This is a genomic window from Lysobacter enzymogenes, from assembly GCF_023617245.1.
In the GTDB taxonomy this organism is placed as follows: Bacteria; Pseudomonadota; Gammaproteobacteria; order Xanthomonadales; family Xanthomonadaceae; genus Lysobacter; species Lysobacter yananisis.
This window is the reverse complement of sequence record NZ_CP067396.1, coordinates 2,438,571-3,361,316: the sequence shown is the minus strand read 5'-3', so window position 1 is coordinate 3,361,316 and position 922,746 is coordinate 2,438,571. Positions and strand designations below refer to the sequence as shown.

General features: G+C 70.4%; 737 protein-coding genes, 12 tRNA genes, 22 pseudogenes and 1 riboswitch (1 of these 772 cut by a window edge). Of the genes and pseudogenes, 367 read left to right on the top strand and 404 right to left on the bottom strand.

Annotated features, from left to right (window positions below; translation table 11 throughout):
• The first annotated feature begins 255 nt into the window (after positions 1-255).
• Complete coding sequence (locus JHW41_RS13845) at positions 256-453, top strand: hypothetical protein (RefSeq protein WP_250442687.1); 198 nt, start codon at positions 256-258, stop codon at positions 451-453.
• A gap of 66 nt (positions 454-519) precedes the next feature.
• Entirely contained in the window at positions 520-735 is a 216-nt protein-coding gene (locus tag JHW41_RS13840; protein ID WP_250442684.1) for a hypothetical protein, read from the top strand.
• Between the two features lie 117 nt (positions 736-852).
• Here the strand turns inward: JHW41_RS13840 and infA are convergent, their stop codons facing one another.
• From infA to trxB, 5 genes are all read right to left on the bottom strand, one after another.
• Positions 853-1,071 (bottom strand): translation initiation factor IF-1, encoded by a 219-nt coding sequence (gene infA, locus JHW41_RS13835; RefSeq protein ID WP_031372296.1) that lies wholly within the window; start codon positions 1,069-1,071, stop codon positions 853-855.
• Between the two features lie 160 nt (positions 1,072-1,231).
• The gene (aat, locus tag JHW41_RS13830) at positions 1,232-1,990 is read right to left on the bottom strand and encodes a leucyl/phenylalanyl-tRNA--protein transferase (RefSeq protein ID WP_250442682.1); all 759 of its coding nucleotides are present in this window, start codon (positions 1,988-1,990) and stop codon (positions 1,232-1,234) included.
• On the bottom strand, positions 1,987-3,204 hold the full coding sequence (locus tag JHW41_RS13825; protein ID WP_428995369.1) for a GNAT family N-acetyltransferase: 1,218 nt from the start codon (positions 3,202-3,204) through the stop codon (positions 1,987-1,989). Before JHW41_RS13825 ends, aat begins: the two co-directional genes overlap by 4 nt.
• Positions 3,201-3,644 (bottom strand): GNAT family N-acetyltransferase, encoded by a 444-nt coding sequence (locus JHW41_RS13820; RefSeq protein WP_250442680.1) that lies wholly within the window; start codon positions 3,642-3,644, stop codon positions 3,201-3,203. The genes JHW41_RS13825 and JHW41_RS13820 overlap by 4 nt, the downstream gene beginning before the upstream one ends.
• A 121-nt stretch (positions 3,645-3,765) precedes the next feature.
• Positions 3,766-4,719 (bottom strand): thioredoxin-disulfide reductase, encoded by a 954-nt coding sequence (trxB, locus tag JHW41_RS13815; protein ID WP_057947444.1) that lies wholly within the window; start codon positions 4,717-4,719, stop codon positions 3,766-3,768.
• A gap of 454 nt (positions 4,720-5,173) precedes the next feature.
• Here trxB and JHW41_RS13810 point away from each other — a divergent pair, with 454 nt between their 5' ends.
• The 3 genes from JHW41_RS13810 (at position 5,174) to lolA (ending at position 9,776) form a co-directional block, all read left to right on the top strand.
• A complete protein-coding gene (locus JHW41_RS13810; RefSeq protein WP_057947445.1) occupies positions 5,174-6,244 on the top strand; it encodes an alanine dehydrogenase in 1,071 nt (356 codons plus the stop codon).
• A 246-nt stretch (positions 6,245-6,490) separates the two neighbouring features.
• Positions 6,491-8,872 carry a DNA translocase FtsK gene (locus JHW41_RS13805; RefSeq protein ID WP_250442678.1) on the top strand — a complete coding sequence of 794 codons (2,382 nt, stop codon included), beginning with the start codon at positions 6,491-6,493 and terminating at the stop codon, positions 8,870-8,872.
• A 265-nt stretch (positions 8,873-9,137) separates the two neighbouring features.
• On the top strand, positions 9,138-9,776 hold the full coding sequence (gene lolA, locus JHW41_RS13800) for an outer membrane lipoprotein chaperone LolA (protein ID WP_057947448.1): 639 nt from the start codon (positions 9,138-9,140) through the stop codon (positions 9,774-9,776).
• A 262-nt stretch (positions 9,777-10,038) separates the two neighbouring features.
• Here lolA and JHW41_RS13795 read toward each other — a convergent pair whose 3' ends face one another.
• Together JHW41_RS13795 and JHW41_RS13790 are read right to left on the bottom strand one after the other, a co-directional pair.
• Positions 10,039-10,515: a GNAT family N-acetyltransferase gene (locus JHW41_RS13795; protein WP_250442676.1), complete on the bottom strand. Its 477-nt coding sequence runs from the start codon at positions 10,513-10,515 to the stop codon at positions 10,039-10,041.
• Positions 10,516-10,664: 149 nt separating this feature from the next.
• The gene (locus JHW41_RS13790) at positions 10,665-11,375 is read right to left on the bottom strand and encodes a hypothetical protein (protein WP_057947450.1); all 711 of its coding nucleotides are present in this window, start codon (positions 11,373-11,375) and stop codon (positions 10,665-10,667) included.
• Positions 11,376-11,730: 355 nt separating this feature from the next.
• Between JHW41_RS13790 and JHW41_RS13785 the strand changes: the two genes are divergently transcribed.
• Complete coding sequence (locus JHW41_RS13785; RefSeq protein WP_250451023.1) at positions 11,731-13,008, top strand: replication-associated recombination protein A; 1,278 nt, start codon at positions 11,731-11,733, stop codon at positions 13,006-13,008.
• 141 nt (positions 13,009-13,149) lie between these two features.
• Here the strand turns inward: JHW41_RS13785 and JHW41_RS13780 are convergent, their stop codons facing one another.
• Positions 13,150-13,431, bottom strand: coding sequence for a hypothetical protein (locus JHW41_RS13780; protein WP_139381752.1), 282 nt, complete (start codon positions 13,429-13,431; stop codon positions 13,150-13,152).
• 272 nt (positions 13,432-13,703) lie between these two features.
• On the opposite strand from JHW41_RS13780, the gene JHW41_RS13775 reads away from it, so the two are divergent.
• From JHW41_RS13775 to JHW41_RS13725, 11 genes are all read left to right on the top strand, one after another.
• Positions 13,704-14,462: a SapC family protein gene (locus tag JHW41_RS13775; protein WP_057947453.1), complete on the top strand. Its 759-nt coding sequence runs from the start codon at positions 13,704-13,706 to the stop codon at positions 14,460-14,462.
• A gap of 224 nt (positions 14,463-14,686) precedes the next feature.
• The gene (locus JHW41_RS13770; protein ID WP_250442674.1) at positions 14,687-15,106 is read left to right on the top strand and encodes a hypothetical protein; all 420 of its coding nucleotides are present in this window, start codon (positions 14,687-14,689) and stop codon (positions 15,104-15,106) included.
• A 291-nt stretch (positions 15,107-15,397) separates the two neighbouring features.
• A complete protein-coding gene (locus JHW41_RS13765; RefSeq protein ID WP_250442672.1) occupies positions 15,398-16,993 on the top strand; it encodes a ShlB/FhaC/HecB family hemolysin secretion/activation protein in 1,596 nt (531 codons plus the stop codon).
• 146 nt (positions 16,994-17,139) lie between these two features.
• Positions 17,140-18,960, top strand: a complete 1,821-nt coding sequence (locus JHW41_RS13760; RefSeq protein WP_250442671.1) for a DUF2341 domain-containing protein — start codon at positions 17,140-17,142, stop codon at positions 18,958-18,960.
• Positions 18,957-19,361, top strand: coding sequence for an ExbD/TolR family protein (locus tag JHW41_RS13755; RefSeq protein WP_057947457.1), 405 nt, complete (start codon positions 18,957-18,959; stop codon positions 19,359-19,361). Before JHW41_RS13760 ends, JHW41_RS13755 begins: the two co-directional genes overlap by 4 nt.
• A gap of 16 nt (positions 19,362-19,377) precedes the next feature.
• Positions 19,378-20,049 carry a TonB family protein gene (locus JHW41_RS13750; protein ID WP_250442669.1) on the top strand — a complete coding sequence of 224 codons (672 nt, stop codon included), beginning with the start codon at positions 19,378-19,380 and terminating at the stop codon, positions 20,047-20,049.
• Between the two features lie 44 nt (positions 20,050-20,093).
• A complete protein-coding gene (locus tag JHW41_RS13745) occupies positions 20,094-21,833 on the top strand; it encodes a putative porin (protein ID WP_250442667.1) in 1,740 nt (579 codons plus the stop codon).
• A gap of 20 nt (positions 21,834-21,853) precedes the next feature.
• Positions 21,854-22,525, top strand: a complete 672-nt coding sequence (locus JHW41_RS13740) for a hypothetical protein (RefSeq protein ID WP_250442665.1) — start codon at positions 21,854-21,856, stop codon at positions 22,523-22,525.
• Between the two features lie 98 nt (positions 22,526-22,623).
• Positions 22,624-22,968, top strand: coding sequence for a hypothetical protein (locus JHW41_RS13735; protein ID WP_250442663.1), 345 nt, complete (start codon positions 22,624-22,626; stop codon positions 22,966-22,968).
• A gap of 108 nt (positions 22,969-23,076) precedes the next feature.
• Positions 23,077-35,067 carry a filamentous haemagglutinin family protein gene (locus tag JHW41_RS13730; RefSeq protein ID WP_250442661.1) on the top strand — a complete coding sequence of 3,997 codons (11,991 nt, stop codon included), beginning with the start codon at positions 23,077-23,079 and terminating at the stop codon, positions 35,065-35,067.
• Positions 35,068-35,904: 837 nt separating this feature from the next.
• The gene (locus JHW41_RS13725) at positions 35,905-37,248 is read left to right on the top strand and encodes a PstS family phosphate ABC transporter substrate-binding protein (protein ID WP_250442659.1); all 1,344 of its coding nucleotides are present in this window, start codon (positions 35,905-35,907) and stop codon (positions 37,246-37,248) included.
• A gap of 266 nt (positions 37,249-37,514) precedes the next feature.
• On the opposite strand, the gene JHW41_RS13720 is transcribed toward JHW41_RS13725, so the two are convergent.
• From JHW41_RS13720 to JHW41_RS13700, 5 genes are all read right to left on the bottom strand, one after another.
• Positions 37,515-38,000, bottom strand: a complete 486-nt coding sequence (locus JHW41_RS13720) for a hypothetical protein (RefSeq protein ID WP_057947464.1) — start codon at positions 37,998-38,000, stop codon at positions 37,515-37,517.
• A gap of 302 nt (positions 38,001-38,302) precedes the next feature.
• A complete protein-coding gene (locus JHW41_RS13715; protein ID WP_078995746.1) occupies positions 38,303-39,088 on the bottom strand; it encodes an ABC transporter permease subunit in 786 nt (261 codons plus the stop codon).
• Between the two features lie 26 nt (positions 39,089-39,114).
• Entirely contained in the window at positions 39,115-39,987 is an 873-nt protein-coding gene (locus JHW41_RS13710) for an ABC transporter permease subunit (RefSeq protein ID WP_250451022.1), read from the bottom strand.
• Between the two features lie 199 nt (positions 39,988-40,186).
• Complete coding sequence (locus JHW41_RS13705; protein WP_057947465.1) at positions 40,187-41,341, bottom strand: ABC transporter ATP-binding protein; 1,155 nt, start codon at positions 41,339-41,341, stop codon at positions 40,187-40,189.
• Between the two features lie 4 nt (positions 41,342-41,345).
• Positions 41,346-42,497, bottom strand: a complete 1,152-nt coding sequence (locus JHW41_RS13700; protein ID WP_197414844.1) for a polyamine ABC transporter substrate-binding protein — start codon at positions 42,495-42,497, stop codon at positions 41,346-41,348.
• 474 nt (positions 42,498-42,971) lie between these two features.
• Here JHW41_RS13700 and JHW41_RS13695 point away from each other — a divergent pair, with 474 nt between their 5' ends.
• A complete protein-coding gene (locus tag JHW41_RS13695) occupies positions 42,972-43,742 on the top strand; it encodes a TorF family putative porin (protein WP_250442657.1) in 771 nt (256 codons plus the stop codon).
• A gap of 255 nt (positions 43,743-43,997) precedes the next feature.
• On the opposite strand, the gene JHW41_RS13690 is transcribed toward JHW41_RS13695, so the two are convergent.
• Complete coding sequence (locus JHW41_RS13690) at positions 43,998-44,924, bottom strand: LysR family transcriptional regulator (RefSeq protein WP_250442655.1); 927 nt, start codon at positions 44,922-44,924, stop codon at positions 43,998-44,000.
• Between the two features lie 90 nt (positions 44,925-45,014).
• On the opposite strand from JHW41_RS13690, the gene JHW41_RS13685 reads away from it, so the two are divergent.
• The 6 genes from JHW41_RS13685 (at position 45,015) to JHW41_RS13660 (ending at position 51,580) form a co-directional block, all read left to right on the top strand.
• Entirely contained in the window at positions 45,015-46,262 is a 1,248-nt protein-coding gene (locus tag JHW41_RS13685) for an acyl-CoA dehydrogenase family protein (RefSeq protein ID WP_078995683.1), read from the top strand.
• Positions 46,259-47,098 (top strand): SDR family oxidoreductase, encoded by an 840-nt coding sequence (locus JHW41_RS13680; RefSeq protein ID WP_250442654.1) that lies wholly within the window; start codon positions 46,259-46,261, stop codon positions 47,096-47,098. Before JHW41_RS13685 ends, JHW41_RS13680 begins: the two co-directional genes overlap by 4 nt.
• Complete coding sequence (locus JHW41_RS13675; RefSeq protein WP_250442652.1) at positions 47,095-48,171, top strand: phosphotransferase family protein; 1,077 nt, start codon at positions 47,095-47,097, stop codon at positions 48,169-48,171. Before JHW41_RS13680 ends, JHW41_RS13675 begins: the two co-directional genes overlap by 4 nt.
• Positions 48,168-48,923, top strand: coding sequence for a histidine phosphatase family protein (locus tag JHW41_RS13670; RefSeq protein ID WP_250442650.1), 756 nt, complete (start codon positions 48,168-48,170; stop codon positions 48,921-48,923). Before JHW41_RS13675 ends, JHW41_RS13670 begins: the two co-directional genes overlap by 4 nt.
• Before the next feature lie 11 nt (positions 48,924-48,934).
• On the top strand, positions 48,935-49,690 hold the full coding sequence (locus JHW41_RS13665) for an SDR family oxidoreductase (RefSeq protein WP_250442648.1): 756 nt from the start codon (positions 48,935-48,937) through the stop codon (positions 49,688-49,690).
• A gap of 828 nt (positions 49,691-50,518) precedes the next feature.
• Positions 50,519-51,580, top strand: coding sequence for an IS30 family transposase (locus tag JHW41_RS13660; RefSeq protein ID WP_057945874.1), 1,062 nt, complete (start codon positions 50,519-50,521; stop codon positions 51,578-51,580).
• A gap of 295 nt (positions 51,581-51,875) precedes the next feature.
• Here the strand turns inward: JHW41_RS13660 and cueR are convergent, their stop codons facing one another.
• Together cueR and JHW41_RS13650 are read right to left on the bottom strand one after the other, a co-directional pair.
• Positions 51,876-52,349 (bottom strand): Cu(I)-responsive transcriptional regulator, encoded by a 474-nt coding sequence (gene cueR / locus JHW41_RS13655; protein WP_250442646.1) that lies wholly within the window; start codon positions 52,347-52,349, stop codon positions 51,876-51,878.
• Between the two features lie 35 nt (positions 52,350-52,384).
• On the bottom strand, positions 52,385-54,859 hold the full coding sequence (locus tag JHW41_RS13650; RefSeq protein ID WP_250442644.1) for a heavy metal translocating P-type ATPase: 2,475 nt from the start codon (positions 54,857-54,859) through the stop codon (positions 52,385-52,387).
• A gap of 255 nt (positions 54,860-55,114) precedes the next feature.
• On the opposite strand from JHW41_RS13650, the gene JHW41_RS13645 reads away from it, so the two are divergent.
• The 3 genes from JHW41_RS13645 to JHW41_RS13635 all read left to right on the top strand — a co-directional run bounded on the left by JHW41_RS13645 (position 55,115) and on the right by JHW41_RS13635 (position 60,829).
• On the top strand, positions 55,115-59,581 hold the full coding sequence (locus tag JHW41_RS13645; protein ID WP_250442642.1) for a DEAD/DEAH box helicase: 4,467 nt from the start codon (positions 55,115-55,117) through the stop codon (positions 59,579-59,581).
• A 373-nt stretch (positions 59,582-59,954) separates the two neighbouring features.
• Entirely contained in the window at positions 59,955-60,323 is a 369-nt protein-coding gene (locus JHW41_RS13640) for a hypothetical protein (RefSeq protein ID WP_250442640.1), read from the top strand.
• A 5-nt stretch (positions 60,324-60,328) separates the two neighbouring features.
• Positions 60,329-60,829 carry a low affinity iron permease family protein gene (locus JHW41_RS13635; RefSeq protein ID WP_284499546.1) on the top strand — a complete coding sequence of 167 codons (501 nt, stop codon included), beginning with the start codon at positions 60,329-60,331 and terminating at the stop codon, positions 60,827-60,829.
• Here JHW41_RS13635 and JHW41_RS27010 read toward each other — a convergent pair.
• Positions 60,826-60,927: a DUF6053 domain-containing protein gene (locus JHW41_RS27010; RefSeq protein WP_428995544.1), complete on the bottom strand. Its 102-nt coding sequence runs from the start codon at positions 60,925-60,927 to the stop codon at positions 60,826-60,828. The genes JHW41_RS13635 and JHW41_RS27010 overlap by 4 nt on opposite strands.
• On the opposite strand from JHW41_RS27010, the pseudogene JHW41_RS27005 reads away from it, so the two are divergent.
• The 7 genes and pseudogenes from JHW41_RS27005 to JHW41_RS13605 form a co-directional block, all read left to right on the top strand.
• A pseudogene (locus JHW41_RS27005) lies at positions 60,884-60,979 on the top strand (hypothetical protein); the annotation flags it as partial. The gene JHW41_RS27010 and the pseudogene JHW41_RS27005 overlap by 44 nt on opposite strands.
• Positions 60,980-61,157: 178 nt before the next feature.
• Positions 61,158-61,340 (top strand): hypothetical protein, encoded by a 183-nt coding sequence (locus JHW41_RS13630; RefSeq protein ID WP_057947477.1) that lies wholly within the window; start codon positions 61,158-61,160, stop codon positions 61,338-61,340.
• 89 nt (positions 61,341-61,429) lie between these two features.
• Complete coding sequence (locus tag JHW41_RS13625) at positions 61,430-61,780, top strand: BON domain-containing protein (RefSeq protein ID WP_250442638.1); 351 nt, start codon at positions 61,430-61,432, stop codon at positions 61,778-61,780.
• A gap of 104 nt (positions 61,781-61,884) precedes the next feature.
• Positions 61,885-62,187 (top strand): DUF3247 family protein, encoded by a 303-nt coding sequence (locus JHW41_RS13620; protein ID WP_057947479.1) that lies wholly within the window; start codon positions 61,885-61,887, stop codon positions 62,185-62,187.
• 142 nt (positions 62,188-62,329) lie between these two features.
• On the top strand, positions 62,330-62,563 hold the full coding sequence (locus JHW41_RS13615) for a hypothetical protein (protein WP_057947480.1): 234 nt from the start codon (positions 62,330-62,332) through the stop codon (positions 62,561-62,563).
• A gap of 126 nt (positions 62,564-62,689) precedes the next feature.
• Complete coding sequence (locus tag JHW41_RS13610) at positions 62,690-63,319, top strand: GIY-YIG nuclease family protein (RefSeq protein WP_250442637.1); 630 nt, start codon at positions 62,690-62,692, stop codon at positions 63,317-63,319.
• Between the two features lie 22 nt (positions 63,320-63,341).
• Entirely contained in the window at positions 63,342-63,533 is a 192-nt protein-coding gene (locus tag JHW41_RS13605) for a hypothetical protein (RefSeq protein WP_250442635.1), read from the top strand.
• Positions 63,534-63,763: 230 nt separating this feature from the next.
• On the opposite strand, the gene JHW41_RS13600 is transcribed toward JHW41_RS13605, so the two are convergent.
• Both JHW41_RS13600 and JHW41_RS13595 read right to left on the bottom strand, forming a co-directional pair.
• Entirely contained in the window at positions 63,764-64,342 is a 579-nt protein-coding gene (locus JHW41_RS13600) for an alpha-ketoglutarate-dependent dioxygenase AlkB (protein WP_428995543.1), read from the bottom strand.
• 92 nt (positions 64,343-64,434) lie between these two features.
• The gene (locus JHW41_RS13595) at positions 64,435-65,712 is read right to left on the bottom strand and encodes an MFS transporter (RefSeq protein ID WP_057947484.1); all 1,278 of its coding nucleotides are present in this window, start codon (positions 65,710-65,712) and stop codon (positions 64,435-64,437) included.
• Positions 65,713-65,834: 122 nt separating this feature from the next.
• Here JHW41_RS13595 and JHW41_RS13590 point away from each other — a divergent pair, with 122 nt between their 5' ends.
• On the top strand, positions 65,835-66,632 hold the full coding sequence (locus tag JHW41_RS13590) for an AraC family transcriptional regulator (RefSeq protein WP_057947485.1): 798 nt from the start codon (positions 65,835-65,837) through the stop codon (positions 66,630-66,632).
• Between the two features lie 267 nt (positions 66,633-66,899).
• On the opposite strand, the gene JHW41_RS13585 is transcribed toward JHW41_RS13590, so the two are convergent.
• The 3 genes from JHW41_RS13585 to JHW41_RS27000 all read right to left on the bottom strand — a co-directional run bounded on the left by JHW41_RS13585 (position 66,900) and on the right by JHW41_RS27000 (position 70,651).
• A complete protein-coding gene (locus tag JHW41_RS13585; RefSeq protein WP_250442631.1) occupies positions 66,900-67,592 on the bottom strand; it encodes an alpha/beta hydrolase in 693 nt (230 codons plus the stop codon).
• A gap of 523 nt (positions 67,593-68,115) precedes the next feature.
• Complete coding sequence (locus JHW41_RS13580) at positions 68,116-70,452, bottom strand: glycogen debranching protein (protein WP_250442629.1); 2,337 nt, start codon at positions 70,450-70,452, stop codon at positions 68,116-68,118.
• 124 nt (positions 70,453-70,576) lie between these two features.
• Positions 70,577-70,651, bottom strand: coding sequence for a hypothetical protein (locus JHW41_RS27000; RefSeq protein WP_428995542.1), 75 nt, complete (start codon positions 70,649-70,651; stop codon positions 70,577-70,579).
• On the opposite strand from JHW41_RS27000, the gene JHW41_RS26995 reads away from it, so the two are divergent.
• Positions 70,650-70,745, top strand: coding sequence for a DUF6053 domain-containing protein (locus JHW41_RS26995; RefSeq protein WP_428995368.1), 96 nt, complete (start codon positions 70,650-70,652; stop codon positions 70,743-70,745). The two genes, JHW41_RS27000 and JHW41_RS26995, sit on opposite strands and share 2 nt — an antisense overlap.
• Here the strand turns inward: JHW41_RS26995 and JHW41_RS13575 are convergent.
• The 7 genes from JHW41_RS13575 to cyoA form a co-directional block, all read right to left on the bottom strand.
• Positions 70,738-71,319, bottom strand: coding sequence for a response regulator transcription factor (locus tag JHW41_RS13575; protein ID WP_250442628.1), 582 nt, complete (start codon positions 71,317-71,319; stop codon positions 70,738-70,740). The genes JHW41_RS26995 and JHW41_RS13575 overlap by 8 nt on opposite strands.
• The gene (locus JHW41_RS13570; protein ID WP_078995698.1) at positions 71,312-72,613 is read right to left on the bottom strand and encodes an ATP-binding protein; all 1,302 of its coding nucleotides are present in this window, start codon (positions 72,611-72,613) and stop codon (positions 71,312-71,314) included. Before JHW41_RS13570 ends, JHW41_RS13575 begins: the two co-directional genes overlap by 8 nt.
• A gap of 104 nt (positions 72,614-72,717) precedes the next feature.
• Positions 72,718-73,482 (bottom strand): SURF1 family protein, encoded by a 765-nt coding sequence (locus JHW41_RS13565; protein WP_250442625.1) that lies wholly within the window; start codon positions 73,480-73,482, stop codon positions 72,718-72,720.
• Between the two features lie 271 nt (positions 73,483-73,753).
• Entirely contained in the window at positions 73,754-74,158 is a 405-nt protein-coding gene (gene cyoD / locus JHW41_RS13560) for a cytochrome o ubiquinol oxidase subunit IV (protein ID WP_057947491.1), read from the bottom strand.
• Entirely contained in the window at positions 74,155-74,802 is a 648-nt protein-coding gene (gene cyoC / locus JHW41_RS13555) for a cytochrome o ubiquinol oxidase subunit III (protein WP_057947492.1), read from the bottom strand. Before cyoC ends, cyoD begins: the two co-directional genes overlap by 4 nt.
• Positions 74,795-76,801, bottom strand: coding sequence for a cytochrome o ubiquinol oxidase subunit I (gene cyoB, locus JHW41_RS13550; protein WP_250442623.1), 2,007 nt, complete (start codon positions 76,799-76,801; stop codon positions 74,795-74,797). The genes cyoC and cyoB overlap by 8 nt, the downstream gene beginning before the upstream one ends.
• 68 nt (positions 76,802-76,869) lie before the next feature.
• On the bottom strand, positions 76,870-77,919 hold the full coding sequence (gene cyoA / locus JHW41_RS13545) for a ubiquinol oxidase subunit II (protein WP_250442621.1): 1,050 nt from the start codon (positions 77,917-77,919) through the stop codon (positions 76,870-76,872).
• A gap of 447 nt (positions 77,920-78,366) precedes the next feature.
• Between cyoA and JHW41_RS13540 the strand changes: the two genes are divergently transcribed.
• Positions 78,367-79,656 carry an MFS transporter gene (locus JHW41_RS13540; protein ID WP_231783988.1) on the top strand — a complete coding sequence of 430 codons (1,290 nt, stop codon included), beginning with the start codon at positions 78,367-78,369 and terminating at the stop codon, positions 79,654-79,656.
• A gap of 124 nt (positions 79,657-79,780) precedes the next feature.
• On the opposite strand, the gene JHW41_RS13535 is transcribed toward JHW41_RS13540, so the two are convergent.
• Together JHW41_RS13535 and JHW41_RS13530 are read right to left on the bottom strand one after the other, a co-directional pair.
• Positions 79,781-81,010 (bottom strand): pyridoxal phosphate-dependent decarboxylase family protein, encoded by a 1,230-nt coding sequence (locus JHW41_RS13535; RefSeq protein ID WP_101943504.1) that lies wholly within the window; start codon positions 81,008-81,010, stop codon positions 79,781-79,783.
• Between the two features lie 894 nt (positions 81,011-81,904).
• Complete coding sequence (locus JHW41_RS13530; protein WP_250442619.1) at positions 81,905-83,503, bottom strand: alkaline phosphatase D family protein; 1,599 nt, start codon at positions 83,501-83,503, stop codon at positions 81,905-81,907.
• Between JHW41_RS13530 and JHW41_RS26990 the strand changes: the two are divergent.
• Positions 83,502-83,627 (top strand): annotated as a pseudogene (locus JHW41_RS26990) (hypothetical protein); the annotation flags it as partial. The gene JHW41_RS13530 and the pseudogene JHW41_RS26990 sit on opposite strands and share 2 nt — an antisense overlap.
• A 42-nt stretch (positions 83,628-83,669) precedes the next feature.
• Here JHW41_RS26990 and JHW41_RS13525 read toward each other — a convergent pair.
• From JHW41_RS13525 to JHW41_RS13510, 4 genes are all read right to left on the bottom strand, one after another.
• Positions 83,670-85,853 carry a TonB-dependent receptor plug domain-containing protein gene (locus JHW41_RS13525; RefSeq protein ID WP_250442617.1) on the bottom strand — a complete coding sequence of 728 codons (2,184 nt, stop codon included), beginning with the start codon at positions 85,851-85,853 and terminating at the stop codon, positions 83,670-83,672.
• A 149-nt stretch (positions 85,854-86,002) separates the two neighbouring features.
• Positions 86,003-87,571, bottom strand: a complete 1,569-nt coding sequence (locus JHW41_RS13520) for a M23/M56 family metallopeptidase (protein ID WP_250442616.1) — start codon at positions 87,569-87,571, stop codon at positions 86,003-86,005.
• Complete coding sequence (locus JHW41_RS13515; protein WP_250442614.1) at positions 87,568-87,948, bottom strand: BlaI/MecI/CopY family transcriptional regulator; 381 nt, start codon at positions 87,946-87,948, stop codon at positions 87,568-87,570. The genes JHW41_RS13520 and JHW41_RS13515 overlap by 4 nt, the downstream gene beginning before the upstream one ends.
• Before the next feature lie 267 nt (positions 87,949-88,215).
• A complete protein-coding gene (locus JHW41_RS13510) occupies positions 88,216-88,566 on the bottom strand; it encodes a hypothetical protein (RefSeq protein WP_057947500.1) in 351 nt (116 codons plus the stop codon).
• Between the two features lie 450 nt (positions 88,567-89,016).
• Between JHW41_RS13510 and JHW41_RS13505 the strand changes: the two genes are divergently transcribed.
• Together JHW41_RS13505 and JHW41_RS26985 are read left to right on the top strand one after the other, a co-directional pair.
• Positions 89,017-90,180, top strand: coding sequence for a M23 family metallopeptidase (locus JHW41_RS13505; protein WP_250442612.1), 1,164 nt, complete (start codon positions 89,017-89,019; stop codon positions 90,178-90,180).
• Positions 90,181-90,348: pseudogene (locus JHW41_RS26985) on the top strand (hypothetical protein); the annotation flags it as partial.
• On the opposite strand, the pseudogene JHW41_RS26980 reads toward JHW41_RS26985, so the two are convergent.
• The 6 genes and pseudogenes from JHW41_RS26980 to JHW41_RS13480 all read right to left on the bottom strand — a co-directional run.
• A pseudogene (locus JHW41_RS26980) lies at positions 90,294-90,431 on the bottom strand (DUF6053 domain-containing protein); the annotation flags it as partial. The pseudogenes JHW41_RS26985 and JHW41_RS26980 overlap by 55 nt on opposite strands.
• A 66-nt stretch (positions 90,432-90,497) precedes the next feature.
• Positions 90,498-91,778, bottom strand: coding sequence for a YcaO-like family protein (locus JHW41_RS13500; protein WP_057947502.1), 1,281 nt, complete (start codon positions 91,776-91,778; stop codon positions 90,498-90,500).
• Positions 91,779-91,901: 123 nt separating this feature from the next.
• Complete coding sequence (locus JHW41_RS13495; protein WP_157490371.1) at positions 91,902-92,042, bottom strand: hypothetical protein; 141 nt, start codon at positions 92,040-92,042, stop codon at positions 91,902-91,904.
• Positions 92,043-92,238: 196 nt separating this feature from the next.
• Positions 92,239-93,255 carry a transporter gene (locus tag JHW41_RS13490; RefSeq protein ID WP_250442610.1) on the bottom strand — a complete coding sequence of 339 codons (1,017 nt, stop codon included), beginning with the start codon at positions 93,253-93,255 and terminating at the stop codon, positions 92,239-92,241.
• 158 nt (positions 93,256-93,413) lie between these two features.
• On the bottom strand, positions 93,414-93,722 hold the full coding sequence (locus tag JHW41_RS13485) for a hypothetical protein (protein ID WP_250442608.1): 309 nt from the start codon (positions 93,720-93,722) through the stop codon (positions 93,414-93,416).
• Between the two features lie 256 nt (positions 93,723-93,978).
• Positions 93,979-95,172: a benzoate/H(+) symporter BenE family transporter gene (locus tag JHW41_RS13480; RefSeq protein ID WP_250442606.1), complete on the bottom strand. Its 1,194-nt coding sequence runs from the start codon at positions 95,170-95,172 to the stop codon at positions 93,979-93,981.
• 654 nt (positions 95,173-95,826) lie between these two features.
• On the opposite strand from JHW41_RS13480, the gene JHW41_RS13475 reads away from it, so the two are divergent.
• A complete protein-coding gene (locus JHW41_RS13475) occupies positions 95,827-95,997 on the top strand; it encodes a DUF4287 domain-containing protein (RefSeq protein WP_250451008.1) in 171 nt (56 codons plus the stop codon).
• Between the two features lie 64 nt (positions 95,998-96,061).
• Here JHW41_RS13475 and JHW41_RS13470 read toward each other — a convergent pair whose 3' ends face one another.
• Complete coding sequence (locus tag JHW41_RS13470; protein ID WP_057947507.1) at positions 96,062-96,835, bottom strand: DNA/RNA non-specific endonuclease; 774 nt, start codon at positions 96,833-96,835, stop codon at positions 96,062-96,064.
• A 57-nt stretch (positions 96,836-96,892) separates the two neighbouring features.
• On the opposite strand from JHW41_RS13470, the gene JHW41_RS13465 reads away from it, so the two are divergent.
• Complete coding sequence (locus tag JHW41_RS13465; protein WP_250442604.1) at positions 96,893-97,105, top strand: hypothetical protein; 213 nt, start codon at positions 96,893-96,895, stop codon at positions 97,103-97,105.
• A gap of 150 nt (positions 97,106-97,255) precedes the next feature.
• Here the strand turns inward: JHW41_RS13465 and JHW41_RS13460 are convergent, their stop codons facing one another.
• A complete protein-coding gene (locus tag JHW41_RS13460; protein ID WP_057947508.1) occupies positions 97,256-97,678 on the bottom strand; it encodes an Rrf2 family transcriptional regulator in 423 nt (140 codons plus the stop codon).
• Between the two features lie 146 nt (positions 97,679-97,824).
• On the opposite strand from JHW41_RS13460, the gene JHW41_RS13455 reads away from it, so the two are divergent.
• From JHW41_RS13455 to JHW41_RS13435, 5 genes are all read left to right on the top strand, one after another.
• On the top strand, positions 97,825-98,193 hold the full coding sequence (locus JHW41_RS13455; RefSeq protein WP_250442603.1) for a group III truncated hemoglobin: 369 nt from the start codon (positions 97,825-97,827) through the stop codon (positions 98,191-98,193).
• A gap of 40 nt (positions 98,194-98,233) precedes the next feature.
• Positions 98,234-99,460 carry an NO-inducible flavohemoprotein gene (gene hmpA / locus JHW41_RS13450; protein ID WP_250442601.1) on the top strand — a complete coding sequence of 409 codons (1,227 nt, stop codon included), beginning with the start codon at positions 98,234-98,236 and terminating at the stop codon, positions 99,458-99,460.
• A 182-nt stretch (positions 99,461-99,642) separates the two neighbouring features.
• Positions 99,643-100,887, top strand: coding sequence for an OmpA family protein (locus JHW41_RS13445; protein ID WP_428995367.1), 1,245 nt, complete (start codon positions 99,643-99,645; stop codon positions 100,885-100,887).
• A gap of 65 nt (positions 100,888-100,952) precedes the next feature.
• Positions 100,953-101,342, top strand: a complete 390-nt coding sequence (locus JHW41_RS13440) for a DUF6180 family protein (protein WP_250442599.1) — start codon at positions 100,953-100,955, stop codon at positions 101,340-101,342.
• A gap of 306 nt (positions 101,343-101,648) precedes the next feature.
• The gene (locus tag JHW41_RS13435; RefSeq protein ID WP_250442597.1) at positions 101,649-103,856 is read left to right on the top strand and encodes a TonB-dependent siderophore receptor; all 2,208 of its coding nucleotides are present in this window, start codon (positions 101,649-101,651) and stop codon (positions 103,854-103,856) included.
• A gap of 48 nt (positions 103,857-103,904) precedes the next feature.
• On the opposite strand, the gene JHW41_RS13430 is transcribed toward JHW41_RS13435, so the two are convergent.
• The 6 genes from JHW41_RS13430 to JHW41_RS13405 form a co-directional block, all read right to left on the bottom strand.
• Entirely contained in the window at positions 103,905-104,648 is a 744-nt protein-coding gene (locus JHW41_RS13430) for a hypothetical protein (protein WP_057947512.1), read from the bottom strand.
• 249 nt (positions 104,649-104,897) lie between these two features.
• Positions 104,898-105,794, bottom strand: a complete 897-nt coding sequence (locus JHW41_RS13425; RefSeq protein ID WP_057947513.1) for an MBL fold metallo-hydrolase — start codon at positions 105,792-105,794, stop codon at positions 104,898-104,900.
• Between the two features lie 172 nt (positions 105,795-105,966).
• On the bottom strand, positions 105,967-107,661 hold the full coding sequence (mqo, locus tag JHW41_RS13420; RefSeq protein ID WP_250442595.1) for a malate dehydrogenase (quinone): 1,695 nt from the start codon (positions 107,659-107,661) through the stop codon (positions 105,967-105,969).
• Between the two features lie 214 nt (positions 107,662-107,875).
• Positions 107,876-109,084: a cytochrome-c peroxidase gene (locus JHW41_RS13415; RefSeq protein ID WP_250442593.1), complete on the bottom strand. Its 1,209-nt coding sequence runs from the start codon at positions 109,082-109,084 to the stop codon at positions 107,876-107,878.
• A 5-nt stretch (positions 109,085-109,089) separates the two neighbouring features.
• Entirely contained in the window at positions 109,090-111,645 is a 2,556-nt protein-coding gene (locus JHW41_RS13410) for a hypothetical protein (protein WP_250442591.1), read from the bottom strand.
• Positions 111,646-111,811: 166 nt separating this feature from the next.
• Positions 111,812-113,026 (bottom strand): NAD(P)/FAD-dependent oxidoreductase, encoded by a 1,215-nt coding sequence (locus tag JHW41_RS13405; protein ID WP_250442589.1) that lies wholly within the window; start codon positions 113,024-113,026, stop codon positions 111,812-111,814.
• A 157-nt stretch (positions 113,027-113,183) separates the two neighbouring features.
• Between JHW41_RS13405 and JHW41_RS13400 the strand changes: the two genes are divergently transcribed.
• Positions 113,184-113,813, top strand: a complete 630-nt coding sequence (locus tag JHW41_RS13400; RefSeq protein WP_250442587.1) for an NAD-dependent dehydratase — start codon at positions 113,184-113,186, stop codon at positions 113,811-113,813.
• 74 nt (positions 113,814-113,887) lie between these two features.
• Complete coding sequence (locus JHW41_RS13395; RefSeq protein ID WP_078995722.1) at positions 113,888-114,478, top strand: flavin reductase family protein; 591 nt, start codon at positions 113,888-113,890, stop codon at positions 114,476-114,478.
• 61 nt (positions 114,479-114,539) lie between these two features.
• On the opposite strand, the gene JHW41_RS13390 is transcribed toward JHW41_RS13395, so the two are convergent.
• A complete protein-coding gene (locus JHW41_RS13390) occupies positions 114,540-115,436 on the bottom strand; it encodes a LysR family transcriptional regulator (protein ID WP_250442585.1) in 897 nt (298 codons plus the stop codon).
• Positions 115,437-115,542: 106 nt separating this feature from the next.
• On the opposite strand from JHW41_RS13390, the gene JHW41_RS13385 reads away from it, so the two are divergent.
• The 3 genes from JHW41_RS13385 to JHW41_RS13375 are packed head-to-tail and all read left to right on the top strand — an operon-like array spanning position 115,543 to position 118,042.
• Entirely contained in the window at positions 115,543-116,784 is a 1,242-nt protein-coding gene (locus JHW41_RS13385; protein ID WP_250442583.1) for an MFS transporter, read from the top strand.
• Positions 116,781-117,479, top strand: coding sequence for an alpha/beta fold hydrolase (locus JHW41_RS13380; RefSeq protein WP_250442581.1), 699 nt, complete (start codon positions 116,781-116,783; stop codon positions 117,477-117,479). The genes JHW41_RS13385 and JHW41_RS13380 overlap by 4 nt, the downstream gene beginning before the upstream one ends.
• Positions 117,480-117,529: 50 nt before the next feature.
• The gene (locus tag JHW41_RS13375) at positions 117,530-118,042 is read left to right on the top strand and encodes a gamma-glutamylcyclotransferase family protein (RefSeq protein WP_250442579.1); all 513 of its coding nucleotides are present in this window, start codon (positions 117,530-117,532) and stop codon (positions 118,040-118,042) included.
• A gap of 94 nt (positions 118,043-118,136) precedes the next feature.
• Here JHW41_RS13375 and JHW41_RS13370 read toward each other — a convergent pair whose 3' ends face one another.
• A complete protein-coding gene (locus JHW41_RS13370; protein ID WP_057947522.1) occupies positions 118,137-118,583 on the bottom strand; it encodes a PA2169 family four-helix-bundle protein in 447 nt (148 codons plus the stop codon).
• Between the two features lie 251 nt (positions 118,584-118,834).
• Between JHW41_RS13370 and JHW41_RS13365 the strand changes: the two genes are divergently transcribed.
• Complete coding sequence (locus tag JHW41_RS13365; RefSeq protein WP_250442577.1) at positions 118,835-119,374, top strand: MgtC/SapB family protein; 540 nt, start codon at positions 118,835-118,837, stop codon at positions 119,372-119,374.
• A 3-nt stretch (positions 119,375-119,377) separates the two neighbouring features.
• On the opposite strand, the gene JHW41_RS13360 is transcribed toward JHW41_RS13365, so the two are convergent.
• Positions 119,378-120,424: a DNA topoisomerase IB gene (locus tag JHW41_RS13360; RefSeq protein WP_250442575.1), complete on the bottom strand. Its 1,047-nt coding sequence runs from the start codon at positions 120,422-120,424 to the stop codon at positions 119,378-119,380.
• A gap of 211 nt (positions 120,425-120,635) precedes the next feature.
• On the opposite strand from JHW41_RS13360, the gene JHW41_RS13355 reads away from it, so the two are divergent.
• The 6 genes from JHW41_RS13355 (at position 120,636) to JHW41_RS13330 (ending at position 127,420) form a co-directional block, all read left to right on the top strand.
• Positions 120,636-122,852: a TonB-dependent siderophore receptor gene (locus JHW41_RS13355; RefSeq protein ID WP_250442573.1), complete on the top strand. Its 2,217-nt coding sequence runs from the start codon at positions 120,636-120,638 to the stop codon at positions 122,850-122,852.
• A gap of 181 nt (positions 122,853-123,033) precedes the next feature.
• A complete protein-coding gene (locus JHW41_RS13350; RefSeq protein ID WP_198944530.1) occupies positions 123,034-123,303 on the top strand; it encodes a hypothetical protein in 270 nt (89 codons plus the stop codon).
• Positions 123,300-123,599 carry a hypothetical protein gene (locus tag JHW41_RS13345; RefSeq protein WP_078995726.1) on the top strand — a complete coding sequence of 100 codons (300 nt, stop codon included), beginning with the start codon at positions 123,300-123,302 and terminating at the stop codon, positions 123,597-123,599. Before JHW41_RS13350 ends, JHW41_RS13345 begins: the two co-directional genes overlap by 4 nt.
• A 14-nt stretch (positions 123,600-123,613) precedes the next feature.
• Complete coding sequence (locus JHW41_RS13340) at positions 123,614-125,206, top strand: PepSY-associated TM helix domain-containing protein (RefSeq protein WP_250442572.1); 1,593 nt, start codon at positions 123,614-123,616, stop codon at positions 125,204-125,206.
• Positions 125,207-125,268: 62 nt separating this feature from the next.
• The gene (locus JHW41_RS13335) at positions 125,269-126,306 is read left to right on the top strand and encodes an alpha/beta hydrolase (RefSeq protein WP_250442570.1); all 1,038 of its coding nucleotides are present in this window, start codon (positions 125,269-125,271) and stop codon (positions 126,304-126,306) included.
• Positions 126,307-126,430: 124 nt separating this feature from the next.
• The gene (locus JHW41_RS13330) at positions 126,431-127,420 is read left to right on the top strand and encodes an MBL fold metallo-hydrolase (RefSeq protein ID WP_250442568.1); all 990 of its coding nucleotides are present in this window, start codon (positions 126,431-126,433) and stop codon (positions 127,418-127,420) included.
• Between the two features lie 81 nt (positions 127,421-127,501).
• Here the strand turns inward: JHW41_RS13330 and JHW41_RS13325 are convergent, their stop codons facing one another.
• The 3 genes from JHW41_RS13325 to JHW41_RS13315 form a co-directional block, all read right to left on the bottom strand.
• Positions 127,502-127,891 (bottom strand): YbaN family protein, encoded by a 390-nt coding sequence (locus JHW41_RS13325; RefSeq protein WP_057947528.1) that lies wholly within the window; start codon positions 127,889-127,891, stop codon positions 127,502-127,504.
• Positions 127,892-127,925: 34 nt separating this feature from the next.
• Positions 127,926-128,525, bottom strand: coding sequence for a biliverdin-producing heme oxygenase (locus JHW41_RS13320; protein ID WP_250442566.1), 600 nt, complete (start codon positions 128,523-128,525; stop codon positions 127,926-127,928).
• A gap of 221 nt (positions 128,526-128,746) precedes the next feature.
• The gene (locus JHW41_RS13315) at positions 128,747-129,103 is read right to left on the bottom strand and encodes an NIPSNAP family protein (RefSeq protein WP_250442563.1); all 357 of its coding nucleotides are present in this window, start codon (positions 129,101-129,103) and stop codon (positions 128,747-128,749) included.
• A gap of 243 nt (positions 129,104-129,346) precedes the next feature.
• On the opposite strand from JHW41_RS13315, the gene JHW41_RS13310 reads away from it, so the two are divergent.
• A complete protein-coding gene (locus JHW41_RS13310) occupies positions 129,347-129,559 on the top strand; it encodes a DUF6289 family protein (RefSeq protein ID WP_057947531.1) in 213 nt (70 codons plus the stop codon).
• 69 nt (positions 129,560-129,628) lie between these two features.
• On the opposite strand, the gene JHW41_RS13305 is transcribed toward JHW41_RS13310, so the two are convergent.
• The 4 genes from JHW41_RS13305 to JHW41_RS13290 all read right to left on the bottom strand — a co-directional run bounded on the left by JHW41_RS13305 (position 129,629) and on the right by JHW41_RS13290 (position 133,423).
• Complete coding sequence (locus JHW41_RS13305) at positions 129,629-130,567, bottom strand: ZIP family metal transporter (protein WP_250442561.1); 939 nt, start codon at positions 130,565-130,567, stop codon at positions 129,629-129,631.
• The gene (locus tag JHW41_RS13300; RefSeq protein ID WP_250442559.1) at positions 130,548-131,180 is read right to left on the bottom strand and encodes a superoxide dismutase; all 633 of its coding nucleotides are present in this window, start codon (positions 131,178-131,180) and stop codon (positions 130,548-130,550) included. The genes JHW41_RS13305 and JHW41_RS13300 overlap by 20 nt, the downstream gene beginning before the upstream one ends.
• Positions 131,181-131,206: 26 nt before the next feature.
• Positions 131,207-131,752 carry a hypothetical protein gene (locus JHW41_RS13295; protein WP_250442557.1) on the bottom strand — a complete coding sequence of 182 codons (546 nt, stop codon included), beginning with the start codon at positions 131,750-131,752 and terminating at the stop codon, positions 131,207-131,209.
• A gap of 222 nt (positions 131,753-131,974) precedes the next feature.
• Positions 131,975-133,423: an HNH/ENDO VII family nuclease gene (locus tag JHW41_RS13290; RefSeq protein WP_250442556.1), complete on the bottom strand. Its 1,449-nt coding sequence runs from the start codon at positions 133,421-133,423 to the stop codon at positions 131,975-131,977.
• Positions 133,424-133,593: 170 nt separating this feature from the next.
• Here JHW41_RS13290 and JHW41_RS13285 point away from each other — a divergent pair, with 170 nt between their 5' ends.
• Positions 133,594-134,460 (top strand): amidohydrolase family protein, encoded by an 867-nt coding sequence (locus JHW41_RS13285; RefSeq protein ID WP_250442554.1) that lies wholly within the window; start codon positions 133,594-133,596, stop codon positions 134,458-134,460.
• A gap of 27 nt (positions 134,461-134,487) precedes the next feature.
• Here the strand turns inward: JHW41_RS13285 and JHW41_RS13280 are convergent, their stop codons facing one another.
• The gene (locus JHW41_RS13280; protein ID WP_057947535.1) at positions 134,488-135,228 is read right to left on the bottom strand and encodes an SDR family oxidoreductase; all 741 of its coding nucleotides are present in this window, start codon (positions 135,226-135,228) and stop codon (positions 134,488-134,490) included.
• A 196-nt stretch (positions 135,229-135,424) separates the two neighbouring features.
• Here JHW41_RS13280 and JHW41_RS13275 point away from each other — a divergent pair, with 196 nt between their 5' ends.
• A complete protein-coding gene (locus JHW41_RS13275) occupies positions 135,425-136,375 on the top strand; it encodes an AraC family transcriptional regulator (RefSeq protein WP_250442552.1) in 951 nt (316 codons plus the stop codon).
• A 31-nt stretch (positions 136,376-136,406) separates the two neighbouring features.
• Here the strand turns inward: JHW41_RS13275 and JHW41_RS13270 are convergent, their stop codons facing one another.
• Positions 136,407-137,870, bottom strand: a complete 1,464-nt coding sequence (locus JHW41_RS13270) for an OprO/OprP family phosphate-selective porin (protein WP_250442550.1) — start codon at positions 137,868-137,870, stop codon at positions 136,407-136,409.
• Positions 137,871-137,935: 65 nt separating this feature from the next.
• Positions 137,936-138,904 carry an alpha/beta hydrolase gene (locus JHW41_RS13265; protein ID WP_250442547.1) on the bottom strand — a complete coding sequence of 323 codons (969 nt, stop codon included), beginning with the start codon at positions 138,902-138,904 and terminating at the stop codon, positions 137,936-137,938.
• A gap of 355 nt (positions 138,905-139,259) precedes the next feature.
• Here JHW41_RS13265 and JHW41_RS13260 point away from each other — a divergent pair, with 355 nt between their 5' ends.
• From JHW41_RS13260 to JHW41_RS13245, 4 genes are all read left to right on the top strand, one after another.
• Complete coding sequence (locus JHW41_RS13260) at positions 139,260-139,445, top strand: DUF6229 family protein (protein ID WP_057947538.1); 186 nt, start codon at positions 139,260-139,262, stop codon at positions 139,443-139,445.
• Positions 139,446-139,721: 276 nt separating this feature from the next.
• Positions 139,722-142,559, top strand: a complete 2,838-nt coding sequence (locus JHW41_RS13255) for a type 2 lanthipeptide synthetase LanM family protein (protein ID WP_250442546.1) — start codon at positions 139,722-139,724, stop codon at positions 142,557-142,559.
• A 56-nt stretch (positions 142,560-142,615) separates the two neighbouring features.
• On the top strand, positions 142,616-143,491 hold the full coding sequence (locus tag JHW41_RS13250; protein ID WP_250442544.1) for a DUF4238 domain-containing protein: 876 nt from the start codon (positions 142,616-142,618) through the stop codon (positions 143,489-143,491).
• 496 nt (positions 143,492-143,987) lie between these two features.
• On the top strand, positions 143,988-144,272 hold the full coding sequence (locus JHW41_RS13245) for a hypothetical protein (protein WP_250442542.1): 285 nt from the start codon (positions 143,988-143,990) through the stop codon (positions 144,270-144,272).
• Positions 144,273-144,840: 568 nt separating this feature from the next.
• On the opposite strand, the gene JHW41_RS13240 is transcribed toward JHW41_RS13245, so the two are convergent.
• Positions 144,841-145,914, bottom strand: a complete 1,074-nt coding sequence (locus tag JHW41_RS13240; RefSeq protein WP_428995541.1) for a serine hydrolase domain-containing protein — start codon at positions 145,912-145,914, stop codon at positions 144,841-144,843.
• A gap of 299 nt (positions 145,915-146,213) precedes the next feature.
• On the opposite strand from JHW41_RS13240, the gene JHW41_RS13235 reads away from it, so the two are divergent.
• Both JHW41_RS13235 and JHW41_RS13230 read left to right on the top strand, forming a co-directional pair.
• The gene (locus JHW41_RS13235; protein WP_250442540.1) at positions 146,214-147,887 is read left to right on the top strand and encodes an NAD(P)/FAD-dependent oxidoreductase; all 1,674 of its coding nucleotides are present in this window, start codon (positions 146,214-146,216) and stop codon (positions 147,885-147,887) included.
• A 226-nt stretch (positions 147,888-148,113) separates the two neighbouring features.
• Positions 148,114-148,641 (top strand): hypothetical protein, encoded by a 528-nt coding sequence (locus tag JHW41_RS13230; protein ID WP_250442538.1) that lies wholly within the window; start codon positions 148,114-148,116, stop codon positions 148,639-148,641.
• A 57-nt stretch (positions 148,642-148,698) separates the two neighbouring features.
• Here JHW41_RS13230 and JHW41_RS13225 read toward each other — a convergent pair whose 3' ends face one another.
• The 10 genes from JHW41_RS13225 to JHW41_RS13180 form a co-directional block, all read right to left on the bottom strand.
• The gene (locus tag JHW41_RS13225) at positions 148,699-149,340 is read right to left on the bottom strand and encodes a GNAT family N-acetyltransferase (RefSeq protein ID WP_250442536.1); all 642 of its coding nucleotides are present in this window, start codon (positions 149,338-149,340) and stop codon (positions 148,699-148,701) included.
• Positions 149,341-149,561: 221 nt separating this feature from the next.
• Entirely contained in the window at positions 149,562-150,020 is a 459-nt protein-coding gene (locus tag JHW41_RS13220; protein ID WP_250442533.1) for a hypothetical protein, read from the bottom strand.
• Between the two features lie 9 nt (positions 150,021-150,029).
• The gene (locus JHW41_RS13215) at positions 150,030-150,437 is read right to left on the bottom strand and encodes a hypothetical protein (RefSeq protein WP_250442531.1); all 408 of its coding nucleotides are present in this window, start codon (positions 150,435-150,437) and stop codon (positions 150,030-150,032) included.
• Between the two features lie 55 nt (positions 150,438-150,492).
• Entirely contained in the window at positions 150,493-151,527 is a 1,035-nt protein-coding gene (locus JHW41_RS13210) for a diguanylate cyclase domain-containing protein (protein WP_250442529.1), read from the bottom strand.
• A complete protein-coding gene (locus JHW41_RS13205) occupies positions 151,524-152,540 on the bottom strand; it encodes a chemotaxis response regulator protein-glutamate methylesterase (RefSeq protein WP_250442526.1) in 1,017 nt (338 codons plus the stop codon). Before JHW41_RS13205 ends, JHW41_RS13210 begins: the two co-directional genes overlap by 4 nt.
• A 43-nt stretch (positions 152,541-152,583) precedes the next feature.
• Complete coding sequence (locus tag JHW41_RS13200) at positions 152,584-154,827, bottom strand: hybrid sensor histidine kinase/response regulator (RefSeq protein ID WP_250442524.1); 2,244 nt, start codon at positions 154,825-154,827, stop codon at positions 152,584-152,586.
• The gene (locus tag JHW41_RS13195) at positions 154,824-155,423 is read right to left on the bottom strand and encodes a chemotaxis protein CheW (RefSeq protein WP_250442521.1); all 600 of its coding nucleotides are present in this window, start codon (positions 155,421-155,423) and stop codon (positions 154,824-154,826) included. The genes JHW41_RS13200 and JHW41_RS13195 overlap by 4 nt, the downstream gene beginning before the upstream one ends.
• Position 155,424: 1 nt before the next feature.
• Positions 155,425-156,687 (bottom strand): CheR family methyltransferase, encoded by a 1,263-nt coding sequence (locus JHW41_RS13190; RefSeq protein ID WP_250442520.1) that lies wholly within the window; start codon positions 156,685-156,687, stop codon positions 155,425-155,427.
• Positions 156,687-157,148, bottom strand: coding sequence for a chemotaxis protein CheW (locus tag JHW41_RS13185; protein ID WP_250442518.1), 462 nt, complete (start codon positions 157,146-157,148; stop codon positions 156,687-156,689). The genes JHW41_RS13190 and JHW41_RS13185 overlap by 1 nt, the downstream gene beginning before the upstream one ends.
• Positions 157,149-157,166: 18 nt before the next feature.
• Positions 157,167-158,786 (bottom strand): methyl-accepting chemotaxis protein, encoded by a 1,620-nt coding sequence (locus tag JHW41_RS13180; RefSeq protein WP_057947549.1) that lies wholly within the window; start codon positions 158,784-158,786, stop codon positions 157,167-157,169.
• Positions 158,787-159,597: 811 nt separating this feature from the next.
• On the opposite strand from JHW41_RS13180, the gene JHW41_RS13175 reads away from it, so the two are divergent.
• From JHW41_RS13175 to JHW41_RS13135, 9 genes are all read left to right on the top strand, one after another.
• Entirely contained in the window at positions 159,598-161,043 is a 1,446-nt protein-coding gene (locus JHW41_RS13175; protein ID WP_250442516.1) for an undecaprenyl-phosphate glucose phosphotransferase, read from the top strand.
• A gap of 304 nt (positions 161,044-161,347) precedes the next feature.
• Positions 161,348-162,061: a polysaccharide biosynthesis/export family protein gene (locus tag JHW41_RS13170; RefSeq protein WP_250442514.1), complete on the top strand. Its 714-nt coding sequence runs from the start codon at positions 161,348-161,350 to the stop codon at positions 162,059-162,061.
• Positions 162,062-163,561 (top strand): GumC family protein, encoded by a 1,500-nt coding sequence (locus JHW41_RS13165; protein WP_250442512.1) that lies wholly within the window; start codon positions 162,062-162,064, stop codon positions 163,559-163,561. It abuts the gene before it with no gap.
• Entirely contained in the window at positions 163,558-164,751 is a 1,194-nt protein-coding gene (locus tag JHW41_RS13160; protein WP_250442510.1) for a glycoside hydrolase family 5 protein, read from the top strand. Before JHW41_RS13165 ends, JHW41_RS13160 begins: the two co-directional genes overlap by 4 nt.
• On the top strand, positions 164,748-166,076 hold the full coding sequence (locus JHW41_RS13155; protein WP_250442508.1) for a VpsF family polysaccharide biosynthesis protein: 1,329 nt from the start codon (positions 164,748-164,750) through the stop codon (positions 166,074-166,076). The genes JHW41_RS13160 and JHW41_RS13155 overlap by 4 nt, the downstream gene beginning before the upstream one ends.
• Positions 166,073-167,239, top strand: coding sequence for a glycosyltransferase family 4 protein (locus tag JHW41_RS13150; RefSeq protein WP_250442506.1), 1,167 nt, complete (start codon positions 166,073-166,075; stop codon positions 167,237-167,239). Before JHW41_RS13155 ends, JHW41_RS13150 begins: the two co-directional genes overlap by 4 nt.
• Positions 167,236-168,633 (top strand): WecB/TagA/CpsF family glycosyltransferase, encoded by a 1,398-nt coding sequence (locus tag JHW41_RS13145; protein WP_250442505.1) that lies wholly within the window; start codon positions 167,236-167,238, stop codon positions 168,631-168,633. The genes JHW41_RS13150 and JHW41_RS13145 overlap by 4 nt, the downstream gene beginning before the upstream one ends.
• On the top strand, positions 168,611-170,191 hold the full coding sequence (locus JHW41_RS13140) for a glucosamine inositolphosphorylceramide transferase family protein (RefSeq protein ID WP_250442503.1): 1,581 nt from the start codon (positions 168,611-168,613) through the stop codon (positions 170,189-170,191). Before JHW41_RS13145 ends, JHW41_RS13140 begins: the two co-directional genes overlap by 23 nt.
• Positions 170,188-171,342, top strand: a complete 1,155-nt coding sequence (locus JHW41_RS13135) for a glycosyltransferase (RefSeq protein ID WP_250442501.1) — start codon at positions 170,188-170,190, stop codon at positions 171,340-171,342. Before JHW41_RS13140 ends, JHW41_RS13135 begins: the two co-directional genes overlap by 4 nt.
• Positions 171,343-171,348: 6 nt before the next feature.
• Here the strand turns inward: JHW41_RS13135 and JHW41_RS13130 are convergent, their stop codons facing one another.
• Genes JHW41_RS13130 through JHW41_RS13120 form a run of 3 tightly spaced genes read right to left on the bottom strand, consistent with a single transcriptional unit; the run spans position 171,349 to position 174,918 of the window.
• A complete protein-coding gene (locus tag JHW41_RS13130; RefSeq protein ID WP_250442499.1) occupies positions 171,349-172,497 on the bottom strand; it encodes a GNAT family N-acetyltransferase in 1,149 nt (382 codons plus the stop codon).
• A complete protein-coding gene (locus JHW41_RS13125) occupies positions 172,494-173,462 on the bottom strand; it encodes a cupin domain-containing protein (protein WP_250442497.1) in 969 nt (322 codons plus the stop codon). Before JHW41_RS13125 ends, JHW41_RS13130 begins: the two co-directional genes overlap by 4 nt.
• Before the next feature lie 7 nt (positions 173,463-173,469).
• Positions 173,470-174,918 carry a lipopolysaccharide biosynthesis protein gene (locus JHW41_RS13120; RefSeq protein WP_250442495.1) on the bottom strand — a complete coding sequence of 483 codons (1,449 nt, stop codon included), beginning with the start codon at positions 174,916-174,918 and terminating at the stop codon, positions 173,470-173,472.
• A 301-nt stretch (positions 174,919-175,219) separates the two neighbouring features.
• On the opposite strand from JHW41_RS13120, the gene galE (JHW41_RS13115) reads away from it, so the two are divergent.
• Entirely contained in the window at positions 175,220-176,185 is a 966-nt protein-coding gene (gene galE / locus JHW41_RS13115; protein ID WP_250450995.1) for a UDP-glucose 4-epimerase GalE, read from the top strand.
• Positions 176,186-176,207: 22 nt separating this feature from the next.
• Here the strand turns inward: galE (JHW41_RS13115) and JHW41_RS13110 are convergent, their stop codons facing one another.
• Positions 176,208-176,549: a cupin domain-containing protein gene (locus JHW41_RS13110; protein WP_057947560.1), complete on the bottom strand. Its 342-nt coding sequence runs from the start codon at positions 176,547-176,549 to the stop codon at positions 176,208-176,210.
• A 236-nt stretch (positions 176,550-176,785) separates the two neighbouring features.
• On the opposite strand from JHW41_RS13110, the gene JHW41_RS13105 reads away from it, so the two are divergent.
• The gene (locus JHW41_RS13105) at positions 176,786-177,526 is read left to right on the top strand and encodes a DUF72 domain-containing protein (RefSeq protein WP_250450986.1); all 741 of its coding nucleotides are present in this window, start codon (positions 176,786-176,788) and stop codon (positions 177,524-177,526) included.
• A gap of 14 nt (positions 177,527-177,540) precedes the next feature.
• Here the strand turns inward: JHW41_RS13105 and JHW41_RS13100 are convergent, their stop codons facing one another.
• The gene (locus tag JHW41_RS13100) at positions 177,541-179,139 is read right to left on the bottom strand and encodes an ATP-dependent DNA ligase (protein ID WP_250442493.1); all 1,599 of its coding nucleotides are present in this window, start codon (positions 179,137-179,139) and stop codon (positions 177,541-177,543) included.
• On the bottom strand, positions 179,136-180,167 hold the full coding sequence (locus JHW41_RS13095; protein ID WP_250442490.1) for a ligase-associated DNA damage response exonuclease: 1,032 nt from the start codon (positions 180,165-180,167) through the stop codon (positions 179,136-179,138). Before JHW41_RS13095 ends, JHW41_RS13100 begins: the two co-directional genes overlap by 4 nt.
• 318 nt (positions 180,168-180,485) lie before the next feature.
• On the opposite strand from JHW41_RS13095, the gene JHW41_RS13090 reads away from it, so the two are divergent.
• Positions 180,486-180,863, top strand: coding sequence for a hypothetical protein (locus JHW41_RS13090; RefSeq protein ID WP_057947562.1), 378 nt, complete (start codon positions 180,486-180,488; stop codon positions 180,861-180,863).
• 37 nt (positions 180,864-180,900) lie between these two features.
• On the opposite strand, the gene JHW41_RS13085 is transcribed toward JHW41_RS13090, so the two are convergent.
• Both JHW41_RS13085 and JHW41_RS13080 read right to left on the bottom strand, forming a co-directional pair.
• A complete protein-coding gene (locus tag JHW41_RS13085) occupies positions 180,901-181,167 on the bottom strand; it encodes a hypothetical protein (protein ID WP_139381747.1) in 267 nt (88 codons plus the stop codon).
• A 6-nt stretch (positions 181,168-181,173) separates the two neighbouring features.
• Positions 181,174-181,791, bottom strand: coding sequence for a hypothetical protein (locus JHW41_RS13080; protein ID WP_250442488.1), 618 nt, complete (start codon positions 181,789-181,791; stop codon positions 181,174-181,176).
• A 153-nt stretch (positions 181,792-181,944) separates the two neighbouring features.
• Between JHW41_RS13080 and JHW41_RS13075 the strand changes: the two genes are divergently transcribed.
• Both JHW41_RS13075 and JHW41_RS13070 read left to right on the top strand, forming a co-directional pair.
• The gene (locus tag JHW41_RS13075; protein WP_250442486.1) at positions 181,945-182,625 is read left to right on the top strand and encodes a DUF6766 family protein; all 681 of its coding nucleotides are present in this window, start codon (positions 181,945-181,947) and stop codon (positions 182,623-182,625) included.
• Between the two features lie 276 nt (positions 182,626-182,901).
• Positions 182,902-183,540 carry an SRPBCC family protein gene (locus JHW41_RS13070; RefSeq protein WP_250442485.1) on the top strand — a complete coding sequence of 213 codons (639 nt, stop codon included), beginning with the start codon at positions 182,902-182,904 and terminating at the stop codon, positions 183,538-183,540.
• Positions 183,541-183,579: 39 nt separating this feature from the next.
• Here JHW41_RS13070 and JHW41_RS13065 read toward each other — a convergent pair whose 3' ends face one another.
• The 3 genes from JHW41_RS13065 to JHW41_RS13055 all read right to left on the bottom strand — a co-directional run bounded on the left by JHW41_RS13065 (position 183,580) and on the right by JHW41_RS13055 (position 188,140).
• Positions 183,580-185,637, bottom strand: a complete 2,058-nt coding sequence (locus JHW41_RS13065) for a TonB-dependent copper receptor (RefSeq protein ID WP_250442483.1) — start codon at positions 185,635-185,637, stop codon at positions 183,580-183,582.
• 210 nt (positions 185,638-185,847) lie between these two features.
• On the bottom strand, positions 185,848-186,717 hold the full coding sequence (locus JHW41_RS13060) for a class I SAM-dependent methyltransferase (protein ID WP_250442481.1): 870 nt from the start codon (positions 186,715-186,717) through the stop codon (positions 185,848-185,850).
• Between the two features lies 1 nt (position 186,718).
• Positions 186,719-188,140, bottom strand: a complete 1,422-nt coding sequence (locus tag JHW41_RS13055; protein WP_250442480.1) for an FAD-binding oxidoreductase — start codon at positions 188,138-188,140, stop codon at positions 186,719-186,721.
• Between the two features lie 120 nt (positions 188,141-188,260).
• Between JHW41_RS13055 and JHW41_RS13050 the strand changes: the two genes are divergently transcribed.
• Positions 188,261-189,025, top strand: a complete 765-nt coding sequence (locus JHW41_RS13050; protein WP_250442478.1) for a helix-turn-helix domain-containing protein — start codon at positions 188,261-188,263, stop codon at positions 189,023-189,025.
• 27 nt (positions 189,026-189,052) lie between these two features.
• Here the strand turns inward: JHW41_RS13050 and JHW41_RS13045 are convergent, their stop codons facing one another.
• Positions 189,053-189,670 (bottom strand): TetR/AcrR family transcriptional regulator, encoded by a 618-nt coding sequence (locus tag JHW41_RS13045; protein ID WP_250442477.1) that lies wholly within the window; start codon positions 189,668-189,670, stop codon positions 189,053-189,055.
• Positions 189,671-189,852: 182 nt separating this feature from the next.
• Here JHW41_RS13045 and JHW41_RS13040 point away from each other — a divergent pair, with 182 nt between their 5' ends.
• The gene (locus JHW41_RS13040; RefSeq protein ID WP_250450984.1) at positions 189,853-190,938 is read left to right on the top strand and encodes an MBL fold metallo-hydrolase; all 1,086 of its coding nucleotides are present in this window, start codon (positions 189,853-189,855) and stop codon (positions 190,936-190,938) included.
• The gene (locus JHW41_RS13035) at positions 190,935-191,183 is read left to right on the top strand and encodes a hypothetical protein (RefSeq protein ID WP_138884980.1); all 249 of its coding nucleotides are present in this window, start codon (positions 190,935-190,937) and stop codon (positions 191,181-191,183) included. Before JHW41_RS13040 ends, JHW41_RS13035 begins: the two co-directional genes overlap by 4 nt.
• A gap of 43 nt (positions 191,184-191,226) precedes the next feature.
• Here JHW41_RS13035 and galE (JHW41_RS13030) read toward each other — a convergent pair whose 3' ends face one another.
• The 3 genes from galE (JHW41_RS13030) to JHW41_RS13020 form a co-directional block, all read right to left on the bottom strand.
• Positions 191,227-192,222, bottom strand: coding sequence for a UDP-glucose 4-epimerase GalE (gene galE / locus JHW41_RS13030; protein WP_057947575.1), 996 nt, complete (start codon positions 192,220-192,222; stop codon positions 191,227-191,229).
• Positions 192,223-192,325: 103 nt separating this feature from the next.
• Positions 192,326-193,042, bottom strand: a complete 717-nt coding sequence (locus JHW41_RS13025) for a TylF/MycF/NovP-related O-methyltransferase (RefSeq protein WP_250442476.1) — start codon at positions 193,040-193,042, stop codon at positions 192,326-192,328.
• A gap of 25 nt (positions 193,043-193,067) precedes the next feature.
• On the bottom strand, positions 193,068-193,565 hold the full coding sequence (locus JHW41_RS13020; protein WP_250442475.1) for a toxin-activating lysine-acyltransferase: 498 nt from the start codon (positions 193,563-193,565) through the stop codon (positions 193,068-193,070).
• A 390-nt stretch (positions 193,566-193,955) separates the two neighbouring features.
• On the opposite strand from JHW41_RS13020, the gene JHW41_RS13015 reads away from it, so the two are divergent.
• From JHW41_RS13015 to JHW41_RS12940, 16 genes are all read left to right on the top strand, one after another.
• The gene (locus tag JHW41_RS13015) at positions 193,956-194,729 is read left to right on the top strand and encodes a class I SAM-dependent methyltransferase (RefSeq protein ID WP_158229756.1); all 774 of its coding nucleotides are present in this window, start codon (positions 193,956-193,958) and stop codon (positions 194,727-194,729) included.
• Between the two features lie 880 nt (positions 194,730-195,609).
• Complete coding sequence (locus JHW41_RS13010; RefSeq protein WP_057947579.1) at positions 195,610-196,392, top strand: Stf0 family sulfotransferase; 783 nt, start codon at positions 195,610-195,612, stop codon at positions 196,390-196,392.
• On the top strand, positions 196,389-215,345 hold the full coding sequence (locus JHW41_RS13005) for a non-ribosomal peptide synthetase (RefSeq protein WP_250442474.1): 18,957 nt from the start codon (positions 196,389-196,391) through the stop codon (positions 215,343-215,345). The genes JHW41_RS13010 and JHW41_RS13005 overlap by 4 nt, the downstream gene beginning before the upstream one ends.
• On the top strand, positions 215,342-232,030 hold the full coding sequence (locus JHW41_RS13000) for a non-ribosomal peptide synthetase (RefSeq protein ID WP_250442473.1): 16,689 nt from the start codon (positions 215,342-215,344) through the stop codon (positions 232,028-232,030). The genes JHW41_RS13005 and JHW41_RS13000 overlap by 4 nt, the downstream gene beginning before the upstream one ends.
• Positions 232,031-232,114: 84 nt before the next feature.
• Complete coding sequence (locus tag JHW41_RS12995) at positions 232,115-242,788, top strand: SDR family NAD(P)-dependent oxidoreductase (protein ID WP_250442472.1); 10,674 nt, start codon at positions 232,115-232,117, stop codon at positions 242,786-242,788.
• A gap of 133 nt (positions 242,789-242,921) precedes the next feature.
• Positions 242,922-243,152 (top strand): MbtH family protein, encoded by a 231-nt coding sequence (locus tag JHW41_RS12990; protein WP_250442471.1) that lies wholly within the window; start codon positions 242,922-242,924, stop codon positions 243,150-243,152.
• Complete coding sequence (locus tag JHW41_RS12985) at positions 243,149-244,078, top strand: alpha/beta fold hydrolase (RefSeq protein ID WP_250442470.1); 930 nt, start codon at positions 243,149-243,151, stop codon at positions 244,076-244,078. The genes JHW41_RS12990 and JHW41_RS12985 overlap by 4 nt, the downstream gene beginning before the upstream one ends.
• Positions 244,079-244,081: 3 nt before the next feature.
• The gene (locus JHW41_RS12980) at positions 244,082-245,203 is read left to right on the top strand and encodes a glycosyltransferase (RefSeq protein ID WP_250442469.1); all 1,122 of its coding nucleotides are present in this window, start codon (positions 244,082-244,084) and stop codon (positions 245,201-245,203) included.
• 30 nt (positions 245,204-245,233) lie between these two features.
• Positions 245,234-246,130, top strand: coding sequence for an ACP S-malonyltransferase (gene fabD, locus JHW41_RS12975; RefSeq protein WP_250442468.1), 897 nt, complete (start codon positions 245,234-245,236; stop codon positions 246,128-246,130).
• A 58-nt stretch (positions 246,131-246,188) separates the two neighbouring features.
• Positions 246,189-247,142 carry a polysaccharide deacetylase family protein gene (locus JHW41_RS12970; protein WP_250442467.1) on the top strand — a complete coding sequence of 318 codons (954 nt, stop codon included), beginning with the start codon at positions 246,189-246,191 and terminating at the stop codon, positions 247,140-247,142.
• Positions 247,139-247,825, top strand: a complete 687-nt coding sequence (locus tag JHW41_RS12965) for an ABC transporter ATP-binding protein (RefSeq protein ID WP_057947587.1) — start codon at positions 247,139-247,141, stop codon at positions 247,823-247,825. Before JHW41_RS12970 ends, JHW41_RS12965 begins: the two co-directional genes overlap by 4 nt.
• A gap of 9 nt (positions 247,826-247,834) precedes the next feature.
• Positions 247,835-248,764 carry an aldo/keto reductase gene (locus JHW41_RS12960; protein ID WP_078995601.1) on the top strand — a complete coding sequence of 310 codons (930 nt, stop codon included), beginning with the start codon at positions 247,835-247,837 and terminating at the stop codon, positions 248,762-248,764.
• 70 nt (positions 248,765-248,834) lie between these two features.
• Positions 248,835-249,983, top strand: a complete 1,149-nt coding sequence (locus JHW41_RS12955) for an ABC transporter permease (protein WP_250442466.1) — start codon at positions 248,835-248,837, stop codon at positions 249,981-249,983.
• A 10-nt stretch (positions 249,984-249,993) separates the two neighbouring features.
• Positions 249,994-251,181 (top strand): ABC transporter permease, encoded by a 1,188-nt coding sequence (locus tag JHW41_RS12950; protein ID WP_078995603.1) that lies wholly within the window; start codon positions 249,994-249,996, stop codon positions 251,179-251,181.
• A 92-nt stretch (positions 251,182-251,273) separates the two neighbouring features.
• On the top strand, positions 251,274-252,554 hold the full coding sequence (locus JHW41_RS12945; RefSeq protein ID WP_078995604.1) for a cupin-like domain-containing protein: 1,281 nt from the start codon (positions 251,274-251,276) through the stop codon (positions 252,552-252,554).
• Between the two features lie 42 nt (positions 252,555-252,596).
• A complete protein-coding gene (locus tag JHW41_RS12940; RefSeq protein WP_078995605.1) occupies positions 252,597-253,091 on the top strand; it encodes a DinB family protein in 495 nt (164 codons plus the stop codon).
• 145 nt (positions 253,092-253,236) lie between these two features.
• Here JHW41_RS12940 and JHW41_RS12935 read toward each other — a convergent pair whose 3' ends face one another.
• The 8 genes from JHW41_RS12935 to JHW41_RS12900 form a co-directional block, all read right to left on the bottom strand.
• A complete protein-coding gene (locus JHW41_RS12935) occupies positions 253,237-254,025 on the bottom strand; it encodes an alpha/beta fold hydrolase (protein WP_057947593.1) in 789 nt (262 codons plus the stop codon).
• Positions 254,022-255,287 (bottom strand): LLM class flavin-dependent oxidoreductase, encoded by a 1,266-nt coding sequence (locus JHW41_RS12930; protein WP_057947594.1) that lies wholly within the window; start codon positions 255,285-255,287, stop codon positions 254,022-254,024. The genes JHW41_RS12935 and JHW41_RS12930 overlap by 4 nt, the downstream gene beginning before the upstream one ends.
• Positions 255,288-255,425: 138 nt before the next feature.
• Entirely contained in the window at positions 255,426-256,781 is a 1,356-nt protein-coding gene (locus tag JHW41_RS12925) for an amidohydrolase family protein (protein WP_250442465.1), read from the bottom strand.
• Positions 256,782-256,833: 52 nt separating this feature from the next.
• The gene (locus JHW41_RS12920) at positions 256,834-257,760 is read right to left on the bottom strand and encodes a DUF6445 family protein (protein WP_250442464.1); all 927 of its coding nucleotides are present in this window, start codon (positions 257,758-257,760) and stop codon (positions 256,834-256,836) included.
• Positions 257,761-257,779: 19 nt separating this feature from the next.
• Positions 257,780-259,759, bottom strand: coding sequence for a carbamoyltransferase family protein (locus JHW41_RS12915; RefSeq protein ID WP_250450775.1), 1,980 nt, complete (start codon positions 259,757-259,759; stop codon positions 257,780-257,782).
• A gap of 193 nt (positions 259,760-259,952) precedes the next feature.
• The gene (locus JHW41_RS12910) at positions 259,953-262,073 is read right to left on the bottom strand and encodes a hypothetical protein (RefSeq protein ID WP_250450773.1); all 2,121 of its coding nucleotides are present in this window, start codon (positions 262,071-262,073) and stop codon (positions 259,953-259,955) included.
• A 211-nt stretch (positions 262,074-262,284) separates the two neighbouring features.
• Positions 262,285-264,417, bottom strand: coding sequence for a hypothetical protein (locus JHW41_RS12905; RefSeq protein ID WP_250450771.1), 2,133 nt, complete (start codon positions 264,415-264,417; stop codon positions 262,285-262,287).
• 216 nt (positions 264,418-264,633) lie between these two features.
• On the bottom strand, positions 264,634-265,431 hold the full coding sequence (locus JHW41_RS12900; protein WP_250450769.1) for a class I SAM-dependent methyltransferase: 798 nt from the start codon (positions 265,429-265,431) through the stop codon (positions 264,634-264,636).
• Positions 265,432-265,640: 209 nt separating this feature from the next.
• Between JHW41_RS12900 and JHW41_RS12895 the strand changes: the two genes are divergently transcribed.
• On the top strand, positions 265,641-267,512 hold the full coding sequence (locus JHW41_RS12895) for an ATP-binding cassette domain-containing protein (RefSeq protein ID WP_250450767.1): 1,872 nt from the start codon (positions 265,641-265,643) through the stop codon (positions 267,510-267,512).
• Positions 267,513-267,869: 357 nt separating this feature from the next.
• Positions 267,870-268,622 (top strand): glycoside hydrolase family 16 protein, encoded by a 753-nt coding sequence (locus JHW41_RS12890; RefSeq protein ID WP_198944520.1) that lies wholly within the window; start codon positions 267,870-267,872, stop codon positions 268,620-268,622.
• 85 nt (positions 268,623-268,707) lie between these two features.
• Here the strand turns inward: JHW41_RS12890 and JHW41_RS12885 are convergent, their stop codons facing one another.
• The 3 genes from JHW41_RS12885 to JHW41_RS12875 form a co-directional block, all read right to left on the bottom strand.
• Positions 268,708-269,733 carry a MupA/Atu3671 family FMN-dependent luciferase-like monooxygenase gene (locus JHW41_RS12885; RefSeq protein ID WP_250450765.1) on the bottom strand — a complete coding sequence of 342 codons (1,026 nt, stop codon included), beginning with the start codon at positions 269,731-269,733 and terminating at the stop codon, positions 268,708-268,710.
• Between the two features lie 88 nt (positions 269,734-269,821).
• Entirely contained in the window at positions 269,822-272,098 is a 2,277-nt protein-coding gene (locus tag JHW41_RS12880; RefSeq protein WP_250450755.1) for a hypothetical protein, read from the bottom strand.
• A gap of 278 nt (positions 272,099-272,376) precedes the next feature.
• On the bottom strand, positions 272,377-273,978 hold the full coding sequence (locus tag JHW41_RS12875; RefSeq protein ID WP_250450753.1) for an acyl-CoA ligase (AMP-forming), exosortase A system-associated: 1,602 nt from the start codon (positions 273,976-273,978) through the stop codon (positions 272,377-272,379).
• Between the two features lie 251 nt (positions 273,979-274,229).
• Between JHW41_RS12875 and JHW41_RS12870 the strand changes: the two genes are divergently transcribed.
• Positions 274,230-276,473 carry a glycoside hydrolase family 3 N-terminal domain-containing protein gene (locus JHW41_RS12870; protein WP_250450751.1) on the top strand — a complete coding sequence of 748 codons (2,244 nt, stop codon included), beginning with the start codon at positions 274,230-274,232 and terminating at the stop codon, positions 276,471-276,473.
• A 9-nt stretch (positions 276,474-276,482) separates the two neighbouring features.
• Positions 276,483-277,610: a hypothetical protein gene (locus JHW41_RS12865; protein ID WP_250450750.1), complete on the top strand. Its 1,128-nt coding sequence runs from the start codon at positions 276,483-276,485 to the stop codon at positions 277,608-277,610.
• Here JHW41_RS12865 and JHW41_RS12860 read toward each other — a convergent pair.
• The 12 genes from JHW41_RS12860 to JHW41_RS12805 all read right to left on the bottom strand — a co-directional run bounded on the left by JHW41_RS12860 (position 277,607) and on the right by JHW41_RS12805 (position 292,200).
• Entirely contained in the window at positions 277,607-278,599 is a 993-nt protein-coding gene (locus tag JHW41_RS12860) for a Gfo/Idh/MocA family protein (protein ID WP_250450748.1), read from the bottom strand. The two genes, JHW41_RS12865 and JHW41_RS12860, sit on opposite strands and share 4 nt — an antisense overlap.
• Entirely contained in the window at positions 278,596-279,666 is a 1,071-nt protein-coding gene (locus JHW41_RS12855) for a hypothetical protein (protein WP_250450746.1), read from the bottom strand. Before JHW41_RS12855 ends, JHW41_RS12860 begins: the two co-directional genes overlap by 4 nt.
• Positions 279,663-280,475, bottom strand: coding sequence for an ABC transporter permease (locus tag JHW41_RS12850; protein ID WP_057947609.1), 813 nt, complete (start codon positions 280,473-280,475; stop codon positions 279,663-279,665). Before JHW41_RS12850 ends, JHW41_RS12855 begins: the two co-directional genes overlap by 4 nt.
• Positions 280,476-280,478: 3 nt before the next feature.
• Positions 280,479-281,219, bottom strand: coding sequence for an ABC transporter permease (locus JHW41_RS12845; RefSeq protein ID WP_250450744.1), 741 nt, complete (start codon positions 281,217-281,219; stop codon positions 280,479-280,481).
• 73 nt (positions 281,220-281,292) lie between these two features.
• Entirely contained in the window at positions 281,293-282,258 is a 966-nt protein-coding gene (locus JHW41_RS12840; RefSeq protein WP_250450742.1) for an ABC transporter ATP-binding protein, read from the bottom strand.
• Between the two features lie 43 nt (positions 282,259-282,301).
• Positions 282,302-283,474: a radical SAM protein gene (locus JHW41_RS12835; protein WP_250450726.1), complete on the bottom strand. Its 1,173-nt coding sequence runs from the start codon at positions 283,472-283,474 to the stop codon at positions 282,302-282,304.
• Between the two features lie 14 nt (positions 283,475-283,488).
• On the bottom strand, positions 283,489-283,752 hold the full coding sequence (locus JHW41_RS12830) for an acyl carrier protein (protein WP_158229762.1): 264 nt from the start codon (positions 283,750-283,752) through the stop codon (positions 283,489-283,491).
• 332 nt (positions 283,753-284,084) lie between these two features.
• Positions 284,085-285,557 (bottom strand): hypothetical protein, encoded by a 1,473-nt coding sequence (locus tag JHW41_RS12825; RefSeq protein WP_250450717.1) that lies wholly within the window; start codon positions 285,555-285,557, stop codon positions 284,085-284,087.
• A 333-nt stretch (positions 285,558-285,890) separates the two neighbouring features.
• Complete coding sequence (locus tag JHW41_RS12820; RefSeq protein ID WP_250450715.1) at positions 285,891-288,593, bottom strand: TonB-dependent receptor; 2,703 nt, start codon at positions 288,591-288,593, stop codon at positions 285,891-285,893.
• A gap of 61 nt (positions 288,594-288,654) precedes the next feature.
• Positions 288,655-289,872: an MFS transporter gene (locus JHW41_RS12815; protein WP_250450706.1), complete on the bottom strand. Its 1,218-nt coding sequence runs from the start codon at positions 289,870-289,872 to the stop codon at positions 288,655-288,657.
• Between the two features lie 16 nt (positions 289,873-289,888).
• On the bottom strand, positions 289,889-290,887 hold the full coding sequence (locus JHW41_RS12810; RefSeq protein ID WP_250450704.1) for a carbohydrate kinase family protein: 999 nt from the start codon (positions 290,885-290,887) through the stop codon (positions 289,889-289,891).
• Positions 290,888-290,949: 62 nt separating this feature from the next.
• A complete protein-coding gene (locus tag JHW41_RS12805; protein WP_250450702.1) occupies positions 290,950-292,200 on the bottom strand; it encodes an ROK family transcriptional regulator in 1,251 nt (416 codons plus the stop codon).
• Between the two features lie 131 nt (positions 292,201-292,331).
• On the opposite strand from JHW41_RS12805, the gene JHW41_RS12800 reads away from it, so the two are divergent.
• Complete coding sequence (locus JHW41_RS12800; protein ID WP_250450700.1) at positions 292,332-294,218, top strand: glycoside hydrolase family 9 protein; 1,887 nt, start codon at positions 292,332-292,334, stop codon at positions 294,216-294,218.
• 55 nt (positions 294,219-294,273) lie between these two features.
• On the opposite strand, the gene JHW41_RS12795 is transcribed toward JHW41_RS12800, so the two are convergent.
• On the bottom strand, positions 294,274-295,122 hold the full coding sequence (locus JHW41_RS12795) for a kanamycin nucleotidyltransferase C-terminal domain-containing protein (RefSeq protein ID WP_250450698.1): 849 nt from the start codon (positions 295,120-295,122) through the stop codon (positions 294,274-294,276).
• 446 nt (positions 295,123-295,568) lie between these two features.
• Here JHW41_RS12795 and JHW41_RS12790 point away from each other — a divergent pair, with 446 nt between their 5' ends.
• Entirely contained in the window at positions 295,569-297,437 is a 1,869-nt protein-coding gene (locus JHW41_RS12790) for an ATP-binding cassette domain-containing protein (RefSeq protein ID WP_250450696.1), read from the top strand.
• Positions 297,438-297,519: 82 nt separating this feature from the next.
• On the opposite strand, the gene JHW41_RS12785 is transcribed toward JHW41_RS12790, so the two are convergent.
• From JHW41_RS12785 to JHW41_RS12745, 9 genes are all read right to left on the bottom strand, one after another.
• Positions 297,520-298,254, bottom strand: coding sequence for an energy transducer TonB (locus JHW41_RS12785; RefSeq protein ID WP_250450694.1), 735 nt, complete (start codon positions 298,252-298,254; stop codon positions 297,520-297,522).
• Positions 298,251-298,676, bottom strand: a complete 426-nt coding sequence (gene exbD, locus JHW41_RS12780) for a TonB system transport protein ExbD (RefSeq protein WP_250450692.1) — start codon at positions 298,674-298,676, stop codon at positions 298,251-298,253. The genes JHW41_RS12785 and exbD overlap by 4 nt, the downstream gene beginning before the upstream one ends.
• Positions 298,677-298,686: 10 nt before the next feature.
• Positions 298,687-299,406, bottom strand: a complete 720-nt coding sequence (gene exbB / locus JHW41_RS12775; protein WP_250450690.1) for a tonB-system energizer ExbB — start codon at positions 299,404-299,406, stop codon at positions 298,687-298,689.
• Positions 299,407-299,476: 70 nt separating this feature from the next.
• Positions 299,477-299,863: a YbaN family protein gene (locus JHW41_RS12770; protein WP_250450679.1), complete on the bottom strand. Its 387-nt coding sequence runs from the start codon at positions 299,861-299,863 to the stop codon at positions 299,477-299,479.
• 37 nt (positions 299,864-299,900) lie between these two features.
• Positions 299,901-300,494, bottom strand: a complete 594-nt coding sequence (locus tag JHW41_RS12765; protein ID WP_250450676.1) for a biliverdin-producing heme oxygenase — start codon at positions 300,492-300,494, stop codon at positions 299,901-299,903.
• An 11-nt stretch (positions 300,495-300,505) separates the two neighbouring features.
• A complete protein-coding gene (locus tag JHW41_RS12760) occupies positions 300,506-303,430 on the bottom strand; it encodes a TonB-dependent receptor (protein WP_250450674.1) in 2,925 nt (974 codons plus the stop codon).
• 211 nt (positions 303,431-303,641) lie between these two features.
• Positions 303,642-304,631, bottom strand: coding sequence for a FecR family protein (locus JHW41_RS12755; RefSeq protein ID WP_250450672.1), 990 nt, complete (start codon positions 304,629-304,631; stop codon positions 303,642-303,644).
• A gap of 94 nt (positions 304,632-304,725) precedes the next feature.
• Positions 304,726-305,256, bottom strand: coding sequence for an RNA polymerase sigma factor (locus JHW41_RS12750; protein WP_241833614.1), 531 nt, complete (start codon positions 305,254-305,256; stop codon positions 304,726-304,728).
• 295 nt (positions 305,257-305,551) lie between these two features.
• Complete coding sequence (locus tag JHW41_RS12745) at positions 305,552-307,780, bottom strand: TonB-dependent receptor domain-containing protein (protein ID WP_250450670.1); 2,229 nt, start codon at positions 307,778-307,780, stop codon at positions 305,552-305,554.
• Positions 307,781-308,083: 303 nt separating this feature from the next.
• On the opposite strand from JHW41_RS12745, the gene JHW41_RS12740 reads away from it, so the two are divergent.
• The 5 genes from JHW41_RS12740 (at position 308,084) to JHW41_RS12720 (ending at position 313,542) form a co-directional block, all read left to right on the top strand.
• Positions 308,084-308,596: a hypothetical protein gene (locus tag JHW41_RS12740; RefSeq protein ID WP_250450669.1), complete on the top strand. Its 513-nt coding sequence runs from the start codon at positions 308,084-308,086 to the stop codon at positions 308,594-308,596.
• A complete protein-coding gene (locus JHW41_RS12735) occupies positions 308,593-309,213 on the top strand; it encodes a TetR/AcrR family transcriptional regulator (protein WP_250450667.1) in 621 nt (206 codons plus the stop codon). The genes JHW41_RS12740 and JHW41_RS12735 overlap by 4 nt, the downstream gene beginning before the upstream one ends.
• A 159-nt stretch (positions 309,214-309,372) precedes the next feature.
• Complete coding sequence (locus JHW41_RS12730; protein ID WP_250450665.1) at positions 309,373-311,601, top strand: TonB-dependent siderophore receptor; 2,229 nt, start codon at positions 309,373-309,375, stop codon at positions 311,599-311,601.
• A gap of 155 nt (positions 311,602-311,756) precedes the next feature.
• Positions 311,757-311,963 carry a hypothetical protein gene (locus JHW41_RS12725; RefSeq protein WP_250450663.1) on the top strand — a complete coding sequence of 69 codons (207 nt, stop codon included), beginning with the start codon at positions 311,757-311,759 and terminating at the stop codon, positions 311,961-311,963.
• A complete protein-coding gene (locus JHW41_RS12720) occupies positions 311,953-313,542 on the top strand; it encodes a PepSY-associated TM helix domain-containing protein (RefSeq protein WP_250450661.1) in 1,590 nt (529 codons plus the stop codon). The genes JHW41_RS12725 and JHW41_RS12720 overlap by 11 nt, the downstream gene beginning before the upstream one ends.
• Here JHW41_RS12720 and JHW41_RS12715 read toward each other — a convergent pair.
• Positions 313,499-314,272 carry a thioesterase II family protein gene (locus JHW41_RS12715; protein WP_250450660.1) on the bottom strand — a complete coding sequence of 258 codons (774 nt, stop codon included), beginning with the start codon at positions 314,270-314,272 and terminating at the stop codon, positions 313,499-313,501. The genes JHW41_RS12720 and JHW41_RS12715 overlap by 44 nt on opposite strands.
• A gap of 42 nt (positions 314,273-314,314) precedes the next feature.
• Here JHW41_RS12715 and JHW41_RS12710 point away from each other — a divergent pair, with 42 nt between their 5' ends.
• The 7 genes from JHW41_RS12710 (at position 314,315) to JHW41_RS12680 (ending at position 356,768) form a co-directional block, all read left to right on the top strand.
• Positions 314,315-315,376, top strand: a complete 1,062-nt coding sequence (locus JHW41_RS12710; RefSeq protein WP_250450658.1) for a TauD/TfdA family dioxygenase — start codon at positions 314,315-314,317, stop codon at positions 315,374-315,376.
• Positions 315,377-315,447: 71 nt separating this feature from the next.
• Complete coding sequence (locus tag JHW41_RS12705) at positions 315,448-322,170, top strand: non-ribosomal peptide synthetase (RefSeq protein ID WP_250450647.1); 6,723 nt, start codon at positions 315,448-315,450, stop codon at positions 322,168-322,170.
• On the top strand, positions 322,167-334,592 hold the full coding sequence (locus JHW41_RS12700) for a non-ribosomal peptide synthetase (RefSeq protein WP_250450644.1): 12,426 nt from the start codon (positions 322,167-322,169) through the stop codon (positions 334,590-334,592). Before JHW41_RS12705 ends, JHW41_RS12700 begins: the two co-directional genes overlap by 4 nt.
• A complete protein-coding gene (locus tag JHW41_RS12695; protein WP_250450635.1) occupies positions 334,589-344,197 on the top strand; it encodes a non-ribosomal peptide synthetase in 9,609 nt (3,202 codons plus the stop codon). Before JHW41_RS12700 ends, JHW41_RS12695 begins: the two co-directional genes overlap by 4 nt.
• On the top strand, positions 344,194-352,770 hold the full coding sequence (locus JHW41_RS12690) for a non-ribosomal peptide synthetase (protein ID WP_250450633.1): 8,577 nt from the start codon (positions 344,194-344,196) through the stop codon (positions 352,768-352,770). Before JHW41_RS12695 ends, JHW41_RS12690 begins: the two co-directional genes overlap by 4 nt.
• Positions 352,761-354,425 carry a multidrug ABC transporter permease/ATP-binding protein gene (locus JHW41_RS12685; protein ID WP_250450624.1) on the top strand — a complete coding sequence of 555 codons (1,665 nt, stop codon included), beginning with the start codon at positions 352,761-352,763 and terminating at the stop codon, positions 354,423-354,425. Before JHW41_RS12690 ends, JHW41_RS12685 begins: the two co-directional genes overlap by 10 nt.
• Positions 354,426-354,437: 12 nt before the next feature.
• Complete coding sequence (locus tag JHW41_RS12680; RefSeq protein ID WP_250450622.1) at positions 354,438-356,768, top strand: M20/M25/M40 family metallo-hydrolase; 2,331 nt, start codon at positions 354,438-354,440, stop codon at positions 356,766-356,768.
• Between the two features lie 117 nt (positions 356,769-356,885).
• On the opposite strand, the gene JHW41_RS12675 is transcribed toward JHW41_RS12680, so the two are convergent.
• From JHW41_RS12675 to trhA, 6 genes are all read right to left on the bottom strand, one after another.
• Complete coding sequence (locus JHW41_RS12675; RefSeq protein ID WP_057947640.1) at positions 356,886-357,569, bottom strand: response regulator; 684 nt, start codon at positions 357,567-357,569, stop codon at positions 356,886-356,888.
• Between the two features lie 2 nt (positions 357,570-357,571).
• Entirely contained in the window at positions 357,572-358,936 is a 1,365-nt protein-coding gene (locus tag JHW41_RS12670; protein ID WP_250450620.1) for a sensor histidine kinase, read from the bottom strand.
• A gap of 109 nt (positions 358,937-359,045) precedes the next feature.
• Positions 359,046-362,153: an efflux RND transporter permease subunit gene (locus JHW41_RS12665; protein ID WP_250450618.1), complete on the bottom strand. Its 3,108-nt coding sequence runs from the start codon at positions 362,151-362,153 to the stop codon at positions 359,046-359,048.
• Position 362,154: 1 nt separating this feature from the next.
• A complete protein-coding gene (locus JHW41_RS12660; protein ID WP_250450616.1) occupies positions 362,155-363,222 on the bottom strand; it encodes an efflux RND transporter periplasmic adaptor subunit in 1,068 nt (355 codons plus the stop codon).
• 46 nt (positions 363,223-363,268) lie between these two features.
• Positions 363,269-364,702, bottom strand: coding sequence for an efflux transporter outer membrane subunit (locus tag JHW41_RS12655; protein WP_250450614.1), 1,434 nt, complete (start codon positions 364,700-364,702; stop codon positions 363,269-363,271).
• Position 364,703: 1 nt separating this feature from the next.
• Entirely contained in the window at positions 364,704-365,429 is a 726-nt protein-coding gene (trhA, locus tag JHW41_RS12650) for a PAQR family membrane homeostasis protein TrhA (RefSeq protein WP_250450612.1), read from the bottom strand.
• A gap of 309 nt (positions 365,430-365,738) precedes the next feature.
• Between trhA and JHW41_RS12645 the strand changes: the two genes are divergently transcribed.
• The 20 genes from JHW41_RS12645 to JHW41_RS12550 all read left to right on the top strand — a co-directional run bounded on the left by JHW41_RS12645 (position 365,739) and on the right by JHW41_RS12550 (position 392,767).
• On the top strand, positions 365,739-366,269 hold the full coding sequence (locus JHW41_RS12645) for a DUF3011 domain-containing protein (RefSeq protein ID WP_078995425.1): 531 nt from the start codon (positions 365,739-365,741) through the stop codon (positions 366,267-366,269).
• A 543-nt stretch (positions 366,270-366,812) separates the two neighbouring features.
• Entirely contained in the window at positions 366,813-367,316 is a 504-nt protein-coding gene (gene tssB / locus JHW41_RS12640) for a type VI secretion system contractile sheath small subunit (protein WP_057947645.1), read from the top strand.
• Positions 367,317-367,326: 10 nt separating this feature from the next.
• Complete coding sequence (tssC, locus tag JHW41_RS12635; protein WP_250450596.1) at positions 367,327-368,841, top strand: type VI secretion system contractile sheath large subunit; 1,515 nt, start codon at positions 367,327-367,329, stop codon at positions 368,839-368,841.
• A 104-nt stretch (positions 368,842-368,945) separates the two neighbouring features.
• Entirely contained in the window at positions 368,946-369,449 is a 504-nt protein-coding gene (locus JHW41_RS12630; RefSeq protein ID WP_057947647.1) for an Hcp family type VI secretion system effector, read from the top strand.
• Between the two features lie 70 nt (positions 369,450-369,519).
• Positions 369,520-370,362: a type VI secretion system accessory protein TagJ gene (locus tag JHW41_RS12625; protein ID WP_057947648.1), complete on the top strand. Its 843-nt coding sequence runs from the start codon at positions 369,520-369,522 to the stop codon at positions 370,360-370,362.
• Positions 370,350-370,853: a type VI secretion system baseplate subunit TssE gene (gene tssE / locus JHW41_RS12620; protein WP_078995358.1), complete on the top strand. Its 504-nt coding sequence runs from the start codon at positions 370,350-370,352 to the stop codon at positions 370,851-370,853. The genes JHW41_RS12625 and tssE overlap by 13 nt, the downstream gene beginning before the upstream one ends.
• Positions 370,854-370,855: 2 nt before the next feature.
• Positions 370,856-372,736, top strand: coding sequence for a type VI secretion system baseplate subunit TssF (gene tssF / locus JHW41_RS12615; RefSeq protein WP_057947650.1), 1,881 nt, complete (start codon positions 370,856-370,858; stop codon positions 372,734-372,736).
• Positions 372,700-373,752, top strand: a complete 1,053-nt coding sequence (gene tssG, locus JHW41_RS12610; RefSeq protein ID WP_250450594.1) for a type VI secretion system baseplate subunit TssG — start codon at positions 372,700-372,702, stop codon at positions 373,750-373,752. The genes tssF and tssG overlap by 37 nt, the downstream gene beginning before the upstream one ends.
• Before the next feature lie 25 nt (positions 373,753-373,777).
• Positions 373,778-376,534, top strand: coding sequence for a type VI secretion system ATPase TssH (gene tssH / locus JHW41_RS12605; protein ID WP_250450592.1), 2,757 nt, complete (start codon positions 373,778-373,780; stop codon positions 376,532-376,534).
• Between the two features lie 59 nt (positions 376,535-376,593).
• Complete coding sequence (locus JHW41_RS12600) at positions 376,594-377,631, top strand: hypothetical protein (protein ID WP_057947652.1); 1,038 nt, start codon at positions 376,594-376,596, stop codon at positions 377,629-377,631.
• Between the two features lie 94 nt (positions 377,632-377,725).
• Positions 377,726-379,666 (top strand): type VI secretion system Vgr family protein, encoded by a 1,941-nt coding sequence (locus JHW41_RS12595; protein ID WP_250450582.1) that lies wholly within the window; start codon positions 377,726-377,728, stop codon positions 379,664-379,666.
• An 8-nt stretch (positions 379,667-379,674) separates the two neighbouring features.
• Positions 379,675-380,214 carry a DUF6931 family protein gene (locus JHW41_RS12590; protein WP_078995426.1) on the top strand — a complete coding sequence of 180 codons (540 nt, stop codon included), beginning with the start codon at positions 379,675-379,677 and terminating at the stop codon, positions 380,212-380,214.
• Complete coding sequence (gene tagH, locus JHW41_RS12585) at positions 380,211-381,788, top strand: type VI secretion system-associated FHA domain protein TagH (RefSeq protein WP_250450570.1); 1,578 nt, start codon at positions 380,211-380,213, stop codon at positions 381,786-381,788. The genes JHW41_RS12590 and tagH overlap by 4 nt, the downstream gene beginning before the upstream one ends.
• Positions 381,785-383,122, top strand: coding sequence for a type VI secretion system baseplate subunit TssK (tssK, locus tag JHW41_RS12580; RefSeq protein ID WP_057947656.1), 1,338 nt, complete (start codon positions 381,785-381,787; stop codon positions 383,120-383,122). The genes tagH and tssK overlap by 4 nt, the downstream gene beginning before the upstream one ends.
• A gap of 1 nt (position 383,123) precedes the next feature.
• Positions 383,124-384,470 carry a type VI secretion system protein TssL, long form gene (tssL, locus tag JHW41_RS12575; protein ID WP_250450568.1) on the top strand — a complete coding sequence of 449 codons (1,347 nt, stop codon included), beginning with the start codon at positions 383,124-383,126 and terminating at the stop codon, positions 384,468-384,470.
• A gap of 3 nt (positions 384,471-384,473) precedes the next feature.
• Positions 384,474-387,965: a type VI secretion system membrane subunit TssM gene (gene tssM, locus JHW41_RS12570; protein ID WP_250450559.1), complete on the top strand. Its 3,492-nt coding sequence runs from the start codon at positions 384,474-384,476 to the stop codon at positions 387,963-387,965.
• Complete coding sequence (tagF, locus tag JHW41_RS12565; RefSeq protein WP_250450533.1) at positions 387,962-388,579, top strand: type VI secretion system-associated protein TagF; 618 nt, start codon at positions 387,962-387,964, stop codon at positions 388,577-388,579. The genes tssM and tagF overlap by 4 nt, the downstream gene beginning before the upstream one ends.
• Entirely contained in the window at positions 388,576-389,334 is a 759-nt protein-coding gene (locus JHW41_RS12560) for a PP2C family protein-serine/threonine phosphatase (protein WP_250450522.1), read from the top strand. Before tagF ends, JHW41_RS12560 begins: the two co-directional genes overlap by 4 nt.
• On the top strand, positions 389,331-392,453 hold the full coding sequence (locus JHW41_RS12555) for a bifunctional serine/threonine-protein kinase/formylglycine-generating enzyme family protein (protein WP_250450520.1): 3,123 nt from the start codon (positions 389,331-389,333) through the stop codon (positions 392,451-392,453). Before JHW41_RS12560 ends, JHW41_RS12555 begins: the two co-directional genes overlap by 4 nt.
• Positions 392,450-392,767: a hypothetical protein gene (locus JHW41_RS12550; protein WP_057947660.1), complete on the top strand. Its 318-nt coding sequence runs from the start codon at positions 392,450-392,452 to the stop codon at positions 392,765-392,767. The genes JHW41_RS12555 and JHW41_RS12550 overlap by 4 nt, the downstream gene beginning before the upstream one ends.
• 184 nt (positions 392,768-392,951) lie before the next feature.
• Here JHW41_RS12550 and tssA read toward each other — a convergent pair whose 3' ends face one another.
• From tssA to JHW41_RS12530, 4 genes are all read right to left on the bottom strand, one after another.
• Positions 392,952-393,971, bottom strand: a complete 1,020-nt coding sequence (gene tssA, locus JHW41_RS12545; RefSeq protein WP_250450518.1) for a type VI secretion system protein TssA — start codon at positions 393,969-393,971, stop codon at positions 392,952-392,954.
• Positions 393,968-394,969 carry a LysR family transcriptional regulator gene (locus JHW41_RS12540; protein WP_250450508.1) on the bottom strand — a complete coding sequence of 334 codons (1,002 nt, stop codon included), beginning with the start codon at positions 394,967-394,969 and terminating at the stop codon, positions 393,968-393,970. The genes tssA and JHW41_RS12540 overlap by 4 nt, the downstream gene beginning before the upstream one ends.
• A gap of 151 nt (positions 394,970-395,120) precedes the next feature.
• Positions 395,121-397,529, bottom strand: a complete 2,409-nt coding sequence (locus JHW41_RS12535; protein ID WP_250450506.1) for a DAHL domain-containing protein — start codon at positions 397,527-397,529, stop codon at positions 395,121-395,123.
• Positions 397,530-397,630: 101 nt separating this feature from the next.
• Positions 397,631-398,368, bottom strand: a complete 738-nt coding sequence (locus tag JHW41_RS12530; RefSeq protein ID WP_057947663.1) for a response regulator — start codon at positions 398,366-398,368, stop codon at positions 397,631-397,633.
• 431 nt (positions 398,369-398,799) lie between these two features.
• On the opposite strand from JHW41_RS12530, the gene JHW41_RS12525 reads away from it, so the two are divergent.
• The 5 genes from JHW41_RS12525 to JHW41_RS12505 all read left to right on the top strand — a co-directional run bounded on the left by JHW41_RS12525 (position 398,800) and on the right by JHW41_RS12505 (position 407,810).
• Complete coding sequence (locus tag JHW41_RS12525; RefSeq protein ID WP_250450504.1) at positions 398,800-399,408, top strand: hypothetical protein; 609 nt, start codon at positions 398,800-398,802, stop codon at positions 399,406-399,408.
• A 108-nt stretch (positions 399,409-399,516) separates the two neighbouring features.
• Positions 399,517-399,714 carry a CsbD family protein gene (locus JHW41_RS12520; RefSeq protein ID WP_057947664.1) on the top strand — a complete coding sequence of 66 codons (198 nt, stop codon included), beginning with the start codon at positions 399,517-399,519 and terminating at the stop codon, positions 399,712-399,714.
• A gap of 691 nt (positions 399,715-400,405) precedes the next feature.
• Entirely contained in the window at positions 400,406-401,596 is a 1,191-nt protein-coding gene (locus JHW41_RS12515; protein ID WP_250450502.1) for an efflux RND transporter periplasmic adaptor subunit, read from the top strand.
• The gene (locus tag JHW41_RS12510) at positions 401,593-404,733 is read left to right on the top strand and encodes a multidrug efflux RND transporter permease subunit (RefSeq protein WP_250450500.1); all 3,141 of its coding nucleotides are present in this window, start codon (positions 401,593-401,595) and stop codon (positions 404,731-404,733) included. Before JHW41_RS12515 ends, JHW41_RS12510 begins: the two co-directional genes overlap by 4 nt.
• On the top strand, positions 404,730-407,810 hold the full coding sequence (locus JHW41_RS12505; protein WP_250450497.1) for an efflux RND transporter permease subunit: 3,081 nt from the start codon (positions 404,730-404,732) through the stop codon (positions 407,808-407,810). The genes JHW41_RS12510 and JHW41_RS12505 overlap by 4 nt, the downstream gene beginning before the upstream one ends.
• On the opposite strand, the gene JHW41_RS12500 is transcribed toward JHW41_RS12505, so the two are convergent.
• Positions 407,785-409,005: a hypothetical protein gene (locus tag JHW41_RS12500; protein WP_250450488.1), complete on the bottom strand. Its 1,221-nt coding sequence runs from the start codon at positions 409,003-409,005 to the stop codon at positions 407,785-407,787. The genes JHW41_RS12505 and JHW41_RS12500 overlap by 26 nt on opposite strands.
• Positions 409,006-409,105: 100 nt before the next feature.
• Entirely contained in the window at positions 409,106-409,702 is a 597-nt protein-coding gene (locus JHW41_RS12495) for an N-acetylmuramidase family protein (protein WP_250450486.1), read from the bottom strand.
• 461 nt (positions 409,703-410,163) lie between these two features.
• Here JHW41_RS12495 and JHW41_RS12490 point away from each other — a divergent pair, with 461 nt between their 5' ends.
• The 4 genes from JHW41_RS12490 (at position 410,164) to JHW41_RS12475 (ending at position 414,065) form a co-directional block, all read left to right on the top strand.
• Complete coding sequence (locus JHW41_RS12490; RefSeq protein WP_250450982.1) at positions 410,164-410,988, top strand: hydroxypyruvate isomerase family protein; 825 nt, start codon at positions 410,164-410,166, stop codon at positions 410,986-410,988.
• Between the two features lie 28 nt (positions 410,989-411,016).
• On the top strand, positions 411,017-412,702 hold the full coding sequence (locus JHW41_RS12485) for a GMC oxidoreductase (protein WP_250450484.1): 1,686 nt from the start codon (positions 411,017-411,019) through the stop codon (positions 412,700-412,702).
• Positions 412,702-413,277, top strand: a complete 576-nt coding sequence (locus JHW41_RS12480) for a gluconate 2-dehydrogenase subunit 3 family protein (protein WP_343226616.1) — start codon at positions 412,702-412,704, stop codon at positions 413,275-413,277. The genes JHW41_RS12485 and JHW41_RS12480 overlap by 1 nt, the downstream gene beginning before the upstream one ends.
• 62 nt (positions 413,278-413,339) lie before the next feature.
• Positions 413,340-414,065, top strand: a complete 726-nt coding sequence (locus JHW41_RS12475; protein WP_250450979.1) for a 3-keto-disaccharide hydrolase — start codon at positions 413,340-413,342, stop codon at positions 414,063-414,065.
• A gap of 38 nt (positions 414,066-414,103) precedes the next feature.
• On the opposite strand, the gene JHW41_RS12470 is transcribed toward JHW41_RS12475, so the two are convergent.
• The 5 genes from JHW41_RS12470 to JHW41_RS12450 form a co-directional block, all read right to left on the bottom strand.
• Entirely contained in the window at positions 414,104-414,409 is a 306-nt protein-coding gene (locus JHW41_RS12470) for a c-type cytochrome (protein WP_078995376.1), read from the bottom strand.
• 9 nt (positions 414,410-414,418) lie between these two features.
• Entirely contained in the window at positions 414,419-415,285 is an 867-nt protein-coding gene (locus JHW41_RS12465) for a sugar phosphate isomerase/epimerase family protein (protein WP_250450482.1), read from the bottom strand.
• A 90-nt stretch (positions 415,286-415,375) separates the two neighbouring features.
• Positions 415,376-416,530 carry a Gfo/Idh/MocA family protein gene (locus JHW41_RS12460; RefSeq protein WP_250450480.1) on the bottom strand — a complete coding sequence of 385 codons (1,155 nt, stop codon included), beginning with the start codon at positions 416,528-416,530 and terminating at the stop codon, positions 415,376-415,378.
• A gap of 13 nt (positions 416,531-416,543) precedes the next feature.
• Positions 416,544-417,773: an MFS transporter gene (locus tag JHW41_RS12455; protein WP_250450478.1), complete on the bottom strand. Its 1,230-nt coding sequence runs from the start codon at positions 417,771-417,773 to the stop codon at positions 416,544-416,546.
• A 41-nt stretch (positions 417,774-417,814) separates the two neighbouring features.
• Complete coding sequence (locus JHW41_RS12450; protein WP_250450475.1) at positions 417,815-418,867, bottom strand: sugar phosphate isomerase/epimerase family protein; 1,053 nt, start codon at positions 418,865-418,867, stop codon at positions 417,815-417,817.
• A gap of 91 nt (positions 418,868-418,958) precedes the next feature.
• On the opposite strand from JHW41_RS12450, the gene JHW41_RS12445 reads away from it, so the two are divergent.
• Positions 418,959-419,963 (top strand): LacI family DNA-binding transcriptional regulator, encoded by a 1,005-nt coding sequence (locus tag JHW41_RS12445; protein WP_250450473.1) that lies wholly within the window; start codon positions 418,959-418,961, stop codon positions 419,961-419,963.
• Between the two features lie 36 nt (positions 419,964-419,999).
• Here the strand turns inward: JHW41_RS12445 and JHW41_RS12440 are convergent, their stop codons facing one another.
• Positions 420,000-422,849: a type 2 lanthipeptide synthetase LanM family protein gene (locus tag JHW41_RS12440; RefSeq protein WP_250450471.1), complete on the bottom strand. Its 2,850-nt coding sequence runs from the start codon at positions 422,847-422,849 to the stop codon at positions 420,000-420,002.
• 55 nt (positions 422,850-422,904) lie between these two features.
• Positions 422,905-423,042, bottom strand: a complete 138-nt coding sequence (locus tag JHW41_RS12435) for a hypothetical protein (RefSeq protein WP_157490380.1) — start codon at positions 423,040-423,042, stop codon at positions 422,905-422,907.
• Between the two features lie 315 nt (positions 423,043-423,357).
• Between JHW41_RS12435 and JHW41_RS12430 the strand changes: the two genes are divergently transcribed.
• On the top strand, positions 423,358-423,690 hold the full coding sequence (locus JHW41_RS12430; protein ID WP_250450461.1) for a hypothetical protein: 333 nt from the start codon (positions 423,358-423,360) through the stop codon (positions 423,688-423,690).
• Positions 423,691-423,896: 206 nt separating this feature from the next.
• On the opposite strand, the gene JHW41_RS12425 is transcribed toward JHW41_RS12430, so the two are convergent.
• Positions 423,897-424,295 (bottom strand): hypothetical protein, encoded by a 399-nt coding sequence (locus tag JHW41_RS12425; RefSeq protein WP_250450459.1) that lies wholly within the window; start codon positions 424,293-424,295, stop codon positions 423,897-423,899.
• Positions 424,296-425,332: 1,037 nt separating this feature from the next.
• Between JHW41_RS12425 and JHW41_RS12420 the strand changes: the two genes are divergently transcribed.
• The 11 genes from JHW41_RS12420 to JHW41_RS12375 all read left to right on the top strand — a co-directional run bounded on the left by JHW41_RS12420 (position 425,333) and on the right by JHW41_RS12375 (position 431,319).
• The gene (locus tag JHW41_RS12420) at positions 425,333-425,515 is read left to right on the top strand and encodes a hypothetical protein (protein WP_250450457.1); all 183 of its coding nucleotides are present in this window, start codon (positions 425,333-425,335) and stop codon (positions 425,513-425,515) included.
• Positions 425,508-425,936 (top strand): hypothetical protein, encoded by a 429-nt coding sequence (locus JHW41_RS12415; RefSeq protein ID WP_250450455.1) that lies wholly within the window; start codon positions 425,508-425,510, stop codon positions 425,934-425,936. The genes JHW41_RS12420 and JHW41_RS12415 overlap by 8 nt, the downstream gene beginning before the upstream one ends.
• Positions 425,929-426,138, top strand: coding sequence for a hypothetical protein (locus JHW41_RS12410; protein ID WP_250450453.1), 210 nt, complete (start codon positions 425,929-425,931; stop codon positions 426,136-426,138). The genes JHW41_RS12415 and JHW41_RS12410 overlap by 8 nt, the downstream gene beginning before the upstream one ends.
• Positions 426,135-426,458: a hypothetical protein gene (locus JHW41_RS12405; protein WP_250450450.1), complete on the top strand. Its 324-nt coding sequence runs from the start codon at positions 426,135-426,137 to the stop codon at positions 426,456-426,458. The genes JHW41_RS12410 and JHW41_RS12405 overlap by 4 nt, the downstream gene beginning before the upstream one ends.
• Positions 426,451-426,660, top strand: coding sequence for a hypothetical protein (locus JHW41_RS12400; protein WP_250450448.1), 210 nt, complete (start codon positions 426,451-426,453; stop codon positions 426,658-426,660). The genes JHW41_RS12405 and JHW41_RS12400 overlap by 8 nt, the downstream gene beginning before the upstream one ends.
• Positions 426,653-427,582: a rolling circle replication-associated protein gene (locus JHW41_RS12395; protein ID WP_250450446.1), complete on the top strand. Its 930-nt coding sequence runs from the start codon at positions 426,653-426,655 to the stop codon at positions 427,580-427,582. The genes JHW41_RS12400 and JHW41_RS12395 overlap by 8 nt, the downstream gene beginning before the upstream one ends.
• A gap of 3 nt (positions 427,583-427,585) precedes the next feature.
• Positions 427,586-427,939 (top strand): single-stranded DNA-binding protein, encoded by a 354-nt coding sequence (locus JHW41_RS12390; RefSeq protein ID WP_250450436.1) that lies wholly within the window; start codon positions 427,586-427,588, stop codon positions 427,937-427,939.
• 255 nt (positions 427,940-428,194) lie between these two features.
• Complete coding sequence (locus tag JHW41_RS12385) at positions 428,195-428,332, top strand: major capsid protein (RefSeq protein ID WP_250450434.1); 138 nt, start codon at positions 428,195-428,197, stop codon at positions 428,330-428,332.
• A 129-nt stretch (positions 428,333-428,461) separates the two neighbouring features.
• Positions 428,462-429,799: a virulence factor TspB C-terminal domain-related protein gene (locus JHW41_RS12380; protein WP_250450424.1), complete on the top strand. Its 1,338-nt coding sequence runs from the start codon at positions 428,462-428,464 to the stop codon at positions 429,797-429,799.
• Entirely contained in the window at positions 429,799-430,077 is a 279-nt protein-coding gene (locus JHW41_RS26975; protein ID WP_428995512.1) for a DUF2523 family protein, read from the top strand. Before JHW41_RS12380 ends, JHW41_RS26975 begins: the two co-directional genes overlap by 1 nt.
• 54 nt (positions 430,078-430,131) lie before the next feature.
• Complete coding sequence (locus JHW41_RS12375) at positions 430,132-431,319, top strand: zonular occludens toxin domain-containing protein (protein ID WP_250450422.1); 1,188 nt, start codon at positions 430,132-430,134, stop codon at positions 431,317-431,319.
• A gap of 37 nt (positions 431,320-431,356) precedes the next feature.
• On the opposite strand, the gene JHW41_RS12370 is transcribed toward JHW41_RS12375, so the two are convergent.
• Together JHW41_RS12370 and JHW41_RS12365 are read right to left on the bottom strand one after the other, a co-directional pair.
• A complete protein-coding gene (locus tag JHW41_RS12370) occupies positions 431,357-431,695 on the bottom strand; it encodes a hypothetical protein (protein WP_250450420.1) in 339 nt (112 codons plus the stop codon).
• A gap of 90 nt (positions 431,696-431,785) precedes the next feature.
• Positions 431,786-432,118: a DUF3653 domain-containing protein gene (locus JHW41_RS12365; protein ID WP_250450411.1), complete on the bottom strand. Its 333-nt coding sequence runs from the start codon at positions 432,116-432,118 to the stop codon at positions 431,786-431,788.
• Between the two features lie 144 nt (positions 432,119-432,262).
• Here JHW41_RS12365 and JHW41_RS12360 point away from each other — a divergent pair, with 144 nt between their 5' ends.
• Together JHW41_RS12360 and JHW41_RS12355 are read left to right on the top strand one after the other, a co-directional pair.
• Positions 432,263-432,529, top strand: coding sequence for a hypothetical protein (locus JHW41_RS12360; RefSeq protein WP_250450409.1), 267 nt, complete (start codon positions 432,263-432,265; stop codon positions 432,527-432,529).
• A 125-nt stretch (positions 432,530-432,654) separates the two neighbouring features.
• Positions 432,655-432,879 carry a hypothetical protein gene (locus JHW41_RS12355; protein ID WP_057947681.1) on the top strand — a complete coding sequence of 75 codons (225 nt, stop codon included), beginning with the start codon at positions 432,655-432,657 and terminating at the stop codon, positions 432,877-432,879.
• A 290-nt stretch (positions 432,880-433,169) separates the two neighbouring features.
• On the opposite strand, the gene JHW41_RS12350 is transcribed toward JHW41_RS12355, so the two are convergent.
• The 7 genes from JHW41_RS12350 to crcB form a co-directional block, all read right to left on the bottom strand.
• Entirely contained in the window at positions 433,170-433,970 is an 801-nt protein-coding gene (locus JHW41_RS12350; protein WP_250450407.1) for a 2,3-dihydro-2,3-dihydroxybenzoate dehydrogenase, read from the bottom strand.
• Positions 433,967-434,815 (bottom strand): siderophore-interacting protein, encoded by an 849-nt coding sequence (locus tag JHW41_RS12345; RefSeq protein WP_250450405.1) that lies wholly within the window; start codon positions 434,813-434,815, stop codon positions 433,967-433,969. The genes JHW41_RS12350 and JHW41_RS12345 overlap by 4 nt, the downstream gene beginning before the upstream one ends.
• Complete coding sequence (locus JHW41_RS12340; RefSeq protein WP_250450403.1) at positions 434,812-436,152, bottom strand: condensation domain-containing protein; 1,341 nt, start codon at positions 436,150-436,152, stop codon at positions 434,812-434,814. The genes JHW41_RS12345 and JHW41_RS12340 overlap by 4 nt, the downstream gene beginning before the upstream one ends.
• A 14-nt stretch (positions 436,153-436,166) precedes the next feature.
• Positions 436,167-437,045, bottom strand: a complete 879-nt coding sequence (locus tag JHW41_RS12335) for an isochorismatase family protein (RefSeq protein ID WP_250450401.1) — start codon at positions 437,043-437,045, stop codon at positions 436,167-436,169.
• On the bottom strand, positions 437,042-438,700 hold the full coding sequence (locus JHW41_RS12330) for a (2,3-dihydroxybenzoyl)adenylate synthase (protein WP_250450399.1): 1,659 nt from the start codon (positions 438,698-438,700) through the stop codon (positions 437,042-437,044). Before JHW41_RS12330 ends, JHW41_RS12335 begins: the two co-directional genes overlap by 4 nt.
• Complete coding sequence (locus JHW41_RS12325; RefSeq protein WP_250450397.1) at positions 438,697-440,007, bottom strand: isochorismate synthase; 1,311 nt, start codon at positions 440,005-440,007, stop codon at positions 438,697-438,699. Before JHW41_RS12325 ends, JHW41_RS12330 begins: the two co-directional genes overlap by 4 nt.
• Positions 440,008-440,524: 517 nt before the next feature.
• Positions 440,525-440,920, bottom strand: coding sequence for a fluoride efflux transporter CrcB (gene crcB, locus JHW41_RS12320; protein WP_250450395.1), 396 nt, complete (start codon positions 440,918-440,920; stop codon positions 440,525-440,527).
• A gap of 92 nt (positions 440,921-441,012) precedes the next feature.
• A riboswitch (Fluoride riboswitch) is annotated at positions 441,013-441,091 on the bottom strand.
• Positions 441,092-441,352: 261 nt separating this feature from the next.
• On the opposite strand from crcB, the gene JHW41_RS12315 reads away from it, so the two are divergent.
• The 5 genes from JHW41_RS12315 to JHW41_RS26970 all read left to right on the top strand — a co-directional run bounded on the left by JHW41_RS12315 (position 441,353) and on the right by JHW41_RS26970 (position 445,906).
• Positions 441,353-441,808 (top strand): CopL family metal-binding regulatory protein, encoded by a 456-nt coding sequence (locus tag JHW41_RS12315; RefSeq protein ID WP_250450393.1) that lies wholly within the window; start codon positions 441,353-441,355, stop codon positions 441,806-441,808.
• Positions 441,809-441,983: 175 nt separating this feature from the next.
• Positions 441,984-443,819, top strand: a complete 1,836-nt coding sequence (locus JHW41_RS12310; protein ID WP_250450391.1) for a copper resistance system multicopper oxidase — start codon at positions 441,984-441,986, stop codon at positions 443,817-443,819.
• The gene (locus tag JHW41_RS12305) at positions 443,816-444,955 is read left to right on the top strand and encodes a copper resistance protein B (protein ID WP_250450382.1); all 1,140 of its coding nucleotides are present in this window, start codon (positions 443,816-443,818) and stop codon (positions 444,953-444,955) included. Before JHW41_RS12310 ends, JHW41_RS12305 begins: the two co-directional genes overlap by 4 nt.
• 12 nt (positions 444,956-444,967) lie before the next feature.
• On the top strand, positions 444,968-445,732 hold the full coding sequence (locus tag JHW41_RS12300) for a c-type cytochrome (protein ID WP_250450379.1): 765 nt from the start codon (positions 444,968-444,970) through the stop codon (positions 445,730-445,732).
• A gap of 48 nt (positions 445,733-445,780) precedes the next feature.
• Positions 445,781-445,906: a DUF6053 domain-containing protein gene (locus JHW41_RS26970; protein ID WP_425608180.1), complete on the top strand. Its 126-nt coding sequence runs from the start codon at positions 445,781-445,783 to the stop codon at positions 445,904-445,906.
• An 89-nt stretch (positions 445,907-445,995) separates the two neighbouring features.
• Here the strand turns inward: JHW41_RS26970 and JHW41_RS26965 are convergent, their stop codons facing one another.
• Positions 445,996-446,088, bottom strand: a complete 93-nt coding sequence (locus JHW41_RS26965; RefSeq protein ID WP_425608179.1) for a DUF6053 domain-containing protein — start codon at positions 446,086-446,088, stop codon at positions 445,996-445,998.
• Positions 446,089-446,200: 112 nt separating this feature from the next.
• Between JHW41_RS26965 and JHW41_RS12295 the strand changes: the two genes are divergently transcribed.
• Positions 446,201-446,629 carry a hypothetical protein gene (locus JHW41_RS12295; RefSeq protein WP_057947690.1) on the top strand — a complete coding sequence of 143 codons (429 nt, stop codon included), beginning with the start codon at positions 446,201-446,203 and terminating at the stop codon, positions 446,627-446,629.
• A gap of 7 nt (positions 446,630-446,636) precedes the next feature.
• On the opposite strand, the gene JHW41_RS25965 is transcribed toward JHW41_RS12295, so the two are convergent.
• The 7 genes from JHW41_RS25965 to alr form a co-directional block, all read right to left on the bottom strand.
• Positions 446,637-449,267 (bottom strand): PAS domain-containing hybrid sensor histidine kinase/response regulator, encoded by a 2,631-nt coding sequence (locus JHW41_RS25965; RefSeq protein ID WP_284499543.1) that lies wholly within the window; start codon positions 449,265-449,267, stop codon positions 446,637-446,639.
• Positions 449,268-449,344: 77 nt separating this feature from the next.
• The gene (locus JHW41_RS12275) at positions 449,345-450,022 is read right to left on the bottom strand and encodes a response regulator (RefSeq protein WP_231784037.1); all 678 of its coding nucleotides are present in this window, start codon (positions 450,020-450,022) and stop codon (positions 449,345-449,347) included.
• A 270-nt stretch (positions 450,023-450,292) separates the two neighbouring features.
• Positions 450,293-451,015 carry an OmpA family protein gene (locus JHW41_RS12270; RefSeq protein ID WP_078995417.1) on the bottom strand — a complete coding sequence of 241 codons (723 nt, stop codon included), beginning with the start codon at positions 451,013-451,015 and terminating at the stop codon, positions 450,293-450,295.
• Positions 451,016-451,231: 216 nt separating this feature from the next.
• Complete coding sequence (locus JHW41_RS12265) at positions 451,232-452,692, bottom strand: WS/DGAT/MGAT family O-acyltransferase (RefSeq protein ID WP_057947693.1); 1,461 nt, start codon at positions 452,690-452,692, stop codon at positions 451,232-451,234.
• Positions 452,693-452,826: 134 nt separating this feature from the next.
• On the bottom strand, positions 452,827-454,257 hold the full coding sequence (locus tag JHW41_RS12260; RefSeq protein ID WP_250450377.1) for a cryptochrome/photolyase family protein: 1,431 nt from the start codon (positions 454,255-454,257) through the stop codon (positions 452,827-452,829).
• 323 nt (positions 454,258-454,580) lie between these two features.
• The gene (locus JHW41_RS12255; protein WP_250450375.1) at positions 454,581-456,236 is read right to left on the bottom strand and encodes a S8 family serine peptidase; all 1,656 of its coding nucleotides are present in this window, start codon (positions 456,234-456,236) and stop codon (positions 454,581-454,583) included.
• Between the two features lie 262 nt (positions 456,237-456,498).
• Complete coding sequence (gene alr / locus JHW41_RS12250) at positions 456,499-457,575, bottom strand: alanine racemase (RefSeq protein WP_250450372.1); 1,077 nt, start codon at positions 457,573-457,575, stop codon at positions 456,499-456,501.
• 94 nt (positions 457,576-457,669) lie between these two features.
• Here alr and JHW41_RS26960 point away from each other — a divergent pair, with 94 nt between their 5' ends.
• Positions 457,670-457,771, top strand: a complete 102-nt coding sequence (locus JHW41_RS26960) for a DUF6053 domain-containing protein (RefSeq protein WP_428995511.1) — start codon at positions 457,670-457,672, stop codon at positions 457,769-457,771.
• A gap of 71 nt (positions 457,772-457,842) precedes the next feature.
• Here JHW41_RS26960 and JHW41_RS12245 read toward each other — a convergent pair whose 3' ends face one another.
• The gene (locus JHW41_RS12245) at positions 457,843-458,175 is read right to left on the bottom strand and encodes a glycine zipper 2TM domain-containing protein (RefSeq protein WP_078995421.1); all 333 of its coding nucleotides are present in this window, start codon (positions 458,173-458,175) and stop codon (positions 457,843-457,845) included.
• 282 nt (positions 458,176-458,457) lie between these two features.
• Here JHW41_RS12245 and JHW41_RS12240 point away from each other — a divergent pair, with 282 nt between their 5' ends.
• A complete protein-coding gene (locus JHW41_RS12240; protein WP_250450370.1) occupies positions 458,458-459,111 on the top strand; it encodes a hypothetical protein in 654 nt (217 codons plus the stop codon).
• Positions 459,112-459,424: 313 nt separating this feature from the next.
• Positions 459,425-460,885 (top strand): NAD(P)/FAD-dependent oxidoreductase, encoded by a 1,461-nt coding sequence (locus JHW41_RS12235; RefSeq protein WP_250450360.1) that lies wholly within the window; start codon positions 459,425-459,427, stop codon positions 460,883-460,885.
• 15 nt (positions 460,886-460,900) lie between these two features.
• On the opposite strand, the gene JHW41_RS12230 is transcribed toward JHW41_RS12235, so the two are convergent.
• The 11 genes from JHW41_RS12230 to JHW41_RS12180 all read right to left on the bottom strand — a co-directional run bounded on the left by JHW41_RS12230 (position 460,901) and on the right by JHW41_RS12180 (position 470,830).
• Complete coding sequence (locus JHW41_RS12230; RefSeq protein ID WP_250450358.1) at positions 460,901-461,776, bottom strand: class I SAM-dependent methyltransferase; 876 nt, start codon at positions 461,774-461,776, stop codon at positions 460,901-460,903.
• Between the two features lie 64 nt (positions 461,777-461,840).
• Complete coding sequence (locus JHW41_RS12225) at positions 461,841-461,987, bottom strand: hypothetical protein (protein WP_168356357.1); 147 nt, start codon at positions 461,985-461,987, stop codon at positions 461,841-461,843.
• Between the two features lie 161 nt (positions 461,988-462,148).
• Positions 462,149-462,436 (bottom strand): hypothetical protein, encoded by a 288-nt coding sequence (locus JHW41_RS12220; protein ID WP_250450356.1) that lies wholly within the window; start codon positions 462,434-462,436, stop codon positions 462,149-462,151.
• Positions 462,433-463,614 (bottom strand): aKG-HExxH-type peptide beta-hydroxylase, encoded by a 1,182-nt coding sequence (locus JHW41_RS12215; protein WP_250450354.1) that lies wholly within the window; start codon positions 463,612-463,614, stop codon positions 462,433-462,435. Before JHW41_RS12215 ends, JHW41_RS12220 begins: the two co-directional genes overlap by 4 nt.
• Entirely contained in the window at positions 463,611-465,113 is a 1,503-nt protein-coding gene (locus JHW41_RS12210; protein WP_250450352.1) for an aKG-HExxH-type peptide beta-hydroxylase, read from the bottom strand. Before JHW41_RS12210 ends, JHW41_RS12215 begins: the two co-directional genes overlap by 4 nt.
• A gap of 246 nt (positions 465,114-465,359) precedes the next feature.
• Positions 465,360-465,557: a hypothetical protein gene (locus JHW41_RS12205; protein WP_250450350.1), complete on the bottom strand. Its 198-nt coding sequence runs from the start codon at positions 465,555-465,557 to the stop codon at positions 465,360-465,362.
• A 97-nt stretch (positions 465,558-465,654) separates the two neighbouring features.
• Entirely contained in the window at positions 465,655-467,067 is a 1,413-nt protein-coding gene (locus JHW41_RS12200) for a replicative DNA helicase (protein WP_057947702.1), read from the bottom strand.
• Positions 467,068-467,458: 391 nt separating this feature from the next.
• Complete coding sequence (gene rplI / locus JHW41_RS12195; RefSeq protein WP_057947703.1) at positions 467,459-467,911, bottom strand: 50S ribosomal protein L9; 453 nt, start codon at positions 467,909-467,911, stop codon at positions 467,459-467,461.
• A 167-nt stretch (positions 467,912-468,078) separates the two neighbouring features.
• Complete coding sequence (gene rpsR, locus JHW41_RS12190) at positions 468,079-468,309, bottom strand: 30S ribosomal protein S18 (protein ID WP_031372470.1); 231 nt, start codon at positions 468,307-468,309, stop codon at positions 468,079-468,081.
• Between the two features lie 22 nt (positions 468,310-468,331).
• Positions 468,332-468,760, bottom strand: a complete 429-nt coding sequence (rpsF, locus tag JHW41_RS12185) for a 30S ribosomal protein S6 (protein ID WP_057947704.1) — start codon at positions 468,758-468,760, stop codon at positions 468,332-468,334.
• A 261-nt stretch (positions 468,761-469,021) separates the two neighbouring features.
• The gene (locus JHW41_RS12180; protein WP_250450348.1) at positions 469,022-470,830 is read right to left on the bottom strand and encodes a DUF885 domain-containing protein; all 1,809 of its coding nucleotides are present in this window, start codon (positions 470,828-470,830) and stop codon (positions 469,022-469,024) included.
• 380 nt (positions 470,831-471,210) lie between these two features.
• Between JHW41_RS12180 and JHW41_RS12175 the strand changes: the two genes are divergently transcribed.
• A complete protein-coding gene (locus tag JHW41_RS12175; RefSeq protein ID WP_250450346.1) occupies positions 471,211-473,361 on the top strand; it encodes a DUF7024 domain-containing protein in 2,151 nt (716 codons plus the stop codon).
• Positions 473,362-473,451: 90 nt separating this feature from the next.
• Here JHW41_RS12175 and JHW41_RS12170 read toward each other — a convergent pair whose 3' ends face one another.
• Positions 473,452-473,790, bottom strand: a complete 339-nt coding sequence (locus JHW41_RS12170; protein WP_057947706.1) for a HesB/IscA family protein — start codon at positions 473,788-473,790, stop codon at positions 473,452-473,454.
• A gap of 140 nt (positions 473,791-473,930) precedes the next feature.
• On the bottom strand, positions 473,931-475,097 hold the full coding sequence (locus JHW41_RS12165; RefSeq protein ID WP_250450344.1) for a DUF2891 domain-containing protein: 1,167 nt from the start codon (positions 475,095-475,097) through the stop codon (positions 473,931-473,933).
• 121 nt (positions 475,098-475,218) lie between these two features.
• Here JHW41_RS12165 and asnS point away from each other — a divergent pair, with 121 nt between their 5' ends.
• From asnS to JHW41_RS26955, 6 genes are all read left to right on the top strand, one after another.
• Entirely contained in the window at positions 475,219-476,619 is a 1,401-nt protein-coding gene (gene asnS, locus JHW41_RS12160) for an asparagine--tRNA ligase (protein ID WP_057947708.1), read from the top strand.
• A gap of 179 nt (positions 476,620-476,798) precedes the next feature.
• On the top strand, positions 476,799-477,104 hold the full coding sequence (locus JHW41_RS12155) for a hypothetical protein (protein WP_057947709.1): 306 nt from the start codon (positions 476,799-476,801) through the stop codon (positions 477,102-477,104).
• Positions 477,104-477,415 (top strand): hypothetical protein, encoded by a 312-nt coding sequence (locus JHW41_RS12150; RefSeq protein ID WP_057947710.1) that lies wholly within the window; start codon positions 477,104-477,106, stop codon positions 477,413-477,415. The genes JHW41_RS12155 and JHW41_RS12150 overlap by 1 nt, the downstream gene beginning before the upstream one ends.
• Positions 477,416-477,423: 8 nt before the next feature.
• A complete protein-coding gene (locus JHW41_RS12145) occupies positions 477,424-478,059 on the top strand; it encodes an FMN-binding negative transcriptional regulator (RefSeq protein WP_250450340.1) in 636 nt (211 codons plus the stop codon).
• Between the two features lie 37 nt (positions 478,060-478,096).
• Complete coding sequence (locus JHW41_RS12140) at positions 478,097-478,882, top strand: SDR family oxidoreductase (protein ID WP_250450338.1); 786 nt, start codon at positions 478,097-478,099, stop codon at positions 478,880-478,882.
• A 30-nt stretch (positions 478,883-478,912) separates the two neighbouring features.
• Positions 478,913-479,137 carry a DUF6053 domain-containing protein gene (locus JHW41_RS26955; protein ID WP_428995510.1) on the top strand — a complete coding sequence of 75 codons (225 nt, stop codon included), beginning with the start codon at positions 478,913-478,915 and terminating at the stop codon, positions 479,135-479,137.
• A 70-nt stretch (positions 479,138-479,207) separates the two neighbouring features.
• Here JHW41_RS26955 and JHW41_RS12135 read toward each other — a convergent pair whose 3' ends face one another.
• The 10 genes and pseudogenes from JHW41_RS12135 to JHW41_RS26950 form a co-directional block, all read right to left on the bottom strand.
• On the bottom strand, positions 479,208-481,094 hold the full coding sequence (locus JHW41_RS12135; RefSeq protein ID WP_250450336.1) for a carboxypeptidase regulatory-like domain-containing protein: 1,887 nt from the start codon (positions 481,092-481,094) through the stop codon (positions 479,208-479,210).
• Positions 481,091-483,265: a DUF4175 domain-containing protein gene (locus tag JHW41_RS12130; RefSeq protein ID WP_250450334.1), complete on the bottom strand. Its 2,175-nt coding sequence runs from the start codon at positions 483,263-483,265 to the stop codon at positions 481,091-481,093. The genes JHW41_RS12135 and JHW41_RS12130 overlap by 4 nt, the downstream gene beginning before the upstream one ends.
• Positions 483,262-484,425, bottom strand: coding sequence for a BatA domain-containing protein (locus tag JHW41_RS12125; protein ID WP_250450332.1), 1,164 nt, complete (start codon positions 484,423-484,425; stop codon positions 483,262-483,264). Before JHW41_RS12125 ends, JHW41_RS12130 begins: the two co-directional genes overlap by 4 nt.
• The gene (locus JHW41_RS12120; RefSeq protein WP_250450322.1) at positions 484,422-485,315 is read right to left on the bottom strand and encodes a DUF58 domain-containing protein; all 894 of its coding nucleotides are present in this window, start codon (positions 485,313-485,315) and stop codon (positions 484,422-484,424) included. Before JHW41_RS12120 ends, JHW41_RS12125 begins: the two co-directional genes overlap by 4 nt.
• Before the next feature lie 46 nt (positions 485,316-485,361).
• Entirely contained in the window at positions 485,362-486,363 is a 1,002-nt protein-coding gene (locus tag JHW41_RS12115; RefSeq protein WP_250450320.1) for an AAA family ATPase, read from the bottom strand.
• A 52-nt stretch (positions 486,364-486,415) separates the two neighbouring features.
• Complete coding sequence (locus JHW41_RS12110; protein ID WP_250450977.1) at positions 486,416-487,090, bottom strand: DUF4159 domain-containing protein; 675 nt, start codon at positions 487,088-487,090, stop codon at positions 486,416-486,418.
• Positions 487,091-487,164: 74 nt separating this feature from the next.
• Complete coding sequence (locus JHW41_RS12105) at positions 487,165-488,790, bottom strand: TldD/PmbA family protein (RefSeq protein ID WP_250450318.1); 1,626 nt, start codon at positions 488,788-488,790, stop codon at positions 487,165-487,167.
• 96 nt (positions 488,791-488,886) lie between these two features.
• Positions 488,887-490,221 carry a TldD/PmbA family protein gene (locus JHW41_RS12100; protein ID WP_057947720.1) on the bottom strand — a complete coding sequence of 445 codons (1,335 nt, stop codon included), beginning with the start codon at positions 490,219-490,221 and terminating at the stop codon, positions 488,887-488,889.
• Positions 490,222-490,241: 20 nt separating this feature from the next.
• Complete coding sequence (locus tag JHW41_RS12095) at positions 490,242-491,870, bottom strand: TldD/PmbA family protein (protein ID WP_250450316.1); 1,629 nt, start codon at positions 491,868-491,870, stop codon at positions 490,242-490,244.
• 93 nt (positions 491,871-491,963) lie between these two features.
• A pseudogene (locus JHW41_RS26950) lies at positions 491,964-492,515 on the bottom strand (DUF6053 domain-containing protein); the annotation flags it as partial.
• Here JHW41_RS26950 and JHW41_RS26945 point away from each other — a divergent pair.
• The 15 genes and pseudogenes from JHW41_RS26945 to JHW41_RS12025 form a co-directional block, all read left to right on the top strand.
• A pseudogene (locus JHW41_RS26945) lies at positions 492,475-492,570 on the top strand (hypothetical protein); the annotation flags it as partial. The pseudogenes JHW41_RS26950 and JHW41_RS26945 sit on opposite strands and share 41 nt — an antisense overlap.
• 9 nt (positions 492,571-492,579) lie before the next feature.
• Complete coding sequence (locus tag JHW41_RS12090) at positions 492,580-494,007, top strand: aldehyde dehydrogenase (RefSeq protein ID WP_250450314.1); 1,428 nt, start codon at positions 492,580-492,582, stop codon at positions 494,005-494,007.
• Between the two features lie 61 nt (positions 494,008-494,068).
• The gene (gene can / locus JHW41_RS12085) at positions 494,069-494,734 is read left to right on the top strand and encodes a carbonate dehydratase (protein WP_057947723.1); all 666 of its coding nucleotides are present in this window, start codon (positions 494,069-494,071) and stop codon (positions 494,732-494,734) included.
• Positions 494,731-495,168, top strand: coding sequence for a RidA family protein (locus JHW41_RS12080; RefSeq protein ID WP_250450312.1), 438 nt, complete (start codon positions 494,731-494,733; stop codon positions 495,166-495,168). Before can ends, JHW41_RS12080 begins: the two co-directional genes overlap by 4 nt.
• A gap of 4 nt (positions 495,169-495,172) precedes the next feature.
• Positions 495,173-495,703 carry a 3-hydroxyanthranilate 3,4-dioxygenase gene (locus JHW41_RS12075; protein WP_057947725.1) on the top strand — a complete coding sequence of 177 codons (531 nt, stop codon included), beginning with the start codon at positions 495,173-495,175 and terminating at the stop codon, positions 495,701-495,703.
• Positions 495,704-495,710: 7 nt separating this feature from the next.
• Positions 495,711-496,721 (top strand): amidohydrolase family protein, encoded by a 1,011-nt coding sequence (locus JHW41_RS12070; protein WP_123648261.1) that lies wholly within the window; start codon positions 495,711-495,713, stop codon positions 496,719-496,721.
• Positions 496,722-496,755: 34 nt separating this feature from the next.
• The gene (locus tag JHW41_RS12065; RefSeq protein ID WP_250450310.1) at positions 496,756-497,193 is read left to right on the top strand and encodes a hypothetical protein; all 438 of its coding nucleotides are present in this window, start codon (positions 496,756-496,758) and stop codon (positions 497,191-497,193) included.
• 40 nt (positions 497,194-497,233) lie between these two features.
• The gene (gene kynU, locus JHW41_RS12060) at positions 497,234-498,520 is read left to right on the top strand and encodes a kynureninase (RefSeq protein WP_250450309.1); all 1,287 of its coding nucleotides are present in this window, start codon (positions 497,234-497,236) and stop codon (positions 498,518-498,520) included.
• A gap of 53 nt (positions 498,521-498,573) precedes the next feature.
• On the top strand, positions 498,574-499,947 hold the full coding sequence (locus tag JHW41_RS12055; RefSeq protein ID WP_250450300.1) for an FAD-dependent oxidoreductase: 1,374 nt from the start codon (positions 498,574-498,576) through the stop codon (positions 499,945-499,947).
• A 1-nt stretch (position 499,948) separates the two neighbouring features.
• Positions 499,949-501,394 (top strand): exodeoxyribonuclease I, encoded by a 1,446-nt coding sequence (gene sbcB, locus JHW41_RS12050; protein ID WP_250450298.1) that lies wholly within the window; start codon positions 499,949-499,951, stop codon positions 501,392-501,394.
• Between the two features lie 136 nt (positions 501,395-501,530).
• Entirely contained in the window at positions 501,531-502,217 is a 687-nt protein-coding gene (locus JHW41_RS12045; RefSeq protein ID WP_078998207.1) for a DUF2461 domain-containing protein, read from the top strand.
• A 299-nt stretch (positions 502,218-502,516) separates the two neighbouring features.
• Positions 502,517-503,530 carry a hypothetical protein gene (locus JHW41_RS12040; protein WP_250450296.1) on the top strand — a complete coding sequence of 338 codons (1,014 nt, stop codon included), beginning with the start codon at positions 502,517-502,519 and terminating at the stop codon, positions 503,528-503,530.
• A gap of 30 nt (positions 503,531-503,560) precedes the next feature.
• Positions 503,561-503,905 carry a hypothetical protein gene (locus JHW41_RS12035; RefSeq protein WP_057947733.1) on the top strand — a complete coding sequence of 115 codons (345 nt, stop codon included), beginning with the start codon at positions 503,561-503,563 and terminating at the stop codon, positions 503,903-503,905.
• A 352-nt stretch (positions 503,906-504,257) separates the two neighbouring features.
• The gene (locus JHW41_RS12030) at positions 504,258-504,809 is read left to right on the top strand and encodes a DUF2939 domain-containing protein (RefSeq protein ID WP_250450286.1); all 552 of its coding nucleotides are present in this window, start codon (positions 504,258-504,260) and stop codon (positions 504,807-504,809) included.
• A gap of 358 nt (positions 504,810-505,167) precedes the next feature.
• Entirely contained in the window at positions 505,168-505,557 is a 390-nt protein-coding gene (locus tag JHW41_RS12025; protein WP_078998210.1) for a lysozyme inhibitor LprI family protein, read from the top strand.
• A 209-nt stretch (positions 505,558-505,766) separates the two neighbouring features.
• Here the strand turns inward: JHW41_RS12025 and JHW41_RS12020 are convergent, their stop codons facing one another.
• Entirely contained in the window at positions 505,767-506,687 is a 921-nt protein-coding gene (locus tag JHW41_RS12020) for a 5'-nucleotidase (protein ID WP_250450284.1), read from the bottom strand.
• Between the two features lie 315 nt (positions 506,688-507,002).
• Between JHW41_RS12020 and JHW41_RS12015 the strand changes: the two genes are divergently transcribed.
• Both JHW41_RS12015 and JHW41_RS12010 read left to right on the top strand, forming a co-directional pair.
• Positions 507,003-508,376 carry an amino acid permease gene (locus JHW41_RS12015; protein WP_250450282.1) on the top strand — a complete coding sequence of 458 codons (1,374 nt, stop codon included), beginning with the start codon at positions 507,003-507,005 and terminating at the stop codon, positions 508,374-508,376.
• 182 nt (positions 508,377-508,558) lie between these two features.
• Positions 508,559-508,972 (top strand): NUDIX domain-containing protein, encoded by a 414-nt coding sequence (locus tag JHW41_RS12010; protein ID WP_250450280.1) that lies wholly within the window; start codon positions 508,559-508,561, stop codon positions 508,970-508,972.
• A 33-nt stretch (positions 508,973-509,005) separates the two neighbouring features.
• Here JHW41_RS12010 and JHW41_RS12005 read toward each other — a convergent pair whose 3' ends face one another.
• Entirely contained in the window at positions 509,006-509,785 is a 780-nt protein-coding gene (locus tag JHW41_RS12005; protein WP_057947738.1) for an NAD kinase, read from the bottom strand.
• Positions 509,786-509,824: 39 nt separating this feature from the next.
• Between JHW41_RS12005 and JHW41_RS26940 the strand changes: the two genes are divergently transcribed.
• Positions 509,825-510,298 (top strand): DUF6053 domain-containing protein, encoded by a 474-nt coding sequence (locus JHW41_RS26940; RefSeq protein ID WP_428995509.1) that lies wholly within the window; start codon positions 509,825-509,827, stop codon positions 510,296-510,298.
• Here JHW41_RS26940 and JHW41_RS12000 read toward each other — a convergent pair.
• A complete protein-coding gene (locus JHW41_RS12000; protein ID WP_250450278.1) occupies positions 510,195-515,321 on the bottom strand; it encodes an NAD-glutamate dehydrogenase in 5,127 nt (1,708 codons plus the stop codon). The two genes, JHW41_RS26940 and JHW41_RS12000, sit on opposite strands and share 104 nt — an antisense overlap.
• 277 nt (positions 515,322-515,598) lie before the next feature.
• Positions 515,599-516,759: an acyl-CoA dehydrogenase family protein gene (locus JHW41_RS11995; protein WP_057947740.1), complete on the bottom strand. Its 1,161-nt coding sequence runs from the start codon at positions 516,757-516,759 to the stop codon at positions 515,599-515,601.
• Positions 516,760-517,179: 420 nt separating this feature from the next.
• Here JHW41_RS11995 and JHW41_RS11990 point away from each other — a divergent pair, with 420 nt between their 5' ends.
• The 4 genes from JHW41_RS11990 (at position 517,180) to JHW41_RS11975 (ending at position 522,987) form a co-directional block, all read left to right on the top strand.
• Positions 517,180-518,160, top strand: coding sequence for an ArsR/SmtB family transcription factor (locus tag JHW41_RS11990; protein WP_057947741.1), 981 nt, complete (start codon positions 517,180-517,182; stop codon positions 518,158-518,160).
• Positions 518,161-518,170: 10 nt separating this feature from the next.
• A complete protein-coding gene (locus tag JHW41_RS11985; protein WP_250450276.1) occupies positions 518,171-519,286 on the top strand; it encodes a homocysteine S-methyltransferase family protein in 1,116 nt (371 codons plus the stop codon).
• Between the two features lie 118 nt (positions 519,287-519,404).
• Positions 519,405-522,173, top strand: coding sequence for a methionine synthase (gene metH, locus JHW41_RS11980; protein ID WP_250450256.1), 2,769 nt, complete (start codon positions 519,405-519,407; stop codon positions 522,171-522,173).
• 91 nt (positions 522,174-522,264) lie between these two features.
• Positions 522,265-522,987 (top strand): hypothetical protein, encoded by a 723-nt coding sequence (locus tag JHW41_RS11975; protein WP_057947744.1) that lies wholly within the window; start codon positions 522,265-522,267, stop codon positions 522,985-522,987.
• Between the two features lie 222 nt (positions 522,988-523,209).
• On the opposite strand, the gene JHW41_RS11970 is transcribed toward JHW41_RS11975, so the two are convergent.
• Complete coding sequence (locus JHW41_RS11970; RefSeq protein ID WP_250450240.1) at positions 523,210-524,046, bottom strand: right-handed parallel beta-helix repeat-containing protein; 837 nt, start codon at positions 524,044-524,046, stop codon at positions 523,210-523,212.
• Positions 524,047-524,196: 150 nt separating this feature from the next.
• Entirely contained in the window at positions 524,197-525,006 is an 810-nt protein-coding gene (locus tag JHW41_RS11965) for a NosD domain-containing protein (protein ID WP_250450238.1), read from the bottom strand.
• A gap of 380 nt (positions 525,007-525,386) precedes the next feature.
• Here JHW41_RS11965 and JHW41_RS11960 point away from each other — a divergent pair, with 380 nt between their 5' ends.
• The gene (locus tag JHW41_RS11960; RefSeq protein ID WP_250450228.1) at positions 525,387-526,256 is read left to right on the top strand and encodes an alpha/beta fold hydrolase; all 870 of its coding nucleotides are present in this window, start codon (positions 525,387-525,389) and stop codon (positions 526,254-526,256) included.
• A gap of 304 nt (positions 526,257-526,560) precedes the next feature.
• On the opposite strand, the gene JHW41_RS11955 is transcribed toward JHW41_RS11960, so the two are convergent.
• The 6 genes from JHW41_RS11955 to JHW41_RS11930 all read right to left on the bottom strand — a co-directional run bounded on the left by JHW41_RS11955 (position 526,561) and on the right by JHW41_RS11930 (position 531,982).
• Positions 526,561-527,349 (bottom strand): DUF2058 family protein, encoded by a 789-nt coding sequence (locus tag JHW41_RS11955; RefSeq protein ID WP_250450219.1) that lies wholly within the window; start codon positions 527,347-527,349, stop codon positions 526,561-526,563.
• Positions 527,350-527,359: 10 nt separating this feature from the next.
• Complete coding sequence (locus tag JHW41_RS11950; RefSeq protein WP_428995508.1) at positions 527,360-527,593, bottom strand: SlyX family protein; 234 nt, start codon at positions 527,591-527,593, stop codon at positions 527,360-527,362.
• Between the two features lie 16 nt (positions 527,594-527,609).
• Positions 527,610-528,953, bottom strand: coding sequence for a UDP-glucose dehydrogenase family protein (locus tag JHW41_RS11945; RefSeq protein ID WP_078999686.1), 1,344 nt, complete (start codon positions 528,951-528,953; stop codon positions 527,610-527,612).
• A 254-nt stretch (positions 528,954-529,207) separates the two neighbouring features.
• Positions 529,208-530,044 carry an FKBP-type peptidyl-prolyl cis-trans isomerase gene (locus JHW41_RS11940; protein ID WP_231783997.1) on the bottom strand — a complete coding sequence of 279 codons (837 nt, stop codon included), beginning with the start codon at positions 530,042-530,044 and terminating at the stop codon, positions 529,208-529,210.
• A gap of 130 nt (positions 530,045-530,174) precedes the next feature.
• Positions 530,175-531,119, bottom strand: a complete 945-nt coding sequence (locus tag JHW41_RS11935; protein ID WP_057947752.1) for an FKBP-type peptidyl-prolyl cis-trans isomerase — start codon at positions 531,117-531,119, stop codon at positions 530,175-530,177.
• A gap of 248 nt (positions 531,120-531,367) precedes the next feature.
• Positions 531,368-531,982: a glutathione peroxidase gene (locus JHW41_RS11930; protein ID WP_250450214.1), complete on the bottom strand. Its 615-nt coding sequence runs from the start codon at positions 531,980-531,982 to the stop codon at positions 531,368-531,370.
• A gap of 153 nt (positions 531,983-532,135) precedes the next feature.
• On the opposite strand from JHW41_RS11930, the gene JHW41_RS11925 reads away from it, so the two are divergent.
• The 6 genes from JHW41_RS11925 to JHW41_RS11900 all read left to right on the top strand — a co-directional run bounded on the left by JHW41_RS11925 (position 532,136) and on the right by JHW41_RS11900 (position 536,494).
• Complete coding sequence (locus tag JHW41_RS11925) at positions 532,136-532,633, top strand: hypothetical protein (RefSeq protein WP_250450205.1); 498 nt, start codon at positions 532,136-532,138, stop codon at positions 532,631-532,633.
• Between the two features lie 3 nt (positions 532,634-532,636).
• Positions 532,637-533,029, top strand: coding sequence for a GntR family transcriptional regulator (locus JHW41_RS11920; RefSeq protein ID WP_057947755.1), 393 nt, complete (start codon positions 532,637-532,639; stop codon positions 533,027-533,029).
• Positions 533,026-533,925, top strand: coding sequence for an ABC transporter ATP-binding protein (locus tag JHW41_RS11915; protein ID WP_057947756.1), 900 nt, complete (start codon positions 533,026-533,028; stop codon positions 533,923-533,925). Before JHW41_RS11920 ends, JHW41_RS11915 begins: the two co-directional genes overlap by 4 nt.
• Before the next feature lie 80 nt (positions 533,926-534,005).
• Positions 534,006-534,950, top strand: coding sequence for a hypothetical protein (locus JHW41_RS11910; RefSeq protein WP_057950118.1), 945 nt, complete (start codon positions 534,006-534,008; stop codon positions 534,948-534,950).
• A 113-nt stretch (positions 534,951-535,063) separates the two neighbouring features.
• Positions 535,064-535,843 carry a DUF4097 family beta strand repeat-containing protein gene (locus tag JHW41_RS11905; RefSeq protein WP_250450204.1) on the top strand — a complete coding sequence of 260 codons (780 nt, stop codon included), beginning with the start codon at positions 535,064-535,066 and terminating at the stop codon, positions 535,841-535,843.
• Between the two features lie 105 nt (positions 535,844-535,948).
• Positions 535,949-536,494 (top strand): YggN family protein, encoded by a 546-nt coding sequence (locus JHW41_RS11900; protein ID WP_250450202.1) that lies wholly within the window; start codon positions 535,949-535,951, stop codon positions 536,492-536,494.
• 42 nt (positions 536,495-536,536) lie between these two features.
• On the opposite strand, the gene yiaA is transcribed toward JHW41_RS11900, so the two are convergent.
• The 3 genes from yiaA to JHW41_RS11885 form a co-directional block, all read right to left on the bottom strand.
• Entirely contained in the window at positions 536,537-536,968 is a 432-nt protein-coding gene (gene yiaA, locus JHW41_RS11895) for an inner membrane protein YiaA (RefSeq protein ID WP_078998423.1), read from the bottom strand.
• A 574-nt stretch (positions 536,969-537,542) separates the two neighbouring features.
• Positions 537,543-537,722: a hypothetical protein gene (locus tag JHW41_RS11890; protein ID WP_057947760.1), complete on the bottom strand. Its 180-nt coding sequence runs from the start codon at positions 537,720-537,722 to the stop codon at positions 537,543-537,545.
• A gap of 536 nt (positions 537,723-538,258) precedes the next feature.
• Positions 538,259-539,632, bottom strand: coding sequence for a class II fumarate hydratase (locus tag JHW41_RS11885; RefSeq protein ID WP_057950119.1), 1,374 nt, complete (start codon positions 539,630-539,632; stop codon positions 538,259-538,261).
• A 492-nt stretch (positions 539,633-540,124) separates the two neighbouring features.
• On the opposite strand from JHW41_RS11885, the gene purB reads away from it, so the two are divergent.
• From purB to JHW41_RS26935, 3 genes and pseudogenes are all read left to right on the top strand, one after another.
• Positions 540,125-541,501, top strand: a complete 1,377-nt coding sequence (gene purB, locus JHW41_RS11880; protein ID WP_250450200.1) for an adenylosuccinate lyase — start codon at positions 540,125-540,127, stop codon at positions 541,499-541,501.
• Positions 541,502-541,790: 289 nt separating this feature from the next.
• Positions 541,791-542,726, top strand: a complete 936-nt coding sequence (gene bla, locus JHW41_RS11875; RefSeq protein ID WP_250450198.1) for a subclass B3 metallo-beta-lactamase — start codon at positions 541,791-541,793, stop codon at positions 542,724-542,726.
• Positions 542,727-542,761: 35 nt separating this feature from the next.
• Positions 542,762-542,815: pseudogene (locus JHW41_RS26935) on the top strand (DUF6053 domain-containing protein); the annotation flags it as partial.
• Here JHW41_RS26935 and JHW41_RS26930 read toward each other — a convergent pair.
• Positions 542,791-542,844 (bottom strand): annotated as a pseudogene (locus JHW41_RS26930) (DUF6053 domain-containing protein); the annotation flags it as partial. The pseudogenes JHW41_RS26935 and JHW41_RS26930 sit on opposite strands and share 25 nt — an antisense overlap.
• Before the next feature lie 110 nt (positions 542,845-542,954).
• On the opposite strand from JHW41_RS26930, the gene JHW41_RS11870 reads away from it, so the two are divergent.
• The 4 genes from JHW41_RS11870 (at position 542,955) to JHW41_RS26925 (ending at position 545,901) form a co-directional block, all read left to right on the top strand.
• Positions 542,955-543,353: a VOC family protein gene (locus tag JHW41_RS11870; RefSeq protein WP_250450196.1), complete on the top strand. Its 399-nt coding sequence runs from the start codon at positions 542,955-542,957 to the stop codon at positions 543,351-543,353.
• 187 nt (positions 543,354-543,540) lie between these two features.
• Positions 543,541-544,797 carry a cupin domain-containing protein gene (locus tag JHW41_RS11865; RefSeq protein ID WP_250450192.1) on the top strand — a complete coding sequence of 419 codons (1,257 nt, stop codon included), beginning with the start codon at positions 543,541-543,543 and terminating at the stop codon, positions 544,795-544,797.
• Between the two features lie 8 nt (positions 544,798-544,805).
• Positions 544,806-545,714, top strand: a complete 909-nt coding sequence (locus JHW41_RS11860) for a GNAT family N-acetyltransferase (RefSeq protein WP_323808482.1) — start codon at positions 544,806-544,808, stop codon at positions 545,712-545,714.
• Between the two features lie 106 nt (positions 545,715-545,820).
• Positions 545,821-545,901, top strand: a complete 81-nt coding sequence (locus JHW41_RS26925) for a DUF6053 domain-containing protein (protein WP_428995540.1) — start codon at positions 545,821-545,823, stop codon at positions 545,899-545,901.
• A gap of 22 nt (positions 545,902-545,923) precedes the next feature.
• On the opposite strand, the gene JHW41_RS11855 is transcribed toward JHW41_RS26925, so the two are convergent.
• A complete protein-coding gene (locus tag JHW41_RS11855) occupies positions 545,924-546,406 on the bottom strand; it encodes a hypothetical protein (protein WP_250450190.1) in 483 nt (160 codons plus the stop codon).
• A 434-nt stretch (positions 546,407-546,840) separates the two neighbouring features.
• Here JHW41_RS11855 and JHW41_RS11850 point away from each other — a divergent pair, with 434 nt between their 5' ends.
• The 9 genes and pseudogenes from JHW41_RS11850 to JHW41_RS26915 all read left to right on the top strand — a co-directional run.
• Entirely contained in the window at positions 546,841-549,672 is a 2,832-nt protein-coding gene (locus JHW41_RS11850) for a 2-oxoglutarate dehydrogenase E1 component (RefSeq protein WP_250450188.1), read from the top strand.
• A gap of 106 nt (positions 549,673-549,778) precedes the next feature.
• Positions 549,779-550,987: a dihydrolipoyllysine-residue succinyltransferase gene (sucB, locus tag JHW41_RS11845; RefSeq protein ID WP_250450179.1), complete on the top strand. Its 1,209-nt coding sequence runs from the start codon at positions 549,779-549,781 to the stop codon at positions 550,985-550,987.
• A 116-nt stretch (positions 550,988-551,103) separates the two neighbouring features.
• Positions 551,104-552,528, top strand: a complete 1,425-nt coding sequence (gene lpdA / locus JHW41_RS11840; protein WP_250450177.1) for a dihydrolipoyl dehydrogenase — start codon at positions 551,104-551,106, stop codon at positions 552,526-552,528.
• Between the two features lie 128 nt (positions 552,529-552,656).
• Entirely contained in the window at positions 552,657-553,250 is a 594-nt protein-coding gene (locus JHW41_RS11835) for a TIGR00730 family Rossman fold protein (protein WP_250450175.1), read from the top strand.
• 343 nt (positions 553,251-553,593) lie between these two features.
• Entirely contained in the window at positions 553,594-553,911 is a 318-nt protein-coding gene (locus JHW41_RS11830) for a GIY-YIG nuclease family protein (protein WP_250450173.1), read from the top strand.
• A 34-nt stretch (positions 553,912-553,945) separates the two neighbouring features.
• Positions 553,946-554,938, top strand: coding sequence for a YhdH/YhfP family quinone oxidoreductase (locus tag JHW41_RS11825; RefSeq protein ID WP_250450163.1), 993 nt, complete (start codon positions 553,946-553,948; stop codon positions 554,936-554,938).
• Between the two features lie 59 nt (positions 554,939-554,997).
• Complete coding sequence (locus tag JHW41_RS11820) at positions 554,998-555,369, top strand: response regulator (RefSeq protein ID WP_057947771.1); 372 nt, start codon at positions 554,998-555,000, stop codon at positions 555,367-555,369.
• A 313-nt stretch (positions 555,370-555,682) separates the two neighbouring features.
• Positions 555,683-555,745: pseudogene (locus JHW41_RS26920) on the top strand (DUF6053 domain-containing protein); the annotation flags it as partial.
• Between the two features lie 74 nt (positions 555,746-555,819).
• Positions 555,820-555,882: pseudogene (locus JHW41_RS26915) on the top strand (DUF6053 domain-containing protein); the annotation flags it as partial.
• Between the two features lie 115 nt (positions 555,883-555,997).
• On the opposite strand, the gene JHW41_RS11815 reads toward JHW41_RS26915, so the two are convergent.
• Entirely contained in the window at positions 555,998-556,894 is an 897-nt protein-coding gene (locus tag JHW41_RS11815; protein ID WP_250450161.1) for a DnaJ C-terminal domain-containing protein, read from the bottom strand.
• Positions 556,895-557,132: 238 nt separating this feature from the next.
• Here JHW41_RS11815 and JHW41_RS11810 point away from each other — a divergent pair, with 238 nt between their 5' ends.
• Together JHW41_RS11810 and JHW41_RS11805 are read left to right on the top strand one after the other, a co-directional pair.
• The gene (locus JHW41_RS11810; RefSeq protein WP_078998456.1) at positions 557,133-557,609 is read left to right on the top strand and encodes a peroxiredoxin; all 477 of its coding nucleotides are present in this window, start codon (positions 557,133-557,135) and stop codon (positions 557,607-557,609) included.
• A 114-nt stretch (positions 557,610-557,723) separates the two neighbouring features.
• Positions 557,724-558,371, top strand: a complete 648-nt coding sequence (locus tag JHW41_RS11805) for a ferritin-like domain-containing protein (protein ID WP_078998459.1) — start codon at positions 557,724-557,726, stop codon at positions 558,369-558,371.
• 215 nt (positions 558,372-558,586) lie between these two features.
• Here JHW41_RS11805 and JHW41_RS11800 read toward each other — a convergent pair whose 3' ends face one another.
• Positions 558,587-559,189 carry an NAD(P)H-dependent oxidoreductase gene (locus JHW41_RS11800; protein WP_250450152.1) on the bottom strand — a complete coding sequence of 201 codons (603 nt, stop codon included), beginning with the start codon at positions 559,187-559,189 and terminating at the stop codon, positions 558,587-558,589.
• 124 nt (positions 559,190-559,313) lie between these two features.
• On the opposite strand from JHW41_RS11800, the gene JHW41_RS26910 reads away from it, so the two are divergent.
• The 4 genes and pseudogenes from JHW41_RS26910 to JHW41_RS26905 all read left to right on the top strand — a co-directional run.
• Positions 559,314-559,367 carry a DUF6053 domain-containing protein gene (locus tag JHW41_RS26910; RefSeq protein ID WP_425606368.1) on the top strand — a complete coding sequence of 18 codons (54 nt, stop codon included), beginning with the start codon at positions 559,314-559,316 and terminating at the stop codon, positions 559,365-559,367.
• Between the two features lie 66 nt (positions 559,368-559,433).
• Complete coding sequence (locus JHW41_RS11795) at positions 559,434-560,183, top strand: hypothetical protein (protein WP_250450149.1); 750 nt, start codon at positions 559,434-559,436, stop codon at positions 560,181-560,183.
• Between the two features lie 6 nt (positions 560,184-560,189).
• Positions 560,190-560,579, top strand: coding sequence for a hypothetical protein (locus JHW41_RS11790; RefSeq protein ID WP_250450147.1), 390 nt, complete (start codon positions 560,190-560,192; stop codon positions 560,577-560,579).
• An 88-nt stretch (positions 560,580-560,667) separates the two neighbouring features.
• Positions 560,668-560,736: pseudogene (locus JHW41_RS26905) on the top strand (hypothetical protein); the annotation flags it as partial.
• On the opposite strand, the gene pbpC reads toward JHW41_RS26905, so the two are convergent.
• Complete coding sequence (gene pbpC, locus JHW41_RS11785; protein WP_343226615.1) at positions 560,720-563,119, bottom strand: penicillin-binding protein 1C; 2,400 nt, start codon at positions 563,117-563,119, stop codon at positions 560,720-560,722. The pseudogene JHW41_RS26905 and the gene pbpC overlap by 17 nt on opposite strands.
• Before the next feature lie 12 nt (positions 563,120-563,131).
• On the opposite strand from pbpC, the gene JHW41_RS26900 reads away from it, so the two are divergent.
• Positions 563,132-563,320, top strand: coding sequence for a DUF6053 domain-containing protein (locus JHW41_RS26900; RefSeq protein WP_428995507.1), 189 nt, complete (start codon positions 563,132-563,134; stop codon positions 563,318-563,320).
• Here the strand turns inward: JHW41_RS26900 and JHW41_RS11780 are convergent.
• The 3 genes from JHW41_RS11780 to JHW41_RS11770 all read right to left on the bottom strand — a co-directional run bounded on the left by JHW41_RS11780 (position 563,251) and on the right by JHW41_RS11770 (position 570,404).
• A complete protein-coding gene (locus tag JHW41_RS11780) occupies positions 563,251-564,336 on the bottom strand; it encodes a hypothetical protein (RefSeq protein ID WP_250450145.1) in 1,086 nt (361 codons plus the stop codon). The two genes, JHW41_RS26900 and JHW41_RS11780, sit on opposite strands and share 70 nt — an antisense overlap.
• Positions 564,337-564,450: 114 nt before the next feature.
• Positions 564,451-565,506, bottom strand: coding sequence for a hypothetical protein (locus JHW41_RS11775; protein ID WP_250450136.1), 1,056 nt, complete (start codon positions 565,504-565,506; stop codon positions 564,451-564,453).
• Entirely contained in the window at positions 565,503-570,404 is a 4,902-nt protein-coding gene (locus tag JHW41_RS11770; protein WP_250450134.1) for an alpha-2-macroglobulin family protein, read from the bottom strand. Before JHW41_RS11770 ends, JHW41_RS11775 begins: the two co-directional genes overlap by 4 nt.
• Positions 570,405-571,302: 898 nt before the next feature.
• On the opposite strand from JHW41_RS11770, the gene JHW41_RS11765 reads away from it, so the two are divergent.
• The 3 genes from JHW41_RS11765 to JHW41_RS11750 all read left to right on the top strand — a co-directional run bounded on the left by JHW41_RS11765 (position 571,303) and on the right by JHW41_RS11750 (position 576,780).
• Positions 571,303-572,853 (top strand): M4 family metallopeptidase, encoded by a 1,551-nt coding sequence (locus tag JHW41_RS11765; RefSeq protein ID WP_250450133.1) that lies wholly within the window; start codon positions 571,303-571,305, stop codon positions 572,851-572,853.
• Between the two features lie 780 nt (positions 572,854-573,633).
• Entirely contained in the window at positions 573,634-575,535 is a 1,902-nt protein-coding gene (locus tag JHW41_RS11760; protein ID WP_284499542.1) for a M4 family metallopeptidase, read from the top strand.
• A gap of 351 nt (positions 575,536-575,886) precedes the next feature.
• Positions 575,887-576,780 carry a S1 family peptidase gene (locus JHW41_RS11750; protein ID WP_250450125.1) on the top strand — a complete coding sequence of 298 codons (894 nt, stop codon included), beginning with the start codon at positions 575,887-575,889 and terminating at the stop codon, positions 576,778-576,780.
• 99 nt (positions 576,781-576,879) lie between these two features.
• Here JHW41_RS11750 and JHW41_RS11745 read toward each other — a convergent pair whose 3' ends face one another.
• From JHW41_RS11745 to mtnA, 5 genes are all read right to left on the bottom strand, one after another.
• Entirely contained in the window at positions 576,880-577,233 is a 354-nt protein-coding gene (locus JHW41_RS11745) for a DUF1428 domain-containing protein (protein WP_250450123.1), read from the bottom strand.
• Positions 577,234-577,543: 310 nt separating this feature from the next.
• Positions 577,544-578,140, bottom strand: coding sequence for a YceI family protein (locus JHW41_RS11740; protein ID WP_250450121.1), 597 nt, complete (start codon positions 578,138-578,140; stop codon positions 577,544-577,546).
• Positions 578,141-578,634: 494 nt separating this feature from the next.
• Complete coding sequence (gyrA, locus tag JHW41_RS11735) at positions 578,635-581,352, bottom strand: DNA gyrase subunit A (RefSeq protein ID WP_057947783.1); 2,718 nt, start codon at positions 581,350-581,352, stop codon at positions 578,635-578,637.
• Positions 581,353-581,753: 401 nt separating this feature from the next.
• The gene (locus JHW41_RS11730) at positions 581,754-582,209 is read right to left on the bottom strand and encodes a hypothetical protein (RefSeq protein WP_250450119.1); all 456 of its coding nucleotides are present in this window, start codon (positions 582,207-582,209) and stop codon (positions 581,754-581,756) included.
• A gap of 61 nt (positions 582,210-582,270) precedes the next feature.
• Positions 582,271-583,332 (bottom strand): S-methyl-5-thioribose-1-phosphate isomerase, encoded by a 1,062-nt coding sequence (mtnA, locus tag JHW41_RS11725; protein WP_250450117.1) that lies wholly within the window; start codon positions 583,330-583,332, stop codon positions 582,271-582,273.
• On the opposite strand from mtnA, the pseudogene JHW41_RS26895 reads away from it, so the two are divergent.
• Positions 583,319-583,414 (top strand): annotated as a pseudogene (locus JHW41_RS26895) (hypothetical protein); the annotation flags it as partial. The gene mtnA and the pseudogene JHW41_RS26895 overlap by 14 nt on opposite strands.
• Before the next feature lie 158 nt (positions 583,415-583,572).
• On the opposite strand, the gene JHW41_RS11720 reads toward JHW41_RS26895, so the two are convergent.
• The 6 genes from JHW41_RS11720 to smc form a co-directional block, all read right to left on the bottom strand.
• The gene (locus JHW41_RS11720; protein ID WP_057947786.1) at positions 583,573-584,349 is read right to left on the bottom strand and encodes a DUF3011 domain-containing protein; all 777 of its coding nucleotides are present in this window, start codon (positions 584,347-584,349) and stop codon (positions 583,573-583,575) included.
• Between the two features lie 261 nt (positions 584,350-584,610).
• Positions 584,611-585,381, bottom strand: coding sequence for a DUF3011 domain-containing protein (locus JHW41_RS11715; protein WP_250450114.1), 771 nt, complete (start codon positions 585,379-585,381; stop codon positions 584,611-584,613).
• A gap of 104 nt (positions 585,382-585,485) precedes the next feature.
• Positions 585,486-586,481 carry an EF-P lysine aminoacylase EpmA gene (epmA, locus tag JHW41_RS11710; RefSeq protein ID WP_250450112.1) on the bottom strand — a complete coding sequence of 332 codons (996 nt, stop codon included), beginning with the start codon at positions 586,479-586,481 and terminating at the stop codon, positions 585,486-585,488.
• Positions 586,478-588,844, bottom strand: coding sequence for an NAD-dependent DNA ligase LigA (gene ligA, locus JHW41_RS11705; protein WP_250450095.1), 2,367 nt, complete (start codon positions 588,842-588,844; stop codon positions 586,478-586,480). Before ligA ends, epmA begins: the two co-directional genes overlap by 4 nt.
• Before the next feature lie 287 nt (positions 588,845-589,131).
• On the bottom strand, positions 589,132-589,902 hold the full coding sequence (zipA, locus tag JHW41_RS11700) for a cell division protein ZipA (RefSeq protein ID WP_250450092.1): 771 nt from the start codon (positions 589,900-589,902) through the stop codon (positions 589,132-589,134).
• 212 nt (positions 589,903-590,114) lie between these two features.
• Positions 590,115-593,618 carry a chromosome segregation protein SMC gene (gene smc / locus JHW41_RS11695; protein ID WP_250450090.1) on the bottom strand — a complete coding sequence of 1,168 codons (3,504 nt, stop codon included), beginning with the start codon at positions 593,616-593,618 and terminating at the stop codon, positions 590,115-590,117.
• Between the two features lie 379 nt (positions 593,619-593,997).
• On the opposite strand from smc, the gene JHW41_RS11690 reads away from it, so the two are divergent.
• The 8 genes from JHW41_RS11690 to JHW41_RS11655 all read left to right on the top strand — a co-directional run bounded on the left by JHW41_RS11690 (position 593,998) and on the right by JHW41_RS11655 (position 608,577).
• Positions 593,998-594,390: a BlaI/MecI/CopY family transcriptional regulator gene (locus JHW41_RS11690; RefSeq protein WP_250450079.1), complete on the top strand. Its 393-nt coding sequence runs from the start codon at positions 593,998-594,000 to the stop codon at positions 594,388-594,390.
• On the top strand, positions 594,390-595,928 hold the full coding sequence (locus JHW41_RS11685; protein WP_250450077.1) for a M56 family metallopeptidase: 1,539 nt from the start codon (positions 594,390-594,392) through the stop codon (positions 595,926-595,928). The genes JHW41_RS11690 and JHW41_RS11685 overlap by 1 nt, the downstream gene beginning before the upstream one ends.
• 192 nt (positions 595,929-596,120) lie before the next feature.
• Complete coding sequence (locus JHW41_RS11680; RefSeq protein ID WP_250450075.1) at positions 596,121-597,710, top strand: serine hydrolase domain-containing protein; 1,590 nt, start codon at positions 596,121-596,123, stop codon at positions 597,708-597,710.
• Between the two features lie 115 nt (positions 597,711-597,825).
• A complete protein-coding gene (locus JHW41_RS11675) occupies positions 597,826-598,839 on the top strand; it encodes a LacI family DNA-binding transcriptional regulator (RefSeq protein WP_057947795.1) in 1,014 nt (337 codons plus the stop codon).
• 543 nt (positions 598,840-599,382) lie between these two features.
• On the top strand, positions 599,383-602,373 hold the full coding sequence (gene pgmB, locus JHW41_RS11670) for a beta-phosphoglucomutase (protein ID WP_250450058.1): 2,991 nt from the start codon (positions 599,383-599,385) through the stop codon (positions 602,371-602,373).
• 74 nt (positions 602,374-602,447) lie between these two features.
• Positions 602,448-604,859 carry a TonB-dependent receptor gene (locus tag JHW41_RS11665; RefSeq protein WP_250450056.1) on the top strand — a complete coding sequence of 804 codons (2,412 nt, stop codon included), beginning with the start codon at positions 602,448-602,450 and terminating at the stop codon, positions 604,857-604,859.
• A 242-nt stretch (positions 604,860-605,101) separates the two neighbouring features.
• A complete protein-coding gene (locus tag JHW41_RS11660; RefSeq protein ID WP_250450054.1) occupies positions 605,102-606,364 on the top strand; it encodes an MFS transporter in 1,263 nt (420 codons plus the stop codon).
• Positions 606,365-606,513: 149 nt separating this feature from the next.
• A complete protein-coding gene (locus JHW41_RS11655; protein ID WP_250450052.1) occupies positions 606,514-608,577 on the top strand; it encodes a TerD family protein in 2,064 nt (687 codons plus the stop codon).
• A 124-nt stretch (positions 608,578-608,701) separates the two neighbouring features.
• On the opposite strand, the gene JHW41_RS11650 is transcribed toward JHW41_RS11655, so the two are convergent.
• The 4 genes from JHW41_RS11650 to JHW41_RS11635 all read right to left on the bottom strand — a co-directional run bounded on the left by JHW41_RS11650 (position 608,702) and on the right by JHW41_RS11635 (position 612,716).
• Positions 608,702-609,754 (bottom strand): SDR family oxidoreductase, encoded by a 1,053-nt coding sequence (locus JHW41_RS11650; protein WP_250450050.1) that lies wholly within the window; start codon positions 609,752-609,754, stop codon positions 608,702-608,704.
• Between the two features lie 160 nt (positions 609,755-609,914).
• A complete protein-coding gene (locus JHW41_RS11645; protein WP_138885052.1) occupies positions 609,915-610,487 on the bottom strand; it encodes a hypothetical protein in 573 nt (190 codons plus the stop codon).
• A gap of 32 nt (positions 610,488-610,519) precedes the next feature.
• Positions 610,520-612,046, bottom strand: coding sequence for a T6SS phospholipase effector Tle1-like catalytic domain-containing protein (locus JHW41_RS11640; RefSeq protein WP_250450047.1), 1,527 nt, complete (start codon positions 612,044-612,046; stop codon positions 610,520-610,522).
• A gap of 139 nt (positions 612,047-612,185) precedes the next feature.
• On the bottom strand, positions 612,186-612,716 hold the full coding sequence (locus JHW41_RS11635) for a hypothetical protein (protein WP_057947801.1): 531 nt from the start codon (positions 612,714-612,716) through the stop codon (positions 612,186-612,188).
• Positions 612,717-613,368: 652 nt separating this feature from the next.
• Here JHW41_RS11635 and JHW41_RS11630 point away from each other — a divergent pair.
• Entirely contained in the window at positions 613,369-614,157 is a 789-nt protein-coding gene (locus JHW41_RS11630; RefSeq protein WP_250450045.1) for a TetR/AcrR family transcriptional regulator, read from the top strand.
• A gap of 202 nt (positions 614,158-614,359) precedes the next feature.
• On the opposite strand, the gene JHW41_RS11625 is transcribed toward JHW41_RS11630, so the two are convergent.
• Entirely contained in the window at positions 614,360-615,454 is a 1,095-nt protein-coding gene (locus JHW41_RS11625) for an ABC transporter ATP-binding protein (protein WP_057947803.1), read from the bottom strand.
• A gap of 585 nt (positions 615,455-616,039) precedes the next feature.
• On the opposite strand from JHW41_RS11625, the gene zwf reads away from it, so the two are divergent.
• From zwf to pgl, 3 genes are all read left to right on the top strand, one after another.
• Entirely contained in the window at positions 616,040-617,479 is a 1,440-nt protein-coding gene (gene zwf / locus JHW41_RS11620) for a glucose-6-phosphate dehydrogenase (protein WP_250450043.1), read from the top strand.
• Positions 617,476-618,465 (top strand): glucokinase, encoded by a 990-nt coding sequence (gene glk, locus JHW41_RS11615; protein ID WP_057947806.1) that lies wholly within the window; start codon positions 617,476-617,478, stop codon positions 618,463-618,465. Before zwf ends, glk begins: the two co-directional genes overlap by 4 nt.
• Positions 618,466-618,899: 434 nt before the next feature.
• The gene (gene pgl, locus JHW41_RS11610) at positions 618,900-619,646 is read left to right on the top strand and encodes a 6-phosphogluconolactonase (protein WP_078996275.1); all 747 of its coding nucleotides are present in this window, start codon (positions 618,900-618,902) and stop codon (positions 619,644-619,646) included.
• Positions 619,647-619,770: 124 nt separating this feature from the next.
• Here pgl and JHW41_RS26890 read toward each other — a convergent pair whose 3' ends face one another.
• The 12 genes from JHW41_RS26890 to JHW41_RS11555 all read right to left on the bottom strand — a co-directional run bounded on the left by JHW41_RS26890 (position 619,771) and on the right by JHW41_RS11555 (position 635,570).
• Positions 619,771-619,866 carry a hypothetical protein gene (locus tag JHW41_RS26890; RefSeq protein ID WP_428995506.1) on the bottom strand — a complete coding sequence of 32 codons (96 nt, stop codon included), beginning with the start codon at positions 619,864-619,866 and terminating at the stop codon, positions 619,771-619,773.
• A gap of 34 nt (positions 619,867-619,900) precedes the next feature.
• On the bottom strand, positions 619,901-623,134 hold the full coding sequence (locus JHW41_RS11605) for a discoidin domain-containing protein (RefSeq protein ID WP_428995505.1): 3,234 nt from the start codon (positions 623,132-623,134) through the stop codon (positions 619,901-619,903).
• A gap of 267 nt (positions 623,135-623,401) precedes the next feature.
• Complete coding sequence (locus tag JHW41_RS11600; protein WP_250450032.1) at positions 623,402-624,238, bottom strand: carbohydrate ABC transporter permease; 837 nt, start codon at positions 624,236-624,238, stop codon at positions 623,402-623,404.
• Positions 624,235-625,113, bottom strand: a complete 879-nt coding sequence (locus JHW41_RS11595; RefSeq protein ID WP_078996277.1) for a carbohydrate ABC transporter permease — start codon at positions 625,111-625,113, stop codon at positions 624,235-624,237. Before JHW41_RS11595 ends, JHW41_RS11600 begins: the two co-directional genes overlap by 4 nt.
• Positions 625,110-626,405 (bottom strand): sugar ABC transporter substrate-binding protein, encoded by a 1,296-nt coding sequence (locus tag JHW41_RS11590; RefSeq protein WP_250450030.1) that lies wholly within the window; start codon positions 626,403-626,405, stop codon positions 625,110-625,112. Before JHW41_RS11590 ends, JHW41_RS11595 begins: the two co-directional genes overlap by 4 nt.
• Before the next feature lie 145 nt (positions 626,406-626,550).
• Complete coding sequence (locus tag JHW41_RS11585; RefSeq protein ID WP_250450028.1) at positions 626,551-628,221, bottom strand: glucoamylase family protein; 1,671 nt, start codon at positions 628,219-628,221, stop codon at positions 626,551-626,553.
• A gap of 112 nt (positions 628,222-628,333) precedes the next feature.
• The gene (locus JHW41_RS11580; protein WP_428995539.1) at positions 628,334-631,258 is read right to left on the bottom strand and encodes a TonB-dependent receptor; all 2,925 of its coding nucleotides are present in this window, start codon (positions 631,256-631,258) and stop codon (positions 628,334-628,336) included.
• Between the two features lie 243 nt (positions 631,259-631,501).
• The gene (locus JHW41_RS11575; RefSeq protein WP_250450003.1) at positions 631,502-632,620 is read right to left on the bottom strand and encodes a LacI family DNA-binding transcriptional regulator; all 1,119 of its coding nucleotides are present in this window, start codon (positions 632,618-632,620) and stop codon (positions 631,502-631,504) included.
• Positions 632,621-632,856: 236 nt separating this feature from the next.
• Positions 632,857-633,132, bottom strand: a complete 276-nt coding sequence (locus JHW41_RS11570; RefSeq protein ID WP_078996358.1) for a BolA family protein — start codon at positions 633,130-633,132, stop codon at positions 632,857-632,859.
• A 2-nt stretch (positions 633,133-633,134) separates the two neighbouring features.
• Positions 633,135-633,434: a YciI family protein gene (locus JHW41_RS11565; protein WP_057947812.1), complete on the bottom strand. Its 300-nt coding sequence runs from the start codon at positions 633,432-633,434 to the stop codon at positions 633,135-633,137.
• Positions 633,435-633,585: 151 nt separating this feature from the next.
• Positions 633,586-634,932: a peptidoglycan-binding domain-containing protein gene (locus tag JHW41_RS11560; RefSeq protein WP_250450001.1), complete on the bottom strand. Its 1,347-nt coding sequence runs from the start codon at positions 634,930-634,932 to the stop codon at positions 633,586-633,588.
• An 83-nt stretch (positions 634,933-635,015) separates the two neighbouring features.
• Positions 635,016-635,570, bottom strand: coding sequence for a hypothetical protein (locus JHW41_RS11555; protein WP_250449999.1), 555 nt, complete (start codon positions 635,568-635,570; stop codon positions 635,016-635,018).
• Positions 635,571-636,195: 625 nt separating this feature from the next.
• Between JHW41_RS11555 and JHW41_RS11550 the strand changes: the two genes are divergently transcribed.
• The 4 genes and pseudogenes from JHW41_RS11550 (at position 636,196) to JHW41_RS11535 (ending at position 641,404) form a co-directional block, all read left to right on the top strand.
• Complete coding sequence (locus JHW41_RS11550; RefSeq protein ID WP_250449997.1) at positions 636,196-637,149, top strand: segregation and condensation protein A; 954 nt, start codon at positions 636,196-636,198, stop codon at positions 637,147-637,149.
• Between the two features lie 130 nt (positions 637,150-637,279).
• A pseudogene (scpB, locus tag JHW41_RS11545) lies at positions 637,280-638,336 on the top strand (SMC-Scp complex subunit ScpB).
• A complete protein-coding gene (locus JHW41_RS11540) occupies positions 638,329-639,969 on the top strand; it encodes a pseudouridine synthase (protein WP_250449995.1) in 1,641 nt (546 codons plus the stop codon). Before scpB ends, JHW41_RS11540 begins: the two are co-directional and overlap by 8 nt.
• Before the next feature lie 247 nt (positions 639,970-640,216).
• Positions 640,217-641,404 carry a serine hydrolase domain-containing protein gene (locus JHW41_RS11535; RefSeq protein ID WP_250449993.1) on the top strand — a complete coding sequence of 396 codons (1,188 nt, stop codon included), beginning with the start codon at positions 640,217-640,219 and terminating at the stop codon, positions 641,402-641,404.
• 293 nt (positions 641,405-641,697) lie between these two features.
• On the opposite strand, the gene JHW41_RS11530 is transcribed toward JHW41_RS11535, so the two are convergent.
• Positions 641,698-642,165 carry a DUF1348 family protein gene (locus JHW41_RS11530; protein ID WP_250449991.1) on the bottom strand — a complete coding sequence of 156 codons (468 nt, stop codon included), beginning with the start codon at positions 642,163-642,165 and terminating at the stop codon, positions 641,698-641,700.
• Positions 642,166-642,274: 109 nt separating this feature from the next.
• Between JHW41_RS11530 and JHW41_RS11525 the strand changes: the two genes are divergently transcribed.
• Together JHW41_RS11525 and JHW41_RS11520 are read left to right on the top strand one after the other, a co-directional pair.
• Positions 642,275-642,880, top strand: coding sequence for a TetR/AcrR family transcriptional regulator (locus JHW41_RS11525; RefSeq protein WP_250449989.1), 606 nt, complete (start codon positions 642,275-642,277; stop codon positions 642,878-642,880).
• Between the two features lie 243 nt (positions 642,881-643,123).
• Positions 643,124-644,278 carry an NAD(P)/FAD-dependent oxidoreductase gene (locus JHW41_RS11520; protein WP_250449987.1) on the top strand — a complete coding sequence of 385 codons (1,155 nt, stop codon included), beginning with the start codon at positions 643,124-643,126 and terminating at the stop codon, positions 644,276-644,278.
• Between the two features lie 234 nt (positions 644,279-644,512).
• On the opposite strand, the gene JHW41_RS11515 is transcribed toward JHW41_RS11520, so the two are convergent.
• The 16 genes from JHW41_RS11515 to JHW41_RS25960 form a co-directional block, all read right to left on the bottom strand.
• Positions 644,513-645,310: an amidohydrolase gene (locus tag JHW41_RS11515; RefSeq protein WP_250449985.1), complete on the bottom strand. Its 798-nt coding sequence runs from the start codon at positions 645,308-645,310 to the stop codon at positions 644,513-644,515.
• 171 nt (positions 645,311-645,481) lie between these two features.
• Positions 645,482-646,690: a cytochrome P450 gene (locus JHW41_RS11510; protein ID WP_250449983.1), complete on the bottom strand. Its 1,209-nt coding sequence runs from the start codon at positions 646,688-646,690 to the stop codon at positions 645,482-645,484.
• A 527-nt stretch (positions 646,691-647,217) separates the two neighbouring features.
• Positions 647,218-648,894 (bottom strand): type IV secretory system conjugative DNA transfer family protein, encoded by a 1,677-nt coding sequence (locus JHW41_RS11505; protein ID WP_428995504.1) that lies wholly within the window; start codon positions 648,892-648,894, stop codon positions 647,218-647,220.
• Between the two features lie 37 nt (positions 648,895-648,931).
• The gene (locus JHW41_RS11500; RefSeq protein ID WP_057947822.1) at positions 648,932-649,222 is read right to left on the bottom strand and encodes a hypothetical protein; all 291 of its coding nucleotides are present in this window, start codon (positions 649,220-649,222) and stop codon (positions 648,932-648,934) included.
• A gap of 34 nt (positions 649,223-649,256) precedes the next feature.
• On the bottom strand, positions 649,257-649,793 hold the full coding sequence (locus tag JHW41_RS11495) for an XVIPCD domain-containing protein (protein ID WP_250449981.1): 537 nt from the start codon (positions 649,791-649,793) through the stop codon (positions 649,257-649,259).
• Positions 649,794-650,213: 420 nt separating this feature from the next.
• A complete protein-coding gene (locus JHW41_RS11490; RefSeq protein ID WP_250449979.1) occupies positions 650,214-651,359 on the bottom strand; it encodes an XVIPCD domain-containing protein in 1,146 nt (381 codons plus the stop codon).
• Positions 651,360-651,454: 95 nt separating this feature from the next.
• Positions 651,455-651,952, bottom strand: a complete 498-nt coding sequence (locus JHW41_RS11485) for a hypothetical protein (RefSeq protein ID WP_250449977.1) — start codon at positions 651,950-651,952, stop codon at positions 651,455-651,457.
• A gap of 640 nt (positions 651,953-652,592) precedes the next feature.
• Positions 652,593-653,765: an XVIPCD domain-containing protein gene (locus tag JHW41_RS11480; RefSeq protein WP_250449976.1), complete on the bottom strand. Its 1,173-nt coding sequence runs from the start codon at positions 653,763-653,765 to the stop codon at positions 652,593-652,595.
• 78 nt (positions 653,766-653,843) lie between these two features.
• Entirely contained in the window at positions 653,844-654,350 is a 507-nt protein-coding gene (locus JHW41_RS11475) for a hypothetical protein (RefSeq protein ID WP_250449974.1), read from the bottom strand.
• 380 nt (positions 654,351-654,730) lie between these two features.
• Positions 654,731-656,044, bottom strand: coding sequence for an XVIPCD domain-containing protein (locus tag JHW41_RS11470; protein ID WP_057947828.1), 1,314 nt, complete (start codon positions 656,042-656,044; stop codon positions 654,731-654,733).
• A gap of 39 nt (positions 656,045-656,083) precedes the next feature.
• The gene (locus JHW41_RS11465; protein ID WP_250449972.1) at positions 656,084-656,749 is read right to left on the bottom strand and encodes a hypothetical protein; all 666 of its coding nucleotides are present in this window, start codon (positions 656,747-656,749) and stop codon (positions 656,084-656,086) included.
• Between the two features lie 148 nt (positions 656,750-656,897).
• A complete protein-coding gene (locus JHW41_RS11460) occupies positions 656,898-658,205 on the bottom strand; it encodes a peptidoglycan-binding domain-containing protein (RefSeq protein ID WP_250449970.1) in 1,308 nt (435 codons plus the stop codon).
• Positions 658,206-658,292: 87 nt separating this feature from the next.
• The gene (locus tag JHW41_RS11455) at positions 658,293-659,015 is read right to left on the bottom strand and encodes a hypothetical protein (RefSeq protein ID WP_250449968.1); all 723 of its coding nucleotides are present in this window, start codon (positions 659,013-659,015) and stop codon (positions 658,293-658,295) included.
• Between the two features lie 281 nt (positions 659,016-659,296).
• Positions 659,297-659,824, bottom strand: a complete 528-nt coding sequence (locus JHW41_RS11450) for a DUF4189 domain-containing protein (RefSeq protein ID WP_250449966.1) — start codon at positions 659,822-659,824, stop codon at positions 659,297-659,299.
• A 337-nt stretch (positions 659,825-660,161) separates the two neighbouring features.
• Positions 660,162-660,671: a DUF4189 domain-containing protein gene (locus JHW41_RS11445; RefSeq protein ID WP_250449965.1), complete on the bottom strand. Its 510-nt coding sequence runs from the start codon at positions 660,669-660,671 to the stop codon at positions 660,162-660,164.
• Positions 660,672-660,803: 132 nt separating this feature from the next.
• Positions 660,804-661,286 carry a DUF4189 domain-containing protein gene (locus JHW41_RS25960; RefSeq protein ID WP_284499545.1) on the bottom strand — a complete coding sequence of 161 codons (483 nt, stop codon included), beginning with the start codon at positions 661,284-661,286 and terminating at the stop codon, positions 660,804-660,806.
• Between JHW41_RS25960 and JHW41_RS11435 the strand changes: the two genes are divergently transcribed.
• The gene (locus JHW41_RS11435; RefSeq protein WP_250449963.1) at positions 661,285-661,437 is read left to right on the top strand and encodes a hypothetical protein; all 153 of its coding nucleotides are present in this window, start codon (positions 661,285-661,287) and stop codon (positions 661,435-661,437) included. The genes JHW41_RS25960 and JHW41_RS11435 overlap by 2 nt on opposite strands.
• Before the next feature lies 1 nt (position 661,438).
• On the opposite strand, the gene JHW41_RS11430 is transcribed toward JHW41_RS11435, so the two are convergent.
• The 14 genes from JHW41_RS11430 to JHW41_RS11365 form a co-directional block, all read right to left on the bottom strand.
• A complete protein-coding gene (locus JHW41_RS11430) occupies positions 661,439-661,960 on the bottom strand; it encodes a DUF4189 domain-containing protein (RefSeq protein WP_250449962.1) in 522 nt (173 codons plus the stop codon).
• A 179-nt stretch (positions 661,961-662,139) separates the two neighbouring features.
• On the bottom strand, positions 662,140-663,225 hold the full coding sequence (locus JHW41_RS11425; protein ID WP_250449961.1) for a type IV secretion system protein: 1,086 nt from the start codon (positions 663,223-663,225) through the stop codon (positions 662,140-662,142).
• Positions 663,226-663,330: 105 nt separating this feature from the next.
• A complete protein-coding gene (locus tag JHW41_RS11420) occupies positions 663,331-664,101 on the bottom strand; it encodes a hypothetical protein (protein ID WP_057947832.1) in 771 nt (256 codons plus the stop codon).
• 38 nt (positions 664,102-664,139) lie between these two features.
• Positions 664,140-664,865 carry a hypothetical protein gene (locus JHW41_RS11415; protein WP_250449960.1) on the bottom strand — a complete coding sequence of 242 codons (726 nt, stop codon included), beginning with the start codon at positions 664,863-664,865 and terminating at the stop codon, positions 664,140-664,142.
• 130 nt (positions 664,866-664,995) lie between these two features.
• Positions 664,996-667,449: a VirB4 family type IV secretion/conjugal transfer ATPase gene (locus JHW41_RS11410; RefSeq protein WP_057947834.1), complete on the bottom strand. Its 2,454-nt coding sequence runs from the start codon at positions 667,447-667,449 to the stop codon at positions 664,996-664,998.
• A gap of 120 nt (positions 667,450-667,569) precedes the next feature.
• Positions 667,570-667,878 (bottom strand): type IV secretion system protein VirB3, encoded by a 309-nt coding sequence (locus JHW41_RS11405; RefSeq protein WP_057947835.1) that lies wholly within the window; start codon positions 667,876-667,878, stop codon positions 667,570-667,572.
• Complete coding sequence (locus JHW41_RS11400; protein ID WP_057947836.1) at positions 667,871-668,239, bottom strand: TrbC/VirB2 family protein; 369 nt, start codon at positions 668,237-668,239, stop codon at positions 667,871-667,873. The genes JHW41_RS11405 and JHW41_RS11400 overlap by 8 nt, the downstream gene beginning before the upstream one ends.
• Positions 668,240-668,420: 181 nt before the next feature.
• A complete protein-coding gene (locus JHW41_RS11395) occupies positions 668,421-669,200 on the bottom strand; it encodes a lytic transglycosylase domain-containing protein (protein WP_250450966.1) in 780 nt (259 codons plus the stop codon).
• Between the two features lie 156 nt (positions 669,201-669,356).
• Positions 669,357-670,397: a P-type DNA transfer ATPase VirB11 gene (virB11, locus tag JHW41_RS11390; protein WP_057947838.1), complete on the bottom strand. Its 1,041-nt coding sequence runs from the start codon at positions 670,395-670,397 to the stop codon at positions 669,357-669,359.
• 36 nt (positions 670,398-670,433) lie between these two features.
• Positions 670,434-671,663 carry a TrbI/VirB10 family protein gene (locus JHW41_RS11385; RefSeq protein WP_250449959.1) on the bottom strand — a complete coding sequence of 410 codons (1,230 nt, stop codon included), beginning with the start codon at positions 671,661-671,663 and terminating at the stop codon, positions 670,434-670,436.
• Entirely contained in the window at positions 671,660-672,427 is a 768-nt protein-coding gene (locus tag JHW41_RS11380; RefSeq protein ID WP_057947840.1) for a TrbG/VirB9 family P-type conjugative transfer protein, read from the bottom strand. Before JHW41_RS11380 ends, JHW41_RS11385 begins: the two co-directional genes overlap by 4 nt.
• Positions 672,424-673,452: a virB8 family protein gene (locus JHW41_RS11375; RefSeq protein WP_082644500.1), complete on the bottom strand. Its 1,029-nt coding sequence runs from the start codon at positions 673,450-673,452 to the stop codon at positions 672,424-672,426. Before JHW41_RS11375 ends, JHW41_RS11380 begins: the two co-directional genes overlap by 4 nt.
• A 78-nt stretch (positions 673,453-673,530) precedes the next feature.
• On the bottom strand, positions 673,531-673,971 hold the full coding sequence (locus JHW41_RS11370; protein WP_231736084.1) for a hypothetical protein: 441 nt from the start codon (positions 673,969-673,971) through the stop codon (positions 673,531-673,533).
• Positions 673,972-674,329: 358 nt separating this feature from the next.
• Positions 674,330-675,478, bottom strand: a complete 1,149-nt coding sequence (locus JHW41_RS11365) for a pyridoxal phosphate-dependent aminotransferase (protein ID WP_250449958.1) — start codon at positions 675,476-675,478, stop codon at positions 674,330-674,332.
• Between the two features lie 224 nt (positions 675,479-675,702).
• Here JHW41_RS11365 and JHW41_RS11360 point away from each other — a divergent pair, with 224 nt between their 5' ends.
• The 15 genes and pseudogenes from JHW41_RS11360 to JHW41_RS11295 all read left to right on the top strand — a co-directional run bounded on the left by JHW41_RS11360 (position 675,703) and on the right by JHW41_RS11295 (position 687,348).
• A complete protein-coding gene (locus JHW41_RS11360; RefSeq protein WP_057947842.1) occupies positions 675,703-676,176 on the top strand; it encodes a DUF3293 domain-containing protein in 474 nt (157 codons plus the stop codon).
• A 503-nt stretch (positions 676,177-676,679) separates the two neighbouring features.
• Complete coding sequence (gene ccmA / locus JHW41_RS11355; RefSeq protein ID WP_250449957.1) at positions 676,680-677,324, top strand: heme ABC exporter ATP-binding protein CcmA; 645 nt, start codon at positions 676,680-676,682, stop codon at positions 677,322-677,324.
• A 148-nt stretch (positions 677,325-677,472) separates the two neighbouring features.
• Positions 677,473-678,177 (top strand): heme exporter protein CcmB, encoded by a 705-nt coding sequence (gene ccmB / locus JHW41_RS11350; protein ID WP_250449956.1) that lies wholly within the window; start codon positions 677,473-677,475, stop codon positions 678,175-678,177.
• 112 nt (positions 678,178-678,289) lie between these two features.
• Positions 678,290-679,042, top strand: a complete 753-nt coding sequence (ccmC, locus tag JHW41_RS11345; protein ID WP_250449955.1) for a heme ABC transporter permease CcmC — start codon at positions 678,290-678,292, stop codon at positions 679,040-679,042.
• Complete coding sequence (gene ccmD, locus JHW41_RS11340) at positions 679,039-679,215, top strand: heme exporter protein CcmD (RefSeq protein WP_078996314.1); 177 nt, start codon at positions 679,039-679,041, stop codon at positions 679,213-679,215. Before ccmC ends, ccmD begins: the two co-directional genes overlap by 4 nt.
• Complete coding sequence (ccmE, locus tag JHW41_RS11335; protein WP_078996315.1) at positions 679,212-679,679, top strand: cytochrome c maturation protein CcmE; 468 nt, start codon at positions 679,212-679,214, stop codon at positions 679,677-679,679. The genes ccmD and ccmE overlap by 4 nt, the downstream gene beginning before the upstream one ends.
• A 216-nt stretch (positions 679,680-679,895) precedes the next feature.
• Positions 679,896-681,914 (top strand): heme lyase CcmF/NrfE family subunit, encoded by a 2,019-nt coding sequence (locus tag JHW41_RS11330; RefSeq protein WP_250449954.1) that lies wholly within the window; start codon positions 679,896-679,898, stop codon positions 681,912-681,914.
• On the top strand, positions 681,911-682,534 hold the full coding sequence (locus JHW41_RS11325) for a DsbE family thiol:disulfide interchange protein (RefSeq protein WP_250449953.1): 624 nt from the start codon (positions 681,911-681,913) through the stop codon (positions 682,532-682,534). The genes JHW41_RS11330 and JHW41_RS11325 overlap by 4 nt, the downstream gene beginning before the upstream one ends.
• Positions 682,535-682,638: 104 nt before the next feature.
• Positions 682,639-683,082, top strand: coding sequence for a cytochrome c-type biogenesis protein (locus tag JHW41_RS11320; RefSeq protein WP_078996361.1), 444 nt, complete (start codon positions 682,639-682,641; stop codon positions 683,080-683,082).
• Complete coding sequence (locus JHW41_RS11315; protein WP_250449952.1) at positions 683,082-684,125, top strand: tetratricopeptide repeat protein; 1,044 nt, start codon at positions 683,082-683,084, stop codon at positions 684,123-684,125. The genes JHW41_RS11320 and JHW41_RS11315 overlap by 1 nt, the downstream gene beginning before the upstream one ends.
• Before the next feature lie 105 nt (positions 684,126-684,230).
• Positions 684,231-684,347, top strand: a pseudogene (locus JHW41_RS26885) (DUF6053 domain-containing protein); the annotation flags it as partial.
• Positions 684,348-684,451: 104 nt separating this feature from the next.
• The gene (gene metX, locus JHW41_RS11310) at positions 684,452-685,612 is read left to right on the top strand and encodes a homoserine O-acetyltransferase MetX (RefSeq protein ID WP_250449951.1); all 1,161 of its coding nucleotides are present in this window, start codon (positions 684,452-684,454) and stop codon (positions 685,610-685,612) included.
• Positions 685,609-686,205, top strand: coding sequence for a cysteine dioxygenase family protein (locus JHW41_RS11305; RefSeq protein ID WP_057947848.1), 597 nt, complete (start codon positions 685,609-685,611; stop codon positions 686,203-686,205). The genes metX and JHW41_RS11305 overlap by 4 nt, the downstream gene beginning before the upstream one ends.
• 116 nt (positions 686,206-686,321) lie before the next feature.
• Positions 686,322-686,774 (top strand): DUF2214 family protein, encoded by a 453-nt coding sequence (locus tag JHW41_RS11300; RefSeq protein ID WP_250449950.1) that lies wholly within the window; start codon positions 686,322-686,324, stop codon positions 686,772-686,774.
• Positions 686,775-686,787: 13 nt separating this feature from the next.
• The gene (locus JHW41_RS11295) at positions 686,788-687,348 is read left to right on the top strand and encodes an AAA family ATPase (RefSeq protein WP_250449949.1); all 561 of its coding nucleotides are present in this window, start codon (positions 686,788-686,790) and stop codon (positions 687,346-687,348) included.
• A 31-nt stretch (positions 687,349-687,379) separates the two neighbouring features.
• Here JHW41_RS11295 and JHW41_RS11290 read toward each other — a convergent pair whose 3' ends face one another.
• From JHW41_RS11290 to JHW41_RS11280, 3 genes are all read right to left on the bottom strand, one after another.
• A complete protein-coding gene (locus JHW41_RS11290) occupies positions 687,380-687,646 on the bottom strand; it encodes a hypothetical protein (RefSeq protein ID WP_078996321.1) in 267 nt (88 codons plus the stop codon).
• 157 nt (positions 687,647-687,803) lie between these two features.
• The gene (locus JHW41_RS11285; protein ID WP_250449948.1) at positions 687,804-688,544 is read right to left on the bottom strand and encodes a CPBP family intramembrane glutamic endopeptidase; all 741 of its coding nucleotides are present in this window, start codon (positions 688,542-688,544) and stop codon (positions 687,804-687,806) included.
• 139 nt (positions 688,545-688,683) lie between these two features.
• Positions 688,684-689,142: a hypothetical protein gene (locus JHW41_RS11280; RefSeq protein ID WP_250449947.1), complete on the bottom strand. Its 459-nt coding sequence runs from the start codon at positions 689,140-689,142 to the stop codon at positions 688,684-688,686.
• Positions 689,143-689,430: 288 nt separating this feature from the next.
• On the opposite strand from JHW41_RS11280, the gene JHW41_RS11275 reads away from it, so the two are divergent.
• Positions 689,431-689,982, top strand: coding sequence for a hypothetical protein (locus JHW41_RS11275; RefSeq protein ID WP_250449946.1), 552 nt, complete (start codon positions 689,431-689,433; stop codon positions 689,980-689,982).
• 52 nt (positions 689,983-690,034) lie between these two features.
• On the opposite strand, the gene JHW41_RS11270 is transcribed toward JHW41_RS11275, so the two are convergent.
• Entirely contained in the window at positions 690,035-690,337 is a 303-nt protein-coding gene (locus tag JHW41_RS11270; RefSeq protein ID WP_057947855.1) for a hypothetical protein, read from the bottom strand.
• Between the two features lie 265 nt (positions 690,338-690,602).
• Here JHW41_RS11270 and JHW41_RS11265 point away from each other — a divergent pair, with 265 nt between their 5' ends.
• Positions 690,603-691,037, top strand: coding sequence for a hypothetical protein (locus tag JHW41_RS11265; RefSeq protein ID WP_250449945.1), 435 nt, complete (start codon positions 690,603-690,605; stop codon positions 691,035-691,037).
• 170 nt (positions 691,038-691,207) lie between these two features.
• On the opposite strand, the gene JHW41_RS11260 is transcribed toward JHW41_RS11265, so the two are convergent.
• The 3 genes from JHW41_RS11260 to JHW41_RS11250 form a co-directional block, all read right to left on the bottom strand.
• Complete coding sequence (locus tag JHW41_RS11260; protein ID WP_250449944.1) at positions 691,208-691,573, bottom strand: hypothetical protein; 366 nt, start codon at positions 691,571-691,573, stop codon at positions 691,208-691,210.
• Between the two features lie 407 nt (positions 691,574-691,980).
• Positions 691,981-692,355, bottom strand: a complete 375-nt coding sequence (locus JHW41_RS11255) for a hypothetical protein (RefSeq protein ID WP_250449943.1) — start codon at positions 692,353-692,355, stop codon at positions 691,981-691,983.
• Between the two features lie 7 nt (positions 692,356-692,362).
• Complete coding sequence (locus JHW41_RS11250; protein ID WP_250449942.1) at positions 692,363-692,833, bottom strand: hypothetical protein; 471 nt, start codon at positions 692,831-692,833, stop codon at positions 692,363-692,365.
• Positions 692,834-693,032: 199 nt separating this feature from the next.
• Between JHW41_RS11250 and JHW41_RS11245 the strand changes: the two genes are divergently transcribed.
• Positions 693,033-693,209 carry a hypothetical protein gene (locus JHW41_RS11245; protein WP_250449941.1) on the top strand — a complete coding sequence of 59 codons (177 nt, stop codon included), beginning with the start codon at positions 693,033-693,035 and terminating at the stop codon, positions 693,207-693,209.
• A gap of 585 nt (positions 693,210-693,794) precedes the next feature.
• Here JHW41_RS11245 and JHW41_RS11240 read toward each other — a convergent pair.
• The 3 genes from JHW41_RS11240 to JHW41_RS11230 form a co-directional block, all read right to left on the bottom strand.
• Positions 693,795-693,881 (bottom strand) — tRNA-Leu (locus JHW41_RS11240).
• Positions 693,882-693,948: 67 nt separating this feature from the next.
• Complete coding sequence (locus tag JHW41_RS11235) at positions 693,949-694,113, bottom strand: hypothetical protein (RefSeq protein WP_250449940.1); 165 nt, start codon at positions 694,111-694,113, stop codon at positions 693,949-693,951.
• A 2-nt stretch (positions 694,114-694,115) separates the two neighbouring features.
• A complete protein-coding gene (locus JHW41_RS11230; protein WP_250449939.1) occupies positions 694,116-694,433 on the bottom strand; it encodes a hypothetical protein in 318 nt (105 codons plus the stop codon).
• Between the two features lie 225 nt (positions 694,434-694,658).
• Here JHW41_RS11230 and JHW41_RS11225 point away from each other — a divergent pair, with 225 nt between their 5' ends.
• Positions 694,659-695,489, top strand: coding sequence for an NRDE family protein (locus JHW41_RS11225; protein WP_250449938.1), 831 nt, complete (start codon positions 694,659-694,661; stop codon positions 695,487-695,489).
• A gap of 96 nt (positions 695,490-695,585) precedes the next feature.
• Here JHW41_RS11225 and JHW41_RS11220 read toward each other — a convergent pair whose 3' ends face one another.
• Both JHW41_RS11220 and JHW41_RS26880 read right to left on the bottom strand, forming a co-directional pair.
• Positions 695,586-696,122, bottom strand: a complete 537-nt coding sequence (locus JHW41_RS11220) for a hypothetical protein (RefSeq protein WP_078996333.1) — start codon at positions 696,120-696,122, stop codon at positions 695,586-695,588.
• A gap of 482 nt (positions 696,123-696,604) precedes the next feature.
• Positions 696,605-696,736: a DUF6053 domain-containing protein gene (locus JHW41_RS26880; protein ID WP_428995503.1), complete on the bottom strand. Its 132-nt coding sequence runs from the start codon at positions 696,734-696,736 to the stop codon at positions 696,605-696,607.
• Here JHW41_RS26880 and JHW41_RS26875 point away from each other — a divergent pair.
• Positions 696,675-696,941, top strand: coding sequence for a DUF6053 domain-containing protein (locus tag JHW41_RS26875; RefSeq protein WP_428995502.1), 267 nt, complete (start codon positions 696,675-696,677; stop codon positions 696,939-696,941). The two genes, JHW41_RS26880 and JHW41_RS26875, sit on opposite strands and share 62 nt — an antisense overlap.
• Here JHW41_RS26875 and JHW41_RS11215 read toward each other — a convergent pair.
• From JHW41_RS11215 to JHW41_RS11200, 4 genes are all read right to left on the bottom strand, one after another.
• Positions 696,828-697,178: a hypothetical protein gene (locus JHW41_RS11215; RefSeq protein WP_309153752.1), complete on the bottom strand. Its 351-nt coding sequence runs from the start codon at positions 697,176-697,178 to the stop codon at positions 696,828-696,830. The two genes, JHW41_RS26875 and JHW41_RS11215, sit on opposite strands and share 114 nt — an antisense overlap.
• A 105-nt stretch (positions 697,179-697,283) precedes the next feature.
• Positions 697,284-697,487, bottom strand: a complete 204-nt coding sequence (locus JHW41_RS11210; RefSeq protein ID WP_057947864.1) for a PspC domain-containing protein — start codon at positions 697,485-697,487, stop codon at positions 697,284-697,286.
• A gap of 46 nt (positions 697,488-697,533) precedes the next feature.
• A complete protein-coding gene (locus JHW41_RS11205; protein ID WP_158229801.1) occupies positions 697,534-697,914 on the bottom strand; it encodes a DUF5329 domain-containing protein in 381 nt (126 codons plus the stop codon).
• A gap of 23 nt (positions 697,915-697,937) precedes the next feature.
• The gene (locus JHW41_RS11200) at positions 697,938-698,663 is read right to left on the bottom strand and encodes an SGNH/GDSL hydrolase family protein (protein WP_250449937.1); all 726 of its coding nucleotides are present in this window, start codon (positions 698,661-698,663) and stop codon (positions 697,938-697,940) included.
• On the opposite strand from JHW41_RS11200, the gene JHW41_RS26870 reads away from it, so the two are divergent.
• Complete coding sequence (locus JHW41_RS26870; RefSeq protein WP_428995538.1) at positions 698,544-699,002, top strand: DUF6053 domain-containing protein; 459 nt, start codon at positions 698,544-698,546, stop codon at positions 699,000-699,002. The two genes, JHW41_RS11200 and JHW41_RS26870, sit on opposite strands and share 120 nt — an antisense overlap.
• Here JHW41_RS26870 and JHW41_RS11195 read toward each other — a convergent pair.
• The 4 genes from JHW41_RS11195 to JHW41_RS11180 all read right to left on the bottom strand — a co-directional run bounded on the left by JHW41_RS11195 (position 698,908) and on the right by JHW41_RS11180 (position 704,307).
• On the bottom strand, positions 698,908-699,978 hold the full coding sequence (locus tag JHW41_RS11195) for a class III poly(R)-hydroxyalkanoic acid synthase subunit PhaC (RefSeq protein WP_078996336.1): 1,071 nt from the start codon (positions 699,976-699,978) through the stop codon (positions 698,908-698,910). The two genes, JHW41_RS26870 and JHW41_RS11195, sit on opposite strands and share 95 nt — an antisense overlap.
• Before the next feature lies 1 nt (position 699,979).
• Positions 699,980-701,410, bottom strand: a complete 1,431-nt coding sequence (phaE, locus tag JHW41_RS11190) for a class III poly(R)-hydroxyalkanoic acid synthase subunit PhaE (RefSeq protein WP_250449936.1) — start codon at positions 701,408-701,410, stop codon at positions 699,980-699,982.
• Between the two features lie 142 nt (positions 701,411-701,552).
• A complete protein-coding gene (locus JHW41_RS11185) occupies positions 701,553-702,167 on the bottom strand; it encodes a CDP-alcohol phosphatidyltransferase family protein (protein WP_250449935.1) in 615 nt (204 codons plus the stop codon).
• 184 nt (positions 702,168-702,351) lie between these two features.
• Complete coding sequence (locus tag JHW41_RS11180; RefSeq protein WP_250449934.1) at positions 702,352-704,307, bottom strand: D-(-)-3-hydroxybutyrate oligomer hydrolase; 1,956 nt, start codon at positions 704,305-704,307, stop codon at positions 702,352-702,354.
• Positions 704,308-704,410: 103 nt separating this feature from the next.
• On the opposite strand from JHW41_RS11180, the gene JHW41_RS11175 reads away from it, so the two are divergent.
• A complete protein-coding gene (locus JHW41_RS11175) occupies positions 704,411-705,073 on the top strand; it encodes a response regulator transcription factor (protein ID WP_250449933.1) in 663 nt (220 codons plus the stop codon).
• 330 nt (positions 705,074-705,403) lie between these two features.
• On the opposite strand, the gene JHW41_RS11170 is transcribed toward JHW41_RS11175, so the two are convergent.
• Together JHW41_RS11170 and JHW41_RS11165 are read right to left on the bottom strand one after the other, a co-directional pair.
• Positions 705,404-708,742, bottom strand: coding sequence for a PAS-domain containing protein (locus tag JHW41_RS11170; RefSeq protein ID WP_428995501.1), 3,339 nt, complete (start codon positions 708,740-708,742; stop codon positions 705,404-705,406).
• 317 nt (positions 708,743-709,059) lie between these two features.
• Positions 709,060-711,228, bottom strand: coding sequence for a TonB-dependent receptor (locus JHW41_RS11165; RefSeq protein ID WP_250450952.1), 2,169 nt, complete (start codon positions 711,226-711,228; stop codon positions 709,060-709,062).
• Between the two features lie 48 nt (positions 711,229-711,276).
• Here JHW41_RS11165 and JHW41_RS11160 point away from each other — a divergent pair.
• A pseudogene (locus tag JHW41_RS11160) lies at positions 711,277-713,001 on the top strand (hypothetical protein); the annotation flags it as partial.
• On the opposite strand, the pseudogene JHW41_RS26865 reads toward JHW41_RS11160, so the two are convergent.
• A pseudogene (locus JHW41_RS26865) lies at positions 712,947-713,105 on the bottom strand (DUF6053 domain-containing protein); the annotation flags it as partial. The pseudogenes JHW41_RS11160 and JHW41_RS26865 overlap by 55 nt on opposite strands.
• Before the next feature lie 14 nt (positions 713,106-713,119).
• Here JHW41_RS26865 and JHW41_RS11155 point away from each other — a divergent pair.
• From JHW41_RS11155 to JHW41_RS11130, 6 genes are all read left to right on the top strand, one after another.
• Complete coding sequence (locus JHW41_RS11155) at positions 713,120-714,031, top strand: STM4015 family protein (RefSeq protein WP_057947872.1); 912 nt, start codon at positions 713,120-713,122, stop codon at positions 714,029-714,031.
• A 28-nt stretch (positions 714,032-714,059) separates the two neighbouring features.
• Complete coding sequence (locus JHW41_RS11150; RefSeq protein WP_343226618.1) at positions 714,060-715,229, top strand: STM4014 family protein; 1,170 nt, start codon at positions 714,060-714,062, stop codon at positions 715,227-715,229.
• Positions 715,222-716,055, top strand: a complete 834-nt coding sequence (locus JHW41_RS11145) for an STM4013/SEN3800 family hydrolase (protein WP_057947873.1) — start codon at positions 715,222-715,224, stop codon at positions 716,053-716,055. The genes JHW41_RS11150 and JHW41_RS11145 overlap by 8 nt, the downstream gene beginning before the upstream one ends.
• A 17-nt stretch (positions 716,056-716,072) precedes the next feature.
• Positions 716,073-717,452 (top strand): STM4012 family radical SAM protein, encoded by a 1,380-nt coding sequence (locus JHW41_RS11140; RefSeq protein WP_250450951.1) that lies wholly within the window; start codon positions 716,073-716,075, stop codon positions 717,450-717,452.
• 3 nt (positions 717,453-717,455) lie between these two features.
• Positions 717,456-718,307, top strand: a complete 852-nt coding sequence (locus tag JHW41_RS11135; protein WP_250449931.1) for an STM4011 family radical SAM protein — start codon at positions 717,456-717,458, stop codon at positions 718,305-718,307.
• Between the two features lie 91 nt (positions 718,308-718,398).
• Positions 718,399-719,148 (top strand): hypothetical protein, encoded by a 750-nt coding sequence (locus JHW41_RS11130; protein ID WP_057947876.1) that lies wholly within the window; start codon positions 718,399-718,401, stop codon positions 719,146-719,148.
• Positions 719,149-719,328: 180 nt separating this feature from the next.
• On the opposite strand, the gene JHW41_RS11125 is transcribed toward JHW41_RS11130, so the two are convergent.
• The 7 genes from JHW41_RS11125 to ppsR form a co-directional block, all read right to left on the bottom strand.
• A complete protein-coding gene (locus JHW41_RS11125; RefSeq protein WP_250449930.1) occupies positions 719,329-719,967 on the bottom strand; it encodes a DUF1294 domain-containing protein in 639 nt (212 codons plus the stop codon).
• A gap of 256 nt (positions 719,968-720,223) precedes the next feature.
• Positions 720,224-720,299 (bottom strand) — tRNA-Glu (locus JHW41_RS11120).
• 58 nt (positions 720,300-720,357) lie between these two features.
• Positions 720,358-720,433 (bottom strand) — tRNA-Ala (locus JHW41_RS11115).
• A gap of 85 nt (positions 720,434-720,518) precedes the next feature.
• Positions 720,519-720,594, bottom strand: a tRNA-Glu gene (locus tag JHW41_RS11110).
• A 49-nt stretch (positions 720,595-720,643) separates the two neighbouring features.
• Positions 720,644-720,719, bottom strand: a tRNA-Ala gene (locus JHW41_RS11105).
• A gap of 45 nt (positions 720,720-720,764) precedes the next feature.
• A complete protein-coding gene (locus JHW41_RS11100) occupies positions 720,765-721,316 on the bottom strand; it encodes a DUF1249 domain-containing protein (RefSeq protein WP_250449929.1) in 552 nt (183 codons plus the stop codon).
• A gap of 320 nt (positions 721,317-721,636) precedes the next feature.
• Positions 721,637-722,458, bottom strand: coding sequence for a posphoenolpyruvate synthetase regulatory kinase/phosphorylase PpsR (gene ppsR / locus JHW41_RS11095; protein WP_057947877.1), 822 nt, complete (start codon positions 722,456-722,458; stop codon positions 721,637-721,639).
• A 158-nt stretch (positions 722,459-722,616) separates the two neighbouring features.
• Between ppsR and ppsA the strand changes: the two genes are divergently transcribed.
• Both ppsA and JHW41_RS11085 read left to right on the top strand, forming a co-directional pair.
• Positions 722,617-725,004 (top strand): phosphoenolpyruvate synthase, encoded by a 2,388-nt coding sequence (gene ppsA, locus JHW41_RS11090; RefSeq protein ID WP_078996350.1) that lies wholly within the window; start codon positions 722,617-722,619, stop codon positions 725,002-725,004.
• An 8-nt stretch (positions 725,005-725,012) separates the two neighbouring features.
• A complete protein-coding gene (locus JHW41_RS11085; protein WP_250449928.1) occupies positions 725,013-726,020 on the top strand; it encodes a mechanosensitive ion channel family protein in 1,008 nt (335 codons plus the stop codon).
• Positions 726,021-726,254: 234 nt separating this feature from the next.
• Here JHW41_RS11085 and orn read toward each other — a convergent pair whose 3' ends face one another.
• Positions 726,255-726,836 carry an oligoribonuclease gene (gene orn / locus JHW41_RS11080; RefSeq protein ID WP_250449927.1) on the bottom strand — a complete coding sequence of 194 codons (582 nt, stop codon included), beginning with the start codon at positions 726,834-726,836 and terminating at the stop codon, positions 726,255-726,257.
• Positions 726,837-726,898: 62 nt separating this feature from the next.
• Between orn and JHW41_RS11075 the strand changes: the two genes are divergently transcribed.
• The 4 genes from JHW41_RS11075 to JHW41_RS11060 all read left to right on the top strand — a co-directional run bounded on the left by JHW41_RS11075 (position 726,899) and on the right by JHW41_RS11060 (position 730,614).
• Entirely contained in the window at positions 726,899-727,384 is a 486-nt protein-coding gene (locus JHW41_RS11075) for a DUF2721 domain-containing protein (RefSeq protein WP_057947880.1), read from the top strand.
• 196 nt (positions 727,385-727,580) lie between these two features.
• Complete coding sequence (locus tag JHW41_RS11070; protein WP_240635310.1) at positions 727,581-728,063, top strand: DUF2721 domain-containing protein; 483 nt, start codon at positions 727,581-727,583, stop codon at positions 728,061-728,063.
• Between the two features lie 754 nt (positions 728,064-728,817).
• Positions 728,818-729,954, top strand: a complete 1,137-nt coding sequence (locus tag JHW41_RS11065) for a Cache 3/Cache 2 fusion domain-containing protein (RefSeq protein ID WP_250449926.1) — start codon at positions 728,818-728,820, stop codon at positions 729,952-729,954.
• A gap of 42 nt (positions 729,955-729,996) precedes the next feature.
• Positions 729,997-730,614, top strand: a complete 618-nt coding sequence (locus JHW41_RS11060) for a hypothetical protein (protein ID WP_250449925.1) — start codon at positions 729,997-729,999, stop codon at positions 730,612-730,614.
• Between the two features lie 170 nt (positions 730,615-730,784).
• Here the strand turns inward: JHW41_RS11060 and tadA are convergent, their stop codons facing one another.
• Together tadA and JHW41_RS11050 are read right to left on the bottom strand one after the other, a co-directional pair.
• Entirely contained in the window at positions 730,785-731,267 is a 483-nt protein-coding gene (gene tadA / locus JHW41_RS11055) for a tRNA adenosine(34) deaminase TadA (protein WP_269432961.1), read from the bottom strand.
• 140 nt (positions 731,268-731,407) lie between these two features.
• Positions 731,408-731,917, bottom strand: a complete 510-nt coding sequence (locus JHW41_RS11050; RefSeq protein WP_057947883.1) for a DUF1993 domain-containing protein — start codon at positions 731,915-731,917, stop codon at positions 731,408-731,410.
• Positions 731,918-732,034: 117 nt separating this feature from the next.
• Here JHW41_RS11050 and JHW41_RS11045 point away from each other — a divergent pair, with 117 nt between their 5' ends.
• Positions 732,035-732,754 carry a TetR/AcrR family transcriptional regulator gene (locus tag JHW41_RS11045; protein ID WP_250449924.1) on the top strand — a complete coding sequence of 240 codons (720 nt, stop codon included), beginning with the start codon at positions 732,035-732,037 and terminating at the stop codon, positions 732,752-732,754.
• Between the two features lie 20 nt (positions 732,755-732,774).
• On the opposite strand, the gene JHW41_RS11040 is transcribed toward JHW41_RS11045, so the two are convergent.
• The 6 genes from JHW41_RS11040 to folD all read right to left on the bottom strand — a co-directional run bounded on the left by JHW41_RS11040 (position 732,775) and on the right by folD (position 741,390).
• Positions 732,775-733,149 carry a hypothetical protein gene (locus JHW41_RS11040; RefSeq protein ID WP_250449923.1) on the bottom strand — a complete coding sequence of 125 codons (375 nt, stop codon included), beginning with the start codon at positions 733,147-733,149 and terminating at the stop codon, positions 732,775-732,777.
• 246 nt (positions 733,150-733,395) lie between these two features.
• Positions 733,396-733,554: a hypothetical protein gene (locus JHW41_RS11035; protein ID WP_250449922.1), complete on the bottom strand. Its 159-nt coding sequence runs from the start codon at positions 733,552-733,554 to the stop codon at positions 733,396-733,398.
• Positions 733,555-734,029: 475 nt separating this feature from the next.
• Complete coding sequence (locus tag JHW41_RS11030) at positions 734,030-736,744, bottom strand: AAA domain-containing protein (RefSeq protein WP_250449921.1); 2,715 nt, start codon at positions 736,742-736,744, stop codon at positions 734,030-734,032.
• A gap of 462 nt (positions 736,745-737,206) precedes the next feature.
• Positions 737,207-738,772: a glutamine-hydrolyzing GMP synthase gene (gene guaA, locus JHW41_RS11025; protein ID WP_078995771.1), complete on the bottom strand. Its 1,566-nt coding sequence runs from the start codon at positions 738,770-738,772 to the stop codon at positions 737,207-737,209.
• A gap of 115 nt (positions 738,773-738,887) precedes the next feature.
• Entirely contained in the window at positions 738,888-740,345 is a 1,458-nt protein-coding gene (guaB, locus tag JHW41_RS11020) for an IMP dehydrogenase (protein WP_057947887.1), read from the bottom strand.
• Positions 740,346-740,499: 154 nt separating this feature from the next.
• Complete coding sequence (folD, locus tag JHW41_RS11015) at positions 740,500-741,390, bottom strand: bifunctional methylenetetrahydrofolate dehydrogenase/methenyltetrahydrofolate cyclohydrolase FolD (protein WP_250449920.1); 891 nt, start codon at positions 741,388-741,390, stop codon at positions 740,500-740,502.
• 182 nt (positions 741,391-741,572) lie between these two features.
• Between folD and JHW41_RS11010 the strand changes: the two genes are divergently transcribed.
• Complete coding sequence (locus tag JHW41_RS11010) at positions 741,573-741,899, top strand: DUF1244 domain-containing protein (RefSeq protein WP_250449919.1); 327 nt, start codon at positions 741,573-741,575, stop codon at positions 741,897-741,899.
• A gap of 385 nt (positions 741,900-742,284) precedes the next feature.
• Here the strand turns inward: JHW41_RS11010 and JHW41_RS11005 are convergent, their stop codons facing one another.
• Positions 742,285-743,331 (bottom strand): DUF2272 domain-containing protein, encoded by a 1,047-nt coding sequence (locus JHW41_RS11005; RefSeq protein WP_157490389.1) that lies wholly within the window; start codon positions 743,329-743,331, stop codon positions 742,285-742,287.
• Positions 743,332-743,615: 284 nt separating this feature from the next.
• Here JHW41_RS11005 and JHW41_RS11000 point away from each other — a divergent pair, with 284 nt between their 5' ends.
• Together JHW41_RS11000 and JHW41_RS10995 are read left to right on the top strand one after the other, a co-directional pair.
• Positions 743,616-744,413 (top strand): alpha/beta hydrolase, encoded by a 798-nt coding sequence (locus tag JHW41_RS11000; RefSeq protein ID WP_078995774.1) that lies wholly within the window; start codon positions 743,616-743,618, stop codon positions 744,411-744,413.
• Between the two features lie 81 nt (positions 744,414-744,494).
• Positions 744,495-744,875 carry a RidA family protein gene (locus tag JHW41_RS10995; protein WP_057947892.1) on the top strand — a complete coding sequence of 127 codons (381 nt, stop codon included), beginning with the start codon at positions 744,495-744,497 and terminating at the stop codon, positions 744,873-744,875.
• Between the two features lie 160 nt (positions 744,876-745,035).
• Here JHW41_RS10995 and aroQ read toward each other — a convergent pair whose 3' ends face one another.
• Together aroQ and moeB are read right to left on the bottom strand one after the other, a co-directional pair.
• Positions 745,036-745,614 (bottom strand): gamma subclass chorismate mutase AroQ, encoded by a 579-nt coding sequence (aroQ, locus tag JHW41_RS10990; protein WP_250449918.1) that lies wholly within the window; start codon positions 745,612-745,614, stop codon positions 745,036-745,038.
• 26 nt (positions 745,615-745,640) lie between these two features.
• A complete protein-coding gene (moeB, locus tag JHW41_RS10985) occupies positions 745,641-746,873 on the bottom strand; it encodes a molybdopterin-synthase adenylyltransferase MoeB (RefSeq protein ID WP_428995537.1) in 1,233 nt (410 codons plus the stop codon).
• Here moeB and JHW41_RS26860 point away from each other — a divergent pair.
• A pseudogene (locus JHW41_RS26860) lies at positions 746,849-746,908 on the top strand (hypothetical protein); the annotation flags it as partial. The gene moeB and the pseudogene JHW41_RS26860 sit on opposite strands and share 25 nt — an antisense overlap.
• Here the strand turns inward: JHW41_RS26860 and JHW41_RS26855 are convergent.
• The 10 genes and pseudogenes from JHW41_RS26855 to ndk form a co-directional block, all read right to left on the bottom strand.
• A pseudogene (locus JHW41_RS26855) lies at positions 746,890-746,940 on the bottom strand (DUF6053 domain-containing protein); the annotation flags it as partial. The pseudogenes JHW41_RS26860 and JHW41_RS26855 sit on opposite strands and share 19 nt — an antisense overlap.
• 242 nt (positions 746,941-747,182) lie before the next feature.
• The gene (locus tag JHW41_RS10980; protein WP_250449916.1) at positions 747,183-748,403 is read right to left on the bottom strand and encodes a molybdopterin molybdotransferase MoeA; all 1,221 of its coding nucleotides are present in this window, start codon (positions 748,401-748,403) and stop codon (positions 747,183-747,185) included.
• Between the two features lie 145 nt (positions 748,404-748,548).
• Positions 748,549-749,145 carry a molybdenum cofactor guanylyltransferase gene (gene mobA / locus JHW41_RS10975; protein ID WP_250449915.1) on the bottom strand — a complete coding sequence of 199 codons (597 nt, stop codon included), beginning with the start codon at positions 749,143-749,145 and terminating at the stop codon, positions 748,549-748,551.
• A gap of 324 nt (positions 749,146-749,469) precedes the next feature.
• Positions 749,470-750,870 (bottom strand): ribosome biogenesis GTPase Der, encoded by a 1,401-nt coding sequence (gene der, locus JHW41_RS10970; RefSeq protein ID WP_250449914.1) that lies wholly within the window; start codon positions 750,868-750,870, stop codon positions 749,470-749,472.
• A 338-nt stretch (positions 750,871-751,208) separates the two neighbouring features.
• Positions 751,209-752,456 carry an outer membrane protein assembly factor BamB gene (gene bamB / locus JHW41_RS10965; protein WP_250449913.1) on the bottom strand — a complete coding sequence of 416 codons (1,248 nt, stop codon included), beginning with the start codon at positions 752,454-752,456 and terminating at the stop codon, positions 751,209-751,211.
• Positions 752,456-753,085: a YfgM family protein gene (locus JHW41_RS10960; protein ID WP_057947899.1), complete on the bottom strand. Its 630-nt coding sequence runs from the start codon at positions 753,083-753,085 to the stop codon at positions 752,456-752,458. Before JHW41_RS10960 ends, bamB begins: the two co-directional genes overlap by 1 nt.
• Before the next feature lie 166 nt (positions 753,086-753,251).
• Positions 753,252-754,076 (bottom strand): helix-turn-helix domain-containing protein, encoded by an 825-nt coding sequence (locus tag JHW41_RS10955; protein WP_250449912.1) that lies wholly within the window; start codon positions 754,074-754,076, stop codon positions 753,252-753,254.
• Positions 754,076-754,927, bottom strand: coding sequence for a type IV pilus biogenesis/stability protein PilW (gene pilW / locus JHW41_RS10950; protein ID WP_250449911.1), 852 nt, complete (start codon positions 754,925-754,927; stop codon positions 754,076-754,078). The genes JHW41_RS10955 and pilW overlap by 1 nt, the downstream gene beginning before the upstream one ends.
• Positions 754,917-756,092, bottom strand: coding sequence for a 23S rRNA (adenine(2503)-C(2))-methyltransferase RlmN (rlmN, locus tag JHW41_RS10945; RefSeq protein WP_057950141.1), 1,176 nt, complete (start codon positions 756,090-756,092; stop codon positions 754,917-754,919). Before rlmN ends, pilW begins: the two co-directional genes overlap by 11 nt.
• A 189-nt stretch (positions 756,093-756,281) precedes the next feature.
• The gene (gene ndk / locus JHW41_RS10940) at positions 756,282-756,707 is read right to left on the bottom strand and encodes a nucleoside-diphosphate kinase (RefSeq protein WP_078995781.1); all 426 of its coding nucleotides are present in this window, start codon (positions 756,705-756,707) and stop codon (positions 756,282-756,284) included.
• Between the two features lie 297 nt (positions 756,708-757,004).
• Between ndk and JHW41_RS10935 the strand changes: the two genes are divergently transcribed.
• From JHW41_RS10935 to JHW41_RS10925, 3 genes are all read left to right on the top strand, one after another.
• A complete protein-coding gene (locus tag JHW41_RS10935; RefSeq protein WP_057947903.1) occupies positions 757,005-757,625 on the top strand; it encodes a TetR/AcrR family transcriptional regulator in 621 nt (206 codons plus the stop codon).
• A 186-nt stretch (positions 757,626-757,811) separates the two neighbouring features.
• Positions 757,812-760,187, top strand: a complete 2,376-nt coding sequence (locus tag JHW41_RS10930) for a 3-hydroxyacyl-CoA dehydrogenase/enoyl-CoA hydratase family protein (RefSeq protein ID WP_250449910.1) — start codon at positions 757,812-757,814, stop codon at positions 760,185-760,187.
• 27 nt (positions 760,188-760,214) lie between these two features.
• Positions 760,215-761,420, top strand: a complete 1,206-nt coding sequence (locus JHW41_RS10925) for an acetyl-CoA C-acyltransferase (RefSeq protein WP_250449909.1) — start codon at positions 760,215-760,217, stop codon at positions 761,418-761,420.
• 407 nt (positions 761,421-761,827) lie between these two features.
• Here JHW41_RS10925 and JHW41_RS10920 read toward each other — a convergent pair whose 3' ends face one another.
• The 3 genes from JHW41_RS10920 to JHW41_RS10910 all read right to left on the bottom strand — a co-directional run bounded on the left by JHW41_RS10920 (position 761,828) and on the right by JHW41_RS10910 (position 764,092).
• A complete protein-coding gene (locus JHW41_RS10920) occupies positions 761,828-762,136 on the bottom strand; it encodes a hypothetical protein (protein WP_250449908.1) in 309 nt (102 codons plus the stop codon).
• Positions 762,137-762,434: 298 nt separating this feature from the next.
• Positions 762,435-762,800, bottom strand: coding sequence for a tRNA-binding protein (locus JHW41_RS10915; protein WP_078995784.1), 366 nt, complete (start codon positions 762,798-762,800; stop codon positions 762,435-762,437).
• A complete protein-coding gene (locus JHW41_RS10910) occupies positions 762,797-764,092 on the bottom strand; it encodes an NAD(P)/FAD-dependent oxidoreductase (RefSeq protein WP_250449907.1) in 1,296 nt (431 codons plus the stop codon). Before JHW41_RS10910 ends, JHW41_RS10915 begins: the two co-directional genes overlap by 4 nt.
• A 77-nt stretch (positions 764,093-764,169) precedes the next feature.
• Here JHW41_RS10910 and JHW41_RS10905 point away from each other — a divergent pair, with 77 nt between their 5' ends.
• Positions 764,170-764,616, top strand: a complete 447-nt coding sequence (locus JHW41_RS10905) for a hypothetical protein (RefSeq protein ID WP_250449906.1) — start codon at positions 764,170-764,172, stop codon at positions 764,614-764,616.
• A 170-nt stretch (positions 764,617-764,786) separates the two neighbouring features.
• Here JHW41_RS10905 and galU read toward each other — a convergent pair whose 3' ends face one another.
• From galU to cmk, 8 genes are all read right to left on the bottom strand, one after another.
• Positions 764,787-765,689: a UTP--glucose-1-phosphate uridylyltransferase GalU gene (gene galU / locus JHW41_RS10900; protein WP_078995787.1), complete on the bottom strand. Its 903-nt coding sequence runs from the start codon at positions 765,687-765,689 to the stop codon at positions 764,787-764,789.
• Positions 765,689-767,599 carry a polysaccharide biosynthesis protein gene (locus tag JHW41_RS10895; RefSeq protein ID WP_057947911.1) on the bottom strand — a complete coding sequence of 637 codons (1,911 nt, stop codon included), beginning with the start codon at positions 767,597-767,599 and terminating at the stop codon, positions 765,689-765,691. The genes galU and JHW41_RS10895 overlap by 1 nt, the downstream gene beginning before the upstream one ends.
• 67 nt (positions 767,600-767,666) lie before the next feature.
• A complete protein-coding gene (locus tag JHW41_RS10890) occupies positions 767,667-768,638 on the bottom strand; it encodes a lipopolysaccharide biosynthesis protein (protein ID WP_250449905.1) in 972 nt (323 codons plus the stop codon).
• Positions 768,639-768,641: 3 nt separating this feature from the next.
• Positions 768,642-769,820: a lipopolysaccharide assembly protein LapB gene (gene lapB / locus JHW41_RS10885; RefSeq protein WP_057947913.1), complete on the bottom strand. Its 1,179-nt coding sequence runs from the start codon at positions 769,818-769,820 to the stop codon at positions 768,642-768,644.
• A 4-nt stretch (positions 769,821-769,824) separates the two neighbouring features.
• The gene (locus JHW41_RS10880) at positions 769,825-770,109 is read right to left on the bottom strand and encodes a LapA family protein (protein WP_057947914.1); all 285 of its coding nucleotides are present in this window, start codon (positions 770,107-770,109) and stop codon (positions 769,825-769,827) included.
• 196 nt (positions 770,110-770,305) lie between these two features.
• Positions 770,306-770,608, bottom strand: a complete 303-nt coding sequence (locus JHW41_RS10875; RefSeq protein ID WP_057947915.1) for an integration host factor subunit beta — start codon at positions 770,606-770,608, stop codon at positions 770,306-770,308.
• Between the two features lie 320 nt (positions 770,609-770,928).
• A complete protein-coding gene (gene rpsA, locus JHW41_RS10870; RefSeq protein WP_057947916.1) occupies positions 770,929-772,617 on the bottom strand; it encodes a 30S ribosomal protein S1 in 1,689 nt (562 codons plus the stop codon).
• Positions 772,618-772,821: 204 nt separating this feature from the next.
• A complete protein-coding gene (gene cmk / locus JHW41_RS10865; RefSeq protein WP_057947917.1) occupies positions 772,822-773,514 on the bottom strand; it encodes a (d)CMP kinase in 693 nt (230 codons plus the stop codon).
• 245 nt (positions 773,515-773,759) lie between these two features.
• Between cmk and ykgO the strand changes: the two genes are divergently transcribed.
• From ykgO to JHW41_RS10830, 7 genes are all read left to right on the top strand, one after another.
• Positions 773,760-773,885 (top strand): type B 50S ribosomal protein L36, encoded by a 126-nt coding sequence (gene ykgO / locus JHW41_RS10860; protein ID WP_010342887.1) that lies wholly within the window; start codon positions 773,760-773,762, stop codon positions 773,883-773,885.
• A gap of 203 nt (positions 773,886-774,088) precedes the next feature.
• A complete protein-coding gene (locus JHW41_RS10855; RefSeq protein ID WP_057947918.1) occupies positions 774,089-774,418 on the top strand; it encodes a hypothetical protein in 330 nt (109 codons plus the stop codon).
• A gap of 4 nt (positions 774,419-774,422) precedes the next feature.
• A complete protein-coding gene (locus JHW41_RS10850; protein ID WP_250449904.1) occupies positions 774,423-775,472 on the top strand; it encodes an agmatine deiminase family protein in 1,050 nt (349 codons plus the stop codon).
• A gap of 537 nt (positions 775,473-776,009) precedes the next feature.
• Complete coding sequence (locus tag JHW41_RS10845) at positions 776,010-776,915, top strand: carbon-nitrogen hydrolase (RefSeq protein ID WP_250449903.1); 906 nt, start codon at positions 776,010-776,012, stop codon at positions 776,913-776,915.
• Positions 776,915-777,487: a GNAT family N-acetyltransferase gene (locus tag JHW41_RS10840; protein WP_250449902.1), complete on the top strand. Its 573-nt coding sequence runs from the start codon at positions 776,915-776,917 to the stop codon at positions 777,485-777,487. The genes JHW41_RS10845 and JHW41_RS10840 overlap by 1 nt, the downstream gene beginning before the upstream one ends.
• 359 nt (positions 777,488-777,846) lie before the next feature.
• Entirely contained in the window at positions 777,847-778,464 is a 618-nt protein-coding gene (locus JHW41_RS10835) for a TetR/AcrR family transcriptional regulator (RefSeq protein WP_057947922.1), read from the top strand.
• Between the two features lie 176 nt (positions 778,465-778,640).
• On the top strand, positions 778,641-779,459 hold the full coding sequence (locus JHW41_RS10830) for an alpha/beta hydrolase (RefSeq protein WP_250449901.1): 819 nt from the start codon (positions 778,641-778,643) through the stop codon (positions 779,457-779,459).
• A 248-nt stretch (positions 779,460-779,707) separates the two neighbouring features.
• Here JHW41_RS10830 and JHW41_RS10825 read toward each other — a convergent pair whose 3' ends face one another.
• A complete protein-coding gene (locus JHW41_RS10825) occupies positions 779,708-779,977 on the bottom strand; it encodes a hypothetical protein (RefSeq protein ID WP_250449900.1) in 270 nt (89 codons plus the stop codon).
• A gap of 119 nt (positions 779,978-780,096) precedes the next feature.
• On the opposite strand from JHW41_RS10825, the gene JHW41_RS10820 reads away from it, so the two are divergent.
• Positions 780,097-781,308: a TraB/GumN family protein gene (locus JHW41_RS10820; protein ID WP_057947924.1), complete on the top strand. Its 1,212-nt coding sequence runs from the start codon at positions 780,097-780,099 to the stop codon at positions 781,306-781,308.
• Positions 781,309-781,534: 226 nt separating this feature from the next.
• On the opposite strand, the gene JHW41_RS10815 is transcribed toward JHW41_RS10820, so the two are convergent.
• The 3 genes from JHW41_RS10815 to JHW41_RS10805 all read right to left on the bottom strand — a co-directional run bounded on the left by JHW41_RS10815 (position 781,535) and on the right by JHW41_RS10805 (position 789,417).
• A complete protein-coding gene (locus JHW41_RS10815; protein WP_250449899.1) occupies positions 781,535-784,642 on the bottom strand; it encodes an efflux RND transporter permease subunit in 3,108 nt (1,035 codons plus the stop codon).
• 1 nt (position 784,643) lies between these two features.
• Complete coding sequence (locus JHW41_RS10810) at positions 784,644-788,141, bottom strand: efflux RND transporter permease subunit (RefSeq protein WP_428995536.1); 3,498 nt, start codon at positions 788,139-788,141, stop codon at positions 784,644-784,646.
• A 127-nt stretch (positions 788,142-788,268) separates the two neighbouring features.
• The gene (locus JHW41_RS10805) at positions 788,269-789,417 is read right to left on the bottom strand and encodes an efflux RND transporter periplasmic adaptor subunit (RefSeq protein WP_250449897.1); all 1,149 of its coding nucleotides are present in this window, start codon (positions 789,415-789,417) and stop codon (positions 788,269-788,271) included.
• A gap of 373 nt (positions 789,418-789,790) precedes the next feature.
• Here JHW41_RS10805 and JHW41_RS10800 point away from each other — a divergent pair, with 373 nt between their 5' ends.
• Positions 789,791-790,183, top strand: coding sequence for a c-type cytochrome (locus JHW41_RS10800; protein WP_250450949.1), 393 nt, complete (start codon positions 789,791-789,793; stop codon positions 790,181-790,183).
• A gap of 11 nt (positions 790,184-790,194) precedes the next feature.
• Complete coding sequence (locus JHW41_RS10795) at positions 790,195-790,647, top strand: c-type cytochrome (protein WP_250449896.1); 453 nt, start codon at positions 790,195-790,197, stop codon at positions 790,645-790,647.
• A gap of 373 nt (positions 790,648-791,020) precedes the next feature.
• On the opposite strand, the gene JHW41_RS10790 is transcribed toward JHW41_RS10795, so the two are convergent.
• Entirely contained in the window at positions 791,021-792,763 is a 1,743-nt protein-coding gene (locus JHW41_RS10790; RefSeq protein WP_250449895.1) for a hypothetical protein, read from the bottom strand.
• A gap of 19 nt (positions 792,764-792,782) precedes the next feature.
• Positions 792,783-793,379 (bottom strand): NfuA family Fe-S biogenesis protein, encoded by a 597-nt coding sequence (locus JHW41_RS10785; RefSeq protein ID WP_057947929.1) that lies wholly within the window; start codon positions 793,377-793,379, stop codon positions 792,783-792,785.
• Positions 793,380-793,518: 139 nt separating this feature from the next.
• Between JHW41_RS10785 and JHW41_RS10780 the strand changes: the two genes are divergently transcribed.
• The 3 genes from JHW41_RS10780 to JHW41_RS10770 are packed head-to-tail and all read left to right on the top strand — an operon-like array spanning position 793,519 to position 794,851.
• Positions 793,519-793,860: a 4a-hydroxytetrahydrobiopterin dehydratase gene (locus JHW41_RS10780; protein ID WP_207525032.1), complete on the top strand. Its 342-nt coding sequence runs from the start codon at positions 793,519-793,521 to the stop codon at positions 793,858-793,860.
• Positions 793,853-794,281 (top strand): energy transducer TonB, encoded by a 429-nt coding sequence (locus JHW41_RS10775; RefSeq protein ID WP_250449894.1) that lies wholly within the window; start codon positions 793,853-793,855, stop codon positions 794,279-794,281. The genes JHW41_RS10780 and JHW41_RS10775 overlap by 8 nt, the downstream gene beginning before the upstream one ends.
• A 24-nt stretch (positions 794,282-794,305) precedes the next feature.
• On the top strand, positions 794,306-794,851 hold the full coding sequence (locus JHW41_RS10770; RefSeq protein WP_250449893.1) for a hypothetical protein: 546 nt from the start codon (positions 794,306-794,308) through the stop codon (positions 794,849-794,851).
• Positions 794,852-794,858: 7 nt separating this feature from the next.
• Here JHW41_RS10770 and JHW41_RS10765 read toward each other — a convergent pair whose 3' ends face one another.
• Positions 794,859-795,818: an RluA family pseudouridine synthase gene (locus JHW41_RS10765; RefSeq protein WP_250449892.1), complete on the bottom strand. Its 960-nt coding sequence runs from the start codon at positions 795,816-795,818 to the stop codon at positions 794,859-794,861.
• A 513-nt stretch (positions 795,819-796,331) separates the two neighbouring features.
• Between JHW41_RS10765 and JHW41_RS10760 the strand changes: the two genes are divergently transcribed.
• Positions 796,332-799,892, top strand: coding sequence for a ribonuclease E/G (locus JHW41_RS10760; RefSeq protein ID WP_250450947.1), 3,561 nt, complete (start codon positions 796,332-796,334; stop codon positions 799,890-799,892).
• A gap of 65 nt (positions 799,893-799,957) precedes the next feature.
• Here JHW41_RS10760 and JHW41_RS26850 read toward each other — a convergent pair whose 3' ends face one another.
• Positions 799,958-800,038, bottom strand: coding sequence for a DUF6053 domain-containing protein (locus JHW41_RS26850; RefSeq protein WP_428995535.1), 81 nt, complete (start codon positions 800,036-800,038; stop codon positions 799,958-799,960).
• Between JHW41_RS26850 and JHW41_RS26845 the strand changes: the two genes are divergently transcribed.
• Both JHW41_RS26845 and JHW41_RS26840 read left to right on the top strand, forming a co-directional pair.
• Entirely contained in the window at positions 800,019-800,219 is a 201-nt protein-coding gene (locus JHW41_RS26845; RefSeq protein WP_428995500.1) for a DUF6053 domain-containing protein, read from the top strand. The genes JHW41_RS26850 and JHW41_RS26845 overlap by 20 nt on opposite strands.
• A gap of 7 nt (positions 800,220-800,226) precedes the next feature.
• Positions 800,227-800,280 (top strand): annotated as a pseudogene (locus JHW41_RS26840) (DUF6053 domain-containing protein); the annotation flags it as partial.
• Positions 800,281-800,420: 140 nt separating this feature from the next.
• On the opposite strand, the gene JHW41_RS10755 reads toward JHW41_RS26840, so the two are convergent.
• The gene (locus JHW41_RS10755; RefSeq protein ID WP_057947935.1) at positions 800,421-801,068 is read right to left on the bottom strand and encodes a response regulator; all 648 of its coding nucleotides are present in this window, start codon (positions 801,066-801,068) and stop codon (positions 800,421-800,423) included.
• 400 nt (positions 801,069-801,468) lie between these two features.
• Between JHW41_RS10755 and JHW41_RS10750 the strand changes: the two genes are divergently transcribed.
• Positions 801,469-802,296, top strand: coding sequence for an isocitrate lyase/PEP mutase family protein (locus tag JHW41_RS10750; protein ID WP_250449891.1), 828 nt, complete (start codon positions 801,469-801,471; stop codon positions 802,294-802,296).
• A gap of 155 nt (positions 802,297-802,451) precedes the next feature.
• Here JHW41_RS10750 and JHW41_RS10745 read toward each other — a convergent pair whose 3' ends face one another.
• Positions 802,452-802,853, bottom strand: coding sequence for a DUF4180 domain-containing protein (locus JHW41_RS10745; RefSeq protein ID WP_250449890.1), 402 nt, complete (start codon positions 802,851-802,853; stop codon positions 802,452-802,454).
• 443 nt (positions 802,854-803,296) lie between these two features.
• On the opposite strand from JHW41_RS10745, the gene JHW41_RS10740 reads away from it, so the two are divergent.
• From JHW41_RS10740 to JHW41_RS10730, 3 genes are read left to right on the top strand one after another with little or no spacing between them, the layout of a single operon-like run.
• A complete protein-coding gene (locus JHW41_RS10740) occupies positions 803,297-812,890 on the top strand; it encodes a non-ribosomal peptide synthetase (protein ID WP_250449889.1) in 9,594 nt (3,197 codons plus the stop codon).
• Positions 812,891-812,934: 44 nt separating this feature from the next.
• Entirely contained in the window at positions 812,935-818,082 is a 5,148-nt protein-coding gene (locus tag JHW41_RS10735) for a non-ribosomal peptide synthetase (RefSeq protein ID WP_250449888.1), read from the top strand.
• Between the two features lie 9 nt (positions 818,083-818,091).
• Positions 818,092-822,759: a non-ribosomal peptide synthetase gene (locus JHW41_RS10730; protein WP_250449887.1), complete on the top strand. Its 4,668-nt coding sequence runs from the start codon at positions 818,092-818,094 to the stop codon at positions 822,757-822,759.
• A gap of 50 nt (positions 822,760-822,809) precedes the next feature.
• Here the strand turns inward: JHW41_RS10730 and JHW41_RS10725 are convergent, their stop codons facing one another.
• Positions 822,810-823,751, bottom strand: coding sequence for a LysR family transcriptional regulator (locus JHW41_RS10725; protein ID WP_250449886.1), 942 nt, complete (start codon positions 823,749-823,751; stop codon positions 822,810-822,812).
• Between the two features lie 65 nt (positions 823,752-823,816).
• Here JHW41_RS10725 and JHW41_RS10720 point away from each other — a divergent pair, with 65 nt between their 5' ends.
• Positions 823,817-824,434, top strand: coding sequence for a LysE family transporter (locus tag JHW41_RS10720; protein ID WP_250449885.1), 618 nt, complete (start codon positions 823,817-823,819; stop codon positions 824,432-824,434).
• A gap of 15 nt (positions 824,435-824,449) precedes the next feature.
• Here the strand turns inward: JHW41_RS10720 and JHW41_RS10715 are convergent, their stop codons facing one another.
• Positions 824,450-825,052, bottom strand: coding sequence for an FMN-dependent NADH-azoreductase (locus tag JHW41_RS10715; protein WP_250449884.1), 603 nt, complete (start codon positions 825,050-825,052; stop codon positions 824,450-824,452).
• A 124-nt stretch (positions 825,053-825,176) separates the two neighbouring features.
• Between JHW41_RS10715 and JHW41_RS10710 the strand changes: the two genes are divergently transcribed.
• Positions 825,177-825,554, top strand: a complete 378-nt coding sequence (locus tag JHW41_RS10710; protein WP_057947943.1) for a winged helix-turn-helix transcriptional regulator — start codon at positions 825,177-825,179, stop codon at positions 825,552-825,554.
• On the opposite strand, the gene JHW41_RS26835 is transcribed toward JHW41_RS10710, so the two are convergent.
• Positions 825,454-825,759 (bottom strand): DUF6053 domain-containing protein, encoded by a 306-nt coding sequence (locus JHW41_RS26835; RefSeq protein WP_428995534.1) that lies wholly within the window; start codon positions 825,757-825,759, stop codon positions 825,454-825,456. The two genes, JHW41_RS10710 and JHW41_RS26835, sit on opposite strands and share 101 nt — an antisense overlap.
• A 50-nt stretch (positions 825,760-825,809) precedes the next feature.
• Between JHW41_RS26835 and JHW41_RS10705 the strand changes: the two genes are divergently transcribed.
• The 8 genes from JHW41_RS10705 (at position 825,810) to JHW41_RS10670 (ending at position 832,337) form a co-directional block, all read left to right on the top strand.
• On the top strand, positions 825,810-826,490 hold the full coding sequence (locus JHW41_RS10705; protein WP_250449883.1) for an HvfX family Cu-binding RiPP maturation protein: 681 nt from the start codon (positions 825,810-825,812) through the stop codon (positions 826,488-826,490).
• Positions 826,491-826,574: 84 nt separating this feature from the next.
• Positions 826,575-826,991: an EF-hand domain-containing protein gene (locus tag JHW41_RS10700; RefSeq protein ID WP_250449882.1), complete on the top strand. Its 417-nt coding sequence runs from the start codon at positions 826,575-826,577 to the stop codon at positions 826,989-826,991.
• 80 nt (positions 826,992-827,071) lie between these two features.
• Positions 827,072-827,944 carry an HvfB family MNIO-type RiPP peptide maturase gene (locus JHW41_RS10695; protein ID WP_250449881.1) on the top strand — a complete coding sequence of 291 codons (873 nt, stop codon included), beginning with the start codon at positions 827,072-827,074 and terminating at the stop codon, positions 827,942-827,944.
• Positions 827,937-828,722, top strand: a complete 786-nt coding sequence (locus JHW41_RS10690; RefSeq protein WP_250449880.1) for an HvfC family RiPP maturation protein — start codon at positions 827,937-827,939, stop codon at positions 828,720-828,722. The genes JHW41_RS10695 and JHW41_RS10690 overlap by 8 nt, the downstream gene beginning before the upstream one ends.
• Complete coding sequence (locus JHW41_RS10685) at positions 828,719-829,366, top strand: ferric reductase-like transmembrane domain-containing protein (protein ID WP_250449879.1); 648 nt, start codon at positions 828,719-828,721, stop codon at positions 829,364-829,366. Before JHW41_RS10690 ends, JHW41_RS10685 begins: the two co-directional genes overlap by 4 nt.
• A 36-nt stretch (positions 829,367-829,402) precedes the next feature.
• Positions 829,403-829,975 carry a thioredoxin family protein gene (locus JHW41_RS10680; protein WP_250449878.1) on the top strand — a complete coding sequence of 191 codons (573 nt, stop codon included), beginning with the start codon at positions 829,403-829,405 and terminating at the stop codon, positions 829,973-829,975.
• Between the two features lie 281 nt (positions 829,976-830,256).
• Entirely contained in the window at positions 830,257-830,997 is a 741-nt protein-coding gene (locus tag JHW41_RS10675; RefSeq protein ID WP_250449877.1) for a response regulator, read from the top strand.
• The gene (locus JHW41_RS10670) at positions 830,994-832,337 is read left to right on the top strand and encodes a sensor histidine kinase (protein WP_250449876.1); all 1,344 of its coding nucleotides are present in this window, start codon (positions 830,994-830,996) and stop codon (positions 832,335-832,337) included. The genes JHW41_RS10675 and JHW41_RS10670 overlap by 4 nt, the downstream gene beginning before the upstream one ends.
• A 180-nt stretch (positions 832,338-832,517) precedes the next feature.
• On the opposite strand, the gene JHW41_RS10665 is transcribed toward JHW41_RS10670, so the two are convergent.
• The 4 genes from JHW41_RS10665 to JHW41_RS10650 all read right to left on the bottom strand — a co-directional run bounded on the left by JHW41_RS10665 (position 832,518) and on the right by JHW41_RS10650 (position 834,377).
• Positions 832,518-832,727 carry a hypothetical protein gene (locus JHW41_RS10665; RefSeq protein ID WP_250449875.1) on the bottom strand — a complete coding sequence of 70 codons (210 nt, stop codon included), beginning with the start codon at positions 832,725-832,727 and terminating at the stop codon, positions 832,518-832,520.
• Between the two features lie 15 nt (positions 832,728-832,742).
• A complete protein-coding gene (locus tag JHW41_RS10660) occupies positions 832,743-833,060 on the bottom strand; it encodes a hypothetical protein (protein ID WP_250449874.1) in 318 nt (105 codons plus the stop codon).
• 113 nt (positions 833,061-833,173) lie between these two features.
• Positions 833,174-833,263: transfer RNA gene (locus JHW41_RS10655), tRNA-Ser, on the bottom strand.
• 91 nt (positions 833,264-833,354) lie between these two features.
• Positions 833,355-834,377 (bottom strand): LysR family transcriptional regulator, encoded by a 1,023-nt coding sequence (locus JHW41_RS10650; protein WP_343226607.1) that lies wholly within the window; start codon positions 834,375-834,377, stop codon positions 833,355-833,357.
• Between the two features lie 123 nt (positions 834,378-834,500).
• Between JHW41_RS10650 and JHW41_RS10645 the strand changes: the two genes are divergently transcribed.
• On the top strand, positions 834,501-835,079 hold the full coding sequence (locus JHW41_RS10645) for an FMN-dependent NADH-azoreductase (protein ID WP_057947951.1): 579 nt from the start codon (positions 834,501-834,503) through the stop codon (positions 835,077-835,079).
• A gap of 186 nt (positions 835,080-835,265) precedes the next feature.
• Here JHW41_RS10645 and JHW41_RS10640 read toward each other — a convergent pair whose 3' ends face one another.
• Together JHW41_RS10640 and serS are read right to left on the bottom strand one after the other, a co-directional pair.
• A complete protein-coding gene (locus tag JHW41_RS10640; protein ID WP_250449873.1) occupies positions 835,266-835,670 on the bottom strand; it encodes a hypothetical protein in 405 nt (134 codons plus the stop codon).
• A gap of 99 nt (positions 835,671-835,769) precedes the next feature.
• Entirely contained in the window at positions 835,770-837,062 is a 1,293-nt protein-coding gene (serS, locus tag JHW41_RS10635; protein WP_250449872.1) for a serine--tRNA ligase, read from the bottom strand.
• Between the two features lie 177 nt (positions 837,063-837,239).
• On the opposite strand from serS, the gene JHW41_RS10630 reads away from it, so the two are divergent.
• Positions 837,240-837,908 carry an energy transducer TonB gene (locus tag JHW41_RS10630; protein ID WP_250449871.1) on the top strand — a complete coding sequence of 223 codons (669 nt, stop codon included), beginning with the start codon at positions 837,240-837,242 and terminating at the stop codon, positions 837,906-837,908.
• A 196-nt stretch (positions 837,909-838,104) separates the two neighbouring features.
• Entirely contained in the window at positions 838,105-838,695 is a 591-nt protein-coding gene (locus JHW41_RS10625; protein WP_250449870.1) for an energy transducer TonB, read from the top strand.
• Between the two features lie 243 nt (positions 838,696-838,938).
• Here JHW41_RS10625 and aroA read toward each other — a convergent pair whose 3' ends face one another.
• From aroA to serC, 4 genes are all read right to left on the bottom strand, one after another.
• Entirely contained in the window at positions 838,939-840,258 is a 1,320-nt protein-coding gene (aroA, locus tag JHW41_RS10620; protein WP_250449869.1) for a 3-phosphoshikimate 1-carboxyvinyltransferase, read from the bottom strand.
• Positions 840,255-841,412 carry a histidinol-phosphate transaminase gene (gene hisC / locus JHW41_RS10615; protein WP_250449868.1) on the bottom strand — a complete coding sequence of 386 codons (1,158 nt, stop codon included), beginning with the start codon at positions 841,410-841,412 and terminating at the stop codon, positions 840,255-840,257. Before hisC ends, aroA begins: the two co-directional genes overlap by 4 nt.
• Positions 841,409-842,644 (bottom strand): prephenate dehydratase, encoded by a 1,236-nt coding sequence (gene pheA, locus JHW41_RS10610; RefSeq protein WP_250449867.1) that lies wholly within the window; start codon positions 842,642-842,644, stop codon positions 841,409-841,411. Before pheA ends, hisC begins: the two co-directional genes overlap by 4 nt.
• A 65-nt stretch (positions 842,645-842,709) precedes the next feature.
• Complete coding sequence (serC, locus tag JHW41_RS10605; RefSeq protein WP_250449866.1) at positions 842,710-843,795, bottom strand: 3-phosphoserine/phosphohydroxythreonine transaminase; 1,086 nt, start codon at positions 843,793-843,795, stop codon at positions 842,710-842,712.
• 197 nt (positions 843,796-843,992) lie between these two features.
• On the opposite strand from serC, the gene msrP reads away from it, so the two are divergent.
• Together msrP and msrQ are read left to right on the top strand one after the other, a co-directional pair.
• A complete protein-coding gene (gene msrP / locus JHW41_RS10600; protein ID WP_057947960.1) occupies positions 843,993-844,964 on the top strand; it encodes a protein-methionine-sulfoxide reductase catalytic subunit MsrP in 972 nt (323 codons plus the stop codon).
• A 2-nt stretch (positions 844,965-844,966) separates the two neighbouring features.
• A complete protein-coding gene (msrQ, locus tag JHW41_RS10595; RefSeq protein WP_250449865.1) occupies positions 844,967-845,647 on the top strand; it encodes a protein-methionine-sulfoxide reductase heme-binding subunit MsrQ in 681 nt (226 codons plus the stop codon).
• 128 nt (positions 845,648-845,775) lie between these two features.
• Here the strand turns inward: msrQ and JHW41_RS10590 are convergent, their stop codons facing one another.
• Complete coding sequence (locus tag JHW41_RS10590) at positions 845,776-846,579, bottom strand: FHA domain-containing protein (protein ID WP_057947961.1); 804 nt, start codon at positions 846,577-846,579, stop codon at positions 845,776-845,778.
• Between the two features lie 175 nt (positions 846,580-846,754).
• Between JHW41_RS10590 and JHW41_RS10585 the strand changes: the two genes are divergently transcribed.
• Both JHW41_RS10585 and JHW41_RS10580 read left to right on the top strand, forming a co-directional pair.
• Positions 846,755-847,030 (top strand): polyhydroxyalkanoic acid system family protein, encoded by a 276-nt coding sequence (locus JHW41_RS10585; protein ID WP_057947962.1) that lies wholly within the window; start codon positions 846,755-846,757, stop codon positions 847,028-847,030.
• A gap of 10 nt (positions 847,031-847,040) precedes the next feature.
• On the top strand, positions 847,041-847,355 hold the full coding sequence (locus JHW41_RS10580; protein ID WP_250449864.1) for a hypothetical protein: 315 nt from the start codon (positions 847,041-847,043) through the stop codon (positions 847,353-847,355).
• Positions 847,356-847,516: 161 nt separating this feature from the next.
• On the opposite strand, the gene JHW41_RS10575 is transcribed toward JHW41_RS10580, so the two are convergent.
• Positions 847,517-848,239, bottom strand: a complete 723-nt coding sequence (locus JHW41_RS10575; protein ID WP_250449863.1) for an FFLEELY motif protein — start codon at positions 848,237-848,239, stop codon at positions 847,517-847,519.
• 457 nt (positions 848,240-848,696) lie between these two features.
• On the opposite strand from JHW41_RS10575, the gene JHW41_RS10570 reads away from it, so the two are divergent.
• The 3 genes from JHW41_RS10570 to JHW41_RS10560 all read left to right on the top strand — a co-directional run bounded on the left by JHW41_RS10570 (position 848,697) and on the right by JHW41_RS10560 (position 852,204).
• Complete coding sequence (locus JHW41_RS10570; protein WP_250449862.1) at positions 848,697-850,019, top strand: patatin-like phospholipase family protein; 1,323 nt, start codon at positions 848,697-848,699, stop codon at positions 850,017-850,019.
• Between the two features lie 162 nt (positions 850,020-850,181).
• Positions 850,182-850,772 (top strand): phasin family protein, encoded by a 591-nt coding sequence (locus JHW41_RS10565; protein WP_250449861.1) that lies wholly within the window; start codon positions 850,182-850,184, stop codon positions 850,770-850,772.
• A 391-nt stretch (positions 850,773-851,163) separates the two neighbouring features.
• Positions 851,164-852,204, top strand: a complete 1,041-nt coding sequence (locus JHW41_RS10560; protein WP_250449860.1) for a restriction endonuclease — start codon at positions 851,164-851,166, stop codon at positions 852,202-852,204.
• A 372-nt stretch (positions 852,205-852,576) separates the two neighbouring features.
• On the opposite strand, the gene JHW41_RS10555 is transcribed toward JHW41_RS10560, so the two are convergent.
• On the bottom strand, positions 852,577-854,565 hold the full coding sequence (locus tag JHW41_RS10555) for an SDR family oxidoreductase (RefSeq protein WP_078995831.1): 1,989 nt from the start codon (positions 854,563-854,565) through the stop codon (positions 852,577-852,579).
• Between the two features lie 155 nt (positions 854,566-854,720).
• Here JHW41_RS10555 and JHW41_RS10550 point away from each other — a divergent pair, with 155 nt between their 5' ends.
• The 3 genes from JHW41_RS10550 (at position 854,721) to JHW41_RS10540 (ending at position 856,051) form a co-directional block, all read left to right on the top strand.
• Complete coding sequence (locus JHW41_RS10550) at positions 854,721-854,978, top strand: acyl-CoA-binding protein (protein ID WP_057947968.1); 258 nt, start codon at positions 854,721-854,723, stop codon at positions 854,976-854,978.
• Between the two features lie 37 nt (positions 854,979-855,015).
• Positions 855,016-855,642, top strand: coding sequence for a TetR/AcrR family transcriptional regulator (locus JHW41_RS10545; protein WP_057947969.1), 627 nt, complete (start codon positions 855,016-855,018; stop codon positions 855,640-855,642).
• Positions 855,643-855,853: 211 nt separating this feature from the next.
• Positions 855,854-856,051: a hypothetical protein gene (locus tag JHW41_RS10540; RefSeq protein ID WP_250449859.1), complete on the top strand. Its 198-nt coding sequence runs from the start codon at positions 855,854-855,856 to the stop codon at positions 856,049-856,051.
• Positions 856,052-856,129: 78 nt separating this feature from the next.
• Here JHW41_RS10540 and JHW41_RS10535 read toward each other — a convergent pair whose 3' ends face one another.
• Positions 856,130-856,561 (bottom strand): hypothetical protein, encoded by a 432-nt coding sequence (locus JHW41_RS10535; RefSeq protein WP_250449858.1) that lies wholly within the window; start codon positions 856,559-856,561, stop codon positions 856,130-856,132.
• Between the two features lie 189 nt (positions 856,562-856,750).
• Here JHW41_RS10535 and JHW41_RS10530 point away from each other — a divergent pair, with 189 nt between their 5' ends.
• From JHW41_RS10530 to arsC, 3 genes are all read left to right on the top strand, one after another.
• Positions 856,751-857,605 (top strand): hypothetical protein, encoded by an 855-nt coding sequence (locus JHW41_RS10530; RefSeq protein WP_078995833.1) that lies wholly within the window; start codon positions 856,751-856,753, stop codon positions 857,603-857,605.
• A gap of 388 nt (positions 857,606-857,993) precedes the next feature.
• Positions 857,994-858,068 (top strand) — tRNA-Val (locus JHW41_RS10525).
• Between the two features lie 179 nt (positions 858,069-858,247).
• Positions 858,248-858,613: an arsenate reductase (glutaredoxin) gene (arsC, locus tag JHW41_RS10520; protein WP_250449857.1), complete on the top strand. Its 366-nt coding sequence runs from the start codon at positions 858,248-858,250 to the stop codon at positions 858,611-858,613.
• A gap of 202 nt (positions 858,614-858,815) precedes the next feature.
• Here the strand turns inward: arsC and JHW41_RS10515 are convergent, their stop codons facing one another.
• Positions 858,816-860,441 carry an FMN-binding glutamate synthase family protein gene (locus JHW41_RS10515; RefSeq protein WP_250450945.1) on the bottom strand — a complete coding sequence of 542 codons (1,626 nt, stop codon included), beginning with the start codon at positions 860,439-860,441 and terminating at the stop codon, positions 858,816-858,818.
• Positions 860,442-860,556: 115 nt separating this feature from the next.
• Positions 860,557-860,610, bottom strand: coding sequence for a hypothetical protein (locus JHW41_RS26830; RefSeq protein ID WP_428995533.1), 54 nt, complete (start codon positions 860,608-860,610; stop codon positions 860,557-860,559).
• Here JHW41_RS26830 and JHW41_RS26825 point away from each other — a divergent pair.
• Positions 860,594-860,662 (top strand): DUF6053 domain-containing protein, encoded by a 69-nt coding sequence (locus tag JHW41_RS26825; protein WP_428995532.1) that lies wholly within the window; start codon positions 860,594-860,596, stop codon positions 860,660-860,662. The two genes, JHW41_RS26830 and JHW41_RS26825, sit on opposite strands and share 17 nt — an antisense overlap.
• A gap of 99 nt (positions 860,663-860,761) precedes the next feature.
• Here JHW41_RS26825 and JHW41_RS10510 read toward each other — a convergent pair whose 3' ends face one another.
• The 3 genes from JHW41_RS10510 to JHW41_RS10500 all read right to left on the bottom strand — a co-directional run bounded on the left by JHW41_RS10510 (position 860,762) and on the right by JHW41_RS10500 (position 863,608).
• Positions 860,762-862,051 (bottom strand): nucleotide sugar dehydrogenase, encoded by a 1,290-nt coding sequence (locus JHW41_RS10510; protein WP_250449856.1) that lies wholly within the window; start codon positions 862,049-862,051, stop codon positions 860,762-860,764.
• A gap of 136 nt (positions 862,052-862,187) precedes the next feature.
• Positions 862,188-862,544: a hypothetical protein gene (locus tag JHW41_RS10505; RefSeq protein WP_250449855.1), complete on the bottom strand. Its 357-nt coding sequence runs from the start codon at positions 862,542-862,544 to the stop codon at positions 862,188-862,190.
• Positions 862,541-863,608: a diguanylate cyclase gene (locus tag JHW41_RS10500; protein WP_175429220.1), complete on the bottom strand. Its 1,068-nt coding sequence runs from the start codon at positions 863,606-863,608 to the stop codon at positions 862,541-862,543. The genes JHW41_RS10505 and JHW41_RS10500 overlap by 4 nt, the downstream gene beginning before the upstream one ends.
• Positions 863,609-864,156: 548 nt before the next feature.
• Here JHW41_RS10500 and JHW41_RS10495 point away from each other — a divergent pair.
• The gene (locus JHW41_RS10495; RefSeq protein WP_057947976.1) at positions 864,157-864,504 is read left to right on the top strand and encodes a hypothetical protein; all 348 of its coding nucleotides are present in this window, start codon (positions 864,157-864,159) and stop codon (positions 864,502-864,504) included.
• Between the two features lie 33 nt (positions 864,505-864,537).
• Positions 864,538-864,603, top strand: a pseudogene (locus JHW41_RS26820) (hypothetical protein); the annotation flags it as partial.
• Positions 864,604-864,626: 23 nt separating this feature from the next.
• On the opposite strand, the pseudogene JHW41_RS26815 reads toward JHW41_RS26820, so the two are convergent.
• From JHW41_RS26815 to JHW41_RS10470, 6 genes and pseudogenes are all read right to left on the bottom strand, one after another.
• A pseudogene (locus tag JHW41_RS26815) lies at positions 864,627-864,683 on the bottom strand (DUF6053 domain-containing protein); the annotation flags it as partial.
• A 6-nt stretch (positions 864,684-864,689) separates the two neighbouring features.
• Positions 864,690-865,145 (bottom strand): macro domain-containing protein, encoded by a 456-nt coding sequence (locus tag JHW41_RS10490; RefSeq protein WP_057947977.1) that lies wholly within the window; start codon positions 865,143-865,145, stop codon positions 864,690-864,692.
• Between the two features lie 170 nt (positions 865,146-865,315).
• A complete protein-coding gene (locus JHW41_RS10485; protein WP_250449854.1) occupies positions 865,316-866,038 on the bottom strand; it encodes an SDR family oxidoreductase in 723 nt (240 codons plus the stop codon).
• A gap of 17 nt (positions 866,039-866,055) precedes the next feature.
• Complete coding sequence (locus JHW41_RS10480; protein ID WP_057947979.1) at positions 866,056-866,616, bottom strand: 2-amino-4-hydroxy-6-hydroxymethyldihydropteridine diphosphokinase; 561 nt, start codon at positions 866,614-866,616, stop codon at positions 866,056-866,058.
• 188 nt (positions 866,617-866,804) lie between these two features.
• On the bottom strand, positions 866,805-867,788 hold the full coding sequence (locus tag JHW41_RS10475) for an NAD-dependent epimerase/dehydratase family protein (protein ID WP_250449853.1): 984 nt from the start codon (positions 867,786-867,788) through the stop codon (positions 866,805-866,807).
• A gap of 121 nt (positions 867,789-867,909) precedes the next feature.
• Positions 867,910-868,434, bottom strand: coding sequence for an HD domain-containing protein (locus JHW41_RS10470; RefSeq protein WP_250449852.1), 525 nt, complete (start codon positions 868,432-868,434; stop codon positions 867,910-867,912).
• Positions 868,435-868,593: 159 nt separating this feature from the next.
• Here JHW41_RS10470 and JHW41_RS10465 point away from each other — a divergent pair, with 159 nt between their 5' ends.
• The 5 genes from JHW41_RS10465 (at position 868,594) to JHW41_RS10445 (ending at position 873,971) form a co-directional block, all read left to right on the top strand.
• Positions 868,594-869,721 carry a hypothetical protein gene (locus JHW41_RS10465; RefSeq protein WP_250449851.1) on the top strand — a complete coding sequence of 376 codons (1,128 nt, stop codon included), beginning with the start codon at positions 868,594-868,596 and terminating at the stop codon, positions 869,719-869,721.
• 12 nt (positions 869,722-869,733) lie between these two features.
• Positions 869,734-870,960: a toxic anion resistance protein gene (locus tag JHW41_RS10460; RefSeq protein WP_250449850.1), complete on the top strand. Its 1,227-nt coding sequence runs from the start codon at positions 869,734-869,736 to the stop codon at positions 870,958-870,960.
• Between the two features lie 233 nt (positions 870,961-871,193).
• A complete protein-coding gene (locus tag JHW41_RS10455; protein ID WP_250449849.1) occupies positions 871,194-872,816 on the top strand; it encodes a substrate-binding and vWA domain-containing protein in 1,623 nt (540 codons plus the stop codon).
• Positions 872,816-873,484 (top strand): hypothetical protein, encoded by a 669-nt coding sequence (locus JHW41_RS10450; protein ID WP_250449848.1) that lies wholly within the window; start codon positions 872,816-872,818, stop codon positions 873,482-873,484. Before JHW41_RS10455 ends, JHW41_RS10450 begins: the two co-directional genes overlap by 1 nt.
• A gap of 10 nt (positions 873,485-873,494) precedes the next feature.
• A complete protein-coding gene (locus tag JHW41_RS10445; protein ID WP_250449847.1) occupies positions 873,495-873,971 on the top strand; it encodes a DNA-binding protein in 477 nt (158 codons plus the stop codon).
• Between the two features lie 20 nt (positions 873,972-873,991).
• Here the strand turns inward: JHW41_RS10445 and JHW41_RS10440 are convergent.
• A tRNA-Leu gene (locus JHW41_RS10440) sits at positions 873,992-874,078 on the bottom strand.
• A gap of 597 nt (positions 874,079-874,675) precedes the next feature.
• Here JHW41_RS10440 and JHW41_RS10435 point away from each other — a divergent pair.
• The 3 genes from JHW41_RS10435 to JHW41_RS10425 all read left to right on the top strand — a co-directional run bounded on the left by JHW41_RS10435 (position 874,676) and on the right by JHW41_RS10425 (position 877,782).
• The gene (locus tag JHW41_RS10435) at positions 874,676-875,188 is read left to right on the top strand and encodes a hypothetical protein (RefSeq protein ID WP_250449846.1); all 513 of its coding nucleotides are present in this window, start codon (positions 874,676-874,678) and stop codon (positions 875,186-875,188) included.
• Positions 875,189-875,561: 373 nt separating this feature from the next.
• Positions 875,562-876,242 carry a carbonic anhydrase gene (locus JHW41_RS10430; protein WP_250449845.1) on the top strand — a complete coding sequence of 227 codons (681 nt, stop codon included), beginning with the start codon at positions 875,562-875,564 and terminating at the stop codon, positions 876,240-876,242.
• A gap of 13 nt (positions 876,243-876,255) precedes the next feature.
• Positions 876,256-877,782 (top strand): SulP family inorganic anion transporter, encoded by a 1,527-nt coding sequence (locus tag JHW41_RS10425; RefSeq protein WP_250450943.1) that lies wholly within the window; start codon positions 876,256-876,258, stop codon positions 877,780-877,782.
• A 254-nt stretch (positions 877,783-878,036) separates the two neighbouring features.
• Here JHW41_RS10425 and JHW41_RS10420 read toward each other — a convergent pair whose 3' ends face one another.
• The 24 genes and pseudogenes from JHW41_RS10420 to JHW41_RS10305 all read right to left on the bottom strand — a co-directional run bounded on the left by JHW41_RS10420 (position 878,037) and on the right by JHW41_RS10305 (position 898,378).
• Complete coding sequence (locus tag JHW41_RS10420; protein ID WP_250449844.1) at positions 878,037-878,378, bottom strand: DUF5713 family protein; 342 nt, start codon at positions 878,376-878,378, stop codon at positions 878,037-878,039.
• A gap of 230 nt (positions 878,379-878,608) precedes the next feature.
• A tRNA-Gly gene (locus JHW41_RS10415) sits at positions 878,609-878,684 on the bottom strand.
• Between the two features lie 112 nt (positions 878,685-878,796).
• Positions 878,797-878,872 (bottom strand) — tRNA-Gly (locus JHW41_RS10410).
• 47 nt (positions 878,873-878,919) lie between these two features.
• Positions 878,920-878,993: transfer RNA gene (locus JHW41_RS10405), tRNA-Cys, on the bottom strand.
• A 143-nt stretch (positions 878,994-879,136) separates the two neighbouring features.
• Positions 879,137-879,212: transfer RNA gene (locus JHW41_RS10400), tRNA-Gly, on the bottom strand.
• Between the two features lie 114 nt (positions 879,213-879,326).
• A complete protein-coding gene (gene pgsA, locus JHW41_RS10395) occupies positions 879,327-879,899 on the bottom strand; it encodes a CDP-diacylglycerol--glycerol-3-phosphate 3-phosphatidyltransferase (protein ID WP_250449843.1) in 573 nt (190 codons plus the stop codon).
• 158 nt (positions 879,900-880,057) lie between these two features.
• Positions 880,058-882,004, bottom strand: a pseudogene (gene uvrC, locus JHW41_RS10390) (excinuclease ABC subunit UvrC); the annotation flags it as partial.
• 366 nt (positions 882,005-882,370) lie between these two features.
• Positions 882,371-882,847, bottom strand: a complete 477-nt coding sequence (locus JHW41_RS10385) for a low molecular weight protein-tyrosine-phosphatase (protein ID WP_057947991.1) — start codon at positions 882,845-882,847, stop codon at positions 882,371-882,373.
• 3 nt (positions 882,848-882,850) lie between these two features.
• Entirely contained in the window at positions 882,851-883,666 is an 816-nt protein-coding gene (gene kdsB, locus JHW41_RS10380) for a 3-deoxy-manno-octulosonate cytidylyltransferase (protein ID WP_250449842.1), read from the bottom strand.
• A gap of 182 nt (positions 883,667-883,848) precedes the next feature.
• The gene (lpxK, locus tag JHW41_RS10375; RefSeq protein WP_057947993.1) at positions 883,849-884,886 is read right to left on the bottom strand and encodes a tetraacyldisaccharide 4'-kinase; all 1,038 of its coding nucleotides are present in this window, start codon (positions 884,884-884,886) and stop codon (positions 883,849-883,851) included.
• A gap of 28 nt (positions 884,887-884,914) precedes the next feature.
• On the bottom strand, positions 884,915-886,669 hold the full coding sequence (gene msbA, locus JHW41_RS10370; protein ID WP_231736116.1) for a lipid A export permease/ATP-binding protein MsbA: 1,755 nt from the start codon (positions 886,667-886,669) through the stop codon (positions 884,915-884,917).
• Positions 886,666-887,127 (bottom strand): ExbD/TolR family protein, encoded by a 462-nt coding sequence (locus tag JHW41_RS10365; RefSeq protein WP_057947994.1) that lies wholly within the window; start codon positions 887,125-887,127, stop codon positions 886,666-886,668. The genes msbA and JHW41_RS10365 overlap by 4 nt, the downstream gene beginning before the upstream one ends.
• A gap of 12 nt (positions 887,128-887,139) precedes the next feature.
• Positions 887,140-887,799, bottom strand: a complete 660-nt coding sequence (locus JHW41_RS10360) for a MotA/TolQ/ExbB proton channel family protein (RefSeq protein ID WP_057947995.1) — start codon at positions 887,797-887,799, stop codon at positions 887,140-887,142.
• Positions 887,800-887,826: 27 nt separating this feature from the next.
• Positions 887,827-890,235 (bottom strand): DNA internalization-related competence protein ComEC/Rec2, encoded by a 2,409-nt coding sequence (locus JHW41_RS10355; RefSeq protein ID WP_250449841.1) that lies wholly within the window; start codon positions 890,233-890,235, stop codon positions 887,827-887,829.
• Positions 890,236-890,682: 447 nt separating this feature from the next.
• Positions 890,683-891,507, bottom strand: a complete 825-nt coding sequence (locus tag JHW41_RS10350; protein ID WP_078997540.1) for an ATP-binding cassette domain-containing protein — start codon at positions 891,505-891,507, stop codon at positions 890,683-890,685.
• 40 nt (positions 891,508-891,547) lie between these two features.
• Positions 891,548-892,792 (bottom strand): lipoprotein-releasing ABC transporter permease subunit, encoded by a 1,245-nt coding sequence (locus JHW41_RS10345; protein WP_057947998.1) that lies wholly within the window; start codon positions 892,790-892,792, stop codon positions 891,548-891,550.
• A 101-nt stretch (positions 892,793-892,893) separates the two neighbouring features.
• Positions 892,894-893,448 carry a hypothetical protein gene (locus JHW41_RS10340; protein ID WP_250449840.1) on the bottom strand — a complete coding sequence of 185 codons (555 nt, stop codon included), beginning with the start codon at positions 893,446-893,448 and terminating at the stop codon, positions 892,894-892,896.
• Between the two features lie 82 nt (positions 893,449-893,530).
• Positions 893,531-893,803 carry a succinate dehydrogenase assembly factor 2 gene (locus tag JHW41_RS10335; protein WP_078997542.1) on the bottom strand — a complete coding sequence of 91 codons (273 nt, stop codon included), beginning with the start codon at positions 893,801-893,803 and terminating at the stop codon, positions 893,531-893,533.
• Between the two features lie 47 nt (positions 893,804-893,850).
• Entirely contained in the window at positions 893,851-894,270 is a 420-nt protein-coding gene (locus tag JHW41_RS10330; RefSeq protein WP_057948000.1) for an MAPEG family protein, read from the bottom strand.
• Between the two features lie 239 nt (positions 894,271-894,509).
• Entirely contained in the window at positions 894,510-895,298 is a 789-nt protein-coding gene (locus tag JHW41_RS10325; protein ID WP_057948001.1) for a succinate dehydrogenase iron-sulfur subunit, read from the bottom strand.
• Positions 895,299-895,313: 15 nt separating this feature from the next.
• Positions 895,314-897,068 carry a succinate dehydrogenase flavoprotein subunit gene (gene sdhA / locus JHW41_RS10320; protein ID WP_057950151.1) on the bottom strand — a complete coding sequence of 585 codons (1,755 nt, stop codon included), beginning with the start codon at positions 897,066-897,068 and terminating at the stop codon, positions 895,314-895,316.
• A 42-nt stretch (positions 897,069-897,110) separates the two neighbouring features.
• Positions 897,111-897,509, bottom strand: a complete 399-nt coding sequence (gene sdhD / locus JHW41_RS10315) for a succinate dehydrogenase, hydrophobic membrane anchor protein (protein ID WP_250449839.1) — start codon at positions 897,507-897,509, stop codon at positions 897,111-897,113.
• Positions 897,506-897,901 carry a succinate dehydrogenase, cytochrome b556 subunit gene (sdhC, locus tag JHW41_RS10310; protein WP_057948003.1) on the bottom strand — a complete coding sequence of 132 codons (396 nt, stop codon included), beginning with the start codon at positions 897,899-897,901 and terminating at the stop codon, positions 897,506-897,508. Before sdhC ends, sdhD begins: the two co-directional genes overlap by 4 nt.
• 114 nt (positions 897,902-898,015) lie before the next feature.
• Positions 898,016-898,378, bottom strand: coding sequence for a DUF1674 domain-containing protein (locus tag JHW41_RS10305; RefSeq protein ID WP_250449838.1), 363 nt, complete (start codon positions 898,376-898,378; stop codon positions 898,016-898,018).
• Here JHW41_RS10305 and JHW41_RS10300 point away from each other — a divergent pair.
• Complete coding sequence (locus JHW41_RS10300) at positions 898,274-899,137, top strand: YgfZ/GcvT domain-containing protein (RefSeq protein ID WP_428995499.1); 864 nt, start codon at positions 898,274-898,276, stop codon at positions 899,135-899,137. The genes JHW41_RS10305 and JHW41_RS10300 overlap by 105 nt on opposite strands.
• Positions 899,138-899,216: 79 nt before the next feature.
• On the opposite strand, the gene JHW41_RS10295 is transcribed toward JHW41_RS10300, so the two are convergent.
• Positions 899,217-899,693 (bottom strand): hypothetical protein, encoded by a 477-nt coding sequence (locus JHW41_RS10295; protein ID WP_138885099.1) that lies wholly within the window; start codon positions 899,691-899,693, stop codon positions 899,217-899,219.
• Between the two features lie 10 nt (positions 899,694-899,703).
• Here JHW41_RS10295 and JHW41_RS10290 point away from each other — a divergent pair, with 10 nt between their 5' ends.
• A complete protein-coding gene (locus JHW41_RS10290; RefSeq protein WP_250449836.1) occupies positions 899,704-900,027 on the top strand; it encodes a hypothetical protein in 324 nt (107 codons plus the stop codon).
• Here JHW41_RS10290 and JHW41_RS10285 read toward each other — a convergent pair.
• From JHW41_RS10285 to JHW41_RS10255, 7 genes are all read right to left on the bottom strand, one after another.
• Complete coding sequence (locus tag JHW41_RS10285; RefSeq protein ID WP_057948006.1) at positions 900,018-901,208, bottom strand: S1 family peptidase; 1,191 nt, start codon at positions 901,206-901,208, stop codon at positions 900,018-900,020. The two genes, JHW41_RS10290 and JHW41_RS10285, sit on opposite strands and share 10 nt — an antisense overlap.
• Positions 901,209-901,399: 191 nt before the next feature.
• Positions 901,400-903,379, bottom strand: coding sequence for an asparagine synthase (glutamine-hydrolyzing) (asnB, locus tag JHW41_RS10280; RefSeq protein WP_250449835.1), 1,980 nt, complete (start codon positions 903,377-903,379; stop codon positions 901,400-901,402).
• Positions 903,380-903,384: 5 nt separating this feature from the next.
• Entirely contained in the window at positions 903,385-905,679 is a 2,295-nt protein-coding gene (locus JHW41_RS10275; protein WP_250450941.1) for a thiamine pyrophosphate-dependent enzyme, read from the bottom strand.
• An 81-nt stretch (positions 905,680-905,760) separates the two neighbouring features.
• Positions 905,761-906,411 carry a glutathione S-transferase family protein gene (locus tag JHW41_RS10270; protein WP_078997572.1) on the bottom strand — a complete coding sequence of 217 codons (651 nt, stop codon included), beginning with the start codon at positions 906,409-906,411 and terminating at the stop codon, positions 905,761-905,763.
• On the bottom strand, positions 906,408-906,968 hold the full coding sequence (locus tag JHW41_RS10265) for a GNAT family N-acetyltransferase (protein ID WP_078997573.1): 561 nt from the start codon (positions 906,966-906,968) through the stop codon (positions 906,408-906,410). Before JHW41_RS10265 ends, JHW41_RS10270 begins: the two co-directional genes overlap by 4 nt.
• 182 nt (positions 906,969-907,150) lie before the next feature.
• Complete coding sequence (locus tag JHW41_RS10260; RefSeq protein ID WP_078997549.1) at positions 907,151-908,314, bottom strand: acyl-CoA dehydrogenase family protein; 1,164 nt, start codon at positions 908,312-908,314, stop codon at positions 907,151-907,153.
• A 376-nt stretch (positions 908,315-908,690) separates the two neighbouring features.
• On the bottom strand, positions 908,691-909,521 hold the full coding sequence (locus JHW41_RS10255; RefSeq protein ID WP_284499541.1) for a glycine zipper 2TM domain-containing protein: 831 nt from the start codon (positions 909,519-909,521) through the stop codon (positions 908,691-908,693).
• A gap of 213 nt (positions 909,522-909,734) precedes the next feature.
• On the opposite strand from JHW41_RS10255, the gene JHW41_RS10250 reads away from it, so the two are divergent.
• Together JHW41_RS10250 and JHW41_RS10245 are read left to right on the top strand one after the other, a co-directional pair.
• A complete protein-coding gene (locus tag JHW41_RS10250; RefSeq protein WP_057948011.1) occupies positions 909,735-909,962 on the top strand; it encodes a DUF6116 family protein in 228 nt (75 codons plus the stop codon).
• Between the two features lie 23 nt (positions 909,963-909,985).
• Positions 909,986-910,747 carry a TatD family hydrolase gene (locus tag JHW41_RS10245; RefSeq protein WP_250449834.1) on the top strand — a complete coding sequence of 254 codons (762 nt, stop codon included), beginning with the start codon at positions 909,986-909,988 and terminating at the stop codon, positions 910,745-910,747.
• A gap of 123 nt (positions 910,748-910,870) precedes the next feature.
• Here JHW41_RS10245 and tcdA read toward each other — a convergent pair whose 3' ends face one another.
• Positions 910,871-911,698 carry a tRNA cyclic N6-threonylcarbamoyladenosine(37) synthase TcdA gene (gene tcdA / locus JHW41_RS10240; RefSeq protein WP_057948012.1) on the bottom strand — a complete coding sequence of 276 codons (828 nt, stop codon included), beginning with the start codon at positions 911,696-911,698 and terminating at the stop codon, positions 910,871-910,873.
• A 215-nt stretch (positions 911,699-911,913) separates the two neighbouring features.
• Between tcdA and JHW41_RS10235 the strand changes: the two genes are divergently transcribed.
• The 3 genes from JHW41_RS10235 to JHW41_RS10225 all read left to right on the top strand — a co-directional run bounded on the left by JHW41_RS10235 (position 911,914) and on the right by JHW41_RS10225 (position 914,461).
• Positions 911,914-912,366 (top strand): cytochrome c, encoded by a 453-nt coding sequence (locus JHW41_RS10235; RefSeq protein WP_057948013.1) that lies wholly within the window; start codon positions 911,914-911,916, stop codon positions 912,364-912,366.
• A gap of 239 nt (positions 912,367-912,605) precedes the next feature.
• Entirely contained in the window at positions 912,606-913,118 is a 513-nt protein-coding gene (locus JHW41_RS10230) for a glycine zipper 2TM domain-containing protein (protein WP_078997553.1), read from the top strand.
• A gap of 236 nt (positions 913,119-913,354) precedes the next feature.
• Positions 913,355-914,461 carry a M35 family metallo-endopeptidase gene (locus tag JHW41_RS10225; protein WP_078997554.1) on the top strand — a complete coding sequence of 369 codons (1,107 nt, stop codon included), beginning with the start codon at positions 913,355-913,357 and terminating at the stop codon, positions 914,459-914,461.
• A gap of 610 nt (positions 914,462-915,071) precedes the next feature.
• On the opposite strand, the gene JHW41_RS10220 is transcribed toward JHW41_RS10225, so the two are convergent.
• Complete coding sequence (locus JHW41_RS10220) at positions 915,072-915,281, bottom strand: cold-shock protein (protein ID WP_057948016.1); 210 nt, start codon at positions 915,279-915,281, stop codon at positions 915,072-915,074.
• A 214-nt stretch (positions 915,282-915,495) separates the two neighbouring features.
• Between JHW41_RS10220 and JHW41_RS10215 the strand changes: the two genes are divergently transcribed.
• The 3 genes from JHW41_RS10215 to JHW41_RS10205 all read left to right on the top strand — a co-directional run bounded on the left by JHW41_RS10215 (position 915,496) and on the right by JHW41_RS10205 (position 918,556).
• Positions 915,496-915,981 (top strand): DUF456 domain-containing protein, encoded by a 486-nt coding sequence (locus JHW41_RS10215; RefSeq protein WP_250449833.1) that lies wholly within the window; start codon positions 915,496-915,498, stop codon positions 915,979-915,981.
• Positions 915,982-916,128: 147 nt separating this feature from the next.
• Positions 916,129-917,286 carry a phospholipase A gene (locus JHW41_RS10210; protein WP_428995498.1) on the top strand — a complete coding sequence of 386 codons (1,158 nt, stop codon included), beginning with the start codon at positions 916,129-916,131 and terminating at the stop codon, positions 917,284-917,286.
• Positions 917,287-917,524: 238 nt separating this feature from the next.
• Positions 917,525-918,556 carry a patatin-like phospholipase family protein gene (locus tag JHW41_RS10205; RefSeq protein ID WP_250449831.1) on the top strand — a complete coding sequence of 344 codons (1,032 nt, stop codon included), beginning with the start codon at positions 917,525-917,527 and terminating at the stop codon, positions 918,554-918,556.
• A 205-nt stretch (positions 918,557-918,761) separates the two neighbouring features.
• Here JHW41_RS10205 and JHW41_RS10200 read toward each other — a convergent pair whose 3' ends face one another.
• Positions 918,762-920,276, bottom strand: a complete 1,515-nt coding sequence (locus tag JHW41_RS10200; RefSeq protein ID WP_250449830.1) for a fumarate hydratase — start codon at positions 920,274-920,276, stop codon at positions 918,762-918,764.
• A gap of 145 nt (positions 920,277-920,421) precedes the next feature.
• Here JHW41_RS10200 and JHW41_RS10195 point away from each other — a divergent pair, with 145 nt between their 5' ends.
• Positions 920,422-920,790 (top strand): hypothetical protein, encoded by a 369-nt coding sequence (locus tag JHW41_RS10195; RefSeq protein WP_250449829.1) that lies wholly within the window; start codon positions 920,422-920,424, stop codon positions 920,788-920,790.
• Between the two features lie 57 nt (positions 920,791-920,847).
• Here JHW41_RS10195 and JHW41_RS10190 read toward each other — a convergent pair whose 3' ends face one another.
• Both JHW41_RS10190 and JHW41_RS10185 read right to left on the bottom strand, forming a co-directional pair.
• Positions 920,848-921,075 (bottom strand): hypothetical protein, encoded by a 228-nt coding sequence (locus JHW41_RS10190; protein WP_231736119.1) that lies wholly within the window; start codon positions 921,073-921,075, stop codon positions 920,848-920,850.
• Between the two features lie 87 nt (positions 921,076-921,162).
• On the bottom strand, positions 921,163-921,399 hold the full coding sequence (locus JHW41_RS10185) for a hypothetical protein (RefSeq protein WP_250449828.1): 237 nt from the start codon (positions 921,397-921,399) through the stop codon (positions 921,163-921,165).
• A gap of 224 nt (positions 921,400-921,623) precedes the next feature.
• Here JHW41_RS10185 and JHW41_RS10180 point away from each other — a divergent pair, with 224 nt between their 5' ends.
• Positions 921,624-922,746: the 5' portion of an ABC transporter ATP-binding protein gene (locus JHW41_RS10180; protein ID WP_250449827.1), read on the top strand. 776 nt of this gene lie beyond the right edge of the window; the window shows 1,123 of its 1,899 coding nt (coding positions 1-1,123); its start codon is at positions 921,624-921,626; the stop codon falls past the right edge of the window.

Below are 922,746 nucleotides of genomic sequence, written 5' to 3'. Positions count from 1 at the left end.
GCGGATGCGCGCTGTCGGCAAGCGCCTCAGTCGTGGCGGTCGCGGACCCGGTTGCCTTGCTGCGCTGCGCAAAGATGCAGCGCGCATGGACGCGCGAAACGCGCTGCGCGTCGCATCGGCGACGTGCGCAACAACGCGCGCCCTGTCGGTTTTGCCAGGGGCCGTCGGCGCCTCCGGGCGCCGGTGCTAGCGTCCGCTCGCCCGCGGCTTGCGGGCGGCGGCGATGCCGCCTCACCAGGAAGAGGAGTCCGATCGATGAAGAAGCGTTCCCTCGCGGCGATGGCCGCGTTCGTGTTCGGTTGCGCGGTGGTCACCACGGCGATGGCCGGCGATGCCTGCCAGACCTGCTGGCAGCGCTACAACAAGTGCGTGGCGATGCTGGATGTGCAGACCTGCGAGTATCAGGTCGCGAACTGCTTGAAGAGCAACGGCTGCCCGAATCCGCCGTGGTGAACTGCGCCCGTATCGTCGGGCGCGTTTGAGCCGCGCGCCTTCCGCAGTCATGAATAAGGAGGTTGTATGAAATCTCGCCACACCCTGCTCGCGGCGCTGGCCGCGTTCGTGTTCGCATTCTCGGCCGCGGCGATTGCCGGTCCGGGCGGTCTGGGCGGTGCGTGCAAACAGTGCCGGACCGAGTACCAGGCCTGCATGAACAACGGCGGCTGGGACGGCACCCGCGATTGCGAAACGCCGTTCAGCGTTTGCCTGATCGCCGCCGGCTGCCCGCTCGAGTGACGCCCCGGCGCGGGCCGGCACAGGCTCGCGCGCTCCACGCCGGCGACGGACGTGCCGTCGCCGCGCCGGAAACGAAAAAGGCGGCCATCGGCCGCCTTTTTCAACAGGTTGCCGCCATTACTTCATGCGGTACGTAATCCGGCCCTTGGTCAGATCGTAGGGCGTCATCTCGACCTTGACCTTGTCGCCGGTCAGGATGCGGATGTAGTTCTTGCGCATGCGACCCGAGATGTGGGCGATGATTTCGTGCCCGTTTTCGAGACGCACGCGGAACATGGTGTTCGGAAGAGTTTCCGCCACCGTGCCCTCGAATTCGATCACGTCGTCTTTTGCCATGTGCTTCCCAGGAAGGTGGACTCGCAGAGGAGTCCTGGAGTCGGGTGTGTGGGCGTCGCGCGCCCGCGAAGCCGCTTATTTTGGCACGGCTGCGGCCTGGGAGCAAAAAATCCGTTAATCGGGCCGCTGGCGGGCCCGCGGAGGGCGCCGGGTGGGCGTCTCAGCCGCCGGGCGCGGGCAGGGGCTCGGCCAGTTCCGCCGCGGCCATCGTGCCGAAACGCCCGGTCCAGGGGCCGGGCTCGAAGCCGGGCCGGGCCGCCAGTTCGCCGGCCCGTTCCAGGAACCGGGCGCGCGGCATGGCCTCGGCGCCGAGGCTGGCCAGGTGCGGGTTCTCGACCTGGGCGTCGAGCAGCGGCCAGCCCCAGCCGTGCAAGCGCCGCGCCAGCGCCGCCAGCGCCGCCTTGGAGCCGCCGGAGACCGCGCTGAACATGCTTTCGCCATAGAACATGCGGCCGATGGCGATGCCGTAGATGCCGCCGACCAAGGCCTCGCCGTCGAACACCTCGACCGAGTGGGCGTGGCCGAGGCGGTGCATGCGGGTATAGGCCTCGATCATCTCCGGCACGATCCAGGTGCCGTCCTGGCCCGGCCGCGGCGCCGCCGCGCAGGCGCCGATGACCGCCTCGAACGCGGTGTCGGCGCGCACCGTCCAGGCGCTGCGGCGCAGGCCGCGGCGGAACTTGGAGGCCAGCCGCACGCCGTCGGTGCGGAACACCGTGCGCGGGTCCGGGCACCACCACAGCAGCGGATAGCCTTCGCTGGGCCAGGGGAACACGCCGCTGCGGTAGGCGTTGAGCAGGCGCGCCGGGCCGAGGTCGCCGCCGACCGCGAGCAGTCCGTCGGGCTCGCTCAGGGCGCGATCGCCGGGCGGGAAGGGCGCTTCGGGGTCGCTGGGCAACAGGAACGGCAGGCGCTTCATGCGGCCGATGATGGCCGATCCGGCGGCGCGTCGGCGGCGGCGGCAGCCTCCGCCTTGAACGGCGAATGCGCGCGCAAGGTCGCGGCGTAGCGCCGGATCGAGGCGGCTTCCTCACGGCACCACGGCCGCAGCGCGTCGCGGAAGGCGGGGTGGGCGATCCAGTGGCGGCTGCGCACCTCGGCCGGCAGGAAGCCGCGCGCCAGCTTGTGCTCGCCCTGGGCGCCGGGCTCGAACGCGCGCAGGCCTTCGCGCAGGCAGTACTCGATGCCCTGGTAGTAGCAGGTCTCGAAGTGTAGCCCCGGCAATTGCGCGCGCGCGCCCCAGTAGCGGCCGTAGAGGGTATCGCCGCCGCGCAGGCACAGCGCGCCGGCCACCGGCTCGCCTTCGTATTCGGCCAGGAACATCACCAGCGCCCGCGGCATCGTCCGCGCCAGGTGGCCCAGGAAGTCCAGGGTCAGCGCGGCGTGGTTGCCGTACTGGTCGAAGGTGCTGCGGTAGAAGCCGTACATCGTCGCCAGATCGGCGTCGCTGGCCTGCGCGCCCTCGACGGTGCGGAACACGACGCCGGCGCGCGCGACCTTGGCCCGTTCCTGGCGGATGTTCTTGCGGTGCTTGTGGTCGAACGCGGCGAGGAACTGGTCGAAGTCGCGCCAGCGCAGGCCGTGCGGGTCGGCCGGGTTGCGCCAGTGGTACTGCACGTCCACGCGCTGCAGCCAGGCGCCGTCGCCTTCGGCGGCGAAGGCGGCGTCTTCGTCCTCGCGGTGGAAGTTCACGTGCGCCGAGGACAGTTCCTGGCGCTCGCACAATTGCGTCATCGCCTGCAGCAGCAACCGCCGGTGCTCGGGTTCGCGCGCGAGCAGGCGCGGGCCGGTCACCGGCGAGTAGGGCACCGCCGCCAGCCACTTGGGGTAATAGTCCAGGCCGTGCTGCTCGTAGGCGCGGGCCCAGGCATGGTCGAACACGAACTCGCCGTGCGAGTTCTGCTTCAGGTACGCCGGCATCGCCGCGACCAGATGCTCGCCGCGCCAGACGCTGAGGTGGTGCGGCGTCCAGCCCCAGTCCTCGCGCAGGCAGCCGGTGGCCTCCAGGCCGTGCAGGAAAGCGTGGGCGAGGAACGGATTGGCGCCGTCGTGCAGCGCGTCCCACTGCGCCGCCGGCACGTCGGCGAGCGCGCCGAGCAGGCGCACGGCGTAGGCGTCGCCGGCCTCGCTCACGGCGCGGGCGCGGCCCCGCCGGCGCGCAGGTACACGTCGGGGTCGTGTTTTTGCATGTGCTGCTCCGGCCGCGGCAGCGCGGTGAAGCCGAGCTTGGCGTACAGCGGCTGCATGTCGCTGGTGACCAGCAGCCAGCGGCGCAGGCCCTGCACGCGCGGGTCGGCCATCAAGGCTTCCACGACCGCGCGGCCGTAGCCGTTGCCGCGGTGCGCGGGCACCACGAACACGTCGGCCAGATAGGCGAAGGTGGCCTGGTCGGTGACCGCGCGGGCGAAGGCGACGAGTTCGCCGTCGAGGTGGCCGCGATAGCACAGCGAGCCGTCCAGCGCGCGGCGCAGGGTCTCGGCGGGAATGCCGGCGGCCCAGTAGGTCTGCGAGAGAACGCCGTGGACGACGGCGAAATCGGCATCGGACAGGGCGTCGTCGCGGAAGCTCAGCATCGTGGCGGCTCTAGAGGCTGGAGGCTGGAGGATCGAACCCGAGGTGTGGCGAACGGCCCGTCGCCGTCATGGGCCGGCGGGCGCGTGGCGCCCGTCCGGCTTGCGCGCGAGAACTTCGCGCTCAGGCGTCCTTGTCGAGGAACTTCTCGGCGTCCAGCGCGGCCATGCAGCCGAAACCGGCCGAGGTGATCGCCTGGCGATAGACCTGGTCGGCGACGTCGCCGGCGGCGAACACGCCATCCACCGAGGTCTGGGTGGCGTTGCCGTCCAGGCCGGTGCGGATGGTCAGGTAGCCGTTCTTCATCTCCAGCTGGCCGTCGAACAGGCTGGTGTTCGGGGTGTGGCCGATGGCGACGAACAGGCCGTGGATCGCCAGTTCGCGGCTGGAGCCGTCGAGCACCGACTTGAGCTTGAGCCCGGTCACGCCGGCGTCGTTGCCGGTCACTTCGTCGACGGTGTGGTGCCACACCGGCTCGATCTTGCCGGCCTGGATCTTGGCCTGCAGCTTGTCCTGCATGATCTTCTCGGCGCGCAGCGTGTCGCGGCGATGCACCAGATAGACCTTGCGCGCGATGTTGGACAGGTACAGCGCTTCCTCGACCGCGGTGTTGCCGCCGCCGACCACGGCCACGTCCTGGTCCTTGTAGAAGAAACCGTCGCAGGTCGCGCACGCGGACACGCCGCGGCCCTTGTACTCGTCTTCCGAGGGCAGGCCCAGGTACTTGGCGGTGGCGCCGGTGGCGATGATCAGCGCGTCGGCGGTGTACTCGCCGCTGTCGCCGATCAAGCGGAACGGGCGCTTGGACAGGTCGGCGGTGTGGATGTGGTCGAACTGCACTTCGGTGTCGAAGCGTTCGGCGTGCGCCTGCATGCGCGCCATCAGGTCCGGGCCCATCAGGCCGTGCGCGTCGCCGGGCCAGTTGTCGACCTCGGTGGTGGTCATCAGCTGGCCGCCCTGCTGCAGGCCCGTGATCACCAGCGGCTTGAGGTTGGCGCGCGCGGCGTAGACGGCGGCGGTCCAGCCAGCGGGGCCGGAACCGAGGATGACGACGCGGGAGTGCTTGGTTGGGCTCATGTATATGATCGCGGGCTGTAAGGAATGCGCTGCGCGCAGAAAGGAATCGACGCAAGTTCGCGCAGCGCCGGGGCCTGTAAACGATTCATCGGCCCATACGCCGGCGTGTAGAAGATTCCGGAGCAGGGCATAGCTTGGAGGCGCCGCCCCTGCAAAACAAGGCGTGGCGCGCGGACGCAACGTTGCGCGACGCGACGCGCGGCGCGAACCGCCAAACCGCAGCTGGCATTGCGGCCGGGGTGAGAGTAAAAAGCCGCGTGTGCGGGCCATCCCCGCCCGACGGAACCGCGTCACGGTGCGTTCCGGACGGCCGCGGATGGTGCGGCGCCGCACCTCGCCACGTTCGCCACCCCGCCCATTCCAAACGTTCCATCCCTCACCGCTCACAGAAAACACAACCTGGCTCGGCGCGCCGCGGATGCGGCGTTTTTTCTGGGCCGCACTGGAGACTGCAATGCGTATCGGCGTACCGAAGGAAACCAAGACTCTCGAAGGGCGCGTCGCGCTCGTCCCCGCCGCCGCGGGCGACCTGGTCAAGCGCGGCCACGAGGTCTGGCTGGAGCAGGACGCGGGCGTCAAGAGCGGCTTCAAGGATGCCGACTACACCCGTCTGGGCGTGAAGATCGCGCCGGACGCGGCGGGGCTGTACGAGAAGGGCGAGCTGATCGTCAAGGTCAAGGAGCCGATCGCCGGCGACCTGCAGCACCTGCGCAAGGATCACCTGCTGTTCTGCTACCTGCACCTGGCCGCCGAACCGGCGCTGACCAAGCACCTGCTCGACATCGGCTTGACCGGCGTCGCCTTCGAGACCGTCGAGCTGCCCAACGGCGACCTGCCGCTGCTGGCGCCGATGTCGGTCATCGCCGGCAAGATCGGCGTCCAGGTCGGCACCCACCTGCTGCACCAGCCGATGTCGGGCAAGGGCAAGCTGCTCGGCGGCCTGCCGTCGACCGAGCGCGGCAAGGTCGTGGTGTTCGGCGCGGGCAAGGCCGGCGGCGCGTCCGCCGCGCTGGCCGCCGCGGCCGGCGCCAACGTCACCGTGTTCGAAATGCGCCAGGACCGCATGGACGAGATGATGCGCCTGGGCAACAACGTCACCGCGCTGTACCCGTACCACGACGTGGTCGCGCGCGAAGTCGCCTCGGCCGACCTGGTCATCGGCGCGGTGCTGATCACCGGCGCCAAGGCGCCGCACGTGATGACCCGCGAGATGCTGCGCGACATGGAAGACGGCAGCGTCGTGGTCGACATCGCCATCGACCAGGGCGGCTGCTTCGAGACCTCGCGTCCGACCACCTGGAAGGAGCCGACCTACGTGGAAGAGGGCGTGACCCACTTCTGCGTGACCAACATGCCCGGTGCGGTGCCGCAGACCTCCTCGCAGGCGATCTGCGCGGCGATCCTGCCGTGGGTCAACAAGCTCGCCGCCGGCAACGACTGGCGCAACAACCCGGCGCTGGTGCGCGGCATCAACGTCGAGGGCGGCAAGATCGTCCATCCGGCGCTGCAGGACATGAAGCTCTGAGGACGCAGGCCCGGGTCCCGGATGTCCGGGCTTGGGCCGGCTGAGCCGCACAACAAAGGGTCGGGCGGAGTATTCCGTCCGACCCTTTGTGCTTTTATGGTGCCGGTGCGGCGACAGGCCCGCCGCATCGGCTGAACAGGGGCCGCCCGGCGTTCCCCCGCTCGTTTCTCGTTCCTCGTTACTCACTCCTAAGCTCTTCCTGTATATTCAACGACTAACGGAATCTAGCTAAGGCAGCACATCACGGTGGCGTCCGCTCCCACAGCCAGTCGCAAGAAGGCCAAGGCTTCGGCCGAGGCCGCACCGCGCGCGGCCGCGTCGTCGCCGCCGTCGCCGAAGCGGCAGCGGTTGATGCGCGATATCTCGCTGATCGTGATCGCGCCGTTGCTGCTGTATCTGCTGGCCAGCCTCTTCACCTTCTCGCCGACCGATCCGGGTTGGTCGCATTCGGGCTCGATCACCGCGCCGCTGCACAATCTCGGCGGCCGGGTCGGCGCCTGGATCGCCGACGTGCTGCTGTACCTGTGCGGCTACGTCGCCTTCCTGTTGCCCTTCATGCTCGGCGCGATCGCCTGGATCGCGCTGTTCGGCATGGACACCGACGGCGACGGCGAGGCCGATCTCGGCCCGGCGCTGCGCCTGGTCGGCATCGTCGGTTTCCTGGTCTCCTCGGCCGGCCTGCTGCAGCTGCGCATCGGCGCGGTCGACAATTTCTCCGCCGGCGCCGGCGGCATCCTCGGCCAGTTGGTCGGGCGCTCGCTGTATTCCGGCTTCGGGCCGGTCGGCGGCAACCTGTTCCTGGCGGCGCTGCTGCTGATTTCCTTCACCCTGGCCACCGGAGTGTCGTGGTTCGCGGTGATGGACTGGATCGGCCAGCGCGTGCTGGCGCTCGGCCCGGTCGCGAGCAAGCTGTTCCGCCGCGGCAGCCAGCAGGCGACCGAGTGGCGCCAGACCCAGGTCATGCGCGAGGAGCGCGAGGAAGCGCGCAAGGCCGACACCGAGCTGCGCGCCAAGCGCGAGAAGGTCAAGATCGAGCCGCCGCCGGCGCCGGTGGTGGAGAAGAGCGAGCGCGCCAAGCGCGAGACCCAGATCCCGCTGTTCCACACCGCCGACGGCAGCGGCGTGCCGCCGCTGGCGCTGCTCGACGACCCCAAGCCGCAGCCCAAGGGCTACAGCGAAGAGACGCTGGAAACCCTGTCGCGGCAGATCGAATTCAAGCTCAAGGACTTCCGCATCGACGCGCAGGTGGTCGGCGCCTATCCGGGCCCGGTCATCACCCGCTTCGAGATCGAACCCGCGCCGGGCGTCAAGGTCAGCCAGATCTCCTCGCTGGACAAGGACATCGCCCGCGGCCTGTCGGTCAAGTCGGTGCGCGTGGTCGACGTGATCCCGGGCAAGTCGGTGATCGGTCTGGAAACGCCGAACACCTCGCGCGAGATGATCTTCCTGTCCGAGCTGCTGCGCTCGAAGGAATACGACAAGTCCGGCAGCCCGCTGACCCTGGCGCTGGGCAAGGACATCGCCGGCCGGCCGACCGTGGCCGACCTGGCGCGCATGCCGCATCTGCTGGTCGCCGGCACCACCGGTTCGGGCAAGTCGGTCGCGGTCAACGCGATGGTGTTGAGCCTGCTGTACAAGGCCTCCGCGAAAGACCTGCGGATGCTGATGATCGACCCGAAGATGCTCGAGCTGTCGGTCTACGAGGGCATCCCACACCTGCTGGCGCCGGTGGTCACCGACATGAAGGAGGCCGCCAACGGCCTGCGCTGGTGCGTGGCCGAGATGGAGCGGCGCTACAAGCTGATGTCGGCGGTCGGCGTGCGCAACCTGGCCGGCTTCAACAAGAAGGTCAAGGACGCGCAGGACGCCGGGCAGCCGATGATGGACCCGCTGTTCAAGCCCAATGCCGAGCTCGGCGAGGTGCCGATCGCGCTGGAGACGCTGCCGTTCATCGTCATCTTCATCGACGAATTCGCCGACATGATGATGATCGTCGGCAAGAAGGTCGAAGAGCTGATCGCGCGCCTGGCGCAGAAGGCGCGCGCGGCCGGCATCCACCTGATCCTGGCGACCCAGCGTCCGTCGGTGGACGTGATCACCGGCCTGATCAAGGCCAACATCCCGACCCGCATCGCGTTCCAGGTGTCGAGCAAGATCGACTCGCGCACCATCCTCGACCAGTCCGGCGCCGAGACGCTGCTCGGCCACGGCGACATGCTCTACCTGCCGCCGGGCACGGCCATGCCCGAGCGCGTGCACGGCGCGTTCGTGTCCGACGAGGAAGTGCATCGCGTGGTCGAGCACCTCAAGCAGATCGGTGGCGGCCCGGATTACATCGAGGGCGTGCTCGACGAGACCCAGACCATGGGCGACGGCACCGTGGTCGGCGCGACCGGCCTGCCGGAAGCGCCCAGCTCCGGCGGCGACGAATCCGACCCGCTCTACGACGAAGCCGTGCGCATCGTCACCGAGACCCGCCGCGCCTCGATTTCCGGGGTGCAGCGCCGGCTCAAGATCGGCTACAACCGCGCCGCGCGCCTGATCGAGGCGATGGAAGCCGCGGGCGTGGTGACGCCGCCGGAACACAACGGCGACCGCAGCGTGCTGGCGCCGCCGCCGCCGAAATAGCCAGCGACGTTGCCCGCGGCGCGCGGGCGTCCGCGAGTTTCCGCCGGCGTCTTTGCCCGGCGCGCGTGTCCGAGCAGCGGCCTTCCAGCGAGGTTGCACAAGCGCCGTGCTTCCGGCGGATCGGGCGAGGCGGACGACCGCCATCGCCGCGTGCGTGGCCGGTGCGCCCCGCGTGGCAAAATGCGCGGTGAACCCGGATGCGGCCGTCGCGAGCCCGTTCAGTTTCGTCCCAGCACACTGCCGCCATCTCATCCAGGAGTCGCCCGTGACCCGTTTCGTCCGCCAAGCCGCCCTCGCGTTGTCGCTGTCGGCGACGCTGTTCGCCGGCGCTGCCGTTGCCGGCGCGCGCGACGACCTCAACGCCTTCACCCGCGGCCTCAAGGGCCTGGACGGGCAGTTCGCCCAGCAGGTCTACGACCCCAACGGCAAGCTCAAGGAATCCTCGACCGGGCAGGTCGCGCTGTCGGCGCCGCGGCTGTTCCGCTGGGAATACGCCAAGCCGTATCCGCAGCTGATCGTCGCCGACGGCAAGAAGGTCTGGGTGTACGAGCCGGACCTGCAGCAGGTCAGCGTGCGTCCGCAGGGCGCCGAGGAGCAGAACAGTCCGCTGGCGGCGCTGATCGATCCGAGCAAGCTCGATGCGATGTTCGCGGTCAAGGAACTCGGCGGCGGCGACGGCGGCCTGAGCTGGTTGCTGCTGACGCCCAAGAGCCAGGGCGAGGCCAGCTTCCGCAGCGCGCGCCTGGGCTTCAGCGGCGGCACCTTGAGCAAGATGGAGATCGTCGACGCGCTCGGGCAGAAGACCGAGATCAGCTTCTCCGGCTGGAAGCGCAACCCGAGCTTCCCGGCCAGCACCTTCAAGTACGCGCCGGGCAAGGGCGTGGATGTGATCGGCGAGGGTTGAGTTTCGGCGCGGCCGGATTTGCGCGAAGCCATTCGGGAACGCGAGCCTTCGGGCTCGCGTTTTTCTTTTGCGCGTCGGCGTGGACTGCCCGGCGCTGCGCTGCCGCGTAGAACGACTGTAGGAGCGGCGCGAGCCGCGACCGCGCCATCGCGCTTACGGCGCAAGCCGGAAGTCCGCGTTCGCGGCTCGCGCCGCTCCTACAGTTGGGTCGCGCGGCGTTCGGCGCGTTCGCGGCGTCGCGTTGCGCGAACCGCAGCGCCGGCTACAACGCCTTCTCGTAGCGGATCGTGGTCAACCCGCTGTTCCATTCTTCGTCGGGATAACGCGCGGTCTCGCGGTAGCCCAGGGCCAGGTACAGCGCCTGGCTGGCGGTGTTGAAGGTGTCGGTTTCCAGGCTCGCCAGCGCCAGACCGTCGGCGCGCATCGCGGTTTCCAGCGTCTGCATCAGTGCGCGGGCGATGCCGCGGCGGCGGCCGCGCGCGCTGACGTGCAGGGAGTCGACGAAGCCGGCGTCGCGGCCGGCGAAGCCGAGCACGGCGCCGTCGATCTCGGCGACCAGCAACTGCGGCAGTTGCGCGTCGATGTAGCGTTCGGCGACGCGGTTGTCGCGGTAGTCGGCGATGGCCTGTTCGGTCAGCTGCGGGCGCCAGGTGTCGAGGAAGGTTTCCTCGAGCAGGGCGAGTACGGCGGCGCGGTCGTCGGCGTGGGCGGGGCGGATCAGCGGAGCGGCGGCGGACATGGCGGCGACAACGGGGGCGGGGCGCCATTGTCGCCGTCGCGGGAGATCGGGCATAGCCTCGTGCGGGTGCGGGTGCGGGTGCGGGCGCAGGCGCGACGCGGTACTTCGCGGACCGCGCCGTCGTAACCGACGGCGCGGTCGCTGGCGGCTCAGCGCGGAATCGCCTCTTGCTGCAGGGTGGCGGCGTCGACCGTGGCGCAGGGCGCTTCGTTGGCGAACAGGCGGTCCAGGTCCAGGCTCGGGTCGAGCTTGAGCGCGTCGGCCACGCAGGCGGCGCGCTTGATCGAACTCGACGCCTGGTACCAGTCGCAGTTCTTCGGGTTGACCTCGAACGCGTTCTTCTTCCACTGCTGGGTCGGCGCGGCGTCGCGGGTCACGCAGCGGGTCGAGGCCGGGAAGGCGTACCACGCGCCGCCGTCGCTCTTGTCGTCCTTGCCGGTGGCGGTGCAGGTCTTGCCGCTGTTGAGGCAGACCCGCTTGCACTGCTTGAGCAGGTCGAGGTCGCTGGTCTTGCAGGCCTTGTCGCCGAGCTCGAAATTGCAGTTGCAGTAGGCGTTGGGCGCGCTGGCGATGCGGATCACGCTGAAGCGGATGGCCAGGGTCTTGGGGCCGCCGGCGTAGCCCTTGATGACCGGTTCGAACGAGGCCTGGCTGGTGCCGTTGGCTTCCTGCAGCGACAAGGAATCGCGGCCGGCGGCGTCGGTCAGCAGGGCCGGCCAGGTCTGCACGCGGTAGACCGCGATGGTCTCGCACGGCGAGCCGTCGGGGCAGGCGGCCTGGGCGCCGCCGGCGGCGAGCAGCAGCGTCAGCGCGGCCAGGGCGCGGCGGAAGGAACGGGGCGGGAACGGACGAAGAGACATGGGCGACTCCGGACGTGAGGCGGTGGGCCAGGGCGCGCGCGGCGCCGGTACCTGTGCGAACGCCGGCAGCGCTGCGTTGTGAGCGGCGGCGCGGACCGGGCCGGCGCGGGCGCCGTCCCGACGGGCGCGCCGTGCCCGCGCCGGTTTTGCCGCGTCCCGCCGTATGCGCGCGCGCCGGTCCGCCGCGGGTCCGCCGACAGCCGCCGCGGCGCGATCTTGTTATCGTGGCGGTCCCCCCGTGCCAGCCCGATTCGCCGCAGTGGCCCGCAAAACCGCCTCACGTTCCGGCAACGCCGGAGACACGCCCGACCTGCTCAGCGTCGACCGCGAGGGCCTGCGCCCGCTGGCCGAACGCATGCGCCCGCGCGCGCTCGACGAGATGGTCGGCCAGCGCCGGTTGCTCGCGCCGGGTTCGGCGCTGCGCCGCGCGGTCGAGTCCGGGCGCGTGCATTCGATGATCCTGTGGGGCCCGCCGGGCTGCGGCAAGACCACCCTGGCGCTGCTGCTGGCGCGCTACGCCGACGCCGATTTCCGCGCCATCTCCGCGGTGCTGTCCGGCCTGCCGGAGGTGCGCCAGGTGCTGGCCGAGGCCGCCCACCGCTTCGCCGAAGGCCGGCGGACGGTGCTGTTCGTCGACGAGGTGCACCGCTTCAACAAGACCCAGCAGGACGCGTTCCTGCCGCACATCGAGCGCGGCACCATCATCTTCGTCGGCGCGACCACCGAGAATCCCTCGTTCGAACTCAACTCGGCGCTGCTGTCGCGCTGCCGCGTGCACGTGATGGAGGCGGTCTCGCCCGAAGACGTGCGGGTGACCCTGCGGCGCGCGCTGGAGGACGCCGACCGCGGCCTCGGCGCGCAGCAGGTCAGCGCCGGCGACGACCTGCTGCTGCAGATCGCCACCGCCGCCGACGGCGACGTGCGCCGCGCGCTGACCCTGCTGGAGATCGCCGCCGAACTGGCCCAGGACGAGGGCGGCGAGGTCACTCCGGCGACCCTGGCCCAGGTCCTGGCCGACCGCACCCGCCGCTTCGACAAGGGCGGCGAGCAGTTCTACGACCAGATTTCGGCGTTGCACAAATCCGTGCGCAGCTCCAATCCCGATTCGGCGCTGTACTGGTTCGCGCGCATGCTCGATGGCGGCTGCGACCCGCACTACCTGGCGCGGCGGCTGACCCGCATGGCGGTGGAAGACATCGGCCTGGCCGACCCGCGCGCGCTGCAGATGGCGGTCGACGCGTGGGACACCTACGACCGCCTCGGCAGCCCCGAGGGCGACCTGGCCCTGGCCCAGGTGGTGATCTACCTGGCCAGCACCGCCAAGTCCAACGCCGCCTATGCCGCGTTCAACCAGGCCAAGGCCGACGTGGCCGAATACGGCACCCAGGAGGTGCCGCTGCACCTGCGCAACGCGCCGACCAAGCTGATGAAGCAACTCGGCTACGCCCAGGGCTACCAGTACGACCACGACGCCGACGGCGGGGTGGCGCTGGACCAGACCGGTTTCCCCGACGCGATGGGCGAGCGGGTGTACTACCAGCCGGTGGCGCGCGGGCTGGAGATCAAGCTCGGCGAGAAGCTGCAGCGGCTGCGGGTCCTGCGCGAGCAGGCGCGCGGCGAGGGCGGGGAGTAAGTAGGTTCGGACGTCGCCGCGGCGGCTCCCCGTAGGAGCGGCGCGAGCCGCGACCGCGACAATCCGCCGACGACGAGGCTTGCGGCGCAGCTGCGATGTCGCGGTCGCGGCTCGCGCCGCTCCTACAAAGTGCGGCGCGGCTTACTCGGGCTGGTTCGACGCCGGCAGCCGGGTCATCCGCAGCACTTCGTCGCTGGGCGCGCTGGACTTGTTGACCAGCACCTGCTGGAGCGACTCGACCTCGGCCCAGACCATGTGCTGCAAGGCCTGCAGCAGGGTGTTGCCGGCGTCCGACAGGCTCAGCCGGCCGTCCGCGCTCAGCGCCAGTCCGTCCTCGATCAGGGCGTGCTTCATATGGCTGGTCTCCGGCTGCACGCCGCGCTGCAGCCCGACCAGCACGCTCAGCAGAGCATGTTCCCGCAACGACACCTTGAACAAAGCGATAGTCCCCTGGGCGCACCCGGCACGTAGTGCTTTATATGTGCCTGTAATCACGATATGGGATCGCATGTGATGACATTTTTGACTCGCATCCGTGCAGGTGAAAGTGGCGTTCACGCCGTCGCCAGGGTACGGTAGCCGGCGCGCGCCGGGTCGCCGGCGGCCGGACGCGTTGTAACTGTCACGCCGATGGCGCATCTTCGCCGCTCCCGCCGGTGCTCCTGCCGGCGGTCGCCACCAGGAATCGGAATTCCATGCTGATCTACGACCGCGTCGTCCCGCTCAACCGCGAAACCCACCGTCGCCTGCGCATCCGCACCGCGCAGCACAACGCGCGGTTCGCCGCCTCGCTCAACTCGGTGCCGGTGGCCACCATCGAGTTCCCGGCCGCGGCCAACGAGTACGCGATCGTGTTCGCCAAGCTCGCCAACGGCGACTTCCTGCCGGCGGTGCTGGTCGGCCTGCGCAGCCAGCAGAACCTGTACGTGGACGAGAACGCGCGCTGGCGCCGCGGTTACGTGCCGGCGTTCCTGCGCCAGTACCCGTTCGTGCTGGCCGAGGACGCCGACACCGGCACGGTCACGGTGTGCGTGGACCTGGCCTACGACGGCCTGTCGGAGGACGAGGGCGAGCCGCTGTTCGGCGAGGACGGCGGCGACACCGAGAGCCTGACCCGGGCGGTGAACTTCCTGCAGGAGCTGCACGGCGAGTTCAAGCGCACCGCGGCGTTCGCGGCCAAGATCAAGGAACTGGACCTGCTGGAAGAGAAGGTGATCCGGTTCGGCAATCCCGACCAGCCGCAGGCCGAGTTGAACGGCGTCTACGCGGTGTCGGAAGAGAAGCTGATGAAGCTCACCGACGCGCAGCTGCCGGAGCTGTTCCGCACCGGCGTGCTCGGCCTGATCTACACCCACCTGCTGTCGATGCGCAACCTGGAGCGGCTGTCGGAACTGGCGCAGCAGGCGCCGGCCACCGCCGCGGCGAACGCGCCGCAGGGCGACGCGGCGAACTGAGCCGGCCGACGTCGGCGCGGTTCCCGCAAGGGCGGCTTCGGCCGCCCTTTCTTTTTGCCCGGCGCCCGGCCGGCGATCTGTGCGGCGCTGGCCGGCGACGGTGCGTTCCGCGCGATTCGAAGCCGCCCGGCCTCGGTGGCAGGGGCGTGCGTTTGTGGGAGTGTGTTGCTTCTGTGTGAGCGCTTTACTTTTCTGTGAGAGGGCTTTGCCTGTGTTGGAGGGCTTTGCTGTTGTGGGAGGGCCTTCAGGCCCGATGCTTTTCTCTCAGGTCGATGCGATCTGAAAGGAAAGCATCGGGCCTGAAGGCCCTCCCACAAGAGCGAAAGGCCCTCTCACACGCGTCGGCCGCCGTCGTCGATGTTGCCAATGCGAAATATCGCGACATCGGCGCGGCCGCGATCGCTATCGCATCGCTTCTCATCGGCAGGCGCGAGAGCGCCGCCGCGTGCGACAGCGCCGCCATGTCGCGCTCATATCGCATGCGCGCATTCGACTTGCTGGATCGACAACGAGACGAAGACGAAAACCGCTCGACCGCCCTCGACGAAAACGCGCCGTTCGCGCCGCGCTTCGCGACGCACGCACGTTTGCACCTGCGCACGCCGACAGAATCGCGACGGCTTCGCACTTGTCGCTGCGACTAAAGAATCGTTCGTCGCTGAGACCGATCCGCCCACGACGCAACTACAAATCGGCGCATTTCTCACCTGTGTGATATCGCTCAGCTACGCATGAGATGTCGCGTGACCGAACGCGTAGTTCTCATGTCATGCGCCGGACTTGTGAGCGATGCGTTGCAAACGCGATACATCTGTGACGCCTTTCGTGTGCCTTGTCATGTAGCAGTTCAAACATCGTCATATAGCGAACCTACCTTGGCGCGGTCTGCCGTCCCCCGATCGCGGGGCCGGCGCAACAGGGATGGTTTCGGGTCGATGCATCTACGCCTCATCGCAGCCGTCGGTCTGACCATGTTCGGACCGACGGTTCTCCATGCGCAGGAAACCGCTCCCCAGGCCGGCGCCGTGCCGGCCGCGGCGGCGCGCTTCGACATCCTCGCCTACCAGGTGCTCGGCAACAGCAAGCTGAGCAATCTGGACATCGAGAAAGTGGTCTATCCGCACCTGGGCCCCAAGCGCAGCGAAGAGGACGTGGAGAACGCCCGCGCGGCGCTGCAGTCGCTGTACGACAGCCGCGGCTATCCCACCGTCAGCGTCGCGATTCCGGAACAGGACGTGGCCACCGGCCTGGTGACCTTGCAGGTCAACGAGCAGAAGATCGGCCGGTTGCGGGTCAACGGCGCCGATTATTTCTCGCCCGACGACATCGAGCGCGCCGCGCCGTCGCTGGCTGAGGGTGCCGTGCCCAACTTCAAGGACGTGCAGCGCGACATCGTCGCCTTGAACCAGTTGCCGGACCGCCGCGTCACTCCGGAAATCAAGGCCGGAACCACGCCCAACACCGTCGACGTGGACCTCAACGTCGAGGACAAGCTGCCGCTGCACGGCTCGCTGGAACTCAACAACCGCAACAGCGCCAACACCAGCGACCAGCGCCTGGCCGCGAGCGTGCGCTACGACAACCTGTGGCAGCTCGGCCACAGCGTCAGCCTGTCGGCGCAGGTCGCGCCGCAGCGCAGTTCCGACGCGCAGGTGTACTCGGCTTCGTACCTGGCGCGTTTCGGCGCTTCGCCGTGGTCGCTGCTGGGCTATGCGGTGCGCAGCAAGAGCGACATCGCCGTGGTCGGCGATCTCAACGTGATCGGCAACGGCACCTTGGCCGGCCTGCGCCTGATGCGCTCGTTCGCCGCCGGCGAGGGCTTCTATCATTCGCTCAGCGTCGGCGTGGACTACAAGGACTTCACCGAATCGCTGATCCAGGGCGCCGACCGAGGCGCGGTGCCGATCGAGTACTTCCCGCTCAGCGTCAACTACAACGCCGACTGGGTGAAGGAACGTTCGGTCGCCGACCTGGCGCTGTCGGCGGTGTTCAACCTGCGCGGCGTCGGCGACGGGCGCGCGGCGTTCGACGCCAAGCGCTACCAAGCCCAGCCCAACTTCTTCTATCTGCGCGCCGGCGGTTCCTATACCTGGAAGTCGGCCGGCGACGCGCAGCTGATGCTGCGCCTGCAGACCCAGTTCGCCGGCGAGCCGCTGATCAGCAACGAGCAGTTCAGCATCGGCGGCCTCGACAGCGTGCGCGGCTATTACGAATCCGAAGCGCTCGGCGATCTCGGCGGCGCGGCGACGCTGGAAGCGCGCACGCCGTCGTTCGCCGACAAGCTCGGCGATGCGTTCCAGGAACTGCGCCTGCGCGCGTTCGTCGACGCCGGCTATGCCCGCATCAACGATCCGCTGCCCGAGCAGTCGCGCAGCGAAACCCTGGTCAGCGCCGGGCTCGGCGCGACGATCAAGGCCTTCGGCCACCTCAACGGTTCCATCGACGTGGCCCATCCGTTGTCCAGCCCGAGCGGACGCGAACGCAAACCCGACTCGGTCGAGGTGGGCGTGCGGCTGTGGGGCGAGTTCTGACGAAGTCCGAAGTCTGCAGTGTGGGAGGGGCTTGCGCCCCGACGCTTTTGTTCCAGACCGCCGGCAGCGGGCATCGCGACCGGATTGGAAAGCATCGGGCCTCAAGGCCCTCCCACCAGTACCGAACATCTCTTGGGGAAAGTGTCGTGACTCAATTGCGCGTGCTGTTGGCCTGTTCGCTGTTGCTGCTGTTGTCGCTGCTGTCGGCCCCGGCCGCGGCGGCCTCGTGGTGGGACGGCAAGTGGAACTACCGGGCCAAGATCGATCTCAACACCACCTCCACCGGCGCGGCGACGACCGAGCCGGGCGGCCGCGCGCAAGTGCTGGTGCGGCTGCATTCGGGCAACTTCAACTTCGCCGACGCCAAGGAGGACGGCAGCGACGTGCGCTTCATCGCCGCCGACGACCGCACGCCGCTGAAGTACCACTTCGAGAAGTACGACGGTCTGGTCGACCAGGTCGCGCTGGCCTGGGTGGACGTGCCCAAGCTCGACGCCAACGCGGCGGCCTCGGTCTACGTGTATTTCGGCAATCCCGAAGCCACGCCGGGCAGCGATCCCAAGGGCAGCTACGACGCCGACAGCATCGCGGTGTTCCACTTCGCCGACCAGGGCGCGGCCGGCGCCGACACCACCGCCTACGGCAACAACGCGCAGGCGCCGCTGACGCTGGCGCAGACCGCGCTGATCGGCTCGGGCCTGCAGCTCGACGGCAAGGCGCCGGTGAAGGTGCCGGCGTCGCCGTCGCTGAATCTCGCCGCCGCGCAGCCGCTGACGCTGAGCGCGTGGATCAAGCCGGCCGGCGCCAACGCCAGCGGCGTGATCGCCTCGTTGCCGGGCGCGCTGACCGTGGGCATCGAACAAGGCGTGGTCTACGCCGAAAGCGCCGGCGTGCGCACCGCCGCGGGCGCGCCGCTGGTGGGCGAGGGCTGGGCGCACGTGGCGGTGCGCGCCGATGCCGGCAAGCTCGCGGTCTACGTCAACGGCGCGCCGGCCGGCGACGCCGCGGCGGCGCTGCCGGCGGCGGCCGCGGGCCTGCTGGTCGGCGGCGAGGACGGCGCGGCGCGGCCGAACTTCATCGGCCAGATCGACGAACTGCAACTGTCCAAGGTCGCCCGTCCGCTCGGCCTGATCCAGGCCGCCGCGCACAGCCAGGGCCTGGACGCCAAGCTGCTGACCTTCCAGCCGGTCGAGCAGCGCTCCGGCGACGGCGGCCACAACTACTTCGGCATCCTGTTCAACGCGCTCACCGTCGACGCCTGGGTGGTGATCGTGATCCTCGGCTTCATGGCCGCGATCTCGTGGTGGGTGATGATCGGCAAGGGCCTGTTCGTCGGCGCCACCGCCAAGGCCAACGAGCGCTTCTTGCTCGCGTTCCGCAAGCACGCCGCCGAATACCCGCTGCACGACGCGGCCTGGGTGCGCGCGGCCGAGGGCAGCGGCCCGCTCAACGGCGAGAAGTCCAACCTCGCGCGCTTGCTGGCGATCGGCCTGGACGAACTGCGCAACCGCATCGCCGCCGGCGGCGGCCGCCAGGTGGTGCGGCCGCAGTCGATCGCCGCGATCCGCTCGGCGCTCGACGCCGCCGCGGTGCGCGAGGGCCAGCGCCTCAACAAGCTGATGGTGATGCTGACCATCGCCATCTCCGGCGGCCCGTTCCTGGGCCTGCTCGGCACCGTGGTCGGCGTGATGATCACCTTCGCCGCGGTGGCCGCGGCCGGCGACGTCAACATCAACGCGATCGCGCCCGGCATCGCCGCGGCGCTGCTGGCGACGGTGGCCGGCCTGGCCGTCGCGATCCCGGCGCTGTTCGGCTACAACTACCTGCTCAGCCGCACCGAGGCCATCGGCGCGGACATGCAGGTGTTCGTCGACGAGCTGGAAAAGCGCATCGCCGAGGACTACGCCGGCGACGCGCCGCTGCCGGCGCACCTGGCCCGCAGCGTGTCGACGGAGACGCTGCCGTGAAGGTCCAGGGCAAGAAGCCTTACGACGACATCAACATCACGCCGATGCTGGACCTGGCGTACGTGCTGCTGGTGATCTTCATCATCATGACCACCGCCGCGGTGCAGGGCATCAAGGTCGACCTGCCCAAGGCCAGCGCGGCGCAGCCGCTGTCGCAGCCCAAGACCAAGGTCATCGCCATCGACAACGCCGGCCAGGTCAGCATCGACGCGGTGCCGGTCAGCATGAGCGAGCTGGAGCAGCAATTGCGCAACGCGCTGGCCAACGACGCCGAACTGCCGGTGATCCTGCGCGGCGACCGCGCGGTGCAGTACGACAAGGTCATGGCGGTGCTGGACCTGTGCAGCAAGCTCGGCATTTCCTCGATCGGCCTGGCCTCGCAGCGCCAGGCCGCGGGCTAGGGCAGGGGGCCTGGACGTGTCCGAGACCTACGGCCGCGGTTCCAAGTTCTCGCGCGCGCTCGGCGTGCTCGGCGCCATCGGCGTCGTCGCGGTGATGGCGTGGCTGGTGTGGTCGCTGATGCAGGGCGCCGGTCCCACGACCAAGCGCCAGCCGCCGCGCATCACCCAGGTGATCTTGCCGCCGCCACCGCCACCGCCCCCGCCTCCGCCGGAACCCGACAAAGTGCAAGACGAGCCCAAGCCGGTCGAGAACACGCCGTTCGAATCGATCGAGCCGCCCAAGGACGACTCGGCCGAACCGCCGGGCGATCCGCTGACCGCCGACGCCGGCCCGGGCAGCAACGAGTTCGGCTTGCAGGCCGGCACCGGCGGAGGCGGCACCCGCATCGGCGGCAACGGCGGCGGCGGAAATCCGTATGCCGGCTACGCCGCGATGGTGCAGCGGACCGTGCAGCAGTACCTGCAGCAGGGCGAGAAGACCCGCAAGGGCCGCTACAGCGCCACGGTGGCGATGTGGCTGAACCCCGACGGGACGATCCAGCGCTCGCAGGTGATCGCCGGCACCGGCAAGCCCGAGCTCGACGCGGCGATCGTCGCCGCGCTGCAGGGCCGCTCGCTGCCGCAGGCGCCGCCGGCGGAGATGCCGCAACCGATCAACTTGCGCATCGGCGCGTCGTCGCCGGGCTGACCGCGGCGCGCTTCGATACGACTTCAACTTCAGGAAGGCCACGCATGACCGCTTCGATCCAACCCCGCCGCCGTCTCCGTCCCCGCCTGCGCGTGCGCGCGCTGGCGCTCGCGCTGCTGGCGGCCTGCGCCGCGCCGGCGCTGGCCGCCTCGCCGGCGGACGCGGCGAAGATCAGTCCCGAGGTGACGCTCAAGCTGATCGACCTGCTGGTGGCGAAGGGCGTGCTGACCCGCGGCCAGGCCGACGATTTGATCGCCGAGGCGCGCGCGTCGGCCGCGACCGCTCCGGCGACCGCGGCGGCGACGCCTGCTTATCAGACCGCGCCCGGCGCCGTCGTCGTGCCCTACGTGCCCGAAGTGGTGCGCCAGCAGATCAAGGACGAACTGCGCGCCGAGGTGGTGCAACAGGCCAAGAGCGAAGGCTGGGCGGCGCCGAACGCGTTGCCGGAGTGGACCCAGCGCATCAGCGTCTACGGCGATCTGCGCGCGCGCGCCGAGGATGTGCTCAACGACGGCGAGAACTACCGCGAGTTCCCCAACTTCGCCGCGCTCAACAGCGGCTCGGGCTACGACGTCGCCGATCCGGTCGCCAACCCGGTGCCGTACGTCAACACCACCAAGAACCGCGGCCGCATGCGCCTGCGCGCGCGCCTGGGCGTGCATGCGCAGATCGCCGACTGGGTCGAGGCCGACCTGCGCCTGGCCACCGGCAGCGACCGCAGCCCGGTCTCGACCAACCAGACCCTCGGCGCCGGCGGCAACCTGTCCAAGTATTCGCTGTGGCTGGATCGCGCCTACGTGCGGCTCAAGCCGACGTCCTGGCTCAGCGCCGACATCGGCCGCACGCCGAATCCGTTCTGGACCAGCGAGCTGCTGTTCGACAACGACCTCAACTTCGACGGCGTGGCGGTGAAGACCCAGTTCGCGCACGACGCGGATTTCAAGACATTCGTCAACGTCGGCGCGTTCCCGGTGTTCAACACCGACTTCGACTTCGGCTCGACCCAGAAGATGGACAAGGAATCCAGCCGCGACAAGTGGCTGTACGGCGCCCAGGCCGGGCTGGACTGGAACTTCGCCGACGCCATGTCGCTCAAGCTGGGGCTGGGTTACTTCCTGTTCGACAAGCTCAACGGCCAGTTCTCCTCGCCGTGCCTGGCGCCGACCGCCAAGGACGTGTGCGACACCGACCTGTCGCGCCCGCAGTTCCAGCAGTTCGGCAACACCATGTTCGCGATCCGCAACATCGTGCCGGCGCAGGGCGCGCCGAACGGCCCGCAGCTGCAGTACTTCGGCTACGCCAGCGAGTTCGGCGTGGCCAACCTGCACGCGGCGCTGGAGATCGCGCGCTTCGACCCGGTCAAGATCGTGCTCGAGGCCGACGTGGTCAAGAACACCAAGTACGACGCCAAGCGCATCCGCGCGCTCGGCCCGCTCAACAACTTCAAGCCGACCCTGGACCCGGCCGACACCACCGCGATCTTCGACGGCGGCGACATGGGCTACTACGTCAACCTGCTGGTCGGCCAGCCGAAGATCGAGAAGGCCTGGGACTGGAACGCGAGCATCGGCTACAAGCGGCTCGAATCCGACGCGGTGCCGGATGCGTTCGCCGATTCGGATTTCCATCTCGGCGGCACCAACGCGCGCGGCTTCATCGTCGGCGGTTCGCTGGGCCTGGCCCGCAACACCTGGCTGGGCCTGCGTTGGCTCAGCGCCAACGAGGTCACCGGCCAGCCGTATTCGGTCGATGTGATCCAGCTCGATCTCAACACCCAGTTCTGACCCGAAAGGACGCCTAGCGTATGAGCCTGCCTTCGATTCGCCATGCCGCCCTGCGCAGCGCGCCGTTGCTGGCGGCGCTGTGGTTCGCCGCTTCCGCCGCGCATGCGCAGAGCGCCAACGAAACCCGCCTGCGCGACGCGCTGCGCGACACCGCCTCGCGCCTGCGCACCGCCGAGGCCGCGCTGGCCCAGCAGCAGGCCGCGACCGCCGCCGCCGAGCGCGAGCGCGACGAGCTCAAGGGCCGCGCGGCCAAGCCCGCGCCGGCCGCCGACGGCGCGCAACTGGCGGCGCTGCAACAGCGCCTGGGCCAGGCTTCGGCGTCGGCCGAGCAGGCGCGCGGCGAGGCGCTCAAGTGGCGCAGCGCGCAGGAACAGGCGGCGCACAGCGCGCAGCAGAAGGAACGCGAGCGCGCGGAACTGGCGAAACGGCTCGACGCCGCGCAGGCGCGCGCGGCCGATTGCGCGGCCGGCAGCGAGGCCTTGTACCAGGCCGGGCGCGAGCTGGCCCAGCTGTATCGCGATCCCGCCTATGCCAAGGGCAAGCGGGTGACCTTGCTCGGCTTCGGCCAGGTCGAGCGCGAGAACCGCGCGCGCGAACTCGAGAACAAGCTCGAGGACGAACGCGCCAAGACCGCACAGTGCGGCGCCGGCGACGCCGCCGCGCGCACCGCCGGCACGATGTCGAACGACTGATGCGTATGCCGCGCGCCCGCGCTGTCGGCATCCGTCGTGCGGTTTCGCGCGCGACGCGCGCGCCTGCGGCCGCGCGACGGACGTTCGCGCGCGCGTCAATGATGCTGGCGCTGTGCGCCGTCGCCGCGACGCTGCCGGCGCAGCGGCGGATCCTGCCGGCCTCGCAGCCGGCGCCGCCGCCGTGCGTGCAGGTGCGGATCGGACACGACGAGGCCGGGCGCTGGGATTGCGTCAACGCCGCGATCAAGACCGAAGTCGACAAAACCGCGCCGGTAAGCGCCGCCGATTCGCCGGGCGAGCGCCTGGCGCCGACCGGGCAGGGCCTGGCGGTGCCGGCGGCGACGCGGCAGCGGCTCGGCGACCAGTACGGCAAGTCGATCGTGCCGCAACGACCCGAACGCGCTTTTCCCGCGACGCCTCTGTCGCGGCCGCCGGTGCGCTGAGATGCGCGCGCGGACAGCCGCAAAGTGTCTCCCATTCCACCGCGTCGCCGCGTTGCGCGACGCCTCCGCCGCGTCCACGCCCACGCCGCCCGCGCAAAGGAAGCCGTCATGACCCGCAAGCCCCTCGCCGGTAACGCCCCTGGCCGTCCTTCGCCCGCGCGCTTGCGCCTGTTCGCGCTGAGCGCGGCGATTTCGCTGGCGCTGGTCGGCGGCGCCGCGTACGCCGATCCCAATCCGTTCGCGCGTCGCGGCGCCGATCCGGCTGCGCAGGCCGCGCGCAACGTGCAGCAGCAGGGCCTGCAATCGGCGCAGGCGCAGCAGATGGCGCAGCGCTCGCTGGCGGCGTTCGCCCAGGCCGCGCGCGTGCGCTCCGCGCTCGATGCCGCGCAGGTGGCCGCGCGCGCCGCGGCGGCGGCGTCGAGCGCGGCCAACCAAGTGCCCGACGGCCTGGTCCAGGGCGGGCTCAAGGTCGCCGCCGGGGTGCGCTTCGAACCCGGCGCCATCGCGGTCGAAGACCCGCGCCTCAACCAATCCAAGCTGTGGCTCGGCGCCAAAGGCCCGAGCCAGAACAACGACGCGTCCGGCAACGTCACCGTCACCGTCGAGCAGACCCAGAAGAAGGCGATCCTGAGCTGGGAGAGCTTCAACGTCGGCCGCCGCACCACGGTCTACTTCGACCAGCGCGGCGGCAACCAGAGCGGCGGCGGCAACGACTGGATCGCGCTCAACCGGGTCGACGATCCCAGCGGCCGGCCGAGCCAGATCTTCGGCCAGATCAAGGCTGAAGGCAGCGTCTATCTGCTCAACCGCAACGGCGTGGTGTTCGGCGGCACCAGCCAGGTCAACACCCGCTCGCTGCTGGTGTCTTCGTTGAACCTCTTCAGCAACGACGTCGCCCAGAGCAACCGCATCTTCATCGGCGAAGGCGTGCGCCGGGCCAAGGCCGATGCGGCGGTGCTGACCTCGGAACTGGCCGAGTTCGTCGGCGGCGCCGCGGCGCGGCCGCAAGCCTCCGGCGACATCCGCATCGACGCCGGCGCGCAGATCAAGACCGGTTCCGGCGGCTACGCCCTGATCGCCGCGCCGAACCTCAGCAATGCCGGCAGCGTGACCGCCGAAGACGGCCATGCGCAGCTGGCCGCGGTGGTCGGCGCGTTCTCGACCCCGGCGCCGGCCGGCGCCAGCAACGAACTGAACCTGCGTTACAGCGGCGTGGCGCCGCAGGCCAGCGCGCCCAACGTCGGCTACGGCCGCCTGGACAATACCGGCATCGTCGCCAGCAAGCGCGGCACGGTCACCCTGACCGGCTACGACCTGCACCAGGACGGCTATGTCGGCACCACCACTTCGGTCAGCCGGCCGGGGCGGATCTCGATCGTGGCCGCCAACCACTCGCGTTCGGCCGGCGTCGACAAGCCGGCCGATCTCAGCGGCAGCACCGGCGGCAAGCTCAGCTTCGGCAGCGCTTCGGTCACCGCGATCCTGCCCGAGCGCGACGGCGAGACCACCACCTCGGCGACGACCGCCGACAAGGCGTTCCAGGCGCCGAACGCGGTGCTGGCCGCGGCGCAGATGCGCCTGCAGGAAAACGCGCTGGTGCTGATGCCCGGCGCCAAGCTCGATCTGGTCGGCATGGAGCCGCTGCGCGACGGCACCAGCAAGCCCGAGGTCGCGCGCATCCAGATCGACCGCGGCGCGCAGATCAACGTCGCCGGCCTGGCCGACGTGCTGCGGCCGATGTCCGACCACTTCATCACCATCGAACGCATCGGCGAGAACGAGCTGGCCGATTCGCCGCTGCTGCGCGGCGGCGCGTTCTACCGCAAGAAGGTCGTGCTCGACGCGCGCGAGCGCGGCGTCACCGACGACGGCCGCGCCTGGATCGGCAGCCCGCTGTTCAACGCCGCCGGCTACGCCGACCAGCGTCCGCGCGGCATCGACCAGCTGCTGGTCGACGGCGGCACCATCAACGTCAGCGCGCGCGAATTCGTCGCCCGCGGCGGCTCGGTGATCGACGTCAGCGGCGGCTTCCTGCATTACCAGGGCGGCATGGTCGAAACCCCGCGGGTGATCGGCGCGGACGGGCGCACCTACCGCCTGGCCGGGGCCGACCCGTCGCAGTCCTACCTCGGCTTCGCCGGCCAGTTCTCGCTCGACCACCAGCGCTGGAACGTGCGCGAGTACTTCCATTCCGCGTTCGCGCGTTCGGACCGCTACTACGAATCCGACTACGTGCACGGCGGCGACGGCGGCGAGCTCAACATCGTGCTGCGCCAGGACGCCGGCACCGAGGCGACCCGGGTCGACACCGGGCTGGTGCTGGCTGGTGAGTTGCGCGGCAACGCCGAATCCGGGCGCGACCAGCGCGAGCGCGGCGCGCCGGCGCTGGGCGGCAAGTTCAGCGTCTCGGTCAGCGGCGCCGGTTACGGTCGCTGGACGTTGCAGAACGGCGCGGTACCCGACGTGGCCGCGGACTTCTCGATGCAGCAGCGCCTGACCCAGGGGCAGGGCGGCACGTTGTCCGCGCAGGCCTTGAATCAGGCCGGCTTCGGCACGGTCGAGCTCAGCGACAAGCTCTCGCGCATCGACGTGGCCGGCGACGCGCACCTGCAGGTCGACGCCGGCGGCCGCATCGCCCTGAGCGGCGCGCGGGTGAACGTGGCCGGCACCTTGCAGGCCGATTCGGGCGAGATCGCGCTCAGCGCGACCAGCGAGAACGACGCGAATCCCGAAGCCGGCGCGCGCCGCGGCATCACCGTGCAATCCGGCGGCCGCCTGCTCGCGCGCGGACAATGGGTCAACGACCGCGACCGCGTCGCCGACCAGCGCCAGGGCGGCGCGCACATCGACGGCGGCCGCATCAGCCTCAGCGTCTCCGAATATCCACTCTTGGACGGCGCCGGCGGCGGCCGCGACGCCGGCGGCTCGATCGTGCTCGATCCGGGCGCGCTGCTCGACGTGTCCGGCGGCGGCCGGATCCTGCCGAACGGCCAGCTCGCGGCCAAGAACGGCGTGCCGCTGGGCCGCGGCGGCGATATCGCCTTGAAGCTGTACCAGCCGCGCGAAGGCACCCAGTCGCTGAATCCGTTCCTGCCCGCGTCGGCGTTCGACGCCGAGCCCGGCGCCGGCGAACTGCGCTTCAGCGCGCAGAACCTGCGCGGCGGCGGCCTCGCCGGCGGCGGCACGCTGAGCCTGCACGCGCGCGACATCCTGATCGGCGCGTCGGCGGCCGATCCGCTCGCCGACGATGCGCGCACCCTGCGCCTCGATGCCGGCTTCTTCCGCGACGGCGATTTCGGCGCCTACGAGCTGGTCGCGCGCCACGACGCGCGCATCGTCGCCGGCACCCAGCTGAGCGTGTCGCAGCGCAATTTCCTGCCGAACCTCGACGCGCTGCGCGAACTGCGCAGCGGCGGCGACCTCTACGCCGGACTGACGGCCAGCGGCGCCGGCCAATACGGCGCGTTCGGCCGCCTCGACGACTATCACCGCGACGCCGCCGACTTCTTCCTCGAAGCCGGCGCGGCCACTGGCCGCACCCTGCCGAACGTCGCGGGGCTCGACCAAGTTCGCGACACGCTCACGCTCGAACGCGGTGCGCAGGTGCAGGTCGACGCCGGCGGCGCGGTGCGCCTGGGTTCGCGCGGCCAGACCACCGTGCTGGGTTCGGTGATCGCGCACGGCGGCAGCATCGATCTGTCCGGCGACACCTCGAGCACGGCGCTGTCGCCGTCGCACAGCCCGTCGCAGGTGGACTACTGGCGCGCGGACAAGTCGGTGTGGGTCGGCAAGGACGCGGTGCTGGATGTGTCCGGCGTGGCCTTGCTCGATCCGTTCAAGGCGCCGCTGCCGAACGGTGGCGCGGTGCCGCGCGACGGCAAGCTGCTCGATGGCGGCCGCATCCGCCTCAGCAACGACGGCGGCTATGTGGTGGTCGAGCAGGGCGCGCGCCTGGATATGTCCGGCGCGCGCGCAGTGTTCGACCTGCCGGCCGACAGCGGCGCGATCGGCCAGGCGCCGCTGCAGGCGCGCACGGTGTGGAGCGACGGCGGCGAGCTGGTGCTAGCCGCGGCCGGCGGCCTGTTCTTCGACGGTCGCATCCAGGCCGCCGGCGGCGACGCGCAGGCGCGCGGCGGCAGCGTGCAGCTGCTGACCGCGCAGAGCGTGCGACCGCTCGACGTCAGCGGCGGACGCGCGCCGCTGGCGACATCGCAGATCGTGTTCCATCAGAGCGGCAGCCAGCTGGACCCGGCCGCGCGCGCGGGCGGGGCGATCGAGCCGGGCCGCGAAACGCCTTCGGGCACGATGCATTTCCAAGCCGACTCGCTAGACGGTTCCGGCATCGACACCTTGCTGGTCGGGATCGGCGAAGACGGCCTGATCCGCGGCCCCGGCGTGGCGCCGGTGGCGTTCGACGGCGATGTGATCCTGTCGCCGGCGCGCGCGCTGATGATCAACGCGCGCGCGTTCCAGGCCGGCGGCGAGCGCGGCGCGGCCACGCTGCGCTCGGCCTACGTATCGCTGCAAGGCCTCGGCGGCGACGCCGCGACCGCGCTGCCGGAACCCGGCAAGCCCGGCGCGGCGACGCTGAAGGTCGAGGCCGGCTTCATCGACATCGGCGGACGCGTGGCGCTGCGCAACTTCGCCGACGCCGCCTTCGACAGCCGCGGCGACATCCGCTTCCACACGCCCAGCCTCTACCAGAGCGCGACGATCAACAACGAAGTGCGGCTGGTACCGGGCGAACTGCTCAGCGGCGGCAATCTGTCGTTCCGCGCCGCGCAGTTGTATCCGGCCAGCGGCGAAACCTTCATCGTGCGCGCGCTCGGCGCCAAGGACGCGGCCGGCCAGCGCGCCGACACCGCGATCCGCATCGCCGGCAACGGCGCGGCCGCGCCGCTGCCGTTGTCGGCCGGCGGCAAGCTGCTGCTGGACGCGAGCGAAATCGAACAGGCCGGCACGCTGCGCGCGCCGGCCGGGCAGATCGTGCTCGGCGCCGGCAACGACGACGACCCGGCCACCCGCGCGCTGTTCAACCAGCTCGCGCTGACGCCGACGCGCAAGGTGACCCTGGCGCCGGGCAGCCTGACCTCGGTCTCGCTCGACGGCCGCGTGCTGCCGTACGGCAAGACCGTGGATTCGCTGCAATGGGACGGCAACGACGTCGAGCAGCGCCTGACCGCGCCGCCGCTCAAGCGCATCTCGCTCGACGGCGCCGAGCTGTCGCTGCAGGACGGCGCGCGCGTGGACCTGTCCGGCGGCGGCGATCTGCAGGCGTTCGAATGGGTCGCCGGCACTGGCGGCAGCCGCGATGTGCTGTCGAGCGTCGCGGTGAACTACGCCGACGGCGGCAGCGGCACGCGCGCGCCGCTGTATGCCGACGGCCGCGAGGTCTATGCGATCGTGCCGGGCGCGCAGTCGCCGCTGGCGGCGAGCGACCCGCTGTTGGACCAGGGCGCCGGCAGCAGCCAGGTCGGCAAGTCGGTGTACCTGTCCGGCGTGCCGGGGCTGGCCGACGGCGTCTACACCTTGCTGCCGGGCCGCTACGCGACCTTGCCGGGCGCGTTCCGCGTGGTCCAGCGCAGCGGCGGCCAGGACGCGCTGGCCAGCCAGAACCTGACCGCGCCGGACGGCACCCATCGCGTCGCCGGCTACTACGTCGACTCGCTCAGCGGCGCGCGCGATGCGCGTTCGCAGTCGTTCGACGTGCAGTCGGAGGCGGTGTGGGGCCAGTACTCGCAATACCAGCTCAGCCGCGCCAACAAGTTCTTCTCCGAACAGGCGGGCAAGGCCGGCCGCTTCGCGCCGCAGCTGCCGCGCGACGGCGGCCAGTTGGTGCTCAGCGCGCAACGCGCGCTGGAACTGGCTGCGCGCCTGGACGTGGCCGCCGCCGACGGCGGCGCCGCCGCGCAGATCGACGTGGTCGCCGACGCGATCCAGATCCGCGGCCGCAACCAGGCCGCGCTCGACGGCTATGTGCAGCTCGACGCCGGCCAACTCAGCGCGCTCGGCGCCGGCAGCCTGTTGATCGGCGGCGTGCGCGAACGCGGCAGCGACGGCACCGCGATCTCGGTGCGCGCGCGCGACGTGCTGCTGTCCAACGACGCCGCCTCGCCGCTGCAAGGCCCGGAGATCGTGCTGGTGGCCAAGGCCGGCGACGGTAGCCAGGGCGTGCGGGTCGAGGACGGCAGCGTGATCCAGGCGCGCGGTACCCTGGCTGGCGCCGGCGATCTGCAGCTGGTGATCGGCCAGAACGCCGACGCCGCCAGCAACCGCCCCGCGATCAACGGCGACGGCGCGCTGCTGCGGGTGTCCAACGCCGGCGCGGCGACCCTGCAACGGCGCGGCCTGCCGGCGTTCGAGCAATCGCGCGGCCTGCTCGACGTCGGCGCCAGCGCGCGCCTGGACGGCGGCGCGGCGCTGATGCTCGACGCCTCCGGCAACGCCCGCGTCGACGCCAGCGCGGTGTTGGCCGGGCGCGACATCCAGGCCAGCAGCGGGCGGGTGGTGTTCAGCGCCGACCCGGATGCGCGCTACGACGGCTTCGTGGTCGGCCGCAATACCCTGGCCCAGTTCGGCCAGGCCCAGCGGGTGAGCCTGCGCAGCTACGGCGAAATGGCGTTCTACGGCGATATCGACGTCGACAGCGACCGCGAACTCAACCTCAGCGCGCGCCGCTTCGGCGGCGACGGCGGCACGGTACGGCTGAGCGCGCAGCGGCTGACCCTGGGCAACGAACTGGGCGTACAGGGCGGCCCCGCCGGCGATGTGCCGGCAGGTCGCGGCACGCTGGACTTGCGCGGTGATTCGGTCGCGTTCAGCGGCGGTGATTCGCAGTTCGCCGGCTTCGCCAAGGTGTCGGTCGAAGCGGCCAAACAGATCTCCGCCGGCGGCCGCGGCAGCGTCGATTTCGGCGCCGCCGATCTGCGCCTGCAGGCGCCGCTGATCCAGGCCGAAGGCGGCGCCGACCAGAGCCTGCGCAGCAGCGGCGCGATCACGTTGGCGCGGGTCGGCGACGCCGCGGCCGACGCGGCGCGGCCGCAGGGCGGCGCGCTGGAACTGCGCGGCGCCAGCATCGCCGGCAGCGCGCTGATCCGGGCCAACTCCGGCCGCGCGACCCTGGTCGCGACTCAGGGCGACGTGCGCCTGGACGCGGGCAGCGCGATCGACGTGTCGGCGTTGTCGAAGGCGATCTTCGACCAGCCGGTGTACGCGCCGGGCGGGCGGATCGAACTGCGCGCCGAGCGCGGCGGCATCGCGCTGGCCAGCGGCACGCAGCTCGACGTGTCGGCCGCGGCCGGCGGCGGCGACGCCGGCGAGCTGCGCCTGCTCGCGGCGCAGGGCGCGATCGCGCTCGATGGGGCGCTCAAGGGCGCGGCGCCGAAGGGACAGGGCGGCCGCATCGAACTCGACAGCGGCGCGGCGCTGGACCTGGACACGCTGGCGCAGCGTCTGGCGCAAAGCGGCATCGACCGCGGCATCGCGGTGCGTAGCCGCAGCGGCGACCTGCAGCTCAGCGCCGGGCAGACGCTCAAGGCGCGCGAAGTCAGCCTGATCGCCGACGGCGGCAGCGACGCGCTGTTGCGCGACGCGGCCAACGGCAACGTGCGCATCCTCGGCGACATCGACGCGTCCGGCAGCGCCGGCGGCCGCATCGATCTGTACGGCCGCCACGGCGTGGACCTGCAAGGCCGCCTGCTGGCCAACGGCAGCGATGCCGGCAAGCGCGGCGGTACCGTGCGCATCGGCACCGGCGGCCGCAGCGACGGCAGCCTCAACGACTCCTTCGGCTATCAGAACGTCGCCGCCGACGCGGCCGGCGTCGTCCGCATCGGCCGCGACGCGCTGATCGACGTGCGCGGCGGCAGCGCCGGCGGCTTGTCCGGCGGCAAGGTCGAACTGCGCGCGCCGCTGCTGGTCGGCGGCGACGTCAACATCGCGGTCGAGAATCCGGCGGCGTTCGTCGGCGCGCGCGAGGTCGGGCTGGAAGCGTATGCGGTGTGGAGCGCAAGCGATGCGGTCGATCCGGCGCATCCGGAACGCCACTTCGACGGCATCGTCGATCCGGCCGGCTGGTACGGTGCCGACGGCCAGCTCGTCGCCGGCAAGTGGCGCGACGCCAGCGGCGCCGTACTCGCCGCGCCGCAGACGCCGGAACAGCTCGCGCTCTACCTCAAGACCCATTACTTCACTCCCGACGCGGCCAACGCCGCGCATCAGGGCTTCTACGGCTATCTCAACGGCGACAGCGTCGAGCATCAGGCCGGCACTTTGATGCGTTTCGCCCAGGCCCCGGGCTTCGCCTTCGGCGAACGCTTCGCCGGCATCGCCCGTTTCCGCGCGCGTCCCGGCATCGAGCTGCAAAATCCCGACGCGAGCCGCGACGGCGGCGCGATCCGGGTGCTGACCAACTGGAACCTCAACTCCGGCGACCGCAACGCGCCCGACTTCCGCTACCAGGGCGCCGCGCCGGTGCTGACCCTGCGCGCGGCCGGCGACGTGCAGGTCAACGCCAGCATCAGCGACGGGTTCTACAACTACAACGCCGCCGGCAGCGGCGCGGTCGGCAACTACGACGGCTCGGTCGCCGCGCGCATGACCTGGCTGCAGAACAATCCGCTGAGCATGCCCGACAGCGAGCAGTTCCTGCCGGCGCCGCAGCCTTACGATCCCAACGACGAATCCGGCCAGTACTACGGCCAGTACGACGAACTGTTCGACTTGATGACCCGGCCCGACAGCGCGCTCGACAACATCGTCGGCCCCGGCACCTCGCTGATGGGCTTCATCGACCTGCTGATCTCGATCGCCGGCACCGGCGACGCCGGCATCGACGAGCCCGCGCCGCCGGCCGGACCGGGCGACTACGCCGGTTATCTGGAGCGCTATCGCGGCTACGTGATCGACTTGGCCAACCGCGTCGCCGCCGGCGAAGCGCCGCCGATGACCTGGGTGCCGCGTTTGCCGGTGCTCGGCCCGGTGCCGCCGGCCGCCGACCGCACGCCGATGCTGCAGGCCAGCGCCGAACGGCCGACGCCGTGGCTGGAGCAGCAGCTCGCCGGCGGCGACAGCAGCCGTTACCGCTTCGTCGCCGGCGCCGATTTCAGCAGCGTCGCGCCCGACCGCGCCGGCGGCGGCGCGGCCGACATCGTGTTCGACGGCCACACCACCTTGCGCAAGTCCGGCCAGAGCGATCTGCTGTTGCCGAACGTGCTGCGCACCGGCACCGGCGAGATCGAACTGGTCGCCGCGCGCGACGTGCGCTTCGCCGACCGCGACGCGCCGGCCAGCGTCTACACCGCCGGCCGTCCGGGCGACGGCACCAGCGCCGACACCTCGCGGCCGCGGATCGAAGGCGCGAGCTCGCCGCAGAACCTGGGCGGCCCGCTGGTCGCGGTCACCGGCGCGGTCAATCCGGAAGCGGCCGGCGACCTCAGCGTGCGCGCCGGCCGCGACATCGTCGGCAACCGCCAGATCCGCGACAGCGACGGCCGCCGCAGCGGCGTCGCCGGCAGCTATCTGGTCCAGTACTGGTGGCCGTGGATGCAGACCGGCAACGTCGCCGATGCCGACGGCCGCCTGGTCTCGACCTCGATCAACTTCGGCGGCTTCGCCCAGGGCCTGCTCAGCGTCGGCGGCGACATCCGCCTCGACGCCGGCCGCGACCTGGTCGAAGTGTCGGCGTCCTCGCCGACCACATGGCAGCGCGACGGCGCCGGCGGCCTGCGCCGCTTCGGCGGCGGCGACCTGCGCGCCAGCGCCGGTCGCGACGTGCTCGGCGGCGACTTCTTCGTGTCCCAGGGCGAGGGCTCGCTCAACGCCGGCGGCCGCATCGGTTCGGCTTACGAGCTGAGCGTGCCGGTGTTCATCGAGAACGTCAGCAGCCAGACCACGACGATGAGCTCCGGCGTGGCGCCGATCCTGGCGATGCAGGACGCGCGCTGGAACGTCGGCGCCAGCGGCGACGTCGACATCGGCCGGGTGCTCAATCCCTCGTACGCGCGCTTGACCGAGCGCGAAGTCGATTCGCAGACCTTCGGCGCCGACGCCGCGCTCAACGCGACCTCGACCACCGGCGACGTGCAGCTCGGCAGCCTGCTGCTCGGCGACGCGCTGTTCGCTTACGGCGGCCGCGACCCGAACCGTCCGCAAGCGCCGTACAGCATCGGCAGCAGCTCGCTGTTCGCGCAGGTGCTGCCGGGTTCGCTGAGCCTGACCGCGATCGCCGGCGACGTACGCGTGCGCAACGGCGGCCAGCTGTTCCCGTCCGCGCGCGGCGGCCTGAACCTGCTCGCCGGCGGCGACGTGCTGCTGTACGCCGACACGTTCCCGCGCCTGGACACGCTGCGCCTGCTCGACATCGACCCGGCCTGGATGCCGTCGCCGCTGCGACCGCTGTCGAGCCTGCCGGAGCAGACCGCGTTCGACTTCTCGCGCCTGGACGTGTTCATCCCGAGCCGCGACCAGCGCGCCAACCTGCACCGCGACGATCGCGAGCCGGTTCGGGTGTACGCGCTCGGCGACATCGTCAACGGCCAGCCGGACCAGCGCCAGAGCTTCAACACCCTGACCCTGGAATTGCCCAAGCCGGCGACGATCCGCGCCGGCCGCGACATCGTCGACCTAGACCTGCGCGGACAGAACTACCGCGCCAGCGACGCGACCCGGGTGCTGGCCGGACGCGATCTGTACTACCGACCGCTCGGCCGCAGCATCAGCGGCCGGGTCAGCCGCTACAACTGGATGGAACTCGGCGGGCCAGGCAGCTTCGAAATCCAGGCCGGGCGCGATCTGGGCCCGTTCACTTCGGCCAACGAGGCCTACGCGTTCAACCAACTGCGCGCCGAAGGCGGCGGCATCCGCACCATCGGCAACCGCGACAACGCCGGGCTGGGCTACGACGGCGCCGACCTGGTGGTGCGCTTCGGCGTCGCCCCGGGCATCGACACGCGCGCGTTCGCCGCGCGCTATCTCGATCCGGCCGGCGAGGAATCCGTGGCCTATGCGGGCTGGCTCGCCGCCTACGTACGCCAGCAGCGCCGCGATGCCGGCGGCGACGGCGACGGCCAAGGCGACGGCGCGCTGTCGCCGCAACAGGCCTGGGCCGAATTCGCGCAACTGCCCGAAGCGGCGCAGCAGCGTCTGGTCGACAAGGTGTTCCTGGACCTGCTCGAACGCGCCGGCCGCGACAACAAGAACCCGGCCAGCCCCGAGTTCGGCAAGTACGCCGCCGGTTACCGCGCGATCAACACCTTGTTCCCGCAGGCGTTGGGCTACACCGCCAACCGCCTCGACGGCGGCGCCAACGGCGCCGACGCGCCGGTCGCGACCGGGCGCATGGACATGCGCGGCTCGACCGTGCAGACCCAGCAGGGCGGCGACGTGCGCATTCTCGGCCCCGGCGGCGAGGTGCTGGTCGGCAGCGTCGCCGCGCCGCCGCTGGTGACGAACAACCGCGGCGAGACCGTGATCGGCCCCAACCAGCAAGGCGTGCTGACGCTGGACATCGGCGACATCGGCATCTTCACCGACCGCAGCGTGCTGCTCGCGCAGAGCCGCATCTTCACCCAGCGCGGCGGCGACCTGACGATCTGGAGCTCGAACGGCGACATCAACGCCGGCAAGGGCGCCAAGACCTCGTCGGACAAGCCGCCGGTGCGCTACGTCTGCGACGTCGACCAGTACTGCCGGATCGACGCGCGCGGCCTGGTCACCGGCGCCGGCATCGCGACCTTGCAGACCGCCGCGGTCGGCAAGGCCGGCGACGCGGTGCTGATCGCCCCGCGCGGCACCATCGACGCCGGCGACGCCGGCATCCGCATCGGCGGCAACCTGATCGTCGCCGCGCAGACCATCGCCAACGCCGACAACATCCAGGTCGACGGCGACTCCATCGGCATTCCGGTCGCGCGCAACGTCGACACCGGCGCGCTCAGCGCGGCCTCGTCGGCCAGCTCGGGCGTGAACGCGGTGGCCGAGCAGATGGCGGAAAAGCGCCCGGCGATGGGCGGCCGCGACCTGCCGGCGCTGATCTCGGTGCAGGTGATCGGCTTCGGCCAATGCGAGGCCAGCAACCCGCGCTGCGCGAACTCGCCGTAACGCGGCCCGCCGAAGCATCGGCGCGAAGGGCAGGGGAACGAAACGGGGCGGCCGACAGGCCGCCTTTTTTTGAGCGGCGAGCGCAGCATCTTCGCTTCAGCCGCGCGAGGCAAAACGATCCTGCCGACCTTCGGCCGCAACCACGCACTCTCCCTGTAGGAGCTGCGCAAGCTGCGACCGCGAGAATCAAGCAACGCCGAAAGCCCCAGCACTCGATTACCGCAAGTACGCGGGATCTTCGGCTTTCATTTCCGCGCATGCGCCAGTGCGACATCGCAGCGTGCACTTCTGTCGCAAAGCAACCAGGCGGGCACGAACCGCGAATGCAGGCAGCCACGCGACGCTTGCGCGCAACACCGCCACGATCTCCATCGCCAGAGAGTCTCCGCGTCGTTGCGAACCGCTGAGAACCGTGCCCGCCTTTCGCAACGCTAATTGCGAAACGCCGAAGCCGCGCATGCGAACACGCGAACACTGCGGATTCTCGCGCAGATGACAATCGACACGCGTCGCAACCGCACCCTGGACTCATCGCCCATGACCGTGACGCAGTGCGCGCACACGCTGTCATCTGTGTAACCACGCGATCGCGCGCAGACACAAAACCTTCGCATCGCTTACGAAAACACGATTCAGATCGCGCTAAATCCCTGCCGATTAATCACTTGAAGCATGTAATAAATACTTACCCGCATGGTCGCTGCGCTTGCACACGCCGCACCCATCCTGTCGCCGCGCCAACGCAGCCCATCCGAGGCGACGCGTCGGCGCCCTGCAACGAATCGATACGGATTGATCCGCGGGCATTCGGTCCGCACCCTCAAAAGGAGACGTCTCGTGCATCGCAACAAGCTTCATGTCGGCCTGCTGGCCGCTACCGCTGTCCTGGTCTTCGCTGGTTCGGCCAACGCGGCCGATCTGTACGGCGGCGGCGCCACCTTCCCGGCCCCGGCCTACGTCGGCGACCTGTACAACGGCACCTCGCCGGTCGCCAAGCTGTCGCGCGATTCCGCCATCACCCTGCCGGCCGTGACCTTCAGCGTCGCCGGCCTGGGCAACTCCACCGGCACCAAGGTTCCGGTGTTCAAGGACTTCCACACCCGCTACTCGGCCGACGCCGTGTCCTACTGCCAGACCGGCAGCGGCACCGGCAAGAAGATCCTCAACAACGACGGCATCTTCGCCAACGGCGCCTGCTCGCCGGCCGGCATCACCGGCTTCAGCTCGGTCTCGGGCCAGTCGGCTCCGGACTTCATCGGCACCGACGCGCCGATCGCGACCGCCGACTACAACACCTTCATCACCAACATGGCGTCCACCCGCACCGCGATCGTGCAGATCCCGGTCCTGGCCGGCGCCATCGCCCTGCCGTTCAAGGACACCGTCGGCGGCCTGACCTCGGTCGCGCTGAACACCGAGCAGGTCTGCCGCATCTTCGCCGGCGACATCAAGAACTGGAACGATTCGCGCCTGACCTCGCCGGTGGCCGGTTCGCACCCGATCACCATCGTCTACCGTTCGGAAGGCAGCGGCACCTCGTTCGCCTTCACCAGCTACCTCGCCGCGCAGTGCAACGGCAAGTTCGGCCTGGCCACCGACTTCTTCAAGCCGAACCAGAGCTTCGCCACCGCCGCCGCTCTGGCGCTGCCGAATTACTCGGCGTCCTCGGCCCAGGCCGGCAACAACGGCGTCGTCTCCAAGGTCAAGGCCACCACCGACGCGATCGGCTACGCCGACATCGCCGAAGTGCTGAGCCAGGGCGTGATGTACGCCTCGGTCAACGGCAACGACCCGGCCCTGTTCGGTTCGACCGGTGCGGTCAGCCTGGCCCCGGCCGCGCTGCTGTCGGGCAAGGTGCTCGACGGCGCCACCGTCGCCGACGTGCCGGCCAGCGTCGCCGCCCCGGCGCGCAACTGCACCCGTCTGGTCAACCCGACCGCCGTGATCTCGGGCGCTTACCCGATCGCCGCGGTGACCTACCTGGCCGCCTACAACGCCGGCAACGGCACCAAGGCCACCCCGCTCAAGAACCTGTTCAAGCAGTTCTACGCCCCGCTGCCCGTCGGCGGCGTGACCCCGCCGGATACCCGCGTCGCGCTGCCGACCGGCTATGCCTACATCGACGGCAACGCGCTGTTCCGCAGCTCGGCGGTCGGTTCGATCAACAGCTGCATCAACTGATCGCGGGCGTGGCGGCGGCACGGATGGCCGCCGCCACGCATGGCGGCCGGTTCGAAAGGACGTTCTGAAGCAACGCTTCGATAAAGAAACACCGCAAAAGCGACACCGCAAAAAAGAAAAGCTCCCCGGTCGCATCGGGGAGCTTTTTTCTTGCCCGTTCGCCTGGCGGCGCCTCGGGTCAGGCGTGGATCGGTCGCGCGTGGATCAGTCTTGCTTGGATGGGTCTTGCTTGGATAGCGCTTGCTTGGAGCGGGACCGGACCCGGATCAGGTGCCGCAGAAGCAGGTCGCGTTGGCGCCGACGCGCGCGCCGGCCGGGCTTTCGGCGTAGACCGAGCAGGCCGAGGTGTCGGCGGTTCCCTTGTTGGCCGGCGCTTCGGCCTTGGCGTTGCAGGTGCTGACCGAGACGCGCTTGCCGTTGCCGACCACGGTGGCGATGCAGTTCGACGACACCTGCTCGCCGCTGCTGAGGTTGGCGGTGTTGTCGACCGCGATCACCGCGTCGCGGGTGGTGGCCAGCGCGGTGCCGAACACTTCGACCTTGGTCGAACCGGTGGGGCAGGCGAAGTCGGCGGTGCAGAACGCGCTGTCGCCGGCGGCGGCGCCGTCGACCGTGGCGTAGACCTGCACCACGCCCGGCAGCAGCTTGAGCGTCTTGCACTGGCTGGCGGCGTCGGCGTGCGGAGCGGCGAGCAGGCCGAGGCCGAGCGCGGCGACGGCCGCGAACAGCTTGGCGCGGATTGCGTAGTCCATGAGTTGTCTCCTTGAAGGTTGGATGGAACCGGCGCGGATGCGCGGCATCCGGGGGACGCGGACGGACACGCCGACGCAGGACGTACAGCAACGGCCGCATCGCGCGGCCGCGAGGAGAGTGCAAGTGAAAGACCAAAGGCCGGATCGCGCCGGTGGGCGTCGGCCGGTAGTGCGCAGCGTCGTAGGCGTGCTTGTCCCCGCGCGCTAGGAGAACAAAACCACGTGTCGGCGCGGTTGCACGGGTGTGAACGCGCGCATGAATGCGCGTGCCGCCGCGCACGCGACGCGGCGGCGGGCGAGTCTCAGCTCTCGCTGCGCGCGAGCTTGCGCTCGCGCCGGTGCATCAGCACGCCGGCCACGCTGACCCCGATCGCCACCAGCACCACGATGATCGTGGTCAGCGCGTTGATCTCCGGGGTGACGCCGAGCTTGACCTTGGAATAGACCAGCATCGGCAGCGTGGTCGAGCCGGGGCCGGAGGCGAAGCTGGCGATGACCAGATCGTCCAGCGACAGGGTGAAGGCGAGCAGCCAGCCGGCCAGCAGCGCCGGCGCGATCAAGGGCAGGGTGATGACGAAGAACACCCGCCACGGTTTCGCGCCCAGGTCCATCGCCGCCTCTTCCAGGCTGGCGTCCATCGAAGTCATGCGCGAGCGCACCACCACGGTGACGTAGCACGCGGTCAGGGTGATGTGGGCCAGGGTGATCGTGGTCATGCCGCGCTCGGGCCAGCCGAACAACTGCTGCAGGCCGACGAACAGCAGCAGCGAGGACAGGCCGAGCATCACGTCGGGCATCACCATCGGCGCCGAGTTCATCAGGCTGAGGATGCCGCGCCCCGGGAACTTGCCGAAGCGCGACAGCGCCAGGCCGCTGGCGGTGCCCAGCGCGACCGCGGCGGTGGCCGAGATCGCGGCGATGATCAGGCTGCGCTGCGCCGCTTCGAGGATCTGCTCGTTGCGCGCCAGCGCCGCGTACCACTGCAGCGAGAACCCGCCCCAGGTGGTGGCGCGGTCGGAGCCGCTGAAGGAATAGACGATCACCGAGACGATGGGCAGGTACAGGAACGCATAGCCCAGCGCCATCATCGTGTACAGCGCGAACGGCCGCCGCTTCACGACTGCGCCTCGCGCGCGACGCGGCGGCCTTTATCAACTCTGTTCTCGATGTATTCGAACAACAACGTCGGCAGCACGATCAACAGCAGCATCGCCACCGCGATCGCCGCCGACAGCGGCCAGTCGCGGTTGGTGAAGAACTCGGTCCACAGCACCCGGCCGATGGTCAGCGCGTCGGGGCCGCCGAGCACGTCGGGAATCACGAACTCGCCGACCGCGGGAATGAACACCAGCAGGCTGCCGGCGAGGATGCCCGGGAACGACAGCGGCAAGGTCACCCGCCGGAACGCCTGCCACGGCTTGGCGCCGAGGTCGGCGGCGGCTTCCAGCAAGGTGAAGTCCAGGCGGATCAGGGTCGCCGCCAGCGGCAGGATCATGAAGGGCAGGTAGTTGTAGGTGATGCCGATGTACACGGCGAGGTTGCTGTGCAGCACCGCCTGGCCGGGTTCGAGCACGCCCAGGCCGGCCAGGGTCTGGCTCAGCCAGCCGTTGGCGCGCAGCAGGCCGATCAGCGCATAGGTGCGCAGCAGCGAGCTGGTCCAGAACGGCAGGATCACCAGCACCAGCAGCAACAACCGCCACAGCCGCGGTGCCCGGGCGATGCCGTAGGCGATCGGATAGCCGAGCAGCAGGCAGCACAGCGTGGACACGCCGGCGAACAGCAGCGACTTCAGGTACGCCGCCACGTACAGCGGATCGGCCAGCAGCGCGGCGTAGTTGGCCGCGTGCAGGCGCAGGGTGGTGGCGCCGTTCTCGGCGGTCTCCAGCAGCGGCGTGTACGGCGGCACTTGCCCGAACACCGACTGGGCGAAGCTGATCTTCAGCACGATCAGGAACGGCACGCAGAAGAACAGCGCCAGCCACAGCATCGGGATCGCGGTGACCAGGAAGCGGCCGCGACGGGTGCGGAATTCGTCGCCTACGGCGCGGAACCACCCGAAGAGGTTATAAACCACATCCGCCCAGAACCCCCAAATCCCCGAGCCGCGCCGGTGTTGGCTCACGCTCACCGCAGCCCCCTCACGTCTTGACGACCGCAAATCCCCAGGCCCCGCCGCTGTCGCGCGCTCACGACGTCAACACCACAGCGCTCGCCGCATCCCACGACAGCCACAACGTATCGTCCCAGTCGTAATGCGGCTGCGAACTGCGCGCCACATGCGTCTCCTGCACCCGCAGCACCGCGCCGGCCTCGGTCTGCACGTGATAGATCGACACGTCGCCCAGGTAGGCGATATCGCGGACCTTGCCCATCACCGCGTTGTCGAAGCCCTCGGGTTTGGTCTCGTGCACGTCGATCTTCTCCGGCCGCACCGCGATGCCGACCGCGGTGCCTTCCGGCAGCGGATCGGGATGGCGCGCGAGCAGTTCGCCGCCGACCCCGTCGCACTGGATGCGCAGGTCGCCGTCGCCGTCGTGGCCGAGCACGCGTCCTTCGAGCAGGTTGATGCCGCCGATGAACTCGGCGACGAAGCGCGTGGACGGGTATTCGTACAGCACCGCCGGGGTCGAGACCTGGACGATGCGGCCGGCGTCCATGACCGCGATGCGCGAGGACATGGTCATCGCTTCTTCCTGGTCGTGGGTGACCATGATGAAGGTGGTGCCGACGCGCTCCTGGATGCTCACCAGTTCGAACTGGGTGTGTTCGCGCAGCTTCTTGTCGAGCGCGCCCAGCGGCTCGTCGAGCAGCAACAGCTTGGGCTGCTTGGCCAGCGCGCGCGCCAGCGCCACGCGCTGGCGCTGGCCGCCGGAGAGCTGGTCGGGCTTGCGGTTGCCCAACTGCGGCATGCGCACCAACTCCAGCATCTGCTGCACGCGGTCGCGGATCTCGCCGGCGCCGGGCCTGGCGCCGCCGCTGGAGTGCTTGAGGCCGAAGGCGATGTTCTGCGCCACGCTCATGTGCGGGAACAGCGCATAGCTCTGGAACATCATGTTGACCGGCCGCTCGTACGGCGGCAGGTCGGTGACGTCGATGCCGTCGATCAGCACCCGGCCGCGGTCGGGCGATTCGAAACCGGCCAGCACCCGCAGCAGGGTGCTCTTGCCCGAACCCGAACCGCCGAGCAGGGCGAAGAACTCGCCGCGGTAGACGTCCAGCGAAATGTCGTCGCAGGCGTAGACCTTGCCGAAGGTCTTGGTTACGCCTTCGATGCGCACGAACGGCTGCGCGGCGGGATCGCGCCAGGGTTCCAGCGCTGGGCTGCGGGCGGGGACGCTCACGCGCTCAGTGCCCGCTCTTGATGCTGGTCCACGCGCGCACGCGCTGGCGCTGCACGTCCTCGGGCAGCGAGCGCGGATCGACCAGCTTGGCGCGCACGTCCTCGGGCGGGTACACGCCCGGGTCCTGGGCGATGGCCGGATCGATCAGCGGCGCGGCGTCCTTGTTGGCGCTGGCGTAGGCGACGTGGTTGCTGATCGCCGCGGCGACCTTGGGATCGAGCAGGTAGTCGATGAAGGCGTGGGCGTTGCCGGCGTGCTTGCTGTCCTTGGGGATCGCGATCACGTCGACCCAGCGGATCGCGCCTTCCTTCGGGATCACGAAGCGCAGGTTCGGCGCCGGCTTGCCGGCCTTCTTGGCCGCGTCGAACGCGGCGGTGCTGGCCTGGGCGATGTCGCCGGAGTAGCCCATCACGATGCAGGCGTCGCCGTTGGCGAAGGCGTCCTTGTATTCGGCGTTGTTGAAGGTGCGCACGAACGGGCGGATCGCGGCGTAGACCTTCCTGACCGCGTCGATCTCGTCGGCGGCGCCGGCGTTGGGATCGCGGCCGAGCCAGATCAGCGCCGCGCCGAAGGCTTCCTGGTCGTCGTCGAGCACGGTGATGCCGCACTTGCCGAGCTTGGCCGCGTTGGCCGGATCGAACAGCAGCGACCACGAGTCCAGCGGCGCGTTCTCGCCGAGCGCCTCCTTGATCTTGTCGACGTTCAGGCCCAGGCCGGTGGTGCCCCACATGTACGGCACCAGGTGTTCGTTGCCCGGGTCGATCGAGGCGAGGTTCTGCAGCAGCTGCGGGTCCAGGTGGCTCCAGTTCGGCAATTTGCTCTTGTCGAGCTTGGCGTACATCCCGGCCTTGACCTGACGCTGGGCGAACGGGCGCGCCGACGGGAATACTGCGTCGTAGCCCGAGGCGCCGGCGCTGAGCTTGCTTTCCAGGGTTTCGTTGGCGTCGTAGACGTCGTAATTGACCTTGACGCCGGTGGCCGCCTCGAAATTCTTGACCGTGTCGTCGGCGACGTAGTCCGACCAGTTGTAGACGTTGAGCACCTTCTCCTCGGCGCCGGGCTTGCCCGCGGGGGCGTTCGCGTCGGCGGCGGGCTTGCCGCCGCAGGCGGCGAGCATGAGGACGGCGCAGGCGAGCGGGGCGAGGCGCAGGGTCACGGGAATCTCCTGGAAAGACGGGCGGCCCGCCGCGGACGCAACGGGGGCGGGGCGTTGGCGGGGATGTTCGGAAACGGGCCGCGCGGTGTCAACGGATTATGCGATCGCCCAGGTCTACGCGGCGTTCGCGCGGAATTCGCGCGGCTGCGGCGCGGCGCGAGGGCGTCGAGGCGGCGGGATCGCGATCCGGGCGCGTCGGGGCGGACCCTGCCGGCACGGCGCCGGGCAGCGCCGGGCCAGACTGCGACCGGCGTCGGCCGATCGCCGCGGCCGCGGCCCTGGTTGGCGCGCGCCGCGGCGCGACGTGCGGTATCGTCGCGCTCCGGTCCGCCGGTCCATGCCGCCGCAGCCGCGGACCGGCCCCGTGCCGGCACCGTTGCGGCCCGCCGCCGATCCGCCATTCCGTCGTCGTTTCGCGCGCGCCGCCGCGTCCCGCCAGGGCGTCGCGCCGCATGTTTTCCAGGGAGATTCCAGATGTCCGACCGCCGCCCGCAACCGCGCCTGCGCGCCCCGCAACTGCTGCTGGCCGCCGCCCTGGCGGTGGCCGCGCCCTGGGCCTGGGCCCAGGAGGGCGGCGACAGCGAGCGCGACTGGAACGTCCGCGGCGGCGTCGTCGCGATGAGCGACTACGTCTGGCGCGGCGTCTCCCAGACCCAGGAAGACCCCGCCTTGCAGGCCGAGATCAACCTGGAACACCGCAGCGGCTTCTATGCCGGCGCCTGGGTGTCGAGCATCGACTTCACCGCGCCGGGCGAAGACAGCGACGGCGTGCACTACGAACTCGACGGCTACCTGGGCTGGTCCGGCGAACTGCGCCCGGGCCTGGAACTGGACGTGGTCCTGACCCGCGCCGCGTACCCGGGCGCCAAGCGCGGATACGACTACGACTACACCGAACTGGAAGGCACCTTGAGCTTCGCCGAGCACTACCACGTCGGCCTGGCCTATTCGCCGGATATTTTCGGCCTGGGCGGCAAGGGTTACTACTGGAACGTGGGCGGCGAGTGGCCGCTGGGCGAGAGCGGCTTCGGGCTCAAGGCCCAGGTCGGTTACTACGACCTGCAGGACCCGCTCGGCGACAGCTACAACGATTACTTGTTGGCGCTGACGCGCGAATTCGGGCCGTTCCATGCCGAGTTGCAGTACACCACCACCTCGAGCTACGGCCCGAAGATTTCCGAAGGCCTGGACGACAAGAAACTGGCCGACGACAAGCTGGCCGTGCTGGTGGGCTGGACGTTCTGATCCGCGCACGGCGGCGCGCGACCCGCGCAAGCCGCCGAAGCTCCTGTAGGAGCGACGCAAGTCGTGACCGCGCCAGATCGACTACGGCGAAAGTTGCGTCGCAGTTGCGTTCCCGCGGTCGCGGCTCGCGCCGCTCCTACAGTCGGATACGTACCTGCCGAAGCCCTTGTAGGAGCGCCGCGAGTCGCGACCTCGCCAGATCGATTACGGCGAAAACTCCGCCGCAGCCGCATCGGTGCAGCCGCGCCGCGCACCTCACCGCTCCAGCTTGCGCCCGCACACCTCGCTGACCAACCCGCGCAGCCACGCATTCGCCGGGTCCGCCTCGCTGTTGGCGTGCCAGTACAGATGCAACTGCGCCGCCGGCAGCGCGAACGGCAGCTTCAGCCGCGCCAGCGCGCCGTCCGGCGCGATCCGCGCGGCCAGGCTCTCGGGCAGGGTCAGCAGCGCGTCGGACTGCGCCGCCACCGCGCAGGCGGCGTGGTAGCTGCGGCAGCGCAGCGCGATGTCGCGCTGCAGGCCCAGGTGCAGCAGCGCCAGATCCTCGATCACTTGCCCGGTGGCGCGCGCCGACACCGCCACGTGCCGCGCCTGCAGGTACTGCTTCAGGGTCATGCGCCGCGCCAGCGGATGATCGGCGCGCGCGACCACGCAGAAACCGTCCTCGAACAGCGGGCGGTGGCGCACCGGGTCGCGCACCGGCAAGGCCACGTCCACCGCCAGGTCGACCTGGCCGGCGGCCAGCTCGCGGCCGAGATCGCGCCGCGGCAGGGCCACGCTGGCCAGGGTCGCGCCCGGCGCCTGCGCGCGCAGCGCGCGCATCAGCGCCGGCAGCAGCACGGTCTCGGTCGCCTCGGGCATGCCGATGCGGAACGACTGCCGGCTCGATCCCGGCTCGAATCGGTCGCGGTGCTGCAGCAGCTCGCGCAGCCGCGCCAGGGTCTCCAGCAGCGGCGGGGCGAGCCGCTGGCAGGCCGAGGTCGGGCTCATGCGGCGGCCGTCGCGCACGAACAGCGGGTCGTCGAACTGGCGCCGCAGCCGCGCCAGCGCGTGGCTGACCGCCGACGGCGTCAGGTACAGCGCCTGCGCGGCGAGGCTGAGGTTGCGTTCGCGATAGACCGCCTCGAACACCTTGAGCAGGTTGAGGTCGAGCTGCTCGCTGCGGGTATGAATCTGGTTCATGCACAGACGTTAGCAAAGATCACTTCATTCATGCCGGCCGCGCGCCTAGGATGAATCGGCCGGGACGTCCCGGCGTCCGGAGCCGTCCGCATGGACTTCGCCCCCAGCGCGCGCAGCCAGGAATACCTGCAGCGCCTGCACGCCTTCATCGATCGCCACGTCGCGCCGTTCGACCCGGTCTACCGGCGCGAGAACGCCGAGCTCAACGCCGGCGCCGACTGGCGCGGCTGGCGCGTGCATCCGCGCATCGCCGAGCTCAAGGCGCTGGCGCGCGAGGCCGGCCTGTGGAACCTGTTCCTGCCCGACGCCGAACTCGGCGCCGGCCTGTCGCTGCTGGAGTACGCGCCGCTGGCCGAGGCCATGGGCCGCTACGAGTTCTGCGCCGAGATCTTCAACTGCAACGCGCCCGACACCGGCAACATGGAAGTGCTGTACCACTACGGCAGCGAGCCGCAGAAAGCGCGCTGGCTGCGGCCCTTGCTCGACGGCGCGATCCGCTCGGTGTTCTGCATGACCGAGCCGGAGGTGGCCTCGTCGGACGCGACCAACATGCGCGCGCAGATCCGCATCGAAGGCGACGAGATCGTCGTCGACGGCCGCAAGTGGTGGTCCACCGGCATCGGCCATCCCGATGCGCGGGTCGCGATCTTCATGGGCCTCACCGACGCCGACGCCGCGCCGCACGCGCGCCACGGCATGGCCCTGGTGCCGCTGGACGCGCCGGGCGTGCGCATCGAACGCATGCTGCCGACCTTCGGCGAGTACGACCCGCCGTACGGCCACGGCGAGGTCAGTTTCGATAACGTGCGCCTGCCGCTGGATCATCTGATCCAGGGCCCGGGGCAGGGCTTCGCCATCGCCCAGGGCCGACTCGGCCCGGGCCGCATCCACCATTGCATGCGCGCGATCGGCGCGGCCGAGCGCGCGCTGGAGCTGCTGATCCGCCGCGGCGCCGGGCGCGAGGCCTTCGGCCAGCCGATCCTGCGCCTGGGCGGCAATCTGGAACGGGTGGCGCAGGCGCGCATGGCCATCGACCAGGCGCGCCTGCTGACCTTGTACGCTGCGTGGAAGATCGAACGTTTCGGGGTCAAACAGGCGATGAGCGAAATCTCCGCGATCAAGGTGGTCGCGCCGAACATGCTGCAGGAGATCGTCGACCAGGCGATCCAGATCCACGGCGGCGCCGGCGTCAGCCACGACACGCCGCTGACCGGCCTGTTCGCGCTGGCGCGCGCGCTGCGCATCGCCGACGGTCCCGACGAGGTGCATCGGGCGATGGTGGCGCGGGTGGAACTGGCCAAGTACGGCATCGGCGGCAAGCGCGAGGCGGCGGCATGAGCGCCGGGCAACGCGTGTTCGTCACCGGCGGCGCCTCGGGCCTGGGCCGGGCGCTGGCCGAAGGCTATGCGCGCGAAGGCGCGCGGGTGCTGATCGGCGACGTCAACGCCGCGCGCGGCGAAGAGGCCCTGGCGGCCTTGCGCGCGCTGCAGCCCGAAGCGCATTACCTGCATTGCGACGTGACCCGCGAAGAAGACCTGCAGGCCGCGGCGCAGTGGATGCAGGCGAACTGGGGCGGTGCCGACCTGGTCATCAACAACGCCGGCGTCGCCGACATGGGCCCGGTCGAGGCGATGCCGCTGGCCGACTGGGAATGGATGGTGCAGATCAACCTGCTCGGGGTGGTGCGCGGCTGCAAGGCCTTCATCCCGATGCTCAAGCGCCAGCGCGGCGGCGCGCTGCTCAACATCGCCTCGATGGCCGGACTGGTGCATCCGCCGTTCGCCGGCGCCTACAACGCGACCAAGGCGGCGGTGGTGGCGCTGTCGGAAACGCTCAAGGCCGAACTCGAACCCGACGGGGTGCGCGTCGCCGTGGCCTGCCCGGCGTTCTTCCGCACCAACCTCGGCGAAAGCCTGCGCACCCGCGATCCGCGCTATGCGCGCTGGATGAAGAAGCTGGTCGACGAATCCAAGATCGACGCCGACTCGGTCGCGCGATCGATCCGCGAGGGCGTGGCGCGCGGCGAGTTCCGCATTCTCACCCATCCGGCGGCCAGGCGTTTCTGGCTGCTCAAGCGGCTGCTGCCGTATCGCCTGTACGAGGCGGCGATGCGCCGCGCCGGCGGTCGCGGGCGCGCGCGCTCGCAGCCGGCCGACGGGCCGCGCTCGGCATGAGCGCGGCGGTCCGCGACGATGCGCGTCCGGTGCGCGCCGGCGAGGAACTCGACGCCGCCGCAGTCGACGCCTGGCTCAAGCCGCGCCTGCCGCATCTGCAAGGGACGCCGGAGATCGCCCAGTACGCCGGCGGCGCGTCGAACTGGACTTATCGCCTGCGCTACGCCAACGACGACCTGATCCTGCGCCGCCCGCCGGCCGGCAAGAAGGCCAAGTCCGCGCACGACATGGGCCGCGAATTCCGCATCCAGCAGGCGCTGAAGCCGGTGTTCGCGTTCGTGCCGCGGATGCATGCGCACTGCGACGACGAGTCGGTGATCGGCGCGGAGTTCTATGTGATGCAGCGCCTGGACGGGCTGATCCTGCGCAAGAACCCGCCGGCCGGTTTCGATCTGTCGCGCGAGCGGGTGGCCGCGCTCGCGCACAACGTGCTCGACACCTTGGTCGCATTGCACCAAGTCGATTACCGCGCCGCCGGTCTCGACGGGCTGGCGCCGGGCGCGGGTTACGCCCAGCGCCAGATCGCGGGCTGGAGCAAGCGCTACGGCGACGCGCGCACCTGGAACGTTCCGCGCGGCGGCAAGATCATGGCCTGGCTGCGCGAGAACCTGCCGCAAGAGGAAATCATCCGCCTGACCCACAACGATTTCCGTTTCGACAACGTCGTGCTCGACCGCGACGATCCGACCCGGGTGATCGGCGTGCTCGACTGGGAACTGGCCACGCTCGGCGATCCGCTGATGGACGTCGGCAACCTGTTGGCCTATTGGGTGCAGGCCGACGACGACTTCATCGCCCGCGACACCCGCCGCCAGCCGACCCATCTGGCCGGCATGCCGAGCCGGCGCGAGGTGATGGACTACTACAGCCAGCGCACCGGCTGGCGTCCGCGCAGTTGGGCGTTCTACGAGGTCTACGGCCTGTTCCGGCTCTCGGCGATCGCCCAGCAGATCTATTACCGCTATCACCACGGCCAGACCCGCAACCCGGCGTTCAAGCGCTTCTGGCTGTCGGTGAACTACCTGCACTGGCGTTGTCGCCGGGCGATCGCGCGCGCGGAGCGCGGCGCATGACCACGACTCTGCACTTGATCCGCCACGGCCAGGCCGCGTTCGGCGCCGCCGACTACGACCGACTCAGCGATCTGGGCCGCGAGCAATCGCGCCTGCTCGGCGTCGCGTTGGCGCCGCTGGCTAGCGAAGGCGATCTGGCGATCTGCGGCGGCATGCGCCGGCATCGCGAGACCGCCGAGGAATGCCTCGCCGCGATGTTCGTTCGCGACGATACGCCCGCCGCCGCGCGGGCAAGCGCCTCTCGCGCTGGCGAGAGAGGGATTGGAAGGAATGCCCCCACTTGCGACGAACGCTGGAACGAGTTCGACCACGTCCAGATCCTCGCCCGGCATCGCCCCGAGTACGCCGATCATGCCCGCTTGAGCGCGGACCTGCGCGCCCAGTCCGATCCGCACCGCGCGTTCCAGACCTTGTTCGCCGCGGCGATGCAGCGCTGGGCCGGCGGCGAATTCGACGGCGACTACGACGAACCGTGGCCGGCGTTCCGCGCGCGCTGCACCGCCGCGCTGCAGGCCGCCGCGGCGCAGGCCGGCGGCGCGCGCAACGTCTGGATCTTCACCTCCGGCGGGCCGATCGCGACGGTCGTGCAATCGCTGCTCGACGCGCCCGACGCCCAGGCCCTGCGCCTGAGCTGGACCCTGGTCAACGCCAGCCACACCCAGGTGCACGCCGCCCGCGGCGGCCTGCGCCTGTCCACCTTCAACGGCCACGCGCACCTGCACGCGCGCGACGGCCTGATCACCTACCGCTGAGGCCGACCGTCATGCGCAAGCGCATCCTCATCACCGGTGCCAGTTCCGGCCTGGGCCGCGGCATGGCCCGCGAATTCGCCGGCCTGGGCCGCGACCTCGCCTTGTGCGCGCGCCGGCTCGACCGACTGCAGGCGCTCAAGGCCGAACTCGAAGCCGCGCACCCCGGCATCCGCGTGGCCGTGCGCAGCCTGGACGTGACCGACCACGACGCGGTGTTCCGGGTGTTCGGCGAACTGCGCGACGAACTCGGCGGCCTCGACCGGGTCGTGGTCAACGCCGGCATCGGCCAGGGCGCGCCGGTCGGCAAGGGCCAGTTCGCATTGAACCGCGCCATCGTCGAGACCAACTTCCTCGCCGCGCTGGCCCAGTGCGAAGCGGCGATGGAGATTTTCCGCGCGGCCGGGCAGGGCCACTTGGTGCTGATTTCCTCGATGAGCGCGATGCGCGGCCTGCGCGGCGGCCTGACCGCCTACGCCGCGAGCAAGGCCGGCGTGGCCGCGTTGGCCGAGGGCATCCGCACCGACATGCTGCGCAAGCCGTCGATCCGGGTGAGCACGGTGTTTCCCGGCTACATCCGCACCGAAATGAACGACGGCGCGCCGGCGGCGCACACGCCCTTCATCATCGACGAAGTCACCGGCTGCCGCCTGCTGGCGCGGGCGATCGAGAAGGAGCCGAACAAGGCCTACGTCCCGTGGTGGCCGTGGGCGCCGTTGGGATGGTGGATGAAGCGCGCGCCGTTGTCGTGGGTGGCGCGGCTCAACTGAGCTGGCACAACACTTCGCGGGTCTTGTAGGCCCGGCGCTAGCCGCGACGACGAATCATCGATTGCGATCGATTGCGATGCAGCTTGCATTGTCGCCGATTTGTCGTGGTCGCGGCTTGCGCCGCTCCTACAGGGGCTTCGGTCGGTATGAACGCCGCCACTTGCCGTCATTCCGGCGAAAGCCGGAATCCATTTCGATCTTGCCGTTGCCGTTGCTATTGCCTTTGCTTGTGCTCGCCCTTGAGCGCGATGCAGTAGCTCCGCAGCCCCGGAGGGCGTGCGCATGGATGCGCACGCGCGCCATGGGGCAGGATGCCCCTTATGGCGCGGCCCCGCGCCACGACGAGCCCTAGTGGCTCTTGATTCGAAAAAGATAAGGCCCTTTCTTTGGTTACTTTCTTTGTGGCTTAAGACAAAGAAAGTGACCCGGCCGCTTGCGGACGGAAGCCCTTGATCTTCGCTTGTCGTCACAAGTACGCACACGCAAAGAAGAACTCCACCGCGGCACGCCCCCCTGTAGGAGCGGCGCAAGCCGCGACCGTGCCATCGCAGCGAGGGCGAAAGTTTCGTCGTAGTTGCGTTGGCGCGGTCGCGGCTCGCGCCGCTCCTACAGTCGGGTACGCACCCCCTCGCCCGTCATTCCGGCGAAAGCCGGAACCCATGTTGACGTTGCTGCTGCTTTCACCATTATCGATGTTTTGTGTGACGACAAGCCACCATCAACAGCTTTCGTCCGCAAGCGGCCGAGCTACTTTCTTTTGTCAGCGCGACAAAAGAAAGTAGCGCTGGTCTCTAACCTCAAGTGCATCACCTCAGTGAGGCACTGTGAATGGGTCAGCAGTATTCGCATCTGAGCGCAGAAGAGCGCGGGGCCATCATGGTCTTGATCGCCCAAGGGGCGAGCGGACGGCAAATCGCCCAGACGTTGGGTCGGGCGCAAAGCACAATTGCTCGCGAGTTGCGCCGTAATGGGTTTCGGTCCCATTCGGGGCCGCCGCTGCGCGGACGCCCTCGTTTCGACCCTGGCTACGATGCGACCCGGGCGGGCCGGCGGGCCCAGCGACTGCGGCGACGGGCGCGGGTGCGCCGCAAGCTGCGACGCGACACCGTGCTGTGGCGACGCGTGCGCTATTGGCTGGAACGGTGCTGGTCGCCGCAACAGATTGCCGACAAACTGCGGGATCTGTACCCGGACCGGCCCTGGCTGCGCGTGTCGCACGAAACGATCTATACCGCGATTTATGCGATGCCGCGCGGCGAATTGCGCCGCCAGGTGACCCGTCTGCTGCGGCAGGGGCGCAAGTCCGGCCGCCGCACGCGCCAGGGAAGCGACGCCCGCGGCCATCTGCCGGATCTGCCCAACATCCGCCTGCGGCCGCCGGCCGCGCATGAGCGCCTGATGCCGGGGCATTGGGAGGGCGACCTGATCGTGGGCGCGCACAACCGCTCGGCGATTGGGGTATTGGTCTGCCGCCGCACCTTGTACGTCAAGCTGGTCAAGCTCGCCGACGCGACCGCGCACACGGTGCTGGAGGCCTTCAGCTCGGCGTTCGAAGGCGTGCCGGAAAGTTTGAAGAAGACCTTGACCTACGACCAGGGCAAGGAAATGGCATCGCATCGGCAGTTGAGCGAACGCACTGGTTTAGCGATCTACTTCGCCGACCCCCATAGCCCGTGGCAACGCGGAACCTGCGAAAACACCAACGGCTTGTTGCGGCAATACTTTCCCAAGGGCACCGATCTGTCGGTGCATTCTGCGCAGCGCCTCAAAGAGGTGGCGTGGGAAATGAACAACCGCCCCCGCCGTAGCCTGGGCAGGCGCTCGCCCGTCGAGGTGCTCTATGAGGAACTCAAAAACCCGCGGGCGCAGGGTGATGCACTTGGACATTGACTCCGCCAACCAAAGAAAAACGCTTGTTTAAGGTCAAAAGACACTGAGTCCAGCACCCGGCGCGGGGCTGCGCCATAAGGGGCATCCTGCCCCATGGCGCACGCGCGCATCCATGCGCGCGCCCTCCGGGGCTGCGGAACGTGGGCCTCGGGCGGGGTTGCGTCCAAGCTAAAAGCAAACGGCCACAGCAACAGCCAACGGCAAAATCAAAATGGGTTCCGGCTTTCGCCGGAATGACGGAGCGGGGAAGTGGAGCGGGGCAGATGAAGAGCGGAGTAGATGAAGAGCAAAGCAACTACGCGCGCCCGGCCCCGCTGCCCTCGCAACACTCCGCCGCCAAGTCCTGCAGGATCGGGCAATCCGGCCGGTCGTCGCCATGGCAGCGCCGCGCCAGATCCTCCAGCGTGCGTTGCATCGTCTGCATCTCGCGGATCTTCTCCGCCAGCTCCGAGGCATGGTCCAGCGCCAGCCGCTTGACCTCGGCGCTCTCGCGCGAACGGTTGTCCCACAGCCCCAGCAAGGTCTCGATCTGCTTGATCGAAAACCCCAGCGAGCGCGAGCGTTTGATGAAGCGCAGCCGGTGCAGGTCGGCGTCGCTGTACAAACGGTAGCCGGCGACGCTGCGCCCGGCCTCCGGAATCAGGCGGATGCTCTCGTAGTGGCGGATCATCTTCGCGCTGACTCCGCTGAGCTGGGCGGCCTCGCCGATGTTGTGCAGGCCCTCGGCCTTGGCCTGGGCCAGTTCGGGCGCGGTTGCGTGGCGGCTCATCCGTAGGGGGCTCCTGATCGAACGGGCGCTGGCGTTCATGCCGGCTTCCAGCGGCGCAGCAGCAGAGTATTGCCCAACACGCTGACGCTGGAGAACGCCATCGCCGCGGCGGCGAACACCGGGTCGAGCAGGCCGAACGCGGCCAGCGGGATGCCGACGACGTTGTAGCCGAACGCCCAGAACAGGTTCTGGCGGATCTTGCGGGTGGTGCGGCGGGAAATGGCGATGGCGTCGGCGACCAGGGTCGGCTCGGTGCGCATCAGGGTGATGCCGGCAGCCTGCATCGCCACGTCGGTGCCGCTGCCCATGGCGATGCCGACGTCGGCCGCGGCCAGCGCGGGCGCGTCGTTGACGCCGTCGCCGACCATCGCCACCGCGCCGCCGCGGGCCAAGTCGGTCACCGCCGCGGCCTTCTGCTCGGGCAGCACGTCGGCGCGCACGTCGTCGATCCCGAGCTGTTGCGCGATCGCGTTGGCGGCGCCGGCGTGGTCGCCGGAGATCATCGCCGTGCGCAGGCCCAGCGCGTGCAGCCGGGCGATCGCCGCGCGCGCGCCGGGCCGCGGCGCGTCGCGGAAGGCGAGCAGGCCCAGCACCTGCGGCGCGGCGCCGAGGCGTTCGCGCACCAGCCACGACACGCTGTGGCCGTTATCGCCCAGAGTCTGCGCCTGTTCGCGCAGCGCGCCCAACTCGGCGCCGGCTTCCTCCAGCATGCGCGTGCTGCCCAGCGCCAGCGCTTCGCCGCCGACGTTGCCGCGCACGCCGCGGCCCGGCACCGCGCGCACCTGGGCGGCGCCGAGCGGCGCGGCGCGTTCGGCTGCGGCGGCGACCAGCACCGCCTTGGCCAGCGGATGCTCGCTGCCCGACTGCAGCGCGGCGGCGCGCGCGAGCAGGCCGGCGCGATCGCCGTCGGCGGCGATCCATTGCGCCAGCACCGGCTTGCCCTCGGTCAGGGTGCCGGTCTTGTCGAAGGCGACGATGGCGATGCGGTGCGCGGTCTCCAGCGCTTCGGCGTCCTTGATCAGGATGCCGTGGCGCGCGGCCACGCCGGTGCCGGCCATGATCGCGGTCGGCGTGGCCAGGCCCAGCGCGCACGGGCAGGCGATCACCAGCACCGCCACCGCGTGCAGCAGCGCCTGGCTCCAGTCGCCGCTGTAGACGCCCCAGCCGATCAAGGTCAGCAGCGCCAGGCCGATCACCACCGGCACGAACACTGCGCTGACCCGGTCGACCAGGCGCTGGATCGGCGCCTTCTTGGCCTGCGCGTCCTCGACCAGGCGGATGATCCGCGCCAGCGCGCTCTCCGCGCCGACCGCCAGGGTCTCGACCACGATCCGGCCCTCGCCGTTGACCGCGCCGCCGGTGACCGTGTCGCCTTCGCCGCGCGCCACCGGCAGCGATTCGCCGGTGATCAGCGATTCGTCGGCGTGGGTGCGGCCTTCGCGGATGCGGCCGTCGGCGGGAATGCGCTCGCCGGGCAGGACCACGACGCGGTCGCCGACCTGCAACTCGGCGATGGCGATCTCGCGTTCGATCCCGTCCTTGAGCACCCGCGCCCGCGCCGGCCGCAGCGCCTGCAGCGCGCGGATCGCGGCGGTGGTCTGGCGCTTGGCCCGCGCTTCCAGCCACTTGCCGAGCAGGATCAGGGTGATGATCGCGGCCGAGGTCTCGAAGTACAGCGCCATCGTCTCGCCGCGCAGCAGGTGATACAGGCTCAGGCCGTAGCCGGCGCTGGTGCCCAGCGCGACCAGCAGGTCCATGTTGCCGCTGCCGGCGCGCAGCGCCGCCCAGCCGGCGCGGTAGAAGCGCGCGCCGAGCCAGAACTGCACCGGCGTGGCCAGGGCGAACTGGACCCAGCCCGGCGGCATCCAGTGCTTGCCGAACAGCAGGCCGATCATCGGCGCGACCAGCGGCAGGGTCAGCGCCGCGGCGAGCAGCAGGTGGCGGGTCTGGCGAGACAGCGCGGCCTGGGCCTGGGCTTCGCGCGCGTCGATGCGGCCGGCGTGGGCGGGATCGCCGGCGGCGTCGGCCGGCGCCGCCGAACCGCCGCCGCCGTCGCCCGGGCCGTCGCCGCCCGGCAGCTGCGCGCGATAGCCGGCGCGGGCGACCGCGTCGATCAGCGCCGCCGGCTCGACCGAACCCAGCGCCTCGACCCGGGCGCGCTCGGTTGCGAGGTTGACCGTGGCCGCGATCACCCCGGGCACCGCGCGCAGCGCCTTCTCGATCCGGCCCACGCACGAGCCGCAGGTCATGCCGGTCACTTCCAGGGTGGTCTCGCGGGTCGGCACGGTGTAGCCGGCCGCGGTCACCGCGGCGACGATCTCGGCCGGCCCCAGCGGCGCCTCGTAGGCCACCTCGGCGCTCTCGGTGGCGAGGTTGACGGTGGCCTCGGCGACCCCGGGCAGGGCGCGCAGGGCCTTCTCGATGCGGCCGACGCAGGAGCCGCAGGTCATGCCGGCGACGTCGAGCCGCAGGCGCTGCAAGGCGGTGGAGGGAAGGGCGGTAGCGTTCATGGACGAGTCCTGGTTGGCTGACGCCGCACAGGTTGGGGCTTACCATGATGGTAAGGTCAAGGTTGATCGCGCGGCGTGAGCCGGCCCCGCCCGGATCGGCCCGCCCGGATCGGCCGGTTCGGGACGAATCGGTGCTCAAGGGCGCTGAAGGGTTCAGTCGCACCGGCCGCGACCGCCCGGCCGCAGGCTGGCCGGTGCCACAATCGCCCCCATATCCACACGACCCCCGCATCGCCCTTCGGCAGGCCGCTCGCCATGGCCCCAGACGCCAATCCCGCCCACCCCGCGCTCGACGCCTTCCATCCCGCGATCGCCGCGTGGTTCCGCGCCGCGTTCCCGGCGCCGACCCGCGCGCAGGAACTGGCCTGGCCGAACATCCGCGCCGGCCGCAACACCCTGGTCGCCGCGCCGACCGGTTCGGGCAAGACCCTGACCGCATTCCTGGCCGCGATCGACGCGCTGGTGCGCGAAGGCCTCGAACACGGCTTGAGCGACGAAACCCGCGTGGTTTACGTGTCGCCGCTGAAGGCGCTCTCCAACGACATCCACCTCAACCTGGACGCGCCGCTGGCCGGCATCGCCGAACGCCTGCGCTCCATGGGCCTGCCCGACCCGGGCATCCGCACCGCGGTCCGCACCGGCGACACCCCGGCCGGCGAGCGCACCGCGATGCGCAAGCGCCCGCCGCACATCCTGGTGACCACGCCGGAATCGCTGTACGTGCTGCTCGGCTCCGAATCGGGGCGGGCGATGCTGGCGAGCGTGCGCTCGGTGATCGTCGACGAAATCCACGCGGTCGCCGACGACAAGCGCGGCAGCCACCTCAGCCTGAGCCTGGAACGCCTGCGCGAACTGTGCGCGCGGCCGCCGGTGCGGATCGGCCTGTCGGCGACGCAGAAGCCCATCGACGAAGTCGCGCGCTTCCTGGTCGGCAGCGACGCGGTCGGCGCCGACGGCGCGCCCGATTGCGCCATCGTCGACATCGGCTACGACAAGCGCCGCGACCTCGCCCTGGAGCTGCCCGGTTCGGCGCTGACCGCGGTGATGTCGCACGACCAGTGGGACGAGGTCTACCAGCGCGTGGCCAAGCTGGTCGGCGAACACCGCACCACCCTGGTGTTCGTCAACACCCGGCGCATGGCCGAGCGCGCGGCGAAGCACCTCGGCGACCGGCTCGGCAAGCAGGTCGTGGCCGCGCACCACGGCAGCCTCTCGCGCGAACTGCGCCTGGACGCCGAACAGCGGCTCAAGCGCGGCCAGCTGCGGGTGCTGGTGGCGACCGCGTCGCTGGAACTGGGCATCGACATCGGCGACGTCGATCTGGTCTGCCAGCTCGGCTCGCCGCGCGCGATCGCCGCGTTCCTGCAGCGCGTCGGCCGCGCCGGCCACCACGTCGGCGGCGTGCCCAAGGGCCGCCTGTTCCCGTCCTCGCGCGACGATCTGGTCGAATGCGCGGCGCTGCTCGACAGCGTGCGCCGCGGCGAACTCGATGCCTTGCGCATTCCGCCGGCGCCGCTGGACGTGCTGGCGCAGCAGATCGTCGCCGAAGCGTCGATGCGCGACTGCGGCGAGGACGAGCTGTTCGCCTGCGTGCGCCGCGCCTGGCCGTACGTGCGGCTGGAGCGCGCGCAGTTCGACGCGATCGTGCGCATGCTCGCCGACGGCTTCGCCACCCGGCGCGGGCCGCGCGCGGCTTACCTGCACCGCGACGCCGTGCACCGGCGCCTGCGCGCGCGGCGCGGCGCGCGCATGACCGCGGTGATGTCCGGCGGCACGATTCCCGACACCGGCGACTACGCGGTGGTGCTGGAGCCCGAGGCGACGGTGATCGGCAGCGTCAACGAGGACTTCGCGGTCGAGAGCCTGGGCGGCGACGTGTTCCAGCTCGGCAACGCCAGCTACCGCATCCTGCGGGTCGAACCGGGCCGGGTGCGGGTCGAGGACGCGCAAGGCCAGCCGCCGAACATCCCATTCTGGCTCGGCGAGGCGCCGGGCCGAACCGACGAGCTTTCGCACAGCGTCTCGCGCCTGCGCGCGGCCGCCGGCGCGGCGTTCGAGCGCGCCGGCGACAGCGCCGGCGCGGCGCGACTGCTGGCCGACGAGTTCGCGCTCGACGCCGCCAGCGCGCTGCAGCTGGCCGATTACCTCGGCCGCACCCGCCAGGCGCTGGGCCTGGTGCCGACCCAGGACGTGCTGGTGTTCGAGCGCTTCTTCGACGAATCCGGCGGCACCCAGCTGGTGATCCATTCGCCCTACGGCAGCCGCATCAACAAGGCCTGGGGCCTAGCGCTGCGCAAGCGCTTCTGCCGCAAGTTCAACTTCGAACTGCAGGCGGCGGCGACCGAGGACGCGATCGTGCTGTCGCTGTCCACCAGCCACAGCTTCCCGCTCGAGGACGTGGCGCGCTATCTGCATTCGGCCTCGGCGCTGGACGTGCTGATCCAGGCGCTGCTCGACGCGCCGCTGTTCGGCGCGCGCTGGCGCTGGGTCGCGACCACCGCGCTCGCGTTGCCGCGCTTCGCCGGCGGCAAGAAGGTCGCGCCGCAGTTGCAGCGGATGAAGAGCGAGGACCTGCTGGCGACTGTGTTTCCCGATCAGGTCGCCTGCGCCGAAAACCTGGCCGGCGAGCGCGAAGTGCCGGAGCATCCGCTGGTCGAACAGACCTTGCGCGATTGCCTGTCCGAGGCGATGGACAGCGACGGCTGGCTGCGCATGCTGCGGCGGCTGGAGGCCGGCGAGATCCGCGTGGTCGGCCGCGACGTCACCGGCCCGTCGCCGATCGCGGCCGAAGCGCTCAACGCCAAGCCGTACGCCTTCCTCGACGACGCGCCGATCGAAGAACGCCGCACCCAGGCGGTCATGGCGCGCCGCTACGGCGACGCCGACAGCGCCGACGATCTCGGCCGGCTCGATCCGCAGGCGATCCTGGCGGTGCGCGAGGAGGCGTGGCCGGAGGTGCGCGACGCCGACGAAACGCACGAAGCGCTGATGGGGCTGGGCTTCGTCGCCGCCGAAGAAGCCGATGCGCACGGTTGGGACGGCTGGCTCGGCGAACTCGCGGCGAACGGCCGCGCGACCGCGCTGCGCCTGCGCAGCGACGATGCCGCGCCGGCTTGGTGGATCGCCACCGAAAACCTGCCGCAGGCCATGGCGCTGTTCGCGCAGGCCGCGGCCGCGCCGGCGGTGCGGGTGCCGCGGGAATACGCCGACGTCGAATGGACCGCCGAGACCGCGCTGGTGGAACTGCTGCGCGCGCGCCTGACCGGGCTGGGGCCGACCACCGCCGCGCGCCTGGCGGGCGATGCGCGGCGCGAGCCGTCCGAGGTCGAACTGGCGCTGCTGCGGCTGGAATCGGAGGGCTACGTCATGCGCGGCCGCTTCGAGCCCGAGAGCCTGCTCGGCGGCGACGAACAATGGTGCGAGCGGCATCTGCTCGCGCGCATCCATCGCTACACGGTCGGCCGCCTGCGCCGCGAGATCGAGCCGGTGGCGCCGCGCGACTACGCGCGCTTCCTGTTCGACTGGCAGAAGCTGTCGCGGACCTCGCGCATGAGCGGTCCGCAGGCGCTGCAGGCGGTGCTGGCGCAGCTGGAAGGCTTCGAAGCCCCGGCCTCGGTGTGGGAAAGCGAACTGTTGCCGGCGCGCATCGGCGATTACGAATCGGCCTGGCTCGACGAATTGTGCGGCGCCGGCCGGATCGCCTGGGCGCGGCTGCGCCCGTGCAACGCCAGCGCCGACGCCGGCGCCGAACCGGCGGTGCCGCAAGGCGTGCCGAGCGTGCGCCAGACCCCGATCGTGCTGCTGCCGCGCCGCGCGCTGGCGGACTGGCAATGGGCCGCCGGCCGCAACGCCGACCCGGCACCGGTGTCCTCGCGCGCGCAGCGCGTGCTCGACGCGCTGGCCGCGCGCGGCGCGTCGTTCTTCGACGAACTCGAACGCTCCGCGCACCTGCTGCGCACCGAACTGGAAGAGGCGCTGGGCGAGTTGGTGGTGCGCGGGCGCATCACCTGCGACAGCTACGCCGGCCTGCGCGCGCTGCTGGTACCGCCGTCCAAGCGCGCCGGCGGCCACGGCCAACGCCGCCGCCGCGCGCTGCTGACCGAACTGTCGGACGCCGGGCGCTGGTCGCTGACGCGGCCGGACGAGGCGTCGCCGGCCGGTCCGGCGCAGGCCGATCAGGCGCAGGCGTCGGCAGCCGCCGAATCGGTCGAACACATCGCCTGGCGCCTGCTCGAACGTTACGGCGTGGTGTTCTGGCGGCTGATCCAGCGCGAGGCGGCGTGGCTGCCGCCGTGGCGCGACCTGCTGCGGGTGTACCGGCGGCTGGAAGCGCGCGGCGAGATCCGCGGCGGTCGTTTCGTCAGCGGCATGACCGGCGAACAGTACGCGCTGCCCGATGCGGTGGCCGCGTTGCGCCAGGTGCGCCAGCGCGAACGCGACGGCGACATCGTCTGCGTGTCGGCGGCCGATCCGCTCAATCTCACCGGCGGCGTGCTCGCCGGGACCAAGGTGCCGCGCATTCCCGGCGCGCGCATCGCCTTCCGCGACGGCGTCGCGGTGGCGAGCCTGCTGGCCGGGCAGGTGGAGTGGATCGAGGAACTGCCGGCGGACGCGCAGCGCGAGGTGCAGCGGCTGCTGCAACGGCGTCCCGGCGGCGCCGCCGCGGCGGCCGATACGCGCATCGATGAAGTCATGCGCCATCTGGGCTTGAGCGTTCGCTGAGGCGACCGGCGGCGCAATCTGAGCGGTTCAGCGCTGAACCGCGACGCAGTTCCGTCGTGACGGCAAACGATGTGAAGCGGCGCGGCGCGGATGCGCGCAATCGCGCTGCGTCGCGGCGATTGGACGCAATCGCATTCATCGTTGCGCCGCATTCGTTAGCGCGAACATGAACGCGAAAACAATGCGCTTGCGCTGTATCGACACCCTCTTCGCGCGGCACGGTGGCATGGTGTCCGACGGGGGCCGTGATCGAAGCGAAAGCGCGAACGCGCACGCGGAAACCGACGACGCGTCCGCACTCTTGTTCGCAGCATTCGCCTCCCGCACCGGCGCGACGGATCGGTACGCGCGCCGCCTTCTTCGAGGAACCGCAATGCGCCTGGAACCCCTGCAAAGCGCCAGCCAACGCCGCTCCGCCGCCGCCCTCGCGCCGGTCGACGCCGCGCCTTCGCCGATGTCGCCCGACGCGATCGACCTGGACTCGGAACTGAGCTATTGGCGCGCCAACTACCGCTTGCTGTTCGGACGTCCGGGCTTGCGTTTCAGCGACTACGAGCCGGCGGTGAAGCTCGGCCTGGATGCGTACGTGCGCGGCCAGGTCGAAGACTGGCCGGAACTGGACGAACAGCTGCGCGACCGCTATCGCCGCGTGCACGGCGCCTCGCGCCTGGACTGGGACGATGCGCGCGCGGTGGCCGTGGCCGCCTGCGAACGCATCCAGCGCGAGCGCGGACGGCGGTGAGCGCGCTGCGCCGCGGCTTCGAGCGCGGCGCCAAGGCGGCGTCGCGATTCGCCGGCCACCCGCTGTGCTTCGGCCTGGCGGTGGCGGTGGTGGTGGCCTGGGTGGTGTCGGGGCCGCTGTTCGGTTTCTCCGACACCTGGCAGTTGGTGATCAACACCGGCACGACCATCGTCACCTTCCTGATGGTGTTCCTGATCCAGAACTCGCAGAACCGCGATGCCGCGGCGGTGCAGATCAAGCTCGACGAACTTATCCGCGCGACCCGCTCGGCCGAGAACGCGCTGCTGGATCTGGAAGAGCTCGACGAGGATGCGCTGGAGCGCTTCCGCAAGCGCTATGAGGACCTCGCATGCAAGGCGCGCGATGAAGCCCGGCGGCGCGAAGCCGACGGTGGCGCCGATTCGCGGCGCGATGCCCGGGAGCGACACCGGGCCGAAGAAAAGCGCGAACTGCGCGACATGAGCGAAGACCGCGGACACCGGCGCGGCGCCGGGCTCGACAACTAACGGTCCCCGCTGTTTGTGGGAGGGCCTTCAGGCCCGACGCTCTCCGCTCCGGTCGCAGTGATCGGAGCGGAGAGCGTCGGGCCTGAAGGCCCTCCCACATGGGTTATCGGTTGCCCATTCACGCCGTCCTCCAGGATTACTCGGCCATGACGCCGCGCGCATGAACCCGCGACCTCGCCTTAACGCCTCGCAGGTCGGCGCTTAACCCGCTGCCCGCTAGCGTGTAATCCGACAACACGCGACACATTGCCTGCGGCGAACGTTGCTCGCAGCAATCGCGCCCTCCACCGGACCGGGCGATCCGGCCCCACGCTATCGGAGACCGAACATGCCCCGCGGCGACAAGTCGTCCTACACCGACAAGCAAAAACGCCAGGCCGAACACATCGAGGAGAGCTATCGCAAGGAAGGCGTGCCGAAGCAGGAAGCCGAGGAGCGCGCCTGGCGCACCGTCAACAAGCAGGACCACGGCGGCAAGAAATCCGGTTCGGGCCGCAAGGATTCGCATTGAGTCGAACCTGCGCGCCCGCAACCCCATCGCCGCTCATTCGCAGCGCACGCGCTGCATATTCGGAGAAACCGCATATGAAAACCGCGCACATGAAGACCCTGTCCATCGCCGCCGCGCTCGGCCTGGCGCTGTCCACCGCCGCCGGCGCGCAGACCGCCGGAACCCGCGCCGATACCGCGCAGGATCCTGCCGCGACCGCCGCCGGCGATTCGCAGCAGCCGGTCGGCGATACCTGGATCACCACCAAGGTCAAGACCGAACTGATGGCGACCGGCGGCGTGCCGGGCACCGACATCAAGGTCGAGACCGTCAACGGCGTGGTCATGCTGTCGGGCAGCGTGAGCAAGGCGCAGGCCGACAAGGCCGCGTCCATCGCGCGCAACATCGATGGCGTCAAGAAGGTCGACACCAGCGGCCTGACGGTTTCGAAGGCGCGCTGATTCCGTCGCGGCCGCCGGGGCGGCGCGGAACGCGGCGCGGGCAGGGGGCGCCGCGGCCCGCGCGCCGCGCATCCCGGCCGGCCGCGCCGGCGGAGCGAACCGTCATGACCAAACTCGCCGACCGTGTCTACCGCGACCCCGCCGACCTGCGCCGCCTGACCGCGTTAGTCGAGCAACTGCCCGACGAAGGCCTGGTGGACCTGCAATTGGTCGACGGTAGCTGGCGCGCGGCGGTGGTGACCACGCGGCCGAGCCTGCAGACCTTCCTCGACCGCGACGGCCGCGAGGGCATCAATGCGGTGGTGCGGATCGACGATCCGCGCACCGGCCGCAGCGATTACCTGTGGATCGACGAACTCGCGCAAGTACGCCCGATCCATTCGGCCCAGCGTCGTTTCACCGATTAAACGCGACAGATCGAGCGCGAGGCCGAGATTTGCGCGCATCAGTCGGCGCTCCCGTGGTTTGGGCCCGTCGCGCCATCGCGCGCAGCGCGCTTGGTCCTAATTATCGGAAAAGCGCATCGATCCAGTTTCCAGGAGTAACCACATGCCCACCTGCGATGTCTGCGGAAACGACTACGACAAGGCGTTCACCGTGACCATGCCCGATCGCGGCGGCACGTTCGACTCGTTCGAATGCGCCATCCACGCGCTGGCGCCGCGCTGCGCGCACTGCGATTGCCGCATCGTCGGCCACGGCGTGGAGCACGCCGGCCGCTACTATTGCTGCGCGCACTGCGCCGGCCATGCCGGCGTGCAGGGAATCCGCGACCGCGCCTGAGCCGCCGCGCGGTCCGGAGCGGCGATGCGACGGCGGGCCGTGAGCGAACGTGAACCAGGCCTCATCGCGGCCGATGTGAACGCGTTCTGCACACCGCGCTCGCGGGCGCTGGGGGAAGATCGGCCCATGTCCTTCCTGCGCAGCCGCGAACCCGAACGCCCCGCCGGCGCCAGCGAAGGCCGCTGCTTCGTCTACGTGCTGCCTTGCGCCTACGAGGACCTGCTCAAGATCGGCCACTCGCGCAATCCGCTGGAGCGCGCGCAGGCGCTGCAGCCGCGCTATTTCGAATTCTTCGATCTCGACCGCGCCTTCGCCGTGGAAGTGGACAAGGTGCGCGAAGCGCGCGCGCTCGAACATGCGCTGCACGCGCGCTTGCGCGAGCACAACGCGCCTGCGCCGCTGACCGTTCGCGCACAGGCCGCCGGCCTGGGCGAGTGGTATCGCGGCGCCTGGACACAGTTGCAGGACGAGGCGGCGCGCTGGCAAGCGCAGGGCCATAGCGTGCACCGGCCGCTGTCGGCGTGGTTCGCGCGCGAACTGGCCGGGCAGGGCGATGCGCTGTATGCGCGCGCCGAAGCGCTGCTGGCGCAACTGCAAGGCGACACCGCGGCGCTCGACGACCCCGCGCTGGCGCCGTTGCGGCGCAACCTGCTCGACACCCTCGACGCGCACCGCGCGCTCGCCGGCGATCTCGACCGGCGTCTTCCGGCCGCATTGCTGGACTGGTACCGGCGCGGCGGCCACCCCGTTCCCTAGGCCCAACGCTCAGGAGTGCACCATGACCAAACTCGACAAACCGCTGCGGCGCGAACTGGACATCGACGGCAAGGCCTACACCCTGACCGTCGACCCGGATGGATTGAAGCTGACCGAAAAAGGCCGGCGCAACGGCGTCGAACTGCGCTGGTCGGCGCTGGCCTCCGGCGACGACGTCGCGGCTCCGACGCCGCCGGCGACATTGCCGCAGTAACGCGGCAGCGCAGGCAATCCGATTGTAGGAGCGGCGCAAGCCGCGACCGCGAAACCACCGCTGCGTCGAAGCTTTCGGCGTAGCCGAGTCGTCGCAGTCGCGGCTCGCGCCGCTCCTACAGTCGCCGCGTCCAGCCACGTTTGCCCCTGTAGGAGCGGCGCAAGCCGCGACCGCGAGTCCGCAGCTACAGCGAAACCCATGCCCGGGCCGCTGCCGCCTCCAGGCAATCCTCAGCCGCCGCGAACCCTGAACGCCGCGCTGATGCGCGCATCGGTTACGCCCGGGTCCTTGGGGATGCCGTGGTCGTAGTGGTGCTGCGAGGCGTGGCTCATCACCAGCAGGCTGCCGGGTTCGAGTTCGATATGCCAACTCGCATGCGGCCTGCGCTTGGCCCGGATCGTCATGCGTCGGGTCGCGCCGAGCGACAGCACCGCGATGGGCTGGCCGGGAACGAGGTCGTGCAGTTTGTCGTTGTGCGGGGCGACGCTGTCGCGCCCGTCGCGATAGAGATTCAGGCCGATGCTGTCGAACGGCGCGGCGAGGACTTCGCGTACCCGCCCGGCGGCGGTTTCCAGCAGCGGCGGCAGCCGGTCGCGGCCGATACGGTAGCGGGCGACGCGGCGCGGCACTTCGACCAGGCGTTCGTACATCAACCGTTGTTCGCTGTTCCACGGCGCGCCGTCCCACAGTTCGGCGAACAGGCGCGCGCACCAGTCGGGCGCGAACACGTCGGGCAGGTAGCGCACGCCGCCCTCGGCATCGAGGATGGGTTGCTGCGGTTGCGCGGCGAACAGCGAGGCCTGGTGCATCCGCGCAGTCTGCGCGGGCACCGTCTCACTCTGCGAGACAACGCCGCGTCGCGCGCCGCGACCGCGGTCGGGCGCGCGCGGTGCTCACGGCGTCAGCCGCCCTTGGGCCGCCGCTCCAGCTTCGGCAGGAACCACGCGAGCAGGCCGATCGCCGGCAGGTAGGCGCACAGGCGGTACACGGCCTCGATGCCGATATGGTCGGCCAGTTGCCCCAGCGCCGCCGCGCCCAGGCCGCCCATGCCGAAGGCGAAGCCGAAGAACAGCCCGGCGATGACGCCGGTGCGGCCGGGCACCAGTTCCTGCGCGTAGACCAGGATCGCCGAGAACGCCGAGGACAGGATCAGGCCGATGATCACCGTCAGCACCGTGGTCCAGCCCAGGTTCGCGTGCGGCAGCAGCAGGGTGAACGGCAGCACGCCGAGGATCGAGAACCAGATGACGTAGCGGCGGCCGATGCGGTCGCCGATCGGGCCGCCGGCGAGCGTGCCCAGCGCGACCGCGCCGAGGAACACGAACAGATGTACCTGCGCGCTTTGCGCGCTGACCCCGAACTTGTGCATCAGGTAGAAGGTGTAATAGCTCGACAGGCTGGCCATGTAGAAATACTTGCTGAAGATCAGCAGGCCCAGCACCGTCATGGTCGCGACGATGGTCTTGCGCGGCAGCTTCGGCGCGGTGGCGGCGCGCGCGCCGGCCTTGCGCTGCAGCGGAATCTGCTCGCGATACCACAGGCCGATGCGGCTCAGCAGCAGCATCGCCGCCAACGCCGCGAACGCGAACCAGCCGACGCTGCCCTGGCCGCGCGGCATGACGATGTAGGCCGCCAGCAACGGCCCCAGCGCCGAGCCGAGGTTGCCGCCGACCTGGAACAGCGATTGCGCCAGGCCGTGGCGGCCGCCGGAAGCCATGCGCGCGACCCGCGAGGACTCGGGGTGGAACACCGACGAACCCGAACCGACCAGCGCCGCGGCCAGCAGCAGCACCGGGAAGGTGGTCGCGCGCGAGAGCAGCAACAGCCCGCTCAGGGTGAAGCCCATGCCGATCGCCAGCGACCACGGCATAGGCCGCTTGTCGGTGTAGATGCCGACCAGCGGCTGCAGCAGCGAGGCGGTGACCTGGAAAGTCAGGGTGATCAGGCCGATCTGGCCGAAATCCAGGCGGAAGGATTCCTTCAGCAGCGGATACAGCGCCGGCAGCAACGACTGGATCATGTCGTTGAGCAGATGGCAGACGCTGAGCATGCCGAGGATCGGCAGGGCGATCTTGTTCGCGGTCTCGGCGGCGGCGGGCGGCGCGGCTTGGAAGTCGGGAACCGGCGGCGCGACGGCGCTGTCGGCCGTCGCGGGGGAGGAGGTGTCCAGGGAGGTCATGGCGGAAGGCGGCAGGGAAGGGAACGCCGGCGGCGGAGCCGGGCGGCGCGGCCCGTTCAGTAAACGCCTGCGCGGCCTTGCCCGCGTTATAGTTCGGGTCAACATTCTTCGAGATCGGGCCAATGCGCAATGTCCTGGCCGGGCAGGCCGACCAGTTGCCCGGGCGGATCGTGGCGACCTCCAACGAATACCCGACCGGCCACCGCATCGCCCGCCACAGCCATCGCCGCTCGCAGCTGCTGTACGGGGCGCACGGGATCATGGTGGTCGGCACCCAGGCCGGACGCTGGATGGTGCCGCCGGAGCGCGCGGCCTGGATTCCGGCCGGCATGGCCCACGACGTGCACGTGCTGGCGCAGATCAGCACGCGCAGCATCTACGTCGAGCCGGAGGTCAGCGCGGCGTTGCCGGGCGATTGCCGGGTGATCGGGGTGTCGGCGCTGATGCGCGAATTGCTGCTGGAGACGCTGGACCTGCCGCTGCAGGCCGACGCCGCCGGCGGCTCGCGCCCGGACCTGATCTACTCGTTGATCGTGCGCGAGATCGAACGCGCGCCGGTGTTGCCGCTGGATATTCCGTTCCCGTCCGAACCGCGCCTGGCCGCGCGCTGCCGCGCCTACCTCGCCCAGCCGTCGCCGCACGACGGCATCGACGACTGGTGCCGCGACCTGGCGATGAGCCGGCGCACCTTCACCCGCCGCTTCCGCGCGCAGACCGGCAGCAGCTTCGCCCAATGGTGCCGGCAGGCGGCGATCTTCGCCGCCTTGCCGCGGCTGGCCGCGGGCGAGCCGATCACGGCGTTGGCGCTGGACCTGGGTTACGAAAGCGCGTCGGCGTTCACGACCATGTTCAAGCGATTGATCGGGATGCCGCCGAGCCGCTACCTGGCGACGGCGCGGGCGTATGCGCCGGAGCGCTAGCGGGTCGGCGCGGCCGTAGCGAACCCCGCATCGGTCGCGCCGACGCATGGCCGACTGTAGGAGCGGGGCAAGCTGCGACCGCGACACAACGCTTGCGGCGTAAGCGTCGTCGCAGTTGCGTCCCCGCGGTCGCGGCTCGCGCCGCTCCTACAGGGAGAAACGCGGTCCGACGAAGCGATTGTCGGACGCAGCGACTGTAGGAGCGGCGCAAGCCGCGACCGCGACACTGCGCTTGCGGCGCTCCCGTCCAGGAAACCAGCCCCGGCCTCAGCCGATCGCTTTCGCCGCTTCGTCGATCAACGCCGCCACTTCGGCCGGCTTCGATGCCAGCGAGGCGTGGCTGGCTTCGAGCGTGATCGTCTTGTTCGGATTCATCCGCGCCGACATGCGCTGTTGGTTCTGCGGCGCGATCATGCGGTCGTGGGCGGAAATCTGGTACCAGGTTGGCTTGGACTTCCAGGCCGGCGTCGAGATGGCGTCGCCGAAAGTGCTCGCCAGCGGCGCTTTCTGGGTCACCGCCATCACCAGGCCTTCTTCGGCGCTGAGGTCCTGGCAGAAGCTTTCGTGGAACTTGTCGGCTTTCAGCCACAGGTAGCCGTCGCTGTCGGGGGCGAGGTTCGGCGCCGCTTCGGGCAGGTGTTCCTGGGTGATGCCGCCGGGGCTCTCGCCGCTGTCGGGCGCGAACGCGGCGATGTAGACCAGGCCGGCGACCTTGTCGTGGTTGCCGGCCTCGGTGATCACCGCGCCTCCGTAGGAATGGCCGACCAGCAGCACCGGGCCCGGCGCCTGTTCGATCATCTTGCGGGTGCGGGCGGCGTCGTCGGCCAGCGAGGTGAGCGGGATCTCCACTGCCCGCAGGTCGGTGTAGCCCTTGCGCGAGAGTTCGACGATGGTCTTGGCCCAATGCGCCGCGCCGCCCCAGAAGCCGTGTACGAGAACGATGGTGGGTTTGCCGCTCATATCCTTGACCCCAGGTTGGGTGAATGCGCCAACGCGATGTTCGTACGGCGGCCGGTTGGCGTCGGCGGCTGCGCCCGCGCCGCGGTCGTGCGTCGGAAGCGGCGGGGTACCGAAATTTCCATAGCCGCAAACCAGGGCGCGTGAATTTTCGATGCGCGCTTTTAATGTTGCTGAATGCTGCGGGATTCATGGTTTTGGCTATCGAAATAGCCAACACTGCTGGACGGCTCCGGTTGACCGTGCGTGCGTCGGCGGGTTCGCGCACGCGGCGCAGGCCGTCGGCGGCGTCGTCGCCCCGGGATGGTTCGGTCCGATGCCGACCGCGGAGTCGGACCCAGGCGGACGAACATGGCGAGGACGCGGCGTTGTCGTGGCACGGCCCGGGCCGCCGCGGCGCAGCGACTGCAGGAGCGGCGCAAGCCGCGACCGCGGCACTACGCTTGTGGCGCTGGTTTCGTCGTAGTTGGGTTGTCGCGGTCGCGACTCGCGTCGCTCCTACAGGGCAGTGTCGCTGCGGCCCGGATTATTTGGCGATCAGCAGGAACAGCGAGCGGGCCTGCGCGCCGTAGGTCGTGTTCTCGCCGCCGATCAGGGTCTCGCTGCCGGGTGCGGCGACTGCGTTGGGGCCTTCGTTCCAGGTCGCGGTGTCGGTCACGCGGTACCACTGCTTGCCGTTGCCGGGCCATGGCAGGACGAAGTTCACCGGCCCCGACCAGCCGTTGTAGGCGACATAGATCGCGCTGGCGCTGTCGCCGAATTCGCTGCCGTCGATGCGCCAGGCCAGGGCGTGGTTGTCGGCGCCGTTGAAGTAGGCGCTGTCGGCCTGCGCGCCGTCGGGCTTGAACCAGCGCAGTTGCTCCATCGCGTTGCCGTTGTTGTCGCTGCCCGAATAGAAGTTCGCCGGGCGCAGCGCCGGATGCGCCTTGCGGAACGCGATCAGGCGCTTGCTGTAGGTCTCGTGGTCGGCCTCGACCGCGCTGCGGGTCCAGTACAGCCAGTTGGCGGCCGAGTCGAGGTTGTAGGTGTTGTTGTTGCCGAACTGGGTGCGCAGGGCTTCGTCGCCGCCGGTGATCATCGGCACGCCGGCGCTGAGCATCAGCAGGGCCAGCCCGGTGCGCGCGGCCCTACGCTGGTCGGCGACGATGCCGCTCTGGTTCCAGCTGAGATTGTGGTCCTCGCCGCCGTCGGACGGCCCGTACGGCCAGGGCTGGTTGTTCTGCTTGTCGTTGTAGGCGTACAGGTCGTTGAGGGTGAAGCCGTCGTGGGCGACCACGAAGTTGATCGAATGCCAGGGCTTGCGGCCGTCGTCGCCGTACAGGTCGTTGGAGCCGGACACGCGCGTGGCCAGGGTGCCGGGCGTGACCGTCTCCACGCCGAGCTTGTTCTGCTTCTTGCGCAGCGCGTCGCGGTACAGGCCGTTCCACTCGGCCCAGCCGGCGGGAAAACCGCCGACCTGATACGAGTTTCCGCCGATCGCCCACGGCTCGGCGATCAGGTCGAGGCCGGTGCCGCCGGCGGCCGGGCGCGGCGGCAGCTCGGCGACGATGCGGTTGAGCGCGTTGCCGCTGTCGTTTTTGTCGAAGTTGAAGCAGCCGTGCTGGCAGCTGTTGCCGAGCACCGACGCCAGATCGAAGCGGAAGCCGTCGACGCCGAGCGCGTCGCGCCAGTAGGCCAGCGAATCGACGATCAGGTTCTGGGCGACGGGATGGCGGGTGTTGTAGTTGCCGCCGACGCCGGTGTTGTCCCAGGGGTATTTGTAGTCGCTGGTCAGCGAGTAATACGCCGGGTTGTCGAGGCCGCGGAACGACAGCAGGTTGTACACGCTGAGCCCGTCGGTACCGCTCCACGGGCCGCCTTCGCCGGTGTGGTTGTAGACCACGTCGATGTAGACCTTGATGCCCGCGTCGTGGAAGGCCTTGACCATCGCCTTCCATTCGCGGGTCGGTCCGCCGGCGGATTTGTCGTAGGCGTAGCGGCGGTCCGGGGCGAAATAGTTGAGGGTCATGTAGCCCCAGTAGTTGTCGCCCGCGGTGGAGTTTGGGTCGACATCGTTCTGGTCGTTCTGCGCTTCCTGCACCGGCAGGAACTCGACCGCGGTGACGCCCAGCGCGGCCAGCGCCGCGGCCTTGCGCGCGGCGCCCTTGTAGGTGCCGCGCTCGGCGGCGGGCACGCTGTCGTCGTTGCGGGTGAGCCCGCGCACGTGCACTTCGTAGATCACCTCGTCCTTGAGCGCGCGGGTCGGCTTGCTGCCGGTGGACGTCGCATCCGCGGCCAGCGCGATGCCCTTGCTCGCGCACAGGCCGCTGTCCTTGTTTCGGTGCGGGGCGCCGCTGGCGTAAATCGTGCCGTCGGCGCAGGTCGCGGTATTCGGGTCCTGGCTGATTTCGCGCGCGTAGGGATCGAGCAGCAGCTTGTTGGGATTGAAACGGTTGCCGGCGTTGTCGACGTCGCTGACGAAGCCGGCGGCGCTGCCCTTGGTCCAGGCGGCGTCGTAGGGCCAGTTCGGGCCCCAGGCGCGGTAGCCGTAATAGACCGTGCCGGCGATGCCGTAGGTGTTCTTGATCGTGCTGGTCGGCAGCGACAGCGACCACACCTGGGTCGCGGCGTCCTTGCTCAGCGCCAGCCGCGCGACTTCCTGGGTGCCGGTCGGGTTCTTGTACAGGAACACCTCGACGCGGGTGGCGCGCGAGGAATAGACGCGGAACGCGAGGTTGGCCTGGGCGGCGTCGTAGCGCGCGCCGAGTTGCTGCGCGTCGATGGCGGCGTGGGCGGGGCTCAGCGCGCAGGCCAGCGCGGCCAGGGCGAGGGCGCGCAGTGTCGCGCCGGCGCATCGCCGCTGGCTCGGTCGGTGTTCGTCCATCGTCGCCGTTCTCCGTGATCGCGCGCGCCGCGAAGGTCGCGGGCATCTGCGACGACTGTAGGAGCAAGCCGCAGCGCAGCATGGCCGGCTGCAATCGTATTCATGCGGGGCGAGCCGATGCGGGTCACAGCTCTTGCAGGAGATTATTGTGGAAGTGCCCTTGTGGGAGGGCTCTTGTGGGAGGGCCTTCAGGCCCGATGCTTTTCTTTCAGGGCATCGCGATCCGAAACAAGAGCATCGGGCCTGAAGGCCCTCCCACAAGAACCTTCCTATCGCAGCCTGCGCTTACTTGATCCGATGCTTGCCCAGCTTGCGCGCCAGGGTGCGCCGGTGCATGCCCAGGCGCCGCGCGGTTTCGGAGATGTTGAAGTCGGTCGCCGCCAGCATCTCGTGGATGCGCTCCCATTCCAGGGTCTTGATCGAGGTCTGGCGATCGGTCAGTTCGACGTTGACGTCGCCCTGCGCGCGGCCGAACGCGGCTTCGATGTCGTCGGTGTTGGACGGCTTGGCCAGGTAGTGCAGGGCGCCGAGCTTGATCGCCTCGACCGCGGTGGCGATGCTGGCGTAGCCGGTCAGCACCACGATCAGCATGTCCTCGTCGTGGGCGTGCAGCGCCTGCACGCAGGCCAGGCCGGAGTCGCCGCCGGCGAGCTTGAGGTCGACCACGGCGTAGCCGGGCGTGTGTTCGCCGAGCAGGGCCTGCACCTCGCTGAGCTGGGTCGCGTTGTGGACGATGTAGCCGCGGCGCTCGAACGAGCGCGTCAGCGTGCGCGCGAACGCGGCGTCGTCCTCGACGATCAGCAGCCGGCGCGGCTCGTCGTCCTCGTCGTCGAATCCGGGCGGCAGCGGCGGCAGTTCCTCACTCATCCGACGACTCCGGCGGCGTCAGCGCGGCCAGCGGCAGGCTCATGGTCACCACCGCGCCGCTGGGTTCGCGGTTGCGCGCGACCATGCTGCCGCCGAGCTGGCGCGCCACGTTGAGGGCGAGAAACAGGCCCAGCCCGCCGCCGGGACGGCCCTTGCTGGACTGATACGGCTTGCCGAAATGCGACAGCATCGCCGGGGCGAAACCCGGGCCGGCATCGCTGACCCGCAGCACCAGCCGGTCCTCGTCGCGCCAGGATTCCAGCCCGACCCAGCCGGGCGAAGCCTCCAGCGCGTTGTCGAGGACGTTGCAGATCATCTGCTTGAGGCCCGAGTCGGAAATGATCGCCACATCCTCGCCGAAGCCGTTCTCGTAGTCGAATCCGCGCACCGGCCGGGTGGTGCGCCATTCGCCGACCAGGTCGTCGAGGAATTCGGCCACGGTGGTGATCGCCGGCGCCTCGCCGCGGGCTTCGCCGGCCGATAGCAGGATGCCGGTGACGATGCTCTTGCAGCGGGTCAGCTGGGTCTGCATCTCGTCGAGTTCCTGCAGCAGCTCGGGCTGCTGGGTGAACGGCGGCATCCGCCGCCAGTCGCCGAGGATCACCGACAGCGTCGCCAGCGGCGTGCCCAGTTCGTGCGCGGCGCCGGAGGCGAGCAGGCCCATGCGCACGATGTGCTCTTCCTCGGCGGCGCGCTGGCGCAGGTCGGCCAGGCGCTGGTCGCGCGCGCGCAGGTTGCGGCCGATGCGGGTGATGAACACCACCAGCAAGGTCGCGTTGAGGGCGAAGCACAGCAGCAGGCCCTGCACGTAGGGATCGCGCAGGCCACGGGTCGGGTCGGCCGGGATCACCACCGGGCCGGCGAACGCGGTCAGGGCGATGAAGCAGGCCGTGGTCACCACCACCACCGCGCAGCTGGCCCAGGTGCGCAGCAGCACGCAGGCCAGCGCCACCTGCAGCAGGTACAGGAACACGAACGGATTGGCCGCGCCGCCGCTGAGGTAGAGCTGCGCGGTGAGGGTGAGGATGTCGACCAGCAGGGCCAGGAACAGCGCGCCGTTGGTCACTTCCTCGCGCTTGCGCCAGCGCAGCATGCTGACCAGGTTGAACGCGGCCAGGCAGGCCAGCACGATCGCCATCGGCATCAGCGGCAGCTTGATGCCGAAGCCGTAGTGGACGAAGACGATGGTGGCGACCTGGCCGATCACCGCGATCCAGCGCAGCTGGATCAGCTGGTGCATGTTCTTGACCCCGGTGCCGTCGCGCGAGGCCGGGAGGGGCGGGGCGAGCTGCATGCGTTTGGGCAGGAACGAGTGAAGAGGAGTGAGGAGCGAGTAAAGCACGGCAGGCGGGCGGAAGCGGCGGGGAGGCGTTGCGGCGGTCGACCGGCGTTGCGGCGCTAGGCGGCCGCGGCGCGGCGCCGGGCCTGTTCCCGCCACACCCGCCAGGCCGCCCACGCCACCATCAGCGCCAGCGCGAACCAGGTCAGTGCGTACTGCAGGTGGTTGTTCGGGAATTTTATCACCGTGAGTCCGCCGACCGGCCATTGCGGCGCGGTGCGCAGGTCGCCGGGCAACGGCGCGGCGCGCTCGGCGTCGACGAAGTAGGGCGCGACGGCGCCGTCGAGCTTGCGCGCGGCGGCGATCGCGGCGACATCGCGCGAGAACCAGCGGTCCTGCCCGGGTTGGTTGTCGCGCAGGAAACCGCCGCCGGGTTCGCTCAGCCGCAGCAGGCCGGTGACCACGGCCTCGCCGGGCGGCGGCGGCGCGGATTGCGCGGCGCGCGCGTCGGGCACGTAGCCGCGGTTGACCAGCACGGTGTAGCCGGCGTCGGTGCGCAGCGGGCTCAGCAGCCAGAAGCCGGGGCCGAGGTCGGTGACCGCCTGCACCCGGGTGTCGGCGCCGGGCAGCCAGCGCCCGCGCAGCCGCACGTGGCGGTATTCGTCGCGCGCCGCGCTCACGCCGGGCCACTGCGCCGGTGCCGGCGGATCGCCGGGTTCGGCGTGCACGCGCGACTCCACCCGCTGGATCAGATCGCGCTTCCAGCCCAGCCGCTGCACCTGCCACGCGCCGAGCGCGATCAGGCCGGCGAACAGCGCCAGGAACACGGCGCCGATCAGGCCGAGGACGAAGGAACTGCGCGGAGCTTTGACGCTGGTCGCCATGAGGTGGCCTCGTGCGGAAGACGAGAGGGGCGAGCCGGTTGCGTGGGGATGATAGCCCTGCGGGGACCGGGGCGGGTGAGGCCGCGCGAACGGCGCGCGGGCCGCCGGGCCAGGGCCCGCTGAAGTCTCTGGGTCCCCGCCTGCGCGGGGACGACGTTCTGGTAACGGCGCGGCGAGTGCGGAACCCGCACCCGCCGCCTTGGATCCGCGACGCGGAAACCGCGAAGAGGAGCGCTATCCACTCACTCCTCCCCGCTATCTCCTACGGCTTTCAGGGCATGTTCCGCATCTCGTGCGGCATCGGCATCATGTTCACGTTCAAGTGGTGCATGACCCACAGCGAACCGGCCAGGGTGATCACCACGATCACGATGGTGAAGATCAGCGCCAGCATGTTCCAGCCGCCTTCCGACTTCGTGTTCATGTGCAGGAAGTAGACCATGTGCACGACGATCTGGACCACGGCGAAGGCCAGGATCACCGCGGCGGTGACGCCGGACGACGGCAGCACCTTGGCCATGACCAGCCAGAACGGGATCGCGGTCAGGAACACCGACAGCAGGAAGCCGATGGTGTAGCCCTTGACGGTGCCGTGGTAGTCGTCGTGCTCTTCGTGGTCGTGGCCATGATCGTCGTGGCCGTGCGCGTTGTCGTGGTGTTGCGCGGACTGGGTCACGGCAGCACTCCCATCAGGTAGACGAAGGTGAAGACGCCGATCCAGACGACGTCGAGGAAGTGCCAGAACATCGACAGGCACAACAAGCGGCGGCGGTTCGGCGCGGTCAGGCCGTGCTTGCCCAACTGCACCATCAGCACCACCAGCCAGACGATGCCGAAGGTGACGTGCAGGCCGTGGGTCGCGACCAGGGCGAAGAACGAGGACAGGAACGCGCTGCGCTGCGGACCGGCGCCTTCGTGGATCAGGTGGGCGAACTCGTACAGTTCCAGGCCGATGAAGGCCAGGCCGAACACGCCGGTGATCGCCAGCCAGCCCTGCACCGCGGCCAGCTTGCGCTTGGTCATCGCGATCATGGCGAAGCCGTAGGTGATCGACGACAGCAGCAGCATCGAGGTGTTGATCGCCACCAGCTGCAGGTCGAACAGGTCCGCGCCCGACGGGCCGGCCGCGTAGCTGCGGCCGAGCACGCCGTAGGTGGCGAACAGCACGGCGAACACCAGGCAGTCGCTCATCAGGTAGAGCCAGAACCCTAGCAGGGTGCCGTTTTCCGGATGGTGCTTGCCCTTCAGGTCCAGGAAGCGCGAAGCCGAAGAGGCCGGCTGCGCCTGGGCGTGGGAGAGGATGGCGGTGGCGTCAGACATGGGCGGCGGCCAGTTGTTGCGTGCGCAGGTTTTCCGCGGCGGTCACTTCGTCCGCCGGGATGTAGTAGTCGCGCTTGTAGTTGAAGGTGTGGACGATCGCGGCGACCAGCATCGCGGCGAAGAACACCCCGGCGACCAGCCACATCTGCCAGATCAGGGCGAACGCGCAGACGGTGCTGAGCAATGCGATGACCAGGCCGGCGGCGGTGTTCTTGGGCATGTGGATGGCCAGGAAGCCCGAGGTCGGACGCTGGAAGCCGTTCTGCTTCATGTCGTGCCAGGCGTCGTTGTCGTGCACGACCGGGGTGAAGGCGAAGTTGTAGGCCGGCGGCGGCGACGAGGTCGACCACTCCAGGGTGCGGCCCTGCCACGGGTCGCCGGTCGGGTCGCGCAGCTTCTCGCGGTTGCGGATGCTGACGAAGATCTGGATCAGCATGCAGGCGATGCCGATCGCGATCAGCGCGGCGCCGAAGGCGGCGATGAGGAACCAGATCTGGATCGAGGGATCGTCGAAGTGGCTCATGCGCCGGGTCACGCCCATCAGGCCGAGCACGTACAGCGGCATGAACGCGAAGAAGAAGCCGATCTGCCAGAACCAGAACGAGCACTTGCCCCAGAACGGATCGAGCTTGAAGCCGAAGGCCTTGGGCCACCAGAAGTTGATGCCGGCGAACAGGCCGAACAGCACGCCGCCGATGATGACGTTGTGGAAGTGCGCGATCAGGAACAGGCTGTTGTGCAGGACGAAGTCGGCCGGCGGCACCGCCAGCAGCACGCCGGTCATGCCGCCGATGGTGAAGGTGACCATGAAGCCCACCGTCCACAGCATCGGCACCTCGAAGCGGATGCGGCCGCGGTACATGGTGAACAGCCAGTTGAAGATCTTCGCGCCCGTCGGGATCGAGATGATCATCGTGGTGATGCCGAAGAACGAGTTGACGCTCGCGCCCGAGCCCATGGTGAAGAAGTGGTGCAGCCACACCAGGTACGACAGGATCGTGATCACCACCGTCGCGTACACCATCGAGGCGTAGCCGAACAGGCGCTTGCCGCTGTAGGTGGAGACGATCTCGGAGAAGATGCCGAAGCACGGCAGGATCAGGATGTAGACCTCCGGGTGGCCCCAGATCCAGATCAGGTTCACGTACATCATGGGGTTGCCGCCCAGATCGTTCGTGAAGAAGTTGGTGCCCGCGTAGCGGTCGAGCGAGAGCAGCACCAGCACCGCGGTCAGCACCGGGAACGCGGCCACGATCAGCACGTTGGTGCACAGCGAGGTCCAGGTGAACACCGGCATCTTCATCATGCTCATGCCCGGCGCGCGCATCTTGACGATGGTCGCGATCAGGTTGACGCCCGATAGCAAGGTGCCGACGCCCGCGATCTGCAGCGCCCATATGTAGTAGTCGACGCCGACGCTCGGGCTGTAGGCGATGCCCGACAGCGGCGGGTAGGCCAGCCAGCCGGCGGTGGAGAACTCGCCGACGAACAGCGACACCATCACCAGGCCGGCGCCGCAGGCGGTCATCCAGAAGCTGAAGTTGTTGAGGAACGGGAACGCCACGTCGCGCGCGCCGATCTGCAGCGGCACCACGTAGTTCATGAAGCCCGTCACCAGCGGCATCGCCACGAAGAAGATCATGATCACGCCGTGGGCGGTGAAGATCTGGTCGTAGTGGTGCGGCGGCAGGAAGCCGGCGTTGTCGCCGAAGGCCATCGCCTGCTGCATGCGCATCATGATCGCGTCGGCGAAACCGCGCATGAGCATGACCAGCCCCAGCACGATGTACATGATGCCGATCTTCTTGTGGTCGATGCTGGTGAACCACTCGTTCCAGAGATAGCCCCAGAGCTTGTAGCGGGTCAGCAGCGCGAGCACGGCGACGCCGCCGAGCGCGACCATGGCGAAAGTAGCGATCAGGATCGGCTCGTGCAGCGGGATCGCGTCCCACGTGAGCCGGCCGAAGATCAGCTTGGCGAGGTTGGATTGGTCAGACATCTTCGCTCCGAAGTCCGCGTGCGGACCTGCGCGCGCGAGGCGCGCGGTTGAATGCTTGCGCTAAACGCTCAGGGGGCCAGGGTGGCGACGCCCCAGCTGGGGACGGCCGACGGCTCGGTGACGCACATCGCCGAGAGCACCACCGGGCCGCCGCGCAGGTCGCCGCGGCGGCGCGGCGCCAGCGCGTTGGCGCTGTTGCCCAGGCCGCCGTTGGCGTCGATCATCATCATCTCGTCCATGCACATCTTCGATGCGTCGACGCAGCGGTTGAGGATGGCCTTGTACAGGCCCGGCGCGACCGCGGAATAGCTGCGCACCGGTTCCTTCTCGCTGGGCTTTTCCAGCTCCAGGTAGCCGGCGCGTTCCAGGGTCTGGCCGCCGGCGCGGTTGCTTTGCACCCATTGGTCGAAGCCGGCCTGGTCCAGGCCGTGGAACTTGAAGCGCATGTGCGAGAAGCCGGCGCCGCTGTAGTTGGCGGAGAAGCCCTCGTACTCGCCCGGGTGGTTCATCACCGCGTGCAGTTGGGTCTCCATGCCCGGCATGGCGTAGATCTGGCCGGCCAGGGCGGGGATGTAGAAGGAGTTCATCACCGACGACGCGGTGATCTTGAACTTGATCGGGCGGTCGACCGGCGCGGCGATCTCGTTGATCGTGGCGATGTTGTACTCGGGATAGAGGAACAGCCACTTCCAGTCCAGCGCCACCACCTCGATCTCCAGCGGCTTGACGTCGGCGGCGACCGGCTGGCCGGCCTTGATCCGGTCGAGCGGGCGGTACGGGTCGAGGGTGTGGGTGCTGACCCAGGTGATCGCGCCGAGCACGATGATGATCAGCAGCGGCGCCGCCCAGATCAGCAGCTCGAGCTGGGTCGAGTGGTCCCAGTCGGGCTTGTAGGTCGCCTTCGTGTTGGAGGCGCGGTAGCGCCAGGCGAAGAACAGGGTCAGCGCGATCACCGGCACGATGATCAGCAGCATCAGCACGGTGGAGACGATGATGAGATCGCCCTGCTGGCGGGCCACGTCGCCGGGCGCGTTGAGCAGGAGCGTATTGCAGCCCGCCAGCGGCAGCAGCGCGCCGGCCAGGAGCAGGGGACGGAGGAGGGACTTGATTGCGTTCATCAACCTGACGCTTAAGCACGACAAGGCCGCGAGGCTCGCGGCGACCGCGCAATTGTGCGCCGCAGCGAGGGCCGGGACGATTGGACGTTTTGTCCTATGGCAGCGTGGCAATCCGGATGGGAAGCTTACGCCGTCCCGCTCTTCGGGGCGCAGGCCCGTGCGCGGTTTCCGCCGCCTCCGGCCGCGGCGGTTTCGGCGCGAAACCCTGGCAAACCCCGTGTTTTCGGGCCTTGCGGCCCGTTCGTCGGGAGCGTGGCGCCCGTTCGCGAACGGCGCGGCGGCGCGGCCAGGAGTAAGGTATCGGCACGGCCGGATGAACCGATCCGCCCAAGTCGGCACGTTCGCCACGGCCCGCAGCGCCCCGCGGCATTGCGCACTTTCTTTCCCGCACCACGCACCGAGCTGCAGCAGACGATGCAAACGCCAAATCACGCAAACCCCGATTCCATGACCGTCTCGGTGCACGGCACCGATTCGCACGCCGAGGTCGCGCCGGGCGACATCGCGGTCGGCGTGGTCATCGGCCGCGCTTCGGAATACTTCGACTTCTTCGTCTACGGCATCGCCTCGGCGCTGGTGTTCCCGTCGGTGTTCTTCCCGCACCTGGGCAAGCTCGAAGGCACGCTGTGGTCGTTCGCGATCTTCGCGTTGGCGTTCATCTCGCGTCCGCTGGGCACGGTGTTGTTCATGTGGATCCAGCGCCGCTGGGACCGCAGCACCAAGCTCACCATCGCCTTGTTCCTGCTCGGCACCTGCACCGCCGGCATCGCCTTCCTGCCGGGCTTCGCCAAGATCGGCGCGCTGTCGCTGGTGCTGCTGTCGGTGTTCCGCCTCGGCCAGGGCGTGGCCCTGGGCGGCAGCTGGGACGGCCTGCCGTCGCTGCTGGCGCTCAACGCGCCGAAGGAGCGCCGCGGCTGGTACGCGATGCTCGGCCAGCTCGGCGCGCCGGTCGGCTTCATGATCGCCGCGGCGCTGTTCGCTTATCTCAGCACCGCGCTGTCGCGCCAGGACTTCCTCGACTGGGGCTGGCGCTATCCGTTCTTCGCCGCGTTCGCGCTGAACGTGGTGGCGCTGTTCGCGCGCCTGCGCCTGGTGGTGACCCACGAGTACGAGCGCGAACTCGGCGAGCAGCAGCTCGAGCCGACGCCGGTGCTGGAGCTGTTCCAGGCCAAGGGCCGCCACGTCGTCATCGGCGCGTTCGCCGCGCTGGCCAGCTACGCGCTGTTCCACATCGTCACGATCTTCCCGCTGTCGTGGATCGTGCTGTATTCCGACCAGTCGGTGCCGCAGTTCCTGGTGGTGCAGATCGTCGGCGCCGCGCTCGCCGCCGGCGCGGTGGTGGCCTCGGGCTGGATCGCCGACAAGTTCGGCCGTCCGCGCACCCTGGCCGCGCTGGCCGCGGCGATCGCGATGTTCAGCGGCTTCGCCCCGACCCTGCTCGGCTCGGGCGAACTCGGCCAGGACGTGTTCATCCTGGTCGGCTTCATCCTGCTCGGCCTGTCCTACGGCCAGGCCGCCGGTTCGGTCACCGCCAACTTCGGCGCCAAGTACCGCTACACCGGCGCGGCGCTGACCTCCGACCTGGCCTGGCTGATCGGCGCCGCGTTTGCGCCGCTGGTGGCGCTGGGCCTGTGCGCGCACTTCGGCCTGGGCTTCGTCGGCGTGTACCTGCTGTCGGGCGCGGTCTGCACGATGGCGGCGCTGGGCGTGAACCGGATGCTCAAGCTGCGCAGCTGAAGCCGGAGCGAGAAGCGAGTCTGGAGAAGTGAGGAGTGAGCGAAAGCCACTCCTCACTTTTTGCCCGACATCAAGCCCTTCTCTCGCTCCTCACTCCTCTCCGCTCACTCCTCGCTCCCGCGCGCTATCTCCGCGCCACCGCCACGCACCGCGCCAGGTCCTCCAGATACGCCTCCACCCCCTGGTCGTGCACCGGCGTCACCGTCATGTGCAGCGCCGCGGGACTGGCGAGCCGGCTGATCTGCCAGCCGCGCTCCTGCATCGCGTCGCCGACGGCGTGGATGTCGAATTCGTCGGAGCCGAACGCGATCACGCTCAGGTCCGGCTTGCCCAGCACGTGCAGGCCGCCGATGCGCTCGATGCCCTCGATGTAGCGGTCGCGCAGGTGCATCACCCGCTGCGCCAGCGCGCGGTAGCCGGTTTCGCCGAGGTAGTGCATGACCGCCCAAGCCGCGGCGACCGCGCCGCCGGCGAGGGTGCCCGACAGGGTCTGGCTGCGCCAGGTGCCCTTGGGCCATTGGTTGTACTCGAAGGTCTGGTGGGCGTGGTCGTCGGGATCGGCGTGCAGCAGCACCGACACGCCGTTGGCGGCGTAGCCGAAAGTGTGCAGGTCGGCCGAGAGCGAACGCACGCCCGGCAGGGCCAGGTCGAAGCGCGGCACGCCGGCGACGAAGCGCGCCACGTGCGGGGCGAGGAAACCGCCGATGCAGGCGTCCACGTGCAGCCACACGTCGCGGTCGCGGGCGATCCGGCCGATCGCCTCGACCGGATCGATCGCGCCGAACGGCTGCGACGGCGCCGAGGCCACGATCATCATCGTCTCCGGTTCGATGCACTGGCCCAGGGTCTCGACGCTGGCGCGGTAGTCGCCGCCGATGGCGACCCGGATCAGGTCCAGGCCCATGATCTCGGCGGCCTGTTCGTACACCGGGTGGGCGCTGGCCGGCAGCAGCAGGTGCGGCCGGCGCACGTGCGGGCGGCGCGCGCGGAACGCGCGGTAGGCGCTGCACACCGCCAGCATCGCGCTCTCGGCGCTGCCGCAGGTGACCGTGCCGGCGGCCTCGCGTCCGCCGCCGAGCAGCGACAGCGAGATCTGCACCAGGTCCTCCTGCATGCGCTGCAGGCTCGGGAACAGGTGCGGCGCGCGCGCGTTCTCGCTGATGAACATGGCGTAGGCGCGGCGGGCCACGTCGAGCACGTCCTCGCCGGCGTAGTAGACGTCCAGCGAGGCGCGGCCCTGGCGCCAGTCGGTGTCGGCGCTGCGCAGCGCCGACAGGGCTTGCTGCAGTTCGCTCCAGGGTTGGCCGCGGGCGGGCAGGGTCTTGCGTCCTTGGACGGTGAGGGAAGGCATCATCGGCGCGGTTCTCATGTCGGTGGGGGCGGGAACGGCGGTGGGGGGCAACGGGGGAGAGCAAAAGCGCGGGCGCCGCGTCGGCGGTGCCGGCGCGGGTGTGCGCGGTATCGATGCGCGGATGGGATCGGCTTCGCGTTATCGCGGCGCGCGCGCGGCGGCTGCCGGAACGCGCGTAGCGGCGTGACCGGTTGCGCGCGCGGAATGCCTCAAGGTTCGCAGCCGGCGGGCGACGCGGTGCCGTATCGGTGCGCGGCGCGTTGCGGCGGCCGCGGCGGTCGCCGCGCGGGCAAGGGCGAAGGACGCGCCGGTCGGCGCGAGGCGGTCGGATTCTTCAAAGGACTGGCTCCGTGTCGCGAAGAAATGATTCGTGTAGCGGGAGGTGTCGTGCCGGGCGTGTCGCGTGCGGCGCGCCCTGGGCGATCGGCGGTAGGCGTCGGACGAGGTCGTTGTTGTTCTGGTCCGGGCGCGCGATGCCGTTGCGACGCAATACGGGAATCGAAACTGCCAAGACAGTGTTACGTCGCAGTGTCGGCGCGGTCAACGCTGGCGCCCGCTGCGCTGTCCAAGTAGCGATGGTTATCGCATTGCGCGACGCGGACGATCACACAATTGCGCTCGCGCCGCGATGCGCGCGTCGTTCACGATCGCGACGGCGTCGCGCGAGGTCGCGCAAAACCCCGCGAAAATGGCGGTATACGAAACATCTTCGAGCGAAGGGAAAAGCGTTCGCCTCGACACGATGCGCGAACGAACGGTCGATGATCGAATGGACCGATCCTGCAAACAGGTCGCGGCGCGCCGAGGCCGGCTTGGGCAGGAGACAGCGGACGGCAGACAGCAACGGCGGCGCTGCGCTTCTCGCTGTCTCCCTCGGCTAGTCCATTGCGGCGGGGCTCAAGCGGCGGCGAGGGTCTTGGCGAACACGCTGCGGCCGTCGATGTCGCGTAGGTCCACGCTCAGCGCGCGGCTGTCCGGGTCGATGTTGACCTCGCCGAAGAACTGGAAGCCGGCCAGCGGCGAGGCGTTCGGCGCCGGCGGCGCCTTCTGGAACACCACCTGCGGGCCGAAGGTGGCGTCGAGCGCATTGGGCCCGAACGAGCCGGCGTTGAGCGGGCCGGCGACGAATTCCCAGAACGGCGAGAAATCCTGGAACGCGGCGCGGTTGGGATCGTAGTAGTGGGCGGCGCAGTAGTGCACGTCGGCGGTCAGCCAGACCACGTTGTCGACCGCGCGGATCGCGTGCAGCAGTTCGGCGAACTCCAGCTCGCGCCCGCGCGGCAGGCCCGGATCGCCGTTGGCCACGGCTTCCCAGCGCGGCCGGCCCTGCGCGTCGTTGCCGTCGGGCACCTGCAGGCCCAGCGGCATGTCGGCGGCGACGATCTTCCACAGCGCGCGCGAACGGCGCAGGTTCGTCGCCAGTTCGCGCAACTGGCGGCGGCCGAGGAAGGCGCTGTCGGCGTCCGCCGCCGACTGCAGGTTGGCGCTGTTGCCGCCGCGGTAGCTGCGCATGTCGAGCACGAACACGTCCAGCAGCGGGCCGTAATGCACGACCCGGTCGATGCGGGTGCGCTGGCCGTCGCCGTCGCGGCCGCGCGCGCGGCGTTGTGGCGAGTATTCCAGGAAGGCCTGGCGCGCGCGCCGCACCAGCAGGTCGATGTCCTTGACCGTGTAGCGCGGGTCGGCCGACAGGTCCTTGGCCGGCGACCAGTTGTTGACCACTTCGTGGTCGTCCCACTGCCAGATCTGCGGCACCTGCGCGGCGAAGCGGCGCAGGTTCTCGTCGCGCAGGTTGTAGCGGTAGCGGCCTCGGTATTCGTCGAGGGTCTCGGCGACCTTGTGCACGCCGTCGGCGACCAGGTTGCGCCAGATCCGGCCGTCCTCGGCCGTCGCCTGTTCGGCGATCGGGCCGTCGGCGTAGATGGCGTCGCCCGAATGCAGGAAGAAGTCCGGATCGCGCCGGCGCATGGCTTCGAAGATGCGCATGCCGCCGATCTCGGGATTGATGCCCCAGCCCTGGCCGGCGACGTCGCCGCCCCAGACCAGGCGCACCGGGCGGGTGCGCGCGAGCGGGCCGCTCGGCGCCGGGCGCAGGCGGCCTTCGCTCCACTCGCTGCGCACGCCGCTGTGGGCGTCTTCGAAGGCGACGCGGACGCGCCGTGCGGCGGTGCCGGACAGCGGCACATCCAGGCGCGCGGTGAAGTCGCCGGCCGCGGTCGCCAGCGGGCCGCGCAGGCGCAGGGCGCGGCGGAAGCCGTCTTCGTCGCCGATCTCGACCCACAGCCGCGCGGCGCGGTCGGCGCGCGCCCACACCGTGGCGCCGCCATCGCCGACGTCGCCGAACTGCAGGCCGCTCGGCAACTGCGGCCGCGCCGATTCGGCCGACACCAGCGCCGGCGCGGCGAGCGCGGGCAGGGCGCCGCCGAGCGCGCCCAGGCCCAGGGCGCTGCCGGACTGCAGCAGGAAGCGGCGGCGGGAGGCGTCGTGGTCGTGCATGGCGGGAGCCCGGCAGCGGGGATGCCCGAGGGTAACCGGCGCGGATGGCAGCCGTGTGGCTGTGGTCGCTGACTGTGGGAGGACTACAGTCCCGATGCTGTTCTGTCCGCTCGCAGCGATCTCGCACAAGGGCGTAGGGACTGAAGTCCCTCCCACAAACCCGGCTTCAGAACCCCACTTGCCACTCCAGCCGGACGCCCAGCGTGCTCTTGCGCCAGCGCTGTTGCCGCAGCCGTTGCCCTTCGTCGAGATATTCGAAGCTCTCGCCGCCGTCCTGGCGCAGCGGGTTGGTCAGGGTCAGGCGCAACTGCGCGTCGTCGCTGCGTTTCCACAGCGCGTAGGCGTCTAGTTCGCGCTTGGGCGTCTGCGCTTCGATTTCGCGCGCCGCGGTGCGCACCGGGCCGCCGCTGCGGTGGGTGTAGGACGCGCCGAGGGTCCAGTGCGGCGCGGGGCGGTAGTCCAGGCTGAGGGCGCCGGTGTAGCGCGGCTGGCGGTCGATGCGGTTGTCGGGGCCGGGAATGGCGTCCACGCGCGACCAGTGGCGATTGAATTGCAGGCCGATGTCGAGGTCCGGCGCGCGCTTGCGCAGCTTGGCCAGCGACAGCTTGCCGTCGAGCTCCAGGCCGTGCGACCGGGCGTCGCCGGTATTCAACGGCGACGCCACCCAACGGCCGTCGAGCAGCCGCGTGCTCTCGCCGATGAAGTCCTCGATCCGCCGCGCATAGCCGCCGACGCTGAGCGTGGCCGCTTCGCCCCAGTCGCGTTCGTAGGCCAGATCCAGTCCCGTCGCCAGTTCCGGGCGCAGCGCCGGATTGCCCTGGCGGTCGGGATCGAGCGCGCGGTTGTTGGTCGAGGTGTACGGACGCGGCGTCAGTTCGCGCAGTTCCGGCGCGCGGTAGCTGCGGCTCAGGCCCAGGCGCAGGCGCTGGTCCACGGCCAGTTTCCACAGCGACTGCAGCACCGGCGTCAGCAGCTGCGCGTCGTTGCGCAGCGGGGCGAAATCGCTGCCGGCGCTGCGGATGTCGATGCGTTCCCAGCGCGCGCCCAGGTACAGCGACCAGCGCGGCGTCGGCGACCACTCGTCCTGCAGGTAGGCCGCGCTGCGGCGGATGCGCGCGTCGAAGGATTGGTCGGTCGACTTGCCGGGGAAGCCGGGAAACTCGGCCAGCCGCTGCACCCGGCGCTCGCTGCGGCGGTCCTGGCCCAGGTCCCAGCCGGCCTGCACGGTATGCGCGCCGCGCACGGCGAACGAGTATTTGCCGCTGAGCGCGTGGTTGCGCACGTCCAGCCGGCTGTCGGTGGCCTCTTCCAGGTTGCGCGCGCCGTCGCGGCCGTCGGCGTCCTCGCGATAGCGGGTGCGTTCGCGGTTGCCGTCGAGGTTGAGCTTGGTTTCCAGGCGCGCGCCGCTGGCGAAGCCGTGGGTCCAGGCCAGTTCGTTGCGCAGCTGCAGCAGGCGCAGGTCGGTGCGCTGGCGATAGTCGGTGTGGTCGAGCTCGGGTCCGAGCGAGGTCGACCAGTGGATGTCGCCGCGCTTGCGGTGACGGCGGACCTCCAGGCCGCTGCGCCAAGCGATGCGGTCGCCGTTGGCGAGGGTGCGCTCGGCCGCCGGCGCCAGCGACAGCTGTTCGCGCACGCCGCGCGCGCGCAGGTCGGTGCGGCGCGCCAGGGTCTGCGCGCCGGCGTCGTCGAAGGCCTGCTCGATGCCGCGTTCGTCGACCTGGTGATCGTTGCGCAGCACGCTGGCGTCGAAGCTGCTGCTGGAGGCGTCGCCGCGGCGGGTGCGGCTCCACGCCGCGCTGGGCTTGAAGCCGTTGCCGCTGTGCTTGAGCGCGAAGGTGAGCCGGTCGCGATCGCGGCGCGCCTGCTTGGCCAGGACGATGTTGATCGTGCCGGCGATGGCTTCGCCGCGCAGGTCGGCGGTGGTGGTGCGCAGCAGTTCGATCCGTTCGACCTGATCCGGCCGCAGCGTGGCCGGGTCGAAGCCCGGCGGCGCGGCGCGGCCGTCGATCAACACCTGGGTGTAGCCCTTGCCGAGCCCGCGCAGGGCGATCGCACCGCCGCCGGCGCCGTCGGACACCGACACGCCGGGCAGCCGCTTGAGCGCGTCGGCCAGGGTGTCGTCGCCGTAGCGGGTCAATTCGTCGCTGGCGACGACGATGCGCGAGGCGGTGTCGTCGCGGCACGGGTCGTAGTCCTGCGCCTGCACGGTGACGGTGTCCAGGCGGGTAACGGTGTCGCTAGCGGCGGCGTCCTGGGGCGGCTGGGCGAACGCGGCGCCGGCGCTCGATGCTAGGGCGAGCGCGGTATGCAGAGCGGTGCGGCGTAATGCGGCGGAGCGGGGCAAGGGCATCGGCGGGCGATCCGGTGGAGCGCGCGGGGCCGGCGGCGGGCAAGCCGCCGGCCTCCCGCGACGGCGGGCGAACGGAAGACGGATTGAGAAAGACGGATTGAGAAAGACGGATTGAGAAAGACGGATTGAGAAAGACGCGAGCGGCGCGCTCAGCGCAGCAGCGGTTCGGGATCCACGCGCTGGCCGTCGTGCAGGACTTCCATGTGCAGGTGCGGGCCGGTGGCCTGGCCGCTGGCGCCGGAGCGGCCGATCGGCGCGCCGGCGGCGATGCGCTGGCCCTCGTGCACGTCGAAGTCCTGCAGGTGGGCGTAGAGCGTCTGCCAACCGTCGCCGTGGTCGAGCACCACCACCTTGCCGTAGCGCTCGCCCTCGGGGTAACGGTCGGTCGCGGCGACGACCAGCGCGGCGGCCGGCGCGTACACGCGGGTGCCGCGGCGGGCGGCGAAGTCGAGGCCGCGGTGCGGACGCACGCGGATGCCGCCGGTGACGCCGTAGCGGCTGGTGATGCGGGTATTAGTGAGCGGGACGGCGAGGGCGATGGATTCCGACGGCGCGTGCGGCCCGGCGTCCGGCGCCGCGCGAGCGGCGTCGTTCGCCTTGCCGGGCGGGGCGGCGGACGCTTTCGCGGATGCGGCCGCGATGTCTGCGCCGTGCGCGGCGACGGCGGCCGGAGCGCGGGCGGCGATGCGCGGCGGATCGCCGCCGGCGGCGGCCTGCGCCACGGCCAGCGCGCCGCAGCCGCCCAGGGCCAGCGCCACCAGCGCCAGGCGCGCGCGCGGGCGCAGGCGCGGCCGGTCGTCGCCGTGCAGCATGTGCTGCATGCGCAATTGGTGTTGGCCCGGATCGCGGCGACGGGTGAACGCGCTGGCGCCGGCCGGCGCGGCGCGGCCGACGGCCAGGCGCAGGGTGCTGAGATAGGCCTGCGCGCAGGCTCTGCGCTGGGCCGGATCGGCGCCGATCGCGGCGGCGTCGCAGCGCAGCTCTGCGGCCAGTTGCACGCGTCCGGCCAGCGCGCGCAGGAACGGGTTGAACCACAGCGCCGCCTGCACGAGCCGCATCAGCGCGGTGCGTTCGGGGTCGAGACGGCGCAGGTGCGCGGCTTCGTGGCGCAGCACCAACGCGAGTTGGGCGTCGTCCAGGTTCGCGGCCAGCGCCGCCGGCACGACCACGCTGCGGCGCGGCCAGCCCAGGGCGAAGGCGGTGGCGGCGTCGCGGCTCAGCAGCACCCGTACGCCGCGCGCGCGCAGCGCCTGCGACTCGCGCCGGCTGCGCGCGCCGCGGATGCGATCGCCGGCGGCGTGCGCGGTTCGCAGCGACCGCCGCAGCGCGAGGCTGTCGCGCAGCCAGCGCGCCAGGCTCCAGGCCACGCCGGCCAGGTACAGCGCGAGCGCCGCGCTCGCCAGGTCCACGACCGGTTGCGCTTCGAAAGCCTCGGCCGCTTGCGCCGGCGCGGTGGCGTCGGCGAACGCGTCCAGGCGCGGCAACGGCAGGCCGGACGGCAACGGCCAGGCCGGCGCGGCGGCGCCGCTGAGGTGCCAGATCGACGCGGCGAGGCTCGGCGCCAGCGCCAACAGCCACAGCGCCAGCCAATAGCCGAACGCGGCGTGGGAAATGCGCAGGCGGCGGTGCGCGGCGCCGCCCAGGAACCAGGCCAGCGCGCCGGCGAGCAACTGCGCACCGGCCTGCGCCAGCCAGAACCCGGCGTCCGCCGCGCTCATCGCGGTCGCTCCGGATCGGCGTCGCGCAGCATCGCTTCGAGCTGTTCGAGTTCGCCCTGGTCGAGCAAGCGGCTGTCGGCGAAGGCCTGCATCGGCAGCGGCCCGTCGATCTCCAGCACCCGGCGGGCGAAGTCGGCGCTGAGGGCGGCCAGGGTCGGCAGCTTGGCTACCGCGGCGTGGAACACCAGCAGCCCGTGGTGGTCGGCGCTGGCGATCAGGCCCTTTTCGAGCATGCGGTCGAGCGTCTTGCGGGTGGACGAATACGACCACTCCAATTGCTCGCCGACCGCGTTATGCAGTTCGCGCGCGCTCAGCGGCTGTTGCCGCCACAGGCATTTGAGCAGTTCCAGTTCGGCGTTGGACGGGCGTGGCGGCATGGCGGCGGTCGGGTGTGGATGTCGTGTCGCCAACATACGACACTTGTCGCATGCGCTCAAGCGGTACGGCGATGCTGGCCATTGCGGCATGGCGCCGGGGGCGGCGGCGCGGTTGGCTCCCGACCCAGCCGCGCGCTGGTGGGAGGCGATGGGCGATGTGCGCGTAGTTCGCTCGACGGCGGGCAACCCGACGCAGGGTTGCTCGCGCGGCCGGTGGCGATCGGAGAAGGGGCCGGACGGGCGAACGGTCGCCGCTGCGCCGCGGGTTCAGTCGACCGCTTGCTCGGCCTGCACCGAGAACAAACGCCACCGGCCTTCGCGCTGCTGGTACGACAAGCCGATGTTGCGCCGCTCGCAGCCGCGGCCGGGGCCGTCGCTCGCGGGCAGGCAGAAATAGACTTCGAACTCGGCGCCGTCGCTCCAGCCGTCGGTGAACTCGATGCGCTCCAGCCGGGCCTTGCCCGGAACCGTGCCGGTGGCCTGCAAGGTGGCGAAATCTTCGCGCACCTGGCGCTCGGATACGCTGGGCTTGCACGCGGCGAGCGCGGCGATGCAGGCCAGCGCGGCGGCGAGCGGGCGGGCGAGGCCGGGTGGGGCGCGGAGGTGGCGACGGTCCATGTCGGGCGCGCAGCGGAAGCGGCCTCCCTGGCCGCGGGAAGGCGATCATTCGCGATGCGCGCGGGGAACGCAAGCGCGTCGCGCGGCCGGATCGCGCGACGGCGTTCGCGTTTTCGCCATCGCCGCGGCGTAGCGCTGCGAGTGCGCGGGAGGCGGCCGGCGGCGCGGTCGGATTGCGTCGCGGCGGGCGCCGATCGCTGCGCAACGAGCTCGGGCACGCAGCGGTCCGGGTCGAGCCTGGCGGCACGCTCGCGGCTCGCGGCCGGCGACGTTGTCGGTTTTACGCGGCGGCGCGCCGATCGTCGCGTAACGGGCGTAGCGCAGTGTTCGGACCGCGCGCGCGGCGCGAATGCGGACCGCCGCGCGAGCGGATGACAATCGGCAGGGGACGCGGACGGCCGCGCTGGCGGAAGCTGCCTCGCCGATCCGCGCCCGGCCTGGAACCTTCGCATGCTGCCTCGCCTGCTCGCCTCTGTCCTGGTGTTCGCCGCCGCGCTCCTGGCCGCCGCGCCCACGCGCGCCGCGCCGGTGGACACGCTCGATCTGGCCGTGCCGCAGATCCCGGCCCCGGTCGCGGTGGAAGGCCGTCAACGCCTGCTGTACGAGTTGCACCTGACCAACTTCGGCGCCGCGCCGCTGCGGCTGCAAGCGTTGAGCGTGCTCGACGCGAACGATGGCGCGGTGCTGGCGTCCTGGCGCGGCGACGCGCTGGCTGCGCGCGGCCGGGTCGTCGGCGCGCGCGATGCGGCGCTCGGCGATGCGTTGCAACCGGGCCAGCGCGCCGTGCTGTTCCTGGAACTGGACCTGCCGGCGCCGATGCCGAAGGCGCTGCGCCATCGGGTCGAGTTCTCCGCGGCCGCCGCCGCGCCCGGCGGCGCGTCCGGCGCGGCCGATTCCGGCCAGGTCGAAGGCGCGCAAGTGGCGCCTTTGCCGGCGGCCTCGCTGCGGTTGGCGCCGCCGCTGCGCGGCGGGCCGTGGGCGGCGGTGTACGCGCCGCAATGGCCGCGCGGGCATCGGCGGGTGTTCTACGCGCTCGACGGCCGCGCGCGCCTGCCCGGCCGCTACGCCATCGATTTCGTCCGCGTCGACGCGCAGGGCCGCACCGCCCGCGGCGACGCCGATCTGGCCGCCAACGCGCTCGGCTACGGCGAGCCGGTGCTGGCGGTGGCCGATGCGGTGGTCGCCGCGGCGCGCGACGGCATCGGCGAGCGCGCGCGCGTGTCCGCGCATCCGCGCCACGACTTCGACCGCGCGCCCGGCAATTACGTGTCGCTGGCGCTCGGCGACGGCCGTTATGCGGTGTACGAGCATCTGCAGCCGGGCAGCCTGACAGTCCGCGCCGGCGAGCGCGTGCGTCGCGGACAGGTCATCGGCGCGCTCGGTTTCACCGGCGATTCGACCGGCCCGCACCTGCATTTCCATGTCGCCGACGCCGCGCCGCCGCTGGCCGGCGAGGGCGTCGGCTACGCCTTCGAGGCGTTCGGCTTGCTGGGGCATTACCCGGGCGCGAGCGGACTCGGCGAACGGCCGTGGCAGGCGCGCGATAAGGCGGTCGCGGAGCGGCGCCGCGACGAGTTGCCCGAGTCCAACGCGGTGATCGAGTTCGCGCGCTGAGTGCGGCGTCGGCGCGGCCGTTGCGAGCGAGTATTGCGGCGGTTCGCTCGTTGCAAGCGGGGTCGGCGGTGCCGGCGCGAACATTGCGGGACCGATCCATGGCGAGGCGCGGCTCTTGTGGGAGGGGCTTCAGCCCCGACGCCTTTCGATCCGGTAGCCGCGCGCGGATACAAAAGCGTCGGGGCTGAAGCCCCTCCCACAAAGGCATCGGGCTGAAGCCTCTCCCACAAAGATATGGCGCCGAAGCTCATCACAAGAGCATCGCAGCCGAAGCCCGCTTCCGTAACAGCCCGCGACGCAGGCTCGCCACGTGCGTTTCAAGCCGGCATCAGTCCCGCCTCGCGATCCAGCACCGCCGCGCTCCCCGGCACCGGCAGGCGCCCGGCCAGCAGATCGCGGCCGCGTTGGCCCGGCGCCATGACGATGCCGGAGCACACCAGGAAGAACCGCTCCAGCGCCAGCGACACCACGTTGATCACGCAGAAATGTCCGGGTTCGTGGTGGTTGATCGCGTAGTGCAGGTCGATGCCGCGCGCGCGCAGGCGCGCGGTCAGCAGTTCCAGCAACGCGGTCGGCGGCAGCGGCGCCGGCGCCTGGAAGTCCCAGCGGCGGCGGCGCAGGCGCGTGCGGTCGATCGCGAACACCGCGCAGTCGCGCAGTTTCGGATAGGCCGACAAGGCGTTCAGCACGGCCTGCGAATAGCCGGCCAGCCGCGGCTGCAGCTGCGGCAGTTCCAGCGCCTGCACCAACTCGGTGATCGCGCGCATGGCGGCGTGTTCGGGGTACAGCGAGGCGCCGTAGCCGCAGGGATGGATCGATTCGCCGTCGCGCAGGTCGCTGGCGGTCGCGATGATGCACGGCACGCCGAGGTCGCTGGTGGCGTCGATCAGCACGATCTCGCGCTGCAACTGCGCCTCGGCTTCGCCCAGGCGCCGGGCCAGCGCCGGCGGCAGTTCCTGCGCCGGCAGCAGGTAGCCGTGGGCGGCCGGATCGCCGAGGAAGTGCCCGACCAGGAACAGCGACCAGGCATCGCGTTCGATCAGTTCGCCGATCGCGTGCACCGCGGCCTCGGCCAGGCTGCTGCCGATCGCGGTGCCGTTGTTGGAGCCGAAGCGCAGGGCGCTGGCGTAGTCGAAATCGTCCTGCGGCGCGCGCCAGTCGAGATAGGTGGGGTAGGACAGGAACAGCGGCAACACCGCATCCGGCTCGCCGGCGGCGAAGGCGCGGTAGCGGCGGCAGGCGAGCCGGCGGTCGGGCTGCTGGGCGAAGGCGGCGCGCACCGGCAGTTGCGCCAGCAGCGGATCGGCCAGGCAGTCGGCGCCGCTGCGTAGGCTCAGCACGGCGTGCGCGGGCGCCTTGCCGGTGAACAGGTGTTCGACCGCTTCGAACAGTGCGCCGACCCGCGACGGGTCCGCCTCGCCCTTGCCGAAGCCGTTGCCGAGCAGGCGTCCGTCGGCTTGGTCGTAGAGCGAGCAGATCGTCGCCGCGAACGGCGCGCCGACGCGCTCCAGTTCGGCGCGCCAGCCTTGCGCGTCGAGGAAATCGCGCATGGCGCGTTCGGCCTCGTCGAGGCTGCGTTCTCGTTCCAGGGGAATCATCGGCTGCGCTCTCCCTCGCGCTGGATTCGCCGCGCGCGCCGCCTGCGGCGTCGGTGCGGCGGCACGCAGGCGCGCCTGCATGCCGCCGCCGCGCCGGCCCGGGCCGGTCGCGCTGTTGCCGGCTTACTTGGCGTGCGCTTCCAGGAAATCCAGCTCGTCGGCGGTGATTTCCGGCTGGACGTCGTGGGCTTCCAGGGTCGACGTCGGTTCGATCAGACGCACGCCGCTCTTCACGATCAGCGGCATATCGATGGTCTTCTTCATGTGCTCCCTCCAATGGTCGATGGGTTGTTCCTTCGTGCCACAGCGCAGCGGGCCGTTGCGGGCCTGCGCCCTCCCGGCGGCTGCCGCTCCTCTATACCAAAGCCGCCCGCGGCCTGCGGGGCGGACCGTGGAATCTGTGATGCAAAGGCGCAGTGCGTGATCGCCGCGCGCATTCAGCCGGGCGCGGGATGTGATGTCAGTCGCGCCGACGGCCGAACGCCGCGTAGGCCAGGACCGCGGTCAGCACGCACAGCCCGATCACCACGCTGAGGAAGCCGTGCGGATTCTCGGCCAGCGGGATGCCGCCGACGTTCATGCCGAACAGGCCGGCGACCAGGTTGATCGGCAGGGCCACCACGGTGACGACGGTGAGGACGAACAAGGTGCGCCCGGTCTGCTCGTTGACCAGCGCCGCCAGTTCTTCCTGGATCAGCTTGACCCGCTCGACCAGCGCGGCCGAGTCGCCGATCGCGGTGGAGAATTCTTCCGCGGCCTGTTGCAGGTCGCCGATGTCGTCGCGGCCGATCCAGTCCGGCGGGCGGTTGAGCAGCCGGAACAGCGCGGTCGGTTCCGGCGCCAGCAGCCGCTGCAGCCGCACCAGGCTGCGGCGCAGCGCGCCGAGCTGCTTGCGGTCGGTGGCGATGCGGTTGTCGAGCAGGCGGTCTTCGATCCGGTCGACCTGCACGGTGCACTTGCGCAGGATCTCGCCGAGCACGCTGGCTTGGTCGCGCAGCAGGTGGGCGAGCAGTTCCACCGGCGAACGGAATACCTGGCCCGAGCGCACCGCCGCGCGCAACTGGTCGACCGAGCGCAGCGGGCGCAGCCGCGCGCTCACCAGCAGGCGCGGACCGATGCACAGGCTGGTGGTGCCGACCTCGGAGGCGTCGAAGCTGGAATCGAACAGCACGTCGTGGACCACCGCGATCAGCGCGTTGTCGTCCAGCTCCAGCCGGGTCGAACCGACCTCGCTGCGCAGGCTGTCGTAGAACGCGTCGGGCATCCGCAGCGCGCGGCGCAGGTAGCGTTCGCTGCCGGTGTTGGACAGGGAGAAGTGCAGCCACAGGAAGCCGCGGCCGTCGCCGTCGGCGGGCGCTGCCAGGAACGCGGTGACCGCGTCGGTGCTGATCGGTTGCGCCGGCTGGCCCGGGACGAAGCGGTAGCCCCAGATCAGGCCGTCTTCGTTGGAACCGTAGCTGGCGTCGGCGATGCGCATCGGGAGCGGCGATCCGGGCGGTGCGGGAGGAACAGGCCGTCTACGCTAGCCGAAAGCGGTGGCGGCGTCATGGCGGGCGCGCAGCGTCCCGCATTCGTGCGGCGGCGCGGGCGCGGCCGTCGCCCCGCGCGGGCCGGCGGCTGCGCGGCGTGGGTGGCTCAGCAGCGGCCGTCGCCGGTGTAGCTGCTGCCTTGCTTGCGCACGCGCAGACCGTCGACGCAGCGGAACTCGACCGGTTCGGGCACCGGCGCCGGCAGCGCCGCGGCTTCGCCGGCCGGCGCACCGGCGCGGCCGGGCGCGGTGTGCGCGGCCGCGGCGCCGCGCGCGGCCGGCGCTCGCATCTGGAACAGATAGACCAGGGCCAGGACCGCGGCGGTCAGCGCCAGCGCCAGGCTCACGATCACGCTGGGGCTGAGCAGGGCGCGCAGGCCCGCCGGGTCCGGGAGCGATTCGCGGCGGGCGTCCATGCGGCGGGTGTCCGTGGTGGGGTGGCGCCGAGCATACCCCCATGCGAGGGCGGCAGTGGGGGCGCAGTGGGCGGGCCGTGGGTCCGATGCTTTCCGTTGCGCGATGGAGCTTGGCAGCGGCCGGACCCAAGAGCGTCGGGACTGAAGTCCCTCCCACAAGCCTCATGCAGTCCGCGAAAGACCTGTGGGAAGGCCTTCAGGCCCGACGCTCTCCGCTCCGACGCGATGCCGCTTTCGAAACCGCTCCCGCAACCACTCAGCGCGGCGGATCCGCCGCCGGCGCCGGCTTGCGCAGCCGCAGCACCACCGTGGCGAGCACCCCCGCGACCATGCCCCAGAACACCGAGCCGATCTGGAACGCGGTGAAGCCCGACGCGGTGACCAGGAAGGTGATCAGCGCCGGATCGCGTTCCTGCGGGTCGCCCAGCGCCGCGGCCAGTCCGTTGCCGATGGTGGCGAGCAGGGCGATGCCGGCGATGGCCATCACCAGCGCCTGCGGGAACGCCGCGAACGCGGCGGCCACGGTCGCGCCGAACACGCCGGTGAGCAGGTAGAACACGCCGGCGGCGACCGAGGCGAGATACCGCTTGCGCGGATCTTCGTGCGCGTCCTCGCCCATGCAGATCGCGGCGGTGATCGCGGCCAGGCACAGCGCGAACGCGCCGAACGGCGCGAGCAGCAGGTTGGCCGCGCCGGTCCAACCGATCAGCGGCGAGGCCGGCGTGTCGCGGTAGCCGTGCGCGCGCAGGATCGCGATGCCGGGCACGTTCTGCGAGGCCATGGTCACCACGAACAGCGGGATGGCGACGCCGACGGTGGCGGCGAGCGAGAACCGCGGCGTGGTCCATACCGGCATCGCCACCGCCAGTTGCAGCTTGTCCAGGTGCAGCCCGCCCTGCAGCGCCGCCACCGCGATGCCGACCGCCAGCGCGACCAGCACCGCGTAGCGCGGCAGCCAGCGCCGCGCCAGCAGGAAGCCCAGGAACATCGCGAACACCAGGGCGAAGCTGTGCTGCATCGAGGTGAACACGTTGAGGCCGAAGCGCAGCAACACGCCGGCCAGCATGCCCGCGGCCAGGCTCGCCGGCAGCCGCGCCAGCACCCGTTCGAGCCAACCGCTGAAGCCTAGCGCGACGGTCAGCGCGGCGCTGATCACGAACGCGCCGATCGCTTCGGCCAGCGGCAGCCCGGCCGCGCCGGTGATCAGCATCGCCGCGCCGGGCGTGGACCAGGCGGTGACCACCGGAACCTTGTAGCGCAGCGACAGGCCGATGCAGGTGATGCCCATGCCGAGCCCGAGCGCCCACATCCACGACGCGATTTCGGCCTCGTCGGCGCCGCTGGCCTGGGCGGCGGAGAACACGATCGCGGCCGAACTGGTGAAGCCGACCAGCACCGCGACGAACCCGGCGACGACGGCGGACAGGGACAGATCGCGCAGGTGCGGCATGCGGACGCCAGGGCAGGGGGGAGGCGACATCATGCGGCATCGGCCGCGTCGGCGGCTGTGCGTCGGCGGTGGTTTTGGCCGGGGGCGCGAGGTGCGGGTCGCGCGAGGCGGCCCATGCGTGCAGCCGTCGCGATGCGCGGGGATCGGGTCCGCCGCCCCGGCCTGCAGCGAGGGCGGGCCGCTGCGGTTGGGCCCCGCGCGCAAGCGTCGGCCAGCCGGACCGATGCGTTCTCATCCAGGCGCTCCGGAAGCCGGCGCCGAACTCACATTTGTCACATCCATCGGCGCCGCGCTTGCCGCACTATCGGCCTTCCTCCAGGAGAGATGCGCATGGCCACCGCCAGCCGATCCAAGACGCCCGTCGCCAAGACCGCAGTCAAGAACAGCGCAGCGGCCAAGGCCGTGGCGAAGAAGGCGCCGGGCAACGCCGGCGCGGCCGGCAAGACCGCGGCGGCCGGCAAGCCTGCGGTCGCCAAGCCTGCCGCGAGCAAACCTATCGCGAGCAAACCCGCTGCCGCCAAGTCCACCGCGGCGAAGCCGGCTGCCGCGAAGAAACCCGCCGCCGCGGCTAAGCCAGCTGCCGCGAAGAAACCGGCCGCACAAGCGCCGGCGGTCGCCGACAAGGTCAAGGGCCCGGCGTCCTATTTCCCCTCGATCGAGAAGACCTACGGCAAGCCGGTCGCGCACTGGTTCGCGGCCATCGACGCGCTCGGCGCGCGCAAACACATGGAACTGGTGGCCGAACTCAAGAGCGCGCACGGCCTGGGCCACGGCCATGCGAACGCGCTGGTCGCCTATCGCCTGGCCCAGGCCGGCAAGGCCTAAGCGGTCCGGCGGCGACGCGCGAGCGCGCCGCACCGGTTCGTGTCCAGGACTCAGCGCTCGGAACTCAGGGCAGAACCAGGATGTCGGTCCAGTCCGAGGCGGTCTGCGCGCGCAGCGCCGTGCCCAGGCTGGGGAACGGATCGACGAAGGCGCGGCGCTTGAGTTCGTTGAGCGAGATCAGCGAGCAGGTCGGGGCGGTGCTGTTGACGCACCAGTAGGCACCGGCGACCCCGGCCGAGGGCACGTACACCGCCTTCCAGGTCTGGGTCGGCACCACCACCGCGCCGCTGGCGATGGTGGTGTTCATGTTGTCGAAGTCCGGGCCGGTGACGACGTACGCCGCGTCCCATTCCTTGGCCACGGTGCGCACGATGTTCTCGATCTTGGCCCAGCTGCCGCGATTGAGCTTGCCGGTCTGCGGCACGATGTTGGCGACCGAGAAGGTCTCCTTCTGCGCCGGCGTGGTCGAGGCGTCGCCGGCCGGCATCATGTGGCCGCGGTCGTAGCCGCTGTTGGTGTAGCTGGCGTGCTTGGTCGGAAAGCCCGGCTCGCTGAAGAAGCTGGAGTCGATGCGGCTGATCGATTCGGCGCCGATCACCTTGGCCCGGGTCAGGTGCTGGGCCGACCACAGGTTGGTGCCGGTGACCTTGGACGCGTACAGGTTGTAGTCCTGGTAGCAGATCGACACGGTCTGTTCGTTGAGGTCGGCATTGCTCAGCACCGGCTTGCGGCCGCTGGGGTACTGGTCGTTGTGGGCGCTGGTGCAGGTCGCGGCGAGCGCGGCCGGGGCGGCGAGGGCGAGGACGAGCGCGGTGGCGAGGCGGGCAACCGGGGGCATGGCGGAGAATCCGATCAGGGCGGGAGGCGGGACAAAAATTCCACGTCCAAGGAACGGATGCGTTACAAAAAGCATGCCGCGTCTGTGTTTCGCGACGCAGTCACGGTTTTGGTTCATGCCTCGGGCGTGCCGGTTGGGCTGCTCTACCGTGCCGTATTCGTGTCAGCGGCGTTCAGCGGCCTGCTTCTCGCCGATGCGTCGGGCACGACGCAGTTGCAGGCAGGCTTGCCGCCGACCCAGCGGCGCCGCGGTTGCGTATTGGCGGCGTAGCCGCGTTTTCGCGGTCGCGGCTTGCGCCGCTCCTACAGGGGGCTGCGGCGGCTGCGTATCCGACTGTAGGAGCGGCGCAAGCCGCGACCGCGAAACACGGCTACGACACAAGCCGCGCTATCGAAATGCGCTCCTCAACCCGCCGCTCCCTCAACCCGCCGCCGCGAACAACCGCTGCAGCGAGCGCTGCTTGCCGAGCAGATCCGCGACCGTGTAGCCGTCGAGCACCTCGAAGAACGCGCGCATCGCCCGGCCCAGGATCGGCGGCAGCCCGCAGGCCGGCGCGATCAGGCAGCCGCCGCAATCGACCAGGTCGACATGGGCCTCGGTATGCCGCACCACCTCGCCCAGGCCGATGCGCTCGGCCGGCCGGCCCAGCCGGATGCCGCCGTTGCGCCCGCGCACGGTCTCGATGAAGCCGGCCGCGGCCAGGTCCTGCACCACCTTGGTCAGGTGGCTGTGGGAAATGCCGTAGGCCTGGGCGACCTGGGCGATGGAGGCCAACTCGCCGGCGTGCGTGCCCAGGTGGATCAGCACGCGCAGGGAATAGTCGGTGTACAGGCTCAGCTTCATCGGCTCAGTGTCGTCGGCGGACGGCGCGGCGGGGTGCGGCGATCGGTCGCGGCATGATAACAGTCATTTTCTTTGCATGTTTTAGTGGTGCGAAATATCATGCATTCGTGATGAATGTTTAAGCCGAAGGGCGGGAGGAGCGCGCGATGCGCAGCTTCGAAGGATTGGACGAGGCCGCCTTGACGGCCTTGGTCCGCCGTTTCTACGCGGCGGTGCGCGCCGACGCCGAACTCGGCCCGGTGTTCGCCGCCGCGGTCCGCGACTGGGACGAGCACGAGCGCCGGCTGATCGACTTCTGGACCTCGTCGATGCTCGGCAGCGGCCGTTATCGCGGCAATCCGGCGCAGTCGCACCTGGATCACGCCAGCCGGATCCGTCCCGAACTGTTCGCGCGCTGGCTGGCGCTGTGGCGGCGCTGCAGCGAAGAGGTCCTGCCGCCGGCCCAGGCCGCCGCCGTGCAAGAGCGCGCCGCCCGCATCGGCGGGCACCTGCAGCGCCTGCTGGCGCAGGCCTGAGCGCGTCGTCCGAAATTTTCCAAACCCGAGGAACCCAAGCATGAGCACCCCGCTGAGCGAGGCCACCGTGGCCGTCGTCCGCGCCACCGTGCCCGCGTTGGCCGCGCACGGCCACGCCGTCACCACTGCGATGTACCGCCGGCTGTTCCGCGACGAGCACATCGCCGCGCTGTTCAACCACGCCAACCAGGGCGGCGACAACGCCCAGGCGCACGCCCTGGCCGGGGCGATCCTCGCCTATGCGCGCAACATCGACGACCTGGGCGCGTTGTCGGCGGCGCTGGAGCGGATCGCGCAGAAGCACGTGGGCTACCACATCCTGCCCGAGCACTACCCGTTCGTGGCCCGCGCCTTGCTCGGCGCGATCGAGGACGTGCTCGGCGACGCCGCCACGCCGCAGGTGCTGGCGGCGTGGGGCGAGGCCTATTGGCTGCTGGCCGATCTGCTCAAGCAGCGCGAGGCCGAACTGCGCGGCGAACTGGCGCACGCGGTCGGCGGCTGGAGCGGCTGGCGCGAGTTCGTCGTCGCCGGCAAGCGGATCGAGAACGCCGCCGCCGATGCGCCGATCGCCTCGTTCGAACTGCGCCCCGCCGACGGCGGCGCGGTGATCGCGCACCGGCCCGGCCAGTACCTGACCCTGCGTTATCCGGTGCCGGGGCAGGGCCGGATCAAGCGCAATTACTCGATCTCCTGCGGACCCAACCGCGAGGCCTACCGCATCACGGTCAAGCGCGAAGCGCACGGCCACGGCGGCTCGCGCCATCTGCACGATGCGATGGCGATCGGCGAGCGCATCGAGCTGACACCGCCGGCCGGCGATTTCTTCTTGCCCGATGCGCCGCCGCGGCCGGTGGTGTTGCTGTCCGGCGGCGTCGGCCTGACTCCGATGGTGAGCATGCTCGAAGCCATCGCCGCGCGGCACCCGCGACTGCAGGCGCATTACGTGCACGGCACCGCCGACGGCGCCAGTCACGTCATGGCCGCGCACGTGCAGGCGCTGGCGCGGGCCCATGGCGCAATCCACGTCAGCACGTTCTATGCCCAACCCGGCGCCGGCGACGCGCTCGGCCGCAGCCATCAGCGCGAGGGCCTGATCGATGCCGAGTGGCTGCGCGCCAACGTGCCGCTGTTCGAGTCCGACGTCTATCTGTGCGGCCCGCGCCCGTTCCTGCGCGCGCTGGTGCCGGCGCTGGCGCGCGCGGGCGTGGCGGACGAACGCGTGCACTACGAGTTCTTCGGGCCCAGCGACGAACGCCTCGCGGCGTAGCGGATGCGCGGGAAGTCGGAGCGCCGACGTTGAACCGATGCACGGACGCGGTCTTTTCCTCGTCGCCGTCATCGGGTACAAGTGTCGGCGTCGGGCGCGCAGGGGGGCGCCGCGGTCTGTAGACCGCGTCGCCGCGCCACGGTCATGGATGTCTTCGCCGCATAAGGATCAAGGAGTTTTTCGTGCGTTCCTGCGTTCTTCCTTCCCGCATTCTCTCCCTGCTCGTTCTTGCCGCGCTGGCGTCCGGCTGCGGCCGCGACAACGACGCGCCGGCGGCCTCCGCGGCCGCGCCCGGCGGCACCCGAACCGCCGCGCCGGCGGCCGCGCACGCCGACGAGGCCGGCGCCGACAGCGACGTGCAGAAACGAGCCGACGCCATCGCCGCGCAGTTCCCGCCGATCCCGGTCATCGTGGTGCCGGAGATCCTCGGCGTCTCGCCCGCGCAGCGCGCGCTGGAATCGGCGATGGCGCCGGTGCTCGATCCCATCGCCGGGGTCAGCGTCTCGCCCGCGCGCTGCGGCAGCGATGGCGTGTTGTTGAACGATGCCGGCATCACCAGCGTCGATGCGCAGGGCAACCTGAGCCGCAACGGCGATGCGGGCATCTTCAAGATCGCCGCCGACGGCAGCGGCACCGCCAACTACGAAGGCGGCCTGATCACCATCAACGCCGACGGCAGCGGCAGCATCAACGGCGATGGCCGCGACGAAGACGGCGAGGGCGGCGCGCTGGTGCGGGTGGAGGCCGACGGTTCGGGTTCCTACAACGGTCCGGCCGGCGTGATCGCCCTGGACGGCAAGGGCGGCGGCAGCTGGAACGGCGACAGCGGCCTGATCCGCAACAACGGCGACGGCAGCGGCACCTGGAACGGCCCGCAGGGGCTGGTGACGATCAACAACGACGGCAGCGGACGCTGGAACGGGCCGCTCGGCATCGTGGTGGTGAACGGCGACGGCACCGGCAGCATCGACACCCCGGCCAAACCGGTGAAGCTACCGCCGCTGCCGAAGGTCGCGCCGGCCGGCCGCTTCCCGCCATTGAAGAAGTTCGCCCCGCCCGGCGCGCCTTGCGGTTACCTGATCACCCTCAACGACCGGGTGCTGTTCGACTTCGACAAGGCCGACATCCGCAGCGACGCGGCCAAGGTGCTCGATGCGCTCGCCGCGGCGCTCAAGGACGTGCGCAGCACCGGCATGGAAGTCGGCGGCCACACCGACGCCAAGGGCAGCGACGACTACAACCAGGCGCTGTCGGAGCGGCGCGCGCAGGCGGTGGTGGCGGCTTTGCGCGAGCGCGGCGCGGCGCAACAGGCCACGGCCAAGGGTTATGGCGAAGCGCGGCCGGTGGCGCCGAACGAGATCGGCGGCCAGGACAACCCGGGCGGGCGCCAGCTCAACCGGCGGGTCGAGATCTTCGTGCGGACGTGAATATCGGCGCCATCGAACGATGGCGCATCGCAACGACTTCCCCCGCGATAAGCAGTGAGGTGAACATGAGAATCGCCAGCGTATCGATCCTGTGCATCGGTTTGGCCCTGCCGTTGAGCGCCGCGGCCGCGGATTTCAGCCTGGGCTACGAGGTCGACCGGGTGCCGGCGGCGCAGTTGAGCGTGCAGGCCTGCAACGCGGCGATCGGCCGCGGCGCGGCGGCGCTGGGCTATGTCGTGCGCGCCAGCCAGGACCAGAAGACCTTGTCGTTGCATGTGTCCGGTCCGCGCCAGGAAGGCCGCTCGCTAGTGGCTTATTGCATCGCCGCCGGAAACCACACGGCGTGGGTGGTGCAGGCCTTCGACTATTCGGGGCCGGGGCTCAGCGAGCCCGGCGTCATCGCCAAGAAGGTCGCCGGCGAGATCCGCAAGGCGATCAAGCCCGCTGCGCGCTAGCCGGCGGGCAATGCGAAGCGACTGAGCAGGAGGCGCTTCGAGCCCGCTGCCCTGCGATGCGGCCAAGCCGCGGGGTGGGAGGGCCTTCACAGTCCCGATGCCCTTCGACCGGATGGCAGCATCGGCAGCGGCGGATTCCCGCCGCAAACGCCGCCGCCCCGGTCCATTCGGCGCCTTCGGCCGCAAAACGGCCGAATCGCGCCGGCGCCGACCTATACTGGCCGCCCCGCGCCGGCCCGCCGCGCGCCTTGTCAGCCTCGAGCCGCCGCCAGAGGAGTCCTCCTCCCTCTGCCGGAAGCTCTCGCCGTGCCTGTCGAATCCCGCCTTTCTCCCGTGTTCCCGCCGCGTACGCGCGGCCTGCCGCGCACTGCGCTCGCCGCCGCCCTGGCAGGCGCGCTCGCGCTCGCCGCGCCCATCGCCGCCTGCGCCCAGGACGCGACCGCCAACCCTGCGCGCGATCCGGGGCAGCCCGACCCGACCGATCTGGACAAGATCGAAGTCAAGGCCAACCAACTCGGCACCCTCACCGAAGGCAGCGGTTCCTACACGCCCGGCACCATCGCCACCGCGACCCGGCTGGTGCTGACGCCGCGGCAGACGCCGCAGTCGATCAGCGTCATCGGCCGCCAGGAGATGGACGACTTCGGCCTGACCGGCATCGACGATGTCATGCGGGTCACGCCCGGCATCAGCATCGTCACCTACGACAGCGAGCGCACCGAGTACTACGCGCGCGGCTTCGCGATCCAGAACTTCCAGTACGACGGCATCCCGATGCAACGCGATTCGGCGTTCTCGGCCGGCAACACCCTCAGCGACACCGCGATCTACGACCGCATCGAAGTGCTCAAGGGCGCCACCGGCCTGCTGACCGGCGTCGGCGACCCGGGCGCGACCATCAACCTGATCCGCAAGAAGCCCACGCGCGCGTTCAAGGGCCAGATCGGCCTGGGCGCGGGATCATGGGACGAGTACCGCGGCGAGATCGACGTGTCCGGCCCCTTGAGCGAGAGCGGCCGGGTGCGCGGTCGCGCGGTCGCGGTGCGCCAGGACAAACACGGCTACAGCGAGCGCTACCAGCGCGACACCTCGGTGCTGTACGGCATCCTCGAAGCCGACCTCGGCGACGACAGCCTGCTCACCGTCGGCGCCGATTATCAGAACAGCGACCCGCGCGGCTCCAGTTGGGGCGGCATTCCGCTGCTGGATGCCGACGGCGGGTTCTACCGGGTGCCGCGCTCGTTCAACAACGGCGCCGACTGGAGCCGCTGGCGCCAGTACACCCGCACCGGCTTCGCCACCCTGGAGCATCGCTTCGGCGACGGCTGGATCGCCAAGCTGCAGCTCAACCATCAGGTCAACGGCTACGACGCCGCGCTCGGCGCCGCTGCCGCGGGCCATCCGGACCCGCGCGACGGCAGCGGCGTGTCGCTGTGGCTGGGCAAGTACGTCGGCGAGACCGTCGCCAACGCCGCCGACGCCTACCTCAGCGGCCGCTTCGGCTGGTTCGGGCGCGAACACGAGGTGGTGGTCGGCGCGAGCGTGTCGCGCAAGCACTGGACCGGCACCGGGTATTTCGCGCCGGCCGACTATCCGCAACAGGTGGCCGACTACCGCCGCTGGAACGGCGACATCGCCGAACCGGCCTGGCAGCACGGTTTCGACAACGACCAGGTGACCCGCGAGAGCGGCGCCTATGTGGTCGGCCGCTTCGACCTGGCCGATCCGTTCAAGCTGATCCTCGGCAGCCGCATCGCCAACTACAAGACCGACGGCATCGACGAGAGCGGGGTGGTGGTGCCGTACGCCGGCGCCGTATACGACCTCAACGCCTACCTGTCGGCCTATGCCAGCTACGGCACCATCTTCAAGCCGCAGTCCGAGCAGGACGAGCGCGGCCGCGCGCTCGATCCGCGCGAAGGCGAGAACTACGAACTGGGCTTGAAGGGCGAGTTCTTCGACGGCCGGCTCAACGCCAGCGCCGCGCTGTTCCGCCTGGACCAGGACAACTATCCGGTGCCCAGCGGCGGCAAGACGCCCACCGGCGGCGACGCCTACCGCGCCCTGCAGGGCGTGCGCACCGAGGGCTACGAACTGGAGCTGTCCGGCGAGCTGCGGCCGGGCTGGCAGGTCCAGGCCGGCTACGCGCACAAGGTCGCGCGCCAGAACGGCGCCAAGGTGTCCACGCTGGAGCCGGAGGACCAGTTCAGCGCGCACAGCAGCTACCGCTTCGATGGCGCGCTCGCAGGATTGACCGTCGGCGGCGGCGCGCGCTGGCAGAGCAGCAGCTTCGGCCCGGTCGGCGCGCCCGGCGGCGGCACGGTCGAGCACCGCACCCGGCCGTACTGGCTGCTCGACGCGATGCTCGCCTATCGTTTCGACGAAAAGCTATCGGCCTCGCTCAACGTCGACAACCTGCTCGACAAGCGCTACTACACGATCTTCGACGTCTACAGCACCTACACCTGGGGCGAGGCGCGCAGTGTGCGGGTGTCGGCGACGTATCGGTTCTGAGCGGATAGCGGCGGCGCGGGACGCGCCCGCGCCGCCGGTGCCGTGCGATCAGCGCGTCGGCGGCGACAGGTCGAGCACGTCGATGAACCCGTTCTCGGTCACGCAGGTGGCGTTCATGCAGGCGCGGGTGTAGGTCGGCAGGGCGCGCACGCGTTGCTCGATGCAGGTGACCAGCAGGAGCACCGATTCGCTTGCGCCGGCGGGGACCGGCGTGGTCTGTTCGATCGTGCAGCGATCGTTGTCGAGCGAGGTCTTGGCCGAGCCGGTACCGCCGGTTTCGCTGGAATAGCCCGCGCCGCCGACGGCTTGGAAGTTTTCTCCGCGCGGCGCAGCGCCGCCGGGCGCGGCGGCGTGGGCGAAGTCGTCGGAGGCGTCCGCGCGCGCCGCGTCCTGGCCTTGGGCGGCGGCGTTCGCCGGCGGCCGCGGGCTCGGATGGAACAGACCGTCGACGACGACGCCGGGCGTGCCGGCCGCGTCGGCGGGCAGCGTGCAGGCCAGGCTGCCGGCGGCGTCTGCGCCGCCGAGCACGGTGTCGCCGGCGGCGGGCACGCCGCCGACGAGTTCGCACATGCGTTCGTGGTAACGCCGGGCCGGCGTCGCTTGCCGGTCGTAGCGGTAGACCAGCGCGCCGTCGGCGCGGCGGGTCAGGACCTGGGTCGCGACCCGACTGCGGTCTTGCGCATCGATCCAGCGCACATCGCGTTGCAACGGCGCGGTGGAGGGCGCCGCGCCGGCCTGGGCCGCGGCGAGGATCGGAAACATCGTGAGCGAAGCGAATGCGAGCGTTTTCATGGCCCTGTCTCCTTCTGGGGCTTGGGGGAGGACGTTCTGTCCGCATCGCCGCCCGTCGTCGTCGAGCGCGCGCACGATGCCGCCCGACCGTAGCAGCCGCCGGCCGCGCGCGAGCGTGACTGCGGTGCGCGGCGCCGCGTGCGCCGGTCGCGTTCCAGAGCGGAGGCGGGATTCGGCAAAGTCGGCCGCGCGCGGGCTAGCCTCGCCGAACGCGCGGTCGTTTCGCGCCGATGCCGCCGGCGCCGTCGTTCAAGGCTGCGGCGCCGGCCACTGCATCTCGCCCTTGACCACCTTGGCGCTGAGCTCCAGCGATGCGGTCTCGCCGAGCTTGGGATAAGCGGCCTGCATCGCCGCGATCAGCTGCTTGGAATCGCTGGCCTTGGCCGCTTCGCGCTCGAAGCGTTCGATGTACGCGGCGGTGAACTCGACCGCGTCCAGGCCCTTCGGCATCGGGCCGAGGAAGTGGCCGGGGATCACCTTGACCGGCTTGAGCGCGCGGATGCCGCGCAGGGTCTGCAACCACGCCGCGCGCGAGGCGGCGGTAGCGGTGTCGGCCATGAACACGTGGCCGCCGCTGGACACCACCACGCCGCCGGCGACGGTCTTGAGCGAAGGGATCCACAGGTAGGTGCGCGCCGGGTCGGGGCCGCGCAGGCCTTCGATCTTGAGCGTGCGGCCTTCCAGGGTCAGCGTGTCGCCCTGCAGCGGTTCGGGCGCGACCAGGCGCTTGGGCGCGTTGTCCTTGAGCACCGGCCCCCAGTAGGCGAGCTTGCCGTCCATGGTCTTGCGGATCGCCGCCACCGTTTGCGGGGTCGCGAGGATGCGCGCATCGGGGAAGGCGTCGCGGATGACGTCCAGGCCGAAGTAATAGTCCGGATCGCTCTGGCTGATGTAGACGGCACTGAGCTTCTTGCCGGTGGCTCGGATCTTCTCGACCAGGGCCTGCGCATCGGCGCGCTGGAACTGGGCGTCGACCAGCAGCACGTCGCGTTCGCCGATCACCAGTTCCGACGACACCGGGAACACGCCTTTCTCGCCGGGGTTGTAGACCTCGATGCGCAGCGGCGTGGCGGCCGCGGCGGGGCCGGTCAGGGCGGCGAAGGCGGCGATGGCGAACAACAGGCGCGCGGTGGGGACGGCGGACATGGCGGGACTCCAGACGGGGGCGGCATCAGGCTAGGGCGGCGGCGGTGTCGGGCATAGCCCGTGAGGCGAACCGGTTCGTTGCGCGAACCGGTCGAATCGGCGATGCGGCACGCACGGTGCGGGCGAGCCGCGGATGCCGCGCGGCGCCGTCATCCGCGTCCCGTAACAGGCGTCACATCGCCTGCAGTTCCGCATCCTGGTTCTTCTGCGCGGGCATCGGCGCGGGCGACACCGCAGCCGGCGGCGGCGAGTCCGGTTGCGCGCCGTCGACCGGCACCTCCAGGTACGGCAGCCGCAGGGTCTGGCTGGTCATGCGCCGGATCTGATTGGTCAGCGCCGCGCTGTCGTTGAGCTTGCGCCCGTACGACGGCACGATCAGTTTCAGCTTCTCGCCCCAATCGCCGGCGACCTGCTGCGGGAACGCCTTGGCCATCAGTTCGAGCATGATCGGCGGCGAAGTCGAAGCGCCCGGCGAGGCGCCGAGCAGCGCGGCGATGCTGCGGTCCCGGTCGATGACGATCTCGGTGCCGAACTGCAGCACCGGGCCCTTGACCGGATCGCGCTTGATCACCTGCACGCGCTGGCCGGCGGTGACCAGGGTCCAGTCGCTGCGCTTGGCGGTGGGGAAGTACTTCAGCAGCTCGGCCTGGCGGTCGTCGTCGTTCAGCTGCGCCTGGCTCATCAGGTATTTCACCAGGTCCAGGTTCTCCGAGCCGACGCTGACCATCTCGCCGAGGTTGTCGTGATTGACCGAGGAGTACAGGTCGAACCACGAGCCGTGCTTGAGGAACTTGGTGCTGTACAGCGCGAACGGCCCGAACAGGATCACCGGCTTGCCGTCGAGCTTGCGCGCGTCCAGGTGCGGCACCGACATCGGCGGCGAGCCGGTCTCGGCCATGCCGTAGGCCTTGACGCGGTGGCGGTCGGCGATCGCCGGCGCGGAGAACGCCAGGAACTGCCCGCCGACCGGAAAGCCGGCGTAGTTTTCGGCTTCGGGAATGCCCGACAGCTGCAGCAGCTTGAGCGCGGCGCCGCCGGCGCCGATGAACACGAAACGGGTCTTGACCGTGGTTTCCTTGTCGCTCTTGAGGTCCTTGACGGTGACGTTCCAGGTCTTGTCGGCATTGCGGCGCAGCGCGGTGACTTCGTGGCCCAGATGCAGGCCGAAGTTGCCGCTGCGCTCCAGGCCTTGAGCGAGCTGGCGGGTGATCACGCCGAAATTGACGTCGGTGCCCAGCGGCATGTAGGTGGCGGCGACGTGCTGCTTGGGATCGCGGCCTTCCATCAGCAGCGGCGCCCACGTCTTGATCTGCGCCGGGTCGTCGGAGAACTGCATGCCGTAGAACAGCGGATTCTCGACCAGCGCGTCGCGGCGCTTGCGCAGGTAATCGATGTTGTCCTCGCCCCAGACGAAGCTCATGTGCGGGGTCGGATTGATGAAGTCGCCCGGCGCGCCGAGCCGGCCTTCGCGCACCTGGTGCGACCAGAACTGGCGCGCGACCTCGAACTGTTCGGCGATCTCCACCGCGCGCTTGGTCTCGACGCTGCCGTCGGGCCGCTGCGGGGTGTAGTTGAGCTCGGCGAAACCCGAATGCCCGGTGCCGGCGTTGTTCCAGCCGTCTGAGCTTTCCTCGGCCACGCCGTCGCGGCGCTCGTACATCTGCAGCGTCCAATCCGGCTGCAGTTCCTGCAGATACGTGGCCAGGGTCACGCTCATGATGCCGGCGCCGACCAGCACCACATCGACCGGCTTGTCGTTCGCGGCCGCCGGCACCGAGCGCTGCCACAGCGGCCAGTACAGGAACAGGCCGCCGCCGACCGCGAGCGCGACGATCAGCAGCAACAGGGTTTTGCGGAATTTCTTCATGACGATGGAATGCGCGGGGAGGGGAGGACGCTCGCGGCGCGCCGGGGCGGCGCGCGCGAACGGCTCCCCGTACATGATCCCAGCACCGTCATGGCTGCGTGAAAGAGCCGCCGGACCGCAACCGCTTGCGCGCTGTCGGAGCGGGCGCTTTGCCGCGATGGGCGGGAGCGTCTGTCAGCGTCGGTCGCGGCGCTGCCGCGAGCGAACCGTCGCGCTACAGGGTTTCCAGGAACGCGGTGATCGCTTCGAGTTCGGTGCGATGCAGATCCAGCCGATGCAGCAGCGGGTCGGGTTGCGGGAACAGCGGGTCGCCGACCTGCTGTGGCGACGGCTGCGGGCGCGGCATCCCGGCGTTGTAGAGATTGACCACGCCGCGCAGCGTGGCGAAACGGCCGTTGTGCATCCACGGTCCGGTCTTGGCGACGTTGCGCAGCGAGGGCGTCTTGAACTTGCCGCTATCGGCCGGGTCGCCGGTGACTTCGTAGCGGCCCAGGTCCTGCAGCTTGCGCCCGTAGAAATGCAGGCCCAAATTGTGGAAGCCGTCGTCGCTCAAGGTCGCGCCGCTGTGGCAGTTCATGCAGCGCGCGCGAGTGCGGAACAGGTGCAGGCCCCACAGCTGGCGGTCGTCGAGCGCGCCGCGGTTGCCTTCCAGGAAACGGTCGAAGCGGTTGAAGCGCGGCACCAGGCTGCGCTGGAAGCCGGCCAGGGCCTGGGCGGTGCGGGCCAGGTCGATGCCGGGCGAACCGAAGGCCTGCGCGTACTGCCGGCGATAGCTGTCGTCGCGGCGCAGCGCGCGCAGCACCGCCGCCGGGCGCGCGGCCATCTCGCGCGGATCGGTCAGCGGATGCAGCACTTGTTCCTCCAGCGTGGACGCGCGCCCGTCCCAGAACAGGTGCGCGGCGAAGCCGCTCATCGCCACCGACGGCGCGTTGCGGCGGCCGCGCTGGCGGTCGTGGCCGAACGGCACGCTGCGGCCGTCGCCCCAGCCCAGTTCGGAATCGTGGCAGTTGGCGCAGGCGATCTGGCCCGAGCCGGACAGGCGCGGGTCTTCGAACAAGCGCTTTCCCAGCGCGACCTTGGCCGGGTCCGGCGGATGGCCGGGCGGATGCGGCGCCTGCCGGGGCAACGGCGCCAGCTCCGACCAGCGCGCGCCCGGATCGGTCAGCGGCCGCGGCCACTGTTCGATCGGCAGGGCATAGACGCGGCGCAGGCAGTCGCGGTCGATCTGCGCGCCGCCGGCGTCCAGGCGCCGGCGGCATGCGTCGAGGTCGGCGCTATCGGCGCCATCGTCGCTCGGCGCCACCTGCACCGCCTGCGCCGCGCTCGCACCGGCCCACAGCAGGCCGGCGAACGCGGCGGCGAACAGCAGCGCGGATGCCGCCGCCACGGCCAGGTTCGCCAGCCAGCGCTTGTCGCCGCGCATCGCGCTCAGAACCGGTAGCCCAGTTCCAGCCAGTACGAACGCCCCGGTTCGTACACGGTGGTGGTGGCGGTGGCGCTGCTGATCAGGTTGGAGCGGTTGGTGAGGTTCTGCGCTTCCACCCGCGCGTAGGCCTGCTGTTCGTGCGGCAGGCGCAGGGTCCATTCCACGCTGCTGTCCCAGGTCCAGGTGTCGGGGTAGGCGACTTCGTCGATCACCGAGATGCTCTTGCCCTCGAACACCTCGCGCCCCAGCGATTGGCGCCCGCGGTAACCGCTGCGGTAGCGCAGGAAGTTGCTCCACAGCAGTCCGATCGATTCGAACCGGGTCTGGCTGGCCAGGCGCGCGCTCCACGGCCGGTTGAACGAGGTCGCCGGCAGTTCGTTGGCGCGCATCAGCTTGCCCTGGTAGCGGACCCAGTCCTCGAGGGCTTCGGTGTAGGCGGTTTCGTAATCGTTGTAGTTGCGGCGCACGTCGGTGTAGTCGAACGCGGCCTCGGCGCTGGTCGCCACGCTGCCCCAGCGCAGCGGCCGCGACGGCGACACGCTGGCGGTGTAGGTCTGGCTGCGGCTGCGGCCGCGGTTGTTGTAGCGGTTGACGCGGGTGTCGTAGAAACCGCTGTCGTCCAGGTTGAGGATGGTCTCGCGCAGTACTTCGTCGCGGTTCTCGCGGCGCACGTACTTCAGGCTCAGGTCCAGCCCGGCCCAGCGCTGGTTCCAGCCCAGCGCCAGTTCGTCGCTGTAGGGCACGCGCAACTTGTCGAAGCGGTAGTCGGCGGGCGAGGTGCGCACGTCGCGCCAGATCAGGTCGGCGCCGCGGCGCTGTTCCAGTTGCAGGCGCTCGCGGCCTTCGCGCAGTTTGTAGGCGAACAGGTTGCGGCCGTAGTAGCGGTTGACGCCGGCGGTGAGCAAGGTGTCGCGGTCGCCGAACACGTCCCAGGAGGTGGCCAGGCGCGGCGCGACGGTGGTGCGGCCCATCAGGCTGTCGCCGTCCACGCGCACGCCCGGGCGCAGGCTCCAGCGGCCCAGGCGGATGTCGTCCTGCGCGAACAGCGCCCACTCGCGGTTGTCGACGTTGAAGGCGCCTTCGCGATAGACGTTGCGGCGGGTGAAGTACTGGCCGCGGCCCTTGATCACGCCGCTGGCGGTGGTCTCCACCGGCGACAGCGAGCAGCCGTCGCGGTCGAGCGTGCCGTCGCTGGCGGTGCAGGTGCGGGTGGCGGCGGGGTTGAGGTAGCTGGAATGGTCGTTGAGGCGGTGGTAGTCGGCGCTGCGGTCGCGGTATTCCAGGCCGAACTGCAGGCGGTGCTCGCCGTTGCCGAGCCGCACCGGCTCGCGTTCGAGCACGAGCTTGTAACCGAGGTTGCGGTTGCGCTGGTCGATGTTGCCCCAACTGCCTTCGGCGCTGAGCGTGGTCACGCCCCAGTCCATCTCGCTCGAACGCGCCCAGGATTTCCAGTAGTCGGTCTGGCTGCGGCGCGAACTGTCCAGGTCGCTGTAGCTCAGGGTGTTGCGCCAGGTCCAGTCGCCGCGCTGGTAGTTGACCCGCAGGCTGGCCACCGGGCCGCCCTGTTCCAGGTCGTAGTAGCCGTTCTTGGCGTTGGCGATGAAGTAACGCTCGTCGGTGGGCGCGTAGTTGACGCTGGCGCTGACTTCCAGGCCCTCGCCGTCGCTCCAGTCCGCGCGCAGGCTGGCGCTGGTGTTCTCGCGCACCTGCTCCTTTTCGTTCTCGTCGCTGACGCTGTTGCGGCCGGAGGTATAGCCGCGCAGCGGGATCACCGAGCGCAGCCGCGACACCGTGCCCGACAGGCCCAGGCCGTTGCGGGTGCGGCCTTCCAGGGTGGCGCGCAACTGGTACTTGTCGTAGCGCGGCTGCAGCGATTCGGTCGAGGACTCCTCGAAATTCTGCAGCGCCGGCGCGGCGATGTGCATCTCGTTCCAGACCGAGCGCTGCATGCGCATGACCACGCTGCCGGAGAACGCATCGCGCGCGCGCCGGCTCTCGGCCTCGACCACGCCGCCGTTGAAGCCGCCGTAGGACGCGGGCACGTTGCTGTCGTAGACGGTCAGCGTGCCGATCTGGCTGGCGTCCAGGGCGATGCCCTGGGTGTGGCTGGGGACGTCGATGATGCTCGCCGCCAGGGTCGAGCCGCCCGGCGCGGTGTCGTTGTTGAAGCCGGCGCCGTCGAGCACGAACGCGTTCTGGTAGTACAGGCCGCCGTTGATGCTGATGTCGGCCGGGCGGATCTCGCCCATGTTGCGCGAGGTCGCGGCGGTCTCGTCGAACTGCACGCTGGGGTTGATCCGCAGCAAGGTGCCGATGTCGCCGTTGCCGCGGATCTGCTCTTCGATGTAGCGGCGGTCCATCGTCATGCCTTCCTGGTACGGAAACAGGCGCTGGCCGATGACCTTGAGCGGATCGTAGGTGTAGATGGACGGCGCCGGCGCGGCGGAGGATGCGTCGGCGGCGACGGCAGAGGAGGGCGAAGCGGCGGCGGAGCGTTCTTCGGCGTGCAGCAGTCCAGCCGACAGGGCCAGGCCGATGGCCAGGGTCAGGCGATTCATCGAGTTCTCACGGTGGGATTACCGGCTTCCGGGCGGAAGTCGGTGCTGCTGGCGTGAGAACTGCGAAAGCCCCTTGTTGCTCGCTGTGATTATCGTCTCAGTCGAAGCTGAACGAGTCAACCTGTGTTCATGCATCGACCGGCCGGGACCGACGCCGCGCGCGTCCTCAGCCGACCGTCCGCTCGAACGAGAACAGCCGCGCCAGCGGATGCGCGCGCCGCTCGATCCGCGCCCGCAACAACTCCGCGCCGATCATGCTGTAGGTGATGCCGTTGCCGCCGTAGGCCATCGCGAACAACACGCGCGGGCCGTGCTGCGGATGCGGGCCGAACCACGGCAGGCCGTCGGCGGTTTCGGCGAAGGTGCCGGCCCAGGCGAAGGCCGGCTGCAGTCGCAGGCGCGGGAAGCGCCGCTGCACCTGGCGGACCAGGCGCTGCGCGCGCGATTGCACGCGCCGGTCGCGCCGCGCCGGCAGGTCGATCGCGTCGTCGCAGCCGCCGACCACCAGCCGCCCGTCGCCGGTGCTGCGCAGGTACAGATACGGCCGCGCGGATTCCCACACCAAGGTCTCGCCCAGCGCCTGCAGGTCGTCTCCGTCGAGCGGATCGGTGACGAAGGCGTAGCTGCTGCGGTTGCGCGCCAGGCTTTGGTCGATCCAGTGCTGGCCGGCGTAGCCGGCGGCGACCACGACGCGGTCGGCGCGCACGCGCAGGCCCTCGCCGGTGCGCAGTTCGACCTTGCGCGAGGTCGCATGCAGCGTCTGGATGCGGGTGCGGTCGTAGACGCCGGCGCCGCGGCGGCGCAGGCGTGCGAGCAGGCGCGAGGTCATGCGGTAGGGATCGACCGCGGCGGCGCAATCGCTGAGGATCGCACCGGGCGCGCGCAGGCCGTAATCCGCCGCCAGCTCATCGGCGCCGAGCCAACGCAGCGCGAGCCCGTGGCGCGCGCGCAGCGCGGCTTCCTCGCGCAGCAGCGGCACGTGGCCGGCGCGGCTGGCGTAATAGAGGCTGCGCTGGCGGCGGAAGTCGACCCCGCGCAGGTCGGCGGCGACCTCGCCCAGGCGCTCCACCGCCGCGGCGCAGGCACGATACGCCAGCGCCGCCCGCGGCTCGCCGTAGCGTTGGCTCAGTTCGACCAGGTGGGTGTCGATCTCGTACTGCAGCAACGCGGTGCTGGCCGCCGTGCTGCCCCAGGCGATGTCGCGTTGTTCCAGCACCGCCACGTCGTGGCCGTGCGCGGCCAGTTCGTCGGCGATCAGCGCGCCGCTGATGCCGCCGCCGATCACCGCGATCTCGCAGTCCAGGTCCTCGCGCAGGCGCGGGAAGGCGTGCATGAGGCCGTTGCGGATCGCCCAGAATGGATAGCCGCTCTTGAGGTCCATGGCGCAACGAACGATGAGGGGACGGTCAGCTAAACCGCCGCGGCGTTCACGCGAGGTGACGCGCGCGGCGTCGGCCCGGCGGCGCAGACCGTGCCGCGCCGGCGATTCTGCGATGATCGGCGCGCGCACGCGTCGCGACGGGCGCGGGAGAAGACCGATGAGACTGCTGCTGGCCGGCGCCACCGGATTGGTCGGAAGCCATGCGCTGCGGCTGGCGCTGGCCGATCCGATGATCGAGCGGGTGATCGCGCCGACGCGGCGCGCGCTGCCGCCGCACCCGAAGCTGGAGGCGCCGCGGGTCGACTGGGACGCGCTGCCGGCCGACGCGCCGTGGTGGCGGGTCGATGCGGCGGTCTGCGCGCTCGGCACCACGATGCGCGCGGCCGGTTCGCGCGAGGCCTTCCGCAAGGTCGATTTCGATTATCCGCTGGCGATCGCGCGGGCCGCGCACCGCGCCGGCGCGCGCGCCTATGCGCTCAATTCCGCGCTCGGCGCCGATGCCGGCTCGCGCGTGTTCTACAACCGGGTCAAGGGCGAGCTGGAACAGGCGCTGGCCGGCGTCGGCTTCGATTCGCTGACCTATGTGCGCCCGGGGCTGATCGGCGGCGAGCGGCAGCAGTCGCGTCCCGGCGAAGCCGCCGCGACCGTGCTGCTGCGCGCGCTCGCGCCGGCGCTGCCGCGGCGCTGGCGGATCAATCCCGCCCCGCGCATCGCCCAGGCTTTGCTCGATGCCGCGGTGCAGGCCGCGCCCGGCGTGCATGCGGTCGGCTCCGAACGCTTGATTTGAGCGCGCAGCAAACCGATCCTGCCTGGCCCGGCGCGCGCCGGACCGATCCGTCCGACAGCCACCGCGGAGCCCGCATGTCCCCCATCCTCGCACCGGTCGCCCTGGCCAAGGCCTCGCGCCTGATCAACCACGGCCCGACCGTGCTGGTTTCGGCCCGCCACGACGGCGTCGACAACGTCATGGCCGCGGCCTGGGCCTGCGCGCTCGACTACGACCCGCCCAAGCTGACCGTGGTGATCGACAAGGCCACGCGCACGCGCGCGCTGATCGAGCGCAGCGGCGCGTTCGCGGTGCAGGTGCCGACCGCGGCGCAGGCGGCGATGACCCACCGGGTCGGCACCCACAGCCGCTCGGACGAGCCCGACAAGCTCGCCCGCGCCGGCGTCGGCCTGTTCGCCATCGACGGCCACGATTTGCCGTTCGTGGCCGGTTGCTCGGCGTGGATGGCCTGCCGGCTGATTCGCGAACCGCACAACCAGGAAACCTACGATCTGTTCATCGGCGAGATCGTCGGCGCCTGGTCCGATCCGCGCGCGTTCGCCGACGGGCATTGGCGGTTCGAGCACGCCGATCCCGCGCTGCGCAGCCTGCATTACATCGCCGGCGGGCATTTCTATGCGATCGGCGAGGCGATCGACGTCGCCGCGCAGGACGCGCCGGACTGAGCGCTCGCTCGCGACGCGCGCCCGCCGCCGCGGGCCTGGCCGCGACCCGCGCCCGGCGGTTTCAGCGCGGCAGCTGCGCGACCAATTCGACGAAATTGCGCGCCGGCGCCGAATCCAGTTCCGGCAGCTGCGCCAGAGCCAGCCGCGCGATCGGCTGCAGGCCGGCGATGTCGCGGTAGACGATGCCGGGCAGGGCGAAGCGGCGCATCGCCTCGGGCACGATCGCCACGCCCAGTTCGGCCGCGACCAGCGCCAGCGACGAGGCCAGTTGCGGCGCGTGCTGTCCGATGCGCGGTTCGAAGCCGGCGCGGCGGCAGGCGCCGAGGATGGCCTCGTGCAGGGTCGGGCCGACGTTGCGCGGGGTCAGGATCAGCGCGTCCTCGCGCAGTTCTTCCAGGCGGACCGACTTGCGCCGGCCGTCGCGCACCGCGGCGTGGCCGAGCGGCAGCGCGGCGATCATCGGTTCTTCCAGCAGCGCGTGCAGCAGCACGCCTTCGTTCTCGCTGCCGTCGTGGCGCAGGAACGCGAGGTCGAGGCTGCCGTCGCGCAGCTTGGCCGACAGGTGCGCGCTGTTGCTCTCTTCCAGGGTCAGCTCGACCTCGCCGTAGCGGCGGCGGAATTCGCGGATGGCCTGGGTGGTGAGCGGGGTGAGGATGGCCGAAGAAGTGAAGCCCAGGCGCAGCGCGCCGGTTTCGCCGCGCGCGGCGCGCTGCGCCTGGCGTACCGCGGCGCCGGCCTGTTCGGGCAGGCTGCGCACGCGTTCGCGGAAGGCGCGGCCGGCTTCGGTGAGTTCGGCGCCGTGCGGCACGCGCTGGAACAGGCGCGCGCCGATCTCGTTTTCCAGGTCGCGGATCTGCTGGCTCAGCGGCGGTTGTGCGATGCCCAGGCGCTGCGCTGCGCGGGTGAAGTTGCCTTCCTCGGCGACGGCGAGGAAGTAGCGGATGTGGCGCAGTTCCATCGTGGCCTCCGGATCGGCGCACGCCGCCGCCGTTATCCCTAAAAGATATGGATGGCTATCGTTTCATATATTGGACGAATGAAGGACGCGGCGCCATGCTGGCGCCATGAACGCATCTTCCGTCGTTGCCGCCGCCGCACCGCCCGAACCCGGCCTAGAGCGCGGCCTGGAGCGCGGCACCGCGGCCTATCGCCGCGCCAATCTGGCCCTGTTCCTGGCCGGCTGTTCGACCTTCTCGCTGCTGTATTGCGTGCAGCCGTTGCTGCCGGAGTTCGCCCGCGACTTCCGCCTGAGCCCGGCCTCGGCCTCGCTGGCGTTGTCGCTGAGCACCGCCGCGCTGGCGCTGGCGATCTTCGCCGCCGGCGCGCTGTCGCAGCAGATCTCGCGGCGCCGGCTGATGTTCGCCTCGATGGCGCTGGCCGCGGCCTGCAACCTGCTCGCCGCGGTCGCGCCGAGCTGGCCGTTGCTGCTGCTGGCGCGGCTGGCCGAAGGCGCGCTGCTCGGCGGCGTGCCGGCGGTGGCGATGGCGTATCTGGCCGAGGAAATGGACGCGCGCCACCTCAGCGGCGCGATGGGCCTGTACGTGGCCGGCACCGCGTTCGGCGGGATGATGGGGCGGGTCGGCATGGGCCTGCTGGTGGAGATCGGCGACTGGCGCACGGCGATGGCGATCATCGGCGGCACCGGCCTGGCCGCGGCGTTCGGCTTCGCCGCGTTGCTGCCGCCGTCGCGCCGGTTCGCGCCGCGCCGCGGCTTTGTGCTGCGGCAGCATCTGCATGCGTGGGCCGCGCACCTGCGCCATCCGGGGCTGTTGCGGCTGTTCGCGATCGGTTTCGTGCTGACCAGCGTGTTCGTGGCCTTGTTCAACTACGTCGGCTTCCGTCTCGCCGGCGCGCCTTACCGGCTGGGCCCGGCGCAGATCAGCCTGATCTTCCTGGCCTACGTGTTCGGCATGTTCGCCTCGCCGCTGGCCGGACGCCTGGCCGACCGCTTCGGCGGGCGCTGGCCGTTGGCCGCGGGGCTGGCGCTGATGGCGGTCGGCGCGCTGGTCACCCTGGCGCAGTCGCTGGCGGCGATCATCGCCGGCATCAGCCTGATCACCTTCGGTTACTTCGTCGGCCACTCGGTCGCCAGCGCCTGGGTCGGGCGGCTGGCGCGCAGCGACAAGGGCCACGCCTCGTCGCTGTACCTGTTGTTCTACTACTTCGGTTCCAGCATCACCGGCGCGCTCGGCGGCTGGGCCTGGCAGCACGGCGGCTGGGGCGGCGAGGTGGCCCTGACCGCGAGCCTGGCCGCGGCGGGTATCGTGCTGGCCTTGCGGGTGGATCGCGGAGAACGGCGCGCATGAGCGACAAGCAGGCCTTGCTGTTGTTGCCGGGATTGCTCTGCGACGAGCGCCTGTGGCGCGAGCAGATCCGCGACCTGGCCGATACCGCCGACATTGGGGTGCCCGACCTGACCCAGGACGACAGCGTCGCCGGCATGGCCGCGCGGGTGCTGGCGCAGGCGCCGCCGCGGTTCGCCCTGGCCGGCCTGTCGATGGGCGGCTACGTCGCGTTCGAAATCCTGCGCCAGCAACCGCAGCGGGTGCGCAAGCTGGCCTTGTTCGACACCAGCGCCGCGCCGGATTCGCCGCTGCGGGCGATGCAGCGCCGCGCCGGCCTGCGCCTGCTCGACCGCGGCCGCTTCGCCGGCGTGACCCAACAGTTGCTGCCGAGCCTGGTGCACGCGCAGCACGTCGACGGGCCGGTCGGCGCCGAGGTCCGGGCGATGGCGCAGCGGGTCGGCGCGCAGGCGTATCGGCGCCAGCAGATCGCGATCCTGGAACGGCCGGATTCGCGGCCGCTGCTGGCTTCGATCGAAGCGCCGACCCTGGTCGCGGTGGGCGAGGACGACCGGTTGACGCCGCCGGCCGCGGCCGAGGAGATTCACCGCGGCATCGCCGGCTCGGTGCTCGAACGCATCGCGCAGTGCGGACACTTGCCGATGATGGAGCGGCCGCAGGTCGCGACCGCCTTGTTGCGGCGCTGGCTGCAAGGGTGACACTGTGGGCGCCGCGCAGCGCGGCGCAAGGCTCGCGACGGAGAACGACGATGACCCCATCCGAACAGAATGCCGAACTGGACGCCGACGAACGCGAAGCGATGGCGCGGCTCAAACGACTGCGCGCGACCGATATAGACGCCGCGCGGACCGGCGATGAAGCGGCCGGCCTGGAAGCGCGTTTCGCCGGGCGCTGGAGCGCGGACCGGCGCTTGGCCGTGTACGGCACGCTGGCGCCGGGCGAACCCAATCACCATCATCTCAGCGAATTGCCGGGGCATTGGCGCCCCGGCACCGTGACCGGCGAACTGGTGCAGATCGGTTGGGGCGCGGACCTGGGTTATCCGGCGTTGCGCTGGTCAGCCGACGCCGGCGAGGTCGCGGTGCAGCTGTTCGCCAGCGAGGCCTTACCCGCGCACTGGGCGCGACTGGACGAGTTCGAGGGCGGACAGTACTTGCGCATCCTGGTGCCGGTACGCATGGCCGACGGGACGCTGGAAGTCGCGAATCTGTATGCGGCGCATCCCGATGCGCCGCGACCCGAGCAGCCGCAACCCGAGTAAACACGGCAGGCGCCCATGGCGACCTGCGCGATGATCGCGGCGCCCCTTGAAGGAGCGCCGCGATCCGCATGCCTGCCGCGTCCCCTGCCGCGGATCAGTGCTTCATCGCATGCTTGCGCTGGCTCATCTCGCGATGGCTCTCGCGCACCTGCGGCATCAGGCGTTCGACCGCCGCGCGCGCCGACGGGGCGACGTTGGGATCGCCCTGGACCTCGTTGAAGGCCTTGAGCAGGCGATCCTCGGATTCCTCCAGCTCGGCCACGTAGCCGTAGCGGGTGTCGCCGAGCGCGGCGCGCACGCGGCCGTAAACTTCCTGCATGGTGCCGACGAAGGTGCCGCTCTCGGCCGGCTTGCCGCCGCCGGCGGCGACTTCGGCGCTGAGCTGCGACACGATCGCGCCCTTGGCGGTGGACATGCGCAGGAACGTGCCGGCCAGTTCGGTGTCGCCGACCTTCTTGGCCGCTTCGGCGTAGAAATGCTCGCCGTCGCGGGCGATCTGGATCAGGTCGTTGAGGCTGTGTTCGGTCTTCTTGTCGGTCATTGCCGTCTCCTGCGTAGCGATGGGGAAGAAGGCCGACGCTGCGCGCATCGGTTGACCCGACTATCGCGGCCTCGCCATTAAACAGCCGTGACCCGCGAGTGATGAGTCCGCGCATGCAATCGCATCGCGATCACCGCGCGCTAACGCCGCGCTTACCGAATCTCGACATGCCATCCCGCCACGCTCGCGCGCATCACTTTCGGACAACGCGCGGCCGGTTAGACAAGGCGCAGGCCCAACGGAATTCAGGCATGGACTGGAGCGAGCAGTTGTGGGTGGTCGGCGGCGCGGCGTACGCGATGCTGCTCGGCGGCGCGATCGGATTCGAGCGCGAGTTGAAGAACCGACCCGCGGGATTCCGCACCCACATGCTGGTGGCCGGCGCGTCATCGCTGTTGATCGGCATGGGCCTGCTGGCGCTGAACGATCCGCGCTTCCGCATGCCGTTCCTGATCAACATGGACCCGATGCGCTTGGTCGAAGCGGTGATCGCGGGGGTGTCGTTCATCGGCGCCGGCACCATCTTCGCCTGGCGCGGCGGACGCGACATCGCCGGCATCACCACCGCCGCCTCGTTGCTGATGGCGGCGGTGATCGGCGCCTGCGCCGGATTACGCTATCACGTGCTGGCGCTGGCGGCGACGGCGTTGACCTTGCTGGTGCTGGTGGCGCTCAAGCGCGCCGAACGCGGGCTCGGGCTCAAGCCCAAGGCCGAGTCCGAATCTGAGTCCAAGGCCGAATCCGGGTCCCGATCCGGCGCAAGCCCGGATTCCACCACCGACCGGCGCTGAGCCTCAGCGCCGGCGCTTGCGCAGGAACGTCAGCGCTGCGCGCTCCCACTGGCGGCCGCTCGACGGCGTTCGCGCCGGCAGGGTCAGCCGGCCTTCGCGCCAGCCTTGCAGCACCGCCGGATGGATGTAGGACTTGCGGCAGATCGCCGGGGTGTTGCGCAGCAGTTGCGCGACTTCGGCCACGGCCTCGTTCTCGATCCGCGCGATCGCGCGTTCGTTGCGGCGGCCGTCGCGCCGCGGCGGCGGCAGCTCGGTCGAGGCGAACCGGCGGAACGCGGCCGCGGTCGCGCCCCAGGTGCGGAAGTCCTTGGCGGTGAAGTCCGCGCCCATGGCCTCGCGCAGGTACTCGTTGACGTCGCCGGAACCCACCGCCTGGCGGCCGCCGTCCTCGTCGAGGTACTGGAACAGCGCCTGGCCCGGCAATTGCCGGCAACGGCGCACCAGCCGCACCAGGCGCGCGTCGTCGAGCTCGATTTGCTGGCGCAGGCCGCCCTTGCCGCGGAACGCCAGCTGCGCGCGGCCGCCGCGCAACAACTGCAGGTGGCGCTTGCGCAGCGTGGTCAGGCCGAACGAGCCGTTGCTGCGCTGGTACTCGTCGTTGCCCACCCGCACCAGGGTGTGCGCCATCACCGCGACCACGATCGCCAGCACCTTGCTCCGCGGCAGCCCGGGCAGGGCGAGGTCGGCGCGCACGCGCCGGCGCAGCGCGGGCAGGGCGGCGGCGAAGGCGACGATGCGCTCGAACTTGCCGCGCTCGCGCAATGCGCGCCAGCGCGGGTGATAGCGGTATTGCTTGCGCCCGCGCGCATCGCGGCCGGTCGCCTGCAGGTGGCCGCGCGGATCGGCGCAGATCCACACCTCGGTATACGCCGGCGGGATCGCCAGCGCGCGGATGCGTTCGAGCTGGCGGGCCGCGCGCACCGGCCGCCCGCGCGCGTCGCGGTAGGCGAAGCCGCGGCCGGCGCGGCGGCGGCTGAAGCCGGGCTCGTCGTCGTCGACGTAGCGCAGGCCGGTGGCGGGGGGATCGCGGTCGGAGGTCGGAGAGGCCATGCGCCTGTGATACGGGGCAGCGCGTCAACGCGGCAGCAAGAACCCGCGGCGCGGCGGCGATTCGTGTCCAGCGCGCGCAATCGCGCGTCGGCGGCGATTGCGGCGGGCCTCGGCGCACGTCCGCTATTGCGATCCGTTCTCATTTGCTATGATGCGCCGCGTCAGCCGCTGCACCTGCAGTCAGCCAAACGTCTCCATCGGGCCGACTCTCGTGTACGCAGAAGGATCTCTGCGCGCTTTCGCGCGCTCTCCGCTTTCCCTTTCCCTCGCCCTGGCGCTGCTGCTGCCGTTCGCGGCGCATGCGGACGAGCCCGCCGAGGCCGCCGACGCGCAGACCCTCGACACCGTCCGGGTCAACGCCTACCGCACCACCACCCATTCCCAGGGCGCGACCAAGACCGACGCCTCGATCGCGCAGACGCCGCAGTCGATCGCGGTGATCGCGCGCGAGGAACTCGACGCGCGCGGCGTGCAGAACCTCAACGACGCCATGCGCTACGTCGCCGGGGTGTCGCTGGAAAGCAGCGGCATCGACAACCGCGTCGACGACTTCCGCATCCGCGGCTACGACGCCGGCAGCTGGAGCAACAACGTCACCCTCGACGGCCTGCGCGCGCCGCAGGGCGGACAGTGGAACCGGACCATGTTCGACACCTGGAACCTGGAGCGGGTGGAAGTGCTCAAGGGCCCGTCGGCGGTGATGTACGGCCAGGTCGCGCCAGGCGGCATGGTCAACCAGGTCAGCAAGACCCCGACGCCCGGGCAGCAGCAGTCGCTGCAGCTGGGCCTGGACGGGCATGGCCAGTACAGCGCGGCCTTCGACGTCGGCACCGGCACCGACGACGACGCGCACCTGGTCCGCCTGGTCGGCCTGTACCGCGACGGCGACACCCAGATCAAGCGCACCGAGCAGAAGCACTGGTTCCTCGCGCCCAGCTACACCTGGCAGATCGCCGAGCGCACCCGCCTGACCCTGCTCGGCGTGTACCAGAAGGACGACGGCGGCGCGACCTACCAGTTCCTGCCGATGGACGGCACCCTGCGCCCGACCCGCTACGGCCGGATGAAGAACACCACCTTCATCGGCGAGCCGAGCTGGAACACCTACGACCGCACCATCTGGACCGCGGGCTGGCTGTTCGAGCACGGCTTCAACGAGAACTGGACCCTGAGCCAGAGCGCGCGCCGCACCCACGTCGATTCGCTGTATCGCGGCGTGATCACCCTCGGCGCGCTGAGCGCGGACGGCCGCACCCAGAACCGCCGCGCCACCTACGGCGACGGCGATTCCGACGGCGACACCGTCGACACCCGCATCCAGGGCAAGTTCGTCACCGGCGCGATCGCGCACACGCTGCTGTTCGGCGTCGACTGGCAGAAGGCCGATTGGGCCGGCGGCCGCGGCGCGATGAGCAACCCGGCGCCGATCGACATCTTCCACCCGGTCTACACCGGCTACACCCCGGTGGTGCGTTCGGTCGGCCTGTCGCGCGGCACCAACGAGCAGACCGGCGCCTACCTGCAGGACCAGATGGCGTTCGGCAACTGGCGCGTGCTGTTGGGCGGCCGCTACGACCGCACCGACGACGATACCGCCACCGCGACCCGCACCGTCGCCACCGGCGTGGTCACGCCGTGGGTGCGCACGCGCCTCAAGAACGACGCCTTCACCGGCCGCGCCGGCGTGCTCTACGCCGCGCCGAGCGGTTGGTCGCCGTACCTGAGCTACGCCGAATCGTTCCAGCCGGCCACCACCGACATCAACCAGAGCTACACCCGCACGCCGTTCGACCCGATCACCGGCAAGCAGTGGGAGGGCGGGGTCAAGTTCCAGCCGTCCGGCTTCGACGGCCTGATCACGCTGTCGGCCTACGACCTGCGCCAGGAGAACATCCTGGTCGACGATCCCGACCCGACCCACGTCAACTGCGGCGCCAGCGGCGCGCTGCGCTGCCAGGCGCAGAGCGGCGAAGGCCGCGTGCGCGGCATGGAGCTGGAAGCGCGGGTGACGCCGCTGGAAGGCTTCAGCGTGATCGGCGCGGCCTCGCGCATGGATTCGGAAGTGACCAAGGGCGCGCCGGAACTGCGCGGCAAGCAACTGGCGCAGGTGCCGGAATGGACCGCGACCGCGTGGCTGGACTACACCTTCCACGCCGGCGCGCTGGAAGGCCTGGGCCTGGCCGCGGGCGTGCGCTACAACGGCGAGAGCTACGGCGACAGCGCCAACCTCTACCGCATCCCGTCCTACACCGTGTTCGACGCCGCGATCCGCTACCGCGTCGACACCGGCACGGGCCCGGCGACCCAGTTCGCGCTGAACATCGGCAACCTCAGCGACAAGACCTACATCTCCACCTGCGGCAGCGTGGCCTCGTGCTACTACGGCACCGGCCGCACCGTGGTCGCCAGCGTGCGGTTGAGCTGGTGACCCGTTTCGCCGCGAACATCGCGATGGCTCCCTGTAGGAGCGGCGCAAGCCGCGACCGCGGGGCGACCGTTCGCGGCGAAGCTGTCGATGTGTTGCGGATGCGGCAAACGCCTGCGTGCATTTCCCCGGCGCCTGCGACGACCGCGTCGCGGCTCGCGCCGCTCCTGCACGGAGCGAGCCGATGAATCCGTGGTGGGTGGTGCCGGCGATGGTCTTCGGCGTCGCCGGCGCGTGGCTGCTGTATCTGGCCTCGCCGCAACAACGCTGGCGCGCCGCGCCGCTGCGCGCGTGGCCCGGCGTCGCCTGCGCACTGTCGTCGTTGGCGCTGTTGTGGCCGGCGATGGGCGCGGCCGCGGCGGTGGCGATGTGGCTGACCGTGCTGATGCTGGTGACGACGCTGGCGCCGTTCCTCGGCGCCTGGCGCGCGCGTCGTCGCGAGGGGGCGGCATGAGCGGCGAACGCCTGCAGAGCCGGCACTGGCTGGGCAAGGGCTCGGCCGGGCTGATCCTCGGCTTCGGCCTGGCCTTGGCCTTGTCCGGCGTGTTCGCCTGGCTCGGCCCGGACGGCATCCACGGCGGAGGCGGCGGCAAGATCCAGTTCGTGATGTGGCTGATCGCGCCGCTGTGGTGCGCGGTGTTTTCGCTGGTGTTCCTGTTCCGCAGCAGCGCCCGCGCGTGGCTGTGGCTGGGCGCGGCCAATGCGCTGGCGTTCGCCGCGCTGGCCGCGCTGCGGTCGTGGGCGGGCTAGGGCGGGCAGGCGCGATGAAGATCCGCAGCGACATCGTCAAGGTCTACAAGGACGTGCACATCTGGGTCGGCATCGTCGCCGGCCTGATGCTGTTCGTGGCGTTCTACGGCGGCGCGATCACCATGTTCGAGAAGCCGTTGGAACGCTGGGCCACGCCGCCGGCGAGGCTGGCGCCGCCGGTACCTCTGGCGCGCGCCGACGATCTGGTCGCAGCGACGATCGCCGCGCATCCGCAAGCGGCCAAACATTATCTGGTGATGGTCGAAACCGCCGCCGACCAGCCGGCGCGGGTGATCTGGCGCGAGCCCGGCGCGCGCCGCCGCGAATTCGTCGACCACGGCGTCAGCTTCGGGCCCGGCGGCGAACTGCAGACCCAGCGCCTGGCCAAGGCGCCGGTGGCGCAGTTGATCGACACCCTGCACCAGAAGGTCGGCCTGCCGCTGCCGGATCCGGCAGCGCGCTGGATCATGGGCGCGGTGTCGCTGCTGTACGCGCTGGCCCTGGTCTCGGGCTTGATCGTGCTGCTGCCGACCCTGCTCAAGGACCTGTTCGCGCTGCGCATCGGCAAGAACATCAAGCGCCTGTGGCTGGACGTGCACAACGCGCTCGGCATCGTCAGCCTGCCGTTCCATCTGGTCATGGCGCTGACCTGCGTGGTGTTCGCCTTCCACGACGAGTTCTACGACGCGCAAGACAAGGCGGTGTACCCGCAGGGCATCCAGTGGGGGCGCGAAGAAGCCGCGCCGCCGCCGGCGCCCGGCGCGACGCCGCTGCCCGCGCAGGAACTGCTGCGGCGTGTGAACGAACAATTGCCCGGTTTCCGCGTGTTCGGCTTCGGCTTCGAGCAGCGCGACGGTCGCCTGGAAGCGCATGTGACCGGCCTGGACACGCGCTACGGCACCCGCGCGCGCACCTACGCCTCGACCCACCTCGACCCGTACACCGGACAGGTCGACCCGCACGATCTGCCGGGCCACATGGGCGGCTGGGATTCGGCGGTGAATACCTTCTTCATGCTCCACTTCGGCAGCTACGGCGGCAACACCGTGCGCTGGATGTACCTGCTGCTGGGCCTGGCCGGCGCGATGCTGTTCTACACCGGCAACCTGTTGTGGATCGAATCGCGGCGCAAGAAGGACCGCGGCCAGGGCGCGCCGGCGCAGACCCGCGCGGCGCGCGCGCTCGGCGCGCTGACGGTCGGGGTGAGCCTGGGCTGCGTGGCGGGCATCTCGGCCACGCTGGCGGCGACCAAGTGGCTGCCGGGCCGGGTCGGCGATCTCGGCGCATGGCACGAAGGCATTTACTACGCGGTGTTCGTCGCCGCGACCGCCTGGGCGTTCGCGCGCGGCGCGGCGCGCAGCGCGGTGGAACTGGCCTGGCTGTGCGCGGCGCTGACCCTGGCGATTCCGCTGTCGAGCCTGGCCGGCGCCTGCGGCCTCGGCGGCGCCTGGAACCACGCCGGCGCCGGCGCGGTGATCGATTGCGCCGCATTGGCCGCGGTGCCGGCGTTCGCGCTGATCGCGCTGCGCACGCGCCGGCGCCAGCAGCGCGGGCATGCCGACAGCATCTGGTCGACGCGCGAGGTCGCGCCGGCCGCGTCTTCGTGAGCGAATCCGTCATGCCCTCGCTTGAACCCACACGCGTATCCCGCCTCCCCGCACGGCTGCGGATGCTGGCCGGCACCGCCGCGCTCGCGCTGTGCCTGGCCACGTCGCCAGCGCTCGCGCAACCCGATCCGAACCAACGCATCGGCGCGACCGTGGCCGACGCGTCGTCGCCTCACTATCGCTTCGAGCGCTTCGTGGTCGCCGACGGCGAACGGCGCTGGCGCATCCATCTCGCGATCCCGCGCCAGCGCGCCGGCCGCGACGGATACGCGGCGCTGTACATGCTCGACGGCAACGCCGCGCTGATGGAGTTCGACGCGCCGCTGCTGGATCGGCTCGCCCGCGGCCGCGCGCCGGTGCTGGCGTTCGTCGGCTACGACAACGAACTGCGCATCGACGGCGCCGCGCGCACCCGCGACTACACGCCCAGCGCGGTCGACGACGGCCTGGGGCAGGGGCCGCGCGGCGGCGGCGCGGCCGCGTTCGCCGCCGCGCTGGCCGAACGCATCCAGCCCGAAGTGCGCCGCCGCGCGCGCATCGACCGCTCGCGCGAGGCGCTGTGGGGCCATTCGCTCGGCGGCCTGTTCGTGCTCGACCTGCTCTACACCCGCGCCGATGCGTTCGCGCAGTGGTTCCCGGCCAGCCCTTCGCTGTGGTGGGACAACGGCCGCGAGCTCGGCGCGCCCGAGCGGCAGTTCCTGCAAGGCGAACTGCGGCGGCCCGCGGGCGTGGCGATCATGCAGGGCGGAAGCGAACGCGCGCCGAACCGCGGCCCAGGCGACACCGCCCGCAGCGACGACCCGCGCGTGGCCGCGCACCGCGCCCGCATCGCCGCGGTGCCGGCCGATGCCGCGCAACAGTTGGCGCAACGGCTGCAGGCCAAGCCGGGCCTGCGCGCGTGTTATCGCGAATTCGCCGGACTGGGCCACGGCCCGATGCTGCGCGCCTCGGTGCGCGCGGCGGCGTTGGCGATGGCCGGCGATCCGGCCCGTGCCTGCGCGGACGCGCAAGATCCGTCGAGTCGCGACTTATCGAGTCGCGATCCAGCGCGCGAGGCAAGCGAATCCGCGCGCGCAGCGACATCACCGGTGGAACACTGAAGGGGATCGTTCGCCGGCTTGTTGCATCCAGGGCCCGGGCATAAGCTCGCGGAACCCGCCGTCGCGCCCGTCGCGCGGCGGCGTATCCGGCGCCGTTCGCGCGCCCTCGCATACCGGACTCCCCATGACCCGTCGCTCGCTGTCCTTGCTCATCGCCGCCGCGCTCGCCAGCGCGGCGCTCGCGGCCTGTTCGCGCCCGCCGGCCGACACCGCGCCCGCGGCCGCTCCTGCCGAGGTCGCTCCTGCCGAGGCCGCGAAGCCGGCCGAGCCGGCGCCGGCCGCCCCGGCGCCGTCGGCAAGCGCCGAAGACGTCCACGCGTTCAAGATCGGCCAGCTCTCGGCCTTCGCGCTCAAGGACGGCGACATCGACGTCGCCAACGACGGCAAGACCTTCGCCGTCGGCCGTCCGCCGGCCGACGTGGCGACGCTGCTGAGCGCCAACGGCCAGCCCACCGACGCCGTGCACCTGAGCATCCAGCCGTTGCTGGTGCGCAGCGGCGAGCGGGTGCTGCTGTTCGATACCGGCGCCGGCAACGCCTCGTTCGCCCGCGCCGGGCGCCTGCAGGCATCGCTGCGCAGCGCCGGCGTCGAGCCGGGCCAGGTCACCGACATCTTCATTTCCCACGCCCATCCCGATCACATCGGCGGTTTGCTGAGCGCCGACGGCGGGTTGGCGTTCGCCAACGCGGCCGTGCATCTGTCGGCGCCGGAGTGGGCCGCGCTGCAGGCGAACAAGGACAACGCCAAACTGGCCGCGGCGCTCGCGCCGAAGGTGCAGGCGTTCGCGCCGAACGCCGAACTGGTCCCGGGCACGGTCAAGGCGGTCGCGGTGGACGGCCACACCCCGGGCCACAGCGCCTACGAGATCGCATCGGGCGAAGAACGCCTGCTGTACATCGGCGATTCCGCGCACAGCTCGATCGTCTCGGTGCAGCGTCCGCAATGGACGATCCAGTTCGACGGCGACGCGCCCAAGGCCGAAGCCAGCCGCGTCGCCCTGCTCAAGCGCATCGCCGACGGCAATCTGCACGTGTACGCCGTGCACTTCCCGTTCCCGGGCCTGGGCCGGATCAAGGCGCAGGGCGAGGGCTTCGTGTGGGTGCCGGACGCGTGAGCCGGCCTCGCGGCGCCGCGACGACGGCGCCGCAACCGACGCTTGTCGGCCGCGTCGCGCCGCGCGCGGCGCGAGCCGGCTTCAATCCAGCGCGCTCGAGCCCAGCGGCCGGGCGCGCGGCGCCGGTCGCGACAGCACGTACGCGGCGCTCGCGGCGAAGCCCGCGCCGACCGCCAGCAGCAGCGTCAGCGACGGATGCGCGCCCCAGCAGAACAGCGCGAAGCCCAGCGCCATGCCGGCGCTGGCGAAACACTTGCCCTTGCGCGTGACCGCGCCCTGTTCGCGCCACAGCCGCAACGCCGGTCCATAGCGCGGATGCGCCAGCAGGCGCCGCTCGAACGTCGGCGAACTGCGGGCGAAGCAGGCGACGGCGAGGATCAGGAAGATCGTGGTCGGCATCACCGGCAGCAGCGCGCCGATCGCGCCCAGCGCGAGCATCAGCCAACCCAGGGCGAACCACAGCCAGCGCATCAGCGCGGCGCCGTCGGTTCGCCGCCGCGCGCGCTCATGCGAACTCGGCCTCGACGTGGCCGCGCACGCTGCGGAACGCGGCTTCGGCGCCGGCGACGACGTCACGCTCCTGCGCCGCGTCCAGCGCCGCCGAGTCGAGCGCGGCGGTGAACTCGCGCCAGTGCCGGGCCACGCCGTCGGGATGGGCGGCGAGGTGGCGGGCGCCGAATTCGCGGTCCAGCCCCAGCTTCGCGGCGAGCTTGTACAGCACGCTGCCGCCGAGGTTGGAGCCCTCGGCGACGTACAGCCAGCCCAGCGCCTGCGCCAGCGGCAGGCCGGCTTCGGCCTGGGGTCGCGCGGGCGTCGGCAGCGCCTGGCCGAGGTCGCGCAGGTCGCTGGCGATCTGGTCCAGGCGCCGGCGCCCGGCGAGGTCGGGCAGCAGCGCATCCAGGGCCGGGTGCGCGTACAGCGCGTCGATGTCGCGATGGAAGCGGTACTGCACGCGCACGAAACGGGCGAAGCGCCCGCGGTCGGCGAAGATGTCGCCGGCCATGATGCGGCGGTCGAGCCGGTCGTGGGTGGCACGGGTCGCGGCCTTGAGGCGTTGGCTGCGCGGCAGGTCGGTGAAGTCGCTGGCGAGGTCGTGGGCGGCCATGGAGGCGATCGGGCAGAAGACGGCGGACTTCCGCGTGGCGGAAGGAGTTCATATATCCAAGGACGTTCCGGGCGGCGGAACTCCCAACCCGCGCCAGCGCGCAAAGCGGTTGCCGGCCGATCCGGCAAGCTCCGCAGCGGCGTGCGCGGACCCGCGGCGTCTCCGGATTCGACGGTCGGCAGCGCCGTAGTCCCGGCCGCTGGCTCGTGCCGCGGGCGCGGCTAGCGGCCGTTGCGCGCGCGCAGATCCTCGATGCTGTCCGGCGCCAGCCACAGCAGCGTATTGAGGTAGTCCTCCAGGCAATCGATCAGGGATTGGCGCGGCCCCTGGCGCCAGGCGTCGGAGGAATAGAACGCGTCCTGCTGCGCGTTCAGTTGCGTGCGGTCGGCATAGGCGCGGATCAGGCAATAGCTCTCGTGCTCGTGGTCGCTGCTCACGAACGCGACCACGTCCATGCCGCTGGCGCGCAGCATCGGCAGCGTCTGCGCCATGGCGGCTTCGAAACGCGGGCCGTGGCCCGGCTTGAGGCGGTAGGTGCGGATTTCCACGAGTCGGGCGGGCGCTGGCGCGGTGGTCATGATCGCGATCTCCGGAACGCGGGCGGCGCGTGTTGCGGCGCATCGCGCGGGCACTATACCCCCGCCGCCGGTGCGCGCGGATCGCAGTACGGCATGATCGCGCGCACAGTTCATCTGCGTCGTGGTCGCGCAATCGAAACTTCATTGCACTTTCGTGCGTACGTCGTGGGCCCGCGCGCCGGCTTCGGCGTTGTATGGTGCCCGCGCGGCGAACCGCCGCGCGCAAGCGTAGGGAGGATTACGATGCAACGATTCAAGCTGATCGTATTGGGCGCGCTGCTGGCGGCCTCCGCCGGCACCGGCGCGGCCACCCAGACCCAGGGCTGCTTCTGCTCGACCATCTATTACGACGACGCCGGCAATACCGTCGGCGTGCGCCAGCCGGAGGCCTGCGGCGATCCGGGATACGGACCGACCACCAAGAAGTACAAAGTGGTCGCCGGCTGCGTCATGTAAGACGCGCGGCATCGATTCGAACGAAGCCGTCCGGCGTGGCCGGGCGGCTTCGTCGTTTGGCGGCCGCGCTCAACCCAGCGCGGTATCGAGCACCATCATCAGCACGAACCCGAGCATCAGCCCGGCGGTGGCGAAGCGCTCGTGCCCCTTGCGGTGCGATTCGGGAATGATCTCGTGGCTGATCACGAACAGCATCGCGCCCGCGGCGAAACCCAGGCCCCACGGCAGCAGCGCCTGCGAATGCCCGACCACGGCCGCGCCGAGCACCGCGCCGACCGGTTCGATCAGGCCGCTGGCCGCGCCGATGAACACCGCCAGCCCGCGTCCGTAGCCGGCCGCCAGCAACGCCACCGCGACCACCAGGCCTTCGGGCACGTCCTGGATGGCGATGCCGATCGCCAGCGCGTTGGCCCGCACCGCGCCCTCGTTGCCGGCGTAGCCGACGCCGATGGCCAGGCCCTCGGGCAGGTTGTGCAGGGCGACGGCGAATACGAACAGCCAAGTCCGGCGCAAGGTGCCCGGCGCCTGGCCTTCGCGGCCCTTGATGAAGTGCTCGTGCGGGACCAGCCGGTCGACCAGCATCAACGCCGCGCCGCCCAGCAGCACCGCCGCGCCGATCACCAGGCTGGCGCCGCGTTCGCCGCCGCCGAACCAGGTCGTCGTCTGCGCCGCGGCGAGGCCGGGAATGATCAGCGAGAACGCGCACGCCGCCAGCATCACCCCGGCGCCGAAGCCGAACAAGGTGTCCTGGGTGCGCTCGGACAGGCGCTGCGAGAACCACACCGGCAACGCGCCCAGCGCGGTCGCGGCGGCGGCGACCGCGCCGCCGACGAAGGCCTCGCGCACCGCCGGCATGCTGCCGAGCCAGCGCCACAGGTCCGACAGCATCGCCGCCGCGCCGAGCGCCAGGATCGCCACGCCGCACCATTGCGCCGGCGTCAGCCGGCGCAGGCCGTCGCGCTCGCCGGCCGCCGCGGATTGCCCGCGTTCAGCGCTGCGCCGCTGCATGACGTCTCGCCACTTCCGGCCAATGCACCACGTTGTAGAACGCGGCGATGTAGTCCGGGCGCCGGTTCTGGTACTGCAGGTAATACGCGTGTTCCCACACGTCGAGGCCGAGGATCGGGGTGGCGCCGGAACCGATCCCGCGCATCAGCGGGCTGTCCTGGTTGCCGCTGCTTTCCACCGCCAGGCGTCCGCCGGCGTCGACCGTCAGCCACGCCCAGCCGCTGCCGAAGCGGGTCAGCGCGGCCTTGGTGAAGGCGTCCTTGAACGCGTCGAAGCCGCCCAGTTGCGCATCGATCGCCTGCGCCAGCGCGCCGTCCGGCGCGCCGCCGCCGCCGTGCTCGGGCGGCGCCATGACCGTCCAGAACAGGCTGTGGTTGGCGTGGCCGCCGCCGTTGTTGCGCACCGGCAGGCGCAGCGCCTCGGGCAGGGCGTCGATGTCGGCGATCAGGGTTTCGGCCGGCACGTCTTCGTATTCGCCGCCTTTCACCGCGGCGTTGAGGTTGGCGATGTAGGTCTGGTGGTGGCGGCTGTGGTGGATCTCCATCGTCTTCGCGTCGATGTGCGGTTCCAGCGCGTCGTAGGCGTAGGGCAGGGCGGGAAGCTGGTGCGGCATGGTCGGTATCCGTGCGGGTGAAGAGATCAATGCGTGGCCGGGCCGGCGTCGCTGCGCGCCAGCGCCGCCGCGCTCTCGCGCAACGCGACCTGGGTGCGGGCGCAGACCCCGCGCGCGCTCTGCCAGTCGAGCAGGGCCAGGCGGGTGCGGCCGAGGTGGCGCAGCGCGCAGCGCCGCACGGCGTCGCCGGCGCGCGGGTCGCAGGCGATGCCGGTCAGCGCCTCATGCGCCAGGCACAGCTGCTCGCGCGCGCGCTCGGGATCGCGCTGGCGGCGATGGGTTTCGGCCAGGTTGTGGTGCGACACCACGCGCGCGGCGAGCAGTTCGTCGGGCGCGACGGCGAGCGCCGCGCGCCAATCCGGCGCATCGACGATGCGCAAGGCTTGCCGGTACAGGCGCTGGGCGTGGGCGAGCTGGCGCCGGTCGAACGCGGCGTTGGCCTGGCGGGTGAGTTCGCGCCACTGCGCGAGGGCGTCGCGCGCGGCGGTCTGTGCGGTGGCGGCGAGGGCTGGCTCTGGCGCCGGCGCGGATGGATCGGGCGCGGGCGAGGCGGGCGGAGATCGAGTACGCATGGGCGGCTCCTCGGTGACAAGGGGCCCTTTGCGTGACGACACGGTGCGTACTCAGGCGCGGGAATGATAGGCACGCCGCGCGCGCTACGTCCAGCCGCGCGGCGGCGCCGATCCTGTCGACGGCTTCGCAGTTTGCGCGAACGGGCGGCAGGCCCGCGTTCGCGCGCGACGCCCGCGTGCGTGTGCGTGCGTGTGCGGGCGTGTGCGTGCGCCGCGGCGGGTTTACTGCAGCGTCGCGTTGCGGTGCTGCTGCTGGTTCAGTTGCGGACCCGACGGATTGTTCTGTTCGTGGACGATCCGGTTCAGATCGACCGTGCTCTGGGCCAGCGACTGTTGCTTGGCGCCCTGGGCGTCGGCCCAGACGAACTGGTTGTTCTTCGGATCGCCCTGGATCGCGAACACCCGGGTGCCGTCCTCGCTTTGGGCGACGTGGTCGATGTTGAGGCGAAACTGGGTCGCGGCCACCGCCAGGGTACCGGCGACGTTGCTGCGTTCCTGCGCGGTCATGGCCTGGCCGAAGCCGGTTTGTTCCAGCTTCCCCAGCGCCTGGGTGTACGGCCCGTAGCCGGGCTGGCCGAAGTCGCTCATGAGCTGTTGCGGCGAGGGATAGTTGCGGCCGAGTTCGCGCAACTGCTGCTTGAGCTGCGGCGACAGCAGGCCGCCTTCTTCGCCGAGGAAGCCCTTGAACTCGCCGCGCTTTTCCGGCGCGATCTTCTCGTCGCGGTACTCGCCCGAGGCCTGGATCTCGAAGTCGTGCGAGCTGTTGACCCCGCGCGCGACCAGGCGCAGGTTGCTGGTGTCGTTGTAGCCGTCCAGCGCGTCGGCCTTGCTCAGCCCGCCGCGCCCGGCGTGCTTGGCCATCTCCGGGCCCAGCAGTTCGAACGGGATTTCGTGGTCGATGTCGAAGGCGTCGCGGGTGCACAGCTGGCCCGAGGCCTGGCAGAAGAACAGCGGCACCTTGCTCTTGTCGCCGGTCTGCGGATGGCGCACCTCGACTTCGCCGGCATAGCACTCCTGCAGCTTGGCCTGATACCACTTGCCCAGCACCGCCGCATCGAAGCTCAGGCCCGTGCGGCCGTCCTCCGGCTTCCACGGCTGCTCCATGGTGGTGCGCTTGCGCACGCTGCCGTCCACGTCCGGATCGAAGCCGGGCCGGTTGGTCTTGGGATCGAACGCGAAGCGGTCCTCGACCCACTGTTTCCATTCCGGCGAATCCGCGCCGTGGGTATCCAGCACGCGAAACGCGGCGTCGCGGGCGCGGTTCACCGGCGCCGGCAGCAGGCGCAGGTTGTCGACGTCGTTGTAAGCCATCATCGCCTCGGCCTGGCTTTTGACCCCGCGTTCGACGAAGTGGTCCTTCCACTGCGCGACGTGGTCGATGTCGAGCGCGTCGGCGCTGTGCCAGGTGCCGGTCTGCTCATGGTGGTAGAGCATCAGCGAGCCCTTGCCGGGCAAGGTCACCCCCTGCGGCGCCATGTGCTCGCTGGCCCAGCTGTTGTGCATGTATTCGGAGGTGGAGTCGTAGAAGCTCAGGCCCTTGCGGTTGCCGCTACCGTCCCAGTCGCGGTCCTGCAAAGCCTTGCCGTGGCGGGTCGGCGACAGGTCTTCCCAATGCACCAGGGTGACGGTTTCGCCGCTTTTCAGCGTCTTCTCTTCGAGGGTGAAGCCCATGAGGTTGCTCCCGTTGGCGGCGCGCGCGGCGCCGGGCGCCGCGCGCATGCAGTCCGGCGCGGCCATCGACGTGAGGCTTTACGCGCAAACCGCCGCGGGCCGGCCACACGGGCGGCGGCGAGGACGCGCAGCCGCTATCCTGTGCGCCCACGCAGTCAGGAACCGAATCGATGCGCCGTCTACTCGCCATCCTCCCGTTGTCGCTCGCCGTCGCGTCGTTCGCCGCCGCTGCCGCGCCGCCGCCGGCGCCGCAGCCGGTGTTCGACGTCCACGTCCATCTGCGCGAAGGTGAGGCCTCGCTGAAGACCTACGAGCGCGAAGTCGCCGACGCCAAGCTCAAGCTCGCCGGTTTCGCCGGCATGTGGTTCGGCGGCCCGCATCAGGCGCTGCAGGGCGATCCGGACGCGATCCGCCGCGCCAACGACGCCCACATCGCGCTCGCGGCCAAGCACCCGGAGATGCTGGCGGTGGCGACCGTGCATCCCTACGACGGCCAGGCGGCCATCGACGAACTCGCGCGCGTCGCTGGCCGCGGGGTCAAGGTGCTGAAGCTGCATCCGCACACGCAGCAATTCGACGCCGCCGATCCGCGCGTGCTGCCGCTGGTGCGCAAGGCCGGCGAGCTCGGCGTGGTGGTGCTGTTCGACAACGCCAACATCCTGCCCGGCGACAGCGAGCGCCTGTTCAATGTGGCCATCCAGGCGCCGAAGACCCGCTTCATCTTCGCCCATATCGGCGGCATGAACTTCCGCTTCTGGAACATATTGGCGCTGGCGCGCACCGCCGACGACTTCTTCGCCGACAACATCTTCTTCGACATTTCCGCCACCGCGGTGCTGATGGCCGACTCGCCGGTCGAGAAGGAGTTCGTCTGGACCCTACGCAACGTCGGCATCGGCCAGGTGCTGCTGGGTTCGGACTATCCGCAGCTGCCGCTGGCCAAGGCGGTCGATGCGCTCGACCGCCTGGACCTGACCGATGAGGAGAAGGAGAAGATCCGGATCGGCAACGCGCGCCGGCTGTTCGGCCTGCGCTGAGCCGGCCTGCACTGAGACAGTGGCGGGTCAGTACGGGCTCGCGGTCGGGCGTACGATCAGTTCGCTGACGTCCACGTGCGCGGGCTGCTCGACCGCATAGGCGACCGCTTCGGCGATGGCCTGCGCGGGCAGCGCGACCTCGCGGAACGCCTTCATCGCCTCGCGCGCGCCGGCATCGGTGATGGTGTCGGCCAGTTCCGACTCGACCACGCCCGGCGAGACGATGGTGACGCGGATCGTGTCGGTCTCCTGGCGCAGGCCGTCGGAGATCGCCCGCACCGCGTACTTGGTCGCGCAGTACACCGCGGCGTTCGGCCACACCGCGTGGCCGCCGATCGAGGACACGTTGACGATCTGGCCGCGGCCGCGCGCCTGCATGCCGGGCAGCGTCGCGGCGATGCCGTGCAGCACGCCGCGCACGTTGACGTCGAGCATGCGGTCCCATTCGTCGATCTTCAGCGCGCTCAGCGGCGACAGCGGCATCACCCCGGCGTTGTTGACCAATACATCGACCGGGCCGAAGCGCTCTTCGGCGAAGGCGACGAAGCCCTGCATGTCGTCCAGGCGGGTGACGTCGAGCTCGCGCCAGGCGACCTGCGCGCCGGCGCCGGCGAGTTCGCGGCACAGCGCGTCCAGGCGCTCGCCGCGGCGCGCGCCGACCACGACGCGGTGGCCGCGCCGGGCCAGCTCGCGCGCGGTGGCCTCGCCGATGCCGCTGCTGGCGCCGGTGACGAGGATGGTTTTCGGGGAAGCGGTAACGAGGCTCATGGCGGAATTCCTGTCGGGGGAGGCGGCACCGGTGCGGCGCCGCGGTGAGGCAAATGCTAGGCAGCGGGCGGGGGCGGGCTAAGACCCGATCGTGGCCGGTCCTTGCCCATTCCTATCGAGCCGGCCATGCACGCCCGCGCCGGCCGGTGGGGCGGCGGTATAGTCCTTGCCTGTTCCGCACGCCGCCCCGTTGCCCATGTCCGCCACCGATTCCGCCGCGCGCCGCGCGCGCATGGTCGAACTCGTCGCCCGGCTCGCGCCCGGCGAGGGCTACACCCGTTCGCGCCTGGATTCGGTGAGCCTGATGCGCTGCGAGCGGCCGGTGCAGCGCACCCCGGCGCTGTACGAGCCGAGCATCGTGATCGTGGTGCAGGGCCGCAAGCGTGCGTTCCACAACGACCGCGCCTACGTCTACGACGCCCAGCATTACCTCGCGCTGGCGGTGCCGCTGCCGTTCGAGACCGAGACCGAGGCCAGCGCCGACGAACCGATGTTCGGCATCGCCCTGCGCATCGATCCCAGCGCGATCGCCGAACTGGCGCTGTCGCTGGACCGGATGCGCCCCGACAGCGAGGTGCCGCCGGCGACGATGGTGGCCTCGCCGATGGACGAACGCATGAGCGACGCCGCCGTGCGCCTGCTCGAAGCGCTGTGCGATCCGGCCGAAAGCGCGCTGCTGGCGCCGGCGATCGCGCGCGAGATCGCGTTCCTGGCGCTGACCGGCGAGCAGGGCGGCAGCCTGCGCGCGGCGATGGCGCAGGGCGGCCATTTCGGCCGCATCGCCAAGGCATTGCGCCGCATCCACGACCAGTACGACCGCAAGCTCGACGTGACCAGCCTAGCGGGCGAGGCGAGCATGAGCGTGCCGGCCTTCCACGCGCGCTTCAAGGCGGTCACCGCCGCCTCGCCGATCCAGTACATCAAGGCGATGCGCCTGCATCAGGCGCGCCTGCTGATGATCCGCAACGGCTGCGCCGCCGCCGACGCGGCGCGCCGGGTCGGCTACGAGAGCGCGTCGCAGTTCAACCGCGAGTTCAAGCGCATGTTCGGCCGGCCGCCGCTGGAGGAAGCGCGCGAGTTGCAGCGGATCCTGCGGGTGTCCGAGCCGGTGCAGGCGACGGCGGGCCGCGCCGCGTCGTCGTACTGATCGCGCGCGTCGGCCGCGCTGTTCGGCCGCGCTAGAACGCGACCTGCGCGCGCAGGCCGAGGGTGCGGCCCGAATCCGGCCCCTGGAACGCACCGACCTTGTTGTCGGTCTTCCAGAACACGTAGTTGAGCATCAGCCGCGACCAGTCGTTGAGATACCAATTGACACCCAGCGTCCAGGCATCGCCGTCGCCGCCGCGGGCGGCATCGGTGAAGTCGTAGCGGTCGTAGCGCACTGCCAGTTCGAACGCGCCGATGCCGCCCTGGTCGACCGGCCGCAACACCCGGGTCGCGGTCCACACGCCCGAGCGGCGGCTGAAGCCGGGTTTCTCGCCGGTCAGCAGCCAGCCGGCGTAGACCGAACTGGCCTTGTGCCGCACTTCGCCGACGGTGTCGGATTCGATGGTGCGCACCGTGCGTTCGCCGAACAGCCAGCCGCTGCGGTAGACCGCGCCGAGTTCCGCGCCCCAGGCACGGTCGTTGTCGACGTTGGCGATGCTGCTGGCCGAGACCCGCACCTGATCGTTCCAGCCCAGCGCGACCGGCGAGGTCTTGTTGATGCTGACGACATCGGCGCCGAGTTGCTCGTACCAATACCAACCGCCGAGATGGACGAAGCCGTCGCCGCCCTTGAGCGGGTTCCAGTGCGCGCGGGCGAGGTAGGCGACGGTGTCGCTGGTGTCCCCGGCGTTGCCGACGTCGTCGCCGGTCACCGCGAGGCTGGCGTGCCAGCCGTCGCCGAACACCTTGGCGCTGAGGCCGAGGCCGAAGTAGCCGCTTTGCATGCCGCCGACCGAGGCGACCGCGTTGCGCTCCATAAACGGGGTGGCGACGCCGCTGGTGGCGCCGTCGAGGCTGCGGTCCTTGAGCTTGTTGCCGAGGTAGAACTCGACCGCGTGTCCGCCCAGGCGGGTGTCGTAGGACAAGTAAGCGTCCTTGAGCGTGACCTCGTTGCCGGCGAAATCGGCTTCGACCTTGTAACCCAGCGCGCCGAATTCGCCCTCCGCGCCGAGGCGCGCGCTGGCGAGGTCGCTGCCGGAGAGGTTGCGCGCGCCGAACGAGGAGCCGCGGGTGAACGTCTGGTCGAGCAACAGGCGGCCGCGCGGGCGGAACGTCATCCGGCCGTCGCTACTGCTGAATTCCGGCGCGCCCTTGCGCCAGTTCATGCGCGCGCCGTCGCCGTTGCCGCCGCCGGTCGCCGCTTGCTGCGCCACCTGCGCCTGCAGGATCGCCAGTTCGTCGTCGCGGGTGTCGGCGACCGCGGCGGCGACCTGCGCCTGGATCGGATCGGCTGCGACGGGCCCCGCGGCCTGGCGGCGTTCGAGTTCGGACAGGCGTTGGCTGAGTTCGCGGATCTGCTCGGCCTGTTGCCGCACCAGCGCGCGCAGGTCGGCGTCGCTGGCGGGGGCGTTGGCGGAGTCGGCGGCGAAGGCGGGCGCCGCGCACGCGGCGAGGCTCAAGGCCAGCGCGTACGCGGCCCGGTCGGTGTGGCTCATGGCGATGGCTCCCCTGGATCGCGGCGCGCCGGACGATGCGGGCACGCCGTTGCGGTGGTGCGGTGTCAGTCCCCGTCTGCGTCGTCGCGGCGTGCGGACGGCTTCGGTTTTGCGGGCTTGTCTTGCGCGGGCGCCGCGGCCGTCGCGCCGAAGAAACCGTGGCTGCGCGCCCAATGCGCGAACAAGCGCGGCCATTGCGCGACCAAGGTCCCCGGCTGGCCCAGTCCCCAACTGTGGCCGCCGCGTTCGAACGCATGCAGTTCCACCGGCACGCCGATCGCGCGGGTGGCCTGGAACATCGCCAGGCTGTGGCCGATGTCGGCGATCGGATCGTCCGCCGCCTGGGCCAGGAACACCGGCGGCATGTCGCGGCGCACGTGCGCTTCGACCGAATACGCCTCGACCGCGTCGGCCTGCTTGCCGAGTTCGCGGCGCGAGCGGGTGGTGTCCAGCGGCGGCTTCAGCGACACCACCGGATAGATCATCGCCAGGAAGTCCGGACGCGCGGATTCGCGGTCGGCCGCGTCCAGCGGCGGATACAGCGGCGCGTCGAAGCGGGTGCCGGTGATGCCGGCCAGATTGCCGCCGGCGGAGAAACCGATGACGCCGATGCGCTGCGGATCGACGCCGAGTTCCGCGGCGCGCGCGCGCATCAGCCGCATCGCCCGCTGCCCGTCCTGGAACGGCGACACCGGGCTCCAGCCGTCGCCGGGCAGGCGGTAATACACCACCGCCGCGGTCACGCCGATGGATTGCAGCCACAGCGCGGTCGGCCGCGCCGCGCCGCCGATCTGGATGCGGAAATAGCCGCCGCCGCCGAAGATCACCGCGGCGCTGCCGTTGGGGCGCTCGGGGCGGTAGATCTCCATGCGCGGCTGCGCGATGTTCGACACCGCGCCGCTGGCGCTGCCGTCGCGGCCGGTGCGCTCTGGCCCGCGCACCGGCGAGGGCCACTGGTCGGCCGGCCACAACGGGACAACCTCCGGCGCCGGCGGCGCGGCATGCGCCGGCAGCGCCGCGGCGGCGGCGGACATAGCGAAGGCGCAAGCCCAAGCGAACGCGGTTTTCATCGGACCGGCGTCTCCGGCGGGGTTTCAGGACAGCGCAGTTGTAGGCGCAGCCGGCGTCCGCGCCGATAGCCTATTGGTAGTACCGGCCGCGCCGCCGCCGGCATCGTGAAGATCGTGACCGGCGTGGGCCGATACGCATTTGACAGCCGTCGAGAGCGCTGTCTAGAGTCGGGCGGTGGTCGTTCGCAGCAGTCCCGCATCGCGGGCCCGCCCGCGGCACAAGCGGCCACGACGCTTGAAATCGAGGCCTGGCACGGCGGATTTCGATGCATGCGACACCGCTGCCCGGGCGACATCCAGTACTCAGGGAGGAACAGCAATGCAAAGCAACGATCTGGTGTCGGGCTGGCTCACCGGCGCCGAAACGGTCATGGGCTTCGACAACCCGGCCGGTCCGCTGTACCTGGAAGGCGAGAACGCGGTCGAAGACGCGGCGCGCGCGCCGATCACCCATTCCACCTCGATCTCGACCTGCCCGACCGGCCGCTGCTACTGCTGCATGTAAGCCGGATCGGAACCGGCTGGGGTCCGGTCTGATCCGACGGTTCGTCCACGCCGGTCGCTAGTTTCGGCGCGCAGCCTTCGCGGGCTGCGCGTCGTTTCGGCGCCGCATCGGCGATGAGCCCGCTTCGCGCTCGGGCCCGCTGCACGCCGCCGCATCCGCTGCGAATCCGACTCCCATCGTTACTGCGCCGCGTTCGCCGCGCGCCGCAGCGACGGGTGTCGCGCGCACCGCGACAACCGCAATCTTCCATACCGTCTGCCAAGGATCGTCGACACGATGGCCGAACCCGAGATCCAGGAGGGCTTCGGCCCGATCATCGACCACTTCACCGCCACTGCGCGCGAGGCGCTCGACGCCGAACTCGCCGCGCGCTGCGGCGATCTCGATCCGCGCGAAATCGAACTGATCCGCGCCGCCGGCGCACACGCCTTCTACGCCAGCGCGCGGCTCAAGCTCAACCGCGTGCTGCTGCTGGAACTGCACGCCGCCAAGCACCTGGGCGAACTCACCGCCGCCGACGAGCCCGGCCGCTTCGCCCAGTTCGTCGCCAAGGCGCTGAGCCCGCAGTTCGCGCAGATCGTCGAACAACGCTATCCGCCGTTGTCGCAGCGCCTGCAACGTTCGCTGCGCCAGCAAGGCGCCGCGATCGCGACCCTGGCCGCGCGCATCCACGCCGACCGCGACGCGCTCGCCGTGCTGATCGGCCGCGCGCCCGGCCGTCTGCTGTCGATCAAGCTCGGCGAGGGCGACCTGCATGCCGGCGGCCAGACCGTCGCCAAGCTCGCGTTCGAAGGCGGGCAGGCGATGTACAAGCCGCGCTCGCTGGTCATCGATGCGATCACCGACGGCTTCCTCGGCCAAGTGTTCGAACACGACGGCCGCATCCGCGTGCCCGCCGTGCTCGACCGCGGCGACTACGGCTGGGCCGCGTTCGTGCAGCACCGCTATTGCGACGGCGAGGCCGAATTGCGCAACTTCTACCGCGGCCTCGGCCACTGGCTGGCGCTGCTGCGCCTGCTCGGCGGCACCGACATCCATCTGGAAAACCTGATCGCCGCCGGCCCGGTGCCGGTGGTGGTCGACGTCGAAAGCCTGTTCGCGCCCGAGCGCCCGGCCGCGGCCTCGCGCTTCGGCCAGGCCTACGACCGCACCCAGGACCTGATCCAGAACTCGGTGCTGCGCACCGGCATCGTCCCGTTCCGCTCGCGGGTGATGGGCGCCGGCCAGGCCGACCTGTCCGCCGCCGGCTCGCTGCCGGGCGAACAGCCGCAGTTGCAGGTCCCGGTGATCGTCGGCGACGGCACCACCGACGCGCGCGTGCAGATGGTCGAGACATCGATGGACATCTCGCAGAACCATCCCAGCGCGAACCCGGAGGTGTCGCGCTACTGGGACGAGATCAGCGACGGCTTCCTCGAAGCCTCGCAACGCCTGCGCGAACTCGACGCCGACGGCCGCCTCGCGCAGTGGCTGTCCGCGTTCGAAGGCTGCCAGGTGCGCGACGTGCGCCGCACCACCCAGCTCTACGTCGAAGTCGGGCGCATGCTCTGGCACCCGGCCTCGCTGCACGAAGAAGACAAGGCCATCGAACGCGCGCGCAAAGTGTTCGCCGCCAGCGCCGGCGGCCCGCCGCCTACGCCGGAACAGATCGCCAGCGAGATCGACGACCTGCGCCACGGCGACATCCCGCTGTTCGTCGCCCCGCTGAGCGCCGCGCGCATCGCCCAAACGCTCGACGGCTGGCGCCACATGCGGATAGAACTGGAAGACATGACCATCCGCAGCTCGCTGGTCGTGACCCAACTCAACAGCGGCACCGACGGCCCCGGCGAACGCGACAGCCGCTCGCATTACGCCCGCAACGTCCGCCGCGACAACCTCGAACAACGCCGCCGTGCGCTCGCCGCCGACATCGTCGAACGCCTGCTGCGCGTGTCTGTGCGCGGCGACGACGGCTCGGTGACCTGGATCTCGCCGGAAAGCTTCGGCGGCTCCGGCTGGCACGTACAACCGCTCGGCGGCGACGCCTACTTCGGCCTCGGCGGCATCGCCGTCGCCCTGGCCGGCTACCGCCACGAAGTCCACGCCGGCCGCGCCGACCTCGTCGCCGGCCTCGACGAAGCGCTGGACGGCGCGATCCACTCCTTCCACACCCTGACCGAAGTCGACACCCCGCCGACCGTCGGCGGCCTCAGCGGCGACGGCAGCCGCATCTGGGCGTGGCTGGTCCTGCACGGCCTGCTCGACCGCCCGCAACTGCTGGCCAACGCCGTAAAGAGCGCCGAAACCCTGGAACGCAAAGGCTTCGACGACGACCCGAGCCTGGACCTGTCCGACGGCAGCAGCGGCGCCATCGTCCCGCTGATCGAACTCGCCCGCGCCAGCGGCGACTCGCGCTGGCTGGCCCTGGCCGCGCGCGCCGGCGAGCGTCTGGAATCGTTGGCCCAACGCGACGAACGTGGATTGGCGTACTGGCGCCTGCCGGGCTACGACGACCCCATTGGCGGCTTCGCCCACGGCGCCTACGGCATCGGCTGGGCGTTGGCGCGCCTGGCGCTGAGCGACGCTGGTAGCGACGAAGACCGTCAGCGCTGGCGAGCGCTCGCTGACGGCGCCTTCGCGTTTCAGGATTCGATGTATGACGTTGCTGTCGGCAACTGGCGCGATGTGCGTATGGTCAACACGATCAACTTTCCGACTTGGTGCAATGGCGGCGTTGGCATTGGCCTCGCCGCGGCGGATCTATATGCCCGCACTGGCGACGCCGTTGCGTTACGAGATATGCGCCGCGCCGTGGCGGTGTCGCGAGGGCAGTGGGGGTTCACCCACACCCTGTGCCATGGCGATTTTTCGTTATGGGAGTTGCTGGCCCGTGGGGCGCGGCTCGATCCCGAGGAATGTGCGGCGGACCTCGAAGAAGCGACCGCTCAGGTGGTGTCGGCGATCGAGGAGCATGGGATCGTCGGCGGGATTACCCGCCGGGCGTTCACACCGGGATTGATGACCGGGTTGGCGGGGGCGATTCATGGGTTGAATCGGTTGCATCCGGCCTGTTGGGTGGCTTCACCGTTGATATTGGAGTGTGAGACTGAGAACAGATCGACGCTTGTATAAAATCTGCCAGGCTAAGGTTGTTTTTTATTTTTATAGGATTGCATGGAGGGAATTCGATGGGTGACTATATTAATCATCACTATATCCCAAAGTTTCTTCTAAAAAAATGGGAGGGCGGCAGGGATGAAAAGTTATCTCAAATGCGATGGATAAGGGGAAGGATTTGCGAGAAACGTTTTAAGGCTAAATCTGTGGCGTATCGAGAGCATCTTTATTCAATGGATCGATTGGCCGCTCAGCCAAATGTTGATATTGAGCCAAAGTTCATGAGTAGGCATATCGACGATCCTGCAGCATTAGTTCATGAGTCTATAATAAAAAATGATTTCAATGAGATGTCGGATAAGCTCCGCGCCACCTGGGTCCTTTTCCTGGTGTCACTTATATATAGGGGGCCGGAGGCTGTGGAGCTTGTGAGAGAGCGCGGAATTGATGCGCTCAGCTCTCAATTTGAAGTGAATGGGGAGATGTCTGAACCGCTAAAAAAGCTGCTTGAATTATATCTGAGTCGGCATCCTTCTTTGCTAGATTTCGGTGTTTATGCTCTTCCCGTATTAATCCAGGACTCCTCTTATAATAAGATTATTTATGACTGCCCTTGGTATCTGCACGTGCTTCGCTGTGAGGACAAGCTTCTTATTGGGGATCGTCCGTTGGTTTTCATTAAAGGTCGGAAAAATGGAGGGATCTTCTATCTTCCATTGGCTCCAAATTTAGCGTTCTTTGCGTCAACCTCATCGGTTGTGTGGAAGGATTTCATCTTAAACCGAAGTGACCAAAATTTAGTCAGGATCTTGAATCGGGAGATGGTTGAGCAGGCAAGTATTTACGTGTGGGGAAGTGATTTCGATCACCAAAAGCTATTGAATCAGAGGCTTTTGCCAACTCGCGCCGGGCTAGCTCTTGGTATAGGAAAGAGGTCAGCGGTTTAGAAAATTGTTTCGTCTTGGTGGCTAATTCTCGTTGCGGGAATGTGCGTTATTTAGCTGAGGTCGAGCAATATTCGGAATTAATTGAATTTCTTGAGTTGCGCATCTTTGTGGGGTTGATTTAATTTTAAATAAATATTATATGAAAATATTATTAATAACTTTTCCTGAATTTACTAAAGATGCCTGATTTTTTTGGTGCGCCTTGCAGTCAATGTTTATTGAGGGGGCTTCAGCAAATGTTTCAGGATTCGAGCCAGGTCATTTGCTCTGAAGTAAAATTGTATCTGCGCATATGGTTGCTGCCTTCCTTCGCGTCGTTGTGAGATGGAAATAAAAGAAATATGTAAGTACGAGCTAGGCTAAGTAATTCAGATACGTCTGATTGACGTCGGCGTACGACATTTGCACAGTAGGCCAACACGGAGCTTCTAACTCCTCACACAGCGGAACCCACCCCGTTATCAGTGGGCCTTCACGCCTGACGAGGAGTCTCCGTATGTCCCGCAAGTCCAAGCGCATGCCCCCGCAAGAAGGGGTGCTCATGCCCGTCGACGCGTTCAAAGCCCTCTCCGCCTTCCAGCAGGAACTGCACGGCATCGTGCGGACCCTGCAGCCCGAGGCGTTGATCGAAATCGGCTATCCGGCCGGGCAGGACCCTCGTTTGTTGCGTGAGGTCTTTCAGGCGCTGGCCCGGCGCCTAGACCCGGTTATGGATGCTTGTGTCTGGACGCCCTTGGCGGACGAGGCCGTCGGGCCGATAAGGTCAGGGCGTCTGCACTGAGGCCAGTGGGTTAGGTCTTGGCGATGTCAGGGCGGTTGCCCGCTCACCAAGCCCCGGCAACCGACCGATAGGGCTCGGTTACGGTCCAGACAATACCGACCGCAAGCAAAAATGCCTTGCGCGCAAGCCGAAAAGCGTTGCGCGCAAAGCAATCTGCTTGGCGGTTGAGTCAATTTCCCTCGGCCGCGAGCCGCGCCGGGCGGGCCGCGACCCTGCGTATCCCGGCCGCAAGCCAATTCGCCTCGCGCTTGGGCCGCGAAGGCTTGCGCGCCACGGTTCATCCCTTGCGTTCGTAACGCTAATTAGCTTGCACGCGAGCCTTTTGCCTTGCGCGCAAGGCGTGGCGCTTTGCGCTTGGAGCAAAACGCCTCGCGCACGAGGCGTTCTGGCTTACGAACGCAACACTCTGAGCGTTGCGCGCAAGCCGGATAGGTCGCGGACGACCCGTGAAGTATTGCGACCGGGCCTCGGCGGCTTGCGCGCAAGCTATGAAGCCTCGCTCGTGGGCTCGCACGCCTTGCGACCGGGCCGGCGCGTGTCGTGGGCGCCGGCCCAGGCCGCGGTCGAGTTATCGCTTGGCCGCAGCCCCCGGCGACACATAGAACTCGGCGATCTTCGGAATGAACCGCTGCGGATTCGCCCCCGCAAGATTGGTCAAAACCACGACAGCCAAGCCATCGTCCGGATAGACGATGAAGGCCGCGCGGGCGCCGCCGATGCCGGCCACTTGCCGCGGCGGCGCGGCCTGCAGCACCGGCCAGCCGGCGCCCCAGGCGCCGTCGCTGCCGTCGTTCAATGTCTCCGGCGTCCACATGCGTTGCACGGCGTCCTTGGGGATCAGGCGGCCGTTCGATACGGCGATGAGCCAGTGCGACAGCTCTTCGGCCGTGGTCTGGATGCCGCCGCCGGCCCACAGGCTGTAGGGGATGTCGTAGATCCAGCGCGACAGGCGGTCGCTGTCGTTCTTGGCCAGGGTGCCGCGTGGGGTGTGGCTGTAGATGGCCGCGGCGTTGGGCACGAGGTCGTAGCTGTCGCCGAAGGTGGTCAGCGGCATGCCCACCACGGCGAACTGCCGCTGCGCGAGGTATTGCTCGTAGGGCATGCGGGTCTGTTTGACGATGATCTGCGCCAGCAGGCCGTAGTTGGTCTGGTTGTAGGCGAAGCGCTGGCCGATGGGGGCGTCCAGGGGCAGGGCCTTGACGGCGTTCCATGCGGCGGCTTCGTTGCCGCCGCCGATCAGGCCGCGTTGGTCGACCATGTCGGGCAGGCCGGACGTGTGGCCGAGCAGTTGGCGCACGCGGATCGGCCGCCAGGCGGCGGGCAGATCGTCGAGGTAGCGCGAGGCCGGGGCGTCGAGGTCCACTTGCCCGGCCTGCGCGAGTTGCATCAGGGCGACGCCGGTGAAGGATTTGGTCGCGGAGTTGATTGGGAACAGGGTCTTGGGCGTCGCCGGCACTTTGTTTTCGACGTTGGCGTAGCCGTAGCTCTCCGACAGGACGATCCGGCCATCCTTGATCACGGCGAGCTGCAGGCCGGGGATGCGCTGTTCGGCCATGGTCTGGCGCACGTACGTCCGGGCCCGTTCGTTGGCGTCTTGCAGGGTGGTGGCTGCGGGGGCGAGACACGGGAACGACATCAGCACCGCGGCGATGATCGCGGTGACGCGGAGTTTCTTAGGCAGCATGCAGTTCCCTGTGGCGTATCCGCCGATGAGGTGATGTCCGACCCTGGCCGGGCGGTGCCGCGGCCAGCCCGGTGGGTGGATGTGCCGGGCGGGACGAGGGTTTAAACGCTCCTTGTCCCGCCGGGGGAGGTTCGGTCCGCGGCCCCGAACTCTTACAATGCCCCGGTCCCCCTGCAAACCGGCCGCGTCCCCGCGCCGGCCTCGCGTTCCTCCCGTTCCCCAGACACGGCGCCCCACCGCGCCATCGGATGTATCGCATGCTTCGACTGACCGACCTCAAATTGCCGTTGGACCACCCCGAGGCGGCGCTACGCGAGGCGATCGTGGCGCGGCTGGGGATCGCCGCCGACGAGTTGACCGGCTACACCGTCGCCAAGCGCAGCTACGACGCGCGCCGGCGCGGGGCGATCGTGCTGATCTATTCGGTCGATGTGGAGACGCCGCGCGAGGCCGACATCCTGCGGCGGCTGCAGCTGGACGCCGAGGCCGCGGAGTTCGCGAAGGCCAGCGACGGCGGCAAGGTGATGCGCACGCCGGATACCAGCTACAAGTTCGTGGCGCGTGCGCCGAGCGAGCTGCCGTTGCGTCCGCTCGTCATCGGCATGGGGCCGTGCGGCCTGTTCGCAGGGCTGGTGCTGGCGCAGATGGGCTTTAAGCCGATCATCCTGGAGCGCGGCAAGGCGGTGCGCGAGCGGACCAAGGACACCTGGGGGCTGTGGCGCAAGAAGACATTGAACCCGGAGTCGAACGTGCAGTTCGGCGAGGGCGGGGCGGGCACGTTCTCCGACGGCAAGCTGTGGAGCCAGATCAGCGATCCCAAGCACTACGGGCGCAAGGTGATCGACGAATTCGTCCGCGCCGGCGCGCCGGAGGAGATCGCCTATGTCAGCAAGCCGCATATCGGCACGTTCCGGCTGGTGTCGATGGTCGAGCAGATGCGCGCGACCATCGAGTCGTTGGGCGGCGAAATCCGCTTCAGCCACCGCGTCGACGATCTGCTGGTCGAGACCGACGGCGACGGCGTCCGCCATGTGCGCGGGGTGACGTTGGAAAGCGGCGAGCAGTTGCGCGCCGATCATGTGGTCATGGCGCTGGGCCACAGCGCGCGCGACACGTTCGCGATGCTGCATGCGCGCGGCGTGTTCGTCGAAGCCAAGCCGTTCTCGATCGGCTTCCGCATCGAGCATCCGCAGTCGCTGATCGACACCGCGCGGTTCGGTACGCAGGCCGGGCATCCGCTGCTCGGCGCGGCCGATTACAAGCTGGTGCACCACTGCCGCAACGGCCGTTCGGTGTACAGCTTCTGCATGTGCCCGGGCGGCACCGTGGTGGCCGCGGCGAGCGAGCCGGGGCGGGTGGTCACCAACGGCATGAGCCAGTATTCGCGCAACGAACGCAACGCCAATGCGGCGATCGTCTGCGGCATCACGCCGGAGGATTTCGCGCCGTACGGCGAGGGCCCGCTGGCCGGCATCGAGCTGCAACGGTACTGGGAAGCGCGTGCGTTCGAGCTCGGCGGCGGTGAGTACGAGGCGCCGGGGCAGTTGGTCGGCGATTTCCTCAAGGGGCGCGCGTCGGGCGAGTTCGGCACGGTGCAGCCTTCCTACAAGCCCGGCGTGCGCCTGGGCGACCTGGCGCCGTCGCTGCCGGAGTACGCGATCGCCGCGATCCGCGAAGCGCTGCCGGCGTTCGACAAGCAGATCCGCGGCTTCGCGATGCGCGACGCGGTGCTGACCGGGGTCGAGACCCGCACCTCGTCGCCGGTGCGCATCACCCGCGGCGAGGACGGCCACAGCCTGAACACCCGCGGCCTGTTTCCGGCGGGCGAGGGCGCGGGTTATGCGGGCGGTATTTTGTCGGCTGGCGTGGATGGCATCCGAACGGCCGAGGCGGTTGCGTTGGATATGGTGTCGCGCAGCGCGGGCGCCTGAGCGTCGAGGTCAACGACCGCACGTTTTGCGCGGCGGTGCGATCCGGTCACTGCTCGATACGGCCGAGCGGCTTAGGGGCGCCGAACGGCAGCGTCCCCGGCGCCGAATGAATTGTTGCGGCGCGGCACGGTTCGCCGCTGGGCCGGCCCTCCCTTTCTGGTTACTCTTCCCGTCGCAGGGGACCAGAGCGCCTGCGGAATGGAATTCCAATCGAACAGGGGGAAACATGGACTTTGGCGTCATTGGCCCGATCAAGCTCAGCCGGCATGGAAAGAAGCGGTTGATTACCGCGGATTCGATGAAAGAGCTGATCGAGGAGTTGGAAAGCAAGGAAGAGGGGTTGTCGGAGGCTTGCGGTTGCTACGTGTTCGCCAAGCAGACCGGGAAGGGGCTGATGCCGTGGTATGTGGGGCAGGCGTGCAAGCGGCCGTTGGCGGCAGAGGCGCTCAATCCCTCCAATCGCGAGAAATACAACACGGTGCTGGATGCGAAGGGCAGTCCCGTCCTGTTCTTCCTGCCGCTGCGTACGCCGTCCGGAAAGCTTCGCAAGCGGCCGAAAGGCGTGGGCCGCATCCATGCGTTGGACTTTCTGGAACGGTGGCTGATCGCCGCGGCGCTGGAGCGCAACCATAAGCTCAAGAACAGTAAGGAAACGGCGTTCCTGCGCACCATCCATGTCACCGGCATCCTCAATGCCCGAAAGGGCGGCTCGACCAAGGCCTCTCGCGATTTGAGCCGCACGCTCTGGCCGTAGTCCCGAGCGAAATTCGCGGCCGCAGCGCCTGACGGCCGGCGCGGGCAACCGCGCCGATCAGCGCTCGACGTTCGGGATCAACGCCGTGGCAAACGGCCCAAGCACGCTCCAGCCCAGGCGCGCATACAGGCTGCGGCCGTCCTCCGTTGCGACCAACAACTGCGGAGTGGCCACAGACGTGTTCGCGGTCGCGAGCGCGGCCATCACCGAAAGGCCCAGCCCTTTGCGTCGATGGTCGGGGGCGGTTTCGATCCGATCGTAGACGAAGGCGTCCGCGGTCTGCGCGGCGTTTCCGCTCGCAGCCAGTTCGCCGTCGGGAGCGAGGACGCTGGCTCGGGCGAAGGCTCCGGCTCGATGCAGTTCCAGCGTGTAGCCCGGCGGTAGCGGGCGGGTGTCGGTCGGGGCCGCGGTCGCGATCATGAAGTAGTTCGCCTGCTGGATCTGCCAACGAGGCGGCAATGCGCTGCGTAATTCTTCGGCAGTGCCGGACAGCTTCAAATAATGCAGCGGTGCGGTGATTTCCTCGGCGATTTTGCGAAGTCCTTCGCACAGTCGGGGGAACACCCAGCGCCGGGTTTCCTTGTCGGAATGCGTGTCCACGCGCCAGCCGCCGCGGTCGGGGACGGGTGCGGGGGCGTTGCGGGCGATGCAGTGCGCGGTCTGCCAGGCGAGGACGAGCGCGGGATCGAGAAAGGGCATGGCGTGGCGGTCTTAAGGCTTGCGCTCGGGCAAGCCGCGGTGGCGAGGGGGGCGAGTGCGCTGCGGTGTCGGTGCGGCCGCGCGGTGGCGCGCACTAGAGCATGCGGGTGTCTCAATGGCTGGGACGGCGGGCGGCTTCGGGCCAGACCTGGGATACCCGCGGCAAGGCGTCGTGCAAGCCAGCTGCTGCAGGCGTCGAAACAAATCGCTGGGAGCGGCGCTCAGCGCCCCGGCGCCGCTCGGCACGCGGCGCGGACCTTGTCGGCCCAGGCCCGGTCTGCGGGGGCCACCAACACCACCCGAAACCCATGTGCCTCGCCCTCCATCGCCACGCCGGCCGAGTCGTCGACCAGCACATCGATACCGAACGCGGGCGGAAACTTGGACGGTGCGACGGCGCGGCCGCGCAGCGCCTGCGCATGGGCGTCGCCGTTGACCACGCCGGCCAGGCGGATGCCGGCGCAGCGCAGCCACGGGCGCAGGTAGGACGGCGAGCGCAGCGACGAGGTGTAGATCCAGACCTCGTGCCCGTCGGCCTGCAGTTCGCGCATCAGCGCGGCCGCGCCTTCGCGCAGCGGTTCGCGCCACAGCAGGCGCAGCGGGAACGGCAGCCGCGCGGCGGGGAACTGGCCGGCGCCGAGCGGGGTCAGGGTACCGTCGATGTCGAAGGCGATCCGCATGGCGGCGGGCTAGCTGAGGCTGCGCGCCTCAGGCTGGTGATCGCTGGCCGCTTGGGAGATGTCGTGGGCCTTCTTGATCATCGCGTCGTCCAGCCGCGACCACGTACCACGCCGCACGGATTCCTCGGCAGGGGAAATCTCCACTTCGTATTCCTGATGGAACAACGGGAAGTCGGGACCGCCCGTCACGGCCGAGGAACTGATCTCCACCTTGGAGCGGGCGGTGGGCGCGAACGGGTCGGCATGCGTGATCAGCACCTCGTGCCTGATGATCGTGTTGTCGGACTGCGAGATCGGCGCTTGGTAGTAGTAGCACGCGCGCCGGGTCAGTCCGGCCACGTGCTCGCGCAGCCACAGGCGCGGATCGGAGGCGTGGAACGCCAAAAGAATGTCTTCATCCGTAATGACTCTGGCCATCTGCGTTTCCTGGGTGAGTGTGTCTGTGCGGTCGGCGGCCCGGCGGGCCGCCGCCTCATTCCTCGCCGCGCAAGTATGCGCGATACACCGCGCGATCCTTGCCGCCGCGCTTGGCCTCGTACAGCGCCATGTCGGCCGCGCGCAGCAGCGAGGCGTAGCTGTCGCCGAGCGCGGGCGAGGCGGTGGCGGCGCCGACGCTGATGGTCACGGTTTCCTGCGGCGCGGCGCGGTGCGGCAGGGCGAGTTCGCGGACGCCGTCGCAGATGCGTTCGGCGATGCGCAGCGCGCCCTCGGCCGAGGTCGCCGGCAGCACCACGGTGAATTCCTCGCCGCCGTAGCGCGCGGTCAGGTCGGCCGGGCGCAGCGCGTGCTGGCGCATCACCGAGGCCACGTCCTTGAGCACTTCGTCGCCGGCGAGGTGGCCGTAGTAGTCGTTGTAGCGCTTGAAGTTGTCGACATCCAGCATCAGCAGCGAGAAGTCGTCGCCCTGGCGCACCGCGCGCCGCCATTCGCTGTCCAGGTAGGAGTCGAGGTAGCGGCGGTTGTTGAGGCCGGTCAGGCCGTCGACGTCGCTGAGCCGGCGCAGGGTCTCGTTGAGTTCGAGCAGGCGCTTCTGGTGCTCGCTGAGCACGCGGTAGGCTTCGTCGCGCTGGATCTGGTTGAGGTAGGCGCGGGCGTGGTGGCGCACGCGCGCGATCAGTTCGATCGAGTCGGGCAGCTTGACCAGGTAGTCGGTGGCGCCGGTCGAGAACGCCTGGCTCTTGACCAGCGCGTCCTCCTTGCTCGACAGCACGATCACCGGCACGTTCTTGAGCCGGGGATGGATGCGGTAGTGGTGCAGCAGGGTCATGCCGTCGACGTTGGGCATGACCAGGTCCTGCATGATCACGTTCGGCTGCAGCGCTTCGGCGGCGGCGACGGCATCCAGCGCCTGGGCGCAGTAATGGAACTCGATGTCGCTTTCGCTGGCCAGGGCGCGGCGTACCGCTTCGCCGATGATCGGCTGGTCGTCGACCAGCAGCACCACCAACCGGTGTTGGCGCAGGTGCGCGGGCAGGTCGCTGGGAGTGGGGAAGGTGGGTTCGCTCATGGGGAGGCGGTCTGGGTCTGGGCGAATAGGTCGCGCACGCGCGCGGCGATGCGGTCCAGCGGCAGGATTTCGACCGCGGCATCGAGTTCGGCGGCGGCCTTGGGCATGCCGTAGACCGCGCTGGTGGCGCGGTCCTGGGCGATGGTGTGGTGGCCTTGGTCGCGCAGCAGGCGCAGGCCGGCGGCGCCGTCGCGGCCCATGCCGGTCAGCAGCACGCCGACGATGGGGCTGCGCCAGTGGTCGGCGACGCTCTTGTAGAACACGTCGACCGAGGGGCGGTAGGGCAGTTGCGCGGGTTCGCGCACGTAGTCCAGGCGCGCGTCGGCGCGCAGCGATAGGTGGTCGTTGGTCGCCGCCAGCAGCACCCGGCCGGGTTGCAGGGTGTCGCCGGTGTTGGCGATGCGCACCGGCAGGCGCGAGTAGCGGCCGAGCCAGTCGGCCATGCCCGGGGCGAATTTTTCGTCGATGTGCTGGATCACCGCGACCGCGCCGGCGAAGTCCGCGGGCAGTCCTTCCAGCAACCGCGCGACCGCCGACGGGCCGCCGGCGGAAGCGCCGATCGCCAGCAACGGGTGCGCGGCGCCCGACGCCGGCGCGCGCGCCGGCAGCGGCCGCGGCGGCGCCGCGGTCAGGCGGCCGATCAAATCGATCTTGGCCAGCAGCTTGTCGGCGCCGCCGTTCTCTTCGCCGCCGAGCGAGGGCATGTCGGTGGCGTCGAGCGCGCCGTGGCCCATCGCTTCGAACACCATCGCCGCGTTGGCGCCGACGCTGACGGTCACCACCAGGATCGGGCAGGGGCTGGCGGCCATGATCCGGCGGGTGGCTTCCACGCCGTTCATGCCGGGCATGACCAGATCCATCAGCACCAGATCGGGCGTGTCGCGGGCGCAGTGCGCGACCGCGTCTTCGCCGCTGGCGGCGGCCCAGGCGACGCGGAAATCCGCGCGCCGCGCCAGCACGCGCCGCAGCGCCTCGGTGGCGATGCCCAGGTCGTTGACGATGCCTATCCTCACTGCGGGGTCCTTCGGGCGGCGTGCGGCCGCGCTGTGGCGTGGTTCATTCCAGCGGCCCTCCGACCAGATCGACGACCGCCTGCATCAGCGCGTCCTCGTCGAAGCCGGCCTTGCTCAGGTAGAAATCGGCGCCGGCATCGAGGCCGCGGCGGCGGTCTTCCTCGCGGTCCTTGTAGGACACGATCATCACCGGCAGTTCGCGCAGGCGCGGGTCTTTCTTGATCAGCTCCACCAGCTCGATGCCGTCCATGCGCGGCATGTCGATGTCGGTGACCACCAGGTCGAAGCGGCCCAGGCGCAGCGCGTTCCAGCCGTCCATGCCGTCGACCGCGACTTCCACCGCGTAGCCGCCGGCTTCGATCAGCTTGCGCTGCAGTTCGCGCACGGTCAGCGAGTCGTCGACCACCAGCACGCGCTTGCGCTCTGCGGCGCCGGCGCTGTCCTGGTGGCGGACCTGGGCGAGGTGGCCGGCGGCGACCAGGCGCTCGATCGAGCGCAGCAGGTCGTCGATGTCGACGATCAGCACCGGCGTGCCGTCGTCGAGGATGGCGCCGGCGGCGATGTCCTTGACCTTGCCCAGGCGCGGGTCCAGCGGTTGCACGATCAGTTCGATCACCGAGCCGAAGCGGTCCACCGCCAGGCCGTACAGGTGTTCGCCGTGGGCGCCGCCGATCACCACCACCGGCAACTGCGCGCCGGCGGCGGCCGCGTCGCCGCCTTCCAGCACCTGCTGCGCGGCGACCAGGCCGATCTCGCGGCCGCCGAGTTCGAAGTACTGGCGGCCTTCCAGCGAGCGCACCTGCTCGCGCGAGACCAGCGCGGTGGCGACGATGCGCGCCAGCGGGAACGCGTAGGCCTCGCCGCCGATGTCGACCGACAGCGCGCGCAGCACCGAGGTGGTCAGCGGCAATTGCAGCTGGAAGCGCGTGCCCTGGTCGGGCTGCGAAAACACCCGCACGTTGCCGTGCAGTTGCTTGGCCATGTTCTGCACCGCGTCCAGGCCGACGCCGCGGCCGGAGATGTCGGTGACGGTCTCGCGCAGGGTGAAGCCGGGCAGGAACAGGAATTCCAGCAGTTCGTCGTGATCGAAGCGCGCGGCGGTGTCGGCGTCGGCGAGTCCGCGCGCGATCACCGCGCGGCGGATGCGCTCGGCGTCGATGCCCTGCCCGTCGTCGCCGATGCGGATTTCCAGGCGGCCGGAGACGTGGCGCGCTTCCAGCCGGATCTCGCCTTCGGCCGGCTTGCCGCGCGCCAGCCGTTGCGCCGGCGCCTCGATGCCGTGATCGACCGCGTTGCGCAGCAGGTGGCCCAGCGGCGCTTCCAGCCGCGACAGCACGTCGCGGTCGACCGGGGTGCGGTTGCCGACGATCTCCAGCCGCGCTTCCTTGCCCAGTTCGCGGGCGAGGTCGCGGACCATGCGCTTGAAGCCGCGGGTGCCGTCGGCGAACGGGCGCATGTGGCTGGCCAGGGCTTCGTCGTAGAGGCCGTGGGCGACGCCGGCCAGGCGCCGGTCGAACGCGTCCAGCGCGGCCACGCGTTCGCCGAGCAGGCGCTGGCCTTCGGCGAGGTCGGCCTGGGCGCGCGCCAGCAGTTCGGCGGAAGGCGCGTCGGCGGCGAGGCCGGCGTTGCGTTCGGCCAACTGGTCCAGCGCCAGCGCCGAACGGCGTTGCAGTTCTTTGACCCGCGCCAGCGAGCGGATGTAGGGATCGAGCCAGCGCGATTCCACCAGCGCCTCGCTGGCCAGGCCGAGCATGCGGTGCAGGTTGCGCGCGGCGATGCGCAGCACGCGTTCTTCGGTTTCCTCGCCGGCCTCGGCCGGCGCGGCGTCGCCGGCCGGTTCGAGCGCGTCGGCGGCCGGCGCGGGCGCGGCCAGGGCGGCGTCGAGCGCGGCGCGGAACGTCAGCACCGGTTCGATCTCTTCGTTGGCCCAGGTCGCGGCGGCTTCGGCCGGGGTGTCGGCGATGCGGCCGAGCAGGTCGACGCCGCGCAGCAGCACGTCGACGATCGCGCGGTGCAGGTGCAGGCGGTCGTGCTGGGCCTCGACCAGGCAGTCTTCCATCGAATGGGCGACCGCGACCGCCGCGCCGAGGCCGACGATGCGCGCCGCGCCCTTGAGCGAATGCGCCGCGCGCATGCACTCCTCCAGGGTCGCCGCCGCGGTCGGGTTGCGTTCCAGCGCGAGCAGGCCCTCGGTCAGCACCTGGCGCTGGGCCTCGGCTTCCATCCGGAACAGGTCGTGCAGCGAGCGATCGCGCAGCGAGTCGTGGCTCATGCGGTCCTCGCTCATGAAATCCGCCGGTCCAGCGCGTGCAGCAGCAGGTCGGCGTCGAGCAGGCCGATGCGGCGTTCGCCCCAGGGCAGCACGCCGGTGGCGAAGCGCGCCACCGCGTGGGCGACCGTGGACGGCACCGCGCGCACGTCGTCGAGCGGGTAGCGCAGGCTGCCGTGGACTTCGTCGGCCTCGAACGCCAGCGCGCCTTCCGGCGCGGCCAGCACCACCAGCCGGCGCGCGCCGCCGCGCACCGCCGGCGCGGGACCGGTCTGCAGCAGCGCCGGCAGCGCCACGCACACGGTCAGGCGGCCGCGCACGTTGACCAGGCCGCGCAGCGCGGCGTCGCGCCGGTGCGGCAGGCGATGGACCGGGCGCAGTTCCAGCACTTCGTCGACCAACGCGGTGGTCAGACCCAGCCATTCCTCGCCGAGGCGGAACACGAACGCGCTGGCGGCGTCGCCGTGCTGCTCCACCGCGCCCGCGGCCAGGCGCGCGGCGGCCGCGGCGAGGTCCTCGCGCGCCGGCGCGCGCTCCAGCAGGCGGGCGACGGCGGAGCGGGCGTGGCCGCGTTCGCCGCCGGTCGCCGCATCGCCGAGGTCGGATGCGCTCATCTCAGGGGTTCCTGTCGCGGTGGCGCGCGGCGCGCTGGCGCATCAGCCGGGCGCCGGCCGCGTCGCCCTTGGCGTCGAGCAGCAAGGCCAGGTGCATCAGGCTTTCCGCGTGGTCGGGTTGCAGGTACAGCGCCTTGCGAAAGGCGTCTTCGGCGCGGGCGTCGGCGCCGTCGGCGCCGTAGATCACCCCGAGCAGGCACAGCGCCTCGGCGTTGGGTCCGTGCGCGCGCAGGTGCGCTTGGCACAGCCGCTCGGCCTGGGCGAAGTCGCCGTTGTCGGCGAGGCGGCGCGCCTGCGGCAGCGAGTCGTCGGCGGCCTGCGCGGGCGCGGGCGGCGAGGCCGGCGCGGGGCGCGCCGCCAGCGCGGTGGCGACGGCCGCGAACGGGCGCGGACGCGCCGCGGCCGCCGGCAGCGGCGCCAGCGCCGGCGCGCGCCACGGCTGCTGCGGCGCCGGCGCGGGGACCGGCGCGCTGCGCTGGTTGCGGAACGCGGCGGCCATCGGGATCTGCGCCGAGGCGTAGCCCAGCGACAGCAGCAGGCCGGTTTCGGCGGCGCCGACGAACAGCAGGCCGTCGGCGGCGAGCGCGCGCGCCAGCACGCCGACCGCGCGCACCTGGGTGTCCTGGTCGAAATAGATCAGCAGGTTGCGGCAGAACACCGCGTCGAAGCTCGCCGCATCGGGCAGGAAATCGATGGCCAGCAGGTTGGCGCGATGCAGGCGCACGCAGCCGCGCACCGCGTCCGACAGCTGCCAGCGGCCGTGGCCGAGCGCGCGGAAGTGGCGGTCGCGGTAGCGCAGGTCGCCGCCGCGGAACGAGTTGGCGCCGTACACCGCGTGCCTGGCCTTGGCCAGGGCGCGTTCGCTGATGTCGTAGGCGTCGATGCGCAGGCGCTGCGGCGGCCAGCCGGCATCGAGCAGGGCCATCGCCAGGGTGTAGGGTTCCTCGCCGGTCGAGCACGGCAGGCTCAGAAGCCGCAAGGGCGCGTTGCCGGGCTCGCTGAGGCGCGACGCGAACGCGCGCGCGAGCGCGTCGAAGGCTTCGACGCCGCGGAAGAACCAGGTCTCCGGCACCACCACCGCTTCGATCAGTTCCTGTTGCTCCAGCGGCTGCGCCTGCAGCCGCCGCCAGTAGGCGTCGGCCTCGGCGACGCCGAGCGCGCGCATGCGCCCGGCGATGGCGCGTTCGACCACGCCGGGGCCGACCGCTTCGGCGTCCAGGCCCATCGTGGTCTTGAGCCAGCGCTTGAAGGCGGCCGCGTCCATCAGGCTTGCGCCGCCTGCTGGAACAGCAGGTCGTGGACGTCGTCGGGCAGCAGTTCGCGCACGCCGATCCATTGCAGCAGGCCGTGCGGGTCGCGCGCGACCGGGCCGAGGTAGCGCGCCTGCGGCTGGTCCACGCCGCTGGGCGCGAACGCCTGCGGTTCCAGGCGTACGGTGTCGAGCACGCGCTCGGCCAGCAGGCCGAGCCGGCGCGGCTGGCCGGCGCGGTCGCGGTAATCGGCCAGCACGATGCGCGTGCTCATCGCCGCGCGCGCCGGGCGCGCCAGCGCCAGCCGGCACAGGTCGATCAAGGGCACGACTTCGCCGCGGTAGTCGAACACCCCGGCCACCGCGGGATGCGCCTGCGGCAGCCGCCGCAGCTCGACTTGCGGCAACACCGCCGTCACCGTCGCCGCGTCGATCGCGTAGCGTTCGGCATCGAGCTGGAAGACCAGGAACAGCACGCGCGCGGCTCCGCCGGCTCAGGCCAGCAGCTTGAACTTGACCACGCCGTCGCGCAGTCCGGCGCTGACGTGGTGCAGTTCGTCGATGGCCTGGTTGGACTGGCGCAGCGCTTCCACCGTCTGCTGCGCGGCCTCGCTGAGCTGGCTCAGCGCCAGGTTGATCTGTTCGGCGCCGGCCGACTGCGCCTGCACGCCTTCGTTGACCGCCTCGAACCGCGGCACCATCGCCTGCACGTTGTCGATCACCTGCGACAGCTGGCCGCCGACCTGTTGCACGTCGTGGGTGCCGCGGCGGACTTCCTCGGAGAACTTGTCCATGCCCATCACGCCGGCGGAGACCGCCGACTGGATCTCGCGCACCATCTGCTCGATGTCGAGCGTGGCGACCGCGGTCTGGTCGGCGAGGCGGCGGATCTCGTTGGCGACCACCGAGAAGCCGCGGCCGTATTCGCCGGCCTTTTCCGCTTCGATCGCGGCGTTGAGCGAGAGCAGGTTGGTCTGGTCGGCGACCTTGGTGATGGTGGTGACCACCTGGCTGATGTTGTTGGCCTTGTCGGCGAGCACCGACAGCTTGGCGCTGATCGCGGCGGTGGCCTCGATCATGCGCCGCATCGATTGCTCCATCTCCGACAGCCCAGCCTGGCCGTTGCCGGCCAGCGACGAGGTCTGCTCGGCCGCGGCGGCGACGGTGTCCATCGTCCGCACCAGCTCCTTGGAGGTGGCGGCGATCTCGCGCGAGGTCGCGCCGATCTCGGTGGTGGTGGCGGCGATCTGCGCGGCCGAGGCCTGCTGTTCGCGCAGGGTGGCGGTGATCTCGTTGATCGAGGAATTGACCTGGATGCCGGACGACTGGACCTGGCCGACCAGTTCCGACAGATCGTCGGTCATGCGGTCGTAGCCCTGGCCCAGGGTGCCGAATTCGTCGCTGCGGCCCAGCGCCAGGCGCTTGCTGAAATCGCCCTTGGCCAGGGTCTGGACCGCGCCGGACAGCTGCCGCAGCGGCACGGTGATCGCGCGCCACAGGAAGAAACCGACCAGTCCGGACAGGACCACGGCGACGAAGAACGACACCGCGATGCCGGTCTTGGCCGCGGCGATCGCCTGGTCGATGCGCGCCACCGATTCGGAGGCGTAGCGGCGGTTGTAGTCGAGGATCTTGTCGAGCGCGGCGTTGTTGCGCTCGAACACCGGCGCGGCGCGCTCGCGCCAGGCGGTGGCCACGGCGGGCGAGCGTTCCTGCGCCAGGCGGGTGAGTTCGGCCTGCAGCGCGAACGCGGCCTGGGCCTGGCGCATCAGTTCAGCGAACTGGGCGCGGTCGTCGGCGCGGCGGATGGTGCGGTCGTAGTCGACGGCGGCGGCTTCGAACTGGCTGCGGCGGGTGCGCACCAGTTCCTCCAGGCGGGTCAGGTCGTCGCTGCCGGCGATGGTCATCGCGCGCACGTTGGCGTGGTAGGTCATCCACGAGGACTGCATCTTGGAGGCCGCGTAGGTGCCGGGGATGGAGTCGTCGCGCAGCGCCGCTTCCTCGGTCTCGATGTGCAGCAGGCGCTGCCAGGCGATGCCGCCCATCAGCGCGAGCACGCCGAAGGTCACGGCCAGGCTCAGCAGGATCCGTTGGCGAATGGAGAGGTTGATCATGGTCGGTTCTCTGGGGAGGCCGTCGGCCGCCCGCGCGCGCCGGCCGCGGCGTCGCGGCGCGGGCGCGCGGTGCGGGCCGCCGGCGCGCGGGCGCAGACAGTCATCGGTGGAACGGGCATCGAAGCAGGGGACATGGGGACGGCATGCATGGGACCGGACATGCACGGACGCGAGGCAGGCGGCGCAACGGCTCGGGCCCGGACCGGGTCGCGGCGGCGCGGCGCGCCTGCGGCACGCGTTCCGGTGCCGCGGCGGGCAGTGCCGGCGTCCCCTGTCCGGCCAGGTTCGATCCAGTGCTGCCGCGCTCGGTCCAACTAAGCCCGCAATGTGGTTATTTGGGTAAAACAGAGCATATGTAAAAGCCCCAAGACTCACAATTGTAGTTATTAGGAATGTGTGCCTGTTTGCTGTCCCGGCACCTGCGAGGGGGCTGGAGCGCAGCCGGGGAATCGGCGGTGGCCGCTGTTCGCGTTCGGCGGCTCGCGGGTGGCGGTTCGAGCGGGCAAGGACCTTGGTAGGGGCGGATTGCGGCTAGACCGGATCGCCAGGGCGGGTGGGCCGCGCCGACGCCTGCGGTTCGCGAGTCGCCGCCGTGCGGTCGCGGTCCTCGAGCGCGGACGATCCCGCGCGCGGCGGTGCCGTGCGCATCAAGAGTGATCGAAATTTCCACAAATAATGCCAGCAGCATGCGCGAATGCCGGCCTCTGGCGTTCATCTGCTTCACCTTCGCTCACCAAAACTCACCCGGCCTTGATGTGACTTGAATCACATTTTTCCCGGTCGCGCGCTAGGGACGGTAGGCAAGGCATCCATGAGGTTGGGGTTCTCCAGTGCGCTGTTCGCGTTCGCTCGTCCGTCGGCCCTGCGCAATATCGTCGCGCTGGCCCGGTTGGCCCACTTTCTGATCGTGTTCGGGGCCGGCGCGCTGGCGCTGCACGCCCTGCAGGGCGGTCCGCCGCGCGCCAGCGAGCACTATCTCGCGCTGTCGGCCCTGGCCGGCGCGCTGTGCGTGCTGGTGTTCCACAGCTTCGGCCTGTACGGCCACGACATGTTCGGCAGCCGGCTGCTGATCCGCCGCACCTTGCTGGCCTGGGGCGCGGCGTTCGGGCTGGTGATGACCCTGCACCTGCTGTTCCGTTTCCTGCGGCCGCTGCCGGACGGATCGCTGGCGCTGTGGTTCGCGCTGAGCTTCGTCCTGTTCGTGGGCGGGCGGCTGGTGATGCTGTGGCTGTTCCAGCGCCGGATCCGCCAGGGCGCTTTCATCCAGCGCTCGGTGATCCTGGGGATGACCGACAACGCGCTGCGCCTGGCCGAGCAGATCCACTATCGCGCCGACGTCGTGTCCGGTCTGGTCGGCTACATCGACGACCGCCGCACCCACCGGCTCAGCGAGCCGCCGCCGTCCTCGCTGCCGCGGCTGGGCGACATCGACGACCTGGAGCGGCTGATCCGCGACGACGGCGTCGACCAGGTGCTGGTGGCGCTGCCGGCGCAGGCGCGCGGGCGCAACGAGCACCTGGCCCAGCGCCTGCGCCGCCTGCCGGTGCAGGTGTTGCTGGTGCCGGACATGGGCAGCTTCCACTTCGCCCACCGCAAGCTGGTGCCGGTGGCCGGGGTGCCGATGTTCGTGATCGCCGAGCCGCCGCTGCAGGGCTGGGCGCCGGTGCTCAAGCGCGCCGAGGACCTGGCGCTGTCGGCGCTGGCGCTGCTGGCGCTGGCGCCGCTGATGGCGCTGATCGCGCTGGCGGTGAAGCTGGATTCGCCCGGCCCGGTGCTGTTCCGGCAGAAGCGCTATGGCTACAACCAGCGCCTGATCGAGGTGTTCAAGTTCCGCTCGATGCACCACCACCTGCGCGACGAGCACGCCGCGCGGCAGACCGGCCGCGCCGACCCGCGGGTGACCCGGGTCGGGCGCTTCATCCGCAAGACCAGCCTGGACGAGCTGCCGCAGCTGTTCAACGTGCTCGCCGGCAGCATGTCGCTGGTCGGCCCGCGTCCGCACGCGACCGCGACCAAGGCCGCCAACGTGCTGTTCGAGGACGCGGTGCAGGAGTACGTCGCGCGGCACCGGGTCAAGCCGGGCATCACTGGGCTGGCCCAGATCAACGGTTATCGCGGCGAGACCGACACGATCGAGAAGATCCAGCGCCGGGTCGAGTACGACCTGGAATACATCGAAAACTGGTCGCTGTGGCTGGACCTGTCGATCCTGCTGCGCACGCTGCCGGCGGTGCTGTCGGCGGAGGCGGCGTATTGAACCGGCGCGTCGCGACCGCGAGCGCATTCAGGCGGTTCAGCGGCCGTGCCGACGGGGTGCGCGCATGCGCGCGGCGGCGACATCGGCAGCCGATAAACTGTGATCTAAATCTCATATTTAATCGTGCCCGCGATGTCTGGCCAGCGCATCGGGTTCGACGTCGATTCCTTTTGAATCAGTCGATTGCGCGATCTTTCTCAGCAGCTACGCAGGGCAGGACGGAGTGATGAGCCAGCAGGTTCGCAGGAGGCGGCCGGAGCGTCCGGCACGGGCAGGACGAGGCAGGGGGCGGGCGCGGCAGCGGGTGCTGCTGGCGCCACTGCTGATGCTGTTGTGCCTGCTCGCGTCGGGCCTGACCGCGTCGCCGGCGTTCGCCCAGGCGCCCGCGCCGGCGGCCGCCGCGGCCGGCGCCGACGCCGGCTACCGCATCGCCGCCGGCGACGAGCTCGCGCTCAAGTTCTTCTACGCGCCCGAACTCAACGAGACCGCCACCGTGCGTCCCGACGGCCGCATCCAGCTGCAGCTGGTCGGCGAAGTCCGCGCCGCCGGGCAGACCCCGCGGGAGCTGGCCGACGCGCTCAAGCGCGCCTATGCCGGCAGCCTGCGTTACCCGGAGGTCTCGGTCGAAGTCGAGAAGGGCTTCGCCCGCCAGCAAGTGTTCGTCGGCGGCGAAGTCGGCCGGCCCGGCGCGCAGCCGCTGTTGCCGGGGCTGACCCTGATGCGCGCGCTGATCGTGGCCCAGGGCCCGACCGACCGCGCCGCGCTCAATCGGGTCGCGATCCTGCGCCGCGACGAGTCCGGCGCGACCCGGGTGATCCGCGTCGATGCCGCCTCGCAGGCGCGCCGCGGCGCCGACGACGGCAACGATCCGCCGCTGCAGCCCTTCGACGTGGTGCTGGCGGTGCCGTCGCGGATCTCGCGGGTCAACAAGTGGATCGACCAGTACGTGCGCCGCAACCTGCCGGTCAACGTGGGGTTCTCCTACGACCTCAACGACAACAACCGCCGGGGCGATTGAATGGACTTCGAGCTCGATCGCGACCCCGCCGCCCGGCCCGCGCCGGTCGCCGCGCCGTCCGCCGCGTCCGCGCTGCGCGAATGGCTGGAGATCGCCTTCCGCGACAAGCGCCGCATCGCCGCTGCGTTCGCGCTGTGCTTCGGCCTGACCGTGCTGGCGGCGCTGCTGCCGACCGCGCGCTACCAGTCCGAGGCCAGCGTGCTGGTGCGGCTCGGCCATGAGTACGTCTACGTCGCCGACAACACCGACGGCAGCAGCGGCGGCGCGATGCCGCTGATGTTCGACCGCACCGAGGCGCTCAGCGCCGAGACCCAGATCCTGGCCAGCCGCGATCTGATCGCCGAGGTGGTGCGGCATGTCGGCCTGGGCCGGCTGTATCCCGACATCGCCCGCCAGCGCGAGGACCCGGACCGGCCCAAGCTCGACCAGGCGGTGGAGCGCTTCCGCCAGGGCCTGGACGCGCAGTTGCTCAAGGGCGCGACGGTGATACAGATCGGTTTCTCGCACCGCGATCCGGCCCTGGCCCAGGCCGCGCTGCGCACCTTGTTGCAGACCTACCTGACGCGTCGCGCCGCGGTGTTCTCCGACGGCCAGGTGCGGTTTCTCGAAGGCCAGGTGGCCGCGGTGGACAAACGCCTGCAGCGCGCCGAGCAGGACCTGAGCCGGTTCAAGCGCGCCCACGGCATCGTCGACTACGGCCAGCAGATCGGCCTGTTGCTGCAGCAGGGCAACGAGCTGGAGTCGCGCCTCAACGACACCGACCAGCAGGCGCGCACCGCCAGCGAACGGGCCAAGACCCTGACGCGGTTGGCCAACGCGACCCCGGCCAACCTGGTGCAGTTCAGCGAGAGCCTGGGCGACCCGCAGGTGCCGCGGCAGTTGCTGGAACTGCGGCTGAAAGAGCAGGGGCTGCGCTCGCGCTATGTCGACGACAACCCGCTGGTGGTCAACGCCGGCAACGACGTGGCCACCGCCGAGGCCTTCATCCGCGACCAGCGCAAGGCGCCGCCGACCACGGTGCGCACCGGCCGCAACCCGGTGCGCGAGGCCGCCGAACTGGACCTGCTGCGCGCGCGTTCGGACGAATCGGCGCTGGCCGGCAGCCGCAAGGCGTTGCAGGACACGCTGCAGCAACTGCGCCGGCGCGCCGACGAACTGAGCCGCCAGCAGATCGAACTGGCCGCGCTGAGCCGCGAGCAGAAGCTGCTGGAGGACAGCTACGGCAACTACGCGCGCAAGCTCGAAGCCGCGCGCATCACCGAGGCGCGCGAGCAGAAACAGCGCACCACGGTCAGCGTGCTGCAGGCCGCCAGCTGGCCGCTCAAGGCCAAGAGCGCGCGCCTGCCGATCCTGGCCATCGGCCTGTGCCTGAGCGTCGCCGCGGCCCTGCTGGTGGCCTTCCTCAGCCAGGCGCTGCGCAGCAGTTTCCAGTCGCCGGAGCAACTGGAACGCGCGTTCGGCCTGCCGGTGCTGGCGACCCTGCCGCGGGTGCAGCGTTGAGGGCCAGGCGCCGCCGCGGCCTCGCGCTCGGCGCCGGCCTGGCGCTGTGGCTGCTGGCCTGCGCTGCCGTAGAGGCGATGCCGCTGCGCCGCGGCGTGGCCTTGAGCCGCTGGTTCGAAGCCAGCGCCGGCGCGCCGGTGAGCGCCGAAGAACTGCGCGCTCTGCGCGCGGCCGGATTCGATCACGTGCGCATCCCGGTCGATCCGGTGAGCCTGGGCTGGTCGCCGCGGCGCGGGCCGAAACTCGACGATGCGCGCCTGCGCGCGGCCATCGACGCGGCGCTCGCGGCCGGGCTGGACGCGATCGTCGACCTGCATCCGCGCGAGCGGACCAAGCAGTCGATCGAGCGCGGCGGCGAGTGGGCGGACGGATACGTCGCGCTGTGGAAAGCGCTGGCGGCCGATTGGAAGACGCTGCCGACGCAGCGGGTGGCGTTCGAACTGTTCAACGAGCCCGGCTTCTACGGCTGGACCGGCGGCCTGGCCTGGAGCCGCTATCAGCAGCGGCTGGTGGCCGCGGTGCGCGGCGTCGACCGCGAGCGCGTGCTGATCGTCAGCGGGCGCAAGGGCGGCAGCCTGGAAGGGCTGGTCGAACTGGCGCCGCTCGACGACGACAAGCTGATCTACAGCTTCCATTACTACCTGCCGTACGTGTTCACCCACCAGGGCGCGAGCTGGATGCGCGGCGACGAGTGGACCACCGCCGGGCATTGGCGCAGCGTGCGCTATCCGGCCAAGGCGGCGCAGGCGCGGTTGCCGCATATCGACGGCGGGGTTGGGCGCGACCGCGCGCGCGACGAGATCGCCGATTACTTCCGCGACGGCTGGGACCGCGCGCGCATCGCCGCGCAGTGGCGGCCGCTGCGCGAGTGGGCCGGCAAGCACAAGGTGCGGGTGCATTGCGGCGAATTCGGCACGATCCGCGAAGGCGTCGACCCGGACTCGCGCTATCGCTGGATCGGCGACGTGCGCGCGCTGGCCGAGGCCGAAGGCTGGGGCTGGTCGGTGTGGAACTACGCCGACGATTTCGGCCTGACCGCGAACAGCAACACCACCGGCGCGCCGCGCGGCGCGCTGGAGCCGGCGGCGTTGCGCGCGCTCGGCCTGGACGCGCGGGGACAGGCCCGGCTGGCCGCGGCGCACACGCGCGGCGAGCCGGGCACGTCCGAACCCAAGCAGGGCGCGCGATGAGCCCCGCGTCCGGTCCCCAGCCCGGCTTGCAACGCGCCGCGGCCGCGTTGGCGGCGCTGGCGCTGATCGCCTACCTGGCCCTGTCGCCGGCGTTGCTGACGGTGCTGGGGATTCCCTACGACGCGCCGTACGGCCCGTTCTGGTTCAAGCTGCATCCGGGCGACTATCCGCTACTGCTGGCACTGGCCTGTTCGCTGGCCGCGCGCGGCAATCCGTTGCTCGAAGCGCTGCGCCGACTGCGCGCGCATCCCTTGCTCGCCGCCTACCTGACCGCGATGGCGTCGATCTTCGCCTACTCGCTGCTGCGCCACGGGCCGTCGGGCTCGGCGTTTTTCATCGATACCTTGATGATGCCGGCGGCGATGGCGCTGGTGTTGGTCGCGATGGACGAGGCCGAGCTGCGCCGGCTGTGGCGGTTGCTGCTGGCGGCGGTGCTGGTCAATGCCGCGATCGGCTTGGCCGAAGCCGCGTCGCAGCGGCATCTGGTGCCGTACACCGTGGCCGGCGGCGTGGCGGTGATCGAGGACAAGTTCCGCGCCACCGCGCTGCACGGCCATCCGCTGGAAAACGCGATGCTGACCGGCATCGCCCTGTTGGCCGCGCTCGACCTGCCGATGCCGCCGCGCCGGCGCTGGGCGCTGTGCGCCTTGCTGGTGCTGGCGCTGCTGGCCTTCGGCGGCCGCGCCAGCTTCCTGCTCAGCGTCGCGGCGCTGGCGGCATGGGCCGCGCTGCGCGCGCGCGAGGGCCTGCGCGCGGGCCGCTACGGCTACCTGCATATCGTCGGCGCGCTGCTGGCGGGCCTGGTCGCCGCGCCGGTGGCGGCGGCCGCGGTGTGGAAGAGCGGCCTGGGCGCGCGCATCTTCCAGGGCCTGTACCTGGACGACAGCGCTGCGGTGCGGCTGCGCATCTTCGAGGTGTTCGACCACCTCGACGGCTTCGATCTGCTGTTCGGCATCGCCCCGCAGCAGATCCAGGAACTGTCGCTGCGCATCGGTCTGTCGCAGAACCTGGAAGCGATCGAGAACTTCTGGTTGTTCATGCTGCTGCAACTGGGCGTGTTCGGATTCCTCGCCTTCGCCGCCGGCCTCGGCTGCGGTCTGTACTGGCTGTGGCGCCGCGCCGATGGCGGCGCGCGCTGGGCGCTGCTGGTGTTCCTGGCCACCGCGTCCACCACCAATTCGCTGGCATCCAAGACCAGCGCGCTGACCTTGCTGTTCGCGCTGCTGTGCTGCCTGCGCGGCTACCGCAGCCGGCGCCTGGCGCAACCGCAACCGCGGCCGGCGCCGCCGCGCCGCATCGCCATGCGCACTGGAGCGACCGCATGACCCGAGCTTCCGTCACCAGCGCCCACCGCGGCTGGGAACTGCTGCCGCCGCAGCCGCGGCGCGCGCTGCATCTGATCAACGGCGAACACTACGCCGGCGCCGAACGTGTGCAGGACCTGCTCGCCCAGCAACTGCCGCGGTTCGGCTGGGACGTGGACTTCGCCTGCCTCAAGCCCGGCGCGTTCGAACGCGAACGCAGCGCCTGCGACAGCCGCATCATCACCGTGCCGATGCGTTCGCGCCTGGACCTGGCACCGGCGCGCCGGGTCGCCGAACTGCTCGAGCGCGGCGGCTACGACCTGCTGCACACCCACACCGTGCGTTCGCTGCTGGTCGGACGCTTCGCCGCGCGGCGCGCGCGCCGTCCGCTGCTGCACCACGTCCACAGCCGCACCGACCGCGACACCGAGAACGCGCTGCGCAACCGCGTCAACAGCGCGATCCAGCGCTTCGGCGCGGCCCGCGCCGCGCGCCTGGTGGCGGTCTCGCACGGCACCGCGCACTACCTGCGCGGACTCGGCTACGACGACGAAGTGGTGCGGGTGGTGCCCAACGGCGTGCCGGTGAATCCGGCGCCGCGGCCGTGGATCGCTCCGGACGGGGCGTGGACGCTGGGCATGGTCGCGCTGTTCCGGCCGCGCAAGGGCGTGGAAGTGCTGATCGACGCGCTGGCGCAATTGCGCGCGCAGGGCAGGGACGTCGGCCTGCGCGCGGTCGGCGGTTTCGAGAGCGATGCGTATCGCGAACAGGTGCTCGCGCATGCCCAGGCGCGCGGGGTGGCCGAGCAGATCCACTGGACCGGCTTCACGCGCGAAGTATCCGCCGAACTGGCCCGGATCGATTTGTTCGTATTGCCGAGCCTGTACGGCGAAGGCCTGCCGATGGTGCTGATCGAGGCGCTGTCGCTAGGGTTGCCGGTGGTCGCCACCGCCAACGAAGGCGTGCCCGAAGTGCTCGCCGACGGCCGCGCCGGCGAACTGGTGCCGCCGGGCGACGCGACCGCGCTGGCGGCCGCGATCGCCGCGCTGATGGACGATCCCGCGCGCGCCGCCGCGCTGGCCGGACGCGGGCTGCAGCGCCAGCGCGAGCGTTATTCGGACGTGGCGATGGCGCGCCAGGTCGCGGCGGTGTACGAGGAAGTGCTGCAGGAGGCGCAGCGATGAACGCCGCCGCGCCATCGCCCGACGCGGCGTCGCGGCGGCTGCTGGAGCTGCTCGACCGGCTGCTCATCGTCCGCGACGCGTCGCAGTACCGCGCGCTGTTGCAGCGGCTGGCCGATCCCGCCGGCGCGACCGTGCTGTCGTTCTTCAACCAGCACGCCTTCAACCTGGCCTGGACCGATCCGACGTTCGCCGAACACCTGCGCCGCAGCGACGTGCTGCTGCGCGACGGCGTCGGCGTCGCCGCCTGCCTGCGGCTGCTGGCGCGCGAGCCGGGACTCAACGCCAACGGCACCGACCTGATTCCGCAGTTGCTGGGCGCGTTCGCCGGACGCCGCGCGGTGTTGATCGGCACCCGCGAGCCGTACCTGCAGCGCGCCGCGCAGCGCCTGGGCGAGGACTACGCGGTCGAGGTGGCCTGCGCCCTGGACGGCTTCGGCGACGCCGCGGGCTATCTCGAAGCGGTCGCGCGCGAACGGCCCGACTTGGTCGTGCTCGCGATGGGCATGCCCAGGCAGGAGCGCGTCGCCGCGGAGTTGGCGCAGTGGGCGCGGCAGGCCGGGCATCGGCTGTTGATCGTCAACGGCGGCGCGATCGCGGATTTCATCGCCGGGCGCGTCGCCCGCGCGCCGGCGTGGATGCGGCGCGCGCGCCTGGAATGGCTGTACCGGCTCGGCCGCGAGCCGCGCCGGTTGTGGCGGCGCTACCTGCTCGGCGGCGCCGTCTTCATCGCGCGCGCGCTGCGCCTGGCCGCGGCCCCGCCGCGGCCGGCGACCGCCATCGCGCCCCTGTCCGAGGCATCGACCATGAAAGCGGATACCCCGGCCCTGTTCGGCCTCGACGAGGCGCGCATCGCGCAACTGGTGCAGCGGCTCGACGCCAGCGCGGGCGGCGGCGAGCGCCGCATCGTCCAGTTCGCCGCCGCGCGCGCGGGCGAGGGCGCGACCGCGCTGGCGCACAGCTACGCGGCCGCGTCGGCGCAATTGCGCAAGCGCCGGGTGTTGCTGCTGTCCGACGATGCGCAAGGCGACGTCGCCTGTTTCGCGGACCGTTTCGCCCAGGCCGCGGCCGCCGACGCGCCCGGCCTGACCCTGGCCCGGCTCACCGATCCGCGCCGCGAATTCCGCGACAACTACGCGGCGCTGGACGATGCCGACGCGTGGCAGGCGCTGGCGCAGCGCTTCGACGAAGTCGTGGTCGACGCGCGGGCGCCGTACGCGCTGGCCGCGGCCAAGCACGCCTCGGGCGTGGTGGTGGTGGTCGAGGCCGAAGCCACCCGCGCCGCCTTGGTGCGAACACTGCTCGATGACCTGGCCGCGGTCGATGCGCGGGTGATCGGCACCGTCCTCAACAAACACCGTTCCCATCTTCCGCATGCCTTGCACGAGCGACTCTGACGCCGCCGCGCCGGTGCGCGCGGCGGTCCTGCTGCCGGCCGGGCGCAGCCGGGTCTGGCAGGAGCGCGCCGCGCTGGCGCTGGCCGGGCTGCCCGGGGTGCAGTGCCGGGTCGTGCGCGTGCGCGCCGCGCCGCGCGAGCACGACGCGCAGTGGCGGCGCTGGGCCGCAGCGCATCCGGAACTGCAGGAACTGCGCGTGGACGACGAAAGCGACGCGGCCGCGCTGGCGGACGCGGCCGGCGCCTGGGATGCGGCCGGCGTCTGGGATGCGGTGATCGATCTGGCCGATGTGGCCGATCCCGCGCCGTGGCGCGCGCGCAGCCGCTTCGGGGTGTGGCAGCCGCTCGACGCGCAGGGCCTGCACCTGGCCGCGCCGTACGCAGGGCATGCCTCGATCGTGTCCGGCCGCGGCGGCGAGCTGACGCTGGTGCGCGACGGCGCGACGGCTTTGGAAACCATGCGCTACTACGCCGACCCGGATTATCCGCGCGCGCTCGGCCGCGCCTACCTGGGGCTGCTGTATCTGTTGGCCGCCGGCCTGCTCGAACTCGTCCACGGCGGCGAACCGGCGGCTGCGGCGTTCGTCGCTCAGGCGCCGCGGTCGCGCTGGCGCCGCCTCGTGGCCGGCCTGCGCGGACGCTGGCGTTCGCAGCTGCGCCGCTGGCGCGGCCAGTGGCTCAGCGAAAGCTGGATGATCGGCGTGGTCGACGCGCCGATCGAACAAACGCTGCAGGGCCGCTTCGCCGAGCGCATCCGCTGGCTGGGCGGGCGCGACGCGCTGCAGTACCGCGCCGATCCGTTCGGCCTGCCGGGCCAGGACCGCCTGCTGTACTGCGAAACCTACGATTACCGCGAAGGCGTCGGCCGGCTCGAACGGCTGCGCCTGGACGCCGACGGCGCGGTCGCGCAGGCCGATCCGGCCGGTCCGCAGCGGCCGGGCCACGTCTCCTATCCGTACGTGTTCGAACACGCAGGGCAGACGTACGCGATTCCGGAGACCGCGCAGCGCCGCTGCTGCGAGCTGTACGAGATCGACGCGCACGGCCGCTGGCGCTTCGTCGCCACCTTGCTCGACGACGTCGCCGCCGCCGATGCCAGCCTGTTCGCCTGGGAAGGGCGCTTCTGGCTGGCCTACACCGACCTGTCGTGGGGCGCGTTCGACAATCTGTGCCTGAGCTACGCCGACGACTTGCGCGGCCCGTGGCGCCGGCATGCGCGCCATCCGGTCAAGCTCGACCATCGCAGCTCGCGTCCGGCCGGCACGCCGTTCGTCCACGACGGCGCGCTGTACCGGCCGGCGCAGGATTGCACCGGCGGCTATGGGCAAGCGGTCGCGCTGAACCGGGTGCGGTTGTGCACGCCGCAGCGCTATCGCGAAGACGTGGTGACGCATTGCCGGCCCGATCCGCGCGGACGCAACCCGCACGGGCTGCACACCGTCTCGGCCTGGGGCGCGCGCACCCTGGTCGACGGCAAGCGTTACGTGTTCAACCTGCACGAACTCGGGCGCAAGCTGCGGCGCCGCTACGGCGCGGCGGCGCAGACGGTGGGCGTTTGAGCGCGCTCGCGCAAACCGGGCCGGCGACGGTGCGCTCGGTCCTGTTGTACCTGCCGCAGCTCAAGCTCGGCGGCGCGGAGATCTCGATCCTGCGCCTGGCGCAAGGGTTGCAGGCGCGCGGCGTGGCGGTGGCGCTGGCGGTGCATCGCGCCGATCCGGCGGCGCGGGCGCTGGCCGGCGACATCGAATTGCTGTCGCTCGATGCCGGCCGCACCCTGGCGGTGCCGGGCCGGCTGGCGCAGCTGTTGCGCCAGCGGCGTCCCGACGTGCTGGTCTCGGCGCTGACCCACAGCAACATCGTCGCCGCGTTGGCGACGCGCGGCACGGGCGTGCGCACGGTGTTGACCGAGCACGCGCCGATCGCCTCGATGCGCCGGCTCGACCGCTCGCGCCGCTACCGCGCCACCGTCGCGCTGATGCCGTGGGCCTACCGCCATGCCGACGCCGTCGTCGCGGTCTCCGAAGGCGTGCGCGAGGACATCGCCGCGCACCTGCGCCAGGACCAGCGCCGGCGCCTGCATGTGATCGCCAACCCGGTGCTGCCGCGCGACTGGCGCGAACGCGCCGACGCGCCGCTGGCCGAGGACGGCTTCGGCGCCGACGGCGCGCCGACGATCCTCTCGGTCGGGCGGTTGAGCGAGGAAAAGAACTTCGCCGGCCTGATCCGCGCCTTCGCCCGCCTGCGCACGCCGCTGCGGCTGCACCTGGCCATCGTCGGCGAAGGCCCGCAGCGGCCGGCGCTGCAGGCGTTGATCGACGAACTCGGCCTGGGCCGGGTGGTGCGCCTGCTCGGCCAGCGCGACAACCCCTATCCCTACATGCGGCGGGCGCGGGTGTTCGCGCTGGCCTCGCAATTCGAGGGCTTCGGCAACGTGCTGATCGAAGCCATGGCCTGCGGCGCGCCGGTGGTCAGCACCGATTGCCCGGTGGGACCGCGCGAAGTGCTGGCCGGCGGACGCTACGGCCTGCTGGTGCCGCCCGACGATCCCGGCGCGCTGGCCGAGGCGATCGAGCGGCAGGTGCGCCACGCCGATCCGCAAGTGCTCGCGGCCGCGCGCGAGCACGCGCTGCAGTTCACCGTCGAGCGCAGCGCCGAGCGTTATCTGCGGCTGTTCGAACGGCTGATGGACGACGGCGCCGCGCGGCGCTGAGCGCCGCTAGCGGGCGTCGCCGGTGCGCGAACGCAGCGCCGACAAGCGCCGTTTCAGCTCCGGCCGGTCCGCCAGCCAGGCCCGCGCGCGATGCCGGAGCCCGGCGCGCAGGCTGTGCGGCCGTCCTTTCCACGACAGCGCCACGGTCGAATCGAACAGGTCCTCGCGCTCGGGCTGGAAGCCGCGCTTGTAGGCGTAGTCGCCGATGGTGAAATCGAAACGGCGAACGCCCTGCGCATGCAGCGCGGCCATGGTGCGCTCGATCACCAGCCGGCCGGGCGAGCAGTTGCGCCATTCGCCGGCGGCGTTGCCGATCCGGATCATCGCGTACTCGTCGCCGCGGCGCAGGCCGAGCAGGGCGGCGACGATGTCGTCGCCGGCGCGCAGCGCGGTCAGCACCGTTTCGCCGCCGGCCAGCCCGCGCGCGACCAGTTCGCGGTAGAACTCGCGGTAGCCCGGCTCGTCCAGCAGGTAGGCCCAGCCCTTGCCCTGGATCGCCTCGCGCTGCAGCGCTTCCAGCGCGTCCATGACCGGCAGCGCGCGCGCGGGATCCTCGATCCGTTCGAAGCTCGCCTGCGGGTGGCGCGAGAACACCCGCCACGACCGCTCCAGTTCCTTGCGGTGGGTCTTTTCGCGGCTGAAGCGCCAGGCGTCGAAGTCCTCGCCGACGGTCACCGGATTGCCGAACAATGCGCTGGCGCGCGTGCCGGGCAGTTGCAGCAGCGGATTGTCGCGTCGGCCGATGCGCGCGGGCATCTTCTCCAGCGACCACAGGTCGGCGCGCGGCAGGGCGCGGCGCAGGGCGGCGAACATCGCCCGCACCGCGGCCGGGTCGGCGGGACAGTCGGGCGCGCAGATCGGCGCGGCGTAGTCGCTGACGCCGGCGTCGGCGAAGGCGATGCAGTACAGGCCGCCGCGGCGCTCGCGCACCAGCGGCAGCGCCAGCAGCGCGCGGCCGTCGTGGCGGCGCTCGATGCTCGCCAGCAGGGGCTCGCGTCCAGCCTGCGCGCCGAGCGTCGCGTACCAGGCGCGCAGCCAATGTTCGCGCTGGAACAGGCCGACCGCGGCGCCGTCGCGTTCCCACTCGCGCCAACGCGCCAGCGCGGGCGCGAGTTCGCGCTCGACGATGACCCGGTAATCGTCGCTGCGGTTCATGCGCCCTGGCCGTCGCGGCGCTTGGGCGCGCCGAGGTCGAGGATCGCGCCGGGGCGGTCGGGATCGAGCCGGAAATCGATCGGCCGCGCCGCGCGGCGCAGACCGTCGAGCCGGCCGCTGCGGCGCCACAGCGACTGCAGCGCGGCCTTGGCGTAGAACGAAGGCCCGCCGAGCTTGCGCGAACGCGGCGCGACGCCGTAATGGTTGCGCAGGATGCCGTTGGCCACGTTGATCATCTGGCTGCGGCGGATCTCCTGGGTCCAGTACTCCAGCGTCAGCGACACGTTGAGGCTGTCGTGGTTCTCGATCCGGTGCGGCGAGTTCAGCGGCCAGAACAGGCCCTGGCCGGGCTCCAGATCGAACACCATCGCCTCGCGGTCGAACTCCGGCCGGTATTCCAGTCCGACTTCGAGTTGGCTCAGGGCGATGTTCTCCAGGCCCTGTTCGCTCAGGAACGGCAGCCGCGGCGGATAAATGTAGATGCGCTTGCGGCCGTGCAATTGCAGCAGCCCCTGGCCGGGCAGGTCGGCGTGGTAATACACCTGCGCGCCGGGCGAGGACACCAGCACGCCCAGGCGATGGCCGTAGCTCGACACCGGCGGCGCCAGCGCGCCGGCCTCGGCGAACAGGCCGCGCATGATCGCGTCCAGCTCGGCGTCGTGCGCGTGTCCGTCGCGCAAATTGAGCCACAGCCGGCCGCGTTCGATCGCGTCGAGCACGCGCGCGCCGTCGAGCCCGCCGAAGTCGCCTTCGCGCCACACCCGCCGGCCGCCGGCGCCTTGCTCGCCCATGTGCACGATGGAATAGCTGCGGCGCGGATAGCGGTCGATCAGGCCGGCGATCGCCGCCTTGGCGAAGCGCGGGTCGGCGTGCAGGCGGTGCTGGAACAACAGCGGCGCGGTTTGCCATTGCGCCGGCGATTGCGGGGTCAGGGCGCTCAGCGCGCCGGAGGCGATGCGATCCATGGCGAAGTCATCGGGACAGGAAAGGAAGACGGCCGCGCAGCTCGCGCAGATGGCCGCGGTAGCACAGCGCCAGCGCGCCGGCGTAGACGGCGCCGCCGAACGCGGTGGCGAGAATCAGCGCGGGCCAGCCGGCGAGCGGCGGCAGCAGCGCCAGTGCGGTCGACATCGCCGCGCTGGCCACGACGATGCGCGCCAGGTGCGCGGCCGGCAGCGGCATGTCCAGGCGGCGCACGGCGACGAAGAACGACAGCGCGGCGCCGACGCTGACCGCCGCCAGCGCGCCCCAGGCCGCGCCGGCGAGCCCGAGCGCGCGCAGGCCGAGCGCGGCGCCGATCAGGAACAGCGCGGTTTCCAGCGAATCGATGGCGAGCGTCCAGCCGGTCTTGCGCGCGAGCAGGAAGGCCTGGTTGGCGAAATGGCTGCGCAGGTTCTTGACCAGGCCGGCGAGGGCGGCGATGGGCAGGATGACCAGGGTGTCGGCCACGTACGGCGCCGACACCGCCAGCCTCGACAGCGGCGCCGACAACGCGATCAGGCCGGCCGCGCTCGGCAGCAGCACCGCGCACAGCAGCGCGCCGTTGTCGGCCAGTTGCCGCAGCGCGCGCTCGCGCTCGCCGCTGGCGTCCAGGCGCAGGGCGATGGGGAAGGCGGCGGCGGTGACCAGCATCGCGGCGAACGCGCAGGCGCGCTGGCCCAGGGTCCAGCCGGCGGCGAACAGGCCGACCGCGGCCAGGCCGAGCCCGTGTTCGACCACGAAGCGGATGCCGTTGCCGGGCACCCACGCCAGCGCGCCGCTCAGGGCCAGCGGCAATCCGTACGCCGCGACCGCGCGCAGCAAGCCGCGGTCCACGCGCCGCAGGCGCCAGCGCAGCGGCAGCCGCAGCAACGCGAACAACAGCGAGGCGGCCTGCGCGATCGCATAAGCGCCGAGCACTTGCAGCGGGCCGATCCGCGCGGCGCCGTCGCGGCTCAGGTGCGCCCACAGCCAGCCGAGCGCCAGCCCGCCGATCGGCCCGCCGCATTGCAGCGCGGTGTAGGCGAGGATGTCGTTGCCGGCCTTGGCCCGTTCGGCGAGGTGGGTGCAGTACGAGCGGGTGAAGGCGAACGCGAACAGCACCGCGAACGCGGCCGGGCCCGGCGGCGTGCCGGCGAGGTAGCGCAGCACCAGCGCCAGCGCCGCCGCCTGCAGCGCGAGGTTGGCCAGCAACACCCAGCCCTCGAAGGTGTCCATGCGCTCGCGCGCGAGCGCATCGGCGCCGGGCAGGAAGCGCAGCAGGTAGTACGACCAGAACGCCAGGAACAGCAGATAGACCGCTTCCTGCGCGGCCAGCGCCAGGGTGAACGCGCCGAACTCGCCCGGATCCAGCCAGTGCGTCCACAGCACGATCGCCGCCAACTGCGCCAGCGGCCCGAGCAACTGCGCCGGCAGGTACAGCGCGGTCTGGCGGATCAACATGCCCGGTCCTTGGGCTGCGCTGCGGCGAGGCGGATTCGCTCGCCCATGCCGTCGCCGCGACGGTGCCGACGCGCGTCCTTGTTCAGTCGGTTCATTCAGAAATATGGCGCGATTAAAGTGATTTGCATCACAAAACTAAGCGTGACGCATACTCCCACGCAATGCCGCGCAGCCACAAGCATCGCCCGGCGCGAATGCCGAACGGCTTCAGTTAGCGGAGATTTTCTTGACGTTGCCTTCACCACGGACGGTAGACCGCGAGGGCTTCGTCGCCGCCGCGCCGCGCGCGGATTCGCCGCACGTGCTGGTCTGCGGCGGCGCCGGTTACGTCGGCGCGCATGCGGCGTACGCGCTGGCCCGGCGCGGTGTCCGGGTCAGCGTGCTCGACAACCTCAGCACCGGCCATCGCCAGGCGCTGCGCTGGGGCCGCTGGATCGACGCGGACCTGCTCGATCCGGCCAGCCTGGATGCGGCCTTCGCCGAACCGGTCGATGCGGTGATGCATTTCTGCGCGCGTTCGCTGGTCGGCGAGTCGGTCGCCGAGCCCTACGACTACTACCTCAACAACGTCGCCGGCAGCCTCAACCTGCTGCGCGCGATGCGCGCGCACGGCGTCGGCCGGCTGGTGTTTTCGTCTTCGGCGGCGGTGTTCGGTCAGCCGCGCGCGCCGCGCATCGACGAGGACCACCCGACCGCGCCGATCAATCCCTACGGCGCCAGCAAGCTGATGGTCGAACGCATCCTCGCCGACGCCGCGCGCGCCTACGGCCTGCGTTCGGTATCGCTGCGCTACTTCAACGCCGCCGGCGCCGCGTCCGAGGCCGGCATCGGCGAGTCGCACACGCCCGAGACCCACCTGATCCCGAACGTGCTGCGCGCGGCACTGGGGCAGGGCGCGCCGCTGCGGGTGTTCGGCGACGACTACGACACCGCCGACGGCACCTGCGTGCGCGACTACGTGCACGTGCTCGACCTGGCCGACGCGCATGTGCGCGCGCTGGACTGGATGCACGCGAACGCCGGCGCGCACTGCTTCAACCTCGGCAACGGCACCGGCTTCAGCGTGCTGGAAATCGTGCGCGCGGCGCAGCGCGTGACCGGTCGCGAGATCGCGTACGAGGTGGCGCCGCGGCGCGAAGGCGATCCGGCGGTGCTGGTCGCGTCCAGCGCCGCCGCGCGCGAACGCCTGGGCTGGACGCCGCGGCACGGCGCGATCGAGGACATCATCGACAGCGCCTGGCGCTGGCATCGCGCGCCGGCCTACTGAGCCCGGCGCTGCCGCGAGGTGCCTAACGCTTGCCCGGTCCCAGCGGCTCGCCGTCGTCGTCGTAGGCCGGCGGCGAGTACAGATTGAGCGTCTTCAGCGCGGTGCGGCCGGTGTTGCGGATCTCGTGCCGTTCGCCGCGTTCGATCACCAGCAGGCTGCCCGGCGCCAGCCGTTGGCGCCGGCCTTCGACGATGGCCAGGCCGCTGCCGGCGACGACGTACAGCCATTGTTCGGCGCCGCGGTGGCGGTTGTCCGGGCCGCCTTCGCTGGCGCCCGGCGCGAGGGTCATTTGCGCGGCCTGCACGCGCCGCACCCGCAACGCGACGCGGAAGCCCTTGCCGAAACGCAGGCGTTGGTGCTGCATGGCGGTCTCCGTGGCGAAGTCGGTCGCAGCTTGCGCACGATCGCGTTAAGCCCGGCGCCACGGCGCGTGAACGCGTACGCCGCATGCGTTCACGCCGGTGACATGATCGGGCCGGGAACATCGGACGCATGCAGATTCCCGATTCGCGGCGCTCCAATGCGCACCCCACCCAAGCGCGGGATCGCGACGAGCAGGCATCCGACCGGCGCGACGCGCCGCCGGCATCGGCCGGCCGCATCCGCATCGGCTGCGCCGGCTGGTCGCTGCCGGCCGCGCAGCGCGCGCGCTTCGGCGCCGGCGACAGCGTGCTCGCTGCTTACGCCACCGGGCTGGACGCGGTCGAAATCAATTCTTCGTTCTATCGCTCGCACCGCCGCGCGACCTACGAGCGCTGGGCCGCCGGCGTTCCGGCGCGCTTTCGCTTCAGCGTCAAGCTGCCGCGGGCGATCACCCACGAGGCCGGCCTGCGCGGCGCCGGGCCGATGCTCGACGAATTCCTCGCCCAGGCCGGCGGCCTGGGCGACAAGCTCGGCGCGCTGTTGGTGCAATTGCCGCCGAGCCTGCGTTTCGACGCCGCCGTGGCCGCGCGCTTCTTCGCCATGCTGGCCCGGCGCAGCCAGGCGCCGGTGGTGTGCGAGCCGCGCCACCGCAGTTGGTTCCACCCGTGCGCCGACGCGTTGTTGCAGCGTTACGAGGTGCAGCGCGCTGGCGTCGATCCGGCGGCGCCGCTGGCCGCCGCCGCCGAACCCTCGCCGCACGGCCGGGTGCGCTACTGGCGCTGGCACGGTTCGCCGCGTACTTACTACAGCGAGTACGGCGAAGATCGCCTGCGGGTCATGGCCGAGGCGGTGCGCGCATGCGCCGGCGAATCCGGTGCGCAGACCTGGTGCGTGTTCGACAACACCGCCGCCGGCCATGCGGTGGCCGACGCGTTGCGCTTGCGCGAGCTCTGCGCCGGGCTCGCGAACGCAGGCTGAGCGCCGGCGCGCGCTCACTGCGCCAGCGATTCCAGCGCTTGCAGGGTGTCGGCCTGCGCCGCGGGCTTGTCGCGGCGCCAGCGCAGGATGCGTGGAAAGCGCACGGCGACGCCGGACTTGTGCCGGGTCGAGCGATTGACCGCTTCGAAGCCGAGCTCGAACACCTGCACCGGCGCGACCGCGCGCACCGGGCCGAAACGCTCCAGGGTGTGGGCGCGGATCCAGCGGTCCAGTTCCAGGATCTCGGCATCGTCCAGGCCCGAATACGCCTTGGCCACCGGCACCAGCTCGCCCTCGCGCCACAGGCCGAAGGTGTAGTCGGTGTAGAGCGTGCTGCGGCGGCCGTGCCCGGCCTGGGCGTAGATCAGCACCGCGTCGATGCTGAGCGGATCGATCTTCCACTTCCACCAGTCGCCGCGGCGGCGGCCGATCCGGTAAGGCGAATCGCGGCGCTTGAGCATCAGTCCTTCCACGCCGCGCCCACGCGAGGTCTCGCGTTGCGCCGCGGCCTGCGGCCAGTCGTCCACCGCCAGTTGCGGCGACAACGCCAGCACCGATGGCGCGCCGGGCTGCGCCGCGAGCAGCTCGGCGAGCGCGGCGCGGCGTTGCCGCAGCGGGCGTTCGCGCCAGTCCTCGCCGTCGAGTTCGAGCAGGTCGTAAACCTGCATGCGCGCGGGCGCTTGCGCCAGGCTCTTGGGCCCGGGCTTGCGCCGCTGGATGCGCGTCTGCAACGCGGCGAACGGCAGCGGCGCCGGCTCGTCGGCGCGCCAGGCCAGCAGTTCGCCGTCGAGCACGCAATCGCGCGGCAGTTGCCGCGCCGCCGCTTCGATTTCGGGAAAGCGTCCGTCCAGGCGTTCCTCGCCGCGCGACCACAGCGCGACCGCGCCGCACCGACGGATCAGCTGCAGGCGGATCCCGTCCCATTTCCATTCCAGCAGCCACTCGCCGGCCGCGCCCAGCGTGTGCGGCGGATGCTCCAGCGGCGAGGCGAGGAAGAACGGATAAGGTTGCTCGCGGTCGCTGGCCTGCGCCTGCGCGGACAGCAGGCGCTCGACGAACTCCGGCGAAGGCGTCCACGCGCCGAGCATGCGCTGGGCGATCAAGGCGATGTCCACGCCCGACCACGCGGCCAGCGCCTGCTGCACCGCGCGTTGCGACACGCCTACGCGCAGCGCGCCGGTCAACAGTTTGTCGAACACGAAGCGCTGCGCCGGCGGCAGCCCGCGCCAGCCGGCCAGCACCGCCTCGCGGCGCAGTTCCGGCGCGCCCTTGGCGACCGGCGCCAGGTGCTGTTCGATCCATTCGTGCAGCGGCCGCTCCGGCGCCGGCGCCGCGGGCTCGGGCAGCAGCAGGTTCAAGGTCTCGGCGAGGTCGCCGACTTCGTCGTAGCACTCGCCGACCAGCCAATCCGGCAGACCCGATTCCTGCGCGACCCATTCGCGCAGTTCGCGCTGGTTGGCGATGCCGGCGAGCTTGCCGCCCGACAGCAGCCACAGCGCCCAGGCCAGGTCGCGCGGCGGCGCGGCCTGGAAATAGGCGATCAGCGCGGCGCGCTTGTCCGAGGTCGCGGTGGAGCGGTCGAGTTCGCGGTACAGCGCGGCGAAGGCCTTCATGCGTCGCTGTCCGGCGATGGCGACGAAGGCATCGCCGGTGCCGACGCCGGCAGCGAGTGCCCGTCCATCCCGCGTTCGCGCAACACCCGGACCAGCGCCTCGCTGCGGCCGTGGGTGGCCAGCACGCGATCGGCGCCGCTGTCGTCGATGCTGGCCAGCAGCGCGGGCCAGTCGGCGTGGTCGGAGATGACGAAGCCGCGGTCGACGTTGCGTCGGCGGCGGTTGCCGCGCACGCGCATCCAGCCCGAGGCCAGCGCGGTCTGGACCCGACGGAAGCGCCGCATCCACGCCGATCCCAGCGCGGACGGCGGCGCCAGCACCAGCTCGCCGGCGTGCGCGTCGCGGCCGCCGTCCTCGAGCGGGCGGGTCTCGACCATCGCCACGCCGGCCTCGCGGTAGGCCCGCACCCCGGCCTCGATCGCGCCGTGCGCGTACACCGGCCGCTCGCCGAACGCGCGCAGCTCAGCGAGCAGGCGTTGCGCCTTGCCCAGCGCATAGCAGAACAGTACCGCCGCCTCGCCGCGTTCGCCGCAGCGCTGCCGCCAGCGTTCGATCCGCGCCACCTCCACGGCCGTGTCCGGCCAACGGTAGATCGGCAGGGCGAAGGTGGCTTCGGTGACGAAGACATCGCAGCGCACCGGCTGGAACGGCGCGCAGGTCGGATCGGGCTGGCGCTTGTAGTCGCCCGATACCACCCATACCCGGCCGCCGGCCTCGATCCGCACCTGGGCCGAGCCGAGCACGTGCCCGGCCGGATGCAGCGATACGCGCGCCGCGCCGAGATCGAAGGGTTCGCCATAGTCGTGGGCGATGTAGCGGCGCTCGCCCAGGCGCCAGCGCAGCACCGGCAGGCCGGCGAGGCTGGTGTGGTATTCGCCCATGTCGGCGCGGGCATGGTCGCCGTGGCCGTGGGTGATCAGCGCGCGCGCGACCGGCTGCAGCGGATCGATGTAGAAGTCGCCCGCCGCGCAGTACAGCCCTTGCGGGCGCAGGCTCAGAACATCGTCGGGGCGCAGTGCGCTGGACATGCCGGCGACGCTAGCGCAGGCGGTGTTGCCCGGGCGTACACGCGCAGCCGCGATGCGGATCGCGGACCGACGCGCGCGCCGCGCCGGACCGGCCATGCGTCGGCTGCGGTGACGACGCGAACGGTGGGCGAACGCGGCGTTGCGGCGCGCTCGAGCGATGCGTTTACCGAGACCGCGACGAACGCGCCAATGCGCGGTTCCGTTCGATTTCTCGCCGCCAAGCTGACTGGTTCAGCTTGTCTTCGCGCTTCGCTGGCCGACGCGCCCGCGCGGTGGTCAGATACGGGCCCCGCCGACCAGGGAACGATGCACCGCTGCATGAAGGTCTTCGCCCGGATCACCCAGTACAACCCGGTCCTGCTCGTGTGCGACTCCGGTGCGTTGAACCTGCCGCCGTTGAGCGGCAAGTTGCCGATCCAGGCCAACGACGCCTGCATCGCGATCCGCAACGCCACCGCCAACGGCTTGCCGGTGCGCCTGCTGGTCAGCGACGAGTTCGTGGCCCGTCCGGGCGAATTGGTGTGCACGCGGCGGTTGGTCACGCCCAATCGCGCCGTGGTCGTCACCTCGGTGCTGCTGGAGACGTTCGCGGCGGTGGTGACGCGACGGACGCAATCGCTGGTGCGGGTCTACGCCAACGATCCGCTGGTGCCGGACCGGATCGTGGTCATCGTCGGCGAACACATGCAGCCGTGAGGCGAGGCGCCGGGCCGCGCTATCTTCCATCGCGCTTCTATCGCAGCCGCCGACGGCCCTGGGCGACGCGACTGATCTTGCCGAGCAACCAGCCCGCGGCCACGGCCAGGGCGAAGGCATGCGCGGGTTTGCGCCGGACCCACGCCGCGATGCCGCCGGCGAGGCCGATGTCCGCGGCAGGCCGCCGCTCGCCGATGCGTTCGAGCGCGCCGTCGTCGGCGACGGCGCGGCCCATCCCGCGTTCGGACTCTGGTCCGAACGCGGGCGGGACGTCGAAGGGGAACCGGCCGGGTGGGTTCGCCATGGCGGCTCAGTTCTTCTTCAACATCCGTTCGCGCGACTGTTCCGCGCGCGATGCGCCGATCGCGGTCTCGACGTGCTTGATCTCTTCCGGCGGCGGCAGCACCGCCTTGAAGCCAAGGCTGGCGATCCACAGTTCGCGACCCCAGCCCTGGGTGTGGTAGAGGTGGTGATCCTCTTCTTTCTCGACCTGTTCGTAGGCTTCCATCAGCGTCGCCGCTTCCTTGCCGCTGGTGTTCTTGGCGACATGGCCGATCAGTTCCCAGTTCTGGTGGTCCTTGGTCTCGGCCAGCACCACGCACTCGGCCGCGACCAGTTCGGCGGCCTGCGGATCGCCGGCCTTGAGCGCCATCTGCATGGCCTTCACCAGCGACGCGCCGATGTGGGCGACGACCTCGCGGCCGGGCGAGGCCGCTTGCGGGTCCAGGCCCAGTTCGGCGAACACGCCGACCAGAATTTCGTGGTGACGGCGGGTTTCCTGCAGATACCCCTGCCATTCCTCGCGCAGGCCTTCGTTGACCGCGCACTCCAGCGCGGTTTCGTAGATCCGGATGCCGCCTTTCTCGGTTTCCAGCGCCTGGTACAGCAGTTCGTGCAACTGGGCGCGGTCGTGGCGCTTGCTGGCCATCGTGTCCTCCATCGTCGATTGCTGGCGTGCGGGCAACGTAGAACGCTTCGAATTCAGCGCGAGTGAACGCCGGCGTGAACATCGCGCTAACGCCGACCGGCGGATCGTCCTCGCGACCCTTGTTACGGAGCGCGCAGTGCGATGCAAGCAGCGATGCGAGGTGAACCGTCCTTCTGGCGACGCAACGGCCTGAGCCTGGTGCTGGCCGCGATCTTCGTCGTATTCCTGCTCGGCCAGGTACTGACCGGCCAGGCCGCGTGGAACGAGGAAATCGCGCGAGAAGGCCGCGCGCCGTTGACGCTGTGGGCCTATCTCGACAGCGGCCACTTCATCTCGGCCACGTTCGAGAACTGGGAAAGCGAATTCCTGCAGATGGGCATGTACGTGCTGTTGACGGTGTGGCTGCGCCAGATGGGCTCGGCCGAATCGCGACCGTTCGAGCCGCGACCGTTCGAGCCGCGCCCGTTCGAGCCGCGACCCGAAGACATCGAACCCGGCCCGGCGCCGTGGCCGGTGCGCCGCGGCGGGCTGTGGCGGCGGCTGTACGCGCACTCGCTGACGGCCGCGTTCTTGCTGCTGTTCCTGGGCTCGTTCGCGCTGCACGGCTACGGCAGCTGGCGCCACCACAACGACGAGCGCCGGCTGCAGGGGCGTGCGCCGGTCGAACTGAGCGAGCACCTGCGCAGTTCCGATTTCTGGTTCGAATCGTTCCAGAACTGGCAGAGCGAATTCCTCGCGGTGCTGTCGATCGTGGTGCTGTCGATCTTCCTGCGCGAAGACAAGTCGCCCGAATCCAAGCCGGTGCGCGCGCCGCACCGGCAGACCGGGGCCTAGCGCGACGGAGCGGGCACGACGCCTGGGCGATCTTCGCGTTCGCGTGGCGGCGATGACGTTGCGAACGGACGATTCAGGTCGAGCCGCTGGGCCGCTCGCAAGCATCGTTCAGTTGTCGGAACGAGAGTTGCCGATCTGGAACTGATCGTTCGCCCGGCCGCGCATTGACCTCGACTTAAATTGAGGTCCTAACGTTCCCACACCCGCCGCCCGCCGCGGACCCGCACCGGATCGGCCCGCGACGGCAGCGCGAACCCCTTCCCCCGGAGCGACGTCATGAGCATTGCATTCCCGAACGTGGACCACGAACCGGTCTTCGAGCAGGCCTGGAACGACCCGCGCAACACCCGTTTCGAGATTCCCCCGATCGACGTGAACCGAGTGCTGTCCGAGCGTTACCGGCTCGAACGTCCGCTGCGGCTGACCCGCTCGCAGTTGTGGGAGATGGAAGCGCGCAAGGCGCGCCGGCCCGATCGCTACATTCCCTACGTGGTCGAGCCCGGCAGCGCGGCGGTGTGGGCCGACCAGGGCGAGCGCGAGCGGGTCGAGCGCTTCGTGCGCAAGTCGCGGCAGCGGCTGTGGCTGCAACCCGATCGCTACGAGCTGATCCTGGAACAGACCCGGGCCGATCACGCGCAGCAGAAAGTGACCTTCATCGGCGCCGCCGAGTACCCGGGCCCCGACGGCGCGCCGCTGCGCGCCGGCACGAGCCAGCCGGTCTTCCACGTCGTGCACGGCGTCGGCGGCGAGGAAGCCCAGCCGTTGAACCTGTGGTCGGTGGTGTTCCTGACCGGGCAGCAGGACAGCCGCCTGCTCGAACCGTTCGTGCGCATGGCCCACGAGGGTTGGCTGCCGGGCTATGTCGAGATCTACATCCGCGACGATCTCAAGGTCGGCCTGTCGCGGCGCGAGTGACGCGGCGCGCCGCGTGACGATGCCGATGCGCCGGCGCGTTCAATAGGTCAGGTCGAGTCTGGCCCACAGCGAGCGCCCGGGTTCGTCGATGCGCACCGGGTCGGCCGGATAGCCGAAATCGGCGCTGCCGGCGAGGTTGAGGTGCTCGCTGTAGCGGCGGTCGAACAGATTGTCGATGCCGGCGCTGAAGCGGACCTTGTCGTTGAAGCGGTAGCCGCCGTTGAGCGAGAACACCGCGAAGCCGCGGCTGCGGCCGATGTCCTGGCCGACCACGTTGCCCTGGCCGACCGCGACCCGGTCCTGTTTCGCCGACGCGCGCAGCAGCGCGCCGGCGTTCCAGCGGCGGTCGTCGTAGCCCAGCGACAGCTTGGCTTCCAGCGGCGGCATCTGCGGCAGCGGACGGCCGTCGCTGCGGTTCTCGCCCCAGGCGTAGGCCAGGCTCGCGCCGAGTTTCCAATGCTCGGCCGGGCGCCAGTCGGCGCCGGCTTCGGCGCCGCGGATGCGCGCGTCCACGTTGGCGGCGCGGCTGGTCGGGCCCATCATGCCGCCGGGCAAATAGGTAAACAGGATGTAGTCGCCGATCCGGCCGACATAGGCCGAAACCCAGGCGTCGACGCGCTGGCCCTTGTACTGAAAACCGACGTCCAACTGCGTGGTCTGCTCCGGCGCGATCCCGGCGAAGGCATTCGCGGCGCCGGCCGGCCCCAGGTTCGGCGAGAACAGCTCCCAGTAGTCGGGCATGCGCTCGACGTGGCCGAGGCCGGCGTACCAGCCCGCGCGCGTGCCGGCCAGGTCGCGTTCGTAGCGCACGAAACCGCTGGGCAGGGTTTCGCGCCGGGTGTCGCCGAAGGTCGGGTTGGGCATGGCCATCATCCCGGCGCCGGCGCGCTGGTCTTCGACCCGGGCGCGGTCCACGCGCGCGCCATAGACCCAGCGGCTGCGCGCATCCGCGCGCCAGGCGGCCTCAGCGAACAGCCCCAGGGTCGAGAAGCGCGCATCGGCGCTCCACGGCGCCGCGCGATAGGCGCCGCGGCCCATGCCGCTGCGTTCGCGGTGGCGGCTGCGTTGGCCGTCGAGGCCGGCGGTGAGTTCGAGCGAGGTCCAGCGCCAACTCGCCGCGGCGCGGCCGCCGGCGGTGAGCCGGTCCACGTTCGCGGCCACCGGCATCGGCATCGCGCTCATCGGATTGGGATCGCGCAGGCTGTAGTTGTCCATCACGTGATCGGCGTAGTTGTAGTACGCGTTGGCTTCGACCGCGTCGAGCGCGCCGCCGAGGTTCTTGCGTTCGAAACGCAGGCTGTAGCTCTCGCGTTCGAACCGGGCGCCGTCCATGCCGCGGCCGGCGTAGCGCGCCTCGCCGTCGCCGCGGCCGGCGGCGAGTTCGAGCGTGGTGTCGGCATCGGGCGTCCAGCCCGCGGTGGCGTCGGCGTTCCACTTCTTCCAGGACGAAGGCACGCGCTGGCCGTCGCCGTTGTCGTAGTCCTCGGCCTGCGAGCGGTTCGCGGTCACCCGGCCGTAGCCGCCCGGCGCGCCGGCGGCGAGGTCCAGGCGCTGGTCGTTGCGGCCGAACGAACCGCCGAGCAGGCTGCCGCTGGCGCGCACGCCGGGGCGCTCGAACGGCTCGGTGCGGCGCACGAAGCGCACGGTGCCGGCCGAGGCGCCGGGGCCCCACAGCACGGTTTGCGGGCCCTTGACCACGATCAGCCGGTCGTAGGTTTCCGGCGACACATACGACAAGGGGTTGTCCATCCGCGCCGGACAGGCGCCGGGCATGCTGCCGTCGTTGGCGAGCAGGTTCAGGCGCGAGCCGAACATGCCGCGCAGCACCGGATCGCCGTTGCTGCCGCCGTTGCGGATCGCGTTGAAGCCGGGAATGGTCTTGAGATAGTCGGCGCCGTCGCTGGCCGGCACCGGTTGCCGCGGCAGCCGCGGATCGAGTTCGAAGGTCAGCGGCGACACCGGCGCGGCGGTCACCACCACGGCGTCGAGGGTCGCGGCGGAGTCGTCTTTCGCCGCGGCCGTCTCGGCGGCCAGCGCGGCGGGCGCGGCCAGGGTCTGGACGATGGCGCAACTCAGCGCCAGGGTTCGCAAGGTCATCTCAATGGTCGCAGTCAACGGACGCGGCGAAGCGGCCGGCGGTGACGCCGGAGCGGGTGCGCATCGGGAAGGAAGGCGCCGCGAACCGGTCGCGGCGCGGGCGATGCATAGAGTAGGGCAGGCGCGCGCCGCGCCGGGCCGCGGACGCTGCGGCAGAACGCCGCACGGGCGGTGTTTTGCTTAAGCCGTCGCGTTGCAGTAGCCGTCGCGTTACCGCGGCGGCCGCGCGAACTCGCCGGCGAACAGCCATTCGCCCGGGCAAGGATCGGGATCGGCGGCTTCGTCGGGATCGGCGATGCGTTCCAGGCGCACCGAGGCGGCGGCCAGCGTCGCGGCCAATGCGTCGCGCGTGCGCGCCCAGCGGAACGGTTCGCCGGCGCGCTTGAGCCAGCGCCGCACCCACGGACGCTGGCGCGCGAATCCCGGCGCGCCGGCGGCGGCCGGCGCCATCGCGGTCGCGATCAGGCCCGCGCCGGGCAGCGTCCGCGCGAGGCCGCGCAGCAGCCGCTGCAGTTCCGGCGGTTCCAGGTACATCAGCACGCCTTCGGCGATGACCAGGGTCGGCTGCCGCGGATCGAACCGCGGGATGCCGGGCAGCAAGGCCTCGATAGCGACGACGCTCAAGTCGGCCGCGATCAGGCTCAGGCGCGGCTCGCGCACGCCGAGCCGGTACAGGGCTTCGCGCTTGATCGCGACCGTGGATTCGCGCTCGATCTCGAACGCGCGCAACCCGGGGATGCGCTCGAGCAGGAACAGCGACAATCCGTCGAAGCCCGCGCCGATCACCAGCAGTTGTTGCGCGCCGTCGCCGCAGGCCTGCAGCGCCCAGCGCCGGATGCGGCGCTTGCGCCAGGCGTAATGCGCGCCGATCCCGGGCAGGTACAGCGTTTCCAGCGCCGCCAGCAAGACCCGGCCGAGGGCGTGGTCGACGGCGCACAGCAGCCGCGCTCCGGGCCGGCCGCAGCCTTGAAGGCAGGCGCGGGCGAGCGCCGCGTTGCGCGCCACCGCCGGGTCCGCATCGCTGCGCGCCTGGCGCACCGTCGCGGCCGCGAGCAGCATCGAGGTCGATACGCGGTCCATCTCAGGCCTGCATCAGGGCGAGGTGGTGGCGGTACCAGTCGCTCTGCCAGCGCTGTTGCGGATCGAACTCGCGCTTGGCCCGCAGGAACTCGCGCAGGCGCGGATGCGCGGCTTCCAGTTGCGCACGCGTGGCCCAGCGGTGGTAGGTGAGATAGAAGCTGCCGCCGAACCACAGCGCGTCGTCGATCAGCGCGCGGAACGCGCGCGCGCCGTCGTCGATGCCCTCGGCGTCGTGGCGCAAGTGCAGATTGAAGATCACGCAGGCCCAGTCCTCGCGCGCCCAGGCCAGGACGCTGGTGGGATCGCGCTCGATCAAGCGCACGGTGCCGTAGATCGGCTGGGCGCGATGGCGGCGCAGGCTGTGCGCGGCGCGCGCCATGAAGCCGGCCAGCGCGGCGCGCGGGACGTACAGTTCGCTGATCATTTCCGAGCCGCAATGGCCGAGCGAGCGGTCCACCGCGGCGTGGTAGCCGTCGAGGTACACGCCGGTCTGTTGCGCGTCGCTGGCGTAGTGCTGGCCGTGCGTGGCCAGATAGAAATCGGCGTACTCGTCGAACGCGCGCGTGGGCTGGTGGTGCGCCAGCAACAGCAGGCGGGCGAAATCGTCGGCCTGCAGGTGGCGCGGCGCCGAAGCGACGGCGTCGGGCGCGGGCCGATAGCACGACAGCACCCCCAGGTCGAGGAAGTCGTCGCTGGCGGGATCGATCGCGAACTGGAAATCGCCGTAGGTGCAGCCGTCGGCGACGGCGCGGGCGAACGCGGACGACAACTCGCCGACGCGCGCCAGCGCGACCTCGCGGCGCAACACCTGGCGCGGCGTCAGCCGCAAGGTCAGCGCCACCACGATCCCGAACAGGCCATAGCCGCCGGCGACCAGCGCGAACAGTTCCGGCCGCTGTTGGCGGCTGGCGTGGATCAGCTCGCCTTGCGCGTCGATCAGGGTCAGGTCTTCGACGTCCTCGACGAACGGCGCGTAGCTCAGGCCGCGGCCGTGGATGTTGCTGGCCAGCGCGCCGCCGAGGCTGAACTCGTCGGCGCCGGTCTGTTTCTGGCGGATGGTCCAGCCGCCGCGGTTGTCCGGGCTCGACGCCAGCCATGCCAGCAGCGCCGGCCAGCGGATGCCGGCCTGCACCGTCAGCAGGCCGCGCGCGTCGTCGAAGCCGAGCACACCGCACAGCGCCGAGGTGTCGAGCACCCGGCCGCCGGACAGGAACTGCTGGCCGCCCATCGCATGGCGCGCGCCGGCCGCGATCAGCGGCTGTCCGGCGCGGGCGCAGGCGCGCACCGCAGCGCAGGCTGCCTCGACCGACTGCGGCCGCAGCACCTGCGCGTGGGTCGGATTGAGCCGGGCGTGGACATCGTTGAGCGTTTCCAGGTCGAGCGTTTGCGGGGATGGCGCGCAGGGCAGGGCGGCGATGGACATGGGCGGGCGGCGGCGTGGACTGGCGCGCAGCCTGCGGCCGGGTATCGGTATCCGCAATCGCGATGATTCAGGTATCGATATATGATCCCGGCTATCCCGCCACCCGAGTCCCGCGCCGCCATGGCCGAACGCGAACGACTGCTTGCCGCGCTCAAGCGCATCCTCAAGGAACGCGGTTGGCGCTACGCCGACCTCGCCGCCGCGCTCGGCCTGTCCGAACCCACGATCAAGCGCATGCTCTCCAACGGCCGCATCGGCCTGGACCGGCTCGAACAGATCTGCGAAGCGCTGGACATCGATTTCTTCGAGCTCGCGCGCAGCGCACGCGGCAACCGCGACGCGCGCCGCCACCTGAGCCTGGCGCAGGAAACCGCGCTGGCCGCCGAGCCGCGCCTGATGACGGTGTTCCACCTGCTGTGCCAAGGCTGGCAGACCGCCGCCATCGGCGCGGACTACGGCCTGCGCAAGCCCGAACTGGTCAAGTTGCTGGCGCGGCTGGACGCGCTGCGCCTGATCGAGCTGCTGCCCGGCGACCGCACCCGGCTGCGCGTCGCGCGCGATTTCTCCTGGCGCGACGACGGCCCGGTGCGCGCGCGTTATTTCCAGCTGGCCAGCCGCGAGTTCCTCAACCACGGCTTCGACGGCGGCGATGCGTTCTTCGCCCTGGAGATACGCGAGCTCAGCGAAGCCTCCGCGTCGACCTTGCGGCGCAAGCTCGACAAGCTGGTGGCCGAATTCAAGGAAGCCGCCGATCTCGACATCGGCCTGCCGCCGGAGCGCCGGCGCAGCGTCGGCATGCTCGCAGCGAGCCGGCCGTGGGTGTTTTCGCTGGTCGAGAGCCTGCGCGAGGCGGAGCCGGCGGCGGACAAGCCGCGACGGCGTTGAGGCGGCGCGCGCACGCCGCGCTGGCGCTCACGCCGCCGCGAAGTGCGCCAGGAACATGTCGGTCGCGGTCTGCGCGACCCGGTCGCGCTGTTCCTCGGTCAACAGCGGCTGGCCCATGGTGATTTGCGGCCAGAACGCGAAGCCCTTGATCATGCCGAACATGAAGGTCGAGGCGAAGCCCGGATCGTCGGTGTTCAGGCGTCCGTCGGCGGCGGCGGCGCGGATCCACACGACCAATCCTTCTTCTTTGTCGCCGATGCGGCCGAACATCTGCTGGGCGCGCTCGGGCGAGGGGATCACCGAGGCGATGCCGGCGCGGGCGAGGTCGATGAAGGATTCGTCCTGCAGCAGTTCCATCTTCTGCCGCACCAGTTCCAGCAGTTGCGCGCGCAGCGGGCGGTCGGCGCGGTACGCCAGTTCCGGCGAGGCCAGGGTGCGTTCCATCAACTGCCGCAGGATGTGCGCGAACAGCACTTCCTTGCTCGGGAAGTGGTTGTAGACGGTGCGCTTGGAGACCCCGGCGCTGGCGGCGACGCGGTCCATGCTGGTGGCTTCGTAGCCGGCCTGGCGGAACTCGGCGATGGCGGCGTCGAGGATGGCGGCGCGCTTGCGGTCGGTCAGGCGGGCAGGGGCGGGCGTAGGCATGACGGCAAGGTTACACCCATGGGTTTACTTTTTCAAAAAGTACACTACACTGGGCAGTGTAAGTATTCAGGCGGGCCCTGGCGCCCGTCTCGCAACGCTTGCAGCCCCGCCTTTGCCGCCCCCGCCTGCCCATCGGAGCCACGACCGTGAGCATCTGCCTGCCTTTCGCCGCCAAGCCCCGCCTGTCCTCGGCCGATCATGCCAGTCATGCCAATCGTGCCGCTTCGCCGCAGTTCGCCGACGGGCGTTTCCATAATGTCGTCCCGCGCCCGCCCACCGGCGTGCGCAAGATGCTGCGGATCATCGCCGACGCGCTGTGGAACAAGCCCGCCGACGCGGTTCCGGCGGTGGCGCCGGCGGTGCGGCCGCTGACCGCGCGGCAGCTGGCGCGCGCGCCCGACCGCAGCCTGTACCGGCTCGGCCACTCGACCGTGCTGGTCAAGCTGCGCGGCGGCTGGTGGATCACCGACCCGGTGTTCGCGCAGCGCGCCTCGCCGTTGCAGTGGATCGGGCCCAAGCGCTTCCACGCGCCGCCGATCGCGCTGGCGGACCTGCCGCCGCTGCGCGGGGTGATCCTGTCGCACGATCATTTCGATCATCTCGACCGCGCCACCGTGCTGCGGCTGGCCAAGACCGCGGGCGTGTTCCTGACCCCGCTGGGCGTCGGCGACCGCCTGATCGGCTGGGGCGTGGATCCGGCCAAGGTGCGCCAGTTCGACTGGTGGCAGGGCACCTGCATCGACGGCGTGCGTTTCGTCGCCACGCCGGCGCAGCATTTTTCCGGGCGCGGCCTGCTCGACGGCGACAAGACGCTGTGGGCGTCGTGGACGATCCTCGACGAAGCCGGCGACGGCGACACTCTGCGGCTGTTCTTCAGCGGCGACACCGGCTACTTCGCCGGCTTCGCCGAGATCGGCCGCCGCTTCGGGCCGTTCGACGTGACCTTGCTGGAAACCGGCGCCTACGACGCCAACTGGCCGCACGTGCACATGCAGCCGGAACAGACGGTGCAGGCGCACCTGGACCTGCGCGGCCGCTGGCTGCTGCCGATCCACAACGGCACTTTCGACCTCGCCCTGCATCCGTGGACCGAGCCGTTCGAGCGGGTGTCGGCGCTGGCCGCGCAGCGCGGCGTGGCGCTGAGCACGCCGCGCATGGGCGAACGCGTGGACCTGCGGGCGCCGGCGGCGACCGCGCCGTGGTGGCGCGAGGCCGATGCCGCCGAACCCTTTTCCACCGACCTGACCGAACAGGAGTCCGCGCCATGAGATTGCAATTGCACCAAACCCTGGACGCGGACGCGATGCGCGGGATCACCGCGGCGGTGCTGCGCGCCGACATCGGCAGCCGGATCAATTTCGAACGCGACCTGGAGCGCGGCGCGCCGATCGTGCGGGTCGAGAACTGGCTGACCGTGGCCGAAACGGTCGAAGCCATCGCGCGCAGCGGCTATTCGGTCGCGGCGATCGTCGATGCGTCGAACGATGCGCCCGGAGGCCACGCGTCGCGTTGAAGCGACAGCGCGGCGGAGACGACGGCGGCGTGCGCCGCCGCGCTCAGCCGCGCTCGGCGGCGAGGCTGCGTTCCCAGGCCAGCGCGCTGGCGACGATCAGGTCGATGTCGTCGCAGCGCGGCGACCAGCCCAGCACCTGCCGGATCCGCGCCGCGTCGGCGATCAGCGACGGCGCGTCGCCGATCCGGCGCGGATGCTCGACCACCGGGATCGGCGCGCCGTGGGCGCGCTCGACCGCGCGCAACACCTCGCGCACCGACGCGCCGCGGCCGTAGCCGCAGTTGAGCACGATCGATTCGCCGCCGCCGCGCAGGTAGTCCAGCGCGTCGGCGTGCGCGCGCGCCAGGTCGTCGACATGGATGTAGTCGCGCACGCCGGTGCCGTCCGGGGTGGCGAAATCGGTGCCGTACACCGCGATGCAGTCGCGTTGCCCGGTCGCCACCTCGCAGGCGGCCTTGATCAGCAAGGTGGCGTTGCGGGTGCGGTGGCCGGTGCGGCCGCGGGTGTCGCTGCCGGCGACGTTGAAGTAGCGCAGCACCGCGTAGCGCAGTCCGCTGGCCGCGGACAGGTCGCGCAGCATCCACTCGCTCATCAGCTTGGACGCGCCGTAGGGATTGATCGGCGCGGTCGGCGTGTCTTCGCTGGCGACGCCCGAGGCGGGCATGCCGTAGACCGCGGCCGACGAGGAGAACACGAACCGGCTGACCCCGGCCTGGGCGCAGCACGCCAGCAGGTTGTGGGTGGCGCAGGTGTTGCCGGCGTAATAGCGCAGCGGGTCGCGCACCGATTCCGGGGCGATGGTGCGCCCGGCCAGATGCACGACGGTGTCGATGTCGTGCTCGCGCAGCACCCGCGCGACCGTGTCGCGGTCGCCGACGTCGCCGATCACCAACTCCGCGCCGATCACCGAGCGCGCGTGGCCGGTGCTCAGGTCGTCGAGCACGACGACGCGTTCGCCGCGCTCGGCCAGGTGCAGGGCGACGTGGCTGCCGACGTAGCCGGCGCCTCCGGTGATCAGTATCGGCCTGTTCGCGTTCAAGCAACTCGCCCCGGGTTGGGCGCCCGGCGGCTCCGGCCGGGCGGATCGTGCCGCGCGCCGGCGACGGCCGCGACGGAGAACTGCGCTGGGTGCGCGCTGCGCGCTAGGACGGCGCCGCCTCCGGCAACGGCTTCCTCAGCACGCCGAGCTTGTTGTACATGATCCTCGGCGTGATCTTGCGCGTACGCACGAACTCGATGTAGGCCTGGTACGCGCCGTCCCAGTGGTTGCTGGCGGGATTGCAGTCGTCGACCACCAGCACCCCGCCGGGGAGCAGCATCTCGTAAAGCTCCGGCAGCGCCTTGCGGGTGGGCCGGTACAGGTCGACGTCGAGCAGCACGAACGACAGCGGGCCGAGCGACGGCAGGTCGAACGCGTTGATGTCCGCCTCGATCGCCCGCACCCGCTGGATCCGGTTGATGCGCAAGGTCCGCTCGAACCATTCCTTGCGGTTTTCCTTGAAGTCCTGGTACGCGATGCCCTGCTTGCCGCGGTTGTCGGCCTCGAAGCGCACGTCGGATTCGGTGAAGCCGCTGAAGGTGTCGATGGCGTAGTAGGGACGATCCTGGCCGACCAGATCGTCGATGTAGTTGTTGAGGAATACCGTGGTGTGTCCGTACTCGCAGCCGATCTCGACGATGGCGCCGTCCAGGTTGCGGGTGTCGGACAGGCACTTGCACATGAAACACAGCTGGTGCGCGCTGAACTGGAAGCGATGCTCGGGAAACACGCGCTGCCTGGCGAGTTCGCTGGTGGGGCCGGGCATCGCGTCGGGCGCGTCGTCCGCGCCGGTGTCGGCGGTGGGGGCTGAGCGGCTCATCCATATCCTCCGTTCGGGCGCGGGCTCAGCCGCGCGCGGAATGCCAATGCGGGTCGGCCACGCGCCAGGCGCCGCCGCGGCGGCGCCAGTTCGAGACCTTGCGCGCGGCGCCGTCGGCGCCGCGGTGCAGCGCCTTGATCGAGGGCTGGTCGGCGAACAGGCTGTCCTTGGCGTGGTTCAACAGCCTGCGTTCCAGGCCGGGCAGGGTCACGAAGTCGATCAACCACAGCGCGTCGCCGTCGGTCCATTCGGAGGGATGCAGCGGCGTGTCGGGCTGCTCGATCCAGCGGCGCTCGGCCTGCGGATTCAGCCATGCCCAGGTCAGGTAGCCCACCGGCATGCTTTGCGCGGTGTAGAAGACCCGGATCTGCCGGGCCATCGCCGCCGGCGCGATCCGGCTGGGCAGGGCGTGCACCGGCCGGTCGCGATGGCGCTCGTGCCGCGCCATCACGAACGCGACCGCGCCGATTTCCTTGAGGAAGTCGGCGGAGAGCGAACGGGGTTCTTCGATAATCGCGATCACCAGCGGTCTTCCTCCATCTGTCCAGCGGCGCGGGGCCGCGAAGGTTCGCGGTCGCGGGTTGCGGCTGCGGCGCCGGCCGCATCGCGGCCGGGCCTGTGTGGGGACTGCATGAGTACGACGACAAGGTTCCGCCCGCGAGAGTAATTCAGTCCTCGCCGCAGTGCGAGCGCGATGCGGCGCGAACGCGCGCGATCGCCGTCGAGATCGCCGTCGCGAGCGTCGCCGCGGCCTGCCGCAATGCGGCTTGACCGGACATGCGGCCGTGCTAGAGTCGCGACGCGCTGGGGGAGCGCACAGCGGCGCGCATGCGACGGGCGCAGGCCGCGACCGCACAGGCGCGTCGTCCGTTCGCTGTCGCGATGGGTTGGCTTTCATGGGAGGAAGGCGGGCATGTCGCCGGCGCCGTTGACGTTCGATCGCTATATGCGGGAGCACTACGACGCCGTTCCGGGCATGTCGTCGGCGTTCGCCGCGCACGTGTGCGCGGCGACGATGCGGCTGCAGCGCGAACGCGGCTGGGGCGGCGACGCGGCCGAGATCGGCGCGTTCGAAGGACGTTTCCTGATCGCGCTGGCGCTGGCCCTGCAACCGGGCGAGCGGGCCCTGGCGATCGATCTGTACGACTGGCCCGACATCCACGTCGGCCTGCGCCTGCGCGAGCGCCTGGCCGGCCTGGGCCTGGCCGAGCGGGTCGACATCATCTGCGCCGACAGCCGCCGGCTCGCGCCGCAGCGCCTGGGCGGCGGCGAGAGCGGACGCGCGATCCGCTTCTTCCATATCGACGGCGACCACCAGCCGCAGTCGCTGGCGCGCGACATGGCGCTGGCGTTCGCGTGCATGGCGCCATGGGGCGTGATCTGCCTGGACGACATGCTCAGCCCGGCCTATCCCGAGCTCGGCATCGCGGTCGCCCAGGCGCTGCAGGCGAATCCGCAATGGGCGGTGTTCTGCGTCGTCGACCGCGAGGACATCGCCGCCGCGGCCAAGTTCCTGCTGTGCCGGCAGGAATATGCGCAAGCCTACGGCGAGGCGCTCGCGCGCGAGTTCGCCGACCGGGTCTGGGGCATGCAGGCGCAGTTCGCGCGGCATCGCGCGCTGGTGCTGGCGCCGCGCCCGCGGCTGACGCGCTTCAATCCCGGCGGGAGCGTCGATCCGGTTCAATGAATCGGCGTCGGCGCCGCTGCCGGTGCCTCTGCATACGCGAGCGCATGCTGTCGGGCGGCGGGCGTTCGCAACGCTGCGCCGCGCGTCGAACACCGTCCGGCCGTCGGCTCAAACCCGCCGGTCGGCGCATCGTTTCGGCGCGAAACCTTCTCGAACGACGATGAACAGGCTTGCGCGTAGGCAGCGCTGCGAACGCGCTTCGTCGTGGTCGCGCGCATCGCGCTTCGCGCGCCTTGACGACGGCTGGCAATCGTACGAGGATGCCAAACGCTGTAGCGAAGTGTGTCGTTACGCAACGCATTTAGACGCATTAGACGCATAGTCAGTCGCATAGTCGGATCTCGGCACGGAGCACTGGATGTCTGCGCAGGCGATGTTCGAACGTCGGATCATTTCATCGCACGCGCAGCCGCACCGCGGTTTCGCCAGCGCCGGGTCGCGGCGCGCAGGGCGCACCTGTCAGAACTGCCAGGAACCGCCGCAGCCTCGCCGCATCGGCGGGCACACTGAGCCGAGGCTCGTCCGCGTCGCCTCGCCTGTGTCGTCGTTCGAACCGGCCGCGAATCGCGCTGTTTCCGCTCGCGCGCAGGCCGCTTGCGCGCAGGCCGCTAGCGCGACGCAAGCGCGCGCGGATGCGCCGATGCCGTCGCGCGCGGCGTCGCCGCTGCAGGCAAGCAACTCCGTTCGGCGTCACAGTTTCGGATTCCTGCGCACTCCTGCGTGCGTCGTTGCAAGTCTTCCTGCCTCAGCCCTCGACCCGAGTTGATCGCCGCATGCGGACCGCCGGGCGCCTCGCGTCCGACGGGTCTGCGTCAGCGACGTCCGGCGCCGCGCCGGACCGGCCGAGATCGATCATCTGTCGTACCGGGAGTTTCGAAGGATGCGGAACCAGCGCTCTTACATCATCTGCACCACCATGCGCAGCGGCAGCACCATGCTCGCCAGCGGCTTGCGCGAGACCGGTGTGGCGGGGCGCCCCGACGAATACTTCGCGCCGCCGGTGCGGCTGCCGCAGGCGCAGGTGTTCGACATGGACCCGGCGCGCTATCGCGAACTGTTGCAGGAACAGCGCCTCGCCAACCCGGCCGAACGCGTGCTGCGCGAGATCGTGGACGCCGGCACCAGCGACAACGGCGTGTTCGGGGTCAAGATCCACTTCCAGCGTCCGTTCTCCGACTTCCACAACGCGGTGGAAGTGCTGCAGGAATATTTCGGCGACAAGACCGCTTCGCCGCATGAATTGTTCAGCCGCGCATTCCCACGGTTGTCCTATATCTGGCTGCGCCGCAGCGACCGGGTCGCGCAGGCGGTGTCGCTGTTCAAGGCGATCAAGAGCAGCGAGTTCGTGCGCGTGGCCGGCAGCACCGATGCGGTGATCCCGGTCGGCGCCGAGGAATTCGACTTCGCCCGGATCCGCCGCCTGGCCGACTGGCTGCAGAGCGGCGACGACGGCTGGCGCGCGTTCTTCAAGCGCCACCGGATCGAGCCGATGGTGGTCGACTACGAAGACCTCGCCGCGCATTACGAACCGACCCTGCGCTCGGTGCTGGACTACCTGGGCCTGTCCGAGCAGTGCCCGTCGATCCAGGGCACCCGCCACCGCCGCCAGGCGGACGAGATTTCCGAACAGTGGGCGGCGCGCTATCGCGAGATGCATGCGTGAGCGAAGACGCGCGCGTTCCGCCTTCCGCCAGCGATGCGCCCGCGCCCGGCCCGTTCGATGAGGCCGGCGCCGCGCCGTCGCTGGCCGACCGCTTCGACGCCCAGGCCGCGCGCACGCCCGACGCGGTCGCGCTGGTGTGCGAAGACGCGCGCGTCACCTATGCCGAACTGCAGGCGCGCGCGACCGAACTGGCGCGCTGGCTACGGCAGGCCGGGATCGGCCCGGGCTGCATCGTCGGCCTGTGCCTGGAGCGCTCGCCGCTGCTGGTGGTGGCCACGCTCGCGGTATTGCGCGCCGGCGCGGCCTACCTGCCGATCGATCCGCGCACGCCGCAGGCGCGCATCGACTTCATGCTCGACGACTGCGGCGCGCGCCTGCTGCTGACCCAGGCCGAGCTGTGCGCGCACGTGCAGACGCCCACGCGCGACGTGCTGCGCCTGGACCTCGACGGGGAGCGGGTGCGGCGCGAAGCCGCGGCCGCGCCGTCGCACGCGTTCGAGGCCGGTGCGCTGGCCTATGTGATCTACACCTCCGGCTCGACCGGCCAGCCCAAGGGCGTGCTGGTGCCGCAGGTCAACGTGACCGCGCTGTTCGACGCGGCGCAGGCGCGCTTCGGCTTCCACGGCCAGGACGTGTGGTGCCTGTTCCATTCCTACGCCTTCGATTTCTCGGTCTGGGAACTGTGGGGCGCGTTGCTGCACGGCGGCCGGCTGGTGCTGGTGCCGGCCCAGGTCGCGCGCGATTCGCAGGCCTTCTACCGACTGGTCAGCCGCGAGGGCGTCACCGTCCTCAACCAGACGCCGTCGGCGTTCGCCCAGTTCGCCGCCGCCGATCAGGCCGCGGCCCTGCCGCTGCGGCTGCGCTGGGTGATCTTCGGTGGCGAGGCGCTGCGCTTCGGCGAGCTGCGCGGCTGGTTCGAGCGCCACGGCGACGCGCGGCCGCAGCTCGTCAACATGTACGGCATCACCGAGACCACCGTGCACGTCACCGAGCGCGGCGTCGCCGCGGCCGAGGCGCTGCAGGCACCGGCGAGCCTGATTGGCGCGGCGCTGCCGCATCTGCGCGTGCATGTCCTCGACGACGCGCTGCGGCCGGTCGCCGACGGCGAAGCCGGCGAGTTGTGCGTGTCCGGCGCCGGCCTGGCCTGGGGCTATCTCAACCGCGCCGGACTGACCGCCTCGCGCTTCGTCGCCAGCCCGTTCGCGCACGGCGAGCGGCTGTACCGCAGCGGCGACTTGGCGCGGCGCACCGCCGCGGGCGACATCGAATACCTCGGCCGCATCGACCATCAGGTCAAGCTGCGCGGCTTCCGCATCGAGCTGGGCGAGATTGAGGCCGCGCTGTTGCGCCATCCCGGCGTGCGCCAGGCGGTGGTCGCCCTGCGCGAGGCCGACGGGCAGCCGAGTCTGGTCGCCTACGTGGTGCCGGAGCCGGCGCACGCGAGCGAACGCGACGCGCGCGCCGACGAAAGCGTCGGCCAATGGCAGGCGCTGTACCAGGACACGTACCGGCCCGAACAGGACGATTGCAGCCCGAGCTTCGTCGGCTGGCACAGCAGCTACACCGGCGCGCCGATTCCCGAAGCGCAGATGCGCCAATGGCTGGACGCGACCGCGCAGCGGGTGCTCGCGGGCCGGCCGCAGCGGTTGCTGGAGATCGGCTGCGGCGTGGGCCTGGTGCTGCAACAGCTGGCGCCGCATTGCCGGCGCTACGTCGCCACCGACCTGTCGCCGACCGCGATCGCGCGGTTGCAGCGCTGGGTCGGCGCGGACGCCGGCCTGCAGCACGTGCGGCTGGCCGCGCAGCCGGCCGACGATTTCGCCGGCCTGGCCGAAGACTTCGACACCGTCGTGATCAATTCGGTGGTGCAGTATTTTCCCGGCGCGGACTACCTGCTCGACGTGCTGCGCCGGGCCAGCGAACGGGTCGTGCCGGGCGGCCGCATCTTCGTCGGCGACGTGCGCGACTACGACCTGCTCGAAGCCTTCCACGCCTCGGTGCAGTTCGCCAAGGCGGGCGAGGCGACCGGCGCGCAGCGGATGCGCGCGGCGATCGAACGCGGCATGCGCCAGGAGAAGGAACTGCTGCTGTCGCCGGCGTTCTTCCGCGCGCTGCCGCAGTGGCTGCCGGCGATCGGCGGCGTGGAGATCCTGCTCAAGCGCGGCGATGCGCGCAACGAGTTGAATCAGTATCGCTACGACGTGTGGCTGCACGTCGGGCCGCGCGCGCCGCAACCGGCGGCGACGCCGTGGCAGGCCAGCGGCGAGGACGCGCTGGCCGAGCTGGAAGCGCACCTGCGCGCGCAGCGGCCGGCGCGGCTGAGCCTGGAACTGCCCAATGCGCGCCTGCAGCCGGACTTGCAGCGGCTGGCGCTGTTGCGCGAGGCCGATCCGGCGCTGACCTGGAGCGAGCTGTGCGCGCGTGCGCCGGCAGCCGCCGACGGCATCGAGCCCGAAGCGTTGTGGCAGTTGGGCGAGCGCCTGGGCTACCGGGTCGACGTTGCCGGTTCGCAGCTTCGCGCGGACCACCTTCGAGCCACCTTCGTCGATGAAAACGCGGCAGCGGCAGGGCAGGGCGAATCCGCACAGGCCGAGGCGCCCGCACCGACGCAGGCCGCCACCGATCCGCGCCGCTACGCCAACGACCCGCTCGCCGCCGCGACCCAGCACGCCTTCGTGCGCAGCCTGCGTGAGCACCTGCGCGCGATCCTGCCCGAACATATGCTGCCGGCGGCGACGCTGGCGCTGCCGGCGCTGCCGCTCACGGTCAACGGTAAGGTCGATCAGGCGCGGCTGCCGGCGCCGGAGGAACGGCCCGACGTCGCCGACTACGCCGAGCCGCACACCGACCTGCAGCGGCGCCTCGCCGGCATCTTCGCCGAAGTGCTGCGGCTGGACCGGGTCGGCCTGCACGACAGCTTCTTCGAACTCGGCGGCCATTCGCTGTTGGCGATGCGGGTGGTCGCGCAGTTGCGCGCGCAGCTCGGCGTCGAGCTGGCGCTGCGCGCCTTGTTCGAGCATCCGACCGTCGCCGGGCTCGAGCGCGAGGTCGCCGCCGCGGCCGGCAACGCGCCCGCGGCGCCGCCGATGCGCGCGCGCGCGCAAAGCGGGCCGGCCGAGTTGTCGTTCGCGCAGGAACGGCTGTGGTTCCTCGAACAGCTCGGCACGGTCGGCGCGGCCTACCACGTGCCGCTGGCGTTCCGCATCCGCGGCCCGCTGGCGGCGCCGGCGCTCGACGCGGCGCTGGCGCAGTTGCTGCAGCGGCACGAGATGCTGCGCACGCGTTTCGCGATCGACGGCGAGCAGCCGCGCCAGATCGTCGATCCGGCACCGCACGCGGTGCTGGAACTCGAGGACTTCAGCACGTTCGATCCGGCCCAGGCGCAAGCCCGCGCGGACGCGCTGCTGCAAGCCCAGGCGCACCACCGCACCGACCTGGAACGCGGCCCGCTGTTCCGCGCCCGGCTGGCGCGGCTGAGCGCGGACGAACACGTCCTGGTCCTGGCCGCGCACCACATCGCCGCCGACGGCTGGTCGCACACGGTGATGCTGGACGAACTCGGCGCGCTGTACGCCGCGCACGCGGGCGCCGCCGCCGATTCCCTGCCGCCGGCGCGGTTGCAGTACGCCGACTACGCCGCGTGGCAGCGGCAGTGGCTGCAGGAAGGGCCGCTGCTGGCGCAGCAATTGCCGTACTGGACCGCGCAGCTCGCCGGCGCGCCGGAACTGGTGGCGCTGCCGACCGACCGGCCGCGGCCGGACGTCGCCAGCTTCCGCGGCGGCATCCACCGTTTCGAACTGCCGGCCGCGCTCGCGCGGCGGCTGCCGGCGTTCGCGCGCGAGCGCGGCGCCACCGCGTTCATGGTGCTGCTGGCCGGATTCCAGGCCTTGCTGGCGCGCTGGGGCGGCGGCGACGACATCGTGATCGGCACGCCCACCGCCGGCCGCACCCACCGCGACACCGAGCCGCTGGTCGGGCTGTTCATCAACACCCTGGCCCTGCGCGCCCGCGTCGACGTCCAGGCCGGTTTCGATGCATTGCTGGCGCAGGCCAAGGACACCGCGCTGGCGGCGTTCGCCCATCAGGACGTGCCGTTCGAGCGCGTGGTCGCCGAACTCAAGCCGCACCGCGACCTGTCGCGGCAGCCGCTGGTGCAGGTCATTTTCGCCCTGCAGAACACCGCGCCGGCGCAGCTGCGGCTGCACGGCGCGGGGGTCGAACGCATCGACTGTCCCAGCAGCACGTCCAAGTACGACCTGACCTTGAACGTGATCGAGTCGGGCGAGCGCCTCGACGCCGAGATCGAATACGCCAGCGATCTGTTCGACCCGGCCACGATCGAGCGCCTGGCGCAGATGTACGCCACGCTGCTGGACGCGGCGATGGCCGAGCCGGCGCGGCCGCTGGCGCGGCTGCGCCTGGGCGTCGCCGCGGCATCGGCCGCGCCTGCGCAGCCGGCTTCCACGACCGTCTGCGATCTGTTCGCGGCCCAGGCCGCGCGCACGCCGCAGGCGCCGGCGCTGGAATCGCCTGCTGCGCGGCTGAGTTACGCCGAGCTGGCGCGACGCTCGGATCGGATGGCGCGGCAGCTGCGCGGTCGCGGCATCGGCGCGGGCGATCTGGTCGCGGTGGCCAGCGACGGCGACGTCGCCACCTTCATCGCCTTGCTCGCCACGCTCAAGGCCGGCGCGGCGTATCTGCCGATCGATCCGCAAGCCCCCGCGCAGCGTTTGAACCACTTGCTCGAAGACGCGCGCCCGCGCCTGATCCTGGGCGATGCCGGCGCGCTCGACGGCTTGCCGCCGTCGCCCGCGCAGCGCCTGTCGTTCCAGCAAGGCGAGAGCGACGCCGACGAAGGGACGCCGTTGCCGGCGCCGGCCGCGGACGACCTGGCCTATGCGATCTATACCTCCGGTTCGACCGGAACGCCGAAGGGCGTGCTGGTCGAGCACCGCGGCCTGCGCGACCTGGCCCTGGCGCAGATCCAGCGCTTCGTCATCGCGCCGCACAGCCGGGTGCTGCAGTTCGCCTCGCTCGGCTTCGACGCTTCGGTCTCGGAAGTCTTCACCGCCTGGTGCAGCGGCGCCTGCCTGTGCCTGCCCGGCGGCGGACGCCTGCTCGCCGGCGACGAACTGGCCGCGACCCTGCGCGAACGCGCGATCACCCATGTGACCTTGCCGCCGAGCGTGGTGCCCGGCCTGGTCGAGGCCGGCGGCGCGGCGACGCTGCAGACCCTGGTGGTGGCCGGCGAAGCCTGTCCCGCCGCGATCGTGCGCAGCTGGCCGGAGCCGGTGCGCTTCATCAACGCCTACGGCCCGACCGAGGCCACGGTCTGCGCCACCACCCACGATTGCGACCGCGCCGATCCGCGCGATCCACCGGTCGGCCGGGCGTTGGCGCACGCGCCGGTGTACGTGCTCGACGATGCGCTGCAACCGGTGCCGGCCGGCGTGGTCGGCGAAATCTTCATCGGCGGCAGCGGCGTGGCGCGCGGTTATCGCGGACGCGCCGCGCTGACCGCCGAACGTTTTCTCGCCGATCCCTTCGCCGGCGCCGGCGCGCGCATGTACCGCACCGGCGACCGCGGCCGCCTGCGCGCCGATGGCGCGCTCGAATTCCTCGGCCGCCTCGACCGCCAGATCAAGGTCCGCGGCTATCGGATCGAGCCGGGCGAAATCGAAGCGGCCTTGCTGCGCGACGAGCGCATCGCCCAGGCCCATGTGCTGGCCCAGGGCGAACTCGACGGCCGCAGCTTGGCGGCGTATGCGGTGGCCGCGCCGGGACGCACGCTCGACGCCGACGACGCGCTGGCGGCGCTGCGCGCGCGGTTGCCGGCGCACCTGGTGCCGTCGACGCTGGTGGTATTGGAGCGCTTCCCGCTGACCGCGCACGGCAAGATCGATCCGGCCGCGTTGCCGCGGGCCGGCGCCGCCGCGACCGACGGCCGAGTCCACCTCGCTCCGCGCACCGAGACCGAACGATTGCTGGCCGCGATCTGGCGCGAAGTGCTCGGCTGCCGCGCGCCCGGCGTGCACGACCGTTTCTTCGACCTCGGCGGCCATTCGCTGCTGGCCACGCGCGCGGTCGGCCGCATCCGCCGCGCCGCCGGCGTCGAACTGAGCCTGCGCGAATTCTTCGCCGCCGCCACCCTGGAAGATCTGGCGCGCCGCGTCGACGCCGCGCGCGGGCGCGCCGCGCCGGCGGCGGCGCCGCTGCTGCCGGTGCCGCGCGCGCCGCGCCTGCCGCTGTCGCCGGCGCAGCGCAGCCTGTGGACGGCGGACCGGCTCGGCGCGGCCGGCGCCGCCTACAACATGCCGCTGGCGTTGCGCGCGAGCGCGCGCATCGACGTCGAGGCGTTGCGGCGCGCGCTGGACGAACTCGAACGCCGCCACGAAAGCCTGCGCACCGCCTTCCTCAGCGACGCCGACGGCCCGTACGCCGCGATCCAGCCGGCCCAGGCCGTGGCCCTGGAACTGCACGATCTGAGCGCGCTGGCGCCGGCCGACCGCGACGCGCAGGCCGCGCGCCTGCGCGAGCGCGACATGCGCCGCCGCTTCGATCTCGGCGCCGGCCGGCTGCTGCGCGCGAGCCTGCTGCGGCTGGGCGACGACGATCATCGCTTGACCCTGACCACCCACCACATCGCCGCCGACGGCTGGTCGGTGGCGCTGCTGGCCGATGAACTGCGCGCGCTGTACGCGGCCTTCGCCGCCGGCGGCGCCTCGCCGCTGGACGAACCGCCGCTGCAGCACGCGGACTACGACGCCTGGCAGCGCGCGCGCGTGGACGAAAGCGCGTTGGACCGGCTGGCGCAACGCGCTGGCGAACGCCTGCTCGGCGCGCCGACGGTGCTGTCGTTGCCGAGCGACCGCGCGCGTCCGCCGGCGCAGTCCTACCGCGGTGCGCTGCATCGCTTCGTGCTGCCCGATGCGCTGCATCACCGGTTGCTGGAGCTCGGCGCGCAACGCGGCGCGACCTTGTACATGACCTTGCTGGCCGGTTTCGGCGCGTTGCTGTCCAGATTGTCGGGCGCCGGCGACCTGCTGCTTGCCTCGCCGCTGGCGACGCGCGCCGAACCGGGCCTGGAGCGCGTGGTCGGCCCGTTGCTGGACACCGCGGTGTTGCGCCTGGACCTGCGCGACGACCCGACCTTCGCCGAGTTGCTCGCGCGCGCCCGCGCCGCGACTCTCGACGCCCACGACTACCAGGACCTGCCGTTCGAGCGCCTGCTCGCGCAACTGCGTCCGGCCCGCGATCTGTCCCGCCAGCCGCTGGCCCAGACGCTGTTCTCGCTGCAGAACTATCCCGCCGCGCAGGACCGGGGCAGCGCGCTGTGGCAGCGCGAGCACAGCCCGTGGAGCCACGCCAAGTACGACCTGTCGCTGTACGTGGAAGAGACCGCGCAGGGTCTGGCCTGCGAATGCGAATACGCCACGGACCTGTTCGACGCCGCCACGATCGAGCGTTGGTGCGCGCAATGGACCAGCCTGCTCGCCGGCGCGGCCGCCGATCCGGACACCCGCGCCAGCCGCCTGCCGCTGCTCGACGCGGACGAGCGCCGGCGCCTGCTGGTGGACTGCAACGACACCGCGCGCAGCGGCTACGACCGCGTTTCGATCCCGGCGCTGGTCGCCGAACAGGCGCGGCTGCGGCCGCAGGCGGTCGCGGTCGGCTGCGGCGAGCGCACGCTGAGTTACGCCGAACTCGACCGGCGCAGCAGCGCGCTGGCGCGCCGTCTGCGCCGCGCCGGCGCGGGCCCCGGCGAACGGGTCGGGCTGTGCCTGGAGCGTTCGGTCGAGCTCAGCGTCGCCTTGCTGGCGGTGCTCAAGTCCGGTGCGGCCTACGTGCCGCTGGACCCGGCCTATCCGCAGCAGCGCCTGGATTACATGGTCGCCGACAGCGGCCTGGGCTGGGCGCTGTGCGACCGCGCCAACGCCGCGCGATTGGCCGGATCGCTCGCGCCGGAGCGGGCGCTCGCGGTCGAGGACGGCGACGAAGGCGCGGCCGATGCGTTCACCGACGAGGCGCGCGAATTCGATCGCAGCGCCGACGCGCTCGCCTATGTCATCTACACCTCCGGCAGCACCGGCCGGCCCAAGGGCTGTGCGATCGCCGACCGCGGCCTGCTCAATCTGCTGCACTCGCTGGCCGACCGCTTCGGCGTCGGTCCGGACGACACCTTGTTGGCGGTGACGCCTTACAGCTTCGACATCGCCGGCCTGGAATTGCTGATGCCGCTGCTGCGCGGCGCGCGCGTGCAGATCGCCGAGGCCGCGGAACTGCGCGATGCGCAGCGCCTGGCGCGTAGCATCCGCGAACTGCGCCCGACCCTGATGCAGGCGACGCCGGCGACCTGGCAGATGCTGTTGCGCGCCGGCTGGCGCAACGACAGCGGCATGCAGGTGCTGTGCGGCGGCGAAGCCCTGCCCGAAGCGCTGCGCGCGGCGCTGGCGCAGGGCGCGGACGCGTGGAATTTGTACGGTCCCACCGAGACCACGATCTGGTCGACGCTGGATGCGATCGCGGCGGATTCGCCGTCGGCCGGCGGCGGCTCCTGCATCGGTCGGCCGCTCGCCAACACCCGCGTCTACGTGCTGGACGCGGCGATGGCGCCGCTGCCGGTCGGTATGGAAGGCGACCTCTACATCGGCGGCGACGGCGTCGCCCGCGGTTATTGGAACCGGCCGGCGCTGACCGCGCAGAGTTTCATCGCCGATCCGTTCTCGGCCGGCGGCACGATCTACCGCACCGGAGACCGCGCCCGCTGGCGCGCCGACGGGCGTCTGGACTATCTCGGCCGCGCCGATGCGCAGGTCAAGCTGCGCGGCTTCCGCATCGAGCTCGGCGAAATCGAGGCGGCGCTGGCGCGGCATCCGGCGGTGGACCTGTGCGCCTGCGCGGTGAGCCGCGAAGGCGAAGCGCAGCTCGTCGCCGCCTGCGTGCCCGCGGCCGGCGCGGCGCTGCCGTCGCGGCGCGAGTTGCAGGACTATCTGCGCGCGAGCCTGCCGGAGCACATGATTCCGGTGGCGTTCGTCGCGGTCGCGGCGTTGCCGCTGACCGCCAACGGCAAGGTCGACCGCACCGCCGTCGCCGCCTTGCGCGCGGCCGAGCCGGCGCCGCCGTCGCAGTCGCCGTCGCAGCCGGCGGCCGGGCAGGGCGACGATCCGTTGCCGCGCCTGCTGGCGCTGTGGCGCGAAGCGCTCGGTCGCGACGACGTCGATATCGACGAAGGATTCTTCGAGCAAGGCGGGACGTCGTTGCTGGCGGTGACCCTGGCCGAGCGCATCGCCGGCGAGCTGCAGCCGGGTTTCGAGGTCACCTCGCTGTTCGAATTCGGATCGATCTCGCGCGTCGCCCGCCATCTGCGAGCGCAGGCGTCGGCCGCGAACGCGGATGAGCGGATGCCCGCGAGCGCCGCGCCGGCGCTGCAAACTCCGGTGGCCGCGCCCGCGGCCGCGAGCGAACCGGCGATCCCGGCCTACTACGACGACGCCGTCGCCATCGTCGGCATGTCCTGCGCGTTCCCCGGCGCGCGCGATCACGACGAGTTCTGGGACAACCTGCTGCAGGGCCGGGAAAGCATCGAACGCATTCCGGACGCGGAACTGCGCGAACTCGGCGTGTCCGCCGAGATGATGGCCGATCCGGCCTACGTGCCGGTGCGCTCGGACCTGGCCGGGCGCGATCTGTTCGACGCCGACTTCTTCAACGTGTCCGAGCGCGATGCGCAGTTGATGGACCCGCAGTTGCGCCTGCTGCTGATGCACGCCTGGCGCGCGATCGAGGACGCGGGCTACCGCGCCGGCGATCTCACCGACACCGCGGTGTTCGCCACCGCCAGCAACAGCGCCTATCACGCCCGCCTGCTGGCCGCGGCGCCGGCTTCGGCGCAGAGCATCGAGCAGTACGTGGGCTGGATCATGGCCCAGAACGGCACCCTGCCTGCGGTGATCTCGCACAAGCTGGGCCTGCGCGGTCCGAGCCTGTTCGTGCATTCCAATTGCTCGTCGTCGCTGACCGCGTTGGATCTGGCGCGGCGTAGGCTGCTGGAAGGCGAGTGGCGCCACGCCCTGGTCGCGGCCGCGCGCGTGGCCAGTTTCGAGGGCGCCGGCTACGTCCACCAGGACGGGATGAATTTCTCCAGCGACGGCCGCCTGCGCGCGTTCGACGCGGCCGCCGACGGCGCGGTCGGCGGCGAGGGCGTGGCGGTGCTGCTGCTCAAGCGCGCGCGCGACGCCGTCGCCGACGGCGACCATGTCTACGCGCTGCTGCGCGCCAGCGCCGCCAACAACGACGGCGGCGAAAGCGCCGGTTTCTATGCGCCCAGCGTCGCCGGGCAACGCGCGGCGATCGAGCGCGCGCTGGCCGCGGCGCGCATCGATCCGGCCTCGATCGGCTATGTCGAAGCGCACGGCACCGGCACGCCGCTGGGCGATCCGATCGAAGTCGCGGCGCTGTCGCAGGCTTACGGCCGACACACCCAGGCGCGCCAGTTCTGCGGCATCGGCTCGGTCAAGACCAACATCGGCCACCTCGACACCGCGGCCGGCATGGCCGGCTGCATCAAGGCCGCGCTGAGCCTGTCGCGCGGGACGATCCCGGCGACCCTGCATTTCCGCACGCCCAATCCCGCGCTCAAGCTCGAACAGTCGCCGTTCTTCGTGGTCGACAAGGCGCAGCCGTGGCAGGGCGCGCGACCGTACCGGGCGGCGGTCAGCTCGATGGGCGTCGGCGGCAGCAACGCGCACGCGATCCTGGAAGAGTGCGCGGCGGTCGATGGCGGCGACGCGTTCGCGCCGGGCCCGTGGCTGTTCCCGCTGTCGGCCCGCGATCCGGACACCCTGCGCGCGATGGCCCGGCGCCTGCTCGATTTCCTCGCTGGTGCGCCTTCGCTGCCGCGGCTGGCCTACACCCTGCAGACCGGGCGCGAGCCGATGCCGTACCGGCTGGCGATCCTCGCCGCCGATGCGCAGCAGTTGCAGGCCGGGCTGCGCGGCTGGCTGCGAGGCGCGAACGTCGCCGGCGTGCACAGCGGCCAGGCCGCTCGCGCGGCGGCCGGCGCGACGCGCGAGGCCGCGGCGACGGTCGATCCCGCCGACGCAGAACTGCAGGCCGCGCTGGCGCGTTGGGCCGCGCAAGGCCGCTACGAACAACTCGCGGCGCTGTGGGTCGGCGGATTCGCGTTCGACTGGCGGGCGCTGTACCCGGCCGGCGCGCCGCGCCGGATCAGCGCGCCGGCCTATCCGTTCAATCCGCGCCGGTTCTGGCTCGATCCGGCCAGCGCGCCGGTCGCCGCCGTCGCGGCGCCGGCCGCGCCGAGCGCCGCACCCGCGGACAGCGCGGCTTCGGTGCGGCTGTTCGCCGAACGCTGGGACCGCGTCGCCGAAGCGGGCGCGCGCTGGCCCCATCGCCGGCATCTGGTGTTGTGCGATTTTCCGCCGGATTCGCCGCTGCTGCGAGCCATCGACGCGCGGGCGGATGGCGACACCGCCGTGCATGTGCTGGCGCGCAGCGGCGCCGGGATCGGCCAGCGCTTCGCCGCGCATGCCACGGCCCTGATCGAGTTGTTGCGCGAAGCCGCGGCGGCCGCTCCGGCCTTGCTGCAACTGGTGGCCCCCGGCGACGACGATGGTGCGTTGTGCGCCGGGTTGGCGCCGTTGCTGCTCAGCGCCAAGCGCGAATACGACCGGCTCGAAGTGCAGACGATCCGCCTGGACGCGCACGCCGCGCCGGACGATGCAGCCACGCGCCTGCTCGATCCGTCGCCGTTCGCGGCGCGGCAGCTTCGCGACATCGACGGCGCAGCGCATGCGCGCCGCTTCGTCGCCTTGCCCGCGCTCGCCGACGCGGCCGCGCCGTGGCGCGACGGCGGCCGCTATCTGATCGTCGGCGGCGGCGGCCGGCTCGGCCTGTTGCTCGCCCGCGCTATGGCCGCCGATCTGCGCAGCGGCGTCGTCGTATTGGCGGGCCGCAGCGAGCCCACGCCGGCGCTGGCCGCCGAAGTGGCGACGCTGCAGTCGGCCGGACTGCGGGTGGAATACGTCCGCGCCGATATCGCCGATGAGCGCCAGGCGCAGGCCTTGCTGCATGGGGTTCGCGCGCGCCACGGCGGGATCGACGGGATCGTGCACGCAGCCGGCGTACTCGACGACGGCTACCTCGCGCGCAAGCGCGCGGCGCAGGCGCTGGGCGTGCTCGCGCCCAAGGTCGCGGGGCTGGACCACCTCGACCGCGCCCACGGCGCGGCGCCGCTGGAGTTCCTGATCTGCTTCGGCTCCATCGGCGGCGCGCTCGGCAGCGCCGGCCAGGGCGACTATGCCGCCGCCAACGGTTTCATGCGCGCGTTCGCCGCGTTGCGCAACGCCCGCGCCGGTCGCGGCGAGCGCCAGGGGCGGACGCTGTGCATCGATTGGCCGTACTGGCGCGACGGCGGCATGCGCTTGTCGGCGCAGGCCGAAACCGAGCTGGCCCAGGCCGGGCTGGCGCCGCTGCAGGCGCAGCAGGGTGTGTCGGCGCTGCGCCGGGCTTGGGCCAGCGGCGAGTCCTGCGTAACGGTGCTGGCCGGCGAAGATCGCGCGCTCGACGAATTGCTGGGTTCGTTCGAACGCCGCGAACCGGTCGCCGCAGCGGATCTTCAAGCGCCGGAGCGTGCCGCGGAGGAACCGATCGCTCGCGCCGATCTTTCCGCGCGCGTCCTGCAGCGCCTGATCGGCGTGTTCGCCGAGGTGTCGAAGATCGCGCCGGCGCGGATCGATCCGCAGCAAGCGCTGGAAGCGTTCAGCATCGACTCGATCATGATCGCCCAGCTCAACCAGCGTCTGGCCGGCGCGTTCCCGGGGCTGTCGAAGACCCTGTTCTACCAGTTCCGCAACCTGGCAGAGATCGGCGCCCACCTCGTCGCCGAACAGGCCCAGGCCTGCGCGCGCTGGGCCGGCGCGGACGAGGGCGGCGCGAGCGGGCAGGCGCAGGCGCCACGCGAGCGCACCGTCGCCGCGGCCGCGCCAGCGAACGTGCGCCGCGCGCCGTCGCCGTCGCCGTCGCCGTCGCGCGAGCCTATCGCCATCGTCGGACTCGCCGGTCGCTATCCCGATGCGCGCGATCTCGACCAGTTCTGGCGCAACCTGCGCGCAGGCCGCGACAGCATCGCCCCGATTCCGGCGCAGCGCTGGCCGCTGGAGGGGTTCTTCTGCGAAGACCCCGAGCGCGCCGTCGCCAGCCGCATGAGCTACAGCAAGTGGGGCGGGTTCCTCGACGGCTTCGCCGAGTTCGATCCGCTGTTCTTCGGCATCGCGCCGGCGCAGGCGTTGGACATGGACCCGCAGGAGCGTCTGTTCCTGCAGGCCTGCTGGCAGGCGCTGGAAGACAGCAACCACACCCGCGACAGCCTGGCGCGACGCTATGGCGGCCGCGTCGGCGTGTTCGCCGGCATCACCAAAACCGGTTTCGAGCTGCACGGCCGCGACCTGGCCGAGCGCGGCGATCCGGCCACGCCGTACACCAGCTTCGGCTCGGTCGCCAACCGCGTGTCTTATCTGCTCGACCTCAACGGCCCGAGCTTCCCGATCGACACCATGTGCTCGGCGTCGCTGACCGCGATCCACGAAGCCTGCGAACACCTGCTGCGCGGCGAATGCGAACTGGCCCTGGCCGGCGGGGTGAATCTCTACCTGCATCCGTCGACCTATGTCGGCCTGTGTTCGCAGCGCATGCTCTCCACCGACGGCCGTTGCCGCAGTTTCGGCGCCGACGCCACCGGCTTCGTTCCGGGCGAGGGCGTCGGCGTGGTCGTGCTGAAGCCGCTGTCGGCGGCCGAGCGCGACGGCGACCGCATCCACGGCGTGGTGCTCGCCTCGGGCATCAACCACGGCGGACGCACCCACGGCTACACCGTGCCCAATCCGCGCGCGCAGCGCGATCTGGTCCGCGACACCCTGGCGCGCGCCGGCATCGGCGCGGACGAGATCGGTTGCGTGGAGGCGCACGGCACCGGCACCGCGATGGGCGATCCGATCGAGATCGAAGGCCTGTCCCAGGCGTTTGCGGCGACCACCGCCGACACGGGGTTCTGTTCGCTGGGCTCAGTCAAATCCAACATCGGCCATCTGGAAGCGGCCGCCGGCGTGGCCGGCCTGACCAAGGTGCTGCTGCAGTTCCGCCATGGCGAGCTCGCGCCGACGCTGCACTGCGAGCGACCCAATCCGAATATCGATCTGAACGCCACGCCGTTCGTGCTGCAGCAGCGCGCCGAGCCGTGGACGCGGCGGCTGCGCGGCGACGGTTCGCAGATTGCGCGCACGGCGACGGTGTCCTCGTTCGGCGCGGGCGGCGCCAACGCCTTCGTGGTCGTGCAGGAGTATCCGCAGTCGCCCGCGGTCGTCGCGGATACCGGCGCGCCGGCGTTGCTGGTGTTGTCGGCGCGGCGCGCCGACCGCTTGGCCGAGTACGCGCGCCGCTTGGCCGATGCGCTTGAGCGCGGCGGACCGGAGCGTGCGGATCTGGTAGCCGTCGCCGCGACCCTGCAACTGGGGCGCGAAGCGATGGAGCATCGCCTGGGATTCGTCGCCACGTCGCCGGCGCAGGCCATCGCGATCTTGCGCCGCTTCGCCGAAGGCGCCGCGTCGGCCGATGCGATCCATGTTGGCGTAGCGGGTCGCAGTGGCGGTGATCCAGTTCCGGCGCACACCGTGCAGGCGTGGTTGCGCGAAGGACGCTTCGAACCGGCCCTGGCGGCCTGGGCAGCGGGCGCGGCGGTGGATTGGTCGGTGTTGTATCCGCAGCGACCATCGCTGGCAGCGCTGCCGACGTATCCGTTCGCCGAGGAACACTATTGGCCGGTCGTGGCGCCGCCGGCGCGGGTCGTGCGGCCCGCGCCCGCGCTTGCCACGCAAGCCGTTGCCGCCGCACCGGCCGCGCTTGAGCCGACCACCGCCGCGATTTCGGACGCGGGCAGCGACTGCCTGCTGGCTCCGCACTGGCAGGCCATCGCCCCGCCGGCTGGGTCCGCGCCGGCTGGCGACCTGCTTGTGATCAACGCCACGGCCGCGCAATTGCGCGGCTTGACGACGCCGCCCGCGCAGCGCGCGATCGCCGTCGACTGGAACGGCGGCGACGCGCTGGAGCGGTCGCTGGCCGGGCGAGCGATCGCCAAGGTCGTGTGGTTCGCGCCGGCTTCGCTGGCGGACGGTTGGGACTCGTTGTTGCAGGCGCCGGCGCAGGCGGTGGAGCAATGCGCGGCGTTGCTGCAGGCGCTGCATCGCATCGACGCCGGAATCGAGTTGGTCGCGGTCACGCGCTGCGGCCAATCGGTGGACGACGACGAAGCGGTCGATCCGGCCCTGGCCGCGGTCGCCGGTTTCCTGCGCTCGGCGGCGAAGGACTATCGCCACAGCGCGTTCGCCTTGGTCGACTTGGCGCGCGGAAACGGGCAGGGGTTCGACGAACCCGGCCTGGACGTACTGGCGTCGCTGCGCGCCGTGCCCGGACGGGCGACGGTGTACGCGCATCGCCACGACGGCTGGCGGCGCAGCGCGCTGGTCGCGGTCGAACGCGGCGGGCCCGCGGCGGGCGGCTTCCGCCGCGGCGGCGTCTATGTATTGGTCGGCGGCGCCGGCCACGTCGGTCGCCACGTCACCGACTATTTGTTGTCCGAGCACGCGGCGACCGTGATCTGGGTGGGACGCCGCCCCGCCAGCGAAGTGGATGCGGCCCTGGCCGGATTCGCCGCCGCGCAGCGCCCGCTGTACTACCAGGCCGACGCCGGCGATCTCGACGCGTTGCGGCAAGTGCGCGCCGCGGTGCTGGCGCGCTGCGGATGCATCGACGCGGTGCTGGTCGCGACCACGCATTTCTCGTTGGCCCCGGCCGCGCGGCTGTCCAGCGCCGAACTGCAGGCGGCGTTCGACGCCAAGACCGCGCCGGCGGTGCGCATCGCCCAGGCCTTCGGAGGCGACGCGCCCGGCGGCCTGGTGTTCTTCTCCTCGCTGGTCTCGTTCATCGGCAATCGCGAACAAAGCCACTACGCCGCCGCCTGCGCCTGGCAGGACGCGTTCGCGCGCCTGCTCGGCAAGCGCTTCGGCGTGCCGGCCAAGACCCTCAACTGGGGCTACTGGACCATCGACGATCCGCGCCGCACGCGCGAACTGCACGAGATCGGAATCGAATTCATCGATGCCGCGTCCGGCGGCGCGGCGCTGCAAGCGTTGTTGAGCGGGCCGTGCCGCCAGCTCGGTTTCCTGCGCACGCACCGCTCGCTGGCGGTCGAAGGGCTGGACCCGGACCGGCGCCTGCGCATCGACGGCGGCCGGATCGAGTGGACCGACGCCGGCACGCAAGCGGGCGAGGGCGTTCCTGCGCTCGCGGCCGCCGCATCGCACGATCCGTTCGCGCTCGACGAGTTCGTGCGCACGACCCTCGCGCGCGAACTGTGCGGCGCGCTGCGGATGGCGCCGGAGCTGCTCGACGCGCAGGCGATGTTCGCCGATTACGGCGTCGACTCCATCATCGGCTTGCGCGTGGTGCGGGCGATCAATCAGGCCTTGGGCATCGCCTTGGCCGCCACCTGCCTGTTCGACCACCCCAATCTCGACAAGCTTGCCGCCCACGTGCTGCAGGCGCATCGCACGGAGGCGCTGCGGGCCATGGGCGCGCAGGTACCGTCCGCGCAAGCGCAAGCTCCGGCCGCGGCCGAGCCTGCGCAGGCCGCTGCCGCGCCGCGATCCGCAGCGCCGCCGCAGCGCGAACCCATCGCCGTGATCGGCATGAGCGGCCGCTTCGCCCAGTCCGACGACAGCGCCGAGCTGTGGCGCCACCTCGCCGCCGGGCGCGACCTGATCGAACCCGCCTCGCGCTGGCCCGACGCGGCGTGGCCGGGCGACGGCGACGAGCCGGTCTGCCGCCATGCCGGCTTCGTGCGCGACATCGACCGTTTCGATCCGCTGTTCTTCCGCATCTCGCGCGCCGACGCCGCCTACATGGACCCGCAGCAGCGGCTGTGCCTGGAGGAATCTTGGAAGGCGCTGGAAGCCGCCGGTTACGCCGGGCGCGTGGTCGCCGGCAAGAAGTGCGGGGTCTACGTCGGCTGCAGCGGCGAGGATTACACCCAGTTGCTGTCCGCCGCGGAACTGCCCGCGGCGGCGATGCACGGCAGCTCCACCGCGCTGTTGTCCTCGCGCATCGCCTATCACCTGGACCTGCGCGGCCCGGCGATGACCGTCGACACCGCCTGTTCCAGCGGCCTAGTCGCCGTGCACCTGGCCTGCCAGGCGCTGTGGATGGACGAGATCGAACTGGCCATCGCCGGCGGCGTGCACGTGCAGTGCACGCACTGGTTCCATCTGATCGGCAGCCGCGCCGGCATGCTGTCGCCGCAGGGCCGCTGCTTCACTTTCGACGCGCGCGCCAACGGCTTCGTGCCCTCCGACGGCGTCGGCATGGTGGTGCTGAAGAAACTGTCGGCGGCGCTCGCCGACGGCGACCATATCGTCGGCGTGATCGCCGGCAGCGCGATCAACCAGGACGGCACCAGCAACGGCCTCACCGCGCCTAGCGCCGTGGCCCAGGAGCAACTGGAGCTGGAGGTGTACGAGCGCTTCGGCATCGATGTGGAGCAGATCCAGATGGCCGAGGCGCACGGCACCGGCACCGCGCTGGGCGACCCGATCGAGTTCCAGGCGCTGACCCGCGCGTTCCGCCGGCGTACCGCCCGCCGCGGCTTCTGCGCGATCGGCTCGGTCAAGAGCAATCTCGGCCACGCCGCCGAAGCCGCCGGCATGGCCGGGCTGTTCAAGGTGCTGCTGTCGCTGCAGCACCGCCAGATTCCGCCGACCCTGCATTTCCGCGACGGCAACCCGCACATCGATTTCGCCGACAGCCCGTTCTACGTCAATACCGCGCTGCGCGACTGGCCGGCGCCCGAGCGCGGGCCGCGGCGCGCCACGCTCAGCGCCTTCGGGCTCAGCGGCACCAATGCGCACCTGGTGATCGAAGAGGCGCCGGCGCGGCCGCTGGCGGCGACCGCTTCCGCGCCGTGGCTGCTGGCGCTGTCGGCGCGCTCGGCCGAGCAATTGCGCGCCAGCCAGCAACGCCTGTTGCAGGCCCTGCGCGAGCGGCCCGAACTCGACTGCATGCAGGTCGGCTACACCCTGCTGCAAGGGCGCCAGCATTTCGAACAACGCTGGGCCTGCGTTGCATCCAGCGCCGCGGAGGCGGTGGCGGCGCTGGAATCCGCGCTCGCCGCGGCGCCGGGCGTCGCGCCCGCCCGCCCGGACGCGCGCGAACTCGACGCGCTGGGCCGCGAGGCGGCGCACTGCCTCGACGCCGCGGCCCGGCCGCACGAACGTCGCGCTGCGCTGCAGGGTCTGGGCGCGTTGTTCGTGCGCGGCGCCACGCCCGACTTCGCTCCGCTGTTCGGGCCCGATGCGCGGCGCGTGCCGCTGCCGACCTATCCGTTCGCGCGCGAACGCTGCTGGATCGACGCCCCGGCGCAGCCGGCGGCGCCCGTCGTCGCGACCGTCGCGGCGCCGTCCGTCGCAGCCGTTGCGCACGAGGCGGGCGACGATCCGGCCAGCTTCATCGGCGGCTTCCTCGAACGCGCGCTGGCGCTGGCGCCGGGCGAACTGACCGCGGACGCCGACCTGCACGACCTGGGCGCGGATTCGCTGGTGAGCATGCGGCTGATGCGCGAGATCGGGCATCGCTACGGCTTGGAGGTCTCCGGCCGCGAGTTGTTCGAACACCCCTCGCTGGCCGGGCTGGCCGCCTACGTCGGCGCCCGGCTCGCCAACCGCGCGGCTGCTGCGGCGGCGGCCTCGCCGCAAGATTCGTTGGAGGCGTTGTTGGACCGTTTCGAAGCCGGGCAGCTGGACCTCGATGCCGCGCAGGCGCTGATCGAAGCGCGGCTGCCCGAAATCCGCGCGGCGCACGCCGGCGCGATCGACGCGGAGGCCGCACGATGAACGTGCGCGACCTGCTGGCGGCCTTTCAGCGCGGCGAGCTTTCGCGCGGGCAACTGCGCGAGCGTCTGCAATCGCTGCCGCCGCCGGACGACGACGGCGCGCTGTCGGAAGGCCAGCAGGGCTTGTGGATGCTGCAATGCGCGCAGCCGCACGGCTTCGCCTACAACATCCCGATCTGCCTGCGCCTGAGCGGCCCGCTCGACCCGCGGGCGCTGCGGGCCGCGTGCATCGAGACGCTGCTCGCGCACCCGGCGCTGGCATCGGCGGTGGTCGAGCGCGACGGCCGACCGCGCCGCCAGGCGGTCGCCGCCGAAGCCCTGCCGTTCGCCGTGCACGCCGCCGAGGGCTGGAGCGAAGCCGAACTGGCGCAAGCGATGCAGGCGCGCCTGCGCGAACCGTTCGCGCTCGAGCGCGGGCCGTGGATGCGCGCCGATCTGTACTCGCGCGGTTCCGACACTGGGTTGCTGCTGATCGCGGTCCACCACATCGCGTTCGACGGCGGTTCGGTGGACGCGTTCCTACACACCCTGTGTCGCGCCTACGAGCGCGCCGCCGGCGCGTCGCCGCAGGCCGCCGCGCCCGCCGGAGAGGAGCGCGGTTTCGCCGAGTTCGTGCGCTGGGAACGCGAGTTCGTCGCCAGCGAGGCGGGCGATCAGGCGCGGCGCTACTGGCTGCAAGCGCTGCAACACGCGGGCCCCGCGCTCGGCGCCGCCAGCGTCGGCCCGTCGCGACCGCGCACGCTGCGCCACGCGCTCGGCGCCGATGCCGGGCGCGCCGTGGCTGCCGCCTGCGCGCGCTTGCGCATCACCCCGGCCGCGTTCTACCTGACCTTGTACCAACAACTGCTGGCCGCAGCCGGCGGCCGCGCCGGCGCCGGCGCCGGCGTCGGCATGGCGGTCGAGCGTCGCCCGCACCGCGACTTCGACGCGACGGTCGGTTGCTTCGTCAATCTCATCGTCGTGCCCGGCGACCGCGAACCGCAGGCGCCGCTCGCGCAGCGCCTGCGCCGCACCCACGAGCGGCTCGGCGAGGCGCTGAGCCACGCCGACTATCCGTTCCCGCGGGTCGCGCGCGAGCTGCGGCGGGCGGGGCAGGGCGAGCTGTTCGATACCGTGTTCGAGTACAAGAGCCGCGGTTTCTTCGCCCTGCCGGCGCTGGCGCGCGAGTGGGCCGGCGTGCGTTTCGAGCCGGTGGAAGGGCTGTACCAGGAAGGCGAATATCCGCTGGCGTTCAAGGTGGCCGAGCGCGAAGACGGCCCGGTGCTGTACTTCGACCACGATGCCGCGCGCGTGCCCGAGGCGACGGCCGAGGCCTGGCTGGAGCAGTTGGCCGCATCGATCCACGCCGCGCTGGCGAGCTTGGCCGAGCCGGTCGCAGCCGCCGCGTGGCGAGCCCTGCCGCATACGATCCAGGCGCAGGCGCGGCGCGATCCGGCGGCGCTGGCCGCGGTCGATGCGGATGCGCAGCTGAGCTACGGCGAACTCGACGCGCGCTCGGATGCGATCGCCGCCGAACTGCGCCGCGCCGGGATCGGCGCCGACGCGATCGTCGGCCTGCTGCTGGAGCGCTCGAACGACGCGCTGTGCGCGCTGTTGGGCGTGTGGAAGGCCGGCGCCGCATACCTGGCGCTGGACCCGCAACTGCCGGCCGAGCGGCTGCGTTTCATGATCGAGGACGCCGGCGCGACGACTCTGATCGTGCGGGAGGCGCAGAGCCGGCAGTTGCCGTGTCCGGTCGCGCGCACGTTGGTTCTGGAACGGATCGCCGCCGTCGCCGCGCAAGAACACGCAGCGCCGGCCATCGATCCCGGCCAGCTCGCCTATGTGGTCTACACCTCCGGTTCCACCGGCGCGCCCAAGGGCGTGGCCCTGACCCACGCCGGCCTGGCCAATCTCGCCCAGGCGCAAGCCGCCGCGTTCGGCGTCGGCGCGGGCGAGCGCGTGTTGCAGTTCGCGCCGTGGAGCTTCGATGCCTCGGTGTGGGAAATCGCGATGGCGTGGTCGGCCGGCGCGACCTTGTACCTGGCGCCGAACGGCTCGTTGCAGCGCAGCGACCGGCTCGCCGGCCTGATGAGCGAGGCGCGCATCGCGGTGGCGACGTTGCCGCCGTCGGCGCTGACCTTGCTGGACGCGACGCCGCTGCCGCATCTGCGCACCTTGATCGTGGCCGGCGAGGAATGCACGCCGGCGCTGGCGCAGCGCTGGATGCCGCGCTGCCGCTTCGTCAACGCCTACGGCCCCAGCGAGACCACGGTCTGCGCCACGTTCAAGCCGTGCGATCCGGAGCGGGCGGATACGTTCGCGCCCGGTTCGGTGCCGATCGGCCGTGCGATCGCCAACACCGACGCGCGCGCGCTGGACCCGCGCACCCTGCAGCCGGTCGCGACAGGCGAAGTCGGCGAACTGTTCGTCGCCGGCGCCGCGCTGGCGCGCGGTTACCTGGGCCGCGCCGCGCTCACCGCCGAACGCTTCGTCGCCGATCCTTACGGCGCGCCGGGCGCGCGCATGTACCGCACCGGCGACCGCGTGCGCCTGCTCGCCGACGGCGAGCTGCAGTTCGTCGGCCGCGCCGACGCCCAGGTCAAGATCCGCGGCTCGCGGGTCGAGTTGGGCGAAGTCGAGGCCGCGGCGCAATCGCATCCGGGCGTCGCCCAGTGCGCGGTGGCGCTGTGGCCGCAGCGCGGGCAGCTGGTCGCCTTCGCGGTGACCGGCGGCGACGCCGCGCCCGATGCCGCCGCGCTGCGCCGGCACATCGGCGAGCGTCTGCCGGACTACATGGTGCCGACGCGGGTCGAGTTCCTGGCCCGGCTGCCGACCACCGCTCACGGAAAAGTAGACCGCGACGCGCTGCTGGCGCGCCTGCGCGACCCCGACCTCAAGGAGCCGCCCGCGATGCTGCGCGAGCGCGATATCGAAGCCACCGTCTCGTCGATCCTCGGCGAGGTCCTGCGCCTGCGCGAAGTGCCCGTCGATCAGGGCTTCTTCGACATCGGCGGCGACTCGATCCTGGCCGTGGGCGCGGCGCGGCGCATCGCCGAAGCCTTCGGCATCGCGTTCGACGCGACCCATCTGCTGGACCTGGCCAGCGTGCGCAGGATCGCCGCGCACATCGCCGCGCACGCGGTCGCGCCCGCTGTCGCGCAGGCTGCCGTCCCGGCGCAGGACGCGCGACACCCGTCAGCGCCCGCGCCGCAGCCGCGCGGATCCGAGCCGGACCGCCTCGACGATTGCGTCGCCATCATCGGCATCTCCTGCCAGTTGCCGGGCGCCCGCGACCACCGCGAGTTCTGGGACAACTTGCGCGAGGGCGTGGAGAGCATCGAGTTCCTCGATCCGCAGGCCCTGCGTGCGGCCGGCGTGCCCGAGACCGTGCTGGCGCGGCCGGGACTGGTCGCCGCGCGCGCCGCGATCCACGACAAGGACTGCTTCGACGCCGAGTTCTTCCAGGTCTCGGCGCAGGACGCGCAGGCGATGGACCCGCAACTGCGCCTGTTGCTGCAGCATTCGTGGAAAGCGGTCGAGGACGCCGGCTACCGCACCGCCGCGATCGGCGACGCCGGCGTGTTCATGAGCGCGGCCAATGCCGGCTACCACGCCGACGCCGCGCCGACGCCGTGGACGCTGATGGAAAGCTCCAAGCAGTACGTCGCCTCGGCCTGGAGCCAGCCCGGTTCGATCCCGACCCTGATCTCGCACCGACTCGGCCTGCGCGGCCCGAGCCTGTTCGTGCACAGCAATTGTTCGTCCTCGCTGGTGGCGCTGCACACCGCGTACCGCAGCCTGCTCGCCGGCGATGCGCGCCACGCCCTGGTCGGCGCGGCGACGCTGTCGGCGAGCGAGTCGCTGGGCTACGTCGCCGAGCGCGGCATGAACTTCTCCAGCGACGGCCACTTGCGCCCGTTCGACGCCGACGCCGACGGCATGCTCGGCGGCGAAGGCGTGGCGGTGGTGCTGCTCAAGCGCGCGCGCGAGGCCATCGCCGACGGCGATCACGTCTATGCGTTGCTGCGCGCCACGGCGGTCAACAACGACGGCGCCGACAAGGCCGGCTACTACGCGCCCAGCGCCGGCGGACAGGCGCGGGTGATCGAGCGCGTGCTGAGCGACAGCGGCGTGGACGTGGAGAGCATCGGCTATATCGAGGCCCACGGCACCGCCACCCGGCTCGGCGATCCGCTGGAGCTGGCGGCGCTGGGCCAGGCCTTCGCCCGCCACACCGGGCGCCGGCAGTTCTGCGGCATCGGCTCGGTCAAGAGCAACCTCGGTCATCTCGACACCGCGGCCGGTCTGGTCGGCTGCATCAAGGTCGCGTTGAGCCTGCGCCATGGCGAGATCCCGCCGTCGCTGAACTACGCGCGGCCGAATCCGGCCATCGATTTCGCCCATTCGCCGTTCTATGTGGTCGACCGCCGCACACCGTGGCCGCAGCGCGAGACGCCGCACCGCGCCGGGGTGAGTTCGTTCGGCATCGGCGGTACCAACGCTCACGCACTGCTGGAGCAGTTCCATGCACCGCAGCAGGCAGCGCGCGAACCGCGCCGTTGCCTGGTGCCGCTGTCGGCGCGCAAGCCCGAGCGGCTGCGCCAGTACGCCGCCGACCTGCTCGCGTTCCTCGATCGCGGCGTCGGCGAGCCTGCGCTGGAGGACATCGCCTACACCTTGCAGGTCGGGCGCGAGCCGTTCGCCTGCCGGCTGGCGTTTCTGGCGCAGAGCGTGGACGAACTGCGCGAAGGCCTGCGCGGATTCCTCTCCGCGACCAGCGCGCCGGCGGCGAAGCCGGCCTACGACGCCGACGAGTTGGCGCAGCTGCTGCCGCATTGGGCCGGCAGCGGGCAGTGGAACAAGATCGCCGCGGCCTGGACGGCCGGCGCGGACATCGACTGGCGCGCGCTCGGCGACGCCGGGCAGGCGCGACGCGTCGCCTTGCCGACCTATCCGTTCGCGCCGACCCGGCATGGTCGGCCGACGGCAGCGCCGGCTCTCGCTCCGGCGCCCGTCGCGGTCCTGCATCCGCTGCTGCATCGCAACGACTCCAGCCTGCGCCGGCATCGCTACACCAGCGTGTTCGACGGCGGCGAGTTCGTGTTCGCCGACCATCAGGTGCGCGGCGCGCGCCTGTTGCCCGGGGTGGCCTACCTGGAAATGGCCCGCGCCGCGCTCGCCCAGGCGCTGCGCAGCGAACAGACGGGGATCACCCTGCACAACGTCAGCTGGCTGCGGCCGCTGATCGTCGGTCCGCAGCCGTTGGCGGTGCATGTGAGCGTCGCTGAGCGCGCGAGCGGCGGATATGCGTTCCAGGTCGCCAGCACGCAGGCGGACGGCGCGGAGTGCGTGCACTGCGAAGGCAGCGCATCGCTGGCCGGCGCGGATGCGTCGTCCGCCGGCGCCGAACGCAGGCTCGACTTCGACGCGCTGCGCGCGCAGTGCGGCGGCGCGATCGCCGGCGCGGACTGTTACGCGCTGTTCGACCGGCTCGGCTGCCGTTATGGCCCCTCGCTGCGCGCCCTGGTCGATACCCGCGCCGGCGTCGATGGCGACGGGCGCCGGTTCGCGCTCGGGCGCCTGCGCCTGTCCGCGCAGGCGCAGCGCGACGAGCGCTACGTCCTGCATCCGGGGTTGCTCGACTCGGCGCTGCAGGCGTCGATCGGCCTGGGCCTGGATCCGCTGTCGGACCCGGAGGCGGACGATGCCTCGCTGGACGGCGCCCAACTCGAACAGACGCTGCCTTTCAGCATCGACCGCGTGCGCATCGCGCAGGCGCCGGGCGACAGCGCCTGGGTGCTGGTGCGCGAAGCGGCGGACAGTTCGCAGGCGGTGAACAAGCTCGACCTGAGTGTGTGCGACGAACACGGGCGGATCGCGGTGGAGATCGCCGGACTGAGCGCGCGGGTGGTGTCGGGCGCCGGCGATGAAATCGCCGCGGCGCCCGCGGAGCCGCACCATCCGCCTTCTCGCGCGGCTGCGCCGGCCGCCGTCGCGGCGACGGTCGAAACCGGAATGCATGCCGAGGCCGAAACCGGGCTGCCGCTCGGCGCGTTGCCGTTGGTGCCGGTGTGGGACGATCTCGGCCCGCCCGAAGCGGCGCCGCCGGCGGCCGGGGCAGCGGCCCGCCGGATTCTGCTGATAGGGGCCGATGCCGCGCTGCGCGACGGCCTGCTCGCCGCCTGCTGCGAGGCCGAAGTGCGCGAACTGGAGCCGCAGCATTCCCAGGTCGAAGCCATCGTCGCGATCCGCGCGTTGCGGCCGACCCATGTGGTCTGGATCGCCCAGGGCGCGGCCGCCGGCGTCGCCGCGGATGCGCAGGTCCTGCGCTGCCTGCGCCTGGCCAAGGCGCTGCTGCGCGAAGGCTTCGAGGCGCGGCCGCTGCATCTGCTCGCGCTGACCGCGCAGGCGCTGGCGGTGCGCAACGACGAGTGCGGCGATCCCGCCCAGGCCGCCGTGCACGGCTTCCTCGGCTCGCTGGCCAAGGAGTACCCGCATTGGTCGGTGCGCGCCTGCGATCTGGACGCGCTGGACCGCTGTCCGTGGCCGGCGTTGCTCGACGCGGCGCCCGACCCGGAAAACAGCTCGCTGGCCCTGCGCGAGGGCAGCCGCTACCAGCGCCGCCTGGTGCCCGCGCAGTTGCCTGATCCGCCGCGCAGCCGCATGGTCGAGGGCGGCGTCTACGTCGTGCTCGGCGGCGCCGGCGGGCTCGGCCGCGCCTGGAGCGAGTACGCGCTGCGCCGCTACCGCGCGCACATCGTCTGGCTGGGGCGGCGCGCGCAGGACGAAACCATCGGCGCCGCGTTGCAGCAGCTTTCCGACCTCGGCGGCAGCCTGCGTTATCTCAGCGTCGACGCGCGCAAGCGCAACGAGCTGGAAGCCGCGCTCAAGCAAGTCGAGAGCGAACACGGCGTCGTCCACGGCTTCGTGCATACGGCGCTGACCCTGCACGACCGCGGGGTGATGGCGGTCGAGGAGGCCGCGTTCGCCGATGCGCTGTCGTCCAAGATCGCCACCGCCGCCGCGTTGGCCGGCGCATTGGCGCGCTACCGGCCGGCCGATTTCGTGCTGTTCTTCTCGGCGCTGCAGAGTTTCAACCCCTCGCCCGGGCAGAGCAGCTACGCCGCCGGCAGCGCCTACCTCGACGCCATGGCGACCTGGCTGCGGCGCAAGGGCCATGCCGGCGCGCGCACCATCAACTGGGGCTATTGGGGCAGCGTAGGAATCGTCGCTTCCGATGCGCACCGTCGCCGCATGCTGCATATCGGCGAGGGTTCGATCGAGCCGGCGGAGGCGATGCCGGTGATCGAGGCCGCGCTGGCCGGGCCGTTCGACCAGGTGGCCTTGCTCAAGCGCAGCGCGGCCCACGGCGGCGCGGCGCTGCCGATCCTGCGCGACGAGACGATCCAGCTCGCATCCGCGGCGGCGGGGCTGCGCTTCGCGGTGCCGGATACCGCGTCGGTGGTGGCGCCGGCCGCGCCGGAACCCGAACAGTCCGACGAACTGGATGCGGCGCTGGCTTCGGGCCTGCTGGTCCAGATCGAGCGTTTCGGCGGCGATGGATCGGGCCAGCCGCCGCGTCTGTCCTGGCCGGCGCTGCATGCGCGTCTGGGCAAGCCCGCGCTGTACGGCCCGTGGCTGCGCGAAGCGCTGGCCTTCCTGTGCCGCACCGGCCGCTTGCGCGAACTGGGCGACGACGAATTCGCCCGCGGGCCGGTGTCGGCCGACTGGGCGGCGGTGGAACGGTACTTCGCCGGCCCGCTGCGCGACGAGAGCGAACGCGCCCATGCCGCCCTGGTCGCGCCGCTGCTGCGCGCGTTGCCGGACATCCTCGCCGGCCGCGCCGACGCCACCGCGATCATGTTCGCCGACGCCTCGGTGCGGCGGGTGGAAGACGTCTACAAGAAAAATCCCTTTATCGAGTACTTCAACCGGATCGTCGCGAGCATGGTCGCCGGCTACGCCGAGCAGCGCCTGCGCGCCGAGCCCGGCGCGCCGCTGCGCGTGCTGGAGATCGGCGCCGGCACCGGCGCGACCAGCGCGCATCTGTTCCAGGCGCTCAAGCCGCATGCGGCGCAGGTCGGCGAGTACCGCTACACCGACGTCTCGCGCGCGTTCCTCGGCCACGCCGAGCGCGAATACCGGGCGCTGGCGCCGTACCTGCGTTGCCAACTGCTCGACATCGAGCGGCCGTTGGCCGCGCAGGGCATCGATTGCGGCGGCTACGACATCGCCGTGGCGACCAACGTGCTGCATGCGACCGGCGACATCCACCTGGCGGTGCGCCACGCCAAGAGCGCGCTGCGCCGCGGCGGCCTACTGGTGATCAACGAGATGCGCGGCCACGAACTGTTCGCGCACCTGACCTTCGGCCTGTTGCCGGGCTGGTGGGCGCACCGCGACGGCTGGCTGCGCGAACCCGGTTCGCCCGGGCTGGCGCCGGCCGCGTGGCGCCGGGTACTGGAAGAAGAAGGTTTGCGCGCGATCCGGTTCCCGGCCGCGGACGCGCATCGTTTCGGGCAGCAGATCATCATTGCGGAGAGCGACGGAGTGTTTCGACACAAGCGCACGGCGGTGCCTTCACGCGAACAGCAGCCCGCGCCAGCGGCCGCGACGCCCGCAACCGAGCCGGGGCCCGTGACGGTGGCGGCGCACGCGCCGCCGCCGGCGGCGATGCCCATGCACGAGCCGGCGCCGGTGGCGGCGACCGCGTCGGTGTCGGCCGCCCGGCGCGAGGACGTCCTGCGCTTCGTGCGCAGCGCGGTCGCGCAGACGCTGGAGCTGACCGTCGAGGACATCGACGCCGACGAACCGTTCGAGAGCTACGGCGTCGATTCGATCCTGGCGATCCGCCTGGCCAACGCGCTGCGAGCGCGTTTCCCCGATGTGTCCAGCACCATCGTGTTCGAGCATCCCTGCGTTCGTGCGCTGGCCATGCACTTGGAGTCGCTGGACGCCGGGACGCAGACCGAACCGTCGCCCACGGCGGCGGCAACGCCTGCCGTTGCGCCCGTCGCTGAAAATCCCGCGCCCACGCCCGCAGTTGCGCCGGCCGCGACCGCGCCCGACGCCGGCGACGTGCGCGCCGCGACCATCGCCCTGGTCCGCGCGGTGGTCGCGCGCACCCTGGAGCAGCCGGCCGAGGAGATCGACGCGGACGAACCGCTGGAGAACTACGGCGTGGATTCGATCCTCGCCATCCGCATCGCCAACGAATTGCGCGAGACCTTCGCCGAGGTCAGCAGCACGGTGCTGTTCGAACACCGCAGCGTGGCCGCGATCGCCGCGCATTTCATCGCCACGCAACCGCTCGCCGCGCAGGGTCTGGCGCCGGCGCCGCGCAAGCCCGAACCGGCGCACGCCGCGCCGGCGCCCGCGCCGCGCCCCGCGTCGGCGGCGGCCTATGCCGCGCCCGCGGCCAGCGTGCGCGAAGCCGCGCCGCCCGCCGCCGCGCCGGCGCCGCAACCGGCGAGCGCGCCGCAGACCGCCGCCGAAGACCGCGCCATCGCCATCATCGGCGTGTCCGGACGCTATCCGCGCGCCGCCGACCTGGACCAGTTCTGGCAGCGCATCAGCCGCGGCGAGGACTGCGTCGAGGAAATCCCGGCCGAGCGCTGGCCGTTGCAGGGGTTCTACGAAGCCGATCCGGCCAAGGCCATCGCCGAGGGCAAGAGCTATTGCAAGTGGGGCGGTTTCATCGACGGCTTCGCCGACTTCGATCCGCTGTTCTTCGGCATCGCCCCGCGCGAGGCGATGGCGATCGATCCGCACGAGCGGCTGTTCCTGCAGGAAACCTGGCGCGCGTTCGAGCACGCCGGCTACACCCGCGACACCCTGGCCAGCCGCCACCAGCGCCGGGTCGGCGTGTTCGCCGGCATTTCCCAGTCCGGCTTCGAGCGCTGCGCCAGCGGCCAGGATGCCGGCGGCGACGCGATCCATCCGCAGACCTCGTTCGGCTCGGTCGCCAACCGCGTGTCCTACCTGTTCGACCTGCAAGGGCCGAGCATGCCGATCGACACCATGTGTTCGTCCTCGCTGACCGCGATCCACGAAGCCTGCGAACACCTGCTGCGCGGCGAATGCGAAGTGGCGGCGGCGGGCGGGGTCAATCTCAACCTGCATCCCTCGCGCTACGTCGCCTCGTGCGAGGGCCGGTTCCTGTCCACCTCCGGGCGCTGCATGAGCTTCGGCGAAGGCGGCGACGGCTTCGTGCCGGGCGAGGGCGTCGGCGTGCTGATCCTCAAGCCGCTCGCCCGCGCGGTCGCCGACGGCGATCCGATCCACGCGGTGATCCGCGCCACCGCGATCAACCATGGCGGCAAGGCCAAGGGCTACACCGCGCCGAATCCGGCCGCGCAACGCGAGCTGGTCAAGGCCGCGATCGCCAAGGCCGGGATCGGCGCGGACGACATCTCGTTCGTCGAAGCCCACGGCACCGGCACCGAGCTCGGCGATCCGATCGAGATCGAAGCGCTGACCCAGGCGTTCCGCGCGTCCACCGACGCGCGCGGCTTCTGCGCGATCGGCTCGGTCAAGAGCAATATCGGCCATCTGGAAGCCGCCGCCGGCGTGGCCGGCGTGACCAAGGTGCTGCTGCAGCTCAAGCACCGCCAGTTGGCGCCGTCGCTGCACGCGCAGCGGGTCAATCCGCATATCGCGTTCGAGTCCGGCCCGTTCCGCCTGCAGCGCGAACTCTCGCCGTGGCAGGCGCCGCGCGCGGGCGGGCGGCGCATCGCCAGCGTGTCCTCGTTCGGCGCCGGCGGCGCCAACGCCCACCTCATCCTCGAAGAGTACGCCGCTCCGGCGCAGGCCCCGGCCGCGTCCGGCGCGCCGGTGCTGGTGCCGCTGTCGGCCAAGGACGACGAGCGCCTGCGCGAACGCGCGCGGCAATTGCTCGAGGCCTGCGGCGGCCTGCAGGAGTCGCAGTTGGCGGACCTGGCCTACACCCTGCAGGTCGGCCGCGAAGCGATGGAGTCTCGGTTGGCGTTCGTCGCCGATTCGCTCGCGCAGGTGCGCGAAAAGCTCGAAGGCTTCCTGCAACGGCGCAAGGGCCTGGAACAGTTCCACACCGGCCAGGCGCAGCGCGGCCGCAACGGCTTGTCGTGGCTGCGCGAAGACGAAGACGCGCAGGCGCTGATCGACACCTGGCTGGCGCGCGGCAAGCTGGACCGGCTGTGCGAGGCCTGGGTCGCGGGCGCCGCGCGGGTCGACTGGGAGCGGCTGTATCCGCAGGCGCGGCCGCGGCGCATCGCGCTGCCGACCTATCCGTTCGCGCCGGAACGCTACTGGATCGGCGCGCTGCCGGCGGCGTCCACGGACGCCGCGCGCGGCGACGCCGGTGCGGGCACGCCGGCTCAGGCCGCTGCGTACCTGCATCCGCTGGTCCATCGCAACACTTCGAACCTGCAAGGGCTGCGCTTCAGTTCGCGCTTCAACGGCCGCGAGGCGGTGTTCGCCGACCACCGCGTCGCCGGCCAGCGCATCCTGCCGGCGGTGGCCTATCTGGAAATGGCGCGGGCCGCGGCGGCGCTCGCGGCGCAGTCCGGGGCCGGTGCGCCGGCCAGCATCGCCGATGTGGTCTGGCTCAAGCCGGTGATGGCCGGCGACGGCCCGGTGGATTTGCATATCCACGTCCGCCCGCAGGGCGAAGAACTGGTCTGCGAATTCGTGCGCGAGGAGCGCGACGCTGGCGAGGGTGCGCGCGCCGCTGCGCCGTGCGTGCGCGCCAGCGTGCGCCTGCGGGCCGATGCCGGGCCGACACCCGCGCAGGATTTAAACGCGCTGCGCGCGGCGCTGGTCGGCGCGCCCTTGAGCGGCGAGGCGTGTTACCGCGAACTGGCCGCGATGGGCGTGGAATACGGCCCCTCGCACCGTGGCCTGGTCGAGGTGCAGTCGGGCGCCGATGCGCTGGGCGCGTTCGTGCTCGCGCGCCTGCGCCTGCCCGCGGGCGCCGACGGCTGCGCGCTGCCGCCGGGTTTGCTGGATTCGGCGGTGCAGGCCGCCGGCTTCGGCGTCGCCGACGCGGCGCACGCCGACAGCCACGGCGCCGCCTCGGTGCCGTTCGCGCTCGACCGTCTGCAATGGTTCGCGGCGTGTCCGGACTCGTGCTGGGTGGTCGTGCGCCGCGCGCCGTCGGCGCCGGGCGCGGCGCGCACCGACATCGATCTGTGCGACGACGACGGCCGCGTCTGCGTGCGACTGCAGGGCCTCAGCGGCCGGCCGTACCGCCACGGCGAGCGCGCCGCGGCTGCGCCGCGGACCTTGTTCTTCGTGCCCGATACCGTCGGCGACGTGGCGCCGGCGGACGGCGCGCATCGCCGCCTGCTCGCCTGCGACGTGCCCGCTGCCGCCCTGGACGGGCTGGCGCCGGCCGCGGATCGCCGCGCGTTGCACAGCGCCGCCGCCGATCCCGCCGAACGTTTCGCCGCCTATGCCGCACAGGTGCTGACGCACGCGCAGGAGCTGATGGGCGAGGGCGGCGACGCCCCGGCCGTGCTGCAACTGGCCGTGCCCGAGCGCGGCGCCGGCCGCCTGCACGCCGCGCTGGCGGCGCTGTTGCGCCAGGCTCAAGCCGAATCGTCGCGGCCGCTGCGCGCGCAGTTGTTGCTGGTGGATGCGCAGGCCGACACGGCCTCGCGCGTGCGCGCGCTGCCTCTGGACGGCGCGGGCCTGCGCGAAGTGGAACTGTCCGGTTCGCAGCCGCAGGCGGACGCGACGACGACACCGTGGCGCGACGGCGGCGTGTATCTGATCGCCGGCGGACTCGGCGGCATCGGCGCGGCGCTGGTGGGCGACATCGCCCGCACGCATTCCAGCGCGAAGATCGTGATCGCCGGTCGCAGCGATCTCGACGCGGCAGGACTGGAACGGCTCAAGCGCCTGTCCGGGTTGGGCGCCCACGTGTCCTATCGCTGCGTGGACGTGTCGCACCGCGTCCAGGTCGAGGAACTGGTGGCGGAGATCCTCGCCCAGCACGGCGCGCTGCATGGCGTGCTGCAGTGCGCGGGCGTCGCCCATCACCGTGCGTTGGCCGCGCTGCAGGACGACGAACTCGGCCAGGCGCTGGCGGCGAAGGTGGCCGGCACGCGCAACCTCGATCTGGCCACGCGCCATCTGCCGCTGGACTGCTTCGTGCTGCTGTCCTCGCTGACCGCGCGCACCGGCGCCGACAGCCAGGCCGCCTACGCCACCGCCAATGCCTTCCTCGACGAGTACGCGCAGTACCGCAGCCAGTTGCAGGCGCTGGGCGAACGCAGCGGCCGCAGCCTGTCGCTCGGCTTGCCGTACTGGCATAGCGAGCACGGCATGCGCCTGCCGGCGCAGACGGTCGAACAGATGCGCCGGCGCGGTTTCGCCGCGCTCGACGCCGACAGCGGCGTGGCGGCGCTGAAGCGGGCGCTGGCGTCGCCGCATGCACAGGTCGCGGTCGCCCATGGCGACGCCGCGCTGATCCGCGCGGCGCTGGGAACGGCGCCCACGGACGGCGACGGCGGCGACCGTCCGACCCGCGCCGCGCGCCATGAAGCCACGCGCGAGACGGTGTCGGCGCAAGCGTCCGAGCCGCCCGCGCCGCTTGCGCCGGCCGCGCCCGAGGACGCCGTCGCCGCATTGCGCGCGTTCTTGTCGGAGCAGTTGATGATCGCTCCGGCGCGCATCCGCGCCGGCGACGGCTTCGACGCCTTCGGCATCGACTCGGTGATCGCGGTGCGGCTGACCGCGGCGTTGGAGAAGAACCACGGCCCGCTGTCGAAGACGCTGTTCTTCGAATACGCCACCGTCGCCGACCTGGCCGCATATCTGGCGACGCGCCGCGCGCCCGCCGCGCAAGCGGCCGCGCCGGCTCGCATCGAGACGGTCTCGGTGCAGGCGGCATCGACGCAGGCAGCTTCGAGCGAGGCAACGCACGAGCAGCCGCTCGCATCGCCGGCGCCGCAGCCGACGCCGGCCCGCGACCGCGACGACATCGCCATCATCGGCCTGGCCGGACGCTACCCGCGCTCGCCGGACCTGGCCGCGTTCTGGGACAACCTCAAGGCAGGCGTCGATTGCGTCGGCGAGATCCCGGCCGAGCGCTGGAGCCTGGATGGATTCTTCGATCCCGACCCGGCCGCGTCCGGCAAGAGCTACAGCAAGTGGGGCGGCTTCATCGACGGCGTCGCCGACTTCGATCCGCGCTTCTTCAACATCTCGCCGCGCGAAGCGCCGATGATGGACCCGCAGGAACGCTTGTTCCTGATGTGCTCGCACGAGGCGGTCGAAGACGCCGGCTACACCCGGCAGGCGCTCAACCACGGCGCGCAGGCGCACGGCGGCGTCGGCGTGTTCGTCGGGGTGATGCACGCCGAGTACCAACTGTACGGCGCGCAGGCGCAGATGGCGGGCGAGCCGCTGGCGCTGGGCTCGGGCATCGGCTCGGTCGCCAACCGGGTCAGCTATTTCGGCAATTACCAGGGGCCGTCGCTGGCGGTGGACACCATGTGTTCGTCGTCGCTGAGCGCGATCCACCTGGCCTGCGCCAGCCTGCGCGAGGGCGAGTGCGGCGTGGCCATCGCCGGCGGCGTCAATGTGTCGGTGCATCCGAACAAGTACCTGGGCTTGTCGCAGGCGCGGTTCGCCTCCGGCAACGGCCGCTGCGCGGCGTTCGGCGAAGGCGGCGACGGCTACGTGCCGGGCGAGGGCGTCGGCGCGGTGGTGCTCAAGCCGCTGGCGCGCGCCGTTGCCGACGGCGACCGCATCTACGCCGTGCTCAAGGGCAGCGGCGTCAACCACGGCGGCCGCGCCAACGGCTTCGCGGTGCCCAACGCGGCGGCGCAGGCGCGCCTGATCGGCCGCACCCTGGAGCGCAGCGGCGTCGACCCCGCCGCGATCGGCTACGTCGAGGCGCACGGCACCGGCACCGCGCTGGGCGACCCGATCGAGATCGCCGGGTTGACCCGCGCCTTGCACGAGCGCGCCGAGGCGGCAGCGGGCGAGGCGCACGCGGGCGAGCCGGCCGCGCTCGAACCGGGTTCGATCCGGATCGGTTCGGTCAAATCCAACATCGGCCACTGCGAAAGCGCGGCCGGCATCGCCGGCTTGACCAAGGTGCTGCTGCAGCTCAAGCACGCGACCCTGGTGCCGACGCTGCACGCGCAGCGGCTCAATCCGAACATCGACTTCGCCCGCACGCCGTTCGCGGTGCAGCGCGCGCTGGAGCCGTGGCCGGCGCGCCGGCGCGCCGACGGCATGCCGGCGCCGCGCATGGCGGCGGTGTCCTCGTTCGGCGCGGGCGGTTCCAATGCGCATCTGCTGGTCGAGGAGTTCCTGGCCGCGGCGCCCGCGCGCGACGCCGCGCCGCAGCCGCAGCGGCCGGCGTTGATCGTGCTCAGCGCCAGTGAAGCCGAACGCCTGCAAGACGCCGCGCGACGCCTGTCGGCGAGCCTGGCGGCGGATGGCTACGGCGACGCCGACCTGGACGCGATCGCCGCCACCTTGCAGATCGGACGCGAACATCATGCGCACCGACTCGGCCTGTCGGCGCGCAGCATCGCCGAGCTGGCGCGCAAGCTGGACGCGTTCGCGGCCGGCGGGCGCGAGGGTTGCCATTACGGCGTCGCCGATCCCGAGCGCGCGTCCGCGCCGGCCGGCGACTTGCCGGCGCTGGTCGAACGCGGCGAGCACGAGCGCGTGCTGGCGTCCTGGGTCGCCGGTGCGCACTGGCCGTGGGAGCGGCTGTATGCGCAGCGGCCGCGCCGGTTGAGCCTGCCGACCTATCCGTTCGCGCGCGAGCGTTACTGGGCGCCGGATGTGCTGCGTGGCCGCGGGGCGGCCGCCGCCAGCGTGGCGGCGGTCGCGCCGGAGCCCGTCCGCGCTCCCGCGCCGGCCGCACCGGCACCGGGACCGGCGGTCGCCGCGCCCGCTGCGCCGCCCGCATCGGTGAGCGATCCCCGTGCCGCTTCGCGCGAAGTCGAGACGATGCTGCGCGAGACCCTGGCCGAAGTGCTGTACATGCAACCGGGCGACATCGCGCTCGACACCGCCTTCGTCGATCTCGGCATGGATTCGGTGATGGGCGTGGAATGGTTGCCGATGATCCAGCAGCGTTCGGGCGTGCCGCTGGGGCCGACCAAGATCTACGAGTACCCGACGATCCGCGAACTGGCCGCTTATGTGGCCGGGCAGAGGCCCGCGGCCGGGCAGAGGCCCGCGGCCGGGCAGGGCGCCGACACGCCGGCGAACGCGCACGTGGCTGAGTCGCGCAAGGCCGAGTCGCAGCCTGCGGCGCCTGTCGTGGCCGCCGCCGTGCCGCACGTCGCGCCCGCGGCGCCCGCCGCCGCGCCGGCGCCATTGCGCCGGATCGAAGACGTGCTGCGCGAAACCCTGGCCGAGGTGCTGTACATGAAGCCGGCCGATGTCGGCATCGACACCGCCTTCGTCGACCTCGGCATGGACTCGGTGATGGGCGTGGAATGGCTGCCGATGATCGAGCAGCGCCTGGGCGTGGCGCTGGGGCCGACCAAGATCTACGAGTACCCGACGATCCGCGATCTCGCCGGGCATGTCCTGGCGCAGTCGCCGGCGCCGGCCGCGGCGACGACGCCCGCGCCGGGTTCGGTCGACGCCTGGCTGCAGGCGATCTACGACGGCAAGGCCGATCCCGCCGATGCGCAGGAGTGGCTGGACACCGCGGCCGCCGACGCGCAAGGAGCCGGGCATGGCGATTGAGACCAGGCCGATGCAAGGCCATGCGCGGCGCGCAGCGTCGCCGCGAACCGCGCCGGGCGCGACCGTATCGAGTGGATGGACAGCATGAATCGACAAGACGTACTGCGCGATCTGCAATCGCGGCGGATCACCCCGGAACAGGCCAAGCGGCTGCTGGCCGAGGCGGCCGCGCAACCCGCGCCGGCGGCGCCATCGGCCGCCGCGGCGTCGACCGCGCGCACGGGCCCGAGCCCAAGCCCAAGCGCGGACGAACGCATCGCCATCGTCGGCATGTCCGGCCGTTATCCCGGCGCCGACTCGCTCGACGCGTTCTGGGAACTGCTGTCGCAAGGCCGCAGCGGCGTGCGCACGGTGCCGGCGTCGCGCTGGGACGTGGAGCGGTTCTACGATCCGCGCCCGCAGCAGCCGGGCAAGGTCTATTGCAAATGGCTCGGCGCGCTGGACGAAGTAGAAAACTTCGATCCGTTGTTCTTCGGCATTTCGCCGGCCGAAGCGACGGTGATGGACCCGCAGCACCGGGTGTTCCTGCAGGAAGGCTATCGCGCGTTCGAGGACGCCGGCTACGCGCCGGCGGCGCTCGACGGCGCGCGTTGCGGCGTCTACCTGGGCATCATGGGCAACGAGTACGTCGGCCTGTGCCGGCAGGCCGGCGCCGGCATCGGCGAGGCCACCGGCAATTCCTCGTCGATCGCCGCGGCGCGCATCGCCTATCACCTTAATCTGAAGGGCCCAGCGATCGCGGTCGACACCGCCTGTTCGTCCTCGCTGGTGGCCACCCACCTGGCCTGCCAGGCCTTGCTGGCCGGCGAGATCGACCTCGCCCTGGCCGGCGGCGTGACCTTGTACCTGAGCCCGGAAACCCACGTCAGCATGTGCGCCGCCGGGATGCTGTCGGCATCCGGACGCTGCAGCGCGTTCGACGACTCCGCCGACGGTTTCGTTCCGGGCGAGGGCGTGGGCACCCTGGTGCTCAAGCGACTGAGCGACGCGATCGCCGCCGGCGACCGCATCCATGCCGTCGTGCTCGGCTCGGGCATCAACCAGGACGGGCGCACTAACGGCATTACCGCGCCCAGCGCCAAGAGCCAGGCCGACCTGCTGCGCGAGGTGTACCGCCGCCATCGCATCGATCCGGCGTCGATCAGCTACGTCGAAGCCCACGGCACCGGCACCCGGCTCGGCGATCCGATCGAGTTCGAGGCGCTGTCGACGGTGTTCGGCGAGGCCACCGCCGACCTGCATTTCTGCGCGCTGGGCTCGGTCAAGAGCAACATCGGCCACGCCTCGGCCGCCGCCGGCGTCGCCGGCGTGCACAAGACCCTGCTGGCCCTGCGCGAAAAGCGCCTGGTGCCGACCCTGCATTACAGCCGGCCCAACCCGCACGTCGAACTGCGCGGTTCGCCGTTCGTGATCAACACCGAACTGCGCGAATGGCGGGTGCCCGAGGCGAGCGCGCGCCGCGCGGCGGTCAGCTCGTTCGGCTACAGCGGCACCAATGCGCATCTGGTGCTGGAGGAATGGAACCCGGCCGAAGCGCACGCCGCGCCCCAGGCCGATGCGCGCGAGCCGCAGTTGCTGCTGTTGTCCGCGCGCGGCGCGGACGAACTGCGCGCGCAAGCGCAGGCGCTGGCGCGCTGGCTGCAGCGCGACGCGGCCACGCCGCTGGCGGATGTCGCCTACACCTTGCAGGTCGGGCGCGCGGCGTTCGAGCAGCGGCTGGCGTTCGTCGCCGTCGACCGCGCCGAAGCGCTCGCGCGGCTGGAGGACTTCCTCGCCGGCCGCGCCGCGCCGGCCTCGTTCGCCGGCCGCGTCACCGCGCAGATGCGCGAATCGCACCGCGCCGATAGCGCCGCGCGCGCGCCGCTGCGCGCCGACGCGCAGGCGCTGGCCGGACTCGGCGAGCGCTGGGTCGGCGGATTCGACCCGGATTGGCGCGACCTGCCGCGCTCGCGGCCGGGACGCTTTGCCCATCTTCCGACCTACGCTTTCGCTAAGGAGCGTTGCTGGGTGACGACGGGTGACGGCGCTAGCGAATCCGGGCCGCGCAGCGAGCCCGTCATGCAGCCGCCGGCACCGCCGGTCGAGGCGCCCGTGCATCGCGTCCCCGAGGCGCTCGCGGCGCTGGAACTGCTGATCGGCGATACCGAGCCGGTTGCGGCGCCGGTGCCGCAGGCGTTGGATGCGCAGGCGCGCGTCGCCATCGTCGGCGCCAGCGCGCAAGCGATGGCGCAATTCGCGCGGGTGTGGCCGCGGGCGACGGCGTTGGCGCCGCCCGCGGCGGACGCCATCGGCGCCTGGGCCGATGCGCTGCGCGCGCTGGGCCGGATCGACCGCCTCGTCTGGTTCGCCGGCGACGGCGGCGGCGAACGCGTCGACGAACTGCTCGACTACGCCGCCCGCAGCGCGCCGGTGCTGGCGTGCTTCCACGCGATCAAGGCCTTGCTCGACCAGGGCTACGGCGACGGCGCGCTGGAATGGACCTTGGTCACGCGCGATGCCGGCACCGACCCGAGCCACGCGGCCTTGCAAGGACTGGTGGCGAGCGCGGTCAAGGAAAACGCGCAGTGGAGCCTGCGCCTGGTCGACCTCGGGCGCGAGGATGCCATCGGCGCGGCCGCCGGCATCGGCGTCGAACAACTGCTCGCCGTGCCCGCCGACACCCAGGGCCGCGGCTGGCTCTGCCACGACGGCCAGTGGGCACGCGAACGGCTGCGGCCGGTGCCGGTGCCCGCGCGCACCGACGGCGCGTTCCGCCGCGACGGCGTGTACCTGATCGTCGGTGGCGCCGGCGGCGTGGGCGAGGTATTCAGCGAGTACCTGCTGCGCCACTACCAAGCCCGCGTGGTCTGGGTCGGCCGGCGCGCCGCCGATGCCGACATCGAAGCCAAGCGCGCGCGGTTGGCCGCGCTCGGGCCGGCGCCGCTGTACCTGCAGGCCGACGCCGCCGACCCGGCGGCGCTGGCCGCGGTGCGCGCGCAGGCGCTGCGCGCGTACGGCCGGATCGACTGCGTGGTGCATTCGGCGATCGAACTGCACGACCAGGGCCTGGCAGTCATGGACGCGGCGCGGTTCGAACGCGCGTTCGCGACCAAGGCCAAGATCGCCGCCAACCTGCTGGGCGCGTTCGCCGACGACGCGGCCGACGGTGTGGTGCTGTTCTCCTCGCTGGTGAGCTACTCGCGCGACGCCGGCCAGAGCAACTACAGCGCCGGCAGCCTGTACCAGGACGCGCTGGCGCGCGGTCTGGCGAGCCGCTACGGCCGCCGGGTCAAGACCCTCAACTGGGGCTTCTGGGGCGACATCGGCGCCACCGCGGGCCTGCCGCCGCGGGTGCGCGAACGCTTCGCCCAGGCCGGCATCGGCGCGCTGCGGCCGGTCGAGGCGATGGCCGCGCTGGAAGTCTTCATGCACGCCGCGCTGCCGCAGTTGGCGGCGCTGCATCGGCTGGGCGCGCAAGGCCTGCGTGTACCCGCGCCGGAGCCCGCTGCCGACGCCGCGGCAGAGCAACCGCCCGCGCCGCAAGCCGAGCGCGCGCCGCCGATCGAGCGCGAACCCGCGCTTGCCGCATCCGAACCCCGACCCGACTACGAACCCGACCAGACGGTGGCCGCCATCGACCTCGAAGCCCATGTGAAGCACACGCTGCTCGCGCAGCTGGCCGCAATCCTCAAGCTGGCGCCGGAGCGCATCGATCCGGACAGCGCGTTCGCCGGCTACGGCGTCGACTCGATCAGCAGCGTGCGGATCGTGCGCGCGCTCAACGACGCGCTCGGCATCGAACTGGCCGGCACCAGCCTGTTCGACCACAGCTCAGTCAACAAGCTCGTGCGGCATGTGCTGCAGGACCACGACACCGTGCAGCTGCAGGCCGCGGCGCGCGCCGCGCTGCCGCAGCCGGTCGCGGCGCCGGCAGCGTCGGCGCAGCCGGCCGCCGATACCGACCGCCGGGCGACGCCGGCGGCCAACGACGCCTCGGCCGACAGCGATGCGCGCGCGCAACCCGCGGCGCAGCGCAGCGGCGCGGCCGCAGCGCCGGGCCCGATCGCCATCGTCGGCATGAGCGGGCGCTTCCCGCAGTCGCCCGACCTGCAGACGCTGTGGGCGCACCTGGCCGCGGGCGATGAGGTGACCGAGCCGATCACCCGTTGGCAGATCGATTCGCTGGGCCTGCCCGACGACATCAAGGTCTGCCCGCGCGGCGGCTTCCTCGGCGACATCGACCAGTTCGATCCGCTGTTCTTCAACATTTCGGGCACCGAAGCCAACTTCATGGACCCGCAGCACCGCGTGCTGCTGGAAACCTCGTGGCATGCATTGGAAGACGCCGGCTACGCGGGGCAGGGCATCGCCGGCGCGCGTTGCGGCGTCTACATGGGCTTCAACGGCGGCGACTACGGCGAACTGCTGCACGGCCAACCCTCGCTGCCGCCGCACGCGATGTGGGGCAACGCGGCCTCGGTGCTGTCGGCGCGCATCGCCTATTACCTGGACCTGCAAGGTCCGGCGATCACCCTGGACACCGCCTGTTCGAGCTCGCTGGTGGCCGTGCACCTGGCCTGCCAGGGCCTGTGGACCGGCGAGACCGACGTGGCCCTGGCCGGCGGCGTCTGGATCCAGTGCACGCCAGGTTTCCTGATTTCCTCCAGCCGCGCCGGCATGCTCTCGCCGACCGGCCGTTGCCGCGCGTTCGGCGACCAGGCCGACGGCTTCGTGCCGTCGGAAGGCGTCGGCGTGGTCGTGCTCAAGCGCCTGCAGGACGCGCTCGACGCCGGCGACCGCATCTACGGCGTGATCCGCGGCAGCGCGATCAACCAGGACGGCGCCAGCAACGGCATCACCGCGCCGAGCGCCGGCGCGCAGGAACGCCTGCAGCGCCACGTCTACGACAGCTTCGGCATCGACGCCGGCCGCCTGCAGATGGTCGAGGCGCACGGCACCGGCACCATCCTCGGCGATCCGATCGAGGCCGCGGCGCTGAGCCGCTCGCTGCGCCACTACAGCGACCGCACCGGCTTCTGCGCGATCGGTTCGATCAAGACCAACATCGGCCACACCGGCGCCGCCGCGGGCGTGGCCGGGCTGATCAAGGTGTTGTTGTCGCTGCAGCACCGGCAGATCCCGCCGTCGCTGCACTTCGACCGGCCCAACCCGCACATCGCCTTCGCCGACAGTCCGCTGACGGTCAACACCCGACTCAAGCATTGGGAAGCGCCCGCCGCCGGCCGCCGCCTGGCCGCGGTGAGTTCGTTCGGCCTGAGCGGCACCAACGCCCATGTGGTGGTCGAAGAGGCGCCGCCCGCGGCCGCCGCCGCGAGCGCCGCGCAGCCGACCTTGCTGGTGCTGTCGGGCTTCCGCGAAGAAGACCTGCCAGCGCAGGTCGCGGCGCTGGCCGAGCACCTGGAGCGCGAAAGCGCGCTGGAGTTGAGCGCGGCCGGCTACACCCTGGCGGTCGGCCGTCGCCATCATCGTCATCGCCTGGCCCTGGTCGCGCACAACGCGGCCGATGCGGCCGCCGAACTGCGCCGCTGGCTGGCCGGCGGTTCTTCGCGCGTGCTCGTGGGTACCGCTGCCGCCGGCAACGGCGGCGACGAACGCTTCGCGCCGGCGCGGCAGCGCCTGCACGCGCTGGCGCAGGCCCGCGACGACGGCGAGCGCGCGCGATTGCTGGCGGAACTGGCCGCGCTGCACGTGCAAGGCCTCGCGCCCGAGTTGAGTTCCGCGTTCGCCTCGCAGCGGCGCGTCGCGCTGCCGCTGTACCGTTTCTCGCGCAAGCGCCATTGGGTGCCCGAGCGCGCGCAGCCGCGCGTCGAGGCCGCCGCGGCGCCGGTCGCGGCCGTCGTCGCGCCCGCGGCTGTCGAGCCCGCTGCTGTCGTGCCCGCTACTGTCGCGCCAGCGGCGAGCGCGGCGCCCGCGATCGCTGCGCCGCCGAGCGCGGTTTCGCCGGCGCCGAAGCCGGCCGCCGCTAACGTCGCCAGCGGCGTCGCCACGGCCGCGCCGCTGCATCCGTTCGTGCACGCCGCGATCGCCGGCGCCGACGGCCCGCGTTACGCCACGCGCTGGAGCGGCCAGGAGCCGTTCCTGCGCGACCACGTCGTCCAGGGCGCGCCGATGCTGCCCGGCGCGGCCTGCCTGGAAATGGCGCGCGCCGCCGCGGAACTGGCGCGTCCGGGCCAGCGCGCGCGGCAGCTGCGCAACGTGGTGTGGCTGCGGCCGCTGGCCGTGGCCGAGCCGGTGGACTTGCAGGTCGCGCTGGAGCCGGTGCCGGCGCGCGACAACGAACTCGCGTTCCGCATCCTCGGCGCGGGCAGCGACACGCCGCATTGCCAGGGCCGGGTGGTCCTGGACGCGGCGCCCGGGCGTGGTTCGTTCGTCGATGTCGGCACCCTGCGCATGCTCTGCGACCTGCGCACGCTCAAGGGCGGCGACTACTACCGCGTGTTCGACCTGATGGGCCTGGCCTACGGCGAAAGCTACCGCGGCATCGAGCGCGCGTTCGTCGGCGCAGACCAGTTGCTGGCCCAGATCCGGCTGCCGGCCGCGGCGGTGCAGGACGGCTTTCAGCTGCATCCGAGCCTGCTCGACAGCGCGCTGCAGGCCTCGATCGGCTTCGAGATCGGCGACGGCCGCGAGGAGCGTCCGAGCGACGGCGCCGCGCCGCGCTCGCTGATGCTGTTCGCGCTCGACCAGATCGAACTGTACGGCCCGTGCACCGAACAGATGTGGGTGTGGATCCGCCGCGATCCCCGCGGCAACGGCAACAAGCTCGATATCGATCTGTGCGAGCCGACCGGACGGGTGGTGGCGGCGCTGCGCGGAGTGACCTCGCGCGAAGCCGGCGCGCCGCAGCGGCCGGCCGCGGCCGCCAGCGCATCGGCGGCGACGCGTCCCGCGCAAGCCCCGTCGCCGCAGCCGGCGCCTTCCGCGCCGGCACCCGTCGCGGCGCCGGCGTCTGCCGGCGCGCACGGAGAAGCCTTCCCCGGCGGCGACCGGGTCGGCGCGCTGACCCTGGCGCCCGCGTGGGAGCCGGCCGCGCCGCCGCAAGCCGAGACCTGGCCGCAGGAGAAGGCCAACGTCGTCGTCATCGGCGGCGACGAGACCCAGTTCGCGCAGCTGCGCAAGCGCCATCCGCGCGCGCGCCACCTGCCGGCGGCGATCGCCGACACCGCCGACCGCGCCGCCGAGGAACTGCGTGGCGCCGGCAACATCGAGCACCTGTTCTGGCTGGCGCCGCCGTCGCAGGCGCGCGCGGTCGACAGCGAAAGCATCGTGGTCGATCAGCAGCGCGGGGTGATGGCCACCTTCCGCCTGGTCAAGGCGCTGCTCAAGCTCGGCTATGCCGGCAAGCCGCTCGGCCTGACCGTGGTCACCGCCGGCAGCCAGCCGGTGGCGGACGGCGAGCCGCTCGATCCGACCCATGCCGGCGTGCACGGCCTGATCGGCACCCTGGCCAAGGAATATCCGGACTGGCGCGTGCGTCTGGTCGATGTGCAAGCCGGCCAGCCGTGGCCGCTGGACGCGCTGCTGGCGCTGCCGGCCGACCGCGACGGCAACGCCTGGGCGCATCGCCACGGCCGCTGGCACCGCCAGCGCTGGATCCAGTGCGCGCTGCCGGAACCCGAGCAGACCGCGTTCCGCCGCAACGGCGTGTACGTCGTGGTCGGCGGCGCCGGCGGCATCGGCGAGGCCTTCAGCGAATACCTGATCCGGCGCTACGCCGCGCAGGTGGTGTGGATCGGCCTGCGCAAGCGCGACGAGATCGTGGAAGAGAAGATCGGCCGCCTGTCCCAGCTGGGCCCGGCGCCGCACTACGTCTCCGCCGACGCCACCGACCAGCCGTCGCTGGAGCGCGCCTGCGCCGACATCGAACGCCGCTTCGGCAGCGTCCACGGCGTGGTCCACGCCGCGCTGCTGATGGCCGGCGATCCGCTCGAACGCATGGACGAGCAGCGCTTCTGGCGCGGGCTGGCGGCCAAGATCGAAGTGTCGGTGCGCATGGCCCAGGCGTTCGCCCACCTGCCGCTGGACTTCGTGCTGTTCTTCTCTTCGATCCAGGCGCTGGAAAAAACCCCGCGCCAGGCCAACTACGCCGCCGGCTGCACGGTCGAGGACGCGTACGCGGCGCTGCTGGCGCAGCAATGGCGCTGTCCGGTGCGGGTGGTCAACTGGGGCTACTGGGGCAGCGTCGGTTTCGCGGCGATTTCCAGCGGCTACCGCAACTGGATCGCGCAGGCCGGCATGGGCTCGGTGGAACCGGCCGAGGGCATGGCCGCGCTGGAGCGGCTGCTGGCCGGACCGCTGCGTCAGTTCGCCTTCCTCAAGACCCGGCGCGAGGACGCGCTGACCGGCGTGCAGTTCTCCGACGACCGCCTGTGGCGCGTCGGCGCGACCGCGCCGGTGGTGCCGCTGGACGCGCCGGTCGATCTCGATCCGGCCGGCCTGGCCGGGCAGGGGCTGCCCGCGCGCTTCGAGGGCCTGTTGCTGGAACTGCTGCGCCACGAACTCGACGCGCTGGGCGTGTTCGCCGCGGCGACCGCGCAAGCGCGCGAGGCCTTGATCGCGCCGCAGTACCGCGCCTGGTTGCGGCATACGCTGGACCTGCTCGCCGAGCACGGGCTGGCGGTGCGGCGCGGCGAGGCCTGGCACGCCGCCGGACCCGCGTCTTCGCCGTGGCAGGAGTGGGAACGCAACGCGCCGCAATGGCTGGACAGCGCGGAACTGGCCGCGCCGGTGCGCCTGGCCGAGGCGACCCTGCGCGAACTGGGCCCGGTGCTGACCGGCCAGCGCGCCGCCACCGACGTGCTGTTCCCGAAGTCCTCGCCGCATCTGGTCGAGGGCATCTATCGCGACAGCCCGGTGCCGGACTATTTCAACAAGGTGCTGTGCAGCGCGGTGGTGCGCTACATCGAGCGCCGCCGCCGGATCGATCCGGACGTGCGCCTGCGCATCCTGGAAATCGGCGCCGGCACCGGCGGCACCACCGCGCCGCTGGTGCGGGCGCTGGAGCCGTACGCGTCCTGCGTCGCCGAATACCGCTTCACCGACATCTCGCGTTCGTTCGCGCTGGCGGCCCAGGACGAGTACGCGCAGCGGGCGCCGTACATGAGCTACGGCAGCTTCGACGTGGAACGCGCGGCGGCGGCGCAGGGCATCGACGTGGGCGGTTTCGACATCGTGGTCGCCGCCAACGTGCTGCACGCCACCGGCGACATCGCCCGCACCCTGCGCAACGCCAAGGCCGCGCTCAAGCGCAACGGCCTGCTGGTGTTGAACGAGGTGTGCGCGACCAGCCTGTTCGCCCACGTCACCTTCGGCCTGCTCAAGGGTTGGTGGCTGTACGAGGACGCGCACCTGCGCATTCCCGGTTCGCCGGCGCTGTCGCCCGAGTCGTGGCGCGCGGTGCTGGCCGAACAGGGCTTCGGCGCGATCGGCCTGCCGGCCGAGGGCGCGCGTTCGCTCGGGCAGCAGATCGTGCTGGCGAGCAGCGACGGCTGGATCCGCCAGCCTGTCGGCGCTCAAGTCGTGGCCGTGCAGGCGGGCGAGGCGTCGCGTGCGCCCGAACCCGTCGTCGCTGCGCAGGCGAGGCCGGCCGTTGAACTTGCCGCTGCGGCGCCGGTCGCGCCGGCCGCGCCCGTGGCCGAGGACGAAGAGGCGGCGATCCGCCGCATCGTCCGCGACGCCCTGATCGCGACGCTGGACGTGCCGGCGCACGAACTGCGCGACGACGCGCCGTTGACCGACTACGGACTGGACTCGATGCTGGCGGTGCAGACCGTGGAGGTGCTCAACACCACGGTCTGCACCGAGCTGACCACCACCAGCCTGTTCGACCATCCCAGCATCGACGCGGTGGTGGCCCACTTGCTGTCATTGCGGCCGCGCAGCGCGGCGGTCGCGGCGTCGGTCGCGAGCGAACCGGCGAACGCGGTCGCCAGCCGCGTGGCGCCGCCGGCCGCTGCACCGGTCGCCGCGCCTCAGCCTCAGCCGCAAGCCGCGGTGCAGGCGCCGTCGCCGTCGCCGGCACCGACCGCGTCTGCGGCGGCCAGCGCGGGCATCGCCCAGGCCATCGCCCAGGCGCTGGTCGAGATCGCCGGCATCGACAGCGGCGACATCCGCGGCGATGCGGAGTTCGTCGACTACGGCATCGACTCGATGCTGGCGGTGCAGATCGTCGAAGCGTTGAACCGGCGGCTGGTGGTCGAACTGACCACCACCAGCCTGTTCGACTATCCGACCATCGACGCCCTGGTCGCGCACCTGCTGGCCAGCGCCAGCCATGGCGCGGGCGCGGCGCAGCCGTCGCAAGCGCAACCGCAGCCGCAAGCGCCGCAATCGTGGACGCCGCCGGCACCGCAACCGCAACCGCAACCCGCACCGCAACCGCAACCCGCGCCGCAAGCGGCCGTCGCGGCGCCTGCGCCGCAGCCCGCACGCAGCGGCGGCCTGCGCGAGCGGGTGCGGCAGGAACTGCTCGCGGTGCTGGCGATCGACGCCGCCGACTTCGACCCGGCCACGCCGTTCACCGACTACGGCATGGATTCGATGCTGGCGGTGCAATGGGTCGAACGCCTCAACCAGTCGTTGCGGCTGGAGCTGACCACGACCGCGCCGTTCGACCATCCGACCCTGGACGCGCTGATGCAGCACATCGGCGAAGACCATGCCGAGGACGCGGCGGAGGCTGCGGGCGAAAGCGTCGCGCCGACGCCGCAGGCCGCGCCGGCCAAGCGTCGCGAGCAACCGATGAGCTACACGATATGAGCCGGTCGCGACCGGCCGAACGATGCCTGCGCGGCCGTGGACTCGGCCGCCCGGCAGCCACTAGTATGGGCGCGCAAAAGTCATGCCTTCCTTGCATGCGCGGGCTGCGTCCCGCCGAGAATCCGAGGTAACGATGTCCGAGCCCGATTCGTCCGAGGACTTCATCGTCCTGATCAACGACGAAGAGCAGTACTCGCTCTGGTCGCAATCGATCCCGGTCCCGCCCGGCTGGCGCGTGGCGCACGGCCCGGCCGCGCGGCAGGCGTGCCTGGACTACGTGGACGAGGTCTGGAAGGACCTCACCCCGCGCAGCGTCCGCCTGCGGTTGCAGCAGGCCGCCGACAACGGTCGCGCGGCCGAATGACGGTGTCGATCAGCGATCCGTCCGCCGTTCTGGCCGCCGCCGCGACGGCCGCGCCCCCGCGCGAAGCCGGGTTGCGCGTGCAGGTCGGCGACGGCCTGGGCGTGCACGTGCGCACCTGGGGCGAACGCCCGCCGTCGTTGTTGCTGGTGCACGGCTTCAGCCACGGCGGTTTCGTCTGGCGCTCGCTGGCCGCGGCGATGCCCGAATACGGTCTGGCCGCGCCGGACCTGCGCGGCCACGGCGATTCCGACCACGATCCGGCGCGGCGCTATTCCATCGCCGCGCACGTGTCGGACCTGATCGAAGTGGCGCGCGCGCTGGACCTGCGCGATTACCTCCTGGTCGGCCATTCGCTCGGCGCCTCGGTGGCGACGCTGGCGGCGCAACGCCTGCCGCGCCCGCCGCGCGCGGTCGTGCTGGTGGACGGCGGGCCGGGCCTGAGTCCGACCGCGTCGGCGCACATCCGCGAGGAATTCCTGCGCTTGAAGTTCCGCTACCGCTCGCCGGACGAGTATCTGGAGTACCTGCAGGCGACCATGCCGCTGGTGCCGCCGCCGCTGTTGCAGGCGCTGGCGGTCGATGCGCTGGAGCGGCTGGGCCCCGAGGAGTTCCGGCTCAAGGCCGATCGCGCGCTGGGCTACCAGGATCAGGCCGCCTCGGTCGAGGACGAGCTGTGGCAGGGCCTGCGCGAGATCCGCGTGCCGCTGTTGCTGGTGCGCGGCGCCGCTTCGGCGCTGTGCGGCAAGCGCTGGTGCGAGGAGTTCTCCGCGCGGGTGCCGCAGGCCGAAGTCGAATCGGTGCAGCGCGCCGGCCACGCGGTCATGCTCGACAATCCGTCGCGCTTCAACGCGTTGCTGCGCCAGTACGCGGCGCAGCGGCTGGCGCCGCGCGGCGCCGCGCCGCTCCAACTCCACCAGGCGGGTTGAACGATGCTCTGGCATGCCGTCATCACCCGTTTCAGCTACCGCCACACCACCTCGGCGGCCGGCCTCAACGGCGTCCTGGTCTCGCTGCTGCGGCGCGATCCGCTGGAGCCCAAGCGCTTGGCGCTGCGCTATTCGCTGTTCGAGCTGACCTGCCTGCCGTCGCTGCTGGGCCAGACCTCGCAGGACTTCGACTGGTTCATCGTCGTCGATCGCGACCTGCCGCCGTCGTGGCGCGAACGCCTGCAGGCGCTGGTCGCCGGCCGTCCGCGCACGCATCTGTACGACTACGATCCGGCCCAGGACCTCACCGAGACCGGCTGGCTGCAGCCGTACGCGCCGGCGCACACCACTCGCCTGCTGACCACGATCCTCGACGACGACGACGCGCTGCCGGCGGACTTCGTCGAGCAGATGCAGCGCACCGTGGCCCAGCGCGAAGCCGAGCTGGCGCCGATCGCGACCCTGGCCAGCCGCAAGAGCCGGCAATGGGAGCTGGTCCACAGCCGGCGCGCGCCGCTGGGCTACCGCTGCGCCTGGCACCGCGGCGACTGGGTGCTGTCCACCGGCCTGTCGCTGCTGTGCCGTTGGCCGCAGCACCGGCTGACGGTGCTGGCGATCCACCATCAGGTCGCCGACCTGTGGTTCCTGCCCGAGCGCGGCCCGGCGCTGATGCAGTTGCTGCAGCAACGCTGGTCGCTCAACGACGCCCGCGCGGTGGAAGCCACCGCGTTCATCGCCGGGCGCATGGACGACTTCCAGCAGCGCGCGCAGGCCTGTGTCGACGGCGAAGCCGGCGCCGACGCGGCCGGCGTAGCGGGCGAGGGCGCGCTGCGCTTCGTCGACCTCAGCGACACGGTCGAGGCGTTCGTGGTCAGCAACCACTTCGGCAACGATCAGGTGCTGCGATTGTTCGAACCCAAGCCCGACCGCGAGCCGGTCAGCGGGCCGCAGGACTTCCCCGGCGTGCCGATCGACTTCGCCCGTTTCCGCGGCAATGCCCGCGCCTTCGGCAAGCGCCCGCGCGTCTACCGCGAACTGGTGCGCGAGCTGTGGTCGCGGCCGATGCCGTGGTGGCCGCGCCTGCGCATGGTCGCGTGGGCGAGCTGGCGTTTCGCCCGCGCCTGAGGCCGCCACGATGACGCGAAGGAGCGGCGCATGCCGGCGATGAACCAGGCGATGATCTTTCCCGGGCAGGGCGCCCAGAAAGCCGGGATGGGCGGCGAGCTGTTCGATCTGCCCGACTATGCGGCGATCGAAGCGCAGGCCGACGCCTTGCTCGGCTATTCGTTGCGCGGCGCCTGCCAGGACGCGCAAAAGCTCGCCGACACCCGCTACACCCAGCCCTGCCTGTACATGGTCAACGCCTTGCACGGCCTGCGCGCCTTGCGCGAGGGCGCCGCGCCGGCGTTCCTGGCCGGGCACAGCCTGGGCGAGTACAACGCCCTGCACGCGGCCGGCGCGTTCGACCTGATGACCGGCCTGCGCCTGGTGCAACGGCGCGGCGAACTGATGGCGCAGGCCAGCGGCGGGGCGATGGCCGCGGTACTCGGGCTCGAGGCCGGACGCATCATCGAACTGATGATGGCCCACGGCCTGGACGCGGTGGACATCGGCAACTACAACGCGCCCACCCAGACCGTGGTGTCCGGTCCGCGCGACGAGATCGAGCGCGCCTTGCCGCTGTTCGAGGCCGCTGGCGCCGGCGCCTGCGTGCGCCTGGCGGTCAGTGGCGCGTTTCATTCACGGATGATGCACGAAGCGGCGCGCGCCTACGCCGGATTCCTCGACGGTTTCGCGTTTTCCCCGTTGCGCCTGCCGGTGATGTCCAACGTCACCGGCACCTTCTATCCGGCGCAGGCGCCCAGCGCGGTGATCGCCTCGCTGCTGGTGCGCCAGATCGTGCGGCCGGTGCTGTGGGTGAAGTGCGTGCAGGGGCTGTTGCGCAGCGGGGCGACCTCGTTCGTCGAAGCCGGGCCCGGCAACGTGCTGACCCGCCTGATCGCGCAGATCCGCGCCGCCGCGCCGATCGACGAACGCGCCGCGGTCACGTAGCGCCGCCGCTTCCATCCATTCCACCGCCGCACGCCGATCACTCCCGGACAGCCAGCAGATGCGAACCGATTCGAGCCACGGTAATGCCGTCATCCTGATGTACCACCGCATCGCCGACGACGGCACCGAGCTGTGCGTGTCGCCAGCCGAGTTCCGCGCCCACCTCGCGGTGCTGCGCGAGGAGGGCTGCCGGGTGCTGCCGCTGCAGGAACTGGCGCAGGCGCTGGTGCGCGGCGACGCGCCGCCGCGCAGCGTCGCGATCACCCTGGACGACGGCTACCTCGACGCGCTGACCGAGGCCGCGCCGCTCCTGCGCGAGTTCGAATGCCCGGCCACGTTCTTCATCATCACCGCGACCCTCGACGGCCCCGCCGAGTTCTGGTGGGAAACCCTGCAGCGGGTGTTCGACCATCCGGCGCTGCCGGCCGAACTCGATGCCGAGCTGGCCGGCACGCAGGCGCCGCTGCCGCTGGACACGCCCGAGCAGCGCCGCGCCGCTTTCGATACGGTGCGCCGCCCGTTCTACGCGTGGACGCCGCAGCAGCGGCGCGAGCGCATCGCCGCGCTGCTGGCTTGGAGCGGGCTGGCCGCGGCCGACGGCACCGGGCCGGTGCGCGCGATGACGCCCGAAGAACTGCGCCATCTCGATGCGATGCCGGGCATGGAACTGGGCGCGCACACCGAGAACCATCTGCTGCTGCCGGCGCATGCGCTGCCGATCAAGGAACAGGAATTGCTGCTGTGCCGGCAGCGGCTGGAAGCGCTGCTGGGGCGCGAGGTGCGCTCGCTGTCATATCCCTACGGCGCCTTCGACGAAGAATCGGTGCGCGCTGCGCAGCGCGCCGGCTTCGCCGCGGCGGTGACCACCGGCAACCAGCCCGCGTCCGTGCAGAGCCACCCGCTGGTGCTGCCGCGTTGCGCGGTGCAGGCCGGCGACGACCTGCGCGCGCGCCTGCGCGAACTGTTCGCGGCGGCGCCGCAGGCGCACCATTACGACCGGTCCTTCGCATGAGCCTGGTGTCGGTGCGCAACCTGCGCAAGTCCTACGGGCTCGGCGCCAACAGCGTCGAGGTCCTGCACGGGGTCGATCTCGACGTCGCCGAAGGCGAGTTCGTCGCGCTGATGGGGCCGTCGGGTTCGGGCAAGTCGACCCTGCTCAATCTGATCGCCGGCCTCGACAAGCCCAGCGCCGGCGAACTGACCGTCGCCGACGCGCGCATCGGCGAGATGAGCGCGACCGAACTGGCGCGTTGGCGCGGCCGCCACATCGGCTTCGTGTTCCAGCTCTACCACCTGATGCCGACCCTGACCGCCGCGCAGAACGTGGAAGTGCCGTTGCTGCTCAGCGGCCTCGACGCCGCGCGGCGCCGGCGCCAGGCGCGCATCGCGCTGGAGGTGGTCGGTCTGTCGCACCGCATCGATCACAAGCCGGCGCAGCTGTCCGGCGGCCAGCAGCAGCGCGTGGCGATCGCCCGCGCCATCGTCACCGACGCGCCGCTGCTGGTCTGCGACGAGCCCACCGGCGACCTCGACCGCGCCAGCGCCGACGAAGTGCTGGACCTGCTCGGCGCGTTCAACCGCGAGCACGGCAAGACCATCGTCATGGTCACCCACGATCCGGCGGCGGCGGCGCGGGCGACGCGCCAGCTGCACCTGGACAAGGGGCGCGCCGTCGACGCCCCGGCGACCCACTGAGGCCCGCGCGTGCGCTATTCCTTTCTCGGCTCGACCGGACTCAAAGTCTCCGAACTGTGCCTGGGGGCGACCGAGTTCGGCGGCAGCACCCCGGCCGACGAAGCGCGGCGGATCTGGGCGCGCTGCCTCGACGCCGGGGTCAACTTCGTCGACACCGCCGATTTCTCGCCGGAAAGCGAGCGCCTGCTCGGCGAGTGGATCGGCGACCGGCGCGATCAGTTGGTGATCTCGACCAAGGTGTTCCGCCGCACCGGCCCCGGGCCGAACCAGCTCGGGCTGTCGCGCAAGCACATCGTGCAGTCCTGCGAAGCCTCGCTGCGCCGGCTCAAGACCGAGTACATCGATCTGTACTTCGCCCATTCCGACGATTTCCTGACTCCGTTGGAAGAAACCCTCGGCGCGTTCGATCAATTGGTGCGCCAGGGCAAGGTGCTGTACCTGGGCGCGTCCAACTACACCGCCTGGCGCCTCAACGAGGCGTTGTGGACCGCGCAAGGCAACGGCTGGGCGCGCTACTGCTGCGTACAGGCGCTGTACAACCTGCATCAGCGCGACATCGAGGCCGAACTGCTGCCGATGTGCGCGCACAAGGGGCTCGGCGCGATCGCCTGGAGTCCGCTGGCGCGCGGTGCGCTGACCGACGCCAAGGCCGGGCGCGAGGCCGCGCCCGCGGCGGTGGATGCGGCGCTGGCGCAGGTCGCCGCGCAACTGGGGCGCCCGCGCGCGCAGGTGGCGCTGCGCTGGGCCTTGAACCGCGTCGGCATGAATGCGGTGGCGATGGGACCGTCGAGCCTGGCCCAGGCCGAGGAGAACCTCGGCGCCTGCGATCTGGAGCTGGACGCCGGGCAGATGGCCGCGCTGGACGCCGCCGGCGCGCCGCGGCGGCCGTATCCGGCCAACCTGGAGCCGCTGGCGCGCGCCTTGCGCAACGACGATTGAGCCGCGGACGGGCAGGGCCCGTCCGGTACATCCCCGGAACCGACGCATCGATGGAGTACCGAGCCGAACCATGAACCACTTGTTGCTGATCTGGAAGGGACTGTGGCGAAAGCCGGTGCGCACCGCGTTGACGTTCGCGTCGATGACGGTGGCGTTCCTGCTGTTCGGGCTGCTCAACGGCATCAACCAGGGCCTGGACCACGTTACCGAGCGCTTCCACCTCGACCGCCTGTACGTGATGAACCGGATCAGCATGTACCACCCGCTGATCCTGCCGTTCGCGCAACAGGTGGAGAAGATTCCCGGGGTGGAGGACGTCGCGTACTGGGCCTACTTCGTCGGCTATTACCAGCGGCCGACGGTGCAGCTGCCGATCGTGGCCGCGGACGTGCCGCGCATGTTCCGCATGTATCCGGAACTGAAGCTGCCGCGCAGCCAGTTGCAGACCATGGGCATCGTCAAATCCGGCGCGGTGATCAGCAAGAGCCTGGCCAGGCGCTTCGGCTGGAAGATCGGCGACCGGGTCCCGATCAAGTCGGCGATCTGGCCGCGCAAGGACGGCGGCGACATCTGGTACTTCGATATCGTCGGCATCTACGAGCCGGCCGAGGCGTCGCCGGCGCTCAACGACCTGTTCTTCGTCAACCTCGACTACTTCGACGAGGCGCGCGCGTTCGGCGCCGGCCAGGTGCACCTGATGATCGTGCGGGTGAACGACGAGAAACGCAGCGGCGCGATCGCCCAGGCGATCGACACGCTGGCCGAGAACTCGCCGCTGCAGACCCGCACCCGCACCGAGAACGCCTACGCCGCGGTGCAGTGGCGGCAGATCAACGACCTGCGCACGGTCGGCAACTTCATCATCGGCGCGGTCCTGTTCACCCTGCTGGTGGTCAGCGCCAGCACCATGATGCAGTCGGTGCGCCAGCGCTTCGCCGAACTGGCGGTGCTGATGACCCTGGGCTTCACCCCGGCGCGCATCGCCGGGCTGATCCTCGGCGAGGCCTTGCTGCTGAGCCTGATGGCGGCGGTCGCCGGTTTCGGCCTGGCCGCGCTGGCGTTCCCGGCGGTGGCCGAGTTGTTCGGCGCGATGCGCATGCAGCCCAGCGTGTTCGTCGGCGGCCTGGCGATCGCGCTCGGCATCGCCCTGGTCAGCGCCTTGCTGCCGATCGTGCGGGCGATGCGCTTCAGCCTCGTCGCCGCGTTGTCCGGACGCTGAGGAGGCGCGCATGCGAATGCTCAGACTGATCGCGCAGGCCGCGCTGATGAACCTGCAAGGGCTGTCGCGCCGGCGCCTCAACGCGCTGGTGATGGTGGTCAGCATCGCCGGCGCGGTGGCGGTGTTTTCCGGCGTGCTGGCGATGAACGCCGGCCTGGACGGGGCCATGCGCGACGCCGGCCGGCCCGACCGGGCGATCGTGCTGCGCGCCGGCTCGACCGTGGAGATCGCCAGCGCGATCTCGCTCGACGACGTGCGCGCGATCCAGAACTCGACCCAGGTGCGCAAGAACGCCGACGGCACCGTGTTGCTGACCGCCGAAGCGGTCGGCCCGATCACCCTGGTGGAGAAGTCCAGCGGGCTGGAGGTCAACGGCACCATCCGCGGCGTCGGCCCCGAGGTGCTGGCGGTGCGCCCGGAGATCGAGTTGGTGGCCGGGCGCATGTTCGAGCCCGGCAAGTTCGAGGTCGTGGTCGGCCGCCAGGCGATGGAGCAGTTCCAGGGCCTGACCCTGGGCGGGCAGGTCGCCGCTTACGGCACCCAGTGGAAGATCGTCGGCGTGTTCGCGGCGCGGCACAGCATGCGCGAATCCGAACTGATGGCCGACGCGACCGTGGTCATGGACGTCAGCCGCCGGCCGATGTTCCAGAACGTCACCGTGGTGTTGCCCGACGCCGCCGGCGTGGCCGGGTTCAAGCAGGCCGTCGCCGCCAACCCCGGCATCGCCATGGACGTGTTCAGCGAGCCGGAGTTCCTGCAGCGCGAATCGCGCAGCCTCAACGGCCTGCTCGGCTTCATGGCCTACGTGATGGGCGGGATCATGGCGCTGGGCGCGATGTTCGTGGCGATCAACGCGATGTATTCCAGCATCGACGACCGCCGCCGCGAGATCGCCACCTTGCGCGCGCTCGGTTTCCCGCCGCTGGTGGTGGTCAGTTCGATCGTGGTCGAGGCCGCGCTGCTGGCGCTGCTCGGCGGCGCGCTCGGTGCGGTCCTGGCCGCATTGGTGGCCGGCGGCCGCACGGTCAGCACCGCGGTCGGCGCGGACCTGCGCCAGCTGGTGTTCGACGTGTCGATGACCCCGTCGGTGGTGCTGCAGGGCATCGCCGCGGCGCTGGCCATCGGCGTGGTCGGCGGGCTGGTGCCGGCGATCCGCGCGGTGCGCAGCCAGGTCGTGGACGACCTGCGCGCGATATGAGTCCGATATGAGTCCGATCCGGGCGCCGCGCCGGCGGCGTCCGCCCGCAATCTTGCAGAACGCATCTACACAACGCATCGAGGAAACCGACCATGGCAGCGAAGGAAATCGCACGAATCTCCAGGCCCGATCCTGAGCGGTTCCTGCGCGACTACGTCCGCACGCGCACGCCGGTGATCATCACCGACCTGTTCGCGGGCCAGCCGATCGACGCGATCCGCACCATCGAGGACGCCAGCGCCGCGTTCGGCGGCGTGCCGATGCACGTGCAGACCGAGTACGCGGTGGCCGCCAGTTCGCCGGAGACCGCGGTCGAGACCACCATGACCTTCGACGAGTACTGGGCGCACGTGCGGGCCAATCCGGACACCGCGCTGCTGTGCACCGAGTACGAGATCCCGGCCAGCATCATGCGCATGTTCCGGCTGCCGGAGTTCTGCCTGGCCCAGGACCTGGACGAGCCGGAGGTGCTGGACATGCCGCGCAAGTACGGCGACCACGACCTGTGTTCGAACATCTTCGTCGCCAACGCCGGCAACCGCGCCCACCTGCATTTCGACGGCGACCACCGCCAGGTGCTGCTGCACCAGATGTTCGGCCGCAAGCAGGTGCTGCTGTTCCAGCCCGAGGCCTGCGTCGACCTGCGCACCACCTCCGGCGCGCCGTGGTCCTCGGGCGTGTACCTGGAACAGATGTCGACCCAGGAGCAGCTGGACTTCGTCGCCGAAGTCGGCGGTTACCACGCGGTGCTCGAACCGGGCGAGACCATCTACATGCCGGCGCTGATCTGGCATTACCTGGGCTATGTGGACGACGCGATGTCGTTCAACCTGCGCTTCCGCCGCAACCGCTTCGGCCGGTTCCTGTGCGTGGACAACTTCCATCGCGATTCCTACATCCAGAACCTGGGCTCGCACCTGGCCGCCTCCGGCGCGCAGGACGCGCTGACCGCGGCGATGCCGCAGATCGAGGCCGAGTACGCGCGCCCCGCGGCGAGCCTGCGCGACAAGGTGACCGGGATGCGCGCGGTGCTGCGCCAGGCCTTGGAGCGGACGTTGCCGGAGACCGAGCCGGCGCGGTTCTGCCCGCCGCAGCTGGACGCGCAGGAGGTCGACAAGATCATCGCCGACATCGGCCAGACCGCGCGCTACGTCGAGCCCGCGCTGGCGGCCAAGTCGCGCCCGACCGGGCCGATCAGCCCGGTGCAGAAGCAGACCATCCAGAACACCGCCGCGCGCCTGGGCTACAGCGACGAAGCGCTGGCGCACCTGCTGTGGAACCGCCTGGGCAAGTCCGAACTCGATCGCCTGAGCAAGACCGAAGCCGTGCAGTTCATGGTCTACATGCGCTCGCCGGGTTCGTCGCTGCGCTAGTTCCCCCCGCCGTCCTTCCCTTTGCCGCCAAGAGACATCCGCATGCGAGCCGATATCCACAGCGTATTGAAGACCTGGGAACGCGAGAACGAGACCACCCTGGAGGTGTTCTCCCGGGTGCCGGAAGGGCGCAACGAACAGACCGTGGTGCCGGACAAGGGCTGGACCCTCGGCGGATTGGTCTGGCACATCTGCATCAGCGAGCGCTGGTTCTGCGCCGAGGTGATGGGCGCGCAGCCGGCCGGCGACAACGAGGTGCCGGCCGACGAGATGCCGGCGACGGTCGCGGAGATGACCGCGGCGTTCCAACGCTCGCATGCGGCGCTGATGCAGGCGGTGGCGGAGCAGGGCGAGGACTGGGTCGACGAAGCCGTCGATTTCTACGGCAACCCGTGGACGCGCATGGAGCTGCTGAACCTGATGCTGCGCCACGAAGCGCATCACCGCGGCCAGCTGAGCATCCTGATGATGGTCGCCGGCGGCCAGCCGCCGACGATCTACGGCGCGCCGGGGATCAACCTGGAAGACGCGCTGTAACTATCGCGAAGGCGGTGTCGCCTTGTAGGAGCGGCGCGAGCCGCGACCGCGAATCCGCGACTACGGCGAAGGTTTCGTCGCAGTTGCGGATTCGCGGTCGCGGCTTGCGCCGCTCCTACAGGGAGTCATCGCGACAGCGCGGGGCTCAGTCGAGGAAACGCATCACCGCGTCGCCGACCTGGTCCATCTGTTCGAGCTGCGGGATGTGCCCGGCGTTGTCGACCAGCAGCGTACGCGCGCCGCCGATGCGCGCGGCGAATTCCTCGGCGTAGACCGGCGGGATCATCCGGTCCTGCCGGCCCCACACGATCAGGCTCGGCGCGCTGATCCGGTGGATGCGCCGCGCCAGTCCCTTGTCGGGGATCGGCCAGGTGAACTTGCCGGCGCAGGCCAGCGCCCAGGTCTTGCGGATCACCCGTTCGATCGCCGCGTCGCGATCGCGCGGCACCGCGAACATGATCTGGCCGACCAGGCCGTCGGGCTGGGCCACGGTGCGCTGCGGCAGTTCCGCGGCCGGAATCGACCACCAGTTCGGCACCGGATGATCGTCGCGCCACAGTCCCGCCGGCGCGATCAGCACCAGCCGGCGGATGCGCGCGCGCGCGTGCGCGGCCAGTTCGGCGGCGAACATGCCGCCGATGGAATGGCCGGCCACCGCGACCGACTCCAGCCCGAGCGCGTCGAGCAGTTCCTCGAAGTAGAGCGTGAGGTCCCAGATGTCGCGCAGTTCGTCGATCTCCTGCTCGGCGCCGGGGCTGGTGCCGGGGAAGTCGGGCGCGTAGACGGTGTAGCGCTGCGCGAGCCGGTCCAGGAACGGGTCCCAATGGCCGCTCTCGCCGTGCAGGAACAGCAGCGGCGGGCCGCTGCCGCACACGTCGACGCGGGTGTTGATCCGGCCGTTCCATGCGCGCACCACGCGTTGCTCGATGTTCATGCGCCCACCCATCCCGGCTGCGCCGGCGCCGCCGGCGCGTTGCGCGCGCCGCGCAGGCGCTGCGGCCACCAGCGGTTCTCCCAGCCCTCGTCGTCCCAGATGCCGCGCAGGTGCGGCAGCACCTCGCTGCAGAACAGGCGGATGTTCTTGAGCGTGAGTTCGTGCGGCATCGAGCCGATCTGCAGCAGCACCATCAGATTGCCCACGCGCAGCTGGCGCACCGATTCGGCCAGCTGCTCGCGCACGGTCGCCGGGCTGCCGGCGATCACCAGCTGGTTGTCGACGAAGTCCTTGAACTTGAACTGCGGAATCCGCGAACGCACGCTGTTCACCTGCGAGACCTGGTTGCGGATGGTGTTGACCATCGAGCGGTAGTCCTGGTGGCCGGGCGGGGTGAACTCGGGCGCGACGTGCTGGGTCTTGTCGTAGAAGTAGCGGATGTGCTCGTAGTAGTCGCGCTCGGCCTGTTCGTCGGTCTCGGCCACCGCCACCAACTGCAGGAAGCCGGTGCGGTAGGGATTGGCGTCGTGGCCGTTGCGGGCGGAGAACTCCCAGAACTTGTCCATCACGCTCTTGCCGAAGCGGATGCCGTGATAGGACAGGAAGCAATAGCAGTAATCGTGGCGGGCGGTGAATTCCCAGGTGCTGAGGCTGCCGCTGCCGGGCACCCAGATCGGCGGGTGCGGGTCCTGCATCGGCCGCGGCCACAGGTTGACCATCGGCAGCTGGGTGTACTTGCCGTTCCAGGCGAACGGCTCGCGTTCGCGCCAGGCCTTGAGGATCAGGTCGTGCGCTTCGTAGTAGCGCTCGCGCTGCTCCAGCGGGGTGATGCCGTAGCAGTAGTTGGCGTCGAACGGCGTTCCCAGCGGCATGCCGGCGACGATGCGGCCGCCGCTGATGCAGTCCAGCATCGCGTACTCCTCGGCGATGCGGATCGGCGGCTGGGTGTTGGGCAGGGTCGCGCCGAGCTGGATGCAGGCCACGTCCAGCTCGGCGGTCTGCCGGGCCAGGATCGCGCCCATCAGGTTCGGGCTCGGCATCATGCCGTACGCGTTCTGGTGGTGCTCGTTGACGCAGACGCCGTCGATGCCGCAACGCGCGGCGTAGATCAGTTCGTCCAGCGACTGGTTGTAGAACCGGCCGACCCGCTCCGGCGTGGTCAACTCGTGCCAGGGCACGTCGACCCAGACCGAGCGATGGCGCTGTTCGAAATCCGCGGGCAGGTCGCGCAGCGGCATCAGGTGGAACATGGAGACCTTCATCGGCCGCCGTCCTGGCGGCGGGCCGCCCGGGCGGGCGACCTCGATGGGTGCGGCTTGGCTTGCATGGACGCCTCCGTCGGGGGATCGGCGCGGCCGCGCGTACGCGGCCGGCCGCGGGTTCGGGTGCGGTTTAGCGGCTCAGGAGTCGCGCTTGGCGTTCGGCCGCGAGTCCGGATGGGTGTCGGGCGAGTCCAGCGACCAACGCATGTTGCGGGCGAAACCGCCGTAGGTGTTGACCCAGCCGTTGGTGAAGTCGTGCACGCTGAACTCCGGGCGCTGCGGCGCTTCGTCGCTGACGAAGGTGCCGGCCGGCGGGCCGATCTTCGCCACCAGCGACTCGATCAGCTGCGGGTCGAAGCGGTAGAAGCGCGCGGCGTTCTCGCCGACCATCTTGCGCCGATCGTCGTCGCCGACGGTGGCGAAGGCCTGGCGGATCTCGTCCCAGGAATGCGGCCAGCCGCCTTCCACGTGCGGATAGTCCGCGCCCCACATCACCGTGTCGAAGCCGAGCCGGCGCGCCTGCTGGATCTCGTCGAAGGTCGCCGCGGTCGCCGCCGCGGCGCAGTTGCGCGCCCACGCGTCCTTCGGCGACAGCGACAGCCACTGCTTCGGCGCGCGGCCCATGCGCAGCCAGTCGTTGTGGTAGACGTGTTCGAGCAGCTCGATGAAGTTGGGCAGCCAGTCGATGCCGACCTCGGTGTAGACGAAGCGCAGGTTCGGATGGCGCACGAACACGCCGCCGAACATCAGCTGGGCGAGGATGCGGCGGCGGAAGAAGCCCAACTCCAGGATCGCCAGGGTCTGCGAGGCGATGTTCTGGCCGTAGATCTTCGGCGGATCGCCGCCGTGCGAATGCACCGCCATGCCGAGTTCCGCGCACACCGCCCACAGCGGATCGAACACCGCCTCGTGGTACGGCGGGTAGGTCTCGTCCGGCGGCGGCAGGACGATGCCGCGCAGGCCGGCCGCATAGGCCCAGCGCACGTCGGCGACCGCCTGCCAGATGTCGAACGGCATGATCATCGCCACGCCCTGCAGGCGCCCGCCGCTGGCGGCGCAGAACTCGGCCAGCCAGCGGTTGTGCGCGCGCGCGCCGGCGGCGCGCAGTTCCGGATCGCGGATCGGCACCGGGTGCTCGCCGAAGAAGCCGCCGAACGGGAACGAGTTGAAACCCTGGCCGTCGGGGAACAGCACTTCGCCGATCACGCCCTCGGCGTCGAGCTCCCTGAGCCGCACGTCCAGGTCCCAGGCGCCGCGGATGCGCTCCTGCATCTCGCCGTTGCCCGGATCGGAGTAACGGTGCATGTGCGCCTGGTACATCAGCGGCGTCTGCTTGGCGTTCTTGCCGGCGGTCAGGAAGCCCTTGCGCAGCAGGGCCAGCTGTTCGAGTTCCTCGTCGAACGCGGCGTGGTGCTTGCGCTCCAGGTAATCGCGGTACTGCGCGGTCGGCAGGCCCGCGTGCCCGTCGACGGAAATCAGAGTGTAAGGCTTCATTGCTGTCGCTCTCCTGGGAACGTGAAGTCGCAAGGCTTGCCGGCGGCGCCGCTCAGCCCACGCGCATGCCGTCGATCGCGGCGTAGCCGCCGCCCTGGTACTTCGGTTGCGGTCCCAGTCCCGCGGGCACGGGGTAGGGGATGAAGGTGTTGTAGGTCAGCCGCGCGTTGCGCGTCGACAAGGCCTGGATCGGCGAAGTGTCGACGATGGAATGGAACTGCCAGGTCGGGTAGGCGACCATGCGGTTGAAGCGCGCCGGCACGAACTTCAGCAGGCTCCAGTGGTTGTCCTCCTCCAGCGAGAACAGCCGGCGGGTCGAGGCGGGGTTCTCCAGGATCTGCTTCTGCGCCTCGGCCATGCTGGCCGCGCGCAGGCGCACGCTGGCCTTGCGGAACGGGTCGATGAAGTTGAGCCCGAACAACTGCTCGATCTGCGCGGCCTGCAGCAGGTCGCCGAGGAAGAAGGTCTTCAGGTCGGTCGGCCGGTGCTTCCAGAACGCGGTGCCGCGGTCGTAGCCGGCGCGTTCGTCGTGCTCGAACAGGTAGGTGACCACGGCGATCCACGAGAACGTGTCCACGTGCTGGTCGATGTAGCCGTTGCGCCGGGCCACCTCGTGGTCCATGCCGAACACCGAGTAGGTCGAGTGCGGGACCAGGTCGGCGACGGTCAGCGGCGGCGGCCAGCCGCGCGACCACAGCCGGTCCAGGAACAACTTGCCCAGGTCCTGGATCAGCCGCTTCTCGCCCGACATCTGCGCGGTGGCCTGCCAGCCCGGGTAGTACTCGTTCGGCCCGGGCGTGTGGAAGCGCGACGCCCAGGCGCACTCGCGCACCCGGTGCGGGTCTTCCAGCGCGTTGTCGATCACCAGCATCGGCAGCCCGCCGGGGCCCTCCAGCTCATGCCAGGCGATGCTCGCGTCCTTGCTCAGCGCGACATCCTCGGCGCCGGCCCGCGGCGGCTGGGAAAACATTACGGACATGCCCGCTCCCTGTTCGGCATCAGCGTTGCGCGGCCTGCGGCCGCATGACCAGGCAGCGTTCCGCCCAGAGTTCTTCCATCGTCGGCATGACCTCGTCCAGCGCCAGGCCGGCCTCGCGCGCGAGCTGCTCGATCGGCGCATCGCCGATGCGCTTGAGCAGGCCGAAGATCGGGGCGGGCAGGGGCTTGCAGGTTTCGCCGTTCCATTCCGCGCGGCGCAGCTCGAAGGTGTCGCGCACCTCGCCGTCGTCGTCGCGCTGGCGGCGTTCGTGCAGGCGCACGTGGTTGGGCAGCTGCGGCACCAGGGCCGAGCGCTGCGCGCCGTCCTTCTTGGTCAGCACGAAGTCGCCGACCACCAGCGCCTGCAGGCCGGTGGTGAGGAAGCACTCCACCGCGTCCTCGAGCGAATCGACGATCGGCTCGATGTTGTTGTTGAACGAAGTGTTGAGCACCACCGGCACGCCGGTGCGGCGGTGGAACGCGTCGATGACCCGCCAGAACCGCGGGCTGTCCTCGCGCGAGACCGTCTGCACCCGCGCGGTGCCGTCGACGTGGGTCACCGCGCCGAGCAGTTCGCGCTTGTCCGGCTGCACGTTGAGCACGAAGGTCATGAACGGGAAGCGGGTGGCGCCGGCCGGCAGCTCGAAGTAGTCCGCGGCCTGTTCCTCCAGCACCGCCGGCGCGAACGGACGGAACGATTCGCGGGTCTTGATCATCTTGTTGATCAGGCCCTTGAACTCGGCCGGGCGCGGGTCGGCGAGGATGCTGCGGTTGCCGAGCGCGCGCGGGCCGAACTCCGAGCGTCCCTGGACCCAGCCGATGACCTTGCCGTCTGCGATCAGCTCGGCCGCGTCCTCTTCCACGTTCGCGCTCGGCGCGATGTCGAGGAAGTCCGACCAGGCGCGCAGGCGGGTTTCGACCGAATCGCTCTCGCCGAGCGGCGAACCCCAGTAGACGTTGCGCAGCCGCTGCGGCCGGTGCCGCGCCTCGCTGCGGTGCACGCTCAGCGCCGCGCCGAGCGCGTTGCCGCCGTCGTGCGCGGCCGGGTGCACGAATACGTTGTCGAACAGGCCCGAGCGCAGGATGTTGCCGTTCATGGTGCAGTTGTGGGCGACGCCGCCGCCCAGGCACAGGTCGCGCAGGCCGGTGCTGGCGCGGTAGTGGCGCAGCGCATGGAACACCACCGTTTCCAGGGTCTGTTGCAGCGAGGCGGCGAAATCCTTGTGGATCTGCTCGATCGGCTCGCGCTTTCGCCGCGGCATCAGCTGCGCGTACATGCCGTCGAGCAGGTGCGGGTGCAGCCGCCACTGGCCGTCCGGCAGCAGTTCGTACATCGCCTCGAACTGGGCGCGGAAGCGCTCGGGATCGCCGTACGGCGCCAGTCCCATGACCTTGTATTCGTCGAACATGCGATAGCCGAGGAAGCCGATCGCCTGCATGTAGAAGTGGCCCAGCGATTCGGGAATCGGCACCCGGTGCAGCAGCTCCAGGCCCTCGGCGCTGCCCTTGAGGGTCAGGCCGGCCTCGGTGTCGCCCTGGCCGTCGATGGTCATCACCAGCGCCCGCTCGAAGCCGGACATCTCGAAGGTCGCGGTGGCGTGGGCGATGTGGTGGGGGACGAAGCGCACTTTCTCGCGCGGCACGTCCGCGCCGAGGTAGCGCCGCCATTGCGCGCGCAGCGCGTCGGCGACGTCGAGCGCGTGCTCGGCCGACGGGTCGGCCAGGTACATCCGCCGCAGCAGGCGCTCGGCCGAGCCGGACATGTACGGAATGGCGATGCGGTCGATCTGGTCCAGGCCGACGCCGGCCTGGTCCATGACGAAACGCGCCGCGCGCAACGGCGCGGTGTAGGAATGCTTGATCCGGTTGAGCCGCTCCTCTTCGATCGCGGCGATCACCTCGCCGTCCTTGAGCAGCACCGCGGCGCCGTCGTGGGTCTGGGTCGGCGAACCGGCTTCGAACTCGGTGCTCGGACCACCGTAAAAACCTAGTATCAACATGTGCGGATCCCGTTTCCTTGCGTTCCTGGCGTGGCGGGGACAGCTGATTCAGCGATAGCGCATGGGCGAAGCGTGGCATCCAACGGCGACGGCGGCGAAGCGGTGCGGCGAAACGGACCGGCGTGTGCGCGGCGGACGCCCGCGCCTGCGGCATCGGTTCGGGATCAGCGGCGGATCGGCCCTCGCACCGGGGTCAGGCCTGCGAAGGCGGAGCGGGGTGGGCGGCGCGCGGCTTCTGGCTCCACCACCACGCCACCACCGGCGCGCAGGCCCACAACGCCGCGAACGGGATCGCGCTGGACAGCGCCGGCGGGTTGATCCGGCCGATCAGCCAGACCACCGCCACCGCGAACGCCGGCGAGATCCACATCATCCGCAGGTACTGGCCCAGGCTCGGGCCGCGCCGCGCGGACATCACGCTGGAGGCGGTCCACTCCAGCAGCTTGCGGTGCGAGACCAGCATGCGGAAGCTCGCCCGCACCGCCGCGTCGAACGCGGTCTGGGCCTGGTCGACGCCGAAGATGAAGCTCGCCGAACGCAGCGACAGCCACGACCACACCCCGCGCACGACCGAGCGCAGGCTGCCCGAGAGCAGGTTGCGCGCGATCCCGATGCACAGGCCGACGGCCGCCGGCACCCAGGCGATCGCCAGCAGGTTCAGCGTCCACAGCCCCGGCTCGGCCGAGCTCGCCCAGCCGAGCACGAAACACAGCAGCGAGGCGATCGGCAGCACCATGCGCAGCGCGTTGTGGAAGATCTTCCAGCGCCCGAACAGCGATAGCGTGTTGCGCACGCGCGCGCCCGAGGCGTCGCGCACGCTCGGCAGCAGCCACGGCAGCAGCTGCCAGTCGCCGCGCATCCAGCGGTGGCTGCGGCGCATCGCGGCGTGGAAGGTCGGCACGAAGTTCTCGCGCAGGACCACGTCGCTGACCACGCCGGCGCGGACCATGCCGCCTTCGAGCACGTCGTGGCTGAGGATGGTGTTCTCGGCGATGCGGCCGTGGGTCAGGCGATGGAACATCGCCACGTCGTAGATGCCCTTGCCGCCGTACGCGGCCTGCCCGAACAGGTCCTGGTCGATGTGCACGGCGGGTTTGTCGGCGCGGTAGTCCTTGCTGGTCTCGATCTCGATCATCGCGTGGATCATCAGCTCCAGCCGGCTCGGCGCGGAATCGCGCGACAGCGAGATCATCGCGCGCGGCTGCAGCACCACGTAGCCGGCCTCGACCCGGGTACCGTCGGCGTCGAGCACCGGGCGGTTGAGCGGATGGGCGATCGCCGCGGCCAGCTCGCGCAACGCGCCGGCGGTGAGGTCGTCGTTGTCCTCGTCGAGGGTCACCACGTACTTGCTGCCGACGGCCTTGGCCAGGTCGCCGTGTTCGACCTGGAACGGCGAGGGGCCGCCGAGCAGCCAGGCGTTGAGTTCCTCGAGCTTGCCGCGCTTGCGTTCCCAGCCGATCCACAGGTTCTCGCCGGGATTCCAGCGTCGCGGCCGGTGCAGCAGGACGAAGCCGCCGCCGTGGCGCGCGTTGAGCGCGTCGATCTGTTCGCGCGCTTCCTGCAGCAAGGCCTCGTCGCCGTCGACCCGCTCGCTGGCGGCGTCGACGAAGTCCGACAGCAGCGCATAGCCCACGCCGGTGCCGGGATTGCTCTGGTGCAGGCGTTCCAGCGCGCGCGCCAGCGCGGCCACGCCCTCGCGCGAGACCAGCAGGCAGGGGATCGCGACCAGGGTCTTGGCCTCGGCCGGGATGCCGTCGCCGAAATCCAGCCGCGGCATCCGCCGCGGCAGCAGCAACTGCGGCAGGTGCAGGTTGATCCAGCTCTGCACGATGTAGTTCGCGTACAGCGCCGCGCAGGCCGCCAGCAGCGCCTGGCCGTACCAGGGCAGGGCGATCTCGAACAGCCACACCGAGACGATCCCGAACGCGGCGCAGATCGAGTACACCGCGAGGCAATAAGCGAGCACGAGGCTGGAGGTGGAGTGCAGGCGCAAGCGCTCGCGCCAGTTCAGTCTCGCGCCGAGCGCCGCGGCGAGCTCGCGCACGCCGATGTCGGTGAGGAAATAGCCCACGTGCGCGCGGCGGTCGCCGCTGCCGTGGCGTTGGCCGCATTGCTCGGCCAGATCGAGCGCCAGTTGCGCGGTCTGCCGCGCCTCGCGGCCCGAGCGCCGGGCCCACATACGCACCCGTTCGCGATAGTCCCGACGCGATAGCGCGTCCATGCGGGGATAAGCGCCGATGGGATCGCGGCGAAGAATCGCGTCGACACCGTCCTCGACCTCGACCGCGCTTCCTGCCGCTACGTCCAAGTCCACCCACGACCTCCGCTGATGCCTGTCCGCGGATGATTTCTCGCGGAATTAGTGCACTTGAGACGCTGGAAAGTTCTTCACCGAATACTCCCTAAATCCACCGGCATCGTCAACCTGACAGTTTTCGATGAATCGGGCGGGAAAGCGAACTGCGTCCATGATCGTTGATCGCTCGATGCGATAGGCGCCGCGTCGGGACGCGATGCGCGCGCCTTCACGACTGCGTCGGCTGGATCGCCGAGCGCACCGGTTCGTCCGGCTTCTGGCTCCACCACCAGGCGATGAACGGGGCGGCGGTCCACAGGCACGCGAACGGCAGCGCGCTGGCCAGCGCCGGCGGGTTGCTCCAGGCCAGCGCGCACATCAGTGCGACGGCGAACGCCGGCGAGGTCCACATCATCCGCAGGTACTGGCCCAGGGTCGGATCGCGGCGGGTGGAGATCACGCTCGACGCGGTCCATTCCAGCATGTGCCGGTGCGAGACCAGCATCCGGTAGCTGCAGCGCAGCGCCGCGTCCAGGTTGGTGTGGGCCTGGTCGACGCAGAAGATGAAGCTGGCCGAGCGCAGCGACAGCCACGCCCACATCCCGCGCGCGGTGTCGCGCAGCGGCTGCGACGGCAGCCGGCGCGCGGCCGACCACAGCAGCTCGATCAACGCCGGCAGCCACGCCACCGCGAGCAGGTACGAGGTCCACAGCCCCGGCGTCGGCGAGCGGGCCCAGCCGATCGCGAAGCACAGCAGCGAGGCGGCCGGGAACAGCATGCGCACCGCGTTGTAGCCGATCTGCCAGCGCCCGAACGGCGACAGCGCATTGGGGATCCGCGCGCCCGCGGCGTTGCGCACCGTCGGCAGCAGCCACGGCAGCAGCTGCCAGTCGCCGCGCATCCAGCGGTGGCTGCGGCGCACCGCGGCGTAGTAGGTCGGGGTGAAGGTGTCGCGCAGGACGATGTCGCCGACCACGGCCGCGCGCACGGTGCCGCCTTCCAGCACGTCGTGGTTGAGCGTGGTGTTCTCGCCGACGCGGCCGTGCATGATCCGGTGGAACGCGGCCACGTCGTAGAAGCCCTTGCCGACGAAGGGGACCTGGCCGAACAGCTCCAGGTCCGCGTGCGGCGGCGGCTCGTGGTCGGCCGCCGGCTTGCCGGTCTCGATGTGGATCATCGACTGGACCAGCGTTTCCAGGCGGCTGGGTATGGAGTCGCGCGACAGCACGATGGTCGCGCGCGGCTGGACCAGCACATAGCCCGCCTCGACCCGCACGCCGTCGGCGCCGAACACCGGCCGGTGCAGCGGGTGCTGCATCACCGCGGCCAGTTGCTGCACCGCACCAGGAGTGAGGTCGGAGTTGTCCTCGTCGAGCACGAATACGTAGCGGCTGCCTGTCACTTTGGACAGGTCGCCGTGGGCGGTGTGGAACGGCGAGGGCGCGCCGACCAGCCAGGCGTTGAGCTGTTCGAGCTTGCCGCGTTTGCGCTCCCAGCCCATCCACGCGCCTTCGCCGGGATTCCAGCGGCGGGCGCGGTGGAGCAGGGCGAAACCGCCGCCGTAGCGGGCGTTGAGCGCGTCGATCTGGGCGCAGGCCTCCTGCAGCAGGGCTTCGTCGCCGTCGGCGTGTTCGCCGGGCGCGTCGACGAAATCCGACAGCAGCGCATAGCCGGCGCCGGCGCCGCGGTTGTCCAGGTACAAGGCCTCCAGCGCGCGCGCGAGCTTGTGCGCGCCTTCGCGCGAGACCAGCAGGCAGGGCACGGCCACCAACGTCTGCGCCTGGGCGGGCAGGCCGGCTTCGAAATCCAGGCGCGGCAGCCGCCGCGAACGCAGCAGGCGCGGCATCGACAGATTGATCCAGCTCTGCACGATCGGGCAGACGTACAACGCGGCGATCAACACCATCGCTGCGCGGCCGTACCACGGCAACTGGAAGTCGAACAAGCGCACCGACAACAGCCCGTACAGCAGGCACAGCGCGAAGAACGCGCTGTAATAGCCCAGCAACACTTGCCAGGACGGCCGCAGCCGCACGCGTTCGCGCCAGTCCAGGCGCGCGCCGAGCGCGGCGGCGAAGTCGCCCAGGCCGCGGTCGAGCAGGTAGTAGCCGACGTGGGCGCGGCGGTCGCCGGCGCCGTGGCGCTGGCCGGCCTGCGCGGCCAGTTCGAGCGCGACTTGCGCGGCCTGCGCCGGCGTATGGCGCGAGCGCCGCGCCCAATCCTCGATCCGCGTGCGGTAATCCTGGCGCGAGCGCGCATCCATGCGCGGGTAAGTGCCGTCGGGGTCGCGGCGCAGGATCGCGTCGATGTCCTCTTCGGCCGCCGCGGCCGCGCCGGCCTCTCCCGCAACTTCCACCGCCATCGAAGCTTTCTCCTGATTGCCGCGCGCAGCGCGTCGGGCCGGGCCGGCGCGCGCTGCGCCGATACGCGGCGTTGGACTATCCGTGGGTCGACATCCGTGTTGCGGGGCAAGAAGAAAGCGGGTCGGGCTTTTGTTCGTCTCGGGCGCGCAAGCGCGCACCGATGCTTGTTGCGGCGACTGCTGTATTGCGGGGAAACGACGATCCCGGGGCGGGGCTCAGTCCGCCGACTTGTGCGAACAGGCCAGCACGTAACGGCGGATGAAGCGCGCCAGGTACTCGGGATTGAAGAAGATCGGCGCCGAACGCCGCGCCCGCGGCGTGCTCGGCCCGGGCGGCTTGTGCGCGGCCTTGAACCGCCGCACCGAGCGCAGGAACGGGGTCCAGCATTGTTCGGTCGCGTCGACGACCTCGGCGCGGGCGAAACCGGCGGCGAGGATCGCGCGCTCCAGTTCGGTCGGGTCGCTCATCGCGTTGGCGTTGGGAATATGCGTGCGCACCGACGTGGTCTGCGGCAGCGGCGCCATCAGGATGTCCGAATGCACCAGCCGTCCGCCCGGCTTGAGCACGCGCAGCGCCTCGCGCAGGAACGCCGCGCGGGTATCGAAATGGAACGCGGCCTCCACGCACAGGATGTTGTCGAACGAGGCGTCGGGAAACTCCAGCGCGGTCGCGTCCATCACCCGGAACTCGCAGCCCGGCGCGTTGTGGCGCGCGCGTTCGAGCTGGCGCTCGGAGACGTTGATGCCGACGATCTGCCGCGGCGCGAAATGGCGCAGCAGGTGGCGGCTGGAGGCGCCCAGGCCGCAGGCGACGTCGAGGATGCGGCCGTCGCGTCGGTCCGGCGGAATGAACTCGAGCAGGCGCGCGACCAGGGCCTCGGAGGCCTGCGACTGGTTGCCGGTGTCGGCCGACCAGAAACCGAAATTATAGAAATCGCTGGAGCCGTAATAGGCCTCGATCACCGCGCCCTGCATGGCGGTGTCGTAACCGTCGATCATGGCGCGTTGTGACATGCTTGTCTCCGACGGTCGCCTTCGCCGCGCGAGTATTGCATGGCCTCCGGACGCTCACAAGGCACTCACAAGACGCAGTCGCGCACGTGGGTTGTGTTTCGCGACCGGTGCATTACATTGATCCGCCGGACGCGGCAGGCGCCTGCCCAGGGCCGCCCGCCGCCCGGTTCTCCTCCGTTGTTTCCACCTGGTCCCATTGCCGGAATCGCATGGACAGTGACGACGCGAAATCGGGCAAGCACCGCGCCCCGGTGCTGCAGCTGTACCGGGAGCTGTGGTCCCAGGCCAAGGGCCGCCGCGGCGCGTTGCTGAGCGCGATGGCGCTGCTGGTCGGCGCGCAGGTGGTGCTGCTGGCGGTGCCTTACCTGGTCGGCAAGGCCTTCAACATCCTGCAGGCGCGCGGCAACGCCGGCGCCGGCGAAGCGGCGCTGTGGCTGGCGGCGGTGCTCGGCGCGACCCTGGTCAGTTGGTTGATCCACGGCCCGGGCCGGATCCTCGAACGCAACGTCGCCCTGAGCGTGCGCGAGCGCGTCGCCACCGCGCTGACCGGCCGGCTGCTGGCGTTCCCGCTGTCCTGGCACGACGGCAACCACTCCGTCGCCAGCGCCCACCGCGTGCAACAAAGCAGTTCGTCGCTGGGCACCTTCGCCGAAAGCCAGTTCATCTATTTGAGCAGCGCGGTGCGGCTGATCGGCCCGATCGGCGCGCTGATCGCGATCCATCCGATGGTCGGCGCCACCGCCGCGCTCGGACTGCTGGCGATCTGCGGCGCGGTGGTCGGCTTCGACCGCGCGATCGTGCGCCTGGCGATCCAGACCAACGACGCCGAGCGCCGCTACACCGCGGTGCTCGCCGACGCGCTGGGCAACGCGACCAGCGTGCTGGCGCTGCGCCAGGCGCGGCCGTTCATCCGTTCGCTGCGGCAGTTGGTCGAGAAGGTGTTCGAACCGTTGCGGCGGATGATCGTCATCAACGAGATCAAGTGGTGCGCGGTCGACGTCGCCAGCCGCCTGCTCAGCTGCTGCCTGGTCGGGCTGTACGCGTGGCTGGTGCTGCGCGCGGCCGGCGACGGGCAGAAGCTGATGCTCGGCAGCGTCTACATGGTGTGGGAATACGCATTGCAATCCGGCGCGGTGGTCGCGGCGGTGGCGGCGAACTTCCAGACCTTCGCCACCCAGTACGCCAACTACCAGAGCGCCGACGTGATCCGCGACCACCCGGTCGACGAGAGCCTGCACGAACCGGCGCAGGCGCAGCAGTGGCAGCGCTGCGAGATCCGCGAGCTGGTGTTCCGCCACGTCGCCGGACGCGAGGCCGGGCCGACCCTGGACCGCATCCGCCTGGACCTGCAGCGCGGCAAGCGCTATGCGCTGATCGGCAGCAGCGGCTCGGGCAAGAGCACGCTGATGCGCGTGCTCGCCGGGCTGTACGTGGCCGAACGCATTGTGGTCGAGCCGGATGCGCGCAATGCCGGCCATCCCGGCGACGACGCGTCGATCCAGGCGCCGTTGAAGGCTGCGCGCTACCTGCGCGGATCGACCACGCTGATCCCGCAGGAGGCCGAGCTGTTCGAAGCCTCGCTGGCGGAGAACCTGGCGATGTGCGAATCCCTGCACGGCCAGCCCGACCCCGAGGGCTTCGACCGCGCCCTGGAACTGGCGACGGTCAAGGATTTCCTGCCCGCCGACGGCGATCCTTTGCAGGTATCGATCGCCGAACACGCCTCGAACTGGTCCGGCGGCCAGCGCGCGCGCGTGGCCCTGGCGCGCGGCATCCTGGCCGCGCGCGGCAGCTCGCTGATCCTGCTCGACGAACCCACCGCCAGCCTCGACGCGCGCACCGAGGCGGCGGTCTACGCCAACCTGTTCGCCGAATTCGCCGATGCCTGCCTGATCGCGTCGGTGCATCGGCTGGATCTGCTGCGCCACTTCGACGAAGTGCTGGTGATGGTCGACGGCAGGCTGGTCGCGCAGGGCTCGGAAGCGCAGCTGGCGCGGACGTCGGCCGATTACGCCAGCCTGCGCGCGGCCAGCCTGCGCCAGGACGAAGCGGCGGCGCTGGCCGAGGACGCGGCCGGCTGAGCGCGAGCGCCGCGCCCCGGGGCGCGGCGGCGCCAGCAGATCGATATTCGCGCATCGAACAGCGGACCGCTGCGCTTGCGCGGCCGCCGCGCGGCGCCTGCGCGTGCTGTCGTGCAGCACGCCGATCGTTCGCGTCGATCCGGATCGTCGACCGGCCCACGCCTGGAATGTGAACTCGCCCAGCAAACGCAAGCCCGCGCGCCTCGCTCGTTGACAGCGCTGTCATTGCGGGACAGCGTCGGCCCCAGCCGCGGCGCGACCGGCGCGACCGGCGTGCGCGGCGACGGCCCCGGCGGCCCGACGGCCCCGGCGGTTTCCCCACGAAGACAGCAGAGGTACGACACCATGAAGCGGCTGATGAAAGGGCTGGTCCTGTGTTTCGCCTGCGCGTTCGCCGGCAGCGCCGCGGCGCAGAGCTGGCAATTGGTCTGGAGCGACGAATTCAACGGCTCGATCGGGTCGAGCTGGGCCTTCGAGACCGGCAACGGCAGCGGCGGCTGGGGCAACAACGAACGCCAGTACTACCGGCGCGAGAACGCCGGGATCGAGAACAACGCGTTGGTGATCACCGCGCGCCGCCAGGACTTCAACGGCTTCCGCTACACCTCGGCGCGGATGAAGACCCAGGGCCTGCGCAACGTACGCTACGGCAAGATCGAGGCGCGCATGCGCCTGCCTTCGTTCATGGGCGCGTGGCCGGCGTTCTGGATGCTCGGCGCCAACCTGCCGCAGGTCGGCTGGCCGGATTCGGGCGAGATCGACATCATGGAGCACATCAACAACGAGAACCGCAGCTACGGCACCATCCACTGGCGCGACCACAACGGCAACTACGCCCAGTACGGCGGCAACACCGCGGTCAGCGTCGCCGACTGGCACGTCTATTCGGTGGAATGGGACGCCAACGCGATCCGCTGGTACGTGGACGGCAACAAGTTCCACGAAGCCAACATCCAGAACAACATCAACGGCACCGAAGAGTTCCACCGCGACTTCTTCTTGCTGCTGAACTTCGCCATCGGCGGCAACTGGCCGGGCTTCAACATCGACGAAAGCAAGCTGCCGGCGAAGATGCACGTGGACTACGTGCGCGTGTACCGCCGCCAGTAAACCGCGTCCGGGGAGGGCGCGCGCCGCCGTGCGCGGCGGCGCGCGGCTTCGGCGTCGCCGCCGCTTGCCGGCGCGACGCCGCGGCTCAGGCCAGCCGTCGCGCGACCTCGGCCAACCGTTGCAGGCCGGCCATGGTGGCGTCGTAGGCGATGCCGAAGTCGATCAGGCAGGCGATCTCGTCCACGCCGGCGGCCTGCAGCGTGCGCGCGCGGCGCACGCAGTCCTCGACCGTGCCGACGAAGCTCAGTTCGCTGTTGATGTTGGCGGCGGCGCGCAGTTGCAGGAACTTGCGCTCGCGCCGGCCCTGCAGTTCGGCGTAGCCGCGGTCCTCGCCGCGGCCGGCGTCCTGCGAGGCCTGCATGGCGATGTTGCTGTGCAGGTAGTCCATCATCGCCGGCAGCGCATGCGCGGCGACGTCCTGCGCACTGGCGCCGACGTAGGCGTGCATCATCAGGGTCAACTGCGCGCCGGGGCGCGCGCCGGCGCGGTAGCGGGCGACCTTGCGGCCGAGCACGTCCAGGCTGTAGTTGTTGCCGAAGTTGGAGGTCAGCAGGCCGAAGCCGCGCTCGCCGGCGAGCGCGCAGCCGTCCTCGCTGGACGCGGTCATCCACACCGGAATGTCCGGCCGCAACGGTCGCGGCAGGATCGCGGTCGGCGTGGCCACGCCTTCGCCGTTGGCGAATTCCACGCTTTCGCCGCGCCACAGCCGCTGCACCAGCTCGATGCTGTCGAGCATGATCGGTCCGCGCTGCGCGTAACGCTCCGGCGCGAGCACGAAGTCGTTGACGTGCCAGCCGCTGGCGATGGCGATGCCGGCCCGGCCGTTGCTGAAGTGATCGATCATCGACCAGGCCTCGGCCACTTCCAGCGGATGGTGCAGCGGCATCACCACGCTGCCGGCGCGGATCTGCAGGCGGCTGGTGATCGCGGCGATGGCCGCGGCGGTCACGCTGGGATTGCCGTAGAGCCCGCCGAAGCGCAGGAAATGCCGCTCCGGAACCCAGGCCGCATACAGGCCGTGGGCGTCGGCGAAGCGCACCGCGTCGAACAACAGGCGGTATTTGTCGGCCTGGTCCGAGTCGGCGCCGAAGAAGAACAGGCTGATCTTCATCCTTGCGGGTCGCTCGCGTTGACGGCGCCGCCGCGGCGCGGCGAGCGCGGCCGGCACCGGTGGAAGGGCAGGCACGCCGCCGCCGCGTTCAACGCAGCCTCACCACGACCTTGGCGAACAGGTCCAGCACGTAGCGCTTGGGATCGCCGGAGGCATAGTCCTGCGAACGGGTCGCGCCGACGTCGAACCCCCAACGCGGATGCGCGTTGTTGGAATACACCAGCGATTGCAGGTTGCCGCGCCGGTCGAGCCAATCCGGCAGCGCCAGTCCGGACGGATCGGGCGCCGGCCCGCGCAGCAGCGGTTCCTGGCGGCGGTTGCGGCTGTACTGGGCGATCAGGCGCAGGAAACTGCCGGCCTCGAAGTTGGCGTTGACCAGCAGCTGCGCCGAGGTCTCGCGCGCGTGCAGGTCGTGCGCGGAGGCGTTCATGTACCAGTAGCTGATCCGCGGCTGCACTTCCAGCCACGCCAGCGGACGGATCTTGCCGCTGAAGCTGGCCTGGTAGCCGCGGCCGAGGGCGTCGGCGGCGTAGTCGAGCTGGTCGCCGGCGAGGATCTCGAACGACAGCGCCGGCACGGTCTGGCTGAGGCTGCTGGAGACCTGGAAGAACCATTGGTCCATGCGGTGCAGGCGGGCGCCGTAGCCGCCGACGCGGCGGCGCTCGCCGGGGTGGTATTCGGCCACCAGTTGCAGGTCGTACGGGCCGGAAAACCACACGCCCGGCGCATAGCGGGTGAGGATGGTCTCGCCGCTGGAGACCGTCTGCGAATGCGCGGTCCACACGAACGCGCTGATGCTGCTCCACGGCCCGTCGAAGCGCCAGCGCCGGGTGACCACGCCGGTGAGCTGGGCGAAATCCGACTGCGGCATGTAGCCGGTGTCGTTGCGCCAATCCTCGCTGGCGCGTTCCAGGGTCAGCGAGGTTTCCCAGTCGCGTCCCAGCCGCGCCCAGTCCGCGAATGCATACGTGCCCTGGCTGCGCTCGCCCGGGCGCAGTACGCCCTGTTGCGGCTGCGCGGTGGTGGCCGAGAACAGCAGCATCGCCCGCGCCTTGGCGATGGCGCTGGGCTGCCACGACGCGTCGGCGCCGGCGACGGTGTTGCGGCCGGCGCCCTCGTAGTCGCGATGGCTGAGGAACTGGCCGAAACGCCAGGCGCCGCGCGCGAGGCTGGCGCGCTCCAACAACAGCAGCGAGGCCGGCTGCGCGACATAGGCGGTGCCGAACGGGCCCGGGATCGCGACCACGCCGCCGGCGCGGTCGTCGGCGACCAGGGCGGTGAAGTCGCGGCCCTGGTTGCGGTAGCTCATGCGCGCGCCCCAGCGCGGGTCGGTGATGGTGCGGGTGTACACCGCCAGCCCGCCGCCGCCGCCCTGCAGCTGCGAGCGCGTCGGAAGTTCCAGCAGGTCGGTGTCTTCGAGGAAGAAATCGCGCTTTTCAGGCAGGAACAGCGCGTACTGGGCGTTGGATTGCAACTGCGGGATGTCGAGCTCGACCTGGGAGAAATCCGGCTGGTAGGTCGCATGCACGGCGAGGTGCGCGCCGTCGCTCCACTTGAGATAACCGCCCAGTTGGGTATCGACGCCGTCGGATTGCGAGACCGCGCCGGTCTTCTGCTCGTGCCGGCGCGCGGTCAGGTGCGCGCCGGCCTCCCATTCGCCGCCGGCGCCGGGGCAGCGGGCCATGTCCAGCGGCTGGCTGGCGCTGAGGTAGCTGGTCGCGTTCTGCTTGAGCTCGCCGCTGGCCAGGATCATGCGTTCGGCGCCGGGCACGTTGCGCATCACCAGGTAGCGCCAGCCGCGCCCGTCCGAGCCGCGGTTGCGCAGTTGCGAACGCGCGATGCGCAGGTCCACGGCGTAGCCGTCGGCGTTGGCCGCGCCGCGCGCGCTGGCGTCGAAGTCGGGATGGAAGTCCTGGTTGTCGCTGATCGCCACGTAGGTGCCGTCGGCGAGGCTGCCGCTGGGATTGACCCGGAAGAAGTAGGCCGACTTGCCGTCGCCGTTGGTGTCGATGAAGACGCTGACGTAGTCCTGGTCGTCGGCGACCTGATCGCGCCGCGCCAGCGGCGCGCGCACGCCGCCGGAGCCTTGCCCGCCGGCGACCACGCGGAAGAACAGCGCCTGGTCGTCGCAGGCCACCTGCACCTGGGTGCGCAGCGGCGAGGCGACGCCGTCGCGCGGCTTGTACATCCAGAACGCATCGTGGCGCGCGGCCGCGTCCCAATCGGCGGGCGCGGGAAACGACGGCGACGACGCGTCCAGACGCCGCGCCTCGATCGCCAGCGCCGCGCAAGCGGGCGTCAGCCAGGCGGCGAAGCAGAGCAGAGCCCGGGCGGCGGCCGGGGCAGGGCGGGTTGGAATCGGCAAGGCGGCCGTCGCGCAGGCTGGAATGGAGCGGATTTGATTGGAGCGGGCTTGGTTGGAGCAGGCTAGATTGGTGCAGGCTTGATTGGCGCTGACTCGCAGGCCGCGTATGCGGGCATCGCTGGATCCGGTCGGCATTCCTCGCTTCCTGTCCGGCGTCGCCGCTGGCGCCGCCTGTAGCCTGATGTCCCGCGCCAACGCGCTTGCGGCCGAGCCCGATGCGCAGGGCCGCGAACCGGGGCGCGCGGCCGCGCCGATGGTGTCGAACGCGCCCGCGGCGGTCAAGCCGGCACCGGCGCGGCGTCCGCCGCCTGCGCTTGCATGCGCAGATACAGCTCGCGCGAACCGGCGCGGTCGATCTTGCCGTTGGCCGAATGCGCCAAGGCCGCGCACACCGCCAGCCGCGGCACCATGTAGCCGGCCAGTTCGCGCTTGCAGTGGGCGAGCGCGGCGGCGAGGTCGAACGCCGCGTCCTGCGGCACCAGCAAGGCGACCGGCGCGGTGCCGAGCGCTTCGTCGTCGACGCCGAACACCACCGCCTCGCGGATGCCGCCGAAGCGCATCAGCGCCTTCTCGATCTCGGTCGGGCTGACCCGGTAGCCGGAAATCTTCATCAACTCGTCGCGGCGGCCGACGAAGTACAGGAAGCCGTCCTCGTCGGCGCGCACGATGTCGCCCGACCACACTGCGTACTCGGGCAGGGCGCCGCGGCGCAGCGAGCGCGGCAGCGGGCGGAAGCGTTCGCGGGTCTTGGCGCGGTCGTTCCAGTAGCCCAGGGCGACCAATGCGCCGCGATGCACCAGCTCGCCGTGTTCGCCGGGGTCGCAGCGGCTGCCGTCGGGACGCAGCACCAGGATCTCGGCGTTGGGGATCGCCTTGCCGATGGAGTCGGGGCGGCGATCGATCTGCGCCGGATCGAGATAGGTGGAACGGAACGCTTCGGTCAGCCCGTACATCAGGAACGGCCGCGCCTGCGCGAACACGGTGCGCAGGTCGCGCAGCAGCGAGGCCGGCATGTGGCCGCCGGTGTTGGCGATGGTGCGCACCGTGCGCGCCTGCTCGCCCGCGTGTTCGCCCCATGGCACCGCCGCGAGTTGCGCCCACAGCGGCGGGATCGCGGTGATCAGAGTGACCCGGCTGGCCGCGCACAGCGCCGGGACGAAGCGCGCCGAGGCGTAGTTGTGCAGCACCAGCCGCGCGCCGGCGACCAGCGCGGTGCTGAGCTGGCTGAAGCCGGCATCGAAGCTCAGCGGCAGCAAGCCGAGGATGACCTCGTCGCGGTCGATGCCGAGGTAGGCCACCACCGATTGCGCGCCGGCCACCAGGTTGCGGTGCGAGAGCACCACGCCCTTGGGCAGGCCGGTGGAACCGGAGGTGTAGATCAGCAGCGCCACGTCGGCGTCGATGGGCTGCGCGGGCGGCGGCGCCGCATCGGCGGCGAGGCAGTCCTCCCAGTACAGCGTCGGCGCGGCGGCGATGGCCGGCGACGTCGGCCGCGAATCGGTCAGCAGCGTCCGCGCCCGCCCCAGCGCCTTGTGCCGGCCCAGTTCGGCCGCGCGCAGGCCGCTGGCGACCAGCGCGCTGGCGCCGCTGTCGCGCAGCACGTGCCGCACCTGCGCCGGCTTGAGCTTGGGATTGACCGGCACCGCGATGCAGCCGGCGCGCAGGATCGCCAACAGCATCGCGACCATGCGGATGGATTTGTCGTGGTACAGCGCGATCCGCTCGCCGGCCTGGAAGCCGTGGCCGCGCAGGCCCGCGGCGAGCGCGTCGACGTCGCGGGCCAACCGCGCGTAGCTGCAGGTCTCGCCGTCGTGTTCGAGCGCGATCGCATCGGGGACGTCGCGGGCCTGGCGGCGCAAGGCATCGAGCAAGGTGATCATCGGGCGGACGGTCGGGCTCGCAGTGGTGGGGGCGCGGCGCTTGCGCGCGCGGATGCACGAACGCGAAGGAGCCGCATCGAAGCCGTCGCCCGGCGGCGCTGGCGCGCCGCTGCCCGCGCCTGTCGCGGCGGCGGGCGAAGAGCGAGAATTCCGCCCGTATGCCCGACCGCGCACAGGTCCGCCGGTTGACAGCTATGTAATCGATTACATACCATAACTGAACGATTATTTCACGCAAGGTGCATCTCGTAATGGCGGATCGCGTTGATATCGATGCACTGATCGCTCGCATGACCTTGCAGGAAAAAATCGGTCAGCTCTCGGTGTTGGCCGATTCGATCCGCCCCTTCGCCTTCGACGTGAACCCCGATTCGTTCCAGTGGGGGCCGCAGCGCACCCGCGAGCTGATCCAGGCCGGCGAAGTCGGCGCGTTGTTCAACGGCGTGGGCGCGGCCGAGGGCCGCGAACTGCAGCGCATCGCGGTCGAGGAAAGCCGGCTCGGCATTCCGCTGCTGCTCGGCGCCGACGTCATCCACGGCATGCGCACGGTGTTTCCGATCCCGCTCGGCGAAGCGGCCAGCTTCGAGCCGGAACTGGCCGAACGCACCGCGCGCGCGGCGGCGATCGAAGCCACCCGCGAAGGCCTGCACTGGACCTTCGCCCCGGTGGTCGACATCGCCCGCGACCAGCGCTGGGGCCGGGTCGCCGAGACCACCGGCGAGGACACCTTCCTGGCCTGCGCCTTCGCCCGCGCCCGCGTGCGCGGCTTCCAGGGCCCGGATCTGACCGCCGACGATTCGCTGCTGGCCACGCCCAAGCACTTCGCCGCCTACGGCGCGGTCGCCGCGGGGCTGGACTACAACACCGTCGACCTCGCGCCGCAGACCTTGTTCGACGTGCACCTGCCGCCGTTCAAGGCCGCCATCGACGCCGGCGCGCTGACGGTGATGAGCTCGTTCAACGACATCAACGGCGTGCCCGCCACCGCCAACCGCGAGCTGCTGACCGGCATCCTGCGCGAGCAGTGGGGCTTCGAAGGCTTCGTGGTGTCCGACTACACCTCCGACTTCGAGCTGATCGAACACGGCTTCGCCGCCGACGAAAAGCACGCCGCCCAGCTCAGCCTCGACGCCGGCCTGGACATGAGCATGCAGAGCGGCGTGTACATGGATCACCTGCAGGCGCTGGTCGAAGAGGGCAAGGTCGCGACCGCGACGCTGGACACCGCGGTGCGGCGGATTCTTTCGGTCAAGGCGCGGATGGGGCTGTTCGACAATCCTTACCGCTCGCTGACCGCGCCGCCGCCGGGCCCGGCGCCGTACCTGGACGCGCACGACGCGCTGGCGCGCGACGCCGCGCGGCGCAGCGTGGTGATGCTCAAGAACGACGGCGAAACGCTGCCGCTGCGCAAGTCCGGCCAGCGCATCGCCCTGATCGGCCCGTTCGCGCGCGACCGCGAGAACCTGGCCGGCTGCTGGAACATCTTCGGCGACAGCAGCCGCGAGATCGATCTGGAAACCGGCCTGCGCGCGGCGCTGGCCGATCCGGCTTCGCTGCAGGTGGTGGACGGCTGCGGCATGGAAGAGGCCATCGACGGCGGCATCGAGGCCGCGCTGGCGGCCGCGCGCGGCGCCGACGCGGTGCTGCTGGCGGTCGGCGAGCCCACGCGCTACACCGGCGAGGCGCAGTCGCGCACCCAGATCGTGCTGCCGGCGGCGCAACAGGCGCTGGCCGAGGCGGTGATCGGCGCCGGCACGCCGGTGATCGTGCTGCTGCGCAACGGCCGCGCGCTGGCGCTGAGCCCGGCGCTGCAGGCGGCGCCGGCGATCCTGGTGACCTGGTTCCTCGGCACCCAGACCGGCCACGCGGTCGCGGATCTGGTGTTCGGCGACCACAGCCCCAGCGGCCGCCTGCCGATCAGCTTCCCGCACGATTCGGGCCAGCAGCCTTACTACTACAACCACACTTCCAGCGGCCGGCCGTACCAGCCCGGCACCGGGCTGGAGGCGTTCCGCACGCGCTGGCGCGAGACCGCCAACACCGCGCTGTATCCGTTCGGCCACGGCCTGGGCTACACCCGCTTCGAATACGGCGCGGTCGAACTCAGCGCCGCCGGGCTGGCGTGGGACGGCCGCCTGCAGGTGCGCGCGCGCATCGCCAACGTCGGCCAGCGCCCGGGCGAGGAAGTCGTGCAGTTGTACCTGCGCGACCGCGTCGCCAGCCGGGTGCGGCCGATCCGCGAGCTCAAGGGCTTCCAGAAGATCGCGCTGGCGCCGGGCGAGAGCCGGGTGGTGGAGTTCGTATTGACCCGCGCCGACCTGGAATTCCGCGGCGTCGACAACCGCTTGGTCGCCGAACCGGGCTGGTTCGACCTGTGGGTGGCGCCGTCGGCCGATGCCGGCGAGCCGGTCGCGTTCGAACTGCTTGCCTTCGAACGGCCGGCCTTCGAACGGCCGGCCTTCGAACGGCCGGCCGCCGACGCGGATCGAGGCTAAGCCGCGCGGATGGCGGAAATAGCGGAGACAGCGGACACGCCGGTTCGCGAAGTCGCCATCCTGTGCTCGGGCGTCGCCCTGGGCGTCTATCTGCCGGGCCTGGAAATCGCCCGCCGCTTGCGCAGCCATGGCGTGCGCGGGCGGGTGTTCGTGCTCGAAGCGTTCCAGCCCGCCGACGTCGAGGACGCGCTGATCCGCGCGCGCGAACGCCACCAGCGCGATTTCCGCGCCCTGCGCATGTCGCAGCAGCTGGTGCGCGATATTTCGCCGACGCTGGACGCCGCCGCGTTGGCCGCGCTTGCGGCGCGGCTCGACGCCGCCGGCACGACGCATCTGTTGGCGCTGTCCGGCTTCTGGTTGCCGTGGGCCGCCGCTTATGCGCGCGAACGCGCGCACTGCACGCTGGAAGCGCTGCATATCGATTCGGTGCCGTCGCCGTCGTGGCTGCCGTATGCGCAACGCCCCGAGTTCGCGCAGGCCGAGCACCGTTACTTCATCGACCGCGCCGCGCCGCGGGCGGCGTGCCGGCTGGAGATCGGCGAAGCCGCGCCGGTCGCGCACGCGCAGCGCCCGCCCGAACTGCTGTTGCACGGCGGCGGCTGGAGCGTGGGCACGTTCGCCTCGGCGGTGGACGATGTGCTCGCCGCCGGTTATCGCGCCAGCATCGTGCGCGGATCGGCCGCCGACCTGCAGCCGCGCGAAGGCGTGCGCAACCTGCTGCTGGACCCGCAGTGGCGCGCCTGGCGCGACACCGGGCCGGAGCAGCTGGGCGAGTTCCCGCGGCTGGGTTTCGCCGACGCCGACGGCGAACTGCGCTACCGCCAATCCGACGCCGTGCCGGACCTGTTCGAGATCACCCGCGCCAGCCTGGCGGTGGTGTCCAAGCCGGGCGGCTCGACCCTGATCGACTCGATGGCCGCGGCCACGCCGGTGCTGTTCCTGGCGCCGTCGGGCAAGCACGAGCAGGCCAACGCCGAGGCCTGGATCGCGCTGGGCTACGGCGCGTGGCTCGAGCAATGGCGCGAGGACGGCGCGCAGCGCGAGGCGCTGGAGCGGATGCACGCGCGCTTGTTGCGCGACCGCGCACAGGTGCCCGAGTACTGCCGGCAACTGGCCGCGGAACTGGACGCGCGTTAACCGTCGGCCGAGGGGCCATCGAGCGTGGGCCGCAAGCGCCCGTGCAAGGCTTCCAGCATCGCGATGCGCTCGACGCTGCGCTGCGCCTGCGCCGGCCAGTCCTCGTCGCGCGCGTCTCCGGCCAGATAGGCGAGCTGGTTGAGGTAGTAGTTCTGCTCGTCGAAGCTGACCCGTTCGCGTTCGCCCGAGGCATGGGCGATGTCGAGATGGATCTTGTGCCGGCCGATGCGCGCGCGGAAGAAGTCGGCGAGCACGACGCGCGCGCGTTCGAACTCGAAGGCATGCTCCGCCTGGCGCGGCAGGGCGAACTCGGCTTCCAGATCGGTCTTCATTCCATCGGGAGCGGTCAGCTCGATGCGTACGCGGGTCGGAACATCGACGGCATCGGCCTGCGCCTGTTCGATCGCGCAGGCGCCCAAGTCGATGCCGGCGACCGCCTGCGCGGCCTGCAACCAATAGACGCCGTCGTCCCACAGCACGCCGCCGCCGGGCCGCAGGCGGAAGCGGTCGCCTTCGCGCAGGCCGTGGCGCAGGCGGGTCGAATGGCGCAGCAGGCGGCCCCAGGTGCACGCGCGCACCTGTTCGGCGAGCCAGGCTTGCCAGGGGTGATGGCGGGTCATGATCGCCTCGACCAGACTCAGGCCGTGCGTCGTCGCCAGCGCGATCAGCGCCTGCAGTTCCCGCGCCGACAGCGTCGCCGGTTTCTCGACCAGCACGTGTTTGCCGGTGCGCAGCGCGGCCTCGCAGTCGCGGTAATGCTCGGTGTTGGCGGCGGGCACGTATACCCAGTCGATGTCCCGCCGCGCCAGCAGTTCTTGGTAACCCAGGCAAGCGCAAGCCAGGCCGTGCTGGCGCGCCTGCGCCTGCGCAGCGCCCGGGCGACGCGAGCCGATCGCCACCAACTCGGCGCCGGGCAGCGCCGCGACGGCGCGGAAGATCGTCAACGGCGAAATCTCCGCGGCGCCGAGCACGCCGATGCGCAGGCTCACGCCGGCGTCTTCAGCGCGGCGAGCAGGTCGCCGAGCAACGCGGTCTCGCTCGCGCGCAGCCGGTCGATCAGCCGCTCCAGCGCGTCCGGCGGCGCGCTGCGCTGCGGGCGCCGGTGCAGTTTCAGGTACTCGGCGCGCAGCCGCAGCCCCAATTCGGCGACCGCGTCGGCGCGCGCGATCCAGTCGTCCGCGCCGGCGGCGCCGGCGAGGCCGACCGCGCCGAGTTCGAGCAGTCGCCGCACCCGCCGCGCCATCAGCCGCTTGTGCTCGTACAGCAGGTGCGCGGGCAGCGGATTGCTGCGCGCCGCGCCGGCCGCGACCGCCAGCGCATAGCTGCGCAAGGCCTCGTACACGTCCACGCCGAAGCGCATGTCCACCGGCGACATCATCGTGCGGTAGCGCGCCATCGAGTTGCGCGCGCCGAGGTAGTCGGCGATGCCTTCGCCGACCGCGACCGGATCGAGCGGGTAGGGCCAGTTGCACTGCGGTTTGACCAGGAACAGGTCCGGATATTCCGGCGGCCCGCACTCGGCCAGGCCGTCCACCGCCCGGCGCAGCGCGTCGTAGCCGATCCGTGCCTGCGCGTAGCGGCCCTGCAGGTAGCCGGAGAACTCGAACGCCCGCGCTTGCTCGTCGTAGCCGTGCAGCAGCGACGGGTGCGGATAGTGCGCGCGCTGGTGCGAGTCGGTGCCCGGCACGTGGAATTCGTCCAGCGGCAGCTTGGGGTAGTGGCCGCGCGCCAGCGCGTCGCGCAGCGCCGCCACCGGGTCGCCGGTCAGCGCGGCGAAGTAGCGCCGGTCGATCTTCTGCAACGACAGCCAGGGATTGATGTGCTTCTCGATCTCCGGCACGAAGAAGTCGAAGAAGAACAGCTCGTCGGTCTCCGGCGCCGGGAACGCCGACAGTTGCAGGTAGTTGCTGCAGATCCAGTCGATCGCGCCGGGTTGCAGCTGCATCACCGACAGGTAGTAGGCGTGCTGCGGATAGCTGTCGATCGACGGCGCCGCCAGCGGCAGGCGCACCCGTTCGGGCACGGCGGCGGTTGCCGCGGCCTCGACCGCGCTCATTGCGACCACCCGCTGGCGCTGCTGTAGGCGCGCAGGGCGAACCGCCACAGCGCCACGGTCAGGCCGAGCCAGACCACCGGCGCGGCCAGCAGCCACAGGTAACCGTGCGCCGGCAGCTTGCCCAGCAATAGATAGGCCGGGTAGTTGGTGACCATGAAGATCGGCAGGGCGAAGGTGCCGAACAGCCGCACCCCGCGCGCGAACGCCGCAGCCGGCACGGTGTTGAGGTCCCACAGCGAGTGCGACAGCTGGGTCACCGCGTGGGTGGTGCCGAACCAGAACGCCAGGAACTGCGGCAGGATCATGATCGCGTAGGCCACCGACAGCGACAGCCCCAGCGCGACCAGGGTTGCGGCCACCGTCGCCGCGCTCAGCGGCACGTCCGACAACTGCGCGCCGTAGACGATCATGGCGATGCCGGCGATGGCGTTGGGCAGCAGCAGGCTGAACTCCGCGCGCGCGCACGACACCAGGAACAGGCCGGAGGCCGGCTTGACCAGCACCAGGTCGAGGTCGCCGTTGCGGATCTTGGCCGACAGTTCGAAGTTGTTGGCCATGAAGAAGCAGGTGTAGAACCCGGTCAGCAGGGTGTAGCAGCCCAGCACCACCAGCGCCTCGGACGGGCGCAGGCCGCCGAAGTCGACGTCGGCGCTGACGATCACATAGGCGTAGGCCAGCTTCGACAGCAGGAAGCCGGTCTCCATGACCAGGCCGGCGTAGAAGTTGAAGCGGTACTCCATCTGCACCATGAAGGAGTTGCGCAGCAGCACGCCGTAGATGCGCAGGTGGCGCAGCAGTTCGCCCAGCATCGCTCAGCCCCCCGTGGCCATGAACGAGCGCAGGCCGACGCGCCACATCGCCCAGGCGATCAGGCCGAACACGGCCACCCACAGCGCCTGCACGCCGAGCAACTGCGGCAGCGCGGCGGTTTCGATCCGGCCCATCGCGATCTCGATCGGAGCGGAGATGATGTAGCGGAACGGCAGCCAGTGCAGCACGTCCTGGGCCCGGCCGAACACCGCCAGCGGTACGATGCCGCCGCTGAGCACGACGATGCCGATGCGGATGCCCTCGAACAGATAGGCCGCTTCGTCGAACCAGAAGCAGGTGAAGCTCACGCACAGGAAGATCAGGAAATTGATCGCCACGCCCAGCGCGACCGCCGCCAGCACCGCCGGCAACAGCCCCAGGCGCTCGCCCGCGGCCGCGCCGCCGAACGCCAGCGCCGCCAGCAGCAGGGCGCCCATGATCGCGTACATCGGCAGCTTGCCGCCGACGAAGTGCGCCAGCCGCAGCCGCACATAGGCCACCGGCTGGACCAGGTAGCGCGCCAGTCCGCCGTGCTTGATGTCGTTGCCGACCTCGTACTCGAAGCCGGTGTGCACCAGCCGCCCGACCACCGCGGCCAGCACCGAGTACAGCAGCGCGTCGGCGTAGGCGTAGCCCGGGATCGAATAGCCGCGCGCGTACAGCGACGACCACAGGTAGTACTGCACGAACAGCGGGAACGCGGCGCTGACGAAGCCGAGCGCGAAGTCGGCCTTGTGCTGCATCGCTTCCTGCAGCCCCAGCGCGACCGCATGCAGCGACGCGGACGGGCGCCGCCGGCGCGCGCTTGCCGGCGCCTCAGCCGACATACAACGACTCGATGCTGCGTTCCAGCGGCAGGTGCTCGATGCGCAGGTCCTCGACCTCGAGCCGGTCGAGCAGGACGCGGATCACCTCGTTGACGTGCTCCGAGCGCGCTTCGATCCAGTACTCGCCGTCGGGTTTCTCCTGCAGCGCGTAGTCGAACGGCAGCGCCACCGCGGCGGCCGGCGAGCGGACGCGGAAGCGCACGATTTTGGCGAACGAGAAACGGTCGGCGATGCGCGCCAGTTCGCCGTCGTAGAGCAGCTTGCCGTGGTGGGTGACGATGACCCGCCGGCACAGGTCCTCGATGTCGGTCGAGTAGTGGCTGGTCAGCACGATGGTGGCGCCGAACCGGTCGCAGTAATCGCGGATGAAGCCGCGGATGCTCTTCTGCGCGGCGAAGTCCAGGCCGATGGTCGGCTCGTCGAGGAACACCACGCGCGGGCTGTGCAGCAGCGCGCCGATCAGGTCGAGCTTGATCCGCTCGCCCAGCGACAGCCGGCGCACCTGGATGTCGAGCAGGCGGCGCACGTCGAGCAGTTCCGACAGTTCGCCGATCATCCGCCGGAACGCGGTTTCCTCGACGTCGTAGATGCGCTGGTTGAGCAGGTAGCTGTCCATCGCCGGCAGGTCCGGCCACAGCTGCGAGCGCTGGCCCATGACGATGCCGATGCTGCGGCGGAACGCCAGCGCGCGCTCCCACGGCACGTAGCCGGCGACCCGCGCCGAACCCGAGGTGGGATAGAGGATGCCCGACAGCATCTTGATCAGGGTCGACTTGCCGGCGCCGTTGGGGCCGAGCAGGCCGACGATCTCGCCGCCTTCGATGCGGAAGCTGACCTCGCTGACCGCCTGCTTGTGCAGGGTGGGGCGGTGGAACAGGTTGCCGATCGAGCCCAGCAGGCCTTCTTTCTTGGTGTGGTAGGCGAAGGTCTTGGACAGCCGTTCGACTTCGATCATGCCTTGCGTTTCCAGTTGCCGTCGGCGCCGCCGCGCATGGGCCTCAGCGCCCGTTGAGGTAGAGCAGCACGCACTTGGAACACGCCGGCATCAGCCCGCAGGCCAGGGTCTTGCGCACCTCGCCGAAGCGCTCGCCGTGCCAGACCTCCTGCAGGCTGGCGTCCTTGAGGTTGCCCATCGAGAACTCGGGGAAGAACTTGCAGCTGGAGACGTCGCCGTTGGGCAGGATGTCGATGCGGTTGGTGATCGCCAGGCATTGGCTGCGGCGCTGGCCCGGGCGCGAGCTGCCGCGGATGAAGTCGAGCAGTTCGTCGTCTTCCAGCGCCGGCTTGAAGCGCACGCGGGTGTTCCAGACCCGGGCCGAAACCCGCGCCATCTCGTCGGCCAAGGCGCGGTGATGCTCCTCGGACAGGCTGTAGGTGAACGAGTGCCAGCTGGGCTTGAGGAAGTCCAGCTTCGGCATCGCCCACGGGAAGTGCTCGCCGACATAGCGGTCCATCTCGCCCGCGGTCTCGCCGGAGATGTACCAGGGAAAGGTCAGGTGGACCGAATCCACGCCGACGCGCTCGAAGTGTTCGACGAACTCGTACAGCCGCCCGATCATCGAGTCGTTGATCGTCAGCTGCACCGCGACCTCGCCGCGGTACTCGCCGCGGCGCTTGGAATCCAGCAGCAGGTCCACGCTCTTGATCACCTTGGCGTAGGTGCCCTTGCCGCGGATCGCGTCGTTCTCCTGCTCGAACCCTTCCAGGCTGGCCAGGAACTCCAGGTTGGCCGACATCTTCACCAGGTCGTCGTAGCGGCGCTCGGTGGTGATGGCGTTGGTGCAGATCGTGGTCCAGCGCGATTCGGCGGCGATCAGCTCGGCCATCTTGCCGAACTGCGAATAGATCAGCGGCTCGCCGCCCCACAGGAACAGCTTCGAGCTCGCGCCGCGGGTTTGTTCGAGCACGCTGCGCAGCAACTCGATCGGCACCTCGTCGCGCACCGTGCTGTGGATCATGTCGTGGTGGTAGCCATCCTCGTTCCACTCGAAGCAGTGGGTGCAGCGCAGGTTGCAGCGATTGTTGAGCTTGATCCCGATCTCTTCGGGAATCGCCGTGGCGTAGCCCGGATCGCGACGCAGTCCGCGGCTGCTTTCGGCCTTGTTGCGGATCGACTGCTTGAGCCGCTCGAACGCGTGGCGGTCGAGCGCGGCGGACGATTGAGGCTGCATGCGATGCGCTCCGCTCAGGACGCGACGGGCGAGGGCGCGGACGCGCCGGTGGCGTCGATCAGGAAATCGATCAGGCGGTCGACGCGGGTGAAGGTCTCGTACTCGACCTTGTCGAAATCGATGCTGATGCCGAAATCGTCCTCGAGGCCGAGGATGAAGTCGGTCATCTTGAGGCTATCCAGGCCGACCTCGTTGATGATGTCGGTGGAGTAGCCGATGTCCGCGGCGAGCGAGGGATTGTCCTCGACCGTGGCGATGGCGGCAGCGACCTTGCGCAAATAGTCTTCGCGAATCACCGGGTTCCCCAAAGAGACGGACTGTTTGGCTGCGAGCCGGGCGGCGAGGCTTGCGCATCGTCCGCCGCGGCCGTTGCGGCCGTCGTATGTAACCGGTTTCAACTCTACCGGTGGGCTTTGGCGCACGCAAGGATGGTGGCGACCGGATGGATCGCGCGTGTCGGGATTCGGCGTCGGGAATGAATTTCAGTGACGCGCAGCGCAGTTTTCCGCGACTCGCTTGTAGCGCCGCGCAGCGATCGCGCGTGTCGGTGCGCGCCGGCCCGAGGACGAACGCGCGGCGGCGGCCGGCACGCGGCCGCGCCGCGACCACGCTACATGCTGCGCGCGCCTTGCGAGCGTTGTTGTTCGAGCGCGGGCTCGGGTGCCGCCGGTGTCGCGCGGGCCTGGCCGAGGTCGGCCAGCATCGCCGGCGTCGGTCCGCGTCCGGCCTCCTGCGCGCCGATGCTGACGTGCTGGCCGAACGAGGCCGCCTGTTCGCGGATGCTCGATTCCTGGCCGATGAACAGGTTGCGGCCGCCCGGCGTCGGGCCGCCGATCTCGACGAAACCGATGCCCGACAGTCCGCGCCGTTCGGCCAGCACCGCCAGGCTCGCCGCGGTCTCGGCCACCGACAGCGCCGACATCCCGGACGGCAGGTTGCGGTTCGCCGATTCGACCAGGCCGGTCGCCTGCGACAGCAGGCGCGGGTTGGGTTCGATCCGATCCGCCGGCCGCGCCTCGGGCGCAGCGGAGGCTGGCGTCGCGGGCGCGGATGTCGTGGGTGCAGCGGGCGCGCTGGCGCGACGCGCGCGTTCGTCGCGATCGCCGCTCAGCACATCGAGGCGATCGTGAAGATCGCCGGCGGCGACGTCGTAGTCGATGCCCCGACTGCCGCCGCCACCGCCCGAGCGCGCGCCGCCCGGCAGCGAGGCGCGGAACCCGGCCATGACCGAGAATTCGCCGTCGGTGCCGGCCTTGGCGGTCACCGAGGCGCCGCCGTTGCGATAGCTCGCCTCCACGCTCGACGTGCTAGCGACCGTTCCGGCCAGGCTGAGGGTGCCGCCGGCCAGCGGCTGGGTGATGTCGACCCGCGCCGAGTCCTGCGGCCCGAACGTGGCGCGCGCGGCCACGGCCGTGTCGCCGATCGTGGCGCGGCCGCTGACGGTGGCCTGGCGCCCGTTGCGGTCCGCGCCGACGCTCACGCCGAGTTCGGTGTTTTCGTCGATCAGCCGGGTCGCGCTGAGCGTCGCCGCGCGGCCGTTGCCGAGCGTCGTCGCGGCTTCCAGGCGCACGCCGTCGGCGGTCACGCGCGCGTTGGCGCTGGCATAGGCCTCGCCGCCGCGGGTGCCGACGATCAGTCCCGCTTCGTTGTCTTTGCCGCCGGTGACGATGCGCACGCTGTCGGTATCGCCGGGCCCGATGCTGACCTGCGCCGAGGTCTTGTCGCGGCCGTCGAGCACCGCGGCCTGCACGCTCACGGTCTGCCCCTGGCGCCCGTTGGCGAGAGTGGCCTGGCCGCTGAGGTCCGGCCCGTCGGCGCCCAGGGTGATGCTGGAACTGCCGGCCTTGGGATCGTAGGTGCCGCTGATGCGCGGCTCGTATTCGCTCGGCGTGCGCGGTTGCGCGGTCGAGGCGCGCGGCAATCCCTCGCGCGGTTCGGACGGAGCGGGCGGGCCGGCGGAAGGACCGGCCGGCGACGGAGCGGGCGGCGGCGGAGCCGGCGGCAGGGTGTAGTCCAGATCGAGTATCTCGACGCCGTTGGCGTCGGGCCTCGCGCGTCCTTCAGCATCCTTCTGCGGCGTCATGGCACCCCCCCTGTGCAGTCCGTATACATGGGCTGTTACTCCCTTGGTTTTCGCCAGTCAAGCGCGTCGGACGGACGGTCGCGCCCGTCGCTCGCGCCGGTCTGGAGGGGAGTACGCGCATCGCGCAGCGGCGGATGCAGCCGCCGAACGTTCGTACGCGGCCGCAGCGGCGCCTGCGTTGGCGCCGCTCGGGTGACGGATAAGCGGGGTAGTGCCGCCGCATTCATGCATGGAGGCGCGCAAGATCGCGAATCCGCACAGCAACCCGCTGCGCGATGCCGCGCAGCCGCGATGCCCGGCCCCTCTCCCGCGCGGAAGAGGGGCCGCGGCGCATCAATACTCGAAACGCACCCGCAACCCGACCGTGCGCGGATCGTTCCAGTAGGCGCGGATGAATCCGCCGGCGTCGTCGGCCCAGTTCTTGCTCATCTTGTCGGTGGCGTTGAGCACATACAGCTCCGCGCGCCAGAACGACGGCGATTGCAGGCTCAGGCTGGCATCGACCGTGGTGTAGGCCTCCTGCGCGTCGGAGACGTGCGGGTTGTCGAGATTGCGCAAGGTGAAGTACATCTTGTCCTGCCACTTCACATTGACCCACGGCACCAACTCATAGCCGTTGCCGAACTTGAAGGTGTGCGAGGCGTTGACCCCGGCGGTGAACTTCGGCGTCATCGGCAGGTGGTGGCCGGTGATGTCGTAGATCTGGCGGCCGGCCAGGCGCGGATCGGAACCGCTGTACGGCGGCGGGCACGGCGGCGCGCCGAACTCTTCGCGCACGCCGCAGTTCCATTCGTCGCTGAAGGTCGGGTAGTCCTTGATCTTGCTGTCGATGTACGAGAAGAAGCCGCCGATGCGGGTGTTCGGCGTCGGTAGGTAGTCGAATTCGACTTCCACGCCGGGGATGTTGACCGTACCGACGTTGACGGTCTGCCATTTCTTGATCACGTCGCAGGTCGGGTCGAAGTCGGGGCAGGGCTGCTCGACGTGGACCTTGGCGGCGTAGAAATCGCCGGTCACCTGCATGTCCTTGTAGCGGCTGTAGAAGGCGGTGAACGACAGGCTCAGGCGCTTGTCCAGCAGCAGGCCCTTGTAGCCGATCTCGAAGTTGGCGACGGTCTCGGGCTTGTACGGGAAGAAGGTGTACTGCGGGCCGGCCGGGCCGTCGATGCAGACCTTGCCGCCGCACTTGTCGTCCTTGTCGCCGAAGCCGCCGGCCTTGTAGCCGGTGGACAGCGACGTGAACAGGATTTCGTCGTCGGACAGCGCCTTGGTCAGGCCCAGCCGCCAGGTGGTCTTGCGCCAGGATTCGGAGTGTTCGTTCTCCGCCGGCGGGCCCCATAGCTTGTAGGCGTCGATGCCGCCGAACGGCCCCATGCGTTCGGTCAGGTCGCGGCCGTTGTGCGGGCGAAAGCCGGGCTGGCCCGGCGTGCCCGGATTGTAGAGCCCGTTGTAGTACGCGGTGGATTCGGTGTCCCAGCCGCCGTAGACTTGGCCGCCGCGGTCGGTTTTCTCGTCGCGGCTGTAGCGCGCGCCGAAGGTCGCGGTCCAGGTCGGGGCGAAGCGCCAGTCGGCCTGGGTGAAGATCGCCTTGGCGTCGACCTGGCGGTCGGGCTGGTGGTACAGCTGGCTGATCGGATAACCGAACGGCGCGTTGACCAGCAACTCCTGCGCGTAGTTGATCTGGTTTTTCTCGTGCATCCAGAACAGGCCCGACACCAGGCTCAGGCGTTCGCCCTGGTGCTTGAACTGCAGTTCGTGCACCACCGACCGGTACTTGGAATCCAGGGTGATCGAGGTGTTGTCGCGCACCGGCCACACGCCCCAGTCGCCTTCCGGCGGCACCGGAAAGGTGGCGGTTACTTGCGAGGGGATCTCGTGGTAGCCGCCGTCGTCGTCGGAAATCTGCGAGCGCTTCTGGGTGGCGAAGGCGACGTTGTATTCGAGGCTGTTGCTGTCGCCGATGAGCCAGATCAGGTTCGAGCGAACCGTGTCGATCGACATGTCGGTCTTGCCGGGGACGTTGATGTTCACGTCCCACTTGCCGCCGGTGCAGGCGAAGCGGGTGCCGGCGGCCTGGCCGCAGTCCTTCATCGCCACCTGGCCGGCGCCGTCGTTCTGGAACTTCTCGTAGGCCAGCAGCCACTCGACGTCGTCGCTGAAGGCGAAGCGCGCGGCCAGGCGCAGCGCCCATTCGTCGCGGTTGTAGTAGTACTTGTCGCGCCCGACCTTGACGTTGCGGCGCTGGTCCACGTCCGGGATGCCGTCGGCGATGAAGCCGCGCTCGGGGATGTTCACATCGGTGAAATCCTGCTTCTGGTCGATCCAGCCGTCGCGCTCGACCTTGGTCGCGGAAAAGCGCAGGGCGAAGCGGTCGTTGACCGCGATGTTCTGGATCAGGTTGAGCTGGCGCAGGTTGTAGCTGCCCACGTCGAGCTCGGCGCTGCCGAAGCTGGAATCGAAGCGCGGCTTGGCCGGGATGATGTTGATGCTGCCGCCGGTGGAGTTGCGACCGAACAGCGTGCCCTGCGGGCCGCGCAGCACTTCGACCTGGTCGACGTCGAACATCAGCGCCAGCGCGCCCTGGGGGCGCGGCGAGTACAGGCCAGCCACGTGCAGGCCCACGGCCGGGTCGCCGATTTCGGTGAAGTTGTTGGCGCCGATGCCGCGGATGCTGACTTGCACGCCCGAATCCGGGCCGGAGGCGATCTGCAGGTTGGGCATGCTGCCGGACAGGCCGCGCACGTCGCGCACGCCTTCGCGGGTCAGCGCTTCCTGAGTCACCGCGGTGACCGTCACCGGCGTCTTGAGCAGGTCCGATTCCAGGCGCGTGGCCGACACCCGCACGGTTTCCAGGGTGGCGCGGGCTTCGCCGGCGCCGGCCTGCGCGGCCGCGGCTGGCGCGTCGGCATCGGCCGCGGCGGATGGCTGCGCGGCGGCGGATTGCGCAACCGCCGGCGCGGCCGCGCAGCCGATCAGTACCGCGGCCACCGCGGCGGCGAGGCCGCTGGGTCGAACACCGCTGGGATGCTTTTTCATCGTGGGCTCCTGGTTGTACGGCGACTCGGGCCGGCGGGCCCGCGATGGCTGGCGTCGGGGGTCAGGGCGAGGCAGGTGTGTTCTTGGCCGAGTACACGGTCTGGTTGCGCACCAGCGGCCTGGCCCAGGCGGCGACGCTGAGGATGTAGAGCAGGGGCAGGAACACCAGCGACAGGCCTGCGCGCAGGCCCCAACGGTCGGCGAGGATGCCGATCAGCAGCGGCACGATGGCGCCGCCGAGGATGCCGCTGCACAGGATTCCCGAGAACGCGCCGTGGTGCTGGCTGACCGAGTTCAATCCCAGCGAGAAGATCACCGAGAACATCACCGACAAGAAAAAGCCCGCGGCGGGGAACGCCAGCAGGGAAACGGCCGCGGGGCCGAGGAGGGCGAGGGCGAGGCAGGCGATGGCCAGGGTCGAGAAGATCGCCAGCACCCGCTTGGAATCCAGCAGCTTCAGCAGACCCAGGCCGACCAGGCAGCCCAGCGACATCAGCCCCCAGAAGCGGCTGACCGCGACGGCGCCTTCCTGCGTGGCCGAAAAGCCGTGGTAGCTGTGCAGGAACTGCGACATCCAATTGGCGAGCGACTGCTCGGTGCCGACATAGGCGACGATGGCGAGGAAGAACAGGCGCACGTCGCGGCGGCGCAGCAGGCTCAGGTAGGCCTCGCGGCTGCCGGCGCGCTCGTCGTCCTTGAGCGCGACCGCCGGCAGCGGCAGTTTCCAGTTGAGCGCGGCCAGCAGCACGAACGCGGCGCTGAAGAACCAGTAGAACGTCAGCCACGCCAGCGGCTGTCCGTCCACGCCCGGGCGCTGCATGTAGAACTTGAACGCCAGCGGGCTCAGGAACGAGGCCAGGCCGAACACCAGCTGCGCCATCACCGAGAAGAAGGCGAAGTGCTGCTCGCCGCCGGCGGTGCGCATCAGCGGGTTGATCACCACCTGCAGCAGCGCCATGCCCAGGCCGATCACGAACAGCCCGGCGACCACCGAGGCGTAGCCGGGAACCAGGGCGATGGCGAGCGCGCCGACGACATTCAGCGCGAACGCGGCGAACAGGGTGAAGCGGGTGCCGCGCGCTTCGATCAGCACGCCGCCGGGAATCGAGATCAAACCGTAGGCGAGGAAGAACGAGAACGGCATGAAGCCGGCCATGGTCAGGCTGAGCTTGAAGTCCTCGATGGCGATGGGCATCAGCGGCCCGATCAGGTTGGTGATGAAGGAGATCGCGAACCAGATCAGGAGGAGGTAGCTGATGATCAACGGCCGGTGCTTCACGATCGTGCCTCCGGGGTCAGGACTGCGGCTGCAGGCAGTGGGCGAGTTCGCCGGCGGCGATGCGCTTGCGCGGAAAGCGCGGCAGGATCGCGCTCGCGGTGCGGCAGCCGGCGGCGAGCGCGTCGCTGAGGCCGGCCCGGTTCAAGCGCGCCGCGAGGTAACCGGTGTTGAAGCTGTCGCCGGCGCCGACGGTGTCGAAGACGTCGGCGGCCGCTTGGGTAGCGTGCAGCGTGCTGCGGCCGTCGACGTGGCCGAGCGCGCCGGCGGCGCCGAGCTTGACGATCAGGTGCGCGCCGGGCTTGAGCAGGCCGGCGACGCGGCGCACGGCGGATTCGAGCGAGTCGTCGCCGGCGATGCTCATCGTTTCGAGCTCGTTGACCAGCAGGTGGTCGCAATGCGCGAGCCAGCCGGCGACTTCGCGGTGCACCTGCGGGGTCCAGCCTTCCGGCGGCCAGCCGGTGTCCAGCGCGATCTGGTAGCCGCGCGCCGCGGCCTGGGCCAGCAACGCGGCGAAGCGCTCGCGCAGGCCCGGCAGCAGGAACGGCGCGGTGAACAGGGCGATGCTGCCGGGCGCGGCCGGCGGCAGGTGGCGCAGCACGAACTCAGGCGCCAGGTGCTGCAGGTGGCCGCAACTGGTGAAGAAGGTGCGCTCGCCGCCGGTGTGCAGCAGCCCGACCGACATGGTGGTGTCGCTGCTGCAGGTCTGCAGGTCGACGCGGATGCCGCTCAGTTGCAGCAGCAGCCACTGGGCCAGGTCGTCGTCGCCGATGGCGCCGATCAGGTGCGGGCTGAGCCCGAGATGGCGCGCGGCGAGGGCGGAGTTGGCGGCCGAGCCGCCGGCGCGCAGTTCGCTGCGCGGCAGCAGCCGTTCGGTGCCGATCTTGGGCCAGCCGTCCAGCGTGCCCAGGACCAGGTCGACGCTGACGTCGCCGACGATGTTGAAGCGCGGCGGGTCCGCCGGCGAGGCCGGCGGCGGGTCGGGGAGCGGATCGAAGCGAGCGGGAGCGTCCGTCATGGGGGCCGACTATAGTCACCCCGATTCCGCCTCGTCAATAAAAATATCCAGTGGAAGTTTAATTAAATGCGACGCCCGCCAGCGGCCGGACGGTGGCCGAGCAGTTCGGCCGCCTGCAGTTCCCCGAAGCCGTCCTTCTGCACGCCTTCCAGGCGCGGCGACAGCAGTTCGTGGATCGGCAGCACCGCCGCGCCCAGCAGCGAGCAGTCTTCCTCGCGCTGGGAAATCATCACCCGCGGCAGCTCGGGGTCGGGGCGGCCGCGCACCGAGCGGTGCAGCGGCTGGGCCAGTTCGACCAGGCGCTGCACCAGCGCCTGCGGCGCCGATCCGCCGATCACGATGGTCTGCGGGTCGAACAGGTTTTCGATCATGCACACGGCGTCGCGCAGGCGCTGGGCGGCCTGCGCGCACCATTGCTGCAGGGCCGGGTCGCAGGCCTGGTCCAGGCGGGCGAGCAGTTCCGGGGTGTGGACCTGGGCGTCGTCCAGGCCCAGCGCCTCGGCCAGCGAATGCAGCGACAGATAGCGCTCCAGGCAGCCCTGGTTGCCGCAATAGCACGGCGTGCCGCCGGGGACCACCGGCACGTGGCCGATCTCGGTGGCGTTGCCGTCGGCGCCGCGGTAGTGGTTGCGGCCGACGATCAGCGAGCCGCCCAGGCCCATGCTCAGGTGCAGGTAGAAGAAGGTGTCCAGGTGCCGGGCGACCCCGTACGAGGTCTCGCCGAGCGCGCCGGCGACGCTGTCGACGCTGTGGAACAGCGGCAGGCCGGTGGCTTCCTGCAGCTGGTCGAGGATGGACAGGTCCTTCCAGCCTTCCAGCGCGGTCGGGCCGACGAAGCTCAGCTCGGTGTCGCCGAGCGGGCCGGGCAGGGCCACGCCGATGCCCCACAGCCGCGCGTTGGCCTGCCGGCGCAGCGTCGCCACCAGCTCCAGCAGGCCGGCCAGCAACTGCGGCCGGTCGCAGCCTTGCAACTGGACCTCGCAGCGCGCATCGATCCGGCCGACCAGATTGACCAGCGCGCCCGAGGCGCGGCCCGGTTCCAGGCTGATGCCGATGGATTGGCCGGCGTCGGGGTTGATCTCGAAGGCGATCGGCGGCTGGCCGCGGGTCTTCAGGTCCTTCTGCCGGCGCGAGACGATCAGGCCGATGGATTCCAGCTCGTTGGTGATGTTGGCGACCGTCTGCGGGCTGAGCGAGACCTTCTCATGGATGTCCTTGCGCGAGGCCGCGCCGTGCTGGCGGATGAAGTCCAGCACCAGGCGGCGGTTGTAGGGGGCGCTGGATTGCTGGGTGGCGCCGCGGCCGAGGTTCATGGGCGTGCAAACCGGTTGAGCGAGGGGGAGGGAAGCTGCCGCATTATTCATACATCCATGTGAAGTATTATTGACGACAGACGACGGCATGGCTAAGTTGCGCTGTGCCCAGTCTATCCGGAACCGTGCCGATGACCGCTTCGCCGCACTTCTCCCTTACCGGTCTGCGCGCATTGGCCGCGCTGGCGCTGGCCTTAACGCTGGCCTTGTCTGGCGCGCCGCACCCGGCCGCCGCCGCCGGCGCGGAGTCCAAGCCCAAGACCACGGTGTCGATCGGCCTGCCCAGCGAACGGCTGCTGGTGCAGATCAACCAGGTCGCGTTGGAGCGGCAGGGCCCGAAGCGGGCCATCGTCGAATACGCCGGCGACGCCGGACACGGCCGCTACACCGTGTTGCGCGACGGCAAGCCGATCAAGCGCGGCGAACTGCAGCCGCTGCCCGCGTTCACCGCGTGGGCGCCGGGCAAACGCTATTTCAGCGTCGATTTTTCCGATGCGCAGCAAGTCGGGCGGTATCAGGTCGAGGTCAGCATCGACCAGCGGCAGGCGCGCTCGGCGATCGTGCCGGTGCGCGACGACGCGATCTTCGCCACCGCCGGCGCGCAGCTGCTCGGCTACTTCAAGCGCAGCCGCCACACCGCCCCCGCCGACCGCGATCTGCCGATCTTCCAGACCACGCGCCGGGTGAACGTCTGGGGCGGTTGGCAGGACGCCGGCGGCGACAAGGGCAAGTACCTGTCGCACCTGGGGTACGCCAACCATTTCAATCCGCAGCAGGCCTCGATGGCGGCCTGGGTGCTGGCCTATGGCGCGCACGCGCGCAAATCGCTGTTCGCCGCGCACGGCCTGCAGACCCAGGTCGAGGACGAGGCGTTCTGGGGCGCCGACTACCTGCACCGCATCCTCGATGCGGACGGCTACTTCTACACCACGGTGTTCGACCAGTGGGGCACGCCGGGGGCGGTGCGCATGGTCACCGGCTACGAAGGCGCGGCCGGCACCTACACCGCGCTGTATCGCTCGGCGTTCCGCGCCGGCGGCGGCATGGCCATCGCCGCGCTTGCGCGCGCTTCGATGCTGGCGAAGCAGAGCGGCCGCCACGGCGAATTCGACGGCGCCCAGTACCTGGCCGACGCCGAGCGCGCCTACGCGCACCTGCGCCGGTTCAATCCGCAGTACGGCGCCGACGGCAAAGAGAACATCATCGACGACTACACCGCGTTGATGGCGCTGGTGGAACTGCACAACGCCACCGGCCAATCGCGCTATCTCGACGACGCGCGCGCCCGCGCCGCCAGCCTGATCGCGCGCCAGCAGGCCGACGGCGGCTTCGTCAGCGACGGCGGCCGCCGTCCGTACTACCACGCGGCCGAAGCCGGCCTGCCGGTGATCAGCCTGTCCGCCTACGCCGGCATCGAGCCCGAACAGGCGCGGCGCCAACGCGCGCTGGACGCCATCGGCGCGGCGCTCAAACACGAACTGGCGATCACCGATGCGGTCGCCAATCCCTACGGCTATGCCCGCCAGCGCTTCCAGCTGGCGCAAGACGGCCAGGCCGCGGGCGAAGTGCTGGAAGGTTTCTTCATCCCGCACCGCAACGAAACCGGCTATTGGTGGCAGGGCGAGAGCGCGCGCCTGGCCTCGCTGAGCGCGGCGATGGCGGTCGGCGGCCGCGCGCTCGCCGAGCACGGCGCGGCCGGCTACGGCCTCAGCGCCGATCGCGCCGGCTATGCGCAGAGCCAGCTCGACTGGACCCTGGGCCGCAATCCCTACGGCATCTGCATGCTCTACGGTTTCGGCCGCAGCAACCCGCCCACCGTGCTTGAAAGCGCCGGCGAGATGTTCGTCGGCGGCATCTCCAACGGCATCACCGGCGCGGTCGGCAGCGACACCGGCGCCGGCATCGCGTTCGCGCCCGGCCCGGATTCGGAGCAGTGGCGCTGGGTCGAGCAATGGATTCCGCACACGACCTGGATGCTGTACGCGGTGATGGCGATGTCGGGCGAAGAGGCGCGCTGAATCGGTGGGCGCGCCATCGTCGGCGAGGCGATGGCGCTCGCCCTGCGCGGAAGTCCTACGCGACCGCTTCGAGCGATCCGAAGGTGTGCGACACGCGCCGCTGCAGCGCGGCCGTGAACGCCGGACCGGCCTGCCACGACGACAATCCGGCCCAGGCGCGCTCCACCACCGCTTCCACCCGGGCGATATCGCTCAGCTCGCCGCTGAGCACCATCGCATACAGTTCCTGCGCGCCGTCCGGGCCCGGCAGGTTCAAGGCTTCCCGCAGCACCGCGCCGAAGGTGGTGTAGGCATAACGCGCGCCGAGTCCGGTCACCAGCGCGAGATGCATCGCGAAGGTTCCCGCGATCATGGCGTGCGGCGCCGAACGGTTGCGCAGCTTGCCCATCAGTTCGTACAAGGTGCCCGAGATGATGCCCGCCATCGCCCGCCCGGCCCGTTCCGGGTCCGGATTGGCGGCGATCGCGCGCAGCTCGGCGAGCAGGTTCTCGTTGCCGGGCGAGGCCCACACCAGGCGCGAATGCAGGAACTTCGCCCGGGTGATCGGCCAGCTTTCGTCGACCTCGCGCGCCACCGCCTCGGCCATGGTCCGCGAGAACAGCATGACCAGGATCTTGCCGGGGCCGTAAACCCACTCGATCGCTTTCTGGAACTGCGCGCCGTACAGCTCGTCGCTGACGATGCCCCACAGGTCGATGTCGGAGTGCGGCCGGTCTTCGCCGCGCCCGGTGGAGCCGTACAGCACCAGATGCTGCAGGTGTTCGCCGAAGCGTTCGCGCACCGACTCGACGACCCGCGCGGACAAGGCGCTGCGTTCGTCGGCGGCGACGGCCTGCGGGCCGGAAAAGATGTCGTCCAGCCTGCCGTTGGGAAGTTCGCTGCCGTTGGGAAGTTCGTGTTCCATCGTCCGGTTTTCCATCATCTGGTTTTCCATCATCCGGTTGAGCTCCGTAGTGAACGCGCGATGCTGCGATGGCGGGACAACGACGGGTCCGCGGGGCGCGCGCAGCGGAGCCGCGCAGCGAAACCGGCGCGGCGTGCGGACCTACTGCGTTTCCCCGACAGATGCCCCCCGGCGCCTGGATTCGCGTCGAACGATCGACCCGGCAGCGCCGTGCATCCAGGCTACGTTCCCGGACCCGGGCTGTCCACGCCGCGGGTCCGGGCGGGGCGGGCGTGGATGGCCCGCACGGCGGCCGGGCCGGCCGCGACGCCGCCTGTCTCGCCCGCGCCGAGCGGCGGCCGGGCGAGGGCGCGCACGCTTGCGCGGCGGGGACCGCGGCTGGATTGTGTTTCGCGACCGGTGCTTTACAGTGGCCTGCCGTAGCCTGCCACCCTTGTCGGAATCGCATGGACAGTGACGACGCGAAGCCGGGCCGCCATCGCGCTCCGGTGCTGCAGTTGTACCGGGAGCTGTGGCATCAGGCGCAAGGCCACCGCGTCGCGTTGCTGGGTTCGATGGCGCTGCTGATCGGCGCGCAGGTGGTGCTGCTGGCGGTGCCTTACCTGGTCGGCCGGGCCCTGAACAGTTTGCAGGCGCGCGGCAACGACGGCGCCGGCGAAGCGGCGCTGTGGCTGGCGGCGGTGCTCGGCGCGACTCTGGTCAGTTGGTTGATCCACGGCCCGGGCCGGATCCTCGAACGCAACGTCGCCCTGAGCGTGCGCGAGCGCGTCGCCACCGCGCTGACCCAGCGCCTGCTGGCGTTCCCGCTGTCCTGGCACGACGGCAACCACTCCGTCGCCAGCGCCCACCGCGTGCACCAGAGCAGTTCGTCGCTGGGCACCTTCGCCGAGAACCAGTTCATCTATTTGCGCAGCGTGGTGCGGCTGATCGGGCCCATCGGCGCGTTGATCGCGATCCATCCCATGGTCGGCGCCACCGCCGCGCTCGGGCTGCTGGCGATCTGCGGCGCGGTGGTCGGCTTCGACCGCGCGATCGTGCGCCTGGCGATCCAGACCAACGACGCCGAACGCCGCTACACCGCGGTGCTCGCCGATGCGCTGGGCAACGCGACCAGCGTGCTGGCGCTGCGTCAGGCGCGGCCCTTCATCCGCTCGCTGCGGCAGTTGGTCGAGAAAGTGTTCGAACCGTTGCGGCGGATGATCGTCATCATCGAGATCAAGTGGTGCGCGGTCGACGTCGCCAGCCGCCTGCTCAGCTGCTGCCTGGTCGGGCTGTACGCGTGGCTGGTGCTGCGCGCGGCCGGCGACGGGCAGAAGCTGATGTTCGGCAACGTCTACATGGTATGGGAATACGCGCTGCAGTCCGGCGCGGTGGTGTCGGCGGTGGCCTCGAACTTCCAGACCTTCGCCACCCAGTACGCCAACTACCAGAGCGCCGACGTCATTCGCGACCACCCGGTCGATGCGAGCCTGAGCGAACCGGTGCAAACGCGCAGCTGGCGGCAGTGCGAGATCCGCAACCTGGTGTTCCGCCATGCGGCCGGGCGCGAGGCCGGACCGACCCTGGACCATGTCCGCCTGACCCTGCAGCGCGGCAAGCGCTATGCCTTGATCGGCGGCAGCGGCTCGGGCAAGAGCACGCTGATGCGGGCGCTGGCCGGACTGTACGTGGCCGAACGCATCGAACTGCATGCCGCCGACGATGCCGACCCCGCCGCGGCGACCCGCGCGCCGGTGGACGCCGCGCGCTACCTGCGCGGATCGACCACGCTGATCCCGCAGGAGGCCGAACTGTTCGAAGCCTCGCTGGAACACAACCTGGCGATGTGCGAGTCCCTGCACGGCCAACCCGATCCCGGCGACTATCACCGCGCCCTGGAACTTGCGGCGGTCAAGGAGTTCCTGCCCGCCGACGCCGATCCTTTGCAGGTGTCGATCGGCGAGCAGGCCTCGAATTGGTCCGGCGGCCAGCGCGCGCGCGTGGCCCTGGCGCGCGGCATCCTCGCCGCGCGCGGCAGCTCGCTGGTGTTGCTCGACGAGCCCACCGCGAACCTGGATGCGCGCACCGAGGCGGCGGTCTACGCCAACCTGTTCGCCGAGTTCGCCGACGCCTGCCTGATCGCTTCGGTGCACCGGCTGGAACTGCTGCGGCACTTCGACGAAGTGTTGGTGATGGTGGACGGGCGGCTGGTCGCGCAGGGCTCGGAGGCGGTGCTCGCGCAGACGTCGGCCGACTACGCCAACCTGCGCGCGAGCGGCCTGCGCCAGGGCGAGGTCGGCGAGACCGAGGCCTTCGTCGCCGAAGGCGCGGCCTGACGCGCGGCGAGCGTCTTGCGCACGGACCGGCGGCAGGCAAGGCGCTTGCGCGCGATGCGCCGCGGACGCCCGCGCATCGCCGTCAGCGGCCGCGGATGAAGAACGCCACCGGCACCATCACCTCGACCGGATCGCCCTGGATCTGCGCCGGCGGCGCCGGCACCGGCGCGGCCAGACGCACGGTCTCCAGGGTGCCCGCATCGAGCGCCGGATAGCCGCTGCTGCGGCCGATGCGGATCTGCGAGACCGCGCCGCCGCGGTCGACGGCGAAGCGCACATAGGCCACGCCCTGCTGGTTCAGGCGCTGCGCCTGACGCGGGTAGCGGCGGAATTTCTCCAGATGCCCGAGCAACAGGTTCTGCCACTGCGCGACCGCGTCGTCGCGCCGGCCCGACACGCTTTGCGGGGCCGCGTAAGTCGTCGCGGCGGGCGCCGGCAGATCGGGCGGGGCCAAGGTCGCGGCGACATCGGCCGGATCGGCGGGCGCGGGCGGGGCAGGCGTCGGCGCGGGCGGCGGCAGTTCGACGTCGGCATCGGCCGTAGGCGGCGCCTGCAGTCGCGGCTGTGGCCGCGGCGGTGTCGCTGCGCGATGCTGCTCGCGCTGTCGCGGACCCGGCGGCAGTTGCTTGGGCGGCGCCGGCGGCGCTTGCGGCGTCGGCGCCAGTTCCACCATCACCGCGGCGGCCGGCAGCGTTTGCGGTTGCAGCGGTTCGCGCGCAGACCACCACAACGCGGCCGCCGCGGCCGCGCCGTGCACGGCCAGCACCGCGCCGAGGCTGCACAGCCAACGCCAGCGTTCGCGCGCGCGCGGGCTCACGGCGTCGCCGGCTCCAGGCCGACCAGGGCGATCTTGAGATAGCCGGCGGTCTGCAGCGCGTTCATCGTCTGCATCAGATCGCCGTAGGCCACGCGTTTGTCGGCGCGCAGGTAGATGCGCCGCTCGCGGTCGCCGCCGGTGGCGCGCTGCAGCGCCGGGGCCAGGCTTTCGCGCGTCACCGCCGCCTCGCCCAGGCGCAGCGACAGATCGGCCTGCACGCTCAGGAACACCGGCTCGGGTTCGCGCGGCTGCGCTTTCGCCGCGCTCGCCGGCAGCTCCACCGGCGTGTCCACGGTCGCCAGCGGCGCGGCCACCATGAACACGATCAGCAGCACCAGCATCACGTCGATGAACGGCGTGACGTTGATTTCATGGTGTTCTTCGAGCGCGTCCTCGTCGTGGCGCGCGGTGCGGATCGCCATCGCCCGACCCTCAACGCGCGGCCGCGACGGCCGCGGCTGCGCGTCCGTGCGGCCGGTCGAGATCGCGCGACACTGACTGCTGCACGCTCGCCGATACGTCGCCGAGGGTGGCGCGCAGGCCGGCGAGCGCGCGGGTGAAGTGGTTGTAGATCGCCACCGCCGGAATCGCCGCGACCAAACCCAACGCCGTCGCCAGCAAGGCCTCGGCGATGCCCGGCGCGACCACCGCCAGGCTGGTCGCGTTGGCGTGAGCGATGCCGACGAAGCTGTTCATGATCCCCCACACGGTGCCGAACAAGCCCACGAACGGCGCGATCGCGCCGATGCTGGCGAGCAGGCCGACGCCCTTGCGCCATTGCCGCGCGTGCGCCAGTTCGATCCGCTCCAGGCGCGAGCCGATGCGTTCCTTGATGCCGGCCGGATCGAAGCCGCCGCCGCAGAGCCGCAGTTCGCTGCGCGCGGCTTCGATCAGGTCGCGCGCGGCGCCGTCGCGCAGGGCTTGATCGCCGCTATCGGACGGCAATTGCGCCGCGTCCAACAACGCCGCGCGGGCCCGGCGCAGACCCCGGTGCAGGCGCGACAGCTCCCAGCTCTTGGCCACCAGCACGGTCCAACTGGCGACCGACGCCAGCGCCAGCGCGATCATCACCGCCTTCACCACGGGGTCGGCGGTCAGGTACATCTGCCACGGGGTCAGCGCGGCGGCGGATACGTCGGTAGGCAAGCTCATGGTCGGTTCGCACTGAAAGCGAGCGGCCGCGCGCGGCGGCCTTCGCAGGAAAGGAAAGACGATGCGCGGCTCAGCATCGCGGCGCATCGGGTGGAATGGGGCGCGGCGCCGGCCGCGACAGCACATAGGCGGCGCTGGCGGCGAAGCCCAGGCCGACGCCGAGCGCGAGCGCCCGCGAGGGATGCGCGCCCCACCAGAACAGGACGAAGCCGAGCGTCATGCCGAGACCGGCGAACAGTTTGCCCTTGCGCGAGATCGCCCCTTGCTCGCGCCACAGGCGCAGCGCCGGGCCGTAACGCGGGTATTCGAGCAGGCGGCGTTCGAACTTCGGCGAACTGCGGGCGAAACAAGCGACCGCGAGGATCAGGAAGATCGTCGTCGGCATCACCGGCAGCAGGGCGCCGATCACGCCGAGCGCGACCATCGCCCAACCCAGTGCGAACCACAACCAGCGCATCAGCGCGGTTCCGCGGATTCGGCCGACGCGCGCCGATTCACGCGAACTCGTCCTCGACGTGGGCGCGCACGCGCTGGAACGCCGCCTCGGCGCCGGCGATGGCTTCGTCCTCCTGCGCGCGGCTCAGCGCGACCGAGTCCAGCGCCGCGGTGAAGCCGCGCCAGTGCCGGGCCACGCCGTCGGGATGCGCGGCCAGGTGGCGCGCGCCGAACCCGCTGTTGAGGCCCAGCTTGGCCGCCAGCTTGTACAGCACGCTGCCGCCGAGGTTGGAGCCTTCGGCGACGTACAGCCAACCCAGCGCCGCCGCCAGCGGCAGGTCGGCGCGCACCGCCGCGACCGCGAACGGCGGCAGCGGCTGGCCGAGGTCGCGCAGATCGCTGGCGATCTGCGGCAGGCGCCGGCGGCCGGGCAGATCCGGCACCAGCGCCGCCAGCGCGGCATTCGCGTACAGACCGTCGATGTCGCAATGGAAACGGTACTGCACGCGCAGGAAGCGGGCGAAATTGTCGCGGTTGGCGAAAATGTCGCCGGCCATGATGCGCCGGTCGAGGCGGTCGTGGGTGGCGTGGGTGGCGGCCTTGAGCCGCTGGCTGCGCGTGCTGGAGTCGGGTTCGGTGGCGATGTCGGACATGCGGTCGGCCGTCAATAGCGGTAGGTGAACGCCAGCCGCGCGGTGCGGCCGGGCGCGGGCAGCACGCCGAGCGCGAGCGGGTCGAGGTAGTAGCGGTCGCCGGCGTTGTCGAGGTTGAAGTCGACCGCGAACTGCTCGCTGACCTGCCAGCTGGCGAACACGTCGACGATGGTCGCGGCGCGGTACAGCTGCTGGATCGCCGACAGACCGACGTTCCATTCCTTGTCGAGCTTGCTGATCGGCCCGGCGTTGTGCACCGCGCGCATGCCGACGGTGAAGCGTTCGTCGAACGGGCGCAGGCCGACGGTCAGGTTGACGTTGTAGCGCGGCGGGTTCTGGGTGTTGGTGTAGGAGCCCTCGAAGCCGCCGTCGACGCAGTCCGGCGTGCCGATCAGTTCGGCGATCTTGCGCTGGCGGCCGTACTCGCGGCGCTCGGCGGCGATGTCGGGCGCGCAGGTCTTGGCCTGGAAGTAGTAGTGCGCCGACAGGTCGGCGAACACCAGGCCGCTGTCGTAGCTGGACTGGAACTCGACGCCGGAGACCTTGAAGCGGTCGACGTTGCGGATCAGCCCGGCCGACAGGGTGCGGTAATCGCGGGTGATCAGATCGTCGATGCGGGTGTCGAAGTAAGCCAGCTTGAACGCGGCGCGGTCGCCGTCGACGAACAGGCCGTGGCGGATCGTGCTGGCGCCGATTTCCAGGGTCTTGGCGCGTTCGGGCTTGAGTTCGCCGACCGGCTTGGCCGCGGTGAACAGGCCCAGCGTGGTCTCGAACAGGCTCGGCAGCTTCACGCCCTCGGCGTACTTGGCGTAGACCATGCTGTCGTCGTCGAAGCGATAGGCGACGCTGGCGGTCGGGGTGAAGGCGCTGTCGCGGCGGCGGATCGGCTGCGACCAGTTCCACTTGACCGGCACGATCAAGTCCTCGGCCGGATCGGCGTCGAAGAAATTCCAGCCGGCGATGTCGGCGACGGTGCCGCGCTTGTACGGCGAGGCCAGCAGCGAGGCCCGGGTGAACTGGCCGTTGGCGTCGGGATACCAGTTCAGCAGGGCGACGCGCTTGGCCCGCCACGCCGGCAGGTTCGGATTGCCGTTGAGCAGTTCGGTGTAGCGGTACTGGCCGATGCTCGCGGTTTCCGCGACCGTGGCCAGGCGGTTGCGGTCGTGCACGCTGACGCGGCTGTAACGGCCGCCGGCGAGCAGTTCCCAATGCTCGTCGGGTTGCCACTTGGCCGAGAACACCGCGCTGTATTCCTTGCGCTGCGCGTTGCGCAGGAAGCGGTTGTTGATCAGGTCGTCGTGCAGGATCGGCGAGTCCTTGCCCGGACCGATGTCCTCTTCGCTGTAGGACAGGCCGTAATCCAGGGTCACCTTGCCGGCGCCCGCGCTCAGCCGGGTGGTGTTGCTGGCGTCGAGGCCGAAGCGCTGCTGGCGCAGGTTGTTCCGGTACGCGTCCTTGTAGCCCGGATCGGTGTTGAAGGTCGGGCCGTCGTACCACTCGGTGCGGCGCTGGAAATACCACGGGGTGATGCCGGTCAGGCCGTTGTACATGCGGCTGTCGGCGTCGGTGTACCAGGCGTTGACGCGCAGGTCGACCCGTTCGCTGTCGGGGTCGAAGCGGTAGCGCAGGCTGTAGGCGTCCATGCCGATGCGGCCGGGGTCCCACTGCGGCACGATATCGCGGTTCACCCGGATGATCTGCGAGGCCATGATCTCGCCCTGTTCGCCGTCGAAACGGCGATAGCCCGCCTCCAGCGTCTGCGCGTCGTCGATGCGCCAAGTGCCCTTGAGCAGGACCGATTCGGACTTGGCCGAGGTGTTGAACACTTCGGTGCGCGGCGGGTTCAGCGGCGCCAGGGTGCGGCGGGTCTGCGGAAAATCGTCGTAGCCGTGGCGGCCGGAGAAATAGTTGCCTGTGTCGCGCCAGGCGTAGGCGGCGACCAGGTCGAAGCGATCCCAGCGCGCCGCCGCGGCGATGTTGCCGAAGCCGCCGCCGAGCGCGTTGCGGTCGTGGCGCGGCAGGTCGTTGTACGCGGGCAGGTCGCGCGCGCTGGCGTTGGAGGCGCCGCCGCGCAGGCGCAGGCCCCAGTCGCGGCCTTCGCGCAGCACGTCGTCGGCCTTGAGCGTTTCCATCTCGACCACGCCGCCGATGCCGCCGGACGCGTTGGCCTGCAGGCTCGGGCCCTTGGTGATGGTGAGGCTGGAAATCAGGTCCGGGTCCAGATACGTGCGCTGCGACTGGCCGGCGTAGCCGCGGTAGGTGTCCATCGTCGACTGGCCGCCGTCGACGATCACCGGCACCCGGCTCTGGCCCTGGATGCCGCGGATGTTGACGTCCAGCGCGTTGGCGGTGCGCGGGTCGCCGGCGGTGACGCCGGCCACGCCCTTGACGATGTCGGCGGCGGAGGCGCCGCGGAAGCGCTCGATGGTTTCGCGGGCGATGTAGTGGCTGGAACCGGGATTGCGATAGGTGTCGAGCAGGCGCGCTTCGTCGCTGGCGACGCCCGCGCCGCCGGCGAGGTCGCGCTCGCCGCCGACGCGCAGGGTGTCGGTAACGATCACATCGCCGGCGACCGCGGCGGCCTTCTCCAGCGCGACGGCGTCCGCGCCGACCCGGCGCACGCTCAGGCCGGTGCCGCGCAGCAGTTGCGCGAGCGCGGCGTCCGCATCGAGTTCGCCGGCCACCGCGGTCGACACCGCGCCTTCGGCGAGGGTCGCGGCATAAGCGACCTGCACGCCGGATTGGCGCATGTAGGCGCGCAGCGCCGACACCAGGGGTTGCGCGGGAATATCGAAACGGCGCACCGCGGCGGCGGCCGGCGCGGCGCCGGTCTGGGCGGCGGCGGGCAGGGCGCTCGCGGCCATGACCGCGGCGAGCAAGGCGATGCACAGGCGGGACGGGCGCGGCAGCGCGCCCGGGTGGACGGAAGTGGGCATGAAGAAACCTGTCGGAAAGTCGGCGCCGCGGTTGCGGCTCGCCCGCGCGCAAGCGGGCACGGCGGCGTACGTGGCGGCGGCGGGTACGTTCGCTGGATAAGACGGGCGAGGCCGCGCCGACCCCAAGATCGATTTCGCGTCCGAACCAATCGGCGCCGCCGCGACGGCGGATCGGTACCGCGCCGGGCGCCTCGCTTTGCCGAGTCGGCGCTCAGCGCACCGAGGACGGCGCCGGCGCGGGCGTCGGGATCGGCTGCACGATCGCCACGCCGAACGGCAGCCGGGTCACCGACAGGCCGGCGCTCGCGGCCAACGCGTCGAGCGCCTGCTCGGGCCGGCCGATGCGCAAGGCCGCGCTGACCCTGGGCAAGGCGCGTAGGTCGCCGCGGACCAGGATCGGGCCGGCGCGGTAGCGCGCGAGTTCGCGCACCGCGACGTCGACCGCGGCGTCGTCCAGCAGCAGTTCGCCCTGGCGCCAGCCGCCGATGCCGTCGGCCGGCACGTCGTTCAATCGGGCCACGCCGCGGCCTTGGCCGTACGCGGCGCGCTGGCCGGCATCGAGATACGTCCAGCCGCCGTCCGCCGCGGCCGCCACCCGCACCCGGCCCTGGCTCACCGCGGTTTCGATGCGCCCGGCGTCGTCGGCGACCGCGAACGCGGTGGAAATGTCTTCGATCACGCCATCCCCCGCGACCACGGCGAAGCGCCGGGCCGGATCGGCGGCGACTTCGAACCACACCCGACCGCGCAGCAGTTCGACGCGACGCTGGTCGCGGTCGTACTGGATTGCGATCGCGCTGTCGGCGTCGAGCACGGCGCGGCTGCCGTCGGGCAGGGCGACGGTTTCGGCGGCGTGGGCGCTGCGATGGTCGGCGCGCAGCCGCAACCATGCCTCGGGCGAAGCCAGCGCCAGCACCAGCACGGCCGCCGCGGCCAGGGCCGGGCGCCAGCGGCCGCGGCGGCCCGCGCGCGGCCGCAATGTCGCCGCCGAGCCTTGCGCCGCGGGCCTGGGCCCGAGGCTGCGCCACAACTGCCGCTCGCGTTCGAACGCGCGGCGGTGGCCGGGGCGCTGCAGCCAGCGTTCGAACTCGCCCAGGCCGGCTTCGTCGGCAGCGCCCGAAGCGAGCCACGCGATCCACTCGCGCGCTTGCGCGCGGATGGGTTCGGCGTCGGCGATGGCGAAGGCGGGCGGCTGGCTCATGGCGGGCGAGGGCGGTGCGTCGGCGAAGGCGGTATCGAGATCAAGACGTTCGAGCGGGCGCTTTACCCAAGACCGGTGCGTTGCCCAAGACGATTCACCGTCCCGCGCGCGCGTGGGCCAGGCGTTGCAAGGCGGCGCGGACGTGGTTTTCCACGGTCGTCACCGACACCCCTAGGCGTCGCGCAATCTCGGCCTGGGTCAGGCCCTGCAGGCGATTGAGCCGGAAGATGGTGCGGGTCGGCTCGGGCAGCCGTCCGGCGGCGGCCAGCACGCGCTGCAATTCGTCCTGAGCCATGGCCTGCTCCTCGGCCGACAGCGCTTCGTCCGGGCCCCAAAGATAGTGCTCGGCCAGCAACTGGCTGCGGCGCGTGCGCTCGCGTCCCCAATCGGTCGCCAGATTCGCCGCGAGCTTGAACAGATAGGCGCGCGGGTTGTCGATGGCGCTGGCGTCGCCGACGTTGCGCAGCTTGAGCCACACCGCCTGGACCACATCTTCGGCGGCATGGTCGCCGCCGAGTATCCGCTGGACCAGGCGCAACAGCGCCGGGCGCTCGCGGATCAGCAGTTCCGCCAGTCCCGGCGGACGCTCGTCCTCGCCGCAGTCGCGCATGCCGGCGCCCGCCATCACCCGAGCACCGGCGGGTTCGGCGCGCGACGGCACGGGTGCGCGGCAGCGCGGTGGGCAAAGGATTGGAAGCGCATGACGGCGGCACAGTTCGAAGAGCGCCGTCTGCCGTGGGGACCGGAAAGGTCGCGGGCACGTGTGCGATGAGCGGAGCTACGCAGCAAGCGTAGTGCGCGAATCTTAAAAGCGATGCGTGACGAACCGCAAGTTTCGTCGCCGCTTGCGCCGCTGTCTTGTCTCGTCGCTTTGCCGGCAGGACGGGGCCGCGCGTGCGCCGCGCGGCCCCGCGCGACGATCAGAACTGCTTGCTGATGCTGAAGTAGAGGTTCCGCCCCAAGCCGGTCCGCGAGCTGGTCTCCACGCCCGAGGCATTCAAGCGCTTCTGGTCGAAGACATTGTTGATGCCGGCGAGGAACTGGGTGCTGCCGTCGAAGAACGACACCCCGGACACGCTGGGCCGCCAGCGCAGCTGCAGGTTGGTCTGGGTGTAGGCGTCGCGCACATACCAGTACGTGGTGCCGGCCGACACCAGGGTCTTGGGGTTCTGGTCGGGTTCGAACCAGTGGCTGACGTCGGCCGAGACGCTGAAGTCGTCGTCGAACGGCCGCCAGCGCAGCCCCAGCCGGGCGCGGTCGGCGAACGCCGACGGAGTCTTGCGGCCGCTGGCGGCGTCCTTCATGTCCAGCGATTCGTAGCTGAAATAGCCGCCCCAGCGCGGCCGGTCGTACGACAGCTCGACTTCGACGCCCTCGCGGTCGACTTCGCCGACGTTCTCGTAGCGCACGTACTCGGACTTCGCCGGCGACACCGAACCGTAGTCCACCACCAGCTGGATCATGTCGCTGATGGTGCCGTTGAAGTACATCGCCTTGGCCGCGACGCGGTCGTCCGCGGCCAGCAGGGCGTTGCGGCTCCACGAGAACCCGGCTTCGTATTCCTTCGAAGTTTCCGATTTCAGCCGCGGATTGGGCCGGTACCAGTAATGGATGTTGAGCGGGCCGTCGGACGAGGTCTCGTGCGGCGTCGGCGCGCGGAAGGCCTCGGAGTAGTTGGCCAGCAGGACGAAACCGCCGGCGACTTCGTAGCTCAGGCCCAGGCGCGGCGAGAAGCGGCTGTTGTCGTAGGTTTCGGCCACGCCCTGGACGCGCCGGTCGAAACGGTCGTAACGCCCGCCCAACTGCAGCGCCAGGCGGCCGTCGAGCCAACGCGACTCGTGCTGCACGAAGGCGCCGAAATCGCGGTAGGTGTTGGGCATCGAGTTGAAGCCGGTGCGCACGCCGTCGAGGATGTAGATGCCGTCTTCCTCGCGGTGTTCGTAGTCCAGGCCGAACAGCAGGCGGTGTTCGACCGGACCGGTGGCGAAGCGCATCAGGTTCTGCGCGCTGACGCCCCAGCGTTCGTCGAGGTTCTTGTAGTACAGATCGACGCCGCGCTCGTAGCCGCGCTCGTAGTAGCCGCGGGTCTTGTAGGCGGTGGCGGTCAGGTCGAGCCAGCGGCTGCCGGCCGGCGCCAGGGTGTAGCGCAGCACCGTGTCGCGCTGCGAACGCTCGCCCAGCACCGCGCCGTTGGCCGCGCCGAAGGTGGCGTGGTAGAGGCTGTTCCAGCCGGTCTTGGCGTCGATGGCGTAGTCGAAATGGCTGAGGCTGAGCTTGTGGCCTTCGCCGAAGTTCCAGCCGAGCTTGACGAAGGCGGTGTCGATGTCCTCTTCGTTGTCGACCACGTTGTCGTGGCGGCCGGTGGCGTCGACCAGCTCGCCGGCCTGGGTCAGGTCGCCTTTCTTGCCGCGCTTGACGAAGGCCAAGGCCTCGAACGGCCGGTCCTGCGGCGCGGCGGCGAAGGCCGCATAGGCCTGGCGCTGGTCGTTGGAGTCGAAACGGTAGTTCAGCGCGACGCCGTAGTCGCGACCCGGGGCGAGGAAATCGGCGGCGTCCTTGGTGGTGCTGCCGATCACGCCGCCGATGGCGCCGCCGCCGTAGCTGATGCCCGAGGAACCGCGCACCACGTCGACCTGCTTGAGCAGGTCGCTGTCCATGCCGAAGCCGGACACCTGGTTGGCGAACAGGTTGGCCGAGCGGCGCACGCCGTCCTGCATCAGGATGACCCGGCTCTCGGAGCCGTGGCCGAAGCCGCGGATGCTGAAGTGCTGGCCGATCGCGCGGCCGCCGTCGTTGCCGGTGTCGATGCCCGGCACCTTCTTCAGCGCCTGGATGATGTCGGGATAGTCGTCGAGGTCCTGCTCGGTCAGCACGCTGGCCGAGCCGGGGTACTTGAGCACGTCGATGCCGAAGCGCGTGCCGACCACGGTGATCCGGTGCAGTTCGTCGGTGGCGGCGTTGAGCCGCTCGTATTCCTCGCCGCACGGCGAGGGCAGGGCGCGCCGCGCGCACGCTTGCGGGTCGGCGTCGTTGGCGCAAGCAAGGCGGGTGCGGTCTATCGCGGTGCGGCATTCGTCGGCCGACGCGTTGCCGGCGATGCCCAGGCACAGGGCGAGCGAAATCGCTGCGGCCAGCGCAGAAGTGGTCATGTGAGCCTCCAGCTCGTTAGTGATGTCCGGCGTCGCTAGGACGCGTCATCGCTGGCTGTAAGGCGTTCCGCTGGCTGCGCGCATCTTAGTCAGAAAGATGAATACAGACAATACGGAGCAAGGCGGCAGGGCGTACGGCGCAAATACAGCGCGAATACAGCGCCAATACGTTTGGCGGCTGGCGGCTGGCGACGGCCTGCGGCGGCCGTCGGGCAGGGCGCGCCATCGCGGCGAAGGTCCGCGCTTGACTGCCTACCAACTGGTAGGTAGATTTATTTCACCCCCCACTGCCGCGACTCCTCCATGAGCATTTCCCCGATCGGTTGGCTGCACACGCTCGGCAGCCTGCCCGCGATCCCGCTCGCCGCCTACATGCTCGCCAGGTACGGCCGGATCGCGCCGCAGACCCGCGCCGGCCGCGCCTACTTCGGCTTCATGGTGCTCGGCGTGCTGACGGTCTATCCGATCGCCAAGCAACCGGTCAGCGCGATCGTCGCAACGGTTACCCTGGCGACGCTGTTGATCGGTTACGGCGCCGCGGCGCTGTCGGCGGGCCGGCGCCTGGCCGGCTATGTCGAGACCGTGGCGCTGAGCCTGAGCGTGTTCCTGCTGATGGTGCCCACCGTCAGCGAAACCCTGCGCCGGCTGCCGGCCGGCAACCCGCTGGTCAAGCAGATGACCGATCCGCTGCTGCTCGGCGTGCAGGGCGCCTTGTTCCTGGCCTTGCTCGTCGGCGTGCCGCTGCAACTGCGCGCGGTGTACAAGCGCAATGCCGCGGCGGCGCAATCCGCCGCCTCGACCACAGGCTCTCGATGAAACCGACCGCGTCCAAACGCACCGCCTCGGATCCGCAGGCCCCGCCTTCGCCGAAGGCCGAGGAGATCCTCCAGCGCACCAGCGAACTGCTGGCCCTGGGCGGCTACGACAGCTTCAGTTATGCCGACATCGCCGAGCAGGTGCAGGTCAGGAAGGCCAGCATCCACCACCACTTCCCGAACAAGGTCGATTTGGTCAAGGCGACGGTGGCGCGCCACCGCGAGTCCGGCCGCCGCGGCCTGCAGGCCTTGAGCGAGCGCGTCGCCGATCCGTTCGAGCGGCTCGGCGAGTACTGCCGGTGGTGGGCGGCCTGCATCGAAAGCGCGAATCCGCCGATCTGCCTGTGCGCGTTGCTGGCGGCGGAACTGCCGTCGGTCCCGGCCGAGGTCGCGAGCGAAGTGCGCGGCCATTTCGAAGACCTGTCCGCGTGGCTGGAGCAGACCCTGGCGCAAGGCGCGGACAGCGGGCGCGTGCGCCTGGCCGCGAGCGCGCAGGCCGAGGCGATGACGTTCATGGCCGCCGTCCACGGCGCGATGCTGACCGCGCGCGCACTCGGCGATGCGCGCCTGTTCTGGAGCATCGCCCAGGCCTCGCTGGAGCGGTTGCGGCCGGCTTGAATCCGCCGGCGTACGCGCCGCTTCAAAGCGATCAGGGAAACCGTGGCGCCAGGCGGAACGGGCGTCGCTTGCGGGCCGTGCGACCGACCGGCTCGCAATTGATAACCATTCCCATTTATTTGTATGATGCGCGCCCCAGATCGGCTTTCAGGCTCGCGGATGACCTTGCGCAAACGAACCTTGGCGTTGTGCATCGCCGCGCTGACCTCGCCCGCCGCACTGGCATCCGAAGCGCCCGCCGACGCCGCGGCGGCCGTCGAGGCCGACCAGCCGACCACGCTCGACACGGTCCAGGCCGTGGGCACCGAGCCGGCCCGCTACCACAACGATGCCTCCGCCAGCGCATTGGGCGTGGACGCGCCCTTGTTCAACACCCCGCGCTCGGTCGTGGTGCTGCCCGAGCAGATCCTGCTCGACCAGAAAGTCACCCAGCTCGACGAAGCGCTCAAGAACGTCAGCGGCGTCAGCCGCGGCGACGGCTTCGGCGGCACCAACGACGATTTCTTCCTGCGCGGGTTCCGCCGCGACAACGTCTACCGCGACGGTCGCCGGCTCGCCGCCAACCAGCGCAATCCGACCACCGACATCGAGAGCATCGAAGTCGTCAAGGGGCCGGCTTCGCTGCTGTTCGGCGCGATCGAGCCGGGCGGGGTGGTCAACATCGTCACCAAGAAGCCGCAGGCGCAGCCGCGTCGCTATCTGGAAGCGACCGTCGACGAATACGGCAAGCGCCATCTGCTCGGCGACTTCACCGGCGCGCTCGACGGCGATGGCCGACTGCTGTATCGCCTGTCCGCCTCCTACGAGGACTCCGACACCTTCCGCGACGGCAAGCAGGTCGAGCGCACGGTGATTTCGCCGAGCCTGACCTGGCGCCCGAGCGAGCGCGACGAACTCACCGTCAGCTATCACTACTACGACGAAACCCTGCCGATCGACCGCGGCGCCATCGTCGGCCGCTACGCCGACGGCGAGCGCCGCATCGTCGAGACGCCGCGCTCGCGCAGCTTCGGCGAGTCGTGGGAGAACTCCTGGTCGACCGGCCACTCGGTCGATGCGCAGTACCAGCACCGCTTCAACGAACACTGGGACGCGGTGGTCGGCTACACCTACCAGAAGACCGAATCGCACGACCTGCAGGTGCGCGCCTACGACTTCTACGCCGAAGACACCGTGGTGCGCGGGATCGCCGTGCCGGCCGGCACCCTGATCCGCAACGTCGGCGGCAACAAGCCCTACGACGTCGACTCGGGCCAGTACAACGCCCGCCTGACCGGCCGCTTCGAGCCGGCCGGGATGAAGTACACGGTGATCGCCGGCGTCGACGGCGGCTACACCGACACCGACGCTGGCCAGCTCAACGGCGACAACGAGACCGCCAACGTGTTCGCCGGGCGGCCGCTGTTCAACGTGTTCGCGCCGGTGTACGGCAACCTCTCGCCCGGCTCGGCCGCGCTCAGCCGCAGCGCCAGGACCGACCTGGATTTCCGCGGCGTGTACGTGCAGAACATCCTGCAGCCCAACGAGAAGCTGCTGCTGACCGCCGGCCTGCGCCGCGACTGGTACGAAGTGGCCAGCCGCAACCAGAACTACGACGAAGGCCAGCCGGTCGGCGCCGCCGCCGTGGCCGATCGCGAATGGAGCGACAACTCCTACCAGCTCGGCGCGTCCTACGAGTTCGCCCCGGGCCTAGCCGTGTACGCCAGCCGCGCGACCTCGTTCACCGTACATCCGTTCTTCAACTACGATCCGCGCTCGCTGCCGCAGACCGGCAAGCAGTGGGAGGCCGGCCTCAAGGGCAACCTGTTCGCCGACCGCCTGCAGTTCACCCTGAGCTGGTTCGACCTGCGCAAGACCAACATCCCGGCGTTCAACCCCGATGCGACCGGCAGCCTGGACCAGTACCGCTTCATCGGCGAGGCGCGCTCGCGCGGCATCGAGTTCGACGCCACCTTGCGCATCACCGAAGGCTTCAACCTGATCGCCAGCTACGCCGATTTCGATTACGAGATCACCCGCGATCCGGATCCGGCGCTGATCGGCAAGACCAACGCCAACGTCGCACCGCGCAGCGGCAACCTGTGGGGCAGCTACGAGTTGCGCGACGGCGCCTGGCGCGGGCTCGGCTTCGGCGCCGGCGTCAACTACGTGTCCAAGCGCTACGGCGACGACGACAACACCTGGTCGATGCCGTCCTATACCTTGTTCGACGCGGGCGTGTGGTACTACCTGCCGGTCGGCGACAACGCCAACCTGCGCTTCCAGCTGACGGTGAAGAACCTCGCCGACAAGCGCTGGTACTACGCCTCCGACGGCGACCGTTTCGCTCCCAGCGTGCGCATCGGCGATCCGCGCACGGCCCTGTTCTCGGTCGCCTATCGGTTCTGATCGGGCCATCGCGTAAGCCGCCATGACGCCCGCCGCGCGCAGCGCCGCCAGCCCAGGCCCGGCTTCGCCGGGCCTTGCGCTGTCTTGTCCGCGACGGGGGCGCGCGAACCGTGTGGGGACGTAGCGCGGCTGCGGGCCTGGGCGGAGCGGCGACGATGGCGACGCTGATGCTCAACCTGATGTGGCTGCCCGGCCTGTCGCTGGCGGCGCTGGCGCTGATCCTGCTGCTGGCCTCGTTTCCGCTGTGGGTCGCACTGGCGTACTTCTGCTACGCGGCGTCGAGCCTGCTCCGCGCCTGGCTGGGCCTGGCCGCGCTGGCGTTGCCGTCGCTGCTGTTGAACGCGTTCGCTTATGTCCGCTAAGCCCGCTCAAGCCGCCAAGCCCGGTTCGCGCGGCGGCACGGCGGGCCTGCTGGCCTCGCACAGCTGGCTGGGCCTGATCGCTTCGTGGGTGCTGTTCCTGGTGTTCCTGACCGGGGCCATGACCATGTTCAAGCGCGAGGTCGATCTGTGGGAGAAGGCGCCGGACTACCTGGGCAGCCACAACCGCGCGGTCGCAAGCCTCGACAGCGTGCTCGCCGCGACCCGGGTGCCGCGCGAAGTCGCCGATCCGCACATCGAAGTGCTGTTGCCGGGGCGCATGAGCGCCTACTACCAGGTCTTTCTGTACGACGACGCCGGCGACTTCTACCGCGCCACCGCGTTCCATCCGGTCACCGGCGCGCAGCTGCCCGATCCGGAGGCCACCGGCCTGGGCGAGTTCTTCGAGGAATTCCACAAGGAACTCTATCTGCCCGGTGGCCACTACCTGGTCGGCGTGGCTTCGCTGCTGATGTTCCTCGGCCTGCTGACCGGACTGGTGCTGCACTGGCCGAAACTGAGCCTGTCGGCGCTGTTCTCGCCGCGCTGGGGCAAGCCGCGCCTGCGCTGGCTGGACCTGCACAACAGCCTGGGCGTGCTGGCGCTGCCGTTCCACTTGCTGATGGCCTTCACCGGCACGGTGTTCAGCCTGACCCTGCTGTTGAACCTGTTGATGGTGTTCGGCCGCCTGCACGGCGACGATCAACCCTTGCGCGAGCTGCTGTTCGCGCCGCCGCTGCCGCTGGAAATCGCGCATGCGCCGACGCCGTCGCTGAGCGTCGATGGATTGATCCGCGACGCCTCGCAGCGCCTGGACATGGAGCCGGTGCGGGTCTCGATCCTGCATTACGGCGACCGCAACGCCTGGCTGACCGTGCACGGTCATGGCCACGGATCGCTGGCCCAGGTGGGGCAGGCCAGCTATCGCCTGGACAGCGGCGAACCGCTGCGCATGCTGCCGCCGCGCGGGATCAACGCGCTGGCGCACGGCAACGAAGTCCTGCACCGCTTGCATTACGGCGATTTCGGCGGCATCGGCCTGCGCCTGTTGTACTTCCTGCTGGCGATCGCGACCTGCGTGCTGATCGCCACCGGCAACCTGTTGTGGCTGGAGAAGCGCCTGAGCCAGCGCGCCCGTCCGCGCGGCTTGCGCTGGATCGCGGGCCTGAGCGTGGGCGCCTGCGGCGGCGGCATGTTGGCGCTGGCGACGGCGCTGTTGGCGGCGCGGACGCTGCCGGTGGCCGTACCGGCGCGCATGGACTGGGTGATCGGCGCGTTCGCCGTGCCGCTATTGGCCGCGTGCGCGCTGGGCGTGCTCAGCGCGCGGCCGCGGCGCGACCTGAGCCTGCTGTTGCGCATCGCCGGCGCGCTGTTCCTGCTGCTGCCGCTGCTGGACTGGGCGATGTTCGGCCGCGCGTGGCTGGCCGCGCTCGCCGCCGGCGATTGGGCGGCGACCACGATCGAGCTGCTGTGCCTGGCCTTGGCCGCGGCCTGCATCGCCACCGTGCGCTGGCTGCGCCGCGACCCGATCCGCGCCGCTACGCTGGTTCGCGCAACGCCGGCCGCGCCAGAGTCCGGGTGAACACATCGGCCAGGGCGGCGACGTGATCGCGCAGGAAGAAGTGGCCGCCGGGCAGGCTCGACACGCGCGCGCCGGCGCGGCTGCAATCGTTCCATCCCTGCAGCTTGTCGATCGCGATGTCGGGATCGCGGTCGCCGCCGATGGCGGTGATCGGCGCGCGCACCGCGGGCTCGCGGCAATCCCAGGCATAGGTCTCGCAGACGGCGAAATCCGCGCGCACGAACGGCAACACGATCTGCATCAGATCGCGGTCGCGCAGCACTTCTTCGGGCGTCCCGCCCATCGCCGCGAGCTTGGCGATCAGGCCGTCGTCGTCGAGCAGGTGATAGCGCTCGGCGTGGCGCGGATAGCGCGGCGGCAGCGCGCCGGTGACGAACAGATGACGCGGCCCGCGACGCCCGCGGCGTTCGAGCGTGCGCGCGGTTTCATACGCCAGCAACGCGCCCATGCTATGACCCCATAGCGAGAAATCATCAGCCAACTGAGCGTCGAGCTCGTCGAGCAACCAGTCCACCAGCGCAGTCAATCGACTGAATGGGACCTCGGCGATGCGATGTCCGCGCCCCGGCAATTCCGGCGCGACCACTTCGAGTTGGCCTTGCAATGCCGCTTGCCATGGCGCGAACGCATGCCAGCTGCCGCCTGCGTAAGGCAAGCAAATCAAACGCGGCAAAGATTGCGTGACGGGCATCAGCTGAACTCCATAAATCCAAATGACAATCATTTGCATTGATCCTATTCTATCGCCCGCTTTGGCATATGGATCGGTGACATGCTCGATTTTGCTCCCCTGGACGATTCGGCCCTGGCCGCCGCGACCGCAGACCTGAGCTCGTTGCGCGTGCGCGCATTCGATCCCGCGCGCGGAGGTTTTCCGCTGTTGGTGGAGCCGGCCACCGCAGGAGCGGCGATCGCCGACAGCGCGCACGACATCGCCCAGCTGAACTCGCGCCTGCTGTACCGCCACGCCGGCCTGCTGTTCCGCGGCTTTGAGGTGGCCGGGCTGGAATCCTTCGACGCCTTCGTGCGCGGCTTCGGTTTCGCCCCGATCAGCTACGAATTCGGTTCCAGCCAGCGCTCCAAGCTGACCAAGGGCGTGTACACCTCGACCGAATTCCCCAAGAACCGCTCGATTCCGCTGCACAACGAACAGGCCTACACCACCGCCTGGCCGATGAAGATCTGGCTGCACTGCGTGGTCGCCAGCCCGGTCGGCGGGGAAACGCCGATCGCCGACAGCCGCCGCATCCACCAGCGCATCGAGCCGGCGATCCGCGAGCGCTTCGAGCGCAAGCGCCTGCTGTACGTGCGCAACTACGGCACCGGCATGGACCTGTCGTGGCAGCAGACCTTCGGTACCGAGTCGCGCGCAGAAGTCGATGCGTTCTGCCGCGACAACGGCATCGCCACCCACTGGATCGGCGACAAGCAGCTGCGCACCGAACAGCTGGTGCAGGGCACCGCCTGGCATCCGGTCACGCGCGTCCCGCTGTGGTTCAACCAGGCGCACCTGTTCCACGCCTCCAGCCAGGGCGCGGAGGTGATGGCGATGCTGCTCGACGTGCTCGGCGATGCGCGCAACCTGCCGCGCCACGTGTTCTACGGCGACGGCAGCGAACTGGAAGACAGCGTGCTCGAATCCATCCGCGGCGTGCTGGCCGAGGAAGCGGTCAAGTTCCCGTGGCAGCCCGGCGACATCGTCATGCTCGACAACATGCTCGCCGCGCACGGCCGCGAACCGTTCGACGGCGAACGCAAGGTCGTGGTGTCGATGGCCGAGCCGTTCTCGCTGCAGGAGCTGGAACGGCTGGAACGCGAGCGCCTGGCGGGCTGATCGCCGTGGCGAGGCCCTGGACCGGCCCGGCGACGCGTTCGCGGGCCGCGATGCACCGAAGGAAACACACGATGGCGTCCTCGACCCCCGCAAGCCCGGCCTCCACGAGTCCGGCTCCCGCAAGCGCGATCCTCGCAAGCTATTGGCGCAACGGCGGCACGCTCGAACGCGGTCCACAGGGCTGGACGATGCCGGCGCGCGAGGGCGAGGCGCTCGCGCCCGTCGAGCAGCGCGCGCTGGACGAACATCGCGACGAGATCGACGCGATCCTCGCGGCCCAGCCGGATTATTTCGACTGGCGTCCGTTGCAGGCCAACCCGCGCGCGCTGTGGTTCCTGCACCGGCTCGCGCCGCACAGCGCGGCCTACCACTGCACCGCCGTGCTCGGCATGGACGGCCGGATCGAAGACGCGCAGCTGGCGGCGGCGTTCGAGCGCTTGTGCGCGCGCCATCCGATGCTGCGCGCGCAGTTCGGCGAGCGCGACGGCGAGCCGTGCTATCGCATCCTCGCCGAGCACCGCAACGAATGCCGCGCGCTGGCCGCCGATGCCGACCTGGCGCAGGCCAAGCGCACGCTGCTGGCCGAGGCCGACCGGCCGTTTGCGTTGGAACAGGCCGCCGTCATGCGGCTGGCCAGCGTGCGCGTGGGCCAGCGGGTGGTGGTCTCGCTGGTGCTGCACCACATCGTCGCCGATTTCTATTCCTGCGAGATCCTTGCGCGCGAACTGGTCGCCGAACTCAGCGGCGGCACCGCCGACGCCGCCGCCGCGTCCTATGAACAGTGGAGCCGCGAGAACGCCGAGTACCTCGACAGCGATCGCGGCCGCGACGCGGCGCAGTACTGGCAAACCCTGTTGCGCGACGCGCCCAGCGAGTTGCACCTTCCCACCGATTTCGCCCGCCCGCCGCTGCGGCAGTGGAGCGGCGAGCGGATCGAGCGCGACCTGGACCCGGGCTTGAGCGCGCAGGTGCGCGCGACTGCGACCGCGCTCGGAGTCACCCCGTACATCGTGCTGCTCGCCGCCTACCAGCTGTGGCTGTGGCGATTGAGCGGGCAGGCCGACTTCGTGATCGGCACGCCGACGCTCGGACGCCACGCGGCGCGGCACCGGCATCTGGTCGGCTATCTGGCCAATCCGGTGCCGGTGCGCGCGCAGCTCGATCCGCGGCAGCGCTTCGCCGACCTGTCCACGGCGCTGAAGGCGCAGATGGACGCATCGCTGCGACGCCAGCGCTATCCGCTGACCCGGCTGCTGGACGAACTGGCGCTGCCGCGGCGCTCCGACCGCGCGCCGCTGTTCCAGCATTTCTTCACCTACTCGCAGGCCCGGCTGGGCTGGGGCGAGGCGGTGGCGATGGAAACGCTGCACATGGGCATGCGCGGCGCCGCCCACGAACTGATCCTGACCGTGTTCGAGAACGGCGCCGACCTGTGCTGCCAGATCGGTTACAGCGATGCCTTGTATGGCGCGCAGACCGTGTCGGGCTGGCTGGACGGTTATGTCGAACTGCTCGCGCGGATCGTCGCCGATCCTTCGCGCAGGCTCGACGCGCTGGACTGGGCCGGGCACGGCCAGGCCGGCGAACGCGGCGAAACCATCGATGCGGGCGCACGCCACGCGATCGAGCGGATCGAATCGGCCCCGGATGCGCACATCGCTTTGCACGAAGGCGAGCGCACGCTCGACTACGCCGCGCTGCGCGCGCGTGCACGGACGTTGGCCACCGGGCTGCAGGCGCATGGCGGCGACGTGGTCGCGCTGGCGCTGCCGCGCGGCGAAACCCAGATCGTCGCCATGCTGGCGGCGTGGTACGCCGGACAGGCTTGGCTGGCGCTGGACCCGCGCCTGCCGGACGAGCGCCTGGCCTACATGGTCGAGGACAGCGGCGCGCGCGTGGTTCTGGGCGACGGTCCGCGTCCGGCGTGGTTGCCCACGGCGGCAGCCTGGTTCGCTCCCGACGCGCTGACCGGCGAAAGCTTGGGCGAAACCGCGCGCGACCCGGACGATGTCGCTTACCTGATCTACACCTCCGGTTCGACCGGACAGCCCAAGGGCGTGGCGGTGAGCCACGCCAACCTGTGCGGTTACGTCGAAGGCGTGCTGGCGCGATTGCAGCAGGACCGGCCCCTGGCGCAGGACGCGGTGTTCTCGACCCTGGCGACGGCTTCGGCCGATCTCGGCCATACCGCGCTGTTCGGCGCCTTGCTCAGCAGGCGCGGGTTGCGCCTGATCGACGATGCGCTGGCGCGCGATCCGCATGCGCTGGCCGAGCATTTGCAGCGCCACCGCGTCGACGTGCTCAAGATCGTGCCTTCGCACCTGCAGGCATTGCTCGCCGCGGAGCAGCCGCAGCGATTGCTGCCGCGGCAGGCGCTGGTGTTCGGCGGCGAAGCCTTGCCCTGGCCGTTGGTCGATCAGATCCGCGCGCTGGCGCCGCACTGCCGGGTGTTCAATCACTACGGCCCGACCGAGACCACGGTCGGCGCGACCTGCATCGACACCGAGCGGGCGCCGCGCGGTACCGCGTCGGTCGCGATCGGCAGGCCGTTGCCGAACTACCGCGCGTACGTGCTCGATCGACAGGGCCGGGCGGTGGCGCAGGGCGCGATCGGCGAGCTGTACATCGGCGGCATCGGCGTGGCGCGCGGCTATTGGCGCCGCGAGGCGCTCAGTGCGGAACGTTTCCTGCCCGATCCGCTCGACCCGTCGCAGCGCGTCTACCGCACCGGCGACCGCGTGCAGCGGCTGCCGGCGGGCGAACTGGTGTTCCATGGCCGCGCCGACGACCAAGTCAAGATCCGCGGCTACCGGGTCGAACCCGGCGAGGTCGAACAGCGCCTGCGCGCCGTGCCCGGGGTCGAACAAGCGGTGGTGCTGGCCGCGCCGGGCGCCAACGGCACGCAAACGCTGGCGGCGTTCTATCGCGGCGCCCACGCCGACCCGCTGGCGACGTTGCGCGCGGCCTTGCCCGACTACATGGTGCCGGCGCGCTGCCTGCGCGTGGACACGGTGCCGGTGACCGCGAACGGCAAGGTCGACCGCGCCGCATTGCTGGCTTTGCTCGACGCCGCCGAGCCCGCCGCGGCCGCGCAGGACGCGCCGCTGGAACCGTTCGAAGCGCGACTGGCGGCGCTGTGGCAGCCGCTGTTCCCGCAGGCGTCGATCGGACCGCAGTCTTCGTTCTTCGGCCTCGGCGGGGATTCGATCCTGGCCCTGCGGCTGGTCGCCAGCGCGCGCAAGAGCGGGATCGAACTGACGCCGGCGCTGCTGCTGGAAACCGCGAGCCTGCGCGAACTGGCGCAGCGGCTGCGACCGCCGTCGCCGACCGAGTTGCTGCTGCGCCAGGTCTGCGCGCAGGCGCTGGGGCGCGACAGCATCGACCGCGATGCCGACTTCTTCGAACTCGGCGGCGACTCGATCGCCGCGCTGAAACTGGTCGCGCGCGCGCGTCAGGCGGGACTGGCGCTGACGCCGGCGCAATTGCTGGAACACCGGCCGTTGTCGGCGCTGGCCGCGCATCTGGATCGCGCCGCGGACGCGATCGACGCAGTCGCGCCCGCGCCGGTAGAACCGACACCGGCCGCGGCGCTGGCGCCGTTCGGCCTGCTCGACGCCGCCGAAGGCGCGCGCCTGCGCGCCGCGCACGCCGATGCGATCGACGCCTATCCCTTGTCGCCGCTGCAGGAAGGACTGCTGTTCGCGGCCCTGGCCGCGCCCGATTCCGGGCAGTACCTCAACCAGCAGGTGCTGAGCCTGACCGGCCCGCTGGACCGCGCGCGCCTGGTCGCGGCCTGGTCGGCGCTGCAGCAACGCCACGAAAGCCTGCGCGTGGGCTTCGACTGGGATCACGCCGGCCGACCGGTGCAGTGGTTGCCGGTGCAGGCCGGCCCGAGCATGCACGAACACGACTGGTCCGGCCGCGACAGCGCCCGCACCCAGGCCGAACTGTGGGCCTTGTGCGAACGCGAGCGCGACAGCGCGTTCGCGCTGGAACGACCGGGGCTGCTGCGCCTGCACCTGGTCTGCGCCGGGCCGTCGCAAGCGTGGCTGGTGCTGACCGTGCACCATCTGGTGATCGACCGCTGGAGCGCGGCGGTGCTGCTGCAGGAACTGTTCACGCTGTACGCCGGCGAGGCCTTGCCGCCGGCGCCGCGTTACCGCGATTACATCGGCTGGCTCGGCGCGCAGCCGGTGCAGGGCGAGGACGCGTTCTGGCGCGCGCAACTGGCCGACTACGAAGGCGGCGAAGAACTGCCGGCGCCGGCCGCGCCGGGCGAGGGCCGCTACGTCACCGAGGCGCGGCTGGCGCGCGCGGAGATCGCCGCGCTGCGCGAATGCGCCGCGCGCCTGCGAGTGCCGCTGACCAGCGTGCTGCAGGCGTCCTGGGCGCTGCTGCTCAGCCGTTACACCAACAGCGCCGATGTCTGCTTCGGCCTGACCGTCAGCGGCCGTCCGCCGGCGCTGGCGCAGGCCGAGCGCATGACCGGCTTGTTCATCAACACCCTGCCGATGCGCTTGCGGCTGGAGGCGGGACAGGACTTCGGCGCGTTGTGCCGCAAGGCGCGCGACCTCAGCTTCGCGGTGCAGGCGCACGACCGCCTGCCGCTGGCGCGCATCGCCGAACTGGCCGGCGTCCCCAACGGCGCGGCCCTGCTGCACAGCCTGCTGGTGATCGAGAACATTCCGCTCGATACCGCCGCGCGGTTGCCCGACGGTCTGGCCTACGAATTCGTGCACGCCGCCAGCGCGACCAACCTGCCGTTGCTGGTGCAGATCACTCCGGAAGACGACAGCCTGCACCTGTTGCTGCAGAGCCAGCGCAACCAGTTGCCGGACGACTTCGTCGAACGCGTGCTCGGCGACTGGCTGCGCCTGCTGCGCGGCGTCGCCGGACTGGTCGACACGCCGGTCGGCCAGATCGGCCTGCTCGCGCCTGCGGATTGGGCGGCGTGGCGCGCGCGCGGGCAGGGGCCCGCGTTGCCGTTCGTGCCCGAGCGCATGCCCGATTCGCTGGCCGACTGCATCGAACGCACCGCCGCGCGGTATCCGGCCGAACCGGCCCTGGTCGGCGGCGGGCGTTGCCTGAGCTACGACGAACTCAATCGCCGCGCCAATCGCCTGGCCCACCATCTGCGCGCGCTCGGCCTGAGCGCGGGCGAGCGGGTGGCGCTGGTGGCCGACCGCAGCGTCGCGATCACCGTGGCGATGCTGGCCGTGCTCAAGGCCGGCGGCGCCTATGTGCCGATCGATCCGGAACATCCGCACGAGCGCATCGCCTTCGTCCTGGCCGATGCCGGCTGCCGCTTCGCGCTGGCGCGCGACGCGGGCCTGGCGTGCGTGAGCGGCGGCGCCAGCCGCGTACTCGATCTCGACAGCGAAGCCTTGCTCGGCGAACTCGCCGTGCAGCCCGAGCGCAACCCGGCGCGCAACCACGATGCGGCGTCGCCGGCCTACGTGATCTACACCTCCGGTTCCACCGGCCAGCCCAAGGGCGTGCTGGTGCCGCACCGCGGCCCGCTGCGGCTGATGCAGGCGGTGCAGGCGATGCTGCCGGCCGGTCCCGGCGATCGCGTGCTGCAGTTCACCGGCCTGCACTTCGATATGTCGGTGCTGGAATGGCTGTGCGCCTGGACCCAGGGCGCGTGCCTGCACCTGATCGAGCGCGAGCTGACCCGTTCCGGCGACGGCCTGCTGGCGCTGCTCGCCGAGCAGGCGATCACCCACGTGGTGGCGCAGCCGGCGGTGTTCGCGCCGCTGCCGCCGCCGTCGTTGCCGGCGCTGCGTTACCTGTTGCTCGGCGGCGACGTGTGCCCGACCGAACTGGCCGAGCGCTGGGGCCGCGGCCGTGTCGTGCTCAACGGCTACGGCCCGACCGAGGCGTCGGTGCTGGTCACCGCCGACCGCTACGAACCCGGCCGCGCGATCGCGCTGGGCCATCCGTTGCCGCACGCGCAGTGCTATGTGCTGGACTGGTCGGGGCAGCCGTGCCCGCCGGAGTCGGTCGGCGAACTGCACCTGGCCGGCGATTATCTCGCCCACGGCTACCTGGGCCTGCCGGAGAAGACCGCGGCGGCGTTCCGCACGCCCGAGCGCGGGCCGCTGGCCGGCGTGCGCCTGTACGCCACCGGCGACCGCGTGCGCCAACGTCGCGACGGCCGCCTGGAGTTCCTCGGCCGGCGCGATCACCAGGTCAAGATCCGCGGCCTGCGCATCGAGCTGGGCGAAGTGGAAGCGGCGCTGCGCGCGCAAGCGGGCGTGGCCGAGGCGGTCGCGCTGGTGCACCGGCCCGGGCAGGACAACGCTTGCCTGGTGGCGTTCGTGCAGGGCGAGGCCGACCCGGCGGCGCTGCGCGAAGCGTTGCGTCTGCGCCTGCCGGCGCATCTGCTGCCTGCGCACATCGAATGCCGGGCGACGCTGCCGCAAAGCGCCAGTCGCAAGGTCGACCGCCGCGCCCTGGCGGCGCTGGTCGAACACGTGCTGCGGCCGCAGGTCCGGCTGGCGCCGGCCAGCGACAGCGAACGCCGGCTGCTGGCGGTGTGGCAGCGGCTGTTCCAACGCGACGCGATCGGCGTTACCGAAGACTTTTTCGCCCTCGGCGGCCACTCGCTGCTGGCCACCCGGCTGGCCAGCGCGATCGCCCTGGAATTCGACCTGCGCCTGGACCTGCGCCGGTTGTTCGCCACCACCACCATCCGCGACCAAGCCTTGCTGATCGACGCACTGCAGGCCGCCGCGCTCGCATCCAGCGCCGGCGACGGCGCCGAATCCGTCATCGAATCGGGATTCCTATGACCGCTGTTGAAGCAACCGGGCTGCACGCCGCCACGCCGGAGGGCGCCGCGCTCGAGATTCTCGAACGCGCGCGCAACGCGGGCATCGCGCTGCACGTCGAAGACGGCCGGTTGGCCTTCAAGGCGACGCGCGCGCCGCTGGACGCGCAGTTGCGCGCCGATATCGGCGCCCGGCGCGAGGCCTTGATCGCGCTGTTGAGCCAGGCGCAGGACGCGAACCGCGACTGGCGCGCGCTGCCGATCGAACCGGCGCCGGACGGCGCGCCGGCGCCGCTGTCGCTGGGCCAGGAGCGGCTGTGGTTCCTGGAGCAATTCGAACCCGGCGGCCACGCTTACCACCTGGCGGCGCTGTTCGAACTGCGCGGCGAAGTGGACTCGGCCGCGCTGGAGCGCGCGGTGCGGCGCCTGCTGGCGCGCCACGACGCGCTCGACCGGTGCGTGCGCGATGGGCAGTCCCTCGTCGTCGGCGACAGCGCCGCGGCGGTGGAGGCGGCGGACCTGCGCGGACGCGGCCAGGGCGAGATCGACGCGGCGGTCGAAGGCTTCCGCTTGCGCCCGTTCGATCTGCAGCGGCAGCGTCCGCTGCGCATGCAGTTGCTGCGTCTGGACGGGCAGGGCGATGGCGCGCAGGATGACAGCGCGCAGAATGACAGCGGGCCCCGACATTGGTTGCAGGTCGTGGTCCACCATATCGCCTGCGACGGCGTGTCGTTGGGTCTGCTGACCGAGGACCTCGGCCGCGCTTATCGCGCCGAATGCGGCCTGGCGGTGGACGCGGCGGCGCCGCTGCCGTGCCGGTACGGCGATTACGCGCGCTGGCAGCGCGACACCCTCGACCGGCTCGACGATTCCCTGCGCCATCACGTCGAAGCGCTGTCCGGCGCGCCGCACCTGCACGCGCTGCCGCTGGACCGCGAGCGCCCGGCCGCGCTCGGCCAGGCCGGCGCCAAACTGCGCCTGGCGTTCCCGCCCGGATTGGCCGAGCGCGTCGCCGCCTACGCCCAAGCCTCGCGCGCCACCGCCTTCCATGTCCTGCAGGCCGCCTTCGCCGCGCTGCTGGCGCGTTGCGGCGCCGGCGACGATCTGTTGATGGGCACCCCGGTCGCCGGCCGGGTGCGGCCGGAGTTGGAGTCGCTGGTCGGCCTGTTCGTCAACACCGTGGTGCTGCGCACGCAGCTGCACGACGATCCCGATTTCGCCACCCTGGTGGCGCGCTGCCGCGACCATCAACTGGCCGCGCTGGAGCATCAGGCGCTGCCGCTGGAACGCGTGATCGAGGCCCTGCGGGTCGAACGCAGCAACCGTCACGCTCCGTTGTTCCAGCTGATGTTCGCGCTGCGCCACGACGCCGACCTGGCCCTGGATCTGCACGGCGTGCAAGCGCGCGCGTTGGCCTTGCCCGAGGATATCGCCAAGCACGAACTGACCCTGGAAGTGCTGGTCGGCGCGGGCGGCATGAGCGCGGTGTGGGAATACAACACCGCGCTGTGGGATGCGGCCACCGTGGAGCGCTGGGCCGAACGCTACTTCGTCGCCCTGTCGGCGATGCTGGAGCAGCCGCACGCGCCGGCGCTGTCGTGGCCGTGGCCGGCCGCCGAACTCGCACTCGACGATCGTCGCGAGACGGCGCCGCCGGCCGTCGCCAGCGTGGCCGAGACGATCGCGCATATCGCCCAGCGGTTCCCCGAACGCACCGCGCTGGAGACCGCGCAGGGCACGCTGAGCTATAGCGAACTGATCGCGGCCGCCGATGCCCGCGCCGGCGCGCTGCGCCGGCGGTTGGGCGCACTGGCGCGCAGCGTGGCGCTGTGCCTGCCGCGCGGGCTGGACTGGTACTGCGCCTTGCTGGGCGCGTGGCGCGCCGGGCTGAGCGTGGTGCCGCTGGATGCGCAGTGGCCGCAGGCGCGCTTGCGCGAAGTCGTCGCCGCCAGCGCGTGCGACGCGGTCGTGACCGATGCGCAGGGGCGGGCGTGGTTCGCGCCGGAATCGATTGTCGCGGTGGACGCGCTGCAGTCGGCCGCGCAGGCAGAAACCGATGAGGCCCCGGCGCCTTCGTCGAACCCCTTGGCCTATGTGCTGTACACCTCCGGCTCCACCGGCGCGCCCAAGGGCGTGGAGGTCGGCCATGCCGCGCTGGCCGCGCACATCGCCGGCGCGGCCGACGCGCTGGCGCTGACGCCGAACGACCGGGTGCTGCACGTCGCCGGGCTAGCGGTGGACACCACCCTCGAACAACTGCTCGCGGCCTGGAGCCGCGGCGCCTGCGTGGTCGCGCAGTCCGACGAATTGCTGGAACCGCGGCGCTTCCTCGCCTGCCTGGGCGAGCAAGCCGTTACCGTCGTCGATCTGGCGCCGGCGTATGCCAACGAACTGTTGCTAGCCACCTCCGCGGACGACTGGCGCGGGCTGCCGCTGCGCTGTCTGGTGGTCGGCGGCGACGTGCTGCCGGTGTCGCTCGCGCGGCGCTGGTTCGAGCTCGGCCTGGACCAGGGCCGCGGCCTGATCAACGCTTACGGCCCGACCGAGGCCACCATCTCCAGCCACTATCACCGTGTGCAGGCCGAGGACGCGACCCGTCCGGTACCGCTGGGTCGATTGCTGCCGGGGCGCATCGCCGCGGTGCTCGACGCGCACGGACGCATCGCGCCGCGCGGGGCGAGCGGCGAACTCGCGCTCGGCGGCATCGGCTTGGCCGAGGGCTACCGCGGCGACGCGGCCGCCAGCGAGCGGCGTTTCGCGCCGCTGCGCCTGCCGACCGGCGAATCGCTGCGCATGTACCGCACCGGCGACCGCGTGCGCCTGCTCGGCAACGGCGAGCTGCAGTTCCTCGGCCGCGCCGATTTCCAGATCAAGTTGCGCGGCTATCGGATCGAGCTGGAAGAGATCGAGCACTGCCTGGGGCAGTTGCCGCGGGTGCGGGCCGCGGCCGCCGGCGTGGTCGGCGAGGGCACCGCGCAGCGGCTGGTCGCGTGGGTGGAACGCGTCGGCGAGACCACCGCAGTCGCGGCCGATTCCAGCGAGACCGATTCCAGCGAGGCCGACTCAAACGAGGCAGATTCAAGCGAAGCAGATTCAAGCGAAGCCGACGCCGAAGGCTGGCATCGCGCGCTGAGCGAGCGTCTGCCCGCGCACATGGTGCCGGCCCAGTTCGTCGTCCTGGCGCGTTTGCCGCGCAACGCTTCGGGCAAGGTCGACCGCCGCGCCTTGCCGGCGCCGCCCGCGCCCGCGCCGGCCGACCGGACGCCGCCGCGCACGCCGCAGGAACGCGCGCTGTGTGCGGTCTGGAGCGATGTGCTGCAGTGCGAGGTCGGCATCCACGACAGCTTCTTCCGCCTCGGCGGGGATTCGATCCGCAGCCTGCAAGTGGTCGCGCGCCTGCGCGAACGCGGTTATGCGGTCACGCCCAAGCTGATGTACCAGTTCCAGAGCGCGGCCGAACTGGCGCCGCATCTGGCGCCGCTGCAGGCCGCGCCGGCCGAGACCGCGCCGCTGGTGGGCGAGCTCGGCCTGAGCCCGATCCAGCGCTGGTTCTTCGACAGCGCGCCGGCCCAGCCGGATCGCTATCACCAGTACGTGGCGCTGCGGCTGAAACAGCCGCTCGATGCCGGGCATCTGAACCGAGTCTGGGCGGCGCTGTGGCAGCGCCACGATCTGCTGCGGGCGCGCTTCGAGCGCGTCGACGGGCAGTGGCGGCAGCGCGTCGACGCGCCCGGTCCCGCGCCGGCGATCCAGGCGCGGGACTGGCGCGGCGCGACCGACCTGGACGCGCGCATCGACGCCGAGTTCGCGCGCATGCAGGAAGCCACGCCGTTGGCCGGCCCGCTGGCCGCGCTGACCGTTGCGCGCTGCGACGAGGGCGAACGCCTGCTGGTCTGCGCCCATCATCTGATCGTGGACGCGGTGTCGTGGCGCCTGCTGCTGGGCGAACTGTTCGACGGACTGGCGGCGCTGGCGCACGGGCAGGCGTGGACGCCGTCGGCGCGCAACGCGTCGTATGCCGACTACATCGAGGCGCTGGCCCAGGCCGATGCGGCGCAGAGCTTCGATGCGCGGTTCTGGAACGAGGTCGCGGCGCAACCGATGCAGGCCTTGCCGCAGGACCGCGCCGTCGCCTTGGCCGATACGCGCCAGCGCAACGTCGGCCGCGTGGTGCAGACGCTGGACGCGGGCTTGACCGCGGACCTGCTCGAACGCGCGGGCGCGGCCTATCGTTGCCAAACCGACGAACTGCTGCTGATCGCGCTGGCGCGGGCGCTGGCCGCGCGCACCGGCCGCAGCCGGCTGTGGCTGGATCGCGAGCGGCATGGCCGCGACGTGCTCGACGGCCGCGACTGGTCGTCGGTGTTGGGCTGGTACACCGCGGTGCATCCGTTGCCGCTGGACCTCGCCGGTACCGACGGGCCGGCGCAGATCGCCGCGCTCAAGGAGCAAATCCGCGCGCTGGCGCGGCGCGGCCTGGAATACATGCCGCTGGCCGCGTCCGGGCGGATACCTCCCTTGCCGGCCGGGCAACTGTTGTTCAACTACCACGGCGTCGTCGACGGCGGCGCGCATCCGGCGTTCGAGGTCGACGCGCGCGCGCTGGCCTCCGGCAACGGCGCGGACAATCCGCCCGGCGCGCTGGTCGAGATCAACGCGCGGGTGCAGGGCGGCCGGCTCGGCCTGGTCTGGAACTACGCCGGCGAAGCCTACGACGCGGTCACCATCGAGCAGTGGACGCGCGACTTCGCCGCCGAACTGTCGGCGCTGGTGGCGCATTGCCTGGAGCCCGGCAGCGGCCTGCTGACCGCCAGCGACCTGCCGCAGGCGCGGCTGGACGCCGGCGAATTCGCATCGCTGGCCGCGCGCGAGGACGCGCGTTCGATCGAGCGCGCGTTCGCGCTGACGCCGTTGCAGCGCGGCGTGCTGCTGGAGAGCTTGCGCGGCGAGGGCGCCGATCCGTACTTCCAGCAGACGGTGGCCGAACTGGACGGCGAACTCGATGCGGCCGCGCTGGCCCGCAGCTGGTTCGAGACCGCGCGCCGGCAGCCGATGCTGCGCACGGCGATCGTGTGGGAGGGGCTGTCGCTGCCGCACCAGATCGTGCTGGCCGCCGCGCAGGCACCGTGGCAGGAACTGGATTGGTCGCAACTCGACCCGGCCGCGCAGGACGCGCAACTGCAGCGCTGGCTGGCCGACGATGCCGCGCGCGGCGTCGATCTCGCCCGCGCGCCGCTGGCGCGCATGTGCCTGATCGCGCGCAGCGGCGGCCGTTACTGGCTGGCGTGGAGCATCCACCATCTCATCGTCGACGGCTGGAGCACGCCGCTGTTGGTCGGCGAAATGCTGCAGCGCTATACCTCCGACGTGCGCGGCATCGCGCTGTCGCTGCCGCCGGCGCCCGGTTTCGATGGATACCTGGATTGGCGCGAACGCCAGGACCTGGCGCGCCAGCGCGGCTGGTGGCGCGAGCGTCTGCATGGATATTCCGGCGCCGCCGCGCTGCCCGCCGGCGCGTCCGGCGCGACCCGGCGCGAGGAATGCGAACGCGGGCTCAGCGCGCACGACAGCGAGCGCCTGCGCGCGTTCTGCCGCGAACGCGGCTGCACGCTCAGCGATCTCGTCGCTTTGGCGTGGGGGCTGGCGAACGCGCGTTACGGCAACAGCGACGACGTGGTGCTGGGCGTGACCCGTTCGGGCCGGCCGCCGGATCTGGCCGGGGTCGAGTCGATGGTCGGCGTGTTCATCAACACCTTGCCGCTGCGCCTGCGCGTCGATGCAAGCCGGCCCGCGCTCGACCTGCTTTCGGCGCTGCGCGGGCAATCGCTGGAAATCGCCGAGAACGAAGCCGTGGGCTTGGGCGAGATCCTCGCCGACAGCGGCCTGGACGCGGATCGGTTGTTCGCCAGCCTGCTGGTGGTCGAGAACTTCCCGGCGATGGCGGCGGCGCAGCTGCCGTTCGCATTGAGCGTGCGCGAGACCCGCGCGGCCAATCACTACGCGCTGACGCTGCGCGTGTCCGAACGCGAACACGTGCGCCTGGAAGCCTTGCTCGATGCCGCGCGGGTCGACCGCGACGCGGTCGCGGCGATGCTCGATCTAGCCGTGGCGAGCCTGCTGCGATTGCTGCAACGTCCGGACTGCACGGTCGCCGAGCTGTTGGGCGAAACCGTCGCGTTGCCGGCGGCGTTGCCGGAGCGGGCATCGTCGGCCACCGCGCAGTCGCTGCTGTGGCAAGCGCCGGCGCAAGCGGTGGCGGTGGAGGAGGGCGATGCCAGCTGGACCTACGCACAGCTGCGCGCGGCGGCCGGACGGATCGCCGCGGCGCTCGACGCGGCGGGGACGCTGCCGGGCGCGCACGTCGCGCTGTGCCTGCCGCGGACGTTCGCGCAACTGGCGGCGATGGCCGCGGTGTGGCATCGCGGCGCGGCATGGTTGCCGTTGGATCCGCAACATCCCGATGCTCGCCAGATCGCCGTGCTCGACGATAGCGGTGCGGATGTCGTGATCGGCTGGGGCGCTGCGCCGGCGTGGCTGCCGGCCGGCGTGCATTGGCTCGATGCCGAATCGGTCTTGGCCGACACCGCGCCATACGCGGAACCGCCGCGCGTGGACGTCGGTATCGATACCCCGGCCTATCTGATCTACACCTCCGGCTCGACCGGAACGCCCAAGGGCGTGGTGGTGAGCCAGGGCAATCTGGCGCATTACGTCGCCGGTGTGTTGCCGGTGTTGGAGCTGACCGAAGATGCGTCGCTGGCGACGCTGTCCACGGTCGCGGCCGACCTGGGCTTCACCGCCTTGTTCGGCGCCTTGCTCAGCGGACGCCGCGTGCGTCTGCTGCCGGCGGAACTGGCGTTCGATGCGCAAGCGCTGGCCGCACATCTTCAGGCGCATCCGGTGGATTGCCTGAAGATCGTGCCCTCGCATCTGGCCGGTTTGCTGGCGGCCGGCGGCGGCGCGTCGGTGTTGCCGCGCGAATGCCTGGTCACCGGCGGCGAAGCCTTGAGCGGCGCCTTGGTGCAACAGGTGCGCGCGCTCGCGCCGTCGCTGCGGATCGTCAACCACTACGGCCCAACCGAGACCACGGTCGGTATCCTGACCTGCACCGTGCCGGACGAATGGCCGGCGGAGCAGGGCGTTCCGGTGGGCCGTGCGCTGGCCGGCAACGAGGCCTGGGTGCTGGACCGGTTCGGCCTGCCGGAGCCGGTCGGCGTGACCGGTGAGCTGTACCTGGGCGGCGGCAATCTGTCGCAGGGCTATTGGCAGCGCGACGAACAAACCGCCGAACGCTTCGTCGCGCATCCGTTCGCGCCGGGCCGCACGTTGTACCGCAGCGGCGACTTGGCCAAGATCGATAGCGAAGGCCGGATCGTGTATCTGGGTCGCGGCGATCACCAGGTCAAGATTCGCGGCTATCGCGTGGAATTGGGCGAAGTCGAGCAAGTGCTGGCGCAGTTGCCCGGCGTCGAAGTCGCCGCGGTGCTGGCTCTGCCGGGCGCCAACGGCGTACTGCAACTGGGCGCCTGCGTGCAAGGCACGCTGGACGGTGTCGCCGACGCGCTGGCGCAGCGTCTGCCCGAATACCTGTGCCCGACCCGCTGGCGCGTAGTCGAATCGATGCCGCGCCTGGGCAACGGCAAGATCGACCGCCAGGCGCTGGCCGAGTTGTTGCAGCAGGACGAAACCGATCCGTCGGCCGAGACCGCCGACGAACCCCCGGTCAACGAAGTGCTGCGCGAGCTGTGGCAAAAGCTGCTGGGCCGCGAGCATATCGGCGCGCACGAGAACTTCTTCGCGCTCGGCGGCGATTCGATCCTGAGTCTGCAAGTCGTAGCGCGGGCGCGCCAAGCCGGGCTGGCGCTGATGCCCCGACAGTTGTACGACTATCCGACCCTGGCCGCGCTCAGCGCGCAGGTGCAGGCGAGCGCGCCGGCGCCCGCCGCCGCCAAGCCCGCGCCTGAAGCCGAACAGGCATTCGGGCTGACCCCGATCCAGCATTGGTTCTTCGAGCAGGCGCTCGATGAACCCGCGCACTGGAACATGTCGCTGTACCTGAAACTGCCCGGCGCGCTCGACACCACCGCCTTCGCCGCGGCGTTGGCCGATGTCGCCGCCGCGCACCCGATGCTGCGCGCACGCTTCCAGCGCGCTGCCGGCGGACAGTGGCGCCAGCGCATCGGCGCATGGCAGGCCGACAATTTCGTCCATCGCGAAGCCGACGCCGGACAACGCGAAGCCTTGTTGGCGCAATGGCAGTCCAGCCTGACCTTCGATGGCTCGCTGTGGCGCGTGCTGGCCCTGTCCGGGCCGCAGGACGGGGAAACCCGGATGTTGTTCGCCGCGCACCATTTGCTGGTCGATGCGGTGTCCTGGGCGGTCATCGTCGACGACCTGCAACAAGCCTACGCCGAGCGCCGCGCCGGCCGCGTTCCGGCGCTGGCCGCCGAAGCCTGCAGTTTCGGCGAATGGCAGGCTGCGTTGCGACAACTGCCCACGGCCACCCTGGAGCGTTGGCGCGGTTACTGGTGCGCTCTCGATCCGGATGCCGACGCGACCCGACTGCCGTGGCAGGACAGCGAAAATCGCTACGCGGACACGGCGCATCTGCACGACCGCCTCGACCGCGAGTGGACCGAGCGCTTGCTGACCCAGACCGCCCGCGCCTACGGCAACGAACCGCAGGAGCTGTTGCTGGCAGCGCTGGCCCTGGCGCTGCGCGGCGACGCCGAGGCGACCACGCTGTGGGTCGAGCTGGAAGGCCACGGCCGCGACGACCTCGGCGCGGACCTGGATCTGTCGCGCACGGTCGGCTGGTTCACCGCGCGCTATCCGTTGGCGCTGCGCCTGCCGGCCGGCGAAGACCCCGGCGCGGCGCTGCGTGCGACCAAGGACCAACTGCGGGCGATCCCCGATCGCGGGCTGGGCTTCGGCGTGCTGCGCTACCTGCACGGCGAACTCGCCGACCTGCCGCTGCCGCAGGTCTGCTTCAACTATCTCGGCCAGCTGCGCGCCGGCGAACGCGACGGTTGGACCCTGTGCGAGGAGCACGACGGCGGCGGCCGCGCCGGCGGCAATCGCCGCCGCCATCTGCTCGACCTCAACGCGATGTTGGTCGACGGCGAACTGCGCCTGGACTGGGCCTGGCCGCGCGACGCGGCGACGGGCGAGGCGCTGCAGGCGCTGAACCGACGCTATCTGGCCGCATTGCGCGAGCTGATCGCCTGCGCGCAGACCGCCGAGCCGCGACCGACGCTCGCCGACCTGCCGCTGGCCGGACTGGATACGACGCAACTGGACGCGCTGCTGGCCCGGCTTCCGCAGGCGCAGGACGTCTATCCGCTGGCGCCATTGCAGGAAGGCTTGCTGTTCCACAGTCTGCTCAACGCACAGGCCGATCCCTACATCAACCAGACCACGGTGGCGCTGCACGGCGCGCTCGACGCCGAGGCCTTCGCCGACGCGTGGCGGCAAGCGCTGGCGCGCCATCCGATCCTGCGCAGCGGCTTCGTCGTGCAAGGGCTGTCCTCGGCGCGGCAATTGCCGCACCGGCAGGTCGAGCTGCCGTCGATCGAGCAGGACTGGAGCGATCTGGACCCGGCCCAGGCGCAATCGCGCCTGGCCGAATTGCAGGCGCAGCAACGCGACATCGGTTTCGATCTCGCCGCGCCGCCGCTGATGCGGCTGGCGCTGCTGCGCCGCGGCGCGGACGAGCACTGGCTGATATGGACCCGCCACCACCTGATCGTCGACGGCTGGAGCTCGGCGCTGCTGCTCGGCGAGGTCTGGCGCCTGTACGCCGCATTGCGCGAAGGCCGCACGCCGCGACTGGCGGCCGCGCCGCCGTTCCGCGATTACCTGCAGTGGCTGCGCGAACAAGACCCGGCGACCGCGCGCGCATTCTGGCACGAACAACTCGGCGGCCTGGAACCGGTGGCATTGCCCGAAGCGGCCGAACCGGCGGCTGGATACGCATCGCTGGCGCGCCGGTTCGATTTCGCCGCGGCCGCGGCCTGGGCACAGGGTCGTGGCCTGACCGCCAATTCGCTGCTGCAAGGCGCGCTGGCCCTGGTGTTGCGGCGCTATTACGGCCGCGACGATTTCGCCCTCGGCATCACCATCGCCGGACGCCCGCCGGAACTGGCCGGGGTGGAACGCATGCTCGGCGTGTTCATCAACAGCGTCCCGTTGCGCGTCGTCACGGCCGGGCAAGCCGCGCCGGCGTCGTGGCTGCAGAACCTGCAGCGGCGCAATCTCGACCTGCGCACCCACGGCTACCTGCCGCTGGCGGAGATCCAGCGCGCCGGCGCGGCCGATGCGGGTTCGCTGTTCGATACCTTGCTGGTGTTCGAGAATCTGCCCGCGGCCGCGCGCGGCGGTGATGCCGGCCCGCGCATCGAGGAACTGGATCATCGCGCCCACAGCAACTATCCGTTGATGCTGACGGCCGTGCCCGAAGACGAGGGGTTGCGCATCGAAGCGGTGCTCGACCGCGGCAAGCTCGACGGCTGGCTGGTCGAGCAGATGCTGGACGATCTGGCCTTCGTGTTGCAGCAGCTGCCGTCGTTGCAGCGGCTGGACGACTTGCCGTTGTTGCCATCGCAGAGTCGATCCGCCGCCTGGACCGAACGCGCCAGCTACCCATGCGTCGGAAGTCTGGTCGCGCGCTTCGCCGAAGTCGCGCAGCGCCATCCCGCGCGCATCGCCGTCTCGGCCGAAGACGGCGAGCTCGACTACGCCGCGCTCGACCGGCGTTCTTCGCAATTGGCGACATTGCTGATCCGCCAAGGCGCCGGCCCCGGCCAACGCGTCGGCCTGTGCCTGCCGCGCGGCCGCGATCTGCTGGTCGCGCTGCTGGCGATTCTCAAAACCGGCGCGGCCTACGTTCCGGTCGATCCGCAAGCACCGGCGGCACGAAGCGGTTTCGTCCTCGAAGACAGCGGCGTCTGCCTCAGCGTCAGCCTGCGTGCGTTGGCGGTCGAACTGCCCGGCACGGCGTTGTGCCTGGACGATCCGTTCACTCGCGCGCAGCTCGATGCGGTGGTGCCGGGCGAACTGCCCGAGGTGCCCGCCGACGCGCCGGCGTATCTGATCTACACCTCGGGTTCGACCGGCACGCCCAAGGGTGTGGTGGTCACGCATCGCAATGTCGAGCGGCTGTTCACCGCGGCCACGCAGGATGGCCATTTCGCATTCGACGAACATGACGTGTGGAGCCTGTTCCACTCGCACGCCTTCGACTTCGCGGTGTGGGAACTGTGGGGCGCGTGGCTGTACGGCGGCCGCGCGGTGCTGGTGCCGGAAGCGGTGTGCCGCCAACCCGATGCCTTCCTCGATTTGCTCGTCGAACAGGGCATCACCGTGCTCAACCAGACGCCGTCGGCGTTCTACGCGCTGCAGTCGCAGGCGCTGCGACGCGACGTACCGCTGAAGGTGAAGACCGTGGTGTTCGGCGGCGAAGCGCTGGAACCTTCGCGCCTGCAACCCTGGCGCGAGCGCTACCCGGATGCCGAGCTGGTCAACATGTACGGCATCACCGAAACCACAGTGCACGTCAGCTTCCATCGCCTCAGCGACGAAGACCTGCAAAGCCCGGCCAGCCGGATCGGCCGTGCGCTGCCGGATCTGGCCGTACACGTGCTCGACGCCGCCGGCCAACCGGTACCGCTGGGCGTGGTCGGCGAACTGGTGGTCGAAGGCGACGGCGTCGCCCAAGGCTATTGGCAGCGGCCGGAACTGACCGCCGAGCGCTTCGTCGTTCACGAGGGGCAGCGCCGCTACCGCTCCGGCGACCTCGGCCGCTACCGCGTCGACGGTTCGTTGGAGTACCGCGGCCGCGGCGACGATCAGGTCAAGCTGCGCGGCTACCGGATCGAACCGGGCGAGATCGCGGCCAAGCTCGCGGCGTTGCCGCAGGTCGTCGACGCCGCGGTCACGGTCGAAGGGCAGGGCGAGGGCGCATGGCTGATGGCTTACGCCGTCGCCGCGCCGAACGCCGAACCCGATCCGCAAGCGCTGCGCGACGCATTACGCGCGGTGCTGCCGGACTACATGCTGCCGCGCCAGATCCAGCTGCTGCCGGCGCTGCCGCTGACCGCCAACGGCAAGCTCGACCGCAAGGCGCTGCCCAAGCCGCAGACCGGGGAACGCGACGAAGGCGTACTCGAATCGGCCAGCGAACGACGCTTGGCCGAATTGTGGCAGCAACTGCTGGGCGGCGAGTTGCCCGGACGCGACGCGCATTTCTTCGCCCGCGGCGGCCACTCCCTGCTGGTGGTGCGCCTGGCCGAGGCCATCCGCGTCGAGTTCGCGGTGGCCGTGCCGCTGAAATCCCTGTTCGAGCAGCCGCGGCTGGCCGAACAGGCCGCCTTGCTCGACGCTCTCGCCGCACCGCAAGCGGCGCCCGAACGCGCGGACGACACCTGGGAAAGCTTCGAACTATGAGCGCCTCGCAACTGCTGATCGACCTGCGCCGCCAGGGCGTGCGCCTGAGCCTGGCCGACGGCCGCCTGCAAGTGCAGGCGCCGCCGGGCGTGCTGACGCCGGCGCTGCGCGACCGGCTCAAGGCCCATCGCGATGAGTTGACCAACTTGCTCGCCGCCAACGATCCGGCCGCCGCGGCCGGCGAAGCGCCGATCCCGCGTCTGCGCGACCGCCAGGACGCGCCGTTGTCGCCGGCGCAGCAACGCCTGTGGCTGTTGCAACAGCTGGAATCCGACCCGGCGCTGTACCTGATCCCGACCGCGTTGGAACTGCGCGGCGCACTCGACCACGACGCGGTGCGCCGCGGCATCCAGGCGCTGATGGCGCGCCACGAATCGCTGCGCACGGTATTCCGCGAGCGCGACGGCGAAGCGCTCGCGCATCGGCTGGATGCTTGGCCCGACCCGCTGCATTGGCGCGAGTTGGCGGCGAGCGACGATCAAGACGCGGCGTTGGCGCAAGCCATCGCCGCCGCCTGCGCCGACCCGATCGACCTGGAACGCGGGCCGATGCTGCGCGTGCACGCGTTCGCGCTGGGCCCGCAGCGGCATGTGCTGTTGCTGCTGTTGCACCACATCGCCGGCGATGCGCAGTCGATGACGGTGCTTACCCGCGAGTTCGCCCAGGCCTACGCCGCGGCGCTGGACGGCGCCGAGCCAGCGTGGGAACCGTTGCCGTTGCAGTACGCCGATTACGCCCATTGGCAGCGCGAGCGCTGGCGCGAAGGCCGGCTCGACGCCAGCCGCGACTGGTGGCTCGATCGCCTGGATGGGTTGGCGCCGCTGCATGCGCTGACCACCGATCGCGCGCGGCCGGAGCGGCTCGGCAATGCCGGCGCGCGGGTGAGCCTGCGCCTGGACGCGAACGAACGCGCCGCGGTGCTGGGGCTGGCCCAAGCCCACGATGCGACCGTCTTCGTGGTGCTGCAGGCGGCGTTCGCGCTGCTGCTCAAGCGCCACGGCGACCACGCCGACGCCGCCTTCGCCACGCCGGTGTCGGGACGCGAACATCGCGAACTGCAGCCGCTGGTGGGCTTCTTCGTCAATACCCTGGCGATGCGCCATCGGGTCGAGGAAGACGCGTCGGTCGGTGCGTGGCTGGCGCAAGTCAAGCGCGCCACCCTGGAGGCGTTCGCGCACCAGGCGTTGCCGTTCGACAAGCTGATCGAAGCCGTGCAGCCGGCGCGCAGCCTCAGCCATGCGCCGCTGCTGCAGATCATGCTGTCCTACCAGCGCCGCGAAGGCGACGGGTTGCGCCTGCCGGGCCTGGACATCCGGCCGTGGCCGCTGCCGCAAGCCGGCAGCAAGTTCGAGCTGTCGCTGGATGCGCTCGATGGCGACGACGGCATCGAACTGAGTTTCGAATACAACACCGAATTGTTCGCGCCGGCGCGCATCGCGGCCATGGCCGAGCAGCTGCGGCGCCTGCTGGCGCAGATGTGCGCGGACACGGACGCGCCATTGAGCGCGCTCGACATGCTCGACGATGCGCAACGGCAGACGCTGCAGGCTTGGGAAGGCGAGGTGCGCGTGCGCGGCGAGCGCCCAGTGCTGAGCGAGATCGCCGAGCACGCCGAGCGCGCGCCTGAGGCGATCGCGCTGGTCGACGGCGCGCGCACGCTGAGCTATCGCGAGCTGCTGCGCAACGTGGCCGCTGCCGCAGCGGCCCTGGCCGCCCGCGGCGTGAAAGCCGGCGATCTGGTGGCGCTGCGCTTGCCGCGCGGCGCGGCGGCGATCGAATGCCTGTTGGCCTGCCATTGGCTCGGCGCCGGCTACGTCCCGCTGGACACCGCATTGTCGCAGGAGCGTTGCGCCTTCATCCTGGCCGACGCCGGTTGCCGGCTGCTGATCGCCGAGGCGCCGGTCGGCGACGCCGCATGGGTCGCGCCCGGGGCGCTGACCGAAGCGCCGCATGGCGCCGCGACGCCGCCGCGGCAAGACGCACTGGAACACCCGGCCTACGCGATCTACACCTCCGGCTCGACCGGCCGGCCCAAGGGCGTGCGCATCTCGCAGCGCAATCTGGCCGGCTACGTGCGCGCCGTCGCCGAGCAGTACCGGATCGAACCGCGCGACCGGGTGCTGCAGTTCGCCTCGCTGTCGTTCGACATCAGCGTCGAGGAGATTTTCTGCGCGCTCGCCGCGGGCGCCGCGCTGGTGTTGCGCGATGAAGAAAGCGTGGCCGGTCCGGCCGGCTTCGCCGCTTTCGTTGCCGCGCAGGCGATTTCGGTGGCCTCGCTGCCGACCACGTTCTGGCATGTGCTGTGCGGCGATCCCGCCGCGGCGGTGCCGGCCGACAGTCCGCTGCGGCTGCTGGCGATCGGCGGCGAAGCGGCCCGCGCCGAGTGCGTGCGCGCCTGGCGCCGCACGGTCGGGACGCGCCTGCGCCTGCTCAACACCTACGGCCCGACCGAGGCCACGGTGGCCGCGACCTGCTTCGATCTCGGCGCGGGCGAGGACGTGCGCATCGGCCGCCCGTACGCGAACACGCGCTGCCTGGTGTTGCAGGGCGAAGCGCGCGTGCCCGAAGGCGTGCCCGGCGAGTTGGTGCTGGCGGGCGAGGGCGTTGGCGAGGGCTATATCGGCCACGCCGCCGCGAACGCCGCCGGCTTCGCCGAGCTCCAGGGCGAGCGCGTCTACCGCACCGGCGACCGCGTCTGCTGGCGCGACGGCGAACTGCAGTTTCTCGGCCGGCGCGACGATCAGGCCAAAGTGCAGGGGTTCCGGGTCGAACCCGGCGAAATCGAACCGGCGTTGCGCGGCCTCGCCGGCGTCGCCGATGCCTGCGCGGTCTGCCTGCGCGATCCGGCCGGCGACAATCGCCTGATCGCCTATTGGCAGGCCGATGCCGACGTCGGCGACGCGACCGACCAGGCCGTGCCCGATGAAGCCGACTTGCGCGCCGCGCTCGCGCGCGAACTGCCGTTCTACCTGGTGCCGAGCCGGTTCGTGCGCTTGCCGCGCCTGCCGCTGAACGTCAACGGCAAGCTCGACCGCCGCGCCCTGCCGGCGCCGGATTGGGACGCCGCGGCGGCGGCGCCGGCAGCAGCGCTGGACGAGCGCGAAACCGCGTTGCTGGCGTTGTTCCGCGAAGTGCTGGGCCAGCCCGGGTTCGGCCCGGACGATGACTTCTTCCGCGCCGGCGGCCATTCCCTGGCCGCGGCGCGGCTGGCCGGCCTGATCCGCACGCGCCTGCAGCGGGCCCTGCCGCTGCGCGAACTGTTCGCCGCGCCGAACGTGCGCGCCCTGGCCGCGGCATTGGAGCGCGGCGAGGTCGAGACCGCGATACCGCAACGGCTGTCGCGCACCCAGCGTCTGCCGCTGTCGCCCGCACAGCGCCGGCTGTGGTTCCTGCAACAGCTCGACGCCGCTTCGCCGAGCTACAACATGCCCGGCGCGTGGCGGATCGAAGGCGCGCTGGACCCGGCCGCGCTGCGCGCCGCGTTCGCCTGCCTGCTGGCGCGGCACGAGGCGCTGCACAGCCGCATCGCCAGCGACGCCGGCACGCCGTATGCGCTGCCCGATCCGCAGGCCGCGCTGCCGTGGCGGGAGCTCGACCTGTCGGCGCTGGCGCCGGCGCAACGCGAGGCGCGCCTGCAGCAACGCCTGCACGCCAGCGCGACCGCCGCGTTCGATTTGGGGCGCGAACTGCCGCTGCGGATCGAATTGATCCGGCTGGGCGCGGACGAGCACGCGCTGCTGGTCTGCCTGCACCACATCGCCGCCGACGGCGCCTCGCTGGGCCTGCTGATGGCCCAGGCCAACGCGGCCTATCGCGCGGCGCTGCGCGGCGAGCGCGACGACGAAGACGCTTCGCGCCTGCACTACGCCGATTTCGCCGATTGGCAACGGCGCCTGCTCACGCCCGAGCGCGAACGCGACTTGCTGGCTTATTGGCGCGAACGCCTGTCCGGCGCGCCGGCGGTGCACAGCCTGCCGCTGGACTACCCGCGGCCCGAGCGCCCCGATCATCGCGGCGGCCACTACGCCTTCGTGCTGCCGGCGGCGCTGGTGGCCCGGCTCGACGCATTGGCGCTGGACTGCGGCGTCACCGCCTTCATGCTGCTCAAGAGCGCGTTCGCGCTGGTGCTGGCGCGCTATTCCGACAACGACGACATCGTCCTGGGCACGCCGGTGTCCGGCCGCGAGCGCGCCGAGTTTGAGCACACCATCGGCTTCTTCGCCAACACCCTGGTGTTGCGCGAAACCGTCGACCGCTCGCGTAGCCTGCCCGACTCGTTGCGCGCCGGCCGCGCGCAATACCTGGCCGATTTCGATCGCCAGGCGCAGCCCTTCGACACCCTGGTCGAGGCGCTGGGGTCGGCCGGGCAGGGCGGGCCGTCGCCGCTGTTCCAGATCCTGTTCGCATTGCACGAAGGCGGCGCCGCGCTGGAATTCCCCGATGCGCGCCTGGTTGCGCTCGACCACGGCAGCGGCACGGCCAAGTTCGACCTGAGCCTGCACCTGACCCGCCGCGACGGCGGCTTGCACGGTCAGTTCGAATTCGCCGCCGCGCTGCTGCGCGAAGAGACCGTACGCAGTCTCGGCGAATCGCTGGCGGCGCTGCTGGCCGATCTGGCCGAGCGTCCCGACGCGCCGGCCGGCGAACTCGCGCTCGCCGCCGCGGCCGTGCCGAAGCCGGCACCCGCCACGGCGGCCGTCGCGCACGCCGATCTTTGGCATTGGTTCGAGCACAGCGCCCAAGTCCATGCGCAGTCGGTCGCGCTGGAGCACGGCGAGCATCGCATCGAGTACGCCGAACTCGCGCGGCAGGCGCGCGACTGCGCCGACTATCTGTACGCCCACGGCGTCCGTGCCGGCGACCGGGTCGGCCTGTGCCTGGCGCGCGGCTGCGCGCCGGTCGTCGCCATTCTCGCCTGCCTGCGCCTGGGCGCGGCTTATGTACCGCTGGACCCGGCCTATCCGAGCGAGCGCTTGCTGCGCATCGCCGCGGAAGCGCGATTGCGCTGCATCCTCGCCGACGCGGCGGGCGAGGCGGCGCTGATCGGCGCCGATGCGCCGCGCCTGCCGATGCCCGCCGCGGATGCGGTCTTCGCGCCAGCACCGACGGCGGCCATCGATCCCGACAGCGCCGCCTATGTGCTCTACACCTCCGGCTCGACCGGCACGCCGAAGGGCGTGGTCCTGCCGCATCGCGCCCTGACCCAGTTGCTGGCCGCGCAGGCCGCCGACCAGCCTGTGTTCGGCGAACGCCTGGCGACGCTGCAGTTCACTTCGTTGAACTTCGACGTCTCGTTCCAGGAGATCTTCACCGCGCTGGCCAGCGGTTCGCGCCTGGTGCTGGTCGACGAGGCGCAGCGCCAGGACCTGCCGGCCTTGGTCGAGCTGATCCATACGCGCGGCGTGCAGCGGCTGTTCCTGCCCGTGGCGGTACTGACCTTGTTGCCGATGCTGGCGCAACGGCCGTTGCCGGCGCTGCGCCTGGTCGCGGTCGCCGGCGAGGCGCTGTCGGTTTCGCCGGCACTGCGCAGTTTCTTCGCCGCGCATCCGCAATGCCGTCTGGTCAATCACTACGGGCCGACCGAGACCCACGTGGTCACGGCGCATACCTTGCCGGCCGATCCGCTGCGCTGGCCGGCGCTGCCGCCGATCGGGCGGCCGCTGCCGAACCTGCGCCTGAGCGTGCGCGACGCGCGTGGCGCGCCGCTGCCGCAGGGCGCGATCGGCGAACTCTACGTCGCCGGTCCCGCGCTGGCGTCGGGCTATCTGGGCCGGCCGGACCTGACCGCGGAACGCTTCGTCGTCGATGCCGACGGCGCAGTCGCGTACCGCACCGGCGACCGCGTGCACCTGGGCGGCGACGGCGAACTGCGCTATCTGTCGCGCGGCGACGGTCAGATCAAGCTGCGCGGCTTCCGCATCGAGACCGGCGAAGTCGCCGCGCAGTTGCAGGCCGTGCCCGGCGTGCGCGCCGCCGCGGTCGATCTGCGCACCGATCCCGCCGGCGAACCGCGACTGGTCGCGTGGCTGGCCGGCGACGAAGACGCGACCGTGCTGTGCGAGCGCGCCGAGCGGCAGGTCGAACGCAGCTTGCCCGCCTTCATGCGCCCGCAGGCTTACGCCGTGCTGGCGCGCCTGCCGCTGACCGTCAACGGCAAGCTCGACCGCGCCGCGCTGCCGGCGCCGCAATGGCAACGCGAGCCCATCGCGGCCCAGCCCGCGCGGACCGCGACCGAAGCGGTCCTGCTGGAGCTGTGGCGCGAACTGCTCGGCGACGACGGCCTCGGTACGACCGACCACTTCTTCGCCCACGGCGGCCATTCGCTGCTGGCCGTGCGCCTGCTCGCGCGGGTGCGCGAACGCTATCCGCATGCGCCGCCGCTGGCGGCGATCTTCGCCGCGCCGACCGTGCGCGAGCTGGCCGCGCGCATCGACGCGCTGGCCGACGGCGCGAACGCCGACGCGCCGGCCGCGACCGATCGCTCCGGCGAACTGCCGTTGTCGTTCGGCCAGGCCAGGTTGTGGGCGCTGGAACGCCTGACCGGCGGCGCCGCCGACTACCTGATTCCGGCGGTGGTGGAGCTGCGCGGCGAACTCGACGCCGCGCGCTTGCTGGCCGCGTTCGACGCGGTGTGCGTGCGCCACGAGATCCTGCGCAGCCGATTCGGCGAACGCGACGGCGAAGGCCATCATACCGTGCGCCCGGCCGCGGCCGGCATCGGCTGGATCGAAGACGCGACCGGTTGCAGCGACGAGGCCTGCCGCGAGCGCGTGGCGGAACTGACCGCGCGCCCGTTCGACCTGGCCGAGCAAGCGCCGCTGCGCGTGGCCTTGCTGCGCCGCGCCGCCGACCGCCATGTGCTGGTGCTGGTGCTGCACCACATCGTCGCCGACGCGGCCTCGCTGCCGATCCTGCTCGCCGACTTGCAGGCGGCCTACGCCGAACCGGCGCAAGCCTTGCCGGCGCTGCCGCTGCAGTACGGCGACTATGCGCTGTGGCAACGCGGCCGCGAAGGGCAGGCGAGTGCGGCGCAGGAACTGGCGTGGTGGCGCGAGCGCCTGCACGGCTTGCCGACGGTGCACAACCTGCCGCTGGACCGGCCGCGTCCGCCGCAGCGCTCCTACGCCGGCGCGACCCTGCGCCAACCGCTGCCGCCGGCGCTGGTGGCGCGGCTGGACGCGCTGGCGGCGCGCCAGCGGGTCAGCCGCTACGTGCTGCTGCAGGCGGTGTTCGTGCTGTGGCTGCATCACTTCAGCGAAGCCGAGGACATCGTGCTGGGCACGCCGTCGGCGGCGCGCGACCGTGCCGGCCTGGACGGGATGATCGGCTTCTTCGTCGACACTCTTGTGCTGCGCCACCGCGCCGAACCGTCGATGCGCTTCGATCAGCTGCTGGACGCGGTGGCGGCCACGGTGACCCAGGCGCTGGCGCATCAGGACACCCCGTTCGAGCATCTGGTCGATGCGCTGCGGCCGCCGCGCGAACTGGCCCACAATCCGCTGTTCCAGATCATGTTCTCGGCGCAGTCCGCGCAGCCGATGCGGCTGTCGCTGCCCGGCATCGAGGCGCATGCGCTCGACGCGCCCAGTCGCAGCGCCAAGTTCGATCTGTCGCTGGACGTCAACCAGCTCGAAGACGGCTGCGTGGCGTTCTGGGAGTACGCCACCGATCTGTTCGATGCCGACAGCGTGGAGCAGTTCGCCGCGCACTACCTGCGATTGCTCGAAGCGGTCGCCGACGCGCCGACGCGGACCCTGGACGAACTCGCCCGGATCGAGGAGCGCTGGCCGGCGCCGACGACCGCGCCGGCGCCGACGCCTGTCGCCGCGCGCATCCGCGAACACGCGCTGCGCACGCCGCGGGCGCTGGCGGTCGAAGACGGCGAAACCCGCCTGGACTACCGCAGCCTGTGGCGCCGCGCCGGCGCGCTGGCCCGGCATCTGCCGCGCGACGGCACGCCGGTCGCGGTGCTGGCGCCGCGCGGTTGGCAATCCATCGTCGCCGAACTGGCGGCGTGGCGCGCCGCACGCGCGTTCCTGCCGCTGGACCCGGCGCATCCGCCGGCGCACCTGCAGGCCATCGCCGCCGATGCCGGCGCCGGCGCGCTGCTGCGTCACGCCGATTTCGCGCTCGACCTGGGCGTGCCGGGCTGGACCATCGACACCGCCAGCGAACCCGAAGCGCCAGACGGCGACGACGACAGCGATGGCTGGGCGGACGCTGTCGGCGTCGCCTATCTGATCTACACCTCCGGTTCGACCGGCGCGCCCAAGGGCGTGGTGATCGGCCACGACAACCTCGCCGCCTACGTCGACGCGGCCGGCGCGGCCTATGCCATCGGCGCGCACGACCGCGTGCTGAACCTGGCCTCGCCCGGTTTCGACATCGCCATCGAAGAGACCATGGTGAGCCTGGCTCACGGCGCGGCGGTGGTGGTCGCCGGTCCGCAGTTCCTGGCTCAGGCCAGCGGCTTCTGCGCGGCGCTGGCGGCGCAGGCGATCAGCGTGACCAGCCTGCCGACCGCGTTGTGGAACGTGCTCGCCGAAACCGCGCAGGGCGCGCAGGCACCGGCGTGCTGGCGCCTGTGCGTGCTCGGCGGCGAGAGCCTGCAGCCGGGCTTGCTGGCACAATGGCGCCGGCACATCGTCGGCGGGCCGCAACTGATCAACACCTACGGCCCGACCGAGACCACGGTGGTGGCGAGCCACTACCGGCTCGGCGACGACGGCCGCGTCGCCATCGGCCGGGCGCTCGGCGACGCCCGCCTGAGCGTGCGTCGCGACGGCTGGCCGGTGGCTCCGGGACTGCCGGGCGAACTGGTCATCGGCGGCGCCGGCGTCGGCCGCGGCTATCACGGCCAGCCGCAGCTCAGCGCCGAGGCGTTCTTCGAATCCGAAGGCCAACGCTGGTACCGCAGCGGCGACCGGGTGCGTTGGAACGGCGAGGGCCAACTCGAATTCCTCGGCCGCAGCGATCATCAGCTTAAGTTGCGCGGTTACCGGGTCGATCCGGAACAAGTGGGCGCGGTCCTGGCCGGCCATCCCGCGCTGCGCCAAGCGGTGGTCGTCGCGGTGCGGCCGGCGCAGGGCGAGGCGTACTTGGCCGCGTATGCGGTCGCCGATCCGGGCGCGGCCTCCGCCGAGGTCGAGCCGGCCGCGCTGCGCCAGTGGCTGGGCGCGCGGCTGCCCGACTACATGCTGCCGCAGGCCTGGTCGGTGGTGCCGGAATTGCCTTTGACGGTCAACGGCAAGCTCGACCGCAAGCGCCTGCCCGAAGCCCCGCGCCTGGCCGCATCCGCCACCGCGGCCGCGCCGGTGGCGCCGCGCGACGAACGCGAACGCGAGCTCGCGGCGATCTGGTGCGAACTGCTGCGGCTGCCGCAGGTCGGGGTCGAAGACGACTTCTTCGCTCTCGGCGGCAACTCGCTCGGCGCGATCCGGCTCAAGGCGCGGGTCGAAGCGCGCTTCAACGTGGAACTGGAACTGGCCGGGCTGTTCGCTCGCCCGACCATCGCCGCCCTGGCCGAGCGCATCGCCGCCGCGGACCAGCGCATCGCCGCCGACGACATCGGCTTCCTCAACGATCTGCTGGACGAACTGGAATGACCGCTGCATCCGAACTGCGCGCGATCGCCGAACGCGCGATCAACCTGCCGGCGCACAAGCAGGATCTGTTCCTGGCGCGCCTGGACGAACGCGGCCTGGACGCGGCGCTGCTGCCGATCGTGGCCCGCGCCGACGCCGATGCGGCCACGCCGCTGTCGTTCGCCCAGCGCCGCATGTACCTGGTCGAGCGCATGTCCGCACAGGCGCTGTACAACCTCGCCTCGGGCCTGGAACTGCACGGCGAGCTGAACCTCCGCGCCTTGCGCGGCGCCTTGGACTCGATCGTCGAACGTCATGCGGTGCTGCGCACGGTCTATCGCGAAGTCGACGGCGTGCCGCAACAGCAGGTGCTGGCGCACGCGCCGCTGGCGCTGGAAGAGCGCACCCTGCAAGGCGATGCCGACCGGCAGCTGCGCGAGCGGCTCGACGCGATGCAGGCGCAGCCGTTCGCGCTCGATGCCGAAGCGCCGCTGCGGATCGAGCTGTACCGGCTCGGCGAGCGGCGCTGGGCCTTGCTGTGGTGCGTGCACCACATCGCGTTCGATGCCTGGTCCGAAGGCGTGCTGCAGAACGAACTGGTGCAGGCCTATTCGGCTCTGGCCGACGGCCGCGCCGCGATGCTGGCGCCGCTGGCGGCGCAGTACGCCGACTACGCCGCCTGGGAAGGACTGTGGCAGCGCAGCGCCAGCTTCCGCCGCCACAGCGACTATTGGCGCGACGCGCTGGCCGGCGTGCCGGACGAGTTGTCGCTGCCGTTCGACCGCGCCCGGCCCGCCGCGCAGGCGCGCGGTCACGGCGGCGCCGAAGCGAGGCGCACGCTGCCGGCGTCGTTGACCCGGCGCCTGTACGGCCTGACCGCGAATCTGCTGCCGGGACGCGAGACCACGCTGTATACCTTGTTGCAGACCGCGTTCGGTTGGCTGCTGGCGCGCTACGGCAACACCGGCGATCTGTGCATGGCGACCTCGATCGCCAACCGCCAACGCGCCGAGCTCGAACCGCTGATCGGCTGCCTGGTCAACACTCTGGCGATCCGCCATCGGGTCGAGGCCTCGCTGCGCTTCGATCAGGCGGCCGCGGCCGCAGGCGACATCATCACCGCAGCGTTCGAGCATGCGCAGGTGCCGTTCGAGCACGTGCTGGAGCGGCTGGACATCGCCCGCGACGGCGTCCGTCCACCGCTGTGCCAGGTGCTGTTCGTGCTACAAAACGTGCCCGACGCCGGCGCCCTGGCCCTGCCTGGGCTGAGCATCGCGCCGTTGGCGCAGGAACAGCGGTTGGCGCGTTTCGACCTCAGCCTGCGCATCGCCGAGCGCCGCGACGAGGCCCATCTCGGCCTGCATCTGGAGTACAGCACCGAGTTGTTCCGGGCGCAGACGGCCGAGCGCTTGCTCGCCGATTTCGAAACGGTGCTGGAACAGGTTTGCGCCGCGCCGCAGATTCGCTTCGGCGAGGTCGTGCTCGGGCATGAGGCGCGGAACGAAACCGTCGAACCCGTGGCCGTCGCCACCGCGCAATCGCTGCTGTGGCAAGCGCCGGCGCAAGCGGTGGCGGTAGAGGAAGGCGATGCCAACTGGACCTACGCGCAGCTGCGCGCGGCGGCCGGGCGGATCGCCGCGGCGCTCGACGCGGCGGGGACGCTGCCGGGCGCGCACATCGCGCTGTGCCTGCCGCGGACGTTCGCGCAACTGGCGGCGATGGCCGCGGTATGGCATCGCGGCGCGGCATGGTTGCCGTTGGACCCGCAACATCCGGATGCGCGCCAGATCGCCGTGCTCGACGACAGCGGTGCGGGTGTCGTGGTCGGCTGGGGCGCCGCGCCGGCGTGGTTGCCGGCCAACGTGCGTTGGCTCGATGCCGAATCGGTCTTGGCCGACACCGCGCCATATGCGGAACCGCCGCGCGTGGACGTCGGTATCGATACCCCGGCTTATCTGATCTACACCTCCGGCTCGACCGGCACGCCCAAGGGCGTGGTGGTGAGCCAGGGCAATCTGGCGCATTACGTCGCCGGTGTGTTGCCGGTGTTGGGGCTGACCGAAGATGCGTCGCTGGCGACGCTGTCCACGGTCGCGGCCGACCTGGGTTTCACCGCCTTGTTCGGTGCTTTGCTCAGCGGCCGCCGCGTGCGTCTGCTGCCGGCGGAACTGGCGTTCGATGCGCAAGCGCTGGCCGCGCATCTTCAGGCGCATCCGGTGGATTGCCTGAAGATCGTGCCCTCGCATCTGGCCGGTTTGCTGGCGGCCGGCGGCGGCGCGTCGGTGTTGCCGCGCGAATGCCTGGTCACCGGCGGCGAAGCGCTGAGCGGCGCCTTGGTCCAGCAGGTGCGCGCGCTCGCGCCGTCGCTGCGGATCGTCAATCACTACGGTCCGACCGAGACCACGGTCGGTGTCCTGACCTGCACCGTGCCGGACGAATGGCCGGCGGAGCAGGGCGTCCCGGTGGGCCGTCCGCTGGCCGGCAACGAGGCCTGGGTGTTGGACCGGTTCGGTTTGTCGGCGCCGGTCGGCGTAGCCGGCGAGCTGTACCTGGGCGGCGGCAATCTGTCGCTGGGCTATTGGCAGCGCGAGGAACAAACCGCCGAACGCTTCGTCGCGCATCCGTTCGCGCCGGGCCGCACGTTGTACCGCAGCGGCGACCTCGCCAAGATCGATAGCGAAGGCCGGATCGTGTACCTGGGTCGCGGCGATCACCAGGTCAAGATCCGCGGCTATCGCGTGGAGCTGGGCGAAGTCGAGCAAGTGCTGGCGCAGTTGCCCGGCGTCGAAGTCGCCGCGGTGCTGGCCCTGCCGGGCGCCAACGGCGTACTGCAACTGGGCGCCTGCGTGCAAGGCACGCTGGACGGTGTCGCCGACGCGCTGGCGCAGCGTCTGCCCGAATACCTGTGCCCGACCCGCTGGCGCATGGTCGAATCGATGCCGCGTCTGGGCAACGGCAAGATCGACCGCCAGGCGCTGGCCGAGCTGTTGCAGCAGGACGAGACCGATCCGTCGGCCGAAGCCGACGACGAAACCCCAGTCAACGAAACGCTGCGCGAGCTGTGGCAGAAGCTGCTGGGCCGCGAGCATATCGGCGCGCACGAGAACTTTTTCGCGCTCGGCGGCGATTCGATCCTGAGTCTGCAAGTGGTAGCGCGGGCGCGCCAAGCCGGGCTGGCGTTGATGCCGCGGCAGCTGTACGACCATCCGACCCTGGCCGCGCTCAGCGCGCAGGTGCAAGCCAGCGCGCCGGCGCCCGCCGCGGCCAAGCCCGCACCTGAAGCCGAACAGGCATTCGGCTTGACCCCGATCCAGCATTGGTTCTTCGAGCAGACGCTCGACGAACCCGCGCACTGGAACATGTCGGTCTGCATCCGCATTCCCGAGCGCCTGCAGCCGGCAGCGCTGGAGACTGCCGTACGAGCCGTGGCCGAACGCCATCCGATGCTGCGCGCGCGTTTCGGCCGCGATGCAAGCGGCACGTGGCAGCAGCGCATCGGCCCGTGGCTGCCCGCGCAGTTCGCCCATCGCGAAAGCGACGACGCGGCGAGCCGCGCAGAATCGATGCGCGCCTGGCAAGCCAGCCTGGACCTCGACAACGGACCGCTGTTCCGCGCGCTCTATCTCACCGCCGCCGATGCCGCGGATGGGCGTCTGCTGCTGGTCGCGCACCATTTGCTGATCGACGGCGTGTCCTGGCGCGTGTTGCTGGAGGACCTGCAGCGCGCCTATCGCGACGCCGCCGACGGCCGCGCGCCGGCCCTGGCGCCGCCGCCGAGCGATTTCGGCCAATGGCAGCGGCATCTGCGCGAGGGTCTGTCGCCGCGGCGCCTGCGGCAATGGCGCGATTACTGGGCGCGACCGCAATCCGGCGACTGCGCGCAGCTGCCGTTCGCCGCCAGCGCCAACCGCGAATGCGATAGCGCCAGCGTGCACGCGCGGCTCGATCGCGCCGCCACCGCCCGATTGCTCGGCGAGGACACGCGCGCGTTGCGCACCCAACCGCAGGAGCTGCTGCTGGCCGCGCTGGCGACGGCGCTGGCGCGACTGTGCGGCGCGAACGAGATCCTGATCGAGCTGGAAGGCCACGGCCGCGAGCCGGTCGACAGCGAGCTGGATTTGTCGGAAACCGTCGGTTGGTTCACCAGCCGCTACCCGGCGCGGCTGCGTCTGCCCGCCGGCGCCGTGCCGGCCGCGACGCTGGCCGCGGTCAAGGACCAACTGCGCGACATTCCCGATCGCGGCCTGGGCTATGGCGTGCTGCGCTACCTGCACGGCGAACTCGCCGACCTGCCGGTACCGCAGGTCTGCTTCAACTACCTCGGCCAGGTGCGTTCGGGCGAGGCCGCGGGCTGGGACTTCGCCGGCGGCGACGACGGCGGCAGCCGCGCGCCCGGCACCCGCCGCAGCCATCTGCTCGATGTCGGCGCCATCGTCGTCGACGGCGAGTTGAGCGTGGATTGGACCTATCCCGCCGACGCGATCGGCCGCGATGCGATCCAGACGCTGGCCGACGATTTCATCGCCGCGCTGCAGGCGCTGCTGGCACTGGACGGCCGCGACGCCGCCGTCCCCACGCGCAGCGACCTGGCCCTGGCCGCGCTCGACGACGCCGGTTTCGACCGTTTGATCCACCGCTACCCCGACCTGGAAGACGTCTATCCGGTATCGCCGCTGCAGCAAGGCTTGCTGTTCCACGCCCTGGACGCCGGCGAGCAGCCGCTCTACATCAACCAGAGCACGGTCACCCTCGACGGCGAGTTCGATGCGGACGCGTTCGCCCAGGCCTGGACGTTGGCGCTGGCGCGGCATCCGATCCTGCGCACCGGTTTCGCCTGGGACGGCCTGGAACGGCCGCTGCAGGTGGTTCGCAGCCGGGCGTCGCTATCGCCGCGCCGGCACGACCTGCGCGATCGCGACGAAGCAGGCACCGCCGCGATCCTGGCCGAGATCCAACGCGAGGACCGCAATACGCCGTTCGCGCTCGACGAGGTGCCGCTGATGCGGGTGCGCCTGCTGCAGTGCGCGCCGCGGCGGCATATCGTGGTGTGGACACGCCACCATCTGATCGTCGACGGCTGGAGCTCGGCGCTGCTGATCCAGGAAGTGATGGCCGGCTACCGCGCGCTTGCGCGCGGGCAGCGGCCGACGCTGCCCGCAGCGCCGCCGTATCGCGATTATCTGGGCTGGCTGGCGCGGCAGGATCGCGCGGGCTCTAGCGCCTGGTGGTCGCGCGAACTGGCCGCGCTCGACGCGCCCGCGCGATTGCCGGAGGCCGCCGATCCTCGGCCCGGTTTCGCCCATGTGCGACGCGAGTTCGATGCGACCGCCGTGGCTGCGCTGGCTGCCGCTCACGCGGTCACGCTAGGCACCGTGGTGCAGGGCGCGCTGGCGCTGGTGCTGCGCCGTTACTATGGCCGCGACGACTTCTGCATCGGCCTGACCAGTTCCGGCCGTCCGGCCGAACTGCCCGGGGTGGAGCGCATGCTCGGCGTGTTCATCAACACCTTGCCGCTGCGCTTGCGCTTCGACCGGACGCGACCGGAGCAGGCGCCAACGCTGGGCGCATGGCTGGCGCAGTTGCAACGGCACGGCCTGGACCTGCGCGAGTACGAGCACCTGCCGCTGGCCGAAGTGCAGGCCTTGTCGGGCCTGGTGGGCGGCGTGTCGCCGTTCGATACCCTGCTGGTGTTCGAAAACTATCCCGCCGCGCCGGGCGAGGATGGCGGCGAACTGCGCGTGCGCGAGCACGACGGCGCGGACCTGACCCACTATCCGCTGACCCTGGCGATGCTGGCCGACGAATCCAGACTGCACGTGCAAGCCGTGCTCGACCGCGGCAAGCTCGACGGCTGGCTGGTCGAGCAGATGCTGGACGATCTGGCCTTCGTGTTGCAGCAGCTGCCGTCGTTGCAGCGGCTGGACGACTTGCCGTTGTTGCCATCGCAGAGTCGATCCGCCGCCTGGACCGAACGCGCCAGCTACCCATGCGTCGGAAGTCTGGTCGCGCGCTTCGCCGAAGTCGCGCAGCGCCATCCCGCGCGCATCGCGGTCTCGGCCGAAGACGGCGAGCTCGACTACGCCGCGCTCGACCGGCGTTCTTCGCAATTGGCGACATTGCTGATCCGCCAAGGCGCCGGCCCCGGCCAGCGCGTCGGCCTGTGCCTGCCGCGCGGCTGCGACCTGTTGGTTGCGCTGCTGGCGATTCTCAAAACCGGCGCGGCCTACGTCCCGGTCGATCCGCAAGCACCGGCGGCGCGGCGCGGTTTCGTCCTCGAAGACAGCGGCGTCTGCCTCAGCGTCAGCCTGCGTGCGTTGGCGGTCGAGCTGCCCGGCACGGCGCTGTGCCTGGACGATCCGTTCACTCGCGCGCAGCTCGATGCGGCGATGCCGGGCGATCTGCCCGAGGTGCCCGCCGACGCGCCGGCCTATCTGATCTACACCTCCGGTTCGACCGGCACGCCCAAGGGCGTGGTGGTCACGCATCGCAATGTCGAACGTCTGTTCACCGCGGCCACGCAGGACGGCCACTTCAGCTTCGACGAAAGCGACGTGTGGAGCCTGTTCCACTCGCACGCCTTCGACTTCGCGGTGTGGGAGCTGTGGGGCGCATGGCTGTACGGCGGCCGCGCGGTGCTGGTGCCGGAAGCGGTGTGCCGGCAACCCGATGCCTTCCTCGACCTGCTTGCCGAACAGGGCATCACCGTGCTGAACCAGACGCCGTCGGCGTTCTACGCGCTGCAGTCGCAGGCGCTGCGACGCGACGTACCGCTGAAGGTGAAAACCGTGGTATTCGGCGGCGAAGCGCTGGAGCCTTCGCGCCTGCAACCCTGGCGCGAGCGCTACCCGGACGTCGAGCTGATCAACATGTACGGCATCACCGAAACCACGGTGCACGTCAGCTTCCATCGCCTCAGCGACGAAGACCTGCAAAGCCCGGCCAGCCGCATCGGTCGCGCATTGCCGGACCTGGCCGTGCATGTGCTCGACGACGCCGGCCAACCGGTACCGCTGGGCGTGGTCGGCGAACTGGTGGTCGAAGGCGACGGCGTCGCCCAAGGCTATTGGCAGCGGCCGGAACTGACCGCCGAGCGCTTCGTCGTTCGCGAGGGGCAGCGCCGCTACCGCTCCGGCGACCTCGGCCGCTACCGCGTCGACGGTTCGTTGGAGTACCGCGGCCGCGGCGACGATCAAGTCAAGCTGCGCGGCTACCGGATCGAACCGGGCGAGATCGCGGCCAAGCTCGCGGCGTTGCCGCAGGTCGTCGACGCCGCGGTGACGGTCGAAGGGCAGGGCGAGGGCGCGTGGCTGATGGCCTACGCCGTCGCCGCGCCGAACGCCGAACCCGATCCGCAAGCGCTGCGCGACGCATTGCGCGCGGTGCTGCCGGACTACATGCTGCCGCGCCAGATCCAGCTGCTGCCGGCGCTGCCGCTGACCGCCAACGGCAAGCTCGACCGCAAGGCGCTGCCCAAGCCGGAAGCGACCCAGGCGGCCGACCGGCGCATGCCGCGCAACGCGCTGGAATGGCAGCTGTTGGACGCCTGGCGGCAGGTGCTGGCGCGCAGCGACTTCGGCATCGACGACGATTTCTTCGCCCTCGGCGGCCACTCGCTGCTCGCCACCTCACTGCTGAGTCGCCTGCGCCGCCTGCGCGGCCAGGACCTGCCGCTGGCGCTGGTGTTCCAGCATCCGACCATCGCGCGCATGAGCGAGCATCTGGGCGCGCAGCGCGGCGGCGCCAATGCGCTGGTGCGTTTGCGCGGCGGCGGCGCGGCGACACAGCGGCTGTTCTGCCTGCACCCCGGCGGCGGCCACACCCTGGCCTATGCGCCGGCGCTGGAACGTCTGGACGCGGAGGTCGCCGCGTTCGGCATCAACTCGCGCATGCTGGTCGACAATCAGTGGCGTCCCGCGAGCCTGGACGCCTTGCTCGACGACTACCTGGCGCTGATCCGCGCCGAACAGCCCGAAGGCCCGTACGCGCTGCTGGGCTGGTCGCTCGGCGGCACGCTCGCCTACGCGCTGGCCGAGCGCCTGGAGCAAGCCGGCGACCAGGTCGCCTGGGTCGGCCTGATCGACTGCTTCGGCTGGCGCGAGAAGGAACGCATCGCCGATCCGGCCTTGCACGGCCTGCGTTGGCTGCCGGAGTACTTCGCCTACCTGGAGCCGGCCCAGCGCGAACCGCTGTACGCGCAGCCGCAACAGCTCGTCGCGCTGGATGTCGCGCTGGTGGAAGCGGCCGACGAAGCCGCGCGCCAAGCCGTGCTCGCCGCGCACTACGCGACGCTGGCGGGGCAGGGCGTCGCCGACGCCGAACGCCACCTGCTGCAATTGCGCCTGTTCCGCAGTTGGGACGAGGTGCTGGCGGGCTACCGTCCCGGCCGCCTCGCCGCGCCGGTCGCGCACTGGCAGGCCGCCGACAGCGTGGCCTTGTTCGGCGGCGGCGCCGATGCGTGGCAGGCGCATGCCGCGGTCGAGCAAACCGTGCTGGCGGGCGATCACTATTCGATCATGCAGTCGCCGGCCCTGGCCGACGCCGTGGCCGCGGCCGCGCGCCGCGCCCGCGCCGCGGAGGTGTCCCCATGTCGCTGATCCGCCTGTTGTTCCGCAGCCATCGCGCGTTCATCGCCCTGGCGATGTCGCTGAGCCTGGTCAGCGCCGCGATCGGCGTGGCGATGATCGGCTACGTCGACCGCCTGCTGGCGCAGGTCGGCGACGCGCGCGGGCTGGCCGGTTTCGCCGCGCTGCTGGTGGCCTTGTTCGTGTTCGGCAGCGCCGCGCAACTGGCCATGTCCACGCTCGGCCACAAGGTGGTCTACCGGCTGCGCCAGACCATGGTCAAGCGGGTGCTCGACACCGACGTGGAGCGGCTGGAAGCGGTCGGGCTGGCGCGCATCCTGGCCACCCTCAACGGCGACATCAACACCATCACCCTGGCCTTCGCCAGCCTGCCGTCGGTGGTCTATGGCCTGACCCTGACCTTCGGCGGCTTCGCCTATCTGGCCTGGCTGTCGCTGCCGCTGTTCGCCGCCTGCGCGCTGATGATCGCCATAGCGGTCGGCTGCAGCGCGTTGCTGATGGCGCGCACCCGGCGCGAGGCGCGCCTGGCCCGCGACATGGAAGACCATCTGTACCGTCACTACCAGGCCGTGGTCGAGGGCCGCAAGGAACTGGCCCTGAACCGCGACCGCGCCCGCAGCGTGTACGAACACGAGTTCGAGCCCGACGCCCAACGCAGCCGCGACCACGAGATCCGCACCGACATCTACAACGGCCTCAACCAGAACTGGATCAACACGATCCTGCTGGCGACCATCGGTCTGGTGTTCTTCCTGGTCGGCTACCTCGGCTGGGCCAGCCCGGGCACGGCCGCGACGTTCGCCTTCGCGCTGATGTTCCTGCGCACGCCGATGGCCGGCATGGTCGGTTCGGTGCCGAGCCTGATCGCCGGCAGCGTGGCCCTGGCCAAGGTCGACAGCCTGCAACTGGCGCCGCACCGCGAAGGCTTCGGCGACGACGAAACGGCGCTGCCGGCGGACTGGTCGCGCCTGCAGTTGCGCGGCGCGGCCTACCGTTATGCCGCCGCGACGCCGGAGGAAACCGGCTTCGGCGTCGGCCCGATCGACCTGAGCCTGCGCCGCGGCGAACTGTTGTTCGTGATCGGCGGCAACGGCAGCGGCAAGAGCACGCTGATGCGGGTGCTGTCGGGACTGTACCGCCCGCAACAGGGCGCGCTGTGGCTGGACGACACCGAGATCGACGCCGCCCGCACGCCGGCTCTGCGGCGCCTGTTCGCCACGGTGTTTTCCGATTTCCATTTGTTCAACCGCGTGCTCGGCCCGGACGGCGCGGACTTCGGCGACGAACGCGCGCAGGCGCTGCTGGCCCGGCTGGAACTGGCGCACAAGGTGTCCGTCGGCGACGGCGTGCTGTCGGACACGCGCCTGTCGCAGGGCCAGCGCAAGCGTCTGGCGCTGCTGCTGGCCTGGGCCGAGCAGCGGCCGATCCTGCTGCTCGACGAATGGGCGGCCGACCAGGACCCGGCGTTCCGCCGTTTCTTCTACGAGTACCTGCTGCCGGAGTTGCGCGCGGCCGGCAAGACCATCGTCGCGGTCAGCCACGACGACCGCTATTTCCACCTCGCCGACCGGGTGCTGAAACTCGACGGCGGCCAGTTGGCCGAGTACGACGGCGACCACGCGACGGGAGGGCGAATGGCGCATGCGCCGGCGCAAGCGCTGGGGTAAGGTCTGCGGCCTATGACGATCCCGCCCTCGCTTTCCTTCCGGCCCGGCGCTGCGGCCCGTTGCCTGGCCTTGCTGGTGCTGATCGCGTGCGCCGCCGCCGCGTGGCTGGACGTGAGACCGCCGTCCGCGCGCGACGACAACGCGGAGGCGAACGAGTTCTCGGCCGCGCGCGCCATGCGCCACCTGCCGTCGATCGCGTCCCGGCCGCATCCGGTCGGCAGCGCCGAGAACGCGCGGGTGCGCGCGTACCTGCTCGCCGAACTGCAAACGCTCGGCCTGCAGCCGCAGGTGCAGACCGCGTTCGTGGCCAAGCCCGACCGCTGGGGCGTGGTCGCCGGCACCGTGCACAACATCGTCGCGCGCCTGCCCGGGCGCGAGCCGGGCCCGGCGCTGGCGCTGGTCGCGCACTACGACTCGGTCACCACCGGTCCGGGCGCGGCCGACAACGGCGCTTCGGTCGCCGCGGTCCTGGAAACCTTGCGCGCGCTGCGCGCCGGCGCGCCGCTGCGCAACGACGTGATGGTGGTGTTCACCGATGCCGAGGAAGCGGACCTGCTCGGCGCCGAGGCCTTCGTCGCCCAGCATCCCTGGGCGCGGCGGATCGGGCTGGTGCTGAACTTCGATTTCCGCGGCAACCGCGGTCCGTCGATGCTGTTCGAAACCAGCGCCGGCAACGGCCGCCTGGTGGCGCAGTTCGCCGCGGCGGCGCCGCATCCGATCGGCGGTTCGCTGGGCTACGAGCTGTATCGGCGCATGCCCAACAGCACCGACTTCAAGGTGTTCAAGCAGGCCGGCATCGCCGGGCTCAACTTCGCCGCGATCGAAGGCCACACCCACTACCACACCCAGATCGACCGGATCGACCGCCTGCAACCCGACAGCGTGCAGCACCTGGGCGAGAACATGCTCGCCGCGGCGCGCAGCTTCGGCGAATCCGACCTGCGGCATATCCACGGCGAGGATCGGGTGTTCTTCAATGCGCCGGGCCTGGGCATGCCGAACTACGGCGCAGGCTGGGCGATCGCATTCACCGCGCTGGCGGTCGCGCTGAGCCTGGTCCTGCTCGTCGCGGGGCTGCGCAACGGCGCGATCCGCGGCGCCGGCGTGGCCCGCGCGTTGCCGCTGTTCGCGCTGGGGCTGGTCCTGGCCGGCGGCGCGTGCCAGGCGCTGTGGATCGCGGTCGGCTGGCTGCATCCGGACTACGCGACGCTGTTGCAGGGCGATACCTACAACAGCCATTGGTACCTGCTCGCGTTCCTGGCCGTAGCCGCGGGCGTGCAGACCGCGCTGCTGGCCGCGACGGCGCGCTGGTGCAGCGCGCTGGAAGCCGGATTCGCCGCAATGCTGGTCTGGACCGCGCTGCTGTGCTGGGCCGCCGCGGTCGTGCCCGGCGCCGGTTATCTGCTGCTGTGGCCGCTGCTGGCGGTGCAAGCCGGCACTTGGGCGAGCCTGGCGCGCCCGGGCCGCGGCATGTCGGCGAACGCCCGGCTGGCCGTGCAAACCGCCGCGGCGATCCCCGGGGTGGCGCTGTTCGCGATAGTGCTGTGGGCGCTGTTCGTGGCGCTGACCCCGTCGCTGGCATTCGTCGCCGGCATCGCCGCCATGTTGCTGTTCGGCCTGCTCGCGCCGTTGCTGGCGCAGATCGGCGGAAGCGGGGCAGGGCGCTGGGGCCCATGGCTGGCCGCGCTGGCGCTGCTCGCCATCGGCTCGGTCACCGCCGGTTTCGACACCGTCCATCCGCGCCAGAACAGCTTGCTGTATGCGCAGGACGCCGCCAGCGGCAACGCCTGGTGGATTTCGCGCGACGACCGGCCCGACGCCTGGACCAGCCGCTACCTCGGCGCATCGCCGACGCAGCGGACGATGCCGGAGTTCTTCGGTCCCGATTCCGATCCGTTCTGGGCCGGTGCGACGCCCGCGGTGCTGGCGCCGCCGACGCTGCGGCTCGACGCCGAACGCGCCGAAGCGCATGCGCGCACGCTCGAACTGACCATAGCCTCCGCACGCAACGCGCCGCGGATGATGTTGAGCGTGGACGGCGCGACCGTACTGCGCGCAGCGATCGCCGGCGTCGAATACCCGAACGCGCAGGCGGACGACAGCGAAGAATGGATGCTCGACCTGTACGGACAAGGCGACGCGCCGCTGCGGCTCGAGTTGCAGCTCAAGCCCGGAACGGCCTACGCGATCCGCCTGGTCGACGCCTCGTACGAACCCACGATGATGCGCGTGCCGCGCCCCGAAGGCATGGTCGCGCAACCGTTCTCGCTCAACGGCGCGGCGCTGGTCCGCAGCGAGTTGCGCGGCGGGGCGGCTGCGGCGGCGGACAAGGCCGGGCCTTGAAACCCCGCGGCGCCGGTCTACGTCGATCCCGTCCGTGTTGCGCCGGATGCGCGAAACCGGCGGCTATCGGCGAGCGCGGCACGATGCGCGTCGTGCATACGGGCGTGCGATGGCGCGCTACGACTCGTCCGCCCCGTCCGCCGCCTGCAGCAGATAGCCCAAACCGCGCATCGCATGGATCTCGATGCCGGCCGGCGCCAGCGTGCGCCGCAGTCGGGAGATATGCGATTCCAAGGTGTTGGATTCGATGTTGTCGTCGAAGCCGTACACCGCTTCCTGAAGCTTGGCCCGCGAGACCGTGCGGCCGGCGCGCAGGCACAGCGCCTCCAGCACCAACAGCTGCCGCCGCGGCAGGTTCAGCCGGACCCCGTGCAGGCTGGCGCAGCGGTCGCCGAAATCGAATTGCAGCGCGCCCAGGGTCATGCTCGGGATCTGCTGCTGGGTCGGGCGCCGGCACACCGCGCGGATGCGCGCCAGCAGTTCGTTCACGTCGAACGGCTTGGTGATGTAGTCGTCGGCGCCGGCGTCCAGACCCTGGATGCGGTCTTCGACCTGGTGGCGCGCGGTCAGGATCAGCACCGGCAGGCCCGGCTGCGCGCGCCGCGCCAGCGGAATCAGCGAAATGCCTTCGCCGTCAGGGAGCTGCCAGTCCAGGATCAGCACGCGATAGTCGGCGTCGCTCAGCGCGCGCCGCGCCGCGCCGAGGTCGGCGGCGACGTCGAGCACGATGCTGTGCGCGGCCAGCGCGCTCTTGAGCGCCTGCGACAGGCCTTGATCGTCTTCGACCAGCAGGATGCGCATGATCAGGCGCCTCGCGCCGGCGGCCGCAGCAGCGGCAGTTGCACGCAAAAGCGCGCGCCGCCTTGCGACGATCGCGACACGCGGATGCTGCCGCGATGCCGGGTCACCACTTCGCGCGCCAGGTGCAGGCCCAGGCCGCTGCCCTGGGCGGACGGATTGAGCCGGTAGAACGGCGAGAAGATCTGCGGATACTCCTCTTCGGCGATGCCCGGACCGGCATCGGACACGCTGATGCGCGCGTCCGCCGACACGCTCAGTTCGATCCCGCCGGCGCCGCCGCCGTGGGTCATGGCGTTCTGCAGCAGGTTCATCACCACCCGCTGCAAGGCGCCGACATCGCCGGACACATACACCGGCTGCGCGGGCGCGTCGAACGAGAACGCGTAGCCGGCCTTGACCAGCAGCGGCGCGATGTCCTCGCCGACCTCGCGGCAGACCTGGACCAGGTCCAGGGTGTCGTTGGCGACCAGGCCGCGGTCGATCCGCTGCAGATCCAGCAACTGCTCGGAGATGTTCTCCAGCCGCACGATGTCGCTGAGCAGGCTGGTCTTGGACGGTCCGGCGGACAGCGCCGCGGCGCGCGCGCGCACGATCGCGATCGGCAGGCGCAGTTCGTGCGCGGCGTTGCCGAGGAAGCGGTCGCGCGCTTCGGCGGCGTCCCAGATCCGGTCCAGCGCCTGATTGAAGGCGTCGATCAGCGGCTTGAGCTCGGACGGCACCGCGGCGGCGTCGAGGTGGCGGCTGCGGCGGTTCATGTCGACTCCGCGCGCCTGCTCGGCGACCTCGCCGATGCCGCGCAGACCGCGGCGCACGATCCACGGCACCAGCAGCAGGATCACGATCGCCACCGGCAGCGCCATCCACAGGCCGACGAAGTAGAACAGCGGCGCGAACAGGCCGATCACGCCTTCCTCGGGCACGCCGCCGACGATGATGCGCAACCGGCCCCAGTCGCGCTCGGCGACGACCAGGGTCGCGGCCAGGCGCGGGTCCGGGCTGCGCAGGTCGGAGTCGCTCAGCAGCGGCAGCATCGCCACCACCGGCCGGTATTCGGCGGGCAGCTTGCCCCAGGTCAGGGTATGGCCGGCGTCGTCCACCGCCGCCAGCCAAGCGGTTTCGGGCGCTTCGCGCAGCCGTTGCGGCAGCCGCGCCGGGTCCAGGACCAGCGTCGCGCCGCGCCGGTCGATGGCCTGGGCCGCGTCGTCGGCGGTGTCGCGGTAGATCGTGCGCGCTTCGGGCTTCCACAGCACCACGCACAGGATCGCGAACAGCACGAAGATCAACGACACCACGCCCAGGCCGACCCGCCAGGCGATGCGGCGGCTCAGCGACGGCACGCGGAAGAAAAACAGGATAGGGTTGCGCATGCTGGCTCCGGCGGCATCTGCAACGCGCACAGCGTCGCCGGCATGATAGTCCCGTTCGCGCCGGCCCTGCGCGCGCACGACCGCGCCGGGCCGCGTCGCCCGCGCGCGCTCAAGCGCCGCCGCCATCGCCCGCGCCCACGCTGGCCGCCGCGGCGCCTGCCCTGGACGGCGCCTGCGGTTCGGCCGGGTTGTGGGTGATCAGCCGCGAGAGTTTCGGCGTCAGCCACAGCTCGGCGTCCTCGACGAATTCGTACACCACCGGCACCAGGACCAGGGACAGCACGGTCGAACTGATCAGTCCGCCGATCACCGCCAGCGCCATCGGCACGCGGAACTCCGAGCCTTCGCCGAGCCCGAGCGCGGTCGGGACCATGCCGGCGGCCATGGCGAAGGTGGTCATCACGATCGGCCGCGCGCGTTCGCGGCAGGCCGACACCAGCGCCTGGTGCTGGCTGGCGCCGTCGCGTTCGGCCTCGATCGCGAACTCGACGAGCAGGATCGAGTTCTTCGCCGCCAACCCCATCAGCATCAGCAGCCCGATCAGCGCCGGCAGGCCCAGTTCGGCGCCGCCGAGCAGCAGGCCGAGGAAGGCGCCGGCCAGCGACAGCGGCAGCGCGGCCAGGATCGTGATCGGCTTGAAGAAGCTGCGGAACAGCAGCACCAGCACCGCGTAGATCATGAAGATGCCGGCGGCCAGGGCCAGGCCGAAGCTGGCGAACAGCTCGACCTGGCTCTCGCCCTGGCCGTAGGCGGGGTTGGTCACGCCCGGCGGCAGCTGCCTGAGGATCGGCAGGGCGTTGATCCTGGCCATGGCCTGGCCCAGCGAGACCCCGTGCAGTTCGGCCTCGACCATCGCCCGGCGTTCGCGGTCGTAGCGTTCGATCCGCGCCGCGCCGGCCTGGAAGCCGAGGTCGGCGACCGCCGACAACGGCACCGACGCGCCGCTGGCGGTGGGCACGCGCAAGGCGCCGATGACGTCGAGATCGCCGCGCGCGGCGTCGTCGAGCCGGACCCGCACGGTCAGCCGCTCCCTGCCGGCGTTGAACTTGGCCGAGTTGGCGTCGATGTCGCCGATGGTCGCCACCCGCGCGATCGCCGCGACCGCTTCCGGGCTCACGCCCAGGCGCGCGGCCTGCTCGGGCTTCAACCGCACGATCAGCTCGGTGCCCGGGCGCGGGGTCACTTCGTGCACGTTGGCCAGTTCCGGCAGGCCGCGCATCTGCCGCTCCAGCGCGCGCGCGGCCTGTTCCAGCGCGGCGCCGTCCTCGCTCGACAGCAGCACCTGGACCACGGTGCTGCCGCCTTGCCCGGCCGGTCCGTAGCCCAGGCGCACGTCCGGAATCGACAGCATCAGCGTACGGATGTCGGCCTGGAATTGCTGGGTGGTCAGCTCGCGGTCGGCGCGCAGCAGCACGGTGACGCCGCTGCTGCCGGCGGCGTCGGTGGCGAGGGTCGCGAACACGCTCTGCACGTCCGGGCGCTTGCGCAGTTCGCGGGTCAGGCGCTGGGTCGAGGCCTGCAGGTCGTCCAGGGTCGCGCCGGGCGCGCCTTCCAGCGAGATCTGCACGATGCCGTTGTCGCTCGGCGGGGTGAAGCCGGTCGGCAGCGCCGCGGCCAGGAACAGCGAGCCGACGAAGATCGCCACGCCCAGCGCCAGCGAGATCCAGCGGTGGTCGAGCGCCCAGTCCAACGCGCGGCGGTACGGGCCGCGGAACGGCTTGCGTTCGTGCGCCTGCGCCTGCGGGGCGAGGAAGTAGGCGCACATCAGCGGCGTGAGCATGCGCGCGACCACCAGCGAGGACAGCACCGACACCGCCACGGTGATGCCGAACTCGAAGAAGAACTGGCCGATGAAGCCGCTCAGGAACGACACCGGCAGGAACACCACCACGATCGCCAGCGTGGTCGCGGTCACCGCCAGGCCGATCGCATCGGAGCCTTCGAACGCCGCCTGGAACGGCGTCTCGCCGAGCTGGATGCGCTTTTGGATGTTCTCGATCTCGACGATGGCGTCGTCGACCAGGATGCCGATCACCAGGGTCAGCGCCAGCAAGGTGATCATGTTCAGGCTGAAGCCCAGCAGCGCCATGATCGCGAAGGTGGGAACCAGCGAGATCGGCATCGCCACCGCGGCGATCGCGGTCGCGCGCCAGTCGCGCAGGAACGCCAGCACCACCAGCGCCGCCAGCAGCATGCCCTCGACCAGGGTGTGCACGGTCGCGTCGAAGCTGTGGCGGGTGTTCTCGGCCGAGGACAGGATGCGGGTGAAGCGCAAGCCGGGATGGCGGCGGGCGAGGTCGTCGACGGCCTCGATCGTGGCCGCTTCCACTTCGACGTCGGAGGCGGCCTTGGTCTTCATGACCTGGAAGCCGACCACCGGCGCGCCGTCGAGCAGGGCCAGGCTGCTGCGTTCGGCGCCGCCGCTGCCGACCTGGGCGACGTCGCCCAGGCGCACGCTGCGGCCGTCGCCGGTGGGGATCGTCAGCTGGCGCAGGCTTTCGACGTTTTGCGCCGCGTTGAGCACGCGCACGGTCTGCTGGTGGCCGCCGATGCGCGCGCTGCCGCCGCCGATGTCGGCGCTGAAGCCGCGCAGCGCGTCGTTGACCTGCGGCGCGCTCAGGCCCAGCGCTTCCAGCCGGGCCGGGTCGAGGGTGACGTTGATCTCGCGCTCGACGCCGCCGACGCGGGCGACCTGGGCGACGCCGCGCGCGCCGATCACTTCGCGCGCGACGGTGTCGTCGACGAACCAGCTCAGCTCGACGTCCGACATCGCCGGTGCCGACACTGCGTAGGTCAGGATCGGCATCTGGTCGATGTCGAAGCGGCGCACCACCGGCTCTTCGATCCCCCGCGGCAGGGTCGCGCGCACGCCGTCGATGGCCGCGCGCACCTCGTCGGTGGCCTTCTGCGCGTCGGCGCCGACGACGAATTCGACCGTGGTCGACGACAGGCCCAGCGACACGGTCGAGCTGACGTGATCGACGTCGGCGATGCTGGCGAGCGCGCCCTCGATCTCGCGGGTGATCTGGGTTTCGACCTCCGACGGCGCCGCGCCGGGCAGGCTGACGGCGACCTGCACGATCGGGAACGACACGTCCGGGAACAGCTTGATCGGCAGCGCCTTGTAGCCGGCCAGGCCGGCCAGCAGCAGGGCGATGAACAGCACGCTGACCGGGATCGGATTCTTGATCGACCAGGCGGAGATGCCGAGTTTCATGTCAGCGCTCCGCGGCGGCCGACGCGGGCTTCGGCGCCGGCGCGACCGGTTCCGGACGGACCCGGTCGCCGTCGATCAGGAACGCGCCGCCGGCCAGCGCGACCCGGCTGCCGACCGGCGGTCCCTGCAACAATTCGACCACGCCGCCCGAGCGCCGGCCGGTCTTCACCGCGACCCGGCGGGCGCGGTCGTCGCGGTCGATCAAGGTCAGTTGCGGGCCGCTGGCTTCGAAATGCACGGCCTTTTCCGGCACCGTCGCGACCGGCGCGGAGCGGCCGGCGAAGGCGGCGCGGGCGAAGCCGCCCACGCGCAGGTCGGCATCGACCGGCAGCGCCACGCGCACGCGTCCGAGCTTGGTCTTTGGATCGATGCGCGGGCTCACCAGCCGCACCCGGCCGGCGAAGACCTGGCCGTCGGCGAGCGTGACCGCGACCGGCTGGCCCGGCTCGATGCCGAGGATCGCGGTTTCGGGCACTTCGGCGTCGAGTTCGACCTGGTCGTCGCGGACGATGCGGAACAGCGGCTCGCCGCCGGACAGCGAACCCGGGCGCGCGCTGCGCTCGATCACCACGCCAGACACCGGCGCGCGCACGGTGGTCTGCCGCGACTGCGTTTCCAGTTCGCGCAACTGCGCCTGGGCGATGCGGGCCTGACTGCGGCGGCGGCCGATCTCTTCCTCCGACATAACCCCGCTGCCGTCGAGGCCGCGCACGCGTTCGGCTTCGCTGCCGGCCTGGGCCGCCTGCGCGCGCGCCTGCGCTAGGCGTTCACGCAGCAGCGCGTCGTCGAGCACCGCCAATGGCTGGCCCGCGCGCACTCGCGCGCCTTCCTCGACCAGCACCCGCAGCACCCGCACGCCGGCCTGTTCGACGCCGACCGCGGCTTCCTCGCGCGCGACCAGCAAGCCCGAAGCGCTGGCGGCGCTGGCCAGCGCGCGGCTTTCCACCCGCGCCACCGTCACCGCGCGCACGCTCTCCGGCACCCGCGGCGTGGCGGGTTTTTGTTGCGAACACGCGCACAGCAGCACGGTGGCGCCGGCGAGCAGCAGGCAGGCGGTGGTCGAATTCATGGTCGGATCGGTCGCAGGAACGGTGGAATGGGGAACGGGGCGCGGATCAGGCATCGCCCGGCGCGGTGGCGGACCAGCCGCCGCCGAGCGCCTTGCACGCCTGGACCGCGCCGAGCAGCGCGTCGAGCCGGGCCGCGGTGCGCGCGCTGCGCGTAGCCCGCCACGCGGCTTCGGCGTCGAGCAGCGCCTGCAGGTCGCCGAGGCCGCGCTGGAAGCGAACCTGTGCGGCATCGAACGCGCGACGGGCGCGGAGCTCGCCGTCGTCGAGCGTATGTGCGCGCTTGCGCGCGGCGGCCAGGCGCAGCAACGCCTGGTCGGCTTCGGCGAAGGCGGCCTGTACCGCTTGTTCGTAGCCGAGCGCGGCCTGCTGGCCGCGCGCGCCTTGCAGGTCCAGCGCAGCGAGCAGCCGCGGCCGGTCCAGCACCGGCACGGCGAGGCCGGCGCCGAGGGTCCAGAACGAGCGCGAGGCATCGAGCGCGCCGCGCTGCCACGACACGCCGGGGGTGGCTTGCAGGGTCAGCTTGGGAAAGAAGTCGAGCTCGGCCAGACGCACCGCGCCGGCCGCGGCGTGGATCCGCGCCTGCGCCTGGCGCACGTCGGGACGGCGGTCCAGCAGGTCGCCCGGCAGCGTCGCCGGCACCTCGGGTGCCGCGCCCAGCTCGGCGCTGAGCGGCAACGCCTCGGCCGGCGCGAACGCGTCGCCGCTGAGCACCAGCAGCGCGCGCCGGGCGGCGTCCAGTTCGGCCTGCAGCGCCAGCCGCTCCGCCTGGCTGCGCGCGAGTTCGGCGCCGACGCGGTCGCCGTCGGCGGCCGCCGCCAGGCCGCGTTCGACACGTCGCCGCAGCAGCTCGGCCAGCGCGCCCTGGATGCGTTCGTTCTCGCGCGCGTCGTCCAACCGCGCGGCCAGACCGCGCGCCTCGAACAAGGTCTGCGCGACCTTCGCCGCGACCGCCGCGCGCGCGGCTTCGTACTGGAAGCGCGCCGCGGCCAGATCCGCGTCGGCGGCGGTGCGCGCGGCGGCGCGACGGCCGAACAGGTCGAGCTCCCAGCCGACCGGCAGCGACGCGCTGCGCGCGCGTTCGTCGGCCGGATCGGGGCCGTCGTCGAGATCGCGGCTGCGCGTGCGTTCGGCGCTGGCGCGCAGCGCGCCTTGCGGCGCATACGCCGACAGCGCCTGGCCGCGGATCGCACGCGCTTCGTCCAGGCGCGCCAGCGCGAGGCGAGCGTCGACGCCGGCGTCGAGCGCGCGTTCGACCAGCGCCTGCAGTTGCGCGTCGTCGAAACCGCGCCACCACGCATCCAGCGCCGCCGGCGGCAATTGCGCGCGGCCGGCGTCGTCGTAAACCGGTGGCAGAACCAGCGACGGAACCTGCGGCCGCTGGCCGCTGGCGCAGCCGGCCAAGGCGAGCGCCAGCGCGACACCGAGCCAGTGGCGCGCCGGCGGGCGCAGGGCCGCGGCGAACGCTAACGGATGCGGCATGTCAGCCCTGCGTCGCGTTCGTAGCGCCGAGCACGAGCGTGGCCACGGCGATGAAGTGGAATGCGCTGCCGGCGATGACGAAGCCATGCCACCACGCATGCAGCGCGGGGCGGCGGCGCGACATCAGATAGAACGGCGTGCCGGCGGTGTAGGCCAGCCCGCCCGCGGCCAGCCACAACAAGGTCGGGCGGGCGAAATGCTGCAGGAACGGATGCGCGGCGATCACCACCACCCAACCCATCGCCACATAGATCGCGGTCGAGATCCAGCGCCGGCCGATCGCCGCGCGCAGCTTCAGCGCGATGCCTATCGTCGCCGCCGGCCATACGATCGCCAGCAGCAACGCGCCCCAACCGCCGCCCAGCGCCATCGCGAACGGCGTGTAGGTGCCGGCGATCAACAGATAGATCGAGCAGTGGTCGAGCGCGCGCAGGAACGGCTTGCGCGCGGCGTCGGCGCTGCCGTGGTACAGCGTCGAGGCGACGTACATCGCCAGCAGTGCGGCGACGAACACGCACACCGATGCGGCCAGCGCGAACGAGCCGCTGCCGAGGCTGGCGTCGACGAGCCAGGCGCCCAGCACGGCGAACGCCAGCGCGCCGGCCGCATGGGTCAGCGCGTTGGCGCGCTCTTCGCGCGGAATGGATCGCAGCCACGACGAGCGGCGGCGCGCGGGGCGCGGGTTCCAGGCCGCGGAAGTGAGGCCGTAGCGGGTTTCCTGATTCATGGCGGTCGGCTTTTGACTCGGACGAGCCCCCGGGGGCGGGGCGTTCAGCCGGGCGACCTTAGCCAGCGAAGCTTGCGCGAACTATGCGCGGCGGTTTTCCGCTGCGGTATACGCCTCGCGCGTTAATCGCACGGTCACGTCGCGGCGAAGCGCGCGAGCGACAAGGTTCGCGCAAGCATCGCCGCGCATCATGCACGCGCCCGTGCGCCGTCGCGTCGCGGCGATCCGCGTGCGATGGAATTCGCGCGCCCGCGGCGTCCGTCGGTTCACGGTTCCCCCGACTACGAAACACTCGACAAGGAGAAACACATGTACGTACGCATCGCTTCCGGCCTGGCCCTGGCCGCCGGCCTGGCACTGTGCGCGCAAGCCGAGGCCGCGCCGCAATACGGCAGCCACGGTGGCTACGGCGGCGGCGACACGATCCGCTGCGAATCCGACGGCGGCCGCCAACGCTACTGCCAGGCCGATACGCGCGGCGGCGTGCGCCTGAGCCGGCAGTTGTCGAATTCCTCGTGCGTGCAGGGCAGCAGCTGGGGCTACGATCGCCGCGGCGTGTGGGTGTCGCAGGGCTGCCGCGCCGACTTCGAGATCGGTCGCGGCGGCGGAGGCGGCTGGGGCCAGAGCGGAGCAGGTTGGGGCGATCGCGGCGGCGGCCAGGTCCTGAGTTGCGATTCCAACAAGGACCGTCTCAACCGCTGCAATGCCAGCGTACGCCGCGGCGCGCGCCTGATCCGGCAGAACTCCAATTCGCCGTGCATCGAAGGCCAGAGCTGGGGCTGGGACCGCAACGGCGTGTGGGTCAGCAACGGCTGCCGCGGGCAGTTCCGGATCGACTGAGGCGCTGCGGCGCGATCGCGCGCGCATCCGCGCGAACAGCCGGTGGGGCGGGCCGGCTGGCAGCGCCAAGGGATACGGGCGGGCGCCGATCGCGCCCGTTCGCCCATCGAAGGCGGCGGCGTGCATCGCAAGGACGCCGCCGCCGGTCGCATCGCCGCGCCTGCTTCGGCGACACCGGGCAACTGCACCGCAACCGCGGCCGCGACGCATCGGTTCTGTCTACGCATACCCTCACGCAGCGCCGGCGGGCTTGCGTACGTGGGTCACAGTCCGCGATGCGCGATGCCGGGCCGCAGCGAAGCGCCGCTTATGCCGGCCGAAGCAACGAATGTAAAGCCCGGTATGGCGAAGAATTCGCTATAAAAATGCGAATTGCATTGCACAAAGAACCACGCATAACGGAATCAGCCACGGCGATGGGTCCTATACCGAATATCGATTTCCGCGCCGGCGCCGCCCGCGGGTAAACAGACCGGGCTCGCCGGTCGGCTGGTTCGACGCACGACGGCGGAGCTCACTTGTCTGAGCAACCCCGGAGGCGGCATGTCCGTTCAGAACAGCCAGAAGTTCATTGCAAGAAACCGCGCCCCGCGCGTGCAGATCGAGTACGACGTGGAAATCTACGGCGCGCAGAAGAAGGTCCAGGTGCCGTTCGTGATGGGCGTGCTGTCGGACCTGTCCGGCGCCAACTCCGTCGACCTGCCGCCGATCGAGGAGCGCAAGGCGCTGGAGATCGATGTCGACAACTTCGACAGCCGCATGCGCGCGATGAAGCCGCGAGTGCAGATCAGCGTGCCCAACACGCTCACCGGCGAAGGCGAATTGGCGGTGGACCTGACCTTCGAGCGGCTGGAGGATTTCTCCCCGGCCGAAGTGGTCAAGCGGATCGAGCCGATGGCCAAGCTGCTGGAGGCGCGCACCCAGCTGTCCAACCTGAGCACCTACCTGGACGGCAAGGCCGGCGCCGAGCGCCTGATCGCCGACACCATCCGCGATCCGGCCCTGCTGCGCGCCCTGGCCAGCACGCCCAACCCCGAGCGCGAGTGAGGCGACGATCATGGCCACTACCCAGAAAGCCGTCGCCACCGCCGAAGCGCTCGAAACCACGCCGTCGGTAGACGCGCCGTCGATCAACGATTTCTCCGCGCTGCTCGCGCGCGAGTTCCGCCCCCGCAACGAACGCGCCGGCGAGGAAGTCCGCTCGGCGGTACGCACGCTCGCCGAGCAGGTGCTCGAACGCAGCGACATCATCAGCGCCGACGTCACCCAGACCCTGAGCGCCTACATCGCCGAGATCGACCGCAAGCTCAGCGAGCAGCTCAACCTGGTCATGCACAACGCCCAGTTCCAGAAGATGGAAGGCGCCTGGCGCGGCCTGCATTACCTGGTCACCAACACCGAGACCGACACGCTGCTGAAGATCCGCGTGCTCAACGTCTCCAAGGCCGAACTCGGCAAGAACCTCAAGCGCTTCAAGGGCGTCGCCTGGGACCAGAGCCCGGTGTTCAAGAAGGTCTACGAAGAAGAGTACGGCCAGCTCGGCGGCGAACCCTACGGCTGCCTGATCGGCGACTACTACTTCGACCACAGCCCGCAGGACGTGGAAATGCTGCGCGGCATCGGCCAGATCGCCGCCGCCGCGCACGCGCCGTTCATCGGCGCGGCCTCGCCGAGCCTGATGGGCATGGAGAGCTGGGGCGAGCTGTCGAACCCGCGCGACCTGGCCAAGATCTTCACCACCCCGGACTACGCCGCCTGGCGCTCGCTGCGCGGCAGCGACGACGCCAAGTACCTTGCGCTGGCGATGCCGCGCACGCTCTCGCGCCTGCCGTACGGCGCGCGCACCGAGCCGGTCGAAGAGTTCGACTTCGAAGAGGACACCGAAGGCGCCGATTCCTCGCGCTACACCTGGCAGAACGCCGCTTACGCGATGGCGGTCAACGTCAACCGCTCGTTCAAGCTCTACGGCTGGTGCACGCGCATCCGCGGCGTCGAGTCCGGCGGCGCGGTCGAAGGCCTGCCGGCGCACACCTTCCCGACCGACGACGGCGGCGTGGACATGAAGTGCCCGACCGAGATCGCGATCACCGACCGCCGCTCGGCCGAGCTCGACAAGATGGGCCTGATGCCGCTGGTGCACCGCAAGAACAGCGACATGGCCGCGTTCATCGGCGCGCAGTCGCTGGGCCGGCCGGAGGAGTACGACGACCCCGACGCCACCGCCAACGCGGCGTTGAGCGCGCGCCTGCCGTACATGTTCGCGTGCTCGCGCTTCGCCCATTACCTGAAGTGCATCGCGCGCGACAAGATCGGCTCGTTCAGCACCCGCGAACAGGTGCAGAGCTGGCTGACCGACTGGGTCATGAACTACGTCGACGGCGACCCGGCCAACTCCAGCGAGGAAGCCAAGGCGCGCAAGCCGCTGGCCGCGGCCGAGGTGCAGGTGGAGGAAGTCGAGGGCAACCCGGGCTACTACACCTCCAAGTTCTTCCTGCGCCCGCACTACCAGCTCGAAGGCCTGACCGTGTCGCTGCGCCTGGTCTCCCGCCTGCCGTCCGCGCAAGCCAAGTAACCCCCAACGCAATCCCAGCCAAGCAACTCCGGGCGCGAACGGCGCGGCGCAGGCCGCTCCGACGCTCCCGGCTTTTCCCAGAACCGCTGAAACGGAGATAAGCCGTGGCATACGACATGCATCTGAAGTTCGGTCCGGGCGACGTCGAGATCAAGGGCGCGTCCAATCATTCCAAGCACAAGGACGAGGTGCCGATCCTGGCCTGGTCGTGGGGCACCAGCAACACCGGCAACCTGCACACCGGCGCCGGCTACGCCGCCGGCGGCAAGGCCAACGTGCAGGACATCTCGATCACCAAGTACATCGACTCGTGCTCCAACGCGCTGCTCAACGCCTGCTGCACCGGCGCGCGCGTGGAGAACGCCACGCTGTACGTGACCAACGCCACCGGCGAGCAGACCGACTTCCTGACCATCGAGCTCAGCGACGGCGTCATGGTGACCGCGGTTTCCACCGGCGGCAGCGGCGGCGAAGAACGCCTGACCGAGAACATCACCCTGCATTTCGGCAAGTTCAAGTACGCCTTCCAGCCGCAGGACGACAAGGGTAAGAAGCAGGGCGGCACCAAGGACTTCACCTTCTCGATGCAGGAAGTCAAGAAGTCCTGATCCGCGCGTCGCGGCGTCCGCGCCGCGATCCGGGTTCCGCCGCCTCGTCCATTCCAGAGCCGACCGCGCCATGATCCGTACCGTTTCGCAGTCCCAGCAAGAGTGTTCCAGCCTGCTCAAGCGGGGCGAGTTCGACCTGGCGTTGCGTTCGGCGATGGAATGGGCGAAGCAGCATCCGGCCGATGCGGAGCTGCGCATCGGCCTGTTCCAACTGCTCGCCGCGTCCGGCCAGTGGAGCCGGGCGCGCGAGCAACTGCAATTGTCGGCGCGGCTCGACGCCGGCCACGGCGATCTCGCCGCGGCCTACTCGCGCGTGCTCGACGCCGAGCTCGAACGCGAGCAGGTGATGTCCGGGCAGATGATGCCGCTGCTGCTGGGCCAGGCCGGCCAGTGGCAGCACGACCTGCTGCTGGCGCTGCGCCAGGACAGCCAGGGGCTCGCCGCCGAGGCCGCGCAGCGGCGCGAGGTGGCGCTGGCCCAGGCCGAAGCCGCCGCCGGCGAGATCGACGGCGTCGCCTTCCAGTGGCTGTGCGATGCCGATCCGCGCTTCGGGCCGTGCCTGGAAGTGGTGTTGGAAACCGGCTATGCCTGGATCGCGTTCGCGCAGTTGAGCGAGGTGGTGCTGGACGCGCCGGTGAGCCTGCGCGACCTGCTGTGGCAACCGGCCACGCTGGTGTGGCGCAACGGCGACGCGGTCGCCGGGCTGGTGCCGTGCCGCTATCCGGGCAGCGAACACAGCGAGCACATCGCCCTGCGCCTGGGCCGGCGCACCGACTGGAGCGGCGACGCCGCCGCCGCGCGCGGACTCGGCCAGCGCATGCTGCTCAGCGACCGCGGCGAGCATCCGCTGCTGGAGATCCGCCGCATCCGCTTCGATCCGCCGCCGGGCGAGGCCGCCGCATGGCCGAGCTGAGCCAGCAGGAACGGCTGCAACCCTCGTTGCTGGACCGGCTCATCGACGAGAACCGGCACGAGATCGTCGAAAGCCGCGACGCCCGCGCGATCACCGCGGCGAAACTGCGCCAATGCATCGTCCGCGACCTGTCGTGGCTGCTCAACTGCACCCGGCACTGGTCCGACGAAGCGCTCGAGGCGCATCCCTACGTCGCCGCCAGCGTACTGAACTACGGCATTCCCGACCTGGCCGGCACCTTGCTCGAAGGCCTGGACGTGAGCGCGCTGCAAAGCCGCATCCAGGCCGCGATTTTGGCGTTCGAACCGCGCCTGCTGGCCTCGGGCCTGCAGGTGACCGCGCGCGTGGACCCGCAGCGCAGCGACCACCTGGCGCTGTCGTTCGTGATCGAGTCGGAGATGTGGGCGCAGCCGATCCCGCTGAGCCTGTACCTGCGCACCGAGGTCGACCTGGAAACCGGGCGTTTCAGCCTGGTGGAGGGCGAGCGCTGACCATGGACCCGCGCCTGCTCCATCACTACAACCGCGAGCTGCAGCACCTGCGCGAGATGGGCGCGGAGTTCGCCCGCGACTACCCCAAGGTCGCCGGGCGCCTGGGCATGAGCGGCATCGAGTGCGCCGACCCGTACGTCGAGCGCCTGCTGGAAGGCTTCGCGTTCATGGCCGCGCGCGTGCAGCTGGAGCTGGAAGCGCAGCAGCCGGTGTTCGCCGCGCACCTGCTGGAGATGCTGTACCCGCATTTTCTCGCGCCGCTGCCGTCGATGGCGGTGGTGCAGTTGCATCCCGAGGCGGGCGAGGGCATCGACCCGGCCGGCCACCACCTGCCGCGCGATACCGCGCTGCACTCGCTGCTCGGCCACGGCGAGCGCACGCCGTGCGAGTACCGCACCGCGCACGAGGTGGTGCTGTATCCGCTGCGCCTGACCGATGCGGCCTATCTGGCCTCGCCGGCGGCGCTGGCGGCGATCGGCATCGCCGCCGACGCCGGGGTCAAGGCCGGCCTGCGCCTGAGTTTCGCGGTCGAGCCCGGGCTCAGCGTGGACATGCTCAACCTGGACCGGCTGCCGCTGTTCATCGCCGGCGCCGACGGCCAGTCGGGCTGCCTGTACGAACAACTGCACGCGCACGCGACCGGCTTCGTGGTGCGCGCCGCGGCCGGCCCCAACGGCAGCTACCTCAGCCGCACGTTCGGACCCGAGCGCATCGGCGAGGTCGGCTTCGACGATGCGCAGGCCTTGCTGCCGCGCAGCGAGCGCTCGTTCAGCGGCTATCGGCTGCTGCAGGAATATTTCGCCTGTCCGGAGCGGTTCCTGTTCGCCGAATTCTCCGGCCTGTCCGAGCTGTTGCCGCGCGCGTCCTGCCTGGGGTTCGAGATCGTGGTGTTGTTCGACCGCGTCGCCGAGCGGCTCGACAACGCGGTCGGCGCCGACAACTTCCGCCTGTACTGCACCCCGGCGATCAACCTGTTCCCCAAGCGCGGCGACCGCATCCACCTGCGCCAGGGCGTGTCCGAGCACCACCTGCTCGCCGACCGCACCCGGCCGATGGATTTCGAGGTCTACAGCGTCGCCCAGGTCGAGGGCTACGGCGACGCCAACGAGCCGTTGCAGCGTTTCGAGCCGTTCTACGCCGCGCAGGGGCGCAGCTGGCACGAGCGGCGCTCGGCGTTCTATGCGCTGCGCCGGCATCCGCGCCGGCTGTCGCAGGGGCAGAAGCACAACGGCGCGCGTTCCAGCTACGTCGGCAGCGAGACCTTCATCGCCCTGGTCGACGGCGAGCAGGCGCCGTACGCGCACGATCTGCGCCAGCTCGGCCTGCAGATGCTGTGCACCAACCGCGACCTGCCGCTGCACATGCCGGTCGGCAAGGCCGGCACCGATTTCCTGCTCGACGACGCCGCCGCGATCGGCGCGGCGCGCTGCGTCGCCGGGCCGACCCGGCCGCGCGCCGCGGTCGCCGCCGGCGATTCGCGCTGGCGTCTGATCAGCCACCTGCAGCTCAACTACCTGTCGCTGCTCGACGACGGCGAGGACGGCGCCAGCGCGATCCGCGAGATGCTGACCCTGTACCACGACCCGCACGACAGCGCCGCGCGGCGCCAGGTCGAAGGCATCCGCCGGGTCGCCTCGCGCCCGATCGTGCGCCGGCTGCCGCTGCCGGGGCCGGCCACGTACGGCCGCGGACTGGAGATCACCCTGACCTGCGACGACGCCGCCTTCGAAGGGCAAGGCGCGTACCTGCTGGCGTCGGTGCTGCGGCATTTCTTCGCCCGCCAGGCATCGATGAATTCCTTCACCGAGACCGTGCTGCGCACGCTCGAACGCAACGAGGTGGACCGATGGCCCGCAAGGCTCGGAAACCGACCGATCCTGTAGCCCGCGGCGCGGCGTCGGCGGACGCCGCGCGCCTGTTGCGGGCGCTGCGAGAGCGGCCGCAGGACTTCGAACTGTTCGAGGCGCTGCGCCGGATCGAGTGCGCGTACCCGCAACACCCGCGCCTGGGCCAGGCCGCGCGCCCGCAGGACGAGCCGGTGCGGCTGGGCCAGCGCGCCAGCCTGGACTTCGCCCCGCGCAGCGTCGACGCCCTCGACGAAACCGGCGGCGGACGCGCGCCGCGGCTGCGCACGTTTCCGCTCGGCCTGTTCGGCCCGCAAGGCGCGCTGCCGCTGCACCTGACCGAATACGCGATCGAGCGCGAACGCATGGACCAGGACCCGACCCTGGCCGCGTTCGCCGACCTGTTCCATCACCGCATGATCGCGCTGTGGTACCGCAGTTGGGCCGATGCGCGGCCGACCGTGCACGCCGACCGCCCCGGCCAGGACCGCTTCGGCGGCCACGTCGATGCGCTGGTCGGGGTCGGCCAGCCGGCGCTGCGCGAACGCGATGCGCTGGCGCCGGACGTGCGCCGTTACTTCGCCGGACGCTTCGCCGCGCAGGCGCGCAACGCCGAAGGACTGCAGGCGGCGATCCGGACCTTGTTCGACGTGCCGCTGACGGTGCAGTCGTTCTTCGCCGACTGGCTGGACCTGCCGCCGGACGGCCGCCTCGGCATGGGCCGGCAAGCCGCGCGGCTGGGCCAGGAAGCGACGATGGGCGCCAAGTTCCGCAACGCCCAGCACCGCTTCCGCCTGCGCATCGGGCCGCTGGACCTGCCGCGCTACCGCGAGTTCCTGCCCGGCGGGCGCGCGCTGCGCGAGCTGGTCGCGCTGGTGCGCCATTACTGCGGCGACGAATACCTGTGGGACCTGCAATTGGTGCTCGACCGCAGCCAGGTGCCGCCGCCGCGGCTGGGCAAGTCGCAGCGCATGGGCCAATCGCTGTGGATGGGCGATTACCGCAAGCCCGAGCACGCCGACGACCTGGTCCTGCACCCCGCCCTCAACGCCTGAACCCACTTCCGCAACGGGAACCGCCATGGCCAACATCAGCCGCGCCGCATTGTTCGGCAAGCTCAACAAGATCGCGTACCAGAGCATCGAGTCGGCGACCGTGTTCTGCAAACTGCGCGGCAACCCCGAGGTGGAGCTGTCGCACTGGCTGTACCAGCTGCTGCAATTGCAGGACGGCGACGTGCATCGGATCGTGCGCCACTTCGGCATCGAGCCGGCGCGGCTGGCGCGCGACCTGACCCAGGCGCTGGACCGGCTGCCGCGCAGCGGCGGCGGCGCGCACTTCGATCTTTCCGCGCACGTCGAGGAGACCGTGGAGCGGGCCTGGCTGTACTGCAGCCTGCGCTACGGTCGCCAGCGCGTGCGCAGCGGCGACCTGCTGGTGGCGATCGCGCAGACCCGCGGCCTGCGCAACGCGCTGCTGGCGCTGTCGCCCGAGTTCGCCGCGCTGCGCACCGAAGCGTTGACCGACGAACTCGAACGCATCGTCGCCGGCTCGCCCGAAGACGACGCGCTGGACGTCGCCGCGACGCCGGCCGAGGCCGCGCCGGGGCAGGGCGCCGTCGCCGGCGGCGACGATGCGCTGGCGCGTTTCACCGTCGACCTGACCGCGCAGGCCCGCGCCGGCAGCATCGACCCGGTGGTCGGCCGCGACGAGGAGATCCGCCAGCTGGTCGACATCCTGATGCGCCGCCGGCAGAACAATCCGATGCTGGTCGGCGAGGCCGGCGTCGGCAAGACCGCGGTGGTCGAGGGCTTCGCGTTGCGCATCGCCGAGGGCGACGTGCCGCCGGCGCTGCGCGAGGTCGAGCTGCGCGTGCTCGACGTGGGTTTGCTGCAAGCCGGCGCCAGCGTCAAGGGCGAGTTCGAAAACCGGCTGCGCCAGGTCATCGACCGGGTCCAGGCGTCGGTGCGGCCGATCGTCTTGTTCATCGACGAAGCCCACACCCTGGTCGGCGCCGGCGGCGCGGCCGGCACCGGCGATGCCGCCAACCTGCTCAAGCCGGCACTGGCGCGCGGCAACCTGCGCACCATCGGCGCGACCACCTGGGCCGAGTACAAGCGCCATATCGAGAAAGACCCGGCGCTGACCCGGCGCTTCCAGCCGATCAAGATCGAAGAGCCGGCCGAGGCGCGCGCGGTGGCGATGATGCGCGGCGTGGCCGCGGCGATGGAGCAGCACCACCGCGTGCAGATCCTCGACGAGGCGCTGGAAGCGGCGGTGCGGCTGTCGCATCGCTACATCCCGGCGCGGCAGCTGCCTGACAAGTCGGTGAGCCTGCTCGACACCGCCTGCGCGCGGGTGGCGATCAGCCATCACGCGGTGCCGCCGCAGCTCGACGACGCGCGCAAGCGCATCGCCGTGCTGGAGACCGAACAGGCGATGATCGAGCGCGAGGGCCGCATCGGCGTGGACGTGGCCGAGCGCGCCGGCCGGGTCGGCACGGAGCTCGCCGACCTGCGTGAGAACGAACAACGCCTGCAGCAGGGCTGGGCGGCGGAAAAGGCCCTGGTCGAGCGCATCCTGGCGCTGCGCGCCCGACTCGGCGAAGCGGTCGCCGCGAGCGAAGCCGGCGCGACCGCGATGGCGCACGCCGAGCCGGCAGACGACGCAGCGGCGGACGAGGAACTCGCAAACGATGAAGCGCCGATCCGCGGCGACGGCGAGGCGCACGCGCCGGCCGACCCCGACGCGCCGTCGCTGCTCGACCAACTGCGCGCCCTGCAGGCCGAACTGTCGGCGTTGCAGGGCGAGCGCCCGCTGGTGCTGCCGAGCGTGGACTACCAGGCGGTGGCTTCGGTGGTCGCCGACTGGACCGGCATCCCGCTCGGGCGCATGGCCCGCGACGAAGTGCGCACGGTGCTGGAACTGCCGGCGCTGCTGGGCCGGCGCGTGGTCGGCCAGGACCATGCGATGGAGGCCATCGCCCGGCGCATCCAGACCTCGCGCGCCGGCCTCGACAACCCCGACAAGCCGGTCGGCGTGTTCCTGCTCGCCGGCACCTCCGGCGTCGGCAAGACCGAGACCGCGCTGGCGCTGGCCGAGACCCTCTACGGCGGCGAACAGAACCTGATCACCATCAACATGAGCGAGTTCCAGGAGCCGCACAGCGTGGCCACGCTCAAGGGCGCGCCGCCGGGCTACGTCGGCTACGGCGAGGGCGGGGTGCTGACCGAGGCGGTGCGCCGGCGCCCGTACTCGGTGGTGCTGCTCGACGAGGTCGAGAAGGCGCATCCGGACGTGCACGAGATCTTCTTCCAGGTGTTCGACAAGGGCTGGATGGAAGATGGCGAGGGCCGCCGCATCGATTTCCGCAACACGCTGATCCTGCTGACCACCAACGCCGGCACCGAACTGCTGACCAGTCTGTGCGCGGACCCGGACCTGACCCCGGACCCGGACGCGCTCGGCCAGGCGTTGCGCGCGCCGTTGCTGAAGGTGTTCCCGCCGGCGCTGCTCGGTCGCCTGGTCACCATCGCCTATTACCCGCTCGGCGACGCGCTGCTGGCGCGCATCGCCCGGCTGCAGCTCGAGCGCATCGCCCAGCGCGTGGCCGCGCGCTACCGCGCGCAGTTCCGCTACGGCGAGGACGTCATCGCACTGGTGGTGCAGCGCTGCACCGAGTCCGAATCCGGCGGCCGCATGATCGATTCCATCCTCACCCACGCGCTGTTGCCGACGATCAGCCGGCGCCTGCTCGAACGCGACGCCGAGTTGCCGCCGCCGCGCAGCATCCGCATCGGCGCCGACGGCGCCGAACTCAGCGTCGAGATCGACTGAGCCGCCGCCGTCCGTCCACTCCCGTCCTCACGCCACCGATCCCACTACCGAGACCCGCCATGAGCAACCTGAGCAGGGAAGAGTTCCTCGCCCTCAACGCGATCGCCAAGTCGCGCCGCGAGCTGATGTTCCAGACCTTCAACGGCACCCAGCTGAAGTTCGGCAAGTTCAGCTACGCCAAGGGCAACTGGCACGGCATGGCCACCGGCATCTACGAATTCCAGGGGATGATCCAGGAGAAGGTCACCGAGGCGATGCTGCCGAAGATCCAGGAAGCGGCGCAGGCCTTCGCCGCCGACGCCGCCGGGGTCGGCAATTTCAACGAACTGGTCGCCGCGCTCGGCCAGGAATCGGCCGGCCAGTTGCTCAAGGAAATCATTCCCTGGGTCGGCCTGGTCTACACCACGATCAACTGGGCCAAGGCGTCCAAGCAGGTGATCACCGACGCCCACCACCTGTACCGGATCAAGGCCGGCGATTTCCGCTCCGGCTTCCGCGACGGCACCCCGCAGGCGGCGGTGGACTCGGTCCAGCAGATCATCAAGCGCGAGCTGTACGTCGGCGGCATCGACTGGGCCAACCAGACCGTCGGCTTCGGCACCAAGGTCGCCGGCGTGTTCATCGACATGGGCACCGCGACCACGCTCGGCCCGGGCATCGCCACCTTCATCGCCGACTGGCTGCTCAAGCTGACCGTGATCGGCATGGACATCAAGCAGATGAAGGCCGGCAACCGCTGGCTGCAGAATCCGGGCGACCTCAGCATCAAGGTGTTCGAGGAATGCCCGATCCTGGGCTGCTACCTGCTGATCAGCGCCGATACCTCGAGCGTGGCCAATCTGTTCGTCGCCGACATCGGCCTGCCGAACTGGATGACCCAGGTCGAGCAGATGTACGAGAGCAAGATCGAGCCGACCGTGCGCTACGCGCGCGACCTGGTCGATCGCTCCAATCTGCAGCTGGAAGGCGTCAGCGGCCGCGCCCAGCCGGCCAAGACCCACGTCAAGAAGGATTTCTTCCTCAAGTCCAAGGCCAAGGCGGCCAAGGACTACCTGCGCGCGCACGTGCCGCACCGCAGCTCGCGACCGACCGCCTGAGGCCACGGGCTCGATGCCGCGAACCTGACGCCGACGCCCGTCGTTCCCAGCCCGACCCTCGCCCCGAACGCCCCCTTCGCCGAGAGCACCGACCATGGCCCACGCCATCACCTTGCAGTCCCCGCTGGGCGACAAGCTGCGCTTCGCCCGCATGCGCGCGCGCGAGCAGCTCGGGCGCCTCTATACCTTCGAGCTGGAAGCGATCAGCCGCTCGCCGGCGCTGGACCTCAAGGCGATGCTGGGCATGGCGATGTCGGTCAAGGTGACCACGCCCAAGGGCTACGTGCGGCATTACCACGGCATCGTCAGCGAGGTCGAGCAGACCGGTTTCGAATACATCAAGGACCTGCGCTATGCCGTCTATGCGCTGGTGCTGGTGCCCAAGCCCTGGCTGCTGACCCAACGCCGCGACTGCCGCATCTTCAAGAACAAGAGCGTGCCCGAGCTGGTCCGGCTGCTGCTGTCGGAGGCCGGCTACACCGACGTCAAGCTCAGCCTCACCGGCAGCTACAAGGCGCGCGAGTACTGCGTGCAGTACCGCGAGAGCGACTTCGACTTCATCAGCCGGCTGATGGAGCAGGAGGGCATCTACTACTACTTCACCCACACCGCCAGCACCCACACCATGGTCCTGGCCGACGCGCTCGGCGCGCACAGCGCCAACGCGCCGTTCGCGCGGGTGCCGTACTGCCCGCCGGGGCAGAAGGGCAGCCGGATGAAGGATTCGATCACCGACTGGAGCCTGGGCCGCAGCGCACACAGCAAGCGCGTGCGCCTGAACGACTACGACTACCTCAAGCCGCGCGCTTCGCTGCAGGTCGCCGAGGAGCCGGCCGAGGCCTGCGGAGGCAGCGTCGGCGAGCTCGACGTTTACGACTATCCCGGCGCCTACGAGGACCTTGCGGTCGGGCGGCGCTATGCCCAGGTGCGCGCGGAAGCGTTGAACGTGCCGCAGGCGCGGTTCAGCGGACAGACCGACGCCTGCGGCCTGGCGGTCGGCGCGCTGTTCAAGCTCAAGGATTTTCCGCTGGCCGAGTACAACCAGGAATACCTGGTGGTGCAGGCCGAGACCGTACTGGTCGAGGTCGACTACGTGTCCGGCGAAAGCGCCACCTGCGAGCCGTATTTCTGCACGTTCTCGGCCTTGCGCAGCCGCCAGCCGTTCCGCACCGCGCAGACCACGCCGTGGCCGCGCATCGCCGGGCTGCAGACCGCGGTGGTGCACGGCAAGACCCCGGAGGACATCGAGGTCGACCAGTACGGCCGGGTCGAAGTGGACTTCTTCTGGAGCCCGCCGGGCAAACCGCGCGCGGACAGCTCCTGCCCGGTGCGGGTGGCCTCGTACTGGGCCGGGCGGCGCTGGGGCGCGGTGCACATCCCGCGCGTCGGCCAGGAAGTGGTGGTGAGCTTCCTGGAAGGCAATCCGGACCGGCCGCTGATCATCGGCAGCGTCTACAACGCCGACCACATGCCGCCGTACCCGCTGCCGGCGCAGCGCACCCGCAGCGGCGTGCGCAGCCGCAGCCATCCGCGCGGCGGCCCGGAGGACTACAACGAAATCAGCTTCGAGGACCGCAAGGGCAAGGAGGAGCTGCTGCTGCACGCGCAGCGCGACATGCGCCACGAGTCCGAGAACGACCACCTGGTCGACACCAAGCGCGACGAGACCGGCGAGATCGGCCGCAACCGCGAGTGGACCGTCGGCCGCGACGACACCCTCAAGGTCGGCCGCAAGCTGCGCATCGAGGCCGGCAACGAGATCGAGCTGGTCACCGGCGCGGCGCGGCTGGTGATGAAGCGCAGCGGCGAGATATCGATCAGCGGCACCCGTTTGACCTTCGACGCGCGGATCGGCTTCAACGTGGTCGCCGGCGCCGCGGTCGACATCAAGAGCGGCGCGGCGTTCACGGTGATGGCCAACGGCGCGGTGATGGTGCAGTCCAACGCGGTCGCCACGGTGCGCGCCAACGCCACCCTGCTGCTGCAGGCCACCGGCCCGGCCATCCTCAAGGGCTCGCCGCCCTTGCTGGCGTGAGCGCCGCCATGACCGCGACCGCGCAGATCGCCGAACAGATGCAGCTGTCCGAACCGGGACAGGCGCTGGCGGCCGCGCACGAGGCGCCGCTGGCGGCGGTGTCGGCGCTGATCGGCGCGCAGCGCTACGGCGACGCGCTGCCGCTGTCGCTGCGGCTGCTGCCGACGCCGTACGCGTTGGCGTGGACGTGCCAGTGCGCCGGCGCGCAGCCGCTGGACGAACGCGACGCGCACGGCCTGCGCCTGGCCCAGCGCTGGATGCGCGAGCGCGACGAACCCAGCCGGCAGGCGGCGCAGGCCTTCGCCGAGAACGACGATTACCGCAGCCCCGGCGCCTGGCTCGCCGCTGCGGCGGCCTGGGCCAGCGGCGCGCCCGCGGCCGAAGGCGGCGCGCCGCCGGCGGCGCACTTGACCGCGGTCGCGGCCAACGCGGCGCTGGTGCTGCTGGCCAGCCGCGAGCCGGAGCGTTTCGACGAACGCCTGCAGCGCTGGGCCGAGCAGGCGCACGCGTTGCTGGGCCAGGTCCATCCCACGGAGCAGATCGCATGAGCGCGAGCGCACAGGCATTGACGATGCGGTTGCGCGACAGCGCGCTGGCGCCGGCCGGCGCGCGCGCGCAGTTCGAGGGCGGCGGCAGCATCGGCCGCGGCGCCGCCTGCGACTGGGTGCTGGAGGCCGACGGCGTATCGCGCCTGCACGCCACGGTGCGCTGCCTGGACGGCCTGTACTTCATCGAGGACCACAGCACCAACGGCCTGCTGCACAACGGCGCGGCCCTTCAGCCCGGCCTGCCGGTGGCGCTGCGCCACGGCGACTGGCTCAAGATCGACGTGTTCGAGATCGACATCGCGATCGGTACGGATGGCGCGCACGACGCGGCGGCGCAACCGGCGTACGCGCCGATGCCGGCGCCGGTCGACGACGAGCTGCCCGAGGTCTCGATCGCGGTGCTGTCCGGCGCCGAATCCGATTACGTCGACGAACACGACCTGCAGGCGCTGCTGGCCGGGCCGCGCAGCGCGGTCGCGGTGGATCCGCTGGCCTTGCTCGACCGCGCCGAAGCCGGCCACGGCACCGAATGGTCGATCGGCGGCTGGAACCACACGCCGGCGGCCGCAGCGGCGTATCACATGCCGATGGCGACGGTCGCCGCGCCCGCGCCGGCGGTGTTGCCGGAAAACTGGGACCGCACCCGCACCCAGTACGCGTCGGCGCCGGTGCAGGAAGCGGCGGCTTCGGCGAAACCGGCGCCTGCCGCGGTCGCGCTCGCGGCGGGCGAGGGTGAGGGCGATACTGCGCCGCAACCGTGGCGCGAAGCGGTCGATGCGCGATCCGGACTGCAGACGTTCGAATCGGCCGCTGCCGCGATAGCGATAGACGAGGATTTCCTCGCCGCCGCGGCGCCGGCCGCCGCACCCCAGCGACCGGAATCCGATCCGCTTCAAGCGCTGTTCGATCCGCCGCCGCCCGCAACGGCTGCAGCCGTCGGGTTCGTCGATGAATTCGAGCGTCCGCTCGACCATCCCGCCGAACATCCGGTAGATTCGGCGCCCAACGCGTCGCGGCCCGCACCCACGCCGCAGCCGCCGCAGCACCCCGCGCCAGCCGCGGACGCCGCACTCTTCGCCACCGCCGTCGCCGGCCTGATGGATCTGCTGCGCGCACGCGCCGAGTTCAAGAACGGCCTGCGCCTGCCGTCGACCCTGGTGCAGCGGCGCGAGAACAATCCGCTCAAGTTCGCCGCCTCCGTCGAGGAAGCGATCGCGCGCCTCGGCGGTCCGGCCGACGGCGCCTACCTCGCCGGCGAAGCCGCGATCGAGGACGCCATGCGCGACATCCGCCATCACCAGTTGGCATTGCTGGCGGCGATGCGGATCGCGCTGGAGCACGCCTTCGCCCACTTCGACCCGGTCCGTTTCGATCCCGACGACGGCGGCAAGACCGCGCTGGGCTGGGGCGGCAAGGGCTGGCGCCGCTATCGCGAACGCTACCAGGCGCTGCGCGGCGACCCGGACGAGCGCTACCGCGTGCTGTTCGGCGACGAATTCGCCCGCGCCTACGAAGAGCAGATGAGCCTGATGAAAACCCGAGACGCCGGCGCGCACTGGAGCGGCACCGCATGATCGACAGCAACAAGGTGATCTGGAGCGAAGGGCTGTTCCTGCGGCCGCAGCACATGCAGCAGCAGGAACGCTACCTGGAGCGTTTCGTCGAGCTGCGCGCCGGCGCGCTGCGCCCGCACGCCTGGGGCTTCGCCCTGCTGGAGCTGGAGACCGAGCTGCTGGCGATCGGCAAGCTGGCGATCCGCCGCGCCCGCGGCTGCTTTCCCGACGGCACTCCGTTTTCGATTCCCGACCGCGACCCGGCGCCGCCGCCGCTGGATGTGGGCATGGACTGCCGCGACCAGATCGTCAGCCTGAGCCTGCCGCTGCGTTCGGCGGCCCAGCCCGACAGCGCCTGGCCCGACGAAAGCGCGCCGCGCCTGACCCGCTACCGGGTCGGCGAAACCGAGATCGGCGACGCTTCCGGCAGCGTCGCCGGTTCGGTGCTGATCGAAGTCGGCTCGATGCAGTCGCGCCTGCGCCTGCAGTCCGAGCCCAAGGAGGGCCTGGTCGAGATCCCGCTGGCGCGGGTGATCGAATGCCGCCCCGACCGCCGGGTGATCCTCGACGACGCCTTCGTGCCCACGGTTTGCCGGATCGAAGGCGCGGGCGGACTGGTCACCTTGTTGTCGGAACTGCTGGGTCTGCTGCACCAGCGCGGCCAGGCCCTGGCCGAACGCGTCGCCGGCGGCGACCGCGTCGGCGTGGCCGACATCGCCGACCTGCTGATGCTGCAAACCATCAACCGCTACCAGCCGCTGGTCGCGCATTGGGCGCATTCGCCGCTGGAGCATCCCGAAGGCCTCTATCGGCTGCTGATCGAGATGGCCGGCGAGCTGGCGACCTTCACCCGCGCGAGCAAACGCGGCCCGTCGTTCCCGGCCTACCGCCACGAGGCGCTGCGCGAGAGCTTCGAGCCGGTGGTGCTGGCGCTGCGCGAGTCCTTGAGCGCGGTGCTGGAACAGTCGGCCATCGCGGTGCCGCTGCAGCAGCGCAAGTACGGCGTGTGGGTCGGCGTGCTGGCCGATCCGGGCCTGCTCGACGCAGCCTCGTTCGTGCTCGCGGTCAAGGCCGACGTGCGCGGCGAGGAGCTGCGCAAGCGGCTGCCGTCGGAATCCAAGATCGGCCCGGTCGAGAAGATCCGCGACCTGGTCAACCTGCAGCTGCCGGGCATCGCCCTGAGCTCGATGGCGATCGCGCCGCGCCAGGTGCCTTACCACGCCGGCCGCCAGTACTTCGAGCTCGACCGGCATTCGCCGCTGTGGAAGGCGTTGCGCACCTCCGGCGGCATGGCCCTGCATTTCGGCGGCGGCTTCCCCGGCATCGAACTGGAACTGTGGGCGGTGAGGAGCTGAGATGAACGAGCGCAACGCCGCCTCCCGCGACGATGTCACTGTGCTGCGCGCCGCACCGCCCGCGGCGGCGTCCGGCGCCGGGCGGACAGGGCATGAGGCCGTCAGCGCCGCGCCGGCGGGCCGCCTCGAGCCAGGCCGCGGCGAAGCCGGTCGCGCCGAGGCGGAGCTGGACACCGCGTTCAAGGCCTTGCCCGGCGCGGTCGCCGGCAACGGCCTGGTGCGCGCGGCCACGCCGCTGCTGTTGCTGGCGGTGCAGCTGCGCCACAGCGCGCAGGCGCCGGAACTCGGCGCGCTGCGCGCCGCCTGCGGCGCCAAGCTGCAGCGCTTCGAAGGCGACGCGCGCCAGCACGGCGTGGACGAGAAGATCGCGATGATGGCGCGCTACGTGCTGTGCACGTTGCTCGACGAAGCGGTGCTGGCGGCGCCGTGGGGCGACAGCAGCGGCTGGTCGCAGCGCACCTTGCTGGTCAGCTTCCACGGCGAAACCTACGGCGGCGCCAAGGTGTTCGACCTGCTCGACCGGCTCAGCCGCGAGCCGGCGCGCTACCTGGATCTGCTGGAAATGATCTACCTGGCCCTGGCGCTGGGCTTCGGCGGCCGTTATCTGGTCGAACCCGGCGGCCAGGCGCGACTGGCCGACCGCCTGACCACGCTGCACGCGTTGATCCGGCGCCAGCGCGACACGCCGCCGTCCGAGCTGTCGCCGCATTGGCGCGGCGCCGACTACAGGCTGCAGGCGCAGTCCGGCGTCTCGCCGCTGCTGGTCGCCGCGCTGGCCTCGCTGTGCATGGTGCTGGCCACGTTCCTGTTCCTGCATACGCGGCTCAACAGCCTGTCTGCGCCGATCAGCGCGCAACTGGCGCGGATCGGCTTCGACCGGGTGCGCCTGCCGACCGCGGCGACGCCCGCGCCGGCGCCGGATCTGGCCGGCCTGCTGCGCGGCGAGCGCGACGCCGGCCTGCTCAGCGTCGACAGCGCCGACGGCAAGGCCACCATCCGCATCGCCGGCGCGGCGATGTTCCCCTCGGCCAGCGCCGAGGTCGACGCCGCCCAGCGGCCGCTGCTGGCGCGGGTGGCCGCCGCGCTCGACCGCCTGCCCGGACGCATCGTCGTGGTCGGGCATACCGACGACCAGCCGGTGCGCTCGCTGGCGTTCCGCGACAACTTCGAACTGTCCGCCCGGCGCGCGCAGAACGTCGGCGCGCTGCTGGCCGCGAACCTGCGCGATCCGCGCCGGATCGAGCACAGCGGCGCCGGCGATTCGCAGCCCGTCGCCGTGCCGGCGCAGCTGCCGGCCAACCGCGCGCGCAACCGCCGCGTCGAGATCGTGCTGATCCCGGAGACCTGATCGATGATGTCGTATCTCTACCGCTTCATCGATTTCATGCGCCGCAAGGGTTTGACCGACCTGGCCGCGTTCGCGCTGACGGTGATCCTGGTCTGGACCGGCGGGCCGTACTTCGGCACCGACTCGTGGTATCCACTGCGCAGCGTGCAGGCGCGGCTGATCCTGATCGGCGCGATCGGCGCCGGCTGGCTGCTGTGGCGCGGCTGGCGCTGGTGGCGCGAACGCCGCGCCGCCGGCGAGATGGCCCAGGACCTCGCCGCGCCGGCCGGCGAGGGCGCCGACAGCCCCGCCGCGCGCGCCGGCCAGGAACAGGCGCGGTTGCGCGCGCGCTTCGCCGAGGCGATGGAACTGCTGCGCAAGCGCAAGCGCCGCGACGGCCGCGGCCTGGACACGCTGCCGTGGTACCTGCTGATCGGCGCGCCCGGCGCCGGCAAGAGCACGCTGCTGCAGAACTCGGGCCTGGACTTTCCGCTCAAGGAGCATTTCGGCGGCCACACCGTCGCCGGCGTCGGCGGCACCCGCCAGTGCGACTGGTGGTTCGCCGACCAGGCGGTGTTCATCGACAGCGCCGGCCGCTACACCACCCAGGATTCCGACGCGGCCGCCGACGGCGCCGCGTGGCAGACCTTCCTCGGCCTGCTGCGCAAACACCGGCGTCGTCCATTGAACGGGGTGATCGTCGCGGTCAGCGCCTCGGACCTGCTCGATCCCGACGAAGACCGCCGCCGCGCCCACGCGCGCGCGGTGCGCCGGCGCCTGGACGAACTCGGCGAGCGCCTGCGCGCGACCGTGCCGGTCTACTTGGTGCTGACCAAGTGCGATCTGATCTCCGGCTTCGGCGATTTCTTCGCCGAGTTCGACGGCGCCGGGCGCGACCAGGTCTGGGGCACGACCTTTCCCCACGGCCGCGACGCGCCGGCCGACCCGACCACGCTGTTCGCCGCCGAACTGGAACTGCTGCTGGGCCGCATCGACGCGCGCGCGCTCGACCGCCTGCAGGCGTTCCGCGATCCGCAGCGGCGCGCCGGGGTGCTGTCGTTCCCGCAGCAGTTGCGCCTGCTGCAGCCGCAGTTGCAGGCGTTCGTGCACAGCGCGTTCGGCGCGCACGGTTATGCCGACCAGCCGTGGCTGCGCGGCGTCTACTTCACCTCCGGCACCCAGCACGGCCATCCGATCGACCGGGTGCTGTCGACGGTGGCGCGGGTGTTCGGCCTGGCGCCGTCGCGGTTGCCGGCGCCGGCGGACAAGCCGCGCACCTTCTTCGTCGGCCGCCTGCTCAACGAAGTGATGTTCGCCGAGGCCGGGCTGGCCGGCGGCTACCTCGGCAGCGAGCGGCGCAAGCGCGCGCTGCAGGTGGCCGCGTGGGTCGGTCTCGGCGCGGCCACGCTGACCTTGCTGTTCTGCCTGATCGGCAGCTACACCAACAACCGCCAGCGCATCGGCCAGGTCCGCGACGCGCTGGCCGATTACCCGATGGAAGCGCTGCCGGACGCGACCACCGAGCAGGAGTTCTACGCCCGCGCGCTGCAGCGCTTCGACGTGCTCGAGCGCACCCGCAACGTCGCCGAGCCGCCCGGCCGGCCGGTGCCGTGGTCGTACCGGTTCGGTCTGTACCGCGGCGCCAGCCTCGGCGCGGACGTGCAGGCGGCGTACCTGCGCGATCTCAACGCGGTGATGCTGCCGGCGCTGGCGCAGTCGCTGCACCTCAGCCTGAGCCGCTCCAGCGGCGATCCGCAGTGGCTGTACCAGCTGCTCAAGGGCTATCTGATGCTGGGCCAGCCGGCGCGCCGCGACATCGGCCATCTCTCGGCGCTGGCGACGACGCACTGGCGGCGCACGCTGTCGGACGATCCGGCGCTGCGCGCGGCGCTGGACCGGCACCTGCGCGCCTTGTTCGCCGGCGGCGCGCGCGCCTTGCCGCTGGACGAGCGCCAGATCGAACGCGCGCGCGAAACCCTGCACACCGCCGAGATCCCGACCTTGGTCTACGGCGGTCTGGTGCTGGCGCGCTCCGGCGCGACGCCGCGCGAAGCGGCGCCGGTGCGGCTGGACCGCAAGCTCGGCCTGCTCGGCGAAGTGTTCCAGCGCCGCAGCGGCACCGCGCTGTCGGAACCGCTGCCGGCGCTGTACACCCGCCAGGCCTTCGCCGAACTGTCAGGCGGCGGCATCGAGCGCGCGGTGCGCGAGTTCCTGGCCGAGGACTGGGTGCTCGGCGGCGCCAAGCTCGACGCGCTGGCGCGGCTGCAACTGACCCAGCAAGTGCTGGCGCTGTACCAGCGCGACTACATCGCCGCCTGGGACCGGGTGCTGGCCGACATCGAGCTGCGGCCGGTGGTCGGCATGGGCGAGGCCAGCGCGGTTGCGGCCAAGCTCGGCGGTCCGGGCTCGCCGTTGAAAGCCTTGCTGGAGCTGGTGCGCGAGCACACCCATGGCCTGCATGCGGCCAAGCCGGCGCGCGACAAAGGCGCGAAAGCCGGCGGCTCCGCGCAGGACCGCTCCGCCGCCGACACCGACAACGAAGGCGGCGCGGGGCAGGGCGGCGATGCGGCCGGCGAACCCATCGGCCTGCATTTCGAACCGTTCAACCGGCTGCTGTCGAGCGAGGGCGGGGCGATGCCGCTGGACCAGACCATGACCACGCTGACCCAGATGAGCCGTTCGCTGCTGAGCATCGGCGCCGGCGTCGGCGGCGTCGACCAGAACGACCCGGCGCTGCTGATCGCCGCGCAGCAGGCCGAGCAACTGCCCGCGCCGGCCTCGCAATGGGTCGCCGCGCTGGCCGGACGCAGCCGCAGCCTGGCCGCCGACAGCGCCGGCGAATCCATGCGCGCCGGCCTGCGCCAGAGCGTCGGCGCGGACTGCGGCCTGTTCGTCAACGGCCGCTATCCGTTCGACCCGGGCGCCAGCAGCGAGATTCCGCTGCGCGACTTCGCCGAGCTGTTCGCCGGCGGCGGCCGTTTCGACCGTTTCTTCCAACAGTCGCTGGCGGCCAAGGTCGACACCGGCGCGCGCCGTTGGCAATGGAAGGACGGCATGCGCGAGGTCGAGGCCGGCGACGTGCTCGCGCGCGCGCAACTGGCCGACCAGATCCGCCAGGCCTACTTCGGCAGCGGCGGCCTGCCGCAGGTGGCGTTCACCGTCTCGGTCGCGCCGCAGCCCGGCATCGGCCGGGTGCAGTTGGAGGTCGACGGCCAAAGTCTGGAATACGCCGACGGCGTCGCCGCGCGCCAGAGCATGACCTGGCCCGGCCCGCGCGCCGGCTTCGTCAAGATCAGCGCCTGGGACGAGCAGGGCCAGCCGCTGGCGAGCAAGGAGTACCGCGGCGCGTGGTCGTGGTTCCGCGCCCTGCAGGACGGTCGCCTGCGCCGCGAAGGCGACCTGAACTACGTCGCCGACATCGCCCTGGGCAGCGCGCAACTGCGCATCGGCGTACTGCCGGGCAGCCTGCGCCATCCGTTCGCCGACGCGTCGGTGCAGCGGTTCCGTTGCCCATGAGCGCAGCGCGCGCCACCGTCGGTTTCTACGGCAAGCTGCCGTGCGTGGGCGATTTCGTCCGCCGCCGCCTGCCCGATGCGTTCGTCGCGCCGTGGGACGCGGCGATGCAGCGCCTGCTGCTGAGCGCGTCCGGCGACGATGCGCCGGTGCGCGACGACGCTTCGCGCTGGCGCTTCGCGCTGGCGCCGGGCGTGTGCGGCGACCGCGCCTGGATCGGCTGCGTCGGCGCCAGCCGCGACCGCGTCGGCCGCGCGTTTCCGCTGGTGCTGGCCGCGCCTCTCGCGGCCGCGGCGCCGGCCTGGTTCGATGCGGCCGAACGCCTGCATGCGCAAGCGCTGCGCGGCGAGTTCGCCGACGTCGAAGCCTTCGACCGCGCGTGCGCGCGAGTGCGCGCCGATGCGGCCGACGATCCGCGCTTGGCCGCATGGCGACGCGCGCACGCCGGCGACGAAGGCCGCCGCTGCAGCCTGTGGTGGCGCGCCGATGCGCCCGCGCGGCGCGGCGCGTGGATCGCCAGCGTCGGCCTGGCGTTCGCCGAAGGCGGCCGCGAACTCGACCTTGCGTACGCACCGCTGCCGGCGCAGCGCACCGATCTCGTCGAGGCCGACGCATGAACGCCGGCCTCCTGCCCATGCCGGACCTGCACGCCGGCTTCGGCCGTTTCGCCTCCGACGGCCTCAGCGACCGCGGCAAGCTGCGCGACCGCAACGAGGACGCGATCCTGGTGCGCGAAGACCTCGGCCTGTGGGCGGTCGCCGACGGCCTCGGCGGCCACAGCGCCGGCGATTACGCCAGCCGCGCGGTGATCGAGCGCCTCGACGCGCTGCAGCGTCCGGCCGACCTGGTCGAGTTCATCGAAGCCATCGAGGACGCCTTGCGCGCGGTCAACCAAGAGCTGCGCGAATTGGCGCAGACGCGCCAGGTCGACATCATCGCCTCGACCGTGGTGTTGCTGGTCGGCGCCGAGGACCTGGCGGTGTGCGGCTGGGTCGGCGACAGCCGCGCCTACGGTTTCGACGGCGCGCGCCTGGCGCAACTGACCCGCGACCACGTCGCCAGCTACGACGAAGACGAAGACCCGTCCGCGCCGGGCGCGCCGATGGCCGGCGGCGCGCTGACCCGGGCGATCGGCGCCGACGACGAGTTGTTCGTCGATTGGGCGGTGATCGCGCGCCGGCCGGGACAGACCTTCGTGCTGTGCTCGGACGGGATCAACAAGGAAATGAGCGACGAGGAGATCGCCGCCGAGTGCCGCCGCCACGGCGAGCCCGGCGCGCTCGCGCGGCGCCTGCTCGACACCGCGCTGGCGCGCGCGGGCCGCGACAATATTTCGGTGGTGACGGTGCGCCGGGGGGGCGCGGAACCATGAAGCACACGGACGAGCGGCCGCGGGCCGCGGACAGCGACGACGCGACCCGGGTCGCGCCGATCCGCGCCGATGCCGGCGCGACGGCGGCGTCGCCGGACAACGCACCGGCGGCAGACGAGACGGTGGTGGCGCCGATGCGCTCGGCCGCGCCCGCTGCGCCTGCCGCCCATACCCACACCCACACGCCTGCGACGGACGCGCCGCCCGCATCCGCGCCGGCACCGGACGCCGCGCCGCACGCCGACGACGCCACCGTGGTCAAGCGTCCCGCCATCGACACCGAGCGGCGCCGCGCGACCTCGCAGTCCACCAGCGCCGGCACCACCGACTGGGTCGCGCTCAGCGCCGATCCCGCGCAGGCCCAGGTCGGCGTCGGCACCTTGCTCAAGGGCCGCTTCCTGCTCGAACGCGAGATCGGCCGCGGCGGCATGGGCGTGGTCTACCTGGCGCGCGACGAGCGCAAGGTCGAGGCGCGCGACCGCCATCCGCACATCGCGGTGAAGGTGCTCAACGACGATTTCCGCCGCCATCCCGACGCGCTGATCGCGCTGCAGCGCGAGGCGCGCAAGGCGCAGAGCCTGGCCCACGACCGGATCGTACGGGTCTACGATTTCGACAAGGACGGCACCGTCGTATTCATGACGATGGAATACATCGACGGCACCGACCTGCGCGGATTGATCCGCGGCCGCCAGGGCCAGGGCCTGCCGATGGCCGAAGCCGCCGGCCTGATCGAAGGCATGGGCCGCGCGCTGGAACGCGCGCACCGCGCCGGCGTGGTGCATTCGGACTTCAAGCCCGGCAACGTCATGGTCGACGCCGACGGCGCGGCGAAAGTGTTCGACTTCGGCATCGCCCGCGCCACCCGCCGCGTCGGCGAGGCCGACGACGACCGCACCGTGTTCGACGCGACCACGCTCGGCGCGCTGACCCCGGCCTACGCCAGCCTGGAGATGCTGTGCGGCGAGCAGCCGGCGGTGGCCGACGACGTCTATGCGTTCGGCTGCGTGGTCTACGAATTGCTCGCCGGGCGCCATCCCTTCGACAAGCTCAGCGCCCAGGACGCGCAGGCCGCCGGCAAGTATCCCAAGCCGATCCGCGGCCTGAGCCGGCGCCAGAACCGCGCCCTGCAGCGCTGCCTGGCGTTCGCGGCGGCCGATCGCCCCGGGATCGCCGAGGTGCTCGAACACCTGCGTCCGCGCGGCCTGCGCGAACGCGCGCGCGGCTACGCCGTCGGCGCCGGCGCATTGCTGCTGGGCGGCGCCGCGGCGGCGTTCCTGGCCCAGGCCTATTCGCGCCAGCAGCAGAGCCGGCAGGTGCTGCAGCGGCTCGCCCCCGGCGCCGCCGACCGCTACGCCGACGAAGCCCAGGCCGGCCGCGCGCTGATGGCGCTGGACGAGGAGGACCGGCGCCGGCTGGTGGCCGACGCCAGCGCGCCGATCGAATCGTTCCTGCTCGCGCGCATCGATCACTACTGGCTGCCGTACCGCGGCCGCGAGGACTACGCCGGCGCCCAGCGCGTGCTGGCCGTGCGCGAGCAGCTCAAGCTGTTCTCGCCGCGGCTGGAAACCCGGCGCATCGAACTGGAGCAGGAGCGCAACAAGATCCTCAACGAACTCGACACCCGGCTCAGCCGCGCGATCGCCGCCGGCGCGCTGTTCGAGGACCAGCCCGGCAACGCGGTGGCGATCCTCGGCCGGATCCGCGCGATCGATCCCAACAGCCGGCTGCTGCGCCATGCGCAACTGGCGCTGAGCTACGACGCGGCGATCGTACAGGCCATCGGCGGCGGCCAGCTGGAATCGGCGCGGGTAAGGCTGGCGACGGCGCGACAGGTGTTCCCGAACGATCCGAACTGGCCGGTGCGCGAGCAGCAACTGCTCGTCGCCGTCTCCGCGCCGCCGCCGGTTGCGGCCGAAGGCATCCCTGCGGCGGACGCGCCGCTCGCGGCGCTGCCTGCGGCCGACCCGGCAGCCCCGGCCGAGCCACTGGCGCAGGCGGAAGAAGCGGCGATGAAGGAGGCCGAGATCGAGACCCGGATCGAATCGTTGCGCGGCGCGGCCGCAGCCGGCGACGCCGACAAGGTCGCCGACCTGTTGCAGCGCATCGCCGAGCTCGATCCACGCCATGCCTTCCTCGGCGAGGGCCGGCGCCTGCTGCGCGACACCGTGCTCGGCGAGGCGCGCGACCTGTCGCGGCAGGGCAAGTGGAGCGATGCGGCCGAACTGTGCGCGCGACGCGATGACTGGAGCGGCGATCCGGCGGTGCGCCAGGCCGGGCTGCGCTACGCGCTGGCCGCCGACCTGGTCAGGCAGGACGCGATCGAACCCGGCGCCGCGGCGTGGCCGGGCCTGCAGGGCAGGGCGCGCAAGCTGCGCGCGCAGGACCCGCGCGGCCTGCGCCTGTGGCAGGCCGAACTGGCCGGGTCCAACCGGCGCAGCGCGATCGCGGTGCGCGGCCTGCTGCAGCGTCTGCTGGCCGCGCCGGTAGAACCGGCGCCTGCGCCAGCGGCCACAACCACGGCGGCGCCGGATACGCCAGCCGTGGCGGATCGCGCGGACAAGAAACCCGAACCGCTGGCGGCGTGCCGCGCCGGCGCGGCCGCCAAGGCGCGGCCGTGCGGTGACTCGCTCGGCAGCTACGGCAATGGACCGGTGCTGGTGGTGGTGCCGCGCGCCGGCAAGAAGCCGCTGGCGATCATGCGCCGCGAGATCGGCTTCGACAACCTCAAGCCTTTTTGCGATGCGACCCGCTCGTGTCCGGATTCGAGCCGCTGGCAGGGCAAGACCGTCGCTCGGGACCTGCCGCTGAGCCTGGTGCAGAAGTACGCGCAATGGCTCAGCGGCGCCAGCCGCCAAGCGTATCGGCTGCCAACCGACGCGGAGTGGATCGAAGCGGCCCGCGCCGGCGGCGCCGAGGCGGTGTGCGAAGTCGCGGTCACCAACCGCTGGGGACTGGTCAACATGGCCGGGGGCGTCGGCGAGTGGGTCGTCGACGGCAGCGTCGTCGGCGTGCGCGGCGGCCCCGGCAACGCGCGCGCCTGCGCCGGCGCGGCCGGCGTCGGCAACGGCCGCGCCGATGCCCGGATCGGCGCGCGCCTGGTCAAGGAGCTGAAGTGAGCGAGTGGGAAATCCAGGTCAACCTCGCCCTGCGCGAACTCGGTCTGGCCCAGGCCGACGGCCGCATCGCGGCACAGGAGTACCGCCGCTGCCGTCGCCAGTTGCTGCTCAAGGCGCTGCACTTCGGCGCCGGCGCCGACACCCTGCGCCGCGACGAGGCGCATGCGCCCCGGCCGCCGCCGCCCGCGGTCGACGCGCGCAAAGGCTTGCCGCGCGCCCTGCGTTCGTGGGCGCTGTGGCTGTGGTGTCTGTGCATGCTGCTCGGCGCCGCGGCGCTGTACGCCTATTGGCTCGGACACGGCGCGCCGTCGTGAGCGCGGCGCGACAGACCGGCGAACGGGTCCTGCGCGCGCAGGGTGCGCAGCGGATCGCTCGCTGGGCGTCGCTCGATGGGCGTCGCCGGATCGGCGCGTCTTGATTGAAACGGCTCGAATGGAGCCGTTCGATTCGACCGGTCCGACTGCCGCAAGCCCGCCCGCGGCGACCGCGGACGAAGGTTCAATCGTCGTGGTTCTGCCCGGAAATCACTTGCAGCTGGGAAATCCCGTCCGGCGCGAGGTCGCGCATGAGCCCGGCGAAATCCAGCCCGACCAGGCGTTGCGCCCGGCGCAGCAGCAGCGGCACCGGGCTGGAAGGTTCCACCCGCGCGTAGTAGTCGCAAATCTGGTCGATCGCGCGGCGCACGTCCTCGGGACGCTCGATGCCCTGGCGTCCCGACGCAGCCGGCGCGGTCGCGGCGCCGTCGTCCGCGCTCGCCGCTTCGGCGACCGCGGCCGAGGCGTCGCGTTCCAGCAGCGCCGGATGAACGAACGCGCGCAGCTCGCGCAACTCGCGCAGCAGCGCGGCGAAATCCGGGCCCGACAACGAAGTGCGTTCGCCGAATACATCCGCCATCGCGCCGAGGTCGGCGATGGCGCCGGCGAGCGCCGCGTCCAGCGCGGACAGTTCCTGCAGCGGGCATTCGCGCAGGCAGGCTTCCATCGCCGACAGGCCGGGCAGGCCGGCCGCATCGGCCGGGTCGATCTTCAGCGTGCCCTGGGCGATGCGCAGTTCGCGCAGCGAGAAGTGCGCCGGGTGCGAGCCGCGGAACAAGCGCGCGCCGCGCAGGTAGGACAGCATGCGCTCGTTGTCGGCCAAGCCGGCGACCGCGTTGATGCGCTCGGTGGGATCGTCGTTCTCGCTCGGGTCCAGGCGCGGATGCACGCTGTCCCAATGGTGTTCCAGCAGCGCACGCATCAACGCCACGCCTTGCGCCCAACCGGCCACGCCGTCCAGATGCAGACGCGCCGCGCACCAGTGCACGGCCACGCGCAGGTCCTTGGACCGTTGCAGCAGCGCATCGGCCTGGTCGGCGATGCGCTGCCATTCGATCGGTTCCGAGGCGATGGTGCCGGCGCCGAGGGTGCGTTCCGGCCGCGGCTCGGCCAACTCTTCCAGCGTCTGGAAGTCCGGGTCGTATTCCAGGTTCGGGCCGCACGGTTCGTCGCCGTCGAGCGGCTGCAACAGGCGCTCGCTCATTGCACCGCTCCGGGGACGACGGCGGCGAGCAGGCGTTCGACCGCGCCGGTGCGGGCCTCGCGCGGCAACGGCGCGGCCGCATCGTCGGCGTCGAAGCCGAATCGATGTTCGCGCAGCCGGCGGTGCAGCGGATCGCGGTCGCTGCGCCGGTGCCAGGCGATCACCAGCGGCATCGGCGGCAAGGCGAACGGCAATTCGCAGCAGGCCAGCCCTTCGCTGGCCGGATCGGCGGCGAGCATGCTCAGCGGCACGGTGGCCACCATGTCGGTTTCCAGCAGGATGTCGCGCACATTGCTCCAATGCGGCAGCTGCACCGCGACGCTGCGCCGGTGGCCGCGACCGAGCAGGCAGTCGTCGATCGGCGCGCCGTCCTGTCCCGGCTCGCTCACCACCACGTGCTGCAGCGCGCAGTACTCCGCCAGCGCGGGCGCGTGGACGCCGCGCGGATGCCGCAGGCGCTGGACCATCACGTAGCGGTCGTCGCCGAGCTTGCGGAAGCGCAGCGCCGGCGGCAGCTGGATCGACGAGCCCAGCAGCAGATCCAACTCGCCGTTCTCGAACTGGGCCAGCAGGTCCGGCTCCTGCGCGCGCACGAAGCACAGGCGCAGCCGCACATCGTCGAATTCGCAGCGCTGGGCGTGGCGGACCAGGCGCGCGGCGAGTGCGGCGATGGCTTCGGTATTGCCGCCGATCTTGAAGCTCACCTCGCTGGCCGCGGACTTGCGCTCCTCGCGGCGGCGCCCGATCGACTTGAGCTTGTCCATCGCTTCGCGCAGCGGCGCCGCCAACTCGACCGCCTTGGGCGTGGCGACCATGCCGCGGCCGGTGTCCGACGGGGTCAGCAACGGATCGTCGAACAACACCCGCAGCCGCGCCAGTTGCGAGGACAGCGCCGGCTGGCTGATGTGCAGGCGGCGCGCGGCGTGGGTGACGTTCTTGAGTTCGAGCAGGGCGTCCAGGGACACCAGCAGGGACAGATCGGTCGGTCGGAGGGTCATGAACGCGTCGATGGCGGGCGAGGGGCGATAGGCGTGGGGTTCCTGGGCGGTGTCCTTACCTGGGCTGCGTCGGACAGCATCCGTCATTGGTTGCTCGCTCACAGATTATGTGCCTACGGCTACCAGCCGATTTCCGTCCCGGCTGGTTTTGTTACATATGTAACGCGCCGGGCCTGTACCCGTAATCCTGGCTCGAACGCGCCAGCGCGCGCGCCAGCGATTCGGCTCGCACCGGCGCGCGGAGGATTTCGGCGACCGCGTAGCCCAGGTCCGGCGCCGGCGTCAGGCCCGGGTTGTGCAGGGCCAGCAGGATCGGGCGTCCGGGCAGCAGCGCGTGCAGCGTCGCGACCTCGCCGGCGGCGCAACGCGCGTCTTCGGACTGGACCAACGCGCCGTCGAAATGATCGGTGCGCTCGGCGATCGCGTGCGCGGCATGGTCGGCATCGGCATAGCCGATCGGCTCGTGGCCCAGCGCCGCGAGCAGGTCCTCCAGGCGCTCGCGCGCGGCGGGGTCCGCGCACAGCACCAGCCAGGTCTCGTGGCCGTCGCCGGCGGCGCAGTCGCCCTCGCACAGCGGCAAATCCACCACGAAGCGGGTACCCAGCCCGGGCCGGCTGTCGACCTGGATGCGGCCGTTGTGATTGCCGACGATCTGCTTGACCGTGGCCAGGCCCAGGCCGGTGCCGCCTTTGCGGGTGGTGAAGAACGGGTCGAAAATGCGGTCCAGCTGCGGCGCCGGAATGCCCACGCCGCGATCGATCACTTCGATGCGCACCCGTTCCGGCGCGGACTCGCCATCGATGCGGGTCACCTGGATGAGGATCGGCCCGCGCATCGACATCGCCTGGGCCGCGTTGGTGCCCAGGTTGAGGATCACCTGCTGCAGCTGGGCCGGATTGCCCCATACCTGCAACGCGGACGGCGCTGGGCGCAGCTCGAACTCCACGCTCGCCGGCAGGGCCGCGACCAGCAGCGAGCGGCTGCGTTTGGCCAGCTCGTTGATCTCCACCGGCCGCACGTGGTGGTTCTGGGTGCGGCCGAAACTCAGGATCGCTTCGACCAGTTCGGCCGCGTGCTCGAGCGCGCGGCCGATCTCTGCCAGATTGGCCTGCGCGTGGGCGTGCGGCGCCAGCCGCAGCTGCGCGGTTTCGACGTTGCCGCGGATCGCGCCGATGATGTTGTTGAAGTTGTGCGAGATGCCGCTGGCCATGGTGCCGATGGTTTCCATGTCGCGGGCGCGGCCGAGCCGGTGTTCGAGCACGCGCGCCTCGTCTTCCAGGCGCTGGCGTTCCAGCGCGTCGGCCAGGGTATCGAGCGCCGAGCGCAGCAGGACGAATTCGGAGTAGGCCGCGGCGCTGGCGCGCTGGCGCGGCCGGGTGCAGCACAACAGCGCGGTGGCGCCCGACTCCGAGCGTCGGCGCAGGCACAGCCAGCGCGCCCGACGCAGCGGCGCGCGGTCGCCGGCGCGCAGCTCCACGCTGCGCCCGCGCTCGTCGACGACGAAAGCGTCGTGGCCCGGTCCCGCGCCGGGCGGGGCGCCGGCGATCAGCGCCTGGGCGAACGCGGCGAAGGCCGGATCCTCCGCGCCCGACCACGAACGCGGCCGCGCCTGGCCGCAGGACAGCACCAGCCCGGTCTCGACGTTGCCCAGCGACTGCGACAGGCGGGCGAGGCTGGCGGCGACGACCGCATCGGTCCTGGCACGTTCGCAGCCGAGCAGGTCGCGCGAGATCGCCATCATCAGGCGGTCGAACTCCGAACGCCGGCGCAGCGCGCGGGCGCGCTCGTGCAGCATCTTGGCCAGGTACACCAGGGTCGCCAGCATGGCGATGGCGAGCAGGATCAGGCCGCTGCGCGCCTGCAACGAACGTTCGGCCAAGCTTTCGCGATGCCGCGCCAGGTAGGTCTGCACCGCGGCATAGCTGGGCAGGTGCGGCAGCGGCTGCAGCTTGAGGATCGTCGCATGCGTCTGCGGCAGCAGCTGCGCCAGTTCGCGCGCGTGCACGAGCAACGGACCGGCGCCGCCGGCCTGCGCCATCGCGTCGAAGCGTTGGTGCACTTCGCGCAGGGCGTCCACGCTGTCGTCCTGGCACAGCCGGTGGACCGAGCCGGTCAACGCGCCGATCGCGCGCACCGCGCGGACATCGCGTTCGGCCGCCAGTTGCCGGCCGCTCTCGGCCGAGAAGGTGCGCATGGCATCCGACAGCAGCGCGTTCTGCACGCGAAAGCGCGCCAGCTGGATCTGCTTGGCCTCGTAGTCGCCCGCCAGGCGGACGATGCGCGCGCCCAGTTCGGCGTCCGCGCGCGCCAGCCGGCGCAGCCTCTCCAGCGCATCGCGCGCGCGACGGTCGCCGGCGAACAGGCCGCGGTAATCGCGCAACGCGCCGATGCGGGTCTTCAGCACGTCGCTCTCGATGTCGGTATCGGCCATCTTCAGCGCCGCCAGCGCGCTCAGCGAGCGGTCGCAGCGCTGGATCGCGCCGTCGAGGGAGTAGATGTACAACGCCAGCGACAGCAGCGCGGCCAGCATCGTCGCGCTTATGAAGACGATGGTCTTCATGGCGTTGGGTCAGCCGGCCGCGCCGCCGCGGGCGCCGATCCGCGACGCGGCCTGGCCGACGATCCGGCCGCTCGCCGCTAACGCCCGCGCCGCGGCCCCGCTCAAATGCACTCCACCGCAGGCGCGAACACGTAGCCGTGCCCGCGCTGGGTGACGATCACCTGCGGATTGACCGGATCGCGTTCGAGCTTGCGCCGCAGCCGCAGGATCTGCACGTCGATGCTGCGGTCGAACACGTCGTCGTGGATGCGGGTGGTGCGCAGCAGATGGTCGCGGCTCAGCGGCCTGCCCGGCGCGTCGATGAAGGCGCACAGCAGCGCGTGCTCGCCCTTGGTCAGGACCACCGATTCGCCCTCGGGCGAGGTCAGCGCGCGCGCGGCGCGGTCGAACTGCCAGTCGTTCCAGCGGTAGATCGCGCGCTTGGCCGCCTGCACGCCGGCCATCAGCGAGGCCGAATGCCGGCGCAGCACCGCGCGCACGCGCGCGGTCAGCTCGTGCAGGCCGAACGGCTTGGGCATGTAGTCGTCGGCGCCGAGCTCGAGGCCGACGACGCGATCGATCTCGTCGCGGCGGTGCCCGGTCATGATGATCACCGGAACGTCGGAATCGCGACGCAACGCGCGCAACAGGTCCAGGCCGTTCTCCTGCCGCAGCATCAGGTCCAGCAGCACGATGTCGTGGCTGCGCTGCCGCATCGATTCGCTCATCTCGGCGCTGTCGGTGGCCGCGTAGGCGTCCATGCCCTGGGTGCGGATATGCCCCATGATGACGTGCGCCAGCGCCTGGTCGTCCTCGACCACCAACACCTTGGGACGTTGCGACTGTTCTGGAAGTAGCATCGATACGACCTGTCACGATGATGATGCGATACGGCGGAGGCGGCGGAGTCGACAGATACAGCGGCCTGGGCGATGGGCGATCCGGTCGCGCGGCCGCGGCGCGCCGCCGCACGCGGCGGATGCGCACACAGGCCGCAGGAGGGCAGGGTAGAAGCGCGCGGGAGCGCGAATGCCGCGGCGGACCGGCGCACCGCCGCCGCGGACCGGGACGCAGCGCCCGCATGCGGCGCATCGCGTCCTGCATTCCCGACACGAAAACTTCGAATCCCCCTGAACCTCGTTCGCCGCGCAAACTTTTCCGCCGATCAGTGTGCGGTCCAAAGCTTGCGCAAAGCTTGCGATCCGAATTTCCGCAACATTCATGACAGCGCTGTCATTTTTTGCGTCAGGAATCTTATCCCATTGCGCGATCAAGTGTCGAGGCAAGTCGATTGTTTGATCGGATCCGCATTTTCTTTGGCGACAAGTTCGTTTTGCGCGCCGAAGGCATGGATTTCAGGTGCGTTCGATCACAGATGCGGATTGCGTACGGCGCGTTCGCTCGCCTCGCCGCGCCGCGGTTCGTTGCGTGTTGCGACGACCGCCAATCGAATAATTTATTGCAAGCGCATGAAACGCAGTCGTCTAAATCGAATGGCGTCGACAAGCGAATATCGTATACGGCTGCCGAAGCCGCTGTTCGCGCCTGCGATAGATGCCTTCGTCGACCTGATCGGCCCATGCTTTTCAAGGGACGCTTCGTCGGCGTTTTCCGAGCCCATCATTCGCTGCTGCGCGATACGATCTGTTTTTCGCTAGCGGCTGCAAATAGCTGCCCGATAGCGCGGAGCCTACGTCGTCGATACGAAGACATCGGAAAAGTCGCCGCCAATTCCGATAGTGAGAAGAGAACGCACCGCCTGAGGCGGTCGTTACTCACGCCTCACGAAACGCACGCAATCACGCTCTGCGATGACGCCAGTCGCATTGCTCAGCACATCTCGCCGTCGTTGATCAAAGCGATCCAAAGCTCGATGAAATTCCAGTGGAAAAATGACTGAATCGTTCAGTCGAATGCTCACGCATCGGCAACAGGCGCATCGACACACTGCATCCAACCCGAGCGCTTCTTCGCTCGCGTTTCCAACTCAACTATGCGGAGCATCGTCATGAACAAGGACATCATTGCCGGCAAGTGGACGCAGCTGAAGGGTCAGGCCAAGGCCAAGTGGGGCGACTTGACCGACGACGATCTGGATGTCGCGGAAGGCAACGCGCAGTACCTAGCCGGCAAGCTGCAGGAGAAGTACGGCTGGGCGAAGGATCGCGCCGAAAAGGAAGTCAAGGACTTCAGCGACTCGTTGTAACGGGTCCGCGCTTACGGATCGACGAAGACGAAGGGGCGGCCCAGGCCGCCCCTTCGTTTTTTGGGGCTGGTGTCGGCGAAAGGATCGCAGGACGCGCGAGGGGAGCTGCGCATTCGACGGCGTCACTGGAAAGCGCTGAGAGCAGACATCGCGGGGATCGCGGAGCGGCATAAGCGACTCGCTGCAGAGAGCGGTGACCCTAGGGGATCGTAGTCGAGGTGCGTACGACGCCCGCTGCGCCGGTTCGGTGCGCGCGATCTCGTGTCGGCGTAATGGCGGCGCGCACGAAGGAATCCGCCGCGCGCTCCGAGCAAAGTCGGTAGTCGGCTTGGACATCGCGCCGCGCGTCGCGGGGCAATCCCACGCCGACACGCCGCATGCGCCATCAGGCGAAACGAAAACCGGCCGAGCGCCCAGCGCGCCGACAAAGCTGCGGATCGCCCGCGCGACGCGCACCGCTTTGCCGTATCGGGCGCCCGGTACAAACGCAAACAGCGCAGGCCGCGGCGGCGTGCCATACTGAGAGATAACGAGACTCGTTCTCATTTGCGGCAGCCGGGGATTCGTAGCCGCCACCGCCGTCCCGATCCGTCCTTTGCCGGCCGCGCGCTTGCGCCGCCGCCGCATGGCCGTCGTCGGCCTCGCGGCCGCGGCGTCCTTCCTTTCGCCTATCGATCCGCTCCGAACGCCCATGCCTATCGCTCCGCCGTCGTCGCCGAAATCCCGTCTTTTCATCGCTGCCGCGGTCTGCGCGGCGCTCGCCGCGATGCTGGCGTGGCGATTCTGGCCGTCGGCGCCGGCCGCCGCCGCCGCGGAACAGGCCGCCGTGCCGGTGCGCGCGGCGGCGGCCAAGCGCGAGAGTTTCGCCGTCACCCTCAAGGCCCTCGGCACGGTCACGCCGCTGAGCTACGTGACCCTGCGCAGCCGGGTCGAGGGCGAACTGGTCGAAGTCGCGTTCCAGGAAGGCCAACAGGTCAGGGCGGGGCAGTTGCTCGCGCGCATCGATCCGAGCACCTATCAAGTGCAACTGGCCAAGGCCGAAGGACAGCAGCAGGAGAATCTGGCGACGCTGGACAACGCTCGGCGCGAACTGGCGCGTTATCGCGAACTCAAGTCCGGCCACTACGTCTCGGCCCAGGACGTCAGCAATCGCGAAGCGCAGGTGCGCCAGCTCGAAGGCCGTCGCCGCAGCGATCAAGCCGCGGTCGACGAAGCGCGAGTGCGCCTGGGACATACCCGGATCGTGGCGCCGGTGTCCGGGCGCGTGGGCCTGCGCGGCATCGACCAAGGCAATCTGGTCGGCGCCGGCAATACCGCCGGCGAGGCCATCGCCAGCATCGCCCAGACCTCGCCGATCAGCGTGATGTTCACCGTCGCCGAAAACGAACTGCCGGCCTTGCTGGAGGCGGTGCGCCGCCAGCCGGACCTGCCGGTGGAGGCGTGGGACCGCGAGGAACGCACCCGCCTGGCCAGCGGCCGCGTGGCCAGCATCGACAACCGCATCGACAGCGCCACCGGCACGTTGCGCATCCGCGCCGTGTTCGAAAACGCCGATGCCGCGCTGTTTCCGCAGCAGTTCGTCAACGTGCGCCTGAGCACCCAGCGCAGCGACGCGGTGGTGATTCCCGACGCCGCGGTGCAGTTCGGCGCCAAGGGCAACTACGTGTTCGTGATCGGCGCCGACAGCAAGGTCGCGATCCGGCCGCTCAAACTCGGCGCGGCCCAGGACGGGCGCATCGCCGTGCACGAAGGGCTCAAGCCGGACGAGCGGGTGGTGCTGGAAGGCCTGGACCGCTTGCGCGAGGGCAGCGCGGTCGAAGTGATCGCCGACGCGGCCGCCGGCGGTCCGGCCGCCGCCGCGCCAGCCGCCGGCAGCCGATGAATCTGTCGCGCATTTTCATCCTGCGGCCGATCGCCACCACCCTGGCGATGATCGCGCTGCTGCTGTCGGGGCTGCTGGCCTATCGCCTGCTGCCCGCGGCCGCGCTGCCGCAGGTGGATTACCCGATCGTGCAGGTGTCGACCTTCTATCCCGGCGCCAGCCCGACGGTGATGGCGGCGGCGGTGACCGCGCCGCTGGAGCGCCGGCTCGGCCAGATCCCGGGCCTCGCGCAGATGTCGTCGTCCAGTTCGTCCGGCGCATCGGTGATCACCTTGCAGTTCTCGCTCGAGGTCGATCTCGGCGTGGCCGAACAGGAAGTGCAGGCGGCGATCAACGCCGCCAGCGGCCTGCTGCCCGACGACCTGCCGATGCCGCCGGTGTACCGCAAGGTCAATCCCGCCGACGCGCCGGTGCTGACCTTGGCGGTGAGCTCGGACACGCTGTCCTTGCCCGAACTCTACGATCTGATCGACACCCGCGTGGCCCAGCGCATCGCCCAATTGCCGGGCGTGGGCATGGTCGCGCTCGCCGGCGGACAACGCCCGGCGGTGCGGGTGCAGGTCAATCCGGTGGCGCTGGCCGCGAACGGTTTGAGCGTGGCCGAGGTGCGCAAGGCCATCGGCGCGGCCAACATCAACGCGCCCAAGGGCAGCTTCGACGGTCCGACCCGCGCGATCATGCTCGACGCCAACGACCAGTTGCGCTCGCCGCAGGAATACCGCGACTTGGTGCTGCGCTGGCGCGACGGCGCGCCGTTGCGCCTGGGCGATGTCGCCAGCGTCGAGGACGGCGCCGAGAACCGCATGCTGGCGGCGTGGTCGGGTCGGCGGCCGGCGATCCTGGTCAACATCCAGCGCCAGCCCGGCGCCAACGTGATCGACGTGGTCGACCGGGTGCGCGCGTTGCTGCCGCAGTTGTCGGCCAGCCTGCCGGCCGGGGCCGAAGTCAGCGTGCTAGGCGACCGCACCGAATCGATCCGCGCCTCGATCCGCGGCGTGCAGAAGGAACTGGCGCTGGCGATCGCGCTGGTGGTGATGGTGACCCTGCTGTTCCTGCGCAACGTGCCGGCCACGCTGATCCCCAGCGTGGCGGTGCCGCTGTCGCTGGTGGGCAGCTTCGGGGTGATGTACCTGTCCGGTTTCTCGCTCAACAACCTCAGCCTGATGGCGCTGACCATCGCCACCGGCTTCGTGGTCGACGACGCGATCGTGATGCTGGAGAACATCGCCCGCCACCTGGAGCGCGGCGAGAAACCGCTCGACGCGGCGCTCAAGGGCGCGCGCCAGATCGGCTTCACCCTGATCTCGCTGACGTTCTCGCTGATCGCGGTGCTGATCCCGCTGCTGTTCATGGGCGATGTGGTCGGCAAGCTGTTCCACGAGTTCGCGATCACCCTGGCGGTGGCAATCGCGATCTCGCTGGTGGTGTCGCTGACCCTCACGCCGATGATGTGCGCGCTGTTCCTGCGCCACGGCCATCCGGGCCGGCGCGAACAGGACGGGCAAGATCCGAACGGACGGGATCAGGCGCGCCACCGCAAGCCCGATCCGTTCGACCGCATGATCGCCCATTACGACCGCGGCCTGGACTGGGTGCTGCGCCACCAGGGCTGGACCCTGCTGGCGACCCTGGCGACCTTGCTGTTGACCGCGGCCCTGTACCTCGCGGTGCCCAAGGGCTTCTTCCCGATCCAGGACACCGGCCTGATCCAGGGCGTGACCCAGGCGCCGCAATCGGTGTCGTTCGCAGCGATGGCGCAGCGCCAGCAGGCGGTCGCCGCGACGCTGCTCGACGATCCCGACGTGGCCGGGCTGTCTTCGTTCATCGGCGTCGACGGACAGAACGCCACGCTCAACAGCGGGCGGATGCTGATCTATCTCAAGCCGCACGGCCAGCGCGAGGCCGCCGCCGGCGAGATCCTGCAGCGCTTGAAGCAACGCGCGGCGCGGGTCGCCGGCATCGAGCTGTACCTGCAGCCGGCGCAGGAGCTGAGCCTGGACGACCGCATCGGCCGCACCCAGTATCAGCTCAGCCTCACCGCGCCGAGCGAACAGGCGCTGGGCGACTGGACCGAGCGCCTGCTGCAGCGCCTGCAGCGCGAACCGGCCCTGGCCGGAGCGACCAGCGAACTGCAGCGTGACGGTCTGCAGGCGTACGTGGAGATCGACCGCGCCGCCGCCGCGCGGCTGGGCGTCAGCGTGGCCGACGTCGCCGACGCGCTTTACGACGCGTTCGGCCAGCGCCAGGTTTCGACCATGTTCACCCAGGCCAACCAGTACCGCGTGGTGCTGGAAGCGCGGCCGCAGTTCCAGCGCGGGCCGCAGGACATCGGCCGCATCCACGTCGCCGGCGCCGACGGCGAGCCGGTGCCGCTGTCGGCGATCGCGCGGGTCGAGCAACGCCCGGCGGCGCTGCTGATCCAGCAGATCGGCCAGTTCCCGGCGACCGTGGTGTCCTTCGACCTGGCCCCGGGCGCGTCGCTGGATCGCGCGGTCGCGGCGATCGAGCGCGCCTGGGCGGAACTGGACGCACCGGCCTCGGTGCAGCTGCAGTTCCAGGGCGCGGCCGGCGCGTTCCGCGATTCGCTGTCGAGCACGCTGTGGCTGGTGCTGGCCGCGGTGCTGGTGATGTACATCGTGCTGGGGGTGCTGTACGAGAGCTACATCCATCCGATCACGATCCTGTCGACCTTGCCCTCGGCCACGGTCGGCGCCTTGCTGGCGCTGTGGCTGAGCGGGCGCAGCCTCGACCTGATCGCGATCATCGGCATCGTGCTGTTGATCGGCCTGGTCAAGAAGAACGCGATCATGATGATCGACTTCGCCCTGGAGGCCGAGCGCGGCCAGGGCATGAGTCCGCGCGAGGCGATCCGGCAGGCCGCGCTGCTGCGTTTCCGGCCGATCCTGATGACCACGCTGGCGGCGTTGTTCGGCGCGGTGCCGCTGATGTTCGCCAGCGGCTCGGGCGCCGAGTTGCGCCAGCCGCTGGGCTGGGTGATGGTCGGCGGCCTGTTGCTGAGCCAGTTGCTGACGGTGTTCACCACGCCGGCGATCTATCTGTTCTTCGACCGCATCGCGCGCCGCCGTTCCGCCGCGTCGGCGACCGAGGCCGACGCGCCCGGTCCGGCCACGGCATGAACGTGGCCGGCGTGTTCATCCGCCGCCCGGTCGCGACCGTGCTGTTGGCGGTCGCGGTGGTGCTGGCCGGACTGCTGGCGTACGCGCGACTGCCGGTGGCGCCGTTGCCGCAAGTCGACTATCCCAGCATCCAGGTCTGGGCCGAGTTGCCCGGCGCCAGCCCCGAATCGATGGCCGCGACCATCGCCACGCCGCTGGAGCGCGCGCTCGGCAGCATTCCGGGCATCGTCGAGATCGAGTCGAGCAGTTCGCAGGGCGCCACCGAGATCGAACTGACCTTCGCCCTGGGACGCGACATCGAGGCGGCCGCGCGTGAGGTGCAGGCGGCGATCAACGCCGCGCGCTCGCAACTGCCGGCCGGGATGCCGGAGATGCCGCAGTTCGGCAAATCCACGCCGTCGCAGGCGCCGATCATGGCGCTCGCGCTGAGTTCGCCGCGGCATACGCCGGGCCAGCTCTACGACATGGCGGCGAGCCTGCTGAGCGCGCGCGTCGCCCAGATTCCCGGCGTGGCCAAGGTCGAACTCGGCGGCGGTTCGCTGCCGGCGGTACGGGTGGCGCTGGACCCGAACGCGCTCAATCATCACGGCATCGCCCTGGACGAGGTCGCCGCAGCGATCCGCAGGGCGCATACGCTGCGGCCGCTGGGCGAAGTAGGCGACGCGCACCGGCGCTGGCAGATCGAAGCGCCCCAGCAGCTCTCGCGCGCGCAGGAATTCGCGCCGCTGATCGTGGCCTGGCGCGACGGCCGGCCGGTGCGGCTGGGCGACGTGGCGAGCGTCGGCGAAGGCGTGGAGAACCGTTACGCCGCCGGCTTCCACAACGACCGCGACGCGGTGCTGATGGTGATCACCCGCCAGCCCGACGCCAACATCGTCGAGACCATCGACGCGGTGCGCGCGCGGCTGCCGGCGCTGCAGGCGCTGCTGCCGCCGGACGTCAGCATGACGGTCACCGCCGAGCGTTCGCCGAGCATCCGCGCGACCCTGGCCGAGGCGCGAACGACTTTGATCCTGGCCATCGCCCTGGTCGCGCTGGTGGTGTTCGCGTTCCTCGGCGACGTGCGCGCGGCGCTGCTGCCGACGCTGTCGATCCCGGTCGCGCTGTTCGGCGCGCTGGCGGTGATCTGGCTGTGCGGGTTCTCGCTCAACACCTTGTCGTTGATGGCCTTGATCGTGGCCAGCGTGCTGGTGGTGGACGACGCCATCGTGGTGCTGGAGAACATCGCCCGCCACCGCGAGGCCGGCCTGTCGCCGGTGCAGGCGGCGCTGCGCGGCGCAGGCGAGGTCGGCTCGACCCTGCTGTCGATGAACCTGGCGCTGGCGGCGGTGTTCGTCTCGATCATGTTCGTCGACGACTTCGCCCGGCTGTTGTTCCGCGAGTTCTCGATCACCCTGGTCGCGGCGATGGCGGTGTCGGTGGCGGTATCGCTGAGCCTGACCCCGAGCCTGTGCGCGCGCCTATCCGGCGGCCGACCCGCGGACGCGGGGCCGCGGGGCCGCACCGACGCGGCCTTCCAGCGCCTGCGCCGCGGCTATGCGCGTTCGCTGGCCGCCGCGTTGCGCCGTTGGCCGTGGCTGGCGCTGGGGTTCGCGGCTTTGCTCGGCCTCAATCTGTGGCTGTTCGCGGCGGTGCCCAAGGGCGTGGTGCCCAGCCAGGACACCGGCCAGCTGCGCGGTTTCGCCCGCGGCGACGACGGGCTGTCGTTCCAGGTCATGCAGCCCAAAATCGCGCAGTACCGCGAACTGCTGACCCAGGACCCGGCGATCTCGCACATCGGCGGCTTCATCGGCGGCGACAACGGCATCAACAACGCCTTCATCCTGGTCAACCTCAAGCCGCTGAGCGAGCGCAAGGCCTCCAGCGACGAGATCATGGCGCGCCTGCGCGAGAAGATGCCCAAGGTGCCGGGCGGCGTGCTGTGGCTGTGGGTCGATCAGGACATCAACCTGCCCGGCGACGGCGACGAAGGCGGGCACGAACTGATCCTGATGTCCGACAGCGTGGCGCGCCTGCGCGAATGGACGCCGAAGGTGCGCAACGCGCTGGCCCGGCTGCCGCAGCTGGCCGACGTCGAGTCCAGCGGCGACGAGGGCGCACGCCAGGTGGTGCTGGACATCGACCGCACCGCGGCGGCGCGGCTGGGCGTGGACATGCGCACGATCGCCACGGTGCTGGACAATTCCTTCAGCCAGCGCCAGATCGCGACCCGCTACGAGCGCCTGAACCAGTACCGGGTGGTGCTGGAGCTCGACCCGCGCCTGACCCGCAGCCCCGACACCTTGCAGCGCGTGCATGCGCTCAACGCCGCGGGCGAACGGGTGCCGCTGTCGGCGTTCGCGTCGATGCGTTACCGGATCGCGCCGGACCGGATCAACCACACCGACCAGTTCGCCGCCGCCACCGTATCCTTCGCGCTGGCGCCGGGCGCCAGCCTGCAGCAGGCCAGCGACGCGATCGGGCGCGCCATGGCCGGGGTCATGCTGCCCAGCGACGTGCGCGCGCGCCTGGGCGGGCAAGCCGGCGATCTCGACCAGCGCGGCCAGCGCTTCGCCTGGCTGATCCTCGGCGCGATGCTCGCGGTGTACCTGCTGCTCGGCATGCTCTACGAGAGCTGGCTGCAACCGCTGACCATCCTGTCGACGCTGCCGGCGGCCGGCCTCGGCGCGCTGGCCGCGCTGTACGCGTTCGGCGGCGAACTCAACCTGATCTCGCTGCTGGGCCTGTTCCTGCTGGTGGGCGTGGTGATGAAGAACACCATCCTGATGGTCGACTTCGCCCTGGCCGGCCAGCGCGAGCGCGGCCTGGACGCGCGCGAGGCGGCGATCGAGGCGGCGACGCTGCGCTTGCGGCCGATCCTGATGACCACGCTGGCGGCGCTGCTCGGCACCGCGCCGCTGCTGCTGTCGACGGGGGAGGGCTGGGAGATGCGGCGGCCGCTCGGACTGGCCATCGTCGGCGGGCTGATCGTCAGCCAGTGGCTGACGCTCTACACCACGCCGTGCATCTATCTGCTGCTGTCGCGGTGGAGCGATCCGGTGCGGCGGGACGCTACTCCTGTCGTTCGGGAAACTTGAATCCGATGTAGGTGCCCGAACTCAGCCCCATCAGTCCCAGCAGCGTGGCGCTGAATTCCGGCATCGCCAGGCTGTTGTAGACGCTGGATACGAACATGATGCCGAGCACGATGGTCCAGGCGAAAATCTGGAAGCGATGGAAGGAGTACCCGTCGCGGTCGGCCATGACGTCGCGCAGGAATCCGCGCGTGGCGCGCGCCGTTTTTTTCGAATCCAGCGATGAGAACCGGTGCGTCGCCTGGGTCAGCCGCGCGCGCGCGGCCTGGATTTTCCCGTCCAGTTGCTCGCGCTGGGCGATCTCGTCGGGCGTGGCCGCGGCGCCGGCGTCCAGTCCGGCGCGTTCCAGCTTCAAATCGGCGATGGTCTTTTCGAGCTCGCGCCGCTCCGCCGAAAGGTTCCAGCTTCGCTCCGAGTGCGCCGAATCCTTGCTGGAGTCGATCAGCGCTTCGCTCAACGCCGTGCCGGCGCTGATTCCCATCAGCCCCAGCAGCGACGGGGTAATCGTGTCCAGCATGTCGGTGATCAGCCAGATCACCAGGTAAGACACGTAGATCAGAAAGAACCAGAAGGCCATCTGGGTGCGCCCCAGGTTGTACGCCTTGGGACTGCCGTCGGCCGGCGCGGCGCCCGGCTCGCGGATGATGCTGGTGCTGCGCGCCAGCCGTATGAACAGGATCAAGGTGAGGGAGGCCACCAGCGCCGCGGTCGCGCCGAACACAGGCGAAATGACCGTCATCAGCAGCGGATTGGTTTTGTCGTGCACGGTTTCGAAGGGCGCGTGATCCTCCAGGCCGATGCTGAACCTCACCGGCCGCCGCATGCTGTCGGGCGCGCCCAGCAGATCCGTCCAGTGCTCCTTGCTTTCCGGAGTTATCTTCAGATGGAAATAGATGCGGCCCTCGTGCGGGTGGACTTCCTCGGGGTAGTTGCCGCGGATCGCCCTGCCTTCGATGAAAGGCACCAGTTTGGCGGGGTCGTGGGTCGCCGCCCACTCTTTCAGGTTGGCGACCGTGACCTCGGCGATGTCGTCGAGCTGCAGCACGCCGTCGACGGCGGATACTTTCGGCGCCGGCGTCGGCGCGGGATCGCCCAGGCTGGCATCGACGGCGGCAGCGGGTGCCGCGTCGTCCGGGGCGCCGGACGCCAGCGCGCTGGCCGGCGCGGTCATGCCGTACAGCAGCGCGAGCCCCAGCACGCAGGCGGGAATCAGCCAATGTCGAGCCGGTTCCAGCATGACCGTCTCCTCACGAATCCAACAACCTAGGCCGTCCCGCCCGACCGGGCGGGCGGTTCGCTCATGGGCTGCGGCCGCCGAACCGCAGATAGGCGGTCGCGAGCTTGGTGTCGTAGCTGTTCTTGGCGAAACCCAGCCCGTTGTACGCGGCCGCGAAACCTTTCCAGTCCTTGTTGCGCAGCGCATCCAACAGCCCCGGGCGGCGGATGAAACTGGAGAAGGCCGCCAGCTGCGCCTCCGCGCTCTGCTTGTGCGCGGTAACGAAGGCTTCGATGTCGTCGAATCCGCACATCGCGAAGTTGAAGCCCATGATCTGGAACGCGCCCCAGCTCGCGGACTCCAGGGCGGCGCCGCGATCGAGCGCGCAGGCGGCATCCAGCCGCTTCCATTCGCCGGCGACCGAGCCGGAATACTTGCTCCGGTCCCAGTGCGGGTAGCTCAGTTCTGGATGGCTTGCGTCGAAGCGTCCCTGGGTCTGGCGATGGAACACGTGGCCTTCGAACAGGACCTTGGGCAACTGCGAGGGCGGCCGCATGAATCCGCCGCCGGACGATTCGACTTCCGCGACCGCTTTCAGGCAGGCCTCGTCGACTCCCAGCCGCTCTGCCAGATCCTTCCACGCCTGCGGTGAGACAATTCGGTTCATGGCCGTTTCCACTGGGCTGCCGTTGTGCGAAGAGCGCGGCGACGGCGCGGATGTGCGCCCGCGCGATGAAACGCTGCGGGCGATCGTTCGACGGTCCGCGTCCGATGTCGCTCGTCTCCGAGTTCAACGTCGATCGCTCCGGCTCGTGAATCGCGGTTCGCCCGCGCATCGGTTTCGTGGTGCTTTGCAGCATGATTTCGTCCGAACACTCGCACCCGAAGGCGTTCGTTCCCCCTTGTGCGCAATCGATTGCATTCCGAGGAATTTTGCGGTTTCATGCCGGCAGCGAAGCTCAGCGGCTGGATCTCCATCCGCTCGATCGATTCGAAGCATCGACTGCCGGTGCGCATCCCGTCGCGACGCGATGCTTCGAAAGATTTGTCTGAGCGACCTTTCGGTTATGGCTTCAGGAAGCGCAGATGAGCTTTATGAACCCGAAGATCACGCGGCGAAACGCGATCCGCGCCGCGGCAATGGCCGGCCTCGGACTCGCCGCCGCCGCGGTCGCGCCCGGCATCGCTGCCCCGGCCCCGCTGAAGGGCCGGCTGAAGCACTCCGTCGCCCGCTGGACGTTCCCGAAGCAGTCGGTCGCCGAGCTTTGCCGGACGGTGAAGGACATCGGCTTTTCCGCCGTCGACCTGGTCGGCCCCGAAGACTGGCCGACCCTGAAGGCCCACGGCGTGTTCAGTTCGATGTGCAACGGCGCCGAACTCGGGCTGAAAAACGGCTTCGCCGGCAAGGAATTCCACGACCAGTTGGTGGAGCGCTACACCCGCCACATCGATCTGGTCGCCGATGCCGGTTACCGCAACCTGATCTGCTTTTCCGGCAACCGCAACGGCATGGATCCCCAGCAGGGCCTGGCCAACGCCGAGGCCGGGCTCAAGCGTATCCTCGGGCACGCCGAAAAGCGCGGCGTCGTGCTGGTGATGGAACTGCTCAACTCCAGGGTGGACCACCCCGACTATCTGTGCGATCGCTCCGCCTGGGGCGTCGCGCTGTGCGAGCGGATCGGCTCGGACCACTTCGGCCTGCTCTACGACATCTACCACATGCAGATCATGGAAGGCGACATCATCGCCACCATCGGCAAGCACCATTCGTGGTTCAAGCACTACCACACCGCGGGCGTTCCCGGTCGGCACGAGATCGGCGCGAACCAGGAACTCAACTATCCCGCCATCTGTCGCGCGATCCGCGACACCGGCTTCGACGGTTACCTGGCGCAGGAGTTCATGCCAGAAGCGCCGGACCCGGTCGAATCGCTGCGCGAGGCGATACGCCTGTGCGACGTCTGAAAACGATATCCACCTTGGGAAAGCTCTCATGGCAGACAATCATTACGACGCGATCGTCGTCGGATCGGGCATCAGCGGCGGCTGGGCGGCCAAGGAGCTGACCGAAAAGGGGCTCAAGGTCCTGATGCTGGAACGCGGCCGCAACATCGAGCACGTCAAGGGCTACGTCAATGCGATGAAGGAGGCCTGGGATTACCCGCACCGCACCTGGGCGACCCAGGAGATGAAGGCGGCGTTCCCGGTGCTCAAGCGCGACTACCCGTTGGCCGAAGACACCGCCGGGATGTGGGCCGACGAAAAGGACTGTCCGTACACCGAAACCAAGCGCTTCGACTGGTTTCGCGGCTATCACGTAGGCGGCCGCTCGCTGATGTGGGGTCGGCAAAGCTATCGCCTGTCGGACCTGGATTTCGAGGCGAACCTCAAGGACGGCATCGCCACCGACTGGCCGATCCGTTACGCCGACATCGCGCCGTGGTACGACTACGTCGAGAAATTCGCCGGCATCGCCGGCACCGTCGAGGGACTGGACGTCCTGCCCGACGGCCAGTTCCTGCCGCCGATCCCGTTGAACATCGTCGAGAAAGACGTGGCGGCGCGGATAAAGAAGGCGTTCGGCGGCAGCCGCCATCTGATCCACTCGCGCACCGCGAACATCACCGAGCCCAAGCCGGAGCAGGGCCGGGTCAATTGCCAGTACCGCAACAAATGCATCCTGGGCTGCCCGTTCGGCGCCTACTTCTCGACCCAGTCGGCGACGCTGCCGGCGGCGATGAAGACCGGCAACCTGACCTTGCGTCCGTTCTCGATCGTCAAGCAAGTGCTGTACGACAAGGACCGCAAGCGCGCGCGCGGGGTCGAGATCATCGACGCCGAAAGCGGCCAGACCTACGAATACACCGCCAAGGTCGTCTTCATCAACGCATCGGCGTTCAATTCGACCTGGCTGCTGATGAACTCGGCCACCGATGTGTGGGAAGGCGGTCTGGGCTCGGCTTCGGGCGAGTTGGGACACAACGTGATGGACCATCATTTCCGCGTCGGCGCGTCCGGTTGGGTCGAGGGCTTCGAGGACAAGTACTACTTCGGCCGCCGGCCGTGCGGCTTCTACATTCCGCGTTTCCGCAACCTGGGCCGGGAGAAGCGCGACTACGTACGCGGCTTCGGCTACCAGGGATCGGCCAGCCGCAGCGGCTGGTCGCGCGACATCGCCGAGCTCAGCGTCGGCGCCGACCTCAAGGACGCCTTGAGCGTCCCGGGCGATTGGTCCATCGGCATGACCGGGTTCGGCGAGATGCTGCCGTATCACGACAACACGATCGGCCTCGATCCGCAGCGCAAGGACAAGTGGGGGTTGCCGGTGCTGGCGATGGACGTGAGCCTGCGCAAGAACGAGCGGGCGATGCGCAAGGACATGGGCGCGGACGCGGCCGAAATGCTGGAGGCCGCCGGCGTCAAGAACGTCAAGGTGCACGAGAGCGACTACGCCCCGGGCATGGCCATCCATGAAATGGGCACGGCGCGGATGGGGCGCGACCGCAGGAATTCGGTGTTGAACATGCACAATCAGGTCTGGGACGCGCCGAACGTCTATGTCACCGACGGCGCCTGCATGACTTCCAGCGCCTGCGTGAACCCGTCGCTGACCTACATGGCGCTGACCGCGCGCGCGGCGGACCATGCCGTGCGCGAACTCAAGGCGGGGAACCTGTGATGGAACGTCGCGAACTGTTGAAGATGATCGCCGCCGCGACCGGCGCGGCCATGATCGGCGTACCGGCGTTCGTCTACGGGCAGGCGCCGGCGCCGAGCGGGAACAGCGCCTTTTCCGCGGACGAAGTGGCCAGGCTCGACGAAATCGCCGACACCATCCTGCCGCGGACCAAGACGCCTGGGGCTAAAGACGCCGACGTCGGCGCGTTCATGGCGACGTTCGTGACCGATTGCTACACGCCCGAATACCAGGCGATTTTCCATGCGGGGCTGGTCGAGATCGACAAGCGCGCGGGCGGGCGTTTCGTGTCGCTGTCGCCGCAGGCTCGCAGCGAATTGCTGCGCGTCCTGGACGGCGAGGCCGGGCGGCGGATCAACTCGATGGCGGTAGCCACCGGCGGTGCCACTGCCAACGCCGTGAAGCCGCATTACTTCACCATGATCAAGCAGTTGACGCTGTTCGGTTTCTTCACCTCCAAGGTCGGCGCGACCCAGGCGCTGCGCTACGTCGCGGTGCCCGGACGCTACGACGGCGCCGCGGTCTACGAGCCGGGCACGCCGGCATGGGCGACCTGATGGCGCGCCGGCACATCCGCGTCGCGATCGCCGGGGCAAGAATCGGCGCGCCGGTCCTGTCGATGGCGTTCGCCGCCCTCGTTGCGGCCACCGCGTCCGCGCAGGCCCAAGACCAGCAGCAACGCAACCCTGCCAAGACCGAAGTCTGGACGCCGGTACCCAAGGCCGTGGCCACGCCGAAGGACGCCGCGCCATCCGACGCGGTGGTGCTGTTCGACGGCAAGGACCTCTCGGCCTGGGAGGCGGAGCAGGGCGGTCAGGCTCCGTGGACCGTGGCCGACGGCGCGTTCACCGTGGTGCCGGGCAGCAAGGGCATCCGCAGCAAACGCCGCTTCTGCGACATCCAGTTGCATGTCGAATGGCGCACTCCGGGCCAGACCCGCGGATTCGACGGCCAGCATCGCGGCAACAGCGGAATTTTCCTGCAGGAGCTGTACGAGCTGCAGGTGCTCGACAGCTACGACAATCCGACCTATGCCAACGGCCAGGCGGCGTCGATCTACAAGCAGGCGATCCCGCTGGCGAACGCCTCGCGCGCGCCGGGCCAGTGGCAGGCCTACGATGTCGTCTGGAAAGCGCCGCGCTTCGCGCAGGGCGGCGGCCTGGTCTCGCCCGCGCGCATCACCGTGTTGCACAACGGCGTGCTGGTGCAGGACGACACCGTGCTGTCGGGCAAGACCGAATACATCGGCGCGCCGTCGTATTCGCCCCACGGCTGCGCGCCGATCTACCTGCAGGACCACGACGCCAAGGTCAGCTACCGCAACATCTGGGTACGCGAGCTGTAGGCGGCCCGCGCGGCGGGCCGCTGCGCGACTCCCGCGTCCTACTGCTTCAGGAAGACCGTGAGGTCTTCGAGATCCTTCTCCGACAACTGGCCGAACGGCGGCATCAGCCCGCCGCCGGTCTTGATCCGTTCCTTGATCTTCTTCGCGTCCAGCCGCTTGCCCACGTCGGTCAGGGCAGGAAACATCTCGCCCATGCCCGCGCGATTGGGGCCGTGGCAGGACGCGCAATTGGCGGCATAGAGCTTGGCGCCGGCCGCGGAATCCTGCGCGATGGCGGGCGCGGCGACCGACACCGCGGCGAGGAAGGGCAGAACGGCGACCGCGATGGACTTCGACATGGGCATGCTCCGCGATCAGCGGCCCGCGCCCGCGGGCAGGTGCTGGTTGAGGTAGGCCGCGCCGGTCTTGACGACCGCGGCGGGATCGAGCGGGTGATCGTGCTCGAGGATGTACCAGCGCACGCCCGCGCGCTCGGCGGCGGGAAGGATCGCGTTCCAGTCCAGCACGCCCTGGCCCAGGGCGGCGAAACCGTCTTCGTCCTTGGCCTGGCCTTGCGGGGCGTTGTCCTTGGCGTGGACGGCGAACACGCGTCCGCGGAACTTGCCGAGCAGGGCGACCGGGTCGTGGCCGGCGCGCGCGATCCAGGCCAGGTCCAGTTCGGCCTGCAAGCGCGGGCCGGCGCCTTCGAACAGCAGTTCCAGACCGGTCTTGCCGCCCGAACCGGCGGGTTCGGCGAGCTCGAAATCGTGGTTGTGATAGGCGAGGGTCATGCCCTTGGCCCGCAGCTTGTCCGCGATCCCGCCGAGTTCCTTGCCCAGCGCGATCCAGCCGGCGGCGTCGGTCGGGCGCTCTTCCTTCGGCAGGTAGGGCACCACCAGCGTGGTGGTACCGACCGCCTTGTTGAACGCCACCACGCCGTCGAGATCGCGGCGCAGATTGGTGAGCTGCGCATGGGTCGAGATCGCCTTGATCGAATACTTGTCGAGCAGGCGCTTGAGCCGCTTGGACGAAACGTCCTGCGTGCCGACCGTCTCGACGGCGCGGATGCCGGCGTCGTGCACGATCTTCAACTGCTCGTCGAGCGAGGCGACCTCTCGCAGCGTGTACATCTGCACGGCGATGGGCTTGGCCCGGGTGTCGGCGCGCTGGGCGAAGGCGGGCAGGGCGGTCAGCAGCACGAGCGCGGCGGCCGCGAGGAGGCGTGGAGTGGCTGTCGTCATGGTGTCTTCCCGGGAGGGTGATGGCTGCGGACGAAACGATGGCCCAGGCGTGCGGGGAGGGCGGGCGGTTCGTCGTGGCTGGGGCTTGGCTCAGGCGGGCCGGCGCTCCTGATCGACCGCGCGGCCGATGGAGGTCCACGCGCGCGTCCGCGCCGAGGCGATGACGCGGTCGACGATCAGCGCCGAGCGCAGCCCGTCGTCGAAGCTCGGCAATCCTTCCGGCGCTTCGGCGCCGATGGCGCGATACGTGTCGGCGACGAAGGCTTCGAAGCAATGGCCGTAGCCCTGTGCGTGGCCGACCGGCAGCAGCGACAGCCTGCGTTGCTCGGCGCTGCCCGCCGCCGGGCCGCGCACGAAGATCTCTTCGCGTTGGTCGGGCAATCCGATCCACAGCCGTTCACTGTCTTCCTGATCGAACGCGACGCTGGCCCGGGCGCCGTCGATTTCGAACCACAGGCGGTTGCGGCGTCCGGCCGAGACCTGGCTGACAGTCAGCGAGGCCAGCACGCCGCTGCCGGTCTTGAACATGGCCGCGGCGACGTCTTCGCTGGAAACGGCCTGCATCGCGCCGTCGGCGGCCGGGCGGGCGTAGCTCTCGCCGGTGACGGCGCTGCGCTGCGCGATCACGGTTTCGAAGGCGGCGCTGACCTCGACGAAACGCTCGCCGGCGACCCATTCCACCAGATCGCACCAGTGCGAGCCGATGTCGGCGAACACGCGCGAGGGGCCGCCCAGCGCCGGATCGACACGCCAGTTGTTGCTGGCCGGGTCCAGCAGCCAATCCTGCAGATAGCTGCCGTGGATGAGCCGCAACGGCCCCAGTTCGCCCTGCGCGATGCGCGCGCGCGCCTCGCGTACGACCGGGTGGTAGCGGTAGACAAACGGCACCGTGGCCACGAGCCCGCTGGCGGCGGCCGCGGCCGCCAGGGCGCCGGCGTCTTCGAGCGTGGTCGCCAGCGGCTTTTCGCAGATCACGTGCTTGCCGGCCGCCAGCGCGGCCTGCGCCATCGCCCGATGCAGGTGATTGGGCGTGCAGATGTGCACGACCTGCACCTGCGGGTCGGCGAGCGCTTCCTCGATATCGCGGTAGGCGCGCGCGACGTTCCAGGCGGACGCCACGTCCGCGGCGCGTTGCGGCGACGACGCGCTCACGCCGCAGACCCGGGCGCCGGCCAGGATCGCCGCGCGGCGGTGCACGTTGCCGATCATTCCAGTGCCTACGATGGCGACGCCGAGCTGGCTCATCGGTCGGTGTTCCTCAGGGGGCGGATGGCGTGGACGGCGCGGCGGAAACCGCCGCCGGCCGCTCGCGGAACAGCAGCAGGAACGCCGCGAGCACGAGCAGCGCGACCCCGGCCGGGAACAGCCAGATCTGCTGCCAGTCGCGGCCGGCCGCGGTGGTGTAGTGCTCCACCACCGCGCCGGACAGGAAGCTGCCGATCAGCATGCCGACGCCGTAGGTCGCCAGAGTGATGAAGCCTTGCGCGCTGCTGCGGAACGCCGGGCCGGCATGGGCGTCGGTATAGATCTGGCCGGTGACGAAGAAGAAGTCGTAGCAGATGCCGTGCAGCACGATGCCGGTCACCAGCAGGGCGAACCCGGCGCCGGCGTCGCCGTAGGCGAACAGGACGTAGCGCAGCACCCACGCGGCCATGCCCAGCGCCAGCATGGTCTTGACGCCCAGCCGCGCGAACAGGAACGGCATGGCCAGCATCAGCAGCACTTCCGACACCTGGCCGAGCGACTGCAATCCGGCCGCGCCGCGCACGCCGAGATCGTTGAGATACGGATTGGTGAAGTTGTAGTAGAACGATAGCGGGATGCAGATCGCGATCGAGGCCAGGAAGAACACCAGGTAGGAACGCGATTTCAGCAGGCGCAGCGCGTCCAGTCCGAGGATCTGGCCGAGCCCGGCCTCGCGCTGGCGCTCCAGCGGCGGCGTGTGCGGCAGGGTGAGCGCATACAGGCCGAGCAGCAGCGAGGCCGCCGCCGCCATCTTGAAGGTGAGGTCGAGCCGATGCGCCTGTTCCCAGCCCAGCCAGCCGATCAGCACGCCGGCGACGATCCAGCCGATGCTGCCGGCGACGCGCACCGGCGGGAACTGCTTTTCCGGCGCCTGCATGTGCCGCATCGCGATGCTGTTGGCCAGGGCCAGCGTCGGCATGAACAGCAGCATGTAGGCCATGACGCAGGCCGAGAACGCGCCGAAGCTGGTCGCCGTCGAGGCGCCCCACATCAGCGCCGCGCCGGCCAGATGCAGCAGCGCCAGGATGCGCTGCGCCGCGAAGTAGCGGTCGGCGATCAGCCCGACCAGGAACGGCGCGACGATGGCGCCGATGGACTGGCTCAGGAACGCCGTCGCGACCTGGCTCGCGCTGGCCTGCAGCGGCCCCTGCACGAGGTAGGTGCCCAGGGTGACGAACCACGCCCCCCAGATGAAGAACTGAAGAAACATCATCGCGCTCAGGCGCGGCATGGTGAACGTCATGGTGTCCCCTTGGTGGCTTCCACAGCGCGGACCGCGTCGAATCAAATCCCCAGCAGGCTGCGCGTGCGCTCGGGACTGGCGCCGCTGTCGGCGAAGTCGTCGAACGCGCGCTCGGTAACGCGAATGAGATGGTCGCGGATGAACGCGGCCCCCTCGCGCGCGCCGTCTTCCGGATGCTTCAGGCAGCACTCCCACTCCAACACCGCCCAGCCCGGGAAGTCGTACTGGGCCAGCTTGGAGAAGATCGCCTTGAAATCGACCTGACCGTCGCCGAGCGAGCGGAACCGCCCGGGACGGTCGATCCAGTCCTGATAGCCGCCATAGACGCCGCTGCGCGCGCTGGCGCGGTACTCGGCGTCCTTGACGTGGAAGATGCCGATGCGCTCGTGGTAGCGGTCGATGAAGCCCAGGTAGTCCATCTGCTGCAGCAGCAGGTGGCTGGGGTCGTAGAGGATCTTCGCGCGCCGGTGGTGATCGACGGCGTCGAGGAAGCGCTCGAAGGTCGCGCCGTCGTGCAGGTCTTCGCCCGGATGGATCTCGTAGCACAGGTCCACGCCGCAGGCGTCGAACGCGTCCAGGATGGGACGCCAGCGGCGGCCGAGTTCGGCGAAGGCCGCGTCCACCAAGCCGTGCGGCCGCTGCGGCCAGGGATAGAAATAAGGCCAGGCCAGGGCACCGGAAAAGGTCGCGTGCGCGCTCAGCCCCAGGCGCTGGCTGGCCTGCGCCGCCAGCATCAGCTGCTCGACCGCCCAGGCCTGGCGGGCGGGCGGATCGCCGCGCTTTTCCGCCGGGGCGAAACCGTCGAACAAGATGTCGTAGGCTGGATGGACCGCGATCAGCTGGCCCTGCAGATGCGTGGACAGCTCGGTGATCTCGATGCCGTGCCGGGCCAAGGTCGCGGCGACGTCGTCGCAATAGGCCTGGCTGCGGGCGGCCTGGGCGAGATCGAAGAGGTGGGGCGCGCTGGTCGGTACTTGTACGCCAGAATAACCCAGGCCGGCGGCCCACTCGGCCAGAGTGTCCAACCGATCGAACGGAGGTTTGTCACCGATGAACTGCGCGAGGAACAGCGCTGGCCCCTTGAGTGTTTTCATGGAAATCCGCCCGATGCAATCGATTGCAATCCTAGCATGGGGTCGCCACGATACGCGTTGTGCAGCGCAGCGGGGACCGTCGGGCTGAGGCATGGCGACCATTTACGACATCGCAAAACACGTCGGCGTTTCCGCCGGCACCGTGTCGCGCGCGCTGTCGCGGCCGGACAAGGTGCTGCCGGCCACGCGCCAGCGCATCGAGGAAGCGGCCGCCGCGCTGGGCTATGTCCCCAACACGGTGGCGCGCACGCTCAAGACCCAGCGCAGCGGCAAGATCCTGGTCACGGTCCCGGACATCGCCAATCCGTTCTTCGCGCAGATCCTGCAAGGCGCCGAAGACGCCGCGCAGGCGGCCGATTACGCGGTGCTGCTCGGCGACACCCAGAACCGGCCGGATCGCGAAGAGCGCTACGCGCAGATGCTGCCGCGCAACGAGGCCGACGGCCTGATCGTGCTCGGGCACCGGCTGCCGCCTACGGCGCAGGAGATCGTCAAGCGGCTCGGCGCCACCGCGCCGGTGGTCAACGGCTGCGAGTTCGACCCGGCGCTGGGCATTCCCAGCGTGCACATCGACAACGCCGCCGCCTCGCGCGCGGCGATGGAGCATCTGTACGGCCTCGGGCACGAACGGATCGCCGTGATCGGCGGCCCGCCCGACAATCCCTTGCACCGACAACGGCTGGAAGGCGTCGAGGCCGCCGCCAGGACGCGGGGACGCCTGCGGCTGCTGAAGATCGCCCCCGGCGACTTTTCGATCGAGTCCGGCTATGCCGCGGCGAAAAAACTGCTGGGGCAGGGGACCGCCCCGACCGCGGCGTTCTGTTTCAGCGACCAGATGGCGCTGGGCGTTCTTGCCGCGTGCCGCGACCTGGGCCTGCGCGTGCCCGAGGATTTCTCGATCGTCGGTTTCGACGATCTGGCGTCGTCGCGTTACCTGACCCCGCCGCTGACGACCATCAGCCAACCCATGCGCGAGATCGGCGTGCGTGCCGTCAACTTGCTGCTCGCGATCATCGAGGCGGTGGACGTGCCGCATCAGCAGACGCTGGATTTCAGTTTGATGCTGCGTGGGTCGACTGCTGCGTCGGCGCCGTAGGGCGGGGTGTCCGGTCACCGCTGCCCTGCATCCGCACTAGGGCCGGGGAACACTCAAGCTCAATATCGACGGCACGTGTTGCGGATCGGCAGCGCGCAAGCATGCATAGGCCATGCCGCTGAGCCCGATCATCAAACCCAGCGGCATCTCGTTTTCAGTGCGGCCGCCGCAAACCCAGCCGTTGCTGCCCTGAGCCAACAGTGCGTCGGCGAGCCGGCGGCATCGCGCCAACAATGCCCGGTCGCCGGACTGAACCGCCCATTCAAACGGAAAGTCGAGGTTCCCCCAACTTCCATGGCAGAGGCAGTGCCCCGCAGCGTCGTCCACGCTGACTAGCACGGCGTTCAAACAATGATCGACGTCGCGCTCCCAGGCGGCATCGCGATAGGCCGTCGGCCAAAGCAGACGCGCCAGTCCCACGCCGGAGGCGCCATGACACCACGATGCGGTCCCCTTACGTGCCTGCGTGGCGTTCGGGGTGTCGAGGTCGTACCACGAGCCTCCGCGGCGCCGGTAGGCGACACGTTCCCGCTCAAGCGCGGACAGGGCCATTCTCAGGCAGCGCGCATCGTCGAATACGGCCGCATGGCGGGCCAGGGCCGCCGCGATACCTGCGGACCCGTGCGCGAATCCGGTCGCCCCCAGGACATCGTCGCCCGCGTCGTGCCAGTACGCGCCGAATGCGTCTTGCCTGGCGGCTGCAATCAGGCGATCGGCACAGCATCTCGTCGCTGCGCGCAAGTCGGGATCATCGCGATGAACATGCAATTGCAGCAGCACCAGCAGGCAACCCGCGGCACCGGAGATGACATCGAACTCCCGGTCTTCGGCAATGCGCTCGAAAATGGTCGGAACCCACGCAAGCGCGGCATCAATCAAGTCGGGCCGCCGCTGGCGCAGTCCCAACACCAGCAGCGCATACATCCAGCCGCTCAGGCCATTGAAGGCACCGATGGAGGGCAGGGCGTCGGGGTTGCGCCGCAGGCGGCGGTCGATGGATTCCATCGCGGCCGCCGAGCGGGCGACGAGTTCGCTGTGGCCGGTCCGTAGCCCCGTTTCCGACAGCATCAGCATCACCCCCGCAAGCCCCTCGTACAGCGCCTCGTCCATCTGGGCCAGGCGCGGGACGTCTTCGGAGGAATAGTCGAGGTGAATGAACCGGGTTTCGCCGCGATCGCAGAAACGCATCGCCACGATCTGATCCGCGATCTGCAGCGCCATCTCCTCGAAGGAACGCGGAGCGGTACGTTCGCGCCTCGCAGCCATCGGGCGGGATGCCATCGCGGGCTCATCGAGCCGGGTGCTTTCCAGCGACTGATGGAGCAGATAGCGTTGCCTGCGGAAATCCAGCGGCGAAAGGGATCGCACGCGCTTTCGCATTTCCCGGATGCCGGAACTCGAAAAAAGCCCGCCTGTGCGGCGCCCGTCCTCGTCCTCGACCTCCAGGCTGTCTCCCCGGATCCAGAACCTCGGAACGTCGCCGCGCTCGAGGGCGTGCCGTTCCGAACAACCAACGCTGCGCAGCGCGGGCCAAGCCTCGTAGCCCACACTCAGTCTGTCCAGGGCTTCGCTCCGCTTGTGCGAGTCCCGCAGGTACTTGGGATGCGACATGGCGTCCAGCAGGCGACCGTAGATCGCGGTGGATCGCAGTACGGCCCTCGACTTGAGGCAGGAGAATTGCAACAAGGGCCCGTCCTCGGCGAGCAGCCAATCCTTGTGGTCCAACAAGCCGGCGTAAGTGGATTCGAATCCCCGCAGGATCGAATCGGCGTACGCATAGGGAAGCAATACGCCGCCGTCGTCGCGTACCGGCAGGTTGTGCCCATGGCCTGGTTTTTCTTTGACCTGCGCCAGCCGGATTTCATCGCTGCCGGCGCCTATGATCCTGTGCACGAGGCGATGCTCAGCGCCGGTCGAGAGACCGCTGATGTCCACCGAGTCCAGCATGCTCTCCCTGGTGGGCAGCAATCCGGATTCCAGAATGGATCTGGCGCCGGCCGCCCAGCCATTACCTTGTTCGATCTGGCTGGAGCGCGGCTGGCATAACGTCTCCAGATCGACGATGACCGGATAGCCTGCGGAGGCGATGACGTTCTCAAAATGCAGGTCCGAAGCGGCAAGCACATGGGCGATGGCTATCAGGCCTCCATACCGGCCGTAGTAAGAGGTTGCCGCGTCCTCGTCGCCTGTCGGGACGTGCTCGATAGGCTCGGCATATCCGTAAGTTCCTTTGTCGAGCACGAGCGGCGAGCGCTGTCCCGGCCGGATTCCCCGATCCGCGAGCATGCGCAGGCATCGGGCAAATGCCGTGTCCATGGCCATCGGGCGCGGCTTGTAGAACAGGGCCCCGTGCTCGAACGCCAATCGCGCCACGGTGTTGCCGTCGTCGTGTCTGTCGCCCAAGCCCGTTTCGAAACCGCGCCACGCTCCGATTCCGCAGGCGCCGGGAACGAACGCGCCCAAAGAGGCATGATCGTTCGTGATGCGCTCCAGGAGCAGGTACAGCGTCCGCTCGACTTGCGTCGTGATGCGGACGATATCGCCGCTCAGCAGCGGATAGTTCTTTTCGATGGCGCTGCGGCCGGAGACGCTTTGAATATGCTCGATGAAGAACTGGAATTTTTGCTGTGCGGTATCTCCGCGCAGGAGCCCGCGATGGCGAGCCAGGGCGATCTCCAGGATCAGGGCGCGAAAGCTCCACAGCAGGAGCGGGGTCGAAAATGCCGAGCGGATGCTCGGCAGCAGGCTTTGAGAGTCGAGTTTGTCGGGATGACTTCGGGCGGCGGATTCGTAGATGCCCGCGACACGATGCAGCGCCGGCTCGAACAACGGCGCTGCCCACCCCAGGAAAGGGTCCAGTCTTCGCAGGTCTTCGTCGCTCAGCATGACCGGCACGATGATGGGCTGCCGATGCAGCCCATCATCGGGTCCCGCATCGGGATCAGGCGATGCAAGTCCAGCGCGGAGTCCACGGCACGCGGGCGGTTTCCATTTTGTCGTCGCACAGATCGGGCTCGCCGATCACTTCTTGCTGCAGCTGCTCGAAATCTTCGGTCGAAAGATCGATTTGCACTGGCATGGTCAATATCCTCTCCACAGATGGTCAGCGGACATCACTCCGAGTCGGCCGCACATTCGTCCGCATCAATGTGCAGCAATCGTGTCGGGTCTTTGTTCGAGACAAGCAGAACATCCAGGCACTCTCGCAACTTATTCAAGTGTTCCTTAATGGTGATTTCACATTCCTGTCCCGCCGAACGCTCGCTCGATAGAGCGTTGCGACTCCGGCGTCGCACATCCTCTTGGGTCTAAAGGAGCCTGACCAGGTCCCTGTCGATTCGCGGCGTCAAAGACCGAACTTCCATTGTCACTCTACTGCCGCCATGAAAAGGCCATGGGCGAATATTTGCGGGGTTTGGCGTGGATCCGGATTAAACTATTGCTCGTGTTCCTCCTGAGGCTTGATCGTATGGATGGTTGGAAAGGTGTAGTCGCGGTCATTATGTATACCTTGATCTTCGTGAAAGATCTGGATGCGCAGTTCCCTAAAACCCTTTATATGATTGAGACCGGGGAGGGGATTGCGTTCGGGCCAGAGGGAATGAAGCGAGCGATAGAGGCTGCGTTGGCCTCAAGGGACGACTTGTCGGAGTTGTTGGATCAGCCTCACTCGGATGGTGCGCTTCGCAGTTACTTTGCGAAAATACTTGTGCACCTGCCGCACTAAACAACGCAGTTTTTGTCGGGGCCACGCCAAGGTCGATGCTGTCCGACCGCATCCGATGCATTCCGGATTCCCAGTTGCGCACGGTGCGTTCGGTCACCTGCAGCGGCTCCGTACATACAGCGACGCTCAGGCCGCAGCTCAAACGGGCCTCGCGAAAACGCCAGGGGGCGATGGGATACCGGCGCACCGGAAGACCCTTCCGCCCCTTAGCTAATTTCGCATAATGTACACTTATTCCCAGCGAAATCAATAGCTTGCGTCTTAGCGATGGCTTGCCAGGGCAGGGCACCTATCGCCAGCACCAGCATTGCTGCCGTAGCCACCGACAGCTGTCGCACGATCTGCTCCCATGCGCGCTTATCGTCGGCGTTGTGAGCCCTCTCGACTTCGATAGCCGCGCACCAAAGCGCGACATTCTCATCTAGGTCCTTTGCCATCCGTGCCGCTAAGCCGGTCGCGGCGTGGCTTCTGCCCTTTCGCCATCCGGACACAGTTGTTTGGCTGATGTGTAGCGCTTTTGCCGCCTTGTAGTCGGTGTCAAGGCCTTTGCGTGCCTTCCACGCGTCTAGCAGACGAACGGTAGCGCTTTCCGGATGAGTGGACATGCGAGACCCTATTAGTATTCAAGGAAAAATAGTCTAATGCCCTACATGCTTCGAGAGTCTCGAAGTATCAGGGCAACCGCCGGGGAGCGGGGCCCGGCGCCTCCCCCCTAGGAACCGCGCTGCCGCTCCCCGGCCTCAAGGGGGTAGGCATGGACACCACACGACAGCAATTCCGCGCCGGGTTTGCACGACAGCGCGTCACTCGCCGCGACTTCGTTGAGGTCGGTCCGCAGACGTATCGTTGGTGGCGGATCGCGGCGGTTGATCACTACGCTATGTCCGAGCCTGTCAGGGATGCCGTCGTATACGCCTTCGTCGGCGCCCTCGACCCACTGTTGTTCTCCCCCCGTACGCGTCTACACATGCGTCGCCTCGGCCGCCCGGTGCGGCTGTGATGCAAACGCGAGCACAGTACGAGGCTGCCCACGCGCCGCAACCGACTGCGACGTCGGCTGCCCAAACTCGGCAGCAGCCAGTTGGGGTATTCCAGGCCAACGCCTCACCCGCACTGGTGCATGCACCGAACGTGGCAGGGGATGGGCCCACCGACGTGGGGAGCACTGCCGGGATCGTTCCTCCTCGCAAAACCACGCTCCTTTCTGGCGACGTCGCCCCCCAAGGGCATTTCGTAGAAATGACCGGCCTGGAGCCGCATTCGCTTCCTGCTTCTATCTCCAACAAACTCGGTAGAGAGAGGATCATGCGAGCCCGCGTGCCTGCGTCCGCGAACGGTGGGCAGAGTGTGTGCAACTCGGTGGTCGGGCGTGAACAAGTGCCGTCCGTGGATCTCACCACCCCTGGTCAATCTCTGCCGGCACTTGTTCATCCCGTCCACGGAGTTGTGCACACGGCCGCGCAGCGGCTGTCCACCGTTCCAGCGGCCGGCGAGCCTGCCGGCTTTTTCGTTCGCCGTCTGTGGTGGCGGTTCTGCTGCTTCCTGACAACACACCACTACGGCGACGCTGCCGACCCGGGCTTGCAACCCGGTGTCATTTGCTATCGCTGCGGTGCGCGCCTCCACACCTGCGAGGTGCGCCATGACTAAGCGCGCCGGGGCCGTGGATGTGCCGTACACACTTGTGCGCATCCGTCGCCGGTGTTGGGAAGCGATGGGCGGCGTCAACAACCCCGATTTGATTCTGCGTACCGCCCGGCGCGGCCCGGATCGCTACTACATCAAGCGGCCTCGGGCCGCCCAGGAGGCCCGGCGCCATGTCTGAGCCCACTGTGGATGTGCTAGCGGTGTTGGACCGCAAGCGTTCGCCGTTTCGCGACACCGGAATGCGCCGCATGTACGACACTTGCGTGTCCGCTTACAAAAGCGGTAACGCGGGAATGGCTCGCGGCGCTGGCAATTCTGCCGCCACGATGTTCTGGCGTGGATTCGACGGCTCGCACGTCGGCAAATGGGACGCGGCTTCGCGCAGGTCCCTCGCGTACGCGCAGTTCCGAGCGGGACAGGACTGCGCCGAGGACGCAGCCCGCGCCGCCGTGGCCGCCTTGATCGTGCGCGAGCAGGCGCAGCGCGAACTGCTGGCAGAAATCCTGGACGGCATTCGGGCCGGCGCTTCCCCGCAGTTGCATGCGGGCCTCATCCGCGACCTGCTCGCGACCGCTCTGGAGGCCCGCCTCCATGTCTGAGCCCACTGTGAATGTGCTGGCGGTGCTGCGGCGGCACCGGGATGCCTGCCCGATGGAAGGGAACTGCGACTGGTGTGCTGAGTTGGATGGCGTGATCGCTGCCTTGGCCGCGTTGTTCGATCGCGCTGAATACCTCTGTCGCACAGGCCAGGGAATGATCGCCTTCCGTGCCGCGCTAGCTCAAAGCGGGGGGGCGCCATGATTTCCCTTCTTGCGTTGCCGCTTGCGTGCGTGCTGCTTGTCGTCGTCGCGCTCTGCGTAATGGTCGAAGCGGTCGTCAAGGCCTGGGCGACGTTCTGCCACCAGGGCGAGCGGGAGTACGCATACCTGCTCGACTGGTCCGCCAGTAATGCGGGTGTGGGCGCAGCCCACGGTGACCGCTCTAGAACGCGCCACACGCACGTCAGCGACGGTCTCGACGCGGCGGGGGAGGGTGATGGCGATGGCACGCCACCGCGCCCCGAAGACGGCTTCTACGGGCGATACGCGCAGGTCTACGCGACGCGGTGTCGCCATGGCTGAGCGTCGTTGCTACGGCCGCGTGCTGCCGCCGAACTGGCACTACCTGCGCGCGCGCGAGTTGTTCCGCATCGCCTACAGCGTGGCGCGCACAGAAGCGCGCACCGGACCCAGCGGCGCGCACGGGTTGCTGCGTTGCCTGTCGATGCCGTGGGGTCATGCGGCCGCGCGAGTTGTTCAATCCCGGGGGGGCTTCCATGTCTGACGATACGATGCGCGCTAGCGCCGCTCGCGCGAGCGAAGCGAGCGCGACCAGCGAGCGCGCTGGGCTTGTCTCTTTCTCCAACAAAGAAGAAAAAAAGAATTCGCTTTTGCTTGGTCCGCAGTCGCACGAAGCCCGGTTGCGCAAGATGCGTCGTGGCGTGCTGGCGTCGGCGATGTCGATCCATAACGATCTGTTGGCGAAGGGCTACCAGCAGTGGACAGAACAGGGTGGTGCCCAGTGGCGGTACGCGGCCGAGCATGAGTTCCGCTGTGCGCTCCTGACGTTGACGTACGCGCCTGAGTTCGAGTGGCAGCCGAGCCAGTTGCGGGTCATGCTCGACCACTATCGCAAGTGGGCCAAGCGCAATAAGTGCCTGTTCTCGTACGTGTGGGTGATGGAGTTGCATCAGTCCGGTAAGCCGCACTACCACGTCGTGTTTTGGGTCACGGGCGGCAAGGTTCCGCCGTTCCCGGATGCGCAAGGGTGGTGGCCCTACGGCAAGTCGAATGCGAAGTGGGCGCATAGCCCGGTCGGCTATATCGCGAAGTACGCGAGCAAGGGCACGACGGCCGATCTTCCGAAGGGGTCGCGCTTGTATGGGGCAGGGGGCCTCAGCATCGAAGCGCGTGCGCAACGCTCCTGGAGCCTTGCGCCTAAGTGGCTTCGGCAGATGACCGAGCCGGGCACGCTGGTGCGTCGCGTGCCGTTCGCGATTGAGCGTATCGGTAAGTGGGGAAAGACAGTCATAGATAAAACGACGGCCTGGGTAGAAGCAACCTTCGGCAACGCGTTTCTTTCCCCGTGGCAGTCCGATGGGTGGACGCCAAGCGGTGTGGCCTTACGTCACCTGGGCTATGTCGAGATGTTTACGCAAGAGGGTGACGTTTTCCAAATCAAGCACATCAATCCATTTGAGGCCTAAGCCATGATCAAGATTCAGATTCTGTCCGCCACCGTCGAAGAGCGTGGCGGCACCGTCCAGCGCGGCGAGCGCAAGGGCGAGACCTACCACATCCGCAATCAGGAAGGCTACGTGCACAACGGGCACGCCTTCCCGGAGCGCTTCAAGATCAGCCTGGGCGACCGTGCCCCGTTCCCCGTCGGCATGCACTACGTCGATCCGGCGTGTATCGAGATCGGCGAGTACGGCGACCTGCGCATCGGTCGTACCGTCCTGCTGCTCAACGAAGAGCAAGCCGTCGCCTACCTGCGCGAACAGCTGCCCGAATCGATCCTCGCCAAGGTCACTGGCTCGGCCAAGCCCGCGCGGGCTGCTTAAGCCATGGCCCGCCGCGTCTATGAGTGCATTTCGTTCGATACCGCGACTGCGACCTGCACTCAAGCCGGCTGGGTCGAGCGGTCCGAATTTCCCGAGCTCTCGGTTGCCGATGCGTTTCAACTGCTGTCGGCTACTGCGTTGCTCTTCGCTGTCTGCTGGGGTTGGAAGCTGCTTAGTCGGCAAACCGGTCCTCGCGGTTGATCCGCCCCCGTCCCGGGAGAAAGGACGGTTCACTGTAGATCTGGAGAAATCCCCATGACGTTCGACGTTGCGGATGCGGTCACTGCCCTCGCGGGCATCACCGCCGGCGTGGCCCTGATCGGCGCCGCCAAGCTCCTGCCCGCCGCTGCCGCGGTTGGTTGGAAGTGGATGAAGGCGACCATCTTCGGCTAATCGCCGACGTCCTGAGCGGGGGCGTTTGCCCCCGCTATTTTTAGGGGACTGACATGACTGGCTGGTTTGTTTTGGTAGTTGGTTTGATTGCGCTATCGATCTTGTTTAGCGGCGACTGAGGGCGCCCGTATGCGCAGCATCATTGTCTACCTACTAATTCTGGCGGCCGCCTTATTGTGGTCGCCTGTGGCCGTGGCCCAGTCGGGTGAGGCGTGCCGTGGTACTGACAACTGCGATGAAGGTCAGGCCATGATGGCGTGTCAGGCGAAGCTGGGGAGATTGGAGGCGGAGCAGCCGCAGCTGAAGCCGTTTAGCAACAAGCAGTGCAAGCGGTCGAGTAATTCAACGAACGCACAGGGGCTTATCCAGGCTTCCGCAACCTACGGCCAGCACAACGTCAACGGCCTCTTTGGCGAGTACGCGTACAAGGCCAGTTGCGCCAGTCGAGCGCCGGAGATTCTGCGCGTGAATCTTTCCAAGGGCGCTAGAGCGCTTCCGAAAGAGTGTCTGCGCGGTTGTCAGTGGGAAACACAGCCCACCCCCACTGAGTGCACCACGTTAGAAAGCGGCCCAAATATTGGCTATAACTGCTGGTATGACGGCGCGTACAACGGCGCTACATGCAATGAAAACGACGACGATGACCCAGGTGACGATGAGCCACCTAAGAAGTGCGAACCCGGTCAAGTGCGTTTGCCGTCCGGCAAGTGCGGTGATCAAGGCGATTGCCCCGTAGGTCAGCACAAGCTCAACGGTAAGTGTGAGCCGGTGGGGCAGTGCCCTACTGGCAAGATCAAGGCTCCTGATGGCTCCTGCGTCGACGAGGGCTGCCCGGCCGGTCAGGCGAAAGGCGAGGATGGGACCTGCAAGCCTGACGACGATGGCGACGGGGATCCTAACGACGGCGAGGACACTGGGAAGTTCTCAGGCGGCGAAAGCTGCGAAGAACCGCCCCAGTGCAGCGGCGATAACATCCTGTGTGGTCAGGCGCGTATTCAGTGGCGTATCGACTGCAACACGCGTCGCGCAGATAGCGTCCATGCGGGCAATGGTTGTTCGATGGCTGACGTACCGATTTGCGTCGGCAAAAACTGCGATCCATTGGAATACGCGCAGTTGCTGCAAGCATGGCGCGGTCGTTGCGCTGTTGAGCGTCTTGGCACAGGTGTGCCTATTGATCCCGCGCCCGGGCAAATTCGCGACTATCTCACTGGCTCAGGTCAGTCGCTTCCGCCTGTGTCTAGCCCATGGCTGGATGAGGACTATTCGCCTGCAACCTGGTCGTCCGGCTTAGGGCAGGGCACTTGTCCGGCGCCCGTTTCTACCACTGTTTCTATTGGTCAGTCGTCTGCGCAAGTCGAGTTTTCGTTTCAGCCCATCTGCGATTTCGCTGCCGCGCTGCGCACACTATTGCTTGCGTGTAGCGCAATTCTTTCCGTCCTCATCATCTCGGGAGCTAGGAAATAATGCCTTGGCTTGGTGCACTGCTGGCGTCTCTTCTCGGAACCGCAGCGTCTCGTGTTCTGACCGGCGTTGGTGTCGGGTTGGTTACCTATGCTGCGCTGACTCCTGTTATTTCGTCCGCGCTCACCATCGCGCGAAATGCTACCGCTGGGATTACCGCGTCTGTGTTGCAAATCTGCTTGATTGCAGGTCTCGGCGATTGCATTTCCGCGCTGGGTTCCGCACTGCTGACGCGTGCTGCGATTTCTGCCGGCCGCGTTGCTTTAGCTAAGAAGGGGTAAGACGTGCTTATTCTTGTGACGGGCCAGCCAGGGAACGGTAAGACGTTGCGCGCGATGGCGTTGGCGCTGGAGGAGCATGATCGCAATGCTGCCGCTGTCAAAGAAGGCAAAGAGCAGCCGCGTCGTTTCTTCTCCAACATCGCTGGTTCCACTACCGACGAGAATCCAGACGCTTTCCCATGGATGGAGAAGCTGCCCGATCACCTTGACTGGACCCAACTCCCGGACGGCTCTTTCGTTCTGTACGACGAAGCTCATTCCGACGGCAAGACTAAAGAGCTAGAGCGCTATGGCCTGCTCTTTCCTTCCACAGGTAAGCCCGGCGAATCTAGCGATCCGCGTATCCGATCGATGTCCACCCACCGGCATCGCGGCTTTGACATTGTGCTGATGACACAGTGGCCGACCAAGATTCATCATCAGGTACGCACTCTCGTCGGCAAGCACGTGCACATGAATCGTGCGATGGGCTTGCAGCGTGCTGGCGTTCTGACTTGGACGCGCGCTCAGATTGATCCTTATGATGAACGTCAGCGCGAGAAGGCAGAGGAAGAGATTTGGGCGTACGAGAAGGGGTTGTACAGTCGATATAAGAGCGCCACGCTTCATACGTCTACGTACAAATTCAAGATTCCAAAAAAGATTTGGCAAGCTTTTGCGATGCTGGTGGTTGGCCTTTTGGTGGCCTGGGCTCTTTGGCTGTTTCTCTTTAAGCCCAAGCAACGTGATGCGGACAGCACAACGTCTGCGCCGCAAGCCCAGGCGCTGTTAGGCGCGGGTGCGGCGGCGCCTGTTAAGCCTCGTACTGCTTATGAGTATGCCGAGGCGCATCTGCCGCGTTTTCCCACCATGCCCTGGACAGCGCCGGTGTTCGATGAGCGCAAGCCTTTGTCCGATCCGCAGTTGTTGTGCATGTCTTCTGAGGCGGGCCTAGACGTAGACGGTCAGCGCCGTGATGCGAGTTGCACCTGTCTGACGGAGCAGGGTACGCGTTACCAAATCAACGATGGGGAGTGTCGCCGCATTGCTCGCGATGGTCCGGTTTACAACCCGTATCGCCAGCTCTCGCAGGGTGCACCTCAGCCTGCTCAGGCGCCTCTTACCAGTGCGGCCGCGACCCCAGTAGCCCCATCGGTTGGTCAGCCTCCTTCGACTGCTGGAAGCGTTCTGAGTGCGCCCCAGGTGTCGTCTTATGGCGCGCTTGGTGTCGGTGGTACTGCATCATCTGCAACGTCTAAGTAGGCCGTATCTTCGAGGGGCAGGGGATAGGTTTCATTTTTCACTGCTTTTTGCAGATTCCTTTGGATACCCAGGCTTCGCCTTCTCGCTTGATCCATTGACCGTTGATGCATCGGCTTCCTGCGCGATCTAATTCCTGTTGGTCGTACAAGGCGCGAGCGCGGCGGATTTCTTCCAGGCGCATTAGTCGCATCGACTCTCGCGCCGCCATGTCAGCGTTATCGTTTTTGACGGTCTCGAGTATCGGAGTTGCTTTCGCTAGTGGTTGCCTTTTGTGTACCAGGTACAGCGTTGCGATACTTGCCGCCGCAACTCCGATCACGATGCAGGTGACTAGGAAGTTGTTTGTCCAACTGCGCCGGGGCTGGTCCGTGTCCATGTTTGCTCCTTGTTTTTGGCGAGCATAAAAGAAAGGCCCCCGATCGGGGGCCTTTCTTTTTGGGGTGTGCGGATCTGTAGCTGTTTTTTCTTAGCCGGCCGCCACGCCGTTCTGTCGGTAGTCGGCCAGGGTCACGATGACGACTTTTACCGGTTGTTGGCCAGCAGCCTTCGCCGCTGCTGCAGCTCGCGCCTTCGTTGCCTGTAGCCGAGCTTCGTTATGTTCTCGCCAGGCCATGCCGGCGACGCGCTCCGGGCTCAACCGTAGGCCTGTGGGCGACACCAGGTCTCGGCCGCGTAGTCGCCAGCCATCCCAGGGTCCGGTCAGGTTTACGTGGTTGTGGGCGTGCTGGTTCAAGAGTTTAGCGGCGCAGTCGTTGGGGCAAGGCGTCTTATCAGGCCAGCACGGCGGACGGATTTCCATATCGGGCTCCTGGCTGAAATTGCAGGGTCAGAATCGCCCAGGCCTGTCGCACCCACCGACCCATAATTTCGCATAATGTACATTATGTTATAATTTGTGCGACTAGTGCAGCGCATCGGCCCTGACCTTCGGACAGCCTTTCCCATGGACCTCTCCAACCCGAACATCGATCTCACCGGCGACTGGGTGGGCTGGCGCCAATGCGGGCGCTGGCTCATATCCGACGACGGGCAACGCATCACCATCGGACGCCTACGCGGGCTGTTGTGGCGTGAGCAGATGGAACTCTATAGGCAAGGCTTCGCCTCGCGCCGCCAAGCCGAACAGGCCAAGAGCCGGCGGCCTTTCCGGTCAAAGTCGTCGTGGTCGACCTCGCCGACTATCGCTGCAACGGCACGGCCCCAACCGTAAGGTTGCCGAAAGGTACGACAGCGGCCTCATCGCCCAGTCTGTGCGCAACCGCCGGCTAGGACGACACCGGCGAGCGGCCCGCAGGATGTGCGGGCGAGCGTCGTCTGCTCAACGAGGATCCGATCATGGCTAGCATCGATTACGCCGGTTACGGCGTGTGGAACAGCACCAACGACGTCACCAGCAAGGTCCGCCAGCAGTACAGCGCCGGCCAGCGCACCTTCATCGCCAACAACGGCGATTACGGCGATCCGTCGCCGGGCGATCGCAAGTACCTGTACATCGTCTGGAACAGCTCCGACAGCGGCGTGGTCGGCGAGGACGACAGCCGCGGCATCACCGTGCCGTAAGTGCAGGCGTCGCCTCGGTAGATTTCGCATAACGCGAAGATCACGGGATCTCACGAGCGCCGGTCGGTATGACCGGCGCTTGTGTGTTTGGCCTTTCACTGGCTCGCGTGCGCGCTTCCATGCGCACGGCCTTAGGGGCCGCCAGCGCGTGCTCCATCTGGGATCGCGTCAGCGCCAACAACCACGACTTTTGCAACCCGTTTCAGCAACGAAACATCCCGCTACGGTTCGCCGTCGGCGGATTCTCGACGGGCGACTCCCCTGCCCGCCGCCCCGCTCAACGCCAAGCCTCACGCATCCAACGTCGCCCCGCCGTCCACGCGCAGATCGTGCAGGGTGATGTGGCGCGCACGGTCCGACAACAGGAAGCAGACCGCCTCGGCCACGTCGTCGGGCTCGGCGATGCGGCCGAGCGGAATGCCGATGCGGAAGCGCTCGCCGTCGCCGCGCAGGATCCGCTGACGCGCCGCTTCGTCGGCGGCGAAGGCGCGCTGCATGGCGGTGTCGGTGGAACCGGGCGAGACGACGTTGCAACGCACGCCGCACGGCGCGAGCTCCAAGGCCAGGCAACGCAGGTACTGGGTCGCCGCGGCTTTCGAGGCGGCATAGGCCGACATGCCGGTGCGCGGCGCGGCGGCCGCGTTGGAACCGACCGCGACGATGCTGCCGACGCGGCGCTCGCGCATGCGCGAAGCAACGGCGCGAGTGGTGGCGAACACGCCGCGGGCGTTGACCGCCATGCACGCATCCCAGTCGTCGGGATCCAACTCGACAGCCGCGCCGACGCGCAGGATGCCGGCGACATGCGCCAGGTGCGCGATCGGCCCCAGTTCGTTCTCGATCCGCGCCACCGCCGCCTCGACCGCGCCGATGTCGGCGACGTCGCAGGCCTGCGTCGACACCTGCGCCCCCTGCCCGCGCAGCGCCTGCGCCGTCGCCTGCAATCGCGCCTGGTCGCGATCCATCAGCGCCAGCCGCGCGCCCTCCCCCGCCAGCCGCGCCGCCGTCGCCGCGCCGATCCCCTGAGCCGCGCCGACCACCAGGGCGACGCGCCCGGCGAACTCCCCTGCCCCGTCTTGTCGCGCGTTCACGCCGACGCCCCCTGCAACGCGTCGGCCTGCGCTTCGAATTCATCCATGATCCGGTGGCGCTCGTCGTGGTAGCGCTCTTCGTCCCAACGGTCCTTCCAATACGGAACCGCGTACATCATCGCGCGCGGCACGCCGCGTTCGCGCGCGAGCAGGTCGCGGATCGCCACCACCTGCGCGCTTTCGCCGGCCAAGGTCGCCGACACCGTTTCGCCGTCGTGCCACGGCAGTTCGCGCACCGCCTCCAGCAGCCGCCGGCTAGCGCCGGCCGGGGCGCCGTCGCGCGAGAACCAGCGCGCCTGCAGCCGCGGATGCGCGGGCAAGGGCTGGATCTCGCCGGCATCGGGCGCTTCCAGCAAGGCATCGATGCGCGCGTGCGCCGGCAATTGCGCGATCACCGCGCAGATCAAGGCGTAGCTGCTGGGATCGCCGACCAGCAGATGACGGCCGGCCTGCGCGCGGAACAACGCCGGCCCGCCGGGACCGGCCACGCCGAGCGCATCGCCCGGCCGCGCCGCAGCGGCCCAGCGCGAGGCCGGGCCGTCGTCGCCGTGCAGCACGATGTCGATGTCGAGCTCGGCCGCGGCCGGATCGATCCGCGCCACGGTGTAGGTGCGCACCGCCGGCCGCGCCGCGCCGGGCGGCCACACCGGCCCGTGTTCGCCGAACTCCGGCAACACCGGCGTCTGCCCGGCCTCGGCCGGCAGAAACAGCTTGATGTGCGCGCCTTCGCTGCCGGCCGGAAAGCCGTCGAGCTCGCGCCCGCCGACGGTGATCCGGCGCATCCGCGCGGTGCGCTGGGCGATACGCAACACCCGCAGCAGGCGCGCGCGCGGACGCGCGCTCATGCGGCCTCGCGCGCGAGCGCGCCGTGCAACTGGTCCAGGCGCAATGAGGAATCCGCCAGCGCCGCCCGCATCGTCGCGACCAAGGCGCGATGGTGCGCGTCCAGCGTCGCCGCGTCGTAAGCTTGCGGGTTGGCTTCGATATCGAAGCGCACGCCGTCGGCCAGCGGCGACACGGTCAGGTCGAGATCCTCGACCGAGCCCACCGATACCGGATGCGCGCGGCTGCGCAGGCCGTCGAACACGAAGCCGCGATCGAACGGCATCAGGTTGAGCACCGGCCCGTACAGTTGCGCGTGGCTGTCGCCCAGGCCGAGGTCCTGGCGCAGCCATTCGTAGTTGTAGCGCTGGTGCGGGCGCAGTTCGCGCAATTCGGCGGCGACCGCGCGCGCCAGTTCGGCGAAGCTCCACTGCGGCTGCAGGCGCAAGCGCAGCGGCACCACGTTCATGCCCATGCACGGCACGCCCAGCGCCGCCGAGCCGAGCCGGTTCATCACCAGCAGCCCCAGCGAAATCGCGTCGTTGCCGCTGCGCGCGCGCATCCAGGCGAACACCGCGGCGATCAGCCATGCCGACCAGTCCACGCCGAGCGCGCGCGCCGCGTGATGCCAGCGCTGGTGCTCGCCGGCCGGCAGCTGCAGGCGCGAAGAACGCGCGCTGTCGTCGGGCGCGCACTTGGGCCCGAGCGTGACCGGTTCGGCACGATCGGCGCAGCGCTGCAGCCAGAACTCGCGGCTGCGCGCGGATTCGGGCGACGCGCGATAGCGCGCTTCCTCGGCGACCAGCGGCGCAAGCGACCAGTCGCGCGCGGCCGCCGCCGCGCGGCCGCCGGTCCGGGCCGAATACAACTCGGCGACGCGGTGGATCAGCAGCAGATAGGCGAAGCCGTCGAGCGCGATATGGTGCGCGCGCAAGTACCACAGGTGGCGCTGCGCGCCCAGGCGGATCAGCGCGGTCGCGAACAGCGGGCGCCGGGCCAGGTCGGCCGGGCGCAGCAGGTCTTCGCGCATCCAGCGCCAGGCGCTGTCCCATGGCTGGTCGCAGCCGGCGTAGTCTTCGCGGCCGATCACCACGCTGCGCGATTCGCGTAAGCGCTGGACGACATCGGCGCCCTCGCCTTCGTAGCGCATGTGCAGCGCGTCGCAGGCTTGCAAGGTTTCGCGGATCGCCGCTTCCAGCGCCGCCTCGTCGAGCGGGCCTTCCAACTCCACGGCTTCGGCGGTCCACAACGCCGGACTGTCGGGGTCGAGTTGTTGCGCCGACCACATGCCCAGTTGCGGGCCGGTGAGCGGCAGCGCGGCGTCGGAGGACGGGCTGTCGGGCTTCACGCTACTCGACATCAGGCTCCCGGCCATCAGGCCGCCCGCCGCTGCTGGATCAGTTCCCACCATTGCGCCACGCTGCCGCGCTCTGCCAGTTCGACCAGACCGATGCGCTCGCCGCGCGCCGACCAACGCTCCAGCAGGGTCATCATCCGGATCGAATCCAGCCCGGCCTCGAAGGGATTGTCGTCGGCGCCGATCTCGGCGAGCGGACGCTCCATGATCAGCGCCAGTTCGGTGCGCAGCGCGGTCAGGCTCGCCGGCAGGCCGGCGGCGTCGGCCAGCGCCTGCGCGCAGTCGGCGCGGCCGAGCACCACGCCGCAGCGGCGCGACACGTAATCCAGCGCCATCTGGTGTTCTTGCGCGGAAAAATCGGCCACCGCGTCGGCGACCAGGAACGGCTGGATATCGTGCATGAAGGCGTCGGCCACGGTCATCATGCAGCCGATGTGGGCGTAGATGCCGCAGACGATGAGCTGGTCGCGGCCTTGTTCGCGCATCCGCTGGCGAAGATCGCTGGAGACGAAGGCGCTGTAGCGCCACTTGGTCAGCACGGTGTCGTGCGGGCGCGGCGCGATCGGCGCGGCGACCGGCGCCAGTTGCGGCTGGGCGGTGATGCCCGGTCCCCACCACGGCTGCAGCAGGCCGCGCTGCTGCGCGCTCTGCACCGGCGGCTGGGCGGTGTAGACCACCGGCACGCCGGCATCGTCGCAGGCGTCGCGCAGCGCGCGCACGTTCTCCAGCAACTGCGGCACCGGCGCCTGGCTCTGATCGTAGAACGCCAGGAAATACTCTTGCAGGTCGTGGATCAGCAGCACCGCGCGCGCGGGCTCCGGGCGCCAGTCGACCCGGTTGGACGGCCACTGCTGCGGGCCGGGCATGGGATAGGTCGCGATCTTCGGAATGGTCATGGCGAGACTTCGGCGGTAGCGGATTCGGGGAAGGAAGCGACGGCCGGCGGCGCGAAGCGCGCGCGCAGGGCCTTCTTGTCGATCTTGCCGACCGCGGTGCGCGGCAGCTCGGCCAGGAATTCGACGCGGTCGGGAATCTTGTAGGCGGCGATGCCGCGTTCGCGCAGGAACTGCGCCAACTCGCGCGGCGTGGCCTGGGCCGGCTCGCGCAGCGTCACGAACGCGCAGGACTTCTCGCCGAGAAAGCGATCGGGCATCGCCACCAGCGCGGCGTCGAACACCGCCGGATGCGCCAGCAGATAGCCTTCGATTTCCTCGGCCGCGATCTTCTCGCCGCCGCGGTTGACCTGGTCCTTGGCCCGGCCTTCGACGATCAGATGCCCGCTGGCGAGCCGGCGCACGCGGTCGCCGGTGCGATAGAAGCCGTCGGCGGTGAACGCGCGCGCGTTGTGCGCTTCGGCGCGGTAATAGCCGCGGATCGTGTACGGCCCGCGGGTCAGCAGATGGCCGATCTCGCCGGGCGCGACCTCGACGTCTTCGTCGTCGACGATGCGGATCTCGTCGTCGCCGCTGATCGGCCGTCCCTGCGTGCCCAGCACGAATTCCTCGCCGTCCTCGTCGCGGGTGTAGTTGACCAGCCCTTCGGCCATGCCGAACACCTGCTGCAGGCGGCAACCGAACGCCGCCGGCACGCGCCGGGCGACATCGCCGGCCAGGTGCGCGCCGCCGATCTGGATGCAGCGCAGGCTGCCCAAGTCGTAGCGCGCCCGCGCGCGCGATTCCAGCCACGCCAGCGCCAGGGCCGGCACCAGCGCAGCCAGGGTGACGCGCTCGCGCTGGATCAGGGCGAAGCACGATTCGGCGTCGCCCTGCCGCGCCAGCACCACGCAGCCGCCGGCATGGAACACGCCGAGCGCGCCGGGCGAGCTCATCGGGAAATTGTGCGCGGCCGGCAAGACGCACAGGTAGACGGTCTCGCCGTCCAGGCCGCAGATGCGCGCGCTCTCGCGCACGCTGTACAAATAGTCGTCGTGGGTGCGCGGGATCAGTTTGGGCACGCCGGTGCTGCCGCCGGACAACTGCAGGAAGGCGAACTCGGCCGCGTCCGGGCCGTCGCCTTGCAGCGGTTCGTCGAGCAACGCGTGGAAGGCGTGGAATTCCTCGGCCTCGCCGATCACGACCACCTCGCGCAGGCCGGTATGTTCGGCGCGCAGTTCGCGGATCATCGCGCGGCAGTCGAAGCCGCCGTCGCGGTCGGCGATCACGCAGGCGCGTACGTCGGCGTGGCCGACGAAATAGCCGATCTCGGCGCGGCGATGCGCCGGCAGCGCGAACACCGGCAGCGCGCCGAGCAGGAACAGCGCGTGGCAGGCGACGTAGTATTCGCCGATGTTCGGCAGTTGCAGCAGCACCCGGTCGCGCGGCGCGACGCCGATGCGGCGCAGGCCCGCGGCGAATCGGCGTGCGTCGCGATCCAGTTGCGCGTAGCTCCAGCGCCGTTCGCCGCAGATCACGGCGGTGCGTTCGGGATGTTCGCGCGCACCGCGGGCCAGGCCGGCGTAGAGGTTCTCGCCGATCCAGTAACCGCGCTCGCGATAGCGCGCGGCGAATTCGTCCGGCCAGGCCACGCAGCCGTCCAGCGGCGCGGCGCTCATGCCCTGCCCTCGGCCTCGGCCACGTGCGCCAGCCCCATCGCGCCGAGCATGGTGCGCAGCTTGGCCGTGGTCTCGGCCAGTTCGGCCTCCGGCTGCGAGCCGGCGACGATGCCGGCGCCGGCGAACACCGTCGCGCGGTGTTCCTCGACCAGGGCGCAGCGGATCGTCACCGCCCATTCGCCGTCGCCTTCGCTGTCGCACCAGCCGACCAGGCCGGTGAACAGGCCGCGGTCGTAGCCTTCCAGTTCGCGGATCGTGCGCCGCGCCGGCTCGGTCGGATAGCCGCACACCGCCGGGGTCGGATGCAGCGCCAGCGCCAGCCGCAGCGAACTGGTCGCCGGGTCGCGCAGCACGCCGTCCACGCGCGTGGACAGGTGCCACATGGTCGGCGTGGCCAATAGCGAAGGCGCGGCCGGCACCTGCAGTTCGCGGCAGAACGGGCGCAGCGCCGCGGCCACGTCCTCGATCACCAGCGCGTGTTCGTGCAGGTCCTTGGCCGACTGCAGCAGGCCCTCGGCGCGGCGGCGGTCTTCGTGCGGGTCGGCGCTGCGCGGGATCGAACCGGCCAGCGGATTCGACACGATCCGCGCGCCGCGCTTGGACAGCAGCAACTCGGGGCTGGAACCGATCAGGCAGGCGGCCGGACCGCCGGCGCCGGCCAGATCCATGGCGAAGGTGTAGGCCGAAGGCGCGCGCGCCAGCAACTGCGCGAGCAATTGCGCCACCTCGACCCGCGCATCGATGCGCAGGCTGCGCGACATCACCACTTTACGCAGCCCGCCGTCGTGGATGCGTTGCAGCGAGCGCTCGACGTTGCGCTTGAACTGCGCCGGCGCAGGCACCGGCTGGACGTTCGGCTCGATTCGGTCCGCATGGCGGGCCTCGCCGTGGACGGCGCCGCGGTGGCGCGCGCGCCCGGCCGCGAACGCGGCCTGCGCCGGCACCCACAGCCGCGCGGGCTGGCCGCCTTCGAACGGCACCGCGCCGAGCAGCGGCAAGCGCCCGGCTTCGGCCGCGACCTGCGCCAGCAAACGCTCGCTGGCGCCGGCGAGATCGTCGTCGCTGGCGCGCGTCAACGGCTGCAGCACGCCGCGCGCATGCAGCTGCGTGTGGCTGGAGGAGAACAGCGAATCGTGCGCGCGGTAGCTCGACAGCAAGGCTGGCGCGGCGAAGGCCTCGGCCGGTTCATGGCTGGACGCGGATGCGTCGAAGCCGCCGAGTCCCGAATCGCCCACATTGGATTCGCCCGCATTGGATTCGCTGGCGGGAACCGGCGCGAGCGGCGCCAATTGGGCTTCTTCGCTCATCGCCGCGCTCCTGCGCGCGCGACGGCGCGATCGCCGCGAGGATCGTGGAACGAGAAAGGCGAAAAACGGAAAGCTGGCGTCGCGCAAGCCGCGCGGGAGAATGCGTTCAAGAGGCACCTGCAGGCTCTGGGGTCGAGAGCTTGCGGGCGGGAACGCCGGCTGGCCGGAAATGGACGAGCCGTGAGTACGTCGTCCGTGTGAGTGGGAATTATGCCACTTGCGCTGGGCCGGGCAAGCGCTTGCGCGCCGTGCGCGGGATGAACGAAATCGCGCGTACGGCCGCGTGTGCGCATATGCCGGACGCGGCGGCCGATCGATGCGATAGGCATCACAGCCGTACAAATCCGGTTTGCGACCTCTATCGCGCTTTCACTCGCACGACACGCATCCGCGAACCATGACGCCGACCGCGAGCGATCCGCGCCGGCGCGCCGACGACGTCGCGGCCGTCATCGCCGAGCCGGCGGGCCGCGGCGCTTGCGGCACTTCTGAGCGGACAGGCGCGGGCGCGCGCCGTTCATGCCGCCGCGCCCGCCAGCCACCGCAACAGTCCGCGCACCGCCATCACCCCGGCCAGCGTCGCCAGCAGCGAAGCGCCGACGTGCGCGGCCACGATCGCCCCGGCCCAGCCGTACTCGCCGCGCAACAGCAGGCTGGACGTCTCGGCCGAGAACGTCGAAAACGTGGTCAGGCCGCCGAGAAAGCCGGTGGTCAGGGCCAGCCGCAAGGCCAGCGGCAGGGTTTCGTATTGGGCGAACACCGCCATCAGCACGCCCATCAACAACCCGCCCAGGGCGTTGGCGGCCAGGGTGCCCATCGGAACGGTCGGGAACAGCGGGTTCAGGGCCAGGCCGAGCCACCAGCGCAACAACGCGCCCAGGCCCGCGCCGATGAAGATGCTCACAGCCGACATGCCATCCACGCGCTCGGACTCCTCACGGTTTGCAAGGAGCGCGCGCGGCGGGTATCGACTGGACGGCGACACGCCTGCGCACCCGCGGTCCGGGGTGGGCAGGCATCATCAGCCTTGGCGGCGGTTCGCCTGTCGCGACAGGACCGGAGGAATGCCATCTCCGCCGGTCATGCTACCGCAGCGGCAAATCCGCGAACAAGCGCGGGGTCGGCGCCGGTCGCGCCCGCTCCCGGCCCTGCCGGCAGCGGGCGAAACGATGGTGTCGCGAACCCTCGGCGGCGCGCCGAAATGAACGCCGCACGCAACCTTCCTACTCAGGAAGGTTGCACCATCGCCGGCCATTGCGTGCACAATGAGCTTCGTTCGACCGCGTGACCGCGTCTCGCCGCCGTTCGCCGCTCCCATCGCACTCCACTTGCCCCGCCCTCGCGCATGTCCTTTCTTTCGCTGCTGCTGCGCCTGTCGCTGATCGTCGCGTTGAGCCTCAACGGCTACGCGTCGGCGGCGATGATCGCCAGCGGCGGCCACGCGATGGGCCCGCATACGGCGATGACGGCCGCGCCCGCCGCGGACCCGGCGATGGCCGACTGCCACGAAGGCATGGACCTGCCGGCGATGGCGCATGCCGATGGCCCGATGCAGCATCACGGCGCCGCGCCCGGCTCCATGCCCGATTCCACGCCGCACCCCGGCGACCCGGCCGCCCCGCACGAGGGCGACTGCTGCGGCAAATTCGCTTGCCAGTGCGATTGCCTGCAGGCCGCCAGCATCGCCCACGCGGTCGTGCCGTTGCCGCCGCGCCTGGACGAAATCGCGCCGGCGCTGCCGAACGCGCACGCGCCGCCCAGCGGCGTGCTGAGCCTGCCGATCCGCCCGCCCATCGCCTGATTCGCGACCGCCGGCCCTGCGCCGGCCCACGGCCGTACGCGCCCGCGGCGAACGCCGCGCGCCGTCGCCGTTCGCTCGCACGCGCGCCGCGCCGCCACCCGGCCGGCCCTCGCATCGCTTGCCGCGATCCAGATCGCGGCGCTTCCCACTCGCCGGCAACGGCACGGAAGGTCCAATGAATTCACGCATTCCCCCTTACGGCGCGCCGCTCGACCGCAGCCGCCGCCGCTTCGTCGCCGGCCTCGCCGCCGGCGGCGCCATCGCCGGCAGCGGCCTGTGGCGCGGCGCGTTCGCCGCGCCGATGGCGCACGCCCCGCGCGTTCTCAGCGGCACCGAATTCGATCTCGACATCGGCGCCACCCAGGTCAACTTCACCGGCCGCGTGCGCCCGGCGGTGACCGTCAACGGCAGCCTGCCGGCGCCGATCCTGCGCTGGCGCGAAGGCGACACCGTGACCCTGCGCGTGGCCAACCGCCTGCGCGAGGGCATGACTTCGATCCATTGGCACGGGCTGATCCTGCCGGCCAACATGGACGGCGTGCCGGGCCTGAGCTTCGACGGCATCCGCCCCGGCGAGAGCTACGTCTATCGCTTCCGGGTCGGCCAGTCCGGCACCTACTGGTACCACAGCCACTCGCTGTTCCAGGAACAGGCCGGCCTGTACGGCGCGATCGTCATCGATCCGCGCGAGCCGCATCCCTACCGCTACGACCGCGAGCACGTACTGCTGCTGTCGGACTGGACCGACCTGGAACCGGCCGCGCTGTTCCGCCGGCTCAAGCAGATGTCCAGCTACGACAACTACTACAAGCGCACCGTCGGCGACGCGCTGCGCGACGTGCGCGACAAGGGCCTGGCCGCGACCCTGCGCGACCGCGGCGAATGGGGCCGCATGCGCATGACCCCGACCGACCTGTCCGACGTCAACGGCCACACCTACACCTACCTGCTCAACGGCGCCACCCCGGCCGGCAACTGGACCGGCCTGTTCAAGCCCGGCGAGAAGGTGCTGCTGCGCTTCGTCAACGGCTCGGCGATGACCTACTTCGACGTGCGCATCCCCGGCCTGAAGATGACCGTGGTCGCCGCCGACGGCATGCCGGTGCATCCGGTCAGCGTCGACGAGTTCCGCATCGCCGTGGCCGAGACCTACGACGTCATCGTCGAGCCGTCCGGCCAGGACGCCTACACGATCTTCTGCCAGGACAACGCCCGCACCGGCTACGTGCGCGGCACCCTGGCGGTGCGCCAGGGACTGGAAGCGGAGGTGCCGCGCACCGATCCGCGCCCGCTGCTGACCATGGAGGACATGGGCCACGGCGGCATGGGCGGGCACGGCGGCCACGACATGTCGCAGATGAAGGGCATGGAGGGCGGTTGCGGCGGCAACATGGGCGGCGCCAAGTCCAAGGGCATGGAAGGCGGCTGCGGCGCCAACATGGGCGGCGGCAACGGCATGGCCGGCATGGACCAAGCCGGCATGAACCACGGCGCCGGCGCGAAACCGGGCGGCGACGAGCGCCTGATCGACATGCGCGCGATGAGCGTATCGCCCAAGCTCGACGACCCCGGCATCGGCCTGCGCGGCAACGGCCGCAAGGTGCTGACCTACGCCGACCTGCACAGCGTGTTCCCCGACCCGGACGGCCGCGAACCCGGCCGCGAGATCGAGTTGCACCTCACCGGCCACATGGAGAAGTTCGCCTGGTCCTTCGACGGGCAGAAATTCATGGGCGCGGAACCCATTCGGCTGACCTACGGCGAGCGGCTGCGCATCGTCCTGGTCAACGACACCATGATGACCCACCCGATCCACCTGCACGGCCTGTGGAGCGACCTGGAGAACGACAAGCAGGAATTCCAGGTGCGCAAGCACACCGTCGACATGCCGCCGGGAACGCGCCGCAGCTACCGCGTGCGCGCCGACGCGCTCGGCCGCTGGGCCTTCCACTGCCACCTGCTCTACCACATGGAAGCGGGCATGATGCGCGAAGTGAGGGTCGAAGAATGAAGACGACCGCACGCCTGCCCCGCTCCGCCCTGGCCCTGGCGCTGTCGTTCGCCGGCGTCGCCGGCGCACAGCAGCACGATCATGCCGCGCATGCGACCGACGCGGCGCCCGCGGCCGCAATGGATCGTTCGCGAATGAACCATTCGTACACCGGCAAGAAAACGCCGGCGAAGACGGCCGCCGCGCAGTCGAAAGCGGCCGCTGCGCAGGTGAACCACTCGCAGATGGATCATTCCAGGATGGACCACTCCGGCCCTGCGGCGCCTGCCGCCGCATCCGAGCCGGACGCGGCGATGGATCGCTCCAAGATGGACCACTCGCAGATGGACCATTCGAAAATGGACCATTCGAAAATGGACCATTCGAAAATGGACCATTCGCAGATGGGCCACGGCGCCGCGCCGCGCACCGACGCGCCGCAGCGACCGCGCGAGCCGATCCCCGCGGTCACCGACGCCGACCGCGCCGCCGCGTTCCCGCCGATCAGCCTGCACATGCAGCACGCGCCCGAGTTCGGCCGCATGGTGGTGTTCAACCGCCTGGAAGCGGTCGATGCCGAACACGGCAGCGCCCAGGCCTGGGAAGGCCAGGCCTGGTTCGGCAACGACACCGACCGCCTGTGGCTGCGCAGCGAAGGCGAGCGCGAGGACGGCCGCACCGAATCGGCCAACCTGGAGGCGCTGTACGGCCGCGCGATCTCGCCGTGGTGGGACGTGGTCGCCGGCGTGCGCCACGACTTCCGCCCCGAGCGTTCGCAGACCTGGGCCGCGTTCGGTCTGCAGGGGCTGTCGCCGTACAAGTTCGAAGTGTCCGCCACCGCCTACCTCGGCGAACGCGGCCAGAGCGCGCTCAACCTGGAGGCCGAGTACGAGCTGCTGCTGACCAACCGCCTGATCCTGCAGCCGCTGGTCGAAGTCGAGTTCTACGGCAAGGACGATCCGCGCCGCGAGACCGGCGCCGGCCTCAGCAGCGCCGAAGCCGGGCTGCGCCTGCGCTACGAGTTCAGCCGCAAGTTCGCGCCGTATATCGGCGTGAGCTGGGAGCGCGCGTTCGGCGACACCGCCGACTACCGGCGCGCGCACGGCGAACGGATCGAGGACACCCGCCTGGTCGCCGGCGTGCGGCTGTGGTTCTGAAGGAGCGCGCCGATGAACGCTTTCCTTCGAACCGGCCTGTGGCTGGGCGGCGCGGTCTTGACCGCGGGCGCAGCCGGCGTCGCGGCGCTGTGGTCGGGAATCTATGACGTCGGCGCCGACGCGCCGCACACGCGGCCGGTGTACGCCGTGCTCGAGTACGCGCGCGCGCGTTCGGTGGCGACGCGCGCGAGCGCGATCGCGGTGCCGGCCGATCTCGACGACGCCGAACGCGTGCGCCGCGGCGCCGGCAACTACGCGGCGATGTGCGCCGGCTGCCACCTGACCCCGGGCGCCGGTCCCAGCGAACTGTCGCGCGGGCTGTATCCGGCGCCGCCGAACCTGTCGCGGCGCGAAGTCGATGCCGCGTCCGCGTTCTGGACGATCAAGCACGGCATCAAGGCCTCGGGCATGCCGGCTTGGGGCGGCAGCATGGACGACGCCCACCTGTGGGACCTGGTCGCCTTCCTCGGCCGGCTGCCTTCGCTGGACGCGCAGGGCTATCGCGAACTGGTCGCGCGCAGCGACGGCCATTCGCACGGCGGCGGCGAGGACGCGTCCGGGCATGGCGCCATGGGCAGGCATGCGCATGGCGACGACGCCCGGTCCGGCGCGGACGATGCGCAGGGACACGACGCCGGCGCGGGCGATGCCGGCGCCGGCGGACATGCGCATACGCACGACGACGCGCATCCGCCCGCACCGCGGGACAGCGCCAAGGCCGCGCCACCGACCGAGGACGCGCACACCCACCGCGACGGCCGATCGCACCGGCACTGACCCGGCCGGACCGGCTCCGCTTCATAGCGGAGCCGGTCCTGGGAGTTTGTGGCGAGCGGCGGAGCCGATACCGGAAGTTCCGTGGCGATCCGAAAGGAAAGCGTCGGGCCTGAAGGCCCTCCCACGACAGCGGTCGGGCCGCACATCGCCGCAGATAGAGCCAGCCAGCTTTGAATAGAGCCAGCCAGCCTTACTGGAACCGGCCAGCTATATAGAGACGGCCAGTTTTGTAGAGACGGCCAGCTTTGTAGAGCCAGCGAGCTTTACTGGAGCCAGCCAGCTTTGCCGAAGCCGGCCGCCTTCGCTGTTGTGGGAGGGCCTTCAGGCCCGACGCCTTCCTCCCAGCCGCCACGCACTCGCTGAACGGCGCACTGCGTCGCACTCCCCTGCCGCCGCACTCGGCTTGGGCCCCCGCAAACGCGCGGCTATGATGTCGCTCAAGCCATCATCGCGGCCGAGGAGCCAGCCATGTCGATCAACTCCAAGGCCCGTCGCGACGCCAAGAAGCGCAAACTCGCCCGCGCCCGTCCGGTCGCGGCGGTGGGCGCCAGCATCGAGCCGCACGCGGAGCTGCGCGATACCGACGGCCGCCTGCTCGGCGGCATCGTCCGCCGCGACGGCGAATGGACCCTGGGCCTGGGCGGCCGCATCGTCGGCGGCTCCGAGAGCGCGGCGCGGGTGCTGGCCCTGCTCGAACGCGCCGCGTCGCTGCACCGGCGCGAAGGCCGCCAGGTCAGCCTGGGCTGCTCCAGCGCGTTGCGCCGCGCCGCCGACCAGGAACTGGCCGAGCGCGGACTGAGCTCCGAGCAGTTCCGCGAGGAATTGGAGAAAGAGCTGGCGATCGACCCGCCGCCCGCGCTCAACGTCGTCGCCGACGCCGGCGACGCCCGCCACTGAAACGGCGCTAGGCCTCGGCCAGCGCTTCCCAGCGCCGCTGCAATCCGGCCAGCTCCTCCAGCAAGGCCGCCACCTGCGCGGCCGATTCCGGCAACGGCCGCTGCGCCAGTTGCAACTCCAGCGCCTGCGCGCGCGCCGCCGCCTGAGCGTCGTACAAGGCGATGGCGCCGGCGCAGCGGTGCAGCGCCGCCGCCAGCGCGACCGCGTCTTCGGCGCGCAGCGCCCCGGCGATGCCCTCGCGCTCGCGCGGCAACTCGCGCAGCAACAGCGGCAACACCGCGCGCAAGCCCGCGCGGTCCGGCTCGGCCTGCGCCGGCGCCTGCTCCGGCGTCGGCAACCAGCGCCGCAGCGCCCGTTCCAGCTCGCCCAGCCGCACCGGCTTGACCAGGCAATCGTCCATCCCGGCCGCATGGCAACGCTCGAGCTGCTCGGGCAAGGCGCTGGCGGTGACCGCCACGATCGCCAGGCGCGCGCCGCCGCCGCGCGCCTCCTCGGCGCGGATCGCGCGGGCCAGTTGGTAACCGTCGGGTTGCGGCATCTGGCAGTCGCTCAGCAGCAGATCGAAGCCGCCCTCGCGCAGCGCCGCCAGCGCCTCGCGGCCGCTGGCGCACACCCGGCTGGCATGGCCGAGTTCGAGCAACTGGCGACGGATCAGTTCGCGGTTGATCGGGCTGTCCTCGGCCACCAGGATGCGCGTGGCCTGCGGCCCCGCCGCCGCTACCGGCACGGCCGCCGCACGCACGGCCGCCGCGGCCGGCGCGACGCTGGCCGGATCGCGCGCCCATTCGCAAGCGCGCCGCACGTGCAGGAACAGCAAGGGATCGGCGTGCACCGCATAGCTCTGCGAACCGCCGTCATGGTCGGTGCGGCGCATCCGCAATTGGCCGGGGCGCTCCGCGTCCTCGAAACTCAGGTCGGCCCGTTCGCCCGGCATGGCCGGCCGCTGGCGCAGCGCCGCCAGCCATTGCCGCAAGGCGTCGGCGCGGCGCGGATCGGCCAGCTTCACCGCCACCCGCAGCGGCGCCGCAGCGGCCCCCGGTTCCGCCGCCGCGGCCACCGCCGCGCGCAACGGCAGTTCGACCATCGCCCGCGTGCCCTGCCCCAGCCGGCTGTCCACGCGGATGCATCCGCCCATCAACTCCACCAGTTGCCGGCAGATCGACAAGCCCAGGCCGGTCCCGCCGTAGCGGCGCGAGGTACTGTCCTCGCCCTGCCGGAACGGCTCGAACGCGCGCCGCAACTGGGCCGGGCTCATGCCGATGCCGGTATCGCCGACCTCGATGACCAACTTGGCCGCGCGCACCCGCATGTCCAGCCAGACTCCGCCGCTCTCGGTGAACTTGACCGCGTTGCCGAGCAGGTTCAACAGCACCTGGCGCAGCCGCGCCGCGTCGCCGAGCACGCTGTCGGGCACCGCCGCGTCCACCCGCAGGTCCAGGCGCAGGCGGCGGTTGCGGCAGTCCTCGGCGGCGTGCATCGCCACCGCATCGGCGAGCCCGCGCGGCTGCAGCGGCGCCCATTCGATGCGCAGTTGCCCGGCTTCGATCCGCGACACGTCCAGGATGTCGCCGACCAGCGCCTGCAGGCTCTGCGCCGACTCGCGCATGTAGCCCAGCAACGCCTGCTGGTCGGCGTCCAGCGGCGAGCGCTGCAGCAGTTCCAGCATGCCGACCATGCCGGCCATCGGCGTGCGGATCTCATGGCTCATCGTCGCCAGGAAATGCGATTTGGCGCGGGTCGCGGCCTCGGCCTGCTCCTTGGCCCTGGCCAGCGCCTGGGCCTGCACGTGCACGTCGGTGACCTCGACGAAGTAGCCGGTATAGCCGGCCTCGCTGCCGTCCTCGCCAGGCTGCGGCGGCCGCGGCAACGCGCTGACCCGGACCCAGCGCCATTGGCCGTCGTCGCCGTGCACGCGGAAATCGGCATGCAGGCCGCTCATGGCCCGGGTCGCGACGCGGATCGCCTGGCGCAATCGCGGCAGGTCGTCGCGATGCACGCGCGCGAACAGCGCGCGCGAGTCGAGCGCCGCGCGCTCGGCGCCGATCCCGAACAACAGCTCCGGACGCCCGGTCAGATAAGGGAAGCGGATCTGGCCGTTGGCGGCGCGCTGCGCCTTGAACACCACGCCCGGCAGGTTGCGCGCGACTTCGCGCAGCTTGCGGTCGGCCGCCTCGCGCCGCCGCGATTCGTTGCGCAGGCGCAGGTGGAACACGGCGATGACGTTGATCGTCAGCAGCGCCACCGACACGATCACCAGCACCCGGCTCCACGGCACGCCCTGGCGATAGCGCGCGGCGGTCGCGCCGTCGCGGATGCGTTCGCGCTCGGCCTGCGGCAGGCGGTCGAGCCGCTCGGTCGGCGGGCTCGCACGGGCGCCGGCGGCGGCGGGGATCGATTCCGCCGTGGGACTGGCCGCGTTTCGTGCGAACGACCAAACCGTGTCGGGCGCGGTGCGCGTTGCGGCGATCTTCTCGCCGGTTCGCCCTGCCGCTATAGGGTCTTCGGCAATGCGAGCGCCCTTGCCGGGCAGCTCGTCCGCCGCGGGCGCGGCCTCGACAGCAACCGGCGCGAGGACCGGGCCCGGATCGGGATTCCAGGCGCGCGCCTGCGCCGAACCCGCCGCCACGGCCGCCACCATCGCCAATGCAGCCAGCGCCCCGCACCGCGGCGCACGACGGCCCGCCTCGGCGCTCGCCGCAGGGGCGCCCGCGCGGTTCAGGACAGCAGGCCTTCGCTGCGGGCGTATTCGTAGATCTCGCGATCGTTGCGCAAGCCGAGCTTGGCCATCGCATCGGTCTTCTGCCGGCTGATGGTCTGCTTGCTGCGATGCAGTTGCGCGGCGATCTGCGACACGCCGAAGCCGGCGACGAACAGCCGCAGCACCTCGGCCTCGCGCGGCGACAGCGCCTGGCCGGCGCGCGCCAGCGCCGCCGCCGGATCGAGCGCGGCCGACAAGGCGCGGCCGTAGTAGTGCTGCCCCTGCGCCACCGCGGACACCGCCTGGGCAAGCTCGTTCGCGGCCGCGGCCTTGTCGAGCAGCCCGGCGACGCCGGTGTCGGCGATCGAACGCAGCATCGGCGGGTTGCCGATCATGGTCAGCACGATCACCGGCAATTGCGGATAACGGCGGCGGATCAGCCCGAGCAAAGTCAGGCCGTCGCCGGCGCGGCTGCCGGGCATGGAAAAATCGGTGATCAGCAAATCCAGCGGCGTGACCGCCAGCAGCCCCAGCAGTTCGTCGGCGCCGGCGGCTTCGGCCACCACCGTCCAGGCGTCGCCGCCGCCCGCGTCGAGCAGCGCGCGCACGCCGGCGCGCACCACCGGATGGTCGTCGGACAAGGCGATGCGCAGCGGCTCGCGCGGGAAATCGGGCATATCGGTCGCGTCGGGCATCTCGTTCACGGTGCTGTTCCTCTTGAACAGCTTCTCGTCGTGTACATGCGCAGGCGGACAAAAGGTGCGCGCAGGGAGATGGCGCGCGTTCGCCGCACCAAGCCAAGGCGGGCGAGTTCGGCGATCCGTCGGCCGTCGCGGCGTCAGGCCGCGCCCGCGTGGAACGATCCACGCGAAATACAGGCGCAAAAAAATCGGGCCGCACTGGGCGGCCCGATTCGCGAACGCAGGCGCCGCGAACGGCGCGCCGTCAGGGTCGGCGGCGCGGCATCACGAGCGCACCGGCACCAGGGTGATCTCGACCCGGCGGTTCTGCGCGCGGCCGGCCTCAGTGTCGTTGCTGGCGATCGGCCGGGTCTTGCCCGCGCCGGTGAGGATGAAGCGGTCGCGCACCAGGCCCTTGGACATCAGGTAATTGCCGACCGAGGCGGCGCGCTGCTCGGACAGGCGCTGGTTGACCGCGTCGCCGCCGATGCTGTCGGTGTGGCCGGCAACCTCGACGATGGTCTGGTTGTACTCGTTCAGGGTGCTGGCGACGTTGTCGAGCACCGGGTCGAACTTCGGGTCCAAGTTGGCGCTGTTGAAGGCGAAGGTGATGTTGCTGGGCATGTTCAGGGTGATGTTGTCGCCCTGGCGGATCACGTCGACGCCGGTGCCCTGCATGCGCTCGCGCAGCGCGCGCTCCTGGCGGTCCTGGTAGTTGCCGATCGCGCCGCCGGCGAGGCCGCCGACGCCGGCGCCGATCAAGGCGCGCTGGCGGCGCTCGGTGGCGTCGTTGCCGCTGAGCAGGCCCGCCGCCACGCCGGCCAGCGCGCCGATCAGCGCGCCCTTCTGGGTCTTGCTCATGCCGCCCTGCTGTTGCTGCGGCTGGTTCGGATCGCCCGGATACGGCTGCTGCTGGCCGCCGTAGTAGCCGCCGCCACCGGTGGCGCAGCCGGCGAGCAGCGCGGTCAGGGTCGCGGCGGCGATGGCGAGTTTGAATGGGGTCTTCATGGGCTGTCCTCGTCTGGTGGCGGAGCGCCCACAAGCTAATCACGCCGCCGTGGGGGACGAGTGACGGAGGCGACCGCCCGTTCAGGTCCGGGCGGGGAAGGCGCGCGGGCCTTTCCCGGAGGGCTTTGCCGCTGCATGTGGGAGGGCCTGCAGGCCCGACGCCTTCCGATCAGGCCGGCAAGAAAGCGTCGGGGCTGAAGCCCCTCCCACAGGGCCTCAGGCCATCAACGCCGCCGCGCCCTCGGCGTCCAGGGCGTGGTTCCAGTCGCCCATCAGCGCTAGGTACAGCAGCTTGTCGAACTCGGCGCCGAAGCGGCCGATCACCTCGTCCGGATCGGGGATCAGCTTGCCGTCGGCGATCAGGCCGAAATGCACGCGGCCGTTGTAGCTCAGGATCGAGATGCCGACCCCGATCGAGCCGGTCTGCGGCACCCAGAACATCATCTCTTCGAGCCGGCAGCCGGCCATATACAGCGGCTGCTGCGGCCCGGGCACGTTGGTCGCCACTGCGGTGGCCTTGCGGCTGAACAGCTCCAGCGCCAGCCCCTGCATCTGCGCCGGGGCCATGCCGAGCGCGGCCAAAAGTCCAAATGCGACAATAGCTTGTCGCGAATTCTTGAGATTATTCATGCACTCGGCGACGCGCTCGACCCGGCGGATCGGGTTGGCCTCGCCGACCGGCAGGTCTAGGAACACCAGGCCGAAGTGGTTGCCGAGCTTGCGCGCGTGCTCCAGCGGCCGCAGGTTGACCGGCACGGTCGCGCGCAGGGTCAGGCCGTCGACCGCGTCGCCGCGTTCGATCATGTAGCTGCGCAGCGCGCCGGCCGCGGTCGCCATCAGCACGTCGTTGACGGTGCAGTCGCAGGCGCGGCCGACCGCCTTGACCTCTTCCAGGTCCAGCGGCTCGGCCCAGGCCACCCGCTTGGACACGCCGAGCTTGCCGCGCAGCATCGACGGCGGATCGTCCGACAGCGACAGCGCGTGCAGCAGTTCGCGCGCGATCTCGCCGCCCTCCTTGGCCAGCATCGCCGCCAGGGTCGGATCGCGGTACATCTCCATGCTCTTCTCGACCGCCTTGCTGCCGAGCTTCATGTAGCGCTCGACCGCGCCGACCCGGCGGGCGACGTCGGCGCCGTCCTGCTTGAGCCAGGCGTGCGGCAGGTCGCTGCCCTTGGCCGGCTGCGCGGTGGTGTCGGTCAGCGACAGCAGTACCTGGACGAGGGCGATGCCGTCGGCATAGCTGTGGTGCAGGCGCGCGACCAAGGCCGAACCGCCGTGGTAGCGCTCGACCAGATGGAACTGCCACAGCGGCCGGCTGGGATCGAGCGGGCTGGAGGCGAGCTGGCTGACGAAGCGTTCCAGCGCGCGCTTGCCGCCGCGCCCCGGCAGCGCGGTGTGCTGCACGTGCCAGTCCAGGTCGAGGTCGTCGTCGGTCTGCCAGTAGGCGCCGGCGGCGGTGTCCACGGCTTTCTGCCGGAACCGCCCATAAGCGAGGAAGCGTTGTTTGATGACCTTGCGCAGCGCGTCCACCGACATCGGTTCGGCGAACATCAGCACCCCGGTGATCATCATCGGATTGGTCGGGCGCTCCATCCGCAACCAGGCCGTATCGACCCGCGACATCGGTTCGCGACGCGCGCGCCGGCGCTGCCCTGCACCCGTTTCTGCCTTCGCCATGCGTGTCTCCGATGCGTTCGGGCGAGTGAATCATGCGTGCGTCGCGGGAGTCAACGCGCCGGGTCGGGATTCGGGAACGAAGGGAAAACGCAACGGGCAGCGGCACGCCGGCCGCTCGCCGCGGCCGGCCTAGGTCACTCGCGCAAGCGGCGATACGCCTCCAGCGCCGCGTCGCGCCCGGCCGCGAGGTCGACCAGCGGCTGCGGCGGATAATCCGGCGCCTCGCGACGCAGGCGGCGCGGGTCCTGCCACGGCGCGAAGCGCAGCGGCACCGGCAGGCCGGCCAGCTCCGGCACCCAGCGCGCGATGTAGGCGCCGTCGGGATCGAACTTCTCCGACTGGGTCACCGGATTGAACACGCGGAAGTACGGCGCGGCGTCGGCGCCGGTGCCGGCGACCCATTGCCAGCCCAGCGTGTTGTTGGCCAGATCGGCGTCGACCAGGGTGTCCCAGAACCAGCGCGCGCCGTGCCGCCAATGCAGGCGCAGGTGCTTGGTCAGGTAGCTGGCGACGATCATGCGCACGCGGTTGTGCATCCAGCCGGTGGCCCACAGCTCGCGCATGCCGGCATCGACGATCGGCACGCCGGTGCGGCCCCGCTGCCACGGCTCCAGCTTCGGCGGCGCCGCGCGCGCCCAGTCGAAGTCGGCGAAGCGCGGGTTGAAGTTCTGCTCGGGCGTGTCGGGGAAATGGTGCAGCAGGTGGTGGGCGAACTCGCGCCAGCCCAGTTCGCGGATCGCCGCGTCGACGTCGCGCGCGTTGCCGGCGTTGCGTTCGGCCTGCAACGCGGCGACCGCGCGCCACGGCGCGATCTCGCCGAAGTGCAGGTGCGGCGACAGGCGCGAGGTGCCGACGCGGTCGGGCCGGTCGCGCTGTTCGGCGTAGCCGCGCAGCGCGCCGTCGACGAAGGTCTCCAGCGCCGCGCGCGCGCCGGCTTCGCCCGGGCTCCAGTGCTGCCAGAATTCCCGGTCCCACCCCAGCTTCGGCAGCAGCCGCAGCGCGTCCAGCGGCACGCCCTCCGGCCCTTCGCGGGTGGCCGGCAGCGAGGCCGGCGCCTGCCACGCGGGATGCTCGCGCCAGTCGGCCAGGGCCGCGCGCCAGAACGGGGTGAACACCTTGAACGGGCCGCCCTGCTTGGTCCGCAATGTCCACGGCTCGAACAGCAGCGAGCCGTTGAAGCTCTCCGCCTCCAGGCCCGTGCGCCGCAACTGCTGCTTGATCCGCGTGTCGCGTTTTTCGATGTAGGGCTCGTAGCGGCGGTTCCAGAACACCGCCTGCGCGCCGGTGGCCAGCGCCAGCGACTGCAAGGTCGCCAGGCTCGGGCCGAAGAAGCGGCGCAGGTGCGAGCCGCGCTTGCGCAGGTCGGCGTCGAGCGCGGCCAGGGAATGATGCCGCCACGCGTCCGAGGCGGCGCCGGGCGTCCACGCGCCGTGTTCGTCCGGCGCGTGGATGTAGACCGGCACCGGCACGAACCCGGCTTCCAGCGCCGCGCGCAGCGCCGGGTTGTCGTCCAGGCGCAGATCGTCGCGGAACCAGACCAGGGCGGAGGGTTGGGCTTCGGGCATCGGGGCCGGCGCGCGGGAGGGGCGACCAGTATGCAGCCAGAACCGCGGCCGCCCGCGCGCGCCGGCGCCGGCCTCGTTTCGCTCGCCCCGCCCCGCCGGCCTCGAAGCCGGCGCGCAGTCGGGCGGCGCCCGATTCGCAGATCCGCGCTTCGCAGACTCGCGCTTCGCAGATCCGCAACGCGCAAGCTGCCGGGCCCAAGCGAGCGGGCGCCGCACAGGCCTGCCCCGAGCGCTCGCGAACCCAGCGACCGGCCCGCGTGCGCCGCTTAAAAAGAACGGGAGCCCGAAGGCTCCCGTTCGCTTGCAGCTTCGGACGCGAACGCTTACTGCGACTGCAGCTCGGCGATCGCCGCCGGAATCTGCACTAGGCCCCAGCCGGTGTTGTTGTCGCGGCCGGCCGCGTCGATGTCCAGCGCGGTGGCGTCGAGCGCGTCGCGCACCTGCTGGGCGGTGGCGGTGGGCTTGGCGCTCCACACCACCGCGGCGGCGCCGGCGACGTGCGGGGTCGCCATCGAGGTGCCGCTCATGGTCTCGTAGGCGCTGTTCGCGACCGACGGCGTGGCGTCCACCGTCGCGGTCTTGCCGGCGAGGTTGGCGACGAGGTACTCGCCGTCGACCTTGCTGATGCCCACCGCCGGCAGGGTCGTGGTGGTCGCGCTCAGGTTCGGCGCGGTGCCGGTGTACAGGCCGATGGCCAGCGGGCCGTCGACGTTGTTGTAGATGACCACGCCGGCGGCGCGGCCGCTCTTGGCCTTGGTGATCTTGTCCACGAAGGTGTTGGTGCCGCGCTGGCAGACCACGATCTTGTTGCGCCAGGTGCTGGACGAGGTCTGGCACAGGCCGCCGTTGACCCAGCCCGCGCTGGCCGTAGCCTGCTTGGAGCCCGCCACCGGGATCGCGGCGAAGCTGGAGGTGCCGACCACCAGCGGGTCGTTCTTGAGCGGATAGGTGCTCGGCACGTCCACGCCCGGCGCCGCCAGTTCCACCTTCGGGGTGAACTGGGAGAAGTCGGCCTTGACGTTGCTCGAATCCACCGCCGCCACCGAGACCACGCTGGCGTAGCCGGCCGGATAGCTCTGCGAGCTGTCGCCGTCGTTGCCGGCCGCGGCGATGCTCAGCACGCCGGCGTCGGCCACGGTCTGGAACGCGGTGCGTTCGGCGGTGGACGCGCTCGGGCCGCCCAGGCTCATGTTGATGACCTTGGCGCCGGCGGCCTGGCAGCGCTGCGCGGCGTCGGCCAGGGTCGAGGAGTAGGTCCACGAGCACTGGCCGTGATCGCTGCCGTTGTAGCCGTTGCTGCCGAAGATCTTGACGATGTGCAGCGAGACCTTGCCCGGGCTCACGCCGACCACGCCGACGTTGTTGTTGGCCGCCGCGATGGTGCCGGCGACGTGGGTGCCGTGGCCGCAGGTGTCGGTGTCCCAGCCGGTCGGATAACCGGTGATGGTCATGCCGGCGAAATCTTCGTGGCCCTTGTTGAGGCCCGAGTCGATGATGCAGACCTTGATCCCGGAACCGTTGGCGGCGCCGGTGTCGAGCACGCCGTCGCGGTTGGCGTCCCACACGTTGCGCGCCTGCACCTGGTCGATGCCGTAGGGCACGCTCTGCGCCTGCAGGTAGCGCGGCTGGTCGATCTCGACCGATTCCACGTCGGGGTTGGCGCGCAGCGCCTTGACCGCTTCCGGCGAGGACAGGGTCATCACCGCGGTGTTGCTGCGGTCGAACTGGTAGTTGAGTTCGGCGTCGCCGGCCTTGGCCGCGCTGAGCTTGCCGCGCAGCGCCTGGATGCGCTGGCCCAGGTTCGCCGGCGCGGCCAGGCCGCTGCGCGCGTTGGCGGCATTGGCGGAAACGCCGGCGCCGGACTTGAACTTGACCCACACGCGATTGGGGTTGGGCCCTTCCTGGGCCATCGCCGCGGTGGACAGGGTGGTCGCGGCCAGCGCCAGGCCCAACGCGCACATCAACTTGCTCTGCTTCATCGATCCCCCGGGGATTGGAGTGACGGGGCCGGCTCCGGTCGGAGGCGGCCGTCGGGCGCGATGTTCGTGCCCGATGTCAGTCCTAACGGGGCCGCGAGGGTGCCACCCTACCCCGGGAAAACACCCAGGCCGACAGCGGATTTTCATCCGGTGCGCGCCTGGAAAACGCAAGTAAAGGCCGGTTTTTTGTGAGTGGATTTACTCGACGGTGTCCACAACTTGCGCACTTGGTGCGCATCGCTGCAGCCGCCGCGGGACGCGTTCAGGTCTCGACGAAACGCACCCGGCGGGTGATCGAGCAGGTCAGCTCGTAACCGATGGTGGCGCTGACCTCGGCGATGCGCTCCACCGGCAGCTCCGGCCCCCACAGTTCGACCGGGTCGCCGACCGCGGGCGAATCGATGCCGCGCAGGTCGATGGTCATCAGGTCCATCGACACCCGCCCGATCAGCTGGGTTTCGTGCCCGCGCACGCGCACCGGCGTGCCCGAGGGCGCCGCGCGCGGATAGCCGTCGCCGTAGCCGATCGCGGCCACGCCGACCAGCATGTCTTCGGGGCATTCCCAGGTCGCCGCGTAGCCGACGCGCTCGCCCTTGCGCACGCGGTTGACCGCGATCAGCCGGGTCGACAGGGTCATCGCCGGGCGCAGGCCGAAGTCGGCGCCGCTGCGGCCTTCGACCACGCTGATGCCATAGAGCAGGCCGCCGGGACGGATCCAGTCGGCATGCGCGTCCGGCCAGCCGAGCACCGCGGCCGAGTTCGACAGCGAACGCGCGCCGCCGAGCCCTTCGGTGGCGGCGGCGAACGCGGCCAGTTGCTGGCGGGTCTGTGGGTTGGCGAATTCGTCGGAACTGGCGAAGTGGTTCATCAGCACGATGCCGCCGGCCACCGCGGGCGCCGCGGTCAGGCGCACATAGGCCTCGCGCACGAACTCCGGGGCGAAACCGAGGCGATGCATGCCGCTGTCGATCTTGAGCCAGCAGCGGATCGGCTCGCCCGGCCCGGCCTGTTCGAGCATCTCGATCTGGCTGATGTGATGGACCACGGTCTCCACGCCCAGGCGGCGCAGCTGCGGCAGATCCTCGGGTTCGTCGAAGCCCGACAACAGCACGATCGGCTGCGACAGCCCGGCCGAACGCAGCCGGTCGGCATCGGACAGCGCGGCCACGCCGAAGGCGTCGGCGCCTTCGAGCGCGCGGGCGACGCGTTCCAGGCCGTGACCGTAGCCGTCGGCCTTGACCACCGCCATCACCCGGCTGCGGGGAGCGAACGCCCGGGACTGGGCGAGGTTGTGACGCAAGGCGTCGGTGTGGATGTGTGCGCAGGTCGGTCGTGCCATGGCGCACATTCTAGCGGCGCGCTCGCGGCGGGCTATGAGGCGAATGTGAAGTGACGGCTGCGCGCAGGATGGGCAAAGCCCGAGCTTGCGGCCGATGTTGGTGGCGGTCGTGGGAGGGCCTTCAGGCCCGATGCTCTGGTTTCAGATCGCGGCGACCCGAGCCGAAAGCATCGGGCCTGAACGCGATCCCACATAAGCCATCCACAAAAAAACCGCGCGCGGTCGCCCGCGCGCGGCTCGGTGTTGCGACGGCGGCGGCCGGCTGCGTCAGTCGCAGCGGCGCTCGATCACCGTCTCGGTCTTGTTCTGCTGGTTTTCCTGGATCTTGCGGCCCGCGAACGCGCCGCCGACCGCGCCGGCCGCGGTGGCCAGCTTCTTGCCGTTGCCGCCGCCGACCTGGTTGCCGAGCAGGCCGCCGGCCACCGCGCCGATCGCGGTACCGGCGATCTTGTGCTGGTCCTTGATCTGCTTGGGACGCTGCACTTCCACGTTGTAGCAATGCGGAGTCTTCTTCGACTTGGTCTGCGCGCCGGCGGCGCCGGTGACCATGACGCAGGACACCAGCGCAGCGGCGATCATGGTTTTGAAAGTGGAGTTCATATAACTCACCGAGGGAGTTGGGAGGGCGATGTCTACGATGCGCCCGGACTCGTCATAAAGACGTCAATCCGGCACATCGCCCCGGCAGGCTAGCCGCCCCAGCCTGAACGGGCGCATGCGCGTTCGCGCCGCGCGCGGCGAAATTCGCGCAGCGTGCGCGGCGTCGCCGAATGCGCTGCGCACCGCGCCGTCGCGCAGCGGTACCGCGCCCTGCCCCGGCCGCCTATGATCGGCGTTTGCCCGCGCGTGCGCGGGTGCCGTGCGCAACAGGAGAAACCTCGCATGGACCGTCTTGCGGCCCGCATCCCGACTCCCCCGATGGCATGGCTGTGCGCGTGCCTGCTGCTGGCCGCGTGCGGCCCGCGCGAAGAAGCGGCGCAGCCCGCCGCGCCCGCGACCGCGCCGGCCACGCAGAGCGCGCCCGCGCAAGCCGCGCCCGCGCCGGTCCAGGCAGCGCCCGCGCTGGCCAAGCCGCCCTATCGCTTCGCCTTCGCGAGCAAGGACGACAAGCGCAACAAGGACCCGCGCGTGGTCGACTGGGGCGAAGACGGCTGCGGTCCGTATCCGGTCGCCGAGGTCGAGACGATCCCGCTGCACGACGCCTGGCTGCTGCCGGATTGGGTGGTCGAGTTCGACGACAAGAACCGCGAGATCGCGCGCTGGGGCCGGCCGATGGCGGCCGAACTGGTCGGCCTGGACGGGCCGCGGTTGCGCTTCCGCGTCGACGGCCACGGCCAGACAGGCGAGTTCGCCACCGACGCCGACGGCGCGTTGCAGCCGCTGAGCGCCAGCGGCGCCTCCCTGTACGACAGCGCGCGCCAGATCGAATGCCCGCGGCTGCCGACCTTCGCCGAATCCGACTACGCGCAATGCTTCGTGGTCAAGGACGCCGCCGGCGCCGAACGCCGCCTGGCCTGGGAAGCGCCCTGCACCTGAGCCGCGCGGCGCTGTGCGGCGCGACACCCGCGCGGCGGCGCTGCAGCATGGAACGGCGCCGACGACGACGGCGGCGACGAGAGACGCACAGGCAAGGCACGCAGATGTAATCGAGTTGGCGTTCTGCGCAATGGGTCGCTCGTCACCGCGCGCCCGCGCCCGCATGATGCAGGACCGCCCGCGCACGGTCGCCTGACCCAGGCGCGTGCGGCCGACGCGTATCGCCGCGCACGCCTGCCGCGATGGTTTGCGGCCGATGCGATCACGCGACCCGAGCCGATGACGGACGCGCCCCGCGCGCGATGGAGCGAGCATGGCCGATTACGATGGTTACGATGTCGTGGTGGTGGGCAACGGCGTACTGGGCATGGCGACCGCGCATGCGCTGCAGTTGCGCGATCCCGGATTGCGCGTGGCCGTGGTCGGCCCGGCGCCGCGGCCCGGCGCGGCCTCGGCCGCCGCCGGCGCGATGATGGGCTGCTACGGCGAGGTCACCGCGCAACTGCTGCGCACGCCGTCCGGACGCGCCAAGCTGGCCAAGGGCCTGCTCGCCGCGCGGCACTGGCCGGACTGGCTGGAAAGCATCAACCAGGCCCTGCCCGCCGAGGAGCGCATCGCGCTGACGCCGGGCACGATCGTCTTCAGCAACAACAAGTCCGGGATCATCGAGGACGAGAACTACGCGGCCATCGTGCAGGCGCTGGAGGAAAACGGCGCGGCCTACGAGACGCTCGACCCCAACCGCATCGACGGCCTCGCCCCGGCCGAGGACTGCCGGCCCAGCCGGGCCCTGTACCTGCCCGACGAAGGCTCGATCGACGCCGCCAAGCTGTTGGGCGCGCTGAGCGCCTTGATCGAGCGCTCGCCGACGCTGAGCTTCATCGACGACACCGCGACCGGCCTGGACATCCACGGCGGCCGCATCCGGGCCGTGCGCCTGCGCGAAGGCGGCCGCGTCGCCGCGCCGCAGGTCGTGCTCGCCGCCGGCGTGTGGACCCAGGCCGTGCTCGACAGCGTGCCGGAGCTGGCGCGGCGCATTCCGCGGCTGTTCTGCGGCGGCGGCACCTCGCTGCTGCTCGACACCGGCCCGCGCGCGCAGGCGCACGTGCTGCGCACGCCCAACCGCGCGTTCGCCTGCGGCCTGCACGCGGTGCCGCGCGGCGGCGGCCGGCTCTATGTCGGCGCCACCAACACCCTGTTCGCGCAGCCGATGCTGCGCACCTCGCCGGCGGACATGTTCTTCCTGCTCGAATGCGCGCTGGACCAGCTCGACCAGGACCTGTGCGCGGCGCAGCTGGTGGCCTGGCAGGCCGGCAACCGCCCGGTCGCGGTCGACACCTGCCCGCTGATCGGCCCGACCTCGGTCGAGGGCCTGTGGCTGCTGACCGGCACCTACCGCGACGGCCTGTTCCTGTCGCCGCTGCTCGGCCGGCACATCGCCGACCGCGTCTGCGGCGGCCCCGGCCTGTTCGAGGAAACCTTCGCGCCCGAACGCAAGCCGATCCGCCTGTACACCGTCGAACAGGCGCGCGCCGAGGCGCTCAAGCACTATCTGGCGATGGGCTCCGAGCACGGCATCCGCCTGCCGCGGGTCGGCTGGCACCACGCTTTTCCGCGCTTCTACGAGCAGATGCTCAACGGTCTGTACGACGAGCTGGGCGAAGAGGAATTCGTGCTGGCGCCGGAACTGCTGGCGATCGTCGCCGCCGACCGCAAGCGCATGGTGCCGTTCTTCCGCGACTACTACGCGCAGGTCCGCCAGGCCTGGGCCTGACGCCGCGGCCGCGGCTCAGGCCGCGCCGTCGCGCAGGAACCAGGCCGACAGGCTGCGCCGCCACTGCTGGAAATAGGCGCTGTCGCGCTCCGGCGCGATCGTCGCCGCGGCCGTGTCGATGCGCTGCATCGCGCCGTAGCCGAGCCGGGCCATCGCGCCGGCGATCAGGCGTTCGCCGAGCACCACCGAGTAGCCGCAATCCGGACGCCGGTTGTAGCGGTAGTTGCAGCTGTTGACCAGGTTCGGCACCGCCACGCGCAGCTCGGCGACGCCGTCGTCTAGGGTGTCGATCAGGATCGCGCGCGGGCGCAAGTGCGCCATCGCTTCCAGCAGCAGGAACGGATGGGCGGAGTGGTAGAGCACGCCGGCGCAGACGACCACGTCGAACCGGTCCTGCCCCAGGTCCCACAGCGCGTGATGCATGTCGCCGGCGACGATGCCCAGGCGTTCGCCGAAACGCTGACGCAGGTGGCGCACGCAGCGCGGGTTGTTCTCCACCGCGACGACCTGCGCGGCGTGGGCGAGCAGCGCCTGGGTCAAGCCGCCGGTGTGCGCGCCCAGTTCGAGCACGCGCGCGCCGCGCAGTCGTTCGGCTTGGGTATCGATGAGCCAGTGCCGGCGGATCGGCGTGGCGTGGGTGTGGTCGGCCTGTTCCAGCACCACTTCGAAGCGCTGCGCCCAGTGCGCCAGCGGCATGCGGCCGTCGGCGGCGTCGCGGTCGAGCCAGGCGTAGTCGACCGCGTCGGCGTCGCGGCGCAGCACCATCACGGCCTCGGCCGGGTCCGCGCGAGAGCGCCAGATCTCACCGGCGCAGGGCGCCTCCTCGGCGTCGCCCGCGGCGGGATCGGCGAACGACGCGGGCGCCGGGCGTTGCGATTGAAAGTCCTGCATGCGGGCGGCGCCAACCCTGCCGCGCCCTTGCGGGCGCGGCAGGTCCAGCGACTGGCGTTGGGCGTCAGTTGCTCGGCGGGGCCGGCGAGACGTTGTACGGCGGCCACCAGCGGCGCTCGTCGGCCGAGCCCGTGGTCACTTCCGATTCTTCCAGCGCCTTCTTGTTGCTCAACAGGTCCTTCAAGGTATCCAGGTTGGTTTCATTGCTCATGGACGTTCTCCTGTGGAATGGACGTACTGTCTTGCCTTAATCGCTGCGGCGTCCGTGCCGTCGCTTGCTACCTCTTCCTTTCGCGTGGCCCGCCCGAGGGCCGTAATCGGTGGGTCCGGTCGCGGCGACACCGGCCGGGGCCGGCGCGCGCGCCGCCAGGCTCAGGCCGGCGCGGCCTCGATCAGGCGGCTGCCGAGCAGCGACGCCAGGCCGCGCTCGGCGCGGGCCCGGGCATCGCCGCCGCCGAGCTTGTCGCCGGCGAGTTCGGCATAGCCGCGCGCGACCGCATCGACATTGCGGCCGTCGCACAGCTCGAACAACAGCCAGGTATCCAGGGCCAGCCAATGGATGCGCCCGGAATGCGGCGAGAACACCATCAGGCATTCGGCCTGCGGCACCGGGCGCCAACGCACCCCGTCGGCCTTGCGTACGCTGTCGTGTGCGTTCATGCGGCCTCCCGCGCGTCGGCGAACATCGCCTCGTCCACCGGCGCCAGCGCGCTGCGCAGCCAGTGGATCAGTTCGAAACCGCCCGGCGAGAGCAGGTGCGACCACTCGCCTTCGAGCATCTCGCCGAGGTAGCGCGCGCGGTCGATCGAGCGCCCGTACTGGTGGGCGGTGTCGTTGTTGACCACCGACATCGCATGCGCGCGGCTCACATAGGCCAGCGGATCGCCGTACAGCTCGAAGCAGCGCGGGTCGGCGACCAGCGCCGCGGCCTTGAACAGCGACAGGTGCACGTAGACGTGGTACGCGAAGATCGCGCGCACGATCGACCAGCGCACGTTGCGCCATGGCACCTGGATGGTCGCGTCCGGCTCCTTGGCCAGCGACACCGAACGCGCGGCGTCGAACAGCTTCATGTGCAGGCCTTCGTGCAGCAGGCAGCCGGCGATGTCCCAGGGATTGCCGAGTTGGTCGAGCGAGACGAACACGGTCGAAGGGGTCAGGTCGCCGCCGGCGGCCGACAGCACGATCCCGCCTTCCAGTTGCGCCTCCAGCAGCGCGATCGCGCCGACATGGCGCAGCGCCGCCGGACCCGAGTTGGGCAGCAGCATCGACAGCAGCGCGATCGAATCCTGGACCTTCTTCTGCGCGCCCGCGTCGGGGTTCAACAACAGCCCGCGGTTGGCCGGGTTGTCGGCGAAGATGCGGTCGAACGCGGCCTGCAACTGCGCGGCGAACGGGTCGTCGCTGCCGACGATCAACCACATCCAGTGCTGCTCCTGCGACTGCAGGCCCCAGCGCTGCAGCATGTGCGATTCGCACAGCCCCGCCGGCAACGCGGCGATGGCTTGCGGCAACAGCGCTTCGAGCCGGTGCGGCGAGGCCAGTTGGCCGCTCTCCAGTTCGGAGAAGGCGTCTTCGGCGGCCAATCGCACCAGCGGGTCGAAGAAGATCCGCCGCACGTCGGCGTCGGGCATCGTCTCCACTTGCTGCAGCAGCGCCGCGGCCTGCGGCAGGCGCTGCGCGAACAGCTCGGTGCCGAAGCGGTAGCGCGCGTAGACCTTGGCCAGGATGCGCTGCGAATCGCCGAAGTTCGGATGCTGGGCGAGCGTGCGGTCGGCCGCGGCGACCAGTTGCGCCTGCGGCGAGTGGGCGTGGCCCTGGGCGGACGGCGCGCTCATGCGGCCCTCCCCTCGCGCAGCGCGGCGCGTTGGCCTTGCGCCACGATCATGCCGGTGGCGACCAGGCTGTCCAACATCGGCTCGACCTGTTGCCAGGCGCGCTCGGACGCCAGCCCGGCCAGGTCGGCATAGGCCTGGGTCAGATCGCTCTCGCTGCGCCCGTCGCACAACTCGAACATCAGCCAGGCGGCGGTGTTGAGCTTCTGGATCTTGGGCCGGGCCGGATCGGCCGCGAACAGGATGCCGCGGTCGCCGACCGGGCGCAGTTGCAGTTGCGGGTTCTTGGCGTAATGCACCGACGTCGTCGGCGCGCTGGCCGCGACCGGCGCGGGCTCGCCGACCGCGCCGGCCTGCGGCGCGACCGACAGGTCGATCAGCGGCGCGATCGCCGCGCACAGCCAATCGACCATGCGCCGCGCGTACGGAGTCAGGTAGTGCGACCACTGCGTGCGGAACTGCTGGGCCAGGTAGGCCATGCGTTCGTGCCCGCGCGAGAACGGCGCGGCCGAGGCGTTGTTGACCACCGACATCGCATGCGGCCGGGTCGCGGCGCGGTAGCTCTCCGGCGCGCCGTAGACCGCGTGCAGCTCCGGCCCGATCTGCTCGACCGCGGTGCGGAAGATCTGCAGGTGGACGTAGGCGTGGAACGCGAACAGGCAGTTCGACACCGAGATCTCGCGGCCCCACGGCAGCGTCACCATGTCCTCGCGCACCACCGCGGCGCTGGTGCGGACCATGTCGGAGAGTTTGAGATGCACGGCCTCGTGCATGATGTGCACGGCCGTGTCCCACGGATTGGCCAGTTCCTCGGGCGCGATGAAGATCATGCACGGCGTCGAGTCGCCGCCCGAGGCGGTCAGCATCGGCCCGCGCTCGTTGCGCATGTTCGCGAACGCGACCGAATGCAGGTGGCCGAACACGCTGCGCGCGACCTGCGGCACCAGCGATTGCAGCAGCGAACAGGCGCGGTCGAGCTGGGCGACCATCTGCGGCGTCGGCCGCACCAGTTCGGCCTCGCAATGGCCGCCGGGCATGAAGCCCAGGCGCAGCGCTTCGCGCAACGCGTCGGCGACCGGCTCGGAGGCGTCCGGCAGGTCCCAGATCCAGATGCGGCGGCCGTCGAGGTCGGGACCGGCGACGAAGCTGCGCTGCATCGCCGAAGCCGACAGGCTCAGCGGCTGGTCGATGCGCTGCAGCGACTGCGCCAGGCTCCAGGCCAGCACGCCGGCCTGGTGGATCGGCGCCACCCCGGTTTCCAGCCGTTCGATCGCCGCTTCCAACTCGGCGCGCACCAGCAGGTCGCCGAACAGCTTGTCGGCGCGGCGCTCGTCCAGGGCCTCCAGCGCAGGCAGCAAGGCCTGCAGCGCGGCGTCTTCGCGCGCCAGCACCGCCAGCGCGAATCTATAGCGTTCGACGTTGAGCCGAACGATCTGTTGCGAATTGCCGAACTCGTCGTGGGCCTGCAGACCCGCGTCGACTTGCTTGATCAGATCTCTCATGGGAAGACCTACCTCGCGAAATCCAGCGTTCGAGTTGTCGTTGCTTGCGCGTGCGGGACGATCGCGGTGCGACAGGTGCGCTGCGTTCGTCCGACTCCTGGGCTTATAGCAAGAAGATGTCATGCGCTTTTGTGCATGGGCATCGCAAACCGGCAAGTTTTTTTCTGTATGCGGCCCTTGCGGCTGTGCGAGCGCGCGCATGCGAGCGCGATGCGTGACAAAGCGCAAAGCGTGTCGCAAAACGATTCATCGTCGCCGGATGCGCGCGAGGCATCGTCGTCCGATCGCGCGCAATGCGCCCGATGCGGCAAAAGAACTGCGGCTTGCGCGCGCGATCGCCCGTCGCGCCTGGCTCGCGCGCGAGCGAACGCGGACGCGCGTGCGCCGATGGCGCTGCGCTGCAACACGGATTTGCGGCGCGAAGCGCCGGATGACAATCGTCATGCGCGCGACGCCGCGCGGATGCACACGCGCGACGCCGCGGCGACGACGACGCCGGCATGGCGCGCGGGCCGGGGGCCGGCGCCGGCTCGCGCGCGGATTACTCGAAGCTGCCGATCGAGTCGTGGGCGAGATTGTCGAAGCGGGTGTATTCGCCGAAGAACTTGAGCTTGAGCGAACCGGTCGGGCCGGAACGCTGCTTGCCGATGATGACCTCGGCCAGGCCCTTATCGGGCGAGGTCTCTTTGTTGTAGTAGTCGTCGCGGTAGATGAAGATGATGATGTCCGCGTCCTGCTCGATAGCGCCGGATTCGCGCAGGTCGGCCATCACCGGGCGCTTGTCGGCGCGCTGTTCCAGCGAGCGGTTGAGCTGCGACAGCGCGATCACCGGCAGGTTGAGTTCCTTGGCCAGGTGCTTGAGCGAGCGCGAGATCTCGGAGATCTCGGTCGCGCGGTTCTCCTGGTTGCCCGGCACCGACATCAGCTGCAGGTAGTCGATCACGATCAGGCCCAGGTCGTGCTCGCGCTTGAGCCGGCGCGACTTGGCGCGCAGCACGTCCGGCGACAGGCCCGGGGTGTCGTCGATGAAGATCTTGACCTCGCGCAACTGCCGGATCGCGCCGGTCACGCGCGCCCAGTCCTCGTCCTCGAGCTGGCCCGAGCGCAAGCGCTGGGCGTTGACCCGGCCGACCGAGGAGATCAGGCGCAGCGCCAGCTGGCTGGCCGACATTTCCATCGAGAACACCGCCACCGCCTTCTTGGTGCGGAAGGCGACGTGCTCGGCGATGTTGAGGGCGAAGGTGGTCTTGCCCATCGCCGGACGCGCGGCCAGGATCAGCAGGTCGGTGTTCTGCAGGCCGGCGGTCATTTCGTCGAATTCGGTGTAGCCGGTCGGCAGGCCGGTGACCGCGCCGCCGTTGGCGTAGCGCGTCTGCAGCACGTCGAAGGCTTCCGACAGCGCCTTGGTCACCGGGGTGAAGTCGGTGCGCCCGCGCGCGCCGGCCTCGGCGATGGCGAACACCTGCTGCTCGGCCTTGGACAGGATCTCGCTGCTGTCGCGGCCGTCGGGCTGGAAGCCGTCGTTGACGATCTCGGTGCCGACCTCGATCAGCTTGCGCATCACCGCCTTGTCGCGAACGATTTCGGCGTAGGCGGCGATGTTGGCGGCCGAGGGCGTGGTGGTGGCCAGTTCGATCAGGTACGCGCCGCCGGCGACCTGCTCGCTCAGGCCCTGCGAATCGAACCATTCGCCCAGGGTCACCGCGTCGAACGGGCGGCTGCGCTCGGCCAGCTCGCGGATCGCGCGGTAGATCAGCTGATGGTCGCGGCGGTAGAAGTCTTCCTCGACCAGTTGGTCGGCGACGCGGTCGTAGGCGTCGGGCGCCAGCATCAGGCCGCCGAGCACGGCCTGCTCGGCCTCGACCGACTGCGGCGGCACGCGCAGTTGGTCGATGCGCTGCTCGGCGCGGGTCTCGAAACGTTTTTCGCCACGGAATCCGGGACGTGAGCTCATCGGGGAGACGATCCTGGTCGGAGGGCCGCGCTGGCGGCCGGTCTGCGGCGGTGGCCGGGACGTCGCCCGGGGGCTCATCCTAGCGGCCGTCGCCGGCAGGGGGTTGCAGACAAGACGGTGGACAGGCTGTGGACAACGAGTGGGTCGTTTATGCGCCCGTCGCGTCTACGCGGCTAAGACTGGAAGAACATCGCCGAACGGCGGCGAAACCTCCCGGTTCGGCGAAGCCCTGCCGGACGCGGCCGAATGTGGCCGGATCGGCCCGGCGCGGGCCCGAACGTATCGCCGGCACGCACGATCCCGGACTTGCGCTCAAACAAACGAAAGGCGCCTCGCGGCGCCTTTCGCTGGTTCGCGACCGCGCCCGTCGGGCGCGGACCGCGTTGTCGGATCAGGCGGCGTCGCCGATCACGATCACCTTGACGCTGGTCTCGACGTCGGCGTGCAGGTGGATCAGCACGTCGTACTCGCCGGTGCGGCGGATCGGGCCTTCGCCCATGATCACTTCCGACTTGCCGACTTCGAAGCCGGCCTTGGTCAGCGCCTCGGCGATGTCGCGCGGGGTCACCGAGCCGTACAGCTTGCCTTCGGTGGCGGCGTTGGCGGTGATGGTCACCTCGACGCCTTCCAGCTTGGCCTTGCGGCCTTCGGCGCCTTCCAGCAGCGACTTGGCGTTGGCTTCGTACTCGGCGCGGCGGGTCTCGAACTCGGCCAGGTTGGCGGCGGTCGCCGGCACGGCCTTGCCCTGCGGGACCAGGTAGTTGCGGCCGTAGCCCGGCTTGACGTTGACCTTGTCGCCGAGGTTGCCGAGGTTGGTGACTTTCTGCAGCAGGATCAGTTGCATGGGATTGCTCCGTATTCGTTAGCGGGTCTATAGGCCCGCAGCAGGATTCGCTGTCCGAAGAAGCGAGAAGCGAGCGTGGAGGAGCGGGAAGCGAGCGGAAGCGAAGTTTTCTCTCTCCGCTCACTCCTCAAGGCGGCGCAGCCGCCACTCGCTCCCGACAACGCCGATCAGGCGTTGTGGTTGTCGGTGTACGGGATCAGCGCGAGGAAACGGGCGCGCTTGACCGCCGTGGCCAGCTGGCGCTGGTACTTCGACTTGGTGCCGGTGACGCGGCTCGGCACGATCTTGCCGGTCTCGGTCAGGTACTGGCGCAGGGTGTTGAGATCCTTGTAATCGATCTCCTTGACGCCCTCGGCGGTGAACTTGCAGAACTTGCGGCGGCGAAAGAACTTGGACATGGGAATGCGTTCCTAGAAGGGATCAGGCGGCTTCGGTGGTGTCTTCGGCGCTGTCGGCGGAGCCGACGGCGCTGTCGCTGTCGTCGTCGCGACGACGGCGCTCACCGCGCTCGGGCTTGTCGCCCTTCTCGTCCTTGAACTTCATGATCAGCGACTGCTCGGTATCGGCTTCGTCGCGCTTCATGACCAGGTGACGCAGGACCGCGTCGTTGAAACGGAAACCGTCGACCAGCTCGTTGAGCACGGTCTGGGTGACTTCGATGTTCAGCAGGACGTAGTGGGCCTTGACCAGGTTCTCGATCGGGTAGGCCAGCTGGCGGCGGCCCCAGTCTTCGAGACGGTGGATCTTGCCTTCGCCGGCTTCGATCAGCGACTTGTAGCGCTCGATCATGGCCGGGACCTGCTCGCTCTGGTCCGGGTGGACCAGGAACACGACTTCGTAATGACGCATTGCGGTGATTCCTTGTGGATGAAGGACCGCCGACGGCGGCCCCGTTCAGCCCCCCGAGGCCAGCAGCGGCCCGGTGGAGCAAGGGTCCCGGCCCGGCCAGCGGCCGCGCGGGAGCCGGAAAGTATGGCAGCGACAGGCAGTCAGCGCAATTTGCGCGTAGCGGACAGACCGGGACTGCGGCGCCGGGAGCACCGGCGGCCAGGATCGACCGCCCGCACCCGGATCATGTCATTTCTCGAATTAATCTTGTAAGCCAATAATTCAATTCGACTTTTTATTCTTGGACATCGCGATCCAGGCGTCGATCCGTGCTTCCAGCACGCTCAGCGGCACCGAGCCCGTCGCCAGCACCTGGTCGTTGAAATCGCGCAGGTCGAAGCGCTCGCCCAGCGCCTGGCGCGAGCGCTCGCGCAGTTCGCTGATCTTGAGCTGGCCGATCTTGTACGCCAGCGCCTGCCCCGGGGTGCCGATGTAGCGGTCGATCTCGTTGACCACGTCCTGCTCGGTCTTGGGCGCGTTGTCCATGAAGAACGCGATCGCCCGTTCGCGGCTCCAGCCCTTGGCGTGCATGCCGGTGTCGACCACCAGCCGCACCGCGCGCCACATGTCGTAGGACAGCTGGCCCATGCGGTCGTAAGGGTCGTCGTACAGGCCCATGTCGTAGCCCAGGCGCTCGGCGTACAGGCCCCAGCCTTCGCCGTAGGCGACGAAATAGCCGGTGCGGCGGAACAGCGGCGCGTCGGGCAGCTCCAGGCCGCGGGCGAACTGGAAATGGTGGCCGGGCACGGCCTCGTGCAGCGACAGCGGGATCATCTCCCACTTCGGCCGCGACTCGGGCTTGTACAGGTTGACGTAGTAGAAGCCGGCGCGGCTGCCGTCGACGGCGCCGGCCAGGTAGTAGGCGGTGGTGGTGTCGGGCGCGATGTTGTCGGGAATCGGGCGCACGCCGTAGGGCTGGCGCGGGATGATCTTGGAAATCTTCACCAGTTCCGGATCGATCCGCTTGGCCGTGGCCTGATAGGCCTCCAGCAATTCGGCCGGGGTCTTGTAGAAGAACTTGGGATCGGTGCGCAGATAGTGGAAGAACTCGGCCAGGCTGCCCTTGAAGCCGACCTCGGCGCGGATCTTCTCCATCTCGGCGCGGATGCGCGCGACTTCCTTGAGGCCGGTCTGGTGGATCTGCTCGGCGCTGAGGTCGGTGGTGGTGTAGTAGCCGGCGAGGAAGTCGTAGTAGGCCTTGCCCTCGGGCAGGTCGCCGGCGGCGATGCTGGCGCGGGTCTTGGGCAGGTAGTCGCGTTGGAAGAACTCGCCGAAGGCGCGGTAGGCCGGCACCACGGTCTGGGCGATGACCCGCCTGGCCTCGTCTTGCAACTGCGCGCGCTCGGCCGCCGCGACGCTGTCGGGGAAGCGCGCGAACGGCTTGTAGTACGGGCTGCGGGTCGGGTCGTCGACGACTTGCTTGGCGATCTGCGCCGGCACCCGCTGCATCAGCACCCGCGGCGGGGTCAGGCCGGCCTCGACGCCCGCGCGCATCAGCGTCTGGGTCTGTTCGATCATCGCCGGCACCGCGCGCAGCCGCGCCAGCCAGTCGCGGTAGTCCTTGGCGCTGTCGAAGGCCAGCCCTTCGACGATGCCGTCGGCGGTCTGCACCCCGCCCTGCTGGCTCAGCGGCATCAGGTACTCGCGGAACTTCTCGCGCTGCAGCGAGTGCTCCAGGTTCCAGGCGAAGGTGTCGTAGCTCAGTTGGTCCTCGGCCGACAGCGCGGCGCGGTCGATCGCGCGCAGGCGCTTCAGGGCGAGCCGGTCGCCGTCGAAACGGGCGCGGATCGCCTGCAGGCTGTTGTCGGCCCAGCGGTCGTTGTAGCGCTTGTCGCCGTTGTAGCTGGCGCTCTCCGGGCTGTCGCGCAGGCCGCGTTCCCATTCCTGATCGAACAGATCGTGCAAGGCCCGCGCTTGGGGCGAGCGCGCGGCGGCGGTGGCGGACGCGGGCGCGTCCGACGCGGCGGCGGGCGCCGGCGCGCAGGCGAGGCCGGCGGCGATGGCCGCGGCGAGCAGGACGGGACGGAACATGGCGGGACTCCCTGGACGGATGCGGGCGCGAATGCGTTGACGCGGATGCGGCCACGTGGATACGGCGGCGCGGATACGGCGAGCGCAGGAGTCTAGACCGCCGCGGCCCGGCCGGCCGCGTGACGGAAGTCGGGGTCGCCAGCGGCGCGCACGCCGGCGCCGGCCGCCACGCTGGCCGCGCGGGCCGGTTTAGCTATGATTCCGCGCTCGCCCTGCCGCCGCCGCGCGGACCGCATGCGGCCGCCCGCCGCCGGCGTTAGTCCAGCCCGCGCGATGCCTGCGCGCACAGACGCGCGCTCGGCGGCGCAGGCACGGTTGCGATGCCCCTCGCATCCGCCGCGCCGGCACCCGCCCTCCATTTCGAGTCCGCCCCCCTGCCCATGGTTTCCGCCTCCGCCCCGCCCCGCGCCCCTTCCCTGCACCGATGGCTGCTCGGCCTGGGCGGGCTCGCCCTGCTGGCGGCGATGTCGCTGCGCGACCAGAACCTGTTCGCCGCGGTGTTCGCGGACGAGTGGTACTACAGCGCCTACAGCCGCCTGGTGCCGCTGGCCGAGTCCAAGCTGCCCTCGTACCTGTACCTGTGGATCTTCGGCCTTACCCGCCAATGCGGCAGCGAGTTCCTCGACTGCGCGCGCGCGCTCAACGCCGCGATGCTGGTCGCGGCGTTGCCGCTGATCTATCGGATCCTGCGCGCCTACGCCCCGCCGCTGCTGGCCGCGTTGCTGGCGCTGGCCTGCGTGGCCGCGCCGGTGAACAGCTACGCGGCGTATTTCATGCCCGAGTCGATGTACTTCCTGCTGTTCTGGGTATGGGCGACCGCGGCGCTGCGGCCGTATGCGCCGCATCCGCTGCGCTACGGCCTGCTCGCCGGCGCGATCCTGGGGCTGATGTGCCTGGTCAAGATGCACGCCGCGTTCGTGGCGGTGGGCTTCGGCGCGTTCATCGTCGTCGACGCGCTGTGGCCGGGCCGGCGCGACCGGATTCCGGCGGCGATGGTGGTGGCCGCCGCCAGCGCCGGCGCGTTCCTGGCGGTGCGCTTCGGCCTGGGCTACCTGCTCGCCGGCCCCGCGAGCCTGGACTTCATGGGCGAGTTCTACAGCGGCCAGGCGCGCGGCAACGTCGGCGTGCAGTCGGCGGCGACGTTGGCCAAGAACCTGTCGATTTCCTCGGTCGGGCACGGCCTGGCGCTGGCGCTGCTGTTCGCGCCGCTGCTGGTGCCGGCGCTGCCGATGCTGCTGCGTCCGCGCGGCGACGAGGCCGCCGAGCGGGCGCGCAGCGCGGTGCTGTTCGCGCTGGTCCTGCTCGCGACCCTGGTCGCGATCACGGTCTATTTCACCGCCAGCATGGGCGCCAACGAAGCGATCGGGCGCCTGCACCTGCGCTACTACAACTTCTGCCTGCCGTTGCTGCTGCTCGCGCCGCTGGCCTGGCGCGGGGCGGAGCCGGGGGCGGTCTGGCAGCGGCGGGCGCTGTGGGCGTCGGCGCTGGGACTGGCCGCGCTCGCGCTGTTCGCCGGCGCCTACGCGCTGCGGCTGTACCTGCCGGCGCCGGCCGACTCGCCGGAACTGGTGTGGGTCATCAACCGCACCTGGCTGAGCGCGCCGGTCGGCCTGCTCGGCGCCGCCGCGTGCCTGGGCTGGCTGGCGATCCGCGAACTGCCGCGCGCGCGTCTGGCGGCGTTGGGCTACTTCGTCCTGGTGGCCGCGCTCGGCACCGGCGCGGTAACCGTTTCGGTGCGCAACGCCCGCTTCGAATCGGCCTATGTCCGCGCCGGCCAGTGGCTCAACCGGCAGGGGACGCAGCGCATCGCCGACAGCCAGCTGTTGGTCAGCGACGGCTCCGGCCGGTTCAAGACCCAGTTCTATGCCGATTCGATGGACCTGGCGATCCGCCCGGTCGCGCCCGGCGGCGACGCGCAAGCGGCGTTGGACTGGAACCGCGGCACCGCCGTCGCGCTCGACGGCCTGGCCCTGCCGGCCGGCAGCTACCTGGACAAGGAAACCCACCCGGGCTTCGACGTCTACCGGCTGGCGAGCGCGACCACGCTGGAACTGAGCCAGGCGCAGCCGGCGGGCGTGCGCGCGTTGCGCGGGTTGAGCGCGCCGGAAGCGTTCGGGCGCTGGAGCGACGGTCCCGTCGCGGCGATCGAGCTGGATCGCGAGCTGTCCGGCGACGTGCGCGTGGTCGTCGACGCCGCCGCGTTCGGCCCCAACGTCGGCCAGCCGGTGACCGTGGCGCTGGGCGCGTCGCGGCAGCCGTTGGCGCTGGGCGCCAGCGCGGCCCGCCATACCCTGGAGTTCCGCGACGTGGCCCCGACCCGCGAGCTGAGCCTGAGCATCCCGCACCCGACCTCGCCGCAGTCGCTGGGCCAGGGCGAAGACACGCGCCTGCTCGGCGTGGCGCTGTCGCGGATCAGTCTGCGCGAAACCGGCGGCGCGCCCGGGCCCGCACGGGCCTTGCCGGCGCCCGCGCCGACGGAGTGCGTCGATTGCGCCGCGCCGGCCCAGGCAGTGCCGCGGCCGCAGCGCTGACCGCGGGGCAAGGGCCAGAAAATGAAAGCTCCCGCGCGCAGGCGGGAGCCGCAATGCTCGGGAAAGCGGCGCGGACCGCGCCGCCGGACCTCAGGCCGCGTCGGCCGAGGTGGTGAAGCTCTCGCCGCAGCCGCACTCGGCGGTGGCGTTGGGGTTCTGGAACACGAACATCTCGCCCAGGCCCTGCTTGAGGAAATCGATGCGGGTGCCCTCGACCAGCGGCAGGCTGACGGCGTCGACGAAGATGCGCACGCCGTCCTGCTCGAACACGGTGTCGCCTTCGCGCTGCTCGCGGGCCAGATCGGCCACGTGCTGCCAGCCGGAACAGCCGGTGCGGGTCACGCCGAAGCGCAGGCCCAGCGCGGCCGGGGTCTCGGTCAGGAAATGCTGAACGCGGGCAAGGGCGGCGGGGGCGAGGGTTACGGCCATGATGATCTCGAAGCGGAGTGCGGTCGGAAGGGGGACGACGGCGTCGCCGCCATGGTACCAGCGGGCCGCAACGCCTCCGCTACCGGATATGGCGGCTCGGACGACGCATTCAAGCCGCCGCCGGCGCGGCGCCGCCCGGTTCAGCGCCCGCCGGCAGCCGCTGCGGCCGGCGCGGCGCCCTCGCCCGCCGCGCCCGGCGGCGCCAGCAGGTAGGTGGCGAAACTGCCGAGCCAGTGCGCGCCGGCGTAATGCCCGCCGGACACCGCCGCCAGGCCGAGTTCGCGATGCCGCGCCGCGGCCGCGCGCAGGGCCGGCACGCGCCGGTCGCGCGGCGGCAGGCCGGCGGCGATGCCTTCGAGCATCCAGGCGCGGCTGAGGTTGAGCCCGTCCAGGTGGGCGAGCTTGCCGTCGGCCTTGTCCAGGACCACGCCCGGCGCCAGCCAGTCGGCGCGGGCGCGGCGCGGGATCGCCGGCAGGAACCGGTCCAGCCAGGCGCCGAACTCGGCCGGCGCCAGCACCCGCCGCATCAGATCGGCCTCGGCCAGGCACGGCGACAGGAAGTCCTGGCCGGAGGGCTCGTAGGCCAGCGGGCAGTCGCGGTCGCCGAGGTAGTAGTCGCGCGAGCGCGCCAGCAGCGCCTGGCGCAGCGCCCGATCGCCGCTGACCTGGGCCCAGTCCAGGGCCAGGCCGAACGCGAACGCGGTCTGGCTGTGCTCGCCGACGCGGATCGGCCGGGTCAGCTTGGGCAGCCAGCGCTGCAACCGCGCCGCCGCTTCGCGCTCCAGCGGTTCCAGCGCCTGGGCCCAGCGCCGCGCCTGCGGGTCGTCCCAGCCGCGCAGTTGCGCGCCCAGTTGCAGCAGCCAGGCCAGGCCGTAGGGGCGTTCGAAGGATTCGTCGTCGTTGCGGCGCAGGTAGGCCAGTTCGCCGGCGATGTTGGCCGCAGTCAGGTGCCGGTCCAGCGCCTGGCGCGCGCGCGGCGCGAACGGCTCGCCGGGAAAGCGCTGGGCCAGCCGCGCCAGCAGCCAGTGGCCGTGCACCGCCGAATGCCAGTCGTAGCAGCCGTAGAAGGCCGGATACAGCTGCGACGGCGCGCGCGCGTCGGCGGCGCCGTCGAGGCGGTGGGCGATCTTGTTCGGATACTCGCGATCCACGCAGTCCAGCGCCAGGGCGGCGAAGTTCGCGGCCTGGACCGCGTCCAGCTGCGGCGCCGGCGGCGCGGGCGTGGCCACGGCCTGTCCCGCGGCCAGCAACGCCGCCAGCCCCCAACCCGCGCCCGCGCGGCGTCGCCCGTTGCGGCCCTTGCCCATGCCCCGTCCCCTTTGCCGTGATCGTCGCCGCAGTCTAAGGGCCGCGCCCGCGGCGCGCTGCGCCGGGATCATCCGTTATCATCGCCCTCCCTCACATTGCAACGCGCTAAGGCGGCACGACATGACGGTGGTAAGCGTCGAACAGGCACTCGCAGGCAAGATCCCGGCGGGCGGCGAGGTCACGGTACGCGGCTGGGTGCGCACCCGGCGCGATTCCAAGGCCGGGCTGAGCTTCGTCAATGTCAGCGACGGCTCCTGCTTCGCGCCGATCCAGGTCGTGGCGACCAACGAGCTGGGCAACTACGACAGCGAGATCAAGCACCTGAGCAGCGGCTGCTCGGTGATCGCCACCGGCACCCTGGTGGCCTCGCAGGGCCAGGGCCAGAGCTTCGAGATCCAGGCCTCGTCGGTGGAAGTGGTCGGCTGGGTCGAGGACCCGCTGACCTACCCGATGCAGCCCAAGCAGCACTCGCTGGAGTACCTGCGCGAGTTCGCCCACCTGCGCCCGCGCACCAACCTGTTCGGTGCGGTCACCCGCATCCGCCACTGCCTGTCGCAGGCCGTGCACCGCTACTTCCACGAGAACGGCTACTACTGGATCAGCACGCCGATCGTCACCACCTCCGACGCCGAGGGCGCCGGACAGATGTTCCGCGTGTCGACCCTGGACCTGGCCAACCTGCCGCGCGGCAAGGACGGCGCGGTCGACTTCTCGCGCGACTTCTTCGGCAAGGAAACCTTCCTGACCGTGTCCGGCCAGCTCAACGTCGAGGCCTACTGCCTGGCGCTGAGCAAGGTCTACACCTTCGGCCCGACCTTCCGCGCCGAGAACAGCAACACCACGCGCCACCTGGCCGAGTTCTGGATGATCGAGCCGGAGATCGCCTTCGCCGACCTGATGGAGAACGCCCAGGTCGCCGAGGACTTCCTCAAGTACCTGTTCCGCGCGGTGCTGGACGAACGCGCCGACGACATGGCCTTCATCGCCGAACGCGTGCAGCCCGACGCGATCAAGCGGCTGGAGGCGTTCGTCAACTCGCCGTTCGAGCGCATCGACTACACCGACGCGATCGCGCTGCTGCAGAAGTCGGGCAAGAAGTTCGAGTTCCCGGTCGAATGGGGCCTGGACCTGCAGACCGAGCACGAGCGCTGGCTGACCGAGGAACACGTCGGCCGTCCGGTGGTGGTGCTGAACTACCCCGAGCACTTCAAGGCCTTCTACATGCGCCTGAACGACGACGGTAAGACGGTCGCGGCGATGGACGTGCTGGCCCCGGGCATCGGCGAGATCATCGGCGGCAGCCAGCGCGAGGAACGCCTGGACGTGCTCGACGCGCGCATGGCCCAGTTCGGCCTGGACCCGGCCCACTACGGCTGGTACCGCGACTTCCGCCGCTACGGCACGGTGCCGCACGCCGGTTTCGGCCTGGGCTTCGAGCGGCTGGTGGTGTACGTGTGCGGGCTGGCCAACATCCGCGACGCCATCGCCTATCCGCGCGCGCCGGGCAGCGCGGAGTTCTGAGCGAGCCGGAGCGGCGTTGCCCGCTCTACACCGTCGTTCCCGCGCAGGCGGGAACCCAGGGCTTCGTCCAGGCATGGCGCTGAAGTCTCTGGATCCCCGCCTTCGCGGGGAGGACGACTTCCAACGTGCGCGGCGAGCGGCCGGCAACGCGCTCCCCGCGCCTCATCGAGAGGCAGCGGATGATCCTGTTCCTGGCCCTGACCTTCGTCGGCATCGCGATCTCCGCGCTGTGCGCGTTCGCGATCTTCTGGCCGCTGGCGCTGGTGCACCTGCGCGATCGCCATCCGGCCCTGCGCGGCGAGCTCGGCGAAGCCGCCTTCGTCGCCCCCGCGGCATGGAACTGGCTGCTGCGCCAGCGCTACCGCGGCGCCGGCGACCGCAACCTCGACGGACTGGCGACCCCGGCGCGGGTGTCGCTGCTGATCACCTTCGCCGCACTGGCCTGCGCCGGGCTGCTGTGGCTGCTTTCCCTGATGGTGCCGTAATGACCCAAGCATTCGAACACGAACAATGGTGGCTGGCCACGCTCGGCCGCACCGCGATCTGGGCGCGCCTGCGCGTGCTCGAGGCCGGCACCGCCGAGGTCCTCGACAGCGACGGCAACACCCTGCCCTACGACAGCGAAGACACCGCGCGCGCGGCGCTGATGGACGCCGAGTTCGTCCAGTACGACGGCCTCGACGAGGACGACGCGGCCGCGCGCGGCTTCGCCCTGGGCGAACTGGCGCCGCCGCAGGCCGGCAGCGACGCCGCGCTGGCCGCGCTGATGACCCAGCAACTGCCGCCGCGTCACTGAGCCGGGCCATGTACCTGCCGCGCGCGTTCGACGAAACCGACCTGGGCGCGCTCGACCGCCTCGCCGCGGCCGACGCCTTCGCCACCCTGGTGACCGTGCGCGACGACGCGCCGCAGGTCAGCCACTTGCCGGTGCTGTACGCGCGCGAGGGCGAGCGGATCGAACTGCGCGGCCACTGGGCGCGGCCGAACCCGCAGGCGCGCCACGCCGGCGCGGCGCTGGCGATCCTGCACGGACCGCATGCCTACATCTCGCCCGGCTGGTATCCGGACAAGGAAACCGCCGCGCGCGTGCCGACCTGGAACTACGCGGTCGCGCATCTGCACGGCCAGTTGCACACCTTCGACGACGAGGCCGCGCTGGCGGCGCTGGTCGACGACCTCAGCGTGCGGCACGAAGCGCAGGTCGGCGGCGATTGGCGTTTCGAAAGCGAACGCGACGAGCTGCGCCGGCAACTGCGCGGCATCGTCGGTTTCCGTTTCGCGGTCGAGCGGATCGAACTGAAATTCAAGCTCAGCCAGAACCATCCGCTGGCCAATCGCGAGAACGTCGCCGCGCAGCTGCAGGCGCAGGACCGCGAGGACAGCCGCGCGGTCGCCGCGCTGATGCGCGAGCGCATGGCCGCGCGCGGGCGGGAAGACTGAGCGCCACCGTTATCGCAGCGATTTCGCAGGAGCATCGATGGATCTGGATCTCACCGGCAAGCACGCCCTGGTTTGCGGCGCCTCCGAGGGCATCGGCCGCGCCGCCGCGCGGGAACTGGCCCTGCTGGGCTGCGACGTGACCGTGCTGGCGCGACGCGCCGAGGCGTTGGCCGCGGTCGCCGCCGAACTGCCGCGGCGCGGCGCGCAGGCGCACGGCTGGATCGCCGCCGACGTGTCCGAACACGCCGCGCTGTCGGCGCAGGTGCAGGCGCTGGCCGCGGGCAAGCCGGTGCAGATCCTGATCAACAACACCGGCGGCCCGCCGGGCGGCCCGGCGCATGCGGCCGAGGACGCCGCCTATCTCGACGCGTTCAACCGCCACTTGCTCGCCAACCACGCGCTGCTGCGCGCGGCGCTGCCGGGCATGCGCGCGGCGCAGTGGGGGCGCGTGGTCAACGTGATCTCGACCTCGGTCAAGGAGCCCATCGTCGGCCTGGGCGTGTCCAACACCATCCGCGGCGCAGTGGCGAGCTGGGCCAAGACCCTCTCGCGCGAACTCGGCGCGGACGGCATCACCGTCAACAACGTGCTGCCGGGCTACACCCGCACCGCGCGCATCGACCAGATCGTCGCCGACCGCGCGCGCAACAGCGGCCAGGCGCCGGAAGCGGTGCTCGAAGCGATGCGCAAGACCGTACCGGCCAACCGCTTCGCCGAACCGGCCGAGATCGGCGCGGCCATCGCCTTCCTGTGTTCGCCGGCGGCCGGCTACATCAACGGCGTGAGCCTGGCGGTGGATGGCGGGCGGATGCAGTCGATCTGATCCCACGGCGGTCGTGGGACTTCGCAGTCGATGCGGTTCGCTGCGAGCGTTCATCGCGGCGGATCGGAAAGCGTCGGGCCTGAAGGCCCTCCCACAGGAGCGAAGGCTCTCCCACAGAAGCGTCGGCTTGAGGCTTGTGTGGGAGGGGCTTCAGCCCCGACGCTGTTCGCTCAGGTCGCCTCGGGCTTTCATCGCGACGGATCGGAAAGCATCGGGCCTGAAGGCCCTCCCACAGCAGCCAAAGCTCTCCCATAGGAACATCGGCTTGAGGCTTTTGTGGGAGGGGCTTCAGCCCCGACGCCGTTCGCTCAGGTCGCCTCGGGCTTTACCGCGGATCGGAAGGCGCTGAACCCGAAGCCCGCCCCAGTCGCGAGCGTTCGAACCACCACAGCGCGGCGCACAGCGCCAGCCATGCCGCGAACCACGGCCACGGCGAGCCGCGCTCGCCATCCGTTGGCGCGGCAACGGCGCCGCCGCCGGCGGCAGGCTGCGAGCGCAACGCCAGCGCCAGCGTCGCCTCGCGCAATTCGCTCGCGCGCAGTCCCGGCGCGTCGTCGAGCGCGCGCACGTAAAAATCCTGCGACCGCGAGCCTTGCGTAAGCGCATGCCAGCCGGCCTGCGTCGGCCAGAAACCGGCGCAGGCCGACGGCCCCGCGGCCGGGTCCGGCAACAACGCGATGCGCGAGCCGTCCGGCGCGGCCACCTGCGCCTGCGCGCCGACGCCGCACAGTCGCACCCGCTCGCCGACGCGCAGGCTGCCGTCGATGCGCGCGCGCGCGTCGCCGCGCGGCCGCGCCAGCGCCGACAACGCCCGGCTCCACAACTGCGCATGCGCGTCCTCGCGCCCGGCCAGGACCAGGCGGAAGCTGTCGCCCAGCCCCCACAGCGCGATCCGTCCCTGCCCCGCCGCGCGCCACGCGGCGAAGGCGCGGCCGTCCGCGTCGCGACCCAGCGGCTGCAACGCCGGCGCATCCAGCGCCAAACTGCGCCGGGTCAGCACCGGCAAGGCCGCCGGCGCCTGTTCGCGCGAGTGCGGCGCGTCGGCGCTGCCCGGGCCCAGGCGCGCGCGCAAGCCGGCTTCGTCGTAGCGCTCCGCCGGCCACCGCAGCGGCGCGCTGTCGCCGCCCGCGCCGGGTTCCAGACCGAAGCCGCGCAGTTGCACGCGCAGGCCCGGCGACAGCGGGCCGGTGACGCGCAACAGCACGCCCAGGCCGTCGCGCAGCGCGATCGCCAGCGCGCCGCGCTGGGCCGGCGCGAGCGCGTCCCAGGCGCGCTCGTCGAGGATCAGCGCATCGAAGCCGGCCAGGGTCGCCGCATCGATGCGCAACGGCGCGTCGCCGAGTTGCAGGCCGGCGCCGACCGCGAGCTGGGTATGCAGCTTGATGCCGGCGTCGCTGGCCCAGCGCCGCAGGTACTTGAGTTCCGGCCCGGGCGCGCCGGCCAGCAGCAACACGCGCGTCGGCGGCTCGGCCTCGACCGACAACGGCAACGTCACGCGCTCGACCGGGCGCTGCCGCGGATCGAGCGCGCGCAGGACGAATCCGGCGCGGCCGGCGACGCGCACCACCGCATCCACGGCGAAACCGCCGTCGGCATCGGGTACGACGCGGTCGATGCGCTGGCCGGCCGGATCGAGCAATTCCACCGCGCCGCCGTCCAGGCCCTGCGCGCGACCGTACACGGTGAAGGCTTCGCCCTCGCCGATTCGGGCCGGCGTCCACACCCCGACGATGCCGCGCGGCAACGGCGGCGCGGCGAAATCCAACACGTGCCCGCGCACCGCGTCGCGGTCGCGCGCGAGCAGTCCGGCGCCGACCACGCGCACGCGCCGGCTGTGCGGATAACGGCGCAAGGCGCTGGCCAGATCCGGCACGCGCTCGCCGGCCTGGCTGCGCGGCGCTTCCGGCAGGCGCACGCGCGCATCGCCGGCCGCGGCGTCCAGGGCCGCGTCGGCGGCGCCGGCGGTGGCGACGACCAGGCTGCCGGCCCGCTCCGGCAGGCGCGGCGGCAACAACGCGGCGTACAGCAATCCGGCCAGCAGCGGCTGCGCCAGCACCAGCGCCGCGACGCGCCAGCCGCGCGAACGCGTCGCCGGTTCGGCGCGATGCTGGCGCCACAGCGTGCGCGCCATCGCCAGCGCCGCGGCGAGCGCAAGCAGCAGCGCGACCGCCGCCTCCGCGGACAGGAGATCGCCTGCGAACCGCGCGGTCATCGCGCCTCCTGCGGCAGGCCGTCAAGATAACGGCGGTCGCGCGCATCGCCCGCGGCGCGCGCGCGCACCGCCGCCGCCGGCCGCTGCAGCAACGGCCACAACAGGCCGCGCAGGCGGGCGCGGCATTCGCCGCAATCGGGCCGGTCGCGCAGCGCCGACAGCGCGGCGGCGAAGGCCAGCGGATCGGCCACCCGCTCGTTGTTGGCGCCGAGCCAGCGTTCCAACGCGGCGTAGTCGACCGGCTGCGACGCCGGCGCGTCCAGTTCGCGCCACAGTCGCGCCGGCAGCGGGTCGGCCGCGGTCGCCGGGGTCAGCGCGTCCTCGCGCCGCGCGAGTCCCGCGCGATCGCCGCTCAGGCGCCGGCTCTCGTCGATGGGCGGCAGTTCCGGCCCGACCCGGGCCAGGTAGATGCGGCTGGCCTGCTGCACCTGCTTGATGAAACCCAGCGCCTTGTACGCGAACGGCAACGCGCGCTGCGGCTGGCCCTGGCGCAGGTGCAGTTCGGACTGCCACATCTGGTCCAGCGCCGACTTCAGCAGCTTGCGGGTCTGCGGATCGAGCAAGGTCGCGGCCTCGGCATGGTCGTGGGTGTGGCCGAACTCCTCCAGCACCGCGCCTTCCTCGCCGAACGCGGGTTTGGCCGCGGCGGCGCCGTGGTCGTGATCGTCGTGCGCCGCGGCCGGCGCGGACGGCTCATGGCCGGCGTGGCCATCGCCATCGCGGCCATGATCGTGATCGTCCTCGCTGTCGCTGGTCGGCAGCTTGGGCTCGCCCTCGGCCTCCTCGCCGAGGAACTGGCCGTAGCGCAGGCGCAGCAGGCGCTGGTCGACGCCGATCGCGTCGGACTTCTTCTCGAAGCTCTCGCCGTCGAACTTGCGCTTTTGCGCGATCAGCGTCTCGGCATCGATGATGATCTGGCGCTGGCTGCGGAAGTACGCCGGCAGCACGGTCTTGACCATGCCTTCGATGCCGGTCGCCTCGCTGCCCGCGTCGGCCGGCCAGCGCAGGATCAGGCTCGGGCTCAGCGCGGTCTGCGCCTGCGGCGCGCGGTTGTCGCTGACGCTGAGTTGCACGATCAGGTCGTCGCCGAGCGCGTAGCCGAGCGTGGCGAGGTCGAGGCGATGGACGAAGCGTTTGGCACGGGCGTTGCCGCTGCCGCGCAGGTCCACGCTGCGTTCGCGGAAGCTGATCTGCTCGCCGCTGCCCTGGACCAGGGTGATGCGCAGGCGCGCGGTCGCCGCGACGCCGTAGTCGTCGCTGGCTTCGAACGCCAGCGGCCACGCCTTTTGGCCCGGTGCCAGCAGGGTCAGGCCGCGCTCGGGCTGGAGCACGCGCAACTGCGGCGGCCGGTCGGGAACGACGTCGAGCCGATACAAACGCCGGGCCTGCGCCGGCGGCGCGCCGCTGGCGTCGATCCGGTACAGCGTCGACTTGGCCAGCGTGCGCTGCGCGCTCCAGTCCTCGCCTTCGCGCCGCAGCGGCAGGCGTTCGCCGTCGTGGAAGACCAGCGCCGCCTGCGCCGGCTGCGGCTGGAAGCGCAGGCGCCAGCGCAGCCGCGCGCCTTCGGCCGCGCGGCCTTCCAGCGCGGGCTCGTCGCGCGCCGGCAGGCCGGTGTAGGCCGGCGGTTCGATGCGCAGGGCCTGCGCGACCAGACGCGGCTGGCCGGGCGCGGCGGCGACCGGCGGCGCGGGCGACAAGGCCGGTCCGGGCGCCTGCGGGCGCGGCTGCGGCCACCACGCGGCGGCCGCGGCCAGCGCCAGCGCGAGCGACGCGCCGACCGCCAGCGACCGCCAGTTCCAGGGCAGACGCAGGTCCGAGGCCGGCGCGGTCTCGATGCGCCGTTGCAGGCGCGCGCGTTGCAGGCGCTGCAAGCCAACAAGCGCCGCGTCGTCGGCGAACAACAGATCGGCGCTGTCGTCCATGTCGGCGCGCAACGCGTCGAGCCGGCGCCGCAGCCACTGGCGGTCCAGCGCCCTCGCGCCGCGCCAGGCGCGCCAGCCCACCGCCGCGGCGCCGAGCGCGGCCGCGGCCGAGGCCGGGCCGGCGCCGTAGCTGCGCGCGACCCACGCCGCCAGCGGCAACAGCCACACGCCGCAGACGCAGGCCAGGTACGCCGCGCGGCTGCGCCGCGCCCGCGCGTGCCACTGCGCGATGCGTTGCGCCGCGCTCATGGCGCCGCCGCGCGCCGCGCGCGCGTCGCCAGCAGGCGTTCGAGCAGGAACAGCGCCGCGACCAGCAACGCCAGCCACGGCCGCAGATCCAGCGGCGGCGGCGCGAACATTGGGCCGTCGGCGCTGGGCGCGTAATCGCGCGCCGCGACCCGCATCGGCGCCGGCGGCGCGTCCGCGAACAGTCCGCGCAAGTCCGCGGCGAAGCCCGGCTGCAACAGCGCCGGCCACGCGCGCGGCTCGACCGCGGCGGTCAAGCGCAGCGCCTGGCCGCGTCCGACCCGCGCGCCCAGCGCCCGCGCCCGGCCTTGTTCGTCGCGCCACAACGCGGCGTCGAAGTCGGCTTCAGGCCAAACCGCTTTCTCGTCGAGCAATACTCGCCCGCCCTGCGCGACCCAGTCGCGCACGCTCGCCGGCACCGGGCCGGGAACCAACCAGATCAACGAACTCGCGGCCGGATCGAAGGCTTGCGCGACCGGGGCGGAATCGATCTTCGCGCTGTGCGAGTCCCAGGCCGCGACGGCCGCGCGCAGATACGCCGCCGCTTGCGCGCGCTCGGGCGCGTAGCGGATCGGCGGCGGCGCCAGCGCGGTTTCGCGCACCGCTGGCGTCACCGGCGCTGCGGCGTCATCATCGACGACGCGCCACTGCAGCGGCCGCGACAGCCGCAGGCGCGCGCCGTCGGCGCCGTCGAACCGCGCCGGCACCGCTACGGTCAGGGCTACGCCCGGCGGCAGGGTCGCGTCGAGTTCGCGCAGCAGGCTGGCCGCGTTCGCCGCCAACGCCGGAGCAGGTTCGCGCACATCGGGAAATCCCGGCGCCAACCAACGCCGCTGCAACCGCGCGTTCTCAAGGCCCTCGCCCGCCCGAGCAGGATCGAGCCCGGGCATCACCGCCAGCCAAGCCTCGCGCGGCTGCGCGCCGTACAGCACCGGCCGCGCCAGCAGCAGCGCCAGCACCGTCAGCAACAGCAGCCGCAGCAACAGCAACGGCCATTCGTCGAAGCGGATGCGGCTGCGCGGACGCGGCCGTTCGCGCAGCCAGCGCAACGCGGCGAACACGGTCGGCCGCTGCTCGCTGCGCCGGGCCAGGTGGATCAACAGCGGCAGCGCCAGCGCCGCCAGCGCGGCCAGAGCCAGCGGCAGCAACAGCGCCGCGCTCATGCGCCCGCCGCCGCGTCGCGCGCGCCGAACAAGCGCCGCAGCGGCAGGTCGACCGGTTCGTCGAGCGTATGCTCGGCATGGCGGACGCCGGCCGCGTCCAGGCGCGCATCGACCGCGCGCCGCGCCGCGCCGAAGCGCTCGATGAACTCGCGCCGCAACGCGGCGCCGTCGCCGAGCAGTTCCTCGCCGGTCTCCGGATCGCGGAAGCGATGGCCGCCACGGAACGGAAAATCGCGCTCCTCGACAGTCAGGATGCGCACGCTGAGCACTTCGCGCCGCGCCGCGGCCAGCCGTTCGGCCACGGCCAGCGCCGCCTCGTCGAGGCCGTCGCCGAGCATCAGCACCAGGTCGCCCGCGCCGATGCGCTCCCACAGCGGCCGCAGCGACGCCGGCGCCGGCCACCCGCCGTGCGCGCGCAGGCCGTGCAGTTCCAGCAGCAAGCGGTCGCGCTGGCGCGCGCCGGTCGCCGGCGGCAACAGGCGCAGACCGTCTTCGCGCAACACCATCAGGCCGAAGCGGTCGTTCTGGCGCAGCGCCAGTTCGGCCACGCAGGCGGCGATGGCCTTGGCCGCGTCCAGGCGCGGGTAATCGGGACGCGCGCCGTCGCGCTGGTCCATCGACGCGCTCGCGTCCAGCAACAGCCAGACCGCCAGCGGACTTTCGCGTTCGGCTTCGCGCACGAAGAAGCGGTCCGAGCGCGCATAGAGTTTCCAATCGACCTGGCGCAGTTCGTCGCCGGGTTCGTAGGCGCGGTACTGGGCGAACTCCAGCCCGGCGCCGCGGCTGCGGCTGCGATGCGCGCCGATGCCGTGCGCGCCGACGGCGCGGCGCGAGACCAGGCTAAGGCCGCGCAGGCGCGCGCGCACGTCGGCGGGGATCAGATCGCGCACGATCCGCCCTCGCCGATCCTCGCGCCATGCAGGCCGGACATCGCGCTCACCCCGGCAACGGCACGCCGCGCAGCAGCGCCGCGATCACATCGTCCGCGCTCTTGCCCTCGGCCTCGGCCGCGAACGACAGCAACAGGCGGTGGCGCATCACCGGCGCGGCCAGCGCGATCACGTCCTCGCGGGTGGCGGCGAAGCGCCCGTGCAGCAGCGCACGCGCCTTGGCCGCGAGCACCAGCGACTGGCCGGCGCGCGGGCCGGCGCCCCACTTCACCCACTGCCGCACCTCAATCAGCGCATCGGCCGCGGGCCGGCTGGCGCGCACCAGGCGGGTGATCCAGCGCAGCACGTCCTCGCCCAGATGCACCTCGCGCACCCTCGCCTGCAGCGCCAGCACCGCGTGCGCGTCCATCACCTTGGGCACCCGCGCGCCGCCGCTGCCGGTGGTCTGTTGCAGGATGTCGTGTTCTTCCTGCTCGCTCGGATAACCGACCCGGATATGCAGCAGGAACCGGTCGAGCTGGGCTTCGGGCAACGGATAGGTGCCAGCCTGCTCCAGCGGATTCTGGGTGGCCAGCACGAAGAACGGCGCCGGCAGCGAATGGGTGGTGCCGGCATAGCTCACCGTGCGCTCCTGCATCGCCTCCAGCAACGCCGCCTGGGTCTTGGGCGGGGTGCGGTTGAGTTCGTCGGCGAGCAGCAGGCTGGTGAAGATCGGCCCCGGCTGGAAGCGGAAATGGCGATGGCCGGTGCCGTGGTCCTCTTCCAGCAACTCGGTGCCGAGGATGTCGCTGGGCATCAGGTCCGGGGTGAACTGGATCCGCCGGAACTGCAGTTCCAGCGCCTGCCCGAGCGAGCGCACCAGCAGGGTCTTGCCGAGTCCCGGCACGCCTTCGAGCAGGCAATGCCCGCCGGCGAGCAGGCCGATCAGCAACTGCTCCACCACCTCGTCCTGGCCGACGATGGCCTGGGCGATGGCCGCGCGCAGTTCGTCCAGCCGCGCCAGTTGCGCCTGCAGCGCGTCGTCGCCGTTGTTGTCGTTGCCGCTCATCGCCGCTCCCGAAACCACTTGTTGTCGCGAATGCGAAACCGCCGCGCGCCGATCACGAGTTCAACGCGTACATCACGATATTGACCCCGAACTTGGTGTTGTCCTCGGCCAGGAACCGCTTGTTGCGCCAGTCGTAATCCCACTCGCAGCCGTAGTCCTTGTTGCTGTACAAAATGCCGAGCCGCCCGTCGATCTCGATGCCCTTTAGGTAATCGTGGACCAGATCGTCGCCCCAGCCGTTGAGCTCGAACCCGGTCGCCGGCGGCCCGTCGAAGACGAAGAAACTGCGGTAGATCGGGTGCTTGTTCGGCAGTTTCTTCAGCGCCTTGGCGCCGAAGATCTTCGCCATCTGCGCCTCGAACGACTTGGCGAACAGCCCGTCGATGTCGTGGTTGCAGTCGTCGACGAAGACGAAGCCGCCGTTGCGCACGTAGCGCTCGAAGTTGCGCCGCTCGTCGGGGTTGAACTCGACCAGCTTGTGCCCGGCCAGGTAGCAGAACGGCGCGGCCAGCATCTTCGGGTCGGCCAGCGCGAGCACGTGTTCCTTCGGGTCCACCCGCAGGTGGGTGTAGTCGATCAGCGAGGTGATCAGGTTGGCCGGCATGCGCTGGTCCACGTCCCAGTCGCCGGAGTCGTACTTGAGCCGGGTGAACCAGAAATCGTAATCGGCCGCCGCGCGCGCCAGCGGCACGCGTGCCGCCACGGCACCGGCCGCGGCGCCGAGCATCAGCCGCAGGAACCGCGCGCGGTTCACCGCGCCGCGCCCACGCGCATGCCCGCCGGCGTCGCCGCGCGCATCGGCTACAGCGCCCGCGCCGTATTGATGACGTTGACCCCGTCGAAACGCGCGGTGGCCGCGCCGTGCGAGACCGCCGAAACCTGGCTCGGCTGGCCCTTGCCGTCGAAGAACGAGCCGCCGAGGCGGAAATCGCGCTCGTCGCAGATCGCCGAGCACGAGGCCCAGAATTCCGGCGTGCGGATCTGGTAGGCCGCGTCCTCGACCATCCCGGCCACCGCGCCGTTCTTGATCTCGAAGAACAACTGGCCGCCGAACTGGGCGTTGTAGCGCTGCTGGTCGATCGAATACGAGCCGCGGCCGTGGATGTACAGCCCGCGCTCGACGCCCTTGATCATCTCGGCGACGCTGAGCTTGTCCTTGCCGGGTCGCAGCGACACGTTGGGCATGCGCTGGAACTGCACGCTCGACCACGAATCGGCGTAGCTGCAACCGTGCGATTCCTTTTGGCCGAGGATGTGGGCCTCGTCGCGGGTGGCCTGGTAATCCACCAGCACGCCGTCGCGGACCAGGTCCCATTCGCGCGTCTTGACCCCTTCGTCGTCGAAACCGACCGCGCCCAGGCTGCCCGCGCGGGTCTTGTCGGCGACGAAGTTGACCCGCTCGCTGCCGTATTTGTAGCCGGCCTCGCGCTTGTCGAGGGTGGCGAAGCTGGTGCCGGCGTAGTTGGCTTCATAGCCGAGCACGCGGTCGAGTTCGAGCGGGTGGCCGACGTTCTCGTGGATGGTCAGGAACAGGTTGGACGGATCGATCACCAGGTCGTACTTGCCCGGCTTCACCGACGGCGCCTTGAGCTTGGCGCGGGCGTGGCGCGCGGCGGCGGCGGCGTCTTCCATCACGTCGTAGCTGCGGCCGTAGCCGGTCAGCCCGCCCGGCAGGGCGAACTTGCCGGCCGGATCGGCATCGAGGTACTCGTAGCCCATGCCCATCGGCGCCGACAGCCCGTCGCGGGTGCGGAACTTGCCGCTGGCCTTGTCGACCGCGGTCGCGGTCAGCGGCAGCCAGATCCGGTGCACGTCCTGGTCGATGTAGCTGCCGTCGGTGGACGCGAAATACTTCTGTTCGTTGATCGCGAACAGGTTGGACTGGACGAAGTCGGCGCCGTTCTTGAGCGCGGCGGCGTTGACCGCCATCAGCAGCGCGACCTTGTCCTGGATCGGCACCGCCAGCGCGTTCTTGCGCACCGGCGTGGCCCAGCGCACCTCGCCGACGCCCCGCACCGGCGCGAGTTCGACCTTGCGCGTCTGCGCGCGCGCGTTGGCCTTGGCGATGGCCAGCGCCTGCTGCGTGGCCGCGGCGACCGCGTCGACCGTGGTCTGCGACGTCGCGGCGAAGCCCCAGGCGCCGTCGCGCAGCACCCGCACGCCGACGCCGACCGATTCGGCGTTGACGATGTTGCGCACCTGCGCCTCGCGGGTCAGCACCGACTGGCGCAGGTAGCGGCCCACGCGCACGTCGCAGTAGTGCGCGCCGCCTTCGCGCGCGGCGGCCAGGGCGGTATCGGCCAGGCGCTTGCGCAGCGCCGGATCGGCCGGTTCCAGCAGGGCTTCGGCGGCGACGCTGCGGCCGAAGGGAAGCATCAGACCGGCCAGGCCGAGACCGGCGGAACCGAGGAAGTCGCGTCGTTGCACGGTGAGGCCTCTTGCGGTGGTGCGGCGGTGCGGGGTACGGGGGTGCGTTCCCGCGGCGCGGCGCGCCCGTCGCCGGGCGCGCCGCGCGCGTTGCGGTCAGACCGCGTCGGACAGCGAGGTGAAGGTGAAATCGCGCAGCTTCATCGGCGGGATCATCATCACCGAGTCGGATTCGTCGCCGGCCACGCGCACCGGCCGACCGAGCTCCTCGATGTTGTTGAGCATGATCACCGGCGATTCGTTGAAGCGGAAGTTCTTGATCGGGTGCTTGATCTGCCCGTTCTCGATGTAGAAGGTGCCGTCGCGGGTCAGCCCGGTCAGCAGCACGGTCTGCGGATCGACCATGCGGATGTACCAGGTGCGGGTGACCAGGATGCCCTTCTGGGTGCCCTTGACCAGCTCGGCGGTGGTCTTGTCGCCGCCGGACATCAGCAGGTTGCCGGGCGTGCCGACCGCGCGCTTGCCCTGCTTCTGCGCCCAGTAGCGCGAATAGTTCAGCGCCACCACTTTGCCGTTCTCGACGATCGGCATCTTCTCGCGCGGCAGGCCTTCGCCGTCCCACGGCATCACCGGCGCGCGCGGGTCCCAGGGATCGGCGAGGAAGTTGACCCGCGGGTCGTAGACCTGTTCGCCGAGCTTGTTGCCGCCGCCCTTCTTGGACAGGAAGCTGCGGCCTTCGTCGGCCTGGCGCGCGTCGAAGAAGTTCATCATGAACGAGATCAGCCCGGCGGCCGCGTGCGGCTCCAGGATCACCGTGTACTTGCCCGGCTCCAGCGCCTTGGCCTCGGCCGATTCGGTGGCCTTGCGCATGGCGATGCGGATGTCGGCGTCGGCCTTGAACGCATCGGCGTCGGTCAGGTCGCGCCCGACCCAGCCCGAGCCGCGGCCGTCGTCGGTGCGCACGGTGCAGGTGTAGTTGAAGTTGGTCGCGGTCTGGTAGCCGAAGTTGCCCTTGCTGTTGGCGAAGGCGACGAAGCTCTGGCCGTCCTCGAGGAAGCCGGCGGCGGTGAGCTTGGCCTCGCGGCACGGCGCGATCGAATCGGCGGCGACCTTGGCCCGGAACGCCGGGTCGATCGCCGCGGTCGAGGCCGAGAACGTCGGGCTGGGCTTGTAGGTCTGCTTGTCGATGATCGGCATGAACTCCGGGTTTTCCGGAGCGAGCTTGGCCAGGTCCTCGGCGCGGCGGACCACGCGTTCGAGCGCGGCGTCGTCGAACTCGTTGATCGTGGCCACGCCCACGCGCTTGCCGAAGGACACCTGCACGGCCAGGTCGACGTCGCTGACCACGCCGCTGGTGGAGATGTTGTTGAGGGCGAAACGGATGTTGCCGTCGATCGAACCGGTCAGCCGCGCGCTGGTCTCGTCGGCCTTGGACAACGCAATGACCTTGTCCAGGATCGCCTTGGACTGGGCTTCGGTGAAGATGCTCATAAGTTGTTCTCCTGCCCCGGTCAGCCGAGCTTGCGGGCGGTGTTGATGACGTTGACGCCGTTGAACCGCGCCGTGCTGGAGCCGTGCGAGACCGCCGAGACCTGGCCCGGCTGGCCCTTGCCGTCGAAGAACGAGCCGCCCAGGCGGTAGTCCTTGTCGTCGCAGACCGCGACGCAGGAATTCCAGAATTCCGGGGTGCGGATCTGGTAGGCCACGTCCTCGAGCATGCCGGTGACCTTGCCGTTCTTGATCTCGTAGAACAGTTGGCCGCCGAACTGGGCGTTGTAGCGCTGCTGGTCGATCGAGAACGAGCCGTCGCCGACGATGTAGATGCCGTTCTCCACGTCCTTGACCAGGTCGGCGACGCCGAGCGCGTCCTTGCCCGGCGCCAGCGACACGTTGGCCATGCGCTGGAACTGCACGCTCGACCACGAATCGGCGTAGCAGCAGCCGTCGGATTCGGTCTTGCCGAGGATGTGGGCCTGGTCGCGGATGGTCTGGTAATCGACCAGCACGCCGTTCTTGATCAGGTCCCAGCGCTTGGTCTTGACGCCCTCGTCGTCGTAACCCACGGCGCCGAGGCTGCCGACCTGGGTCTTGTCGGCGAACACGTTGACCTTGTCGCTGCCGTACTTGAAGCCGCTCTCGCGCTTGTCCAGGGTGGCGAAGCTGGTGCCGGCGAAGTTGGCCTCGTAGCCGAGCACGCGGTCGAGTTCGAGCGGGTGGCCGATGGATTCGTGGATGGTCAGCCAGGTGTGCGAGGGATCGAGCACCAGGTCGTACTTGCCCGGCTTGACCGAGGGCGCGGTGAGCTTCTGCCGCGCCTGCTTGGCCGCGGCGACCGCGTCCTCGCGCATGTCGTAGGAATCGCCGTAGACGGTGGCGCCGCACGGCAACACGGTCTTGCCCGAGGCCGCGCCGTCGAGGTACTCGTAGCCCATGCCGCGCGGCGAGGACAGGCCCTGGCGGGTGCGGAACTTGCCGCTGGCCTTGTCGATGGCGGTGATCGTCATCGGCGCCCAGATCCGGTGCACGTCCTGGTCGATGTAGCTGCCGTCGGTGGAGGCGAAATACTTCTGCTCGTTGACCAGGAACAGCATCGAGTTGACGAAGTTGGCGCCGGCGCCGATGGCCGCGGCGTTGACCCCCAGCAGCAGTTCGGCCTTGTCCTTGAGCGGCACTTCCATCGCGTTCTTGCGGATCGGCGTCTTCCAGCCGACCTCGCCCACGCCCGGCGCCTTGGCCAGCTGGACCTTGGCGGTGATGACCTTGGCGTTGGCGCGGGCGATGGCCGCGGCCTGCTGCGCGGCCTTGGCCGCGCCGTCGGTGCCGAACTGGTTGGTCGCGGCGAAGCCCCAGGCGCCGTCGACCAGTACGCGGATGCCGATGCCGCTGGACTCGACGTTGACCACGTTCTGGACCTTGTCCTCGCGGGTGATCACGAACTGGCGCAGGTAGCGGCCCACGCGCACGTCGCAATAGCTCGCCCCCGCGCCGCGCGCCGCGGTCAGGGCGGCGTCGGCCCAGGCCTTCTTCTTGGCCACGTCCAGCGGCGCCAACAGGTCTTCGGCGGCGATGACCTTGCCGAAGGGAATCATGAGCCCGGCGATGCCCAGCCCCGACATGCTGAGGAAATTGCGTCTGTCCACGTGATCGTTCCCGCCCTGAATGGCTCGGCGCCCGCGCGCCGGAGCGTGAGTGAATGAACCCCGCCGGAATGTGCGCAGCGTCGTAGTTGGGCGTCAAGTGCACAGCGGCACGGTCGGCCGCCGACGGACCTCGTGTCGCTGCCGGATTTCGCTAGACGTGCAGGCCGATTCGGCGATTTGCCGCGACGGGCATGACTTTCGACCTAGGCCGCGTCGGCGCGTGGACCGATTCGGCAAACACCGTGTGCGCAAGGTCCGAAAGCAAGAACTTCGACCAGAACGTTTTCGTTTGCATGCGGCGGTCGTGGGAGGGGCTTCAGCCCCGATGCCTTTCGCTCGTGTCGCTCGCCCCACACCGCGCCGGATCGAAAGGCGTCGGGCCTGAAGGCCCTCCCACAAAAGCCGGTCCGGGCCCAAGCGATACAGAGTTGTTGTGGGAGGGGCTTCAGCCCCGACGCCTTTCGCTCGTGTCGCTCGCCCCACACCGCGCCGGATCGAAAAGCGTCGGGCCTGAAGGCCCTCCCACAAAAGCCGGTCCGGGCCAGGCGATACAGACGTTGTTGTGGGAGGGGCTTCAGCCCCGACGCTTTTCGCTCGGGTCGCAGCAAACCCGCACCGCGCCGGATCGAAAAGCGTCGGGCCCGAAGGCCCTCCCACGTTCACCTTCGACGCTATGGGCGCCACCGGGCCCACGCGTTAAGCTTGCGCCATGCAGACATTCCGGCACTGGATCGACGGGACGCCGCGCGATGCGGCCGACGGGCGCTGGCTCGAAGTCTTCGATCCCGCCAATGCGCAGCCGTATGCGCAGGTCGCCGCCGGCGGCGCGGCCGAGGTCGAGGCCGCGGTGGCCGCGGCGCAGGCCGCGTTTCCGGCCTGGTCGGGGCTGGCGCACAGCGAACGCGCGCAGTGGCTGGAGCGCCTGGCCGCGGCGCTGGAAGCGCGCACCGGCGAATTCGCCGCGGCCGAATCGCGCGACGGCGGCAAGCCGATCCGGCTGGCGCGCGAGGCCGAGATTCCGCGCGCGGTGTCCAACCTGCGCTTCTACGCCCACGCCGCGACCCAGTTCGCCAGCGAATCCCACCACGGCCAGGCCGGGCTCAACTACACCCTGCGCCAGCCGCTCGGCCCGGTCGCGGCGATCTCGCCGTGGAACCTGCCGCTGTACCTGTTCACCTGGAAGATCGCGCCGGCGCTGGCCGCCGGCAACACCGTGGTGGCCAAGCCCTCGGAGGTGACCCCGGCGACGGCGACGATGCTCGGCGAACTCTGCGCGCAGATCGGCTTGCCGGCCGGCGTGCTGAACATCGTCCACGGGCTCGGGCCCGAGGTCGGCGCGCCGCTGGTCGCGCACCCGGCGATCCGCGCGGTCTCCTTCACCGGCAGCACCGCGGTCGGCCGCGGCATCGCCGCGACCTGCGCGCCGCTGCTGCGCAAGGTTTCGCTGGAACTGGGCGGCAAGAATCCGACCCTGATCTTCGCCGACAGCGACTGGCGCGAGCACCTCGACCTGCTGGTGCGCTCGGCGTTCCAGAACTCCGGCCAGATTTGCCTGTGCGGCTCGCGCATCCTGGTCGAACGCTCGATCTACGCCGAGGTGCGCGACGCTTTGGTCGAACGCGCGCAAGCCCTGCGCGTGGGCGAACCCGGCGAGGAAACCACCGCGCTCGGCCCGCTGGTGTCGCAGGCGCATTTCGCCAAGGTCGTCGCCGCGCTCGAGCGCGCCCGCGCCGAAGGCGGCCGGGTGCTGTGCGGCGGCGCCGCGCTCGAACGCCCCGGCTGGTACGTCGCGCCGACCCTGCTCGAAGGCCTCGGCCCGGACACCGCGAGCAACCGCGAGGAAATCTTCGGCCCGGTCGCCACCCTGCAGCCGTTCGACGACGACACCCACGCCCTGGCCCTGGCCAACGCCAGCGACTACGGCCTCAGCGCCAGCCTGTGGACGCGCGACCTCGCCCGCGCCCACCGCCTGGCCGCGCGCCTGAACGTCGGCATGGTCTGGATCAACACCTGGCTGCAACGCGACCTGCGCACGCCGTTCGGCGGCGCCGGCGCCTCGGGCCTCGGCCGCGAAGGCGGCGTCGAGGCCCTGCGTTTCTTCACCGAGGCCAAGAACGTCGGCCTCCATCTCGGATGACCTGCATGACCGCGCCCTACCCCACGTCCTTCGTCAGCGCTCTCCACGCCGGGAGCCGCGCATGAACCCGCTCGACGACCTGCTCGAACGCAATCGCGAATGGTCCGAGCGCATCAACGCCGAGGACCCGGACTTCTTCGCCCGCCTGTCCAAGCAGCAGGCGCCCGAGTACCTGTGGATCGGCTGTTCGGATTCGCGCGTGCCGGCCAACCAGATCATCGACATGGCCCCGGGCGAGGTGTTCGTCCACCGCAACATCGCCAACGTGGTCGTGCACACCGACCTCAACTGCCTGTCGGTGATCCAGTACGCGGTCGACGTGCTCAAGGTCAAGCACATCCTGGTGGTCGGCCACTACGGCTGCGGCGGCGTGCACGCGGCGCTGCACGGCACCCGGGTCGGCCTGGCCGACAACTGGCTGCGCCACGTCAGCGACGTGGCCGACAAACATTCCGAGTGCATGAACCACGCCCACGAGAGCGAGCGTCACGACCGCCTGTGCGAGCTCAACGCGATCGAGCAGGTGTTCAACGTGTGCATGACCACGATCGTGCGCGACGCCTGGTCGCGCGACCAGCCGCTGAGCGTGCACGGCTGGGTCTACAGCCTGCGCAACGGCCGCGTCCACGACACCGGCATGAACGTGCATTCGTTCAAGTCGCTGCAGCCGGCCTACGAACGCGCGTTGGCGCGGGTGCATTCCACCCACGGCGGCTCGCCGCGATGAGCGGCGCGGTGCGCGCCGGCAACGCGCCGCGGCCGGTCGGCTCGTACCCGCATGCGCGCCGGGTGGGCGAGCTGCTGTTCCTGTCCGGGGTCGGCCCGCGCGACGCCGCCAGCAACGCGGTGCCGGGCAACGTGCACGACGCGCAAGGCCGGCTGATCGCCTACGACATCGAACTGCAGACGCGCTCGGTGTTCGCCAACGTGCGCGCGGTGCTGGAAGCCAGCGGCGCGACCTGGGACGACCTGGTCGACGTGACCGTCTACCTGACCGACATGGCGCGCGACTTCGCCGCCTACAACGCGCTGTGGGCCGAGTATTTCCCGGACATCGACCGCGCGCCGTGCCGGACCACGCTCGGCATCACGGCGCTGCCGACGCCGATCGCGATCGAACTCAAATGCGTCGCGCGCCTGCGCGATGCCGGAACGGAGTAAGGCCATGCTGCCCGGACCGATCAACCTGCTCTCTTGGATCGAAGAGCATCGCCACCTGCTCAAGCCGCCGGTCGGCAACAAGACCATCTACGTCGGCGATTTCATCGTCATGGTGGTCGGCGGCCCGAACCAGCGCACCGACTACCACTGGGACGAAGGCCCGGAGTGGTTCTACCAGCTCGAAGGCGAGATGGTGCTGCGGATTCAAGAGGACGGCGCGGTCCGCGACATCCCGATCCGCGCCGGCGAGATCTTCCTGCTGCCCGCGCGCGTGCCGCACTCGCCGCAGCGCATGCCCGACTCGGTCGGCCTGGTGATCGAGCGCAAGCGCCTGGAACACGAAGACGACGGCCTGATGTGGTTCTGCGAACGCTGCAACCACAAGCTGTACGAAGAGTTCTTCAAACTGCGCAACATCGAGACCGACTTCCCGCCGGTGTTCGAACGCTTCTATTCCTCGCGCGAACACCGCAGCTGCGGCCAATGCGGGCACCTGAACCCGGCGCCGGCGCGCTACACGATGCCCGACACCTGAGGCGGCGATGCTCAAGATCGACACCCACGCCCACTACCTGCCGCGCGACTGGCCCGACCTGGCGCGCAAGTACGGCGACGACCGCTTTCCGGTGATCCACCACACCGACGACGGCCGCCACCGCATCTACAAGGACGGCAAGTTCTTCCGCGAGATCTGGTCCAAGACCTGGGACCCGCAGGAGCGCATCGACGACTACGCGCGTTTCGGCGTGCAGGTGCAGGTGATCAGCACCGTGCCGGTGATGTTCAGCTACTGGGCCAAGGCCAACCAGGCGCTGGCGCTGCACCAGGCGCTCAACGAGCACATGGCCCAGACCTGCCGCGATTTTCCGCGCCACTACGCCGGCATCGGCACGGTGCCGCTGCAGTCGCCGCGGCTGGCGGTGCAGGAACTGGAGCGCTGCATGGACCAGCTCGGCCTGCAGGGCGTGCAGATCGGCAGCCACATCGGCGACTGGAACCTCGACGCGCCGGAGCTGTTCGAGTTCTTCCAGGCCGCCAGCGAGCTCGGCGCGGCGATCCTGGTGCATCCCTGGGACATGATGGGAACGCCCAGCATGCCCAAGTACTGGCTGCCGTGGCTGGTCGGCATGCCCGCCGAGCAATCGCGCGCGGCCTGCTGCCTGGTGTTCGGCGGCGTGCTTGAGCGGCTGCCGAAACTGAAGATCTGCATGGCCCACGGCGGCGGCAGCTTCCCCTACACCATCGGCCGGATCGAGCACGGCTTCAACATGCGCCCGGACCTGGTCGCCACCGACAACCCGCGCAACCCGCGCGATTATTTGTCGCGGCTGTACTTCGATTCGTGGGTGGCCGATCCGCGCGCGCTGCGCTACCTGCTCGACACCTGCGGCGTGTCGCGGGTGATGCTGGGCACCGACTATCCGTTCCCGCTCGGCGAACAGACGCCCGGCGCCGGCATCGCTTCGCTGGCGCTGCCCGAGGCCGAACAGGCGCGGCTGTACCACGGCACCGCGCTGGAATGGCTGGGCCTGCCGCTGTCGCGGTTCGCATGAGCGCGAAGGCACGCTTGCGCATGGGCGCGACCGCATGAGCCCGTCCGCGTTGCACGCGCCGCCGCCGCTGGATCCGCAAGACCTGCTCGCGACCCTGCGCGACTGGGCCGAGCGCATCGCCGACGCCGACGGCAAGGCCATCGACGATTACCTCGACCGGCGCGACCGCGAACCGTTCGACGGCCAGTGGACCCGCGCCGACGCCGCGCTGCAGAGCCACAAGCGACGGCTCGACCCGCAGCGGGTACAACGCGCCCAGGCCGAATCGGCGCAACTGCGGCAGGCGGCGTTCGTCGCCGCGATGCAGGCCGCCGGCCATGCCGAACTGGCCGCCTATCTCGCCGACGACGCCGCGCTGATCTACGAAAGCGAGGTCCTGGGCCTGTGCTCGGATTGGGTGCGGGCGCTGCACCGAAGCTATCTCCACGTCGCCGAAGCGCCCGCGCCCGGGCCGCTCGAATCCGCCGGCTGAGTCCGCGCCGCCCCTCTCGCATCGCAATCGCCCGAACCCCATGACCGACCTGCACACGCCCGCCCACGCCGCCGCGCTCGACGCCGCCGACCCGCTGCCGACGCTGCGCCATGAGTTCCTGATCCCGCGCCACGGCGAGGAAGAACAAGCCTATTTCGTCGGCAACTCGCTCGGCCTGCAGCCGCGCGGCGCGCGCGCCCATGTCGAGGAAGTCATGGACAAGTGGGCGATGGAAGCGGTCGAAGGCCACTTCACCGGCCAGGCGCAGTGGATGCCGTACCACGAGCTGGTGCGCGAACCGCTCGCGCGCCTGGTCGGCGCGCTGCCGCACGAGGTGGTGGCGATGAATTCGCTGACCGCCAACCTGCACTTCATGTTGGTCAGCTTCTATCGGCCCACCCGCGAGCGTCCGGCGATCCTGATGGAAGCCGGCGCGTTCCCGTCCGATCGCTACGCCCTGGCCTCGCAGGTCGGTTTCCACGGCTTCGATCCCGACACCGACCTGATCGAACTGCAGCCCGACGGCCCCGGCGGCGTGTTCTCGATGGAGAGCATCGAGCGCGCCATCGCCGAACACGGCCCGCGCCTGGCGCTGGTGCTGTGGCCGGGCGTGCAGTACCGCACCGGCCAGGCCTTCGACCTCGCGCGCATCGCCGCGCTCGCACACGCGCAAGGCGCGCTGTGCGGCTTCGACCTCGCCCACGGCGTCGGCAACCTGGAGCTGAACCTGCACGACAGCGGCGCCGACTTCGCAGTGTGGTGCCACTACAAATACCTCAACGCCGGCCCCGGCGCGGTCGCCGGCTGCTTCGTCCACGAACGCCACGCTCGTAGCGACCGCCCGCGCTTCGCCGGCTGGTGGGGCCACGAATCGGCGACCCGCTTCCGCATGGGCCCCGAATTCGTGCCCACGCCGGGCGCCGAAGGCTGGCAGCTCAGCAACCCGCCGATCCTCGGGCTGGCGCCGCTGCGCGCCTCGCTGGACCTGTTCGACCGGGTCGGCATGCGCGCGCTGCGCGAGAAGTCGCTGCGCCTGACCGGTTACCTGGAAGCGCTGATCCGCGCGCGCCTGGGCGAAACCCTGGACATCCTGACCCCGGCCGAGCCGGCCCGGCGCGGCTGCCAGTTGTCGCTGCGGGTGATCGGCGGCCGCGGCCTCAGCGGCCGCGCCGCCGGCCGCGACCTGTTCGAAGACCTGGCCCGCCGCGGCGTGCTCGGCGACTGGCGCGAACCCGACGTGATCCGGATTTCGCCGGCGCCGCTGTACAACACCCACGGCGATATCGTGCGCTTCGTCGCTGCGGTGGAGGCGTGGCGGGACGCGTGACCCGCCCGCCGCAACCGCTTACGCTCCCCTCATCGCCCGCAAGGATCGATTCCTTGAACACTTCGGCCAACGCCACCCCGCACATCACCCTCATCGGCGCCGGCCTCGCCGGCGCCCTGCTCGCCACCCTGCTCGCGCGCGCCGGCTGGCGGGTGGATGTGTACGAAAAACGCGGCGATCCGCGACTGAAGGGCTATCAGGGCGGGCGCTCGATCAACCTCGCCCTGGCCGAGCGCGGCCGCCACGCCTTGCGCCTGGCCGGCGCCGACGAGGCGGTGATGGCGCAGGCGGTGATGATGCGCGGGCGCATGGTCCACTTCCTCGACGGCCGCACCGACCTGCAGCGCTACGGCCGCGACGACAGCGAGGTGATCTGGTCGGTGCACCGCGGCGAGCTCAACCTGATCCTGCTGCAGATCGCGCAGGACGCCGGCGCGAACCTGCATTTCCACCGCGGCCTGTCCGGCGTCGATTTCGACGCGCGCATCGCCCGCTTCCGCGACGACCGCGACGGCAGCGAGCACGAGGTCGGCTTCGACAGCCTGGTCGGCGCCGACGGCGCCGGCTCGGCGCTGCGCGCGGCGATGGGCGAAGTCGCCGACCTGGGCGAGCGCACCGAGTTCCTCGGCCATTCCTACAAGGAACTGGAAATCCCGCCGGCGCGCGACGGCGGCTTCAGCATCGAACCCAACGCCCTGCACATCTGGCCGCGCGGGCGCTACATGTGCATCGCCCTGCCCAACGACGAACGCACCTTCACCGTCACCTTGTTCCTGCCCAACCAGGGCGATCCCAGCTTCGAGACGATCCGCGACGGCGCCGACGCGCGCGCGCTGTTCCAGCGCGATTTCGCCGATGCGCTGCCGCTGATTCCCGAACTGGAGCGCGACTTCGAACGCAACCCCGCCGGCCTGCTGGCGACGCTGTACCTGGAGCGCTGGCACCTGGACGACCGCGCCGTGCTGCTCGGCGACGCCGCCCACGCCATGGTGCCGTTCCACGGCCAGGGCATGAATTGCGCGTTCGAGGACTGCGTGGCCCTGGCCGAACGCCTGCTCGCCGGCGGCGACCGCAGCGAAGCCTTCGCCGCGTTCCAGCGCCAGCGCCTGCCCAGCGCGCGCGCGATCCAGGCGATGGCGCTGGAGAACTACCTGGAAATGCGCGACCGCGTCGACGACGACGACTACCTGCTGCAGCGCGCGCTCGAACGCGAGCTGGCCCAGCGCCATCCCGAGCGCTTCATGCCGCGCTACGCGATGGTGACCTTCCACCGCATGCCGTACGAAGTCGCCTTCGACCGCGGCCAGCGCCAGCGCGAGCTGCTGGTCGAACTGACCCGCGGCCACGACTCGCTCGACAGCCTGGACTGGGACGCCGTCGACGCGACCGTGCGCGCGCGCCTGGACCCGCTGCCGGCGGACGCCTGACATGCCGGCCAGCTTCCTGTTCTACGACCTGGAAACCTTCGGCGCCGACCCGCGCACGACCCGCATCGCCCAGTTCGCGGCGATGCGCACCGACGCCGAGCTCAACGAGGTCGAGGCGCCGATCAGCGTCTTCGTCAAGCCCGCCGACGACCTGCTGCCCTCGCCGATGGCGACCCTGATCACCGGCATCGCGCCGCAGGACGCGCTGCGCGACGGCGTGACCGAGGCGCAGATCTTCGCCCTGATCTTCGAGGAAATGGCACGGCCGCAGACCTGCACCGCCGGCTACAACTCGCTGCGCTTCGACGACGAATTCGTCCGCTACGGCCTGTTCCGCAATTTCTACGACGCCTACGAGCGCGAATGGCGCAACGGCAACTCGCGCTGGGACCTGCTCGACGTGCTGCGGCTGGCGCGCGCGCTGCGTCCGGACGGGCTGCAGTGGCCGCAGCGCGAGGACGGCTTCACTTCGTTCAAGCTCGAACACCTGGCCGTCGCCAACGACGTGCGCGTCGGCGACGCCCACGAGGCGCTGTCGGACGTGCGCGCCTTGATCGGCATCGCGCGCAAGCTCAAGCAGTCGCAGCCGCGGCTGTGGGAATACGCGCTGCGCCTGCGCGACAAGCGTTTCGCCGCCAGCCTGCTCGACCCCATCGCGATGCAGCCGGCCCTGCACGTGTCCTCGCGCTATCCGGCCGCGCGCCTGTGCGCGGCGCCGGTGATCCCGTTGGCGCGGCACCCGCGCATCGACAGCCGCATCGTCGTGTTCGACCTGGAACAGGACCCGCAGGCGTTGCTGGACCTGGCCGCGGACGAGATCGCCGACCGCCTCTACACCCCGTCGGCCGACCTGCCCGAAGGCGAGGAGCGGGTCGCGCTCAAGGAAGTGCACCTCAACCGCTGCCCGGCGCTGACCGCCTGGAACCACCTGCGCGCGGACGACTTCGAGCGCCTGAGCATCGATCCGGTGCGCGCCGAATACCGCGCCGCGCAGTTGCGCGAAGCCGGCCCCGATCTGGTCGAGAAAGTCCGCCGCGTCTACGCCCGCGACGCCGCGCGCGCGCCCGCCGACGCCGACGCCTCGCTCTACGACGCCTTCATCGGCGACGGCGACAAGCGCCTGTTCCGCGGCGTGCGCGCCGCCGCGCCGGAGGAACTGGCGCACGCCGCGTTCGAGTTCCGCGACGCGCGCCTGCCCGAACTGCTGTTCCGCTACCGCGCGCGCAACTGGCCGCAGAGCCTCAGCGCGGCCGAACGCGAGCGCTGGGACGACTACCGCCGCCAGCGCCTGGACGGCGAATCGGGCCTGTCGGAATACAGCTTCGCCCGCTTCGCCGAAGAGCTGCGCCAGGTCCGCGCCCACGCCGGCGAAGACGGCGCCAAGCAGGCCTTGCTGGATCGGCTGGAGGACTGGGGCCGCGGGCTGTGGCGCGAACTGCACGCGTGACAGCCGAAACCCGGGAATGCGCGGCTGCGAGCCGGCGGATCGCGGCCGACGCCAAACCCGGCGTTAACTTCCCGCCCGCTACCGTAGTCGCGCGATCCGCCGATCTCTGACTCCTAACCCGTTATAGCCTGCCCTCATGCCCAGCTACTTCTCCGACGCCAGCTTCAAGTTCCTGCGCTCGCTGGCGCGCAACAACAATCGCGAGTGGTTCCACGCCCACAAGGCCGCCTACGACGAACACGTGCGCGGCCCGTTCCTGCGCCTGCTCGGCGACCTGCAGCCGGGGCTGGCCCAGGTCAGCGAGCACTACCGCAGCGAACCCAGGAACGTCGGCGGCTCGCTGTTCCGGATCCAGCGCGACACCCGCTTCGCCAACGACAAGGCGCCGTACAAGAGCTGGCAGGGCGCGCGCCTGTTCCACGAGCGCGGGCGCCAGGTCGAGGCGCCTTCGTTCTACATCCACCTCGCCCAGGGCGAGTGCTTCGTCGCCGCCGGCGTCTGGCATCCGGCGCCCGAGACCTTGCGCAAGATCCGCCACTTCGTCTTCGACAACCCCGGCAGCTGGAAAGCCGCCGCGCACGACGCCAAGTTCCGCAAGCGCTTCGACCTCGACGACAGCGAGGTGTTGACCCGCGCGCCGCGCGGCTTCCCGCCCGAGTTCGAATTCGCCGACGACCTCAAGCGCAAGAACTTCGTCGCCTACCGCAGCCTCGACGACGCGGTCATGACCGGCCCGCGCCTGCTGTCCACGCTGGAAAAGGACCTGGCCGGGTTGGCGCCGTTCGCCGATTACCTGTGCGCGGCGCTGGATCTGGAGTTCTGAAACAAAGAAAGAGCGACGAGGACGAGCACTGTCCGGAGGCTGGACCGCTTGCGCGCCCTCCTCGCCCTTTTCGCTCACGACGGCCACACGCACGCAGTCCGCGTGCTACCGCTTAAGTGTGCCTACCAAGCAAATCAAACGTGCCATAGACCACCTATACCGCACCAACCTTCCGCGCTAGGTGTTTGCGCAGAGGCCACGCCTGCGCCAGTGCTGTCCGCGTCGCCTCGGCGATTGCGTTGATACCAGCAACGCGAGGGCTCCAGACACGGAAGCCGTCGTCACTCAAGGAGGGGAATATGCAATGGCACCAGCTCGCCGGGTCCGTCCTGGCCCTGTCGTTCCTGTTCGCTACGGGCTGCGTAAAGAACCAACTGCTTCGACTGGAAACTCGGGATTTCAGCGCCAAGGCCGCAACGGCCACCGCCGCTGCCGAAACTTCCTATATCGATCGCATCCACAGCAACCAACAATTGCACGGACTGATGTACGCACTCGATGCGCGTTGCGTACCGCCGGCGCTGCGCGATGATGCTGCGCAGGCTGCCCTCGCCAAGGCCTCGTCCGTGGCCAAAACCTGCTTAGCGCTGAAATACAAGCTGGAATACAAAACCTTCGATGCGCAGTTCCGTTCCTTGCAGTTCGTTTCCGATTACGTGTCGATACTGGCCGAGACCGCCGCCGACCCGGAGCTGGTTGCCGCCAAGAACTTCGGGCAAGTGGCGGCCGACTTCAACAATCTGACCACGGCATTGGAAGGCGCACCGGTCGCCGATGCCAAGGTCGGTGCGGTGTCCGATCTGTTGAATGCGCTCGAAGCGATTTCCCGCAACGGGGACAGCGCCAACGCGATCCGCGAGGAGTTCAAGCGAAACGGTGCCGCGGCCCAGGTCCAACTCGAACAATTGGCCGAGGATTTGCTCGATGAGAAAAAGGAAGACAATTTCGATAGGAAGGCCGCCCAAGAGGCCCGCAAATTGGCGATAGACAGCGACGCCGCCAGCCGCCTGGATGCCGCGGGGCGCATGCGGATCCTCGACGATCTTTATCGAAATCAACAGGAGCAATGGCAGAGCGAACGCGAGACCGAACGTTGCGAGAATTCGCCGATCGTCCAGAAAAAGGGACTGACCCGCTTTTGCAGCGCCAAGGCCGCGGGCCTCATGTACGCGGCCTCGAAGGCGCACGGCGAGTTGTCGTCGCTGATCGCCGACCGTCCCAACGCGCGCCAGCGCCAGCGCCGGGCCGAGTTGGCCTACCGTCAATTCATGGATCTGGTCGGCGTGTTCGTCGGCCTCGCAGCGGCATTCTGACCCCGCCGCCCCAACTCAAGGAGAACCATCATGGGCAACGATAAGAAATTGACGGATGCCGAGGACAAGCTGGTAGCGGCGCTGGAACAGGCATCGGACGACGCCATGAACTGCATCAACCGCGAAGCGCACAAGAACACGCGCTGGCAACTGCTCCAAGCCGCGATGATCCTGCGCGACCGCATGCGCAGCATCGTTGGCGGGACCTTGCTGATCACGCCCAAGGCGGTCGCGGTATGCACCACGGAGGTCGTCCAGGTCAGCGCCGCAGCCAAGGATGCCGGCGACGGTCCTCACTACGATCGCGTGGTCGTCGAAGGCAACCAGGCCATCGCCGTCATCGACGCCAGCGGAATCCAGGCCGCTACGGCCTGATCGCCGCCGCAGAGCGCGATCCCGGCCGCTCCGGATGCGGCGCTCATCGCGCCGATCCGGAGCGCGCCGCCGCGAAGTCCGTCGGCGGGTCGCGGCAGCTGCAACGCGGTGATCGCGGCCCGGCCTCGGCGCTGCCCGATCAGCAACGCACAGAGATGATCGGCGCCGGTGACATGTAGGGGATGCCTGTACTCCCGCAGGGCGGCCGCCCGCCGTTGCTGGCCTGCGCATGATGCTGCAGCGCAGCGGGCCCCATTCTGTTGCGCGCCGCCGCGGCGCCATCGTTGGCCGCTTTTAATGCCGCCCCGATCCTCCCCGACTATCCTGGCGTCTGCCCACAAGGATCGCCGCCATGAAGAAATGGATCGCCGCCCTGGTCGTGGCCGCCGCGCTAGTGCTCGGCTGGGTCGCCGCCGGACCGTTCATGACCGTCAACGCCATCCGCACCGCGGTCAAGCAGGGCGATACCGCCGCGCTGTCCAAGCACGTGGACTTCGCCTCGGTGCGGCTGGGCCTGAAAGCCCAGGTCGACGACTATCTGGTGCGCCGCGCCGGGCCTTCGGTGCAGTCCAGCCTGCTCGGCGCGATCGGGCTGGGCATGGCCAGCAGCGTCGCCGGCGGCGCGGTCGACGCCATCGCCACGCCGATGGGCATCGGCGCGGTGCTGGAAGGACGCAACCTGCTCAAGCGCTTGGATCCGTCCGCGCCGCCGCGCGACGCCTATGCCCCGGTCGAGCCGGCCGAACCGCTCAAGCGCCTGAGCTACCGCTTCGAAACCCCGTCGCGGTTCACCGCGACGGTGGCCAACGCCGACGGCGACCCGGTGGTGTTCGTGCTGACCCGCCAGGGCCTGAGCTGGCGGGTGACCGAGGTGCGGCTGCCGCTGGACAAGATGCTGCCCTGAAGCCCCTTGTAGGAGCGACGCGAGTCGCGACCGCGACAGCGCAACTGTTGCGAGAGATTCGGCTTGCGAGAGATTTGGTCTGTGGACGAGTCGGCCTTGGGGCAGAGCTTGCTCGTGGAAAAGCCGGCTCGTGGAAAAGCCGGCTCGTGGAATACCCGGCTTGGAGAGGATCCGGCGTAGCTGCTTCGTCGCGGTCGCGGCTCGCGCCGCTCCTACATGGGGATCGCCCACCGGCGCTTGCTTTCCCGGGGGAGCGGCAATACTTTCACGCCAACGCCGCCCGCGCCGCGCGCGGCGCCGGCCGGACAGGCATGCCCGGCCCCGATCGTCACCGCCACACGACTTGGACTGGAACGCCATGAAAACGATCTTCCCCGCCCTTGCCTTCGCCCTGCTCGGGCTGGCCGCCGGCAACGCCTATGCCCAGGGCGAGTGCGACAAGTACCGCACCAGCTACGACAAGACCTATTGCTTCGCCAAGCTGTTCCTGGAGTCGGACAAGGAACTCAACGCCGCCTACAACGATCTGCGCGGCGTCGCCAAGGAACCGGCCAAGAGCCAGCTCAAGCAGACCCAGCTGCAGTGGATCAAGCACCGCGACGCCAGCTGCGAGAACTCCGGCAGCATCAACGTCGACTGCAACTACCGGGTCAACCGCGAGCGCACCGAGTACCTGCGCGACCGCGCCCGCGAGTGCAAGGCCGGCACCTGCCGCGCGGACATGATCGTCAAGCAATCCTGGAACTGAGCCGAGCCGCCAGCGCGCGGCGCCCTCGCAAGCCACGCCCATCGGCGTGGCTTGCGTCGTTTCGGATCCGGCGAAACCGGGCCGGCTCGCTGTAGGAGCGGCGCGAGCCGCGACCGCGACAACGCGCCTGCGCCGAACCCTTCGCAACAGCTGCGTTGTCGCGGTCGCGGCTCGCACCGCTCCTACAACAGCACCGCCGGCCTCGCGCCTCAGCGGTTCGCGACCCCGTGCGGCACATGCCCCGCCGCCACGTGCCCGCGCGCGGAGGCGATGTTGTTCTCCGAATCGTCGAAGAAGATGTCGGCGCCGAACGCCTCCAGGAACGGCCCCTTGGCGCGGCCGCCGAGGAACAGCGCCTCGTCCAGGCGGATGTCCCATTCGCGCAGGGTGCGGATCACCCGTTCGTGCGCGGGCACCGAGCGCGCGGTCACCAGCGCGGTGCGGATCGGCGCGTCCTGGCCGACCGGGAACGCCGCCTGCAGCCGGTGCAGCGCATCGAGGAAGCCGCGGAACGGCCCGCCCGACAGCGGCTCGCCGGCGTGGTTGCGCTCGTGCTCGGCGAACGCGGCCAGGCCGCCCTCGCGCGAGACCCGCTCGCCCTCGTCGTCGAAGATCACCGCGTCGCCGTCGAAGGCGATGCGCAGTTGGTCCGCCGGCAGGTGCGGCGCCAGCTTGGCGTTGGGCACCGCCGGCAGCAGGGTCGCCGCGGCGATCCCGGCTTCCAGCGCGGCGCTCACGTCCTGGGCGTTGGCCGACAGGAACAGGTCGGCGCCGAACGGGCGGATGTAGGGGAACGGCGGCGCGCCGTTGCTGAACGCCGCGCGCTTGATCGACAGGCCGTGGTGGGCGATCGAGTTGAAGATGCGCAGGCCGCTGTCGGCGGAATTGCGCGAGATCAGGATCACCTCGACCCGCGGCGCCTCCGCCGGCGCATCGCGGTTGAGCGCGAGCAGCTTGCGCACCAGCGGGAAGGCGATGCCCGGGCGCAGGACGTCGTCCTCGCGCGCGCGCTGGAAGGCGGCATAGGCGTCGATGCCCTCGCGCTCGAACAGCGAGTGGCTCTCTTCCATGTCGAACAGGGTTCGCGAGGAAATCGCGACAATCAACGGGTCGGCATCGCGGTCGGGCATGGGGCTATTGTGCCTGAGGCGGGAATCGGGAGCTGAGATTCGGCCGCCGGGTTTGGCGTTCGGGTTTGGGGCGAATGCGGTCGGGATCGAGGTGCGCGGTCGTTGCATTGGCGCGGTCGCGGCTTGCGCCGCTCCTACAAGACGCGGTGCGGCATCACGAAGCCGGCCGGCGCAAGCCGCGACCGCGATACCCCGACGGCGACACCGATCCGGACAAGCCGGCATCTCACCGCGCCCGCCCCGCCGCCGCCGCGCTCGCCCCCGCCGCCGATGCGGTATCGTGCCGCACTTCCCGCCGCACCCCGGACCCGCTCGATGACCGCCAGTCCCGCCGCCGCTTCCGCCGATCCGCAGCTCGGCCACGCCCTCAAGTCGCGCCAGCTGGTGATGATGGGACTGGGCAGCGCGATCGGCGCCGGGCTGTTCCTGGGCTCGGGCGTCGGCGTGCAGACCGCGGGGCCGGCGGTGCTGTTGTCCTATCTGATCGCCGGCACCCTGATCATCATCGTCATGCGCGCGCTCGGCGAGATGGCCGCGGCGCGGCCGACCAGCGGCGCGTTCTCGGTCTACGCCGCCGACGCCATGGGCCCGACCGCGGGCGCGACCCTAGGCTGGCTGTGGTGGGTGCAGATCGTGATCGTGGTGGCGGCCGAGTCGGTCGGCGCCGCCGGCCTGCTGGCGACGGTGTGGCCGCAATTGCCGGTCGCGGCCACGTCGCTGGTGTTCATGAGCGCCTTCACCCTGGTCAACCTGCTGGGGGTGCGCAACTTCGGCGAGTTCGAGTTCTGGTTCGCGATCCTGAAAGTCGCCGCGATCCTGATCTTCATCGCCATCGGCGCCGCCCTGCTGCTGGGCCTGCTGCCGGACGTGCCCTCGCCGGGCCTGAGCCACTTCACCGAACACGGCGGCTTCGCGCCCAAGGGCTGGGCCGGCATCGGCGCGGCCCTGCTGGTGGTGGTGTTCGCTTTCGGCGGCACCGAGATCGTCGCGGTCGCCGCGGCCGAGACCCAGGACCCGCAGCGCAGCATCACCCAGGCGATCCGCACCGTGGCCTGGCGCATCCTGGTGTTCTACATCGGCTCGCTGGCGGTGATCATCGCGGTGGTGCCGTGGACCAGCGAGGCCTTGAAGTCGCCGTTCGCGGCGGTGCTGGAAGCGGCGCGGATCCCCGGCGCGGCCACCGCCATCACCCTGGTCGCGGTGGTGGCGCTGCTGTCGGCGCTCAACGCCAACCTCTACGGCGCCTCGCGCATGATCTACTCGCTGGCCCAGCGCCAGGAAGCGCCGCGCTTCCTCGCCCGCCTCAGCCGCAGCCAGGTGCCGGTGGCGGCGGTGCTGGCGAGCGTGGCGTTCGGCTTCATCGCCACCGCGCTGGAGCTGCTGTATCCGGACAAGGTGTTGCCTGCGCTGTTGAACGTGGTGGGTTCGACCTGTCTTTTGGTGTGGACGCTGTCGCTGGTCGCGCAGCTGATCCTGCGCCGCCGCGCCGACCGCGCCGGCACCGCGCTGCCGTTCAAGATGTGGGCATTCCCGTACGTGACCTGGTTCGGCCTCGGCATCCTGGCGCTGGTGTTCGTGCTCGCGCTGATGACCCCGGGCCCGCGCGTGCAATTGCTGTCGACGGTGGGACTGACCTTGGGCATCGCCGCGGTCAGCGAGATCGCGCGGCGGATGCGGGCGCGCGGCTGACGGTCGCCATTACATTCGATTCGACTTTATAAATACTGCTTAAGTATCTGTTTTTGAATAATTTAAATACCGGAACTTAAAGTAGTTTCCAAGCGCATGACGCCTGCCGTCGGCCCCCGCTGCCTTCGATTTTCGGCCGTCCCGCCGGGCCGCGGCAGCGTCCTGCGGCAGCGCTGCGTGCCATGAGCGCCGACCCGACGCCTCCCATCGGTTGGGTCGGCGCGCTGTTGCTGCGCGACGGGCTGGTGCTGCTGGGCCTGCGCGCGCTGCACAAACGGCTGGCGCCCGGCCGCTGGGACCTGCCCGGCGGCCACGTCGAACCCGGCGAGACGCCCGAGCAGGCGCTGTGGCGCGAACTGGGCGAGGAAACCGGCGTCGGCCCGCCCGCCGACCCGGCGGCCGCCGCGCGCATCGTGGCCGAGTTCGCGTTCGACGGCGTGGTGTTGCGCCTGTACGCGGTGCGCGACTGGGTCGGCGAGCCGCGCGCGCTCGGCGACGAACACCAGCGCCTGCAATGGTTCGAGCCCGCGCAGGCGGCCGCCCTGCCCGATCTGTCGCATCCGCGCCTGGGCGCGCTGCTGCGGCGCCTGGCCTGAGCCCCGGGCCGGCCGGCGCCGATCGGCCGCCGCTCAGCCGCTGGTGAACTGCTCGATCAACATGCGCTCTTCCAGGTTGTGCTCCGGATCGAACAGCAGGGTGACGGTGCGGTCGCGCGACTCGCGGATGGTGACTTCGACCACGTCGCGCACTTCGTGCGAATCGGCGGTGGCGCTGACCGGGCGCTTGTACGGGTCGAGCACGCGGAAGCGCACTTCGGTGTCGGCCTTGAGCAGCGCGCCGCGCCAGCGCCGAGGGCGGAACGCGGCGATCGGGGTCAGCGCGATCACCGCCGAGCCCAGCGGCAGGATCGGGCCGTGGGCGGAGAAGTTGTAGGCGGTGCTGCCGGCCGGGGTCGCGACCAGGACGCCGTCGCAGATCAGTTCGTCGAGGCGGGTCTGGCCGTTGAGGTCGATGCGCAGGTGCGCGGCCTGGCGGGTCTGGCGCAGCAGCGAGACCTCGTTGTAGGCCAGCGAGCCGAAGGTCGCGCCGGATTCGGTCTGGGCGACCATCTCCAGCGGCCGCAGCACCGCCGGTTCGGCCTGGGCCAGGCGTTCGAACAAGTCGCCGGCGCCGCCGGCGTGCTGGTTCATCAGGAAACCGACCGTGCCCAGCTTCATCCCGTACACGGGTTTGCCGAGCGCGCCGTGGCGATGCAGGGTCTGCAGCATGAAGCCGTCGCCGCCGAGCGCGACCAGGATGTCGGCTTCGGCCGGCTCGCACTGGCCGTGGTCGGCGCTGAGATCGGCGAGCGCGCGCTGCGCTTCGTCGGTGTGGCTGGCGAGAAAGGCGATGCGGGGCGTCGCGGTCATCGGCGGCTCCGGGAGGACGGCGCCAGCATAACCCGGCCGATGCGGGGGATTGGTGTCGGGTCGATCCGGCGCGGTTCGCTGCGCACCGGCCGTTTTCGCGACGCAGTCACGGTTTTCGATGTTGTCGCGCTTGCCCCTTGCAGGAGCGGCGCGAGCCGCGACTGCGACAACGCAGCGATTGCGCAAGCGCGGCCTGTAGTGGGAGGGCCTTCAGGCCCGATGTTTCTGTTTCAGATCGCCGCGATCCGACCGAAAAGCATCGGGCCTGAAGGCCCTCCCACCAGAGCTCTTGCGCAAGCGCATCGCTCCCGCATCAGCAGCGGCCACAAAAAAGCCCCTCGCCCGCGAGGGCGAAGGGCTCGGTTCGAGTCAGCGGAGCCGGCGCGAGCGCCGGCCCCGCTGATCGCGCTTAGCCGCGCGCGGCCAACTGCGACAGGCGCTGCACCGCGACCGAAGCGGTCGGGTAGTCCAGGGTCTTCTGCGCCGCCAGTTCGGTCAGCATCGCCAGGGTGAAGCGCAGCGACTGGTCGTCGCGGCTCAGCCACTGCTTGACCTTGGCTTCGGCGTTGGCGCCCGGCACCTTCAGCACCTGGCCGACCAGCACGCGCTGCTGGGTCGACAGTTCCTCGCGCAACACGCCGCGCGCGACCGCGTGCCAGCGGCCGTCCACCGCCAGCGCGTCGATCTGCTCCTGCAGCCACGGCAGGCGCAGCGCTTCGCCGAGGCGGAAGTGAACCTTGGCCACGTCGACCGGCTTGAGCTTGCGCTCGCGCGCCAGTTCGATGATGTCGCAGCTCGGCTCCAGGTACGGCAGCGCCGCCAGCTGCGCGGCCAGCGCTTCCGGCACGCCCTTGGCCTTCCAGTCGGCGAACGCGGCATCGTGGGTCGGGCGCTCGCCGTCGCCGAGGATGCCGTGGCCGGCGCGGATGTTCTTGAAGCCGTCGTGGTAGCGCTCCACCGCGGTGGTGATGTCGGGGATCGCGCCCGGACGCGACAGCAGCCAGCGGGTGAACGAGCGCTGCAGGTTCCAGATCACCTGCAGGGCGTCGATCTGGGTCGACTCGGCGACCTTGCCGTCGAGCGCGTCGATCTGCGCCCACAGCTCGCGCGCGTCGAGCGTCTCGCGGGTGATGGTGAAGGCCTTGGCGACCTCGCCCGGGGTGCGGCCGCTGTCTTCCTGCATGCGCAGCAGGAAGGTCGCGCCCATCCGGTTGATGGTCGAGTTGGTCACCGCGGTGGCGATGATCTCGCGCTTCAGGCGGTGGTTCTCCATCGCCTTGGCGTACTTGGCCTGCAGCGGCTGCGGGAAGTAGCGGACCAGTTCCTTGGACAGGTACGGGTCTTCCGGCACGTCGGAATCGAGCATCTGCTGGAACGCGACCAGCTTGGAGTACGACAGCAGCACCGACAGTTCCGGACGGGTCAGGCCCTGGCCGCGCGCCTTGCGCTCGGCGATCTCGGCGTCGGACGGCAGGAACTCGATCTGGCGGTCGAGCAGGCCCTGCGATTCGAGCGTGCGGATGAAGTGCAGCTTGCTGCCCAGGCGGGTCAGGCTCATCCGCTCCATCAGGCTGATCGCCTGGTTCTGGCGGTAGTTGTCGTTGAGCACCAGCTCGGCGACTTCGTCGGTCATCGAGGCCAGCAGCTTGTTGCGCTCGGGCAGCGTGAGCTTCTTCGCCTGCACCTGCCCGTTGAGCAGGATCTTGATGTTGACCTCGTGGTCGGAGGTGTCCACGCCGGCGGAGTTGTCGATGAAGTCGGTGTTGAGCAGCACGCCGTGCTGGGCCGCCTCGATCCGGCCGAGCTGGGTCAGGCCGAGGTTGCCGCCCTCGCCGACCATCTTGCAGCGCAGGTCCGCGCCGTTGACGCGCAGGGCGTTGTTGGCGCGGTCGCCGACGTCGCCGTTGCTCTCGCTGGAGGCCTTGACGTAGGTGCCGATGCCGCCGTTCCACAGCAGGTCGACCGGCGCCTTGAGGATCGCGCTCATCAGCTCGGCCGGGCTCAGCGCGGTGGCGTTGCCTTCGATGCCGAGCGCGGCGCGGGCCTCGGCCGACAGCGGGATCGACTTGGCCGAGCGCGCGAACACGCCGCCGCCCTTGCTGATCAGCGCCTTGTCGTAATCCTCCCAGCTCGAGCGCGGCAGCTTGAACATGCGGTCGCGTTCCTTGAACGAGCGCGCCGCGTCCGGGTTCGGGTCGAGGAAGATGTGGCGGTGGTCGAACGCGGCGACCAGGCGGATGTGCTCGCTCAGCAGCATGCCGTTGCCGAACACGTCGCCGGACATGTCGCCGATGCCGACCGCGGTGAAGTCCTGGGTCTGGCTGTCGCGGCCGAGCGCGCGGAAGTGGCGCTTGACCGATTCCCAGGCGCCCTTGGCGGTGATGCCCATGCCCTTGTGGTCGTAACCGACCGAACCGCCCGAGGCGAACGCGTCGTCGAGCCAGAACTTATGCTCGGCGGCGATGCCGTTGGCGATGTCGGAGAAGGTCGCGGTGCCCTTGTCGGCGGCCACCACCAGGTACGGATCGTCGTTGTCGTGGCGCACCACGTCGCGCGGCGGCACGATCTTGCCGTCGACGATGTTGTCGGTGATGTCGAGCAGGCCGTTGATGAACATCTTGTAGCAGGCGATGCCCTCGGCCAGCACCGCGTCGCGGTCGCCGCCCAGCGGCGGACGCTTGGCGAAGAAACCGCCCTTCGAGCCGACCGGCACGATCACCGTGTTCTTGACCATCTGCGCCTTGACCAGGCCCAGCACCTCGGTGCGGAAGTCCTCGCGCCGGTCCGACCAGCGCAGGCCGCCGCGCGCGACCGGGCCGAAGCGCAGGTGCACGCCTTCCACGCGCGGGCCGTAGACGAAGATCTCGCGGTAGGGCTTGGGCTTGGGCAGGTCCGGCACCTGGGCCGAATCGAACTTGTAGCTGACGTAGCCGCGCTCGGAACCGTCGCTCGCGCGCTGGTAGTAGCTGGTGCGCAAGGTCGCGTTGATCGCGCCGATGAAGCTGCGCAGGATGCGGTCTTCGTCGAGGCTGGAGACGCGGTCGAGCAGCGACTTCAGCGCGGTCACCGCGGCCTCGGCCTGGGCCTCGCGCTTGCCGGCGCGCGCGGCGATCACCGGCTCGAGCGCGGCGCGCACGGCGTCTTCGCCGCTGTGCAGGGCTTCGAACTGGACCTTCAGGCGCTCCTGGCCGGCCTTGATCTCGGCCTTGCTCTCGCTGCCGGTGCTGGGGTCGAAGCGCGCTTCGAACAGCTCGACCAGCAGCCGCGCCAGCAGCGGATAGCGGGCGAAGGTCTCCTCGACGTAGCTCTGCGAGAACGGCACGCCGACCTGCAGCAGGTACTTGCAGTACGCGCGCAGCATCGCGACCTGGCGCCAGGACAGGCTGGCGGCCAGGATCAGGCGGTTGAAGCCGTCGTTCTCGGCGTTGCCGCGCCAGATCTGGGCGAAGGCCTCCTCGAAGTTCTCGTCGAGGCGGTCGACGTCGATGTCGTTGTTGGCGGTCTCGACCTCGAAGTCCTGGATGTAGACCGGCTGGGCGTCGACGGTGAGCCGGTAGGGGTGCTCGGAGATCACCCGCAGGCCCATGTTCTCCATCATCGGCAGCGCGTCCGACAGCGGGATGTCGTCGAGCTGGCGGTAGAACTTGAAGCGCAGGCCGCCCTCGCCCGGACGGGTCCGGCACAGGCTCAGGCGCAGGTCCTCGGGACCGGTCAGCGCGGCCAGGTGGGCGATGTCCTGCGCGGCGACGCCGGCGGAGACCTCGTCGATGTAGCCCGGCGGCAGCGCGCGGCCGTAGCGCTGGATCAGCGCCAGGCCCTGCTGCTCGCCGTTGTTGCGCACCAGCGCCTCGCGCAGGTCGTCCTGGCGGTTGCGCACGATCTCGGCCAGTTGCGCCTCGATCGCGGCGTTGTCGACCTCGACCGCTTCGCCCGACTTCGGCCGCACGATCAGGTGCACCTGGGCCAGCGGCGATTCGCCGATGTGCACGGTGGTGTCGACGTGCTCGCCGTGCAGCCGGTCCTTGAGCATCGCCTCCACGCGCAGGCGCACGTCGGTGTTGAAGCGCTCGCGCGGGATGTAGACCAGCACCGAGAAATAGCGGCCGTAGCGGTCGCGGCGCAGGAACAGCTTGCTGCGCACGCGCTCCTGCAGGCCGAGGATGCCCGAGGTGGTCTTGAGCAGCTCCTCCTCGCCGGACTGGAACAGCTCGTCGCGCGGCAGGGTCTCCAGCACGTGGCGCAGGGCCTTGCCGCTGTGGCTGTCGGCCGGCAGGCCGGAGTGCTGCATGACGTAGCCGTGGCGCTGGCGCACCAGCGGGATGTCCCACGGCCGGCGGTTGTAGGCGCTGGAGGTGTACAGGCCGAGGAAGCGCTTTTCGCCGGTCGGACGGCCCTGGGCGTCGAAGCTCAGCACGCCGATGTAGTCCATGTAGCCCGGACGGTGCACGGTCGAGCGCGCGTTGGTCTTGGTCAGGATCAGCGCATCGACCGAACCCGACTGCGGCATGTAGTGCGCGGCCAGCGAGGTCAGCGCGCGCGGCTTGCCCGGCGACTTGCCGCGCAGCAGGCCCAGGCCGCTGTCCTTGATCGCGCGCAGCACGCTCTCGCCGCCCTGCTCGACCACTTCGTATTCGCGGTAGCCCAGGAAGGTGAAGTGGTTGTCGGCGGCCCAGCGCAGGAACGCCTGCGCCTCGCGCTTGCCGTCTTCGTCGATCGGCATGGCCTGGTTCGGCAGCGCTTCGGCGACCTGGTTCATGCGCTCGCGCATCTGCGCCCAGTCGCGCACGATCGCGCGCACGTCGGCGAGCACGGTCTCCAGCGAGCGCTGGATCTGCGCCATCGCTTCCGGCGTCTGCCGGTCCAGCTCCAGGTGCATCAGCGATTCGGCCTGGCCCTCGCCGACCGCGGCCAGCTTGCCGGCCTTGTCGCGACGGAACGCCACCACCGGGTGGCCGAGCACGTGCACGCCGATGCCCTGGTCGGCCAGCGCCATGGTCACCGAGTCGACCAGGAACGGCATGTCGTCGTTGGCGATCTGCAGCACGGTGTGCGGCGATTCCCAACCGTGGCTCTTGAGCTGCGGATTGAACAGGCGCACCAGCGCGTTGCCGGGCTTGCGGTCGCGGGCGAAGTCGAGGAAGTCCGCGGCCAGCGCGGCCCAACCGTCGGCCGCGTGCTGCGGCATCTCGTCGCCGCTCATGCGCTTGTAGAACGCCTGGGCGAAGGCCTCGGCCTCGGCATGGCGCGCCTTGGGCAGGCGCTTGCGCATGGCCTCGACGATCGGGCGCAGGTCGACGGCCTGGACGTCCGCGACCGGCGCCGGCTGCGGCGCGCGGCCGGCGGGCTTCTTGGCGGCCGGCTTGGCGGCGGCCGGCTTGGCGGCGGCCGGCTTGGCGGCGGCGGGCTTGGCGGCGGCGGACTTGCTGGCCGGCTTGGCGGCGGCGCGGGCCGTGGCTTGCTTGGCAGAAGCCGGCTTGACGGCCTTGGCGGCCGGTTTGGCGGGTTCGGACTTGGAAGCTTTGGGTTTGCTGCTCATGGGAACGTTTGAGGTCCGGATGGAATGAGGCCCACGCTTGCGCGCGGGCCAAGAGAGAGGTTATTGCGGCGGGTGCAGCGGAATTCGCACGGCGGCAAAAGCGCCGGCGCCGTAGTCGGGCGACGCCGCGGCGCAGCCTCGCGCACCGGCCCGAAGGCCGGAATGCGGGCCGGCGTGAAGCGCGGCGGCGGCGACGACAGCGCGCAGGCCAGTGCCGCCGTCCTCAGGACAGGCGGTGGGCCGGGACGAGCCGAAGCGTTTCATCGTGGTCGGAAAGTCAGCGCAGGCCGGTTTCGTTGCGGGCGATGACCAGGCGCTGGATCTCGCTGGTGCCTTCGTAGATCTCGGTGATCTTGGCGTCGCGGAAATAGCGCTCCAGCGGCATCTCCTTCGAATAGCCCATGCCGCCGTGGATCTGCACGGCCTGGTGGGTGATCCACATCGCCGCTTCGGACGCGGTGAGCTTGGCGATCGCCGCCTCGTTGCTGAAGCGGCCGCCGTTCTTCTCGGTCTGGCCCTTCTGCCAGGCCGCGCGCAAGGTCAGCAGCAGGGCCGCGTCGAGCTTGCACTTCATGTCGGCGATCTTGGCCTGGGTCATCTGGAAGGTGCCGATCGGCGCGCCGAAGGCCTTGCGCTCCTTGACGTACTCCAGGGTGCGCTCGTAGGCGGCGCGGGCGATGCCGATGGCCTGGCTGGCGATGCCGATGCGGCCGGCGTCGAGCACGCCCATGGCGATCTTGAAGCCGTGGCCTTCCTCGCCGAGCACGTCGGCCGGCTGGGCCACGTAGTCCTCGAATTCGATCTCGCAGGTGGCCGAGGCGCGGATGCCGAGCTTGGGCTCGGTCTTGCCGCGGTGGAAGCCGGGCTTGGCGGTGTCGATCATGAACGCGGTGATGCCGCGCGCGCCCTTGTCCGGGTCGGTCATCGCGAACAGCACGATGTACTTGGCGACCGGGCCGGAGGTGATCCAGCTCTTCTTGCCGTTGATCACGAAGCTGCCGTCGGCCTGCTTGACCGCCTTGCAGCGCATGGCCGTGGCGTCGGAGCCCGACTGCGGCTCGGTCAGGGCGAAGGCGCCGATTTCGCGGCCCTCGGCGATCGCGCGCACGTACAGCTGCTTCTGTTCTTCGCTGCCGAACTTGAGGATGCCGTTGCAGAACAGCGAATTGTTGACCGAGACGATGGTCGAGTGCGCGGCGTCGCCGGCGGCGATCTCGACCATGGCCAGCACGTAGGCGACCGGGTCCATGCCGGCGCCGCCGTACTCGGCCGGCACCTCGATGCCCATCAGGCCGTTCTCGCCGAGGGTGCGGATGTTCTCCAGCGGGAATTCGCCGGTCTGGTCATGGTGCTCGGCGCTGGGAGCAATCTTCTCCTGGGCGATACGGCGCGCCACGTCCTGGATCATCAACTGCTCTTCGGTAAAGCCAAAATCCACGTCGCACCTCTGCTGGTTGAGCGCCGCGGCCGTTCCCCCTTTTGCGCGGCGCGCCCGTAAGCGGCGCCGCGTCATCCCGGAACGACCGGCGCGTTGGTTCCGCGTCCTGGTCCGCGGCCCGTACCCGGCGCCGCGAATGCGAATTGTAGCCGCGCGCGCCGCAGAACCCCACCCATGCGGCTGCCCCGATCTGGCGTCATCCCTGCCCCGCGCCCACGCGCTTCAGTCGCCGTTGCGCCTTGCTGCGCCGCCGCACGACTTGACCTGGGCGCACGGCCGGCACACACTCATCTCTATATCGCGATACGTTGATGGAAGCCGGGAAATCGTTTGCCCGAACCGGCAAGCGCGATGCGCCTCCCGCTTCCGCCCGCGCCGTAAACGCTTCCCCATTCTCCATTTCCCACTCCGACGCCCCCAATGGATCTCGAAGGCTGGTCCGCAAGACTCAAAGTGTTCGCCGACGCCACCCGCGTGCGGCTGCTCGCCCTGCTCGAACGTGAGGAGTTGACCGTGGCCGAGCTCTCGGCGATCACCCGCCTGGCCCAGCCGCGCGTGTCCACCCATCTGTCCAAGCTCAAGGAAGCCGGGCTGGTGCGCGACCGCCGCGCCGGCGTCTCGGCCTATTACCGCTTCGACGAGGGCGCGCTCGACAACGCCCAGCGCGCGCTGTGGCAGACCCTGAGCACCGGCAGCGACGACCCGTTGCTGCGCCAGGACGCCGAGCGCGTGCCCGCGGTCCTGGCGATGCGCGCCTCCGACCAGAACTGGGCCGATTCGGTCGCCGGCGACATGGAACGCCACTACTCGCCCGGCCGCACTTGGGAGGCGCTGGCGCGCTCGGCGCTGCCGCTGCTGCAGCCCGGCGACGTGCTCGACATCGCCTCCGGCGACGGCGTGCTGGCCGAATTGCTGGCGCCGCATTCGCACCGCTACATCTGCCTGGACGCCAGCACCAAGGTCGTCGCCGCCGCATCCGAGCGCCTGCGCAAGCTGCGCAACGTGGAAGTGCGCGAGGGCGACATGCACGCGCTGCCGTTCGCGGCCGAGACCTTCGACCTGGTGGTGCTGATGCACGCGCTGACCTACGCCGAGCAACCGGCCCAGGCCGTGGCCGAGGCCGCGCGCGTGCTGCGCCCCGGCGGCCGGGTGTTGCTGACCAGCCTGGCCCGGCACGAGCACCGCGGCGCGGTCGAGGCCTTCGGCCACGTCAACCTCGGCTTCACCGAGAAGGACCTGCAGAAGTTCGCGGCCAAGGCCGGCTTCGACATCGTCAGCTGCGAGACCGTCACCCGCGAACGCCGCCCGCCGCATTTCGAAGTGATCGCGCTGATGGCGCGCAAGCCGCTGCCCGAGCCGGCGGCCGCTTCGCCCGCGGCGCGCAAGCCGGCCAAGAAGTGAGGAACCGCCGATGAAACAACTGCCCTGGCTCCACCCCGAACGCGCGCAAGCGCTGCTGAACGGCCTGGCCGCGCGCATCCTGATCATCGACGGCGCGATGGGCACGATGATCCAGCAGCACTCGCTGGGCGAGGAAGACTATCGCGGCGAGCGCTTCGCGCAGGGCTACGACCGGCTGTATTCGCCGCCGGCGCGCGAGCACGACGGCGAGCACGTGCACGGCGAAGGCTGCGGGTGCTCGCGCGACCAGCGCGGCAACAACGACCTGCTGACCCTGACCCGGCCCGAGATCATCGCCGGCATCCACCGCGAGTACCTGCAGGCCGGCGCCGACCTGGTCGAGACCAACACCTTCAACTCGACCACGATCTCGCTGGAGGACTACGGCCTGCAGCACCTGGCGCGCGAGCTCAACTTCGAAGGCGCCAGGCTCGCCCGCGGCGTGTGCGACGAGATCGAGGCGCTCGACCCGGCGCGTCCGCGCTTCGTCATCGGCGTGCTCGGCCCGACCAGCCGCACCGCTTCGCTGAGCCCGGACGTCAACCGCCCCGGCTACCGCGCGATCAGCTTCGACCAGCTGCGCGAGGCCTACCGCGAGGCCGCCGACGGCCTGATCGACGGCGGCGCCGACGTGCTGATGGTCGAGACCATCTTCGACACCCTCAACGCCAAGGCCGCGCTGTTCGCGATCGAGGAAGCCTTCGACGCGCGCGGCGCGCGGCTGCCGGTGATGATCTCCGGCACCATCACCGACGCCTCCGGCCGCACCCTCTCGGGCCAAACCGCCGAGGCGTTCTGGTACTCGGTGCGGCACGTGCAGCCGACCGCGATCGGCCTGAACTGCGCGCTCGGCGCCAAGGACCTGCGCGTGCACGTCGACGTGCTGTCGCAGATCGCCGACGCCCACGTCAGCACCCACCCCAACGCCGGCCTGCCCAACGCCTTCGGCGGCTACGACGAGACGCCCGAGGACATGGCCGCGGTGCTCGGCGAGTTCGCCCGCGCCGGCCTGCTGAACCTGGTCGGCGGCTGCTGCGGCACCTCGCCGGCGCATATCGCGGCGATCGCGGCGGCGGTGGCGGGGGTGGCGCCGCGGCGGCCGTTGCAGTTGGTCGATGCCGCTTGAAAGCGAGGAGTGAGCGCAGAGGAGTGAGGAGTGAGCGAAAGCAGGCTCTTTCTCACTCCTCACTCCTCTGCGCTCACTCCTACCTCTCCCACCCGCCCGAACGCCGCCAGACACCCGAATGACCTCCGCCCTCCCCCGCCAAACCCGTCTCAGCGGCCTCGAACCGCTGCAGATCACCCCGGAAAGCAACTTCGTCAACGTCGGCGAGCGCACCAACGTCACCGGCAGCGCGCAGTTCAAGAAACTGATCCTGGAAGGCCGCCTCGACGAGGCGGTGGTGGTCGCGCGCCAGCAGGTCGAGAGCGGCGCCCAGGTCATCGACGTCAACATGGACGAGGGCCTGCTCGACTCGCAGAAGGCGATGGTCGAGTTCCTCAACCTGATCGCGGCCGAGCCGGACATCGCGCGGGTGCCGGTGATGGTCGACAGTTCCAAATGGAACGTGATCGAGGCCGGGCTGCAGTGCCTGCAGGGCAAGGGCATCGTCAATTCGATCTCGATGAAGGAAGGCGAGGACGAGTTCCTGCGCCAGGCCCGGCTGGTGCGCCGCTACGGCGCGGCGGTGGTGGTGATGGCCTTCGACGAGGTCGGCCAGGCCGACACCATCGAGCGCAAGGTCGAGATCTGCTCGCGCGCCTACAAGCTGCTGACCGAGGAGATCGGTTTCCCGCCCGAGGACATCATCTTCGACCCGAACGTGTTCGCGGTCGCCACCGGCATCGAGGAACACAACGACTACGCGGTCGCCTTCATCGAGGCCACCCGCGAGATCAAGCGGCGCTTTCCGTACTGCCACATCTCCGGCGGCGTGTCGAACGTGTCGTTCTCGTTCCGCGGCAACGAGCCGGTGCGCCAGGCGATCCACGTGGTGTTCCTCTACCACGCGATCCGCGCCGGCATGGACATGGGCATCGTCAACGCCGGCGCGCTGCCGCTGTACGACGACCTCGACGCGGACCTGCGCGAGCGGGTCGAGGATGTGGTCCTCAACCGCCGCAGCGACAGCACCGAGCGCCTGCTGGAGATCGCCGACCGCTTCAAGGGCAAGAAGGGCGAGAAGAAGACCGAGGACCTGCGCTGGCGCGACAAGCCGGTGCGCGAGCGGCTCAGCCACGCCCTGGTCCACGGCATCGACCAGTGGATCGAGGAGGACACCGAAGTCGCGCGCGCCGAATCCGCGCGCCCGCTGGACGTGATCGAAGGCCCGCTGATGTCCGGCATGAACGTGGTCGGTGACCTGTTCGGCGCCGGCAAGATGTTCCTGCCGCAGGTGGTCAAGTCCGCGCGGGTGATGAAGAAGGCGGTCGCCTATCTGCTGCCGTTCATCGAAGCCGAGAAGCTGCGCACCGGCGATGTCGGCAAGTCCAACGGCAAGATCGTCATGGCGACGGTCAAGGGCGACGTGCACGACATCGGCAAGAACATCGTCGGCGTGGTCCTGGCCTGCAACAACTTCGAGGTCGTCGACCTCGGGGTGATGGTGCCGGCGCAGACCATCCTCGACCGGGCCAAGGCCGAGAACGCCGACCTGATCGGCCTGTCCGGCCTGATCACGCCCTCGCTGGAGGAGATGAGCCACGTCGCCCGCGAGATGCAGCGGCAGGGCTTCACCATGCCGCTGCTGATCGGCGGCGCCACCACCTCGCGCGCGCACACCGCGCTGAAGATCGATCCGCACTACAAGGCGCCGACGATCTGGGTCAAGGACGCCTCGCGCGCGGTCGGCGTGGCCCAGTCGCTGATCTCGATCGAGCTGCGCGAGCCGTTCGTCGCCGCCAACGCCTCCGACTACGCCGAGATCCGCGAGCGCCACCGCAACCGCGGCGACGGCAAGCGCCTGGTCTCGCTGGAGAAGGCGCGCGGCCAGCGCTTCGACGGCGGCTGGGCCGACTACGCGCCGCCGGCGCCGAACGCGCAGGGCGTGTACGCGTTCGACGACTATCCGCTGGAGGAACTGGTCGACTACATCGACTGGACCCCGTTCTTCAACACCTGGGAACTGGCCGGGCGCTATCCGGCGATCCTCACCGACGAGATCGTCGGCACCCAGGCCACCGAGCTGTACCGCGACGCCCGCGCGATGCTGAAGCGGCTGGTCGCGGAAAAGTGGATCCGGGCCAAGGCGGTGTTCGGCCTGTGGCCGGCGAACGCGGTCGGCGACGACGTCGAGGTCGATCTGCGGGACCCGGGACCGGGGACCGGGGACCGGCAGAGCTTCGCCGATCCCGCGCCCCGTGCCGTCGGGTCCCCGGTCCCCGGTTCCCGGTCCCGAACCTTGCACTTCCTGCGCCAGCAGGCCGACAAGCCCGCCGACCGCCCCGACTTCTGCCTGGCCGACTTCATCGCGCCCAAGGACAGCGGCCGCCAGGACTGGATCGGCGCGTTCGCGGTCACCGCCGGCCTGGGCATCGAGCCGCACGTGGCGCGCTTCGAGGCCGACCACGACGACTACAACGCGATCATGCTCAAGGCCCTGGCCGACCGCTTCGCCGAAGCGCTGGCCGAGCGCCTGCACCAGCGCGTGCGCAAGGAATTCTGGGGCTATGCCGGCGACGAGGCGCTCGACAACGACTCGCTGATCGACGAGGGCTACCGCGGCATCCGCCCCGCCCCGGGCTACCCGGCCTGTCCCGAACACAGCGAGAAGCGCGACCTGTTCGCGATGCTCGACGCCGGCGCCCACACCGGCCTGGAGCTGACCGAGAGCTTCGCCATGTACCCGGCGGCGGCGGTCTCGGGCTATTACTTCAGCCATCCCGACAGCCAGTACTTCGTGGTCGGGCGGGTGTCGAAGGAGCAGGTCGAGGACTACGCCCGGCGCAAGGGCGTCGACCGCGCCCAGGCCGAACGCTGGCTGGCGTCGAATCTGGATTACGATCCCGAGTGAACGGCGCCGGTCCGGCGCCTCACGGACGGCGCCCGCCGTCCTTTCGCCCCGCGACCGGCGCCCACCGGCCGCGCAGCCCGGAACGTCACGGATGAGCGAAATCCTGTTGCCCGAAGACCTGGCCGACGACGAGTCCCGCGACCCGCGCGGCAACCAGGCCTTCCTCGAAAAGCACGCCGCGCCCGGCCGCATCGGCCTGTGCGGCGGCCGCGACTTCATCAACAAGCTGATCCGCAAGGCGCAGTCGCCGCTGACCGAGGACGGCCACCGCAGCCTGTGGTCGCACGCCTTCGTCTTCAGCGAGCGGCGCGTGGACGGCCAGTGGTGGGTGATCGAGTCCGACCTGGACCTGCGCTACCGGCAGATCCGCCTGGGCGTGCAGGAGAACCGGGTCGCGCGCTACTACGACGCCGAGGCCTTCCCCAACATCGCCGTGCTCGACTTCGGCCTGAGCCCGGAGCAGACCCTGCAGGTGCAGCGCGCCGGCCTGGACCTGCTGGCCGGGCTGTCGAGCTATTCGCTCAGCGAGCTGCTCGGCACCATGATGGCGATGCACAGCCGCCGCCTGCGCAAGCGCGGCAACCTGCTGGCCAAGGACGGCGCGCTGTTCTGCTCGGCGCTGGTGCAGCATTGCTACCTCGCCGCCGGCGTCGAATTCCTGCCGGGCGTGCCGGGCAAGAACATCGCCCCGCACGACATCGACGAATCGCCGCTGCCGCACGCGACCCACCGCATCCTGCGCGATCTCGGCGTGTCGAGCGTGCGCGAGATCGGCCACTCGCTGCGCGAGCGGCTCGGCACCGCGTTCGACTGAGCGGCCGGTCCAGGTCTGCGTCCGGGGCCAACGGCCCGCCTCGGCGGCCCGATCGGGCGCCCTGCACGCGCGCCAGCGGGCGCCGACGCGAAGCCGCCGGCGCGAAGGCCGGCGGCGGACACGCGATCGTTTCGCCGATCGTCCGAATCGACTCGCCCGAATCGACTGGCCCGAATCGACGATGCGGTCCCGCGCCGCGCATCGCGCGACGCGGGAAACACGTCACGGGCCGGTCGGCGGCTGCGGCTGCTCGACGTTGTAGCGCGCCACCGAACAGCCGGCGAAGCCCGACGGCTGGACGTTGATGAACACGTTCTCCACGCAGGTCGCATCGACCGCGCCGGTGAGGCCTTCGCCGATCGGCTGGCGCGACATGATCGTGTTGTGCACCACCCGCGCGCGCGGCGAGTTGATGAACTGGATCATGCGATGGCCGGCCTCGAAGTCGAGGAACTGGTTGCCGGTGAGCTGCGCATCGGGCGACTCGCCCAGCTCCAGTCCGCCGTGGCCGCGGTAGCCGGCGACGACGTTGTTGGCGATCACCGCGCGCGGCAGGCCGTGCACGCGCAGCGCCGGGCCCCAGTTCGCCTGGTCGATGCCGTAGCCGATCACCCGGTTGCCGACGATGCGCGCCGGTTCGGCCAGCGGATCGGGCGGCCCGAACGGATTGCCGTGGATGATGATCGGCGTGTCCTGGGCGCGCAGCACGGTGTTGTTGAGCAGTTGCGCGCCGCTGCCCACATCGGCCTGGATGCCGTTGGCGAAGCCGTCGACGCGGCAGTTGCGCACCACCACCTTGCCGCCGCCGCGCACCATGATGCCGACGCCGCCGCCGGGACCGCCGCCGGTGGAGGGGTTGACCAGGGTGCGGGTGCGGCAGTCGAGCTCGATGTCGGTGCCGTTGATCTCGATCGGCAGGCTGCGGTTGCCGCTCAGGCAGTACTTGCCGGGCGCGGAGATGCCGATCTGGGTCGCCGGCAGGATGGTGTCGCAGGCCAGCGCGTTGGCGCTGAGCAGCAAACCGGCCAGGGCCAGGCCGGTCTTGGAAGTCGATCGCATGCGGTAATCGTCCTTGTCTTGGGAGTGTGTCCGACGCGAATGCGGCGGCGCGGCCATCGCCGCGTCGCCGCCGTCGCGCCTGCATTGTGGCGGCCGCGCATCTCAGCCGGCGCGACCGCCGGTCCGGGCGCCGGCGGTCGTCCGCGGCGCTCAGTCGTTGTTGATCTGGTCGACGTTGTGGCGCCGCACCGAGCACAGTTCGAAGCCCGAATCGACGACGTTGACGAACACGTTCTCGATGCAGGTCGCATCGCTCGCGCCGACCAGGCCCTTGGCGCTGACGCCGCGGCGCAGCATCACGGTGTTGTGGACCAGCCGCGCGCGCGGCGACTGTTCCATGCGCACCGCGGCGGCGCCGCCCTCGTTGAGGTCGAGCAACTGGTTGCCGGTCAGCTGCGCGTCGGCGGCGCGGTTGAGCATGATCGCGCTGTAGCCGCGGAAGCCGGCCACCAAGTTGTTGGTCAACACCGGCTTGGGCGAGTGGTTGATCGTGATCGCCCACTCCGCGCCGTCGCGCGCGTCGTAATAGAAGATCCGGTTTCCGGTCAGCTTGAGGCCGTCGCCTTCGGCGCGGTCGCTGCCGTGCACGGAGATCGCCGGGCCGTTGGCGAGGACGGTGTTGTTGAGCAACTGCGCGTCGGCGTACTGGTCGACCACCATCGACAGGGTCCAGCCGACCAGCCGGCAGTTGCGCACCAGCACGCGGCTGCCGCCGCGCAGGTGCACGCCTTCGTTGACCCAGGGCTCGTCGTCGCGATGGGTCAGGGTGCGGCCGCGGCAGTCCAGCTCGACGTCGCTGGCGTTGATGCGGATCGGGTTTTCGCGATTGGCGGCCAGGCAGTACTTGCCGGGCGCGTCGATGTCGCGCTGCTCGGGCGGCAGCACGGTGTCGCAGGCGAGCGCGGGCGCGGCGAACAGGCAGGCGGCCGCGGCGAACGCGGCCAGGGGCAGGAGGCGCATAAAGTCCTTGTAGGGTTGCAGTCCGTGGGAAGCGCGCCGGCGCGATCCGCCGGGCGCGCGGCGAGTATGCGCAGGCGCGGGTCGCGACGGGAGCGACGGCGCGGTACGGGCTGGTTTTTATTTGTACCGAGCGCGTCTCGCTGCCGCGATGGCCGTCGCGCGCGGTTTCAACGCGAAGCCGGCGCCGGCCGCGACCGGCGAACCCGCGCCAGCGCCCTCGCCCGCGCATTCCGGCGCCAGCCGACTCCGCATGGCCGCCACGCCGCAGCCGCCAGCGCGGCGCGCACCGCCCCGCCGAGGCCGCCGCCGAGCCGCTACCGCCCAACTGTACGCAATGGTATGTTTCGGCCACCGACCGCCCTGCGGGCCCCCGCGCCGCCATGTCCGACCTGCTGCTGTTCTCCCACGCCAACGGCTTTCCGGCCCCGGTCTACCGGGTGATGCTGGAGCAGCTGTCGGCGCGCTACCGGATCGAGCGGCCCGAGCGGATCGGCCACGATCCGCGCTATCCGGTGACCCTGGACTGGCCGCATCTGGTCGAAGAACTGGCCGAACGCGCGCAGGCCGCGGCCGGCGACGCGCGCCGGATCTTCCTGGTCGGCCATTCGCTCGGCGGCTACCTCAGCCTGCTGGCCGCGCACCGGCTCGCCGGCACCGCGCTGGCCGCGCGCCTGGCCGGGGTGGTGATGCTGGATTCGCCGCTGATCGCCGGCTGGCGCGCGCGGCTGGTGCAACTGGGCCGGCGCACCGGCCTGGACAACCTGGTCATGCCGACCCGCGCCACCCTGCAGCGCCGCCGCCACTGGCCCGACCGCGCCGCGGTGCGCGCGCACTTCCTGGCCAAGCCGACCTTCGCGCGCTGGGACCAGCGCGTGCTCAACGACTATGTCGAACACGGCACCCGCGCCGCCGACGACGGCGCGCGCGAGCTGGCGTTCGAGCGCGAGATCGAATACCGCATCTACCGCAGCCTGCCGACCACCTCGCTGAGCGGGCTGGCGCCGCAAGTGCGGGTGCCGGTGGGCTTCCTCGCCGGCACCCGCTCGCGCGAGCTGCGCAACGCCGGCGAAGCGGCGACGCGGCGCCTGGTCGGCGAGCGCTGGGCCTGGGTCGAAGGCAGCCACCTGTTCCCGATGGAGCGGCCGCAGGACACGGCCGCGGCGATCGAGGCGATGCTGGAGCGGATCGCGCCGGCGGCCGCGCAAGCGGACGCGCGCGAACCGGCGGCCGTCCGCGCCACCGGTACCTGATTGCGCGGATCGTCGCGCGTCGGCGATGGATTGCGGGTTTTCGGGGTTTTCGGGCTGTTCGGGGCGTTCGCGGCAGTCGGCGTGTCGCGGTCGCGGCTTGCGCCGCTCCTGCATGCGGATACGCGGCCGCGTCGCAGCCCTGTAGGAGCGGCGCAAGCCGCGACCGCGCCAACGCGACAACGACGAACCGCCCCGCAGCCGTGGCAACCGACACGCCGGCGCAAAACACAAGGCCGCGACATCGGTCGCGGCCTTCGTCGAACATCCGCTCGCAGACAGCGCTACCGCCCTGCCCGCCGCGACCTCACCAGACCAGATCGTCCGGCACCTGGTACATCGGATCGGCGTAAGGATCTTCGTCCGCCGGCGCGTTCGGATCGACCTTCAGCGCCACCGCCGGCGGGAAGATTTCCTCGGCCTGGGCCAGCATCGCCGCCGTCACCAGCAGATAGCGGCCTTCCTGCTGCAGCACGCCCAGTTCGCCGGCATTGAGCTGCTTGAGCTGCTCGGCGGTCACGTACACGCGCTTGATCTTGCCGCCGTACGGGAAATGCCGGGCGATGTCGGCGTCGGCGACGTTGAGCGCCTGGTCCTTGAGCAGTTCGGCCAGCCGCGCCCGCGCTTCGCGGCGCAGCCGCGCCTCTTCCTGCTTGGCCTGCTCGGCGGCGATGCGCTCGTCCTTCTCGCGCTGGGCGCGGATCGCGTAGGCCTTGGCCAGGTCGATGTCCTCGCGCGTGGCCGCGCGGCCGCCCTGGCCGGGACGGCCGCCGCCGCCGCGGCCGCGTTCGCCCGGCTTGGCGCCCGCGCGGCCGGCGCCGGCTTCGCCGGGCTTGCCGCCGGGACGGCCCTGGCCGGGCCGCGCGCCGCTGCGCTCTTGGCCGTCGGGCCTGGGTCCGCCGGGCTTGTGTCCGCCGGGACGACCGTCGCCGCGGGCGCCGCCGTCGGCGCGCGCTTGCGGTTTGCCGCCGTGGGGCTTGCCGCCGGCGCCGGGCTTGCCGCCGCGGCGGTCCTCGCCCTTGCGTTCGTGGCGTTCGGGCTTGGGCGCGGGCTTGAAACCCAGGCCCAGCAATTGGTCGCGCAGGCTATCGCTCATTGCAGGTTCGTCAGTAGTGCGGCGGCGGCGGTTCGCTGCTGGCGTCGCCGGTCAGGGGGCTCGCGGCGAACGCCGCGCGCAGGTGCTTGATCTCTTCGAGCGCGCGATGCAGCAGCAGCGCGTTGCGCGCTTCCTCGGTGCGCGCGGCGGCGAGCGCGTCGCTCAGCTCGGTCAACGCGTGCTCCTGGAACGCCAAGCGCGTTTCCAGGTCGACCAGGCGCTGTTGGATGGGGTCTTCGCTCACGGCGGGGCTCACGGGCTCAGGCGTCGATGCGGATCGAACGGCCGCGGCCGATGCCGTAATAGGCCAGGTCCGCGGCCTCGACTTCGTCGGGATGGTACAGGTTGCGCCCGTCGAAGATCACCGCGTCGGCCAGGGCCTGGCGCACGCGCACGAAATCCGGGCTGCGGAACTGCTTCCACTCGGTCACCACCACCAGCGCGTCGGCGTCGGCCAGCGCGGCGCGCGCCGAATCGCACAGCACCAGGTCCTCGCGCTCGCCGAAGATGCGCTGCGCTTCCTCGCTGGCCTCCGGATCGTAAGCGCGGACCTTGGCGCCGGCGTCCCACAACTGCGCCAGCAGGCGCCGGCTGGAGGCCTCGCGCATGTCGTCGGTGTTGGGCTTGAACGCCAGGCCCCACACGGCGAAGGTCTTGCCGCGCACGTCGCCGCCGTAATGGCGCTGGATCAGTTCGAACAGATGGCCCTTCTGGCTGTCGTTGACCGACTCCACCGCATCGAGCAGGCGCGCGCCGTAGCCGTGCTGCTGGGCGGTGCGCGCCAGCGCCTGCACGTCCTTGGGGAAGCACGAGCCGCCGTAGCCGGCGCCGGGATAGATGAAGTGCCAGCCGATGCGCGGGTCCGAGCCGATGCCCTGGCGGACCATCTCGATGTCGGCGCCGACTTTCTCGGCGATGTTGGCGATCTCGTTCATGAAACTGATCTTGGTCGCCAGCATCGCGTTGGCCGCGTATTTGGTCAGCTCGGCCGAGCGCACGTCCATGACCACGATGCGCTCGTGGTTGCGGTTGAACGGCGCGTACAGGCGCTTGAGCTTCTCCACCGCGAGCGGGTTGGCCGCGCCGATGACGATGCGGTCCGGGCGCATGCAGTCGTTGACCGCGTCGCCCTCCTTGAGGAATTCGGGATTGGAGGCGACGTCGAACGGCACCTGCGCGCCGCGCGCGGCCAATTCGGCGGCGATGCTGGCCTGGACCTTGTCGGCGGTGCCGACCGGCACGGTCGACTTGTTGACCACGATCACCGGGCGCTCGATGTGGCGGCCGATGGTCTGGGCCACCGCCAGCACGTACTTGAGGTCGGCGCTGCCGTCCTCGTCGGGCGGCGTGCCGACAGCGATGAAGATCAGGTCGCCGTGGGCGATCGCGCCGGCGGCATCGGTGGTGAAGTGCAGGCGGCCGGCGGCGTGGTTGGCCTTGACCATCGGCTCCAGGCCCGGCTCGTAGATCGGGATCGCGCCGCGGTTGAGGCCCTCGACCTTGGCCTGGTCGATGTCGACGCAGACCACGTCGTGACCGACGTCGGCCAGGCAGGTGCCGGTGACCAGGCCCACATAGCCGGTGCCGAAGATGGTGACGCGCATTGCTGTGTTCCTTGGTGTAGCGGGATCGATGGACGCGGGCCGCGCGAATGGCGCGGGCCGCGGTCCGGCGCGGCGGTGCCGGCTGGGCGCCGGCGCCGGTTGCCGCAAGGGTATGGGGACGCGGGCCGCGCTGCAAAAGCCGCCGCGGCAGCGCCGCCTCCCGGGCCACGCGTTCCGGCGGGCCGTCCCGCCGGGAACGCGCGCGGTCGCGGCCTCGGCGCGAGGATCGCGCGCCGAGGCCGCCGTCGGGCCGCTTAGTGCTTGTCCGGACCGGCGCCCGCCGCCGCGCCGGGGCCGGCGCCGGCCGCGTCGGGCTTGACGATGTCGAGCAGTTCCACGTCGAACACCAGGGTCGCGTTCGGGCCGATCGGGCCGCCCGGGGTGCCCTGCTCGCCGTAGCCGAGCTTGGCCGGGATCCACAGCTTGAACTTGCTGCCGACCGGCATCAGCGCGATGCCTTCCTGCCAGCCCGGCACCACCGCGCCGAGCGGGAACACCGCCGGCTCGTTGCGATCGTAGGAGCTGTCGAAGGTCTTGCCGTCCAGGGTGGTGCCCTTGTAGTGCACGCGCACCGTGTCGGAGGCCTTGGGCTTGGCGCCCTTGCCCTCGCTGACGATCTGGTACTGCAGGCCCGAGGCGGTGGTCACCACGCCGGCCTTCTTGCCGTTGGTGGCGAGGAACTTCTCGCCCTCTTCCTGGTTCTTCTTGGCCGTCGCCATCATCTTCTCGACCTGCTTGTTGCGCACGGTCTCCTGCAGGCGCTGGCGGATCTGCATCGCTTCCTCGTCGGTCAGCGCGGCCTTCTCGCCCTTCATGCTGGCCTGCATCGCCTTCTGCAGCACGGCCAGGTCGATGTCGTCCTTGAGCAGCTCCAGCGAACGGCCCATGTCCATGCCGATCAAGTAGCTGTTCTGCTCCTTCTCGGTCTTCATGCCGCCCAGGACCTTGACGTCCTTGGCGGCGTCGGCCGCCTTGTCGCCGCTCTTGGCGTCGGCCGCGGCCTTGTCGCCGGCCGGCTTGCCGGCCTGGTCGCAGCCCGCGGCGAACAGCGCGGCCGAGGCCACGGCTATCGCCAGGGCGGTGTTACGCATGAAAGGCTTCATCAAACTGCACTCCTGAAAAGACTGGAAGACCGGAAGGTGGGTGGCCGGCCGGACAAGCTGCCCGGCAGCGGCTGAACGTTGCTTCACGCGCCGCGCGCGAACGCGCGGCGCGTGGGGATCACAGGATGTCGAGCAGTTCGACCTCGAAGGTCAGCACGGCGTTGGGGCCGATGCTCGGCGGCGCGCCGTTCGGGCCGTAGGCCAGCTCGGACGGAATCCAGAACTTGAACTTGCTGCCCACCGGCATCATCGCCAGGCCTTCCTGCCAGCCCTGGATCACGCCGTTGACCGGGAATTCGGCCGGCTGGCCGCGATCGTAGGAACTGTCGAAGGTCTTGCCGTCCAGCAGCGTGCCCTTGTAGTTCACGCTGACCTTGTCGGTCGGCTTGGGACGCTCGCCCGAGCCCTGGCGCAGGATCATGTACTGCAGGCCCGAACCGGTCGAGAACACGCCCTTGACCTTCTTGTTCTCCTCGAGGAACGCCTTGCCTTCCTTGAGGTTCTTGTCGCCGGCCGCGGCCGCGTCGGCCTTGGCCTTGGCCTGCATGCGCTCGCTGAAGTTGGTCAGCACGGTGCGCGCGTCGCCTTCGGCCAGCAGCGGCTTGCCGCCGCCGAGCGCGGTGCGCACGGCCTGGGCCAGCACCGGCAGGTCGATCTCGGATTTGATCTGCTGCAGGGCCGGGCCGACCATGAAGGTGCCGATCATCAGGCCGACCTTGGCCTTGTCGACCGCCGGCGGCGGCGTGCCCGGCGGGGTGCCCTGGGCCGGCTTGCCCTCGCGCGAGGCGATGCGCGCGCGCAGCGCGGTGTCGACGGTGCGGGCCTCGTCCTGGGTGATCAGCGGCTTGCCGCCGTCGAACACGTTCTTGACCGCCTTCTCGAACGCCGCGGCGTCGAGGTCGGGGCCGACCGGCTTGAGCGAGGACGCCACGTCCATGCCGATGGCGTAGCTGATTTTTTCGCGGTCGTTGGCGAGCACGGATTTGTCCTGGGCAGAGGCGGCGCCAGCGAACAGCGCCGCGGTGGTCATCAACACGGCCGCGCCGCGCACGAAGGGCTTCATTAGGGTCCCGCTCCTGGTGTCCTGGGTGTCGAACTTGCAATCGGATGACGCGCCGCCGCGCGGCGCGAGCCCGCCATTGTCGCGGGCGCGGCCGTGGGCGGCAACGCTCCAGTGTGACGGCGGACCGGCGTTTTAGTTCCGCCGCGGCGCCGGCGGCGGCGCGGGGAAACCTGACCGGGCGCCCAGATCGCCGCGCGCCCGCCGTCCGCGGCGCCCGCGCGGACGATCCGTGCGCGGGCGCGGCGCGATCAGCGCGCCGCGGCCGCCTTCGGCGCCGGCGCCGCCAGGGCGCGCTCGATCGCCGCGACCACCGCCGGATCGTCCGGCGTGGTCTTGCTGCCGTAGCTGGCGATCAGCTTGCCGTCGCGGCCGATCAAGTACTTGTGGAAGTTCCACTTCGGCGCCTCGCCGCCGGCGGCCTTGGCCAGGTCCTTGTACAGCGGCGTGGCCTGCTCGCCGACCACGTGCACCTTTTCGAACATCGGGAACTTGACCCCGTAGGTCAGCGTGCAGAACTCCTGGATCTGCTTCTCGTCCTCGAATTCCTGGGCCTTGAAGTCGCCGGACGGGAAGCCGAGCACGGCGAAGCCGCGCGCCTTGTACTTGGCGTGCAGGCCTTCCAGCGCCTCGAACTGCGGGGTGAAGCCGCATTTGCTGGCGGTGTTGACCACCAGCACGACGTCGCCGGCGTAGGTCTTGGACAGCTCGACCGGCTGCTTGCCGGCCAGCGGGCGGTAGCTGCGGTCGAGCAGGCCGCCGGCGGCGACGGCCGCGCCGGCGGCGAGCGCCAGGCCCAGCGCCAGCGCGACGGCGGCGCGGCGGCGGGTCCGGGAAGGGGAATGCGAGGGGGCGACAGCGGACATGGCAGGCCTCGGTGACAGGGGGAGGGCCCGGCGGACGGGCCGCGGCGGGAACCGGACCAGTATGACTTTAGTTGGGTCGGCGGCGATTGACGCGACGTGTTTAGGTGTTATAGTTGCATACAACACCGGCCCACTAAAGAGCAGGACGTTCATATGAACCGCAAGCTCCATAACTCGATTTCGGCCCTGATGGCCGCCGGCGGCGCGCTGGTCCTGGGCCTGGTGGTCGCCCTGCCCCTGCCCGCCCCCGATGCCGCCCCGGCGCCGCTGCTGACCGAATTCGCCGCCGACGCGCCGGCCACCCGCCCGATCGAAGTCGACCTGGGCACGGTCAAGGCCCGGATCAGCTTCGACCGCGCGTTCCTCGCCCGCGCCCAGGCCCGTTCCGGCGACGTCGCCGGCGCGATGCGCAAGATCGAGCAGCGCGCCTCGCAACTGGAGAACGCCGAACGCGCCAGCGAACTGGCCAGCCTGGCCGGCGCGCTGGCCGGCGACGTCGGCGACCTGGCCGCGCTGGCCAACGCCATCGCCCCCGCCGCACCCGCCGCCGCGGAACCGGCGGCCGAACCCACGCGCAAGGCGTCCCGCGCCGCGCGCCGCAACCGCAGCAATCTCGTTATGCCCTATTTCTCCTTCCTGTCGCGGGGCTGAGCCATGACCGCAATCCAATGGAGCGACGGCGCTCCGATCTATCGCCAGCTCAAGGAGCGCGTCGTCGCCATGATGCTCGACGGCGTGCTCAAGCCGGGCGACGCCCTGCCTTCCGTGCGCCAGGTCGCCGCCGAATACCAACTCAATCCCATCACCGTCTCGCGCGCCTACCAAGAATTGGCCGACGAGGCGCTGGTCGAAAAACGCCGAGGCCTGGGCATGTACGTGACCGAAGAAGCCGCGAAGAAACTGCTCCTCAACGAGCGCGACCGCTTCCTGCGCGAGGAATGGCCGCTGGTGCTCGAACGCATCGCCCGGCTCGGCCTGCGCGCCGAGGAACTGCTGGCCGGCGAACCGGCCGCCACCAACGGCAGCCACAAGGCGGACGCCCCATGACCCACTCCCTGCATACCCCGCCCCTGCGCGACGCCGCCGGCGCCGTGGTCCGCGCCCGCGGCCTGCGCAAGACCTACCGCAACAAGGCCGCGCTCGCCGGCACCGATTTCGATATCCCCGCCGGCCGCATCGTCGGCCTGATCGGCCCCAACGGCGCCGGCAAGACCACCGCGCTCAAGGCGGTGCTCGGCCTGACCTCGTTCGAAGGCGAACTGTCGGTGCTCGGGCTGGACCCGCGCACCCAGCGCGACGAGCTGATGCGCGAGGTCTGCTTCATCGCCGACGTGGCGGTGCTGCCGCGCTGGCTGCGGGTGCGCGAGGCGATCGAATTCGTCGCCGGCGTGCATCCGCGCTTCGACCGGGCCAAGTGCGAACGCTTCCTGCACGGCACCCAGCTCAAGCCCGACCTGCGCGTGCGCGAGATGTCCAAGGGCATGATCGTGCAGCTCCACCTGGCGCTGGTGATGGCGATCGACGCGCGCCTGCTGGTGCTCGACGAACCGACCCTGGGCCTGGACATCCTCTACCGCAAGCAGTTCTACCAGCGCCTGCTGGAAGACTACTTCGACGAGAACAAGACCATCGTGGTCACCACCCACCAGGTCGAGGAGATCGAACACATCCTCACCGACGTGATGTTCATCCGCGACGGCAAGATCGTGCTGGACTGCCCGATGGAGAACGTCGGCGAGCGCTTCGTCGAGGTGCTGGTCGACCGCGACAAGGCCGAGCACGCGCGCACGCTCGGGCCGCTGGACGAACGCGCCTTGCCGTTCGGCAAGACCGTGATGCTGTTCGACGGCGTCGCCGCCGCCCAGCTCGACGGCCTCGGCGAGACCCGCACGCCGGGCCTGGCCGACCTGTTCGTCGCCACCATGAAGGGGACCTACGCATGAACGCCGCCACCGACGATTTCTCCGCACCCGCCGCCGTCCCCCGCGCGGCCGCCGCGATCTCCCCGTCGCGGGTCTTCCTGATGCTGCTCAAGCGCGAATTCTGGGAACACCGCGGCGGCTTCCTGTGGGGCCCGCTGATCGCCGGCGCCATCGCCATCGTCTTCACCGTGCTCGGCGTGATCGGCGGTTCGGTGCTGTTCCGCAAGGTCGCCAACGAACACGGCGAAGGCATCAACTTCGAGATGAGCGGCGGCGAGATCGGCCGCGCCGGCAGCATCGGCGACGCCGCCCTGGCCGGCGGCCTGGGCATGGTCTGCCTGGTGTTCGTGTTCGTGGTGTTCTTCTACGCGCTGGGTTCGATCTACGACGAACGCAAGGACCGCAGCATCCTGTTCTGGAAGTCGCTGCCGGTCTCCGACACCCAGGCGGTGCTGTCCAAGCTGGTGTGGGCGCTGCTGCTGGCGCCGCTGCTGGCCGCGGCGATCGGCCTGGCGGTGGGCCTGGTGATGTGGGTGTTGGCGTGGCTGGCGGCGGTGCTCAACGGCTTCCCCGGCGCCGGCGCGATCTTCACCCAGGCCCATCCGTTCCGGTTGCTCGCCGAGTTGGCGGTGTCGGTGCCGGTGTACGCGCTGTGGGCGCTGCCGACCGTCGGCTGGCTGATGCTGTGCTCGGCCTGGGCGCGCAGCGTGCCCTTCGTCTGGGCGGTGGTGATCCCGCTGCTGGCCTGCGTGTTCGTCAGCTTCCTCGACATCATGCCGGGCATCGAGATCCCGCACGGCGCGATCTGGTACACGGTGGCGCTGCGCGGCCTGCTCAGCGTGGTGCCGGGCACCTGGTTCCTGCACGAGCAAATGAACGGCGACGCGCAACAGGCCGCGCTCAAGGGCACCGAAGCGCTGAGCCAGCTGGATTCGGTCAACAGCCTGCACGTGCTGGCCACCGCCGACCTGTGGATCGGCGCGGCGCTCGGCGCGGCGATGATTTACGCCGCGATCCGCCTGCGCCGCTGGCGCGACGACGGCTGAGCCGCCGCGGGTCGGCGGGGCCCCCGGTCGCGATCGAACGCGACCGGGCTTTCAACCCTGCCGGCCCCCAGCGCATCCCAGCCTTACCTTTCGTTCCTGCCCAGGACCTCGCCATGCGCTTCTCGCCTTCCTCTCGCCCCCTGCTCGCCCTGCTCTGCGCCGCGCTGTTGCCCGGCGCGGCCTTCGCCGCCGACCGCTGCGACAACGCCCAGCCGCGCAATCTCGCGCTCGATCTGCGCGGCGTGGAGGCGGTGGTGTTCGAGATCGGCTCCGACGACCTGATCGTGGAGGGCGGCAACGGCGCGCCCGCGGTCGCCGGCCATGCCTGCGCCAGCAACCCCGCCGACCTCGCCGGCCTGACCCTGAGCCAGCGCCGCGAAGGCAACAAGCTGGTGGTGACCGCCGAGCACGCCAAGCGATTCGGCCTGAACTTCAACGGCCAGCGCTACATGCGCCTGCACGCGAGCGTGCCGCAGAACCTGCGCGTGCAGCTCAAGGTCGGCTCCGGCGACGCCTCGGTGCGCAACGTCGCCGCGCTCAGCGCCGACGTGAATTCCGGCGACATCGCCGTCGAGAACGTGCGCGGCCTGACCGTGGCCTCGGTCGGTTCCGGCGACATCGTGCTGCGCGACATCGGCCCGCTGCAGATCGTCAGCCTCGGCTCGGGCGACCTGAAGGCGCGCAACGTCGGCGGCGACGTCAGGATCGGCACGGTCGGTTCCGGCGACGTCGAGCTCGACCAGGTCGCTGGATCGGTCACCCTCGACCGCATCGGCTCGGGCGATCTGGAAGTCGACGGCGTGCGCGGCGACCTGCGCGTGGCCCGGGTCGGCAGCGGTTCGGTCAAGCACCGCGGCGTGTCCGGTCGGGTCGACGTGCCCAAGCAGGACTGATCGGCGCGCATCGATGCGGGCGGCGCGCCGTCCGCATCGATGCAGCAAGCTTCGTCCGCCTTTTCCTCTCTTTTCCGATCACGCGCTTCGTCCGGAGCCCTGCCCATGACCGCCCGCACCGTTCCCGTCGCCGCCCTCCTCGCCGCCGCGCTCGCGGCCGCCTTCGCCGGCGCCTGTTCGCGCCAGCCCGACGGCGGCGTGCAGGTGTCGGTGATCGATCACATCTCGATGGACGGCGACAAGGTGCTGTTGCGCGCCGCCGGCCGCAGCGCGCAGATCGGCCCCGACGGCGCCATCGCCATCGACGGCGGCGCGCTGGCGCTGACGCCGGCGCAACAGGCGCTCGGCCGCGAGTTCTACCAACAGGCCACGGGCATGCGCCGCGACGGCGCCGCGATGGGCAAGGCCGGCGCGGCGATGGCCGGACAGGCCCTGAGCACCGTGGCCCGAGACCTGCGCGACGGCAACACCGACCAGACCGAGGCCAAGATCCAGGCCGAAGCGGCCAAGCTGGAAGCCCAAGCGCTGCAACTGTGCCAGCGCGCGCAGGCGCTGCGCGACGCGCAACAACGGCTGAGCGCGGCGTTGCCGCAGTTCGAACCGTTCGCGCGCCTCGCCGCCGGCGTCGGCGACGACTGCCGCCAGCGCTGAGCGGAACGCCGCGACCGGCCGCCGGCCGGTCGCGGCGCCGGATCAGTCGAAGCTGCGCTCTTCCACCCGTTCGCCGCCGTCGCCGCTGTCGCGGGTGTTCTTCTGCACCGCGATCGCCGCGAACAGGCTCATCGCATAGGCCATGGCGTAGAAGCCCTTCTCGCTGAAGGCGAGCTCGGCGTTCCACAGGCCGACGAACAGCAGGGTCAGCGCGGTGACCACCGAGAACCAGGCCAGGCCGTAGTAGATGTTGGTGACCGGGATGCCTTCCATCCGATCGCGCACCGACTTCTGCACCGACACGGCCGCGAACAGGCCGTACAGCAGCAGGGTCAGGTAATAGCCCTTCTCGTTGAGCTGCATCGTCGACGCGTTCCACAGGCCGACCAGATAGGCCAGCGAGCCGAGCAGCAACGCGCCCCACGAGGCGCCGACGAACGCCGCGGTGGGCTTGCGGGAGATGGCACGGTTCATTGCATCGCTTCCTTGAGTGAGTAGCGGCCGGCGCACGCCAGAGATCCGCCGCCCGCGCGGGCGGCTTGCCGTGCGGACGCTCCCAGCCCGCGCCGGCACTATGCCAAGCGCCGCGGCGGCTGTCATCCGCGCGCCGGCGGGCGCCGCGCGGCGTTGTGCAGGCGCGGCACACGCCTTACGCCATGCGCGGCCAACAATACCGGCGCGGATACCCTGCGCGCGGCCGGCCAGCGGCACGCGCGATACAGACGTTTTCACAAAAACGGGCGTCGGCGCGATGCGCTCGCGGACGTCGCGGCGCTGCCGCGGCCTGCGTTGCCAGCAGGCAGGCGCCTGCGGGAAGAAACAAAACCCCGCACGCTCACAAAATACGTGCGAAAAACCGGAAATCCGGTCGACGGGGCGGCAGCGAACCAGCGCGCCCGGACCGAAATATCGCTCGGCGAGCCAAGATCGCCCGCTCCAACGCCGCCCCGGCCACCGGCCGAGCGCCGGCCCCGGCGCATGCGGCGCGGCCGCGCGCCGTCGGCGGCGCGCGGGCCCGGACCGGGCGATCCCGGTCCGGGACGCTGCCTCAGTGCGCGGTGCGGACGCTGGCGACGGCGACCTTGGCCGCGTCCACCGCGGCCGGAGCCGCGCGTGCGCTCAGGTCGACATGGGCGTCGTCGAAGTAGGGAATCGACTGCGGCTTGCAGGCGGCGCAGGCCAGCAGCGAGACGATGGCGGCGTACCGAAGGAAACGATTGGACTTCATGAGCGAGGCTCCATTAGTTATGGCTGGCCGGGCGGCCAGGGGCTGCGGGGAAACTCGTGCGCGCGCCGCGTCCTGCGTCGCGCGAACGACAGTTACTTCAAACCCGCCGCGGCTGATCCGTGATGACCGCAGGGTTACCGCTCAATAACCCCGCGCCCGCGCCGGACCGCGACGGACGTTTTACGGCGGCCGAAACCGCCGGTTTCCGCGGCGATGCCTTACCGCGGCATCGCTGCGGGGTCGCGGGCTTGGACGCCGGCGCGGACCGCGCCCTCGCACGGTCCGGCGGAGGCGCCGGAGAATCCGGCCGCACCCGCGTTGCGGCGCCCCTGCCCGCCCCGGTTGGAATATTATCCGCGCTCGCGCTTGGATATTCCTCCCGAACCGCGAGGATATACAGGCGCATGCGCCTGAAAATCCCACGCCGGTCGCGAAACTAAATGCTGGAACATTCTGCGCCGAGGTTTCCCCCGCCTGCAGCGCAGCGATCGATGCGATTGTGCATCAAATCGCGCGCCGCGCGAACGCCGCCGCGCTCAGCCGCCCCCGCCGCCCCCGCCGGCGCGGATGCCGCCGCGGGTCAGCGCGGCCGGATCGAGCAGCTTGCGCAGCTGTTTCTCGCTCAAACCGCTGTCCTGCAGCGCCACCTCCAGCACCGGCCGGGCTTCCTTGTAGGCGCGCTTGGCGATCGCGGCGGCCTTCTCGTAGCCGATGATCGGATTGAGCGCGGTGACCAGGATCGGGTTGCGGTCCAGCGCTTCGCGCACGTGCGCCTCGCGCACCTTGAGCCCGGCGATGGCGCTGTCGGCCAGCAGCGGCATCGCGCGCGCGAGCAGGCGGATCGAATCGAGCAGGTCGTAGGCGATCAGCGGCAGCATCACGTTGAGCTGGAAATTGCCGCTCTGCCCGGCGATGGTGATCGCGGTGTGGTGGCCCATGACCTGGGCGCAGACCATCGCCATCGCTTCCGGAATCACCGGATTGACCTTGCCCGGCATGATCGAGCTGCCCGGCTGCAGCGCCGGCAGTTCGATCTCGCCCAGGCCGGCGAGCGGGCCGGAATTCATCCAGCGCAGGTCGTTGGCGATCTTGGTCAGCGCCACCGCCAGTGCGCTGAGCTGGCCGGACAGTTCGACCGCGTCGTCCTGCGAGGCCAGGCCCTCGAACTTGTCCGCGGCCGATTCGAAACGCACTCCGCCGGCGGCGCTGAGCGCCTTGGCCACGGCCTTGCCGAAGCGCGGATCGGCGTTGATGCCGGTGCCGATCGCGGTGCCGCCGATCGGCAGCCGGCGCAGCCGCCGCAGCGCGTCTTCGATGCGCTGCTGGGCCGAATCCAGCTGCGCCGCCCAGGCGCCGAACTCCTGGCCGAAGGTCAGCGGCATCGCGTCCATCAGGTGGGTGCGGCCGGTCTTGACCGTGCGGCCGAGCTCCTTGGCGCGGCGCTCGATGGTCTTGCGCAGGTGCTTGAGCGCCGGCAGCAGGTGCTCGTGCACCGCCAGCGCCGCCGACACCCGGATCGCGGTCGGGATGGTGTCGTTGGAGCTCTGGCCGAGGTTGACGTGATCGTTGGGGTGGATCGCGTGCTTGCCCGAGCGCGAAGCCAAGGTCGCGATGACCTCGTTGGCGTTCATGTTGCTCGAGGTGCCCGAACCGGTCTGGTAGACGTCGATCGGGAACTGCGCGTCGAAGCCGCCGTCGGCGACCTCGCGCGCGGCCTGGGCGATGGCCTCGGCCGCGCCCGGGTCGAGCAGGCCGAAACCGCCGTTGACCTGCGCCGCGGCCGCCTTGACCAGGGCCAGCGCGCGGATGAACTCGCGCGGCATCGGCTGGCCGGAGATCGGGAAGTTCTGCACCGCGCGCTGGGTCTGCGCGCCCCACAAGGCCGCGGCCGGGACGCTGAGTTCGCCCATGCTGTCGTGTTCGAGGCGGTAGCCCGCGGCCGCGCCGCCGGTCTTGCCGGCCGCCGCGCGTTCGCCGCGGGCCGGGGTCTTGCGTTTGCTCGCCATTGCCAACTCCGTTTGAGTCGTAGGGGACGTTCGTCGAATAACGTGCGCGGCGGCATCGCCGCGCATCGCCGTGATCGGTCCGCACGCGCGCCGGAGGTGTCGAGATCCCGGGCGCGGCGGCCTGGCTGGCTGGATTCCGCTGGCGGCGCCCATGATCGCCGCGGTCGCGACGGGCGTCGAGGCCGGCAAGGGTTTCCGCCCGATCATGCAGGGTGCGGCTGTCGCCAGGGTGCGGCCCCTGCAGGAGCGGCGCGAGCCGCGACCGCGGGGCTTCGCATTCGCGGCGCGACCTTGCGACCCCGCGGTCGCGGCTCGCGCCGCTCCTCCAGGGCGCTGCGGGCACGTCCGGGGCCCAGGGGGTAGAATGCGCGACTGTTTTCCTCCCCACTGCGTGCCATGTCCGCCGACTCCCAGACCACCCTGCTCGCCCTGTCCCCGCTCGATGGCCGCTACGCCGGCAAGGTCGACGCGCTGCGGCCGATCTTCTCCGAATTCGGCCTGATCAAGGCCCGGGTCAAGGTCGAGGTGGAATGGCTGCTGGCGCTGGCCGACGAGCCGGCCATCGTCGAACTGGCGCCGTTCTCCGCTGCCGCCGCCGCGCGCCTGCGCGCGCTGGCCGAACACCTCTCGGTCGAGGACGCGGCGCGGGTCAAGGAAATCGAGCGCACCACCAACCACGACGTCAAGGCCGTGGAGTACCTGATCAAGGAGCGGCTCAAGGACGACGCCGAGCTCGGCCCGGCGCTGGAATTCGTCCACTTCGCCTGCACCAGCGAGGACATCAACAACCTCAGCTACGCGCTGATGCTCAACCAGGCGCGCCAGGACGTGCTGCTGCCCAAGCTCGACGAACTGATCCAGAAGCTGCGCGCGATAGCGCACGAACACGCGGCGCTGCCGATGCTCTCGCGCACCCACGGCCAGACCGCATCGCCGACCACGGTGGGCAAGGAGATCGCCAACGTGGTCGCGCGCCTGCAGCGCCAGGGCGAGACCCTAGCCGGCGCGCTGATGCCGGGCAAGATCAACGGCGCGGTCGGCAACTACAACGCCCACGTCGCCGCCTACCCGGACATCGACTGGACCGCGTTCTCGCAGCGCTTCGTGACCTCGCTGGGCCTGGACTGGCAGCCCTACACCACCCAGATCGAGCCGCACGACGGCATCGCCGAAGTCTGCGACGCGCAGCGCCGCATCGACACCGTCTGCATCGACCTGTGCCGCGACGTGTGGGGCTACATCTCGCTGGGCTATTTCAAGCAGGCGGTCAAGGCCGGCGAAGTCGGCAGCTCGACCATGCCGCACAAGGTCAACCCGATCGACTTCGAGAACGCCGAAGGCAACTTCGGCATCGCCAACGCGCTGTTCGAGCATTTCGCCGCCAAGCTGCCGATCAGCCGCTGGCAGCGCGACCTGACCGACTCGACCGTGCTGCGCGCGCTCGGCACCGCGTTCGGCCACGCCCTGATCGGCTTCGACGCGCTGCTGCGCGGGCTCGGCAAGCTCAGCGCCAACCCCGAGCGCCTGGCCGCCGACCTCGACGCCGCCTGGGAAGTGCTGGCCGAGGCCGTGCAGACGGTGATGCGCCGCTACGGCCTGCCCAATCCCTACGAACAGCTCAAGGCGCTGACCCGCGGCCAGGGCATCAACGAAGCCTCGATGCGCCAGTTCATCGCCTCGCTGGATCTGCCCGAAGCCGACAAGCAGCGGCTGTTGGCGATGACGCCGGGCAGCTACGTCGGCCTGGCCGAAAAGCTGGCGCGCGAGATCTGACCCCGCTCGCGGCGCGGCTGCGCCTTGCTCCCTGTAGGAGCGGCGCAAGCCGCGACCGCGAATCTTCGGCTGCGGCGAAAACGACATCCGCGCTGCGGATCGCCGGCGGCGACACGCCCTTCGCCGTAACCGTATTGTCGCGGCCGCGGCTCGCGCCGCTCCTGCAAGAGCGGCGACGCCGGCGCGCGGATGCAAAAATCCTGCTTTGCGCAGCCACGATTTCTTTTTGCTCCGCGCCGCGCGCGAATCGGGGATAGTGGTCGCCTCTTCCCCCGCAAGGATTCCGCGCATGCGCTTGCCCGCCGCCGTGTTGGCCGTTTCGATCGCTTCCTCGCTGCTCGCCGGCTGCGCCAGCGCGCCGCAACGCGGCGATGCGCATGCCGCGGCCACGGCCACGATCGCGCCCTGCCCGGACAAGCCGAAGTGGGGCGATCCCACCGCGCCGCGGCATATCCACGGCAACACCTGGTACGTCGGCACCTGCGCGATCAGCGCGATCCTGGTCACGTCCGAGGCCGGCCACATCCTCATCGACGGCGCCATCGACAGCGCCGCGCCCGGCATCGAAGCCAACATCCGCGCGCTCGGCTTCGATCCCGCGCAGGTGCGCTACATCCTCAATTCGCACGAGCACATCGACCACGCCGGCGGCATCGCCCGGCTCGCGCGCGATACCGGCGCGCGCGTGGTCGCGCGCGAACCGGCGGCGACGGCGCTCGAACGCGGCAAGGGCGACCGCGGCGATCCGCAGTTCCTCACCGTGGCGCCGTTCGCGCCGGTGCCCTCGGTGCAGCGCATCGGCGACGGCGACACCGTGCGGCTGGGCACGCTGGCGCTGACCGCGCATGCGACTCCCGGGCACACGCCCGGCGGCACCAGCTGGACCTGGCGCTCTTGCGACGCTGCCGGCCAATGCCGCGACATCGCCTACGCCGACAGCCTCACTCCGTTCAGCGACAAGGTGTACCGCTACAGCGACGACGCCGCGCACCCGGGCGCGCTGGCCGCGTACCGGCGCGGCATCGAGACGGTCGCCGCGCTGCCGTGCGAGATCCTGCTGACCCCGCATCCGAGCGCCAGCGACATGTTCCAGCGCATGGGCCCGCAGGCGAGCAAGCCGCTGGTCGATACCGGCGCCTGCCGCGCGTATGCCGCCGGCGCCGCCGCCAAGCTCGATGCGCGGCTGGAACAAGAGCGCGCGCAGCCCGCTCCCGCCGCGCACTGAGCCGCGGCGTTAGGCCTGCGGTCGCGACGGCCCTTGTGGGAGGGACTTCAGTCCCGACGCTTTCGTGTCGGTTCGCCGCGATCGGTCCGAAAAGCGTCGGGACTGAAGTCCCTCCCACAGTCGCAGCACGCCGCACCCGCCCGCACCATCGCACCTCAGCACACCACGCCCACACCGCCTTAGCGTTCGCCCGCGCACACTGCCCGCATTCGTCCGCGGAGCCCCGCGATGCATCTGCTGATCAATCTCGACGTCCCCGACCTCGACGCCGCGCTCGCGTTCTACACCCGCGCCTTCGGCCTGCATGTCGGCCGCCGCATCGGCGGCGACGCGATCGAACTGCTCGGCGGGCCGGCGCCGATCTACTTGCTGCACAAGCCGGAGGGTTCGCTCGGCGCCGGCGACCAGGCCCGCGGTTATGCGCGGCACTGGACGCCGCTGCATCTGGACGTGGTGGTCGAGGATCTCGACGCGGCCCTGGCCAGCGCGCTGGCCGCCGGCGCGCGCCAGGAAGGCGAAGCGCGCAAGGCCAGTTGGGGGCGGATCGTGCAGTTGTCCGATCCGTTCGGGCACGGCTGGTGCCTGCTGCAGTTCCTCGGCCGCGGGTACGACGAAATCTCGGGATGAGCGGTCCGCGTTCGCCGGCGCTCAAGGCGCGCGCGGCCCGGGTTGCCTCGCCCGCGTAGCGGCGCGGTCGCGGCATGCGCCGCGCCTGCGGGCGGGCCGCGCGGCGCGCGACCGGGCCGGACGCGCCGACGGTGCGCGCGATGAGCGACAATACGGCTTTCCGCGCACGCCGCCGCCGCTGTCCGCCATGGCCAAGAAAACCGCCCCCGCCTTCCCGATCGAGATCGACGTCGCCCGCCGCCCGCCGCTGGGCATGAGCCCGGCCGCGTTCCTGCGCGATTACTGGCAAAAACGCCCGCTGCTGATCCGCAACGCCTTCCCCGGCCTGCAGTCGCCGCTGCAGCCCGAGGACCTCGCCGGCCTGGCCTGCGAGGAGGGCGCGCTGGCGCGGCTGATCCAGCACGATCGCGCGCGCGATCATTATTCGGTGCGCCACGGGCCGTTCGAGGAATCCGATTTCCCGGGCCTGCCGCGGCAGGACTGGACGCTGCTGGTGCAGGACGTGGACAAGTGGGACGCCGACGTCGCCGCGCTGCTGCCGGCGTTCTCGTTCCTGCCGCGCTGGCGCATCGACGATGTGATGATCTCCTTCGCCGCGCCCGGCGGCTCGGTCGGCGCCCACGTCGACCAGTACGACGTGTTCCTGCTGCAGGGCCAGGGCCATCGCCGCTGGCAGATCGACGCCAGCCCCAACCCGCCGCAGGACTTCCGCAACGACGCCGAACTCAAGTTGCTGCGCGAATTCGAGCCCAGCCACGAGTGGCTGCTCGGCCCCGGCGACATGCTCTACCTGCCGCCCGGCGTGCCCCACCACGGCGTCGCCGAGGACGCCTGCCTGACCTTCTCGATCGGCATGCGCGCGCCGTCCTCGGCCGAGCTGATGGGCGACTACATCGACACCCTCGCCGCCGACGCCGACGAGGCGCTGCGCTACGCCGACCCGGACCTGGCCCCGCCGCGCGACCCCAACGAGATCGACGACGCCGCCATGCAGCGCGCGGTGCAGGCGCTGAACGCCTTGCGCATGAACGATCCCGACCGCCTCGGCGACTGGTTCGGCCGCTTCATCACCGTCTACCGCGCGGCCGGCGAAGTCTCCGCCGGCGGCGCGCCGGCGCCGGCGCGGGCCGAACTGGAATTCGCCCTCGACCAGGGCGCGACGCTGTGGCGCCATCCGTGGTCGCGCATGGCCTGGCGCCGCGCCCACGCCAAGGGCGGCGCCGCGCGCCTGTACGTCAGCGGCCAGGAGTTCGCGCTGCCGGCGCGGGACGCGCAGGCGCTGGCGGCCGCGGCCGAACTCGACCTGGCCGGCTATTCCGCCCTGTCCGCCGCCGGCCGCGACTGCGTGCTGGCGCTGGTCGCCGGCGGCCATTACCGCCTCGGCCGCGACGACCAGGACGACGCCGACGGCTACGACGGCGAAGACGGCGGCGAAGAGGAATGAGCGCGCCCGTGCCCGCCCTCGGCTTCCGGGTGATCGCGGTCGAGGATTACGCCGCCGCCCAGCCGGCCCTGCGCGCCGTGCGCGAGGCGGTGTTCGTGCGGGAGCAGAACGTACCGCTGGCGCTGGAACTCGACGCCGAACGCGACCCGCAGTGCCAGCACGTGCTGGCCTTCGACGAATCCGGCGAGCCCATCGGCACCGGCCGGCTGACCCCGGACCGGCGCATCGGCCGCATGGCGGTGCTGAACGCCTGGCGCGGCCGCGGCGTCGGCGAGGCGCTGCTGGCGGCGCTGCTCGAACGCGCCCAGACGCTGGGCTGGCGCGAGGTCTCGCTGCACAGCCAGGCCAGCGCCACCGGTTTCTACGCCCGCCACGGCTTCCTGCCGTTCGGCGAGCGCTTCGTCGAGGCCGGAATCGAGCACGTGGCGATGTACCGCCTGCTCGGCGCGCCCAATCCGGTCGACGGCCGCGAGGCCGCGTTGGCCGCCCTGACCGGAATCCTCGCCCAGGCCCGCCGCGGCCTGTGGATCTGCAGCCGCGAACTCGATCCCGGCCTGCTCGACCGCGCCGAGGCGGTGGCCGCGCTGCGCCGCTTCGCCGTCGGCGGCGGCCAGGTGCGGGTGCTGCTGCACGACCCGGCCGCGCCGCAGCGCGCGCTGGCGCCGCTGATCGGCCTGGCCCAGCGCCTGCCGACCGCGTTCGAGTTCCGCGCGATCGAGGAAACCGTCGACCAGAACGATCCGGCCGCCTACCTGGTCAACGACCGCGACGGCTGGTACTACCGCCCGCTCGGCCATCGCTTCGACGGCGAGACCCGCATCGACGGCGGCCCGCGCGCGCGCCAGCTGCGGGCGCGGTTCGAGCCGGTCTGGGAACGCGCGCGGCCGTGCACCGAGTTGCGCGCGTTGGGGATCTGATGTCGGAGCCCTGATGCTGGGGCTTTGATGCAGGGGCTTTGATGCTGGGCCCTGGATGATGGGGCCCTGATGCCCCGAATCCGATGTGGGAGGGGCTTCAGCCCCGATGCTTTTGTCCCAGATCGCCGCGACCCGAAAGAAGAGCGTCGGGGCTGAAGCCCCTCCCACAAAAGTCAAAAACCTTTAGCGGCCGGACCCGGACCCGGCCGTCACGGACCGCAAGCCTTCGCCACCGTCACCTTGCCGCCCGCCGCCAGCTCGAACCGGCACGCGACCTTGACCCGGCTGTCGTAGGTCGCCACCCCGCGCAACTCGACCCGCACCCCGGCCGCGGTCCGGGTGAGCTTCGGCGGCCCCAGCGAGTAATGCCCGGGCGCCACCAGCTCGGCCTCATGCGCGATCCGGGCCAGGCCGTCCTCGCCGCCGTCGCTCTTCCACTGCGCGCGCACCCCGGTGGAGACGTGCTCGAAGCCCTGGCTGGCCACGATCACCCGATACACGCCTTCGCCGGCGCCTTCGCCGGCGGCGTCGCTCCAGCGCCCGCCCTGCACCACCGCCTCGACGTTGGCGCCGACCGCCGCGGCCGCGTCGGCCGCCCACGCCGCGCCCGGCGCGCCGAGGCAGACGCCCAGGCCCGCCGCCAACCACAGTCCCGCCGCCCGTCCGCGTCCCGTCGCGTTCGCTGCCCGCATGCCCGGCTCCTCGCTGTTCGTCGTCGCCCCCGACCGGGGCCCGACACCAGCCTAGCCAGCCGGCGCCGTCGCGCACAATCGCCACGCCGCCGCGCGTCGGGCGGGGCTGAAAGCGATTCCAGCCGCGCCGCAGCGGCGGCAGCCTGAGCGCGGCCTAAACCGCGGCCCGCGCCGCGCCGGCTTGAAAGCCCGCGCCGCCGGCCGCAAGAAAATACCCGCTGGCGCCATCGCGCAAGCCGCCTTGCCGGAACGGTCCGCTCGCCGGTCCGGTCCGGTCGGGCGCCGGAAATCGAACCAAAACCGCCACATAGACGTAAGTAGTTATGCCTTTGCGCTTAACACTGCCGCTATAATTCCGAGCCTTGTCTGCGCCCGGCACCGCGCCCGATCGCGCCGACCCCACTCCCGTCCCCTAGAGTTTCCCGATAGCCATCGTGGACAGTCTCCTGAAGCAGTTCTCGCAGTCCTCGCAACTCGGCGCCAACGCCGCCTTCATCGAAGACCTGTACGAGCAGTACCTGGTCGATCCCGACAGCGTCGGGCCCAAGTGGAAAGCCTATTTCGACGGCTTCAAGGGCCGCGAGGCCGGCGACGTGCCGCACTCGGCGGCGATCGAGAGCATCACCCAGGCCGGCAAGGCCGCCGCGCGCGGCGCGGTCGCCGCGGCGGGCGCCAGCTCCGGCGGCGACGAGCGCGAGCGCATGGTCGGCAAGGTGATCACCGCGTACCGTTCGCGCGGCCACCTCGCCGCCGACATCGACCCGCTCGGCCTGCTGCAGAAACCCGACGCGCCGGACCTGGCGCTGGGCTTCCACCGCCTGTCCGAAAGCGACCAGTCGGTCGAATTCTCCACCGGCGGCGTCGCCGGCAAGGAACGCATGAAGCTCGGCGACCTCGTCGCCCTGCTCAAGGCGACCTACACCGGCCCGATCGGCGCCGAGTTCATGCATATCGCCGACGCCGAACAGCGCCGCTGGATGTACGAGCGCCTGGAAACCGCCGGCGGCAAGTTCGGCCGCAGCGTGCAGGACAAGAAGCGCATCCTCGAGCGCCTGACCGCGGCCGACGGCCTGGAGCGCTACCTGGGCACCAAGTACGTCGGCCAGAAGCGCTTCTCGCTGGAAGGCGGCGACGCGCTGATCCCGCTGATGGACGTGACCATCCGCCGCGCCGGCGAACAGGGCGTGCAGGACGTGGTGATCGGCATGGCCCACCGCGGCCGCCTCAACGTCCTGGTCAACACCCTCGGCAAGCCGCCGCGCAAGCTGTTCGACGAATTCGAAGGCAAGTTCGACCACGACGAGCACGCCAAGAGCGGCGACGTGAAGTACCACATGGGCTTCAGCGCCGACGTCGCCACCCCGGGCGGCCCGGTCCACCTGGCGCTGGCGTTCAACCCCTCGCACCTGGAAATCGTCAACCCGGTGGTCGCCGGCAGCGTGCGTTCGCGCCAGACCCGCCGCGGCGACAACGGCCGCGCCCAGGTGCTGCCGGTGCTGCTGCACGGCGACGCCGCGTTCGCCGGCCAGGGCGTGGGCATGGAGCTGTTCCAGATGTCGCAGGCGCGCGGCTTCGCCGTCGGCGGCACCGTGCACATCGTCATCAACAACCAGGTCGGCTTCACCACGTCCGAGCGCCAGGACGCGCGTTCGACCCTGTACTGCACCGACGTGGCCAAGATGGTCGGCGCGCCGATCCTGCACGTGAACTCCGACCACCCCGAAGCGGTGGTGTTCTGCGCCGAGCTGGCGCTGGACTTCCGCCAGCGCTTCGGCCGCGACGTGGTCATCGACCTGGTCTGCTACCGCCGCCACGGCCATAACGAGGCCGACGAGCCGGCGGCGACCCAGCCGCTGATGTACCAGGTAATCCGCAAGCACAAGACTCCGCGCGAGCTCTACGCCGAGCAGCTGGTCGGCGAAGGCGCGATCAAGGCCGAAGAGGCCCAGGCGCTGGTCGACGGCTACCGCAACAAGCTCGACGCCGGCGAAGTCACCACCGAACTGGTCGAGGTCAAGCCCGACGAGTTCACCATCGACTGGTCCAAGTACCTGCAGGGCAAGCTCAGCGATCCGGTCGACACCACCTTCGACCGCAGCAAGCTCGACCAGCTCGCGGTCGAGATCAACGCGGTCCCCGACAGCGTCAAGCTGCACCCGCGCGTGGCCAAGATCTACGAAGACCGGCGCAAGATGTCGGCCGGCGAGCAGCCGGGCGACTGGGGCTTCGCCGAGAACCTGGCTTACGCGACCCTGATCAGCGAAGGCTACAAGCTGCGCCTGGTCGGCCAGGACAGCGGCCGCGGCACCTTCTTCCACCGCCACGCGATCCTGCACGAGCAGAGCACCGACGAATACGTCATGCCGCTGCGCCGGCTGGTCAAGAACCCGACCGACGTCACCATCATCGACTCGCTGCTGTCGGAAGAGGCGGTGATGGCGTTCGAGTACGGCTACTCGACCGCCGATCCCATGACCCTGGACATCTGGGAAGCGCAGTTCGGCGACTTCGCCAACGGCGCGCAGGTGGTGATCGACCAGTTCCTGTCCTCGGGCGAGGCCAAGTGGGGCCGCCTGTGCGGGTTGGCGCTGTTCCTGCCGCACGGCTACGAAGGCCAGGGCCCCGAGCACAGCTCGGCGCGCCTGGAGCGCTTCCTGCAGCTGTGCGCGCTGGACAACATGCTGGTGTGCGCGCCGACCACCCCGGCCCAGGCCTACCACATGATCCGCCGGCAGATGCGCATGAGCACGCGCAAGCCGCTGGTGGTGATGACGCCCAAGTCGCTGCTGCGCCACAAGCTGGCGGTGTCGAGCCTGGACGAGCTGGCCAACGGCGAGTTCCAGCACCTGATCCCGGACAACGCCGCCGACCCGAAGAAGGTCAAGCGCGTGGTGCTGTGCTCGGGCAAGGTCTATTACGACCTGTTCGAGCAGGCGCAGAAGGACGGCCTCGACAACGTCGCCATCCTCCGCGTCGAGCAGCTCTACCCGTTCCCGCGCGAAGCCCTGGCCGCGCAGCTCAAGCGCTTCAGCGGCGCCAAGGACGTGGTGTGGTGCCAGGAAGAGCCGCAGAACCAGGGCGCTTGGTACCAGATCCGCCACCACCTGACCGCGTGCCTGGCGCCGAAGCAGGCCCTGCACTACACCGGCCGCGCCCGCTCGCCCTCGCCGGCGGCCGGCCACCTGGCCGACCACGTCGCCGAGCAGGCCAAGCTGGTCGCCGACGCGCTGGTCAATTCGCTGCACGGCGAGTCCAGCGCCGAGTAAGGCGCGGACTGTTTCAGGAAGCGCCGGCGCCGCGTGAGGCGCCAGCGCTTCGCCGGACACCCCAGATTAGAAATTCCACCTTCAAGCACTCCAGGATGCCTGCCCCATGAGCACCGAGATCAAAGTCCCCGTTCTGCCCGAGTCGGTCTCCGACGCCACGATCGCCACGTGGCACAAGAAGCCGGGCGACGCGGTCAAGCGCGACGAGAACCTGGTCGACCTCGAAACCGACAAGGTCGTGCTCGAAGTGCCCTCGCCGGTCGACGGCGTGCTCAAGGAAATCAAGTTCGAGGAAGGCGCGACCGTGACCAGCCAGCAGCTGATCGCGATCGTCGAAGCCGGCGCCGCCGCGGCCGGTCCGGCCGCCGAAGCCGCGCCCGCCGCCGCCAAGACCGAGGCCGCTCCGGCCGCCGGCGCGCAGCCGGTGACGCCGAAGGCCGACGCGCCCAAGGCCCCGGCCGCCAACGACCAGCTGCCGCCGGGCGCGCGCTTCGCCGCCAACACCCAGGGCGTGGACGCCTCGCAGGTCGAAGGCACCGGCCGCAAGGGCGCGGTGACCAAGGAAGACATCGTCAACTACGCCAAGAACGGCGGCGTAGGCTCGGCCGCCGGCGCGCGTCCGGAAGAGCGCGTGCCGATGACCCGCATGCGCGCGCGCATCGCCGAGCGCCTGATGCAGTCGAAGAACTCCATCGCCATGCTGACCTCGTTCAACGAAGTCAACCTGGGCAAGGTCATGGCCATGCGCAAGGAGCTCGGCGAGTCCTTCGAGAAGGCCAACGGGGTCAAGCTCGGCTTCATGAGCTTCTTCGCCAAGGCCGCCGCGAACGCGCTGCAGCGCCACCCGATCGTCAACGCCTCGGTCGACGGCAACGACGTGATCTACCACGGCTACGCCGACATCTCGATCGCCGTGTCGACCGACAAGGGCCTGGTGACCCCGGTGCTGCGCAACGTCGAGCGCCTGGGCTTCGCCGACATCGAAAAGGCCATCGGCGACTACGCCAAGAAGGCCCGCGACGGCAAGCTGGCGCTGGAAGACCTGCAGGGCGGCACCTTCACCATCACCAACGGCGGCACCTTCGGCTCGCTGATGTCGACCCCGATCGTCAACCCGCCGCAGTCGGCGATCCTGGGCATGCACGCTATCAAGGAGCGCGCCATCGTCGAGAACGGCCAGGTCGTGGCCGCGCCGATGATGTACATCGCGTTGTCCTACGATCACCGCATCATCGACGGCAAGGACGCGGTGCTGTTCCTGGTCGACATCAAGAACCAGCTGGAAAATCCGCACCGCATGCTGCTCGGCATGTAAGAGCGAGTGGATAGCGGGGAGGAGCGAGGAGCGAGCGAACGCTTTTTCTCACTCCTCGCTTCTCTGCGCTCACTCCTACTGCTCCCCTACTCCGAGCTAGACAAGGATCAACCGCAATGTCTGAACAATTCGACGTAGTCGTCATCGGCGCCGGCCCGGCCGGCTACCACGCCGCCATCCGCGCCGCGCAGTTGGGCCTGAAGACCGCGTGCATCGACGCGGCGCTCGGCAAGGACGGCAAGCCGGCGCTGGGCGGCACCTGCCTGCGCGTGGGCTGCATCCCGTCCAAGGCCCTGCTCGACAGCTCGCGCCAATACTGGAACCTGCAGCACCTGTTCGGCGAGCACGGCATCAGCGCCGACAACGCCAAGATCGACGTCGGCACGATGGTCGGCCGCAAGGACAAGATCGTTAAGCAGTTCACCGGCGGCATCGCGATGCTGTTCAAGGCGAACAAGATCGCGCCGTACTACGGCTTCGGCACCCTGCACCCGGGCAACATCGTCAAGGTCAAGCAGCACGACGGCAGCGAAGTCGAGCTCAAGGGCACCAACGTCATCATCGCCGCCGGTTCGGATTCGATCGAGCTGCCGTTCGCCAAGTTCGACGGCGACAAGATCGTCGACAACGTCGGCGCGCTGGACTTCACCGAAGTGCCCAAGCGCCTGGGCGTGATCGGCGCCGGCGTGATCGGCCTGGAACTGGGCAGCGTGTGGAAGCGCCTGGGTTCGGAAGTCACCATCCTCGAAGCGATGCCCGATTTCCTCGCCGCCGCCGATGCCGAAGTCGCCAAGACCGCGGCCAAGGAATTCAAGAAGCAGGGCCTGGACATCAAGCTCGGCGCCAAGGTCTCGAAGGCCGAGATCAAGGGCGACGAGGTCCACCTGACCTACAACGACGGCAAGGCCGACCAGCAACTGGTCGTCGACAAGCTGCTCGTCGCCGTCGGCCGCCGCGCCGCGTCGAAGGGCCTGCTCGCCGACGGCACCGGGGTCAAGCTCAACGAGCGCGGCCAGATCGAAGTCGACGAACACTGCCACACCGGCGTCGACGGCGTGTGGGCGGTCGGCGACTGCGTGCGCGGCCCGATGCTGGCGCACAAGGGCTTCGAGGAAGGCATCGCGGTGGCCGAACTGATCGCCGGCCTGCCGGGCCACGTCAACTTCGACACCATCCCGTGGGTGATCTACACCGAGCCGGAAATCGCCTGGGTCGGCCAGACCGAGCAGCAGCTCAAGGCCGACGGCGTGCCGTACAAGACCGGCAGCTTCCCGTTCGCGGCGATCGGCCGCGCGGTGGCCATGGGCGAGCCGGCCGGCTTCGTCAAGGTCATCGCCCATGCCGAAACCGACCGCGTGCTCGGCCTGCACCTGGTCGGCGTCGGCGTCTCCGAGCTGGTCCACGAAGGCGTGCTGACCATGGAGTTCAAGGGTTCCGCCGACGACCTCGCGCGCATCTGCCACGCCCACCCGACCCTGTCGGAAGCGATCCACGACGCGGCGATGGCGGTCGACAAGCGCGCGATCCACAAGGCCAACTGACCGGCCGGCATCGACGAAAACGGCGCACCTGGTGCGCCGTTTTTCGTTTCGGCGCCGGCGATGCGGCGCGGCCGCCGGCGCGCAGCAACGACAACAACAATAAAAACCATAACGAAGGCAGGCAAACCATGAAAACCCTCTGCGTGTACTGCGGCTCCAACGCCGGCTCCAGGCCCATCTACACCGAACGCGCGATGGCGCTGGGCAACCGCCTGGCCCGCGACGGTGTCGCCCTGGTCTATGGCGGCGGCAACGTCGGCCTGATGGGCGTGGTCGCCGACGCCGTGCTCGAGGCCGGCGGCGAGGCGATCGGGGTGATTCCCGAGCAGTTGGTCAACTGGGAAGTCGCCCATCGCGGCCTGAGCAAGCTCGAGATCGTCGGCTCCATGCACGAGCGCAAGCAGCGCATGTTCGACCTCGCCGACGGCTTCGTCGCCCTGCCCGGCGGCTTCGGCACCCTCGACGAGATGTTCGAGATGCTGACCTGGCGCCAGCTCGGCATCGGCGACAAGCCCTGCGCCTTCCTCGACATCGACGGCTTCTACTCGCCGCTGATGGGCATGCTCGACCGCATGGTCGAGGAACGCTTCCTGCACGCCGACCAGCGCCGCGACCTGTGGCACGGCGACGACCTCGACGCGATGCTGGCGTGGATGCGCGCCTACGAGCCGGCGCAGGCGTCGAAGTGGATGGACGAGAAGCGGCGCGGCGCGTTGCGTTGAGACGCCCAGGCGTCCGTGCTTCACTGCGGTCCCCGCGCCTGCCCTTGCCTGGCTCCGGTACTCTGCATCCGTCATTCCGGCGAAAGCCGGAATCCATTTTGATTTGGCTGTTGTTTCCGCTGCGGCACGAGCAAGAGCGACGGCAAGAATCAAAATGGATTCCGGCTTTCGCCGGAATGACGGGCGCAGGGCTCGCGAGACCGGAGAAGCCGATCAACGCCTTCATAGGCCGGATCGGCATTCCGGCATCACGGCTGTAGGAAACCGCCGCGTCAGCGTCGGTTCCGCCCCATCGCGGCCCGCATCATGCTTTTATCGAAGGCCCCGCCTAGGACTCGCATGGATGCGAACCCGAACCCCTTGCGTCTATCTGCTCGCCAGCGCGCCGCGCGGCACGCTGTATGCCGGTGTCACATCCGACCCGATCCAACGCATCTGGCAGCATCGAAACGATCTGACCGAAGGCTTCACCCGACGTCATGGCGTGCATGTTCTGGTCTGGTACGAACTGCACCCGGACATGCTTTCGGCCATCATCCGCGAAAAACGCATCAAATCCTGGAAGCGCGCCTGGAAGCTCGAACTGATCGAGTCCGCCAACCCGCAATGGCGCGACCTCTACTCCGCTATCATCGGCGCGTCCGCAGCGCCCGCGTCCTGAACCGCAACGGCGCGCACCAGGAGTCCGCCACGCCATGACCGTCCCCGCCGCGTTCAACGCCTTCCGCATCCACAACGACGCCGCCGCTTATCGCAGCGGCATCGAACAAGTGTCGATCGACGACCTCGCGCCCGGCGAGGTGACGATCAAGACCGCGTACTCCTCGATCAACTTCAAGGACGCGCTGGCCGGCACCGGCGAAGGCAAGATCCTGCGCAAGTTCCCGCTGGTCGGCGGCATCGACGTGGCCGGGCACGTGGTCGCCTCCAGCGATGCCAAGTTCAAGGAAGGCGACGCGGTGCTGGTTACCGGCTGCGGCCTCAGCGAGACCCGCGACGGCGGCTACAGCGAGTACGCGCGGCTGGACGCGAAATGGGCGATCCCGCTGCCGGCCGGGCTGAGCCTGCGCGAGAGCATGGTGCTGGGCACCGCCGGCTTCACCGCGGCGCTGGCGCTGTTCCGGCTGCTGGAAAACCGCCAGACGCCCGAGTTGGGCCCGCTCGCGGTCAGCGGCGCCAGCGGCGGCGTGGGCTCGCTCGCGCTCGACATCTTCAGCCGTGCCGGCTTCGAAGCGCATGCGATCAGCGGCAAGGCCGAACAGGCCGACTACCTCAAGTCCATCGGCGCCAGCCAGGTGCTCGGCCGCGATGCCCTGGCCACCACCCGGCCGATGGAATCGGCGCGCTTCGGCGGCGGCCTCGACAACGTCGGCGGGCCGATGCTCGCCAGCCTGCTCGCGCAGACCGCGCCGTACGGCAACGTCGCGACCGCCGGCCTCGCCGCGACGCACGATCTGGGCACCACGGTGATGCCGTTCATCATCCGCGGCGTGTCCCTGCTCGGCATCGCTTCCGCCGGCACCGCGCGCGCGATCCGCGACGAGATCTGGCAGCGTCTGGCGAGCGACTGGAAGCCTGCCCACCTGGACCGCATCTGCACCCGCGAAGTGGCCCTGTCCGAGCTGCCGCAGGTCTTCCCGGGCATGCTCGCCGGCGGCTCGCTGGGGCGGACCCTGGTCGTGATCTAGTTGGCATTGCAGCCGCGCGGCGCGTCGCTACAATCGGCCGCAAGTTCCAGGGGAAAGATATGGCGCGTATTTTGATCGTCGACGATTCGCCGTCCCAGCTGATGGGCATCCGTCGCATCGTCGAGAAGCTGGGCCACGAGGCCCTCACCGCAGAAGACGGCGCCGCCGGCGTCGAGGCCGCCAAGCGCGAGCTGCCCGACCTGATCCTGATGGACGTGGTCATGCCGAACCTCAACGGGTTCCAGGCCACGCGCTCGATCTGTCGGGAAAGCACCACCAAGCACATCCCGATCGTGCTGGTCACCACCAAGGACCAGGACACCGACCGGGTGTGGGGCATGCGCCAGGGCGCCAAGGCCTACATCACCAAGCCGTTCAGCGAGACCGACCTGTCCGAGATCATCGGCCAGTTGCTGCCCTCGGCCGGCTGAACCGGGCGCGGCCCACGGCCGCGGCGGCATCGGATGAATGCGGGAATCCCGGCGCGAGCCGGGATTCTTGCGTTTGGGCGCCGCGCATTCCGCCGCGATGTTGCGCAGGCATGTGCCGAAAGCCTCCGTTCGCCACCCTGAAGGTGTTCCGCGCGTCGGCTGGGCCGCGCCGTCGATCGTGTCGCCGCAGCGGCGGCGGAGAGTTTGCTCAGGCCGCTTCGGAACATCGCCGCGGTGGATCGAAAAGCATCGGGCCTGAAGGCCATCCCACAAAGAGCATGGCCGGTGGCCGGAGCGATCGGCCGGAGATTCCGTGGGAGGGGCTTCAGCTCCGACGCTTTCGGCTCAGGTCGCTTCGAAACATCGCCGCGGCGGAGCGGAAAGCGTCGGGCCTGAAGGCCCTCCCACAAAGAGCATGGCCGGTGGCCGGAGCTATCGCCTGGAGATTCCGTGGGAGGGGCTTCAGCCCCGACGCTTTCGGCTCAGGTCGCTTCGGAACATCGCCGCGGCGGAGCGGAAAGCGTCGGGCCTGAAGGCCCTCCCACAAAAGCAGAGGCCTCGCATCGAAGGCGAGGTCCTGCCGAAAACGCTTGCCGCCCGTTGCAAGAGCCGAGCCGCCGCAGGCGGCTCAACCGCGCCGCCAGTCCTCGCCGAACGCCGCGCGCAGGCCTTCGTAGGCCTCGCGCTGGGCCTCGTTGTCCGCGCGTGGCGCCAGCACTTCCAGTTCGACGATCTGGTCGCCCGCCGGGCTGCCCGGCAGGCCGCGGCCGCGCAGGCGCAGTTTGCGGCCGGCTTCGGAATTGGCCGGGATCTTCAGTTCGACCGGGCCGCCGAGGGTCGGCACGCTGACGCTGGCGCCCAACGCGGCTTCCCACGGCGCCAGTTCCAGCACGTGGATGACGTTGCGTCCGTCCACTTCGAACTGCGGGTGCGCGGCGTACTCGATTTCCAGCAGCAAGTCGCCGTGCGTGCCCTGCCCGGCCAGGCGGATCAGCTGACCGGGGCGGATGCCCTTGGGCACGCGCACGTCCAGGGTCTTGTGGTTGACCGAGATGCGCACTTGCCCGCCCTCATAGACGGTCTCCAGCGACACCGCCAGGCGCGCGCGGGTGTCGCCGCGCGGCGGCGCGCCGCGCTGCTGGAAGCCGCCCGTGCCGGGCGCGGCGCGGCCGCGTCCGAACAGGGTCTCGAAGAAGTCGCTGAAACCGCCGCCCGCGCCGCCGCCGGCGAAGATCTCCTCGAAGTCCGGGCCGCCCGGGCCGCCGCCGAAACCGCCCGGCGGCGGCTGCACTTCGTCGCCGGGACGATAGCCGCGCACGCGCAGCTGATCGTAGGCGGCGCGCTTCTGCGGATCGCGCAGCGCCTCGTAGGCCTCGTTGACGGCCTTGAAGCTCTCTTCCGCGCCGGCTTCCTTGCTGACGTCGGGATGGTACTTGCGCGCCAGACGGCGATACGCGGTCTTGATCTCCGCTTCGCCCGCGCTGGGCTCCACGCCCAGGGTCTCGTAGTAATCCTTGAACTGCATCGATGCTCGCTCCCACGGCGCAAGCGCCAAGCGCAGCGCTGTCCGCACAGCCCGCCTTGACGCATCATTAACCCCACAGCATGGCGACGACCGGCGCATTTTCAAGCGCTCCGGCCGCTGCGCCCGGCTCGCGGCGCTGTCCGCGTCGCGGGCGTCCGCATGCGGCGCCCACGACCCGGCTTTGACGCAAAGTTTAGCCCCGGCTTCCTAGACTTCACCCTCACCCCAGGAGAATCCCATGAGCATCCAGGTCGGCGACCGCCTGCCCGAAGTCGCGCTCAAGCGCATCAACGAAGGCATCGAGACGGTCGATACCCGCGCCCTGTTCGACGACCGCAAGGCGGTGCTGTTCGCGGTGCCCGGTGCCTTCACTCCGACCTGTTCGGAAAAGCACCTGCCGGGCTTCGTCGAGCACTTCCAGCAATTCCGCGACAAGGGCATCGACGTGGCCTGCCTGGCCGTCAACGATCCCTTCGTCATGCAGGCCTGGGCGCAGAGCCAGCACGTGCCCGACGGCATGCTGATGCTGTCCGACGGCAACGGCGACCTGACCCGCGCGCTGGGCCTGGAGCTCGACGCCAGCGCCTACGGCATGGGCACGCGCGCCAAGCGCTTCGCCCTGTACGCCGAGAACGGCGTGGTCAAGCAGTTGCACGTCGAGCAGCCGGGCGAGTACCGCGTGTCCTCGGCCGAATACATGCTCGAACAGGTCTGATCCGCTGCGCCGGGCCCGCCGCGCGCGGGCCCGGCGCATGCGCTCGCCCAGTATCGATCCCACTTCCACGCATCGAGGTACCCCCGCCCTTCCCCCGACCCGCCAGGAGACGTCATGTCCGCCAAGCCAGTCAGCCAGCGCGAAACCGCTCCGTCCAAGGCCGCCGCGGCGAAAACCGCCACGCCCACGTCCGGCAAATCCTCCGCGAAGTCCTCCGCGACCGGTTCTTCGGACTTCGTCGCCGACATCGGCGCCATCCGCGCCCGCGCCCGCAAGCACATCGAGGACGGCGCCGTCACCGCCAGCTACGCCGCCGACCGCGAAGCGGTGATCCGGCTGCTCAACGACGCGCTGGCCACCGAGATCGTCTGCGTGCTGCGCTACAAGCGCCACTACTTCATGGCCAGCGGCTTGATGGCCGATGCGATCAAGGCCGAATTCCTCGAACACGCCAACGAAGAACAGGCCCACGCCGACCTGATCGCCGAACGCATCGTCCAGCTCGGCGGCGAACCCGACCTCAATCCCGATGCGCTCTCGCGCCGCGCCCACGCCGAATACGTGGAAGGCAGCGACCTGCGCGACATGGTCAAGGAGGACTTGATCGCCGAGCGCATCGCCATCGACAGCTACCGCGCGATCATCGACTTCGTCGGCGACAAGGACACCACGACCAAGCGCATGATGGAGCACATCCTGGCGCAGGAAGAGGAGCATGCCGACGAGTTGGCGGACATGCTCGACGGATGGACGGGGCGCTGAGCGGCCGTCGCTAACGGCGCTGTACGCGTTGAGGCGTTGCGTTCGCGGTGACGCGCCTGGGTGCGATGGCCGGTCGCGGCGCGATCCGAAGCGACGCGGTCGCGGCTTGCGCCGCTCCTACCGGGGCGAGTCGGAAGATGCGCTCCCCCTGTAGGAGCGGCGCAAGCCGCGACCGCGCCACCACGAACGACCGCGAGCGCATCAGGGGCCGGTAATTACGCCGCCGCGCAATGCGCCCCTTCGACGAACACCCCGCGCCCCACTTCGAACGCCGCCGCCAAATGCGCCGTCGCGTCGCGCTCCTCGGTATCGAAGCGGAACGTCGAACCGGCCACGCACGCGCCGCAGTAATCGAAGATGCCGTGGTCGATCTGGGTCTTCATCGCCACGTCGTAGGCGTGCTTGAGGTAGGTGCGCTCGTCGGCGCCGCCCAGGCCCAGCAGGTGCACGCGCAGGCGCTGCAGGCGGCCGGTCACGCGGCCGTCCTGGGTCGCATAGGCCCAGCCGTTGGCGAAGGTGCGGTCGATCCAGCCCTTGAGCAGCGCCGGCATCGACCACCAGTACACCGGATAGACCAGCACCACCGCGTCGGCGCGCTCGATCCGCGCCTGTTCGGCGAGCACGTCGGCCGGCAGCGGCGCGCGGCCGCGGTAGGCGTCGTGGTCGGCCTGGCCGTAGCGCGGGTCGAACCCCTCGGCGGCGAGGTCGGCGAGTTCGAAGCTGTGGCCGGCGGCGCGCGCGCCCTCGCCGACTTGGGCGGCGACGGCGTGGGTCAGCGAATCGGCGGCGGGATGGGCGAGGACGATCAAGACGTGCATGGGGGCTCCGGAAATATTACGAAAAGTAACTTACTATTTGTAAGCTACTTTTTGTAAATTCTGTTGTCAATCCGCTGCGGCCTATCGGCTCACTGCGGCCGCAGGCTCAGTCTTTGAGCGGCGCATCGCGATCTGGGACGAAAGCATCGGGACTGAAGTCCCTCCCACAAGCGCCTGAACCGAACGCCGCGCGATCGGCGCCGCGGGCGCGGCAACGGCCGCGCGGCGTGCTTACACTCGCGGCATGAGCCGACATATGGAAATCGCGCGGCTGCGCGAACGCCTGGAACGCGACCACTGGCCCCGCCTGCAGATGAGCCTGATCGTGCTGCTGACCGGCGCGGTCGGCTTCCTGGCCTCGTTCGCGCTGCTGCAGGCCGGACTGCACAGCATGGCCTTGCGCTATCCCCTCGCCGCCTGCGCCGCTTATGCGGCGTTCCTGCTGTTGCTGTGGACCTGGGCGCGCACCCGCGGGCGCGCGTTCGACCAGCTCGATGCGCCAGACTTCGGCGGCGGCTCGGGCGGCGGTCCTTCCGGCGCCGGCTGCAACGGCGGCGGCGGCCACAGCGGCGGCGGCGGCGCCAGTTCCAGCTTCGACGCGCCGGCGTCCTTGCCGCTGCCGCGCAGCGCGAGCACCGGCGGCGACAGCGACTCGGGCTTCTCGCTGCTCGACGGCGCCGACGATTTCGGCTGGGTGCTGATCGCGATCGCCATCGCTCTGGGCGCCGTGCTCGCCGCCGGGTGGGTGGTGTGGATCGCGCCGGGCCTGATGGCCGAACTGTTGCTCGACGTGGCCCTGGCCGGCGGCCTGTACCGGCGCCTGCGCCGGATCGAATCGCAGCACTGGCTGTCGACCGCGCTGCGCCGCACCGCGCTGCCGTTCCTGCTGCTGGCGTTGCTCGCCGCCGCGGCCGGCTTCGCCGGATCGCGCTACGCGCCGGGCGCGGATTCCATCGGCGATGTGTTGGCCGCGCAGCGCGCGGATCGGGGCTGAGGCGGCATGGACGCGAACGACGGCGAAGCGTTCCGGTTCTGCCCCTGCGGCGAGGAGGCGACGATCCGCAGAGAAATCCAGGGCTTGTCGCTGCTGGTGACCTGCACCCGCTGCGGCATGGCCGCGGCGACCACCCGGCCGGACCTGGCGCGCATCGTCGCGATGCGCCATCGGCTTTCGCTTGCGCCGCAGCACCGCAACGAGGCCGACACCTTGCGCGCCGCGGCCTGCCTCGCCGCCGAAAGCGGGCAAGCCGCGCGCGACCTGCTGCGCGCGCTGCGCGAGGACGGCGCGCTGGCGGAGCTGACCGCGGTCGAAGCCGAGCGCTATGCGCAGGCGCTCGCGAGAAGCGGCTTGGAGGCGCGGATCGAGCCGCCGCCGTATTCGCTGGATTGAGCGCGGCAGAGCTTTTGTGGGAGGGGCTTCAGCCCCGATGCTTTTGTTTCAGATCGCTGTCGCCTGACACAAAAGCGTCGGGGCTGAAGCCCCTCCCACAACAGCCCTAGCCCAGCATCTCGATCAGCCCAGCATCTCGATCAGCGCAGCACCTTGAACCGCACCCGCGACCACGCGCCGGTATCGGCCAGCGCCGTCAGCGTGTGTTCGCCCGGCTCGCCGAAGTCGTAGTCGAACCGGCCGCGCCCGTCGGTCTCGCCGATCCAGCGTCCGTCGAGCAGCCAGCGCACCCGCGCGTCGCTGCCGAGCGCGCGCACCGACAGCCGCAGCGGCGTCGCGCTGCCGGGCGCGCGCGCGAGCGTGGCGAGATCGTCGATGCCTTCGATGCGCAGTTCCTCGGCGGCGTCGCGGCCGTCGGCGCTGCAATCCGGCGACAACGGCGGCAGCCGCGACGCCTTGCGGGTGTCCGCCGGCAGCCACGGCGAAGCCAGCGCCGGCCAGCGCGCCAGCGCGCGCGCCTCGCGCGCGTGCTCGCGCGCGCACTCGGCCGACAGCCGCAGGCCGCTGCGCGCGTCCACCTCGAACCGCTCTACGCCCGCGCTCCACAGCCGCGCGTCGCGCTCGGCGAAGGTCGGCGGCACCGAGCCGTCGAGCGTCCACGCCTCGCGCCGGCGCTGGCACAGCTGCGGCTGCGTCGGGTCCGGCGGCAGGCCCAGCGGCCAGCAGATCTCGATCTGGCGGACGCTGGAAGGCGGCGGCAGCGGCACGGCGTCGCCGCGCAGGCGCGGCAGGCTGTCGATCGTCTCGAACAGCAGCGGCAGCGCGGTCACCGCGCCGTACTGGCCCGGCAGCGGCGTGCCGTCGGGCCGGCCGACCCAGACCCCGACGGTATAGCGGCGCGTGCTGCCCAGCGCCCAGGCGTCGCGGAAGCCGTAGCTGGTGCCGGTCTTCCAGGCCACGCGCGGGCGGCCGCCGGCGTCGAAGGTCTGCTCGACGCTGCCGGGGCGCGGATTGGCTTCGAGGATTTCGCGCACGATCCAGGCCGCGCCCGGCGACAGCAGCCGGCGTTCGGTCTTCGCCGCGCCGAGTTGATAGCGCACGCGTCCGGCGATGCCGCCGCGATTGAACGCGGCATAGGCGCCGACCAGATCCTCCAGGCGCGCGCCGGTGCCGCCGAGGATCATCGCCAGGTTCGGCTGCGCGCCGCGCGGCCATTGCAGGTCGATGCCGGCGTGGGCCAGGCGCGCGGAGAAGCGCGCCGGGCCGACCCGGTCGAGCAGGTCCACCGCGGGAATGTTCAGCGACAGCCGCAACGCGCTGGCCGCGCCCACCGGCCCGTTGAAGGCGGTGTCGAAGTTGCCCGGGCGATAGCCGCCGAAGGATTGCGGCGCATCGACGAACAGGCTTTCCGAATGGATCAGCCCGTCGTCCATCGCCAGACCGTACAGGAACGGCTTGAGCGTGGAGCCCGGCGAGCGCCAGGCCTGGACCATATCGACGTGGCCCAGCCGCGCGGCGTCGCCGAAGGTCACCGAGCCGACGTAGGCGCGTGCTTCCAGGCTGGCGTTGTCGATCACCAGCAGCGCCGCGGACGTGCGTTCGGGCAAGCTGGAAAAATACGCGGCGACGCGGTCTTCCAGGGTGCGCTGCAACTGCGGGTCGATGGTCGAGACCACCCGCGCCGCGCGCGGATTGGCGAAGCGCAGGCGTTGCGCCAGCAGCGGCGCGAACCGCGGCGGCTGCAGCGAGCGCGCCACCACCGGCTCGACCCGGGCGTCGGCGACCTGGGCGCGCGTCCACACGCCCAGTTGCGCCATGCGCGCGAGCACCTTGTCGCGGGCCACGCGCGCGCGCTCGGGCTCGCGGTCCGGACGCAGCCGGCTCGGCGATTGCGGCAACACCGTGAGCAGCGCGGCCTCGGCGTGCGACAGGCGCGAGGACGGCTTGCCCAGGTAGGCCCAGCTCGCCGCTTCCACCCCTTCCACGGTGCCGCCGAACGGCGCTCGGTTGAGGTACAGCGCGAGGATCTGCGGCTTGGACAGATGCGCTTCGAGTTGCAGCGCGCGCAGCATCTGCCGGCTCTTGGCCCACAGGCTGCGGCGCGGTTCGCCGGGTTCGGCGTCGAGGATGCGCGCGACCTGCATGGTCAGGGTCGAACCGCCGGACACCACCCGCCCGCTGCGCAGCCACTGCGCGGCGGCGCGCGCCATCGCCGCGGGATTGATGCCCGGATGGCGGAAGAACCAGCGGTCTTCGTAGTTGAGCAGCGCTTGCAGGTACAGCGGCGAAACCTGCGCGGCGCCGACCGGATAACGCCACACCCCGTCGCGGTCGGCGAACGCGCGCAGCGGCGTGCCGTCGCGCGCGACCACCACCGCGCCGGCGTCGCGCGCGCGCGGCAGCGGCAGCGGGAAGGCCAGGTCGAGCAGCATCGTCGCGATCGCCAGGCAGGCCAGGGCCAGGGTCGCCCACAGCGCGGCGCGGCGCAGGCGGCTGCGGCGCGGCTTGGCGTTGGCGGCGGCAGCGGAGAAGAACGGCATCGAACGCTTTCGTTGTGTCGTGGGAGGGACTTCAGTCCCGACGCTCTCGTTTCAGATCGCGCCGAACCGGCAACGCTTTCAGCGATCTGGAACAAGAGCGTCGGGACTGAAGTCCCTCCCACAAGAGCGGCTCAGCCGGCGCCGTTGGGCAGTTGGATGCGCAACTCGCCGTCGATCAGGAACAGGCGCATCTCTTCGTAGACGCGGCGGCTGTCCTCCTCGCGCTTGAGCACTTCGCCCAGGGTCTTGGCCTCGGCCTTGACGTCCTTGCCGATGCCGCCGCTGACTTCGATCCGCGCCTGGATCAGTTCCTCGTTGCCTTCGTCGCGGTCCTCGTCCGGATCCCAGTCGATCCGCAGCTCGAACCACTCGGTTTCCGCGCCCTGCTGGCGCTGGCCGTACACGGTCTCGCCGCCTTCCTGGTCGGGCTTGGGTTCGAGCGCGCGGACCTGGCCGAGCAGCAGCGCGTAGTCGGCCAGGCGCTGCGCCGGGAACAGGCTGTCGAAATGACGCTCGGCCATGGCCTGGTCGATGCGGTCGTTGTTGCGCTCGGCCTCGTCGCCCAGCGGCGTGCCCTGCACCGGCACCGTGCCGAGCGGGATCGGGAACTTGAACGCGCGCAGGATCGCCTGCTTGTCCTTGCGCGCGAACGCATCGGCGAGCGCGCCCAGGCGCTGGCGCACGCGCGCGTCGGCGCTTTCGCCGGCGACCTTGGCCAGGGTCTTGCCGTTCCAGGCGTAGGTCAGGTACTCGCGGGTCTTGGGCCGCGCGGCGGTGCAGATGTCGGGCACCTGCAGATACAGCTTGCCCTGCTCGATCCGGTCCAGGTACACGCAGTCGTCGGCGGTGTCGGCGGCCGGCAGCAACAGCGGGCCGTCGGCGCGGCTGAGGATCGCCGCCCATTTCTTCAGCGTCGCCATCTGCGCGTCGGGCGTGCCTTCGCCGTACGCGACCACGACATCGTCGATGCCGTCGCCGTCGAGGTCTCCGACCAAGTGTTCATAGCCGAGACGCTCGAAATCCGGCACGCGCTTGCGCAGCGCGGCGAACGCGGCTTCGGCGGTCTGCTTGGGATCGGCAACAGGTTTAGCCGGCGCCGCGGCGGCAGGTGCCGCGGCCTGGGCGGCCGGCGCTTCGGCGGCGGACGGGTCGGCGGCCTTGCAGGCGGCCAACGCCAGGCCGATCAGCAACGCGGCGGACAATCGGGTGTAACGCATCTATCGCTCCTTGCGGGTGTTCGCGACCGGCGGGGGCCGGCCGAAGGTCGTGACCGAAGCTTCGGTCGAATGGGGCGCGCGGCCGCCTTCGCGGCCGGCGCGGGCGCGGCGCTCTCAGCTTTCCAGGCCGTCGAGATCGTGCGCGTCGGCTTCTTCCAGGTACAGCTCGCCGTCGATCAGGCGCCAGCGCAGGTGATAGCCGACGCCGTCGCCTTCCGGCCATTCCACGGTCGCGCGCGCGTCGACCACGTAGGTGTAGCCGTCGATCTCGACGGTCGCATCGTCGGGCGCGGTGTCGATGAGCAGCTTGCGCTCGCCGGCGTCGGCGCCGCGCGGTTTGACGAAGCTGACGACGCTCTCGTGAGGATCGAGCCGCTTCAATTCGAGGCGGCTCAAGAGGCCGACCGCATCGGCGAAAGCGCGACGCCGATCAACGTCGGCGAAGACCGGGTCGGGCGCCGGCGCGGCTTCGCCGCGGATCGGCGGGCCCGGTCGCAGGTTGGCGTCCAGGGCCGACAGCTTGCCTGCCTCGATCGCCTCGCGCATCGCCCGCAGGCGCGACAGCACCCGCTGCCGCGCATCCTCGGTCGACACCCGCGCCAGCGCGCCGTTGCGCCATTCGAACTGGTAGTAGTTCAAGGTGCGCGGGAACGGCAGCATGCACGCTTCCAGCCCGTCGGCCCACAAGCGGCCGTCGCGGATCTCGCGCACCGCCGGGCAGTCTTCGAACTTGTCGGTCTGGTCGGCTTGCAGCTGCAGGCCGCCGTCGCGCGCCAGCAGCACCCGCACCGATTTGGCGACATGGCGCATCGCGCCTTCGTCGCCGATGCCGTATTCGATCACGACATCGTCGCGGCCGTCGCGGTCGAGATCGCCGGTGACGTAGTTGACCTCGAACTTGTCGAACACCGGATCGGCCTTGCGCATGACCGCCTCGGCCTGCGCGATCAAGGGATCGGGCAGCGGCGGCGTGTCGTGCGGCGTGGTGCCGCCCCAGTTCAGCGCCGGATCGGTGGCCGGCGCAGGCGCGACCGACGCCTCGGCCGCCTGCGACGAGGTCGACGCGCCCGTGCGCTTGCACCCGGGCGCCAGCGCCAGCAGCGCCGCGCACAGCGCGAGGCTGGCCGCGGCGGGAAGCGCGACGCGTCCCGCCCGCTCCGCCGCGCTCACGGCTGCCGCACCGTCAGGCTGGCCGGCGACGCCTTGCCGACGCCGCGCAGCTCCGGACGGTACATGTCCTCGACCAGCGACGGCGGCACCGTGTACGTGCCCGGGGTCACCGCGCGCACCAGGTAGAACACCCGCGCGGTGCGGCCGTCGTCGAGCTTGAGCGCGGCGACGTAGCGGTCGTCGCGGAACTCCTCGTGCTTGACGTCGGCGGCGCTGGAGCGCTCGGCGATCTCGATCCCGTCCACGACCACGCCGGCCCACTGCTTGGCGTCGCCAAGATTGAAGTTCTCGATCTCCAGGCCGGCCGGCAACAGGTCGGTCAGCAGCGCGTCGGGCATGGCGCTGCGCGCCTTGATCGCGACCTGCACGATCAGCGCCTCGCCCTCGACCAGGCTGCCGCCGGACCACTCCTTGCCTTCGGTGGTGTAGTACTTGCGCGTCACCTCGATCTTCGAGCCGTCCGCGGCCGGCGGCGTGCGCGGCACGCCGGCGACTTCGAAGCTGGCGTACAGCGGGGTCGGCCCGTTCGGCGCGAAGCTCACGCCCGAGGCCAGTTGGGCGAAGTCGAAGGCGCGGCCGATCAGCTTGGCCGGCTCGGCGTCGGTGGCGCCGCCGGCGACGGTCCAGCGTCCCGACAGCTGCTTGCCCTGGTCGGCCATCAGCGCCTTGCCCAGCCGCGCCAGCGCCACCTGCTCCTGAGTGCTCAGGTACAGCCAGCCGCTGTTGCGGCGCGCGTCGAGGTCGCGGCCCATCGCCACGGCGCGCGCGTCGAACTCGGGCTGCGACAGCTTGTGCTCGTGCACCAGCGCGATCATCAGCGCGTCGTCGCGCAGGCGGCTGCCGTAGTCGCCCAGGTAGTCGGGCCGCTGCGACGGATCGCGCGCGAAGCCTTCCTTGATCGCCTTGGCCCCGCGCGCCTTGTCGCCCTGCAGGCTCAGCGCCAGGCCCAGGTGCACCAGCGGCAGGCCGGTCAGGCTCTGCTTGCGGTCGTTGTCGTACAGCGCGCGCAAGGTGCCCAGCGGAGCGCGGTTGACCCGCGCCAGCACGTAGCCGGCATGCGCCTGGTAGGCGAACTTGAGGTGCTCGCGGCGATCGTAGCCGTAGAACGAGGCATTGCCCGACAGCAGGTCCTCGCCGAGCGCCTTGAGCGCCTTCTGCAGCATCGCCTCGGGCACGGCGAAGCCGCCGTCGCGGGCGTCGAGCAGGAACTCGGCCACGTACGGGGTCAGCGCCGGATTGATGTAGTCGCCGTCGCCCCACATCGAGAAATGGCCCGAGGCGATCTGCATCGCCGCCAGCCGGCCGAACGCGCCTTCCATGCGCGCGCGCCGCTGCTTGGCGTCGATACCCTTGACCCCGAGCATCTTGGCCGTGGCTTCGTCGAGTTCGAGCGCGGCATAGCCCTTGCTCGTGGTCTGCTCGGCGCAGCCGTACGGGTACTCCAGCGCGCCCTGCAGCGCGCTGGCGAACGGGATCGGCGGCAGCGCGCTGACCACCATGCGCGCGCTGACCGAATCGGGCATCAGCCCGTCGGCGAACTCGCTGCCGAGCTGGATCGCGCCGAGTTCGTCGAGCACGCGGGTGCGCGAGCGCAGCACCGACGGCCAGGCCGGACGCACCGGCAGATCGTAGCGGCGGTCGACCTTGTAGCCGTTGCCGTCCACCTGCACCCGCACCTGCGCCACGGTGTAGCCCTCGCGCGCGGTGACCGGGAAGGTCAGGGTCTTCTTCGCCTCCACGCCCAGGCTCAGGCTGTGCTCGCCGCCGTCCAGCGACAGCGGGCCGACGCCCTCGACCTTGACCTTGAACTCGCCGGGCTTGCCGGTGAAGTTCTGCACGTCCAGGGTCACGTTGCTGCGGTCGCCCGGCGCCAGCACCCGCGGCGTGCTGGCCTCGGCCAGCACCGGCGCGCGCACGATGGTTTCGGCGTCGCGGTTGCCGTAGGTGCCGCCGGAGTACACCAGCGCCGAAACGCGCAAGGTGCCGTTGAAGTCGGGCACCGCCAGGTTGATCCGCGCATTGCCCTTCGCGTCGAGCTTCACCGGGCCGGCGAACAGGTCCACGGTCTGCACCCGCGCGGTCGGCCGGCGCGCCTGCGGCAAGGCCTGCAAGGCCATGTCGCCGCCGAAGCGGATCTTGGCGCTCTCGCCGTCGAAGCTTTCGATCACCCGGCCGTACACGTCGTACGAATCCACGCCGAGGCGGCGCTGGGCGAAGAAGTGCGCGGCCGCGTCGGGCACCGCGAAGCGGGTGATGTTGAGGATGCCCACGTCGACCGCCGAGACGGTGACGTAAGCGTCCTTGCCGGCCAGCTGCGGCGCGCTGACGGTCACCGGCAGGTCCTGCTCGGGCTTCATCAGCTTGGGCACATTGAGGCCGACCGCGACCTTGCGCTCGCGCCGGTCCATCGGCACGAACGCCACGCCGACGGCGCGCGCCGGGGTGATCTTGCTCGGCGCGCTGCCGCCGCGGAACACCAGCGCGGTGACGTAGACGTCGTGGCGTTCCCAGGCGTCGGTGACCGGGATCTTGAACTTGCTGCCGGCCTTGGCGGTGATCGCCTGCACGTAGACCATGCGGTCGGTCTCGACCATCAGCAGGCCTGGACCTTCGTGCGGCGGCGTCACCGTCACCTCGAGCGTGTCGCCGGACTTGTACGAAGTCTTGTCGAGCGCCAGCTTGACCTTGTCGGGGCGCGCGTCGAGGCCGCGGTTCTGGTCGTCCCAGCTCCAGCCGGCGCGGAACGGATAGCGCGTGGTGATCTTGGTCTGCGGGTCGTACACGTCGAGGCGGTACTCGCCCCATTCCACCTGGAAGCTGAGCTTGGACGCGTTCGCGCCCAGGTCCACCGCGCGCGTCTCCACGTCCTCGAAGCGGCGGGTGAAGTCGTACTTCCAGCCGCCGTCCTCGCCGTAGTTCCAGTGGTAGTCGCGGCGCTCGCGCACCAGGGTGGCGCGCACGCCGCTGGCCGGGCGCGGCTTGCCGTCGCTGCCCACGCGCATCAGTTCGAAACCGACGGTGGCGTTGCTGTCGGCGCCGTCCTTGTCGTCGAACAGCGGGCGCACGCCGACCAGCGCGTCGGCCGGCCACAGCACCCGCTTGACGCTGCGGTTGACGCTGCGGCCGCCGCTCTCGTAGACGCTGCCGGTGACGATGGCGGCGATGGTGCTGACCGGCTTGGCCTCGTCCGGCAGCGCGATGTCCTGCTGCAGCTTGCCGGCTTCGTCCAGCGACGTGTCGACCACGTCCTTGGCTTCCTTGGGCAGGCTCAGGGTCGGATCGCCGAAGAAATAGCCCGGCATCTGCTCCAGCGGATGCTGCTCCACCGCTACCGTCATCTTGGCGGTGAAGCGGTTGCCCGCGGCCGGCGCGCCATAGAGATACGCGGCCTGCACGCCGAGCTTGAACGGCTGGCCCGGACGCAGCACCGCCGGCGCGTTCAGATCGAGCTTCAGCCGCTCGGGCAGGAACTCCTCGATCCGCAGGGTCATGCCCTGCACCGCCTCCTTGCTGGCCGGATCGGTGCGGAACTCGACCCGCCAGCGGCCGGTCGCGGCGTCGGCGGGAATCAGCTGGGCGTGGCGCACATAGCCCTGCGCATCGGGCTGCAGGCGGGTTTCCAGGAAGGTCTTGCCGTCGGGCTGCACATAGCGCAGGAACACCGGCTGCATCGCCTTGCCCTTGGTGTCGACGGGCTTGCCGTCCTGGTCGCGCAGCAACGCCGACAGGCGCACGGTCTCGCCGGGGCGGTACAGGTCGCGCCCGGACCAGGCGAACACGTCGAACCAGGCCTGCTCGCGGCCGGCCACGGCGAACTCGGACAGGTCCAGCGCCGGCTGGTTGAACGGCAGCATCGACACGTCGCTGCCCTTGCCCGCGATCAGCACCTGGGCCGCGTCGAGCTTGTAGTTCAGCAGCGCGTTGCCGTTGCCGTCGGTCTGGCCCTTGAGCACCGGCTCGCCGTCGGCGCCGATGACCTTCAGCTCGACTCCGCCGACCGCCTCGCCCTTCTCCAGCGAGGCCACGTGCACGAACAGCTTGTCCTTGTAGGCGCGCGCGTGCAGGCCGAGGTCGCTGACGGTGAAGAACGCGGTTTCGAACTCATCCTTGAACTGGCCGGCGCGCTTCATCACCGCGAAATACAGGCCGGGCTGTTGCAGTTCCTTGATCTCCTGCAGCGGCAGGTAGGTCAGCACGCGCTCGTTGGGCTTGCCGCCGAGCACGAAGCGGTTGACGTAGACCGGTTCGGCCAGCTTCGACAGCGGCTTCTTCTCGTCCCAGTCGCGCTCCAGCTCCCAGCTGCCCTTGCGCCCGCCGCGCTGGTACTCGGCGAAGAACTTCGGCAGTTCCTTGTCCTTGACCCGCAGGAATTCGACATCGACCTCGGCCACGTTGATCGACACCACCGGCAAACCGCGGCTGTCGCGCGCCGGCAGCACGCTGCCCTGCGAGGCGAAGCCGACCACCGGCTCGAGCGGGCCGGTGTAGACCTGCTTGGTCACTTCCGCGCCGATGCGGTCGCCGGCCGCGGCGGTCAGGCCGGGCTTGATCGTGACGATGTAGTCCTTGCTCGCTTCCACGCTCGGGAAGCGCAGGATCTTGCCGCCGTCGTCGAGCACCCAACTGCCCTCGACCGCGGCGCCGTTCTTGTCGGTCACCGCCAGCAACTGGTCGAAGTCCTGGGTGCCGACCAGCGGCTGGCTGAATTCCAGGGCGATGGCGAGTTCGTCGCCGCGCTTCTGGTCCGGGTAGGCCGCGACCAGGGCGAAGCCCTCGACCGCCTCGCGCTTGACCACGATCGCCTCGCCGCTGGCGCTGGGCAGCTGGCCGCTGCCGTCGCGCTTGCAGCCGGCGAGCAGCGCGGTGGCCGCGAGCAGCGCGACCGCCGCAATGCGCATCAGCGCGGCGCCGCGGACGCCGGTGCGCCGGTGCGTCGGCGCGTTGGAGAGGGCGGTTCCATCCGCGGGGCCGACCGGGAGCTGCGTTCGCATCATGCGTATCTCTCAGGAAACTGCGACGCAGTATAGAGCGTGTGCATGCAGGCGGTAATCGCTCTATGGGGCCTTGGGTGAAGGCGGCACGCGCGATACGCACCGTCGCGCCCGCCTCGACGACTTGCTGTAGGAGCGGCGCGAGCCGCGACCGCGGGGGCGCAGGTCGCGACGCGAACTTGCGGCCCCGCGGTCGCGGCTCGCGCCGCTCCTACAAGAGCGCTGCCAGCCACGTCGCGATTGGATGCGATCTGTGCGGCCGCTTCGGTTTCCGCCTCATGCCCGCCGCCATGAGCAAAGGTTATGTACGCGACCGCTTTCCGATAATGCCCGCCGCCGCCTCAAAACCGGCGCACAGGCCGTCACAACGCAGTATTGACCGGCGAATTACTCCCGCGACGACGCGCAATTGAAACCCCGCAGAAATCGGAAAAATGCCGGCGCCAGGCGCCGAAAATAAATACCGGTCACATAATCGCGCGCCACTGCGGGGCGGTAAGCCTCGCCCACGCTCCAATCTTATGCTGCGCTGCAGCATAAACCCTGGAACATTATTACTTTTTTCAAGATTTCTCCTTTGGAATCCGGGATTTACCGAAGCCAATGACGGCAACGGTTTCGTCGGAAACCGGCGCGAAAACCGCCCCGGACGAGGTCGCGCTCCGGATGTGACCGCGGCACATCGCGTTGCCGGCCCCTGCCCGCCTGCCTAGCGTCGATTCCGCCGCGCAATCGTGCCGCGGCATCCGCGCAAAACCCGCGGACACGGCCGTCGCTTCCTCCCCTCACCTTCCGGAGCACTCCCATGCATCGCAACGTATCGGCACTGTCCCTCGCTGTTTCCTTCGTCCTCGCCGCCGGCGCCGCCGACGCGGCGCAAGTGGTCGATCTGCACAGCGTCGACGCGGCCAAGCTCGACCAGCAATACCGCGCCGCCACCGCCAAGTCCGGCACCGCGGCCAAGGCCAGCGTGCGCCACGCCGAGGTGATCGCGCTCGACACCGAGTCGAACCTGAGCGAACTCAAGAGCAGCGTCGACGCCGACGGCTCGCGCAACTACCGCTACCAGCAGACCTACGAGGGCGTGCCGGTGTTCGGCGAACACGTGGTGGTGCGCGAGGACGCCCAGGGCAAGGTGCGCGCGCTGTTCGGCCGCTCGGTCGCCGGCATCGCCGCCGACCTGCCCAAGCTCGACGCCAAGCTCAGCGCGTCGCAGGCGCTGGGCCTGGCCAAGGCCGCCGCGCACGGCAAGCGCGCCGCCGCGCTGCAGACCCGCAACGAGAACAGCCGCAAGGTGGTGTTCGTCGACGACGCCGGCCGCGCCCGCCTGGCCTACGCGGTCGACTTCGTCTCCGACTCGGTCAAGGGCGGCGAGCCGAGCCGGCCGTTCGCGATCGTCGACGCGCTCGACGGCAAGATCCTCAAGCAGTGGGACGGCCTCAACCACGCCCAGGTCGGCACCGGCCCCGGCGGCAACCAGAAGATCGGCCAGTACGAGTACGGCAGCGGCGGCCGTCCGTTCCTCGACGTGACCCAGAACGGCAGCACATACACCTTCAACACCGCCAACGTGAAGACGGTGAACCTCAACAACGGCACCAGCGGCTCCACCGCCTACTCCTACGCCGGCCCGCGCAACACCGTGCGCACCATCAACGGCGCCTATTCGCCGCTCAACGACGCGCACTACTTCGGCAAAGTGGTGTTCGATACCTATCAGGCCTATGTCGGCCTGTCGCCGCTGACCTTCCAGCTGACCCTGCGCGTGCACTACAGCCGCAACTACGAGAACGCGTTCTGGGACGGCCGCGCGCTGACCTTCGGCGACGGCGCCACCACCTTCCATCCGCTGGTCTCGCTCGACGTGGTCGCGCACGAAGCCTCGCACGGCTACACCGAGCAGCAGTCGGGCCTGATCTATTCCGGCCAGTCCGGCGGCATCAACGAGTCCTATTCCGACATCGCCGGCGAAGCGGCCGAGTTCTATTCGCGCGGCAGCAACGACTTCCTGGTCGGCGCCGACATCTTCAAGGCCGCCGGCCGCGCCTTGCGCTATTTCGACGACCCGACCCGCGACGGCCGCTCGATCGGGCACGCCCGCGACTACCGCAACGGCCTGGACGTGCACTACTCCTCGGGCGTGTTCAACAAGGCCTTCTACATCCTGGCCAGGAAGCCGAACTGGGGCACGGTCAAGGCGTTCAAGGCCTTCGCCAAGGCCAACAAGGACTACTGGACCCCGAGCACCAACTTCAACCAGGGCGGCCAGGGCGTGCGCCAGGCCGCAGCGGACCTGGGCTACAGCACCGCGGACGTGATCGACGCCTTCAACCAGGTCGGCGTGACCGCGCAGTAAGACGGGACGCGCGCGCCGGCCCGCCCCTGCGGGGCCGGCGCGCGGCGGCCGCGGATCCGGCGCGGCCGCGGCTCGCGAGCGCCCGGCCGACGCGACCAAGCAAAACCCCGGCCTGCGCCGGGGTTTTCTTTTCCGCACTTCGTCGCGTTTTTCGCTATCCGCGCAACTCATGCAAAAACATAATGAATCCGCAACTGCGATAGCGCGGGCAAAAGCCGCCGTGCGGCGGTCACATGCGCCCCTGGCATTCCGCGCGAAACAGGAAAAAGGAGACCGCCGTCGCCTGCGGCCGCGCGCGCCGTAAACCGGCCAGGCGCCCAGAGTTCCGGCGAAAAGTGCGCTGCAACACATTCGGCCTGTGTATGAAACGCATTATGTGACGATCTACCCTACCTCCCGGCCCGCCACATCTTGTTGCGGCGCAGCAATAATGCTGAAACATTATTACGCGCACGGTCGCGGGCTCCGCGCCGGCCGAATATCCGCGGGCCCTCGTCGCAGAACGCTTTCAGAAGAAATCATCTGCGCAAGGCGGGCGCACACGTCGCATTCGGTTTGTGAACTGCGCAACCCGCGTTGACGGCTTTTTCGTGCCGCACCTAGCGTCCCCCCGCCGCGTTACGCGTCGACGCGGTATCCGCAACGAAGTCCGGCAACGCGCGCGCACCCAGGGCAGGACGTCCGGGCGCGGCGCCGCGGGCTACGGGGGAGCGGATGCACGAGCAATGAGAGCCGGCCGCGAACGCGGCCACCATCCACACTCGTTTGGGGGTTACACCAGTGAATCGCAACGTATCCGCGCTGTCCCTCGCCCTTTCGCTCGCCCTCGCCGCCGGCGCCGCCGGCGCCGCCCAGCGCGTCGACCTGCACGGCGTCGATGTCGCCAAGCTCAACCAGCAGTACCAGGCCGTCGCCGCCAAGTCCGGCGCCGCGGCCAAGGCCAACGTGCGCCACGCCGAGCTGATCGCGCTCGACGCCGACTCCGCGTTGACCCAGCTCAAGAGCAGCGTCGACGCCGACGGCTCGCGCAACTACCGCTACCAGCAGACCTTCCGCGGCATCCCGGTGTTCGGCGAGCACGTGGTCGTGCGCGAAGACGCCAAGGGCAACGTGCGCGCCCTGTTCGGCCGCTCGGTCGCCGGCCTGGCCGCGGAACTGCCGAGCCAGAAGGCCAAGTTCGACGGCGCCCAGGCGCTGAGCGTGGCCAAGGCCGCCGGCATGGGCAAGAGCGCCGGCTCGATGCAGGTGCGCAACGAAAGCAGCCAGCAGATGATCTACATCGACGACGCCGGCAAGGCCCACCTGGCCTATGTCGTCAACTACTTCGCCGATGCGGCCAAGGGCGGCTCGCCGATGCGTCCGTTCGTCATCGTCGACGCCAACAGCGGCAAGGTGCTCAAGCAGTGGGACGGCCTGAACCACGCTCTGGTCGGCACCGGCCCCGGCGGCAACCAGAAGACCGGCCAGTACGAGTACGGCACCAACTTCGGGTTCAACGACGTGACCCAAAGCGGCAGCACGTGCACGATGACCAACACCAACGTCAAGACCGTGAACCTCAATCACGGCACCAGCGGCAGCACGGCGTTCTCGTACACCTGCCCGCGCAACACGGTCAAGACCATCAACGGCGCCTATTCGCCGCTGAACGACGCGCACTACTTCGGCCATGTCGTGTTCGACATGTACAACAGCTACGTCGGCACCCCGCCGCTGACCTTCCAGCTGACCATGCGCGTGCACTACAGCAACAGCTACGAGAACGCGTTCTGGGACGGCTCGGCGATGACCTTCGGCGACGGCGCCACCCGCTTCTATCCGCTGGTGAGCCTGGACGTGTCCGCGCATGAGGTCTCGCACGGCTTCACCGAGCAGCAGTCGGGCCTGATCTATTCCGGCCAGTCCGGCGGCATCAACGAAGCGTTCTCGGACATGGCCGGCGAGGCCGCCGAGTACTTCATGAACAACACCAACGACTTCCTGGTCGGCGCCCAGATCTTCAAGGCCAGCGGCGCGCTGCGCTACATGGACGACCCGACCCGCGACGGGCGCTCGATCGGCCACGCCAGCAACTACACCTCGGGCATGGACGTGCACTACTCGTCCGGCGTGTACAACAAGGCGTTCTACACCCTGGCCAAGCGCGCCGGCTGGGATACGGTCAAGGCGTTCAAGGCCTTCGCCAAGGCCAACAAGGATTACTGGACCCCGAGCACCGACTTCAACAACGGCGCGTGCGGCGTGGAAACCGCGGCCACCGACCTGGGCTACGCCAAGGCCGACGTGACCGCGGCGTTCTCGGCGGTCGGCGTGACCTGCCCGACCGGCCCCGGCCCGGGCGGCCAGACCTACACCAACGACGCTGACTACGCGATCAACGACAACGCCACCGTCGACAGCCCGATCACGGTCTCCGGCCGTACCGGCAACGCGCCGACCAACGCGCAGGTGACGGTCAACATCATCCACACCTACCGCGGCGACCTGAAGGTCGACCTGGTCGCGCCGGACGGCTCGCTGTACAACATCAGCAACCGTTCGGGCGGCAGCGCCGACAACGTCACCGGCACCTTCACCTTCAACCTCTCCAGCGAGCCGCTCAACGGCGTGTGGAAGCTGCGGGTGAACGACAACGCCAACGCCGACACCGGCCGCATCGACAAGTGGAGCATCACGTTCTGATCGGATAACCGGTCACAACGCGCAATCGCGGGCCGCGCGCATGGGCCCGGCAAAAACCCCGGCTTCGGCCGGGGTTTTTGTTTGCGCGCGCGACAGCCGCGGCGCGCATGCGTTGTAATCGAGTTGTGGTTCTGGAATCGGCTACACACAACGCACTGCATTCAGCGCCCTCGCGCGCATGCCGCCGGTGCGCGCGCGGCGCTATTCCTTGACTGCGGCCTGCGCGTCCGCCCCCACGTCCCGCCGAACACGCGCACGGCATCCATGCCGGCAATCGATCCGCCGCCGCTCGCGCGGCGGAGCGGGACGTCTTGTCTCCGCAATTCGCCACCCACCCATGGAGAAACACGCATGAAAGCCTTCAAATGGATCAGCCTCGCCGGCCTGCTGGCCGCGGCCGCGCTGGCCGCTTCGGCGCAAGCGGCGCAGAAGCAATCCGACACCCCGATCCGCCCGCAGATCATCGGCGGCACCGACGTCGTCAACGGCAAATATCCGTTCATGGTCACCGTGCAGCTCAAGCTGCTCGGCGGCGACAACGCCTACGACAACCACTGGTGCGGCGGTTCGCTGATCTCGCGCTACCTGGTGCTGACCGCGGCGCATTGCGTGGCCGGGTTCGAGGCCGCGGATTTCTCGGTCGTGGCCGGACGCACCGCGCTCAAGAACGACGCCCAGGGCGTCAAGGCCGAGGTCGATTCGGCCTATGTGCATCCCAAGTATCTTGCCGGCGACGGCGGCTACGACGTCGCGATCCTGGTGTTGAAGGCGCCGATCGACAAGGTCAAGCCGGTCGCGCTGGTCACCGCCGGCACCGACGCGCTAGAACGCCCGGGCACCGCGCTGACCAACATCGGCTGGGGCAACACCATCCAGCAAAATCCGTTCCCGCCCGGCGGCAACGGCGTGCGCCAGCCCAACCGGTTGCAGGAAGTGCAGTTGCCGGTGGTGTCGTACGCCGAGTGCGCGTACGCCTACCGCAACAGCAACATGCTCTCCAGCGCCGCGCTGGACCTGTGCGCCGGCCGCACCGGCAAGGACGCCTGCCAGGGCGATTCGGGCGGCCCGCTGTTCGTGGCCCTGCCGGGCGACAAGAACTTCCTCCAGGTCGGCGTGGTCAGCCGCGGTGCCGGTTGCGGCGCGACCGGTTACCCGGGCGTATTCACCCGCGTCGCCAACGAGGAGATCTCGGCCTTCATCGCCGATCCCTTCAGCAACGGCACCAAGCTGGCCAAGCGCAAGTGATCGCGCCTGGGTTCGCGCGCCCAATCGCGAACTGAGCGCGACTTGAGCGCACGACCGCCGCGCCGGCCTACCGGCGCGGCGGTCGCGGCGCGGCTGCGCTCAGAGCACCACCAGCGGCTTGAAGCCGCCGAAGATCATGCGCTTGGCGTCGAACGGCGCGTTCTTCATGTCCATCTGCAGGCGCGGGTCCTTCATCACCTTCTCGTTGATCTTGTCGCGCTGCTTGCGCGACTTGTAGACGATCCACGAGAACGCGACCACCTCGCCGGGCTTGAGCTTGACCGCCTGCGGAAACGAGGTCAGCTTGCCGGGCTTGACGTCGTCCTCGATGGTTTCCCAGTACGCCACCGCGCCGTGCTCCATCCAGATCTTGCCGGCCTTGCGCGCCATCTTGCGGTATGCGGCGAGATTGTCCTTGGGGATGGCCAGTACGAAACCGTCTACGTAGCTCATGCGTCCTCCTGCGGGCCTCGGGCCCTGGGTGGGGAAATCGCTTCGCGCCGCGGCGATTGCAATGCGGCGTTCGCTGCCGTCAACGGCCGCCGGCTTGCCCCTGTAGGAGCGGCGCAAGCCGCGACCGCGAATTTTCAATCACGACGAAACCTACACCGCACTCGCGAATTCGCGGTCGCGGCTCGCGCCGCTCCTACCGTCGGCATCGCGGCGGCGCGGTACCGACTGGACTGTCGGGCTTGCGCGCGGCGCGGCCCAGTGCGCTTTGTCATCCGCGCTCGCGCACGAACGTACGCACCGGCATCGCCGTTCACGTGGCCGCGGCGCTTTCCTCGACGATCGCCTCGACCTGGATGCGCAGGTTCACCGTCATGTCGAAACCGTAGTCCTTGCCCGCGCTGATGCCGAACCGGTCGCGCTGGAAGCTCGCGCCGGCGTCGGCGCCGCAGACCTCGCGCTTGTACATCGGGTGCGGCATGCACTTGAACTGGGCGATGTCCAGGTCCAGCGGCCGGGTCACGCCGTGCAGGGTCAGTTCGCCCACGACCTTGTCCGGCTTGCCGTGCTTGAAGCCGGCGAGCTTGCCCTTGTAGGTCGCGGTCGGAAACTGGGCGACGTCGAACAGCGTCGCCTTCTTGGCTTCCTCGTTCATCGCGTCCATGCCGAAATCGACGCTGGCGACGTCGATCGCGACCTCCACCGAGCCGGTGCCGGCCTGCCTGTCGAGGACGATGCGGCCCGCGGACTGGTTGAACTTGCCGCGCCACTTCGACAGGCCGCCCATGTGGTCGGCCTCGAAGCTGGGATAGGTGTGGCTGGAGTCGATCTTGTAGGTCGCCGGCGCGGCGGCGGCGGCGCCGGCGAACAAGGCGAGCGAGGTCAGCAGGCACAGCGCGGAAGTGTTCATGGGCGGACTCCAGGGCAGGCGGGAAAGCGCCGGAACGCGGCGGATGGACGCACGACGGCGAAGCCCGGGCACGCTAGCACCGGCTTCGACGGCGCCGCAATCGCAGCGCGCGACCCATCGCTCGTGCCGATACTGCGCAGCTGTTCGTGCGCTGCAGCATGGCCTCGCCCCGCCTGCATCGGCGAGGGCGGAACGGGCCGCTTACCGGTACGACGAACCAGCCTGGACGGTTTCGACATGCGATCTCGACGCGTGGTTTGGGCGCGCCGGTTGGTCTGCCGCTTGGGCCGTCGATCGGACCGCTGATTCGGCGATCGATTCGGCCGCCGTTTAGCGGACGCCCTCCTGCCGCCGTTCCAGCAGCCACTCTCCGGCACCCGCGGCGTCGGCGCCTTTCGCCATCCCCTGCGGAAGACCGTACGCGCGCCCAAAGAAAACGCCGCCCGAAGGCGGCGTCTTCTTCAACCGGGCACGACCGCCGAAGCGGCCGGCGCTCAGTCCTGCGCTGCCGGCGTTTCCGCCGCGCCCTCGCCGGCCGGGCGTTCGCCCGCCGGGTCGGCGACCGGGGCGGCGCTGGCCTCGCCCTCGCCGTCCTCCTCGTCCAGCGAGGCGTCCACGCGCTCGATGGTCTGCAGGGTCTCGCCTTCGGACAGGCGCATCAGGGTCACGCCCTGAGTGTTGCGGCCGACCTGCGAGATCTCCGCCGCACGCGTGCGCACCAGGGTGCCGCCGTCGGAGATCATCAGCACCTCGTGGTGGTCGCTGAGCTGGATCGCGCCGACCAGGGTGCCGTTGCGCTCGTTGGTCTTGAGCGCGATCACGCCCTGGGTGCCGCGACCCTTGCGCGGATAGTCGCCGACCGGCGTGCGCTTGCCGTAGCCGCGCTCGCTGGCGGTGAGGATGTCGCCGTCGCCTTCGACCACGACCAGGCTCACCACGTAGGTGCCGCTGTCGTTCGGCGCATCGGTCGCGTCGGCATCGCCCTCGGCCGCCGCCGCGTCCTCGCCCTCGGTTTCCGCCGCCGAGGCCGCGAGCAGGCGCATGCCGCGCACGCCGCTGGCGGTGCGGCCCATCGGCCGCACGGTCGACTCGGCGAAGCGCGCCGCGCGGCCGTTGGAGGCGAACAGCATCACGTCGCACTCGCCGTTGGTCAGGGCCACGTCGACCAGCGCGTCGCTGTCGTCGAGGTTGATCGCGATCTTGCCGCGCGCGAGCTTGAACGCGAACTCGGTCAGCGGGGTCTTCTTGACCCGGCCGTTGCGGGTGGCGAAGAACACGAAGTGGTCCTCGTCGTACTCGCGCACCGGCAGCACCGCCTGCACCTGCTCGCCGGCTTCCAGCGCCAGCCAGTTGATGATCGGGCGGCCGCGCGCGTTCGGGCCGGCTTCGGGCAGCTGGTGCACCGGCAGCCAGAACACCCGGCCGGTGCTGGTGAAGGTCAGCAAGGTGTCGTGGGTGTTGACCAGCCACAACTTGTCGATGAAGTCCTCGTCCTTGGTCGCGGCCGCGTTGCGGCCCTTGCCGCCGCGCTTCTGCGCGCGATACGCGCTGACCGGCTGGCGCTTGGCGTAGCCGGCGTGCGAGAGCGTCACCACCACGTCTTCCGGCGCGATCAGGTCGAGAATGTCGAGGTCTTCCTCGCTGGCGCGGATCTCGCTGCGGCGCTCGTCGCCGAACTCTTCCTTGAGGTTGCGCAGTTCGGTGCGGATCACCTCGAGCAGCACGTCGGGATTTTCCAGGATCTCGATCAGGCCGCGGATCGCCTCGAGCAGTTGGCGGTATTCCTCGGTGAGCTTTTCCTGCTCCAGGCCGGTCAGGCGGTGCAGGCGCATTTCCAGGATCTGGTTGGCCTGGACCTCGGTCAGCTGGTAGCGGCCGTCGTGCAGGCCCACGCCGGCCGGCAGGTCTTCCGGACGCGAGGCTTCGGCGCCGGCGGCCTGCAGCAGCGCGCCGACCAGGCCCGGTTCCCAGGTCTTGGCCAGCATGCGCTCGCGCGCTTCGTTCGGGTTCGCCGAGGTCTTGATCAGCTCGATCATCTCGTCGATGTTGGCGAGCGCGACCGTCAGGCCTTCCAAGATGTGCGCGCGCTGGCGCGCCTTGCGCAGTTCGAAGATGGTGCGGCGGGTCACCACCTCGCGGCGGTGGCGCACGAACGCTTCCAGCACCTGCTTGAGCGTCAGCAACTGCGGCCGGCCGTCGACCAGGGCGACCATGTTGATGCCGAACACCGACTCCATCTGCGTCTGCTGATAGAGGTTGTTGAGCACCACTTCGGCCGCTTCGCCGCGCTTGACCTCGATGAAGATGCGCATGCCGTCCTTGTCGGACTCGTCGCGCAGCTCGCTGATGCCTTCCAGGCGCTTTTCCTTGACCAGCTCGGCGATCTTCTCGATCAGCCGCGCCTTGTTGACCTGGTACGGGATCTCGGTGACGACGATCGCCTCGCGGCCGGTGTCCTGGTTGACCTCGATCTCGGCGCGCGCGCGCATGCGCACCCGGCCGCGGCCGGTGCGGTAGGCGGCGACGATGCCGGCGGTGCCGTTGATGATGCCCGCGGTCGGGAAGTCCGGGCCCGGGATGTAGGCCATCAGCCCGTCGACGTCGATCTCCGGCTCGTCGATCAGGGCGATCACCGCGTTGACGACCTCGGTGAGGTTGTGCGGCGGGATGTTGGTCGCCATGCCGACCGCGATGCCGGCCGAACCGTTGACCAGCAGGTGCGGCACCCGCGTGGGCAGCACCGTCGGCTCGAGTTCCTTCTCGTCGTAGTTGGGCTGGAAATCGACGGTTTCCTTGTCGATGTCGGCGAGCAGTTCGTGGGTCAGGCGCGTCATGCGCGCCTCGGTGTATCGCATCGCCGCGGCGTCGTCGCCGTCGACCGAGCCGAAGTTGCCCTGGCCGTCGACCAGCAGGTAGCGCAGCGAGAACGGCTGGGCCATGCGTACCAGGGTGTCGTACACCGACTGGTCGCCGTGCGGGTGGTACTTACCGATGACGTCGCCGACGATGCGCGCGGACTTGACGTGCGGCTTGTTGGCGTGGGTGCCGAGCTCGTTCATCGCGTACAGGACGCGGCGGTGCACGGGCTTGAGGCCGTCGCGGACGTCGGGGAGCGCGCGCCCCACGATCACGCTCATCGCGTAATCGAGGTAGCTGCGGCGCATCTCGTCCTCGAGATTGACCTGGATGATTTCCTTGGCGAGTTCGGCCATCAGGGTTCCGTTGCTGCGTACAGTGATTCGGACGCCCCCGCGCGAACGGGGCCGCCGTTCCCGCGGGAACGACGACAGAACCGACACGACAAACCCACCGGAAACACGAGCCCGGCGGGCCTGTCCTGCAGCTCGCTAGGGGCGGCATCAAAGAGACACGCGACTATAGCACAAAACCGCTTTCGCATGGGCCCGATTCCCACGCAGAAACAAGCACTTGGCGGAGTTTTTCAGCTGCGCTGCAACATCCGCGGCGGGCCTTGCGCGCGGGCGGCCCGCGGCGTCCGTCGCGGGCGCGGCAAAACCCGCTTTCCGATCCCGATCGCGCGCCCTCGCCCGCAGTCGCGACCCGCTCCCGCGGCGCCCGCGCGCGGCGCGTCCAGGCGCCCGGGGAAACGGGCTCAGGTGTCGTAGTCGCCACTGTCCCAGGGCTCGAAGAAGGCCATGTAATCGCCCGGCTGCAGGCTGATCGAGAGCGGCTCGCCCTCGTCTTCCGGCCAGTTCGGGATCAGGCCGAACTCGACGCCGAAGCGCGTCAGCGAGAACGGCGCGATCTCGATCCGGTCGAATTCGATCTCGCCGAGCTCGGCCAGGCGCTGCTCGTAGACGCGGTTGCGCGCCTCGCGGTCCATCCCCGCGCGCGGCCCGAACTCGTCGATGCGCGCCTCCAACAGCGCGCCGGCGGCGTCGAACAGGTACAGCGCGACGAACTCGTTGCCGGCCGCGCCCTGCAGCGCGCCGGCGAAGGGCGTGGTCAGGAAGAACTGGCGTCCGTCGGCGAGCCGGCCGACGTGTTCGGCGTGGTAGTCGTCGTGATCGATCGCGATCAGCGCGGGCAGCTCGGGGCGGTCGGGCATCGTCCTGTTCCTTGGAAACGCAGAGCTGGCGCGCGTCCGGCGCGCCGTCGGCGCGCGGGCGTCAGCCGGCGGAAAACGCCTCGCGCATCGCCGCCGCATCCGGGCGTTCGATCACCCCGCGCTCGGTGACGATGGCGTCGATCAATTCGTGCGGGGTCACGTCGAACACCGGATTCCAGGCCCCGACCCGCTCGGCCGCGGTGCGCGCGCCGCCGACGGCGAACAGTTCGCCCGGGTCGCGTTCCTCGATCTCGATCAGCTCGCCGGACGCGGTGTCCATGTCCACGGTCGAGGACGGCGCCACCACCATGAACTTGACCCCGTGGTGGCGCGCGGCGATGGCGAGCTGGTAAGTGCCGATCTTGTTGGCGGTGTCGCCGTTGGCGCAGATGCGGTCGGCGCCGACGATCACCCAGCCCACCTGCCCGCTCTTCATCAGGTGCGAGGCGGCCGAATCGGCGATCAGGGTCGGGTCGATGCCGTCCTGCTCCAGTTCCCACACGGTCAGGCGCGCGCCCTGCAGCCACGGCCGGGTCTCGCCGGCGAACACGCGCTCGATCCGGCCCTGGGCGACGCCGGCGCGGATCACGCCGAGCGCGGTGCCGAAGCCGGCGGTGGCCAGCGAGCCGGTGTTGCAGTGGGTCAGCACGCCGCGGCCGGGTTCGATCAGGGCCGCGCCGAGCGCGCCCATGCGGCGGTTGGCGGCCAGGTCTTCCTCGGCGATGGCCTGGGCCTCGCGTTCCAGCACCTCGCGCCAATCGGCGCCGGTCCCGTCCAGCGCGCGGCGCATGCGCGCCAGCGCCCAGGCCAGGTTGACCGCGGTCGGGCGCGCGGCGTTGAGCCGCTGCAACGCCGGCTCGATCGCCGCCAGCGCCTGCGCGCCGTCGGCCGCCTCGACCGCGCGCGCGGCCAGCACCGCGCCCCAGGCCGCGGCGATGCCGATCGCCGGGGCGCCGCGCACGGTCAGCGCGTGGATCGCCGCGGCGACTTCGTCGCTGTCGGCGCAGCTCACGTACTCCACCGCGAACGGCAGCTTGCGCTGGTCGAGCAACTCCAGGGCCTGCCCGGTCCAGCGGATCGGGCGGATGCGGTCGTAGCGGTCGAAATCGATGGCGTCGTTCATGGCGGCAAGTTTAGCGGATGCGTGTGTCGGTCTCGAAACTTCGGGCGTTGCCGCCGTCTGGAAAAACAGCGTCGGGCCTGAAGGCCCTCCCACAAGAGCGACGGCCCGGCACCGGGCCGGGCTTTTGTGGGAGGGCCTTCAGGCCCGACGCCGTTCGATCCGGTACGAGAATCCCCCAAACGAAAACGCCCCGGCCTTGCAGCCGGGGCGTTGTCTCGATCGATTCGTTCCGCGCGCCGATCAGTTGACCTGGAACCGCCCGCGGCAACCGTTGGACACCCACACGCCGTTGCGGTCCCAGCCCCAGGTCTGGCCCTCGATGCACGGCGAACCCGAGCTCTGGCGGATCAGTCGCGCATCGCGACGGATGGTCACGTTGCAGCGCTGCTGGCGGTTGTTGTTGGAATCGCAGCTGATTTCCTGGCCGCGACCCCAGCCGCCGCCGTTGTTGCCGTTCCAGCCGCCGTTGCCGTTGCCGCCGCCCCAGCCGCCGCGGCCGGCCACGAACTCGGCGCGACAGCCGTTGCTGACCCACACCTCGCCCTGGCGCGAGCCCCAGCTCTGGCCCTCGATGCACGAGGAGCTCGACAGCTGGCGCTGCAGGCGCGCGCGGTTGCCGTTGATCGGGCAGGTGCGCATGCGGCCGCCGTCGGATTCGCAGCGCACCACGTCGCCGCCGCTGCCGCCGTTCCAACCGCCGTTGTTGCCGCCGCCCCAACCGCCGCCGCGGCCCAGATCGAACTCGGCGCGGCAGCCCTCGGACACCCACACGCCGTTGCGGTCGTAACCCCAGCTGCGGCCCTGGATGCACGAGGAGCTCGACAGCTGGCGCGACAGGCGCACGCCGCCGCGGGTGTCGGCGTTGCAGCGGCGGTAGCGGCCGCTGTCGGATTCGCAGCGGATCGAACCGCCGTCGCCACCGTAGTCGTTGTATTGCGGCGCGGCCTGGGCAGCGCCCGCGGCGCCCAGGCCGAGGGCGAGGGTCAGGCCGGCGGTGGAAAGCATGCGTGCGGACATGTTCGGGCTCCTTGTCGTGATCGGTTTTGCGGAGGACTCTAGCGTTGCCCGCTTAACGCCAGTTCAAGATTTCGCGTCGCGGACGAAGTCGACTGCGAATGCCCAAGAAGCATTCATCGCGTGCTTATTGTTAAACGATTACATGCGACCGCCTCCGCCGTTTGTCGCATGACTTACGACCTATCGACAGTCGCCGCGCACCGACCGATCCGGCCCCATTGCGCAGACTTGCGCGCGCGGCGGACTCGCGCAGCCGCCGGGTCAGCCGCCGCCGTTGCCGCGATAGTCCAGCTCGAACTCGGCGCGGCAACCGCCTTCGACCCACACGCCATGCGCATCGAAGCCCCAGCTGCGGCCTTCCACGCATTCGGTCTTGGACAATTGCTTGACCATGCGCACACCCGAGCCGGTGTCGCCATCGCAGCGGCGCGCGCGGCGGTCGAGGGATTCGCACTTGATCAGCTTGCGGCCGTCATCGGTCGCCGCCGCCGCCGCGGGTTGGTCCTCGGGCTGCGCGCCGAGCAGGCGGAATTCGCCGCGGCAACCGCCGGCGACCCACACGCCGCTGCGGTCGGTGCCCCAGGTCTGGTTGCGCAGGCAGGGTTGCTTGGACAGTTGCTGGGCCAGGGCCACGCCGTCCTCGCTACGCGCCGGGCAATGGTTCCAGCGCCCGCCGAGCGACTCACACTTGATCACGCGCGCGCCGCGGGTGCTGTCGGCGCCGCTGCCGCCGCGACCGAGCAGGAAATCGGCCGCGCAACCTTGCGCCACCCACACGCCGCCGCGATCGGCGCCCCAGCTGGTGCCTTCCACGCAAGGCTTGCCCGAAGTGCGCCGGACCAGGCGCACGCCGCCGCGGGTATCGGCCGGGCAACGCACGGTCTCCTCGCCTTCGGAAGCGCAACGCAACAGGTTGCCGCCGTACAGCCGCTCGCCCGCGGGCTCGGCCGTTGCCGGCACCGCGAAGGCCGCGCTGGCGCCCGCCGCAGCGGTCAACGCGCACAGGCGAATCGCGGCTTTCAGACTACCCATGCATGGCCCCCTGCGACTGGTGCCATCACTCTAACCGCGAACCGTGAACTTGCAACGAAAAACCCCCACCCGGCCGATCCAGGCAGGCGCAGCGTTCACCGCGGTCAAGCGAGCGTGAAGTCGAACGCCAGCACGTCGGCGATGTGCGCGGTATCGAGCATCGCCATCAGCAACCGATCCATGCCCAGGGCGACGCCGGCGCAATCGGGAAAACCGGACGCGAGCGCCGCCAGCAAGGCCTCGTCGCGCGGCGGCGACGCGGCGCCGCGCTGCGCGCGTACGCCGCGATCGCGATCGAAACGCGCGCCCTGCTCGGCCGCATCGGCCAACTCGTGATAGCCGTTGGCCAACTCCAGCGATCCCAGGTACAACTCGAAGCGCTCGGCCACGGCGAAGCCGTCGGCGTCCTCGCGCACCCGCGCCAACGCGCATTGCGAGGCCGGGTAATCGCGCACGGCCAACATCTCGTCGCGGCCGAACTGCGGCTGCAGGCGATGGGTCATCAACAGGTCGAGCCAGTCGTCGCGGTTCAACCCGTCCGGATCGATCACCACGTCGCCGAGCGCGGCGCGCAGTTGCGCCTCGTCGGCGGTGAACGGATCCAAACCGAGGCGCTCGCGATACAACTCGCGATAAGCGACCTCGCGCAGCGACGCCTCGCGCCCGACCAGGGCCAGCGCCGCGCGCACCAGCGCGGCGGTTTCGCCGATCAGGCGGCGATGGTCCCAGCCGAGCCGATACCATTCGAGCATGGTGAATTCGGGGTTGTGGCGGCCGCCGGCCTCGCCGTCGCGGAACACCCGGCCGAGTTCGTAGCAATCGCCGAAACCGGCGGCGAGCAGGCGCTTGAGCGGGAACTCCGGCGAGGTGCGCAGCCAGCGCGTGCGCGGCGCGCCGTCGGTGCGGCCGCTGAATTCCAGCGCGAACGAAGCGATGTTCGGGTCGGTGTTGCCGGCGCGCGACAGCACCGGGGTTTCCACTTCGGTCGCGCCGCGCTCGGCGAAGAACGCGCGCACCGATGCGTTCAGGCGCGCGCGCAGGCGCAGCGCCTCGAATCCGGCCGACGGCCGCCAGCCCGCATCCGCCGTCGCCGCGCTCATTCGTGTTCGGCCAGGAACGCCAGCAGCTTCGCCTCGTCCCACACCTCGACGCCGAGTTCCTGCGCCTTGGCCAGCTTGGAACCGGCATCGCTGCCGGCGACGACGAAACCGGTCTTCTTGGACACGCTGCCGGAGACCTTGGCGCCGAGCTTTTCCAGGCGTTCCTTGGCTTCGTCGCGGCTCATCGCGTCCAGGCCGCCGGTCAGCACCGCGGTCTTGCCGTCCAGCGGCCCGCCCGCCGCGGGCGCGGCCGACGCCGCCGGCGTCAGCGCGTCCAGCCGCGCCAGCGCCTCGCCGACCCGGGACAGCAGCTGCGCGTTCTCGTCCACGCTCAACCACGAGGCCAGCGCCTGCGCGCTTTCCGCCGGCAGGCCCGCGGTGACGTAGGCATGCTCCGGCGCGTCGAGCAGTTTCTGCGCGTCGCCGAACGCGGCGGCGAGTTGGTCGGCGCGGATCCTGGTGACCTTGGGAATCTCCATGTCGACCAGCAGCGTCGCCAAGTTGAGGCCGTCGCGCAGCTTGGCCGACGGCGGATGCGGCTCGCCGGCGCGCACGCCGCGCGCGAGCAGGTCGTCGATCACCTGCTGGTTGCCCGGCTGGTCGAAGAAATGGCCGAGCGCGCGCGCGACTTCGCCGCCGACATCGGGCAGGCGCTTGAACACCGGCCACGGCAGGCGCCGGATCAGCGCCAGGTCGCCCAGCCACGCCGACAGCGCCTTGGCCGTGCTTTCGCCGACGTGCTGGATGCCGAGCGCGAACAGGAACCGCTCCAGCGTGGTGTCGCGGCTGCGGTCGATGGCCTCGATCAGGTTCTCGGCCCATTTGGTCGCGACCTTGCCGGCCTTGACCGTTTCGGGGGTGGTGCCGTCGCGCTCGTCGGCGCGGCGCTTCATTTCCAGCAGATCGTCGAGTTCGAGCTTGTACAGGTCGGCGACCGACTGCACATAGCCCAGGTCCGACAGGTCCTCGATGTAGCGATCGCCCAGGCCTTCGATGTCCATCGCCCGGCGCGAAGCGAAGTGGCCGACGGCCTGCTTGCGCTGCGCGGCGCAGGTGAGGCCGCCGGAGCAGCGCCACACCACCCCGTCCTCTTCGCGCAGGATCTCCGAGCCGCATACCGGGCAGTGCTCGGGCATGCGCCACTGCGGCGCGTCGGGCGCGCGGTACTCGGGCACCACCCGCGCCACTTCGGGAATCACGTCGCCGGCGCGGCGCACGATCACCGTATCGCCGATGCGCACGTCCAGGCGCGCGATCTGGTCGGCGTTGTGCAGGGTCGCGTTGGTGACCACCACGCCGGCCACCTGCACCGGCTTGAGCCGCGCCACCGGCGTGGCCGCGCCGGTGCGGCCGATCTGGATGTCGATGCCTTCCAGCACCGTGGTCTGCTCCTGGGCCGGGAACTTGTGCGCGATCGCCCAACGCGGCGCGCGCGAGACGAAGCCCATCTCGCGCTGGCCGGCATAATCGTCGAGCTTGTAGACCACGCCGTCGATGTCGAACGGCAGCGAATCGCGCTTGGCGCCCATCTGCCGGTAGTAGCCGAGCAGGCCGTCGGTGCCGGCGACCACGCCGCTTTCGGCGCTGACCGGGAAGCCCCACTCGCGCAGTCGCTTCAGCGTGGCCGAGTGGCTGGCCGGCAACGCGTAATCCTCGGCGACCACGCCGACGGCGTAGGCGTAGAACGCCAACGGCCGCTGCGCGGTGATGCGCGGATCGAGCTGGCGCAGCGAGCCGGCCGCGCCGTTGCGCGGATTGGCCAGGATCTTGCCGCCCTCGGCGATGGCCTTCTCGTTGTAGGCCTTGAACGCGGCCAGCGGCATGTACACCTCGCCGCGCACTTCCAGCAGCGCCGGCCAGTCGCCGCCGCGCAGCTTCATCGGAATGGCCTTGACCGTGCGCAGGTTGGCGGTGACGTCCTCTCCGGTGGCGCCGTCGCCGCGGGTCGCGCCCTGGACGAAGGCGCCGTTCTCGTAGCGCAGGCTGATCGCCAGGCCGTCGAGCTTGGGTTCGACCGAGAACTCGGGATCGTCGCGGTCCAGCCGCTCGGCGATCCGGCGCACGAAGTCGGCGACCTCCTCGTCGCTGAAGGCGTTGCCCAGCGACAGCATCGGCACCGCGTGGCGGACCTGCGCGAACTGGCCCGAGGGCGAGCTGCCCACGCGCTGGGTCGGCGAATCGGCCGAGGCCAGCGCCGGATGCGCGGCCTCCAGCGCCTCGAGTTCGCGCAGCAGGCGGTCGTAGTCGGCATCGGCCAGGGTCGGGTCGTCGAGGACGTAGTAGCGGTAGTTGGCGTCTTCGAGTTGGGCGCGCAGTTCGGCGGCGCGCTGCGCGGCTTGGTCCGCGGTGTTGTTCGGGGTCACGGGTCGGCGTCCTGGCGCGGCGATGGCGGCATTTTGAACGGGAATCGCACAATTGTGGATGATCGAAGTCGCCCGTGATGCGACGTCGCGGCCTGGAGCCCCTGTAGACGCGGCGCGAGCCGCGACTGCGCCAATCCGATTACGGCGCAAGCCGGAAGCCCGGTGCTCGGCCAGGACGGCGATGGCGAAGATTCGACGTGGTTGCGTTGGCGCAGTCGCGGCTCGCGCCGCTCTTACAAAGGACTACGGCCAGAACGACGACGCCCCACCGAAGCGGGGCGTCAGGCTCACCAACGCGTCGGCTTGCTCAGCGGCGGCGCTTCGCGCTGGCGGTCGTAGGCGCGCAACTCGTCGCGCAAGTGGGCGATGCGCTGGCGGCCCAGGGCGTTGCGCTGTTCGTCCAGGACCACCGCGTCGAGCAGTTCGGCCATGCGCTGGGCGGTCGGCAGCATGGTTTCCCAGGCGTCGAGCGCCGGCACCGGCGCCGGCAGGGTCAGGAAGAACGCGATCGCCGGGGTCTCCAGCGCCTGGATCTGGGCCATGTCGAAGCTGCCGGGCTTCATGATGTTGGCCACGCTGAACACCGGGCCGCGCTCGGGATGGCCCTCGACCAGACGGTGGTAGACGCCCATGTGGCCGTAGACCAGGCCGGCCTTCTCGGCCGCGACCACGATGTCCGGACCGTGCAGCTTCTGGCCCGCGCGCGCGGCCAGGTACAGGGTCACGATCTTGTCGAACTCGTCGCTGACGCGCCGGCCCAGTTCGCTGGTTGCGGCGTTGGCGCCGCCTTCCAGGGTGCGGTCGAACAGCTCCAGTTCGGCCTGGCTGGTGGCCTCGCCGACCGGCTGGCCGCCCGCGCCCAGTTCGTTCTCGATCTGCTCGCCCAGGCTCGGCTCCTGGCGCGCCGCCGGCTTGCGTTCGCCGCCGCGCGCCTCGTCCTCGCGGGCGATGCGCTTGCCCTGGCCGCTCTTGCGCGGTCGGCCGAAGAACACGATCGCGACGATCAGGATCAGGCCGGCGATCAGGATGCCGATCCTCATCAGGGTCACGTCGGACATTCGGTTGCTCCTTTTGGTGCTGGAAATCGGAAGTGGGGAATCGGGAATCGTCGGAGCGCGATGCGGTCGTTCGATTCTCTAGTCGGCGTTCCGATCCTGGGTTGATCTTGTACGGGAATCGCGAATCGAGAGATAGAGAATCGTTAAGACGCGTCGGTGCCGCTCGAACGACTCGCGATTCTCCATGCCCGCTGCCGGCGAGCGCGGCGGACTTACGCGGCGCCGGCCAGGCGCGTCGCCTCGGCCAGGTCGACCGACACCAGCCGGCTCACGCCCGGCTCGCGCATGGTCACGCCCGACAGTTGCTGCGCGGCTTCCATCGTCGCCTTGTTGTGGCTCACGAACAGGAACTGTACCTGCTCGCTCATCTCGCTGACCATCGCGGTGAAGCGACCGACGTTGGCTTCGTCGAGCGGCGCGTCGACCTCGTCGAGCAGGCAGAACGGCGCCGGGTTCAAGCGGAAGATCGCGAACACCAGCGCCACCGCGGTCATCGCCTTCTCGCCGCCGGACAGCAGCGAGATGTTGGACACGCGCTTGCCCGGCGGCCGCGCCATGATCGCCACGCCGGTGTCGAGCAGGTCCTCGCCGGTGAGCTCCAGGTAAGCGTGACCGCCGCCGAACAGGCGCGGGTACAACTCCTGCACGCCGGAATTGACCCGGTCGAAGGTGTCCTTGAAACGGCCGCGGGTCTCGCGGTCGATCTTGCGGATCGCCTCTTCCAGGGTCTCCAGCGCGGTGGTCAGGTCGGTGTTCTGCGCATCCAGATAATCCTTGCGCTGCGCGGCTTCGGCGTGCTCGGCGATCGCCGCCAGGTTGACCGGTTCGAGCCGGCGCAGCTTGTTGTCGAGGTCGGCGACGGCGCGTTCCCAGGTCTGCGGATCGGCGTCTTCCTCGAGCGCGTCGACCACGTCCTGCAGCACCGCGCCGGCTTCGGCGATGGCTTCGGTCAGGGTCTCGGCCTTGAGCACCAGCGCCTGCTGTTCCAGCCGGCGCTGGCCGATGGCCTCGCGCTGTTGCAGCGCCTGTTCGTCGCGCTGCTGGCGGGTCTGCTCGAACTTGCGCAGGTCGTTGTCGATCCCGTCCAGCGCGCTGCGCGCGCCGGTCAGGTCCTGCTCGGCAATCACCCGCTGCTCCAGCGCGACCTGGCGCTGCTGTTCGAGGTCCTGCACCGGCCGGTCGCCGTCGCTGAGCTGGGCGGTCAGTTCGCCCAGGCGGGTGTCGAGCTGGCCGCGCTGGCCGCCCATGCGCTGCAGGGTCTGGGCCAGGCCGGCGATCTGCGCGCGCTGGGTTTCCAGGCTCAGCACCAGGGCATGGGACGCGTCGCGCGATTCGCGCGCCATGGTCCGCGCCGAATCGCGCGCCTCGAACAGGCGGCTGCGCTCGGCTTCCAGGCGCTGGCGCTGGTCTTCCAGCTCGCCCATGCGCTCGACCGCCGTTTCCTGGCGCAGGCGCGCCTCGCGCGCCTGTTCGTTGCCGGCGTCGAGCGCGATCAGCAGTTGTTCCAGGTCGGCGTCGATCTTGTCGATGCGGTTGCGCGCCTGGTCCAACCGGCCCTGGTGGCTCTGCAACTGGCCGGCCAGCTCGGACACGCTGCGGTGGGCCATGTACAGCGAGCGCTGCGCGTCTTCGCGGTGCTGTTCGGCGGCCAGGGCGCGGTCGCGCAACTGGATCTGGCCCTGCTCGAGCTCGCGCTCGCGCTCCTGCAGTTCTTCGATCTCCGCGCGCAGGGTCTGGATCTCGCGCTCGCGCAGCAAGGCGCCCTGCTTGGCCGCGCCGGAGCGCAGCACCCGCAGCCAGCCGGCGCCGAGGCGCTCGCCGTTGCGGGTGATCACGGTGTCCTCGGGGCCCAGTTGCGCGACCAGCGCGCGCGCCGCGGCGAGGTCGTCGGCACCGTGCAGGCGCGCGAGCAGGCGCCGGATCGCGGCCGGGCCCTGCACCTTCGACGCCAGCGAGGTCGGCGCATAGGTCGCGCCGTCGCGTTCGGGCGAGACCAGCGTCAGGCGGCCCTCGCCGAGTTCGCCGATGGCGTCGACCAGCGCTTCGGGCGCCTCCACCAGCACGCCCTCGATGAGCTGGCCGAGCGCGCTTTCCACCGCGTTCTCCCAGCCCGCCTCCACGCTCAACGCTTCGCCGACGCGCTGCGCCGAATCCAGCCCGCGCGCCTTGAGCCAGCTCAGCGCCGCGCCCTGCTCCTGGCCGAGCGCGGCGTGTTGCAGGGTTTCCAGCGACGACAGGCGGCCGCGCGAGGTCTGCGCCTGCTTGCGCACCTCGGCCAGCTGGTTCTGGGTCGAACGCTGCTGTTCCTGCAGGTCGGCGAGCGAGCCCTTACGGTTTTCCAGTTCTTCGGTGAGGCTGTCCAGCGATTCCTTCTGCAGGTCGTGCTGGCTCTGCAATTGTTCGAACGCCGCGGCCAGGGCGGCGACGTCGAGGCCGGAGCGCTCGCTCGCCAGCGCTTCGCGGCGACGGTCGGCGTCGAGGGTCTGGCGGTCCAGGCCCTCGATCCGGGTGCGCTCGACTTCGGCCGCGCGCGCGGCTTCGGACTGCTCGCGGCTGTGGCCGTCCCAGCGCTGCTGCCAGTCCTGCAGCTTGGCCTCGGCGTCGCGCAGCGCGTCCTGGCGGGCTTCGTCGTCTTCGCGCAGCGCCTCCAGGCGCGGCTCGGCGTCGGCGACCGCGGCCATCAGCACGTCCAGCCGCGCCTGGTCGCTGCCGATGTGCTCGCCGATCTCCTCCAATTGCGCCAGCGCTTCCTCGCGCGCCTTGCGCAGGCGCCCGGACAGGTCGCGCTGGTGCTGGATCTGCTGTTCGATCCGCGCCAGCGCGCCGCCGACTTCGTAGCTGGCGGCCTGCGCCTTGTTCAAGGCCTCGGCCGCTTCCTCGCGGCGCACGCGCCCGGTCTCCAACTCGCGCTCGGCCTCGCGCTGTTCGGCGATGAGCTGCTGCAGGCGGGTTTCCTGCTGCGAGAGTTTCTCGCGCTGGGCCTGCAACTTCTGATCGAGCGCGCGGTATTCCAGCGCCTTCCACTCCACGTCCTTGACCTTGCGCTCGGCCTGGATCGCCTGGTACTGCTCGGCCTGGCGCGCCTGCCGGCGCAGGTGTTCGAGCTGCTTGCCGACTTCCTCGCGCAGGTCGTTCAGGCGGTCGAGGTTCTCGCGGGTGTGGCGGATGCGGGTCTCGGTTTCCTTGCGCCGTTCCTTGTACTTGGAGATGCCGGCGGCTTCTTCCAGGTAGACGCGCAGTTCCTCGGGCTTGGCCTCGATGACTTGCGAGATCATGCCCTGCTCGATGATCGAATAGCTGCGCGGCCCCAGGCCGGTGCCGAGGAACAGGTCGGTGATGTCGCGGCGGCGGCACTTGGCGCCGTTGAGGTAGTACTGGTTGACGCTGTCGCGGCTGACCGTGCGCTTGACCGAAATCTCGTTGAACGCGCCGTATTCGCCGGTGATGGTGTGGTCGGAGTTGTCGAAGATCAGCTCGACCATGGCCTGCGACACCGGCTTGCGCGCGGAGGAACCGGCGAAGATCACGTCGGTCAGCGAGTCGCCGCGCAGCCGGCTGGCCGAGCTCTCGCCCATCACCCAGCGCACCGCGTCGATGATGTTCGACTTGCCGCAGCCGTTGGGACCGACGACGCCGGTCATGTTGGTGGGCAGGTGCAGCGTGGTCGGGTCGACGAAGGACTTGAAACCGGACAGCTTGATCGTGGACAGACGCATGCGGCGTTGGGGCCTCTGGACGGCGGACGCGGCCGTGGAAATTAGGTTAGGCAGTGCGGGCAAGCGATTGAATCTGCTGGGCCCGGCGCAGCGTTTGGCCGCGCCTGCCTGGGAGTATAGCGGGCCGGCGCCGAGCCCGCCGTGGACGCCCGGCCCGGGCCGCGGTCGCGCTTCGCGTTCAGCCCGCGGCGGCGGTCGCGGCGCGGCTACTAATTCGATAGTTGACAGCCCCGGAAGCGGCGTGCTCCGATGTCTCTACTAACGAACTCGTTGTAGTTCGAACCCGTTGTAGTTCGAACCTGTTGTTTCGAACCCGTCGCAGTCCGGGCAAGCCGTGGTCCGGGCACGCCCGCCGCCGTCCTTTCACCGGTAGATCGCCATGGCCCGTCCCTCCTCTCCCACCCCGACCCCGTCCGAACAGGCGATCCTGGAAGTGCTGTGGGACCGCGGCGAAGCCTCGGTGCGCGAGGTCGCCGACACGCTCTCGCAGCACAAGCCGGTCGCCTACACGACCGTGCTGACCACGTTCAACGTACTGGCCAAGAAGGGCTTCGTGACCCATCGCCAGGAAGGCCGCGCCTTCGTCTACCGCGCCGCGATCAGCCGCGAGCAGGCGCGCCGGCAGGCCCTGGACCAGTTGCTGCTGCGCTTCTTCGAGGGCTCGCCGAACCTGCTGGCGCAGCACCTGCTCGACCAGGACGAGGTCGGACGCGACGAGCTCAAGGCCTTGCGGGCCAAGGTCGAGGCGGCCAAGCAGCGGGGGAACGGCTGATGGAGACCCTGTCCGAATCGCTGATCCGCGCCGTGCCGACGCTGATCGGCCTGCATTTGCTGCAGGCGGCGGTGTTGCTGGCCATGGCCATCGCGTTCGCGCGGCTGCGCGCGCTCGATGCGGAACTGCGCTCGTGGCTGCTGCTGGCGCTGTTCGCGCTGGCGGCCCTGGCGCCGCTGGCGAGCCTGCTGCCGGGCGCGCCCTCGCCGGTGTTCGGCGCGCCCGCGCACAGCTTCTCGCCGCATCCCGAGGAAGGCCCGGCGCCGGACGAGGCGATCTACAACGCCGGCCAGCGCGCGGACATGCTGTACCTGGAGATCCCGCGTTCGCTGCCCGGCGCGCTGGCGCTGGCCTGGGCGCTGGGCGCGTTGTGGCAGCTGATGCGCCTGGTCGAAGGCGCGCGCCACGCGCGCCGCCTGCGCCGCGGCGCGCGGCCGGCGCCGGCGCTGGAAGCGCTGCTGGCGCGCGAGCTGCCGCCGCGCACGCGCATCGCCACCACCGCGGTCGACGGCCCGATGGTGGTCGGCCTGCTGCGCCCCACCGTGCTGCTGCCGCGGCCGTTGAGCGAGCGCCTCGAGGCCGACGCGCTGCGCGACATCCTGCGCCACGAATTCGCCCACATCCGCCGCGGCGACCTGTGGTCGGCGGCGGCGGTACAGCTGGCGCGCGCGGCCTTCTGGTGGAACCCGTTCCTCGGCGCGCTGCAATCGCGCCTGGACCTGGCCCGCGAGATGGCCTGCGACGCGCGCGCCGCCGCGAGCGGCTCGGGCGTGTACTTCGCCGGCTCGCTGATCGACAGCGCCGAGGTCCTGCTGGAACTCGGCGAACGGCCCGAACCGCTGGCGGTGGCGATGCTGCAACGGCGCAGCCACCTGGCCCAGCGCATCGACGGCCTGCTCGCCGCCTTTCCCGCCGGCGCGCCCGGTCGCCGCCGCCTCGCCGCCGGCGGATGCGCGGCGGCGCTGGCCGCGTTCGCCGGCCTGTGCATCGCCGGCGCCCCGCGCCTGTCGCTGCCCGCGCCCACCGCCGAACCCCGCGCCGACGTGGTCGCCCTGCTCGCCGCCGCGCGCCGCGGCGACAGCGCCGAGGCGCGGCGGCTGGTGCGCGCCGGCGCCGACATCGACGCGCGGGTGATCGGCGACGGCACCGCGCTGATCGAAGCGGTGCGCGCGCGCAACCTCGCCACCGTCGACGCGCTGCTGGCGCTCGGCGCCGACCCGGACCGGGCCGCGCTCGGCGAAGGCAATCCGCTGATCGTGGCGGCCGAGCTCGGCGCCCAGCCGATCGTCGCGCGGCTGGTCCTGGCCGGCGCCGACGTCAACCGGGTGGTGACCTACGACGAGACCCCGCTGATCAACGCCGCCCGCGAAGGCCATCTGGAGACCGTGCAGTACCTGGTCGCGCACGGCGCCGACGTCAACCTCGGCGTGGTCGCCGACGGCTGGCTGGGACGCTGGCGCTCGCCGCTGAACCAGGCCGCCGACCCGCGCGTGCGCGCCTACCTGATCGAACACGGAGCCGTCGCCGGCCGGCCCTGAGCGCCGCCCGCCGCGGCCCCGCCTTCCACCGCTGCGCCATTGCGAGCGCGGGCCGTCTCGGCCCGCCGCGGGGGCCGCTTGCGCCTGCTTTTCGATGGTTGTCCCCGCCCGTTTCGATTTTCCCTCGCCCGTCACCAGCAATCGCCCCTCGCCCGCCGCCGCGCCGCACTAACAGCCCACAAGGACGATCCGATGAAATCCAGCCTGCTCGCCTGCACCTTCGCGTTCTGCCTGTTCGCCGGCCCCGCCGCGGCGCACACGCCCGCACCGCCGCCGTCCGCGCCCACGGCCGCGCCGGCAACGCGCGATCTCGCCGGCCTCGCCGCGGCGATCGAACGCGGCCTGCGCCCCAGCGTGGTCGCTGCCGGCGAGGCTGTTCCGCGCTGGACGCTGCAGCAGCGCATGGCCCATCACAAGGTCCCCGGCGTCGCCATCGCCCTGGTCCAGGACGGCCAGCCGGTCTACGCGGTCGGCTACGGCGTGCGCGCGGCCGGCAGCGCCGAGGCGATCGACGCCGACACGCTGTTCTCGGTCGGCTCGGTCAGCAAGATGATCACCGCGGCGACCACGCTGCGCCTGGTCGCGCAAGGCCGGCTCGACCTGGACCGCGACGTCGGCGACTACCTCAAGTCGTGGCGGATCCCGCCCGCGCCGGCCATCGCCGACCCGCGCGTGACCCTGCGCATGCTGCTGTCGCATACCTCCGGCCTCAACGTGCACGGCTTCGAGGACTACCAGCCCGGCGAAGCCCTGCCGACGCTGCTGCAGACCCTCGACGGAAAGCCGCCGGCCAAGAATCCGCCGATCCGGCTGCAGTACCCGCCGGGCACGCGCATGGATTACTCCGGCGGCGGGATCATGGTCGAGCAGCAGATCGTCGAGGACGTCGCCGGCCAGCCGCTGGAAGCGGTGGCGCGCGCGCAGGTGTTTGAGCCGGCGGGCATGCGCCGCAGCAGCTTCGACAACCCATTGCCGGCCAGCCGCGGCAACATCGCCCACGCCCACGACCGCAACGGCGCGCGCACCGCCTTGCCGCGCGGCTGGGAGAGCTTTCCCGAACAGGGCGCCTCGGGCCTGTGGACCAGCGCGCGCGATCTCGGCGGCTTCGTCGCCGCGCTGCTGCGCAGCCGCCGCGGCGACGGCCTGCTGCCGCCCGCGCTGTTCGCCGAGATGACCACCGCGGTATCGCCCGGCAGGCGCGGGCTGGGCCCGGAACTGGCCGGCGCCGGCGTCGCCCGGCGCTTCTTCCACAACGGCAGCAACGACAGCTACCACGCCGGCATCGAGGGGTATCCGCAGACCGGCTTCGGCTTCGTCATCCTCACCAACGGCGCCAACGGCAGCGCGCTGCGCGGCGAAATCCGCAACGCGATCTCCGACGCGCTCGGCGACGGGGTCAAGCCGCCGATCCGCACCGTCGCCGCGGACGCCGCCGCACCGGGCTGGGCCGACTACGCCGGCACCTACCGGCTCGACCCGGCGGTGCCGATGGATGTGCGCGGCGCGCTCGCCGACTGGTTCGACTACGACGCGCTGACCATCGAAACAGCCGCCGACGCGCTGTTGCTGCGCCTGCCGGATGAGGCCGATGCCAAGCTGCGGGCGCTGGGACCGACCCGCTTCCTCGGCGCCGGCGCGGCCAACAGCGCGGAGCTGGAGTTCCACCGCGATGCGCATGGCGCGGTCCGGGCGCTCAGCGTGATCGCCGGCGATGCGCATGCCTACTACCGCCGCCAACCCGCGCAGCCGGCGCGCGCGGACGGGCGTGCCGCCACGCCGTAACCGCGCGCCGGACGGCGGCGCGCGCGCGGTCCGCGCACAGGCCTCGCGCGCGCCGTGGTAAATAGGGGCGGCCCGCCTTCCACGCGATTCCGCCAGGACCGCCGCCTACCCGCCCATGAGCCGACCGCGCGCTGCCAACCCGACCCGCAAGGCCGGCGAACACCTGACCATGGCCGACCTGGCCGAGCTGGCCGGGGTCTCGGCGATCACCGTCTCGCGCGCATTGCGCGACAGCCCGCTGGTCAATCCCGAGACCCGCCAGCGAATCAAGGAGCTGGCCGAGCGCCAGGGCTACCAGTTCAACATCAGCGCGCGCAACCTGCGCCTGCGCCGCAGCATGACCGTGGCGGTGGTGGTGGAAATGAAGCCCACGGTCGAGCGGCAGATGTCCGGGCCGTATCCGCTGGACCTGCTCGGCGGCATCAGCCAGGAGCTGACTTCGGCCGGTTACAGCGTGCTGCTGACCTCGCTGCAGGGCGGCGCGCTGCCCAGCGTGCAGGCCGCCGACGGAGTGATCCTGCTCGGCCAGGGCGCGCACGAGGACGCGATGCACGAAGTGCGCCGCTGGGGCCGGCCGATGGTGGTGTGGGGCGCGGTCAGCCGGCACGAATCGCAGGTGGTGGTCGGCAGCGACAACCAGCGCGGCGGCAAGCTCGCCGCCGAGCGCTTCCTGGCGCTGGGCCGGCGCCGGCCGGTGTTCCTCGGCGACGACGCCCACGGCGAATTCGCCGAACGCCTGCTCGGCTTCCGCGAGGCCCTGCGCGGCCACGGCATCGAACCGCTGACCCCGACCGTGGCCAACTTCACCGTCAGCGCCGGCGCCCAGGCCGTGCACGCCCTGCTCGACCAACACCCGCAATTCGACGCCCTGTTCGCCGCCAGCGACCTGCTCGCGATCGGCGCGATCCGCGCCCTGATCGAACGCGGCCGGCGCGTGCCCGAGGACGTGTCGGTGATCGGCTACGACGACACCCCGCTGGGCGCGACCTACCTGCCGCCGCTGACCTCGATCCACCAGAACTTCGTCGACGCCGGCGTACTGTTGGCGCGCAAGGTGCTGGCCTTGATCGAAGGCGAGCCGGCGGCGTCGGAGATCCTGCCGACGCATCTGGTCGCGCGGGTGACCTGAGCCCGACGGCGCGGCTGCTCGCGCCGGACGCGGGCCTGGCTGTTGCGTCGGCACTAAGGGTTCCGCCGTAATTGCATTGGCGCGGTCGCGGCTCGCGCCGCTCCCACAAAAGCCGCGGGCTCGCCCTGTAGGAGCGGTGCGAGCCGCGACCGCGGACCGGCCGGTCGCGTCGAAAGCAGGTCTGCCCGTTGCGTCGGCACCGAGGGTTCCGCCGTAGATGCACTGGCGCGGTCGCGGCTCGCGCCGCTCCTACAGGGCGCTTCGCGGCCGCGCAGTTCTTGCTGCGTTGCAGCGACGCACGGCCTAGGGGAAAGGCCGGTTCGCGCATCGCCGCAATCGGCCAAGTCACTGATTCAGCAAGCTTGGTCCGCGCGTCCAGGGCTCAGATGCTGGCCGCGGACAGGCCGCGCCCAGGTCGATTGTTATCGGTAACTTGACATCGATAACAATCAATCACTACGGTCCGCTTCCATCGAAGCCGCAGCGTCCTGCGGCCCCGCTTGCAGGCCTTGACGCGTGACCGTTCAGATCCCCGCTTCCGCTGTGCTTCCCTCTTCCGCCAAGCCGGACCCCTGGCGCTTGCGCCGCAGCGGCCTGGATCCGGCGCGCGCGCGCCGCGACGAAACCCTGTTCGCGTTGGCGAATGGTTCGCTCGGCGTACGCGGCGGGTTGGAAGAGGCCGATGGCGGCAGCGACGGCAGCTTCCTGGCCGCAGTCTACGAACAGCACCCGATCCACTACCACGAACGCTTCACCGGTTTCCCACGCCACACCGATACCCGCCTGCCGGTCGCCGACGGCCAGCGCATCGCGGTGTTCCTCGGCGACGAACGGCTGCGGCCGGCGCCGCAGGACGCGTTCGAACGCGAACTGGATTTGCGCCAGGGCCGCTCGTCGCGCCGCAGCGTATTGCGCAACGCCGCCGGCGCGACGGTGGAGATCCACGCCGAACGCGTGCTGCCGTTCGACAGCGGCGTGGCCGGCGTCGACTTGCTGGCGATCCGCTACCGCGTGGTGTCGCTCGATTACAGCGGCGCGCTGAGCCTGGCCTCGGCGATCGAATGCGGCCATGAAGCCGCCGCGCAAGGCGACGATCCGCGCATCGGCGTGGCCTCGGCCGAAGGCCTGCGGTTGTTGGCGCGACAGGCCGACGAGCGCGGCGCGCACGTGGTCCAGGCCACCCGCCGCAGCGGCGTGCGCGTGGTCGCCCGCCAGGCGCATCGCGCCGACGGCCTGCGATTCGACGGCGCCGACGTCGGCGAGGAACGCGTGGCCCAGCGCTACGGCGCGCAGTTGCGGCCGGGCGAGTCGGTAACGCTGGAAAAATTCGTCGCCTACGCCAGCGACCGCGACCCGCACGCCACCGACCTGCCCGCCGGCGCCGCGCTGGCGCTGCAGCAGGCGCAGGCCGAGGGCTTCGACGCCATCGCCGCGCGCCAGGCGCAAGCGCTGGCGCGGTTCTGGGACGGCGCCGACCTGGCCATCGCCGGCGACGCCGGCTCCGAGCAGGCGCTGCGCTTCAACCTGTTCCACCTGCTGCAATCGGCCGGCCGCAACGGCATCGACGGCACCGCCGCCAAGGGCCTCACCGGCGAGGGCTACGAAGGCCATTATTTCTGGGACACCGAGGCCTTCATGCTGCCGGTGATGGCCTACACCGCGCCGGACGTCGCGCGCGCGATGCTGCACGCGCGCTTCCTCGCGCTGGAACCGGCGCGCCGGCATGCGCGCGAGATGAACCACGCGCACGGCGCGCTGTTCCCCTGGCGCACCATCGCTGGCGGCGAATGTTCGGCGCATTACCCGTCCGGTTCGGCGGCCTACCACATCAACGCCGCGGTGGCCTACGGCATCGGCCTGTACCTCGACGCCAGCGGCGATCTCGACTTCCTCGCCGACTTCGGCGCCGAAATGCTGTTCGAGACCGCGCGCATCTGGCCGCAGGTCGGCCACTTCAATCCGCGCCGCGGCGGCGCATTCTGCATTCACGACGTGACCGGCCCGGACGAATACACCGCGCTGGTCGACAACAATTTCTATACCAACCGCATGGCGCAGCGGCATCTGCAGCGCGCGGTCGCGGCCTGGGAACAGCTCGGACGCGAGCGTCCGCAGCGCCAGCGCGAACTCGCGCAGCGGCTGCAGTTGGACGCGCACGAAATCGACCTCTGGCGCCGCGCCGCCGAATCGATGTTCCTGCATTACGACGACGCGCTGGGCATCTACGCCCAGGACGACACGTTCCTCGACAAGCCGCGCTGGCCGTTCCCGCCGCGCGAAGGCGAGCACCGGCCGCTGCTGCTGGATTACCACCCGCTCACGCTCTATCGCTACCAGGTCTGCAAGCAGGCCGACGTGGTGATGGGCCTGGTGCTGGCCGGCGACGGCATCCCGGTCGAGGTCAAGCGCCGCAGCTACGACTACTACGCGGCAGTGACCACCCACGACTCGACCCTGTCGGCGTCGGTGTTCGGCATCCTCGCCAGCGAAGTCGGGCATGCGCCGCAGGCCGAGGCGTTCTTCCACGACAACCTGCGCGTGGACCTCGACGATCTGCACGGCAATACCGACCACGGCGTGCACATGGCGGCGCTGGCGGGGACGTGGCTCGGATTGGCCTCGGGCTTCGCCGGCCTGCGCGCCATCGACGGCACGCTGCACTTCGCCCCGACCCTGCCGCAACGCTGGGACGGCTACGCCTTCGGCCTGCGCTGGCAGGGCCGGCGCCTGCGCGTGCAGGTGCGCCGCGACGGCGTCGAATACGCGCTGCTCGACGGCGCGCCGTTGACCATCGTCCATGCCGGCCGACGCATCGAACTGAGCGCGGACGCGCCGCAACGGCAAGCGCTGGCCGTGGCCGACGTCGATGCGCGCGAACGCTTCCCGCGACCGGCCCAGGCGCTGATCTTCGACCTCGACGGCGTGCTGACCGACACCGCACAGACCCACTACCGCGCCTGGAAGCGCATGGCCGACGAGGAAGGCCTGCCGTTCGACCAACAGGTCAACGAGCAGCTCAAGGGCGTGGACCGGATGAGTTCGCTGGAGATCATCCTGCGCCACGCCGGCCGTTCGCTGAGCGCCGAACAGAAGCAGGCGCTGGCCGAACGCAAGAACGGCTATTACGTCGAAGCCATCGCCGAGGTCACCCCGAACGACCTGTTCCCGGGCGTGGCGCGCGTGCTCGAACAGGCGCGCGCGCGCGGGCTCAAGCTCGGCCTGGCCTCGGCCAGCCGCAACGCCGCCGCCCTGCTCGACCGGCTCGGCATCGCCGGGCGCTTCGACTACATCGCCGACGCCGCGCGCATCGATCGCGCCAAGCCCGCGCCGGACATCTTCCTCGACGTCGCCGCCGCGCTCGGCGTGGCGCCGGCGCGGTGCATCGGCATCGAGGACGCCGCCGCCGGCGTGGCCGCGATCAAGTCCGCCGGCATGGCCGCGGTCGGCCTCGGCGACGCGACGACGCTCGCGCAGGCCGACGCCTGCCTCGCCGACATCGCGGCCTTCGACGTAGACGCTTTCGTTTCGCCCTGACCGCGACGGCACGCATCGCCGCGGCGGGGTCACTCAAAACCAACAATCCATATCGAATGGGTGGGGAGAACGACATGCAACACCGTGCCAACCAGCAGACCCGGCTGATGCGCTACGCGCTGTCGGCCGCGATCGCCGCGATCCTCGCGCCGGGCCATGCGCTGGCCCAGGACGCGCAGCCCGCGCCGACCGCCGCACCGGCCGCCGACGCCTCGGCCACCACGCTCGACGCGGTCGTGGTCAGCGGCACCGCGCGCTTCAAGGGCGTGCGCAAGCGCGACGCCAGCTTCTCGATCACCACCGCCTCGCTCGAGCAGATCCAGGAAGCGGTGCCGCTGAGCACCGCCGACGCGCTCAAGGTCGTGCCCGGCGTGTGGGCCGAATCGGCCGGCGGCAGCACCGGCGCCAACATCTTCGTGCGCGGCATGCCGTCGGAAGGCGACGCGCCGTTCGTGACCGTGCAGATGGACGGCGCGCCGCTGTTCCCGCCGCCGACCCTGTCGTTCCTGGAGAACTCCACGCTGTTCCGCATGGACGACACCATCGAGCGCATGGAAGTGCTGCGCGGCGGCCCCAGCCCGATCTTCTCCAACGGCCAGCCCGGCGCGACGGTCAACTTCATCCAGAAAAAAGGCGGCGAAGAGCCGGCCGGCAGCGTGCGCCTGGGCCTGGGCAGCGACGGCTTCCGCCGCGTGGACCTGTTCAACAGCGGCAAGCTCGCCGACGGCTGGTACTACAGCGTCGGCGGTTTCTACCGCACCACCGACGGCGTGCGCGACACCCAGTTCCCCGCGGACAAGGGCGGCCAGCTCAGCGCGACCCTGACCCACAGTTGGGAAACCGGCGAGATCACCGTCTACGCCCGCCACACCGACGACAAGAACGCGTTCTTCACTCCGATCCCGCTGCTGTCGCGCGACAACGGCTCCAGCCTGTCGAGCTTCCCGGGCCTGGACGCGCAGACCGGCACCCTGCTCGGCAACGATTTCCGCCACGTCACCATCCCGACCGGCCGCGGCACCAGCATCAGCCGCGACCTCGCCGACGGCCGCGGCATCAACCTCGACGTGTTCGGCGCGTCGATGGACTTCTACGTCGGCGACTGGACCATCAGCGACCGGGTCAACTTCGTCACCGGTTCGGCGCCGACCAACGGCCTGTTCACCGGCGCCAGCCCGCAGACGCTGTCGTCGTTCATCGCCGGCTACGGCAGCGCCGGTACCGCGACCTACGTCAACGGCGGCGGCGCGGTCGATCCGAACCAGCAGGTGCTCACCGCCGGCTTCTGGGTGGTCGACAAGGAGATCGAGTCGTTCACCAACGACCTGCGCTTCAGCAAGGACCTGTTCGAAGGCAACACGCTGACCGCCGGCGTCTACTTCGCCAAGTATTCCTCCAAGGACACCTGGTACCTGGGCAACAACATGCTGTTGACCGCGCAGAACAACGCGCGGCGCATCGACCTGACCCTGGCCGACGGCCGCCAGGTCACCCGCGACGGCTTCACCGGCACCTCGTTCTTCTCCCTGCGCGGCGACTACGACGGCCAGAACACCGCGGTGTTCGTCGCCGACGAATGGCAGGTCAACGATCGGCTGCGCCTGGACGGCGGCATCCGCTACGAGTGGCAGCAGGTCGACGGCACCGTGCACGACACCGCCACGGTCGACCTGGACGGCAATCCGAACACGCTCTACGACAACGCCACCTCGATCTCGCTGCCGAGCTCGCGCCGCATCGACCAGGACGACAAGCATTTCTCCTGGACCCTGGGCGCGAACTACAAGCTCACCGAAAACGCCAGCGTGTTCGCGCGCGCCAACTCGGGCTACAAGCTGCCGGCGTTCGACAACCTGCGCGACGGCAACACCAAGGTGCAGGAGATCGACCAGTACGAACTGGGCTTCAAGTCCGGCAGCCAGAGCTACGACCTGTACCTGACCGCGTTCTACAACAAGTTCACCAACTCGCCGTTCCAGGCCTTCCTCGAGGACGGCACCAACTTCACCACCGTCGGCGATTCGCGCGCCTACGGCGTGGAAGTCGAAGGCGCGTGGCGTCCGGTCGGCGGCCTGGAACTGGCGCTGACCGGCGTGTGGCTGGACGCGCAGTACGAGAACTACCGCGAGTTCACCGGCAACCAGGTGATGCGCCAGCCCAAGCAGCAGTTCCGCTTCACCCCGAGCTATTACTGGACGCTGCCGTTCGGCGACCTGAAGGTGTTCGCCACGTATTCGCGCATCGGCGATCGTTATGCCGATCTGGCCAATACCCAGAAGCTGCCGTCGTACCACACGCTGGATGTCGGCGCGAACCTGCACGTGGGCGAGAACTGGGAACTGGCGGTGACCGGCAGCAACGTCAGCAACGAGCTCGGGCTGACCGAGGGCAATGTGCGCGTGCCGGGCGCGGCCACCGGCGGGGTGTTCATGGGGCGGCCGATCGCGGGACGGTCGTACCTGTTCTCGGCGGCGTACAAGTGGTGAGGGGCTGAAACCGCCCTCATCCGGCCCTTCTGGCCACCGCCGATCAAAATCGTATCGGGGGCCGGCTCTTCTCCCGCGGGCGGGGTGAGGCGCCGCGCTTGCGGGCCACCGGCCCGCGCGGCGCCGAACGCCCGAACGCTCCGCGTTCGGGCCGGGGAACGCCGTCGGAGCGGGACGAGTCTCGCTCTGGCGGCTCCCATGCCGCACGATCCATCCGCAGCCCCCGTCCTCCCGGAGCCCGCATGACCGCCGCCCCCGCCCACCGCCGCCGCATGATCGCGGCCATGATCCTGACCTACATGATGTTCGGGGTCCTGCTCAACAGCGTCGGCACGGTGATCCTGCAGTCGATCCAGGGCTTCGGCATCGACAAGGCCCAGGCCAGCATCCTGGAAGCGTTCAAGGACCTGCCGATCGCGGTGGTGTCGTTCCTCACCGCTTCGCTGTTGCCGCGGCTGGGCTATCGCCGCTCGATGATGATCGGGCTCGGCCTGGTCCTGCTCGCCTGCGCGCTGATGCCGCTGCTGGCTTCGTTCTGGATGACCAAGGCGTTGTTCATCGCCACCGGCGTGGCCTTCGCCCTGGTCAAGGTCTCGGTGTATTCCTCCATCGGCCTGCTCACCGAAGGCAAGCAGGCCCACGCCAGCCTCACCAGCATCATCGAAGGCTGGTTCATGGTCGGCGTGCTCGCCGGCTACTGGATCTTCGCCTGGTTCATCGATCCGCAGTCGCCGGGCGACCCGGTCTGGCTCGACGTCTACTGGCTGCTGGCCGGCATCGCCGCGGTCATCCTCGCCCTGCTCGCCGGCGCGCGGCTCGACGAGAGCGCCGCGCGCGACGGCCACGCCGCGGCCGAGTCCTTCCTCGACATGTTCCGCCTGATCGCCCTGCCCCTGGTCGCCGCATTCCTGGCCTCGGCGTTCCTGTACGTGCTGATCGAACAGAGCGTGGGCACCTGGCTGCCGACCTTCAACCGCGAGATCCTGCACCTGCCGGCGAAGATGAGCGTGCAGGCGGCGAGCATCTTCGCCGTTTCGCTGGCGCTGGGCCGGCTCGCCGCCGGCCTGGCGCTGCGGCGCGTGCCCTGGCACTGGCTGCTGATCGGCTGCGTGCTGGCGATGGCCGCGCTGGTGTTGCTGGCGCTGCCGCTGGCGCGCGGCGCCCAGCCGCAAGCCGACATGAGCTGGACGAGCGCGCCGCCGGCCGCGTTCGTGTTCCCGCTGATCGGCTTGTTCATGGCGCCGATCTATCCGGCGATCAACTCGGTCGTGCTCAGTTCGCTGCCCAAGTCGCGGCACGCGGCGATGACCGGCTTGATCGTGGTGTTCTCCGCGCTCGGCGGCACCACCGGCTCGTTCGTCACCGGCCAGCTGTTCGCGCATATCGGCGGCAGCGGCGCGTTCTATCTGTCGTTGTTGCCGATGGCGCTGTTGGTGTTGGCGATCGCGGCGCTCCGGCGCCAATCCGCGCGCGCCGAAGCGGCCGTACCCGCCGCTGCCGCCTGACCGGCGGACTTGGCAGCGCAACGGCCCATGGCTATGCTCGCAGCGTGGCTATGGGCGTCCTTCCTTCTCTCTGAAACTAGGGTGCCCGCTTCCCACACGGCCCGCTTCGGCGGGCCCTTTCGTTGCGGTATTTCGAAGGAGCGCACGCGATGAACGGAATCTTCCTGCGCAGGAAAGGCAAGTTCCTGCTCAAGCCCGGCGATGGCGGCGCAAGCGCCATGCAGCTGGCGATGGTGCAGCAGGAATTGGAACAGCTCGGCTTCGCGCTCACGTCCGAGGCGTTGGAGCGCCTGGGCAGCCAGTCGCCGGAACAACTGGCGCGCGGCCTGCGCGAACTGCGTGCGACGCTGGCCAGGATGACCGGAGCACACCGCACGCTGCGTCCGCTGTTTCCCGACTTTCCGGCCGGCGTGCTGCGGGTGGAGGAAGCGCAGCTGTACCAGCGCGCGATGTTCCACTACGTCACCCGACTGCAATTGCACGAGATCGAGCCCGAACCTTCGCCGCCGCTGCGCGGCGGCCGTGCGCTGCGCCTGATCGGACTGGGCAGCGCCGAGGAGTTCGAAGCCATCTGCACCCGCTTGGCCGCCTCGCCGACCTCGCTGTCGCAACAGGACAAGGACGATCTGGCCTGGTTCATCGACCAGTACCGCGAGCAGGTGCTGCGGATGCTGCCCGAGCGCATCGCCTTCAAGGAAAATTTCGCCTTCATCGCCGCCGCGCTGCTGCGCCGCGCGCCGGGTCCCCGCAGCGAGGCGTTCGTACGCGAACGCCTGACCACCGCCACCGACGCGCTGCGCGTGGCGGTGGCCTGGAGCGCAGGCGACGTATCGCTGGCCGAGCCGACCCGTTTCGGACGCTTTCCCCGCGCGATGCGGCGCCTGTTGCTGCATGCGCTGGAAGCTTGCGGCGATCCCAGCGAAGACATGCTGCGCTGGAAGGAACGCTGGAAGCGCCTGGGCGAGCGCCTGCACCCGGGCGACTACCGCGAGCGTCTGCCAGCGACTTGGAACGCGTTCCAGACCTTGCGCGAGGACCGCCCGCTCGAAACCTTCAACGGCGCGATCGAACGCGAGTTGCGCCAGGGGCGCACCGATGCCGCCGCGCAGCGCCTGAGCGCGCGGCCCGGCGAGTTGGCGCGGCGCCTGGACCACCTGTTGCGCAGCGGCGCCGACCGCGACGCGGTGCTCGAGCGCTTCCGCGCCGCCGCCGCGCGGGTGTCGACGCCGGTGCTGCTGCAATTGCACAGCCACCTGCGCCACCGCGGCCGCGCACCGCTGCGGGTGTTCTTTCCCAAGGGCGACGCCGCGCGCGCCTGGGGCGCGCCGGACCGTCGCGCCGCGCTCCCCGACGGAGCCGCCGAAGCCGCCGCGGCGATATGCCGCGACGCCCTGATCGCGCGCTTCGCCGAGCGCGCACCGCTGGGCCCGTGCTGGATCGACCCCGCGCTGCGCGACCTGCGCGCGCCGCTGGCCCAACGCTCGGCTTCGCGCTCGCTGCGCACGCTGACCCGCGGCAGCCGCGTGGCCCTGCCGCAGACGCGCTTCATCCGCCTGTTCCTGTGGTGGAAGAACGGCCGCGGCCGTACCGACATCGACCTGTCGGCGGCGTTCTTCGACCGCGACTTCGGTTTCCTCGACACGGTGTCCTACTACAACCTGCGCGGCTACGGCGGCCACCACAGCGGCGACATCGTCGATGCGCCGCAGGGCGCGGCCGAGTTCATCGACCTGGATCTGCCGCGGCTGCGCGAATCCGGCGTCGGCTTCGTCGCGGTCAGCATCCACAGTTTCACCGAACAACCCTATTGCGACCTGCCCGAATGCTTCGCCGGCTGGATGGCGCGCAGCGACATCGCCTCGGGCGAGCCGTTCGAGGCGCGGACCGTGCACGACCGCGTCGACTTGGCGTCGAAGCAGAACAGCTGTATGCCGTTCGTACTCGATCTGGAGCGCAACCAGGCGGTGTGGTGCGACCTCGGCATCGGCGGACGGCCGCGCTGGAACAACGCTGCCAATCAGCTGTCGGGCGTTTCGCTGATCCTGCGCGCGATGGAACACGACGCCGCACCGGACCTGTACACGCTGTTCGAACTGCATGCGCAGGCGCGCGGCAGCCTGGTCGCCGAACGCGCGCAGGCACAGACGGTGTTCGCCGAGGACGGCGACGTCAGCCCGTTCGATGTCGACCGGATTCGCGCCGAGTTCCTGTGACGCCCGGCGGCCCGGCTTTGGTGGGAGGGGCGTCAGCCCCGATGCTCTCTTTTCAGGTTTCGGCGATCTGAGACAAAAGCATCGGGGCTGAAGCCCCTCCCACAAACGCCGTCCCGCCCACGGATCAGCCGCGCACCACGCCCAGTTCGATCAGGCTGCGCGCGGTCGCCACCAACGCCTCTTCGGCGCTGCGCGGGTTCCAGCCGAGCACGCGTTTGGCCTTGGCGTTGCTGGCGTTCTTGCGATTGCCCAGGTCCGGCACGATCTGCCGCACCGCCGGGTCGGCCAGCGCGGCCAGGCGCACCAGCCAGTTCGGCAGTTCGCGCGTGGGCGCCTTGCGCGCGGCCACGCCGAGGTTGCGCCGCAGCAGCGCGGCCATCTCGCTCACGCTGAGGAAATCGCCGGCGGTGGCGAGGAAGCGTTCGCCGCGCGCGGCCGGGTCGGTCATCGCGCGCAGGTGCAGGTCGGCGACGTCGCGCACGTCGACCACGCCGAAATGCAGTTTCGGCGCGCCCGGCAAGGCGCCGTCGAGCAGCCGCTTCACCAGCAGGATCGAGGTCGCGTAGTCGTCGCTGAGCACCGGGCCGAAGATGCCGACCGGATTGACCACGGCCAGCTCCAATCCGCCGCCCTCGCCGGCGACGAATTCCCAGGCGGCGCGCTCGGCCAGGGTCTTGGACTTGACGTAGGGCGCCAGCGGCGCGGCGGTGTCGCTCCACACGCTTTCGTCGAACGGCGCCGGGCGCGGCGGATGGCCGTAGCCGACCGCGGCGAAGGACGAGGTCAGCACCACCCGGCGCAGGCCGGCGTCGCGCGCGGCGCGCAGGACCCGCAACGTGCCCTCACGCGCCGGCGCGATCAGTTCGTTCTCGTCGCGCGGAATCTCGGCAGGGAACGGCGAGGCCACGTGCAGGGCGTAGTCGCAACCGGCCGCCGCGGCGGACCAGCCCTCGTCGCGGCGCAGGTCGGCGGCGTGCAGGCTGAGCCGGTCGCCGGCGTCGACGCCCGCGCGCGCCAGCGCCGCGCGCAGCTGCGGCTCGCGCGCGGGATCGCGAACCGTGGCGCGCACGCGGTGGCCGGCGGCGAGAGCCTGGGCGATGCAGCGGCTGCCGAGGAAGCCGGTGCCGCCGGTGATCAGGATCGTCGCGGGGGCGATGGATGAGGCGCTGGCGTTCATCGCCGCAGCCTAGCGCAGGCCGGCGGCGGCAGCGAGCGCGCCGCGGCGGCGCCTGTAGGAGCGACGCGAGTCGCGACCGCGACAACGCAACTACGCCGTGACTGTCGTCGTAGCTGCGTTGTCGCGGTCGCGACTCGCGTCGCTCCTACAGGGGGGCGATCTATTTCTTCGGTTCTTCCAGCAGCACGTACTCGCCCTTGGGGCCGACCCGCTTGCCGCCGGCGCGCGCGCACAGGGCGCCGTCGCAACGGGTCAGCGCGCCGTTGCGGGTGGCCTCGACGATGTCGCGGGCGAAGTCGGCGCGCTGGATCTCGCGCATCGACTTGTGGATGTAGAACCAGCTGCCGCCGACCGCCAGGATCGAGCCGACCAGCAGCGCCAGCACCGCCTTGTACAACAGGATCTGCTGCGAACGCTCCAGCGCCATGCGCTGGTCTTCCAGCGCCTTGGCCGCGCGCTGGGTCAGCTCGACGCTCTCGCGCAGCTGCGCGCCGGCGCTGCCGAAGGCCTGCTCGACGCCGCGGCCGATGGCTTCGTGGGCCTGGTTCTGGACCACGCCGATCAACTGCTGGGCCAGCTCCTGGGCGCCGGCGCCCATGCCGATCGCGGCGCGATGCAGTTCGTCGGCGCTGCGGTCCACGTGCTGGACCGCGCGCTCGCTTTGTTCCTGCAGGTGCTGGGCGAACACCGCGAGGTCCGCGGCCAGTCGTTTCAGGTCTTGCGCGTCCTGCACGGGAGTCTCCGCGTAATAGCCCTGCCCGCTCATCACAGGCCCGGTGCGCGCGGCGGCTGCGCCGGAGCGTCGGGCTGCGGCGGCGGCAGCCGCTGCGCGTCCGCCGGATCGGGTTGCTGCCGCGCCTGCGCCTGCTGCGGCTGCGCTTGCTGCTGCGGCTGCGCTTGCTGCGGCGGTTGCGCCTGCTCGGCGTTGAGCTGCTGGTAGCGCTCGCGCCCGGCCTGCAGCCAGTTCTGGGTTTCCGGCGCCTGGGCGTGATCGCGGGTGGCGTCGCGGAACGCGGCGGCATCGCCGTTGCGCGCGGCGTCGATCATGCGGGCGAAGTTGCGCTCGAAATCGTTGCCCTGCGCGGTGCCGCCCTGGCCCAGCGCGGCCGGTCCCTGCGCCCTGAGCCCGCCCTGGACGATAGCGGGTTCCTGGCCGCCCGGCGCCGGCCCGATCGGCACCGGCCGGCGCGCGAAGCGCGCGCTCATGTCCTCGTCGATGGCTTCCTTGCGGTTCGGATCGGCGACGCTGTGGTCCTTGACCTGCTGCTTGCTCGCGACCGTCTCGATCCGGTCGCGCTCGCCGTCGCGGAAGCCGAAGGTGGTGTAGAAGACCTGGTGCTGGTCGGAGCGGTGCACCACGTTGAGCTTGGGATCGTTCGGCTCGGCGCGCTTTTGCAGGTAGGGCTGGTCGCTGAGGCTGTTGAGGTAGTCCACCATCAGGTTGCCGCTGCGGATCGACAGGCCGTTGAGCTCGTAGCTGCCGCCGATGTTGCTGTGCGCGCCGCCGACGGTGACGTTGAGGAAGCGCTGGTCCTCGGTATGCCCCTCGCGCAGGATGCTGGTCGACTTGAACTGGTCGCGGCGCTCGTCCTGGGCGGTGACCTGGAAGCCGGACATCACCGACGGCGGCAGGCGCCGGTCGTGCTTGCGCGGCTCGCCGGTGCCGACCGGATCGAACAGGCCGACCGCCTGCGCGACCTGTCCCGGCGGCTCCAGCGGCGCGTTGCGGTAGGTCGGAGGCGCGGTGATGTTGCCGTCCTTGTCCTTGACGTAGACCGCGCCGGCCGGGTCCTGGATGCCGCGCTCGTGGACCAGGCGCGAGAACGCGGCCTCCTGCTCGGCGCCGCGGCTGTAGCCGATGCCGGCCAGGCTGATCTTCGCCTGCGGGTCCTCGGCCTTCCATTCCTTGGCCTGCTCGATGAACTGCGCGTACATCTTCTCCAGGCGCGGATCGAAGCTGCGGCCGGTGGCGCCGTCGACGGTGCGCTCGTACCAGCCGCTCTGGGTGCCCGGGCCTTCGACGTAGCCGACGCCGATGTTGGCGTGCAGCCCGTTCTGCAGCTGCTTGGCGACGTCGGCCACGTTGGTGTGGTTCTTCGGGTCGGTGCCGTACATGCTGTTGCCGGTGCCGTCGAAGCAGGCCACGAACATGCGCGAATGCGGGTCGGCCGAATCCAGCAGCACCGGCGCCTGCAGCTGCGACAGCGCCTGGCTGGCCTGGACGTAGCTGTCCATCTGCTGCTGGTTGGCCGGATCGGTCCTCACTCCATCGGGATTCTTGCCACCGCCCATCGCGAACTCTCCTTGATCCTGCATGCGGTGCCGCGCGGCGCCCGGCGGGCGGCCTGTCGCGGCGTGATCGCGGCGCCGGTGCGCGCCGCGTACGACTGATCGGGTGCCGCCCGCGCCGGCCGGCGGCGCGCGGCGGCGGTCAGTAGGTCTGCGAGAACACCCGCACCAGGTCGGCGCGGAAGTTGCTGTTGGGATTGGCCGGATCGCGCGGCCGCTTCAACGCGATCATGCTGCGCATGTAGACGTTGATGGTGCGGTCGTTCACTTCCAGGATGATTTCCGGGTCGTTGAGGCTCACGCCCTCGGCCATGTCCTCGCGCGCGACTTCATGCCGCACCAGCCCGTCGGCGAAAATCGCGGCGATGTCGATGCTGGCGCGGTGCTCGCTCTTGTCCTTGGCGCGCCAGGTGACCTCGGCCGGGCCGGGGAAGTTGGCGATGTCCAGGTGCGCGGCCTTCATCCGCTGCGGGTAGGCGGCGCCGAACGAGGCCGCGGACGCGCTCTGCCGCTCGCGATCCTCCTGGCCGTGCGGGAAACCGTTGTAGACGATGCTGCAGCCCCAGGTATCGAAGCAGAAGCCGCCGAAGCGGTGGCGCTGGAAACGCAGCGGCCATTGCGCGGCGGCGGCTTGCGCGCCTGCGGACGGATCGGGTGCGGCGGTGCTGGACATGGCGGTTTGGCATCCTGTTGCGGCGAATAGGGCAAGCAGCGCGGCCACGGCGCGGACGCGGCGCGCCGCGGCCCGCGAGGGCGGCAGCGGCGCCGGGCGACGGCCGGGCGCGGACGGTTTGTCCATCGGGGTCCCTCCAAGGTTCCGGCCACCGGCTTCGCCGGGACGATGCGGCGGCGGCGCGGGCAATTCCCCATTACCTGCCGCCCATTGCCTGCCGCCGATTGCTGCCGCGCGCGAGTGTCGCCGGAACACTCGCCCTCAGTTTGCACGCAATCGGCGACAAGACTCAACCTGTATGCGGCGATCCAGGCGCCAGCGGAGCCGATCGTGCGCGCATGCAGCGTGCATCGCCGAACCAGACGCAGCGCGCGCCGGCGTTGCCGCCGCCGTCGCCGGATGTCGCCGGCCACGGTCCGCCGCGCTCGCGCCGCGCGCGTTTTCGCCCAGCCGGGCAAAGCCGCGGGCGTGCCCACGCTCACAACCGCGATGTGATCGCGCCTGAACTCATGCGATATTGCGACGCAGCGTGATTCGCTGTCGCGCGTATGCCAGAAAGCGCCGTGACAATCGTCGCGATCGTTTGACCGACCCGCGCGGCGGCCCCCGCCGAAGCGCGACCGCCCTCGGAGAGTCCGGCGCAAGCCTTTGAATGAGCAAGCAAATCCTCAACGCGGGCCACACCAAGGCGCGCCTGCTCGAAGCCGCCGAGGCGCTGTTCGTCGAACACGGCTTCGAAGCCATGTCGCTGCGCCAGATCACCACCCTGGCCGGCACCAACCTGGCTGCGGTCAACTACCACTTCGGCGGCAAGGAAGGGCTGATGCAGGCGCTGCTGCACTCGCGCCTGGACCGGCTCAACCAGGAACGCCTGCGCCTGCTGGCCGCGTGCGAGCGGCGCTACGGCAGCGACGGCATGGACGCCTCGGCGGTGCTGAGCGCGCTGTTCGTGCCGGCGCTGCGCATGAGCCGCGCCAGCGAGGACGGCAGCGGCTTCGTGCGCCTGCTCGGGCGGGTCTACAGCGATCCCTCGCCGTTCGTGCGCAACTACCTGCGCGAACACTACCAGCCGATCTTCGGCCGCTTCTTCGAAGCGTTCGCGCGGGCCCTGCCGCAGGTCTCGCGCAACGAATTGGGCATGCGCCTGCACCTGTGCCTTAAGGCGCTGTCGGGGTTGCTGGCCGGGGAGAGCCTGGACGAGCTGATCGCGTCCTTGTGCATGGGCGAGAAAGTCAGCGACGCGCTGATGCTGGCGCGCCTGATCAGCCTGATCTCGCCGACCCTGACCGCGCCGTTCGGCGACCGCGAGCAGATCGCCCAGGTCGAGCGCGTGGTGCTGCTGGCCGACGACGCCGCGGCTGCGGCCGACGCGCAGGCGCTGGGCGCGGGCAAGCCGCCGGGGGTGTTGCCGCCGTGGGCGGTGGAGACGATGGAGATGTGAGCGACGGGTTCGGGAACCGTCGCGGGTTGCCGCGGCGGAAGATCGAAGAGCGAACGTCAAGATGGGTTCCGGCTTTCGCCGGAATGACGGGTAGGACGGAGCGGCCTCAGCGGGGCTCCCCACTCACCGTCATTCCGGCGAAAGCCGGAACCCATTTCGATTTTCGCTTCCGATTCTTCGCCTTGGACGCTCACGCCGGCGCCTACAACCGCAACTCGCTCTGGCGATCGAAGAAATGCATGCGCTCGGCCGCATACGACAGGTGCACGGTGTCGCCGGCCTGCGGCAGGTGGAACGGCGGCAGCCGCACGACCAGGTCGCAGCCGCCGCAGCCGAGGTTGAGGAAGGCCTCGTTGCCGACCGGCTCGACCACTTCGACCTTGGCCGGCAGGGTGTCGGGCCCGGCGTCGGCCAGATGCAGGTCCTCCGGGCGCAGGCCGACCATCAGCTCGCGGCCGAGGTAGCCGCGCACCTTCTCCAGCAGTTCGCCCTGCGGGCGCAGGCGCAGCTGCACGCCCTCGCCGATCTGCAGGTGCAGGCCGTCGTCGCGCTCGACCACCGGCCCCCACAGGACATTCATCTTGGGGCTGCCGAGGAAGGTCGCCACGAACAGGTTGACCGGCCGGTTGTAGAGTTCCATCGGCGTGTCGATCTGCTGGATCTTGCCTTCCTTCATCACCACGATGCGATGGCCGAGGGTCATCGCCTCGACCTGGTCGTGGGTGACGTAGACCATGGTGGTGCCGAGTTGGCGGTGCAGGCGCGCGATCTCCACCCGCATGGTCATGCGCAGCTTGGCGTCGAGATTGGACAGCGGCTCGTCGAGCAGGAACACCTGCGCCTTGCGCACCAGCGCGCGGCCGAGCGCGACGCGCTGGCGCTGGCCGCCCGACAGCGCGGCCGGCTTGCGCTCCAGCAACGGCTCCAGTTCCAGCATCGCCGCCGCCTCGCCGACCTGGCGGGCGATCTCGGCCTTGCCCAGGCCGCGCAGTTTCAGGCCGAAACCGAGGTTCTCGGCCACGGTCATGTGCGGGTACAGCGCATAGCTCTGGAACACCATGGCGATGTCGCGGTCTTTCGGCGGCACCTGGTTGACCAGGCGCTCGCCGATGCGCAATTCGCCGCCGCTGATGGTTTCCAGCCCGGCGATCATCCGCAGCAGGGTCGACTTGCCGCAGCCCGACGGACCGACCAGCACCAGCAGTTCGCCGTCGGCGATGTCGAAGCTGGCGTCGGCGACGCCGACGTAGCCGTTGGGATAGACCTTGCGCAGATGCTGCAGACTGACCTTCGCCATGAATTCTCCCGACTGAGCGACCGGGCGGTGCATTCGGCCGCGCCCTGGGCTATTCTGCCCATGTAAACGTTTTCATGCACGCCCTGGCGCGGATCGCGCCCGGGGCCCGGCCCGCCTCGGAGACCCGCCCGCGATGACCGACCGCCCCGCCGTCGCCGCGATGTCCGTACCGCGCGGCGGTGCCGTCGCGCGCTTGCGCGGGCAGCGCGACGGCGAGCGCGGCGCGCGCGATCGGCGCGGCGGCGGCCACGACGAATGCGCCCGGCGCCCGTGCGGCCCCGCTGCATGCAACCGGCGCGGGCGCGGCCAGAATGGCACGCCGTCCGGGTCTTCGTCGCCGCATGCGCATCGGATCGCGCGCCCGCTACGGCGCGGCGCGGCGCCGCGGACCCGCGCGCAATGGCAGGCCCCGCGCCCGACGCATCCGCCGACACGCTCGCCGCCGCGCCCGCCGCCGTGATTGCGCGGGCAAGGTTCGCCCGCCGCCCAGGCAGCGACTATGCTTGGACGCCGGCCGCGAACGCCACTCGCGCCGCCCTCACGCGGCGTCCGGCCTCCCCCCTTTCTTCTTGGTCCGTCCGCTCCATGCACGACACTCTGCTGCTGTTCGGCGCCACCGGCGATCTCTCCCAGCGCTATCTGTTCCCGTCGCTGGTCCACCTGGGGCGCGACCGCCTGCTGCCGGCCACGCTGCGCATCGTCGCGGTCGGCCGCCAGGAGCACAGCGACGAAGAGTTCCGCGCCTGGCTGCGCGAACGCATGGCCGCCGAGGTCGCCGACGATCCGGGCATCGTCGAGGACCTGCTCGCGCGCATGCATTACGTGTCGGTCGACCTGCGCGACGAGGCGGCCATCGCCGCGGCGCTGTCGGCCTATGCCGACCGCCCGAGCGTGAGCTACCTGGCGACCCCGCCCGACCTGTTCGTGCCCTGCGCCAAGGGCCTGAAGGCCGCCGGCCTGCTCGAAGGCGAGTCGCGGCTGGTGCTGGAAAAACCCATCGGCCGCGACCTGGCCTCGGCGCGCGAGATCAACGCCGCGCTGCGCGCGTGCCTGGACGAATCGCGGATCTTCCGCATCGACCATTACCTGGGCAAGGCCGCGGTGCAGAACCTGCTCGCGCTGCGCTTCGGCAACACCTTGCTGGAAGCGGTGTGGCAGCACCGCTGGATCGAGTCGGTCGACATCTTCGTCGGCGAGACCGCCGGCGTGGACGGCCGCGAGGGCTATTACGCCGGCTACGGCGCGCTGCGCGACATGGTCCAGAACCACATGCTGCAGTTGCTCGCGCTGATCGCGATGGAGCCGCCGTCGGCGCTGGACGCCGATTCGATCCGCGACGAGAAGCGCAAGGTGCTGCGCGCGCTGCGCCCGGTCACGACCGCCGACGCGGCCCAGCGCACGGTGCGCGGGCGCTACAGCGCCGGCGTGGTCGAGGGCCGCGCGGTCAAGGGCTTCGTGCACGAGTCGCCGGTGGAGACTTTCGTCGCGGTCGAAACGTTCATCGACAACTGGCGCTGGGCCGGCGTTCCGTTCCGTTTGGTCACCGGCAAGCGCCTGGCCGAGCGCGCCACCGAAGTGGTGGTGTCGTTCCGGCCGACCTCGCACTGGCTGTTCGAACGCCCGCGCCGCGGCCGCGAACGCCCCAACCGCCTGCGCATGCGCCTGCAGCCGGACGAAACCATCGAACTGGGCCTGATGGGCAGCCTGGCCGCGCCGGAATGGGGCGCGCTGGAGCTCAAGCCGATGTCGCTGGACCTGTCGATGTCGGGCTCGCCGCAACGGCGCATCGCCTACGAGCGGCTGATCGTCGACGCGCTGCGCGGCAACCAGACCCTGTTCGTGCGCGACGACGAAGTCGAGGCGGCGTGGCAGTGGATCGACAGCATCGAGCACGCGTGGAGCGAAACCGCGCAGCCGGCGTTGGAGTATCCGGCCGGCTCCTGGGGCCCGGCCGAGGCCGAACGCTTCCTGCCGCCCACCAACGGCGGCCCCCATTCCAACCGCACCGGCGGAGGAGCGGCATGACCGGCGCGTTGTTGGCCGATATCGGCGGCACCAACGCCCGCTTCGCCCTCGCCGCTTCCGACCCGTCCGCGCCGGCGCTGCTGCCCGACAGCGTGCAGGTCTACGCGGTCGCCGACTTCCCGTCGCTGGCCGACGCCGCGCGCCATTATCTCGACAAGGTCGGCGCCGCGCCGAGCCACGGCGTGTTCGCGGTGGCCGGACGCGTCGACGGCGACGAGGCGCGGATCACCAACCATCCGTGGGTGATCTCGGCCGAACGCACGCGCATCGCACTGGGCCTGACCCGGATCGACCTGGTCAACGACTTCGCCGCGCAGGCGATGGCGGTGTCTTTGCTCGGCGTCGGCGACGTGGTGCCGATCGGCGGCGTGCGCTGGCACGGCTGGAACGACAGCGGCGACCGCACCTACGCGATCATCGGCCCGGGCACCGGCCTGGGCGTGGGCGCGCTGCTGCGCCGCGACGGCCGCTTCTATCCGCTGCAGACCGAAGGCGGCCACGTCAGCTTCGCGCCGAACAATCCCGAGGAGATCGACGTCCTCAAGCGCCTGTCCGGCGAGTTCGGGCGGGTCTCGAACGAGCGCCTGATCAGCGGCAGCGGCCTGGTCAACCTGCACCGCGCGCTGAGCCAGATCGCCGGCGAAGACCCCGGCCCCTTGCAGCCGCAGGACATCACCGCGATGGCGCGCGAAGGCGACGTGCGCTGCCTGCGCGCGATCGACGTGTTCTGCGCGGTGTTCGGCGCCGCCGCCGGCGATCTGGTGCTGACTCTCGGCGCCTGGGACGGCGTGTTCCTGCCCGGCGGCCTGGTGCCCAAGCTGATGCCGTGGCTCGCGCATTCGGGCTTCCGCCAGCGCTTCGAGCACAAAGGCCGGTTCTCGCCGACCATGGCGCGCGTGCCGACCCTGGCGGTGACCCACCCGCAGCCCGGCCTGCTCGGCGCCGCCGCGCTGGCCGCGCAGTGCGCGTTGAAAGCCGCCGCGTAGCTGCGGCGCAGCGTCCGCAGCAGCGGCGCAAGCCGCCGCCCCGGGCAGCCGCTCTCCCCAAAACCCGTCATTCCGGCGAAAGCCGGAATCCATTTTGACTTTGCTCTTGATGGGGCCAACCCAAAGCAAGATCAAAATGGGTTCCGGCTTTCGCCGGAATGACGGCGTGGAGCTTCGCTGAAACCACGGCGCGGAGGTTTCCGCTTTCGCTGGAATCGCGACGAAGCGATTCCGGCTTGTCGAACGAAGCCGACGCGATTCCGGCCCGTCGATCGAAGCTTTGAACATCGACCGGCACGATCCGAATGCCACGCCCGAACCCGGCGCCTCCCGTCCTTGCCCGCCTTAACGCGCAATCCAACCGCCCGCACATGAGGCATCAGTCACATTCACTCAGCACACCGGCTTAAACCCGCGCATGCGAAGATCGCCGCATGCTCGACGACCCCACTCCCGTCCCGCACGACCCCGCCCAGCCGGAGGCCGCGCCGTATCGCTGGCACGAGCATCGCAATGCCGATGCCTGGGTCTGGGCCTGCGCGGTGGCCATCGCCGCCGAACTGCGCCGCGACCTGGCCCGGCGCCCGCGTTCGCGCTTGCTGCTGTCCGGCGGCACCACCCCCGCGCCGGTGTACCGCGCGCTGGCGCGCGCGCCGCTGGACTGGGCGCGGGTCGACGTGGCCCTGGTCGACGAACGCTGGCTGCAACCCAGCGATCCCGACAGCAACGCCTGGCTGGTGAAGCAGAACCTGCTGCGCGACAACGCGGCGATGGCGCGCTTCGAATCGCTGACCCGCCCCGGCCACGGCATGGAGGAAGCCGTCGCCTTCGCCAACGCCCACGCCCGCCAGGACGTCTCCGCGGCGGTGTTGGGCATGGGCGAGGACGGCCACACCGCCTCGCTGTTCCCGGGCATGGCCGCGTTCGACCGGGTGCTGGCGTCGAAGCAGCCGTACGTGGCGATCGATGCCGGCGGCCTGCCCGGCGCGAAGCAATGGAGCAAGCGCATCAGCCTGACCCCGAACGGATTGGCGTATGCGCGCTCGCGGTTCCTGCTGATCCAGGGCCAGGCCAAGCGCGAGGTGTTCGCGCAGGCGCTGGCCGACGGCAATCCCAAGCGCTGGCCGGTGTTGCTGGCGATGCAGGGCGAGGTGGCGCTGGACGTGCATTGGTGTCCGTGAGCGCAGCGTCGTGGGAGTGGTTTCAGCCCCGATGCTTTCGTCCAAGACGCGGCGATCCGACTGGAAAGCATCGGGCCTGAAGGCCCTCCCACAACACCCGCAGCGAGCGTGGGCCTGAAGGCCTTCACACCCGGCCTGGCATCGACGCCGCGCTTTCCTGTGGGAGGGACTTCAGTCCCGACGCTTTCGTCCAAGACGCGGCGATCAGACCGAAAAGCATCGGACCTGAAAGCCCTCCCACGGGTCCTCGCGACTCATTCCACCTCGACCGTCACCCGCGCCGGCGTCCGCTCCAGCCGGAGTTCGCCGTCTTTCCATTCGCGCGCCTTGCCATCGACCAGCGTGCGCCCCGGCTTCGCCGGCAACGGCCACTTCAGCGCCAGTCCGCCCGGCGGCGCGCGCAGGCCGGCGTCGAGTTCGAACACCACCTGCGAACCCGAGCGGCGCAGGCGATAGCCCAGCGCTCCGTATGGCGTGCGCAGGCCCGAGACGGTCACGCCCTCGCCTTCCAGCCAGTCCGCCGGCACGCCCGCGGCCAGCACCAGCGACCGGTCGAGGTCGCGGGTGTAGGCGAACATCTCCAGCACCGAACGCACGTAATCCGATTCGACCCAGGCATGCGGCAGGTCGCCGACGAAGAACGGCTTGCGCGGCGTGCGCGATACCACTTCGGCCCACTGGTTCCAGCCGCGCGGCTGCTGGTCCTTGAAGAAGAAGTCCAGCGCCTCGTGCGCGCGCTCGCGCCAGCCCAGGCGCACGAAGCTGCCGACGGTGCGCAGCTCGTAAGGCGTGTAGTCCTTCCATTCGCGGCGGCCGTCGCGGCGGTCGACGAATTCCTTCCAGTAGCGCTGGAAGGTGTTGTCCAGCAACGGCTGCGGCAGCCAGCCCTGCTCGCCGCCGGGCGCCAGCGCGATGGTGGTCGAAGTGGCGTCGAAATCGCCGAGTTCGGCCGCGCCGGGAATGTAGTCGATGCCGTGGCGGCGGGCGGCGTGGCCGATGGAGGCGTACAGGTCGGCGCGGAACTGGTCGCGCGAAGCGGCGAACGCGCGCGCGTCCTCGTCCTTGCCGAGCCAGTGGGCGATCTCGACCGCGTCCTTGTAGCCGCGCAGCGCCCAGAAATTGTCCCAATACGAATGCATCGGCTTGGCCGAATAGCCTTCGTGGCTGATCGAGGCCGGCATCATTCCGTAGAAGGCCGGATCGCGCGCGCGGTTCGCCTCGGTGCGCTCGCTAGCGCGCAGCTGGTCCATGTAGCGCACCGCGCCGACCACGTGCGGCCACATCTGCCCGAGCAACTCGCGGTTGCGGTCGTAGCGGTATTGCTCGGCGATGGCGAAGATCAGCTCGCCGTGGCTGTCGTTCTCCGGCACCGGGTCGCTGCCGCGGTCGTCGACGCAGCACGGCACCTTGCCGTTGGCGAACTGGTACGGCGCGTACCAGCGCAGGAACTGCTCGGCCACGTCTTCGCGGCCCAGCCGCAGCAGGCCTTCGTTGATCATCGCGCCGTCGCGGATCCAGGCGCGCGCGTAGGAGCGCGTGCCCGGCTGCAGGCGCGGGCCGGTGCGGCTGATCAGCATGTGCGCGAGCGCGGTGCGCAGCGTATCGACCACGTGCCGGCCGGACGCGGGCACGCGCAGCTTGACCCGGTCGAGCTTGTCGCGCCATTGCTGCGCCACGACCCGCTGGCGCTCGGCGGCTTCGGCCAGATCGACGAAGCGGCCGTCGTCCTCGCCGATCAGCGCGCTGCTCCAGGCGAACTCGCGCGACTGCCCGGGCGCCAGCGTGACCCGATAGACCAGCGCGCCGGAGGCCATGGCGTTGCGGTCGTTGTCGACGCCGGTCGCGACCGAACCGCCGAAGCGGCGCAGGAACTCGGCCTGCGCGCTGCATTCGCCGCAGCGCAGTCGCCAGTCGGCCTGGGCCAGCAGCTTGACCACATCGCCATGGTCGAAGCTCGCCGCCAGCGTGGCGTCGGCCGCGCTGGCCTGGATCCGCCGCGCCGACACCCGCCCCTCGCCGCCTTCGACGCTGAAGCCGTGGCTGTCGGTGGTCAGGCTGCGGATGCGGCTGACGCCGCCGACCTGGCTCAGGAACTGGGTCGGCGGATTGACCTGCAGCGGCCGCAGCGCCAGCACGAACTGATAGGTGCGTTCGCGCTCGGTGTCGTTGCTGAGCCGGTAGCGCGCGATCAGGCGCGAGCCGCCGCCGCTGAGGCGGCGGTCGTCGGCGAACGCGGTGATGTCGAGCTTGAACTGCGGATGCCGCCAATGCGACGACGGGATCGGCAGGTAGCCGTCCTGCAGCGTCTGCGAGGTCCGCGCGTCGGCCCAGCCGACCAGCGCGTCGCCGCTGACCACGAACGGCTCCAGGCTGAAAGCGCCCTTGCCCACTTCGATCGCGCCGTCCTCGCCGATCAGCGCCTGGTCGGTGCCGCCGTCTACGCCGATCACGGTCCAGTACGGCTGCTCGCCGCTGAAGCCGCGCGGGAAGCGGCCGCGCGGCGCCTCGGCGGCGACGGCGCGGACGAAGTCGTTGGGCGTGGCGGCGAAGTCGAGCGGTTTCACTTCGAACTCGGCCAGCGCGATGTCGGCGCCGGGGCCGCCTTGCGCGGTCAGGCGCAGGTAGCGCGCCTGCGCTTCGGGCAGCGCGAGGTAGTCCGCACCGCCGTCGCCGTCGCCGAGCGCGGCGGCGTCGCGCCAACCCTGGCCGTCGTCGGACAGCGCCAGGCGATAGCTCGACGCGTAGGTCGCGCCGAGCCAGCGCAACACCACGCCGCCGAGCTCGCGCGAGCGGCCGAGGTCGAAGGTGAACTGCGGCGGCCGTGCCGGATCCAGCCGCGCGCGCCAGGCGGTGTCGCGCTTGCCGTCGACCGCGGCGCCCGCCGCGCCGCCGGGCAGCGCGCTGCTGGCGCTGGCGCGGCCGCTGTACGGCCCGCCCGGATCGACCGGCAGCGGCTGCATCGTCAGCGAATCGAAGCACACCGAGCCCTTGCCGCCGGCGCTGTTGTAGACGGTGAATTCGAGCTTGGCGCTGCGGCGCAGGCTCGGGTCCGGATCCGGACCCCAGGCGCGCGCGATATGCCGCTTCTTGTAGACCACCGGCGTCCATTGCCCGGGGTAGTCGTAGCGCGGCTTGTTGACCCACCACACGTTGTCGCCGCTGGCGTCGACCAGCTTGAACTGCAGGTCGTTGGCCGGCGAATCGCCGCGCAGTTGGAACGCGAACTGGTAGTTGTCGGGGTACTCCAGCGGCAGCTCGCGCTGCAGGCCGGCATAGCCGGAGACCCCGTTGAAATCGTAGTCCAGGCACAGCGCGGCGCCGTCGGCGCCTTCGGTCTTGCGCAGCGTGGCGGCGACCTGATCGGAAACGACGACCGTCCACGGCGCGGCGGATTCGAAGTCGTCGAGCATGCGCGGCGAAGCGACGGAGACGGCCGCAGATGCAGCTTGGGCGGAAGAGGCGAGCGCGAGCAACCCCGCCACCAACATCGCGCCCCATCGCGCCTGTCCAAACTTCCACACCGTCATTCCGGCGAAAGCCGGAACCCATTTTGTCGTCGCTTCCGCATCCCCCGCGACGAGGAGCGGTGAAGCAAGATCAAAATGGGTTCCGGCTTTCGCCGGAATGACGGATCGGGAGAACCGGATCATCGGATAGAGCCACTTCGCCATCGCTCGCACTCCTTCCGCCGCCGCTCGCGGCCCATCCATCGCGACTATCGCAGCCCCGGGCGCCCGCGAGCGCCCGACGCGGTCTCAGCCCTTGACGCTGCCCACCAACAGGCCTTGCAGGTAATAGCGCTGCAACACCAGGAACAGCAACAGCACCGGCACCACGGTCACCACCGAGCCGGCCATCATCATCTCGTTGTCCTGCACGTGCTCGCGCGAGAGCGAGGCCAACGCCACCGGCAGGGTCTGCAGGCGTTCGTCGCTGAGCACGATCAGCGGCCACATGAAGTCGTTCCAGGCGCCGAGGAAGCTGAAGATCGCCAGGGTCACCAGGATCGGCCGCAGCGCCGGCAGCACGATCTGGAAAAAGATCCGCAGCTCGCCGGCGCCGTCGATGCGCGGCGCTTCCAGCAATTCGTCGGGAATCGAGCGCGCGTACTGACGCACCAGGAAGATGCCGAAGATGCCGGCCATGCCCGGCACCACTGCGCCGGCGTAGGTGTTGATCAGGCCCATCTGCTTGAGCATCAGGAACAACGGCATCATCGACACCTGCGCCGGGATCACCAGCGCCGCCAGCAGCAGCCGGAACACGCCCTCGCGCCCGGCGAAATCGAGCTTGGCGAAGGCGTAGCCGGCCAGGGTGTTGAGCAGCACCGCGATCGCCGTCACCAGGGTCGAGACCAGGAAGCTGTTGAGCAGGTAGCGGCCCATGCCCATGCGCGAGAACAGCTCGCTGTAGTTGTGCAGGGTCGGCGAGGCCGGCCACAGCGGCGGCGGGAACGCCGCGGCCTCGCCGGGCTGCATCAACGACACCGCCAGCATCCACAGCAGCGGCGCCAGGCTCAACACCGCCAGGCCGATCAGCAGGCCGTTGACGATCGCGCGCGCCAGCCAGGCCGGCATGCCGTCGCGGTTCATTCGACCCCCTTGCGCCGCGCCAGCCACATCAGCGCGCTGGTGCTCGCGGTCATCAGCACGAACAGCAGGAACGCCACCGCCGAGGCGTTGCCCAGGTTCCACCACTTGAAGCCTTCCTCGTACATCAGGTACAGCACGCTGACGGTGCTCTGCAGCGGACCGCCCTGGGTCATCACATAGGGTTCGGCGAACAGCTGGAAATAGCCGGCCAGGGTCAGGATGCTGACCATCAGCAGCACCGGCCCGAGGATCGGCAGGGTGATGTGGCGGAACTGGCGCGTGGCGCTGGCGCCGTCGATGCGCGCGGCTTCGTACAGGTCCTCGGGGATCGCCTGCAGCCCGGCCAGGAAGATGATCATGTTGTAGCCGAAGTTCTTCCACACCGCGAACACGATGATGCTCGGCATCGCCCAGCGCGGATCGCCGAGCCAATCGACCGGATCGATGCCGAGCCCCGACAGCCCCCAGTTGATCAGGCCGTAGCGCGTGTGCAGCAGGTAGCGCCAGATCACCGCCACCGCCACCACCGTGGTCACCACCGGGGCGAAGAAGGCGGTGCGGAAGAACGGCTTGAACACGCCGAGCTTGGAATTGAGCAGCAACGCCGCGCCGAGCGACACCGCGATCGACAACGGCACGCCGACGGCGACGAAGTACAAGGTGTTGCCCAGCGCCTTCCAGAACAGCGGATTGCGCAGCAACCCCAGGTAATTGTCGAAGGCGACGAAGCGCAGGTTCTCGATGTGCGCCAGCGAGTAGATGTCGAAGTCGGTCAGGCTCAGCGCCAGCGCGGCCAGCACCGGCAGGCCGAAGAACAGGCCGATCACGCCCAGCGCGGGCGCGGCGAACACCCAGCCGGCGGTGGAGGGCTTCATCCGCCCTCCCCGGCCGCGGCCGCCGGCGACGCGGACTTGGCGGCCCGCTGGTCGGCCTGGTCGAGCATCCAGCGCCGCTTTTCCAGGATGCGGTCGGCGCGGCGGTCGAGTTCCGCCGCCGCCTGGTCGACCGTGAGGCGGCCGTTGGCGAGCTGTTCGCCGACCAGCTTGATCTCCATGGCGATGCGCTCCCACTCCGGCACCTTCGGCGCCGGCCGCGCGCGTTCGAGTTGGTCGCGGAACGCGCGCGCGTACGGATCGCCGACCAGCGCCGGCGCATTCCACGATTCGCGCCGCGGCGGCAGGTTGCCGGTCAGGCCGTGGAAACGCATCTGGGTCGCGGGCTCGGACAGATAGGCGATCAGCTTCCACGCCGCGTCCTGGCGCGGCGAGCCGCGGAACAGCACGAAACTGGCGCCGCCGGCCACCGACGCGCCGGGCCCATGCTCGCCCGGCAGCGGCATGGTCATCCACTTGTCCTGCAGGTCCGCCGGCAGGCGCCGCTTGAACTCGGCGATGTTCCAGGGGCCGTTGACGTAGAAACTGAAATAGCCGCGGCCGAATTCGTTCCACACGTTGGCGATCTGGGTGTTGCTCGCCAGCGGCGCCCACTGCTGCGCGAACGCTTCGCGGTAGAACGCCAGCGCGCGCTTGAAGCCCGGGCTGCGGAAATTGCCGTAGCGGCCGCCGTCGCGCAGCAGCGGCTCGTCGGCCTGGATGCCCAGGTTCAGCAGCGGCTCGGGCTCGTTGAGCGGGAACAGGACGGCGTAGCGATCGGGGCCGACCTCGCGCTTGATCGCCGCCATCGCCGTCTTCCATTCGTCCCAGGTCTGCGGCGGCCGGGCGATGCCGGCGCGTTCCAGCAGGTCGCTGCGGTAGTACGGCAACCGCGTCTCCACGTACCAGGGCACCGCATAGGCGCGCCCGTCGATCACGCCGGTGTCCCACGCGCCGGCGAAATAGTCCTGCGCGCGCAGCCCGGGCGTCGCCGCGATGCGCCGGTCCAGCGGTTCCAGCGCGTCGAGCAGGGCGAACTCGGAGACCCAGGTGTTGCCGATCGCGCACACGTCGGGCAGCGAATCGCCGGCGAACGCGGTCAGCAGCTTCTCGTGCGCGGAGGTGATCGGCAGTTGCTGCACCTGCACGCGGATGTCGGGATTCCGGCGTTCGAACTCGGGAATCAGGCGCGCGACCATCTCGCCCTCGAAACCCATCGCCCAGAACTTCACCACGGTGCGGCCGTCGCCGCGGCCCGAGCAACTGCCCAGCAGCAGCGCGAGCGAGGCCAGCATCAGCAGCGAAGCGATGCGCCGGCCCCATCGCCCGCCGACGGACCTTGCCGGCCGCGCCGGCCGCGCCGGCCCGCCGCGGCCGGCCGCGTCCGCCGTCCGCTCCGCCGAGCTTGCTCGCTGCGCGCGCGCGCTCAGGCCCACGCCGTCAATCCGGCTGCTTCGACGCCGGCTTCGGCGGCGTGCGGCCGGCGCGCGATTCGGCCTCGCCGAGCGCGCGCGCGGTGGCCGGATCGATCGGGCCGTCGGGCTTGGCCGCCGGCTTGGCGTCCTCGGCCTTGTTCGCGTCCTTGCCGCCGTCCTTGCCGTCCTTGCCCTTGCCCGCATCCTGCGCCGGCGCCAGCCAGCCGCCCTTGAAGCCCGCGCGCTCCAGCCCGGTGCGGATGTAGGCGTTGCGCTTCATCACGTTCCAGACGAATTCGTTGCGGTAGTTCGAGATCATGGTCAGGATCGGCCCCTGGTCGATGCCGATGTAGTCGCTCGACACCCAGCCCTGGTTCGGCACCAGCCGCCCGGTCTTGAGCGGGATGTCGTAGTTGAAGCTGGGGTTGAACGAATCCAGGAAGCCGTAGCTGGAATAGATGTACTCGCCGTAGCGCTCGTGCATCGACAGCGTGGTCGGGATCACGATCTCCGGCGCGAACGGCAGCGAGGCGATCGCCGCGGTCGGGGCGATGGTGCCGTCGTCGAAGTTCTCGCGCAGGCCGGCGCCGCGCGCCGAGTAATGGCGGAACTGGCGCTGCTCGCCGCGGTATTCCTGCAAGGTCTGCTGCGGGCCGTCGCTCGCTGTCAGGCCCCACAGCTCGGGGCCGTAATCCTTCCACTTCATCGGATTGGCGATGGCGTAGGCGCGCTGGGCATACGCGGCGCGGCGGCTGTTCTCGAAATAATCGATGCCGCGCTCGCGCATGTAGTCGTCCTGGATGCCGCGGAAGTCGATCCAGACGTGGCTGTACTGGTGGCCGAACAACGGGCCGAAGGCCAGGAACTCCTCGCCCTGGTACACGCCCCAGACATCGTTGTAGGTGCGCGTCCACACCGTCCAGGCCTCCGGCTCGACCGGATGGCTCGGCGAGCCCAGCGCCAGCACGTACAGCAGCATGGCCTCGTTGTAGCCCATCCAGTCGTGCTTGATGAAGCCCGACTCGGGGAACCAGCCCATCGAGATCAGCGGCTTGTTCTGCTGCAGCCACTGCCAGTCCACGCGCTTGTAAAGGGTGTCGGCGATCTCGCGGATTTCCTTCTCGCGCGCGTCGTCGCGGTCGTAATAGGACTGGGCGAACAGCACGCCCATCATCAACAAGCCGGTATCCACGCTCGACAGCTCGACCCAGCTGTCGTAACGCTCGCCCTTCTGCATGTCGAGGAAGTGGTAGTAGAACCCCTTGTAGCTGCCCTTGCCGCTGGCCTGCGGCCCGGTCGGCAGGTCGCGCAGGAACTTCAGCGTGGTCAGGGTGCGGTCGACCGCCTGGGTGCGGCTGACCCAACCGCGCTCGATCCCGATCGGATAGGCGGTCAGGGCGAAGCCGACCGAGGCGATCGAGGCGAACGGGCGCGAGGGATAGCGGTCGGGCGTCAGGCCGTTGCGCTCGTTGCTGGTGTCCCAAAAGAACTGGAACGTGCGCTTCTCGATGTCGCGGAACAGCGGCGGCAGCTCCAGCCGCTCCTGCTTGAGCGGCTCGACCACGACCGGCCCGGGACTGACGATGGGCTGGGTCTGCGATTGCGTCTCGGGTTTCTTGCAAGCGGACAATGCGAGCAGCAACGTGCCCAGGAGCGTGAAGGAAACCGCGCGCGTTGTCGTTTTCGCCAGTTGCATGAAACCGAAGACCCCTGTGTCTTGGTGGATACGTCGTCGCGAACCTCGCCGCGTCCTGCGCGTCCGCGTTCCGCGCGACCGGCCGCCCGAACCCGGGCGGCCGGCGCGAGGTTTACCAGTTGAAGCCCATCGACAGCTTGAACATGCGGGTCGGCAACGAAATGTTGTCGCGCCGCTCGCCCAGCTTCGGATTGGGCGCGCCGACCACGCCGCGGTAGGTGTCGTAGTCGATGTAGTTGCGCCAGTTGAACACGTTGAGCACGTCGCCGCGCGCCCACAGCTTGAAGCCGGCGCCGGTGTCCCACTCCTTCTGCAGCGCCAGATCGAACTGCTTGAAGCCGATCGTATCGTCCGGCGTGTACGGATCGAAGAAACAGGCGTTCGAGCCGTAGACGACGCAGTTGGTCGACTCTTCCGCTTCCGGGCTGGCCAAGGTCAGCTTGCCCGACAGGGTCATGCCGTAGAAGTCCATGATCCCGGTCGCGACGAAACGATGCCTGGAGATGCCCAAAGCGCGGGTGAATCCGACGCGGTCCAGGTTCGGATAGTCGAACGTGAAGATGTCGGAGTTGTTGCGGTTCTCCTTGGCGTCGGTAAAGGTGTAGGCGAAGCTCACGCCCCAGCCCGACTCCTGGGTGAAGGGTTTTTCCAGCGACAGCAACAACTGCTTGGTCTTGGTCTCGACCGCGTTGTTGCCGAGGAAGAACTTGCCGAAGCCCGGCAGGGTGTCGCCGAACGGCGCGCTGCCGAAGCTGACCCCGGGCGGGAAGAACGTGCCGTCCGGACGGCGGTTGCCGAGCGAGAACAGGATGCCGTCCTTGCTGTGCACGTAGACCGCGGTCGCCGAGGAGTTCCACTCCTGGCCGAACAGCTCGAACGCGTTGCGCATGCCGAGGCTGAACTGATCCGAATACGGCGTCTTGAGGTCGTTGTTGAGCAGGAACACCTCCGAGCCCGCGTTCGGCCGCTGCCGCGACAGCGCGGCCAGGGTCTCAGGATCGAAGAAGCTCGGATCGAAATTGAAGCAGTTGCCGTTCGGCGTGACCGTGCAGCTGTGGTTCGGCGAGTTGAACTGGTAGGTCACCTGCTGGAACGCCAGGCGGTAACGCTCGTACGACAGGTAGTCGAACTGGTTGCGGTTGTACGACCGCCCGGCGCCGCCGAAGATCACGTGGCGCTCGTCGCCGTTCAAATCGTAGGAGAAGCCCAGCCGCGGCTGCCAGCCGTCCTTGAACGCCTTGCGGTTGTTGCCGTTGCTGATGTAGTCGTTGTAGTCGTAATCGACGTTGGCGTTGTTGATGTTGGACCAGCCGCGCAGCGCCGCGACCAGGTTGGCCGGGGTGCGGTAGTCCTCGTAGCTCGGGGTCTGCTCGTAGTCCCAGCGCAGGCCCAGGTTCAAGGTCAGGTGCTCGTTGACCTCCCAGTCGTCCTGCAGGTAGATGCCGAACTGCTTGTTGCGCGACTTCACTTCCGGCGGGAAATCGCCGGCGGTGCCGGAGAACACCACCTCGTAAGGCGTGGCGAAATCGCGGATGTCGTAGCGGAACTGCGGCGAGTACGGCTGCTTCTCCATCGCGTTGATGTCGACGACTTTGTACTTGAAGCCGGCCTTGACCGTATGCCCGGTCCAGCCGCTCCAGGTGAAGTCGTTCTGCAGCCCGTAGCCCTTCTGGCCCTTGTCCTGGAAGTCGCCGCCGCCGCCGAAGAACAGCACCTCTTCCATGTCGGGGTTGTTGCGGGACTCCTGGCCCTGCTTGGGCACGCGCAGCTGGTAGCCGTTCAACAGCGTCGCCGGACGCGGGCCGAAGCTGACGTCCTCGAAGGTGAGGTGGGCGTCGTTGAGCCAGTTCTCCGCGCTGTACTGGTAGCGCAGGTCCAGGCGGGTCTCCTCGCCGGCCTTGAGCGTGCCGTATTCGGGCAGGCGCGCGCCGCCGATGCCGGTCAGTTCGTCTTCCTTGCGGTACTTGGCGGTGAACTCGATCAGGTGGTTGTCGCCCGGGGTCCAGTCGATCTTGCCGAAATACAGGTCTTCCTTGAACGGCGCGCTCGGCGACTGCCGGGTCATTTCCTGGAACTGCGCCGGCAACTGATCGATGCGGAAGTTGCGGCCGGGGATGATGGTGCGCGGCGAGCTGTACTCCTTGGCCTCGTAGGTCACGAAGAAGTGCAGCTTGTCCTGGATCAGCGGGCCGCTGAACGACGCGCCGTACTGCTCTTCCTTCTGCTGCGCCTTGGGCACCTCGCCCTTTTCCTCGCGCGGGGTCTTCGACGCCCACTGGTCGGAGGTGTAGTCCCAGAAGAAGCTGCCGTGGAAATCGTTGCCGCCGGACTTGGTCACCGCGGTGATCGCGGCGCTGCTGAGCTGGTCGTACTCGGCCTTGTAGTTGGAGGTGATCACCTTGTACTCGGCGATGCCCAACTGCGGGAACGGATTGCCGCGGCTGGAGTCCTGCCCGGTGATGCCGCCCTTGAGCACGTAGTCCTTCTGGCCGACGCCGTCGACGTAGACGTTGATGCCGTTGCTGAGCTGGGCGCCGCTGCGCAGCTTGGTCGAGCCTTCGGTGCCGGTGGTGAACTGCACGCCCGGCACGATGTCGGCGAAGGCGAGGAAGTTGCGCGAGCCCTGCGGCAGCGCGGCGATCTGCTTGTTGCTGACGTAGGTGGCGATTTCCGAGGTCTTGTTTTCCACCAGCGCGGTCGAGGTCACCGTGATCTTGTCCAGGTCGGTGGCCTCGCCCGCCGGCGCGGTCTCGGCGACGCCGCCGGTGGACAGATTCAAGGTCGCCGACTGGCCGACGGCGACGGTGACGTTGCGGGTATTGGTCTGGCCGTCGGCGTCGACGTCGATGCGGTAGTTGCCCGGCGGCAGGCCGGCCAGGGTGTAGTTGCCGTCGCTGCCGGTCTGGACCTTGCGCACCAGGCCGCTGGCCAGGTTGGTCGCGCTCACGCTGGCGTTGGCCGAAGGACCGGCGTTGCCGCTGACCACGCCGCGGATGGTCGCGGCGGTGCTTTGCGCCAGCGCCGCCGGCGCGGCCATCGCCAGGCAGCTGGCGAGCGCGCACGCGAGCAGGCTGCGGCCGGGCGCGAATCGGGACGGAGCAAGCGCGGTCCGTACGTATTGGGGCCGGTCGAGTTGCGACCGTGGATGTCGGCCTTGCGTGTCGTTGTCGTGGTTCATCTGCGTTCCTCCCTCCAAGGAGCACGTGACTGCAGTGCAGCGTTGACGAAGCGGCATTCGTTGTAATCGCTTACACGCGCGGCCAAATTTTTTTCGCCCGGATCAGGCGCCGCCCCCCCGGCGAAGTCCCGATTCGCGCACGATCAATTCAGGCCGCAGCGGCTCGCTTTGCCGCGGTTTTTCCGGGTTGGAATCGTTGTCGCCCGCTCTGTCGGCGGGTGTCGGGTCCTCGTCTGTCCCAGCCGCCTGGGCCGGGTTGGCATGGGCCGCCGCCGCATCCGCCGCGGCCGGTTCGGGATTGAGCCGGGCCAGCAGCATCCGCGCCGCGCGCGCGCCCAACTCGGCGATATTGACCCGCATGGTCGTTAGCGCCGGGTGGACGTAGCGCGCCAGCGGGATGTCGTCGAAGCCGGTCACGGCGATGTCGCCGGGCACCCGCATGCCTCCCTGGACCAGCCCGAACAGGCAGCCCAGCGCCATCATGTCGTTGGCCGCGAACACCGCGTCGGGACGTTCGTCGGCGGCCAGCAGCGCGCTGCCGGCGGCGTGGCCGGAGGCTTCGTCGAAGCGGCCCGGCAGCACCCATTCGCGCGCGCCCGGCAGCAGCCGCGCCAGCGCTTCGCGATAGCCGCGCAGGCGCTCGTTGGCGTCGAAGTTGTCGTCCGGCCCGGCGATGAAGGCGATGCGGCGATGCCCCGCCCCGACCAGATATTCGACCATCGCCTGGGCGCCGCCGTAGTTGTCGACGTTGAGCGACGGCGTGTCGGCGCTGGCGTCCTGGGCGTTGATCAGCACCGTCGGCAGGGTCGCCGACAGTTCCTCGGCGATCGACACCTGTGCGGCCGCATACGGCGACATCACCAGCAGGCCGTCGACGCGGCCGCGCATCGCCCGCAGCGCCGAAACCTGTTCCTCGGGCTGGCCGTGGTAACTCGACACCAGCAGGTGCAGGCGATGCTCGCGCGCGACCTGGTCGACGCCGCGCACCAGTTCGGAGAAGAACTCGCCGTGCAGGTCCGGCAACACCACGCCCAGGGTCTGGGTGCGGCGGCTGCTGAGGCTGCGCGCCGCCGCGTGCGGCGTGTAGCGCAGGTCGTTGGCCACGGCCAATACGCGCCGGCGCACGTCCTCGGCGACGTTGCCATGGCCGTTCAAGGTCCGCGATACTGTCGCCACTGACACTTGGGCCGCGCGGGCGACATCTTTGATCGTCACGCTCACCACAGTCCTCGACCGCCCCTCGCGGCTGGAAACTGCGACGACTGTAAACGTTTTCAGGAACGAGTGTAAAGCGCTTGTTATGAAAACCGGCTAGCGGCCCGAAAACCGCGCAATCCCCGGCGGATCCATGTTGCGCTGCAGCGCAGGCCAAGAGCCGAGAAGTGAGCGGAGAGGAGTGAGGAGTGAGCAAGAGCAGTGCGGCTTTCGCTCACTCCTCACTCCTCTTCGCTGTTTCCTCAAGCCTCTCCCGGCGTCTTGGCGCTGATCGACAACGCATGGATGTCGGTGGTCATCAGTTCGCCGACCGCGGCATAGACGGCGCGATGGCGCGCGATCGGGTTCAGGCCGGCGAACGCGGCGCTGACCACGGCGACGCGGAAATGGCCGCGGCCGTCCTGGGCGCCGGCGTGGCCGGCGTGGCGGTGGCTCTCGTCCTCGATTTCCAGCGCGGTCGGCGCCAAGGCCGCCTCGATCGCGGCGCGGATCGCCGCGACCCGCTGCTCGCGCGGCAGGCTCACGGCAGCACCTTGCGGAACGGCCGCACGTCGACCCGCGCGTACACGCCGGCTTCGACGTACGGATCGGCGTCGGCCCAGGCGCGCGCGGCGTCCAGCGATTCGAACTCGGCCACGATCACGCTGCCGCTGAAACCGGCCGGACCCGGGTCCTCGGCGTCGATCGCCGGACACGGCCCGGCCAGCAACAGGCGGCCCTGGTCGCGCAGATCGTGCAGGCGCTGCAGGTGCGCGGGCCGCGCCGGGCCGCGCTTGGGCAGCGCGTCGGCGACGTCGTAACCTTCGATCAGATACCACATGGCGAACCTCGGCACAGCGGCGTGGGAGAGCGCGCATTGTAGCGGCCGCCCGCGCCGCGGCGGCATTGCGCGACGCGGCGTTACGGGCGCGCAAACGAAACAGCCCGCATCCGAAGATGCGGGCTGCCGGTAATGCGAACCGCCGCGGCGATCAGGCGACCTTGGCCGGAACCTGCTGGTTGCGCTGCTGCTCCTGCTGCTGGCTCTGCTCCTGCTGCTTGGCCGACTGCGGCACGTCCTGCTGCAGGCGCTGGGTCGACTGCTCGACGCTCTGGTTGACCGCCTGGTTGGCGTCGACGTACGCGCGCTTGTGGCTGGGATCGTTGAGCTCGCCCTGCACCGCGAAGAAACCGGTGCCGTTGGCGTTGCGGGCGACGTTGTCGATGCTGGTCAGGCCGGTCACGCGCGCGTCGTAGGTCAGCGTGGCCGCGGCGCGCTCGAGCTCCTGGTGGTTCTTGAAGCCGCCGAGCTTCTCCAGCCCGGTCACCGCCTGCTGGTACATGGCGTTGTCGCGGTGGGCCGGGTCCGACAGCAGCGGGCCGGCGTTGGCGTCGTGGCGCGGCTGCGCGGTCTTGAGCTCGCGCAGGGTGTTGGGGCCGGCGATGCCGTCCACGGTCAGGCCCGGGTGGTCCTTCTGGAACTGCTCCACCGCGTGCTTGGTGCGGTCGCCGAACTTGCCGTCGGCGACCAGCGCCTTGCCCTCGGCGTCGCGGTAGCCCAGCGCGTTGAGCCGCTCCTGCATCGCCTTCACTTCCGGACCGTGCTCGTCCTTGCGCAGCACGCCGTCGGCCATCGCCGGGGCGTCGTGCTTGTCGCCGGGCTTGTGGTCGTGGTTGTGCGCGTTGCCGGCGTTGGTGCCGGGGTTGTGCACGATGCTGCCCTTGCCCGAGACGTCGCTGACCTTGGCGTTGCCGGTCAGGTTTTCCGAATGCGGCGGACGCTTGTCGGTGGTGATCGCGCCGCTGTCCATGTCGCGGATGTAGCGGTCGGCCTGCGGCAGGTAGCTGGTGTTGATGTCGAGGTGGACGTGCTTGCCGAAGGCGTTCGGGTTGCCCTTGTTGAAGCCGCCCTGGATGCCGACCGACTCGCCGTACTCGATCTTCTGGCCTTCGCGCAGGTTGGTGTTGCGCAGGTCCAGGTGGCGGTACTGGGCGATCATCTCGCGGCTGGGGTCGTTGGCCGGCTTGTCGTAGATCTGGACGATGCCGTTGGCCGGATCGATCTTGCCGATGTAGCCGTTGGCCACCGCCGGCACTTTGACCGAGGCCGAGCCGCCGGCCTGCAGGACGAAGTCCTTGGACACGAAATGGTCGCCGTCGCGGGTGACGGTGGCGCGTCCGTTGTAGTTGCCGAGCAGCTCCTCGCGCTCGCCGTTGACCGTGCCGTAGACGCGGCCCTTTTCATTGCCGCGGCTGGGGTGGTGGCGATCGATGTCTTCGAAGTCGTGGACGTTCTGGACCTTGCTGCCGACCGATTCGACGATCTTGTAATTGGGCATCGCACTTCTCCATGTCGATGTTTCGTTGCGCTCGCGCGCAGGGTGATGGGGCCGGACCCGCGTCGGTGTCGCGGGCGCGCTGGTCAGCGCAGCTGCAGGGTCAGCTGCCAGCACCCTTGTTGGTGTTGGAACACGTACGCCTCGGGCGGACCCAAGGTCTTGACCACTTCATCGTCGGGCGAGAACTCGGCCTTGGCAAAATCCAGGCGCATGCGGTCGCCTTCGAGCTTGCGGTCGAGCTTGATCCGGGCCAGCTCGCCGTCGGGCTTGCCGGGCTCGAAATAGGACCACTGGTAGTCGACCAGGGCGATCCGGAACGGCTCGGTCGGCCCGGTCTGGTGCGCGATCGGCTGGTCCGGGGCCTTGATGTCGTGCAGCGCGAAGTCCGGCGAGGTGTACGCGGCGCGCTTGTCCGGCTCGGCGATGAAGGCCTCCAGGAAGCTGGCGAAGCCGTCCTCGGTCTTGGCGCAGGCGCCTTCGGGCAGGGCCGGGCGCGCGGCGGCGGGCGCGGCCGCCGGGCTGGCGGCGGGCGCAGGCGCGGGGGCGGCCGCCGCGGGCGCGGGCGGCGCGGGTGCCGGCTTGCTGCATGCGGCCAATGCCACGGCCAAGGCGAGGGCCGCGATCCTTGCTGATTTCATCCTGTGGTTCCCCAAAAGCTGCGCGAAACGCGCGCGATACCGCGAGTCTAGCCGCATGCCGTCCCCCAACGGGCCTGCGCATGCAGAGCATAAACCACCTGCCCGCCCTGCACATTTTCCGAATCAGCTTGGCGCCGTCGAGTCGATCATTTGCACTAGAACGCGCCGCGCCATGGCAGACGGCCGGCCGGCAGCGGCCCCGTCGGGCGGCGCAGCGTTCATGCCGGCGCTGGACACCATCGCCCCCAGCCCTTACCCTAAACCCCGATTGCCGTCAGGCCGGATGCAGCAAACCCCGTCGCGACCGGAACCCCACGCCCGTCGCCACGTTCGCCCTCGTACTCCCCCGCACCTCTCGTGCGCCGGTACGCGTGCATCGCCGCAGTCCTCCGGCCCGCGCCCGCAAGCCTCCTCAGCCCCCGCCCGCCAGGTTCCGACCGGCGCGCAGGCCGGACTTGTTCGGGCCAGCAGCGCACACCTTTTTGAGTGGTCCGTAGCACCCGTAGGGACGTTTCGTCCGGCCGCAGGGGTCTTCCCCGCAGCCCGGCGTCGGTCCCGGCGCAGCCCCGTGCCGCGCGCATCGTCGCAACAAGCTGTGCCCACGGCCCGGAGGGGCCGGTTTCCGATGACCAACCAAGCCGCGCCCGCCGACGAATCCGCCGCGGACTCCACCGCCGAATCCGTCGCCGGGCCCCAACCAGGCCAGGTTCCAGGCCCGACCGCGCCGCAGCAGCAGGAGATGCCGCTGGCGGTGGTGCATGGTCAGCCGGTGCTGCAGATCCCCCAGGACCTGTACATCCCGCCGGACGCGCTGGAAGTCATCCTGGAAGCGTTCGAAGGCCCGCTGGACCTGCTGCTGTACCTGATCCGCCGGCAGAACCTCGACATCCTCGACATCCCGGTGGCGGACATCACCCGCCAGTACGTCGAATACATCCAGGCCATGCACGAGATGCGTTTCGAGCTGGCCGCCGACTACCTGGTCATGGCCGCGATGCTGGCCGAGATCAAGTCGCGCATGCTGCTGCCGCGCGCGGTCAACGAGGAAGGCGAGGAAGAGGACCCGCGCGCCGAGCTGGTCCGCCGGCTGCAGGAGTATGAGCGCTACAAGAAGGCGGCCGAGGACATCGACGCCCTGCCCCGCCAGGACCGCGACACCGCGCCGGTGCAGGCCTTCGTCCCCGACCGCGCGGCGGTGCGGCTGCCGCCGCCGGTGGAGCTGAAGGAACTGCTGCTGGCCCTGCACGACGTGTTCAAGCGCGCCGAGCTGTACACCCAGCACGCGATCAAGCGCGACGCGCTGAGCGTGCGCCAGCGCATGGGCGAGCTGCTCGCGCGCATGTCCGACGGCGCGTTCTACCGTTTCGAATCGCTGTTCACGGTCGAGGAAGGCCGTCTTGGCGCGGTGGTGACCTTCCTCGGCCTGCTGACCCTGGCCAAGGAGCAGCTGGTCGAGATCGTCCAGGACGCGCCGCTGGCGCCGATCTACGCCAAGTCGCTGGCGCTGATGAAGGACCCGGACGAGATCGAGCTCAGCAGCGAGTTCGACTCGGCCGCCAACGACGAAGACCCGGCGTGAACCGGCGCGCCGGCCCGTCCGCGTCGCGGACCCGCACGCCGGCGCGCCTGCCCCGACCGCTGCACCCGCCCCGCCCGGCCGCCCGCGGCCTCGCCCCATCCCCGTTCCCGAATCGCGAATCCAGGCTGTAATGGACCAACCGCTGATCACCCGCATCGTCGAAGCCGCCCTGCTCGCGGCCAACCAGCCGTTGTCGCTGGCGCAGTTGCACGCGCTGTTCCCGGAGGACCAGCCGCCGCCGCCCGACAGCGTGGAGAGCGCGCTGCAGGCGCTGCGCGAGGGCTGCGCCGAGCGCGGCGTGGAGCTGGTCGAGGTCGCCTCCGGCTTCCGTTTCCAGGTCAAGGCCGACGTCCACGCCTGGGTCGCGCGGCTGTGGACCGAGCGCCAGACCCGCTACACCCGCGCCACCCTGGAAACCCTGGCCCTGATCGCCTACCGCCAGCCGATCACCCGCGGCGAGATCGAGCAGGTCCGCGGCGTGGCGGTCAGCAGCAACATCATCAAGGCGCTGGAAGAGCGCGAGTGGATCCGCGTGGTCGGCCATCGCGACGTGCCCGGCAAGCCGGCCCTGTTCGGCACCACCAAGGCTTTCCTCGACTACTTCGGCCTCAAGCGCCTGGACGACCTGCCGCCGCTGTCCGAACTCAAGGAAATCGGCGAACTGGAGCCGCAGCTGCCGCTGGACGGCGCGCCGATCCCGGCCGGCGTGAGCGCCGACGGCGACAGCGCCGCGGCGGCCGGCGACGGCGCCGACGCGGCGGCCAACGACGAAGCCGGCGCGAGCGCCGACGCTGACGACGAGGCCGCCGACAAGGCCGCAACCGACGCGCCCGCCAACGACGAAGCCGACACGAACGCCGGCTCCGAATCTCAGTCCGAATCCGAACCCGGCGACGAGGCCCAAGCGCCCGCCGCCGATTCCCAGGCCCGCGACGGCGAACCCGCCGCCGAGGCCGAACCCGAATCCCAGTCCGCCGACGCGCCCGCCGCGGCGACGGACGAAGACCCCGAACACACCGTCCTGTCGGACGACCCCGAAGCCGCGCCGGGCGAGCGCGCGGCGGACGCGAACGAACACGAACAAAGCGAACCCGCCGTCGAGACGACGACCGACGCTCTTAACGAGCACGTTCCGCAACTTGAGGCCGAGTCCGAAGACGACCGGCCGGAGCAAGACAAATGACTGAAGAAACCCGTCGCAAGCTTTCCCTGAAGCGCGCCAGCGACGCCGCGGCCGAAGCGCCGCGCCTGGAAGAACGCCTGCACAAAGTGCTCGCGCAAGCGGGCCTGGGCTCGCGCCGCGCCCTGGAGCAGCGCATCGCCGATGGCCTGGTCAAGGTCAATGGGGATGTCGCCCAGGTCGGCGTCAGCATCAAGGGCGGCGACAAGATCGAACTGGACGGCCGCAGCTTCGTCGCCAGCGCCCTGACCGAGCCCTCGCGCGTGCTGATGTACAACAAGCCCGAAGGCGAAGTCACCACCCGCGAAGACCCCGAAGGCCGCCCGACCATCTTCGATTCGCTGCCCGCGCTGAAGGGCGCGCGCTGGATCGCGATCGGCCGCCTCGACATCAACACCACCGGCCTGCTGCTGCTGACCACCGACGGCGAGCTGGCCAATGCGCTGATGCACCCCTCCTTCGAGGTCGAGCGCGAGTACGTCTGCCGCGTGCGCGCTCCCGAGGGCGAGGAGACCGTGCCGGACAACCTGGTCGACCGCCTCGCCCGCGGCGTGTCGCTGGAGGACGGCCCGGCCAAGTTCGACGAGATCGAACGCATCGGCGGCACCGATTCGCACGACTGGTTCCGGGTCGTGGTCAAGGAAGGCCGCAACCGCGAAGTGCGCCGCCTGTGGGAATCGCAGGGCTGCCAGGTCAGCCGGCTCAAGCGCATCCGCTACGGCGGCGTGGCGCTGCCGCGCGAACTGCTGCGCGGGCATTCGCAGGAACTGGCCGGCGACAAGGTCGAGGCGCTGCGCAAGGAGCTGGGCCTGGAAGACGGCCAGCCCTCGGCGCTGACCCTGCAGCCGGTGATCGGCCAGCGCAAGGCGGCCAAGTCGACCGTGCACCTGTCCGGCGGCGAGCGCGCCCACGGCTACGTCGGCGGCCACAACACCGCCGACGAAGGCCGCGAGCTGCGCCGCTTCGACCATGTGCGCGAAGACCGCGGCGGCCGCGGGCGCGGCGGCCCGCGCAAGCACGGCGGCCTCACGGTCAGCGGCGAAGCCGCGGCCAAGCAATCCAACAAGCCGTTCAAGACCCGCAAGGACAAGGGCGTCAAGCCGCTGCCCGAGGGCAATCCGGCGGCGTTCCGCACCTGGTACGTGCCCGAGGGCGTCGAGACCGGCCCCAGCGGCCACCGCAACCCCGACGGCCGCGGCAAGAAGGGCGGCGGCGGCAAGCCCGCGGGCGCCGGTGCGCGCGCCGGCGGCCGCGGCCGTTCGCAGGGCGGCGCCGGCTTCGGCGGCGCGGGCGGCGGCAACAGCCCCTACGGCGGTGGCGGTGGCGCTGCCGGCAACGGCGGCCGCAGCCAGGGTCAGGGCCAGCGCGCGGCGCGACCCTACGGCCACCCGGGCAACGCCCCGAGCTTCCCCTCCGACCACGCCAACCCGGGCGGCTTCAACCCCTACGGCGGCGAGCGCCCCGCGCGCGGCAACGCCCGTCCTAGCGGCGGCAAGCCGCCGGGCGCCGGTCGCGCCGGCGCGCGTCCGGGCGGCGGCAACGCCCGCCCGGGCGGCAATGCCCGTCCCGGCGGCGCGCCGCGTCCGGGCGGCCCGCGCGGCGGTGGCCGTCCCGGCGGCGGCCGCGGTCCGCGCGGCTAAGCGCGCGCAGACACCGTCGAAGTGACCGACGAAGGGCGCGCGAGCGCCCTTCGTCGTTTCCGTAGCCAACAGATGCCAGACAACGCCGGCAAACAAGCCGGCAACATCGGCAAACAACGTCGAATCCCTGCGCCGATGCCCGGCCGCGCACAATCCGTTGCGCGACACCGCAGTGTTTCGCCACGGTCACTTGTGCAATGCACAATTCCTGCCATTTTCGTAGCGTCCCTGCGCAGGAGTGCCCGTCATGAACCTTCCCGCCTCCGCCGTGCCCGCCGCGGCCCTGTCCTTGCGCGACCGCGTCGACGACGCGCTCGACCGCGCCCTGGCCGAACGCCGCCTGGTCGGCGCGGTGGTGCTGGTCGCGCGCGACGGCGAACCGGTGTACCGCCGCGCCGCCGGCCAGGCCGACCGCGAGTCCGACCGGCTGATGCGCGAGGACACGATCTTCCTGCTGGCCTCGGTGACCAAGCCCTTCGTCGCCGCCGTCGCGCTCAAGCTGGCCGAACAGGGCCGGATCGACCTGGACGCGCCGGTGACGCGCTGGCTGCCGCAGTTCCGGCCGCAACTCGCCGACGGCAGCGCGCCGGAGATCTCGCTGCGCCAGTTGCTCGCCCACCGCTCCGGCCTGAGCTACCGCTTCGGCGAAGCCGCCGGCAGCGACTACGACGCCCACGCGGTGTCCGACGGCTTCGACCAGCCCGGCCTGGACATCGAGGAAAACCTGCGCCGCCTCGGCGCGACCCGGCTGCGCTTCGCGCCCGATACCGGCTTCAAGTACTCGCTCGGCCTGGACGTGCTCGGCGAGGCGCTGGCGCGCGCCACCGGCACGCCGCTGCCGCAACTGGTGCAGGAACTGATCGCCGCGCCGCTGGCGATGGCCGACACCGGCTTCCAGGTCGCCGACTACAAGCGCCTGGCCGCGCATTACAGCGACGGCGTCGCCGCCGACGGCTCGCGCCGCCCGCTGCGCATCCACGACGGCAGCGAACTGGCGTTCTTCGACGGCGTCCTGCGCTACGCCCCGGGCCGGATCGAGAAAACCGCCTCCTACCCCTCCGGCGGCGCCGGCATGGCCGGCAGCGCCGGCGACGTGCTCAAGCTGCTGGAAGCGCTGCGCCGCGGCGGCGGCGAACTGCTGGCGCCCGAGTCGGCGGCCTCGATGCTGCAGCCGCACACCCCGGCCCCGATCGAAGGCCTGGACCCGGGCTGGGGCTACGGCTACGGCGCCGCGGTGCTGGTCGATCCCGTCGCCGCCGCCACCCCGCAATCGCGCGGCACCTTCGCCTGGGGCGGCGTGTACGGGCATTCCTGGTTCATCGACCCGCAACGCGGTTTGAGCGTGGTCGCGCTGACCAACACCGCGCTGGAGGGGATGAGCGGACAGTTCACCCTCGACCTGCGCGATGCGGTGTACGCCGGGCTGGACGCCTGAGGCTCAGCGGCGCCGTCGCCGCGACCGGCGCCTGCCGACGAGTTCGACACTGCGAGGCCTCGCCCCGCGCTCGCGGTTAGCCCCGCCCTCGCGGGGACATGGGCGTTTGCGATCGGATCGTCCGCATCCGACGGCCGCTCCCTGTAGGAGCGGCGCAAGCCGCGACCGCGCCAAGGCGCCTACGACGACAGCTGCCCGCAGCCGATGCGGCGACGAGCGCTTGCTCAAGGTCGCGGCGCGACCCGCCACCCCGCGGTCGCGGCTCGCGCCGCGCCTACAGAGGGTGGGGCTGATTACAAGCCCAGTTCGCTCAAGCCCGGATGATCGTCCGGGCGCCGGTCTTGCGGCCAGTGGAACTTGCGCTCGCTGGCGGCGATGGGCCGGTCGTTGATGCTGGCGATGCGCCGCGCCATGCGGCCGTCGTCGGCGAATTCCCAGTTCTCGTTGCCGTAGCTGCGGTACCACTGCCCCGAATCGTCGCGCCATTCGTAGGCGAAGCGCACGGCGATGCGGTGGCCGTCGTGCGCCCACAGTTCCTTGATCAGGCGGTACTCCAGCTCGCGGCTCCACTTGCGTCGCAGGAACGCGGCCGCCGCCTCGCGGCCCTCGACGAATTCGGCGCGATTGCGCCAATGGGTGTCGACGCTATAAGCCTGGGCGACGCGCTCGGGATCGCGCGAGTTCCAGGCGTCCTCGGCCAGGCGCACCTTGTGCGCGGCGGTGTCGCGGGTGAACGGGGGCAGCGGCGGACGCGGTTCCATGGGGGCTCCTGAGCAAAGTAGACAGACTTGTCTACATCCACGCTACGCCATGTAGACGAATCTGTCTACATCGATGGCGCGCGTAGACGAACCGGTCTACCATCGGTCCATGCCTGCTCGCGCCGCCGCCACCCACAACGCCCACAACACCCGCCGCGCCGCCGCGGCGCCGCAAAGCGCGCGCGAGCGCATCCTGCAGACCGCGCACGACCTGTTCTATCTCGAAGGCATCCGCGCCACCGGCATCGACCGGGTCATCGCCGAGTCGGGCGTGACCAAGGTGACGCTGTACCGGCACTACCCGAGCAAGAACGAGTTGATCCTCGCGTTCCTGGACTATCGCCACGAACGCTGGATGGCGTGGTTCGACGCCGCCCTGCGCCGCTTCGGCGACGACGCGACGGCCTTGCCGCCTGCGCTGGCCGAATGGTTCGCGCATCCACAGTTCCGCGGCTGCGCCTTCATCAACGCCGTGGCCGAACTCGGGCCGGCGCTGCCGCAGGCGATCGAGAGAGCGCGCGCGCACAAGCGCGCGATGCAGGCGCGCATCGCCGCGCTGCTGCCGGCGGGGCCCGCGGGCGAGACCCGCGCGCGCGCGCTCGCAGTGGCGGTCGATGGCGCGATCGTGCGCGCGGCCTGCGATGGCGATGCGTCGGATGCGCTGGACGCGCTGCGTTGCATGGTGGCGGCGACGATGGCGAAGAAGCCGCGCTGAGCCGCGCGCGCGGCGCCCCTGCCCGCGCCCATCGCGATCGCCAGCGCGGGAAGCCATGCGCGATCGTGCGCACACCGCCTCGCCGCAGGCGTCGCCACGACCTGCCGAAAAACGCCCTTTCGCGCATTCATCCGACCGCGTAAGCGCTTTGCGCGTGACCCTCGTTGCCACTTCACACACGCTCCATACGCGCTTCGTCTTCGGCCGACACACTGCGGCGCAACCCCTACCGAGGTCCGCGCCATGCTCACCGATACCGCCCGTTTCGATTGCGACCTAGTCGTGGTCGGCGCCAGTTTCGCCGGCGCCGCCTGCGCGTTGGCGGCCGCGCGCGCCGGCCTGCGCGTGGTGGTGCTGGAACGCAAGCGCGATCCGGGCGACAAGCTGCGCACCACCGGTATCGTGGTCAAGGAAGCGGCCGAGCAGACCTGGCTCAGCCGCGCGCCGGACAGTTGCGTGCACCGGGTCGAGCGCGTGCGCCTGTATTCGCCGAACCTGCGCAGCATGGCGCTGAGCGCGCCCGGCTATTACTTCCTCACCACCGACACGCCGCGGCTGATGCGTTGGCTGGCGCAGGAACTGCAGCGCCACGGCGTCGACCTGCGCCTGGGCGCCTCGTTCACCCAGGCCGAGCGCGACGGCGAAGGCTGGCGCATCGAGGGCGTCGGCCGCGCGCGCTTCCTGGTCGGCGCCGACGGCGCCAAATCGCGCGTGGCCGAGCGCACCGGACTGGGCCGCACGCACGAGTTCCTGTACGGGATCGAGTACGAATTCCCCGGCGCGTCGCTGCCCGAATCCGGCGCCCTGCACTGCTTCGTCAGCAAGCGCTACGCGCCGGGCTACATCGGTTGGGTCGCGCAGAACCCGACCGGCGTGCAGGCCGGCCTGGCGCTGCGCCACGACTCCGAGCGCGCGCGCGTGCCAGACATCGACGGCTTCCTGGCGCGGGTGCGCGACGCGGTCGGCCTCGCCCCGGACCTGCAGCCGGCCGCCACCCGCGCCGGACTGATCCCCTGCGGCGGCCCGGTGTTCCCGCTGGCGCGCGACGGCGCGATGCTGACCGGCGACGCCGCCGGCATCGTCTCGCCGGTCACCGCCGGCGGCATCCATTCGGCGTGGGCGCACGGCGAGACCCTCGGCCAGGCCATCGCGCTGCACGCGCGCGGCGTCGGCCCGGCGCCGGAATCCATCGCCGAAGAAGCGGCCCCGCGCTTCCGCCGCAAGCGCGCGCTGCGCTGGGCCTTCGACCGTTTCCAGTTCGACTGGCCGTTCGACCTGCTGCTGAACTCCACGCCGCTGCGCTGGGCGGCCGAGCAGGTGTATTTCCACAAGCGCGGGCTCAGCGAGGAAGAGATCCAGGCGGACGCGGCGCGCTCGCGCGCGTCGGAGCACTATTGAAGTTTCGGACGCGCTTGCTTCGCGGATCGGGGGGCGCGAAACCTCAAGACCGTCATTCCGGCGAAAGCCGGAACCCATTTTGATTTATTGCCGCGCTCTGTTCTGCGGGCAGCTTTGAAGCAAGATCAAAATGGGTTCCGGCTTTCGCCGGAATGACGGTAGGGAGACTTCGCGCGCAGGCGGGTGCGCATGCGCACAGGCCGCAACAGCCTGCACGGCACCGCCCGCGACGGCTCAGGCCAGTTCGAACCGATCGCCGTCCAGCATCGCCGGGAACCGCGCGCGGTGCGCGGCCAGTTCCGCCGCCTGCAGGGTCGTGGTGACCACCACCTCCTCGTCGGTGCATTCGCTGACCGGATGGCCGAGGAAATCGATCACGGCGCTGTCGCCGGCGTAGTGCAGGCCGTTGCCGTCGGTGCCGACCCGGTTGAGGCCGGCGACATAGCACAGGTTCTCGATCGCGCGCGCGCGCAGCAGGGTCTTCCACGGATAGGCGCGCGCCGACGGCCAGTTGGCGACGTACAGCAGCAGGTCGTAGTCGGGCGCGCCGGGGCGCTCGACGTCGTAGCGGTTGCGCGAGAACACCGGGAAGCGCAGGTCGTAGCAGACCAGCGGACAGATCCGCCAGCCCTTCCATTCCACGCTCAACCGCTCGCGGCCGGCGGCGTAGCGCTCGTGCTCCTTGGCGTAGCGGAACAGGTGGCGCTTGTCGTAGGTCCGCAGCGCGCCGTCGGGCGTGGCGAACAGCAGGCGGTTGAACACGCCGTCGTCGGTGCGCAGTTGCACGCTGCCGCAGACCGCGGCGTTCAGGCGCGCGGCCTGCTCGCGGATCCAGGCCACGGTCGGCCCGTCCATGGTCTCGGCGTTGCCGATCGCCTCGTTGCTGAAGCCGCTGGTGAAGGTTTCCGGCAGCAGCACCAGGTCGGTGATGCCCTGGGCCTGGCCGATCAACTCGCCGTAGTACTCGCGGTTGGCGGCGGGATCGTGCCAGCGCGTGGCGCCTTGGATCAGGGTGATGCGCAGATCGTTCATGGGAGTCGGCCGGGCGTGCGTGCTGCCGGCATTATGACCCGCCGCCGCGTCGTTGGCGCGCGACCCGCGCCGGGAATGCCGTGCGCCGGCGCCCTATTCCCAGAACCGGTAGTCATATGCGAATGCCCGGCGCCAGGCGTCCGCCGCCGGGGGGCCACGATCCGGCGCGCGTCAGGCCGCAGCCGCGCCGCGAGGCGTCACGATGCCGGTGAAATCGACCGGAATCGCGAAGCCTTCCAGCTGCATCCACGGCTTGGGCTGTTCCTGCACCTGGATGTCGAAATCGCGGGTCAACAGCGCGCAAAACAGCACCAGCTGCGCATGGCCGACGGAGCTGCCGATGCAGGCGCGCGAGGAGAATCCGAACGGCACGAACGCGCCCTTGTTGGACTGCCGGCGCGAGGCCAGCCAGCGGTCCGGGTCGAACACGTCCGGCGCGTCCCAGTAATGCGGGCAATGGTGCTGGTAGTACGAGGAAATCTCGTACGCCCCGTCCTTCTTGACCCGGATGCCGTCCACTTCGATGTCGTGGAACGCCGGGCGGCGCAGCGCGAACAGTCCCGGCCAGACGCGGATGGTTTCCTTGATGAAGCGCGCCGTGCACGGCAGCTCCCTCATCGGCAGCGCGCACAGCGCGTCCAGGCTCAGCGCGGCGGTCTCCGCGCGGATCCGCTCGCGCCACTCGGGAAAACGGTACATCGCGTACGCCAGGCTGGCCGCGGTGATCCCGGGCAGGCCCGACATGCCCGCCAGCACCACCGACACCAGGTAGGCCACCCGGTCCGTGCCGATGCGCTCGGCCAGCGGCAGCAGCGACTGCAGGAAATCCTCGCGGCGATCGCCGTCGCGCAGCCGCTGCCGGATCTGCCGGCTCACCGCGCGCGCGGCCCTGCGCGAACGGCCGAAGTCGACGATCCGCTGCCAGGGCGAGAAGTTCTGCAGGACGATGCCGTTGTAGCGGGCCTTCTGCTCGCCGATCAGCGCGTCCGTGTCGGCCTCGTCCAGGCCGTCGATCAGCATCGGCAGCAGCGATTGCGAGATGGTCCACCAGCTCAGCTCGCTGAGGTTGCGCACCGAGCCGGCGCGCTGCGCCAGGAAGGCCTGCATGCGCGAGTAGAGGTCGCGCAGGTGCTCGGGTTGCGAGAGCCGCCCGGACTGTTCGATCAGCACCGTGCGCACCACGCTCCAGGCCAGCGGGTCCCTGGATTTGCGCAGCCCCAGGAAATCGATCAGCGAATCCGGCACGGTGAGCCGGTCGGTATTGGCCTTGTCGACCTTGACCGCCAGGACCGGGTCGAAGATGCCGACCACGTCGCCCTGGAAGTCGAGCACCGGCCCTTCCTGGCGGACGCGCTCGAGCAGATGGTCGATGGAAATCACTTCCGCGTTCGTCGTGCGTTCCGTCATCGAGCCTCCAAAGACCAGGGATGGTCTGCGACCATCCCTGGCGCTGCTACGAACTACGCGGAGCGTTGTCGCTTAGAACAGGATCCAGTAGATGTACTTGGAACGGATGCTCTGGGTCGAATTGTTGGCGCGCATGTTCAGCGACACCTGCACGGCACGGATCAGATTGCTCACGTTACGACTCCTTTTCGTTTCGTGGTTGTTCCGATGGAGCCAAGCCTGAAGGCCCGGCGATTCCGTTCTAGCACGCGGCCTTCGCGGCGATTGCTAATAAATTGTTAGCCGGCCGAAACGCCAGACTAAGTCAAGTCGGCGGCGGCACTGCCCCGTTTCGCCGCGCGCGACGGCCGCCGGGTCGGAGCGGCGCCAACGGCGCCTCGCCCTCGCCCGCCGCGCCCCGCCCGTCCGCCGCCTGCGCGAGAGCCGGGGGCCGCGGAAACGAAAACGCCGCCGGAATCCGGCGGCGTTCTGGTGCGGTGCGTCCGCGGGCTCCGGCCCGATCAGCCGACCTTGATGTCCAGCATCGGCACGTTGACCTTCGGCAGCAGGCGCTGGGTGAACAGCTTGTCCTGGTAGTACTTGATCTTGTCGCACTTCACCGGGTGCGGGATGCCTTCGTACAGGAACACCTCGGCGTCGAAGCCCATCGCCTTGAGTTCCTGCGGCAGCATCAGCGCGCGGCGTTCCTCGGACTCGCTGCGCGAGACTTCCTTGCCGCGGGTGACGTTGGTCTTGCGCACCGTGGTGTAGCCGAGCATCTCGGAGTAGTCGTTGGCGTCCTGCTGCTCGCGCGGGGCGTAGATGATCTGCAGCGCGTGGTTGGTGATGATGGTGCGCGAGACGTCCTTGCCGTAGGTCGCGTCGAGCTGCGACATGCTCTGGATGATCGGCAGCAGGCGGATGTTGTAGCCGGCCATGTACGACACCGCCGAGGCGATGATGTCGACCTTGCCGATGGAGGTGAACTCGTCCATCAGCAACAGGCACTGGTGCTTCAGTTCCTTGTTGTTCTGCGGCAGCTCGCGGGTGTTGAGGTTGATGATCTGGCTGAAGAACAGGTTCACGATCAGCCGGCTCTCGGCCAGCTTGTTCGGCTGGATGCCGACGTAGATCGTCATCTTCTTCTTGCGCACGTCGGTCAGCAGGAAGTCGTCGGTCGAGGTGGCCGCGTCCAGCACCGGATTGATCCAGGGGTTCAGCGGTTCCTTGAACGTGCCCAGGATCGAGGCGAAGGTCTCGTCGGCCTGCGACAGCATGTTGGCGAACGCCGACTTGGCGTTGGCGCTGAGGAACGGACGCTCCGACAAGCCCTTGAGGAACGGCTTGAGCTCGCTCTTGCCGTCGCCGGACGACAGCCGGTAGACCGCGCCGATGGTCGGCTGGGTCGCGAACGGGAAACCGACCTTCTGCGCGTCGTCGTAGGCTTCGAACAGGTACAGGGTGAAGGCCATGAACGCGTTGCGCGCCTGGCTGATCCAGAACTTCTGGTCGTCCGAGCCGTCCGGGTAGAGCATCGCGGCGATGCTCATCAGGTCCGAGACGCGGAACGCCGGGTCGCTGGACACGTAGGTCAGCGGGTTCCAGCGATGGGTGCGGCGGTCTTCGGCGAACGGGTTGAACAGGAAGATTTCCTGGCCCTGCTGCGCGCGCCAGCCGCTGGTCAGGTCGAAGTTCTCCTGCTTGATGTCCAGCACCACCATCGAACCCTGGTAGTTGAGCAGGTTCGGGATGACGATGCCGACGCCCTTGCCCGAGCGGGTCGGCGCGGCGAGGATCACGAATTGCTGGCCGCTGAGCTGGACCAGCTTGCCGTTGTACTTGCCGACCACGACCGAGGTCGGGGTCGACTTGAACATGTCCTTCTTGTCCAGGTCGCCGGCGGTCGCGAAGCGCGCGTCGCCGTGCATGGACTGCTTCTTGGGCATGAACAGCAGATACAGCAGGCCCAGATACAGCAGCACGGGGAAGCCGAAGCCGAGCAGGCCGCCGGCCTTGATCTTGCCGGCGTAGGGCTTGACCTGCGGCAGGTCGAGCGCCTTGAGGTACTGCAGATAGGTGTCCCAGGCCAGCGGCGCCTGCAGCTTGAGCAGCATCAGCGTCAGATAGCCCGACAGGTACAGTCCCGCGACCGCGGTCGCCAGCAGCGCCACGATGGCGCCAATCGCCTTCCCTTTCACGTTTTACTTCCTGCTTGATCCCCGAACCCGCTGTCGGTCAGCGTCGCTTCCGGCCTGTCCGGAGCCCGGAACGCTCCGCCGGGCGCGATTGCGCCATCATATCCGGCGAAAGGCTGCCGTTGGACAACAATTCCTTGAGGATCTCGTCGTCCATCCACTTCTGGGCGTCGCCCAGGGTCAGTTCCTGGCGCAGCTTGACCCCGGCCGAGGACATCACCGCATAGGCGTAGACATCCTGCTGGTCGAACTCGGACTCGCGGGTCAGGGCGACGATCTGGAACTTGCCCTTGGTCTGGACGGTGTGGCGGTATTCGCTGGTGTTGCTCATCGGTCCTCCTGGGCCTGCGCGCCGGACGGCGCGCTCAGTCGCGCTCGCGCGTCAATGCGCGCGCGGCCGCGGACTGCTGCGGTTGCTGCTCGTCGTTGCGTTCGGGGTTCCGGCGCTGGCGCTCGTTGTCGCGCTCGCGCTCGGCCTGGCGCTGTTGGTCGCGCACGTCCTGTTCGCGCGCCAGCTGCGCGAATTGCTCGCTGCTGCGCTGCAGCGATTGCTGCGCGGCCTGTTCGGTGTCGACGAAGCTGATCCGCCGGGTCGGCGAATCGGCTTCGCCCTCGATCGCGAACGCGCGCTTGCCGTCCTGGCTGAAGGCGACGCCGTCCACGCGCTGGCGCTCGCGGGTGGCCTCCAGCAGCAGCGCGCCGGCCAGGTTGTCGCGTTCGCCGGGGCTGAACTGGCGTGCCGCGTCCTGGCGATCCAGGCACACGCGCACCTGCGAGAACAGGTCGTGCTGGGGGTGGCTGGGGCTGCTGAGCAGATTGCGCTGCTGCGCCCGGCGCACCTCGTCGAGGGTCTGCGAGGAGGCCTCGGTGCCGGCCCGCAATTGTTGGTCCTGCGAATTCATCGTCGTCTCCCTGCCGGAGCGGCTCCGGTCGCGATTCACGGCCGCCGCGGGCCCATCGAAGGCCCGCCTGCAGCCTACCCCTTTGCCGTGGTCATGGTCGAACCGGGGCGTCCGGCCATGCGCTTGCGACCCGCGAGTCCGGGCAAGCGGCAGCGGCAGGCTCGATCTCCCTAGCGATCGAGCCTGCCGTGCCTGCCCCGCCCTCGCGGACGAAGCCGGGACGTCCTTGTCGCGAACCCCGCAGAGACTTCGATGCCGTCCCTGGCCTGCGGGATCCTCTCGACCGATACCGGCGGTCCACCTCCACCGAAGACGCGGTGCCGGTACCGGTCGAACTGCTGCGCCGCCGCGGCGTCCGTGCCGGGCGATGCCTGCTTGCTGTCGCGGCCGCGGCGCATCCACCGCCACGGCCCAACCGCATCAGCCCAGCGTCATGCGCGGCGGCTGGTGCTGCTGGGTCTGCTGTTTCTCCTGCGCCTGCTGGTCGAGCTTCGGCGCCGGCGCGTCCTGGGCCAGGCGCTGGCTGGTCTGCTCCACGCTCTGGTTCATGGCCTGCTGCTTGTCGGCGTACACGCGGTGGTGGGCCGGATCGTTCAAGCCGCCTTGCACCGCGAACACGCCGTTGCCGTTGACGTTCTGCACGACGTGGTTGATCTCCTTGAAGCCGCTCATGCGCGCTTCGTAGGTCAGCGTCGCGGCGGCGCGCTCGCGGTCCTGCGGGGTGCGGAAGCCGGCGTCCGGGCCGAGCCGCTCCAGGCCTTCCAGCGCCTGCCGGTACATGCGGTTGTCGGGATGGTTCGGATTGGAGATCAGCGACGTCTCGTCGCGGCGCGGGCCGGCCTCGCGCAACGCGTCCAGGGTGCGCGGGCCGGCGACGCCGTCCTCGCGCAGGCCGTTCTCGCGCTGGAACCGCGCCACCGCCTGGCGGCTGCGTTCGCCGAAATCGCCGTCCGCCGCGAGCGGCCGGCCCTGGTCGTCGCGATAGCCCAGACGGTTGAGGGTTTCCTGCATCGCGCGCACTTCGGCGCCGCGTTCGCCCTGGCGCAGCACGCCGTCGGCGCCGGCCGCGGCCGGCTGCGCGGCGCCGTGCCCGCCGGCGCTGTGCCCGCCGGTGTTCTGCCCGCCGACGTGCTGGCGGCGGTTCCAGAAGTCTTCCGGATTGAGGTTGTTGCCCTGCGCGTCCTTCATTTGGTAGTGGACGTGCTGCGCGTACTGCGCCTCGCCGTTCGGCCCGCGCCCGCCCATGGTGCCGATCGCGGTGCCCGGCTCGACCCGCTGGCCGACCACCACCGACTGGCTCTGGGTGTGCAGCAACTGGTGGCGGTTGCCCTCGCCATCGACGATGGTGACGGTGCCGTAGCGGCCGCCGACGAACTCGACCGTGCCCGCCACCGGCGAGTGGATGGTCGGATGGGTCAGGTTGACCCCGGCCTGGCCGCCGACGTAGTTGAAGTCCGAGCCGCCGTGCGGCCCGTTGCCGCGGTGCTCGCCGTAGTGGCCGGTGATGTGCGGCGAACGTCCCTGCTGCGGCGGCAGGATGGTGTTCATGACGTCTTGGTAGGACATGTCGGCTCCTGGAATCCTGGAGTGGGTGACCGGTCGCGCCGGACTTGCGGATCGAAGCGGCGCTGATCGAAGCGGGGTTCGTCAGCGCGGCCCGGTCACAGCGAGTCGTCGCGCATGCGGTACAAGGTCCAGCACTCGCCCTTGCGGAAGAAGAACGAGAGTTGGTAATCGGTATCGGGCTTGGCCAGCATCACCTGCTTGTCGCCGTTGAGTTCGGTCTGGCTCAGCACCAGTCCGTCGGCCTGCTGTTTCTCGCGGCTCGGCATCAGCGGGAAGCTCAGCGCATCGCCGTCGAGCATCGCCACCACCGGCTTGGGCTCGGGATCGGCGTTGGCGTCGACGCTCTCGCTGCGCAGCGGGCGCTGGGTGAAAGCGCGCTGCACCTGCGCGCTGTCGGCGAACGCGGCCAGGAACGCTTCGAAGTCCTGCGACGGGCACGCCGTCGCCGCCGCTGCCGGCGCGGGCGCCGCCACCGACGGTTTTTCCTGCGCGGCCGCCGCCGGCGGACTGTTGGAGGCCATGTCGCAGCCGGCCAAGGCCAGCAGCGCGGCCAGCGCCAGAATCCGGGACCACCGCGTCGTCGTGAATGTCATGCCTTGCTTCCTCGTTGGAACACTTCGATCACTGTCGCAGCCGGAGCCATCGACGTTCTGCGCACCGCGGCACGTCGTCCGCATCGGCCGCCTGCCGCCCGATCGCCGGGCCGTGCACGGCCCCGGCGTCCGCAACGCGCCAGGGTCCGGCGCTCACTGCCTGGGCAGCGATCCCTCGCCCGGCCGTCCCTGGCCTGCCCTCCCTTGCGCGCCGTCCGTTGCCGCTGCTGCCCTGCTCGCCGTCCATGGCGGTGTTGCGTCTGGCGTCCTTGCATCGTGCTTGGTGCATCGTCCCTGTTGCGTCGTCCTTGATGCCTCGCGTCCCTGCAGCGTCCTTGCCGCTTCGTCCCTGATGTCTCGCGTCCCTGCCGCGTCCGTGTCGCGTCGTCCTTGATGTCTCACGTCCCTGCCGCGTCCGTGTCGCGTCGTCCTTGATGCCTCTTCCGCGCTGCGCCGTCCTGGCTTGCGATCCATCTCCGCGTCGTCCCTGACGGCGCATCCAGCGCCGCGGCCTTGCCGGCGCCGCGGCTTCGTCCTTGTCCCGGCCTGCGCCGACTCCTTCGGCGCAGGCTTCGCTACCCGACCGAGTCGCCGCGCCGATGCGCATCCGCGCACGGCAGCGCGAATCGGCCGGCACGACTCAGGCGGTCATCGTCTTCGGAGCGCGTTCCTGCGCCTGCTCCGGGGCGAGCTTCGGCTGCTCCGGCACGTCCTGCTTCAGCTGCTGGCTGGAACGCTCCAGCGGCGTGTTCACCGCCTGCTCCTTGTCGGCGTGGACGCGGCGCGCGGACGGATCGTTCAATTCGCCCTGCACCGCGAACAGGCCGGTGCCGTTGGCGTTGGCGACGACGGCGTTGATGCTGGTCAGGCCGCTCACGCGCGCCTCGTAGGTCAGCGTGCCGGCGGCGCGCTCGAGCTCGGCGCGATCCTTGAACGCGCCCGGGCCGAGCTTCTCCAGCCCTTCCACCGCCTGCTTGTACAGGCCGTTGTCGCGGTTGGCCGGATCCGACAGCAGCGCGCCCTTCTCCGGCGGCGCCTTCTTCAGCGCGTCCAGGGTCTTGGGACCGGCGATGCCGTCGTCGTCCAGGCCATAGGCGCGCTGCGCCTGCTGCAGGGCGTGCTTGGTCGCGGCGCCGAAATCGCCGTCGGGCTTGAGCGGCTGGCCCTTGGCGTCGCGGAAGCCCAGTTCGTTCAAGCGCTCCTGCATCGCCTTGACCGCCGGGCCTTCCTCGCCCTGGCGCAGACGGCCGTCGGCCATCGCATCGGCCGGCTTGGCCGGCGTCGCGGGCTTGTGCTCGCCGGGCTTGTGTTCGGGCAGTTCCGGCGCGCCGCGGCTTTCGGCCAGGGCGATGCCGCGACGCATGGTCGGGCCGTTGAACACCTTGGCCAACTGCTCGGCGTAGTGCGGATCGGTGGCGTAACCGGCCTTCTGCAGCGCCTTGGCTTCCTTTTCCAGGTTGCCCAGGGTGCCTTCCTCGAACAGGCCGGCCTTGGTGTAGCGGCTGTTCTCCTTGAGGAACTTCACCCGGTCGGTCAGGGCTTCGTCCATCGAGCCGTAGACGCGGAAATCCTGGTCTTTCCAGACCTTCTTGCCGCCCTCGATCTCCCACACGTTGAAGGTCTTGCTCGGACCGTCCCAGCCCTTGCTGTCCTTGATGTTGAAGATGTTGTTGGTGCCCGGCAGCACCTTCTCGCCCCAGCCGGTTTCCAGCGCGGCCTGCGCCAGGATCAGTTCGGCCGACATGCCGGTCTGCTTGGACACGCGCACCGCGGCCGGGTACAGGTCGGCGATGAATTCTTCCTTATTGCCCATGGTCCAACTCCTTGTCTGGTTTTCAGGCGCGCCGCGAAGGCCGGCGCCGATGAAGGGGGAATGCCGGCGGGAATCCGCTCAGGGGCCCAGGTCGGGCTTGAGCGTGGTGGAGAAATCGCGGCGCTGGTCGGGCGCGTCGAGTTGGAAGTACTGGCCGGACACCACGACGTTGCCGTTGTCCCAGCGCAGGTGCTTGGCGCCCTCTTCCGCCAGCGCCGAATACGCGCCCTGCGCGCCGGGCACGGCCACGTCGCCGCCGGCCTGCACCGCGCCGTCGGCGAGGTTGAGCTTGACCACGCGCAGCAGCGTCTGCGAAAGCGACTGCTCGGGCTGGGTGTCGGACTGCAGCAGCACGTACAGCGCGTCGCCCTGGCGCAGGCAATGGGTGGCGCGGCTCTGGTAGGTGTCGGCGGGCAGGTCCAGCGTGCGGGTCCAGATCGGCTTGCCCGAGGCCTGGGCCAGGTAGGCCACCGGACGCTGGTTCATGCCGTCCTCGTCGCTGGCCGCGCCGGCCACGCACTGCTTGTTGTCGCCGATCGACTCGGACGCGTAGGAAGAAAAACCCTGCGGGATTTCGTTGTTCATGGCAGCGGCCTGGGCGGGGACGGAAGAAGCGGACGACGGAGAATCCGGGCGGGCGGACGCCGGGCTGGAGCCGGCCGCGCCGTCGGCGGGCGCCACGGGGGACGATGGCGCGCTCGCCTGCCGATCGCAGCCGACCAGCGCCAGCGACAACAAGGCGGCAAGGATCGAGAGGCGGTGGCGGTGCGAATTCATCGGCCGGTTCCAGGTGATGTCGAAGGTCATGGGTAGAAGAGCGGATTCGCCGGCCGACGCCGGCGCATCTGCCGAACACGAAAGAAACGAAACAAGGGGACTGCGGGTTGGTGCGCCCGCCGGACCAGCCGGCGGACGCACCATCCCCAACGCTTGCGCGCGCGCCGCGACGGCGCGCGCGCTCGGCTTCACGCCACTCGGCGCGCGGCCTGCTCCTGCTCGCGCGCCTGCTCCGGCGCGGCTTGCTGCTGCGGCTTGTCCTGCGCCAGCTGCTGCGTGGTCTGCTCGACCGACCGCGACACCGCCTCCTGCGCGCCGACATGCACGCGCTGGTGGCTGGGGTCGTTGAGGCCGCCCTGCACCGCGAACAAGCCGCTGCCATCGCCGTTGCGCACGACGTGGTCGATCTTGTTCATGCCGGCCACCGATGCGTCGTAGGTCAGCGCCGCAGCGGCGCGCTGCATCTCTTCCGGATTGCGGAAGCCGCCGTTCGGGCCGAGCTTGGCCAGGCCTTCCAGGGCCTGGTTGTACATCGGGTTGTCGCGGTTGGCCGGATCGGCCATCGACGGCGCGCGGGTCTGCTCGCCGCGGGTCTGCTCGGGCTGCTGGCCCTGCTGGCGCTCGACCGCCTCGCGCAACTTGCCCAGCGTGGTCGGACCGGCGATGCCGTCGTCCTTGATGCCCTGGTCGCGCTGGAACTGGCGCAGCGCCTCGTCGGTGCGGCCGCCGAAGTGGCCGTCGGGATTGAGCTCGTTGCCGCGCGCGTCGCGATAGCCCAGCTGCTTGAGCTGCTCCTGCATGCGCTCGACCGCATCGCCGCGCTCGTTGAGCTTGAGCACGCCGTCGGCCATCGGGTCGCGGTTGGCGCGGCCCTGCGCGGGCAGGTTCACTTCGCCGCGCGCCAGGCCCTGCATCACTTCCGGCGTCAGCATGCCCTGCCACTGGGTCACCGCCGCGCGGCGCTCCGGCAGGTGGTTGTAGCCGCCGTTGATGTCGTGGGTCGCCGCGCGCACGTCGTCCTGGTGCCCGCGCGCGACCACCCGGCCCTGCCAGTAATGCACGGCGATGTTGGCGGCGTTTTCGCGATTGGACGCGAGGTCGGGATTGGCGGTCACGTCCAGGCCGGTTTCGCGCTGCACGCGCTCGTAGTTGTCGCGCCCGGTCAGCTGCACGTAGCCGCGGCCGTGGAAACGCCAGCCGTCGCCCTGCTCGGTGTTGCCCAGGTTCTCGCGGCCCCAGTTGCCGCCGTAGATCGCATTGGCGATGCCCTGCTGGCCGCCGCGCGCGACGGCGTCGGCTTCGGCGCGGGTGTCCATGCCGTTGCGGCCCGGGAACACTTCCAGCAAGCGTTCGCCGCTGTAGTTGAGGTTCTCGTGCATGCTGCGGAAATTGCCGGATTCGACCTGCATCTGGCCCATGAACGCGGCCAGTTCGCGCGGCTCGCGGATGCCGGACTCGTAGGCGCGCAGCAGCAGGTAATCGCGATTGTTCAACTCGGACATGATGTATTCCTCCCTGATCTGGTGAATGTCTTGGGCCGGTCAGCGCTTGGCCGGCAAACCGTGCTGGTCGATGCGCTCGTCGCGATCCCAGCTGCGGGTGAACTTGAACAGCGCGTCGTCTTCATTGCGCACGACGCTGCCGGGCTCGCAGCCCAGCGCGGATTCGGCCTTGTCGGCGTCGCCGGCGACGGTCAACACGCCCTGCTCTTCCAAGCCGCGTTCGCCGGACACCGAATAGAAGATCCGCTTGCGGCCGCCGTCCTCGAACGAATACGCATAGCCGCCGGTGTTGCCGGCGAAGCCGAGCTGGGTACGCTTGAAGCGTCCCGCCGGCGCGGACTTGTCGGCCGGGAACACGTAGTCGGGCTTGCCGGCTTCGCCCTGGGCGAAATAGACGGTGCCGGACTGGTCGCTGACGCCCTTGGACGCGCACAGCGACAGCAGTTGCGCGCCGCCGGCGACCTTGCACGAAATGACCACGTCGTCGCCCGCGGCGCACAGCGAACGCGCGTCGCCGACCGGCGCGGCGGCGGCCGGCGCGGTCGTCGCCGCCGCCGCCGCGGCGTCCGCGCTCGCCGACGCGGCGGCGGCGGACGTGGCGGCAGGCTCGGCGACCGGCTTGGCGGCCGCTTCGGGCGCCGATTGGCCCGAGCACGCGGCCAGCGCCACGGTCATGGCAAGGCCCAACACATTCGCTGTCTTCATGGCATTTCCTGACTGTTTCATCGTGGGGAACGTAGTCGTCCAGGCGTGCGGCGCGATGGCCGCGAGCGTCCGCGCGCAGGCGCCCGCCGCCAGCGCTGCGCGCAGCGGCGGGCGAACGCGGACGTTCGCGCGCCACCGCGGCGGCGGCTCAGACGCTCTGGGTTCGGGCCTTGGGATCCTGGCTGGGCGCGTCGGTTTGCGGCGCATCCAGCTTGACCTGGTGGGTCGACTGCTCCAGCGGCTGGTTCGCCGCTTGCTGCTTGTCGACGTGGACGCGCTGGTGGCCCGGATCGTTCAGGCCGCCCTGCACCGCGAACAGGCCGGAGCCGTCGGCGGTGGCGACGACGTGATCGATGCGCTTGAAGCCGCCGATCTTGGCTTCATAGGTCAGCGTACCGGCGGCGCGTTCGAGATCCTCGCGGTTCTTGAACGCGTTCGGGCCGAGCTTCTCCAGCCCCTCGACCGCGCTCTTGTACAGGGCGTTGTCGGGATTGGCCGGATTGGACAGCAGCGGCGATTGCGCCGCCTGCTTGAGCGCGTCGAGGGTCTTGGGGCCGGCGACGCCGTCCTCCTTGAGCCCATGCGCGCGCTGGAACGTGCGCAGCGATTCGCCGGTGCGATCGCCGTAGTCGCCGTCGGCGCGCAGCGCATTGCCCTGCGCGTCGCGATAGCCGAGCTTGTTGAGCGCGTCCTGCATCGCGCGCACTTCCGCGCCGCGCTCGCCGTGCTTGAGCAGGCCGTCGGCCATCGCCGGCGCGTTCGCCGCGGCGCGCGCCGGATGCGCCGGCTGCGAATCGTCGCCGCGCGACAGCGTCTTCGGATCGCGCGCCATGTAGGCGTTCAGACCGTCGCGATCGCGGGTGATGTCGTGCAGGTAGTCGTAATTGCTGGTGCCGTTGGCGTCGCGGATCGCGCGACCGCCGGTGACCGCGGCCTTGGCGCCGCCGTAGCCGGCGATGTGGCGCGCCTTGAGGAAGCCGGCCACCAGTTCGGGCTTGGAATCCTCGTCCAGCACGCCGTCCTTGACGGCCTGGCGGTACGCCTTGTCGCTGTTGATCTTGAAGGCCTTGTCCTGCAGCTCGGCCGAGCCCTTGTACTGGTCCAGGCTCATGCCCTGGTTCCAGTTGGACTTGTCGTCGAGGAAGCGGGTCATGCCGCCGGCGCTCGCCCACTTCCATTCCGCGCCGCGCACGGTGGCAGGATCGAAGCCGTCGCGTTTCATCGCGGCGTCGAGTTTCTCTTTATCGACATAGCCTGCGTCGGCGAGCCAACCGGCTCCCGCTTGATAGCGACCGACGTAACCTTGCTTGTTGGTGATGGCCAGATCACCGCCGTTGCTCTCGGTCATGACCGTAGAAGCAACCAATCGCCGGGTCATCGCGTCGTCCAAGTTCGCGATAGTACCCTGGTGGTACTCGTGGGCAGTGGCCGCTGCCTTCTCACGTCTATCAGCCATGACGCTGTTCCTATATGGATAGACTGGATCGTTAAGTTGTGTGTGGTCCTTTCCGGGACCGGGTGCCGCAAGCCTCCGTCAGAGGCTTCAGAACTCCTTGCAACGCATCGACGCGATCTTCTGCGCCGGCTTGGTGAGGGTGAACTGATAAGTCGTGGTGCCGGGGCCTTGATTGCCACCGTCGTCCACATAGCCCTCAGCATACACGATTTTCGCGTCTGTCAAGCGCACTTCGAAAAATTGATTGGCCTGGGTGTTCTCGGCCGTGGTGCCGAAGTCGAGCGCGCATTGCCCGGCGATCGGCTTCACCGTGGCGCCGGCGCCGAACTGGCGCTGCAGCACCTGCTGGTAGTCCTCGCTGGCTTCGAACTTGACCAGCACCAGCGAATGCACCCGCTGCGCGTCGCCGTTCAACGTCGCCCCGACCTCGCCCTCGTTGGCCTTGCGGGTCCCCGCCTCGGCGCCGACCTTGCCGTCGGGCACCTCGATCGTGCCGCTGTACCCGCCGAGCAGCAAAGTGCCGGCGCGGTAGCGCGCGTTGTCGGGGGCATCGGAATCGGGATTGTCCTGCGGCGCCGGATCGCGCCACTGCACGCCGGGAACGCGCTCGAACGCCGACCACGCAGCCCCGCCCTCGGCGAGCAACACATCCAGCAGACCTTGCAGCGGACTCATTTCCTGCTTTCCTTGCTCAGCTTGCGCCGTCGCGGCGGCCGCCGGAGCCGCCGGCGCGGCGGCCGGCGACGTCTGGGCGGACGACGGGGCCGAAGCAGGCTTACAGCCTACCATCAGCGCCACGGCGACCATCAATGCGCAATGGGGCGAATACTTCATGCGGACCTCGCCGGCGAGCGGCGCGTGAGGTGGGGGTGTTGTATCACACTTGCGTGCAACGGCTGCGATGGGGCCGCGCTGCGATCGTACGCCTCCACAAGCGCCAACGCGCTCGCTTCTGCCGCCTACCTGCCCTCATTTGGCCAGCGCGAAATCGGCCGATATCGGTAAGCCGCCGCTTGTGGCGCGATCGCGCGGTGATCACTGGCCGCCGATCGCAATCCTGCACGGCTGAGGCGCCTGTCCGCATACCGCCTTTACAAGGTATTGGAAAAAGGAACCGGCTCGCTGCAACCGGAATAGAACACTTCGCACTCGCCGGACGCGGAATTCGGCGCGCAGGCCTGCTTGGCCGACGCTACGGCCGCGCCCAAGGTCGCCTGGCTGCGCGTCTCCATCGTAAAGCCCTGCCCGCTTTTGCTCGGTCCCCATACCACCGCGGCGCAACCGTTCGAGTACCACAGCACTTCCTTGCAGTCCGTACCGCCCTTGGACTGGCAATGCTGCAACGCCTCCTTGCGCGCGCGACGTCGGTTCTTCTGCCCCTCGCCGATGCCGACCAGCCCCTTCTCCGCGTCGAAGAACACCGCGCCGTAGCTGTTGTTCCACCCGGAATACTCGAGGCTTCCGCCAAAACTGCCGATGGGGATGCACTGCGTCGCACCCGGCGTGCCGGTCGGCGCCGGATTGGGAGTGAAGCCGTCCGGACAGCCCTGCTCGGCCTTGGCGTGAGTGGATAGACCCGCCAGCAACACGCCGACAAGCGCCAAATATCGAAACTGCATGATCGATACCTCGTTCCTTGATGAGAATTGCAGAAGGCCAAGCCTCGTCCATGCTCGCCCTGAGTCTTGCTTCCTGCCAATCAGCGGCAGCACGCCGCAAAGCCTGGGCCGAAGCGAAACTACGGATCGCGGCTAGCGAGGCTGCCCCCTCATGTCAGCGAGAGGAGGAATTGCGTCAGCATACGTCGCCCAACCCAATAATCGCCAATCCGCGGGGCGAATAGCCCTGCTCGCAGCGCATCAGGAAGATTAAAAATCCACCATTTCTACGCAAGAGCCCAAAACGAAATCGGCGCCCGAAGGCGCCGATTTCATAGCTCGCGTCCTTTCCGAATGCTCACTGCACCTGCTCAGCGTAACTGCATTCAGTCAAGAAAATTTCGCAACTTCCGGCACGCTTTCCGCATTCCTGCAAGGCCGCACTCTTGGCCACCGCAGAGTTAACCCCACCCACTGCAGAGATCGCCGCCGCACCAGTCGACTCCTTACCCCAGGCAATAGCTGCACATTGGTTGGTAAAGGCCAACAAGACCTTGCACTGCGCTCCGCCACGAGCCTGGCAATCGCGCAGCGCTTCCTTTTCCGCTTTGCGCTTCGTCGTCATTGCAGTAGCGACACCGACCTTACCGGTCTCTGCGTCGCTAGTGAACGCACCCCAACGCCGCTCCCATGTGCTCTGAGGAACCAGCGGGCCAGAATCAGGCATCTGCCCTTGAATGCATTGCTGTTGCCCCTGAGTCCAGCTTGGGTTGGGCATGAATCCGTCGGGGCAGCCCTGCTCAGCCATAACGCCCTCCGAAACGAGGAGTGCGGCCAAAAAAATCGGATAGCCAACGACACGCTTCATAGCTCTCCACCCTCATGCATTAAGTTCATAGACCCGAAGAGGGAGATTAGCGCCCGGAAGAAATCGCCCATTAAAAAACGGCACCTGAAGGCGCCATTTTCTCATGACTCCGCGACGGCAAGCAATAAGAAGTCACTCCACGCGCTCTGCATAACTACATTCAGCAAAAAATATCTTGCAGGCATCAGAGTTTTTCGAGCACTCCTTCAGCGCCGCCTGCTCGGCCATATCCTTGCGGGCCGCACTGATTGAAATCAGCTCCCCAGTTCCGCTGCTATCAGGGCCCCAAGCGACGGCTGCGCATTGATTGTAGTAAGCAAGCAACGGGCGGCATTGCTGCCCACCTTTGCTACGGCAATGAGCCAACGCCTCTTCTTCGGCCTTGCTCTTGCTCTTCATTCCGACGGAAACACCAACTTTCGAAGTGACGGGGTCCGATGCGAATGCCCCCCAGCGTTTCCCCCACTTCGGCTCAGGCGGTTGCCGATACGACCCAGAGGGACCAGACGGCGGCCCGGGTATGCACTGCGCCTGTCCCTGCGTCCAGTTGGGATTAGGCTGGAAATTGTCGGGGCAGCCTTGTTCCGCTTTTACGCTCCCTATGGAGGCCGCCATGCAAGCGGTCACCAGCGAAAGGCTTAGAAAAAACCTGTGCATCAACACCTCCAGAATCGCTGCGGGCATACAAAGTCGTGCACCCAATAAAATCATTGCCACAAAAAAAAGCGCCCCGAAGGGCGCTGGTTTGTATGGCATATTCGGCTGAATCAGTCGCCCCGGACCGGGTAACTGCATCCGGTATAGAACGTCGTGCACTTCGCCTGGGTATCCTTCACGCAAGTCTCGGTCGAGAGCTTCTCCGCCTCTTGCTTGGTCACAGCGCTCGCAGAATTCATCAACACCCCGCTTCCCGCAGGCGAAGGGCCGGAAACTACAGCAACGCATTGATTGTAGTAGGCGATATTCAGGGCACACGCAACGCCGCCCTTGGACTTGCAATGCGCCAGCGCGCCCTTCACCGCCTTCCGCCTGCTGGTCTGCTCGCTGGAAATGCCAACGGAACCATGCTCAGGGTCATAGGCGATCGCCCCCCACCTCGTTTCCCAATTGGGCTCGGCTTGCGCACCGACATCCATACCAGGCCGGGTTTGACCAGGGATCTGGATGCACTGAAGCCCGGGCGTGCCTGCGGCATTCGGCATGAAGCCGTCCGGGCAGCCCTGCTCGGCAAAAGCGAAGGCGCTGTTGAAGAGCAATCCAATTCCGATCGCGGCAATCGTGAGCTTCATAAGGTACCTGTTGGCAGCAGAAAATCCCGAGTGGAAACATCTGAGCAATTCGCCAGCCACGCTCTAAAGTGATGCGCGGCACACAAGCAGGAGATGAGCATCCGATCAGGCAAACAGCTAGGGGATAGCTAAGCCTGAATCGTCTGAACCATCCCCGAAGGGAATTGCCCAGACGCTCCTCAGTTCATTCCCGCACCCTGCTTCGACGGATTGCGATTGGCATTCGTGTTGGTCGGACCGCCGGAGTAGTTGCTACCGACGTTGCCGGCATGCCCCGGCGGATACGCGCCACCACCACCACCGGTGCTCTGCGGCCTGAACGCTTCGCCGCCGAACGAGTTGGCGCCGTAGAACGAACCCATCACACCGTTGAAGAACGCACCCGCCATCGGCGGAGCGGCGAGGATCAGGGCCGACAGGATCGTGCCCAGACCGCCCTGCTGCAACGCCATGCTCATCAAGCTTTCTTTGTTCGTGCCGAGGCCCGGAATCATGCTCGGGACCCAGAACGCCGCGCCCACTGCCAGGATCAGGTCGATCGCGATGGTGGTCATGGTGATCAGCACCGCCATCGACATCATCGTGGCTATGCCATAGAACAACCATTTCTGGAACAACGCCTTCGTCTGGTCGAACAGCAAGCACAGGATGAAGAATGGTCCAAGTCCTATGAACAGGGCCATAGCGATCTTGTTGAGCATCATCGCGATCATGGCCATGATCACCGGGCCGCCGAGGCCGACGCCGATCATGGTCATGGATTTCTGCTTGGTGTCGTTGGTCATCACGTCGCCGCCGACGTCGATGGAGTTCACCAATTCGATACCGACCTGCAGCACGCCGAGCACCTTGTCCATGTCGGCGTACGGGCCGTCGTCGGTGCGGCCGGTCATGACCTCGCGGACCACCTTCGACAGGCCGTCGGTCAGGGCGTCGTAGCTCTTGTCGGCGGTGACCGCGGCCGACAGGGCGATGCCGACGATCAGCACCGACTTCAGCGAGTTCACCACCAGCGCCATCATCGGCTCGCGCGACTGGCCGGTGGCGATGCGGAAGCCCTGGACCAGGATCCAGAGCGTGACCACGGTCGCCGCGAACGCGCCGATGATCTTGCCGACGCGGTTAAGCAGCCTGCCCTGGAACTGCAGGATCATGGTGTCCAGATGATCCTTGATGAGGGCGAAGAAGGCCATGTTCGGCAGATCCGCCGCCTGCATCCAGTCCATCAAGGAACTGGCCCCGAACGACACCATGTGGCTGTCCATACGTGTGTTTCCGTCTCCGTCGGCGGGCGCTGCGCCCGGCCGGTCCTATGCGATTGCTTCGTTAGCCGGACGCCGCGCCCCCTAGGCAGCGGCGTCCGGAGCGGATCAGAGGTCGCGGCTCTCGGCCGCCTTCAGGCCCGCCTTCAGCGCGACGCCCTGCACCGCGGCGCCGGCCATGCTGCTCAGCCAGCCCTTGCCGCCGGGCTTGTTGGTCAGCGCGCGCTGGGCCAACGCGACCATGTCGTCGTCGAGGGTCTGCAGGATGGTGGTGTAGGTATCCAGGGTGGTCTTGCCGTTCTGGATATCGTTCTCCATCTGCGCCTGCAGCTGCATGACCTGGTTGGTGTTGGCGTCAAGCTTGCCCTTGTTCTCCGGACCGGTCAGGGTCTTGCGGTCGTTCATGAGCTTTTCGATCTGCTCGTCGCGCTTCTTCACTTCCTTGAGCATCTTGACCATCGCGTTGAAGCGCAGGTTGCTGATCTCGACGCGCTTGGCGCAGACCTTGTACTGGTCGTCGGCGACGCTGCTCTTGCCCTTCTGGCAAGACTCGTCCAGCCCGTAGCTGGCGGCCGGCAGGCGCTCGCTGAGTTCCTGGCTTTCCTTGTCGCGGAAGCCGGTCAGGCTGCCGAGCTGGAAGTTGCCCGGGTTCAGCTGGTCGAACTGGGCCTTCAGCTGGGTGACCTGGTTGCGCAACTCGGTGAGCTGCTGCACCAGCTTCATGTTCTGCGCCTGCAGCTGGACCTTGTTGAGGACCTGGGTGATTTCGGAGGCGTAGAACGCCTGCGCCGGAACCGGCGCCAGCGCGGCCGCGCCGGCCACCACAACGGCCAGGGCCAGGGGCAGGATCGAGAGACGCTGAGTGATCGTCTGGTTCATGATCGGATGTCCTTAATCGTCGATATGGAAGGGGGGCGTTACAGGTCGCGGCTTTCGGCCGCGGCGAGGCCGGCTTTCAGCGCGGCCCCCTGCACTACCCCACCCAGAACGCTGCCCTTGTTGGCCAAGGCCTTGTTGGCGAGCAAGGCCATTTGGTCGTCCAAGGTCTTCAGCATCGTCGTGTACAGCTCCATGGTCGCGACATAGCTCTGCATGTCGTTCATCATGGCCGCGTCGATGGTCTTGCTGGCGTTGTCGTTGCCGGCCAGCCTGCCGTTGTCCTTGGGTCCCGAGATGCCGGCGCGGTCGGAGCGGATCTTCTGGATGTTCTGGTCGCGCTTTTCGATGTCCTTGAACATCTGCACCATCACATTGAAACGCTTGTTGCGCAGTTGCACCGCGTTCACGCAGACCTTGTACTGCTCTTCAGCGACGCTGCTCTTGCCCTTATGGCAGGTCTCGTCGCGCCCCTCGTTGATATCGCGCGGCTTGAGGTCGCCGAATTCGCGATTGCCGGCGACGGAGCCGATGTTCAGGCTGCCGGGATTGAGCTGCTCGAAGCGGGCCTTTTCCTGCTCGAGCTGCTGCTTCATCCGGTTGATCTTGTTCAACTCGGAGCCGACGTTCTTGATCATCTGCGCCTTGTTGAAGATCTGGCTGCCTTCGGTGTTGCAGATGCCGACCAGCTTTCCGTAGTACATGTAGCAGGTGAACGCCTGCGCCTGGGCCGGGCGCGGCGCGAACACCGCGAGCAGGCCGAGCAACAGCGGCGCCAACGTCGACCAAACATGCGATTTCATCTTCATCGGTCGATTCTCCTCCCGGTATCCCTATCCCAAAGGCTGAACAACACAAGAACGCTCGTACTATTGTAGAACGGAACCGCCGGGGCGCTCAGGCCCTGGCCTTCCGCTCCTCGGCCACCGCCTTGCCCTTGCCCGAGCCCTTGCGGTTGGCGTAGAAGTCGGCCAGCCACTGCTCGGGGGTTAGGTCGTCCGGGCTGACGCCGGCCTTGTCGGCGGCGTTCTGCAGGACGCGGTGCATGATTTCGATGTTGTCGGTCGACGCCGAGATGACCGCCAGGGCGTCGTCCATGCCGCGCAGGTTGAGCTGGCACACGGTCGCCGCATGGCCCTGCTTGACCAGGAAGCAGCGCGAACGCTCGTCCAGGTTCTTCACCACTTCGTACTCCGCGTCGGTCAGCTTGAGGCCTTCCATGTAGTCCTCGCGGCTGGCGTTCGGGTTCGGCAGCAGGATCAGCGTCGCGGTCTGTTCGATCAGCGAGGCGGAGATGTCGCTGGCCAGCGCATCTTCCGGGCTCTGCGTGGCGAAAATGCCCAGGCCGTTCTGCTTACGGATGGTCTTCTGCTTGTTCTTGGCGAAATCCTTGAGGGCGCCGCCGCCGTCGAGGATCTTCCAGAACTCGTCCATGACGTAGATTAGCGGGCGCCCGTCGATCAATTGCTCCAGACGGTGCAGCAAATAGTTGATGACCGGGACCCGGACCTCGACGTTATCGATGACATCGGTGTAGTCGAAGCCGATGATGTTCGCCTTCTCCAGGTTGATCGTGTCCACCGGGTTGTCGAACACCCACCCCAGCGAGTTGCCGGCGGTCCACTTGCGCAGGCGCGCATACAGGCCGTCGTCGCCCATGTTGGGCAGGCTCTTCTGGAAGTTGGTCATGCTGCGCAGGTGCATCGGCGTGTCGAGGATGTTCTCGACCGCGCGGAAGATGTCCTCGTCCTCGCGCGCCGAATACTGCGACTTGTTGGCCAGCACCTTGATCAGGTCGGCGAGGAACTGGACGTTGGTCTCGTTGTTCTCGCACTGGAACGGGTTGAAGCCGGTCGGCTGGCCGTTGTCCAGCGCCAGGTAGTTGCCGCCGCAGGCGCGCACGAAGATCTCGGCGCCGCGGTCCTTGTCGAAGAAGAAGATCGTCGGCGTCGGCTTGAGCTTCTGCACCTGGCTGAGCAGGAAGTTGATCAGCGCGGTCTTGCCGGTACCGGACTTGCCGATCACCATCGTGTTGGCGATCGCCTTCTCGCCCAGCGAATTCTCGGCCGGATGGGTGGCGTGGAAGTTGAAGTAGTACGGCTGGCCGTTGGTGGTCTGCAGCGTGGTCACGCTGTCGCCCCACGGGTTGTTGTGCTGCTTGCCGGTAGCGAAGTTGTGCAGCGGCGACAGGCCGAGGAAGTTCAGCGAGCTGACGTTGGCTATGCGCGTGCGGAACTTCCAGTTGGCCGGGAACTGCGAATAGAAGGACGCGGCGATCGCCATGTCCTCCTTGGCCGAGACGAAGCCGGCGTTGGACAGCTCGGCGCGCGCGGCGGCGACCTGGGCCGCCAGCTTTTCCTGGCTTTCGGCGTAGATGGCGAAGGTGAAGTGATACTCGCCGAGCACGAAGTTGCCCGAGGCGAGCTGGTCCATCGCGTAGTCGAGCTCGACGATCTGGCTGACCGCCTTGTCGCCGGAGGACACCATCATGCCCTTGGTGCGGTCGAGCACCTTGAGCGCGTCCTGGCGCCCCATCGGGCTGAAGGAATGGGTGATGACGTACTCGAAGTCGAGGTACTTCAAGCCGTTGAGGATGCCGGGGTACGTGCCCTCGGCATACTCCTTGACGTTGAGGATCGCGCCGAAGTTGTTGACGCCGGTCGGCGTGGTGATGACGAAGTCGCCGGTCTTGGCCGACAGGGTCAGGCGGCTCACCGGCAGGTAGTTGTAGACCGGCGCGTTGAGCACCGGCACCGGCTCGTCCAGGCGGTTGAGCAGGTAGCCGAAGAATTCCAGCGCCTCGGAGAACACGACGCCGTTCTTGGCCTCGTACATGCCCAGGCGGTACGGCGCGTAGTCCTTGATCACCGCCTCGACGTTGCCGGCCAGCTCCAGCATCTTGGCCACCGACTGATCCTGCTGTTCCTGCAGCATCTGCACGCTGGTCGACTTCTCGACGAAGCGTTTGCTGCCGACGATCGGCCGGTACAGCATGGTCAGGTACAGCTCGTTCTGCATCAGCTTTTGCGCCGACAGCGAGGCGTAGTAGCCGTCGGACATGTTCTGGTTGAACAGCTGGTCGAACTTGTTCTCGGTGCTGATGCGGCGGCGGCGGCGCACGTCGTGCACCCAGAACGCCACGTTGGTGAAGTCCGGCGCGCGCAGGGTCTGCAGCAGCCGGTTGAAGGTGTTGTGGCGGTGCTCGAGCTCCCACTCCTCGCGTCCCACGAACGGCAAGCCGCCCAGGCGCCAGACCAACATGAAGTCGCCTCCCGTGGTCTTGATCACGGTGGGCGCCACGTGCGTGGACAGCGGAATGAATTCGCTGATGGGAGTATCGGGCGTGAACATGAAGTGTTGGCGCTTTCCGTGATGAGGTAACGGGGACGACGCAACCGATCCGGGGCTAGGGTTCCCGAACCGGTGCAGCCGCCATGCGCGATGCGCACGGCGGCTGCGGTACGGTCATTTTCAGGGTTTCTTGTCGCCCGGACTGCGATAGTAATTGGGCGTGAATACCCACATGCCCTGATGTTGCTGCAGGTTCCTCATCCGCATGCGGAACTGCAGGCGCAGCCCCAGCAGGCGGAAGATCATTTCATCGCGGCGCGCCATCTGGCGCATGATGAAAATGACGATCGGCAGCAGCAGGATGCAGAACATGTCGACGTAGAACGTCAGGAGCAGGCAGGCGCCCGCTCCGAACGTAAAGGGGATGTACGGCACGCCCAGGAACATGGCCGGACGCGTACAACCCCTGAACAGCACGTTCTTATGCATAGTTCTGCAGGACGGCCATCACCATCGAGGTGGTGGTGTCGGAACCGACGTCTTCCGGAATGACCATCTTGGCCAGCTGGGCGGCGGCGCCGATCAGGAAGCCGCCGATCAGGACCGGGGCCACGTCCGACAGACGCTTGTGGGCGAAGGCGATGCCGTAGCCGGCGAAGATCACCGCGATGGTCACGATCGCGACCGAAGCGATGTTCAGCAGCGAGTTGAGGTTGTTCATGAAGTTGGACACGCGCGCCTTGGCGTCGGTCTGGGCGAAGCTGACTTCCGGCAGCATCAGCAGAGCGACGAACGCGGTGGCCATCAGGAACGCGGACAGGAAGTTCTTGACGTAGATGTTGGAGTTCATGAGATATCCCTTCTGTTCGTTGTGGGCGAAATCGAGATCGAGCTTGGAACGTAGGTGACGCGGTCGGTGGAGGAAAAACGGTACTGGCAGTGCGGGTTCGGTTCGATGCGGATTACGGACTGAACGGCGGAATCGACTGCAAGCGGATCGAAAATGAGGCAGGCGTGCTGAAGGCTTACCACTAGAAAACGAAGGCCTGGTCGCCTTGCGAAGGCGGCTGGGCGGGCGGCCGGGCCGGCGCGGCGGCGGCCGGGCGCGCCATCGACACGGTCACCGGCTGCTGCAACTGCGGCATGGCGGCCGCCGGCATGGGCTGGGCGGCGACGCGGGCCACGCCCATCGCCGCGGCGGACGCGGCGGCCTGGGTCGCGGCGGTATCGGGCTCGCGCACCTGCGCGGGACCGGCCGAATCCAGACGCGAAGTGCCGCTGCGGCGGGCCGGCGCGTAGGCGCTCGCGGCCGGCGCGGCCGCGACGCGGGCGGCGCCCGGCGCGGGGTTGTCGATCACCGCGATGGCGCCGCCGTCGGCCGTGGCGGCCTGGCCCTTGCGCATCGAGGCATAGATCTTCTGTACGTAGCCGTGGCGGAAACCGGTGACGAAGTTGCCCGAGTAGTAGCAGCTGAACGACTTGCCCCAGTCCTGCGAGCGCGTGTAGCACTCGGCCAGGATGCGCGAACCGGCCTGCAGGTTCGGGCAGACGTCGAAGGCTTTTTCGTAGGAATCCAGGCCGTACTTGCCGAGGTTGTAGCGATTGACCTGGGCGACGCCGAGGGAAAAGTTGTAGCCGCGACGCTCGAGCATGCGCACGGTCGCGACCGCCTCGGACAGGGTCTTGGGCTGGCGCACCAGGCGCCCGCCGACCACGCCGATGGCGTAAGGGTTGAAAGACGATTCCACGCGCACGACGTGGTGCATCACCTCGTGCGGAACCGCCAAGCCCGTGCAATTTGTAAGTTCTATCCCGGGCAACATTCCCTAGCTCCCCCCGTCCGCCAACCCTGGCGTCACTCCCCGTCCATTATTGAGATGGATAGCGACAGGGCTGCGAACCCAAATCGCCAACGCTATCATTCACATTTCAGCCAGCTTTGTCAACGTCGCCCTGCCCCATCGCCGTCAGTTCGCGGCGAGCTGGCGCTCCGGATTGAAGTCGATGCCGGTGATGTGGCGCTGCCCCGCATGGGCCTTGATGTGGACGACGATATCGATCGTCAGCATCAACAGGCGCTTGATCACCGCGAACTCCAACCCCGACCCCTCGTTCGACGCCTTCACCATCAGTGCCAGCTGGTCCCAGGTCTGCGCCGTGCTGCCAGCATGGCAGCTGGTGATGGAACCTGGATGACCGGATGCGCAGTTTCGAATGAAGTAGAACGATTCGTCGCCGCGCAACTCGGCCAGGATGATGCGGTCGGGCTTCATGCGCAGGCAGGCTTCCATGCAACTCTTCGCCGTCACGTTGCTCGTACTTTGTCCACCTTTCGAGTAGAGCAAGTGCACGACATTCGGCTGGGTGATGAAAAGCTCGCGCGCGTCCTCGATGGTGACCAGGCGCTCGTAGTCCGGGATGTGGCCGACCAGCGACTTCATGAAGGTCGTCTTGCCGCTGCCGGTGGCGCCGGCGACGACGATGTTCTTCTTGTACTGCACCGCTTTCTTGAAGAACTCGGCGTAGTTGCGCTGGCCGCGGATCTCCAGCAGCTCGCGGTCCTGGTCGCTGACCGACGCGGTGCTTTCCAGGATCTGCTGGAAGAAGCCGTCGTCCTGGTACTGCTGCAGCGTCTTGTTGTGCTTGGACGGCAGGCGGATCGTGATCGACACCTTGCCCGCGTCGCAGGCCGGCGGAATCACGAACTGGGCGCGCTGACCGGTCGGGAAGGTCAACGAGACCACCGGGTCGGCATCGGTGATGCGCTGGCCGGTGTTGCTCTCGTTGACCACCGCGGTGCAGAACTGCCGGGCCCGATCGAAGGTCAGGCTCGGCACCTCCAGGCGTTGCCAACCGGCGCGGGTTTCCAGGTACAGCTCGCCCGGGCGGTTGATGCAGATTTCCGTGACATCCGGCGAACTCATGTACTCCAGGATGCCGAGCACCTGGTACTGGTAGTCCAGGAAGTCGTTGGAAACCTGCGCGATCGGTGAATTATCCGAATCCATTGCCTGTGTTCGTTCTGCTGTGCGTCGCGCTGCGGATCAACGCAGGACCGAGGAGAAGTCCACGTCCTTGGCGACGTAGATGTTCACGACCGAGCCCTGGTTGATGGTGATCGTCGCCGGACGGTTCACGCTCTTGTCCAGCGCCTGGTTGGCGAGACGCTCCATGGCCTTGGCGGTGTTGCTCTCGTACGGCTGGGTGATCACGGTGCCGCCCGGGGTCGCGGTGGTGCTCTCCGGACCGTTCTTCGCGCCGGCGTACTTGAACGCGTCGCTGATCAGGCTGATCAGCAGCGCCGAGGCGATGCGGCTGCCCCAGTGCGCGTCGTACTGGCCGGGGATGCCGGCGCCGCCGAGGTTGTCCACGCCCGGGCTGGCCATGTTGACGTCCAGGCCGGTCGGGGTGGTGATGCGATCCCAGACCACCGCCACGCGCTTGATGTCGCCGTTGTTGTTCTGGTAGCGGCCGGAGACCTTCGAGCCCTTCGGCAGCAGCAGGCGGCGGCCGTTGACCGAATAGATCGGCTCGGTCACCACGCAGGAGGTGAAGCCCGGCACGTCGGTGATGATGCGGGTCTCCATCACGCAGCGGATGTAGGTGCCGCGCAGCAGCAGGGTGTCGGGGTTGTACAGCGGCTGGGCCGAGGTCGGCATTTCGCGCTCGGCGCGGGCCGGAGCCTGGCCGCCGTTCTGCTGCTGGGTCAGCGCCTGCAGGTACTGCTGGTCGGCGGCGGTCATGCCGTCGGACGACGTGTTGCCGTTGTTGGACCCGCCGTCGCCCGCCATGCGGCGCTCGACCAGGCTCGGGCCGCGATCGCGCATGTCGGCCTCGCCTTCGGCGCGCTGCTGTTGCTGCGGCTGCTGCGGGGCGACCGGGATCGGCTCGACCGGCACCGGCTCCTGCGGCAGCGGCGGCAACGGCGCCGGCGGCTGCTGGGTGGTGACCGGCGCGTCCGGCACGCTGATGACTTCCTCGTCGACCTTCTTCGGCTTGTCGTCGCTGCCGGTGGCGCTCTTGAGCAGGAAGAACGCGACCACCAGCAACAGCAGCACGATGCCGCCGAGGAACAGCAGCGCCTTGCGGTTCAGCCGCTGCACGTCGGTGCTCTTGAGCAGCGGCGCGTTGGCGTCGAGGTTCGGCGCGGCGGCTTCGCCGCCCTGCTGCTGGCCGTAATAGGGATTGGCGCCGGCGTAACCGTAGCTGCCGCCATCCTGCGGATTGCCGTTATCGGGCTGGCCTGGCTGATTGGGAGGCATGTTCTGGCTCATTTCTGCTTCTTCCTGCGCAGACCGACGACGTTGTTGCCGTGACGGATGATCAAATAGGGGTACGTGCCGTGCACGATGATGGTGTTGCCCTCGACCGTGGTGTTGACCACGAAGTCCTCGCTGCCTTCGCGCTCGCGCCCGAACACGGCGGGGAAGTTGCCGGTCGGCAGATCCTTCAGCGCGTTGATCTTGATGTAGGTGAACTGACCGTCGTCGTAGACGTTGGTCGGCACCAGCCAGGACTGCTTCTTGCGGCTGGAGAACTGGTAGTCGAAGTTGTACAGCCGGTTCTTGTCCAGCGTGGTGTTGAGCTCGGTCGCCGTCTGCTCGGTGCTTTCCTTGGCGGCGGAGAACTCGGTGCCGTTGGGATACACGAACTTGATCTTGTACTGCACGCCGGCCTGCTTGGCCTGCTCGAGCACGCGCCAGTCGGTCGCGACCACCTTCAGTTCCAGGATGTACGAGTGCGTCGTCGTCCGGATCATCATGTTGGTGTCGACGTCGACGTTCTTCGGCTTCAGATAGAAGATGTTGTCGCGGCGGCTGAGGTCCCAGCCGCTGCTGAAGCCGGTGCTGTAGTCGAGGATGTTCTCGCTCGGGCTCAACTCGATCTGGGTGGTGATGCCCAGGCCGGTGCGCACCTGGTAGATGCGATTGGCTTCGTATTCGTATTCCTGCACCACCTGCGCCGAGGCAGGCAGGGCCAGACCGGAGATCGCCAGCAGCAACAGGGCGATCAGGCTTTGTTTACGCAAGCAGTTCATCGGGTGCTGACTCCATTCGCAGTACCGGTCGGTGCAGGTGCAGGTGCCGCCGGCGCGCCGGCCGGATAGGCGGGATTCGGGACGCCGGGCTGCGGCGCGACGCCAGGCTGTTGCTGCTGCGGCGCCGTTCCCGGCTGCGGCGGCACGGTGCCGGGCGGATAGGCGGCCGGGGCCGGCGCCGGGACGGGCTGGCCGGTGGCCGGATCGATCACCATCGGCGCGGGCGCCGGAGCGGCGGCGGCGGGCGCGGCGCCCGCGTTGCTGGTCGCGCCAACCGGGTAATCCGGCGGCGGCGGCGGCGCCGGCGCGTAGTCGTTGTCGACGCGGTAGCCGCTGACCTGGAAGCCCAGCGGATTGAGGACGCGGCTGGCGTCGTCCATCTTCAGGTTGGACTTGTAGGTGTATTCGATGGCCGCGATCTTGCTGTCCATCAGCTGCTGGCCGCCGTTTTCCTTGTTGAACAGCGAGCGCTGGAAGCGCACGGTCGCGTTCTTGACCTTGGCGTTGGGCTCGCTGTGCAGCTGGATGCTGAGGATGCGCACGCGGATCGTCTTGGTCTTGCCGAACAAGGTGATCGGGTTCTGCGGATTGGTCTGCGAGTAGATCGACTCGTAGGCCTTGTTGACCCCTTCCGCGCCCATCGCGTGCACGGTCGCCCAGTCGCGGTCGCCGATCTGCGAATAGTCGTACGACTCGCGCGCCATCACGAAGTGCGAGAGGTTGCTCTTGTTGATGGCTTCGTTGGCCGTGATGCTGTTCTTGCTGAAGTCGTCGCGCAGGCGCGCGATGGTGGCCTGGCCGGTGTAGGCGTCGGCCATCACCAGGTAGGGCACCTTCTCTTTCAGCGGCAGGAAGTAGAAGTAACCGCCGGCGAGGATCAGCGCCATGACGATGGACGCGAAGGCGACCATCCACGCGCGTTTCTCGCTGCGGCGCGCGAGGTCGGCGACGGTGACCTCGTAGTTGACCGCCTTGGCGACCGCGTTCTCCATTTGCGGAGTAACGTTCTTGTTCTTTCCGAACATCTGTGCTGCATCCCCTGGGTTTGCGCTATGCGGGAGCCGGAGCGACGCTCCGTCTCCCGCCGTGGCCACGGTGCGCGGTTACGGCGAGGCCGGAGCCGGAGCGCCCGACGAGCGCACCACGATCTGCTCGCCTTCGCGGCTGATCGACACACCATGGCCCGAGTAGGCGCTGTTGAGCTGCGAAATCGCGTCCGGCAGGCTGGTGGTGTTGATCTGGGACACACCCTGGAACAGGGTGAAATCCGAATAGTGCTGGTAATCCAGCTTCAGATTCGCGTCCTTGGACCAGCGGGTGAGCATGTTCTTGAGCGTACCGTCCATCGGCGACGGGTAGTACACGTAGGACTTGTGCAGCGGAATCTCGTCCGGGACTTCCGCATAGCGGTTGACCGGCTTCCAGCGGCCGCCGAAGTCGGGCGCCGGACGAGTGGCGCAGCCCGCCAGGGCGACCGTCAAGGCGATCGCAGTCCACAGACGCGGGCTGGTTGCAATTGAATTTCTCACGCTATCCCCTGCCATAGGTTGATCTTGTACGCGCAGTCGTCCGGTCGGAGCCGCGCCGCTGGCCATTCGGCCATGCGCGCGTGGCACCCTCGTTGCGGTTAACGGAATTGCGGCGGCCAGGCCAAAGCCGACCAAACTGAGACATAGGACACACCCCGCAAACAAGGGCGCGCAAGTCCTGCCCCCTGATCGCAAGGCAGCGACTGCATGACCGCGCCGGACGCGCAGCTCATGTAGATCGTTCTGTCCATGAACTCCCCATAGAAACGAACGGCACTCTTCCGAACACCCCTAACGGCGCTCGTGCTCAAAGAGTAGACCGAAGCTGAAGCTTACGACAAGACCGGGTGAGATATCCATCTCAAGAATGCAATTAAAGTGAGACAAGGCGCTTGATTGCCGCATCCAGAGTGGCCTGGTTCTTGGCGAAGCACAGCCGGGCCAGACGCTGCCCGGCCGGCGGCGACTCGTAGAACGGCGACAACGGGATCGCCGCGACGCCCTTTTCCATCGTCAGCCAGCGGCAGAAGGCGGCATCGTCGAGGTCGCTGACCGCCGAGTAGTCCACCAACTGGAAGTAGCCGCCCGGCACGGGCAGCGGCTTGAGCCGGGTGGTCGACAGTTGCTCGCGGAAACCATCGCGCTTGTCCTGATAGAACGCGCCGAGCTGCCGGTAGTGCTCGGGCTCGTCGCGGATCATCTCGGCGAACGCCCACTGGGCCGGGGCGAAGCTGCAGAAGCTGTTGTACTGGTGGACTTTGCGCAATTCGGCCGACAGCGCCGGCGGCGCGATGCAGTAGCCGATCTTCCAGCCGGTGCAGTGGTAGGTCTTGCCGAAGCTCGACACCACGAAGGCGCGCTCGCGCAGCTGCGGATAGCGCAGCACCGATTCGTGGCGGCGGCCGTCGAACACGATGTGCTCGTAGACCTCGTCCGACAGCAGCCACACCCCGGTGGACTCGACGATTTCGCTGAGCCGGGCGATGTCGTCGGCGTCGAACATGGCGCCGGAGGGGTTGTGCGGCGAGTTGACCATCAGCAGGCGGGTGTTGGGGCCGATCGCCGCGCGCACCCGGTCCCAGTCGACCGCGAAGGTCGCCGGGTCCAGCGGTACGTGCACGGCGCGGCCGCCGGCCAGGTCGATCGCCGGCTCGTAGCTGTCGTAGCACGGGTCCAGCACCACCACTTCCTCGCCCGGGCGCACCACCGCCTGGACCGCGTCGAAGATCGCCTCGCTGGCGCCGGACACCACGGTGATCTCTGCGTCGGCGTCGGGGCGGTAGCCGTAGCAGGCTTCGGTCTTGTCGGCGATGGCCTGGCGCAGCGCCGGCACGCCGGTCATCGGCGCGTACTGGTTCTTGCCCTCGGCCATGGCCCGGGCCAGCGCGTCGACCAGGCGCTGCGGCACGTCGAAGTCGGGAAAGCCCTGGCCGAGATTGACCGCCTGGTGCTCGAGCGCGAGCTGCGACATCACGGTGAAGATGGTGGTGCCGACTTTCGGCAGCTTGGTGGCGAGCGTCATGGGCGCGACGTGGTGGCGTGGAAAGCGTCGAGTGTACGGAAACCGCGTTGCCGTCGGTGAGACTGGGTGAGGCGAAGGCGATGACGCGGCGGCATATGGCTATCGCCGCGCGCGACTGGACAGGTCTGTCGCCGAGGCCGCAGGCGCGCGGCGGCGCGAGCCGCGCCGGCGTCCGCCCGTCGGTTGGATTTGCGCGCCGCGCGGCGTCCCGCGACACTGCCGGCATGCGCGAATTGCAGGTCGTCAACGCCGCCGAACTGGCGCTCGCCTACGCCGCCGCCGAGTATGCGGTGGCGCTGGACGGCGACGCCCTGCCCTTGCGCGTGGGCCGCCCGGCGAACGACCTGGAGGCGTACTGGCCGGCCGCGCGCTACCTGTTCGTGAGCGCCTGGAACCCGGCGTCGCAGCCGCATTCGGACAGCGCCAACCAGGCCGCGGACGAGCGTCTGGTCGCGCGGATCCAGGCCGCCGGGGTGCAGCGCCATGCCGCCTGGGCCCAGGACAGCGCCGGCCAATGGCGCGAGCCGGGTTGGCTGCTGGCCGACCTCGACGACAGCGCCGCCGACGCCCTGGCCCGCGAGTTCGGCCAGGCCGGCGTGTTGGCCTGGCGCCGCGGCGAACCGGTGCGGCTGCGGATGCTGATCGCGCGGCCGCAGGACGCGGCGGCGAGCGAGCATACGGATTGGGTGGAAGGGTGATCGTTGCGGGCGGGGCGTTGGGTCGGGTTCCGGCAGTGCTGTGCCCTCGCCTCTGCGCTCTTCCCGGTTCCTGATCTCGCAGGTCCTTTCTCTGTAGGTCCTGCCTGTTCGGCCCCGCCTCTTCGGCCAGTCCTTTCGCTCCTGCTTGGCCGCTGGTACCTGGCCGCCCTCTCCAATCCCGTCATTCCGGCGAAAGCCGGAACCCCATGCTGACTTCGCCTCTGGCAACCAGCGCGGCGACGCGGGTACGGCCACGAGATCAAAATGGGTTCCGGCTTTCGCCGGAATGACGGATCGCAGGGCTCGGGCTTGGCCCCTGGTCCTTGAGCCGAGGACCCGGCCCTCGACGCGACGCCGCAACGAACCGCCGTCCACGAACCGTATCGATCGCCGGCCCCCGACCCGCCCGCCCCCGGCACTCACTGAACAGGACGACTCGCATAAACTCCCCGATCCGCGGCCGCCCGGCCGCACGGTATCCCTTCCTTCCGCCCGACCGCCCGGTGACCGCCCTGCCCTCCGCCGCCCCACCGTTGCTGTACGCCCGCGGCCTGCGCTTCGCCCGCAACGACGAACCCGTGTTCGGGCCGCTGGAGTTCGCGGTCGAGGCCGGCGAGGCCTTGCTGGTGCAGGGCGACAACGGCGCCGGCAAGACCACCTTATTAAGAGTGTTGGCCGGTCTGCTGCGTGCCGACCACGGCGAGGTGGCGCTGCAAGGGCAGCCGGCCGACCCGGCCCGGCGCGCCCGCGCGATCGCCTACCTGGGCCACCTGCCCGGCCTCAAGGCCGATCTGAGCGCGCTGGAGAACCTCGATTTCCTGTGCGGCCTGCACGGCCGCCGGCCGAGCCAGGACGCCGCCGGCGCGCTGGCGACCGTCGGCCTGGCCGGGTACGAGGACGCGCTCGCCCGCCAGCTCTCGGCCGGGCAGAAGAAACGCCTGTCGCTGGCGCGGCTGTGGATGTCGCCGGCGCCGCTGTGGCTGCTCGACGAGCCCTACGCCAACCTCGACCTGGAAGGCATCGAACTGGTCAACCGCATGGTCCAGGCGCACCTGCGCGAAGGCGGCGCGGCCCTGGTCACCACCCACGGCGCCTACGCCGCGCCGCCGGTGCGGACCCGCCTGCTGATCCTGGAGAAAGCCGCATGACGGCCCGGTCCCGATCCGCGATGGCGAACACCCGTGCGATTGCCGGCTCGCCCGCGGCGGCCGCAAACGGCCGCTCGCGCGCCGCGATACGCGCCGCCGCGGCCCGCCTACCCACCCGCGCTCGCCCGCGCGCGGCGGAGGCCCGCGCATGAGTCCGGCCACCGACGCCGTCCTCGCGCCCGGCCTGATCGGCTCGGCCCGCGCCCTGATCGCGCGCGACCTGCGCCTGCTCTGGCGCCGCCGCGGCGACGCGCTGCAGCCGGCGCTGTTCGCCCTGCTGACCGTGATGCTGTTCGCGCTGGCGCTGGGCGGCGAACGCGCGGCGCTGGCCAAGGTCGCCGCCGGGGTGCTGTGGCTGGCCTGCCTGCTGGCCGGGCTGCTGGCGCTGGACAGCCTGTTCCGCGGCGATGCCGAGGACGGCTCGCTGGAACAATGGATGCTGGCGCCGGTGCCGCTGGGCTGGTTGGTCGCGGTGCGCACGCTGGTGCACTGGGCCACCACCTCGCTGCCGCTGCTGCTCGCCGCGCCGGTGCTGGGCGAATTGCTGTACCTGCCGCGCGACCAATTGCCGGTGCTGCTGGCCTCGCTGGCGCTCGGCACGCCGGTGCTGAGCCTGCTCGGCGCGGTGGTCGCCGCGCTGACGGTCGGCATGCGGCGCTCTGGTATCCTCGTGGCCTTGCTGGCCTTGCCGCTGTACGTGCCGGTGCTGGTGTTCGGTGCCGGCAGCGTGGCGCGGGCGTCCCAGGGACTGGACCCGGTCGGCGGCTTGCTGCTGCTGGCCGCGATGCTGGCGGTGGCCCTGCTGCTGGCGCCGTTGGCGGCCGCTGCGGCAATCCGCATCGCGTTGAACTGACGGCGCGGCGGCATAGTCGGAACTCTCGTCCTTAGCCCGCGCGCCGCCCAGCGCGCCCAACCGTCCAGGCCGCCCCCGCGACCCAGACGCCAGACCGCGAACGAACCGCTGCATGAATCCGCTCGTCCTGTGGTTCCACAAACTCGGCTCGCCGCCCACCTTCGACCGCTTCGCCGCGCGCTGGGCGCGCTGGGGCTACGGATTGGGCCTGCTGGTCATGGCCTGGGGCATCTATAGCGCGCTGTTCGTGGCGCCGCCGCATCGCGAGCAGCTCGACGGCTTCCGCATCTTCTACATCCACGTGCCCAGCGCCTGGATGAGCCTGGCGGTGTTCGCGCTGATGGCGGTCTATGCGGCCATCGCCCTGGTCTGGCGGATCAAGCTGTGCGAGATCCTGGCCATGGCCTGCGCGCCGATCGGCGCCGGCTTCACCCTGATCACCCTGGCCACCGGCTCGATCTGGGGCAAGCCGATGTGGGGCACCTGGTGGGAATGGGACCCGCGCCTGACCACCGAACTGATCCTGCTGTTCCTGTACCTGGGCGTGATCGGCCTGTACCACGCCATCGACGACCGCCGCGCCGCGGCGCGCGCCGCCGGCCTGCTGGCCATCGTCGGCGTGGCCCTGCTGCCGGTGATCCGCTACTCGGTGGTGTGGTGGAACTCGCTGCACCAGGGCTCGACCATCAACATGTTCGGCCCGTCGCACATGGACCCGAGCATGGTGCCGCCGCTGATCTGGATGCTGATCGGCACCAAGCTGTGGTTCGTCGGCGCCCTGCTGGCGCGCGCGCGCGCCGACAACCTGCGCCGCGAATCGGGCAAGGCCTGGGTGACCGAGCTGGCGATGGGCAAACGCGCATGACCCACCTTCCCTACATCGTCGGCGCCTACGCCGTGTTCGCGGTCGTGCTGGGCTGGGACTACGTCTCCAGCGCGCTGCAGATCCGCCGCGAGCTGCGCATCGCCCGCCAGCGCGCCGCGCGCGCGGCCGCCCGTCCCGCGTCGCGCGACGCCTCCACCGAGTTGAGCCGATGAATCCGACCCGCCGCCGCCGTCTGTTGTGGGTGCTGGGCCTGGTCGCCGCCGCCGGCGCGGCCACCGCCCTGGTCGCCACCGCCCTGCAGCGCAACATCGCCTACCTCTACACGCCCAGCGAAGTGCTGCGCGGCGAGGCCGGCGGGCACGCCCGCTTCCGCCTCGGCGGCATGGTCGCCGCCGGCTCGTTCCAGCGCACGACCGGCTCGCTCGACGCCAGCTTCCGGGTCACCGACGGCGACGCGCAGATGCCGGTCAAGTACACCGGCATCCTGCCCGACCTGTTCCGCGAGAAGCAGGCGGTGGTCGCCACCGGCCGGATGCAGGGCGACACCTTCGTCGCCGAAGAAATCCTGGCCAAGCACGACGAGAGCTACATGCCCAAGGAAGTGGCCGACAAAATGGGCCAGGCGCACAAGAAGCACGACGTGGCGGCGCCCGGCGGCGCGGAGGCGGCGCGTTGATCGCGGCGGACGCAGCGCTGCATTCCCGCACCTGCCGCATGCGCCGTCGCCCGGGCGCGAACCGCGCCCGCCTCGCGCTGGCGAGCCCTCTTGCAGGCCGCGCGCGCGGCGCACCGGCGCCAGCCCCGCATCCGCACCGTCCACGCATCGAGCCCGCGCGAAGCCCGCGACCGATCTTCGCCGCCCGCTCCCCGCACCTCACCAAGGCGCCGCCCCATGCTGCCTGAACTCGGCCAGATCGCCCTCATCCTCGCCCTGCTGATCTCGGCGCTGCAGGCGAGCCTGCCGCTGATCGGCGCGCAGCGCGGCATCGATGCGTGGATGGCGCTGGCGCGGCCGGCCGCGTACTCGCAACTGGTGCTGGTCGCGTTCGCCTTCGCCATCCTCACCGAGGCCTTCGTCACCCAGGACTTCTCGCTGCGCTACGTCGCCGAGAACAGCAACACCCTGCTGCCGATGGCCTATCGCTACTCGGCGGTGTGGGGCGCGCACGAAGGCTCGCTGCTGCTGTGGGCGCTGGTGCTGGCGCTGTGGACCGGCGCGGTGGCGCGCTTCTCGCAGGCGCTGCCGGCGGCGGTGATCGCGCGCGTGCTGGCGGTGATGGGCATCGTCAGCGTCGGCTTCCTGGCGTTCCTGATCTTCACCAGCAACCCGTTCGCGCGCCTGCTGCCGGCGGTGGAACAGGGCCGCGACCTCAACCCGCTGCTGCAGGACCCGGGCCTGATCATCCATCCGCCGATGCTGTACATCGGCTACGTCGGCTTCAGCGTGCCGTTCGCCTTCGCCATCGCCGCGCTGCTCGACGGCAAGATCGACGCGCGCTGGCTGCGCTGGACCCGGCCGTGGACCAACATCGCCTGGGCCTTCCTGACCCTCGGCATCGGCCTGGGCTCGTGGTGGGCGTATTACGAACTGGGCTGGGGCGGCTGGTGGTTCTGGGACCCGGTCGAGAACGCCAGCTTCATGCCGTGGCTGGCCGGCGCGGCGCTGCTGCACTCGCAGGCGGTCACCGAAAAACGCGGCAGCTTCCGCGGCTGGACGTTGCTGCTCGCCATCGCCGCGTTCTCGCTGTCGCTGCTGGGCACCTTCCTGGTCCGCTCCGGCGTGCTGACCAGCGTGCACGCCTTCGCCGCCGATCCCTCGCGCGGCCTGTTCGTGCTGATCTTCCTCGGCATCGTGGTCGGCGGCTCGCTGCTGCTGTACGCGCTGCGCGCGCCGTCGGCGCAGGACGATCCGGGCAAGCCGTTCGAGCCGTCCTCGCGCGAAACCCTGCTGCTGGCCAACAATCTGCTGCTGACCACCGCGTGCGCGATGGTGCTGCTGGGCACGCTGTACCCGCTGCTCGCCGATTCGCTGAACCTCGGCAAGATCTCGGTCGGCCCGCCGTACTTCGCGCTGATGTTCGTGCTGCTGATGACGCCGCTGGTGCTGCTGCTGCCGTTCGGCCCGCTGTTCCGCTGGCAGCGCGAGCAGGTCTCGCGGCCGCTGGCGATGCTGGTGCCGTGGGCCGGCGTGGCCGCCGGCGCGGCGATCGCCGCGTTCTTCCTGGCGCCGCAGGGCCCGCTCAAGGTCGCCGCCGGCGTCGGCGGCGCGCTGTGGGTCGCCGCGGGCACCGCGCGCTTCGTGTGGACGCGCCTGCGCGGCGACGGCGCGCGCCCCGGCGCGAAGCGCTTCACCGCCGAAATGCTCGGCATGACCCTGGCCCACTCCGGCGTCGCCGTGTTCCTGGTCGGCGCGCTGCTGGTCGAGGGCCTGAGCGTGCAGCGCGAAGTCGCGCTGGCGCCCGGCAAGAGCCTGGACCTGGGCCGCTATTCGTTCCGCTTCGACAGCGTCAAGCACAGCGTCGGCCCGAACTACGAAGCCGACTACGGCACCGTCACCGTGTTCGACGGCGACAGGCAGCTGACCGTGCTGCATCCGGAAAAGCGCGCCTACGCCAGCGGCGGCCAGGTCATGACCGAGGCGGCGATCGCGCGCGGCGTCACTCGCGACCTCTACGTCGCCCTCGGCGAGCCGCTCGGCGACGGCGCCTGGGCGGTGCGCGTGCACATCAAGCCGTTCGTGCGCTGGGTCTGGGCCGGCGCGCTGCTGATGATGCTCGGCGGCTTCGTCGCCGCGGCCGACCGGCGTTTCCGGGTCAAGGCCGACGCGCGCGCCGGCGCCGCGCCGCAGCCGCGCAACGCCGGCGAGCCGCTGCACGCCGTACGCAACACCGCAGGAGAGCAACAGGCATGAACACCCCCGACTCCCGCCCCGGGTCCACCTCCGGCGCCACCCGCTGGCTGCCGCTGGCGGTGTTCGCCGCGCTCGCGATCCTGCTCGCCGCCGGCGTCTGGCTCAGCCGCAATCCCGACCGCGAGAAGCTGCCCTCGCCGCTGATCGGCAAGCCCGCGCCGCGGTTCTCGCTGCCGGTGCTGCACGAGGCCGGGCGCCTGATCTCGACCGAAGACCTGCGCGGCGCGCCGTACCTGCTCAACGTCTGGGGCAGCTGGTGCCCGGCCTGCCGCGACGAGCATCCGGTGCTGACCCGCTTCGCCGAGACCAAGCGCGTGCGCGTGGTCGGCTTCAACTGGAAGGACGAGCACGCCGACGCGCTGCGCTGGCTGGAGCAGTACGGCAATCCGTACTTCGTCGTCGCCGTCGACTACGAAGGCAAGGCGGCGATAGACTGGGGCATCTACGGCGCGCCGGAAACCTTCCTGGTCGACGCCCAGGGCATCGTGCGCTGGAAGTTCGTCGGCCCGCTCACCGACGCGGTCATCCGCGAGCAGTTGATTCCCGAGCTCGACAGCATCGCCACCAAGGCCGGCGCCCCCGCCGCGGGCGCTTCGCCCGCAGCCGGGACCGCGCGATGAGCGCCGCCGGCCCGCGCGCCGCCGCGCCCGGCGGCGCCCGCCGCATCGCCGCGACGCTGCGCCACGCGGCCTGCGCCGCGCTGCTGTCGGCGAGCGCCTGCGCGATGCTGTCGGCGCCGCTGTCGGCGCAACCGGCCAACGACCCCGCGCCGCTGCGCTACAGCGATCCCGCCGAGGAGCGCCGTTTCCACGACCTGGTCGCGGAACTGCGCTGCGTGATGTGCCAGAACCAGTCGCTGGCCGACTCCAACGCCCAGATCGCCCACGACCTGCGCCGCGAAGTGCTGGACCTGATGCGCCAGGGCAAGAGCGATGCGCAGATCAAGGAGTTCCTGGTCGCGCGCTATGGCGAGTTCGTGCTCTACCGTCCTCGTGTTGAATCCACCACCTGGCTGCTGTGGTTCGGCCCGGCGCTGGTGCTGTTGGCCGGCGGCTACCTGGTGGCGAGGGTGATCCGTACGCGCGCCAGCGGTACCGGCGCGGACGACGGCACGGCCACCGACCTCGGGCGCACCTCGCGCGGCGGCGAAGACGAACAGGAGTGGTGATGGCGGTGACGATGGGCTCGGGTTCCACCCTCGCGTTCGCCGTGGCGGGCGCGGCGCTGGTGCTGATCGTGCTGGGCTACGCCCTGCACCCGCTGTGGCGCGCGCGTCCGCGGCTGGGCATCGGCCTGGCCGCCTCGCTGGCGCTGGCGACGGCGGCGCTGTACCTGGGCCTGGGCACGCCGCGCGCGCTCAAGCCCGAGCAGCGGCGCGCGCCGCAGACCCTGGCCGAGGCGGTCACCCAGCTGGAATCCGAACTGCAACGCGACCCCAACCAGATCGAAGGCTGGCGCCTGCTGGCCAGCGCCTACACCGCGCAAGGCCTGGCGGTGAAAGCGCGCGACGCCTACGCGCGCGCGCTGAAGCTGGCGCCGGACAATCCCGACCTGCTCGCCGAAGCCGCCGAAGCGCGCGCGCTGGCCACGCGCGAGCGCCGCTTCGACCAGGAAGCGATGCGCATGCTCGAACACGCGCTGCAGCAACAGCCGATGCACCAGCGCGCGCGCTGGTTCCTCGGCATCGCCCAGCGCCAGGGCGAGCGCCCGGCCGATGCGGCCAAGACCTGGGAACCGCTGCTGGCCGTGGTCCAGCCCGGCACCGCGGCGGGCCTGCTCGAACAGATCAACGGCGCGCGCAAGGACGCCGGGCTGGAGCCGCTGTCGCCGCCGGCGCCCGCCACCGCCGATGCCGCCGCGGCCGGCCCCGGGCTGAAGGTGCGGGTCGAACTCGCGCCCGCGCTCAAGGCCCGGCTGCCGGCCGGCGCCAGCGTGTTCGTGCTCGCGCGCCAGGACGGCGGCCCGCCGATGCCGGTGGCGGTGGAAAAACACCCGGCCGGGAGCTTCCCCCTGGAGGTCACCCTGGACGACGGCGACAGCCCGATGCCGACCATGAAACTCTCGCAGTTGCCCAAGGTGCAGGTGCTGGCGCGGGTCTCGGCCTCCGGCAACGCGATCCCGCAACAGGGCGACCTCGCCTCGGCGCCGCAAACCGTGGCCACCGGCGGCGCGGACACGGTGGTGGTGACGATCGACCGCGTGGTCGAGTGATTCGCTGAAGCCGTCGTTGCCGGACGGCGTCGATGCTCGGTCCCGACGCCTGCTCTTGCGGGAGGGACTTCAGTCCCGACGCTTTCCGCTCGGATCGCCACTGTCTGCAACAAGAGCGTCGGGACTGAAGTCCCTCCTACGGCGTCTTCGCGCGCCGCGTGCCATATCGCGATAACGCAATCGCCGTTGCCGTCGCACCCGCGCGCCGTGGCGATGGTTTAGGCTGCACCGCGACCGCCGCGCCCGCGACGCGCGGTCCGAACACGCCCAGACGCGTCCACCCCGTTCGCACGAACGCCGGCCCGTGCCGGCCACACGAGCAAGGCATGACCGAATTCATCCCGCCCGGCACCCGCCACATCGACCTGCCCTCGCCGTTCCCGATGAAGCGCGGCGGCGCCCTGACCGGCGCGCGCATCGCCTACGAGACCTGGGGCGAGCTCAACCGGCAACGCGACAACGCCATCCTCATCGTCACCGGCCTGTCGCCCGACGCGCACGCCGCCGCCAACCTCGGCAATCCCGAGCCGGGCTGGTGGGAGGCGATGCTCGGCCCCGGCAAGCCGATCGACAGCGACCGCTGGTTCGTGATCTGCGTGAACTCGCTGGGCAGCTGCAAGGGCTCGACCGGCCCGGCCTCGCTCGACGCCGCCCGCGGCGAGCCCTACCGCCTGGAGTTCCCCGAACTGTCGGTCGAAGACGGCGCCGACGCCGCCGCGCACGTGGTGCGCGCGCTCGGCATCGAGCGGCTGGCCTGCGTGATCGGCAACTCGATGGGCGGCATGACCGCGCTGGCGCTGCTGATCCGCCATCCCGGCCTGGCCCGCGCCCACATCAACATCTCCGGCGCGGCGCGCGCGCTGCCGTTCTCGATCGCGATCCGCTCTTTGCAGCGCGAGGCGATCCGGCTCGACCCGAAGTGGAACCAGGGCCGCTACGACGAAACCGACTACCCCGAATCGGGCATGCGCATGGCGCGCAAGCTCGGCGTGATCACCTACCGCTCGGCGCTGGAATGGGACGGCCGCTTCGGCCGCGTGCGGCTGGATTCCGATCGCCTCGACGAGGAACCCTTCGGCCTGGAGTTCGAGGTCGAAAGCTACCTGGAAGGCCACGCGCGCCGCTTCGTGCGCCGCTTCGACCCGAACTGCTATCTGTATCTCAGCCGCTCGATGGACTGGTTCGACATCGGCGATTACTGCGATGAGGGCGACGGCCTCGACAATGATGAACAGGTGCTGCGCGGCCTGGCCTCGATCCGGATCGAAAAGGCCCTGGCCATCGGCGTGCACACCGACATCCTGTTCCCGCTGCAGCAGCAGCGCGAGATCGCCGACGGCCTGCGCGCCGGCGGCGCCGACGCGCGGTTCCTGCCGCTGGAATCGCCGCAGGGCCACGACGCGTTCCTGGTCGACATCGGCCGCTTCGGCCCGGCCGTGGCCGGATTTCTCGCCGACCTGCCCACGGGCGTAGAATCGGCGGCATGAACGCCACCGACGCCCTGCCCGATTTCGACTTCCCCGGCCACGACAAGCTGGTCGCCGCCATCGACGCCGCGGTCGCCGCCGGCGACGAGCACGCGGTCACCGCGGCCTTGCGCAACACGCTGTGCAAGATGATCCGCGACCGCGACGTGAACCTGCCCGACTGCGTGTTCGACCCGATCGAAGACCACTACGCCCGGCGCGAGCTCTACCGCAGCCCCGAACTGGGCTACAGCGTGGTGGCGATGACCTGGGGCCCCGGCCAGGGCACGCCGATGCACGACCACAGCGGCCTGTGGTGCGTGGAAGGCGTGTGGGACGGCGAGTTGGAGATCACCCAGTACGAACTGCTCGAGCGCAACGGCGAGAACTTCCGCTTCCGCGCCGCCGGCGGCATGCACGCCGGCCCCGGCAGCGCCGGCAGCCTGATCCCGCCGCACGAGTACCACACCATCCGCAACGCCAGCGAAGACGCGGTGGCGGTGTCGCTGCACATCTACAAGGCGCCGATGGAATGCTGCTCGATGTTCGTCCCGCGCGAGGGCGAATGGTTCCGGCGCGTGGACAAGGCGCTGGAAACCGACGAAGCGGCCTGAACGCAGGAGTGAGCGTGGAGGAGTGAGGAGCGAGCGAAAGCCGCCTCGCTTCGCCTCAAGCGTTCCCCCTGCCGCTTGCGCTCACTCCTCACTCCTCCACGCTTCCTTCTCGCCTCATGCTCACCGACCTGCTCCTGGCCGCCGCCCACCATCTCCTGGTCTTCGCGTTGATCGCGATGCTGGTGGCCGAATCGGTGCTGTTGCGCGGCCCCATCGACACCGCCGCCGTGCGTCGCCTCGCCGGCCTCGACGCCGGCTACGGCATGAGCGCGGTGCTGTTGCTGGTCGTCGGCGCGCTGCGCGTGGTCTACGGGGTCAAGGGCCACGCGTTCTACCTGCACAACCCGTGGTTCCACGCCAAGCTCGGCCTGTTCGTGCTGGTCGCGCTGCTGTCGATCCTGCCGACCGTGCGCTTCCTGCGCTGGCGGCGCGCGCTCAAGGCCGATCCGGGCTTCCTGCCGGATCCGCGCCAGGTCGGCGCGCTGCGCCTGCTGATCCGGCTGGAACTGCTGGCCGTGGCCGCGATCCTGGTCTGCGCCGCGGCGATGGCGCGCTACGGCGGCTTCTGAGCGGCGCGCCGCGATGTCGCCCGCGGCCGGCGCGCAGCCGCTCGAATTCGGCGGACACGTCCTGCTGCTGTCCGGCCCGCCCGGCGCCGGCAAGACCACGCTGGCGCGCGCGCTGGCGGCGATGCCGGGCTCGGCCAAGGCCCATCTGCACGGCGACGATTTCTGGCACGCGCTCGGACACGGCGCGATCGCGCCCTACCGGCCCGAGGCGCATGCGCAGAACGCGGCGGTGATCGACGCGCTCGCCGCGGCCGCGCAAGGCTACGCCGGCGGCGGCCTGTTCGTGGTGGTCGACGGCGTGATCGGGCCGTGGTTCCTGGCCCCGTTCCGCCGCCTCGCCGCACCGGTGCACTACCTGGTGCTGCAACCGCCGCTGCAGGCCGCGATCGAGCGTTGCGGCGCGCGCGGCCATGGCCTGAGCGACGCGCAGACGATCGCCGCGCTGCATCGGCAGTTGTCCGAACTGGGCCGCTGGCAGCCGCACGCACTGGCGACCGGCGAGGCGGGCGCGGACGACATCCTGCAATCGATCCTGCGCATCCTCGCCGCCGGCGCGCATCGCCTGCCGGCGTGAGCGCGCGCGACGCGCGGTCGCGCCGCCCGGGTCAGAACACTTCCTGGACCTGGGTCACCTTGCCGTCGCGCACCGTGATCAGCACGGTCTTGTTGCCGAGGAAGTACTCCAGGCGCTCGCCTTCGCGCGCGCCGAACTTGTTCTCGACCGGCACCGTGCGGCTGGGCTGGCCAGCGACTTCGAACACCCGCCCGACCGGGTCGCCGACGCTGACCAGCTTGTTGCCGAAGGCGACCGCCTGGGCGAGCGCCGCGGTCGACAGCGCGGCGAACAGCAAGAACGCGAAGATCTGGCGCATGACGGCTCCTCGTGGTTGGGCGCTTGGGGGATGGGACAGCGCCTTGCGAGCGGATCGTACCCATTAATCGCCGGGGCGCCTGCGCAGGAATCGACATTGTGGAAGCGATCGCGCGCGCGCCGCAGGCCGTGCAGCTGCGGTTCAACCTGGCGCCGCGTCAACCGCCGCCGAGGTACGCGTCGAGATAGGCGCTGAGGTGGAAAGCCAGGTTCGCCACCGAGTGGATCAGCAGCGGGAACAACAGGCTGCCGCTGCGAAAGCGCAGCCAGCCGCCGGCCAGACTGCCGATGAAGGGGAACAGCGCCGACATCGGGTCGAACGAATACGCGCCGCGCGCATAGCCCAGCCCGTGCCAGAGCCCGAACAGCACCGCGGTGGCGACGATCGCCGCCCAGGGCATGCGCTCCTCCTGCCCCGGTTCGCGCCCGCCGATCCAGCCCAGCAACAGGGCCGGCGCGATGCCGCGATAGGCCAGTTCCTCGGCCAGACCGGGCATGCTGACCTGGAACGCGAGCGTTTCCGCGTCCGCCACGCCCGGCTTGAACCACAGTCCCAGGCCCAGCCCCCACACCACGAACAACCCCAGCACCGCCAGGCTGGTGCCCAGATGCCGCTGGCGCAGCGTCAATCCGAGCGCGGCCGGCTTGATGCCCAGCGCCAGCGCGACCAGCGCGGCCAACGCCAGGCTGTAGAGCTTGCCCGACCAGTTCCAGGCGCCGCCGACCACGGCCAGCGCCGGCACGCTCGACGCCAGGCCGGTGACCAGATCGTCGAGCCCGAGATAGAGCGCGAACAGCGCTCCGGCCGCGAGCGTCAGCCGGCGGTCGAAGGGCTTGCACAACGCGGACACCACGAACGCGGCGACGGCGAAGCTGAGAGAGAAGATCGCCGCATCCATCCGATCGCGCTCCGGAGCTATGATGCGCCGGCAGCGGCGCGATCGCCGGATGATCGGAATTCATCGCGGCGACGGTCAACCGAAGAAAGTCAGGGTGCCCAATGGCGGCCCGCGACGCGACGGCGCACGCCGCGCGGGCTCAGCGCGGCAACAATCGCTCGATCTGTTCGCGCTCCTCCAGCGGGCGCTGGAAACCGCCCGGGTACGCCGGCTCATAACGGTCGCCTTTCGGTGGCGCGCCCTTGAGCAGGAAGATGCCGCGCGAGCCGACGACCTCGTCCCGCATCGTTCCCAGTTGGTAGTGCCACATCGACCACAAGGGTACGCGGATGCGCGGCGGCAGCGAGCCGGCGCGGGTGAACAGCACCGATTCGACCTTCAGCTCGAAACTCATGCGGTTGGCCGATCCGGGGCCGGTGCGCGCCGCAGGATCGTTCAGCGCGCGGCCGCGGCCGTCGACCATGTCGACGCCGACGACGGTGGCGACGACGACGTGATCGGACTCGCGCACCAGTTCCTCCAGCGGCTTGGGTGCGATGGACGTGGCGCAGGCCGGGGCGACGAACAAGGCGGCCGCGAAAGCGAGGGCGTATTTCATCGGGGTCTGCGTGTCGGGGCGGATCGGGACAGCGTACCGCGTGCCGGCGATGCGGCGACGCCGACTCGCGGGCGCGGGCAGGCCGGCTACGGGATCGCGTCCACTGCGGGCGATGGCGATGGCGATGGCGATGGCCGGAGTATGCTGCGTCGACACGACCGCGCGCAGCCGCGCCGCCGACGCGTTCGCGGCGCCTGCCTACGCCGTCGGACCGCCAGCCTCGCCTTGGCCGGCGCCCTCCTTTCCGCCCCGCCGACGCCCGCGTACGGCATCCCGCACCCGCCCCGCATGATCCTGAAAAAATTCGAAATCCCGGCCGGACGGCCGATCCCCGAAGACCAACGCGGCTATTTCGGCCCTTCCGCCGAACTGGTCCGGTTCAAGCCCGCGCCGGTGCTGCCGGCCGAGGTCGTCGGCCGCCGGATCGACGAAGTCTGCTCGAACCTGGGCACCTACGGCATGGGCGGCGCCGGCATGTTCGGCCTGCGCCTGGACGCGCAATGGCTGGTGTTCGCGCTGTGGGGCGCGGCGCAATGGATGATCGCCGAGGGGCGCCGGGTCGAGGACCCTCGTTACGCCCGCGACGGCGCCCCGCCGCCGTGGCGCTCGGACCTGGGCGACGAACTTTCCGGCCGGGTGCTCGGCCGCACGATCGCCGCGCTGGAAGTGCGCCGCAAATCCATGGACCTGTCGCTCGACGACGGTTTCGCGATCCGCATCGACGAAGACCCGGCCACGCGGCCGATCTGGGAAGGCAACAAGAAACCGCGCAAGTTCGGCTGGCGCGACGACCTGCGCCGGGCGGTGTTCCTGTGCCCGACCGACGAGATCTGGATCTGACCGAGGCGAGACCGTCAGGGCCCGAATCGACCGCGTCCGGCGCAGCCACGCCTCAGATCGGCGTCTGCTGCCCCACCGCATGCGCCAGGTGCGCGATCGCCTGGCTCATGCCTTCGCGGAACAGCAGATCCGGCGCGTTGGCCAACTGGCGCGGATCGCGCACCAGGCCCAGCGCGTTGGACGAATCCGCGGACGGCGCGCGCGCGATCAACTGCATCGAGAACTCGCGGTAGGCCGAGCACTCGCCCTTCATCCGGGCCAGGTCCTCGGCCATGAACTGCAGCTGCTGCTGCATGTACTGCATCCCCTCTTTGAGCTCCTGCAGCGCGGCGTGTTCGGTCACGTCGTTCCCCATGTGGCAGGTCGGTTGGCGGCGACAGCCTAACCCAGCCGCGGCCGCGGAACTGGGCGCCGGCGCAACTACGTCAAGCGGGCGGACAAGCGGCCAGGCGCGAGCCGGCAGTGCGTCGCGGATCGGGCGCGCCGTTGTGTCGCGGCGACCGGCCTCCACCGCGGGCCGTGCGTCCGGGCCGGACGACCGCTCGCGCGCCGCCAGGCACGGCAGAATGATGCCGGCGCCGGCTTGGTGCCGGCCTCCCTCCATCGACCGTGCCGCCCCCATGCCCCTGCCGCCCGCCTGCCTGAGCGCCCAACGCTGCATCGACGAATTCGTGCGCGGCGGCGGCGATGCGGACCTCATCGCCGCGACCCTGGACGGTCTGCTCGAACTCGACGAAACCCAGCTCGGCCCCGCCGAAGCGGCCGCCGAACTCGCCGCCCGCCACATCGCCGACTGCCCGCACTGCCGGCCCTGGCACGACGCCCGCGACCCGGTCCGCGCCGCCTGGCGCGCGCGCACCGCCCGCTATTGCTGCGCGGCGATGTTCGAAGCCGTCAACGAACCGCGCGCGCGGCCGACGTTTTCCTTCGCCCTGTTCCGCAACGAGGACCCGTGCTGGCGCATCGACGGGCAATGGAGCTTCGCGCGGTATTGCCCGTGGTGCGGCAAGCCGCTGCCGGAGCGGGCGTTCGAGCCCGGCAACGCCGGCGACTGATCGCTCGTGCCGTAGCCGAGCCGCGCCACCGCAGCGGCCGGATGAATTCCGTCGGCCCCGCCTTGCGACCTGCGCCGAAGCGCGCACTGCCGGGCCGATCCAGCGCTTGCGTGCGCGGCGCAAGAAAGAACGCTATCGATCCACGACGGACATCGCTGCCGGGCCGACACTCACTGCGATGGAAACTTCGAATACTCGCGCTCTTTGCTTTGGTAGCCGTACTTCACCGCAAGCGCGAACACGATCAAATGCGCCAGCGGCGCGACCCACAGCGGCGGCACGGCGTAGTCGGCGCCCGCGAAGCCCGCGAGCGCGATGACGACGACATTCGGTAGAAACAATCCCCAGGCGGCGTCGTGCGAGGAGCCGCCCAGCAGCGACCAGCTCAACAGCGTGGCCAGCACCACGGCCCGCCAAAAGCAGCCGAACGCACTCACTTGCTGGCGATAGCCGTACCGATACCCGAAGAACGCCGTCACGGCCACCGGCAGCAAGGCGATCGCGACGACGCCCAAAACCGAGAAAGAGTCCGACACCCGATTCGCTCCTCGCCCCGTGCGCTGTCCGATGGCAGCGCTGCGCCTGTCATGGCCGGACCGACTTCGGCCCGGCCTGCCAGTCTTCAACCACCGTCGAACGCCGCGGTGCAGCAACGATGCCGTTCAAGCGATACCCGCGCGCGAACAGTTGCATGCCCCGCGGGCTTTCGGCAAGACGTGGCGTTCGGCCAACCACGACCGCTTGGAGGCGCCCATCGCGTCAGTACCCGGGAGGCCACGAAACCAAGCGACAGCGCGCTGACGCTACGCGCCGACCTCAAGGCCGGCAAGACCGGGAACGCGCCGCTCGCAGGACGCGCGTTCGGCGTCGACTAGCGATGCGGCGAACGGACCGCCCAAGCGCCGCGGGCGAAGCGCCTGCAGCGTGCGCGATGCGCGGGCGCTCAAGCGCGATGCGGCCGGCTCGCCCGGCGTTCGGCCCAGTTCAACTTCGGCGCCGGCTCCAGCAACTCGGGCTCGGTGTTCGCCGCCAAGGCCTTCAAGCGCACGGCGGTGAACTGTCCGTCGCCGAGCAAGTCGAAGCGGCCCGAAGGGTTCTTCAAGATCGCGTCCCGGTTGAGAAAGGTCTCGCAACCCGGCTGCGGCGGACGCTGCGCGCTGCACAGCTCGATCGCCAGCTTGAGCTTGCTGGTCCCGCTTCTATGCCACGGGTGACCCGGGACCAGGCGGCTGACCATCGCCGTATCCAACTCGACGACGACTTCTTTCCCGGTGACCGACTGGCAGCGCCCAATGGCGATATCGAAACTGTTTTGCATGCGTGCCTCAACGGACCACGGCGGTGAGCTTGCTGTTCAATCGCGCCTCTTGCATCAAATCCCGCAACCGGGCCTCGACGACCGCGAGCCCGCCCAGGCGCGCGGACGCGCGCAGCGAGTAAACGGGAGTCCTGCGCCCCAGGATCGTTCGGCTATTGCGCTGGACAGAAACGTTGGTCGATCCGCAGGCGCGCATCCACAGCGCGCGCAACGCCTCCGGACCTATCGTCTGATCGATCGGGAGAGTGAACTGGAACCACTCGACATGATGTTCCACGGCGCTCCACTCTTTGCGATTGAACGCCAGTATGCGCGCCATCGCGCAAAATCGCCGGAAAAACCGCGAAAAATAAAAAGCTGGTGCGGCGCGGTTATTGAGCGTAGGGTGACCGAGCAAACCTGTGTTTTTCATCGCGACGCGCGCGAACGACGCAACAGCGCCGCCTTTTCCATAATGCGACGCGCAGCGCTCGGACATTATCGCCGCGACCGTCCCGCTCGATCTGAACGATTTAGTCCTGAATCGGGATCGATCAGACATTACGCCCGAATTGTTGCGGCGTTGTTCCCGAACAGTGATCGCCCGCGCGCGAAAACGCGATGCCTCGTTAACCGCTCCACGCGCAGCTTCGACTGATCCGAGTCGCTCCGATCCGGATCAAACATGAGGTGAGCAAATGGGCAACCATCAGCAAGGCCAACCCGGTCAGCCGGGTCAACAGGGCGATCCCGGCAAGCGGGACCAGCAGGGCCAACAGGGCCAGGAACAAAAGGACCGCGAACGTCCCGGCCAGGATCAGGGCGAGGACGATCAGGACCAGCAGCAGCGCGGCGGACAGAACCCGCAGCGTTGACCAGCCCTTGATCGGAAGAAGGCCCCGTTCGGGGCCTTCTTTGTTTTTTGCGGTAGCGCGTCGAGGGCGCAGCGAAACGCCGGGGCGTTGTCGTCTCGGCGAAGCGTCGCCAGACGTCGGTCGCGATGAATCGCCTTACGCATGCCTGCCGCTTCGTTCGTCGGATATTGAGCAGATTGCGTCGCGCTGCGAGCCTGAAAGAGCCGCTCGGCTCGGATTGCGCGCGGGCCATCGAACATTCGGCCGGATTCGAGCGCGAAGCGAATCGCCCGGAACTGGAAAGACGCTCGCGTGGCCGATCGATACGACGCACAGGCCGCGGACGCATGAAACCGGCGCCGAGATAAGCCGTCGGCCAATCCCTGCCGGGTCCTGCTGCGCTATCCATCCGCCAAGGCAGGAACGACCAAGCGCAGCCGGGGCAAGTCGTTGGGCGGACGAAAAAGCGAGCTGCCGCGCGAAGGCGACCACAACGGAGCACTTGGGTGCGGCGCCGGTGGGGCGCCAAGAATCGCTGCGATGGCGCGCGCTGCGCTGCCAAGAATTACACCGAATCCGCTGAAACCGTTGAGCCGCAAAGGGGCTTGGTGCCGGAGGTGGGACTCGAACCCACACGCTTTTAAGGGCGGCGGATTTTGAGTCCGCTGCGTCTACCGATTCCGCCACTCCGGCAGCGGGTGGCGCATCATAGCAAGGCCGGGGCCCGGCGTCTGCCCCGTCCGGCTCAGCAAAGGCACGCTCAGCTGGGGCGGCACGGTTCGATCGGCTCGGCCGCGGCCGCCGCTTCGTCCTGCGGGTCGCGATGCGGCGGCGCCTCGCCGCCGCCGGGTTCGCCGGCCGACGCGGCCGCGGCCACGACCGGCCACAGCGCGACGGTGCAACGGATGGCGGCGGCGGTGAGCATGGTCAGGTCTCCGGTTGAGGGCGTCGGCATCCCAGGCAGCGGCGGCGGCGGCCGTGGCGGCTGCGCTGCGGCCGCGACAACAGGCCGCCGCAGGGGCATTGCGGCTCCCTGCCGCGTTCCCAGCGCCACAGGCGCCAGCACGAATGGGCGAGCATCGTCGCGGCCGTGCCGAGGCCGCCGAACTGCAGGCACTGCGCCAGCCACGCATAGGAACCCGCCGGCGCCGTCGCGGCGGCCTGGGCGGCGTCCGCCAGCAGGCTCCCGGCGGCGAACGCGCCCGCCGCGACCACCGCGGCCGGCGCGAACAATTGCAACAACATCCTGGCGCCACGATTCATCGATTGCCCTCCCCTGCGAGCCGGCCGAATTGCGAGCCGGCTAGCAAAGCGGGGAGCGATCTCAATCGATGCGACGGTGGCCAGAATATGGCCAGCGCGCCGCCGCGGCATCTGCCATAGGTCCCGCCCGGACTGCGCCCGCGGCCGGTTGCCGCGCGCGCGCGGCTGTGAGCAACTATGCGGCGATGGCGGGACTAGAATGCGGCCATGTGCCTGATCGCCCTCGCCTGGCAACACCATCCCCGCTATCGCCTGGCGTTGATCGCCAACCGCGATGAAGCCCACGCCCGGCCGACCGCGCCGGCCGGCGCCGATCCCGACGATGCGCACGCCTTCGGCGGCCGCGATCTTTCGCAGGGCGGCAGTTGGCTGATGGTGTCCGACCGCGGCCGCCTCGCCGCGGTCACCAACGTGCGCGACGGGCGCCAGCCCGAAACCGCGCCGCGCTCGCGCGGCGCGCTGGTGCGCGACTTCGTCCACGGCGCGATGAGCGCGCGGCAATGCCTGGACGCGTTGCGCGCGGACGCCGCGCAATTCGGCCGCTTCAACCTGCTGCTGTGGGACGGCGAAGCGCTGCGCTTCGGCAGCAACCACCCGCCCGCGGGCGCCGGCGGCTACCAGACCTTCGCCGTCGCCCCCGGCGTGCACGCGATGACCAACGGCGCCTTCGACGCCGCCTGGCCCAAGAGCGGACTGGCCACGCGCGCGCTGTCGGCGTGGCTGGATTCGCCGGCCTCGCTGCAGGCGCCGCTGCGCCGCGACGGCGACGCGCCGTCGAGCGCCGACCCGGGCCTGGCGATGCTGTTGGCGGCGATGGCCGACACCACCCTCGCGCCCGACGAGGCGCTGCCCGACACCGGCGTCGGCCTGGAACTCGAACGCCTGCTGTCGCCGCCGTTCGTGCTCGGCGAGCGCTACGGCACGCGCTGCAGCACCATCGTGCTGGTCGGCGCGGAAGGCATCGACTTCATCGAACGCCGCTACGGCCCCAACGGCGCCGATGGCGGCGAAAGCGCGGCGCATCTGCCGCTGCGCTGAGGCGTTCGCGCGCAGAGCGTCCCGCGCGAACCCACGTAAAAACGCCGCGGGGATGCGATCCCCGCGGCGTAATACCGGCCTTCGATCAGGGTCGGATCAGAAGAAACACTTGCCCACGTACGGCGGGCTGAAGTCCGGCGAGTAACCGCGCACGACGAAGTAGCTGATGCCGCCGGGCTCGCGGTAGCTCGGCTCGCCCTTGCAACCGATCAGGCCGTAGGTCGCCCGCCGCGTCGGCGTGGTGTAGGCGCGATAGAGCTGGTTGTCGAGGTAGATGTCGCTGTCCGACAGCGCCGGGCGGGTGCCGTTGAGGGTGTCGATCTGGTCGATCAGCCAGTCCTCGCGCGAGAACGCGTCGAGATGATGGCCGCAGCGGGTGCGCACGTCCTGGGTTTGCTTGCAGCGGTAGTACTTGACGATCAGCGCCGGCCCGAAGCCGTTCGGGCGCTGGTAGACCTTGCGGCCGTTGTAGAAGACCTGGGTGATCGCGCCGCTGGTGTTGTTGGCGTTCCACCAGTTCACCACCGCCTGCTCGTCGGCGAACGGGCCGTTGGGAATGGTGAACTGGGCATGCGCGGGCTGCAGCGCGGCCAACCCGAGCAGGCCGGCGAGCGCGATTGCGACGATTTTCATGAAAGCTCCTTTTCGATGGAAGAGCGGCGGCTTCGGTGGAAGCGCGGCGATCGCGCATCGGCCGCTGCGCGAATCCGGGAACGCGCGCACGCCGACGGCGCGGCGCATCCTGCGCTCGCGCGGTCGTTGTGTTTGAAGGGGCGTCCCGAACGCGCTTATTAGAACGCAGCGGCGTTGCGCCGACTGCGACGGCGTGCCGCGCCGGCCGCGCGAATGAATAGGCTGCAAGCGCCATTTTTCCGCGCCAGCGGCGCTCGGCTCTACCGCGATGGTGCGCGCGGGCGACGCGGGAGCCAACACGCGCGTAGCCGCGCGCAAATGAGAAGGCCCAGGCCTCGAGGAGATTCCTCGGGTGTCCGGGCCTTCCGTTGTCGGAGCGGTTTCAACGGTTTCAACAGACTTGCGACCGCTGATTGTTCTCCGACGCGCCCAGGGTAGCGCCGCCCACGTTAGCCGGCGATCAAATCCGCGTGAGCGCGATGCTAGCCACCGATAGTTGGCCCACCCGACGTGCGAGCGACGTGCGCCGTTGTGGGAGGGACTTCAGTCCCGATGCTTTCGTTCCCGTTCGCGGCGATCGGATCGAACAGCGTCGGGACTGAAGTCCCTCCCACAACAGCGGCTGCGTCATCGCTAGCGCCCAGGTCGATGAGCACTCATGTGTCTGGTCGAGCGTGTATTCGCGCGTGGGAAAAACCGCCGCGCTCAGCCCGGCCACGGCCACCAGCCGCGCCCGGTCTGGGCGTAGCGGTCGGCCGCGCGCTCGAAGCGGTTGCGCACGCTGATGCCGCCGCACGCCAGGTACAGCGGCAGGAATAACGGCCCCAGCACCATGTACTGGTAGACGTGGGCGCGCTCGTGGTCGGCCAGGCAGATCGGCGGCTCTTCGCCGTGGCCGGCGTCGTGGGCGTAGGTGTGGCAGAGCGAATCGAGATCGTGGCCGGTGTGCAGGATTACGTTGCCGAGCGTGATCGCCCCGCCCGGCCCCCACGGCCAGTGCTGGAACACCAGCGCCAGGTCGCGTCCGCGCCAGCGCGCGCGCGCGCCGAACGGCATCGCCAGCAGGCCGGCGAGCAGGCCCAGCGCGCTGATCGGCGAGGTCCACACCACGCCGAGCGCGGTGCCAGCCACGCGGGCGCAGGTTCGCAACGCCGCGCCCAGTCAGCAGCCCTCTTCCGGGATCAACAACCACAGCACCAGATAGGCCAGCGCGACCGGCAGCACGAAGGTCGCCAATGCCAGCACGACGAAACCCGCGCGCACCAGCACCGGATTCCAGCGCAGGCGCAAGGCGAGACCGCCGCAGACACCGGCCAGCATCCGGTCGTGGCGCGAACGGCACAGGGATCGGGTGGCGCTGCTCATCGTCCGCGGGCGCTCCGGGCGGTGGGTCCGCGGCCAGTCTAGCGCGTCAGGGCGACGGCGGCGTCGCCGGCGACGGCGGTTTCGCGTTGCGTAGCTGAACGAGCCTGGCCCGCAACCACGCGGCCGCCGGCGTGGCCGCATCGCCGCCGCAGCGCACGTGGTAAGGCTTGCCGCTGAGGCTGCTTTCGCTGGCCGCGCGCTCGATGAACAGCTCGGCGGTGTCGGCCAGATCGCGCTTGCGCAGGTAGGCCAGTTTCTTGCGCAGGTGCGCCTGCGCCTGGGCCGCGTCGTACCAGCTGCCGTTGCGCTCGAACTGGCAGCCCGAGCGGCCCAGGGCCTGGATCAAGTGTTCGGTCTCGCGCTCGGCCTGCGCCGAGGGCGCGGCCCGCGCGGGCGCGGCGGCGGCCAGCGCCAGGACCAAGACCATGCCGAAAGAAGAGGCCGTTGCGTTCATGCCGGCGAGGGTAGCTTGGCCAGCCACGGGCCGACCACGCCGATCCAGATCTCGTAACCGGCGCGGTTCATGTGCAGGCGGTCGGCGAGGAACAGTTCCTCGCGCGGCGCGCCGCCGGCGTCGAGCATCGGCGCGTACACGTCGAGATAATCGACGTTGCGCACGCCGCGGGCGAAGTCGCGGACCAGGGCGTTGGCCTCGCGCACCTGCGGCAGCAACGCGGCGCGCGAGGGGCTGGGCTTGATCGAGACGAAGGCGATGCGCGCCTTCGGCGCGGCCGCCTGCACCTTGCGCACGAAGGCGGCGAAGTCGTCGCGCACCTGGCGCGGGGTGCGGCCATCGTTGAGGTCGTTGTCGCCGGCGTAGAACACCACCGCGCGCGGCTGGTACGGAACGACGATGCGCTCGGCGTAGTGGACCGAATCGTACACGCGCGAGCCGCCGTAGCCGCGGTTGATCAGGGCGACGCCGGGGAAGTCGTCGGCCAGGGTGGTCCACATCCGGATCGAGGAACTGCCGACGAACACCACGCTGCCGGGCATGCGCCGCACGCGCGCGTCCTGCGCTTCGAAGGCGCGGATCGCCGGCTCCCATTCGGCCGAATCGCGCGGCGCGGTGCCGGCGGGCGCGGGAACTTCGGAAGCGGCGGTGCCGCCGGGCTGCGGCGCGGTGGCGCAGGCGGCGAGCAGGACGAGCAACAGCGGCAACAGGAAACGACGCATGCGCGGACTCCGCGATGGGCAGGGTGGAAGACTAACCGGAGCGGCGTTAAGGCGGGGGCTGAAGCTAGCCGCAGGCAGCGAGCCTGCAGGTCTTCCCATAGGCAGGACGGCGCATATCGGTGCGCGGCGATCGGAACGGAGAGCATCGGGCCTGAAGGCCCTCCCACCAAGCGGCTCCGCCAGCAAGCGTTGGGCTTGAAGGCGCTCCCACGATGCGGCGGCATCGTGGGAGGCGCGGGCGCGCTCAGCGCGAGCGCTGGGTCAGCCAGTCGTGGATCGCGCCGGGCACTTCGCGCTGGGCGCGGCCGGAGACGTAGATACCGATGTGGCCGCCCTTGAACGACAGTTCGCTGTAGTCTTCGCTGCCGACCAGGTCCTTGAGCGCCTTCGACGCGGCCGGCGGCACCAGGTGGTCCTGCTCGGCGTAGATGTTGAGCACCGGCATGTCGACATAGCCCAGGTCGACCGCGCGGCCGCCGATGTCGATGCCGCCGTTGACGAAGCCGTTGCCCTGGTAGAACTGCTTGATGAACTGGCGGAACGCCTCGCCGGCCTGGTCGGGCGAATCGAAGATCCACTTCTCCATGCGCAGGAAATCTTCCAGCGCGCGCTTGTCGTCGAGGATGTCGATCAGGCCGACGTACTTCTGCACGAACAGCCGCCACGGCTTGAGGGTGAGGTAGCACCAGTTCATGACGTCGGCCGGCACGTTGCCGAGCGTGTCGACGAATTGATCGACGTCCAAGCCGCGGGTCCAGTTCGACAGCATGTTGTCGCGGGTGTGGAAGTCCACCGGCGTGACCATGGTGATCAGGTTGCGCACCTTGGCCGGGTTCAGCGCGCTGTAGCACAGCGAGAACGCGCCGCCCTGGCAGATGCCGAGCAGGTTGATCGCGTCCTGGCGGTATTCGCGGCGCAGGTGGTCGACGGCGCCGCCGAGGAAACGCTGGATGTAGTCTTCGAGCTCCAGATAGCGGTCGGAGCGGTCGGGATAGCCCCAATCGAGGATGTACACGTCCTGGCCGCGTTCGAGCAGGCCGCGCACGATCGACTTGTCGGCCTGCAGGTCGACCATGTACGGCCGGTTGACCAGGGCGTAGGCGATCAGCAGCGGCGCCTTGGCGGTCGGCGCCTGCTCGCCGCGGAAGCGGTACAGGGCGACCTTGCCGTCGCGCCAGACTTCCTCGCGCGCGGTCGCGCCGTAGTCGATGTCGTCGACCTCGTGCAGGGTGTCGAGGCCGGCGCTGAGCTTGCGCTGGGCGGTCATCGCTTCCTGCGCCAGCGATTCGGCGGTGAAGTTGATCGGTGCGGTCATCTCAGCGCGCTCCCTGCTTGGCGGACTTCAGCGACTTCGCGGCCGGCTTGGCGGCGCGCTTGGACGCGGCGGCGGCCTTGGCGGCGGCCGGGCGCGCCGGCGGCTGCGGCCGGGCGATGGCGGTTTTCTTCGCGGCGCTCTTGCCGGCCGGCTTGGCAACGACCGGCTTTGAAGCGGCCGGCTTGGATGAAACCTGCTTCGGCGCGGCCTGCTTCGAGCCGGCCAGCTTCGAGCCAAGTTGTTTCGATGCCGCTTGCCCGGAAGCGCCCGGCTTGGGCGCCGCCGCCTTCGCGGCAACCGGCTCGACCGTCGCCGGCTGCGCCTTCGCCGCCGCACCGGCCTGCGCCGCGCGCGGCTTGGGCTTGGCGCCCGCGCCCTTCTTCGTCGCCGGCCCGGCCCCGAGGGCAGGCTCGCCGCCGTCGTCGCCGCGCAACCGCTGCAGTTCGTCGCGCAGGCGACGCAACTCGCGCTCGAGCTGGACGATCTTGCGGTGCGCCGAATCGATCTCGGTGCGGGTCGGAATGCCGTACTGGCCGCTGGCCTGCTCGATCTCCTTCTGCACGCCGGCGCGCAAACGCATCTGCGAATTGACCAGCGCCGCATAGGCGTCGCGGAAACGCGGCGACAGCGCGATCTCGGCGTAGGCGTCCTCGGCCGCGTCGATCCACAGATCGAACAGCGCGCGCGCGCTGCCGATCTGGCGGCCCGGCTCGCTGCGTTCGGCCAGCTTGTCCTCGAAGCGCTTGAACGCGTCCTGGCCGGCCTCGGCCATCAGCGCGTTGTAGGCCTGGCTCTGCTGTTGGTAATTCAGATAGGCCTGGGCCAGTTGCTGCACGCGCTCCTGGTGCTCGCGCGCGAAACCGAACGCGGGCAGTCCGAGCAGGCTGGCGCCGCCGTCGCTGAGGCGTTCCAGGAACGGCTTGACCTGTTCGGCCCAGCGCGCGAAATCCTGCTGGCCGGGGCCGCGCATCGCGCCGAACACGTCGGCGAAGGGATTGGCGCCCTGCCCGCCCAGCGCCTGCTTCCAGGCGCCGGCGATGTCGGCCGCGGACGCGTCGCGGCCGGCGAACTGCGCGGCCAGTTTCTGGATCTCGCCGAACCAGCCGCGCGCCTGGCTGTTGAAGCGGTCGAGCGTGTCCTGCACCTGCGGCTGGCCGCCGCCCTTGGCCAGTTGCGACCACCAGTTCAGCGCCTCGCTCCAGCCCGGGATCGACGGCTGCGCCGGCGGCTGCGGTTGCGCGCCGCGCATCATCTCGCCCCATGCGCCCCAGTACTGTCGCGCCAGGCGCTCGAAATCCTGCGGATTGAAACCGGCGCCGAAATCGCCGGGATTGTTCGAGCCGAAACCGAAATTCGCCATCGCCGCCTCCAGGGTTTGCCCGGATGATAGCAATGGCGCGTTGCCGGGCGCTGCCTGTGTCGTGAGGCACACAACGGCGTGAATGCGACCGCTTCCTGTAGCAGCGGCGCGGGCCGCGACTGCGGGGCCGCAAGCTTGCGCCGCAAGCGCGGTGTCGCGGTCGCGGCTCGCGCCGCTCCTGCAGGAAGGGACGAAGCCGCGACGCGCGTTGCGCTCAGGGTTTCGGAATACGCAGCGTCTTGCTGATCATCAGCGACCCCGACAGCGCGAACATCAGCACCAGCGGATGGAACAGCCACGGGCCGACGCGCACGCCGCCGAACCACAGGTTCTCGCCGATCGCGCCCTGCCATGCCGCCACCGCCAGCACGATCACCAGCAGCAGGCTGGTCGGGATCGGCGTGCCTTCGAAATACTTGACCTTGCCTTCGTCGCCGACGAGCGCCTCGGCGGTGACGTTGTAGCGCGCCAGGCGGCTCACGCCGCAACCGACGAAGTAGCTCAGCACCACCCAGTCCCAGCCGCCCTGCAGGCCGCAGGCATAGGCCAGCGCGGCCGGGGCGACGCCGAAGGAGATCACGTCGGCGAGCGAATCGAGTTCGCGCCCGAGCGTGGACGACGACTTGCGCCAGCGCGCGACGCGGCCGTCGAGCGCGTCGAACACGAACGCCAGCGGGATCAGCGCCATGCCGATCATCAGGTTGCGCACGTCGCCGTCCTGCAGGAAGCGCATCGCCGCGAAGATCGCGCCGGTGCCGCAGAAGGCGTTGGCGAGGGTGAACCAGTCCGCGAGGTGGAACTCGCGGAGCATCGAGAAATGACGCGGCATGCGGCGCAGCTCCGTGGCCGGCGGCCGCGCGGGCCGCCTGGGGGCGTTCAGCCTGCCAAAGCCGGCGCATTCGCCGCAAGGGGCCAAGGTCGCACGTCCACCAGCGGCCGCGTGCGCGAGCGCCGCTACGCGCGGCCGCCCGCGCGGCGGCTGAATCCCGCGCCAACCGCCGCCGCGGCGGCGCTTACTTCGGCACAGCCAGGTTGTCGGCCTTCATCCCCTGCCCCTGCGCGCGCGGCACGGTCTCGACCACCGCGTCGCCCGGCAGCGCCGCGCCGCCGGCCAGGTGCGCATCGACCCGGTCCAGCGCCGCGTACACGTACGGCAGCAGCGGCAGGTAGCGCGCGCCCAGCGCCGGCAGGCCGAGGAAGGCGTCGAAGTGCTGCACGTTGCGGATCTGCCAATAGCTCACCTGCGCGCCGGCCTTGCGCGCCACCGCCACGTACGGCGCGCTGCTGAACGCCGGCGGGATCAGGCCGTCGTCGAGGCCGTGCACCACCATCATCGGCAGGCCCTTGCGCGGCGCGCCGGCGCGGGTCTGCTCCACGCCCTTGCGCACGCGCTCGCCGGCGCGGCGCAGCGCGGCCTTGTCGACGCCAGCGCGCAGCGGCAGGCCGGTCCACAGTTCGCGCAGGCCGGCCATGCCGTCCACGCGCGGCGTCGCGCCGGCGACCGGCGGCCCGAACAGCTGCACGCCCGCGCCCGGCGGAATGCCGCTGGCGTCGGCCCACCACGTGGCACGCTCGCCGTCGCTGGCCGCGCGCGCCAGCGGCGGCGCGTCGGGGCCGGCCGGCGTCGCCGCCGAATAGACGTAGCGCACCCACGGCTGGTCGGCGCCGGCGCCTTCGCCGAGCGCCGGCGCGTAACGGCCGTAGGCCGAGGCATAGGTCGCCGCGACTGCGCGCCACAGGTCGAAATTCACCGACAGCGCGCCGGCGCGCAGCGCCTCGTCGCTCCAGCCGTCGCCGCGCATGCGCTCGTACGCGGCCTGCGCGCGCGCGGCGGTGTCGCCCGTGCGCGCGGCGTCGCCGAGCAGGTCATGCTCCGCCGCGAAGTCGCAGAACGATTGCGCGCTGTCGCCGGTCAGCGGCGCCACCGGCATCGCGCCGAGCGGCTTGTGCAGCAGCGCGCACGGCATCAGCAGCGCGGCCTGGGTGGTGTAGTCGTACAGCGGCCGCGCGCCGGCGACGTAGACGTTGGGCTCGCCGGCGACCACCGCGTCGAGCCAGGGCTCGTCGTTCAATTCGGCCGCGCGCAGCACCGCGCCGCCGCCGTTGGAGATGCCGACCGCGATCACCCGGGTGTTGGCCCAGGTGAACGGCGCCGCGTCGGGAAACGCGCGGTCCAGCGCGCGCAGCGCGAACTGCGCGGCCTGGCGCACGTGCCGGCCCCAGTCGGCCTCGGGGTTGTCCTGCGAATGCGCGTGCTTGAACGCGACGCCGCCGGCCTTGCGCGCCTGCGCGTCGGGTTCGAACGCCAGTTCGCCGTCGCCCGGCTTGCCGACGGTGCCGTCGGCGCGCACGCCGAGGCCGGCGTCGAGATCGAAGTAATCGGTGCCCGCGCCCTTGTCGGTGTAGGCCACCGCGCAGCCCTTGGGCAGGCCCCAGGCGCCGGCCACGGCGATCGAGCCGTAGATGCCGCGCGAACCCGACGAGGCGCTGACCACGATGCAGCGCTTGTCGCGATCGAAACCGTCGGGCACCTGCACCAGCACGCGGTGCGGCTGTTTCGCCCCGGGCAGGCGCGCGAACGCGCTGTACTCGCGGCCCGGCACCGGGGCCACGCTGCCGTAGAGCTCGCCGTAGCCGCCGCCGGGCGCGAGATCGGCGATGCCGCGCCAGTTCGACCACAACGCGCGCCGGCGCAGTTCCGCCGCGGTCGGATGGGCGGCGTCGGCGAACGCCGGCGGCACCATCGCGCGCAGGCCGTCCAGGCCGAGCCCGGCGCTGAGCAGATCGTCGCGGTCGCGGTGGTCGGTCTGGCGTTCGGAACTGAACATCGCGGCGGAGTCCTGTGCGGTCGTCTTGCCGGCCGGCTTGGCCGCGGACGTGCGCGCCGGCGCGGCGCTGGCGGCGCCGGCCGCGCAGGCCAGCAGCAGGGAGGCGGCCAGGGCCGCGGTGCGTAGGGTATGGGCGCTCATCCGCGCAGGCTAGCAAGCCGCCGGCTCGCGCTCATCGTACTTTGGTACACCTGCGCGCCGCGGGCGCGCGGCGCCGTCGCCGCGGCCTGCTACGCTTGCGGCGATGCCGACCCTGCTGATCGCCGACGACCATCCGCTGTTCCGCGCCGCGCTGCGCCAGGCCGCCGCCGACGCGGTGCCCGAGACCGTGGTGCGCGAGGCCGGCACGCTCGACGACGCGTTGGCCGCGCTGGAAGCCGAACCGGGCATCGATCTGGTCCTGCTCGATCTGCACATGCCCGGCAACCACGGCCTCGCCGGCCTGGCCGCGATCCGCGCGCAGTTCCCCGGCACAGCGGTCGCGGTGGTGTCGGCCAACGACGATCCGCGCGTGGTCCGGCGCGCGCTCGACCACGGCGCCGCCGGCTACCTGCCCAAGAGCTCGGGCCTGGACGAACTGCGCGACGCGATCCGCGCGGTGCTGGCCTGCGAACAGTGGCTGCCCGCGTCGCTGCGCGCGGCGGTCGCGCGCACCCACAGCGAACGCGGCGACGCCGACCTCGCCGCGCGTCTGGCCAGCCTGTCGCCGCAGCAGTTCCGGGTGCTGAGCCTGGTCGCCCAGGGCTTGCTCAACAAGCAGATCGCCGATCGCCTGGACGTCCAGGAGCGCACGGTCAAGGCGCACCTGTCGGCGATCTTCGACCGCCTCGGCGTGCGCAACCGCACCCAGGCCGGCGTGGTGTTGCGCGAGCTGGAACTGGCCGATCCGGCGCGCCGGATCGAGTAGTCCCGACAGCCGCAATCGGGGATCGCCGAAGCGGCTTCGTCGCGGTCGCTACAGCGACGCTCGTTCTCTGTTCCTGTTCGCGGTCCTTAGCCGCTCACCCAGGCTCACGTCAAGCTCTCCGGGCCTCACCGCGAGGCCCAATGTTGTCCACACAGCCTGTGGACAAACCTGCGGACAGCGGGGGTGCGAGGGGGCGCAATCCTTTGTTACATAAGCATTGCAACAGATTTGGCGAAAAAATCGCCAGTGGATTTCTCGACGTCCGTCGCGGAACCGTCCGCCGCTCGTCGGGACCGCGCCGGGCCCCGCCCGGCCCGGCCCCGAGCCCGTTCAGCCGGCCGCCGCGGCGGCCGCGAGCAGGCGGTCGAGCACCGACTTCAGCGCCAGTGGCTTGACCGGCTTGGCCAGCAGCGAGCGGCCCGCGGCCTGCACCGCCGCGCGCACCGGCGCGCTGCCGTCGGCGCTGAGCAACAGGCACGGCCGCGCGCCGAACTCGGCCTCCAGGCGCGCGGCCAGGGCCAGGCCGGTGTCGTCGCGGTCGAGGTGGAAGTCGAACAGCCACAGTTGCGCCGGCGCCGCGCGCAACGCCGCGCGCGCGCCGGCATCGTCGGCGGCGGTGGCCACGTCGCAGCCCCAGCGCTTCAGCGTTTCGGCCAGCGCGGCGAGCGCCTGCGCGTCGTTGTCGACCGCGAGCACGCGCAAGCCGGCCAAGGCGCCGCGCGCGCCCGCCGGCAGCGGCGCCTGCGCCGCGCGCACCGCCGCCACGCGCACGCCGAACGCGGTGCCGCGGCCGACTTCGCTGCGCAGGCTCAACGGCGCCTGCAGCAACTGCGCGATGCGGTCGGCGATCGACAGGCCCAGACCCAGGCCCTGCCCCGGCGCATCCGGGCCGCGGCGGAATTCCTCGAAGATCGCCTCGCGCTGGGCCGGCTCGATGCCCGGCCCGCTGTCGTGCACCTCGATGCGCAGGCCGCCGCCGGTGCGGCGCACGCCCAGCAGCACGCGGCCGCGCGCGGTGTAGCGCACCGCGTTGGCGAGGAAGTTCTGCAGCACCCGCCGCAGCAGTTGCGGATCGCTGCGGGTCCACGCGCGCGTGGGCACGTAGCGAAAGCGCAGGCCGCGCGCGGCGGCGATCGCGGCGAACTGCGCGGCCAGCGGGTCGAGCACTTCGGCCAGCGGAAACTCGCGCGGCTGCGGCTCCAGCCCGCCGGCCTGCAGGCGCGACATGTCGAGCAGGCCGGTCAGCAGGTCGCCGGTGGATTCCAGCGCGCCGCCGATGCGCGCCACGGTGTCGCGCTGGGCCGGGTCGTCGACCTGCTGGCCGAGCGCGTCGGCGAACAATTGCGCGGCGTGCAGCGGCTGCATCAGGTCGTGGCCGACCGCGGCGAGGAAGCGGCTCTTGGCTTCGTTGGCGCGCTGCGCTTCCTGGGTGGCGACTTCCAGGTCGGCGGTGCGCTCGGCCACGCGCTGCTCGAGCGTTTCGTTGGCCTGGATCAGCCCCGCTTCGGCGCGGCGGAACGCGGTGACGTCGGTGAAGGTGGCGACGAAGCCGCCGCCGGGCATCGGATTGCCGCGGATCTCCAGGATGCTGCCGTCGGCGAGCACGCGCTCGGACAGGTGCGCGGTGCCGGCGCGCATGTAGGCCAGGCGCCGCTGCAGCGCGCGTTCGAGATCGCCCTGGAACGGCAGCCGGTGCATCGCCCAGCGCGCCAGGTCGGCGATGGGACGGCCGACCTGCAGCAGCTCCGGCGGGAAATCGAACAATTCGGCGTAGCGCCGGTTCCACGCCACCAGCCGCAGTTGCGCGTCGACCACGCTGATGCCCTGGCTCATGTTCTGCAGCGCCGCTTCCAGCACGCGCTGGTTGAAGCGCAGGTCGGCCGAGGCTTCGCCGACGATCGCCGCGACCGTGTCGAGATCGCGCCCGGCCTCGCGCCGCGCCGCGTCGAGCAGCACCCGCGCCGACGACGAGCCCAGCACCGCGGCCAGTTCGCGCTCCACCCCGGCTTCCACCGCCGCCGCCACCGGCGCGCCGGTCGGCACGCCGTCGAGCAACTGCGCGACGCGCTCGCGCGGCAGGAAGCGCAGGCCGGCGTTGCGCAGGGTCTGCGCGTCGAGGCCGCGGCGCGCATCGCGCGCCGGTTCGCGCCGCCACAGCGCGGCCACTATCGTGACCAAGCTACCGGCGAACAGGCTGGCGCCGACCGCGCGCCCGAGCCGGCTCCAGCCGGTCAGGCCGAACAGGCGCTCCGGCGCCAGCCATTCCAGCCCCAGCGGCCCCTGCGCGACCCAGGCCGGCACCGCCCCGCGCGCCTCGAACAGCATCGGCAGCAACAACGTCCACGCCCACACCGCGAAGCCGGCGGCGATGCCGGCGATGGCCGCGCGCGCCGGCGTCTGCGGCCGCCACACCGCGAACGCCAGCGCCGGCGCCAGCGTCGCCAGCGCCGAGAACGAGACCGCGCCGACATCGGCCAGCGCCTCGCTGCCGGCGATCAGCCGGCTGTAGCCCCAGGCCAGCAGCATGATCGCGACGATGCCGGCGCGGCGCAGCGCCAGCACCCGTCCGCGCAAGTCGCGGTTGCGCGACCACGCCCCGCGCAGCAGGTTCGGCGCGAACCAGTGATTGCCGATCATCAGGCTCAGCGTGAGCGTGCTGACCACGACCATGCCGGTGGCGGCGCTGAGCCCGCCGAGGAAGGCGAACAGCGCCAACCCCTGCTGCCCTTGCGCCAACGGCAGCGCCAGCACGTACAGATCGGACGGCACCTGCGCGCCGAGCAGGCGCTGGCCGAGCATCGCCACCGGCAGCACCGGCGCGGCGATCAGCAGCAGGTACAGCGGGAATTGCCAGCGCGCGGTGCGCACGTCGCGTTCGTCGCGGCATTCGACCACCGCGACATGGAACTGGTGCGGCAGGATGAACATCGCCAGCGCGCCGAGCAGCACCAGCGGGGCGAAGCCGCCGGCCGGATCGCTGGGCGGCGCGGGTTGCGCCGGCGCTGGCGGCAGCGCATCCAGGCCGAACCACACGAACGCGCCCAACGCCAGCATCGCCGCCAGCTTGAACACCGACTCGAACGCCATCGCCAGCACCAGCCCGCGATTGTGTTCGGCGGCGCTGGCGCGGCGGGTGCCGAACAGCATCGCGAACAGCGCCATCGCCAGCGCCACGTACAGCGCGCTGTCGCGCCACGCCGGCAGCGCGGCGCCGTCGGTGGCGCGGGTGGTGAGCATGGCGAAGCTCATCGCCACCGCTTTCAATTGCAGCGCGATGTACGGAATCAGGCCGAGCGCGGCGATCAGGGTGACCAGCGCGGCCAGCCACGCGTCCTTGCCCAGCCGGGTGGCGATCAGGTCGGCCAGCGAGGTCGCGTTGGTCTCGCGCGCGAGCCGCACCAGCTTCACCATGAAGCCCACGGCCAGGGCGTAGAACAGGATCGAGCCAAGGAAGGTCGGCGGCAGCGGCCAGCCGTAGCGCGCGGCCTGGGTGACGGTGCCGTAGAACGTCCAGGAGGTGCAATGCACCGCGAGCGACAGCGCGTAGATGTGATGCCAATGGCGCGCCAGCACGCCCGGCCGGCGCTCGGCGAACAGCGCGGTGCCGAACATCAGCGCCAGCCAGGCCAGGCTGGCCAGGGCGACGGTGGTGAGGCTCAGCATGGGCATGGCAGGCGGCGCATCGGCGCAGGATAGCGGTGGGATGCGGCCCGGAACAGCGCGGCCGCGAAAGCGCCCTGCAGGAGCGGCGCGAGCCGCGACTGCGGCGATGCAACTACGCCGAAACTTTCTACGCGGCCTGCAACCCCGCGGTCGCGGCTTGCGCCGCTCCTACAGTGGTGGCGCCGGGCATCGGCGCGACCCGCGGCCACGAAAGCGAACGGGGCGTCCCTGCCCCGCCCTCAAAAAATCCGGGCCTGCGTCCCCCGAACGCAGGCCCTACGCGGCGTCCCGGCCGCACTCCCCTTTCGACGCTTGGAACGAAATCAGAAGTCGTACTTGACCGTCAGCGAGTACTGGCGCGGCGCGCCGTAGAAGCCGGTGTACACGCCCAGCGCCGAGTTCAGGCTGTAGCCGGTGGTGCGGTATTCCTTGTCGGCGAGGTTGCTGCCCTGCAGCGACACCGTCCACGGCCCCTGGCTCTTCCAGGTCACGCCGGCGTTGACCAGGCCGTAGCCGTCCTGGGTGATCGGCAGCGCGCCGGTGCGCACGATCTCGGTGGTCGCGACCACTTCGCTCTGGTAGCTGTAGCCCACCCGAGCCGACAGATTGCTGCCGTCGGACAGATCGGTGCGGTACTCCAGGTTGAGCGCGCCGGAGAATTCGGGCGCGTTGGTGAACTCCTGTTCCTTGGCGATGTTGACGCCGGCGTACATGAACTCGTCGTACTTGGCGTCGAGCCAGGCCAGGTTGCCGGAGATCAGCCAGTTCTGGCTCGGCAGCCACTGGTACTCGACTTCCAGGCCCTGCACCGTGCCCTTGCCGGCGTTGGTGAAGTCGCCGAAGAACGCGTCCTCGGTGCCGTCGCCGTTGCTGTCGTAGGCGGTGAACACCGACAGCTGGATGTCCTTGTACTTGTTGTGGAAGTACGACAGGTTCAGGAACAGGCGCTGGTCGAAGAAGGCCATCTTCGTGCCCAGCTCGTAGCTGTCGACGACCTCGTCGTCGAACGGCTCGGCCGAGCGCGGCACCGCCGCGGCCTGGGCACGGATGTTGTAGCCGCCGGACTTGAAGCCGCGCGTGGCCAGGCCATAGACCATGACGTCCGGGGTCAGCTGGTAGTCCAGCGAGACCTTCGGCGAGGTGTTCTTGAAATTGATCTTGCGGTCGAAGTTGGCCAGGATCGCGCCGCTGGGCACGGTGAAGCTGGCGTCGCGATAGCCCTGGTTGAACACCTTGGCGCGCTTGTCCTCGTCGGTGTAGCGCGCGCCGACGTCGAGCTTGAGCTTGTCGGTCAGGTCGAACGTCCAGTCCGCGTAGAACGCCAGCGATTCGGTATAGACCGTGCCCTGGGTGTCGCCGAAGCTGGCGTTGAAGAAGTTGTTGAGCACCTGCCCGCCGGCCTCGCCGTCGAAGGCGTAGATGCCCATCACGCCGCGCGCGCGGCCGCCGCCGTCGTAGTTGGCCTGCAGTTCGTGGCTGACCTGCTCGTCGCTGTAGAACGCCTTCACGTCGGCGATCTTGTTCGGCAGGGTGTCGAAATCGATGTTGGTCTCGGTGTCGGACTCGCGCTTGGCGACGACGTACTTGAACGTCCAGTCCTCGTTGGCGCGCCAGTTCACCACCGCCGACACGCCCTTGATCGTGGTGTCGTTGACGTTGGGCATGCCGCTGCGGATGTCGTAGCGGTCGTCCAGCGGCGCCAGCCCCGGGGCGAAGCGGTTGGGCGCGAGCATTTTCGCGCCGCGCACGCCGGACTGGTCGTCCATCCAGTCGAACGCGAACTGGATGTCGACCGCGTCGCTGACGTAGGCGCCGAGGCTGCCGCGCACGGCCAGGATCTCCTTGTCGCTGACGTCCTGGCCGGTGAGCCGGTTCTCGCCGAAGCCGTCGCGGTTGAGGCTGGCCACCGACAGGCGACCGCGCAGGGTGGCGTCGCCGCCCTGGGTGGCGCCGCCGATCGGGCCGGCGACCGCGGCCTTGACGTCGAGCTGGCCGTAGTTGCCGACGGTGACCGCGGCGAAGCCGTCGAACTGGGTCGGCAGGCCGCGCGAGATGTACTTGATCGCGCCGCCGATGGTGTTCTTGCCGTACAGCGTGCCCTGCGGGCCGCGCAGCACTTCGATGCGTTCGACGTCGAACACGTCCAGCAGCGCGCCCTGCGGGCGGGCGATGTAGACATCGTCCATGTAGATGCCGACGCCCGGGTCCACGCCCCACAGCGGATCGGACTGGCCGACGCCGCGGATGTAGGCGGTGATGGTGCTGGAGGAACCGCGCGCGGCGTAAATGGTCAGGTTCGGCACCTGCGCGTCGAGGTCGCTGAGGTCCTCGATGTTGAGCCGGTCCAGCGCCTCGGGCGTGAACGCGGTGATCGCCACCGGCACTTCCTGCAGGGTTTCCTCGCGCTTGCGCGCGGTCACGGTGACCCCGCCGAGGTTCTTGGCCTCGCCCGCGGCCGGCGCGGCGTCCTGCGCCCAGGCCGCCGGCGCCATCAAGGCGAAGGCGACGGCGGAAGCGAGCGCGGCGCGGCGTGCGCCGCCATGGCGGGAGTGTGCGTTGATGCGGATCACGATGGCTGTCCCTCCCCCGGGAGCTGGGTGCGAATGTGTGCGATGCCTGCGCGGAATCGGCGCGCGACGCCGTCGCGCCGCGCAGTTCCCCGTCATGGCGCACAGCCTAGGAGCCGGCCGCCGCGCCCGGCAGCTGTACCTTCGGACAATGCCGCCCGCGCCGCCGCATTGCCGACACTGCGCGCAGCCGGGCCCGCCGCCCGCGCCGCAATGAGGGGAATCCGAACCGATGGCGTTTTTGATCGTGCTGGCCGCGCTGTGCTTCCTGATGTACGTCGCCTATCGCGGCCACAGCGTGATCTTGTTCGCGCCGGTGGCGGCGCTGGGCGCGGTCCTGCTGACCGACCCGGCGCTGGTCGCGCCGATGTTCACCGGCCTGTTCATGGACAAGATGGTCGGCTTCCTCAAGCTGTATTTCCCGGTGTTCCTGCTCGGCGCGATCTTCGGCAAGGTGATCGAGACCTCGGGCTTCTCCAAGTCGATCGTCGCCGCGACGATCCGCCTGGTCGGGCGCGAACGCGCGATGCTCGCCATCGTCGCGGTGTGCGCGCTGCTGACCTACGGCGGGGTGTCGCTGTTCGTGGTGGTGTTCGCGGTCTATCCCTTCGCCGCCGAGCTGTTCCGCCAGAGCGACATCCCCAAGCGGCTGATCCCCGGCACCATCGCGCTGGGCGCGTTCACCTTCACCATGGATGCGCTGCCGGGCACCCCGCAGATCCAGAACATCATCCCGACCGCGTTCTTCGGCACCGACACCTGGGCCGCGCCGTGGCTGGGCACGCTCGGCGGGGTGTTCATCCTGATCGTCGGCCTGATCTATCTGAACTGGCGCCGGCGCAGCGCGCTCAAGGCCGGCGAAGGCTACGGCACGCAACTCGTCAACGAGCCGGCGCCGTTCGCCGGCGGCACCCTCGCCCATCCGCTGGTGGCGATCGCGCCGCTGCTGGTCGTCGGCGTCGCCAACAAGCTCTTCAGCGAATGGCTGCCGCGGTTCTACGGCAAGCAACACAGCTTCGTCCCGGCGGTGATCGGCGACGCCGCGCCGGTGGTGCAGGAAGTGTCCAAGGTCGCCGCGATCTGGGCGGTGGAAGGCGCGTTGCTGCTCGGCATCGCCACGGTGCTGGCGTTCGCCTGGAAGCCGGTGACGAAGAGTTTCGCCGAAGGCAGCAAGGCCGCGATCGGCGGCGCGTTGCTGGCGGCGATGAACACCGCCAGCGAGTATGGCTTCGGCGCGGTGATCGCGGCGCTGCCGGGGTTTTTGGTGGTCGCCAACGCGCTCGGCGCGATTCCCAACCCGCTGGTCAACGAGGCGGTCACCGTCACCGCGCTGGCCGGCATCACCGGTTCGGCGTCCGGCGGCATGAGCATCGCCCTGGCGGCGATGTCGGAGACCTTCATCGCCAACGCCCAGGCCGCGAACATTCCGATGGAAGTGCTGCACCGCGTGGCCTCGATGGCCTCCGGCGGCATGGACACCCTGCCGCACAACGGCGCGGTCATCACTTTGCTGGCGGTGACCGGCCTGACCCACCGCCAGGCCTACAAGGACGTATTCGCGATCACCCTGATCAAGACCGCGGCGGTGTTCGTGGTGATCGCGACGTTCTACGCCACCGGGCTGGTCTGAGCGCTCGCGCTGTTGTGGGAGGGGCTTCAGCCCCGATGCTGTTCGTTCCGGTCGCGGCGATCTTGCACAAAAGCATCGGGGCTGAAGCCCCTCCCACACCAGCCGCCCGCAGGCGATGGTTACAACAGTCGCCGCTCCTTAGGTATGCTTCGCCCTCGTTTACCCAACGCAGGCAAGGAGCCCCACGTGACCATCGGCGAATACTCGCAGATCTACCGCGGCAAACGCGTCGTCGAATTCCGCATGGGCGCCACGCCCGCCGGCGGCGACGTGGTCTACCGGCTGACCCAGGACTACGACAGCGAAGAGAGCCAGCGTGCGCTGCTCGACGACTTCCTGTCCAAGGTCGATCCGGCCGAACTGGAAACATTGATCGTCGGCGCCTGGAGCGAGGCCCACGACGAGGGCCCGCAGGGCTACATCGACGCGCTGATCGAATACCGCGCCAAGCTGCCCAAGCTGACCGCGCTGTTCTTCGGCGACATGACCTACGAGGATTGCGAGATCTCGTGGATCACCCAGACCTCCTACAACCCGCTGCTGGCCGCGTTCCCGCAGCTGCAGTCGCTGCGCGTGCGCGGCTCCACCAGCCTGGAACTGCAGGCGTTCTCGCACGACGCGCTGGAAGAGCTGGCGATCGAATGCGGCGGCCTGCCGAGCCAGATCGTCGACGCCGTCGCCGGCTCGACCCTGCCCGCGCTCAAGCACCTGGAGCTGTGGCTCGGCAGCGACAACTACGGTTTCGACGGCGGCCTGGCCCCGTACCAGAACCTGCTCGCCAAGATCGGTCCCGAGCGCCTGCGCTACCTGGGCCTGCGCGATTCGGAAATCAGCGACGAAGTGGCCGTGTGGCTGGCGCAGCAACCGTGGCTGGGCTCGCTGCAGACCCTGGACCTGTCGCTGGGCACCATCGGCGACGTCGGCGCGCAGGCGCTGGCGGAAAGCCCGAACCTCGGCGCGCTGGAGCGCATCGACCTGAGCCACCACTACATCTCCGAAGAGTGGCAGGCCAAGCTGCGCGCGCTGCCGTGCCAGGTGGTGCTCGACGATCCCGAGGAAGAGGACGACGGCGACCGCTACGTGGCGGTGTCCGAGTAAGCAGCCCATGGCGCCCCCCGGCTGGCTGCTGATCGGTCCGCGCGACAGCCGCCGGCTGCGCGGGCTGCAGCAGGCCCTGCGCGAACGCGGCTTGGCCGCGGCCGAGGAACTGCATTACGAGGACTTGCTCGACGGCGGGCTCGGCGACGGGCTCGACGGCGGCGCGCTCGCCACGCCGCAGCGCGCGGCCGAGCGCATCGCCGCGCGGCCGGGCGCGCTGGTCAAGATCGAATCGCCGGGCGAAGCCCCGGCCCTGCACGCGGCCCTGATCGAGCGCGGCTGGCGCGCGCTCGGCGCGTCCGGCGCGCCGCCGCGACCGCTCCAGCACGGCGAACTGGCGTACCAGCACTATTGGTACGCGGGGTTTCGCGAGTTGCTCGACGCCCTGCCCGCGCGCGCCGGTTACCTGAATCCGCCCGACGACATCGCCGGCATGAGCGACAAGCTCGCCTGCCAGCTGCGCCTGCGCGCGCAGGGCATCGCGATCCCGCCGCTGCTCGGCGAACTGCACGGCTACGAACACCTGCGCGCGCTGCTGCGCGAGCACGGCGCCGGCCAGGTGTTCGTCAAGGCCCGCTACGGTTCGTCCGGCGCCGGCGTGCTGGCCTATCGCGCCGACCGCAGCGGGCGCGAAGCGGCCTACGGCTCGGCCGAACTGGTCGAAGACGGCGGCGTCGCGCGCGTGTTCAACTCGCTGCGGCCGCGCCGCTACGACGACGGCGCGCAGATCGCGCGCTTGGTCGACGCGATCGCCGCGCAAGGCGCTTACGTCGAGCGCTGGATTCCCAAGCCGCGCGCGCCCGACGGCGAAGGCGGCCACTACGACATCCGCGCGGTCGCCCTGGACGGATTCCTGCGCCACCGCGTCGCCCGCGTCGGCCGCGGCCCGCTAACCAACCTGCACCTGGGCAACCGCCGCGGCGCGCTGGCGCAGTGGCTCGACGATTCGGCCATGCACGCGCTGGAAATCGCCACCCAGCAGGCGGCGATGGCGTTCCCGCGCAGCCGCATGATCGGCTTCGACCTGATCCTGCGCGACGGCCGCAGCTGGGTGCTGGAAGCCAACGCCTTCGGCGACCTGCTGCTCGACCTGCCGTGGCGGGGCCTGAGCACCTACCAGGACCAGGCGCTGCTGCGTCCGGTGCCGGCACCGAACGCGCCGCAGGCGCCGCACGCGCCGGAGCCGGCGCATGCCTGAGTCCGCCGCCCGCTACGACAACCCCGACATGCGCGCCGTGGTCGGCCGGCGCGACCTGTTGCTGGTCACCCTCGACACCCTGCGTTTCGACGCCGCGCAGGAATGCTTCGCGCGCGGCGAACTGCCGGTGCTGGCGCGATGCCTGCACGCGCACGGCTGGGAACGCCGGCACACGCCCGGCAGCTTCACCTACGCCGCGCACGCCGCGTTCTTCGCCGGCTTCCTGCCGACCCCGGCGCGACCGGGACCGCATCCGCGCCTGTTCGCGCTGGACTTCGAAGGCAGCGAGACCACCGCCGCCGGCACCCACGTGTTCCGCGATCGCGCCGACATCGTTTCGGGCCTGCGCGACGCCGGCTATCGCACGATCTGCATCGGCGGCGTCGGCTTCTTCAACAAACGCAATCCGCTCGGCTCGCAGTTTCCCGGCCTGTTCGACGAAAGCCACTGGCATCCGGGCCTGGGCGTGACCGCGCCGGATTCGACCGAACGCCAGGTCGCGCTGGCCTGCGAACGCCTGGGCAGCGAAGAACTGCGCGACCGGCGCTGCTTCGTCTTCGTCAACGTCTCCGCGCTGCACCAGCCCAACCGCCACTACCTGCCCGGCGCGGACGCCGACGGCTACGCCAGCCATCGCGCCGCGCTGCGCTACGTCGACGCCGCGCTGGCGCCGCTGCTGGACGCGCTGCGCGCGCGCGGCGGCGCCTTCGCCATCGTCTGCTCCGACCACGGCACCGCCTACGGCGAGGACGGCTTCCATGGCCACCGCCTCGCCCACGACACGGTGATGACCGTGCCCTACGCGCACTTCTTCCTCGATCCATGAACGCCGTCGCCCATACCATCGCCGCCCCGAGCCTGGCCGAGTTGCTGCGCCTGCCGCCGTACCAGGCCTATTCGTATTCCTATCCGCACAAGACCGCCTACCGCCCGCTGCAGCCGCCGCGCGGCCTGCGCGAGCTGTGGGCCGGCGAACCGCGCGATTCGCTGTTCCTGTACCTGCACGTGCCGTTCTGCAGCTACCGCTGCGGCTTCTGCAACCTGTTCGCGCTGGCGCGGCCGGAGCCGGCCAAGGTCGAGCGCTATCTCGACCAGATGGAGCGCCAGCTGCGCGCCACCTGCGAGGCGTTGGACGAACACCGCTTCGTCCGCTTCGCGATCGGCGGCGGCACCCCGAGCTATCTCGACGCGGCGCAGTTGCGGCGGCTGTTCGACATGGTCGAACGCCACGCCGCTATCGACCTGCATGCGATCCCGGCCGGGATCGAGGTCTCGCCGGAAACCGTCGACGAGGAAAAGATGCGGCTGTGCCGCGAGCGCGGCATCGACCGGGTCAGCATGGGCATCCAGAGCTTCAGCGAGGCCGAGGTGCGCGCGCTGGTGCGGCCGCAGCAGCGCGCGGTGGTCGAACAGGCCATCGCCGCGATCCGCGCCGCCGGCGTGCCTACGCTGAACCTCGACCTGATCTATGGCATCGCCGGGCAGACCGTCGCCAGCTTCCTGGCGTCGATCGACAGCGCGCTCGAACACCGCCCGGAAGAGCTCTACCTGTATCCGCTGTACGTGCGCCCGCTGACCGGGCTGGGCCGGATCGAAGCCAAGGCCGAGGCGAAGTTCGAAGCCAAGGCCGGCGCGCGCCTGCCGCTGCAGGCCGAGCCGATGGACGAGCGCCTGGCCCTGTACCAGGCCGGCCGCGACCGCCTGCTCGCCGCCGGCTACCAGCAGGTGTCGATGCGCATGTTCCGCGCGCCGCACGCGCCCGACGTCGCCGCGCCGGTGTACTGCTGCCAGAGCGACGGCATGGTCGGCATCGGCTGCGGCGCGCGCTCGTATACCTCGACCCTGCACTACTCCAGCGAGTATGGGGTCGCCCGGCGCAGCGTCGCCGAGATCCTCGACCACTACCTGGAACGCGACGCGACCTCCTTCGCCGCCGCCGACTACGGCATCGCCCTGGGCGAGGAAGAACGCCGGCGCCGGCACGCGATCCAGTCGCTGCTGATCCGCCCCGGCCTCGACCGCGCCGACTACCGCCGCCGCTTCGGCGCCGACTGCCTGGATCACCTGCCGCAGCTGCGCGAACTGTTCGCACACGCGCTGGCGGTCGAAAACGGCGAATGGATCGAACTGACCGACGCCGGCCTCGCCCGCGCCGACACCATCGGCCCGTGGCTGGCCTCGGCGGCCATGGTCGAACGCATGCGCGACTACCGCCTGGGCTGAGCCATGCACCTGTCCGTGCTCTATCGCGGCCGCCTGAGCAGTTGCAACTACGACTGCGGCTACTGCCCGTTCGCCAAGACCTACGACAGCCGCGAGGCGCTGCGCCGCGACGCCGCCGACCTCGCCCGCTTCGTCGACTGGGCCGGGGCGCAGCGCATGCAGTTGTCGGTGCTGTTCACGCCCTGGGGCGAAGGCCTGGTCCGCCGCCACTACCGCCAGGCCCTGGTCGCGCTGAGCCGGATGGCGCACGTGCGCCGCGCCGCGATCCAGACCAACCTCTGCGTCGGCCTGCGCTGGCTCGACGACGCCGACCTCGCCAGGCTCGCGTTGTGGTGCACCTACCACCCGAGCCAGGTGACCCGCGCCGCGTTCCTGGCCCGCTGCCGCGAACTGGACCGGCGCGGCGTGCGCCACAGCGTCGGCATGGTCGGCTTGCTCGAGGACCTCGACGAGATCGAAGCGATGCGGCGCGAACTGCCGGCGACGACGCCGATGTGGGTCAACGCCTTCGACCCGCGCCCGCCGGACTACTACGACGCCGCCCAGATCGCGCGGATCGAAGCCATCGACCCGCACTTCCGCTACAACCTCGCGCCCGCGCCGAGCCTGGGCGCACCGTGCCTGACCGGCGAGAGCGTGGTCTCGGTCGACGGCGACGGCGACGTGCGCCGCTGCCACTTCGTCGACCAGCCGCTGGGCAACCTTTACGACGGCAGCTTCGCCGCCCAACTGCGCCAGCGCGCCTGCCCGAACGCGCGCTGCGACTGCTACATCGGCTACGCCCATCGTCCCGACCTGCCGTTCCAGCGCGATTACGCCGGCGGCGTACTGGAACGCGTGCCCTCGTTCGTCTAGCTGTAGCGACGGCCGTCCTGGCCGCCGCCCCACCCCTCCAGGCCGCCGCATCGAGCGGCCCCGCCCCTCCCTTTCGCAAAGGACCGCCAGCATGCCCACCCCCTCCCTGCGCAACGCGCTTCTCGCCGCCCTGCTGATCCCGGCCGCGCTGGCGCCGGCGTTCGTTCCGGCCCATGCGGCCAAGCCGTCGAAGTCGAAGGCCGCCAAGGCGGCCAAGGCCGCGGCGCCCAAGAACACCCTCAAGCCCGAGCAGGTCGCCGAGCTGTACGCCCGCATCGCGCTGCGCCAGGACGCCGAAGCCGCGACCCAGCTCAACGACTACCTCAAGCCGCTGTTCCCCAATGGCGAGAAGGCGGTCGTCCTGGCCGACCAGGCCGCCATGGACGCGCAGTACGACGGCTTCGCCGACGCCATGCTCGAGGACATGCCCAAGGTCGACAAGAAGAAGGCCAAGCCGGCCGTCGCCGCGGCGATCAAGCGGGTCAACCTGCTCGCGTCCGGCGCCGAATGCCGCGGCGTGTCGAACCGCGAATACGCCAACGAATACGTCAAGAACGGCCGCATCGCCGAGGTCGAGATGCAGTGCACCGTGCCCGTGCTCGGCGCGCGCCTGCAGGAAGTGCTGGCGGGCAAGGGCGCGCCGGCCAAGCTCAAGACCAAGAAGCTGCTCGAAGGCGTCGCCGAGTTCGACCGCGCGCTCGGCCAGGCCGGCAGCCGCACGATCCCGGCCAAGCTGACCCTGTACGCCTCGGCCAAGGGCCAGCCCTGGAACACCGGCGGCGCCGACGACATCGTCGAGACGGTGCACAACGGCATGTACGGCCCGGCCGCCGCCGAGTAAATCCACCGGCGCGACCGCATCGCGATTAGACAAAACCCCCGGCCGAGCCGGGGGTTTTGTCGTGCGATCGCCGCGGGATTCCCGACGCCGCCACCGCGGAAAGCGGCTGCGCCGCGTTCGCGCCGGGCAACCGACGCTCGCCGCCCGGACACCGAAAATTCTCGCGCGCGCAGCGAGCGGCTAGACGCGACCGTCGAGCAACAGATCGGTCAACGCGCGCGCCCAGCCCAGGCGCACCGCAGCGGCCACGGCGACCAGATTGAGCAGCACCGTGCCCCAGAACTTCGCCTGGAACGACGGCTTCACCGTCTTGTGGCGGAACTGCTGCTGCGCGATCAACGCGCCCGGCCAGCCGCCGAGCAGATCCAGCACATGCAAGGTGCTCTCGGGCGTACGCCGCCGGCTCGCGCCCGCCGCATCCTTGTCCAACCAATAGGCGATGTAGGACGCGAAGCTGAAAAAGCCCTGCACCAGAGGCACCGCGGCCGGCACCCAGCCCAGCGCGCCCAGCGCTGCGACCGCCAGCAACGCCGCTACACCCAACGGCCACCGCGGAATCCGCCGCAACGGCGAAGGCCCGGCGGACGGCGACGGATGCCGCTCGATCCGCTGCCCGGCGAAACGCACATCGACCGCATTCGCGCGGCCCTTGGCATCGTTCGCGGCCCGATACGAAATCAGGTCGCCGAGCACCGGCCGGCGCGAACCCGGCTGGAACGCCTTGACGTGCACGAACGCCCGCGCGCCGCCGTCGTGCGCGACCACGAAACCGAAGCCCTTGTCGTCGTTCCATTCGCAGATCCGGCCCGCCAGTCGCATTGCGTCGCTCCCCTGCTATGTGCGTTGAGTTTCGACCGCGGCGAAGCCCGGGCGTCGGGCGATAGCGGAATTCGCCGAGCCCGGCCCGAGCTCCGTCGCGACGCCCAGCGTAAATCAATCCGGCGGCCTCGCAGACAGATTCGCTTGCTCGCTGCGGCAGATGAGCGCTACCCGCCGGACCCGATGCGAATACGAATTCCACAACCGCAAAAACAACCAGGGCCGCCTTTCGGCAGCCCTGGATGTTCAATCGATTTGGCGTCCCCACGGGGATTCGAACCCCGGTCGCTACCGTGAAAGGGTAATGTCCTAGGCCTCTAGACGATGGGGACAAAACTGGTTTGGAGCATTCCGGCGGCTTTTCGAAACCCTTTCACGCGTTCGAAAAGTTGGTGGAGCCAGCCGGGATCGAACCGGCGACCTCCTGCATGCCATGCAGGCGCTCTCCCAGCTGAGCTATGGCCCCACGCGCTGGAAACTCTCTGTGTCGCATCGAAACCCCCAAAACGCAGGGCTTCAATATAAAACCCCCTGGACAGGGGGTTTTGATGTGGCGTCCCCACGGGGATTCGAACCCCGGTCGCTACCGTGAAAGGGTAATGTCCTAGGCCTCTAGACGATGGGGACAAACCTTTGAAACTTATTCCCTTCGAAACCCTTTCACCAGTTCGAAGAGTGGTGGAGCCAGCCGGGATCGAACCGGCGACCTCCTGCATGCCATGCAGGCGCTCTCCCAGCTGAGCTATGGCCCCACGGGCTGGAAAGACGAACATCTTAGCGGGCGTTCAGCGAAGTCGTCAAGCATTCATCGCTGAATTTTTTGCCGCTCCGTCGTGCCCTGCTCCGCGAGGATCGTCCTCGTTCGGATCGGGCGGCGACGGGTCGAGTTCGACGGGGCGCAATCTTGTCATGCCATGCCCGCGTTCGGCTAGATACTCGAGCCACTTTCCGAGAAAAGTATTCATGCGCATGCGGTGGCCGAGCACCTGCGCCGGCGGCGGGTACATGCCGATCGCGTCCTGCCAGCGCCGTCCAACATAGCAGTGGGTGGCCTCGACCTGATGCGCGTCGTGGTACAGCCGCACGTAGGCGGAAGGATCGGGTTCGCCGGTCAGCGGGTCCTGCATGGCGTAGGTCAGGCGCAGCTCGGTGGTGTAGCGATGCTGCTCGAGCACGTCCAGGCGCAGGTCCAGGCCGTCGCCGACCTGCGACAGGTACGTGCCGCGCGCGAGCCCGGCCGGCTCGAACATGCGGGTGAGGCGTTCGTGGTTCTCCGCGTACAGGCCCATCAACCAGCCGAAACGGCTGAGCTTGGGGATGCGCGCGAAACGGGAGGCGGCTTGCGTCATGCACGCGATCCTACACGCTGCGCGACGTTCGCGGCAGGATTGACGGAATGACGAAAAACCCTTAAATTATAGGCTCTTTCGCGATGTCGGCGGGCACGCGCAAAGGCCTCGCGAAACGCCGCAGCCAGCGCGTCGCGCGCCCGCCTCCATTCAGCATCGCCCTCTCCCACCACGCCCCTCCTCCGCCGCGTCATGCCGGTAGCCTCGCTTGCGCGCATCGCGCCGGCCGCGACTGCGCGCGACGCCCGAAAAAAAGCCCGGCGCGTCTGCGCGCGCCGGGCTCTTCCCCGTCTCGGCCGCAAGCGGCCTGAACGATGCGTTCAGAACATCTCGCGGTGGATCCCCAGCGTGGTCATGACCTTGCTGGCGATCTCCTCGATCGAGGTGTGGGTGGTGCTCAGGGTCGGGATGCGCTCGGCGCGGAACATCGACTCGGCCGCGGCCACCTCGGACTTGCAGGTCTCGAACTTGGCGTAGCGCGAGTTCGGCCGGCGCTCCTGGCGGATCTGCTGCAGCCGCACCGGATCGATGGTCAGGCCGAACAGCTTCTGCCGGAACGGCCGCAGCCGCGGCGGCAGGCGGTCGTGCTCGAGGTCTTCCTCGGTCAGCGGGTAGTTGGCCGCGCGCACGCCGTAATGCAGGGCCAGGTACACGCAGGTCGGGGTCTTGCCGGCGCGCGACACCGCCACCAGGATCAGGTCGGCCTCGTTGTAGTCCACGCTCTGCCCGTCGTCGTGGGTCAGGGCGTAGTTCATGGCGTTGATGCGGCGGTGGTAGCTGTCGAAGTCGACGATGCCGTGGGCCTGGTTGATGCGGCGCTGGCGGGTCTCGTGCAGCTCGCGCTCCAGCGGTTCGATGAACGGCGCGAAAACGTCGAGCATCAGCGCCCCGCTCTCGGCCAGGGCCGCGCCGACCTCGCCGTCCATGCAGGAATTGATGACCACCGGGCGCACCCCGTAGGCCACCGCCGCCTCGCGGATCTTGCCGGCGACCTCCTGCGCCCGCTCCACCGTGTCCACGAACGGGATGCGGTCGGTGACGAAGCGGGTCTCGGTGAACTGCGTCAGCAAGCTGTGGCCGATGGTCTCGGCGGTGATGCCGGTGCCGTCGGAAACGTAGAAGACCGGGCGGGTTCCTGCCATCGATAACCTCGTCTAAGAAAACGGTGCCAGTCGGAAAAAGCCCGGGGGCCAGTACAAAAAGCCCGCCGGATCAAGCTTGTATGCCCCGGACGCACGGGCGATCATATCGTCTTGGCCGCGCCTCGATGCGTCCTAGTCCCCCTCGGAGATAGTGTGTCTTGAACGAGAACATCCTCTGGCTGCACGCGCTGCGCCTCCACGACCTGGCCCGCGTCGGCGGCAAGAACTCCTCGCTTGGCGAGATGATCGGCAACCTGGCCAACCTGGGCGTCTCGGTCCCCGGCGGCTACGCCACCACCGCCGAGGCCTTCAAGGCCTTCATCGCCCATAACGACCTGCACCAGCGCATCTACGACCGCCTCGCCACGCTCGACGTGGAAGACGTGCCGGCGCTGACCAAAGCCGGCGGCGAAATCCGCGGCTGGGTCATCGACGCGCCGCTGCAGCCCGACCTGGACCAGGACATCCGCGCCGCCTACCGCAAGCTCTGCGACGAGAATGCCGGCAGCAGCGGCGGCGACGTCGCCGTCGCGGTGCGCTCCTCGGCCACCGCCGAAGACCTGCCCGACGCCTCGTTCGCCGGCCAGCAGGAAACCTTCCTCAACGTGACCGGCGAAGACGACGTCGTGCGCAAGGTCAAGGAAGTCTTCGCCAGCCTCTACAACGACCGCGCCATCGCCTACCGCGTGCACCACGGCTTCAAGCACGAGGACGTGTTCCTGTCCGCCGGCGTGCAGCTGATGGTGCGCTCCGACGTCGGCGCGTCCGGCGTGCTGTTCACCCTGGACACCGAATCCGGCTTCCGCGACGTGGTGTTCATCACCTCCAGCTACGGCCTCGGCGAAATGGTCGTGCAGGGCGCGGTCAACCCCGACGAGTTCTACGTCTACAAGCCCACGCTCAGCCAGGGCAAGCCGGCGATCCTGCGCCGCAGCGTCGGCGCCAAGCAGCTGCGCATGGTCTATTCGGACCAGCCCGGCGAGCGCGTGCGCACCGAGGACACGCCGGCCGAGCTGCGCAGCAAGTTCTCGATCACCGACGAGGACGTGCACGAGCTCGCCAAGCAGGCGCTGGTGATCGAAAAGCACTACGGCCGGCCGATGGACGTGGAATGGGCGAAGGACGGCGTCAGCGGCAAGCTGTTCATCGTCCAGGCGCGCCCGGAAACGGTGAAGTCGCGGGCCAAGGCCACCCAGATCGAGCGCTACCAGCTCGGCCAGCGCGGCGCCGTGATCGCCGAGGGCCGCGCCATCGGCCAGAAGATCGGCAGCGGCGTGGCGCGCGTGGTGCGCAGCCTCGACGACATGGCGCGGGTGCAGCCCGGCGACGTGCTGGTGGCCGACATGACCGATCCCGACTGGGAGCCGGTGATGAAGCGCGCCGCGGCGATCGTGACCAACCGCGGCGGCCGCACCTGCCACGCGGCGATCATCGCGCGCGAACTCGGCGTGCCGGCGGTCGTCGGCACCGGCAACGGGCTCGACACGATCAAGGAAGGCGAGACCGTCACCATCAGCTGCGCCGAAGGCGACACCGGCTACATCTACGACGGCGCCCTGCCGTTCGAACGCCACGTCGCCGACCTCGACAAGATGCCGCCGGCGCCGCTCAAGGTGATGATGAACGTCGCCAACCCCGAGCGCGCGTTCGACTTCGCCATGCTGCCCAACGCCGGCGTCGGCCTGGCGCGGCTGGAGATGATCATCGCCAGCCACATCGGCATCCATCCCAAGGCGCTGCTGGAATACGCGCAGCAGGATGCGGCGACCAAGAAGAAGATCGACGAGAAGATCGCCGGCTACGGCGACGACCCGGTGCAGTTCTACGTCGACCGCCTGGCCGAAGGCATCGCCACCATCACCGCCTCGTTCGCGCCGAACCCGGTGATCGTGCGCCTGTCGGACTTCAAGTCCAACGAATACGCCAACCTGATCGGCGGCTCGCGCTACGAGCCGCACGAAGAGAACCCGATGATCGGCTTCCGCGGCGCCAGCCGCTACGTCGACCCGTCCTTCACCGATGCTTTCGCTTTGGAGTGCCAGGCTGTACTCAAGGTGCGCGAGCAGATGGGCCTGACCAATTGCTGGGTCATGATCCCGTTCGTGCGCACGCTCGATGAGGGTCGCCGCGTGGTCGAGGTGCTGGAGAAGAACGGGCTCAAGCAGGGCGAGAACGGTCTCAAGATCATCATGATGTGCGAGGTGCCGTCGAACGCGCTGCTCGCCGACGAGTTCCTGGAGATCTTCGACGGCTTCTCGATCGGCTCCAACGACCTGACCCAGCTCAGCCTCGGCCTCGATCGCGACTCGGCCATCGTCGCCCAGCTGTTCGACGAACGCGATCCGGCGGTCAAGAAGCTGCTGGCGATGGCGATCTCGGCCGCGCGCGCCAAGGGCAAATACGTCGGCATCTGCGGCCAGGGCCCGAGCGATCATCCGGATCTGGCCGAGTGGCTGATGCAGCAGGGCATCGAGTCGGTGTCGCTGAATCCCGACACCGTCGTCGACACCTGGCTGCGCCTGGCCAAGGCCAAGGGCCAGGGCTGAGTTCCGGCATGGCGAAAAGCGACGCCGTCGTGGCGACCACCGCCCAGACCGTCCAGGCGGCGCCCGCGAAAGCGGCCGCCGCCAAGGCTCAGGCCGCCGATCCCGTCATCGGGCTCGGCGCCGGTTTCGACTTCGACAAGCTGATGGGCTGGGCCCAGACCCAGGGCCTGAAGCTGCTGGCCGCGCTGGCGATCCTGCTGATCGGGCTGTGGATCGCCAAGCGGCTGTCGCGGGCGCTGGAGCGGGTCATGACCCGCGCCAACATGGAAGTCACCCTGCGCGGCTTCCTGCGCAACATCGCCTATGCGGTGATGGTGGTGGTGGTCGCGGTGGCCGCGCTGCAGGCGCTCGGCGTGCCGACGACCTCGGTGCTGGCGGTGCTCGGTGCCGCCGGCTTGGCGATCGGCCTGGCGCTGAAGGATTCGCTGTCCAACATCGCCTCTGGCGTCATGCTGATCGTGCTGCGGCCGTTCCGCGCCGGCGACTACGTGCAGGCCGCCGGCGTCGAGGGCACGGTCGAGCAGATCCGGGTGTTCCAGACCCGCCTGCGCACCATCGACAACCGGGTGATCGTGCTGCCCAACAGCCTGATTACCACCGCGGTCATCGTCAACTTCACCGCCAACCCCAAGCGCCGCATCGACCTCACCGTCGGCGTGGGCTACGACGACGATCTGAAAGTCGCCAAGGACACCCTGCTGGCGCTGGCCAGTGCCCACCCGAAGGTGCTCAAGGACCCGGCGCCGGAAGTGCTGGTGACCGCGCTCGCCGAGAGCAGCGTCAACCTGGAGCTGCGCGCCTGGGCCAAGACCGGCGATCTGGTCCACACCAAGAGCGACCTGGTCGAGGCCATCCGCAACGATCTGATCGGCAAGGGCCTCAACATCCCGTATCCGCAGCGCGATCTGCACGTGTACCACCACGATGCGGACGGGCGGCCGATCGGCGAGGTGTTGACCAAGGCGGTGGCGGACGACGGCGACGTTGCGGCGGCCGGCGTAAAGCCCAAGATTTGAGCTGTTCACGGGGAGGGGCGCAAGCCCTCCCCCTTCGCCGCGCCAGTGGGTTTCTCCCTGTAGGAGCTGCGCAAGCTGCGACTGCGCAAATGGAACTTCGGCGAAACCTGGATCGCGCCTTCAGCCGCGTCGTGTCGGCTTCATGCCGGCGCCGGTTCGCGAAGTTGGCGGTCGCAGCTCGCCCAGCTCCTATAGTCGCTGCGTTGCGGCCTCGCGCGAGACCGCAAGAAAGGCTCAGCCCGCGAGCCCGCCCAGCTTGCCCATGAACCCGCGGTAATGCCGCAGCTCGGCGATCGAGTCGTGCACGTCGCTCAGCGCGGTGTGCTTGCTGTCCTTGTGCATCCCCGCGAGCACCTCCGGCGCCCAGCGCCGCGCCAGTTCCTTGACCGTGCTGACGTCGAGGTTCCGGTAATGGAAGTACTTCTCCAGCTTCGGCATGCAGCGGTGCAGGAAGCGGCGGTCCTGGCAGATCGAGTTGCCGCAGATCGGCGAAGTGTTCGGCGCGACCCAGTCGGCGAGAAACGCCAGGGTCCGGCGCTCGGCCTCTTCCATCGTCACGCCCTGCTCCAGCACGCGCTGCCACAAGCCGGACTTGCCGTGCTGGTTGCGGTTCCACTCGTCCATCGCCTCCAGCCGCTGCAACGGATGGGCGATGGCCAGTTCCGGGCCTTCGGCGAGCACGCTGAGCTGGGCGTCGGTGACGACGGTGGCGATCTCCAGGATCGAGTCGCGGTCGGTGTCCAGCCCGGTCATTTCCAGGTCGATCCATATCAACCGGTGTTCGTGTCCGTGCTCGTGTCCGGGGTGTCCGCTCATGGCTCGCCGTAGGGTTGCAGGTCGCGGCATGATAGCCCACCCGCCCCGATGGCCGCGCCGCGATGACCGCCAACGCTCCCGACGTCCACTACGCGATCCTGACCGCGATGCTGGCGCCCGCGTTCTTCCTGACCGCGACCGCCTCGTTGCTGCTGTCGGCCAACAACCGCCTGGCCCGGGTCATCGACCGCGCCCGGGTCCTGCTCAAGGAACTGGCCGAGACCGAGGACGCCGAAGAGCGCGAGCTGATCGAACGCCACATCCTGCGCCAGAAGAAGCGCAGCCGGATCATCCTGCGCGGCAGCCAGTTGCTCTACACCGCGATCAGCTTCTTCGTCGGCACCAGCCTGACCGTGGCCGGCGACGCAGTGCTCGGCTATCGCCTGGGCCTGGTGCCGACCGTGCTGGCCGCGTTCGGGGTGCTGTCGATGTTCGCCGCCAGCCTGCTGCTGGCGCGCGAATCCTCGCTGGCGGTGGAGGCGGTCAACGAGGAGATGGACCACGGCCACGCCAGCGCGGTCAAGCGCTGGGCCAAGGCGCGCGGCTGAGCGGGCGGCGGCCTCGAAGCCGCGCCGTAGCGGCGTCGCCCTGCGGGAGTGCCTTCAGGCCCGACGCTTTTCGGTCCGCCGCCACGCACCGACGGCGCGAACCGGCCGAACAGCGTCGGGGCTGAAGCCCCTCCCACAACAGCTCCCCGCGCTTGCGGCATCATGGGATCCCACGCACGCGCCTCCGCACGCCGCCATGCCCGACCCGCTGCAACTGAGTTCGCACTACGCCGTGGTCTCGGCGATGATCACGCCGGCCTTCTTCCTGACCGCCACCGCTTCGCTGCTGGTGTCGTCGAACAACCGCCTGGCGCGCGTGGTCGACCGCATGCGCCAGCAACTGGCGACGCTGGAAGACACCGTCGACGAGCACGCGCGGCAGTACCTGGAAGCGCGCATCATCCTGCACCGCCGGCGCGTGCGCCTGATCCTGACCTGCCTGCAACTGCTGTACGGCGCGATGACCGCCTTCGTCGGCACCAGCCTGGCCATCGGCATCGACCAGTTCGCCGACTACCGCCTGCGCGGCGTGCCGACCGGGCTGGCGATGTGCGGCGTGCTGCTGGTGCTGGCCGCCTGCATCAACATGGGCCGCGAAGCGCGCATGAGCGTGAGCATGCTCGACGCCGAAGTGAAGCGCGAGTTCGACCGCGACCACGGCCGCAGGAAACGCGGCTGACCCTACCCCTGCGCGCGGCGGGTTTCGCGGAGAATCGGCACTGCGTCACAAAGCCCGATCGCGCGCCGGCCTTCGCGGCCAACGCAGGCATGCGCAAGCGTCATGCGCGCACGCGCAAAGTCCGGGCCCGCATCGCCACATCGCCGGTGCATCGACGCAGCGCGCGATTCGCGCGCAGCGAGCGCGGGCCGAGCGGCGCACTTTTTCTGTCGCGCCAGCCTCTCGCTTTTTGCACACGCCTCGCCGATGCGGACGCAAGCGTATACGCGATACGGCACTGCCGGCGGCCATGCCGCGGGCCGCGCTGCGTGTCGGCCAGCACATGCCGCATAAGCGCTCCGCACAGTTCGCAAGGTTCGCCGGCGTCCGTCCGGCGACGGCAAATTCTTCTGCGACTGGCCGCACGATCCACGATCGCCCGCTATCGATATGCTGCGCCCGCCACCGACCTATAGCTTGTAGTCGAGCGTGGCAAACCGACCTCCACGCTTGACGCACATAGCGCACCAGATCCACAAGAACGACTCGCACGCCACACCGCCAGTACGCCGGCCGCATTCGCAGACGGGTAAGCCGCGCCCGCTGCGCAAGCCACGAACGCGTTGTGCAACAAAAAACGATGCCGCTATCTTCTGGCCGTCGTTCGGCCGCCGATACGCGCATCGGGCAAGGAGCGCCCCGCCGCATCGCCCGCGCAATCGCGCGGCTGCGGTCCGAACCGCATTTCATCAACGCGCTCCAGGGGAATGATCCGATGTTTCTTCACTCGTTGCGGGTGCGCCTGCTGCTGCCCGTGCTGGCGCTGGTGCTGGTCGCCGTGCTCGCCTTGACCGTGGTGCTCGCCATCGCCCAGGCGCGCCACGTGCGCGCCGACGCCGCCCAATCCATCGAACGCCGCACGCTGGCGCTGCAGAGCCTGTTCGGCGTCACCCGTTCGATCATGCTCGACCGCACCCACGACGCCATGCGCCTGCTGCGCAGCGAAGGCCGCAAGCTCGGCGCCGCCAGCCTGGGCGGACGCGTCACCGTCGGCGGCCGCGCCAGCAACGACCTGGTGCTCGGCGGCGTCTCGCAGGCCAACAACTTCGCCTTGGTCGACAGCGTCACCGCCATCGCCCAGGGCACCGCGACCTTGTTCGCGCGCGACGGCGAGGACTTCGTGCGCGTCGCCACCAACGTGCGCAAGGACGACGGCAGCCGCGCCATCGGCACCCAGCTCGATCCGCTCGGCCAGGTGATCCCGCACATGCGCAAGGGCGAGAACTTCTACGGCGTGGTCGACATCCTCGGCACGCCCTACGTCACCGGCTACGAGCCGATCTTCGCCGACAGCGACGCCCGCCGCGCGATCGGCGTGTGGTACGTGGGCTACAAGACCGACCTGCAGGCGCTGTCGGAAGTCGTCGACGCCAGCCAGGTGCTGGACTCGGGCTTCATCGCCGTGTTCGACAGCAAGGACAAGCTGCGCTTCCACTCCAAGACCGGCGCGACCGTCGATCCGGCGCAGATCGCGCGCATCGCCCAGGAAACGCCGGAAGGCTGGGTGGTCAGCCGCGAGGAAGTGCCGAACTGGGGCTTCACCCTGGTCTCGGCCTATCCCAAGAGCGACGTCGACAAGGCGATCGTGCGCCAGTCGTTGTGGATCGGCGGCATCGGCCTGCTGGTGTGCGCGCTGATCCTGGGCCTGCAGTGGGGCCTGATCTGGAGCCGCGTGCTCAAGCCGATCCAGCACCTGACCACGGTCGCCGAGGAACTGAGCGTCGGCAAGTGGGGCCACACCATCGAGGAGACCGAACTCAAGGACGAGATCGGCAAGCTCGCCCGCGCCATCTCGCGCCTGTCCTACAGCGTGCGCGTGGCGATGGAGCGGCTGGCCAAGCTCTCGCGCTGATCCGCATCGTCCCGACCCCGACAGCGCCCCAGGGAGCGTCGCATGAGCAATGAGTTCCGACCGCTGGTGCAGGTGCTGCGCGAGCTCAAGATGCTGGCGCAGAAGCGCTCCTCCGGCTTCGCCTACATCGTCACCGAGGACAACCACTCCTGCATCGTGCGCCTGCACCAGGGCCAGGTGCAGGAGGTGGTGTACCGGATGCTGCGCAACGAAGAAGCGGTGCAGCGTTTGTCGATGGTGTCGGCGGCCAAGGTCCGCTTCGAGAGCAGCGGCATCGCCGCGTTGCCGCCCGGGCGCGCGCCGCTGAGCGAAGGCTCGGTGGAATGGCTGCTGGGCGGGTTCGAGCACGACCTCGGCGGCCAGCAGTATCAGTACTCGCCGGCGGCGACGCCGGCACCGCTGCCGGGCGCGCCGGCCTCTCCCGCCGCGCCAGCGGCGCCCGCGGCGGCGGCGGTCAATCCGCGCGCGCGCCAGGCGCTCGAGCAGGTCGCGCTGAACTACCTGGGGCCGATCGCCGGGATGCTGTGCCAGGAAGCGCTCGACGCCGCCGGCGGCGATCCGCACAAGGCCATTACGCAACTGGCCGGGCAGTTGTATTCGCAGCAGGAGGCGCAGCGTTTCAGCGAGGAGGCGCGCGCGGCGCTCGCGGCGTTGCGCTGAGGGGCGAAGGGGCGCGGGTCAGGCGTGGGTTTCGTCGTGGTCGGGGTGTCGCGGTCGCGACTTGCGTCGCTCCTACAGCGGTGGACGTTGTCGCGGCCTCGCCCTGTAGGAGCGACGCAAGTCGCGACCGCGCAGCCCGCCGATCGCCGCGAACCTGAAACCCCGCCCCGCTACACCGCCTTGCCGCGCTTGCGCCGGAAGTACGCGCTCAAGCGCGCCCCGGCCTCGTCGCCGAGCACCCCGCCGAGCACCGCCACGCGATGGTTGTGGCGCGGATCGGCCAGCAGGTCGAACACGCTGCCGGCCGCGCCGGTCTTGGGATCGAACGCGCCGAACACCACCCGCGCCACGCGCGCGTGCACCATCGCCATCGCGCACATCGCGCACGGCTCCAGGGTCACGTACAAGGTCGCGCCGACCAGGCGGTGGTTGCCGATGCGCTGGCCGCCGTCGCGCATGGCCACGATCTCGGCGTGCGCGGACGGGTCGTGCAGGCCGATGTTGCGGTTCCAGCCTTCGCCGAGCAGTTCGCCGGCTTCCGACACCAGCACCGCGCCGACCGGGATCTCGTCGTACTCGCGCTCGGCACGCTCGGCCAGATCCAGCGCCCGGCGCATCCAGTAACGGTCGATCTCGGCCTGTTGCTCGCTCACGCTGTTTCTCGCTCCGGCGCCGCCGCGGCGCGGCGCCCGGGCGCGATTATGGTGCAGCCGCGCCGCGTGCGCATCCGCTGCGTCCGCAGTCTCGGATGCGCACCGCCGCGAGCGCAGCGCGCCCGCGGCGGTGCGCGCGATCAGGCCGCGCCGCGCAGGTAGTCCATCTTGCCCAGCGGCACGCCGAGGTGGCGCAGGATGCCGTAGGCGGTGGTGAGGTGGAAATAGAAGTTCGGCAGGACGAAACCGCGGATGTAGTCGCGGGCGACGAAGCGCAGTTCGCGGCCGCCGGGACGGATCACGATCTCGCGCTCTTCCTGGCCGTCCATGCTCTGCGGGGTCACCGTGCGCAGGAATTCCTGGGTCTTGGCGATGCGCTCGCGCAGCTCGTCCAGGGTGGTCTCGGTGTCGGCAAAGCTCGGCGGCGCGATGCCGGCCAGGCGCGCGGCACCGAACTTGGCCGCGTCGCTGGCCGACTGGACCTGGCCGACCAGGGTGTACATGTCCGGCGCCAGCCGCCCGGCCAGCAATCGCTCGGGGTCCTGGCCCTGGGCGCGGGCATGGGCGATGCCCTGGTCGAGCAGATGCGAAAGCACGTCGAGGCCGCGCTGGAACGCGGGCACGCTGATGTCGTAGAGCGAAAGGCTCATGGGGGTTTCCTGGGTGGCGTGGCAGGGAAACGAAGCGGGCAACGCCCGCCGTATGGGCGGGCCGGCCGAGTCTGAGCGCTTGCCCGGCGGGGGTCAACGAATTTAATATCGATCGCTATGAAATTCGGCGTTGCACATCCGGAACCCTCCGGCGGCACGGGCCTGCCCGCAGCCGCGCCCGAGCCGGCGCTCGGCGAGAACGCCGAAGCCGCCACCGACGCCGCCGCGGCGAAACCGCGCCGCCCACGCGGCCGCCCGCGCGGCTTCGACCGCGATCAAGCCCTGGAAACCGCGATGCGGATGTTCTGGCAGCGCGGCTTCGAAGCCACCTCGATGAGCGAGCTGACCGCCGCCATCGGCGTCGCCGCGCCGAGCCTCTATGCCGCCTTCGGCAGCAAGGAAGACCTGTTCCGCGCCGCGCTGCAACGCTATCTGGAGCAGTTCCGGCGCGGACACGGCAGCGTGCTGGCGACGCCCGGGCTGGCGGCGCGCGAAGCCTTCGCGCGCCTGTTCGACGCGCTCGCCGAGGGGTTCGCCGCCTGCCCGACCCGCTCGGGCTGCATGCTGGTCGCCGCCGAGACCGGCGGCCTCGGCGACGCTACCCAACTGCGCGAAGAACTCGGCGCGCACCGCGCCAGCGTCGAGGCCGGTTTCCGCGCGCGCATCGGGCGCGGCCAGCGCGAAGGCGATGTGCCCGCCGGTGCCGACGCGGCCGCGTTGGCCAAGTTCCTGTCGACGGTGGTGCAAGGCCTGTCGATCCAGGCCCGCGACGGCGCCGACGCGGCGCAGCTGCGCGAGGTGCTGCGCACCGCCCTGCGCGCCTGGCCCTCGGCGTAGATCGCGTCTGCGGGCCGCGTTTAGGGTTGCAGGTAGGGCTGCTGCGCGAACCCGGCGAAGCCGCGGCGCGGCGCCGGACGCGAAATCGACGCCACCGGCAGCCGGAGCGCGGCGCAGTGCGCGCGCGCCGGCGCCGACACCGTGCGCGGCGGCGGCGCCGCCACGGCGGCGGGCGGTTCGTGCCGGGCGGCGGCGATCGACAGCAGATGCGGCAGAGCCAGCAATGCGGCGGCCACGGGCAGATATCGCTCCATGCGTTTCTCCTGATCGGACTCGGATCGCCGGCTGCGGGGGATGTTTGGGCCGGCTTCGATACGACGACGAACCGCGCAGCGCTGAATCGACACCGCCGCCGCAGCGGGCGCGCGGCGCGCCGCCGCCGTCCGTGTGCCCATAGGCTACGGACCATTGCGGCCTGGAATTGTCCTAATTACGGCAATTGGCGCCGCGATCGAACCGGCACGGACGTCGCCGCGACCGCGCGGGCGCGGGCAGGCGTCGAAGGCGCCCCGCGCGGACGCCCCGCAAGGAGCCGGCCGCAGACCGGAGCACAGGCCCGGCCTCGCCGAAGGGGGCCGGCACGCCGCCGCGCCCCGAGGGCAAGGGAGCGGATCGCCGCTCCCTTGCCGCCACGAACCGACTCAGCAGCCGTCCGAGCAGATGATCCAGCACCGCGAATCGGGCTGGTTCGGATCGCAACTGCTGCAGCACGGCCGCGCGAACGCGGACAGACTGACGGTCAAGCCGAACGCGAACGCGCAGCAGGTCAGGAACAGCTTGGCGCGGGACATCGTCTTCATGACGCACTCCTGTCTTCGGTGGCGAAGGCCGCGCGCGCGCATCCGGCGGCGCCCGGCGCGAAAGCCGGCGGCGCGGGCCGTCCGGCGGTACCGCCGCGGCTCCGTCCGCGGCGCTGCATCGCCGCCGCGAGGGCATGCGATGCGGATCGGGGATCTCGCGCGCGCCCTCGATGCGTGCGCGGCGATGCAGCGGTGCCGGCGGCCCTACCCGCGCAGCGACTAGCGGGCGGGCGACGCCGCGAACTGGAGCATCGATCTGGCGCGTCAGCAGACATGCCGGCCTCCAACGCCACGGCGCAAGCGGTTGCGCACAGGCGAAGGCGCACCGTAACCGCGGCGCCGATGCGGTAACGCGTTGCAGATCACACTAAGCGATGCGAATTCCGACGAACCCGGACCCGCAAAGCGGCCGCAGGTAGCGGCGGTCACACATCGGCCGCCGCGTGCACAGTTTGCGCGCCCCGCGGTGCAATCGCTACGAGCCGAGCGCCGGGCTCGCCCAACGGGCGACAAAGGCGGCGATTCTCTCTTCGATGCCGCTCTCGACCGTGCGCAGGCGCAGGATCTCGATACCGCTTTTCGCCAGGATGCCGTTCTTCAGCGCATCGCGCGCAGCCTGATCGGGATGGTCGTGGGAGCCGCCGTCGACTTCGACGACGCCCAACGGAGTCTTGCCGACCTTGAAATAGATCGCGAAATCGCAACTCGCGCGCGCCATGAAAGCGCGTTCGCGCTGCGTCAGCGCCGGATTGCCCGACGATGCGAGCTGATCCAGCTTGACCTGGTGGTGACACATCAGCGTCCGGCACGAAGCAGCGGACAAGGCCTCGCGCAACAACTGCGCGATGATCTGCTCGGACTTGTAGCGAGAATCCGCGGGGCGCAAACGCGCGTTCAAGCGCGCCAAAGACTGATCGTATTCGCGATACAGCAGATCGAAAGCCGACACCACCGGCGCGCGCACGATCTGTTCGTCGCGCGCGTAGTACGCGACGTAGCGCATCAAGGCCGCGATGTGGCCGTTATTGCCGGCGAACACCTCGTCGCCCGTGACCAGGGTGAAACGGTGCTTGGCTCGCGACACCGCCACGTTGATCATGCGCGGGTCGTCGACGAAATCCAGGCGCTGGCGCGCTTGATTGCGGCGTTTCTTGTCGAGCACGGTGGAGAACACGATCTCATCGCACTCGCGGCCCTGGAACTTGTGCACGGTGTCCTTGACGAAATCGGCCGGCAGGTTCTTGCCGGCGAGAACGACTTGCGCCCGGAACGGCGCGATGAAACCGCGGCCATCGCCGTCCAGCCCGACCGGGTCGCCCTCGCCTTCCAGCAACACCTTGAGCAGGGAGTCCAGCTCCCGCCGGTTGGTGTTGTCGCGCGCGTGGTTGCCCTTGGCGGTCACCACCAAGCGCAGCGGTTCCTCGCCCTTGTCCTGGGTCATCGGTACCAGCGCGTTGTCGTAGAACTGCTGGTTGCAGAACTGGATGATCCTGGGGTGGCAGCGATAATGCTCTTTCAGCAGGGTCCTGCGCAGCGACCGCCCGAATACGCCGATGCACGAATCGAGCAGGCTGTAACGCTCGCAATCGTAGGCCTCGGCGGGCGCCGGCAGGCCCAGCATTGCGGGGATATGCGCCAGCTGTCGGTTGTCGCCGACGATCACTACGTTCTTGGCGCAGCCCAGCGCCAGAACGCCCGGGACGATGTCCTGCAACGACGCCTCGTCGACGATCGCGTAATCCAGGAGCGCGCCCTGCGCGATCGAATTGACGATGGAATGCGTGCCGCTTCCGAGAATCGGAAAGCGCCGCAGGAACTCGTCGAAGTGCTGCCTGCGGTAGTTCTGCGCATCGAAATCGGCCGAAACCTGGGGCGCTCCATGCAGGTGGCGCTTCAGATGGCGCATCGACGCCGTCTTCAATCGCTCCAGCGAGGCGGCGAAATCCCCGCGCGCCAGCGAGGCCCGGCATGCCCGCAGCTCCGCTTGCTTGTTCTGCAAAGCCTTGTCGTAGTAATGCATCTGCAAGGCATGAAACACGGACAAGCGCGCTTCCGCCCGATCGAACGGCTTGGCGCGAAAGATCCTGAACCTGAGCAGCAACTCGATGCGATCCATGAGGCGGATGCGCTGCTCGCCCAGATGCGCGAGGTAGGCCATGAGGTCTGCGATCTGTCGCGGCGACAGCCCGTACTTGTCCAGCGAAGCGGCGGCCTGCACTGCATTGTCTGCCTGCCATTGCCGCAGGTAGCCCCGCTCGACGCTCAATTCGTCGATTTCGACCTGCAATTGCGCCGCACGATTGTGATCGCGCAGGTGCTGCTTCAAATCGGCCAGCAGGCCCTGAATCTCGCCCAGCGTCGGCGCGGGCTCGGGCTCGCCCGACGGCCGGGACGGCAGCCCGGCGAAGAAACTGTCTCGGTTTTCGCGGCTGCCGAGCTTGGCGACCAGATGGCCGAGGCCGTTCTTTTCGAGCTTCTCGTAGACGTTCTCGACCGCCGCATTGTTGTTGGACAGCACCGCCACCGTCTGCCCGCGCAGCAGGATATTGGCGATGATGTTGAGGATGGTCTGGGTCTTGCCGGTTCCCGGCGGGCCTTCGATCACGCTGACCTGCGCGGCGAAGGCCTGTTCGACCGCCGCGAGCTGGCTTTCGTTGACGCCGAACGGATAGATCAGACCCTTGCCCGCCGCGCGTTCGGCATTGCTTGCCGTGCAATAGGCATGCAAGGCGGTATCGGCGCTGGGCAGCAGCTTTTCCAGCTGCCGGACCACATTTTCCTTGATGCTGCGGTCGCTGCCCGGCTCCGCCCGATCCTGCCGGGCCGTGGCCACATCGAGCAGATAGCGGAAGACCGGCGACTGCCTCATCCCCGTCGGCGCGGCGATGTCGAAATTGTCCAGTTTATGGACGTAGGGCTGATCGCGGCCCGGATAGAACCCGACGGCGAAGCGCTCTGCGTAGATCGTCGCCTTGGCGATGGATTTGACGACCGCGCTGCCATGCCCGACCAGCAAGGCTTCGTCGAGTTCGCGGACGGGAGCGATGCGGCAATCGCCGAGCGGATGCCGATGCTTCCGCTTTTTCGAGCACTCGTACTCCAGCTGCAGGCCGTCGCTCTGATCGTGCCGGATCGACCAGCTGGCGATCTCCGCGGTCTTGTCCTCGCCGCCGACGTGAATGGAAACCATGCGTCCCCCATTCGTTCGCGAACGGCTCCGAACTCGCGTTCATACCGCGGTCGATGCCGTTACTTCCGATGTAGGAGCCATCTTGCCATCGTTGCGCGCACGGCCGAAAGGCGACCCGGCCGCTCGCTGTCCGCCGCGACTCGGCATTCGCTCGAACAGCGAACCCCGTTGGATTCAGAGCCGAACGAGCGTCACAGCATTTCGCTTGAAACCCGGACGATAGCCGCCCGGTTGAGACCGCGCAGGTTCCGGACAAGCGCGAAACGGACGCGATGCGCCGCCGCCGGCGGGCAGCATTCAGCGGCGCATCCGCTGCGGCAACGCATCCGGCCTGCATTGGATCCGTATCTAATCTGCATCGGACCTGCATCGGCCGTGCAGATACTGCGAGCTACGCTTCCGGCAGATCGGCAAGCGCCAGCGATGCGCGATCGCTGGCGGGGGTTGCCGAAGCGTCTAGCCTCACTCCCACTCAATCGTCGCCGGCGGCTTGCCGCTGATGTCGTACACCACCCGCGACACGCCCGACAGCTCATTGATGATCCGGTTCGACACCGTGCCGAGGAAGTCGTACGGCAGGTGCGCCCAGTGCGCGGTCATGAAGTCGATGGTCTCCACCGCGCGCAGCGCGATCACCCACTCGTAGGCGCGCGCGTCGCCGACCACGCCGACCGACTTGACCGGCAGGAACACCGCGAAGGCCTGGCTGGTCTTGTCGTACAGGCCGGCCTTGCGCAGTTCGTCGATGAAGATGTGGTCGGCCTTGGCCAGCAGGTCGGCGTAGTCGCGCTTGACCTCGCCGAGGATGCGCACGCCCAGGCCCGGGCCCGGGAACGGGTGGCGGTAGACCATCTCGCGCGGCAGGCCGAGTTCGACGCCGAGGCGCCGCACTTCGTCCTTGAACAGCTCGCGCAGCGGCTCGACCAGGCCGAGCTTCATGTCCTCGGGCAGGCCGCCGACGTTGTGGTGGCTCTTGATGACGTGGGCCTTGCCGGTCTTGCTGCCGGCGGATTCGATCACGTCCGGGTAGATGGTGCCCTGCGCCAGCCACTTGGCGTTGGCGAGCTTGTGCGATTCCTCGTCGAAGATCTCGACGAACAGGTTGCCGATGATCTTGCGCTTGGCTTCCGGGTCGCTGACGCCGGCGAGCTTGTCGAAGTAGCGGTCGGCGGCGTTGACGCGCACGACCTTGACGCCCATATGCTCGGCGAACATCGCCATCACCTGGTCGCCTTCGTTGTAGCGCAGCAGGCCGGTGTCGACGAACACGCAGGTCAGCTGGTCGCCGATGGCCTTGTGCAGCAGCGCGGCCACCACCGAGGAATCGACGCCGCCGGACAGGCCGAGGATGACCTCGTCGCTGCCGACCTGTTCGCGCACGCGGGCGATCTGGTCGTCGATGATGTTGGCCGCGGTCCACAGCGTCTGGCAGCCGCAGATGTCGACCACGAAGCGGCGCAGCAGGGTCTGGCCCTGCTTGGTGTGGGTCACTTCCGGATGGAACTGCACGCCGTACCAGCGGCGCGCGTCGTCGGCGAACGCGGCGATCGGCACGCGGTCGGTCTTGGCGGTGACCACGAAACCGTCCGGCGCCTTCGACACGTGGTCGCCGTGGCTCATCCACACGTCCAGGCGCGGCGGCGAACCCGGATGATCCTTGAGCCCGTCGAACAGATGGTCCTGCGCGACCAGCTGCACTTCGGCGTGGCCGAACTCGCGCTGGCCGGCGGCCTCGGTGTCGCCGCCGAGCTGCTTGGCCATGGTCTGCATGCCGTAGCAGATGCCCAGCAGCGGCAGGCCCGCGTCGAACACCTGCTGCGGCGCGCGCGGCGAGCCGTCCTGCGTGGTCGATTCCGGGCCGCCGGACAGGATGATGCCCTTGGCGCCGTAGGCCTCGATCTCGGCCGGATCGTGGTCCCAGGCCCAGATCTCGCAGTAGACGCCGAGCTCGCGGATGCGGCGGGCGATCAGCTGGGTGTACTGGGCGCCGAAATCGAGGATCAGGATTTTGTCGCTATGGATGTCCATGGGCCAGAAACGAGTCAAGAGGAGTGAGAAACGAGAGAAGTCGAAAGCGGGGCCGGAATAGTCGAAGAGGAGCGGGACACTCGTTCCTCACTCCTCTTCGCTCGTTCCTGCGGCTTCATCCCGCCCGGTAGTTCGGCGGTTCCTTGGTGATCTGCACGTCGTGCACGTGGCTTTCGCGCGAACCGGCGTTGGTGATGCGCACGAAGCTCGGCTTCTTGCGCATCTCCTCGATGGTCGCGCAGCCCACGTAGCCCATGGTGGCGCGCAGGCCGCCGGCGAGCTGGTGGACCACGCCGCCGAGCGAGCCGCGATACGGCACGCGGCCTTCGATGCCTTCCGGCACCAGCTTGTCGGCGTCCGAGGCGTCCTGGAAATAGCGGTCCTTGGAGCCCTGCTCCATCGCGCCGAGGCTGCCCATGCCGCGGTAGCTCTTGTAGCTGCGGCCCTGGAACAGCTCGATCTCGCCCGGAGCTTCCTCGGTGCCGGCGAACAGGCCGCCGACCATCACCGACGAGGCGCCGGCGACCAGCGCCTTGCCGATGTCGCCGGAATAGCGGATGCCGCCGTCGGCGATCAGCGGGATGCGGTCTTGCAGCGCCTCGGCGACCATCGCCACGGCGGTGATCTGCGGCACGCCGACGCCGGCGACGACGCGGGTGGTGCAGATCGAACCGGGGCCGACGCCGACCTTGACCGCGTCGGCGCCGTGATCCATCAGCGCCAGCGCCGCGTCGCCGGTGACGATGTTGCCGCCGATCACCTGCAACTGCGGGAAGCGCTTCTTGACCCACTGCACGCGATCGAGCACGCCCTGCGAGTGGCCGTGCGCGGTGTCGACCACGATCACGTCCACGCCGGCCGCGGCGAGCGCTTCCACGCGCGCCTCGGTGTCGCCGCCGGCGCCGACCGCGGCGCCGACCAGCAAGCGCTCGGCGCTGTCCTTGGCGGCGTTGGGGTTGTCGGTCTTCTTCTGGATGTCCTTGACCGTGATCAGGCCGCGCAGCTCGAAGCCGTCGTTGACCACCAGGACCTTCTCGATGCGGTGCTTGTGCAGCAGCTGCAGCACTTCCTCGTCGTCGGCGCCCTCGCGCACGGTGACCAGGCGGTCGCGCTTGGTCATGATGTGGCGGACCGGATCGTCGAGCTTCTTCTCGAAGCGCATGTCGCGGCTGGTGACGATGCCGACCAGCTGGCCGCCGTCCACGACCGGCACGCCGGAGATGTTGCGCGCGCGGGTCAGCTTGAGCACTTCGCCGATGGTGGTCTCGGGGCCGACGGTGAACGGCTCCTTGATCACCCCGGCCTCGAACTTCTTGACCTGGGCGACCTGCGCGGCCTGGGCCTGCAGGCTCATGTTCTTGTGGACGATGCTGATGCCGCCGAGCTGGGCCAGGGCGATGGCCAGGCGGGCCTCGCTGACGGTGTCCATCGCCGCCGACAGGATCGGCAGGCGGATCGACAGGTCGCGGGTCAGGCGGGTGGAGAGGTTTACGTCCTTAGGCAGGACGATCGAATGCGCGGGGACGAGAGAGACATCGTCGTAAGTCAGCGCTTCAGCCTGGATGCGCAGCATAGGCGGGCCCGGGAGGATGAAGCGCGCCATTCTAACCCGAAACCGCCCCGCTCCGCTCGCCGCGCGGGCGGAAAGCGACGTTCCGCGGGTGGCGTGCGAGGGGCCCGTTAAGGCTTGCCTGGCGGGCCCGGGAGGGGAGCCCGCCGGACGGCCCTCAGCCCTGTCCGGCCGCCGGGTCCGCTGCCTCGGCCGCTTCCAGGGTGTTCTGCATCAGCGTGGCGACCGTCATCGGCCCCACCCCGCCCGGCACCGGCGTGATCCAGCTGGCGCGCTGCGCGGCCGCGGCGAAGCCGACGTCGCCGACCAGGCGGCCGTCGTCGAGCCGGTTGATGCCCACGTCGATCACCACCGCGCCCGGCTTGACCCATTCGCCCGGGATCAACCCCGGCCGGCCGACCGCGACCACCAGGATGTCGGCGTTGCGCACCGACTGCTCCAGCACCGCCTGCGGGGTGAACTTGTGGCAGCTGGTGACGGTGCAGCCGGCGATCAGCAGCTCCAGCGCCATCGGCCGGCCGACGTGGTTGCTGACCCCGACGATGGTCGCGCTCTGCCCGCGCACCGGGCGGTCGGTGTAGCCCAGCAGGGTGGTGATGCCGCGCGGCGTGCACGGGCGCAGGCCGAACTGGCGCAGCATCAGGTGGCCGACGTTCTCCGGATGGAAGCCGTCGACGTCCTTGCGCGGGTCGATGCGGTGGATCAGCGCGGTGGCGTCGCGGCGGTCCGGCAGCGGCAGCTGGACCAGGATGCCGTGCACCTCGGGGTCGGCGTTGAGCTTGTCGATCAGCGCCAGCAGCGCCTCGTCGCCGGGATCGGCCGGCAGGTCGTAGTCGATCGCGCGGATACCGACCTTCTGCGCGGCGCGGCGCTTGTTGCGCACGTACACCGAGGAGGCCGGATCGCTGCCGACCAGCACCACCGCCAACCCCGGCCGCGACAGGCCGCGGGCGACGCGCTGGTCGACCTGGGCCTTGAGGTTGTCGAGCAGTTCCTCGGCGATGCGCTTGCCGTCGAGGATGCGGGCCGGGTGCGAAGGAGGCGTCATGCGGGCTCGGCTGCGGTAGAGTCGGGCCGCGCATTATCGCCGATCCGGCCGGCCGAATTTCGCCGGCGCGCGCATTTCGCCGATGCAGCGCGCGGGCCCGCCGCGCCGGCCGCCGCGCGCCGCGGCCGCACCGGCCCGTTCTCGCCCCTCCCCGTCCAGAGCACCGCCATCAGAGCCCCGCCATGACCCCGACCGACCCCACCGCCGTCCCGGACGCCGCCACCGAAGCCCTGCAGGCCGCCGCTTTCCGCCGCCTGCTCGCCCACCTGATGCACGAGCGCCGCGACGTGCAGAACATCGACCTGATGATCCTGGCCGGCTTCTGCCGCAACTGCCTGGCCGACTGGTACCGCGACGCCGCCAGCGAGCGCGGGATCGAGTTGAGCAAGGACCAGGCGCGCGAGGCGATCTACGGAATGCCGTTCGCGCAGTGGAAGGCGCAATACCAACAGGAAGCGACGCCGGAGCAGTTGGCCGCGTTCGAGGCGGCGCAGAAGCGGCACGGCTGAGAGCGATTGCGCGCGGTTGCGGCTCCTGCGCGGCCCCTGCGCACCGCCTCCCCACCCCGTCGTTCCGGCGAAAGCCGGAACCCATTTTGATCTTGCTTCTGCAGTTGTGGGAGCAAAAGCAAAATGGATTCCGGCTTTCGCCGGAATGACGCAGTGGAGGGAAGCGAGGCAGTAACGTAGCGACGCCGCAACGGCCGCCCCCTGTAGGAGCGGCGCAAGCCGCGATCGCGAAAACCGAACCGCTGCGCAGGCACGAGATGCCCGTCCCGCCACCCGCAAACAGACCCGGCACGCACGCAAGACATCCAGCCGCCGCCGTCGCATCGTTCCCGCAGTCGCGGCTCGCGCCGCTCCTACAGGGGTACTGCGCGACCTCGCAGCGACCTCAATCCTGCACCGGCGCCTGCCCCTGCGGCTGCAGCGACGGCGCATTCGGATTCGGGCAACGCGGGATTCCCGACCCCACCACGCAGTTGATGCAGCACCCCGACGGCTGCTGCGACGGCGCCTGCTGCGGCGCGAACAGCGGCTGCGGCGGCGCCAGCGTCGCCAGGCTGGCATCGGGCTTGAGCTTGAGCAGCGCCGCCCAGTCGAGCTTGTTCATGTCGCACGCCGTGGCGGTGTCGGGCGAGCATTCCACCTGGGTTTCGCTGCGCAGCGGCAGCGGCCAGAACTGGCCGTTGCGGTTGACCGCCATCAGCCGCATCGTCGCGCCCTGCTGGACGTTGCCGCCGATCAGGTAAGCCTTGCCGTCGTTGTCCGGATTGACCGCGACGACGACGTCGCAATGCATCGCCAGCGAGCCGTTGCCGCTGTCGAGCGCGGCGATCAAACCCTGGTAGCCGTACACGCGCGTGCTCGAGCGCACCGCGCACAGCAGATCGCCCGGCGCGGCCGCGGCGCTGGCCGGGTCCAGGTACAGGAACGGGCTCTGGTCGGGATTGCGATAGGCCTCGCGCACGTAATCGTAGTGGCTGGCCGAAGGACGGAAGCCCGGCACCGCGGCCTTCATCATCACGTAAGACACGAACGCGGCCGACCACGGATTGTCGACCAGGAAGGCGCGGCAGCCCTGGGTCGAATACGCGCTGCCGAACGGATCGAAGCACTGGTCGGCGCCGGCGAAACCGCTCATGCGCTGGAGCAGGCCGGTCTCGCGCCAGTAGCCGGCGGTGCGGCGCCAGGTTTCGGTGGCGCCGTCGGCCAGGCGCGCGTTTTCCGATTCGCTCACCGAGGCGCTGGCCAGGCGGCCCTGGATATCGATGAAGGGCCGGTACCACAGCAGGTTCTCGCTGCACGCCGCGGCCGCGACGCGGGTCGCGGCCTGGGCCGCGCCGCCGAGGTTGCGCAGCGACGGGCAAGCGTCGGCGGCGCGGGCCGCGCCCCAAGGCGCAAGCAACGCCGACACAGCGGCCAGGATGGGCAAAACCACAACGAAACTGCGGGGCATGCGGCGATCTCCGGTCCATCGCGGCGTCCGCGCGGGGGCGCGCAACGCCGGGGTTGTCATGCGGGAAGGTTGGCGCGATCGCGCATCGGCCCGCCCGCGCCAGCCTAGCGATCTTCCGTGCAAGTCGCGTGAGCGCGCGATGGCCGCCACGCGCCGCTGGCGGCGCGCGTGCCCGCGGGGTATCGTCGCAACACGCACCATGCGCCCCACGGCCGCCTGCGGCCGCCCGGCGCTTTCCCGCACCGCATTCCAGGGCCCACGCATCGATGGCACGCAACCCCCGCCTGTTCCAATCCTTGGCCGCGATCGCCGGCGTCGCCGCCGCCGGCTACGTCAGCATCTGCGGCTGGATGTACTTCAAGCAACGCGACCTGATGTATTTCCCGCAGAACACCCGCCTCGGCGCCGACATGACCGACTACACGGTCGAGCGCGACGACGCGGTGCTGCGCGGCTGGCGCCTCAACGCCGGACGCGAGAAGGCGCTGATCTACTTCGGCGGCAACGCCGAGCGCATCGAGAACATGCGCGAGACCCTCGCCCAGTGGTTCCCCGACCGCACCATCTACCTGCTGTCCTACCGCGGCTTCGGCGCCAGCGACGGCGCGCCGGCGGAGCCGGAACTGTTCGCCGACGCGCTGGCGATCTTCGACCAGGTCGCGCGCGAGCATCCGCGCCAGCCGGTCTCGGTGATCGGCCGCAGCCTCGGCAGCGGCGTGGCCAGCTTCGTCGCCGGCAAGCGCCCGGTCGAGCGCCTGGCCCTGGTGACCCCGTTCGACAGCCTCGGCGACACCGCCCAGGCGCACTACCGCTGGCTGCCCACGCGCTGGCTGGTGCGCGACCGCTACGATTCGATCGCCAACCTGCGCGGCTACTTCGGTCCGATCCTGGTGGTGCGCGCCAGCAACGACGACGTGATCCCGCCGCCGAATACCACCCGCCTGGTGCACTCGCTGCAGACGCGCCCGCAAGGCGTGGAAGTGGTGCAGCTCAGGGGCGCGGACCACCACAACATCGGGACCTATCCGGAGTACGGCCAGGCCTTGAGGGAGTTCATCGACTAGCGCGGGATCCGACGGGCGCGGGCGATGTCTGGCCCGCGATGTGCGCCCGCAGCCGCTCGCGCCTCACTTGGAGGACGCAACATGCACATGCAGATGCAACGCAGGGCGATCCAACCCAACGACGTGTCGTACGCGCAGGCGCACGAGATCAGCGGATTCCGACGATTGCTGTTCATCAGCGGCCAGTTGCCGCAATGCGAGAAATGCATCCTTCCCAAGGACTTCGAAGGCCAGTGCCGGCGCGCCTGGGCCAACGTCGAGCAGCAGCTCAAGCAGGCCGGGATGGATTTCAGCAACCTGGTCAAGGTCACCACGTTCCTCAGCGAGCGCCGGCTGCGCGAGCGCAATTACGAGATCCGCCGCGAAGTCCTCGGCGAACACACGCCGGCGCTGACGGTGATCATCGCCGACCTGTACGAGGAAGGCTGGATGGTCGAGATCGAGGCGATCGCGGCGGACTGAGCGCAGTCCCGCGGCGGTCGCACGACGGCGCCGGATCGCCGGCGCCGTAAGCGGCGCTTCGAATCATCTAGATGCGCGAGTTGCAACGACGTCGTCCCTTCGCCGTCGTTGCGACACAAGCCGCAATCCCTTTTCGCCGTTGCCCTTGCCCGCTCCAGCCTCAAGGCAACCGGCACAAATCCCCGAACGCGCGCGCCAACGCGGTGCGATGCAATTCGTCCAGCCGATGGCGTCTGGCCGCACGCTTGCGCGCCTCGGACGCGCGCCGCGCGCAATCGTCTCCGCGCGCCTGGCTCAGCGCCGCCGGCAGCGCGTCCAGCAACTGCGCGTTGATCGCGTCCAGCTTGGCCCGCACCGGCGCCAGATCGACCGCGGCGCCGGCGCGCCCGGGTTCGGCCAGCAGGCGGTACTGCACCAGCTTGTTGGCTTCCATCTGCGCGCGGAAGAACGCGGCCGCCGGCTCGGCCGGCAACGCGCGCGCCGTCGCTTGTTCGCGCACCCGCGCCAGTTGCTCGCCTTCGCGCTGGGCGTCCTCGACCGGTTTGCCCGAGGCGCGCTTGCTCGCCGCGACCGCGTCGGCCAGCAGCAGGCGCTGCGCGCTGAGTTCGGCGACGCGCTCGAAGCCGGACGAGGTCGGCGTCGGCGATTGCGCCGCCGCCGGCAAGGCGACCAGCAGCGCCGCCGCGGCGAGCGCCGTCGCAAGCCAACGGCACCGGAACATCATCGCTTGCGCTCGCATCGTCGTGCTCCCGCGGCGGCCCGCGCTCACGGCGCGGCGCAGAACGCCTGGTAATCGATATAGCCCGGAAACGCGCGGCCCGCCGCGCATACCGGGCATTCGGGGTCCGGCCGCAACCGGGTCTCGCGGAAACGCATGGCCAGCGCATCGAAATGCAGCAGCCGCCCGGCCAGCGATTCGCCCAGGCCGAGGATCAGCTTGACCACCTCGGTCGCCTGGACCAGCCCGATCACGCCGGGCAACACGCCGAGCACGCCGGCTTCGGCGCAATTGGGCGCGGCGTCCGGCGGCGGCGGTTCGGGGAACAGGCAGCGGTAGCACGGGCACTGGCCGCGATGGCGGCCGGCGTCGAACAGGCTGACCTGCCCTTCGAAACGGTGGATCGCGCCGTACACCAGCGGCTTGGCCAGTTTCACGCAGGCGTCGTTGAGCAGATAACGCACCGGGAAATTGTCGGCGCCGTCGAACACCACGTCGGCCTCGCCGATCAGGCGCTCGACGTTGTCGGAGGTGATGCGCTCGGCGAAGGTCTCTACCCGCAACCGCGGGTTGAGCGCCTGCAGCGCGATCTTCGCCGACTCGACCTTGGGCGTGCCGATGCGGTCCTCGGTGTGCAGGATCTGCCGCTGCAGATTGCTGCGGTCGACCACGTCGTCGTCGGCCAGCACCAGGGTGCCGACGCCGGCCGCGGCCAGGTAGAACGCCGCCGGCGAACCCAGCCCGCCGGCGCCGACCATGGCCACTCGCGCGGCCTGCAGCTTGCGCTGGCCGGCCTCGCCGACCTCGGGCAAGCGCAGGTGGCGCGAATAGCGGTCGTAGAAATCGATCTCGTCGGCGGACTGGCGCAGTTGCGCCAGCGGCAGGCCCTCGGCGATCCAGCGCGTGGTGCCGCCGTCGACCGAAGCCACGCGCGCGTAGCCGGCGTCGAGCAGCGCCTGCGCGGCGCGCCGCGAACGCGCGCCGCTCTGGCAGATCAGCACGATCTCGGCGCCACGGTCGGCCACGGTCGCGGCCGGATCGGCCTCAAGCGCGTCCTTGGCGACCCCGAGCGCGTGCTCGGCCTGCCCGCTCGCGCGCTCGTGCGCCTCGCGCACGTCGATCAGGACCGCGCCGGCCTGCTGGCGCGCGCGCGCCTGCGCGGGGGAAATCTGTTCGATGCTCATGCGGGGATTATCCGCTTTCGCGCGCCCCCTGGCAGGCGGGCGCGGGGATGCAGCGTTGCGTGGGTTGGCGGGTGGCCGCTGTGGGAGGGGCTTCAGCCCCGCTGTCGTTGTGCCGGCTCGCCGCGACCGGGCCGGAGAGCGTCGGGGCTGAAGCCCCTCCCACAAAAACTCAGCTGCGAACGCGTGCCGGCTCGCGGCGATCCGACCGCAAAGCATCGGGGCTGAGGCCCCTCCCACAACGACTCAGCTGCGAACGCGTGCCGGCTCGCGGCGATCCGACCGCAAAGCATCGGGGCTGAAGCCTCCCCACAACGACTCAGCTGAGAACACGTGCCGGCTCGCGGCGATCGGATCGGAAAGCATCGGGGCTGAAGCCTCTCCCACAACAGCCACCGCCGGCGAACCTCAGCCCAGCGCGTACGGCCAGACTTCCATCGCCGCGCCTTCCTGCAGGCGCTGTTCGCCCTCGGCCACCACTATCAGCGCATCCGAATCGGCCGCCGCGCGCAGCCGGTGCGAGGCGGTGGCCGGATTCGGGTCGACCCACAACACTCCGTCCTCGTCGCTGCGCAGGCGCGCGCGCACGAACTCGCGGCGCGGATGGCTTTTCTCGATCCCGCCGACCAATCGCGCCCGCAGTTTCGGCCGCGGCTCGACCCGGCCTTGCAGGCCATCGATCAGCGCGCGCCCGAAACTCAAGTAGGTCGCCAGCACCGATACCGGATTGCCCGGCAGGCCGAGGCAGCGCGCCTGGTCCATGCTCGCCAGCAACAGCGGCATGCCCGGGCGCATCTTCACTTTCCAAAAATGGATGCGGCCGAACTGTCCCAGCACCGCCGGGATATGGTCCTTCTCGCCGGCCGACACCGCGCCGCAGGTGAACACCAGGTCGAACGCGCAGGCGGCGTCGCGCAGGGCGATCTCGACCTGCCGGGGGTCGTCGGGCAGGCGCGGCCATGCGGTCGGCTCCAGTCCGTCGGCGCGCAGCAGGCCCATCAGCAGTTCGCGGTTGCTGTCGTAGATCTGCCCGGGCCGCAGCGGCATGCCCGGCTCGACCAGTTCGTCGCCGCTGGTGAACACCGCCACCGTCGGCTTGCGCCGCACCGGCAGCGAGGACAGGCCGAGCGAGGCGGCCAGCGACACCCGCGCCGGCGTCAGCGCCTGTCCGGCGCGCAGCACGGTCTCGCCCGCGGCCACGTCCTCGCCGGCGTAGCGCACGTGGTGGCCGCGCTTGGCCTGCGGCACCCACACCCGGTCGCCGTCGACGCGCGCGTTCTCCTTGATCGCGACCGTGTCGGCGCCGGCCGGCAGCGGCGCGCCGGTGGTGATGCGCGCGCATTCGCCGGCGCCGAGCGCCAACCCGAGCGCGAGGCCGGCGAATTGCTCGCCGACCAGGCGCAGTTCGGTCTGCTCGCGGCTCAGGTCGGCATGGCGCAGGGCGAAGCCGTCCATCGCGCTGTTGTCGAACGGCGGCAGCGACAGCGGCGCGACCACGTCCTGGGCCAGCACCCGGCCGTGGCAGCGCGACAGCGCAGGATGTTCGATCTCGAGGCGGTGCGCGGCGGCGACCTCGGCGGTCACGGCCATGGCCTCGTCGAACAGCAGGCCGGTGGGGAAATCGGTCATGGCGGGCTCTTGGGTGCGGTGCGCGGCGGAGGCGGGACGCAAGCCGGCCGGCATCGGGCGGAACGGGCGATCACGCCGGCGTCGGTCCGGTGGCGGGCAGGACGAACGGCCGCGTCGTCGCGCCGGCGTTGGGAGGGACGGACGGTCATGCCATCGGATCGGTGTCGATACCGGCCGCGGCAAGATCGGCGGGCGTGTTGAGGTTGCCCAAGCGTAGGCCAGGCAGGCGCGCCGTGGCCATGCCGAGCGCGGCCTGCAAGCCGCGCACCGCCAATTGCCGCTGGGCCAGGGCCGGCGCCAGTGCGGCGCGCAACGGCGCCACCGGCCACAACGCAAACAGCGGCTGCACGCCGTCGTCGTCGACGGCGTAGGCGCCCTGCCCGGCCTTGGCCTGGGCGGCGGCAAGCGCGTCCAGCAGCCAGGGCCCGGCAACGAGCGCATCGACCGGCAGGGTCAGCAGCCACGGCGTCGCGGCGGCCGCGGCCAGCGCGTCCAGGCCGCCGAGCGGGCCGAGATCGGGGCTGCGATCGACTACGGCGCGCAGGCCGTATTCGGCGTAGCGCTGCAAGTCGCGGTTGGCGCTGACCAGCGTTTGCCCGGCGCAAGGCGCGAACGCCTGTGCCAGGCGCAGCACCTGGAACTCGCCGTCGCGCCGCAGCCAGGCCTTGTCGCGTCCGCCCAGCCGGGTGGCGCGGCCGCCGGCGAGCAGGCCGAGGGTGAGATCGGCGGGAGCGATGGGCATGCGCTGCGCGGTGGCCTGGGAAACGTCATTGTGCGCGCTCGGCGGCATCGGCGCTGACGTCGGCGGCGCCGTCCGCCGTCCGCCGTCCGGCGTCCGCCGTCCGGCGTCCGGCGTCGGATGTCGGATGTCGGATGTCGGATGTCGAGTGCCGAGTGCCGGGTGCCGGGTGCCGGGACGTTGATGGGCACGCAAAATCAAAATGGATTCCGGCTTTCGCCGGAATGACGGATCGGAGGTTGCGTCTCCACGTCCCGTCATTCCGGCGAAAGCCGGAATCCATTTCGACTTCGCCCCCGGCTTCGCGAGCCGAACCGGCCGCCGCGCTTACTTCCCGCGCTTCACATGCCTTATCAAGCGCTTCTTCTTCGCCACCTGCCGCTCGGTCAGCACGTTCTTCTTGCCTTCGTACGGATTGCTGCCTTCCTTGAACACGAAGCGCACCGGCGTGCCGACCAGCTTGAAGCGCTTGCGGAAGAAGTTCTCCAGGTAGCGCTTGTAGCTGTCGCTGAGGGTGCGCAGACGGGTGCCGTGGACGACGAAGGTCGGCGGGTTGAGCCCGGCCGGATGGGCGAAGCGCAGCTTGGCCACATGCCCGCGCACCACCGGCGGCGGGTTGGTCTCGTAGGCGATCTCCATCGCCTTGGTGACCTCGCTGGTGCCGATCTCGGTGGTGGCCGAGGCGTGCGCGCGGTGGATCGCCGCGAACAGTTCCTTCAGGCCCGAGCCGTGCTTGGCGCTGATGCGCACCGGCTCGGCCCACTCGACGAAGGCGAGCTTGCGCTTGAGCAGGTTCTCGGTCTGCTGGCGCTGGTATTCGGTCTGCCCGTCCCACTTGTTGACCGCGACCACCAGCGCGCGGCCGGCGTCGAGCGCGTAGCCGAGCACGCTGGCGTCCTGGTCGGTCACGCCCTCGGTGCAGTCGAGCATGACCACCGCGACCTGGCACTGCTCGATCGCCTGCAGGGTCTTGATGATCGAGAACTTCTCGACCGCTTCCTCGACCTTGGACTTGCGCCGCACGCCGGCGGTGTCGACCAGCCGGTACAGGCGGCCGTCGCGTTCCATGTCGACCGCGACCGAGTCGCGGGTGGTGCCCGGCACGTCGGAAGCGATCATGCGCTCCTCGCCGAGCAGGCGGTTGACCAGGGTCGACTTGCCCACGTTCGGGCGGCCGATGAAGGCCACGCGGATGCGGTTGGGATCGTTGTCCAGCTCGGCGGTCGCGCCCTCTTCGGGCACGCGCGCCAGCACTTCGGCCAGCAGCTCGTCCAGGCCCTGGCGGTGCGCCGAGGAGACCGCGATGGCGTCGCGGATGCCGTAACGGGCGAAGTCGTCGATCGCCGCGCGCGCGTCGATGCCGTCGGTCTTGTTGACCACCAGCAGGGTCGGCCGCGAGGTCTTGCGCAGCCAGGCCAGGATCTCGTCGTCCAGCGCCGAGGCGCCTTCGCGGCCGTCGACCACGAACAGCACCAGGTCGGCCTCCTCGGCCGCGGCGCGCGCCTGGCGCGCGGTGGCGCCGGCCAGGCCCTGCTCCTCGCCGGCGATGCCGCCGGTGTCGACCACCGCGAACGCGCGCTGGCCCTCGGGCCGGCACACGCCGTAGTGGCGATCGCGGGTGACGCCCGGCTCGTCGTGGACGAGCGCGTCGCGGCTGCGCGTGAGCGCGTTGAACAGGGTGGATTTTCCGACGTTGGGGCGGCCAACGAGGGCGACTAGCGGAAGCATGGTTGTTTGCAGCCGGGAATGAGGAATAGGAAGGGCGGCGCGGCGGCGGACGGATCCGCGCGGCGAACTCGGCCGGAAAGGCCGACATAGTGCCAGAGCGGGCGCGAAGACGCCTTCGCGCGGCGGGCGAACCCGGCCGGGCCGGAGCGCCAGGCGCCCGGCCCCGAAAACGAACGGCCCGGGACGGCTGCACGCCGCCCGGGCCGCATTACATCGTCGACATGGCGAAGCGGCCGTCGGGAATCGGGACGCCGCCCCGGGTCCGGCCGGCGCGAGCGGCCTTCAGCCACCGCGCCCCGCCTCGCCCGAACCGGCCTCTCAAAGCCCGGTGCCCGGCCTCACTGCAGCTTGAACGCGGTCAGCTCGCCCTTGATGTTCTGCACGATCGCGATGCCGTCGACCACCACCGGCGCGGCCTTGAGCGGCTTGCGGCCGGCGCGGGCGCGCGCGGCGAACTCGCCGGTCGACAACTTCATCCAGTGCACGTAGCCGTCGAAGTCGCCGACCAGGGCGTAGTCGCCCTGCACCGCCGCGCCGGTCAGGTCGCGGCGCGCCAGCGAGGGCTGCGACCACAGCGCGGCGCCGCTGGTCTTGTCCAGGCCGAACACGGTGCCGGCCGGGTCGGCGACGATCAGCTTGTCGCTGGCCACGCCCAGGCGGCCGGCGCCGCCGTGCTCGCTGGCCCACATCGGCCGGCCGCTCGGCGCGTCGATCGCCATGGTCTGCTTCTTGAAGCTGGTCGCGTACAGCACCGTGCCTTCCAGCACCGGGGCGCCGTCGATGTCGGCCATGCGGTCGAGCTCGCTGCGGCCGTCGGGCTGCGCCACCGGCACGTCCCAGGTCGAGCGGCCGTCGCTGGCGGCCAGCGCGCTGAGGGTGCCGTCGTCGTTGCCGACGAACACATAGCCCGGGCCCAGCGTCGGCGCGCTGTTGCCGCGCAGTGACAGGATCGGCACGTCGCGGTTCCAGAACCAGCGGCGCTCGCCGCTGGCGGCGTCGAAGGCGGTGACGCGGCCGTCGTTGGAGCGCACGAACACCATGCCCAGGCCGATGGTCGGCGCGGCGATCACTTCGTTGGGGACGCTGGCGGTCCACTTCTGCGCGCCGGTGGCCGCGTCGAGCGCGATCACCTCGCCGTCGAGGCCGCCGACCACGACCAGGCCGTCGCCGGCGCCGGGACCGCCGGACAAGCGGATCTCCTTGTCCTTCTTCTCGCGCTCCTTCTTGTCCTTGCGGGTCGGCACGAAGTGCCAGACTTCCTTGCCGGTCTGCAGGTCGTAGGCGTGCACGCCGCCCTTGATCGCCGCGGCGTAGACGCGGCCGTCGGCCACGGCCGGCGCCTGGCGCACGCCGATCCGGTCCTCGCCCTTGCCGGCGTTGACCGACCAGATCTTGTCGACCTTGACGCTGGCGGTGAAATCGACGAGCTCGGTCGGCTCGTTGGGCTTGCCGTCGTCCTTCTTCTTGCTGCCGCCGAACCAGCCCTTGACCGTCGAGCATCCGCTCAGGGCGAACGCGAACAACGCGGCGGTGGCGGCGACGCGCACGAAAGCGCCGCCGTGAGACCTCTTCTGGGCTTGGATCATTAAGACTTGGCCTCGGGCTTGGCCGGCGTGCCGCCGGCTTCGGTGAGCTTGAGTTCGAGCAGGCGGCGGCGCGGCGAGGCTTCGTCGAGCTTGGCCAGCGCGTCGGTGTATTCCTTGCGCGCCAGTTCCTGCTTGCCGAGCGCGAGCTGCGCGTCGCCGCGCACCTCGATCGCCAGCGGCTGGCTGGACTGCGCCAGCAGCTTCAGCGCCTCGGCCGGCTGCTTGGTGTCGACCAGCAGGCGCGCCAGGCGCTGGGAGACGATCTCGGCCATCGCGGCGTCGTCGGTCTTGATCGCGCGCAGGGTGGCGATGGCGGCGGCGCCCTGGTTGGCCTCGACCTGCTGCTTGGCCAGTTCCAGCGCGGCCAGGGTGTGGTACATGCCTTCCGGCAGCGCCTTGACCTTGGCTTCGGCGGCCTTGTCCTTGGCCTGCACCGCATCGACCGCGGACTGGTACTGGGCGGAGGCCTGCGCGTTCTGCTCGACCTGGTGGTTGCCCCACCACTTCCAGCCGCCGATCGCGGCCAGGCCCAGGGCGATGCCGCCGATCAGGCCGGCGCCGTTGGCGCGCAGCCAGGACAGCACGCGTTCGCTTTGTTCGTGTTCGTCGAGCAGGTCGTCTATCGCCATGATGCGCCGTGGTTATGCTGCCTGGACGGCCCGACGCCGCGCATGGCGCGGCAGGCGGGCCGAACGGGCCATGTAAGGAAACAGGCCGGAATCAGGTCGGGAAAACCGGCCGCATCGCGGCCGGTCGGAAACCTGGAACGGAACGTTCGCGGACCCGCGGCGCGGGTCAGTCGGAGACCGGCGCGAGGGAACCGTCAGAGGATAGCGTAAAGCGCGCCACGTTCGCGCGGCTGAACGGCGTCAGATCGACCGGTTGGCCGGCGTTTAGCACTTCCACCGCCGAGGTGTTGCCGAGCCGCACGTTGGCGACTTCGCCCGGGGCGTAGCTGCGTTCCTGGCCGGCGCCGAGGATGCCTTCCTCGAGCTTGCGGCCGTCGTTGCCGACGATCTGCACCCAGCTGTCGCCGCTGAACTTGAACGTCAGCGACTTCGCAGCGGTCGGCGCCGGCGCGGCCTGCGGCAGGCTCGGGCCGATCGAAGCGATGACCGGGGTGCGCTGCGGCGGCTCGCTGGCCGGACGCGCGGACTGCGCCGCATCGGCGCCGGCCGGCAGCGCGGCCATGTCCAGCGACTGCACCGCGCTGTTGCCGGCCGGATGGCGGGTGGCGATCCAGATCGGCACCGCGATCGCCGCGGTCATGACGATGTAGACGGCGCGGCGGGTGGTCTGTTCGAACACCCGGCGGTAGCGCGGGGTGTGGGTGTGGCTGACCAGTTCGGACGGCGCGGTCGAGGCGATCGGGCTGGCGACCAGTTGCTCTTCCAGGTCGACGCCGAGCAGGCGCGCATAGCTGCGCAGCTGGCCGCGCACGAACACCGGCGCGCCGATGCGGGCGAAATCGTCCTGTTCCAGCGATTGGATCGCGCGCGCGGGCATCTTCAGCTTCGCGGCCACGTCCTCGATGGACAGCCCCGCCGCTTCGCGAGCCTGTTTCAGACGCGCGCCGCAGCTTCCGCCGACTTCAGGCGCGAATTCGTTCGACTGCATCATCACTTACCGCCATCCCCCGATTCGGAGCCCTGCGCGTCAGGGAACTCCGCCCTCATTCGCTGAACGTATCTCGCGGCGGCAGCCCTGTCGCCGAGTTTTTCTTCGATTTGTGACGCAGTCATCAGCGCTTCAGCTGAAATAGGCTCAACGGCCAGACGGCGTTCAGAAAAGGCGCGCGCCTCGAAGGCCTTGCCCAGGCGCAACTGGCGCGCGGCCATCGCGCTCAGCGCGGTGGCGTTCTCCGGCTCCAGCGCCAGCGCCTGGCGCAGGTCGCGCTCGGCCCGTTCGCCCTCCCCGGCGCGATCGGCGCAGGCGCCGCTGTTGGCCAACAGCACGGCCAGATCGGTATAGGTCGGATCGACGCGGGCGCGGTCGAAATAGCCCAGCGCCTGGCCCGGTTGCTGGTTGGCGCACAGCCACACCGCGTAGTTGTTGAGCGCCGCGCCGCGTTCCGGCGCCAGCTCGGCGGCCTTGCGGTAGTGGCCGCCGGCCTCGGCGTTCTTGCCGTCGCGTTCGGCCATCACCGCCATCACGCTGTAGGCCTCGGCCGACTTCGGGTCGAGCTTGAGCGCCTGGCGCAGTTCGTCGCGCGCCTTGCCGTTGTCGCCGGCCTGCAGGTAGCGCTGCGCGGCCAGGACCCGCGCGGTGGCGGCAGCCTGCCCGCTCGCGGCGCGCTGGTCGTTCTTGAAATCGTAAGTGGGCCCGGTCGATTCGGAGCCGCGGCGCTCCAGGTTGGGCTTGATGAAGGTCAGGCGGTTGCAGCCGGCGGCGCCGGCCAGCACCAGCGCGGACAGGACCAGGCCGCCGAGCAGGCGCGCGCTGGCCGATCGGATCGGCCGGTCAAGCGGCATCGCCGATCTCCCCGCCGCGGCCCGGGCCCTGGTCCAGCCCCTGCGCCTGCAGGCGCTTGCGGAACTCGGCCTGGCGCCGGGTACGGTCCATCACCTGGCCCTTGAGCTGGCCGCAGGCGGCGTCGATGTCGTCGCCGCGGGTGCGCCGCACCGGCGCGATCATGCCGGCCTCGTTGAGCAGCTTCTGGAACGCGCGGATGGCCGCATCGTCCGGGCGCTCGAAACGGGTGCCGGGAAACGGGTTGAACGGAATCAGGTTGACCTTGGCCGCGTCCTTCATCTGCACCGCGTTGTCGAACTGGCGCAGCAGGCGGACCAGCTGGCGCGCATGCGTGGGCTGGTCGTTGACGCCCTTCATCAGGGTGTATTCGAAGGTCACCGAGGTGCCGCGCTTGCGCAGCGCGTAGCGCACGCAGGACTCCATCAACTCGGCGATCGGGTACTTCTTGTTGAGCGGGACCAGCTCGCTGCGCAGCTCGTCGTTGGGCGCGTGCAGCGACACCGCCAGCGACACGTCGGACACTTCGCCGAGCTTGTCGATCATCGGCACCATGCCCGCGGTCGACAGCGTCACGCGCTTGTTGGCCAGGCCGTAGCCGAGGTCGTCGCGCATGATGCTCATCGCGCGCACGACGTTGTCGAAGTTCGCCAGCGGCTCGCCCATGCCCATCATCACCACGTTGGTGAGCCGGCGCTGCTGGTGCGGGACGTTGCCGAGATGGCGCGCCGCCACCCACACCTGGCCGATGATCTCGGCGGTGGACAGGTTGCGGTTGAAGCCCTGGGTCGCGGTCGAGCAGAACTGGCAGTTCAACGCGCAGCCGACCTGCGAGGACACGCACAGCGTGCCGCGGCCCTTGTCGGGGATGTAGACGGTCTCGATCGCGTTCTTCGGGTCCATGCCGAGCAGCCACTTGTGGGTGCCGTCGGTGGAGGGCTTGTCGAACACGACCATCGGCGCGCGCACCTGCGCGTGCGCTTCGAGCTTGGCGCGCAGCGCCTTGCCCAGGTCGGTCATGCCGTCGAAGTCGGTGACGTAGCGGTGGTGGATCCACTTCATCACCTGGTGCGCGCGGTAGCGCTTCTCGCCCAGGCTGTGTTCGAAGAAATCCTCGAGCTGGGTGCGGTCGAGGTCGAACAGGTTGGTCTTGCCGTTGTCGGGCACGGCGGCGACCGGCTTGGCCGCCGCCGTGGCCGGAACCGCTGCGACTGCGTCCGCGGCCGCATCGACGCGCACGGCGTCGATGCGCGTCTTGCCCTCGGCCTGCGCGTCGGCGGCGGAAGGGGCGTCGATGTTGTCGCGGATCTCGTTCACTGCGGTCTCGTGTTTGCTGCTGCGCTCAGCGTCTGGCGATCAGCGCGCGTAGACGTCGGTGGCCGGGAAGAAGTACGCGATTTCGATCGCGGCGTTCTCCAGGCTGTCCGAACCGTGCACGGCGTTGGCGTCGATGCTGTCGGCGAAGTCGGCGCGGATCGTGCCCGGCGCGGCGTCCTTCGGGTTGGTGGCGCCCATCAGTTCGCGGTGCTTGAGCACGGCGTTCTCGCCCTGCAACGCCTGGATCACCACCGGACCGCTGATCATGAACTCGACCAGCGCGGCGAAGAACGGGCGTTCGCGGTGAACGGCGTAGAAACCTTCCGCTTCCTGCTTCGACAGGTGCTTCATCTTCGAGGCGACGACCTTGAGGCCGGCCTTTTCGAAGCGGGTGTAGATCTCGCCGATGACGTTCTTGGCGACGGCGTCGGGCTTGATGATGGACAGGGTGCGCTCCAGCGCCATGGAATCTCTCCGGGTAGGCGGGCCGCTTGCGGTCGGCCCTGAGAATAACAGAAAACCCGCGACGGGACGCGGGTTTAGCCGATATGGCTGCGGTAATTCTACATGCAAGCGCGGCGATTCGGGAGTGGGGACGACGCGCGAACGGGGCGTTTCCCGCCCTGCCCGGCTTTGCCGTTCGCCGCCGTCGGCGGCCCGACATACGCCACCGGATTGACCGCGGCCCGGCGCCCGGACTAGCATCAAACAAGCGTTTGATTCATGGCCACCCCTGGCCGCGTCCCGGAGCCACCCGTCCGCATGTCCAGCACCGCCCATTTTTCGACCAAGGACCGCATTCTCGGCGCCGCCGAGGAGCTGTTCGCCCAGTTCGGCTTCACCGGCACCTCGCTGCGCCAGGTCACCAGCCGCGCCGACGTCAACATCGCCGCGGTCAACTACCACTTCGGCAGCAAGGAGAACCTGGTCAACGAGGTGTTCCGCCGGCGCATGGACGAGATGACCGCGCAGCGGCTGAGCGCGCTCAAGGCCGCGCTGGCCGAGCGTCCCGGCGAGCTGGAGCCGATCCTGGCCGCGTTCGTCGAGCCCGCCCTGGCCCTGGCCCAGGACCGCAATGGCGGCGGCGCCTTCGTCCGGGTCATCGCCCGCGCCTACGCCGAGAAGAACGACAGCCTGCGCAAGTTCCTGTCCGACCACTACGGCCACGTCCTGCGCGAGTTCGCCAAGGCCATCGCCACCGCGGTGCCGGGGCTGAGCAAGGAGGAGCTGTACTGGCGCCTGGACTTCCTGGCCGGTTCGCTGACCTATGCGATGGCCGACTTCGGCCTGATCAAGCGTCCCGCCGGTGTCACCGAACAGGCGCACCGTGAACGCGCCGCGCGCGAACTGATCCGCTTCGCCGCCGCCGGCTTCAAGAGCTGAGCGGCGCAGGCGCGGGCCCCGGCGGGGGCCGCGCCGCCGGACGGCCGCGAACCCGGCCCCGGTCCCGAACCTCCCCGCCGCCGGATTCCCGCCACCCACCATTCCCGCGTTACCTGAAGCCGCTTCGTGCAGCGCACTGACCCCAGCCCGCTCGCGAATCTCTATTCCTTCAAGGAGTTGTAGACGATGTCCAACCAATTGCTAGTCCGTCGCGCCGCGGTCCTCGGGGCCGGCGTCATGGGCGCCCAGATCGCCGCGCACCTGACCAACGCCGGCGTCGACACGGTCCTGTTCGACCTGGCCGCCAAAGACGGCGACCCCAACGGCATCGTCAACAAGGCCATCGCCAACCTGGCCAAGCTGAGCCCGGCGCCGCTGGCCAGCAAGGCCCTGGCCGAGCGCCTGACCGCGGCCAACTACGACACCGGCCTGGAACAGCTGCGCGGCTGCGACCTGGTGATCGAAGCCATCGCCGAACGCATGGACTGGAAGCAGGACCTGTACAAGAAGATCGCCGACTACGTGCCCGAGCACGCGGTGCTGGCCTCCAACACCTCCGGCCTGGGCATCAACAAGCTCGCCGAGGTGCTGCCGGAGCAGCTGCGCCACCGCTTCCTCGGCGTGCACTTCTTCAACCCGCCGCGCTACATGCACCTGGCCGAGCTGATCCCGGCCAAGACCACCGACGCGGCGGTGCTGGAGGGCCTCGAGACCTTCCTGACCACCACCCTCGGCAAGGGCGTGGTGATCGCCAAGGACACCCCGAACTTCATCGGCAACCGCATCGGCGTGTTCTCGATGCTCGCCGCGATGCACCACACCGAACAGTTCGGCCTCGGCTTCGACGCGGTCGACGCGCTGACCGGTCCGGCGATCGGCCGGCCGAAGTCGGCGACCTACCGCACCGCCGACGTGGTCGGCCTGGACACGATGGCCCACGTCATCAAGACCATGGCCGACACCCTGCCCGACGACCCCTGGCACCAGTACTTCAAGGCGCCGAAGTGGCTCAGCGCGCTGGTCGAGAAGGGCGCGCTCGGGCAGAAGGCTGGCGCCGGCTTCTACACCAAGAAGGGCAAGGACATCCTGGTGCTGGACCTCAAGGCGCAGGACTACCGCGTCTCCGCCGGCGAGCTCGATCCCGAAGTCGCGGCGATGCTGAAGGAAAAGGACCCGGCCAAGAAGTTCGCCGCGCTGCGCGCCAGCAGCCATCCGCAGGCGCAGTTCCTGTGGGCGGCGTTCCGCGACACCTTCCACTACAGCGCCTACCACCTGGAATCCATCGCCGACACCGCGCGCGACGTCGACTTCGCGATGCGCTGGGGCTACGGCTGGTCGCTGGGCCCGTTCGAGACCTGGCAGGCCGCCGGCTGGAAGCAGGTCGCCGACTGGATCGCCGAGGACATCGTCGCCGGCAAGGCCATGGCCAGCGCGCCGCTGCCGAACTGGGTGTTCGACGGGCGCGAGGGCGTGCACGACGGCAAGGGCAGCTACAGCCCGGGCCGCGGCGGGCAGGTGCCGCGCTCGTCCAACCCTGTGTACGCGCGCCAGCGCTTCCCCGATGCCCTGCTCGGCGAGAAGTTCTCGCAGGGCCAGACCGTGTTCGAGAACGACGGCATCCGCCTGTGGGCCGATGAAGGCGACGACGTCGCGGTCATCAGCTTCAAGACCAAGATGCACACGGTCAACGACCACGTGCTCAACGGCATCCAGGAAGCCATCGGCATCGCCGAGAAGAAGTTCAAGGGCGTGGTGATCTGGCAGCCGAAGGAGCCGTTCTCGGCCGGCGCCGACCTGTCCGGCGCGCTCGGCCTGCTGCAGGCCGGCGACATCAAGGGCTTCGAGGCGATGGTCGCCAACTTCCAGGCCACCAGCCAGCGCATCAAGTACTCGCTGGTGCCGGTGGTCGCGGCGGTGCGCGGGCTCGCGCTCGGCGGCGGCTGCGAGTTCCAGATGCATTCGGCGCGCGCGGTGTTCGCGCTGGAAAGCTACGTCGGCCTGGTCGAGGCCGGCGTCGGCCTGCTGCCGGCCGGCGGCGGGCTCAAGGAACTGGCGGTGCGCGCGTCCGACGCGGCCGGTCCGGGCGGCGACGTGTTCGCCCACCTGAAGACCGCGTTCGAAAGCGTGGCGATGGGCAAGGTCGCGACCTCGGCGTTCGAAGTGCGCGAGCTCAAGCTCGCCCGCAACGACGACGTGGTGGTGTTCAACGCGTTCGAGCTGCTGCACGCGGCCAAGGCGCAGGCGCGCGGCCTGGCCGAGGCCGGCTACCGCCCGCCGCTGCCGGCGCGGCGCATCCAGGCCGCCGGCGACGTCGGCATCGCCACCTTCAAGATGCTGTTGGTGAACATGCTCGAAGGCCGCTTCATCTCCCCGCACGACTACGAGATCGCCAGCCGCATCGCCACCGTGATCTGCGGCGGCGAAGTCGACCGCGGCGCGCTGGTCGACGAGGAATGGCTGCTCAAGCTCGAGCGCGAGCACTTCGTGGCCCTGGCGCAGATGCCCAAGACCCAGGAGCGGATCGCGCACATGCTCAAGACCGGCAAGCCGCTGCGCAACTAAGCCGACGACGACATAGGACTTATCGAGATGACCAAGCAAATCCAAGACGCCTACATCGTCGCCGCCACCCGCACCCCGGTCGGCAAGGCCCCGCGCGGCGTGTTCCGCAACACCCGTCCCGACGACATGCTCGCCCACGTGCTCAAGGCCGTGGTCGCGCAGGCGCCGGGCATCGACCTGGGCCGCATCGACGACGCCATCATCGGCTGCGCCATGCCCGAGGGCGAGCAAGGCATGAACGTGGCGCGCATCGGCGTGCTGCTGGCCGGCCTGCCCGATACCGTCGCCGCGCAGACCGTCAACCGCTTCTGCTCGTCCGGCCTGCAGGCCGTGGCGCTGGCCGCCAACGAGATCCGCCTCGGCAACGCCGACTTGGTCCTGGCCGGCGGCACCGAGTCGATGTCGATGGTGCCGATGATGGGCAACAAGGTCGCGCTGTCGCCGTCGGTGTTCAAGGACGACCACGTCGCCATCGCCTACGGAATGGGCATCACCGCCGAGAAGGTCGCCGAGGAGTGGAAGGTCTCGCGCGAGCAGCAGGACGAATTCGCCGCGGCCTCGCACCTCAAGGCGCTGGCCGCGCAGGCCGCCGGCGAGTTCCGCAGCGAGATCACCCCGTATGATGTGATCTCGCACGTGCCGGACCTGTCGTCGAACGCGATCAAGCTGCGCCAGCTCTTGGTCGAGAACGACGAAGGCCCGCGCGCCGATACGTCGATCGAAGGCCTGGCCCGGCTCAAGCCGGTGTTCCGCAACGCCCAGTTCGGCGGCACCGTCACCGCCGGCAACAGCTCGCAGATGAGCGACGGCGCCGCGGCGATCCTGCTGGCCTCGGGCCAGGCGGTGAAGGACTACGGCCTGACCCCGCTGGCGCGCTTCGTCAGCTTCTCGGTCGCCGGCGTGCGCCCGGAAGTGATGGGCATCGGCCCGATCGCCGCGATCCCGAAGGCGCTCAAGCAGGCCGGCCTGAGCAAGGACCAGCTCGACTGGATCGAGCTCAACGAAGCCTTCGCCGCACAGGCGCTGGCGGTGATCCGCGACAGCGAACTCGACCCGTCCAAGGTCAATCCGCTCGGCGGCGCGATCGCGCTCGGCCACCCGCTCGGCGCCACCGGCGCGATCCGCACCGCGACCATCGTGCACGGCCTGCAGCGGCGCAAGCAGAAGTACGGCATGGTGACGATGTGCATCGGCACCGGCATGGGCGCGGCGGGGATTTTCGAAGCGCTGTAAGCGCCCGCCGTTTCGCGATACGAAAAACCCCGGGATTCCCCGGGGTTTTTTGTTGCCTCGGAAACTACCTGTAGGAGCGGCGCAAGCCGCGACCGCGCCAACGCAACGGCGACGAAAACCGTGGCGCGGCGATAAAGCCGCCATGGCCGCAAAAACGAAAGCGCAGCAAGCCTCCGTCGTAGTTGCATTGGCGCGCTCGCGGCTCGCGCCGCTCCTACCGGGGAGCGCTCGCAAACACGAAAACAAAAACCCCAGCGCCGTGCTAGGCCGCGCGCCGGGGGCCGCGCGACGCCACCCACAAGACAGGCGCGCGCGAACGACGAAAGCGATGAGGGTGCGGCCGCCGCGCCGCGACGGCCGGGAGACGCCCGGCGCGCGGCGCTAGGGTCGCCGCGCGCCGGCGGGACTCACTTCGGGCAGGCGGTGAACTTGCCCTTGGCGTCGCGGCAGCGCGTGGCCTCGGCCTTCTTGGCGCAGGCGATGAACTTGCCCTTGCCGTCGCGGCAGCGCTCGGTCGCGGCCTTGGCCGGAGCGGCCTTGGCGGGCGCGGCCGCAGCGGCAGGCGCGGGCGCGGGTTTGGCCGCGGGCATCGTCGCCGGCGCCGACTTGGCCGCGGCGGTCGGCTGCGCGGCGGGCGCGGCTTGCGGCGCGGCGAACGCGCCCAGGCTCAGGGACAGCAGGACGGAAGCGAGCGAAACGGCGAGCGTGCGACGCATGGCGAGACTCCCTGGAAGACGACCAAATGGTGGATCGCAAAGGGATGCTAGCGCCGAGCTGTGCTTGAAGGTGTGTTTGGCGGATTAAATTTACTTAATGAAGGTGCGGTTTGGCGGCGTCGTAGGCATGGTTTCGTGGTCGCGGCTTGCGCCGCTCCTACAGCCGACAACGTCGCCACGGCCAGCCCCTTGTAGGAGCAGCGCAAGCCGCGACCGCGACACCACGACTGCGCCGCAACCACCGACCGCCCTCGCCTCCGCGAGACCGCCCGTCCCTGCCCCGTCGCGGCCGCCCACCTCAGGCCAACCGCGTCCCGTTCGGTACCGGCCGCTCGATCGCCGTCACCACCACGCCCTCGTCGGTCGGGAATCCGGTCAGCAGGAACTCCGACACGAACGGACCGATCTGCTTGGGCGGAAAATTGATCACCCCGACGATCTGCCGCCCGACCAATTGCTCGGCCGAGTACAGCTGGCGGATCTGCGCGCTGGTCTTGCGCACCCCGTACGGGCCGAAGTCGACCCACAGCTTCCACGCCGGCTTGCGCGCCTGCGGAAACTCCTCGACCTGCACCACCGTGCCGGCGCAGATCGCCACTTTCTCGAAATCGCCCCAGGTGATCGGCTCGTGCGCCGGGGCGGCGCCGTGTTCGTTCTCGCTCATCGATCGCGTCTCTCGCTCTTGTCCTTGAACCAATCCTTGAACTGCGCCCAGGCGTAGCTCGCTTGCGCGGCGACCAATCCGGCCGGCTTGAACGCGCTGACCACGCCATAGCCGGACAACTCCCGCCAGCGTTCGTCGCCCTCGGCGATGGCCGCGGCCAGCAGTTCGCCGGCGAAGGTGGTCGGCGCGACGCCGTGGCCGCCGAAGGCCTGGGCCAGCCACAGGCCCTCGCCGATGCGACCGACCTGCGGCATCTGGTGGCGGGCGTAACTCATCAGGCCCGACCACGCGTAGTCGATGCGCACGCCCGCCAACTGCGGAAACACCCGCAACAGGTCGCGGTACAAAACTTGCTGCACCTGCCGCGGCGAACGGTCGCGCACCGAGATGCGCCCGCCCCACAGCAAGCGGCCGTCGCGCAGGGGCCGATAGTAGTCGAAGGCGAAACGGCTGTCGTAGATCGCCGCGCGGGTCTGCAACGCGCCGTCGAGCAGTTCGCCGAGCGGCTGGGTGACCATGACGTAGGTCGCGATCGGCATCACCGCCGCGTCGACCTCGCGCCGCAGTCCGGCCAGGTAACCGCCGCAGGCCAGCACCACCTGCTCGGCGCGCACCTCGCCGCGCTCGCTGCGCACCCGCCAGCCCTCGCCGTCGCGCTCCAGCGCCAGCGCGGGCGAGCCCTCGTGCACGCGCACGCCCAGCGCCTGCGCCTGCGCGGCGATGCCCTGGGCGTACTTGAGCGGGTGGAAGTGGAAGGCCTGCGGTTCGAACAGGGCGTCGTGGTAGCGGTGGCTGCGCACGCGTTCGCGCAAGCGCTCGCGCGGCCACCATTGCCACTCCACGCCGAAGTGTTCGGCCAGCAGGCGCTGGCGCGCGCGCAACACCTCGGGGTCGGCGAACCAGTTGGCCCAGATCGCCCCGGCCTCGGTGGCGTCGCAGTCGATGCCGTAGCGGCGGATGCGCGCGCGGATCAGTTCGACCGCGTCGAGCGTGCCCTGGTACAGCGCCCTCGCCCGCTGCGGCCCGAGCTCGCGCAGCAGCGCGTCTTCGCCGCGCGAAAAACCGCCGAAAACGAAACCGCCGTTGCGCCCCGACGCGCCATAGCCGACCCGCTGCGCCTCCAGCAGCACGACCTCGCCGACGCCGCGCTCGGCCAGCCCGAGCGCGGTGTTGAGCCCGGCGAAACCGCCGCCGATCACGCATACCCGCGCGCGCGTCGATTCCTCCAGCGCCGGCCAGGCGCGGTCGGCGTCGAGGCTGGCACGGTAGTAGTGGTCGGCGAGTATGGACATGGACGGCCCGCGGCGCTTTGATGGCGGCGAACGCGCGCCGCGCCGGTTCGCGGAACCGCGCGGCCGTTCGACCGAGGATGAGTTCGACCCTGACGATGGAAATCCACCGTGCCGACCTAGCCTACCGCAGACGCAGCCTGTGGCTGCTGCTGGCCATGGCCGCCGGCTGCGCGCTGGCGCTGTGGCAGTTGCACGGCTGGCTGCAGGCCGTGCAGGCCCACGTCGCCATCGCCGACGCGGCGCAAGCGCGGCGCTGGCTGCGGCGCGCGCTGGCCGGACTGGCGCTGGCGCCGACCGCGCCGTTGTGGCTGTGGGGCCGCGGCCTGCGCCGGCTCGGCCGCGCAGCCGGCGAACAGCGGCGCTTCCCGCCGCGCGACTGCAAGACCTACCGCGACGTGCGCGTGCTGCGCGGCGACGCCGCGGTCACCTGGGCATCGCGCACCCAGCGCGCCGGCCGCGCGGCGCACTACGCGGCCGCGGCCTGCGTGGCGGCGGCGCTGGCGGTGTGGGCGTGGTTGGGGTAATCGCCGACCGGGGGACTTCAGAAGCGTTGAGCTGAGAGCTGCCGAGCGCAACGAAGCAGATGGCAGGCCGGCCCGGCAAACCGGCGCAAACGAAAAGGCCGCCGATCCTCGCGGACCGGCGGCCCTATATCGCGCCGAACCTGGTGGCCGGCGAACCGGCCACCGAAAACTCAGGCCAGATCTTCGACGCCGAGTTCGTTGAGCGCGCTCTGCATCATCTGCCGCGCCGAGTCGCTGAGCTTCTCGTGGTCGAGCGCGTAGCGGATGGTCGCCTCGATCAGCCCGATGTGGGTGCCGCAGTCGAAGCGCGTGCCCTGGAAGCGATAGGCGTTGACCGCTTCCTGCTGCAACAGCGTGGCGATCGCGTCGGTCAGCTGGATTTCGCCGCCGGCGCCCGGCGTGGTGTTCTCCAGCAGTTCGAAGATGCGCGGATTGAGCACGTAGCGGCCGACCACGGCGAGATTGCTCGGCGCCACCTCGGGCTTGGGCTTCTCGACGATGGCGGTGATGCGGCCCTGGCGCGCGTCGAAGTTCGAGGTCGCGACGATGCCGTAGCTGCCGGTCTGCTCGCGCGGCACGTCCTGCACGGCGATGGTGCTGGCGCCGCTGGCGGCGGACGCGTCGGCCATCTGCTTGAGCGCGCCGGCGCCGCCGCGGTTCCAGATCAGGTCGTCGGGCAGCAGCACGGCGAAGGGCTCGTTGCCGATCACGTCCTTGGCGCACAGCACCGCGTGGCCCAGGCCCAGCGCTTCGGCCTGGGTCACGAACACCGCGCGCACGCCCGGCGGCAGCACGTTGCGGATCAGCTCCAGCTGCTCGGTCTTGCCCGAGCGTTCGAGCTTGTGCTCGAGCTCGTAGGCCTTGTCGAAGTAATCGGCGACCGCGTGCTTGTAGCGGTTGGTGATGAACACCAGCGTGTCGCAACCCGCCTCGATGGCCTCGTCGACCGCGTACTGGATCAGCGGCCGATCGATGATCGGCAGCATCTCCTTGGGCACGGTCTTGGTCGCGGGGAGGAAACGGGTGCCGAGGCCGGCGACGGGAAATACGGCCTTGCGGATGCGTGCAGGCATCAAATCTTCCTGGCGTTGCGGGCGGGAAAGGCCACCACGGTAGCCGATTCCTTGTAATCCGGATGTTCACCGATCGGTTGGAACTCCGGAACCGCGACGCGCAGCAAGGCGTTGAGGGCTTCGCGGTCGTAGCGCACCGAGGCCTCGCGCAGCTGTTGCAGCGAGTGCTCCAGCGACGCGGCGGACACGTCGCGCGGCTCGGCCTGCAGGATCTTGGGATGCACGGTCGGGCGGTAGCGCTCGTCGGCGTGGAACAAGGTCTCGTGCAGCTTCTCGCCCGGGCGCAGGCCGGTGTAGACGATGGCCACGTCGCGGCCCGGCTGCTTGCCGGCCAGGCGGATCATCTGCTCGGCCAGCAGCCGGATCGGCACCGGCTCGCCCATGTCGAGGGTGTAGATGGCCTCATGGGTGCCGATCGCCGACGCCTGCAGGATCAGCTGGCAGGCCTCCGGGATGGTCATGAAGAAGCGGGTCACTTCCGGATCGGTCACGGTGACCGGGCCGCCGGCGCGGATCTGTTCGCGGAACAGCGGCACCACGCTGCCGGCCGAATCGAGCACGTTGCCGAAGCGCACGGTGACGAAGCGGGTCTTGCGCTGGTCGGCCAGAGCCTGGCAGGTCATCTCGGCCAAGCGCTTGGTCGCGCCGAGCACGTTGACCGGATCGACCGCCTTGTCGGTGGAGATCAAAACGAAGGTGCCGACGCCGGCGGCGCGGCACGCGCGCGCGACGGTCTCGGTCGACAGCACGTTGTTGCGCACCGCCTCGCGCAGTTGCGCTTCCAGCAGCGGCACCTGCTTGTAGGCGGCGGCGTGGAAGGCGGCGTCGGGCTCGGACAGCTTGAGCGCGTATTCGATCACCGCGCGGTCGCCGCAGTCGCCCAGCACCGGGATGAACTCGACGTCGGGGAAGTCGCGGCGCAGCGCGGTCTCGGTGGTGACCAGGGCCAGTTCGTCGATCTCGATCAGGGCGATGCGGCCGGCGCCGTGGCGCGCGCACTGGCGCACCAGTTCCGAACCGATCGAGCCGCCGGCGCCGGTGACCAGCACCGAACGTCCGCCGAGCCAGCCGCGGATCGCCTTCCAGTCCGGCAACACCGGCTTGCGCCCGAGCAAATCCTCGATCGCGACTTCCTTCAGTTCGCCCGGCAGCGAGCGGCCTTCGAGCACGTCCTGCAGGCGCGGGACCATGCGGAACGGCAGCCCGGTGCGCTCGCAGGCCATGACGATGCGCTGCATCGCGTTGGCGTCGGCCGACGGCATCGCGATCACCAGCAGCTTGGCCGCGGTCTCGCGCGCGATGTCGGCCACGTCCTCGACCTTGCCCAGCACCGGCACGCCCTGGACCTTGCTGCCGCGCAGGCGCACGGCGTCGTCGAGGAAACCGATCGGGTGATAGGTGCCGAAGCGACGCAGGTCGCGCACCAGCGCTTCGCCGGCGCGGCCGGCGCCGAGGATCAGGATCCGCACCGACACCGCGTTGGCGCTGTCGATGCGGCTGTCCTTCCACGCGCGATAAAGCAGGCGCGGCGCGCCGAGCATGCCCATCAGCACCAGCGGATACAGCACCAGCACCGTGCGCGGCACCTGGTCGACGCGGTTGTAGAGGAACAGCCCGAGCACGATCGCGAACAGGCCGAGCATGCAGGCCTTGAAGATGTTCCAAAGGTCGGGCACGCCGGCGAAGCGCCACAGCCCGCGGTACAGGCCGACCTGCCAGAACACCAGGCCCTGCGCGGCCAGCACCAGGGCGATCTCGGTCGACCACAGCGGCAGCGGCGGCGGCTGCGCGATCACGCCGAAGCGCAGCTTGTGCAGCGCCTGCCAGACCAGCCAGACCATCGCGAGATCGTGCGCGACCACGGCCAGACGCGGCAGTCCGCTCTTGAGTCGATCACGCAATGAGCTCATTCCTGCCTCGCCTGTAAATCTTTGGGAAAATCTTGAGTCGGTCGGTCGCGCCCGCCGACCCCGCCGCTCACGGCGCGGACCGCTCGGTCCGTTGGATCAGCCACCACAAAAAAGCGGCGGATATATACCATCCGGCCCCCATACACAGCATGAAACCGATCCGGACTTCGGTCACAAGGTGCAGCGAGGCTAAGGACAGCAGCGTGAAAATCGCATAAGCGAGGGTGACCCGGACATGGCCGACGCGGCGCGCCCAGACCTGGTAGGCGTGCTGGGTGTGCGGGGTCCACCAGCGCTCGCCGCGGCGCACCCGGCGCAGCAGGGTCAGGCTGGAATCGACCATGAATGCGGCCAGCGGGATCAGCAGGACCAGCGCCCGCGCCGGCTCGGCCTGGGCGGTCGCGGCCAGGGCGCCGAGGCCTGCGACGGCGTAGCCGATCGCGCCGCTGCCGACGTCGCCCATGAAGATCCGCGCGCGCGGGAAGTTGAACGGCAGGAATCCGGCGCAGGCGGCCAGCAGGGCCAGCGCCAGCCAGCTCCAGACCGGACCGCCGAACCCGGCCAGGGCCAGCGCGACCAGGGCCGCCTGCGAGGCGGCCAGGCCATTGATGCCGTCCATGAAGTTCCACACGTTGGTCAGCCCGACCGCGAACGCGAACGCGGCCAGGGCCAGCCACGGATCGCCGCGCGCATGCCAGACCGCCGCTGCCAGCAGCGCCGCGGCGAGGATGTGCACGGCCAGGCGCAGCCACGGCGACAGCGGGCGGTGGTCGTCGACCCAGCCGATCGCCGCGATCGCCGCCAGGCCCAGGCCGAAGGCCAGGGCCAGCGACGCGTAGGCGGGAAACTTCAGCCCCAGCGACACGGTCGCCACCAGCAGCGCGATCACGATGGCGATGCCGCCGCCGCGCGGCGTCGCCACGCTATGGCTGCGGCGCTCGCCGGGCTGGTCGATCAGGCGGCTGCGCAGCGCGTAAGCGCGCGCCAGCCAGGTACCGGCCGCGGCCAGCGCGGCATGGATGGCGAGCCACGCCCACATCGCTCAGACCACCGCGTAGTTGAGCAGCGGCTTGACCGTGCCCCACTCCTTGCAGCTCGGGCATTGCCAGTGGTGGCTGCGCGCGCCGAAGCCGCAGCGGTTGCAGCGGTAGCTCGGGTTGCGCACCAGCAACTGGTCGGTGATGTGCTTGAGGTCGTGCAGGGTCGCCAGCGGATCGGCGCCCTCGGCCAGGGTCAGGTCGATCAGCGCCGCTTCGCCGCGCACCGACGGGCGGTCCTTGAGCTGGCGCGCGAGGTAGGCGCGCGCGGCCGGCACGCCGTCCTCGGCCTCGACCATGCGGGTCAGCGCCAGCACCGGCGAGATGCCGCGGTAGTGCTCGCACATCTCGGCCAGGAACGCGCGCGCGCCGGTCGGGTCGCCGTTGCGCTCATAGCAGCTCAGCAGCGCCGGCAGCACTTCGGGCAGGTAGTCGGGATCGGCGCGGGCGACGCGCTCGAACGCGCGGATCGCCGCGGTGTCGTTGCCCGCCTCCACTTCGATCCGGCCTTCGAGCATGCCCGCGCGCACCGAGTTGGCGTCGGCCTCGTAGGCGCGCTTGACCGCCTCGCGCGCGCCCTGGGCGTCGCCGGCGGCGCGGTGGCGGTCGGCCAGCTCGCATTCGAACTGGGCGATCAGCTTGCCCATCGGCTCGCCGGTGGCGGCCTCGAAGCGCTGCGCGTTCTCGATCGCCTTGCCCCAGTCGCGCTCGGCCTGGTAGATGCCGATCAGGTGGCGCAGCGCCAGCGGCGCGCGCATGTCCAGCGCGACCAGATCGCTGAAGACGGTCTCGGCGCGGTCGAGCAGGCCCGAACGCATGTAGTCCTCGCCCAGCGCCAGCAGCGCCTGCACCTTCTGCTGGTCGCTCAGGCCCGGGCGCTGCACCAACGCCTGGTGCAGGCGGATGGCGCGGTCGACCTCGCCGCGGCGGCGGAACAGGTGGCCCAGCGCGACCTGGGTCTCGAAGGTGTCCTTGTCGAGTTCGGCGATGTGCAAGAACAGCTCGATGGCCTTGTCCGGCTGCTCGTTGAGCAGGTAGTTGAGGCCGCGGAAATACGTGGTGGAGAGGTGACTGACCTGGTTGTCGCTGTGGCGCTCGCCACCGCGGCGGCCGATCACCCAGCCGCTGAGCGCCGCGATCGGCAGCAACAGGAAGAACCAGAACCACTGACTGATGAATTCCATGCGCTCAGTTCTCGACCGTGGTGACCGCCGGCAAGCCGGCACCGGAGTCGGCGCGGCCGCGCTCGGCGCGGGCGAGGCGGCGGCGCAGCGGCAGCACCACGCTGGCGCTGATCGCCAGCCCGCCGATCAGCGCGCCGGCCAGCAGCGACACGATCAGGACGATGCCCAGCGAGGTCGCCGGGACGAAGCCGAAGCCCAGGTCGATGCTGACGCTCTGGCGGTTGAGCGCGCCCAGGACCGCTCCGGCGGCCAGGCACAGCACAGCGATGAGTACGCGGATCAGGCGCATGAGGACTCCCGGGGTTCGTGTACGCGCGACGCGTGCGGCAGGCTAAAGAGTAGCCGACGCGACGCAGGGCCGCGTAGAGGCGACGGCTCGCGGCCCTGGGCGGTCGCGAAGGCCCGCGCCCTCGCCCGCCGCCGGCGGATCGGCCAGGCGCCGCGCGCACGGCGCGCCGCGGCGGCCGTGGACGGCTGCGGCGGCCTCAGCCTTCTTCGTCCAGCGGCGTCACGCCGCTGACGCGCTCGCGCAATTCCTTGCCGGGCTTGAAGTGCGGCACGTGCTTGCCGGGCAATGCGACCGATTCGCCGGTCTTGGGATTGCGGCCCAGGCGCGGCGGACGGTAGTGCAGGGAGAAGCTGCCGAAGCCGCGGATCTCGATCCGCTCGCCGGCCGACAGGGCCCCGCCCATCATTTCCAACAAGGCTTTCACCGCCAGATCCACGTCGTCGCCCTTGAGGTGGGCCTGACGTTGGGAAAGGATCTCGATGAGCTCGGACTTGGTCATGCGCAGTGTTGCCTGGCCTTATGCAAAGGTCTTTGGTGAAGATGCGGCCTCGCGCCGCGCGCGATCCCCTGCCGCTGGCCCTGACGCGTCCGGCCATGCCGGCCCGCCGGGCCCGCCGCCGCGTTCCGGCCTGCGGGACGCGACAACGAATGATTCGTGGAACCGATGGTGCGGTGAAGCGTGTCGCAGTGGAGCGTCTTGCGTCGCAAGCCGGGTCGGCCCCGGTCTTGCCCATCGTCCGACGGCGCCGGCGAGCAGCGCCGCGGAGGATGACCGCCGCCCCGGCGAACCGGGGCGGCGGCGATACCGCGATGAAGCGATTACTCGGACTTGCCGCTCAGGCGCTCGCGCAGCAGCGCGCCGAGGCTGGTCGTGCCGCTGGCAGCGTCGCCGGCGTGACGGTTGTAGTCCGCCATGGCTTCCTGCTGGTCGGCTTCGTCCTTGGCCTTGATCGACAGCTGCATGCTGCGGCCCTTGCGGTCGGTGCCGATGATCTTGGCCTCGACTTCCTGGCCGACCTTGAGGTACGTGGAAGCGTCTTCGACGCGCTCCTTGGCGATGTCGCGCGCGGCGACGTAGCCTTCGATACCATCGGCGAGCTCGATCACGGCGCCCTTGGCGTCGACTTCCTTCACCACGCCCTTGACGATCGAGCCCTTGGCGTTGGAAGCGACGTACTGACCCATCGGGTCCTGCTCCAGCTGCTTGACGCCCAGGCTGATGCGCTCGCGCTCCGGATCCACGGCCAGGACGACGGCTTCCAGCGTGTCGCCCTTCTTGTAGTTGCGGACCACGTCTTCGCCGGTGGTGTTCCAGCTGATGTCGGACAGGTGGACCAGGCCGTCGATGCCGCCGTCCAGGCCGATGAAGATGCCGAAGTCGGTGATCGACTTGATCTGGCCTTCGACCTTGTCGCCCTTCTTGTGGATGGCCGCGAAGGTCTCCCACGGGTTCGAGGTGACCTGCTTCATGCCCAGCGAGATGCGGCGACGCTCTTCATCGACGTCGAGCACCATGACCTGAACTTCATCGCCGACCTGCACGATCTTGGACGGGTTGACGTTCTTGTTGGTCCAGTCCATTTCGGACACGTGGACCAGGCCTTCGACGCCCGGCTCGATCTCGACGAACGCGCCGTAATCGGTGACGTTGCTGACCTTGCCGAACACGCGGGTGTTGGCCGGGTAGCGGCGGGCGATGTTGTCCCACGGATCCTCGCCCAGCTGCTTGAGGCCGAGGCTGACGCGGTTGCGCTCGCGGTCGTACTTGAGCACGCGGACGTCGAGCTCCTGGCCGACTTCCACGACTTCCGACGGGTGACGCACGCGCTTCCACGCCATGTCGGTGATGTGCAGCAGGCCGTCGATGCCGCCGAGGTCGACGAACGCGCCGTAGTCGGTGAGGTTCTTGACCACGCCCTTGAGGATCGCGCCTTCCTGCAGCTTCTCCATCAGCTGCTCGCGCTCGACGCTGTACTCGCTCTCGACCACCGCGCGGCGGGAGACGACGATGTTGTTGCGCTTGCGGTCGAGCTTGATGAGCTTGAACTCGAGCTCCTTGCCTTCCAGGTACGCCGAGTCGCGCACCGGACGCACGTCGACCAGCGAACCGGGCAGGAAGCCGCGGACGTCCTTGATGTCGACGGTGAAGCCGCCCTTCACCTTGCCGCTGATGCGGCCGGTGATGGTCTCGTTCTTCTCGAGCGCCTGCTCGAGTTCGTCCCACACCATCGCGCGCTTGGCCTTCTCGCGCGAGAGCACGGTTTCGCCGAAGCCATTCTCGATGGAGTCGAGCGCGACCTTGACTTCGTCGCCCTCGGCGACGTCGATTTCGCCGGCGTCGTTACGGAACTGTTCGATCGGCACGATGCCTTCGGACTTCAGGCCGGCGTTGATCACCACCACGTCGCCGCGGACTTCCACGACGACGCCGGTGACGATGGCGCCCGGCTTCAGCTTGGCCAGGTACTGCTGGCTCTGTTCGAACAGTTCGGCAAATGATTCGGTCATTGGATTTGATTACTCGGTTGAACACACGGGCCGCACCGTTTGACATCGTTGCCGTCGTGGCAACGCAAGCAGAACGTGGTCGACCCACCCGTTATGTGATGCGATGGAACTGCATCATGTGTTGTGGTTGATCCGGCGCGGGACTGCGCCGGGGCTTCTTCGTTTACAGCGTTCCGCCGCGGAGGTTTCGTCGCGCCGCGCCGTTCAGCGCGCGGGCAGCAAAGCCAGCACCTGTTCGACTACCGTGTCGATTCCAAGACCGGTGGTGTCGATGCGGACGGCGTCGTCGGCCGGGCGCAAGGGAGCCACCGCGCGCTGGGCGTCACGGGCGTCGCGGGCGAGAATCTCCCGCAGCAGACCGTCTAAAGTAACCGAAACCCCCTTGTCCTTCAACTGCTTATAGCGCCTTTCCGCGCGTTCCTCGGCGCTGGCGGTCAGGAACACCTTGTATTGGGCGTCCGGGAAGATGACCGTGCCCATGTCGCGGCCGTCGGCGACCAGCCCGGGTTCCTGCCTGAATGCGCGCTGGCGGTCCTTGAGCGCGGCCCGGACCTCGGGAATCGCGGCGATGGCCGAGGCGGCGGCGCCGGCGGTCTCGGTGCGCAGCTCGTCTGTGGCGTCGACGTCGTTGACCAGCACCCGCAGTTCGCCGGACGCGTCGTCGCGGAAGCCGATGTGGGTGTCGAAGGCGCAGCGGACCAGGGCGGCCGGGTCGGCGAGGTCGAGGTCGGCCCAGCCGGCGGCGACGCCGACCGCGCGGTACAGGGCGCCCGAATCCAGGTAATGCCAGCCCAGGCGCTGCGCGACCAGGCGGCTGATGGTGCCCTTGCCGGAGCCGGAGGGGCCGTCGATGGTGAGGACGGGGACGTGGGGGTTCTGGGAAGATGCGCTATTCATGCGCCGCATTATGCGGCCGCGGCGCGCGCAGCGGTCCCGTGGCCGCCCTCGCCGACCCCGCGGCGGACGCCGGCCGGCGACGGATCGGCGCCAAACCGGCGGCGGAACCGGCACGCCGCGCCCCCGGCGCGGCCGGATTTCGCGCCCGGGCATGCAACCACTTGATCGGACGGCATTTTGTCCGCTAGAATCGCGGGCTAGCTTTTTCACACCCATCCCATCCACTCAACCAGCCGAGATCTGTCATGAAGGTCCTGTCCTCTCTGAAGTCGGCGAAGGCCCGCCACCGCGACTGCAAAGTCGTTCGCCGCCGCGGCAAGGTCTTCGTGATCTGCAAGTCGAACCCGCGTTTCAAGGCGCGTCAGCGCTGATCCGCAGCCGCGGGCCACGGCCCGCCGCTTGAGGTTCAAGTCGAAAGCCGCCGCAAGGCGGCTTTCTTCGTTCTCATCCCCTCCACCGGCCCCGCTTCACCGTCCGGGCCGGCCTTGTTTCGCCAAACCGTGACGCCCGCACCCTGCCGCTGAACGTCACCTTGTGCCTAGAATCCCGCGTCCTTTGCCCAGGTGAATTCGCCATGAAGCTGCGCGTTGCCGTTGCACCCCTGCTCGCCCTGCTGGCCCTGTCCGGTACCGCGTCCGCCGATACCCTGCTGATCCAGCGCGTGCAGGAAGAAGGCAAGGCGGCCCTGCCGGTGCGCGGCCAGAGCATGGACCAGGTCAAGGCGCGCTACGGCGAGCCGGCCCAGCGCCTGGATTCGCGCGGCGGCCAGAAGAAGGCGTGGCCGCAGATCAACCGCTGGGTGTATCCGGCCTTCACCGTGTACTTCGAGAAGAGCCGGGTGATCGACGTGGTGGCGAACAAGGCCGGCACCGGCGAAATCGGGCCGAAACCGCCTATCCTTTGAGGTTATGACCAACAACGCATTGCGCTTCCCCGCGGAGTGGGAACCCCAGTCCGCGGTCCTGATCGCGTGGCCGAACGCCGACACCGACTGGGCCGACCGCCTGGGCGAGGTCGAGGAGACCTACATCGCCCTGGTCGCGGCCATTACCCGCTTCCAGCCGGCGCTGATCTGCGTGGCCGACGACGACGTCCAGGCCTACGCCCGCGCGCGCCTGTCCTCGGCCCGGATCGACATGAGCCGGGTGCGCTTCATCGACGCGCCCTACGACGACACCTGGCTGCGCGATTCCGGCCCGATCACGCTCAAGCGCGAGGACGGCGGTGAGCGCGATGGGTTTCGCCTGCTCGACTTCCGCTTCACCGGCTGGGGCGGCAAGTTCGACGCCAGCCAGGACGACCTGCTGGTCGAGCGCCTGCATGAGCAGGGCGTGTTCGCGGACAGCGAGCGCGAGAGCATCGATTTCGCCCTGGAAGGCGGCGGCATCGAAACCGACGGCGCCGGCACCCTGCTGACCACCTGGCGCTGCCTGCACGAACGCCACCCGACCCTGAGCCGCGACGAGATCACCGCCAAGCTGTCGGCGTGGCTGCGCCAGGAGCGCGTGCTGTGGCTCGACCACGGCTACCTCGAAGGCGACGACACCGACGCCCACATCGACACCCTGGCCCGCTTCGCCGCGGTCGACGCCATCGTCTACCAGGGTTGCGACGATCCGTCCGATTCGCACTACGCCGAACTGCAGGCGATGGGCGCCGAACTGGCCGCGCTGCGCACCCGCGACGGCCAGCCATACCGCTTGTTCGAGTTGCCGTGGGCGAAGCCGATCATCGACGAAGACCGCCGGCTGGCGGCCAGCTACGCCAACTTCCTGATCGTCGACGGCGCGGTGCTGATGCCGGCTTACGGCGATGCCGCCGACGACGCCGCGCAGGCGGTGCTGGCGCAGGCGTTCCCGGACCGCGAGATCGTCGCGGTGCCGTGCCGGCCGCTGATCTGGCAGAACGGCAGCCTGCATTGCGTGACCATGCAATTGCCCCGGGGCGTGGTGGCGTAAGCCTCGCCGCATACCGCGGAGCGCGGCTTGCGCTCCGCGGCGTGTTCGCTGTTGCGTTCGCGCGGGCTAATTCGTCGCGGCTCCGAATCACAGCGATCCTGAGTCGTTGCGCCCCTGAATGCTGCGCCGCTGAGTTCCCGTGCCGCCCAGGTTCGCCGCCTCCTGAACCTCCGTCATTCCGGCGAATGCCCGACCCCATTTTGATTTTGCTGTCGCCTTTGCCCTGCCGGCGGGAAAAGCAAAAATCAAAATGGGTTCCGGCTTTCGCCGGAATGACGGTTGGGGGAGCGATCGAACTGGTAACGCGCTCGCCGCACCCAGTTCCAGCACCGGTTTCGGACTCAGCTCCGGCCCCGGCTTCGGCCCCGGCCCCGGCCCCGGCTTCGGCTCCGGCTTTCGGCTCCGGCTTCGGCACCGACTCCAGCTCAGTTCCAGCCGCGATCCCAACCCAGCCCCGCGCCCCTACCGCCGCGACGCTCCGCGTCATCGCGTATTTCCTACAATGGGCCTCCGCCCCACCGCCGGACCGCGCTCCCGATGAAGAAGAACACCCTCCCCGTCGCCCTGATCCAGGACCGCGACCACGGCTCGCGCGAGGCCAACCTCGCCAACATCGAGCAGCGCGTCGGCGAAGCCGCCAAGCAGGGCGCCAAGCTGGTGCTGCTGCAGGAACTGCACAACGGCCCGTATTTCTGCCAGCACGAATCGGTGCAGGAGTTCGATCTGGCCGAACCGATCCCCGGCCCCAGCACCGAGCGCCTGGGCGCGCTGGCCAAACAGCACGGCATCGTCCTGGTCAGCTCGCTGTTCGAGCGCCGCGCGCCTGGCCTGTACCACAACACCGCGGTGGTCTACGAGACCGACGGCGCCATCGCCGGCAAGTACCGCAAGATGCACATCCCCGACGATCCGGGCTTCTACGAGAAGTTCTACTTCACTCCGGGCGACATCGGCTTCGAGCCGATCCAGACCTCGGTCGGCCGCCTCGGCGTGCTGGTGTGCTGGGACCAGTGGTATCCCGAAGGCGCGCGGCTGATGGCGCTGGCCGGCGCCGAACTGCTGCTGTACCCGACCGCGATCGGCTGGGACCCGAGCGACGCCCAGGACGAGAAGGACCGCCAGCGCAATGCCTGGATCCTCAGCCACCGCGGCCACGCGGTCGCCAACGGGCTGCCGGTGCTGAGCGTCAACCGCGTCGGCTTCGAACCCTCGCCCCTGGCGTCGGAAAATACCGCGGGCGCGTCGGGCATCCAGTTCTGGGGCTCCAGCCACGTGCTCGGCCCGCAGGGCGAGTACCTGGCCGAGGCCAAGACGATGGAGCCGGAGATCCTCATGGCCGAAGTCGACCTGCAGCGCAGCGAGCACGTGCGGCGGATCTGGCCGTTCCTGCGCGACCGCCGCATCGACGCCTACGCCGACCTGCTCAAGCGTTACCGCGACTGATGGCCGCCGCCGCGCCGCCGCTGCGCCTGCGCGCGGCGGTCGAGTCCGACCTGGATGCGATCGCCGCGTTGTATGCGCTGGAAGTGCGCGAAGGCGTGGCGACGTACGAGTACGACGTGCCCGACCGGTCCGAGATGCGCCGGCGCTGGCGCGCGATCGTCGAGGCCGGCTATCCCTATCTGGTCGCCGAACGCATCGAGGACGGCGCGGCCCGCTTCGCCGGCTACGCCTACGCCAGCGCCTACCGCACCCGCATCGGCTACCGCTGGACGGTGGAGAACTCGGTGTATGTCGAGCCGGCCAGCCATGGCCGCGGCATCGGCGGCGCGTTGATGCGGCGGCTGATCGCCGACTGCACCGCGCTGGGCTTCCGGCAGATGGTCGCGGTGATCGGCGACGGCAGCAACGCCGCGTCGGTGGCCCTGCACGAACGGCTCGGCTTCAGGCTCGCCGGCGTGTTCCCGGGGCTGGGGCGCAAGCACGGGCGCTGGCTGGACACCGTGCAGATGGTGTTGCCGCTGGGCGACGGCGATGTCGGCGAACCGGACCCGGGCGTGCCCGGGCTGAAGTGAGCGCCGGCGGGTTCCGCTGTTTCTGACTTAAAAGTTTTCTGACCTGGAAGTTTCCTGACCGGAAGCGTCGGGCCTGAAGGCCCTCCCACCATCGCCTTGTGGGAGGGCCTTCAGGCCCGACGCTTTTGTTTCAGGCCCCGCAAAGGCAACACCGGGCAAGTCAGGCCAAAGTCCCCATTGCGCCGGGAAAACACAATTTGAAACCCCGCCGTCGGCGTTTTTAGGTCACAACGGTGACAGTGCCGGACGCCGCGATTGCGGCGCCGGCGGACGCCCCGGCCCAGGCCGGAGGAAGCGGCGCCCCGGACCGGCCGACGAACGGTTCGAATAAAACGAACGGACGTGCTAATTTGCGCGCTATGTCCTCCCTGACCGCCACCAACAAAGGCGCCGCGACCCGCGAAGCCATCCTCGAACAGGCCTACAGCATCGCCTGCTCGGCCGGCCTGGAAGGCCTGTCGATCGGCCCGCTGGCGGCCGCGGTGGGCATGTCCAAGAGCGGCGTGTTCGCCCATTTCGGCTCGCGCGAAGACCTGCAGTTGGCGGTGCTGGACAAGGCCAGCGAGCGCTTCATCGGCTATGTGCTGCTGCCGGCGCTGAAGTGCCCGCGCGGGCTGCAGCGGCTGCGCGGGATCGTCGAAGCCTGGTTCGACTGGTCGCGCCACACCGACGGCGGCTGCGTGTTGCTGGCCGCGGTCAACGAATACGACGACCGTCCCGGCTCCCTGCGCGACAGCGTGGTCGACCAGCAGAAGCGCTGGCACCAGGAACTCGGGCGCGCCGTGCAGCTGGCGATCGACACCGGCGAACTCGAGTCCGACACCGACACCGCCCAACTCGCGTTCGAGATCTACGGCCTGGCGCTGGTGGTCCACCACGACGCCGGCCTGTTCGGCTTCGACGCCGCCCTGGTCCGCGGCTTGCGCGCCTACGAGCGGCTGATCCGCTCCTACGCCGCCGCGCCGGTTCCCGCCTGATCCTATCCGGGCCGGCCCTACCTGGCCCGATCCTTCCTCCCGCCTGATCCTCTCCCACGAGGCCCGCCATGCCCAGCGCTATCACCAAAATTAGCACGACCGTTCGTCATGTTACCCAGTTATACGGGCTGCGCCTGGGCTTCGCCGTAGGCGGCTGGCTCGCACCGGAGGCGACCATGCGCCGCGCCGCCGAGCTGTTCTGCACCCCGTTCGCCTCGACCCGTCGCCGCGCGCTGGCCGCGCCGACCTTCGACGCGCGCGAGGACGTGTTGCGCGTGGACGGCCAGGCCATCGCCTGCTACGTCTGGGGCGAGCCGCAGCGCCAGCCGTACGTACTGTTCGCCCACGGCTGGTCCAGCCACGGCACCCGGGTGGCGCGCTGGCTGCCGGCGCTGCGCGCGGCCGGCTATGCCGTGGTCGCCTTCGACCAGCCCGCGCACGGGCGCAGCGAGGGCCGGCTGGCCACCCTGCCCGACTTCACCCGCCACCTGCAGGCGGTCGGCGCGCATTACGGGCCGGCGGCGGCGGTGATCGGGCATTCGCTCGGCGGCGCCGCGACGCTGCTGGCGATGGCGCGCGGCCTGCGCGCCGAGCGCGCGGTGCTGATCGCGCCGGCGGCCGACCCGGTCGCCGCGGTCAAGCGCTTCGCCCGCTTCCTGTGGGTCGGCGAGGACCTGTGCCGGCGCATGTTCGCCTACTTCGAAGCGCGCATCGGCATCAGCTTCGACTCGCAGCAGGCGCACCGCAACGCGCCGAGCATGGGCCGGCCGGCGCTGATCGTGCACGACCTGGGCGACCGCGAGGTGCCGTGGGCCGAGGGCGAGCGCTACGCGCGCTACTGGCCGGGCGCGCGGCTGCTGACCACGCAAGGGCTGGGGCACAACCGCATCGCCGACGACACTGCGGTGATCGGGGCGGCGCTGCGGTTCCTGCGCGGCGAGGCGGTCGGCGACAAGGTGGTGTCGAGCGAGAACCTGCCGTATGGGATGGCGTGAGGCTTGCGGGATCGTCGCGACCTGAGCCGAAAGCGTCGGGACTGAAGTCCCTCCCACAACAGCTGCGCCGGCCTTGAGCCCCCCGGGGACGGCCTTCAGGCCCCGCCACGTGGGAGGGCCTTCCTGTCCAGCTATGTGGGAGGACCTTCCGGTCCAGCCATGTGGGAGGGCCTTCAGGCCCGACGCTTTCCGTTCCGACCTTAAGAACCCATCGATTCCGGGCAAGCGCGAACCGGTCCGGCCGAAGCTCACCCCTCCCGCTTCGGCCGGGCCGTTCGCCTCATCGGTGAAACGGCCGACGCGTCCGAGCGCAAGGCATCGCTGGCGCGGGCGATCGACGATGCAGCATTGGGGCGAGAAATCCGCCGCGCCGCGCTGAAACAGGTGCTGGCACTGTCCGCGAACCCTGCCCGCTCGACGCCTGCGCGCAGCCGGACCGCCACCCACGGCAAGCCCCAGCCCAACGCCGCACCCCGGCCGCCGGCCGGCCCGACGGCGAGCGCCAGCAACACCGCCATAGTGCCGCGCCGGGCCCGCACCCGAGCGTCGCGGCGGGTTTGCCGGGCACCGGGCCCAGCCTCTATGCTGCGGGCCTTTCTGTGCTCCGGCACAGCTGCCGCGAGCCGCCAACATCCGCATGAACGAACCGCTTCCCGTCTCCGACGGCCTGCAAGGCCAACCGCACGCCATCGTCGAACGCGACGGGGTCCGCTACACCCTGCTGGGCACCGCGCACGTATCGCAGGCCAGCGTCGAGGCGGTGCGCGACGCGGTCGGCAGCGGCCGCTTCGATGCGGTCGCGGTCGAGCTCGATCCGCAGCGCCTGCAGGCGCTGTCGGATCCGGACGCGCTGGCGCGGCTGGACCTGATCCAGGTGATCCGCTCGGGCAAGACCGCGCTGTTCGCCGCCAACCTCGCGCTGGCCGCGTACCAGCGCCGGCTGGCCGAACAGCTCGGCATCGAACCCGGCGCCGAACTCAAGCGCGCGGTGACCGAGGCGCGCGAACGCGACCTGCCGGTGCACCTGATCGACCGCGAGGTCGGCCTGACCTTCCGCCGCGCCTCGCAGCGGCTGGGCTTCTGGGGCCGGACCAAGCTCGGCGTCGGCCTGGTCACCAGCCTGTTCGCCGCCGACGAGGTCGGCGAGGACGAAATCGAGAAGCTCAAGCAGGGCGACATGCTCGAATCGAGCTTCGGCGAGTTCGCCAAGGAAAGCCCGCAGCTCTACGAGACCGTGATCGCCGAGCGCGACCGCTACATGGCCGCGCGCCTGCGCGAGAGCGCGGGCGAGTCGCGCGAGGTGCTGGCGGTGGTCGGCGCCGGCCATCTGCAGGGCCTGGCCCGGCATCTGCGCGAAGACCAGGGCGACCCGGTCGCGCAGCGCACCGAGCTGGAGCAGGTCAAGACCAAGAGCAAGGTGCCGTGGGTGATGATCGCGATCACCACGCTGATCCTGGCCGGCATCGCCTGGGGCTACTGGAAGGGCGGCGCGGCGATGGGCACCGACCTGCTGCTGCAGTGGGTCATGTACACCGGCGGCCTGGCGGCGCTGGGCTGCCTGCTCGCCGGCGGCCATCCGTTGAGCATCCTCACCGCGGCGCTGGTCGCGCCGCTGAAGCCGTTCCGGCCCGGCGTGCCGGCCGGCGCGGTCAGCGCGCTGGTCGAGGTGCACCGGCGCAAACCGGCCTACCGCGACTTCATGGCCCTGCGCGACGATGCGCAGACCGTCGGCGGCTGGTACCGCAACCGGGTCGCGCGCGTGGTGCTGAACTTCATGCTGACCAACATCGGCACCGGCATCGGGGTGTGGCTGGCGGGGTTCCGGATCGCCAGCAAATTGGTCGGATGAGTCGGTAATCCCGAAGCGCGGGCCCCGCCGCGTCCTCGCCTCGCGAAAAACGGCGCCGCAGTCATGCGGCGCCGTTTTCGCATGCGTGCGGCCCGACGCGAAAACCGGTTGCGCCCTGCAGGAGCGGCGCGAGCCGCGACCGCGACACCGCGCTTACGGCGCAACCTTGCGAGCCCGCGGTCGCGGCTCGCGCCGCTCCTACAGGGCTAAACGCAACTTCCGCGGCTCAGGCTTGCGCCGTCGCCGCCCCCGTCGCCGCGCCGCCGCGCGCGCGCCGCACCAGCCCCGCGGTGCCCGAACGCAGGTCGTCGAGCAGGGCGTAGATGGTCGGCAGGAACAACAGGCTGACCACGGTCGAGAACGCCAGCCCGCCGGCCACCGCGCGCGCCATCGGCGAATAGGCCAGGCCGCCGAGCACCACGGTGTCGCTCAGCGAGATCGGGATCATCGCCAGGATCGCCGTGCCCATGGTCATCATGATCGGGCGCAGGCGTTCGCGGCTGCCCTCGATCAGCGCCTCGCTGCGGCTGAGCCCGCGCCGGCGCAGGTTGTTGATGTGCTCGACCATGACGATGCCGTTGTTCACCACCACGCCCATCAGCACCAGGATGCCGATGAAGGCCATCACCGTGAACGAGCTGCCGGTCAGCCAGAACAGCCAGAACACGCCGAAGATCGAAAACACCACGCAGCTCATGATCGCCGCCGGGAACAGCAGCGATTCGAACACCGCCGCCATCACCACGTAGATCATCACCAGCGCCAGCACCAGATTGATCATCATCTGCTTGCCGGCGTCGTCGTCGCGCTCGAACGAGCTGCCGTCGAAGCTGTAGTGGTAGCCGGCCGGGAACGCCACGGCCTTGAGCGTTTCCTCCATCGCCTTGCGCGCGTCCGGCGTGGTCGCCTTGCCGTTGAGCGCGGCGACTATGGTCAGCGTGGTCTGGCGGTTGTTGCGGTTGATCTGGCTCGCGGTCGGACGCACGCTGACGTCGACCATCGCCAGCAGCGGCACGCTGCGGCCGTCGGGCGAACGCACGGTGAACTCGGACAGGTTCTCGATGCCGTAGCTCTCCGCGCCGGCGAAGCGCGCCCACACCGGCACCTCGGTCTCGCCGCGCTGGAAGTCGCGCAGCTGGGCGCCGCGCAGGGCCAGGCCGACGAAGCGCGAGACTTCCTCGACGCTGAAACCGAACGAGGCCGCGCGCTCGCGGTCCACGCGCACGTTGAGCTCGGTGTTGCGATCGCCGATGTCCACCCGCACGTCGCGCAGCTCCGCGCGGCGCGAGAGGATCGGCACGATGTCGGCGGCCAGATCGCTCAGGGTCTCGGTCGAGTCGCCAACCAGCTGCACCTGCACGTTCTTGCCGTCCTGCCCGCCCCCGCCGCCACCGCCGCCGCCATTGCCGCCGGCCGACACCGTGACCTCGGCCTTGGCCGACTTGGGCAGGTCCTTGGACAGCCGGTCCAGCAGCGCCTTGGTGTTGTCGACCTTGTCCTCGAAGAACTGCAGCCGGGTGCCGCCGCCTCCGCCGCCCTCCTCGCTGAAGAACGAGTAGATCTGCTTGATGTGGTACTGCTTGCGGCGCGGCTCCAGGTACTGCTCGATCTTGAGGATCTCGTCGGACATCTGCTGGCGGGTGTAGCTGCCCTTCCAGTGGTAGCCGATGAAGGCCTCCTTGCCGCCCTCGTTGCCGAACATGTCGTACTTGGTCTTCACCATCGGCACCACGCTGACGGCGACGATGAGGACGATGCCGGCGACGCTGAGGCCGCGATGCTCCAGGGTCCAGCGCAGGAAGCGCGCGTAGCTGCGCTGCAGGCGCGGGATCAGGCCGCGGTCGCTGGCCACCGCCGGCGGGGTCTTGAGCCGCGCCGAGAGCATCGGGATCAGGCTCACCGCCACCAGCCACGAGGCCAGCAGCGACACCGAGATGGTGATGGCGATCTGCGACATGAAGATGCTGATGTCGTTGGTCTCGCCGAGCAGGTTGGGCAGGAACACGATGCAGTGGCACAAGGTGCCGGCCGACAGCGCGATGGCGACGTGGCGGGTGCCGATGATCGAGGCCAGCTCGGGCTGGTCGGGCATCTTCTCGCGTTCCTGGTAGATGCTCTCCACCACCACCACCGCGTTGTCGACCAGCATGCCCACCGCCAGCAGCAGGCCCATCAGCGACAGCACGTTGAGGGTCACGCCGAAGAAGTGCATGAAGCCCAGGGTCATCACGAAGCAGATCGGGATCGCCAGGGTCACCATCAGCGTCGACGGCCAGTGGCGCAGGAAGAAGAACAGCACCGCGACCGACAGCAGCAAGCCGATGCCGCCGGCCTCGGCCAGCTCCAGCAGCGAATCGGTGACGTCCTTGCCCTGGTTGGAGACGACCTTGATCTCGATGTTGCGCAGCGCCGGCTGCGCGCGGATCGCCTCGACCTCGGCCAGGGCCAGGCGCGAGACCTCGACCAGGTTGGCGCTGCGCTCCTTGAAGATGTCCAGGCCGATCGCCGGGCGCCCGTCCAGGCGCCGGCCGGTGTCCAGCCGCGCCGGCTTGAGCCGCACGTCGGCGATGTCGCGCAGCTTCAGGCCCTTGTTGTTGATCGAGACGTTGCGGAACTGCTCCAGGTCGACCACCTGGCCGATCGGCTGCACCCGCAGGCGGCGGCCGCCGTCCTCGATCTCGCCGGCGGAAATGGAGAAATTCAGCGCCTGCAGGCTCTTGGTCAGGGTGTTGAGATCGACGCCGTGGGCGACCAGGCGGTCGGGCAGGATCGCGATCTCGACCTCGTTCGGCGCGGCGCCGCCGATCTCGACCTTGGCCACGCCGGGAATGCGTTCGAGCCGGCGCTTGAACTCGCGGTCGATCAGGTCGTACTCGCGGCTCAGGTCCATGTCGCCGGCCAGGCGCACCTGCAGCACCGCCTCGTCGGAGGACGACCACTTGAACACGAAGTAGCGCTGAAAACCGTCCGGCAGGTCGTCCATGATCGCGTCGATGCGCTCGCGCGCGTCGGACGCGGCGATCGAGATGTCGCGGTCCCAGTCCTTGAACTGCAGGAAGATCGACGCGCTGTCCGAACGCGCGTTGCCGTTCATGCTCTTGATCCCGGTCATCGTCGCCAGCGCCTCTTCGGCCGGGCGCAGGATCGTGCGTTCCACCTCTTCCGGGGTGGAGCCGTCGTACGGCAGCTGGATGAACAGGAACGGCGCGGAAATGTCCGGCAGCGACTCCAACGGCAGCCGCACGGCCGCGATCAGGCCGATCACGAACATCGACACGAACAGCATGATGGTCGTGATCGGCCGCTTGATGCTGATCTCGGCGACGCCGCTCATGTCAGTGCGCCTCGGTCAGCGGATCGTTGTCGTGGCCGATCTTGTCGGCCACCGCTTCGTCGCGGCGCCGGGCCTTGCGCACGCGTTCGCGGTAGTAGGCGTCGCCGCGGCGGTCGAGCAGGTCGTACACCACCGGGATCACCACCAGGGTCAGCAGGGTCGACACCAGCAGGCCGCCGATCACGGTGATCGCCATCGGCGAGCGCACTTCCGCGCCTTCGCCGGTGGCGATGGCCAGCGGCAGGAAGCCGAACAGGGTGCACAGCGTGGTCATGATGATCGGACGCAGGCGCGAGCGCGCGCCTTCGATCAGCGCCTCGCGCTTGGCCATGCCGTGCTCGCGCAACTGGTTGACCTTGTCGATCAGGATGATCGCGTTCTTCACCACCAGGCCGACCAGCAGGATCAAGCCGATGAACACCACCACCGACACGGTCGAGTTGGTCAGCAGCAGCGCCAGCACCGCGCCGACTAGGGCCAGCGGGATGGTGAACAGGATCACGAACGGGTGCAGCAGCGACTCGAACTGCGAGGCCATCACCAGATACACCAGGAAGATCGCCAGCCCGAACGCGAACAGCAGCGAGTTGATCGATTGCTGCAGTTCCTCGCCCTGACCGCCGATGTGCATGCGCACCTCCGGGCTCAGCGGCTGCTCGCGCACCATCTTCTCGACCTCGGCGATGGCGCCGCCCAGGTCGATGTCGCGCAGGTTCGACGACACGATCGCCACCCGCACCTGGTCGGCGCGGTGGATCTCGCTGGGGCCGGTGGTGGCGATCACCTGCGCCACCGATTCCAGCGTCACCGGGCGGTTGCTGCCGGGATTGACGATCAGCCGGCGAATGCCCTCGATCGAGGCGCGGTCGGCCGCGCGCGCGCGCACCAGCACGTCGATCTTGCGGTCGCGGAAGCTGTAGCGGGTGGCGACGTCGCCGCGCACCTTCTTGACCACGATGTCGGCGATGTCGCGGGTGGCCAGGCCGAGCGCGCCGGCGCGGTCCTGGTCGAAGCGGATCTGGATCTCGGGGAAGCCCTGCTCCACCGTCGATTTGACGTCGGCGAAATGAGCGTTGCCGCGCAGCAGCTTGGCCATGTGCTGGCCGGCGCGCTGGATGGTGTCCAGGTCCTGGCCGCGCAGCTCGATTTCCAGCGGCGTGGAGAAGCTGAAAAGCTGCGGGCGGGCGAAGTCGACCTGCGCGCCGGGATGCGCGCGCATGGTCTGGCGCAGGCGCTCGGTTTCCTCGGCCTCGACCTGCTTGCTGCCGCCGTCGGCCATCACCACGGTGATCTTGCCGATGTTCTCGCCGCTCTCGGTCGGGTTCGCGTCCAGCCGCGTGCCGCTGCCGCTGACGCCGAACCAGGCGCGGATGCCGGGGTCCTTCTCGTGCTTGGACTGGATCTCGCGCACCAGCTTGTCGGTCTCGCGCAGCGGCGTGCCCGGCGGCAGCTTGACGGTCATGTCGAAGCGGTCCTGGGCCAGCTGCGGGATCAGGTCGGCGCCCAGCAAAGGCACCGCCGCGAGCGTGGCGACGAACGCCGCGCCGGCCAGGGTCAGCACCAGCCCGCGATGGGCCAGCGCCGCCGGCAGCAGCTTCAGATAACCGCGTTCGGCGCGGCCGTACGGCGCCATCGCGACGTCGCTGGCCTTGCCCATGACCGGGCCGAGCACCGCGCCGAGCAGGCGCCAGACCCGCACGATCGCCCAGGCGATGCCGAAGAACACGCTGCGCACGCCGATGGCGATGCCGCGCGGGATCCACGCCAGCGCGCGCAGCAGCCGGTTGTTCGGCTCCCAGCGCGGATGCGGCGCTTCTTCCTGGAAGCCCAGCGCCGGCCGCCCGCGCAACGCGCTGAGCATCGGGATCAGGGTCATCGACACGATCAGCGAGATGCCGATCGCCAGCGCCACGGTCAGCGCCTGGTCGCGGAACAGCTGGCCGGCGATGCCTTCGACGAACACCAGCGGCAGGAACACCGCGATCGTGGTCAGGGTCGAGGCCACCACCGCCATGCTGACTTCGCGGGTGCCGGCGACGGCCGCCTCGAGCACGCCCAGGCCGCGTTCGCGCGCCTTGGCGATGGATTCCAGCACCACGATCGAGTCGTCCACCACCAGGCCGGTGGCCAGCGCCAGGCCGCCCAGCGACATCACGTTGAGGCTCAGGCCGAGCCGGTCCATGAAGAAGAACGTGGCCACGATCGACACCGGCAGCGACAGGCCGATCACGAACGTGCTCCAGCCGTCGCGCAGGAACAGGAAGATGATCAGGATCGCCAGCAGGCCGCCGATCACCGCGTCCTTCTTGACGTCGGCGATGGCGTGGCGGATGAACTGCGACTGGTCGTCGATGGTGGTCAGCTCGACGTCCGGCGGAATCTGCGTCTTGATCTGCTCCAGCCGCGCCTGCACCGCATCGGCCGTGGCCACGGTGTTGGCGTCGCCTTCCTTGTAGATCGCCAGCTCCACCGCTTCCTTGCCGCCCAGGCGGATGATCGCCTCGCGTTCCTTGTAGCCCTGGCGGACGTCGGCGATGTCCTTGAGCCGCACCGGCTTGCCGCCGGCGGGCGTGCTCTGGCTACCGTCGTTGGCGCTCTGCACCGAGGCCGCCGCGGCCATCGCGTCGGCCGAACCCGAGGCCGCGGCCACCCGCGCCATCTCGGCGGCGGCGTCGGCGGCGGCGCTGCTGCCCTGGTTCTGGGTGGTGACCAGCATCTCGCGGATTTCCGGCACGGTCGCGAACTCGTTGACCGTGCGCACCAGATAGCGCTGCTGCCCTTCTTCCAGGCGGCCGCCGGAGATGTTGACGTTCTCGGCCTTGAGCCGCTGGATCACCGTGTCGATCGGCAGGTTGAGCTGGGAGATCTTCTGCTGGTCGATGTCGACCTGGATCTCGTCCTCGAGGCCGCCGCCGACCTTGACCGCGGCCACGCCCTCGACCGGCTCGAGCTTCTTCTTCAGGTCGTCGTCGGCGTAGCGGCGCAGCGCGGTGAGCTGGCGGATCGCCTCGGTCTCGCCGGCCGTGTCGCCGCCCTTGTTGGACAGGGCGATGCGCAGGATCGGCTCGGTCGAGGGATTGAAGCGCAGCAGCACCGGCTTCTTGGCCTCCAGCGGCAGCTGCACGATCTCCATCTTGTCGCGCACCTCCAGGCTGGCCTGGTCCATGTCGGTGCCCCAGGCGAACTCCAGCACCACGTCGCTCTGGCCGGTGCGCGAGACCGACTTGAGCTTGCGCAGGCCCTTGACCACGCCGACCGCCTCTTCCAGCGGCTCGGTGATCAGGGTCTCGATCTCGGTCGGCGCGGCGCCGGTGTATTCGGTGCGCACGGTCAGCGTGGGATAGCTGAGATCGGGCAGCAGGTTGACCTTCAGGCTGTTGAGCGCGATCACGCCGAACAGCAGGAAGGTGATGGTGACCATCGCCACGGTGACCCGGCGGCGGGTGGAAAACTCCACCAGGTTGAAGGACGTCGCGTCCGGAAGCTGAGCCACAGCCAGTCCTCAGTTTCGGTATTGGAGTTCGGTACGGACCGGCGCACGGCGCGGCCGGGGCCGCACCGTGGCGGCAGGCGCCGCATGTCGCCTCCGCGCCGCGCCGGTCGCCCGGCGGCGGCGCGGCGGCCGCTTACTGCTTGATCGGCGCCTTCGCGGCCGGCGCGGCCGCGCTGGCGACCGGCTTGGCGTTGATCGGCAGCACTTCGCTGCCTTCGCGCAGCGCGGTCTTGCCGGCCACCACGACCTGGTCGCCGAGCTTCACGCCCTGGCGCACTTCGGCCCACGAGCCGTCGAGGTAGCCCAGCTTGACCGAGGTGCGCGCGACCTTGTTGCCGCGGACCACGAACACCGCCGGATCGCCCTCGTCGTCCAGCAACGCCGCGCGCGGCACCACCAGCGCGTCGGCGCGGCTGTCGTAGTCGATGCGCAGGCGCCCGAACATGCCCGGCTGCAGCACGCCGCCGCCGACGAACGAGCAGATCACCCGGAAGGTGCCGCTGCCGGAATCCACCACCGGCGCGATCCGGTCGACCTTGCCCTCGAAGCTCTTGCCGGGCATCGCGTCGACCGTCATCTGCACCGGCTGGCCGGCCTTCAGCGTGGCCAGCTCGCGCTCGGGCACGTTGAGGGTGGCTTCCAGCATCGAGGTGTCGACGATGCGGATGATCGGCGAGTTGATCTGGACGAAGTTGCCGGCCTTGATCGAACGCGAGGCGACCACGCCGGAAATCGGCGCCTCGACCTTGGCGTAGGACAGTTCCAGGTTGGCCAGGCGATTGGCGGCGCGCGCGTTTTCCATGTCGTAGCGCAGCTGGTCGTTGTCGTTGGCGCTGAGCAGGCGCTGCTCGGCCAGCTGGCGCGAGCGGGCGTAGTTGGCCTCGAGCTTGCGCAGGGTCGCGCCGGTCTGCGCCGCCTGCTGTTCGGCGCGGGCCGAATCCAGCCGCACCAGCACCTGCCCGGCCTTGACCTGCTGGCCTTCCACGACCATCACGTCGAGCGCCACGCCGGAGGTCTTGGCCACCACCTGCGACTCGGCGCGCGCCTCCAGCGGCGCGGTGCCGGTGTAGCTGGCGGCGATCGCGCGCCGGGTCGCCGCGGCGATCTCCACCGGTACGGCGTCCGATACCTTGTCCTTGCCTTCCTTGGCCTGCGCGTCGGCGGCGCCCGCGCCGCCCTTGCAGGCCGACAGGCCCAGCGCGCAGGCCAGCGCCAATGCAGCCACCGCTGCCGTGACGCGCACCGCCGGACCGCCCTCGCGGTTGTTGGTGAGTTGACGCATTCGAGACGACCCCAAAAGTGCTATTAAATTCGTCGGTTACCGGTCGTATGCCGGTGTTGTATATAGGTATATCACCGGCCCGGAGGAGCAACATCCGCCGAAGGTCATGATGACTGGAGCCATGGCATCGATCTGAGGCAGGGTAAGCGCGCAAGCCTTGTGGCGGTTGCGCTTGCGCCGCTTTCGCGATCCAGGTCCGGTCCTCGCCGGGGCGCCGCCGCGGTTCCGCGACCGGCGTCAGTATGGATGCATCCAGGGACGGCTTCGTTGCAATCGCCGCGCCGGCTATACTCGCGGACTTGTGCGCGGTCACGGCCGCGCAGAGCCAGCCACCACCTTTCGCTAGCCACTCGAGATTGCGGACTACGACATGATGCGACCGCTGACGATCGCCGCCTGCTTCGCCCTGACCCTGGCCGCCGCGAGCGCGGCTGCGCAAGACCCCGCCCCGGCCGCGACGGCGCCCGCCGCCGCCCCGGCCACCGCAGCGCCCGCCGCGGCCGCGCCCAGCATCAAGGGCAATCCGCAGACCGGCCGCCAGCTCACCTACACCTGCCAGGGCTGCCACGGCGTCACCGGCTACAAGAACGCCTACCCGAACTACCACGTTCCCAAGATCGTCGGCCAATCGCCGGAGTATCTGGCGAACGCGCTGAACGAGTACAAGAAGGGCACGCGCAAGCACCCGACGATGCAGGCCCAGGCCCAGAGCTTCTCGGACCAGGACATCGCCGACATCGCCGCCTTCCTTTCCAGCGCCAAGTGAGCCGACGCCCCATGACGAATCCCAGCCTACTGCGCGGCCTCGCCATCGCCTCGCTCGCCTTCGCCCTGGCCGCCTGCTCCAACCCCGGCGACGCCCCGGCCGGCCATTCCTCGGCCGACCGCAACGAAGGCCACACCTCCTCGTCCTCGGGCCTGCCGGCCGGCACCGCGGCAGCCGGCGAGAAGCTCGCCAACACCAAGGGCCAGGCCACCGGCCAGTCCTGCGTGGACTGCCACGGCGCCAAGGGCAACGCCCCGATCGACGGGCTCACCCCGAAGCTGGCCGGCCAGTACCACGACTACATCGCCCACTCGCTGCAGATGTACCGCGACGGCGACCGCGAGCACTCGCTGATGTCGTCGCAGGCCAAGGCCCTGAACGACCAGCAGATCGCCGACCTCGCCGCCTACTTCGGCTCGATCCAGGAAGGCGCCACGCTGCGCGACCTGCACGGCATCCACTGAGTCCCGCCGCCAGGCGCGAACCTCCGGACGGCCCGCGCATGCGGGCCGTTCGCGTTATGCGAAGGCGTCGGGGCCGGCGCTTTCGGCTCCCGGGCGATGCGGCTACAGAGCGAACCGATCGAACGGCGTCGGGGCTGAAGCCCCTCCCACAACAGCAACGGGCGAAGCCAGCGAAGGCTTTTGTGGGAGGGCCTTCAGGCCCGACGCTTTCGGCTCCGAGGCGATAAGCCCCGAGGCGAACTGATCGAAGAGCTTCGGGGCTGAAGCCCCTCCCACTGCGGCCGCTGCATCGACGCGCTTGCTGCAGCCGCGCCCGCTGCGGCACTTCGAAGCCAGGCCCCGCCCACTACACCACCCGCCCTACACCTGCACCCTAGCCGCCCGGCGGCGGGCGCACGCTGCCGTTGTCTTCCTGCAGGTGCGGCTTGAACGGCACGTCCGGCGGCGGTCTCGCCTCGGCCGGTTGCTCGTTGAGGTTGGGGTCGCTGATGCCGCAGCCGCCGCCGAGCATCAGCAGCGCCACCGAGCACTGGATGCGCTTGCTGGTGCCGGGAATCGGGATCATCACGTTCTTAACGCTGCGCCGCACCCACTCGGCCAGCAGGGTTTCGTTCGGCCGCCAGTACTTGTCCAGCGTGGTCGGCTCGTAATCGGTCGGCTTGCGCTTGAGCCAAGTGCCGGCGCGGTCGAGGTTCTTGATTTCCTCGGTGACCGTGCCCGGCGGGAAGCCCGGCGACGCCGAACCCGGCGCGTCGGCGATGCGCGGGCTGCCGTCGGCGTTGTACAGGCCCGGCCCGCCACCGGGGCGGTTGCGCGCGGAATCGCCCCAGTCGTCGCCGCGCTTGGGCGTCGGCCAACTGCCTGGAGCCGCTGCCGGCTTGGGACCGGCGCCGGCGCTCGCCGTCGGCGGCGTCTGCGCGGCGGCGCTGGGGCCGGCCGCCGGCGTGCGGGCCGCGGCCGGGCTCGAACTCGAAGGCGCCGGCGTCGCCGCCGTGGCGCTCGGCGCGGCCGGCGCGGTGGTCTGCGCGGGCGTGGCGGCCGGTTGCTCCGACGCCGCCGGGCTCGCGCTCGGCGCCGGCGGGGTCGGAATCTCGGCGACGCGCACCTGCGGCGTCGCGCTGCGCAGCTGCGGCGCCTCGACCGGCCGCTGCGGCAATTCGCGCACGCTCGGCAGGACCGGCGCCTGCACCGGCGCGGGCACCTCGCGCAACGTCAGTTCGCGCTGGCGCACGCTCACGTCCGGCGCGGCGATCTGCCGTTGCGGCAATGGCAGCGACGGCGGCTGCACCGGCGCGGGCACCTCGGCGCTGCGCAGCGGCTGCTCGGCCGCCTGGATCTGCGGCGCGCGCAGGCTCTCGTCCACGCGCTTGCGCGTCGGCGGCAGCACGAACACCTGCGGCGCGTCCGGCAGTTCCTTGCTGACCATCACCGGTTGCTCGACCGTCGGCGGCGGCACCTGCGGCTCGGGCACGTCGCGCACCGCGACGTCGGGCAACTGCGCCTGCAACTGCGGCGTCGGCGGCGCCGCCATCGCGACCTGGGCCGGCGGCACCGGCTCGGCCTGCGCGGCCTGCGCCGGCGCGGGTTCGGCCGGCGGCGCTGGCGGCGCGGGCGCCTGGCTGGACGGCTGCGGCTGTTCGCTGGGCTGCTGCGGGCCGCCACCGGGCTCCTGCGGCGTGCCCTTGCCGACGTATTCGATCATCGTCACCGTCTCGCCGCGCGGCGGCGGCTGGGTGGCGAAGTACTGCAGGTACATCAGCCACACCAGCAATCCGCCGAACAGCAAGTGCCAGAACAGCGACACCACGCCCGCGCCCCAGCGCAGGCGGCGATCCTCGGGTTCCGGCGGCAGCCATTGCTGGCGCCACAAGGTGGCGAACGCCTGCCAGCGGTTCAGCGCCGGCGCGCGCCGCGGTGGCGCGGCCAGCGGACGCTCGACGAACACCGCGGTCCAGGCGTCGGAAGTCGCGCCGGTCACCGCGCCCGGACGCGCGCTCTGCGCGTCCAGCCAATGCTGCCAGCCGGCGGGAAACTGCCCGGGCTCGGGCGAATCGCGGCGCAGGCTCAGCCGCAACCGGCGCTGCAGGGCTTCGATGATCGATGCGGCGGTGGGCACAGGCGGCGCCGCGGCGGGGTCAGGCCGCGCTGTCGCGCGGGATGTACGGCGCCTGGCCGGTGTCGTGGTCGGTGGCGTCGCGCACGGCGGTCACGCCCGGCACCTTGCTCATCAAGGTGGTCTCGATGCCCTGCTTGAGGGTGACATCGGCCATGCCGCAGCCGTGGCAGCCGCCGCCGAAGCGCAGCAGCACCACGCCGTCGGCGGTGACTTCCTGCACCGACACGTGGCCGCGGTGCTGGGCCAGCTGCGGGTTGATCTCGTTCTCGACCAGCCAGTGCACGCGCTCGACCAGCGAGGCCGAATCGGCCGGCGCCTCGCCCTTGATCTTGGGCGCGCGGATCTGCAGCTGGCCGCCGGTGGCGCGGGTTTCGTAATCGATCTCGGCGCCGTCGAGGTACTTCACGCTGTCGGCGCGCAGCCACAGGGTGAAGCCTTCGCAGTCGATCGCCCACTCGTCGCCGTCCAGGTCCGCCGGCTCGGCGAACTCCAGCCGCACGTCGGCGCGCGCCGTGCCGGGATGGACCGCCGACAGCCGCACGCCCAGGCCCGGCAGGGCCTCGCGTTCGATCAGCTTGCGGAAGTGCGCCTGGGCGGATTCGGAAATATTGATCATCGGGCTATTCTAACGGGGACGGCGCGGCGGGATGTCGCGCAGCACGCCTACGACCGCCGCGGATACGGTTCCGTTCACATGGGGCCGGCGCGGCCAGACGCAACGCCGCGGCGCCCGCGCCCGGCCGCCAGGAGTCCCCATGAACGACCTCATTCCCCTCGTCCAGGCCCATTGCGTGCCGCTGCGCGGCAGCGAGCACCGTCTCAGCGAAGCGCGCGTGCGCGAACTGCTGCCGCAGGTGCCCGGCTGGGAATTGGCCGAGGACGGCCATGCCCTCACCAAGACGTTCCGCTTCGACGACTACTATCGGACCATGGCGTTCGTGAACGCACTGGCGTTCATGGCCCATCGCGAGGATCATCATCCCGACCTCGGCGTGCACTACGACCGCTGCGTCGTGCGCTATTCCACCCACGACGTCGGCGGGCTGAGCGAAAACGACTTCATCTGCGCGGCCAAGGCCGAAGCCCTGATTGGTTGATCCCCTCATGAACCTCAAGCGCCGCCTGTTCGCCCCGTCCCTCGCTCTCGCCCTGGCCGCGACGGCGGCCGGCTGCGGCCAACGCGCCGCCGAGGAACCGATCGTTCCGTCCACTCCGCTGCGCGCGGTCGACACGCCGCCGCCGGACTATCCGCTGGAAATCGGCTGCGACCAGGTCGGCGGCAAGGTGGTGCTGCAGCTCACCGTCGGCCCCGAAGGCAAGCCGACCCGCGCCCGCGTGCTGACCGGCAGCGGCGTGCCCGAGCTCGATGCGGCCGCGACCAAGGGCGTGCAACGCTGGCGCTTCGAGGCCGCGACCCGCAACGGCAAGCCGGTGGCGACCGACATCCAGGTGCCGGTGACCTTCCACGCGCCGGCCGAGCGTCCGGCGCATTGCGGGCAGGCCGGCGGCGCGGGCTGAGCCGCGCCGCAGCGAAAGATCGCCATGCAATTGCAGGAACTCGCCGCGCTGGCCGAATGGGACGACGGCGACGGCCTGGGCCGGTTCGAACGTTTCGTGCCGATGCTCGGCGAACGCGTCGGGTTCGTGCTGTTCCCGGCCCGAGGCGCCGCCATGGCGGCGACCGAGGCCATGGCGCACACCGTGCGCGACGTGCTGGCGCTGGGCCCGGCCGACCTCGCCGCGATCCAGGCGTTGCTGTGGGAGGAGTGCGATTTCTCGTTCCGGGTCGCCGACTACGGCGTCGACGCGCGGCCCGGCGAGAGTTCGTTCGACGCGCACCTGCGCGAATTCGCCGTGACCGGCCCGGCCGACGCGCTGGCCAGGGCGCGCCTAGGCGAGATCCATATCGACGACGGCCACAGCGCGCGCTTCGCCCGGCTGCAGTACCACACCGTCGCCGAAAACCTGATCAGCGTGATCGTCAAGGACGGCCGCATCGTCGACTACGACGACGACGGCACCCACCTGCCCTGGTTCGAACGCGACGAACGCTACGCGCACCGGCGCCGGCGCAAGGTCCTGGGCTGAGCCGCGCTCAGCCGCCGAGCCGGTCCAGCACCTCGATCAACTCCGGCGCCAGCGGCGCATTGAGCGAATAACGCTCGCGCCCGCCGTCGAGGGCGAACTCCAGGGTCGAGGCGTGCAGGAACAGCCGGCGCAGGCCGAACTGGTCGCGCAGCTTCTTGTTGACCTCGGCCTCGCCGTACTTGTCGTCGCCGGCGACCGGGTGGCCGATGTGCTGGGAATGCACGCGGATCTGGTGGGTGCGGCCGGTCTCGATCCGCACCTCGCAATACGACTGCCCGCCGCGCCGCTCCAGCACCTTGAAGTGGCTCAGCGACGCCTTGCCGTCGCGATGCACCTGGACGTGGCGTTCGCCGCCCTGGCGCAGGCCGATGTGCAGCGGCGCGTCGACGGTCATGACGCCGTCGGGCATGCGCCCGGTCAGCAGCGCCAGGTAGCGTTTGGCGATACCGCCCTCCTCGCGCATCAGCGCCTGCATCTCGGTCAGCGCCGAGCGCTTCTTGGCCACGATCAGCAGGCCCGAGGTGTCGCGGTCCAGGCGATGCACCAGCTCCAGGGTCTGGTTCGGGCGCAGCGCGCGCAGGGTCTCGATCGCGCCGAAGCTGATCCCGCTGCCGCCGTGGCTGGCCACGCCGGAGGGCTTGCTCAGGGCCAGCAGGCGCGCGTCCTCGAACACGATCGCGCGCTCCATCGCGTCCAGAAAGCCCTTCGGCGGCGCCGGCTTGTCGCCTGCCTCAGTGAGACGAACCGGCGGAATGCGCACCTCGTCGCCGGCCTCGAGCTTGCGCTCGGCCTTGGCCCGGCCCCCGTTCACGCGCACCTGGCCGGAGCGGACCAGCTTGTAGATCAAGGACCTGGGCGCACCTTTGAGTTGGCCGAGCAGGAAGTTGTCCAGGCGCTGGCCTTCGCGATCGTCGGGCACGCGCACGGTACGGGCGCCGGCATTGCCGGAGTTTGCTGATTGGGTCATCCCGAAGCGTTATCTGTTACACTCGCGACGCGAGATAAGGTTTTGATTTCGCTGGGAGTTGTACCCGACCCTCCGCCTTCGCGGCGTGCGGTCCGGTACGGGGCCGAAAGCCCCTCCCGCGATTCCGGTCCGCGTCTAACCACTGCCCACGGGGCAGCCATGTTAGCAGCGACGGACCGGCGGAGCCCGCCCTCGCCGATGGGTAACGCCATCGCGATGAACACCAGTGCGGCGCCAGAGTCCGTCCTCGAACACGAACGAGCAGACCACTCGAAGCAGCCGCCGCCCGTCCCGTGCGGCGTTCGCGCCGCCGGCCCGAAAGTTGAGTCAAAGGTATGAGAGCGCTCCCGCGGCGTGCCGTGGTGATGTAGCGCTGGTAGTGGAGGCCTCGCCGGCGCGGCGGGCGGCCCGGAAGCGGGCGCCGAACGCGACGGCGCGGACTCAGTTCCCAGATAGCGAAACGCCATGGCGTTCCGCGCGGTAGAGCGCGCGAGGAACGCAACAATGAAGCGCATGCTGATCAACGCGACGCAGGCCGAAGAACTGCGCGTGGCCATCGTCGACGGCCAGAATCTGTACGACATCGACATCGAACAGCCGTCGAAGGAACAGAAGAAGTCCAACATCTACAAGGGCCGCATCACCCGGCTCGAGCCTTCGCTGGAAGCGGCGTTCGTCGAATACGGCGGCGACCGCCACGGCTTCCTGCCGCTGAAGGAAATCTCCCGCGACTACTTCCAGCCGGGCGTCGACCACAACAAGGCCGGCCTGCGCGAACTGCTGCGCGAAGGCCAGGAAATCGTGGTCCAGGTCGACAAGGAAGAGCGCGGCAACAAGGGCGCCGCCCTGACCAGCTTCATCTCCCTGGCCGGCCGCTACATGGTGCTGATGCCGAACTCGCCCAGCGCCGGCGGCGTCTCGCGCCGGATCGAGGGCGACGACCGCGCCGCGCTCAAGGAAGCGATGGACAAGCTGACCATCCCGGCCGACATGGGCGTGATCATCCGCACCGCCGGCGTCGGCCGCGACGCCGAAGAGCTGCAGTGGGACCTGGACTACCTGGTCAGCGTCTGGACCGCGATCACCGACGAGGCGCTGGCGCCGAAGAAGCCGGCCCCGTTCCTGATCTACCAGGAGTCGCGCCTGATCATCCGCGCCCTGCGCGACTACATGCGCCCGGACATCGGCGAGATCCTGATCGACACCGACGAGATGTACGCCGAGGCGCGCCAGTTCGTCGAGCAGGTGATGCCGCACAACCTGCGCAAGCTCAAGAAGTACGCCGACGACACCCCGCTGTTCAACCGCTTCCAGATCGAATCGCAGATCGAGAACGCCTACGAGCGCACCGTCCGCCTGCCGTCCGGCGGCGCCCTGGTGATCGACCAGACCGAGGCGCTGACCGCGATCGACGTCAACTCGGCGCGCGCCACCAAGGGCGGCGACATCGAGGAGACCGCGTTCAACACCAACCTGGAAGCGGCCGAGGAAGTCGCGCGGCAGATGCGCCTGCGCGACCTCGGCGGCCTGGTGGTGATCGACTTCATCGACATGTCGTCCAACCGCCACCAGCGCGAGGTCGAGAACCGCCTGTCGCACGCGCTCAAGCAGGACCGCGCGCGCGTGCAGATCGGCCGGATCTCGCGCTTCGGCCTGCTCGAACTGAGCCGCCAGCGCCTGCGCCCGTCGCTGGGCGAGTCCAGCCAGCTGGTGTGCCCGCGCTGCGAGGGCCACGGCCGCATGCGCAGCGTCGAGTCGCTGTCGCTGTCGATCCTGCGCGTGGCCGAAGAGCACGCGATGAAGGAGAACACCGGCCAGGTGCTGGTGCAGGCGCCGACCGAGATCGCCAACTATCTGCTCAACGAAAAGCGCCGCGCGCTGATGGAGATCGAGGCGCGCCACGACGCGCCGATCGTCATCGTCGCCGACGAGCACCTGGAAACCCCGCACTACGAAGTCACCCGGGTGCGCGAGAACGAGCTCGGCGAAGAGACCGCCAAGCCCAGCTACCAGCGCCACACCCAGCGCAAGCTGCCGGTGCACGCGCTGACCAAGGCCCACCTCAACGTGCCCGAGGCGCCGGCCGTCACCAACGTGCGCCCGGCCCAGCCGGCGCCGCTGCGCGAGCCGCGCGAAGTGCCGGCCGCCGCGCCGGCGCCCGCCCCGGCTCCGGCGCCCGCGCCGGTGGCTGCGCCGACCCACTCGGTCGGCCTGGTCGAACGCATCCTGCGCATCTTCCGCGGCACCCCGCAGCCGGCCCCGGCCGCGCCGGAACCGGCCGCGCGCGCCCAGGACGGCCGCGGCAACGGCGGCCGCAACGAAGCGCGCGGCGAGCGCGGCAACGGCCAGCGCCGCAACGACCGCAACAACGGCAAGGGCGGCCGCGACGGCCGCCGCGACGAGTCGCGCCAGCAGGATCCGCAGCAGCCGCGCCGCGAGAAGCAGGACAAGCAGGCGCAGAACCCGCAGGGCCAGCAGCAGGCCGGCGGCCAGGGCCAGCAGCAAGGCCAGCAGAAGCAGAAGCAGGGCCAGCCGCAGAACCCGCAGTCGCCCAAGCAGGCGCAGCCGCAGCAGCCCAAGCAGGGCCAGGGTCCCGGCAAGCCGCAGGCCGCGGATGCGGCCGCCCAGGGCGGCAACGGCCAGACCGGCAACGGCCAGGCCGGCAACGTTCCGTCGCCGCGACCGCCGCGCGAGCCGAAACCGCCGCGTCCGGACGCCGCCGCCGCCGCCGCCGCGACCGTCGCTGCAGCCGCCGCGGTCGCCGCGCCGGCCGTCGCCGCTGCGAGCGCGGGCGCCGCGCCCCACGCCGAAGCGCCGCTCGACCAGCCGCTGAAGAACGAAGTCGCCGACACCGTGCAGACCGATGACGTCGCCGCCGGCAACGTCGCTGCGACCGTGGGCGAAGCTGCGGCCGATGCTGCCGCGGGCGACGCCGCCGGCGAAGGCGGCGGTCGCCGCCGTCGCGGCCGTCGTGGCGGCCGCCGCCGCCGTCGCGGCAATGGCGAAGGCGCCGGCGCCGAGGGCGCCGTGGACGGCGCGCTCGACGGCGACGCCGGTTTCGACGACGAGGACGAGGCCGGCGCCGAGCCGGGCAGCGCTGTCGCCGCGCACCGTTCGCAGCCGGAGTTCGACTTCGACGATGTCGTCGCGCCGCAACCGGCGCGCGCTGTCGTCGCCGAAACCGCGCCGGCCGCCGTCGCGGCCGCCGTGGTGGCGACCCAGGTCGCCGTCGACCGGAACGAGTCCGCCGCGCCGGTCCGCAACGAAGCCGCTGCGTTCGACAACGCCGCACCGGCCCGCCGCGAAAGCGGGTTTGGCGCTGCCGCGGTCGGCGACGAGACGTCGGCGCACGCGGACCGTTCGCCCGTCGGGATCGACGCGCCTGCCCAGGAAACCCCTGCGCCGGCCGAAGTCGCGAACGACGTGGCCGACGCCGTGGCGCCGGTGAAGACCGCCGCGCCGGTCGCCGAAGCGCCCCAGCCGGCCGTCGAAGCCGTCGCGGCGCCCGCCGTCGAAGCCTCCGCGACCGACGAGGCCACCCCGGCCCAGGCGGCCGCCGAACGCCTGGAGCCGATCCAGCCGCAGGTCGAAGCGCAGGCCGACGCCAAGCCCGAAACCGCCGCACCGGTCGCCGCGACCGTGGTCGAAACCGAGGCGGTCGTCGCCGAAGTCGTGACCGCACCGGCGCCGGTCGTCGAAACGGTCGTGGCCGAGGCCGAAACCGTGCAGCCGGGCGAAGCCGAACTGGCCCAGGCCGAAGCCGCTGCCCGCGGCGCGATCGCCTCGCCGGCCGGCGAAGCCGCCCAGGCCGTGCCGGGCTTCAGCTACGCCGAGCCGCCGCAGGCCGTGGAGCCGGTCGAACCCGCCGCGGCGCCGGCCGCGCCGGTCGAGACCGACGCCGCCGGCGAACCGGCTTCGCCGCTGCTGCCGCGCACCGGTGGTTTGTTCGACGGCCTGCCGCACCCGGCCGCACCGGCGCCGGTCGCCGGCGCCGCCGAGGCGGCGGTCGAGGGCGAAGCCAAGCCGGAAGACGGCGACCAGGGCGACGGCGACTCGCACGAGCGTCGCGCCTGAGTCCCCGGGCGGCGCAAGCCGCCCCCTCCGGCAACGAAAAACCGGCCGCTCTCGCGGCCGGTTTTTTATTGCGCGCCGCCCGATCCGCGAACCGTCCAGGTGTGGGTGGGAGGGCCTTCAGGCCCGATGCTTTTGCTCCAGCTCACCGCGACCGGACCGGAAAGCGTCGGGCCTGAAGGCCCTCCCACGACAGCAAAGCACTCGGGCCTGCGGCGGAACCTTCGAGGCTCGCGTTGGCCGGTCCGAGGTCCAGACTTCATCCGCAATCGAGGCGAATTCGCCGATCGACCCGGTTCCCCACCGCCCGTTCCAGAACGGCCAGACTGAGGCACTCGTGGGAGGGCCTTCAGGCCCGACGCTCTTGTTTCAGTCCGCCGCGACCGGATCGAAAGGCGTCGGGCCTAAAGGCCCTCCCACAAGAACAAAAAGGCCCCGGCGTGCGCCGGAGCCCTTCGCTCGATTCGATGTCCTACCCGCTTGCGGCAGGTCGCTTCGACTAACCGGGCCGGAGCCCGCGGCCGCCCCGCCTTACAGCGAATGCGCCGGATCGGCCAGGCCGTACTGCGCCGCCAGCCGCGCCAGGGCGATGGTGTCGGTGATCGTCAGTTTCTCGAACAAGCGGGTCTTGTGGGTGTTGACGGTCTTCGCGCTCAGGCTCAGGCGCTTGGCGATCTCTTCCTGGCGGAACCCCTGCACCAGCAGCAAGGCGATCTCCAGTTCGCGCGGCGAGAGTTCGTCGAACGGCGAAGCGCCGCCGTCGAGGGTGGACAACGCCAGGTGTTGGGCGATGTTGCTGGCGAGGTAGCGCTTGCCGCGCGCCACGTCGCGGATCGCGCGCAGCAGTTCGCTGGCGTCGCCGCCCTTGCCCACGTAGCCCGAGGCGCCGGCCTCGAGCAGGCGCTTGGGCATCGGCCCGTCTTCGAGCACCGAGACGATGATGACGCGGGTGCCATGGTCGCCCTTGACGATGCGCTCGGTGACCTCCAGCCCGCTCACGCCGGGCAGGTGCAGGTCGCACAGCACCACGTCGGGCTTGAGCTTGCGGATCTGCGGCAAGGCTTCCTCGCCGCTTTCCACGTCGCCGAGCACTTCGATATCCGTCTCCGCCGAGAGGATCATGCGCATGCCCGTACGCACCAGCGCATGGTCGTCCACGATGAATACACGGATGGTCATACCGTCCCCAGAACTGCTTTCTTCACAAAGCCTACGCTGGCGAGGCTACGCGGCGCCCCGGGCACCGCGCAAGGCGATGCGATCCATGGGCTCAACGCCGGTGTCCGGCAATCGCACCGGGCCGGGCCCCGCGCGCGCCGAAAAGGCGCATGTCCGCGATAGCGGCGCCGGCAACCGATGAACTGGGTCACAACTTGCGAATCCCCAGGCTGAGTTGCCAGTGCGAGCGCGCGGCAATGGTATCCCAGCGGCGCGACGCTGAACGGACAAGCGGCGCAAATGGCGAAAAAAACCGCTCCCGCCATCGCCGCGGGCGGCCGCCGACAGTGTCCGAAAACGGCCGGTCGGCGCGCGCAGCGCATGCCATGCTGGGCGCCTTCCCCACCGCGCAGACACCGCCATGACCCCGCAAAGCGAACGCGCCGAGCGCTTCCGCCGCCTCCACTACGACGACCCGCAGCGTCCGGGCCCGCTGCTGCTCGCCAACGCCTGGGACGCCGGCAGCGCGCGCCTGATCGAAAGCCTGGGCGCGCCCGCCGTCGCCACCACCAGCGCCGGCGTGGCCTGGGCGCACGGTTTCGCCGACGGCGACCATCTGCCGGTGCCGCGCCTGGTCGCCACCGTCGCCGACATCGTCCGCGCAGTGCGGGTGCCGCTGAGCGTGGACGTGGAAGGCGGCTACTCCGACGATCCCGACACCGTCGCCGACCACGTCGCCGGCCTGGTCGAGGTCGGCGCGGTCGGCATCAACATCGAAGACGGCGGCGGCGCGCCGGAGCTGCTGTGCGCCAAGATCGAGCGGATCCGGCGGGCGACCGCGACGCTGGGCGTGGCGCTGTTCGTCAATGCGCGCACCGACGTCTACCTGCGCGGCCTGGTCCCCGAAGCGCAGCGCGTGGACGAAACCTTGGCGCGCGCGGCGCGCTACCGCGAGGCCGGCGCCGACGGCCTGTTCGTGCCCGGACTGACCGACGAAACCCAGGTGCGCGCGATCGCCGCCGGCGCCGGCCTGCCGCTGAACCTGCTCGCGCGCGCCGCGCTGCCGCCGGCATCGCAGTTGCGCGAATGGGGCGTGCGCCGGCTCAGCGCCGGCTCCGACCTCGCCCAATCGGCGCATGCGCGGGTGCGCGCGCTGGCCGCGGACTTCCTGCGCGACGGCGACTCGCGCCCGCTGTCGGCGCAGGCCCTGCCCTACTCCGAACTCAACGCGCTGTTCTCGCCGCGCTGACCCGCGCCGCGATCGTCGCGCCCGCGCTCAGTCGGGCGATACCGAATCGGCCAAGCCCGAATCGGCCAAGCCCAAGTCGGACGATGCCGCGTCGAACGCCGCTGCATCGATGAGCGCCGGCCGCCGGGCCGGCGCCCGGCGATCCGCGCGCGGTTTCAGCCCGAGCCGAGCCGTCGCGCCAGTTCGTCGAGGTCGGCGACGAACAACACCGTGCGCCCTTCGCCGCATTCGCGCACCCAGTCGCGCAAGGCCGAACTGCGTTGCAACTGCGCCTGGATGTCGCCGACCACCGCCAGGCGCAGGCGATAGTTCGCCGCCTTCTGCGCGATCTCACCGGCCAGGCCGCTGGCGAGGCGGAAGAACGACGCGTCCAGCCGCTGCGCCGCGATCGCCAGCACCGTCGCGCCGGCGAACGAGGCTTCGCCGATCAGGTCGGTCGCCGCGCGCGCGTCGGCGATCGGCGCGCCGTCGGCCGGACACAGCAACACCCGTTCGTTGCCTAGCGGCAACACCGTGAACACCGGTGCGTCGTCGGCGGCGGGATTGGCGTCGTTCATCGGCGAAGTCCTGTTCAGTCGCAGACGCGACCTTCGCCCGCGCCGCGCGCCGATGCAAGCGCGCGCGTCTGCCGCGTTCTCAGGCCATGGGACGCGCGCCCGTCAAGCTCGGCGGCCATGACAACCATCACTTCGGAACCCGCGCATTCGTTGCCAGACTGCGCCGGCGCGGCCCGTGCGAGGCGCGCGCCGAACGTCGCCGGCCATCGTGAAAACGGGCACCGGTCACGTTCGTTTCAACGCGAACGGATGCCCGTTGGTTCCGCGGCGATCGCGCCGCCCAAGCCGAGCCCCAGCCCTATTCGCCAGCGCGCCGCCATCGCGTCGCTTCCGCTTCCCGTTCACGAGTCGCCCGCGGCGACGTTGCGTGCTGTCCGTCGCCCCGCGACGCGGACGCCGGCGCGCGCCCCCGCCCGTCGATGATCCCGGAGTCCTCTGCGTTCATGCCTTCTCTCCACGATCCGCTTTCCAGCGCCGCCGCGCGCCGCGATCCCGGCCACGACGATGCGGTCGGCCTGCACCGCCTGTTCGAACGCCAGGCCGCGCGCCGGCCCGAGGCCGTCGCCCTGGTCCACGACGGCCAACGCATGCGCTACGCCGAACTCAACGCGCGCGCCAACCGGCTCGCGCAGCGCCTGATCGACGCCGGCGCCGGCCCCGACCGGCTCGTCGCGTTCTGCGCACAACGCGGCTTCGCCCTGCCGGTGGCCGCGCTGGCCGCGCTCAAGGCCGGCGCCGCCTACCTGCCGTTCGACCCCGCCCACGCGTCCGCGCGGCTGGCCTCGATGCTGGCCGACGCCGCGCCGACCCTGGCGCTGTGCGACGACAGCGGCCGCCGCGCGCTCGGCGAGGCGGCGCTGGCGCGCATGCGCTGCTTCGATCCACTGGCCGACTCCGTTTGCTCCGCCGCCGGCGACGACGACGAACCCGCCTGGGCGGCGCGCAATCCGCGCATCGCCGCGCTGCGCCCGCACCATCTGGCCTACGTCATCTACACCTCCGGCTCGACCGGCGCGCCCAAGGGCGTGATGGTCGAACACCGCAACCTGCTCTATCTCGCCGCGACCGAGACCGCCCGCTTCGGCGTGGACGCGCACAGCCGCATCGCCCAGTTCGCCTCGCCCGGCTTCGACGCCAGCGTGCTGGAACTGGTCATGGCCCTGGCCAACGGCGCCGAACTGCACCTCGCCACACCGGCGCAGCGCGCCAGCGCCGAAGCCTTCAACGAGTGGTTCGAACGCGAGCGGCTGACCCATGCGCTGCTGCCGCCGGCGTTCCTGCAGGGCCGCGCGCTGCGCTTCGCGCATCGGCCGGTGCTGATGCTCGGCGGCGAAGCGCCGAGTCCGGCGCTGGTGCGCGAACTCGCCGGGCAGGCGACCGTGATCAACGCCTACGGCCCGACCGAGATCACCGTCTGCGCGACCCAATGGATCGCGCCGCAGGCCGATGCCGGCGAATCCGCACCGGTGCCGATCGGCCGCGCGCTCGCCGGCGCCCGCGTGTACCTGCTCGATGCCGACGGCCGTCCGGTCGCGCGCGGCGAAACCGGCGAGATCCACATCGGCGGCGACGGCGTCGCGCGCGGTTATCTCGGCCGCCCCGAACTCAGCGCCGAACGCTTCCTCGCCGATCCTTTCGCCGTCGGGCGCGGCGCGCGCATGTACCGCAGCGGCGATCTCGCGCGCGAGCTCGACGACGGCTCGCTGCTGTTCCTGGGCCGCAACGATCACCAGCTCAAGCTGCGCGGCTACCGCATCGAACCGGGCGAGATCCAGGCGCGCCTGGGCGAGCATCCGCAGGTGCGCGAGTGCGCCGTGCTGGCGCGCGAGGACGCGCCGGGCGAAACGCAGTTGGTCGGTTACTACACCGGCGACGCCGCGCCGGCCGCGTTGCGCGCGTTCCTCGCCGCGCGCCTGCCCGACTACATGCTGCCGGCCGCCTTCGTCGCGCTGCCGGCGCTGCCGCTGACCGGCAACGGCAAGCTCGACCGCGCCGCGTTGCCCGCGCCGGGCGAGGCCGACCGCGCGCGCGCGCAGTACCGGCCGCCGCAAGGCGAGGACGAGCGCGCGCTGGCGCGGCTGTGGAGCGAGTTGCTCGGCCTGGAACGGATCGGCCGCGACGACGATTTCTTCGCCCTCGGCGGCCACTCGCTGACCGCCGCGCGGCTGCGCGTGCGCGTGCGCGAACGCCATGGCGTGGAGCTGCCGATGGCGGCGCTGTTCGATCATCCGACCCTGGCGGCGTTCGCCGCCGCGTTCGCCGGCTTGCGTGCGCAGGCGCCGGCGGACGCGCTGCCGCCGATCGAACCTGCGCCGGCCGACGCCGCGCCCGCGGTCTCCCACGCGCAACGGCGGCTGTGGTTCCTGCACCAGCTCGAACCCGATCAGGTCCGCTACAACATGCCGCTGCGCCTGGACCTGGACGGCGAACTCGACGTCGCCGCGCTGCGCCGCAGCCTCGACGCCTTGTTCGCGCGCCATCAGGCGCTGCGCACGGTGTTCGCATCCGTCGACGGCGAAGCGCAGGCGCGCTTGCTGCCGGCGCAGCCGGGGCCGGCCCTGGCTGAGCACGACTTGCGCGGCGAGGCCGACGCGGCGCAGCGCTTGCACGAGCTGTGCGGCCTCGACGCGCGCACGCCGTTCGACCTGGCCGCCGGGCCGCTGATCCGCGCGCGCCTGATCCGCACCGGCGAACGCGCGCATACGCTGATGCTGGTGCAGCACCACATCGTCTGCGACGGCTGGTCGCTGCATCTGCTCGGCCGCGAACTCGGCGCGCTCTACGCCGCGCACCGCGCCGGCGCGCCCGACCCGCTGCCGCCGCTGCGCGTGCAATATCCCGACTACGCCGCGTGGGAACAGCGCTGGCTGCACGGCGAGCGGCTGGCGCCGCAGGCCGATTACTGGCGCGATGCGCTCGCCGGCGCACCGGCGCTGCTGGCGCTGCCGACCGACCGGCCGCGTCCGCCGCGGCCGCCGCAAGCCGCCGGCAGCCTGCCGTTGCGCATCGACGCCGAACGCGTCGCGCGCTTGCAGGCGCTGTGCCGCGCCCACGGCTGCAGCCTGTTCATGGCCGTGGCCGCGGCCTGGTCGCTGGTGCTGGCGCGGCTGTCCGGGCAGGACGAAGTAGTCATCGGCACGCCCTCGGCCAATCGCGAACGCGCCGAGATCGAACCGCTGCTGGGTTTCTTCGTCAACACCCTGGCGCTGCGCGTCGATGTCGGCGGCGAAGCCGACGTCGCCCAACTGCTGCAGCGCGTGCGCGCCGCCGCGCTCGGCGCCCAGGCCAACCAGGACCTGCCGTTCGAGCAAGTGGTCGAAATCGCCCAGCCCGAGCGCCGCATCGACCGCACGCCGTTGTTCCAGGCGCTGCTGGCCTGGCAGAGCAACGAGACCGGACGTTTCGACCTGCCCGGCCTGCACGTGCGCGCGAGCCAGCCGTTCGCGGCGGTGCGCTTCGAGCTGGAACTGCACCTGCGCGAGCAGGACGGCGAACTGGTCGGCGAACTCGGCTATGCCAGCGAACTGTTCGACGCGGCCACCGTCGAGCGCCAGTTGCGCTATCTGCGCGCGGCGCTGGACGCGTTCTGCGCGCGGCCGCGGCAACCGGTCGCGCGCATCGACCTGATCGGCGCGGACGAACGCGCGCACCTGCTCGAACAGCTCGGCCGCGGCGAACCCGAGGCGCAGCCCCGGCCGCCCGAATGCGTGCATCGCCTGTTCGAACGCCAGGCCCGCGCGACCCCGCAGGCGACCGCGCTGATCCATGCCGGGCGACGCATGGACTACGCCGAACTCGACGCGCGCGCCGAACGCCTGGCGCGGCGGCTGCGCGCGCTCGGCGCCGGTCCCGACCAGCGCGTCGGGCTGTGCGCGCGCCGTGGTTTCGGCGTCGTGGTCGGCGCGCTGGCCGCGCTCAAGGCCGGCGCCGCTTACGTGCCGCTGGACCTCGATCATCCGCGCGAACGCCTGGCCCAGGTGCTCGCCGACGCCGCGCCGGTGGCGGTGCTGGCCGACGCCGCGGGACGCGAAGCGCTGGCCGCGACGCCGGCGAACGCGACGCCGGCGCTGGACCTCGACGCGGCGTTGGCGGACGCGCTCGACGGCCACGACCGGGAACCGGCCGAACTCGCGCCGCAGGCCGAACCCGACCCGCAACACCTCGCCTACGTGATCTACACCTCCGGCTCGACCGGCGCGCCCAAGGGCGTGGCGATGCCGCACGCGCCGCTGGCGCAGTTGCTGCACTGGCAACGCAGCGCGCTGGCGCCGGCGCGACGCGTGCTGCAGTTCGCCGCGCTCGGCTTCGACGTGGCGTTCCAGGAGATCTTCGGCGCGCTGTGCGGCGGCGCCGCGCTGGTGCTGCTCGACGCCGACCAGCGCCTGGACCTCGCCGCGCTGCCGGCGCTGTTGCGCGCGCAGCGCATCGACCGCCTGCACCTGCCCTACATCGCCGCGCAGGGACTGGCCGAAGCCGTCGAGGACGGCGGCGACGCGGCGCTGGACGCGCTGCGCGCGCACCTGCGCGAGATCGTCGTCGCCGGCGAGCAGTTGCGCCTGACTCCGCAACTGCGCTGGCTGCTGCGGCAGTTGCCGGATTGCCGGCTGCACAATCATTACGGCCCGACCGAAACCCACGTCGCGGTCGCTTGCGCGCTGGGTCCCGACCTCGACGCCGAACCCGACCATGCGCCGATCGGACGGCCGGTCTCGGGCAGCCGCGTCTACCTGCTCGACCGCCACGGCCAGCCGGTGCCGCGCGGCGCCGCCGGCGAGCTGTACCTGGCCGGCGCATGCGTGGCGCGCGGCTACCTGCACCGGCGCGAACTCGAATCCGAGCGTTTTCTCGCCGACCCGTTCGCCGAACCGCTCGCCGATCCGCTCGCCGAGCCGTCGGCCGGCGCGGTCGCGCGCATGTACCGCACCGGCGACCTCGCCCGCTTCCGCGCCGACGGGCGGCTGGAATTCCTCGGCCGCAACGACCAGCAGGTCAAGATCCGCGGCTTCCGCATCGAGCCGGGCGAAATCGAGGCGCGTCTGGCCGAACACGCGCAGGTGCGCGAGTGCGCGGTGCTCGCGCGCGAACGTCCCGACGGCCAGGCCGCGCTGGTGGCCTATGCGGTGCCCGCCGGCGGCGACATCCACCCCGGCGACGACGGCCGCGGCCGCGACTGGGCCGCCGCGCTGCGCGCACACCTGGCCGCGCGCCTGCCCGACTACATGCTGCCTTCGGCCTTCGTCGCCGTGCCCGCGCTGCCGGTCACGCCCAACGGCAAACTCGACGCGCGCGCTCTGCCGGCGCCGGACGCGGCCGCGTTCGCCCACGCCGCGTTCGAGGCGCCGCGCGGCGCCAGCGAAACCGCGCTGGCGAAGCTGTGGCAGGAACTGCTCGGGCTGGACCGGGTCGGCCGCGGCGACCACTTCTTCGAACTCGGCGGCCATTCGCTGATCGCGGTGCGGCTGCTGAGCCGGATCGGCCGGGCCTTCGCGATCGAGCTGCCGCTGGCCGAACTGTTCGCGCGCCCGCGCCTGGCCGATCTGGCCGCGGCCATCGACGCGCGCCTGGCACAGGCGGCGCAAGGCGACGACGACGTACCGGGCGCGCCGTCCGAGCCGATCCTGCCGCGCGGCGAAAACGACGGCGACGGCGAACTGCCGCTGTCGCTGGCGCAGCAACGGTTGTGGTTCCTCTCGCGCTTCCACGGCGCCAGCGCCACCTACCACATCCCGCTGGCGCTGCGCCTGCGCGGCGCGCTCGATACCGCCGCGCTGCGCCGCGCCCTGGACCGGATCTTCGCCCGCCACGAAGGCCTGCGCAGCGTGTTTCCCGAGCGCGGCGGCATCGCCCACGCGCGCCTGCTCGATCCGCGCGGCGGCGTCGACTGGGTGCAGCGCGACCTGCGCGGCGGCGACGCTCAGGCGCGTCTGCGCGAACACATGGACGAGGACGTCGACGCGCCGTTCGACCTCGCCCACGGGCCGCTGCTGCGCGCGCGCCTGTCGCGCCTGGACCGAGACACCCACGTGCTGTTGCTGGTGGTGCACCACATCGTCGCCGACGGCTGGTCGCTGGGCGTGCTGATGGACGAGTTGAGCGCGCTCTACGCCGCCTTCGCCGCCGGCCGCGCCGATCCGCTGCCGCCGCTGCCGGTGCAGTACCCCGACTACGCGATCTGGCAACGCCGCCGGTTCGCGCCCGGGCGCCTGCGCGCGCAGGCCGACTACTGGCGCGGCGCGCTGGCCGGCGCGCCGGCGCTGCTGGAACTGCCGCTGGACCGGCCGCGCCCGCCGCAGCAATCCTTCGCCGCCGGGTTCGTGCCGCTGCGCCTGGACGCGGCGCTGACCACCGCGCTCAAGCGCGTCGCCCAACGCCACGGCGCGACCGTGTTCATGACCGTGCTGGCGGCGTGGAGCGCGGTGCTGGCGCGGCTGTCGGGCCAGGACGACGTGGTGATCGGAGCGGCCACCGCCGGCCGCAACCGCCACGAAACCGAGCCGCTGATCGGCTTCTTCGTCAACACCCTGGCGCTGCGCATCGACCTGTCCGGCGCGCCCGGCCCGGCCGCGCTGCTGGCGCGCGCGCGCAAGGCCACGCTCGACGCGCAGGCGCACCAGGACCTGCCGTTCGAGCAAGTGGTCGACGCGCTGCAATTGCCGCGCCGGCTCGACCGCACGCCGGTGTTCCAGGCGATGTTCGCCTGGCAGAGCGACGAGGACGCGTTGCCGCGCCTGCCCGGCGTGGAGGCCGGCGCCGAACCGCTGCGCCTGCACTGGGCCAAGTTCGACCTGGAACTGGTGCTGGGCGAGCGCGACGGCGGCGTCGAAGGCGGCCTCAACTACGCCTGCGCGCTGTTCGACCCGGCCAGCGTCGAGCGCCATCGCGATTACCTGCTGGCGGCGCTGACCGCGCTCGCCGCGCAACGCCCCGATCCGGTCGCGCACTGGCCGCTGCTGCCGTCGCGCGAACGCGAGGCGCTGGTAAACGCGCGCAACCGCACCGAGATGGCGTTCGACCGCGACGGTCTGCTCGACCAGGCCTTCGCCCGCCAGGCGCGGCGCACGCCGCAAGCCGACGCGGTGGTCCACGGCGAGGCGCGGCTGAGCTATGCCGAACTCGACCGCCGCGCCGATCGCCTCGCCCACCGTCTGGTCGCGCGCGGCGTGGTCCGCGGCGACCGGGTCGCGCTGGGCGCGCAACGCGGCTTCGGCCTGATCGTCGGGATCCTCGCGATCCTCAAGGCCGGCGCGGCCTACGTGCCGTTCGATCCGGCCTATCCCTCGGCCCGGCTCGCGCGCATCCTCGCCGACGCCGCGCCGGCGCTGGCGCTGTGCGACGCCGCCGGCCACGCCGCGCTGGCGGCTTGCGCGCGCCCGTCGGCGATTGCGGACGCCGCCGCCGAACGCGGCGACCCGTCGCGCGACAGCGTATTGCCGCAGTTGGACCTCGACGACGCAACCCTGTGGTCGCAGGGCCCGACCCAGCCGCCGCAGGTCCCCGGGCGCGCGGCGTCGGACCTGGCCTATCTCATCTACACCTCCGGCTCGACCGGCGCGCCCAAGGGCGTGATGGTCGAACACCGCAACGCGATGCACCTGGCCGCGGCGCAGGCGCGGCGCCTGCGCACCGGCCGGCGCAGCCGGGTGCTGCAGTTCGCCTCGATCGGCTTCGACGCCAGCGTGTTCGACCTGCTGATGGCGTTCGGACTCGGCGGCGCGCTGTACCTGCCCGATCCGGCCGATCGCGAAAGCGCGCCGGCGCTGCTGGACTTCGTCCGCCGCCGCCGCATCACCCACGCGACCCTGCCGCCGGCGTTGCTGCAAGGCCACGCGATCGCGCCGTTCGCGCACCGCCCGACGTTCCTGCTCGGCGGCGAAGCGCCGAGCCCGGCCTTGGTGCGCGAGCTGTCGCGGCATGCGCGCGTGATCAACGCCTACGGCCCCACCGAGATCACCGTCTGCGCCAGCGCCTGGACCGCGCCGCGCGCGCAGGCGCCGCAGGCCGAAGCCGCCGATGCGCCGGTGCCGATCGGCCGGCCGCTGCCGAACGTGCGCCTGTACCTGCTCGATGCGCAGCGGCAACCGGTGCCGACCGGCGCGGTCGGCGAGTTGTACATCGGCGGCGCCGGGGTCGCCCGCGGCTACTTCGGCCGCCCCGACCTCACCGCCGAACGCTTCCTCGCCGATCCCTTCGACCCGCGGCCGGGCGCGCGCATGTACCGCAGCGGCGATCTCGCCCGTTACCTGCCCGACGGCGAGCTGCTGTTCCTCGGCCGCAACGACGAGCAGATCAAGCTGCGCGGCTTCCGCATCGAGCCGGCGGAAATCCAGGCCCACCTCGATGCGCATCCGGCGGTGCGCGAATGCGCGGTGATCGCGCGCGAGGACCGCGCCGGCGAACCTTATCTGGCGGCCTACGTGGTCGCCGATCCGGATCGCGCGGAAACCGGCGATGAAGCCCTGGCCGCATCGCTGCGCGCGTACTTGAGCGAACGCCTGCCCGACTACATGCGTCCGGCCGCGTTCGTGCGCGTGCACGCGCTGCCGCTGACCGCGCACGGCAAGCTCGACCGGCGCGCGCTGCCCGCGCCCGGCGGCGACCACTTCGCCCGCGCCGCCTACCATCCGCCGCGGCCCGGCGAAGAATCGCGCCTGGCCGAACTGTGGCGCGAATTGCTGGACGTGCAGCGGATCGGCCGCCACGACGATTTCTTCGAACTCGGCGGGCACTCGCTGCGCGCGGTGCAACTGGCCGCGCGGCTGGACGAGGCCTTCGGCGTGCGGGTGCCGGTGCGCGAGTTGTTCGCGCATCCGCGTCTGGACGAGATGGCCGCGTTGCTGGCGAGCGGCGCGCAGACGCGCGGAGGGTCCGACGCTGCGCTCGATCTGGACGCCGAAGCGCGACTGGAGCCGGGCATCGACGGCGCCGGGCTCGCCGCGGCGACGCCGCCGGCGCAGTACCGCGAACTGCTGCTGACCGGCGCCACCGGCTTCCTCGGCGCGTTCCTGCTGCAGGCGCTGCTGCAACGCACCCAGGCGCGGGTGCATTGCCTGGTGCGCTGCGCCGACGCCGCCGACGGCCGGCGCCGGCTCGACGCCGCCCTGGCCGCGCTCGGCTTGCGCGCCAGCGATCCGGCGCGCGTGGCGATCGTGCCGGGCGATCTGGCCGAGCCGCGGCTCGGCCTGGACGCGCGCGACTTCGCCGACTTGGCCGAACGCATCGACGCGATCTACCACAACGGCGCCTGGGTCAACTCGCTGCACGGTTACGTCGCGCTCAAGCCGGCCAACGTCGGCGGCACCCGCGAAGTCATGCGTCTGGCATCGAACGCGCGGCGCAAGCACGTGCACTACGTCTCGACCCTGAGCACCCTGCCCGCGCCGGCGCAAGTGCGCGCGCTCGGCGAGCCCGCCGAGGACGAAGAAGCGCTGGCGCGCTGCTGGCGCGCGCTCGGCTCGGGCTACGCGCGCAGCAAGTGGGTCGCCGAACGCTTGCTGCGCGCCGGCGGCGAACGCGGCCTGCCGTTCACCGTCTACCGTCCCACCCATATCGCCGGCGCGGCCGACAGCGGCGCCTGCAACGCCAGCGACGCCTGGAGCCTGTTCGTGCAAGCCTGCTACCGGCTCGGCGCCGCGCCGGACATCGACCTGCGCATGAACTCGCTGGCGGTGGACCGCATGGCCGCGGCGATCGTCGAACTGTCGCTGCGCGGCGACAGCGCCGGACGCAGCCTCAACCTCGCCGACGCGCACGGTTACCGCCTCGCCGACTGGATCGACTGCGTGCTCGAACAACCCGGCATGGCCGCCGCCCGCCGCCCGTACGCGCAGTGGTTGCGCGATTGCGCGGCCGACCCGGCCACCGCCGCGGTCGCCTCGATCCTGCCGGCCGAACTGGCGCCGGGCGACGACGACGAGGATCACGGCGACACCGTCGTCGGCAACGCCATGACCGAACTGCTCGACCCGGCCGCCAGCCCGCCGCTGGACCGCGAACACCTGCGCCGCTGCGCGCGCTGGCTGTACCGCCATCGCGGCTGAGGCGCCGGGTCCCCCACCGATTCCCCCACCATCGCGACGAGACCATGGACGAGATCCGTACGAACCACCCGATTCCGGCGCCCGCGGACGCCGGCCACGAAGACCCCGCCGAGCGCGGCAGCGTGCACGCGCTGTTCGAACGCCAGGCCCAACGCACACCGCATGCGCCGGCACTGGAACATGCCGGACGCACGCTGAGCTACGCCGCGCTCGACGCCTGCGCCGAGCGGCTGGCGCGGCGCTTGCGCGCGCTCGGCGTCGTCGCCGGCGACCGCGTCGCGATCTGCGCCGAACGCGGATTCGCTCCGGCGGTGGCGATGCTGGCCACGCTCAAGGCCGGCGCCGCCTACCTGCCGCTGGACCCCGACTATCCGCGCGCACGGCTGCACCTGCTGCTGGACGATGCCGCGCCCGCTGCGCGCCTGTACGACGCAGCCGGACGGCGCGCGCTGGGCCTGGACGATGCGCGCGACGGCGACGATCGGTCCTGGATCGCCGTGGACGACTGGGCCGAACCGGCGCCCGATCCGACACCCGCCGTGGCCGAACACGACGCCGGCTGCGCGCACAGCGACGACCCGCAACGCCCGGCCTACGTGATCTACACCTCCGGCTCGACCGGCCGCCCCAAGGGCGTGGCGATGGCGCACGCGCCGCTGCTGAACCTGCTGCGCTGGCAGCGCGGCCAGTTCGGCGCGGGCCTGCGCACCTTGCAGTTCGCCGCGCTCGGTTTCGACGTCTCGTTCCAGGAAATCTTCGGCGCGCTGTGCGACGGCGCGACCCTGGTCGTCGCCGAATCCGGACTGCGCCACGACTTCGCCGCGCTCGCGCGCGCCCTGTACGAACGCAGGATCCAGCGCCTGCACCTGCCCTACCTGGCGCTGAGCGCGCTGGCCGATGCGTTGGCCGACGCCGACGACGCCACCGTCGCCGGCCTGCGCGAACACCTCGCCGAGGTGATCGTCGCCGGCGAGCAACTGCGCCTGACCCCGGCCATCCGCGCGATGTTCGCGCGCCTGCCGGCGACCCGCCTGCACAACCACTACGGTCCGACCGAGACCCATGTGGTCAGCGCGCACGTGCTCGGCCCCGGCGGCGCGCAGTCGGTCGCCGACGCGCCCGCGCACGTGCCGATCGGCCGCGCCGTCGCCGGCGTGCGGCTGTACCTGCTCGATCCGCAGCGCCGGCCGGTGCGCGACGGCGACAGCGGCGAACTGTGGATCGGCGGCGCGGCGCCGGCGCTGGGCTATCTGCACCAGGACGAACTCAGCGCGCAGCGCTTCCCCGCCGATCCCTTCGACCCGCGGCCGGGCGCGCGAATGTACCGCAGCGGCGACCTCGCCCGCCGCCTGCCCGGCGGCGAGTTGGAGTTCCTCGGCCGCAACGACGAACAGGTCAAGATCCGCGGTTTCCGGGTCGAACCCGGCGAGATCGCCGCGCAACTGGCCGCGCATCCGCGCGTGCGCGAAGCCGCGGCGGTCGCGCGCGCCGGCGCGGACGGCGCGCTGGAACTGGTCGCATACGCCGCGCCCGCGCCCGGCGACGGCGGCGGCGCCGACTTCGCCGCCGCTTTGCGCGAACACCTGCGCGAACGCCTGCCCGAGCCGCTGCGCCCGGCCGCGATCGTCGTGGTCGCGGCGCTGCCGCGCAGCGCCCACGGCAAGCTCGACCGCGCCGCGCTGCCGTCGCCCGACGACGACGCCTACGGCCGCCGCGACTACCGCGCGCCGCGACCCGGCGGCGAAACCGAGCTTGCGCGGCTGTGGCAGGAACTGCTCGGCCGCGAACGCATCGGCCGCGACGACGATTTCTTCGCCCTCGGCGGGCATTCGCTGAGCGCCGCGCGCCTGCTCGGCCGGCTGCGCCGACAATGGCGGGTCGAGCTGCCGGTCAGCGCGATCTGGCAACACCCGACCCTGGCCGCGCAGGCCGCCGCGCTCGACGCGCTGCGCGGCGCGGCCGCCGCTGCGGCGGAACCGCCGCAGCCCGGCGCCGGCGCCGCCGCCGCGACGCTGTCCTCGAATCAGCGCCGGCTGTGGTTCCTCAGCCAGCTCGACGGCATCGGCGGCGCGTACCACATCGCCTTGCCGCTGCGCCTGCGCGGCGCGCTCGACCTCGCCGCGCTGCGCGCCGCGCTGGACGCGCTGTCGGCGCGCCATGCCAGCCTGCGCTCGCGTTTCGTCGCCGTCGGCGGCGAACCGCGCCTGCAGCTGGCGCCCGAGACCAGCGCGTTCGCGCTGCGCGAATGCGACCTGCGCGGCGCCGGCGACGCGGCATTGCGCGACGCGCTCCAACGCGAAGCCGAAACCGCCTTCGATCTAGAACGCGGCCCGCCGGCGCGGGCGCTGCTGGCGCGCAGCGGCGACGACGAATTCCATCTGCTGCTGACCCTGCACCATATCGTCGCCGACGGCGAATCGCTGCGGCCGCTGGCGCGCGACCTGAGCGCGCTGTACGCCGCCTTCGTCCAAGGCCGGTCCGATCCGCTGCCGCCGCTGCCGTGGCAGTTCCCCGACTACGCCGCCTGGCAGCAGCGCCGGCTCGACCAACGCGAGGCGGTGGATGCGCTGCAGCAGCACTGGCGCACCGCGCTGGCCGACGCGCCGGCATTGCTGGACCTGCCGACCCGACAGCCGCGCCCGCCGCTGCAGAGCTTCGACGGCGCGCTGCTGCCGCTGCGGATCGAACCGGCGCTGGCCGAGGCGTTGCGCCGGCGCGCGCGCCGCCACGGCACCAGCCTGTTCGCGCTGGTGCTCGCCGCGTGGGCGCTGGTACTCTCGCGCCTGTCCGGACAAAGCGAGGTCGTCGTCGGCGCGCCCAACGCGCAACGCGACTGGGCCGGCAGCGAGGCGCTGATCGGCTTCTTCGTCGACACCCTGGCCCTGCGCATCGATCTGTCCGGCGAGCCCGACGCCGACGAGCTGATCGAGCGCGCGCGCCGCAGCGCGCTCGACGCGCAGGACCACGCGCTGCCGTTCGAGCGCGTGGTCGAAGCATTGAACCCGCCGCGCCGCGCCGACCGCACACCGCTGTTCCAGGCCGTGCTGGCCTGGCAGGGCGAGGACGAACCCGTCTTCGAGCTGCCCGGGATCGACGCGCAGGTGCTGGAGCTGGACCTGGAATTGGGCCTGGAATTGGGCGGCGCCAAGTTCGACCTGGAACTGCAACTGGGCGAACGCGCCGGCGCCCTGGTCGGCGGCTTGCGCTATGCCACCGCGCTGTTCGCGCCGGCGGCGATCGAACGCCATCGCGGCTACCTGCTCGCCGCGCTGCGCGCGCTGGCCGAGGACGCGCCCGGCCCGGTCGCCGGCTTCGAGCTGATCGGCGCGGACGAGCGCCGGCAACTGCTGCACGACTGGAACCGCACCGACGCCGACTATCCGCGCGAAGCCTGCTTCCATCATCTGTTCGAACGGCAGGCCAAGCACGCGCCCGAGGCGATCGCGCTCGAACACGCCGGCACGCGCTGGAGCTACGCCGCGCTCGACGCCGCCGCCAACCGCCTCGCCCATCGCCTGATCGCGGCCGGCGTCGGCCCCGACCGGCGCGTGGCGCTGTGCGCGCAACGCGGCGCCGGCGCGATCGTCGCGATCCTGGCCGTGCTCAAGGCCGGCGGCGCCTACGTGCCGCTGGACCCGGCCCACGCCTCGGCGCGTTTCGCCCGCGTGCTCGCCGACGCCGCGCCGGTGTGCGCGCTGGCCGACGAGGAAGGCCGCCGCGCCCTGGCCGCGGCCGGCGCGCACGGCGACTGGCCGCTGTTCGCGCTCGACGATCCGGCCCTGGTCGAGGGCTGCGCCGACACCGCGCCGCAACGCGCCGATCTCGGTCCGCAGCATCTGGCCTACATCGTCTACACCTCCGGCTCCACCGGCGATCCCAAGGGGGTGATGGTCGAACATCGCCAGTTGGTCCAGTTCGCCCACAGCCAGGCCGAGCGCTTCGGCATCGATGCGCACAGCCGCATCGCCCAGTTCGCTTCGCTGGGCTTCGACGCCAGCCTGATCGAGATCGGCCTGAGCCTGTCGCGCGGCGCCGCGCTGTGCGTTCCCGGCGACGACGAACGCGCCGACGCCGGCGCCTACCTGGAGTGGATCGCGCGCGAGCGCATCGGCCTGAGCTACCTGCCGCCGGCGTTCCTGCAAGGGCGCGACGCCTTGCCGCGCTTCCAGACGCCGCCGCTGTTCCTGGTCGGCGGCGAAGCGGTGCCGCCGACGTTGCTGCGCATGCTGCAGCGCGGCGGCGCACGCCCCGTGCACGTGTACGGCCCGACCGAGACCACGGTGCTGGCCACCGCCTGGGAACCGCCGCCGCACTGGTCCGGCGACGCGCCGGCGCCGATCGGGCGCCCGCTCGCCAACACCCGCGCCTACGTGCTCGACGCCCAGCGCCGGCCGCTGCCGCTGGGCGCGCCGGGCGAGCTCTACCTCGGCGGCGCCGGCGTCGCGCGCGGCTACCTGGGCCGCGCCGAACTCGACGCCGAGCGCTATTTTCCCGACCCCTTCGATCCCCGCCCCGACGCGCGCATGTACCGCAGCGGCGACACGGTGCGTTATCGCGAAGACGGCGAACTGCTGTTCCTCGGCCGCGACGATGGTCAGGTCAAGCTGCGCGGCTATCGCATCGAACTCGGCGAGATCCAGGCGCGCCTGCGCGAGCACCCGGCGGTGCGCGAAGCCGCGGTGCTGCTGCGCGAGGACGAACCCGGCCGGCCGCGCCTGGTCGCCTATGTCGTCGCCGCGGCGGATCGCGAAGTCGGCGAGGAATCCTTCGCCGCCGCGCTGCGCGCGCACCTGGCCGAACGCCTGCCCGACTACATGCTGCCGGCCGCGTACGTGCGGCTGCAGGCGCTGCCGCTGACCGCCGGCGGCAAGCTCGAACGCCGCGCCCTGCCCGCGCCCGCCGGGGACGCGTTCGCGCGCGGCGATTACGCGCCGCCGCAAGGCGAACTGGAAACCCTGCTCGCGCAGTGGTGGCAGGAGCTTCTGGCGGCCGAACGCATCGGCCGCGACGACGACTTCTTCGAACTCGGCGGCCACTCGCTGCTGGCCATGCGCCTGCTGGCGCGATTGCGCGAGGAGCTGGACGTCGCGGTGGCGCCGTCGCTGCTGTTCCGCCGTCCGCGCCTGGCCGGCTTCGCCGAGGCGGTGCTGGCCGCGGCGCTGCAGGACGCCGCCGCGCCGGAACAGGAGTGAGACGCCGCGATGACCACCGCCCATGAACAGCACGACCGCCTGACGGAATCGAACCGGAGCGCCGCGATGAACCCGATCAAGTCCCTGCTCGGCCGGCTCGACCCGGCCGAAACCGCGCGCCTGCGCGGCCTGCGCCGCGAACTCGGCCTGGCCGCGGGCGAGCCGGCCGCCGGCGACGAACCGCCGCTGGCGCCGCGCGCGCACGCGCCCGGCGCCGACCTGCCGCTGTCGCCGGCTCAGCAACGGCTGTGGTTCCTGGCCCAGTTGGAAGGCGTCAGCGCGACCTATCACGTACCGCTGGCGGTACGCCTGCGCGGTGCGCTCGACCGCGCCGCGCTCGCGCGCGCGCTCGACGCGCTGTTCGCCCGCCATGAGGCCTTGCGCAGCGTGTTTCCCGCGCGCGAGGGCGAGCCCTGCGCGCGCCTGCTGCCGGCGTCGCACGGCCTGCCGTTGCGCGAGCACGACCTGCGCGACGCCGGCGACCGCGAGGCCGCGCGCGCCGCGCTCGCGGCCGAGGAACTGCACGCGCCGTTCGACCTCGCCGCCGGCCCGCTGATACGCGCGCGCTTGCTGCATCTGGCCGAAGACGACTACGAACTGCTGCTGACCCAGCACCACATCGTCTGCGACGGCTGGTCGTTGGACGTGCTGGCGCGCGAGCTCAGCGCGCTTTACAACGCGTTCTCCGGCCGCGCCTTCGCCGCCGCCCACACCGATCATGCCGATGCACTGCCGCCGCTGGCGCTGCAATACCCCGACTACGCCGCCTGGCAAAACCGCCTGTGCGACGGCGCGCGTCTGCGCGCGCAGGCCGACTATTGGCAACAGCGCCTGCGCGGCGCGCCGCCGCGGCTGGAACTGCCGAGCGACCGGCCGCGTCCGCCGCAGCAGTCCTTCGCCGCCGCGACCGTGCCGGTTCGGCTGGACGCGCACGCCACCGCCGCGCTCAAGCGCATCGCCCGCGGCCACGGCGCCAGCGTCTTCATGACCGTGCTGGCGGCCTGGGCGGCGGTGTTGACGCGGCTGTCGGGCCAGGACGAGGTGGTGGTCGGCACGCCCGCCGCCAACCGCGGCCATGCCTTGCTGCAGCCGCTGATCGGCTTCTTCGTCAACACCCTGGCGCTGCGCATCGACGTGGCCGGCGCGACCAGCCTGGGCGGGCTGCTCGAACGCGCGCGCGACGCCGCGCTGGAAGCGCAGGACCGCCAGGAGTTGCCGTTCGAGCGTGTGGTCGAACGACTGCAACCGCAGCGCCGGCTCGACGCCACGCCGCTGTTCCAGGCGCTGCTGGCCTGGCAGAGCAATGCGCCGCCGGCGTTCGAGTTCGCCGGCCTGCGCGCCGATCCGCCGCGCCTGCACACCGACACGCTCAAGTTCGACCTGGAACTGCACCTGCACGAAGACGCCGACTGCATCGGCGGGACCTTGTACTACAGCACCGCGCTGTTCGACCAGGCCACGATGCTGCGCCAGGTCGGCTATCTGCGGGCGATGCTGCAGGCGATGATCGCCGACGCCGCGCGCGCGCCGGGCGAGGTCGAACTGGTCGATGCGGACGAACGCGAGTTGCAGCTGCGCGGCTTCCACGCGAACGCCGCGCCGCGGCCGCCGCGCGAAGCCGCGCACCGCGCGTTCGAGCGGCAGGCGCGGGCGACGCCGGACGCGATCGCGGTCGCGCACGGCGAACGCCGCTGGCGCTACGACGAACTCGACCGCGCCGCGGACCGGCTGGCCGCGCGGCTGCGCGCGGCGGGCCTGCGCTGCGGTGGCATCGTGGCGCTGTGCCTGCAACGCGGCATCGGCCCGGTGGTGGCGATGCTGGCCACGCTCAAGGCCGGAGGCGCCTACCTGCCGCTGGACGCGGACTACCCGACGGCACGGCTGGGCCAGATCCTCGACGACGCCGACGCGGCGGTGCTGCTCGCCGACGCCGCCGGCCGCGCCGCGCTGGCCGATTGCGGCGCGACCCTGCCGCCGACGCTCGATCCGGACGATGGTTCCGCGCCGGCGGACGCCGTCGCCATCGACGATGTCGACAGCGATGATCTCGACCGCGACGATCCCGACGCCCCGGCCTATCTGATCTACACCTCCGGCTCGACCGGCGCGCCCAAGGGCGTGCTGATGCCGCACCGCCCGCTGCTCAACCTGCTGCACTGGCAGGCGCGCGCCCTGCCCGCCGCGCAGACCACCCTGCAATACGCCGCGCTCGGTTTCGACGTGGCGTTCCAGGAAATCTTCGGCTGTCTCGGCCAGGGCGGCACCCTGGTGCTGGTCGACGCGCTGCTGCGCTTCGACTTCCCGGCCCTGCTCGCGCACCTGTGCGAACACCGCGTGCAGCGCCTGCACCTGCCCTACATCGCCCTGCAAGGGCTGGCCGAAACCGTCGCCGGCTGCGACCCGGCGCAGGCGCGCGCGCTCGACCGGCATCTGCGCGAGGTCGCCGTGGCCGGCGAGGCGCTGCGCATCACTCCGCAGATCCGGCGCATGTTCGAACGGCTGCCGCGCTGCCGCCTGCACAACCACTACGGCCCCAGCGAAACCCATGTCGCCACCGCGCTGACCTTGGACGGGCCGCCGCAGTCGTGGCCGGAACTGGCGCCGATCGGCCATCCCATCGACGGCGCCCGCGTGTACCTGCTCGATCCGCAGCGCCGGCCGGTGCCGCTGGGCGCGGCGGGCGAACTCTACGTCGGCGGCGCCGCGGTCGCGCACGGCTATCGCAACCAACCCCGGCTCAGCGCCGAACGCTTCCTCGCCGATCCTTTCGCCGCGCCCGCCGACGGCGACGGCGACGGCACGCCGCCGCGTATGTATCGCACCGGCGATCTCGCCCGCTATCAGGCCGACGGCCGGCTGCTGTTCCTCGGCCGCAACGACCGCCAGATCAAGATCCGCGGCTTCCGGGTCGAGCCCGGCGAAATCGAGGCGCGCCTGGCCGCGCACCCGGGCGTGGCCGAAGTCGCGGTGATCGCGCGCGAGGACCGTCCCGGCGAAACCCGCCTGGTCGCCTACGTGGTCGCCGCCGATCCGACGCGGCCGCACGCGCAACTCGCCGCCGAGTTGCGCGCCGCCGCGGCCGCCACCCTGCCCGACTACCTGCGGCCGTCGGCCTTCGTCGCGCTGCCGCGCCTGCCGCTGACGCCGAACGGCAAGCTCGACCGCGACGCGTTGCCGGCGCCGGACGGCAGCGACCTGGCCCGGCGCAGCGACGCTCCGCCGCGGCCCGGCGCCGAGAGCGAACTGGCCGCGATCTGGCGCGACCTGCTCGGCCTGCCGGACCCGCAAACGATCGGCCGCGACGATCATTTCTTCGAACTGGGCGGTCATTCGCTGCTGGCCGCGCGGCTGGCCGCACGACTGGGCCGGCGCGCGGGCGCAGCGGTGCCGGTGCGCGAAGTGTTCGCGCGCCCGCTGCTGAGCGAGATGGCCGCGCTGCTGGCGCCGGCCGCAGCGGCTGCCGTGCCGGCCGCGCTCGACCTGCCCGCCGAAGCGCGCCTGCCCGACGACGTGTCGGCGACCTTGCGCGCCGCGTCGCTCGACCCGGCGCGCCGCGCCGCGCGCGACCGCGCGACGGCGGCGCCGCAACGCGTGCTGCTGACCGGCGCCAACGGCTTCCTCGGCGCCTACCTGCTGCGCGAGCTGCTGCGGCGCACGCCCGCGCGCGTGCACTGCCTGTTGCGTTGCGACGGCGCCGACCAAGGCCGCGCGCGCCTGCGCGCTGCGCTCGCCGCGTACGGGATCGAGCGCGACTGCGACCTCGAGCGCGTCGAGATCGAACCCGGCGACCTCGCCGCGCCCGCGCTCGGTCTGACCGCGGCGCGCTTCGACGCGCTCGGCGAGCGCCTGGACGCGATCTACCACAACGGCGCCTGGGTCCACTCGCTGCATCCGTACCGCACGCTCAAGCCGGCGAACGTGCTCGGCACCATCGAAATCCTGCGCCTGGCAGCACGCGGCGCGCCGAGCCGCGTGCATTACGTCTCCACCGTCGCCACCCTGCCGCCGCGCGATCCCGCCGTCGCCGGCCGCCTCGACGAGGAAACCGTGTTCGCGCGCTGGCAGGGACTCCTCACCGGTTACGCGCAGAGCAAATGGGTGGCCGAGCAGTCGCTGCGCGCGGCCGGTGCGCACGGGCTGCCGTTCGCGGTGTATCGCCCGACCCACATCAGCGGCGACAGCCGCAGCGCGGCCAGCAACGACCGCGACACCTGGAGCCTGTTCGTCGACGCCTGCCTGCGCCATCGCTGCGTGCCGGAACTGGAGGAAACGCTGAACTGGCTGCCGGTGGACTGGATGAGCGCGTTCATCGTCGAACTGTCGTTGCGTACCGATGCCGACGGACGCAGCCACAACCTGATCCATCCGCAGTCGTTCCCGCTGCGGCGGCTGACCGACGCCATCGCCGCCAGCGCCGGCGCGCCGGTACGGCGCCTGGGCTACCGCGACTGGCGCGCGCTGTGCGCGGCCGATCCGGCCAGCGCCGATGTCGCCGCGATCCTGCCGGCCGAGCTCGCCGACGAACCCGGCCTCGCCGATGCCTTCGGCGAGGCGACGATCGGCAACGCGGTCAGCGAACGCATCGGCGCGCAACGCTGTCCGCCGCTCGACGACGCGCTGCTGCGCGCTTACGTCGAACGCCGCAACCGCGCGCTGGCTGCGGTACGCAGCGGTTGATGCGCGGCCGCACGCGGTCGCCGTTCGCGGCGGCCGCGCCGCGGCGACGCTCAGGCCTGCGCGCGCAACCACGCCGCCAGCAGCGCCGCCGGCGTGCCGGCGCGCGCCGGCGCCGGCGACAGCAGGAAATACGCGCTGCCGTCGGCGACGAAGCCGAACGGCGCCGCCAACACCCCGGCATCGACATCGTCGCGCACCAACTGCCACGGCCCGATCGCCACGCCGACGCCGGCCGCCGCGGCCTGCAGGCTGAAATAGAAATGCTCGAAGGTCTGCGCCGGCGCGCGCGGCAAGCGGCGCCGCGCAGCGCGCGCCCACTGCGCCCAGGCGTCAGGACGGGTGGCGCTGTGCAACAACACCGCGCCCTCGCTCAATCGCGCGCCGCGGCCGGCGCCATCGACCCGCGCATCGCGATAGGCCGGACTGCACACCGGCCCCACCCGCTCGTCGAACAGATGCTGCGCGTGCACCTCGCGGCCCCAGGAAAAATCGTTGCGGCGGATCGCCAGGTCGACCTCGCCGAACCCGACCGGGCCGCCGCCGGCGACCCATTGCAGGGCGATTTGCGGATGCGCGGCCTGGAACGCCGGCAGCCGCGGAATCAGCCAGCGCATCAGCAGGGTGGGTTCGCACGACAGCACCAGCGCCGGCTTGCGCGCAGGCTCGCGCAGTTCGCGCACGGTCGCCGCGAGCAGGTCGAACGCGGCGGCCGCGGCGTCGCGCAGGCGCTCGCCGGCCGCGGTCAGATGCACGCGCTGGCTGCGCCGCTCGAACAGCGCCACGCCGAGCGCGTCCTCGATCGAGCGCACCGCCCGGCTGATCGCGCCGTGGGTCAGGTGCAGCTCCTGCGCGGCGCGGGTGAAGCTGCCCAGGCGCGCGGCCGCTTCGAAGCAGCGCAGCGCGCCCAGCGGCGGCAGCGCGGCCAAGGCGCGGCGCGCGGGCGACGGCTGCGAAGTTGGTGAGTCTGACTCACCATTATGGTGAGAATTCATCGTTTGCGGCTCCGCTGGCTCGCGCCTAATTTAGCCGCAAACCACCCGGACCGCGCGTGCCGCCCATGCAGGAACTGTTAGCCATAGTCACCATCACCACCCTGGCGGTGATCAGCCCCGGCCCCGACTTCGCCATGGTCTCGCGCAACAGCCTGCTGCACTCGCGCCGCGCCGGCGCGCTGACCGCGCTGGGAATCGCGCTGGGCGTGTGGGTGCACGTCGGCTACACCCTGCTCGGGGTCGGACTGCTGATCCGCGAGTCGATCCAGCTCTACGCCGCGCTCAAGCTGCTCGGCGCGCTGTATCTGATCTGGCTCGGCGTGCGGATGCTGCGCTCGCGCGCGCACGACGCGCCGGCGCCGGACGCGCCGGTCGCCAGTGGCGACCTCGCCGCCCTGCGCGCCGGATTCCTGACCAATGCGCTCAATCCCAAGTGCACGGTGTTCGTGGTCAGCCTGTTCCTGCAGGTGGTCGGTCCCGACACCCCTCTGGCGATCAAGCTCGGCTACGGCGCGTTCGTCTCCGGCGCGCACCTGCTCTGGTTCGCCCTGGTCGCGCTGTTGTTCTCGCAGGGCGCAGTGCGGGCACGGCTGTTGCGCTGGCGCGTCGCCATCGACCGCGCGTTCGGCGCGCTGCTGGTCGGCTCCGGCGCGGTGCTGGCGGGCTCGGCCCTGCGGCGCTGAGCCCGCCGCGCGCGCTCAGGCGGCGCGCAATTGCTCGACTTGCTCCAACGCTCCGGCGACCGCGCGCTCGGCCTGCTCTGGCCCCATCTTCAGGCCTTCGGCGCGCACGAACTCCAGTTGGGTCACGCCGAGGAAACCGAAGAACGCGCGCAGATAGTTCTCGTGGTGCTCCAACGCCGCCATCGGCGTCTGCGGCGCGTACACGCCGCCGCGGCTGGAAGCGACGATCACGCGCTTGGCGCCGAGCAGCCCCTTGGGCGCGCCGTTCTCGTAGCCGAAGGTCTTGCCGGGTACCGCCAGCGCGTCGAGCCAAGCCTTGAGCGGCGCGGGAACGCTGAAGTTGTACATCGGCGCGCCGACGACGATCGCGTCGGCGGCCAACACCTGCGCCAGCGCGGCGTTGAGCGCGCGCACTTCGTCGTTGTCGGCCGGCGCGGCCGGATCCAGCGCCGCGGCGTTGGCGGTGGTCAGCGCCGGCAGCGGCTCGCTGTTGAGATCGCGGTAGACCACGTCCGCGCCGGGCGCCAGCGCGCGCAGCTTGGACACGATCGCCGCCGACAGTTTGCGGCTGACCGATTGGTCCCCGAGGATGCTCGAATCGATGTGCAGTATGTTCATGGACAGGTCGCCTGATTAAGGAAGAGGGCCGCGAAAACCCTGCAAACGCAGGCGTTTTCCGCTTGCCGGAAAATCTATTGGCGTATAGTGATCCTCACAAGAAGGATGATTTTCCGGACTAGGTATGCCCGACCATACTGACGACACCTGCAACGCCCACGCCGACCGCGTCGAAGAAGGCCACGCCGAAATCCGCGCCGCGTTCTCCGCGTTCGCGGGCAAATGGAAGCTGGAAATCCTGTGGTTGCTGAGCCGGCGCCTGCATCGCTTCAACGAACTCAAGCGCGCGATTCCCGGCGTGACCCAGCACATGCTGACCCAGCAGCTGCGCGAACTGGAGGCCGACGGCATGGTGCGCAGAACGGTGTATCCCGAAATCCCGCCGCGGGTGGAATACGAGATCACCGAGGACGCGCGCCGGCTGCGGCCGGTGTTCGAGGCGATCTTCGCCTGGTCGCGCCAGCGCGGCGCGGCCGGCCGCGACACCGACGCGGCCGCCTGAAACTTGTTCTTGTGGGAGGGCCTTCAAGCCCGATGCTCTTCGTCCAGGTCGCCTCGCCCTGAAACAAGAGCATCGGGCCTGAAGGCCCTCCTACAAGAGCCTGGCCACCGCGCCGGCGATATTTGTATCCCAATGTATCCGCCCGTCCCCACGCCACATTAGGCGACAAAACCCCGCCTCCCCCGACACGCTGCCGATACCGCATCGCCGCGAAATAGCGCCACACCCACCGGGCGCCATTTCCAGGAGCGAATCATGCAGCCGTCCCCCGCCTCCACTCCCTTGTTCTCGCGCATCGACTCGGTCGGCGCCTGGGTCGCGCCGGCCGCGCTGCGCGCGGTGCTGGCCTGGGAATTCATCGAATCCGGACTTGAGAAGCTCCACGGCGAAAACTGGTTCGCCGAACTCGGCGACAAGTTTCCCTGGCCGTTGTCGCTGCTCGGCGCCGACGCGTCCTGGTTCGCCGCGACCTGGCTGGAACTGATCGGCGGCGCCGCGCTGCTGCTCGGCCTGGGCACGCGCTACGCCGCGTTCGCGCTGTGGGTGCTGACCGTGGTCGCGATCTACGCCGTGCACTGGCCCGAGCAATGGTCGAGCCTGGCCGAGTTGTGGCAGGGCTATGCGATCAGCGACCAGGGCCACGGCAACTACAAGCTGCCGCTGCTCTACCTGGTGATGCTGCTGCCGCTCGCGCTCGGCGGCGGCGGCCGGCTGAGCCTCGACTACGCGATCGCGCGCTGGCTCCGCAACGCCTCGCCCGACGCCGTCGCCGACGGCCGCAGCTGGGCCCTGGTCGCGCTCGGCTTCGGCCTGCCCAGCGCCTGGCTGCTGCCTTGGTTCGGCGGCGCGCTGGTCGCCCTGGCCGCGGCGCTGGCTGTCGCCGCGCTGTTGCGGCGCGACCCGTCATTGCGCAACGCCGCCGCACGGCGCGGCTGAAATCCGCGCGCCCCTCATCCGCTTCCGCGCCGTTACCCCGGCGCATTCCCCGCGGTCCGTCCGCACCTTCCCAGGAGTCACCTCATGTCGCGCAACCCCACCACCGCCCGTCCCGTCCGCACCCTCGGCCTGCTCGGCGTCGCCCTCGGCGGCGGCCTGCTGCTCGCCGGCCAGGCCTTCGCGTCGCAACCGCTGGCGCAGGGCTATCTGGTCTCCGCCGGCCACGCCGCCAAGGCCGCCGAAGGCAAGTGCGGCGAGGGCAAGTGCGGCGAAGAAAGCTTCGCCAAGACCGACGCCAACCACGACGGCAAGGTCTCGCGCGAGGAATTCGTCGCCCGCGCGCCCGACCGCGCCGCCGAGTTCGACGCCATCGACAAGAACCACGACGGCGCGATCTCGCTGCCGGAGGCGCTGGAATCGGTCAAGGCCGCGCGCAAGGCCGCCGGCAAGCCGCTCGGCGAAGGCAAGTGCGGCGAGGGCAAATGCGGCGGCAAGCGCTGATCGCGCGCTGACCGCCGTCCGAGCCGTACCGCCCCTTCCCTCCCCGGGGAAGGGGCGCTTTGTCCACACGAGGCTTCGCCATGACCGCATCCCATGCTCCGCCGCGCGCCGCCGGCCTCGGCCTGCGCCGCGCGCTGATTCCGCAACTGCTGGCGATGGACGCCGGCGCCGTCGACTTCCTCGAATGCGCGCCCGACAACTGGATCGGCGTCGGCGGCCGCAACGGCGCCGCGCTGGCGCAACTGGCCGCGCGCTTCCCGCTCAGCGGCCACGGCCTGTCGTTGTCGCTGGGCGGCACCGCGCCGCTCGACCTGGAACTGCTGCGGCGCACGCGCGGATTCCTCGACCGCTTCGACGTCGCGCTGTACAGCGAGCACCTGAGCTACTGCGCCGACGACGGCCACCTCTACGACCTGCTGCCGATCCCGTTCACCGAGGAAGCCGTGCGCCACGTCGCCGCGCGCATCCGCCAGGCTCAGGACGCGCTCGGCCGCCGCATCGCGGTCGAAAACGTCTCCTACTACGCCGCGCCGCACCAGGCGCTGGCCGAGGTCGACTTCGTCCTCGCCGTACTGGCCGAGGCCGATTGCGATCTGCTGCTCGATCTCAACAACCTCTACGTCAACGCCCACAACCACGGCTACGACGCGCGCGCGTTCCTGGCCCGGCTGCCGGCCGCGCGCATCGCCTCGATGCACATCGCCGGCCACTACGACGACGAGGGCGGACTCAAGATCGACACCCACGGCGCGCCGGTGCGCGACGACGTCTGGGCGCTGCTGGCCGAGGCCTACGCGCGCTTCGGCGTGCGCCCGACCCTGCTCGAACGCGACTTCGGTTTTCCGCCGCTGTCGGAGCTGCTCGCGGAAGTCGAACGTATCCGTTCGCTGCAAACCGCCGCCGCGCGCGCGTCGGCGCGCCCGGCCGAACGCGCGGAGCCGGCTCATGTCTGAGCGCCTGCGCCGCCAGCAGTTCGCCCTGACCCGGCACCTGCGCGACCCCAACCGCTACCCGCCGCCGCCGGGCATCGAGGAACGCCGCCTGCGGGTCTATCGCGAACTGCTGTTCGGTTCGATCGAAGGCCTGCTCGCCGGCGGCTTCCCGGTGGTGCGCGCGACCCTGGGCGAAGCCGACTGGCGCGCGCTGGTGCGCCGCTTCTATGCCGCGCACCGTTGCGCCACGCCCCTGTTTCCGCGGGTCGGCGGCGAGTTCGTCGACTTCCTGCAGCGCCCGCGCGGCCGCGTGCGCGGCGCGCCGTGGCTGGCCGAACTGGCGCATTACGAGTGGGCCGAAGCCGCGCTGCTGTCCTGCGACGACGCCGCGCCCGCGCACCGCGCCGACGGCGACCTGCTCGACGGCGTGCCGCTGCTGGCGCCGTGGGCGTGGCCGCTGGCCTACCGCTGGCCGGTGCACGAGATCGGCCCCGCGCTGCGTCCGCGTCGCGCCCCGGCCGCGCCGACCTTGCTGCTGGTGCATCGCGACCGCGATGGCGATGTGCGTTTCGCCCGGTTGACGCCGCTGTCGTACCGCCTGCTCGCCGCCGTGCGCGCGCAGCCGCGCAGCGGCGCCGAGCACCTGCGCGCGCTCGCCGTTGAAGCCGGCGCGCCGGCCGAGTCCTGGTTCGCCGAAGGCCGCGCCGCGCTCGCGCAATGGCGCGACCAGGGCGTGGTGCTCGGCACCGTCGCCGAAGCCGTTCCGCCTTCATCCGCCATCGCCAGGAGCCGTCCATGATCCGGTCCCGTTCCACTTTCAGCGGCTGGCCGCTGCTCGGCGTAATCGCCATCGCCGTGCTCGCCATGACCGGGCTGACCATCGCCGCGCAGGCCGAGTTGGTCGACGGCGTGCACAGCGCGGTCCGCGCCACCGCGCGCAGTTCGTTCGCGCTGTTCCTGCTGGCCTTCACCGCCTCGGCCTTCGCCGTGCTGCTGCCGGGAACGGCCAGCGCGGCGCTGTTGCGCGAACGTCGCTACGTCGGTCTGGGCTTCGCGTTCTCGCACCTGGTCCACGCCGTCCTCATATACGCCTACGGCCGCCTGGCGCCGGAGTTCTGGCCCAGCCGCACCGGCCTGGCCAACGTGCCGGGCACGATCGGTTATGCGTTCTTGCTGGCGATGACGATCACCTCGTTCAAGCCGGTCGCGCGGCGCATGAGCGCGACCGCGTGGAAGCGCCTGCACACCGCCGGCATGTGGGTGCTGGCCGCGGTGTTCGCCCTGTCCTACTTCAAGCGGATCCCGATGAACCCGGCGTACGCGCTGCCGTTCGCGCTGCTGACGGCGGCGATCGCGATCCGCGCGCTCGGCAAGCTCGCGCAGGCCAACAAGCGCCGGCAGCGGAGCGCCCGCGCGCAACCCGCTGCGTTGCGTTCGTCCTGAGCCGTTCCCTCACCGCTTCGATCCGGAGTCCAGACCATGTCCCGCACCGTCCTTGCGCAACCGCCGTTCGCGATCAAATCCCTGCTGCTCGCCCTGAGCCTGTGCCTCGGCGCGGTAGCCTGCACGCCCGGCGCCCAGGCCGAACCCGTCCAGCCCACCGCGCGCCAGCCGGCGCCGCCGGCGCCCGATTTCCAGGGCATCCACCGCTGGATCAACAGCCCGCCGCTGCGCATGAGCCAACTGCGCGGCAAGGTGGTGCTGGTGGAATTCTGGACCTATGCCTGCATCAACTGCCTGCATGTGCAGCCGCACGTCAACCGGTGGCATGCGCGCTACCGCGATCAAGGCCTGGCCGTGGTCGGCGTGCACACGCCCGAGTACGACTACGAACACCTCACCGGCAACGTGCGCGCCGCGGTCGAGCGCCTCGGCATCGACTATCCGGTCGCGCAAGACAACGACTACGCCACCTGGAACGCCTACGGCAACCGCTTCTGGCCGGCGATGTACCTGATCGACCGCGACGGACGCATCGTCTACAAGCACTACGGCGAGGGCGATTACGACAAGACCGAGGCGATGATCCGCGAGTTGCTGGCGGAGCGTTGAGCCGCGTTCCCGCCGAAGGATCACGCGCGCCTGCCGAACAGCACCCATGTCGAACCTGCCCCGCCCCGTCGTTCCGGCGAAAGCCGGAATCCATTTCGACTTCGCTTCTCCCGGCAATCGCCATACAGCAAAAGCGACAACAGAATGGATTCCCGCTTTCGCCGGAATGACGGGGGCAAGGCGCGTCAGTGCCGTCGTCGCGCCCGCCTCGCCCGCCGCGAACACCCACCTCCACCCACTTCGACGTGCATAATCGCCACGCACCGCCCCCAGGACCGGCCATGAAACCCAGCGACCACATCCTGATCGTCGACGACGACCGCGACATCCGCGACATGGTCGCCGACTACCTGCGCAAGAACGGCCTGCGCGCCAGCACCGCCGCCGACGGCCGCGAGATGCGCGCGGCGCTGGAAGCGCAGGACGTCGACCTGATCGTGCTCGACCTGATGCTGCCCGGCGACGACGGCCTGGTGCTGTGCCGCAACCTGCGCGCCGGCCCGCACAAGGCGATCCCGGTGCTGATGCTGACCGCGCGCGACGACGCCACCGACCGCATCGTCGGCCTGGAAATGGGCGCCGACGACTACCTGGCCAAACCGTTCGCGCCGCGCGAGCTGCTGGCGCGGATCAACGCGGTGATCCGGCGCACGCGCATGCTGCCGCCGAACCTGCGGGTCAGCGAGGCGACGCGGCTGATCGCGTTCGGCCACTGGCGCCTGGACACCACCGCGCGCCACCTGCTCGATCGCGACGGTACCGCCATCGCGCTCAGCGGCGCCGAGTTCCGCCTGCTGCGGGTGTTCCTCGACCATCCCCAGCGCGTGCTCAGCCGCGACCAGTTGCTCAACCTCACCCAGGGCCGCGACGCCGAGCACTTCGACCGCTCCATCGACCTGCTGGTCAGCCGCCTGCGCCAGCGCCTGCAGGACGACGCGCGCGACCAGAGCTACATCAAGACCGTGCGCAGCGAGGGCTACGTGTTCTCGCAGGCGGTCACCCTGGTCGGCGAAGACGCATGAACGCACCAGCCGCCGTCGCCGCCAAACCCGCGCGCGGCTGGCTGCCGCGCAGCATGGCCTCGCGCCTGTACCTGATCCTGTTCGCCGGGCTGGCGCTGGCGCACGCGCTGTCGTTCTCGCTGCTGTTCTACGAGCGCTACGTCACCGCGACCTCGATGATGCTCGGCAACCTCGAGCTCGACGTGCGCACCGCGGTGGCGGTGCTCGACCGCCTGCCCGCCGACGAGCGCGCGCAGTGGCTGCCGCAGTTCAAGCGCCGCACCTACCACTACCTGCTCGGCCCGGGCGAACCCGGCCAGGCGCGGCTCAGCGCGCGCGCCCAGGACATCGTCGGCATGGTCGGCGGCGCGCTCGGCTCGCGCTATCCGCTGCGCGCGCAAACCGTCGACACCCGACCCGAGCGCTTCCAGATCCACCTCACCCTCAGCGATAGCCGGCCGCTGACGATCGAAGTGATCCCCTCGACCATGCCGATCGCGCAATGGTTGCCGTACGTGCTGGCCGCGCAGTTGGCGTTGCTGCTGCTGTGCGCGTGGCTGGCGGTGCGCCAGGCCGCGCGGCCGCTGGAACGGCTGGCCCAGGCCGCGCAATCGCTGAGCCCGGCCGGCGACGGCCAGCGCCTGGGCGAAACCGGCCCGACCGAAGTGGCCCAGGCCGCGGCCGCATTCAACGCCATGCAGGACCGCATCGGCGCCTACCTGCGCGAACGCCTGCAGATCCTCGCCGCGATCTCGCACGACCTGCAGACCCCGATCACCCGCATGCGCCTGCGCACCGAAGCGATGGACGACTCGCCCGAACGCACCCGCCTGCTCGAAGACCTCGAACAGATCCAGCACCTCGTGCGCGAAGGCATCGCCTACGCCCGCAGCGCCCACGGCAGCGCCGAAAGCGCGATCAAACTCGACCTCGACGCCTTCCTCGACAGCCTGGTCTGCGACTACCAGGACACCGGCAAAGCCGTGTCCCTGAGCGGCCGCGCCGACGCCGCGCTGGTGACCCGCGCGCACGCGCTGCGACGCGTCGCGACCAACCTCATCGACAACGCGGTGAAATACGCCGGCGCCGCCGAAGTGCAGGTTTCGCGCGGCGTGGACGACGGTTTCCTGATCGAAGTGCTCGACCGAGGGCCGGGGATTCCGGCCGAGGAACTCGATGCGGTGATGCAGCCGTTTTATCGGCTGGAGGCTTCGCGCAATCGCGATACTGGTGGCACGGGGCTCGGGTTGGCGATTGCGCAGCAGTTGGCGCAGTCGTTAGGTGGGCGGTTGAGCCTGTCGCAGCGCGAGGGTGGTGGGTTGCGGGCTTCGTTGTGGCTGCCGGCGCAGTCCCAGGGCTAAACCTACGCGCGCATTAATACTCGCCCCAGCGCGACGGCTCCAGCGCCTAGGCGACACGCTCCGGGCCCACAGACGGCGCAACTGCAGAGCGACCTTGCTCATCAGCATCGCGGCAGCCATTTATTACACTATTACGCGCCGAACGGCGCCCACGTGTGTGCCAGCGGCACGGATATCGTTTTATTTGTAAACTTCGATATCTATTAGGCTTGTTTCAATCATGTACGCAGTCACGCCCGCAGCCTTCGCCAGTTCGACCACTACCTCGCGCGCGTGATCGCCAGTAATGATGAACACACCCGGAGCAAACTCCTTTCCATGCCCGTTCATGAATGCAGAAAAGTCTTTCGGCTTGTCGGAAAAAGCCAGATACGTAGCCTTCAATGCCATTGTTATGCTCCTTAATTAACCAAGCTCTTCGCCGAGCTCTGAAAAGGATTTCGGCGGATCCATCGATTTAAACCTAGCGCTGTCAGCAGGCGCGTTTTTTTTCGGCAAATCCACGCTGCCAAGTACCGCTACCGTTGAATGCCAAGGCCCACCATTTCCGTCATGCGTCGTTTGGCTGCCGACATGCAGCAATACATATCCATGCTGCTGAATCAAGTGCCGTACCGATTCATCGAACTCCAATTCTCCGCCGATTCTTTGGCTGCAAGAAGGGCAACCTCTTTCAACTGTAGTACTTACGGTGATGATCGCTTGCGCCTCTCTAACGTCCATGCTTGAATTCCTGCTGATGGTATTGGTGGATCGAGTCTATTCCCTAGACCTGTCCTGAGTCGATGCCACTTTCCTTCCGCAGGCGATAGCATTTCCGCCGATTACAAGATAAGTGGCGGAGAGAGTGGGATTCGAACCCACGGAAGGTTTAACCCTTCGGCGGTTTTCAAGACCGCTGCCTTAAACCACTCGGCCATCTCTCCGTAAAAGAACCGCGAACCCGTTGGGTTCGCCAGGCCGCCATCCAAACCAAGCGGCCATCGCGCCCGGCCTTGCGCCGGGCGCGGCATTGTCTCACGCCTGGGCCGGGACGCCAGCGCCCTTGTCGGTCTTCTTGCCGGCCTTGGCGTCGCGCGCGGCGACGCTGTCCGGGCACGGTTGGCCGCCCTTGATGTCGCTGCACTGCAGGCGCGCGGATTCGACCAGCGACGGCGCTTTTTCGGCGAGGAAGTCGATGAATACCCGCACCGCCGGCAGCAGGCCGCGGCGCGAGGCGAACACGGCGTGGAAGATGCCCTGCGGCAGGCGCCAGTTCGGCAGCACCACTTCCAGTTCGCCGCGGCGCACGGCTTCGGCGCAGACGGTTTCCGGCAGCAGGGTGATGCCGACGCCCTGCTCGGCCAGCGCCATCAGCATCGGGAAGTCGAAGCCCATCACCCGCGGCTTGAGTTCGACTTTGCGCACTTCGCCGTCGGGGCCGTGCAGCTCCCAGCGCTGGCGCGCGTCGTCTTCGCTGATGCTCAGGGTGACATGCTCGGCCAGTTCGTCCGGGTTGGTCGGCCGGCCCATGCGGTTGAGGTACTTCGGGCTGGCCACCAGCAGTTCCTGGATCTGGCCGAAGCTGCGCATCACCAGGCTGCCGTCGTCGTCGAGCTTGGAGCGCACGCGCAGGGCCACGTCGACGCCTTCGTTGATGATGTCGACGCGACGGTTGCTGACGTTGAGCTGCACCCGCACCTGCGGGTACTTGGCCAGGAATTCGGGCAGCAGCTTGGGAATCTGCTGCTGGGCCAGGCCGACCGGCACGCTGACCCGGATCACCCCGCGCGGTTCGGCGCTGAGCCGGTCGACCACTTCGCGCGCGGCCTGGGCCTCGGCCAGCATCGACTGGGCGTGGCGATACACGCTGTTGCCGACCTCGGTGACGGCGAAGCGGCGGGTCGAGCGCTGCAGCAGGCGCACGCCGAGGTCGGTCTCCAGTTGGCTGATGCGCCGGCTCAGGCGCGACTTGGGAATGCCCAGCGCGCGCTCGGCGGCGGCGAAACCGGCGTGGTCCACGACCATCGCGAAGTAGTACAGGTCATTCAGATCGTGCATGACGATAGTTCCAAAATTAGAACAGCGAGTGATATTGAACCAACTTTATCCCATGATCGCAACGATCCAGACTTTGCTCCAACGCGGCAAGGCCCGCATAGAACGACCCGACGAGGTCCCGACATGAAGCTTTTGCACATCGATTCAAGCGCTCTGGGCGCAAATTCCGTGACTCGCGAGCTGTCCGCGGCGGTTGCGGCGCGCTGGCAGGACGATCTGCCGGGCGTGGTCGTGGATCACCTCGACCTGGACGCCGACCCGATCCCCCATCTTACCGGCCGTTCCCTGGCGAAGGACGATCCGGCCGAAAACGACCGATCCGAGCGTATCCTGCAACAATTCCTGCAAGCCGACGTGATCGTGATCGGCGCGCCGATGTACAACTTCGGCATTCCTTCGACGCTGAAAGCGTGGATCGACCGCATCGCGGTGGCCGGCAAGACCTTCCGCTACACCGCCGAAGGGCCGGAAGGCCTGGCCAAGGGCAAGAAGGCGATCATCGTCAGCGGCCGCGGCGGTCTGCACAGCGGCCAGCCCAGCGATTTCCAGGAGACCTATCTGCGTCACGTCCTGGGCTTCGTCGGCGTGACCGATGTCGAGTTCGTGCGTGCCGAAGGTGTGTCTTACTCGCCCCAGCACCGTGCCGACGCGCTCGCCGCGGCGCACGCTTCGATTCCGCGGCCGCAGCGTCTGGCGGCCTGATCGCGATCTGAAACCGGAAGGCGCCGGCTTGGACGGCCGGCCGCCTCCGCGCGCAAGTCCGGCGCTCCCTCCCCCGCGCCGGCATTGGCCGGGCCCCGATGGGCCCGGCTTTTTTATTGCCGCGCCCGTGGTGGCCGGTGCCGGGCATCCGGGCCGCGGCGGCGAAGCCAGCTGCGATCCAGAAACCTACCCTTCGCCGGCCTCGCGCGGCGGCGCGGCAGGGCCGGATTCTCCAGGCGCCGGCGCGGCGCCGGGCTGCGCGCGCAGCACCCAGCGGCGGGCCAGCCGGAAGCCGCACACGATCGCCGCCACCGCGCCGACCGGCAGCGACAGCAGGATCACGAAAAAGGCCGCATCGTCGAGTTCGCCTCCGATCGAGGCGACCGTGCCCCACACCAGCGCGATCGCGGCGACGCCGGCCAACACGCCGGCGCCGACGCCGAGCAAGGCGCGCGCGAACAAGCGCGCGTTCGCCAACGGCTGCGCGCGGCGGCGGTTGGCCGGGCCGAGCGCGGCGTACTGCAGCGCCGACCACAGCGCCAACGCCAGCAGGACCTTGGCGACGACCATGAACAGGAAGTACGAGTCCATGCCTCAACCCTCCGTGGTTGCCCGCTGCGCGCGGCCGCCGCGCCGTGCGCTCGCGTCCGCGCGGCTCAGTTCAACTCAGTCCGCCCGGCGCCCGCGCGCTCAGGCCAGGACCTCGATCCCGCCCATGTAGCGACGCAGCGCCTCGGGCACGGCGATCGAGCCGTCGGCGTTCTGGTAGTTCTCCATCACCGCGATCATGGCCCGGCCGATGGCCACGCCGGAACCGTTGAGGGTGTGCACCGGCTCGGGCTTGCCGGTCGCCGGGTTGCGCCAGCGCGCCTGCATGCGCCGGGCCTGGAAGGATTCGCAGTTGGAGCACGAGGAGATCTCGCGGTAGCGGTTCTCGCTCGGCAGCCACACTTCCAGGTCGTAGGTCTTGGCCGCGGCGAAACCCATGTCGCCGGTGCACAGCAGCATGCGCCGGTACGGCAGGCCGAGGGTTTCCAGCACCACTTCGGCGCAGCGGGTCATGCGCTCGTGCTCGGCGTAGCTCTCCTGCGGGCGGGCGATCGCGACCAACTCGACCTTCTCGAACTGGTGCTGGCGGATCATGCCGCGGGTGTCGCGGCCGGCGCTGCCGGCCTCGGCGCGGAAGCACATCGAGTGCGCGGTCATGCGCAGCGGCAGCGCGGCGTCCTCGACGATCTCGTCGCGCACCACGTTGGTCAACGGCACTTCCGAGGTCGGGATCAGGTAGCGCTTGCTCGCCGCCTCGCCCTCGCCGACCACGGTCGCGAACAGGTCGTCCTCGAACTTGGGCAACTGGCCGGTGCCGCGCATCGAGTCGGCGTTGACCAGCAGCGGCACGCTGGTTTCCTGGTACTCGTGCTGTTCGACGTGCAGGTCCAGCATGAACTGGGCCAGGGCGCGGTGCAGCCGGGCCAGGCCGCCGCGCAGCACGGTGAAGCGCGCGCCCGACAGCTTGGCCGCGGTCTCGGCGTCGAGCCAGCCGTGGCGGGCGCCGAGCTCGACGTGGTCCTTGACCGCGAAATCGAACTCGCGCGGCGCGCCCCAGCGGTGTTGTTCGACGTTGCCGGCCTCGTCGGCGCCCAGCGGCACCGAGTCGTGCGGCAGGTTCGGGATCGCCAGGGCGACGGCCTCGATCTCGGCCTTGATCTCGTCCAGGCGCGCCTCGCCGCGCTTTTGCTCGTCGCCGGACGCGGACACCTGGGCCATCAGTTCGGCCACGTCCTCGCCCTTGCTCTTGCGCTTGCCGATCTCGCCGGACAGCTTGTTGCGCTGCGACTGCAGCTCCTGGGTGCGCACCTGCACCATCTTGCGCTCGGCCTCCAGCGACGCCAGCGCGTCCGCGTCCAGGGCGAAACCGCGGGTGGCGTGCAGGCGGGCGGCGACTTCGGCGGGCTGTTGGCGCAGCAGATTCGGATCGAGCATGGGGTGCCGGTATCGGGATGCGTGGCGGGAAGAACCGCAGATTATCGCGTCGCGCGGGCTTTTTCGCGAATCGCGCGCGCGTCGACGGGGCCGGCGCGCGCGATCGGGCCGGCGCGGCGCGGCGTTTCGTTGCAGAATGCACGCCATCACGCATTGGACTTGCGAGCCTGCCGCCCTATGTCGACGCCCTCTCCCGCACCGCGCCGTTCCCTCAACCTCGCCGCCTGGCTGCCCTCGGGCAAGGCCTGGCTGTGGGTGGCCGGCGCGTTCGCGATCGGGCTGGCGCTGTTCGCCTGGGTCTGGCAGAGCAACCGCGGCAGCGGCGACGGCTTCTATCGCGCGCAGGGCACGCCGCCGACCAGCGAGCAACCGTTCTACGCGCCGCTGCCGGCGCCCGCGCCGGCCGACGGCAGCGCCGCCCCGGCGCCGGCGCCGCAGCAGCAATTGCCCGAAGCGGCCCAGCCGGGCGGCGACGAGCGCCCGCAACTGGTCGAGAACCCCAGCCCGCCGCCTCCGCCGCAGGCCTCGCCGAGCGCACCGGCGCCGGCTCCCGCCGCGCCGACCGGCGCCTACGTCGCCGCCGCGCCGCTGTCGGCCAATCGCGCGCCGCAGTATCCGCCCGCCTCGCTGCGCCGCGGCGAAGGCGGCACGGTGCGGGTGCAGGTGCGGGTCAACGAACAGGGCGAGGTCGACGACGCCGAAGTGGTCCAGGGCAGCGGCGTGCGCGCGCTGGACCGCGCCGCCGTGAGCGCCGTGCGCGCCTGGCGCTTCCGCCCCGCCACCCGCGGCGGCCGCCCGGCGGCGGATACGGTGATCGTGCCGATCACGTTCAATCCGAATCAGTGAAAGCGAGAAGTGAGCGCAGAGGAGTGAGGAACGAGCGAAAGCGGCTCTTGCTCACTCCTCACTCCTCTGCGCTCACTTCTGAATCTCTAAATCGGTGCTGAACCGGATCGACACGCCGTTCACCCACGGGTAACGCCGCCGCTCGGAAGCTCGCCCTCCACGAACCATCCCCCGGGTTCGTCGAAAGGAGGCCTGCATGAGCACTGCATCACATTCCATCGAGTCCGACGCGCGCGAACACGAGGCGCCCGCCATCGCCACCGGCGAATCTCCCGGCCGCACCGGCCTGTGGCTGCTGCTGATCCTGCTCGGCGCCGCCTTCCTGGGCTGGTACTTCTACGGCAAGCGCCCGGTGCAGCAGGCGCCCGCGCCGCTGGCGCCGGTGTTGGCGCTGCCGCCGGTCGAGCGCACGCCGGGCACCGCCGCCGACCTCGACAAGGCCCAGGCCGCCGCGGCCAAGGCGGTGGCCAAGGGCGCGCGCGAGAAGTCCGCGGTCGCGGCCAAGCCGCGCGCGACCGATGCGCGCGCGCTGGCGCGCAACCCGCAACCGCAGTACCCGGTCGCGGCGCTGCGTCGCGGCGAAGGCGGCACCGTGGTGCTGCGGGTGAACGTCGGCGCCGACGGCAAGGCCGACCAAGTCGCCCTCGCCCGCCGCAGCGGCTCGCGCGACCTCGACCGCGCCGCGATGGTCGCGGTGCGCGATTGGCGCTTCAAGCCGGCCACGCGCAACGGCCGCGAGGTGGCGTCGGTGGTCGAGCAGCCGGTCGAGTTCCGGCCGATGCAATGAAGTGAGCTTCGCGGCGATCTGAGCGCAAGGCGTCGGGACTGAAGTCCCTCCCACAGGAGCAGTCGTCTCTATCACAACAGCGATTCTGCGTTCGCAGCCATCGGCTGTTGTGGGAGGGCCTTCAGGCCCGACGCTTTCCGGTCGGATCGCCGCGGACTGCAACCAAAGCATCGGGCCTGAAGGCCCTCCCACGAAAAAGGCGGCCCGCGGGCCGCCTTTTTTGTTGGCATCGCCGACGCCGCATCAGCCCGCGCCGACCCGCATCCCCGCCTGCGCCGCCAGCGCTTCGAAGCCCGGGAACGAGGTCGCCACATTGGCCACGTCGCCGATCCGCACCTCGCCCGACGCCAACTGCGCGGCCACCGCGAAACTCATCGCGATGCGATGGTCGCCGTGGCTCTCGACCGTGCCGCCGTTCAAGCCGCCGCCATCGATGATCGCGCCGTCGGGCGTTTCCTCGATCGCGACGCCGAGCGCGCGCAGGCCGGCGGCCATGGTCGCGATGCGGTCGGATTCCTTGACCCGCAGCTCGGCCGCGCCGCTGACCACGGTGCGGCCCTGGGCCACCGCCGCGGCGACGAACAGCGCCGGGAACTCGTCGATCATGTCCGGGACCAGCGCCTGCGGAACCTCGACGCCGCGCAGGCGGGCGTGGCGCACGCGCAGGTCGGCGACCGGTTCGCCGCCTTCGCTGCGCGGGTTTTCCTCGACGATGTCGGCGCCCATCAAGCGCAGCGCCGACAACAGGCCGGTGCGGCGCGGGTTCATGCCGACCGCTTCGAGCACCAGCTCCGAGCCCGGCACCACGCTGGCGGCGACCAGGAAGAACGCGGCCGAGGAGAAGTCGGCCGGCACCGCGACGTCGGTCGCGCGCAGCGCGTGGCCGCCGCTCAGGCGCGCATGGCCGGGCGAGAATTCGATCGGCCAGCCGAACGCGGCGAGCATGCGCTCGGTGTAGTCGCGGGTCGGGTGCGGTTCGCGCACCACGGTCTCGCCCTGCGCGTACAGGCCGGCCAGCAGCAGCGCCGACTTCACCTGCGCGCTGGCGACCGGCAGGGTGTATTCGATCCCGCGCAGCTCGCGGCCGCCGCGGATGCGCAGCGGCGGCAGGCCGCCGTCCTCGCTGTCGATGCGCGCGCCCATCGCCGCCAGCGGCTCGGTCACCCGCCGCATCGGCCGCTTGGACAGCGACGCGTCGCCGACCAGCACGCTGTCGAACGCCTGCCCCGCCAGCGCGCCGGCGAGCAGGCGCATGCCGGTGCCGGCGTTGCCGCAATCCAGCGCCACGTCGCTGCCGCGCAGGCCGTGCAGGCCGACGCCGTGGACGATGCGCTCGCTCGCGCTCGGCGTCTCGATGCGCACGCCCAATTGTTCGAACACGCGCGCGGTGGCGCGGGTGTCCTCGCCTTCGAGAAAACCGGTGACCCGGGTGACGCCTTCGGCCAGCGCGCCGAGCATCACCGCGCGGTGCGAGACCGATTTGTCGCCGGGCACGCGGATCGAACCGCGCAGGTCCGCGCCCGGACCGGCGGTCCAGGCCTGGGAGGATTCGCTCGCGCTCATGCCAGCACTTCGTCCAATGCCGCCAGCAGGCGGCGGTTCTCGTCGGCCGAGCCGACGCTGATGCGGATGCAATCGGCCAGGCCGTAGCCGCCCATCGGCCGCAGGATCACCCCGCGCGCGACCAGCGCGGCCTCGACCTGCGGCGTGCGCGCGCCGAATTCGACCAGCACGAAGTTGGTCTGCGACGGAAACACGCGCAGGCCGCGCCGGGCCAATGCTTCGGCCAGGGCGCTGCGTTGTTCGGCGTTGCGTGCGCAGGCCCAGCGCAGATGGTCTTCGTCGCCGAGCGCGGCCTCGCACGCGGCCAGCGCCGGGCCGTTGACGTTGAAGCTCTCGCGCAGGCGGTCCATCACCGCGATCAAGCCCGGCTGGGCGATCAGATAGCCCACGCGCAGCCCGGCCAGGCCGTAGGCCTTGCTGAAGGTGCGGGTCACCGCGACGTTGGGATAGCGGTCCAGCACGTTCAGCGCGCTGGCGTAGTCCGGCGCGTCGGCCATCTCGGCGTAGGCCTCGTCCATGACCACGATGACGTGGGCCGGAATCTTGTCGAGGAAGGCGACCAGCGCGTCGCGGCCGAACCAGGTGCCGGTCGGATTGTTCGGGTTGGCGACGTACACCAGCTTGGTGTCCGCGCCCACCGCCGCGGCGATCGCGTCGAGGTCGTGCCCGCACGGCATCGCCGCCTCGCGCGGCAACGCCTCGACGATGCGCATGCGCGCGCCGGCGGCCTGGGTCGACAGCGCGAACACGGCGAAACCGTAGCGCGAGAACACCACTTCCTCGCCGGGTCCGGCGAACACCTGGCCGAGCTGCATCAGCAGTTCGTGCGAGCCGTTGCCGAGCAGGATCTGGCCGACCTCGACGCCGTGCTTGCGCGCCAGCGCGCGCTTGAGGTCGCCGCCGAGCGGATCGGGATAGCGGTGCAGCGCGTGCAGCGAATCGAGGATCGCCGCGCGCGCGGCCGGCGACGGGCCGTACGGGTTCTCGTTGGAGCCCAGCTCGACCAGATGCGCCTCGCCGTACTGGCGGCGCAGCGCGACCAGGTCGTGACCCGGATCGTAAGCCTTGAGCCGCTGCACGCCCGGCTGGGCGCGCGCGGCGAACCAGGCTTCGTCGAACGCCGGCGCGGCGGCCAGCGGTGCCGGCTGGCTCATGCGATCGCCACCGGGTAGGAACCGAGCACCTTGACCTCGTGGGCCAGTTCCTGCAGTTCCTCCAGCGCCTCGCGCATCGCGTCTTCCTGCACGTGGCCGCCGATGTCGACGAAGAACGCGTACTGCCAGCGGCCGGTGTGGCCCGGGCGCGACTCGATCCGGTTCATGCTCAGCCCGCGCTTGGCGAACGGCGAGAGCACGTTGTACAGCGCGCCGGGCTGGTCCTTGATGAAGATCAGCAGCGAGGTGCGGTCGTTGCCCGAGGGCGAGAACAGCTCACGGCCGACGACCAGGAAACGCGTCGTGTTGTCCGGCCGGTCCTCGATCGGCCCGGCCACGCTGCGCAGCCCGTACACGTTGGCCGCGGCGACGCCGGCGATGGCCGCGGCGTCGTCGGCGTTGCGCGCGCGGCGCGCGGCCTCGGCGTTGCTCGACACCGGGATCTTCTCGGCCTTGGGCAGGTACTGGCGCAGCCAGGCCTTGCACTGGGCGAACGACTGCGGGTGCGAGTACACGCGCTCGATGTCCTCGATCCGGCCGCCGCGCGAGAGCAGGTGCTGGTGCACGCGCAGCTCGACTTCGCCGCTGATCTTGAGCTTCGAGGTCAGGAACATGTCGAGCGTGGACTGGATCGTGCCCTGGGTGGAGTTCTCCACCGGCACCACGCCGAAGTCGGCGTTGCCGGCTTCGACTTCCTGGAACACTTCCTCGATGCTCGACAGCGGCAGGCCGTGGATCGAATGGCCGAAATGCTTGTACACCGCCTGCTGCGAATGGGTGCCTTCCGGGCCGAGGAAGCCGATCTTCAGCGGCTCCTGCTGGGCCAGGCAGGCCGACATGATTTCGCGGAACAGCCGCACCAGCACTTCGTCGTTGAGCGGGCCGTCGTTGCGGTCGACCACCCGGCGTAGCACCTGCGCCTCGCGCTCGGGGCGGTAGTAGTCCACCGCCGCGGCCAGCTTGCCCTTGGCCTTGCCGACCTGGTTGGCGAACTGGGCGCGCTCGGCGATGAGCTGCTGGATGTGGCGGTCGATGCCGTCGATGCGCGTGCGCAGCGTGGCGAGGTCGGGGACGGCGGCGACGGGAGCGGCTGCCTCGACGGCAGCCTCGAGCTTGTCGGCGGCCTTCTTCTTGCCTGCGGGCTTGTCGGCGGCGGTCTTCGCGGCGGGCCTGGTCTTCGCGGCGGCCGACTTGGTCTTGGCGGGCGCGGTCTTGCTGGATTTGGTGGTCATTGCCTTGGGTCTTGTCTACGGCAACCGCGGCCGTTGCCCGCGCGGGCAACGGCCGGCGCGGTCGCTCAGCCGTGTCTTTGTTGGAAGTCGCGCATGAAGGACGCCAGGGCCTGCACCCCCGCCTCCGGCATCGCGTTGTAGATCGACGCGCGCATGCCGCCGAGGGCGCGATGGCCCTTCAGCGAGATCAGCCCGGCCGCTTCGGCCTCCTTGAGGAAGGGCTTGTCCAGCGCTTCGTCCTTGAGGAAGAACGGCACGTTCATGCGCGAGCGCGCGGCGGCGGCGACTTCGTTGCGGTAATAACCGCCGGAGTTGTCGATCACGTCGTAGAGCAGGCCGGCCTTGCGCGCGTTGCGCTGGGCGAACTCTTCCACGCCGCCCTCGGCCAGCATCCACTTGAACACCAGCCCGGCCAGGTACCAGTTCCAGGTCGGCGGGGTGTTGAGCATGGACTCGCCCTTGACGTGCGAGCGGTAGTCGAAGATGTCCGCGCGCGGCTGGCCGGCGCGTTCGAGCAAGTCGCGGCGCACGATGACCACGCTGACGCCGACCGGGCCGAGGTTCTTCTGCGCGCCGGCGTAGATCACCCCGAACTTGGACACGTCGATCGGCTCGGCGGCGATCGAGGACGAGAAATCGGCCACCAGCGGCACGTCGCCGACGTCCGGGATGTCGCGGAACTCCACGCCGTGGATGGTCTCGTTGGCGGTGTAGTGGACGTAGGCCGCGTCCTTGGACAGGTTCCACTCGGCCCGCGCCGGAATGTCGCGGAAGCCGCCGGCCTCGCCGTTGGCGGCCACGTTCGCGCTGACGTAAGGCTTGACCTGCTTCAATGCGGTCTTGCCCCAGTGGCCGGTGACCACGTAGTCCACGGCCTGGCCCGGATTGGCGAAGTTCAGCGCGATCAGCGCCTGCTGCGCGGTCGCGCCGCCCTGCAGGAACAGCACGGCGTAGTCGTCGGGGATCGCCATCAGCGCGCGCAGGTCGCGCTCGGCCTCGGCGGCGACCTGGATGAACTCGGGGCCGCGGTGGCTGAGTTCGACGATCGAGGCCCCGGCGTTGTTCCACTCCAGAAGTTCCGACTGCGCCTGCAGCAGGACCGGTTCGGGCAGGGTCGCGGGACCGGCACTAAAGTTGAAAGCGCGGGACATCGGTAGCTCCGTGGCAGTTGGGGGGGCGGCCCCTGAGTATGCCGCAGTGCAGCACCGTGTGTACGTGTCGTTACCCGCGCAACTTTTGCCGCGCTGGCTGCCTCTAGGGAATGAAACGGTCCGTAATGCGTCATACGACCGTCGCCCCCTGCGCGCGCCCGTCGCGCCGCCCCGCTGGACCCGTCCGGAGCCGTCCCATGTCGTTGCGCCAAGCCTTCACCCTTCCCGCCTCGCAGATCACCGACGAGGCCGTCTACCGCGAACGCCGGCGCCTGCTGGCGGCGCTGGCGATGAGCCCGGCCCTGGGCCTGGCCGGCTGCGCCGGCGCCGAGGCCCCGCCGCCCTCGGCGGCGCGGCCGGCCAGCCCGGAGCAGATCAAGGCCGGCCTGCGCACCAACGAGCCGCTGACCACCTACGCCGACGTCACCGGCTACAACAACTTCTACGAGTTCGGCACCGGCAAGGGCGACCCGTCCGCGGCCGCCAAGACCCTGCGCCTGAGCCCGTGGACGGTCGCGGTCGGCGGCGAATGCGCCAAGCCGGGCAAACTCTCGCTGGAGGACCTGATCAAGGGCCTGGCGCCGCAGGAGCGGGTCTACCGGCTGCGCTGCGTGGAGGGCTGGTCGATGGTGATCCCATGGCTGGGAGTGCCGCTGGCGGACGTGCTCAAGCGCTTCGAGCCGACCGCCAAGGCCAAGTACGTCGCCTTCACCACCCTGGCCGACCGCAAGCAGATGCCCGGCATCGCCTATCCCTCGATCAGCTGGCCGTATCGCGAGGGCCTGCGCATCGACGAGGCCATGCACCCGCTGACCCTGCTCGCCACCGGCCTGTACGGCAAGCCGCTGCCGCAGCAGAACGGCGCGCCGCTGCGGCTGGTGGTGCCGTGGAAGTACGGCTTCAAGAGCATCAAGTCGATCGTCGCGATCACCTTCGTCGAGCGCCGCCCGGCCACCGCCTGGAACTCGCTGCAGCCCGACGAGTACGGCTTCTTCTCCAACGTCAATCCCGACGTGGACCACCCGCGCTGGAGCCAGAAGACCGAACGCCGCATCGCCGGCACCGGCAGCAAGCTGTTCGCCGAGCGCATCCCGACCCGACTGTTCAACGGCTACGGCGAGCAGGTCGCGAGCCTGTACGCGGGCATGAACCTCAAGACCTGGTTCTGACGATGAGCGACGCTGCCCCCGCCGCGGCCGCGGCGCCCGCCGCGCGCCGCGCCGCGAGCCCGCGCAAGACTCCGCCCGGAGTCATCGCGGCCAAGGCCCTGGCCCACCTGCTGGCGCTGACCCCTGCGGCGATCCTGGGCTGGCAGGTCTGGCAGGAATTCAGCACCGGCCAGGGCGGCCTGGGCGCCGACCCGGTGGCCGAGATCGAACACCGCCTGGGCCTGTGGGCGCTGCGTTTTTTGATGATCGCGCTGGCGGTGACGCCGCTGCGCCAGCTCAGCGGACAGGCCGTGCTGCTGCGCTTCCGCCGCCTGCTCGGGCTGTACGCGTTCTTCTACGCCAGCCTGCACTTTGCCGCCTACCTAGTGCTGGACCTGCGCGGCTACTGGACCCAGGTGTTCGAGGAGATCGCCAAGCGCCCCTACATCACCGTCGGCTTCCTGGCCTGGCTGGGATTGGTGCCGCTGGCGATCACCTCCACCCAAGGCATGATGCGGCGCCTGGGCCGGCTGTGGGGGCGGCTGCACCAGCTCGTCTACGCCATCGCCGTGCTGGCGGTGCTGCATTTCTGGTGGCTGGTGAAATCGGACATCCGCGAGCCGGCGCTGTATGCCGGCATCCTCGCGGCGCTGCTCGGCTGGCGCCTGTGGAAACGCCTGAGCAAGCGGCCGAAGCCCCTGTAGGAGCGACGCGAGCCGCGACCGCGGGGTCGCCAGCTCGCGCCGCAAGCGCGGTACCGCGGTCGCGGCTTGCGCCGCTCCTACAAAAGCGACTCGGATAACGCGCCGGGCCGAAGCCCGACGAACCGGCGTCAGCGCGCGCCGTAGAGCAGCAGCAGGCCGAGCAAACCGGCCATCACCACCGCCGCCAGCAACAGCCACGGCATGCGCCGCACCGAGGACGGCAGCGCCGACGGCGGAATCGGTTTGTCTTCGTTCGCCGCCTGCTCCTGCGCCAGTTGCGCCTGCAGCGCGTCGGCGGCGCTGAGCCGGCGGGTCGGCGCCTCGATCACGAAGCGGTGCTGGCCGTCGAGCAGCAACTGGTCGCCCGGCTTGAGCAGCGCGTGCCGCACCGGCTGGCCGTTGACCACGCTGCCGTCGACCGAGCCGACGTCGCGCAGCACCACGCCGTCGGCATGCGCTTCCAGCCGCGCGTGGCGGTCGGCGAAGGCCGGCTCGTTGATGCGGATGTCGCAGTCGCCGGCGCGGCCGATCACCTTGGGCTGTTCCAGCGTGTAGCAACGGCCGTGGTGCACGCCGCCGACCCCGCGCACGACCATGCGCGAATCGGCCGGGATCTCGACCCCGAACGGCGGCGCCGGCTCGGGCTTGTCGGCCACCAGCAACAGCTCGACCCCGTCGATGAAGATCGCATCGCCGGGCCGCAGCATCGCCATGCGCTTGACCGGGCGGCCGTTGACGTGCAGCCCGTGCAGGCTGTCGCGCACCTGCAGCCAGACCCCGCGGCGGTCGACGCTGAATTGCGCGATCGCGGCGTCGGCGTCGTCGACCAGCACGGTGCGGCCGGCCGCGTCGCGGCCGATGGCATGCACGCCCGGCTTCAACGCCAGGTCGCCATGCTCGCGGTTGGGGTATCGCAGTTTGAGGGCGCTCACCCGGCGGGAATCTAGCAGGTTGCAGCGCCAGGCACACCCGGCTGCGCCCGGTGGCGCATGAACGACGGCAACGAAGGCGAGGCGGATGCGCGCGGCGCGCGTCCGCGCAGCGCCCGCAGGCTTGGATGCGCCCGCCCCTGCCCGCACAATAGCCGGCCTCCAGGGAGACCCAGACATGCCCAGCATCGACATCCGCCACCCGCACTCGCTGGCTCCGGCCAAGGCCCGCAAGGCGGTCGAGGACGTGGCCAAGAAGCTCGCCGAACGCTTCGACATCCAATACGAGTGGGACGGCGACGTGCTCAACTTCGCCCGCAGCGGCGTCGACGGCAAGATCGCGGTCTCGCCCGAGCACCTGCGCGTGACCGCCCAGCTCGGCTTCCTGCTCGGCGCGATGAAGGGCCCGATCGAGGCCGAAATCCGCCGCGTGCTGGAAGAGAAGTTCAAGTAAACCTGCGCGCGTGACCCGCGCCCGGCTGACCGAGCTCCAGCACGCCCTCGAACGCGAGGGCTGGCGGATCGACGGCGAGTCCGGCGCGGACGCGTTGTTCCAGGTCGAACGCGAGCGCATCGTCTGGCACCTGCGCTGCGGCGATGCGCGCGAACGGCTCGACTTCTACCTGTTCGCGCCGCTCGGCGGCCCGACCGAACGGCTGGCCGACCTGTCCCATGTGGATGCGCTGACCAGCGGGCGCCGGTTGTATTTCGACAAGATCGTCAGCGCGCAGTGGCGCGAGGAGCTGCCGGCGTTCGTGGCCGCGCTGGGCTCTGTGTAGTAGCGGCGCGAGCCGCGACGAAGCGACGTCATGCCACGTACCGTTCCGAAGCGGCATGCGCCAGGCCATATGGCCTGGCTTCGGCCGGGCACGCTTTCGTTGCGTCGCTTCGGTTGGTCGCGGCTCGCGCTGCTCCTGCAAGGGGCCGGTGAAACCACGCTTCAATCCAGGTCGGGAAACGGATCCGCGTCGCTGTCGAACAAACGCTGCGCGACCTCGCGCTCGTCCGAGCCGATCTCGGCGATGAACTCGCGCACATCGCCCAACTGCGCGAACGCGGCGAAGCCGCGCTCCAGGAATCCCTGCAGTTCCGCCAGTCCCGCCGCCTTGGCCGGGCCGCGCGAGAGCTTGAGCAGGGTCAGGATGCCCGGCATCCGCACCGCCTTGCCCAGGCCCAGGCCGACCGCCTCGATCAGTTCGATCTGATGCTCGCGCAGCCGCGGCAGGCCGCAGGCGCGATAGGCCTGCGCGTACAGCGGCCCGTCCAGCCGGCGCCGGCGCGGCGCCAGCGCGTGCATCCGCTCGCTCATGCGCAGGTCGAAGGCCTGGGTCAGCAGGCCCAGTTCGATCGCATCGGCGACCGTCGCCAACAGCGGGCCGGGCAGCAGTTTCTGCATCATCGGCAAGACCCGGGCGATGTCGGCGTCGCGGCGGCTGAAATCGCGGTCGTTGTAGACGTCGCTGAGAAAGAACTGCGCCGCCGGGCGCCGGCGCGGGTCGCGCAGGAAACGGTCGAAACTCGCCTCCAGCCGCCGCGCCTGCCACTGCCGCAACTCCGGCAGCCAGCGCAGCGCGTTGCGCGGTTCGCGCGCGGGATCGTGCAGGGCCTGGTGGCGGGCCAGCAGGCAGGCCATGCGGCGGCTGAGGTCGGCGGTTCTGGACATCGGGGTCGATGATCGCGGCGGCCGCGCGCGGCCGCAAGACCGGCGCGCGCATGAGCCGCGCGCGCGAAGTACTCGGGTCCGCGCACGCTCGGCGAGACCTGCCGCCGCCCCTCCAAGTCCGCAACAACCGCGCCCCTGGACCCGCACGCGCGGCGAAGCATCCGCGCCGCGCACGCTCCGGGAACTTGCCGCCATTCCAAGCCCGCCACAGCCTCATGCCCCCCACGAGAACAACGCCCCCACGAACCGCACGCGCGACGAAGCACCGGGGCCGGGGACGCTCCGGCGGGACTTGCCAAAGGCCCGGCCCGCCGGAGCGTCCCCGGCCCCGGTGCGTCCCGCCCACCTCACATCCAACCGTCCTCCACCCTCTTCGACCTTCGTACACCCCCGCTGGACGCCCCGCCCCGCTCGGCTACACTCGGCCGACTACCGTCAGGGGCGTGCCGCCGATCACATGTTGTCACTCCATTCCGCCCGCCACCGGGCGAGCCGCAAGCCGGCGGCGAAAGGAAGCAAGAACACCGGCCCCCGCAAGAATGCCGCCCAGCGCAACGGCATCGCCGCGGACAGCGCCCGGCGCGACCCGGCCGCAGCCCCGCGCATCGGCCTGGCCATCGCCGGCGGCGGCCCGATCGGCGGCATGTACGAACTCGGCGCCCTGCGCGCGCTGGACGAAGCCATCGACGGCCTCGACCTGACCCGGCTGGACTGCTACGTCGGCGTCAGCAGCGGCGCCTTCCTCGCCGCCGGCCTGGCCAACCGCATGGACACCGCCGAGATGTGCCGGATCTTCATCACCGGCGACAGCGGCGACGTGCGGTTCCGGCCCGAGACCTTCATGCGTCCGGCCTTCGTCGAATACCTCAAGCGCGCCGCGAGCTTCCCGCGCCTGGCGACCGAGTGGTGGCGCGAACTGCTGTTCTCGCCGCTGGAAGCGCGCTGGTCGGACCTGATCACCCGCTTCGGCGGCCTGATCCCCAACGGCCTGTTCGACAACAGCGAAGTCGAACGCTTCCTGCGCGAAGTGTTCACCCGCCGCGGCCGCAGCAACGACTTCCGCGAACTCGACGCCAAGCTCTACGTGGTCGCCGTCGACATCGACAGCGGCGACGCCGTGCGCTTCGGCGACGCAGGCTGGGACGACGTGCCGATCTCCAAGGCGGTGCAGGCCAGCGCCGCCCTGCCCGGCCTGTACCCGCCGGTGAACATCGAAGGCCGCCACTTCGTCGACGGCGCCCTGCGCCGCACGATGCACGCCTCGGTGGTGCTCGAACAGGGCATCGACCTGCTGATCGGCCTGAACCCGCTGGTGCCGTTCAACCACGGCCACGGCGCCGCGGTGGCCGAAGACAACAGCCTCGCCGCCGGCGGCCTGCCGGCGGTGCTGTCGCAGACCTTCCGCACCTTGCTGCAATCGCGCATGCAGGTCGGCCTGGCGCGCTACGCCCAGCAATACCCCGACATCGACCAACTGGTGTTCGAACCCAACGCCGAAGACCGCGAGCTGTTCTTCACCAACGCCTTCAGCTTCTCCGCGCGCCGGCGCATCTGCGAGATCGCCTACCGCAACACCCTGGCCGACCTGCGCGCGCGCGCCGCGCAACTGGCGCCGATCCTGGCCGCGCACGGCCTGCGCCTGCGCGAGGAGGTGCTGGCCGACCCCGAACGCTCGATCCTCGACGGCCTCGCCCCGCCCGCGCGCGACAGCGAGACCACCGCGCGGCTGCGGCGGGCGCTGGACGATGTGGACCGGCTGGTCGCGCGGCGGAAGGCCTGAAGCGAGGAGCGAGCGTAGAGGAGCGAGGAGTGAGCGAAAGCGCTTCTGCCTCTGCTCACTCCTCGCTCCTCTGCGCTCGCTCCTCGCTCGTGCTGGTGTGAATACTCTAGACAGCGGGCCCATCGTGACGGCACAGCACTAACCCCAATCCACAGGACGTCCATGGCCGCCAAGTTCAAGAAGACCGCGAAGAAGACCTCGGGCAAGACCCGCTCCGCCGGCGCCGCCGGCAAGGGCGCGGGCGCGCAGGAACAGGCCGAGCGCCTGTCCAAGTCCCTGAGCGAATCGGCGCAGCAGATCTGGCTGGCCGGCGTCGGCGCGTTCGGCCGCGCCCAGGCCGAAGGCACCAAGTTGTTCGAAGGCCTGGTCAAGGAAGGCCTGACCCTGGAGCAGGCCACGCGCAAGTTCACCGGCGGCCAGGCCGGCGCCCTGCGCGACGCGGTCGAGTCCAAGGTCGGCCAGGCGCGCGAGCGCGCCGCCGACACCTGGGACCGCCTGGAAAAGGTGTTCGAGGAACGCGTGCAGCGCGCCCTGGTCAAGCTCGGCGTGCCGGGCCGCGAGGACCTCGCCGAACTCAGCGAACGCGTCGACGCGCTGACCGCCGAACTGCGCCGCCAGGGCGGCGCCGCTCCGGCGCGCAAGAGCGCCGCGCGCGCCGCCAAGCCCAAGGCCGCCAAGGCCGCGGACAAGCCGGCCAAGACCAAGGCTCCGCGCAAGGCCGTGGCCAAGCCCAAGCCGCCGGTCGCGCCGTAATCCGGATTCACGCGCCGGTCGCGCCAGCGTCCTAACCGCTGACACGAACCGGCGCTATCGATACACGTTCCAGGCCTCACCGTTGCATCGCGTCGCGCCGCCAGGCCGCGACGCCCGCTTAAGCCCGCCAGTCCGCGCTTCCGTATGCTCCCCTCCCCTTACGGTTTCGGACTGGCGGGCTTTCTTATTCCGGCGACGAGCGCTGCGCAGCGGGCAGCGGACCAGTCGCCGTCGCTTGCGCCTCCAGCGTTTCACCGCCGCGCCGCTGACGCGTTCCCTCGTGAACGGCAGATTCCGCACACATCGATTCCGTGAATTGCGTCGCAATTCCTGCGGAATTCATGTGTCTGAAGCCGTATATCCTCAGCGTCTTTTATGGGCCTAGCGTTACATGTCGAGTTTCTCCCTGTGGGCTGCCGCCGCCGTTGCGCTGACGGTCGGGCTGGGGTCCACCGCTTACCTGTGGTCGTACCGCCGCCATCGCACTGAAGTCGCCACCGGCATCGCCGGGCTGGCCAAGATGCGCTGGCGCGAGTTCGCGCGCCTGATCGTCGAGGCGCTGCGCGAGCGCGGGTTCGAGGCCGAATCGGTGGAGGAATCGCTCGCCCGCGGTACCCAGGCCGAACTGAGACTGGTGCGCGCCGGCAAGCCCTGGCTGTTGTCGTGCAAGCTCGGCGACGGCGACTACAAGGTGCCGGCCGCGACCGTGGCCGAACTGGCCGACGCGGTGCGCTTCCACGGCGCCGCCGGCGGCCTGCTGGTCACCACCGGCCGCTTCGACACCCACTCCGAACGCGTCGCCGACGGCCTGGACCTGTACAGCGGCGAATCGCTGTGGGAACTGGTCGAGCCGCAACTGCCGGCCTCGACACGGCACGAAATCATCGCCGCGGCGCAGAAGCGCAGCATCCAGACCATCGTCGGCGCCTGGGGCGCGGCGATCGCGCTGGCGCTGATCGCCGGCTTCGCCGTGCCGGCGCTGCTGCCGGCGCCGACGCCGGCGATCGATAGCGCACCGCGCGGCGACGAAGCCGCCGCGAACGACAGCGGCAAGGACGCCGGCGGCGACACTGCCGCCGCACCTGCCGCACCTGCCGCCACGCCGCCGGCCGCCGTTCCGGCACCGACCGCGCCGCCCGCCCCCGCCGCGCATGCCGCCGCGCCGGTGCCGTCGGCCTCCAGCGGCGATGCCGACGCCGACCGCGCCGAAGTGATCCGCACCGTCGGCGCGCTGTCGGGCACCGAACGCGCCGCCTGGTCGACCGCCTCGAACCTGCTGATCTACCGCCACACCGACGCGCAGAAGCCCGACGTCGACGCGATCTGCCAGGTGCTCGAACGTTATCCCGAACTGCGCTCCTCGCGCGTGCAACTGCAACCGCCGCCGGGCAGCGACAGCCGGGTGCGATTCTTCCAGTGCAAGGCCTACTGATTCAGCCGCAAAGCCCTGTGGGAGCGGCGCGCGCCGCGGACGCGGGGTTGCCTGGTTGCGTCGTCGGCGCGGTGGCGCGGTCGCGACTTGCGTCGCTCCTACAGGGGGCCCGGCGGGATTCGCGGAGGCTGCAACGACGAAGCCCGGCGATGCCGGGCTTCGTGCTTTGGCAAGACGCAACGATGCGGCCGCAAGCCCCTGTAGGAGCGGCGCGAGCCGCGACCGCGGGGTTGCCAGGTTGCGTCGTCGGCGCGGTGCCGCGGTCGCGACTTGCGTCGCTCCTACAGGGAGCACGGGCGGGATTCGCGGAGGCTGCAACGACGAAGCCCGGCGGTAGGCCGGGCTTCGTGCGTATGCGGACGGGGACCGGGGTTACCAGTGCACGCCGCGCATCAACGCCGCGAACGCGATCTGTTCGTTGCTGGCGTGCTCGTCCTTGAGCCCCTTGCGGTCGCCCTTGGCCGCGGCCGAGTCGGGGAACAGTTCGAACGCGGTGCTCATCACCACCTCGTAGGCCTTCGGCGCCACCGCGTTGACCACCGAGGCGAAGATGCCCAGGCGCGTGGCGATGCGGCTGGGCCGCTCGATGATGCCCTTGACCACCAGGTCGGCGGCCTCGTCCGGGCTCAGGGTCGGGATGCTGTCGTACATCTTGGTCGGCGCGATCATCGGCGTCTTCACCAACGGCATGTTGATCGTGGTGAAGCTGATCCCCTTGCCCGACAGCTCGCCCTGGGCGCAGCGGCTGAACGCGTCCAGCGCGGCCTTCGACGCAACATAGGCCGAGAACCGCGGCGAATTGGCCAGCACGCCGATCGAGGAGATGTTGATGATGTGGCCCTTGCGGCGCTCGGTCATCTTCGGCATGAAGCCCATGATCAGGCGCAGGCTGCCGAAGTAGTTGAGCTGCATGGTGCGTTCGAAATCGTGGAAACGGTCGTAGCTGAGCTCGATCGAACGGCGGATCGAGCGGCCGGCGTTGTTGACCAGGATGTCGACGTGGCCGTGCTCGGCCAGGATGGTCTTGACCAGCCGGTCGCAGTCGGCCATGTCGGCCAGGTCGGCGGTGTAGGCGAACACCTTGCCGCCGGCGGCCTTCATCGCGTCGCGCGCCTTGAACAGCTCTTCCTCGCCGCGCGCGACGATGATCGTCACCGCGCCCGCCGCCGCCACCTTCTCCGCGGTCGCCAGGCCGATGCCCGAGGAACCGCCGGTGATCACCACCACCTTGTTGCGGACCTTGCCCTTGAGGGTGCGGTCGACGAACAGGTCCGGATCGAGGTGGCGTTCCCAGTAGTCCCACAGGCGCCAGGCGTAATCGTCCAGGTGCGGCACCTTGATCCCGCTGCCGCGCAGCGCGCGCTCGGTCTCGCGGTTGTCGAAGCGGGTCGGATAGGTGATGAACTTCAGGGTTTCCTTGGGAATCTTGAAGTCGCGCAGCAGCATGCCGACGAAGCGCCGCACCGGCGGCAGGTTGCCGACCGCGCCGCGGATGCCGCTGGGCACGAAGGCGAACATGCGCGCGTCGATGCGCATGGTCATCTCCGGCGTGTGGCCGGCGCGGGCGAAGGTGTTGAGCACCTCGCCGACGCGCTGCGGCTCCGGATCGGTCAGGTGGAAGCAATGCCCGTCGAGCTTGGGCTTGTGCGCGATGTGGTCCATCGCGTCGACCACGTAGTCGACCGGGATGATGTTGATCCGCCCGCCCTCGACGCCGAGCATCGGCATCCACGGCGGCAGCATTTCGCGCAGTTTCTTGAGGAAGGTGAAGAAGTAGTACGGGCCGTCGATCTTGTCCATCTCGCCGGTCTGCGAATGGCCGACGACCATGCCCGGGCGGTAGATCCGCCACTTGATCCGCTTCTCGGCGCGGACCAGGCCTTCGGAATCGTGCTTGGTGCGCAGGTAGGGATCGTCCAGGCCCTCGGCCTCGTCGAACATGTCCTCGCGGAACACGCCCGGGTACATGCCCGCCGCGGCGATGGAACTGGTGTGGTGGAAGCAGCCGGCGTTGATCGCCGCGGCCAGGTCCAGCGCGTGCTGGGTGCCGTCGATGTTGGCCGCGCGCTGCGCCTGGGCGCTGGCGGTCAGGTCGTAGATCGCGCCGAGGTGGAAGAAATGCTTGATCTTCCCGCTCAACGCGCGGATCTGCGCCGCGCTCAGCCCGCACTTGGGCTGGGTCATGTCGCCCGCCACGGGGATCACCCGCTTGAGGTCCCACCCCATCTTCTTGGCCGTGGCCTCGAACTTCTTCTGCGAATCCTTGCGCACCAGCACGTGGATCGTGCCCTTGCGTTTCAGCAGGTTGCTGACGAGGAAGCGACCGATGAAACCCGTCGCGCCGGTGACGAAATAGCTCATACCCCTCTCCTGGATGGCCCCGATCGGCCGCCGTTGCGGCGGCATGACGCTACGGTGCCAGAGCGCGGGCGCGGTAACAATTCCTTTCCGTATTGACCCACCCGGGTACGCATGGTGTGATGCCGCCTCACCTAGGCGCCCAGGAGAGGCCCGCCGTGTCCGACATCCAAGCCGCATTCGAACAAGCCGCCAAGGACGTCCAGTCCCTGTCCGACCGCCCCGACAACGACACGCTGCTGCGCCTGTACGCGCTGTACAAGCAGGGCTCGGAAGGCGACGTCAACGGCCCCAAGCCCGGCTTCTTCGACTTCGTCGGCACCGCCAAGTACGAGGCCTGGGAGAAGATCAAGGGCACCGACCAGACCGAGGCCAAGAAGAAGTACGTGGACCTCGTCAAGAAACTGCGCGGCTGACGCCGCGTCCCGGCCCCGTCCCCCGCCCGGCCGCACGATGGCGAAGCAGACCCGACAGCGCATCCTCGATGCCGCGTTGATCATGTTCAACGCGCAAGGCGAGCCCAACGTCACCACCAACCACATCGCCGACGAGCTGGAGATCAGCCCCGGCAACCTGTACTACCACTTCCGCAACAAGGACGACATCATCGAGCAGCTGTTCGCTCGATTCGAGGAGCGCATGGACGCCGCCCTGGCCGCGCCGCAGGGCCGCCTGCCGGGGCTGGAGGACATCTGGCTGCAGCTGCACCTGGTGTTCGAGTGCATCTGGGACTACCGCTTCCTGTACCGCGACCTGGTCGAGATCCTCAGCCGCAACCGCCGCCTGCGCATGCGCTTCGCCCGCATCCTCAAGCGCGCCGACGAGCAGGCGCACCTGGTCATGCGCGGGCTGTCGCAGGCCGGGGTCATGCGCGCCTCCGGCGACGAACTCGCCGCGACCGCGACCAACGTGCTGGTGATCGCGACCTTCTGGCTCAACTACGCCGCCGCGCGCGGCGACAAGGACGAGCACGCGGCGATCCGCGACGGCATCGTCCAGGTCATGATGCTGCTGTCGCCGTTCCTGCGCGACGCCGAGCGCATGCACCTGAACACGCTGATCCGCGCCTACCTCGACTGAACGGCCGGTGCGCGCTGAATGCGGGGCGCGCGCCCGTTACGCGACGGGCCTGAAGTCACGATCGCCCCGCCTGCGTCACAGATCGGCCGCGCGCCGCCGCGCCGGGCGCCGGTTCCGTCCTAGCCTGCGCGAACCGGCCGCGTCGCGGCCGGGCCGCGGGCCGCCGCTGCGCGCGCCCGCGCCATCACCCGCGCCACCAGGAGGGAAGCGCATGAACGCCATCGTCAACAAACTGCCGCTGCTGGCCGTACTGGCCATGAGCCTGGGCTACGCCTCGATCGTCGACGCCGCCTGCAAGCCCGATTACTGCATGCAGGTCTATCGCTACTGCGTCGGCCAGGGCGCGCCGGCGACGATCTGCGAGGGCCGGCTGCGCAAGTGCGAGCAGATGTGCGGTTTCGGCGGCTGAGGCCGACCCGCGGCACCGCCGGCCGGCAAACGAACAGGGCGCCGCGAGGCGCCCTGTTTTCGTTCCTGTTTCGAACGCTCAGGCCTTGCGCGCGCGGCGCGCGGCCGGCTTGCGCGGGGCCCGGCGCGCGGCCGGCGCCTTGCTCTTCGCCGCCGGCTTGCGGCCCTTGCGCTGCGCGCGCGGCTTGCGCTGGCCCTTCAGGCCGAGCTTGTCGAGCACCGGCGCCAGCCGCGCCTCGACCTCGGCGCTGAACTGCACCACCTTCGGCTCGACCTGGCCGCGCATGTTCTCGATCCCGTCGACGACGTTGCCGCGCGCGTCCGACGCGGCTTCGCGCACGCGCCGCTGCAGCGCCTCGACCTGCCCCGCCGCGCGGCCGGCACCGGCCAGCGCCTCGCGGCGCGCGACCGCGGCCAGGCCCAGTCCCGCCAGCCACAAGTGCCGCAGCGTCGTGGTCGGGGAGGCGGCCGGCTTCGCCGCGGCCTGCTTGTTGCGTTTGCCCACTGCCATGATTGCGCTCCGTCGACCGCCCGGAATGGACGGTTTCGCCCGCGCACTATCGCCAGCGGCCATCGAGCAATGGCACTAGCCGCTTCAGCTTGCGCACAGCGCGCGCGGCCGGCGCCGGCCCTCTTGCCAGCGTCGCGCCGCGGCGGGATGCTGCCGCTTCGATTCCCTTCCGCTCGACAAGGACAGTACATGGCCGCCAAGACCGCCTGGGCCGCGTTCCCGCACGATGCCAAGGCCTTCGCCTACGCCGGCGACGCCCTCAAGAAAGCCTGGCCCAAGCTGCACGCCGGCGATGCCGAGCCCTTCCCCGACGCCAAGCGCGCGGGCGCGCTGATCAAGGCCGCCGGCAAGGCCGCGCCCAAGGGCGTCGACGCCGACGCCTTGGCCGAAACGCTGCAGGAGGCCTGGCGCGCGTTCCACCGCGGCGACTTCAAGGCCGCCTTCGACGCCGGCGAGAAGCTCGGCCCGGTCGGCGCCTCGGTCGCGGTCAAAGCCTTGGGGATCCACGCGACCTATCTGGTCGAAGACGAAGCCGAGCAGCTCAAGCGCTACCAGCAGGCCGCCAAGCTGGCCGAAGCCGCGGTCGCCGCGCTGCCGGACGAAGCCAACAGCCACTACCGCTACGCCTTCGCCCTGGGCCGCTACAGCCAGGGCCTGAGCATCGCCAAGGCGCTCAAGGACGGCATCGCCGGCAAAGTCCGCGCGGCGCTCGACGCGACCCTGGAACGCGAGCCCAAGCACGCCGAAGCGCATACCGCGATGGCGCTGTACCACGCCGAGATCATCGACAAGATCGGCGGCATGATCGGCGGCCTCACCTACGGCGCCAAGGCCAGCGAATCGGAAAAGCACATCAAGACTGCGCTCAAGCTGACCCCGGATTCGCCCATCGCCCACATCGAGCACGGCAACGTGCTGATGCTGCTGCACGGCGACAAGCAGGAAGACGCGGCTGCGGCGGCGTACGAGAAGGCGGCCAAGCTCAAGCCGGCCGACGCGATGGAAACGCTGGACGCGGCGTACGCGAAGGCGCAGTTGGAGTAAGCGCCGCGGCGGCTCGGCAGGGTCGCTGGACCTGCCGCGGCGGCCTGTCTGCTGCGGCCTGCTGCGGCGGCTTGGCTGCTGCGGCTTGGCTCTGGCGGGCTGGAGTCGGCGCGCGGGTTCGGCTACGATGCGCGCCCGCTTCGCCGCCGCCACGGCCGCAAGCGCCAGTCGCCGCCCCTGCCGGGCGCGCGCCGGGCGCACGGTTCGGATCGCAGGCTGCGATGCGGGAGGACCGCCGCGCTCGCTACGCCGGTCCGGATCGTGGGGAACCCCTGTCGTACCGGTGTTTTCGCTTGAAAACCGGCGGCCGGGGGCTCCGGGCAACGAAGCGCTGCAAAGGCTTGTCAGTTCCCGATCTCGCGATTACAATTTGCGACCCGATTACATCGGGCGGTTAGCTCAGCGGTAGAGCATCGCCTTCACACGGCGAGGGTCGCAGGTTCGAACCCTGCACCGCCCACCAGTTGCAAGAAACGAGCCGGCGAAAGCCGGCTTTTTTCGTTGCGCGGCGCGGATTCGCCGCCGACGCATCGTGCGGCGGCGCGGTTGCGCTGCACGCTGCCCGCGCAGATCCGGCACGACCTCGGCGCGAACCCGGCGCCCGTCGCGGCACGTGCCGCCCCGCCTTCAGGAGCCTGCCTAATGTCCGACGCCCATCGCGCCCCTACCCGCCTGTACCACAACCCGCGCTGCTCCAAGTCGCGCGGCGCGCTGGAGTTGCTGCGCGAACGCGGCATCGAACCGGCCGTGGTCGCCTACCTGGAATCGCCGCCCGACGCGGCGGAACTGCGCGAACTGCTGGGCCTGCTCGGAATCGGCGCGCGCGGACTGCTGCGCAGCGGCGAGGACGAATACAGGCAACTCGGGCTGGACGACGCTGCGCTGAGCGACGACGCGTTGATCGCGGCGATGGCGGCGCATCCGCGCCTGATCGAGCGGCCGCTGTTCGTGCATGGCGGGCGCGCGACGATCGGGCGGCCGCCGGAGCGGGTGCTGGAGCTGTTGTGAAGCGACGGGTGTAGTACGTCGCTGCGCGGGCGTACCTGCGAAGAGCGAAAGTCGAAATGGGTTCCGGCTTTCGCCGGAATGACGGGGGGCTGGGACGCTACGCAACTCCCCAACCCGTCATTCCGGCGAAAGCCGGAACCCATTTTGATCTTGCTCGCAACGATCGCCCCAAGACGGCGCGAACCGCCGCGCGCCGCCCCCCTCAGAACGACTTGCTCGCCCGCATCGCCAGCACCCGCTCGGGCGCGGCGAAGGAATCGCTGCGCGCGCCGGCCCAAAACGACTGGAACACCGCGTGCGCCGGCACCTTGCCGAGCAGTTCGCCCGGGGCGAGGAAGTTGTACAGCGCGCCGAGCGAGCGCACTTCGGTCGGCGAGACCCGGCGCAGGATGTGCTCGGGGCCGATCTGCGAAGGATGGCTCAGGCCGGCCGCGCACAGCAGATCGCGCAATGCCTTGAGGGTGTTCTCGTGGAAGTGGAACACGCGCGTGGATTTGTCCGGCACGTCGAGCTTGTTCCAGCGGCTCGGGTCCTGGGTGGCGATGCCGGTCGGACAGCGGTCGGTGTGGCAGCTCTGCGCCTGGATGCAGCCCAGCGCGAACATGTAGCCGCGCCCGGCGTTGCACCAGTCCGCGCCCATCGCCAAGGTGCGGGCGATGTCGAACGCGCTGGTGATGCGGCCGGCGGCGCCGATCCGGATCTTGTCGCGCAGGTCCAATCCGACCAGGGTGTTGTGCACCAGCATCAACGCCTCGTGCATCGGCACGCCGACGTGGTCGATGAACTCCGCCGGCGCCGCGCCGGTGCCGCCTTCGGCGCCGTCGACGACGATGAAATCCGGCAGCAGCCCGCTTTCGTGCATGGCCTTGGCGATGCCGAACCATTCCCACGGGTGGCCGATGGCGAGCTTGAAGCCGACCGGCTTGCCGCCGGACAGCTCGCGCAGCCGCGCCACGAACTTCAGCAGGCCCAGCGGCGAATCGAACGCGGTGTGCGCGGCCGGCGAGACGCAGTCCTGGCCCATCGGCACGCCGCGCGTGGCGGAGATTTCCGCGCTGACCTTGGCCGCCGGCAACACCCCGCCGTGGCCGGGCTTGGCGCCTTGCGAGAGCTTGATCTCGATCATCTTCACTTGCGCGTCGCCGGCGTTGGCGACGAAGCGCTCTTCGCTGAAGAGCCCGCGCTCGTCGCGGCAGCCGAAATAGCCCGAGCCGATTTCCCAGACTAGGTCGCCGCCGTTCTCGCGATGATAGGGCGAGATCGAGCCTTCGCCGGTGTCGTGGTAGAAGCCGCCGAGCTTGGCGCCCTTGTTGAGCGCGCGGATGGCGTTGGCCGAGAGCGAGCCGAAGCTCATCGCCGAGATGTTGAACACGCTGGCCGCGTACGGGTGGGCGGTGTTCTCGCCGATGGTCACGCGGAAGTCGTGGGCGACGTGCGCGGTCGGCGCCAGCGAATGGTTGATCCATTCGTAGTCCAGGCCGTAGACGTCGACCTGGCTGCCGAACGGGCGCACGTCGTTGACCGACTTGGAGCGCTGGTAGACCAGCGCGCGCTGTTGCCGCGAGAACGGAACCTCGGCGGTGTCGGCCTCGATGAAGTACTGGCGCATTTCCGGGCCGATGGATTCCAGGCCGTAGCGGAAGTGGGCCAGCACCGGGTAGTTGCGGCGCAGGGTGCTGCGGGTCTGCAGCAGGTCGGCGGTGCCCAACGCGGCGATCGCGCCGAACGCGGCCAGGCCCCATAGCCAGTACGGGTGGTGCAGGACGACCAGGGTCGCGCAGACCAAGGTCAGGACCAGGCTGGCGACGTAAGCGGCATAGCGCATCATGGCGATCGGAAGGTTCACGGGCTGGGGTCGAGCATACCCGCGGCCGCGTGCAAGGTCTGTACGGGCGCGGGCGGATCGCTGTCCTGCGAGGCTGGGTGCTGTCGTGGGAGGGGCTTCAGCCCCGATGCTTTCCTTTCCGGTGCTGCGCGGCGATCGGATCGAGAAGCATCGGGCCTGAAGGCCCTCCCACAGGAGCGCATCGCCGCACAGCTGAAGGCTAAAACTGGTGGCTTTTGTGGGAGGGGCTTCAGCCCCGATGCTTTCTTTTCAGAAGCTACGCAGCGAGCGGATCGAAAAGCGTCGGCCTGAAGGCCCCGCCGCTACAACCGCGCGTCGACGTCTTCGCGCGGGTACAGGCTCTTGATGTCGTACAGCAAGGCGCCGGGCTTGCCGTAGGCACGCGCGCCGGCCGCGCCGAGGGCGCGGAACTGTTCGTGCGCGACCGCGATCACGACCGCGTCGTAGGCGCCGCGCTCGGGGGTCTCGACCATGTCCAGGCCGTACTCGCGCCGCGCTTCCTCGGCGTTGGCCCAGGGATCGCAGATCTCCACCCGCGCGCGATATTCGCCGAACTCGCGCGCCAGGTCGATCACCCGGGTGTTGCGCAGGTCGGCGCAGTTTTCCTTGAAGGTCAGGCCGAGGATGAGGATGCGCGAGCCGGCGATGGCGACGCCGCGCTGGATCATGCGCTTGATCACCTCCGCCGCGACGAAGCCGCCCATGGCGTCGTTGATGCGCCGGCACGCCAGCAGGATGTCGGGGTAGTAGCCCGCGCTCTGCGCCTTCTGGATCAGGTAGTACGGGTCCACGCCGATGCAGTGGCCGCCGACCAGGCCCGGGCGGAACGGCAGGAAGTTCCACTTGGTCCCGGCCGCTTCCAGCACTTCGGTGGTGTCGATGCCCAGGCGCTGGAAGATCAGCGCGAACTCGTTGACCAGGGCGATGTTGGCGTCGCGCTGGGTGTTCTCGATGACCTTCGAGGCCTCGGCCACGCGCAGGCTGGACGCGCGGTGGGTGCCGGCGGGAATGATGCTGCGGTAGAGCGCATCGACCCGCTCGGCGCCGGCGGGACTGGAGCCGGAGGTGACCTTGGGGATGTCGACCAGGCGGCGCTGGCGGTCGCCCGGGTTGATCCGCTCGGGGCTGTAGCCGACGAAGAAATCGACGTTGCAGCGCAGGCCCGAGACGCGTTCCAGCTCGGGGATGCAGATCTCTTCGGTCGCGCCGGGGTAGACGGTGGATTCGTAGATCACGGTGCCGCCGGCCTTGAGCACGCCGCCGAGCGCGCGGCTGGCGAGGATCAGCGGGGTGAAGTCGGGCCGCTTGTGCTCGTCCACCGGCGTGGGCACGGTCACCACGAACACGTCGCGGTCGTCCAGGTCTTCCAGCGCGGCGCTGAAGCGCAGGCGCGCGGCGGCGCGGATCTCGTCGGCGCCGTGCTCGTGGTGGCGGTCCTCGCCGGTGCTGAGCTGGGCCACGCGCACCGGGTCGATGTCGTAGCCGACGGTGTCGTAGCGCTTGCCGAATTCCAGCGCCAGCGGCAGGCCGACGTAGCCCAGGCCGATCACGCCGATGCGCGCGTGCGCGATGCTGTTGTCGTGCTGTGCCATGCCTCGCCTTGGTAGGGGGAACCAGTGCCGGCGCGGCGACGGCCGGCGGTGCTGGGATTCTAGAGAGCGGCGTCGCGCGCTGGCAAATACCGGCCGCCCGGTCGGCGCGGCGCGGGCGTCCGCGCCGGCCGGCGGCTCAATCGCCGGCCGGCGCCCGCGCGATCAAACCGAACGCCGCGGTCGCGGCGAGGAAGTGTTCGAGCGCGACGCCGCCGTTGGTCTGCAGCCCGGCGATGCGGTCGTCGCGATACGCGATCGCGATCGCGCTGCCGTCGGCGCACCATTCCCAGACCGACAGCGACGGGAAACTCATGTTGTGCCACAGGCCCGCGGCTTCGGACACGCCGTCCAGGACCGCGTCCAACACCGCGGGCTCGTCGGCGTAGCCGTCCCAGCCGCCCGCCGGCGCCCACGAGGTCCAGTCCTCGTCCACGCCGCCGTCGCGCGGTCCCGGCGGCGCGCGCGTGGTTCGGTCGTTGTCGTCGATGCTCATTCCGCCGCCTCCACCACCGCGTTGCGGCCGTTTTGCTTGGCACGGTACAACGCCGCGTCGGCATGGCGCATCCACATCGTCGCGGTCAGGGTCCTGGCGCCGGTCGCGGCCACGCCGATGCTGACCGTGCAGCGCAGCTCCGGCGCCTCGTCGAAGCGCGCGTCCTCGACCGCGCAGCGCAGGCGCTCGGCGATCGCGCGGGCGCCGGCGCCGTCGATGTCCATCACGATCAGGGCGAACTCGTCGCCGCCGATGCGGCTGGCGGTGTCGGTCATGCGCGCCGCGCGATGCAGCACGTCGGCGATCCGGCGCAGCACCGCGTCGCCGACCTGGTGGCCGTGGTAATCGTTGATCTCCTTGAACCGGTCCACGTCGATCACCACCAGCGCCGCGCGCTTGTTGCTGCGCGCGCAGTGGGTCATGGTCGCGGTCGCCGAGTCGTCCCAGTGCAGGCGGTTCTGCAGCCCGGTCAGCGGATCGGTGCGGCTGAGGTGGGCGAGCTGGCGGTTCTGCCGCACCACCTTGCGCGCCAGGCCGTAGGCGGCGCTGCTGATCGCCATCGGGTAGACGAACATGAAAGGCAGGCAGGCCAGGATCACCGTCATCGAGCTGTGCGGAGCGAAGCCGAAGCCGAGCGCGGCCCAGGCCAGCGCGCAGGCCAGGGCCTGGGCCGCGGCGGTGCGCAGCAGGAAGCGCCAGCCGCCGACGCCGATCTTGTCGGCCGAGAGCATCACCGCCAGCAGCGCGCTGGGCACCACGTTGAACTGCATGACCGCGATCCACACCCCGCCCACGGCCGAGTCGAGCAGCAGGTTGCGGTACTCGGCGTATTCGGGATCGCGGCTGCGCGAGGCGATCAGGTACGCCGCCGACGGCCACACGAAGCCGTTGCCGAACAGCGCCGCCCAGGTCCACCACGCCGCGCCCTGTTCGTAGAGCACGCCGGCGACGGCGAAGAAGCCGACCCCGAGGCCGAGGCTGCGCATGCGGTAGATGCGGCCCACGAAGCGCAGGTGTTCGCTGGCGCGGCCCGCTTCGTAGGCGCTGGGATCGGTTGCCGTCACGCACGCTCCATCGGGATCCGTAGCGACGCCGCGCGGACGCGGCGTGGGTGCGGCGCCGCGCCGCGCGCGGCGATGCTGCATACCCTGAGCCTTGGCCCGGCGCGGCGCAATATGCGCCGCGCAAACGCGGCCGGCCCGAACGCATGTGCGGCGATCCGTTCGGCCGTGCGCGCCCACCGGCATCGCCCGCGGCGGCGCCGCGCACGGCGTTGGCGGCGGCGTGCGACCGGGGCCCGCCGGCAGCGTCCAAGGGTGCGCGCGATCGCAAATCGCGCTTGTTCTCACCCGGTTCCGGCGATTTCCGGCCGCTGCCCAGGCCGGGTCGACGCGTATACCGCGGGGACCGCGGCGCAGGGCCGGTAACGGCCGGCCGGCCCGTCTGTGCGCGCTCCGCCGCCTGCCTGGAGTTGTCCCCGCCGGGCGGTTGCGTGCAGCAAATCGCTGCCCTATTCACAATTCACGCAACGCGAATTATTCGTAACGGACAACTAACGCCGTCGTGGGCTAGCTTTGCCCGCACAGGGGGTTCCCGAAGCGGAGCCAGAGCGATGACGACCACCCTGCAAGGCCGCCCCACTCCGACCACGCCCGGGCTGAGCTATTGGGCCAGCCACTATCGCGAGGCGGAGTTCTATCGCGAAGGACTGCATTTCAGCGACTACGCACCGGCGTTCTACGTCGGCATCTCCGTGCAGCTCGAACACCCAGGCCGCGATTTCGACGACCCGGGCCTGGACCTGCGCGGGCGCTACCAGCGCATCCGCCTGGGTTCGGCCTTGAGCTGGGAACAGGCCCAGGGCGCCGCGCGCGCCTCCTGGGAACGCGCGCGCGACAACGCAGCGGCGGCGCGGCAACGCATCGCCCAGCACATGGCGGAGTTGGCGGCGCAAGCTTGAACCGGCCCGACTGGAAGCGGCTTGCGCTGTCGCATGAATCCCGCGGTGCGCCGCACCGCGGGGATGGTCGCGGGCTGGGAGAAAAGCATCGGGCCTGAAGGCCCTCCCACAAAAGCCCAGGCCGGGTCCGCTCTTGTGGGAGGGCCTTCAGGCCCGACGCTCTTCGATCCGACCGCCACGCGACTTCAACCGGTGAACTCGACCAAGGTGTGGTCCTCGCCCGCCAGCGCCTCCTCGATGATCGGCGCGATGACGCTCCAATCGCCCCGTGCCAGCCCGGCGCCGAGCAGCGGGTAGCCGATCCGCTTTCCATGGAACTCGCGCGCGATCGCGCGCATCGCCCGGCCGATGGCCTCGTAGTCGGCGAGCACGCCCTCGCCCCGCCAATGGAACTGGGTGTAGGCGTTGACCACGACGAAGCGATGGCCGTTCTCTTCGACCTGCGCCTGGCTGTACGTGCCGAGCTTGCCGCGGTCGGCCGGCACGGTGCGCCGGTCGGCTTCCCACGCGGCCGGGAATCGTTCGCGGATGCTCAGCGCGATGCCGCGGCCCATCCGGCATTGGCAGTTGCAGCCTTGCACGATGACGTCGAAACGGCCGTCGGCGGCGAGTTGCAGCAGATCGCCCTGGATGATCTTCATGCTCTTCCTTGGTTCGGGACGGTGGTGCGGGAGCTGGATCGAAAGCCGGTGGGCTCGCTGTAGGAGCGGCGCGAGCCGCGACCGCGACAACGCGGCTGTTGCGCAAGCGTCGACGCAGTTGCGTTGTCGCGGTCGCGGCTCGCGCCGCTCCTACATAGAGCCGCAGGTTTTCAGAGTTTGAAGCGGCCGCCGTCGACGCGCAGGATTTCGCCGGTGACATAAGCCGCGTCGCGCAGGTACATCGCCGCGTCGACCACGTCCTCGACCGCGCCGATGCGCCCGAGCAGCGTGCGCGCTTTGATCGCGTCTTCCTGTTCGGCGCGCTGGGCCGGGTCGCGCACCGACGGCAACACCGTGCCCGGCGCGACCGCGTTGACCCGGCACGGCGTCAATTCGGCCGCCAGCGCGCGCACCAGTCCGGCGCCGGCGGCGCGGCTGACCTGATAGGCGGCGTGGCCGGGAAACGAACGGTCCAGGTAGGTGTCGAGCAGCATCGTCACCGAGCGCAGCGGCCGCCGCGCGTTGAGCCGCACCGCCAGTTCCCACGGCGCCAGCAGGTTGACCTGCAGGTGGCGGGCGAAGCGCTCGCGTTCCTCGGCGCTGGCGCTGGCGGCGCCGCCATCGGCCGACAGCGCGTTCCAGGCGTGGCCGCGTTCGAACAACGAGGCGCTGAGGATCAGATGGTCGATGTCCTGCGCCGGCAGCGAATCCAGCGGCTGCAGCATGTCCCAGCACCACGCGTCCACCGGCGCGGCGAACGGCTCCGGCACCGCGTCGGCGCTGCGCCGGTGCGCGACCACGCGCTCGCCGCGCGCCAGGCAAGCCTGCGCCAGGGCGCGGCCGATCCGGCGCGAGGCGCCGGTGACCAAGGTGGTGGTGTGCGCCCGATTCATCTGCTGGCCTCCCGTCATCAGCCGGCCTCCCGTTGCCCGGCGTCGCGCAACTGCGCGGCGCGTTCGATCAGGTAGCGGCGCACGAAACCGACGCCGGCATAGGCGTAGAAGCCGTGCGCGTTGTCTTCGCCGCGGAAACCGCGCTGGCGCTGCAGCGCGTCCAGCGCGGCCTGCAGCGGCGCCAGCGGCAACTGGCTCAGGCCGTGGAACAGATAGCCGCGGCCGGGATCGTAGCGCGGTTGCCAGCGCGGGCCGTCGGCGTCGAGCGCGCCTAGCAGGTCGATGTCCAGCGGCACCGGCATGCGCCGGCGCGGATCGCGCTGGCGGCCGAAGCCGGCTTCGATGCGCTTGAAGCGGCGCTCCAGCGCCTGCGGCTGCGGCGGGTCGCGCCAGTCCAGCGCCAGCACCAGGTTCAAGGTGGCGTCGCCGGTGTGCAGGTAGTGGCGATCGCCGTACAGCCCGGACACCGCCGCCAACGACGTGCCGGGTTCGGCCAGCAACTGCGCGCCGGCTTCGAGCAGATTCTCAGCGCGCGGGCCGTCGCTGGCGCCCAGGCAGATCAGCGCGGTCGCGCTCATGCGCGCGCTCGCGCGGCGGGCGGACGGTGTGCGGACTCGGACATGGCGGCGCTCCCTGGCATCGGCGGCTGCGTCGCCGCGGAACGGCGGCGCGCCCGGGCATTGTAGCCAGCCGCGGCCTCGCCGCCCGCGGCGACGCTCGGGCCGTCGCGATGCCCTAACCGGCCGCGGCGCGCGCCGCCGCGGGTTCACACCACCGGATACGGCATGTCCTCGAAACGCTGCGCGTGATAGCCCTTGACCCCGACTTCGTGCGCCAGCGCGCTGCGGAAATCCAGACCGCGCTGCAGGCAATCGAGCACGTAGTCGAAACCATAGCGCGGCTCCCAGCCCAGGTCGTGGCGCGCGGCGTCGTTGACGTAGACCCGGTCCAGCCGCGGGAACAGGTTCCAGCCCTTGGCCGCGTACAGTTCGCCGCAGCGCGGGAACAGCCGCCGCACCACCGCTGCCGCATCGACGCTGAGTTCGGCCAGGTGCTCGCGCCGGAACGGCGTGGTCGCCGAGACGATATAGCGGCCGAAGCCGAGCGCCGGCGCGCGTTCGATCGCGCACAGGTGGGCCTGGGCGACATCGTCGATGTCGGCGCGTCGGTACAGCAGTTCGTTGGCCTGGCTGTTGGCGGTGTCGTACTCGGCGCGGCGCGCCGCGTCGTCGTCGTCCTCGGGGAAGAAGCGCGAGGTGCGCAGCACCAGCACCGGCAACCGGTGGCGGCGGTGGAACAGCTCGCACAGGCCCTCGGCGGCGATCTTGGTGGTGCCGTAGATGTTCTTCGGGATCGGCGCCACGCCCTCGTCGATCCAGGCCGCCGGCTCGCCCGGCGCCGGCGTCAGCGCCGCGCCGAACGCGCTGGTGGTGCTGGTGAACACGAACGAACGCACGCCGCGTTCGTGCGCGGCCTGCAGCAGGTTCAGCGTGCCGGTGATGTTGGTGTCGACGAAATCCTGATAACGATGGGTCGCCACATGCGGCTTGTGCAGGGTCGCGGCGTGGATCACCGCGTCCACGCCATGCATGGCCTCGGCGACGAAATCGGGATCGGCGATGGAACCGGCGAAGTCGGTGAACGCCGACGGCTTGAGGTCGAGGCCGCGCGCCGCGCGCCCCTGCGCGCGCAGCAGGCGCATCAGGCCTTCGCCGAGGTGGCCGGCGCTGCCGGTGACGAGAACGCTCATGCGGTGGACCCTGCGCTGGGAGGAAAACGCCGATGCGCCGGCGTTGCGGGCAACGTCGGCGCGGTCGGTCGCGTGTGCCGTCAGGGTACAGGCGCCCTCGCCGGCCGGCCACCGACGAATGTCACAGCGTGCTGCGCGCCAGTCGCGTGGCCCCCCCGGCGGCGATGCGCTCGAATGCCGAGTCCAGGGCCACGAACAAGGCCCAACGATCCGTCGCGCCTGCCGCCGCGGCCGCATCGATGAAGCGCTCTTCCAGTTCGCCGCGGCGCGCGCCCTTCCACAGCTTGTCGGCCAGGGCGACGGCGAGCTCCTCTAACCGGCAATCCATCGCCGCCCAGCGCGCATGCGAACGGCAGACCCGGGCCAGTTCCGGCGCGACTCCGGCCGCCAGCAGCATCGCTTCGCCGGCCGGCTCGTGTTCGCTGCCGGGCCCCTGCAGTTCGGCCGGATGCCGGATCTTGCCGGCGTCGTGCAGCACGATGCCGACGCGCACGAAGGTCTCGTCCACGACGACGCCCTGCTCGCGCAGCACGGCCAACAACGCCTCGCCCGCCTCGCCGACCAGTTCGACATGGCGTTGCAGGCGCGCGGGCGCGCCGAGCGAACGGATCAAGTCCAGGGCTTCGGCGGCGTCGGCGGGAAACATGCGCACCTCGATCGCGGGAAAGCCATCTTGACGCAAAACCGGCGCGATGCCGGCCAGGGTGTCGACCGGCCCCAACCCCCAACCCGCGCCCCCGCCCCCGACTGTCAAACATAGGTCATACATAGCCCATACGCTGGCAGCGAATAAGGAGGTTCGCCAATGAGGAAGATCCTCGGCCCCGCGATCGCGGCGGTGTTGCTGCTCGGCGTCGTCGCCGGCATCGTGATGTCCTTCAACGGCAAGCGCGCCGACGACCGCGCCGCCGCCGAAACGCGCAAACAGCAGGCCGACGCCGCCGCGCGGGTCAACGTGCGCGTGCTCACCGGTTCGGAGAAGCTCGAATTCCTGCGCGATCCCGAGCTGGCCCAGGTCCTGCTCGCCGACAACATCGTGCTCGACGTGCAGAAGGCCGGTTCGCGCGAGATCGCCACCCGCCCGGACCTCAAGAGCTTCGACGCCGCCTACCCCGCCGGCACCGCGGCGGCGCGCAAGATCGCCGACGCGACCGGTTCGCGCCGCATCTACAACGGCTTCTACACGCCGATGACGGTGGCCAGCTGGAAGCCGCTGCTGCCGACGCTGGAAGCCAACGGCATCGTCGGCAAGCGCGGCGACGCCTACTTCATCGTCGACATGCGCAAGCTGGTGGCGCTGATGGAGAGCGGCGCGCGCTGGAAGGACCTGCAGCCCAACCCGAACTACGCGGTCGGCAAGTCGGTGCTGATCACCAGCACCGACGTGCGCACCAGCAATTCGGCGGCGATGTACCTGGCCCTGGCCAGCTACCTGGCCAACGGCGACGACGTGGTCGCCAGCGAAACCGCGGCCGACCAGGTCGCCGACCGGCTGGTGCACCTGTTCTCCAAGCAGGGCTACCAGGAATCGAGCTCGTCGGGGCCGTTCGAAGACTACGTCACCATGAAGATGGGCAAGTCGCCGCTGGTGATGATCTACGAGCAGCAGTTCCTGGAGTACGCGTTCAAGCACCCGCGCGTGGACCCGGACATGGTCCTGCTGTACCCGCAGCCGACCGTGCTGACCAAGCACACCCTGGTCGCCCTCAACGACAAGGGCGCGCGCTTCGCCGAGGCCTTCGAGCGCAATCCCAAGGTGCGCGCGATCGCCGCGCGCTACGGCCTGCGCGGGCCCGACAACGCGGCCTTGTTCGCCGACGCCGGCAAGCGCGGCATCGACATGCCGCAGCAACTGGTCGATGTGGTCGATCCGCCGACCTACGACCTCCTCGAACGCATGATCGGCCGCATCGAATCGCGGCTGGGCCACTGAAGGAACGACGCCATGAGCACGCCCCAAACCCCGGGCACGACCGCCCTCCTCGCCGAACCCGTCGCCCCGCTGACCCTGGACATGCCCGAGCCGGCGCTAACCGTCGCCGAGCCCGACCAGGCCGCGGCGATGATCCCGTTCAAGGACGAAACCCGCACCCAGGTGCTGAGCCAGGCCGACCAGTTCATCGCCGACCTGCTCGCGCTGGATCCGCATTCGGAGGACTTCCGCGGCCGGGTGGACAGCGCGTTCCGCCTGGGCCGCAAGGAGATCGGCGACAGCACGTTGCTGACCAACAAGTTCCTCGACCGCAACTTCGTCGCCGACGCCGACAGCCCGGCGTTCAAGGTCATGAGCGAGATGCGGATCCTGTTCGAGGACCTCAATCCGTCCAAGGAAGGCGATCTGCTGGCCGCGCACAAGCTGCTCGGGCTGATTCCGTTCGGCAACAAGCTGCGCGCCTATCTGCAGCGCTTCGACTCGGCCGGCGACTCGATCCGCAAGACCATCGACAGCCTCTGCGGCGTGCAGGACGAACTGGCGCGAGACGATCAGGCGCTGTACGCGACCATGCAGAAACTGCTGGAAGCGCTGACCCGGCTCAAGGCCGCCGACGTATTCGCCGAGCAACTCGACGGCAAGCTCAGCGCGGCGCTGGACCCGCTCAAGGCCAGCGACCCGGCGCGGGCCAAGGCGGTCGAGCAGGAAGTGCTGTTCTACGTGCGCCAGGCCAGCGTCGACATCAAGACCCAGATCCTGGTCTGCATCAACGGCTACAAGATGCTCGAAGGCCTGCGCAAGACCGGGCGCGAGCTGCGCAACGGCTGCGACCGCATGGCGACCATCGGCATGTCCAGCCTGTCGATCGCCGCGACCCTGGCGCGCGCGCAGGGCTACCAGTTGCAGGTGATGGACGCGCTGAAGTCGTCCTCGCGCGCGATCGAGGGCCTGATCGCCTCGACCTCGACCCAGTTCGGCCAGCACGTCGACCGCGTCGCCGAGTTCCAGAGCAACCCGCTGATCGGCGTGCAGACCCTGCAGAACGCCTTCGACACCACCTTCGCCGCGCTCGACCGCATGGACGAATTCCGCAGCAAGGCGATCGGCGCGATGGGCACCAACATCGAACAGTTGCGCGGCCTGATCGCCAAGGGCGAGGCGCGCATGAACCGCGAGCGCGAGGCGGTGGCGGCGGTGCGGCAGAGCATCGCCGCGCCGGCCGGACCGGTGGCGCTGTAACCCCGGCCGCGGCCCGCCCTACCCCGATGAACCCGCGCCACCCCCACCCCGTCATTCCGGCGAACGCCGGAACCCATTTTGATCTTGCCGTTGCTCCTCTCCTCGCAAGCACGGACAAGAGCGACATCAAAATGGATTCCGGCTTTCGCCGGAACGACGGGATGGGAGATTCGGCGGCTCGTGTTCCCCCGCTTCGAACTTCCGCAACCACCCCGCCACAGGAAGGCCCACCGATGACCCGATTCCTGCGCCGCGCCCTGCTCGCTTTCGCCGCGCTGCTGCTCGCCGCCTGCGGCGGCGGCAACGGCTCCGCCGGCAGCGGCGCCGACGACGGCCGTGCCGCGCGCGGCGACGACGGCGCGGCCTTCACCGTGCTCGCCGGCTCCGAGCTCAAGGACGTCGACACCCAGCTCGGCGACGAGATCGCCAAGGCCACCGGCGTGCGACTGCGCTTCGCCTACGCCGGCACCCTGGACGCCATCGACCGCCTCGCCGCGGGCGAGAAGTTCGACGCGGTCTGGGTCAGCCACGGCAAGTACCTGGCGATGAATCCCGCGCTCAAGCAGCGTTTGCTCGCGCAGGAAAAAATCATGCTGTCGCCGGTGGTGCTGGGGGTGAAGACGTCCAAGGCGCGCGAACTGGGCTGGGACAAGACCGACCCGACCTGGAAGGACATCGCCGAAGCCTCGCGCGCGGGCCGCTTCAGCTTCGGCATGACCAACCCGACCTCGAGCAACACCGGCTTCACCGCGCTGATCGGCATCGCCTCCGCGCTGGCCGCGAACCCCGACGCGCTGACCGAGGCCGACGTCGCCAATCCCGCGCTCAAGGCCTTCTTCCAGGGCCAGCGCATGACCGCCGGCTCCTCGGGCTGGCTGGCCGAGACCTACGCGCGCGAGCAAAGCAAGGTCGACGGCCTGATCAACTACGAGTCGGTGCTGCTGAGCCTCAATCGCGACGGCCGCCTCGGCGAGCCGCTGACCTTGGTGTATCCCAAGGAAGGCATCGTCACCGCCGACTATCCGCTGATGCTGCTCGAGGCCGGCAAGCGCGCCGACTACGACAAGCTGGTCGCGTTCCTGCGTTCGCCCGCGTTCCAGACGCGCCTGTCGCAAACCACCCTGCGCCGTCCGGTCAATCCCGAAGCGCAGGCGGCGCCCAGCATCGCCCAGCGCACCCTGATCGAACTGCCGTTCCCGGGCCAGCCGCAGGTGATCGACAGCCTGCTGCAGGGTTTCCTCGCCGACGTGCGCATCCCGGCCAGCTCGCGCTACGTGCTCGACCTGTCCGGCTCGATGGGCAACGACGGCCGCATCGAAGCGATGAAGGCGGCGATGGACACCCTCGCCGGCGGCAACGCCGCCTCGCTGACCGACCGCTACGCGCGCTTCCAGAACCGCGAGCGCATCGGCGTGCTGACCTTCTCCAGCCAGCCCGAGCGCACCCGCCTGTTCGACATGGGCCGCGACGCCGCCGGCAACGCCGCCGCCTTGCGGGCGATCCGCGCCGAGATCGCGCCGCTGCGGCCCGGCGGCGGCACCGCGATCTTCGACAGCGTGCGCCAGGCGCTGACCGAACTGGCCGCGGAAAAGCGCGCCGCGAGCGAGCCGCGCTACTACACCGTGGTGCTGATGAGCGACGGCGAGAACACCGAAGGCAGCGACCTGCGCGCGTTCCTGGGCTGGTACGCCGCCCAGGACGAGGCGCTGCGCTCGATCCGGGTGTTCCCGATCCTGTTCGGCGACGCCGACCCGGAGGAGATGAAATCGCTCGCGCAGGCCACCGGCGGCCAGGTCTTCGACGCCAAGAGCAAGTCGCTGACCCTGGTGTTCAAGGACATCCGCGGATACCAGTGATGAACCTGCCGGTCGCGCCGCCGCCGACGACGCCGACGCTGGGCCAGCGCCTGCGCCTGTACCTCTACAGCAACCGCAACATCGCCGGCTGCGCGCTCGGCCTGGTCGGGCTGGGCCTGCTGTTCGCCGGGGTGATCGCGACCGGCTGGCCGCTGATCGTGCTCGGGCTGTACGGCGTCGGCGCGCTGGCGTGGCCGCGCGACCGGCTCGGCGAGCGCGTGGCCGAAGCCGAGTTGCCGGTGGAGGCGCTGATCGAACACCTCGACCGCCTGGTCGGCGAAGTCGCCAAGCGGGTGCCGGCCGAGGCGCTGGCGAGCCTGCGCAACATCCAGCAGACCCTCGGCGAACTGCTGCCGCGGCTGCACGAACTGCGCGGCTCCGGCGCGCTGTCGGCGTCGGCCGCGTTCGCGGTGCAGGAAAGCCTGCGCCGCTACCTGCCCGACATGCTCGGCGGCTATCTCAAGCTGCCGCCGGTGTTCGCCCGCACCCAGCCGCTCAAGGACGGCCGCACCGCGGCGCAGACGCTGTCGCAGCAACTGGACCTGCTCGACCAGTCGCTGCAGCGCATCTCGCGCGAGGCCTTCGCCGGCGACGCCGAATCGCTGCTGCTGAGCGAGCGCTTCCTCAAGGAAAAGTTCGACGCCGCCGCGGCGTTCGAGCTGGCGTAGGCGCGCGACGATGGCGACCGATCAGGACGCGCTGTGGCGGATCCGCCAGTCGCTGGCCGAGGAAGGCCGCCTGGGCGGCCCGCGCGGATCGCAGGAACGCATGCCGCTGGACCAGGGCCAACTCGACGACATCGCCTGGCGCATGCTGCGCGCCGGGGTCCAGCCGACCGTGGAAGCCATCCGCGCGGTCTACGGCAGCGGCTCGCCGAATCGACTGCACCCGATGCTGCGGCGTTTCTACGCCGGCCTGGCCACGCGCCTGCAACTGGCGCCGCTGGCCGACGAAGTACCGGTGCCGCTGCGCCAGCTGTGGCTGCAGGCGCTGGACCTGGCCAGCGACGCGGTACGCGAGCGCCACGACGCTCAAGCCGAAGAACTGCGCCAGCGCGTGGCCGAACTGGAAAAGCGCGAAGCCGCGCTGGAACGCAAGCTCAAGCGGCTGCGGCGCGACGGCGCCGCGCCGCGCGCGGATGGCGCGGCCGAGTAGGCGCGGGGCGCGGAAGCCTTTGGTGCCCGGAGCCGGACTCGAACCGGCACGGCCGCGAGGCCGGCGGATTTTAAGTCCGCTGCGTCTACCGATTTCGCCATCCGGGCAGGATGCGGTGACGCGGCTAGTCTAGCCGATAAGGCCGCGCCCGGGCCCGGGCCGCGGCGCTGCGAACCCCTGGGCCGGCGCGGGTTCGCCCGCAGGTCGCGCAGGCGCCGTCGCCGCGTGCATGCCGGCCACGATCCGGGGGACGAAAGCGTTCGTCGTCGTGGATGCGTATCAGGCCGCACCGTGCCGATGCAGACCAGAACCCCGCGCGCATCGACCTCGGATCGATGAACTCGAACCGTACGATCATTCGCGAAACGCGCACCGTGTTGGCTCATGCGCGAGCAGCGCACATCGCGCGCCAACCCGCGTGACCCAGCGCGCACAACGCAAACGCGAACCTCGTTCGCACAAGCGACGACGAAACTTTTCGCTCGCGCACAGGTCGCGAACGCAGCGCCGGACCAGGCCGCTGCCGATGCCGCATCGCCATTGTGCGGCTCGCTCCAGTTCGTAAAAAAGCGGCCTGCGTTCATGCGGCATCCACAGACAGATCGCGATGCGCTCGCTAGCATCGACCGCGTTTGCCCGCCACGCATGAGCGCGCGTGCAGACCGCATCTGCCGCATTCCCCCTACGCTTTGGCCCTGAACGCAGTGAACAAGACCGTCGACGCGACCACGCCGGCCGATGCCGGGCCGATGCGCGCGCCCCACCCTTTGCACGCACCGCACTCCGCGATCGCGCACCGCACCGCGGACGCGTATCTGCGGCGGCTGTGCGCGTTGCGGCGGACGGCGGCGCAATGGCTGCTGTTGTTGGCGATGCTGGCCGATCTGGTCGCGGTGCCGGCGTGGTCGCCGGGCGTGCCGTCGATGGACACGCGCTCGATGCATGCACGGTCGAGCGACGCTCAGTTCGCCGGGATGCACTGTGCGGATTCAACGCCGTTCGCGGCAGCGGACGAGTGCGGCGACCCATTACCGTACTTGCCCGACCTCGTCGATTCGGCATCGCTCGTCGGCGAACACGCCGAATGCGAACCCGGCCTGTTGCCGCCGCCGCTGCGGACGCCCGCGCCCGCCATTCGCAGCGCCGCGTTGCCCGACTTCGCCCAGGCCGCGCGCACGCGGCCGCATGGGCCCGATCCGCGACCGCCCTTGGCTTGACCGCCTCGGCCTGCGCAGGGTTGTCCGCACCCGCGCCGCACCATACGGCCGCGGCGCGATCCGCACGAACGCGCACGCAGCGTCGGCCCCGATGCTGGGTGGCGATCGCGCGCGCAACGACCCCGCATAAGCGGCCACGCCCGTAACGGCCCCTTCCGTAGCGGTCGCGTCCGACGCGATCGCCTGTGCGGCCACGCGCCGGCCCCTTCCCATCGTCCCGTCCGCCGCGCGCGGACTCGGCCCGCTTGCGCCTTCGGCGCGACCGCACGTCCGGCGTCCGCGCCGGGCGCGGTCCCGTCGCGTCCGCGCGACACGCAGCAAAGCCGGCCACGCCGGCGTGCCACCACTCCCCCCACCGAACGAGAACACCCCCATGGACCGACTGATCCAAGGTTTCAACCGCTTCCGCCGCGAAGTCTTCCCGCATCAGCGCGAGCTGTTCCACAAGCTCGCCCAGGGCCAGCAGCCGCACACCATGTTCATCACCTGCGCCGACTCGCGGGTGATGCCGGAACTGATCCTGTGCGCGCAGCCGGGCGAACTGTTCGTCTACCGCAACGTCGGCAACATCGTCCCGCCCTACGCCCAGCACGTCAGCAGCGTGGTCGCCGCGATCGAGTACGCGGTGAAGGTGCTCAAGGTCCGCCACATCGTGATCTGCGGCCATTCCGACTGCGGCGCGATGAAGGCGCTGCAGGACCCCGAGCGCATCGCCTCGATGCCGTCGCTGTCGGCCTGGCTGCGCCACGCCGACGTCGCCCGCCACGTCGTCGCCGAGAACGGCCCCATGCTCGAAGGCGAGGTCGGCCTGCGCTGCCTGACCGAGGAGAACGTGGTCGGCCAGCTCGAACACCTGCGCACGCTGCCGGCGGTGGCCGCGGCGATCGCCAACGGCAGCCTGGCGATCCACGGCTGGATCTACGACATCGCCCACGCCGAGCTGCGCGCGTTCGATCCGGCGCGCGGCGGCTTCGTCGCGGTCCTGCCCGGCAGCGAGTCCGCGCCCGACGCCACGCCGCTGGCGCGCTTCGCCCTGACCGGCACCGACGCATGAGGACGCCGACATGTTGAACGCCGCTTGCGTCAAGAACTACTTCGCCCAGGGCCTGTTCGGCCGCGACCTGCTCGGCTCGGTCGTGGTGTTCCTGGTCGCGCTGCCGCTGTGCATGGGCATCGCCATCGCCTCCGACATGCCGCCGGCCGCGGGCCTGATCACCGGCATCGTCGGGGGCGTCGTCGTCGGCGCCATCGCCGGCTCGCCGCTGCAGGTCAGCGGCCCCGCCGCGGGCCTGGCGGTGCTGGTGTTCGAACTGGTGCGCGAACACGGCGCGTCCGCGCTCGGCCCGGTGATCCTGCTGGCCGGCGCGATCCAGTTGCTCGCCGGCCTGTGCCGGGCCGGCGTGTGGTTCCGCATGACCTCGCCGGCGGTGGTCGCGGGCATGCTCTCGGGCATCGGCATCCTCATCGTCGCCTCGCAGTTGCACGTGCTGATCGACGCGGTGCCCAAGGCGCGCGGGCTGGAGAACTTCGCCGCGTTCCCGGCCGCGCTCGGCGCGGCGCTGTCCGGCAGCGGCGGCGCCAACGCCACGGCCCTGCTGGTCGGCATCGCCACCATCGCGATCCTGTTGCTGTGGGACACACTGCGACCCGCGCGCCTGCGCTTCCTGCCCGGCGCGCTGCTGGCGGTTGTCGCGCTGACCGCGCTAAGCCAGTTGCTGGCGTTGGACGTCAAGCGGGTGCAGATGCCGTCGAACCTGCTCGCCGCGATCTCGCTGCCCAACGCGGACAGCCTGTCGCGGCTGGCCGAACCGGCGATGTTGGCCGCGGCCCTCACCTTCGCCCTGATCGCCAGCGCCGAAACCCTGCTGTCGGCGGCGGCGGTGGACCGCATGCACGACGGCCCGCGCACCGGCTACGACCGCGAACTCGGCGCGCAGGGCGTGGGCAACCTCATCTGCGGCGCGCTCGGCGCCCTGCCGATGACCGGGGTGATCGTGCGCAGCGCGACCAACGTGCAGGCCGGCTCGGCCACGCGCATGGCCACGATCTTCCACGGCCTGCTGATCCTGCTGTTCGCCGCGCTGCTGCCGTGGCTGGTGCGGATGACGCCGGTGGCGTGCCTGGCCGGCATCCTGGTCTACATCGGCGCGAAGATGATCAACCTGCGCCAGGCGCGCAGCTTCGCCGCGTTCGGCAAGGGCTGGGCGCCGATCTACTTCGCCACCGTCGCCGCCATCGTCGCCACCGACCTGCTGATCGGCGTGCTGGTCGGCTTCGCCCTGTCGCTGCTGCGCCTGGCGCTGCAGGCCTCGCGCCTGCAGGTGCGGCTGGTCCACGACGCCGACGGGCGCGCCTCGCTGCGCCTGGAAGGCTCGGCCACCTTCCTCAAGGTGCCGGCGATGGCGCGCGCGCTGGAGCGGGTGCCGCCGAACACCCGCGTCCGCCTGGTCCACGACCGCCTGCACCATCTCGACCAGGCCTGCCTGGAACTGCTGCGCGACTGGGGCCGCAACGCTTCTGCGCGCGGCTGCGAGTTGGCGGTGGACTGGCAGGCACTGCAACGCCGGGTCGAGGGCGCGCCGGCGCGCGGCTGAGGCGGATGCGTTCGTCGCGGCGTCGACGGTGGGAAGCAGATGCGACGCCGGAAACGGATGCGACGAAACCCACCTACCGTCGTTTCCGCGAAGGCGGGAACCCAGGGCTTCATCGCGACATGGCGCTGAAGTCTCTGGATCCCCGCCTTCGCGGGGATGACGATTGGGGGGGAGCCGCGGCGGAACCTGTCTGCCATCGTTACCCGCCTACCGTCGTTCCCGCGAAGGACGCGATCCGGAAAACCCCGCAACGCTCACCAATCGCGCGGCGCGATCAGTTCCTCGATATCGGCCGAATCGAAGCCGTACGCGTGTGCGATGACCTCGAAGTCGCCGCCGATGTTCTCGCGCGCGGCGGTCTCGATCTCGCTGTCGTGGCGTTCGAATTCTTCGGCGAGGCGGTTGAATTCCTCGGTCGCGGCATGGGTCAGCGGGTACAGCGCGGCGAGCGATTGCGGCCGCTCCGCTTCGATCGCCTCGCACAGGCGGATCAGGATCTGCTGCCCCTTCGCCACCAGGAACGGCGGGAAATAGGCATCGGCCTGCATGTCGGCGAGAAAGTCGTATTGCTGCAGCTGCGTATTGGCGATGGTCACTGGGCGCTCCTTGCGTCGATGCGCCGATGGTACGTCACTGAAATCGCGCGCCCCAAGACTTGCGATGCGACGCGCGATAGGCCGGCGGCTGGCGTACGCGGATTTGCAGTCCGCTGCAGAACCACTTCGCCACCCGGCCCCGGTTCCCAGGCGAACGCACAAAAAAAAGCGGCCGGCTTGCGCCGACCGCTTGGTTTGCTGCACTGCGCCGCCATCGCGTCGCACCGGATTGGAGCGGGAAACGAGACTCGAACTCGCGACATCTACCTTGGCAAGGTAGTGCTCTACCAACTGAGCTATTCCCGCTGATTTGCTGCCGTTTCCACGACGCGGCCGAGCCCGCCGGGGAAACAAAAGGCGGCCGGCTTGGCCGGACGCCTTGGGTGCCGCGGATGCATCGCCAGGCGAGGCATCGATCTGGAGCGGGAAACGAGACTCGAACTCGCGACATCTACCTTGGCAAGGTAGTGCTCTACCAACTGAGCTATTCCCGCTGATCTTTTTCAACTTCGGCCATTGGTGAGGACCGATGTTGCGAATCTGGAGGCCGAGGTCGGAATTGAACCGGCGTACGCGGATTTGCAGTCCGCTGCATAACCACTCTGCCACCCGGCCGGTGACGTCCACACATGTTGCCTTAACACCACGATCGCTGGCAATCCCGAATGTCGCCGGGCGCCGGCTCCCGTCTAAAAAAACAAACCCCCGCGAGGGGGTTTGATTTCAAGGCGCTTCGTCGCCGAAGACGCCTTCGAATCTGGAGCGGGAAACGAGACTCGAACTCGCGACATCTACCTTGGCAAGGTAGTGCTCTACCAACTGAGCTATTCCCGCTGAGGGAACCGATATTTTAGGCATGGAAAGAAAACTGTCAACTGCTTTCTTAACGGGGCTTCGGCGCCCCGCCCCGGTGCGCGCGGGCGCCGCGATCCGTCTCGGCGGCGCGCTTCAGCGCGGCCCGCCGGTGTCCGCGCGCATGATCGGCCAAGCCGCGCGCAGGTAGGACAGGCCCGACCACAACGTCAGCAGCGCCGCGGCCGCCAGCAGCCATTCGCCGATCTGGAACACCGGCAGGCCGAAGATGCGCTCCTGGTACAGCAGGCACACCAGCGCGACCATCTGCACGATGGTCTTGATCTTGCCGATCGCGGCGACCTTGACCGCCGCGCGCTGGCCCAGCTCGGCCATCCACTCGCGCAGCGCCGAGACCGCGATCTCGCGGCCGACGATGACCGCGGCCCACAGCGTCATCCACACCGTCGGGTGCTTCTGCACGATCAGCAGCAGGGCCACGGCGACCATGAGCTTGTCGGCGACCGGGTCGAGGAAGGCGCCGAACGCCGAGTACTGGTTGTAGCGGCGGGCGATCCAGCCGTCGAGCCAGTCGGTGATCGAGGCGAAGGCGAAGATGAACGCGGCCGCGAGGTTGGTCCACGGGTAATCGAGGAAGAACACCACCACCAGCACCGGGATCAGCACGATCCGCGCCAGGGTCAGCATGGTGGGTATGGTCAACTTCATCCTTCGCTCCGCTGGGGGTCCGGCTTGGCGGCCGCACGCTGCTTCTTGGCCTTCGACGCCTTGGGGGCGGCATCCGTTCCCGAAGAGATCGTGCCAGACGAGGCCGTCGCGGACGAGGCCGCTGCAGGACCCAAGCCCGGCCCGCCCCCCGCCGACACCGCCTCTTCCGGCGCCTCCAGCCCGTGCAAGGCGGCGTAGATGCGCTCGGCCAAGGCCTCGTTGACGCCTTCGACCCGGGAAATCTCTTCGATCCCGGCGGCCTTGAGCCCGCCCAATCCGCCGAAATGCCGCAACAGATTAGCGCGTCGGCGCGGGCCGATGCCGGGAATGTCCTCCAGCCTACTGCTGTTGCGCGTCTTCTGCCGCCGGCCGCGGTGGCCGGTGATGGCGAAACGGTGCGCCTCGTCGCGGACCTGCTGGACCAACTGCAGCGCCGGCGACTCGGCGCCGGGGCGGACCACCCGCCCGTCGGGCAGCAGCAGTTCCTCGTCGCCGGGACGCCGCGCCGGGCCCTTGGCCACGCCGACCAGGATCACGCCCTCCACGCCCAGTTCGTCCAGCGCCGCGCGCGCCTGCGCGACCTGGCCGGCGCCGCCGTCGATCAACAGCACGTCGGGCATGACCCCTTCGTCTTCGACCGCGCGGCGGAAGCGCCGGGCGATGGCCTGGTTCATCGCCGCGTAGTCGTCGCCTTCGACGATGCCGGCGATGTTGTAGCGGCGGTACTGGCCGCGCACCGGGCCTTCCGAATCGAACACCACGCACGAGGCCACGGTGGCCTCGCCCATGGTGTGGCTGATGTCGAAGCATTCGATCCGCTGCGGCAGCGCCGGCATCTTCAGCAGGTCGCGCAAGGCTTCGGCGCGGGCCAGCTGGGCGGCGTGGCTGGTCATCTCGGTGGCCAGCGCCATCTCGGCGTTGCGCCGGGCCAGGTCGAGGTAACCGGCGCGTTCGCCGCGCACGCTGCTCTTGATCTGCACCCGGCGTTCGCCGGCGGCGGAGAAAGCCTGTTCGAACAATTCGCGGTCGGGCAGGTCGCGGTCGAGCACGATCTCGCCCGGCGGGGTCTGTTCGCCGTAGTACTGCGAGATGAAGGCGGTCAGCACTTCCTCGGGGTTGTCGCTGCCGCGGGTCTGCGGGAAGAACGCGCGGGTGCCGAGGTTGCGGCCGTCGCGGAAGGCCAGCAGCAGCACGCACGCGGCGGCGCCGCTCATCGCCAACGCCAGCACGTCGAGGTCGGCGGCGCGGCCGTCCACGTACTGGCGCGCCTGCAGGCTGCGGATGCTGGCGATCAGGTCGCGCAGGCGCGCGGCGTCCTCGAAGTCCAGGCGCGCGCTGGAGGCCTCCATGTCGCGGCCGAGTTCGTCGGTGAGCTCGTCGCTGCGGCCTTCCAGGAACAGGCCGGCGCGGCGCACGCTCTCGGCGTAGTCGCGCGCCGGCACCAGGCCGACGCAGGGCGCGCTGCAGCGGCCTATCTGGTGCTGCAGGCACGGCCGCGAGCGGTTGCGGAACACGCTGTCTTCGCAGCTGCGCAGCCGGAACAGCTTGTGCATCAGGTTGAGCGTGTCGCGCACCGCGCCGACGCTGGCGTAAGGACCGAAGTAGCGCCCGGCGACCGCGCGCGGGCCGCGGTGCATGGCGATGCGCGGCCACGCCTCGCCGGTCATCAGCACGTAGGGATAGCTCTTGTCGTCGCGCAGCAGCACGTTGTAGCGCGGCTTGAGCGACTTGATCAGCTGGTTTTCCAGGATCAGCGCTTCGGCCTCGGTGCGGGTGACCGTGACTTCCATGCGCACGGTCTGCGCCAGCATCGACATGATCCGCGCCGACTTGGGCGTGGCGTTGAAATAGCTGGAGACGCGGTTCTTGAGCGCGCCGGCCTTGCCGACGTACAGCGGTTTGTCGTCGGCGCCGATCATGCGGTAGACGCCGGGCGCGGTGCTGAGCCGCTTGACGAAGGCCTTGCCGTCGAACGGCGCGGGCTTGGCCGGAGCGGATTTGCCGTGCGCAGCTTCGGCGTGCGCGGCCTCGGCGGGTGCGGCTTGCGCAGGCGCGGCCGCGTCGGGCACGGGCGTGGCGTTCGCGTCGGGCAGATCGGCGCTCATGCGCGCTCGCTCCGCGAGACCGCCCCAGCGCGCGCGCGCAACCACGCGGCCGCGGCGACGCGGCGGGACGAAGGGACGAAAACGATGGCGGGCGTCGCGGGGAAAAGCATCGGCGGCGGCTGGCGGCCGGCATCGCGGCCGGCGGATCGGGGCGGTAACTGAATTGGGTCGATTATGCGCGAGCGCAAGGGGCGGCGATGGGATGGGCGGCTGAATGCGCGAGCGTGGGGGTCGAGGCGATCGGGCCGAAAAGCGTCGGGGCTGAAGCCCCTCCCACAAAAGCCCGCACAGCGTCGCCCCTCTTGTGGGAGGGGCTTCAGCCCCGACGCCTTTCTTTCAGCCGCCGCAAAACCTCAAACGGCCCGATCAACGCAGCTGCAGCTCCCGCCGCAACCGCGCGATCGCCCCATCCGCGGCGCGATCCAGCAACTGGAACACATGCTCGAACTGGGCCGGTCCGCCGGTGTAGGGATCGGGAATCTCGCCGTCGGCGACGGTCCCGCACCAGTCCAGCAGCAACGCGCTTTGCGCGGTCGCGTCCTTGGGCGCGCGGGCGCGCACGTCGCGCAGGTTGGCGCGGTCGGCGCACAGCAGCCAATCGCATTCGCGGTAGTCGGCGGCCGCCAGCTGGCGCGCGCGCAGGCCGGCGATGTCGACGCCGTGCTGCGCGGCGTTGGCGATCGAGCGCCGGTCCGGCGGCTCGCCGACGTGCCAGTCGCCGGTGCCGGCCGAATCCAGTTCGATCAATCCGCGCAGCGAGGACGCCTCGATCCGCGCGCGCAGCACGCCCTCGGCGACCGGCGAGCGGCAGATGTTGCCCAGGCACACCACCAGCAAGCGCATGGCTTACGCGCCCTGACCGGCTGCGCCCTTATCGGCCGCGCCCTCGCCCGCCGCGCCCTGCGCGGCCAGGAAGGCCTCGGCGCGGGCCAGGTCCTCGGGCGTGTCGACGCCGGGCGGGAAGGCTTCGGGCGTAATGCCCACGGCGATGCGGTAGCCGGCTTCCAGCGCGCGCAACTGCTCCAGCGATTCGATCTGCTCCAGCCGCCCCGGGCGCATCTTGGCGAACTTGCGCAGGAAGCCGGCGCGATAGCCGTAGATGCCGATGTGGCGCAGCCAGTCGCCGCCGCCGGGCATGCGCTCGCGGTCCTTGGCGAAGGCGTCGCGCGGCCACGGGATCGGCGCGCGGCTGAAGTACAGCGCGTCGCCGTTGGCCGCGCGCACCAGCTTGACCGCGTTGGGATCGAACAGGGTCTCGACCTCGGTCACCGCGACCGCCAGGGTCGACATCTCCGCGCCGCTGTCGCGCAGCGCGTCGGCGACGGCGACGATGCCGGCGGCCGGCGCGAACGGTTCGTCGCCCTGCAGGTTGACCACCACGGTGTCGTCGCGCCAGCCGGCGATGTCGGCGCATTCGGCCAGCCGGTCGGTGCCGGAGGCGTGGTCGGTCGAGGTCATCGCCACCTGCACGCCGCAGTCCTTGAGCGCATCGGCGATGCGCGCGTCGTCGGTGGCGATCCACACCTCGCGCGCGCCCGCGGCCAGCGCGCGCCGGGCGACGTGCAGCACCAGCGGTTCGCCGGCGAGTTCGCGCAACGGCTTGCCGGGCAGGCGCGAGGCGGCGTAGCGGGCGGGGATGGCGACGACGAAGTCCTGGCTCATGGTTGGCTCCGGAACGGTGGGGCGCGATGCGTGCGACGAGTATTGCGGACGCGGCGTGAGGATGGCGCTGGATTGCGATGGTGGCGCGATAGGCGTCGTGTCGCGGTCGCAGCTCGCGCAGCTCCTACATGGGCTACCTGTAGGAGCTGCGCGAGCTGCGACCGCGAAAGGCGGCTACGACGTCACTTGCGCTTGAACGCCTGCAGCTTGTCCAGCAACGACACCCAGAACGCCTCGGGCAGCTCCGCGCGCACCGGCACGCTGTAGTACGACTCCGGATCGAAGCCGCCCTGCCCGTCGAGCGGGATCTTGACCGCGTCCTTCTCGGTCAGCAGCACCGGCAGCTTGCTGCCGAACGCGAAATCGGCGGCGGCGTAGCGGTGATGATCGGGAAACGCGTGCGGGACCACGGCGATGCCGACGCCGCGCAGCATGGCGAAGTAGCGCTCCGGGTCGCCGATGCCGGCGACCGCGTGCACGCGCTGGCCGGCGAAGGCCTCGAGCTTGAGCGGACGCGCGCCGAGCAAGGGCTGGGCCTGGTCGGCGACCAGGCGCATCGGCCATTCGCCGAACCCCGCGCCGGGCGCGGCTTCGCCGCCGGCGGCCTGCGGCAGGTTGATCACCCGGAAATCGCAGCGCGCGCCGCGTTCGGGCGGCTCGCGCAAGGGGCCGGCCGGCAGCAACCGGCCGTTGCCGTAGCGGCGGCGGCCGTCGACCACTTCGATCTCGATGTCGCGCGCCAGCCGATAGTGCTGCAGGCCGTCGTCGCAGACCACGATGTCGCAGCCGGCTTCGGCCAAGGCGCGCGCGGCGCTGGCGCGGTCGCGATCGGCGCGGACCTTGGCGCCGGTGCGGCGTGCGATCAGCACCGGTTCGTCGCCGCCCAGGCGCGCATCGGTGTTGCGCTCGACCCACAGCGCCGCGGCGGCATCGTCGCGGCCGTAGCCGCGGGTGGCGACGCCCGGAGTCCAGCCTTCCTGCTTCAGCCGCTGGACCAGGGCGATGGTCAGCGGCGTCTTGCCGGCGCCGCCGGCGGTGATGTTGCCGACCACGATCACCGGCACGCCGGGATGGCGGCGGCGCTTGAGGCCTCGGCGGTAGAGACTGCGGCGCAAGCCGGTGACCGCGCCGTACAGCGCGGCGAGCAGGCGCGCGTACGCCGGCACCGAACGGTCGTCGTACCAATAAGCGGGCGGGCCGCCGCGGCGTTCGGCGCTCATCGGCGCGGGCCCGGGTTCGCGATGGCCTTCATTCGGCCTCGCGGAACTGCATGCGGTGCAGGTGCGCGTACAGCCCGCCCTGGGCAAGCAGTTCGCTGTGCGAGCCGCGTTCGACGATGCGGCCCTGGTCCATCACCAGCACCTGGTCGGCGTGTTCGATGGTCGACAGGCGGTGGGCGATCACCAGGGTGGTGCGGTCGGGCATCAGCCGTTCCAGCGCGTCCTGCACCAGTCGCTCGGATTCGGTGTCGAGCGCGGCGGTGGCCTCGTCGAGGATCAGGATCGGCGCGTCCTTGAGCATGGCGCGGGCGATCGCCAGGCGCTGGCGCTGGCCGCCGGAGAGCTTGCCGCCCTTGGCGCCGATCGCGGTGTCGAGGCCGGCGGGCAACTGGTCGACGAATTCGGCCGCGTTGGCGCCCTGGATCGCGCGCGCCAGCGCGTCGGCGCCGGCGTCCTGCATTTCGCCGTAGGCGACGTTGGCGGCGATGGTGCCGTCGAACAGCATCACCTGCTGGCCGACCAGGGCGATCTGGCGGCGCAGGTCGGCGAGCTTGTAGTCGGCCAGGTCGTGGCCGTCGAGCAGGATCTGCCCGGATTCGGGATCGTAGAAGCGCGGGATCAGCTTGATCAGGCTCGACTTGCCGCTGCCGGAGCGGCCGACGATGGCGGTGACCGTGCCGGGCCGGGCGAGGAAGCTGACATCGGCCAGGGCCGGACGCTCCTGGCCCGGATAGCGCGCGGTGACGCCGCGGAACTCGATCAGGCCCTGGCTGCGCGCGAGCGCGCGCTCGCCGCTGTCGGGCTCCTCGGCGGCGTCGAGCACCTCGAACAGGCGCTCGGCCGAGGCCACGCCGCGCTGGAGCATGTTCTGCACGTTGGTGAGCTGGCGCAGGTTCGGGATGATCGCCATCATCGACACCATCAGGGTCACGAACCCGCCGGCATCCAGGCGCCCGGCGAAGGCCTCGCGCCCGGCCACGAACAGCAACAGCGCCAGACCGACCGAACCCATCAGCTGGACCATGCCCGAGGCGATGGAACGCGTGGATTCGACCTTGAGGCTGAGCTTGAGATAGTGGTCGGCGATCGCGCCGTAACGGCCGAGTTCGGACTTCTGCGCGCCGTAGACCTTCACTTCCTGCTGGTTCGACAGCGCCTGGTCCGCGGCCAGCAGCAACTGCGCCCCGCTCTCCTGGATGCGGTGGCTGATGCGGCGGTAGCGGCGGCCGACCTTGTCCATGACCCAGGCCAGCGGCGGCGCCATCAGGAACACCGCGACGGTGACCTGCCAGCTCGTCCACAGCATCACCACCAGCAACGCCAGCGCCTGGGTCGACTGCTGCACCATCACCTTCATCGCATCGACCGAAGCCTGCGCGACCTGGTCGCTGTCCGAGCCCAGCCGCACCAGCATCGACGGCACCGGCTCGGTGTCGAAACGCGAGCCCGGCAGGCGCAGGTACTTGCCCAGCACCTGCACGCGCAGGTCGCGGGCGACGCCGCGGCCGGCCTTGGCCATGTAGTAGTCGGTGATGTAGCCGGCGATGCCGCGCAGCACGAACAAGCCGACGATCGCCGCCGGCAGCCACACCGCCACCGAGGTGTTCTTGGCGATGAAGGTCTGGTTGATGATCGGGTCCATCAACTTGGTGAAGCCCGCGCCGGCGACGGCCTCGATCAGCATGCCGATCCCCGCCAGCCACAACAGGCCGCGGTACGGCAGCGCGAAGCGCAGCAGCCGGCGGTAGGTCTGCCACGGCGAGGCGTCGGAATGCGCCGTCACCGGCTCGCCCCAGCCGGCGCCGCGGCGGGCCTGGCGGCGGCGCCCGGCGGCGGCGCGGTCGCGCTCATGATCTTGCGGAAGCCGAGCTGGCCGAGCGCGTCGTAGACGGTGACCACCGCCTGGTACGGCGTGCGCGCGTCGGCGCGCAGCATCACGGTGCGGTCGCGGTCGTCGCCGGCGACCTCCGCTATCGTGGTCTTGAGCGACTCCAGATCGTCGCGCAGCACTTCGCGGTCGCCGACGAAATAGCGGCCCTCGGCGTTGACCAACACCACCAGCGCCTGGCTGGCGTCGCCGGACGGCTCGCCGGTGGCGCGCGGCAGTTCCAGCTTGAGCACCGAGCGGGCGTCGAAGGTCGCGGTGACCACGAAGAAGATGATCAGCACCAGGATCACGTCGATCAACGGGACCAGGTTGATCTCCGGCTCGTCGTCGGCGCGGCGGTCGCGGATGCGCATGCGGGCCGCGCCTCAGCCCTGGCCGCCGGCCAGGCGCACCGGACGCGGCTCGCTGGCGCGGCCTTCGCCGGGATGCTGTTGCAGCACGTCGACCAGGGCGATGGCCTCGTGCTCCATCGCCACGATGTACTCGGACACGCGGCCGCGGAACCAGCGGTGCGCGATCAGCGCCGGGATCGCCACGATCATGCCGGTGGCGGTGCACACCAGCGCCTTGCCGATGCCGCCGGCGAGCTGGTTGACGTCGCCGATGCCTTGGTCGTTGATGACCAGGAACATCTGGATCATGCCGACCACGGTGCCGAACAGGCCGAGCAGCGGGCCGGCCGCGGCGATGGTGCCGAGCGTGTTCAGGTAGCGCTCCATGCGATGGACCAGATGCCGGCCCACGTCCTCGATGCGTTCGCGGATTTCCTCGCGCGGACGGCCGCGCACGTCGAGCGCGGCGGCCAGCAGCGCGCCCAGCGGCGCGGTCGCGCGCAGCGATTCGATGTGGGCGGGGTCGAGCTTGCCGCCGGCGGCCCAGGCGCGCACTTCCTGGCCCAGGTTCGGCGGCAGCACCGCGCGCCGGCGCAGGGTCCACAGCCGCTCGATGATGATCGCCAGGGCCAGCGCCGACAGGATCAACAACGGAATCATCGGCCAACCGCCGGCCTTCACCAGTTCCAGCACTCGCGAACCTCCGGCCCATGGCCGACTTCAATCCGGGCGATAGGATAGCCCAGGCGCGCGCCGGGCCGCGTCCCACAGCCGCGGGTGTGCTTGGCGTCGCGATTCCAGAACCGGGCCGGCCCCGCTTTCGCGCCCGTGCGCCGGCGCGCCCAGCCGAATCCGCAGGGCGCCGTCCGCGGCGGTGTCGGCGACCGCCGCGCCGGCCCGGCGCCAACGCTCGAGCACATCCGCGCGCGGATGGCCGAAACGATTGCCGTGGCCGCTGGACGCCAGCGCGTAGCGCGCGCCGGTCGCGCGCACGAACGCCGGATCGGAGGATTCGGCGCTGCCGTGGTGGGCGATCAAGACCACGTCGGCGCGCAAGCTGTCGGCCGGGGACAGCGCCGCGCGCCGGACCAGATCGCGCTCGACCACTTCGCCGATGTCGCCGGTCAGCAGCGCGCTGCCGTGTTCGGTGTCGATGCGCAGCACGCAGCTGGACTCGTTGCGCAGATAGGGAAAGTGCGCGGGCGGATGCAGGAAACGCAGGCGCACGCCGTCCCAGCGCCATTCGCGGCCGGCCTCGCAGGTCCGCAGGCGCAAGCCGCGCAGCGCCGCGCCTTCGACGTCCGGCGGCGCGAACCGCAACGGCGCGGGAAACGCGCGCAGCACCGCGGCCAGGCCGCCGGCATGATCCTGGTCGCCGTGGCTGGCGACCGCCGCATCGAGCCGGCGCACGCCCAGGGCGTGCAGCGCCGGCACCACCGCGCGCTCGCCGGCGTCGAAACCGTCGCGCACCGCCGGGCCGGCGTCGAACAATAGGCTGTGGTTCGCGGTGCGCACCAGCACCGACAGGCCCTGCCCCACGTCGATCACCACCAGTTCGGCCTCGCCCGGCGCGGGCAGGCGCCGATCCGGCCACAGCAGCGGCAGCCACAGCAACACCGCCAGCGCCTTGCCGGGAGTGCCGCGCGGCAGCAGCAACCAGAACGCGCCGAGCAAGGCCAACGGCAAGGCGAACCAGCGCGGCTCGGGCAGCCACCACAAGGCCAGGCGGCTGCCGGCCAGGGCCTGGAACCCGGGCCAACCGGGTTCGAAACAGGCCGCGGCCCAGCGCCAGGCGAACTCGCCGGCGCCCGCGTGCAGGGTTTCCAGGCCGGTGCCGAGCAAGGCCAGCGGCACCACCAGCAGGCTCCACCACGGCACCGCGACCAGGTTCGCCAGCGGTCCGGCCAGCGAGGCCTGGCCGAACAGCGCCGCGCACACCGGCAGCAAGCCCAGGCTGGCCACGCCCTGAGCCGAGACGAAGCCGCCCAGGCGCTCGCGCCAGCCGCCTTCGCCCATCGTCGGCAGGCACCACAGCAACCAGGCCACGCCGAGGAAGCTGAGCCAGAAACCGGCGCCGAGCACGGCCAGCGGATCGGCCAGCACGACCGCGATCGCGGCCAGGGCCAATGCGTCGACGCCATGGCCGCCGCGGCGCGCCAGCCGCAATCCGGCCACCACCGCGATCATCAGCCAGGTGCGCACGGTCGGCAGGGCGAAGCCGGCCGCGGCCGCGTACAACAGGCCGCCGAGCATCGCTGCCACCGCCGCCGCTGCCACCGCCGGCACGCGCCGGCCCAGTCCCGGCCACAGCCGCCACAGGCCGCGCGCGCACAAGGCGAAGAAACCGGCGACCAGGCCGACATGGAAACCGGAAATCGCGATCAGGTGGGTGAGGCCGTTGGCGCGCAACACCTCCCAATCGGCGTCGTCGAGGCCGCGGGTGTCGCCGAGCGCGAGCGCGCGCACGAAGCGCGATCCCGGCGTCGTCACCGCCGTGGCGATGCGCTCGCACATCGCTTCGCGCCAGGCGTCCAGGCCGGCCGGCGGCGCCAGCACGCGCGCCTGGGCGGCGGGATCGCGCAAGTAGCCGTTCGCGCCCAGGCGCTGCGCCAGCGCGTACTTCTCCGCATCCGGACCGCCCGGGTTGCGCAGTCCGCGCGGCGCGCGCACCCGCGCCTGCAGGCGCCAGCGCTGGCCGGCCTTCAACGCCGCGCGCGAGCGCGGATCGTCGTCGTACCACGCCAGGCGCAGCAGGCGCCCGCGCAGCGGCGCCGGTTGCGCCGCATCGTCGTCGACGCGGAAGCGGAACTGGGTGCGGCGCGTTTCGTGCGTCGGCAGATCGACGATGCGGCCGCTGACGGCGACGTCGCGCCGTTCCCAATCCGGCGGCAATTGCAGCGCCAACGCATGCGCCGCATGCAGGCTCGCCAATGCGAAGCCGAACGCGAACGCGGCCAGCGCGCGGGCGCGCCGCAAGCGCCACCAGCCGACCGTCGCCGCCGCCGCCAACAGCAGCGCCATCGCCGGCCAGGGAAGCAACCGCGGCGACGCCAGCGCGGCGCCGATGCCGGCGAGCAAGGCGATCGCGACGAGTTTCCCGAAGGGCGGCGTCCTTGCCGCGTCGAACATGGCGTTGCTCCTTCGCCGTCAAATGGGTTGCGCCGGCGCGTGCCGCGATCCGTGCGCAGGATCGCGCAGCACGTCGGTCGGTATGGAGAACCTTAGCGTTGCGACGAAGACGAGCGTATGGCTCGACAGCCGCAGCGCGTGTAGGTCATGGGCGTAACGGCGTGTCGGAAAACGACGGCGGGAGTTCAGCCGGCGCTGCGGGCACGGCGTCGGCGCGAACGAGGATGCCGCGTTCGCATCCGGGCATTCGTCGTGGCTGTGTTGTCGCGGTCGCGGCTTGCGCCGCTCCTACAGTCGGATCGCGCGAGCGGCGCGGCACGCTGGAAATGGCGCGGACCACGGCATGGGAGACGCCGCTCGCGTCGGCGCGTTCGCCATTTTCACGGTGTCGCGGTCGCGGCTGGCGCCGCTTCTACAAGCGGATCGCGGCGACGGCGCGGGCGAGGATCAAACCTCGCCCGGCGGCAATTGCCGCAGCTTGCCTTCGTGCAATTCCATCACCCGGTCCAGGCGCCGGGCCAGGCGGCGGTCGTGAGTCACCATGACCAGACTGGTGCCTTGGTCGCGGTTGAGCGCGAGCATCAGCTCGAACACGGTCGCGGCGGTCTTTTCGTCGAGGTTGCCGGTGGGTTCGTCGCCGAGCACGCAGGCCGGGCGGTTGACCAGGGCGCGCGCGACCGCGGCGCGCTGGCGCTCGCCGCCGGACAGTTCGCCGGGCTTGTGATTGAGGCGATGGCCCAGGCCGACCGATTCGAGCAAGCTGCGCGCGCGTTCACGTGCGGCTTCCACGTCGGAATACGAACGCGTCAAGTAACGCGGCAGGTCGTAGAACAGGAAGCCGGGGATGCCGAGCAGGATCGCCCCGACGCCCATGCCTCCGGGGCGCCGCCCGAACCACCAGTCGCGCAACCGCAACGGCTGGCCGCTGAGCAGGATCGGCAGCATCACGTTCTCGAGCGCGGTGAATTCCGGCAGCAGATGGTGGAACTGATAAACGAAGCCCAGCGACTCGTTGCGCAATATGCCGCGCGAGCGATCCGACAACGCGCTCATGCGGTGGCCGCAGACGTAGACCTCGCCGCCGGTGGGCTTGTCCAGTCCGCCCAACAGATGCAGCAACGTGCTCTTGCCGGCGCCCGATGCGCCCAGAATCGCGACGGTCTCGCCGCGCCGCACCGACAGTTGCAGACCGTCGAACACCGGGGTGTGCAGCTTGCCTTCCGAATAGGTCATCGCCAGCCCTTCGCAGGACAGCACGATGTCGTCGGCCATCGGGGCCTCGGTCGGCGCGCTCGCCGGCGGGATGCGCTTGTCACTCATACCGCAGCGCCTCGGCCGGGGCCGTGCGCGCGGCGCGCCAGGCGGGATAGATGGTGGCCAGGAACGCCATGGCCAGCGCGACGCAGGCGATGACGGTCACGTCGCTCGTGCGCAGGTCGGTCGGCAGTCCGGTGATGTAGTAGACGTCCTCGGGCAGCAGCTGCACGCCGAGCACGGCCTCGATGGCCTTGAGAATGTGTTCCAGGTTCAGGGTCAGCACGATGCCGCCGATCACGCCGAGCACGGTGCCGATGATTCCGATCAGGGTGCCCTGGACCACGAAGATGCGCATCACGCTCATCGGCGTGAGGCCGAGGGTGCGCTGGATCGCGATGTCGGCCTGCTTGTCGGTGACCAGCATCACCTGCGAAGACACCAGGTTGAACGCGCCCATCGCGATGATCAGCGACAACAGGATCGCCATCACCGTCTTCTCCATCTTCAGCGCGCGGAACATGTTGGCGTTGTCGCTGCTCCAGTCGGTGACCCGGTATGGGCCGCCGAGGTTGACCGCGAGGTCGCGCGCCACGTCCCAGGCCTGGTCCATGTCGTGCAGCTTCAGGCGCACGCCGGTGACGCCCTCGCCCATGCGCAGCACCCGCTGCATGTCCTGCATGTTGGCGACCGCCAGGCCCTTGTCGTATTCGTTGTAGCCGGCCTCGAAGACGCCGCTGACGGTGAAGCGCTTGAGCTGCGGCATCGCGCCCATCGGCGTGCTGCGGCCGTCGGCGGTCATCACCACCACGCTGTCGCCGACCTGGGCGCCCATCCACAGCGCCAGCTCCTTGCCGAGCACGATGTTGAAGCTGCCCGGCGTCAGCGAATCGAGCTTGCCCTGGACCATCTTGTCGGCGAGTACCGAGACCCGCCCTTCCAGCGCCGGATCGACGCCGCGCACGATCGCCGGCTGCTGGCGCGCGGCCGAGAGCAGCGCCTCCTTCTCCACGTACGGCGCGGCGCCGGCCACGCGCTGGTCGGCGGTGGCCATCTCGACCGCGTGGCGCCAGTCCTGCAGCGGCTCGCCGTAGGCGCTGACGGTGGCGTGCGCGGCCATCTGCAGCATGCGGTCGCGGATTTCGCGCTGGAAGCCGCTCATCACCGCCAGGGTGGTGATCAGCGCGGTCACGCCCAGGGCGATGCCGGCGATGGAGGCGAGCGAGATGAAGGAGATGAAGCCGTTGCGGCGCTTGGCGCGCAAATAGCGCAAGCCGATGGCGACTGAGATGGGTTTGAACATGTAGCCGGGATTGGGGATTAGGGATTGGGGATTGGGCGGAAATCCGGGGTCGGCGCGGCGCGCCGCGTTCCTGTCCCGAGTCCCGGATCCCTAATCCCCGCTCATGGTGCCACCGAACGCGGTGCGGGCGCATCGATTGCGACCGCGGCGGCCAGCCGGAGTTCACGCCGGCCGTGGGCGTCGAGGCTGTCGGGCCACCACAGCAGGCGCCCGCGGCGGCCCTGGGCGTCGCGGAACTCCAGCCGCGCCAGCGGCCCGCGCCAGTACAGGCGGGCATGCGCGATCGGCGCATCGTCCAACCAGGCGCGGGCGCCGGTCAGGCGCAGGCGGCGCGGCGGGCGGCGCAGTTCGCGCCGGGCCAGGGCCGCGCCCCACCCCGCCGCCAGCGCGGCCACGGGCCAGCCCAGATGCGCCGGCAGTTCGCTGGCGAGCGCGGCGACGCCGGCCAGCAGGCCGAGCGCGGCCAGCGCGGCGGCCAGCAGCCGCGAGGCGCGCCAATCGACGCAACCCGGCGCGGGTCCTGCGTGCGGCGCGGAGGCGAACGCCCGGGCGAGGCCCGACCGCAGCGACCGCAGCGATCCGGCCAGCCGTCCGCCGACCCGCGCGGCGACGCGCATCGCCGCCGCGGCGGCGTCCGTGCCATCGCAGGCAGTCATGCCATCGCAGGCATTTGCGCCCTCGCGCGCGCGATCCGATGCCGGCCTCAACGCCGGCTGCGATCCAGCCGCCGACGCCGGCTCAGACCGGCAAGTTGCGGATCTTCTCCACCAACGCCTGCAACTGCGCATCCTGCGCTTCCTCATGGCCCATGAACCAGTGCCAGAGCTTATCGTCCTCGGTTTCCAGCAGGCGTAGGAAAACTCCGCGCTCGTGTTCGGACGATGCGCGCCATGCGCGGTCGAGATAGCGCCCGAACAGTTGGTCGAGCTCGCGCATGCCGCGGCGGCAGCGCCAGCGCAGGCGGCGCAGTTCGAGCTCGTCGCGCTCGTCGGCGGAAGGGGTGTCGCTCATCCAGATCTCCTGCGATTGCAAAATCCGCGCGGGCAGCCGCGGCCGGGTTACGTCAGCAGGCCGACGCCGATGCGCGCCCACAGCAGCCACAGCGCCAGGCCGCCGGCGGCGTAGGCGTAGAAGCGATGCATGACCTTGTTGTAGCCGCATTGGATCGCGCTGTGGGCGATGCGCAAAGCGACGAACAGCCAGGCCAGGGTCAGCGTCGCGGTGTCGGCCAGGCCGTTGAGCGCGGCCACCACCAGGGCCAGGTAGAACAACACCGGCAATTCGAACAGGTTGCGGAAATTGTCCGCGGCCCTAGACTCGGTCAGCTTCGCCACCGCTTGCGCGGAGGTCGCCACCGATTGCGGATGGATGCGATCGCGCTTCATCTGGCCGATGCGCACGTAGAACAGGCGCAGCCATACCACGCAGGTCAGCACGGCCATCGCCAACGCCGGCAGGAAGATCGTCTTGGTGTCCATCGTGTCCATCGGATGCTGCGCTCCCTGGAAGGCCGCGCGCGGCGCGGCGTGCGAACGGGGCGCGGCGCCGGCCCATCGCCGGCGAGCGCCAGCGCGCATCCTCCGCCAAACCGCGCGCGGCCGCCACTGCACCTGTGGCCGATGCGACGGCGCGAACGAAAACGCCGCCGCCCGCGGTGCGGACGGCGGCGTCGGCGACGCTGCGCTGTTCTCGACTCGAACGCTTGCGGCCCGAGCCCTCAGACCCGGCGCTGCAGCATCAGCTTCTTGATCTCGCCGATGGCCTGGGCCGGGTTCAAGCCCTTCGGGCAGGTCCGCGCGCAGTTCATGATGGTGTGGCAGCGATACAGCTTGAACGGATCTTCCAGATCGTCCAGGCGCGCGCCGGTGTCCTCATCGCGCGAATCGATGATCCAGCGATAGGCCTGCAGCAGGATCGCCGGGCCGAGGTAGCGGTCGCCATTCCACCAGTAGCTCGGGCAGCTGGTCGAGCAGCACGCGCACAGGATGCACTCGTACAGGCCGTCGAGCTTCTCGCGGTCGGCCGGCGACTGCAGGCGCTCGCGGTCCGACGGGGTCGGGCTCTGGGTGCGCAGCCACGGGCGGATCGACGCGTACTGGGCGTAGAAGTGGGTCAGGTCCGGAACCAGGTCCTTGACCACGTCCATGTGCGGCAGCGGATAGATCGGCACGTCGTTCTTGGCGTCGCCGCAATCGGCGATGGCGCGGGTGCACGCCAGGGTGTTGGTGCCGTCGATGTTCATCGCGCACGAACCGCAGATGCCCTCGCGGCAGGAGCGGCGGAAGGTCAGGGTCGGGTCGATCTCGTTCTTGATCTTGATCAGCGCGTCCAGAACCATCGGGCCGCACGAGGCCAGATCGACCTCGTAGGTGTCGACGCGCGGGTTCATGCCGTCGTCGGGGTTCCAGCGGTAGACCTTGAAGGTGCGCGGCTGCTTGGCGCCCGGCGTCGCCCAGTGGCGGCCCTTCTGGATCTTGGAGTTCTTAGGCAGTGAGAATTGGGCCATGTCGGCGGCTCCTGATCAGTAGACGCGCTTGGCCGGCGGGATCGATTCGACATCCCCCGTCATCGGCTGCATGTGGACGGGGCGATAGTCGATGCGGGTATTGCCCTTCTCGTCCACCCAGCACAGCGTGTGCTTCTGCCAGTGCGCGTCGTCGCGCTCGGGGAAGTCCTCGTGCGCATGCGCGCCGCGCGATTCCTTGCGGTTCTCGGCCGAGACGATGGTCACCAGGGCCTGGTCGAGCAGGTTGGCCAGCTCGAAGGTTTCGATCAGGTCCGAGTTCCACACCATCGAGCGGTCGGTGACCTTGACGTCGGCGAACGACGCGTGGATGTCGCGCATTTTCGCCACGCCCTCGGCCAGGGTCTGGCTGGTGCGGAACACCGCCGCATCGGCCTGCATGGTGCGCTGCATCTTGTCGCGGATGACCGAAGTCGGGGTGCTGCCGCTGGCGTTGCGCAGCTTGTCCAGGCGCGCCAGGGCGATGTCGCAGGCGTCGGCGGCGAGCGGCGCCTGCTTGGCGTCCGGAGTGATGGTTTCCGCGCAGCGGTTGGCGACCGCGCGGCCGAACACCACCAGGTCGAGCAGCGAGTTCGAGCCCAGGCGGTTGGCGCCGTGCACCGACACGCAGGCGGCTTCGCCGATCGCGTACAGGCCCGGCACGACCGCGTCGGGGTTGCCGTCGCGCAGCTGCACCACTTCGCCGTGGTAGTTGGTGGGGATGCCGCCCATGTTGTAGTGCACGGTCGGGATCACCGGGATCGGCTGCTTCTCGACGTCGACGCCGGCGAAGATGCGCGCGGATTCGGCGATGCCCGGCAGCTTCTTGTGGATCACTTCGGGGCCGAGGTGGGTCAGGTCGAGCAGGATGTGGTCCTTGTGCTCGCCGACGCCGCGGCCGTCGCGGATTTCCATGGTCATCGCGCGGCTGACCATGTCGCGCGGGGCCAGGTCCTTGACGCTCGGCGCGTAGCGCTCCATGAAGCGCTCGCCGCTGCTGTTGCGCAGGATGCCGCCTTCGCCGCGCACGCCCTCGGTGATGAGGCAGCCGGCGCCGTAGATGCCGGTCGGGTGGAACTGCACGAACTCCATGTCCTGCATGCCCAGGCCGGCGCGCAGGGCCATGCCGCCGCCGTCGCCGGTGCAGGTGTGGGCCGAGGTGGCGCTGAAGTAGGCGCGGCCGTAGCCGCCGGTCGCCAGCACCGTGCCCTGCGCCTTGAACAGGTGCAGGGTGCCTTCGGCCATGTCCAGCGCGAGCACGCCGCGGCAGGCGCCGTGCTCGTCCATGATCAGGTCGAGGGCGAAGTATTCGATGAAGAACTGCGCGTCGTGCGCCAGCGACTGCTGGTACAGGGTGTGCAGGATCGCGTGGCCGGTGCGGTCGGCGGCGGCGCAGGTGCGCTGCGCCGGCGGGCCCTTGCCGAACTTGGTGGTCATGCCGCCGAACGGACGCTGGTAGATCTTGCCGTCGTCGGTGCGCGAGAACGGCACGCCGTAGTGTTCCAGCTCGATGATGGCCGGAATCGCCTCGCGGCACATGTACTCGATGGCGTCCTGGTCGCCGAGCCAGTCCGAGCCTTTGACGGTGTCGTAGAAGTGGTACTTCCAGTTGTCGTCGCCCATGTTGGCCAGCGCCGCGGCCACGCCGCCCTGCGCCGCCACGGTGTGCGAACGGGTCGGGAACACCTTGGTGATGCAGGCGGTCTTCAGGCCCTTCTGGGCCAGGCCGAAGGTGGCGCGCAGGCCGGCGCCGCCGGCGCCGACCACGACCATGTCGAAGCTGTGTTCTTGGATCTTGTAGGCAGAGGCCACGGATCAGGCTCCCAGCGCGATGCGGATGATGGCGAGCACGCTGGCCAGGGCCGCGAGTGCGCAAACGAAAACGATGGCGATCTGCGAGGCCATCGCCAACAGCGGGGCGTGGACGTAGTCCTCGACGATCACCTGCAGGCCGAGCCGCGCGTGCCAGAACATCGCGATCACGAACGCGCTCAACAGCACCGCGTTGCACGGGTCGGCGACGCTGGCGCGGACGCTGGCGTAGTCGCCGCCGATCCACGACACGATCAGGCCGATGGTGTACAGGCTCAGGAAGATCAGCGCGATCGCGGTGACCCGCTGGACCACGAAGTGGTGGGTGCCGTACTGGGCCGAGCCCAGGCCGCGCGCGGACTTGAGCGCGGTACGCGCTTCCTTCTGGCTGAAGATGCTCATGCGCCACCTCGCGACATCATGGCGACGATCCAGATCAGCGCGGTCAGCACGAGGCTGCCGATGACGCTGGTCCAGCTGCTGCGGATGAAGGTCTGGACCTTGAAGCCGAAGCCGGCGTCCTGGACCAGGTGGCGGATGCCGTTGAGCAGGTGATAGGCGAAGGCCCAGGTCCAGCCGAACAGGATCAGGAAGCCCAGCGGCGAGCGCGCGCAGGCGATGAAGCTCGCCCAGGCGTCGGGCCCCGCGGCCAGGGCGGTCAGCGCCCAGGCGATCAGCAGGGCGCCGATGGAGAGGATGACACCGGTCGCGCGGTGCAGGATCGAGGTCGCCATCTGTACCTGCCAGCGGTAAACCTGCAGGTGTGGCGACAAAGGTCGTTCGCGGTTCGCCATGAGGGTATGGCAATCTCGGCTGGGCGGCGGCGCCGCGTGGCGGGGAAGCGTGCGGGCACGCCGGTGTGGGGGTTTGGGACGGTGCTTGAAAAGCGAACGACGCGGACCGATCGGCTAGAAATCGATGCAGCGTCCGTTCTTTTCCCAGTCGCCGTAGCGGGTCGGTTCGAGACCGTCGCGACCACCGTGCTCCTTGGGCGGCTGCGCTTGCGCAGCGGGCTCAACCGGAGCGTCCTTGGCGGAAGGCGATGCGCCTCCCGTCTCGGCCGCGCCGGACACGGGGGTCGCCGGGATCTCGGACGCGTCGTCCGAACGTGCTTCCGGGGTGGTTTCGCCTATCATCACAGCGTTAAATATTAATTCCCGGCCCCCATGCCTGACAACCCGCACGCCTTGCCCGGACAGGCCTTCGCCCTGCCCGGTCAACGACTCATCGCTCTGGAGGGCCGCGACGCCGCGGCTTTCGCCCAGGCGCAATTCATGAACGACGTCAAGGGCTTGGCCGACGGCCACTGGCAGTGGAGCGGCTGGCTGACGCCCAAAGGCCGCGCCGTGGCCCTGTTCGCGCTGCTGCGCCTGTCCGAACAGCGCATCTGGCTGGTCGTGCCCGATGCCGACGCCGATGCGCTGGTCGAGGCGCTCAAGCGCTTCGTGTTCCGCAGCAAGGTCGCGATCGGCGCGCGTGAAGACCAAGTGATCGAAGGCCGTTTCGGCGCGCCGGAGCGCGCTGCGGGCGCGGTTATCGACGGCGATGGCGACGACAGCGTGGAGATCGACCTCAGCGGCGACGGCGGCGCGCGGACTTTGCGCATCGTGGCGACCGGGCGCGCGGCTGCGGCCGATGCCGATCTCGCCGAGCGCTGGGCCGAGGCCGACCTGCGCCACGGCCTGCCGCGGCTGCCGGCGTCGCAGGCCGGGCAATGGACGCCGCAGCAGTTGTCGCTGGACCGGTTGCGCGGCTACAGCGTCAAGAAAGGCTGTTATCCGGGCCAGGAAATCGTCGCCCGCACCCACTTCCTCGGCAAGGTCAAGCGCGGGCTTGCGCTGTACCGCTGCGAGGGGCCGGTGGAAACCGGCGCCAAGCTCATGGCCGGCGAAGAGACGCTCGGCGAGATCGTCGCTCGAGCCGGCGAATGGGCGCTGGCGGTCGCCGGGCTGGATCGCGAGCCGACGCCGGCGCAGGCCGGCGCGACGCTCTTGCAGCCGCAGCCGTTGAGCGCGGGGCTGGAGCGCTGAAGCGCGCGTTGCGCGGCGATCGCCGCGCGACGCCGGACGAGGCAGAGCGCGACGGTCGCCGCGCCCTGCCCCGCCGCATTCACTTGCGCGCGGCGACGGTTTCCGGCGGGAAGTAGAAATCCATTTCCTGGCGCAGCGCCAGCACCGCCGGATCCTTGGCGATCTTGGCCGCGGCGTCCGGCACGGTCGACTTGACCCATTCCATGCCCGCCTTGCCCAAGCCGCCGGCGTCCACCGCCCACAGGTTCTGCGCGCGGGTCGCGGTGCGTTCGAACGTGTAGCCGGTCAACGGACGGCCGTTGAGCATGACGTCGTACTTGATCACCAGCCGCTCGCTGCTGACCATCGGAATCAGGCCCAGCGTACTGCCGGCCAGCACCGCGCTGAGCAGGCCCGCGGCCATGCCGCCGGCGGTCGGACGTAAGGTGTGGGTGACCATCAGCGACAACGGGCTGCCGACCAGTTCCTTGTCGAGCGCGGCGAAGTTCGGATCGGACTTGAGCCCGGTGTAGATCTCTTCCTCGGCGACCGAGGCGAGGAAACGCATCGGCGGCAAGGCGACGGCCTTGGATGCGACGACGGTCGGCGCCGTCGCGACGGGCGCAGGCGCCGAAGACGCAGGCGCGGCCGGCACGGACGCAACAGGCGCGGGCGCGGGCGCGGCGACCGTGGCCGGCGCAGGCGCGGCCGCGGCGGACGGCACCGAAACCGCGGCGGACGCCGCCGGCGCGGGCACCGGCGCCTGGATCGGCGTGCGCGCCGGTTCGTACGCGCCGGCGCCCAGCGGCGCCAGCAAGGACAGAGCAAGCAACGGAACACGGGTCATGCAAGCGCGGATCATGCAAGCGCGGATCATGAAAGCACGGATCATGGCGGCCCCTTACTGGTAGCAGTTGAGCTGGACGGTGTTCGACAGCGCGGCCTGATTGGCCGTCTGCATGCTGCCCGCGCCCTGCGCGCGCAAGGTCTCGAACGGCACCTTCTCGCGTTGCAGGAACATCGCCACGTAGCGCCCGTCGAGGGCGAAGTTGACGTTCTGCGGAATCAGCCCGAGCTTGGCCATGCTCTCGGCGTTGAGCGTGCTGACCGCCACGCCGAGCAGTTCGCCGTTGTCGGACACGATCGGTCCGCCGCTGTTGCCGGGCTGGATCGGCGCGGAAAACTGGAACATGCCCATCGAACCGCGCGGCCCGCGGCTGGCGCTGACGTTGCCGCGGGTGACGTTCGGCGAGTCGCCGAGCACGCCCTTGAGCGGATAGCCGACGCTGGTGATCGACTCGCCCAGCTCGATCGCCTGACCCTGGCGCAACGCCAGCGCCGCGGCGCGCGGCTTGCCCGAATCGAGCACGGCGACGTCGAGCAGGTCGCTGGCCGCGCGCGCCTTGACCGGGAAAGTCGCGCCGTCCTGGTGCGCTTCCATCGCCACGCAGTTGCGCGCCACGTGCGCGGCGGTCAGCAGCTGGCCGTCCTTGTTGACGAAGAACGCGGTGCCGGTGCGCAGCGGCTTGCTGCGGTCGACCAACGCGGTCAGGTCGATCTTCGCGGTCGCGCCGGTGGCCGGGAACTTGACCGGGTCGGGCTGCAACGCGCCCTGCACCTGCGCCATCACCTGCTGCACCGCTTGCCGGGTCACGACCTGGGCGCTGGCGCCGAAATTGCCGTACTTCAGCGCGGTGCTCTGCTCGGCGGCGCCGCTGTTGAGCTTCTTGCCGTCGGCGCCGTAGACGTCGTACGCAACGGTCAGGGTCAGCTTGCCGCCTTCGGTCGACCACTTCGGCGCCAGGTCCAGCAGCAGGCCGTAGCGCTCGTCCTTGCCCGCCGGAACCACGTGCAGGGCCGGGAAATAGCGGCGCCCGACCTCATCCAGCGCGTCGCCCAGGGCCTTGCCCGGCTCCACCCACATGTTGATGCGCGGCAGGTAGGTGTTCGACGTCAGCATCGACGGCGGCACGTACACCGCCAGTTCGGCGGCGCTGGCGACGACCGGCGCGTTGTTGCGCGGCGGCGCGGCCAGCGCGGGCAGGGCCAGCGCGGCGAGCGCGAGAAGCAGGGGCGACACGGACAAACGCATGGGTCGGTTTTCCTAACGCGACCGCGCCCGGCGGGCGGAAGCGACCCGGGGCGCGCGGATTTACTGGGACGTCCGGCCTTTGGCTCCCCCTAAGGCCAACCGTGACGGGAGTTTAACCACGTCGGGGCGGCGATCACAGCCGGGGCGGCGCCGCCGGTCGCGGACGGGCGCGCGGCGCGCCCGGGCAGGCCTCAGAGCCCGCCGTCGCCGCTGCTGGAACGCGCCAGCGCCTCGCCGGCGCCGTCGCGCTGCTGGCGCCAGTGCTCGTGCCAGGCCTGGAACATCAACACGTTCCACAGATGCGTGTGCCAGCGCTTCTCGCCGTCGACGAAGGCGCGCCACAGGCCGTGGACGAGGTCGGCGTCGAAGTAACCCTGCGCGCGCAGCCGGTCCGGGGCGAGCAATGCCTCGGCCCACTCGCGCAGGTCGCCGCGCAACCATTGCGAGACCGGCGCGCCGAAGCCGCGCTTGCCGCGGTCGACCATCGCATCGGGCAGATAGCGCCGCAGCACCCGCTTGAGCAGATGCTTGCTGCCGCCGTCGTCGCCGCGTTTGTAGTGCAGCGGCAGCGACCACGCGAACTCGGCCACGCGCGTGTCCAGCAACGGCGCGCGCGCCTCCAGCCCGACCGCCATGCTGGCGCGGTCGACCTTGCACAGCAGATCGTCGGGCAGGTAGACGCTGTAATCGGCCAGCATCATCGCGTCGGCCGCGGTGCCGCGGCCGTCGAGCGGTTCGGCCAGGTCGTACAGCGTCGGCGGCAGTTGCGCGCCGGGCACCGCCGCCTGCGGAAAGCGCCAGCGCACGATCCGGTTGCGGTAGACATCGCCGATCCCGCGCGCGCCCATCTCGGCGGCGAACGCGGCGAAGCCGCCGGCGCGCGAGGCTTCGCCGTGGTCCTGCGCGCGTCCGGCCAGCCAGCGCCGCAGCGGTGCCGGCACCCGGTGCAGCAGGCTCAGGTTGCGCAAGGCGCGCTCGTAGCGCTTGTAGCCGAAGAACAGTTCGTCGCCGCCGTCGCCCGACAGCGCCACCGTGACCAGGTCGCGGGCGAGCTTGCACACCAGCGCGGTCGGCACCTGCGAGGCGTCGGCGAAGGGTTCGTCGAACATCGCCGGCAGCCGCGGCACTACCGCCAGCGCGTCGCCGCCGCTGACGTAGAGCTCGGTGTGCGCGGTGCCCAGGTGCCGCGCCACTTCCAGCGCGAGCGGCGCCTCGTCGTGGTGCGAGCCTTCGAAGCCGATGGTGAAGCTCTGCACCGGCTTGGCGCTGAGCGCCTGCATCAGCGAGGTCACCACCGACGAATCGGTGCCGCCGGACAGGAACACGCCGACCGGCACGTCGGCGACCATGCGCAGGCCGACCGCCTCGCGCAGCAGTTCGTCGAGGCGGTCCTCGGCGGCGTCGATGTCGCCGTCGAACGGATCGGCGATCGCCGCACGCATGCGCTCGGCGGCGTTCCAGTAGCGTTGCTGGTCGCGCGCCGGATCGTGGGCGCCCGGGCCGCGGGCGATGGCGGCCGCGTCCAGGCGCAGCAGCGCGCCCGGCGCCAGCTTCCAGGTGTCGGCGTGGATGCAGTACGGCGAAGGCACGTAGTCGTAACGCAGCAGCAGCGCCAGCGCGTCGCGGTCGACGCCGTTGTCGAACTGCGGATGCCGCCACAACGCCTTGAGTTCGGAGCCGAACACCAGGGTGTCGCCGGCCCAGCCGTAGTACAGCGGCTTCTTGCCGACCCGGTCGCGCGCCAGCCACAGCTCGGCGCGCTCGCGGTCCCACAAGGCGATGGCGAACATGCCGTTGCAGCGCGCGATCGCCGCTTCCACGCCCCACTGCGACACCGCCGCCAGCAGCACCTCGGTGTCGGAATGGCCGCGGAAGCCGTGGCCCAGGCCGAGCAGTTGTTCGCGCAGTTCGGCGAAGTTGTAGATCTCGCCGTTGTAGGCGATCACGTAGCGCCCGTCGGCCGAGGCCATCGGCTGATGGCCCAGCGGCGACAGGTCGAGAATGCTCAGCCGGCGATGGGCGAGCGCGATGCCGGCCTGCGGATCCGCCCAGACGCCGCCGTCGTCGGGGCCGCGGTGGTGCAGCGCCTCGCCCATCGAAGCGGCGAGCGCGCACAGGTGCTCCTGGTCGAGATCGTTGCGCGGACGCAGCAGTCCGGCCAGTCCGCACATCGGCGTCAGCCCTGCGCCAGCGCGTCGGCGGCGCGGACGATGTCGTCGTCGCCCGGGATCACCAGGAACGCCGCGCCGGCCAGCGGGGTGTAGGTGTCCACGCCGACCACGCGCTGCAGCGGCACGCCGCCGAAGCCGGCCTCGGCCAGCGCGGTGATCACGCCCTCGCCCACGCCGGCGCTGCGGCGGCCTTCGTCGACCACGATCACGCGCTTGGCGCCGCGCGCCTGCTCGGCGATGTAGGCGTCGTTGAGCGGCACCAGCCAGCGCAGATCGACCACGCGCGCCTTCCAGCCGCGCGCCTGCTCGATCCGGCGCGCGGCGCGCAGGCTCATCGGAACGCCGTTGCCGTAGGTGAAGATCACCAGGTCGTCGCCTTCGCTGCCGTCTTCGGGCGCATACACCCTGCCCTCGCCCAGCGTCATGGCCTGGTCCGGCGACGGATACGTCGTCAGCCATTTGCCGTCGCCGGCTTCGTACAGGTCCTTGGTCATGTACAACGCGATCGGCTCCAGGAACACGGCCACGCGGCCGTCGACCTTGGCCAGCGCGGTCAGCGTGCGCAGCATGGTCGCCGCGTCGTCGCCGCGCGAGGGACAGCCGACCACCAGGCCGGGAATGTCGCGCAAGGCGGTGATCGAGTTGTCGTTGTGGAAGTGGCCGCCGAAGCCGCGCTGGTAACCCAGGCCGGCGATGCGCACCACCATCGGGTTGCGATACTGGTTGTTGCTGAAGAACTGCAGCGACGCCGCCTCGCCGCGGATCTGGTCGCAGGCGTTGTGGAAATACGCCAAGTACTGGATCTCGGGAATCGGCAGCAGGCCGACGTTGGCGAAGCCCTGCGCCAGGCCGAGGATCATGGTTTCGTCGAGCAGGGTGTTGAACACCCGGCGCGGGCCGAACGCCTTCTGCAGGCCCTTGGTGACGGTGTAGACGCCGCCCTTCTGCGCCACGTCCTCGCCGAACAGCAGGGTTTCGGGGTACTTGGCGAACAGGTCGTGCAGCGCGTTGTTGATCTGGATCGCCAGGTGCCGCGGCGGCTGCGCCTCGGGCAGCTTGGCTTCGCTGCCGAAGGCCTGCAGGCGGCGCTCGGCGTAATCGGCGCGCTGCGCTTCGGCCTGGACCGCGTCGGGCGTGTACGGCGCCAGCGGCGCGATCACGTGTTCGAGGGTCTCGATCTTGGGCCGGCGGTCGGCGTCCTCGGCCGCGGCGAAGCAGCGCGCGCGCGTGGCCTCGTACAGCGCGAGCACCTCGTCCTTCGACATCAACCCCGACTCCAGCGCGATCGCCGCCGAGCGCAGCAGCGGGTCGCTGGCTTCGACCGCGCACAGTTCCTCGACCGGGCGCCATTCGATCTCGAAGTCGGTGCCGGCGTGGCCCATGATGCGGGTGGTGCGCAGGTGCAGGAAGGTCGGACGGCGGCTGTTGCGGCAATGCTCGACCGCGCGCTGCACGTCGGCGTAGCCGCTGGCAAGGTCGAGGCCGTCGGCGGCGAAATAATCCAGCCCGTCCATGTTGCGGAAACGGTTGCCGATCCAGCCGCCCGGGGTCTTCACCGAGATGCCGATGCCGTTGTCTTCGCACACGAACAGCACCGGCGCCGGCAGCTTCTGGTACGCGGTCCAGGCGGCGGCGTTGAACGCGGTCTGGGCGGTGGCGTGGTTGGCCGAGGCGTCGCCGAAGGAGCAGATGGCGATGCTGTCGTCGGGGATCGGCAGCGCATGGCCGAGGCGGCGCGCGGTCTCGATCGCCACGGCGGTGCCCAGCGCCTTGGGCAGGTGCGAGGCGATGGTCGAGGTCTGCGGCAGCACCCACAACGGCTTGCTGCCCCACACCTTGTGGCGGCCGCCGGACGCCGGATCCTCGGCGCTGGCGGCAAAGGACAGCGCCGAATCCATCACCGGGTCCATGCCCGGCAGCTTGCGGAAGCGTTCGGCCATGAAGCCGCCGCTGCGGTAGTGCAGGAACGCCGGATCGGTGTGGCGCGCCGCGCGCGCGACCATCGCATTGCCTTCGTGGCCGCTGGAACCGATGGTGTAGAAGACCTTGTTCTGCACCCGCAGCACCCGCGCCATCAGGTCGAGATGGCGACTGATCAGCTGCGATTCGAACAGCTCGCGAAAGCCGCGCGCGTCCAGCGCGCTGCCGTCGAGGATCGCCTCTTCCGGCGCCGGGCGCGCGTCGCCGCGGCCGTTCCAGGCCTTCACGAACTCGACGAAATTGACGTCGCAGATCTCGGCCCGGTTGAGGCCCTTCATGCGCGCCGGGATCGGGCTCGCGACCGGGTTGAAGTTCGGCATCTGGCTGAAGATCGAAGACTGCGGTTGCGCTGACATCGGGGACTCCGCCGCCCTGTCCGGGCCGGCTCGACTAGGGGGAATTCAGAGGGAACGGTTGCTTTCGGCGATCCGCTGCGCGGCCTGCGCGTCGGGTTCGGGCAAGGCCACGAAGCGCGGCGTGGCGCGCACCCGCGCCAGCCACGACACGATCGCGGGATAGCCGTCCAGCGCGATGCCGCCGTGCGCGGCGACGTCGGTGTAGGCGAACAAGGCGATGTCGGCGATGCCGTAGCGCTCGCCGGTGAACCAGGCGCGATCCTGCAAGTGGCGCTCCATCACCGCCAGCGCCTGGTGGCCGCGCTCGCGCAGCGCCGGCAGGTCGGCGCGGCGCGGCGAATCCAGCGGCGTCCAGCCGGCGATGAAGCGGGCCACGGCGATGCTCGGCTCGTGGCTGTACTGCTCGAAGTTCATCCAGCTCAGCGCCTGCGCGCGCTGCCACAGGTCGGCCGGCAGGAATTCGCTGCCGTCGGCCAGGTAGTAGAGGATCGCGTTGGATTCGCTGAGCGTGCGCCCGTCGCCGAAATCCACCACCGGCACCTTGCCGTTGGGATTGAGCGCGAGGAACTGCGCGGTGCGGGTCTCGCCGCGGCTGCTGTCGACTTCGACCCAGCGATAGCGCTCGCCGAGCTGCTCCAGCAGCAGGCGCAGCTTGTGGCAGTTGCCCGAGGGCGAGAAGCCGTGGACGGTGATCATGCCTGCGCGGCCCCGGCCTTGCGCCGCGCGCGCCATTCCTCGCGACTCTGGCCCCACACTTCCACTTCCTTCTCGTGGAAGGGTTCGGGCAGGCGGTCCTGGCGCAGGTAACGCGAGCCGAGCTTGCGCGCCACGCCCTTGGACGCGAGGTTGCCGGCGTCGATGGTGTGGATCACCTCGCTCCAGCCCAGATGGTCGAACGCCCAGTCGATGCTCGCGGCCGCGCCTTCGCTGGCATAGCCCTGCCCGCCCGCGCTCTCGACGATGCCCCAGCCGACCTCGGTGCCCGGCCAGCCGTCCGGCTGCCACGGGCCGAGCCGGCCGATCCAGCGGCCCGAGGACTTTTCGAACACCGAGAAGAAGCCGTAGCCGAGCGCAGCCCAGGAGCCGATCACCGACATCAGCCCGCGCCAGGCCACCGGCCGCGGCTGCGGGCCGCCGATGTACTGCAGGTAGTCGCCGGCGCCCATGAACTGCGCCCAGGCGTCGAAATCCTCCAGCCGCGGCGGGCGCAGGAGCAGGCGCGGGGTTTCCAGTTCGATGTCGGCGATCGTCATCATGGATCGGTTCCCCGGAATGCTCTGGCTTGGCTTGGAAAGCCCCCGCCCCGCTTGCGGGACAGGGGTTGCGGCGAGGGCAACGCAGTTGCCGCGCGCGCCCTCATCCGGCCCTTCGGGCCACCTTCTCCCGCAGGAGGGAGAAGGAAACACATCGGGCTCCCGCAGGCGGGAGCGCGGGATCAGAACGCGTTGATGCCGGTCAATTCGCGGCCGACCACCAGCTGGTGCACCGTCTCGGTGCCCTCGTAGGTAATGACCGATTCCAGGTTCAGCGCATGGCGGATCGCGCCGTGCTCAGTGGTGATGCCGGCGCCGCCGAGCAGGTCGCGGCACTCGCGCGCGATATCGATGGCCATGCGGCAGTTGTTCCACTTCGCCAGGCTGACCTGGGTCGGCTGCATGTTGCCGGCGTCCTTGAGCCGGCCGAGCTGCACCACCAGCAACTGCGCCAGGGTGATGCGGCGGGCCATCTCGGCCATCTTGATCTGCGCCGACTGGGTCGCCGCGACCGGACGGTTGAACAGGATGCGTTCCTTGGTGTAGCCCAGCACTTCGTCGAGGCAAGCGATGGCGGCGCCGATCGGGCCCCAGGTGATGCCGTAGCGGGCCTGGGTCAGGCAGCCCAGCGGACCCTTGAGGCCCTTGACGTTCGGCAGACGGTTGGCGTCGGGCACGCGTACGTTGTCGAAGAACAGCGACGAGGTCACCGACGCGCGCAGGCTCATCTTGTGCTTGATCTCCTGGGCGGCGAAACCGGGCATGCCCTTCTCGACCACGAAGCCCTGGATGCCGTCCTCGGTCTGCGCCCAGACGATGGCGATGTCGGCGAGGTTGCCGTTGGTGATCCACATCTTGGAGCCGTTGAGGATCCAGTCGCCGCCGTCGCGCTTGGCGTTGGTCTTCATGTTGGCCGGATCGGAACCGCCGTGCGGCTCGGTCAGGCCGAAGCAGCCGATGATCTCGCCCTTGGCCATGCCCGGCAGCCAGCGCATGCGCTGCTCTTCGCTGCCGTAGGCGTAGATCGGGTACATGCACAGCGAGGACTGCACGCTGACGAAGCTGCGGATGCCGCTGTCGCCGCGCTCGAGTTCCTGGCAGATCAGGCCGTAGCTGACGGCGTTGAGGCCGGCGCAACCGTATTGCTCCGGCAGCGAGGAACCCAGCAGGCCGAGTTCGGCGATTTCCGGAACCAGTTCCTTGGGGAAGCGGCCCTGGTCGAAGGCGTCGCCGATGATCGGGATCACGCGCTCGTCGGTGAAGCGGGCCACGGTGTCCTGTACGGCGCGCTCCTCTTCGCTGAGCAGGGAACGGACGTCGAAGAGATCGTAGGGATGCAGGGCCATGGCGCGCCGGAGACCTGTTTTGGGCAGAAAGACGGCCATTGTAATGGGCGGGCGAAGCCGGGGTAAGGCCAGGGCTGGCGGCTGGCCGGGCGCGCGCCGCGCGAAAGCGGTTTCCGCGCGCGTCGGCGAGGCCGGCGCCGAACCGGCGACGATGCGCGGCGATGCTGTTTTCAAGCGGTTTTCGACGCGCCCGCGCGCTGCCGCCGAACCGCTGCGACACGCTCGATCGGTGCGGCCGCGATGCGGCAACGCATGCCGCCACGTCCCGCCGCGCAGAAAATCCATTCTTTCTTGCAGCCCTTCGCGCAAAAAAAAAACGGGGCCGGATGAACCGGCCCCGCTTCGGGTTGTCTGTCGCGCCCTGCGCGGGCTGCGCTCAACCGCGCCCCGGCGCCGCCAGCGAGGCGGTCTGGGTCACCACCTGGCCGTCGACCACCGGCAGGCGCTGGGTCGGGCGCTCGTCCATGCGCACGGTCTGCTCCTGGCCCTGGTAGCGGTAGGTCACGTTGTAGCCGACCACCTTGTTTTCCGAACCCAGCGAAATGCGGCTGCCGGGCTTGGACTCGGTGCGCATGGTGCCGGTGGTGCCGTCCGGATTGCGGTAGGTCACGTTGTAGGCGACGACCTTGCTCGACTGCGAGGAGTCGGACACGGTGTGGCACTGGCGTTCGGTGCGGTTGACCACGCGGCCGCCGACATGGTTGCGGTCCACGCGGTTGCCGATGAAGCCGCCGGCCACGGCGCCGGCCGCGGTCGCGGCCTTGCGGCCGTTGCCCTTGCCGACCTGGTTGCCGAGCAGGCCGCCGACCACCGCGCCGACCACGGTGCCGCCGACGTTGCCGTCGCGCTCGGGCAGGCGCTCCTGCACCACCACGTCCTCGCACACTTCGCGCGGGGTCGACACGGTGCTGGTCTCGCGTACGGGATCGGTGCCGATCACGGTCGCGTACAGCTTCTCCTTCTGGTTGATCGGCTTGACGTTGACCACGTCGGCGTAATCGACCTGCGGCTGGGTGTTGATCGCGCCGCTGGCGGCGAGGTCGCCGGCCGGCGTCGCGCCGTTGACCGCGTTCGGCATCTCCTGGCCCGGCGCCGGAGTCAGCGCCGCGACCGGAGCGGCGGGGCCGCGGAAGCTCTGGAAAGCCGCGACCGCCACGCCGCCGACCAGCAGCGACGCGATAGCGACAGCAATCATGTTCTTGTTCATTTGGAGCCTCCTGCAGCGGGGGAACCGCGGTGGTCGTCGGTACGATCCTTACCGGATGTAAAGATCGCGTTGGGCGGGGTCATTCCACCACCGGAAAGCTGAACCGGTGCCTATTGAATCGAGCCTTTTTAGCGCCAATCTGTCCCCTGCATAAACCCTTCCGCCGGCACGTGCTAGCGTGTTTGCCAACTGCATCACAACCCGTTCACCGCCATGGCCAATCCGCTGCTCGCTCCCCTGATGGGTTTTCTCGGCCGCCTGAGCTATCCGCGGCTGTTCGTGCTGACCGCGACGCTGTTCGCGGTCGACCTGGCGATTCCCGACCTGATCCCCTTCGTCGACGAACTCCTGCTCGGCCTGGGCACCTTGCTGCTGGCCAACTGGAAGAACCGCAAGCAGCCGCGGGCCGGCAGCATCGAGCCGCCGCCGGCGCCGCGCTGAGCGCGGCTGTGCCGAGCAACGGCTTGATCGACAGCCACTGCCACCTCGACGCGCCGGAGTTCGACCCGGACCGCGCCGAGGTGGTCGCGCGCGCGCGCGCCGCCGGCGTCGCCGCGCAGGTGGTGCCGGCGATCGACGCCGCCGGCTGGCCCAAGCTGCGCGAAGTCTGCGCGGCCACGCCGGGGCTGCACCCGGCTTACGGCCTGCATCCGATGTTCCTGGATTCGCACCGCCCCGGGCACCTGCCGCTGCTGGGCGAATGGCTGCAGCGCGAGCGGCCGTGCGCGGTCGGCGAATGCGGGCTGGACTACTACATCGAAGGGCTCGACCGCGAGGCGCAATCGCGGTACTTCGACGGCCAGCTGGAACTGGCGCGCGAGTTCGACCTGCCGGTGATCGTGCATGCGCGCCACGCGGTCGACGCCACCCTCGCCGCGATCCGCCGGGTCGGCGGGCTGCGCGGGGTGGTGCACAGCTATTCGGGCAGCGAGGAGCAGGCGCAGCAGTTGTGGAAACTCGGTTTCCTGCTCGGGCTGGGCGGTCCGGTCACGTATGAGCGCGCGCAGCGGTTGCGGCGGATCGTGGCGACGATGCCGCTGGAATTCCTGCTGCTGGAGACCGATGCGCCGGATCAGCCCGATGCGGAAATACGCGGGCAACGCAACGAGCCGGCGCGGCTGGCGGGGATCTGCGGGACCATCGCGCGGCTGCGCGGGGTGCCGGCCGAGGAAGTGGCGCGGGCGACGTCGGACAATGCGCGGCGGTTGTTCGGGCTGGATTCGTAAGCGCTGATAGAAAGGCGTCGGGACTGAAGTCCCTCCCACAAGAGCGGGCGACAGGCCCACGCTCTTGTGGGAGGGACTTCAGTCCCGACGCCTTTCGATCCGCTCGCAGCGAACCGACAGCAATCAGTCCGCCTGCGCCTTCGGCTTCAACAGAATCTCCAGCGCCCGCCCCACCGCCGCGAACGCGAACACCCCGGTGATGTGCGTCGCCGCGCCCAGCCCCGCGCCGCAGTCGAGCTTGAGCGCGGCGTCGCCGTCGAGCTTGGGCCGCAGCCCGCACACCGTGCCGTCGGGCTGCGGGTACTTGACGTTCTCCAGCGAATAGATCGCCGACACGCCGAAGTAGCGGCTGGCGTTCTTGGGGAAGTTGAATTCGCTGCGCAGCTTCTTGCGGATCAGCGCCAGCATCGCGTCGTGCTCGGTGCGCGAGAGGTCGCGCACCCGCACCAGGGTCGGATCGGTGCGGCCGCCGGCGGAGCCGACCGCGATCACCGGCAGTTTGCGCCGCCGGCACCAGGCGATCAGCTCGACCTTGCTGCGGAAGCTGTCGCAGGCGTCCAGGACCAGATCGAAGCCGCGGTCCAGCAATTCGGACAGGTTCGAGGGCGTCAGAAAGCTCTGCACCGCATCGACTTCGATCCCCGGGTTGATCGCGCGGCAGCGCTCGGCCATCGCCTCGACCTTGGCCCGGCCGTACTGGCCGGCCAGCGCCGGCAGCTGGCGGTTGGTGTTGGACACGCACAGGTCGTCGGCGTCGATCAGGGTCAGGTGGCCGATGCCGGTGCGCGCCAGCGCCTCCACCGCCCACGAGCCGACCCCGCCCATGCCGACCACGGCCACCCGGCACTGGCGGAAGCGGGCGACGGCGCCCTGGCCATAGAGGCGGTCGATGCCGGCGAAGCGTTCTTGCCAGAGGGTGTCGGCTGCGGATTCGGAAGCGATGGCGTTCATCGCGCCATTGTAAAGGCCGCGGCCGCGCGCGCCCGCCGCGGCTACGGAAAGCAGCGGGCCATCGGCGCGGCCGACGGCGGCTTCGCGCGCCGGCGCCGTGCCCGCGCGCGCGCCGACCACCGGCCGTTGCGCCCGCGCATCGCCACGCGCCCGCGTGATCTCAAGCTCACATCCGTGCGTGCTATCGTGCCGCGATCTTGGATGGAGGCCAGGCAATGAGCGACACCCAGCCCACCGCCGCCGCGCCGAAGCGCAAAGGCAATGGTTCGAAGTATCTGTTCCTGTTCCTGATCGGCCTGGTCGGCGGCGTCGTCGCCACGGTCATGGCGATGCGCGCGCTGGACCAGCGCAAGGACCATTTCCCCGACAGCGTCATGCACGTGCAGGCCTGGCACCTGGGCGAGCTCAGCGGCAAGGTCAAGCAGAACCGCTGCGCGGCCACCGACACGCTGCCGCACATCAAGGCGCTGCGCACGATGGCCGACGACCTCGATCCGGCCTTCCCCTCGCTCAAGGACGACCAGCGCTTCTCCCAGCATTCGGCCAAGATGCGCGCCGCGCTCGACAACGCCCTGGCCAATCCGCCGGTCAGCTGCGCCGGCGTGACCACGGTGGCCGAGCAGATCGGCGAAGCCTGCAAGGCCTGCCATCAGGATTTCCGCGGCTGAGCCGTACCGGCATCGGCGGTCGAATCGCAAACGACGAACGGCGCGGCCCTGGCGGGTCGCGCCGTTCGCTTGTGCGCCGGCCGCGACGCGCCGCGGCCGCCCCGCTTCAAGCTGAACGCGTACTCGAACCGGCACCGGCGAGGCGCCGAAATTGAACACCTGTTCACGTGGCGGCTTTTAGCTTGGCAAGCGCGTGGCGACGGTCGCCACATCGCATGCACAAAGCGCAGGAGCCTGGAATGAATACCAAGAACATCCGTTTGCTGGGCGTCGCAGCCGCGGCTTCGCTCGCCCTCGCCGGTTGCGCGACTTCGCCGGGCTACGGTGGTGGCGGTTACGGCGGCGGCGGCGGTTACAACAACTACCCGCAGCAGCCGCAGCCGGGCTACGGCGACCAGAACCGCTGCTACGACTGCGGCGTGGTCACCCGGATCGAGCAGATCAGCACCCAGGGCACCGCGCCCAGCGCCACCGGCGCGGTGCTCGGCGGCCTGGTCGGCGCGGTGGCCGGCCGCAAGATCGCCGACGACCACACCGACAGCAAGGGCCGCAAGAACAGCGCCACCGTGGCCGGCGCGGTCGCCGGCGCGGTCGCCGGCAACGCGATCCAGAACCGGGTCGGCGCGCCGAGCTACAACGTCTATGTGCGCATGGACGACGGCCGCACCCAGGTGGTCACCCAGAAGGACCTCGACGGCATCCGCGAGAACACCTACGTGCGCGTCGCCAACGGCCGCGCCTACATCCGCTGACGCGGCGCGCGCCGCCGCGGCGCGCGATGAAACAATGTAACGAAGAAAAACGGCCCGCATCACGGGCCGTTTTTCTTGCGCGTCCGCGAGGTTTCCGGTTCACCACGGCCATCACGATTGGCCGCGGAACTAATGCTCCAAACGCTCTCTTCCCGGATGGGCGCCTGCGCTAGCGTCGTGCGGTCCGCGCCGCGGGCCCAGCCAACGCAAGTCAACGCATCACCGGGAGAGTCGGAATGAAACTTCGCATCGTGCATGTGGTTTCCGTGGGCGCCGTGCTGTCCGGCGCGATCGCCGCCGCCGTCGCCACGCCGCCTTCGGCGACGCAGAACAACCCGCTGCGCATCGGCATGGTCGCGGTGACCGGCAACGCCGACGATTTCCTCGGCGCGGTCGAGGTCAGCGTCACCAACACCAGCAAGAAGGCGGTGCGCCTGCCCAAGTGGCAGCTGCCCTCGGACGAGTTCGACGCCAAGCTATTCTCGATCAGCTACAACGGCGAGGCGGTCGCCTATGAAGGCAAGATGGTCAAGCGCGGCCTGCCGTCCGCGGCGGACTTCGCGATCCTGCAGCCGGGCGAAACCGTGCGCCGCATCGTCGACCTGTCGGCCGGCTACGACCTCTCGCGCACCGGCCAGTACGTGGTGACCTTCCGCGCGCCGCTGCAGCACGCCTCCACGTCCGACCGGGTCATGCTGCACCAGGCCAACGGCCTGCCGATGAGCGCGCAGAGCGCGCCGCTGCAGTTGTGGGTGGACGGCATCGACCAGCTCGGCGGGACCAAGCTCGCCGCGGCGAAGAAGCCGGTCGGCCCGACCGCGGTGGTCAACGGCGTCAACTACGTCGGCTGCACCACCGCGCGCACCAGTTCGGCCGGCCAGGCCGTGGTCCAGGCGCGCGCCTATTCCGAGAACGCCAAGGGCTACCTCAACGCCGGCACCGTCGGCCCGCGCTACACCACCTGGTTCGGCGCCTACACCGCCAGCCGCTACTCGACCGCGCGCTCGCACTTCCAGGCCATCGACGCCGCGCTGGACCAGAACAACGGCCAGATCACCATCAACTGCGGCTGCACCAGCAGCGCCTACGCCTACGTGTATGCGAACCAGCCGTACCAGATCTACGTGTGCAACGCGTTCTGGAACGCGCCGCTGACCGGCACCGACTCCAAGGCCGGCACCCTGGTCCACGAGATGAGCCACTTCACCGTCGTCGCCGGCACCGACGATCACGCCTACGGTCAGGCCGCGGCCAAGAACCTGGCGACCAGCAACCCGACCAACGCGCTCGACAACGCCGACAACCACGAGTACTTCGCCGAGAACACTCCCTTCCAGAACTGAGTCGTTCCGACAGGCCACGCGCGACGGGCGGCATCAGACGCCCGTCGCGCCCAGGCTGCCAGCGGCCCGCCCGGTGCGGGCCGCTTTTTTTATGCCTGGGCTCAACCCCGATGCGCAGTACCAGACGTTGGATTTCCACGAGCCGGCGCAGGGATGCGCACAGTCCGCAGGAGGCGGCGGGAGCGGCGCTGGAAACGAGGCCCGCGACGTGCCCGAAGACAGGCTCGGCGTGCAAGCGAGGGCACGCAGCGGTAACGGTGCGGGGCGAGGACGGGTCGCCGGAACCGCATTGAGCGGCACAAGGAAGGTGCTGGCGGCCACGGACGGCCGCCGCGGCGCCGGGGACCGGGACGGTCCCCGGCGCTTTTTGTCGTTGCGGCGCGGCGCGTCCGGCACCGCGAGCGGCCGCGGCGGCTCGCGGCGAAAATCGGGGCCGCGGCAACGCGCGCAATCGCCTCGCGAATGCGGCGTCGGCGCGGCGACTGCCGGCCGCGGGATTCGCATTTGTGATAACGATCAAAAATATACGAAAAGAAAAACCCGGCCGTAGCCGGGTTTTTCCGAGTTGCGCGCCGATCGTGCGGCAGCGCAGCATCGCACGCAGTGCGATTTACATCGGCTCGACCGCGTCGGCCTGCAGGCCCTTCTGGCCCTGGACCACGGTGAACGAGACCTTCTGGCCTTCCTTCAGGCTCTTGAAGCCCTGGGACTGGATCGCGCGGAAATGCACGAACACGTCCTCGCCGTTTTCGCGGCTGATGAAGCCAAAACCCTTGGCGTCGTTGAACCACTTGACGGTTCCGATCTCTTTACCGGACATCGCTACTCTCTCCTTGAAACGTGGTGTGTTGGCGCGAACGCTCGCGTGCTGGTTGCAAGGAGGAAGCGAGGTGCAACGATGTAGCGGATCGGTGGATCAACCGCATCGGGCCACGATTCACGGTGACCCTTGGCAAACGCAGCGCCCGCAACGTACCCCGACATGGGCCAAAATGCAAACCACGCCGGACCGCCCGTCCGCTTAGGGATTACACATGGATTTGGATGGCTTTTATTACATTCTCGCCGCGTTTCTGGTGCTGCTCGGAATCGCCGGAACGGTCCTGCCGGCACTGCCCGGCCTGCCGCTGGTGTTCGTCGGCATGCTGCTGGCCTCGTGGGTATCCAAGTTCGAAAAAGTGGGCTGGATCACACTGACGATCCTGGGCCTGCTGACGCTGCTGTCGATGGTGGTCGACTTCGCCGCGACCGCGATGGGAGCCAAGCGGGTCGGGGCCAGCAAGCTTGCGATCGTGGGTTCGGTGATCGGCACCTTCGCCGGCTTGTTCTTCGGCCTGATCGGGGTGTTCATCGGCCCGTTCGTGGGAGCGCTGGTCGGCGAGTGGATCCACACCCGCCAACTCGACCAGGCCACCAAGGTCGGCATCGGCACCTGGGTCGGCATCGTCGTGGGCACGGTGTTCAAGCTCGGGCTGGCCTTCGCCATGGTCGGGGCCTTCGCGATCGCCTGGTTCGTGTAGGCGCGGTCCGCGTCGACGGCCCGCATCGACGCTTCGCTCCATTAACGGTTCACACCGCATTCGCGCGGCAGTGCAAGACTCCTGCACCGCAGGTCCGCCGCCTGCATTCGAACGCCTCGCACGCCTGCCTATCGGACGCCCTTGCTTATGTTCTATTCCCGCTCCCTCCTGACGACCGCGCTGGCCGCCGCGCCGCTGCTGGCCTCCGCGCAGACCGCGCCGCAACCGGCCACCGCGCAGGCCTGCGTGGCGATCAACGGCGACGCCGACCGCCTGGCCTGCTACGACGCGGCGCTGGGCCGGCAAGGCGGCGACGTGCGCAACGCCGACATCGCCGCCAAGGAAGCCAAGGCGATCCAGCGCAACCTCGAACTCGGCGACGAGCTCGCCGGCCAGCCCAAGCCCGGGGTGGTCGAGCGCGCGCGCCAGGCCGCCGGCGGCGGCGTGTTCGCGCACGACGCGCCGCTCGCCGACGCCATCGCCAACGCCGGCAAGGGCGGCCTGCTCGACAGCCGCTGGGAACTGGCCAAGGACTCCAAGCTGGGCTTGTTCAACTTCCGCGCCTACAAGCCGGTGTACCTGCTGCCGGTGTTCTGGAACAACGATCCGAACACGCGCCCGCATTCGCCCAACCCGCGCAACACGGTCAGCGAGCCGCAGTCGCTGGACAGCGTCGAAACCAAGTTCCAGATCAGCTTCAAGACCAAGGCGGTGGAGAACCTGTTCGGCGACAACGGCGACGTGTGGATGGGCTACACCCAGTCCTCGCGCTGGCAGGTCTACAACGCCGAGAATTCGCGTCCGTTCCGCGAGACCAACTACGAGCCGGAAGTGTTGCTGGTGTTCCGCAACAACTACCGCATCGGCGATTGGAAGGGGCGCATGTTCGCGGTCGGCCTCAACCACCAGTCCAACGGCCGCGCCGATCCGCTCTCGCGCAGTTGGAACCGGGTGATGATCAACATCGGCCTGGACCGCGAGGACTGGGCGCTGACGCTGCGGCCGTGGTACCGCGTCTCCGACGGCAACGACGACGACAATCCCGACATCGAGGACTACATGGGCCGCGGCGACCTGACCCTGGTCCACCGCCGTGGCGGCCACGAGTTCTCGCTGATGGCGCGGCATTCGCTGCGCGGCGGCGACCGCTCGCACGGGGCGCTGCAGTTCGACTGGGGTTTCCCGATCCACAACCAGCTGCGCGGGCATCTGCAGATCTTCGACGGCTACGGCGAGAGCCTGATCGACTACAACCACAAGGCGACCTACATCGGCCTGGGTATCTCGTTGCTCGAGTGGTACTGAACCGGCCGTAGCCCGTGCAGGAGCGGCGCGAGCCGCGACCGCGACAACGCAGCTGCGACGACAGTTGCGGTTTGGTTGCATTGTCGCGGTCGCGGCTCGCGCCGCTCCGTCATGGGCGCGCCCTTCGACGCCGGCGAAACGATCGCCGCCGCGCGGACAAAACACGGGAACTGCGACACCGTCGGCCCTGCCGCGCAGGTAGCCCGCGCTACCCTGCCCCGCCCTGACGGAAATCCCGATGAAGATGCGGCGCATCCTCTGCCTGGACGGCGGCGGCATCCGCGGTCTGGTGAGCTGCCACTGGCTGGCCGGCGTCGAGCAGGCGCTGGCGCAGGCGGGAAAGCTGCCGGCGGGCAAGGCCAGGGCCGAGAACGCTGGCGACGCACCGGCCCCGAGCGCCAAAACCACGGGCGGCAAACGCGGCCTGCTCGATCGTTTCGACCTGCTCGCCGGCAGTTCGACCGGCGCGCTGGTGGCCTGCGGGCTGGCGGCCGGCTTCTCGCCCGACGCGCTGGCGCAGCTGTACCGCGACCAGCGCCATACGATCTTTCCCAATCTCGCCGGGCGGCTGTGGTCGCGCGCCAACCGCCTGGTCAGCGACGGCTTCTCGGCGCCGCGCTACGACGGCAGCGGGATCGAGCAGGTGCTGCGCAAGGTGTTCGGCAAGACTACGCTGGGCCAGCTCAAGGCGCCGGTGCTGGTGACCAGCTACGACACGATCTCGCGCACGCCGGTGATCTTCAAGAGCTTCGACCCCAAGCACCGCGACCTGCCGGTGTGGGAAGTCTGCCGCGCCTCGACCGCGGCACCGACCTATTTCCCGGCGCATCCGATGAAAGTGGAAGGCAAGCACTGCGCGCTGATCGACGGCGGCGTGGTCGCCAACAATCCCACCGCCTGCGCGATCGCCGAAGCGCTGCGCAAGGACGCCAAGGTGGACAACAGCCGCGACCTGGTGGTGCTGTCGGTCGGCACCGGCGAGCGCACCCGCAGCATCAGCCTGGAATCGGCGCGGACCTGGGGCGCGCTGGAGTGGGCGGTGCCGATCATCGACGTGCTGTTCGACGGCAATACCGATTCGGTCGATTACATCGCGCGGCAATTGGTCGGCGACGGGTATTACCGAATGCAGGCGGAGCTTTTGGTCGGGCTGGACGATCTCGACGACACCAGCGAGACCAATGTGCTGGCGTTGGAGACGCTGGCGAAGGAGTACCTGACCCGGCCTGCGACGAAGAAGATGCTGGCGCAGCTGGTCAAGAAGCTCTGAGCCAAACGTTCGGCGCGCAACCGCATGGGCTACCTGTAGGAGCGGCGCGAGCCGCGACCGCGGCAACGCAACTGCGTCGATGCTTGCGTCGTTATTGCGTTGTCGCGGTCGCGGCTCGCGCCGCTCCTACAGGGGCTTCGGCCGAAACGCAGACGCCCGGCCGGAGCCGGGCGTCTTGGGATCGCAGCGCGATGCAGGCCGAGGCTTACTCGACCACCACCGGGATCTTTCCGATGCGCGCCTGCCATTCCTTAGGCCCGGTCTTGTGCACCGATTCGCCGGCGCTGTCGACCGCGACCGTCACCGGCATGTCCTGCACGGTGAATTCGTAGATCGCTTCCATCCCAAGGTCGGCGAAGCCGACCACGCGCGAGGCCTTGATCGCCTTCGACACCAGATAAGCCGCGCCGCCGACCGCCATCAGGTAGACCGACCGGTGCTTCTGGATCGCCTCGATCGCGGCCGGGCCGCGCTCGGCCTTGCCGACCATGCCGAGCAGGCCGGTCTGCGCGAGCACCTGTTCGGTGAACTTGTCCATGCGCGTGGCCGTGGTCGGACCGGCCGGGCCGACGACTTCGTCGCGCACCGGATCGACCGGGCCGACGTAGTAGATGAAGCGGCCCTTGAAGTCGACCGGCAGCGGCTCGCCCTTGTTGAGCATGTCGACGATGCGCTTGTGCGCGGCGTCGCGCCCGGTCAGCAGCTTGCCGTTGAGCAGCAGCACCTCGCCGGGCTTCCAGCTCGCCACGTCCTCGGCGGTGACCGTGTCGAGATCGACGCGGCGGCCCTTGGACGAGTCGTAGGTAAGCTTCGGCCAGTCCTCCAGCGACGGCGGATCGAGCATGACCGGGCCGCTGCCGTCGAGGGTGAAGTGCGCATGACGGGTAGCCGCGCAGTTCGGGATCATCGCCACCGGCAGGTTGGCGGCGTGGGTCGGGTAGTCCTTGACCTTGATGTCGAGCACCGTGGTCAGGCCGCCGAGGCCCTGCGCGCCGATGCCGAGCGCGTTGACCTTCTCGTACAGCTCCAGGCGCAGCTCTTCGGCGCGGTTGCTCGCGCCGCGCGCCTGCAGCTCGGTGATGTCGATCGGCTCCATCAGCGATTCCTTGGCCAGCAGCATCGCCTTCTCGGCGGTGCCGCCGATGCCGATGCCGAGCATGCCCGGCGGACACCAGCCCGCGCCCATGGTCGGCACGGTCTTGAGCACCCAGTCGACGATGGAATCGGACGGGTTGAGCATCGCGAACTTCGACTTCGCCTCCGAACCGCCGCCCTTGGCCGCGACGATGACGTCGACGGTGTTGCCCGGCACGACCTTGACGTTGACGACCGCGGGCGTGTTGTCCTTGGTGTTGGCTCGCTTGCCGGCCGGATCGGCCAGCACGCTGGCGCGCAGCTTGTTGTCGGGGTGGTTGTAGGCGCGGCGCACGCCCTCGTTGACCATGTCCTCCACGCCCATGGTCGCGCCGTCCCAGCGCACGTCCATGCCGATTTCCAGGAACACGGTGACGATGCCGGTGTCCTGGCAGATCGGCCGGTGGCCCTCGGCGCACATGCGCGAGTTGATCAGGATCTGGGCGATGGCGTCCTTGGCCGCCACGCTTTCCTCGCGCTCGTAGGCGGCGGCGAGGTTCTTGATGTAGTCGACCGGGTGGTAGTAGCTGATGTATTGCAGGGCATCGGCGACGGACTGGATCAGGTCGTCCTGGCGGACGACCACGGGGCCGCGGGAAGCGGCCGAAGACGAAGGTGCGGTCACGGCGGGCGTAAGGCTGGCGGTGGGGACGGTTATTCTACCCGTCCGGCCTCGCCGGCGGCCCCGGCCGCCTGTTTTGGGCCCAGCCCTCTGCGGAAAACAACGTCCCATGAGCTATCAGCCGCCGAAATCGCCGACCTCCGCGCCGGCCCAGTCCCCGTTCAACCCGGCCTGGCTGCTGGCCGGTCTGGTCGCCAGTTCCATCGCCGGCGTCGGCTCGCTGCTGCTGGTGCCGCAATTCAGCCAGGTCTGGGCTTCGTTCGACGCCGAGTTGCCGGCGCTGACCGCCTGCTTGCAGGCTTACCCCTGGGCGCCGTGCCTGTTGCCGGTGGCGGTGCTGGCGGTCTGGGCCGCCGCGCCACGCGCGCGGCGCGACCGCTGGGCCTGCGCGTTCGGCGTTTTCGCCGGCATGGCGGCGATCGCACTGATGCTGGTGGCGCTGTATCTGCCGATCTTCGTGCTCGCCTCGAAGGTCTGAGCCACGTCGATCCGGCCAGGAAGCGGCCCGCCCCGACCGGAGCGGGCCGCGCCGGCATTACTGCGGGCAGGCGTCGAGCACGCAGGAGCGCCACTGCAGCTCGCAGTAATACGCGCCGGCGCCGTGTTCCTGCTCGCACTCGCGCTGCAGGTCGTAGCAATAGACGCCGCCGGCGCAAACGATCAGGTCGCGCGGCGCGGCGGTCGCGCCGAACGCGAACGCGAAGGCGAACAGGGCCAGGGCGAGGCCGGCGCGGCGGGTCTTGAGCATGGCGAACGATTTCATTCGAACTTTCCTTTTCGATGGCGGGTTTCGATAGCGGCGACGGGCCGGGCCCGGCCGCGGGTCATGGGTCGCAGTGCCGGCGCGGACTTACTGCGGGCAGGCGTCGAGCACGCAGCCGCGCCACAGACGGTCGCAGAACGCCGCGCTCTTGCCCGAATCCAGGCACGGCTGGCGCACTTCGGCATCGCAGTAGACGCCGCCGCCGCAGACGATGATGTCGCGCGACGCCGCGGTCGCGCCGAACGCGAACGCGAAGGCGAACGCCGCCAGCGCGGCGGTCGCGCGCCAGCGCTTGAGCGGCGCGGGCAATGGCTTGAAGGTCATGCGAATTCTCCTTTTCGTGGCGAACCGGCCGTGCCGCGGCCGGGCGCTCCGCGCGGAGCGCGCAGTTACCTTACCCGCGCGTCCGCCGGCCGCGACCTGTCAGTAACCACAGCGCAAATGTTCGAAACCGCGACGGCGCGCATGAAGGCCGCGCGCGCCGCGTCGTCGCCGGCCGCCACGGCGCCGTGACGCCGCCGCGCCGCGGGAGTTGGCAGAATCGCCGCATGAGCCGACCCGATCCCGCCCCTCCCGCGCCGTCCGATCCGGCCCGCGCCGCCGGCCACGCCGGCAAGCCCAGCCTGCGCGAGCGCTTCGACGCGCTGCGCAACCTGCCGCCGTTCCTGCGCCAGATCTGGGCCACCAGCCCGGCGCTGACCCTGGTCACCCTCGGCCTGCGCCTGGTCCGCGCGCTGCTGCCGATCGCGACCTTGTACGTCGGCAAGCTGATCATCGACGAGGCGGTGCGCCTGGTCGCCTCCGGCGTACACGTGGATTCGCTGGCCCAGGCCTGGCACGGCGGCCAGCTCGACACCCTGGCCGCGCTGCTGTTGCTCGAATTCGGCCTGGCGGTCGGCTCCGACCTGCTCGGGCGGGTCATCAGCTACGGCGACCAGTTGCTGTCGGAACTGTTCACCAACGCCACCAGCGTGCGCCTGATGGAGCACGCCGCGAACCTTGACCTGGAAGACTTCGAAGACCCCGACCTGCAGGACCGCCTCGACCGCGCGCGCCGCCAGACGGTGGGGCGGATGAGCCTGATGAGCCAGTTGTTCGGCCAGGTCCAGGACACCGTCACCGTGATCAGCTTCGCCGTCGGCCTGCTGGTCTACGCGCCGTGGCTGATCGCGCTGCTGGCGGTGGCGCTGATCCCGGCCTTCGTCGGCGAGGCCCACTTCAACGCGCTGGGCTATTCGCTCAACTACGCCTGGACCCCGGAACGGCGCCAGCTCGAATACGTGCGGCAGATGGGCGCCAGCGTGGAAACGGCCAAGGAGGTGAAGATCTTCAACCTCCACCGCTTCCTGATCGCGCGTTATCGCCAGCTCGCCGACAAGTTCTTCAAGGCCAACCGCGCCCTCGCCCGCCGCCGCGCGTTGTGGGGCACGGTGCTGGCGGGGCTCGGCACGCTGGGCTACTACGTCGCGTACGGCTACATCGCCTGGCGCACGGTGAAGGGCGATTTCAGCATCGGCGATCTGACTTTTCTGGCCGGCAGCTTCCGCCGCCTGCGCCAATTGCTCGAAGGGCTGCTGGTCGGCTTCTCCCAGGTCGCCGGACAGGCGCTGTACCTCGACGACCTGTTCTCGTTCTTCCGGATCGAGCCGGAGATCGCCTCGCCGGCCGACG

Coding starts and splice junctions, on each gene's coding strand:
- JHW41_RS26955 (WP_428995510.1), top strand. CDS start 478,913: ATGCGGTTCGCTGCGAGCGTTCATCGCGGCGGATCGGAAAGCGTCGGG.
- JHW41_RS13210 (WP_250442529.1), bottom strand. CDS start 151,527: ATGAGCGAACCCACCTTCCCCACTCCCAGCGACCTGCCCGCGCACCTG.
- JHW41_RS12200 (WP_057947702.1), bottom strand. CDS start 467,067: ATGAGCTCACGTCCCGGATTCCGTGGCGAAAAACGTTTCGAGACCCGC.
- ykgO (WP_010342887.1), top strand. CDS start 773,760: ATGAAGGTCCTGTCCTCTCTGAAGTCGGCGAAGGCCCGCCACCGCGAC.
- JHW41_RS12115 (WP_250450320.1), bottom strand. CDS start 486,363: ATGAGCGGCAACGACAACAACGGCGACGACGCGCTGCAGGCGCAACTG.
- JHW41_RS13140 (WP_250442503.1), top strand. CDS start 168,611: ATGCCTTGCACGAGCGACTCTGACGCCGCCGCGCCGGTGCGCGCGGCG.
- JHW41_RS11675 (WP_057947795.1), top strand. CDS start 597,826: ATGAGCCGACCGCGCGCTGCCAACCCGACCCGCAAGGCCGGCGAACAC.
- JHW41_RS11790 (WP_250450147.1), top strand. CDS start 560,190: ATGGACGCGAACGACGGCGAAGCGTTCCGGTTCTGCCCCTGCGGCGAG.
- JHW41_RS13345 (WP_078995726.1), top strand. CDS start 123,300: ATGAGCGGCGAACGCCTGCAGAGCCGGCACTGGCTGGGCAAGGGCTCG.
- JHW41_RS12790 (WP_250450696.1), top strand. CDS start 295,569: ATGGACAGTGACGACGCGAAGCCGGGCCGCCATCGCGCTCCGGTGCTG.
- purB (WP_250450200.1), top strand. CDS start 540,125: ATGTCCGCCGACTCCCAGACCACCCTGCTCGCCCTGTCCCCGCTCGAT.
- JHW41_RS11500 (WP_057947822.1), bottom strand. CDS start 649,222: ATGAGCAACACCAGCGAATACCGCCACACCGTCCAGACCAAGGGCAAG.
- JHW41_RS10325 (WP_057948001.1), bottom strand. CDS start 895,298: ATGGCCCAATTCTCACTGCCTAAGAACTCCAAGATCCAGAAGGGCCGC.
- arsC (WP_250449857.1), top strand. CDS start 858,248: ATGTCCGACGCCCATCGCGCCCCTACCCGCCTGTACCACAACCCGCGC.
- JHW41_RS10740 (WP_250449889.1), top strand. CDS start 803,297: ATGCCTTCTCTCCACGATCCGCTTTCCAGCGCCGCCGCGCGCCGCGAT.
- JHW41_RS12845 (WP_250450744.1), bottom strand. CDS start 281,219: ATGCAGCACAAGGCCGACTTCGCGCTCGGCTTCGTCAGCGCCGCGTTC.
- JHW41_RS26845 (WP_428995500.1), top strand. CDS start 800,019: ATGCTTTTGCTCCAGCTCACCGCGACCGGACCGGAAAGCGTCGGGCCT.
- JHW41_RS11280 (WP_250449947.1), bottom strand. CDS start 689,142: ATGAAATACGCCCTCGCTTTCGCGGCCGCCTTGTTCGTCGCCCCGGCC.
- JHW41_RS11085 (WP_250449928.1), top strand. CDS start 725,013: ATGGCGAAAAGCGACGCCGTCGTGGCGACCACCGCCCAGACCGTCCAG.
- rpsF (WP_057947704.1), bottom strand. CDS start 468,760: ATGCGTCATTACGAAGTCGTGTTCCTGGTCCACCCGGACCAGAGCGAG.
- JHW41_RS12215 (WP_250450354.1), bottom strand. CDS start 463,614: ATGAGCGCGCCGTCCGCCCAGGGCCACGCCCACTCGCCGCAGGCGCAA.
- JHW41_RS13460 (WP_057947508.1), bottom strand. CDS start 97,678: ATGAAGCTGAGCCTGTACACCGACTATTCCCTGCGCGTGCTGATCCAC.
- JHW41_RS13055 (WP_250442480.1), bottom strand. CDS start 188,140: ATGTCCATCGCCGCCCTGCCCTGCGCGCCATCCCCGCAAACGCTCGAC.
- JHW41_RS12145 (WP_250450340.1), top strand. CDS start 477,424: ATGTACCTGCCGCGCGCGTTCGACGAAACCGACCTGGGCGCGCTCGAC.
- JHW41_RS26835 (WP_428995534.1), bottom strand. CDS start 825,759: ATGCGGTATCGGCAGCGTGTCGGGGGAGGCGGGGTTTTGTCGCCTAAT.
- JHW41_RS11660 (WP_250450054.1), top strand. CDS start 605,102: ATGACCGCCGCCCCCGCCCACCGCCGCCGCATGATCGCGGCCATGATC.
- JHW41_RS11365 (WP_250449958.1), bottom strand. CDS start 675,478: ATGACGCTCGCCACCAAGCTGCCGAAAGTCGGCACCACCATCTTCACC.
- JHW41_RS10805 (WP_250449897.1), bottom strand. CDS start 789,417: ATGCGTCAACTCACCAACAACCGCGAGGGCGGTCCGGCGGTGCGCGTC.
- JHW41_RS12220 (WP_250450356.1), bottom strand. CDS start 462,436: ATGAACGCACACGACAGCGTACGCAAGGCCGACGGGGTGCGTTGGCGC.
- JHW41_RS10920 (WP_250449908.1), bottom strand. CDS start 762,136: ATGCGTCGCACGCTCGCCGTTTCGCTCGCTTCCGTCCTGCTGTCCCTG.
- JHW41_RS11290 (WP_078996321.1), bottom strand. CDS start 687,646: ATGCGCCAGATCTTCGCGTTCTTGCTGTTCGCCGCGCTGTCGACCGCG.
- JHW41_RS13330 (WP_250442568.1), top strand. CDS start 126,431: ATGACCCGTCGCTCGCTGTCCTTGCTCATCGCCGCCGCGCTCGCCAGC.
- ppsR (WP_057947877.1), bottom strand. CDS start 722,458: ATGGCAGGAACCCGCCCGGTCTTCTACGTTTCCGACGGCACCGGCATC.
- JHW41_RS26960 (WP_428995511.1), top strand. CDS start 457,670: ATGTTGGTGGCGGTCGTGGGAGGGCCTTCAGGCCCGATGCTCTGGTTT.
- JHW41_RS12355 (WP_057947681.1), top strand. CDS start 432,655: ATGGCTAGCATCGATTACGCCGGTTACGGCGTGTGGAACAGCACCAAC.
- metX (WP_250449951.1), top strand. CDS start 684,452: ATGACCGAATTCATCCCGCCCGGCACCCGCCACATCGACCTGCCCTCG.
- JHW41_RS11285 (WP_250449948.1), bottom strand. CDS start 688,544: ATGGATGCGGCGATCTTCTCTCTCAGCTTCGCCGTCGCCGCGTTCGTG.
- folD (WP_250449920.1), bottom strand. CDS start 741,390: ATGACGCCTCCTTCGCACCCGGCCCGCATCCTCGACGGCAAGCGCATC.
- JHW41_RS12890 (WP_198944520.1), top strand. CDS start 267,870: ATGAAAGGGCTGGTCCTGTGTTTCGCCTGCGCGTTCGCCGGCAGCGCC.
- JHW41_RS11325 (WP_250449953.1), top strand. CDS start 681,911: ATGAACACCCCCGACTCCCGCCCCGGGTCCACCTCCGGCGCCACCCGC.
- JHW41_RS12835 (WP_250450726.1), bottom strand. CDS start 283,474: ATGCAGCCTCAATCGTCCGCCGCGCTCGACCGCCACGCGTTCGAGCGG.
- serC (WP_250449866.1), bottom strand. CDS start 843,795: ATGTCCCGCGCTTTCAACTTTAGTGCCGGTCCCGCGACCCTGCCCGAA.
- JHW41_RS11770 (WP_250450134.1), bottom strand. CDS start 570,404: ATGCGCATTGCGGCGGTCGCGCTGCTCGCGGCCACCGCGCTGCTCGCC.
- JHW41_RS11220 (WP_078996333.1), bottom strand. CDS start 696,122: ATGAAAATCGTCGCAATCGCGCTCGCCGGCCTGCTCGGGTTGGCCGCG.
- JHW41_RS26875 (WP_428995502.1), top strand. CDS start 696,675: ATGCTTTCGTTCCCGTTCGCGGCGATCGGATCGAACAGCGTCGGGACT.
- pbpC (WP_343226615.1), bottom strand. CDS start 563,119: ATGCCGTTCTTCTCCGCTGCCGCCGCCAACGCCAAGCCGCGCCGCAGC.
- JHW41_RS12270 (WP_078995417.1), bottom strand. CDS start 451,015: ATGAAGACCCCATTCAAACTCGCCATCGCCGCCGCGACCCTGACCGCG.
- JHW41_RS12535 (WP_250450506.1), bottom strand. CDS start 397,529: ATGAAGACCATCGTCTTCATAAGCGCGACGATGCTGGCCGCGCTGCTG.
- JHW41_RS12675 (WP_057947640.1), bottom strand. CDS start 357,569: ATGCGCATCCTGCTGGTCGAAGACGATCAAGGCCTGTCGCAGGCGCTC.
- JHW41_RS11300 (WP_250449950.1), top strand. CDS start 686,322: ATGCTCACCGACCTGCTCCTGGCCGCCGCCCACCATCTCCTGGTCTTC.
- JHW41_RS12420 (WP_250450457.1), top strand. CDS start 425,333: ATGACTAAGCGCGCCGGGGCCGTGGATGTGCCGTACACACTTGTGCGC.
- JHW41_RS12685 (WP_250450624.1), top strand. CDS start 352,761: ATGTCGCTGATCCGCCTGTTGTTCCGCAGCCATCGCGCGTTCATCGCC.
- msrP (WP_057947960.1), top strand. CDS start 843,993: ATGTCGTTGCGCCAAGCCTTCACCCTTCCCGCCTCGCAGATCACCGAC.
- JHW41_RS12810 (WP_250450704.1), bottom strand. CDS start 290,887: ATGACGGACGCTCCCGCTCGCTTCGATCCGCTCCCCGACCCGCCGCCG.
- galU (WP_078995787.1), bottom strand. CDS start 765,689: ATGCCTGCACGCATCCGCAAGGCCGTATTTCCCGTCGCCGGCCTCGGC.
- JHW41_RS11010 (WP_250449919.1), top strand. CDS start 741,573: ATGACCCCGACCGACCCCACCGCCGTCCCGGACGCCGCCACCGAAGCC.
- JHW41_RS12400 (WP_250450448.1), top strand. CDS start 426,451: ATGGCTGAGCGTCGTTGCTACGGCCGCGTGCTGCCGCCGAACTGGCAC.
- JHW41_RS13595 (WP_057947484.1), bottom strand. CDS start 65,712: ATGACCTCCCTGGACACCTCCTCCCCCGCGACGGCCGACAGCGCCGTC.
- JHW41_RS10585 (WP_057947962.1), top strand. CDS start 846,755: ATGCCCAGCATCGACATCCGCCACCCGCACTCGCTGGCTCCGGCCAAG.
- JHW41_RS11250 (WP_250449942.1), bottom strand. CDS start 692,833: ATGTCCGAGCGCTGCGCGTCGCATTATGGAAAAGGCGGCGCTGTTGCG.
- JHW41_RS10685 (WP_250449879.1), top strand. CDS start 828,719: ATGATCCGGTCCCGTTCCACTTTCAGCGGCTGGCCGCTGCTCGGCGTA.
- JHW41_RS11265 (WP_250449945.1), top strand. CDS start 690,603: ATGCCCCTGCCGCCCGCCTGCCTGAGCGCCCAACGCTGCATCGACGAA.
- JHW41_RS12900 (WP_250450769.1), bottom strand. CDS start 265,431: ATGTCACAACGCGCCATGATCGACGGTTACGACACCGCCATGCAGGGC.
- orn (WP_250449927.1), bottom strand. CDS start 726,836: ATGAGCGGACACCCCGGACACGAGCACGGACACGAACACCGGTTGATA.
- aroA (WP_250449869.1), bottom strand. CDS start 840,258: ATGAGCGCGAGCGAATCCTCCCAGGCCTGGACCGCCGGTCCGGGCGCG.
- JHW41_RS10355 (WP_250449841.1), bottom strand. CDS start 890,235: ATGTTCGACGCGGCAAGGACGCCGCCCTTCGGGAAACTCGTCGCGATC.
- JHW41_RS12660 (WP_250450616.1), bottom strand. CDS start 363,222: ATGAATTCGACCACCGCCTGCCTGCTGCTCGCCGGCGCCACCGTGCTG.
- JHW41_RS10555 (WP_078995831.1), bottom strand. CDS start 854,565: ATGAGCTATTTCGTCACCGGCGCGACGGGTTTCATCGGTCGCTTCCTC.
- JHW41_RS12375 (WP_250450422.1), top strand. CDS start 430,132: ATGGCGTTGGCGCTGGAGGAGCATGATCGCAATGCTGCCGCTGTCAAA.
- JHW41_RS13845 (WP_250442687.1), top strand. CDS start 256: ATGAAGAAGCGTTCCCTCGCGGCGATGGCCGCGTTCGTGTTCGGTTGC.
- JHW41_RS11535 (WP_250449993.1), top strand. CDS start 640,217: ATGAACCTTCCCGCCTCCGCCGTGCCCGCCGCGGCCCTGTCCTTGCGC.
- JHW41_RS12325 (WP_250450397.1), bottom strand. CDS start 440,007: ATGAGCGAAGAAGCCCAATTGGCGCCGCTCGCGCCGGTTCCCGCCAGC.
- JHW41_RS12335 (WP_250450401.1), bottom strand. CDS start 437,045: ATGACCATTCCGAAGATCGCGACCTATCCCATGCCCGGCCCGCAGCAG.
- sucB (WP_250450179.1), top strand. CDS start 549,779: ATGAGCACCGAGATCAAAGTCCCCGTTCTGCCCGAGTCGGTCTCCGAC.
- JHW41_RS13525 (WP_250442617.1), bottom strand. CDS start 85,853: ATGCCCTTGCCCCGCTCCGCCGCATTACGCCGCACCGCTCTGCATACC.
- JHW41_RS10935 (WP_057947903.1), top strand. CDS start 757,005: ATGTCCAGCACCGCCCATTTTTCGACCAAGGACCGCATTCTCGGCGCC.
- JHW41_RS12520 (WP_057947664.1), top strand. CDS start 399,517: ATGAACAAGGACATCATTGCCGGCAAGTGGACGCAGCTGAAGGGTCAG.
- JHW41_RS13065 (WP_250442483.1), bottom strand. CDS start 185,637: ATGACCTTGCGAACCCTGGCGCTGAGTTGCGCCATCGTCCAGACCCTG.
- JHW41_RS10925 (WP_250449909.1), top strand. CDS start 760,215: ATGACCAAGCAAATCCAAGACGCCTACATCGTCGCCGCCACCCGCACC.
- JHW41_RS12850 (WP_057947609.1), bottom strand. CDS start 280,475: ATGCTGGGCGAACTGCTGCGCCACCTGCGCATCTACGGCGTGCTGCTG.
- JHW41_RS11765 (WP_250450133.1), top strand. CDS start 571,303: ATGCATCGCAACGTATCGGCACTGTCCCTCGCTGTTTCCTTCGTCCTC.
- JHW41_RS13470 (WP_057947507.1), bottom strand. CDS start 96,835: ATGCCCCCGGTTGCCCGCCTCGCCACCGCGCTCGTCCTCGCCCTCGCC.
- JHW41_RS12110 (WP_250450977.1), bottom strand. CDS start 487,090: ATGCTCGGCGCCGCGGCCGGTGCCGTGGCGGCACGCGTGCCGCTGGCG.
- JHW41_RS12665 (WP_250450618.1), bottom strand. CDS start 362,153: ATGAAACTCGGCATCTCCGCCTGGTCGATCAAGAATCCGATCCCGGTC.
- JHW41_RS11420 (WP_057947832.1), bottom strand. CDS start 664,101: ATGAACCAGACGATCACTCAGCGTCTCTCGATCCTGCCCCTGGCCCTG.
- JHW41_RS13490 (WP_250442610.1), bottom strand. CDS start 93,255: ATGCGCATCGCCGACGCCAGCTACGGTTCCAACGAAGACGGCCTGATC.
- exbB (WP_250450690.1), bottom strand. CDS start 299,406: ATGAGCTTGCCTACCGACGTATCCGCCGCCGCGCTGACCCCGTGGCAG.
- JHW41_RS11200 (WP_250449937.1), bottom strand. CDS start 698,663: ATGCGTCGTTTCCTGTTGCCGCTGTTGCTCGTCCTGCTCGCCGCCTGC.
- JHW41_RS11045 (WP_250449924.1), top strand. CDS start 732,035: ATGAAATTCGGCGTTGCACATCCGGAACCCTCCGGCGGCACGGGCCTG.
- JHW41_RS12825 (WP_250450717.1), bottom strand. CDS start 285,557: ATGACGCCGCAGAAGGATGCTGAAGGACGCGCGAGGCCCGACGCCAAC.
- JHW41_RS13275 (WP_250442552.1), top strand. CDS start 135,425: ATGTCCGCCACCGATTCCGCCGCGCGCCGCGCGCGCATGGTCGAACTC.
- JHW41_RS13505 (WP_250442612.1), top strand. CDS start 89,017: ATGCTGCCTCGCCTGCTCGCCTCTGTCCTGGTGTTCGCCGCCGCGCTC.
- JHW41_RS11060 (WP_250449925.1), top strand. CDS start 729,997: ATGAGCAATGAGTTCCGACCGCTGGTGCAGGTGCTGCGCGAGCTCAAG.
- JHW41_RS12590 (WP_078995426.1), top strand. CDS start 379,675: ATGACCGCGACCGCGCAGATCGCCGAACAGATGCAGCTGTCCGAACCG.
- JHW41_RS11460 (WP_250449970.1), bottom strand. CDS start 658,205: ATGGCTGATAGACGTGAGAAGGCAGCGGCCACTGCCCACGAGTACCAC.
- JHW41_RS12450 (WP_250450475.1), bottom strand. CDS start 418,867: ATGAAAACACTCAAGGGGCCAGCGCTGTTCCTCGCGCAGTTCATCGGT.
- tssE (WP_078995358.1), top strand. CDS start 370,350: ATGGCCGAGCTGAGCCAGCAGGAACGGCTGCAACCCTCGTTGCTGGAC.
- JHW41_RS11580 (WP_428995539.1), bottom strand. CDS start 631,258: ATGGCCGCGCCGGCGGCGCTGGCGCAAAGCACCGCCGCGACCATCCGC.
- JHW41_RS10795 (WP_250449896.1), top strand. CDS start 790,195: ATGACGAATCCCAGCCTACTGCGCGGCCTCGCCATCGCCTCGCTCGCC.
- JHW41_RS11800 (WP_250450152.1), bottom strand. CDS start 559,189: ATGCACGTCTTGATCGTCCTCGCCCATCCCGCCGCCGATTCGCTGACC.
- JHW41_RS12045 (WP_078998207.1), top strand. CDS start 501,531: ATGCCCAGCTACTTCTCCGACGCCAGCTTCAAGTTCCTGCGCTCGCTG.
- JHW41_RS12030 (WP_250450286.1), top strand. CDS start 504,258: ATGAAGAAATGGATCGCCGCCCTGGTCGTGGCCGCCGCGCTAGTGCTC.
- JHW41_RS10715 (WP_250449884.1), bottom strand. CDS start 825,052: ATGAACATACTGCACATCGATTCGAGCATCCTCGGGGACCAATCGGTC.
- ndk (WP_078995781.1), bottom strand. CDS start 756,707: ATGGCGCTGGAGCGCACCCTGTCCATCATCAAGCCCGACGCCGTCGCC.
- JHW41_RS12945 (WP_078995604.1), top strand. CDS start 251,274: ATGGCAGCGAAGGAAATCGCACGAATCTCCAGGCCCGATCCTGAGCGG.
- JHW41_RS12745 (WP_250450670.1), bottom strand. CDS start 307,780: ATGACCACTTCTGCGCTGGCCGCAGCGATTTCGCTCGCCCTGTGCCTG.
- JHW41_RS26940 (WP_428995509.1), top strand. CDS start 509,825: ATGCGGGGGATTGGTGTCGGGTCGATCCGGCGCGGTTCGCTGCGCACC.
- JHW41_RS12530 (WP_057947663.1), bottom strand. CDS start 398,368: ATGCTACTTCCAGAACAGTCGCAACGTCCCAAGGTGTTGGTGGTCGAG.
- JHW41_RS12655 (WP_250450614.1), bottom strand. CDS start 364,702: ATGCCGCATCCGTTAGCGTTCGCCGCGGCCCTGCGCCCGCCGGCGCGC.
- JHW41_RS10485 (WP_250449854.1), bottom strand. CDS start 866,038: ATGAATCGGGCGCACACCACCACCTTGGTCACCGGCGCCTCGCGCCGG.
- JHW41_RS13650 (WP_250442644.1), bottom strand. CDS start 54,859: ATGAACGCTACCGCCCTTCCCTCCACCGCCTTGCAGCGCCTGCGGCTC.
- JHW41_RS12010 (WP_250450280.1), top strand. CDS start 508,559: ATGAGCGCCGACCCGACGCCTCCCATCGGTTGGGTCGGCGCGCTGTTG.
- JHW41_RS10910 (WP_250449907.1), bottom strand. CDS start 764,092: ATGTCCATACTCGCCGACCACTACTACCGTGCCAGCCTCGACGCCGAC.
- ccmB (WP_250449956.1), top strand. CDS start 677,473: ATGAGTCCGGCCACCGACGCCGTCCTCGCGCCCGGCCTGATCGGCTCG.
- JHW41_RS13385 (WP_250442583.1), top strand. CDS start 115,543: ATGAACGCATCTTCCGTCGTTGCCGCCGCCGCACCGCCCGAACCCGGC.
- JHW41_RS11555 (WP_250449999.1), bottom strand. CDS start 635,570: ATGAAATCAGCAAGGATCGCGGCCCTCGCCTTGGCCGTGGCATTGGCC.
- JHW41_RS11885 (WP_057950119.1), bottom strand. CDS start 539,632: ATGGGCGAACTCAGCGTCCCGGCCGCGGCCTTGTGGGGCGCGCAGACC.
- JHW41_RS12895 (WP_250450767.1), top strand. CDS start 265,641: ATGGACAGTGACGACGCGAAATCGGGCAAGCACCGCGCCCCGGTGCTG.
- JHW41_RS10450 (WP_250449848.1), top strand. CDS start 872,816: ATGAACCTGCCGGTCGCGCCGCCGCCGACGACGCCGACGCTGGGCCAG.
- JHW41_RS11560 (WP_250450001.1), bottom strand. CDS start 634,932: ATGCCCAATTACAAGATCGTCGAATCGGTCGGCAGCAAGGTCCAGAAC.
- JHW41_RS13340 (WP_250442572.1), top strand. CDS start 123,614: ATGAAGATCCGCAGCGACATCGTCAAGGTCTACAAGGACGTGCACATC.
- JHW41_RS12405 (WP_250450450.1), top strand. CDS start 426,135: ATGATTTCCCTTCTTGCGTTGCCGCTTGCGTGCGTGCTGCTTGTCGTC.
- JHW41_RS10780 (WP_207525032.1), top strand. CDS start 793,519: ATGAACGACCTCATTCCCCTCGTCCAGGCCCATTGCGTGCCGCTGCGC.
- JHW41_RS13390 (WP_250442585.1), bottom strand. CDS start 115,436: ATGGAACTGCGCCACATCCGCTACTTCCTCGCCGTCGCCGAGGAAGGC.
- JHW41_RS12345 (WP_250450405.1), bottom strand. CDS start 434,815: ATGAGCGCGCGTCCGCGCGCGCGCCTGCTGCGGGTGTTGCGTATCGCC.
- JHW41_RS10960 (WP_057947899.1), bottom strand. CDS start 753,085: ATGGCGATAGACGACCTGCTCGACGAACACGAACAAAGCGAACGCGTG.
- JHW41_RS13070 (WP_250442485.1), top strand. CDS start 182,902: ATGAGCATTGCATTCCCGAACGTGGACCACGAACCGGTCTTCGAGCAG.
- JHW41_RS12275 (WP_231784037.1), bottom strand. CDS start 450,022: ATGCCCGACGCGACCGATATGCCCGATTTCCCGCGCGAGCCGCTGCGC.
- tagH (WP_250450570.1), top strand. CDS start 380,211: ATGAGCGCGAGCGCACAGGCATTGACGATGCGGTTGCGCGACAGCGCG.
- cyoC (WP_057947492.1), bottom strand. CDS start 74,802: ATGTCTGACGCCACCGCCATCCTCTCCCACGCCCAGGCGCAGCCGGCC.
- JHW41_RS11865 (WP_250450192.1), top strand. CDS start 543,541: ATGGCCAAGAAAACCGCCCCCGCCTTCCCGATCGAGATCGACGTCGCC.
- JHW41_RS10210 (WP_428995498.1), top strand. CDS start 916,129: ATGTTCTATTCCCGCTCCCTCCTGACGACCGCGCTGGCCGCCGCGCCG.
- JHW41_RS11480 (WP_250449976.1), bottom strand. CDS start 653,765: ATGGGCAATAAGGAAGAATTCATCGCCGACCTGTACCCGGCCGCGGTG.
- mobA (WP_250449915.1), bottom strand. CDS start 749,145: ATGCCCATCGCTCCCGCCGATCTCACCCTCGGCCTGCTCGCCGGCGGC.
- JHW41_RS12915 (WP_250450775.1), bottom strand. CDS start 259,759: ATGTTGATACTAGGTTTTTACGGTGGTCCGAGCACCGAGTTCGAAGCC.
- JHW41_RS10815 (WP_250449899.1), bottom strand. CDS start 784,642: ATGAGCGGCGTCGCCGAGATCAGCATCAAGCGGCCGATCACGACCATC.
- JHW41_RS12875 (WP_250450753.1), bottom strand. CDS start 273,978: ATGATCACCTTGCTCGATGCCTTGCGCCGCCAGGCCCGCGACGTCCCC.
- JHW41_RS13590 (WP_057947485.1), top strand. CDS start 65,835: ATGCGCAATGTCCTGGCCGGGCAGGCCGACCAGTTGCCCGGGCGGATC.
- JHW41_RS12735 (WP_250450667.1), top strand. CDS start 308,593: ATGAAACCGACCGCGTCCAAACGCACCGCCTCGGATCCGCAGGCCCCG.
- JHW41_RS12040 (WP_250450296.1), top strand. CDS start 502,517: ATGCAATGGCACCAGCTCGCCGGGTCCGTCCTGGCCCTGTCGTTCCTG.
- JHW41_RS12455 (WP_250450478.1), bottom strand. CDS start 417,773: ATGACGTTCACCATGCCGCGCCTGAGCGCGATGATGTTTCTTCAGTTC.
- JHW41_RS12930 (WP_057947594.1), bottom strand. CDS start 255,287: ATGAAGGTCTCCATGTTCCACCTGATGCCGCTGCGCGACCTGCCCGCG.
- JHW41_RS13190 (WP_250442520.1), bottom strand. CDS start 156,687: ATGGACGCGGCCGCCTTCAAGCGCTGGCTCAAGACCACGATGGGCCTG.
- JHW41_RS13480 (WP_250442606.1), bottom strand. CDS start 95,172: ATGCCGCACCTGCGCGATCTGTCCCTGTCCGCCGTCGTCGCCGGGTTC.
- JHW41_RS10445 (WP_250449847.1), top strand. CDS start 873,495: ATGGCGACCGATCAGGACGCGCTGTGGCGGATCCGCCAGTCGCTGGCC.
- JHW41_RS10980 (WP_250449916.1), bottom strand. CDS start 748,403: ATGACCGATTTCCCCACCGGCCTGCTGTTCGACGAGGCCATGGCCGTG.
- JHW41_RS13685 (WP_078995683.1), top strand. CDS start 45,015: ATGGACTTCGCCCCCAGCGCGCGCAGCCAGGAATACCTGCAGCGCCTG.
- JHW41_RS10660 (WP_250449874.1), bottom strand. CDS start 833,060: ATGGACGTTAGAGAGGCGCAAGCGATCATCACCGTAAGTACTACAGTT.
- JHW41_RS13285 (WP_250442554.1), top strand. CDS start 133,594: ATGCGCCGTCTACTCGCCATCCTCCCGTTGTCGCTCGCCGTCGCGTCG.
- JHW41_RS13085 (WP_139381747.1), bottom strand. CDS start 181,167: ATGGCGAACCCACCCGGCCGGTTCCCCTTCGACGTCCCGCCCGCGTTC.
- JHW41_RS12100 (WP_057947720.1), bottom strand. CDS start 490,221: ATGAGCATCTTCACCGAAGCCCAGTCCAAGGCGATCCTGGACAAGGTC.
- JHW41_RS12225 (WP_168356357.1), bottom strand. CDS start 461,987: ATGAGCAATGAAACCAACCTGGATACCTTGAAGGACCTGTTGAGCAAC.
- JHW41_RS13280 (WP_057947535.1), bottom strand. CDS start 135,228: ATGAGCCTCGTTACCGCTTCCCCGAAAACCATCCTCGTCACCGGCGCC.
- JHW41_RS13320 (WP_250442566.1), bottom strand. CDS start 128,525: ATGGCCGCCCACGACCTCGCCAGCGACTTCACCGACCTGCCGCGCAGC.
- tssH (WP_250450592.1), top strand. CDS start 373,778: ATGGCCAACATCAGCCGCGCCGCATTGTTCGGCAAGCTCAACAAGATC.
- JHW41_RS11315 (WP_250449952.1), top strand. CDS start 683,082: ATGGCGGTGACGATGGGCTCGGGTTCCACCCTCGCGTTCGCCGTGGCG.
- JHW41_RS13125 (WP_250442497.1), bottom strand. CDS start 173,462: ATGGATCGCATCGCCTCCGGCGCGCTGAGCGCCCTGACCCCGCAATCG.
- JHW41_RS13335 (WP_250442570.1), top strand. CDS start 125,269: ATGCTGGCCGGCACCGCCGCGCTCGCGCTGTGCCTGGCCACGTCGCCA.
- JHW41_RS13680 (WP_250442654.1), top strand. CDS start 46,259: ATGAGCGCCGGGCAACGCGTGTTCGTCACCGGCGGCGCCTCGGGCCTG.
- JHW41_RS10770 (WP_250449893.1), top strand. CDS start 794,306: ATGCAATTGCAGGAACTCGCCGCGCTGGCCGAATGGGACGACGGCGAC.
- JHW41_RS13370 (WP_057947522.1), bottom strand. CDS start 118,583: ATGACCGACAAGAAGACCGAACACAGCCTCAACGACCTGATCCAGATC.
- JHW41_RS12505 (WP_250450497.1), top strand. CDS start 404,730: ATGAACGTGGCCGGCGTGTTCATCCGCCGCCCGGTCGCGACCGTGCTG.
- JHW41_RS12075 (WP_057947725.1), top strand. CDS start 495,173: ATGCTGCCCGGACCGATCAACCTGCTCTCTTGGATCGAAGAGCATCGC.
- JHW41_RS12265 (WP_057947693.1), bottom strand. CDS start 452,692: ATGGCGAAGGCAGAAACGGGTGCAGGGCAGCGCCGGCGCGCGCGTCGC.
- JHW41_RS13410 (WP_250442591.1), bottom strand. CDS start 111,645: ATGAATCGCCTGACCCTGGCCATCGGCCTGGCCCTGTCGGCTGGACTG.
- JHW41_RS10785 (WP_057947929.1), bottom strand. CDS start 793,379: ATGATCAATATTTCCGAATCCGCCCAGGCGCACTTCCGCAAGCTGATC.
- JHW41_RS10275 (WP_250450941.1), bottom strand. CDS start 905,679: ATGCCGAACTTCAACCCGGTCGCGAGCCCGATCCCGGCGCGCATGAAG.
- JHW41_RS12465 (WP_250450482.1), bottom strand. CDS start 415,285: ATGACGACAGCCACTCCACGCCTCCTCGCGGCCGCCGCGCTCGTGCTG.
- cmk (WP_057947917.1), bottom strand. CDS start 773,514: ATGAATAGCGCATCTTCCCAGAACCCCCACGTCCCCGTCCTCACCATC.
- JHW41_RS10905 (WP_250449906.1), top strand. CDS start 764,170: ATGAGTTCGACCCTGACGATGGAAATCCACCGTGCCGACCTAGCCTAC.
- JHW41_RS11465 (WP_250449972.1), bottom strand. CDS start 656,749: ATGAAGACAGCGAATGTGTTGGGCCTTGCCATGACCGTGGCGCTGGCC.
- JHW41_RS10215 (WP_250449833.1), top strand. CDS start 915,496: ATGGATTTGGATGGCTTTTATTACATTCTCGCCGCGTTTCTGGTGCTG.
- JHW41_RS11970 (WP_250450240.1), bottom strand. CDS start 524,046: ATGCGATCGACTTCCAAGACCGGCCTGGCCCTGGCCGGTTTGCTGCTC.
- JHW41_RS13215 (WP_250442531.1), bottom strand. CDS start 150,437: ATGGCCAGAGTCATTACGGATGAAGACATTCTTTTGGCGTTCCACGCC.
- JHW41_RS11930 (WP_250450214.1), bottom strand. CDS start 531,982: ATGTCCGCTGTCGCCCCCTCGCATTCCCCTTCCCGGACCCGCCGCCGC.
- lapB (WP_057947913.1), bottom strand. CDS start 769,820: ATGGAATTCATCAGTCAGTGGTTCTGGTTCTTCCTGTTGCTGCCGATC.
- JHW41_RS10575 (WP_250449863.1), bottom strand. CDS start 848,239: ATGTCCAGAACCGCCGACCTCAGCCGCCGCATGGCCTGCCTGCTGGCC.
- JHW41_RS13325 (WP_057947528.1), bottom strand. CDS start 127,891: ATGCGCTGGCTGTGGTTCGCCCTGGGTTGGCTGATGCTCGCGCTGGGC.
- JHW41_RS13045 (WP_250442477.1), bottom strand. CDS start 189,670: ATGCCTACGCCCGCCCCTGCCCGCCTGACCGACCGCAAGCGCGCCGCC.
- JHW41_RS13050 (WP_250442478.1), top strand. CDS start 188,261: ATGGCCGAACGCGAACGACTGCTTGCCGCGCTCAAGCGCATCCTCAAG.
- guaA (WP_078995771.1), bottom strand. CDS start 738,772: ATGGACATCCATAGCGACAAAATCCTGATCCTCGATTTCGGCGCCCAG.
- JHW41_RS11925 (WP_250450205.1), top strand. CDS start 532,136: ATGAACCGCAAGCTCCATAACTCGATTTCGGCCCTGATGGCCGCCGGC.
- JHW41_RS12445 (WP_250450473.1), top strand. CDS start 418,959: ATGGCGACCATTTACGACATCGCAAAACACGTCGGCGTTTCCGCCGGC.
- JHW41_RS13840 (WP_250442684.1), top strand. CDS start 520: ATGAAATCTCGCCACACCCTGCTCGCGGCGCTGGCCGCGTTCGTGTTC.
- JHW41_RS12090 (WP_250450314.1), top strand. CDS start 492,580: ATGCAGACATTCCGGCACTGGATCGACGGGACGCCGCGCGATGCGGCC.
- ccmD (WP_078996314.1), top strand. CDS start 679,039: ATGACCCACCTTCCCTACATCGTCGGCGCCTACGCCGTGTTCGCGGTC.
- JHW41_RS12210 (WP_250450352.1), bottom strand. CDS start 465,113: ATGAGAGATCTGATCAAGCAAGTCGACGCGGGTCTGCAGGCCCACGAC.
- JHW41_RS11175 (WP_250449933.1), top strand. CDS start 704,411: ATGCCGACCCTGCTGATCGCCGACGACCATCCGCTGTTCCGCGCCGCG.
- JHW41_RS12680 (WP_250450622.1), top strand. CDS start 354,438: ATGACGATCCCGCCCTCGCTTTCCTTCCGGCCCGGCGCTGCGGCCCGT.
- JHW41_RS13605 (WP_250442635.1), top strand. CDS start 63,342: ATGACCAAACTCGACAAACCGCTGCGGCGCGAACTGGACATCGACGGC.
- JHW41_RS10455 (WP_250449849.1), top strand. CDS start 871,194: ATGACCCGATTCCTGCGCCGCGCCCTGCTCGCTTTCGCCGCGCTGCTG.
- fabD (WP_250442468.1), top strand. CDS start 245,234: ATGCCGGCGATGAACCAGGCGATGATCTTTCCCGGGCAGGGCGCCCAG.
- JHW41_RS13365 (WP_250442577.1), top strand. CDS start 118,835: ATGGACTGGAGCGAGCAGTTGTGGGTGGTCGGCGGCGCGGCGTACGCG.
- JHW41_RS13600 (WP_428995543.1), bottom strand. CDS start 64,342: ATGCACCAGGCCTCGCTGTTCGCCGCGCAACCGCAGCAACCCATCCTC.
- JHW41_RS10515 (WP_250450945.1), bottom strand. CDS start 860,441: ATGATGCGCTATGCCGCTTACGTCGCCAGCCTGGTCCTGACCTTGGTC.
- JHW41_RS10470 (WP_250449852.1), bottom strand. CDS start 868,434: ATGTTTCCCGCCGACGCCGCCGAAGCCCTGGACTTGATCCGTTCGCTC.
- JHW41_RS11495 (WP_250449981.1), bottom strand. CDS start 649,793: ATGAATTCGCAGGACCAACAATTGCGGGCCGGCACCGAGGCCTCCTCG.
- JHW41_RS10250 (WP_057948011.1), top strand. CDS start 909,735: ATGGCCAATCCGCTGCTCGCTCCCCTGATGGGTTTTCTCGGCCGCCTG.
- JHW41_RS10695 (WP_250449881.1), top strand. CDS start 827,072: ATGACCGCATCCCATGCTCCGCCGCGCGCCGCCGGCCTCGGCCTGCGC.
- JHW41_RS13415 (WP_250442593.1), bottom strand. CDS start 109,084: ATGCGCGGCGACAAGCGCTGGCTGGCGAACCTGGCCGTGGCGGCGGCA.
- JHW41_RS11590 (WP_250450030.1), bottom strand. CDS start 626,405: ATGCTGGCCTCGCTCGCGCTGCTGCTGGGCAGTTGCTCGGGCCGCGGC.
- JHW41_RS11630 (WP_250450045.1), top strand. CDS start 613,369: ATGAGCAAGCAAATCCTCAACGCGGGCCACACCAAGGCGCGCCTGCTC.
- JHW41_RS11180 (WP_250449934.1), bottom strand. CDS start 704,307: ATGAGCGCCCATACCCTACGCACCGCGGCCCTGGCCGCCTCCCTGCTG.
- tssB (WP_057947645.1), top strand. CDS start 366,813: ATGTCCGTTCAGAACAGCCAGAAGTTCATTGCAAGAAACCGCGCCCCG.
- JHW41_RS11810 (WP_078998456.1), top strand. CDS start 557,133: ATGAGCATCCAGGTCGGCGACCGCCTGCCCGAAGTCGCGCTCAAGCGC.
- JHW41_RS12080 (WP_250450312.1), top strand. CDS start 494,731: ATGAGCGGCGCGGTGCGCGCCGGCAACGCGCCGCGGCCGGTCGGCTCG.
- sdhC (WP_057948003.1), bottom strand. CDS start 897,901: ATGGCGAACCGCGAACGACCTTTGTCGCCACACCTGCAGGTTTACCGC.
- JHW41_RS11380 (WP_057947840.1), bottom strand. CDS start 672,427: ATGAACTGCTTGCGTAAACAAAGCCTGATCGCCCTGTTGCTGCTGGCG.
- JHW41_RS12920 (WP_250442464.1), bottom strand. CDS start 257,760: ATGTCCGTAATGTTTTCCCAGCCGCCGCGGGCCGGCGCCGAGGATGTC.
- JHW41_RS13235 (WP_250442540.1), top strand. CDS start 146,214: ATGCTTCGACTGACCGACCTCAAATTGCCGTTGGACCACCCCGAGGCG.
- JHW41_RS13425 (WP_057947513.1), bottom strand. CDS start 105,794: ATGTCCGCCGTCCCCACCGCGCGCCTGTTGTTCGCCATCGCCGCCTTC.
- JHW41_RS13540 (WP_231783988.1), top strand. CDS start 78,367: ATGACCGTCTCGGTGCACGGCACCGATTCGCACGCCGAGGTCGCGCCG.
- JHW41_RS13295 (WP_250442557.1), bottom strand. CDS start 131,752: ATGCGTACTCGATCTCCGCCCGCCTCGCCCGCGCCCGATCCATCCGCG.
- JHW41_RS13720 (WP_057947464.1), bottom strand. CDS start 38,000: ATGGACTACGCAATCCGCGCCAAGCTGTTCGCGGCCGTCGCCGCGCTC.
- JHW41_RS13735 (WP_250442663.1), top strand. CDS start 22,624: ATGATGCTGGCGCTGTGCGCCGTCGCCGCGACGCTGCCGGCGCAGCGG.
- JHW41_RS10270 (WP_078997572.1), bottom strand. CDS start 906,411: ATGATCACCGTCCACGGCTTCTCGCCCTCGGGCAACTGCCACAAGCTG.
- JHW41_RS12855 (WP_250450746.1), bottom strand. CDS start 279,666: ATGAGCGCGGTCGAGGCCGCGGCAACCGCCGCCGTGCCCGAACGGGTG.
- JHW41_RS10195 (WP_250449829.1), top strand. CDS start 920,422: ATGAGCTATCAGCCGCCGAAATCGCCGACCTCCGCGCCGGCCCAGTCC.
- gyrA (WP_057947783.1), bottom strand. CDS start 581,352: ATGGCCGAACTCGCCAAGGAAATCATCCAGGTCAATCTCGAGGACGAG.
- JHW41_RS13250 (WP_250442544.1), top strand. CDS start 142,616: ATGGGTGACTATATTAATCATCACTATATCCCAAAGTTTCTTCTAAAA.
- JHW41_RS12645 (WP_078995425.1), top strand. CDS start 365,739: ATGTACGTACGCATCGCTTCCGGCCTGGCCCTGGCCGCCGGCCTGGCA.
- JHW41_RS12340 (WP_250450403.1), bottom strand. CDS start 436,152: ATGTCGAGTAGCGTGAAGCCCGACAGCCCGTCCTCCGACGCCGCGCTG.
- JHW41_RS10220 (WP_057948016.1), bottom strand. CDS start 915,281: ATGTCCGGTAAAGAGATCGGAACCGTCAAGTGGTTCAACGACGCCAAG.
- JHW41_RS13575 (WP_250442628.1), bottom strand. CDS start 71,319: ATGAGTGAGGAACTGCCGCCGCTGCCGCCCGGATTCGACGACGAGGAC.
- JHW41_RS12510 (WP_250450500.1), top strand. CDS start 401,593: ATGAATCTGTCGCGCATTTTCATCCTGCGGCCGATCGCCACCACCCTG.
- JHW41_RS13095 (WP_250442490.1), bottom strand. CDS start 180,167: ATGTCCAGCGCACTGCGCCCCGACGATGTTCTGAGCCTGCGCCCGCAA.
- pgl (WP_078996275.1), top strand. CDS start 618,900: ATGCTCGACGACCCCACTCCCGTCCCGCACGACCCCGCCCAGCCGGAG.
- JHW41_RS13000 (WP_250442473.1), top strand. CDS start 215,342: ATGAACGTGCGCGACCTGCTGGCGGCCTTTCAGCGCGGCGAGCTTTCG.
- JHW41_RS11870 (WP_250450196.1), top strand. CDS start 542,955: ATGCATCTGCTGATCAATCTCGACGTCCCCGACCTCGACGCCGCGCTC.
- JHW41_RS13155 (WP_250442508.1), top strand. CDS start 164,748: ATGAGCCCCGCGTCCGGTCCCCAGCCCGGCTTGCAACGCGCCGCGGCC.
- JHW41_RS11795 (WP_250450149.1), top strand. CDS start 559,434: ATGAGCCGACATATGGAAATCGCGCGGCTGCGCGAACGCCTGGAACGC.
- JHW41_RS11425 (WP_250449961.1), bottom strand. CDS start 663,225: ATGGACAGCCACATGGTGTCGTTCGGGGCCAGTTCCTTGATGGACTGG.
- JHW41_RS10725 (WP_250449886.1), bottom strand. CDS start 823,751: ATGAATTCTCACCATAATGGTGAGTCAGACTCACCAACTTCGCAGCCG.
- JHW41_RS10225 (WP_078997554.1), top strand. CDS start 913,355: ATGAAACTTCGCATCGTGCATGTGGTTTCCGTGGGCGCCGTGCTGTCC.
- JHW41_RS11935 (WP_057947752.1), bottom strand. CDS start 531,119: ATGAAGCCCTTCGTGCGCGGCGCGGCCGTGTTGATGACCACCGCGGCG.
- JHW41_RS13520 (WP_250442616.1), bottom strand. CDS start 87,571: ATGAGCGCGGCGGACGCCGGGTTCTGGCTGGCGCAGGCCGGTGCGCAG.
- JHW41_RS13565 (WP_250442625.1), bottom strand. CDS start 73,482: ATGGCGACCAGCGTCAAAGCTCCGCGCAGTTCCTTCGTCCTCGGCCTG.
- JHW41_RS12750 (WP_241833614.1), bottom strand. CDS start 305,256: ATGGCGGGCGCCGGCATGCGCGACTGCGGCGAGGACGAGCGTCCGCCG.
- JHW41_RS13195 (WP_250442521.1), bottom strand. CDS start 155,423: ATGAGCGCATCCGACCTCGGCGATGCGGCGACCGGCGGCGAACGCGGC.
- JHW41_RS12035 (WP_057947733.1), top strand. CDS start 503,561: ATGGGCAACGATAAGAAATTGACGGATGCCGAGGACAAGCTGGTAGCG.
- JHW41_RS11400 (WP_057947836.1), bottom strand. CDS start 668,239: ATGAACTCCAACATCTACGTCAAGAACTTCCTGTCCGCGTTCCTGATG.
- JHW41_RS10825 (WP_250449900.1), bottom strand. CDS start 779,977: ATGGCGGTGTTGCTGGCGCTCGCCGTCGGGCCGGCCGGCGGCCGGGGT.
- JHW41_RS10640 (WP_250449873.1), bottom strand. CDS start 835,670: ATGGACTCGTACTTCCTGTTCATGGTCGTCGCCAAGGTCCTGCTGGCG.
- JHW41_RS12725 (WP_250450663.1), top strand. CDS start 311,757: ATGGCGACGCTGATGCTCAACCTGATGTGGCTGCCCGGCCTGTCGCTG.
- JHW41_RS10890 (WP_250449905.1), bottom strand. CDS start 768,638: ATGTGGGCGTGGCTCGCCATCCATGCCGCGCTGGCCGCGGCCGGTACC.
- JHW41_RS12950 (WP_078995603.1), top strand. CDS start 249,994: ATGCGAATGCTCAGACTGATCGCGCAGGCCGCGCTGATGAACCTGCAA.
- JHW41_RS12360 (WP_250450409.1), top strand. CDS start 432,263: ATGGACCTCTCCAACCCGAACATCGATCTCACCGGCGACTGGGTGGGC.
- JHW41_RS10915 (WP_078995784.1), bottom strand. CDS start 762,800: ATGAGCGAGAACGAACACGGCGCCGCCCCGGCGCACGAGCCGATCACC.
- JHW41_RS10820 (WP_057947924.1), top strand. CDS start 780,097: ATGAACGAACCGCTTCCCGTCTCCGACGGCCTGCAAGGCCAACCGCAC.
- aat (WP_250442682.1), bottom strand. CDS start 1,990: ATGAAGCGCCTGCCGTTCCTGTTGCCCAGCGACCCCGAAGCGCCCTTC.
- JHW41_RS11185 (WP_250449935.1), bottom strand. CDS start 702,167: ATGCCGCGTCATTTCTCGATGCTCCGCGAGTTCCACCTCGCGGACTGG.
- JHW41_RS10475 (WP_250449853.1), bottom strand. CDS start 867,788: ATGAGCGTTCTCGTCACCGGCAGCGCCGGCCACCTCGGCGAAGGCCTG.
- JHW41_RS11210 (WP_057947864.1), bottom strand. CDS start 697,487: ATGAGCAGCGCCACCCGATCCCTGTGCCGTTCGCGCCACGACCGGATG.
- JHW41_RS13795 (WP_250442676.1), bottom strand. CDS start 10,515: ATGTCCGCCGCCGCTCCGCTGATCCGCCCCGCCCACGCCGACGACCGC.
- JHW41_RS13290 (WP_250442556.1), bottom strand. CDS start 133,423: ATGGGCTTCACCCTCGAAGAGAAGACGCTGAAAAGCGGCGAAACCGTC.
- JHW41_RS11145 (WP_057947873.1), top strand. CDS start 715,222: ATGCCTGAGTCCGCCGCCCGCTACGACAACCCCGACATGCGCGCCGTG.
- JHW41_RS11435 (WP_250449963.1), top strand. CDS start 661,285: ATGCAAGCGGTCACCAGCGAAAGGCTTAGAAAAAACCTGTGCATCAAC.
- JHW41_RS11225 (WP_250449938.1), top strand. CDS start 694,659: ATGTGCCTGATCGCCCTCGCCTGGCAACACCATCCCCGCTATCGCCTG.
- JHW41_RS12370 (WP_250450420.1), bottom strand. CDS start 431,695: ATGGACACGGACCAGCCCCGGCGCAGTTGGACAAACAACTTCCTAGTC.
- JHW41_RS13180 (WP_057947549.1), bottom strand. CDS start 158,786: ATGATCAACCTCTCCATTCGCCAACGGATCCTGCTGAGCCTGGCCGTG.
- kdsB (WP_250449842.1), bottom strand. CDS start 883,666: ATGAGCCAGGACTTCGTCGTCGCCATCCCCGCCCGCTACGCCGCCTCG.
- JHW41_RS26975 (WP_428995512.1), top strand. CDS start 429,799: ATGCCTTGGCTTGGTGCACTGCTGGCGTCTCTTCTCGGAACCGCAGCG.
- JHW41_RS13260 (WP_057947538.1), top strand. CDS start 139,260: ATGCAAAGCAACGATCTGGTGTCGGGCTGGCTCACCGGCGCCGAAACG.
- JHW41_RS10730 (WP_250449887.1), top strand. CDS start 818,092: ATGACCACCGCCCATGAACAGCACGACCGCCTGACGGAATCGAACCGG.
- JHW41_RS13080 (WP_250442488.1), bottom strand. CDS start 181,791: ATGGCCAGCAAGCGCCACGACCGCGCCCAGTTGCACGAACTGCTGTAC.
- JHW41_RS12425 (WP_250450459.1), bottom strand. CDS start 424,295: ATGTCCACTCATCCGGAAAGCGCTACCGTTCGTCTGCTAGACGCGTGG.
- JHW41_RS26925 (WP_428995540.1), top strand. CDS start 545,821: ATGCTTTTGTCCCAGATCGCCGCGACCCGAAAGAAGAGCGTCGGGGCT.
- trxB (WP_057947444.1), bottom strand. CDS start 4,719: ATGAGCCCAACCAAGCACTCCCGCGTCGTCATCCTCGGTTCCGGCCCC.
- JHW41_RS13630 (WP_057947477.1), top strand. CDS start 61,158: ATGCCCCGCGGCGACAAGTCGTCCTACACCGACAAGCAAAAACGCCAG.
- JHW41_RS11890 (WP_057947760.1), bottom strand. CDS start 537,722: ATGAAGTCCAATCGTTTCCTTCGGTACGCCGCCATCGTCTCGCTGCTG.
- JHW41_RS13710 (WP_250451022.1), bottom strand. CDS start 39,987: ATGCTGTGGCTGGCGCTGTTCTTCTGCGTGCCGTTCCTGATCGTGCTG.
- JHW41_RS12310 (WP_250450391.1), top strand. CDS start 441,984: ATGAATTCACGCATTCCCCCTTACGGCGCGCCGCTCGACCGCAGCCGC.
- JHW41_RS10630 (WP_250449871.1), top strand. CDS start 837,240: ATGTCGACGCCCTCTCCCGCACCGCGCCGTTCCCTCAACCTCGCCGCC.
- JHW41_RS11470 (WP_057947828.1), bottom strand. CDS start 656,044: ATGTCCGAGTTGAACAATCGCGATTACCTGCTGCTGCGCGCCTACGAG.
- JHW41_RS12245 (WP_078995421.1), bottom strand. CDS start 458,175: ATGAACTCCACTTTCAAAACCATGATCGCCGCTGCGCTGGTGTCCTGC.
- smc (WP_250450090.1), bottom strand. CDS start 593,618: ATGCGTCTGTCCACGATCAAGCTGTCCGGTTTCAAGTCCTTCGTCGAC.
- JHW41_RS12760 (WP_250450674.1), bottom strand. CDS start 303,430: ATGCCCACTTCCGTCCACCCGGGCGCGCTGCCGCGCCCGTCCCGCCTG.
- JHW41_RS11450 (WP_250449966.1), bottom strand. CDS start 659,824: ATGCAGTTTCGATATTTGGCGCTTGTCGGCGTGTTGCTGGCGGGTCTA.
- JHW41_RS11295 (WP_250449949.1), top strand. CDS start 686,788: ATGTCGCCCGCGGCCGGCGCGCAGCCGCTCGAATTCGGCGGACACGTC.
- JHW41_RS10350 (WP_078997540.1), bottom strand. CDS start 891,507: ATGGCCGACGACATCGTGCTGTCCTGCGAAGGGCTGGCGATGACCTAT.
- JHW41_RS13025 (WP_250442476.1), bottom strand. CDS start 193,042: ATGAGCCGCTCAGCCCCCACCGCCGACACCGGCGCGGACGACGCGCCC.
- JHW41_RS11430 (WP_250449962.1), bottom strand. CDS start 661,960: ATGAAGCTCACGATTGCCGCGATCGGAATTGGATTGCTCTTCAACAGC.
- JHW41_RS12005 (WP_057947738.1), bottom strand. CDS start 509,785: ATGACCGCGACGCCCCGCATCGCCTTTCTCGCCAGCCACACCGACGAA.
- JHW41_RS12940 (WP_078995605.1), top strand. CDS start 252,597: ATGCGAGCCGATATCCACAGCGTATTGAAGACCTGGGAACGCGAGAAC.
- JHW41_RS12025 (WP_078998210.1), top strand. CDS start 505,168: ATGAAAACGATCTTCCCCGCCCTTGCCTTCGCCCTGCTCGGGCTGGCC.
- JHW41_RS11805 (WP_078998459.1), top strand. CDS start 557,724: ATGTCCGCCAAGCCAGTCAGCCAGCGCGAAACCGCTCCGTCCAAGGCC.
- zipA (WP_250450092.1), bottom strand. CDS start 589,902: ATGTCCGACGTGACCCTGATGAGGATCGGCATCCTGATCGCCGGCCTG.
- rplI (WP_057947703.1), bottom strand. CDS start 467,911: ATGCAACTGATCCTGCTGCAGAAAGTCACCAACCTCGGCAACCTCGGC.
- JHW41_RS13610 (WP_250442637.1), top strand. CDS start 62,690: ATGTCCTTCCTGCGCAGCCGCGAACCCGAACGCCCCGCCGGCGCCAGC.
- JHW41_RS11125 (WP_250449930.1), bottom strand. CDS start 719,967: ATGCGACTGGCGGGCCGGATCTGCGAATGGAACGACGACAAGGGCTTC.
- JHW41_RS13120 (WP_250442495.1), bottom strand. CDS start 174,918: ATGTTGATCCGCCAGACCGCGCTGTACCTGCCGGCGCAGTTGCTCGGG.
- JHW41_RS11530 (WP_250449991.1), bottom strand. CDS start 642,165: ATGGAACCGCGTCCGCCGCTGCCCCCGTTCACCCGCGACACCGCCGCG.
- pgsA (WP_250449843.1), bottom strand. CDS start 879,899: ATGAAGTTGACCATACCCACCATGCTGACCCTGGCGCGGATCGTGCTG.
- JHW41_RS12515 (WP_250450502.1), top strand. CDS start 400,406: ATGCCTATCGCTCCGCCGTCGTCGCCGAAATCCCGTCTTTTCATCGCT.
- JHW41_RS12600 (WP_057947652.1), top strand. CDS start 376,594: ATGAGCAACCTGAGCAGGGAAGAGTTCCTCGCCCTCAACGCGATCGCC.
- JHW41_RS13730 (WP_250442661.1), top strand. CDS start 23,077: ATGACCCGCAAGCCCCTCGCCGGTAACGCCCCTGGCCGTCCTTCGCCC.
- JHW41_RS12395 (WP_250450446.1), top strand. CDS start 426,653: ATGTCTGACGATACGATGCGCGCTAGCGCCGCTCGCGCGAGCGAAGCG.
- JHW41_RS12235 (WP_250450360.1), top strand. CDS start 459,425: ATGGCCGATTACGATGGTTACGATGTCGTGGTGGTGGGCAACGGCGTA.
- JHW41_RS10545 (WP_057947969.1), top strand. CDS start 855,016: ATGGCGAAGCAGACCCGACAGCGCATCCTCGATGCCGCGTTGATCATG.
- JHW41_RS12990 (WP_250442471.1), top strand. CDS start 242,922: ATGTCCGAGCCCGATTCGTCCGAGGACTTCATCGTCCTGATCAACGAC.
- JHW41_RS13255 (WP_250442546.1), top strand. CDS start 139,722: ATGGCCGAACCCGAGATCCAGGAGGGCTTCGGCCCGATCATCGACCAC.
- JHW41_RS11170 (WP_428995501.1), bottom strand. CDS start 708,742: ATGCCCATGCTGAGCCTCACCACCGTCGCCCTGGCCAGCCTGGCCTGG.
- JHW41_RS10800 (WP_250450949.1), top strand. CDS start 789,791: ATGCGACCGCTGACGATCGCCGCCTGCTTCGCCCTGACCCTGGCCGCC.
- serS (WP_250449872.1), bottom strand. CDS start 837,062: ATGCTCGATCCGAATCTGCTGCGCCAACAGCCCGCCGAAGTCGCCGCC.
- JHW41_RS12485 (WP_250450484.1), top strand. CDS start 411,017: ATGGCAGACAATCATTACGACGCGATCGTCGTCGGATCGGGCATCAGC.
- JHW41_RS10530 (WP_078995833.1), top strand. CDS start 856,751: ATGGCCGCCAAGACCGCCTGGGCCGCGTTCCCGCACGATGCCAAGGCC.
- JHW41_RS25965 (WP_284499543.1), bottom strand. CDS start 449,267: ATGGTGGCGGCCGTGGCGGCGGGTTCGGCGCAGGCGCGCGCCTGGAAT.
- pilW (WP_250449911.1), bottom strand. CDS start 754,927: ATGCCGCTTGACCGGCCGATCCGATCGGCCAGCGCGCGCCTGCTCGGC.
- JHW41_RS11550 (WP_250449997.1), top strand. CDS start 636,196: ATGACCAACCAAGCCGCGCCCGCCGACGAATCCGCCGCGGACTCCACC.
- JHW41_RS13375 (WP_250442579.1), top strand. CDS start 117,530: ATGACCCCATCCGAACAGAATGCCGAACTGGACGCCGACGAACGCGAA.
- JHW41_RS13740 (WP_250442665.1), top strand. CDS start 21,854: ATGAGCCTGCCTTCGATTCGCCATGCCGCCCTGCGCAGCGCGCCGTTG.
- JHW41_RS10845 (WP_250449903.1), top strand. CDS start 776,010: ATGAAGAAGAACACCCTCCCCGTCGCCCTGATCCAGGACCGCGACCAC.
- JHW41_RS12925 (WP_250442465.1), bottom strand. CDS start 256,781: ATGAAGCCTTACACTCTGATTTCCGTCGACGGGCACGCGGGCCTGCCG.
- JHW41_RS11255 (WP_250449943.1), bottom strand. CDS start 692,355: ATGCAAAACAGTTTCGATATCGCCATTGGGCGCTGCCAGTCGGTCACC.
- JHW41_RS12595 (WP_250450582.1), top strand. CDS start 377,726: ATGGCCCACGCCATCACCTTGCAGTCCCCGCTGGGCGACAAGCTGCGC.
- cyoA (WP_250442621.1), bottom strand. CDS start 77,919: ATGAACGCAATCAAGTCCCTCCTCCGTCCCCTGCTCCTGGCCGGCGCG.
- JHW41_RS11780 (WP_250450145.1), bottom strand. CDS start 564,336: ATGCGTTACACCCGATTGTCCGCCGCGTTGCTGATCGGCCTGGCGTTG.
- JHW41_RS12540 (WP_250450508.1), bottom strand. CDS start 394,969: ATGACCCTCCGACCGACCGATCTGTCCCTGCTGGTGTCCCTGGACGCC.
- JHW41_RS13675 (WP_250442652.1), top strand. CDS start 47,095: ATGAGCGCGGCGGTCCGCGACGATGCGCGTCCGGTGCGCGCCGGCGAG.
- JHW41_RS13500 (WP_057947502.1), bottom strand. CDS start 91,778: ATGATTCCCCTGGAACGAGAACGCAGCCTCGACGAGGCCGAACGCGCC.
- JHW41_RS10335 (WP_078997542.1), bottom strand. CDS start 893,803: ATGAGCGACACCCCTTCCGCCGACGAGCGCGACGAGCTCGAACTGCGC.
- JHW41_RS12995 (WP_250442472.1), top strand. CDS start 232,115: ATGAATCGACAAGACGTACTGCGCGATCTGCAATCGCGGCGGATCACC.
- JHW41_RS11445 (WP_250449965.1), bottom strand. CDS start 660,671: ATGAAGCGTGTCGTTGGCTATCCGATTTTTTTGGCCGCACTCCTCGTT.
- lpdA (WP_250450177.1), top strand. CDS start 551,104: ATGTCTGAACAATTCGACGTAGTCGTCATCGGCGCCGGCCCGGCCGGC.
- JHW41_RS12415 (WP_250450455.1), top strand. CDS start 425,508: ATGTCTGAGCCCACTGTGGATGTGCTAGCGGTGTTGGACCGCAAGCGT.
- alr (WP_250450372.1), bottom strand. CDS start 457,575: ATGGCACGACCGACCTGCGCACACATCCACACCGACGCCTTGCGTCAC.
- JHW41_RS13430 (WP_057947512.1), bottom strand. CDS start 104,648: ATGAAAACGCTCGCATTCGCTTCGCTCACGATGTTTCCGATCCTCGCC.
- JHW41_RS12295 (WP_057947690.1), top strand. CDS start 446,201: ATGTCGATCAACTCCAAGGCCCGTCGCGACGCCAAGAAGCGCAAACTC.
- JHW41_RS11665 (WP_250450056.1), top strand. CDS start 602,448: ATGCAACACCGTGCCAACCAGCAGACCCGGCTGATGCGCTACGCGCTG.
- der (WP_250449914.1), bottom strand. CDS start 750,870: ATGCTTCCGCTAGTCGCCCTCGTTGGCCGCCCCAACGTCGGAAAATCC.
- JHW41_RS13110 (WP_057947560.1), bottom strand. CDS start 176,549: ATGCAGCACCAACGCCTGCGTTTCGGCAAGGGCTTCCGCGTCGCGTTG.
- JHW41_RS10745 (WP_250449890.1), bottom strand. CDS start 802,853: ATGAACGACGCCAATCCCGCCGCCGACGACGCACCGGTGTTCACGGTG.
- JHW41_RS10670 (WP_250449876.1), top strand. CDS start 830,994: ATGAACGCACCAGCCGCCGTCGCCGCCAAACCCGCGCGCGGCTGGCTG.
- JHW41_RS11515 (WP_250449985.1), bottom strand. CDS start 645,310: ATGAACGATCTGCGCATCACCCTGATCCAAGGCGCCACGCGCTGGCAC.
- JHW41_RS12740 (WP_250450669.1), top strand. CDS start 308,084: ATGAGCATTTCCCCGATCGGTTGGCTGCACACGCTCGGCAGCCTGCCC.
- JHW41_RS10930 (WP_250449910.1), top strand. CDS start 757,812: ATGTCCAACCAATTGCTAGTCCGTCGCGCCGCGGTCCTCGGGGCCGGC.
- JHW41_RS11640 (WP_250450047.1), bottom strand. CDS start 612,046: ATGGGCGGTGGCAAGAATCCCGATGGAGTGAGGACCGATCCGGCCAAC.
- JHW41_RS10650 (WP_343226607.1), bottom strand. CDS start 834,377: ATGCACGATCTGAATGACCTGTACTACTTCGCGATGGTCGTGGACCAC.
- JHW41_RS12970 (WP_250442467.1), top strand. CDS start 246,189: ATGCGAACCGATTCGAGCCACGGTAATGCCGTCATCCTGATGTACCAC.
- JHW41_RS12260 (WP_250450377.1), bottom strand. CDS start 454,257: ATGCCCGAAGCCCAACCCTCCGCCCTGGTCTGGTTCCGCGACGATCTG.
- JHW41_RS26995 (WP_428995368.1), top strand. CDS start 70,650: ATGCTTTTCTTTCAGGGCATCGCGATCCGAAACAAGAGCATCGGGCCT.
- JHW41_RS12555 (WP_250450520.1), top strand. CDS start 389,331: ATGAAGCACACGGACGAGCGGCCGCGGGCCGCGGACAGCGACGACGCG.
- JHW41_RS11905 (WP_250450204.1), top strand. CDS start 535,064: ATGCGCTTCTCGCCTTCCTCTCGCCCCCTGCTCGCCCTGCTCTGCGCC.
- JHW41_RS11960 (WP_250450228.1), top strand. CDS start 525,387: ATGTCCGACCTGCTGCTGTTCTCCCACGCCAACGGCTTTCCGGCCCCG.
- bamB (WP_250449913.1), bottom strand. CDS start 752,456: ATGATCCAAGCCCAGAAGAGGTCTCACGGCGGCGCTTTCGTGCGCGTC.
- tssA (WP_250450518.1), bottom strand. CDS start 393,971: ATGAGCGAGCGCCTGTTGCAGCCGCTCGACGGCGACGAACCGTGCGGC.
- JHW41_RS13695 (WP_250442657.1), top strand. CDS start 42,972: ATGTCCGACCGCCGCCCGCAACCGCGCCTGCGCGCCCCGCAACTGCTG.
- cueR (WP_250442646.1), bottom strand. CDS start 52,349: ATGAGCCGCCACGCAACCGCGCCCGAACTGGCCCAGGCCAAGGCCGAG.
- tssK (WP_057947656.1), top strand. CDS start 381,785: ATGATCGACAGCAACAAGGTGATCTGGAGCGAAGGGCTGTTCCTGCGG.
- JHW41_RS11815 (WP_250450161.1), bottom strand. CDS start 556,894: ATGCAGTTCAAGGATTACTACGAGACCCTGGGCGTGGAGCCCAGCGCG.
- JHW41_RS13440 (WP_250442599.1), top strand. CDS start 100,953: ATGAGAATCGCCAGCGTATCGATCCTGTGCATCGGTTTGGCCCTGCCG.
- kynU (WP_250450309.1), top strand. CDS start 497,234: ATGACCGACCTGCACACGCCCGCCCACGCCGCCGCGCTCGACGCCGCC.
- JHW41_RS11525 (WP_250449989.1), top strand. CDS start 642,275: ATGCCTGCTCGCGCCGCCGCCACCCACAACGCCCACAACACCCGCCGC.
- JHW41_RS12255 (WP_250450375.1), bottom strand. CDS start 456,236: ATGAAGCAGAGCAAGTTGATGTGCGCGTTGGGCCTGGCGCTGGCCGCG.
- cyoB (WP_250442623.1), bottom strand. CDS start 76,801: ATGTCTGACCAATCCAACCTCGCCAAGCTGATCTTCGGCCGGCTCACG.
- JHW41_RS11245 (WP_250449941.1), top strand. CDS start 693,033: ATGGGCAACCATCAGCAAGGCCAACCCGGTCAGCCGGGTCAACAGGGC.
- JHW41_RS12170 (WP_057947706.1), bottom strand. CDS start 473,790: ATGGCCGTAACCCTCGCCCCCGCCGCCCTTGCCCGCGTTCAGCATTTC.
- JHW41_RS12885 (WP_250450765.1), bottom strand. CDS start 269,733: ATGAAGATCAGCCTGTTCTTCTTCGGCGCCGACTCGGACCAGGCCGAC.
- JHW41_RS12330 (WP_250450399.1), bottom strand. CDS start 438,700: ATGAGCGCCGCGCCGCTGGACGGCTGCGTGGCCTGGCCGGACGAATTC.
- JHW41_RS12130 (WP_250450334.1), bottom strand. CDS start 483,265: ATGAGCGCGGCGCAACGCATCGCGCAGTGGCACGCGCGGGCGCGGCGC.
- JHW41_RS11375 (WP_082644500.1), bottom strand. CDS start 673,452: ATGTTCGGAAAGAACAAGAACGTTACTCCGCAAATGGAGAACGCGGTC.
- JHW41_RS11900 (WP_250450202.1), top strand. CDS start 535,949: ATGACCGCCCGCACCGTTCCCGTCGCCGCCCTCCTCGCCGCCGCGCTC.
- JHW41_RS11520 (WP_250449987.1), top strand. CDS start 643,124: ATGCTCACCGATACCGCCCGTTTCGATTGCGACCTAGTCGTGGTCGGC.
- JHW41_RS11235 (WP_250449940.1), bottom strand. CDS start 694,113: ATGCTCACCGCCGCCGCCATCCGTTGCACCGTCGCGCTGTGGCCGGTC.
- JHW41_RS10430 (WP_250449845.1), top strand. CDS start 875,562: ATGGACCGACTGATCCAAGGTTTCAACCGCTTCCGCCGCGAAGTCTTC.
- JHW41_RS10260 (WP_078997549.1), bottom strand. CDS start 908,314: ATGGCCCTGCATCCCTACGATCTCTTCGACGTCCGTTCCCTGCTCAGC.
- tssG (WP_250450594.1), top strand. CDS start 372,700: ATGGCCCGCAAGGCTCGGAAACCGACCGATCCTGTAGCCCGCGGCGCG.
- JHW41_RS11320 (WP_078996361.1), top strand. CDS start 682,639: ATGCTGTCGGCGCCGCTGTCGGCGCAACCGGCCAACGACCCCGCGCCG.
- JHW41_RS13465 (WP_250442604.1), top strand. CDS start 96,893: ATGCGTTACAAAAAGCATGCCGCGTCTGTGTTTCGCGACGCAGTCACG.
- JHW41_RS13570 (WP_078995698.1), bottom strand. CDS start 72,613: ATGCAGCTCGCCCCGCCCCTCCCGGCCTCGCGCGACGGCACCGGGGTC.
- JHW41_RS13200 (WP_250442524.1), bottom strand. CDS start 154,827: ATGAGCGAGGACCGCATGAGCCACGACTCGCTGCGCGATCGCTCGCTG.
- JHW41_RS12300 (WP_250450379.1), top strand. CDS start 444,968: ATGAACGCTTTCCTTCGAACCGGCCTGTGGCTGGGCGGCGCGGTCTTG.
- JHW41_RS11965 (WP_250450238.1), bottom strand. CDS start 525,006: ATGCGCCTCCTGCCCCTGGCCGCGTTCGCCGCGGCCGCCTGCCTGTTC.
- JHW41_RS11075 (WP_057947880.1), top strand. CDS start 726,899: ATGACCGCCAACGCTCCCGACGTCCACTACGCGATCCTGACCGCGATG.
- JHW41_RS10185 (WP_250449828.1), bottom strand. CDS start 921,399: ATGACCTTCAAGCCATTGCCCGCGCCGCTCAAGCGCTGGCGCGCGACC.
- JHW41_RS10765 (WP_250449892.1), bottom strand. CDS start 795,818: ATGACCCAATCAGCAAACTCCGGCAATGCCGGCGCCCGTACCGTGCGC.
- JHW41_RS11745 (WP_250450123.1), bottom strand. CDS start 577,233: ATGAGCTACGTAGACGGTTTCGTACTGGCCATCCCCAAGGACAATCTC.
- JHW41_RS13405 (WP_250442589.1), bottom strand. CDS start 113,026: ATGGACCTCAAGAGCGGCTATCCATTCTGGGCGATCCGCAACGGCCTC.
- JHW41_RS11655 (WP_250450052.1), top strand. CDS start 606,514: ATGAACGGAATCTTCCTGCGCAGGAAAGGCAAGTTCCTGCTCAAGCCC.
- JHW41_RS12670 (WP_250450620.1), bottom strand. CDS start 358,936: ATGCGCAACCCTATCCTGTTTTTCTTCCGCGTGCCGTCGCTGAGCCGC.
- JHW41_RS13350 (WP_198944530.1), top strand. CDS start 123,034: ATGAATCCGTGGTGGGTGGTGCCGGCGATGGTCTTCGGCGTCGCCGGC.
- JHW41_RS12150 (WP_057947710.1), top strand. CDS start 477,104: ATGACCCAAGCATTCGAACACGAACAATGGTGGCTGGCCACGCTCGGC.
- JHW41_RS12765 (WP_250450676.1), bottom strand. CDS start 300,494: ATGTCCGACATCGCCACCGAACCCGACTCCAGCACGCGCAGCCAGCGG.
- exbD (WP_250450692.1), bottom strand. CDS start 298,676: ATGGCGATCCGCACCGCGCGCCACGACGAGGACGCGCTCGAAGAACAC.
- JHW41_RS10835 (WP_057947922.1), top strand. CDS start 777,847: ATGTCCTCCCTGACCGCCACCAACAAAGGCGCCGCGACCCGCGAAGCC.
- ccmC (WP_250449955.1), top strand. CDS start 678,290: ATGAATCCGCTCGTCCTGTGGTTCCACAAACTCGGCTCGCCGCCCACC.
- JHW41_RS10705 (WP_250449883.1), top strand. CDS start 825,810: ATGCAGCCGTCCCCCGCCTCCACTCCCTTGTTCTCGCGCATCGACTCG.
- JHW41_RS13690 (WP_250442655.1), bottom strand. CDS start 44,924: ATGAACCAGATTCATACCCGCAGCGAGCAGCTCGACCTCAACCTGCTC.
- JHW41_RS12705 (WP_250450647.1), top strand. CDS start 315,448: ATGGCGTCCTCGACCCCCGCAAGCCCGGCCTCCACGAGTCCGGCTCCC.
- JHW41_RS13775 (WP_057947453.1), top strand. CDS start 13,704: ATGCTGATCTACGACCGCGTCGTCCCGCTCAACCGCGAAACCCACCGT.
- JHW41_RS11595 (WP_078996277.1), bottom strand. CDS start 625,113: ATGAAGCCCTCCACCGCCGGCTGGGTGTTCGCCGCGCCCGCGCTGGGC.
- JHW41_RS13785 (WP_250451023.1), top strand. CDS start 11,731: ATGCGCCCGCGCGCGCTCGACGAGATGGTCGGCCAGCGCCGGTTGCTC.
- JHW41_RS11915 (WP_057947756.1), top strand. CDS start 533,026: ATGACCCACTCCCTGCATACCCCGCCCCTGCGCGACGCCGCCGGCGCC.
- JHW41_RS12440 (WP_250450471.1), bottom strand. CDS start 422,849: ATGCTGAGCGACGAAGACCTGCGAAGACTGGACCCTTTCCTGGGGTGG.
- JHW41_RS12905 (WP_250450771.1), bottom strand. CDS start 264,417: ATGGCGGTGGAAGTTGCGGGAGAGGCCGGCGCGGCCGCGGCGGCCGAA.
- JHW41_RS13510 (WP_057947500.1), bottom strand. CDS start 88,566: ATGGACCGTCGCCACCTCCGCGCCCCACCCGGCCTCGCCCGCCCGCTC.
- JHW41_RS12000 (WP_250450278.1), bottom strand. CDS start 515,321: ATGAGCAGCAAACCCAAAGCTTCCAAGTCCGAACCCGCCAAACCGGCC.
- JHW41_RS11370 (WP_231736084.1), bottom strand. CDS start 673,971: ATGGCAGGGGATAGCGTGAGAAATTCAATTGCAACCAGCCCGCGTCTG.
- JHW41_RS13580 (WP_250442629.1), bottom strand. CDS start 70,452: ATGGACGAACACCGACCGAGCCAGCGGCGATGCGCCGGCGCGACACTG.
- JHW41_RS12980 (WP_250442469.1), top strand. CDS start 244,082: ATGCTCTGGCATGCCGTCATCACCCGTTTCAGCTACCGCCACACCACC.
- JHW41_RS11820 (WP_057947771.1), top strand. CDS start 554,998: ATGGCGCGTATTTTGATCGTCGACGATTCGCCGTCCCAGCTGATGGGC.
- JHW41_RS10700 (WP_250449882.1), top strand. CDS start 826,575: ATGTCGCGCAACCCCACCACCGCCCGTCCCGTCCGCACCCTCGGCCTG.
- JHW41_RS11985 (WP_250450276.1), top strand. CDS start 518,171: ATGAAACAACTGCCCTGGCTCCACCCCGAACGCGCGCAAGCGCTGCTG.
- epmA (WP_250450112.1), bottom strand. CDS start 586,481: ATGAGCGCGGCGACGGCGGATGCGGGCTGGCGGCCGTCGGCCGGATTC.
- JHW41_RS12730 (WP_250450665.1), top strand. CDS start 309,373: ATGACCTTGCGCAAACGAACCTTGGCGTTGTGCATCGCCGCGCTGACC.
- JHW41_RS13485 (WP_250442608.1), bottom strand. CDS start 93,722: ATGGACGCCCGCCGCGAATCGCTCCCGGACCCGGCGGGCCTGCGCGCC.
- sbcB (WP_250450298.1), top strand. CDS start 499,949: ATGCCGGCCAGCTTCCTGTTCTACGACCTGGAAACCTTCGGCGCCGAC.
- JHW41_RS12140 (WP_250450338.1), top strand. CDS start 478,097: ATGGATCTGGATCTCACCGGCAAGCACGCCCTGGTTTGCGGCGCCTCC.
- JHW41_RS11475 (WP_250449974.1), bottom strand. CDS start 654,350: ATGAACAACGAAATCCCGCAGGGTTTTTCTTCCTACGCGTCCGAGTCG.
- JHW41_RS12305 (WP_250450382.1), top strand. CDS start 443,816: ATGAAGACGACCGCACGCCTGCCCCGCTCCGCCCTGGCCCTGGCGCTG.
- JHW41_RS11730 (WP_250450119.1), bottom strand. CDS start 582,209: ATGCCCGACCGCCCCGAGCTGCCCGCGCTGATCGCGATCGATCACGAC.
- JHW41_RS11135 (WP_250449931.1), top strand. CDS start 717,456: ATGCACCTGTCCGTGCTCTATCGCGGCCGCCTGAGCAGTTGCAACTAC.
- JHW41_RS12870 (WP_250450751.1), top strand. CDS start 274,230: ATGGCGGATCGCGTTGATATCGATGCACTGATCGCTCGCATGACCTTG.
- JHW41_RS12205 (WP_250450350.1), bottom strand. CDS start 465,557: ATGACGATTGTCATCCGGCGCTTCGCGCCGCAAATCCGTGTTGCAGCG.
- JHW41_RS10855 (WP_057947918.1), top strand. CDS start 774,089: ATGAAGCTGCGCGTTGCCGTTGCACCCCTGCTCGCCCTGCTGGCCCTG.
- JHW41_RS11855 (WP_250450190.1), bottom strand. CDS start 546,406: ATGCGGGCAGCGAACGCGACGGGACGCGGACGGGCGGCGGGACTGTGG.
- rpsR (WP_031372470.1), bottom strand. CDS start 468,309: ATGTCCAAGTTCTTTCGCCGCCGCAAGTTCTGCAAGTTCACCGCCGAG.
- JHW41_RS13455 (WP_250442603.1), top strand. CDS start 97,825: ATGCGCAGCTTCGAAGGATTGGACGAGGCCGCCTTGACGGCCTTGGTC.
- JHW41_RS13820 (WP_250442680.1), bottom strand. CDS start 3,644: ATGCTGAGCTTCCGCGACGACGCCCTGTCCGATGCCGATTTCGCCGTC.
- JHW41_RS10840 (WP_250449902.1), top strand. CDS start 776,915: ATGGCCGCCGCCGCGCCGCCGCTGCGCCTGCGCGCGGCGGTCGAGTCC.
- JHW41_RS13230 (WP_250442538.1), top strand. CDS start 148,114: ATGGACTTTGGCGTCATTGGCCCGATCAAGCTCAGCCGGCATGGAAAG.
- JHW41_RS13035 (WP_138884980.1), top strand. CDS start 190,935: ATGAGATTGCAATTGCACCAAACCCTGGACGCGGACGCGATGCGCGGG.
- JHW41_RS13075 (WP_250442486.1), top strand. CDS start 181,945: ATGCGAGGTGAACCGTCCTTCTGGCGACGCAACGGCCTGAGCCTGGTG.
- JHW41_RS10995 (WP_057947892.1), top strand. CDS start 744,495: ATGCACATGCAGATGCAACGCAGGGCGATCCAACCCAACGACGTGTCG.
- JHW41_RS12480 (WP_343226616.1), top strand. CDS start 412,702: ATGGAACGTCGCGAACTGTTGAAGATGATCGCCGCCGCGACCGGCGCG.
- JHW41_RS12410 (WP_250450453.1), top strand. CDS start 425,929: ATGTCTGAGCCCACTGTGAATGTGCTGGCGGTGCTGCGGCGGCACCGG.
- JHW41_RS11410 (WP_057947834.1), bottom strand. CDS start 667,449: ATGTTCACGCCCGATACTCCCATCAGCGAATTCATTCCGCTGTCCACG.
- JHW41_RS13585 (WP_250442631.1), bottom strand. CDS start 67,592: ATGAGCGGCAAACCCACCATCGTTCTCGTACACGGCTTCTGGGGCGGC.
- virB11 (WP_057947838.1), bottom strand. CDS start 670,397: ATGGATTCGGATAATTCACCGATCGCGCAGGTTTCCAACGACTTCCTG.
- JHW41_RS11385 (WP_250449959.1), bottom strand. CDS start 671,663: ATGAGCCAGAACATGCCTCCCAATCAGCCAGGCCAGCCCGATAACGGC.
- JHW41_RS13010 (WP_057947579.1), top strand. CDS start 195,610: ATGCGGAACCAGCGCTCTTACATCATCTGCACCACCATGCGCAGCGGC.
- JHW41_RS10505 (WP_250449855.1), bottom strand. CDS start 862,544: ATGAGCATCGACGACAACGACCGAACCACGCGCGCGCCGCCGGGACCG.
- tssL (WP_250450568.1), top strand. CDS start 383,124: ATGAACGAGCGCAACGCCGCCTCCCGCGACGATGTCACTGTGCTGCGC.
- pheA (WP_250449867.1), bottom strand. CDS start 842,644: ATGACCACCAAATCCAGCAAGACCGCGCCCGCCAAGACCAAGTCGGCC.
- JHW41_RS11600 (WP_250450032.1), bottom strand. CDS start 624,238: ATGAACCGCGACGGCATGCCGGCCTGGCTGGCGCGCGCGATCGTCAAC.
- JHW41_RS11050 (WP_057947883.1), bottom strand. CDS start 731,917: ATGAGCCTTTCGCTCTACGACATCAGCGTGCCCGCGTTCCAGCGCGGC.
- JHW41_RS11740 (WP_250450121.1), bottom strand. CDS start 578,140: ATGAACACTTCCGCGCTGTGCCTGCTGACCTCGCTCGCCTTGTTCGCC.
- JHW41_RS11035 (WP_250449922.1), bottom strand. CDS start 733,554: ATGAAGACGATGTCCCGCGCCAAGCTGTTCCTGACCTGCTGCGCGTTC.
- mqo (WP_250442595.1), bottom strand. CDS start 107,661: ATGAAGAAATTCCGCAAAACCCTGTTGCTGCTGATCGTCGCGCTCGCG.
- JHW41_RS13400 (WP_250442587.1), top strand. CDS start 113,184: ATGAGACTGCTGCTGGCCGGCGCCACCGGATTGGTCGGAAGCCATGCG.
- JHW41_RS13300 (WP_250442559.1), bottom strand. CDS start 131,180: ATGCCGCACCAGCTTCCCGCCCTGCCCTACGCCTACGACGCGCTGGAA.
- JHW41_RS11825 (WP_250450163.1), top strand. CDS start 553,946: ATGACCGTCCCCGCCGCGTTCAACGCCTTCCGCATCCACAACGACGCC.
- JHW41_RS12380 (WP_250450424.1), top strand. CDS start 428,462: ATGCGCAGCATCATTGTCTACCTACTAATTCTGGCGGCCGCCTTATTG.
- JHW41_RS11360 (WP_057947842.1), top strand. CDS start 675,703: ATGCGCGAATTGCAGGTCGTCAACGCCGCCGAACTGGCGCTCGCCTAC.
- JHW41_RS10955 (WP_250449912.1), bottom strand. CDS start 754,076: ATGATGCAGTCGAACGAATTCGCGCCTGAAGTCGGCGGAAGCTGCGGC.
- JHW41_RS12460 (WP_250450480.1), bottom strand. CDS start 416,530: ATGAGCCAGCTCGGCGTCGCCATCGTAGGCACTGGAATGATCGGCAAC.
- JHW41_RS10495 (WP_057947976.1), top strand. CDS start 864,157: ATGACGACCACCCTGCAAGGCCGCCCCACTCCGACCACGCCCGGGCTG.
- hisC (WP_250449868.1), bottom strand. CDS start 841,412: ATGAGCCAGCCGGCACCGCTGGCCGCCGCGCCGGCGTTCGACGAAGCC.
- JHW41_RS13765 (WP_250442672.1), top strand. CDS start 15,398: ATGCATCTACGCCTCATCGCAGCCGTCGGTCTGACCATGTTCGGACCG.
- JHW41_RS10330 (WP_057948000.1), bottom strand. CDS start 894,270: ATGGACACCAAGACGATCTTCCTGCCGGCGTTGGCGATGGCCGTGCTG.
- JHW41_RS12800 (WP_250450700.1), top strand. CDS start 292,332: ATGACCGCTTCGCCGCACTTCTCCCTTACCGGTCTGCGCGCATTGGCC.
- JHW41_RS11230 (WP_250449939.1), bottom strand. CDS start 694,433: ATGTTGTTGCAATTGTTCGCGCCGGCCGCGGTGGTCGCGGCGGGCGCG.
- JHW41_RS11030 (WP_250449921.1), bottom strand. CDS start 736,744: ATGGTTTCCATTCACGTCGGCGGCGAGGACAAGACCGCGGAGATCGCC.
- JHW41_RS12720 (WP_250450661.1), top strand. CDS start 311,953: ATGTCCGCTAAGCCCGCTCAAGCCGCCAAGCCCGGTTCGCGCGGCGGC.
- JHW41_RS13645 (WP_250442642.1), top strand. CDS start 55,115: ATGGCCCCAGACGCCAATCCCGCCCACCCCGCGCTCGACGCCTTCCAT.
- JHW41_RS26890 (WP_428995506.1), bottom strand. CDS start 619,866: ATGCTTTTCGGTCTGATCGCCGCGTCTTGGACGAAAGCGTCGGGACTG.
- ccmE (WP_078996315.1), top strand. CDS start 679,212: ATGAATCCGACCCGCCGCCGCCGTCTGTTGTGGGTGCTGGGCCTGGTC.
- JHW41_RS13090 (WP_057947562.1), top strand. CDS start 180,486: ATGAAGGTCTTCGCCCGGATCACCCAGTACAACCCGGTCCTGCTCGTG.
- JHW41_RS11490 (WP_250449979.1), bottom strand. CDS start 651,359: ATGTCCTACCAAGACGTCATGAACACCATCCTGCCGCCGCAGCAGGGA.
- JHW41_RS11330 (WP_250449954.1), top strand. CDS start 679,896: ATGCTGCCTGAACTCGGCCAGATCGCCCTCATCCTCGCCCTGCTGATC.
- JHW41_RS10300 (WP_428995499.1), top strand. CDS start 898,274: ATGCCTGACAACCCGCACGCCTTGCCCGGACAGGCCTTCGCCCTGCCC.
- yiaA (WP_078998423.1), bottom strand. CDS start 536,968: ATGAACCGTGCCATCTCCCGCAAGCCCACCGCGGCGTTCGTCGGCGCC.
- JHW41_RS11215 (WP_309153752.1), bottom strand. CDS start 697,178: ATGCCGTTCGGCGCGCGCGCGCGCTGGCGCGGACGCGACCTGGCGCTG.
- JHW41_RS12560 (WP_250450522.1), top strand. CDS start 388,576: ATGAACGCCGGCCTCCTGCCCATGCCGGACCTGCACGCCGGCTTCGGC.
- JHW41_RS12155 (WP_057947709.1), top strand. CDS start 476,799: ATGATCCTGTTCCTGGCCCTGACCTTCGTCGGCATCGCGATCTCCGCG.
- JHW41_RS12935 (WP_057947593.1), bottom strand. CDS start 254,025: ATGAACATCGAGCAACGCGTGGTGCGCGCATGGAACGGCCGGATCAAC.
- JHW41_RS12065 (WP_250450310.1), top strand. CDS start 496,756: ATGAGCCCGTCCGCGTTGCACGCGCCGCCGCCGCTGGATCCGCAAGAC.
- JHW41_RS12125 (WP_250450332.1), bottom strand. CDS start 484,425: ATGAGCGCGGCGCTGTTGCTGCCGCTGGCTCTGGCCGCGCTGGCGGCG.
- can (WP_057947723.1), top strand. CDS start 494,069: ATGAACCCGCTCGACGACCTGCTCGAACGCAATCGCGAATGGTCCGAG.
- JHW41_RS25960 (WP_284499545.1), bottom strand. CDS start 661,286: ATGGCGGCCTCCATAGGGAGCGTAAAAGCGGAACAAGGCTGCCCCGAC.
- JHW41_RS13380 (WP_250442581.1), top strand. CDS start 116,781: ATGAGCGACAAGCAGGCCTTGCTGTTGTTGCCGGGATTGCTCTGCGAC.
- JHW41_RS13310 (WP_057947531.1), top strand. CDS start 129,347: ATGCAACGATTCAAGCTGATCGTATTGGGCGCGCTGCTGGCGGCCTCC.
- JHW41_RS11485 (WP_250449977.1), bottom strand. CDS start 651,952: ATGACATTCACGACGACGCGGTGGTCCCGGATTCTGGCGCTGGCCGCG.
- tcdA (WP_057948012.1), bottom strand. CDS start 911,698: ATGAACGCCATCGCTTCCGAATCCGCAGCCGACACCCTCTGGCAAGAA.
- JHW41_RS12390 (WP_250450436.1), top strand. CDS start 427,586: ATGATCAAGATTCAGATTCTGTCCGCCACCGTCGAAGAGCGTGGCGGC.
- JHW41_RS12710 (WP_250450658.1), top strand. CDS start 314,315: ATGCTCGATTTTGCTCCCCTGGACGATTCGGCCCTGGCCGCCGCGACC.
- JHW41_RS12180 (WP_250450348.1), bottom strand. CDS start 470,830: ATGTTCCGTCCCGTCCTGCTCGCCGCGGCCATCGCCGCCGGCCTCGCC.
- JHW41_RS10665 (WP_250449875.1), bottom strand. CDS start 832,727: ATGGCATTGAAGGCTACGTATCTGGCTTTTTCCGACAAGCCGAAAGAC.
- JHW41_RS10710 (WP_057947943.1), top strand. CDS start 825,177: ATGCCCGACCATACTGACGACACCTGCAACGCCCACGCCGACCGCGTC.
- glk (WP_057947806.1), top strand. CDS start 617,476: ATGACCGGCGCGTTGTTGGCCGATATCGGCGGCACCAACGCCCGCTTC.
- JHW41_RS12690 (WP_250450633.1), top strand. CDS start 344,194: ATGACCGCTGCATCCGAACTGCGCGCGATCGCCGAACGCGCGATCAAC.
- mtnA (WP_250450117.1), bottom strand. CDS start 583,332: ATGAACGACGCCATCGATTTCGACCGCTACGACCGCATCCGCCCGATC.
- JHW41_RS11165 (WP_250450952.1), bottom strand. CDS start 711,228: ATGGCGCCGGCGGCCTGGGCGCAGGACGCCGCGCCGGCCGCGGGCGAG.
- JHW41_RS10490 (WP_057947977.1), bottom strand. CDS start 865,145: ATGAAGATCATCCAGGGCGATCTGCTGCAACTCGCCGCCGACGGCCGT.
- JHW41_RS12805 (WP_250450702.1), bottom strand. CDS start 292,200: ATGAACCTCGGCCGCGGCGCCACCCAGCAATCCAGCGCCCCCTACAAC.
- JHW41_RS12230 (WP_250450358.1), bottom strand. CDS start 461,776: ATGCAGGACTTTCAATCGCAACGCCCGGCGCCCGCGTCGTTCGCCGAT.
- JHW41_RS11040 (WP_250449923.1), bottom strand. CDS start 733,149: ATGGGCACACGGACGGCGGCGGCGCGCCGCGCGCCCGCTGCGGCGGCG.
- JHW41_RS10625 (WP_250449870.1), top strand. CDS start 838,105: ATGAGCACTGCATCACATTCCATCGAGTCCGACGCGCGCGAACACGAG.
- JHW41_RS13225 (WP_250442536.1), bottom strand. CDS start 149,340: ATGCCCTTTCTCGATCCCGCGCTCGTCCTCGCCTGGCAGACCGCGCAC.
- JHW41_RS10760 (WP_250450947.1), top strand. CDS start 796,332: ATGCTGATCAACGCGACGCAGGCCGAAGAACTGCGCGTGGCCATCGTC.
- JHW41_RS10340 (WP_250449840.1), bottom strand. CDS start 893,448: ATGACTGCCTGCGATGGCACGGACGCCGCCGCGGCGGCGATGCGCGTC.
- JHW41_RS13175 (WP_250442516.1), top strand. CDS start 159,598: ATGAGGTTGGGGTTCTCCAGTGCGCTGTTCGCGTTCGCTCGTCCGTCG.
- JHW41_RS11690 (WP_250450079.1), top strand. CDS start 593,998: ATGGCCCGTCCCTCCTCTCCCACCCCGACCCCGTCCGAACAGGCGATC.
- JHW41_RS12840 (WP_250450742.1), bottom strand. CDS start 282,258: ATGATCGAAGTCGAACGGCTGTCCAAGACCTTCGCCTACCACACCAAG.
- JHW41_RS12430 (WP_250450461.1), top strand. CDS start 423,358: ATGGGCGAATATTTGCGGGGTTTGGCGTGGATCCGGATTAAACTATTG.
- JHW41_RS12020 (WP_250450284.1), bottom strand. CDS start 506,687: ATGCCCGACCGCGATGCCGACCCGTTGATTGTCGCGATTTCCTCGCGA.
- JHW41_RS12315 (WP_250450393.1), top strand. CDS start 441,353: ATGTCCTTTCTTTCGCTGCTGCTGCGCCTGTCGCTGATCGTCGCGTTG.
- JHW41_RS12165 (WP_250450344.1), bottom strand. CDS start 475,097: ATGGGCAAGGGCCGCAACGGGCGACGCCGCGCGGGCGCGGGTTGGGGG.
- JHW41_RS11000 (WP_078995774.1), top strand. CDS start 743,616: ATGGCACGCAACCCCCGCCTGTTCCAATCCTTGGCCGCGATCGCCGGC.
- JHW41_RS12715 (WP_250450660.1), bottom strand. CDS start 314,272: ATGCAAATGATTGTCATTTGGATTTATGGAGTTCAGCTGATGCCCGTC.
- crcB (WP_250450395.1), bottom strand. CDS start 440,920: ATGTCGGCTGTGAGCATCTTCATCGGCGCGGGCCTGGGCGCGTTGTTG.
- JHW41_RS11715 (WP_250450114.1), bottom strand. CDS start 585,381: ATGGGTAGTCTGAAAGCCGCGATTCGCCTGTGCGCGTTGACCGCTGCG.
- JHW41_RS12015 (WP_250450282.1), top strand. CDS start 507,003: ATGACCGCCAGTCCCGCCGCCGCTTCCGCCGATCCGCAGCTCGGCCAC.
- JHW41_RS12955 (WP_250442466.1), top strand. CDS start 248,835: ATGAACCACTTGTTGCTGATCTGGAAGGGACTGTGGCGAAAGCCGGTG.
- JHW41_RS13670 (WP_250442650.1), top strand. CDS start 48,168: ATGACCACGACTCTGCACTTGATCCGCCACGGCCAGGCCGCGTTCGGC.
- JHW41_RS12135 (WP_250450336.1), bottom strand. CDS start 481,094: ATGACCGCGCGGTTCGCAGGCGATCTCCTGTCCGCGGAGGCGGCGGTC.
- JHW41_RS10480 (WP_057947979.1), bottom strand. CDS start 866,616: ATGAGCGCGACCGCGCTGATCTGCCTGGGCGCCAGCGACGGCCCGCGC.
- JHW41_RS11920 (WP_057947755.1), top strand. CDS start 532,637: ATGACCGCAATCCAATGGAGCGACGGCGCTCCGATCTATCGCCAGCTC.
- JHW41_RS12240 (WP_250450370.1), top strand. CDS start 458,458: ATGGACCGTCTTGCGGCCCGCATCCCGACTCCCCCGATGGCATGGCTG.
- guaB (WP_057947887.1), bottom strand. CDS start 740,345: ATGCTGCGCATCCAGGCTGAAGCGCTGACTTACGACGATGTCTCTCTC.
- JHW41_RS13535 (WP_101943504.1), bottom strand. CDS start 81,010: ATGATGCCTTCCCTCACCGTCCAAGGACGCAAGACCCTGCCCGCCCGC.
- JHW41_RS13620 (WP_057947479.1), top strand. CDS start 61,885: ATGACCAAACTCGCCGACCGTGTCTACCGCGACCCCGCCGACCTGCGC.
- JHW41_RS13150 (WP_250442506.1), top strand. CDS start 166,073: ATGACCCGAGCTTCCGTCACCAGCGCCCACCGCGGCTGGGAACTGCTG.
- JHW41_RS11635 (WP_057947801.1), bottom strand. CDS start 612,716: ATGTCCAGCACCGCCGCACCCGATCCGTCCGCAGGCGCGCAAGCCGCC.
- JHW41_RS10850 (WP_250449904.1), top strand. CDS start 774,423: ATGACCAACAACGCATTGCGCTTCCCCGCGGAGTGGGAACCCCAGTCC.
- JHW41_RS11625 (WP_057947803.1), bottom strand. CDS start 615,454: ATGGCGAAGGTCAGTCTGCAGCATCTGCGCAAGGTCTATCCCAACGGC.
- JHW41_RS11955 (WP_250450219.1), bottom strand. CDS start 527,349: ATGAGCGATAGCCTGCGCGACCAATTGCTGGGCCTGGGTTTCAAGCCC.
- JHW41_RS11565 (WP_057947812.1), bottom strand. CDS start 633,434: ATGTGGTATCTGATCGAAGGTTACGACGTCGCCGACGCGCTGCCCAAG.
- JHW41_RS10570 (WP_250449862.1), top strand. CDS start 848,697: ATGTTGTCACTCCATTCCGCCCGCCACCGGGCGAGCCGCAAGCCGGCG.
- JHW41_RS11195 (WP_078996336.1), bottom strand. CDS start 699,978: ATGACCGCACCGATCAACTTCACCGCCGAATCGCTGGCGCAGGAAGCG.
- JHW41_RS10830 (WP_250449901.1), top strand. CDS start 778,641: ATGCGCCGCGCCGCCGAGCTGTTCTGCACCCCGTTCGCCTCGACCCGT.
- JHW41_RS12175 (WP_250450346.1), top strand. CDS start 471,211: ATGGTTTCCGCCTCCGCCCCGCCCCGCGCCCCTTCCCTGCACCGATGG.
- JHW41_RS10895 (WP_057947911.1), bottom strand. CDS start 767,599: ATGAGCTCATTGCGTGATCGACTCAAGAGCGGACTGCCGCGTCTGGCC.
- JHW41_RS10565 (WP_250449861.1), top strand. CDS start 850,182: ATGGCCGCCAAGTTCAAGAAGACCGCGAAGAAGACCTCGGGCAAGACC.
- JHW41_RS13615 (WP_057947480.1), top strand. CDS start 62,330: ATGCCCACCTGCGATGTCTGCGGAAACGACTACGACAAGGCGTTCACC.
- JHW41_RS10230 (WP_078997553.1), top strand. CDS start 912,606: ATGAATACCAAGAACATCCGTTTGCTGGGCGTCGCAGCCGCGGCTTCG.
- JHW41_RS10205 (WP_250449831.1), top strand. CDS start 917,525: ATGAAGATGCGGCGCATCCTCTGCCTGGACGGCGGCGGCATCCGCGGT.
- JHW41_RS11065 (WP_250449926.1), top strand. CDS start 728,818: ATGTTTCTTCACTCGTTGCGGGTGCGCCTGCTGCTGCCCGTGCTGGCG.
- JHW41_RS12985 (WP_250442470.1), top strand. CDS start 243,149: ATGACGGTGTCGATCAGCGATCCGTCCGCCGTTCTGGCCGCCGCCGCG.
- sdhD (WP_250449839.1), bottom strand. CDS start 897,509: ATGAGCATCTTCAGCCAGAAGGAAGCGCGTACCGCGCTCAAGTCCGCG.
- JHW41_RS10265 (WP_078997573.1), bottom strand. CDS start 906,968: ATGACGATCGCCGACATCGAACTGGAAACCCCGCGCCTGCTCCTGCGC.
- JHW41_RS12865 (WP_250450750.1), top strand. CDS start 276,483: ATGGCGGAAATAGCGGAGACAGCGGACACGCCGGTTCGCGAAGTCGCC.
- JHW41_RS12965 (WP_057947587.1), top strand. CDS start 247,139: ATGAGCCTGGTGTCGGTGCGCAACCTGCGCAAGTCCTACGGGCTCGGC.
- JHW41_RS12365 (WP_250450411.1), bottom strand. CDS start 432,118: ATGGAAATCCGTCCGCCGTGCTGGCCTGATAAGACGCCTTGCCCCAAC.
- JHW41_RS12475 (WP_250450979.1), top strand. CDS start 413,340: ATGGCGTTCGCCGCCCTCGTTGCGGCCACCGCGTCCGCGCAGGCCCAA.
- JHW41_RS13130 (WP_250442499.1), bottom strand. CDS start 172,497: ATGAACCGCAGCGACGATTACCGGGTCATCGTCGAGCGCGAACTCGCG.
- JHW41_RS10365 (WP_057947994.1), bottom strand. CDS start 887,127: ATGCGCATCCGCGACCGCCGCGCCGACGACGAGCCGGAGATCAACCTG.
- JHW41_RS13515 (WP_250442614.1), bottom strand. CDS start 87,948: ATGCCGCCACGCCCGTCCAACGCCGAACTGGAACTGCTCAAATGCCTG.
- JHW41_RS10510 (WP_250449856.1), bottom strand. CDS start 862,051: ATGGCACAGCACGACAACAGCATCGCGCACGCGCGCATCGGCGTGATC.
- JHW41_RS10235 (WP_057948013.1), top strand. CDS start 911,914: ATGAGCGACACCCAGCCCACCGCCGCCGCGCCGAAGCGCAAAGGCAAT.
- tssF (WP_057947650.1), top strand. CDS start 370,856: ATGGACCCGCGCCTGCTCCATCACTACAACCGCGAGCTGCAGCACCTG.
- lpxK (WP_057947993.1), bottom strand. CDS start 884,886: ATGAGCGCCGAACGCCGCGGCGGCCCGCCCGCTTATTGGTACGACGAC.
- JHW41_RS13245 (WP_250442542.1), top strand. CDS start 143,988: ATGTCCCGCAAGTCCAAGCGCATGCCCCCGCAAGAAGGGGTGCTCATG.
- JHW41_RS10385 (WP_057947991.1), bottom strand. CDS start 882,847: ATGCGCTTGCTGGTGGTGTGCCTGGGCAACATCTGCCGCTCGCCGGTC.
- JHW41_RS12625 (WP_057947648.1), top strand. CDS start 369,520: ATGATCCGTACCGTTTCGCAGTCCCAGCAAGAGTGTTCCAGCCTGCTC.
- tssM (WP_250450559.1), top strand. CDS start 384,474: ATGATGTCGTATCTCTACCGCTTCATCGATTTCATGCGCCGCAAGGGT.
- metH (WP_250450256.1), top strand. CDS start 519,405: ATGACCTCCGCCCTCCCCCGCCAAACCCGTCTCAGCGGCCTCGAACCG.
- tagF (WP_250450533.1), top strand. CDS start 387,962: ATGAGCGCAGCGCGCGCCACCGTCGGTTTCTACGGCAAGCTGCCGTGC.
- JHW41_RS12755 (WP_250450672.1), bottom strand. CDS start 304,631: ATGAGCCAGCCGCCCGCCTTCGCCATCGCCGACGCCGAACCCATCCGC.
- JHW41_RS10645 (WP_057947951.1), top strand. CDS start 834,501: ATGAAGCTTTTGCACATCGATTCAAGCGCTCTGGGCGCAAATTCCGTG.
- JHW41_RS10560 (WP_250449860.1), top strand. CDS start 851,164: ATGTCGAGTTTCTCCCTGTGGGCTGCCGCCGCCGTTGCGCTGACGGTC.
- JHW41_RS13145 (WP_250442505.1), top strand. CDS start 167,236: ATGAACGCCGCCGCGCCATCGCCCGACGCGGCGTCGCGGCGGCTGCTG.
- JHW41_RS10465 (WP_250449851.1), top strand. CDS start 868,594: ATGAGGAAGATCCTCGGCCCCGCGATCGCGGCGGTGTTGCTGCTCGGC.
- JHW41_RS12770 (WP_250450679.1), bottom strand. CDS start 299,863: ATGCGCTGGTTGTGGTTCGCACTGGGTTGGGCGATGGTCGCGCTCGGC.
- JHW41_RS12070 (WP_123648261.1), top strand. CDS start 495,711: ATGCTCAAGATCGACACCCACGCCCACTACCTGCCGCGCGACTGGCCC.
- JHW41_RS13665 (WP_250442648.1), top strand. CDS start 48,935: ATGCGCAAGCGCATCCTCATCACCGGTGCCAGTTCCGGCCTGGGCCGC.
- JHW41_RS12470 (WP_078995376.1), bottom strand. CDS start 414,409: ATGCCCATGTCGAAGTCCATCGCGGTCGCCGTTCTGCCCTTCCTCGCC.
- JHW41_RS13810 (WP_057947445.1), top strand. CDS start 5,174: ATGCGTATCGGCGTACCGAAGGAAACCAAGACTCTCGAAGGGCGCGTC.
- msrQ (WP_250449865.1), top strand. CDS start 844,967: ATGAGCGACGCTGCCCCCGCCGCGGCCGCGGCGCCCGCCGCGCGCCGC.
- JHW41_RS13265 (WP_250442547.1), bottom strand. CDS start 138,904: ATGTCCGCCGCCGCCGCGGCGCTGCCGGCGCATGCCGCGCCGCCGGCG.
- JHW41_RS11720 (WP_057947786.1), bottom strand. CDS start 584,349: ATGTCCGCACGCATGCTTTCCACCGCCGGCCTGACCCTCGCCCTCGGC.
- JHW41_RS13360 (WP_250442575.1), bottom strand. CDS start 120,424: ATGGCCTCTCCGACCTCCGACCGCGATCCCCCCGCCACCGGCCTGCGC.
- trhA (WP_250450612.1), bottom strand. CDS start 365,429: ATGAATCAGGAAACCCGCTACGGCCTCACTTCCGCGGCCTGGAACCCG.
- JHW41_RS10690 (WP_250449880.1), top strand. CDS start 827,937: ATGTCTGAGCGCCTGCGCCGCCAGCAGTTCGCCCTGACCCGGCACCTG.
- JHW41_RS11585 (WP_250450028.1), bottom strand. CDS start 628,221: ATGCAACTGGCGAAAACGACAACGCGCGCGGTTTCCTTCACGCTCCTG.
- JHW41_RS10755 (WP_057947935.1), bottom strand. CDS start 801,068: ATGACCATCCGTGTATTCATCGTGGACGACCATGCGCTGGTGCGTACG.
- tssC (WP_250450596.1), top strand. CDS start 367,327: ATGGCCACTACCCAGAAAGCCGTCGCCACCGCCGAAGCGCTCGAAACC.
- JHW41_RS11835 (WP_250450175.1), top strand. CDS start 552,657: ATGAAAACCCTCTGCGTGTACTGCGGCTCCAACGCCGGCTCCAGGCCC.
- JHW41_RS11100 (WP_250449929.1), bottom strand. CDS start 721,316: ATGACGCAAGCCGCCTCCCGTTTCGCGCGCATCCCCAAGCTCAGCCGT.
- JHW41_RS13220 (WP_250442533.1), bottom strand. CDS start 150,020: ATGCGGATCGCCTTCGACATCGACGGTACCCTGACCCCGCTCGGCGCC.
- JHW41_RS11685 (WP_250450077.1), top strand. CDS start 594,390: ATGGAGACCCTGTCCGAATCGCTGATCCGCGCCGTGCCGACGCTGATC.
- JHW41_RS11540 (WP_250449995.1), top strand. CDS start 638,329: ATGACTGAAGAAACCCGTCGCAAGCTTTCCCTGAAGCGCGCCAGCGAC.
- JHW41_RS13790 (WP_057947450.1), bottom strand. CDS start 11,375: ATGTCTCTTCGTCCGTTCCCGCCCCGTTCCTTCCGCCGCGCCCTGGCC.
- JHW41_RS11070 (WP_240635310.1), top strand. CDS start 727,581: ATGCCCGACCCGCTGCAACTGAGTTCGCACTACGCCGTGGTCTCGGCG.
- JHW41_RS11975 (WP_057947744.1), top strand. CDS start 522,265: ATGAGCGAAATCCTGTTGCCCGAAGACCTGGCCGACGACGAGTCCCGC.
- JHW41_RS11270 (WP_057947855.1), bottom strand. CDS start 690,337: ATGGGGAACGACGTGACCGAACACGCCGCGCTGCAGGAGCTCAAAGAG.
- JHW41_RS11275 (WP_250449946.1), top strand. CDS start 689,431: ATGATCCTGAAAAAATTCGAAATCCCGGCCGGACGGCCGATCCCCGAA.
- JHW41_RS11750 (WP_250450125.1), top strand. CDS start 575,887: ATGAAAGCCTTCAAATGGATCAGCCTCGCCGGCCTGCTGGCCGCGGCC.
- zwf (WP_250450043.1), top strand. CDS start 616,040: ATGCACGACACTCTGCTGCTGTTCGGCGCCACCGGCGATCTCTCCCAG.
- JHW41_RS13015 (WP_158229756.1), top strand. CDS start 193,956: ATGTCGCCGGCGCCGTTGACGTTCGATCGCTATATGCGGGAGCACTAC.
- JHW41_RS12795 (WP_250450698.1), bottom strand. CDS start 295,122: ATGGAACACGAACTTCCCAACGGCAGCGAACTTCCCAACGGCAGGCTG.
- JHW41_RS13660 (WP_057945874.1), top strand. CDS start 50,519: ATGGGTCAGCAGTATTCGCATCTGAGCGCAGAAGAGCGCGGGGCCATC.
- JHW41_RS11405 (WP_057947835.1), bottom strand. CDS start 667,878: ATGCATAAGAACGTGCTGTTCAGGGGTTGTACGCGTCCGGCCATGTTC.
- JHW41_RS11910 (WP_057950118.1), top strand. CDS start 534,006: ATGCTGCTCAAGCGCGAATTCTGGGAACACCGCGGCGGCTTCCTGTGG.
- JHW41_RS11830 (WP_250450173.1), top strand. CDS start 553,594: ATGCGAACCCGAACCCCTTGCGTCTATCTGCTCGCCAGCGCGCCGCGC.
- JHW41_RS12820 (WP_250450715.1), bottom strand. CDS start 288,593: ATGAAAAAGCATCCCAGCGGTGTTCGACCCAGCGGCCTCGCCGCCGCG.
- JHW41_RS11650 (WP_250450050.1), bottom strand. CDS start 609,754: ATGAACGCCAGCGCCTCATCCATCGCCCCCGCGACGATCCTGATCACC.
- JHW41_RS13315 (WP_250442563.1), bottom strand. CDS start 129,103: ATGACCACCGCGCCAGCGCCCGCCCGACTCGTGGAAATCCGCACCTAC.
- JHW41_RS13640 (WP_250442640.1), top strand. CDS start 59,955: ATGCGCCTGGAACCCCTGCAAAGCGCCAGCCAACGCCGCTCCGCCGCC.
- JHW41_RS11940 (WP_231783997.1), bottom strand. CDS start 530,044: ATGCGTAACACCGCCCTGGCGATAGCCGTGGCCTCGGCCGCGCTGTTC.
- JHW41_RS11305 (WP_057947848.1), top strand. CDS start 685,609: ATGAACGCCACCGACGCCCTGCCCGATTTCGACTTCCCCGGCCACGAC.
- JHW41_RS13060 (WP_250442481.1), bottom strand. CDS start 186,717: ATGGACCGCGTATCGACCTCGATGCTGCTCGCGGCCGCGACGGTGCGC.
- JHW41_RS13270 (WP_250442550.1), bottom strand. CDS start 137,870: ATGAGCCACACCGACCGGGCCGCGTACGCGCTGGCCTTGAGCCTCGCC.
- JHW41_RS13715 (WP_078995746.1), bottom strand. CDS start 39,088: ATGATGGCGCTGGGCTATGCGTTCCTGTACCTGCCCATCGTCTCGGTG.
- infA (WP_031372296.1), bottom strand. CDS start 1,071: ATGGCAAAAGACGACGTGATCGAATTCGAGGGCACGGTGGCGGAAACT.
- JHW41_RS13165 (WP_250442512.1), top strand. CDS start 162,062: ATGGACTTCGAGCTCGATCGCGACCCCGCCGCCCGGCCCGCGCCGGTC.
- JHW41_RS11605 (WP_428995505.1), bottom strand. CDS start 623,134: ATGTTGGTGGCGGGGTTGCTCGCGCTCGCCTCTTCCGCCCAAGCTGCA.
- aroQ (WP_250449918.1), bottom strand. CDS start 745,614: ATGCGAGCGCAAGCGATGATGTTCCGGTGCCGTTGGCTTGCGACGGCG.
- JHW41_RS13625 (WP_250442638.1), top strand. CDS start 61,430: ATGAAGACCCTGTCCATCGCCGCCGCGCTCGGCCTGGCGCTGTCCACC.
- JHW41_RS10675 (WP_250449877.1), top strand. CDS start 830,257: ATGAAACCCAGCGACCACATCCTGATCGTCGACGACGACCGCGACATC.
- JHW41_RS10880 (WP_057947914.1), bottom strand. CDS start 770,109: ATGCGCCTGATCCGCGTACTCATCGCTGTGCTGTGCCTGGCCGCCGGA.
- JHW41_RS10735 (WP_250449888.1), top strand. CDS start 812,935: ATGGACGAGATCCGTACGAACCACCCGATTCCGGCGCCCGCGGACGCC.
- JHW41_RS11990 (WP_057947741.1), top strand. CDS start 517,180: ATGGATCTCGAAGGCTGGTCCGCAAGACTCAAAGTGTTCGCCGACGCC.
- JHW41_RS10460 (WP_250449850.1), top strand. CDS start 869,734: ATGAGCACGCCCCAAACCCCGGGCACGACCGCCCTCCTCGCCGAACCC.
- JHW41_RS11680 (WP_250450075.1), top strand. CDS start 596,121: ATGAAATCCAGCCTGCTCGCCTGCACCTTCGCGTTCTGCCTGTTCGCC.
- JHW41_RS10540 (WP_250449859.1), top strand. CDS start 855,854: ATGAACGCCATCGTCAACAAACTGCCGCTGCTGGCCGTACTGGCCATG.
- JHW41_RS13305 (WP_250442561.1), bottom strand. CDS start 130,567: ATGCAGCGGCGCAGCGCTGAACGCGGGCAATCCGCGGCGGCCGGCGAG.
- JHW41_RS13395 (WP_078995722.1), top strand. CDS start 113,888: ATGTCCCCCATCCTCGCACCGGTCGCCCTGGCCAAGGCCTCGCGCCTG.
- JHW41_RS13530 (WP_250442619.1), bottom strand. CDS start 83,503: ATGCACGACCACGACGCCTCCCGCCGCCGCTTCCTGCTGCAGTCCGGC.
- bla (WP_250450198.1), top strand. CDS start 541,791: ATGCGCTTGCCCGCCGCCGTGTTGGCCGTTTCGATCGCTTCCTCGCTG.
- JHW41_RS10345 (WP_057947998.1), bottom strand. CDS start 892,792: ATGTTCAAACCCATCTCAGTCGCCATCGGCTTGCGCTATTTGCGCGCC.
- JHW41_RS10720 (WP_250449885.1), top strand. CDS start 823,817: ATGCAGGAACTGTTAGCCATAGTCACCATCACCACCCTGGCGGTGATC.
- JHW41_RS11945 (WP_078999686.1), bottom strand. CDS start 528,953: ATGCGCGTCACCATCTTCGGCACCGGCTATGTGGGCCTGGTCACCGGC.
- JHW41_RS13100 (WP_250442493.1), bottom strand. CDS start 179,139: ATGAAGGCCTTCGCCGCGCTGTACCGCGAACTCGACCGCTCCACCGCG.
- asnB (WP_250449835.1), bottom strand. CDS start 903,379: ATGTGCGGACTGGCCGGACTGCTGCGTCCGCGCAACGATCTCGACCAG.
- JHW41_RS10285 (WP_057948006.1), bottom strand. CDS start 901,208: ATGCGTTTGTCCGTGTCGCCCCTGCTTCTCGCGCTCGCCGCGCTGGCC.
- hmpA (WP_250442601.1), top strand. CDS start 98,234: ATGAGCACCCCGCTGAGCGAGGCCACCGTGGCCGTCGTCCGCGCCACC.
- rpsA (WP_057947916.1), bottom strand. CDS start 772,617: ATGACCGAATCATTTGCCGAACTGTTCGAACAGAGCCAGCAGTACCTG.
- JHW41_RS10680 (WP_250449878.1), top strand. CDS start 829,403: ATGTCCCGCACCGTCCTTGCGCAACCGCCGTTCGCGATCAAATCCCTG.
- JHW41_RS12490 (WP_250450982.1), top strand. CDS start 410,164: ATGGCCGGCCTCGGACTCGCCGCCGCCGCGGTCGCGCCCGGCATCGCT.
- asnS (WP_057947708.1), top strand. CDS start 475,219: ATGACGGTGGTAAGCGTCGAACAGGCACTCGCAGGCAAGATCCCGGCG.
- sdhA (WP_057950151.1), bottom strand. CDS start 897,068: ATGGTCGTGGTCGGCGCCGGCGGCGCCGGCCTGCGCGCCACCTTCGGC.
- JHW41_RS11205 (WP_158229801.1), bottom strand. CDS start 697,914: ATGGTCTTGGTCCTGGCGCTGGCCGCCGCCGCGCCCGCGCGGGCCGCG.
- JHW41_RS10750 (WP_250449891.1), top strand. CDS start 801,469: ATGACCCCGCAAAGCGAACGCGCCGAGCGCTTCCGCCGCCTCCACTAC.
- JHW41_RS10535 (WP_250449858.1), bottom strand. CDS start 856,561: ATGGCAGTGGGCAAACGCAACAAGCAGGCCGCGGCGAAGCCGGCCGCC.
- JHW41_RS12700 (WP_250450644.1), top strand. CDS start 322,167: ATGACCGCTGTTGAAGCAACCGGGCTGCACGCCGCCACGCCGGAGGGC.
- JHW41_RS12695 (WP_250450635.1), top strand. CDS start 334,589: ATGAGCGCCTCGCAACTGCTGATCGACCTGCGCCGCCAGGGCGTGCGC.
- JHW41_RS11130 (WP_057947876.1), top strand. CDS start 718,399: ATGCCCACCCCCTCCCTGCGCAACGCGCTTCTCGCCGCCCTGCTGATC.
- JHW41_RS12435 (WP_157490380.1), bottom strand. CDS start 423,042: ATGCCAGTGCAAATCGATCTTTCGACCGAAGATTTCGAGCAGCTGCAG.
- JHW41_RS12385 (WP_250450434.1), top strand. CDS start 428,195: ATGACGTTCGACGTTGCGGATGCGGTCACTGCCCTCGCGGGCATCACC.
- JHW41_RS13745 (WP_250442667.1), top strand. CDS start 20,094: ATGACCGCTTCGATCCAACCCCGCCGCCGTCTCCGTCCCCGCCTGCGC.
- JHW41_RS10255 (WP_284499541.1), bottom strand. CDS start 909,521: ATGAACAAGAACATGATTGCTGTCGCTATCGCGTCGCTGCTGGTCGGC.
- JHW41_RS10875 (WP_057947915.1), bottom strand. CDS start 770,608: ATGACCAAGTCCGAGCTCATCGAGATCCTTTCCCAACGTCAGGCCCAC.
- JHW41_RS10190 (WP_231736119.1), bottom strand. CDS start 921,075: ATGAAATCGTTCGCCATGCTCAAGACCCGCCGCGCCGGCCTCGCCCTG.
- JHW41_RS13495 (WP_157490371.1), bottom strand. CDS start 92,042: ATGAAGAAGACCATCGATATGCCGCTGATCGTGAAGAGCGGCGTGCGT.